Raw genomic sequence first — 922,746 nt, 5'->3', positions numbered from 1 at the left:
CGTCGGCACGCGTCGCATACGCCTGCAGCTTGGTTTCCAGCTGCGGAAATTCGAACGGCTTGATCAGGTAGTCGGCGGCTCCGCCGTCGAGCGCGCCCCGCACGGTGTCCAGCTCACGCGCCGCGGTGATCATGATGACATCCACCCTGTCGCCTTCGGAACGCAGCCGCTGCAGCACATCGAGGCCGGTCATATCCGGCAGGTAGACATCGAGCAGGATCAGCTGTGGCCGTAGCTCGCGGATCGCGGCCAGTGCCTCAGCACCGGTACGGGCGACGCCGACGGCCCGAAAACCATTGACACGATCGACAAATCGGCGGTGAATCTCGGCGACCATGAAGTCGTCGTCCACGACGAGGACGTCACGCATCGACGGTTCCCTTCCTCAGCTGCACCAGGAACCGGGCTCCGCCGCCGGGTCCGTCGCTGACCTCGATCGTGCCGCCGTGCTGCGCCGTCACCAGCCGCACCAGCGCCAGCCCGATGCCCCGCCCGCCCGGTACGTCGGACTTGGACGTGACGCCACGCGCGAAGATCGCCTCGCGGAGGTGTTCGGGCACACCGGGCCCGGTGTCGAGCACCGAGATCGTCAAGCCGTCCCGATCGTCGATGCCGATGGTCACGCACGCATCCGGTGCGCCCACGGACACATCGACCGCGTTGTCGATGAGGTTGCCCAGCAGCGTGATCACGTCGGTCGCCAGGGCCGGTTCGAGCGCTGCGAGGTGTGATGCCGGATCCAGGTGCAGCGCGACGCCGCTCTCGGCCGCCAGCGAGGTCTTGGCGATCAGCAGCGCGGCGACGGCAGGATCGGAAATGTGTTGGGTGACGGCATCACTGATCTCGGCGCGGCGGCGGGTCAGCGTGCCGACCAGGTCACGCACCGCCTCGTACTCGCCGAGCTGCACCAGCCCGGAGATCGTGTGCAGCTGGTTGGCGAATTCGTGTGTCTGTGCGCGCAGCGTGTCGGTGACGCTCTTGTGCGACGACAGCTGTCCCTGCAGTGCCGCGAGTTCGGTGCTGTCCCTCATCGTCGTGACGGTGCCGATGCGCCGGCCCTGGCTGGTCGCCGCCCGCCGACTCAGTGCCAACACCCGGGTCCTGGTCGCGATGACGTTGTCCCCGTCGTCGTGTCCGCTCGCGCCGGACAGGATGAGTGACACCACTGCGGCGTCGATTCCGACGGAGTCCACCCGTCGGCCGACCGCGTCACCGGGGACGCCGAGTAGGTCTTGCGCGCTGTCGTTGAGCAGCGTGATCTCCCCGTCGGTGTTCACCGCGATCACGCCTTCGCGGATGCTGTGCAGCAAGGCTTCCCGATGGTCAGCGAGGCTTGCGATATCAGCGATCTCAAGTCCCCTCGTGTGTCGCTTGATCCGCCGGGACAGCAGCCACGACGCCACCAGGCCCAACGCCGCGCCGAGTCCGAGGTACACCAGCAGACCTTCCCCGGCGCCGCTGAGCAACGCCCACACCGACGGGTACATTTCGCTCACCGACGCGATGGCGAGCACGTCTCCGTTGGTGGACAATATCGGCACCTGTCCGACGAGGCTGTGCTTGCCGTCGATGTCGGCGTCGCCGAACCAGGCGCGGCCTTCGTCGGCGCGGCTGGGTCCGAGGTCGACGCGGGCGCCGATGCGCGACGGATCCGACGACGCGCGCACGGTGCCGTCGGGTCCGACGATCTCGGCGAGGGTGGCCCCCGACAACGCGACGGCGCGGTCGACATCCGGAGCGAGTGTGCTGCCGGCGAAGGGGTCGGCGTACCTGTCCCGCACGATCGGCGTGGCGGCCATGTTCTCGGCGACGGCGATCATCCGCTGACCCCGCACTTGACGGAACTCGCTGGTCGACTGCGCCACCGACACAGCAGCCACCGCCACCAACACCACGGCGACCACCACCAGCTGGAACACCAGGAACTGGCCGGCCAGGCTGCGCCCCCGCAGCAGGCCCACCAGTGCTGACCGCGTGTTCTTAATGACCACTACTTCCTTTGTGTCCGTATCAGTGACCTGAGTCACTCTCGGGGTCCAGTATTGCTGAGCATCACAACCAAGTGATTGGGGACGACATGTTCGGATCAGGCCGGCACCGAGAAGGCCGGGGCGTGGTCTGCGCCGTGGCCGTGGCCATGATCGCCACTTTATTGCTCTCGGCCTGCGGGGTGACCCGGGGCGACGAGAGCGGACTGCACCGCCTGCGCATGATGGTGCCCAACAGCCCGGGCGGCGGGTATGACCTCACGGCCCGCACCGCGGTGAAGATCATGGAAGACGACGACATCACCGGCCGCGTTGAGGTGTTCAACGTCATCGGCGCAGGCGGCACCGTCGCGATGGCGCGCTTGATGAACGAGCGCGGCAACGGCGACCTGATGATGATGATGGGGCTCGGCGTCGTCGGCGCCGTCTTCACCAACGGCTCCACGGCCCGCGCCTCGGATGCGACCGCGCTGGCCAAGGTGGTGGAAGAGCAGGAAGGCATCCTGGTTCCCGCCGACTCGCCGTTCAAGACGGTCCAGGATTTCGTCGCCGCCTGGAAGGCCGACACGGCCAAAGTCACTCTCGGCGGCGGATCCAACCCCGGCGGTCCCGATCATCTGTTCCCGATGGAGACCGCCAAAGCTGTCGGCGTCGACCCGACGAAGGTCAACTTCATCTCTTACGACGGCGGCGGCGACCTGCTCACGGCGTTGCTGGGCAACAAGATCGCCGCAGGGACGTCCGGCCTGGGCGAGTACGTCGACCAGATCGAGTCCGGACAGGTGCGCGTGCTCGCGGTGTCCGGCGAGGAGCGGGTCGAGGGAATCGACGCGCCCACCCTCAAGGAGTCCGGCATCGATCTGACCTTCACAAACTGGCGCGGAGTGCTTGCGCCACCGGGCATTTCCGACGAGGACCGCGATGCCATGGTCAAGATCCTCGAGGAACTGCATGCCACCGATGCATGGAAGGAAGCGCTGGTGACCAACGGGTGGACCGATGCCTTCATGACGGGCCCTGACTTCGAGGCCTTCCTCGCCGAACAAGACCAACGCGTCGAGTCGACACTGACGGATCTGGGGCTGGTATGAGCAGCGAACACGTGACTACCGAGGTGGAGTCGGCGGTCGACGAGAAGCCGGACTACGCGCAGTACATCGTCTGTGCGGTCATGGTCGCGGTCGGCGCGTTCCTCCTCTATGACGCGATGACCATGCCGGGCGGATACGCCGAGGTGGATCCCGTCGGGCCGCGGTTCTTTCCGATCATCATCGGGGTGGGCCTGCTCGTGATGGCCGTCGTGTTGGCGGTCGCGATCCCACGCGGGCTCAAGGGGGAGGCCGACGCGGGCGAGGACATCGATCCCGACATGCCCAGCGACTGGCGCACCGTCGGGCTCCTCGTCGGGCTGTTCGTGCTGTTGATCGTGCTCGTTGAACCGCTCGGCTGGACGATTGCCAGCGCGTTGTTCTTCGGTGGCTGCGCAACCGTTCTCGGAAGCCGGCATTACGTCCGCAACTTCGCGATCGGTGCGGTGCTGGGTGTCGCCAGCTTCTACGCGTTCTACTCCGGGCTCGGAATCCCGCTGCCCGCAGGCATCTTGGATGGGATTCTGTAGATGGAGAACTTCGACTGGCTCCTGCAGGGGTTCGCCGAGGCGGCGACTCCGACCAACCTCATGTACGCCGTGATCGGTGTGTTGCTCGGCACCGCGGTCGGCGTGCTGCCGGGCATCGGCCCGGCGATGACGGTCGCGCTGCTGCTGCCGATCACCTACAACGTCAGCCCCAGTGCCGCGTTCATCATGTTCGCCGGCATCTTCTACGGCGGCATGTACGGCGGCTCGACGACATCGATCCTGTTGAACACGCCCGGAGAGTCCTCGTCGGTGATCACCGCCTTGGAGGGCAACAAGATGGCCAAGGCCGGACGAGCCGCCCAGGCGCTCGCGACGGCGGCCATCGGGTCGTTCGTCGCCGGCGCCATCGGCACCACGCTGTTGGCCGCGTTCGCCCCGGCAATCTCCCGATTCGCGGTCACCCTCGGTGCACCTTCCTATCTCGCGATCATGTTGTTCGCCCTCGTCGCCGTGACCGCGGTGCTCGGCTCGTCGAAGATGCGCGGAGTGATCTCACTGCTTCTCGGTCTGGCGATCGGAATCGTCGGCATCGACTCGCTGACAGGTCAGCCGCGCGCCACGTTCGGTCTGCCGCTGCTCTCCGACGGCATCGACATCGTGGTCATCGCGGTCGCGGTGTTCGCACTGGGCGAAGCACTGTGGGTCGCGGCGCATCTGCGGCGCCGTCCCGCCGAGGTCATCCCGGTGGGCCGGCCGTGGATGGGTAAGGAGGACTGGAAGCGGTCCTGGAAGCCGTGGCTGCGCGGCACGGCCTACGGGTTCCCGTTCGGCGCGCTGCCCGCCGGCGGTGCCGAGCTGCCGACCTTCCTGAGCTACATCACCGAGAAGAAGCTGACCAAGCATCCCGAAGAGTTCGGCAAGGGCGCGATCGAAGGCGTCGCCGGCCCCGAGGCGGCCAACAATGCCTCGGCCGCAGGCACTTTGGTGCCGATGCTGTCGCTCGGCCTGCCGACCAATGCCACCGCCGCGGTGATGCTGACGGCCTTCGTGTCCTACGGGATCCAGCCCGGACCCACGCTGTTCGACAAGGAACCCCTGCTGATCTGGACCCTGATCGCGAGCCTATTCATCGGGAACTTCCTGCTCCTTGCGCTGAACCTGCCGTTGGCGCCGCTCTGGGCGAAGCTGCTGCGTACGCCGCGGCCGTACCTGTACGCCGGGATCCTGTTCTTCGCCACACTCGGCGCGTTCGCAGTCAACCTGCAGCCCCTTGATCTCGTGCTGCTGCTCATCTTCGGGCTGATGGGCCTGATGATGCGCCGCTTCGGGCTGCCCGTGCTGCCCTTGATCATCGGCGTGATCCTCGGACCGCGGATCGAACGTCAGCTGCGGCAGAGCCTGCAGCTCGGCAGCGGGGAATGGGGCAGCCTGTACACCGAACCGGTGGCGATCATCACCTACGTGCTGATGGCGTTGTTGCTGCTGGCGCCTCTGGTGCTGCGGCTCATGCACCGCAGCGAGGAAAGCCTGTTGATCGTCGAGGACGACAAGGACCAGAAAGCGAAGGCGTCGCAGTCATGATCGTTGTCGGATACACCGCGGACGCCTTCGGACACGCCGCACTCGAGCACGGCATCTCCGAGGCCAAGCTCCGCGACACCAGCCTGTTGGTGATCAACGCGACGTCGGGGGAGTCATATGTCGACCCGCGCTTCGCGGGCGAGTCCGAGGTGCACGACGTCGAAGGCCGGCTCGCCGAGTGTGGTGTGGCGTTCGAGATCATCCAGCCGTTCGGGGTCGACCCGGCCGACGAGCTGCTCACCGCGATGGAGCGCGCGGATGCGACCCTGTTGGTGGTCGGCATCCGGCACCGCAACCCGGTCGGCAAACTGCTGCTCGGTAGCGTCGCGCAGAAGCTGATCCTGGAGTGCCCGAAGCCGGTGCTGGCGGTGAAGCCGCAGGAGTGATCGCCGGCGGTGTGACAGTCTGAGGGCATGGGAAGGTACGCAGGCGCTTTCGGGCCGCACGCCCCGGAAGCCACCTATGTCGCGCACGAATACCCCGAACAGCTCTTCGACACAGGTGAGGTGACGCTGAACTACGCCGTCGCCGGGGACGAAAGCCGCCCTCCGCTGTTGCTCATCCCCGGCCAGTCCGAGTCGTGGTGGGGGTATGAGGCCGCGATGCCGCTGTTGGCCGAACATTTCCACGTCCACGCTGTCGATCTGCGCGGGCAGGGACGCTCGACGCGGACGCCGCACCGGTACACACTCGACAACGTCGGCAATGACCTCGTCCGGTTTCTCGACGGGGTGGTCGGGCGGCCCGCGTTCATCAGTGGGCTGTCGTCCGGGGGTCTGGCCAGTGCGTGGCTGTCGGCCTACGCCAAGCCCGGCCAGGTGATCGCCGCGTGCTACGAGGATCCGCCGTTCTTCAGTGCGGAGACCCACCCGCAGGTGGGTCCCGCCGTCACCGACAGCATCGGGCCGCTGTTCGGAATGTGGGCCAACTATCTGGGCGATCAGTGGAGTGTCGGCGACTGGGACGGCTTCGTCGACGCGGTGCCGCGTGAACTCGCCGACTGGCAGGTGCACGTCGCCCTGGTCGTGGGCACCGCGGAACCGTCGCAGAACCTCCGCGAGTACGACCCCGAGTGGGGAAAGGCCTTCATCACCGGTTCATTCGCGGCGAGTTGCCCCCACCACGTGATGCTGAGCCACGTCAAGGTTCCCGTGCTGTTCACCCATCACTTCCGCATGATCGACGAGGCTTCGGGAGGGTTGATCGGTGCCTGCGCCGACCCGCAGGCCGAGCGGGTCGTCCAGCTGGTTCGGGACGCGGGACCGTCCATCACCTATCGATCGTTTCCGATGATGGGCCACTCGATGCACGGTCAGGACCCGACGTTGTTCGCCGACACCATCGTGGAGTGGTTCTCCGGATTCACGCGCTGACGAGGTCCATCTCGCCGGGGTTCGCGCCGCCGATCGGCTGCGAGACGAAGCTCTTGGTGGTCAGCGGCCCGCCGAACTGCTGGAGCAGCCCGCCTTCGGCATTGCGCCCGAGATCGATCGGTTCGAAACCGAACTGTGAAATCAGATGAGCTACCGTGGCATTTGCGTCCGGATGGTTGCCCGAGACGAAAAGCGCACGCTTGCCGCCGTTCCCGTCGCCCGGCTCGCGGGCCAGCACCTTGGCCCAGGTGTGGCCGAATGCCTTCACCACCCGGGCCCCGGCCGCCCATTCGCCGACGAGGTCCGAGGACGCGGTGCCGCCCAGATCGGCGGGGGAGAAGTCGGTGTAGTCGATCGCGTTGGTGGCGTCGACGACGATCCTGCCCTGCCAGTCCGCGATGCGGCCCACCAGTTCCTGGACCGCCTCGAACGGGACCGCCAGGATGACGATGTCGGCGTCGAGCGCGTCGTCCACCTCGACGGGCGTCACCGCCGGCCCGGTCCGGGACGCGATGTCGCCCAGCGCCTGCACGCCCCGCGACGCGGCCAGTCCGACTTCGATACCGGTCCGGGCGAAGTGGCCGGCGACCGCGGTGCCGATGTTTCCCGCACCGATGATGGCGTACTGCATGGCGTGCTCCTCAGTTCGACGACTACGTGATACGTCACCTAACTCGAGAAGTGCGGCCAGTATTCCTCACAGCGTGACGCGGATTGTCCCGTCGACTGCCTCGACCGGATAACTGCGCACCGACATGTCGGCGCCGGAAACCTCACTACCGGTGCACAGGTCGAAGGTGTGGTTGTGCAACGGGCAGACGATCACCCGGTCATCGGCCAGACCGTCGGCGAGCGGGCCACCCCGGTGTGGGCAGACCGCGTCGATTGCGCGCAGCGTGTCATCGCGCAACCGGAACACCGCGATCTGCGTGCCGTCTATCGCGAACGTGCGGCCCTCGCCGACCGGGATCTCGTCCAGCGAGCCGATGTCGATGCTGACTCCGACGCTCATCGGTGTCCTCGGCTCTTCATCGATGGCTCTTCGCCTGACGGCTCATCACTGCGCAAGGTGCTCATCGCACCGGCACCTGGGGGAGCGGCAGCAGCGGCAACGACGACTTGAACTGCCCTACCGACGCCGGTTCGCGGCCGTCCTGCCACGGATCGCGGTAGGCGTCCACCGACTTCTGCATCCTGGCGTCCAGCCCGGCGATGAAGGCGTCGTCGGGCTCGTCGACGAGGACGGCCCGGAGATGGTCGATGCCCACCCGAGGCACCCATTTGTACGTGCGCTCAAGCCAGTTCGCGCTCTCACGGTAGTACTGCAGGAAGCGCCCGGTCAGCGTCATCACGGTCTGCGCATCCTCGACGGTGGCGAGCAGGTCGCCCTTGCGGATATGCGCTCCGGCCGCCCCTCCGACGTAGATCTCCCAGCGGCCTCCGTCCACCGCGACAACCCCGAGGTCCTTGCAGAGCGCCTCCGCGCAGTTGCGTGGGCACCCGGTGACGGCCAGCTTCATCTTCGCCGGGCTGGCCAGCCCCTGGAACCGCTCCTCGATCGCGATTCCCAGCGCTGTCGAGTCGCCGACGCCGTAGCGGCAGAAGTCGCTGCCCACACAGGTTTTCACGGTGCGGAAGCTCTTGCCGTACGCGTAGCCCGACGGCATGTCGAGATCGGCCCAGACCGAGGGCAGGTGCTCCTTGGGCACCCCGAGCAGGTCAATGCGCTGCCCACCGGTCAGCTTGATCATCGGGATCTCATACTTCTCGGCGACATCGGCGATCTTGCGCAGCTGGCCGGCGGTGGTGACACCGCCCTTCATCTGTGGCACCACCGAGAAGGTGCCGTCGCGCTGGATATTGGCGTGGACGCGGTCGTTGATGAAGCGGGCGTCGCGCTCGTCGACGAACTGGTCGGCCCACATCATCTCCAGCAGCGACGCCAGCGCCATCTTCGATCCGGCGTCCTCCTTGCCGTCGGGTGCGAGCGCAGCGAACACCGAGGACACGGAGTGCAGTTCGAGCTCACGGATGTGGTGCATGAGTGTCGGCTTGTCATACGGCACCCCGGGCACGTACCACGACGCAGACGGATCCTCGGTGACGGCGCCCCCGGCCGCCCACTCGACCACCTGGCAGACCAGTTCTTTGCACGAGCCGCACCCCTTGCCGGCCTTGGTCTTTGCCATCACATTGCTGACCGACGTTTCGCCACCCTGTACGCAGGCCACCAACGCGCCCTTGGACACGCCGTTGCAGTTGCAGACCTGGGCGTCGTCGGCCAGCTCGGCGACACCGACACCGACATCCGGCGTGCCGATGTCGAACAGCAACGCGACCCGTTCATCGGGTAGCGGCAGGCCGCTGTCGAACGCCTGGGTCAGGAACGACACCTTGGACACGTCGCCGACAAGGGTTGCGCCCACCAGCTTTCCGTCCCGGATCACGATCGTCTTGTACACGCCGTGCTTGGGTTCGGAGTACTGGACGAACTCGTCGTCGGGATGCTCGGGCGCCTTCACGCCCATCGAGGCGACGTCGACGCCGGCCACCTTGAGTTTCGTGGCCACGCGTGACCCGTGGTAGGCCGCCGCGGCATCGGCTCCGGTGAGGTGGTCGGCGAGCACTCTGGCCTGTTCCCACAGTGGTGCCACCAGGCCGTACACCTGCCCGCGATGCTGGGCGCACTCGCCGACGACATACACGTCGTCGTCGTCCACCGAACGCATGTGGTCGTCGGTGACGATCGCACGCTCGACGGTCAGCCCCGCGCGTTGCGCCAGACCGATATTGGGTCGGATGCCCGCCGCGATCACCAGCATGTCGCAGTCCAGGCGTGTCCCGTCGGAGAAGACGATCCCTTCGAGTCTGCCGTCGTCGCGGACGATCACCTCGGTGGTGCGCCTCTCGGTGTGCACACCGATTCCCAGATCTTCCACCGACTTACGCAGGATGGCGCCCGCCGGGTCGTCGAGTTGAGCGTTCATCAGAGTCGGCCCGGCATGGACGACGTCGACGGTCATCCCGCGGCTCTGCAGCCCGCGCGCGGCTTCCAGACCGAGCAGCCCACCGCCGATCACGACCGCCTTCGTGCGGTTGGCCGCCTCGGCGATCATCGTCGCCGTGTCGTCGAGCGTGCGGAATCCGAAGACACCGTCCGCCAGCGTCTTGTCGTCGGACCACAGGCCCGCCATCGGGGGAAAGAACGAGCGGCTGCCGGTCGCCAGGATCACCTTGTCGTAGTGCAGTGTGGTCCCGTCATCGGCGTGCACCAGGTGCGCGAAGGTGTCGATGCGGACCACCCGCACACCTGCGCGCAGATCGATCCCGTTGTCCGCATACCAGTCGAGGGTGTTGAGGTAGATCTCGGTCGGGTCATCGACTCCGGCGAGCACGTTGGAGAGCAGAATCCGGTTGTAATTACCGTACGGTTCGTCGCCGAAGACGGTGATCTCAAAGTGGTCCCGCCCGCCCCTCGCGATGATCTCCTCGAGGGCGCGGATACCGGCCATACCGTTGCCGACGACCACAAGATGCTGGGCCATCAGAATTCTCGGCTTGTCGCGCAGGCGCTCATCACTAGAACTCCACCAGGCCGAGGTCGACGATCACGGTCCCGGTCACCCCGTCCGGCGCCGCGACGTAGAGCTCAAGGACGGTGTCGGCGAGCAGATCCTCCACCACCCGCAACGCCACGTGAGTGGCGCCCTTGGCCGCGATCGGGAAGTACCGCATCGGCGTGCCGTCACGGAACAACACCACGGTGACCATCTGCTTCGTCGAGTTGCCACCCCGGAAGTACACGGGTTGGGTGGTGGCTCCAGGGGGCACGACGTAGCGAAGCGAGTCGTCCAGCGGCACGGGCTTGTCGTACCCGCCGCCGGCGAATTCGTAGGCGCCCTGCAGGAAACGGGGACTGCTTCCGTCGGACATCAGTACTCCTCGCGCAAGCGCTCGTCGGTCATGCCCCGAAGCTATGAGCACGTTGTTTCGAGTTCGTTTCCCGAGCGAGTCGGACGTGGATCCCCCTGATCACCGTCCCAACCCCTCACTGTGAGCTGCCCTGCGGTGTGAGGGTGAGTTTTCACGGGGGTCATCGACGTGCAATGGGTGCGGAATGCCCTGGCAGTTGACTTCCACCATGGCAATCAGCGCGACTCCGGCGGCGGCCCGCACACGCGATATCGAACATTGGGACCCCGAAGACGTCGAGGCGTGGGAAGGCACCGGCGGCGGGGTCCCCGGAAAGGCGGTGGCGAAGCGGAATCTGATCTGGTCGATCGTCGCCGAGCACGTCGGCTTCTCGGTGTGGTCGATCTGGTCGGTCATGGTGCTGTTCATGCCGCAGGACGTCTACGGCATCGACGCCGCAGGCAAGTTCTACCTGGTCGCGGTGCCCACCCTGGTCGGGGCGTTCATGCGGATCCCGTACACGATCGCCCCCGCCAAGTTCGGTGGCCGCAATTGGACGATCGTCAGCGCGCTGCTGCTGCTCATCCCGACGGTGCTGGCGCTGTACTTCATGAAGAACCCCGCCTCCTACACCACCTACATGGTGGTGGCCGCCTTTGCGGGCCTCGGCGGCGGAAACTTCGCCTCCTCGATGACCAACATCAACGCGTTCTACCCGCAGCGGCTCAAGGGGTGGGCGCTGGGTCTCAATGCCGGCGGCGGGAACATCGGTGTGCCCGTCATCCAGCTCATCGGCCTGCTCGTCATCGCGACGCTGGGCAACACCCGCCCCGAGATCGTCTGTGCCATTTACCTTGTCGCGATCAGTGTCGCCGCCGTCGGCGCCGCCGTGTACATGGACAACCTGCGCAACCAGAAGTCGAACTTCGGTGCGCTCGTGGAGGCCATGCGCTTCAAGCACTCCTGGGTGATGAGCTTTCTGTACATCGGCACCTTCGGCTCCTTCATCGGCTTCTCGTTCGCGTTCGGTCAGGTGCTGCAGATCAACTACCTCGCAGGCGGGGACACGCCCGCACAGGCCTCGCTGCACGCTGCGCAGATCGCGTTCCTCGGGCCGCTTCTCGGCTCGATCTCCCGGCCGTTCGGCGGCAAGCTCGCCGACCGTGTCGGCGGAGGCAAGATCACGCTCTACGTGTTCGTCGCGATGATGTTCGCCGCAGGAATACTCGTGGGGACCGGGGTCCTGGACGACGGAGCGGCAGGTGCGCCCACCGGCGCGCAGATGATCGGCTACGTTGCCGGGTTCATACTGCTGTTCATCCTGTCCGGGCTGGGTAACGGATCGACCTACAAGATGATCCCGTCGATCTTCGAAGCCAAGGCCCAGAGCCGCGACGACCTCAGCCGCGACGAGAAGGCGGCGTGGTCTCGCGCGATGTCGGGGGCGTTGATCGGATTTGCCGGCGCGGTCGGCGCACTCGGCGGCGTGTTCATCAACATCGTGTTGCGGGCCTCCTACGTCGGCGATGCCAAGTCGGCGACCAACGCATTCTGGGTTTTCCTCGCGTTCTACATCGTGTGCGCATTCGTCACCTGGTTCGTGTTCCTGCGGCTGCACGAGCACCGCGCGCATGCCGGAGAGACGATCGGGCGCACGTCCACGCCGGTGCCCACCGGATAGCATGACCCGAACCGCCTGCTCGTACTGCGGGGTCGGGTGCGGAATCTCCGTGGAGACCCGCACCGACCCCGCCACCGGCGTGCCCGTCATCGCCCGGGTGTCCGGAGACAAGTTGCACCCCACCAACTTCGGGCGGCTGTGCACCAAGGGCGCCACGCACGCGGAGATGATGGCCGCAACCGAGGGTCGGTTGACGACGGCGTTGCTGCGGCCCTCCCGCGACGCGGATCCGGTGGCCGCCGACGTCGACGATGCGGTGGCCGAAGCGGGACGGCGGCTGCGGTCGATCATCGACGAGCACGGACCGGACGCGGTGGCGCTCTACGTCTCGGGCCAGATGTCGATCGAGTCGCAGTATCTGGCCACCAAACTGGCCAAGGGCTTCCTGCGCACCATCCACATCGAGTCGAACTCGCGGCTGTGCATGGCCAGTGCCGGAACGGGTTACAAGCAGTCGCTGGGGTCCGACGGCCCGCCCGGCTCGTACACCGACTTCGACTGCACGAACCTGTTCTTCGTCATCGGCTCGAACATGGCCGACTGTCATCCCATTCTCTTCCTGCGGATGGCCGACCGACTCAAGGCGGGCGCCAAGCTGATCGTCGTCGATCCCCGCCGCACCACCACCGCGGAGCGGGCCGACCTCTATCTGGCGATTCGGCCCGGCACCGACCTCGCGCTGCTCAACGGCATCCTGCACCTGCTGGTCGAAAACGGCGCCATCGACCGCGAATTCATCGCCGAGCACACCGAGGGTTGGGAGGCGATGCCGGACTTCCTGGCCGACTACCCGCCCGAACGTGTCGCCGCGATCACCGGGCTCTCCGAGGTCGACATCCGCACCGCGGCGACGATGATCGCCGACGCGGGGGAGTGGATGACCTGCTGGACAGTGGGTTTGAATCAGAGCACGCACGGCACCTGGAGCACCAACGCGATCTGCAACCTGCACCTGGCCACGGGAGCCATCTGCCGCCCCGGCAGTGGTCCGCTGTCACTGACCGGACAACCCAACGCCATGGGCGGACGCGAAATGGGATACATGGGGCCGGGTCTGCCGGGGCAGCGGGCGGTGCTGTCGGCCGACGACCGGGCCTTCGTCGAGCAGCAATGGGAGCTGGAGCCGGGGAGCATCCGCGCGGACGTCGGGCCGGGCACCGTCGAGATGTTCCGGCAGGTGGGCAGTGAGATCAAGGCCGTGTGGATTATCTGCACCAATCCCGTTGTCAGCATGCCCAATCGGGATGTCACCATCGCGGGCCTACACGCGGCTGAGCTGGTGATCACCCAGGACGCCTACGCCGACACTGCGACCAACCGGTACGCCGACATCATCCTGCCCGCCACGCTGTGGGCCGAGGCCGACGCCGTGATGGTCAACTCCGACCGCAACCTGACCCTGATGCAGCAGTCCATCCCGCCCGCGGGCGATGCCCGGCCCGACTGGGAACTGATCTGCGGCGTGGCGCGGCATCTGGGATTCGGCGACCACTTCGACTACAAATCCAGCGACGAGATCTTCGAGGAAATCCGCCGGTTCCACAATCCCCGCACGGGATACGACCTGCGCGGGATCACCTATGAGCGACTCCGCGAGACCCCGGTGCAGTGGCCGTGTCCCCCGGAGGGCAGCCCCGGCGGATCCCGCGACCGCAACCCGATCCGGTACCTCAACGACGGCGTCTCCCAGGATCTGTTCCTCGACGCCGACGGGCACCGGCCGCGGTTGGCGTTCGCGACCCCGTCCCGGCGCGCGATATTCCATCCTCGCCCGCACCTGGATGCCGCCGAGCTACCCGACGACGATTACCCGTTCATTCTCAACACGGGCCGGTTGCAGCATCAGTGGCACACCATGACCAAGACAGGCAGGGTGGCCAAACTCAACAAGCTCAACCCGGGACCATCAATCGAGATCCACCCTGATGATGCTGCAGCGCTGGGGATTTCCGACGGACAGGCGATGGAGATCACGTCGCGGCGCGGTCGTGCACTGTTGCCCGCCGTCATCACCGACCGGGTGCGGCCGGGCAACACCTGGGTGCCGTTCCACTGGAACGACGAGCAGGGCGACGGCCTGACCATCAACGCGGTCACCAGCGACGCCGTCGATCCGGACTCGTTGCAGCCGGAGTTCAAGGTGTGCGCGGTGCGGTTGACACCGCTGCCGGTCGAGTCGGATACGCCGGTTCCGGCGGGCGCGCCCGAGCTCAGCGATGACGAAAGAGTCTATCTGGCCGGTTTTTTCGCGGGAATCGACGACGGCGCCCCAGGCGTTCCGGTGCTGCCCCCCAGTGCGCCGATCGGGGCGCGGGCACGGCTCTGGGTGAACGGGCTGCTCGCCGGGCGCCACTCCCGCCTCGACACCGGCGCGCCGGACGCGGTCACCGAGGCGGGGCCGCTGGTGCTGTGGGCGTCGCAGACCGGCAACGCCGAGGAGCTCGCGGGCAGGCTCGGTGAACGCCTCGGCGGCGCCCGGCTGCGCGCCATGGACGACGTCCAGCTCGCCGACCTGTCCGAGGCCGCCGAGGTGGTAATCGTCACCAGCACTTTCGGCGACGGCGGGCCGCCGGACAACGGGGCCGAATTCTGGGAACGTCTGGAGTCATCCGAAGCGCCGTCGCTGACAGGTCTGCGATACACGGTGCTCGGCATCGGCGACCGGTCCTACGACAATTTCTGCGGGTACGCGAAATCTCTGGACACCCGCCTCGCCGAACTGGGCGCCACCCGGATCCTCGATCGCGCCGAATTCGAGGCCTACGACGACCAGCCCCTGGCGCACTGGGCAGATTCCGTCGTCGACCTGGTTGCCGCACCTGCCACCCCCGCCGTGTCACCGCAGCGCACGGCTGCGGCTGCCCCCGCGGTGTTCACCCGGGCGAATCCGATTTCAGCACCACTGTGCCGGAACATCCGGTTGACACCCGACGGGTCGGGCAAGGAGGTGCGGCAGTTCGGCTTCGACATCAGCGCGCACGACGTCGCGTACTCGGTGGGGGACTCGCTGGGCGTGTGCGTGGTCAACTCCGCGTCCGTGGTCCAAACATGGCTCTCGGCAACCGGTTTCCGTGGCGACGAGGCTGTCGTCGTCGACGGCGTGCAACTCGCGCTTCGGGACGCGCTGACATGGCACTACGACGTCGGAAAAGTGACGTCCAACCTGGTGACGTTCGTCGTTGACCACTGCCGGGAGCCGGGTCTGGCCACACGGCTGCGTAACGACCGCGGCGCGCTCGAGAGGTGGTCGGTCAACCGCAACGGGCTCGACCTGGTGGGCGAGTTCTCGGTACGCGCCGACCCGGAACTGTGGCAGGAGGTGCTGGTTCGGCTGACCCCCAGGCAGTACTCGATCTCGTCGAGCCCGCTGGTCAGCCCGCGCGAAATCCAGCTGACCGTATCGGTGGTGCGGTACCGCGGCCCCGACGGCAGCCTTCGCGGTGGCGTCGCGTCGACCTACCTGGCCGACCTGCCCGACTGCACACCGGTTCCGGTGTTCCTGCAGCGCTCACCGCACTTCCGGCCGCCGCAGGAGCCGCACACGCCGATGATCATGGTCGGGCCGGGCACCGGGATCGCCCCGTTCCGCGGCTTCCTGCAGGAGCGGCGCGCGCTCGGTCACACCGGGCCGAACTGGCTCTTCTTCGGCGACCAGCACCGTGCGCAGAACTTCTACTACGAAGAGGACCTGTTGGACATGGTCGACGACGGCCACCTCAACCGGCTCGATCTTGCCTTCTCCCGCGACCAGCCCCAGCGGGTGTACGTCCAACACAAAATGCTCGACTACGGCGCCGACGTGTGGCGCTGGCTCGACGAGGGCGGCCACTTCTACGTCTGCGGTGACGCAGGCCGCATGGCCCGAGACGTCGACGATGCGCTCACCGACATCATCCGTACGCACGGTGGGATGAGTTCTGAGGACGCGCGCGAGTACAAGCGCGAGATGGTGGCCGAGAAGCGCTACGTGCGCGACGTGTACTGATGCGTCGCCGTCACCGGGACCCGCCGGGGGCCGTCGCGCGCGGGCGCACCGCGACCAGCAGTGCACCCACGACGAACAGGGCCACGGCCACCACCGGGAACCGGCCGTGCGGCGCGAACCCGTTGGCCGAGAGCAGGCTGAGCGCGAGCGCACAGGCGGCGGTCCCGGCATAGAGCAGAGCCTCGGCGATGCCGGGAGCCACGCCCACCGCGAACGTGCGCATCGGCGCGGCGAACAGGCGGCGCTGCCAGGACAGCAGGCACAGCAGTGCGGCCGTCACGACGGCCAGCACCAGCTCCCATTCCAGCCGGGCCAGCCACCAGGCCCCGGAGCCCAGGGGCGGCTGAGGTAGCAGGCCCGCCGGGTATGCGATCACCGTCACGACGATCACCGGAAGCATGTGCCAGAGATAGAGGGCCATCACGTTGTTGTTCGCCACGCCGATGACCTTGGGCCACGCGCCACGGGAGAGTGCGCGGTTCAGCACGGGCACGGCCGCGAAGAGCACACCGATCTGCACCGTCGCCAGGGCCAGCAGCGCGAGCGACGGCGGCGCGGAGTTCTCCACCCGATCGCCGGGGACACCGATCATCGGGATCGGATAGGGGCCCCAGGTGACGAGGACAGGCAGCACCGCAGCGGCCACCACGGCCATCGTGAGCAGTAGACGTCGCCCGAGAAGACCGCTGTGCCAAGCGATTCCGAGCTGATAGATGGCGGCCCAGCAGAAGAAGTAGTTCAGCATCCGGATTTCCTGATGGTCGGTTGCGATGCCGACGGCATCCACGACCACCAGGCACGCCGCCAAGACGGCAGGGACCGCGAGCCCCCAGCGCCGGTGGGCGGCCACCGCGATCGGCGTCAGCGCGACCACCATGAGGTACACCGCCAGGAACCACAGATGCATGGCGACGGCCCAGCCGCCCAGCTCCAGCACCGACCCGTCGATACCGGCCACCCTCAGCACGCCCATCACGATGAGTACGAATGCCGCGTACACCGCGGTAGGGCCGAGCGTGCGGGCGACCCGGCGCCGGATCCACTCCTGTCGGGTCGTCGCACCGTCGCGCCGGCTCCACGACACCGCACTCGCGTAGCCCGCGACCGCGAAGAACACCGGGACCACCTGGAAACCCCAGGTGAGCCACTGCGTCCACGGAAGCAGGACCAGTGGATTGTCCCGGCCGAACTCGCCGTCGCGGTAGGTCATCACCGACAGCAGCCAGTGCCCGATGACGACGATCATCACCGCCGCGGAGCGGTAGAGGTCGAGGGCGACCTCGCGCGGGGGTGTCGACGCTCTGGTGGTGTCCATCGAGAGCCATTGTGAAGGTCGCAGCACCGCAACAGCGGTAGCTGAGAAGAGTGTCCGAGGGGGGACTTGAACCCCCACGCCCGTTAATAGGGCACTAGCACCTCAAGCTAGCGCGTCTGCCATTCCGCCACTCGGACCAGTTCGAAGGCAGCTTAGGTTATCGGATCAGGGTCCCCGGGCCAAAACCGCGGGGCAGCGCTTGTCGACAGGGGCGCGAGGAAAGGGTGGTAGGAAAGGGAACGTGAACCGTCCACTGTCTCCCAGCGACGAGGTCGTCGACCTCGTCAGCACGCTGATCCGGTTCGACACCTCCAACACCGGCGAGCCCGCGACCACCAAGGGCGAGGCCGAATGCGCCCGCTGGGTCGCCGCGCAGCTCGAGGAGGTCGGCTTCACATGCGAGTACATCGAGGCCGGTGCACCGGGACGGGCGAATGTGTTCGCCCGTCTGGAAGGCGCTGACCGCTCCCGCGGCGCCCTCATGCTGCACGGGCACCTCGACGTCGTGCCCGCCGAGGCGGCCGACTGGAGCGTGCACCCGTTCTCAGGCGCCGTCGAGGACGGCTACGTGTGGGGTCGCGGCGCCGTCGACATGAAGGACATGGTCGGCATGATCCTGGCCGTCGCCCGGCACTTCAAACGCTCCGGCATCGTGCCGCCGCGCGATCTGGTGTTCGCCTTCGTCTCCGACGAGGAGGCGGGCGGCAACTACGGCTGCAAATGGCTGGTCGACAACCGCCCCGACCTCTTCGACGGCGTCACCGAGGCCGTCGGGGAGGTCGGCGGGTTCTCGCTGACGGTGCCCCGCCGCGACGGCGGTGAGCGGCGCCTCTATCTCATCGAGACTGCCGAGAAGGCGATGCTGTGGATGCGGCTGACCGCGCGTGCCCGCGCCGGCCATGGCTCGATGGTGCACGACGACAATGCCGTCACCGCCGTGGCCGAGGCGGTGGCAAAGCTGGGGCGGCACCGGTTTCCGATCGTGATGACCGAATCGGTCGAACAGTTCCTCACCGCGGTCGCCGAGGAAACCGGCTACGCCTTCGACCCCGACTCTCCCGACATCGAGGGCACCGTCGCCAAGCTCGGCGGGATCGCCCGGATCGTCGGCGCCACGCTGCGCGACACCGCCAACCCGACGATGCTCAAGGCCGGGTACAAGGCCAACGTCATCCCGGCCACCGCCGAAGCCGTTGTGGACTGCCGGGTACTGCCCGGCAGGTTGGCGGCGTTCGAGCGTGAGGTCGACGAGCTGATCGGCCCCGACGTCAAGCGGGAGTGGATCACCAACCTGCCGTCGTACGAGACCCCGTTCGACGGTGAACTGCTCGAGGCGATGAACAACGCGATCCTGACGGCAGACCCGCAGGCGCGCATTGTGCCGTACATGCTCTCCGGTGGAACCGATGCAAAACACTTCGCCCGCTTGGGCATTCGCTGTTTCGGCTTCGCGCCGCTGAGATTGCCGCCCGAACTGGACTTCGCGGCGTTGTTCCATGGCGTCGACGAGCGGGTACCCGTGGATGCGCTGATGTTCGGCGCGCAGGTGCTGGAGAATTTCCTGCTGCACTCGTGATCGACCAACCGAAAGAAAAAGGAGCGGCCCCCGATGGCGTTTGACTACAACCCCTATGAGTTCCTGCCCGAGCTGCCGACGTTCACCGTGACCTCGGAGTCGTTCGCCGACGGGCAGCCGTGGGGCAACGATCAGGTCAGCGGCATCATGGGAGCAGGCGGCTCGGATGTCTCGCCGCAACTGAGCTGGTCCGGCTTTCCGGAGACCACGCGCAGTTTCGCCGTCACCGTGTATGACCCCGACGCTCCGACGGCGTCCGGTTTCTGGCACTGGGCGGTGTTCAACCTGCCCGCGACCGTCACCGAGCTGCCCGCCGGCGTCGGTGACGGCAGCGCCAGCGGATTTCCCGGTGACGCAGTGACTTTGGCCAACGACGCAGGCTTGAAGCGCTTCATCGGAGCCGCCCCGCCCGCCGGGAACGGCCCGCACCGCTACATCGTCGCCGTGCACGCCGTCGACGTCGAGAAGCTCGACGTGCCTGCCGAGGCCACGCCCGCCTACCTGGGCTTCAACCTGTTCAGCCACGCGATCGCGCGCGCGCTCATTACCGGCACGTACGAGCAGAATTAGCCGCGCGACACACTCGCACCTACTGGGAGCGCGTGGCCGAGCCGACCGCTTCGGTCAGGCTGCGAAATCCGTTCTCGTGCAGGCGGCGTGCGATGCCGTCATGGATGGTCTTGGCCCACAGCCCGCCGCCATACACGAATCCGGTGTATCCCTGAAGCAGGGATGCGCCGGAGACGATGCGCTCCCAGGCATCGTCGGCGGTTTCGATGCCTCCGACGCTGGTCAGCACCAGCCGGTCACCCACGCGCCCGTACAGCCGGCGCAGCACCTCCGCGGAGCGGGCCGCGACGGGAGGCCCGGAGATGCCGCCCGCACCCAGTGCGTCGACCCGTGGCGTGGCCAGGCCGTCGCGCGACACCGTCGTGTTGGTGGCGACGATCCCGGCCAGCCCCAGTTCGACTGCGAGGTCGGCGATGTCGTCGATGTCCTGATCGGCGAGATCGGGCGCGATCTTCACCAGCACCGGCGTCGACGTCTGGGCCAGCACGGCGGTGAGGATGGGGCGCAACGACTCGACCGACTGCAGGTCGCGCAGTCCCGGGGTGTTGGGGGAGCTCACGTTCACGACCAGGTATGCGGCCAACGGTCCCAGGATCCGCGCACTTTCGGCGTAGTCGTCGGCCGCTTTCTCCGGCGGTGTCACCTTGGTCTTGCCGATGTTGACACCGATCGGCACGTCGGAGTGTGCCCGGGTGAGCCGCGATGCCAGCGCACCGGAGCCGTGGTTGTTGAAACCCATACGGTTGAGTAACGCCCGGTCGGCGGGGAGCCGGAACATGCGCGGCGCCGGGTTACCCGGTTGCGCGTGCGCGGTGACGGTCCCCATCTCGGCGTAGCCGAAGCCGAGGGCGCCCCACGTGTGCACGCCGATGCCGTCCTTGTCGAAACCCGCCGCCAGCCCGAGCGGTCCGGGGAAGCGCACCCCGAAGACGGTGCTGGCCAGCACCGGGTCCTGCGGGGCCAGCCGGCCGGCCAGCCGCTTGCGCAGCGGTGCGGGCGTGGTCGCGGCGCGCAGTCCCGCGAACACCACCGTGTGGATACGTTCGGGCGGGACCAGGAACAGCGCCTTACGCAGCGCGGCGTACATCACAACGCCGGCTGGTCCGGACCCGGCAGGGCATCGGCGCGCTTTCGCCGCCGCAGAAGCACCCGGCGCGAGCCGTCGGTGTAGAGCCGCACCCGGGTGAGCTCCCACCCGCGGTACTCAGCCTCGATGGACAACCGGATCGAGGCGTTCACCCGTGTCACATCCGGTGGGAGACGCAGCGGGATCCACTCGTATTCGCCGGAGTCCTCCGCGACCGCCTGGCTCCATGCCGCCGGCATCCGGCCCCGCGAGCCCGCGCTCACTTGGCAGCCCCCTCGATCACCTGAACGCCCCCTCCCGAGCCGGACACCACGTACAGGGTGCCCGACGAGTCGTCGAAGGCAAGTGAGTTCGGTTGCTGCACGGTTCGATATCGCACCTTCTCGACGGGGATCCCGGTCGCCAGATCGTAACCAACGACGGTGTTCGTCGCCGTCTGTGCCACCCACGCGAGCCCGGCCGCGTCGCCGGACCCGGTCAGGCCGTAGGGCGAATCCGGGACGGGGTAGCGCTGACGGAGGATCAGCGGGTTGACGCCGTAGACCAGGAGCTCATCGCCGCGGGTGTCGGCCACCAGTACCCGTCCCTGGGCATCGGCAGCCATCGTGGTGGCGCCCTCACCGGCGCGCAGGGCGTGCTCGGAGCTGGTGCCGTCGCTGTTCAAACTCGTGACCGACGTCTGTCCGCGGTCCAGCACGACCGCCCTGTCGCCCTGTGTGACAACGGCATCGACGCGCGCGAAGATCTTCAGACGCGCGCCGACGGTGGTGTCCGAGGACAGCGTGTAGACGGCCCCGTCTGCGCTGCCCAGTACCAGCCTGCCGTCGGCGCGGCGCGCGATCGCGGTGAAGTCCACGTCGCCCTGGCCGTCGACATCCACCCGGGACACGGCGCCCGTCGCGACATCGAGCCGGAAGTAGCCTCCTCGCGTCGAGAGGAACGCCCGGCCGTCACCGTCGACGGCCAGTGCGGTCGCTGTGGCGTCCAGTTCCACGGTCTTCGGCGGCGCCGTCGCGGCGAGGACGGTGACCACCGAACGGTCGGCCGGCCCGGGGGAGAGCACCAGCAGCGACCTCGTCGACGCGTCGAACGCAGCGGCCTGCCCACCTCCCGGCAGGGGTACGAGCACTCCCGGCAAAGGTTCGGTCGCCGGTGGCGAGGCGGCAGCCTCGGCTGCGGGGATGGTCCGCGGCGGCGCGTCCACAGGATTCGACGAACATCCCGCGATCAGGGCCAGCGCCAGCGCAGCAACCCCGGGACGTACCAGCTGAACTGGCGAAAAGACGTGGCGCAGCAACGGTCGGCTCTCGGGTCGGGTGGGTTGGAATCGTGGCGAAACTGCCAGTCTATGCAACTGACGGGACCCGATCGGCAGTGTCCGGGGCGCCTCGCAGCCCAGACGGCGGTATGGTCCATACCATGACCCTCGCGACAGATAGCGAAGTTACTGGTCAGGCATTCTCCGTAGAGGACATCACCACGGGGGTGCACGCCAGCGGGTTCGGCCAGCTCGGAGACGGGCGCAGCTTTTCTTTCCGCGTGGAGCGCCAGTCACTCGTCGTCGAGATCTACCGTCCCCGCCTTCGCGGCCCGGTACCGCAGGCCGAGGACATCGTGGCCACGGCCACCCGCAAGCTCACCGACATCGACATGACCGATGAGCGCAGCGTGATCGCCACCGTGCGGGACGCCGTCGCCGAAGCGCAGCCGGTTCCGCGTACCGGTCGCTGAGAGCCGCCCGGGCCACCTCACGGTACGGTCGTCGTCGTGACGGGGGTGCCTGAGATGTCGTGGTTGCAGGTCGTCGTCCTGTCGGTCCTGCAGGGCCTCACCGAATTTCTGCCGGTGTCGTCGTCTGGTCACCTGGCCATCGCCTCCCGGGTGTTCTTCACCGACGACGCGGGCGCATCGTTCACCGCGGTCAGCCAGCTCGGCACCGAGGCGGCGGTGCTCGTCTACTTCGCCCGCGACATCGTCCGGATCGTCAAGGCCTGGTTCGCAGGTCTGTTTCGGGCGGGCGATCGCAACGCCGACTACTGGCTGGGCTGGTGGGTGATCATCGGCACCATCCCGATCAGCGTGGTCGGCCTGCTGTTCAAGGACGAGATTCGCACGGGCGCGCGCAATCTCTGGCTGGTGGCCACGGCGATGATCGTGTTCTCGTTCGTCATCGCGGCCGCCGAGTACGTCGGCAGGCAGAGCCGGCAGGTCGAGCAGCTCACGTGGAAGGACAGCGTCATCGTCGGTTTCTCGCAGTGCCTCGCGCTGGTGCCGGGGGTGTCACGGTCGGGAGCGACCATCAGTGCGGGCCTGTTCCTCGGCATGGAGCGTGAGCTCGCCGCGCGGTTCGGATTCCTGCTCGCAATCCCCGCGGTGTTCGCCTCCGGCCTGTTCTCGCTGCCCGATGCGTTCAACCCCTCCGGCGAGGGCATGAGTGCCACCGGCGCCCAGCTGTTCGTCTCCACGGTCATCGCGTTCGTCGTCGGCTTCGCCGCGGTGGCCTGGTTCCTGCGCTTCCTGGTCCGCCACAGCATGTATTGGTTCGTCGGCTACCGCATCATCCTGGGCACCGTGGTCCTGGTTCTGCTCTCGACCGGGGTGGTGGCCGCGCAGTGACGGTTCTGTTGTTGCGGCACGGCCGCTCCACCTCCAACACCGCGCACACCCTCGCCGGCCGATCCGAGGGCGTCGACCTCGACGATCGCGGCCGCGAACAGGCCGCGGCCCTGGTCGAGCGGCTCGGCGACCTGCCTATCCGTGCCATCGTGCGTTCCCCGCTGCTCCGGTGTGAACGCACCGTCGAACCCCTGGCCGCCGCGCTGGGGCTGCAACCCGTCGTCGACGAACGCATCGTCGAGGTCGACTACGGATCCTGGACCGGGCGCACCATCGGCGAACTGGTCAAAGAGCCGCTCTGGGCGGTTGTTCAGCAGCAACCCAGCGCCGCGGTGTTCCCCGAGGGCGAGGGTCTGGCAGCCGTGCAGGCTCGCGCGGTGGCCGCCATCCGGGACCACGACCGGAGGCTGGCCGCCGAACACGGCGCCGACGTGGTGTGGGTGGCGTGCACGCACGGTGACGTCATCAAATCGGTGCTGGCCGATGCCCTCGGCACCCATCTGGACAGCTTCCAGCGCATCAATGCCGACCCGGCGTCGGTCAGCGTCATCCGCTACACCCCGCTCCGACCCTTCGTGATCCACGTCAACCACACGGGCGTGGCGTTGAACTCCACCCTGACCACTCCGCCCGCCCCACCGTCCACCGAGAAGCCGCAGGACGGCGACGTCCCCAGCGGGGACGCGGTCATCGGCGGTTCCACCGAATGACGCTCTCCGCAGTGTTGCCGGTATTTTGGAGATTGCCATGGCCCGCGAAATCCACGTCTTCCGAACCCCCGACCGCTTCGTGGCCGGGACTGTCGGCCAGCCGGGAAATCGGACCTTCTACCTGCAGGCCGTCCACGACAAGCGGGTGATCTCCGTCATCCTGGAGAAGCAGCAGGTGGCGGTGCTCGCCGAGCGGATCGCCGCGCTGCTGCTGGAGATCAACCGGCGCTTCGGCACCCCGATCCCGCCGGAGACGGTCGAGGTCGACGATCTGAGCCCGCTGATCACCCCGGTCGACGCCGAGTTCCGGGTCGGCACCATGGGCCTGGGCTGGGATTCGGAGGCACAGACCGTCGTGGTCGAGCTCCTCGCGGTGTCGGAGACCGAGTTCGACGCCTCGGTGGTGCTCGACGACGCCGAGGACGGCCCCGACGCGGTTCGGGTGTTCCTGAGTCCCGAATCGGCCCGCCAATTCGCGAGCCGGTCCAACCGGGTCATCTCGGCCGGGCGTCCACCCTGCCCGTTGTGCGATGAGCCGCTGGATCCCGAAGGTCACATCTGCGTCCGAACCAACGGCTACCGGCGCGGTGAACTGTTTTCCGGGTCCGACGATGACGACACCTGAGTCCGGTGCCGATGAGGTGCTGCAGCGTGGCGAGCTGAGCATCCTGGGACGGATTCGTTCTGCGAGCAACGCAACGTTTCTGTGCGAGGCGACGCTGGCCGGGGAGGCCGTGCACTGTGTGTACAAGCCGGTGCGCGGCGAGGCGCCGCTGTGGGATTTCCCGGACGGTACCCTGGCCGGACGCGAGCTGGCCTCCTATCTGGTGTCGGCCGCGCTGGGCTGGAATGTGGTGCCGTACACCATCATTCGCGACGGTCCTGCCGGACCCGGCATGCTGCAACGCTGGGTCGACCAGCCGGGTGACGAGGATCCGGACGACGCGGAGCAGGCCGGTCCCGACCTCATCGATCTGCTGCCTGCCGGCAAGATCCCGGCGGGATTCCTGCCCGTGCTGCAGGCCTACGACTACGCAGGCGACGAGGTGACGCTGGTGCACGCCGACGACGACCGGCTGCGCCGGATCGCCGTGTTCGACGTGCTGATCAACAACGCCGACCGCAAGGGTGGTCATGTGCTGTCCGGGGTCGACGGCGGCGTCTACGGCGTCGATCACGGGGTCACCCTGCACGTCGAGGACAAGCTGCGCACCGTGCTGTGGGGGTGGTCCGGCAAGCCGGTGGACGACGACATGCTGGCCGACGTCGCGAAACTGGGGGACAAGCTGAAGGCCGATCTGGGCGCCGACCTCTGCTGCCACATCACGCCACGCGAAGTCGCGGCGCTGAGAGCCAGAGTCGTTGCCTTGCTGCGCAATCCGGTGATGCCCACCGCAGACCGGCGACGCCCGATCCCATGGCCCGCCTTCTGACATGTTCTACTACGTCGGTGACCCTCACCGATGCCGCGCTGGCCGCCGAGGTGGCCGCCGAGGCCGGTGAGATGCTGCTCGCGATGCGCGAGGAGATCGGTTTCTACGATCCCTACGACCTGGGCGACGCCGGTGACAGCAGGGCCAACACGTTGATCCTGGACCGGCTGCGCCGCGCGCGACCGCACGACTCGGTGCTGTCCGAGGAGGCCGTCGACGACGTGTCCCGGGTAGACGCCGACCGGGTGTGGATCGTCGACCCGGTGGACGGCACCTACGAGTATTCGATGCCGGGACGTGCCGACTGGGCGGTGCACATCGCGCTGTGGCAGCGCACCCCCGGGACCGGCGGGGGGCGTATCACCGACGCCGCCGTGGCGCTGCCGGCACGCGGCGAGGTCTACCGCACCGACACTGTGACGGCACCCCCGCCCCGCGCCGACGGCCCGATCCGGATCACCGCCAGCTCGAATCGTCCGCCGCCCGTGCTGTGGCGGATCCGCGAGCAACTCGACATCCAGCTGGTGCGCATCGGTTCGGCAGGCGCCAAGGCGATGGCGGTGGTCCGCGGTGACGTCGACGCCTACCTGCACGCCGGAGGCCAGTGGGAGTGGGATTCGGCCGCGCCGGCGGGCGTGCTGTGGGCGGCGGGTATGCATGCGACCCGCCTCGACGGATCGCCGCTGATCTACAACCGTCCCGACCCGTACCTTCCGGATCTGTTGATGTGCCGACCGGAGGTGGCCGGCATCCTGCAGGAGGCGATCTGGTCGGCGTACCGGTGAGCCGGGGGTCTGGCGGGGACCATGGCCGGGACGCGACCGGGAATGAAACGGCCCTCGACGCTGTCGCACAGGGCGATGTCTAAAGTCGAGGCTATGCAATCGTGGTCGGCGCCGAAGATTCCGGTGCTGCCGGGACGTGGACCGCAGCTGCGGTTGTACGACAGCGCGGACCGTCAGGTGCGGCCCGTGGCCGCGGGCGACACCGCCACCATGTACGTGTGCGGCATCACCCCGTACGACGCCACCCATCTCGGTCACGCCGCCACCTACCTGACGTTCGACCTGGTGCACCGGCTGTGGCTGGACGGGGGCCATGACGTGCACTACGTGCAGAACATCACCGACGTCGACGATCCACTGTTCGAGCGCGCCCACCGCGACGGCATCGGCTGGCGCGAGCTCGGCGACCGCGAGACCGACCTGTTCCGTGAGGACATGGCCGCGCTGCGGGTGCTACCGCCCCGTGACTACGTGGCCGCGACGGACGCCATCGCCGAGGTCATCGAGCTGGTGGAGAAGCTGCTCGCCTCCGGTGCCGCCTACGTGGTGGACGACCCGCAGTACCCCGACGTCTACTTCCACGCCGACGCCACACTGCAGTTCGGCTACGAGTCCGGCTACGACCGCGACACCATGATGGCGCTGTTCCGTGAACGGGGTGGCGACCCGGACCGGGCGGGCAAGGCCGACCCGCTGGATGCCCTGCTGTGGCTGGCCGCCCGGCCGGGGGAACCCAGTTGGCCGTCGCCGTTCGGGCCGGGACGCCCCGGCTGGCATGTCGAGTGCGCCGCGATCGCGCTCAGCCGCATCGGCACCGGCCTGGACATCCAGGGCGGCGGCAGCGACCTGATCTTCCCGCACCACGAATTCTCGGCCGCCCACGCCGAATCGGTCACCGGGGAACGCCGTTTCGCCCGCCACTACGTGCACTCGGGAATGATCGGCTGGGACGGTCACAAGATGTCCAAGAGCCGCGGCAACCTGGTGCTGGTCTCGCAACTTCGGCGCGACGGCGTCGACCCCGCGGCCGTCCGGCTGGGGCTGTTCGCGGGCCACTACCGTGAGGACCGGTTCTGGAGTCCTGCCGTGCTCGAGGAGGCCCTGACCCGCCTGCGCCGGTGGCGCGAGGCGACGGCCCTGCCGGCCGCCCCCAATGCCGCCGACGTGGTCGCGCGAGTGCGCCGCTACCTCGCCGACGATCTGGATACCCCCAAGGCGCTTGCAGCCCTTGATGGTTGGGCCACGGACGCGCTGACTTACGGCGGTCACGACGCCACGGCCGGACAGACGGTCGCCACGGCTGTCGACGCGCTGCTGGGCGTTGAGCTGTAAACCGCTTCCCGTGGAGTAAGTTGCGGCCATGATCCGCAACCTCACCGTCCTGCTGGCAGCGCTGGTGCTGCTGGCCGGTTGTGCCACCGACACACCGCAGCAGGACGACGAGCCCTCGTCGACGTCGGCGGCTCCTCCGGCTGCGGCGGCCGTCAGCCCGGAAGAGGCTCGTGCTATCGCCAAAGAGGCCTACATCTACGGCTTCCCGATGGTCGACAACTACCGCGTGCAGTACAGCTACTTCGTCGACAAGCAGGATCCGGAGTACAAGGGCGGCTGGAACGAGATCCACAACACCGCCCGCGTCTACACCCCTGACGACACCACGATCCAGACCCCCAACTCGGACACCCCGTACTCGGCCGTCGGTGCCGACCTGCGCGCCGAGCCGCTCGTCCTCACGGTGCCGCCGATCCAGCAAGACCGTTACTACTCACTGCAATTCGTCGACGGATACACCTACAACTTCGCCTATGTCGGCAGTCGCACCACCGGAAACGGCGGCGGAAAGTTCCTGTTGGCCGGGCCGAACTGGCAGGGTGAGAAGCCCGAGGGTATCGACGAGGTCATCCGGTCCGACACCGATCTGGCGTTCGTGCTGTACCGCACCCAGCTCTTCGGCCCGTCGGACATCGACGAGGTCAAGAAGATCCAGGCGGGCTACCAGGTCGCGCCGCTGTCGGTGTTCCTGAACCAGCCGTCGCCCGCACCCGTCCCCGCCATCGACTTCGTGCCTCCGCTGACCCCCGAGCAGCAACTCACGTCGCCGCAGTTCTTCGAGATCCTCAGCTTCGCCATGAAGTTCGCACCGACACTTCCCGGGGAGGAGCAGCTCCGTGACCGGTTCGCCACGATCGGCATCGGTCCCGACGGCAACTTCGACGCCGAGGCACTGAGCCCGCAGATGCGCACCGCGATCGAGGCGGGCATGGCCGACGCCAACGCCGAGCTCGACGCGTTCAAGAAGAACGAGATCGACACCGGCAAGGTCACCTCGGCCGACATCACGGGAAGCCGTGAGACGCTCGGCCAGAACTACCTGTACCGGATGGCAGGCGCTGTCCTGGGCATCTACGGAAACTCCAAGGACGAGGCGCTCTATATCGGGTCTTTCAACGACTCCGCCGGTGCGCCGCTCACCGGGGCCAACAACTACGTCTACCGCATACCGTCCGGCCAGTTGCCCCCGGTCAACGCGTTCTGGTCGCTGACGGTCTACGAGCTTCCGGCCAGCCAACTGGTGGAGAACCCGATCAAGCGCTACCTGATCAACTCGCCGATGCTGCCCAGCCTGGTTCCGGACCCCGACGGCGGCTACACGTTCTACGTCCAGCACCAGTCGCCGGGAATCGAACGGGAGGCCAACTGGCTGCCCACGCCCGAGGGGCCATTCCAGATGGTGTTGCGACTGTACTGGCCCAAGCCCGACGCCCTCAACGGCACGTGGAAGGCGCCGCAGCCCGAGAAGGTCTGAGCCCTGAGCCCTGAGCGTGCGTGGAGTCAGCTTCTGAAACGGCGTGTCCGCTGCAGACACGCACGCTCGCGACGACGCGTCTAGCTGCGGTAGCCGGGACCCCGGCGCCGCAGGTAACGCTCGAATTCGGCGGCCAGCGCGTCCCCGTCGATCTTGGCCACCGCCTCGTTCATGTCGACCTCGGCGTCGCCGCGTTCCTCCAGCGACTGCACGTACTCGGCGATCTCGTCGTCCTCGGAGGTCATCTCCGTGACGGCCTGCTCCCACTCCTCGGCCTGCGCGGGCAGGTCCGCCAGCGGGACCTCGATGTCGAGGACATCTTCGACACGGCGCAGCAGCGCCACGGTCGCCTTCGGATTCGGTGGCTGCGACACATAGTGCGGGACGGCGGCCCAGAACGTCACCGCGGGGATTCCGGCCTGCACGCAGGCGTCCTGGAACACCCCGGCGATCCCGGTCGGGCCCTCGTAGCGGGTCTCTTCCAGGCCGAACGTCTTCGCCGAGTCCGCCGAGTAGGCCGCCCCCGACACCGGCACCGGGCGGGTGTGCGGGGTGTCGGCCAGCAGCGCACCCAGGATGACGACGGTCTGCACGTTCAGCTTGTCGGCGATGGCCAGCAATTCCGCGCAGAACGTGCGCCAGCGCATGTTGGGCTCGACACCGTGCATCAGCACGATGTCGCGGTCACTGCCCGGCGGGCGGCAGTGCGAGATCCGCATCGACGGCCAGACCAGCTCGCGGGTCACTCCGTCGATCTGGCGGATCACCGGTCTGTTGACCTGGTAGTCGTAGTAGGCCTCGTCGTCGATCTCGACCAGCGTGTCGGCCTCCCAGATGGCATCCAGGTGCTCGAGCGCATCGCTGGCCGCGTCACCGGCGTCATTCCAGCCTTCGAACGCGGCGACGATGATCGTCTCGCGCAGATCGGGCAGGTCGGATCGCTTCGGACCGCTGAAATCCGAGGGGGTCACCAGGCCAGCGTAAGCCCTGCATGGGCCCGATGACGCTCATCGACTCGCGTCCGGGGCCGGCGTGGGCGACTACCCTGGCTGTGTGACCGGCCCGATCGACGATGAGTGCGAGGCCGGCACCGGCGGCGAGACGAAATAGGTTCGGCGCCACGCTGGTTAAAGAAGCTGGTCCCCCCAGACGCGCCGGGGTTGGGCCGGGCGTCCAGACGTCGATCGGGTGACGACGTAGACTTTCCTGGTCGAGAGGCGTTGCAACGGTTCCGGGTCATGCCCGTATCCGCCACGCTCGGCAGAGTCAAGGACGCCTTCCGCAATGGAAGGAGCGCACGTGACTGCCTCTACGTCCACCACCGCTGCGTCGGACACTTTCGCGCCGAACATCCGCCCCGACTGCACCGACGAACTGACGGCGGCCCTGCGGCAGCGGATCATGGTGATCGACGGCGCCATGGGCACCGCCATCCAGCGGGACCGGCCCGACGAGGCCGGATACCGCGGCGACCGGTTCACGGAGTGGCCGACGGCCCTTCAGGGCAACAATGACCTGCTGACCTTGACGCAGCCCCAGATCATCGAGGCGATTCACCGCGAGTACCTCGAGGCGGGCGCGGACATCCTGGAGACCAACACGTTCAACGCGAACGCGGTCTCGCTGTCCGACTACGACATGGCCGACCTGGCCTACGAGCTGAACTACGCCGGCGCCGCACTGGCCCGCAAGGCGGCCGACGAGTTCAGCACCCCCGAGAAGCCCCGGTACGTCGCCGGCGCCATCGGGCCGACGACGCGGACCGCGTCGATCTCGCCGGACGTCAACGACCCCGGAGCACGCAACGTCTCCTACGACCAGCTGGTCGCCGCGTACCTCGAAGCCGCCAACGGCCTGGTCGACGGCGGTTCCGACCTCATCATCATCGAGACGATCTTCGACTCGCTGAACGCCAAGGCGGCGGTGTTCGCCGTCGAGACGCTGTTCGAGGAACGCGGACGCCGCTGGCCGGTGATCATCTCGGGCACCATCACCGATGCGTCCGGTCGTACCCTGTCCGGCCAGGTCACCGAGGCATTCTGGAATGCGATCCGGCACGCGAAGCCGCTCGCGGTCGGCCTCAACTGCGCCCTGGGCGCGCCGGAGATGAGGCCCTACATCGCCGAGGTGGCGCGCATCGCGGACACCTTCGTGTCCTGCTACCCGAACGCCGGTCTGCCCAACGCCTTCGGCGAGTACGACGAGTCGCCGGAGGCCCAGGCCGGATACATCGCCGAGTTCGCCGAAGCCGGCCTGGTCAACATGGTCGGTGGGTGCTGCGGAACGGCACCGCCGCACATCGCCGAGATCGCCAAGGTGGTCGAGGGCAAGACCCCCCGTGAGCTGCCGGAGATCGGGGTGGCCACCCGGCTCTCCGGGCTTGAGCCGCTCAACATCACCGACGACTCGCTGTTCGTGAACATCGGTGAGCGCACCAACATCACCGGTTCCGCCCGGTTCCGCAACCTCATCAAGGCTGAGGACTACGACACCGCCCTGTCGGTGGCGCTGCAGCAGGTCGAGGTCGGTGCACAGGTCATCGACATCAACATGGACGAGGGCATGATCGACGGCGTCGCCGCGATGGACCGGTTCACCAAGCTGATCGCGGCCGAGCCGGACATCAGCCGCGTCCCCGTCATGATCGACTCCTCGAAGTGGGAGGTCATCGAGGCGGGCCTGAAGAACGTGCAGGGCAAGCCGATCGTCAACTCGATCTCCATGAAGGAGGGCGAGGAGAAGTTCATCCGCGAGGCCCGGCTGTGCCGTAAGTACGGTGCCGCCGTCGTGGTAATGGCGTTCGACGAGCAGGGCCAGGCCGACAACCTGGAGCGCCGCAAGGAGATCTGCGGCCGCGCCTACCGGATCCTGACCGAAGAGGTCGGCTTCCCGGCCGAGGACATCATCTTCGACCCGAACTGCTTCGCGCTGGCGACAGGCATCGAGGAGCACGCGACCTACGGGATCGACTTCATCGAGGCGTGCGCCTGGATCAAGGAGAACCTGCCCGGGGTGCACATCTCCGGAGGTATCTCGAACGTCTCGTTCTCGTTCCGTGGCAACAATCCCGTCCGCGAGGCGATCCACGCGGTGTTCCTGTTCCACGCCATCAAGGCCGGACTGGACATGGGCATCGTCAACGCCGGCGCGCTGGTGCCCTACGACTCGATCGACCCCGAACTGAGGGACCGCATCGAAGACGTCGTGCTCAACCGTCGCGAGGACGCCGCCGAACGGCTGCTGGAGATCGCGGAACGGTTCAACTCCTCGGAGAAAGCCGACGATCCCGTCGCCGCCGAGTGGCGCAGCCTCCCTGTTCGCGAACGGATCACCCACGCGCTCGTCAAGGGGATCGACGCCAACGTCGACGACGACACCGAGGAGTTGCGGGCCGAGATCGCCGCCGCCGGTGGCCGCCCGATCGAGGTGATCGAGGGTCCGCTGATGGACGGCATGAACGTCGTCGGCGACCTCTTCGGCGCGGGCAAGATGTTCCTGCCCCAGGTCGTGAAGTCGGCGCGGGTGATGAAGAAGGCCGTCGCGTACCTGCTGCCCTACATCGAGGCAGAGAAGGAAGAGGCCGGGACAACCGGGTCCAAGGACACCAACGGCACGATCATCATGGCGACCGTCAAGGGCGACGTCCACGACATCGGCAAGAACATCGTCGGAGTTGTGCTGCAGTGCAACAACTTCGAGGTGATCGACCTCGGCGTGATGGTGCCTGCCCAGAAGATCCTGGACGCGGCCAAGGAACACGATGCCGACATCATCGGGCTGTCCGGCCTGATCACCCCGTCGCTGGACGAGATGGTCAACTTCGCCGTCGAGATGGAACGGGAAGGGCTGAAGATCCCGCTGCTCATCGGCGGCGCGACCACCTCGCGCGCCCACACGGCCGTGAAGGTGTCGCCGCGCCGCAGCGGTCCGGTGGTCTGGGTCAAGGACGCCTCCCGCTCGGTACCCGTCGCCGCGGCGCTTCTCGACGACAAGCAGCGTCCGGCTCTGCTGGAGGCCACCGAGAAGGATTACGCATCGCTTCGGGAACGGCACGCTCAGAAGAACGAGCGGCCGACGTTGACGCTGGAGAAGGCCCGGGCCAACCGGACGCCGATCGAGTGGGAGGGCTATACGCCCCCGGTGCCCGCACAGGGCCTCGGCGTTCGAGAGTTCCTGGACTACGACGTCGCCGAGTTGCGCGAGTACATCGACTGGCAGCCGTTCTTCAACGCCTGGGAGATGAAAGGCCGCTTCCCGGACATCCTCAACAATCCGGTCTCGGGCGAGACGGCGCGCAAGCTGTACGAGGACGCCCAGGAGATGCTCGACACCTTGATCAAGGAGAAGTGGCTGACGGCCAACGGGGTCATCGGATTCTTCCCGGCGAACGCGGTGGGCGACGACTTCGAGGTCTACACCGACGAGACTCGCACCGAGGTGTTGACCAAGCTGTACAACCTGCGTCAGCAGGGCGAGCACCGGGACGGCATCCCCAACCGGAGCCTCGGCGACTTCATCGCGCCCAAAGCAACGGGTCTCAAGGACTACATCGGCGCGTTCGCCGTCACCACAGGTCTCGGCAGCGCCGCCGTGATCAAGGAGTTCAAGGCCGCCAACGACGACTACAACGCGATCCTGCTGGAGTCGCTCGCCGACCGGCTGGCCGAGGCGTTCGCCGAACGGATGCACCAACGGGTCCGCAAGGAGTTCTGGGGATTCCAGCCCGACGAGCAGCTGGACAACGAGGACCTCATCGGCGAGAAGTACGTCGGAATCCGGCCCGCGCCCGGCTACCCGGCCTGCCCGGAGCACACCGAGAAGGCGACGCTGTGGGAGTTGATGGATGTCAAGGAGCGCACCGGGATCGAGCTGACCGAGTCGATGGCGATGTGGCCCGGTGCCGCCGTCAGCGGGTGGTACTTCTCGCATCCACAGTCGCAGTACTTCGTGGTCGGGCGGTTGGCGCAGGACCAGGTGGCCGACTACGCGAAGCGCAAGGGCTGGACGCTGAAAGAAGCTGAGCGCTGGCTCGCGCCCAACCTCGGCTACAACCCGGAGGACTGAGACACCCCGGTCCCGGCGAACCTCGTCTGCGAATTCCCCATTCAATGACGGCGGTGTCAATGCTCTGCTAGTAGTGGTAGTCACTGCCACACACGCATTCGTCGCGCCGGGGGGCCCATGTGCTGACGTCGGGTCACGTCTTCCCTAGTCCTCGGCCACGTCGATGACGAGGGCGCCCACAGGACGACATCCGCTGGGGGCGACCTGGGTGATGATGATCGGTTTCTTCCTCACCGTCGTCGACTCGAGCATCCTGCCGGTGGTCAACCCGGTGATCAGGCAGGAATTCGGGATCGACTACAACGCCGTCATCTGGGTCACGAGCATCTACCTTCTGACGTTCGCCACCGTCCTTCCCGTCGGTGGACGGCTCGGGGACCGGTTCGGACCCAAGAACATGTACATGTTCGGACTGGCGCTGTTCACTGCGGCCTCGGTGTGGTGCGGACTGTCCGATTCGCTGGAGGCGCTGATCGCCGCGCGCGCCATCCAAGGTGTCGGCGCGGCGCTACTTGCGCCACAAACCTTTTCGGTGATCACCCGCATCTTCCCGCCGGAACGGCGCGGAGTCCCCATGAGTCTCTGGGGGGCTGTTGCGGGGGCGGGCATGCTGATCGGCCCGCTGGCCGGTGGTGTGCTTGCGGACCAGCTGGGCTGGCAGTGGGTCTTTCTGGTCAACGCGCCGATCGGTGTCCTCGGACTCGTGCTCGCGGTCCGGTTCATCCCGGCGCTGCCCGGCCGCCCCCACCACCTCGACATGTTCGGGGTGCTGCTGTCCGGCGTGGGCATCTGTCTGATCGTCTTCGGCCTGCAGGAGGGGCAGCACCACGGCTGGGAGCCGTGGAGCCTGGCCGCGATCGCTGCCGGCGTCGTCACGATTCCGATGTTCGTCGTCTGGCAGGCCGTCGAGCGACAGCAGCCGTTGATCCCACTGACCCTGTTCCGGCACCGCAACTTCACGCTGGCCAATGCCGGGATCGCAGTGGTGAGTTTCGCATTCGTCGCGTTCGCCGCCCCAATGATGTTCTATCTGCAGGAGGCACGCGGGCTGAGCCCGACCCGCGCCGCCCTGATGCTCGCGCCGCTCGCCATCGCGACCGGCATCCTTGCTCCGCTGGTGGGAAGAGTCGTCGACCGCGTCCCGCCGCGCCCGATCATCGGAATCGGATTCGCCACACTCGCGGTCGGGTTGTTCTGGCTCGCCGTGGAGATGAGTCTCGATGCGCCAGTATGGCGATTGGCGATGCCTCTCACGGTGATGGGCGTCGCGGGGGCGTTCACGTGGGAACCGCTGGCGGTCATCGCTTCCCGGCCGCTGCCTTCGGAACTGGCCGGTGCGGGATCTGCGGTGTTCAACACGGCCCGCCAACTCGGAGCGTTGCTGAGTAGTGCCGGCATTGCTCCTCTGATGACGTGGCTGGTGAGCCGAGAAGGCGCGAATGTCACCGCTGCGATGTCCCGGTCGATGCTGTTGCCGGCATTCGCCGCGGGCGTCGGCCTGATCACTGCGCTGTTCCTGGTCGGGCCGGAACATCTCCGCGGCGCTGCCACGTCCAGACGTCGGCTGCGGGCGACGGCGAGCGTGGCGCTGTGACTGTCATGGCCGGCACGCCGTACTCGTCGGTGCACGAGGTCGACGCGCTCAGCGACGACGCCCTGCGCGACCTGTTCGCCTATCGCGACGGGGTTTCCGGCCCCTGGCTGCGCGCGAATTTCATCTCCAGCATCGACGGTGCGGTGACGTTCGACGGGTCCGGGCGCAAGTTGGGGACGCCGACGGACCGCCGCGTCTTCGCCCGGCTGCGCGAGGTTGCCGATGTCGTGCTCGTCGGTGCCACGACCGCGGCGGCCAAACCCTACGCGGACATGGCGCTCACCCCCGACGCCCGGGCCTGGCGGTTGTCGCACAAGCTGGGGGCGGACCTGCCGGTAGCGGTGGTGTCCAGCCGCGGCGTCATTCCGCAACAGCTGCTGGAGAATTCGTCGGCGCCGCCGATAGTGCTCGTCTCCGCCGACGCCGGCGTGCGGTGCCGTCGCGCGCTCGCCAGGTCCGGGGCCGTTGTGGTGGAGCTGGCGGGCGTCCCGATCCGCCCGGCCGCCATACGGCAGGCTCTCGCGGCGGTGGGGCTGAACCGGGTGCTCGTCGAAGGCGGCCCGACGTTGTTCTCGCAGTTGGTGTCTCACGACGCGATCGACGAGTTGTGCCTCACCACCAGCCCCAGGATGGTGGCGGGCCCCGCGCGTCGCATCGCCACGTCCGACCAGCACGCCGAAGTGCACATGGAGCGCAAACGCGTACTGCTGGGCGGCGACGGGACAGTGATCGTCCAGTGGGTCAGGACGTAGCGGCGCCGGACTCCGACAACGTCCGCCACACCCGAGCGGGCGTCATCGGCAGGTCGCGCACCCGGGCCCCGCACGCTCGGGCGATCGCGTTGGCCAGCGCGGGTGCGACCGGATTGTAGGGTGACTCGCTCATCGATTTGGCCCCCATCGGACCGATCTGGTCGTAGGTGTCGGCGAACAACACGTCGGTCACCGGGACGTCGGCCAACTGCGGAATGTGGTAGTTGCGCAGCGCGGTGGTGAGCACCGTGCCGTCCGGACCGATCAGCACCTGCTCGTAGAGAGCTCCTCCGATCGCCTGCGCGACACCACCTTCCACCTGCCCGCGGCACTGCTGCGGGTTCATCACCACACCGGCGTCGGCGGCCTGCACCGACTGCAGGATGCGCACTTCGCCGGTGCGCGGATCCACCGCGACCCGGAAGCCCTGCACGTTGAACGCGACCGACCGGGGCGTGCCGTCGTGGCGGCCGTAACCGACCAGATCGCTCGGCAGGTCGGTGAATTCCACCAGCCGGGTGCCACATTGCACGCCATGGACGGTCACCGTGCAGGTGTGTACGGCGGCGCCGGTGAGCTCCGCCGCGGCGTGGATCATGGCGACGCGCAGATTGCGGGCCGCCAGCATGACCGCCTGTCCGGCCACCACCGTTCCCGCGGACCCGAACGCGCCGGTATCGTAACTCGTTGTCCGAGTGTCGGATTGATCGACATGGACGCGTTCCGGGGTGGTGTTGAGTTCTGTGGCCACCAGCTGGGTGTGCACGGTGGTGGTGCCGTTGCCGAACTCGGCCGTGCCCACCGACACCAGATACTCTCCGTCCGCGGTCACCGTCACAGACGCCTCGGCAAGATGGCCGCGCGGCGGAATCGTCGCGATCATCGCCACCGCCACGCCTTCGCCCACGGCCCAGCCGTCGGGGCCGCTGACCCCGTTGCCGTCGGCCAGGGCCTGACGTGTCAGGTCGAGGCATTGATCCAGGCCGTAGCTGCCGAAGGCGAGGTCGCCGTGACCGACACTGTGGTCGATGAACTCATCGCCGGGCACCACCACATTGCGTCGGCGGAATTCGACGGGGTCGATGCCGAGCCGCGTGGCCAGTTCGTCGACAGCGGATTCGATCGCGAAGATCATCTGGCTCAGGCCGTATCCCCGGAACGCTCCAGAGGGCAGGTTGTTGGTGTACACCGCCGCAGCGTCGACCCGCTTGTTCGCGCACCGGTACACCGACACCGATTCCGAGCAGCCGTGGAACATCACACCGGTGCTGTGGTTACCGTAGGCGCCTGCGTCCACCAGCACGTCCACGGCCAGCGCCGTCAGCACCCCGTCCGCGCCTGCGGCGGCGGTGACGTCGATGCGGAACGGGTGCCGGCACGGGGCCACGGTGAACTGGTCCGAGCGGGTGAACTCATAGCGCACCGGCCGGCCGAGCCGCAGCACCGCCAGCGCGACGATGTCCTCGGTGAGCATCTCTTGCTTTCCGCCGAACCCGCCGCCCACGCGACGCGCGAACACCCGCACGTCGTCGGGCGCCAAGCCGAACAGATGACACAGCTCGTCGCGGACCAGGAACGGTACCTGGGTGCTGGTGCGGACCACCAGCGTGCCCTCGTCGTCGCGCCACGCGGTGCAGCCGTGGGTCTCCAGGTGGGCGTGCTGCACGCGTTGCGTGGTGTAGCGCTCCCGCACCACGGCACCGCCCGCGGCCACTGCAGCGGAGACTCCGACGGCGACATCGCCGACCCCGCCGTGCACCTCGGCGACGGTGTTGCGCAGCGGGTCGGCGATACGGGAATCTGATGTCTTGCCGGCATGGAGCACGGGCGCGCCGGGCTCGCGGGCCGCCTCGGGATCGAAGAGGGCGGGCAGCTCCTGGTAGGTGACTGCGATGGCGCGACAGGCCTCTTCGGCTATCGCCACGGTATCGGCGACGACGGCTGCCACCCGCTGACCGCGGAAGCGCACGGTGTCATCGAGGATCCGGGTGTCGTCGGGGTCGTCGTGCCGGTTCTCGTGCCGGGCGGTGGAGAAGAGGACGTCCGGGCTGTCCCGGTGGGTCAGCACCAGGTGGACGCCGTCGAGCGCCTCGGCCGCCGAGGTGTCGATGTCGACGATCCGTGCGTGCGCGACCGGGCTGGCCAGCACCGCCAGGTGCAACAACCCGGGCGGTGCGAAGTCCATCGTGTACTGCTCGGTGCCGGTGACCACCGCCATCGCGGCAGGCGCACCGACGGACCGGCCGACGCCACCTGACTTCTCGACGTTGACCCTGCCGTCCAGTGCGTCGGTGATGGCGCGATATCCCGTGCAGCGGCACAGGTTTCCCTTCAAGGACTGTGGCAGGTCGGCCAGCTGGTCCTCCGACAGCGCAGACGCTGTGGTGATCATCCCCGCGGTGCAGAACCCGCACTGGAAGCCGCCCGCGTCGACGAATCGGCGCTGCAGCGGGTGCAGATCGTCGGGTGTCCCCAGGCCCGCCACGGTGGTGACGTCGCAACCGTCCGCGCGGAACGCGGGAAACACACAGGAGTGCACCGCTTCGGCGTCGACCAGCACGGAGCAGGCTCCACAGTCACCCGTGTCGCACCCCTTCTTCACCTCGAAACGGCCGCGCTCACGCAGATAGGTGCGGAGGCACTGGCCCGGCCGTGGCACCTCGTGCACCTCGTCGCCGTTGATCCGGATGGTCACGTCAGCTCCTTGCGGATCTGCTCGGCGAGGACGAGGGTGACGGCACGCCGCCAGTCCGGATCGCCGTGCGCGTCGACCGTCCAAGAGGCCGCATCGATGCCGGCGTGTGCGGCCGCCAGCTCGGCCGCCGTGGGGGTGGCGGGGAAACGAAACACGAACGGGCGGACGGTGGCTGCGGTGACCGACAGTGTGCAGCCGCCGCCGTCGGAGGCCTGGTCGCGCCTGCCGATGACGACGATGCCCGACCGCCCCAGCGGCGAGGGCGCCAGTTTGCGGTAGGCGGTGGTCGCCCGCAGCGCCGCCGCGGGGAGCCACACCGACCTCAGCACGTCCCCGGGCGACAGCGCGTTGGTGGCCGCCCCGGTCACGAACTGCGCGACAGGCATCCGGACGTCGCTGCCGTCGGCCCGCCACACCGTCACCTCGGCGTCGAGCGCGCAGGTGAGGGAGATCATCGAACCGGCCGGAAGCGACAGGCTGATGTTGCCGCCGACCGTGGCCAGCGACCAGATCTTGAAGGACGCGAGAAGCGCGGTGCAGCACTGGTGCAGAAGCGGGGCGGCCGTCCACTCGGGTCTCTCGCGCTTGAGGGTGGACGACAGCCGGGACACCTCGGCGACGGTGCAGGTGGCCGCGAGCTCGATCCCGTCATCGTTGACGGTCACCGGCGGCCAGCCGAGCCGGGTGATGTCGACGAGACGGCGGATGTGGGGCTGCGGTTCGGAGAACAGCCACGTGCCGCCCGCGAGTATCGCGTCGCCGGGGCCCAGCGGCCACAGCTCGTCGCGGCTTGTCGGTATCGTCGTCGCTTCGACGGTGTTGAGGTCCATGCTCAGATGACCGGGGTCACGGGCCCACCCATGATGTTGCCGACGATGCCGCGAATGATGTTGCCGCCGTCCTCGTTCCGCAACTCGGAATACCACTGTGCGGTGGTGTCCGGATCCTTGGCGTGGGTCACGTCGCAGCGTTTGCGGGCGCGCAGCACCAGATCGCCCGCACGGTCGGCGCGCGCCTGCTGGTAGGCCAGCAGCGCGCCGTGCACGTCTGCGGGGTGATCCCTGAACGCCCATTGCAGTGCGATCGCGTCCTCCATCGCCGAACATCCACCCTGCCCGATGTCGGGGGTGGTGTTGTGCGCGGCATCGCCCAGCACGGCGACACGGCCTTTCACCCACGTATAGAAGGGGTCGAGGTCGAGGATCTCCACCCGGTTGGTGGTCGCCGGGTCCAGCGTGTCGATCAGCACCTGCACGCCGGGCGCCCATTCGCCGAAGTGTGCACGCAGAACCTCACGGGCGCTGCCCCTTTCATACTGGGTGCCCTGGGGCTCGACCACGTCGAAGAAGAAGTAGAACCGGTTGTCGGCCACGGGCATCACCGAAACACGCTTGCCGTCACCGACATAGGTCGTCCATTCGGTCGCAGGGCCGATCCTGTCGTCCGTCTGTACCAGGCCGTTGAAGTTCACGTAGCCCGCGTAGCGGCGCGTGACCGGGCCGCCGAGCACATACTCGCGGGTCAGCGAGCCGGCTCCGTCGGCGCCGATGATCACGTCGGCGCTCACCGTCGTCCCGTCGGCGAATGTTGCCGTCGCGGCTTCGGGTCCATCCTCGACGGCCACCATCTGCATGCCGAACGCGATCTCGTCGAGGCCGTAGGCCTGCATCAGCATCAATTGCAGTTCAGCACGCGCGATCGGGTAGGGGCGCTGGCCGACCTCGTCGATCAACGGCTGCATGGAGAACCGGCACATGGTGTCGCCGGTGAAGCCGTCGATGTAGCTCATGGTGTCGACGATGCCGCCGAGCCGTGCCGTCTGCTCTTCCAGGCCGAGATAGTTCAGGCACTTGACGCCGTTGGACCACACCGAGATCGCCGCGCCCACGGGCTTGTTCTCGGTGACCCGCTCATACACCGCGGTCTCGAACCCGATCTGGCGCAGTGCGATCGCCGCGCTCATGCCGCCCATGCCGGCGCCGATGATCACCGCTTTCATGGCTGGACCCCCATCTCAACTCCCTCGATAGGTGGAGTACGCGAACGGCGACAACAGAAGGGGAACGTGACAGTGTGGCGCCTCGTCGGTCACCTCGAACGCGATGACCACCTCGGGGTAGAACGCGGCCACTTCCTGTGAGCGGAAGTAGCTTCCGGTGTCGAAGTGCAGCCGATACACGCCCGCCGTGAGATTTTCGGCCACCGACCTGACCCGGCCGTCGCCGTCGGTGAGGGCCGAAGCCAGCACGGCGGCGTCGGAGTCGGTGAGCGTCACGGCGACGCCGACCGCGGGCCGGCCCGACACCGCGTCGAGGACGTGGGTGGACAGCGAGCTCATGCGGTCTCCTTTGACAGCAGGCGTTCCAGTCGGAGGCGGTTGATCTTGGCCAGCTCCGAGCGCATCACCCGACGCTCGGTGTCGGGGTCGTTGTCGAGGCGATCGGTGAGGATATCCAGGAGTTCCTCGGCGGTGCGCCCGCTCGCACACACCAGGTAGACGTATCCGAACGTCTGCTCGTAGAGCCGATTCTTCTCCGCCAGTTCGGTTTTGACCCCGTCATCCGCTGCGGCCACCTTCGCCTGCTCCCGGGCGGAACTGGCGTTGTCCGCCTTCGCTCCGATCCGCGGGTGGCCGTCGAGCGCCGCGGCGAGCTCGGCGTCGGGCAGTTCGGCAAGCACCTGGTCTGCGCGGCGGAGCAGCGCCTCCGGATCGCGGAACGGTCCACCGGCCAGCACGCGCCGGGCCCAGATCGGCGACGAGCACACGTCATAGAGCAGGTGCATGCGCTGCCGCTCGGTGAGGCGGTTGAAACCGTCGACGCCCAGCGGCTTCGGGGAGTGCACGCCTGCCATCTAGTGGAGTTCGTTGAGTCGGCTGAACCGTGCCGCGGCAATGGGATTCGCGTCGGCGACGAGGTCGCTGAACCGGTAGTTGGCGATCTTGGCCACTTCGATCAGTGCGAACGCCTTCTCGGCGGCGGGGGAGTTGTCCATCCGGGCCCAGCCGTTCTTGAGCACCCGGTCGAAGTGCTCGGTCTCGCGGGCACAGATGATCAGCGGGAAACCGAAGTGTTCCCGATACGAGCCGGCCATCTGCACCACGTCATTGTGGTCGTTCTCGTCGAGATTGGACAGTGCGACATGGTCGACCGCCAACGCGTGACCGGTGTCGTCCTCGGCGCCGAGGTCGGGGAACGCCGCGAGCAACTCCAGTTGCTGATCCGAGGAGCCGGTGAGCACGGCGTCCTGGAACGCCTCCCGCAGCGCCTTCGTGTCGGTGAACGGCCGCTGCTCGTAGGCGCGCTCGACGGCCCACGGCACGTCCTGCACCACGTGTCCGAACACCTCGGTGAAGCGCTCCCTGGTCATGGCATTGACCTCGTTGAGGGTGATGGCACCGCCTCCGGCCACCCGGGGACCGTGGCCGCCGGTGTGGAAGAACACGATGTTGAGCAGGATGGCGCTCACCGCGCCGATGCTGATACCACTGCCGAAGATCAGGTCGAGCCCCGTGGGCATGGCCTGGGCGATGTCGGGATAGGACGTCACCCACAGTGCCAGCGCGAGGCTGGTCGTCACGATGATCAGGTTGCGGTGGTCGGTGAAATCGACCTTGCCCAGCGTCTGGATCCCGACGACGGCGACCGTCGCGAACAGTGTCAGCGCGGCGCCGCCGAGCACCGGGTTGGGGATGGAGGCGACGATGGCCGCCACCTTGGGCAGGAAGCCGAGCAGGATCATGAACACCCCTGCCGCGGCGACCACCCAGCGGCTCTTGACGCCCGTCAGGCGGACCAGGCCGACGTTCTCGGAGAACGCGGTGTAGGGGAACGAGTTGAAGATGCCACCGATCGTGGTGGCGACACCGTCGGCGCGCAGCACATTGCCGATGTCGGAGGCCTTGACCCTTTTTCCGACGATCTCGCCGGTCGCGATGGTGGAGCCGGTCGATTCCACCGCGGTGATCATCAGCACGATGATCATCGTCAGGCAGGCGACGAAGTCGAACTTGGGCATCCCGAACAGGAACGGCGGGGTGAAGCCCAGTGCGGCGGCGTCACCGACCCTGTCGAAATCCATGTCGCCGAGCGCGTAGGCAACGGCGCAGCCGATCACCAGCCCGAGCAGCACGGCGATGGTCGCCACGAATCCGCTGAACAACCGCTGGATGGCGACGATGATGGCGATCGTGCCCAGGGCGTAGAGGAACCACCGGATGTTGGTCGGATCGGGCTCGTGGGTGTGCGGGTTGGTCACCGCGTCGAGCGCGCCTACCGGCACCAGGCACAACCCGATGATGGTGATCAGCGTGCCGGTCACCACCGGCGGGAAGAACTTCAGCAGCTTGATGAAGATCGGGGCGATCAGGAAGGTGAACACCCCGGCGACGATCACCGCGCCGTAGACGTAGACCATGCTGGCCGAGCCGCCGCCGTTGGCCAGCCCGATCGCGATGATCGGGGACACGCCGGCGAACGTGACGCCCTGCAGCAGGGGAAGGCGGACCCCGATCTTCCAGAACCCGACCGCCTGGATGATCGAGGCGATGCCACAGGTGAACAGGTCGGCCGTGATGAGCATGACCAGTTCCTGCTCCGACAGCCCGACCGCGCCCGCGATGATGATGGGCACCAGCACCGCTCCCGCGTAGAACGCGACGACGTGCTGGAAACCGTAGGTTGCCAGCTTGGGGATTGGCAGCACCTCGTCGACCGGGTGAACGCGTCTGGCCTTCTTGGCCGAGGTTGGTGCCGTCATCGTCCAAGAATCGGGCAGATCACAGCACTTCGCCCGTCGAGCGGTTAGCACGATGTAACAACGCCATGACACAATCGCGTCGTGCGAGCGGTGCTGTGGGACATGGACGGCACCCTCGTCGACTCCGAAAAGCTGTGGGATGTGTCACTTTCCGCTCTGTACGAGACGTTCGGCGGCGCCATGAGCCGCGAAACCCGCACAGCCTTGGTCGGCGCATCGGCCGAGGAGACGATGGTGACGGTCTACGCCGAAGTCGGTCGTGACCCGGACCCGGCGGCGATGGCGGAGTCGATTCGCTGGCTGCACCGGTACACCGCGGATCTCTTCGACGACGGGCTGCCCTGGTGCGACGGCGCCCGGGAGATGCTGGAAGCCCTTGCCGCGGTAGGCACTCCCATGGCTCTGGTCACCAACACGCAGCGCGCGCTCACCGAGCGTGCACTCAACAGCATTGGCCGCCACTACTTCTCGACCACCGTCTGCGCCGACGAGGTACCCAACGGCAAACCCGCCCCCGATCCCTACCTGCGCGCGGCCGAGCTCCTCGGGCTCGAACCCTCGGAGTGCCTGGCGGTCGAGGACTCGGTGACCGGAACCGCGGCGGCCGAGAAGGCCGGCTGCGCGGTCCTCGTGGTCCCCAACGACGTGCCGGTGCCCGGTGGCATCCGCCGTCGCCACGCCGCGTCGCTGGCCGGCCTGTCGGTGGCGGATCTGCGCAGGATCCACCACGAGATCGACAAGGAACTGCGCGAACGCAGCGCCTGACCCGCCTGCCGCCGATTCGGTGTGCTTGATCGGGCCCACTTGTGGGAACACCTCCGGCGGCAGCACGTGAGTGCTTGAATGTGATTCGTATCACGCAACGTTGCGGAAAGGTCGCCACATGGCCGGTCAGGGTGGTCCCGTCGGGGAAGGTCCCGAGATTTTCGAGGAGGGTCAGGACTTCTCGTCCGGCAAGACCGCGGTGCGGATCGCCTCCGTCGCCGCGCTCGGCGGTCTGCTGTTCGGCTACGACAGTGCGGTCATCAACGGGGCGGTCGACTCGATCCAGGAGGACTTCGGCATCGGCAACGCCGAGCTGGGCTTCGCCGTCGCCTCCGCGCTGCTGGGTGCCGCGGCCGGCGCCATGACCGCAGGCCGTATCGCCGACCGGATCGGCAGGATCGCGGTGATGAAGATCGCCGCGGTGCTGTTCCTGGTCAGCGCCTTCGGCACCGGCTTCGCCCATGAGGTGTGGACCGTGGTGCTCTTCCGCATCGTCGGCGGCATCGGTGTCGGCGTCGCCTCGGTGATCGCCCCCGCCTACATCGCCGAAACCTCACCGCCGGGGATCCGCGGTCGCCTCGGGTCGCTGCAGCAGCTGGCCATCGTGTCCGGCATCTTCCTGTCGTTCGCCGTGAACTACCTGCTGCAATGGCTGGCCGGCGGCCCCAATGAACCGTTGTGGCTGGGTCTGGACGCCTGGCGGTGGATGTTCCTGGCCATGGCGCTACCGGCGGTGCTGTACGGGGCGCTGGCCTTCACGATCCCGGAATCGCCGCGGTATCTGGTTGCCAGCCACAAGATCCCGGAGGCCCGCCGCGTGCTGAGCATGTTGCTCGGGCAGAAGAATCTCGAGATCACCATCACGCGCATCAAGGAGACACTGGAGCGCGAGGACAAGCCGTCCTGGCGGGACATGCGCAAGCCGACCGGCGGTCTCTACGGGATCGTCTGGGTGGGCCTCGGGCTGTCGATCTTCCAGCAGTTCGTCGGCATCAACGTGATCTTCTACTACTCCAATGTGCTGTGGCAGGCGGTCGGGTTCAGCGCCGACGAATCGGCGATCTACACCGTGATCACGTCGGTGATCAACGTGCTCACCACGCTGATCGCGATCGCGCTGATCGACAAGATCGGCCGCAAGCCGCTGCTGCTGATCGGCTCCTCAGGCATGGCCGTCACCCTGATCACGATGGCGGTGATCTTCGCCAACGCGACGGTCAATCCCGACGGGACCCCCAGCCTGCCGGGCGCGTCCGGAGTCATCGCGTTGATCGCGGCCAACCTGTTCGTCGTCGCGTTCGGGATGTCGTGGGGACCGGTGGTGTGGGTGCTGCTCGGCGAGATGTTCCCCAACCGGATCCGGGCTGCCGCCCTCGGGCTCGCCGCTGCGGGGCAGTGGGCGGCCAACTGGCTGATCACGGTCACCTTCCCCGGTCTGCGGGAGCACCTCGGCCTGGCGTACGGCTTCTACGGGCTCTGCGCAGTCCTCTCGGGTCTGTTCGTCTGGCGGTGGGTGATGGAGACCAAGGGAGTGACGCTGGAGGACATGCACGGGTCGATCATGCGCGAGGACAAGACCGCGGCCGGCTGAGCCGGTCGGCAGCCGGCCCTGCCCGGCGTGAAACAATCTCCTCCCGTGAAGACCTTCGATGCGTTGTTCGCCGAACTGGGCGAGCGGGCGCGCACCCGCCCGGCCGGTAGTGGCACCGTCGCCGCACTCGACGGCGGGGTGCACGGCATCGGCAAGAAGATCCTCGAAGAAGCCGGCGAGGTGTGGCTGGCCGCCGAACACGAGAGCGACGACGCGCTCGCCGAGGAGATCAGCCAGCTCCTCTACTGGACCCAGGTGCTGATGCTCTCGCGCGGGCTGTCCCTCGACGACGTGTACAAGAAGCTCTGATGTCCGCTCCTCGCGCAAGCGACCCATCCGCGACGTCGGGCGCGCAGACACCGATGCTCCGGGTGGCCGTCCCCAACAAGGGCGCGCTCAGCGAATCCGCCGCCGAGATCCTCTCCGAGGCGGGATACCGCCGACGGCGCGACTCCAAGGACCTCACGGTCGTCGACCCGTCGAACAACGTCGAGTTCTTCTTCCTCCGGCCCAAGGACATCGCGATCTACGTCGGCTCCGGCGAACTGGACCTCGGCATCACCGGTCGCGATCTGGCCCAGGAGTCCGATGCGCCCGTCGCCGAACGCCTGGCGCTGGGTTTCGGCTCCTCCACCTTCCGCTACGCCGCCCCGGCAGGCCGCGACTGGACGGTGTCCGACCTCGCAGGCCGGCGCATCGCCACCGCGTACCCGAACCTGGTGCGGAAAGACCTGTCGCACAGGGGTATCGACGCAACAGTCATCCGGCTCGACGGAGCGGTGGAGATCTCGGTCCAGTTGGGGCTGGCTGACGTGATCGCCGACATCGTGGGCACCGGCCGCACGCTCGGCCTGCACGGGCTGGTCGCATTCGGTGACGCGCTGTGCGACTCCGAGGCCGTACTCATCGAGCGCGTCGACGCCGACCCCGCCACCGCAGCCGCCCGCGACCAACTCGCGGGCCGCGTGCAGGGTGTCGTGTTCGGTCAGCAGTACCTGATGCTCGACTATGACTGTCCCCGAACGGTGCTCGACCGGGCAACCGAGGTGACCCCGGGACTGGAATCACCCACCATCGCGCCGTTGGCCGACCCGGCGTGGGTGGCGGTGCGTGCCCTGGTGCCGCGCCGCGACGTCAACTCCATCATGGACGAGCTCGCGGCCATCGGGGCGAAGGCGATCCTGGCCTCCGACATCAGGTTCTGCCGCTTCTGATCGACACCTCTCGAGCCAGGGCCACGCGTGTTAGCGTCCGGGTGTCCATCCACCCCCTGGAGGTCCGATGACTCAGGTTCTCGTTCTGGTGCTGGCCCTGATGATCGGTGTCATCGCCGGCTTGCGCGCGATGACCGCCCCGGCCGTGGTGGCGTGGGGTGCGATGCTCGGTTGGATCGACGTGACGGACAAATGGTCGGAGTGGATGGCCCACCCGATCACCGTCACCGTGCTGACCATTCTGCTGATCGGTGAGCTGATCACCGATCAGCTACCGAAGACTCCGAGCCGTAAGGTGCCGCCGCAGTTCATCGCCCGGCTGGTCACCGGCGGATTCGCCGGTGCCGTCATCGGCAGCGCGTTCTTCCACACCTTCTCCGCCACCGGGGCCGGCGTCGTCGGTGCTGTTCTGGGGACGATGGCCGGCGCCGAACTACGCAGCCGGCTGGCGTCGTCGAACAACGGCAACGACCGCCCCGGCGCCTTCATCGAGGACGTCATCGCCGTCGGGGGCGGCTTCCTGGTCGCGTTCCTCGTCAGCCTGGTCTAGGCCGCCACCATGTCTGTGTCCGACTCCACCGCAGAGCATTTCGACGCGATCATCATCGGCGCCGGGCAGGCCGGCCCGCCGCTGGCCGGCCGGCTCACCGCCGCCGGGCAGACAGTCGCCGTGATCGAACGCAAACTGGTCGGCGGCACCTGCGTGAACTATGGCTGTATCCCCACCAAGACCCTTGTCGCGAGCGCACATGCCGCACATCTGGCCCGGCGCAGCGCCGACTTCGGGGTGAAGACCGGCGACGTGGAGATCGACATGGCGGCGGTCAAGGCGCGCAAGGACCGCATCAGCGGCGGCGACCGGGAGGGTGTGGAGTCCTGGATCGAGGGGATGAAGGGCGCCACGCTGATTCGCGGCCATGCCCGGTTCGAGAGTCCGCACACGATCCGGGTCGGTGATCGGCTTCTCGAAGCCGACCGCATCTTTCTCAACGTCGGCGGCCGCGCCGTCGCCCCGGATATGCCCGGGCTGGCCGATGTCGACTATCTGACGAACGTCGGGATCCTGGATCTCGACGTAGTGCCCGAGCATCTGGTGATCATCGGCGGGAGTTACATCGCGCTCGAGTTCGCGCAGATGTACCGCCGCTTCGGCGCCGAGGTGACCGTCATCGAGAAAGGCCCACGCCTCACCGGCCGCGAGGACGAGGACGTGTCCGCCGCGATCAAGGACATCCTCGAAGCCGAGGGGATCACCGTCGTCGTCGGCGCCGACGCGATCAGTTTCACCAACAGCGGCAGTGGATCTGGCGGCTTCGCCGTCACGCCGCGAGCCGGCGCGGAGCCGATCACCGGCAGCCATCTGCTGGTCGCGGTGGGGCGGCAGCCGAACACCGACGACCTCGGCCTCGATGTCGCCGGGGTCGAGATCGACAAGCGGGGGTACGTCGTCGTCGACGATCAGCTCCGCACCAGCGTCGAGCACATCTGGGCGATGGGCGACTGCAACGGGCGCGGAGCGTTCACCCACACCTCGTACAACGACTTCGAGATCGTCGCCGCCAACCTGCTCGACGACGACCCACGCCGGGTCAGCGATCGCATCACCACCTACGCGCTCTACATCGACCCGCCGCTCGGCCGAGCCGGGATGACGGCTGACGAGGTCCGCAAATCGGGTCGAAAAGCGTTGGTGGGCAAGCGTCCCATGACCCGCGTGGGCCGCGCGGTGGAGAAGGGCGAGACCCAGGGCTTCATGAAGGTCGTCGTCGATGCCGAGACGAAGGAGATCCTCGGTGCCGCGATCCTCGGCGTCGGCGGTGACGAGGTCGTGCACCTGATCCTCGACGTCATGACCGCGAAGCTGCCCTACACCGCGATCTCCCGGACGATGCACATTCATCCGACTGTCAGCGAACTCGTGCCGACGCTGTTGCAGGACCTCACGCCGCTGACATAGCGAGCACCCCTTGACTGTGGCGTGAGTCACAGTAATATGACCACTGGTCACATCAAGCCTTGGAGGCGCGATGCCGACGGTGACATGGTCTCGTCTCGGTGCGGATCGCCGAGCAGCGGTGATATCCGCTGCGGAAGCGGAGTTCGCTGCGCACGGGTTCTCCGCCGGCAGCCTCAACGTCATCGCCCGGCGCGCAGGTGTCGCCAAAGGCAGTCTGTTCCAATACTTCGCGGACAAACGAGACCTGTATGCGTTCATCACCGATGTGGGCAGCCAGCGGGTGCGGTCCTACATGGAGGACCAGATCACCAGGCTGGATCCCATCCGGCCGTTCTTCGAGTTCCTCACAGACCTGCTCGACGTGTGGGTGGGCTATTTCGCCGAGCACCCCCGCGACAGGGCGCTACATGCGGCGGCCAGCTTCGAGGTCGACACCGACGCACGGGTCAGCGTGCGCGCCGTGGTGCACCGTCATTATCTGCAGGTGCTGCGGCCGTTGGTGCGCGATGCGCAGGCCCGAGGCGACCTCCGTCCGGACGGCGACGCCGACGCGTTGCTGTCACTGCTGCTCATGCTCCTTCCGCATCTGGCGCTGGCGCCCTATGTACGCGGAATGGACCCCGTGCTCGGGCTCGACGAACTCTCGCCCGACCAACCGGCGCTCGTCGTGCGCCGGTACGTCGCCGTGCTGGCGGCAGCGTTCGGCCCGGTCACCGCGGACCGGAAATCCAACGAAGGAGTGAACACATGACCAGGGCACGTTCGGACTCGCTCGCCGCAGGCGGGCTCAACTGGAATAGTCTGCCGCTCAAGCTCTTTGCCGGCGGTAACGCGAAATTCTGGGATCCCGCCGACATCGACTTCTCACGGGACCGTGCCGACTGGGACGCCTTGACGGAGTTGGAGCGCGACTGGGCCACCCGGCTGTGTGCGGAGTTCATCGCCGGCGAAGAGGCTGTCACGCAGGACATTCAGCCGTTCATGGCGGCGATGCGCGCCGAGGGGCGGCTCGGTGACGAAATGTATCTGACCCAGTTCGCGTTCGAGGAGGCCAAGCACACCCAGGTGTTCCGGATGTGGCTGGACGCCGTCGGGATCACCGGCGACCTGCAGGGGTATGTCGACGAGCTTCCGGCGTATCGGCAGATGTTCTACGAGGAGCTCCCGGCGTCGCTCGACGCGCTGTGCAGCGACCCGTCACCGGCGGCTCAGGTGCGGGCGTCGGTGACGTACAACCACGTCATCGAGGGCATGATGGCGCTCACGGGATACTATGCGTGGCACCGGATTTGCGTCGATCGCGGGATACTCCCGGGAATGCAGGAGCTGGTGCGCAGGATCGGTGACGACGAGCGGCGCCACATGGCGTGGGGCACCTTCACGTGCCGACGGCATGTCGCCGCCGACGATGCCAACTGGTCGGTGTTCGAGGCCAGGATGAACGAGCTGATCCCGCTGGCATTGCGCAACACCGAGGACGCCTTCGCGCTGTACGACGAGGTCCCGTTCGGTCTGGCGATGGATGAATTCCAGCAGTACGCCGCCGACAAAGGCATGCGCCGCTTCGGGACCATCAGCAGCGCGCGGGGCCGTCCGCTGGGTGAGATCGACGTCGATTATTCCCCCCTGCACCTGGAGGACACCTTCGCCGACGAAGACCGCGCGGCTCTGGCCGCCTCGGCGTAACGGAGGCGAGGGTTCAGCCTCGGGCGGCGCGGATCAGCCGCAGCTGACCGATCTCGGACGCGTTCTTGGTCAGCTCGACCGTCACCCAGAGCGCGGTGTCGACCATCGTGCGGCCCTCTGCGGCGCCCCACGGGAACGTGGCGGGTTTCGTCAGATCGTCGGCGGTCATGTCCGCCAGGACGTTCCGCCACTGCACGGCCAGTTCCCGCAGCCGGGCCACCGCCGCGGGCCCCGAACCGGCCCAGGGCACCTCGGAGGGGCCGCGGGCCGGACGTCCGGCCACCCCGTCGAGTGCCGCGCTCCACCAGAAGTCGATGTGCCAGCTCAACCACGCGATCGTCGGAACCGGGACCGGGTCGGGTTCGGCATCGGCGAAGTCGGCGTGCCACCGGCCGCCGTCGTGACGAACCGTCCAACACAGCGTGGCCGGTTCCCAGAAGACGTCCTCCTCGCCGAGCGCATCGAGGTGCAATTCCGTCAGCGCCCAGGCCAGTTCGAACTGCCGTCGCATCGCGTCGATCATCGGCGGCGCTGCACCAGCAACGTCTGCGCCACGGTGCCGATGAACCCGTCGCGGTCGAAGATCTCGCCGGTGGTCACGCCGATGCCGTCCGGGCCGATCGATCCGCGGGCCCGCAGCGCGAAGTCGTTACCCGCAGGCAGCCGATGGAGATGTACCGCGGTGTCGGTGTTCATGAACAGGAACTGTTGTGGATCCAGTGCAGCGCCGATCCCGTTGGCCGAGTCGACGACCATCGTCAGCCGCTGCAACGGCGTCGTCGGCTCCGCATCGACCAGTGGCACCAGCGGGGACAGCCAGGCTTCGGCGGCGGCGCCCTCGGCGGTGCGCTGCCTGCGCCAGCTGACCGTCTCCAGATAGCCCGGCGCCCCTTCCCAGGCATGGGCCACTGCCGTCGGTTCGCCCTCGACCATCGGGGGATACCGATCGGTCGCGGCATCGGCGGTGTCGCTGGGTGCGAGCAGCCAGGCGCTCACCCGCGCGACCGCCCGGAGACTGCCGTCAGGGCGGTGCGCGAGCATCTCGGCGGCCATCATCGAGATCCGGGTGCCCGGACGCTCCACCCACGCCCGGACCCGCACCGTGGCAACGGGAATGGCGCCGAGGATGTCCAAAGTCAGGCGACCGACCCGCAGCCCGCTGCCTGCCGACAGGTCCTCGATGGCCTTGGTCAACAGGGACAGCGGCGGCGAGCCGTGCTGGATCTGCGGATCCCAGTTGCTGCGGGTGCCGTCGGTCGACTCGAAGACGGAATACTCGCCGTCGTCAGCGAGCCGGCGAAAGAGGCAGTCGATCACGCCGCGGGCTCCGCCTGCAGCACCGCGTCGGGATCACCCTCGTCGAGCACCTCCGGCCAGCCCGGGTAGGGCGGGGGAGTGCCACCGAAGGTGGGGCAGTGCGCGTGGTGGGCGCACCAGTCACACATGCGGGACGGTTTGGGGCGGAAATCTCCTGTGGCACCTGCGGATTGGATGGCGCGCCACATCGCCATCAGCGTCTTCTCGAACCGTTCCAGCTCACCGAGATCGGGGCTGTAGTCGAGTACCTGACGGTCGGCGAGGTACACCAGCCGCAGCCGGGTGGGCAGCACACCGCGTGAGCGCAGCAGCGCAACGGCATAGAACTTCATCTGGAACATGGCCTTGAACTCGGCCAGCGCCCGGGCTTCCGGCGGGGCCTTGCCCGTCTTGTAGTCGACCACCCGCACTTCACCGGTGGGTGCGACATCGATGCGGTCGACGAAACCACGCAGCAGGGTGCCGTCGGCGAGTTCCACCTCGACGCGCTGCTCGCAGCTCTGCGGGTCGAACCGGGTGGGATCCTCAAGCCGGTAGTACCCCGACAGCAGGGTACGGGCCTGCTCGAGCAGCTCGGCCCGCAGTGCCGGGTCGATGTCATCGGCCAGCGAGGGCCGCTCGGCGAGCATGTGTTCCCAGGCCGGCGCGACGAGCGCGTGCGCGGCCTCGGGCACGCGGTCCGCGGCGGGCAGGGCGTAGAGCTGTTCGAGCGCGGCATGCACGACCGATCCCCGAACCTGCGCGGTCGACGAGGGCTCGGGCAGCCGGTCGATGGCCCGGAAGCGGTACAGCAGCGGGCACTGCTTGAAGTCGCTGGCGCGCGACGGCGACAACGCGGGGCGCCTCGCCGGCGGACCCGGCGGGTCCGGCTCGTCTCGCTGCGTCGGCTCACCCATGAAAAACACCCTAGGACGGTGGTCGGACATATCCCGGCAACCCGGGCGGGAGACGCAGCGCGTCTACTGGCAGGCTGTGGCACTGTGCGCAGAACCGGTCCGTTTGCCGTGGGTGACCGCGTGCAGCTCACCGACGCCAAGGGCAGGCGTTACACCATGCTGCTCAAGCCCGGCGGCGAGTTCCACACCCATCGCGGCATCATCTCCCTCGACGCGGTGATCGGGCTGCCCGAAGGCAGCGTGGTGAAGTCGACCAACGGCGACTCGTTCCTCGTGCTGCGGCCCCTGCTGGTCGACTACGTGATGTCGATGCCGCGCGGCGCCCAGGTCGTCTATCCCAAGGACGCGGCGCAGATCGTGCACGAGGGTGACATCTTCCCCGGGGCGCGGGTGCTGGAGGCCGGTGCCGGCTCCGGCGCGCTGACCTGCTCGCTGCTGCGGGCGGTCGGTCCGGAGGGCCGGGTGTCGTCCTACGAGGTGCGCGAGGATCACGCCGAACACGCTCAGCGCAACGTCGCCACGTTCTTCGGGGAGCAGCCGCCGAACTGGGACCTGGTGATCTCCGACGTGGTCGACTACGACGGGCCCGAGGTGGACCGCGTCGTGCTGGACATGCTGTCGCCGTGGGACGTGCTCGGCGCGGTCGGCGCAGCGCTGGTTCCGGGCGGGGTGCTGATGATCTACGTCGCGACCGTCACCCAATTGTCGAAGACCGTCGAGGCGCTCCGCGAACAGCAGTGCTGGACCGAGCCGCGGGCGTGGGAGAGCATGCAGCGCGGCTGGCACGTCGTCGGGCTCGCGGTGCGCCCCGAGCACACGATGCGCGGCCACACCGCGTTCCTGATCAGTGCGCGCAAACTGGCTCCCGGCGCGGTGGCGCCGGTCCCGTTGCGCAAGAAGAACCGAACCGGCTAATCGTCGTCGGTGCTCTTGTGGATGCCGCGGCGCGCCGAGAGTAATTCGAACTCGGGCCGGGCGGCGACCAGTCGCTCGGCGGCGTCGAGCACCTCGATCAGGTGCGCGCGGTCACCCGCGACCAGGGCGACGCCGACACCGGCGCGGCGGAGCAGATCCGCAGAACCTGTCTCGGCGGCCGAGACGGCGAACCGGCGTGCCAACTCCGCGATCACCGGACGGATGGCCGATCGCTTCTGCTTCAGTGACCGCACGTCGCCGAGCAGGATGTCGAATTCCAGCCAGCCGATCCACATGGTTCAGCGCGGCGGGGTCGACGGTGTGGGAGCGCCCGGCTCGGGACCGAGTTGCAACAGCTGGTCGGCGGTCTGGCGGGTGAGCTGCCACGAGCCGGCGGTCTGGGCGAACTCCATGGGGTAGGTGAACTCACCGCCCGGCTTCGCCGTCCTGACCACGACGGTGGCCAGGACATTGCCGGGAGCAGACTGCGACCACGCGAGGTCGCGCGCCTCGAACGTCAGGGGCAGCGAGCCGTTGTCCCGAAGCGCGGTCGCGAAGCGGTCGAGCCCGGCGGCCTCCGCGGGAGTGCCACGCTCGATCAGCGTGATTTTTTCGTTTCCCGGCACGGCGGGGTCCGACAGCCGGGCCATCACGTCGACGAGCGCGGTGGACGGTGGCAGCGGCGGGCCTCCCGGGGAGTCCGGGATCGGATCGGGCAGCCCCGTGGACGACGATGTCGCGGCGGCGGGCGCCGACGCGACGGTGGGATCGTCGGACTGGCCGGGCTGACCGCACGCACCCAGCCCGAGCGCCGCCACGAGGGTGGCGGCGCTACGGGTCAGGACAGTGCGACGCGCCAGCGTCACGGTTTGTTCAGAATCGCCGAGGCGGTCAGCCGACCGCGCTGAGAAGGGCCATGGCCGACTGCTTCGAGATCTGCCAGCCGGTCGGGCTCGGGCCCGCGATGAACACCACATTCTGTGATGCCGCGGCGCCGTTCGAGGCCGTCGCGGTGACACTCGCCGTCGCCACCGGACCGTTCTGATCGATGTTGGAGACCGCGAAGTTGAGCGGGAAGTAGCCCTTCGCGGCAGCGTTGGCGTAGCTGTTGTCGGCGACCCGTGCCTCGATGCGACCGAGGCCGCCCTCGATGTAGGAGGCCTTGCCACCTGCGAACGAGCCGGGTCCGGACAGCGCACTCAACGTCGACACCAGCGGGCCCTGGAGATCGGGCGCCGGCGCGGCGGGCAGCGGGGCATCGAGCACGGCAGGAGAGGCTCCCGCCACGCCGGCACCGACTGCAATCGAGGTCACACCCGCGGCCGCAGCGCCGACCAGTGCAGCTGCAGCTGCTCCAGTGGTCAGGCTGGTAACGAGGGATTTCAGGGTCACGGCTGTCCTTCCGTTCGGCCGAACTGATCTACAGAGGCTAACAGTGTTGCTGGTGTGTCGAATTCCTACAGCGCACACAAAGACTGAATCGCCGGTAGCGTTGAAGTTGTTACCGCACCAACATTCGGTGTGGGGAAGGAGCTCAGTATGAGTGAGTCCGAGCGTCCCGAAGCCAGCGAAGGCACTGAAGCCTTCGGGACATCCCCCGAGAGCCAACTGTCCGGCGAAGATGCGGCAGAACTGGAAAGCCTGCGCCGAGAGGCGGCACTTCTGCGCGAGCAGCTGGAGAACACGGTAGGCCCTCAGAGCGGTCTGCGCAGTGCTCGTGACATTCACCAGCTCGAGGCGCGCATCGACTCGCTGGCCGCCAGGAACGCCAAGCTGATGGACACCCTCAAAGAAGCGCGTCAGCAGTTGCTGGCATTGCGCGAAGAGGTCGATCGACTGGGTCAGCCGCCCAGTGGCTACGGCGTCCTGCTCTCCGTGCAGGACGACGAGACCGTCGACGTGTTCACCTCGGGCCGCAAGATGCGGCTGACCTGCTCGCCCAACATCGACACCAAGGAGATGAAGAAGGGCCAGACGGTGCGCCTCAACGAGGCGTTGACCGTCGTCGAGGTCGGCCACTTCGAATCCGTGGGAGAGATCAGCACGCTGCGCGAGATTCTGTCCGACGGACACCGCGCCCTCGTCGTCGGTCACGCCGACGAAGAGCGCATCGTGTGGCTGGCCGAGCCGCTGGTCGCCGCCGAACATCTGCCCGATCACTACGACGACGACGTGCTCGGCGACGACCGCCCGCGCAAGTTGCGCCCCGGCGACTCGCTGCTGGTCGACACGAAGGCCGGCTATGCGTTCGAGCGGATCCCCAAGGCCGAGGTCGAGGATCTGGTCCTGGAAGAGGTTCCCGACGTCAGTTACGAGGACATCGGCGGCCTGACCCGACAGATCGAGCAGATCCGCGACGCGGTGGAGCTGCCGTTCCTGCACAAAGACCTGTACCGCGAGTACGCACTGCGCCCGCCCAAGGGTGTGTTGCTCTACGGCCCCCCCGGGTGCGGCAAGACGCTCATCGCCAAGGCGGTCGCCAACTCGCTGGCCAAGAAGATGGCCGAGCTGCGCGGCGAGGACTCCCGTGAGGCCAAGTCCTACTTCCTCAACATCAAGGGCCCCGAGCTGCTCAACAAGTTCGTCGGTGAGACCGAGCGGCACATCCGGCTGATCTTCCAGCGCGCGCGCGAGAAGGCGTCCGAGGGCACCCCGGTGATCGTGTTCTTCGACGAGATGGATTCCATCTTCCGCACCCGTGGTACCGGTGTCTCCTCCGACGTGGAGACCACGGTGGTCCCGCAGCTGCTCTCGGAGATCGACGGTGTGGAAGGTCTGGAGAACGTCATCGTCATCGGCGCCTCCAACCGTGAGGACATGATCGACCCGGCGATCCTGCGGCCCGGCCGCCTGGACGTCAAGATCAAGATCGAGCGGCCCGACGCCGAATCGGCCCAGGACATCTTCAGCAAGTACCTGACCGAAGCGTTGCCGATCAACGAGGACGATCTCTCCGAGTTCAGTGGCGACCGCAGTCTCACCATCAAGGCGATGATCGAGAAGGTCGTCGACCGGATGTACGCCGAGATCGACGACAACCGGTTCCTGGAGGTCACCTACGCCAACGGTGACAAGGAAGTCATGTACTTCAAGGACTTCAACTCCGGGGCGATGATCCAGAACGTCGTCGACCGTGCCAAGAAGAACGCGATCAAGGCCGTGCTCGAATCCGGGCAGAAGGGTCTGCGGATCCAGCACCTGCTGGATTCGATCGTCGACGAGTTCGCCGAGAACGAGGACCTGCCCAACACCACCAATCCCGACGACTGGGCCCGGATCTCGGGGAAGAAGGGCGAGCGGATCGTCTACATCCGCACGCTGGTCACCGGCAAGAGCTCGAGCGCCAGCAGGGCCATCGACACCGAGTCGAACCTGGGTCAGTACCTGTAGCGGAACCGCGACGTTCACCTCGTGTTCGTCCTGACGTAACGCGCCGGGCGTACTTTTCGTGCACCCCGGTCAGTTCGTCAGGGAGAGCGGAATGAAAGAACGCCGTAGGAAGCACGACGCCACGGCCATCGTCGGCGCCGCATGTCTACTCGTCGCTGGAGCTATCGGCGCCGCCGGACCGGCAGCCGCCGACAACTGGGAGATGCCCAACGTGGAGGGCGAGGTCCTGCAGAGCGCATGGGATGCGGTGGTTGCCGCCACCGACGGCGCTCTGGTGCCGGAAACGTCCACCGCGGAGGGGCCGCCCTTCGAGCAGATCAACCTGACCAACTGGGAGGTCTGCGCGCAGTCGCCGTCGGCGGGCGAAGAGGTGTCGGCGGGCACGCCCCCTCAGCTCGAGGTGGCACGGCCCGGCGGCTGCTGAGCGCCGTCTCTCAGTCCACCAGCGAGTAGCTGTTGGCCAGATCGTCTTGTAGCACACTGGCTTTGCGCGTCGACGTGTCCACGCGCAGGGTGTCATCCAGCGTGCGGGTCTGATATCTCCAGCCCTCGGGCAGGGTGAGCCGGGCGGCCAGCCCCGCGAGGTCGTCGAGTGTCAGCGACGGGTCGACGGTCTGGCTGTAGGTCTGCATGACCCAGTGCTGTCCTTGCCCGTCCACCAACTCGAAGACAGGGGATCCGGCGTCGTAGACGAAGACTGCCCTGCGGTCGACCTCGTTGACCGAGTACGGCGCCGGGTTCATCGACGACAGGGCGACGGTGGCTTGCCGCAACATCTCCAGCCCGCCGAAGGTCTGGCGCTCCTGCTCGGTGCCGCCCGGCTTCTCGATATGGCTCATCAGCCAGTAGCGGGGACCGTTGAGGAGGGCGGCCACGGCCTGATGCTCGGCGGCGATGCTTGGCGCATCGAGCCTCGACCACAGGTCGGCGGGGCAGTCGTTGAGCGGATAGGTGTTGTAGACGGTCGCCTGCGGTCCCGACTCGGTCGCGTGCACGAGCAGGACCTCGCCGTAGCGTTGGCCGAACACGGTGTTCACCTCGTGAATCTAGCGGTTATCCCGGCACCGCTGACCGGGTTTGGCGGCGCTCCATCGCCAGATAGGCGTCGCGGCCGGCCAGGCTGACCGCGACATCGGCGATCAGCGGTTCGAAGAACCGCTGCCGATAGAGCGGGTCGACGCTGGTGCTGACGGTGAAGTACAGCCCGGAGAGCACCGCCACGAACAACGACGTGTGCACCATGGTCTGAGGTATCGGGATGTGAACGCCGAACCAGGTTCCCGCGCAGGGTGGTTCGCCGACCGCGCAGGTCTGCTCACTGGACCAGAGCACTGTCACGTCATCGGGGATCGCGATGACACCGAGTGTGAGGAAGAACGCGAACAGCCCTGTGGTGAAGAGCACCACCTGGATGGCCTGGGCAACCACCATGACGGCAACCACGTTCGCCTGCTCGGCGCGCGACAGTGGCGTGCGCGCCGCCGGGTCGGTGCGCACGGATTCCAGCGGTGTGCCCGCGAGCAGCGCCAGCGGATCGTCGTGAGACGACCGGTCGCGGCGCAGGGCCCCGACTTCGTCCCGGATCGTCGCGATCATGAACGCCACGGCCACCACGCTGAGGAATCCGATTGTCTGCCAGAGTCTTTCGCGTGACATCCGTGCCGACAGCTGCCACAGTTCGCCGGTGAAGTACACGACGACGGTCAACATCAGCAGGGGTAGCGCCCGGCTCATCAGGGTCCCGAGCGCCCCGAGCTGCACCCAGGCGAATCGGAAGGCCCACAGCACGATCGAACCGACGCCGAGGTAGGTCATCCAGATCGCGGCCAGCGAGATCAGGACGAAGACGGGCGCCTCCGCGGCGGCCGCGGTGGACCATCCGCTGACCGTCAGAGGCATGATCACGACGAAGATGCCCATTACGAGGACGGCGGCCCATCGGCGCAGCGCCTCACCGATGCGGGTGCCGAGGCGGTGCAGCACCTCCAGCACAAACGGCGCGGCAACCAGGACCACCGCAATGACCCCGAGCCGCACCGCGTACCCGTAATCGGGGGATTCGCCGGTCAGGTCGGCCAGCAGCATGGTGACTGCTGTCAGGGCGCCGACTGTGCTGACCATGGGGGCGGAGCGCTGGACCAGCTTGCGAGCCCGCACCCGCCGGGTGAGCACCAACGGCAACCCGCGGTGCAGAAACCACTCGTGAACCCGCCGGACTTCGGTCACCGGCATATTGTGCGCGTCCGCGAGCGCATCGGCCGGTCAGCGCGCCGGAGGAGGTGCCACCTGGATGAGCGTGAGCGCCGGGCTGCGCGCCAGATCAGCGACGCTGTACCGGTCGAGCTCGGCGTAGAACGCCTCCCTGGCCCTCGCCAGCGCGTGGCGCAGCCGGCAGCCTGCGAGCAACGGGCACGGGCTGGCGCCGTGGCAGTCGATCACCTCGCGATCGCCTTCGAGTTCGCGGACCAGCCATCCGACCGACGCCGTCCGGCCCGCCTCTGTGAGCGTCAATCCGCCGACCCGGCCCCGGCGAGCCTCGACCAGTCCGAGCCCCACCAGACGGGACACCGCCTTGGCGATGTGATTCTCGGAAGCACCCGCCCCGACCGCGATGTGCCCGGTGGTGACCCGGCGTCCGTCGGACTCGCCTGCGCTCAGCAGCATCATCGCCCGCAGCCCGAGGTCGGTGAAGCGGGTCAGTTGCACGCCCCCACGTTACTTATTGCGCATCAGCCGTAGGCAATTTAGGGGGCTGGCTGTCCGCCGTCAGCGTCCGGTACCGATCGCGGGCCACCAGGGTCAGCCGGAGGTCCTCGATCAACGGATCGAGGAACTGGGACCGGTACTCCTTGTCGCCGACGGCGCGCGCCGCGAGATACATGAACGTCAGCGCGGTCAGGAACATCGTCACGTGGATCAGCGCCTGGGGGACCGGCAGCGTCATCCCGAGGAACTGGCCGTCGGAGGCGCCGCCGTCGGTCAACGCGGCCAACAGATCCGGACTCACGAGGATCAGTCCGAACACGAAGAACAACAGGCCGGTGACGATCGCGACCGTCAGCACCTGCACGATCTGCGACATGGCGAGGACGAAGACCACGTTCACCCGTTCGTACTTCGACAGGGGCACGCGACGGGGCCGGTCGGGCATGTTCTCGAACGGCGTCCCGACCAGCGCGGCGGCGTCCTGCGGCTGCTTGGCGTCCGGACGCAGGATGGGTCGCACCCGGCCCAGCGTGCTCGACACCAGGAAGGCCACCGCGATCAGCAACAGGAAAAGCAGTGCCAACCACAATCGCGGGCGGCTGATGGTGGCCGCCATCGTCCACACCGGCCCGTTGAAGAACACCAGGACCGTCAGCAGCATGACCGGGAGCGCCCCGAGCAGCATGTTGCCGACCGACGCGAGATTGCCCAGCGTCATCCGCACCGCCCAGCCGAGGACGGCGCCGACGCCCGACGCGGTACCGACGAAGATCAGGACGACGATGACCATCTCGGTGATGAGATCGATGGCGATCCTGGCGCTCGGGCCGGCATAGAAGCCTCCGAGCGTGGCGATGCCGAGGGACGCCGCCGAGACGGTTCGCAGGACGCGCAGGTCGTTGATGCGCGACACCAGCCACCCCACGATCGCGGCCAGCGGTAGCACCAGGACGACGACGCCGAGCACGAACCACTCCGTGCGGGTGGGTGTGCCGTCGATGTCGATCGTGTACTTGCCGGTGACGAGCACGACGAGCATGGAGAACGTCATCATGACGGCCAGCGCCGCCAGTGCAGGCGCCGACCGCGTCCACACCCGCTGCACGAGCACGCCGGGACGCAACACGGCGGGCAGGCCGTGCTGCAGAAACCAGCGTTCGGCCGCAACGCGGGCTTCGGTCTTCGCGTTCATGGCGGATCGATCTCACCACGACAACCAGGCCGCCGCGGCTGATCGCCACAGCCTCGTGAGCTCGGCGTCATCGGCGACCTCTACGCTGGCCTGCATGCAACGGATCATCGGAACGGAGGTCGAGTACGGCATTTCTTCGCCGTCCGACCCGACCGCGAATCCGATCTTGACCTCGACCCAGGCCGTGCTGGCGTATGCGGCGGCCGCAGGCCTTCAACGTGCCAAGCGCACCCGGTGGGACTACGAGGTGGAGTCGCCGCTGCGCGACGCCCGCGGATTCGATCTCAGCCGCGCGTCGGGGCCACCACCCATCGTCGACGCCGACGAGGTCGGTGCCGCCAACATGATCCTGACCAACGGGGCCCGCCTGTACGTCGACCACGCCCACCCCGAGTACTCGGCACCGGAATGCACCGACCCCATGGACGCGGTGATCTGGGACAAGGCCGGCGAGCGGGTGATGGAGGCCGCGGCCCGCCATGTCGCCAGCGTGCCTGGGGCGGCCAAGCTCCAGCTGTACAAGAACAACGTCGACGGCAAGGGCGCGTCGTACGGGTCCCACGAGAACTACCTGATGTCACGCCACACCCCGTTCTCGGCGGTCATCTCGGGGCTCACCCCGTTCTTCGTGTCACGACAGGTGATCACCGGATCCGGGCGCGTCGGCATCGGCCCGTCCGGTGATGAACCCGGATTCCAGCTGTCCCAGCGCGCCGACTACATCGAGGTCGAGGTCGGGCTGGAGACCACGCTCAAGCGCGGCATCATCAACACCCGCGACGAGCCGCACGCCGATGCGGACAAGTACCGGCGGCTGCACGTCATCATCGGCGACGCCAACCTCGCCGAGACATCGACCTACCTCAAGGTGGGGACCGCCTCGCTGGTCCTCGACCTGATCGAGGAAGGTCCCCAGATCGGGATCGACCTGTCCGACCTCGCGCTGGCGCGGCCGGTGCACGCCGTGCACGTCATCAGCCGTGATCCGTCGCTGCGTGCCACTGTCGCCCTGGCCGACGGCCGCGAGCTGACCGGGCTGGCCTTGCAACGGATCTATCTGGATCGGGTGGCCAAGCTCGTCGACAGCCGCGACCCCGACCCGCGCGCGTCCCACGTGATCGAGACGTGGGCGCATGTGCTCGATCTGCTCGAACGCGATCCGATGGAGTGCGCCGACCTGCTCGACTGGCCGGCGAAGCTCCGTCTGCTCGAGGGTTTCCGCAGTCGCGAGAACCTGGGCTGGAACGCGCCACGGTTGCACCTGGTCGACCTGCAGTACTCCGATGTGCGGCTCGACAAGGGCCTCTACAACCGGCTGGTCGCCCGCGGTTCGATGAAGCGTCTGGTCACCGAACAGCAGGTTCTCGACGCCGTGGACAACCCGCCCACCGACACCCGGGCGTACTTCCGGGGCGAGTGCCTACGGCGGTTCGGCGCCGACATCGCCGCCGCCAGCTGGGACTCGGTGATCTTCGACCTCGGTGGCGATTCGCTGGTGCGCATTCCGACGCTCGAGCCGCTGCGGGGCAGCAAGGCCCACGTCGGCGCATTGCTCGACTCCGTCGACAGCGCCGCCGAACTCGTTGAGCAACTGACGACCTGATCGAGCTATCCCCGGCAATCCCGGACGCGACCGGTAGTGTGGAGACACCCGACGGGCAGCGGGTCGGCGCCCGCATCGGGCGAGAGAACTGACGCAGGAGGCAGCGATGGCTCAGGAGCAGACCAAGCGTGGCGGCGGAGGCGGCGATGACGACGACCTCACCGGCAGCACGGCCGCCGGGCAGGAGCGCCGCGAGAAGCTGACGGACGAGACCGACGATCTCCTCGACGAGATCGATGACGTCCTGGAAGAGAACGCCGAGGACTTCGTGCGTGCATACGTCCAGAAGGGCGGCCAGTGACCTGGCCGCACCGCGAACAGTCGGCTTTTCCGTCCCCGGTACCCGGAGCGCTTAACTCTTTGCCACACGGCCTGTCACACGGCGGCGTGAACCTGTCGTCGTTCTCCGACTTCCTCCGCCACCAGGCGCCTCACCTGTTGCCCGGCGGCACCGGCACGCTGCCAACGGACGCGGTGCCGCACGGCACCACGATCGTGGCGCTCAAGTACCCGGGCGGTGTGGTGATGGCCGGTGATCGCCGCGCCACCCAGGGCCACATGATCGCCAGCCGGGATGTGCAGAAGGTCTACATCACCGACGACTACACGGTGACGGGTATTGCCGGGACAGCGGCGATCGCCGTGGAGTTCGCCCGGTTGTATGCGGTCGAACTTGAGCACTACGAGAAGCTCGAAGGCGTGGCGCTGACGTTCCCGGGCAAGGTGAACAGGCTGGCGACCATGGTGCGCGGCAATCTCGGGGCGGCCCTGCAGGGCTTCATTGCGCTGCCCCTGCTGGCCGGTTACGACCTCGATGATCCCAATCCGGACGGCGCCGGCCGCATCGTGAGCTTCGACGCCGCAGGCGGGCACAACCTCGAGGAAGAGGGCTACCAGTCGGTGGGTTCGGGGTCGATCTTCGCGAAGTCGTCGATGAAGAAGCTCTACCACCAGGTCACCGATGCCGAGTCGGCGTTGCGGGTGGCCATCGAGGCGCTCTACGACGCGGCGGACGACGACTCCGCCACCGGTGGGCCCGACGTGGTGCGCGGCATCTTCCCGACCGCGGTCATCGTGGGTGCCGACGGCGCCGAAGAGGTCAGCCAGGACCGTATTGCCGAGCTGGCCCGAGAAGTCATCCAGAGCCGTTCCCGCGCCGACACATTCGGCCCTGACGCGCATGCGCCGCGAGGTACAGATTCGTGAGCTTCCCGTATTTCATCTCGCCTGAACAGGCGATGCGTGAGCGTTCCGAGCTCGCGCGCAAGGGCATCGCCCGTGGCCGCAGCGTGGTCGCGCTGGCGTACGCCGACGGCGTGCTGTTCGTGGCGGAGAATCCGTCGCGGTCACTGCAGAAGGTCAGTGAGCTCTACGACCGGATCGGCTTCGCCGCCGTGGGCCGGTTCAATGAGTTCAACAACCTGCGCAGCGGCGGCATCCGCTTCGCCGACACCCAGGGCTATGCGTACTCCCGCCGGGACGTCACCGGACGCCAGCTGGCGAACGTGTACGCGCAGACGCTCGGCACGATCTTCACCGAGCAGGCCAAGCCGTACGAGGTGGAACTCTGTGTGGCCGAGGTAGCGCATTTCGGCGAGACCAAGGCCCCCGAGCTGTACCGCATCACCTACGACGGGTCGATCGCCGACGAGCCGCATTTCGTGGTGATGGGTGGAACCACCGAGCCCATTGCCTCGGCGCTCAACGAGTCCTACACGGAGAACGCGAGTTTGGCCGACGCGGTGTCCATCGCGGTCGGGGCGCTCAGTTCGGGCGCCAACGGCGCCGAACCCCGTGTGCTCGGACCCGAGACGCTCGAGGTCGCCATCCTCGACGCCAACCGGCCTCGGCGGGCATTCCGCCGGATCACCGGTTCCGCGCTGGAAGCGCTGCTGCCGCAGGCTGATCCGAGTGACAGCGTCGAGTCGACGGATACCTCGGCGGTCGATTCTTAATCGACCGCGCGATGGTAACGCCGGTGCAGCTGCTGGCGGCTGACGCCGAGAACTGAGCCGATCCGCCCCCACGACAGCCCGAGTCTGCGCGCTGTGCAGACCGCGTCGTCGTAGCGTGACTTGGCGCGTGCGAGATCGTCTTTCGCATCGCGGAGTTCACGGACACTGGTGCCGCTGAGGACATCGCGCAGGATTGCGTCGGGGTGGTCGATGGGAGGACGCTCGGGTCGGCGCTCGATATCGGCATTGCTGCTCGCGACCATGGCTTTGATCTCCGGGTGGTCCTGCCACCAGGGCTTGGGGCGGATGACCGGTGTTCCTGACGCGTCATCATGTGTTGACGTGTCATCGATCGATGACGTGCCACACTCCCTGACGTCGCCCACATTGCCAACGTCCCCGATATCGCCAACATCGTCCACATCGCCGACGTCCCCGATGTCCGCGTCACCGTCTGACCCGCCGCCGAACTCTGCCTCCACACGGTCCCTGAGCGCCTTGATGTCCGGGTGGTCCTGCCACCAGGGTGTGGGTGGACAACGTGGCGTCTCCGACGCGTCATCATGAGTTGACATGTCGTCATGTGATGACGTCTCAGAATCGACGTGGCTCTCTACGTCCGTCTCGTCGTCAGCCATGGGCGCCTTCCTTCGTTCTGCCGTCCTGCTCCCGAGTATTCGGTCCCTGTCCGACACTCACAGCGTGTTCGCAGCGTGTCCGTCTTGCGCGGGGCTCGACCAAGGGGGATGATTTGTTGCGTATAACGCATCACGTTGCGTATTACGCAACTCAACTGAACTGAACCTCCACAGACCCGTGCAGATGGAAAGCGGTCGAGGCATGCCCAAAGTCGTCGTGATCGGTGCCGGAATCGTCGGCACGTCGTTGGCCGACGAACTGACCGCGCGAGGCTGGACCGACGTCACCGTCGTCGACCGTGGGCCGCTGTTCGCCACCGGTGGCTCCACCTCGCACGCGCCCGGCCTGGTATTCCAGACCAACCCGTCCAAGACGATGACCGCCTTCGCCAGATACACCGTGGAAAAGTTCAGCGCGCTCGAGCATCCGCACGGGTGGGCGTTCAACCCGGTCGGCGGCCTTGAGGTCGCCACCACCCCGACGCGCCTGGCCGATCTGCACCGCAAGGCGGGCTGGGCGCAGTCATGGGGGATCGAGGGGCGTCTGCTCACCCCGGACGAATGCCTCGCACTGCACCCGTTGATCGATCGGGACCGCGTTCTCGGCGGCTTCCACACCCCGGCCGACGGCCTCGCCAAGGCGCTGCGCGCGGCCGAGGCCCAGGCGCGCCGCGCCGAGGCCAGGGGCGCCACCCTGCGCCCCCACACCGAGGTGCTGGGCATCGTCGACAACGGTCGCCGGGTCACCGGCGTACGCACCACCGACGGTGTCATCGACGCCGACGTCGTGGTGTGCGCCGCGGGGTTCTGGGGCGCCCAGCTGGCCCGGCAGGTGGGGCTCGTCCTGCCCTTGGTGCCGATGGCTCATCAGTACGCCCGCACCGGACAGATCGCCGAGCTCGTCGGGCGCAACAGCGATCTCGCCGAAGCCGGCCTGCCGATCCTGCGTCACCAGGATCAGGACCTCTACTTCCGCGAGCATGTGGACAGGCTGGGCATCGGCTCCTACAGCCACCGGCCGATGCCCGTCGACATGAGCACGCTGTTGTCCGACACCGCCGATGAGGCGATGCCGTCGATGCTGCCGTTCACCGACGAGGACTTCGCACCCGCGTGGCGGGCGGCCGTCGATCTGATTCCGGCGCTGGAGGATTCGAAGGTCGAAGAAGCTTTCAACGGCATCTTCTCGTTCACCCCCGACGGCATGTCGATCATGGGCGAGCATCGGGAGCTGGCGGGATTCTGGGTTGCCGAGGCTGTGTGGGTCACTCATTCGGCCGGGGTGGCCAGAGCCACCGCGGAGTGGATCATCGACGGCACCCCGTCGATCGACACCCACGAGTGCGACCTGTACCGCTTCGAAGACGTGGCGCGCAGCCCCAGGTTCATCATGCAGACCAGCTCGCAGGCCTTCGTCGAGGTCTACGACGTCATCCACCCGCATCAATACCGCACCGCGCTGCGGGGTCTGCGGACCAGCCCGTTCCATTCCCGTCAGACCGAGCTCGGCGCGTACTTCTTCGAAGGCGGCGGTTGGGAGCGGCCGGCCTGGTTCGAGTCCAATGCCGCACTGGCGCAACAGTTGTTCGACGACGGGCTGGCCGTTCCGCAGCGTGACGAGTGGGCGTCGCAGTTCTGGTCGCCGATCTCGATCGCCGAAGCGCGCTGGACCCGTGAGCACATCGCGATGTACGACATGACGCCGCTGACCCGCTACGAAGTGGCCGGTCCGGGGGCCGCCGCATTCCTGCAGCGCATGACGACCAACAACGTGGACAAGAGCGTCGGGTCGGTCACCTACACGCTGCTGCTCGACGACACCGGGGGAGTCCGCAGCGATCTCACGGTGGCACGACTGGCCCCCGACACCTTCCAGGTCGGTGCGAACTCGCCGATGGACTTCGACTGGCTCACCCGGCACAAACCCGCCGACGTGGTGATGCGCGATATCACCGGCGGCACCTGCTGCCTCGGGGTGTGGGGGCCGCACGCCCGCGCCGTCCTCGCACCGCTGTGCCCCGACGACCTGTCCCACGAGGCGTTCAAGTACTTCCGGGCGATCCACACCCATCTGGACGCCATCCCGGTCACGATGATGCGGGTTTCCTACGTCGGGGAGCTCGGCTGGGAGATCTACACCAGCGCCGAATACGGCTCCGCACTGTGGGATCTGGTCGCCGACGCCGGTGCCGCGTACGGGATCATCCCGGCAGGCCGGATCGCGTTCAACAGCCTGCGCATCGAAAAGGCCTACCGCAGCTGGGGCACGGACATGACGGCCGAGCATCTGCCCGCCGCAGCTGGTCTGGAATTCGCCGTGCGGATGGCCAAGGAATGCGACTTCGTCGGTAAAGCGGCCCTCGAGCAGGCCGCAGCGCCGACGTCGGTACTGCGCAGCATCGTGTTCGACGACCCCGACGCGGCCGTGCTCGGCAAGGAGCCGGTGTCCGTCGACGGCGTCTGCGTCGGCTACGTCACCAGCGCCGGTTACTCCGCCACCATCGGCCGCACCATCGCCTACGCCTGGTTGCCTGCACACATCGACGTCGGTCGTGCCGTCGACGTGGCCTACCGCGGCGCCACGCACACCGCGACGGTGCACGCCGAGCCGGTGGTCGATCCCGAGATGACCCGGATTCGGAGGTGACGAAATGACCTCGCAGACCTTCGATGTCATCGTGATCGGGCTCGGCGGCATGGGCAGCGCCGCGGCCTACCACCTCGCCGCGCGCGGCCAGCGCGTACTGGGTCTGGAGAAGTTCACCCCCGCCCACGACAGGGGGTCCAGCCACGGTGGCTCGCGCATCATCCGGCAGTCCTACTTCGAGGACCCCGCGTATGTGCCGCTACTGCTGCGCGCATACGAGCTGTGGGACCGGTTGGCGGCCGACAGTGGCCGCGAGGTCTATCGGATGACCGGCGGGCTGTTCATCGGGCCGCCGGACTGCCTCACCGTCGCAGGCAGCCTGCGGGCGAGTCGGGAATGGGACCTGCCGCACGACCTTCTCGACGAGCACGAAATCCGGTCGCGCTTCCCCAACTTCACGCCCAAGCCGGGCGACGTCGCGCTCTACGAGGCCAAAGCGGGTTTCGCCAGACCCGAGCTGACCGTGCAGGCCCACCTCGACCTTGCCGAGAAAGCAGGAGCCACACTGCAGTTCGGTGAGGAGGTGCTGGAATGGTCGGAGAATTCCGGCGGCGTCACCGTGCGCACGAACGCAGGCACCTACACCGCGGGCCAGGCCGTCATCTGTCCGGGTGCGTGGGCGCCGCAACTGCTTGCGGACTTCGGGATCCCGATCACCGTCGAACGCCAGGTGCTGTACTGGCTCGACCCCGTCGGCGGCACCGAGTCGTTCGTGGATCATCCGATCTTCATCGACGAGAACTCCGACGGTATGCAGATCTACGGGTTCCCGGCCATCGACGGTCCGCGGGGTGGTGTCAAGGTCGCGTTCTTCCGCAAGGGCGTCGAGTGCACGCCGGAGACGATCGACCGCACGGTGTACGAGCAGGAGATCCTCGAGATGCGGGAGCGCACCGCGGAACTGCTGCCCGCCCTCGACGGTCCCTGCCTGGACACGGCGACGTGCATGTACTCCAACACCCCCGACCAGCACTTCGTGATCGCGCGCCATCCTGACAGTACGAATGTGACTGTGGCGTGCGGCTTCTCGGGGCACGGCTTCAAGTTCGTGCCCGTGGTGGGGGAGATCCTCGCCGACCTGGCCACCTCCGGTGCGACGTCGCATCCGATCTCGCTGTTCGACCCTCGCCGATTGGTGACGACATGACCGGAAATCTCCCCGCCCTGTTGCCGACGCTGAGCGGCCGGTACTACACCAGCCCCGAGGTGTTCGCCGCCGAGCAGGAACGCATCTTCGAGAACACATGGTTCTGCGCGGTGCGCTCCTCGGACCTCGCGCTCGCCGGGAAATTCAAGAAGGTGCAGGTGGGGCGTGAGAGCGTGCTGCTGGTCCGGGGGCGTGACGGACTGCTGCGGGCGTTCCTGAACATCTGCAGGCACCGGGGCGCCCAGTTGTGCACCGAGTCCGAGGGTGAGGTGAAGCGGACGCTGCGCTGTCCCTACCACTCCTGGACCTATGCGCTGGACGGCAAGCTGGTGGCGGCCCCCAACATCGGGACACTGACCGACGATGCCGGCGCCGCAATCGACCGGTATCAGTACGGACTCGTGCCGGTCGCGCTCACCGAGTGGCTCGGCTACGCCTGGGTGTGCCTGTCCGACACCCCGCCCCCGTTCGAGGACGTGATCGCCGAGGCCACCAGGACGCTCGGTGACGCCGACACCATCAACCGGTACGGCATCGGCGGCCTGGACGTCGGTCACCGGGTGGTCTACGACGTCGCGGCGAACTGGAAGCTGATCGTCGAGAACTTCATGGAGTGCTACCACTGCAGCTCCATCCATCCCGAACTGGTGGATGTGGTGCCGGAGTTCGCGCGCGGGGTGGCAGCCCAGGCCAACATCGGCCGCGGCGCAGAATTCGGGTCCGAGGTCGCCGGATTCACAGTCGACGGCAGCGCCGGGTTCGACCGGTTACCGGGAATCACACACGAGCAGGACCGGCGCTACTACGCGATCACGGTGAAACCGACGGTGTTCGTCAATCTGGTGCCTGATCACGTGATCTTCCACCGTATGTATCCGCTGGCGGCGGATCGCACAGTGGTCGAGTGCGATTGGCTCTACACCGGTGAGGTGCTCGGCGCCTCCAGTGACGTGTCCCGCTCCGTGGAGCTGTTCCATCGGGTCAACATGCAGGATTTCGAGGCCTGTGAACGCACTCAGCCCGCGATGTCGTCGCGCGCGTACCGCAGCGGCGGAGTCCTCGTTCCCGCCGAACACCACATCGCGGACTTCCATGACTGGGTAGTGTCCCGGCTGGCGGTAGCGGTGTAGGCGAGACGAGAGGGGCGCAGAGGCCATGGACGGCGAACCCGATCTCTACATCGGCGGAACGTGGCGTCACGCCTCAGACGGAGGCACCCGCGACATCGTCAATCCTGCTCACGGCAGTATCGCCGGCGTCGTCGACGAGGCCACGCCCGAGGACGCGCGTGCCGCCGTCGCGGCAGCCAGGGCGGCCTTCGACGACGGGACATGGCGCGCCACCCCGGTCACAGACCGCGCGGCTGTGCTGGATCGCATCGCCGACCTGCTGCAACGCGACAAAGACGATCTGGCCTCGCTGGAAACACGGGACACCGGCAAGACACTGGCCGAAAGCCTGATCGACATCGACGACGTGACTTCGGTTTTCCGCTATTACGCGAAACTGATCGGGGTGGAGGCCGACCGCGTGGTCGACGTCGGGGACCCCACGGTGATCAGCCGGGTGGTGCGGGAACCGATCGGGGTGTGCGTGCTGATCGCGCCGTGGAACTACCCCCTGCTGCAGATGTCGTGGAAGGTGGCCCCCGCGCTGGCCGCGGGATGCACGATGGTCGCCAAACCCAGCGAGGTCACCCCGCTGTCCACCATCGCCTTCGTCCGGCTGCTCGCCGAGGCGGGAGTGCCACCGGGCGTGGTCAACCTGATCCAGGGCAGTGGCGCGACCCTGGGTTCCGCGCTTACGGACAACCCGGATGTCGACTTCATCTCGTTCACCGGCGGTCTGGCCACCGGACGGGTGATCGCCCGCACCGCCGCCGAGCATGTCACCAAGGTGGCGCTGGAGCTCGGTGGCAAGAACCCGCACCTCGTCTTCGCCGACATCGGTGCACCGGGTGACCAGGATTCGGGGTGGGACGCAGCCGTCGACCACGTCCTGACCGGGGTGTTCCTGCACTCCGGCCAGGTCTGTTCGGCCGGCACCCGGCTGATCGTCGAGGAGTCCATCGCCGACGATTTCGTCGCCGCACTCGCCGCCCGCGCGGCGACGATCAGTATGGGCGACGGGTTCGACCCGGCCAGCGAGACCGGGCCCCTGGTGTCCGAGCAACACCGAGACAAGGTGGAAAACTATGTCCAGCTGGGCATTTCGGAGGGGGCGCAGCTGGTCACCGGCGGCGCCAGACCCGACGACCCGGCACTGGCCGACGGATATTTCTACCTACCCACGATTTTCGACCGGTGTGACCGGTCGATGAAGATCGTCACGGAAGAGACCTTCGGTCCGATCCTGACGGTCGAGCGATTCACCACCGAAGCCGAGGCGATCGCCCTCGGCAACGACACAGAATACGGTCTGGCTGCCGGCGTCCGGACATCGGACGCGGCGCGAGGCGAACGTGTGGTGCGGGCACTGCGGCACGGCACGGTGTGGCTCAACGACTTCGGCTACTACACCGCATCGGCGGAGTGGGGCGGATTCGGGAAGTCGGGTAACGGCCGCGAACTTGGTCCCTCGGGACTCGCGGAATACCAAGAGCTCAAACATATCTGGCATAACACTGCTCCCACCGCCGCGGGCTGGTTCAAGGGATAGGACAGTACATGGTGATCAGAGAACCGCATGCCGACAGCGGCATGGAGGATTTCGGGTACAAGGAATCGTTGGACCGCAGTATCGGGAAGTTCGCCAGTTTCGCCGCGGGCGTGAGCTACATCTCGATCCTGACCGGCACCTTCCAGCTCTTCTATTTCGGATTCGGCACCGCCGGGCCGGCGTACCTGTGGTCATGGCCGCTGGTGTTTGTCGGGCAGATGGCAGTGGCGCTGTGCTTCATGGAGCTCGCCGCCAAATACCCTGTCGCGGGGTCGGTCTACAACTGGAGCAAGAAGCTCGCCAGCCGGCTGGTCGGCTGGATGTCGGGCTGGTTGATGCTCACCGCATCCATCGTGACGATCTCGGCGGTGGCGCTGGCCTATCAGTTGAACCTGCCCCGGGTGTGGAGCGGATTCCAGATCATCGGCGACGGGACAGGCGAGTACGACTACGCCGCCAACGCGGTTCTGCTCGGGACCGTTCTGATCGCGTTCACCACGCTGGTCAATGCGCTCGGTGTGAAGCTGATGTCGAGGATCAACAGCGCCGGCGTGTTCATCGAGCTGATCGCGGCGGTCCTGATCGTCGTGCTGCTCGCGGCGAACATCGAGCGGGGTCCGGACATCTTCTTCTCCACCAACGGTTACGGCCAGGGGGAGAGCATGGGCTTCCTGGGAGCCTTCCTGATCGCGTCGTTGGCGTCGGGCTACGTGATGTACGGGTTCGACACCGCCAGCTCGCTCGGCGAAGAGACGGTCGAGCCGCGGCGCACGGCCCCCAAGGCGATCGCCCGGGCCATCCTGGCGTCCTTCGTGATCGGCGGCGGCATCCTCGTGTTCGCGGTCATGGCCGCGCCCGATCTTGAGGATCCGGCACTCGGCGAGAGCACCGGCGGTCTGCAATACATCGTGGAACAGGTCATGGGCGGTCCGCTCGGTACGGTCTTCCTGATCTGCATCGTCATCGCCGTCACGGTCTGCACTCTGGCCGTGCACACCGCGGCCATCCGGCTCACGTTCGCGATGGCTCGCGACAACGCGCTTCCGTTCGGTGAGAGGCTGGCGACGGTGAACCCGAAGACACAGACGCCGATCGTGCCTGCGGTCACCATCGGCGTGATCGCGGTGATCATCCTGGTCGTCAACATCGCCAACGTCCAGATCTTCACGGTGCTGACGTCGATCGCCATCATCATGATCTACCTCGCCTATCTGATGGTGACGGGGCCGCTGCTCAAGAAGCGGCTCCAGGGGCAGTGGCCACCAAAGGATCTCAAGGAGGGCGGCTACTTCACGATGGGCAGGTGGGGTCTGCCGGTCAACATCGTCGCGGTGGTGTGGGGCGTCGGCATGGCGCTCAACCTGGCCTGGCCGCGTGCCGCGGTATACGGCGAACCCTGGTACAACACCTGGGGGGCGTTCGTGTACATCGGCGTGATCCTGGGTTCGGGATTGCTGTGGTATTTCCTCAAGGGCCGCAACCACATCGGCACGCTGAAGTCGCATGCCGCCGAGACCGTCGCGGAGGCCAAGACGGATGGCTGACGTGGACACCCCCGCCGCCGAGTTCGACTATGTCGTCGCCGGCGGTGGCACGGCGGGATGTGTGCTGGCCGCGCGGCTGTCCGAGGATCCCGACGTCACGGTCTGCCTCATCGAGGCGGGCCCGAGCGACGTCGGCGACGACGCGATCCTGGTGCTGTCGGAGTGGATGCACCTTCTCGACTCCGGGTACGACTGGGATTACCCGGTGGAACCACAGGAGCGTGGCAACTCGTTCATGCGCCACGCCAGGGCGAAGGTGCTCGGCGGCTGCTCGTCGCACAATTCGTGCATCGCGTTCCACCCGCCCGCCGAGACACTCGACGACTGGGTGCAGATGGGTGCCACCGGATGGAGCGCGGACGAGGTGCTCCCGCTGGTCACCCGACTGACCGAGACCGTGCGGCTGCGTGACGTGCCACCCCGGGATCCCTGCGGTGCCGCCGTTCTCGAAGCGGCAGCGCTTGCCGGGCTGCCGACGGTGGCGTTCAACAGGGGCGAGACGGTGCGCAACGGGGCGGGCTGGTTCCAGATCAACGGCGGCGAAGACGGAATCCGGAATTCGACGTCGAAGGCCTTCCTGCATCCGATCCTCGGCACCCGCAAGAACCTCGAGGTCCGCACCGACTCGTGGATCTCGGAGATCCTGTTCGACGACGCCTTGCGCGCCACCGGCGTTCGCTATCAGCGGCCCGATCTGACCGGCTACGACACCGTGCACGCGCGCCGTGAGGTGATCGTCACGGCAGGAGCAATCGACACACCGAAGTTGTTGATGCTCTCCGGAATCGGGCCAACCGCACACCTGCGTGAGATCGGCATCGACGTGCGCGTCGACTCACCCGGCGTGGGCGCCAACCTCGACGACCACGTCGAGGGACTGGTGTTCTGGGAAGCCTCGAAGCCGATGGTGACGACGTCGACGCAGTGGTGGGAGATCGGCCTGTTCGCCACCATCGATGACGGTGTGGCCCAGCCGGACCTGATGATGCACTACGGCAGCGTCCCGTTCGACATGAACACACTGCGCCACGGATATCCGACCACAGACAACGGATTCTGCCTGACGCCCAACGTGACTCAGGGCCATTCCCGCGGCACGGTGCGGCTGCGGTCCCGGGATTTCCGGGACCGGGCCAGGGTTGATCCGCGCTACTTCACCGATCCCGACGGCTACGACGACCGCATCATGCTCGCCGGCGTCAAGCTCGCGCGGGAGATCGCCGCGAAGCCGCCGCTGGCCGCCTGGGTGGCCCGGGAACTGGCGCCAGGGCCCGACGCGACCACCGACGAGGAGCTGCTCGACTACATCCACCGCTGCCACAACACCGTCTACCACCCGGCGGCCACGGCCCGGATGGGTGCGGCGTCGGATCCGATGGCGGTGCTGGATCCGCAACTGCGGGTCAAGGGCGTGACGGGGCTGCGGGTGGTGGACGCCTCGGCCATGCCCAAACTGCCCGCGGTCAACCCGAACATCACCGTGATGACGATGGCGGAGAAGTGTGCCGACCTCATCCGCGCGACCTGACCTGTCCGATCTGCCGACGTTCCTGGCCCGGCACACGCCTTTTCAGGGCTCGACCGATGCCGAACTCGCCGAGCTGGCCGCGGGCGCGTCGATCGAACAGTTCGCCGCCGGCGTCGTCGTCGCCGACTACTCGGCACGGGTCCCCGACGAGATCTGGATGGTGTGCACGGGTTTCGTGACGCTGCGCTCCAGCGCAGACGGTTCGGTGATCGACGTCGTCGTCCCCGGCGGCATCTTCGGGTACATGCCGCTGCTGACCGGTGCGGGAATGGACTTCGAGGCCCGGACCAGCGTGCCGAGCACGCTGCTCCGGCTTCCCGGCGCTCTGGTGCGCGCGCAGTTCGCCAAACCGGCAGGCCTGGCGTTCCTGGCCTCATCCGGGTGGAGCCGCGCCGCGGATCGGCCCACGATCGCGCCCGCCACCGACAGCAGACCCGTTGCCGAACTCGTGCGCGGGGACGTACTGGTGGTCCACCCCGCGGAGTCGGTGCGCGACGTCGTGGTGCAGATGACCGAGCATCACGTGTCCTACGCGCTGATCCGGCAGCGCGATGGCGGCCTCGGCATCTTCACCGACCGTGACCTGCGCACCCGGGTGGTGGCGGCCGGATTGCCGGTCGACGTGGCGATCGAGCGGGTGATGAGTGCTCCCGCCCGCACCGTCACCGCCGACCTGACCGCCGACAGCGTGCTGATGGAGATGCTGGAATGCGGTCTGCGGCATATGCCGGTGCTGACAACGCGGGGCGAGGTCCTCGGTGTTCTCGAAGACGCCGACCTGCTCGCCGCGTCGGCGCGGCAGAGCTTCATGCTGCGTCGCTCCATTGCGCAGGCCGCCGACGCAGCCCAGCTGCAGCAGGTGGGTCAGCGCGTCACCGGAACCGCCGTCGACCTGTACCGCAACGGCACCAAAGCCAGTGCAACCAGCGCCATCCTGTCGGTCGTCATCGACAGCCTGGTTCGTCGCGCACTGGAACTCGTGCTGGCGCAACACGACAGCGCCACTGCCGACGGATTCGCGTGGCTGACCCTCGGCAGTGTCGCGCGCCGCGAAGCCATGCCGTCCTCCGACGTCGACAGCGCGCTGTCCTGGCGCGACGACATCGCCGACCACGCTCCGCGGCTGCGAGCGGTGGCCACCGAGGTGCACGACCTGCTCGACGCATGCGGATTACCGTCCGACCGCAATGGCGCGATCGCGGCCAAGCCGCGGTTCTCCCGGTCGCAATCGGAGTGGCGGCACGCGGCGCGCGGGTGGTTGGAAGATCCGCTGCGCGACCGCGGCTTGATGTTCTCGTCTCTGCTGATCGACGCCAGAGTGGTGTGGGGAGATCCCGCGCTGCACACCGTGCCCGCCGCCTACCAACGCATCCGCCGCGAGCATCCCAATGCGTTGCGCCTGCAACTGCTCGACGCGCTGTCGGGGAAGGTGCGGACCCGCTCGCTGCGTGACGTGGTGTCGCGCCGCGGTGGCACATTCGATCTGAAGAACCACGCCGTCACGCCGATCGTCAACCTCGCCCGATGGGGCGGGCTGACCGCGGGGGTCACCTCGGCCACCACCCCGGCCCGACTGGCGGCCGCGGCGCAGGCCGGCGCCGTCAGCGAGACCGACGCGCGGACACTGTGTGACGTGTTCGCGATGCTGCAGCGACTCCGGATGGCCCACCAGGTCGAGCAGATCGCCGCGGGCCATACCCCCGGCGACATCGTCACGATGTCGGAGCTGTCGCCGCTGAACCGCAGCCTGCTCGGCGACGGGCTGCGCGAGATCGCCGCGGTACGGCGACGAGTCGGCAACCTCGGGTTCACCGGCGTATAGGGTGGCTGGGCAATGGCCACCCGCGACGACTCTGTACCCGGCGATCCACCCGCCGCCGTGCAATCCGTGGACCGGGCGCTGCAGGTCCTCGAAATCGTCGCGGGTCTCGGTCAGGCCGGGGTCACCGAGATCGCCGCTGAGCTGGGCGTGCACAAGTCGACGGTGTCACGGCTGATCGCGGTGCTGGAGACCCGCGGGTTCGTCGAGCAGATCTCCGAACGCGGCAAGTACCGGCTCGGTTTCGCGATCCCGCGCCTGGCCCACGTCGCGGGAGGGCGGACCAGCCTGGTCACACTGGGCCAGGACGCCTGCGACATTCTCAGCGCCGACGTCGGCGAGACCGCCAATCTTGCTGTCCTGGACCAGGACCGCATCGTCAACATCGTCGAAGCCATCGGCCCGTCGGAGATCACGCTCCGTACCTGGGTGGGGCAGAGCTGCCCGGCGTACGCGACGTCCAGCGGAAAGGTATTGCTCTCGGGCCTGGACGTCAACGATGTCCGCGCTCGGCTACACGGCCCGCTGACGGCGTTCACCGAGCTCACCGTCACCAGCGTGCCCGATCTGGAGGCGCAACTGCACACGGTGCGCGAGCGTGGCTGGGCCAGCGTCACCGAGGAGCTCGAGGTGGGTTTGAACGCCGTGGCCGCGCCGGTCTACGACGCCCACGCACAAGTCATTGCCGCACTGAGTGTTTCGGGTCCGTCATACCGACTGGCCGCGGACCGTTTCGACGAGGTGGCGAAGCAGACCATCGCGGCCGCGGACCAGATCAGCGGCCGACTGGGCTGGGCTGGGGAATAGGTCCGGCGATCACCGCAAGGATGGTCCGCCACGAAACCGACGGCCGGTTCAGCATGCCGGAGTGCGCCTCCCAGCCCGCCACCGGTCGTCCGTCATCGTAATTGCCTGTGCTCAATCGGATTACGCCGTCGAGCTCGTCAGGGTCGGCGCCGTGGGGTCCCCCCGGAATGCCCTGGACCAGCTCGATGAAGTCACCGGGCGCGGTCATCGAGAAGCGCAGCACGCCCGCGTTGCGGTTTCGCCAGTCGCCGGCGTCGTCCACACCGACCCCGGCGCCTGCTGCCGCCAGGAACAGGGTGCGGTCCGAGGTGAGCCCCAGCGTCTCGGCGGTCCCGACGACCGACCCACCGTATGAATGTCCGATCACCGTCACCGGCACCGCATCGCCGACCTGGCGATCGACGTCCTCGGTGAAGGCCACCAGCCGTGGCGCCATGTCCAGTGCATACCGCGGGTCGGCGGCATCGAACAGCACCGCCGCCGGGTCGTGGACCTGCGGGAACGGTCCTCCGAGGTAGGTGATCACGGCGACGTCGCCGCCCGTCTCCGTCACGAAGCGGCGTGCGGTGGCGGTGTTGGCGGCCGAGCCCTCGATGGTGGTGTTCACCCCGGGCACCAGCACCGCAACGCTGCGCGCGGTGGCGAGATCGCCGTTGAGTTCCACCAGGGAGGCCCGGCCCGGGTCGAAGGCCACGATCTTGCGGGTGGTCCGCGCGCCGCCTGCCGGATCATCGACCTCGCCGAGCAGGCCGCGGTAGAACTCGATGCGGCGACGTGACCCCTCGTCCAAGCCGGACTCGGCCAGGACAGCCGCCGCGATGTTGCGACGGTTCGCCGCGATGCGCATCTCCCAGGGGATCCCGTCGGTGTTGCCGACCCGCTGGGGGAATGCGGCGACCAGGCGCTCACGCTGCTCGGGAGTCATCGCCGCGACCTGTGCGGCGATCCGGTCCTGGCTCATCGCCGGCCACGCGTCGACCACGTCGGCGGCCTGCACAGGCCATGCGCCCGCAGGAACCGTCGCCGCCGGCGCGTCGGTCGCGTCCGCGTCGGTCGCGCGCAGCGCCGCCGAGATGTCGTCGGCGGCGTCGGCGTCCGCGGCCCCCAGCCGTACCAGCGCATCCCGTATCCGGACGCTCAACTCCGCCGCCCGCACGGCGAGCATGTCCTCGGCCACATCGTCCGCGCCGCCCGCGAGCAGGACGAGGACCCGTGCCGGGTCGGCGCCGAGGGTGACCGTCCCGTCGTCGGCGACCTGCAGGCCGTCGCGCCGGGCCAGGTCAAGCTGGGCCAGCACCGCGTCCCTGGCCGCCGAGATCTGGTCGGCGCCGTCGCGCGCCGCCACCGACGCCAGCACCAGCCGGCGCGCCAGCACCGCGGTCTCGTCCGCGATGCGGCAGGCCCGCTCCCGCGCGGCGTCGGCTGCGGACCCGGTCCAGTGGTCCCGACTCCGGTCCGCGTCGGCCACAGCGGACTCGACGACGTCGGACAGTCTGCGCGCGGCGGCGTCCCACTCCCTGGCCGGCGTCAGCAGCGCCTCGGGCCGCCACGTCAGCGCCGCAGGCACGGTCGGGCGCATCACCGCGGTGTGAACCGAGTCCCGTTGACGCTGTCGGTCCGCTGGAACTCCTCCGCGGCGGCCCGCGCCGCGGTCGCCCAGCGCTGCAAGCCGGCGACCAGATCGTCCAGCGGGCCGGAGATCAGATCCCGCGCCGCCACCACCTCTGCCACCGCGGAGCCGGGCAGCGCGCCAGGATCGAGATTTGGCCACCTCAGGCCCGCCACCTCGGCCGCTGCACCCGAAAAGCTGTCCGCCACACGGCGCAACCGCTCCAGATCGACATGTGCGATTTCCCCCATGGCTCATGCTGGCAGACCGCAAGGGGGCCTTCACCCGGTTATCCACAGGTATTCGCCCCGTCATCGGGTGTCCGGCCACCGTGTCCGCCGACCAGCTTGTAGTCTCGATGAGGTGCAGCGACGAATCATGGGCATCGAGACCGAATTCGGTGTGACCTGCACGTTCCACGGCCATCGCCGGCTCAGTCCCGACGAGGTGGCCCGCTATCTGTTCCGCCGGGTGGTGTCGTGGGGGCGTAGCAGCAACGTCTTTCTCCGTAACGGTGCGCGGCTGTATCTCGACGTGGGCAGCCACCCCGAATACGCGACGGCGGAGTGCGACAGCCTGATCCAGTTGGTGACGCACGACCGCGCAGGTGAACGCGTGCTCGAGGATCTGCTCATCGACGCCGAACAGCGGCTCGCCGACGAGGGCATCGGCGGCGACATCTACCTGTTCAAGAACAACACCGACTCGGCGGGCAACTCCTACGGCTGCCACGAGAACTATCTGATCGTCCGCGCCGGCGAATTCTCCCGCATCTCCGATGTGCTGCTTCCGTTCCTGGTCACCCGCCAGTTGATCTGCGGAGCGGGCAAGGTGCTGCAGACCCCCAAGGCGGCGACGTTCTGCCTGTCCCAGCGCGCCGAACACATCTGGGAGGGCGTGTCGAGCGCGACCACCCGGTCCCGGCCGATCATCAACACCCGCGACGAACCGCACGCCGATGCGGAGAAGTACCGCAGGCTGCACGTCATCGTCGGCGACTCCAACATGAGTGAGTCCACCACGATGCTCAAGGTGGGATCGGCGTCGCTGGTTCTGGAGATGATCGAGGCCGGTGTCGCGTTCCGCGACTTCTCGCTCGACAACCCGATCCGCGCCATCCGGGAGGTCAGCCACGACCTGACCGGGCGGCGCCCCGTGCGCCTGGCCGGCGGCCGGCAGGCCAGCGCGCTCGACATCCAGCGCGAGTACTACGCCCGCGCGGTCGAATACCTCCAGAGCCGCGAACCCGACACCCAGATCCAGCAGGTCGTCGAACTGTGGGGCCGCCAGCTCGATGCGGTCGAGAGCCAGGATTTCGCGAAGGTCGACACCGAGATCGACTGGGTCATCAAGCGCAAGCTGTTCCAGCGCTACCAGGACCGCTACAACATGGAGCTGTCCGACCCGAAGATCAGCCAGCTCGACCTGGCCTACCACGACATCAAGCGCGGTCGCGGCGTGTTCGACCTGTTGCAGCGCAAGGGTCTCGCGGCGCGGATCACCACCGACGAGGACATCGAGGCGGCGGTCAACACCCCGCCCCAGACCACGCGGGCCAAACTGCGGGGCGAGTTCATCAGCGCGGCGCAGGAGGCCGGTCGCGACTTCACCGTCGACTGGGTGCACCTCAAGCTCAACGATCAGGCGCAACGCACCGTGCTGTGCAAGGACCCGTTCCGCTCGGTGGACGAGCGGGTCAAACGGCTCATCGCGTCGATGTGAGCCGGCCTACGTGAGTCGGTGGACCGACACCGCGTAGTCGCCGCCGTGAAACGGCTCCCGGTCCCAGGTGGACCAGCGGTCCACCAGCTCCAGGCCCGCGGCGCCCGCCAGCTCGTCGTAGCGCTCCAGCGTCAGCCGTCCCGTGTGCAACTGGAAACCGGCCACCAGCAGGCCGCCCCGCTCCAGCCGGGCCGCCATCTGCTCGAGTACGGCGGCCTCGGTCCCGCCGTCGACGAAGATCATCACGTTTCCCGCGAGCACGACCAGGTCGAACGTCTCGTCCAGGTGGGCGCCGGTGTCGACGAGGTCGCACTCGATCCAGTGCAGCTGCGGTGCTTTCCGCCTGGCCGCCTGCAGCATCGACGGATCGGCGTCGAGCCCGGCCACCGAGAAACCGCGCGCCGCGAGTTCGATTGCCACCCTGCCCGTTCCGCACCCGGCGTCCAGCACCCGGGTTCCGCCGCTGCTACGCAGCAGCGACTCGACGAGGTCCGCCTCGCCGTGCACGCCCTTGCCCGAGGCCGCCAGATGCTGCCACCGCGCGTCGTAGTCGTCGCCACGGGGCCTGTCGGAATCCTGCCAGCGGGTGCCCATGGGTGAGAATCGTGTCAGACGCGCCGCAGCAATGCGTAAACGCTCACTGCCTGTCCGACGGGATCCCGAACGCGCCTTAAGCTCTACGTCGTGGGGATCTCCAAAGTCGAACGCCTGATGAATCTCGTCATCGCGCTGCTGTCCACGCGGTCCTTCATCACGGCCGACCGGATCCGCGACACCGTCTACGGATACTCCGACGGTGCCAGCGACGAGGCCTTCTCCCGGATGTTCGAGCGAGACAAGAACGAACTCCGCGATCTGGGCATCCCGCTGGAGACCGGGCGGGTGTCCACGACCGACCCGACCGAGGGCTATCGCATCAACCGGGAGGCCTACGCGCTGCCCGCGGTGAAGCTGACCCCCGACGAAGCCGCTGCCGTCGCCGTGGCCACGCAGCTGTGGCAGTCACCGGAGCTGATCACGGCCACCCAGGGTGCGCTGCTGAAGTTGCGGGCCGCAGGCATCGACGTCGACGCACCCGACGGCGACGTCGCGATCACGTCGACCGCCGCGCTGCCCGGCCTGCGGGGATCGGAGGAGGTTCTCGGAATCCTGTTGTCCGCCATCGATTCCGGACATGTGGTGCAGTTCTCGCACCGGTATTCGCGCAGCGATCCCTACGTGACCCGCACCGTGGAACCGTGGGGCGTGGTCACCGTCCGCGGACGGTGGTATCTGGTCGGTCACGACCGGGACCGCGCCGCGGTCCGGACGTTCCGGTTGTCCAGGATCGGGCCCGACGTGATTCCGGTCGGCGACGCCGGGGCGGTCGAGCGGCCCGCCGATGTGAATCTCCGGGACATCGTCGCGCGGGTGGTGGGCGACTGGCCGACCGGTCAGGCGCGGGTGTGGATCGCCGACGGCCGCGCCACCGCATTGCGCCGCCGCGGCACCGTGGTGGGTCCGAGGACCGTCGGGGGACGGGAGGGTGAGGAGATCACCGTCGACATGGGCACGTTCGACAGGCTCGCCAGGGAGGTGGCCGGGTACGGCGCCGACGCCGTGGCACTGGAACCCGAATCGCTGCGCGACGACGTCATCGCCCGCCTGGAAGGTCACCTTTCGACCGTGGACCGCGCCCGCACCGGCGCACTGGAGGTGGACCAGCTGTGACGGCCATCAGCACGCGGCTGGTGCGGCTGCTCAACATGGTGCCGTACTTCCAGGCCAACCCGAAGATCACCTACGGCGAGGCGGCATCCGACCTCGGGGTCAGTGTCAAACAGTTGCGTGACGACCTCAACCAGCTCTGGATGTGCGGGCTGCCCGGCTACGGGCCCGGTGACCTCATCGACTTCGAGTTCTCCGGCGACACCATCGAGGTCACCTTCTCGGCCGGTATCGACCACCCGCTGCGCCTGACCTCGCCGGAGGCGACGGGCGTGCTGGTCGCGTTGCGCGCCCTGGTCGACGTGCCCGGCGTGGTCGACCCCGAGGCGGCGCGCAGTGCGATCGCCAAGATCGAGTCGGCCGCCGGGCGTGTGGGTCACGGCGTAGAGGGCGCCGCGGTCGATGAGCCCGCCCCGGCGGAGAGCGAGGCCGCCGCCGCGGTACGCACCGCCGTGCGCGACGACCGTGCGCTGGCGATCGAGTACTACTCGGCCTCCCACGACGTGCTGTCCAGCCGGGTGGTCGACCCGATCCGCATCGTCCTCGTCGCCGACCACAGCTACCTGGAGGCGTGGTGCCGGTCCGCCGAGGCGGTGCGGCTGTTCCGCTTCGACCGCATCGTCGACGCGAGAGTGCTCGACGAGCCCGCGGTGCCGCCCTCGCCCGCGGTCGAGGCGGGCCCGGACACCTCGCTCTTCGATCCCGACACCGCCGACCCGTCACTGCCGACGGCGACGCTGCTGATCGAGCGGTCCGCGGCGTGGATGTTCGACTACTACCCGCTGCGCGTGCTTCGCGAATTCCCCGACGGCTCCTGCGAAGCGGCGATGACATACGCCTCCGAGCAGTGGATGGCGCGTTTCATCCTGGGCTTCGGCGCGGCCGTCCAGGTGCTGGAGCCGGCGTCGCTGGCCGACCGGGTCCGGCAGTCCGCCACCGCGGCGCTGGAGGCGTATCGGCTCGGCATCGCCTCGGCGGGCGGGTAAGCTGGGCGCAGACGTCTGGAGGTAACCAAATTGGGTGGTCTACAACCCTGGCACTGGGTGATCGTCATCGCGGTGTTCGTGCTGCTCTTCGGTGCCAAGAAGCTCCCCGACGCGGCACGCTCGCTGGGTAAGTCGATGCGCATCTTCAAGTCCGAGATCAAGGAGATGCAGGCCGATTCGAAGCCGGAGCAGCCGACGCAGATCTCATCCGAGCGTGTTCCGGATCCGGCAGCAGGCAGTGCCACCCAGGCCCCGTCCGAGACGACGTCGGACAAACGCCCAGCCTGACCCGGTCACTGATCGATGCGGTCTGTGCCGCGTCGATGAGTTCGTGCCCGTGATCGGCTTCTAGGCAACCCCGTGCAGATATCCGGACTTCTCACCAAGCTCAACCCTCGGCAGCGACGTTCACGAACGAACCCCGACGGCACCATGTCGTTGGTCGACCACCTCGCCGAACTGCGCAGCAGGCTCCTGATCGCCGTCCTCGCCGTCCTCGTGACGACGATCTTCGGGTTCTGGTGGTACAGCCACGGCTTGTTCGGGCTGCCCAGCCTCGGCGACTGGCTGCGCGGCCCCTACTGCGCACTGCCGGAATCCGCCAGGGCGTCCATCACCGAAGACGGCGGATGCCGGCTCCTGGCCACCGCGCCGTTCGACCAGTTCATGCTGCGGCTCAAGGTCGGCATGACCGCAGGCATCGTCCTGGCCTGCCCGGTGTGGCTGTACCAGGTATGGGCATTCATCACGCCTGGGCTCTACGCCAAGGAGCGCCGCTTCGCGGTGGCGTTCGTGATGGTCGGGGCGGTGTTATTCATCGGGGGCGCCATCCTGGCCTACGTGGTGCTGTCGAAGGCGTTGAGCTTCCTGCTGACCGTCGGCAGCGATGTGCAGGTGACAGCCCTGTCGGGCGACCAGTACTTCGGCTTCCTCATCAACCTGCTGCTGGTGTTCGGGATCAGCTTCGAATTCCCGCTGCTGATCATCATGCTCAACCTCGTCGGCATCCTCACCTACGAGCGGCTCAAGGCGTGGCGTCGCGGCTTGATCATGGGCCTGTTCATCTTCTGCGCGTTCGTCACCCCGGGCTCGGACCCGTTCTCGATGCTCGCCCTGGCGGTGGCCATGACGATCCTGCTGGAGGTGTCGATCCAGGTCGCACGCCTCAGTGACCGGCGCAAGGCGCGGCGGGAGGCCGCTGTCTCCGATGACGAGGCCGCGCCGATCGAACCGGCCGAGAGCATCGACGCGCCCTCACCGGTACCCGCGCCGTCACGACTCGCAGTTGATGACGAAGCAACCTGAGCCGGCCGCGCCGGGCGGAGCGCTGGACGAGTTCACCGCGCAACTGCCCTTCGTGCTGGACGGCTTCCAGCGCCGTGCCTGCGAGGCGCTGGCCCAGGGGCACGGCGTCCTGGTGTGTGCGCCCACCGGCGCGGGCAAGACGGTGGTCGGCGAGTTCGCGGTGCACCTCGCACTGGCCGCCGGGCGGAAGTGCTTCTACACCACACCGATCAAGGCGCTGAGCAACCAGAAGCACAGCGACCTGGTGCGCCGGTACGGCGCGGAGCGCATCGGTCTGCTCACCGGCGATCAGTCCATCAACGGTGACGCCGACGTGGTCGTGATGACCACCGAGGTGCTTCGCAACATGCTCTACGCGGATTCGCCTGCACTGCACGGACTTTCCTACGTCGTGATGGACGAGGTGCATTTCCTCGCCGACCGCATGCGCGGCGCGGTCTGGGAAGAGGTGATCCTGCACCTGTCCGAGGACGTCCGGTTGGTCAGTCTGTCGGCGACGGTGAGCAACGCCGAGGAATTCGGCGGCTGGATCAAGGCGGTGCGCGGCGACACGACCGTCGTCGTCGACGAACACCGCCCGGTACCCCTGTGGCAGCACGTCATGGTGGGCAAGCGGCTCCTGGACCTGTTCGACTATCGGATGTCCGGACCGGCGCACCGGAATCTGCTCGTCGACCCCGAGCTGCTGCGTCACATCGCGCATCGGCGGGAAGCCGAACGGCTGGCCGACTGGCAGCCGCGAGGTCGTGGGCGCGGGGGCCGCCCGCCCAACCTGTACCGGACTCCCGGCAGGCCCGACGTGATCACGGTGCTCGAGCAGAGTGAGCTGCTGCCCGCCATCACGTTCATCTTCTCCCGGGCCGGCTGCGACGCCGCGGTCAAACAGTGTCTGCGTTCCTCGCTGCGGCTGACCACCGCCGAAGAACGGGCACGCATCGCCGAGATCGTGGACCGTCGCACGGCCGATCTCGCCGATTCGGATCTGATCGTGCTCGACTTCCACGAGTGGCGCGAAGGGCTGCTGCGCGGCTTGGCCGCCCACCACGCGGGCATGCTGCCGACGTTCCGGCACACCGTGGAGGAGCTGTTCACCGCTGGTCTGGTGAAGGCTGTCTTCGCCACGGAGACACTGGCTCTGGGCATCAACATGCCGGCCCGGACTGTGGTGCTGGAGCGCTTGGTCAAATACAACGGCGAGCAGCACATGCCGTTGACGCCGGGGGAGTACACGCAGCTGACCGGCCGGGCAGGCCGCCGCGGGATCGACGTCGAGGGACACGCGGTGGTGCTGTGGAACCCGGACGTCGACCCGGCCGAAGTCGCCGGACTGGCGTCGACCAGGACGTTCCCGCTCCGCAGTTCGTTCGCGCCGACCTACAACATGACCATCAATCTGGTGAACCAGATGGGGCCCGCTCAGGCGCACACGCTGCTGGAGCGGTCTTTCGCCCAGTACCAGGCGGACCGATCGGTCGTCGGGCTGGTGCGCGGTGTCGAGCGCGGTGAGCGCATGCTCGCCGAACTCGCGGCTGAACTCGGCGGCGACGACGCGCCGATCCTGGACTACGTGCGGCTGCGGGCCCAGATCGCCGAACGCGAACGCGCACAGTCGCGGGCGGGGCGGCTGCAGCGACGCCAGGCCACCAACACCGCGCTGGCGGCGCTGCGGCGCGGGGACATCATCACCATCACCCACGGCAGGCACGGCGGGCTGGCCGTGGTGCTCGAGCCCGCGCGCGAAGACGACGACCCGCGCCCGCTGGTGCTCTCCGAGCACCGATGGGCCGGTCGCATCTCGTCGGCGGACTACTCGGGCGCCGCCGGGCCGATCGGCAAGATGACGCTGCCCAAGCGGGTCGAACACCGCAACCCGCGGGCCCGACGTGATCTGGCCTCGGCCTTGCGGTCGGCTGCTGCCGGTCTCGATGTGCCCTCGGCCCGGGGCCGCAGGAGCGGACCCCAGCTCGACCCCGACGTCGACCCGGAACTGGCGGCGCTTCGTGAGCGGATGCGGTCTCACAGGGCGCACAGCTTGCCCGACCGTGAGGACAGGGCCCGCGCCGCCGAGCGCTACCTGCGGATCGAGCGGGACAACGACCAGGTGCGCACCAAGATCTCCGCGGCGACGAACTCGCTGGCCCAGACCTTCGACCGGATCGTCGTGCTGCTCACCGAGCGGGGCTTCATCGCCGTCGACGAGACCGGTGCCGGCGGTGCAGACACGCCGATGGTGACCGACGACGGCAGGGTCCTGGCCCGCATCTACAGCGAAAGCGACCTGCTGGTCGCCGAATGCCTCCGGGCCGGCGTGTGGGAGGGGTTGGACGCTGCCGAGCTGGCCGCCGCGCTGTCCACGGTGCTCTACGAGTCGCGCCGCGACGGGCACGGCCCGGGCGACGGGTCCGACATCCCGACCGGGCGCCTGCGCCGCGCGCTCAATCAGACCCGGAGATTGTGGTCGGAGCTGCGCGCAGACGAGCAGCGGCACCGGATCTCCTACAGTCGCGAGCCCGACACCGGCTTCGTCGTCGCCATCCATCGGTGGGCCAGCACGGGCGACCTCACGTCGGCGCTCGCCGCGTCGGACGCCGCAGGCAGCGGCTCGTCGATGTCCGCCGGCGACTTCGTCCGGTGGTGCCGGCAGGTACTGGATCTGGCCGACCAGGTGCGCAGCGCCGCACCGTCACCGGCGTTGCGGGCAACCGCGAAACGCGCAATCAACGACGTTCGGCGCGGCGTCGTAGCTGTTGATGCCGGGTAGTGTGTTGAGCCAGCGGGGCCCCACAGACAAGCGCAGGAGCGGGCGCACCAGCCGTGGACGATGCAAGGAGAGAAATGAGCGGACCGCAGGGTTCCGACCCGACGCAGCCGTGGCCGGGCCAGCAGCCCGAGCACGGTACGGACCAGCCGGCGGGCGATGCGGCGGCCAACCAGGGGTGGCAACCGCCGACCCCGGGTGCCGGCCAGCAGGCTCCCGGCTCGGAGCAGCCGGCGTGGCAGCCACCGGCGTACACGCCGCAGCAGTATCCGCAGTACCAGCAACCGTCGCAGCAGCCGCCCACGTACAGCCCGCAGCAGTATCCGGCGACTGATCAGTACGGTCAGCAGCAGCCCACGGAGTACACCCCCGCCGGCTATCCGCCCCCCGGCCAGTACGGCCAGCCCGGTGGATACGGCCAGCCGGGCGCCTATGGTCAGCCGGGCGCCTACGGCCAGCCCGGCCAGCCCGGTCAGTACGGGCAGCCGGGTCAGCCCGGGCAGTACGGCCAGTATCCGGGCGGTCCGGGATACCCCGGACCGGGACCGGAGGAAGGCTCGAAACGGTCGATGGCGTTGATCGGTACCGTCCTGGGCCTGCTCGCCGCCGTGATCATCGCGGTCGTGCTGGTGCTGGGCTTCTGGAAGCCGGGCTTCTTCGTCACCACCAAGCTGGACGTCACCGCCGCTCAGAGCGGTGTCGAGCAGATCCTCACCGACGAGACCAACGGCTACGGAGCCAAGAACGTCAACGACGTGGTGTGCAACGGCGGTGTCAGCCCGACGGTGAAGAAGGGTGACACCTTCGAGTGCGAGGTCAGCATCGACGGCACCAAGCGCCAGGTCACGGTGACATTCCAGGACGACAACGGCACCTATGAGGTCGGCCGCCCGAAGTAGGGCGGGCCGCTAGCTCGGGAGCTTGTCCAGAGCCGACTGAAGGCGTCCGATCGAGGACGACACGCCGTAGCGCTCCGCGAGTTCGACGACTTTGCGGGGGTGGCGCGCGGCCAGCGGAAGTTCGTCGCTGTCGGTCGAGAAGTCGACCTCGGCGTCGGTGGCGACCCGCACGACGGGTCCGGCCTTGTCGATGTAGTCGCCGGCGGCGAGCAGCTTGTTCCGCTGCGCCTTGGGCATCTTCGAGGACGGATCCTGTGCGGCGGCGACGATGTTGTCCAGCGACCCGTGTTGGGCCAGCAGTGTTGCCGCGGTCTTCTCGCCGATACCGGCCACGCCGGGAAGGCCGTCGGACGGGTCGCCACGCAGCAGCGCCAACTCGACGTATGCGGGACCGGCCCGGTCGATCGGCACACCGTAGGTGTCGGCGACTTCCCTCGGACCCCACTTGATGGCCTTGGCCAGCCCTTTACCCAGATAGAGCACCCGCACCGGGACCGGCTCGTCGCGCACCACCTGCAAGAGGTCGCGATCACCGCTGACCACGACCACGGGGTCGCGGCGTTCGCGGCCGGCCAGCGTGCCCAGCACGTCGTCGGCTTCACACTGGGGGGCACCGGCAGTCGCGATCCCGAACGCATCGAGGATCTCCATGATCATGTCGACCTGAGGGGTCAGTTCGTCGGGAACCTCCTCGACGTCGGGTGCCGCGCCGGGGTTCTCCTGCTCCACCCGGTGCGCCTTGTACGACGGGATGAGGTCGACGCGCCACTGCGGGCGCCAGTCGTCGTCGCGGCACACGACCAGCCGCCCCGGGCGCTCGCGGGTGATCACCGTGGCGACGGCGTCGAGGAACCCGCGCAACGCGTTCACCGGGCGACCGTCGGGCGCGGTGATCGACGACGGGATACCGAAGTACGAGCGGAACCACATGCTCGCACCGTCGAGGAGCACCAGCGGGGCATCTTGGGTCATGCGCGCCATCCTGCCAGGGCATCCCGACCGGCCCGGGATTAGCCTGAAGGACATGACGGACCGTCGTTTTCCCACAGACGTCTACGCCACGCGGATGGCAGCCGCGGCGCGGGCTGCCGCCGACGCGGGGCTGGCCGGGCTGGTCATCACCCCCGGCTACGACCTGCGCTACCTCGTGGGCTCACGCGCGCAGACCTTCGAACGGTTGACCGCGCTGGTCCTGCCCGCCGACGGCGATCCGTCGATCATCGTGCCGCGGCTGGAGCTGGCCTCGCTCAAGGACTCAGCTGTGCCGGAACTCGGTGTCGCGGTGCGGGATTGGGTCGACGGTGACAATCCCTACCAACTGGTCGCGGAGGCGCTTCCGGGTGCGGCCCCGTTCGCCGTGGCGGTGACGGACTCGATGCAGGCCCTGCATCTGCTGCCGCTGGCCGATGTCCTCGGCGAAGTGCCGGTGTTGGCCACCGACGTCCTGCGCACACTGCGCATGGTCAAGGACGCCGCGGAGATCGAGGCGCTGCGCAAGGCGGGTGACGCGATCGACCGGGTTCATGCACGGGTTCCCGAGTTCCTGGTGCCGGGCCGAACCGAAGCCGATGTGGCCGCAGACATCGCCGAAGCCATTGTCGCCGAAGGGCATTCAGAGGTGGCATTCATCATCGTCGGGTCGGGGCCGCACGGCGCCGACCCCCATCACGAATGTTCGGATCGGGAATTGCGCGCCGGCGACATCGTGGTCGTCGACATCGGGGGTCCCTACGATCCCGGGTACAACTCCGACTCGACGCGCACGTACAGCATCGGCGATCCCGACCCCGAGGTGTCGCGGCGCTACGCGGTGCTCCAGCGCGCCCAGCGCGCCGCGGTCGAGGTGGTTCGGCCCGGCGTGACTGCCGAACAGGTCGACGCCGCTGCCCGCGACGTGCTCGCCGACGAAGGACTGGCCGAGGCCTTCGTGCACCGCACCGGGCACGGAATCGGGTTGTCCGTGCACGAGGAGCCTTACATCGTGGCCGGCAACGCGTTGCCGCTGCAGGAGGGTATGGCGTTCTCGGTGGAGCCGGGCATCTACTTCCCGGGGCAGTGGGGCGCCCGTATCGAAGACATCGTGATCGTCACCTCCGACGGGGCGATGTCGGTCAACAACAGGCCCCACGACCTGGTGGTGGTGCCGGTCTTGTGATCGGCGCTCAGTCTTCGCTGCGGTCCAGCAGGCTGGAGGAGCCCAGCACCCGCTCGATGCGGACCTCGATGACCACCCGCTTCGGATTGGCCCGGGGGGTGCGGTAGCGCTGCGCGTACCGCAACTCGGCATCCCGAACCGCCTCGATGTCGGTGTTGACCGTCGACTTGCCTTCCAGCGAGAGCCAGCGGGCACCGTCGACCTGGCTGAGCACTGCGACCCCGCGCTCGTCGGCGTTGACCGCCTTCTGCGAGCCTCCGGTGGTGATGACCCGGGCGATGTGGGTGGCCGGGTCGAAGGTGAACCCGACCGCCACCACGTGGGGCGACTTGTCCGAACGCAGCGTGGTCAGCATCGCCAGATGGCGCTCGGTGAGAAACGCCAGGGCGTCACTGGTGAGTCGTGTCGTTGCCTTGGCCATCGGCACCACGCTAGCGCAGGACATAATCGCAACCGTGGAAGACACGAACGGCGCGAGCCGTCGATCGGGAACTCCGGGGGAACTGCTGGTCGTCTTCGGCGGACGTAGCGAGATCGGGATGGAATTGGCGCGGCGCCTGGCGCCGGGTGCGTCGGTGGTGCTGGCGGCCCGTCGGCCCGGCGATCTGGACGCCGAGCTGGCCGAGTTGCGACGATCCGGTGCGGCATCGGTGCACTCCGTCGGGTTCGACGCCGACGATCTGGGGTCGCATCGTGCTGTCGTGGACGCCATCGTCGCCGACCACGGTCCGATCGGCACCGCGGTGCTCGCCTTCGGGATTCTCGGTGACCAGGCCCGCGCCGAGGCGGACGCCGGGCACGCCGCCGCGATCGCCCACACCGACTACGTGGCCCAGGTCAGCCTGCTGACGGTGCTGTCGGACACGATGCGGCGTGAGCGCACGGGCACTCTTGTTGCGTTCTCGTCGGTCGCCGGGGTGCGGGCCCGCCGCGCCAACTATGTCTACGGGTCGGCCAAGGCTGGCCTGGATGCGTTCTGCAGCGGGCTCGCCGATGCGTTGCACGGTTCCGGTGTGCACCTTCTGCTGGTGCGACCGGGCTTCGTGGTCGGGCGGATGACGGCGGGGATGACGCCCGCGCCCCTGTCCAGCACCCCCGCGCAGGTTGCCGACGCGACAATGACGGCGTTGCGCAAGGGCAGGCGCACGGTGTGGGTGCCGGCGTCGCTGTCGCTGCTGGCGGTGGCCTTCCGCCTGATGCCGCGTGCGGTGTGGCGGAGGTTGCCGCGATGAGCGGAGGGAAACCGATGATCGTCGTGGTGGGTATCGGCGCTGACGGCATGGCCGGCCTTTCGCCGGCATCGCGAGATGAATTGCGCAGAGCCACCGTCATTTACGGCTCCCGTCGACAACTGGATCTGCTCGATGGCACAGTGGGCGCAACGTTGCGGACCTGGCCCAGCCCGCTGCTGCCCGCACTGGACACGCTGCTCGAGGACGCCGGCGGCGACGTCCACGTGGTGGCCAGCGGTGACCCGCTGCTGCATGGCATCGGGACTACCCTGATCCGGCGCTACGGTCATGACAAGGTCGCCGTGCTTCCCCATGTGTCGTCGGTGACGCTGGCATGCTCGCGGGTCGGGTGGTCGGTTCAGGACACCGAGATCATCAGCCTGGTCTGGCACGAGGCGAGAACGGCGGTACGCCGTGGTGGCCAGGCCGTGGTGCTGTCCCGCGACGGCTCGACCCCCGCGGAGCTCGCGCGGTTGCTCACCGACACCGGACGGGGTGACTCCGAGCTGACGATTCTCGAACAGCTGGGTGGGCCAAGGGAATTACGGCGGTCATCGACGGCGCGGGAGTGGGCGGCCCGCCCGCCGGGGGATGTCGACAAGCTGAATGTGATGGCGGTGCGCTACCTCCCGGACGAGCGACGGTTCGGGGCGCTGCCCGACGATGCATTCGTCCACGACAATCAGATCACCAAGCAGATGGTCCGGGCGGCCACACTCGCCGCGCTGGCGCCACGCCCGGGCGAATTGCTGTGGGATGTGGGTGCGGGGTCGGGCAGCATCTCGGTCGAGTGGTGCCTCGCCGGAACGGGCTGCCGAGCCATCGCCTTCGAACGCGATGCCACCCGCCGCGCCCGAATCACGCAGAATGCCCTCACATTCGGTGTGCACGTCGAGTCGACGTCCGCCGCCCCCGAGGCGTTCGCGAACGTGCCGGCGCCGGATGTCACCTTCATCGGCGGCGGCGTCAGCCAGCCCGGCATGCTCGACGCGTGCTGGGACCGGCTGAAGCCGGGCGGCAGACTGGTCGCCAACGTGGTCACCGCGGAATCCGAAGCAGTTCTGGTGCAGTGGCGTTCGCGGCACGGTGGTGAACTACGCAGGTTCCAGCACTATCGGGGCGAGCCGGTGGGCGAGTTCACCGGGTGGCGTCCCGCGATGCCGGTCACGCAGTGGTCGGTGACGAAGCCTGATACGACCTGACCAGATCGATCGCCCCGAGCTCGCGGATGGCGCGGCAACCGCGGTGCAGCATCGTCAGGATCATCTCGTCGCCGCGCTCGGTGGACGAGGCGAACGCATAGCCGAGGGTGGTGAGCAGCGGCGCCTGGAGCACGCCCAGACGGTAATCCTGCCAACAGGTTTCGACGTCATAGTCGGTGACGCCGTGGGTCAGCAGCGCCGCGTGGTAGCGCTCGACGAGTCCGCGTTCGGCCGCCGCGCGATCGTCGGGGAGCAGGCTGGTGGCGGTGAAGTAAGCGAGGTCGCGCGCCGGGAGGCCGATGCCGATGGTCTGCCAGTCGACCACGGTGACGCGGGTGCGGTCCGGATCGTAGAGCAGGTTGTCGAGTCGGTAGTCGCCGTGCATCAGTGAGAAGCGGTCCGGCTCGGCCAGCAGCCACGGCGTCACCAGGCTCATCGACGTCAGCAGGGTGTCGCGGTCCTCCTCGCTGACCGAGGCGCCGAGCTTGTCGAGCGTGATGTCGGCGGCCATCACCGACACCTCGCCCATGCCCTTGGCGGCCGCCTCGTCGCCGGGTTTGGGCATGACGATGGATGCCAGATCGAAGAAGCGGCGCTCACCCCAGCTGGGACCGTGCAGTCCGGCGAGCGCCTCGACCGCCAGCACGGCCTCCGCCGGTGAGCACCCGGCGATCTGGTCACCCTGCTCCGCAGGAGCCATGTCGGCCAGCACGAGGACGAAATCAGTACCGCCGGGCGCGATCTCGGTGTGGAAGCAGCCGGGAACCGGGATGGCGACGTCGTTGGTCACCGAGGAGTAGAACTCGACCTCGGACAGATAGCCCAGCGCCACCCGTTCCCGGACGGTGTCGTCCTGCGCCGGCAGCTTGACGGCGAAAGTCGCTGGCGGGGTGGGTGATTGCGCCTCGGGCGCATAGGTCGCGGTGACGCGGTAGGTGGCGCCGGTTTGTCCCGTGCCGATGGACGACACTTCCACCTCGGCGACGTCGGTACCGAGCACCGAACCCAGCCATGCCGGTGTGATGTCGGATGGGCTACGGGGAATGGTCACGAAATCGCCTCTCATTGTTCGCTTGTGGCATAGATGGTGCCCAGCCAGATGGTCTCGGCACCGGCGACCAGCTCCGCCCTGCTCAGGCGGCCGCCGATGGTGTAGCGCTCGAGTAGCCGGTCGTTGAACTCCAGAAGCATGCTCGCCACCACCGCCGCAGGTGCGCCGCGGGGTGCGCGACCGGCGGCACGCTCGGAGGTGATCACGGCGGCCACCGCCGGGACGAAGGAGTCCCGGGCGTCGTCCCAGACGTCCCGGATCGCTGTGCTGGTGGCTCTGGCCTCCAGCATGGCCTGCAGCAGGTAGCGGTGCTGGTCGACGGTGTCGAGTAGGGCGTCGAGCATCGCGTGGATGCGCCGGCGCGGTGGCAGCGATGTGTCGGTGAGGATGTTGCCGGCCAGGAAGCCGTCGTCGTACATCGGTTCGAGCAGGGCGGCCACCGCGGCGGCCTTGTTCTCGAAGTAGAAGTAGAACGCCGATCGGGTGACACCGGCACGGCGGGTGACGTCGGCGATGTTCAGTCTGTCGAATCCTGATTCGCGGAGGTGGTGGTCCAGCGATTCCAGGATGGCGATGCGCCGCAGATCACTCTTCTGAGGTTGCCGCCGGTCGGTCGGTGACCGGACCGGTAGTCCGCGCTGCACGCGCGAGGTTAACCCGCAGTTCTGACGACTGTCAACGATGTGAGACGGGTGTCAGTGGCCGGGGTAGCGACGTGGGGTGAAGACGCGGTCCGCGCCGCCGCCCGCGGTGGTGTGCCAGCGGGTCTGCGACGACCCGACGATGAGCAGACAGCGCATGTCGACGTCGGCAGGATCGAGCTCGCCGAGGGGTACGACCCTCACCGACTCGCCGGCGCCGGCCACGTCGCGGCCGATGACGACGGGTGTGGCGGGATCGCGGTGCTCCAACATCAGATCCCGCATCGCGGCGACCTGCCAGGTGCGGGTCTTCGACGCCGGGTTGTAGATGGCGGTCACCATGTCGGCCGACGCCGCTGCCGACAGGCGGCGCGCGATGACGTCCCACGGCTTGAGCCGGTCCGACAGCGAGATCACGGCGTAGTCGTGTCCCAGCGGGGCGCCGACACGGCTGGCCACCGCCTGGGCGGCCGTCATCGCCGGGATCACCCGAACCTCGACGCCCGGCCACTGTTCGGCCTCCTCCAGCACCGCGGTGGCCATCGCGAACACGCCGGGATCGCCTGACGAGACGACCGCGACGCTGCGGCCTTCTTTGGCCAGCTCGCACGCCAGACGCGCCCGTTCGGGTTCGTCGGTGTTGTCGCTGGGGTGCTTGCGTTGGCCGTCGACGGCGGGGACCCGGTCCAGATAGGGCCCGTACCCGATCAGATCCGTGGCTGAGGCGAGCTCATGCCGGCTCTGCGAGGTCATCCAGCCCGCGTCGCCCGGCCCGAGTCCGACGACCGCGACGGAACCGGTGCCCACCGGCGCCCGCGTGCCGCCGGGCAGCATGGCCAGCGAGAAGTACGGCACGGATTCGTCGTCGACGTCCGCGGCGGGCAGCACACGTTGTCTGGTGGTACTGGCGCGCTCCACGTAATAGGCGTCGTCGATGCGACCTGCCGCTGAAAGCGCCTGTCGCACCGCAGGGTAGGAGCGGCCGAGCTTGATGATGACGGCGGCGTCGGTGTCTTTGAGCCTGCGCTGGAGCTCGTCGGCGCGCAGAGTCCCCGGCAGGATCGTCAGCACCTCGTCGCCCTGAACCAGGGGAGTCGAGATCGCCGCCGACGCCGCACTGACCGAGGTCACCCCGGGAATGATCACCGCGTCGAAGCGCTCCGTGAGGCGTGTGTGCATGTGCATGTAGGAGCTGTAGAAGAGCGGATCGCCCTCAGCCAACAGTGCGACGTCGCGTCCGGCCTGGAGATGCGCGGCGATGCGGTCGGCGGACTCCCGGTAGAAGTCCTCCATGGCGCCGGCGTAGCCGCCCGGATGGTCGGAGGTCTCGGTGGTCACCGGGTAGACCAGGTGCTCCTCGATCTGCCCGTCACGCAGGTACGGCTCGGCGATGGTGCGCGCGATGCTGCGTCCGTGCCGCGCGCTGTGATAGGCGACCACGTCGGAGGCGCCGATCACCCGGGCTGCCTTGACCGTGACCAGCTCGGGATCGCCCGGTCCCAGACCGACACCCCACAGGGTCCCGTGACGAGCGGTCATTCGCGTTCTGCCGCAATCGCGTTCACGGCGGCCGCCGCCATCGCGCTGCCACCACGACGACCCGTGACCACCAGATACGACATGCCGCGCGGACGGTCGATGAGTTCCTGCTTCGACTGCGCCGAGCCGACGAAGCCGACCGGGCCCCCCAGCACCGACGCGGGCGGCGCGACGCCGTCGTCGACGAGCTCGAGAAGGCGGAACAGTGCGGTGGGGGCATTGCCGACAGCGAAGACCGCCCCGGGTATCCGGTCGGCCCACAGATCGACTCCCGCCGCCGAGCGAGTGGACCCGAGCCGCGCCGCGGTGTCGGCGGCACGCGGGTCGGCGACCAGGGACACCACCTCGTTGTCGGCGGGCAGCCGGGACCGGGTGATCCCCGCGGCGACCATCGAGGAGTCGCACAGGATCGGTGCCCCTGCGGCGAGTGCGGCGTGCGTGCGTGCGACGACGTCGGCGGTGAAGGCCACGTGTTCGGCGACGTCGACCTGACCGCAGGTATGGATCAGCCGGACCACGGCGCGGGCGACGTCTTCGGGGAACAGCGACAGGTCCGTCTCGGCGCGAATGGTGGCAAATGACTGCCGGTAGATCTCGGCCGCGTCGCGGATGTAGTCGAGCACTCGATCACCCTACGGGTGGGGCTCTCGGCGTCGGTAGCCGTCTCCCGTTGCCACCAGGACCTCCACACCCATGGGGCTGCCGCAGGCGCGGTCGCAGCCGACGAAATGCCGGTGGCCGGTCCCGGCAGGGTCTCCGGTGGCTGCGGCAGCGGCGTCGGCACGGACATCGGCCGCCGAGTGCGCGCAGCCCGGGCTACCGGTGCACGCCGACACGGAAAGCCAGGGGGAGTTCTCGTCGAAGACCAGGCCCAGCGGTGCGAGCACGCGCAGCGCCACGTCGGCGACCCCTTCATCGAGATCGAACAGCAGCACAGATCGCCACGGAGTGACGGCCATCGGCGCGTCGACCGCCGCGAGGTAGCGCGCCACCTGTGCGTCGAGAACGCCGAGCGGTATCGCGGCGCCCAGAGCGATGCGCCCGTCGTCCTGCTCGATCCAGCCGACCGGCGGTCGGGTGGGGCCGTGCCACGTCGCGCCGGGTGGCGCTGTCGGGGTGCGCCCGCCGAGCAGGGTGGTGGGATCGTCGAGTTCGTCGACGCGCCAAGCCTTCTCGCGGATCGCGACAAAGCGTCGTGCGATGGCGAGGAGCTCGTCGACCGTGTCGGACAGCGCGAGCCTGACGCCGGTGTCGCGCCCGGCCAGCAGCAGCGCCGCGGTCGAGGGGTCGAGGGCGTGCACACCCACGTCCGCCGCCAGACCCGACACGTCGCCACGGCCGTCGTCGATACCGAACAGGAATCGGCCGGGCAGGTGCACCAGATCGGCGTCTCGCTGCACTGCGTCGTCGAGGGCGAGTACCAGTTGCCTTGTGTCGCATAACCCGCCGCTGCGGCCCGACAGCGGTGAGGCGACGATGTTGCGCACCCGCTCGTGGGTCGCCGAGGGCAGCAGTCCCGACTCCGAGAGCAGGCGGGCGACGGCGTCGGTGTCATCGACGCCGCGGATCTGCAGGTTGCCCCGCGACGTCAGTTCCAGCGTCGACGCCGCGAAGTCGATGGCGGCCGATGCCAGGGCGTCCATCTGGGCCGAGGTGATGGTCCCGCCGGGGAGCCTGATGCGCGCCAAGTCGCCGTCGGCGGCTCTGTGGGTCTGCAGCGCGCCGGGGCAAGCGTCATTCTCCCTCGACCTGGCCACCCGTCCACGGTACCTGCCGGCCCGGCCCCGGCTGCCGTGCCGGGGAACCGTCAGCTCGCGAGGCGCACCGGTTCGACGACCTGGGAGTAGCCCGAGGCGTCGCCGGCGACGGTCCGGCTGCGTTCGCCGTGGACATCGACCGGGATGTCGCCGGCGAGGGTCACTCGGCTGAGCCGCCGGAACTGGTCGTCGTAATCGGCTACGGCGTAGTGCTGGGTTGCTCTGTTGTCCCAGATGGCAAGGTCGCCCAGTTCCCAGTTCCACCGGATGGTGTTCTCGAGCTTGGTGATCCGGTTCTGCAGCAGCTGGAACAGTGCCGCCGACTCGGCGTGGCCGAGGCCGACGAAGTGCTTGACGAAATGCCCGAGCAGCAGCACTTTCCGGCCAGTCTCCGGATGCACCCGCACCACCGGATGCTCGGTCTCGTAGTAGTCGGAGACGAATTCCTCGCGGTACTGCCGCTCGGTGTCGGCGAGCTGCTCAAGCCGCGCATCGACATCGCCGGCGTAGTCGTAGGTGTTGGTGTGCACCGCCCAGAGGCTCTCGGCGAGGGCACGCAGCGGCGCGGGCAGCCGATCGTAGGCGGCCTCGGTGGATGCCCACGTGGTGGTCCCGCCGTACGGCGGGAGCGTGATCGCGCGCAGCAGTGACGCTTTCGGGATGCGGTCGACGAAGGTGACGTCGGTGTGCCAGCTGTTGGCCTTGTCATAGCGTGAGTCGATCGGCAGGACTCGGATGCCCCGGGAGGTGACCGTGGGATGCGCCGTCGTCGGGGTTCCCAGCGCACGGGCGAAGTTCAGCTGATCGTCGTCGTCGAGATCGTGCTGGCCGCGGAAGAAGATCACCTTGTGTTCGAGCAGTGCCGCATTGATCTGGGCCGCGGTGGCGGAATCCACCCCGTCGGCGATCTGGATCCCCTCGATCCGCGCCCCGATGACGGCACCGAGCTTGACAACCTGTAGCGATGACAGCTGACTCACCTCCGTAGCACTTGAGCTGGCAATTCTGACCCGCGGTGCTTACGGGGCCAACCCTTACATTCAGCCGGAATCAAATCCCCGCTGTTTCGGCGTCGTCACGATCGGGTAAGGCAGTGGCGCCCGACCTGCCAAACGTGCTCCTGCGCGGGAAAGCCGAGAATTCGTGAAGGCCAACGCCGTGAGGACGGCGCAGTGAACGCGCTGTGGGAGTACATCTCCACCCATCAGGCGCAGCTGATCTTCGACTCCTATCAGCACGTCAGCGCGGTGGTGCAGAGCGTGTTGCTGGCCACGGTGATCGGTGTGCTCATAGGGGTGGCGACGTATCGGAACGCGTTGGCGGCCAATCTCGCCACGGCCGCATCGAGCGTGATACTGACGGTGCCGTCGTTTGCCCTTCTCGGCCTGCTCATTCCGCTGTTCGGTCTGGGCGTGGCCACCAGTGTCGCCGCCCTGGTGCTGTACTCGCTGCTGCCGATCGTGCGCAACACCATCGTCGGCCTCAACGCCATCGACCCTGCGCTCACCGACGCCGCCCGGGGCATCGGCATGAGCCGAATCGGCACGCTGACACGGGTCGAGCTGCGGCTGGTGTGGCCCGCCATCCTGTCGGCGATGCGCTTGTCCACCCAGATGTCCATGGGGGTGCTCGCCATCGCGGCGTACGTGAAGGGGCCCGGGCTCGGCAACCTGATCTTCGCCGGCCTGGCCCGGGTGGGCAGCCCCACCGCCCTCCCGATGGCGCTGACCGGAACCCTGCTGATCGTCATCCTGGCACTGGTGCTCGACGCACTGCTGGTACTGCTTGGACGGCTCACGACGTCGAAAGGTGTTCGGTGACAGAGCAAACCACGGACCCCACCGGGGTACGCATCGAGCTCGACAGTGTGTCGAAAATCTACCCAGGTTCGAAAACGCCTGCGGTGGATAATGTCTCGCTGGACATCCCAGCCGGAGAGATCGTCGTCTTCGTGGGCCCGTCCGGATGTGGCAAGACCACCACGATGCGGATGATCAACCGGCTCAGCGAGCCGACGTCAGGGCGCATCCTGATCGGCGACAGGGACGCCCTGTCGATCAAGCCCACCGAGCTGAGGCGATCGATCGGATACGCAATCCAGCAGGCGGGTCTTTTCCCGCACATGACGATTCGCCAGAACGTGGGCCTGGTGCCCGGTCTACTGGGCTGGGATCGCACGCGCACCGCCGACCGGGTGGACGAACTTCTGGATCTCGTCGGCCTCGAGCCCTCGGAGTACGCCGAGCGCTATCCACGGCAACTCTCCGGAGGTCAGCAACAGCGTGTCGGGGTGGCGCGGGCGCTGGCCGCCGACCCGCCCGTGCTGCTGATGGACGAGCCGTTCGGGGCTGTCGACCCGATCACCCGCAGCACCCTGCAGGACGAGTTGCTGCGTCTGCAGACCGAATTGCGCAAGACCATCGTCTTCGTCACCCACGATTTCGGCGAGGCCGTCAAACTGGGCGACCGCATCGCGGTGCTCGGACAGCAGTCCACGGTGCTGCAATACGACACCCCCCAGAACATCCTGGCGAATCCGGCCGACGATACGGTGGCGGGCTTCGTCGGGTCCGGTGCGTCGCTGCGCCAGTTGGGTCTGCTGCGCGTCAAAGACGTAGCGCTGGAATCCCGTCCAACCGTGCACCGCAACGACAGTGTCGAGCAGGCGCGGGCGGCGATCGCGGGCAGTGACTTCGACTGGGCGGTGGTGCTCGACGACCGGCAGCGGCCGGTCAGCTGGGTCCGCGCGCGGCGGTTGGCGCACGCGGGGTCGCTCGCGGAGGCGGTCGAGACCCTCGACGTGGTGAGTACGCAGTCGACTCTCGAAGACGCACTGGAGGCGATCCTCGCCGAGCAGCACGCGTCGGCGGTGGTGGCCGGGGCGGGCAACCGTTACGAGGGGGTCGTCACTCTCGACACCTTGATCGACACGATCACCCGGCTGCGCGCCGAAGCGGAGGAGTCCGCCGGAGGGCACGGTCAGCCGTGAGCACCGCCACCGAGACCGGCGGGGCCGAGGCCACAACCGCACCGGCAACCACACCCGCCGAGCGGGTGCGGTTGTTCATTCAGCCGGTCCTGGTGCTGATCGTCGGCGCAGCCGTGATCTTCTGGGCGTTCAACCGCGATCTCACCGCCACCCAGCAGGAGAACATCAACCCCGGCAACGTCGCGACGCTGATCTGGCAGCATCTGCTCATCACTGTCGCGGTCACCGTCATCGTCCTTCTGGTCGGCGTTCCGCTCGGGGTGCTGGTCACTCGGCCGGGTGCAAAAGTGTTGCGCCCCTTGTTCATCGGTATTGCCAACGTGGGGCAGGCGGCGCCCGCGATCGGCCTTCTGGTGCTGCTGTTCCTGCTGACGGCCACAACGGGCTTCTGGATCGGCGTGCTGCCGATCGCGCTCTATTCGCTGCTGCCGGTGCTGTCCAGCACCATCCTGGGTATCGATCAGGTGGACCGCGCCCTGCTCGACGCCGGGCTGGGCCAGGGAATGTCGAGGCGGTCGCTGTTGCTGCGCGTCGAGTTGCCGCTCGCGGTGCCCTACATTCTCGCCGGCCTGCGCACGTCGCTGGTGCTGGCCGTGGGTACCGCGACGCTGTCGTTCCTCGTCAACGCGGGCGGGCTGGGCATCCTGATCGACACCGGCTACAAGCTGCAGGACAACGTGACCCTGATCCTCGGGAGTGTCCTCGCCGTCTGCCTGGCGCTGCTCGTCGACTGGCTGGGCGGTCTCGCCGAATTCTTCATCGGGCCCAAGGGGTTGCGATGACAGCCCGCCGTGGCCGGACGGTTGCGCTCACCGGGCTGTTGATGACGGCCGTACTGGTGTTGTCCGCGTGTGGTCTCGGCTCCGGCAGCACGCTGCCGCTGCGGGTCGGGCCGGGATCGATACAACCCACCCCGGGGCTGGAGGGGGCGAAGATCACCGTCGGTTCCAAGGAGTACACCGAGCAGGTGATCCTCGGATACATCCTGGAATTCACGCTGGCCGCGGCGGGCGCGGACGTCCGTGACCTCACCGGCATCGTCGGCTCCCGCAGCACCAGGGAGGCGCAGCTTTCCGGTCAGGTCGACGTCGCCTACGAGTTCACCGGCAATGCCTGGATCAACTACCTGGGCCATGAGAAGCCGATCCCCGACACCCGCGAGCAGTTCGAGGCGGTCCGCGACGAGGACCTCGAACGCAACGGCATGGTGTGGCTGGAGCCAGGACCGATGGACGACACCTACGCCCTGGCGGCCAGCACGCGGACCCTTGAACGAACCGGGGTGCGCACCCTGTCCGACTACGCCGAACTCGCGAGGCGTGATCCGGGGGCCGCCCGTACCTGTGTGGACACCGAATTCCGCGCGCGACAGGACGGTTTTCCGGGCATGGCGGCCGCCTATGGCCTCGACCCGGCCCGGGTACAGACACCGATCCTGCAGGTCGGCATCATCTATCAGGCCACCGCTGACGGTACGCAGTGCGACTTCGGTGAGGTCTTCACCACCGACGGCCGCATCGCCGCACTGGATCTGACCGTGCTGACCGACGACAAGCAGTTCTTCGCGCACTACAACCCCTCGGTCACGATGAAGCAGGAGTTCTTCGACGCGCACCCCGAGATCGCCGAGGTCACCGCGCCGGTCACCGCAGCGCTGACCAACGAGGCGATCATCGAACTCAACAAACAGGTCGACGTCGAGGGGCGGGATCCCAGCGTCGTCGCGCGCGACTGGATGGTCTCGGAAGGCTTCGTCACCGCCGGATAGTTGTGACCTCGGCGGTGGGTGTGGCCCCAGTCACAGTCGGCGTCAGTGAGTTCCCTCACACACATCATGATCATTTTCGGCGTTACCGGCGGTACCGTCTCGCTTACTGAACCCGTGTCAAACAACGGGTCGCGGGAGAGGAACGACGATGTTCGCAACGCTTGTGGTCGCCGCGGTGGTAGTCGCACTGGTCGCCGCCATCGGAACGCCGTACCGCCAGACGTGGTACGGCCGCTGGCACGGCTGAGCCCCGACGGTCACGGCACGGTGGTGCCCGTCGCAGCGGGTGCTACATCGAGGGGCGATAGGTGCCGAAGCTCCAGATGTTGCCGTGCGTGTCCCGGGCGGCGAACTCATGGGAGCCGTAGTCCTGGTCGGTGATCCCCATGACGATCTCGGCGCCCGCTGCGGCCGCACGGTCGTGGAGTGCGTCCACCTGGGCCGCGGTGTCGATGACGACGTAGACGACGACCGGCCCGGGCAGCGCGAACACACTGTCGCGGTCCGCGTCGTCGATCATCACCACTCCGGTCCCGACGGCCAGCTCCGCGTGTGCGAGCGGCTGGTCGGGGTCCTCCGGGTGGATGGCGATCGGCTCCGCGCCGAAGGCCTGTGTCAGCCACGCGATGGCTTTTCTGGGTTCGGTGAACGGCACGATCGGCACTGCGCCGGTGAATGTCCGGGTCGATGTCATGGCGCCGAATGTAGGTGCGTCAGACCGCCGGGTCTTGTACGGAATTGACGCTCTCCCGTAGTGCGCCCGCAGTGATGCCCGCGAGTTCGCGCACCTCCCTGGCCAGGTGCGCCTGGTCGAAGTAGCCGCACTCGGCGGCGGCCGCGGACAGTTCGGCCCCGGACCGCAACCGGGCAGTGACCCGCTCGAAGCGCACGATCCTGGCGATCACCTTCGGAGGCAGACCCACGGCGTCGCGATACCTGGCGATCAACCGGCGGTGGCTCCATCCGAGATCCGCGGCGAGCGCACCGATCGGGGTCGTTCCGCCACTCGCGGCAATCCGGCTCAGCGACCACGCCACACCGGCGTCGACATCCGGCGCGTCACGCAGACGCGCGATGAGGGCGGCGTCGACTATCGCGAAGCGCTCCCGCCAGCCGGGCGCATCGCCGATGTGCTGGACCAGTTCGGCCCCGCCACGCCCCAGCACCGCCTCGACCGGCACCGAGCGATTGGCCACCTCGACCATCGGAACACCCAGGATCCTGCGCGCACCCAGCGGCGTGAGGTCGATCTGCAGGCACTGCGCCCAGCCGCGGTGTCCGACCAGGACGGGCCCGTCGGTGATACCGGCGACGAACGACTGCAGGCGCAGCGGCGCCGCGTCGACGTGCTCGCGGTGTGCCACGGTCCAGCCGTCGCCCAGATCGATGATGACCGGGACGAAGGAACACGCCATCTCGCGGAAGGTCTCCGGGACGCCGACGCGGGACGTGAACCCCTCGTAGCGCAGCACCACACCGCGCAGCGAAGGGTCTGGGGTGCCGACGGCGCCGCCCGCGCTCACGTCCACCACCGTAGTCCGGTACGAATGGGGGGTGACTGCGCCAGTTTCTGCCAGCCCGAATCCGTCCGTTCTGCTGCTGTCCACGTCGGACACCGACCTGATCACCGCCCGGGCCAGCGGTGCCCGTTACGTGTGGGCGAACCCGTCGCGGCTGGTCGAGGGCGAGCTCGCAGAGCTGCTGCGGGACGCCGACATCGCGGTGGTGCGCATCCTCGGTGGTTACCGCGCCTGGGAGGACGGCATCGACGCCGTCCGGGCCAGCGGGGTGCCCGCGGTCGTGGTCAGCGGCGAGCAGGCCCCGGACGCCGACCTGATGAACTACTCCACCACCCCGGCGGGCGTGGCGCTGCAGGCGCACATCTACCTTGCGCAGGGCGGAACCGAAAACCTCGCGAACCTCTATACCTTCCTGTCCGACACCCTGTTGATGACCGGCTTCGGCTTCGCCGAACCGGTGGCGACCCCCACCTGGGGCGTGCTTGAGCGTCCCGCGAGTGCCGGCACCGGGCCCACGGTCGCGGTGCTGTACTACCGGGCACAGCATCTGGCGGGCAACACCGGCTACATCCATGCACTGTGCGACGCGATCGACGACGCCGGCGCAGTGGCACTTCCGGTGTTCTGCGCCTCACTGCGTACCGCCGATCCGGCGCTGATCGAGCTGCTGAGCACTGCCGACGCCATGATCACCACGGTCCTCGCCGCGGGTGGTGCCACCCCGGCGACCGTCGGGGCGGGCGGAGTCGACGACAGCTGGAACGTCGCACACCTTGCCGCACTGGACATTCCGATCCTCCAAGGTCTGTGCCTCACGTCGTCGCGGGCGCAGTGGGACGAGAACGACGACGGCATGTCGCCGCTCGACGTCGCCACCCAGGTGGCTGTGCCCGAGTTCGACGGCCGCCTCATCACAGTTCCGTTCTCGTTCAAGGAGATCGACGACGAGGGATTGGTTTCCTACGTCGCCGACCCCGAACGATGCGCCCGCGTGGCCGGCATCGCCGTCCGGCACGCCAGACTCCGCACCATCGCCCCCGCCGACAAGCGGGTGGCTCTGGTCTTCTCGGCCTACCCGACCAAGCACGCCCGGATCGGGAACGCGGTCGGACTCGACACCCCAGCCAGCGCGATCGCACTGCTGAACGCGATGAAGGATGCCGGCTATGACGTCGGCGAGGTGCCGGGCCTGGAAGCCCGCGATGGTGACGCGCTGATCCACGCCCTGATCGCACGTGGCGGTCAGGATCCGGACTGGCTCACCGAGGAGCAGCTCTCGGGTAACCCGATTCGGGTGTCGGCCAAGGACTATCGCGACTGGTTCGCCACGTTGCCTGCCGCGCTGACCGACGGCGTGGTCGAACACTGGGGCCCGCCGCCCGGCGACCTGTACGTCGATCGCAGTCACGACCCCGACGGCGAGATCGTCATCGCGGCAATGCGGTCGGGCAACGTCGTGCTGATCGTGCAACCGCCGCGCGGTTTCGGTGCGAATCCCGTTGCCATCTATCACGACCCGGACCTTCCGCCGAGTCACCACTATCTGGCCGCCTACCACTGGCTCGGACAGGGATTCGGAGACGGCTGCTCCAACGCCTTCGACGCGGATGCCATCGTGCACCTCGGCAAGCACGGCAACCTCGAATGGCTGCCCGGCAAGACATTGGGGATGTCGGCGTCGTGCGGCACCGACGCCGCACTGGGTAACCAGCCGTTGATCTACCCGTTCCTGGTCAACGATCCCGGCGAGGGGACACAGGCCAAACGGCGCGCACACGCCACCCTGGTCGACCACCTCATCCCGCCGATGGCCAGGGCCGAGACATACGGCGACATCGCGCGCCTGGAACAGCTTCTCGACGAGCACGCCAACATCTCCGCCTTGGACCCGGCCAAGCTGCCCGCCATCCGTCAGCAGATCTGGACGTTGATGCGCGCCGCCAAGATGGACCACGATCTCGGTCTCGAAGACCGGCCCGACGAGGATTCGTTCGACGACATGCTGCTGCACGTCGACGGCTGGTTGTGCGAGATCAAGGACGTCCAGATACGCGACGGCCTGCACATCCTGGGCCAAACCCCGGAGGGGGAGGTGCAACTGGACCTGGTGCTGGCGATGCTGCGGGCGCGGCAGCTGTTCGGCGGCGAGCAGTCAGTCCCCGGGTTGCGCGAGGCGCTCGGCCTCGCCGAGGACGGTGGCGACAGTCGCGCGAGCGTCGACGCGGCCGAGGCGGAGGCGCGTGAACTCGTTGCGGCACTGCAGAAGACGGGGTGGGACGCCGACGCCGTCGACACGCTGACCGACCATGCCGGAGTGGCGGCGGTCCTGCGGTTCGCGGCGACGGAAGTGGTACCGCGACTGGCCGGGACCGCGGACGAGATCACCCAGATCCTGCGGGCGTTGGACGGGCGGTTCATCGAGTCGGGCCCCTCGGGCTCGCCGCTGCGCGGACTGGTCAACGTGCTGCCCACGGGGCGCAACTTCTATTCGGTGGACCCCAAGGCGGTGCCGTCCAAGCTCGCCTGGGAAACCGGTGTGCGACTTGCCGACTCGCTGTTGGAGCGGTATCAGTCCGACTACGGCCGCTGGCCGGAATCGGTGGGTCTGTCGGTGTGGGGCACCTCGGCGATGCGCACATCGGGCGACGACATCGCAGAAGTGCTCGCACTGATCGGCGTCCGCCCGATCTGGGATGACGCGTCGAGGCGCGTGGTCAACCTCGAAGCCATCTCGCTCGCCGAGCTCGGCCGTCCGCGCATCGACGTCACGGTCCGCATCTCCGGGTTCTTCCGCGACGCCTTCCCCCACGTGGTTGCGATGATCGATGACGCCGTGCAGCTCGTCGCCGGCCTCGACGAGGCGGACGAGGACAACTACGTCCGCGCTCACGCCGAGGCCGACCTGTCCGAGCACGGCGACCACCGCCGCGCCACCACAAGGATCTTCGGTTCCAAGCCGGGGACCTACGGTGCCGGTCTGCTACAGCTGATCGACAGCCGCAACTGGCGCGACGACGCCGACCTGGCCGCCGTGTACACCGCGTGGGGCGGTTTCGCCTACGGTCGCGGGCTGGACGGGGCGCCCGCCACCGACGACATGAATCGCGCCTACCGCCGGATCGCGGTGGCGGCCAAGAACACCGACACCCGCGAACACGATATCGCCGACTCCGACGACTACTTCCAGTACCACGGCGGCATGGTGGCCACCGTGCGGTCGCTGACGGGCAAGGATCCGGTCGCCTACATCGGCGACAACACCAGACCCGAGGCGGTGCGCACCCGCACGTTGTCCGAGGAGACCACCCGGGTGTTCCGGGCGCGCGTCGTGAACCCGCGCTGGATGACCGCGATGCGTAGGCACGGCTACAAGGGTGCATTCGAGATGGCCGCGACGGTCGACTACCTCTTCGGCTACGACGCGACGGCGGGGGTGATGGCCGACTGGATGTACGAGCAGCTCTCGCAGAGTTACGTGTTCGACGACGAGAATCGCAAGTTCATGAAGGAGTCGAACCCGTGGGCGCTGCACGGCATGGCCGAGCGGTTGCTGGAGGCCGCAGGCCGTGGCATGTGGGCGGCCCCGGAGAAGGCCACGCTGGACGGGTTGAAGCAGGTGCTGCTGGAAACCGAGGGCGACCTCGAAGGCTGACGTTCCGGCGGGCAGGAGCGCAGCGACCCGGGGGATGACTCGGCGGGCAGGAGCGCAGCGACCCGGGCGGGTTAGATTGGCGGCATGCCAGTGACCTTCGCCGACGTCGCAAAGTCGGAGTACATCCTGCTCACCACGTTCACCAAGGACGGCAGACCCAAGCCGACAGCGATCTGGGCCGCCCCGGCGGGGGAGGCGTTGATCGCCATCACCCAGGAGCAGTCCTGGAAGGTCAAGCGGATCCGCAACACGGCGCGGGTCACCATCGCCGAGTGTGACCGGGGCGGTAAGCCCAAGGGCGAGGCGGTGGAGGCGACGGCGGCGATCCTGCCGAAGTCGGCCAACGCCAAGACCTATGACGCGCTCGGCAAGCGCTACGGCCTGCTCGGCAAGACATTCAATTTCTTCTCGAAGCTGCGCGGCGGCATGAACAAGAACGTCACCATCGAGATCAAGGCGGCGTGAGAGGTATGGCACCGACATTCGAGGACGTCTACACCGAGAAGTACCTGCTGCTGACGACGTTCACGAAGGACGGACGTCCCAAGCCGACCCCGGTCTGGGGTGTGCCGCACGAGGGCAAGCTGTTGATCAGTACCGACGACGGCTCCTGGAAGACCAAGCGCATCAACAACACCCCGCGCGTCACCATCCAGAAGTGTGGCGTGCTCGGCAAGGTGAAGGGTGAGGCCGTCGAGGCGGTGGCCCGCAACCTGCCGAAATCCGAGACCCGGCGGGTGTTCGACATGGTGACCAGGCGCTACTGGTGGCATGCGTGGTGGTGGATCCCGCAGGCCATCGTCCGCGGCGGCGTCGACAAGGTGCACGCGGCGATCGAAGTGGAAGCGGCGCCCAGTTCGTGAGTCTGCGCTGATGGTCGCCCCACCGAGGAACCTGCGCCCCCGCCCGGACGTTGGCACACTATGGCGATGAGGCTGTTCCTGCTCTACACGGTGATCGAGCTGGCTGTCGTGGTGGCCCTGGTCTCCACCATCGGCTTCGGCTGGACCGTGCTGCTGCTGGCGGGCACATTCCTGCTGGGGATGGCCCTGGCCGGATCTCAGCTGCGCCGTCACATCCGCCGTCTGCGCTCCGGGCTGACGATGGCCGATGCGCAGGGGGCGGTCACCGACAGCGCGCTCGTCGCCCTGGGTACGGTGCTCGTCGTGATTCCCGGTCTTGCCAGCTCGGTTCTCGGCGCACTCCTGCTGCTGCCGCCCACCCGCGCGGTCGCGCGGCCGATGGTCACCGCGATGGCCGCGCGCCGCGCCCCGCTCATCGTCGGAGTGAGCACCGTCGGCTCGGCCGCCGCGGGCCGGTCCGGCTATTCGAGCAGGGCGGGCCGGGGCGAGTATGTCGACGGTGAGGTGATCGACGTCGTGGACGAGGTCCGGACCGTCGAGGACGTGCCGCCGGTTCGAGCGGACCAGCCCCGCCTGCCGGAGTGACCACCACCCTCCTGCTCAACGGGCGCATTCACAGCCCGGCCATGCCCGACGCGACCGCGATCGCTGTGCGTGACGGTGTGGTGGCATGGCTCGGCAGTGACGAGGTCGGGCGCTCGCAGTTTCCCCGTGCCGACGTCACCGATCTGGCGGGCGCTTTCGTCGCCCCGGCCTTCGTGGACAGCCATGTCCACACCACGGCCACCGGTTTGGCGCTGACCGGTCTCGATCTGCGTCCCGCGACGTCGCTGCGGCACTGTCTCGAGCTGCTCGCCGCATACGCCCGGTCCCGGCCGGACGGCGTCATCTGGGGACACGGCTGGGACGAGTCGGGCTGGCCGGAGCGCGTCGCCCCGGGCACCGCCGACGTCGACGCCGTCGTGGGCGACCGGCTGGTCTATCTGGCCCGCGTCGACGTGCACTCGGCGGCAGCATCGACGGTGATGCGCCGCGCGGCGGGCGTCGCAGACGACGTGCCCCTGACCGCCGATGCCCACCACCGGGTGCGTCGTGCTGCTCGGGAAGCCCTGACCGCGGCGCAACGCACCCAGGCCCGGCAGGCGGCACTGGACGCCGCGGCGTCCTCGGGCATCGCCGCCGTGCACGAGTGCGCGGGCCCCCAGATCGGGGGCCTCGACGACTGGCACGAGCTGCACGCCCACGAGCACGGCGTCGAGGTGGTCGGCTACTGGGGCGAGGCCGTCACCACCGCGGCGCAGGCTGCGGAGTTGTTGGCGCAGACCCAGGCGCGCGGCCTGGCCGGCGATCTGTTCGTCGACGGCGCGCTGGGCTCACGCACCGCATGGCTGCACGCTCCCTATGCCGACATCGACGAGGGCTGCCCGGCGCCCACCGGGAACGCCTACCTCGACGTCGACGCTGTCACCGCCCACGTGGGTGCCTGCACCGAGGCCGGCATCACCGCCGGCTTCCACGTGATCGGGGACGCCGCCGTCGCCGCGGTGACCACCGCGCTGCAGGCGGTGGTCGACCGGTTCGGAGTCGCCGCGGTCGCGCGGTGCGGGCACCGCCTCGAGCATCTCGAGATGGTGACCGACGAGCAGGCCGCGAAACTCGGCAGCTGGGGTGTGATCGCCAGCATGCAGCCCAACTTCGATGCGCTCTGGGGCGGCGAGACCGGGATGTATGCGCAGCGTCTCGGCGTCGAGCGCGGTAGCCGGCTGAACAGATTTGCGCTGTTAGCATCCCAAGGCGTGCCACTCGCCTTCGGTTCGGACACCCCGGTGACCGACATGAACCCCTGGGCGACGGTCCGCGCGGCGACCACGCACCGCACTCCGGGCAGCGCGATCTCGGCCCGGGCGGCCTTCGCGGCGGCGACGCGGGGAGCCTGGCGTGCCGGAGGCGTCCGGGACGGCCTGATGGGCACCCTGGTCCCCGGTGCGCCGGCCACGTACGCGGTGTGGGAGGCCGACGGGTTCGACGTCAGCGCGCCCGCCGACGCGGTGCAGCGGTGGTCCACCGATCCGCGATCGCGGGTGCCCGTGCTGCCCCGGCTGGACGACGGTATGCCCACCTGCAGGCAGACCGTGCACCGAGGATCGGTCATCTATGGCTGACGCCGCTGCCGAAGCCGATGCCACCGACGTCGCCGACGACGAACCGGAGAAACCCTCGCGGATACAGCGTTTCGGGCGCGCCGTGCTGGCACGCCTGCCCGTCCTGGCCGTCACGATCGTCGCCGGCCTTGCTCTGTGCGTGAGCTTCCCGCCGCTGGGCTGGTGGCTCGCAGCGGTTCTCGCATTCGGGCTGCTCGGCTGGGTCCTGACGCGTGAATCCACCACGATGGCCGGCGGTGCCGGATACGGGCTGCTGTTCGGCCTGGCCTTCTACGTGCCCCTGCTGCCGTGGATCAGCGGGCTCGTCGGGCCGGTGCCGTGGCTCGCGCTGAGCTTCGCCGAGGCGTTGTTCCCCGCCCTGTTCGGGGCGGTCGCCGTCGGCGTGCGCACGCTGCCGGGCTGGCCGTTGTGGTTCGCCGGGCTGTGGTCGGCGCAGGAATGGCTGAAGTCGACCGTGCCGTTCGGCGGCTTTCCGTGGGGCGTGGTCGGGTTCTCGCAGACCGAGAGCCCGCTGCTGCCGCTGGCCTACGTCGGGGGCGCGCCTCTGGTGTCCTTCGGGCTGACGGTGCTGTCGTTCGGTCTCGCGGCGCTCGTCCTCGAGGTCGTCCGATGGTGGCGCCGTGACGCCGGCCGCCGCGCCGCCGTTCCGCCCGCCGTCGTGCTGCCCGGCCTGTGTATCACGCTGGTCCTGCTGGGCTCGGCACTCGCGTGGCCGAATGTACGCAAGGCCGGACTCGGCGCCGGCGATGAGCCGCCGGTCACCGTCGCCGCCATTCAGGGCAACGTGCCGCGGCTCGGTCTGGAGTTCAACGCCCAGCGGCGAGCGGTGCTGGACAACCACGTCCGCGAAACGCTCCGGCTCGCCGACGACGTGCGGGCAGGGCGGGCGCCGCAGCCCATGCTGGTGGTGTGGCCGGAGAACTCCTCCGACATCGACCCGTTGGCGAATCCGGATGCAGGGCGCGAGATATCGAAGGCCGCGGCCGCGATCAACGCACCCATCCTGGTCGGCGGTGTCGTGGCGGCGCCCAGCTACACCCCTGCCGATCCGGCGTCGACGAACACCGTCATCGTGTGGAACCCGGAAACCGGGCCGGTCGACCGGCACGACAAGCGCATCGTCCAGCCGTTCGGCGAGTATCTGCCCTGGCGCAGCTTCTTCAGTCGGCTGTCCTCCTACGCGGACCGGGCCGGGTATTTCGTTCCCGGCGACGGCGACGGCGTGGTGCAGGCCGCGGGGGTGCCCGTGGGGATCACCACGTGCTGGGAGGTCATCTTCGACCGAGCTGCACGCGAATCCGTGCGCAACGGCGCACAGCTGCTCGCGGTGCCCAGCAACAACGCCACGTTCGATCAGGCCATGAGCGAGCAGCAGCTGGCCTTCGGCAGGCTGCGGGCCGTCGAGCACGACCGCTACGTCGTGGTGGCGGGTACCACAGGGATCAGCGCCGTGGTCGCGCCCGACGGCCACGAGATGGCCCGCACCCGGTGGTTCGAACCCGCCTACCTCGACCAACAGATCCGGCTGAAGACGACCCAGACGCCCGCGACCCGCTTCGGCCCCTACATCGAGGGTCTGCTCGTCGCCCTCGGCGTTTCGGCTGTTCTCTGGGCGATGCTGCACAATGGATCATTCGTGCCCGCACGATTGAGGGGTCGGCGAGCGACCACCGATGACGGCAAAGGAGCCACATGAGCGCCCCCGGTGGCACGCCTGACGGTGCCGCACCCGCCGACCGGCCGAGTGACCGCACCCTGGTCATCATCCCGACGTACAACGAACTGGACAATCTGCCGACGATCGTGTCCCGCGTCACCGACTCGGCGCCGGACGTGCACGTACTGATCGTCGACGACGGCAGCCCCGACGGGACCGGCGAGCTGGCGGACGAGCTCGCCCTCGCCGACCCGGACCGCGTCCACGTCATGCACCGCACGTCCAAGGACGGTCTCGGCGCCGCCTACCTGGCCGGCTTCGCCTGGGGGCTGGGCCGCCAGTACTCGGTCCTGGTCGAGATGGACGCCGACGGAAGTCACGCGCCCGAGGAGCTGCACCGTCTGCTCGACGAGATCGACGCGGGCGCCGACCTCGTCATCGGGTCGCGGTATGTCGAGGGCGGTCACGTGCGTAACTGGCCCAGGCGCAGGCTCGTGCTGTCGCGGACCGCCAACGGGTATTCGCGCATCCTGCTCGGGGTCGACATCCACGACATCACGGCGGGCTACCGCGCGTATCGGCGGGAGGTGCTGGAGAAGATCGATCTGGCCGCCGTCGACTCGAAGGGCTACGGCTTCCAGGTGGATCTGACATGGCGCTCGATCAACGCCGGATTCACCGTCGTCGAAGTGCCGATCACGTTCACCGAACGCGAGCACGGCGTGTCCAAGATGGACGGGTCGACGATCCGGGAGGCGATTCTCAAAGTGGCCCAGTGGGGCCTGCGCGCCCGGTTGGACCGGGCGCGCGGCAACGCACGCTGAGGGTCAGCCGCGGCGACGGGTCTTGACGATGTCCAGCCGCTCCTTGAGTAGCTCCTCGAGCTCCTCGACAGAGCGACGCTCCAGCAGCATGTCCCAGTGGGTGCGTGGCGGCTTGACCTTCTTCGGTTCCGGCACATCACCCTCGATGAGGGTGCCTTCGAGGCCGTTGCGGCACAGCCAGGTGCCGGGGATCTCGGCGTCGTCGGCGAACGGGACGTCGAACTCTTCGCCGTTGTCGGTGCGGTAACGAGCGACCTGACGCGGCGCCAGGTCGTGGTTGCGGTCCGTCTCGTAGCTCACAGCTCCGAGGCGGCTGCCCCTCAAGACACGATCAGCCATCGTCTTCTCCTCTGTTCACGCAATTGTTCCGGGGTATCAACGCAGACATGCGTCAAAGAGTTCCCGACTCGACCGCAGATGATACCGGGATAGTGACGCCATCCCGTCTACAGTCGGGCTCGTGACCTCGCTGAGCGCCCCGACGAGCACCCGCAGGCGTCCGCAGAGCTGCCGGTGGTGTGGCCGCGAAGTGGCCGATGCCGGGCTGGGTCGCCGCAGGCAGTACTGCAGGCAGTCCTGCCGCCAGCGAGCCTACGAACAGCGCGCGCAGGTCAAGGGAACCTCGGTGCCGCCCGATGCGGTCGTGCTCTCGGCCGAGGAGGCCTCGGTGCTGTCAGACCGGGTGTATCAGGTGCGGTGCGCCGCCGAGGACATGGCGATCGCCATCGAGGAGGGCGCCGATCATGCGGAGCTGCGCGAATTGTGCGACGCCGTGATGCAGGCGGCGCGGGCAGCCGACGGGTGGCGCTGACCAGGCATCTCTGGGGTCGGCATCGGTACGCGAGGCGCAGCTTGAGGTGCACACCAGAGCTCTTCGCAGAATTTTCCCGATCGGACTGAACCATCTCGGGGCATCGCCCGTCGTTCCTCCTGACAGCTCCCGTCGGGGGCTGCCGACAGAAGGGATACCCGGTGACACTCTCCTCGCCGTGTCCAGCGACCGCTTCCGCCCTCGAGTCCACCGTGTGGCGCTTCGGCGAGTTCGTTCTGGATCTTCCCCGCTATGAGCTGTTACGCAACGGGGTCCCGGTCCGCGTCGAGCCGCAGGTATTCGACGTGCTCACGCATCTGGTGAGACACCATCGCCGGGTCGTCTCCAAGAACGAGTTGTTCGACACCGTGTGGGGTGGACGCTTCGTGGGAGAAGCGGCTCTCACGAGTCGGATCAAGGCCGCCCGCCGCGCACTCGGCGACGACGGGGAAATGCAGCACTACATCCGCACCGTGCGCGGGCGTGGGTATCGCTTCGTGGGCAGCTTCGTCGACCCAGCCGATCCCATCGAACACACCGCCACCGCCGACGACACGCGGTCCGAGATCGTGCTCCACCGGGGAATCGTCGCGCACTCAGACGGCGTCCTCCGGTTCCGTCCTCGACCGTCGCGCGGTCACGGACGGCGCTACCGCGTCGCACCGTCCTCGCGACGCAGGGGATTCAACGGCCCACCGAAATGAGTTCGCGTGGTTCACCGTTCGCCACTACGGTCCGTCGAAGCCCCTGCGTCCGCCGGCAATTCGTCCCGGCAGCCAGGACCCGGGGTCGGCTATGCTGCGAGCTTGGTGATCGGCCGCGACGTCGCGGCGTCACCACGCACCCCATGCACATCAGCCGTCAGCCGCGAGACCTCGGAGCGATGGAGGGACAGCTCATCATGACGGACCCCGTCCCCGATCCGCAGCGGATGGACGATCCGGCCAGGGCCGAGCTGATGCGCGCTGTCCATGACGAGCACGGGCCGGCGTTGCTCCGGTATGTGCTCCGGTTGGCACGCGGAGACCGGCAGTTCGCCGAGGATGTTGTCCAGGAGTCGCTGCTGCGGCTCTGGAGAAACAGCACCATCCTCACCACCTACTCCGAGGACTCGACACGGGCGTGGCTGCACACCGTGGCCAGGAACCTGGTGATCGATGACAGACGCAGCTCCCGCCACAACCGCGAATTGCAGACCGACAACTTTCCCGAACAGAGTTCCCCGGACATCTTCGGCCCGGCGGTGGACAAATGGGTGGTGTCCGATGCCCTTCGATCGTTGAGTGCAGAACATCGAACCGTCCTGGTGCGGGCTCACTACCTTGGACAGACCGCCGTGGAGATCGCCCGCCACGAGGGCATCCCGCCGGGCACAGTCAAGTCGCGGCTGCACTACGCGCTGCGGGCGCTTCACGTCGCGTTGGAGGAAAGGGGCGTAGTCCGATGACCCCTGATCGCAACATGGCCGAGTGGGATGCCGCCTATCTGCTCGGCGCACTGTCCGCGGACGAAGCAGCCGAGTACGAGCGGTACCTGGCCGCCTCGCCGCGCCCCTCGGACATTCCGGACTTGAGGGATATCCCCGGCATCCTCGACGTGCTGTCGCCTGAAGAGGCTCTCGCACTGATCGACGACGAGCCGGGCGAGCGTGACGAGCCCGCCCGACCCACCTCACTCGCCGCGGCCGCGGATAAGCGGCGCCTCCGGTCCGGCCGTGCCCGCCTGGCCACCGCTCTTGCCGCGGCTGCAGCATCTCTGCTCGTCGGAGGCATCGTGGGATACGCCGCCATCCCGCACGAGTCGTCGACCGGCGTCACACTCCAGGCAATGGCCCCCGGCGAACGCGCCGGCGTCGAGGCGTCACTGGCGGTATCGGAAGAGCCCTGGGGAACCCGCCTCGATTGGGAATGCCAGTACACCAAGGACTGGGCTGCGAACGTCAGCAGCTACGACCTCGTCGTCACGACGAAGGACGGTGTGGAGTCCACCGTGGCGTCCTGGAGCCCTTCGGGCGACGAGGCGTCGAATTTGGCTGCCGCCACGGTGATCCCGACGTCGGACATCCGCAGCGTCACCATTCGAGAGGCCGGCACGGCGACTCCGCTGGCAGTCACCAACCTGGCGTGAGGAGGTACGGGATCGCGGTCCCGTTCGACGTCGCGCCGAGCGGGCCGTCCCACAGCCAACGGCGTCAACACGACACCGGCGTTGGTGACGGGGACCTTCCGTCTCGCCTGACCGCGGACTCTGGTAAAGCTTTCGGGCGTGGACGAATGGTTCGAGCGCAGCCCGTTCATCGGTTTCGTCCCGTGGATCATCTACTGGCTGGTGGCTGACGGGCCGAGTACCTGGCTGTTCGGCGCGATCTGCGCGGTGATCGCGACCCTGATCATGGGCGTGTCGGCGGGTTTCGCCGGGGTACGTCTTCTCGACATGGTGACCGTCGCGTTCTTCACCGTCGTGACCCTGGTCGGTCTGCTTCTGGGCGCCCAGGACCGCGACTGGATGGACACCTACGCGACCACACTCTCCAGCGGTGTGCTGGCGGCAATGGCCCTCATCTCGCTGGCTTTCGTGCCGTTCACCCAGCAGTACGCGCCGACGACCGCACCGCGCGAGGACTGGGAGAAGGCCGCGTTCCGCCGCACCAACCAGGTGCTGACGTTGATGTGGGCGCTGGTGTTCGCGCTGATTGCGGTCCTCGGCTATCTCGCGACGACGGCTCCGGGCACAGTGCACCTGACCAAGGCGGTGATACCGGTGGTGGTCATCGTCGGGGCTGTCGGCATGACGCAGATCTACCCGCGCAAAGCCAGGGAGAAAGCGCGCCAGGGCGCCACGTAGCGACTGGTCAGCAGCTGAACCGCAGCGCGGATTCGGGTGGGGGAGGTACCGCCACCAGGCACCCGTAGGCCGCCACCCCGTCCGCGGCCATCCGGACCGCCGACCGGTGGGCGTAGTTGACGCAGTACAGCCCGGACGCTTCGCTGCGGCACCGGTTGTCGCCGAACGTCAGTGCCTGGCCGGCCGCGAGCTCGGTCCCGGTGCCGTTGAGGAAGGGTCCGGGGTCGCCGCGCAGCGCTCCGACGGACACGTCGGTGCCGGAGAACTCGATCCAGCCGGGTTTCCACATGCCCTCCGCCTGGGCCGGGGGCGGTGGGGGCGCTGTCAGGTCCAGCAGACACGTCAGGGCTTCGGTGTCGGCCGACCCTCCGGTGATGCACTGCGTGAGGCTGTGCGGCGCGCCCGACGGTGCCACGAACGCGAAGTCGTCGCCCAATCTCGTCGTCACACCGTCCCGGAAGGCCACGTGGTAGACCGCCGGATCGGCGGGGGTGCCCGCTTCGATCCAGGTGATCACCTCGTCGATCGAGGCGCCGGTGGCCGGTGCCCCGGACTGATTCTGCGAGGTCGAGGGGGGCGGAGACGGTGCTGACGACGACGGGACGGCCGGTGACCCGGTGGGCCCGGACGGTTCGGCCTCGCCACCCACCGACTGGGAGCAGGCCGCCACCAGAACGCTCAGTGCGATCACGCCAGCTATGCGCATTCGGCCAGGCTAGCGACCCGACACGGATCCTCAGGCCAGGCAGGCCGTGCGGTAGTTCGCTACCGTCGGCAAGATGCACGAACACACGGTCCGGGTGAAGACCGCCGCGGGCACCGTCGAAGGTTTCACCCGGGATGGCGTGAACCGCTGGCGCTCGATTCCGTATGCGCGGCCCCCCATCGGCGCCCTGCGCTATCGCGCGCCCCAGCCGGTGCAGCCGTGGCCCGGCGTCCGTTACTGTCACGGCTTCGGCTCGTGCGCCCCGCAACAGCGGATGTACACGCTGCTCGCACCCGGCCGATACCAGCCGATGAGCGAGGACTGCCTGACGCTGAACGTCGTCGCTCCCGCCGAGGCCGGCGAGAACCCAGCGGCCGACGGCCTGCCCGTCATGGTGTTCATCCACGGTGGCGGCTACATGCTGGGCAGCTCGGCCACGCCGATATATGACGGCGCGTCGCTCGCTCGCAAGGGATGTGTCTACGTTTCGGTGAACTACCGCCTGGGCGCGCTGGGCTGCCTGGAGCTCTCGTCGCTGTCGGGGCCGGGCGCCACCATCGACGACAACCTGTTCCTGCGCGATCTGGTGATGTCGCTGCAGTGGGTGCGGGACAACATCGCGGCGTTCGGCGGCGACCCGGACAACGTCACCATCTTCGGAGAGAGCGCAGGCGCCCATGCGGTCGCTACGCTGCTGGCCACCCCTGCTGCACAAGGGCTTTTCGCGCAAGCGATCGCGCAGAGCCCGGGCAGTGGGATGAGCGGGCCGGCGGACATCGCCGCCGACTACGCGAGCCGTTTCGCCCGGCAACTGGGCGCCACCGAGTCCGACGCCACCACCGCGCTGCTGGCCGCACGGCCGGCCGAGCTGGTCGATGCGCTGGACCGGCTGGTGGTCGAAGGACAGCGGGACATGCTGGGCGCCTTCGCGATCGGTCCCACCTACGGCACCGAGTACCTTCCCGACGATCCCGTCGCGGCGATGAGTGCGGGCAAGGCGCACCCCGTGCCGCTCATCGTCGGTACCAACGCCGACGAAGGCCGACTGTTCACCCGGTTCCTCAAGCTGCTGCCCACCAGCGAGCCCGCCATCGAGCGGCTGCTCGCGCACGTGGAACCCGATGCGCGGGAACGTATTCTGTCTGCCTACCCTGGCTATCCCGGCAACAATGCGTGCGTCCAGTTCGGTGGCGACTTCATCTTCGGCTCGGCGGTGTGGCAGATCGCGCAGGCACACTCGGCCTTCGCCCCGACCTACGTCTATCGGTACGACTACGCCACCACGGCACTGCGGTGGTCCGGTATGGGCGCCACCCACGCCACCGAGTTGCTCGCCGTCTTCGATGTGTACCGGTCGAAGTTCGGGCGGCTGCTCACCGCGGGGGTCGACTCACGCTCGGCTCGCAAGGTCACCGACGACATCCAGGGCCGGTGGCTGGGTTTCGCCGACCGCGGCGTGCCCGGTGCGGACTGGCCGGAGTACACCAGGGACGAGCGCGCGGTGCTGGTCCTCGACCGTCGCAGACGCGTCGTGCTCGATCCGAACGCCGATCGTAGGCGGGCCTGGGAGAGCTTCTTCCTGGCCGCGCGATAACAGCGCCCGACTTGGTCGAATGCCGTGCCGTGAGGCGACGGATGTGGTTGCGTTAACGCGTGTCGCAGCCCAGTGATTCGCAGCCCCTGCATTCCTTCCCGCTCGACCCGCTCAGCGTCGACGAGTTCACCGCGGTCGCCGCGATACTGCGGCGCGAGCGCGGGGTCGAGCCCGGGCCGGGATCCCCGGGTTCCGAGCTCGGTTGGCGCTTCGCGTCGATCGAGATGATCGAACCGTCCAAGGCCGAGCTGGCGGCGTTCGAGGACGGTGGCGCACGTCCGGCCCGTCGCGCGGAGGTGGTCTGCTTCAACCGGTCTGCCAACGCCACCTACAAGAGCGTGGTGTCGCTGACCGACGACCGCGTCGAGGTGTTCGAGCACATCCCCGGCGTGCAGGCGAATTTCACCGTCGACGAGTTCGTCGAATGCGACCAGCTGCTGCGCGCGCATCCTGACGTCGTCGAGGCGCTGCGCAGCAGGGGTATCACCGACATGGGCCTGGTGTTCTTCGACACCTGGACCTACGGCGACGCCGTCGCACCGCCGGAGTTCCGTGACCGCCGGATCGGCTGGTCGGACAGCTGGGTCAAGGCCGCCCCCGGCGCCAACCCGTACGCCCGGCTGGTCAGCGGGTTGCACTGCGTCGTCGACCTGAACGCGATGGAGCTGCTTCGCATCGAGGACGAGGGTCCGTTCGCCGCGGGCGCGGACGGCGCACGCGAGCCGACCCCCGAGGTGATGGGTGAGTATGTGCCCGCCCACATTCCCGAGCGCATCCTGGCGGCGGGAAAACGGGACCCGCTCAAGCCGTTGCACATCACTCAGCCCGAGGGACCGTCGTTCACCGTGGACGGGAACCTGGTGCGCTGGCAGAACTGGTCGCTGCGTGTGGGATTCAACCACCGCGAGGGCATGACGCTGCACACCGTGCGCTACCGGGACGGCGACCGTGAGCGTTCGATCGCGCATCGGATGTCGTTCGCGGAGATGATCGTGCCCTACCGTGACCCGTCGCCGGACCACTACCGGCGCACCGCGTTCGACATCGGCGAGTGGGGTCTGGGGTTCATGACGACCTCGCTGGAGCTCGGTTGTGACTGCCTGGGCGAGATCCGGTATCTGAACGCGGTCCTGCACAACAGCAAGGGGGAGCCCTACACCGTCACCAACGCGATCTGCATCCACGAGGAAGACGACGCGGTGCTGTGGAAGCACGTGGACCACGACATCGGTGCGGAGGTGCGCAGGATGCGCAGACTCACGCTGTCGTTCCACGTCACGGTCGCCAACTACGAGTACCTCGTCTACTGGCGGCTTTATCAAGACGGCAACATCGAGTGCGAGGTGCGCGCGACGGGCATCATGGTGACCACCCCGTTGCCGGAGGGCGCCCCGAATCCCAACGGCACCCTGGTCGACGAACGCACCTACGCACCGTTTCATCAGCATTTCCTGGTCGCCCGCCTCGACATGGACATCGACGGCACCGACAACACCGTGGTCACCTCGGAGTCCTACGCCGAGCCGATCGGCCCGGATAACCCGCACGGGCTCTCGCTGGTGGTGCGCAACATCCCGCTGCGCACCGAGGGGGAGGCCAAGCAGGACGTCAGCTTCGCGACCCAGCGGGCCTGGAAGGTGGTCAACCCGAATGTGGTGACCGGCATCGGCGCCCACCCGGCGTACAAGCTGGTGCCCAGCGGTGCCATCCCGCCGATGTTCGAACCGGGCTCACCGGTCCTCGAACGAGCAGGCGTCATCGCCCACACACTGTGGGTGACCCCCAACCGGCCCGACGAGCGTTGGCCCGCAGGGGAATTCGTCAACCAATCGGCACGCGACACCGGCCTGGCGCGGTGGACGGCGGCCGACCGGTCGATCGAGAACACCGACGTGGTGCTGTGGTACGTGTTCGGCATCCACCACATCACCAGGGCCGAGGACTGGCCCGTGATGCCCGTGGATGTGGTGTCGTTCTGGCTCAAGCCTTTTGGCTTCTTCGACCGCAACCCCGCCCTCGATGTCGTAGGGACACCGCCGGACGCCTGCCATACGTCCACCACCAGCGCACACCACTGATGGCAATCTAGACGGCGTGGTCGTCAAATCTGTTCTGCTGTTCGTTCTCGCCGCAATCCTGGAGATCGGCGGCGCCTGGCTGGTGTGGCAAGGGGTCCGCGAGCATCGGGGATGGCTGTGGGTGGGTGCGGGCGTCCTCGCGCTGGGAGCCTACGGTTTTGTCGCGGCGTTCCAGCCGGACGCGCACTTCGGCCGGGTGTTGGCCGCCTACGGCGGCGTTTTCATCGCGGGATCGCTGCTGTGGGGCATGGTGGCCGACGGATTCCGCCCCGATCGCTGGGATGTGGTGGGCGCGCTGGTGTCACTGGCGGGCGTCGGCCTGATCATGTACGGACCGCGGTGACCGTCAGCCCAGGTGCGCGCTGGGGTCGTCCAGCTCGTCGCGGTTGAGACCCATGGGGGTGCCGGCGGGGATGTCGCCTGCGGCCACGACTTTCCTGGTGATCGGCGTGAGTGCGCGAAACAACGACTCGACCTCATGGTCGTCGAGTGCATCGAGCAGCGGCAGTGCCAAAGCGTCGGTGGTGTCCTCGACATGCCGCTTGAGTTTTGCGCCCGCGTCGGTGAGTTCCCCCGCGCTGTCCAACAGACCCCGCTGTCGCAGAGCGTCCTGATGGTGCGCCCACTGCTCGTCGTCGTAGTCCCGAGCCCGCTTGATCATCTCGTTCGGCACCCGACCTGCGGCGGCGTGCAGCACATTGCACTCGCGGCCGGAGATCCCCTCGGCGGCGAGCACGGCGACGTGGCCGTCGCCCCGGTGCTCGCGCCACAGCGTCGTCGCATGCCACAGCCGGGCCAACGGTTCGTCAGGCCAGCACAGGGCGCGGTTGGCGGCGAACAGCACGCGGCCTCCTACGTCGGAGTCGGCCACCGCCCGTTCCGAGAGGTCGGCCACGACCGAGGCCTCGGCGTCGGTGACGCCGCTGCGTCGCAGGGCCGCCACCGCTGATTCCTGGCGTGCCCGCAGCGCATCACCGGGCGAGGCGACGTCCCACGCCGCGGGCAACGCCTTGGCGACCCGGTGCGGCGCGAAGTTGTAGAAAGCGGCGGTGACGACGTCGGCGGACACCGTTCCCAGCGGAGCCGACCGAGCGGCGAAGTAACCCATCCAGAACCCTCGGAAGCCCAGCCCGTCAAGGGCGGCTCTGGCCTCCGGGGCGAAGTAGGTCACGGCATGCACAGGCTCGGTGCGGTCGTGCAGACGACGGGCGAGGGTGTGGGGTCTGGGCACGTGGCCAGTCAATCATCATCGCGCGCCGGGTCTGTTAGGGTCTCGTGCAAACTTCCCACCTGTGACGGGACGGCACACATGAGGAAGGTCATCGGTCCGCTCGCCGTGCTCGCGACAACGGCTGCCGCGATGGCCGGGTGCGGTTGGGAGATCGCCGGTGGCGTGCCCACCGTGGCCACCACAGATCTGCAATCCGACATCGCCGCGCGCTTCACTGATGCGGGGGAGCGGCCGGACTCGGTGACCTGCTCGGACCCCCTCGTCGGCGAGGTGGGACAGACGGCGCGCTGCGATGTGGTGATGAGCTCCACCAACAGCTTCGCCCCGATCGTGACGGTGACCAGGGTGGACGGGGCGGCCATCGACTACGAGCTGATGCCCGCGTTGTCGCGGGAGCAGCTCGAACGCGCCGTGGCCCGGCTGGTGGCCGACGTCGGACCGCCCGCGTCGCGCGTGTCGTGCCTGTCCGATCTGCTCGGGCAGATGGGCGAGGCGGCCCAGTGCGATGTCACTGCCGGGGGAATGACGTTGCGGCGGACGGCCGAAGTCACCAGCGTCGACGGTCTGATGATGAATTTCGATCTCGTGCCGATCCTGACGAAGTCGGAGGTGGAGGCGTCCCTGCTCGACGAACTCACCCGGCACCTGCAGCGGCGTCCGGATTCTGCGACGTGTTCGGGAAACCTGGAAGGAAAGCCGGGAAACACCGTGGACTGCGCGGTGATCGCCGGACCGGAGAACGCCGCGTTCATCGTCACCGTCACCAAGGTGGACGGCGCCAACATCGACTACAGCTATGCGCCCCGCGGTTGAGTCAGAGTCCCGAGGCGATCAGGTTCACCACTGAGGCGACGATCACGGAGCCGAACAGATAGGACAGCAGTGCGTGCTTGAGTGCGGTGGCCCGCATCCTCGACGAGGTCAGGTTGGTGTCCGAAATGGCGAAGCTCATGCCCACGGCGTATGCGACGTAGGCGAAGTCGCTGTAGCGCGGCGCCTGCTCGGTGTTGAAATCTATTCCGCCTATTGGCTTTTCAGCGAAATACACCTTGGCGTAGGTGAGGGCGTACAGCGTGTGGACGGCGAACCACGAGACAACCACGCTGGCCACCGCCACCGCCGGAGCCACCGAGGCGAGGTGATCGGGACGCGCCTTGGCCAGCAGCACCCCGACGCCGACGAGGCTGGCCAGGGCGCCGCCGAGAATCAGGGCGAAGACGGTTTGACGTCCGGGCTCCTCGAACTCGGCGTGCGCCGCTGTCTCCGACGGTCCGTAAGGCCAGATCACCGCCCAGGTCCACGCCATGTAGGTCACGGCAAGAATGTCCCAGCCGATCAGAAGTGAGAACCACCGGAAGCCCATCGAGGCGGCGATGACGGCCGCGAGCAGGCCCACGACTGCACCGCCGAGAAGGCGTATCGCGGGGCTGTGGATGGACCGCGACCTCATCCGTCACAGTCAACCAGGCCCCGCGATGGGATCAGCCCAGACGCCGCTTTTGCTTCTTGGCCTGCTTCTTCGCCTGCTTGGTCTTGGTGGTGGCGGTATCGGCCAGTCCGGCAGCACGATCGAGCGCCACTTCTGCACGATCACGCGCCGCCTCCGCCAGATCGGCACTGCGGCCGCGCGCGATATCGGCGAGTTCCGGGGCGCGGTCGCGCGCCCGCTCGGCCAGTTCGGCACTGCGCCCCCGGGCCACATCGGCGAATTCGGCGCCGCGTTCGCGGGCGAGCTCGGCCAGCTCAGGCGCGCGGTCCCGCGCGATCTCGGCCAACTTACCGCCGCGGTCACGGGCGACCTCGGCGAGCTCCGAACCCCGTTCACCGGCGACGTGCGCCAGTTCGCGACCGCGCTCGGCGCCGACGTGGAGGCCGTGTTCGAGCTTCTCGGCGAACGCGCTGTCGGTGAGGGAGCTGCCCGCGGCAGCCCCGGCAGGCAATGCCGATGACACCGCTTCAGAGACCTTGCGCGCGGCGCGGCGTCCGCGCCACCCCAGCGACGGCTTGCCCTCGGTGTCCACCGCGGCGATGATCAGACCGCCGATCAGGCTGATGTCGGTGACGAAGGCGCGACGCTCGTCCGCTTTGCGCTGTGGGTCGACCTCGTTCCAGAAGGCGTGTCCGCCAAGCGAACTGGGGACCACACTCAACGCAAGCGCGGCAGACGCGAACCGCGGGAGGCGTCCGGTGGCCAGCAGCAGCCCGCCGCCGATCTGGACTGCGGCCGTCACCTTGGCCACCGTTTCCGCGTCCGACGGCACGTTGGTGCCCACCGGGTCCGGTAGCTTGCTCAGGCCTTCCAGGGTGTGGCGGGAGGCGTCGACCGCAGGTTTCGGGCTTCGCAAAGCCTCGACACCACGTGAGATGAATACCGCTGACAGCATGGGGCGCGCGACACGTCGGATCAACATGCGGCCTGTGTTCCCCGGGGCACCCTGCTGCAAACCCGGGAAAAGGCGCACCTCCGGAGTACTTTCTGAAGACATGGCAGACGCTGCCGCGACGTTGGTGTGGGAACGGGTCACCGCGAACGTGATGCGGTGCCGACTGCCGTTCTGCGATGTCACCGTCGGCGTCGTCCACGACGCGGGCGAGGCGCTGATCGTGGACACCGGAACCACACTGGCCGAGGCCGGCGCGGTGGCACGTGACGTCGCGGTGCTCACCGGCTGCACCGTCCGTCACGTGGTGCTGACCCACCACCACTTCGACCATGTCCTCGGCTGTTCGGTGTTCGCGGGCTCGCACGTGTACTGCTCACCACAGGTGGTGGCGACTCTGGCCGGCGATCGGCAGGCGCTGCGGGCCGATGCCGTCACCCACGGCGCCGACACGGGCGAGGTGGACCTCGCGCTGGCCGCGCTGTCCCCGCTCGCGGACACGGAGCGCGAAGGCATCGTGAGTCTCGGTGACACGTCGGTGACGATCATGCACCCCGGCCGGGGCCACACCGACCACGATCTGATCGCGGTGGTCACCGGAGGACGCCGCCCGGTCGTGTTCTGCGGCGACCTGGTCGAAGAATCCGGTGACCCGTGCATTGATGAGCAGTCCGATGTCGGCGCATGGCCTGCGACGCTGGCGCGGGTACTGGCCGTCGGCGGCGAGTCCGCGGTGTACGTGCCCGGACACGGGGCCGAGGTCGACGCGGCGTTCGTCCGGCGGCAGGCGGACTGGCTGGCAGCTCGCGGCTGATCGTTCAGGAGTTCGGACGACCGGCTTCGGGGCGCGGCCAGGAGCGACGCTGTAGCGGGCCGGCAGGCGGCCGCATCCCGTCCAGCACGGCGCGCAGCGGCGACCACGCGGACCGGCCCCTGCGCGTCACCGCGTACGCCGTCAGGGTCACGTCGGGATTGTGCAGCGGCAGGATTGTCACGCCGGTACCCGTGGGCCTGCCCAGGGGCAGCAGGCCCACACCGAATCCCGCGACGATGAGGTCCTCGACCAGATCAAGGCTGTCGATCTGGTGGGCGATCGCCGGCGTGAAGCCGGCGAGCGATGCCAGCGTGCGTACCGCGGTCTCGTCCGCGGTGTTGCGCGAATTGACGATCCAGGCGGACTCGGCGAACGTCGTCAGGGCGGCATCAGGCGCGGTTCCGGCCGGCACCCCGAGTCCCCACCCGATCGTCCAGAGCGGCACGGCCTCGAGGCTGGCGCCGGGCGAGGCCGGAGCCACGTTGTAGTCGTAGGTCAGTGCCAGGTCCAGGTCGTCAGCGGCGAGCAACGCGAAGGCCTCGATCGGCTCGTATTCGCTGATGACGACGTCGACGTCGGGGTACCGGGCGGCCAGATCGGCGACGATGGGCAGCAGCGACACCCGGATTCCGGTGGCGAAGCCGCCGACACGGACTGTCCCCGCAGGCTCGGCGTCGGGATCCAGATCCAGCCGTGCGCTGTCGACCGCGGCGAGGATCGTCACCGCATGGTCGGCCAGCCGCCGACCCGCCGGTGTCAACCGGACACGCCGGCCCTCCGGCTCGATCAACTGCGCCCCGGTGTCGCGGGCGAGCGCAGCGATCTGCTGGGACACCGTCGAGGTGGTGAGGTGATATTCGTCGGCCACAGCCCTCATCGAGCCGAGGCGGGACAGAGCCAGCAGCAGTGCCAGTCGCCGAGTGTCCATCCCTGGATTGTCTCCGGTGCAGGCGGCGCAATCGGTAAGTTCGCCGCATGACCGACCTGACCGTCACCATCGGCGACGGCGTCGCAGTACTGACCCTCAATCGGCCGGAACGGCGAAACGCCTACACCCGTCGGATGGGGGAGCTGCTGAACTCGGCTTATCGGCAGTGCGACGACGACGACGGTGTGCGGGCGATCGTGCTCACCGGTGCGGGTGACACCTTTTGCGCTGGCGCGGATTTCGCCGCTTCGGAGCAGCCGTTCTCCTCGGCGTCCGAGTCGTTCACCGCATCGCCCACCGATCCTGCGGCTTTCGAACTGCGCACGCCCGTCATTGCTGCGGTGAACGGGCACGCCATTGGTATCGGCCTCACCATCGCACTGCAGGCCGACATCCGGATCATGGCTTTTGACGCCAAATATGCTGTCGCGCAGGCGCGGCGGGGCGTCATCGGCGACTGCATGTCGCACTGGACGCTGCCGCATCTGGCCGGGGCGTCGGTGGCGGCCGACCTGTTGTTGACAGGGCGGACTTTCGACGGCGCCGAGGCCGCAGCCATGGGTATCGCCAACCGGGCAGCGGCCGCCGGCGAGGTGCTCGATGTGGCGATGGCCATCGCGACGGACATCGCCACCAACGTCGCGCCGATGTCGGCAGCGCTGAGCAAACGCCTGCTCTGGAGCACGATGGCCCACGGTTACCGGCCTCGGCAGGTCGCCGAGCTGGAGACCGAGTTGCACCGCAGGGTGCTGGGCACCCCCGATGCACACGAAGGTGTGGCGGCCTTCCTCGATCGGCGGGCGCCGCGCTGGACCTCGTCGGTCTCCCAAGACTGGGTGCCGCTGCCCGAGCCTTAAACCGATCGGCGCACCCATTTAGTCCCTTAGTCCCGCCGCTACTTGAGCATGCTTCCGGCGTCGACCGGAAGCGGGACGCCGGTGATGTAGCGCGCCTCGTCAGACGCCAGGAAGAGCACCGCGTTGCTGATGTCGGCGGGTTCCACCCAGCCCACCGGCAGGACGTGCATGAACTGCGCCGCGACCTTGAGGTCCTCGGGTCCCGGTTCGGCGAGATCGGGGCGGAACAGCTTCATCGTTCCGTCGTTCATGAACATCGGGGTGTTGACGTTGGTCGGGCACACGGCGTTCACCCGCACGGAGTGTTGGCCCAGCTCGACGGCGAAAGTTCGCATCAACCCGATTACCCCGTGCTTGGCGGCGATGTAGTGGCCGGTGTGCGGATAGGCCTTGAGGCCTCCGACCGAGCTGGTGAGAATGATCGAACCGCCACGCCCACCGGACAGGAGATGAGGGACAGCGGCTTTGACGGACTTCCACACGCCGGAGAGATTGACCCCGATCATGTCGTCCCAATCGGCCTCGCTGGTCTTGTCCAGGGTTTGGCCACCGTTGCCGATGCCGGCGTTGGCGACGACGATGTCCAGGCGGCCCAACTGTTCGACGCCGCCGTCGACAGCGGCGGCCAGCGCCGCGTAGTCGCGGACGTCCACCTCGGCGGTGACGACACGCCGGTCCAAGCCCTTGATCAGGTCCGCGGTCTCGGCGAGGTCATCGGGCGTGGACGGTGCGATCTGACTGTTCTCACTGATCGGCCCGCAGACGTCGACGGCGATGATGTCGGCGCCCTCCTGCGCGAGGCGTATTGCGTGACTACGGCCTTGGCCGCGCGCGGCGCCGGTGATGAATGCGACTTTGCCCTCGACCCGACCTGTCATGACGGCACCCTGCTTTCCTGATAAATTTGTCGATCGATCAGGAATATTGGCAGCCTGTAACGTTGAAGTCAACGCCCTGAGTCAGATTCGTGACACCGGTCTTCGGCCTACGGCTGACCCGTGAGCGTGTCGAGTAGTCGCTCGACAAACATCCGGAGTTCCTTGTGGCCGGTGGTGACGCCTACGGCGTCCTCGTTGCACAGACTGCGCGCCGTCTGTGCGATGAGCATCGATATCGCCACCGGCGGATAGGCGACGAGATCGACCCCCCGGGTGCGCAGGACGACGGTCACCGCTGCCGTCTCGATGTCTCTCACCCGCTCCGCATACGCTTTGAGCTCGACCCGAATCGCCTTGCGATGGTTGGCCAATGCCATGAATTCGGTGTTGAGTCCCGTCAGGCGCGAGTCGCTGTTGATCGCCCACAACGCCCGAAGCGGGTCGTCGTCGGTCAGTGCGTCCCGCATGCGATCCAGCGAGACTTCAGCGCCAGTGCGCAGAACCTCGACGAACAGGTCGTCCATGGTGGGAAAGTAGTAATAGACCAGTGCCTGCTTCACGCCGGCCTCCGCAGCCACGCGTCGGGAGGTCGCGGAGGCGTACCCCTCGTCGCGCATGATCTTTGCCGTTGCCTCGATGAGCCGGAGCCGGGCGCTGATATCCGAGTGCTTTCCCTTGCGCGGAGGGGACATTCACTCTCCTCGTTGGTCGTGCGCTGTTGACCTGCCGGATCGATTCGTGATAGGCATGGCGCATTCTAACAGTTTGATCGATCGATCAGTATCTGGGTATGAAGCTGGAGCGGCGAAGTTCGCCTCGGTGACGTACCCACGGCAGGTGAACAGCGCGGAAAGGGCCCTGACGAGATGACCGACGTTGCAGCAGTGGATTACTTCTCCGATCCCGAGGTCGCACAGGACCCCTACGAGTATTGGGATTGTCTTCGCAGCCAGGGGCCGGTGTTCAGGGAGCCGCATCACGGCGTGGTCGCCGTCACCGGATATCAGGAAGTCCAGGCGGCTTTCAAGGACGTTGCCTCGTTCTCGGCGGTCAACGCGATCGGCGGACCGTTCCCACCACTGCCGTTCACGCCGGACGGGGACGACATCACTGCCCAGATCGAGGCGCACCGACACGAATTCCCGATCTTCGAGCACATGGTCGTGATGGATCCGCCGGAACACGAGAAGGCGAGGTCGCTGCTCGGCCGGCTTCTCACCCCGCGACGCCTACAGGAGAACGAGGAGTACATCTGGCGGCTCGCAGACCGCCAGCTGGAGGAGTTCCTCGCCAACGGCCGCTGCGAGTTCCTCGGCGAGTATGCACGTCCGTATGCCACGCTGGCGATCGCGGACCTTCTGGGTGTCCCGCAGGAGGACCGGGCCGCGATTCGGCGAAACCTCGGCGCGGGAAATGCGCCCGGGTCGCGGGTCGGGGCGTTGGATCACGAGCCGGTGGGCAGCAATCCACTTCAGTACCTGGATGATCTGTTCAGCGGCTACATCGCGGAACGGCGCAGTGTGCCGCGCGACGACGTCCTGAGCGGGCTCGCCTCGGCGACCTACCCTGATGGATCGGTACCAGAGCTCTTGGAAGTCGTGCGTCCGGCGACGTTCCTCTTCGCGGCCGGGCAGGAGACGGTCACGAAACTGCTCAGTTCGGCGGTGCAGGTGCTCGGTGACCGACCCGAACTGCAGAGCCGACTGCGCGAAGACCGCGATCTGATTGCACCGTTCATCGAGGAGTCCCTGCGTATCGAGAGTCCGACCAAGGTCGACTTCCGGCTCGCCCGCCGCACCACAACGCTCGGCGGCGTCGACATCCCGGCCGGAACTGTGGTGATGCTGTGCCTCGGTGCAGCAAATCGGGACCCGAGAAAGTTCGACGACCCGCACGAATTTCGGTTGGACCGCAAGAACGTTCGCGAGCACATCGCCTTCGGGCGCGGAATTCACACGTGTGCGGGCGCTCCGCTGGCACGGGTGGAGGGCCGGGTGACCATCAACAGAATGCTGGACCGGATGCGTGACATCTGCATCAGCCCGGAAAGGCACGGTGGGACAGAGCATCGCCATTACCGGTACGAGTCCACGTTCCTGTTGCGGGGGCTGACCGAGTTGCACATCGAGTTCACGTCGGGGAGCTAGTCCGGGGAGGGGCTCCATCTCTTTTCCCTGATGGCCCCTCGGTGGTTCTGCACATGAGGTCGCAGTGAGACCGGCTGGACCACGCTTCGGCCGGTCAGGATGGGTCGGTCCGCGATCAGGCCATCCGGATGCGGATGTTCTTGACCCGCAGGAACTCGTGAAGTCCGTCGAGTCCGCCGGTGCGCCCGAACCCACTCTGTTTGAAGCCGCCGTACGGACCCTGCGGGGCGATATCGCTGAACGTGTTGATCCAGATCGATCCGGCGTCCAGAAGTCGAGCCGCCCCGTGCGCGCGAGCGAGGTCACGAGTGTGTACGAATGCGTTCAGACCGTAGGGCGTCCCGTTTGCGAGCTGAACTGCGTGCTCATCGCTTCCGAATCTCATCACCGAGACCACGGGGCCGAATGTCTCCTCCTGTGCCAGGGGCGAATCATTGTCGACGTCGCCGAACACCGTGGGCTCAACGTAGAAGCCTTGCGCGAGCTCTCCGCCCATACGCGCGCCGCCCATCAGCAGTTCACCGGCACCAGTGTCGATCGCGTGATTGATGACCCCCTCGATGCGTGCGACGGCGTGCTCGCTGATGACGGGTCCGAACATGACGGAAGGGTCTTGCGGATCGCCGATGCGCGCACCGCGCACCACCGTCAGGAATCGGTCGAGAAAGTCGTCATAGACCGACTCGTGCACCAAAAGCCTGCTGGCACAGGCGCAACTCTGCCCCGATTGCATCAGCGGTCCTTGATGGGCCGACATCGCGGCTGCCGCGTCCAAATCGGCGTCGGCGAAAACGATGTTCGCCGATTTGCCGCCGAGTTCGGCGACCACCGGGGTTAGGTTGGTCGAGGCGGCACTGATCACCGCGCGGGCGGTGGCGCCGCCGCCGGTGAAGTGGATCTTGCCGATACCCGGGTGTCGAACCAGAGCGTCGCTGCCGTGCGCGGCGGCCGGAAGCACGGTCACCAGTCCCGGTGGGAGGCCGGCCTCGATGCACAGCTCCCCGAATCGCAGCGCGGCCAGCGGGGCTAGTTCGGACGGTTTGAACACCACGGCGTTTCCCGCTGCCAACGCTGGAGCCACACACGATGCTGCAACGGCGAGGGCGCCGTTCCACGGAGCGATGACGCCGACGACGCCGTACGGTTCGCGGTCGACGATATTAAGGTCGAACGATCCGTTGACCGGTGTGGACGCACCGTGGGACTTGTCGACGTAGCCGGCGAAGTGGCGGAGAAACCGTTCCAGCAGCAACGCGGTGCCCGCGAACGAGATGGGAACCGCATAGTCGCGGACATTGAGCAGGGCGAGATCGTCGAGGTGCTGATGAACGACGTCGGCGAGGTCGATGAGGCGGTCTCGCCGGACATCCACAGTGTGAGACATCCATTCGCGCTGCGCCTCACTTCCTGCCCGCACCGCCGCGGCGACTTCGGCCGGTCCCGCCAGGGCAACCACGGCATTCGGTCGTCCGGTTGCCGGATACACGTGGTGGTGCACCCCTGCTGACGACGCGGTGATCCGATCACCGCCGATGAGGAGGCCGACCGGTTCTCCGCTGTCGGTGTCGGGTGTCACGCTTCAGCCGCCCACTCCTCGGTGACCCGCTTTTTCTGCTCCGCAGCCACTTGGCTCAGGTGCGCGGCCTTCGGCCATCCGAAGTAGGCGGCGAAATGCACCGTCAGCTCGTCCATCTCGTCGAATGACAGATCCCGGCTCTTCAGTGCCGCGTAGACGTGACTCAGGATCGGATAGGGCGCGTCCTGGAACGCGACACACGCCACCGTGATGAGCCGGCGTTCCCTCATGCCGAGCCCGGGGCGCAGCCACATCTCACCGAAGACGAAGTTGAGGATTCCAGCCCCCTGGAACGGGTCGTCCCGGTGGGGTGCGAAGGGGAGGCAGTTGATGTCCTTGAAGGCCTGCTCGCCCACGGACAGCCGGGCATCGGGATCACTCGGGGTGGTCAGTGGCAGCAACGGGGACGGGGGAGGGAGCTCCGCGCCACGGTCGTGGTGGATCCGTTGCCACTGCTCGTCGACGACCATGTTGAACCGCGACGCCTTGGGCCAGCCGCCGTACACCGCGAAATGCAGTACTGTCTCCCGCATTTCATCGATGGACACCTCACCGCTGTTCAGCGCTGCGTAAACGTGGTCGCGCAGCGGTGTCTCGGCATCTGCGGCAGCCACGCAGGGCAACGTGATGAAGTGGCGGTCGCGTCGGCTCAGGCCCGGTCTGTGCCACACCTCGGCGAATACGAAGGCCAGCATGTCCGTTGTCGCGGACGTGGGTGTTTCGGGCGCGGCAAAGGTCATGACGTCGGCGAACGCGCGCCGCGCGCGGTCGATATCGGTTGCGGTCATCGGTTCCTCCAGAGGGGCTAGCGCAGTGTGACGCCGGCGTCGACCTTGAACTCCAGGCCGGTCACGTAGCGCGATTCATCGGAGACGAGAAAGAGCACCGCGTTGCTGATGTCGACAGCTTCGGCCATCATGATCGGCATCGCGTTGAGGAAGAGCGGGCCGAGGTCGGGGCGCGTGTGGGCGATCAGTCCGTGCAGTGAATCGGGCCGCATGCCGGTGGCCACACCCGTCGGGTGCACTGTATTGACCCGGATGCTCTGCGCGGCAAGTTCATTCGCCAGTGCCCTGCTCATTCCCACGACGCCGTGCTTGGACGCCGTGTACGGCGTGTGCAGTGGGGTGCCCTTGATCCCGGCCGCAGAGCTGATGTTGACCAGGCTGCCGCCGTGGTCGACGAGGTGCGGTAGAGCGGCTGCGCAGGTGTTCCACGTTCCGATCAGGTTGACGTCGACGACCGTGCGCCACTGGGCCGGTGTGGTGGTCTCCCAGGTGCCTGCAGTCAGGACTCCGGCGTTGGCGACCGATGCGTCGAGCCCGCCGAGTTTGGAGACGCCGTCGTCGACTGCGGCGGCCAAGGCATCCGCGTCTCGCACATCGACGACGTGTGAGATGGCACGGCGCCCCACTTCGCTGACCAGTCGCGCGGTTTCGGCCAGATCCTCCCGGCTGGCCAGTGGGTATTCGATGTCCGGCAGGGACTCGCAGATGTCGATGAGGATGACGTCGGCGCCTTCCTCCGCCAGCCGAAGCGCGTGGCTGCGCCCCATCCCCCGGGCTGCGCCGGTGACAAGCACCCGTTTTCCGGCGACACGTCCTGTGGAGCTCACAGTTTGTTGCAGAATCCGGCGTCGACCGGGAACGTCACTCCGGTCACGTACTTGGCGGCATCTGAGACCAGGTATGCCACTGCGGCGCTGATGTCCTCGGGTTCCAGCAGTCCCACCGGCATCGGGTTCTGCAGGTGTGGTCCACCGTCGGGATAGTGCTCGAGGAATGCCGTCATCGCCGGGTTGACCGCCATCATGGTATTGACCGCGGTCGGATGCACGGTGTTGACCCGAATGCTGTGGGGAGCCAGGGCATTGGACAACGCGCGCATCAGTCCGACGATTCCGTGCTTGGACGCGGCGTAGCCGAGGCCGCCTCCGCCCTTGCCGCCGAAACCTCTCAGTCCGGCGGTCGAGCTGGTGAACACGATGGACCCGCCACGCTCGCCGGCGATCAGGTGGGGGATCGCTGCCTTGGCGGTGTGAAAGGAGCCGACCAGGTTGACCTCAAGCACGTCGGTCCACATCTGCAGATCTTGGGCGTCGGTCAGTTCCGCGAAGGCCATGGCGGCGATTCCGGCATTCGCGCACACCATGTCGAGCCGTCCGAAGTGCGCCACGCCGGTATCCACGGCGGCCTTGACCGCGGAGAAGTCGCGCACGTCTGCGATGGACGCGAGCATCTTGCCGCCATGGGCCTCGACGAGGGTGACGGTTTCCTGGAGTTCCGCGGGCGACGCCATCGGATAGCCGTTGGAGTCGATGTCGGCGCAGATGTCGATCCCGATGATGTCGGCGCCGTCGGAGGCCAGCCGCACCGCGTGGCTGCGCCCCTGGCCGCGGGCGACCCCGGTGATGAATGCCACCTTGCCGTCGAGAGAACCCATCGCACCTCCTCCATCAGTAACCGTGTTACTGGGGTACGGTAACGGTGTTACTGGCGACCGGCAAGGGTGTTCACGTAAATGGCTTCAGATGATCCGATCCTGACCGCGGTCGTCGAGCTGTTGGAGAACGACGGCTACGACGCCGTGCAGCTGCGTGAGGTCGCCCGGCGTTCGCGCACCTCGCTGGCCACGATCTACAAGCGGTACGCCAACCGTGACGAGTTGATCTTGGCGGCGCTGGAAGCCTGGACGGACGAGAACCGCTACGCCGCGGTGGTGGGGCAGCGGAGGGCGCCGGGTGAATCGTTGCACGAGGCGCTGATGCGACTGTTCCGCACCTTGTTCGAGCCGTGGGAGCGTCACCCTGCCATGCTCGCCGCGTATTTCCGCGCCAGGTCAGGGCCGAGCGGCAAGCGGTTGCTCCGCCGCGGACTTGACGTCGTGGTCCCCACCGCGCTGGACGTTCTCGACGGTGTGGACGACGACTTCATCGCGGATATGGACACCGTGATCGCCAACGTCGTCTACGGCCTGCTCGGGAGATTCGCGGCGGGGGAGATACCCATCACCGACATTCTGCCCACCATCGACCGAGCGGTGTACCGACTCACCGCAGGCTACGAATTCGCCCGAACAGCACCAGGTGTCGCGGCGCGGCCCGGAGGCCGCGCCGCGAAGCTCAGCTAGGGAGCGGGAACGCTGCCGCAGCCGACGCCGGGAATGCAGCCGCTGGCGCCGCCGGGTCCTGCGGTGCCAGCCGGTCCGCCCGGGATGGCGCCTGTCGCGCCTGCGGGTCCGGCGGCTCCGCCGGGTCCGCCGGGAATGACTCCCGCTGCGCCGCCGGGGCCTGCCGTGCCGGCCGGTCCGCCCGGGATGGCGCCTGTCGCGCCTGCGGGTCCGGCGGCTCCGCCGGGTCCGCCGGGAATGACTCCCGCTGCGCCGCCGGGGCCCGCGGTGCCGGCCGGTCCGCCGGGGATGACACCCGCTGCGCCGCCGGGACCGGCCACGCCGGCGGGTCCGCCGGGAATGGCACCCGCCGCGCCCGGCGCCGGGGGAGCCGGCATCGGTGCGACGGCGCATCCGGTGCCTGCTGGGTCGTAGCATCCGGGCGGCCCGCCGGCGAGGGCGGCGGGAGCGAAGCCGATCGCCGCGGCAGCGGCAGTGGCGAACATGATGGGCACGTAACGCGGAGAAGTCTTCAACATGACGGCGCGCATACCACGCGAGAGCGCTTTCAAACCCCACGACGCTAACCACACCGAATCGTCCGGAAATGATGAACAGTATGTACCGATAAATCACGTGGACCGAAACGGTCAGTGTCCCGTTCAATGCATGGGTGGCAACGGATCAGGCTCGCACGGGCGCGCTCATGGCGGTGGCGGCCATGGCGTGTGTCCAGCTGGGATTGGCCATCGCCGTCACGCTGATCGACGACATCGGCGTGGAGGGCGTGGCGTGGCTACGGCTGGCGTGGGCGGGCATCCTGCTCCTGATCATCGTGCGGCCCCGACGAACCGCCTTCACGGGCAAGAGCTTTCTGATGTGTGTGGTGCTGGGCGTGGTGACCGGCGCGATCACTCTGTTGTTCATGGCCGCACTGGATCGCATACCGCTGGGGACCGCGAGCGCGCTGGAGTTCCTCGGACCACTGGCGGTGGCGGTCGCCCGAGGCCACGGGCGCGGCCGGGTGTTGTGGCCGGGATTGGCGGCCGTCGGTGTGCTGGTGCTGACCCAGCCGTGGACCGGTGCGGTGGATCCGGTCGGCATTGCCTACGCCCTCGGTGCGGCGTCGTGCTGGGCGTGCTACATCCTGTTGACGCAGAAGGTGGGCGACGAGGTCGCCGGGATCAACGGCCTCGCGGTCTCCATGCCGGTGGCCGGCCTGTTGGCGACGGTGACCGTCGGGCCGGCGGTGTTCGAGCGGATGACGCCGGAGATCCTGCTCATCGGGCTGGGCCTGGCCGTGCTGCTGCCCGTCGTGCCGTTTGCCTTGGAGCTGTTGGCCCTTCGTCGGCTGACCGCGGCCTCGTTCGGCACCATGATGGCGCTCGAACCGGCGTTGGCGATGGTGATCGGGTTCCTGGTGCTGCACCAGAGCCCCGGGCACCTCGGCGTGGCGGGAATCTGCCTGGTGGTTGTGGCCGGGATCGGGGCGGCCCGCACCGGCTCCCGCGCGGCGCCGGTACCGCTTGAGGTGGCGTGAGCCCAGATCGGGTGGATAGTGGGCGGTATGGCCCGAGCACTCTTCGACTCACCCCTTGTGGGCTTCTTCAACGCCGGGATGGCCCGGCTGATCAACGCACCGGTCGTCGGCCCGCTGATACGGCGCAACACCGTCGTGGTCCGCTACACGGGTAAACGCTCCGGCAAGACCTTTCAGACACCGCTCAGCTATCAGCGGCGCGATGACGGTGTCGTCATCCGGGTCATGGCACCGGACTCGAAAACCTGGTGGCGCAACTTCACCGGGGACGGCGGGCAACTGACACTGGTGAACTTCGACGGCGCCGACCGGACCGGTCACGCGGTCGCCCACCGCGACCAACGGGGACGCGTGACGGTGACCGTCAGCATGTAGCGGCTCGACCGTGGGCCTCACGTACGGAAATCCGCCGCGCGGAGCCGTGCAGAGGGCCCACGCTCGCCGCTGGATACGGGCTAGCCCACGAACTTCTTGCGGCGGTAGAGCGTTCCCGCCGCCAGCAGCGCCAAGCTGACCAGCAGGATGGCTGTCGCCAGCACGTTGATCTGCGGCGGCACCGCCGCCTTGACCGCCGCGTTGACGTACAGCGGGTAGGTCACCTCGGATCCGCTGACGAAGTAAGTGATGATGAAGTCGTCGAGGGACAGGGCGAACGACAGCATCGCCGCGGCGACGATGCCGGGCACGATCAGCGGCAACGTCACCTTGAAGAACGTGCGGGCCGGTCCCGCGCCCAGATCCAACGACGCGTCCTCCAGCGTCCAGTCGAAACCACGCACCCGGGCGCGCACCGTCATGGCGATGAAACTCACTTCGAAAGCGATGTGCGACAACAGGATCGTGGTGTAGCCGGCGGGCCAGTCGAAGTCCAGGAACAGCGTCAGCAGGGCCGCGCCCATCACCACCTCCGGGGCGGTGAGCGGCAGTATCAGGAACGTGTCGACTGCACGCTGCCCGCGCCACCGTTGGCGCACCAGCGCGATGGCCACCAGGGTGCCCAGCACGACCGCGACCGCCGTCGACACCGCGGCGACGTTCAGGCTGAGTTTGAGCGCTTCGGTCAGCGGTGGGTACTTGAACGGGTCCAGCCAGTTCTCCAGCGTGAAGCCCTGCCAGGTGTAGTTGAACTTGCCCGCCGGCTTGTTGAACGAGAACAGCACGATCACGAAGATCGGCAGGAACAGATAGACGAGCACCAGCCCGGCGGCGATCCGCAACAGTACGTCGCCCCAATTGCGGCGCGCGCGAACCTTCTTCGGTCTCGGGTCCTGCTGCGCGGCGGTCGCGATCGCGGCGCCTGCCTGGGTGGTCATACCAGATCCTCCGTGCCCAGCGCCCTCGTGTAGAGCAGCACCCCGACCAGGATGAGCAGCATCAGTCCCAAGCTCAGCGCGGCCGCGGCCGGGTAGTCCTTGACCACGAGGAACTGTTTCTGGATGACGTTGCCGATCATCGTCGTCTGGGTACTGCCGAGGTAGTCGGCGTTGATGAAGTCACCGACCGCGGGGATGAACACCAGCATGCTGCCTGCCAGCACCCCCGGCATCGACAGCGGCAGGATCACCCGCCGGAAACTGCGCGGCGTGGACGAGTACAGGTCCTTGGACGCTTCGAGGAGTCGGGGGTCGATCTTCTCCAGGCTGACGTACAGCGGCAGGATCATGAAGATGATCCAGTTGTAGGTCAGGCCTCCGATCACGGCCCAGCTGGTGGACAGCAGCCGTCCCTCGTCGGGCAGCAGACCGACGGTGCCCAGCGCACTGACCACCCACCCCTCGTCGGCGAGGATCGTCTTCCACGCGATGGTGCGGATCAGGAACGTGACGAAGAAGGGCAGGATCACCAGCCCCAGAATCAGGTTCTTGAACCGGCCGGCCTTGAACGCGATGACATACGCCAGCGGAAACGCCAGTAGCAGGCACAGGATCGTCGCAACGAAGGCGTAACCGAACGACCGGAAGATCTGATCCCGGTACAGGGTGAACGCCTCGGTGTAGTTGCCGAAGTCCCACGCGAACGTCAGCGTCGGCATGAACACCGAGCCTGCGGTTTCCGACAACGACGTGCGGGCCAACGAGAAGAACGGAACCACGAAAAAGACCGCGAGGTACACCAGCGCGGGCAGGACCATCAGGTACGGCGCGATCCTGCTGCGCTGGCGGCTGCTGCTGGCGACGCCTGCCATCGCGTCAGCCGCCGGTGACGGCGGCGTACGCGGTGTTGTACTCCTGCGTCTGCTCGTCGGTGAGCGCCGCCCAGCCCTTGGACTTCGACAGCACCTCTGGGGACGGGTTGATCAGCGGGTTGGCCGCCGATTCCGGATCGATCTTCTCGAGTTCCTCGGTCATGTCCGACAGCACGGGGATGTACTGGACGAAGGACACGAGCTTGGCGTAGTTCGCGCGATCGTAGACGTAGTCGATCCACGCCTCGGCGGCCTTCTGGTTCTGCGTGGTGTACGGAATCACCATGGTGTCGACGAAGGTCGTGGCGCCCGACTCGGGCACGACGAACTGCAGGTCCGGGTTGTCGGCCTGCAACTGGACGATGTCACCGGAATACGCCTGTGCCACAGCGATATTGCCGGCAGCCAGGTCGTCGGCGTAGTCGTTGCCGGTGAAGCGCCGGACCTGGCCCCTGTCGTTCTGTTCGCGGACCAGGTCGACGGCCTGCTGGACCGACTCCGTGGTGGGGTTCTCCGGCGAGTTGCCCTGGGACTGCATGATCATGCCGAGACCGTCCTGGGCGTCGGAGAACAGGCTGACGCGGCCCTTGAACGCGGGATCCCACAGGTCGTCGATGGTCGTGATGTCGCGGCCGGTGGCCGCCCGGTTGTAGGCGAGGCCGACCAGACCGGACATGTAGGGGGCGCTGAACTCCCGGCCCGGGTCCACGCTCGCCTCGAGAAGGTCCGGACGGATGTTCTTCATGTTGGGCACGGCGTCGTGGTTGATCTTGTTGAGCCACCCGAGCTGATTCAACCGCACGGCCAGGAACGTCGTCGGCACGGCCAGATCGGCACCGATGTCCTGCTTGCGCGACAGCGGCTCCTTGACCTTGGCGAACCACTGCTCGTTGTCGTTGAGGTCTTCCTTGTAGTCGACCGTGATGCCCGACGCGGTCTGGAAGCCGGCGATGAATCCGTCTGCCATGTACAGCGGCCAGTTCGAAATGCGCAGCGTCCCACTGGCGGGACCGCTGTCCTCGGTGCTGCTGCTCGACGTGCTGCTGTCCGACCCGCAGGCCGCCAGGAACGACGACCCGAGGGTGAGGCCTGCGGCGGCTGCGACGCCGCCGCCGATGAAGCGCCGGCGCGAGGTACGGCTTGCGGTCAGACGGGCCAGCAGGTGGGGGTCGATCTCACGGGACATGCGAGGCGTGCCTTTCGTCGGCTCCGGGGAGTGGGATACGGGGTGGGGCGGCAGTGGTGCTGCCCGGCGAAAACGTCAGGAGTCGTCCAGCATCTCTTCGAGATCCTCGGTGGTCGGAATGTCGGCGCCGGGCAGTACCAGCGACGCATCGGGGGCCCAGCTCACGTACACCTGGTCGCCGGGGCGCAGCAGTGGCAGGTCCTGCTCCGGTCCGACGTGGGCGATGATGGTGGACTCGTCCGGCGCGGCCAGTGAGAGCCGCACGACGGGACCTTGGAAGGTCAGGTCCGAGACGGTGGCGCGGACACCGGAGACGTCACCGGTGGGCTGGTCCATCGTCACCCGGAGCCGCTCGGGCCGCACCATCAGCGTCGCGTGCCCGCCCGGCTCGATGGTGGTGTCGCCCTGGCGCGCCTTCAGCGTGGACCCCAGCACGTCGATCTCGACGAAATCCCGGTTGGCGCGACCGGTTTGACGTCCCGCCCACAGGTTGGCCTGTCCGATGAAGCTCGCCACGAACACCGTGGAGGGTCGGTCGTAGATGTCGGTCGGGGTGCCGATCTGCTCGACGTTGCCCGCATTCATCACTGCGATGCGGTCACTCATCGTCAGGGCTTCCTCCTGGTCGTGGGTCACGTAGACGAACGTGATCCCGACCTCGCGCTGAATCCGCTTGAGTTCGAACTGCATGACGTGGCGCAGTTTGAGGTCCAGCGCGCCCAGTGGTTCGTCGAGCAGCAGCGCGCTGGGGTAGTTCACCAGCGCACGCGCCAGTGCCACCCGCTGCTGTTGCCCGCCGGACAGTTGCGCGGGCCTGCGCTCGGCGAAGTCGCTCAGGCGCACGATCTCCAGCAACTCGTCGACGCGTTTGCGGACCTCAGCCTTGTCCTTCTTGGCACTGCGCGGACCGTAGGCGACGTTGTCCCACACCGACATGTGGGGAAACAGCGCGTAGTGCTGGAACACGGTGTTGACGTTGCGCTTGTTCGGCGGTGTCCTCGACACGTCGGTGCCTTCGAGGCGGATCGCTCCCTCGGTCGGCGTCTCGAACCCGGCGATCATGCGCAGCGTCGTCGTCTTTCCGCATCCCGACGGTCCGAGCATGGAGAAGAACTCGCCCGAAGCGATGGAGAAGTCGGCGTCGGCGACCGCCACGTAGTCGTCGAAACGCTTCGTGACATGGTCGATCTCGATGACGGGGCCGCCCTTGTCGCGAGCGGCGCCGTGCTGTCCCGTCTGCTGGTCAGCGGCGGTGTGTGCGCGGGTCAGAACCCCATCCTCCTCATACATGCCCCCCGGCTGTGGGTAAACCATCGCCGATCCGGCGGACCTTCGCAAGCGATTCCGCAACGAATTTACATTCACACAATGGAATCCGCCGCGTGATCGCCCTCTGAACGTAAGAATCCGTGGAAGAAAACGTGCGGCACCTATGCCTGACCGGAGTTCGATCGGCAGGGGTTCGCCGTTGCGGGCTCAAGTCTTGCAGCCCGTCGCGCCGTTCGGTGCTGTTTACGTGGGGGATGACCTGGGGTAGGGAAGGGGGCATGGCGACTGTCGATGTCTCGGTGACCTCTGACCTCAGCCCGGAGCGGGCGTGGGTGCTGGCCTCGGACCTCAAGCGGTTCGACGAGTGGCTCACGATCTTCGCCGGCTGGAAGAGCGCGGTCCCGTCGGAGATCGACGTCGACACCCAGGTGGCGTCGTTGATCAAGGTCAAGGGGTTCCGCAACGTCATCCACTGGCGGGTCACCCGCTATGACGAGCCGAAGGAGATCGAGCTCGTCGGCACCGGCCGGGGCGGGGTGTGTATTTCGCTGAGCATGCAGGTGGAACCGCACGGCAACGACGATTCGTCGTTCCGGGTCATCGCCGATCTCTCCGGCGGGCTGCTGAATACGCCGGTCGGCAACGTCGTGGCCCGGGTGATCAAGAAGGACGTGGACCGGTCGGTGCGCAATCTGGCCGAGCTGCGCTGATCCGAGGCTGATCCGGGTCAGCCCCACTCGTGGTTCATTGCGCGTGATTCGTAGCGGTCTTCGTCGGATTTCGTCGCCCGAGACCGTGGCTGCGACACCGCGATGAGCACCATTGCCAGGACCGCTGTCACCGCGCCGCCGAGGAAGATCATGGTGAAGCTGCTCTCCAGCGGCGTCCCCCCGGCGGTGGTGCGGCCGAGCATGACGGCGACCAGGGCTGCCGCGGTGGAACTGCCGATCGTCCGTGCGATGGCGTTCATGCCGGTCGCAATGCCTGTTTCACCGGGGTCGCTGTCTCCGACGACGAGCGCGGGCAGGGCGCCGTATCCGAGGCTGATGTAGGCGTTGGCCAGGATGCTGGCGGTGATCACCTGCCAGGGCGACGAGTGCGCGAACGCCACGAAGAGGAATCCGACGATCCCGGCCAGGGCCGCGACGATCAGGACCGGGCGGGCACCGAACCGGTCGATGAAGCGTCCACTGACGAGTGCGATGAGGAAGCCCGTCAGCGCGCCGGGTAGCAGATAGATCACACTGGCCTGCAGGACCGAGGCGCCGAAGCCGTACCCGGTGACGCTGCGCTCGATCTGGACGAATTGGGTGAGACCGAGGAACGCGAAGTACAACCCCATGCCGACGAAGATCGTCGCGAGGTTGGTGAACAACATCGACCGCCGGGTCAGCATCCGGGTCGACACGAGCGGGCGCGGGGCCCGCTTCTCCCAGAACCACCACCCGATCAGCACGGCCACCCCGGCGCCGGCGCCGCCGATGGTGCGCACTGACACCCACCCCCACGCGTTTCCCTGTGTGATCGACAGCAGAAGCAGCGACAGGCCGACGGCCAGCCCGACCGCACCCAGCCAGTCGATCGAACCCGACGCGGTGCGCGCGCGATTGGGCACCAGGGCGACCACGATGACGATGACGATGACGGTGAACGCGGTCGTCAGCCAGAACACCCGGTGATAGCCGGCGTCGCCGCTCATCAGGAGGCCGACCACGACCAGACCGGTGCCGCCGCCGAATCCGAGCGTGCCGGACAGCACGGCCATGGCCGAGACCATGCGGTCGGCGCTGAGCTCCTCACGCAGGATCGCGATGCAGATCGGATACAGGGCGAACGATGCGGCCTGCAGGACCCGCGCGACGATCAACAGCGCCAGCGACGAGGTGACCGCGGCCAGCACCGATCCGGTCAGCACCACCGCGAGCACGCCGAGCAGCACCCGCTTCTTGCGGTGCAGGTCGGCCAGTCGCCCTATCAGGGGTGTCGCGGCGGCGGCGGCGAGCAGGTTCGCCGTGACGGCCCAGCTGACGGCGACCGCGGAGGCGTTGAGCTGGTCGGCGATCACGCCGAGTACCGGCACCACCGCCGTCTGCAGGACGGCGACGGTGAGCACCACGACGCTCAGCCCGATCACCAGCAGACGCGGCCGCTTCACTCCGGCCTGAGGCACGCCCGCTCCGATCGTTAGATGGTCTTGGTGTTCTCGTCGAGTATGGCGGCTAGTTCAGCAGAGCCGGTAGCCGGTCGAGAGGTAGGCGGGGGGAGCGGTGCCCGTCGCGGCCGGTCATGTCGTCGTTGACCACCAGCGCGTTGAGCACCGCCTCCTCGACGCACTGCACCACCGCGGCGTACAGGTCGTCCATCCGACCCCACGGCAGGAAGCGGATGGTGCCGATCTCGTCGTCACCGTCCGAGCCCACCGGTCCGAGGGGGAAGGCGCTGGCCAGACCGGGCACGTCAGCGGTGGAGAAGGCCAGGAAGATGTCGCCGGAGAAGTGGCTGCCCGTCGTCCCGGTTCTGGCGAGTCCCAACGGAACCCGGCGCGCAAGCGCCTTGCACTGACCGGGAAGCAGCGGAGCGTCGGTCGCGATGACGGCGATGACGGAACCGGCCCCGGGTGGGGGCGCGCCGGCGAGATCGCGCGCGAACCAGTCGCCGTCGAGCGGGTTGTCGTCGAGCAGCAGACCTCCGATGTGACGGCCGGCGATCGTCAACTCCGCCCGCGATCCGAAGTTCGCCTGAACGAACGCGGCAACGGTGTACGTGCGTGCTCCGTAGGGGACGAGCCTCGACGAGGTGCCGTTGCCGCCCTTGAAGTCGTAGCAGTTCATCCCGGTGCCGCCGCCGAGCGACCCCTCACCAACCGGCCCGCCGGACGCGGCGTCGAGAGCCGCTTCCACGTGTGCGGGGTGGACGTGCCCTCCGTTGATGTCGTTGAGGTAGCCGTCCCAGGTTTCGGCGCACACCGGAAGCAGCCACTGACGGGCCAGCCGCGGGGCGACGCGATTGGCCCACTGCACGACGCCGGTGTGGCACGCGCCCACGGCGTGCGTATTCGACAGCACGACAGGCACGTTGAACGACCCCACCTCGTCGATCCAGGTGGTCCCGGTCATCTCCCCGTTGCCGTTGAGTGAATACCAGCCCGCAGCGCAGGGCTGTCCGACGCCGGCACGTCCCCGCGGAAGGATCGCGGTCACACCAGTGCGCACCGGCCCCTGCCCGACGACCAGCGGTCCCTGCCCCTCGATCAGCGTCGTCATTCCGACCTGGACACCGGCGACGTCGGTGAGCGCGTTGAGAGGTCCCGGTGTGCCCGGGAGCGGGATGCCGGCGCCGCGCGCACGGGGCCTGCCGTCAGCGGTGTGGGTCGCGAAATCTGTCGGGGTCATGTGATGAATCATCGTCATCCGGGGCGCCGCGGTCGAGCCAGAGCCGACGTGGTCGAATAAGGCCATGTCGCAAGGAACCTCGGCCGAGTCCGGAACCAGCGCGCTGACCGGTGACGTGTTCAGTGGACGCCGGCCCGCGGGCGCGGGTGACCTGTCGGTCGAGACGCACGGCATCGCGCCCATCGCCGAGGAACATCGCTACGGCGCTCCCTCGCGGCTGTTCACCGTGTGGTTCGCGCCGCAGGTGAACATGACGGGCGTCTTCACGGGCACGTTGGCGATCGTGCTGGGACTCGGATTCTGGCTCGGCCTGCTGGCGATGGTCATCGGCACCGTGCTCGGCTCGCTGGTGGTGGGTTATCTGTCGACCTGGGGGCCGCGCACGGGTGCTGGGCAGCTGCCGAACGCGAGGATGGCGTTCGGTGGCACAGTCGTGGTTCCTGCAGCGCTGCAATGGTTTTCGTCGATCGCATGGGACGCGCTGGTGGGGTTGTTCGGCGGTGAGGCGTTGTCGGCGCTGCTGGGGATCCCGTTCTGGTCCGCGGTGCTGATCGTGTTGGGCGTGCAGGGCGTCGTCGGGTTCTTCGGCTATGAGCTGATCCACCGGCTGCAAGCGGTGCTGACGGTGGTGCTGTTCGTGACGTTCGTGGCGTTCACCGTCAAGCTGGTCGGCGGTCACGAGATCGTGGTTCCCGCCGCGGTGTCGGGCGCCGACCTCGTGGGCGCGTTCGTGCTGGAGGTGACGATCGCGTTCAGCCTGGCGATCTCGTGGGCCACCTACGCCGCCGACTTCAGCCGCTACCTACCGTCCTCGGTGTCGCCGGTCCGGGTGTTCGGCTTCACCGCCGCGGGCCTGGCGGCGGGCTACGTCTTCGTCCAGGGCGTGGGGATCGCCGCCGCGAGCGTTGTCGGCGAGCACACCGTCGAGGGTGTCCGCTCGGTGATGGGCGGAGGCGTGCTGGGCGCGCTCGCACTGCTGGTGATCGCGATCGCCTCCATCGGCTCCGGCGTGATGAACGACTACAGCGGCTCGCTGGCCCTGCAGACCATCGGGGTGCGGGTGCGCAGGCCGGTCTCGGCTGTCATCGTGACGGTGCTGGCGTTCGTGCTGATCCTGTGGCTGCACGCGGCCGACACTGCGACCCGGTTCACCGACGTCCTGCTGCTGGTGAGCTATTGGATCCCGGCCTTCGTGGCCGTGGTGGTCATCGACTGGCGGGTGCGGGCCGCCGGCAGGCGCAGTGTGGACCCCGCGCGCGAGACAACCGGCCGGCGCGACGGCATGGCCGCACTCGTGGTGTTCGTGGTCGCCTACCTGGTGGCGATTCCCTTCATGAACACGTCGCTCATCCAGGGTCCTGTCGCGCTGGCATGGCACGGAGCCGACATCGCGTACTTCGTCAACGGATTGGCCGCCGCTGCACTCTACGGCGGGTACCGTCGGCTCACCGCACGCCGCGTGGCCGCGGCGCCGCAGGCACCGTGAGATTTGCCTGACGGGATCCGGGTACAGCGCTGGATGCTGACCTACAGGTCGTCGGAAAGGAATCAGATGCGTCCCTCCACTCTTGCCAAGACAGCAGGCGGATCGTTCACCGCCGCCGCGCTCGGTGCGCTGGCGACCCGGACGTCGGTTGAGTCGACGTGGTACCGGCGCCTCAAGAAGCCCGGTTTCCAGCCGCCGAGCCTGGCCTTCCCGATCGCGTGGAACATCCTCTACTCCGACATCTCGGCGGTCTCGGCGTCGACGTTGGACACACTGAACGACCGCGGGGATACCGAGCGGGCGCGTGCCTACACCCGCGCCCTTGCCGTCAACCTGGTGCTCAACGCCGGATGGAGTTGGGTGTTCTTCAACCGGCGCAAGCTGGGCCCCGCCGCGGTGCTCTCCGGCGTGCTCACGGTCAGCAGCGCCGACCTGGCGCGCCGCGCGGCATCGGTCAATGCTCCTGCGGGTGCTGCGCTGGCGGCGTACCCGCTGTGGTGCGCGTTCGCGACGGTGCTGTCCACCCGCATCTGGCAACTGAATCGCTGACGGGTACCGGCGGATGGCTCGACAGTCGGAGGATGAGGGCGAGGAGCGTCAGCGGCTGGCCGACCGCATTCTGAGTGTGCTCGAAGATGCGATCTACTGGGCCATAGCCGTCATGCTGGTGGCTGGTTCGGCGGCGCTGCTGGTCAGCCAGTTCAATACGATGCTGCGCCTGCGTGATACTCCCGTGAACACGATCATGCTGGAGATCCTCGACGGCTTACTGCTGATCTTCATCTTCGTCGAGCTGCTGTATGCGGTGCGCACGTCGCTGCGGTCCCATGAGATCGTCGTCGAACCGTTTCTCATCGTCGGCATGCTGGCAGGCATCAAGGAGATCGTCGTGCTGTCGGTCGAGGCCGCGACCTTGCTCGACAAAGGTCCGAACTTTGCGCGCGCCGTAGTCGAGATCGCGGTGCTCGGTGCGGTGGTGTTGGTGCTCGCACTGGCCGCGTTCATCATGCGCGGCCGCCGACCCAGCCGGGAGGACTCGGGCGAGCGCGCGGTCAAAGAGGAATCGGCCGACGCCTGACGGTGCGGCGGTACCCCGCTGCGCGCGGCGGGTGGGCGCGGGGTCTACTGAAAGGCGTGCAGCACACCATCGAGGACGTCGACCATCCGGCGCACTTCACCCGAGCCGGCCACGGTTTCATGCCGACCCGGTTCGCCCAGAGTCACTGGGGTGATGATCACCTCAATGGGCCGGCGATCGTCGGCCTCGTGGCCCGCGAACTGGAAAAGCAGTGCGGTTCCCCCGAATTCCGGCCCGCCCGGCTCACCGTCGACCTGTTCCGGGCCGCCCGCAACGCGCTCACCACACTCGACGTCACGGTGGTCAGAGATGGGCGCAGGGTCCGAAGCGCCGAGTGTGACGTCGTGCAGGGCGACCGCGTGGTGGCACGAGCCACGCTGGTCCAGTACCGGCCGTCGGCGCCCCCGCCAGGCACGCTGTGGCATTCGCCGCAGACCTTTCCGGCGACTCCGCAGCCGGACGCGACCATCGCGCCGTTCGTGGGCAGTGACGACGTCGGCTGGACGCGCTCACCCGCGGAGCATCAGAACGCCTCCCGCAAGCGGTTCTTCAACGATGGGATCAGGGTTGTCGCCGGTGAGCCCAACTCGCCTTTCGTCTGCGCGGCGACGGTGGCCGAGGCGACCAGCCTGGTGACGAACCTCGGCACCGACGGCGTCGGGTACATCAACGGGGATATGACGCTGGCGCTGTCGCGTCTTCCCGCGGATGACTGGATCGGCATCCAGGCCGACTCTCACCATGCCGCAGACGGACTGGCGGTCGGTACCGCCACCCTGTTCGACAGCCAGGGACCGTTCGGTGCCGGGTTGACGACGGCGCTGGCGAATCCGGCGGCTCAGATCGATTTCGCCACACGGCAGTTCAGGCTGGGCGACATCAGCTACGAGTAGCGCTCTCTCACCGCACAGTCGCCGGGGCCAGCCTGGCCGCGGCGATGGACTCGAGGATCTCACCGCTGCGCACGGCGATGTTCGACAGCAGCGACGAGGTGAGTCCATGGCTGTGCTCGGTGTTGCCCTGGATGTACAGCGATCCGGCCGTCGGTGTCTTCGTGGAGAGCCGGTAATCCCGCGACACCACGGGACGGCCGTCGTCCTGGACGAGATCCGGGTACAGCTCGCCCAGGATTCCCCGCAACGAGGCAGGCGCGAACCCCGTCGCGTAGATCACCGCGTCGCACTCGATTCGGTCCACCTCGCCGGTGGGGTGGTGCAGGATGTCCACCCGGACGCCGTCGTCGTGTTCTTCGGTGGCGCTGATGCTCGATGCGCCCCGCATGAACAGGCGCCGTCTGTCCGCCACCCGTTCGGCGTACTCCCGGGCGTAGAGATCTTCGATCAGCGGAAGATCGACCGCCGAGTAGTTGGTGCTCCGGTGGTAGTTGATCAGCTGCCGGCGCACACCCGGTGCCGCGGAGTAGAAGTCGTCGACGGCGTCGGGATCGAACACCCGGTTGGCGAACGGACTGTCGTCTGCCGGACTGTATCCGTACTTCGCGAACACACCGTGGACCTCCACGTCGGGCAGGTCGTGCAGGTAGGCACACACCTCTGCCGCGCTCTGTCCGGCGCCCACGACGGCGAACCGGTTGTGCCGCCGGGTGGGTAGCCGTTCGAGGTCGTGCAGGAAGGTGTGATTGTGGATCTGACGTGACGATCGGGTGACACCGGGTGGTAGTTGAGGTGCCAGGCCGCCGGCGATGACCACGTTGTGGGCCCGCAACACACCCGAGTGGGTGCCGGTGAACTCGACCTCGAAGACACCGTCGACGTCGCGGATCGAGGTGACCCGCGAGCCGTAACGCACGGAGGCGTCGACCTTGTCGGCGGCCCAGGCGAGATAATCGTGGAACTCCAGGCGCGTCGGGAAGAACGTTTTGTAATTGATGAACTCGGTGAGCCGTTCACGCTCGGTCAGGTAGTTCAGGAACGTGAATTCGCTTCTCGGATTCCGCTGCGTAACCAGGTCTTTGAGAAAGGATATTTGCATTGTGGTGCCGGGAAGCAGCATTCCGGTGTGCCAGCCGAACTCGGACTTGAGTTCCACGAACTCGGCTGTCAGCCCTCTGGCGGCGCCGTCGTTGTGTTCGCGGATCGCGATGGCAAGCGCCAGATTGGACGGGCCGAACCCGACGCCGACGAGATCGAGCACCGCATGGTGCCCGTTGGTGCTCGCGGTGTCGGTGGTTGTCATCAGGCTCCTGCCATCTGGTTGACCGCCCCGGGCACCGGCTGGGACGGATCGGATCCGAGCGCGACGATCCGGTTGTCGGAATCGACGTGGACCACCCTGGGGCGATGCTGCTCTGTCTCGGAATCGTCGACGTGGAGGAACGACATGATGATCACCAGGTTCCCGGGCGAAACCAGGTGTGCTGCAGCGCCATTAATGCCTATCACCCCACTGCCGGGGGCGCCGGTGATCGCGTACGTCACCAACCGTGCGCCGGTGGTGATGTCCACGACGTGTACCTGCTCACCCTCGATGATCCCGGCTGAGCCCATCAATTCTGCGTCGATCGTGATCGATCCCACGTAGTGCAGATCGGCCTGTGTCACCGTGGCCCGGTGGATCTTGCCTCCAAGCAATGTTCGCTGCATCCGGCCTCCCTGCCTCGCTGCCGCCCGGCATGGTGTCGTGCTCACCGACATGACGGCATCACTGATGTCGCTTAGCGAAGGCTAACTTATATTCGGTCCGACGCAAGGCCTCCGTCGGGCCCGGCGCGAAGCCAAAATCCTTGCGCTCCAATCACTTCTGTCAGCTTGCTGTGAATTGACTGTAGAGAAAATTACCTGGCGGGGTGCCGCAGGTGAAGCGAGCCTAAGCTAATATTCCGTGAGCAATGACGCTTAGCGAAGGGATTGTGCGCGTGAAGCTGCATCAATGGGGGTGGCGTCGAGGCGCCGCAGTCGTCGCGACCGTGCTTCTGGTGGTCGGCGTGCTGGCCGCCTGCGGTTCTGAGCAGGAGAAGAGCCCACAGGTCGAGACCGTGACGATTGCCCACAAGTTCGGCGAGACCCAGGTTCCCGCCAACCCGAGCCGGGTGGTGACCGTGGGGTGGACCGACCAGGACTTCGTCCTGCCGTTCGGCGTCGTGCCGGTCAGCACACGAGAGTTCTTCGAGGAGTACAACAATTACCCCTGGGTCAAGGCCGCCACGGACGGTAAAGGGGTGACCACGTGGGGCGCCGACGAAATCGACTTCGAGGCGATCGCCGCTCAGAAGCCGGACCTGATCTTCGCGATCTATGAGTCCGTCGACGAGCAGACATACGACAGGTTGTCGCAGATCGCTCCCACCGTCATCCAGTCCGGTGACTATCCCGACGAGGAAACCCCCTGGGATGTTCAGTTGATCACCACGGGCAAGGCACTGGGCAAGGAGGATGAGGCCAAGGAACTCGTCGCCACCGTGCAGGGAAAGATCGACGCGGCGCGCACGGCGAACCCCGAGTTCGAGGGCAAGACGCTCGTCGTGGATTTCGGACCGGAGAGCGGCGGCCACTATCTGCTCCCGGAAAATGATCCCCGCCGTTCGCTTTTCACCGCTCTTGGCTTCAAGACCCAGGACGTCGACGGCGACGTCAGCGAGGAGAAGCTCGACCTGCTGGACCGCGACGTGCTCTTCGTCAACGGCGCCACCAAGGACCAGATGCTCGCTTCGCCTGCGTTCGCCAGGTTGGGTGTGGTGGGCGAGGACCGCACGCTCTACACCACGTTCGAGTCCAACCTCAGTGGCGCGCTCACCTACAGCGGTCCGGATGCACTGATGTACGCGCTGGATGTGCTCACCCCGCAGCTCGCCAACGCGCTCAACGGTCGGCCGGTCGCCGACCTGTCGAACGCCTGACACGCCGCTACACCGATGCCCCGCCGGTTCACCCGGCGGGGCATCGGTGTCTCTAGTCGCCGAGTTCATCGGCCAGCAGTGGTCCGATCGTCTCGAGCGTGTCCGCGTCCATCAGCTCGGAGTGGCGACACGGGACGCGGACCACACGCAGCTCGCCGCCGATGTGCTGACGCCATCCCTCGGACGCGACACCGTGCAGGTCCATTTCCAGGTGTTCGGCGTCGACGAACCAGACGTCGCCGTCGTAGCGGCCGTATTCGGCGTTCGCGGTGAGTTGTTCAGCGGCAACGTAATTCTCGATCACGACCGCGATCTGGGCGTCGTCCAGGACGGCGATCGCGTCGTCGCTGTCGCGAACCAGCGCGACCGCGTCGGGCACCGTCATCCGTGTGCCGGGATCGACGGGGAACCCCATCTCGCGGAGCAATCCGCCGAGAACCACCTCGGCATCGACATGCGCGCCGTCGGCGTCGTCGACAGTGTCGGTCCGGGTGTCCAGCATCCCCACGAAGGTGACGTTGCGCCCCCGCCGCCTCAACTCCCTGGCGACCAGGATCGCGACCGAGCCTCCGAAGGACCAGCCGAGCAGGCGCACCGGCCCGGTCGGTGCCGCGTCTTCGACGATGTCGGCGTACTGGATCGCGAGATCGTCGATCGAGGCGGCCGGCGCGGCACCGGTGAATCGCGGCGATTGCACCGCATAGAGCGGAACCTCGTCGGGGATGTGACGTTTGAGACCGGAGAACTGCCAGCCCAAGCCGCTCGCCGGGTGCACGCAGAACAGCGGTGGCTGCGATCCTGTCGTGCGCAGCGCAAGCAACGGCGCCAGACCGTCGGGGGAGGCTGGGCCGTCACGCCGGTCCAGGCGGGCGCACACGCCGTCCACCGTGGGCGCGGCCATCAGATCGGCGATCGGGATCTCGACACCGAACTCACGTCGGAGTCCCGTGGCAAGCCGGATCAGCAACAGTGAATGTCCGCCGAGGGCAAAGAAATCCGCATGGACGTCGTCGACATCGAGGTTGAGCACCGAGCCGAAGAGCCGGCACAGCCGCCGTTGTCGGTCGTCGGCCGGCGGCTGGCCGGACACCGCGGTGCTGTGCGGTGCGGGCAGGGCGCGCCGGTCGAGCTTGCCGCTCGGGGTCAGCGGGAACGCATCGACGGCGACGAACACCGACGGCACCATGTGCCCCGGGAGGGACGTGGCGGCATGTCGCCGCAGCGCGTCGCCCTCGGACGGGGCTGCGGGCACGTAATAGGCCACCAGACGGTCGCCGTGCACGACCACCCGCGCCGACGCGACCGCGGAATGTCGGGTCAGCACGGATTCGATCTCCCCGGGTTCGATCCGCACGCCGCGCAGCTTGATCTGGTCGTCGGTGCGGCCGAGATACTCCAGTGTGGGTGGATGCGGCGACCTGCGGCGCCACCTCACCAGATCCCCGGTGCGGTACATCCGGGATCCGGCGCCGAATGGGTTGGCGACGAACCGATCTGCGGTGAGGCCCATGCGGTGCAGGTATCCGTCGGCGAGTTGCACACCTGCAAGGTAGAGCTCACCGGGGGTGTTGTCGGGGACGGGTTGCAGGTACTCGTCGAGCACATAGGCGGCCACGTTCCATCCCGGGGTCCCCAGTGACACGGTGTCACCGTCGGCGGTCCAGCCGAGCACATCGACCGACGCTTCGGTGGGGCCGTACAGGTTGTGCAGCGGGACACCGGGGTAGGTGCGGGCGAAGTCGTGGGCGACCTCGGCGCCGAGGGCCTCGCCGCCGACGGTGACGCGGGTCAGCGACGTGCACCCGGCCGCGGCGGGCTCGTCGAGGAACAGGTCGAGCATCGACGGGACGAAGTCGACCGCGGTCACCTGCTGCCGCCTGATGGTCTCGGCCAGGTAGGCCGGGTCGCGGTGCCCGTCGGGTCGCGCGATCACGAGCGTCGCGCCGGCGGCCAACGGCCAGAACAGTTCCCACACCGACGTGTCGAAGCTTATGGGTGTCTTGACCAGCATCCGGTCGGTGCCGTCGAGCGGGTACGCGTGCTGCAGCCAGGCGATGCGGTTGACGATTCCGGCGTGCGGCACCGCGACGCCCTTGGGCGTTCCGGTGGAACCCGACGTGTAGAGCACGTATGCCCACGAGGCCGTGTCGACGGGGGGCAGCGGCGCCGGCGGCACGCCGGAGCGGGCGGCCCGGATCGCCGCGACGTCGTCGATCACCGTCACGGGGTCGGCATCGGTGATCATGTGCCGCAGGCGGTCCGCCGGGTAGTCGGGATCGAGGGGAAGGAACGCCGCCCCGGTCTTGGCGACGGCGACCGTGGCCACCACCAGTTCCACCGACCGCGGCAGGCGCACCCCGACGATGGCTCCCGGTGCCGCCGCGCGACCGGCGAGTGACGCCGCCAGCCTGTCCGACCACGCGTCCAGTTCGACGTAGGTGAGGCTCTCGGCCTCGAAGACGACCGCGAGTCCGTCCGGGGTGCGCGCCGCTTGCGCCGACACCAACGAACCCAGTGGAACGTCCTCGACGTCGTGATCTGTGGCGTTGCGATCGGTGACCGACGAGATCCGTTCGGCCCCGGTGGTGATGGCCACACGGCCCACCCGCACCGTGGGATCGGCGGCCGCCGCGTCGAACACGGCGGCCAGGCGCTCGGTGAGGATGCGCACGGAGGATTCGTCGAACAGGTCGGCGCTGTACTCGGCCATGACGCTCAGCCCGTCGCTGTCCTCGATGAGGGTGAAGCCGAGATCGAACATGGCGGAATGGATCGGCGGTTCGCACCATCGCGTCGGGTAGCCGAACATCGAGGGGTCCTCGCCGTCGCTGCGGTGATACCCGATGAAGACGTTGAACAGCGGGTTGCGCCCCGGCATCCGGGGTGGACTGAGCGCGTCCACCACGCGTTCGAACGGCACGTCGGCGTGGGCGAACGCGGCGAGGTCGGCGCCACGGACCCGGGACAGCAACTCGCCGAATGCCGGGTTGCCCGAGGCGTCGACCCGCAGGACCACGGTGTTGACGAACAATCCGATGACATCGCCGAGCACCGCCTCGTCGCGGCCCGCGACCGGCGTCCCCACCACGATGTCGGTTCCCGCGCCCAGCCGGTGCAGCAGCGCCGCCGTCGCCGCGTGCAGCACCATGAGCATGCTCGTCTGACGGTCGCGCGCCAGCGTGCGCAGGGCCGCCGCGGTGTCGGAGCCGATCGCGTGGTGCAGGGTGCCGCCGGATCCGCTGGGGGCGCCGGGACGGACGCGATCGGTGGGCAGCGCCAGCTCGTCAGGTGCCTCCGCGAGGGTCGTGCGCCAGAACGTGAGCGCTGTGTCCTCGAGGCCGGACAGCAGCTCTCGCTGCCACAGGGTGTAGTCGGCGTACTGCACGGGCAGCGCCGTCAGGGTGGCGACACCGCCGTCACGCCGTGCCCGATAGGCACTGTCGAGATCGCGCAACAACGGCGCGTCCGACCATTCGTCGGTGGCGATGTGATGCAGCAGCAGGACGACCGTGTGGTCGGTGTCGCCGTGCCGTAACACCCTGACGCGCAGGGGGATCTCCGACTGCAGATCGAACGTGTGCTGGACGGCGGCGGCGATGCGGCCGTCGAGATCCGCCGCGTCGCAGTCGACCACGTGGACGGGAACCTCGGTTCCGGTCGGCAGGACCCGCTGCGCGAAGCCGCCGTCGTGCTCGTCGAAGACCGTGCGCAGGACCTCGTGGCGGTCGGCGAGGTCTCGGAGTGCTTCGGTCAGTGCCTGGATGTCCAGTGCGCCGTGCACCGTGAACGCCAGCGGGTAGTTGTAGGCCAGCCCGGTCCCGCCGAAGCGGTCGACGATCAGCATGCGCTCCTGAGCCGCCGACACCGGCAGCGGATCGGGTCGCGGTGCGGCCACCAGCGGCGGACGCTGCGTACTGTCGGACAGGCCCGCGACGAGGGCCGCCAGCTGCGCCACCGTGGGGTTGTCGAACACGTCACGCAACGACAGGGTGGCGCCAAGGGTGTCCCTGATCCCGTTGATCAGCTTGATGCTGGAGAGCGAATGTCCGCCGAGGGCAAAGAAATCAGCGTCGACGCCGGTGACCCGGGTGCCGAGGATGTCGCTGAACAGCCCGCAGACCGTGCGTTCGGTGGCCGATTCCGGTGGTCGCCCGGAGTCGGGCGCGTCGGCGGTGTGCACATCGGGCAGGGCCCGCACGTCGAGCTTGCCGTTGTCGGTCAACGGCAGCCGGTCGAGAAACCCCAGGGCCGACGGCACCATGTACCCGGGCAGTACATCCTTGAGATGGCGGCGCAGCCGCTCACCGAGGTCCGAGGTGTCCGGTTCGGCCGGTACGACGAAGCCGACGAGTCGGTGGGCGCCTGCGATGTTCGGATCCGGTCGGGCGATGACCGCCGCCTGCGCGACGGCCGGATGCGCGCTGAGCGCAGACTCGATGTCGCCCAGTTCGACGCGATAGCCGCGGATCTTCACCTGGTCGTCTGAGCGGCCGAGGAAGTCGAGATTGCCGTCCGGCCGACGAATCACCACGTCACCCGTGCGATACATCCGCGAGTCGAATCCGGAGTCCTGCGTGCCGAACGGATCGGCAACGAACCTGTCAGCGGTCATACCGGGCCTGCCGAGGTAGCCCTGGGCCAGGCCGGCGCCCGCGATGTAGAGCTCACCGGGGGTGCCGTCGGGGACGGGTCGCAACCACCCGTCGAGGATGTGGGCGCGGGTGTTCCAGATCGGCCTGCCGACCGTCGGAGTGGCACTGTCGTCGGTGCCGCCCCCGAGGGTGTTGATGGTGTACTCGGTGGGGCCGTAGAGGTTGTAGCCGTAGCTGGTGTCACTGTCGCGCAGCCGATTCCACACCGTGGTGGATACCGCCTCACCGCCGAGCAGTACCAGCACCGGCGGATGCCCGCCGAGTTCGAGCAGCCCCTGGTCGAACAGCACGCTCGCGTAGGTGGGGGTGACGTTGATGACGTCCACCCGATGCGTGTGGCAGTACGCGACCAGAGCTTCGGCGTCCCGGCGCAGATCCTCGTCGCAGATGTGCACCTCGTGGCCTTCGATCAGCCACAGCAGTTCCTCCCACGACATGTCGAAGGAGAACGACACCGTGTGGGCGATCCGTAACCGCCGGCCACCGGCCTTGGCGATCGCCGGGGCGAAGATGGACTCGCGGTGGTTGAGGTGCATGTTGGTCAGTCCGCGGTGTGCGGTGACCACGCCCTTCGGTTTGCCGGTGGAGCCCGAGGTGTAGATGACGTACGCGGGCTCGTCGGCGTGCGCCGACAAGCCATCCCATTCTGTGCGGGCCGCAGCACATTTCGCGGTCGTCTCGGCGTCGTCGAGAACGATGAACGGCACATCGTTCGGGCACGTCCCGGCGATGCGCCCGGCCACGGGGGTGGTCGTGAGAACTGCTACCGGTACGGCATCCTGCAGCATCACCGTCAATCGTTCGTCAGGGTAATCCAGCTCAAGCGGTAGATACGCCGCACCGGCACGGAGCACGGCGAACAATGCAACCACTGCATCGATCGAGCGGGGAATCGCGAGCGCCACAATGCATCCCGACCCGACCCCGCGGTCGCGCAACATCCAGGCGAGGCGGTTCACGCGGGACTGCAACTCGGCGTAGTCGATGCTGTCACCGCCACACACCAGCGCGGTCAGCTCCGGAGACCGTCCCGCGCGCTCGGCGAGCAGGTCGGTGACGGTCGCGGGTGGAAGCGGATGGTCGGCCGCGGTGTGCAGCGCCGCAAGGGTGGCCAGTTCGTCGGCCGAGGCCAACGGCGCGTCGCCGATCCGCGCGGCGCCGTCGGACGAGCCCATGTGCAGCAGGACCTGCCGAAGCCGGTCCAGCAGCCGTGCCGCGTACCCGCGCTCGACCACATCGGGCCGGTATTCCAGCTTGACCCACAGCCGCTGGCCCGGCGAGGCGACCCAGGTCAGCGGATAGTGGGACGCATCGATGGAATCGTGACCGACGATCGCGTGTTCGGTCTCCATGTCGGTGAAGGTGTCGTCGTCGAGGAAGTTCTGCAGCACGTACAGGCTGTCGAACAGCGGACCGCCGCCGGCCGGCGCATCCGAACCGGTCAGCGCCCGCTGGATGTCGCCGAGACCCAGGTACTCGTGGTCCATGAGCTCGAGCCGTTCGGATTGCACGGTCCGCATCGTCTCGGCCAGGGATCGGTCCGGACGCAGCCGCACCCGGGTCGGCACCGTGTTGAGGAACAGTCCGATCACGTCGTCGATACCGTCGATCTCCGTGGGGCGGCCCGCCACGGTCGACCCGAAGATCACGTCGTCACTGCCCGTCTCGTAACCGAGGACCAGCGCGAGCGCGGTGCCGATCAGCGCGTTGAGGGTGACCCCGCAGTCACGCGCCTGCTGCGTCAGGGCTGTGGTCTGCTCGTCGGAGAGCGTGAAGTCGAGCCGCTTGGCCAGCGTCGGTTCGGTGCCGACCGCGGCCGGGACCAGCAGGGTCGGCGCGGCGATCCCGGACAGTGCTGCGGCCCAACGGTCTGCCGATGTCCGGGTGTCACGGCTGGCCAGCCATCGCAGATAGTCGGTGAAGTCCGCGTGCGGCACAGGCAGATTCGCGCGATGGCCGGCACGGGCGGCACCGTAGTGCGTGAACAGCTCATGCAGTAACCGTTCGCGCGACCACCCGTCCAGAAGCAGGAAGTGGTAGCTGAAGATCAGCCGGTCGGTCCCCCCGGTTCGGATGACGGTGAAGCGCGCCAGCGGAGCTGCCGAGAGGTCGAAGGTGCGCTGCCGGTCGTCGGAGGTGATCTCCTCGAGCCGCTCTGCGATCGTGGCCGCGGGGTGCTCGGACAGGTCGATCACCTCGGGTTCACACACCGGGTCGGTGACGATCGCGGCAACCGGCTCGGGAACCCCGTCCGCCCAGAACGCCGACCGGAGCACCGGGTTACGGTGCATCACCGCCGAATAGGCGACGCGCAGTGCGTCGACGTCGATCGGCTCGGCGACATCAAACACGTTCTGGACGATGTAGACCGCCGCAGGGGAGTAGCGCGCCTGGAAGTAGACACCCTGCTGAAGCGGGGACAGCGGCCAGATCGTCTCGACGTCCGCGGCGACGGCGGTGACCACAGAGTCGACCTGCTGTTGAGTGAGCGACACCAGGGGCAGATCGGATGGGGTCAGCATCGCCACCGATGACGGCGACGAGCCGGCCAGCCCGCTCATCTCGCGCAGCACCGCCGCCCAGTGCCCGGCCAGATTCTCGACGGTCTGTCGGGTCAGCTCGCCGTCGGCATAGGTGAACACGGCCCGCAGCCTCGGCCCGTCCGCGGTGTCGTCGCAGTGCGCGTTGATCTCGAGTAGATACGGTGTCCCGAGGTCGGGATCCGGTGCGGTGCGCAGGCATCCGTCCTCGGGTGCCGACTGCCAGTCCTCGGTGCCGGAAGAGTTCCACCGGCCGAGATAGTTGAACAGCAACTGCGGTGCGGGCAACCGGCTGAGTGCGGCGGCGGTACGGGGGTTGCAGTAGCGCAGCTGTCCGTACCCGACACCGCCGTCGGGGACTGTGCGCAGCGTCTCCTTCACCCGCGCGAGTGCGGCGACGAAGTCCTCTGGTGAGGTGGCCGAGGCACCCGCGAGACGCACTGGCGCGATCGCGGTGAACCAGCCGACGGTGCGGGAGAGGTCGAACTGCTCACCCCACCGGTCGCGTCCGTGCCGCTCCAGGTCGAGGACCAGAGCAGTGTCCGCTGTGCCGCCGCGGGCGGCGCGCCACCGAATCACGGCCTGGTGCAGTGCGGTCACCAGCGTCTCGGTCACGTCCGCGGTGGCCATCGCGGGAACCGTGGTCAGTAGAGGCACGGTGTCCTCGGCCGAGAGGACGATCTCGTGGTCGCGGGTGGCGCCGATCGTCAGGCCGACGGAGGCCGCGTGCGGATCGAGTTCTCCGCCTGGCGCGAGCGTGCCTGTCCAGTGCTCGAATTCGGCCAGCCGGGCTGCCTGTTGCGCGTTCTCGTTGACCGCCCGGGCGTAGGACCGGTACGACGTCGGTACCGCCGCGAGCGTGGGCCGGCCACCGGCCTGGACCTGTTGGCAGGCGTCGGCGAGATCGTCGATCAGGACACGCCACGACACCGCGTCGATGGCGAGGTGGTGCACGATCAGCAGCAATCTGCCCTGCCTGGCTGCCCCGCGGTCGAACCAGACGGCCGCCACCATGCGGCCCGACTCGGGGTCGAGCAGATCGGTCGCCGAGTCGGACCGGGTGGCGATCGCCTCGGCGAGGTCGTCGTCGGTGAATTCGGCGGCGTCCACGCGGGATACCGTGACCGGTCGCTCCGATGTGGTTTCCAGCGACCACAGCGTCGGCACCGGACGCAGTAGCCGCAGCCGCAGCGCGTCGTGCCGGTGCACGACCGCGGCGAGCGCGGCGTCGAGGTGCTCCAGCTGCAGTCCGGCGGGTGTCAACACCAGTTCGGCCTGATTGAATCGATCTATCCGGCCGCCGAGTTCGCTGAGCCGCAACACGATCGGCGTCGGCGGCACCTCGCCGGGCTCTGCCCCGGGGTCGTGCGTGGCGGGTGCCGGGGTGGCACCGTGAGCCACTGCGACCTCGGCGAGCGCCGACGGGGTCCTGGCCACGAACACCTGCTGTGGGGTGAGCTGCAGGCCGGCCCGGCGGGCCCGGTTCACCAGCTGGATCGCGACGATGCTGTCGCCGCCCATGGTGAAGAAGTCGTCGTCGACACCGACGGGTACGCGCAGGATCTCGGCGCACAGGGATGCGATCTGTGTTGCTGCATCGTCGTCTTTTGCCGCAGAGGGGGTTTCGGCAACAGACTGCTCGGGTTCGGGCAGCTTGGTCCGGTCGAGTTTGCCGTTGGCCGTCAGCGGCAGCGCGTCAAGAGTGACGAACGCCGTCGGCACCATGTAGTCCGGCAGGGTCTCGGTGAGCGCCCCGCGGACGGTCGCGACGTGGAGGGTCTCCGCGCCCACCAGATAGCCGATCAGCCTGGCGCGCCCGGACTCGTCCACGTGCACGGCTGCCGCGGCGTTGGTCACGCCCTGCACTGCCGCGAGCGCGGACTCGACCTCCCCGAGCTCGATGCGATAACCGCGCACCTTGACCTGGTCATCGGATCGGCCGACGTAGACCAGCTCCCCGGCGTCGGTCCACATCGCGGTGTCGCCGCTGCGGTACAGGCGTTCACCGGCGGAGTCGAACGGGTTGGCGATGAACCGGGTCGCGGTCAGCTCGGGCTTGCCGACGTAACCGTGCGCGAGTTGACCACCGGCGACGTACATCTCGCCGACGACGCCGGCAGGAACCGGCTGGAGCTGCTGATCGAGCAGGTGAATGCGGAGGCCGGGAAGCGGGCCGCCGACGACGCTGCGTGCGTCGCCGCCTGCGTCCTGCGAGGCCAGCGGACGGTGGGACACGTGGACGCACGTCTCGGTTATGCCGTACATGTTCACCATCAGCGGTGCCCCCGGGCCGTCCCCGTGGCGCTCGTACCAGGCGCTGAGCCTGCCGGGATCCAGGGCCTCCCCGCCGAAGACGACGTAGCGCAGTGCCAGCTCGGGCCGCAGCCGACGATCTGCCTCGATCAGTGGGTAGAACGCCGACGGCGTCTGGTTGAGCACGGTGACCCGTTCGGTCTGCAGAAGCGCAAGGAACCGTTCCGGGTCGCGCGCGTCGGCGGTGTCGACGACAACCAGCCGCCCGCCGTGCAGTAGTGCACCCCACAGCTCCCACACCGAGAAATCGAACGCGGCGGAGTGGAACATCGTCCACGTGTCGTCGGCTCCGAAGTCGAAAAGCTCGGCGGTGCCTGCGAAGAGGGCGGCGACGTTGCGGTGACTGACCGCGACGCCCTTGGGCAGCCCTGTCGATCCGGAGGTGTAGATGACGTAGGCGGCGTGATCGGGCAGCACGGCAGGCGGGACGTGAGCTGCCGGGTTAGCCGCGGTGGCGTCGGAGATCAGCAGGCCGGGAGCGCCCAGGCCCGCCACGCGATCGTGACTGTCGGTCAGCACGCACACCGGCGCGGAATCGCCGACGATGTGGTGGGTCCGGGCTGCCGGCGAAGTGATGTCGAGGGGGACGTAGGTGCCGCCGGCCTTGACGACACCGAGGAGGCCGACGACGAGGTCGGCGGATCTCGGCAGCGCGACCGCCACCCGGGATTCCGGGCCGACACCCATCGAGGTCAGGGTCGCGGCGACAGCCGAGGACCGGGCGTCGAGTTCGGCATACGTCATGCTCGTCGACCCCGCGGTCACCGCCACGGCGGCCGGGTCACCGTGTGCGGCGGCCGCGAAGGCCTCGGCGAGGGTGAGATCCGGTCCGGGCCGGGACGTCGGCCCTGTGCCGAACCGTCGTTCGGCCGCGGTCCGCAGATCAACGACGCCGACGGCGGTATCGGGCTGTTCGACGAACGTGATGAGCACCTGCTCGATCCGTTCGGCGTAGCGGCCGGCCTCGGTCTCGCTGAGCACGGTGTGGTCGTACTTGATCTCGACGGTCAGCCGCTCGTCGAGGTAGGCGACGAACGACACCGGGTAGTGCGGTGAGTCCGTGCCGGTGAATCCACCGAAGACAAGGGCGTTGTCGCCGGCGGTCGTGCCGGTGGCAGGGAAGTTCTCGACCACGACCATCGTGTCGAACAACTCCCGCACGCCGCACAGGCGGGCCAGTTCGGCGAGGCCGAGGTGCTGTGCGTCCAGCAGTGCGCTCTGCTGGTCCTGCAGGTCGGCGAAGACGGTCCCGATGGGTGTGTGCGCCTCCCACGCCATCGGCACCGGGATGGTGTTGATGAGAAGTCCGACAAGCGAATCCAGGCCGGGTAGTTCGCCACCGCGGCCCGACACCGTCGAACCGAAGACCACACGTCTGCGATCGAGAAGCCGGCCGAGCAGCAGTCCCCATGCCCCGTGCAGTGCGGTGGACACGGTGATGCCTTGGTCACGGGTCACGCGGGTCAGCCCCGCGGTCAGCCCGGGCGACAACCGGCGGACATGGCTGCGGTGCTCGCCCGCGCCGCGGGACTGCGCACCGTAGAGCAAGGTGGGCTCGACATCGTCGAGTGCGTCGGCCCACGCCTGCCGGGCGGCGTCGTGGTCGCCGCCGAACACCGACTCGACATGGTCGTGCAGAGTGGTGATCGGGGCCGGCGATCCCGTGTCGTTGTAGTGGGCGACCACGTCGCCGAAGATCACCGGATAGGACCAACCGTCGGCGACGATGTGGTGCATGGTCTGGATCAGGCTGTGCTCGGTGGCGCTCAGTGAGACCAGCACGTAACGCACCAGCGGCGCCTCGGCGAGGTCGAAGGGTCTCGACAGTTGTTCGCGGGCAATGTCGTCGAGCCGCTGGCGTGCGCCGTCGGCCGACATCCCGCTGATGTCCACAGCGTCGAACTCCGGTTCGGCGTCCTGCCAGATCACCTGCGCCAGCGACCCGTCGCCGACCTCACGGAAACTTGCCCGCAGCGCCTGATGCCTGCGCACCACCGCTCCCACCGCGCGCCGCAGCGCGGCGGTGTCGATGAGTCCGGACAGCTTCGCGATCTGCTGAACCCGGTAGGTGTCGACGCCGTCGCCGAACGCGCTGTGGAAGAACATGCCCTGCTGCAGCGGAAGCAGCGGCAAGACGTCGTCCACGGGGCCCACTCGGGCGAAGGCGTCCACGTCGGCCTGGCTTAGGCGCACGAGCGGGAAGTCGGAGGGGGTGTGACCGTTGAGGGCCTCGCAGCGGGTCAGTGCGGTCAGCGCGTCGCGCCAGAGGTGGGCGAGGTCATCGATGTCGGCGCTGTCCAGCAGACCGTCGGGCCAGGCCAGCGTGGCCGACAGCACGGTGCCGTCCGGGCCGTCCTCGGCGACCGCGTTGATCTCCAGGGCGACTGCGGGATTGGTGGGATCGACGCTCTCGCGCAGCTCGCCGATGCGGCCCACGGGCTGCCAGTCTCGGCCGGTACCGCCGGTGAACCGGCCCAGGTAGTTGAACAGGATCTGCGGCGCAGCGCCCTGCAGCGGCGACGGGTCGCTGAGATGGCGGAGCACGCCGTAGCCGAGGCCGCGGTGGGGTACCGCCCGTAGCTGCTCCTTGACCGACTTCGCCGCGGCGGCGAGCGTGGCCCCGGCGGCGAGCACGTCCTCCCAATGCAGGGGACCGGGGTCGACACGCACCGGGTAGATGGAGGTGAACCAGCCGACCGTGCGGGACAGATCCAGATGCCCTGGCACCAGCTCGGCCTCACGGCCGTGCCCTTCGAGGTTGACCAGCAGGGCGCTGGACTGTGAGCGGCCCCGGTCGGCACGCCACTTCGCCAGGGCCAGGCCCAGCGCCGTCAGCAGAACGTCGTTGACCCCGCCGTGGAATGCGGCCGGGACGTGTGACAACAAGGCGGCGCTGATGTGGGCGGGTAGTGAGAGACGGTGACTGCGAACGGTTCTCGCGATGTCCACCTCGGCGTCCAGCGGTCGCGGGCCCAGATCCGGATCCGGGGTGGCCAGCACGTCGTTCCAGTAATCCGCTTCGGTCCCGAACCGGTCCGTCGTCGTGATCGCATCGGACCAGGCGCGGAAAGAGCTGGCGACCTGCTCCACCTCGACCTGCCGGCCTGCGGCCAGGTCCGACCAGGCCCGAGCCAGGTCGTCGGCGAGGATGCGCCAGGACACCCCGTCGATCACCAGGTGGTGAATGACGAGCAGCAGTTGGCCGGCCGCATCCGGCCGGTCGTACCACCGGGCGTGCACCATGGCGCCGTCCTCGGGGGACAGGCGCGCGGCCGCGGCGGCGGTCGCCGTGTCGAGGTCGTCCTCGGTCAGCTCGCCGGCGATGCGGGTGAGTACCGAAGCAGCGGCGCTGGTTTCGGGCACCCACAGGACCCAGCCGGCCTCGGTGATGTCGATGCGGGCTCGCAGCATCGGATGCGCGGCGAGCAGAGCGGCCATCAGTTCGGCCAGCTGCGTTTCACTGATGCCGACGGGCGTGGCCAGCACCATCGACTGATGGAAACCGGTCAGCGGCGTCTGGGCGTGCAACGTCTCGGCCAGCATCGGGGTCAGGGCGATCGGTCCGGTGCCGGTGTCGTCGCCCGGCGCCGGCGCGGAGGCCGCGGTGTCCGCGACCGCCGCCAGCGCGGCGACGGTCCGCCGACGGAAGATGTCCCGGGGCGTGATGTGCAGACCCGCCTTGCGCGCTCTGGCGCAGACGGTGATCGACGAGATGCTGTCACCGCCGAGGCTGAAGAAGTCGTCGTCGACGCCGAGGCCGTCGATGTCGAGTACGGCGGAGACGACGTCGAGCAGGATCGACTCGTGGTCGCTCCGCGGCGCCCGGGTGGGTCCCTTGGTCGCGGCGACCGGCTCGGGAAGCGCTGCCACGTCCAGCTTTCCGTTGATGGTCAGCGGGAGCTCAGGCACGACGCCGTAGCGCGTCGGCACCATGTAGGCGGGCAGCGTCGCCGCGAGATGACCGTGGAGGGAGCTGACGAACTCGGCGTCGTCGGCGGGTGGCGTGGCCGGGATCACATAGGCGGCCAGGGATTTCGCCGGCGGGGTCCCGGAGCCGGTCCGGACGACGACGGCGCACCGCGCGACGCCGTCCACTGTGGACAGCACCGCCTCCACCTCACCGAGCTCCACCCGGTGGCCGCGGATCTTGACCTGGTCGTCGGCGCGCCCGAGGTAGTCCAGAAGGCCGGGTTCGTCGGTGCCGGACCGGCGGCGCACCAGGTCGCCGGTGCGGTACATGCGTCCGCCGGCGACGAACGGATCGGCTACCATCGCTGTGCAGGTCAGGCCGGGGCGCCGATGGTAGCCACGCGCCAGACCGGTTCCGGCGATGTACAGCTCGCCGACCGCCCCGTCGGGCACCGGTCGCAAGGCGGCGTCGAGGACATATGCGCGGGTGTTCCAGATCGGTGCTCCGACCGTCGCGGTGGCACTGTCGTCGGTGCCGCCGCCGAGGGTGTTGATGGTGTACTCGGTGGGGCCGTAGAGGTTGTATCCCGCGGTGTCCGGGTGATCGCGCAGCACCGACCACACGTGCTCGCTCACCGCCTCGCCGCCGAGCAGCACCAACGCCGGCGGATGCCCGTCCAGCAGACCGGCGTCGAGCAGGTGGTGCGCGTACGTGGGCGTCACATTGATGACATCGATGCGGTGGGTGCGGCAGTACTCGACCAGGGCGGGAGCGTCGCGCCGCAACTCCTCGTCGCAGACATGGACCTGATGGCCCTCCACGAGCCAGAACAGCTCCTCCCACGACATGTCGAACGAGAACGACACCGTGTGGGCGATATGGAGCCGATCCCGGCCTTCGGCTCTGGCCACGGTGGGCTCGAAGATCGCCTCGCGGTGGTTGAAATACATGTTGGTCAGGCCCGCGTACCCCGTGAGCACACCCTTGGGCGTGCCGGTCGAGCCCGAGGTGTAGATCAGGTACGCAGGGTGGTGCAGACGGCCGGCACCCGTGGCGACCGTGCCGAGCTCGTCGGCGGTCAGCGGCGCGGCCGAGGTGGCGGTGATCGCGTCCCGCGTCGCCTGGTCGCCGACCGCGATGACGGTGGCGCCCTGGTCACGCCCGCAGGCCGCGAGTTCGGTGGCGCCTGAGGTGGTGAGCAGCAGCGCCGGACGGGCATCCGCGATGATCGTGCGTAGCCGCTCGATCGGCAGGTCCAGCTCGAGCGGCAGATACGCCGCACCGGCGCGCAGCACCGCGAACAGTGCCACCACCATGTCGATGGAGCGCGGCAGCGCCAGCGCCACAAAGGTTTCCGGGCCTGCACCGTGTCCGATGAGGTAGCGGGCCAGCTGTGAGACGCGGTCGTCGAATTCGCGATAGGTCAGCCGGTGCGCGCCGAAGACCAGTGCGGTCTCGCCTGCGTCCGCTTCGGCTCGCCGCGCGAGCAGTTCGGCGATCGTCACCGGTTCGAGCTGCCGCGAGGTCGCCGACCACCGCTGTTCGAGTGCCGTCGCACGGTCCGGAGCCGTCAGCGTTATGCCACCGAGTGCCGTGTCGGGTTCCCGGGCAACGCATTCCAGCACGGTCAGCAGCTGTGCCACCATCTCGTGGGCCCGTGCGTCACCGACGACGCGGTGCTCGAGCTTGACGGTCATCTCCCGTCCGGGGGTCAGCACCCAGGTGAGCGGGAAGTGGGTGGTGTCGTGGTAGTCGACGCCGACGATGCCGTGCTCGGACTCGAGATCGGAGAATGTGTCGTCGTCGAGGAAGTTCTGCAGGACGAGCAGCGAGTCGAACAGCGCGGCGCCGGAATCCCCGGCTGCGCGCTGGATCTGGCCCAGCCCGAGATGGTCGTGCCGCATCATCGCGACCCGCTGATCGCCGTTGGACCGCATGGCGTCTGCCGCGGTGACAGTGGGGGACAGGTCGACCCGCACCGGGACGGTGTTCAGGAACAGTCCGATGGTCTCGTCGATACCGACGAGTTCGCCGGGGCGGCCTGCGACGGTGGTGCCGATGACCGCGTCGGTGGTACCCGCGTGGTAGCCGGTGACCAGCGCTACGGCTGCGGTCACCATCGAGTTGAGGGTGATTCCGAGATCAGCTGCGGTGGCGAGCAGCTGTTCGGTCACCCGCTGCGGCACGTGCACCACGACCCGGCCGGGTTCGGTGTCGGCTGCGGCGGCGGGATGGCCGGGGGCGACGCCGCTGGCCAGTGTGGGCTCGGCGAGTCCCGCGAGCCGCTCGCGCCAGGCCGCGGTGGCGTCGGTGGTGCCGGCAGTGTCGATCCACCGCAGGTAGCGTGTGACGACGTCGCCGCGCGGTTGCAGCGCGCCCGTCCCTGGACGTCCGGCGAGATTAGAACCGTAGAGTGCGAACAACTCTCGCAACACCAGTTCGCGGGACCAGCCGTCGAACAGCAGGAAGTGGTAGGTCAGCAGCATCCTGTCTCGCCCGCCGGGGAGGCGGAGCACCGTGAGCCGCACCAGCGGCGGGCGGCCGATGTCGAACGGGGTCGTGCGATCGGCGTCGATGGTGGCGCGGATCCGGTCGGCGACCTCGGGGTCGCCGTTCGATCGATCACCCAGGTCGACGACGGTGATGGCAGACGGAGGGTCGGTGAGCACAACCTGAATGAGCGTGGTGGCGTCCGGCGCCGGGTTGTTCTCCGCGTGTTCGACGGTGCGGAACCCGACACGCAGCTGCGGATGGCGGTGCAGCATGGCGGTGAACGCGTCCTGGAGCGCCTCGAGGTCGATGCGGCGGTCGAAGTCGAATGTGTTCTGCGCCAGGTAGGTCGCCGTGGCGGCAGAGTCGAGGGTGCTTTGGTAGTAGACGCCCTGCTGCAACGGCGACATCGCCCACACGTCGTCCACCGCCTCGGCGTCGGTGATGCGTCGCAGTGTCGCCTCGGACAACGTCACCGTGCCGAATCTGGTGATACCGGCCTGCCCGGTGGTTGCCGGGCTGCCCGGGGTGCCGGACGCGCGGGCGCCGACGCCGACGGCGGTGCGTCCGTGGAAGATGTCTTCGGTTTCCACGACAAGACCGGCCCTCGCCAGCCGGCTGGTGACGCGGATCGCCGAGATGCTGTCGCCGCCGTGGGCGAAGAAGTCGGCGTCGGCGCTGAGGGTGTCGACACCCAGCACGGCGGCCATCACGTCCACGATGAGCTGCTGCCGGTCGTCGGCCGGGGCGACCATCTCGGTGGGCCGGCCGGGGCGCCCGGTCACGAGTGCGCGCAGCGCCGTGCTGTCGCGTTTTCCGTTGGGCAGCAGCGGGATCGCATCGACGATCGTCAGCGACGTGGGCACCAGGTGCGGGGGCAGTTCCCCGGCCACGGCCGCCAACAGGTCCTCAGCAGTCACGTTCCCGGCGTTGATCACCGCGACGGCGGCCAGCACGGGTCCTTCTGCCACCACGGCGGCGTCGACCACGCCGGCCTGTCCGGCCAGCACCGCCTCCACCTCGCCGGGCTCGATCCGGTATCCATTGATCGTGAGCTGGTCGTCTCCGCGACCCGCGAAGACCACGCGGCCGTCGGGCAGAGTGGCACCGCGGTCGCCGGTGCGGTACATCCGCTGTCCGTCGGGTGCAGCGACGAAACGCAGCGCTGTCTGGCCGGCGCGCCCCAGGTAGCCCCGTGCCAACTGCACGCCACTGACGTAGATCTCCCCGATGACCCCGTCCGGCAGGTCCGCGAGGCTGCTGTCGAGGATCCGGATTCCGGTACCGGCGACGGCGCGGCCGAGTGTGACGTCCTCGGTGTCTTGTCGGCCTGCGAGTACGTCGCCGGTCACCTCGGAGGACCCGTAGGAGTTGACGACCTCCGCCTCAGGGCAGGCGGTGCGCAACGCGGCCAGGTGGAACGGGGTGAGCGCTTCACCGCTGACGATCCACCGGTGCATTCCGCGCACCGCAGCGGTGAACTCGTCGGCCAGTGCCGCCGCGAGTGAGGGGATCGCCACCAGCTGACGCACCTCGTGCTCGTCGACTAGCGCGGCGAGCCGGCGACCGTCGCGCACGGTGTCGTCACCTGCCAGCACCGTGCGGGCCCCCGCGGCCAGTCCGGCCAGCAGTTCGGTGGTGCCGTCGATGAACGACAGTGAACTCTTGGCCAGCCGGACAGGCGCCGGCCAGTCATCGACCGCCCAGATCAGCCGATTGGCAAGGGCGCCATGGGTGCCCACCACGGCCTTGGGTTCCCCGGTGGAACCCGACGTGTAGAGCACCGAGATCGCGTCGAGCGGCTCGACCGTGACCGGTGGGAACGGCACGGAGCGGTCAGGGACGACGGCGGTGTCGATCAGCACGGTGCCCATGGGGACCGCGTCGCCGAGCACCTGCTGTCCGTCCAGGTCCGCCAGCACAGCCCGCGGCCGGGCGTGGGCGAGCATGAACCCGATCCTCGACGCCGGATAGGACAGATCCACCGGCAGATAGGCGGCACCGGTCAGCACCACCGCCCACAGTCCAGCCACCATGTCGGCCGACCGGGACATCGCGAGTGCGACGACATCGCCGCGCCGGACCCCTGATTCGGTGAGACGGTGGGCCAGCGCCGCCGCGCGGCTCTCGAGATCGGCGAACGTCATGACGGCGGTGTCGGTGACGAGTGCGACGTCGTCGCGGTGCGCGGCGATCGCCGCACCGATCACCCGGGTCACCGTGGTGGTATCGGAAACCTGGTCGATCGCAGCGTGTTCGGCGAGCCGGATCCGGCCGCAGCGGATGTCGGGATCGGCGCTGACCGCGGTGAGCGCGGCGGCGAACGCCCCCGTCACGGCATCGGCGAACGCATCCGAGACCCGGGCGCGGTCGTTGGTGACGGTGACGGTGATGGTGTCCCTGACGCTGACCATCACCGTGAGGGCATAGTGCGGAGCCTCGATCACCGCGATGTCACCCAGCTGGAGTTCGTCGGTGGAATGTGCTGTGGCGCCCAGGTTCTCGATGACGACCAGCGAGTCGAACAGCTCGTCGAACCCGGCCAACCGATGTGCGTCGATCAGCGGCAGATGATGGTGGTCCAGCAGCGTCGACTCGACATCGGCCAGTCGTGCGGCCACGGTGGTCGCCGGCTCGTCACCCGCCCAGCGGACACGCACCGGGATCGTGTTGACCAGCAGACCGACCATCGTGTCGATATGAGCGACGTTGCCCCCGCGGCCGGAGACGACGGTGCCGAACACCACATCAGCGCGGCCGGTTAGACGTCCGACCGTCAGTCCAAAGGCGGTATGGAGCACGGTGCTCACCGTCACGCCGGCCTTCTCCGCCGCCGCCGCAACCTGCAGACGCGTCGCCAGAGGCGTTGTCCGGTGGCCGAATCCAGGCCTGGGGCGAGGTCCGACGGTGCCGTCGGCGGACGCGATCATGGTGGGCGCCTCGATGTCGCGCAGCACCGGAGCCCAGGCGGCGCGGTCTGTGGCGCCGTCCCGGTCTGCGAGCCACTCGACGAAGTCCGCGAAGCGCGGTGCCGGGCCGGTGAAGTCGGCACCGGTGTACGAGGTCAGGAGGTCGTCGAGCACCAGAGGCACCGACCAGCCGTCGGCCACGATGTGGTGCACCGTCTGGATCATCGTGTGCAGTTCATCGCTGCGGCGCACCAACGTGTAGCGGGTCAGTGGCGGTGCGGCGAGGTCGAAGCGCCGCCGCCTCTCCCACTCGGCGCGCTGCGCCACCACGGTATCCGCGCCGTCTCCGGACAGTCCACGGGTGTCGACCACGTCGAAGTCCGGTGGCACGGTTGCAGCGTGCACCGATACCGGGGTGCCGTCGGTCAGGGTGGTGAACGCGGCGGACAGCGCGCGGTGCCTGGCCGCGACTGTCTCGGTGGCGCGCTGGAAGCGCTCGGTGTCCAGCGGCCCGCGAATGTCGACGATCTGCTGCACGACATAGGGGTCGCGGTCTCGGCCGAACGTCGAGTGGAAGTAGATCCCCTGCTGTGTGGCGGTCAGCGGCAGCACGTCGACCAGGCCCGGGTAGCGCTGCTCCAAATCCGCCACATCGGCGGTCCCCAATTCGACGTGCGGAAAGTCCGATGGGCTGTGCCCTCGCACGTCGTCGCTCTCGGCGATCATCGCCAGTACCTCGGTCCAGCGGTGCGCCAATCGGGCGACGTCGGACTCGGCGACGGCATCCGACGGCCAGCTGAACGTGGCGCGCAGCACCGCTGCGGTCCCGGAATCAGTGGCCTCGGCGTTGATTTCCAGCAGTCGGGGCAGCGGCATCGCCGGATCGCGGCCCTCCAGCACGGCGGCACCGGTGTCGGCGAACGCCCACGGCCGGTCGGCGGTGTCGAAGCGGCCGAGGTAATTGAACAGCACCTGAGGGGCGGCCTGGAGGCGGTCGGCCGAGCCGCTCAGATGACGCAGCGCGCCATAGCTGATGCCGTGGGAGGGCACCGCACGCAGCTGATCCTTCACCGACCGCACCGCCGACCCGAGCGCGCCGCCGCCGGCCAGGGCTGAGCGCCACTCGAAGTCGTCGTCGTGCAGTGCCACCGGATACAGGGTGGTGAACCAGCCGACGGTTTCGGACAGGTCGATGTCGCCGACGGTGTGGCCTTCTCGGCCGTGACCCTCCATCTCGACGAGCAGCTCACCCGCACCGATCCCGCGGTCGCCGAGCCACTCCCGCAGCGCCAGGTAGAGCGCGGCCACCATTGCGTCGTTGACATGTCCGTGGATCCGGTCGGGTACGACCGACAGCAGTGTCTCGGTGACCGGCGCCGGTAATTCCACCGTCAGGGTGGACTCGCTGGCGACCGTGTCGGTGGACGCGTCGAGCGCGCGGTCGCCCCAGGGCTGCTCCGTCACGGCGCAGGTCTGTTCCCAGTACTCGCGGTCGGCGTCGAACGCGCCCCGTGTGGTGGCGTCGGTGAGCTGCCGGGCCCAGGATCGCCACGGCGTGCGGCACTCGGGCAGCAGTGCCGTACCCGTGTCGGCCAGCCTGGTGTGGGCGGCCGCGAAGTCCTCGGCCAGGATGCGTAGCGAGACGCCGTCGATGACGACGTGGTGGGCCACCACGACCAGCAGACCGGGCTCGTCGTCTGCGCCGAGCCGGCCCGTCGCCATCATCGTGCCCGTCGCGGGGTCGAGCAACGCGAGCAGCCGGTCCCGCATCGACTCGACGCTCTCGCCGGGGCGCGGGGTCAGCAGTGGCACCCGGGCAGGGGCCTCGGGGATGTGCAGTTCCGCGGTGCCCGACGTGCTCGATGCCCAGAGGACGTGGTGGCGCGCGACCACCGCGTCGACGATGCTGCGCACCTCGTCGTGGGTCAGGCCGGCCGGGGTCACCAGCGCCATACCCTGGAAGAAGCCGTTGTGCGTCGACGCGTCGGCCGCGTCGCCGACGGTGTCGAGCCAGCGCAGGATCGGTGTTGCCGCAACGGGTCCGGTCGCACCGATGGCCTGCTCTGCGGCGGGTTCGGACTCGACGAGGAGCGGGGCAAGGGCCTCAACCGTGCGGTGGGCGAACATGTCCCGCGGACGCAGGGAATAGCCCGCCGCGCGGACCCTGCTGACGACGCGGATCGCCACGATGCTGTCGCCGCCCAGGCTGAAGAAATCGCCGTCGACACTGACGGATTCCAGATCCAGGGCGTCGGCGAACGCCCGCGCCAGCACGATCTCGCGAGGTGTGCGCGGCGCCCTGCCGGTGGTCGTCGGCGGTGTGGTCGTCGGTGCAGGCAATGCGCGTCGATCAGTTTTCCCGTTGGCGGTCAACGGAACCCGGTCGATCGCGACGAAGATCGTCGGCACCATGTACTCCGGCAACCGTGATCGGCCCCAGTCGGCCACCTCGGCATGCAGCGCGTCGTCGTTGGTGACGCCGTCGGAGGCCACGACGTAGCCGACCAGCTGATCGGCGGCGCCTTGCCGGTGCACGGCCACCACCGCTTGCCGTACCGCGGGGTGGTCGGCCAGTTGCGACTCGATCTCTTCGAGTTCGATTCTGCGGCCCCGGATCTTGACCTGATTGTCGGTGCGACCCAGGAACTCCAGCGACCCCTCGGGGGTCCAGCGCGCGAGGTCGCCGGTGCGGTACATCCGGGAACCGTCGTCGAAGGGATTGGCCACGAAGCGCGACGCGGTCAGCGACGACGCGTTGACGTAGCCGCGGCCGAGCAGGAACCCCGCGGCATACAGTTCGCCCCCGACCCCTGGCGGCACGGGCCGCAGGTCCTCGTCGAGCACGTACAGCTGGGTGTGCGGATTCGGGCGGCCGATCGAGGTGGCGATACGTTCGGCCGTGTCGCGGTAGATGACGTGGGAGACACCGATGGTCGCCTCGGCGGGTCCGTAGCCGTGATACAGCGTGGTTGTCAGCTGGCTGCGGAACCGGGTGAACAGGCTGGGGGTGAGAACCTCGCCGCCGCACCACACGTGACGCAGTGACCGCAGAGAGCTGTCGGCAGGGGCCGACAGGCGGTCGAGCTCGAGCAGGGTGTCGAGCATCGAGGAGACCAGGTAGACGAAGGTCACGCGCTCCGTGCGGATGAGGTTCAGCAGGTACTCGGGGTCCTTCTCTCCGTCGGGTGCGGCGACGACGACCCGGCCGCCGCACACCAGCGGCAGCAGAATTTCGTTGACCGAGATATCGAAGGACAGTGGAGCTTTGAACAGCGAAGCATCGGAGTCATCGAAACCGAGGATGTGGTCGCGTTGCCACATGAGTCGCTCGGCGATCGCGTCGTGGCGGATCATGGCGCCCTTGGGTGTGCCGGTGGACCCGGACGTGAAGATCACGTAGGCGAGCTGACCGGGCTCGACAAGAACCGCCGGTGCCTCGGTGGGTTCATCGCCGAAGCGCCAGTCGTCGAGGTCGACGACGAGGGTGTCCACTCCCCAGTCGCTGCGGTCGGCGACCGCGGTGAAGGCCGCGCGCGCACCCGCGTCGGCGAGGACCTGCTTGCGGCGATGAGCAGGCCAGCCGGGGTCCAGCGGCACGAAGGCTGCACCGGCGACCATCGAGGCCAGCACGCAGACCACCATCTCGGCCGAGCGCGCAACACCGACGGCGATCACCGCCTCCGATGTGCCGTCGACGCGGGCGAGCGCGTGTGCCAGTTGCGAAACCCGATCGGCCAGTTCGCGATAAGTCAGCCGGCGCGCACCGTCGACGACCGCGACGGCCGCCGGCGTGCGCGCGCACTGGGCGGCGAACAGTTCGGGCACCGTCGACGTCTGATCCGGCGTCGAGTGGTTGTTCCACTGGTCGAGCAGTTCAGCGATGTCCAGCGAGTCCGCGGTCACGTGCCGACAACCTCTTCCGTCTAGTCGTGCGCGTCAGTTGTGCGCGCTCCATGCATTCCACAGCCGTGCGTAACCCCCGCCGTGTGCCAGGAGTTCTGCATGCGTGCCCTGCTCGACGATGCGCCCCTGGTCCATCACGACGATCTGGTCGGCGGTCGCCGCCTGCGTCAGGCGATGGGCGACCACAAGCGTGGTGCGGCCCGCGGTGGCGGCGAGGGCCGCCGCCTCCAACTCCGCGGCGTGGGCACTGCCCGCCTCGGCGGTGGCCTCGTCGAGCACCACCACCCGGGGATCGGCGAGAACCACACGGGCAAGCGCGATGTGCTGTGCCTGCGCCGCGGTCAGTGCGGTGCCCTGTTCGCCGACGAGGGTGTCGAGGCCCTCGTCGAGTGCTGCCACCCAGTCGCGGGCGCCGACCTGGTCGAGCGCGGCCCACACCTGCTCCGGACCCGCGTCGGGTGCGGCCAGGCGTAGGTCGTCGATCAACGGACCGGAGAAGACGTGGATCTCTTGGGTGATGGTCGCCACCCAGGAGCGGAGTTCGTCCTCGGCGATGTCGGCGACGGGCACGCCGCCGATGAGGCTCTGGCCGCGGTTCGGCAGGTACAGCCCGGCGATCACCGCGGCCAGGGTGGTCTTGCCCGCGCCGGTGGTGCCGACCAGCGCGCAGCGGGTGCCTGCCGGGATCGTCAGCGAAACATCCTGCAGCACAGCAGGCCCGGACCCGTAGGCGAAGAAGACGCCGGAAACCGACACATCGGCCCCCGTCGGGCGCGGGGCGGGGCGGGTGCCGGTGGTCGGCTCCGCCTGCGGCAGCATGTCGACGACGCCGACGAGACGGGCCAGGCATGCGGCACCGGCTTGGATCTCGTCGAAGTTGTACATCATCATGCCGATCGGATTGAACAGTCGGTGGAACATGAGCGCCGCTGCGGTGACCTGACCGACGGTGACGACATCGTCTCGGACCAGCAGGAAGCCGACAACCAAGGTTGCTGCCAGGCCGATGAATTCGGCCCGGTTCACCCGCCCCACCAATCGGGTGAACAACGTGAACACCGACACCTCGAGATCCCGTGCGCGCGCCGACGCGCGTTCGATGCCGGCCAGGTGGCCGGCGTGCACCTCGTAGGCATCGATGGTGCGCGCACCCTGGATCGACTCCACGGTCGCCTGTGCGCGTTCGGCGAGTGCGACGCGCTGCTCGGCATACATCGGTGTCGATCGCGGCAGGAACCACCACAGACCGGCGGCGTAGGCAGGGATACATAGGGCACCCGCGAGCCCGAGCCGCCAGTCCAGGCTGGCCATGCCCACCAGGGTGACGATGCCGAGGAAGAACGCGTTGAGCATGTCGGGCAGCACCTGCGACACCGCCTTGGCGACCGCGGCGACGTCGGCACCGACCCGCGACAACAGATCGCCCCTGCCGCTCTCTTCGATGGTTGTCGCGGGCAGTTGCAACGCCTTTCGCAGCACGTCCTCCCGTAGGTCGGCCACCGCGTGCTCGCCGAGGCGAGTGATGAGGTACTGCGACAACCCCGTCCCCAGCCCGCCGATCAGCGCCGCCACCCCGATCACGACGGCCAGGCTGACCAGGCTGCCGGCCGGGCTTCCGGCGTCCACCCGGTCCACCAGTGTCCCGAGCAGGTAGATCGGCACGGTCGCCGCGCCGGCAGCTGCCAGCCCCACCAGCACCGTCGCGACGCTGGGTCCGCGCCGCGCGCGCAGTTCGCCGACCAGCCAGCTCCAGGTGCGCCGCATCGTCGCCACCGGCAGCACCGGCGGCGTGGTCGATTCGCTGATCGTCACCGCGTCACCAACTCGCGATAGACGGCGTGCGCGCCAACCAGATCGTCGTGGGTGCCCTGGCCCTGGATCCGCCCCTCGCTGATGAGGATCACCCGATCGGCGGCGGCCAACAGGGCGGGGCTGCTGGTCAAGACGATCGTCGTCCGGCCGTTGGCGGACCTGAGCCCGCGGATGCCGTCGGCGATCGCCTGCTCGGTGACCGCGTCGACCGCCGTGGTGGGGTCGTGCAGCACGAGGACGTCGGGATCGGCGGCGAGTGCGCGGGCCAGGGTCCACCGCTGGCGTTGACCGCCGGACAGGCTGGCGCCGCGCTCCACCACGGGGTGGTCGAGTCCGTCCTGGTAGAGCGCCATGACATCAAGGGCGCAGGAAGCCGCCAAGGCTCGGTCGATGGCAGACCCGTCGCCGGGGGCGCCGGAGAGGGCCAGGTTGGAGCGCAGTGTTCCGCTGAAGAGGTCACCGTGATGGTGCTCGACGAGCAGCGTTGCACGCCGCCGGCCGTACGGGATTTCGCCGATGCTGCTGCCGTTCACCCGAACCGCGCCGAGTTCGGCTGCTCGCTCGTGTCCGGAGAGCAGGTCCATCACGGCGGTGGCGTCGCGCGAGTCGGCAGCCAGCACGGCGACGAACTCGCCCGCAGCCACGTCCAGTGACAGTCTGCGCAGACCGCCGTGCCGGGCATCGCGGACGGTCACGGTGCCGGGAGCGGCGTGGTCCCGCGGCGAGGGCGTCAGCGGCGCCCGGTGTCGCGCCGGTGCGGCCAGCACCGTGGCCACTCGGTTGGCGGAGGCGCGGGCTTCTGCCACCGAACTCGGCATCATCGCCAGCACCTCGAACGGTTCGACCAGAAACTGCGCCAGACCGATGACGGTGATCAGCTGTCCGAGCGTGAGGTCGCCGGACAGGGCGAAGTATGCGGCCGCCAGGGCGACCGCCATGGCCGTCAGTGCGCCTGCGGCTGCCGCGGCACCCGCGTGCGCGCTCTCCAGCCGGGTGGCGCGCAGAGTCGCGGCCAGTGAGCGCCGGCTGGCCAGCCGGTACCGCGCGGCCGCGTTCTGCTGGGCGCCGATGCCCTGCAGCGGGCGGTGTCCGCTGATCAGGTCGGTCGCCAGGGCGGTTGCCCGGCCGATCTCGGCCTGCTGGTCCTCCACCCGGGCGGCGATCAGGGGAGCAGTCAGTTGCAGGCCCGCCATCACGATGGGGACACCGATGAGCACCATCAACCCCAGGGGCAGATCGATGGTCAGCAGAACTGCGCCGCACGCGACCGTCGCGACCAACGCGCCGACGAGGCGCGGCACATAGTCCAGCAGGTAGGCGGCTTCCTCGGCGTCGGTTGACGAGATCGACAGCAACTCGCCGGACTTGTAGTCGGTGCGGATGCCCAGGGGATCAAGGATCTTGCGGCTCAACTCGACACGGAGCAGATGTCCCTCGTGCGCGATCGCGGCCATCAGTAGGCGCGCGCCGAACCGATACACCACCGTGAGCACCACAAACAGCACGGCCAGCGCCGCAACCCACAGCAGGATCTGCGGTATCGACCCGGTGGCGACTGCCCGGTCGACGATGATGCCGATCAGCACCGGCACCGATACCTCACACAATTGGTGGGCAGCGATGAGAACAGATCCGCTGCTCAGCCGCCGCCAGTTACGGGTGACTGCCCGGCGCAGCACGCCACCGCCGGTCCAATTGACGTTTACGTCAGGCGAATTCGCGGTCAATTCCGCGAAATCGCATCGGCGGCATGGGCTGCGGACTCTTCCATCCGCTCTCGCAGCGACCGAGGGCGCATATCGGTCCAGTTCTCGTCCACGTAGCGCAGCGCGCTCGCCCTGTCGGTGCCGTCCGGGCCCCCGTAGACGGTTTGCCACCCTGCCGGCACGTCGGCGAACGTCGGCCACAGCGAGTACTGCTCCTCGCCGTTCATCAGCACCAGGAAGCGGCCGTTCTCGTCATCAAAAGGATTGCTGGACATGAGTTCCCTTCGTTCGTCGAGGCCCCTGCTCGGCCGCGGGTGCGTGAGACATGTTGGGGCCTGCCACGACCGGAAGGCATGCTATCAAAGGGAAGGCTAACCACAGTGGGCTAGCTTGAACCTGGGAGGTTGCTGTGCGTGTAGCGATGTTCGGTTATCAGACGTGGGGACACCGAACGCTTGAAGCCCTGTTGAAGTCACGGCACGAGGTGTGCCTGGTGGTCACGCACCCCACGAGCGATCATGTCTACGAATCGATTTGGGCCGACTCGGTGGAGGGTCTCGCGCGTGACCACGGTATCGAGGTGTTCCTCGCGAAGCGACCATCGCCCGAGTTGGTGGATCGGGTCTCTGCTTTGGCACCCGATGTGATGGTCGCCAACAACTGGCGAACCAAGCTTCCGAAAGAACTGTTCGGCATTCCCCGTTTCGGAACCGTCAATCTCCACGACTCGCTGCTGCCGAAGTTCACCGGCTTTTCACCAGTGATCTGGTCATTGATCAGCGGTGCCAGCCACACCGGCCTGACCGCGCACCTGATGGACGACGAACTCGACACCGGGGCGATCCTGGTGCAACGCGCGGTGGAGATCACGCCGGCCAGCACCGGGACGAGCCTGGTCTTCGACACGCTGGACCTGGTGCCCGAAGTCCTGGAAGAGGCGCTCGACGGCCTGGAGTACGGTACCGCCTCCCCGGTGGCCCAGGATCTCGCGCAGCGCACCTTCTTCCACAAGCGGTCCGACCGCGACAGCCTGGTGGACTGGAATTGGCCCGCTGCCGACATCGAGCGGCTGATCCGCGCGCTGTCAGACCCATATCCGAACGCGTACAGCTACTTTCGCGGCGAGCGTATCCGACTGATCTCCGCACACGTGTCGCGGTGCGCCTATGGCGGCACGCCGGGCCGGGTGTTCATCGAAGAGGACGGCGGCATGGTGATCGTGGCCGGGTCCGACGCCTACCGCGGCCGGTCGCCGGGGCTGGTGCTCGATGTGGTGCGCACCGACGACGGGGTCGACCGGCGCGCCGTCGACTACTTCGGCCGAGGCGGGGGCTATCTCACCTCCGACTGAGATGCGGAGACGCGCGCGGCGCGATCAGCGGTGTGCCGGTCTCCGGGTCTGCGATGATCTGGCAGCGCAGGCCATAGACATTCTCGACCAGGTCGGCGGTGATCACCGTCGCCGGGTCACCCTGGGCCACAATGCGTCCCGCCGCCATGACCACGATCTCGTCGGCATACCGGCACGCGTGATTGAGGTCGTGCAGAACAGCGACGACGGTGTGGCCGCGCTCGCGGTTGAGCATCGCGAACAGATCGAGGAGTTCCACCTGGTGGGCGATGTCGAGGTAGGTGGTGGGCTCGTCGAGGAGCAGTAGCGGTGTCTGCTGGGCGAGCACCATCGCCACCCAGACCCGTTGGCGCTGACCGCCGGAGAGCTCATCGACCAGCCGGCCCGCCAGTTCGGTCACCCCGGTACACCGCATGGCCTCGGCAACGGCGGCCTGGTCGTCGGCCGACCACTGGCGCAGAAGTCTCTGGTGCGGGAAACGCCCCCGCGACACGAGGTCGGCGACGGTGATGCCCTCGGGGGCGATCGAGGACTGGGGGAGAAGGCCCAGCCGACGGGCCACCTCCTTGGTATGCAGTGTCGTGATATCGGCGCCGTCCAGGATGACCTGCCCCGCCGAGGGTTTCAGTAATCGGGCCAGGCCGCGCAGCAACGTGGACTTGCCACATGCGTTGGGGCCGACGATGACGGTGATCCGTCCGTCGCGGACGTCGACGGACAGCTCCGTGACGATCGTCGTGTCGTCGTAGCCGATGGACAGTTCTGAGGCTTGCAGCCGCGCGTCAGTCATGGGGCTTCTTCAGTCGGATCATCGGCGCCGGGCCTGCGTGATCAAGAGGTAGATGAGGTAACTGCCACCCAATGACACGGTCACCGGGCCGACAGGTATTTCGTTGTCGCCGAACAGCCGTTGGGCGATGACGTCACAGACGAGCAGCAGCACGGCACCCATCGCCGCGGCGGGGACCAGCGCGACACCGGGGCTGGCGGTGAGCCTGCGGGCCAGCTGCGGTGCGGCCAGCGCGATGAACGCGATCGGCCCGGCCGCGGCGCAGGCGAGTGCCACCATGCCGACCCCGACCACAAGGTATCCGATGCGCGCCCGGTCGGGATGTACGCCGAGTGCTCCTGCGGCGTCGTCGCCGAGTTGGAGGACGGGCAGCTGAGGGCCCAGTGCGAGGAGCGCCGCCGCCAACACCGCCAGGCACGCCGCCATCGGCACGACCTGAGACCACGACATGCCGCTCAGCGAACCCTGCTGCCACACAACGGCGGTGACAGCGGCGCGGTGGTCGAGTTTGATGACGATCCACTGGTTGACCGAATTCAGTACCGCGCTGACGCCGATGCCGACCACGATGAGCCGATAGCCCGCGAGTCCGTTGCGATAGGACAGGGCGTACACCACCATCGCGGTCACCAACCCGCCCGCCAGGGCGCCGCCGGCGATCGCGTAGTACCCACCGCCGACCGTCACCATGATGGCCAGCGCGCCTGTGTAGGCCCCGACATTGATCCCGATGATGTCGGGGCTGCCCAGCGCATTGCGGGTCAACGCCTGAAAGATCGCGCCGGATACGCCGAACGCCGCCCCGACGAGCAGTGCCATCAGCATGCGGCTCATCCGCCAGTCCAGAACCACCACGCGGTCGAACGAGGTGTTGGCGCCGGTCAGCACCGCCAGCACATCCCACGGTGCGACGTGATACTTGCCGAACCCGATGGCGATGACCGCGAGCACCAGGGCCCCGATCGACAACGCGGACACCACGCACACCGCGCGCAAGGATGCGCGCACGGCCACCGTTCCGACGCGGAGCACGCACTGACGCCGGCCGAAGTCCACGGCGGGGACGCTCATGTGCGGTCCGCCCCTCGCTTGCGGATGAGCCAGATCAGCACCGGTGCGCCGATGAACGCGGTCACGATGCCGGCGGGGAGCTCAGCGGGCGGGATGACCACGCGGCCGACGATGTCGGCAGCCAGAAGCAGGGCGGGAGCGACGACCACCGCGTACGCCAGGATCCAGCGCCAGTCAGGGCCGGTGAACCTGCGCACCGCGTGCGGCACCATGAGGCCGACGAAGCCGATCGGCCCGGCGCCTGCGGTCGCGGCGCCGGCAAGCAGTGTGACGGCCACCAGGCTGAGTACCTGGGTACGAACCACGTTGCCGCCGAGGCTTTTCGCAAGTTCGTCGCCGAAGGCGGTGACGTTGAGTGAGCGGGAGACCGTCAGGCACAGCACGGCGCCGACCGCGATGAACGGGCTGATCGCCAGCGCCACGTCGAGGGGGCGGCCGTCGAGTGCACCGGAGTCCCAGAACCTCATGTTGTCGAAGGCACGGGGATAGCGCAACCGCACCGCGTAGCCGAATCCCTCGAGTACCGCGGCCACGGCGACGCCGGCCAGCAGAACGCGCACGGGGGTGACGGTGGCGCGTCCCGCGATGCCCACCAGATACACCGCTGCCATCGCGAACAATGCGCCCGCGAACGCGAACCAGATGTAGGTCCAAATTCCCGACAAGCCGAGGAAGGCGATCGCGCACACCACGAAAAGTGCTGCCCCAGAATTGATTCCGAGTATCTCGGTGTCGGCGAGCGGATTCCGCCCCACCGCCTGGATCAGGGTTCCGGAGAGGCCGAGCGCGAGCCCGACCAGCAATCCCAGCACCGTCCGGGGAATGCGGAGATCGTGGACGATCCACTGATCGCCGACGTCCCGGTAGTGGGTGACCGCCTGCCACACGGTGGACAGCGACACGTTCTCGGTGCCGACGGCGAGGCTGGCCACACACACCAGGCACAGCACCATGGCTGCCACGGCCAGACCGACGGCCCTGCTGCGCGGGGTCGGTCGCCGTGCGACGGGCGTCGAGGGAGCCTCAGCCTGGGTGGTCACCGGGTCAGAGGCCGATCCGCTCGCAGGCTTCGTCGAACTCCTCGAACGCCACCTTGTCTTCTTTACCGTCGGTCAGCGCGCGCTCGTACACGGCGAGGACGTCGTCCTGCACCTCGGCGAACCTGGCGTCCCAGGCCTCCGAATCCTGCCGCCAGTATCCGGTGATGTCGTACTGGTCGATCGTCCACCCGAGTCCCCGGAGGTGCTTGCGCACAGCCCGGGACTCGGCGGCCTCTCCGGCGAACCAGCAGTAGCCGCGCCCGGCACGCATCTCCAGTTCGGTGACCGCACGTGCGAGTGTGCTTGGGCCGTGCCCGTTTCCGGTGCCGACGCTGGTGATCAGCGCAATGCCCGGACGCTTCGGCAGGTAGTCGAGGTCGTCGGTCCCGGCGACCTCGGCGATCAGGGTCGTCGCGGTGGCCTCGGACATCTCTTCGAGGATGCGCGCAGTCGCCGGCAGTCCGGACAAGTCGGTGACCAGCAATTGCCAGTCGGTGTCCGGCCCGGGCCGGTACCACGACCTGGCGTGATCGAGGCCGACCCGGTCACCGGGCCGGGTGGTCGACGCCCAATCGGTCCCGGGGCCGGCGTCGTGCAGCACCACGTCGACGGTGATGCGGTCGCCGTCGTGACGGCGGACCGAGTAGTTACGGCCCTCGGATGAGTCCGTCTCGTCCGAGGCTGACCCCGCAAAGTAGATGCCTACTGCGGAGTCACCGGCGCGTTTGACGTCGAGCGCGGCGGGATCGTCGACGTGCAGCACGATCCGCTGCAGGCGGGCACTCAGCCGGGCGGTCTCGACCACAGAGGCATACGAGAACGACACCTGGGCGAGGTTAGCCTAAACACATCCGCTCACGGAGATCCGCCTGCCGACGTTGGCGCAGACCGTCACGTTCGGTGGTGGCGGCGGGGGAGGTGGTGGCGGCGGCGCGGCGGCGTAATCCTCGGGCAGTGGGGCGTACTCCGCCGGCGGCGGCACCCACGGCGCGATGGCGTCGGCCAGGTTGCCGCAGGCGTTGACAGAGACATGGCGTCCACCGACCGAGCCGCAGACATCCGCGACGGCCTGCGGTGACGGGGCCAGGACGGACAGTCCGACGGTGATCGCACACAACCCGATCGGAGCCACAACGCGGAGGGTCCACACGACCGGGATCGTACCGCCGGAACAGTCCGCTGACCGGCGAAAGCGCATGTCCCCCGTAGTCCGGCGTCGTCGAACTACACTCGGTCCGGGCGCGCAGGTCGCCCGATGTCCGCTCGAAGAGGCTCAGCCTCCCTGCTGATCGACCATCGTCGCCGACCTCTTCTCGGCCCGATCTCGCGGACACCGGGCGTACGAGAGGAGGCCGTCATGGCCAGCACGTTGCCCGACAACCCGTCACTGGATCATCTCCGCGCCGAGGCCCGCACGCTGCAGCGGGAGGTGGCGGTCGCCGCCCCCGATGCCGTGGACGCTGTCCGTCGGCATCACCCGCGAGCGGAGCTCGCGCTCACGAAGGACAGGTTCGCCCTGCACGACGCGCAACTGGTCGTCGCTCGCCGGTACGGCTTCTCCGGCTGGTCCGCCCTCGCGCAGTATCTCCGGGCCGCAGCCGCCCTCAGCGTGGATCCGGCACGCTTCGACGAACGTGCGATGTCGGGGCCCGACCGGTTCTGCGCGCTCGCGGTGTTGCGCTACACCGACGACGATGCACCGCCGCGGTGGGCGTCCGCCGCGCGAATGTTGAGCGCCGAACCCGGACTCGCCGACGCCCACGTATGGGCGGCTGCCGCCGCCGGCGACCCGGACGCGTTGGCGCGCCATCTGACTCAGTGCGAGGACGTGAATGCCGCTGGGGGACCGTTCGGATGGGCTCCGCTGCTGTATCTGTGCTACTCCCGCGTCGACGTCCACCGCACCGCAGACCAACTTCTCACTGCAGCAACGCTTCTCCTCGATGCGGGAGCCGATCCGAACGCGGGGTACCTGTGGCGCGGAATGTCCACGCCGTTCACGGCGCTCACCGGAGCGTTCGGCGAGGGGGAGCAGGGGGCTCGGCGACAGCCCCGCCACCCGCACTGCTCCGAGCTGGCGGCGCTCCTGCTCCGGCGCGGGGCCCACCCGGTCGACCAGCAGTCGCTGTACAACAGGATGTTCCGGCCCGACAATTCGCACCTGGAGCTGCTCTTCGCGCACGGGCTGGCCGATGCCGCACCGAGTCCGTGGGAGCGCAGACTGGGCGGGGCGATGGAGTCCCGCGCGCAGATGTGGCGGCGGCAGGTCGACTGGGCCGCCGCACACGGGTTCGCCGAGCGTCTCGACCTGCTGGCACGTCACGGAGTGGACGTCGCGGGAGCGCAAGTGCGCATGGCCGAGCTGCCCGATGATGTGAACGCCCTCGACCAGGACGGTGCCACGGCGTTGCACCACGCCGCGTGGAGCGGTGACATCGGGCTCATCCGCCGGCTGCTCGACGCGGGAGCGGATCCGTCGGTCACCGACCGCAGGTTCGACGCAACTCCGCAGGGCTGGGCCCAGTACGCGTACCAAACGGAGGCCGCCGACCTGCTCGGCGCGGTTACCGAGCCTCGGTCGTGAGCCAGGCGCGCGCAGCGACGAGTTCGGGCACCAGCGTCTCGGTGAGGAGTGCGACGTCGTCCTCGGAGTCGCGCGGGTAGCGCACGCAGTATTGAGCGCCTGCGACGTCGCCCCCGACGCCGACGACGGTGCTGCCGCGGGCGGTGGTCCAGTCCGCCAGTTGCGCTTCCCACGGCGACCCGGCGAACACCAGCAGCCGGTAGTCGGTGGTCTTGGTCAGGTAGACGTCGACGTGGCTCCAGTCGCCGGTCTCGCAGCCGACGGCGGGCCGCCGAGGACCCTCTCGGAGCATGAGCGCGCCCTGCTGTGCCGAGCACAGCCGATGCGCCGGCGCCGCAAGATGGGTCCCTGTCGGTCCGAGGAGACGTTCGGAAACCGCGGGGCCCCAGTCCGATTCGGTCTCAAGCAGGTGCGCCGAAGCATCCGCGGCTGCATCGACCGTCGCTGCCAGCGCGGCCGAGTCGGTTCCGCTCAGGTGACACTCCAGCGCCATCAGCAGCGCGAGTGTGTGCTGGTAGCTGCGGCACGCGACACCACCCACCTCGGGTTCGGCGGCGAGCGCGACAACGGCACCGGTGGCTGCGGCGATCGCAGAATTCGGGGTGTTGGTCAGTGCGACGGTCGTGGCGGTGGCAGGCAGCCTGCCCAGCGCGTCCAGTGTCTCTGCGGAACCGCCACTGGCCGATGTCGCCACCACCAGTGTTCCGGGACCCCACGCCGGCAGCAGCCGGGAGGATGCCAGCTCCGACGCGACGACCATGCCGCGCGCCCGCATCCGCGCGGCCGCCACGCCCCCGGCGTACGCCGAGGAGCCCATCCCCAGCAGCACCACGCGTTCGGTGTCGGCCGGTACCACTGCCGCCCAGGGGTTCGTCGCCGCCAGGGCGACGGCCAGTTGTCGCAGCGTCTCCGGCTTCCGCTGCAGGTCGCTGAGGAATCCGTCCGGCTTCACGTCTCGGTCCTATCGTCGAGGAGGGCGGGCAGGGCTGCGTCGGGCACGTACATCCAGCGGGGAAGATGCGTTTCGGCATAGACGATCTCGCGCATCACCTGTTGTATGCGCAAAGCGCGGAGAGGGCGAGGGTCGAACAGATCGGCGTGGCCGAGTTCGCCGAGGCGGCGCCGATACTCGGCGAGGAAGCGGTCCCGCGTCGAGGTGTCCACCGCGGCCAGCGCTTCGGCATCCAGCACGGAGTACTTGCGCGCGACGATGGACACGTGTGCCAGCGACTGGATCATGCCCGCGACGTCGAGGACCGCGGGAATCGGCAGGATCCGTCGTGCCGCGGGCAGCACCGGGTTGCCGTCGAAATCGGTCACGACGAAGCGGTCGGTGCTGCGCAGCACCTGGCCGACGTGCAGGTCCCCGTGACCGTCGATCAGCGGCGTCCCCGCGAGGTCACCGAGAACCTCCAGCGCACCGACCACTTCGTCGCGCCGGTCGCGCAGTATGCCCGCGCTGACGGAATCGCCTATGGTGCCAACGGTTTCGAGGAGGCCGAGGGCGTCATCACGCCAGCGGCCGGCGTCCGCGGCGGAGGCGACGGACGCAGTGCCCGACAGTGCGGCGTGCAACTCGGCGATGAGCGCACCGACCTCGCCTGCCGCCGTGGCTGCGGCGGGGCCCCCGCCCAGCGCCGAGGCTGTCACCAGATCGACAGCCCAGGTCCAGCCGTCGACCGCGCCAGGCAGGTATTCGTCGACGTAGGCGGCCAGCGTCTCGGGGGCATCTGGCGGATGCCAGGTGATCAACCCCCAGGGCGTCGGCATGCCGGTGAACCCGGCGTTGCGCAGCGCGGTGATCCGCGCCGGGGCGGGATGCGGCCCGTCCTGCAGGTGCGTCGCCCACTTCACCACGGCGGTGCCGCCGACGATCACCGATTCGTTGGTCTGATCCACCCCCATCGGTTGTTCGCCCGCAGCGGCCCGCGTCGCCCACGCTCGTATCGTGAAGTTGCCCACGGTCCGCGACCCAGGCTGTGCCGCAATGACATCGAGCAGCGCCTCGGCCGCTCCGTCACCCACCGTGGCCCGCCGCCACCGGTGGCCGTCGGACACCATCGGCACCGCGGCCAGCTTTCCATTCTCGGTGATGATCGACAGCCGGCTGTCGCTACCGAGATCGAGGGTGTCCAGAACGTCAGACAACCGACGTCCGGTGCGTCAGGCCGACCCGCTCGATCACGTCGGCACCCACTCGCAGTCCGTCGCGGGCGCGCACGGCATCCCCGATGGCGGAGAGTCGTTCACGCAGCGCGGTGTCGGCGAGCAGGCGATCCACGGCGCCGGTCAGTTCTGCGTCGTGAAAGCCGTAGGTGTCGAGGCGGATACCGAAGCCGAGCTCATCGATGCGCTGCGCGTTCTCATACTGATCCCAGAACAGGGGCAGGACGATCAGCGGCTTTCCGAAATGCAAGGTCTCGGTGACCGTGTTGTTGCCGCCGTGCGAGATCACCAGATCGACCTGCGGGATGACCTTGGTCTGCGGCAGCATCTGTGCTCCGACCATGTTGGCCGGCAACGTAATACGATCGGCCTGCGGCCCTTTGCTGACGATGAACCGGTGCCGGGTGGTGCCCAGGACGTCGACCAGCCGCTGCATCAGGCCGACGTCGGCGCCGCCCAGTGAACCGAGCGACAGGTAGATCAGCGCGCTGCCCTCGGGGCGCTCGGCGACTTCGGTGGGTACGACGTACTCCTCATCGGTCTCGCGCACGCTGGAGTCCATCCTGGTCCAGCTTGCATCCAGTGGGCGGACGTCCAGATAGTCGGCCTCGGCGGGATAGACGTAGAGGTTGGCCGCGGTGGTGCGCGGCATGAATTCCAACTCGGGAAGGGGTGCCGCTCCTTGCGCCTGCACCCACGCGTCGAAGTCTGTCCACATCGCGCGATGGGTGCGGTCGAATTCCGCGCGGTAGGAGTCCCATTGGCCGGGATCAGCGCTCGGCAGTCCCGAAAAGGGCGGCGGGACGCCGGGTCCGGGGACTTCGAGCGGGCTGCAGGAGACGATCCGCACAAAGGGGACGCCCGCGGTGGCCAGCGCCGGGAAGAGCACCACGTTGTCTTCGACGATGACGTCCGGACGGTGCTCGGCGATGATCTCGCGCAACCTCGGTTCGCAGTACCGTGCGCCGTCGATGAGTGCCTGATAGGTGGGTGCGATGAACGTGGAGAGTTGCTCGACAGTCGGCTTGCGGAACTCCGGTGCGGTCTCGGCGATGAAGTCGGTCCAGAACTTGCCAGGATCCTCGCCCGCGGTCTCGTCTCCGGCGGGCTCGGCGAGATCCACCAGTTCCTCTACGAAGCCGAATGCAGCAAGCTTGCCAGCCCACGAGCTTTCTGCGGCGAAGACGATTCGGTGGCCCCGCTGATGCAGGATCGACGCGAGCCCGATGCACTGATTGGTGGGTCCGTACGCCGATTCCGGCCAGAACATCACCGTCAATTGCCGATTCGCGGTCACGTTGGGTGTTCCCCTTCCGTTGGGAAGCCGTTGGGATCCTGTGCGCTTGTGAACGTAGTCGCTCGTCGAAGACCAAGAGTAATGTCGCCGCTGGATACGACATGGCTGACTGCGCCGGGCTTTCCCGCTGTCCGCCTGGCTCGTGTTCATTGAAACTCTGAATCTTCCTCTGTCACTTGGGTTTCTGTGGTCACAGGGGTTGTCCTGTGTCACAGGTTCGCGGTCGGGTTTGTCGGTGGGTCGAACTAGTGTTCGATGCATGGATGGGGTGTCGGAGGCGGTCGCGACCATCGGCGAGCAGCTCGCCGCTCTGACCAAAGCCTGCGACGAGCTGTCCCACCGCGAACTGGTTGCGCTGCTGGCGGAAGTAACCACGGTGATGCGGTCGGTGCCCGCGCTGGAACATCGCATCCTGGCCCGGCTGACCGCCGAGACCGAACCCTGCCGGTTGGGGGAGAAAACCTGGCCCGCAGTCCTGACCACGGCGCTGCGGATCACCAGCGCCGAGGCCAAACGCCGCATCGCCCGGGCCAAAGTACTGGGCCCACGCCGGAGCTTCACCGGCGAGCCGTTGCCGCCGCTGTGGGAATCGACCGCCGCAGCCCAAGCCCGCGGCGAACTCGACGTCGAACATCTGGAAGTGATCGAGCGGTTCCACAAAGCGTTGCCGTCCTGGGTGGATGTCGACACCCGCGCCGCGGCTGACGCTCAGCTGGCTGAGTTGGCGGCGGGGTTGACCCCGGAGACTCTTGATGCTGCTGCGAGGCGGTTGGTGGCGTGTATCGATCAGGACGGCCCTCCACCAAGCGAGGCCGACCGTGCCCGCCGGCGCGGAGTCCGGTTCGGGCCGCAACAATCAGATGGCTACAGCACTATCAGCGGCTGGGTGTCGGCCCAACTGCGCGCGGTGATGGAAGCGATCTTCGCCAAAGAAGCCGCCCCCGGACACAACATCCCCGACGAGGAACCCAACACCGACACCGACGTGCCTCAGGCCGAGGCCGATACGCCCGAGGCCGAGCCTGACGTGCCTGATGCCAACATGCCTCAGGCCGAGGCCGCACCTGCGGACAACAAGGACAGGTGTCCCGATCCCCGCCGCACCGATACCCGCACCGCGGCCCAGCGCAATCACGACGCCCTGCTCGCCCTGGGGCGCCGGGCGCTGGAATCCGGCGTTTTGGGCAGCCAAAACGGGTTGCCCGTCACCGTCATCGTCTCGACGACGCTGCAGGAGTTGGAAAAAGGCGCCGGCGTCGCGGTCACCGGCGGCGGCTCGCTGCTGCCGATGCCGGATCTGATCCGGATGGCCGCCCACGCGCATCACTACCTGTATGTCTACGACCAGCACACCGGCCAGTCCCTGTATCTGGCGCGGACGAAACGGCTCGCCTCCGCGGCGCAGCGGATCGTGCTGCATGCGCGCGACCGCGGCTGCACCCGCCCGGGCTGCAGCGCACCGGGATATTGGTGCCAAGCCCACCACGCCGTCACCGACTGGATCGAGGGCGGGCAGACCAACGTCGACGACATGACCCTGGCCTGTCCCCAAGACCACCGCATGCTCGACACCACTCAATGGCGTACCCGCAAGAACACGAAGAACCAGACCGAATGGCTGCCACCACCCGACCTCGATACTGGCCAGCACCGGGTCAACGGCTATCACCACCCCGAGCGATACCTCCTACCCGAGGACGACGACGGACCGTGAAAAGTGCTGTGCGACAAACCGGTTGGTTCGGGAATCAGCGTCGCCAGAAGTCGTATCGGTCGCGGCCCGGTTTGAAGCCGGCGTGCTCGACGATGTCCACCGCAAGTTCGAACTGGTCGCCGATCCGCTCGGGACGGTGGGCGTCGCTGCCGAAGGAGACTGCGTCGCCGCCTTCTTCCCACCACCACCGGATCAGCTCGACCGACGCCAGCGGCGAACGCGTGTTGATCTCCAGCGCACGCTCGGAGGCGGCCAGAGCGCGGAACACAGTGCGGTAGTGCTCTTCGAAGTCAGCTTCGCGGAACGCGCCTGCCCGTTCCTCCGGCCAGTACCGGCGCGGGTAGTCGCAGTGGGCCAGCACGGTGAACACGTCGGATACCTCGACCAGCGTCACCATGTCGGTGAAGTAGCGGTCCATCAACTCGTGCGCATCGAGTCGACCGAACAGCGCGGCATCGACCGATTCCAGCGTGCCCTGCAACGGAATCGCGTGCAGGCTGCCGAGCACCCGGTCGAACACGCCCGCGCCGAGCACGGACGCGACACTGGCCGGGAAGTAGTGTGGCTCACCGGCTTCGATGCCGGACAGGATGCGCAGCTGCGGGAACATGTCGCGGCAGCGAGCGATGTCCGCGGAGTATCCGGCGATATCGAGTTCGGCAACCCCGGGCCGTTCGCCGACCTCCAGCGATCCCGAGTGGTCACCCGCCGCCCAGTCGGTGAAGTCGACGTGTTCGGTGAAGGTGACAGCCGGGATACCTCGCTGGATCGCCGCGCGGCACTCACGCTCCATGGTCGAGGTGTCGGCGGTGTCCCACGACCATCGGGAATGGACGTGGTTGTCAGACGGCAGCATCAACCCTGCAGCGCCTCTTCCTTGATGCGGTCGAACTGCGCCGCCATCGCCTCAGCCAGGGCGGTGGCACCCGAGAGCGGTCGCACCATCACCATGAAGTCGTCGATCAGACCGTCGTCGTTGATGTGCAGAAAATCGCAGCCGGTGACCTTCTTGCCGGCGACCGTGGCCTCGAACACCAGCGCGTGGTCGCGGCCGCCACTGTCGGCGATCTCGCGGACGTAGCGGAAGTCCTCGAACACCCGCATCACGCCGCGCAGGATCGCGGCAGTGATCGGTTTACCCGGGTACGGCGTGAACGCCACCGGGCTGGTGAACACCACATCGTCGGCCAACAGTGCTCCCATCGCGGTGTGGTCCCGCGCCTCCACGGCCTGCCGGAAAGGATGCATCGCACACCTCGTATCGCGTCGGGGCCTGGCACCTGCGCCTGCCCGGTGCCATGACGGTAGCGCGTCGCCCCGCCGCCGTCAGACGGGCTCAGCCGCACACCGGGTCAGTCGACGTCAGCGTCGGTACGACGTTCGGCGAGCGCCGCGAGCCGCCACGTCGCTTCGCGGTTGCGGGGAAAGATGGCGGCCAAAGATACCGAATCCGGCAGCCAGCTCATCGGAGCGGTGATCGGTACCTCGGCCATCTCGATCACGCAGCCGCCGTCGTCGAGGTCTGACAGCCGCAATGTGATCCGCGCCTTGCCGAAGGGCCTGGTGTTCGCGATCAGAACGAGCTCGTGCTCGGGGATGCTCGACTCGACGACGGTGCTGTCGTTGATGACGGCGGGCCACACCCCGATCGAGTGGTGGATGGTGCTGCCGGGTTCCGGCCAGTTCGGGTCAACGGCGCGAATCCGGCTGTTGCCGACCACCCACTGGGAGTATGTCCACCCATCGGCCAACACAGACCACACGCGCTGACGCGACGCACGAGTGTCCCGCCGCACGATCGGCGACTTGGCGATGTCAGCTGGTTCTGCGTTCATCTGGGGCATCTACCCCCAGCCGGCCCCGGCAAACGCGTTACCGGGTGTTGCCTGCGTGCATGCGGTATAACCCCTGACCAGGACGTCCGAACCCGGACATGTCCTGTCCTCGTCTTGGCCTAAAGTCGTCAGTCGTCATCCGTGGTCGACCCCGCAGGAGTTTCCGTATGCCGCAGCCTCGTGGGTGGCGCGGTGACCCGGTGTGGCTGGCCGACGTCCTTCGCGAAGAGGGCCTCGACGTCGTGGAATTCCCCGGGTGGCAGCGCCGCGGGCATGGTGAGTTCAAAGACATCCGGGGCGTGATGGTGCATCACACCGGTTCGGATACCGCGACCGCCGACTCCATCGCCTACGGCCGACCAGACCTTGCCGGCCCGCTGTCACAGCTCCACATCGCCCGCACCGGAACGGTGACGGTGGTGGCGGCCGGCGTGGCATGGCACGCCGGTATCGGCATGTACCCCTGGCTGCCGGCGAACATGGGCAATTGGCACACGATCGGCATCGAATGCGCGAACTCCGGGACCAGCCCCGGCGCGCCTCACCGGCGTAATTGGCCCGACGCCCAATATTCTGCGCTGGTCGACAGTTGCGCCGCGATCAATCGGCAGTTGGGCCAGCCGGCGGGCCGCACGATCGGGCACAAGGAGTATGCCGGTCGGGCACAGGGGAAATGGGACCCTGGCGCCATCGCCATGGACCAGCTGCGCCGTGACATCGCCGCCCGGATCGGCGCACAGCTGGGCGCCCACGCCCCTCGGCCGCCCGTGCCCGTCGGTGAGTACGCCGACGTTCTGCTGTACCGCGGATCGCGCGGCCCCCAGGTCGCCGAACTTCAGCGTCGACTCAAGCACGCTTACGCGGCCTACGCGGGCGCGCTGGAGGTCGACGGTGTGTTCGGGTCCGAGACCGATTCGGCGGTACGAGAATTCCAGCGTCGCACACCCGGGCTGAAGGTGGACGGAATCGTCGGTCCCGCCACCGCCGCGGCGCTCCTGTTGCGTCTGGTCGACTAGAGGCCCGCCGCTGTCACCGCGACCGGTATGCCGTTGAGCGCGCCGTTGCCGGACGGTTCATCGAGAAAATCCGGTGGCGACAGGATGTTGGTGTTGACCCCGGGTGAACCGTTGGCGACGGACAGGCGCGTACCCGTCTTGCCGTGACCCCACCCGTGCGGCATCGACACGACACCGGGCTTGATGGCATCGGTGACCTCGACAGGCACCTCGATGCAGCCTCCCGCCGATGTCACCGCCGCCAGGTCGCCGCTCGAGAGGCCCCGGTCGCGGGCGTCGTCGGTGTGCATCAGCAATGTGCAGCGGTCCCGCCCATTCATCAGCTGACCCACGTTGTGCAGCCAGGAGTTGTTGGAGCGAAGATGCCGTCGGCTGACGAGCACCAATTCGTCGGGTTCGCGGGCGATGCGGCGCGCGAGTCGTGGCAGGTCGTCAAGCAGGTACTGCGGCGCCAACCGGATCGTGTTGTCCGCGGTGCCGAGCACCTCGGGCACGCGGGAGACCATGGGGCCGTAGTTGATTCCGTCTGGCGCCGCCTTGAGCTTGTCCAGGGTCAGCCCGTCGGGGTTGCGGCCGTAGTGGTCACCGAAAGGCCCGGTGCGGAGCGTCAGGTCGAGGGTGCGCTCGGGGCCGCCGTGGTCGTAGTGCGCCCGGATCTCAGCGCCGTCGAGACCCTGGGTGAAGCACATGTAGTCGAAGAACCCGTCGTCGATCGCGGCGACGTCGACGTCCTCGGCCGGTGTGCCGGTGCACAGTCCGGTCAGTCGGATCAGGATCTCCCACTCGTCGGGCGCCGAAGGGTCGGGCTTGGCGAACACCGGCGGCGAGTAGTTCGCGACGCTGTTGATCGCGAAGTTCAGGATCAGGTCGTCGTGGTGCGGCTGCTCCAGCGGTGATGCCCCGGGCAGGATGACGTCTGCGTGCCGAGTTGTCTCGTTGAGCCACAGGTCGATCGAGATCATCGCCTCCAGGTTCGGCAGCACCTCGTCGAGCTTGTGCCCTGCCGGCGTGGACAGCACCGGATTTCCCGCGACGGTGATCAATGCCTTCAGCTGGCCCTCGCCGGGTGTGGCGATCTCTTCGACCATGCACGACACCGGAACCTGTCCGAGCACCTCTTTGGCGCCGCGCACCCGGGTGCGGTAGCGCCCGAAGTCCGGTGCCCCGTCCTCGAGCCCGGGAATCGGCTGCGCGGTGATGGTCCACGCGGTGGGGGTGGGGAACATCGCTCCACCGGGGACGTCGAAATGGCCCGTGAGGATGTTGACGACGTCGACGAGCCAGCTGGCCAGGCTGCCGAATTCCTGGTTACAGGTGCCGATTCGGCCGTACACCACTGCGCGTGGTGTGCCCGCGAGTTCACGAGCCAGTGCCCGGATCCGTTCGGCATCGATACCCGTCGCCTCGGAGACCCGTTCCGGTGGCCACTCGGCGACGACGTCGCGCAGCGTGTCCACCCCGTCGAGGTACGGCGCGACGGTGCCGAGGTTCACCAGGTTCTCGTCGAACAGGGTGTGTGACACCGCCAGCAGCAGTGCCGCGTCGGTGCCCGGCGTGATGGGCAGCCATTCGTCGGCCCGGTCAGCGGTGGCCGTCTTCACCGGGTCCACCACGATCACCCTGCCGCGCCGTCGGATTGCACCGAGCAGACCCATCACATCGGGAGCGGCGAGCAGGGAGCCCTGCGAGGCTGCCGGGTTGGCGCCCATCACGACGAGGAGGTCGGTCCGTTCGATGTCCGGTACCGGGAAGCTCCACCAGCCGCCGTACATCAGGTGAGACGACAGATTCTTCGGCCACTGATCGACGGTGCCGGGGGAGTAGGTGACCGGCATACCCGACAGTCCGAGGAGGATGCCCGTGTAGCGCGCCAGCGAAAAGGAATGTGCCAGAGGGTTTCCCGTGTAGGCGGTGACTGCGCCGATGCCGTGCTTCTCGATGATCGGTGCGAGAAGCTCGGTGCAGCGCCGGAAGGCGGTGTCCCAGTCGACTTCGTGCCACTGGCCGTCGACCTTGATCATCGGCCGCCGGATCCGGTCGGGGTCCTCGTGCAGCGCGCCGAGGGAGGCGCCCTTGGGGCAGATGTGGCCGCGGCTCCAGGTGTCGTCCTTGTTCGGGCGGATTCCGGCGACACGGCCGTCCTTCACGCTGATCTCCAAGCCGCACATCGCTTCGCACAGCGGGCAGGTGTAGAGGTGCAGGCCGTCCTCGCCGACGCCCGCCAACTGCCTGGTGTTCTCGGCCATCGCCATCGCCTCTACTCCGATTGTGAAGACTCACTGTAACGACAAAGAGCTGTGCCACACTGTATCGACAGACGGGGTGGAAGGGAACGGCATTCGGTGAACGCACCGGCCCGGAGGCGACACCACGGGTCGCGTCGCGACCCGGCGATCAACGACGCCGTTCTCGATGCCACCCGCACACTGCTGGTGACCCGTGGCTACTCGGCGACGTCCATCGACCTCATCGCCGCCACCGCGAAGGTCAGCCGACCGGCCATCTACCGGCGCTGGCGATCAAAAGCTCATCTCATCCACGAGGCGGCCTTCCCGGACCTGGGTCCGGCCCCCTGTGAAGACGACATTGCCGCCGAGATCACCCGGTTGTGCCGTGGCGCACTGCTGATGTACGCCGATCCCGTTGTGCGTGAAGCAGTCCCAGGACTACTGCACGACCTTCGGCTGGAGCCGGCGATGCGCAGGCTGATCAACGACCGTCTGGAGGCCGCGGCACGCCGCCAGCTCGCCCGCCAACTCGCCGACGGCGTCGAGAGCGGCACCGTCCGCCCGGCTGTCAATGCCGACAGCGTCATGGACGTGGTAGCCGGTGCCGCCTGGTACGCGGTCTGCGTCCGCAAGATCACCGACATCGACACCGCTGCCGACCAGCTCGCGGACCTGGTTCTTCGCGGGGTGCTCGGCGACGGCCAACGCTAGAGCCTGCCCACCGCCCTCAGGCCGTCGACAGTGTCGGCGAGCGTCTCGGCGGGATCGCGCTGAGTGATGCCCAGGTCGGTTTTGCTGGGTGTGTCGTCCGATGCCGGCATCTGGGTGTAGTACTGCATGGCCGCGGAATTTATCGGTGTCTCGAACGGCAGAAGGGGTCCGACGACATCGAGAAGGCGACCCGCGCTGCGCAGCGCGATGTCCGGAACGGGCAACGCCACCAGCGACTGGCCGGCTGCCGCGCCGATCAGTGTGGCCAGCTGCTCGACCGAAACCCGTTGTCCACCCGCCATGTATCGGCGGGGTCCGCGACCGGGCTCGAGCAGGGCCACGTGCAGCGCGGCGAGGTCGCGGACGTCGATGACGATCCATGCGGCGCTGCGTCCCGGTACCGCGTGCATCTTGACCGCCGCCTCGACGCCCTCGGCAGCTTCACCGAACTGATCGCCGGCGGGCGGGCCGAGCACCATCCCGGGATAGGTGATGTCGACCGGAGCGCCGCCATCCTGCAGGCCCCTGGCGTAGGCCTCGACGGCGGCCTTGGAACGGCCGTAGCCGTCGTTGCCGCCTACCACCGGCAGGTCCGCGTGCAGCACCTCCAGGTCCGGCCGGAAGAGCGCGGTGAAGCTGGAGACGTGCACGATCGGGTCGATACCGGCACGGACGGCGCCGCCGAGGACGTTGCGGGCGCCCTCCAGGTTGGTGTGCAGCATCTCGTCCGCGCGGCTCGGATCGGTGGAAACCATTGCGGCACAGTGGATGACCGCGTCGCACCCGTCGAGGGCCGCTGCGGTCGCCTCGCCGTCGGCGATGTCGCCGACCACGTGATCAGCGATGTCGACGCCGATGCGTTCGGCACTGGTGGTCAGCCGTTCGGGCGAGCGGACCAGGAAGCGGACCTCGTGTCCGGCGTCCTGGGCGGCTTTGGCGGTCCACGCTCCGACGAACCCCGTACCGCCAGTGATCAGTACCTTCATGTGCCCTCCGGTCGGCCCTTCGACGGACGCTACCCCACGTGTCCTGCGGCGGTCCCGCGGGCAGGAGTTGACATCCGTCAATTAATTCCGCTGATGTGTCTACCCGCGCGGCAGCGCTGCTATACGTTGGCCGGGTGAACTCGTCGTTGCGTCCACATTTGATCCAGCGTCCCGCCGATCTGACGGCCGAGTGGCTCACCGCGGCGATCGGGGAGGGCGCGGTTGCCGACTTCACCACCGATCGCATCGGCACGGGCCAGATGAGCGAGTGCTACCGCGTCGCTCTGCGCTACGCCGACGGCGCCACGGGACCGGCGTCCATGGTGCTCAAGGTCGCGGCCGCGGATCCGAGCAGCCGCCAGACAGGTCTGGCGATGGGCCTCTACGAGCGTGAGGTGCGCTTCTACACCGACATCGCGCCGGGGCTGGACGGGCCTGTCGCACCGTGCCGGCACGCGGCGTATGACGCGGAGACCGGAGCCTTCGATCTGTTGCTCGCCGACGCGGCGCCGGCGAGCGTGGGTGACGAGATCCGCGGCGCCACAGTCGAACAGGCGAAGCTGGCGCTGACCCAGCTCGGGCGGGTCCACGGTCCGCTGCTCGGCGATCCGGCCCTGGCAGGCGCGGCGTGGATCAACCGGGAGTCGCCGGTCAACCAGGGGCTCATCACAGCCCTCTACGCCGGCTACATCGACCGCTACCGCGACGAGATCGCCCCCGAACACCGACTCGTCTGCGAGCGGTTCGTCGAGACGTTCGACGCGTACATGGCAGCGGAGAACGACTCCGAGCTGCCCCGCGGACTCGTCCACGGCGACTTCCGGCTCGACAACCTGCTCTTCGGTGAAGCCGGTGCGGACCGGCCTTTGACCGTCGTGGACTGGCAGACGGTCACGTGGGGCCCCGCCTTCACCGACGTCGCCTACTTCCTCGGATGTGCGCTGCCCGTGGAGCAGCGGCGCGAGCACTACGACACGCTGCTGGGCGCCTACCACGAAGCGCTCGGGCCCGGCTCGGGGGTGACTCTCGATGACGTGCGAGAGGGGGTGCGGCACCAGAGCTTCTTCGGCGTGTTGATGGCGATCGTGTCGCCGATGCTGGTGGCGCGCACCGAGCGCGGTGATGCCATGTTCATGGCGATGATCGCGCGGCACTGTCAGCACGTCCTCGACAACGGCGCCCTCGAGCTTCTTCCCACACCGACGGTGCCGGAACCCTTGCAGCCCAACCCGGAAGACGAAGGGCGGCATGCGCCCACCGATGAGCCGCTGTGGAGCGAGAGCTGGTACTTCGACTTCGTGGACCCCGCGCAGGAGTTCGGGGGCTGGATCCGACTCGGGCTGATCCCCAACCAGAACCAGGCCTGGGTGAATGGACTGCTATGCGCTCCAGGCAAGCCGACCATCGCCGTTCTCGACTTCGCGGCCCCGGTGCCCGACGACCACACCCGTGCTCGCGCGGACGGTATCGAGGTGGACCAGGAGGTGGTCGAGCCGCTGCGCAAATACCGGGTCTCGCTGCGCGGACGCGGGCAGGCCCACGACGACCCGGCGGCACTTCTGCGCAGCGAGGCGGGCAGGCCCGTCGACGTCGACATCGATCTGGTCTGGACCACCGTCGGGCAGCCGTATCAGTACCGCATCTCACCGCGGTACGAAATCCCCTGCACGGTAACGGGAACCGTGTCCGCGGACGGGCATTCCCATGAACTCGTCGACATTTCCGGTCAGCGTGACCATTCGTGGGCGGCCAGGGACTGGTGGAGCATGGACTGGGTGTGGAGCGCCCTGCACCTCGACGACGGCACGCATATCCACGGCGTGCAGATCCTGGTGCCGGGCGCGCCGCCTCTGTCGGTCGGTTACCTACAGCGCGCCGGGGCACCGCTCGTCGAGCTGACGCGGGTCGCCGCGCAGACGACCTTCGCCGACAACGACCTACCGGTGTCCGCAGAACTGGACTACGGGGATGTCCACGCCCGCATCGACGTTCGCGGACATGCGCCGGTGTTGCTGACCGCGCCGGACGGGCGAGTGAGCCGCTTCCCCCGGGCATGGGGCACGGTCGTCACCGCCGACGGCCGCACCGGGACCGGCTGGATCGAGTGGAACCGCAACACCGGTTAGCCCGTCGTGCTCTGGATCTGTACGAGGTTGCCGCACGTGTCGTCGAGCACTGCTGTGGTCACCGGACCCATGTCGGTGGGTTGCTGGGTGAACCGTACGCCCAGGGCCCGCAGCCGCTCGTACTCGGCGCCGACGTCGGAAACGACGAATGCCGTGAACGGAATGCCGTCGGCAACCAGGGCGTCCTTGAACGGTTTGACGGCGGGATGGGCATCGGGTTCCAGGACCAGTTCGGTGCCGTCGGGGTCTTCCGGCGAGACCACGGTGATCCACCGGGCGTCGCCCATCGGCACGTCGTGTTTGACGGCGAAGCCGAGGATGTCGGTGTAGAAGCGCAGCGCCCTGTCCTGGTCGTCGACGAGCATGCTGGCGTAGCTGATTCTCATGTCGATCCTCCCTCGGTGCTGGTGAGCCAACGCTCGCTGATCTGCAGCAGCGGTGTGGTGTTGATGTGGTGGAACTTGTAGCGACCTTCACGGCGGGTCTCGACCAGTCCCGCCGACTCCAGCACGGCAAGGTGCTGAGATGTCGCCTGGCGAGAAGACGTGATCCCGTGGCGGGTGGTCAGACGTCCGCAGATCTCGAACAGTGTCTGACCGTCCCCGTCGGTCAACTCGTCGAGAATGATGCGGCGCGTGGGATCCGCCAATGCCTTGAACACATCACCCACCGGCCCCACGTTAGGCAAGTGGTTACTTGCATGTCAAGAACTGAGCCGGGTGACCAGGCCTCGGTCACCGTCGACACGCACGTGGTCGCCGGTCTTCAGCACCTGCGTGGCCACCAGCGTGTTCACCACGCAGGGCAGACCGTACTCGCGCGCCACGACGGCACCGTGGGAGACCGAGCTGCCGATGTCGGTGACCAGTGCGCCGATGACGGTGAAGAACGGCGTCCACCCCACATCGGTCACCGGTGCCACCAGGATCTCTCCGCGCTGCACGTCTCGCGCATCCTGGATCGATTTCGCCACGCGGACAATGCCTTCCACCGTCCCGCGGCTGGCGGGCCGGCCGGCGATCACATCGTCGGCGAAGGTGCTCGGCGGCGGCGCGACCACCGGCGTAGGGCGGCCCACCGACACGTCGTCGAATTCCAGCGAGTCCTGGAACGCCAGTGCTTCCCGCCGCTTGACCGCACGCTGGACGAACTCGGTGATGTCCGCGTCGTTCACGACACGATGCAACTCGCCACGGTCGAAGAAAAACACCAGATCGGCGTCGGGTAGCCGTCCCGTGCCGGCCAGCACCTGACCCAGATGGTGGTACCCGCGCTTGAGCGCGTGCGCCATCAGCGCCATCTTGGACTTGGTCTCCTCGCGCCCGCGCGCACCGCCCTGAGCGAGCCGGGCGAGAAACCTGACGGCCCGTGAGCGCGGCGCGTCGGCCTGTCTGTGGATCGGGCCGCGATCGACGGGATCCAGAGCTGAGCGCACCATGACCTGCATCATCGAACCCAGTCCGCCGGGATCCTCGGCCCAGGACGGATCGCGCATGCACAGCTCGCGGTAGCCGCGGTGACCGTGTCGAATCAGGAACTGCCGCAACGCCACACCGCTTCTGTGCGGGGCGGCGCGCAACCCGGTCACCGCGTCCTCGGGAGTCGCGGAAAGGAACTTCTCGGCGACGTCACGGTCTTCTGCGATGGCCCCTACGACGGCGTCGAGTTCGGAGAGCATCATCGCGCTCTCGACGTCGGCAGCGCCCGCCATGAGCTGGATCGCCTCGGCCTGGCCCTCTTCTTCGGTGCGGCCGTTCTTGACCGCGTCTCTGACCAGGAAGCTCTCCAGGATGTTGGCCGCCACCGCCGCGCGTGAGGATGACCGCACGTGGGTGAGCGTGACCTCGCAGTACAGGTCGACGCCGGACTCCAGCTGCTGCAGGACAACCTTCGGGTCGTCACTGGTCGGGATCCGGAAGCCGGAGATCTGAGTGCTCAGCCTGCGGATCGCCGGACCGGCCGACAGCGCGTAGGACGACAGCCGGATCGTGTTGACGAGCTTGCGGGCGAACGGCTCCGGCGGCTTGGCCTCCAGCTCGTCGACCACGCGCCCGCAGATCGACATCGAGAACTGTTCGAGGGAGTTGCCCAGGATGCCTGAGCTCAGCGCCGTCCCCTCGGTCATGTTCAAGAACATGTGACCATAGAAGTAGCCGACCTGGAGCCACGGCGTGTCATAGTCGTCCTGGGCTCGGGCCACCACCTGCGTCATCTGCATGGCGTAGTCGATGGCAAATCCCGACACCGATGCCGTCAGCGGACAGAACGCACCCGGCATCATCTCGCCGATGTTGCAGCGCGTATAGACATGCGAGGCACCGGCGACCGGGGAGTCCATCTCGTTGAGGTCCCCGGGCAGCGTGGTGATGGGCCGTGCCTGCAGCCACCACAGCTTCCCGGCCTGGTCGATCGCCCACTCCAGATCCATAGGCCTGCCCCAGTGGTCGGCAGCGCGGAGTGCCCCTGACCGGATCTCGGTGACGTCCTCGGCCGACAGCACCGCCTCGGCGCTCACCTCGCAGACCGCGGTCGTGCCGTCGGGGTTGAGCACGATGTGGTCGGGGGAGGCGCTTCCGTCGACAAGTGCTTCGCCGAGCCCGGCGATGGCGTCGATCACCATGAGATCGCGCCGCCCCGTGGCCGGATCCGCGGTGAACACCACACCGGCCGCCCGCGCGTCGACCATCTGCTGCACGACGACGTTCATGACGGCGGCGGAATGCCCGCTGTAGGACTCGGCGCGTTGGGAACCCACCGAGGCGGCGCACTTGCGCACGGCCGCGGCGAAGCCATCGACGGAATCGACGCCGAGCACGGTGTCGTACTGGCCGGCGAAGGACTGCTCGACGCCGTCTTCCCCGACCGCCGACGATCTCACGGCCACCGGGGTCGCACCGGCGTCGGTCATCTGTGCGAACCTGGCCGCCGCGTCGTCGGGGGCGCCCTCTGCCGAGGCGTTCGCAATGACGAACCCGACGGGCACGGCGAGCCCGAGGCGGCGCAGTTCCGCGAGGCCGGCCGCCTTGCCGCCGAATCGGTCGTCGGTGATGTCGTCGAATTCGATCGTTCTCGGTGCCATGGTCAGCTCAGCGCGTCCACGATCTCGGCGAGTGCATCCACGGCGATGGGGCCTGGTTGATACAGGCAGATCCGGTCGGACACCCCGTCGACGCGGTCTCGGATGTGCCTGGCGATCTCGGCAGGAGTGCCGCAGGCGGCGATGGTGTGGAGCACTTCGTCGTCGATGAGGGTGGCCATCTCCTGCCAGCGGCCCTGCTTGGACATCGCGTTCAGCTCCGGCTGCAGGTCGCCCCACCCGTGGGCATCGAGCACCGGGCGGTAGGCGGGGGTGGAACCGTAGAAAGCCAACAACATTCGGGTCGACGTGTGGTCCTGGTCCTCGGAACCGACCGACACGATGATCTCCGGCACCACCGCGAACTCGTCCTCACTGCGTCCGGCTGCGGCGAGTCCCTCCCGTACGGCGGGCATCGTCGTCTCGTGTAGGAACCGTTTCGATCCGAACGGCATCACCAGCAGGCCGTCGGCCACCTCCGCGGTGGCGCGGGTCAACCGCGGACCGAGCGCGCCGAGATAGATCGGGGGCGGGCCGAACGGGTTGGGGCCGGGGTTGAAGGTCGGGGTCATCAACGTGTGGCGGTAGTACTCGCCGCGGAAGTTCAACCGCTCGCCGTCGTTCCAGGTGGCGAAGATCGCCCGCAGCGCCCCGACCATCTCCTTCATCCGCGCGACCGGCCGGTCGAACTCCACCCCGTAGCGCTTCTCGATCTGTGCGCGTACCTGCGTGCCCAGGCCGAGGATGAATCGCCCCTCGGTCACCAGCTGCAGATCGTTGGCCTGATGCGCGAGGTGGATCGGATTGCGCGGGAATGCGATCGCGACGTTGGACATCACGTCGAGGCCCTTGACCGCAGACGCCAGCACCAGCGGCGTGAAGACGTCGAAGGGGCCTTCGAAGGTGAATACGCCGGACGCGCCGGCCTCTTTGAGAAGGGCGGCTCGTTCGACCGCGTCGGTCGGTCCGAACAGCGCCGTCATGATCTTCATATCGCCGCGCCTACTTCGCTACGTCGGTCCAGTCGGAGAACCCCGACGGGTGGTGCGGGCCGATGACGCCGTGCTCGAACAGCCCCGCGCCTTCGCGGGTGCGGCCGTCGGCCTCGGTACATACTGCCGCGCCGACGTGGTCGATGAGACTGAAAGGCGCCCTGGCCATCACCGCCGGATCGGTCAGGTCGAAGCTGACCCGTTCAGCGAACGGCCCGCCCTTCCACGTGCCGTGCGACCACGACGAGTCGCCTCCGTAGCCGGAACCAAACGCAATGGGAGCGAACAGCTTCGATTCGACATCGAGCGTGATCCGGTCGCCGGCGCGGTTCATGAACTCGACGTGGACTCCGTGCGGGATCCGCGTGCCCGGGTTGTAGTGCACGGTGACGCGCACACCGTCGAGTTGCTCGACCCGGCCGTCCCGCCAGCGCCGGGTGCAGTCGTAGAGGCTGCGTTGGCCGTCCGGATCCTCCTGCAGAATCAGGAACAGCTGGTAGTCGTCGAACGCCAGCGGCAGATAGAGCCACCACATTCCCTGGAACGCCGTGTCCGGACGACCCGCGGGCTCAGGTTCACCGACAGGCCGGATCCCCCAGGACCGGTCCCGGCTCGCGACGCTGGTGGTCCGGTCGACGTCCAATCTGTCGCCGTCCACCTCGATCCAGCCTTCCCACGTGCCGACCTGGGCAAAACGGCACGCCTGCAACGTCACCCGCCGCTCGGTCAGCATCTCGTGCGGACGTTCCAGCGCGGCGGGGAACAGGCCGCGCCAGGTCAGGTCCGCGGCGATGCCCTCGGTCTCGGCCAGCGTCAGGTGCAACTCCTGGAGCGGTTCGACGACGTCGAGCCGGTAGCCGTTGACGTTCTGGTGGAGCCGATCGTCATCGATCGCGTCGCTGAGGTGCACCGCGGTCTGGGTGTCGCCGCGGCGCACGAGGAAGTACGCGTCCTTGACGCCGAGTCGCGGGTAGTAGCCGATGCCGGTGAGCGCCATGAAGCGGCCACTGCGGTCGAGCACGTTGAAGTAGGACCGATCGTAGAAATTGCGGTCCGACGTCGCCGGCGAGGAGACCGGGGACGGCGTCTGATGGATCGGGTACTCGTCGAGCGGGCTGAGGTTCACACATTCTCCATCAAATACGATACGAGCTGTATCGGAAATAGACTAGGAACATGACAGCAGATCGGCGCGGCGATGGCAAGACGCCCGGGCGGCCGCGCGACGGCAGGATCGACGCGGCGATCATCGCCGCCACCCGCGAGTTGATCCTGCAGACGGGTTACTCCGCGCTGTCGCTGTCCGCGATCGCCGCCCGCGCCGGGACGACAACGGCCGCGATCTACCGGCGGTGGTCGGGCAAGGTCCATCTCGTCCACGAGGCGGTGCTCTCACACGAGACGATCACGGCGCCGAGTGGTTCCGGCGATGTGGCCCAGGATATCCGGGCGCTGGTCGAGTCCACGCGTGCGATGTTCGACAGGCCCGAAGTCCGGGTCGCACTGCCCGGTCTGATCGCCGACACGGTCGCGGACCCGGAGTTGCACAGCATGATGATCGCCCGGCTCGCGGGCAATCTGACCGCCTTCGAAAGCCGATTCGGTCAGGGGCGCCGCGACGACGACGAGCTGCCGATGCTCGCCGAGGTCGTCGCCGGCAGCGCGATTTTCCGGATCTTGATCCGCAATGACGCCGCCCTCGACCAGGCATGGGTCGATGCGATGACCGAGATGATCACGCAGCGCTGGCCTTCCGGTACCTGACCGACAGGGGGCGCCGGCGCGCCTGGGACATCGCCGGCCTCGACGGCATGCAGCACAACGAGTTTCGTCCGGCCACCGTGCCCGCGTCCCACAGGGTGTCTCCCAGATCGTAATTTCGTCACTTGTCGTTTCGGCCTGTCTGCCCCTGCGGCGCGGAGTCCCCCGTATCCTGCAGGAAGCCGGATCGTGGCGTGGAGTGGCCCTGGTGCCGTCCCCGACAGTCTTCCGGACCGGGAAGACAGCACGATGAGCGAGCCATGGGGAATTTGATCGCGGCAGTGAACGCGTCGATCGATCCTGGCGCGTTGATGCGCAGGATCGCCGAGCAGATGTGCCTGTTCACCCCGAAGGCCGACGGCGCGGCGGTCAGCATCCTCACACCGAACGACGAGTTCGTCGTCGTGTCGGCGTACGGCCTTGTCGACTCACTTCTCGGCCTCGCCCTCCCGGTGGAGGGAACCTTCCAGGGGATGGCAGTGGCGACCGGGCGCCCGCAGGTCAGTGTCGACGCCCCTGCCGACCTGTCCCTGACGCCGGAGGTGCGCGACATCGGAGTGCGCCTGGGGATTCACTCACTGGTCGTATCCCCCTGCTGCACCGAGGGGTGACGATAGGCGCATTGTCGATCACGGCAAGACAACCGCGGAAGTTCGATGAACGCGACATCGCGGCCATAGCGTCGACGAGCAGGTTCATCTCGGGGCTGATCAGCGCACACACCGAGCTGTCGTCGTTGCTCGACGATTTTCTCGGCAGCCCGTACTCGCCGGACGATGACTCGACTGCCCGTTTCCTCGCCTCCGTCCTGCTTCCCGATGTGGCACAACATGATCGGTTGCATCAGCGGATGGACGCCCTTCTGGAGAAGGAAACCAACCTCGAGGTGGTCTTTCAGCCCATCGTGGATCTCAAGACCGGTGCAACGGTGGGCTTCGAGGGGCTCTGCCGCTTTCCCGCCGATGCGGATCTGAGTCCGCAGCAATGGTTCGACAACGCCCGCAGGCTCGGTCGCAGTCTGGCGCTGGAACTCGCCGCCCTGCGCCGGCTCCTGGTCATGGCGGAGCACATACCCGCGACTACCTTCATCGCCGCGAATCTGAGCCCGACGACCGCGATGAATCCCTCCGTGCAAAGCCTTCTGCTGTCCGTTGAGCGACCCCTCGTCGTCGAGATCACCGAGCATGAGCCGTTTCCCGATGACCTGGCCGAAGCGCTGGAGCCGTTGCGGGACGCGGGTATCCGCCTGGCCATCGACGACGCGGGTGCCGGATTCGCAAGCTTCAACCAGCTGCTGCGTCTCCGACCCGACATCATCAAGATCGACGGTGATCTCACGTGCGGGATCGCCGCCGATCCGGTGCGGCGCGCACTCGCGACATCCATCGTGCGACTGGCAGCAGAGTTGAACGCCGTGACCGTCTCGGAGTCGGTCGAAGAGCCCGAACAGCTGGAGACATTGCGACTGCTGGGAGTCGACCTCGGACAGGGCTATCTTCTCGGGCGACCCGCGAAGTACCGGCACGGACAGCCCGTGTCCGTTGAGGCCTGAGCGTGCCCGCTTTTTACTTGGGCGGCATCCGGATGCCGCCGTCCACGCGGACCACCTCGGCGTTCATGTAGGAGTTGGTGATCAGTTCGACGACCATCGACGCCAGTTCCTCGGGCTTGCCCAACCGCTTCGGGAAGAGCACCGATTCACCCAGCTTGGCTTTGAACGCCTCCGAGGCTTCACCTTCACCGTAGATCGGCGTATCGATGAGTCCTGGGGCGACGGTGTTCACCCGAATGCCGACCGCTGCGAGATCGCGGGCGACAGGCAATGTCAGCCCGACGACGCCGCCCTTGGAGGATGAGTAGGCGGCCTGCCCGATCTGCCCGTCGAACGCAGCCACACTGGTCATGTTCACAATGGCGCCCCGTTCACCGGAGTCGGTGGGATCGAGTCGGCTCATGGCTGTTGCGGCGAGACGAATGCAGTCGAACGTGCCGACCAGGTTGATCGCGAGCACCTTCTTGTAGGCGTCGAGGTTGTGTGCCGACGCGAATTCGCCGTCCTTGCCGATTGTCCTTTGCGCCCAACCGATTCCGGCCGAGTTGACGAGTGTGCGAAGGGGGCCGAGATCGACGGCGGTGTTCACCGCGTCTTCGATCTGAGCAGTGTCGGTGACATCGACACTGACGAACGCCCCGCCGATCTCGTGAGCGAGTTCCTGCCCGCGTTCTGCTTGCAGATCGGCCACGACGACGCGGGCTCCTTGAGCTGCCAGGAGTCGGGCGGTGGCGGCACCGATGCCCGATGCTCCGCCGGTGACAATTGCGCTGGTTCCATTGACGTCCACAGCGAGAGTCTAGATCAGAGCGCCGTGAACAATATGCGGGGCAGCAGTTTTCGTCGCGTCACCGCGGCGCACCTCGTCCTTGGTCAGCGGGCGATGATGACTGAGGAGCCGTGGCCGAAGAGGCCTTGGTTGGCGGTGATGCCGACGGTGGCTCCTTCGACTTGGCGGCCGGTGGCGTGGTTGTTGAGTTGCCAGGTGAGTTCGCAGACTTGGGCGATGGCTTGGGCGGGGATGGCTTCGCCGAAGCTGGCGAGTCCGCCGGAGGGGTTGACGGGGATGCGGCCGCCGAGGGTGGTGGCGCCCGAGCGTAGGAGGTGTTCGGCTTGGCCGCGTTCGCAGAGGCCGAGGTGTTCGTACCAGTCGAGTTCCAGGGCGGTGGACAGGTCGTAGACCTCGGCCAGGGAGAGGTCTTGGGGGCCGATGCCGGCTTCGGTGTAGGCGGCGTCGAGGATCTGGTCTTTGAAGACGCGGTCGGGGCCGGGGACCACGGCGGTGGAGTCGGTGGCGATGTCGGGTAGTTCGGGTAGGTGTTGGGGGTATTGGGGTGATTGCAGGCTGATCGCGCGTACCGAGGGCACGCCGGCGGTGGAGCCGAGGTGTTTTTCGGTGAATTCTTTGGAGGCCACGATCACCGCGGCGGCGCCGTCGCTGGTGGCGCAGATGTCGAGCAGGCGTAGTGGGTCACTGACGACGGGGGAGGCCAGCACGTCGGCGGTGGTGGCTTCTTTGCGGTAGCGGGCGTTGGGGTTGTGGAGGCCGTGGCGGGCGTTTTTGACTTTGACGTTCGCGAAGTCTTCGACGGTGGCGCCGTAGAGGTCCATGCGCCGGCGGGCGAGCATGGCGAAGTAGACGGTGTTGGTGGCGCCGATGAGGTGGAAGCGTTGCCAGTCGGGGTCGTTGCGGCGTTCGCCGCCGACGGGGGCGAAGAAGCCTTTGGGGGTGGTGTCGGCGCCGATGACCAGGGCGACGTCGCAGAAGCCGGCCAGGATCTGGGCGCGGGCGCTTTGGAGTGCTTGGGAGCCGGAGGCGCACGCGGCGTAGGAGGAGGTGACCGGGATGCCGTTCCAGCCCAGTTTCTGGGCGAAGGTGGCCCCGGCGACGAAGCCGGGGTAGCCGTTGCGGATGGTGTCCGCGCCGGCCACGAGTTGGATCTGGCGCCAGTGCAGGCCGGCTTCGGCCAGGGCGGCGCGGGCGGCCACGACACCGTATTCGGTGAAGTCGCGTCCCCATTTGCCCCAGGGGTGCATGCCGGCACCGAGGATGTAGACCGGTTCTGGACTCATTGGGCGATCTCCCAGGCGTGCACGATGCGTTCGATGCCGTCGTCGTCGACATAGAGCGCCATGGTGGTCAGGTGCATCTGCATGCCGACCTTGAGGTCGGCGGCCAGGGTGCCCTCGACGACCTTGCCGAGCACGATCAGGCCTTCCTCGGCCAACTCCACCGCTGCCACGGCGAACGGTTCGAACGGGTCCGGGGACGGATACGGCGGGGGTGGGGCGTAGCGGTTCTCGGTGTAGCTCCACAGGGTGCCGCGCCGTGACAGCGGCACCTGGGCGAGTTCGTCGCTGTCACAGCCGGGGTTGGGGCAGTTGTTGGCCCGCGGCGGGAACACATAGGTCCCACACTGAGGACACTTCCCCCCGATCAGATACGGATCACCAGACCCATCAGTGGCGAACCACCCATCAACCGCAGGCTGCGAAGAAGCTGACACGCGGTCAGCGTACCGAGTCCCGCCCCATTTACTGAAACGTGTTCCAGTTTTTCTTCAGGAGCGTTGTCGACCGTCGGCGGGATCGGCGGTGGTCACGTCTGAGCCGTGTCCAGCAGGATCCGCAGCAGTTCGTCCGGGTTGTCGCGCATCAGATTGTGCTTGCCGTCGAGCTCGTGTGTGGTCCAGGTCGGATCGGAGCGGACCCGATCGTAGGACGGCCGCAGCGGTGACTCGCCGGGCCAGTCCAGCGCGTAGACGTAGACGCGTTGCCGGAACCGGCCCAGGTCGCCCCGTAGATGCAACGGCTGCATGACGGTCGCGAGCGGATGCGACGTGGCGCGGGGGTCGAAGAACGGCATCGGCGGAACCCCGAACCCGGAGCCGTCGACTTTGACGTACCACTGACGTTCCTCGTCGTTGACGACGTCCCAGCACGCCTCTCCGTCATGGGGCACCACGGCGTCGACGAACACGAGCGAATCGATGCGATCCGGGATGCGGTCGGCGACGCCGGTGATGACCATGCCGCCGTAACTGTGCCCCACGAGCACCAGCTTCTCGCCGGCGGCGGAGTCGCTGTCGACGGCGGCGACGACGTCGGCGATGTGGGTGTCGAGGTTGACGGCACCTGGCATCAGGTGTGACCGTTCGGCAACGCCGGTCAGCGTGATCGCCAGAACGTGGTGGCCGGCTTGCCGAAGCGACGCCGCCAGATCGTCGAAACACCATGCGCCGTGGCACATTCCGGGGATCAGCACGTAGGTGGTCGGGACGGTCATGATGTGCTCCTTTCGGTGTCTGTGCGGTACGTGGTGGTGACTCGGGCGATGTCGTCGGCAGTCTTTGTGCCCGCGGTGTGCATCGCCCTGTTGGCGGCAACGACGTCGGCGGTGTCGCGACGTCGCCGGGTCTGGTAGGCATGCAGCGCAGTGCCGGGGTCTCGGGCGACTTCGTCGGCCAGGACGCGGGCGTCGAGAATCGCCTGGGAGGCGCCGTTGGCGCCGACGGGATACATCGGATGGGCCGCATCACCCAGCACGGTGACCGCGCCCCGGCCCCAGTGCGGGAGGGCGTCGCGGTCCACCATCGGGTATTCGAACACCGTCTCGCTGAGCCCGGGCAGCGCCGCGACGTCGAGCCACCCCACATCCCAACCGGCGACGTAGGAGGCGACGTGCGTCGGATCGGCGGGCTCGTTCCATCCGACGTTGCCCGGCAGTGGACCGGCAACTCCGTCGCCGACCTGCAGTACCCAGTTCACGAGCCCGCCCCCGAGGGGATAGGTGACGAGGTCGGTTCCGTTGTCACCCTTGATGATTGCCATGGTGCGGCCGTCGAGGAACGGGGTCATCCGGGCGGCGCCGCGGTACATGCGCACACCCGACCACAGGAGTGGATCCGGCCCGGGATGAAGGTGTGATCGCACGACGGAGTTGATGCCGTCTGAGCCGATCAGGATTTCTGCGCGGAGGTCGCCTCCGCGGGTGTGTACAACGACGCCGTCGCCGGTCTCGGTGAACCCGGTGAGTCCTGCGCCGGTCCGGATGGCCTCCGGCCCGAGTCGATCGATGACGGCCTCGATCAGCATCGCCTGCAAGCGGCCCCGGTGTACCGACCGTTGCGGGTGCGAGTAGCCGCCCTCGACACCGCGAGGTTCGCGGAACAGATGCCTGCCGTAGCTGTCGAAGAACGAGATCTGCCTGGGTGCAACGGAAATCGACGACAGCAACGCGCCGAGGCCGAGGCCCTCGAGCTCGCGTACCGCGTGGGGGAGCAGGTTGATGCCCACCCCGAGCGGGGTAAGCGAGGACGCCCGCTCGACAACCATCGCCTCGATGCCGCGCTGGTGCAGCGCCAGTGCCGCGGTGAGCCCGCCGATCCCTGCGCCGGCGATCACGATGGTGGACCTGTTCGTCATGTCGAACCTCCTCGTCATCCACACTGCGGAGCATCGATGTATAAGTCCAATACCAACTAGATCTGAAACCTATAATCAGCTCTTATGGAGCTACGTCAGCTCGAATATTTCGTCGCCGTCGTTGAAGAACGCAGCTTCACCAGGGCCGCGCAGCGGGAGCGGGTAGCTCAGCCCGCGGTCAGCGCGCAGATCCAGCGGCTGGAACGGCTGGTAGGGCAGCAACTGCTCACCCGGTCGAGCCGCGACGTGCGTCTGACCCAGGCCGGCGCCGCATTGCTGCCCCATGCCATGGCGGCGCTGGCCGCCGTACGCGCGGCTCAGGAGGCAGTCGATGAGGTCGCCGACCTGGTCCGCGGTGCGGTGACCATCGGCACCGTGACATTGCACCCGGTGGACATCGCGCAGTTGATGGCCGACTTCCACGCCGACTATCCCGAGGTCGAGATCACGCTGGGTACCGACAACTCCGATGTCCTGCTGGCCAAACTCTCCGATGGCCGAGTGGACGCGGCGATCGTGTCCATCGGCGTGGACGAGCATCCGCCCGGGCTGGATTACGCGGTGATCACCGACGAGGCGCTGGTTGCGGCCGTGGCGGCCGGCCATCCCCTGGACCGGCGGCGAGCGTTGTCGCTCGGAGAACTCTGCGACCACTCCCTGATCTCGTTGCCGGTGGGAACCGGTCTGCGGTCCAGGCTCGACAGCGCTTGTGCCGCAGCGGGAGTGCGGCCGAGGATCGCGTTCGAGGCAACCAACCCGATGGAGCTCGCCGAGCTGGCGCGCCACGGCCTCGGCGTGGCGATCGTGCCGCAGTCGATGGCGCGCGCCGCAACCGACCTGCACGCGCTGACGCTGCCGCCCGGCCTGCGGGGCAGGCTCGTGTGGGCCTGGCGCCGCGACATGACGAGCCCCGCCGCGCGGCAGCTGTGTGATCGCGCCCGCCGATCGATCCCGCCGGACGCGGCCGGGCCCGGGTAGCGGCGCCCCGGCTGTCACACCGGGTGCCTAGAGTGAACCCGTGAGCCCAGCCAAGACTGCATCGGAGACTCGATCGGCTTCCAAGGCCGGTAAGCCGGCCGCTGACGACAAGCCGACGCTGATGCTCCTCGACGGCAACTCCCTGGCGTTTCGGGCCTTCTACGCACTCCCCGCCGAGAACTTCAAGACCCAGGGTGGCCTGACCACCAACGCGGTCTACGGCTTCACCGCGATGCTGATCAACCTGCTGCGCGACGAGCAGCCCAGCCACATCGCGGCGGCGTTCGACGTATCCCGTCAGACGTTCCGGTTGGAGAAGTACCCCGAGTACAAGGCGGGACGGTCGGCCACCCCCGACGAATTCCGCGGGCAGATCGACATCACCAAGGAAGTCCTCGGTGCGCTCGGCATCACCGTGCTCGCCGAGGCCGGATTCGAGGCCGACGACGTCATCGCGACGCTGGCCACCCAGGCCGAGGACGAGGGCTACCGCGTCCTCGTGGTCACCGGTGACCGGGATTCGCTGCAGCTGGTCAGCGACGACGTCACGGTGCTCTACCCCCGCAAGGGCGTCAGCGAGCTCACCCGGTTCACGCCCGAGGCGGTGCTGGAGAAGTACGGGCTCACTCCGACGCAGTACCCGGACTTCGCTGCCCTGCGCGGCGACCCGAGTGACAATCTTCCCGGCATTCCCGGTGTAGGGGAGAAGACGGCGACGAAGTGGATCGCCGAATACGGTTCACTGCTGTCGCTGGTCGACAACGTCGACAAGGTCAAGGGCAAGGTCGGCGATGCGTTGCGCGCCAACCTGTCCAGCGTCCTGCTCAACCGTGAGCTGACGGATCTGGTGAAGAGTGTGCCGTTGGCGCAGACCCCCGACACGCTGCGGATGCAGCCGTGGGATCGCGACCAGATCCACCGCCTGTTCGACGACCTGGAGTTCCGCGTCCTGCGTGACCGGTTGTTCGACACCCTGGCGTCGGCGGACCCCGAGGTCGAGGAGGGGTTCGATGTGCGCGGCGGTGCGCTGGAGCCGGGCACGCTGTCAGGCTGGCTCGCCGACCACTCCGACGGTCGACGGTTCGGGCTGGCGGTGGTGGGCAACCACCTGGCTTTCGACAGCGACGCAACCGCGGTGGCGTTGGTGGCCCCCGACGGCGACGGACGGTACCTCGACACCACCCGGCTCGATCCGGCCGACGAAGCCGCCCTGTCGTCGTGGCTTTCCGACCCCGATGTGCCGAAGGCGCTGCACGAAGCCAAGCTCGCCATGCACGATCTCCTCGGCAGGGGCTGGACCCTGGCCGGCGTCACGTCCGACACCGCGCTGGCCGCCTACCTGGTGCGGCCCGGCCAGCGCAGTTTCGCGCTCGACGACCTGTCACTGCGCTACCTGAAGCGGGAGTTACGCGCGGACAACCCGGAGCAGCAGCAGCTTTCCCTGCTCGACGACAGTGACGGCGTCGACGACCAGGCGGTGCAGACGCTGCTGCTGCGGGCCGGTGCGGTCAGGGATCTTGCGGACGCGCTCGACGAGGAACTGGCGCGGATCGATTCGTCGGCGCTTCTGGGAAGTATGGAGTTGCCCGTGCAACGGGTGCTCGCGGAGCTCGAGACTGCGGGCATCGCCGTTGATCTGGAAATGCTCTCGCAGCTGCAGAGTGAGTTCGCGAACCAGATCCGTGACGCCGCCGAAGCGGCCTACGGCGTGATCGGCAAGCAGATCAACCTCGGGTCGCCGAAGCAGTTGCAGGTCGTGCTCTTCGACGAGTTGGAGATGCCGAAGACCAAGCGCACCAAGACCGGATACACCACCGACGCGGATGCGTTGCAGTCGCTGTTCGACAAGACCGGGCACCCGTTCCTGCAGCACATGCTCGCCCATCGCGACGCCACCCGCCTGAAGGTGACCGTCGACGGGCTGCTCAACGCCGTCGGGTCGGACGGGCGAATCCACACCACGTTCAACCAGACCATCGCCGCCACTGGGCGGCTCTCGTCGACCGAGCCGAACCTGCAGAACATCCCGATCCGCACCGAGGCGGGCCGCCGTATCCGGGACGCCTTCGTGGTCGGCAAGGGTTACACCGAGTTGATGACGGCCGACTACAGCCAGATCGAGATGCGGATCATGGCTCACCTGTCGCAGGACGAGGGCCTCATCGAGGCGTTCAACACCGGCGAGGATCTGCATTCGTTCGTGGCGTCGCGGGCCTTCTCGGTACCGATCGACGAGGTCACCGCAGAACTACGCCGCCGGGTGAAGGCGATGTCTTACGGCCTGGCCTACGGTCTGAGTGCCTACGGTCTCGCGGCGCAGCTGAAGATCAGCACCGAAGAGGCCAAAGAGCAGATGGAGCAGTACTTCGCGCGCTTCGGCGGTATCCGCGACTACCTGCGCGACGTCGTCGACCAGGCCCGCAAGGACGGCTACACGTCGACGGTGTTCGGCAGGCGCCGCTATCTTCCGGAGCTGGACAGCAGCAACCGCAACGTCCGGGAGGCCGCCGAGCGGGCGGCGCTCAACGCGCCGATCCAGGGCAGTGCCGCCGACATCATCAAGGTCGCGATGATCAACGTCGACCGGGCCATCAAAGAAGCCGGCCTGGCGTCGCGCATGCTGCTCCAGGTGCACGACGAGCTGCTGTTCGAGGTGGCCGACGGGGAGCGGGACGCGCTGGAGGAGCTGGTGCGCGAGCACATGGGCAGCGCGTACCCGCTCAATGTGCAGCTGGAGGTCTCGGTCGGGTACGGCCGCAGCTGGGACTCCGCGGCGCACTGATCCAGGAGACTTCTGTGACGGTGCACCCATTCGACGAGGCGATCACCCTCGAGGCAGGCGAGCCGGGTTGGGTACGAGGCCAGACCCATGCGGAGTGGGCGAACATGGTCGGGCCCTTCGGTGGTGTCACTGCCGCCGCGCTCGTGCGGGCCATCCAGACCCATCCCGAACGCATCGGAGAGCCCGTCGCGCTCACGGTGAACTTCGCCGCGCCCGTCGTCGACGGAACATTCGACATCGCGGTGAAGGTGGTCCGCACGAACCGCACCAACCAGCACTGGCTGGTGGAGTTGTGGCAGGACGGCGCTCTGCGGACGAACGCCACCGCTGTGTTCGGTCATCGCCGTGACACCTGGTCGGACACCGAGCGCCCGCCGGTGACCGCGCCGGAACCCGACACGATCACGCCGACCGGGCTCCCCGACATGGTCGTCTGGGCACGCAACTACGAGATGCGCTACGTCGAGGGCGCCATCCCGGGACCGGGCGCGCAGCCGCAGCAGTCATCGACCACCACGATGTGGGCGCGCGACCGGCTGACCCGCGGTCTGGACTTCGCGTCGCTGACCGCGATGAGCGACATCTTCTATCCGCGCGTGTTCCTCCGGCGCGGTGCACCCTCGCCCGCCGGGACCATCTCGCTGACCACCTACTTCCACGCCGACGGTGCCGAGCTCGATGCCGCGGGCGGCGACTACGTGCTGTGCCGCGCATACGCGAACCGGTTCGCGCGCGGCTACTTCGACCAGTCCGGGGAGATCTGGAGCAGGTCCGGAGCGTTGCTGGCCACCACACACCAGTTGGTCTATTTCAAAGATTGAGCATGCTCGCGGACGTGGTTGATCAGTTCCCGCGGAGCGGTCGGCAACCGCCAGTGGAAGGTGATGGCCGCAAGCCTCAGGAGCGTGGCCACCAGGGACCCGGCCACCACCCCGAGGGTCTGGGGGCCGAACTGGTCGATCGCGACATAGATCACCGATCCGAGCACCGCCGGCGCGGCGTACATGTCGTCGGGACCCATCACCAGCGGCACCTCCCGCGCGACCACGTCGCGCATGACGCTGCCCGCGACGGCGGACAGCACTCCGAGCACAACAGCCGCGAACCACGACGCGCCGTGATCGATCGAGATGGCCGCGCCCGATGTCGCGAAGAACCACATGCCGACGGCGTCCAGGACCAGCACCAGCTTGTTCAGCCTGATGACGGCTTTGGTGAACACGGTGGTCAGCAGCGACATCGCCAGACAGATGGTGATCTCCTGCCAATGCTGCAGCGATGCCGGAGGGTCGAGATCCAGCAGAAGGTCACGCAGCACCCCGCCGCCGACACCGGTCAGCACAGCAAGGGTGGCGATGCCGAACAGGTCGAACCCCTTCCGCACCCCGACCACGGCACCGGAAGCGGCGAGCACGGCGATGGCCACGTAATCGACGAGATGTTGGATCACGCCCGCACCGTAGAAGCCGAGTCTGAACCCTGACTGGCAGTCAGGCCCCGGGAGAGTGGAAACCCGCCATCCGCTGCAGCGCGGGTGATGCGGCCCTGGCCGCATACACGGCGTAGGTCTCCTCGGTGAGCAGGGCCGTCACCCGCGGATCGCCGAAACCGCGATCGATGCGATCCCGGACGAACGCCAGCTCGATGACCTGATGAGCGAACCGCCTGACCGACTCGCCGGCCTCTTTGCCGCCGAACCTGGTGGCCTCGGCGACCGCGGCTTTGCGTGTCGTGAGCGAGCGCAACCACGTCGCCTCGTTGGCAGTGACGATGCCCGCGGCGACCATGCCGGGGAGTTTCTCGGCGACGATGCGCTGTTCGCGGCGCCGACTCTGGACGGCGAGGACGATCGCGAGGCCGAAGACAGGCATCATCCAGAACACGTAGGTGCCGAAGTACGCGCCGACACCCAGCAGTGACGAGCCGTTCCACATGGCGTGCAGCACCACCGCGCCGGCATACCCGAGCAGGATGCACCCCGTCTTGGCGAGCGCGCTGCGCTGGTGCAGCGCGTACCAGACACCGAGGGCGAACATCGTGGTGAACAGAGAATGCGCGAACGGTCCCATGACCAGCCGCAGCGCGGCGGTGAACAGCGACTCGGACAGCGATTCGCCGTTGGCGATGTAGAGGATGTCCTCCAGCCAGGCGAATCCGGCTCCGACGAGGCCCGCATACACCAGACAGTCGGTCAGCGAGTTCATCTCTCTGCGACGCGCACCGGTCATCATCAGCAGCAGGAACAGGCCCTTCGCGGCTTCCTCGGTGAGCGGTGCGCCGAGGACGAGCGTGAACGCGCTGGTGCCGGTGGCGGCCGGATCGACAGCGGGGTTGAGCCAGGCGTCGAGGACGATCTGAAGTACCGCGGAGATGATCACCGCGACCGAGGTGCCCCAGATGAACGCGAACACCAGCAGCCGCGGGGGTTCGGGTTCCCACCGGTCGAGCCACAGGTAGGCCAGCACCACCACCGCCATCGCGACGCTCGACAGCACGAATCCGACGGCGGTGCCCACCGGATTGGCCAAGGTCAGGACGATGACGATCAGACCGGCGAGCGTGCCGAGCCCGATCAACACCCCGAGGGGCGCTCCGACCTTGCGGACGCGGCGTGCGAACGGCGCACCGAATTGATGGGGGGCTTGGGGTGCGCCGGCGTAGGACACAGGAGCAGGGTAGCGGTTAATCGGAGCGGGTTTGTCCTGCGTGGACCCCGTCGAGTAGCCTTGACAAGTACCTGTGTGCGCATCACGACCGGGTGCAACCACGAAACATCACATTGTCCCTACGATTCAACCTGTCCGGAGCAACCCACCACATGCCAAGTCCCTCCGTCACGTCTCCGCAAGTAGCCCTCAACGACATCGGCTCCGCGGAGGATTTCCTCGCCGCCATCGACAAGACCATCAAATACTTCAACGATGGCGACATCGTCGAAGGGACCATCGTCAAGGTCGATCGCGATGAAGTCTTGCTCGACATCGGCTACAAGACCGAAGGTGTCATCCCTTCCCGCGAGCTCTCCATCAAGCACGACGTCGACCCCAATGAGGTTGTGTCCGTCGGCGACGAGGTCGAAGCTCTCGTTCTCACCAAAGAGGACAAAGAAGGCCGCCTCATCCTGTCCAAGAAGCGCGCTCAGTACGAGCGGGCCTGGGGCACCATCGAGGAGCTCAAGGAGAAGGACGAGGCCGTCAAGGGCACCGTCATCGAGGTCGTCAAGGGCGGCCTGATCCTCGACATCGGCCTGCGCGGCTTCCTGCCCGCGTCGCTGGTCGAGATGCGTCGCGTCCGCGATCTTCAGCCGTACATCGGCAAGGAGATCGAGGCCAAGATCATCGAGCTCGACAAGAACCGCAACAACGTGGTGCTGTCGCGCCGCGCATGGCTGGAGCAGACGCAAAGCGAAGTTCGTAGTGAGTTCTTGAACCAGCTCACCAAGGGCGCCATCCGCAAGGGTGTCGTGTCCTCCATCGTCAACTTCGGCGCGTTCGTCGATCTCGGCGGTGTCGACGGCCTGGTTCACGTCTCCGAGCTGTCGTGGAAGCACATCGACCATCCGTCCGAGGTCGTCCAGGTCGGCGACGAGGTCACCGTCGAGGTACTCGACGTCGACATGGATCGCGAGCGGGTGTCGTTGTCGCTCAAGGCAACTCAGGAAGACCCGTGGCGTCACTTCGCCCGTACCCACGCGATCGGTCAGATCGTTCCGGGCAAGGTCACCAAGCTGGTGCCGTTCGGTGCATTCGTCCGCGTCGAAGAGGGCATCGAGGGTCTGGTGCACATCTCCGAGCTGTCCGAGCGTCACGTCGAGGTTCCGGACCAGGTGGTCCAGGTCGGCGACGACGCGATGGTCAAGGTCATCGACATCGACCTGGAGCGTCGCCGGATCTCGCTGAGCCTCAAGCAGGCCAACGAGGACTACTCCGACGAGTTCGAGGCCTGGAAGTACGGCATGGCCGACAGCTACGACGATGCGGGCAACTACATCTTCCCCGAGGGCTTCGACGCCGACACCAACGAGTGGCTCGAAGGCTTCGAGAAGCAGCGTGACGAGTGGGAGGCGCGGTACGCCGAGGCCGAGCGCCGCCACAAGATGCACACTGCACAGATGGAGAAGTTCGCCGCTGCCGAGGCTGCCGAGGCTGCCAAGCCGGCCAGCAGCGCTTCGTCGTCCCGCTCGGAGGAGCCGTCCAGCGGTGGCTCCCTGGCCAGCGATGCCCAGCTCGCTGCTCTGCGTGAGAAGCTCGCAGGCAACGCCTAATTCGCTACACGATCGACGGCCCCGGCTCATCACGAGCCGGGGCCGTCGTCGTCGTAGCCACAGCCCTCCTGACACACTGGTGCCGTGCTACGTATTGGGTTGACCGGAGGAATCGGAGCGGGCAAGTCGACGGTGTCCGCCACGTTCAGTGAGCTCGGCGGCGTCGTCGTCGATGGGGACGTCATCGCCCGCGAAGTCGTCGAACCGGGTACGCCCGGCTTGGCCGGCCTGGTGGACGCGTTCGGCGACGAGATCCTGCTGCCCGACGGAGCGCTGAACAGACCCGCTCTCGCGGCGATCGCGTTCAGCGACGAGGAGAAGCGGCAGACCCTGAACGGCATCGTGCATCCGCTTGTCGCGCACCGGCGTTCGGAGCTGATCTCGGCCGCCGCCTCGGACGCGGTGATCGTCGAGGACATCCCGCTGCTGGTGGAATCGCAGATGGCGCCGATGTTCCCCCTTGTGGTCATCGTGCACGCCGACCCGGAGCTGCGCGTGAAGCGGCTCATCGAATACCGGAACTTCACCGAAGAGGATGCGCGGGCCCGGATCGCCGCGCAGGCCACCGAGGAGCAGCGCCGCGCGGTCGCCGACGTCTGGCTGGACAACTCGGGAAGCGCCGCAGATCTCGTCGGAAAGGCTCGGGCGTTGTGGCACGAGCGCATCCGGCCGTTCGCCGACAATGTCGAAGCCGGTCGACCGGCGCACGCGGTACCCCATCTGGTGCCTGCGGATCCGGACTGGGCCGCGCAGGCGCAGCGCATCCTCGCGCGGCTGCGGACCACTTTCGGGCATCGCGCGACTCGGGTCGACCACATCGGCTCCACCGCGATCCCTGGGCTGGACGCCAAGGACGTGATCGACATCCAGGTGAGCGTTGCCGCCCTGGATGTGGCCGACGAGGTGTCCGACGCGCTGCTGGCGGCCGGGTATGTCGGTACGCCGATCACGAGCGACACCGGCAAGCCGGATGCGCGAAGCACCGTGCCGGAGTTCGATCACACCGACGCCGACCACCTGTGGCACAAGAGGCTGTACTGCTCCGCCGATCCGGGCCGCCCGACCAATGTGCATGTGCGAGTCGACGGTTGGCCCAATCAGCAATTCGCTCTGCTGTTCGCCGACTGGCTGGCGGCCAATCCCGCGGTGCGGTCCGACTACCAGGAGCTCAAGCGCCGGGTCGCCGCCCAGGGACACCTGACCACGGGCGCGTACGCCGAGGCGAAGGAGCCCTGGTTCCTCGACGCCTACCGCAGGGCGTGGGAGTGGGCGGACACCGCCGGCTGGCGGCCCGGCGCCTAAGCGGGAGGCGGCGGCGCCGGTTCGACCGGCGGCGGGGGTGGGGGCGGATCGACCGGCGACACGTTCGCGAGGCCGCTCACGGGAGCTTCACACGTCAGCGCACCGTAGTCGGGATCGTCTCGTTGCGGGAGCACGCGGGGTGCGATGAAGTCGTCGGCCTGGGCGACGACGGCGTCGTCGACGAGGATCTCGCAGTGCAGGTTTGCCGAGTACGGCCAGTCGATGGACAGTCGCAGGTTGGCGACATCCGAGCCGGGCAACACCGTCATGACCTCGAATACCCGGCCGGGAACCATCGTCGGGTTGGCGGTCTGCAACCGGGCATCCTCGCCGCGGTAGACCACGGTCGCCCCTCGCGACACCCCGTCCACCCGCACGCGGTAGGTCACGTTGTGCAGCACTTCCGGCGCCGGGGTTTCGACTTCGGGCTGCGGGTCGGGTTGGGCCGATGCGCTACCGGGGAAGACCGCCATTGCGGACAGCGCGACCGCCGCACCGGCGACCACCGCACCGGTGGTGCGCGTCCGTCTCATCGCACTCACAGCCGCAAGTCTAGGCGTCGCGCCACGTCAGGGCCATGCCGATGGCCGACAGCCACCGATGCAGGTCGTAGTCGTGGCGGGCCAGCGCGTCGACGGTGGCGACCGCGGTGCGGATGGCGCTCTCGCCGGCTTCGGGGCTGAGCAGGCCGGACGCGACTGCGGCCAGCAGCTCGTCGACGTCGGCCAACTCGACGTCGCGGCCGGTGCGCAGCACCAGATCGAGGTAGTGGTCCTCGCCGTGCCATACGGACGGGCCGGGGGAGTAGACGCCGACGTCGAGGTAGAAATCCTGGTCCCGCTCATAGCCGGGGTTGAAGTGGAACACGGTCACCCGCAGTCCCAGCGACGGCAGTAGCCACGACTCGAGGTAGTGAAACTGCGCGCGTCCCGGCGCCGGCCGAGCCATGTAGAGGCCCCACGGCGCGACGGTATAGACATCCACCGCCCTGACGACGCCTTTCGGGTCGGTGTTGGTGCCGCCCGAAAGGTCGAATATCTCGTGCTTGGGAGCGTGAATGCCGTCCACAATAGATCCTCACGAGTCCGGTGAGGACCCGGCGGAACAGAAGTTGTCGGACGGTGGTTCTACCCTGGTGAAATGGCTTTCGCGACCGAACACCCCGTGCTCGCGCACTCCGAACACCGCCCGGTCGACCAGATCGTGCGCGCAGGCGGCCGCTTCGAGGTGGTCAGCGAGTTCGAACCCGCCGGTGACCAGCCCGCAGCCATCGACGACCTGGAGCGCCGCATTCGCGGCGGCGAGCGCGACGTCGTCCTTCTCGGGGCCACCGGTACCGGCAAATCCGCCACCACCGCGTGGCTGGTCGAGCGCCTCCAGCGTCCCACGCTCGTGATGGCGCCCAACAAGACCCTGGCCGCCCAGCTTGCCAACGAGCTTCGAGAGATGTTGCCGCACAACGCAGTCGAGTACTTCGTCTCGTACTACGACTATTACCAGCCCGAGGCGTACATCGCGCAGACCGACACCTACATCGAGAAGGACAGCTCGATCAACGACGATGTCGAACGGCTGCGGCACTCGGCGACATCCAGCCTGTTGTCCCGCCGCGATGTCGTGGTGGTGGCGTCGGTGTCCTGTATCTACGGCCTCGGCACGCCGCAGTCGTACCTGGACCGGTCGGTGGAACTGAACGTCGGCGACGAAGTGCCACGCGATGCTCTGCTGCGCCTACTGGTCGACGTGCAGTACAACCGCAACGACGTCTCGTTCACCCGGGGATCGTTCCGGGTGCGCGGGGACACGGTCGAGATCATCCCGTCCTACGAAGAACTCGCCGTGCGCATCGAGTACTTCGGCGACGAGATCGAGGCGCTCTATTACATGCATCCCCTCACGGGCGACGTGGTCCGCAAGGTCGACTCGCTGCGGGTCTTCCCGGCCACCCACTACGTGGCCGGTCCCGAGCGCATGGCGGCGGCCATCTCGTCGATCGAGAAGGAGCTGGAGGAGCGGCTGGCGGAGCTGGAGGGCCAGGGCAAGTTGCTCGAAGCCCAGCGGCTGCGGATGCGGACCAACTACGACGTCGAGATGATGCGCCAGGTCGGCTTCTGTTCCGGCATCGAGAACTACTCGCGCCATATCGACGGTCGGGGGCCGGGTACCGCACCGGCGACGCTGATCGACTACTTCCCGGAGGACTTCCTGCTGGTCATCGACGAGTCGCACGTGACGGTGCCGCAGATCGGCGGCATGTACGAAGGCGACATGTCGCGTAAGCGCAACCTCGTCGACTTCGGCTTCCGCCTGCCGTCCGCCGTCGACAACCGCCCACTGACGTGGGAGGAGTTCGCCGACCGGATCGGTCAGACCGTGTACCTGTCCGCGACACCCGGTGCGTACGAGCTCAGCCAGGCCGGCGGCGAGTTCGTCGAGCAGGTCATCCGCCCCACCGGTCTGGTCGACCCGCAGGTCATCGTCAAGCCCACCAAGGGCCAGATCGACGACCTGATCGGCGAAATCCGCAAGCGCACCGAACGCGACGAACGTGTGCTGGTCACCACCCTGACGAAGAAGATGGCCGAAGACCTCACCGACTATCTGCTCGAGATGGGCATCCGGGTGCGGTATCTGCACTCGGAGGTCGACACGCTGCGCCGCGTCGAGCTGCTGCGTCAGCTGCGGCTGGGGGAGTACGACGTGCTCATCGGCATCAACCTGCTGCGGGAGGGCCTCGACCTGCCCGAGGTGTCGCTGGTGGCGATCCTCGACGCCGACAAGGAAGGCTTCCTGCGGTCGCCGCGCAGCCTGATTCAGACCATCGGTCGCGCGGCGCGAAACGTCTCCGGCGAAGTCCACATGTATGCCGACAAGATCACCGATTCGATGCAGCAGGCCATCGAGGAGACCGATCGCCGCCGCACCAAGCAGATCGCCTACAACGTGGCGCACGGGGTGGATCCCCAGCCGTTGCGCAAGAAGATCGCCGACATTCTCGACCAGGTGTATCGGGAAGCCGACGACACCGACGCCACCGTCGACGTGGGTGGATCGGGGCGCAACGCCTCCAGGGGCAGGCGCGCGCAGGGTGAACCGGGCCGGGCCGTCAGCGCGGGCGTGTACGAGGGTCGCGACACCTCCAACATGCCGCGCGCCGAGCTGGCCGATCTCATCAAGGACCTCACCGCGCAGATGATGGCCGCGGCGCGGGATCTGCAGTTCGAATTGGCCGGCCGAATCCGGGACGAGATCGCCGACCTGAAGAAGGAGCTTCGCGGCATGGATGCGGCCGGTCTCAAATGAGTTGATCTCAACCCATGTTGAGGTCGTACCGTCAACGCCGTGACTGACACCGCACTGCCTGCGCACCCGGCCACCGGCAGCTGGCGCGAACTGCTCGGCCCGAGGAACCTCGGCGCCTCCACGGTGCTCGCCGGTGGTGTCGCGCTGTACGCGACCAACGAGTTCCTCACCATCAGCCTGATGCCCAGTGCGGTGGCCGACATCGGGGGCCAGCGTTTCTATGCCTGGGTGACGACGGTCTATCTGGTCGGATCGGTGATGGCCGCGACCACCGTGCATTCGGTGTTGATGCGTCTTGGCCCGCGCTGGGCATATCTGTTGGGACTGAGTGTGTTCGGTCTGGGCAGCTTGGGCTGCGCGGTCGCACCGAGCATGGAAGCCCTGCTGGCGGGTCGCACCGTGCAGGGCGCCGCGGGCGGACTGCTCGCCGGTCTGGGCTACGCGGTCATCAACACCGCGTTGCCCAGCCATCTGTGGACGAAGGCGTCGGCGCTGGTGTCCGCCATGTGGGGGGTCGGCACCCTTGTCGGCCCGGCTGCGGGCGGTCTGTTCGCCCAATACAGCTCGTGGCGTTGGGCATTCGGGGTTCTCGTGGTGATGACCACGGCGATGTCGCTGCTGGTTCCGTTGGCGCTGCCCGGTCGCGAGGCCGCGACCCCGAACGTGCCTCGGGAACGCGTCCGGATCCCGCTCGCGGGCCTGCTTCTTCTCGGCGCGGCCGCGCTGTTGGTCAGTGCCGCCGGGATACCGCACGACGTGCGCGCCACCGCGGGGTTGGTGGCAGCGGGCTTCGCGCTGGTGGGTGTGTTCCTGGTCGTCGACCGGAAGGTGACCGCAGCGGTGTTGCCGCCCAGCGCGTGGGGCAGCGGCCCGCTGAAGTGGATCTACCTGACGCTGGGTGTCCTGATGGCCGCCACCATGGTCGACATGTACGTGCCGCTGTTCGGTCAGCGGCTCGCCCACCTGTCGCCGGTCGCCGCGGGCTTTCTCGCGGCGGGATTGGCTATCGGCTGGACCGTCGGTGAGATCAGCAGTGCCTCGTTGAGTCGCCAGCGCCTGATCGTGCGAATCGTCGCGGTCGCTCCGGTGGTGATGGCAGTCGGCTTGGCCATCGGCGCGCTGACCCAACGTGACGATGCATCACCGGCGGTGGTGGCCGCGTGGGCCGCGGGGTTGGTGGTCAGCGGCGCCGGCATCGGTATCGCGTGGCCGCACCTGTCGGCGTGGGCGATGGGCAAGGTGGACGATCCCGCGGAGGGACCCGCCGCTGCGGCGGCGATAAACACCGTGCAGGTGATCTCGGCGGCGTTCGGTGCGGCGCTGGCCGGTGTCGTCGTCAACGTCACCGACACCGGTGACGCCACCGCGGCGCGCTGGCTCTTCGGCAGTTTCGCGGTGCTCGCTGCCGTCGCGACGGTTGCGGCGGTGCGCAGTGGGCGCCCGCCGGCGGTGAAGACACCGTAAGTGCATCGAGGACCGTCGATGTCGTCGAACGTCACGATACGAAACACGAGTCGGCAGAACCGATCACCCTGATTCGAACCCTGTGCGCGCTGGGCACGTGATGGCACTGTCGGCTGCAGTGCGGGTGTGGCTGAGTGGCTAGGCACCGGCCTGCAAAGCCGTTTACACGGGTTCGAATCCCGTCATCCGCTCGCACGGGCGCACCGATTTACTTTACCAACCGGATGGTAAAGTAAATCGGTGCCGCCGACTCTGCCGCGCGGACGCCCGTCGTCTGCCGCCGCCATTCTCGACACCGCCCGTGCCCTGCTCGACGAGGGCCGGACTGTCTCCCTGGACTCCGTCGCTCAAGCGTCGGGATTGTCCAAACCCGGTCTGATGTATCACTTTCCGACCAAGTCGGCGTTGATGGACGCCTTGGTCGATCACGTGGTCGACTCTCAGGAGCGGGAACTCTCGAGCTTTCTCGCCGTGCCGCTCGATCAGGCGACAGCGCGGCAGCGCCTCGGTGCGTACGTGCGGTGGGCTCTGTTGAGCCGACACTGCCGTTCCGATCTCGTGATGCTCAGCGACCCGAAGCTGGGCGACCGCATGCTCGCGCGGTGGACCGAGCGTTTCGATCAGTGGGTGCAGGTGCCCGCCGACGCATCCCCGGATGAGCAGGCGCGGTTGCACGCCGCCCGCCTGCTCGCCGACGGAGCCTGGCTGGCGGATTCCTCGAACACGTTTCCGCTGAGCTCTGACGAACGGCCCCAAGTGCTTTCGGTGGCCCTGGATCTATTGGGGGAGGAGTCGCGATGACCTGGCTTCTGTTGATACTCGCCATCTCCAGTGAGGTGGCCGCCACGTTGTCGCTGAAAGGATCGGATACCGTACCGGCGCTCTACGTGGTGGTGGTCCTCGGCTACGTCGCGTCGTTCGTGTTTCTCGCCCTCGTGCTCCGGCGTGGACTTGGACTTGGTGTGGCCTACGGGATCTGGGCCGCAACCGGGGTCGCTCTCACCGCGGTGCTCTCCGCGGTCCTGTTCGGGGAAGCGCTGACCACTGTGATGATCCTCGGACTGGGATGCATCATCGCGGGCGTCGTGCTGGTGGAGACCGGTTCGCGCGTGGAGACGGAATGATGCAGTACCTGCTACTGATCGCCGCCATCGCGTGCGAGGTCACCGGGACACTGGCGCTCCGGGTGGCGGCCAGGGGACGGAACGCCTTCTACGTCGTGGTGCTCGTCGGCTACGTGCTGGCCTTCACGTCGTTGTGGGCCTCGCTACGGCAAGGTATGCCACTCGGCATCGCCTACGGCATCTGGGCGGCGGCAGGGGTTGCGTTGACTGCGGTCGCGTCCCGGTTCCTGTTCCAGGAACCGCTGACGCGAAAAATGATCGGCGGCATCACGTTGATCATCCTCGGTGTCCTTCTCGTGGAACTGGGCGCCGGTCTCTAGATCCGTCGCGTGATTATCCTCACCTCCGCGGCGCCTCAGCCAGTCTTGCAACACAGAAGCGCAACCGTTGCGTCACCATTGCGTCGCGGTCTAGATCAAATTTGCTAGATCTGTGTCAGCGTTGTCGCGTGCTCGCACGCCAGGTGGCCCGATTACTAGGTAGTGCGGTGGTGACAGCGTGGGCCCTGTCGTTCTCCACCGCCACCGCTCCCGTTGCTGTCGCTGCGTCCTGTCCGGATGTCGAAGTTGTTTTCGCCCGCGGGACCTCTGACCCGCCGGGGATCGGGTTCGTCGGCAGACAGTTCGTCACCGCACTCAAGAAGTCACTACCGGGCAAGACGGTAAATGTGTATCCGGTCAATTATCCGGCCAGTTGGAACTTCTCGAAATCGACCAGTGCCGGGGCGGTCGATGCCAACAAGCACGTGCAATACATCGCGGGGATGTGCCCCAAGACCAAGATCGTGCTCGGCGGGATGTCCCAGGGGGCAGGCGTGATCGACCTGATCACCATCGGCAACCGCACCATCTGGTTCTTCACGCCCTCGCCGTTGCCGGACTCGATGGTCAACCACGTCGCGGCGATCGCTGTGTTCGGCAATCCATCACGCGACATCTCCACCCTGGGACCGCTGACCAAGATCAGCCCGCTGTACGGCAGCAAGGCCATCGACATGTGTGCCAACGGCGATCCCTACTGCTCCAAGGGCAACGACTTCTTCGCCCATTTCGCCTACCCGTGGAACGGAATGGTCAACGAGGCGGCCACCTTCGCCGCCGGCCGAGTTCTCGGTCGCGACAGCTGATCCGAATGCCTTGTTCCACAATGCTTGTTGGGTCGAAGCCGCTGTCGGTCGACGGGCCGGAACCGGCCACCCGAGCGTGGCGGACAGCGGTGTCCTCCGCGCGAGTGGATCGATGATGACATCGGTTGGCTCAGTGCGAAATTGCGGTAGGTGTGCGGTCGGTGTACGCCCCGTCACGTCACACCGGGCAAGGTGATGTTGGGTGCGCGGCATGGACGAATCCAGGGGAAATGCGGTCGATGTGTGGTGATTCGCACCCCTGTTCGCCGGTTAGCGGGTTACTGTCTCGGTTGGCCTTACAACTGACACTGGGAGGATATGGATGACCGCCTATCAGACGGTGGTGGTTGGGACGGACGGATCCGATTCGTCGCTGCGTGCCGTGGACCGTGCCGGTCAGATCGCTGCGGGCGCGCACGCGAAGCTGGTCGTCGCGACGGCCTACTTCCCGCAGAGCGAGGATGCCCGAGCCGCCGATGTGCTCAAGGACGAGGGTTACAAGATGTCCGGCAATGCGCCGATCTACGCGATCCTGCGGGAGGCGAAAGATCGCGCGAAGGCCGCCGGCGCCGAGAACATCGAGGAGAAGGCGGTCGTCGGAGCACCTGTCGACGCACTCGTCGAGTTGGCCGAGGAAGTCAACGCCGACCTGCTGGTCGTCGGCAACGTCGGACTGAGCACGATCGCGGGCCGCCTGCTCGGCTCGGTCCCCGCGAACGTGGCACGGCGCTCCAAGACCGACGTGCTCATCGTTCACACGTCCTGATCCACCACAGACGAACGACCCCGGACCGGCTTTGCCGACCCGGGGTCGTCGTGTGTCAGGAGGCGGACGCCTTGGCGATCGTCGCGATGGCCGCGTCCAGTGCCGCGTTGAACTCCTCGTCGCTCTGTTGCGCCGACAGCCCTTCGGTGAGCGCGCGCGAGAAGCTGGCGATGACGCCGTTGTTGGCTGAGAGCTTCTCGCAGGCGTCGTCGCGGTTGTAGCCACCCGACAACGCCACCACGCGCAGCACCTTCGGGTGCTCGACCAGTTCGCGGTAGTGGTTGTCCACGTCGGGCAGCGTCAGCTTCAGCATGACGTCCTGGCCGTCGCCCAGCTTGCCGAGTTCGGTGAGGATCGCGGACTTCAATTGATCCTCGGCCTTGGCCTTCTCGGGGCTGTGGATGTCCACCTCGGGTTCGATGATCGGGATCAGACCCGCAGCGAGGATCTGCTTGCCGACCTCGAACTGCTGGGCCACGACGGCGTCGAGGCCGGCACCGGGGAGCTTGATCACCGAGCGCATCTTGGTGCCGAACACGCCTTTCGCGCTGGCGCGGGCAAGCAGGTCGTCGAGGCCGGGGATCGGCTTCATGAGCTGCGCACCGTCCTTCTCGTCGGCCAGACCCTTGTCCACCTTCAGGAACGGCACGATCTGCTTGACGTTCCACAGATAGTCGGCGGTGTCTCGGCCCTCGATCTGGCGATCCATGGTGTCCTCGAAAAGGATGGCCCCGAGGATGCGGTCGCCGTCGAAGCTGGGGCTGGTGATGATGCGTGACCGCATCTGGTGCACCAGGTCGAACATCGCTGTCTCGTCGATGGCGCCAGCGTCACCGGAGTATTCGTCCTCGGCGATGCCGTACAGCTTCAAGGCCTTGGGCGTGCTGCCGCCGCTCTGGTCGAGCGCCGCAATGAACCCGGTGCCACGCTGCACCTTGTTGAACTGATCGCTATTCATGATCCCTTCCTGATTTCCTCAGCGGTTTTCTCACACCGCTGTTCACCAACCCCGTTCGCGCCATTCGCCCAGGTGCGGGCGTTCGGTCCCGAGCGTCGTATCGTCGCCGTGCCCCGGATACACGACGGTCTGGTCGGAGAAGACGTCGAACACCCGGCTGCTGACGTCGCCGAGCAGCTGTTCGAAGTCGCCGTCCTTCCAGGTTTTGCCGACTCCGCCGGGGAACAGGCAGTCACCCGTGAACAGGTGCACCCGGTCGTCGGTGGCCGCACCGCTCAGCGCCAGCGCCACCGAGCCGGGGGTGTGCCCGCGCAGGTGGATGACGTCGAAGGTCAGCTCACCGACGGTGAGGGTGTCGCCGCCGGCCAGCAGTCGGTCGGGTGTCACCGGCAGCGGACCGGCGTCGAGGCTGTGCGCGGCCGTCGGCACGCCGGTGGAGTCCACGACCTCCTGCAGCGCCATCCAGTGGTCCTGATGCTGGTGGGTGGTCACGATCAGCGACAGCGTCGGGGCGTACCGTTCGATCAGCTCAAGCAGGATCTCCGGTTCGTTGGCGGCGTCGATGAGTAACGTCTCACCGGTGTGGGAACAGGTCACGAGGTAGGCGTTGTTGTCCATGGGGCCCACCGACACTTTGGTGATCGATGCACCGGGCAAGGCCCGCCGCGCAGCAGTGTGCGGCTCGACGTGGCCGGTGTAGTTGTCGCTGACGTCCGTCATGGTGACTCACGTTACTTCCCTGTTTGGAGGCGTCGTCGAGGCCATCACCCACCGTGGGACCCGCTCGGCTGAGGACTTGTCGGTGGGCGGACTTAGCATGGTTCTGTACTGCGCCCACTCGGCGAATTCGATGTGTAAATGGCATGTGATTGCAAGGATCAGAGAGGGCATCGGTGGCTGACCGCCTAGTTGTCAAAGGTGCCCGGGAGCACAATCTGCGCGGAGTCGACCTGGATCTGCCGCGCGACGCGTTGATCGTGTTCACCGGGCTGTCCGGGTCGGGTAAGTCGTCGCTGGCGTTCGACACCATCTTCGCCGAGGGGCAGCGCCGGTACGTCGAGTCGCTGTCGGCGTATGCACGCCAGTTCCTCGGGCAGATGGACAAACCCGATGTGGACTTCATCGAAGGCCTGTCACCCGCGGTGTCGATCGACCAGAAATCCACCAATCGGAACCCACGCTCGACCGTCGGCACCATCACCGAGGTCTACGACTACCTGCGCCTCCTCTACGCCAGGGCCGGCACGCCGCACTGCCCGGTGTGCGGTGAGCGCATCGCCCGCCAGACCCCTCAGCAGATCGTCGACCAGGTGCTGGCCATGGACGAGGGATTGCGGTTCCAGGTGCTCGCGCCGGTGGTCCGTACCCGCAAGGGCGAGTTCGTGGACCTGTTCGACAAGTTGAACACCCAGGGCTACAGCCGGGTACGGGTCGACGGCGTGGTTCATTCGCTCACCGATCCGCCGAAGCTGAAGAAGCAGGAGAAACACGACATCGAGGTCGTGGTCGACCGGCTCACCGTCAAGGCGTCGTCCAAGCAGCGTCTCACCGACTCCGTGGAGACCGCGCTCAACCTCGCCGACGGCATCGTCGTGCTCGAATTCGTCGACCGGGAAGAGGACCACCCGCATCGCGAGCAGCGCTTCTCCGAGAAGTTGGCCTGTCCCAACGGCCACCCGCTGGCCGTCGACGACCTGGAGCCACGGTCGTTCTCGTTCAACTCGCCCTACGGCGCCTGCCCGGAATGCGTCGGCCTCGGCGTCAAGAAGGAAGTCGACCCCGACCTCGTCGTCCCCGATCCCGATCTGACGCTGGCCGAAGGCGCCATCGCCCCGTGGTCGATGGGTCACACCGCCGAGTACTTCACCAGGATGCTGTCAGGTCTGGGGGACCAACTCGGATTCGACGTGAACACCCCGTGGAAGAAGCTGCCGGCCAAATCGCGCAGGGCCATCCTGGAGGGCTGCGACGAGCAGGTTCACGTGCGCTACAAGAACCGCTACGGACGCACGCGGTCGTACTACGCGGACTTCGAGGGCGTCATGGCGTTCCTGCACCGCCGTATGGAGCAGACCGACTCCGAGCAGATGAAGGAACGCCTCGAAGGGTTCATGCGCGACGTGCCGTGCCCGGAATGCAACGGCACCCGGCTCAAACCCGAGATCCTCGCCGTGACGATGACCGCAGGGAACTTCGGGCCCAAGTCCATCGCCGAGGTCGCCGAGCTGTCGATCGCCGAATGCGCGGAGTTCCTCAATGCGCTCACCCTCGGCACCAGGGAAGCCGCCATCGCCGGTCAGGTGCTCAAAGAGATCCAGTCGCGGCTGGGCTTCCTGCTCGACGTCGGCTTGGACTACCTGTCCCTGTCCCGGGCCGCCGGGACGCTGTCCGGCGGTGAGGCGCAACGCATCCGACTTGCGACGCAGATCGGATCGGGGCTCGTCGGCGTGCTCTACGTACTGGACGAGCCGTCGATCGGGCTGCACCAGCGCGACAACCGCAGGCTGATCGACACTCTGGTGCGCCTGCGCGACCTCGGCAACACCCTGATCGTCGTCGAACACGATCTCGACACCATCGCCCACGCCGACTGGGTCGTCGACATCGGCCCCGCTGCCGGCGAGCACGGCGGCCAGATCGTGCACAGCGGCACGTACGAGGACCTGCTCAATAACCCCGAGTCGATCACCGGGGCCTATCTGTCGGGCAAGGAAGAGATCGAGGTCCCCGAGCTTCGACGGGTCGCCGACAAGAAACGGCAGCTCACCGTCGTCGGGGCGCGGGAACACAACCTGCGCGGAATCGACGTGGCGTTCCCGCTGGGCGTGTTGACCTCGGTCACCGGCGTCTCCGGTTCCGGTAAATCGACCCTGGTCAACGACATCCTGGCGTCGGTGCTGGCCAACAAGCTCAACGGCGCCCGGCAGGTCCCCGGTCGGCACACCCGGATCAACGGACTCGATCACCTGGACAAGCTGGTCCGGGTGGACCAGTCACCTATCGGGCGGACGCCGCGGTCCAACCCGGCGACCTACACCGGGGTGTTCGACAAGATCCGCACCCTGTTCGCCGCGACCACGGAGGCGAAGGTCCGCGGCTACCAGCCCGGCCGGTTCTCGTTCAACGTCAAGGGTGGTCGGTGCGAGGCCTGCTCCGGTGACGGCACCATCAAGATCGAGATGAACTTCCTGCCCGACGTGTACGTCCCCTGCGAGGTGTGCCAGGGCGCGCGGTACAACCGCGAAACCCTGGAGGTGCATTACAAGGGCAAGACCATCGCCGAGGTGCTCGACATGTCGATCGAAGAGGCGGCCGAGTTCTTTGCGCCCATCACGTCCATTCACCGCTACCTCAGGACACTGGTGGACGTGGGTCTGGGATACGTGCGACTGGGCCAGCCGGCGCCGACGCTGTCGGGCGGTGAGGCGCAGCGCGTGAAGCTGGCTTCCGAACTGCAGAAGCGTTCGACCGGCCGCACCATCTACATCCTCGACGAGCCCACCACCGGCCTGCACTTCGAGGACATCCGGAAACTGCTGACGGTGATCAATGGCCTTGTGGACAAAGGCAATACGGTGATCGTCATCGAACACAACCTCGACGTGATCAAGACCTCGGACTGGATCATCGACATGGGACCCGAGGGTGGTTCCGGCGGCGGGATGGTGGTCGCCGAGGGCACGCCGGAGGATGTCGCGGTCAACGCCGACAGCTACACCGGGCATTTCCTGGCCGACACGCTGGGGATGGCACGGCCAAAGCCCAAGTCGCGCAGCCGAAGGAAGGTCAGCGCATAGCGCTGCACGCGGATGGCCGATGTCGAGGCAACAGCCGTACCTGAGGTCCGGCCCACCACCGCGGCCGATATCGACGCCATCACGGCAATCTATGCGCACCACGTTCTCACCGGTGTCGCCACGTTCGAGGTCGAGCCGCCCGACCGCGGCGAGATGCACAGCCGGTTCGTCTCGGTCCGCGACCGCGGGTTGCCTTTTCTGACAGCGCTTCTCGACCACGACGTGGTGGGCTACGCCTACTGCGCGCCGTGGAAAACCCGGCCGGCCTACCGGCACACGGTCGAGGACTCCATCTATCTCGCTCCGCATGCGGCCGGGCGGGGGGTCGGCGGCAGCCTCCTCGACGCATTATTGGACGGCTGCCTGCGCACCGGCATCCGGCAGGTGATCGCCGTGGTCGTCGATGCCGACGCAGATGCGTCGCTGGCGTTGCACCGGCGCCGCGGGTTCGTCGATGCCGGCCGGCTCACGAAGGTGGGGTTCAAGCACGGTCGATGGCTCGACACCATGCTGCTGCAGCGGTCTCTCCCAGACGACGACGCGCCGCCAGTCAGGCCCGGTGACGGGCAGACTGGCGGCGCGTGAGTCTTGCGAAGAGTTACTCGGCTGCCTTCTGACGAGCCTCGGCGGCTTTTGCTTCCGCACGCGAGGCTTCCGCCTCGGCTTCCTTCTTGGCTACGTCGCGCTCGGCGTCGGCCTTGTCCTGCTGGGCGCGGCCTTCTTCACGCAGGGTGTCATTGTCGCTGACAATGCCGGCGACCTCTTTGGCCTTGCCCTTGACATCCTCGACGACGCCCTTCACAGCATTCTCCGGTCCACTGTCGCCCATGACGACTCCTTTCGTTGCGTGGTCAACGTGTCCGGTACCCACTTCGCTTTGTGGATGAAACGCGGTGTGATCAAGATTGCTGCGCCGGCAGGCTCGCGTTCTGTGCCTTGCACAGGGGCGACGGGAATCGGGGGTTGACCCGCACCCCACCGAGCCATGCAGTGAGCTCCTCGGCGCGTTCTGACAGTTGCTTGCCGGTGCGACGTCCCACGTCTTCGAGCAGTGACAGCGTCACCCTGCCCGCACTGTCCTGCTGCCACGCGCCCACCACGCGCCCGTTCACCCACACAGTCGGGCCCGCATTACCGTTTCGGTCGAAAACCTGGCTGCGGTGCGGCCCCAGATACCAGTCGCGGCCGAACCATCCCATCGTCGTGACGTCGAGCCCGGGCAGCAGTGCGCACCACGGCTCCGCGGGCGGTTCGGGGGCGTCGTCACCCGGAAGGACGAAGCCGGACGTGCCGTGCATGTCCACTTCGACCGCGTCGATGTCGGCCAGCGCCTGACTGGCCCAGCCGAGAGTGTTGCCGAACCACCACTTGATATCGGTCTCGGTGGCGGGTCCGAAGGCGTGCAACCAGCGCCGCACCAGTTCGGCCCGGGCCAGCCCGCTGTTCACGGGATCGGCTGGGGCCAGCCACTGTTCGGTCGCGGCCCAGAGCGGACGCGACGTGGTCCAGCGTCCGTCGTTCGGGCCGCGGACGATGTCTCCTCGCGCGGAGAGCACCGTCAGTACCCGCGGTGCCAGGTGTCCCTGGCCGCCGTAGGGCTTGCCCGGCGCCGGGTCATAGGTGCCGGTCAGCTGGGGCAGCGCCTCGCGGAGTTGCCGGGCAGTCGATGGTCCCACCCTGCGGAGGTGGCGAAGCACGGCTGCACACGCCGTTTCCAACCACTGCTCGCCGTCGGACGCGACGCCCGCGCCCACCACGTCGGACGCCAGGCGCCGCGACTCGTTACCGGCCACCCGGTCGCTGGCCGCCGCCTGGATCGCCGGCAGATCGTGCGCTTGCACCACCCACAGGGTGCGGCGCATGGCGAGGTGTTTGACCAGCGAGTGGCTCCGGTAGAGCGCCGTGTCGAGGTCGTCGACGGTGATCCCGGGCATGCGTGCCCACAACGACAGGTAGGGGGTGGCCGGATCGGTGGCATGCAGACCCACCAGCTGCGCGGTGACGGCCTCGACGGAACCGGACCGGTCGGAATCGGGAGCCAGGCGATGGCGCCGGGCCAGCCGGGCGCGCCGCTGCTCGTGGGTGAAGGACCGCATCACGGCGCTCATCGGCCGAACCGTACCTGCGGGCACCGACAGGCCGAAAAATTGGGATCGGTAGCGGTGGGGCCCGGCTTCACTTCATCACGACGACGCCACCGAGGCGACGCACGAACGAAGGGAAAAGCGATGAAGCGAGTTGTCGCGAGTGTGATCGGTCTGGCCGCGGGTGCCGCCATCATGGTGGGCTGCTCCGACGACAAGGGCGCGCCCGCCGAGAGCACAGCGGCGGAGAGCCCACAGACCTCCGCGGTCGCCAGTGGTGGGACGACCGAGGTCAAGGTCGACGGCGCTGATCTTGCAGGGCTGGACCTGAACTCGGTGACCTGCGTCAAGCAGGCCGGAAAGATCAATGTGGCCAGCGGCGCGATCGGCGGACAGCAGGGACTGGGCATCGTCATGACCGACGAGGCGACCCCGGTCGTCGAGTCCCTGGGCATGGTGGTGGACGGCAACGCGCTCGCGGTCGCCAACGCCATGGGCGCCAAGACCGGTTCGGCCGAGGTCACGGTCGACGGCGACACCTACACCATCGCCGGCGAAGCGGTCGGCGCAGACATGAGCAATCCGATGGCGGGCATGATCACCAAACCGTTCACGGTGACGGTGACCTGCAGCTGAGCGATGTCATTCGCTGGAGCGGCGGGCGTGTTCGACACGCCCGCCGCTTCCTATGATGACGCAGTGACGCACTCAGCCGGTCCGCCCGACATCGAGAGTGATCTCGACCGGGCGCGTCGCCTGTGCTTCGCTGCCGACGAAGGCGCCGCGAAGGACCTGCTGCTGTCCCTGATGCCGCGCATCGAGGAGGCCGACCGCGACGACCTGATGCTGGAGGTCTACGCGCAACTGGGCGAGCTCTACCTGGTGCGAACCGCATACGAAGGGGTGACGGAATGCCTCACGCGCATCCGCGAGTGTCTACAGCTCTACCGCGAGGTCCGCACCGGGCACCGCCCGCAGGCAGCCGGTCAGGTCACCATGTCGGCCACGGAGATCGACCACATGATCTGCCGGTATTCCCGGCGTGCGCTGTTCCTGCAGACCGGGATGGCCGCCGCGCACGGTGAGCACGAGTCCGCCGCGACATATCTGCAGGCCCTCGCCGAGGAGCCGGGCACGTTCGACGACCTCATCGGTGAGCACACCTACCTGATCACCCACGCGCGCATCCTGTGCGCCGTCGCTTTGTGCGACGACGACCTGCACGTGCAGTCGATTCCCCTGTGGGCGCGCGTGTTGGAGGACATCGACGGGCCGGGTGACGGCAGCGAGGCCGGCGACACCCTCAGAGTGCTCGCAGGCACCGGATATGGCCGGTTCTGTGTCGAGACCGGGCGGTTGACGGAGGCCGAACCGTGGCTGCGGCGTGCGGGCGCGCGTGCGCAGGCTCGTGGCTGGGACCTCTACACGGCCAGAACACAATTGGAACGCGCGACCGCGGCGTGGACAGCGGGGGACAGGGCCCGCGCTCAGGACCTGGTTCATGCGGCGTATCCGGCCATCGCCGAACACGCCCGTGCACACGATGTGTCGCGCAGCTGGCTGTACTTCGGCCTGATCTCCATCTCCGTCGGCGAGCTCGACGACGCCGACGAGCGGCTCGGCCACGCCGAACGCCACTGGCGTGAACTGGGCAAGCCGCTGCACATTCACCGAATCCTGGTGCAGCGCAGCTGGGTGGACATCCTGCGGGGCGATCATGCCGCCGCCACCGAGCGCGTGGACGCCGCCCGCGAGCTGCTGGACAGTTGGCCCAGGCGCAGTTGGTTGCAGTACGCCAGGCTCGACGATCACATGGGCTCGATCCTTCGGGCGGATGCGCTGGCAGACCCCGGGAGTGCGGAGGAGAAGTTCGCGCGGGCTGCCGACCTCAAAGTGCCCGCGGCACTGGCCGTGGATTCGGTGCGGTACGCGATCGGAGATGCCGACGCCCGGATGCGCTGGGCCACGCACGTGTCGGCGCGCCTACTCGCCGGCGCCTTCGCGGTGGCGTGGGAATGGGGAAACACCGCCTTGGTCAGTGAACTGATCGAATATCACTGCGCACGAGGCACATTCACCGTACCGCAGTCGCCGCATACCGCCGCGTGGGAGAACGCCGCGGCGGCTACCGTGCCCGTCGACGATGCCGACGAGTATGCACTCGTGGCTTCCGGCCCGGAAGCCACGGTCGGCGGATCGCTGACCAGGCTCGGCGCGCTACCGCCACTGAGGATGGATCCGAGCGCTGATCCGATCCTGGTGCGCTATCGCGATCTGGCGCATCGCCGGTACGGCCGCCTGGTCACCGCCGCAGAGGCCGAGTGGTGCACATGGCCGTGACCGATACGCCGCTGGTGCTGCGATACGCCGATGTCGGGGTGGCCACCTATGCCAGTCTGCGCGTCGTCGGCGCGCCCCAGCGGACTGTCACGTGGGCGATCGACGAGGCAGCGCTCGGTGCCGTACGACAAGTGCTCGGCGATGCCGTACCGGATCCAGGGCCGTCCGAAGACTCTCGCGCGGCACTCGAACGCGCCTTCACCACAGGGTCGTTCGCGGACCCGGCGACCGAACAGCAACTGGCCGACATCCTCGGTGAGCATCTGATTCCGCCGGCGGGCTGGCAGTTGATCACCGAAACCGGCGGGGAGCCGTACCCGGTTCTGTTCGTCGCGCCGACCACCCGGCTGGCTCAGGTGCCGTGGTCGTTGCTCGCCGTGCCCGGCGGCACCGGGCGCCGGCTGATCGAGCTCGTCGACATCCTCGTCGCGGTCCCGCCGAACATCGTCAATGCGCCGCGCACACCCGCGCGGTGGGACGAGCGCCACGACAGCGCAGCACTGCTGATCCTCGATCCGCGGGTACCCGGCCAGCGCCCAGACTCCGCGCTCGGGTCGGTCCTGGGGAGGCCGGACGCCGACGGACCGTTGGCGCGACACTTCGCCGAGTTGAGGACGCGGCGCGACGTCATGCCCGAGGTGTCCTCGACCGTCGAACTCTTCCGGAGCGGTGAGGCCGGCCGCGGCTGGCTGGCCGATCAGCTGAGCCGGTCACCGAGCCGGCTGCTGTACGTCGGGCATGCCACCGTCGCCGACGGTGAGGCGGGGCAGGCTGATCGTGCGGCGGTCTATCTGGCGGAGCCGCATCCACTGACCGCAGGCGACCTGATGACCGCGCAGTGGCGGATTCCGCCACGGGCTGCGCTGTTGGCCTGCTCCTCTGGTGGCGACTACCGATTCGACGAGGCGACTGGGCTGGTGGCCGCGTTGGTCCTGGGTGGTGCTGTGGTGGTGACTGCCACTCTGTGGTCATTGCCCACGGCGGCGGGATACCGTCAGTTCTGCAGTACTGCAACGGAATCCGAGGACCCGATGGCTGAGACGGTGATCGCGGTCGATACGGCACACGAGGCCGAAGACGCAGGCAGGGAGGTCAACGCATGGCAGCGCGAGCAGATGACCCGGTGGCGCGACGGTGATCTCGCTGCGAGCCCGCTGTACTGGGCGGCACTGGTCACCTTCGCGGTGGACGGTGCCCGGTGATCGCCCCCGGCGAGTGCAGTCGGGGTACGCGGATGGCGATCAACGACTCATCCCCGGGGCGGTAGAACATGTCGACGACGCTCCCCGGGGTGAAGTTCGCCAGCTCTGTCGCCGGGATCAGCGTGGTCTCGCGGGCGGCGAACTGTCCGCCCTCGGGTCTGCTGACGATGACGTCGAGCTCGACCTCCGGGCAGTCCGCGCTGAACCCTCCGGTGAGGCGCAACCCGACAACGACCCCGCGGGACCTGATCACGGTGCTGGTCGGAACCAGCAGCACGACCGCGGTCCCGGCGATCAGGAAGCCGAAGAAGATCAGGGTCAACACGCTGGGCATGCCCTCAGCGTCGAGGACCCGTGCCGCTACCGAACCCAACTTCTATCCTGATCCGGTGAGTGCGGGCCCGGTGACGTCGGTGGCCGTGCGGCTGCCCCGCCGTGCGGTGATCGATCGCGCATGGCGCGCGGTAGGTGACGGGGTCGAGGTGCTCAGCGCCGACGACGGCAGTCCGCTGACCCGCACGGTGAAACGCATCATCGATCCGCTGGTGCTGCGGCTGCGCTCGAATGCCAGGTATTCCACACCGGTCGTGGCCGACGACGTCGCCGCCGAGATGCATGCCGCGATAACGGGACAGGCCGACACCCTTCGCGCGACCGCTGCCTGGTTCGATCAGCTCAAGAGAGAACGCCGCCGGCTGCGCATCACCACCGGTAACGCGCAGGAACTCTACTTCCCGCTCTGCTTCGAACTCGCGGTCACCAGGGGAGCGCCGGGCCGGCATGACCGTGCGGCAGCAAAAACTGTTCTGCGCGAAGTGCATTCCGACCGTGACCGGACGGCGATCGAGGTACTCAACCGTTACATCGCGGACGGTCGCGTGGTCGAGGCGCTGTCAGAGCAGCTAGCGCGCAGCTGGCGGGACGTCGAGGCGGGCAACGAGATCAGCGGTCCATTCCTGGCCGGGCTGGCCGCCGTGCTGGGACGGGCGGACAGCCACAACGCCGTCGTCGCCCGTCAGCGTGTGTGGTCGGCGCTGCTGGCCGACGCGACACCGTACAACTTCGGCGCCGCTGCGCATCACAGCGTTGACCTGCCGTGGTCGATCGTCGCCCTCGGGCTGAGTTCGGCGCAGCCGCAACGGCCCCCGATGGTCACCGGAGGAGACGGAGAACGCCCTCTGGACCGCAGCGTCGTCGAACGCGTGCGGGCGACGCTGCGGCGCGCCTTGGCGCGGGAGGAGCTGCCCGAGGTCCCGCTGCTGTGTGCCGAAGAGGTGGACAGGTCCTGCGCGCCGTGGGGTCTGCTCGGCGAGGACAGGCAGGCGACGCTTCTCGCCGGCATCGAGGTTGCGGTCGATCTCGCGCCACTCGACGAGTCGGCGCACCCGCGCCACGACCTGTCACGTCAGATTCAGTCGCGGCTGCGTAAGGAGGCCTATGTGCTGCACGCACGGCGCTACCTGGTCGGCGGTGGCTCCGTGCATCCGCACCAGCGGCACGTCGTCGACGAACTCGCGGCGTTCTGCAGGCCCTACCTGAGCCGGCTGTGGGCACGTCTGCACGGGCGCGACGTGTGGCAGGAGTCATGTGCCGACGTCGACGAGGTGCGTGCGCTGCTCGAGGGCGTGTCGAGGTCGGTCAGCCTGGACCACCGTCAGCGCATCAAGGCCATGCTGGAAGCGCAGGCGCGACAATGAGATTCGTCTCGGATGCGGGCCTGTGGTCGACGGGACCGAACCCGGACCCGGCGCCGCTGACCGCGGTGCTGGAGGTGTCCGGGGCGGTGCTGGCATGGACGGTCGACCGTCCGGACGCCGACGTGCAGGTCGCATTCACCGACCCCGCCCGCGCGGACTGGCTGTGGCGGGTTGCCGGAGAGCGCGCGCACAGCGAGATCGTGCGCACGCTGGAGATCGGCGGCGCGGGACCGGTCGAGGTCGACGACGTGAGGCTCGACAGCGCGGCGCTGGAGCCCCTGCGACGGCTCGCCTACGGCCACTGGCTGCGGCGCTGGTGGCCGGCGAGTCGCCGGGACGGGATCGCAGGGCTCGACAGCGCCGTGCTGGACGCGGAGCTCGGACTGCTCACCGCGGCAGCCGACGAGTTCTTCACCGACGACACCTTCGATTCCGATGCGGCAGAGCTCGTGCGACCCCACCTGGCGGTGCTCGACGGCCTTTCCCGCCTGGGGGACACCCGGGTGCAGGAACTCGCAGCCGCCTGCGCCGGGCTCGCCGAGGACCTCGGCGTCAGCGCCGTGCCCGCGCCTCGCGTCACACAGGTGGCGGGACGGGACGACTACGCGCTGGTCGCAGGCGTGAACGGCCACCGGGGGACAGCCGAGGCCGTCGAGGCAGGTGTGGCCTCGGTCCACTGGAGTGCGGTGCCGCCTGGCGTCTTCGACGCAGCCGAAGACACCGTCGGCTGGCGGATCGACGCCGACAGCACGGGTGTCACCGTCGCGGTGCGGGCCGAGCTGTCGGGCTCCGCGTCGCCGGCGGGCATCGACGTACGCTTTCGTGCGGGCGGGATCCGTGGGACGGGGGTGCTGGACGCGGCAGGCGCGGCGGCGTTGCCGCTGCTGGCAGACGACGGCGTGCCGGTGACGGAGACCGGTGCATGGGATCGTGATTGGCGAGATGCCACTGTGACGATCGGAGCGGATGTCGGGGAAGACCGCGCTGTGCGGGACCGCGTCCGGGTGTTCGCCCGGGCGCGCCTGCAGTCACCGGGCGCCGACGCGTTCCTGGCCGAGGTGCTGGCGGCGGAGTCCGACTACTGATCGGTGTCGGGTGCCCGGTTCATCGACTTCCGGATCTCGGCGAGCCGCTCGGCGGCTGCCTCCTGCCGTCGCGCGTACTGGTCCTCGACGGTGCGGCCCTCCGGGGTCTCGGAGGCCAGCTCCGCCGAGCCGAGCGACGTCGCGTAGCGGTTTTCGATCTTCTCCCGCACCGCGTCGAATGTCGGTACGCCGGCAGGGGAGTAGCCGGTTTCGGGCGGTGTCGTCGGCTCCGCGGGAATGACGTCAGCGTCGATGATCGGTTCGTCCGGCATGCCCCTCACGCTACCCCTGGACCGCTCCGGGCAGATCGGTCTCGGGGACGCCCGGCGTCCCGATCCTGCCCGCGAGCCAGGGCAGCGAGGAACTGAAGGCGTTGGACGCGAACGGCCAGTCGTGGTTGCCGGGTTGGGTCACCACAGCGCAGTCGATGCCGGACTGGTGGCCCAGCGCGCACAGTGAACTGGCCGCGACAGCCTGGTCGTTGGGTTTGGCGACACCGGAGACGGCGCTGTTGACAGCGAACCAGCCCGCAACCCCCTGGTACCGGCCGTGGCTCGTCATCACCGCCTTCGGGTCGAATGCGGCGTAGGCCGCCGCATTTCCGCCGAACAGCCGGTCGACGGTCTCGGCCTGGGTGCCGGAGTTGGGTGCCGCGTCACCGGCGATGTCGACGAACGCACTGAACGTGTCCGGATGCATCACCGTCAGGTCGACGGCGCAGGTGCCGCCCATCGACCAGCCGACCACACCCCAGTGGGCACTGTCGGTGCTGACGCCGAAGTGGGATTTGACATACGGCACAACATCTTTGACAAGGTGGTCGGCAGAGTTGCCGCGCGACCCGTTGACGCATTCGGTGTCGTTGTTGAAGGCGCCGCCCGGGTCGACGAACACGACGACGGGGGCATAGCCGTGGTGGGCGGCAGCGAAATCGTCGAGAATCTTCACCGCGCCGCCGGCCCGCATCCAGTCGGCGGGTGTGTTGAACTCGCCGCCGATCATCATCACGACCGGCAGAGCGGGCGGTGGGGTGTCGGCGAACCATGCGGGCGGCAGGTACACGAACTCCTGCCGGTGCCTGAATCCCGAAGCGGTGTCCGGAATGTCGACGGCTTCCACGCTGCCCTTGATCGGAATCCGGTGCTGTCGCTGCATGGCGGCGATGGCAACCTGATCGGTCTCGTCCGGCAGCGGTCCCGCGGTGACCTGGTTCCACGCCGTCTGCACGGTGGGGAAGTAGCCGACCCAGAGGTTCAACATCAGTGCAGCAGACAACGCGCACAGCGGGACCGCGGCGACCGCGGCCGCCCTGCGCCACCACCGCGCGTTGCGCCATCCCGACAGCAGGACGCCGACAGCCAGGCCGGACAGCGCGATCCACACCCACAGCGTGTGCGGGGCGGGGTTGGTGTCGTCGGCAAGGCCTGCCGAATCGATGTACCAGTAGGTGCCCACCGCAAGGCCGGCGCCGATGAGGGCCGACCAGGGTAACCAGATCATCCGCCACCGCCGGGTGCGCCAACCGATGGCAGCGACCAGGGCGATGGCCGCCACGATCTGCACGGAGACGGGCAGCCACCCGTGCATCAGTGAGAGATTGTGGCGCAAGGTGTCCGGCAACGTCACAGCGTCCAGATTGGCCGCAGATTCTTGGAGCCCGCTGTGACCTCACTGCGAACGGCTTGGATCGCTTTCGCCGCTAGCGCGGCTTCGCGAGCGGGAAGGGCAGGGTCTCGCGGATGCTGCGCCCGGTGATCAGCATGACGACGCGGTCCACCCCCATGCCGAGCCCGCCGGTCGGCGGCATCGCGTATTCCATGGCCTGCAGGAAGTCTTCGTCGAGTTCCATGGCTTCCGGGTCGCCTCCGGACGCGAGCAGGGACTGCTCCTGGAGGCGGCGCCGCTGCTCCACGGGATCGGTGAGCTCGCTGTAGGCGGTGCCCAGCTCGACTCCCCACGCGACCAGGTCCCAGCGTTCGGCCACCCCGGGAATGCTGCGGTGCGGCCGGGTGAGCGGCGACACCGACGTCGGGAAATCTTTGTAGAACGTCGGCGCCTGCGTCCGATCCTCGACGAGGTGTTCGTACATCTCCAGGACCACCGCGCCGGCATCCCAGTGCGTCAGGTAGGCGATGCCCGCCTTGTCGCACAACCGGCGCAACGTAAGAAGGTCCGTCTCGACGTCGATGTGCTCACCGAGCGCCTCTGATACCGCGCCGTGCACGGTCTTGACCGTCCACTGGCCCGAGATGTCGACCGGCTCGAGTACGCCGTCCTCGCGGGGGCGCAGAAACACGTGTGCGCCGTTGGCCGCCAGCGCCGCGTTCTGGATCAGCTCGCGGCACCCGTCGATCCAGACGTTGTAGTCGGCGTGCGCCTGATAGGCCTCCAGCAACGTGAACTCGGGGTTGTGGCTGAAGTCGACGCCTTCGTTGCGGAATGCGCGGCCCAGCTCGAAGACCCGCTCCACACCGCCGACGCACAGCCGTTTGAGATACAGCTCGGGCGCGATGCGCAGATACAGGTCGAGGTCGTAGGCGTTGATGTGGGTCAGGAACGGACGGGCGTTGGCGCCGCCGTGGATCTGCTGCAGGATCGGTGTCTCGACTTCCAGAAAACCCTTGGCGAACAGGGTTTCGCGGATCGCGTGCAGAACCCCGCTGCGTGCCTTGATGAGCTCGCGCGCATCGGTGTTGACCGCCAGGTCGACGTAGCGGGCGCGGACGCGGGCCTCCTGATCGGTCAGGCCCTTCCATTTGTCGGGCAACGGTCGCAGGCACTTGCCGATCAACCGCCACCCGGTCACCAGCACCGACCATGTGCCCGACCGGGTGTGGCCCATGGTTCCGGTGACCTCGACGAGGTCGCCGAGGTCGATGGTCCGGGTGAAGTCCGCCGTGGTGCCCATGAACGACTGCGTCAACAGCGAGTTGTCCAGCAGCAGTTGGGTTTCCCCCGACCAGTCGCGAAGCTGGACGAAGAGAACGCCGCCATAGTCGCGCAGTCGCAGCACGCGCCCGGCGACGGTCACCGCGGTGCCGTCCTCGCAGACCAGCGCCTGTGCGACGGTGTGGCTGGGCGGACTGCCCACCGGGTAGGCGTCGATTCCGTTGTCCTGCAGAGCCCGTAGCTTGGCCATCCGAACCCGGACCTGCTCCGGCAGGCGCGGCTGATCGTCGTCGTCGGGCAGGTCGGCTGCGAGCCCGGCGACGTCGGGGGCGGTGCCGTCGCTGTGCAGCAGCCCGGTCGCCACCAAGGACCCCGGCGCCGCGATGTGATGGCCGGTGTGTGGTTGCTCGTGGCGCCGCGAGAACGGCAGCACCAGGAAGCCTTCGGCGATGACCGAGGCCACGCCGACCTTCGGCACCAACCTCGCGTCCTCGTAGCAGGCGAACCGCGGCACCCATTCGGGCTGGTATTTCATATTGGACCGATACAGCGTTTCCAGCTGCCACCAGCGTGAGAAGAACACCAGCAGCCAGCGCCACAGTCGGGCCACCGGGCCCGCGCCGAGCTGGGCGCCCTGCTCGAACGCCGAACGGAACATCGCGAAGTTGAGCGAGATCCGGGTGATCCCGATGCCCTCGGACTGCGTACACAACTCGCTGACCATCAACTCGATGGTTCCGTTGGGTGACTGCGGAGCGCGGCGCATCAGATCCAGCGATACCCCGTTGCTGCCCCATGGCACGAGCGAGAGCATCGCCACGACCGTCGGGTCCTGGCCGTCGGGATTCTGGACCGCCTCGACCAGGAGGCAGTCACCGTCGCCCGGGTCCCCGAGTCTGCCCAGCGCCATCGAGAATCCGCGCTCGTCGTCGGTGTCCCGCCACGCGTCGGCCCGGGCGATCACGTCGGCCATCTCCTCCGCCGACAGCTCGCGATGCCGGCGGAAGCGGACGCCGACCCCGGAGCGCTTGGCCCGGGTGACCGCCTGCCGGACCGCGCGCATGTCGGGTCCGGAGAGCCGGAAGTCGTCCGGATGCAGGATCGCTTCGTCGCCCAGTTGCAGCGCGTTCAGTCCGGCCTCGCGGAAGGCCTGGGCGGCAGTCGAACTGGCGCCCATCACCCCCGGCGCCCAGCCATAGGTCTCGCACAGTTTCAGCCACGCCTCGATGGCCTGCGGCCACGCCTTCGGGTCGCCCACCGGGTCGCCGCTGGCCAGGCAGACGCCCACCTCGACGCGATAGGTGATGGCGGCGCGGCCGTTGGGGGCGAACACCACCGCCTTGTCCCTGCGGGTGGCGAAGTAGCCCAGAGAGTCGTTCTTGCCGTACAGCTCGAGCAGGCCGCGGATGGCGGATTCGTCCTCACCGGTCAACGCATTGTCGGCTCGCTGCGACTGGAACAGCACGATGGCGGTCACCATCAGCGCAAGCGCGCCGAACAGCCCGAGCAGCGCGTTGACGAATACGTGCGGGTGGCCGCTGAACGCATCGGCGTCCGCGCCGGCGAACGCGCTGACCCGGTTGAGCGCGTACCAGAAGCGATCGGGCCGGGCGAGACTGCCGGGAAACAGCTCCAGCAGCCCCCAGCCGATCAGCGTGCCGACCGCCATGGCTGTGACGAGAGTGGCGGCAGCCTTCAGCAGCGCGCCCCGTCGCACCCTGGCCCAGAACTCCTTGCGAGCCAACAGCAGGAAGGCGATCGCCGCGAGATGGAAACCCAGGCCGATGATCTCGCCGATTTCCTGGAACCACCGTTCGCCGTCGACGAGACCGGCGACGTTCCACCCGGCGGCGGCGACCATGTAGCCCACGAGGATCCACCAGGCGATCCGCTTGCGCGCGGCCAGCGCCCCGGCCAGCAGGGCGAGCACGAACGCCCACGCGAAGCTGGTGTCCGGGAAGTTGAAGATGTAGTCGTCGACCCATTCGCGGGGGACCCGGATGATCGACCGGATCAGCGGCGAGATGCTCGCCAGCAGAGACAGCGTCGCGATGACCCCGACGATCCAGCCGGCCGCCGCGGGCACCCACCGGTGGCTGGACTTGGGATGCGCCCGCACAAGGCTGGTAGGGGTCATAGGCCGCGAGGATATTCGCTCGACGGCCGAATGTGGTGCTACCAGACCGGACCGGTGTATTTCTCTCCCGGACCGTGTCCTGGCTCGTCAGGAGCGGCGCTGGCCTCGCGGAACGCGAGCTGCAAGGTCTTGAGTCCGTCGCGTACCGGCCCGGCGTGCGGACCCAGGTATTCCGCCGATGCGGTGACCAACCCGGCCAGCGCGGTGATCAGGCGCCGGGCTTCGTCGAGGTCGCGGTGCGGGCTGTCATCGGGATCGTCGTCCGACAGACCCAATTTTTCGGCGGTGGCGCTCATCAGCATCACGGCCGCCCGGGTGATGACCTCGACGGCGGGAATCTCGGCGAGTTCGCGGATGCTGGGATCATCGGTCATGGCTGGTAGACTTCCATGCGCGACCGTCCCGGCTAACGCCAGGGACACCAAGTGGAGTCCCGCTCCCACCGCCGGCCGACGATGATTCGAAGGTACTGCGGTCCGGTCACCGACATCGTAGATGTCTGGCCTGGTCGGCTTTGGCCCTGCTCAGCAGGGTGTGCTCGTTCTGTGGAACGGGAGGCCGGCGGCGTGGGGGATTCCTGAGCACAGCAGGAACTATCCCGGGAGGCCCCATCAGCACTGAGACCCGCGTCAACGAGCGCATCCGCGTACCTGAAGTTCGCCTGATCGGTCCGGGCGGTGAACAGGTAGGCATCGTGCGCATCGAAGATGCACTCCGCGTCGCCGCGGATGCCGACCTGGACCTCGTCGAAGTAGCCCCGGACGCCAAGCCGCCCGTGTGCAAGATCATGGACTACGGCAAGTTCAAGTACGAGACGGCACAGAAGGCGCGCGAGTCTCGCAAGAACCAGCAGCAGACCGTCGTCAAAGAACAGAAGCTGCGTCCCAAGATCGACCCGCACGATTACGAGACCAAAAAGGGTCACGTCATCCGCTTCCTCGAAGCAGGGTCCAAGGTCAAGGTGACGATCATGTTCCGCGGACGCGAGCAGTCGCGGCCCGAACTCGGCTTCCGGCTCCTGCAGCGCCTGGGCGCTGACGTCGCCGATTACGGCTTCGTCGAGACGTCCGCCAAGCAGGACGGCCGCAACATGACGATGGTGCTGGCACCGCACCGCGGTGCGAAGACTCGCGCCAAGGCGGCGCACGATGCAGACGTCCCGGCGGCACAGCGCGCCAGCGCGGCGGCCGCCGAAGCCCCCACCGATACACCACAGAACTGAGGAAAAATGCCCAAGGCGAAGACCCACAGCGGCGCTTCGAAGCGGTTCCGTCGCACCGGAACCGGCAAGATCGTCCGTCAGAAGGCCGGCCGTCGCCACCTGCTCGAGCACAAGGCGAGCAAGCGCACCCGACGTCTCGACGGCCGCACTGTGGTGGCCCCGAACGACGCCAAGCGCATCGCCAAGATGCTGAACGGCTAGAGCTTTTCTGCCACCAGCTTTGACCTGACCCCACCGAGATAGGAACACCCCATGGCACGCGTGAAGCGCGCACTCAACGCGCAGAAGAAGCGGCGCACCGTACTGAAGGCTTCCAAGGGATACCGCGGCCAGCGGTCCCGGCTGTACCGCAAGGCAAAAGAGCAGCAGCTGCACTCGCTGACCTACGCCTACCGTGACCGCAAGGCGCGCAAGGGCGACTTCCGCAAGCTGTGGATCACCCGCATCAATGCGGCCGCCCGCGCCAACGGCGTCACCTACAACCGGTTGATCCAGGGCCTCAAGGCCGCCGGTGTCGAGGTCGATCGCAAGAACCTCGCCGAGATCGCGGTCAGCGACGCCGCCGCCTTCACCGCTCTGGTCGAGGTCGCCAAGGCCGCTCTGCCCGAGGATGTCAACGCACCGTCCGGCGAGGCTGCTTAACGGAGGGCAGGAGCGAAGCGACCCGGGAAATGTCGCCGCTCACCGAGCGCTCTGCCCGGGTGGCGGCGGCAGTCAAGCTGCACCGCCACACCGGGCGCCGCCGCGCCGCACGCTTCCTCGCCGAAGGTCCCAACCTGGTCGAGGCGGCGTTGCGGCGCGGACTCGTCTCCGAGGTCTTCGCGACAGCCGAAGCCGCGCACCGGTTCGCCGGTCTGCTGAGCGGCGTCACCGTCGACCTGGTCACTGACAAGGCCGCCAAAGTCTTGTCGGACACCGTGACTCCGGTGGGCCTCGTCGCCGTGTGCTCCATGCCCGACGTTGCCCTCGACGAGGTACTCGCCGGTGACCCGAGGTTGGTTGCCGTCCCGGTCGGCATCTCCGAACCGGGCAACGCCGGCACCCTGATCCGAGTGGCCGACGCGATGGGCGCCGATGCCGTCGTACTCGCCGGTGACAGCGTCGATCCCTACAACGGCAAGTGCCTGCGCGCCTCGGCGGGCAGCATCTTCTCCGTCCCGGTGATCAGCGACCCCGACGCCGCGGGTGTCCTCGCCCGCCTGAGGGACGCGGGCCTGCAGGTGCTGGCCACGGTGCTCGACGGCGACGTCAGCCTGGACGACGCGGACCTGTCGACCCCCACCGCATGGCTGTTCGGGCCGGAGGCGCACGGCCTACCGCCCGAGGTCGTCGCGCTGGCGACCACCGGCGTCCGAATTCCGATGCCCGGCGGCGCCGAAAGTCTGAACGTCGCGTCCGCGGCGGCGATCTGCCTCTACCAGAGTGCACGCGCCTTTCGGCTGCGCTGACACCTAGGTGCCACCGCGGGGCCCGTCCGAGCGGTGATCCCGGGACGGGGTCTGATCCTCGACGAATGCCGTCAATCGATCGATGGCCCCATCCCATCGACGGGACAGTGCGCCCAGATAGTCGCCGGCCGCGGCGAGCGGCTGCGGCTCGACTGTCCAGATCCGTTCGCGTCCCTGTTTCGAACTGCGGACCACGCCGACCGCCTCCAGGATCTGGAGATGCTTGGTGGCGGCCTGTCGAGACAGCGGAATCGCTTGCGCCACCTGCAATGTCGACCGAGGGCCGGATTCGCACAGCCCGATGACCATGTCGAGGCGATGGGGATCTCCCAGGGCCCCGAACACCGACGCGGTCGCCGCTGCAGTGCTCATCGCGCCGATTCGAGGGCGACGTAGGTGCCGATCAACTGCAATTGCAGCGCCCAGCCTTCGCTGTTGCCCCGGCGGGAGGCGTCACGATGGTCGTGGGGGAGCGCCTCGAAGCCGGACTCGACGATGGTCAGCAGAGTCCCGCCCCCGTCCTCGGCCAGGGTGAACTCCACGAGCGTGGTCAGTTCAGCGAATTCTGTGCCGGGCAACGGGTTCCACCGGAAAGCCAGGCGGCGTAGCGGCTCGACGGCGACGACCCACAGCGTGACCGGTGCCCCGACGTAGGGCCGTTGCTTCTCGGCGATCTCCGGGTCCACCTGCGTTTCGGTGATCTGGCCCGAGATAGTCTGGCCCTCGACGAACGGGCCGTCCACGGACATGCCGAACCACGTGCCGAATTTCTGACTATCGCCGAGGGCGTCCCACACCCGCTCGATGGGGGCGTTCAGGCGAGCATGCTTCTCGATCCGGTCGGCGGTCATGGGCAACCTTTCTGTTGCCTGTACTCCACCACGAACGCCACCGGAAGCGCAACCTCGTGGTTGCGTGATTCAGTCGTCGGACTTCAAGATCCGCTCGGATACCGCGAGCATGACCTTCCGCGGGGTGAACCGGTAGCCGGCGGCCAGCAGGCTGTTGCGCAACCCGGAGACCACCGTCGGTGACGAGTTGCCGAGCGCGCCGAAGGCCGTGTCCACAACCTGCTTGGAGGTCTGCCGCCCGTCGGTGAGGAACTTCTCGCCGGTCCGCTCGAAGAACTCGGTTTCGGTGGCGCCGGGACACAGCGCCAGGATGGTCACTCCGGTGCCGCGACACTCCTGCCAGAGCGCCTCGGAGTACGACAGCACGAAAGCCTTCGTGGCCCCGTAGACCGCCATGCCCGGGGTGGGCTGGAACGCTGCGGTGGACGCGACGTTGATCACGACGCCGGTACTCCGCTCGACCATGCCCGGCAGGAAACGGGCGGTCAGGTCGACCAGCGTGCCGCAGTTCAACTGGATCTGCGCGGCGTTGCCCTCGGGCTCCTGGGTGACGAACTTGCCGTGCAGGCCGACGCCGGCGTTGTTGACCAACACGTCGACGGTGCGTCCGAGTTCGCGGATACCGGACTGCAGTTCCGCACCGGAACCCGGCACGGCGAGGTCGGCGGCCAGGACGTCCACCACGATTCCGGGGTGCCGGGCCAGCAGAGTCTCCCGCAGCGCCGTCAACTTGTCGGCGCGGCGCGCGACCAGGATGAGGTTGGCACCTCGTTGCGCGAGCTGGACTGCGAACTCTTCACCGATGCCGCCGCTGGCTCCGGTGACCAAGGCAGTGACGTTGTTGAATTTCACCAGGTGCTCCCGCGGTAGACGACGCCGTCAAGGCTAGTCGCTGAGCAGGCCCCTGGCCACGTGCGTGATCTGCACTTCGTTGCTGCCCGCGTAGATCATCAGCGACTTGGCGTCCCGGGCGAGCTGCTCCACCCGGTACTCCGTCATGTAGCCGTTGCCGCCGAACACCTGCACCGCCTCCATCGCGACGTCGGTGGCGGCCTGCGAGCAGTACCACTTGATCGCCGACGCTTCCGCAAGTGAGATCGGGGTGCCGGTCTGGGCAGCTTCGATCACGCGAAACAGCATGTTGCGCACATTCATTCGCGCGACCTCCATGGACGCGAGTTTGAGCTGGATCAGCTGGAACTGGCCGATCTCCTTGCCCCACAGCGTGCGGGACTTCGCATAGTCGACGCACAGGCGCAGGCATTCCTCGATGACGCCGAGGGCCATCGCGGCGACGCCGATGCGCTCGGCCGAGAAGTTGGACCTGGCGCTGTCGCGGCCCTGGTCCTTGCCGTCGGCGCTGTCACCTTCGGTCTCGCCGAGCAGCCGGTCGCGGCCCAGCCGGACGTCACTGAAGAACAGCTCGCCGGTGCGGGACGAATGAATGCCCATCTTGCGGAACGGCTTCGACTGGACGAAACCGTCCATGCCGCGGTCGAGCACGAACGTCAGCACCTTGCGATCCCGCTTGCTCACGCTGGCGTCGCCCTCGTCCAGCTTCGCGTACACGACCACGACGTCGGCATCCGGACCGTTGGTGATGAAGGTCTTCTGGCCGTTGAGGATGTAGTCGTCGCCATCGCGGACCACATAGGACTTCATGCCGCCGAATGCGTCTGACCCGGAGTCGGGTTCGGTGATCGCCCAGGCGCCCACCTTGTCGTAGGTCACGAGGTCCGGTAGCCAGCGCTCCTGCTGGGCCAGCGTGCCCCGGCCCATGATGGTCGGCACCGTGAGTCCCAGGCTGACGCCCATCCCGGTGACGACACCCATCGATACCCGGCACAGTTCGCTGATGACGACGAAACCCATGCCCGCGGAACCGCCGTCGCCGCCGAACATGCCGCCGCCGGAGGACTTCGCTTCGGTGCCGTCGCGCAACCGGGCCAAACGCTTGTTCAAGGAGTCGCGCGCCATGTCGGCGATGCCGAACGTGGCGAAGAGCTTGCGGATGACGGGATAGGGCTCCATCTCGCCGCTTTCGAGCGCGTCGACGTGCGGGCGGACTTCTTTGTCGACGAACTCCCGCACGGCGTCGCGCACGGCGATATCGACGTCAGACCATTCGAGCATGCGTTCAGGCTGCCTTACTCGGACCGGCCGGTCGACGCGCCCCCGCCAGAGAGAACGTGGTGTGCACCAGCGACCCCACCCGGTCGAGCAGCGACCTGTGCGGCGGCTGGTAGTGCATCGGCATCGCGCGGCGGTCCCGCGGCGGCGCCATGAATGCCGGCGCCTCGACCAGTGGGGCGTCGGCCGGGATCTTGCCTTCGGCGCGACGGTAGGCCGCCACGGCCCGCGGGTGCAGCCGGATCTCGTCGGGGACCGCGACGAACGCCAACTCGACCAGTTTGCCGAACAGCCGCAGCACCACCTCGTCGCCGGGGGTCCACCGCATGCCGGCCCGCTCGCGCACAACCGGATCGAAAAGCCCTGCGGCGATCCACCGTTGGGCCCCGACCATCGGTTTGAAGAGCTGATCCCACACCGGTGTCGGCATCAGCACGAACCACGGTTTCGGGATGCGCATAGAGAAGATGTCCAGCGTCGCCTTGTTGATCTCGAGTTCGTCGCGGCACTTGCGGTCCCAGTACTCGCCGAATGCCGTCCACGACTCGGGGACCGGCTGCATGCTCATGCCGTACATCCGGTACCACTGGACGTGCTCGTCGAACAGTTGCTCTTTCTCGGCCTCGGTCAGACCGCCGCAGAAGTACTCGGCTGTCTTGATGATCAGCATGAAGAACGTGGCGTGCGCCCAGTAGAACGTCTCCGGATTGAGCGCGTGGTAGCGCCTGCCGTCGGCGTCGACCCCTTTGATCGTCTTGTGGTAACCGCGAATCTGCGCTCCGGTCTGCGCGGCGCGGTCACCGTCGTAGACGACGCCCATGATGGGATACACCGAACGTGCCACGCGCTGCAGTGGTTCACGCAACAACACCGAATGGTCTTCGACCCCGGCGCCGAGTTGCGGAAACATGTTCTGGATCGCGCCGATCCAGACGCCGAGCATGCCGGTTCGGACATCACCGAAGTACTTCCAGGTCAGTGAATCCGGGCCGAGGGGATTGTCCGTCGGGGCCGTTTCCATCGCCGTTGAGCGCACTTCCTCAAGATAGGCGTGACAACGTTCGTTGTCTACGATTTGGGTGGCCCTGCCCGGCAGCGTTACTGACCCGCCGCCCACGCGCCATGCAGCCGTGACCTGCCAATTTAAGGCGGCGATCTTGCTCGATTAGGCTTGCCGTGTGGACGACGACCCGCCGGGTGCACGCGCAGGCGACCAGTCCGCAAGCTCCACCTGGTGGTTGAGCAACGTCAACCACAACGCCGGCTTGATCTCCCTGCTCCGCCGCGCCCGCCGCGCGCTGCCCGGTGACCCGGAATTCGGCGATCCACTGTCGGTGAGCGGCGTCGGTGGACCGTCCGCGGCCGCCCGTGCCGCCGACCGGCTGCTCGAACGTGACGCCGCGACCCGCGAGCTCAGCCTCGGGGCCTTGCAGGTGTGGCAGGCGCTGACCGAGCGCGTCTCCGGCCGGCCGGCCAACGCCGAGGTCACCATCGTCTTCACCGACCTCGTCGGATTCTCGGCCTGGTCACTCAACGCCGGAGACGACGCGACGCTGCGACTGCTGCGCCGCGTCGCCCAGGTGGTGGAGCCACCGCTGCTGGAGTCGGGCGGGCACATCGTCAAGCGGATGGGCGACGGGCTGATGGCGGTGTTCGCCGAGCCTCACACCGCGGTCCGCGCCGCGATCGCTGCCAGGGAGGCCGTCAAATCCCTTGAGGTGGACGGTTATACGCCGCGTATGCGGGTCGGTGTCCACACCGGCAGGCCGCAGCGGATCGGTTCCGACTGGCTCGGTATCGACGTCAACGTCGCCGCGAGGGTGATGGAGCGTGCCACCCGCGGGGAACTGGTGGTCTCGCAGGCCACCCTCGAGCGGATACCGGAGGACGAGTTCGAGACCCTCGGGGTGACGGCGAAGAGGCTCCGGCGCCAGGTGTTCGCGCCCAAGCAGGAAGGCGTGCCCGCCGACTTCGTGATGTATCGGCTGAGGATGCGCAGACAGGTACCGAATGGCGACGCCGAGGACCAGGCGCTGACGGGCGGATAGTCGCCCTACATCCAGACGGTGGCGCGTGCGTCTTCCCGGGCTCGGGCCAGCGGATGACCGTTGCCGAGAAGGTTGCCGGTGATGGTGGTGCAGAAGCGGAACATCGGCAGATCGAAGACGGTGTTGTTCATGGGCACCTCGATGAAGTGCCCGAGCCGTTCGGCGATGATGAACACGCTCATCACCAGCAGGCCGATGGCGATGCTCCACAGGTGATGGCTGGTGGCGTCGAGCCGGTTGAACACCATGATTCCGAAGAACCAGGCGAGCAGCCGAATGAAGAGGTCGTAGTGGACCGGAATGGGTTGGTTGCGAATCCGTTCCAGGCCGCTCTGCGCGGTGACCAGAGCGGTGTTCAACGACATCAGCATCACCAGGCCCTGGGGATCCAGTCGGTCCGCGTCCGACAGTGCCCGCACGTCACGCGCCTGCTGGGTCAGCAGCATGGTGGCGTCGGCGTCGGCAGGGTCTTCGGGGGTGAGGTCGCTGACGCCGGCCGGCGGCTCGACGCCGCGTAGCTCGGCGGCCAGGCGCCAGGCGTGCCGCACCTGGCGGCGACGCATCCGGTCCAGCACGGTGGCCATGGTGTCGGACCCGTCGTCGACACTGGCCAACGCGTTGTCCAGGGCGCGGCAGTTGATGATGACGGCGCCCCACAGCGTGCGCGCTTCCCACCAGCGGTTGTACGCGGTGGTGTTGCGGAAACCGATGAAGATCGTGGCGCCGATGCCGAGGACGGACAGTACGGCCGTGGCGTTCTCATCCTGAATCTGGTCGGGGATCGGCACCATCACCGCGGCCACCGCCACGATCGCGAGCAGGGTGAAGCGCAGTGCCCACGACACCCGCGCCGCGACCTTGAACGGCCCCGTACGCCCAACGGAACGGATCATGTGCTCACCGCACCGCCACTGACTCGTTGACGAACGTGCACTCGTCCTCCACGGTGTCGACCATGTCGGGAACGCTGACATTGAGCCGTCGCAGCGCCCGGTACGAGAGGCTCTGAGTGGACCGACTGCCCAGCCCTTCGGCGAACCCGGCGTCGCGGTAGGCGCCCATCTCGTCGTCGAGCGCGGCGAACCGCGAACAGTCGAAACCCACCTTGCCCTGCCGATAGGTCGACACGAGGTCGTTGTACTTGTCGATGAAACCCGTGATGTCGACCGCCATCTGGGTGCGGTCGAAGTTGTCGGGCTGTTGCACCGGCGTGGTGACCCAGCGCCCTTCGGAGATCGAATACTGACCGATTCCGGGTGCGGGCCGGTAGCTACCGGTGCGCTCACTGTGGAAGGTCACCTCGGCCGGTACGCCGTAGAACGTGACGTGATTCGCCTGGCGATGTTCCACCTCGCTGTTGAGCACGCTCAGCACCGCCGCCAGATCGCCGGACGTCATGGACGGGGAGCTGACGAACACGTGTACGCCGAAGTCGGAGGCATCGTCGTACTCGTAGGAGGCGTTGCTGCCGAACAGGTCGATCCCGTCGATGGCGAGCTCGAGACCTGTGTCGGCGACGATGCGGTCGATGACACGCAGCGTCGCCTCCCGGATGTCCGGCTTCATCTGCATGCCATCCCAGATGCGGGGGTCCAGTCGGGTGGGGAATGTGGTGACCTTGTCGATCACCTCGGCCACCGCCTGTTCTGATCCGTCGGCCGACCAGCCGTCGGTGTCGTGCGACGCGGGTTCCGACGCGCACGCCGTGACACACGTCAGCGTGGCCATCGTGGCCAGCCACGCCGTCGAGCGGCTCATCGAAACTCCTCGGCGGACGCCTCGATCCAGTCGGACAGCCATGAGTCTGGCGGGTCCTGGAGAAGTTCGCCCGGCATCAGCCAGTCGTAGATCTCGGCGTAGGTTTGCGTCCGCTGTCCCTCGATGCGGCGATTCAGCATCGCGGGAGACAGTTCGTGGAATCCGGCCAGGCCCATCGACGCGACGATCTGGGCGGCGCTGGCCACCGTCGCGCGCTGGAAGTTGTACACCCGCACGGTCTTGTCCGCCACGTCGAGTGCCTTCGCCCGGACCGGGTCCTGGGTCGCCACCCCCGTCGGGCAGTGGTTGGTGTTGCACTTCAGCGCCTGGATGCAACCGACCGCGAACATCATCGCCCGTGCGGACATCGTGAAGTCCGCGCCCTGGCAGATCCGGCTGACGATGTCGACGCCACTGGCCACCTTGCCCGAGGCGCCCACCTTGATCCGGTCTCGCAGCCCCGTGCCGACCAGGCTGTTGTGGACGAGCATCAGTCCCTCGGTCAGTGGCATCCCGATGTGGTCCTCGAATTCCTGCGGTGCGGCACCGGTTCCACCCTCCCCGCCGTCGACGATGACGAAGTCCGCGGAGATACCCGTCTCCAGGAACCCCTTGCATATCGACAGGAACTCCGTGCGGGCACCGACACACAGCTTGAACCCGACCGGCTTGCCGCCGGACAGCTCGCGCAGCCGGCCGATGAACTGCGCGAACTCGACCGGGGTGGAGAACGCGCTGTGCGCAGGTGGTGACACCACCGTGCGGCCCACCGGCACCCCGCGTGTCGCTGCGATCTCCGGACTGACCTTGGCGCCGGGCAGGACCCCACCGAGGCCGGGCTTGGCGCCCTGGGACAACTTCACCGACACGGCCTTGACCGTGGGTAGTAACGCCTTGTCCGCGAACGCAACCGGATCGAACCGCCCGTCGGCGTCCCGGCAGCCGAAGTAGCCCGAACCGATCTCCCAGATCAGATCGCCGCCGCCGCGCAAGTGGTACGGGCTGATGCCGCCCTCGCCCGTGTCGTGCGCGAACCCCCCGCGATACGCCCCCGCGTTGAGCGCTTCGATCGCGTTCGCCGACAGCGCCCCGAAGCTCATGGCCGACACGTTGAGCACGGCGATGTCGTAGGGCTTGAGGCAGTCCGGGCCCCCCAGCCGGACCCGCGGGTCGAGCTCGTCGGCGAAGCGCGCGCGCAGCGAGTGCCGCAGGAACTCGTACCCGAGCGCGTTGACGTCGCGCTCGGTCCCGAACGGTTCGTCGCCCTTGGTGCCCTTGGCGCGCTCGTAGACCATGTCGCGGGTCTCGCGGTCGAACGGCGTGGCCTCGGTGTTGGACTCGATGAAGTACTGCCGTATCTCGGGCCGGATCAGCTCCATCAGGAACCGGACGTGCCCCAGGATCGGATAGACCCGCAGGATCGTGTGCCGCTTCTGAACCAGGTCCCACGTGCCCAGCAGCGCCAACCCCGCCAGCACCACGGCGGCCACCACCCATGCCGGGCGATGCGTGAACGCCGCGGCCAGGGCTGCCGCGGCCAGCATCCACAGTGCGCCGACGAGCAGGGGCCGGATCAACACCGCGCGAGGGTATCGCCGCAGCGCATCAAATGCAGGCGAAGTGGCTGCGAAGGTATCCCTTATGATCGCCGGGTGGCTGATCAGCCAGTGGACCTGACAGACGAAGCGCTGGCCGAAGCGGTCAGCGCAGCCCGGCGTGCCTTCGATCGGGCCGCAACCCTCGACGAGCTCGCCACGGCCAAGACCGAGCACCTCGGTGACCGTTCGCCGATCGCGCTCGCGCGGCAGGCGCTCGGGTCGTTGCCCAAGGTGGAGCGCGCCGACGCAGGTAAGCGGGTCAACGTCGTGCGCACGCAGGCGCAGGGCCATTACGACGAGCGACTGGCCATCCTTCGCGCCGAGCGCGACGCGGCGGTGCTGGTGGCCGAGCGCATCGACGTCACGCTGCCCTCCACGCGCCAGCCTGTCGGAGCCCGCCATCCGATCACGATCCTGGCCGAGCACGTCGCCGACACCTTCATCGCGATGGGCTGGGAATTGGCCGAAGGCCCCGAGGTCGAGACCGAGCAGTTCAACTTCGACGCGCTGAACTTCCCGCCCGACCACCCGGCCCGCAGCGAGCAGGACACGTTCCACGTCGCTCCCGACGGGTCGCGCCAGGTCCTGCGCACCCATACCTCGCCGGTCCAGATCCGGGCGCTGCTCGAACGTGACCTGCCGGTGTACATCATCTCGATCGGGCGCACCTTCCGCACCGACGAACTCGACGCCACGCACACACCGGTCTTCCATCAGGTCGAGGGTCTCGCCGTGGACAAGAACCTGACGATGGCGAATCTGCGGGGCACACTCGACGCGTTCGCCCGCGCCGAATTCGGCCCCCAGGGACGGACCCGGTTCCGCCCGCACTTCTTCCCGTTCACCGAGCCGTCGGCCGAGGTCGACATCTGGTTCCCCAACAAGAAGGGCGGGCCCGGCTGGGTGGAATGGGGCGGCTGCGGAATGGTCAATCCGAATGTGCTGCGCGCGTGCGGCATCGATCCCGAGGTGTACTCGGGCTTCGCATTCGGCATGGGCCTGGAACGGACACTGCAATTCCGCAACGGCATCCCTGACATGCGGGACATGGTGGAGGGCGATGTGCGCTTCTCGCTGCCGTTCGGGGTGGGAGCCTGATGCGCCTTCCGTACAGCTGGCTGCGTGAGATCGTGCAGGCCGGCGCACCGGGCTGGGACGTGTCTCCCGAAGATCTCGAACATGCGCTGATCCGCATCGGGCACGAAGTCGAGGACATCATCCCGGTCGGACCTGTCACCGGCCCGCTCACCGTGGGCCGTGTCACCGAGATCGACGAGCTGACCGAGTTCAAGAAGCCGATCCGCGCGGTGAAAGTGGACGTCGGATCGCAGAACCTCGACGGCCAGCCGCGCGACATCGTCTGCGGGGCAACCAACTTCGCGGTAGGCGATCTCGTGGTTGTGGCACTGCCCGGTACCGTTCTGCCCGGCGATTTCACGATCGCCACCCGCAAGACGTACGGCCGCACCTCCGACGGCATGATCTGCTCGGTCTCGGAGCTCAACCTGGGCGCCGACCACTCGGGCATCCTCGTGCTGCCACCGGGCACCGCCGAACCGGGGACTCCCGCTTCCGAGGTGCTCGGTCTCGACGATGTGGTGTTCGACCTCGCCATCACCCCCGACCGCGGCTACTGCCTGTCGGTCCGCGGGATGGCCCGCGAGATCGCCAACGCCTATGACCTCGAGTTCGTCGATCCCGCCTTCGACCCGGCCCGGGTCACCCCGCTGCCCGCCGACGGCGATGCACTGCCGGTGACCATCGAACCCGGTACCGGCGTGCAGCGGTTCGGCTTGCGACCGGTCACCGGCATCGATCCGAAGGCGGTGTCGCCCTGGTGGATCCAGCGGCGACTGCTGCTCAGCGGAATCCGTGCGATCTCCCCGGCCGTCGATGTGACCAACTACGTCATGCTTGAGCTCGGCCACCCCATGCATGCCCACGACCGCAGCCTGATCACCGGTGGTTTCACGGTCCGGTTCGCCGAACCGGGGGAGACTGTCGTCACGCTCGACGATGTCACCCGCAAGCTCGATCCTGCCGACGTCCTGATCGTCGACGACGTTGCGACCGCCGCGATCGGCGGCGTCATGGGCGCCGGAACCACCGAGGTTCGTGACAGCACCACCGATGTCCTGCTGGAGGCCGCGGTCTGGGATCCCGCTGCGGTGTCACGCACCCAGCGACGGCTGCGTCTGCACAGCGAAGCTGGCCGCCGCTACGAGCGCACCGTCGACCCCGCCGTGTCAGTGGCAGCGCTGGACCGCTGTGCGGCCCTTCTCGCCGATATCGCAGGTGGCACAGTGGATTCCACGCTCACCGACTGGCGCGGGGATCCGCCACGCGACGACTGGTCCCACACTCCGGTCAGCATGCCCCTCGATCTGCCCGATCGCACCGCGGGCGTGGACTACCCCGCTGGTGCGACTCAGAAGCGACTGAACCAGATCGGCGCCACGGTCGAGATCGACGGTGGACGGGTGACCGCCACGCCGCCGAGCTGGCGTCCCGATATCCGGCAACCCGCCGACCTTATCGAGGAGGTGATGCGCCTCGAGGGGCTCGACGTGATTCCCTCGGTGCTGCCCACCGCCCCCGCCGGACGCGGACTGACAGCCACCCAGAAGCGTCGGCGCGCAGTCGGGAAATCGCTGGCGCTGCAGGGATTCGTGGAGATCCTGCCGACGCCGTTCCTGGCCGCAACCGTGTTCGATCAGTGGGGCCTGCCTGCCGATGACCCGCGGCGGGCCACCACCCAGGTGCTCAACCCGCTCGAGTCGGATCGGCCGCACCTGGCCACCACATTGCTGCCCGGATTGCTGGAGGCGTTGAGCCGCAACGTCTCCCGCGGCGCCGTCGATACCGCGTTGTTCGCGATCGCCCAGGTGGTGGAGCCGACAGCCGAGACCAGAGCGATCGAGCGCATCCCCAACGACCGCAGGCCAACCGCCGAGGAGATCGCCACGCTGGATGCATCGCTGCCCCGCCAACCCCAGCACGTCGGGGCGGTGCTCGCCGGTCTGCGCGAACCCGCGGGACCCTGGGGCGCCGGACGGAGGGTGGAGGCCGCCGACGCCTTCGAGGCGGTGCGCGTCATCGGGCGTGCTGCAGGTGTCGAATTCACCCTGCGTGCTGCGCAGTACCTACCGTGGCATCCCGGCCGGTGCGCCGAAGTGCTGGTGGGATCCACCGTCGTCGGGCATGCGGGTCAGCTGCATCCCTCTGTGGTGGAGCGGTCGGGTCTGCCGAAGGGGATGTGCGCCGTGGAGATCGACCTGGACGCGGTGCCGTTGACCGAAAGGCTGCCCGCGCCCGGTGTTTCGCCGTTCCCGGCGGTCTTTCAGGACATCGCGCTCATCGTCGATGACGACGTCGCCGCGCAGGCGGTGGTCGATGCGGTCAGGTCCGGGGCCGGTGAGCTGCTCGAGGACGTGCGGATCTTCGACGTCTACACAGGCCCCCAGATCGGGGACGGCCGCAAGTCACTGGCTCTGGCGCTGCGATTCCGCGCACCCGACCGCACGCTCACCGAAGAGGAGGCCAGCGCCGCCCGCGATGCTGCGGTCGCGCTGGCAGAGACCCAGGTGGGAGCGGTACAACGCCGCTGAGTGTGCCGCTGAATCAGCGCACCGGGTTGGTCAGCGACGCCAGGCCCGTGCCGAGTTTGCACCGCATGGAAGCTGAGCAGTTCCGCGGGCGCAGCCGGTGCAGCGCGTCGGCCGCGACGGTGCGCGCGACGGAGTCCGCCGTCGCCGGCGAACGACGCCACCTCGGCACGCAGCGAATCGTGGTCGACGGCGAGGAGTTCGTCGAACGGGGTGGCCAATACTCCCCAGAGACTGTTGTCCGCAATCGGTTTCACGCCCGACCCGCCAGAATCGACACGACGTGTTCGGCAATGGCCATGGCGGAGGTGGCCGCGGGGGACGGGGCGTTGCGCAGCACCACGATGCGGTCACGGACGCTGATGCGGAAATCGTCGACCAGCCCGCCGTCGGCATCGAGTGCCTGGGCGCGGACCCCCGCGGTGCCGGGCACCACGTCGTCATCGGCCAGTTCGGGAACGTAGGCGCGGGCCGCCGCGACGAACCGCTTCTTGCTGAGCGAGCCGGCCATCTCGCTGATACCGGTCCGCCAGTGCTGGCGCGCGAATCGCCAGAACGCCGGTGTGCGTGCGATGCATGCCAGATCCGACGGCGACACGTTCTTCCAGGTGTAGCCCTCACGCGCCAGCGCCAGCACGGCGTTCGGACCGATCAGCACCTCACCGTCCACGCGCGGCGTGACATGAACGCCGAGAAAGGGATAGCGGGGGTCGGGCACCGGATACACCAGACCGTTGACGAGTCCGCGCCGGTGAGGCTTGAGGGCGTAGTACTCGCCGCGGAACGGCATGATCACCGGATCCGGTCCGTCGCCCGCCATCTCGGCGAGCCGGTCGCTCTGCAGACCGCCGCAGGCGATCACCCGGTCGTACGCCTGCTCGCCTGCGCCCTCGGCGGTGCGCCAGCTGACCACCACCTGCGTCGCCCGAAGCCGCATGCCGGTGACCTCGTGACCGAGCAGGATCTCCGCGCCGTCGGACGCCGCGTCGGCGGCCAGTGAGCGGGTCACCTCGGCGAAGTCGACGATCGACGTCGAGGGGGAGTGCAGTGCGGCGACGCCGCGGACGTGCGGCTCCAACTCGCGGAGTTCAGCCGCGCCGATGGTCCGGACGCCGGGCACCCCGTTGGCGAGGGCGCGCTCCTCGATGCCCGCCAGCCGCGAGCGGTCCGCCTCGTCGAGCGCGACGAGCACCTTGCCGCACACGATGCGCGTGATGGCGTGCTGAGCGCAGTACTCCTCCAGCAGGCCGACGCCGCGACGGCACAGCAGCGCTTTGGCTGAACCCGGTGGGTAGTACGGCCCGGCGTGAACGACGCCGCTGTTGCGTCCCGTCTGGTGCGCGGCGAGGCGGTCTTCCTTCTCGTACACCGTCACGTCGGCATCGGGTTGTCGGTGCAACAGCTCCCTGGCGACAGCCACGCCGACGATGCCGCCGCCGATCACTGCGACCCGTTGACGCATGGCCACCCCCTCGGTCTCGCGGCGGTCGTGGTGTCCGACAGTGGCAGCGGCACCGCGGGCGCGTCAAGGGGAATGCGACGGGGAGTACCGTGTCACCGCAGGTCACAGCCACGGTTGAGGCGCGACCGACAGCAGCCCCATAATGAGTTTGCAAGTTCGTGCATAAACATGCAGGATGGCGTGCATGACATCCGTCGCAGTCGCCGGTGCCAGCGGATATGCCGGAGGAGAGATCCTTCGCCTGCTGCTCGGCCACCCCGCCTACGCCGAGGGCAGGCTCACGATCGGCGCGCTGACGGCCGCAGCCAGTGCGGGGACGGCGTTGACCGACCACCATCCCCATCTGCTGCCGCTCGCCGACCGCACGCTGGAGCCCACCGAGCTCGACGTGCTCAGCGGCCATGACGTCGTCTTCCTCGCGCTGCCCCACGGGCATTCGGCCGCGCTCGCCGAACAGCTCGGACCCGACACCCTGATCATCGACTGCGGCGCCGACTTCCGGCTGACCGATGCCGCCGACTGGGAGCGCTTCTACGGCTCCGAGCATGCGGGCAGCTGGCCCTACGGTCTGCCCGAATTGCCCGGCGGCCGCGAGCGACTGAGGGGAGCCACGCGGGTCGCCGTGCCGGGCTGTTACCCGACCGCGGCGCTGCTCGCGCTCTGGCCTGCGCTCGCCGAAGGCCTCATCGAGCCCGCCGTCACCGTCGTCGCGGTCAGCGGCACCTCCGGCGCCGGTCGAGCGGCCAAGGTGGACCTGCTCGGTTCGGAGGTCATCGGATCGGCACGCGCGTACAACATCGGTGGTAAGCACCGGCACACGCCCGAGATCGCGCAGGGCCTGCGCGGGGTGACGGGCTCCGATGTCACCGTGTCGTTCACCCCGGTACTGATCCCCACGTCGCGTGGAATCCTGGCCACGTGCACGGCCCGCACCGGCGCGTCGGTGTCGCAATTGCGGTCCGCATACGAAAAGGCCTACACCAACGAGCCTTTCGTGCACCTGCTGCCCGAAGGGCAGTTGCCGAAGACGGGGTCGGTGATCGGCAGCAACGCCGCCGCGCTCGCGGTCGCGGTCGACGAGGACGCCTCGACGTTCATCGCGATCGCCGCCATCGACAATCTGACGAAAGGAACGGGGGGCGCGGCCGTGCAGTCGATGAATCTCGCTCTCGGCTGGCCCGAGACCGAAGGACTCTCGACGGTGGGAGTGGCCCCGTGAGCCGGATGTTGCGTACCCAGGGTGTGACCGCGCCCGCCGGTTTTCGGGCCACCGGAATCGCCGCGGGTATCAAGGCGTCCGGCAAGCTGGACCTCGCGCTGGTGTTCAACGAGGGCCCCGACTACTCGGCCGCGGGCGTGTTCACCCGCAACAAGGTCAAAGCCGCACCGGTGCTGTGGTCGCAGCAGGTCCTCACCACCGGGCGGTTGCGGTCGGTGATCCTCAACTCCGGCGGCGCCAACGCCTGCACCGGTCCCGGTGGCTTCCAGGACACGCACGCCACCGCGGAGGCGGTGGCATCAGCGTTGTCGGACTGGGGAACCGAGACCGGTGCGATCGAGGTTGCCGTCTGCTCCACCGGGTTGATCGGGGACCGGCTGCCGATGGACCGGATGCTGGCCGGCGTGACCGAGATCGTGCACGAGATGGCCGGTGGCCTCAACGGAGGCGAGGACGCCGCACGGGCCATCATGACCACCGACACGGTTCCCAAGCAGGCCGCCCTGCATCACGACGACAAGTGGACCGTCGGTGGGATGGCCAAGGGCGCGGGCATGCTGGCGCCGTCGCTGGCGACGATGCTCTGCGTCATCACCACCGACGCGGTCGCCGGCCCCGAGGCGCTCGATCACGCACTGCGCCAAGCTGTCTCGCGCACCTTCGACCGCCTGGACGTGGACGGCAGCTGCTCGACCAACGACACGGTACTGCTGCTGTCCTCGGGAGCCAGCGAGGTCACGCCCACCCAGCAGGATCTCGACGATGCCGTGCTGCGGGTGTGTGACGATCTGTGCGCCCAGTTGCAGGCCGACGCCGAGGGTGTCACCAAGCGGATTCTGGTCACCGTCACCGGCGCCGTCAGCGAAGAGGACGCGCTGACCGCCGCGCGGGTGATCGCACGTGACAGCCTGGTCAAGACGGCCCTGTTCGGCTCGGACCCGAACTGGGGCCGGGTACTGGCCGCCGTCGGCATGGCGCCCGTCACACTCGATGCCGAACGCATCACCGTGTCTTTCAACGGATTTCCCGTCTGCATCGACAGCGTGGGGGCCGCAGGAGCGCGGGAGGTCGACCTGTCGGGTGAGGACATCGCCGTCGTGGTCGATCTCGGAGTCGGATCGGGATCGGCGTCGATCCGCACCACCGATCTGTCGCACGCCTACGTCGAAGAGAATTCGGCGTACAGCTCATGAGCGTGACGACCGGCGATGAGCGCTCGCGCGAAGAGCGGACCACCACCGACAAAGCCCAGGTACTCGCCGACGCACTCCCGTGGCTGACCGCGCTCAACGGGAAGATCGTCGTGGTCAAGTACGGCGGCAATGCCATGACCGACGACCGGCTCAAGGCCGCGTTCGCCGCCGACATGGTCTTCCTGCGCAACTGCGGTATCCACCCTGTCGTCGTGCACGGCGGTGGGCCTCAGATCTCGGCCATGCTCAAGAAATTGGGTATCGCAGGCGATTTCAAGGGCGGGTTCCGCGTCACCACCCCGGAGGTCCTCGAGGTCGCCCGGATGGTGCTGTTCGGCCAGGTGGGCCGCGAGCTGGTGAACCTCATCAACGCCCACGGCCCCTACGCCGTGGGTATCACCGGTGAGGATGCGCACCTGTTCACCGCGGTACGCCGCACCGTCCTGGTGGACGGTGTTGCCACCGACATCGGTCTGGTCGGTGACGTGGCCGAGGTCAATACCGCGGCCGTGCTCGACCTGATCGCCGCGGGACGGATTCCCGTCGTGTCGACCATCGCGCCCGACAACGGCGGCCTGGTCTACAACATCAACGCCGACACCGCGGCGGCCGCGCTGGCCGAGGCTCTCGGGGCGGAGAAGCTGCTCATGCTCACCGACGTCGAAGGTCTGTACACCAGCTGGCCGGATCGCGACTCGCTGGTCAGCCAGATCAACTCCGCCGCACTGACCGAACTGCTGCCGACCCTGGAGGAGGGCATGGTGCCCAAGATCGAGGCGTGTCTGCGCGCCATCAACGGCGGCGTCCCGGGCGCCCACGTGATCGACGGTCGCGTGGAGCACTGTGTGCTGGTGGAACTGTTCACCAACGAGGGCGCAGGCACGAAGGTGGTGCAGGCGTGACGAACACGACTCCGCTGTTGGACCGCTGGTCGGCAGTGATGATGAACAACTACGGAACCCCACCGTTGGCGCTGGCCAGCGGGAACGGCGCGGTGGTCACCGATGTCGACGGTAAGACCTACGTCGATCTCCTCGGCGGCATCGCGGTGAACGTCCTCGGCCACGGCCATCCAGCGGTCATCGAGGCGGTGACGCGCCAGATGACGACCCTCGGGCACACATCCAACCTGTACGCCACCGAGCCCGGGGTCGCACTCGCCGAAGCCCTTGTGGGGCTTCTGGATTCGCCGGCCAGGGCGTTCTTCTGCAATTCCGGTGCCGAGGCCAACGAGGTCGCCTTCAAGATCACCCGGTTGACCGGTCGGACCAAACTTGTTGCGGCACAGAATGCGTTCCACGGTCGCACGATGGGCGCACTCGCACTGACCGGCCAGCCGTCCAAGCAGGCCCCGTTCGCTCCGCTGCCGGGCGACATCACTCACGTGCCATACGGGGACGTCGAGGCGTTACGGGCGGCTGTCGACGCCGACACCGCGGCAGTCTTCCTCGAGCCGATCATGGGTGAGGGCGGAGTTGTCGTCCCGCCCGCCGGGTATCTGGTGGCCGCGCGCGAGATCACCGCCGAGCACGGGGCACTGCTGGTTCTCGACGAGGTTCAGACCGGCGTCGGGCGCACCGGAGCGTTCTTCGCCCACCAGCACGACGGCATCACCCCCGACATCGTCACCCTCGCCAAGGGTCTCGGCGGGGGCCTGCCGATCGGCGCCTGCCTGGCGATCGGCGCCACCGCGGATCTGCTCACTCCGGGGCTGCACGGCAGCACGTTCGGCGGCAACCCGGTGTGTACGGCCGCAGCCCTGGCGGTCCTCGGGGTGCTCGCCGACGAACACCTGATCGAGCGGGCCGATGTGCTCGGCAAGACCATCAGCCACGGAGTCGAAGCGCTGCATCACCCGCTGGTCGACCACGTGAGGGGCCGCGGTCTGCTGCAGGGCATCGTGCTCACCGCAGAGGCGGCCAAGCCTGTCGAAACCGCCGCGCGCGACGCCGGGTTCCTGGTCAATGCCGCCGCACCCGATGTCGTCCGGCTGGCACCCCCGCTGGTGATCACCGAGGCGCAGGTCGAGGCATTCGTGTCGGCGCTGCCCGCGATCCTCGACGAGGCGCGATCATGACGCGGCACTACCTGCGCGACGACGACCTCTCGCCTGCCGAGCAGGCCGAGGTGCTCGCACTCGCAGCCGATCTCAAGAAGAACCCGTTCAGCCGCCGCCCCCTTGAGGGTCCCCGCGGAGTCGCGGTGATCTTCGAGAAGAACTCCACCCGTACCCGCTTCTCCTTCGAGATGGGCATCGCCCAACTCGGCGGGCACGCCGTCGTCGTCGACGGCCGCAGCACCCAGCTGGGCCGCGAAGAGACCCTCGAAGACACCGGAGCGGTGCTGTCGCGCTACGTCGATGCGATCGTGTGGCGCACATTCGCCCAGGAACGGCTGGCCGCGATGGCCACGGGTTCCACCGTCCCGATCGTCAATGCGCTGTCCGACGAGTTCCACCCGTGCCAGGTGCTGGCCGACCTGCAAACCCTGGCCGAGCGCAAAGGCGCGCTGAAAGGATTGCGCCTCAGCTACTTCGGTGACGGCGCCAACAACATGGCGCACTCGCTGATGCTGGGCGGCGTCACCGCCGGAATCGACGTCACCATCGCCGCACCGCGCGGCTTCGAGCCCCACCCGGTGTTCGTCGCCGCAGCCGAGACCCGCGCGCACCAGACAAGTGCCACCGTGACCCTCACCGACGACCCGGTCAGCGCAGCAGACGGGGCCGACGTGCTGGTGACCGACACGTGGACGTCGATGGGGCAGGAGAACGACGGACTGGACCGCGTCCGGCCCTTCCGGCCGTTCCAGCTCAATGCGGCCCTGATGAATCGTGCAGACTCGGAAGCCATTGTTCTGCACTGCCTTCCTGCGCACCGCGGCCACGAGATCACCGACGAGGTCATCGACGGACCGCAGAGCGCGGTATGGGACGAGGCCGAGAACCGTCTGCACGCTCAGAAGGCACTGCTGGTCTGGTTGCTGGAGCAATGACGGCAGCCACCACCCGCGCAGGACGGCAGGCCCGCATTGTCGCGCTGCTGTCGGCCCAGTCGGTGCACAGTCAGACAGAACTGGCGACGCTGCTGGCCAACGAGGGCATCGACGTCACACAGGCCACGCTGTCGCGTGACCTCGAAGAGCTGGGCGCGGTCAAACTCCGCGGCGCCGACGGCGGGGTCGGCGTGTATGTCGTCCCCGAAGACGGCAGCCCGGTGCGCGGCGTGGCAGGCGGCACCGAACGGGTGACGCGGCTGCTGGGCGACCTGCTGGTGTCCACCGATGCCAGCGGCAATCTCGCGGTGCTGCGCACCCCGCCCGGCGCAGCGCACTACCTGGCCAGCGCGATCGACCGCGCCGCGCTGCCGTACGTCGTCGGCACCATCGCCGGCGACGACACGGTCCTGCTGGTTGCCCGTGAACCGATGTCCGGCGCCGAACTCGCGGCCACCGTCGAGCACCTCTCCAAGTCTTGACAGCCTGATTGTTCCACCGAAAGAAGGAGTTTCGTTATGTCCGAGCGCGTCATCCTGGCCTATTCCGGTGGCCTGGACACCTCGGTAGCCATCAGCTGGATCGGCAAAGAGACCGGCCGTGAGGTCGTCGCGGTCGCCATCGATCTCGGCCAGGGCGGTGAGGACATGGAGGTCGTCAGACAGCGCGCCCTGGACTGCGGTGCCGTGGAGGCCGTCGTCGTCGACGCCCGCGATGAGTTCGCCGAGCAGTACTGCCTGCCGGCCATCCAGTCCAACGCCCTCTACATGGACCGTTACCCGCTGGTGTCCGCGCTGAGCAGGCCGCTGATCGTCAAGCACCTCGTGGACGCGGCTCGCGAACACAAAGGCGGGATCGTCGCCCACGGGTGCACCGGCAAGGGCAACGACCAGGTGAGGTTCGAGGTCGGATTCGCCTCGCTGGCACCCGATCTCGAGGTTCTCGCGCCGGTGCGTGACTATGCGTGGACCCGGGAGAAGGCAATCGCGTTCGCCGAGCAGAACGACATCCCGATCAACGTCACAAAGCGCTCGCCGTTCTCGATCGATCAGAACGTGTGGGGGCGCGCGGTGGAGACCGGTTTCCTCGAACATCTCTGGAATGCCCCGACCAAGGACGTCTACGACTACACCGAGGATCCGACGGTCAACTGGAGCAGCCCCGACGAGGTCATCGTCGGATTCGAGAAGGGCGTGCCGGTCTCCATCGATGGCAACCCGGTGACCGTCTTGGAGGCCATCGAGCAACTCAACCAGCGCGCCGGCGCCCAGGGCGTGGGCCGTCTCGACGTCGTCGAAGACCGCCTGGTCGGTATCAAGAGCCGCGAGATCTACGAGGCGCCCGGGGCGATGGTCCTGATCACCGCGCACACCGAGCTTGAGCACGTGACGCTGGAACGCGAACTCGGCCGGTTCAAGCGGAACACCGACCAGAAATGGGGCGAGCTGGTCTACGACGGCCTCTGGTACTCACCGCTGAAGACCGCGCTCGAGGCGTTCGTCGCCAACACCCAGGAGCATGTGTCCGGCGAGATCCGGCTGGTGCTGCACGGCGGCCACATCGCGGTGAACGGTCGTCGCAGCGCCGAGTCGCTGTATGACTTCAACCTGGCGACCTATGACGAGGGCGACACCTTCGACCAGTCCTCGGCCAAGGGATTCGTGCACGTGCACGGTCTGTCGTCGAGCCTGTCGGCCCGGCGGGACCTGGCGGGCAAGTAGTGAGCACCAACGAGGGTTCGCTGTGGGGTGGCCGGTTCGCCGACGGCCCGGCCGACGCCCTTGCCGCACTCAGCAAGTCGACCCACTTCGACTGGGTGCTGGCACCCTATGACGTCGTCGCCTCCAAGGCGCATGCCCGGGTGCTGCACCGCGCGGGTCTGCTGACCGACGAGCAGCGCGACGGGCTGCTCGCCGGCCTCGACAGCCTCGGAGCCGATGTCGCCGACGGCAGCTTCGGACCGCTCGTCTCCGACGAGGACGTGCACGGCGCACTGGAGCGTGGCCTGATCGATCGCGTCGGAGCCGAACTCGGCGGCCGGCTGCGGGCGGGCCGGTCGCGAAATGACCAGGTGGCCACGCTGTTCCGGATGTGGCTGCGCGACGCGATCCGCCGGGTCGCCGACGCGACGCTCGAGGTGGTAGCCGCCCTGGCCACCCAGGCCGCTGCGCACCCCACCGCGATCATGCCGGGGAAGACCCATCTGCAGTCGGCGCAGCCGATCCTGCTGGCCCACCACCTGCTCGCGCACGCGCACCCGCTGCTGCGCGACGTCGACCGGCTCGCCGACGTCGACAAGCGAGCCGCGGTGTCGCCGTACGGATCCGGCGCGCTGGCGGGCTCCTCGCTGGGCCTCGACCCCGACGCGATCGCCGAGGAGTTGGGCTTCGATGCCGCCTCGGAGAATTCGATCGACGCCACTGCGTCACGTGACTTCGCGGCCGAGGCCGCGTTCGTCTTCACGATGATCGGGGTGGATCTGTCCCGGCTGGCCGAGGACATCATCCTGTGGAGCACCACCGAATTCGGATACGCGACGCTGCACGACGCCTGGTCCACGGGCAGTTCGATCATGCCGCAGAAGAAGAATCCCGACATCGCCGAGCTCGCACGAGGTAAGTCGGGACGCCTGATCGGCAATCTCACCGGCCTGCTGGCCACGCTGAAGGCGCAGCCGCTGGCCTACAACCGAGACCTGCAGGAGGACAAGGAGCCGGTCTTCGACTCGGTGGCGCAGCTGGAAATGGTGCTGCCGGCTATGGCGGGCCTGGTAGGGACGTTGCGTTTCGACGTCGACCGCATGGCCGAGCTCGCCCCGCTCGGGTACACGCTGGCCACCGACGTCGCCGAGTGGCTGGTCCGTCGGGGAGTGCCGTTCCGGGTGGCGCACGAGGCGGCGGGCGCCGCCGTCCGGGCGGCCGAGGCGCGCGGCGTCGGCTTGGAAGACCTCGAGGACGCCGAACTGGCAGGCATCCATCCCGACCTGACTCCCGAGGTGCGTGACGTGCTCACCACCGAAGGTTCGGTGAACTCGCGCGATGCACGCGGCGGCACGGCGCCGATTCAGGTCGCCAGGCAGTTGAGCGTGGTGCGCGATACCTCGGACCGGTTGCGGCTGCGACTGCGCGGCTAACATCCACCGATATGGATGCCCAGGCCGGTGCGCAGCCGGTGGCCACCTCCCGGCAGGCCCGGGTGCGGCGCTGGCTGGCCGCGCGCAAGGTGCGGCAATGGTGGAAGGGCGGCCTGGCCGCGATCCTGGCGGTCACCGCCCTGTTCGGGGGCCTCGATCCGGTCGACACGAAGGCCACGCCGTTCGCGCCGGGTGAAGAGTTCAGCGACGGGCAGTACTCCGTCACCGTCGATCGAGCGAGGCTCGTCCCCACGATCGAGGGCGGCGGACGGGTCTATGGTTCGGCCGAGCCGGGCATTCGTTACCTGGGGGTGGTCGCGACGCTGCGCAACGACGGCACGGTGACCGGGCGGCTGCGTAACGAGCTGGACCTGCGTGACGTGGCCGGGAGCGAGTTCTTCGGCACCTTCCGATTCCGGGACGGCTCGCCGATTCAGACCCTCGGCCCGGGACTGACCGAGCAGCTCGTCTTCGCCTGGACGGTTCCGGTCGATGCCCTGAAACCTGGCGACGTCGTCTCCATCCGGGTGTGGAAGAAGAAGTTTCAGCAGCTCATGGTGACCTACGGGGGTAAGGAGTGGCTGGAGAGTCTCGGCGATTACCGGGTGACCGAACTGGTCGTGGGAGCACCGAAGTGAGGGCACCGAGAGTGCACAGGGGAGCGGCGGTGTCCACGCTCGTGGTCGTCATCGTGGCCGCCGCCGCGCTGGTGTGGCACAACCTGCCTACGCCCACCGATCTCTATGGCCCCTTCGATGTCCATGGGGCAGCCGGTCAGCCCGTGCGGGGGCACTCCGTGGTGGCGACGGTCAACTCGCTACGCATCGGCGCACAAGTCAATTCGGTGCAGGCCGCCGGTGAGTGGGTTGTCGTCGACACCACGCTGGAGGCCACCGACTCCACGGCGCTGCCGAGGGCCGAGCTGATCGTCGGCCCCAACTCCTACACCCCGTCCGACCGCTTCTTCATGGAGGCCCTGGGGGCCGAGATCGCCCCGGGTATCACCCAACGCGGCAGCTGGGTATTCGACGTCGCCGCACCGCTGGTCGCCGACGGGGCCTCGGAACCGATCACGCTGCGAGTATGGACGGGCAGCGACATCCTGGCTTCCCGGTTGGTCATCGATGTCTCTGTCGACGACTCCCGCATCGCGCGAGCAGACGACATCGAGCTGACGCCGGCCGAGGTGAGTGCCCGGTGAAGCGGGTATCGGCACTGTGGCAGCGCAACGTCATCGGCGCCGTCGTCGTCGCCTGTACCGTCGGTGCGTTCGTCGCCATCGATTTCGGACCGGAGTGGTCGGCGTATCGGAACTCGGTGACGCCTCAGCTGATCGTGCCCGACGGCCAGAGCGGATCGGCCGACGGTCAGACGTGGGAGCTGGTCTCGATCCGTCACATGAACCGCAGCCCACTGAGCTTCGGGCCGCCACTGCCCGCGGGAACGGTGCTGACCGTGATCGTCATCGACTGGACCGGGACCCCACGGCCGGGGTACTGCACCGCCGTCCTCACCGACGGTGAACGGCGTTGGGAAGCGGAAGGGGGCGGCGGATTCACGTCCCTTCCCCCGGAGGGAACGAAAAACCTGTGCGACAGCCCGGGTCGCATCCAGTCCAGCTTCGTGCTGCCCGACGACGTCGTGCCCACCGCGATGGACATCACCCACGACGGCGAGATCACGGTGCGGATGCTGCTGTGACGTCCTTCGGTCGAACGTTCTCCACGCAATACGCCACGGTCGAGGCGATCAGACACACCCGCAGCGGTTCGATGATCAGGTGCGACACGAAGACGAGCGCGGGCTGCGCAAACTTCCAGAAAGCCTGCGACTCGGGTTCCAGAAGCCAGGCCGCGCTGCGGAACAGATAACCGGCCCGCACCTCCGGCCGGTAGAAACTGCCCGCCATGTCGAGCCACGCCAACCCCAGATAGCCCAGCACGTACAGCGACAAGGCCAGCACACCGCCGTGCAGGATCAGCCGCGCAGCGTCGGTGATGGTCCGGTAGTTGCCCAATCGGGACAGCAACCAGTCCTTCGCCTCGTCGCGATGGACCTCGGGCAGACGTGAGAGGCGTTCACGCACACGCTTGTCCCGGGCCGCGCGGTCGAACACCCGATCCGCACGCTCGCCGGCGAGGCGCCGAGCTGCACTCCGCCAGTCCTCGGGCATCGTCACGCCATAGACGATCGCCGCGACGGCCAGCCACAACAGCGGTATCGTCGCGCCGCCGAACACCGTCGACACGGTCCAGCTGACGGTGTCCCAGAGCACTTCCAGCGGCCGCAGATGGGAGAACAGGTCGGCGCGGGTCTCGTTGAACCACACCACGATCCGCCGCTCGGCGAGCCACCCGGTGGGATTGAGGAAGAAGGTCAGATCCTTGCTGGCCGCGAAGCTGACGCCGAGAAACACCCAGAGGGCGTCCACATAGACCCGGATCATGATCATCCATCCGGGCAGGTGGTCCTTGAATCGGCTGAGCGCATAGCGGAGAACCAGTGCACCGAAGATCAACGCCCACGCGGCGGTGCTGACCGGAAGGGTTTCCGGGCGCAGGACCTCAGCTCCCGGCGTCGCCATCGCCTCGCCGATCCGGTAGTCGAGGGCGGTTGCCTGGAATGCGATCCAATCCTCGGCGAACAGCTTCCAGGCCAGATAGATCGCGAAGAACGGCACGATGACCGTCGAGAACACATCGATGCGGCGCGCCGACCGCCTCGGCAGCGCCGCCAGCGCCGGGATGGCCTGCCGCAGTACGAAGAACATCGCGACGTAGGACCCGAGACGCGCCAGCCCGGCCAGCGGCATGATCAACGCGACCCAGACGTTGTTGTCGTAGCCGACCCACGCCGCCAGCTCGATGGCGCCGCGCCGCCCCAGCAGCCCGAGCAGATAGCACGCCGCCAGCTGCGGCCAGTACCGCAGGCACAGGACGAACGGCCGCAGCAGATACGTCATCCGCTGTCTCGGACGACGCGATTCTTCGTGCTCGGTCAGTTGCTTCTCGATGCGGGTCATCTTAGCTGTCGAGACGCTCTGAAAGCTCCATCCAGCGTGACTCTTGCTCGGCCACTTGGCTTTCCAGATCTCGTAGTTCGCGGGTCAATCGGCTCAGCCCAACGTGATCAGACTGGTCGTGGGCCGCCATCTGGTCGTGTTTGGCGCTGATTCGATCGGAGAGTTTGGCCAGCGACCGGTCGATGGAGGCGATCTCCTTCTCGATGGTGCGCTGCTGCGCACCGGACCGACCTGCGGTGGCGACCGGTTTGGACTGCTGCAGTGGTGTCACCGGTCGCGTTTCCGACAACCGCAGGTACTCGTCGATGCCGCCGGGAAGGTGCCGCAGACGACCATCGAGAATCGCGTACTGCTGGTCGGTGATGCGCTCGAGCAGGTAACGGTCGTGCGAGACCACGATCAAGGTGCCCGGCCACGAATCGAGCAGATCCTCCGTCGCGGTCAGCATGTCAGTGTCGACGTCGTTGGTCGGCTCATCGAGCACGAGGACGTTCGGCTCCGACAGCAGGACGAGCATCAACTGCAGTCGCCGTCGCTGGCCGCCGGACAGTTCGCCGACGCGGGCGGAGAGGTGCTCACGGGCGAAGCCCAGCCGCTCGAGCAGCTGCGCGGGCGTGACGTCTTTGCCGTCGATCTGGTAGGCGGTCTGTAGACGCGCCAGCACCTCGCGAACCATGTCGCCGGCAATCGGATCCAGCTCGCGGGATTCCTGATCCAGGACGGCCAACTGCACGGTCTTTCCCCGCTTGACCCGACCCGTCGTCGGTTCCACCGCACCCGCGATCAGACCGAGCAGGGTGGACTTACCCGCCCCGTTGGCTCCGAGAATGCCTGTGCGTTCGCCAGGCGCGATCCGCCATTCGATGTCGCGCAACACTTCTCGATCACCGGACGAACCCGGGTACGTCACCGAGACGTCGAGCAGGTCGATGACATCCTTACCCAGGCGCGCCATTGCCGCCCGGGACAGCTCGACGCTGTTGCGCAGCGGAGGCACATCCGAGATCAGCGCGTTCGCGGCATCGATCCGGAATTTCGGCTTGGACGTGCGCGCAGGCGCCCCCCGGCGAAGCCACGCCAACTCCTTGCGCATCAGGTTCTGCCGCTTGGCCTCCGCTGTCGCGTCTTGACGATCGCGTTCCAAGCGCTGAAGCACGTAGGCGGCATAGCCGCCTTCGAAGGGCTCGACGATGCTTCCGGGGCCGTTCCCGGCCGGATGCACCTCCCAGGTCGCGGTCGCCACCTCGTCGAGGAACCAGCGGTCGTGGGTGACCAGCAGCAACCCGCCGGACCCGGCCGCCCAGCGCTGCTTGAGGTGCTGGGCCAGCCAGGTGATGCCCTGGATGTCGAGATGGTTGGTGGGTTCGTCCAGCGCGACGACGTCCCAGTCGCCGATCAACAGCGCGGCGAGCTGAACGCGGCGGCGCTGCCCGCCCGACAGCGTGCGGATCACGGCGCCGAAAGGTATGTCGCCCACCAGCCCGGCAATCACATCGCGGGTCCTGGAGTCGCCGGCCCATTCGTGATCGGCCCGCTCGCCGACCAGCGACCAGCCCACGGTGTGGTCGGGGTCGAGTGTGTCGGTCTGGTCCAGTGCGCCCACCCGCATCCCGCCTCGGCGCGTCACGCGACCGGCGTCGGGGGTGATCGAACCGGCCAGCAGGCCCAGCAAGGTCGACTTTCCGTCTCCGTTGCGGCCGACGATACCTATCCGGTCGCCCTCGCTCACCCCGACGGTGACGGAGTCGAATACCACCCCGGTGGGGTACTCCAAGTGGAGGTTTTCGCCCCCGAGCAGGTGTGCCATCGCCAGCCGACCTTAGTGCCCGCCCATGATTACCCGAAACCGACAATCAGGCTTGTGCCATCATGACCACGACTGGCAGGCGGGGGACCGACAGCGATAGGGGAGTGCGCAGTGGTTGACCTCTCGGCGATCACCCGGCCCGTAGGGCGGTTGGTGGCTACTGCGCAGAACGGTCTGGAGGTGCTGCGCTACGGCGGACTGGAGACCGGCGCCGTACCGTCGCCGTTCCAGATCATCGAGAGCGTCCCGATGTACCGGCTGCGGCGGTACTTCCCGCCCGACACCCGGCCGGGGACCAAGCCCGCGGGACCCCCGGTCTTGATGGTCCACCCGATGATGATGTCGGCCGACATGTGGGACGTCACCCGAGATGAAGGGGCCGTCGGCATTCTGCACCGCTCCGGCGTGGACCCCTGGGTCATCGACTTCGGCTCACCGGACAAGGTCGAGGGCGGAATGCAGCGCAACCTCGCCGACCACGTCGTCGCGCTCAGCGAGGCGATCGACACCGTCAAGACGGTGACCGGACGCGACGTTCACCTGGCCGGTTACTCGCAAGGCGGCATGTTCGCCTACCAGACGGCGGCGTACCGCAAGGCCAAGGATCTGGCCAGCATCGTGGCATTCGGAGCGCCCGTCGACACCTTGGCGGCGCTGCCGATGAACCTGCCCGCAAGCCTGGCGCCGGCGGCCGCGGACTTCATGGCCGACCATGTGTTCAGTCGGATCGATATCCCAGGGTGGTTGGCGCGCACCGGATTCCAGATGCTCGATCCGCTCAAGACGGCACAGTCGAGGCTGGATTTCCTGCGGCAGCTGCATGACCGCGAAGCGCTGCTGCCGCGCGAGCAGCAACGTCGGTTCCTGGCTTCCGAAGGCTGGATCGCGTGGTCGGGTCCGGCGATCTCCGAACTGCTCAAGCAGTTCATCGCCCACAACCGGATGATGACCGGGGGATTCTCGATCCGCGGCGACCTGGTCACCCTCTCCGACATCGACTGCCCGGTACTGGCGGTCATCGGCGAGGTCGACGACATCGGCCAACCCGCGTCGGTGCGTGGCATCAAGCGGGCCGCACCACAAGCCGATGTCTACGAATTCCTAATTCGCGCAGGACATTTCGGCCTCGTCGTGGGATCCAAGGCCGCCACCCAGACCTGGCCTGCGGTCGCCGAATGGGTGCGCTGGCTCGACGGCGGCGGCTCCATGCCCGACGGCGTCTCGCCGATGCCGCTGCAGCCCGCGGAGCCGTCCGAGAGCGGCGTCTCGCTGACCTCACGGCTGGCCCACAGCGCCACGGCCGCTACCGAAATGGCCTTCACTTTCGCCCGTTCCGCGGCCGACGCATTCGTCACGGCGAACAGGTCGGCGCGCACGCTGGCTGTCGAGACCGCCCGCACCCTGCCGCGGTTGGCCCGCCTCGGGCAGGTCAACGACCACACCAGGATCTCGCTGGGCCGGATCATGTCCGAGCAGGCGCGAGACATGCCGCACGGCGAGGCTTTGCTGTTCGACGGGCGGGTGCACACCTACGAGGCCGTCGACCGCCGGGTGAACAACGTGGTGCGCGGACTGATCGAGGTCGGGGTCCGGCAGGGCTCGCGCGTCGGCCTGCTGATGGAGACCCGACCCAGCGCCCTGGTCGCCATCGCCGCGCTGTCGCGCCTGGGGGCGGTGGCAGTGCTGATGCCGCCCGACTCCGACTTGGCCGAGGCGGCGCGGCTGGGCGGGGTGACCGAGATCATCGCCGATCCGAGCAGCCTCGACGCCGCGCGGTCGCTCGCGATGAGGGTGCTGGTCCTCGGCGGAGGCGAGTCCCGGGATCTGCACGTATCCGACTCCGGCGAGGCCACCCAGATCGTCGACATGGAGAAGATCAACCCCGATGTCGTCGAACTTCCCGGCTGGTATCGGCCCAACCCCGGGCTGGCTCGCGACCTGGCGTTCATTGCGTTCAGCACGATCAGCGGCGAGATGGTCGCGCGGCAGATCACCAACTACCGGTGGGCGCTGTCGGCGTTCGGCACCGCATCGGCGGCCAACCTCAGCCGCAGTGACACCGTTTACTGTCTGACTCCGCTGCACCACCAGTCGGGTCTGCTCGTCAGCCTCGGCGGCGCGGTCGTCGGTGGCGCGCGCATCGCCTTGTCGCGGGAGCTGCGTCCCGACCGCTTCGTCCAGGAGATCAGGCAGTACGGCGTGACCGTGGTGTCCTACACATGGGCGATGCTGCGTGAGGTGATCGACGATCCGGCGTTCTCGCTCAACGGAAGTCATCCGATCCGGTTGTTCATCGGCTCGGGAATGCCCGCAGGCCTGTGGAAGCGCGTCATTGACGTGTTCGAGCCGGCCAACGTCGTGGAATTCTTCGCCACCACTGACGGCCAGGCTGTGCTCGCCAACGTCAAGGGCGCCAAGATCGGCAGCAAGGGCAGGCCGCTGCCCGGTGGCGGCGAGATCGCGCTGGCCGCCTACGACCCCGAGGACAACCTGATCCTGGAGGACGACCGCGGGTTCGTCCGTCGCGCCGACGCGGGCGAGATCGGCGTGCTGCTCGCACACCCGCGGGGTCCGGTCGATCCGTTGGCGTCGGTGAAGCGGGGGGTGTTCGCTCCCGCGGACACGTGGGTGTCCACCGAGTATCTGTTCCGCCGCGACGACGACGGCGACTACTGGTCGGTAGACAACCGCGGTGCAGTGCTCCACACCCCGAGGGGGATGGTGTTCGCGGGGACGGTGAACGACGCCGTCGGCAGGCTGGGCGCGGTGGACATGGCGGTCACCTACGGCGTGGAGGTGGGCGGCGAGACCTTGGCCGTGACGGCCCTGGCGTTGCGCCCGGGCGGCAGCGTTCCGTCCGCGGATCTGTCGGAGGCGTTGACCGACCTCCCGGTCGGCACCGGTCCCGACATCGTCCACGTGGTGGCCGACATGACACTGACCGCGACGTTCCGGCCGCTGGCAGGTCCGCTGCAACAGCAGGGCATCCCGAAGGCGTCGCGTAACGCCTGGTACCTGGACCCCGATAGCAATCGGTACAAGCGGTTGACCGTTGCCGTGCGCAGCGAGATCGTGGGCACTCAGCAGTGATGCCCGCCTCGAGGTGCACTGTTAGGCTCGCGCTGGCGGCACGTTGTCGCCTGGTCGGGTCGGCCGCGCCACGCGCTGGAGGATGAGATGACGTCGCAGAACAGCACCACCCGTTCGCCGATATTCCGTCTGGCAACCGGAGCGCTGACGGGTGCCGCCCTGGCATTCGGCCTGGTCATGGGTGTCGGGCCGACGGCCTCGGCGCAGCCGACGACAGGGTCCGAAGCTCCGCCGGCCCCCCGGATCTCTCCCGACCAGATCCTGGCGATGATCTCGCAGGAGTATCAGACCGGCCGCGGCGGTGGCCAGGTCTCCAAGCTGATCGAGCAGGTCATGACGATGCGCGCCCGAGGCATCCGGCCCAACATCGCCAACACGCAGGCGCTGGCCGCCGGTCTCGATGCGCGGCCCAACCAGGGCCCGCTGATCGAGGCGCTGCAGTCGACCATCGCCTACCAGCGCAAGGTGCTGGCGCAGTCTCAGGTAGCCCAGCAGGCTCCGTCCGGTGGGGGTGCCCCTCCGGTGGCCGCTCCCGGCGCCGCCGGTGTTCCCGCGTGGGCACCGGGCAATCCTCTGCAGCAGGACAGCGACACGATCTTCCCGATGCCCGGACGCTGACCTGATGGCCCTGGACCAGACCCTGCGCGACATCCTCGTGTGCCCGCAGGACCGCGGTGCGCTGTTGTTCGTCGATGACGTGCTCTACAACCCGCGCCTGCGCCGCAAGTACCGCGTCGAGGACGGGATTCCGGTCCTGTTGATCGACGAAGCAGTCTCCGTCGATGACGACGAGCATGAGCGGCTGGTCGCGGCCGCCGGTCAGTAACCCAGTTCGGGAAGTTCGCCGGTGAGATAGCGCTGCAGGTTCGGCCCGATGATCTCCGCCACCTGCTGGACCGGCAGCGACTTGAAGGGCTCCAGCTCGAGGATGTAGCGAGCCATCACCACGCCGACCAACTGGGACGCCACGAATTGGACGCGGATGCGTCCGGTGCCCGGCGGGTCGTCGACGCGGCTGCCCACCTCCACAGCGATCACCTCCTGCAGGAACGACCGAACCATCGACAGGTCGGCGGCGCTGCCGCCCAGCAGGGAGCGCAGCGTCGCGATGAACCCCTTGCCGAGCTCGGAATCCCACAGCGGCAACAGCAGTGTGGGCAGGACGTGGCCGATTTGATCGACCGGCACCTCGCGTATCGGGCCGATGATCGTCATGGGATCGATCGGGATCTGGATGGCCGCGGCGAACAGTTGGGTCTTGGTGCCGAAGTAGTGGTGCACCAGAGCCGGGTCCACCCCGGCGTCACCGGCGATGGCACGGATGGAGGTGTTGTCGATTCCATTGCGCGCGAACAGTTCACGCGCGCTGGACAGAATCCGCTCGCGTGTATCCGAGGGGCCGGGCGGGCGTCCGGGGCGCTTGCGGTCCGGGGTGGTGGTCAATCTGTCTAGGGTGTCCTTCGCCGTAGGGTCGCCGCGGCCAGGGCCAGTGCCAGCACCGCGAACGCGACGACGATCGCGATGTCGCGCATCGCGGTGCGCGTCAACTCCGCGTGCGCACCGACTTGCTGGAGTGCCTCCAGAGCGTAGCTGGCAGGCAGTGCGTTGCTGATCCATTGCAGCCACTCGGGGAGTTGACCACGCGGAACGATGATGCCGCACAGCAGCAGCTGGGGAGCGATCACCAGCGGCATGAACTGGACGGCCTGAAACTCGGTGCGCGCGAAGGCGCTGCACAACAGGCCGAGCCCGACGCCGAGAACAGCGTTGACGATCGCGATGAGGAACACCCAGCCCGGACTGCCCGCGGTGTGCAGTCCCAGGAACCAGAACGAGACGACGCACGCCAGGACGGCCTGCGCGGCAGCGGCCACGGAGAACGCCGTGCCGTAGGCGGCAAGCAGGTCGAGCCGCCGCAGCGGGGTGGTCAGGATGCGTTCCAACGTCCCCGACACCCGCTCGCGCTGCATGGTGATCGAGGTGATCAGGAACATCACTATCAGCGGAAAGACGCCGAGCATGATCAGGCAGGCGTTGTCGAACGCCGACGGTGCGCCCGGTGGGCGCGGCACGTCGTCGACACCGCTGAACATGAAGTACATCAAGGTGATGATCAGGCTCGGAACCAGCAGGATCATCGCGACGCTTCGGCGATCGCGCAGGAGCTGCCGCAGGATGCGGGCAGTGGTGGCGACGTACGCGCGTGCAAATCCCGAGCTCAGCCGATCCGCGCTGCGGTGCCGCGCCGGATGATGGACAGAAATGCTTCCTCCAGTGACTGACATTGGGTGTCCTCTCGCAACCGGTCCGGGGTGGTGTGCGCGAGAATCTGTCCCTCGCGCATCAACAGCAGGTCATCGCAGTGGTCGGCTTCGTCCATGACATGGCTGGACACCAGCAGCGTGGTGCCGCCGCGCGCGAGGCTCGCGAACCGTTGCCACAGGTCGGCGCGCAGTACCGGATCGAGACCGACGGTCGGCTCGTCGAGAACCAGAAGGTCGGGGTGTGCGACGAGCGCACACGCCAGCGACACCCGGGTCCGCTGTCCGCCGGACAGGGCGTCCGCGGGCGCGAGCCGGTGGTCGTCGAGACCCACCGCGGCGACGGCGTCTTCGACGTCGGCCGCGCCTCGGCCGTGGAGCGCCGCGAAGTACCGGACGTTGTCGACGACCCGCAGGTCCGGGTAGATCGTGGGTTCCTGCGTCACATAACCCACGCGGTGACGGAGCGCTGCGGAGCCTGCAGGTCTACCGAGCACGGTGACCGAGCCGCCGGCCACCACCTGCGTGCCGACGATGCTGCGGATGAGGGTCGTCTTGCCGCAGCCCGACGGTCCAAGCAGTCCGGTGATCGTGCCCCGCTCGATCCGGACGGATACGTCGTCGAGGGCACGCCGTCCGCCCCGACGGACCTGCAGATTCTGGATGTCGATCGCCGGCTCGAACGGCTGGGCCGATAATTCATCCGGTGATGAACTCATCATGCGATGAATAATGCGCGTGCCGTGAATCGCTGTCAAGCACCTCCGTAGGATGGCGCCGGTGTCCGCAGCCGACCTGCAGGTTGATCCGCTCACCGCGGCGCGCCTGCTGCTGGGCGCCGAGCTGACCGGCCGCGACGCCAGCGCGGTGATCGTCGAGGTGGAGGCCTACGGCGGCCCCGCGGACGGTCCGTGGCCCGACGCCGCATCACACTCGTTCCGCGGTCCCGGCGTCCGCAACGCTGTCATGTTCGGTCCGGCGGGAACGCTGTACACCTACCGCAGCCACGGCATTCACGTGTGCGCCAATGTCGTGTGCGCCACCGACGGTGTGGCGGGGGCGGTCCTGCTGCGAGCGGCGGTGATCGAGACCGGTCACGGTCCCGCCTGGGCCCGCCGCGGTGCTGCCGTGCGGGAGGCAGCGCTCGCCCGTGGCCCTGGCAATCTGTGCGCGGCGCTCGGAATCACGATGGACGACAACGGGATCGATCTGTTCGACCGGCGCTCACCCGTGCGCATCTCGCTCGGCGCGTTGCTGGTGGGGGAGACCGGACCACGGGTCGGCGTCAGCAAGGCGGCCGACCGGCCGTGGCGGATGTGGCTGCCCGGACACCCCGAGGTGTCGGCCTATCGTCGCAGCCCGCGTGCACCGGCTCCCGGCACCAGCGACTAGTACGGAAAGATCGACACTGTGACTGGCACGCCGAACATCCTCGACGAACTGGACTGGCGCGGGCTGATCGCGCAGTCGACCGACCGCGATGCACTGGCCGGGGCGCTCGCCGGGGGGCCCGTCACGGTGTACTCCGGCTTCGATCCGACGGCCCCCAGCCTGCACGCCGGCCACCTGATTCCGCTGTTGACGCTGCGCCGGTTCCAGCAGGCCGGACACCGGCCGATCGTGCTGGCGGGCGGAGCCACCGGGATGATCGGGGACCCGCGAGATGTCGGGGAACGCACACTGCACACCGCCGACATCGTCGCGGAGTGGGCAGGGCGGATCCGCGGCCAGCTCGAGCGTTTCGTCGAGTTCGACGACTCGCCGACCGGAGCCGTCGTGGCCAACAACCTGTCGTGGACGAGCGAGCTCTCGGCCATCGAGTTCCTGCGCGATGTGGGCAAGCACTTCTCGGTGAACGTGATGCTGGACCGCGACACCGTGCGCCGCAGACTCGAAGGCGAGGGCATCTCCTACACCGAGTTCAGCTACATGCTGCTGCAGGCGAACGATTTCGTGGAGTTGTACCAGCGGTACGGGTGCACGCTGCAGATCGGCGGATCCGATCAGTGGGGCAACATCATCGCGGGGGTGCGGCTGGTTCGGCAAAAGGCCGGTGCAGGCGTGCACGCCCTGACCACGCCGCTGGTCACAGACTCCGAGGGCAAGAAGTTCGGCAAGTCCACCGGCGGAGGCAGCCTGTGGCTCGATCCGGAGATGACGAGCCCCTACGCCTGGTACCAGTACTTCATCAACACCGCCGACGCCGATGTGATCCGCTACCTGCGGTGGTTCACCTTCCTGTCGGCCGACGAGCTCGGCGAGCTGGAGCTCGCCACGGCAGAGCGCCCGCACGAGCGGGCCGCGCAGCGCCGGCTGGCTCGGGAGCTGACCGACCTGGTGCACGGCGAGGCGGCGACGGCGTCTGTCGAGCACGCCAGCCAAGCGCTGTTCGGGCGAGGGGACTTGTCCGCACTGGACGAACCGACTCTCGCGGCCGCACTTCGGGAGGCCAGTAACAGTCAGGTGGCTCAGCTGGCCCCGGGTGGACCCGATTCGATCACCGATCTGCTTGTCGCCAGCGGGCTGTCGGCCAGTAGGGGGGCGGCCCGCCGGACCATCGCCGAAGGCGGGGTGTCGGTCAACAACGTGAAGATCGCCACAGATGACTGGACTCCATCGCCGTCGGACTTCCTCCACGGCACCTGGTTGGTGCTGCGCCGGGGCAAGCGCAATGTCGCCGGGATCCAGCGTGTGGGATGACGTGTCGGCCAAAAACGCTGGTCAGCGCCCTGTGGCGCGGTCTGGGAACAAAGCCGTCGGGTCGGGCGTTGAGCTTTCACGAGTCGACGCACCCTTCGGTGCGCGCGCTGGAGCAGGTCGAAAGACACGCGCTAGCAGGCCATTTGACTCAGAGTTATCCCTGACGTAACTTATCGGAGTCGCCGCGACACGGGCCCAAAACCCGGAGAGCGCGGCGGCCTCCTAGAGGTAAGTCCGCTTCGGTGGATGTCCTCACTGTCCGCACGAGAGACAACGGCTTTTAGCCGAGGGATTCTTGCGCGGTCAGACGGGTGTGTTGTTTGAGAACTCAATAGTGTGTTTGGTGGTTTTTGTTTGTTGTTTTTGTTCACCTCTTTTTCCCGTTTAGGGGTGGATGTTTTTTGATGCCAGTTTTGGTGTCTTGTTTGATGATCGGATTTCTCTGATTGTGAATTCTGCCGGGTTTGTCCCGGGGTTTTTGTTTGGAGAGTTTGATTCTGGCTCAGGACGAACGCTGGCGGCGTGCTTAACACATGCAAGTCGAACGGAAAGGCCCTTCGGGGTACTCGAGTGGCGAACGGGTGAGTAACACGTGGGTGATCTGCCCTGCACTTTGGGATAAGCCTGGGAAACTGGGTCTAATACCGAATAGGACTACGCGATGCATGTCGTGTGGTGGAAAGCTTTTGCGGTGTGGGATGGGCCCGCGGCCTATCAGCTTGTTGGTGAGGTTACGGCTCACCAAGGCGACGACGGGTAGCCGGCCTGAGAGGGTGACCGGCCACACTGGGACTGAGATACGGCCCAGACTCCTACGGGAGGCAGCAGTGGGGAATATTGCACAATGGGCGCAAGCCTGATGCAGCGACGCCGCGTGAGGGATGACGGCCTTCGGGTTGTAAACCTCTTTCGCCAGGGACGAAGCGCAAGTGACGGTACCTGGAGAAGAAGGACCGGCCAACTACGTGCCAGCAGCCGCGGTAATACGTAGGGTCCGAGCGTTGTCCGGAATTACTGGGCGTAAAGAGCTCGTAGGTGGTTTGTCGCGTTGTTCGTGAAAACTCACAGCTCAACTGTGGGCGTGCGGGCGATACGGGCAGACTGGAGTACTGCAGGGGAGACTGGAATTCCTGGTGTAGCGGTGGAATGCGCAGATATCAGGAGGAACACCGGTGGCGAAGGCGGGTCTCTGGGCAGTAACTGACGCTGAGGAGCGAAAGCGTGGGGAGCGAACAGGATTAGATACCCTGGTAGTCCACGCCGTAAACGGTGGGTACTAGGTGTGGGTTTCCTTCCTTGGGATCCGTGCCGTAGCTAACGCATTAAGTACCCCGCCTGGGGAGTACGGCCGCAAGGCTAAAACTCAAAGAAATTGACGGGGGCCCGCACAAGCGGCGGAGCATGTGGATTAATTCGATGCAACGCGAAGAACCTTACCTGGGTTTGACATGCACAGGACGTGCCTAGAGATAGGTATTCCCTTGTGGCCTGTGTGCAGGTGGTGCATGGCTGTCGTCAGCTCGTGTCGTGAGATGTTGGGTTAAGTCCCGCAACGAGCGCAACCCTTATCTTATGTTGCCAGCGCGTAATGGCGGGGACTCGTGAGAGACTGCCGGGGTCAACTCGGAGGAAGGTGGGGATGACGTCAAGTCATCATGCCCCTTATGTCCAGGGCTTCACACATGCTACAATGGCCGGTACAAAGGGCTGCGATGCCGTGAGGTGGAGCGAATCCTTTCAAAGCCGGTCTCAGTTCGGATCGGGGTCTGCAACTCGACCCCGTGAAGTCGGAGTCGCTAGTAATCGCAGATCAGCAACGCTGCGGTGAATACGTTCCCGGGCCTTGTACACACCGCCCGTCACGTCATGAAAGTCGGTAACACCCGAAGCCGGTGGCCTAACCCCTTGTGGGAGGGAGCCGTCGAAGGTGGGATCGGCGATTGGGACGAAGTCGTAACAAGGTAGCCGTACCGGAAGGTGCGGCTGGATCACCTCCTTTCTAAGGAGCACCACGAGACCTGGTCCCGCCCACATCGTGTGGGGGTTCGGTGAATCAGGCGATTCGTTGGATGGCCCTGGCCTGTAGTGGGTTTCAGGGTCTGGTGCACACAACAAACATTTATGTGCCGGAACGGGATTCAGTCTTAGGGCTGGGTTTTCGGTGCAAGATTGCCAGACACACTATTGGGCTTTGAGACAACAAGCCCGCGGCCCGGTTCTCGTTGGAGGATCGTGTGCCGGCCTTTACCCCGGTTGGATTTCGGTTCGAGGGGGTGGGGGTCTTGTTGTTGCCCTGCTTTGGTGGTGGGGTGTGGTGTTTGATTTGTGGATAGTGGTTGCGAGCATCTAGACGCACAGTGCTTGTGGTGTTGTGTGTCTGGTTGTAATGCAAATTTTTCTGATACCCGCACAGGGTTCTGTCTCTTTCTTTTTGGAGGGGGCGGGGTTGTGTGTGGGTGATGACTCATTTTTTTGGTTTTGTGTTGTAAGTGTTTAAGGGCGCATGGTGGATGCCTTGGCACTGGGAGCCGATGAAGGACGTGGGAGGCTGCGATATGCCTCGGGGAGCTGTCAACCGAGCGTGGATCCGAGGATGTCCGAATGGGGAAACCCGGCACGAGTGATGTCGTGTCACCCGGCACTGAATACATAGGTGTCGGGGGGGAACGCGGGGAAGTGAAACATCTCAGTACCCGTAGGAAGAGAAAACAAAAGTGATTCCGTGAGTAGTGGCGAGCGAAAGCGGAGGATGGCTAAACCGTGTGCATGTGATACCCGGCGGGGGTTGTGTGTGCGGTGTTGTGGGGTTCGTCTTCTCTCATCCGCCGATGAGGGCAGGAGTAAGAAACTGTGGGGTTAGGTGAAGTGGCTTGGGATGGCCTGCCGTAGAGGGTGAGAGCCCCGTAACCGAAAACTCGATAGCTCCTGTGATGTGTCCCCGAGTAGCAGCGGGCCCGTGAAATCTGCTGTGAATCTGCCGGGACCACCCGGTAAGCCTGAATACTTCCCAGTGACCGATAGCGGATTAGTACCGTGAGGGAATGGTGAAAAGTACCCCGGGAGGGGAGTGAAATAGTACCTGAAACCGTGCGCTTACAATCCGTCAGAGCCCTCCTTCGTGGTGGGGTGATGGCGTGCCTTTTGAAGAATGAGCCTGCGAGTCAGGGACATGTCGCGAGGTTAACCCGTGTGGGGTAGCCGTAGCGAAAGCGAGTCTGAATAGGGCGTATCCAAGCAACAGTGCTTGGTGTAGTGGTGTGTTCTGGACCCGAAGCGGAGTGATCTACCCATGGCCAGGGTGAAGCGCGGGTAAGACCGCGTGGAGGCCCGAACCCACTTAGGTTGAAGACTGAGGGGATGAGTTGTGGGTAGGGGTGAAAGGCCAATCAAACTCCGTGATAGCTGGTTCTCCCCGAAATGCATTTAGGTGCAGCGTCGCAGTGTTCGTGTCGGAGGTAGAGCTACTGGATGGCCGATGGGCCTCACAAGGTTACTGACGTCAGCCAAACTCCGAATGCCGACACGGTTGAATGCGGCAGTGAGACGGCGGGGGATAAGCTCCGTGCGTCGAGAGGGAAACAGCCCAGATCGCCGGCTAAGGCCCCTAAGCGTGTGCTAAGTGGAAAAGGATGTGCAGTCGCGAAGACAACCAGGAGGTTGGCTTAGAAGCAGCCACCCTTGAAAGAGTGCGTAATAGCTCACTGGTCAAGTGATTGTGCGCCGATAATGTAGCGGGGCTCAAGCACACCGCCGAAGCCGCGGCAGCACACTTGTTGTGCTGGGTAGGGGAGCGTCCTGCATCCGGTGAAGCAGCAGAGTGATCTAGCTGTGGAGGGTGTGGGAGTGAGAATGCAGGCATGAGTAGCGATAAGGCAAGTGAGAACCTTGCCCGCCGAAAGACCAAGGGTTCCTGGGCCAGGCCAGTCCGCCCAGGGTGAGTCGGGACCTAAGGCGAGGCCGACAGGCGTAGTCGATGGACAACGGGTTGATATTCCCGTACCCGTGTGTGAGCGTCCCTGATGAATCCGTTCTGCTAACCGCCCAAATGGTGGTCCACCAATCCCTTCGGGGTGCGGGGTTCACCGGCTGCGCGGGACCCGGACGGGTAGTAGTCAAGCGATGGGGTGACACAGGAAGGTAGCCGTACCAGTCAGTGGTAATACTGGGGTAAACCTGTAGGACGAGTGATAGGCAAATCCGTCACTCATATGTCTGAGAGGTGATGCATAGCCGATTGAGGCGAATTCGGTGATCCTATGCTGTCGAGAAAAGCCTCTAGCGAGCGCACACACGGCCCGTACCCCAAACCAACACAGGTGGTCAGGTAGAGAATACCAAGGCGTACGAGTGAACTATGGTTAAGGAACTCGGCAAAATGCCCCCGTAACTTCGGGAGAAGGGGGACCCACATACCGTCATGGCACTTGCTGCCGGCAGCGGTCGTGGGTGGCACAAACCAGTGAGAAGCGACTGTTTACTAAAAACACAGGTCCGTGCGAAGTCGCAAGACGATGTATACGGACTGACGCCTGCCCGGTGCTGGAAGGTTAAGAGGACCCGTTAACCCTTCGGGGTGAAGCGGAGAATTTAAGCCCCAGTAAACGGCGGTGGTAACTATAACCATCCTAAGGTAGCGAAATTCCTTGTCGGGTAAGTTCCGACCTGCACGAATGGCGTAACGACTTCTCAACTGTCTCAACCATAGACTCGGCGAAATTGCATTACGAGTAAAGATGCTCGTTACGCGCGGCAGGACGAAAAGACCCCGGGACCTTCACTACAACTTGGTATTGGTGCTCGATACGGTTTGTGTAGGATAGGTGGGAGACTGTGAAACCAAGACGCCAGTTTTGGTGGAGTCATTGTTGAAATACCACTCTGATCGTATTGGGCCTCTAACCTCGAACCGTATATCCGGTTCAGGGACAGTGCCTGGCGGGTAGTTTAACTGGGGCGGTTGCCTCCTAAAAAGTAACGGAGGCGCCCAAAGGTTCCCTCAACCTGGACGGCAATCAGGTGTTGAGTGTAAGTGCACAAGGGAGCTTGACTGCGAGACGTACATGTCGAGCAGGGACGAAAGTCGGGACTAGTGATCCGGCACCTCTGAGTGGAAGGGGTGTCGCTCAACGGATAAAAGGTACCCCGGGGATAACAGGCTGATCTTCCCCAAGAGTCCATATCGACGGGATGGTTTGGCACCTCGATGTCGGCTCGTCGCATCCTGGGGCTGGAGCAGGTCCCAAGGGTTGGGCTGTTCGCCCATTAAAGCGGCACGCGAGCTGGGTTTAGAACGTCGTGAGACAGTTCGGTCTCTATCCGCCGCGCGCGTCAGAAGCTTGAGGAAACCTGTCCCTAGTACGAGAGGACCGGGACGGACGAACCTCTGGTACACCAGTTGTCCCACCAGGGGCACCGCTGGATAGCCACGTTCGGACAGGATAACCGCTGAAAGCATCTAAGCGGGAAACCCCCTCCAAGACCAGGCTTCTCACCCATTCAGTGGGATAAGGCCCCCCGCAGACCACGGGATCGATAGACCAGACCTAGAAGACTAGTAATAGTCGCAGGGAACTGGCACTAACCGGCCGAAAACTTACAACAACAACAAAACCTCGCAACCACAACCACAAACCACACACTCAACACTCCAGAAATGGACCCTGTTGACACCACACCCCACCACCAAATAACACAGGGGCCCACAAAGTTACACTCACAAACGAGTGAATAAAGTTACGGCGGTAATAGCGACAGGGAAACGCCCGGACCCATCCCGAACCCGGAAGCTAAGCCTGCCAGCGCCGATGATACTACCCCTCCGGGTGGAAAAGTAGGACACCGCCGAACACAAATTGGAATCGCCCCCCACAATTGCGTGGGGGGCGATTTCCTATTTTGGGAATGGCTTTCCTATTTCGGAAATGGCGACATGGAATTCCTTTAATTGTGACCCGATACTTGTTGGCCGTATCCTTTTCGGGTGCCCCACGAAAACCAGGGTGGCCGCGGCGAACGTCGACCCGACCGCGCCTCTAACGGCAGCAGCCAGCGCCCCCGCCGCGACCAGCGGTCCGCTCCGCGTACGTCCGGGCCGCAACGTGCGCGGCCCACCCAGCAGCGACCGAACGGCAACGACGACGCAGCGGCAGGCCCCCGGATCCCGCCCGGGATCGAAGCCAAACAACTCGCGCCCGAGATCCGTGGTGAGCTGACCACTCTCGACAAGTCCACCGCCGATGCGGTGGCCCGGCACCTGGTGGCCGCCGGCGAGCTTCTGGACGAGGACCCCGAAGCCGCCCTTGCGCATGCCCGCGCCGCCCGCGCCCGCTCGGGCCGCATAGCTGCCGTACGCGAAGCCGTCGGTATCGCCGCCTATCAATGCGGTGACTGGGCTCAGGCTCTGGCGGAATTGCGCGCTGCGCGCCGAATGGGAAGTCGGTCACCGCTTTTGGCGTTGATCGCCGACTGTGAGCGTGGGGTCGGACGGCCGGAGCGGGCGATCGAACTGGCCCGCAATCCCGAGGCTGCCGAACTCACCGGCGACGACGCCGACGAGTTCCGCATCGTCATCGCCGGCGCCCGTTCGGATCTCGGCCAGCACGAGCAGGCGCTCGCGGTGCTGTCCTCGCCTGCACTCGACCCGACCCGCACCGGCCAGACGGCGGCCAGGCTCTTCTACGCCTACGCCGATACGTTGCTCGCCGTCGAGCGAAAGGACGAGGCGCTGCGCTGGTTCCTCAACGCGGCGAAGGCCGACGTCGAAGGCGTCACCGACGCCGAAGAGCGGATAACGGAGCTTTCCTGACGTGAAAACTCTTGCACAGCAACATGACTCCTTGTTGCTTGACCTGGATGGCACGGTGTTTCGCGGGCATGAGCCCACGACGGGTGCCGTCGAGACGCTGGCGTCCATCGAGTCGCGGATTCTGTTCGTCACCAACAACGCGTCCAGGGACGCGGCGCAGGTGGCCGATCATCTGTGCGAGCTCGGATTCAGTGCGGTGCCCGACGATGTGGTCACCAGCGCTCAGAGCGCAGCCAGGATGCTCGCCCGACAGCTGCCCAGCGGGGCGAAGGTCCTTGTCATCGGCACCGACTCCTTGGCCGGTGAGGTCAGTGCCGTCGGGCTGCAACCCGTGCGCGAGTGGACGGACGACCCGGTGGCCGTCGTGCAGGGGCACTCACCGGAAACCGGTTGGCAGAACCTGGCCGAGGCGGCGCTGGCCATCCGCTCCGGCGCGCTGTGGGTGGCCGCCAATGTGGACAAGACACTGCCTTCGGAGCGTGGACTGCTGCCGGGTAACGGTTCGATGGTCGCTGCCTTGCGGACGGCTACCGACACCGAACCCCAAGTGGCGGGTAAGCCCGCACCCGCGCTGCTCGCGGATGCCATGTCGCGCGGCGACTTCGACTCCCCACTGGTGGTCGGTGACCGCCTCGACACCGACATCGCCGGCGCCAACGCCGCGGAGCTACCCAGCCTGATGGTGCTCTGCGGGGTGAATTCGGCCGCTGACGCCGTCTGGGCCACCGCTGCGGAGCGGCCCGTGTACCTCGCCGAGGATCTGCGCGCTCTCACGATCGAGGACGCGGCGACGTTACGGGTCGAACCGCACCCCGGCTGGCGCGTCGAGGTCACCGACGACGCGGTCACCGTGACGTCCACCGGCTCTGACCCCGGCGATCCGCTGTCGGCGGTGCGCGCGATCGCGGCCGCCGTGTGGGCCGGCGATCTCCGGCCGCGAGCGATCATCGGGGGCGACGACGCGGCGCGACAGGCCGTCGAGCGTTGGTCGCTGGTGTCGACGCACGTCGACTAGCGTGAACCACGTCATGAGTAATGATCCCGACCAGATCCGCGCCCAGGTCGCTGAGCTACTCGGCGAATCGGCCGACATATCGTCCGCTGACCTGGACTCCGTCGCCGCGCGTCTCGACGAGGCGCACGATCTGCTGGTGCAGGCGCTGGAATCCGTCGAGAAGGGCTGATCCGCGGTGACGCGTCGCGCACGTGTGGACGCCGAACTGGTCCGCCGCGGACTCGCCCGTTCGCGTCAGCAGGCCGCTGAGCTGATCGGCGCCGGCCGGGTTCGCGTCGACGGTATGCCTGCGGCGAAGCCCGCGACGGCGGTGTCGATCGGCGCCAACCTGACCGTCGACGGCGGCACCGAGGACTCCTGGGTGTCACGCGGGGCCCACAAGCTGATCGGTGCCCTGGATTCCTTCGGGTTGACGGTAGAGGGACGGCGCTGCCTGGACGCCGGTGCGTCCACCGGGGGATTCACCCAGGTGCTGCTCGACCGCCAGGCCCGCGAGGTGGTGGCCGTCGATGTCGGCTACGGTCAGCTGGCCTGGCCGGTGCGCACGGACCCGAGGGTGACCGTCATGGAGCGCACCAATGTCCGGGACCTCACTCCCGACGTGATCGGGGGACAGGTGGACCTGGTGGTCGCAGATCTGTCGTTCATCTCGCTGGCCACGGTGCTGCCCGCACTGACCGCCTGCGCGTCGGCCGACGCCGATATCGTTCCCATGGTGAAACCGCAGTTCGAAGTCGGTAAGGCCCGGGTCGGCGCCGGCGGTGTGGTGTCAGACCCGCTGCTGCGCGCCGACGCGGTGCTCACGGTTGCTCGCCGAGCGGCCGAACTCAACTGGCACGCGGTCGCTGTCACTGCCAGCCCGCTGCCCGGACCTGCGGGCAACGTCGAGTACTTCCTGCGGCTACGGGCCGCCGGCGACGACGCCGCGCTGTCCGGCGACGCACTCGACACCGCAGTCCGGCGTGCCGTCGACGAGGGGCCACAATGACCGGAAATTCACCGGAGCGCACCATCCTGCTGGTTGTGCACGCCGGGCGCAGCGATGCGACCGAGGTGGCGCGTCGGGTCGCGAAAGTCCTCGCCGACAACGGAATAGGGCTGCGCTTCTTGTCCGCGGAGGCCGTGGATCGAGGACCGGTCCAACTGTCACCCCACGACATCCAGGCGCTGGGCGCCGAGATCGAGGTGGTCGACGCCGACGAGCGCGCCGCCGAAGGGTGCGAGCTGGTGCTCGTACTCGGCGGTGACGGGACGTTCCTGCGTGCTGCCGAACTCGCCCGCAACGTGGAGATCCCGGTGCTGGGGGTCAATCTGGGCAAGATCGGGTTCCTCGCCGAGGCCGAGGCCGAGGCGATCGACCAGGTGCTCGACCACATCGTCCGCCGCGACTACCGGGTCGAGGAGCGGATGACCCTCGATGTCTCGGTGCGCGTGGGGGGTGAGGTCGTGGATCGCGGGTGGGCGCTCAACGAGGCCAGCCTGGAGAAGGGACCGCGCCTCGGCGTGCTCGGTGTGGTGCTGGAGGTCGACGGCAGGCCGGTGTCGTCGTTCGGCTGTGACGGGGTGCTGGTGTCGACGCCGACGGGGTCGACGGCGTACGCGTTCTCCGCGGGCGGGCCGGTGCTGTGGCCGGATCTCGAGGCCATCATCGTGGTGCCCAACAACGCCCACGCTCTGTTCGCGCGCCCCATGGTCACCAGCCCCGACGCCGCGATCGCCATCGAGATCGAGGCCAGCGGCCACGACGCCCTGGTGTTCTGCGACGGCCGCCGGGAGATGGTGTTGCCCGCAGGCGGGCGGCTCGAGGTGACCAGGTGCGGCACGCCGCTGAAGTGGGTGCGGCTGGACAGCGCGCCGTTCACCGACAGGTTGGTGCGCAAGTTCCGGTTGCCGGTCACGGGGTGGCGCGGACCGTAGTGCTAGCAGAGATCAGAATCGAGGCCCTGGGCGCCATCAGTGCCGCGACCGCCGAGTTCGACGGCGGGCTGACGGTACTGACCGGCGAGACCGGCGCGGGCAAGACCATGGTGGTCACCGGGCTGCACCTGCTCGGGGGTGCCCGCGCCGATGCGACCAAGGTTCGGTCGGGCGCCGACCGGGCCGTCGTCGAAGGCCGTTTCACCACAACCGAACTCGGCCCGCCGGTGACGGCCCAGGTGGACGAGATCCTCGACTCGTCCGGCGCCGACCGTGACGACGACGGCAGCATCATCGCCGCCCGATCCGTCAGTCGCGACGGCCCGTCCCGCGCGTTCCTCGGCGGGCGCAGCGTGCCAGCCAAATCGCTGAGCAGTTTCACCAACGAACTGCTCACGTTGCACGGGCAGAACGACCAGCTGCGGCTCATGCGCCCCGACGAGCAGCGTGGAGCACTCGACCGCTACGCCGACATCGCCGGGCAACTGGACCGCTATCGCACCGCCCGCGATACGTGGCTGGCGGCCAGGAGCGACCTCGAGGATCGGCGCAGGCGCACCCGCGAACTCGCTCAGGAAGCCGACCGGCTGCAGTTCGCGCTGAACGAGATCGAGGTGGTGGCACCGCAACCCGGCGAGGACGAGACACTGGTCTCCGACATCCGCCGGCTGTCCGAGCTGGACGCCTTGCGCGAGGCCGTGCACACGGCCCGTTCGGCGCTGTCCGGAGACGGCGACGACGCTGCCGCCTTCTCCGCCGCGAGCGCGGTCGCCCAGGCCCGGGCGGCGCTGGACGGCACCGACGACGCGCCGCTGAAGGCCTTGGCCGACCAACTCGGGGCGGCCTTGTCGGTGCTGGTGGACGTGTCCACCGAACTGAGCCACTATCTGTCCGAACTGCCCAGTGACGCAAGCACACTGGAGACGAAACTGGCGCGCCAGGCCGAGTTGCGGCCGTTGACCCGTAAGTACGCCGCCGACATCGACGGTGTGCTGGCGTGGGCCAAGGAGGCTGCCGAACGCCTCGCGCAGCTCGACGTGTCCGAGGAGACGCTGGCCGAGCTGCAGCGCCGGGTGGACGCGCTGGAGGCGAAGGTGGTTGCCGCGGCCGCGGACCTGACCAAGGTGCGGGTCAAGGCCGCCAAGGGCTTGTCCAAGGCGGTCACAAGCGAACTGTCGGGGCTGGCGATGTCCGGCGCCGCCTTCTCCATCGCCGTGACACCGCTGCCGGCGCGAGCCGACGACAGTGCCCCGCTGCAACTGCCGTCGGGGGCCGTGGCCCACGCCGGGCGTGACGGCGTGGACGCTGTCGATTTCGGGTTCGCCGCCCACGGCGGGTCGGACCTGCTCCCGCTGAACAAGAGCGCGTCCGGCGGTGAACTGTCGCGAGTGATGCTCGCACTGGAGGTGGTGCTCGCCGCGTCGACCGAGGGCACCACGATGGTATTCGACGAGGTCGATGCCGGAGTCGGCGGGCGCGCCGCCGTCCAGATCGGGCGCAGGCTGGCCCGGCTGGCGCGCACCCACCAGGTCATCGTCGTCACCCACCTGCCTCAGGTCGCGGCGTACGCCGACGTCCACCTCGTCGTCGAGGGCACCGGCGACGGGACCGGCGGTAAGAACGGACGGGCGAAATCTAGCGGGGTACGGCGCCTCGGCGAAGACGACCGGGTCGCCGAGCTGGCCCGGATGCTGGCCGGGCTGGGGGAGTCCGACAGCGGGCGGGCACATGCGCGCGACCTGCTGGACGCCGCTCGCAGTGATCGGGACAGCCCCTGAGGCGCCGCCGCGGCGTGTGACTGGTGTGACGGAAGGTAACTTCTGAGGCTGGTGTTACGGCGCGCCTCCGACACATTTCGGTCGGCGCTGGACAGAATCTGGCCATGAAGATGTCAGCGCTGCTGTCCCGTAATGCCAGCTCACGGCCAGGTATCACCGGCACCGCCCGCGTGGACCGTGACATCGATCGGCTGCTCAGGCGGCTGGCCCCCGGGGACATCGTCGTCCTGGACGCCCTGGACCTCGACCGGGTCACCGCCGATGCGCTGGTCGAGGCAGAGGTCGCCGCGGTCGTCAACGCGTCGTCGTCCATCTCCGGCCGCTACCCCAACCTCGGACCCGAGGTCCTGGTGGCCAACGGCATCGCCCTCGTCGACGAGACCGGCCCCGAGGTGTTCAAGAAGGTCAAGGACGGCGCCCGGATCCGGCTCAACGAGGGCGGCATCTACTCCGGTGACCGGCGCATCGCCCTGGGTACCGAACGTACCGACGCCGACATCCACGAATTGATGCAGGAAGCCAAGGGTGGGCTGGTCGCTCATCTGGAAGCCTTCGCCGGCAACACGATCGAGTTCATCCGCAGCGAAAGCCCGTTGCTGATCGACGGTATCGGCATCCCGGACATCGACGTCGACATGAACCGCAGGCACGTGGTGATCGTGGCCGAGGAAGCCAATGCCGCGGCGGACCTCAAGGCCCTCAAGCCCTTCATCAAGGAGTACCAGCCGGTGCTGGTGGGGGTCGGCACCGGCGCCGACATCCTGCGTAAAGCCGGTTACCGCCCGGCGCTGATCGTCGGTGATCCGGACAAGATCAGCACCGAGGTGCTGCGGTGCGGCGCCCAGGTGGTACTGCCCGCCGACGCCGACGGGCACGCCGCCGGGCTCGAGCGCATCCAGGATCTCGGAGTCGGCGCGATGACGTTCCCGGCCGCCGGTTCCGCCGCCGACCTGGCGCTACTGCTGTGCGACCACCACGGCGCCTCGCTGATCGTCACGGTCGGACACACCGCCAGCATCGAGGAGTTCTTCGATCGCAAACGCCAGCAGAGCAACCCCTCCACCTTCCTGACCCGCATGAAGGTCGGGGACAAGCTCGTGGACGCGAAAGCGGTCGCGACGCTGTACCGCAGCCGGGTGTCCGGGGGTGCCATCGCACTGCTGGTGCTGGCCATGCTGATCGCGGTGATCGCCGCCCTGTGGGTGTCGCGCGCCGATGCTGCCGTGCTCGAGTGGGTGTCCCAGTACTGGAACCAGTTCCTGCTCTGGGTCCAGGGCCTGGTCTCGTAGGGGACCGACGGTGATCTCGCTGCGCTCGCACGCCATCTCCCTCGCCGCGGTGTTCCTGGCCCTTGCCATCGGCGTCGCCCTGGGATCCGGGCTGCTGTCCAACACGGTGTTGTCGGGCCTGCAGGATGACAAGCAGGACATGCAGGTCCAGATCGACACGCTGACCGGCGACCGCAACGCGCTCAACGAGAAGCTCAGCGCCGCATCCGACTTCGACGCACAGATGGCGCCGCGCATCCTGCAGGACAGCCTGGCGAACAAGTCGGTGGTGATCTTCCGCACCCCGGACGCAGCCGACGACGACATCGACGGGCTGACCCGGCTGGTGACCGAGGCCGGCGGCAGGGTGACCGGCACGCTGGGCCTGACGCAGGAACTCGTCGATGCCAACTCGGCCGAGAAACTGCTGTCGGTGGTCAACTCGCCGATCGTGCCCGCGGGTGCCCAGTTGAGCACCGCCTCCGTCGACCAGGGCTTCAAGGCCGGCGACCTGCTCGGTATCTCGCTGCTGAACAACAGAGATCCGAAGGTGGCGCCGGTCGACGACGCCCAGCGCGCGACCGTGCTGGCCGCGCTGCGCGACACCGGCTTCATCACCTACGGCACCGAGAGCATCGGCGCCGCCGACACCGCGCTCATCGTCACCGGCGGGCCGCTCGGCGACGACGCGGGCAACCAGGGGTCCAGCGTCGCCCGCTTCGCCGCCGGCGTGGCCGGCCACGGGTCGGGCACCGTCCTGGTCGGGCGGGACGGATCGGCCACCGGCACCTCCGCGGTCGCGGTTACTCGGGCGGACGCCGCGTTGAGAAACGCCGTCAGCACCGTCGACGACATCTCCAGCGAATCCGGCCGGATCACTGCGGTGCTGGCGCTGAGCGCGCTCATCAACGGCGGCAAGCCCGACCAGTTCGGCATCGGCCAGGGAGCCACGTCGGTCACCGTTCCGCAGTAGCGCCGTCCCGCGGAGGCGCGGCGCGTCAGCCACAGGTTGTCGCAGTCGGTGTTAGGGTGAGATTCCGTGGGTCGGCAGGCCCCCAATTGGGTGTTTACCCAGCATCGCAAGCCCTGCCCGGTCATCACGGAGGTCGCACTTGGCAGCGTTACGCAAGCACCCGCAAACGGCCACCAAGCATATTTTCGTCACCGGTGGTGTGGTGTCATCGCTCGGCAAGGGACTCACAGCGTCCAGCCTCGGTCAGCTCCTGACCGCGCGCGGGTTGCAGGTGACGATGCAGAAGCTCGATCCCTACCTGAACGTCGACCCGGGAACGATGAACCCGTTCCAGCACGGTGAGGTGTTCGTCACCGAAGACGGCGCGGAGACCGACCTCGACGTCGGCCACTACGAACGCTTCCTGGACCGCAACCTGTCCGGCTTCGCCAACGTCACCACCGGGCAGGTGTATTCGACCGTCATCGCCAAGGAGCGCCGCGGCGAGTATCTGGGCGACACCGTCCAGGTGATCCCGCACATCACCGACGAGATCAAGCGGCGCGTGCTCGCGATGGCCGAGCCCGACAGCAGCGGCATCCGGCCCGACGTGGTGATCACCGAGGTCGGCGGCACCGTCGGTGACATCGAGTCGCTGCCGTTCCTTGAAGCCGCACGCCAGGTGCGCCACGAGGTCGGACGAGACAACTGCTTCTTCCTGCATTGCGCGCTGGTGCCGTACATGGCCCCCTCGGGAGAGCTGAAGACCAAGCCCACCCAGCACTCGGTTGCGGCGCTGCGCAGCATCGGCATCCAGCCGGATGCGCTGATCCTGCGCTGCGACCGCGACGTTCCCGAGCCGCTCAAGATCAAGATCGCGCTGATGTGCGATGTGGACATCGACGGCGTCATCTCCACCCCCGACGCTCCGTCGATCTACGACATCCCCAAGGTGCTGCACCGCGAAGAGCTCGACGCCTACGTGGTCCGACGGCTGAACCTGCCGTTCCGCGACGTCGACTGGACGCAGTGGAACGATCTTCTGCACCGCGTGCACGAGCCGCGGGACACGGTGCGAATCGCCCTGGTGGGCAAGTACATCGATCTCTCCGACGCCTATCTGTCGGTCGCGGAGGCGTTGCGTGCCGGTGGCTTCGCCCACCACGCCAAGGTCGAAATGCGCTGGGTGCCCTCCGATGACTGCGAGACCGACGCCGGAGCCGCGTCGGCCCTTGCCGATGTCGATGGCGTGCTGATCCCCGGAGGTTTCGGGATCCGCGGCATCGAAGGCAAGATCGGCGCCATCCGCTATGCCCGCAAGCGCGGCCTCCCCGTCCTGGGCTTGTGCCTGGGTCTGCAGTGCATCGTCATCGAGGCCGCCCGCTCGGTCGGCTTGACCGACGCCAATTCCGCGGAGTTCGAGCCCGAGACCCGTGACCCGGTGATCTCCACCATGGCCGATCAGCGGGACGCCGTCGCCGGCGAAGCCGACCTGGGCGGCACCATGCGGCTCGGCGCCTACCCGGCCGTTCTGGAGCCGGGCTCGCTTGTGGCACAGGCCTATGACGCCACCGAGGTGTCGGAGCGGCACCGGCACCGCTACGAGGTGAACAACGCCTACCGGGACAAGATCGCCGAGAGCGGCCTGCGCTTCTCGGGCACCTCGCCTGACGGGCATCTGGTGGAGTTCGTGGAGTATCCCGCCGAGGTGCACCCGTTCCTGGTGGGAACTCAGGCGCACCCGGAGCTCAAGAGCCGCCCGACCCGTCCGCACCCGCTGTTCGTGGCGTTCATCGGGGCGTCGGTGGTGTACAACAATGCCGAGCGTCTGCCTGTGGAGATGCCCGCGGTGCCCGATCACGAGCCCAACGGTGCCGAGCACGCCCTCGAGGACGCCCCGGCTCGTGGCTGAGGGCGGGCCCGGACGTCACGAGTTCTCCACCGTCTCGTCGGAGACGCTGTACGTCGGCAAGATCCTTGCGCTGCGCGCCGACGAGGTACTGATGCCCGGGGGCGGCACGGCCCGGCGCGAGGTCGTCGAACACTTCGGCGCTGTCGCCGTGGTGGCTCTCGACGACGACGGGCGCATCGTGCTGATCCATCAGTACCGCCACCCCTACGGCAGGCGGTTGTGGGAGCTGCCGGCCGGACTGCTGGACGCCGCCGGGGAGGCGCCGCACGTCTCGGCGGCGCGTGAGCTGGCCGAGGAGGTCGGCCTGGCCGCCCGAACCTGGCGGACGCTGGTCGATCTGGATTCCGCCCCGGGATTCTGCGACGAGAGCGTGCGGGTGTTCCTGGCCACCGGGCTGAGCGAGGTGGAGCGGCCCGATGCGCACGACGAGGAGGCCGACCTGATCGTGCGGCGTGTCGCTCTCACCGAGGCCGTTGCCGGCGTGTACTCCGGAGACATCGTCAACTCGATCTCGGTCGCCGGCATCCTGGCGGCCCACGCCATGCCGGACCGCGAGGTGTTGCGGCCCGTCGACGCTCCGTGGGCGGATCGGCCCACCGCATTGGCCCGGCGGATGGGGCATCTGTGACGTCGCCGTCGCTGTCCACCGGCCAGTCCCTGGCCGGGCAGGTCCAGGGATACCTGGACCATCTCGCGATCGAACGCGGGGTGGCGGCCAACACGCTGAGCTCGTACCGGCGGGACCTGCGGCGCTATTCCGAGCATCTGACGTCGCGCGGGGTCGCCGACCTGGGCGCGGTGACCGAGGCCGACGTGAGCGAGTTCCTGGTGGCGTTGCGTCGCGGCGACACCGACAACGGCGTGATGCCACTGTCGGCGGTGTCGGCGGCGCGGGCGCTGATCGCGGTGCGCGGCCTGCACAAGTTCGCGACCGCCGAGGGCATCGCGGCGATCGACGTGGCGCGCGAGGTGAAGCCGCCGACCCCCAGCCGCCGACTGCCCAAGAGCCTGAGCATCGACGAGGTGCTGGCGCTGCTGGAGGCCGGCGGCGGCGACAGCGAGACCGACGGACCGTTGACGCTGCGCAACCGGGCACTGCTGGAGATGTTGTACTCGACGGGCGCACGGATCTCCGAAGCGGTCGGCCTGGACATCGACGACGTCGACACCCAGGCCCGGTCGGTGCTGCTGCACGGCAAGGGCGGAAAGCAACGGCTGATTCCGGTCGGCCGGCCGGCCGTCATCGCGCTGGACGCCTACCTGGTGCGCGGACGTCCCGACCTGGCCCGCCGCGGCAGGGGCACTCCGGCGATCTTTCTCAACGCCCGCGGCGGACGGCTGTCCCGGCAGAGCGCCTGGCAGGTGCTGCAGGACGCCGCCGACCGGGCCGGTATCACCGCGACGGTGTCGCCCCACGTCCTGCGGCACTCGTTCGCCACCCACCTGCTCGACGGTGGCGCCGACGTCCGCGTGGTGCAGGAGCTGCTCGGGCACGCGTCGGTGACCACCACGCAGATCTACACCATGGTCACCGTCAACGCGCTGCGGGAAGTGTGGGCAGGAGCCCACCCGCGGGCTCGTTAACCGAGGTACTCGGACTCCAGTACGAGGTCGGGCAGCAACGACTGGTATTCCACGTGGGCCTTGTGCTCCACGGTGTGCCACAGCCCACCCTGATTGCCCCGCATGTATGCCCGGTAGCCGGGCGCTCCCGGCACGCCGACGTTGTCGGCGACGACGATCGAACCCCTGCGCAGCCACTCCCGTGTGAGTATGCGGCGCAGGTCGGGCAGGTAGGCGCGCTTGTCGTGGTCGATGAACACCAGGTCCAGCGCACCTGCGGTGACGCCGTGGTCGGAGGCGAGCGTGTCGAGGGTCGCGCCGCCGTCGCCGAGGGTGCCGACCACGCAGCTGATCCGGTCGGCGACCCCGGCATGTGTCCAGATGCGTTGAGCTACTTCGGCATTGGCGGCAGAGAACTCGACCGAGCAGATCCGCGCCGAGGGGGCCTGCCGGGCCATCCGCAGCGCGCTGTAGCCGCAGTAGGTGCCGAGCTCGAGCACGAGGCCGGGCGCGGCACGGCGCACGGCGGCATCGAGCAGGCGGCCCTTCTCGTCGCCGACGTTGACCAGCATCGACTTCTCGTAGGCGAAGGTGTCGATGGCCGCCAGCACGTCGTCCGGATCGCCGCGGCGGGCAGTTGCCTCGACGTGGGCGGCGCAGGCGGCTTCTCGACCGTCACCGATCTGGCCTGTCCGCAGGAACGACGGCATGCCCGCCAGGAAACGCCACGACGACCACCGCAGGAACGGCAGCTGCTGGGTGAGGCTCACGTCACCAGCCTAGGCAGACGGACGGCGGTTCTGGACCGGTGCGCACGTTCGGCGGGGTGTTACCTGCGGGTCTGCCCCGCGGGCAGCGCGCTCACCGTTAAACTTGCCCGGATGTCCGCCAAGCCTGTGGGTTGCCTGACCAGCGAGGGTCCGGCATGACCGACGAAACAGGCGGAATGGACCCCACCGCGCACGTGCCCGCAGTCGATCCGGATCCGACGCCGGGCCTGACCGGTCGCATCCCCAGGCAGACGCCGGAGCCGGCCCCTCGCACCTCGCACGGTCCCGCCAAGGTCATCGCGATGTGCAATCAGAAGGGCGGCGTCGGCAAGACCACGTCGACCATCAACCTCGGCGCCAGCCTCGCCGAGTACGGCAGGCGGGTGCTGCTGGTCGACCTCGACCCGCAGGGCGCGCTCTCGGCCGGGCTGGGGGTCCCGCACTACGAGCTCGATCACACCGTGCACAACCTGCTGGTCGAGCCCCGGGTGTCGATCGACCAGGTGCTGATCAAGACGCGGGTGCCCGGCCTGGATCTGGTCCCCAGCAACATCGACCTGTCCGCCGCGGAGATCCAGCTCGTCAACGAGGTGGGCCGCGAGCAGTCGCTGGCACGCGCTCTGTATCCGGTGCTGGATCGGTACGACTACGTCCTGATCGACTGCCAGCCGTCGCTGGGTCTGCTCACCGTGAACGGACTCGCCTGTAGCGACGGGGTCATCATCCCGACCGAATGCGAGTTCTTCTCGCTGCGCGGGCTGGCGTTGCTGACCGACACCGTCGAGAAGGTCCACGACCGGCTGAACCCGAAACTGTCGATCAGCGGCATCCTGATCACCCGGTACGACCCGCGCACCGTCAACTCGCGCGAGGTGATGGCCCGAGTGGTCGAGCGGTTCGGCGATCTGGTGTTCGACACCGTCGTCACGCGCACGGTGCGCTTTCCCGAGACCAGTGTCGCCGGTGAACCGATCACCACGTGGGCCCCGAAATCGGCTGGCGCCGAGGCATATCGGGCGCTCGCGCGTGAGGTCATCCACCGGTTCGGCGCGTGAGCGAGACGCCTGCGCAGGAGTCGGCACCGGTTGGTTTCCAGGTTCGGCTGAGCAATTTCGAAGGCCCGTTCGATCTGCTGCTGCAGCTGATCTTCGGTCACCGTCTTGACGTCACGGAAGTGGCACTGCACACGGTCACCGACGAGTTCATCGCGTACACCAAGGCGATCGGACCGCAGCTCGGGCTCGACGAGACAACGTCGTTCCTGGTGGTCGCGGCCACGTTGCTCGACCTGAAGGCGGCGCGCCTGCTCCCGGCCGGCGAGGTCCACGACGAGGAGGACCTGGCTCTGCTGGAGGTCCGCGACCTGCTGTTCGCCCGGCTGCTGCAGTACCGCGCGTTCAAGCACGTCGCGGTTATGTTCGCCGAGCTGGAGGCGGCTGCGATGCGCAGCTACCCGCGGGCGGTGTCGCTGGAGGACCGCTACGCCGAGCTGCTGCCCGAGGTGATGCTGGGTGTCGATGCGGGCCGGTTCGCGGAGATCGCCGCGACGGCGTTCACCCCGCGGCCGGTGCCGACGGTGGGCACCGATCACCTGCACCAGGTGCCGGTGTCGGTGCCCGAGCAGGCGGCCAATCTGATGTCGCAGCTCGAGCAGCGGGGGATCGGCCACTGGGCGTCGTTCTCCGACCTGGTCGCCGATTGCGAGATGCCGATGGAGATCGTCGGACGGTTCCTGGCGCTGCTCGAGTTGTACCGGGCCCGGGCGGTAGCATTCGAGCAGCCAGAACCGCTTGGAGTGCTCCAAATTTCGTGGACCGGAGAGCGGCCTGACAGCCAACAGTTGGCTACCGCGGACGCGGAATAGAAAGACTATGACTGAAAACACCGTGCGCGACGAGGGTGCTGCAGACGAGCTCCCCGAGCTCGAGCTCGACGACACCGAGCTGGATTCCGTGCTCGAGGCGCTGCTCCTGGTGGTCGACTCCCCGGTGAGCGTCGACGCGCTGGCCAGTGCCACCAATCAAATGCCGGAACGGGTGTCGGACCGTCTGCGCGTCCTCGCCGACGGATGGGCCGCCCGCGACAGCGGTATCGACCTGCGGGAGGCCGCAGGCGGCTGGCGGATGTACACCCGCCCGAAGTACGCGCCGTATGTGGAGAAGCTGCTCCTCGACGGCGCACGGTCGAAGCTGACGCGAGCAGCTCTGGAGACCCTCGCCGTCGTCGCGTACCGGCAGCCGGTCACCCGGGCGCGCGTGAGCGCCGTGCGGGGGGTCAACGTCGACGCGGTGATGCGGACCCTGCTGGCCCGCGGACTCATCACCGAGGCAGGCACCGATATGGACTCCGGGGCGGTGACGTTCGCGACCACCGAGCTGTTCCTGGAGCGGCTCGGATTGTCCTCGCTGACGGATCTTCCCGATATCGCACCGCTGCTTCCCGACGTCGACGTGATCGACGATCTCAGCGAAACGCTCAGTGAAGAGCCGCGTTTCATGAAACTCAACGGCACGCGCGCTCCCGAGGCGCCTGCGGCCATCGACGTGGATCAGGACTGATGATGACCGATCAAGAGGGCGTACGCCTGCAAAAGCTGTTGTCCCAGGCAGGAATCGCGTCCCGCAGGGTCGCGGAGAAGATGATCTTGGACGGCCGTGTCGAAGTCGACGATCGGATCGTCACCGAGCTGGGTACGCGGGTGGACCCGTCAGTGTCGGTGATTCGGGTCGACGGAGTCAGGATCTCGATCGACGACACCCTGGTGCACCTGGCGATCAACAAGCCCATCGGCATGCACTCGACGATGTCCGACGACCGCGGTCGACCGTGCGTCGGCGACCTCATCGAGCATCGGGTGCGTGGCAACAAGAAGCTCTTTCATGTCGGGCGCCTGGATGCCGACACCGAGGGACTGCTGCTGCTCACCAATGACGGCGAGCTGGCGCACCGGTTGATGCATCCGTCGTACGAGGTGCCCAAGAGCTACATCGCCACCGTCCTCGGTTCGGTGCCGCGCGGGCTGGGTCGCAAGCTCAAGGACGGAATCGAACTGGACGACGGGCCGATTCACCTCGACGACTTTGCGGTGGTCGACACGGTGCCGGGCAAGACGCTGGTGCGGGTGACCCTGCACGAGGGCCGCAAGCGGATCGTGCGACGACTGCTGGCCGAAGTGGGCTTTCCCGTGCAGGCACTGGTGCGCACCGACATCGGCGGAGTCACGCTCGGCGACCAGCGGCCGGGCAGCATCCGGGTGTTGACACAGAAAGAGATCGGCGAGCTCTACAAGGCGGTGGGTTTGTGAGCCATTCCCTGGTGATCGCGATCGACGGCCCGGCCGGTACCGGAAAGTCCTCGGTGGCACGAGGGTTGGCGTCATCGCTGAATGCGAGATACCTGGATACCGGCGCGATGTATCGCATCGTGACGCTCAGCGTGCTTCGGTCCGGCATCGCGCTGGAGGACACCGCGGCCATCGCCGCCGCGGCGGACGACGTGGACCTGACCGTCGGTAGCGACCCGACCGAGGACCGGTCTTTCCTCGCCGGGGAGGACGTCTCGGCCGAGATCCGCGGCGATGCCGTCACCAAGGCGGTGTCGGCCGTGTCGGCGGTGCCCGAGGTGCGGGCGCGACTGGTGGCCATGCAGCGCGAACTCGCCTCTGCCCCAGGTCATGTCGTCGTTGAGGGACGTGACATCGGCAGCGTCGTGCTCCCTGATGCCGACGTGAAGATCTTCCTGACCGCCTCAGCCGAGGAACGGGCCCGGCGGCGCAACGATCAAAATGTCGCGCGCGGGTTGCCCGACGACTACGAGGCGGTGCTGGCCGACGTCAAGCGCCGTGACCATCTGGATTCCACGCGCGCGGTGTCGCCGCTGCGCGCCGCCGACGATGCCGTCGTCGTGGATACCAGCGATATGAACCAAACCGAGGTCGTCACGCATCTGACCGGGCTCGTCGAGCAGAAAGCGGGCGTAAGCCGATGACCGAAGACGACACCGACGACACCGGCGGCACGTGGTTCGACGAAAGAGACTGGGAGCTCGGGGCCGAGGATGTCGCCGAGGCCATCGAGGAAGCGTCGGCACCGCCACCGGTGGTGGCCGTCGTCGGCAGGCCCAACGTCGGCAAATCCACGCTCGTCAACCGCATCCTGGGCCGCCGTGAGGCCGTCGTGCAGGACATCCCCGGGGTGACCCGCGACCGGGTGTCCTACGACGCGAACTGGCTCGGTCAGCGGTTCATGGTGCAGGACACCGGCGGGTGGGAGCCCGACGCCAAGGGTTTGCAGCAGCTCGTCGCCGAGCAGGCGGCGGTCGCGATGCGCACCGCCGACGCGATCATCTTCGTCGTCGACGCCATCGTCGGAGCCACCTCAGCAGACGAGGCCGCGGCAAAACTGTTGCAGCGCTCCGGAAAACCGGTGTTCCTGGCAGCGAACAAGGTCGACACCGAGCGCGGCGAAGCCGACGCCTCCGCCCTGTGGTCCCTGGGGTTGGGCCAGCCGCACCCCGTCAGCGCGATGCACGGGCGCGGCGTCGCCGACCTGCTCGACGCCGTGATCGAGGACCTGCCGACCACGTCCGAGGTGGCAGGTGGCTCCGGCGGTCCGCGCCGGGTGGCCCTGGTGGGCAAGCCGAACGTCGGCAAGTCCTCGCTGCTGAACCGGCTTTCCGGCGACGAACGGTCGGTGGTGCACGACGTCGCCGGCACGACCGTCGACCCGGTGGACTCGCTCATCGAGATGGAGGGCAAGCTCTGGCGGTTCGTCGACACCGCCGGATTGCGCCGCAAGGTCGGACAGGCCAGCGGCCACGAGTTCTACGCGTCGGTCCGCACGCACGGCGCGATCGACTCGGCTGAGGTGGCCATCGTGCTCATCGATGCGTCACAACCGCTCACCGAACAAGACCAGCGGGTGCTGGCGATGGTGGTCGAGGCGGGCCGGGCCCTGGTGCTGGCGTTCAACAAGTGGGACCTCGTCGACGAGGACCGCCGCTATCTGCTGGACCGGGAGATCGATCTGCAGTTGGCCCAATTGCAGTGGGCGCCGCGAGTCAACATCTCGGCCAAGACCGGCCGTGCGGTGCAGAAACTGGTGCCCGCACTGGAGACCTCGCTGGCCTCCTGGGACAGGCGAATCACGACCGGGCAGCTGAATACCTTCTTCAAGGAGATCGTCGCCGCGACACCGCCCCCGGTCCGCGGCGGCAAGCAGCCGCGGATTCTGTTCGCCACCCAGGCGACGGCCCGCCCGCCGACGTTCGTGCTGTTCACCTCGGGGTTCCTCGAAGCCGGCTATCGCCGCTTCCTGGAGCGGCGCCTGCGGGAGACTTTCGGCTTCGAGGGAAGCCCGATCCGGATCAATGTCCGGGTTCGCGAGAAGCGGGGCGCACGCGCGCGCAAGTGATCTCGGCTGCCCGATAGGGTGAATCAAATGTCCGTCCTCGACATGGTTCTCATCGCGCTCGCGGGTGTCGGGGCAGGAGCGATCAATGCCGTCGTCGGTTCCGGCACGCTGATCACGTTCCCCACGCTGGTGACGCTGGGTCTTCCGCCGGTGACCGCCACCATGTCGAACGCGGTGGGGCTCGTCGCCGGAGGGGTGTCGGGGACGTGGGGATACCGGCGCGAGCTTCGCGGGCAGTGGAACAGGTTGCGGTGGCAGATTCCCGCCTCGCTGGTCGGGGCAGGTTGCGGCGCGTGGCTGCTGCTGCACCTTCCGGAGAAGGTGTTCCTGCAGATCGTTCCGGTGCTGCTGATTCTTGCGCTGGCGCTCGTCGTCGTCGGTCCACGAATTCAGGCGTGGGCCAAGCGTCGCGCCGAGGCCTCCGGCAAATCGGTCGATCACGTGTCGGCGGCGCGGATGACGGCCCTGGTGGCGGCCACATTCGCGGTGGGGGTGTACGGCGGCTACTTCACGGCGGCGCAAGGCATCCTGCTGATCGCCGCGATGGGCGCGCTGCTGCCCGAGGACATGCAGCGCATGAACGCCGCCAAGAACCTGCTCTCGTTGCTCGTCAACATCGTGGCGGCGGTGGCCTACACCGTGGTGGCGTTCGACCGGATCAGCTGGGTCGCGGCCGGCCTGATCGCCATCGGGTCGCTGATCGGCGGTTTCGTGGGCGCACACTACGGGCGGCGGCTCTCCCCGAACGTCCTGCGTGCGGTGATCGTGGTGGTGGGATTGATCGGGCTGTGGCGTTTGTTGACCGTGTAAGCTGTGCCAAGTTTTGGTTACTCAGAAGATGGGATCGTCGAATGGCTGATCGCGTGCTCGTCACGCCGGCGCCGTCCGACGTGTCCGCGCTCGAGTTCTTCTGGCCCTCACGCCGGTCGATGGCGTTCGACGAGTGGTGTTGTCCGCGTCCCTGACGCGTACCCACCCGTCCCTTCGGTCGCCGCGCGGTGACCACAGCTCCCGAGAGCAGCCATGCGTTCGCTTCTGATCTTCACCCTTGTCGGTATCGGTGCCCAGCTCGTCGACGGTGCGCTGGGCATGGCGTTCGGCGTCACCGCCACCACGCTGCTGGTGCTGTCCAGCGTCGGCGCGGCCCAAGCCAGCGCCGCGGTGCACCTCGCCGAGGTGGGCACCACGTTCGCGTCGGGGCTGTCGCACTGGAAGTTCAAGAACATCGACTGGACGTTGGTCGCCAAACTCGGGGTCCCCGGTGCTGTCGGCGCGTTCCTCGGCGCCACGGTGCTGTCGTCGCTGTCCACCGAGCACGCCGCGCCGCTGATGGCCGCGATCCTGGTCGCCATCGGTATCTACGTGCTGCTGCGGTTCTCGCTGCGCACCCCGCTGACCTTCGGCGGCCGCGGCACCACTCACAGCACGAAATTTCTTGCCCCCCTTGGCCTGTTCGGCGGTTTCATCGACGCGTCCGGCGGTGGCGGCTGGGGCCCGGTGACGACGAGCACGCTGCTGTCGCAGGGCAAGACGGCGCCAAGGACCGTCATCGGTTCGGTCAGCGCGTCGGAATTCCTGGTGTCGGTGTCGGCCTCGCTGGGTTTCCTGATCGGCCTGCGCCAGGAGTTCCTGGAGAACTGGCCGGTGGTGGTGGGCCTGATGGTCGGTGGGGTGATCGCGGCCCCGTTCGCCGCGTGGCTGGTCAGCAGGATCAGCCCGGCGCTGCTGGGTACGGCGGTGGGCGGTGTCATCGTGCTCACCAACAGCCAGAAGCTGGTGCACTTCTTCGACATCAACTGGCCGTGGTCGACCGCGATCTACTCGTTGATCGTCGTGGTCTGGGTGTCCCTGGTGATCTACGCCTGGCGGGTGTCGCGGGCGCCGCGCTTCGCGCCGGACACTGCCGAGCCGTCGCCGGTCGACGTTCCCGGCTCAGAAGCGATCACGCGCTGATTCCTGCTCCAGCACGGCCCCGAGGTCGTTGAGCCGGTCCATCGACGACACGGCGCGGCGGGTGCGCATGTTCTTGGCCAGCAGGTCGCGATGGCGGTGGGTGAACGCCCAGTAGCCGGCGGTGAAGGGGCACGCGTCGTCGCCGACGCGCTTCTTGGGGTCGAATGCGCAGTCACCGCAGTGGTCGCTCATCTTGTTGATGTATGCGCCGCCGGAGGTGTAGGGCTTGGTGGCGAGCAGGCCACCGTCGGCGTGCTGGCTCATGCCGACGACGTTGGTGGGCATGACCCAGCGGAAGCCGTCGACGAAGGCGGTGGCGAACCAGTCGGTCAGTTCGTCGGGACGGTAACCGCGTTGCAGCGCATGGCTTCCGAGGACCATCAACCGCTGAATGTGGTGTGTCCAGCCGCGGTCGCGGACGCCCGCCAGTGCGTGGTGCAGGCATTGCGCGGTGACGGCGTCGGCGTCGAGGTCGGCCCACCAGTCCGGAAGGTGCGTGCGGGCCTTCAGTTCGTTCTTCTCGGTGTAGTCGGGGCCGAAATGCCAGTAGAGATGCCACATGTACTCGCGCCAGCCGAGGATCTGCCGGATGAAGCCCTCGACGGCGGCCAGCGGCGCCTTCTTGTCGCGGTAGGCCTGCTCGGCGGCCTCGACGGCGTCGAGCGGATGCAGCACGCCGAGGTTGAGCGGGACCGACAGCAAGGAGTGCGACATCGCCCAGTCGTCGCCCATGATGGCGTCCTCGTATCGGCCGAAGAGGGGCAGCCGGTGGTCGATGAAGCGGGCGAGCGCGCGCTTGGCCTCGACCGGGGTGACGGCGAACAGGCGGGGACCGTCCTGGCCGACGGTGTCGAGGTTCATCTGGTCGAGGTCACGACGTACCTGCTCGTCGATGTCGTCTTCGCGGGGCTTGTACGGAGCAGGCACCTCGAGCGTGGACTGCTTCTTCGGCGGCGGTTCGCGGTTGTCCTCGTCGTAGTTCCACCGATTGCCGACGGGGTCGGAGCCGTCCATCAGCACACCGAACCGACGTCGCTGGTCGCGGTAGAAGTCCTCCATCCGGAACCGGGTGCGCTCGCCCGCCCACTCCGCGAAGTCCTTGCGGGGCAGCGCGAACGTCGGCGTGGGCAGGACATCGGCGACCAGGCCGTCCTCGCGGAGCCGGTGGACGAACTTCTCGGCGGCGTGCGAGGTGGGTTCGTGGACGAGCACCGGCCGGTTGAACCGCCTCAGGGCGTCGGTGTACGTGTCGGCCTTCATCAAGGTGGCGCGGTCGCCGAGGTCGCGGTCGGCGTGACGCAGACCCGACATCACCAGATGCAGCTTCTGCCGGTGGTAGCGACGCTTGGCCAACGCGGAGGTGGCCTCGATCAGCAGGACCTCGCGGTGGGAATGCTCGCCTCCGTAGACCGCCGGGCCGAGCTGATCGGCGAACAGCCACAGGGGAGTGTCGTCACGCGTCGTCGTCACCCCCTCGGAGGTACCCGCCCGCGGAGACTTCGATGCACCTGTCACCACCATGTCAGCGTTTCAGAAAGGCGGTGGTTCGTCGGCGCCCGCGCTGCTTTCAGAACGTCGGACTTCGGTGGCTGTGTGCTGTGGTCGCTCGTGCGCACAGGCGCTTCGCCACTTCCGATCGGTGTTCTTCCATCTCGGAACTTCGGGACCTTCCGCATTGCGTCGGCGCTCGTCGTCGATGCGTTGTTGTCGGGCCCGTACGCGAGTGACGGTCCGCCTGGGCATCGTCAGGCCTGCGATGTGCTTCTGCGGCACCGCCGCGGCGGCAGGAACCTCAAGCGTGGGTGCACACAGCTCGGGAAAGACTGTTCGGCATCCCGGGTACGTCGTCGTGGCGTGTCCGTCGGGGTCAGTCCACACGATGGTTCCATCGGGGTACTGGACGTTCGACCAGCCTGCCCAGAATGTCTTGAGCAGATGATGTTCGCGACACAGACAAGCCAGATTCGCGGCGGCCGTGGGGCCGTAGGGATACGGAATCGTGTGATCGATGTCGGCGTTGGTTGCCGGGCGGTGGCAGCCGGGGAATCGGCACGTCTGATCCCGGCACCTCACGAAATCGGCGAGTCTCTTCGACGGACGGTACCGCCGTTCCGATGGTGCCTTGCCAGGATGAACCAACGTCCGAATCGTGGCGTGTTGAGCCACCTGGGCGGCCACCGCTGCCGGTAGAACCACGCCGCCGAGTATCAGAGCCGGGCGTGCCGCGCAGAATTCCCCCTGATCCGGCGCCAAGGCGGCCAGCAGACCCGCGAGGCTGTAGGAATGCCACGGCTTGGGCAGCAGCGGGGGATTCTGTCCGGCGAGCGCACGCCGCTGCGTGGCCACATCACGGTTCGGCGGTTGCGTTGCCGCACAGTCGGTATCGGCTGGACTGCTCGCTCCAGGGGTGGTTGTCGCGCGGTCGCATTCAGTGTGGGTGACACCATCGACGCCGACGCCGCGGTCTGCGGGGTGGGCGTCGTTCGCGGAAGCCGAGGCGACGGTGTCCTGATGAGCGATCACGTGGATGACGACCCCGCCGCCGGCAGGCTTGGTCGCGGCGCTGCAGGCTTCGGATTCGCACAGGCACGGCAAGCGGTCCCATCCGAAGGCCATCGCCCCCATTGCCGCGCCACGACGCTGGTCCATTGTCCGCGGATCGCGCTCACACACGGTGCGCGCGAGCGCGTCGGCCCGCTTGTCGACGGCCTCGCCGTCCGGGGCCGATATCGTCGCCGTCATATACGCAACACCGTTGGCCGAATTAGTCTTCACATCGACATATGCACTGCGGCAGGACGATTCAATGCGCCGCACCGCATACCGGTCGTGTTTGAGGACCACGGCGTCGACATCGTGCTGGGCCCTGTCTACAGACTTGGCGCCCCAGTCCCGCAGTGCTTCGGCCAACTCCGCATCCAGTCCCCGCAGCGCCTCGGCGTGGGTGACAAGCATGGTGCGTGAGCAGATCATCCGCACCAACCGATACGAGATCAGCCCCTCGGCAAATACCGTCCCCACTCGCGGCAGTCGTTCCCGTAACACCAGCGCGTCCGAGAGCAGCGCGCTGGCGGCTCCACTGGTCACCTCCTGTGCGGCGCCGATGCGCGCGCACACCGCAGACCAATTGTCGAAACGCCACTGCTCGCGTTCCGCCGATCCCGACTCCGCATACGCTTTTTCCAGCATGTCGGCCATGAATCCGAGCCGGGCAGCGCAGGCGGCGTTCTCCAGACGTGCACAGGCGCGGACGCCCTGGCCCGGTGTGCGGGCCGCTGCGACGCCGGTCAGGATGTCATCGAACACAGTTTCGAATCTAATCGGCGCCTGCGCCGCCGACCACGGTGTTCATCCCAGCTGTGGATGAAGTCGACCCTGTGGACAACTGGGTCGTGAATGCCGAAAGTGTCAGTGCCGGAGCGTATGGCGCTTTGCCATCAGCAGCCGCTGCCGACGTTGCCTACCGCCTTGCCGACACGAATCAAGGCGGTTGGGATCTGACCCTGGGCCTGAGGTAGAGTTTCGACCGCCTACCGGCGATCCCGGAGGCACCGCGGGCTGTGGCGCAGCTTGGTAGCGCACTTGACTGGGGGTCAAGTGGTCGCAGGTTCAAATCCTGTCAGCCCGACACAGGTCAGAGGCACTTTCCGAGGTTTCGGGAGGTGCCTTTTTCCGTCCCATACGCCAACCCGTACGCCAACCCGCAGGTGTTCACGGGTGCCCGCCGACGTCCAGTAGCCCCAACCGTCCGGCCAATCCGTCGATCGCAGCGCGTGCGGTGTCGTCGCTAGTGTGGCCGTAAACGTCGCCGGTGATGGCGATGGACGAATGCCCGAGCAGATCCGCTACCGCCTTGATGTGGACGCCCGACTCCAACCAAGCAACCGCGGCGGAATGCCGGAACGTGTGTGCGCCCACCTTTTCGATGTTGGCCGAGCGCGATGCGACCTCGACCACACGTAAGAGATTCCGTGGATCTACCGGCCCGCCGAGTTCGGTGGTGAACACCAGGCCGGAGTTCTGCCATTGGTTCGCCGCCCGTAGTCGTTCGGCTGCCTGCCGTGCCTTGTGCTTTCGCAGCATCGACACCACCGCCGGATTGAGCGGCACCGTGCGCCGTGATCGCACCGTTTTCGGTTCGGTGATAACCAACCGCCCTCCGACCCGGCTGATCGTTGCCGCCACCCGCAGCATCCCGGCGTCGAGGTCCAACGCATCCCACGCCAACGCCAACGCCTCGCCCTTACGCATCCCGGTCGAGGCGATCAACACCAGCGCCGGGTGATAGCGCGACGATTCTGCGGCGCGTAGGACCGCGGTCACGTCCTCGGCGTCCAAGTGCCTAGCCTCAGTGCGTTCGACGCCCGGGCGTCGAACCTGGGCCGCCGGATTACGCGCCAGAAGGCCGTCGCGCACCGCGCCGTCTAGCGCCGCGCGGAGGACCGTGTAGGTGCTGCGGATCGTCGAATCGGAGAGCGCGCGAACCGGTGCGGGTTCGGCGTCGCTATCCGGGTCGGGGCGGCCAGGCTTGGTTTTGGCGCGCAACCGCAGGACGAGTGCCTCGACGTCGGACGGCCGCAACTTGTCGAGCGGTGTCGCGCCGAACGGCGCGGGCTCCAGATGCACCTTCGACAAAGTGGTGTAGAGCGAACGGGTCGTTTCTTTGCGATCGGATGCGGCGAGTGTCGTTGCGCGCCAATGCGCGAGCCAGTCGGCGACCGTGGTGCTCGCATCCTTGACCGGCGCACCGGCGTCGACCCGTTCCCGCGCCGCCTTCATCTTCGCCATCACCGCCCGCTTGGTCGGGGCGTAGAACGACGCCCGCCGCTGCCGACCCGTGTCGGGGTCGGGGTAGGTCATGCGGGCCTCCCAGGTGCCGTTCGCACGTTGGTAGACGTTGCCCTCGCCGTTGGACCGCTTGCCCATGCCGTTACGCCTTTCTCATGCCCTGCGACGTGGCCGGTAGGTGTCCGGCCTTCCTTGCGTCGGAGACGTACCGCGCCGCGGTGCGCCGACTGATGTTGTTGCCGTCCGAATCGCGGAACGCGTCGCGGATCGCTTCTAGCGGTTTGCCCGATAGGTGCGCTTTGTAGATCATGGCGACCCGTTCGTGCCGTGCGTCGGTCGCCTTTCGCGGTCGACCGCGCCGCACCTCCCGGACCGCCTCACTTGCCGCCCCTCCGTCGGCCCAATCCGGCGCGGTCAAGGTGTCCCACACGTCGGTGCCGGGTTGCACACGCGAAGCGGACCTTTGGGCCGCGTTTCGCACGATCATGTCGCGCCACCATTCGAGGTTGTCGCGGACGAGTCCTAGGTGCGCACCGGTGATCTCGACACCATCCGAGGCCGCCGTCACCTCGAACCGGGTGAACGACGGAATGCCCTGCCGCACTTCGATGGTCATTCGCAGTACGGGTTGCTCCCGCGCCTTGCCGGGGAAGTACCCCCAGGCGTCGATCCGTTCCGGCACGAACACGTCACGCACGGCGACGAGTGGTGTTCCGAAGGCCCAACTGATCTCGCCGACCTTGACGCCGGTTTCATCGCCAGCGCGCAGATCGTAGGTCTCTTGTAACGGTGCGCCGCCAGCCATGATCGGGCCTCGCTTCCATCATTGCCAACAATTGGGTCGCTAATGGCAACGACAACAATGCCATCTCTGGCACATGATGGCAATTACCCGCTCGGGCACCCGCGGACATCGGGGAAACCACGACCTTACGGAGAAGCCAACATGGACAACACACCCGACGACCGGCTCCTGGTGCCGATCCCCGAAACATGCGGCCGCCTTGGGGGAATCAGCCGCACGATGATGTACGAGCTCATCGACCGCGGCGAGCTGGTCAAGGTCAACATTGGTCGCCGCGGGTTCATCACCGCCAAGAGCATTGCCGCGTACGTCGAGCGACTCACCGCGGCCGCCACGGCATCGTGACCACGCACGGCCACGCCCAACACCGGCGCGACGTCGAGAGCGGGGCGGGTACGTTGTGAGCGGGCAGTTGGTGGGCGAAGTCCTCGACGCCCGTTCCGGCCAGCTGGCTGACCTAACGCAGGCGCAGACCCTCGCGCTAGTGGCGATCGCCGAGAAGTGTCATGCGGATAGTCGGCAGGGTGCCGTTTGGCTGGCACACGTCGAGGCCGCGATCGGCAAATCAAAGCGGACGGCGGTGCGGACGCTTGAGCAGTTGAAGGACCGCGGACTGATCCGGGTCGTGAAGCGTGGTTACAAGTCGCACGGTGTGATTCGGCCGAACATCTTCGAACTGTTGGTGCTTGCGCCACCCAGGACGGCGCAAGCGAACGACGGTGGTTGTGCCAGCCAGGATGGCGCGAGCGCAGACGATGTGCTTGCGCCAGATCCCGACGTGCTTGCGCCAGATTCGAACGTGGTTGCGCCATCCCTGGGTGGCAACCTAAACGGTTCTAGAGACGGTTCTAAGGACGGGGGGGCGCGGGCGCGCGAGGCATCGCCGACCCCCGAACTAGAACCGTCGAGCGACGACCCCCCACCCACATCCCAGCGAATAGCGAAACCCGAAGCGACGGCAGCGGCTACCGCCGCGCCGCCGACACCCGACCCAGACGGCGCACTTGCCGACGACGCCACCGAGACAACCACGCCGGGCATCGACGGCGGGGCGGTCGATGTCGAACCCGACCCCACGCCGCCCTGGTACTGCGGTCGGCACCCGGACGACGTCGACCGGCCGTGCCACGCGTGCAAGATGCGACGAAAAGCCTGGGAGCGCGACCACCCCGACGGCGTAGCGGCACCCGGTCGCATCACGCCGTCGAGTCCGTTGCCAGTGCCTGGATACCAGTGCCCGCGCTGCCGTGACGGCGGCCTCGTCCTGAACACCGACGGCAGCGCGCTCGCATCAGGGCCGCTCGTCTGCCACCACGACGGGACCTGGCACGAGGCCACACCCGACGAACGATCCGACCTGAACCAACGCAGGAGACCCGCATGAACCACCAACCGGCCCAGTTGCCGTTGATCGAGCCGTGCCCGATCTGCGGTCGCCTCGCACCGTCCCAGATAGCCCGACAACAGCAGCCGAACGGGTGGCGTTGGTGGCCGCCGCATTCCGCGTGTTTCTGGACCGCCGTCCGCTGGTATCCCGAATCGGCCGCCGTCCGCTACCGGCCGAGCATCGTCGACGACGCCGAATGGTGGTTCCAGGTGCAGGCTCGTGCACGTCGTGCGCGCCGTGATCGGCCGCCGCGTCGCCGCCGCCGTATCGACGATGAACGGCCCGACCTGCGGGTGGTGTCGTGATCCGGCGCAGTGCGGCCGAACGGGCGGCCCTGACGGCACGTGTGGCCGCGATCCGGGCATGTCCCCGATGCGACCCGTCGGGGTGGCGTCTCGGCCCGGACGGGGCACCGGTCGACCCGGCGACCCGATGCGGCCACGGCGAGCGCACTGCGCCACCGGCGGGCCGCGATGTCACCGAGCCGATCCACGAACCACCGGGGCGTGCGCCGTGAGGGCACACGTGGACGTCGAGACCGCGATCGGGGTTGTGGCGAAACGTGACCCGGCGCGGATCAGCCTGCGGATCGGTCCGGTGTTCGTGACCATGACCGCCGACGAAGCGCTCGCGCTGGCCCATGACATCGCCGACGCCGTGGCGACACTGCGCGCCGCATACCCGCGGGACCGGCCATGATCGCCGCCGCCCTCAACGCCACTCACCTGCTCGTCGGGTTCCTTGCCGGATGGCTGGCCGCCCGAATCATCAACGAACGCAATGGAGAACAATCATGAGCGACCACGCGGGCCAGCCCGACGACGGCCAACCCTTCGACGAGGAGGCGTTGGTGGTGCGGGTGGCCGCCCGGCAATCGGCCATGTGGACGCGCCGCCTCGGCTACGAGGTGAACGTGCCCACCGACCGCGACCCCGACGAGGTGCGCCGCGAGGTCCGGGCCGACGCCACGGCCACCGGCGCGCTGTGGTTCGGCCTGGCGTACCTGGACATCGGCTTCGCGGCCGCGGTCACCCACGCGTCGACTCCGTGCGATTGCTGCACCGACGACGTGGGTTGGGCGGGGATGCCGTGGGCGGTCTACATGGCTGCGGCGCGCCGCCTCGTCGGCATCGGCGACGCGTTCGGCCGGGTGATCGACGACCCGGACATCCGGGCCGCCGCGGAGATGTTGCCGGTGTGCTGCGCCCGAGACCGCGCCCAGGTCGAGCTGCGGGTATGGCGGATCGTGAACCGGTTGCGGGACATCCTCACCGAAGCGGAGGTGGACACGCTGCGGCTGCGGTGCGCCGACGGTGACAACGACTTCGAGTTGCGTTGCCTACGGGCCGGTTACATATCGGCCCTCGGGCAGATCACCGGCGACGAGGACATGACATCCGCTGCCGCCGCGCTGGCCATCCGCGAAGGGCGTGAGCGGCCGTTCGGCGGGCTGACGATCCCGGCGGTGTGGTGCGTGGCCGCGCCGTTCGTGCGGCGGCGTGGCATGGACGTCGCACCGGACACGTTGGCCGCCCTGCTGCGCGACGAACTCGTCCGCGTCGACTCGCTGATGGTGCACCCGGACGCCGACACGGGTGCGGTGTGATCAGCGCGCAGCGTGGGGTGTTCATCACCACCGACGACGCGGCCTACATTGCCTCGGCCCTCGACTTGGTGGGCCGCCTACTTGCCGAGCAACGCGACGAGCACGGCCACCCAACGCCGTCGCAGCCGTCGCCTCGGTTGGCCGCCACGACGGCGAAGCTGCACCGGACTGTCGCTTCACTGGCGGTCCGCGATTCGGCCGGTGACCACGCACAAGGATCTGAACCGCCAGACCAAACCACCAGTGTGCGTGCACCGCAACGGGATTCCGTGGACGCTGGGCCGCATGTCATTGGTACCGGAGAGGCCGCTCGACGACTCGGCATCACGCCGAACGCCGTCCGCGACCTCGCCCGCCGAGGACGACTCGCCGTCACCCACACCGGCACCCGGTGGCGATTCGACGCCCGCGCCGTGCACGCCCTCGCCGAACAGCGGGCATCCGAGCGGCGGTAGCCGTGCCTAACCTCCGGACGATCCGCGGCGTCGAGTTGGTGCGGGTCGGTACGTGGGAGATCAGCACCGGGGAGTGGACCGTGGCCGCGGACGATTTGCGGTCGGCCGTGGCCGCGCACGCCGCCGGTGTTCTGCCGCGGCCTCGGTTGAAGATCGGGCACACCGATCCCCGCTTCGATGGCCTCCCAGCCCTGGGCCGCGTCGACAACCTCCGACTCGCCGACGGCGGGAACACGCTGGTCGGCGACTTCGTGGACGTGCCCGCCGCGGTCGCCACGCTGCTGCCGCACTCGTACCCGTCGCGGTCGGTGGAGGCGCTTCTCGACTACACCGCGCCCGACGGCACCGTGTGGCCGCTGGTGATCCAGGCCGTGGCGCTACTGGGCAGCACCGCGCCGGGCATCGAAACGTTGGCCGACATCACCAACCTCTACGGCGTGGCCGCATCGTCCGCGCGCCGCGTCGTGGTCGCCGCGGTACCACCGCGTGGTGGAGAGCCGGCCACGCATGCCCGTGCCATCGCCGTGGCGCGCGCCCGACGGACCCGCAACACCCGAACCGTCTCACCAGAGAGGACACCCACATGAGCACCACGATCACCAACCCGTACAGCTACGCACCGGGCGAGAACATCACCGGCGAGGCCACCGGTGCCGTCACCGCACGCCGGTTCGTGAAGATCTCCGGGAACCGCACGGCCGCGGGCAATCTCGCCGTGACCGCGGCTGCGGCCGGTGATCGCGCCTTCGGCGTCGCCGCCAATGACGCCGCCGCAGGGCAGCTGGTCCGCGTCGCCCGCGGCGGTGTGGTGAAGGTCATCGCCGCCGGTGCCATCGCCGCCGGTGCCGAGGTCCAGGTGGGTGCCGGTGGCGCAGTGTCCACCGCGGCCGCCGGGGTGGTCGTCGGGTTCGCCGTGACCGGTGCCGCCGACGGTGCCGTCGCCGAGATCGCCTTCCCGGCCTAACACCCGACACGACCGAAAGGAACACGACCCATGCCCAATGCGTTGATCCCCGAACTCAACGGCCGCCAACTGACCGTTGACGTCGCCCTCCGCCAGCCGACGATCCTCAAGGCGCGGATCGCCCAACTCGCCGACGCGGACCTACTGCTACCGAAATTCTTCCGCCAGCTCGGCGCACCCGTGCAGGGTGGCGGCCTGCTGTTCTCCGTAATCGCGGCCGCAGATTACTACGCGTCCGACGTCGAGATGCGCACGCCCGGTGCGGAGTACCGCGTAGTCGAGGGAGTTGATCCGACGCCGCAGATCGCGGCGGTGGAGGACTGGGGCGGTCGGTTCCAGGTGACCGACGAGCAGATCACCCGCAACGCCGTCAACTACCTCGACCAACAGACCACGCAACTTGCGAACACGATTGCGCGGAAGCTCGACAACCGCGCCGTTGCGGCGTTGCAGGCGGCCAACATCGGCACCTTCGCACCCGCCGCCGGTTGGGACGATCTCACCTTCGTCGGCCCGTTGACCGACCTCACCCCGTCGGCCGACCGACCCACCGCCCACTTCGCCGAAGCACAGGAGATGGCCGACCTCGAGGAGCTCGGTGTGCACCACGACATCCTGGTCGTGCATCCCGAGCAGGCCCGGCAGTTGCGCACCGCCTACGCCGAAGGGCTCGACGACATGCTCGCCTCGGCCGGGTTCAGCGAGGGCATGTTCGCCAACCCGCGCGTACCCGTCGGCGTGGCGTTCGTCGCCCAGAAGGGCATGGTCGGCACCATCGGATTTGAATCAGCGGGCCTGGTCGTCGAGGTATACGACGACCGCTCCACCCGATCCAAGTGGGTGCAGGCCTACGCCGTGCCCGCCATCGCCGTGGACCGGCCCTACGCCGCCAAGAAGATCACCGCGCTCAGCTAGAAGGGAACCGGCACAATGGAATTCACACCGGAACAGATCGCTGCGCTACTCGGCGCGTTGGGGTTGCCCGACGACACCGCCGACCCGCAGTTGGTCGTCGACACCGCACTTGATCTCGCCGCGCAACTCGGTGACCCCGCGAAGGCGTCCACGATCGCGGCCAGCGCCAAGCGCGCCGGACTCGAGGTGCTCGACAACGACACCGCCGCCGCACTACGCCGCGACGCCGCCGAAGGCCGCACCATTAAGGCCGCCGCCGCCAAGGCCAAGGTCGAGGCATCGGTCGACGCGGCCGTGTCCCGAGGTGCGATCACCGCAGCCCGCAAGAAATTCTGGGTCTCGTTGATCGAAGCCGATCCCGACATGGCCGAGGTGCTGGCGAAAACCCCCGACGAACTCGCCGTGCCGCTGTCCGAGGTGGGCCATTCCGCCGACAACACCGGCGACCTCGCCGAACCCGCGCCCTGGTTCTACGCGTAGGCCACTAGACCCCCTGGGATCACGCGCGGTTATGCGGGCCGCGTACCCAGGCCGCGCCGTGTCCGGTTGTCAGATCCCGGACGCGGCACGCGGCACCCCCGGTCGGTCTCCTTCGTCAAGCGCGGGCCGGGGGTGCCGCACCACCACCACACGACTGGGGAGCGGTTCACATGCCGTCACGCACCGGCCGCGGACAACAACCGCCAACCGGCAGGCGAACCAACAAGCAGCGCGGCCTCGGATGGCAACACACCCAGAACCGCGACAGACTCCTCGCCCGCCACCGGGACGGGAGGCCGTGCTGGTGGTGCGGCAAGCCGATGTGGCGCGACGCCACCCGGAACCCCGACCGTCGACCGTTGCACGCCGATCACACACGCGCACGATCCCGCGGCGGCACCACCGCCGACCGGCTACTCCACGCCGTGTGTAACGAGGCCCGTGGTGACGGATCGCGCGACCACGACCGCCCGGCCGCCGAGACGGTCGCAGGCCGCACCGACGCCGACCTCGGACCGTTGGCTATGCCATGGCCGGACTTCGACCGCTGACGGCGACCAGGGCCGCCAGAACCGGCACCCCGACCCCACCCCGAGGAGATCTCGCGAGAATGTTGGTGGGGGCGGTACCGGACCCCTCCGCGGTCCGTTTGGAACTTTTTTTGTGCGCGGGCGCAGAAAAACGGGCCTCGGCACGGGTCGGGGGGTGCCGACGGGGTAGTTATGACCGGGTGTGGTTGTGGCGCAACCAATCTGGGCGGCCGACCGGGCTAATGATCACTGGCCGATCTGTAGGTTTGCCGCCGCGATTGGTTTGGACACGTAGGTACGGCCACCGCTCGACACCGTGGCGACGATCTGTTGCGGCTTGCCCTCGATCCGGTCCGCACCCGACTTCAGGTTGGTTGCCGCGTCGAGGTACATGAAGAAGGTTCGTTCGGCACCGGCCGGGATGTCACACGGGACCTCGGGTGATCCGATCTGCTCGCCGATGACGCCGAAGGACGTCCCGCTCGGGTCGGCTCGGATTGACCATTTAGCGACATGAAACGGTGCGCGCCCGGCGTTGACGACCGTCACGCCGACGATCAACGGGCCGGGCTGTAGCTGTTCGGCGGCGCTCACCAACGATGACCGGATGTCGCGGGTCGCATCGTTGGTGACCATCCCCGGCGGTGTCAGCATCCCGATGATCGGGGTGAGTTTCGGTCGCGCGCCCTGCATTAGGAACGTGTAGACCTGCCACGTCAGCGACGATGCGGCAAGGCCGAAGCCGAGCACGCCGAGGACGAACGCGGCGACCGTCACGGCTTCCCCGGCGGTGCTTCGATGAGGTCGCATTGGTCGACCCACCGGGCCAACAGGCTGAGTACCGAAAGGCGTTCGACGGCTTCCTGTGGGGTCATCTCGCCCGGCCCGTGGGTTGCGGGGTTGCGGATCGTCATTTGTGCGCCGGGCGCGAATTGGCGGAGGCCGTTGTTCATCGACACAACGGTCTTGTCGGTTTGGTCGCCCGGCCACCGCAGACGCGGTTTCCCCGGTTCGGGATCGTCCTTGGAGAACGCCTGCTGCCATTGCGACGTGTCGTCGATGTCCCGTCGGCCGGTGCGCGACTTCACCAACTGCACGACGCCATCCGCGGCGGCCGACACCGCCTGCCGGTAGTGCTCGTCACGCCATAGCCGCGCGGCCTGTCCCCACACCGCCGGATGCATCTCCGCGACATCGACCGTCGGCGGCTGCTCTGCCTCGGCGCGGTCGGCTAGTTCGCCGAGCGAGCCGATCATCTGGTTGCACGCGTCGATGATGTTGGCGGGTTCAAGCATCGGCTTGGGTTGCGTGACGGTGTGCCAGGCCGCGACGGGATCGACGACATTGCGTTGCCCGGTGTGGTCCACAACCCCGATCACGCAACCCGTGAGGTGGGGCGCGCGCCGTGCACGTCCGGCCGCCTCCGACACACGGGCGCGGAGTGAATCCACCTCGGCCGGATCGGAACTGACTAGGGGCATCACGGCTGGCAGGAGGCCCATGCCCGGCCCTCGGTAGGTGTCCGTGTGCAATGCGAGGAACGACTTGAATGCGTCACGGAAGGCCGCGACGTGCACGGCGAGGTCGCGGAGGTAGGTGGGGTTACGGTCGGCATCCGCCATGACCACGCACGCTACTTCCGGTCAGCCGGGGTGGAGTGCTGCGACATGCCGGTTGATCGCCCCGCGTACGCCAACGCGTACGCCAACCACGCCAATATCGGGGGTGTTAGCGGGTGTCGGCCGGTGTAGGCAAATCGTGCTGACCTGCGCAAACCCTTCACATATGGGCACCCGTTGACACCGTTCGGCTACCTGGGGGTCAAGTGGTCGCAGGTTCAAATCCTGTCAGCCCGACATTAGAAAAGGTCTTTGACCTGCTCTTTGCCAAAGAGCGACGACCGAGCGTGAGTCCAGCGGTCCGGCACTTTGTCACAGGTGGTCGCCGAGGTGCGCCAGCGGCATCGCGTGCGCGTGGGGTCAGCTCGGCTTCCAGCCGCCTGCGCGAGACCTTTTGGCTCGGCCAGGACGTCGGTCCGCCCTGAACGCCGCGTGGGCGGTATGCGTTGGACCGGCGCGGAACGCGTCGTTCGCAGGCAGGGCCCACTAGGATCCATCTCTTGAAAAGACAAGCATCCTTGGGGGGAACGTGAAGACTGCGATCATCGCCGCCTGTGCGGCAGCCTGCGTCACCGGCTCGATAGGGCTTGCTGCACCGGCGTGGTCTGGCGGTCCGGTGTTCAATGGGACGTTTCTGTTGGTGACCGAAGACGGCTCAACCGACACCTGGGTCGTGACGCCGTGTGGCTCCGGCTGCGCGCACGTCGTCAGCGACAGCGGCCATGTCGATGTCGACGCGCGGCTGGCGAATTCGCAGTGGACGTTCACCTACACGCACCCGACAGGTTGGGACTGCGAAGACGGTACGGACGCACCCGCGACACGGCGTGTCGGGGTCGACGCGGCCACACTCCAGGGCACGGTGGCTCAGGGTCCGGACAACGTATGCGGGGAAAGCGATGTGATCGATGAGCCATTCACCTTCACCCTGAACCAGATCGGCTAGTCCTCGGGGAGCGGCGCATTGTCGCTCAGCGATCTCCCGTTGCCCGTCTTCATCTCGTTTGTGTAACGAACGTCGGCGGCAGTGCGAGAAACAACTGTGCAGTGGAGTGGGATCACCCCAGGCAACGTGACCGCGAAGACCAAGTTCGTCGGCGTCTTCGCGCTCTGCTCTGTCGTGACCATGGCTGTCGGCACATCTGCCGGCCCGTCGGCGCAGGCCGACGCCCGGGCAACAGGGATATATGTCGGCGTCAATCAGCAACGCCAGGCATGCGGGGCCGTCAGTGAGGATGCGCGTCTGACCGCGGCGGCCCAGCGGCACGCCGACGACATGCTGCGCAACAGCGCTTTCAGCCACACCGGTTCGGACGGCTCGTCACCGCGGGCACGCATGTCCGATGCGGGTTACGGCAGCGCAGGCTCCACTGGTGAGATCGTGTTCTGGGCCACTGGGTCTGCTGCGACCGCCGAGTCGGCCATCGCCTTCTGGATGCAAAGTCCCGGGCACCGAGCGATCATCCTGAACTGTGGATTCACCGCCGGTGGCTTCGCCACCGCCTCCGACGGCAACATGATGACCGCCGTCGGAGACTTCGCCGGTCCGTAACTCCGCGGCCGGCCCGCGCTACGCCGGCTCGGTGCCTGGTGCCCTCACAACCATGGGCACGGCGGGAAAGAACGTCGCCATCTCCGAGCGCGACCGGCGAAGGGCCGCCGTCCCGTAGCCCTTCTTCCGATGGTCGGGGTGTATCCAGATCCGGACGTTCACCTCACCGCGTTCGAGTTCACCGAACACCATGCCGACTTTCGCGTCCTCCACCACGGCGACGAACCAGGCGGCATCTTCCTGGTCGATGCGACCCTGCGCAGAGCGAATCTCCTCGTCGATCGGTCGAGCGGGCTGCCCGGACCCGTCGCCGGCGGCACCGACCTCGTCCAAGCGGGCGGCGAAGATGTCCCGGTCCTGCTCGGGGTCGAACGGCTGCAGGGCCACGCTGTCATCCGACGTCGCCGGTCGTTCCTTCAGCGTGAATGTCAGTTGACTGTTCAGATTGTCCAGTTCAGCCGCGATCTTGCGACGCGAGTCCTTGGTCAGCTGATCGAAGGCGATGCTCATGACCGCCTCGGCGCCGCGCGCCGATGTGCTGAGCAACGTGGCGATGGCCGCCACCGCGGCGCCCCGATCCTCGGCTTCCACGATCACATCGAGCACCTCATGGCGACGATCGAGTGCGGACACCAGAGCATCGGCGATCTCACGACGGGCTGCGGTCTGGTCCTGGTCGGGCATGAGGTCATCCTAGTGGCGACCTACGCGGCAGCATAGAGCGTCCAGACCGCTGAAATGAGAACGTATGAGTATCGAAAACGTCTCTTCTTCAACGCAATTGCTGCCTCCGGAGTGTCAAGGTACGCCGAACGTCACCTTTCGGATACAGCCCGGTGCAGAGTATTCCGCTGACACTGCGAGGGCCGATAAATTGACGACGTCGTCCTGATGGACGGCGTTGTCGTCGTTTCACAGACATTCCGCTGCGCTACTCGCAACGGAAGTCTGCGCGTGAATGAATGGAGTGGTGGCAGGTGGCGATCTTTGATCGGCTCAGCATCAGAGTGGCGGCGGTCGGTGCCGGGCTGTGCGGAGTTGCCTTGGGGTTGAGCCCCGGTGTAGCGCAAGCCGGCGGGTCCGAGTGCCTGCAGAACTCTTCCGGCGAGGTGATGGGGGCGCCCGCGTGCGCGCCCATCTCCGAGATGGCCGGCATCCCGATGGCCCTACCCGGGCCGTTGGCGCCGCCCCCGGTGGTTCCGCCGTTGGCGCCGCCGCCCATTCCGCCGGTGGTCCCGCCTCTGGCGCCGCCGCCCATTCCTCCGGTGGTCCCGCCGTTGGCACCACCGCCGGTTCCGCCGGTGATCCCGCCTGCGGCACCGCTGGTTCCGCTGGCCGGCGCGGCCGATGGCCTTCCGCTGAGCACCATGGGAGGTCTGGCCGGAAAGGGTGATCTGACAGGTCCGCCCCCGAGCGGAGCGCCGATGCCCGGACAGCCGATCATGCCCGGCCCGGGAGCTTCCGGCAGCTGAGATCGCACACCGGCGGCCCGTTCCCCGCCTGGGGGCGGGCCGCCGGTGCTTTCGCGACCACGAGTCTTCACGCGCGTCGAAGCCCTGACTCCGACTTCGGGTCAGGGCTTGAGCTCACAGTGTATGTGCTGCAACCGCACACGGAGAGCCGACGACTACACGGCCCCGCCGGCGACTAACCGGATACGGTGCGCGGAACTTCGATTCCGTTCTCCTGCACGATGATCGGGTCGCCCACATTGACTGTGTTGAAGTACCACTCGGCATCTTCGGTGCTGAGTCCGATGCAGCCGTGGCTGCCGTTCTCATAACCCATTTGGTTGACAGCCCACGGTGCAGAGTGCACGAAGAGGCCGCGCTGGGTGAACCTGACGGCGTATTCCACGTCCAGCAGGTAGCCGTCGTCAGCATCGATCGGGATGCCGACGCTGCTCGAATCCATCACCACGTCGCGTTCCTTGCCCAGAACGGAGTAGATGCCTACGGGCGTCGGGTATTCCGGACGGCCCATGGACGCCGGGAAAACCCCGTTCTGGCCCCAGTTTGGCCGGTGGTGCGGCGCCGGGAGCGCGGAGGGGGGTTGGCCGTCGATGGTCACGGTGAAGGTGTGGTCGGTGAGGTTCGCGACGCCGATGACGGCCGCCCCGACATCGAAGTTCCGCTCGGGCAGATTGCCTGCCATGAGCTTAACTGTGCTGTGGGCAGGCCAGAACTGGTCCGGAACCCACTGTGCCACATTGCTTTCCACCCAATCGAACGAGCCGCTCATGGGTGGCTGGGACTTGATGCGCAGGGACTGTTCGGCGGCGCGGCGGTTGGCCACGGGGCCGTCGAAGGTGACCACCACGGGGTGCGCCACGCCCACCACTGCACCGTCGGCGGGAAGCAGCGATGCGATACCGGGAAGCGCGGACCAGCTCGCTGCTTTGCCCGTGCCGATCGGTGCGGCAACCGCACTGGCAGCCACTATGCCCACGACAAGGGCACCCCGAACAGCGGCCACGCGCATAAGACTTCGTACCCTTCGAATGTGCAGCATCGTCAGAACTTGACGCTTGAGCTTCAACGATAGTGGCCGAAACTTGTTGCCTGCGTTCGATTCAATCAAGTATCCGTCACACTTCGGCAACGGCGCGCGGCTATGCGGGCGTGTTCTGCGCTCAGGTCGGTCATTCCGGATTTGGCCGTGGCCGAAAGGAATCCGATCCGGACGCCGCGAGATGCGGGCGGCCGTACGCGTCGCGGGAGATCAGGCCACGCTTCTGGAACTGGTCCAGCCAGCCGCCCATCGGCCACCACCCCCACCGGGCATGAAAGACCGTGGCGTTGCGGACGATGTCGGCGACGTGCTCCACCGGAGGGTTGGATACCGGATGGTGCTGATGGAAGGCGTGTGCGCCGCCGATCCAGCGCAGCGGAATGCCGAGAGCGGCGGCCCGCTGGCCGAAGTCGGTGTCCTCGGCGCCGTACCCGCGGTACCCGGACCAGAAGCCGCCGATGCGTCGCCACGTCGATGCGGTCACGGCGAACGACAGGGACCAAAACAGCGTGTAGTCGGTGCCGGCAACGATCTGGCCGTCGGGCGGCGCGGGCCGCGCCGGGTGTGGATCGCGGTGGTGGTCGAGGTCGGCGATGTCGTACCCGCCCGGGCCGGACGGCGGCAGGTAGGTGACCGGTCCGCAGAGGACACCGTCGCGATACTCGGGCTCGGTAGCGACGTCGTGGTAGCGACCGATGAGAGCGGCACCCGGTATGCAGTCCACGTCCAGAAACACCAGCACCTCGGCCCCCTGCTCCAGTGCGGTGCGGGCGCCGACGTTTCGGGCCTGCGCGATCGGAAGATGTTCGCCGGAGGCAGGAAGGGCCACCACGCTGGCGCGGGCGCCGCAGTCGGCGACGGTGCCGTGCACGGTCGGGTCGTCGACAGCGATGACGACGTGGTGATCGGGCACCCGCAGACTCCTCTTCAGCCCGAGGAGTTGGTTCCGCAGGTGGCCGGCACGGCCGTGCACGATGGTGACCACGGCGGTCCTCATCCGGAACCGTCCGCTGCACAATGGCGGGCGACGTCGGCGATCGCCTGTGCGGCGCGGGCCGCTGCACCCGCTGTCTGCCAGCGACTCCACTGACCGACGTCGAGTCGCCGGGCCGCCGCGATGAGTTCAGGCCACGCCCCGGGATCGGGCCAGTCGTCGAGGACGATGGCCAGGCCCGCCCGCGCCAGGTTCTGGGCGGTGACGGTCTGCTCATCGAACGGTCGGGCCTGCGCGATGATGATGGCCGGCTTCTGTGCGGCCGCAATGTCGGCGATGCTGTTCTGTCCGGCGTGAGCGATGATCACATCGGCCGCGCAGATCGTCGGCCACGGATCGTCGACCCATGGGCCGCCCGCGACTCCCAATGTGCGCCATAGGTATTCAGGATGCTGCTGCTGGCAGGCTGCGATCATGTCCAGCCGCAACGCCGAGCCGCCGGCGCCGTTCAGGACCAGCACCGTCGGCGTCTCGGCCCGTGGACCGGGCTCGTGTGTGCGCCCATCGAATCGGCTGATCCCGCCGACATAGGACGTCTTGTGTGCATACGGGCTCAACCACGACGGTTGATTGAGCGCCGCCGGCCACGGGGCGACGATGTGGTCGGCGAGCTGGTAGACCATCTGGTGCGGGGAGTCGACCCGGTGACCGGGCATCGCGACGACGATCACGGGAACGCCGAGCAGCCGCAGCAGGGTGGCGACTTCGACCGACACGTCGACGACCGCCGCGGCGGGGGAGTTCTCGGCGACCCACTGGGCGAGGCGTGCCATCCGCTCCCGAAGTCCGGCGTCGTGGTGGGGAGCCCAGTGCAGCACTCCGTTGGCGGCCGGGTGCCGGGCTGACCCGGCGGCGTCGTCGCGCGGGAGCACAAGGACGGAGTCGAAGGGCTCCGCCTCAGCCGGCTTCAGCGATGTAAGCGCGGTGACCGGTGCGTCCAGGTGTCGGCAGATGCTCTGCGCCCGGCTGCGATGCCCGGTGCCGTGGTGATGGATGTAGTAGCCGATCATCGGTGTCGGTCCGTCCTGCGTCGTCGATCATGGCGCGGTAGATGTCGAGATAGTCGGTCACCATCGAGGCCGCCGAGCACCGGCGCGTCGCCTGCGTGTGCACGTCCGTGCGGGAGAGTGCGATCGCCCCAGGGATGGCCGCAGCCATGGACTCAACGTCGCCGGTGGGCACGAGCCGCCCGCCGCCAGGGTCGACGATCTCGGGGATTCCGCCGCGGTCGAACGCCACGACGGGGGTACCGCACATCATGGCTTCGGCGACCACCAGCCCGTACGGCTCGTCCCACTGGGGTGTCACCAGCGCCGCGGCTGACGTCCCGACCAGGCGGGCAAGGTCGCGGTGCGCGAGGTGCCCGGCGTACCGGACGTCGCGTCCCAGGTGAGGCCGTACATGGTGGACGTAGTAGTCGGGGTCGGAGATCGGACCGGCGATGACCAGCCGTCGACGGGCTCGATGGGCGGCGGCGATGGCCAGATGCGGCGCCTTCTCCGGGGTGATCCGGCCGAACCACACCAGGTCGCTTCCGCCGGGGCCCAGGGGCCAGCGCTGGGCGTCGACGCCGTTGTGGACAACCGTCACGTCCGACAGGAGGTGCCGCCAGGACTGTGCGGTGAACGCGCTGACGGCGGCGAAGCGCGCCCCGTGGCCGCCGGTGACCCTCAGCGCTGACTCCAGCCACGGGGTGGGCGGGGTGTGCAACGTGCACAGCATCGGTGTCGTCATCGTGGGCGCCATCGCCACCGGCAGGTGGTGCAGGCTGTGGTTGTGGATGACGTCGAACATCTGGCCTCCGGAGCCTGCCAGCTGCAGCATCAGGGTCAGGTAGGCATGGTGATCGGACATGAATTCCACACTGGGCATTGACGAGTCGGCCAACGCCGCGGCGCTGAGTTCGAGGGCGTGCACCTCAAGGGCCGCGCAATCGATGCCGGGGTCGGAGTCTGCTGCGGCGAAGAGGGACACCCGGTGCCCGGCCTCTGCGAGAGCACGGGCGAGATGCCACACATGGGCTTCGAGCCCGCCGGCAAAGGGCTGGCGGATGGGGAAGCGGTTGGACGCGATCAACGCAATGCGCATCGGCGTGGTCACGACGACATCGCCCGGTGGTAGATGTCACTGTGACGCTGGGCCAGCAGGACCCGCTCGGTCTTGCGCTCATGCCAGTCGGCGCGCGGCGGCGGGGTTCCCTCGGACCAGCGCGCATACTCGGTCTGGACGGCTGCTTCGAGTGACGCGGAGTCGAAGGCGTCCTCGCTGAAGCCGTACACCCCGCAGGGACGTTGCTGGTCGTAGAAGCCGCAGCTCGGAGCGATCACCGCGGTGCCGAGATCGAAGCACGCCTCCAACCAGCCGGAGTGCGTGCCGAACCGGTAAGGCAGCACGGACACGTTGATCGCCGAGAGGTACTCCCACAGTTGATCTTCGGAGAAATAGGGGTGGACGCGCACGTCGACGTGCTCGAAGCGGCCGAAGGCCATCAGAGCGGCGCCGGCCGCCGGCGCGTACCAGTGGTTGTTCGGGTCGAAGATCTCGTCGTGGACGTTGATCTGCAGGATGGAGTCCGGCAACGCGGCCAGGGCCGACGCCAAGGTGTCCAGCACCGGAAGGGGATCCATGTTGGATCGCAGGCTCTTGACGTGCACCGCGACCACGAATCGGTCCGACCGAACCCGGGGGGCCTCGATTCGGGCACGGTCCACCACATGCGGATGAGGCGAGACCGTCGGGTGCCTTTGCCACCGCCTCTCGACCTCGGCGGCCGCTCCCGGCGTCAGCGTGATGAGCTCGTCGGCGGCCGGCACCAGAATGTCCTGCAATTCGGTGTGGGCGGCGGGGTCACGCTGGTGCGGGTTCCGCAGGTCGTGCACCGTGTAGACCAACGGCTTGTCGTGTTCACGGAGCGCGTTCACGACGCCGGTGAGAACCTCCGGGCCGATGGCGTCGAAGCCGAAGTGGACGTGGAAGACCTCGAACTCATGGTGGTGATGCTCGACCCAGGACGGGTCCAGCATCAGCGGCGGCCACCAGCCGCCGGGGACCTTGCGACCGTCTGAGGGAACCGGATCCTGCAGGCGCAGCACACCGTCGTCACCCGTCGGGTGTGACAGATGACGCACGTACACGTGCGACCCGGGCACCGATGCGACACGCATACCACGCACTCCTAGATCTGACGGCGCGCGCAGGGGTGGCCGGCACGAACGTGGCCGACATAGCCCCGCTCGCGCTGAACGGCAATTCATCTCGCGCCGAAACGGTCTGGGGCGAGAACACATGCCTAGATACCCGGGCGCGCTCGGCTCAATCCGGGCGCGGCGATAAATTTCGGCCCGGCGCCGTACTAGATGCGGGTGGAGACCGCGGCGGCAAGGCGGTCGAGTGCCGCGTTGTCGATGCGGTAGTAGGCCCACTTTCCACGCTGCTCCCGGCTGACCAGACCGGCGTCCGCGAGAAGCTTCATGTGATGCGACACCGTGGGTTGACTGAGGCCGAGCGGGCCGGTCAGATCGCAGATGCAGGCCTCGTCGCCGGCGGAGGCCGCGATGAGGGACAGCAGCTTGACCCGGGCTGGATCGGCGAGCGCCTTGAACATGCCGGCGAGGTGTTGGGCGGTGGCGGTATCGATGACACCGCCGGTGAGCGGTGAGCAGCAGACGCCGCCCGGATCGCCGGTCGAGACGGGCGGGGCGGCGGGACGCATGACAGGATTATGGCAGACGCATTGACAAACGTCGATGGATCGATCACTGTCGACACATCGATAGTTGTCGATTCGAGGAGATGGGGACATGGCTGAGTTGCCTGTCGTGGTGATCGGCGCCGGGCCGCAGGGCCTCGCGGCTGCGGCGCACCTGCTGGAGCGTGGGCTGGAACCGGTGATCCTGGAGGCCGGAGCGGCGCCGGGCGCGACGGTGACTCAGTGGGGACACGTCCGCACGTTCTCGCCCTGGCCCGAACTCATCGATGCCGCAGCAGCACGCCTCCTCGAGCCCACCGGCTGGAGCGCACCGCAGAGCGGTTATCCCACCGGAAGCGAGTGGGTAGCCGCCTATCTGGTGCCGCTGGCGGCCGCGCTCGGTCAGCGCGTGCGATACAACACCCGGGTGCAGGGCGTATCCCGGCGCGGCCGCGACCGGCTGGTGAGCCCCGGCCGGGCCGAGCAGCCGTTCGTCGTGCACGTCACCGACGAGGCCGGCGGGGAATCCCGGGTGGAGGCTCGGGCCGTCATCGACGCGTCCGGGACGTGGACGTCGCCGAATCCGGCGGGCGCCGACGGGCTTCCCGCGATCGGGGAACGGGTCGCGGCCGCCCGCGGCGCGGTGTCCTACCTTCCGCCAGATCAGTCGGAGGCGGCAGCGCTGGCCGGCAAGCACGTGGTGGTGGTCGGCAGCGGACATTCGGCGATGACCGCAGTGATCGAGTTGAGCGCGATCGTTCGTGCCCATCCCTCGACAACCGTCACGTGGGTGCTGCGCAGGGGAGTGGTCGGAGAGACCTTCGGCGGCGGGCTGGCTGACGAGCTCCCGCAACGCGGCGCGCTCGGGGTGCGCTCCCGCGAAGCCGTCACTGCCGGCGACGTGACACTGGTGACCGGATTCCGCACGGAGCGTATCGATCTGGACGAGGGACGCGCCATCGTCGTGGCCGAGGACGGCCGTGCCCTGCCGCCCGCAGCTCGGGTCCTGGCGCTGACGGGCTTCCGGCCCGATCTGTCCTTCCTGTCGGAGATGCGCATCGAGCTGGACCCGATCCTGCAGGCGCCCGTCCACCTCGCACCGTCGATTGATCCCAATCTGCACTCCTGCGGCAGCGTGGCGCCCCACGGCGCGGCCGAGCTGGCACACGCCGAACCTGACCTCTACATCGTCGGGATGAAGTCGTACGGGCGGGCACCGACCTTCCTGGCGATGACCGGCTACGAGCAGGTGCGCAGTGTGGCGGCGGAGCTGGCCGGCGACCACGACGCGGCTCGCCGGGTCGAGCTGGTGCTGCCCGACACCGGCGTCTGTAGCGGCGCCGGCCTGTTCGACAGCCCCGAGGATGCAGGTAGCGGCGGCTGCTGCGGGACGCCGGTCGCATCCCCGCTGCCGGCGTCCTTGTCGCTCAACCCGATTGGCGGATGACCCCCGGCGGAGTAGGCCAAGCAAGCGCAGCCCCCGGTGTCGGGCTGCGCTGGGTGCTGGCGACTCTGTGCCTCACCGAGATCACCAGCTGGGGGGTGCTGTACTACGCGTTCACCGTCCTGTCGGCCCGGATCAGCGCCGACACCGGGTGGTCCGCGCCCGCGGTGACCGCGGCGTTCTCGGCGGGTTTGGTGACCTCGGCCGTGATGGGCATCGTGGTGGGCCGGTGGCTCGATCGATACGGGCCGAGGTGGATCATGACGACCGGATCGGTGCTGGGCGCACTGGCTGTTCTCGCGGTGACCGCGGCACCGAACTACCCCATGTTCGTCGCGGCCTGGGTGGTCGCCGGCCTGGCGATGAGCGCGGTGTTCTACGCGCCCGCGTTCGCGGCGCTCACCCGGTTCTTCGGTAGCGATGCGGTCAGGGCGCTGACGGTGCTGACGCTGGCCGCGGGGTTCGCCAGCACCGTCTTCGCCCCGCTCACCGCGGTGCTGTCCGACCATATGAGTTGGCGCGCAACATATGTGGTTCTCGCCCTGGGGTTGGCCGTGGTGACCGTCCCGGCACATTTCTTCGGTCTTCGACGGCCCTGGCCGCCGGTGGCGCGGCACCATCACGTCGAGGCCCCGACTCGCACCGCTCGGAGCAGACCCTTCATCGCGCTCACCGCGGCGTTCGCCCTCGCGTCACTTGCCTCCTACGCGGTCATCGTCAACCTGGTCCCGCTGATGACTCAGCGTGGGATCGGCACCGGGGCCGCAGCGGTCGCGCTGGGGCTGGGAGGCGCCGGCCAGGTCCTCGGCCGGCTGGGATACCAAACCCTGGTGCGGCGGGTGCGCGTGGTGCCGCGCACGGTCATCATCATGGGGTGCGTCGCTGCCACCACGGCTCTGCTCGGGCTCTTCGCGTCCTATGCGGCGCTGGCGCTCATCGCGATCGCCGCGGGTATGGTCCGCGGCATCATGACACTGCTGCAGGCCACTGCTGTAACCGAGCGCTGGGGCGCAACACATTACGGTCATCTCAGTGGCATCCTCTCCGCGCCGGTGATGATCGCGACCGCCCTGGGCCCGTTCATCGGCGCGGCGCTGGCCAGCCTGCTCCACGGGTACTCCGCGATGTTCGTCGTCCTGGGGCTTATCGCTGCGGCCGCGGCCGGGATGGCGGCGGCCACGTCGCCGCGGAGCGCCGACTCCGGCCGATGATCAACGGCGGCTGAGCGGCTTGTCGTCGTTCAGCGGCGACGGCTCACCCAGGAACTCACCCGACCGCAGCACATCGGCGACGCTGGTGCGGCTGAGCTGCATCTCGACTGCGCTCGCCACTTCGCGGTCGATCGCCACAAGAGCACGCTGAACTCCGGTTCCTGTGCGGCACAGAGGGTTGGGGCCGTGCAGGCCCAGCACCGGATCGTCGCCCTGCACGAGCCGCCAGACCTCGGCGAGCGTGATCGACCGCGCCGCGCGCGTCAGTTCCCAGCCTCCATGCGCGCCGGGTCGGGAGGCCAGAATGCCCGACTCGCGCAGCGGAGTGAGGACGCGTCGTACGTAGACCGGACTGGCATTGACGCTGGACGCCAGTTCGTCGGAGCTCACCGGGCCCGTCACATCCGCACCCGCGAGATAGGTGAGGACATGGATCGCCACCGCGAACTGAGTGTTGGTCGGCGTTGCCACCCCACGAGCTTGCCATATCGCAATCGGCGTGGCTACAGTTGATTTCAGAATCGCAATCACCGTGATTGCGAAATGGTGGGAGTACTTCGCATGACACCGACCGACGCGGGCACACCGGCATGAGGATTCGACGTCTCGGCTGGGCGGGCGTGGAACTCAGCGCACAGGGGTCGTCCTTGGTGGTGGACTTCATCCGGGATTTTCCTCTCCTGACCGCGACGCAACCGCAGGGTGCGTTCGTCGAGCCGGTGCAGCCTGCGGCGGTAGCGCTGGTCACTCATCTGCACCAGGACCACACCGACGTAGCCGCGATCCAGTCGGTCGTCGGCGAGACCGGCACGGTACTGCGGCCCGCCCCCTTCGTCGCCACAGCTGAGGAAGCGCCGTTCACCGAGAGCGCCGAGGCCGAGCTCGCGGCGAGTTCGTTGGACGTGCGAGTCGTTTCCGAATGGCAGCGTCACGAGTTTCCGCCGTTCACCGTCACTGCGGTCCCCGCGGTCGACGGCCTCGGTGACCCTCAGGTCAACTGGGTCGTCGAGGCGGACGGACAGCGGGTCTTCCACGGCGGGGACACCGTCTTCCACGGTTACTGGTGGCTGATCGCCCGGCGGGCCGGACCGATCGACCTCGCCGTGCTGCCGATCAACGGCGCGGTGGTCGACACGGCGCACCTGCAACCGTCGAGTCCGCTGCCGGCCGTGCTGACCCCTGAGCAGGCCGCCCAGGCCGGCGCGCTACTGAACACACAAGTGCTTGTGCCCATGCACTTCGGCGTGCATCAGCCACCGGAGTACGTCGAGGAGCGCGATGCGGTCAACAGGTTCGCAGCCAGTGCCGGCCGCTTGGGGATGGATGTGCTGACCTTGGCGCCGGGGGAGAGTGCCGACGTCACGCGCGGCGCCACCGATGTCGGTCAGGCGCGCTGAGGCACCGGCGATCGTGCCCGCATGGCGATGAGCCCACCGCCGATGACCAACGCCATTCCGGCGTAGGTCCATGGCGACGGCGCGTGGTCCCAGAACACCCAGTCGATGACCGCGGTGAAGACGATGACCGAGTAGATGAACGGGCCCAGTTTCTCCGCCGACGCGTAGCGGTAGGCGACCACGATGAGGATCTGCGAGAACAACTGCGCGAAGCCGAGGCAGATGAGCCACGGCCAGGCAGATCGGGGTATCGGTTCCCAGTCGACGACGGCGATCGGCACCGACATCAGGGTCGACAGCAGAAAGTAGTAGAAGAGAATTCGGGAGACGGGTTCGGTGGCGCCCAGCCAGCGGACCGACATCATCGCGACGGCCAGAAGCACAGCGCCGGCGAGCGCGGACACTTCGCCGGCGCTGAACCCCTTCCCCTGAGGTTGCAGCACCAGGATCACCCCGACGAAACCCACGCCCGCTCCGGCCCACGTGGCCGCCGCGACCCGTTGCCTGGTCACGCCCCAGGCGATCAACGGCATCCACAACGGCGCGCTGTAGGTCAAGAGCGTGGCATTGGCCAGCGGTATCTGCGTGATGGCGAAGAACAAGGCCCACCAGCATGCGGTCCCGGCGGCAGCGCGCAGAAGATGGAGCCCGAGCCTGCTGGTCCGTAGCGACCGCCACCCGCCACGCACTGTCACCGGAGCGACGAACAGCAGGCAGACCGCGTTCTGGAACAGCAGGAGGACACCGGTCGAGGTGTACTGTCCCGACACCTTCGCCAACGTGCCGACGAGTGCCACGCAGAAGAACGCGGCGGTGGTGAGAAGTGCTCCGACGGTGAGGTTCTCGGTGCGGTAACCGAGCTTTCTATCGGACAACGCCGGTACCGGTGGTGGGTTCCAGCCGCGGCGTCGAACGCTTCATGACTCCGTTGAGCAGACGCGGAGACAGGATGTCCAGCGCACGCAGCGGCAGCATCTTGCGCGGGGCTATGCGTACGGGCCGGGTGCGCGCGGCGAGCACCATCCAGTCGGCGGCCTCGTCTGCGCTGAGGGCAGCGAGCCCGTCATAGGCCCGGGTGGGTGCGATCATCGGGGTGGCCACCAGGGGGTAATAGATGGTGGTCGACTGGACACCGGATTCGGCGAGCTCGTTGTCGATGACCCGACTCACGGCGCTCAGCGCCGCCTTCGACGCGTTGTAGATCCCGAAGTACGGCGACGACTCGGGCATCACCCGCCAACTCGAGATGTTGATGATGTGCCCGTCGCCACGCTCGACCATGCCGGGGGCCAGTCCCCGGATGAGCCGGAGAGGCGCGTAGTAGTTGAGCGCGATGGTGCGTTCCACGTCATGCCAGCGGTCCAACGAATCCAGCAGCGGCCTGCGGATGGACCGGGCCGCGTTGTTGATGAGTACGTCCACCGCCCCCACGGAGCGCACCAGGTCGTCGACGGCGTCCAGGTCCGACAGGTTCGCGGGCATGACGATCGCCTGGCCGCCGCGTGCGGCGATCCGGTCGGCCACCTCGCGGAGAAGGTTCTCGCGCCGGGCCACCAGAATGACGGTTGCGCCGTGGCCGGCCAGCTTCTCGGCGGCGACCTCACCGATACCCGACGACGCGCCGGTCAGCAGGATCCGCTTACCGCGCAGTTCGATCGGCGACCGCGACACCGGGCGCGGCAACGGCCGCATACCCGCAAGCCGCAGCGCTCTTCTCACGCTCTCGCGTGAAACCGTACTCGCGAGAGTCGCTCTCGCCCTGTCACCACCGAGTCGAAGGTCGGCCATGGTCAGCTTCTTCCCTCGCTGGTTCGCGAAGCATATTGTGCGCGCCGCGGGTTTGGTAGGACATCACCTCAAGTGTCACCGCCGCGCGCAGGTGGACGCCACACGCATACAGGTGTGCCCACCTATCGACGGGGTCGCGACACGGCCGCGCGACAAGTCGTCGAATTGTGGTCTGCGGGCCGTGACGGAGGCGTAACTTTCGGTGCAGATCGAACGGGAACCGTGGGAGATCTGTGTGCACTGCATGCTCCGCTGAAAGGAATGTCATGGGTTACGCCAACCACATCGGCCGTGTCGGAGCGCTGGCGGTGACGCTGGGCGTGGGGTGGGCGGTCGCCTCCGCGCCCGGCGTGGCGTACGCCGACACGACCGGTTCCTCGGATGCCAGTCAGTCCTCGGCCGGTGAGAAAACCCGAACATCGACCTACACGAAGGACGCCGGTACCGACAGCACCGACAGCGCGGGCGCGGCCGGCACACACGACAACGCTGCCGAAGCGGATGACGACGCTGACGATGACGAGTCGGCCAAGCCCGCCAAGTCGCGGGGCTCGAAGAAGTCCACATCCAAGGACGCGGACGCGGACGCGGCGGCTGCCGACTCTGACTCTGACTCTGACTCTGACGGAGCCGACGACTCTGACGACTCTGACGACGCCGACGACTCCGATGCTGCGGGCGACACCGCGGAACCGGTGAGTGTGACCACGCCGGCAACCCAGACCCAGCCCACCACGACAGAGCCGGCCACGACGAAGCCGGCCACGACGGCCACGGCTGCCAAGCCGACGCTGGTCAGCGTCATCACCGACGTGGTGACGGCGCTGCTGAAGCCGCGCCAGGACCCCGCGCCGGTGACGCCCCTGCAGGGTTCGACGATGCTGGCAGCGCTGGCGGCGGCACGGGACGAATTGGAGCGCAATGCGTTGCGCCGCAATACGATCACCACGTCGCAGGCCGCAGCGGCTCTCGGTCTCGACACACCCAACGTCCTCGTGATCGGCGTCGACGGCACGAACCTCAGCAGGGTGCTGGCGACCCTGGGGAACGACTCCAACTTCTTCAAACTGATGCAGGGCAGCACCACCGCCGCGTCGACCATCGTCGGCCACACCACCGTCTCGAACCCGTCGTGGTCGTCGATCCTCACGGGGGCGTGGGGCGAGAAGACAGGCGTCATCAACAACGTCTTCACCCCGTGGACCTATGACAAGTGGCCCACCGTCTTCACCCAGCTCGAGACGCTCAACCCCGCAATCCAGACCACGTCGATCGCCAACTGGAACGTCATCTCGGGCATCGCCGCATCCGGCCTCGGCGCCGACACCGTCATCAACATCCCCGAGCTACCGGACGACCCACGCTGGCTGGCCGCCGACGACCTGGTCGGCGACTTCACCGAGGCCGCGGTCAGCACGGCCAGCGCCGATATCGCCAACCTGATCTTCAGCTACTTCGTCGGTGTCGACGAGAACGGGCACCTGTACGGCGGCGACTCACCCGAGTACGCAGAAGCCATCCGCAACTTCGACCGCAACCTCGGCGAGATCATGCAGCAGGTCGACGCCTGGGAGATCGCCAACGGCGAGCAGTGGACGATCATGATGGTCACCGACCACGGCCACCAGCCGCAGAAGGGCTTCGGCCACGGCTTCCAATCACCCGACGAGACAGCCACATTCGTCATCGCCAACAACCCCGACCTGTTCACCCCGGGCGGTGTGAACCTCAAGTACTCGATCATCGACGTGACGCCGACGGTGATGACGCTGTTCGGTTTCCAGCCGCCCGCCGACACCGACGGAGTGTCACTGACCGACCTCGGCGAGAGCACCGTCACCCCGGTGAACAACACGACGGCCCTACGTCAGGCGCTCAACGACGCGATCGCGATGTACGGCTATCCCGACATCGGGACGAACGTCGCCCTGTCGATCCGTACCATCGCGGCCACGATTCCGTACTACGTGGACAACATCACCAACGGCATCGTCGCGGCGCTGCAGGGTTTGGCCGCCCAGCAGATCTTCCTGATCAGCCCGCTGGCCGCGCTGGCCGTCATCCCGGTCGACATCATCGGCGACCTCGCCTACATCGGGACCAACATCGTCGCGCAGATCGTCGCGCGGCTCACCGGCGTCACCGGGGCGAGCATCTTCCCGCTCGAGCGGCCGCCTGCGCCGACATTCCCCGGGGAGCCCGAGGCGTCCACACCGGACCTGCTGGCCCTGACATGCAGCGACGGACGGGTGACGGGCGCCGTCTTCACCTGCCCGGCGATCGCGGTCTGACGTTTGGTGCTAGCAGGAATGCCGTAGCGGCCGCCCCCGGCCTATCGTCGGACCATGCCGACCTATCGTGCCTACCAGGTGACCGGTCAACGTCATTTCGAACTCGTCGATCGCGAGATAGTCGACCCCGACCCCGGCCATGTGCGGCTGCGAGTACTCACCTGCGGTGTCTGCCACAGTGATTCGCTCGGAGTCGAGGGGCAGCGGCCGGACCCGCAACGAGCGGTCGTCCCCGGACATGAAGTTGTCGGGATCGTCGACGCGGTCGGCGACGGGGTCGTCGGCTGGTCGGTCGGCGACCGGGCGGGGATCGGGTTCCTCGGCGGTCAGTGTGGTCAGTGCGAATGGTGTCGTCGCGGCGACTACGTCAACTGCACCGACCAGCCCCTGCCCGGCACGACCGTCGACGGCGGCTACGCCGAGATGGTGTATTCGCGTGCCACCGGCCTGGTTCGGGTGCCTGCCGAATTCGATCCCGCACTGGCGGCGCCCCTGCTGTGCGCCGGGGTCACGACCTTCAACGCGCTTCGCGCCGGCGGTGCTGCACCCGGGAGCCTGGTGGCCGTGCAAGGGCTCGGCGGGCTCGGGCACCTCGGTGTGCAGTACGCAAAGAAGCTGGGGCACCGGGTGGCCGTCATCGCCAGGGGAGCCGAGAAGGCCGATCTGGCAGCAACACTCGGCGGTGACCACTACATCGACAGCAGCGTCGAAGACGTGGCGGAAGCACTGAACACCCTCGGTGGCGCCGCGGCGATCATCGCGACCGCGGCCAGCGGAGCGTCGATGAGCCCGCTGCTGGCCGGTCTGCGTCCGCGCGGGCGGCTGGTGGTGGTCGGTGCTGCTCCGGACCCGATCGAGGTCGGGACCGCGGATCTGATCTTCGGTGGCCGGACCATCGTCGGCAGTTTGACCGGCTCGTCGATCGACAACGAGGACAACCTGAACTTCAGCCTCGCCGCCGGGATTGCGCCGATGATCGAGATGATGCCGTTCAGCGAAGCGCCGAAGGCCTACGACCGGATGATGTCGAACAAGGCGCGCTTCCGAGTGGTTCTCGACATCGCTCAGTCAGAGCTTGCCGGGTCGCGCTAGTTCTGCATCGACCCGATGAAGTAGCGCTCGTCGCCGTCCGGATAGCCGCCGCCGTCGGTGGCGATGTGGACGTGGTCGAAGTGGTTCAGAGTCTCGGAGCCGTAGTCGGCCGTCCAGCTGGGCGCGCCGATCCCCGGGTAGTACCCCTGCCGCCAGATCACATGGATGACACCCATGCGTTCGGCGTTCGCCAGCGCGTACCCGGCGATCTGATTGCCCAGCGCGATACCTTCCTCGCTGTTGTGATCGGGGATCATCACGTCGATCGCCAGCCCGTTCGGATGCCACTTCAGCGCATCCTGCCGGTACCCGCCGATCGTCGTGATCTCGGGGAACATCGCGCTGATCGCGCGGGCGATCCAAATCGTGTGGACCTGCAGACCGCCTTCGGGCGTAATGCCCTTGGGCAGCGCCAATTCGAATACGCGGGCGTCGGGCGGGGTGGGCGCGGTGGCCGCCAGCAGCTCCGCCTCGGTGGGCACCGGTGTGCTGGGTGGGTCAGCCGAGAACGCGGGCATGTCCGCCGCAGCGGAAGCCGGCGGCTCCGCGCGCGGCGGCTGGGTCTGCTGCGCATAGATCATCGCGCCGGAGATCACGAGCGAAACCGCGACCGCTGCCCAGCGGCCCCGCACCTTGGCTAACAGGTTCCTGCCCACGGACAGCACCTTAATGTCCGTCCGGGGTCACAGCTGGCAATTGGCGGCAAACCATGCCCCGACCCCCTGATCGAGGCTGGTTTGGGCGTGTCAGCATCGGGGCATTCGCCGCCCCATGTCCACCTGGCTCATCACCGGCTCGTCGACCGGACTCGGCCGCGCCCTCGCCGAGGCCGTCGTCGAGAAGGGCGACAACGTCGTGGCGACGGCCCGCAACGTCGACGCGGTCGCCGACCTGGCGGCGTCCGCCCCCGACCGCGTGCTCGCGGTCGCCCTCGACGTGACCGAGCCCGATCAGATCGCCGACGCGGTCCGGCAGGCCGAGCAGCGCTTCGGCGGTGTCGATGTCCTGGTCAACAACGCCGGCTACGGGTACCGCGCCGCCGTCGAGGAGGGGGAGGATGCCGATGTGCGGACGCTGTTCGAAACACACGTCTTCGGCGCCGTCGCGCTGATCAAGGCGGTGCTCCCTGGCATGCGAGCACGCCGGACGGGCGCGATCGTCAACATCTCCTCGATCGGTGCGCAGCTCACCCCCGTCGGATCGGGCTACTACGCCGCGGTGAAGGCGGCTCTCGAAGGGCTCAGCGGCTCTCTCCGCGGAGAGCTTGCGCCACTGGGTATCTCGGTCACCATCGTCGAACCCGGCGGGTTCCGCACCGACTTCGCCGGCCGCTCGCTGACCCAGTCGGCGACACCGATCGCCGATTACGCCGACACCGCCGGCAAACGACGCAAGGAGAACGACACCGTGCACGGCACGCAGGCCGGGGATCCGGCGAAGGCGGCCGCTGCCATCACCTCCGCCGTGGAGGCCGACACACCGCCGGGCTTCCTGCTGCTGGGCACGGACGCGTTGGACGGCTACCGCCGCGTCGCCCGGGAACGTGAGGCCGAGATCGCTGCCTGGGAATCGGTGAGCGCTGGGACGGATTTCACCTGACCTTCGCGACGGTGAGCAACAACGCCGAATCCGTCAGCGCGGTCAGCGAGTGCCTGGCGTCCGGGATCAGCAGAAGATCTCCGCTGCGGGCTTCCCACTGCTCGTCGCCCGCCGTCAAGCGCACCGAACCCTTGAGGACGTAGAGCGACGCCTCCCCGGGGTTCTCGTGCTCACCGAGCTCGGAGCCGGCGATCATGCCGATGACGGTCTGCCTCAGCACCCGTTCGTGACCGCCGACCACGGTGTCGGCAGCGTTACGTCCGCTGGCAGCCGCCTTCTCCAGTTGCTGACGGGCGAGCGCTTCGATCGACACCTTTTGCATGACCGCCATTGGATGCCTGATGGCACCGCACCGTCAACCCACCGGTGACCGTGGGCGACATGAGTGGACGGCTGCCCGGACAGCGCGGAATCCATCGACGGCGTGGAGTGGAAGTGGTGGAAGTCGACGATGCCGTTGCCGCGCTGAGGCACGCAGGTGGTGCCGACGGTGGTGTGCCGGGTGGCCGAATCGGTCTCGGTGTCGGCGCGGCAGACGGGGGGCGCACTGACCCGAACCGGGTGCCGACACTTCGGTACGCTGCGCCTGAAGGGTGCGAAGCTCCACAAGAGCCGACCGCCAGGAACCGAACTGACCCGGGAGAGACCACACATGAGCGCCGAGCAGCCGTCCATCATCTACACGCTGACCGATGAGGCGCCGCTGCTTGCGACTTACGCCTTCCTGCCGGTGGTCCAGACCTTCGCCTCGGCCGCGGGCATCGACGTGAAGTCGACCGACATCTCCGTGGCCGCGCGCATCCTCGCCGAGTTCAGCGACCGCCTGACCGACGAGCAGAAGGTTCCCGACACCCTCGCCGAACTCGGCGAGCTGACCCAGCTGCGTGAAACCAACATCATCAAGCTGCCCAACATCAGCGCCTCGGTACCCCAGTTGCTGGCCGCCATCAAAGAACTCAAGGCCAAGGGCTACGACCTGCCCGACTGGGTGGGCGAGCCGAAGAACGACGAAGAGAAGGCCATCAAGGAGCGGTACTCCAAGGTCCTCGGTAGCGCCGTCAACCCGGTTCTGCGCCAAGGTAACTCGGATCGTCGTGCGCCGAAGGCGGTCAAGGAGTACGCGCGGAAGCACCCGCACAGCATGGGGGAGTGGTCCCAGGCGTCGCGCACCCACGTCGCGACCATGAAGAAGGGCGACTTCTACCACGGCGAGAAGTCGCTGACCATCGACAAGGACCGCACGGTCAAGATGGTGCTCACCACCGCAGGCGGCGAGACGCTCGTGCTCAAGGAAGAGGTCAAGCTCGACGAGGGCGACGTCATCGACAGCATGTTCATGAGCAAGAAGGCGCTGTGCGACTTCTACGAGGAGCAGATCGAGGACGCCTACAAGACCGGCGTGATGTTCTCGCTGCACGTCAAGGCGACCATGATGAAGGTGTCGCACCCGATCGTGTTCGGCCACGCGGTCAAGGTCTTCTACAAGGACGCCTTTGCCAAGCATCAGAAGCTTTTCGACGAACTCGGCGTGAACGTCAACAACGGAATGTCCGATCTCTACGACAAGATCGAGACCCTGCCCGCGTCGCAGCGCGAGGAGATCATCCGTGACATCCACGCCTGCCACGAGCACCGCCCCGAGCTCGCGATGGTCGACTCGGCCCGCGGCATCACGAACTTCCATTCACCTAGCGACGTGATCGTCGACGCGTCGATGCCCGCGATGATCCGGCTCGGCGGCAAGATGTACGGCGCCGACGGCCGCACCAAGGACACCAAGGCCGTCAACCCCGAGTCCACGTTCTCGCGGATCTACCAGGAGATCATCAACTTCTGCAAGACGAACGGACAGTTCGACCCGACCACGATGGGCACCGTCCCCAACGTCGGTCTGATGGCGCAGAAGGCCGAGGAATACGGCAGCCACGACAAGACCTTCGAGATCCCCGAAGACGGCGTCGCCGACATCGTCGATGTCGACACCGGCGAGGTGCTGCTGACCCAGAACGTCGAAACCGGCGACATCTGGCGCATGCCGATCGTCAAGGACGCGGCCATCCGGGACTGGGTGAAGCTGGCGGTGAACCGGGCCCGCGCGTCGGGCATGACCGCGGTGTTCTGGCTGGACGACGAGCGCCCCCACGAGAACGAGCTGCGCAAGAAGGTCAAGGCCTATCTCAAGGACGAGGACACCGACGGGCTGGAGATCACGATCCTGCCGCAGGTGTGGGCGATGCGGTACACGCTGGAGCGGGTGATCCGCGGCCAGGACACCATCGCGGTGACCGGCAACATCCTGCGCGACTACCTCACCGACCTCTTCCCGATCCTCGAGCTGGGCACCAGCGCCAAGATGCTGTCCATCGTCCCGCTGATGGCCGGTGGCGGCATGTACGAGACCGGCGCGGGCGGGTCGGCTCCCAAGCACGTCTCGCAGCTGCTCGAAGAGAACCACCTGCGGTGGGACTCCCTCGGGGAGTACCTGGCCCTCGGGGCGTCGTTCGAGGACATGGGCGCCAAGTTCGACAACGCGAAAGCCACGCTGCTGGGCAAGACGCTCGACTCCGCGATCGGCACGCTGCTGGAGAACGACAAGGGTCCGTCCCGCAAGGCCGGCGAGCTCGACAACCGGGGCAGCCAGTTCTATCTCGCCATGTACTGGGCGCAGGAACTGGCCAAGCAGACCGAGGACAAAGAGCTTGCCGAGCACTTCGCGCCGCTGGCCAAGGCGCTGGCCGAGAACGAGTCGACGATCGTGTCCGAGTTCAGCGCGGTGCAGGGCAAGCCTGTCGACATCGGCGGCTACTACTACCCGGACCGGGACAAGACCACAGACGTGATGCGGCCGAGCACGACGTTCAACGACGCGCTGGAGGCCGCCCGGAGTTAGGGCAGCTGCCAGCTATTTCACCGCATTCGCCAATTGGATAGTTGCGATTTAGCCACTGGCCCAAATTGGCGATGTCCCACGCGTAACATCTTGGCAAGACGTGCCGATATCAAGCCAACACCGGCAACCGTCTGGGGGTAGTTATGCGCGTGGTACTGGGATTGTCTTTGACCGCAGCAAGTGCTGTGTGGGTGCTTGTCGACACCTACGACGGACGAATCATCGCCGACGAGGTGGTGCAGCTGGAGTCGCTCAACGAAATAGCCCGGGCGGCGGCCCGTAGCGTCCAGGCATTCGCCCTGCAAAGCGACGAGGACATCGACGGTGTCCGGCTGGTCTGGACCGACGATGCACGCCAGCACGGCATCCGGCTGCGGACCAAGCTCCGGCTCTTCGGTTTCGAGACCGTCGAGACGGTGACCGAGGACGCCGCCAGGGAGGGTCGCAACCGCACCGCCCGGCACATCGCACCCCACATGGTGATGGCGTACGGCGCGGCGCGGGCCGACCTCGACGACACCGACGACAGGAACGTGCTACGCCGGCTCGCCGCGAGGGTGCCGCTTTCGCTGCGGGTGCCCACCGGCGTGCCGGTCCGCCTGGCAGCCGCCGCGAGCGTGGCGGCCCTCGCCATCATCGGCGTGGGTCTGTACTCCTTCGTGGGCCACTCGCCGTCGCCGGCCGTCACCGACACGTCCGTCGCCGGTGCGGTCGTCCCCGACGCGCCGGCCGCTCCCGCGCCCGCAGCGATTCCGGCTGCGCCGATCCCCGCCGAACTGCCCGCGGTGCCGCAGGCCGTCACGGTTCCGGAACCGACCGTTGCCGTCGAGGTGCCCGACACGTCGCAGATGATGCCGGAGTACGCCTCGGCGCCCACCGTCGTCGACGACACCGAGACCTACGTCCCCGACGTGACGTCGGTGGCGGACGCGGTGGAGGCTCCCGCACTCGACTCGGTTCACGGCGCTGCGGAGGCGGCGTCACCGGCTCAGCTGGCGACGATCGCCGGTTCGCCGCACCTGTCCGGGGCCGGGCCTGCTGCCGGACCCCAACCGGTGGCCGTCCCCGGGCAGGCGACTCCGGCGTTGGTCCAGCCGTCAGAGCCCGCACCCGCAGGTCCACTGGGTGCGTTGTTCGGCGCTCTGCCCTGACACCGGTAGTACTACTCATGCCCGGTCGGTCCCCGACGGGCATGCTTGCCCCATGACAACGAGCACGCGGGATCGCGCTGTCGACGTCGCCCGGCTCGCCGCGCTGGTGGTGGTGATGTTCGGGCACTGCGCACTGTTGCTGGCGACCATCGACAGCCGCGGCGTGCACATCGGCAATCTCATCGGCGAGATGCCCGCCGTCGCTCCGGCGACCTGGGTCGCACAGGTGATGCCGCTGTTCTTCCTCGCCGGCGGTGCGGCAGGCGCGTACGGCTATCGCGTCGGCACCCCGTGGGGCTCATGGCTGTTCCACCGCGCGCAGCGGTTGTTCCGGCCGGTGTTCTGGTATCTGGCGGCCTGGTCGGTGGGGTTGCTGGTCGTCGGCCTGGTACTCGGCGCCGACTCTGCATCGGGACTGGGCGGCGAGAGCGTCGCGCTGCTGTGGTTTCTCGGCGTCTACGTCGTCACCCTGGCGTTCGTCCCGGCGCTGATCCGGATGACGAACGGTCGCGTGGTCGCGATCGTGCTCGGCGTGCTCGTCGCTGCCGCGGCACTCGTCGACGCCGCGCGGTTCGCCACCGGGGAGATCGCCGCCGGGCTGCCCAACTTCCTCATCGTCTGGCTCATTCCGGTGGTCATCGGGGTGGCCTACGCCCGGCAGTTGATCGGCCCGCGCGTCGCGGCCGCGGTGGCGGTGGGGGGTTTCGCCGCGGCACTCGCGCTCGTGGTCTTCGGCCCCTACGAGGTGTCGCTCGTCGTCACCGGTGCCGAACGGATCTCCAACGTCTCACCACCGACGCTGCTGCTGGCGATGCACTGCGTCTGGATGTCCTGCGCCTTCGTCGCCGTTGCGGGCGCCATCCAGCGGTGGGCGCAGCGCCCGGCGGTGTGGCGCGTCGTCGCCGCAGGCAACGCCGGTGCGATGACGATCTATCTCTGGCACATCGTGGCCATCGCGATCGCGGCATTCAGCCTGAATGCCGTCGGGCTGGACGCCTACGACGTGACCGCCCCGAACTTCTGGGGACTGCTCGCGCTGCGCGCGGTGGTGTTCGCCGTCGTCATGCTGGTGCTGTTCCGGCTGCTGTCACCGCTGGAACGCCGGCCGTTGCCCTGGTGGGACGCGCCGGTCTCCGCCGTCGGCGCGCGGGCCACGGCTGCGGGCGTGCTCGTGTGCGTCGCGGGCGTGGTCCTGGTCGTGATGGCCAAGTTCGGGTTGCGCGACACCGCGGGATGGTCGGCGTTCGGCAGCTTCGTCGCCGTCGCGTGTGCCGCCCGCCTGTTCGCGGGACGACCCGGTGCCGGTGCGGTTCGTTTGACGGATGATCGGCCGCACAGCGAAAACATGACGCTCTGAGCGGCGCCCGCTGCCCGAAAACTTGATCCCATCCAATCTTCGGACGAGTATCGGGGGCAATGCCCCATGATCACGACTACTCCGACGTGCTGCGGTCGGTGTCACTGCGTGTGACCCGACCACGCATGGCGGTGTTGCACGCGGTCGGCGAGAATCCACACGCGGACACCGAGCTCATCATCGCCGCCGCGCGCCGTGAACTCCCCGACATCTCGCGTCAGACGGTGTACGACGCGTTGAACGCACTCGCCGCAACAGGTTTGGTGCGACGGATACAACCCGCAGGCTCGCTGGCGCGCTATGAAACCCGCGTCGGCGACAACCACCACCACATCGTCTGCCGGTCGTGCGGCGTGATCGCCGACGTGGACTGCGCGGTGGGCGACGCACCGTGTCTGACACCCGCCGACGACGGCACCCTGGCCGGCTTCGACATCGACGAGGCCGAGGTCATCTACTGGGGCATCTGCCCCAACTGTTCGCAGCCCCATCACGTCAACTGATGAATGAACACGAAGGGAAATACTGTGTCATCTGAGTCAACTGATACCTCCGATGCCCGCCCGCCCCACTCGGACGCCAACACGTCCAGCAACAGCGAATCCGAGAACCCGGCCATCGACTCGCCGACACCCAAAGCGCATGCGCCACTGACCAACAAGGACTGGTGGCCCGAACAGGTCGACGTCTCGGTGCTGCACAAGCAGAACGAGAAGGGCAACCCGCTGGGGCAGGACTTCGACTACGCCGAGGCGTTCGCCCAACTCGACGTCGAAGCGTTCAAGCGTGACGTCCTCGACGTGGTCACCACCTCCCAGGACTGGTGGCCCGCGGACTACGGCAGTTACGCCGGTCTGTTCATCCGGATGAGCTGGCACGCCGCAGGCACCTACCGCATCTTCGACGGCCGCGGCGGCGCCGGCCAGGGCAGCCAGCGTTTCGCCCCGCTGAACAGCTGGCCGGACAACGCCAACCTCGACAAGGCGCGCCGGCTGCTGTGGCCGATCAAGCGCAAGTACGGCAACAAGATCTCCTGGGCAGACCTGATCGCCTACGCCGGGAACGCCGCGCTCGAGTCCGCAGGTTTCGAGACGTTCGGGTTCGCGTTCGGCCGCGCCGACATCTGGGAGCCCGAGGAGATGCTGTGGGGCCAGGAAGACACCTGGCTGGGCACCGACAAGCGCTACGGCGGCAAAAACGACGGCGACACGCGGGAGCTCGCCGAGCCGTTCGGCGCCACCACGATGGGCCTGATCTACGTCAATCCCGAAGGGCCCGAGGGCAAGCCGGATCCGCTGGCCGCGGCCCACGACATCCGCGAGACGTTCGGCCGGATGGCGATGAACGACGAGGAGACCGCCGCGCTGATCGTCGGCGGCCACACCCTGGGCAAGACGCACGGCGCCGCCGATGTCAACGTCGGCCCGGAGCCCGAGGGCGCGCCCATCGAACAGCAGGGGCTGGGCTGGAAATGCCCGTTCGGCACCGGCAACGCCAATGACACCGTCACCAGCGGCCTCGAGGTCGTCTGGACGGGGACACCGACGCAGTGGAGCAACGGCTACCTGGAGATCCTCTACGGCAACGAGTGGGAGCTGACCAAGAGCCCGGCAGGTGCGTGGCAGTTCGAGGCCAAGGACGCCGAGGCGACCATCCCCGATCCGTTCGGTGGTCCGCCGCGGAAACCCACGATGCTCGTCACCGACGTCTCCATGCGGGTCGACCCGATCTACGGCCCGATCACCCGGCGCTGGCTCGACCACCCGGAAGAGATGAACCAGGCCTTCGCCAAGGCCTGGTACAAGCTCATGCACCGCGACATGGGGCCGATCAGCCGTTACCTGGGCCCCTGGGTGGCCGAACCCCAGCTGTGGCAGGACCCGGTGCCTGCCGTCGACCACCCTCTGGTGGACGAGTCGGACATCGCGACGCTCAAGAGCACGGTGCTCGACTCCGGTCTGACGGTGCAGCAGCTGATCAAGACCGCCTGGGCCTCGGCGTCGAGCTTCCGCGGCACCGACAAGCGCGGCGGCGCCAACGGTGCCCGCCTGCGGTTGGAGCCGCAGCGCAACTGGGAGGTCAACGAGCCGTCCGAACTGGCCAAGGTGCTTCCGGTGCTCGAGCGGATCCAGCAGGACTTCGCTGCGTCGGCCACCGGCGGCAAGAAGATCTCGCTGGCCGACCTGATCGTGCTGGCCGGTTCCGCTGCGGTCGAGAAAGCCGCCAGGGACGCGGGATACGAGATCACCGTGCACTTCGTTCCGGGGCGCACCGATGCGTCGCAGGAGCAGACCGACGTCGAATCGTTCGCCGTGCTCGAACCGAAGGCCGACGGCTTCCGCAACTTCATCCAACCCGGGGTGAAGACCGCGGTCGAGAAGCTGCTGGTGGACAAGGCGTACTTCCTCGACCTGACCGGACCGGAGATGACCGCGCTCGTCGGCGGTCTGCGCGTGCTCAACGTCAACCACGGCGGCAGCAAGCACGGCGTGTTCACCACCACGCCGGGCGCGCTGAGCAACGACTTCTTCGTCAACCTGCTCGACATGAACACCGAGTGGAAGCCGTCGCAGAACACCGAGAACGTCTACGAGGGTCGCAACCGCGGCACCGGCGAGATCACGTGGACGGCCACGGCCAACGACCTGGTGTTCGGCTCGAACTCGGTGCTGCGGGGCATCGCCGAGGTGTACGCGCAGGACGACAGCAAGGACCGCTTCGTCGAGGACTTCGTCGCGGCGTGGGTCAAGGTCATGAACAACGACCGGTTCGACCTGAGCTGACCGGTGGTTCGGCGTGGTTGTCGTCGCCCACCGGCGACAACCACGCCGAACCCGCCGCTGGATGAGCGGCGCTGTCGTCGACATTCGGTAGGGTCCTGCGGGTGAATTCGAGCACCGCCCCGAAAAGCCTAAACGCCCGTCTCGCTGCGGAACTGGAGGTGGGTGAGCCCCGGGTGGCGGCCGCGGTGCGCCTCCTCGACGAGGGCGCCACCGTGCCGTTCATCGCCCGCTACCGCAAGGAGGCCACCGGCAGCCTCGACGACGGCCAACTGCGCACCCTGGAGGAGCGCCTGGGCTACCTGCGGGAACTCGACGACCGCCGCAATGCGGTACTCGCGTCGATCACAGAGCAGGGCAAGCTGACCGATGAGCTGACCGCCGCGCTGATGGCCGCCGACACCAAGGCCAGGGTCGAGGACATCTACCTGCCCTACAAGCCGAAGCGGCGCACCAAGGCGCAGATCGCCCGGGAGGCCGGGCTGGAGCCACTGGCCGACCGGCTGCTGAGCGACCCGGCCCAGGCGCCCGAGGAGGTGGCGGCGGGCTTCGTCTCCGCCGACGTCGCCGACGCCGCCGCGGCGCTCGAGGGCGCCCGGCACATCATCGTCGAGCGCGCCGCCGAGGATGCCGAACTGGTCGGCGGCCTGCGTGAACGATTCTGGGACAGTGGCACGGTACGTGCCCGTCCCGCCTCCGAGGCGGCGGCCACCGCGGAGAAGTCACAGAAGTTCAGGGACTACTTCGACCACACCGAGCCGCTGGCCGCGATGCCGTCGCACCGCGTGCTCGCCGTGCTGCGCGGGGAGAAGGAACAGGTGCTCGCGCTGACCCTCGACGGCGGCGACGAGGCCGTGTACCAGGCGATGATCGCCTCGGCGCTGGGAGTGGACCTGACAGCGAAGGCTGCGGCGACCCCGTGGCTGGCGGCGACCGTCGGCTTCGCGTGGCGGACCCGGCTGTCGGTGTCGGCCTCGGTGGACGCCCGGGTGCGGCTGAAGCTGCGTGCCGAAGCCGACGCCGTGTCGGTGTTCGCCAAGAACCTCAAGGACCTGCTGCTGGCCGCACCAGCGGGTAACCGCACCACGATGGGCCTGGATCCCGGTTTCCGGACCGGGGTGAAGGTGGCTGTGGTCGACGGCACCGGCAAGGTCGTCGACACCTGCGCGATCTTCCCGCATCAACCGCAGAAGCAATGGGACACGGCCAAGGCCACACTCGCGGCGCTGGTCGCGCGGCACGGCGTCGAGCTGATCGCGGTCGGCAACGGCACCGCATCGCGCGAAACCGACGCCCTGGCAAGTGAACTCGTCGGTGAGATCCGCGCGTCCGGCGCCAAGGCACCCGCGACGGCGATGGTCAGCGAAGCCGGCGCCTCGGTGTACTCGGCGTCCGCGTATGCCGCACACGAACTACCCGAACTCGACGTCACGCTGCGCGGCGCGGTGTCCATCGCCCGGCGGCTGCAGGATCCGCTGGCCGAGCTGGTCAAGATCGAGCCCAAGTCGATCGGGGTCGGGCAGTACCAGCACGACGTCACGCCCGGCATCCTGGCCAAGAGCCTGGGCGCGGTGGTGGAAGACGCGGTGAATGCCGTCGGGGTGGACCTCAACACGGCCTCGGTGCCGCTGCTGGCCCGCGTCTCCGGGATCACCGAATCACTGGCCGAGGCCATCGTGGCGCACCGCGACAAGGCGGGCCGCTATCAGAGTCGGCGTGCGCTTCTCGACGTTCCGAGGTTGGGGCCCAAAGCTTTCGAGCAGTGCGCAGGCTTCCTGCGGATCCGTGACGGTGACGACCCGCTCGACGCCTCGGGGGTGCACCCGGAGTCCTATCCGGTGGTGCGGCGCATCCTCGACCGCGCCGGCGTCGGCCTCGCCGAGATCATCGGTGACGAGAGGGCACTGCGCGCCCTGCGGCCTGCCGATTTCGCCGACGACCGGTTCGGCATCCCGACGGTGACCGACATCCTCGGCGAGCTGGAGAAGCCCGGACGTGATCCGCGCCCGGCGTTCGTCACCGCTACGTTCGCGGCCGGCGTGGAGAAGGTCGCCGACCTCAAAGCCGGCATGGTGCTGGAGGGCGTGGTGACCAACGTGGCCGCATTCGGCGCCTTCGTCGACGTCGGCGTGCACCAAGATGGACTCGTGCACGTGTCTGCGATGGCCGATCGCTACGTCTCGGATCCGCACGAGGTGGTGCGGTCGGGACAGGTGGTACGGGTCAAGGTCGTCGACGTCGACGTCGACCGGCAGCGCATCGGGCTGAGCCTGCGCCTGAACGACGAGGCCAAACCCGGTCGGGGCGGCACGCGCCGCGAGGAACGACCCAGCGCCCCGAAGCGAAAGCCGCAGCCGGGCAACAACTCCGGGCGCCGACAGCCGAACGCGGCCGGCGGGTCGATGGCCCAGGCCCTGAAAGACGCAGGCTTCGGGCGATGAGCACCGCGGCGCGGCGGGCGGCGGTCACGGTGGTGGCCGGCGTCGCCGCGCTGCTCGCCGGCTGCACCCGGCACGTGGACAACCCCCGGGCCACACCCGAGTCGCTGGCTGCGCCCATCACCACGCTGCAGGTGGTGGACCTGCTCAGCCCGAAGGTGATCGGCGAGGACGGAAACCTGTTCGTCGTCGCCGAGCCGGGACGCTGCAGCGGTCTCGCCCGCGAGGTCGACCCGCCGTTCATCGACGCGCACCGTCCGCTGGCGACCGACGGGGGCCACTGGACCAGCGAGGACGGGCAGTTCTACGTCGAGGAGATGGTTGCGGTCTACCGCGCGGATTTCGATCCGGCGGCCGCGCTGGAGAAGGTGCGGCAGACGATCGGGGACTGCCGCGGGTCGATGCTGAGTGTCACCACGATGCAGGACCGCACCTACGAATTCGTCGTGCAGGCCGCGGCCGCCGACGGACCGGACGGCAGCGTGCTCTGGTCGTTGCGCGCCGCCGACTGGAACTGTGACAACCTGTTCGTCGCCGCCTTCAATGCGGCGATCGAGATCACCACCTGCGGAAGCACTCCCGGGTACGACGTGCCCGGGCTGGCAGACGACGCACTGGAACGGATCACCGCGCTGGCGAACACCACCGCCTAGTCAGGCTCCCTCGACGATCTCGCGGGCTCGCGAGGTGTCCTTGAGGGCCACCCCGGACCGTCCCAGCTGACGCGCCCCGGCGACCAGGGCGCCGGCGATGTGGGCCGCCGCCTCATACCCGAGACCGTCGGGCGGATGGATGTTGGAGATGCAGTTGCGATCCGCGTCGGTGCGGCCCGGCTTCGGGTGGTGCGTCAGGTAGATGCCGAGGCTGTCGGCGACAGACAGCCCGGGCCGTTCCCCGATGACCATGAGCAGCGTCGTGACACCCAGCGCAGCGCCGATGTGGTCACCGAGCGCGACCCGCGCCTCGGTGGCGATCACCGGAGGCGCCAACCGGAAGCGGTCGCCGAACTCGTCGATCAGCGCTGCCAGCAACCCCGCTCCGTGATCGGCCAGCGCACGCGGCGAGAGGCCGTCTGCCAGAACGATGCCGACGTCGGCATCGGTGGCAGGCAGTGCGCTGAGATCGTCCGGGGCGCGACCCAGGTCAGGACGCCGTAGGTACTCGCTGCGGCTGGACGCCCTGCTCTGCACATGCAGCGGGCGGCCTAGGCCCAGCGGCTCCAGCTCCGCCGCGAGCGCCTCGACGTCCAACGGCACGTGGACCGCGTCGCGGGCGGCCGAGTGCGCGGCCTTGAACTCCAGAACACGCTGCGAGGGAAGGGCATTGCCGGCGCGACCCAAACCGATGCGCGCCTGGGTGGTGCGTCGCAACGGCGCCCAGACATCGACCTCGGGAACCGCGCCGTCGCCGCTCATTGGCCGGCCGCCAGCGGCAGCAGGGGGGAGTGCGCCGGATCGACGGGCAGGACGCGTCCGTCGGCGTCGGCCATCCCGAGCCGTGCCAGCCACGCCTCGAACTCCGGTGCAGGCCGCAGATTCAGTGCCTTGCGGACATACAGTGCGTCGTGGAAGGCCAGGCTCTGGTAGCCGAGCATGACGTCGTCGGCGCCGGGCACGGTGATCACGAACGCCGCACCCGCAACCCCCAGCAGCGTCAGCAGGGTGTCCATGTCGTCCTGGTCGGCTTCGGCGTGGTTGGTGTAGCAGACGTCGACGCCCATGGGCAGGCCGAGAAGCTTGCCGCAGAAATGGTCCTCGAGTCCGGCCCGCACGATCTGCTTGCCGTCGTAGAGGTACTCCGGCCCGATGAAGCCGACGACGGTGTTCACCAGCAGGGGGTCCAGCACGCGTGCCACGGCGTAGGCCCTGGTTTCCAGCGTCTGCTGATCGACGGGCTTGCCACCGGTACCCAGGTGGGCACCCGCGGACAACGCGGAGCCCTGACCGGTCTCGAGATACATGACGTTGTCGCCGACGGTGCCGCGCTTAAGCGCGCGTCCGGCCTCGTTGGCCTCCACCAGCATCGGCAGCGTGATGCCGAAACTCGTGTTCGCGCCCTGTGTCCCGGCGATCGACTGGAACACCAGGTCGACGGGAGCACCCTGCTCGATCAGATCCATCGTGGTGGTCACGTGAGTGAGCACGCACGACTGCATGGGTATCTCGAAGCGCTGCCGGATGTCGTCGAGCAGGTGCAACAGATCCGAGGTCGCATGCGCCGAGTCGGTGGCCGGGTTGATGCCGATCACCGCGTCACCGCAACCCATCAGCAGACCGTCGAGCGTCGCCGCGGCGATCCCGCGGGGATCGTCGGTCGGATGGTTGGGCTGCAACCGGGTCGCCAGCGTTCCGGGGACACCGATCGACGTCCGGAACGCCGCGCTGACGGTGGTGGCCGCGGCGACGGCGATCAGGTCCTGGTTGCGCATGATCTTCGACACCGCGGCCACCATCTCCGGTGTCAGACCGGGTGCCACGGCCGAGATGCTCTGCGCGCTGTGGTCGCGGGATGCGATGTCGAGCAACCAGTCCCGCAGTCCGCCGACCGTGAGATGCGACAGCGGCCGGAACGCGTCGCGGTCGTGGGTGTCGATGATCAGCCGCGTCACATCATCGGTCTCGTACGGCACCACCTGCTCGTCCAGAAAGGTCGACAGCGGAAGATCCGCCAGCACCCACGCCGCGGCCGCCCGTTCGGCGTCGGATTCGGCTGCGCAGCCGGCGAGTTCGTCGCCGGAGCGCAGCGGCGTGGCCTTCGCCATCACCTCGACGAGACCGTCGAACTGGTAGGTGTGCCCGGACACCTGCTGCCGGTAGGTCAATTCAGCTCGTCCTCGGCGGCGGCCAGCGCGGCGAATTCCTCATCGGGGGAGTTGGCCACCAGGTGGTGCCGGCTGTAGAAGCCGAAGTAGGCCATGAACGCGGCGAACACGATCAGACAGCCCAGCGCGGCGACGCTGTCCACCAGGAACGTGGCGATGACCGCCAGTACCGCGATGACGAGCGCGAATCCCGTGGTGACCACGCCACCGGGCGTGCGGTACGGCCGGTCCATCTCGGGCGCCCGGTACCGCAGCACGATGTGGCTGACCATCATCAGCACGTAGCTCAGCGCGGCGCCGAACACGGCCATGTTCAGCAGCAGGGCGCCCTGACCCGTCAGCGACAGCGCGAAGCCGATCAGTCCCGGCACGACCAGGGCCAGCGTCGGCGCCTTGCGGGAGTTGGTCACCGACAGCACTTTCGGCAGATAGCCGGCCCGTGACAGTGCGAACAACTGGCGTGAGTAGGCGTAGATGATCGAGAAGAAGCTGGCGATCAGTCCGGCCAGACCGATGTAGTTGACGACCTTGGCCATCGTGCCGTCGCCCAGTGCCTCGACCAGCGGGTTGCCGGATTCCGACATGGCTGCAGCACCACCGGCGCCGGTGGTCAGGATCAGCACTGTCGCGCAGGTGACCAGGAGGACGGCGATCGCGGCGATGATGCCGCGGGGGACGTTGCGCGCCGGGTTGGCGGCCTCCTCGGCGGCCAACGGGACGCCCTCGACCGCGAGGAAGAACCAGATGGCAAACGGGATCGCCGCCCAGATACCCAGGTAGCCGAACGGCAGTAGCGACGAGGCACCGGCGGCGTCGGTCGCGGCGATGTCGGTGAGGTTGGCCGCGTCGAAGTGGCCTATCGCGCTGACGGCGAAGATGACCAGGCCCACCAGGGCGATGCCCGTGATCACGAACATGACCTTGAGCGCTTCGCCGACACCGGACAGATGGATGCCGATGAAGATGGCGTACGCGGCGAGGTAGACCCACCACCCGTCGGTGATGCCGAACAGACCGAGCGATTCGACGTAGGCCCCGATGAACGTCGCGATCGCGGCGGGCGCGATCGCGTACTCGATCAGGATCGCGGTCCCGGTGGCGAAACCGCCCCAGGGCCCGAGGGCGCGGCGCGCGAATGTGTAGCCGCCACCTGCGGCAGGCAGGGCCGACGACATCTCGGCCATGCCGAGCACCAGGGCCAGGTACATGGCGGCGATGATGACCGCGGCGATGGCGAGGCCGCCGAACCCGCCCTCGGCCAGGCCGAAGTTCCAGCCGGAGTAGTCGCCGGAGATGACGTAACCGACACCGAGGCTGGCCAGCAGTATCCAGCCGGCGCTGCCCTGTTTCAGCTGACGCTTCTGCAGGTAGTCGTTGGACTCCTTGTGTGCCTCCACGCCGCGACTGGTGTGGGTGGGTCGAGCATCGCCGCTCATGTACGGAACTCCCTTCAACGCTGTGACCTAGCACACTACGCCCTGCGAGGTTGCAACAGCGTTGCACATTTCGATGAAAACCGTTGAAGCACAACGGATTAGCACGAAATAAGCGGACACGGACGGTCGACGCGACGACGGCGTCGCAGTCTGCATGCCGCGCGAGAAGTTCGCGCCGGCGTTAGGCTCCAGCCGATCTGGGCGTGACCCTCGGCAGCTCCTAAAGGTCGGGAAGTCGACCTTTAGAGCAGAGCTTATGGGTTGCTGTGGGCTCTGTCCAGTCCTGGCCGGACGGCGTCGTGGCTGTAACGGCAGCTCAGCAGCGTCCGATAGATCGCACAACGCCGGAACGGAAGGAAGGGTCGCCGTGGGCATGGTGCTGGGGCTGTCGCTGACCTCGGATCGCGTGGTCTGGGTGCTGGTCGACGAAGCGGACGGCAGCGTGGCAGACCACGACTGCGCCGAATTCCAGGCCGATACGGAGATCGCGGGCGCTGCCGCGCGGGGCGCCCATGCGATCGCGACGGCCGGCGGCCTCGATGTCACCCGCATCCGGCTGACCTGGAGCCCCGACGTCACGCGCGACGGTCTTCGGTTGCGGTCGCAGCTGGGTGGGCTGGGTTTCGACAATGTCGAGGCGGTCCCGCTGACATGTGCCTGCGCGGTCATGGTCGACCCGAACATGGAGCCCGGTCTGGCGCTTGCCTACGGTGCCGCACTCGCCGAAGTCGGCCTCCGCGACGCGATCACCGTGCCCCTGTGCGCGCGGGCGACCCCGCGCAGGCGGCGACGTGGACGAATGGCGATGGCGGTGCTGGGTGCGGCCGCCGCTGCCGCGGTGGGCGGACTGCTGCTCACCTCCGGTGCGCAGCCCCAGATCGAGCAGGCCGCGGCCACAGTCGAGCAGCCGCCGTCCCCGGATCCCGGGTGGGTGGCGGTGTCCGCTCCGTCGGACAATGCCGTCCGCCCGGTGCGCAAGGTGGTCGAGGAGCCGGTCGCCGACACGTCGGTCACCGCACTTCCGGTCACCGCACTGCCGGTGGCCGAAACACCCGTGGCCGCAACGCCGGTCCCCGCCGAGTCGCTCGCCGCGCAGCCGGTAGAGCCCGCGCCGGCCACACTCGACAGCGCGGCGCCCGCCGCATCTCCGGCAGCGGGCGAGCCCGTCCCACTGGCGGTGCCGCACCTGCCCGCCGAGGTGCCCCACCTGGCCGCACCTGCCCCGGAGGCGATTCCCGCCGAGCAGCCGCACCTGATCGACGAGCAACCCGCACTAGGTCCGGCGCCGGAGATGACAGATCCGGCGAATGTGTTCACTGCTCTGCCCTAAGCCGCTAACGTCGACGCGGTGACGACGCTGACACAAGACATCGGGACCGGCGAGTTCGTTGTGGATCTGGCCCGCGGGATGCGGGAGCTGGTGCGCGAATCGGCGGCCGAATCCGAGCAGAACCGCACGTTGGCGCCGGTGGTCGTCGAGGCCATGTGGGCGAACGGGCTGATGTCGGCCTTCAATCCCGCCGATGCCGGCGGCGTAGAACCCACGTTTGCGCAGATGATCGAGACGTGGATCGAAATGGCTTGGCAGGACGGGTCATTCGGCTGGGTGGGGATCGCCAACCTTCCGTCGGCGTTCGCCGCGGCGACTTATCTTCCCGACGACGGCTTCGCCGAGGTGTTCACCGCCAACGACAACCACGTGACGATGGGTGGCCAGTTCTTTCCGAACGGGCAGGGCGTGGCCGTCGAGGGCGGCTATCGGCTGACCGGCTCGTGGAGCTTCGGCTCCGGCACCGGGCATGCGGAGTACGTCGCGGCGGGGTTCATGCCGATGGTCGACGGTGAGATCCGTTGGGCCAGTGAGGGTGTGCCTGACATGCTGGTCGCCGTCGTCCCTCGCGCCGACGTCACGTTCGCCGACGGCTGGCACGTGCAGGGCCTCAAGGGCACCGGCTCCTATGACTACGCGGTCGACGACGTCTTCGTTCCGCACCACCGCACGTTCGCCCTGTTCACCCGCGAGCCGAAACGGGGGAGTTCGCCGGCGACCCGCATGGGCATGATGCCGGTGACCGCGGCCGGCCACGCGGCATGGGCGCTGGGCGTCGCCAAGAGCATGCTCGACGATGTCGCCGAGTTGGCGGCCACGAAGTATCGGATGAGCGACATGGCGGCGCTGGCCAGCCGGCCGACGTTCCAGAAGGGTCTGGCCCATCACGTCGCGGCCTGGCGGGCGGCGCGACTGCTGGTCCTCGATGCGTTCTCCACCGCGGAGTCGGCCGTGGCCGCGGGCGCGGAGCTGACGCCGGTGCACCGCGCCGACATGAGGGTGGCCGCCGTCTTCGCCACCGACACCGCACGCGAGTGCGCAGAATGGGCCCACCTCGTCGCCGGGACCTCGGCGATCCGGGAGGGGAGCCGCCTGGAACGGGCCTTCCGCGACATCTACACCGGCACCCAGCACGCCTTCATCAGCGAGAAGGTGGCCATCGACGCCGCCCAGGTGTGGCTCGGGATCGTCGAGGACCAGTTCGGGCTCTGAGCGCGGCTCGCTGCGGGCGGGCCTGGCGGGACCTGGGTCCCCATCCGGCGGGGTGGTTATATATGCTAATTATCCCGACCCGATGCACCCGCCAGGAGCGATGATGACCTCGATCAAGACCACACTGTCGGTCGCCCTGACCGCAGCTGGACTGACTGCCGGAATGCTCGTTGCGAGCAGTGGTGCCATGGTCAACGCGCAACCTGTGCCGCCCCCGGCGCCGGTACAGGGCGAGGTGCCGCCGGCATGGGCCCCGCCGAAGCCGGGCGAGTTCTGGAACGGAGCGCCCATCGTCTGGTACTCGGGCTGGGGTGGCCGGTGGGGCGTGTGGCTCAACGGTGCGTTCATGCCGCTGACGTCGAATCCGGTGACAAACGGCGGCTGACTCGGCAAGGGTGGTGCCTGCACGACGACTATCTGAAACGTGTAGCTCCGCTATATAGTTACTACGGAAAACGGACGAGGTAGGAGTACCGATGGCTGGACGACTGGTGAGTCGCGTCGCGCGGGTGGGGCTGGGGTTCCTCGGAGCCGCCGCCATGTGTCTGAGTGCGGCCGGCCCGGCGCTCGCCGACTCCACCGAGGACTATCCGATCCCGCGCCGGATCATCCACACCACCTGTGACGTCGAGCAGTACCTCGCCGCCGTGCGCGACACCAACCCGGTGTACTACGAGCGCTACATGCTGGACCGCAGCAACCGGCCCGCCGACGTCCAGCAGGCCGCCTTTGACCGCATCCACTGGTTCTTCACGTTGGACCCGGTGGGACGCCGTCAGTACTCCGAGAACACCGCGACCAACATCTACTACGAGCAGGTCGCGACGCGCTGGGGCAACTGGGCGAAGATCTTCTTCAACAACAAGGGTGTGGTCGCCCACGCCACCGACGTCTGCATGAACTACCCGCGCGGCGACATGTCCGTGTGGAACTGGCCCGTCGCCAGATAACCCACCGCACCAACGACAATCGCACCCGGAAGGCGACAGCCTCCGGGTGCGATTCTCGTTGGACGGTGTGACCGGGTGCCGCTACCGCGCAGCCTGGTCCAGGATCGGCAGCTTGTCCGGGCAGTACGTGCGCAGTGCCGCCGCGACGAACTGGTACGCCTGATCGGTCGTGGCGTCCTTCTCCAGCTGGTTGTGCACGAAGTTCGCCGTCGCGTAGACGTCGGGATCCAGACCGGTGGCGATCCGCTTGCACGTGATCTTGCCGATCCAGGCGTTGTAGTCCTTCTGCCCGTAGATCCCGTACAGGTGCAGCTCGTTGGCGAACGCCGTATCGGGGTCGGCCGCCGCGGGCGCGGCGAACGCGACACTCATGACCACCGCTGCGATACCGATCAGGGCCCGCTTCATACCTTCACTCCTTCAGACGGATCCGATTGCAAGCCACCAGGTCTGGGCCACGGTGCCGGGACAGGCCGGGTGCGGACGCGCTGGGGCCACCAGAACCACGGCCCCAACAGCGCCGCGATGGACGGGGTCATGAATGCCCGGATCACCAACGTGTCGAACAACAGACCCAGACCGATCGTGGTGCCGACCTGCCCGATGACGGTCAGCTCGCTGACCGACATTGACATCATCGTAAGCGCGAAGACCAATCCCGCGGCCGTTACCACCGAACCGCTGCCGCCCATGGCGCGGATGATGCCGGTGCCGATGCCCGCGTGGATCTCCTCCTTCAATCGGGAGACCAGCAACAGGTTGTAGTCCGCGCCCACGGCCAGCAGGATGATGACGGCCATCGCCAGCACCATCCAGTGCAGCTCCGTGCCGAGGATGTGCTGCCAGAGCAGCACCGACAGCCCGAACGACGCGGCGAGCGACAGCACCACGGTGCCGACGATGACGGCCGCCGCCACCACGGCCCGGGTCAGGATCAGCATGATGATGAAGATCAGGCCCAGCGCGGCGATACCGGCGATCAGCAGGTCGTAGTTGTTGCCGTCCTGCATGTCCTTGAACGTGGCCGCGGTTCCGCCGAGGTAGATCTTGGAGCCCTCCAGTGGCGTGCCTTTGACGGCCTCCTTGGCGGCGGTCTTGATCTTCTCGATCTTGGCCACGCCTTCGGCGCTGAGCGGGTCGCCTTCGTGGGAGATGATGAACCGCACCGCGTGTCCGTCGGGGGACAGGAACTGCTCCAGGCCCCGCTGGAAGTCCGCGTTCTCGAAGATCTCCGGCGGCAGATAGAACGAGTCGTCGTTCATCGAGTCGTCGAAGGCCTCACCCATGGCGTCGGCGTCCTCCGACATGGCGGCCATCTGGTCCTGCTGGCCCTTCTGCGACTGATACATCGTCAGCATCATCGTGCGCATGGTCTTCATGGTCGAGATCATCTCGGGCATCAGCGCGACCATCTGCGGCATCAATGTGTTGAGCCGCCGCATCTCCGGCAGGATCTCGCGGAAGTCGTCGGTCATCACGTTGATGCCGTCGAGGGTGTCGAACACCGACCGCAACGCCCAGCACACCGGGATGTTGAAACACTTCGGTTCCCAGTAGAAGTAATTGCGGATCGGACGGAAGAAGTCATCGAAGTTCGCGATGCTGTCGCGCAGGTCTTCGATGTCGGTCAGCATGTTCTCCATCTTGCCGACCATCTCGTTGGTGATCGACGCCATCTGCGCCGTCAGATTCGACATCTTCTCCATGGTCGCGATGGTGTTGGCCATCTCGTCGGCCTGGACCAGCATGTCGGCCATCCGGTCCTGCATGTACTTCTCGTTGAGCCGCTGCGTGGTGCCCTGCATGCTCATCTGGAACGGGATCGACGTGTGTTTGATCGGCTTACCGTCCGGCCGGGTGATCGCCTGGACGCGGGCGATGCCCTCGACGCGGAAGAGGGCCTTGGCGATCTTGTCGATGACCAGGAAGTCCGCCGAGTTCCGCATGTCGTGATCACTCTCGATCATCAACAGCTCCGGGTTCATCCGGGCGGGATCGAAGTGGGCGTCGGCGACGGCGTAGCCCTGGTTGGCGGGCAGGTCGGCAGGCAGATAGGTGCGGTCGTTGTAGTTGGTCTTGTAGCCCGGCAGCGCCAACAGGCCGACCAGCGTGATCGCCATGGTCGCGACCAGGATGGGGCCCGGCCACCGCACGATCGCGGCGCCGATCTTGCGCCAGCCGCGAATCCGCATGGCGCGCTTGGGTTCCAGCAGCTTGCCGAAGCGCGTCGCAACGCTGATCATCGCCACCATCAAGACGACGCCGGCCATCACGACCACGAACATGCCGATCGCCAGCGGGACGCCGAGGGTCTGGAAGTACGGCAGCCGGGTGAAGCTCAGGCAGAACGTCGCGCCGGCGATGGTCAGACCCGACCCCAGCACCACGTGGGCGGTGCCGTGGAACATCGTGTAGTACGCGGACTCTTTGTCCTCGCCCAATGTCCGGGCTTCCTGATATCGGCCTATCAGGAAGATCGCGTAGTCCGTCGCCGCGGCTATCGCGAGCGTCACCAAGAGGTTGGTGGCGAACAACGACAGACCGATGATCTCGTGATAGCCGAGGAACGCCACGACCCCGCGCGCCGTCGCCAGCGAGAGCACCACCATCACCAGGGTGATCAGCACGGTCACGATCGACCGGTACACCAACAGCAGCATCACGATGATGACCGTGAATGTGGCGGCCTCGATGAGCCGCATGCTGCGGTCGCTGGCGATGTGCTGATCGGCGGCCAGCGCCGCCGGTCCGGTGACGTAAGCCTTGACCCCGGGCGGCGGTTCGAGGCTGCCGACGATGTTCTGGACGGCCTTCACCGATTCGTTGGCCAGCGCCTCGCCCTGATTGCCGGCCAGCTTGACCTGAACATAGGCGGCGAGACCGTCGTTGCTCTGCGAACCGGACGCGGTGAGAGGGTCGCTCCAGAAGTCCTGAACGGACTGCACGTGCGCGGTGTCGGCCCGTAGCCGCTCGACCAACTCGTCGTACCAGGCATGGGCTTCGTCGCCGAGGGGCTGCTCGCCCTCGAAGACGATCATGACCGAGCTGTCGGAGTCGCCCTCCTCGAACAGCTCTCCGACCTTCTTCATCGAGATCATCGACGGCGCGTCGTTCGGGCTCATCGACACCGCCTGCGCCTCGCCGACGACCTCCAGCTGAGGCACGGTGACGTTGACGACGACGATCAGCGCGATCCAGCCGAGGATGATCGGCACCGCGAAGAGCCGGATCACCCGCGGGATGAAGGACCGGTGCGGCTCGCGGGCGGCGGGGAACTCGTCGGTGCGGGCGTCGGAAACCGGCGTGCTCATGCGGATTTCACAAAGCAGAAGGTCTGGGCGTTCAAGCCGTCGGTCGTCCTCTCGTCCTTCAACTCATCGTCGACGAAGATCCGGCAGGTGATCGAGCTGCCGTCGCCCTGAGCCACGATGTTGGGAGCCGCCGACGGTTCGGTGGTCTCCAGCGTGAGAGACCAGGGCAGGCCGGCCCCGTCGACGCGCTGCGGTTTGGCGTCCAGGTCGAGGTAGTTGACGTCGGCGTACGTCCCCGACCCGATGATCTCGTAGCGGACGACCTTGGGGTCGAACGGCTCGGGCAGATCGGCGAAGTTCCGGGGAGTCTCGATGATGCCCTCGGACCCGAAGAAGGTCCTGATGCGGGAGACCGTCAGCCCGGCCACGACGACGACGGCGATGATGAGCAACGGCAGCCACACCTTCTTGGCGATGGCGATCACGTCTGCCGACCCCGAAATGCGGTGAGCATTTGACCCCTGGATTTTCGTGTCTAATGTTCTGCTGATCGTAACTTAGCCCGTATAAGTTCTCACTCGGCCACAGATTAGCTCAAGCAATTGTGTCGCTGCTAACTCATTGCCGGGCCGGCGATCCAGGTCACTATTTGACGGATGACACGGTTCCCGGTCTTCGTCACCCGGCCACCCTTGACCCCAGGTCATCACCGCTGCTAGACATGGCCACATCCAAGAATGCTGAGCGGTCGCACAGTGGATGAGGAGCAGGCCAGCCGATGACGGTGAACCAGCAGCTGTACTACGACCCGTACGACCCCGAGATCACCGTCGATCCGTATCCGACCTATGCGCGTCTGCGCGACGAGGCGCCGCTGTACCGCAACGAGCGCTACGACTTCTGGGCGCTGTCGCGGCACGCCGATGTGGAGAAGGCGCTGCTGGACTGGTCGGCCTTCAGCAACAGCCGCAGCGACATTCTCGAACTGGTCAACTCCGACTTCGACATGCCCGAAGGCGTGATGATGTTCGAGGACCCGCCGGAGCACACCATGCTGCGCGGACTCATGTCGCGGGTGTTCACGCCCCGGCGGATGGCCGAGATCGAGGACCGCATCCGCCAGTACTGCGTGAACTGTCTCGAGCCGCTGGTGGGCAGCACCGGGTTCGACGTCATCGCCGAGCTCGCCGCGATGATGCCGATGCGCGTCATCGGCATGCTGCTCGGCATCCCGGAGTCCGAGCAGGTGTCGGTCCGCGACGCCAACGACGCGAACCTGCGGACACAACGCGGCGCGCCCATGAAGGTGTCCGACCCCGACAGGATCGCCGACGGACGGATCTACGCCGACTACGTGGAATGGCGGTCAGCCAACCCGTCCGACGATCTGATGACCGCGCTGCTCAACGTCGAGTTCACCGACAAGCAGGGCAGGCACCGCAAGCTGACCCGCGACGAGGTGCTGCACTACACGCAGGTGGTCGCCGGCGCGGGCAACGAGACCACCGGGCGGCTGATCGGTTGGCTGGTGAAGGTGCTCGCCGACCATCCCGCACAGCGCCGCGACATCGTCGCCGACCGCTCCCTGCTCGGCCGGGCGGTGGAGGAGACGTTGCGCTTCGAACCCACGGGGCCGCACGTCGCGCGTTTTCTGGTCGAGGACGTCGAGTACCACGGCACCACGGTGCCCGCGGGCAGCGCGATGCTGCTGTTGTTCGGTGCGGCCAACCGGGATGAGCGGCGCTACCCGGAACCCGACACCTTCGACATCCACCGCGACGGAATCGGACACCTCACCTTCGGCAAGGGCGTCCACTACTGTCTCGGCGCCAACCTCGCCCGGCTGGAAGGCCGGGTGGCGCTCGACGAGTTACTCAACCGGTGGCCGGAGTGGGACATCGACCACGACACCGCCCGCCTCGCGCCGACCTCGACCGTCCGTGGCTGGGAACACCTACGGATGCTGGTCGGCTGACCCGCTGTCCGTGTCGTCGGGGGCGTCGAGCACGCTGACCGCGATGCCGTACGGCAGGAACCGCACCCGCCGGTTCGGCTCGGTGTTGTCCTTGTTGGCGCGCAGCGCATCCAGTTCGGTCGGATAGACCTGCTCGATGTGGGCGCCACCCTCGTCGTCCATCGTGTAGATGGCCCAGACGCCGTCACCGGTCTCGCCTGCGGTCTCGGGACGGTTGCGGGGACGGGTACCGCGGGAGAACTCGTCGAACAACGCAGACCAGCCCGCCCGTTCACCCGAGGTGTTGACGAGCCGGCCGAAACCGTCGAGCGCCTCGCGCAGACCCTCACCCGCCTCACGGACAACGCGGTCGAGATCCTCGGGATCGAACCCGAAGGGGCCGTTGCTCCTGCTCATGATGGTCCTCCTCACGGCCGCGAACACATCGCAGCGGTTAGTGACCAGTGTGCCCGCGACGGCAGGTCTAGTCGACTCCTGCCTGGCGAGGTGGTAGGCAACCATATGCCCTTCACACAAGCTGACGTGTTGTCCGCGGCGCAGCGGTCGCTGGCGGCCGCTGAAGCGCACGACCGCGAAGGCTGGGTCGGTCTGTTCACCGCCGACGGCCGAGTCGAAGATCCCGTCGGTTCGGCGCCGCATCGGGGGCATGTCGCCATCGGCCATTTCTACGACACCTTCATCGGTCCGCGCACCATCGCCCATCACCCGGACAACGACATCGTCGTCGGCACCATCGTCGTCCGCGACCTCGAGCTCGAGATCGAGATGGCGTCCTCGGTGACCATGCGCGTCCCCGTCTACATTCGCTATGACCTGCGTGGCAAGGACGAGCTCCGGATCGCCGCGCTGTCCGCCTACTGGGAGCTGCCCGCGATGATGGGCCAGTTCGTCCGCGGCGGTCTGGGTGCCGTACCCGCGGGAATCTCGCTGGGCCGCAACATGTTCGGAAATCTCGGACTGTCGGGCACCCTCGGGTTCGTCAGCGGCTTCCGCGGCCTGGGCGTCGGCGGCAAGGCCCTGTTCGCGCGATTCCTCGATGACGCCTGCGGAGGCGATGAGGTCGGCATGCGCCGCCTCGTCTCCGACACCCCCGTCACCGTCGGCGACACCGAGGCGGTGACGTCGTCCGAACTGGTCAAGCACCTGTCCGGGGGGTCGTGGAGCAAACTCATCGGCTCGGGGCGGTCGGTGGCCGCCCGCGTCGACCGCGACGGCCGGAGCACCGTGCTCGTCGGCGAGATCGGCGGCACCGGCCGGGACCGCGCCCGGATCACCCGGATCCGCCTGTTCGGCGACCTCGCGTGACCTGCCCGGCCGGATCGGCCGCGTTGTCGCGCTCTGCCTGCAAGACGTGAGAACGTAGCAGCACCATGTCTGTTCCCGAGTCCGGACCCATCCCTGCCGTTTACCTGACGTATGAGCAGTTCGGCCGCCGGTTCTTCGAGGTCGCGGTGACCGAGGAGCGGATCGGCGCCGCCATCGGCCAGATCGCAGGCGATGCGTTCGAGATCGGCCCCATCGCGCAGGGCCCGGGCCGCATCGCGAAGGTGACCGCGCAGGTGCGTATCCAGCAGCCGCGCGTCAGCCGGCAGGTCGGTGAACTCATCACCTTCGCGATCCGCATCCCGCTGGAGATCGACATGGTGGTGGACCTGCGGATCGACAAGCCGAAATTCATGGTCTTCGGGGAGATCTCGCTGCGCGCGACGGCCAAGGCCGCCGAGCCGCTGCTGCTGATCCTCGATGTCGAGAAGCCGCGGGCCGCCGACATCGCCATTCACGTGACGTCGAAGTCGCTGCGCGCCGAGGTGGTACGCATCGTCGGGGGCATCGATGCCGAGATCAAACGGTTCATCGCCTTGCACGTCGCGGGCGAGATCGACAGCCCAGGATCGCAGAAGGCCAAGGTCATCGACGTCGCCGAAACCATCGACGAGTCGTGGACGGGCGTCTGAGACCAGCGTCCTCACACGCCCAGCGGCTGCAGCTCCGGCCGTCTCGGTTCTCGTCCGTCGGTCACGGAGCCGCCGCGCAGATGTGTCCACAGCCAGGGCATCAACATGTTCTGCGTCCACAACACCTGCGAGTACATCCGGGACCGGAACGACGGCAGGTCGGCGCTGGGGTCGGCGACTGCCCACGCATGGCTACTACCGGGGAGTCCGAGCGCCTCGGCGGCGGCAGCGGCAAACAGCATGTGCCCCTTCGGTGAACCGTGCACCCGGTCGGCGCTCCAGGTGTCGGGCTGCGTCATCGACGGCGCGGCGAACAGGTCGACGAGCCGGAATCCGTGCAGCGCTGCAGCGGCCCGGATCCGCTCGTTGATCGCGACCACCCGCGCGCCGAGCAGACGTCCGATCGGCAGAATTCTGGCGAGGTCGGGGAAGGTCGTCGTCACCACGGTGGCTCCGGAGGCGGCCAGATGCAGGTACACCATGTCCAACTGATCCAGCGCCCGGTCGAAACCGCGGCCGGGCCTGGTCATGTCGTTCATGCCGATGCAGACCGTCACCAGATCGGCCTGCATCTCCAGTGCACGCGGTAGCTGCTCGTCCAGCACGTCGCGAATCTGTTTACCGCGGATCGCCAGATTCGCGTACTGCAGGCCGGGACGAAGCCGGCTCAGGAGTGCCGCCAGACGGTCGGCGAAACCCGCGAGCCCGGTGTCGTCGTCACCGTCCCAGAGTCCCTCCGTCTGACTGTCACCGAGCGCGACATACCTGGAGTACTCGATCACAGAGGCGACTCTAGCCCGTCGGGTGATCGTGTCCTTCAACGGTTTCGACCAGCGTCCGGTAGGCAGGTTATGGTCGGGCGATGCCCAAGCTCAGTGCCGGACTGCTGCTCTTCCGCGAGACCGACGGGGCGCTGGAAGTGCTCATCGGCCATCCCGGCGGTCCATTCTGGGCGCGCAAAGATGAAGGTGCCTGGTCGATTCCGAAGGGCGAGTACATCGAGGGTGAGGATCCCTGGGCAGCGGCTCAGCGTGAGTTCACCGAGGAGATTGGCACACCCCCGCCCGCCGGCCAGCGGATCGACCTCGCGCCGGTGCGCCAGCCCGGCGGCAAGGTGGTGACCGCCTTCGCGGTACGCGGGGACCTCGACGCCGACGGCGTCGTCAGCAACACGTTCACGCTGGAATGGCCCAGGGGATCGGGACAGTTCAGGGAGTTCCCGGAGATCGACCGGGCGGGCTGGTTCGACCTGGTCGCGGCGCGGGTGAAGCTGCTGAAGGGGCAGCGGCCGCTGCTGGACCAGCTCGAGGCGGCACTCGGACGCGGCGCACCGGCATGACGTCGATCGCGTTGATCGTCAGTGCGCGGCCGTGGAACCGCCACCCTCGGGGTGTGCGCAGGTATTCGTCGTCGTAGCGCAGGTGCCACACCACGTCGGTGAACGCGCCCGCGCCGTCGTCGGACCAGTGGTGCGCCACGCACGTGATCCGGCCCAGCGCATAGTCGTGGTCGTCACCGGGGGCGTACACCTCGCCGACGATCGCATGCTCGGTGCGGGTCACGGCGGCAAGTGCCGACAGCGCCGCGCGCACGCCGTCGCGGCCATGGTGGCGACGCACCGGTTCGAGCGACCCGGGCGGATCGGGCACCCGCAATTCCGCTGTCGCGGTGAACAGTTCGACAACATCGGCGAACCTGCGGTCGTCCACCCCCGACGCGTAGAGGTGGACGAGATCGCTGACCGCGAGCCGGTCCGCCACGTCGAGCGTCACGGGACCGGCGGCTGGCCGTTGCTGTCCCGGATATCTCGCCGGCACTCCCTGCGCGTCTGACCTGTCTGTTCCATGCAGGTCAGCACCGGGAACGCCTCTTCGGCGGGAATCGGGGGCTCGGTCGGGTCAGGCGGGGGCGTCGACGTCGGACTGGGCACCTCGCCCTGCGTCAACGACCAGATGGTGCTTGCGGAGCCCGGAACCGAGGCGCAGTACGCCGTGGCCCCGCTCTCGGTGGTGGATGTGCTGTCCAGCGGGGCGCAATTCGCGCCGATGACCGCGGCGGCCGGTGCCGTCGACGTCGGTGTCACCGTGTCGGTGACGGTGTCGGTCACCTCGGTGGTGACGTCCGTGGTTGCCGTGGTCGGGGGTGGCGGTAGCGCGACGCTGGGTGTCGTCGTGGCCGTCGGCTGCTGACGCGCGGTCACCGGCTCGTCGGTGCGGTCGGCGCGCAGAAACTCGACGGCGGCCACCGCGATCGCCACGACCAACAGCACCGCGAGGACAGCGGGCACGAGGATGGCGGGTCGCAGGCGGGACCGCGGCGCATCGGTGTCCGGCGCCGACCCCACCGCCCGGCTCGTCGACAGTCGGGTGACATCCGGTTGCGCGGGAGCGCCTGCTGTGAGGCGGTGAGTGAGGGCGTGGGCGAAGTCGGCACACCGCTCGAAGCGATCGCCGGGCTCTTTGGCCAGCCCCTTGGCCAGCACCGGGTCCACGTCGGCCAGGTCGGGCCGGTGGTCGGCGACCACCGGCGGTGCCGCCGACAGGTGCTGGCCGATCACCACGGCCGGATTGGAGTGCGAGAACGGCGGTGTGCCGGTCAGCAGGTGAAAAGCCGTCGCCGCCAACGCATATTGATCAGCACGACCGTCGAGCTGTCGGCCCATCAGCTGTTCCGGAGCTGCGTAGTTGACGGTTCCGACGGTCATGTTGGTGGCCGTCAGTCCGCTGATGTCGTCATCCCACCGAGCAATTCCGAAGTCCGCCAACAGAATTCGTTGATCAGGCGCTCCCGGACGGGCCACCAGGATGTTGGCGGGTTTGACGTCGCGATGCAACAGGTGGCGTTCGTGTGCGTAGTCGAGCGCCTCGGCCACCGCGGTGATGATCTCGGCGACCTGCGGTGCAGGCATGCCTTTTCCGTCCCGGGCGGCCAGTAGGTGCGCGGCGTCGGTGCCCTCGACGTAGTCCATCGAGATCCAGAGCTGACCGTCGTCCTCGCCGCGGTCGTGCACGCCGACGATGTGCGGGTGCCAGAGTGTGGCGGCGATGTCGGCTTCCCTGTCGAACCGCTGCCGATACTCCGGGTCGGCGGACACCTTGGCGGGGAGGACTTTCAGCGCATCCTGCCGGGGTAGCCGGGGATGTCGTGCCAGGTAGACCTCGCCCATGCCGCCGGAACCCAGCAGGCGCACGATCGTGTAACCCGCGAACGTCTCACCTGCGGCCAACGGCATGGCCGAATAGTACCGACGGCGCTACAGATCGAGCGTCAGGGCGGAACCGTCCGCCGCACGGGACACGCAGGTCAACATCGTCCCCGCGGCGCGTTCCGGCTCGGTCAGCAGGGTGTCGCGATGCTCGGCAGTACCTGCGAGCACCCGGGTGCGGCACGTTCCGCAGAAACCCTGCTGGCAGGAGTACGACGCGTGCACCCCGGCCCGGCGGAGGGCGGCCAGCAGCGACTCGTCCGCGCCGACGTCCACCGTCCGGCCGGAGGACGCGACCGTGACCTGGAACGGGTGGCCGTCGGTGACCGGCGGCGCGGCGAAACGTTCGAAGTGCAGTTCGACATTGTCGCGTCCCACCAGCGCAGTACGGATCGCGGTGAGCATCGGCGCGGGTCCGCACGCGTAGACCGCGGTGCCGTCGGGGCAGTCGCCGAGCAGATCGGCAGCGGTGGGCAGCCCGCGACGGTCGTCGGTGCGGATCTCGACGGCCGCTCCGTAGCCGGCCACCTCGTCGACGAACGGCAGAGCGTCCACCGAGCGGCCCGTGTAGATCATCGACCAATCGATGCCGAGGCGGCGGGCGAGACCGAGCATCGGCAGGACCGGCGTGATACCGATACCGCCGGCGATGAAGCGGAAACGCTGTGTGGGCGAACCGTATCCGGGCACGGTCAACGGGAACGCGTTGCGCGGTCCGTGGGTATCGACCGTCGATCCCACCGAGAGTCCGTCGTGGACTTCGACCGAACCGCCACCGCCGTCGGGGATTCGGCGCACCGCGACGCGATAGTGGTCCCGCCGGGTGGGGTCACCGCAGAGGGAGTACTGCCGAACCCGCCCGCTGGGCAGGTGGAGATCGAGGTGGGCGCCCGGATACCACTGTGGGAGCGTGCCGCCCGGTGCCGGCGTCAGGGTCAGCTCGACGACGTCCTGGTCGCGGGCCACGACGCGGCGCGCGGCCACCGTCAGCGGGAAGGTGTCCGGCCCGCCGTGCGGCGGACGGATGCGGCGCACCGCCGCCGTCGCGGCGAACAGCCCGGTGATCGCCGCGTCGGCCAGGCTGAGCGTCGGATCGTGACGGAGCCGCCCCGAGGCGGTCGGCGGAGTCTGCCGGTACCGGTCGAACAGGCGCATCACAGGTGGGCGGCGCGTGCCGCGGGCGAGGCGGCCAGATAGGCGACCGCCTGCGCGGTGGAGCCCAGCTGCTCGGGTGAGTATCCGGGCCGGAAGTAGCCGAAAGTGCTGGTCCCGAAAAGCTTGCGATAGCGGGGGAGCAGGCCGAGCTTGGAATCACGCATCCGCATCCGGTTGAAGGTCCACCAGTTCGCGTCGACCGTGGGATCGGTCTTGACCAGGTACCACGCGGCGCGCTGAAAGAAGACGAACAGCATGGTGGCGGCCACGCTCATCGCGCGGATCCGCGCGAGGTAGCTGTCGTGGAAGTAGACGGCGACGTCATGGGCAACGCTGCGGTGTTCGACCTCTTCGCTGCCGTGCCAGCGGAACAGATCGACCAGCGTCGGGTCTGCGCCGTGCTCGTCCCAGGTGCAGTTGAGGGCAAAATCGCCCATCACGGCGGTGTAGTGCTCGATCGCGGCGATCAGCCACAACCGGTCGCAGAGATGATTCAGTCGACGGGCATCGTCTGCTTCCCCGTCCAGAGGTGCAAGCGCACCCGTGAACAGGTGCTCGACCTGATCGAGGACAGGTGCGGGGTCGACGCCGTGACCGATCATGAACTCGTGCAGGGCGCGGTCGTGCACGTCGGCGTGGATGGCTTCCTGCCCGATGAATCCCCGGATGTCCTCGGCCAGCTTCGGATCTTTGACCAGAGGTAGCGCTTCGTTGAAGGTCTGGACGAACCATCGCTCGCCTGCGGGCAGGACGATGTTCAGGACGCTGACGACGTGCGAGGCGGCCGGGTGCCCCGGTATCCAGTGCAGCGGGGCGTCCGCGACATCGAAGCGCACCTTGCGCGCCTGGATCTGCACGGGACCGGGGTCGATCTCGGTGTCGAAACGGCGTGGTCGCAACATCTGCGGCTCCTGTTCGTCGTGGACTCCTGTGGGAGTTTAGAACGACGGGGCCAACTACGTGGGAACGCGGGTACCGGTTAGCGCCCGTGCCGTCAGGGCTGGGCGAGGATGGGCGCGCCTTGGCCGGGTGCACCGTTCTGGACCACGCCGGGTGCCGGAGGTGCCATACCCGCGCCGGGGGCGCCGGCGATGGGAACCATCGGGGTCGGGGTGACCGTGGTCACACCGTTGGCACCGACGCGCGGACCGCCGGTGGGGCCCATGGCCTCGATCTGGTCGGCGGCGGCCTGGGTGCAGTCCAGCATCAACAGCATGCGGCCGGCGCTGGTCACCTTCTGGGTGGCGACCAGGCACGCAGACTGCGGCAGCGCACTGCCGGTGGCGCCACCGAAGTAGGCCTTGATGCCCTGGCTCTGCAGGATCGCGAGCGCGCGTCCGTACTGCTCACCGACCACATTCGACGGGTGCGACGCCGCCGCGGGCTGGGAGATCGCGACACCGGCACCGATCAGCGCGGCTGTTCCGGCGGCGACCAATCCGCCGCTGAGCACAACGAGCTTGTTCAAGACGACTCCCTCGGTTCGGTATGCGGTGCGAACATATCGCAGCAGTAACGAATGTGAAACCGCTGCAGCAGGCCGCGGCGTTACAGCGGCGGTCGGTTATCCCCAACCCCGAGCTCATCCACAGGCGGGTGATCGGGGCTGGCGAGAGGTCGGTGGCGACCGGGACAATCAAACGTATGTTCGATGCACTGTTCGCGGGTTTCGATGAGTCCGCGTTGCTTACTGCGGTCGAGCAGGCTGCCCGGGAGGAAGCCCAGGCCGCGGCGCGCAAGCTCTCGGCAATTGCCGAGTTGGTCTACACGACGGTGGATGAGGACGACGAGCGGGGTGGGTGGGCCTACGACCCGTGGAAGAACACCTCTGCCCTGTTGGGGGCCGTGCTGAGCATCAGCCAGAAGCGCGCGTCGGGACAGATGCGGATTGCGGTGGCGTTGCGTGGCCGGCTGCCGAAGATCGCGGCGTTGTTGTGCCAGGGCCGGCTGAGTCCGCGGTTGATCTCGGAGATCACGTGGCGCACGCAGTTGGTTGATGACGCAATGGTGGCCCTGGTAGACGCCGCGCTGGCCGACCGGGCTGTGACGTGGGGTCCGCTGTCGGACGAGAAGCTGGTGCGGTCGATTGAGGCGGTGATCGATCGGTATGACCCGGACGCAGTGCGGCTGGCGCAGGAGGTCATACGGGGCCGGGATGTGCGGATCGGTGCGCAGGAGGATCCGAAGGAGACGGCGACGATCTGGGGCCGGTTGATGGCCGGCGATGCCGCGGCGCTGGAGGTGCTGATCACCGGGATGGTCAACGGGGTGTGCGCGGAGGATCCGCGGACGGTGGGGGATCGGCGTTCGGATGCGTTGGGGGCGTTAATCCACGGCAATGAGGTGCTGCGGTGTCGGTGCGGGTCGTCGGGGTGCACGGCGTCGGCGCCGGCGAAGTCGCGGGTGGTGATCTCGGTGATCGCCGATCAGGCCGCCATTGATTCCGCCAAGGATCTGATCGCCGCCCAGGACCGCGAGCACCAGCAGCAGAAGCTATCCGAGAAACAAAGCGCGGCGGCCCCGGAGGGTGGGGCAACGCCGACCGACGGAACTGCCTCGGAGGAGGGCGCGGCGCCCGAGATCGCAGCGACGCCCGTAGAAGAGCCGGGTCTCGATGGCCAGGCCACCGAGGCCGCTGCGCCTGCTGAGCCGACGTCGGAGGGCACGCTCGCCGAGTCGGGTGCGAGTTCATCTCCGTGTCAACGTGATTCAGGATTAGCGCTGATGCCCGACGGCAAGGTGTTGCCGATTGCGGCGTTGGCTGAGGCGATCCGGGGCGGGGCGGCGATCAAGGCGCTGTGGCTACCGGGTCCCGATCCCGAGCCGCAGTATCGTCCGTCGGCGAAGTTGGCCGCGTTTGTTCGGGCCCGCGATCAGTTCTGCCGTTTCCCGGGTTGTGATGTGCCAGCCCTACGCTGCGATATCGATCATGTGGTGCCCTGGCCCTATGGGCCGACCCACCCATCGAACTTGAATTGCGCATGCCGTGATCACCATCTGGCCAAGACGTTCTGGGAAGGCTGGCGCGATGTGCAGCGGCCCGATGGCGCGGTGGTCTGGACCGACCCGACCGGTAGGTCTTACACGACGATGCCGGGCAGTCGGCTGTTCTTTCCTTCCTGGGGCACCACCACGGCCGAACTGCCGCCACTGGCTGTGCCGCCGCCGGATCCCGACCGCCTGGCCAAGATGCCGCGACGGCGACGCACCCGCGCCGCCGAGAACGCCGCACGCATCAAGGCTGAACGCGACGCCAACGCCGCCCGCCGCGCCCGCGAGGAACGACCCGCCGCCGAGCGTCAACAGGGGCCACCCGACTACGGCAACGACCCCCCGCCGTTCTGACGTGCTCCTGGGTCAGACCCTGGGTTCGACCGCGGCCCGCATCGCCTGGCAGAGTGTCGCGGCGCGCGAGTCGGTGAAGATGTCTTCGAGCAATACCTGCCTGCCCTGCGGATCCGCAAGTGGCACACGCCAATTCGGGTACTCGTCGGTAGTGCCCGGCTGATTCTGTGTCCGCACCTCGCCGACGGCATCAGCGAGTGACATGGCCAGCAGACGCGACGGCGTACGGCCCAGATACCGGTGAAGGGCCAAAACGACCTCGTCGACGTCGTCCACACCGTCCTCCAGCAATCCCACCCGGCGCAGCTCTGCCATCCAGGCCTGCTGGTGCGCGCGGTCGCCCGCGAGCTCCTCGTCCGCCGGTCGGGTCAGCAGCCCCAGTTCGTCACGCAGCCGGACATGTTCGCCCGCAAGGTAACCCGCGGTCGGAGGCAGATCGTGCGTGGTCACCGCCGACAGGCAGTACTGTCGCCACCGTTCCGCGGGCAGTGGCGCGCCGTCACCGCCGTGGTCGCTTTCGAACCACAAGATCGACGTGCCGAACAGCCCTCGATCGCGCAGGTAGTCGCGCACCCACGGCTCGACCGTGCCGAGGTCCTCCCCGACGACGACGGCGCCCGCACGGTGCGCCTCCAGCGCCACGATCCCGATCATCGCCTCGTGGTCGTAGCGCACGTAGGTGCCCTCGGTCGGCAACGCGCCCTTCGGGATCCACCACAACCGGAACAACCCGATGATGTGGTCGATCCGCACCCCGCCCGCGTGCCGCAGCACGGCGCTGACCAAGGACCGGAACGGTGCATACGCCGCGTCGGCAAGACGGTCCGGCCGCCATGGCGGCTGCGACCAGTCCTGCCCCAGCTGATTGAACTCGTCCGGCGGTGCCCCCGCCGTCACGCCGAGCGCCAGCACATCCTGGAGAGCCCACGCATCGGCGCCGTCGGGATCCACCCCGACCGCCAGGTCATGCATGATGCCCAGCTCCATGCCCGCCCGCACCGCGGCGTCCTGCGCGGACGACAACTGCTCGTCGACAAGCCACTGCAGCCAGCGGTGGAAGTCCACCTCGGACTCGTGTTCGTCCACGAACGCCGCCACCGCCGCACCACGCGGATGCTGGAGCTCCTCCGGCCATTGGTGCCAGTCGGCGCCGCAATGCTCGGCCAGCGCACACCACGTCGCGAAATCCTCGAGTTCGCGCCCCTCCCGCTCCCGGAACGCCTGATACGCAACCTCGCGTCCCGCCGAGAGCTCGATCCGATACACCGTCTCCAGGGCCGCGCGCTTGGCGCGCCATGCTCCATCCCGATCGATCCGGCCTGCGCGGGCGGCCCGGTTCTGCACCTGACTCTGCGCCTTGCGGATCCGCCCGCGGTGCCGCACATAGGCGAACTCGGGCACTGCCTCCACCCGTAGATACATCGGGTTCACGAAGCGGCGGGACGTCGGCAGGTACGGCGACGGCTCCATCGGTGCGATCGGCGCCGCCGCGTGCAACGGATTGACCAGCACAAAACCGGCGCCGTGCCGCGCGGCCGACCACACCGCCAGGTCCGTGAGATCGGTCAGGTCGCCGACGCCCCACGAGTTCCGGGACCGCACGCTGTAGAGCTGGGTGGCCAGCCCCCAGCTGCGGCCGGAGCCGATCCTGGCGGAGCGTTCCAGCGAGGACGGCGACACGATCACCACGGTGCTGACATCCGACGACCCAACCTGCAGGTGCAGCCGGTGATAGCCGATCGGCAGGTCGGCCGGCAGTTCGAAGGAGGCCTCGCCGACCAGTCGGCCGTCGAGGTCGAAAGGCGGTCTGTTGTTCTCCAGCTGCCGGATTCCGGTGCGCACGCTTCCGTCCTCCAGCCGAAGCCACAGCCGGGCCGGGTCTCCGTGCGTGACGTGCACCCAGAACGGAGTCGTCACACCCGTGCGGCCGACGATCGACGGCGGCAGCGGGCGGGCCCAATGGTCGCGGTCGTACTCGGCCAACGACGCCGCCCGGTCCTGCTCGGTGGCTGCCGCGACGCCGACAGCGTCGAGTACTGCGATCAGCGTGGAGGCGGGCACCGCGAACGGCCGGCCCGTCCAGTCCGTGTACTCGCTTGCCACCCCGTAGCGCTGTGCGAGCCCGATCAACGACGCGGGCACCTCGGTGTCGACGGCCATGGCCGCAATCTTGCCCTGCCGGTGGGCGCGGTGCCGCCCGTAACGGCTTCGGTAGAGTCGCACTCCATGCCGTCAGATCCGCTCCCCGGCGGTGACGTGCCCAATCCCCGCGCCCGGATCGCGGCCGCGGCGTTGTTCCTCACCAACGGTGCGCTGTTCGCCAACCTGCTGCCCCGGTTCCCGGAGATCAAGACCGACCTGGGGATGTCCAACGCCGCCTACGGCGCTGCCGTGGCGGCGTTCTCGGTGGGGGCGCTGATCGCAGGACCCGCCGCCGGCGCGCTGATCCGGCGGTTCACCTCTGCCCGCGTCGCGGTCGCCACCACGGTGGCCCTGGCGCTGCTGATCATGGTCGCCGGGGTTGCAGGCACACCGCTGATGTTCGCCGCCGCGCTGTTCGCCGCGGGCGCCTGTGACTCGATCACCGATGTCGCCCAGAATGTGAACGCGCTTCGGCTGCAACGCAGTTATGGCCGCTCGATCATCAACTCGCTGCACGCCATCTGGGCGGTGGGCGCAGTCGCCGGCGGGCTGATGGGTGCGGCCGCGATCGCGCTTCATCTGCCAAGGGCGGTGCACCTCGGCATCGCGGCGGCGCTGTTCTGTGGTGTCGTGGTGGCCGCGTACCCCTATCTGCTGCACGGCCCCGATCACGACGACCATCCGTCTGCGCAGAACGGGGGAGGCCGCAGTGTCCGGCCGGTGGTGTACCTGGCGCTGCTGGCCCTGGTCGGCATCGCGGTCGCCGGTGCGGCCGTCGAGGACGCAGGCAGTTCGTGGGCCACGCTGTACCTGCGGGACGGCCTCGGTGCGCCGGGACCGGTCGCCGCGCTGGGTTACGTCGCGCTGGTGGGCTCCATGTTCGTCGGCCGCATGATCGGGGACCGCCTCGTCGACCGCTTCGGCGACCGCGCGGTGGCCCGCGCCGGCGGCCTCATCGCCGCCGTCGGAATGGGCGCTGCGCTGCTCTTCCCCTCGGTACCGGGCACGATCGCCGGGTTCGCCGCCGCGGGCCTGGGCGTGGCGACGGTGGTGCCCGCCGCGATGCGCGCCGCCGACGAGCTGCCCGGTCTGCGCCCAGGTACCGGTCTGACGATCCTGACCTGGCTGATGCGCGTCGGGTTCCTCGGCGCACCGCTGATCGTGGGTGTCGTCGCCGATGCGGCGAGCCTGCGCGTCGGCCTGCTGACCGTCCCCGTCGCCGGGTTCGCGCTGATCGTGCTGGCCGGGGTGCTCCGCGCGCGCCGCCCCTGACCGCTGCCCGACGACGACCCTGCGCTCCGTCGGTTCCCAGAGGACCAACCCCGGGCAGAGATTTGTGAGCAGCGAGAATGTGTGTACCGACACCGCTGGTACACTGGCGTACCGGAACCGATCGAAGGAGCTCGGCATGACCGCGGAGGCGACGACACGCAGTTCGGCAGGCGACAGGCCGGTCGTGGACACCACGAGCGGTCCGGTGCGTGGCGTCAACGATGGAGTCGTCAAGGCGTGGAAGGGTGTTCGCTACGCCGCAGCGCCCGTCGGGGAACTGCGCTGGCGGGCGCCCGAACAGCCGAACGCATGGACCGAGCCGTTCGACGCCAGCCGGGTGGGCCCGGTGTGCCCGCAGCCGACGGACCCGAAGATCCCGCTCGACCTCGGCGCCCCGCAGGGCGAGGACTTCCTGACCCTGAACGTCTGGGCGCCGGCGGGCACCCAGCCCGGCGACGGCAAGCCGGTGATGGTGTGGGTGCACGGAGGCGCATACGTCCTGGGCTCCGCCAGCCAGCCGCTCTACCACGGCCGCGAGCTGGCCGCGGGCAGCGACGTCGTGGTGGTCACCGTGAACTACCGCCTGGGCGCGCTGGGCTTCCTCGAACTCTCCACCCTCGACGACTCCGGCCGCTTCGCCAGCAATCTCGGCCTGCGCGACGTGCTGGCCGCCCTCGCCTGGGTGCGCGACAACATCGCGGCCTTCGGCGGCGACCCCGGCCGTGTGACCCTGTTCGGAGAGTCGGCCGGTGGCGGCATCGTCACCTCGCTGCTGGGCAGTCCCGCCGCGGCAGGGCTGTTCCATGCGGCGATCGCGCAGAGCTCCCCGGTCACCTCCACCTACGACCGGGCTCGCGCGCAACGGGTGGCCGAACGCTTCCTGCACGTGCTCGGCGTCGGGCACGACGATCTGGCCACGCTGACCTCGGCGCCGATCGAATCGCTGGTGGCCGCGTCGCGCGCCGTGTTCGACGAGGTGCCGGTGCGGACTCCGGGCACCCTGGCCTTCGCCCCGACCGTGGACGGCGACCTGGTTCCCGACTACCCGGTGAACCTGGCGCGGCAGGGCCGGACGCATCCGGTGCCGCTGATCATCGGGACCAACAAGAACGAGGCGGCGCTGTTCCGCTACATGAAGTCGCCGCTGATGCCGATCGCGCCGGAGACCATCAAGGCGATGTTCACCGAGATCGCCGCCGAGCAGCCGAGTCTCCGCCTGCCCAGCGAGGACGACCTGAAGGGCACCTACCGCGGGCGCGGCAAGGGCAGGGGTCTGCTGGTCACCAGCGACCTGGGCTTCCGGATGCCGTCCATCTGGTTCGCCGACGGGCACCGTGCGGTCGCGCCGGTCTATCTCTACCGCTTCGACTTCGCGACCCCGCTGCTGCGGGCGGTGCGGCTGCACGGCGCGCATGCCACCGAGCTCCCGTTCGTCTGGGGGAATCTCGGTTCGGGGCGCAAGGATCCGACGTTCGCGCTCGGTGGCCGCAAGGCCGGGACGGCGGTATCGGAACGGATGCGCGCGCGCTGGGCCAACTTCGCCCGGCACGGCGAACCGCTCGGTCTGCTCGGAGACCCGAAATGGTACCCCTACGACGCGGACGGCCGCGCCACCTTGGTCATCGACAAACAGGACTCGGTCGTCGGCGACCTCGACGCCGACGTCCGCCGGGCCTGGGGCGATGACGTCCTGAGCTTCCTGTAGCGCCGTACACTCACCCCGGAGGTGCTCGACGTGGAGTTCCTGGACTTTCTCCCACCGCAGATGCGCGATCCCGTGCTCTTCGCGATCCCGTTCTTCCTGCTGCTGCTGGTCATCGAGTGGACCGCGGCGCGCAAGCTCGAACACGACGCCGCGACAGATGAGCGCCCCGGCCGGGGTTCCTACCACGCCCGCGATTCCTGGGCCAGCATCTCGATGGGCCTGGTGTCCGTCGCCACCATGGGTGCGTGGAAGTTCCTGGCACTGCTGGGGTACGCGGCGATCTACGCCTACGTGGCGCCATGGCAGCTGTCCGCCACGCAGTGGTACACCTGGGTGATCGCGATCGTCGGCGTCGATCTGCTGTTCTACTTCTATCACCGCACCGCACACCGGGTCCGGTTGATCTGGGCCACTCATCAGGCGCACCACTCCAGTCAGTACTTCAACTTCGCGACGGCGCTGCGACAGAAGTGGAACAACAGCGGTGAGATCGTGATGTGGATTCCGTTGCCGCTGTTGGGGGTTCCGCCGTGGATGGTGTTCGCGAGCTTTTCGCTGAGTCTGATCTACCAGTTCTGGATTCACACCGAGCGGATCGGAAAACTTTGGCGCCCCGTCGAATTCGTCTTCAACACGCCGTCGCACCATCGGGTGCACCACGGCATGGATCAGATCTACCTGGACAAGAACTACGGCGGAATCCTCATCATCTGGGATCGTCTGTTCGGCACTTTCCAGCCCGAGGTCTTCCGGCCGCACTACGGGCTCACCAAGCCGGTGGACACCTTCAACATCTGGAAACTCCAGACCCGCGAATACGCCGCGATCGGGCGTGACGTCCGCGCCGCCCACGGACTCCGCGCCAAACTCGGCTACCTGTTCGGCCCCCCGGGCTGGCAACCGGCGGACGCCGCCAAGGTGGGAACGGTGGCCCGTGCCACGCCGTAATGTGCGCAGTGTGGAGACAGTTTTCGATTCCCATGTCGACCCGGCACTGATCCATCGCTCGCTGGCAGCCAGCGCGCAGGGCTCGGTGTGGCTCGACATCCCGCGCCAGCAGTTCCCGTCGCCGTCCGGGCCGGTCACCTGCGACCTGCTGGTGATCGGCGGTGGCTATACCGGCCTGTGGAGCGCGCTGCACGCCGCGCGCCGTCACCCCGACCGGCGCATCGTGCTCATCGAAGCCGACCGCGTCGGGTGGGCCGCGTCGGGACGCAACGGAGGCTTCGTCGACGCCAGCCTGACGCACGGGTACGAGAACGGAAAAACCCGCTGGCCCAACGAGATCGACACGCTCGAGGCGATGGGGGTGGAGAACCTCGACGGCATGCAGGCCGAGATCGCCGAGCTGGGCCTCGATGTCGAGTGGGAACGCAGCGGCATGCTCGCCGTGGCCACCGAGCCGCATCAGGTCGAATGGCTGCAGGACTCGGCAGTCCAGGGCCACGGTCAACTGCTCGATCTGGCCCAGGTGCGCGAGCAGGTGCACTCGCCGACCTACCTGGCCGGCCTGCTCAGCCCCGATACGTGTGCGATCGTCAACCCGGCCAAGCTGGCTTTCGAACTGGCCCGCGCCTGCCGCGAGGCCGGTGTCGAGATCTTCGAGCACACCACGGCAGCCCGAATCGACTCCGGCGGCGCCGCGCTGCGCGTGCACACCGACGGACCCGCGATCACCTGCCGCCAGGTGGTGCTGGCCACCAACGTGTTTCCCAGCCTGTTGCGCCGCAACCGGCTCTACACCGTGCCGGTCTACGACTACGTCCTGGCCACCGAACCGTTGACCGACGCGCAGCTGGATCGCATCGGATGGCGAGGTCGGCAGGGAATCGGCGACAGCGCCAACCAGTTTCACTATTACCGGCTGAGCATGGACAACCGCATCGTCTGGGGCGGGTACGACGCGGTGTACCACTTCGGCAGGCGCGTCGACTCCGGCTACGAGGACCGCCGCGACATCTATCGCCGGTTGGCGGCCCACTTCTTCATCACGTTCCCCCAACTCGACGACGTGCGGTTCAGCCACCGCTGGGCGGGCGCGATCGACACCAACACCCGGTTCTGTGCGCACTGGGGGCTGGCCCGCGAAGGGCGGGTGGCCTACGTCAACGGCTTCACCGGGCTGGGCGTGGGGGCGGCGAGATTCGCGGCCGACGTCTGCCTCGATCTGCTGGACGGGGCGCCGACACCCCGCACACAACTGGAGATGGTGCGCCGCAAGCCGTTACCGTTCCCGCCCGAACCGCTCGCCAGCGCCGGGATCCAGGCCACCCGCTGGTCACTGGACCGTGCCGACCACTCGGCAGGGCGGCGCAACCTGCTGCTGCGTGCCCTGGACGCCGCCGGGCTCGGCTTCGATTCCTGACCGCACGCGGAGTCCGCTGTGTAACGACCCTTTATCGGACCGCGATGAGCCAGTTACATCCGCCGTGGAGCGGGTATCTGGGTCACCAGGGTTGAGCGGAGGGGTCGTGTCAGGTCGGGCATCATCACCATCATCGCGGCGGACGCTGCCGCTTCTGCTGGCTCTCCTCGCGCCGCTCGTCGCGCTGGTGGCCCCGTCGGCAGCCCAGGCTCAGCCGGGCGTGCCCGTCTATCCCGGCATGGAGATCCACCAGGACACGGTGTTGTGCACGCTCGGCTATGTGGACCCGGCGACGCGCCTGGCCTACACCGCCGGCCACTGCCGATCCTCCGGCGGCGTGTCCGACAAGTTCGGCACCCCGATCGGGACGCAGGGCACCTTCCGCGACAACACCCCCGACGGCATGACGGTCGACACCAACCACCAGATCACCGACTGGGAGGTCATCCACCTCGCCCCGAACGTCGCCATCAACAACGTGTTGCCCGTCGGCAAGGCGCTGGTGGCCGACCCCGCGGTGGTGCCCGTACGGGGCATGCCGGTCTGCCACTTCGGCGTGGTCACCGGCGAGAGCTGCGGCACCATCGAGTCGGTCAACAACGGCTGGTTCACGATGGCCAACGGCGTGGTGAGCCGCAAGGGTGACTCCGGTGGGCCCGTCTACACCGCGACGCCCGACGGCCGCAATGTCCTGGTCGGCCTGTTCAACAGCACATGGGGCACGCTGCCGGCCGCCGTCTCATGGCAGGTCGCCAGCCAGCAGGCGCAGGCCGACACCGTCTCCGCCCTGTCGGCGAACGTCCCGGCGCCGGCGCTGCCTTAATCGACCACTTCGAAGACCGGGATCGACGGCGCCACCGCGCGCATCTCGTCCCGGCCAGAGTCGGGCGTCAGCCCGCCGATGTGCCCCTTGACCTGCCAGTACCACCGGTCCAGATAGGGCTTGAGCAGGTCGGGCTTGGCGTCGTCGAACAGCTCGACGATGCGGTGGACCTGCGACCGTCTCTTCGGGCCCATCTCGACTTCACCGGCCGCCCTCGCATTGCGCGCCCACTGGGTGTTGCCGCGGGGCGAGATCAGGTACCGGCGTCCGTCGATCTCCAGCAGGTTGACCACGACGCCGCGGAGCTGACCGGAGGAGCGGCCGCGCACCCGCACGGCGGTACTGCCCTGGATGCTGACCCCGACGTCGGCGAACCGCCGTATCAGGCCGTTGAAGGTGCGGGCCCCGAGCCCGGGGACGTCGTAGCGCTGTGACATGGTGCGATCCTTTCCGACAGATGCAAGAGCACTGCTCTCTTTTGTAGAGTGCCATGCCGCACTGAGGAAATCAAGAGCACCGATCTCGTTTTGTGTCAGACTGGCCACATGGGCAAGAGGCAGGAGACGCGGGAGCGCATCGAACGCCAGATCATCGCCATCGGCCGCGAGCACCTGGTGACAGACGGCGCGGCGGGCCTATCTCTCCGGGCGATAGCCCGCGAGCTGGGCATGGTCTCGTCGGCGGTGTACCGCTACGTGGCCAGCCGCGACGAACTGCTGACGCTGCTGCTGATCGACGCCTACACCGATCTCGCCGAATCCGTCGACCGCGCACGCGCCTCGGCGCACGGCGGCTGGCGGGAGCAACTGGCGGAGATGGCGCGCGCCGCCCGGTCATGGGCTGTCGAGAAACCGGCGGGGTGGGCGCTGCTGTACGGCAGCCCCGTTCCCGGCTATCACGCGCCGAGGGACAAGACCGTCGGACCGGGCACCCGCGTCGTCGGCACGCTGTTCGCCGTCGTCGCCGAGGGAGTCGCCGCGGGAGATATCCCTGCCGCCGATCGCGCTGTCCCGCAGCCGTTGTCGGGCGACTTCGACGGTGTGCGCACCGAGTTCAACTTCGTCGCGGACGACGGGGTGGTCGCCAAGTGCCTCGTACTGTGGGCTGCCCTCGTCGGCGCGATCAGCCTGGAGGTGTTCGGCCAGTACGGCGCCGACACGTTCACCGAACCTCCGCAGGTGTTCGACACGCAGATCGGCCTGCTGACCGAGATGCTGTGCCAAAAATAGAACACGTTCTAGCTTGCATCGGCCGCTGGAGATATTCTCGATGCGATGCATGACCAGACACCTGTCCAGATTGCCTGGGTGACGCGGGACCTCGCCGCCACCGAAGCGTCGTTGACCGCGCTGTTGGGCGCCAAGAAGTGGATCCGGATGCCCGGCACCCACTTCGGCCCCAACGCGTGCACCCTCCGTGGCGAACCCGCCGACTTCGTCGCCGACGTGTCGCTGAGCTACGCCGGCGACACCCAGTTGGAGCTGATCGCCCCGGTGAGCGGGGCCAGTATCTACAGCGAGTTCCTCGACCAGTGCGGCCCCGGTCTGCACCACATCTGCGTCGCCGCGGCCGACAGCGAGGGGTTCGATGCCGCGGTTGCGGCCGCCGAACGCGACGGCGCGCCCGTCGTGATGGCCGGCAGCATGCCCGGAGGAATGAGGTTCGCCTACGTGTCCGCGGCGCAGGCCGGCGTGCCGTACCTCGAATTCGCTTACATACCACCAGAGATCCAGGCGTTGTTCGACCACATCAAACAGGAGCAGAAGTGAGCACCCAGAACATCCCGGAAACAGTGAGCGCCGACGACGTCACGTCCTGGTCGGAGGACGCCGACGTCGTGGTCATCGGCTTCGGCATCGCGGGCGGCAGCGCCGCCGTCAGCGCGGCCGCCGCCGGCGCCCGTGTCCTGGTGCTGGAAAAGGCCGCCGCCGCGGGCGGAACCACCTCGATGGCGGGGGGTCACTTCTATCTGGGCGGCGGAACCGCCGTCCAGCAGGCCACCGGGCACGACGACTCGCCCGAAGAGATGTACAAATATCTGGTCTCGCAGTCGCGCGAGCCCGAGCACGACAAGATCCGCGCCTACTGCGACGGCAGCGTCGAACACTTCGACTGGCTGGAGTCGCTGGGCTTCCAGTTCGAGCGCAGCTACTACCCGGGCAAGGTCGTCGTCCCGCCCGGCACCGAAGGGCTGTCCTACACCGGCAACGAGAAGGTCTGGCCGTTCTACGAGCAGGCCAAGCCGGCACCGCGCGGGCACTCCGTGCCGGTGCCCGGCGAGTTGGGTGGCGCATCGATGGTGATCGACCTGCTGGTGAAGCGGGCGGCGGACCTCGGCGTGCAGATTCGCTACGAGACAGGAGCAACCGCGCTCGTTGTCGACGACGACGGTGCGGTGGTCGGAGTGCGGTGGAAGCATTTCACCGAAACCGGTGACATCAAAGCCAATTCGGTGATCATCGCGGCCGGCGGCTTCGCGATGAACGCCGAGATGGTGGCCGAGTACACGCCTGCGCTCGGCGCCGAACGCAAGACCAAGAGCCACGGCACGGTAGCTCCCTACATTCTGGGCAACCCCAACGACGACGGACTTGGAATCGGGTTGGGCGTGTCAGCGGGCGGGGTCGCCACCAACCTCGATCAGCTGTTCATCACCGCCGCGGCCTACCCACCCGAGATCCTGCTCACCGGCGTCATCGTCAACAAAGACGGCCAGCGGTTCGTCGCCGAGGACTCCTACCACTCGCGCACGTCGGCGTTCGTGCTCGAACAGCCCGGCCAGTCGGCATACCTCATCGTCGACGAGGCCCACATGCAGATGCCCGAGATGCCGCTGATCAAGTTCATCGACGGCTGGGAGACCGTCGCCGAGATGGAGCAGGCGCTGGGAATCCCGGCGGGCAACCTCGCCGCGACGCTGGACCGCTACAACGCCAACGCCGCCGACGGTGTCGACCCGGACTTCCACAAACAGCCGGACTACCTCGCGCCTCAGGACACCGGCCCATGGGCGGCGTTCGACCTGAGCCTGGGCATCGCGATGTACTCCGGCTTCACCATGGGCGGGTTGAAGGTCTCGATCGACGGCGAGGTACTCCGCGAGGACGGCACCGCGATCGCCGGGCTGTATGCGGCGGGCGCGTGCGCGTCCAACATCGCCCAGGACGGCAAGGGCTACGCGAGCGGCACGCAGCTGGGCGAGGGGTCGTTCTTCGGGAGGCGGGCGGGAGAGGCCGCCGGGCGTCGGGTGGGATAAGGCACGGCGCGGCGGGTGGGATAAGGCACGGCGCGGCGGGTGGGATAAGGCACGGCACGGCGGCGGGTGGCGCTAGGGCGCGTCGGCGCCGCGCAGACCGAAGCGCCATTCGCCGTCGCCGAGCAGCGCCAACTCCAGATCGCAGTGGCTGATGACGGTGCCGCGATGGGCGACGCTGACCAGGATGGCTTCGGGCAGGTCTTCGCGCACCATCCGATAGAGCATCGTCTCGAGGCCGACGTCGAGCGCTGAGGTGGCCTCGTCGAGGAAGGCCGCCTTCGGCTTCGTCAACAGGATGCGGGCGAATGCGACGCGCTGTTGCTCGCCGGGGGAGAGCACCTTGGCCCAGTCGTGCTCTTCGTCGAGGCGCTCCACCAGGTGCGGAAGTGCCACCTTGTTGAGCATGGCGATCAGTTCCTCGTCCGGGATCTCGCCTTCCGACCGCGGGTAGGACAACACGGCGCGCAGATCGCCGAGCGGAACGTAGGGCATCTGGGACAGGAACATCGTCTCGTTCGGGCCGGGCGGGCAGCGCAGGGTGCCGGTGGTGTAGGGCCACAGCTGCGCGAGGCTGCGCAGCAGCGTGGTCTTGCCGGTGCCCGAGACGCCGGTGATGGCGAGCGTGTCGCCGGCCTTCAGCCGGAGGTCGATGGGATTGATCAGTTGGGTGCCGTCGGGCTTGCGCACCTCGACGTCGTCCAGCTCGACGGCCCCGCCCGAACTGGCCGCCACGGTCAGCGTGGGAAGTTCGCGGCCTTCGTCGTTGGCGACCACGAGCCCGTAGAGACGGATGATCGCGGCACGGTAGCCGGCGAAGTCGTCGTAGGCGTTTCGGAAGAACGACAGCCCGGTCAGGATCGAGCGGAACGCACCCGCGGTCTGGCTGAGGGCGCCGAGGGTGATCTCACCGCTGTAGAACCGTTGGAACTGCACCACATACGGGATCAGCTCCTGAGCCTGGGTGATCGAGATGTTCCAGCCGAAGAAGCCGGTCATCCGGTTGACGTACTTCTTGTAGTTGTGCACCACCGGCGCGAACCGGCGGCGCAGCCCGGTGCGCTCGGCGATCTCGCCGCGGTAGAACGCCACGGCCTCCGAGGAGTCCCGCAACCGCACCAGCGCATAGCGGAACGCGGCGTTGAACTTCTCGTTGTTGAACGACAGCCCGATGATGGGCCGGCCGATCCAGAACGCGATGACCGTGGCGAACAGGATGTAGACGATGCCGATGACGAACATCGCCTTGGGCAGCTCGACGCCGACGAACGGCAGTGTCACCGGTCCGGACAGGTTCCACAGGATTGCGGTGAACGAGATCATCGATGCGATGGAGGACACCGCGCCGAACAGCAGCGTGGTCTCCGAACCGTTGGCAGGTCGGTTGGGCTGGGAGTTGACGCCGGCGGTGAAGATGTCGATGTCGGCCTGGATGCGCTGGTCCGGGTTGTCGATCGAGGAGTCGATGAAGCGCGCCCGGTAGTACGCCTTCCCGTCCAGCCAGTTCGTGGTGAGCTGGTCGGTGAGCCACGCCCGCCAGCGCAGCATGAAGCGCTGGGCCAGATACAGATCCAGCATGACCAGCGCGATGTTGAGCACCGCGAGAACGGCGAAGACGGCCATCGACAGCCAGAAGCCGGAACCGCCTGACTGCCGCACCGCGTCGTCGCCGCTGCCCAGGCCTGCGGCGATGACCTGGAAACTGGTCGACATGTCGTTGCCCTGGTAGCTGAACAGCACCGACAGCCGCACACCGGTGATGACCGACAGCAACAGGCCGGCCAGCCAGACCCACACGATCACGCTGTCGCGGCCGACGAAGTAGCCGCGGGTGACCCGCCAGAACTGCCTGCCCCAGACCGTGTAACGGCCGATCAGAACCAGGGCGACCATGGTGGCGACAGCGGCGATCGCCCAGCCCTTGGCGATCCAGATCAGCGACGTGCCGAGCTCGTTGCCCCAGTCCAGGGTCGGCGTGAACATATCCACCCGGGCAAGGTACCGCGACGAGCTCTGGACAACCTGCTGGAGGGCTCAACCCGGCGATTCGAGCTGTTCCAGCCGCCACTGCCCGCCGCCCACCAGTTCGAGGTGACGGGTGTGGAACGGCTGCACGGACGCGCGGTGGCTGACGCTGACGACGATGGTGTCCGGGAGTTCGGTGCGCAGCAACCGATAGAGCATCTGCTCGAGTCCCTCGTCCATCGCCGAGGTCGACTCGTCGAGGAACACCGTCTTGGGCCTGCTCACCAGGATCCGGGCGAAGGCTATCCGCTGCTGCTCGCCGATCGAGAGGACTTTCGCCCAGTCCTGGTCGTCGTTGAGGTGGATGACCAGATGCGACAGCGCGACATCGAACAGCGCCTGCTGAACGGCCTTGTCCTCGAAGGTGCCGGGCGGGTGCGGGTAGGACACCACCGTGCGCAGGTCGCCGAGTGGAAAGTAGGGGAGCTGCGGCACGAACATCGCCTCGTCGCGGCCGTCCGGCAACCGCACCTGACCGGATGCGAACGGCCACATCCCGGCCAGACTCTGCATCAGGACGGTCTTACCGATTCCTGACGCGCCGGTGATCACCAGTGCCTCACCGGTTTTCATCCGTAGATCCAGCGTGCGCACCAGCGGAGTGCCGTCGGGTTTGCGCACCTCCACGCCCTCGATCGCGAATGCGCCGTCGTCGGAGTCCGCCGTCTGCACCGCGGTGAACTCGCCCGCGTGCGCGTTCTGGTCGGCGAGCCCGTCCAGCCGGATGATCACCGCCCGATAGCTCGCGAACTGGTCGTAGGCGTTGCGGAAGAACGACAGCGAATCGTGGATGGCGCCGAACGCGTTCGTCGACTGCCAGACGTCGCCGAAGGTGATCCGCTGCGCGAACAGGCCCTGCGCCTGCACGAGCCACGGCAGCGGGTTGATCGTCTGGCTCACCGACACGTTCCAGCCGAAGTACAACATCATGCGGTTCAGCCAGCCGCGATAGTTGGTCATCACCGAGTCCAGCCGGCCTTTGACCACCGATCGCTCCGCCGGCTCGCCGCGGTACAGCCCGATCGCCGCACCCGCGTCGCGCACCCGCACCAGTGCGTATCGAAACCCGGCATTGCGCAACTCATTCAGGTAACTGAGCCGGATCAGGGGCCGCCCGATGGCGAACGCGACGATGGTGGCGATCAGCACGTAGACCAGGACGATCCAGAACAACGCCCGGGGCAGGGTCAGTCCGCCGATCGTGACCGGTTCCGAGAGCCGCCACAGGATGGGTCCGAACGACAGGACCGACAAGACCGCCTCGACGGCGCCGAAGAGCAGCGTATTGCTGGAGTTGTAGATCGGGTTGTTCGGTGTGCCACCGACCCCGGCGGTGAAGACGTCGATGTCGTGCTGGATCCGCTGATCGGGGTTGTCGATCGGGCGGCCGGAGAACCGTGAGCGGTAGAAGGCGAGATCACCGAGCCAGTCGTCGATGAAGCGCCCGCTCAACCAGATTCGCCACCGCATGATGAAGCGCTGCATCAGGTACATGTCGAGGAGCAGCCGCCCGACGAAACACACGGCCAGCACGGCGAACACCCGCATCGAGGCCCAGAAGCCGGCGACGCCACTGGACATCCCGCCCTGGAATGCCACCTGGAGAGAGGTGAAGAGGTCGTTGACGTAGTAGGTCAACAACACGTTCAGCCGGACCGAGACGATGACCGACAACAGCAGCAGGGCGACCATCGGCCAGACCACCACGCTGCGCCTACCGGTGAAGTACGCGCCGGTGATGCGCCAGAACTGGCGTCCCCACTCGGTCACCCGCACGAGCACGGCAAGGATCACCAACAGGCACAGCGCCGTCAGCACGAATGTCGTTGCGACCCACTGCAGTGAGTGGAGAAACTCACGACCCCAGTCGAGAGTCGGCTGAAACCTCTGGGTGTCGAGCTGGTCCTCAGTCTCCACCGCCGGGCGACCTCCCCTCCGCTCGCGCCTGCGGCGAAGCTACCCCAGGTTGTCGCGCGCAGGGGTGATCCCGGCGATCAGGACGGGGTGAATGTCGCACCCAACGCGGCCACCACACTCGCCGCTTCGACCGATCCGATCTGCACGAACGACAGGTATCCATCCGGACGCACCACGAAGACCGATGGTCCCGTGGCCCCGTATTGACGCGCGAAATCGCCGTCCCCATCTCTGATCAGTGGCAGCACCGTGGTGCTGACCTCGGCGTCACGGTCTGCGATCAGGTAGACGTCGAGCTGTCCGTGGGCCGCGCGCGCAGCCGCCGCGGCGACGGCTTCGAGTGCGGCGACGTCGGGCCCGGCCGTCGCGGCACCGGCGAACAACAGCACCGTGTGCAGGCGCGCACCGAACAGCGTGAAGAGCCGAAAGGGTGCACTGACCGCGTCGCGGGTCAACCCGCGGGCGTCGGGTGCGCGGGTGCCCGCGGCGCCCGTCACGATCGGACTGCCCGCGTAGTCGATCAAGAGTTGGCCCTCGCGGCGCATCACGAACGACGGGTCGGTGGAGTCCGCACCGAGCCCGTCGCGGGCGCTGCGCACCGTGCGGCCGACGACCTCCTCGCCGACGGGTCGCCGTTCGGCGTCGTAGCTGTCCAGCAGCCCCGGTGCGGCGACGCCCGACACCGCCAGGGCCAGTTTCCAGGCCAGGTTGTGGGCATCCTGGATGCCGGTGTTCATCCCCTGGGCACCGGTCGGAGGATGGATGTGGGCGGCGTCGCCCGCCACGAACACCCGCCCCCGGCTGTACCTGTCGACGATGCGGTGGCTGATGCGGAACACCGACGACCACCGGAGGGTGCGGGCGACGGTGGGTTCGGGGGAGAGCCGGTCGAGCACCGCCTGGATATGGTGGAGCTGTGGCGCGCGGTCCGCCGAAAAGCCGTGCGTCACAGCGTCTTGTGAGTTGTTCGTGGCGAGTTCGTCGGGCACCAGCATCGACATGCGGTAGCGGCCCGGGCCGGGCAGCGGGATGCACACCAGCAGATCATCGGTCACGCCGTCGGTCTGGTGCATGGCGCGCACTGCGTATCCCCGCGGCATCGACCAGTCGACCTCGACGTCGCCGAGCATGTACTGCTCCTCGAACGCGGCCCCGTCGAAGGTCAACCCGAGCGACTTGCGCACCACGCTGTGCGCACCGTCGGCGCCGATCAGGTAGCCGGCGCGCACCGTCTGCTCGCCCGAGTGACCTCCGAGGTCACCCGACAGCGTCGCCGTCACCCCGTCGGCGTCCTGGTCCACACCGGTCAACCGGACGCCCCGTTCGACGTGCACGCCCCGCAGGGCCAGTTCCTCGCGCAGAATCCGCTCCGTCTCGTACTGCGGAATACAGAAGAAGCGGAATGGCACGTCGGGCGGCAGGCTCAGATCGATGCGACCGACTTCCCGTCCGTTGACGAACACGATCTGGCCGTTCATCTCCACGCCCGCGTCCAGGATGCGGCGCAGGACCCCCATGCCCTCGAAGATCTCCAGGGTGCGAGGTTGCACGCCAACCGCTTTCGCGTACAGGGGAGGCTGCCGCAGCGGATCGACGATGCGCACGCCGATGCCGTGGCGGGCGAGCTCGACGGCGGCGGTCAACCCGATCGGCCCGGCGCCGGCGATGAGCACGGGAACTTCGGCAACAGGGGTCACCGGAGAATTATCGCGGGCCGCGTACCGTGATCATGTGGCACGTACCTCCTCCAAGACGTCCCCTCCGAAGTCCGGGCGGCTGTCCGGACGGTTCTGGAAGCTGCTCGGCGCCAGCACCGTCAAGGACCAGGTCCGCTCGACCGACCAGGTGGTCAAGGCGGCCGACTTCGATTCGAAGGCTGCCGAACTCGACGATGAGCAGCTGAGCAAGGCCGCGAAGCTGCTGGAGCTCGAAGACCTGGCCGATGCCGACGACATCCCGCAGTTCCTGGCCATCGCGCGGGAAGCCGCCGAACGCACCACCGGACTGCGCCCGTTCGACGTTCAGTTGCAGGGTGCACTACGGATGCTGGCCGGTGATGTCGTCGAGATGGCCACCGGCGAGGGCAAGACGCTCTCGGGCGCCATCGCTGCCGCGGGTTACGCCCTGGCTGGTCGCAACGTGCACGTCATCACCATCAACGACTACCTGGCACGTCGCGACGCCGAATGGATGGCACCGCTGATCGAGGCGATGGGCCTGACCATCGGCTGGATCACCGCCGAATCCACCGCCGAGGAGCGTCGCGCCGCCTACACGTGCGACATCACCTACGCGTCGGTCAACGAGATCGGCTTCGATGTACTGCGCGACCAGCTGGTCACCGACGTCGCCGACCTGGTCTCGCCGAACCCCGACGTGGCGCTGATCGACGAGGCCGACTCGGTGCTGGTCGACGAGGCGCTCGTGCCGCTGGTGCTGGCGGGCACCAGCCACCGGGAGACCCCGCGGGTGGAACTCATCCGGCTGGTCGGCGAGCTGGACGAGAACAACGACTTCGCCACCGACAACGACAGCCGCAACGTGCACCTCACCGAGTCGGGTGCCCGCAAGGTCGAGGCCGCACTCGGTGGCATCGACCTGTATTCCGAAGAGCATGTCGCGACCACGCTGACCGAGATCAACGTCGCGCTGCACGCCCACGTGCTGCTGCAGCGCGATGTCCACTACATCGTGCGGGACAACGCCGTGCACCTGATCAACTCCTCGCGCGGGCGCATCGCCACGCTGCAGCGCTGGCCCGACGGCCTGCAGGCGGCGGTGGAGGCCAAGGAGGGCATCGAGACCACCGAGACAGGCGAGGTGCTCGACACCATTACGGTGCAGGCGCTGATCAACCGCTATCCGCGGGTGTGCGGGATGACCGGCACCGCGCTCGCCGCAGGCGAGCAGCTGCGCCAGTTCTACAAGCTCGGGGTCTCGCCGATACCGCCGAACAAGCCCAACATCCGCGAGGACGAGACCGACCGGGTCTATGTCACGATCGCCGCCAAGAACGCGGCCGTGCTCGAGCACATCGCCGAGGTGCACAAGACCGGCCAGCCGGTGCTGGTGGGCACCCGGGACGTGGCGGAGTCCGAGGACGTGCACCGGCGCCTGGTGAAGGCCGGAATCCCCGCGGTCGTGCTGAATGCCAAGAACGACGCCGAAGAGGCCGCGGTGATCGCCGAGGCGGGCGCTCTCGGCTCGGTGGTGGTGTCGACGCAGATGGCCGGCCGCGGCACCGACATCCGGCTGGGTGGATCGGACGAGTCCGAGCATGACGCCGTTGCGGAACTGGGCGGGCTGCACGTCATCGGCACCGGGCGGCACAACACCGAGCGCCTGGACAACCAGCTGCGCGGCCGCGCGGGCCGCCAGGGCGACCCCGGGACGTCGGTGTTCTTCTCCAGCTGGGAGGACGACGTCGTCGTCTCGCACCTGGACGAGGAGAAGTTGCCGCTCGACTGCGACGAGGACGGCCGAGTGGTGAGTCCGAAGGCGGCGACGCTGCTCGAACATGCCCAGCGCGTCGCCGAAGGCCGACTACTGGACGTGCACGCCAACACCTGGCGCTACAACCAGCTGATCGCCCAGCAGCGCGCGATCCTCGTCGAGCGCCGCGACACGCTGTTGCGCACGACCGCGGCCCGCGACGAACTGAAAGAGCTCTCGCCGGAACGCTACGAGGAGGTCAGCGCGACCCTCGGTGAGGATGCCGAAGCGCGGCTGGAGAAGATCTGCCGGCTGATCATGCTGTACCACCTGGATCGCGCCTGGGCAGACCACCTGGCCTTCCTCGCGGACATTCGGGAGAGCATCCACCTGCGGGCGCTGGGTCGCCAGAATCCGCTCGACGAGTTCCACCGGATGGCGGTCGACGCGTTCCGCTCGCTGGCCGCCGATGCGATCGAGGCTGCGCAGCAGACCTTCGACACGGCCCCCTCGATCGAGGACGAACCCGGGGTCGACCTGTCCAAGCTGGCGCGACCGACCTCGACCTGGACTTATATGGTGCATGACAACCCGTTGGCCGACGACACGATGTCGGCCCTGAGTCTGCCCGGGGTGTTCCGCTAGGTTTACCGCATGGCACCGCGTGACCGTGTTCTGACGGTGCCCAACGCACTGTCGGTGATCCGGCTGGTGCTGGTCCCGGTCTTCCTCTACCTCCTGTTGGCCGCCGACGCGACCGGCTGGGCGGTGGCGGTGCTGATGTTCAGCGGGGCGTCCGACTGGGCGGACGGCAAGATCGCCCGGTTGTACGCCAACCAGTCCTCCCGGCTCGGTGAACTGTTGGACCCCGCCGTGGACCGCATCTACATGGTCGTCGTTCCGGTGGCCTTGGCCGTCGCCCACGTCATCCCGTGGTGGATCGTGGTCACGCTGCTCGGACGCGACCTGGTGCTGGCGGCAACGCTGCCGGTGCTCCGCGGCCGCGGGCTGTCCGCGCTGCCTGTCACGTATATCGGGAAGGCCGCGACGTTCGCGCTGATGTCCGGGCTGCCGTTGGTGCTGCTCGGCCAGTTCGACGCGCAGTGGAGCAGGGTGGTGCTCGCCATCGGGTGGGGTTTCCTGCTGTGGGGACTGGCGATGTACCTGTGGTCGGGCGTGCTGTACCTGATCCAGGTCGGCATGGTGATGCGGTCGATGCCCCGCACATGAGCACGCTGGGGGGATTCGACTCGTCTCGCGGGGGCAATGCCCATGAGGCCTGTCGGCCGACGCTGATTCCCGTTCCGTCGCTGCTGCGGTCGCTGCTGACCGATCACCTCGACCCCGGATACGCTGCCGCCGCGCAGACGCCGCGGACGCGGCGCCGGTCGTCGGAGGCGCTGTGGCAGGTGCTGGCCGCGGTCGTCGTCGCGACCGTGTTCGTCCTGGCCTGGGCGCAGGCCCGGGACACCGCACCCGGAGTGCGGGAGTCGCAACAGGTGCTGGCGGGCACCGTGCGTTCCGCCCAGGCGGCCACCGACGAGGCCGCCGGACGGCGCAACACGTTGACCACCGAGGTGGATACCGTGCGCCGCAGCAGGCTGGAGGGCGACGCCGCCGGCCGTCAACTGCTGGCCGGCCTCGATGAGGCGAACTACGAGGCCGCAGCGCTTCCCGTGATCGGACCCGGCCTCACCGTCACCGTCACCGATCCGGGAATGTCGAGCGACCTGACCGACGTGTCGAAACAGCGCGTCGAGGGCAGTCAGCAGGTGATCCTCGACCGGGACCTGCAGCTCGTGGTCAACTCGCTGTGGGCAAGCGGCGCCGAGGCCATCTCGGTCGGCGGGGTGCGCATCGGCCCCAACGTGACGATCCGGCAGGCCGGCGGCGGGATCCTCGTCGACAACCAGCCGATCTCCAGCCCCTATGTCATCCTCGCCGTGGGGCCGCCGAACGCGATGGGGGACAGCTTCGATCGCAGCACCGGTCTGCAGCGCCTGCGGCTTCTGGAGGCCTCCTACGGCGTCGGGGTCAACGTCGCTGCCGGCGAAGGACTGCTGCTGCCCGCGGGATCGGTTCGAGACGTCAACTTCGCGACACAGATGGGGCCGAATTGATAGGTATCCGCTCGTGATAGGGATCGTCGCGCTCGTCGTGGGCATCGTTCTGGGTGTGGTGTTCCACCCCGATGTTCCCGAGTTCGTGCAGCCCTACCTGCCGATCGCAGTGGTCGCGGCGCTCGACGCGGTGTTCGGCGGGTTGCGCGCCTACCTCGAGAAGATCTTCGACGCCAAGGTTTTCGTGGTGTCCTTCGTGTTCAACGTGCTGGTCGCAGCCCTGATCGTCTACGTCGGCGACCAGCTCGGCGTCGGCACCCAGCTGTCCACGGCGATCATCGTGGTGCTGGGCATCCGCATCTTCGGCAACGCCGCCGCGCTGCGCCGCAGGCTGTTCGGCGCCTGACATGGCCGATCAGAAGGGGCCCGCCGCGCCGCACGGTCGTCACGAGATGCCTCCCTCGCGGACTGTGTTCGGGGTGCTCGCCGTGCTGCTGTGCCTTCTGCTCGGGGTGGCGATCGCCACCCAGGTTCGGCAGACCGATTCCGGTGACTCCCTGGACACGGCTCGCCCCGCCGATCTGCTGATCCTGCTGGACTCACTGCAGCAGCGCGAGGCCGCTCTGAACATCGAAGTGGCGGATCTGCAGCGCACGCTGGCGCAGCTGCAGGCCTCGGGCAGCAGCGACCAGGCCGCGATCGAGAACGCCAGGACGCGGCTGGCGGCGCTGTCGATCCTGATCGGCACGGTCGCGGCGACCGGACCCGGTGTGACATTGACCATCGCGGATCCGGCGCAGGGCGTCGCCCCCGAGACGATGCTCGACGTCATCAACGAGTTGCGTGCCGCGGGCGCCGAGGCGATGGAGATCCGCGGTCAGCGAAACGGGCAGCAGATCTCGGTGCGGATCGGCGTGGACACCTGGGTCGTCGGAAGCCCGGGCGCCCTGACCGTCGACTCCGCAGTGATGGGGCCGGTGTATTCGGTTCTCGCCATTGGTGATCCACCCACGCTGGCCGCGGCGATGAACATCCCGGGCGGGGCCATGGACAGCATCGAGCGCGTGGGCGGCACGATGGTGGTACAACAATCCGACCGGGTGGACGTCACCGCCTTGCGGCAACCGAAAGAGCGCCAATACGCTCAGCCGGTCAAGTAGAGGGCCACACCGCCAAAGACTAGGAGCGCCGTGAGCGAGATCCCCGCCGACCTGTCCTTCACCACCGAACATGAGTGGGTGCAGCGGACCGGCGACGACACCGTGCGTGTCGGAATCACCGACTACGCGCAGTCCGCGCTGGGCGATGTGGTGTTCGTGCAACTGCCGGACGTCGGCGCAGACCTGGCGTCGGGGGAGTCGTTCGGGGAGGTGGAATCGACCAAGTCGGTGTCGGACCTCTACGCCCCCATCGCGGCGAAAGTCATTGCCGTCAACGGTGATCTGGAGAGCAACCCGCAGCTGGTCAATTCCGATCCCTACGGCGCGGGCTGGCTGGTGGAACTGCAGGCCGACAGCGAGTCGATGCAGGCGGCGCTGTCGGAGTTGCTCGACGCGGAAGGCTACCGCGCCCACGCCGCGGACTGAGGTGTTGTTAGGGTCGTGCAGACAGGCCGGAACGCAACGAGCGGATCCGGCAGTGGTGGACACAATGCGGTCGGATGCGCGGTACGGTCGACACCAGCGGCGGGACTGCTGGGGTCCGGCCGCGAATCGCCACGGCAGCCAGTGAGGAGCAGCGGGTGACGGACAAGGACTTCAACTCTGGGGCCGACTCTGATGAAGTCACCGTGGAGACGACATCGGTGTTCCGCGCCGACTTCCTCAACGAACTCGACGCTCCGCCCGCTGCCAGCGGCGAGAGCGCAGTGTCCGGCGTGGAAGGCCTGCCGGTGGGGTCCGCCCTGCTGGTGGTCAAGCGCGGCCCGAACGCGGGGTCACGGTTCCTGCTCGACCAGCCCACCACCTCGGCGGGCCGGCATCCCGACAGCGACATCTTCCTTGATGACGTCACCGTGAGCCGCCGCCACGCGGAGTTCCGCCTCGAGGGTTCCGAATTCCAGGTCGTCGACGTGGGCAGCCTCAACGGGACCTACGTCAACCGCGAGCCGGTGGATTCCGCGGTGCTGACCAACGGCGACGAGGTGCAGATCGGGAAGTTCCGCCTCGTGTTCCTGACCGGGCCCAAGGGCGACGGCGAGTAACTGACCCGACGAGCGCACGTGCGAACAGGCAGATGACACAACCCGACACCCCCGCGCTGAACGGGATGTCGATCGGGGTTGTCCTGGACCTGCTGCGCGGCGACTTTCCCGACGTCACGATCTCCAAGATCAGATTCCTGGAGGCCGAAGGACTCGTCACACCCGAACGCACCGCGTCGGGGTACCGGCGATTCACCGCCTACGACTGTGCCCGACTGCGGTTCATCCTGACCGCTCAGCGGGACCACTACCTGCCGCTGAAGGTGATCAAGGCGCAGCTCGACGCGCAGGCCGACGGCGAGCTGCCACAGAGCGTTTCGCCCTACGGGACGCCCCGGCTGGTCCCGGTCTCCGTGGAGACCGAGGAGGCGGCCACGGTGTCGTCCGGACCTACGCAGGTCCGGCTGAGCCGGCGCGACCTGCTCGAACGCTCCGGCGTCGACGACGATCTGCTGACCTCGCTGATGCGGGCCGGGGTGATCACCCCGATCTTCAAGGGTGCGGGCACGGCGTTCTTCGACGAGCACGCCGTGGTGATCGCGCAGTGTGCCCGCGCGTTGGCCGACTACGGGGTGGAGCCCCGCCATCTTCGTGCGTTCCGGTCCGCGGCCGACCGGCAATCCGACCTGATCGCGCAGATCGCCGGCCCGGTCGGCAAGGGCGGGAAGGCCGGAGCCCGGGACCGCGCCGACGATCTGGCGCGCGAGGTTGCGGCGCTGGCGATCACGCTGCACACGTCCTTGATCAAGTCGGCGGTGCGCGACGTTCTGGATCGCTGAGGACTAGACTTTCCCTGACGGGTTCGTCGGCTGCGGAGGGCAGGCTCAGATGGGTGAGGTTCGTGTGATCGGCATACGCGTGGAGCCGCCCCAGAACCAGCCCGTCCTGCTCCTACGGGAGTCCAACGGTGACCGCTATCTCCCCATCTGGATCGGCCAGTCGGAGGCCGCTGCGATCGCGCTGGAACAGCAGGGGGTCGAACCCCTGCGCCCGATGACCCACGACCTTTTCCGTGATGTCATTGCCGCCCTGGGCCATTCGCTGAAAGAGGTGCGCATCGTCGATCTCCAGGAGGGCACCTTCTACGCGGATCTGATCTTCGACCGCGACATCAAGGTGTCCGCCCGCCCGTCCGACTCGGTCGCCATCGCGTTGCGCGTGGGCGTGCCGATCTACGTCGAGGAAGCGGTACTGGCCGAGGCGGGGCTGCTGATTCCCGACGAGGGCGACGACGAGGCTCCCGGCGCAGTGCGAGAAGACGAGGTCGAGAAGTTCAAGGAGTTCCTCGACAGCGTGTCGCCCGACGATTTCAAGGCGACCTGAGTCACTCCGCCTTCCGTCGGGGCGCCTTGGTCACGGATGCGTCTCGTCGCGTTCGACACGCGGGTCGGGTTTTCCCCAACGCCGAATCGGGCAGCCATACTTGGTGCCGACGGGCAGTCACGGAACGCCCTCAAGCGTATGCTCGAACAAAATTCGGGCTGGCCTGCAGTGCGACTACGCAGGTCATGGACGCGGGTTCGATCGGTTGAGAGGATTCGACAAGTGGGAGACACGCCTCGCCAGGAGCAACTGGATCTGACCACAGGCTCCCCGGAGGCGGACACTCTCCCCCGAGCGGTCAGCGAGCCGGTCCAGGGCGGTCTGTTCCCCGACGATTCGGTACCGGACGAGCTTGTCGGCTACCGCGGGCCCAGCGCCTGCCAGATCGCCGGCATCACCTACCGCCAGCTCGACTACTGGGCCCGCACCTCGCTGGTGGTGCCGTCCATCCGGGGCGCTGCGGGATCGGGTAGTCAGCGGCTGTACTCGTTCAAGGACATTCTCGTCCTCAAGATCGTCAAGCGGCTGCTCGACACCGGTATCTCGCTGCACAACATCCGGGTGGCGGTCGACCATCTGCGCCAGCGCGGAGTCAAGGACCTGGCCAACATCACGCTGTTCTCCGACGGCACCACCGTGTACGAATGCACCTCGGCCGAAGAAGTGGTCGATCTGCTGCAGGGCGGTCAGGGCGTGTTCGGAATCGCGGTCTCCGGCGCGATGCGTGAGCTCACCGGTGCCATCGCCGACTTCCCGGGTGAACGCGCCGACGGCGGCGAGTCGATCTCCGCCCCGGAGGACGAGCTGGCCTCGCGTCGCAAGCACCGCGACCGCAAGATCGGCTGAGCCCCGGTAGACTCGGCCCCGCATCGCCCTTGCGCGGGAGAGTTCCGTGGCCGCCAGCCACGGACGCCGAAGGAGCAACACCTCTCCGTCAACCTCTCAGGCACCCAGGACCGCACCGGGCCCCGATGCCTCTGGAAAGTGGTGCGTGCACCCGCCCATGGGGAAAGGCCTCTTCGCCGAGACGGCGGTGCGGCCGAATCTCTCAGGCAACCCGGTCCGGGTCGACGACAGAGGGGGAGGGCCGCTTTCGTCTGCGCTCCCCGGGAGAAGTCGTCACGTGTCTGATCAGCATGCAACCCCGTCAGTACCTCGCTTCGTCGACAGGCACATCGGCCCCGACGCCTCGGCCGTCGACACCCTGCTGAGCACCATCGGCGTGGACTCGCTCGACGAGCTCGCCGCCAAGGCGCTGCCCAGCCGCATCCTCGATCCGCTGACGGCGGCCGGCGTCGCACCCGGGTTGGAGCACCTTCCACCCGCTGCCACCGAAGACGAGGCCCTCACCGAGTTGCGCGCGCTGGCCGACTCCAACACCGTCGCCGTCTCGATGATCGGACAGGGCTACTTCGACACTCTGACCCCGGCGGTGCTGCGTCGCAACATCCTGGAGAACCCGGCCTGGTACACCGCCTATACGCCGTACCAGCCCGAGATCAGCCAGGGCCGGCTCGAAGCGTTGCTGAATTTCCAGACCATGGTCACCGACCTGACCGGACTCGAGGTCGCCAACGCGTCGATGCTCGACGAAGGCACCGCCGCCGCCGAGGCGATGACGCTGATGTACCGGGCGGTGCGGGGCCCCTCGAACCGGCTTGTCGTCGACAGCGACGTCTACGCACAGACGGCCGCGATCCTCGCGACGCGCGCCGAGCCGCTGGACATCGAGATCGTCACCGCCGATCTGCGCCAGGGTCTGCCCGAGGGTGAGTTCTTCGGCGTCATCGTGTCGCTGCCCGGTGCCAGCGGGCGCATCACCGACTGGTCGGACCTCGTGTCAGCGGCCCACGACCGCGGCGCGCTGGTCGCGGTCGGTGCCGATCTGCTCGCCTTGACCCTCATCGCGTCGCCGGGCGACATCGGCGCCGACGTCGCGTTCGGGACCACCCAACGCTTCGGGGTGCCGATGGGATTCGGTGGTCCCCACGCCGGGTACCTGGCCGTGCACTCCAAGCAGGCCCGGCAGCTGCCCGGACGGCTGGTCGGTGTGTCGGTGGACGCCGACGGTTCGCCCGCCTACCGCCTGGCGCTGCAGACGCGCGAGCAGCACATCCGCCGTGACAAGGCCACGAGCAACATCTGCACGGCGCAGGTGTTGCTCGCGGTGATGGCGGCGATGTACGCGAGCTACCACGGCCCAGAAGGCCTGCGCGGCATCGCTCTTCGTGTTCACGGGCACGCCAGGGCATTGGCCGCGGGCCTGGCGGCCGCCGGGGTCGAGGTGGTGCACCGGTCGTTCTTCGACACCGTGCTGGCCCGGGTCCCCGGTCGCGCGCACGAGGTGCGCGCGGCCGCCAAGGAACGCGGCATCAACGTGTGGGTCGCCGACGACGACCACGTCTCGGTGGCCTGCGACGAGGCGACCACGGACGCGCACATCGCCGACGTCCTCGCGGCGTTCTCCGCAGAAGCGGCGCCCGCGGAGTTCGACGGCCCCTCCATCGCGACCAGGACCTCGGAGTTCCTCACCCACCCCGCATTCGCCAAGTACCGCACCGAGACCGAGATGATGCGGTACCTGCGCTCGCTCGCCGACAAGGACATCGCGCTGGACCGGAGCATGATCCCGCTCGGCTCGTGCACGATGAAACTCAACGCGGCGGCGGAGATGGAGCCGATCACCTGGCCCGAGTTCGGTCGCCAGCATCCGTTCGCGCCGGCGTCGGACACCCCGGGGCTGCGCCGCCTGATCGCCGACCTGCAGTCCTGGCTCACCGGGATCACCGGGTACGACGAGATCTCGCTGCAGCCGAACGCCGGCTCACAGGGGGAGTACGCCGGCCTGTTGGCGATCCAGGCGTATCACATCGCCCGCGGTGACTCCGCCCGCGACGTCTGCCTGATCCCGTCGAGCGCGCACGGCACCAACGCCGCGTCGGCGGCGATGGTGGGCATGAAGGTGGTGGTGGTGGCGTGCCGGCCGAACGGCGACGTCGACCTCGACGATCTGCGCGCGAAGGTCGCCGAGCACGCGGACCGGCTTTCGGCGCTGATGATCACCTATCCGTCCACCCACGGCGTCTACGAGCACGACGTCGCCGACATCTGCGCGGCCGTGCACGACGCCGGGGGGCAGGTGTACGTCGACGGCGCCAACCTCAACGCGCTGGTCGGCCTGGCCCGCCCTGGCCGGTTCGGCGGCGATGTCAGCCATCTGAACCTGCACAAGACCTTCTGTATCCCGCACGGCGGCGGTGGGCCCGGCGTCGGCCCGGTGGCCGTGCGGTCCCACCTGGCCCCGTACCTGCCGGGACACCCGTTCGCCGAGGAGCTGTCCGACTCGCACACGGTGTCGGCGGCACCGTACGGGTCGGCGTCTATCCTGCCGATCACCTGGGCCTACATCCGGATGATGGGTGCCGAAGGGCTGCGGTCGGCCTCGCTGGTGGCGATCGCCTCGGCCAACTACATCGCCCGCCGCCTCGACGAGTACTACCCGGTGCTCTACACCGGCGAGAACGGCATGGTGGCCCACGAATGCATCCTGGACCTGCGGGGCATCACGAAGGCCACAGGCGTGACCGTCGACGACGTCGCCAAGCGGTTGGCGGACTACGGGTTCCACGCCCCGACGATGAGCTTCCCCGTCGCGGGCACGTTGATGGTCGAGCCGACCGAGAGCGAATCGCTGACCGAGATCGACGCCTTCTGCGAGGCGATGATCGCCATCCGTGCCGAGATCGACAAGGTCGGGTCCGGAGCATGGCCGGCGGACGACAACCCGCTACGCGCAGCCCCGCACACCGCGGAATGCCTGCTGGTGGACGAGTGGAACCACCCGTACACCCGGGCCGAGGCGGCCTACCCGCTGGGCAAGGCGTTCCGGCCGAAGGTGTGGCCGCCGGTGCGCCGGATCGACGGCGCCTACGGCGACCGCAACCTGGTGTGCTCGTGCCCTCCCGTGGAGGCGTTCGCGTGAGCGCTAGCGATAGGGTGACCGCATGACAGGAGGTTCCGGGGCGGCAGAGCAGACGGCGCAGACGGCCCAGCCCAAGCTGTTCATCTTCCCCCACGCCGGCGGGTCCGCCCAGTACTACGTCCCGTTCTCGAAGACCTTCACGACCGACGTCAAGAGGATTGCCGTCCAGTACCCCGGCCAGCGCGGCAAGCAGGACTTCGCGTCATTCACCAGCCTGCCCGCGCTCGCCGACGAGGTGTGCCGGATGGTTTCGCCCGACAAAGACCACGGCGGGCCCGTCAGCTTCTTCGGACACAGCATGGGGGGGTTGCTGGCCTTCGAGGTGGCGCGTCGCTTCGAGGAGGCCGGCCGCCCGCTGGCGGCGTTGTTCGTCTCGGCCGTGGCGGCACCGGGCCTGGTGGGCTACGACGACATCCCCGACACCGATGACGGGCTGCTCGCAGCGGTGAGCACGATGACCGGCGCGAACCCGGAGTTCATGAACAACCCGGAATTCGCCGCGGCGATCCTGCCGACGCTGCGTGGACTGAAGGCGATCGCGAACTACACCTGTCCACCCGAGGTGACGTTGTCCTGTCCCATCCACGCGTTCTACGGCGACGACGACGAGATCGCGACGGCGGAGAAGGTGGCGCCGTGGGCGGCCCGGACCACGGCCGAATTCACGATGCGGGACTTCAAGGGCCACCACTTCTACCTCAATGACCATCTGGGTGATCTCGTGCCCGTCGTGGAAGCGGCGATCGGGGCAAGAGCCGTCAGCTAGACCGGTGCGTGTGGTATTCGCCACACCGGAATGTCGCTGGGTAGCGCGATGAGCAACATTTCACGTCTCTGCGGCGATATTGACTGTGCGCCCGCCAAGAGGCGGCCGGACCAGCAACTTACCGACAAGTCAGATAGGAAATTGACGCCAGCGTGCGTTTTTGGCAAACAACGTGCGGTGGTGTGAAGTGGCGGCGATCACTGCATTCAGCGGTCCTGGCTCTGTGCTCGCTCACCTGGCAATATCACGAATGAGCAACGCGAAATGCCTGGACGAGGTGCGCTGTTCCCGTCCCTGGCAAAACTGTGAACACGCTGTAAAGAACCTGTTCCACACCCGACCACACGCAGTTCCGGTGAAATCAGCCCCCAGCGGCCGACTTCCCTCTGGCAAGCAACTCGTGGTCTAATCCTTGGTCGGATTAGACGACATTGTTGACGGGCCAGTGTTAGCCTTCGGGCGAGCGGGGGGATGCGCGGCCACGGGCTGCGGGTCGGTTTGCCAACCAAGGCAATGATGCCGAGGCGCAGAAAAGTAATGAAAGGACGTCGCCATGCCGTTGCTTGAGTCGACCATTCCTGGGCTGCTCGCGGACCGAGCGCGGCAGCAGCCCGATGACGTGGCTTACACCTTCATCGACTTCGACGTCGATCCCGCCGGCTACGCCGAGACGCTCACCTGGGCCCAGATGTACCAGCGAGTCCAGGTGGTCGCCGAGGAGCTGCTGCGCCACGGCACGAAGGGCGATCGCGCCGCGATCCTGGCTCCCCAAGGCCTGGAATACATCATCGCCTTCTACGGCGCGATGACCGCCGGCTTCATCGCTGTGCCCCTTCCGGTGCCCGCCATGGGTCAGCTCGACGAGCGGGTCAACGGCGCGCTGAAGGATTGCCAGCCGGTCGCCGTGCTGACGACATCTGCTGTCGTCGGCGAGATCATGACCTACGTCGGCGCGCTCCCGGGCGGCATGTCGCCCGCGGTGATCGAGGTCGACGCACTCGACTTCGATTCGCCACGCACGGTCGAGGTGAACGTCGGGCCTTTGCCGAAGACGGCCTACCTGCAGTACACCTCCGGGTCCACCCGGGCGCCCGCGGGCGTGGTCATGACGCACAAGAACGTGATCGCGAACCTCGAGCAGATCTTCACCGACTACATGTCGCACCGCGGCGGCGTGCCCCCGCAGGACACGACGATGGTGTCCTGGCTGCCCTTCTACCACGACATGGGCCTCATCCAGGGCGTGTTCGCGACGCTGCTGTGCCCGCCCGACCCGAACGTGCCCGACGGCGCGTGGGGACGGCCCGCCGTGCTAATGAGCCCCGTGGCATTCCTGCAGAAGCCCGCCCGCTGGATCCAGCAGCTCGCCATCAACACCCACTCGTGGTCGGCCGCGCCGAACTTCGCGTTCGAGCTCTCGGTCCGCCGCACCTCGGACGCCGATCTGGCCGGCATGGATCTCGGCGGCGTGCTGGGCATCATCAGCGGCAGCGAGCGCATCCACTCGGCCACCATCCGCCGCTTCAACGAGCGCTTCGCGTCCTTCAATCTGCCCAACACGACGGTGCGCCCGTCCTACGGGCTCGCCGAGGCCACGCTGTACGTGATCTCCGCCCCCACCGGGCACACCCCGGCGACCGTCCGCTTCGACTACGAGAAGCTGTCGGCCGGTCACGCCGAGCGGTGCGGCAGCGAGGGCGGCTCGGAGCTGGTGAGCTACGGTGCCCCGCGCTCGTCGACCGTGCGCATCGTCGACCCCGAGACGCGGACCGAGAACCAGGACGGCAAGATCGGCGAGATCTGGGTCGCCGGCGACCAGGTGGCCATGGGGTACTGGCGCAATCCGGCGCTGACCGAGCGCACCTTCGGCGGCGAGATCGTCAAGCCGACCCCGGGCACCCCGGCAGGGCCGTGGCTGCGCACCGGCGACCTGGGCGTGATGTCCGAGGGCGAGATGTTCATCATCGGCCGCATCAAGGACCTGTTGATCGTCGACGGTCGCAATCACTACCCTGATGACATCGAAGCGACCATCCAGGAGATCACCGGCGGCAGAGTTGCGGCCGTCTCGGTGCTGGACGAGACCAGCGAGCAGCTGGTCGCCATCGTCGAGATGAAGAAGAAGGGCGCCTCCGAGGCCGAAGCGCTCGATCAGCTTCGCGCCGTCAAGCGTGAGGTGACCTCGGCGATCAAGAAGTCGCACAGTGTGCGCGTCGCGGATCTGGTGCTGGTGGCCCCCGGCTCGATCCCGATCACCACCAGCGGCAAGATTCGGCGCTCGGCCTGCGCGGATCGTTACCGGCTGGACGAGTTCAGCCGGCTGGACGTCACCACATGACCTCTGCGTTCGACGAGGACGCCCTTCGGAACTGGTTGGTCGACTATCTGGTCACCAACATCGGATGTAGTCCTGATGAGATCGATCTCGATGCACCACTGAACGATCTCGCCGTCGGATCCAGCGACGCCGTCGTGTTGACCGGCGAGCTCTCCGAGCTGCTCGGCCGCACCGTGTCCCCGGTGGAGTTCTGGCAGTACCCGACCATCAACGCGCTGGCCCGCTTCCTGACCGGGGGCGAAGTCGAGGCGGTCCCCGACGTGTCACCGGTCCGTCGCGCGATGGCCGACGACGCGATCGCGGTGATCGGCCTCGGCTGCCGGTTCCCCGGCGACATCCACGGGCCGGAGGAGCTGTGGGAGTTCCTCGCCGAGGGACGGTCCGCGGTCAGCCAGGTGCCGGAGTCGCGGTGGTCCTGGTACGACACCGGGTCGGCGGAAAGCGCCGCGGCACTCACCCGGACGACGCGGTGGGGCTCGTACCTGTCCGACATCGACGAGTTCGACGCGGAGTTCTTCGAGATCTCGCCCAGCGAGGCGGACAAGATGGATCCTCAGCAGCGGCTGCTGCTCGAGGTCACCCACGAGGCCCTCGAGCACGCCGGGATCCGTCCGGACACGTTGCGCCACACCCAGACGGGTGTGTTCGCCGGGGCCTGCCTCGGCGAGTACGGCGTGATGGCCTCCAAGGACCTCTCCGAGGTCAACGCCTACTCCGGCACGGGCGGTGCCCTGAGCATCATCGCCAACCGGGTCTCGTACTACTTCGACCTGCGGGGCCCCTCCGTCACGGTCGACACCGCCTGCTCGTCCTCGCTCGTCGCGATCCACCTGGCCTGCCAGAGCCTGCGCACCGGAGATTCCGACGTCGCGCTCGCCGGCGGCGTGAACGTGATCCTGTCGCCCGCGGTGACCCACAGCTTCGACCAGGCCGAGGCGATGTCCCAGTCCGGCCGGTGCCACTCCTTCGACGCGCGCGCCGACGGGTTCGTCCGCGGCGAGGGCTGCGGCGTCGCGGTGCTCAAGCGGCTCTCGGATGCCCGGCGCGACGGCGACCGGGTGCTCGCGGTCGTCCGCGGCTCCGCGGTCAACCAGGACGGGCGCTCCAACGGTCTGATGGCACCCAATCCGGCAGCACAGATGGCCGTCCTGCGGGCCGCCTACGCGGCGGCCGGGGTGGAGCCGCGCGAGGTCGATTACGTCGAGGCGCACGGCACCGGCACCCTGCTGGGGGACCCCATCGAGGCGCGCGCACTGGGCACGGTGCTCGGTCGCGGTCGGCCCGCCGACGCCCCGCTGCTGCTCGGCGCGGTCAAGTCGAACCTCGGCCACACCGAAGCCGCCGCCGGGATCGTCGGCTTCGCGAAGACCGTGCTGGCGCTGCAGCACGGCAGCATCCCCGCCAACCTGGACTATCAGTCGCCCAACCCGCACATCCCGTTCGACAACCTGCGGCTCAAGGTCGTCGCCGAGCCCACCGACTGGGCCGCCACCGGCCGCCCCCGCACCGCGGGCGTGTCCTCGTTCGGCTTCGGCGGCACCAACGCCCACGTCGTCCTCGAGGAAGCGCCCGACAGCGCGCCGCCTGCGGCGGCGGACGAGGAATCGCACTCGCCGATCACCACACTCGTGGTGGCGGGCAAGTCGGCGCAGCGGGTCGCGACGACCGCCGGTGCGCTGGCCGACTGGATGACCGAGGCCGGCGCGCAGGTCCCGCTGGCCGACATCGCGCACTCCCTCAACCATCACCGTGCTCTGCACTCGAAGTTCGCCACGGTGTGCACGCGGGACCGGGCCGGCGCACTGGCCGGACTGCAGGCCCTCGCCGCCGGCCGTACCGCGCCCGGCGTCGTCCCCCCGCACGACGGGGCGTGCCGTCCCGGGACCGTGTTCGTCTACTCCGGGCAGGGCTCGCAGTGGACCGGGATGGGCCGCCAGCTGCTGGCCGACGAGCCCGCGTTCGCCGCCGCCATCGCCGAACTGGAGCCGGTGTTCGTCGAGCAGGTCGGCTTCTCACTGCAGCAGGTCATCGCCAACGGCGAGACGGTCACCGGTATCGAGCGCATCCAGCCGGTGCTAGTGGGCATCCAGTTGGCGCTCACCGAACTGTGGCGCTCGCACGGGGTTCATCCCGACGCGGTCATCGGCCATTCGATGGGCGAGGTCGCGGCCTCCGTCGTCGCAGGCGCGCTGTCGGTCGCCGACGGACTGAAGGTGATCGCGACGCGCTCGAAGCTGATGTCGCGGCTGTCCGGGCAGGGCGCCATGGCGCTGATCGAACTCGACCCCGACGCCGCCACCGAACTCCTCGCCGACTACCCCGACGTCACGCTGGCGGTGTACGCGTCGCCGCGACAGACCGTCATCGCCGGACCACCCGACCAGGTGGACGCGGTGATGGCCGCCGTGTCGGCCCAGGAGCGGCTGGCCCGCCGCATCGAGGTCGATGTCGCTTCCCACCATCCGACGATCGATCCGATCCTGCCGGACCTGCGGGACGCCCTCGCCGACCTCAAACCGGTTGCGCCGACGATCCCGATCATCATCACCACCCGGGACCACGACGGCCCCGAGCCGGTGTTCGACGCCGACTACTGGGTCGACAATCTGCGTAACCCGGTCCGTTTCCAGCAGGCCGTGGCGGCCGCAGGTGCCGAGCTCGGCACCTTCATCGAGGTGAGCCCGCACCCGCTGCTGACCTACGGCATCACCGACACCCTCGGCACCACCCACCACCACACCGTGCCGACACTGCTGCGTGCCACCGACGACGCGGCCGACGAGACGCTGACCTTCCACACGCACCTCAACAGCACGTACACCACCAAGCCGCCGGTCACCGAGCACGCACCCGAACCCCATCCCGAGCTGCCGACCACGCCGTGGCACCACACCAAGCACTGGGTGCCGGCGGCGACCACGGAACGACACGGCCCCGCGGCGCCCCAGCTCGGCACGCTGCTCGGTGACCGCACCGCGGTCGCCACCAGCCCGCCCACGCACCTGTGGCAGGCCCGCCTGATCCGGGAGGCGAAGCCGTATCCGGGCTTCCACCGGATTCAGGGTGTCGACGTCGTCCCGATGTCGGTGCTGCTGCAGACCCTCACCGTGGCGGCGGCCGAATGCGGCGCCACCACCCTGGCGGACATCCGGTTCGACCGTCCCGTGGTGGTCGACCAGCCGCAGGTGATCCAGATCGTCGCCAACGGTGACTCCGTCACGATGGCGTCCGCGCCCACCGCGGACGCGGCCGCGAACCGCTGGGTGCGCCACGCGGCCGCGCGCATCTCCGCCTCCGCCGAGCACGCCGGCGCCGCAGACAGCGCCCAGCTGCAGATCGCCGATGGCGAGGGCACCCAGTACGACCGCACCACCGTCGACGAACTACAGGCCAAGTGGGGGGTGGAAGGACAGCCCTACCCCTGGACGATCGTGTCGTGCCGGGCCACCACCGACGGCGTGCACGCCGAGGTGCAGTGGCAGGACAACACCGCGGTGGCGCTGCTGGACGCTGCCGTTCAGATCGCCCGCCTCGCCGACATCACCGATACCCGGCTGCTCGTGCCCGCGGGCGTCGAGAGCATCTCCGTCGTCGGCGATCTCACCGACACCCTCGGCACCGTGACGGTCCGGCGCAGGCAGGACAGCGGCGAGGACCTGGTTCTCGACGTCACCGCCACCGTGCCCAACGGCAGTCTGCGCGTGGACATCCGCGGCCTGCGGTATGTCGACGTGCAGGCAGGCCCTGCGGACTCGTCGACGGTGGCGGCGGCGCCGCGCGACGTCGCCCACGCGTTCGCCTGGGAGCCGTGGAGCGTGGATCCGGCGCCTGCGACCGGCACGCTTGCCGTGCTCGGGTCATCCGACACCGCCCTCGAACTGCGCGACCGACTCGGCAGCGCCGGCTTCACCGTCGTCGGCGAGGCCGAGGCCCGGTGGGTGCTCTACGTGGCCGACGCGGCCGCCGACGACAACGATCTCGCCGCCACGGCGCGGCTCTCACGCGAGGTGGCCGACATCGTGGGGCGGCTCGCCGCCAGAGAACGCGACGAGCCAAGGCTGTGGATCGTCACCGAGGGCGTGCGCGACGCGGAGTCACACTCGTCGGTGCGGCAGAGCGGCCTCTGGGGCATCGCCGCCGTGATCGGTGCCGAACAGCCCCAGATATGGGGCGGACTCGTCGATGTCAGCCCAGGCGACCTCAGCTCCGACGGTGCCGACTCGACCGCGTCGGCGTTGGCCGGCGTCATCGCCACTCCCGCCAAGTCGATCCTGTCGCTGCGCGGCGGAGAGTTCTTCGCGCCCGCGCTGGCGCCGATCGCCGACGACCCTGTCCGGGAAGCGCTGCGATGCCAGCCGGACGCGGCCTACCTGATCACCGGTGGTCTCGGCGCCCTCGGCCTGCGAACGGCGGACTGGCTCGCCGACCGCGGTGCCCGCCGCATCATCCTGGCCGGCCGGACCGGCCTGCCCCCACGCCGCGACTGGGGCGACCCGGCACTCGGGCGAGACGTGCGCGACAAGGTCGCAGCGATCCGAGCCCTGGAGCAGCGTGGAGTGTCCGTCGAGGTGGCGGCGCTAGACATCGGGTCCCGCGACGCGGTGCAGGCGCTGGTCGACACGCGCGACGAGGCCGGCGCGCCGCCGATCCGCGGCGTGATCCACGGCGCCGGGCTGACGGAGAGCCAACTGCTCACCGACCTCGACGACGAGCGGTTGCACAGCACGCTGTGGCCCAAGGTCGCCGGGGCGCAGGTGCTGCACGAGGTCTTCCCGGTCGACAGCGTCGACTTCATGTTCATGACCGCGTCGGCAGGCACCGTGTTCGGCGTGCCCGGCCAGGGCGCCTACGCCGCGGGCAACGCCTACCTCGACGGCCTGGCCAGGGAGCGCCACCGGCAGGGCGGCCTCGGCGCCAGCCTGGACTGGGTGGCCTGGCAGGGCCTGGGATTCGGCTCGGATGCCCAGGTGGTGGTCGACGAACTGGCGCGGCACGGATCGCGGCCGGTCACCGCCGCCGAGGCGTTCGCCGCCTGGGAGTACGCCAGCACCTTCGACGTCGCCCATCTGGTGATGGCACCGATGCCGTCCACCGAGGGATCCGCGGACCCGTCGGCCGGTGCCACGCGTGCGCCCGCCAAGGCGTGGACGGAGATGTCGTCCGAGGAGGTCCTGGCCGAACTCGAAGCCGGTCTGCGTGCCGTGCTCGCGATCGAGCTGCGGATCGCCGACGACGAGGTGGCCACCGACCGCCCCTTCGCCGAGATGGGACTCAACTCGGTGATGGCGATGTCGATCCGGCGCGAGGTGGAACAGCTGGCCGGGATCGAACTGTCGGCGACCATGCTGTGGAACCACCCGACCATCGGTTCGCTGGCCGCTCACCTGGCCGACAAGGTGGCACCGCAGACAACCGCGGAGGCCGACGACGAGTCGTCCGGCGACAGCCTGCTCGACTCGCTGTTCGACAGCGTTGAGAACTGATTTCCCTGATTGCCCCGATGCGCGAGATCATGTCGGGAGTCGATTGAAAGGATGTACTGATGGCGCCGTCTGAAGCCACCATTCCCGCGGTACTCGCCGACCGTGCGCAGAAGCAGCCAGACGACACCGCGTACACATTCGTCGACTACGAATCCGACCCGGCAGGCATCGCCGAGAGCCTGACGTGGTCGGAGGTGCACGACCGCGTGCAGATCGTGGCCGAGAAGCTGACCAAGGTCTGCTCTCCCGGGGACCGGGTCGTGATCCTCGCACCGCAGAGCCTGGAGTACATCATCGGGTTCCTCGGCACCATCGCCGCCGGGCTGATCGCGGTCCCGCTGTCGATGCCGCAGACGCGTCACCACGACGAGCGGGTGACCGGCGCGATGAAGGACTCGACGCCGACCGTGGTGCTGACCACGTCCGCGGTGGTCGACGACATCCGTCGCTACGGGCAGGCCGACCCGAAGCAGCGGCCGCCGAAGTTCATCGAGGTCGACACGCTGGACTTCGACACACCCGCCGCGCAGGCGGCGCCGGCGCCGCTGCCCAAGACCGCGTACCTGCAGTACACCTCGGGGTCCACCCGGCAGCCGGCCGGCGTGGTGGTCACCCACAAGAACGTGGTGATCAACGTCGACGAGCTGCTCACCGACTACTACGAGGCCTATCCCGGCGGTGCTCCCGACGACACCACCATCGTGTCGTGGCTGCCCTTCTACCACGACATGGGCCTGATCGTCGGGGTGTTCATCCCGATGATGCTCGGCAAGCCGGCCGTGTTGATGAGCCCGGTCGCGTTCATGATGAAGCCGTCGCGCTGGATGCAGCTGCTCGGCTCGAACCCCAGTGCGTTCACCGCGGCGCCGAACTTCGCGTTCGAGCTCGCCGTCAAGCGCACCACCGACGAGGACATGGCGGGCAAGGACCTCAGCACCGTCGCGGTGATGATCAACGGTGCCGAGCGCGTCCACGGCGCCACCGTGCGGCGGTTCAACGAACGTTTCGCCGCGTTCGGCCTGCCTGCGTCGGCGATGCGCCCGTCGTACGGACTGGCCGAGGCGACGGTGTACGTCGCCGCGTCCGCCGGTGGCCGTCCGCCCACGGCGGTGCGGTTCGATTTCGAGAAGCTGGCGGCCGGCCACGCGGAAGTCTGTGCGGATGACAGCGGTGCCGAGCTGATCGGCTGCGGAGCGCCGCGGTCGACGACGGCGCGCGTGGTCGATCCCGACACCCTGGTCGAGAACCCGGCGGGCAAGATCGGCGAGGTCTGGCTGCACGGCGAGCATGTGGCCGCCGGCTACTGGCACAACCCGAAGCTGAGCGAGCTGTTCGCGGCCCAGCTGTCGGAGCCCACCGCGGACACCCCCAAGGGGCCGTGGCTACGCACCGGCGACCTGGGCGTCATGTTCGACGGCGAGCTGTACATCATCGGCCGGATCAAGGACCTGCTGATCGTCGACGGACGCAACCACTACCCCGACGACATCGAGGCCACCGTCGCCGAGTTCACCGGCGGCCGGGTGGCGGCGATCTCGATTCCCGACGAGGCCACCGAGAAGCTCGTCGTCATCGCCGAGCTGAAGAAGCAGATCGACCCGTCCGCGCTGGAATCGGTCAAACAGCAGGTCACCTCGGCCATCTCGCAGACGCACAGTGTCGGCCTCGCCGATTTCGCCCTGGTCGGACCGGGCTCGCTCCCGCTGACCACCAGTGGCAAGGTCCGGCGCGCATCCTGCGTCGAGCTGTACCGCGCTGACAAGTTCAGCAGGCTGGACGCCACTACATGACCTCAGCTTTCGACGAGGCTGCTGTTCGTCGCTGGTTGGTCGACTACCTGGTCACGAACAACGGTTGCAGTCTTGAGCACATCGAACGCGGCGCGTCGATGCACGACCTCGGGGTGGGATCCCGGGACGCGGTCGTGCTCACCGGCGTGCTGTCGGAGTACCTCGGGCGCACGGTGTCGCCGGTGGACTTCTGGCAGTACCCGACCGTCGATGCGCTTGCCAAGTTCCTCACCGGCGGCGAGGTGGAACCGGCCGGCTCGGCGGACGAGCACGAGCGGTCCGCCACACTGGACGAGCCGATCGCGGTCATCGGCCTCGGTCTGCGCCTGCCCGGCGGCCCCGACCTCGACGGCAACATCGAAGGCCCGGACGCGTACTGGGACTTCCTGACCGAGGGCCGATCCTCGGTGCGCGAGGTGCCCGAGGATCGCTGGTCGTGGTTCGACGACGGCACACCCGAGGGTGCTGCCGCGCTGGCCGGCACGACCAAATGGGGTTCGTTCCTGCGGGACATCGACGCGTTCGACGCGGAGTTCTTCGAGATCATCCCGCGCGAGGCCACCCGCATGGACCCGCAGCAGCGGCTCCTGCTCGAGGTCACCCACGAGGCACTGGAACATGCGGGCATCCCCGCCGACGCGCTCGCCGAGAGCCGCACCGGGGTGTTCGCCGGCGCCAGTGCCGGCGACTACGCGCAGCTCGGCTCGACCGATCTGAGCGGCGTCGACGCGTGGTACGGCACCGGCGGCTCGATCAGCATCATCGCCAACCGCGTCTCCTACTTCTTCGACCTGCGCGGCCCGTCGGTCACCATCGACACGGCGTGCTCGTCATCGCTGGTCGCCATCCACCTCGCCACGCAGAGCCTGCGCACCGGCGACTCCGACCTCGCGCTGGCCGCCGGGGTGAACCTGCTGCTGTCACCGGCCGGCACGCGCAGCCTGGATCAGGCCGAGGCGATGTCACCGACCGGACAGTGCCACGCGTTCGACGCCGACGCCGACGGATTCGTCCGCGGCGAGGGCTGCGGCGTGGCCGTGCTCAAGCGGCTGTCGGACGCGCAGCGCGACGGCGACCGGGTGCTCGCGGTCATCCGGGGCTCGGCGGTCAACCAGGACGGGCGTTCCAACGGCCTGATGGCGCCGAACCCGTCGGCGCAGATGGCCGTGCTGCGGGCGGCCTACGCGGCCGCCGGGGTCAACCCGCGCGACGTCGACTACGTGGAGGCGCACGGCACCGGCACGCTGCTGGGCGACCCGATCGAGGCGCGCGCGCTCGGCACGGTGCTGGGCAAGGGCCGCGCGGTCGACGCGCCGCTGCTGCTCGGTGCGGTGAAATCGAACCTCGGCCACCTGGAGGCGGCCGCGGGCATCGCCGGATTCGCCAAGGCGGTACTGGCCCTGCAGCACAGCAGGATCCCGGGCAATCGCGGGTACCAGACCCCCAACCCGCACATTCCGTTCGAGAAGCTGCGCCTGCGGGTCGTCGACCAGCACACCGACTGGGCTCCCGCGGGACGACCGCGGCGCGCAGGCATCTCGTCGTTCGGGTTCGGCGGCACCAACGCCCATGTCGTGATCGAGCAGGCACCGGTCCCCGTCCCGTCGGACGATGAGGTACCCGGCCCCGTCACCACGCTGGTGGTGTCGGGCAAGACTCCGGAGCGCGTCGCCGCGCAGGCCGCGGCGCTGGCCGACTGGATGTCCGGCGCCGACGTGTCGCAGGCGTCATTGCCTCAGGTCGCGCACACCCTCAACCACCACCGAACCCAGCACTCCCGGTTCGCGACCGTCGCCGCCCGCGACACCGCGCAGGCGATCGCGGGACTGCGGGCGCTGGCCGACGGCCAGTCCGCGCCGGGTGTCGTCGCGCCCGCGTCGTCGGTCCCGCAGCCCGGCACCGTGTTCGTCTACCCCGGGCAGGGTTCGCAGTGGCCGGGCATGGCCCGGCAGCTGCTGGCCGACGAGCCCGCCTTCGCGCAGGCACTGGCCGAGATCGAACCGGTCTTCGTCGAACAGGTCGGCTTCTCGCTGCACGACATCATCGCCGGCGGCGAACCCGTCACCGGCGATGCCCAGGTGCAACCGGTCCTGATGGGCCTGCAACTCGCGCTGACCGAGCTGTGGCGATCCCACGGCGTGCACCCCGACGCGGTGATCGGCCACTCGATGGGGGAGGTCACCGCGGCGGTCGTCGCCGGGGCGCTCACCCTCGCCGACGGTCTCAAGGTCATCGCCAAGCGGTCGTCGATCATGTCCCGGCTGGCTGGGCAGGGGGCCGTCGCGCTGCTCGCCGTCGACGCCGACGAAACCGCGGCGCTGATCGAGGGCCACCCCAGCGTCGAGATCGCCGGGTACCTGTCGCCGCGCCAGACGGTGATCGCGGGCCTGCCGGGCGAGGTCGACGCCGTGATCGCCACGGTCACGTCGCTGAACACGTTCGCCCGCCGCGTCAACATGGTCGTCGCGTCTCACACGGCGCTGATGGACCCGGTGCTCGACGACCTCGCCGCGGCACTGGCCGACGTCGATCCCAGCATCCCGACGCTGCCGTTCCTGTCGACGGTCACCGACCCGGGAGTCAGCCCGGTGCTGGACGCCGACTACTGGGTGGCCAACGTGCGCCGACCGGTCCGGTTCAGCCAGGCCGTCGCGGCCGCGGCGGCCGACCACGGCACATTCATCGAGATCAGCCCGCACTCCACGCTGGGCCAGTCGATCACCGACACCCTGGCCGCGCCTGCCGGCGAGCCGGTCCACCACGTCATCGGCACGCTGGCGCGCGACGGCGACGACACCGTCACGTTCCACGCGAACCTGAACGCGACCCACACGGCGCGCCCGCCGCACACGCCCCACCTCGGCGAACCGCACGTCGCGCTGCCGACGACACCGTGGCGCAGGAGCAGGCACTGGGTCGACGTCCGGCCCCGTCGCGCCGGTGTGGTCCGCTCCGGGGCGTTGCCCACCGACAGCGCCGTGCCCGCCGAGTGGTTCTGCGAGTTGACATGGCCCGCCAAACCCCTTGCCGGACAGCTTGATCCAGCTGTGGACGAGGTGGACAACTGGCTGGTCGTCGGGGATGACGAGCTGGCCGCCGAGATGGCGCGACTGCTCGGCGAGGACGCCGTCACCGCCGGCGGCGCCGACGACGTCGGCTCCGCCACGCACGTGGTGTACGCGCCGTCGGCCGGCGACGAGCTCGGCTACGACGTGTTCGAGACCGGACGCGCGCTGGTGGCCGCGGCCGCCGCCCGGGACCTGCCGCCGACGCTGTACCTGCTGACCCGCAACGCGCAGCCGGTCGCCGAGGGGGACAGGGCCAACGCATCCCAGGCGGTGCTGTGGGGCCTGGGCCGCACGCTGGCGCTGGAGCATCCCGAGATCTGGGGTGCCGTGATCGACGTGGACGAGTCCGTGCCCGCCGTCGTCGCGGCGCGCTGGGTGCTGGCCGAGGCCCACGCCGGTGACGGTGAGGATCAGCTGGTGTACCGGGCAGGCACCCGGCGGGTGGCCCGCCTGGTGCACGCCCTTCCGCCGGCGCCGACCGGCCCGGAGGGCCTCGATCCCGACGGCGCGCACCTGGTGATCGGTGCGACCGGCAACATCGGGCCGGGACTCATCGAGCAGCTGGCGGCGATGGGTGCCAAGACGGTCGTCGCGGTGTCCCGCAATCCCGGCACCCGGCTCGACGACCTCACCGCCCGGCTCGCCGCGACGGGGACCACCGTGGTGACGGCCGCCGCCGACGCGGGCGACGAAGCGTCCCTGCGCGCGGTGTTCGACCGGTTCGGGGCCGACCTGCCGCCGCTGACCGGCATCTATCTGGCGGCGATGAGCGGCGGGCCGGTCACGCTCGCCGACATGACGCACGACGATGTCGTCGCGATGTTCCGGCCGAAGATGGATGCGGCGGTGCTGCTGCACAAGCTGTCCCTCGGGCACCCGGTCGCGCAGTTCGTGCTGTTCTCGTCCATCTCCGGTGTGCTCGGGTCCCGCTGGCTGGCGCACTACGCGGCGACGACGACGTTCCTGGACACGTTCGCGTTCGCCCGGCGCGCCGCCGGGCTGCCCGCCTGCGCCATCAACTGGGGCCTGTGGAAGTCGCTGGCCGACGTGCAGACCGGCTTCGAGAAGCAGGCGACCGAGGAATCGGGCCTGGAGCCGATGGACGACGCCGTCGCCATCACCGCGCTGCGCTCGTTCGTCGGACCGCAGGCACCGGCCAGGGCCACCGTGGTGGCGGCGGACTGGCCCCGCCTGGCCGCGGCGTATCACACCCGGGCGCAGCTGCACATCCTCGACGACCTGCTCACCGAGGAGGCTGCGACAGGCGCCGGATCCCTCACGGGCGACACCGAGTTTCGCCAGAAGCTGAAGGACTGCGACTCCGAACGGCGGGTGGACCTGCTGACCGACCACGTGATAGCGCAGGTCGCGGCGGCAATGGGGCTGGCGTCGGCGCACACGCTGGACCCGAGCGTCGGGTTCTTCCAGTTCGGCATGGATTCGCTGATGAGCGTAACGCTGCAGCGTTCCCTGAGCGAAAGCCTGGGGGAGACGCTGCCTGCGTCGGTGGTTTTCGACTATCCGACCGTCGAGGCGCTCACCGATTATTTGGCAACGGTGCTTCCTGAGATAATCGAGACCGCCGGTACGGGGAATGAGGTCGACGACGATCTCACTTCCACAGAGGACGCCTACGATGACCTGGCCGAGGACGAGCTGCTGGCGAGGCTCTCGGAAAGATTGAGTTGACTGAGATGACTGCTGCGCCTGCTTCGCCTGATCGCCGGGCGATCATCACCGAAGCCCTGCGCAAGATCGACGATCTGACCGCACGCCTCGCGACAGCGGAGAAGGCCGAGACCGAGCCGATCGCCGTCGTCGGCATCGGCTGCCGGCTGCCCGGCGGCGTCGACAGTGCCGACGACTTCTGGACCCTGCTGCAGGACGGCGCCAGCGGGGTCATCAGAGTGCCCGCCGACCGGTGGGACGCCGACGAGTTCTACTCGCCCGACCACACCGTGCCCGGAACGATCTGCAACCGCGAGGGCGGCTTCCTCACGTCCTGGCAGCCCGACGAGTTCGACGCCGAGTTCTTCTCGATCGCCCCGCGTGAGGCCGCCGCGATGGACCCCCAGCAACGTCTGCTGATGGAGGTCACGTGGGAGGCGCTCGAGCACGCCGGTATCAATCCCCGCACGCTGCGCGGTTCGGCCACCGGCGTCTTCATCGGGATGACGGCCAACGACTACTACCACTCGATCGTCGGCAAGCTGGCACCCGAGGACATCGACCCGTACATCCCGTTCGGCAACGCCCCGAACTTCGCCGCCGGCCGGCTGTCCTACTTCCTCGGGGTGCGCGGACCGGCCGTGGTCAGCGACACCGCGTGCTCGTCGTCGCTGGTGTCGATCCATCTGGCCTGTCAGAGCCTGCGCCGCGGCGAGAGCGACCACGCGCTGGCGGCCGGGGTGAACCTGATCCTGTCACCGGACAACAACATCGCGTGCTCGCGGTGGGGCATGCTCGCCCCGGACGGCCGGTGCAAGACGTTCGACGCCGACGCCGACGGCTATGTGCGCAGCGAGGGCTGCGGTGTCGTGGTGCTCAAGCGCCTCACCGACGCGCTGCGCGACGGTGACCGCGTGCTGGCGGTGGTGCGCGGCTCCGCGGTCAACCAGGACGGCGCGAGCAGCGGCCAGACCGTGCCCAACGGCCCCGCCCAGCAGGAGCTGATGCGCACGGCGCTGCAGACCTCGCGGTTGGCCCCGTCGGACATCGACTACATCGAGGCGCACGGCACGGGCACCTCGCTGGGCGACCCGATCGAACTCGACGCGCTGTCGGCGGTCTACGGCGACCGCAAGGATTCGGCGCCGCTGGTACTGGGCTCGGTGAAGACCAACCTCGGGCACCTGGAGTCGGCGGCTGGCGTCACCGGCTTCATCAAGACCGTGCTGAGCGTGCACCGCGGCGCGATCCCCAAGCAGCTGCACTTCACGAAGCTGACGCCGCAGGCCGGCGAGGGCGCCAAGAAGTTCCGGATCGCCTCGGAGCCGCTGGACTGGCCTGCCGTGGACCGGCCCCGCCGTGCGGCCGTGTCGTCGTTCGGGGTCAGCGGAACCAATGCGCACATCCTCATCGAGCAGGCTCCGGAGGTCGAACCGGTTGCGGCGCAACCGGAACCGCCGGTGAGCACGCTGGTGGTCACCGGCAAGTCACCGGCCCGCATCGCCTCGCTGGCCGGGCGTCTCGCCGACTGGCTGCAGACACCCGAGGGTGAGGCGGTGAGGCTCGCGGAGGTGGCGGACACGCTGAGCCACCGCCGCGCCCAGCACGCCAGGTTCGCCACCGTGGTCGCCGCCGACCGCGACCAGGCGGTCGCCGGCCTGCGGGCGCTCGCGCAGGGGTATCCCGCGCCGGGCGTCGTGGGGCCCAACGATCCGGCCATCGGGTCGGGCACGGTGTTCCTCTATTCGGGGCAGGGTTCGCAGTGGGCCGGAATGGGCCGACGGCTGCTGGCCGACGAGCCCGCCTTCGCCGCCGCCGTCGACGAGCTCGAGCCGGACTTCGTCGCGCAGGTCGGATTCTCGCTGCGCGACGTGCTGACCTCCGGGGAGACCGTGGTCGGCATCGACCGGATCCAACCGGTCCTGGTGGGTGTGCAACTCGCGTTGACCGCGCTGTGGCGTGCCTACGGCGTCACGCCCGACGCCGTGATCGGGCACTCGATGGGAGAGGTGACCGCCGCGGTCGTCGGTGGGGCACTGAGCCCGGCCGACGGGCTGAAGGTGATCGCCACCCGCTCGCGGCTGATGAAACGCCTCTCCGGTCAGGGCGCGATGGCGCTGCTGGAACTCGACGCCGCCGCCGCCGAGGAGCTGATCGCCGGATACGACGGCCTCACCGTCGCGGTCTACGCCTCGGCGCACCAGACCGTGATCGCCGGCCCGCCGGACCAGGTCGACGCCGCGATCGCCGTGGTGGACGCCCAGGACAAGCTGGCCCGCCGGGTGGACGTCGACGTGGCGTCGCACCACCCGATCGTCGACCCCATCCTGGCCGACCTACGCGCCGAGCTGGCCGACCTCACGCCGATGACGCCGACGACGCCCGTCATCGTCACCACCGACGAGCGGCCCACCGACGGCTCCTGCGTCTTCGACGCCGACCACTGGGTCGCGAACCTGCGCAACCCGGTGCGCTTCGCGCGCGCCGTCGAGTCCGCCGCGGCCAACGCCGCCGTCTTCGTCGAGGTCAGCCCGCACCCGCTGCTGTCGTACGCGATCAAGGACACCCTGACCGGTCCGCACCGCAACATCCCCACGCTGGCCCGCGACGCCAACGACACGGTCACGTTCCACACCAACCTCAACGCCACCCACACCGCACGCCCGCCGAAGACCGCGCAGGGCGGCGCCCGGGTGCAGCTGCCGTCCACGCCGTGGCACCACGCCCGTCACTGGATCCACACCCAGTCGCCGAATACGCTGGCGCCCAAGGCAACCGCCGATCCTGAGGGCGAGTACCACGAGTGGTTCCATCAGCTGCGCTGGCCGGTCCGCGACCTTCCGCAGGGCGGCGCCGACGGCTCGTGGCTGGTGATCACCGACGACTCCGGCGCCACCCTGGCCGAACTGCTCGGGCCGGGCTCACGCACGATGCCGCTGTCGGCACTCGATGCCGGCGGTGACGCCGACGGGCTCAGCTCCGTGCTCGACAGCGTCGACCACGTGGTCTACGCGCCGTCGGTCGCCGCGGGACGCTTCGACGCCGCCGAGAGCTACGCGTCGTTCCATCAGCTGCGCCGCCTCGTCGTCGCGCTGGCCGCGTCCTCGTCGGCCACGTCCACCGCGCCCCGGCTCTTCGTCGTCACCCGCAACGCGCAGCCGATCGCCGACGGCGACCGGGCCAACCCGGCGCACGCCGTGCTGTGGGGGCTGGGTCGCACGCTCGCGCTGGAGCATCCGGAGTTCTGGGGCGGCCTCGTCGACGTCGACGAGGCGCTGCCCGCGGAACTGCTGGCGCACTTCCTGCGCGCCGAAGCGGCATCGGTCGGGACGGCCGGCACCGACCGCGACGACCAGGCGGTGTACCGCGCCGGTGAACGCCGGGTGCCGCGACTGGAGCCGCACCCCCTGCCCGCGGTCTCGCTGACCCGCCTGGAGAGCGGCACCAGTCACCTGGTCATCGGCGCGACGGGCAACGTCGGCCCGTACCTGATCCGTCAGCTCGCCGACATGGGCGCCTCGACGGTGGTCGCGGTGTCCCGCCGCGGCGGCTCGCAGCTGGCCGAATTGGCCGGTGAACTGGCGGCCGGCGGAACCACGCTGGTCGAGGTTGCCGCGGACGCCGCCGACGAGACGTCGATGGCGGCGGTGTTCGACCGGTTCGGCAAGGACCTTCCCCCGCTGGACGGCGTCTACCTGGCGTCGCTGGCCGGCGGTGAAGCGCTGCTGACCGACATGACCGACGACGACGTGACCCCGATGTTCCGCGCGAAGATCGATGCGGCGTCGGTGCTGCACACGTTGTCGTTGCGGACGCCGGTGCGCCGGTTCGTGCTGTTCTCCTCGATCACCGGCCTGCTCGGCTCCCGCGCAGTCGCGCACTACACCGCCGCCAACGCCTTCGCCGACGCGTTCGCCCATGCCCGCCGCGCGCTGGGCCTGCCTGCCACCGTCATCGACTGGGGCCTGTGGAAGTCCTGGTCGGACGCGCAGCCGCAGATGAAGGCCGCCGGGCTGGAACCGATGCCCAACGAGGTGGCGATCCGCATGCTGCCCGCACTGCTGAGCCCCGACGCCGCCGTGCAGACGGTGGTGGCGGGCGCCGACTGGGCGCGGCTGGCCGACGCCTACCGGATGCGCGCGGCGGTCAAGGTGCTCGATCACCTGGTCAACGCACCGGGGGAGAGCGTCGACCTCGACGCGGTGGCCGCCCCCGCCTGGGGCACCGTGCTCGGTGAGCCGGTCGCCGGGACGTCGCACAACCATCTGTGGCAGGCCCGGGTGCTGCCCGGCGAGCGTTCCTACCCCGTGGCGCACCGCGTGCGCGGTGTCGAGGTGGTTCCGGTTTCGGTTCTGCTGCAGACGCTTTCGGGTGCCGCGGCACTGATCGACAGCGGGGCCGCGGTCGGTGACGTCCGGTTCGAGTATCCGATCGTGGCCGACGCGCCCAAGGTCGTGCACGTCGTCGCCGACGCCACCGCGCTCACGGTGTGGTCGAGTTCGTCCCCCGACACCCCGGAGCAGCGCTGGACCCGGCACGCGAGCGCCCAGCTGATCGCGGCGCCCTCGGCCCAGGTGCCCAGCGGCGACCAGACCGCCGGCGGACAGGCGTTCGACGGGGCGGCCATCGCCGAGATGCAGCGCGCGTGGGGCGTGGAAGGCCAGCCGTTCGCGTGGACGGTCAGCGGGTGCACCACCACCCCGGCCGGCGCCCGCGCCGACATCGAGCTGCCGGACTCCTCGGAGTCGGCCGCCGCCGCCCTCGTCGACGCCGCGGTGTACGTGGCCCGGCTGGCCGACGCCGACAACGCCCAGTTGCTGTTGCCTGCGGGCGCCGAGAGTCTCACGGTGGCAGCGGCGCCGGGCAGCCGCGGCACCATCGAGGTGTACCGGCGCGACGGCACCACCGGTTCGCTGGTGGTCGACGTCCTGGTCACCGGTGCCGACGGCACGACGTGGGTCGACATCCGGGGGCTGACCTACGCGCCCGTGGAATCGGCGCCGGCGCCGGTGGTCGACGAGAACGGTTCGGCCTCGGTGGAGTTCATCGACTGGTCGTCGATGACGCGGGCCCAGACCGTCGGGGAGTTGCGGACGCGGCTGCGGGCGATCCTGGCCCGGGAGCTCGGGATGCCCGATGCCGCCGTCGACTTCGACGCGGCGTTCCCCGAACTGGGCCTGGATTCGATGATGGCGATGAACCTGCTGCGCGATGCCAAGCAGCTGGTCCGCGTCGACCTGTCCGCGACGATGCTGTGGAACCATCCGTCGATCGCGCAGATGGCGGACTTCGTCGCCGATCTGCTGGCGCCTGCGCAGCAGGCGCAGGACACCGAACCCGAAGAACCCGAAGAAGACTCCGATTCGTTCAGCGTGCTCGACGACCTGTTCGACAGCATCGAGTCCTCTTCCGTCGAGTCGGCGAACGCCGGCAGTGAGGGCGCCATCTGATGAAGACCACCTTCGACAGGATCTCGGCGATGTCCGCCGAGCAGCGCGGGAAGCTGGCCGAGCAGTTCGAGAAAGCCTCCCGGGTCGCCGGCGCCGAGCCGATCGCCGTCGTCGGCATCGGGTGCCGATTCCCCGGCGGCGTGACGGGTCCCGACAGCTACTGGAAGTTCCTGGAGAGCGGCACCGACGCCATCACCGAGGTGCCCGCCGACCGGTGGGACGGCGACGCGTTCTACGACCCCGATCCGATGGCCCCCGGCAAGATGCCCAGCAAGTGGGGTGCCTACATCGACGACGTCGCCGGGTTCGACGCCGAGTTCTTCGGCATCACGCCGCGCGAGGCCGCCGCGATGGACCCGCAGCAGCGCGTGCTGCTCGAAGTTGCTTACGAGGCACTCGAAAACGCCGGTCTGGCACCGGACACCGTCGGTGAGCTGCGGGCCGCGGTGATGATCGGCGTGTACTACAACGAGTACCAGAACGCCTCCGCCGGCAACCCGGACACCATCGACGCCTACTCGGCCACCGGCAACGCCCACAGCGTCACCGTCGGCCGGGTGGCCTACCTGCTCGGCCTCAAGGGCCCGGCGGTCGCCGTCGACACCGCGTGCTCGTCGTCGCTGGTGTCGATCCACCTCGCCTGCCAGAGCCTGCGCATGCGGGAGAGCGACCTCGCCCTGGCCGGCGGGGTCAGCCTCAGTCTGCGCCCGGAAACCCAACTGGCCCTTGCCAAGTGGGGAATGCTGTCGCCGCACGGCCGCTGCTACTCGTTCGACTCGCGGGCCAACGGCTTCGTGCGCGGCGAAGGTGCCGGCGTGGTGGTGCTCAAGCGGCTCACCGACGCGGTCCGCGACGGCGACCGCGTGCTCGGCGTCGTCCGCGGGTCCGCGGTCAACCAGGACGGCCGGTCCAACGGCCTGACCGCACCGAACGCCCCGTCGCAGCGCGACGTCATCACCCGCGCCCTGCGCTCGGCCGACGTCGCCGCGGGCACCGTCAGCTTCGTCGAAACCCACGGCACCGGAACATCTCTGGGCGACCCCATCGAGTTCGACGCGCTGGCCGCGGTGTACGGCAAGGGCGACACCCCCTGCGCGCTGGGCGCCGTCAAGTCGAACATGGGTCACACCGAGGCCGCCGCGGGCGTCGCCGGATTCATCAAGACGGTGCTGACGCTGCAGCACGGCACCATCGCGCCCAACCTGCACTTCGAGAAGTGGAACCCCACGATCGACGCCGCTTCGACCCGGCTCTTCGTGCCGACGGAGGCATCGCCGTGGCCGGCGAGCGAGCATCCCCGCCGGGCCGCGGTGTCGTCGTTCGGCATGGGCGGCACCAACGCCCACATCGTGCTCGAGCAGGGGCCCGAGGTTGCCCCCGCGCCGGCTGCGCCTGAGAAGGTGACGACCCTCGTCGTGTCGGGCAAGACGGCGGACCGGCTGGCCGCCTCCGCCGCGGCGCTGGCCGACTGGCTGGCGGGCGACGGCGCCACCGTGCCGCTGGTCGACGTCGCCTACACCGTCAACCACCACCGCAGCCGCTACCCGACGATCGCCACGGTCAGCGCCCGCACCCACGACGAGGCGGTGACCGCGCTGCGCGCACTGGCCGCCGGTCAGCCCGCACCCGGCCTGGTCGGTGCCCACGACGCCAAGGTGGGTTCGGGAACGGTCTTCCTCTACTCGGGGCAGGGCGCGCAGTGGCCCGGCATGGGCAAGGCTCTGCTGGCCGAGGAACCCGCGTTCGCCGCCGCCGTCGACGACCTGGAACCGGCGTTCCGCGACAAGGTCGGCTTCTCGCTGCGCGACACCCTGGAGGCCGGCGAGCCGGTGGTCGGCATCGACCGCATCCAGCCCGTGATCGTCGGGATGCAGCTGGCGCTGACCGCGCTGTGGCGGTCCTACGGTGTGGAGCCGGACGCGGTGATCGGGCACTCGATGGGCGAGGCCACCGCCGCGGTGGTGGCAGGCGTCCTGACTCCCGCCGAGGGCCTGGACGTGATCGCCACCCGGACGCGGCTGATGAAGCGGCTGTCCGGCCAGGGCGCGATGGCGCTGCTGGAACTCGACGCCCAGGCGACCGAGAAGCTGATCGCCGACCGGCCCGACATCACGATCGCGGTCTACGCCTCACCCAAGCAGTCCGTCATCGCAGGTCCACCGGACCAGGTCGACGAACTGGTCGCCCTCGTCGACGCCCAGGGCAAGCTCGCACGCCGCATCGAGGTGGACGTCGCGTCGCACCATCCCACGATCGACCCGGTGCTGCCGGAGCTGACCGAGGCCCTGGCCTACCTGAAGCCGGCGGCGCCGAAGATCCCGCTGGTGTCCACCGTCGGCTACGCCGGGTCGGCGCCGATGTACAGCGCCGACTACTGGGCGGCCAATCTGCGCAACCCGGTGCGGTTCAGCCAGGCGGTCCACGAGGCCAGCGCCGAGCACAGCAATTTCATCGAGATCAGCCCGCATCCGCTGCTCGCGCATGCGATCTCGGACACCCTCGCCGCGCAGGGGACCAGTCGCCGCTACCACGTGGGGGCGACCGTCAACAGGGACCAGCCCGAGACGCTGGCGTTCCACGCGCAGCTGGCCGCGGTGCGGCCGCCCGCCGTCAAGGCCGACGAGCAGACGACATCGCACCTCGTCTCGGTCCCGCCGACGCCGTGGCAGCACACCCACTACTGGATGGCCGACCGCTCCGCAGGTCAGCAGTTCGCCGGCGCTCATCCGCTGCTCGGCTTGCACGTCGAGCTGCCGTCGGGCACGGGCCACGTCTGGCAGTCCGACGTGGGTCTGGAGCTGCACCCGTGGCTGGCCGACCACATCGTGCACGGGCTGCCCGTCATGCCCGGCGCCGGCTTCGCCGAGATCACGCTGGCCGCCGGCCGGGAGGCGCTCGGCCTGCCCGCCACCGGCGTGGCGGCCTTGGTCGAGGTGGAGCAGATGCTCCCGCTGGACAGCCACACCATGCTGACCACTCAGATCGTCCGCCTCGACGACGGGACGCTGCGCGTCGAGATCCACTCGCGCTCGGAGATGGGCACCTGGACGCGGCACGCGGTCGGCACCGTCCGCGCCGCGGACGGCGGCGCACCGGCCAAGGTGGCACCGTCGACCGGCGGCACCCCGGTGTCTCCGGCGGACTTCTACACCGCGCTGCGCCGCACCGGCGCCCATCACGCGCACGCCTTCGCCGCGCTGACCCGCGTGGTGCGCTCCACTGGAGCGGCCGACACCGAGATCGTGCTGCCCGACGAGGCCACGCCGCACCGCGGCATCGCGCTGCACCCGGTGATGCTGGACGCGGCGCTGCAGGGCCTCGCGGCCGCCATGAGCGACGACGTCCTCTCCGGCGCCACCGACGTCACCTATCTGCCGGTCGGCTTCGGATCCATCCGGGTGTTCGGCGACATCGGCCGGCGGGCGAAGTGCCATGCCGAGCTGGTCGGCGTCGACGAGGAGACCGGTGACACCACCGGCCGCGTCACCCTGACCGACGACGCGGGCGCGGTGCTGGCCCAGGTCGACGATGTCCAGCTCAAGCGCATCCAGCGCCGCACGGTGCCACTTCCGTTGTCGCAGAAGATCTTCGATTCCCGTTGGGTCGAATCTGCGGTGCCGCCCGCCGGCTCGCCGACGGGCAGCTGGCTCGTCCTCGCCGACGGTGCGGCAGCAATGGCCACCGCGCAGCAGTTCGCGGACAGCTTCGCCCGCCCGCAGCGCCGGGTCGTCACCGCCGATCTGGGTGACGAGTCCACGGTGCGCGACGCATTCGCCGGCGCCACCGCGGATTCGGCGTTGCCGCCGGCCGGGGTGGTCATCGTCGTCGACGACGGCGACTTCGACGGCACCCACACCGAGGCGCACCTGGCGCACGCGCGTGACGTGCTGTGGGGTGTGGCCGGAGCCGTACGCGCCGTCGTCGGTAGCTGGCACGGAAAGCCGCCACGCCTGTGGCTGGTCAGCCGTGGCGGCCTGGTCACCGGCGATGCCGACGGCCCGGGCAACCCGGCGGTCGGCAGCCTGAAGGCACTGGTGCGGGTGCTCGCCTACGAGCATCCCGATCTGCACGCCACCCTCGTCGACCTCGGCGCGGGCGGGGACGCCGCGGCGCTGATCGCCGAGATCGAGGCCGACGGCTCGGGTACCGGGATCGACGACGTCGTCGCCTGGCGCGGCGGCACCCGCTGGGTGGAGCGGCTCTCGCGGGCCGCCCTGCCGACGGCGTCGAATCAGCCGCTGGCGCGCGGTGATGCGTCCTACATCGTCTCCGGAGCACTGGGCGGCGTGGGCCTGGCCGTGGTGCGCTGGCTGGTGGAGGCCGGAGCGGGTCGTGTCGTGCTCAACGGCCGCAGTGCCGCCTCGGCGGAGGCGCAGTCTGTTCTCGACGAGCTGTCGGCGCGCGCGGAGATCGTCACCGTGCTCGGCGACATCGCCGCACCGGGAGTCGCCGAGCGGCTCACCGCCGCGGCCGAGGAGACGGGCAAGCCGCTGCGCGGCCTGATCCACTCGGCGGCCGTGCTGGCCGACGAACTCGTCGTCGGCCTGACCCGGGAGAGCCTCGACACCATCTGGACGCCGAAGGCGCTCGGCGCGTGGCGACTCCACGAGGTCACCGCCACCAAGGAACTGGACTGGTGGGTGGGCTTCAGCTCGGTCGCCTCGCTGCTCGGCTCGCCTGGACAGGCGGCGTACGCGTGCGCGAACGGTTGGCTGGACGCCCTGGTGACCTGGCGCAAGGCGGCCGGTCTGCCCGCGACCACGATCAACTGGGGTCAGTGGGCCGAGGTCGGCCTGGCCAGCTCGCTGAGCTTCTCGGTGCTGGACCCGATCACCCCTGCCGAGGGCGTGGACGCGCTCGGCGGCGTGCTGTCCGCGGGACTGTCGCGCGTCGGTATCGCCCGGTTGCGGCTGGATCGGGCGGCGGCCGCGTTCCCCGAGATCGCACAGATCGGCTTCTTCTCCGACCTGGTGGGCGAGCTGGACACCGACGACGCCGACGAGGACTGGGGCGGTGCCGACGCGCTCAAGGAGATGGACGCCGCCGAGGTGCACCGCGTGGTCCTCGCCCGGTTGCGCCGCCGCATCTCCGGCGTCATGGGCTACTCGGACGACAGCGCCGTGGACACGGCGCGGCCGCTGACCGAGATGGGTCTGGACTCCCTGATGGCCGTCCGGATGCGCAACACGATTCGCGGCGATTTCGGCGTCGAGCCCCCTGTGGCACTGTTGCTGCAGGGAGCGACGCTGGCCGACGTCGCGCTCGACCTGATCCGTCAGCTCGGGCTCGAGGAGCAGGACGAGTCCTCCGAGCGTCCCAATGCGCTGCGTGAGCGCGCACAGCAGCGCGCCGCAGCACGTCAACGAGCCGCATCCCGGCGAAAGGTAGGACCGAGATCGTGACCAGCAGTGCAGGGGAGCTTGACGGTCAACTCCCCGACAACGCCATCGCCGTCATCGGCATGGCGGGCCGGTTCCCGGGAGCCAACTCGGTGTCGGAGTTCTGGCGCAACCTGCGCAACGGCGTCGAGTCGATCGTCGACCTCTCCGAGGACGAGCTGCTGGCCGCCGGGGTCACCGAACGCACCCTGACCAACAGCTCGTACGTGCGTCGCGCCGCGCTGATGGCGGGCATCGAGGAGTTCGACGCAGAGTTCTTCGGCTTCACGCCCCATGCGGCCCGGATGCTCGATCCGCAGCACCGGCTGTTCCTGCAGTCGGTGTACCACGCACTGGAGGACGCCGGGTACGACCCGGCCGAGCTGGAGGCCACCGTCGGTGTCTTCGGGACCAGCTCCACCAGTGGCTACCTGCTGCACAACCTGATGTCGAACTACGACCCGGCCATGGTGATCGGCCAGGGCGCCAGCTTCGACATGGTCTCGCTGTCGCTGTCCAACGACAAGGACCATCTGGCCACCCGCGTGGCCCACCAGTTCGACTTCCGCGGTCCGGCGCTGTCGGTGGCCACCGCGTGTTCGTCGTCGCTGGTGGCGGTGCACCTGGCGTGCCAGTCGATCCTCAACGGCGAGTGCGACATCGCGCTGGCCGGCGGGTCGTCGATCCGCATCCCCAACCGCGTCGGCTACTGGTACGAGCAGGGATCGATGGTGTCGCCGAGCGGGCACTGCCGACCGTTCGACGTGCGCTCGGACGGCACCATCTTCGGCAGCGGCGTCGGTGTCCTGGTGCTCAAGGCCCTGCAGGACGCGGTCGACGACGGCGACCACATCCATGCCGTGATCCGCGGTTCGGCGCTGAACAACGACGGCTCCACCAAGATGACCTACGCCGCCCCCAACTCGATCGGCCAGGCCGAGGTCATCGCCGAGGCGCACGCGATCGCCGGCGTGGACGCCTCGACGGTCACCTACGTCGAGACGCACGGAACCGGCACCCCCATCGGGGATCCGATCGAGATCGAGGGCCTGCGGCAGGCGTTCGACCTGGCCGAGGAAACCCGAAGCGACCCGTGCTACCTCGGTTCGGTCAAGTCGAACATCGGCCACCTCGAGACGGCCGCGGGCATCGCGGGTCTGATCAAGGCGATCCTGTGCCTCGAGCACGGCGTCATCCCGCCCACCCTGCACTACAGCAGCCCGAACCCCGAGCTGCACCTGGACCGCGGACCGTTCCGTATCCGCAACCAGGACGGCCCGTGGGAGGTCGACGGCATCCGTCGTGCCGGCGTCAGCTCGTTCGGGGTCGGCGGCACCAACGCCCACATCGTGCTCGAGGAGGCGCCGGGCAGGGTCGCTGCGCCCGCGCCGTCCCAGTCGGGACCGCAGGTTCTGGTGCTCTCCGCCAAAACCGAAGAGGCACTTGCGCAGTCGCGTGCCGCGCTGGCCCGCGAGCTGGCGGAGGCGGACGGGCTGAGCCTGCCCGACGCCGCCTACACGCTGACCCGGCGCCGCAAGGAACCCATCCGGTTGGCCGCCGTGGTCGCCGACCGCGAGGACGCGGCCGCGGTGTTGACCGCCGCCGAGACGGACAACGTGTTCGTCGGCAGTGGGCACCCCGATTGGGACGGCTCGGAGAGTTCCGCCGATCGGGTGGCGTTCCTGTTCCCGGGTCAGGGCGCGCAGCACATCGGCATGGCCCGCGGGCTGCACGACACCGAGCCGGTGTTCGCCCGGCACTTCGACGAGTGCGCGACAGCGTTCAGCGACGAGATGGGCTACGACCTGCGGGCCGAGATCTTCGACGGGGTCGGCCGCAATCTGGAGCACACCGACCGGGCCCAGCCCGCACTGTTCACCGTCGAGTACGCGCTGGCCAAGCTGATCCAGTCCTACGGCGTGACGCCGTCGATCATGGCCGGCCACAGCATCGGCGAGTACCCGGCGGCCACCCTGGCGGGCGTGTTCGACCTGGACACCGCGGTCAAGGTGGTGTCGATGCGTGCCCGCCTGATGCACGCCGCCCCGCGCGGGGTCATGGTCGCGGTCGCGCTCAGCCCGGAGGCCATCGCCGAGCACCTCACCCCCGACGTGGATCTCGCCACGATCAACGACCCGGGCAGCTGTGTGATCGCGGGCAGCGAAGACGCGATCCGGACATTCCAGGCAGGCTTGGCGGAGAAGGGGATCGTGGCGCGCCGCGTTCGGACCTCGCACGCGTTCCATTCGCGGCTGATGGACTCCGTGGTCGCCGAGTTCACCTCGTTCCTGTCGCGGATGACGTTGCGGGAACCGCAGATTCCGCTGCTGTCCAACATCACCGGCACCACGATGTCGGCGTCGGAGGCCACCAACCCGTCGACCTGGGCGCGTCAGATCCGGGCCACCGTCCGGTTCGCCGATGAGCTCGACGCGCTGCTGACCGCGCCCGACCGGGTACTCGTCGAGGTCGGTCCCGGCGGCACCCTGACGTCATCGGCGGGCAGGCATCCGCGGTGGGCCGAACGGCACCGCGCGGTGCGGCTGATGCGTCACCAGGCGCAGAACCGCAGCGACCGCGACACGTTCCTGCTCGGCCTCGGGCAGCTCTGGGCCGCGGGCGTGGACGTCGACTGGAGTCCGGCCTGGAATCGCGGCGGCGACGACCAACGCTCCCTGGTCACGCTGCCGGGCTACCCCTTCGCCCCGGAACGCCACTGGGTCGAGCACAACGGTGCCGCGACATGGCTGGCCGGGGGAGGCGGCGCCGCAGGCGTCACCGCGGCCGGCAGCCCGGCCGGCGCGGCACCTGCCGCCGCGGGCGGTGTCTCCACCGTCGAGGCCGCGATGGCGCGCATCTGGTCGCAGTGCCTCGGGCTGTCCCACATCGATCGCAACGCCAACTTCTTCGAGATCGGCGGCGACTCGCTGATCGCGATCAGCGTCGCGATGACGGCGGGCCACGAGGGGCTGGACCTCACCCCGCAGGACCTGTACGAGAACCAGACGGTCGCGTCGCTGGCGAAGGTGCTGACGGCGCGGTACGCCGAGGGCGGTCTGGCGCGACAGTCGATGGACGACGTCGTCAGCCCCCCGGTGCCGCCCAATGTGGCGTACTTCCTGGAGTACGGCCTGCGCGACCTCGGCCGCTGGCGCATCCCGGTGATCCTCGGCCTGCGATCCGACGTCGGCGAGGCCGATGTGCGGGCGGTGCTGACCGCGGTGACCACCGCCCATGACGCGTTGCGCGTGCACCTCGTGGAACGCGCGGGCACCTGGGATCAGCACATCGCAGAAGCCGGCGAGTTCACGGAGTTGGCCGTCAGGCAGCTGCCGGAGGGCCTGGTCTCGGGCAGTCCGCAGGAGCGCGACGCCGTACTGGGCCTCCTGGACGAGCAGGTGCGTGAGCATCAGGTCGTGGTCCCGCTGACCGCCACGCTGATCCGGGGCGCCGGCGGCGGTCCGTCCTACCTGGCGCTGAGCCTGCACGGAACGGCCGTCGGTGCGGGTGACGACGGTGTCTCCCGTGACGTGCTGCTCACCGACATCTTCACGGCGTTCAGCCAGCAGCTGTCGGGTCAGGAGATCGAGCTGGCGCCCGTGACCGCGTCCTGGCGGGAATGGTCGCAGCGCTGCGCCGGCCTGACCAGCCATCCCGCCGTGCTGGACAGCCGTGACTACTGGCTGGACACGGCGCGTAGGGGCACGGTGAGCGTGGCGGGCCCGGAGACCGCGGAGCGTCCCGGCGCCGACGACCTGGTGCGGCTGTCCGCGCCGCTGTCGGCCGCCGAGACCGGTGAGATCGACGACGCCCGGCGGCGGCTGCGGTTGCCGATCGAGGAGATCCTGCTGGCTGCGCTGGGCCGCACCGTTGCCGCGACGGTCGGCGAGGGCGCGGTGGCCGTCGACCTCGGTGGCCGCGGCCGCTCGGTGCTCAAGCCCGACGTCGACCTGCAGCGCACCGTCGGCTGGTTCACCACGATCCATCCGGTCGTGCTCAACGCCTCCGGGCGGGCGTCCGCGACCGCAACGCTGGAGGACGTGCGCGACACACTGAAGGCGGTACCGCACTACGGCATCGGGTACGGCCTGCTGCGGTACCTGTACGCGCCGACGGCGCGCGTGCTGGGTGCGAGCCGGCCCGCCGACATCCTGTTCACCCACGTCGGGACCATCCCCGACGTGCCCGCAGAACAACCCGACGATGCTGCGGTCCGGTTCGACACCGACACCGCCATGCCGATTCGTGACGCCCTCCCCGGGCTGGGCCACGCGCTGGAGCTGCGGGTCTATCGCACCGCGGGCGTGCTGTCCCTGGACTGGTGGTACGACAGCCGCCGTCTCGGCCCCACCGATGTGGAATCCTTTGCCCGGCAGTACTCGGCTGCACTTCTCGACATCACGAGGGATGCACTCGCCGAGGAAGACACCGACGCGGCCGGCGATGAGCTGGCGCTGGTCGATCTGTCGTGACCGTGACCGGGTAGGAGGGGCACATGGCGAGCTCGGACAAGGCGGTGGTCGTCGCAGGCATCAAGAAGTCGTTCGGCCCCGTGGTCGCACTGCGAGATGTCAGCTTCGAAGTGGAACGTGGAGAGGTGCTGGGCCTGCTCGGCCCCAACGGCGCGGGTAAGACGACGACGGTCAACATCCTGTCCACGCTGATCAAGCCCGACAGCGGGCGGGCCCTGATCGCCGGCCACGACGTGGTCAGCGACCCTGCCGGTGTGCGGCGCGCGTTGATGCTCACCGGTCAGCACGCCGCGCTCGACGACCTGCTGACGGGCCGCGAGAACCTGCTGATGTTCGGCCGGCTGCAGGGCCTGAAGAAGAAGGTGGCCAAGCAGCGGGCGCAGGAGCTGCTGGAGCAGTTCGACCTGGTGGGTGCGGGCGACCGTGCCGTCGGGAACTACTCCGGCGGCATGAAGCGGCGCATCGACATCGCGTGCGGGCTGGTGGTCCGCCCCGAGGTGGTGTTCCTCGACGAGCCGACCACGGGTCTGGATCCCCGCAGCAGGCAGGCCATCTGGGAGCTCGTCACCGACTTCAAGGAGGCCGGTATCGCGACGCTGCTGACCACGCAGTATCTCGAGGAAGCCGACCTTCTCAGCGACCGCATCATCGTGATCGACAAGGGCACCGTGATCGCCGAGGGCACCGCCGATCAGCTCAAGGAGCGCACCGGCGGAACCTACTGCGAGATCGTGCCGCGCCAGCTCGCCGACATCCCCGAGGTCGCGCGGGTCCTCGGCGGGCTGCTGCCCGACGCGAACCGGGCCGCGTTGACCGACACCTCGGACCGCATCTCGATGCCGGCACCCGACGGCCCCAACACCCTGATGCAGGCGCTGCACCTGTTGAGCGAGGCCAACATCGAGCTGATGGACATCGCGTTGCGCCGGCCGTCGCTCGACGAGGTGTTCCTCGCACTCACCGGTGACCATCCGAACGGCGGTGACCAGCCGGACACGCTGGTGGAAGCGGACGCGTACGCGTGATCGACCAGTCAGGGCTCTCGGTCGCGCCGCGACGGGCCGCGATACCCCACGGCGTGCGGCCGCCGGTGTCGGCCATCCAGCAGTGGTGGGTGCTGACGATCCGGATGATCATCCCGACGTTGCGCAACGGCGAACTTGCCACCCAGGTCGTCGGCTCGATCGTCTTCACCGTCGGCTATTACCTGCCGCTGAAGCAGATGATGGGCGCGGTGCAGCCGCTGAGCAGCTACGCGCAGTACCTGACGCCACTGATCATCCTGCAGGCGATCTGGTTCGCCGCGATCTCCGCCGCGTTCCGCTCGGCGACCGACTCCGTGCAGGGCATCAACCGGCGATTCCGCGCCATGCCCATACCGTCGGTGACCCCGCTCGCGTCGCGGATGACGGCGAGCATGTACCGCTGCTGCATCGCGCTGGCGGTGTCGGTGGCGTGCGGCTACGTCATCGGTTTCCGGCTCCAGTCCGATGTCGTCAGCACCCTCGGCTTCGTGGCGTTGGTGCTGCTGATCGGCGCCGCGCTCGCCATCATCGGCGACCTCATCGGCGTCGCCACCCAGAACCCGGAGGCCACCGCACCGATGATGCTGATCCCGCAGCTGACGCTGGGACTGGCGTCGGTGGGCCTGCAGCCCGTCGAACGGTTCCCGGACTGGATTCAGGGATTCGTGCGTAATCAGCCGCTGTCGCAGTGGGTCTACGGTCTGCAGGCGCTGGCCGGTGACAGCTCCGGTGCCGCACCGGAGGCGACGTGGTCGGTGCTGGCCCCCGGTGTGGTGTGGGCGCTGGCGTCGATTCTGGTGGCGCTGGCCCTGCATGTCGTGGTGACGCGGAGAAGGCAGTCGTGACCACCGATTCGTCCGTGTCGGCTCCGTACCGGCCCGGCGGCAGGCACCGCGTCGACAGGGTGTGGGAGAACTCGCCGAAACGGCTGCTGCCTCAGGTCGCGGTCCTGACGGCGCGGATTCTGCGGCGCTGGAGCCGGGACCCCGCCACGCTGGTGCAGTCGCTGGTGATGCCCGCGGTGTTCCTCGCCGCACTGGACATCGTCCTCGGCGACGTCATCGAGCAGGTCACCGGCAACAGTGGGCTCTACGGCCAGGTCCCGCTGGTGGCGCTGGTCGGCGGGATGACCGGCGCGATCATCGGCGCGGTCGGCATCATGCGCGAGCGCGACGTCGGTCTGCTGTCCCGGTTCTGGGTGGTTCCGGTGCACCGGGCCGCCGGGCTGCTGGCCCGGCTCACCGCCGACTTCGTGCGCATCGTGGTGATCACCATTGTCGTCATGGGTGTGGGTCTGGCACTCGGGTTCCGGTTCGAACAGGGCATCCCCGCGGCGATCGCGTGGGTGTTCATGCCGGCCCTGTTCGGGGTGGCGCTGTCGGCCGCCGTCCTGACCCTGGCCCTGTTCTCGTCCAGCACGATCGCCCCGCAGGCCACCGAGATCGTGATCGCGATCCTGATGTTCTTCTCGATCGGTTTCGTGCCGCTCGACCAGTATCCGGAGTGGCTCCAGCCGTTCGTCGAGAACCAACCCGTCAGCACTACCATCGAGGCGATGAAGGGCCTGTCGCTGGAAGGTCCGATCGCCGAGCCGGTGCTGTTCTCGGTGCTGTGGGCGGTGGGCATCGCCGCGGTGTGCGCGGTGCCGCTGGCCATCGGATACCGCAGGGCCAGCAAGCGTGGCTGACCCGCCCTTGACCACCGACGTGACGACGTACCAGGGAGTCTGACTTTCATGTTTCCTTCATCGGGCATCCGCAAGCTGGCGCGCAGCGAGGAGATGTTCGCCGAGACCCGCAACTTCGTCGGCCTGGCGGCACACGTCGACGGCACCGTCGACGTCGACGCGCTCGCCGACGCGTTCGACGCGCTGATCACCGCCCACCCGGTGCTCAACGGTCACCTCGAGCAGCTCCCCGACGGCCAGTGGGAGATCGTGCTGGACGATCTGATGCACCAGGGCCTCGAGGTGATCGAACTGCACGGAGACGACGAACCGTCGCCGCTGCTGTTCGATCAGACGGCCGCGCTGTCACATCTGCGCCTGACGAACAGGGATGGTCAGATCCATCTGACGCTCTACATCCACCACAGCCTCGCCGACGGCCATCACCAGTTCAGCCTCGTCGAAGAGCTGTTCTCCACCTACACCGACCTGGTGACCACGGGATCGTCGCGGCCCGGCCCCGTGCACTCCGCGCCGGTCCCGCTCGAGGTGATCCTGTCCAACCGGAATGTGGAGAAGCGGCAGCGCTCCGGACTCGAGCGGCTGCTGGCGGCGATGTTCGCCTATGAGCTGCCGCCGTCGCGTCGTGCCCCCTCCGGCGACAATCCGGTTCTGCCGCAACGAGTCCCGATGGAGTTCTGCAAGCTCTCCGAGCAGGACACCGAGCGCATCATCGAGTTCTGCCGGGCGCACAAGCTCGGGCTGAACAGCCTGCTGTCCGCGGCGGTGCTGATGGCCGAATGGCAGCTGCGCGACACCCCGAACGTCCCGGTGCCCTACGTCTACCCGGTGGATCTGCGCTACCTGCTGTCACCGCCGGTGTCGGCGACCGAGTGCACCAATCCCGTCGGTATCGCCACCTATCTGGCGGAGATCCACCAGGGCACCGACGTCGTCGACCTGGCCCGCGACATCAACGACACCTTCAAGAAGGACATCGCCGAAGGCGTCATCCAGCAGAGTTTCCTGCACTTCAGCCCCCAGTACGTGGGTAACCCGCCCGGGCTTCCCGACGTGGTGATGTTCACCGACAACGGCATCGTGCCGCCCATGCGGATGCCTCCGGGGATGGAGCTGGCGGCCAGCCACGGCGAACTGTACTTCGCGGTCGGGTCCGGCATCGAGATCTACACCAGCAAGATCTTCGCCGGGCGGCTGATGCTCGAATACCACTCGCACGGCCCGGAGCCCGAGAAGTCGGTGCGGGCGATCGAATCGATCCTGTGCGGAATCGCCGCGCGGCAGGCCGCGACCCGTGTCAGCTGACGGGGCCGAACGCGTAGCGGTGGTACTGAATGGCCTTGCGCACCGGCGGCAGGACGCGGAAGGCGCGGCCCAGCGTCTTGAACGTGCCCGAGGCGCGCACGGCGGTGCTGGCGTCGAACAGCGTCGTATAGGCCAGCAGCCGGGTACCGGGCACGTTCGACAGAATGTCCTCGGGACTGTTGACCGCCCAGTGCAGCGTGGATCCCGTTTTACGGACCAGGGTTTGGGTTTTCTGCGAGCGGATCCCCACCCAGTTGTAGAAGTCGATCTGCAGCTCGCCCAACGGGAAGCGCTCGACCACGCGTCGCAACAGCGCGATGCCGTCGTCTTCGGTCAGGTACATGCTGATGCCCTCGGCGAGGAACAGCAGCGGCTTGTCCGCGGGTATCTGGTCCAGCCACGACAGTTCGGTCGCGGGCGTGGGCAGCAGGTGGTAGTTCGGCCGGCTCGGGTAGACCTGCTCGCGGAGCGCGATCACGCCGGGGAAATCGACGTCGTACCACTGCACGTCGGGTCCGGGATCGACCCGGAAGACCCGGCTGTCGAGCCCGCAGCCGAGGTGTACGACGGTGCAGGGGCCGTGGGCGGCCAAGAACTGCTTGGTCCAGATGTCGTACTGGGCGGTGCGTACGGTGATGATGGGCGCCCACTTGGCGTCCACACCGAGGTCGCGCCAGTCGTAGTCGATGCGGTCGATCGCCTCTTTCGCGAATGTGTCGCCGAGGACCGGGCTCTGGAAGTCGGCGTCCAGCGCCTTGAGGTACAACGTCGTCAGCATGGTCTGGGCAGGCCCGGTCAGATCGATGGACACCTTGTCGCTCATGGGACAGAGGCTATTCGTAAACGCCGCCGGGGGACAAACGCCGCTGGCAAACTTCCGCCGGGTGTCGGTGTCGGGCAGAAGACCGAAAGGAGACAATGTGTGTCAACTGGTGATCGGAGCAGGTGTCGGCGATGAGTGAACCGGAAGCCGGCGGGCGGTCCCGCGCGCCGCGGGTGCTGTTCGTCTACTACTCCTACACCGGCCAGACCGAGAAGGTGCTCGACGCGGCCGCCGAGGCGTTTCGGCAGCGCGGCTGCGAAGTGCACACCGCGCCAATCGAGTTCATCGACCCGCAGTACTCCGAGCCGTTCACCCGGTTCCCGATGCGCAAGGTCTGGCCCGACATGTTCAGTGTTTTCAAGGCGCAGGGCAAGGGGGAGACAGGCGAGATCCGCACCCCGGACGCCGTCCGCGACGGGGAGTACGACCTGATCTGCCTCGGCTCGCCGACCTGGTGGAAGACCGTGAGCATGCCGATGCGGTCTTTCCTCGAATCCACCGAAGCCTCAGCACTGCTCAACGGAAAGCCGTTCGCCGTGATCACCGTGTGCCGCCGGTACTGGCGGGAGAACCACGAGGCGGTGCTCGAGCTCGCCACCAAGCAGGGCGGCCGTTTCGTCGACAGCATCCATTTCGGTTACCCGGGCGGGCAACTGCAGTCCATGCTGTCGCTGACCAGCTATCTCGGGTCCGGGGAGTATCGCGACAAATACCTGGGTGTGAAGATTCCGAAGACCAACATCAGTCCCGAACAGCTGGACCAGACGCGCACATTCGCGGCCAAGCTCGCCGATCGGCTGTTCGGTGCCCCGGCCGTTTGACGTTCGGACCGACTCGCCCGCAAGCGTCGAACAGATCCACCGGGCGTTCGGTGACGAGGCGTACTGGCACGCCCGGATCGACGAATTCGGAGGCGGCGCAACTACGTTGGATTACCTGACCGTCGACCCCGCCGGCGCGGTGGACGTCGCGACCACCCAGGATCTGCGCAACAACCTGCTGCCCGGACCGCTGGCGAAGGCGTTCCGCGGCGACGTGCAGGTGGTTCGCGCGGAGACGTGGCGCCGCGGCGGGGACACCGTGCACGGAGAGGTCACGATCACCGCATCCGGTGTCCCCGGCTCGGGCGTGGGAACGGCTGTGCTACAACCGGTTCCGGGCGGCTCTCGCCTGACGCTCGCCGGCACGCTGGAGATCAGGATCCCGCTGGTGGGGGGCAGGATCGAGCAGGCGATCGCCGACCAGATCGTGGCCGAATTGCCCCAACTTCAACGCTTCACCTCGGATTGGATTTCGCAGAATGGCTGACACGTCGGGTATCCCCACAGCCTCGGAAGCTCTGGCGCGATTGGACATGCCGCTGACCGAGGCCATGTTGACGCAGCGCGCCGTCCGGCGCGTCTACCCCGATCCGGTCGATGACGCCGTGGTGATGAAGTGCATCGAGATGGCGCTGCATGCACCCACCGGCGCCAACGGGCAGAACTGGGAGTTCATCGTCGTCAAGGACCTGGCGGTGAAGAAGAAGCTCGCCAAGAGGTATCGGCAGGCTTGGACCCTCTACTACCAGACGGTGATTCGGCGGGTGTCGAAGAAGGACCCGTCGATGGCCAAGACGGCCCGGGCGGTGCAGTGGCAGGTCGACCACTTCGCCGAGGTGCCGGTGCTGATCGTGGCGTGCCTGCGTCTGGGCGCCAAGGAGGGTCGCATCCCGCTGGTGCCGATGCCCCATGCGGCACTGTCGGGCTATTTCGGCTCGATCTATCCGAGCGTGCAGAACCTGCTGCTTGCGGCCAGGGCCATGGGGCTGGGCGCATCGCTGATCACACTGCCGCTGTGGAGCGTCAGTTCTACTCGGCGGACACTCGGTTTACCCATGTCGGTGACGCCGTGTTGCGTTGTGCCGCTGGGTTGGCCGCGCGGCCGCTACGGCCCGACCACCCGGAGGCCGGTGACCGAGGTCATGCACTTCAACACCTACGGCAACCGCCCCTGGATGGGCACCGGCAGCTAGCCGTCGACCGTCGTCACTCGCTGCTGCTGCTGCTGCCGCCGCTGCCGCCGCTGCCGCCGCTGCCGCTCGACGAGGAGCTGCCGATGTCTGACGACTTGTCGCGTGCACCGTCGTCGGCCTTGCGATGCTTGCCGCCCGTGGCGGCCCCACCCTTGGAGTCGGTCTTCGAGTCGTCTTTCGCGTCGGCTTTCGAATCGGCCTTCGAGTCGTCTTTCGCGTCGGCCTTCGAATCGGCCTTCGAGTCAGCCGCGGTGCCGGCGTCGTCCTTCACATCGGCCTTGTCTTCGGTGGCACCGGTGTCTTCGGCGTCCGGTGCGGCACTGGCGAATTTCTTCTTCAGCTCCGTCGTCACCGTTGTCACCAGATCCGGTGTCTCGGTCGTGCTGGACGCGGCCGGATCCGCATCGGTGGTCTGCGTCTGATCGGGTGCGTCGCCGGCCGGGGGAGTGGCGGCCGTGGTGAGCGTGCGCCACGTCGTGGTGGGGGACAGAGTCGACGCGGGGGCGGGCTCTGGCTGTGCGCTCGCGTCGGCAACGGATGTGTCGGCCACCAGTGCCAGCTGCGTCACATCTGGTTCGGCTTCGGGAGCTGTCTCCTCGACCGCCGGTGCGCGCAGGAAGTGCTTGACGAACGTCTCGATCTCGCGCACCGCGACCCAGGTCGGGAGATGGCCGGTGATCTGCAGTGCCGCACTGAAATTCGCGAACGCGGTGACGGCCTCCCACAACGTGGTGGTCCGGACTCCGGTGGGCTCTGCGATCAGGGAGTTCCAGACGGACTCGATGGGTTCTGCCGGATCCAGCTTGACGGTCTGGCCCGACCATTCGGTTTCGGCACCGCCGGTGGGGTTGATCACGGTCGGGAACGTGTAACCGTCCTCGTCGTAGAACTCGCTCATCGGGACCTTGAACATCCCGGCGAGCATCCCCGGCAGGTCGTCGCACTCGTAGGCGCAGCCCTCGTACATCGGCAGGTTCGCGGTGGCCCACCAATCAAGGTGTCGACCCCACGGCTCGGAGAAGGCCGGGAACGGGATCAGGGTGTTGATCGTCTCGCGGAACATCGCCGGGTTGGCCGGATCCCAGCCCCATACGTTGTTGGGCTGTTCCTCGTTCCAGCTACCGCTGATCGCCATCGCGGTGGCGAGTCGGTCCAGCGCGGCCACCATGTTCGCCGGGGCGCTGAGGGCCTGTTGGATCATGTTGATCGGCACGTACGCCAGCGACGACGCCGTCAGGCTCACGTCGGAGTCCACAACCCGCACAGACGGTGCGGGGGCATCGACCGGCATAACCGGGGAGACCGGCGAGACGGCGATGACGCTGGCCCCGACCAGGGCGATACCACTTGTGATGACGGGCTTGACTGCTACGTGCATGACACCAACTTTTCAGGACTTCTTCAGGCAGTTAAGAGAACGCTGCGATGACCTTACCTTGTTCGCGGACGGACAGGCCGTCCGTCCGGCAAACTTTTCCTCCGCGGACACCCGTCAACCGTGTGGATCGCCCGCTACTGACGCATCGCAGGCTGGGCGAGGCGCGTTACACGGCCCGCGTGCCGGGGCCGGCGACGTGCAGATTCCCGGCGCTAATTGACGTCTGCGCGAAATCTGATGCAGTAGCGCGTATTACGCACCGAATGCGCACCGATCTGGTCATTCGGCGACGGATTCCGGCGCTGGACGGGTCGAGGCGCAGCAACGGCGACCGACCGCCGGGGCTGCGACGGCACCGCGCCCCGATCGGTGGCAGATGGCAAACTCCGCGAACGGAGTGTCGACCCGCTAGAGCTTTTTGAGCCCGCGAAGCACGTTCGTATACGGCAACGTTGCCGCCGCACCCTTGCGCAGTTTCGGGTTCAGCTGGCTGCCGTTGATGACCAGCAGGTACCGCAGTCCGTGATCGCGCCAGTCGGCCACCTGGTCCAGGATTTCGGCGGCTGTCCCGTGGAAGCAGATCTCCTTCATCAGCGACGCCGGCACGCTCGCGGTATATTCCAGCGCTGCCTGCTGGTCGATCAGCTGCGGGACGAGATCCTGCACCCCGGAGAAGTCGGATCCGAGCGGATGCTCGACTCCGTGCCTGGCCCATGCTTCGGCCGGTGCGGCCAGCGCCACCGACTTGACGACCACGGAGTCCAGCGCCTCGTCGACGTCATCGCGGGTGCGGCCGGCCACCACGGTGCGGTTGACGGCGGGCGTGATCGACATCGGGTCACGCCCGTTGTCGGAGGCGGCGGTACGCACCGCGTCCAGCGCGCGTGCGTAGTCGGCGGGCCGGGAGATCACGAACGGGACCCAGCCGTCGGCGTAGCGGCCGGTGGCGCGCAGCATCCGCGGGCCGTGCGCCGCCACCCAGACCTCCGGCCATTTGCCCTTGTACGGCGGCAGGTCGAACACCGCGTGCCGCAGCGGGAAGTACGCCGAGTCCCGGGACACCGGTTCACCACCGGACTCCCAGAGGGCGCGGATGGTGGCCAGCGCCTCGACGAACCTGGCGACCGGTTTGCCCCACTCCACGCCGTAGGGCTCGTTGGCCTCGCGTTCGCCGACGCCGATCCCGAGGATGGCCCGGCCACGGGTCAGCAGATGCAGTGTCGAGGCGGCCTGCGCGGTGACCGCCGGATGGCGCCGGCTGGCGTCGGTGACGCAGACCCCGAATCGGAGGCGCCGCAGCCGGTTGCGGGCGGCCAGGTGGCCGAGCATGGTCCAGGGTTCGAGGATGGCGTCGACCTTCGGCACCAGATGCGCAGCAGCGCCCAGGTATTCCGGCGTCGCGATGGAGCGCGGCACCAGCGAGTTGATGTGGTCGCCCACCCAGAACGAGTCGGCGCCGGTGACAGATGCTGTGAGCATGCTCGCCGACGGCAGCAGCGTGGGTGAGATGCGGGTGTTCACAATCCCGTCGAGCAGTCCGAAGCGAAATGGAGCGAGCGCGGACCGCGATCGGTTGGTCATGGCAGGGACGGTACTACCGAGTGACGACGCCGCCAGAATGGTAGGTTGCTCGTGCTCGCTACCCCCATCGAAAAGGCCGTGCCACTCGCAATGCTCGAGGTGATCGACAAGGGATACGCGAGCGCACAACACCCGGCTCCGCTGCTGTTCGTGCACGGCGCCTGGCATGCCGCCTGGTGCTGGGATGAACATTTCCTGAACTATTTCGCCGACCGCGGTTATCGCGCACTCGCGGTGAGTCTGCGCGGTCACGGCGGCAGCACCACCAGCACACCGCTGCGGTCGTTGTCGATGGCCGATTACGTCGACGACATCGCAACGGCGGCTGCGGCCCTGCCGGTGGCGCCGGTCGTGGTGGGCCATTCGATGGGCGGGTTCCTCGTGCAGAAGTACCTGGAGGGCCGCGATGTCCCCGCCGGTGTGCTGATGGCCTCGGCGCCACCGCGCGGATACCTGGGATCAGGGATCCGGTGGCTGCGACGCCATCCCTGGCATTTCGTGAAGCTCTCCGTGACGGGCCGGTCGCTGGACTACGTCAACGCTCCGGAGCTGGTCAGAGAGCGGTTCTTCTCGGCGCACACGCCGGATGCGATCGTCGCCGCGTGCGCGGCCCGTCTGCAGGAGGAGAGCGCACGCTCGGGCCGCGACGGCCTGACCGCTCTTCCGCGACCGGACCGGGTGCGGGCCCCGATGCTGGTTCTCGGCGCTCTCGAAGACGGGATGGCGGTCACGCCGGCCGAGGTGCGCGCGACCGCCAGGGCGTATGGCACCGAGCCCACGTTCTTTCCCGGGATGGGGCACAGCATGATGCTGGAACCCGGCTGGGAAACCGTCGCCGAGCACATCGATTCCTGGCTGGTTGCCCGCGATCTGTGACAAATCCGTGATGCCGGTGCGACGTCTGTGACCTCACACGTCCGGTCCGTCCGGAGCTAATTGACGGCGCCAGCAAAACAGGGTGTAACGCGTTCTCGTCATGTAGCGATGTTGCTGGAAGGTGGAGGTGACTCTTCGCCCATCCGGCCGCGTGCGTACCAGTGACCGGCGCTGCCGCGCGCCGTCAGGCGCTATGTGGCCTAGTTAGCTGTACACGTTATAGCGGGGCTTTTGTGCAGGCAGTCTTGTTACTTGCTCGTCAATTTGCGATTGCCCCGCGTGGCAATTCGCCTTTTCGGCAAGTTGTTTGCCAGCAACCCTACGGCGGGCGATGGAGTGCGAATTCGTCGCCTTGCGACGCCCTTGGCGGTTTTCTCTGCGACCCGTCGGGCCTTGTTGGAATTTCGTCCAGCAATTCCTTGCGCTCGAGCAATATGTGATAATCTCCGCACACCTTTGCCGCCGTGATCGAATCGTCACCTCATTGCAACGACCTGGAAGGTTGGGACATGCACTCAGCGCTTCGCCCGTACGTAACGACGGGCCTCGCTCTAGTCGGGTCGAGCGTCATCGCGCTCGCACCCCTTGCGCCCCCGGCGCCGGCCCAGGGTGCGGCCATCGCAGCCAAGCAGGTCACTCAGGACGTCACGCTGAGCGCCACGGTCATCACGATCAACCCGTCGCCCGACGCCGTCGACATGAACGAGGCGCTGCAGGGCAAGTACTGCAACGACGCCAGCGGGAACACCTGCGTCGCCATGGATTACCTGCCTGTGTGGACCACGCCGGGTAACTTCGGCCTCGGTGTCGCGGCGCTGCGTCAGCAGCTGGCCGCCGCCGCCGCCACGGGCGAGGACGTCACGGTGTTCGGGTTCAGCGAGGGCGCGGTCGTCGCATCGCAGTGGCTCGAGTCCTATCTCAAGAACCCCGAAGGTGCGGTGATTCCGCAGAACCTCACCTTCGTCGTGATCGGCAACCCGAGCCGGCGTGCCGGTGGAGCGTCGGTGCCGTGGGGAACCGCGTGGCCCGACAGTCAGTTCAAGGTCATCGACGTCGCGCGGCAGTACGACCCGACCGCCGATGTGCACAACCCGCTGAATGCGCTGGCCACCCTCAACGCGACCATGGGGTTCTTCACCAACCACCTCGGCAACAGCTACAAGGATGTCGATCTCGACGACCCGGCGAACATCAAGTGGACCGAGGGCAACACCGAGTACGTCTTCGTCCCGGCCAAGACGCTGCCCCTGGTGGAGCCGCTGCGCTGGCTCGGCCTCGACAAGCTCGCCGATGATCTGACCGGCCCGCTGGCATACCTGATCGAGCAGGGCTATGACCGCGACGACCACATCAACCTGCCACCGCTGACCGGCGGCAGCGGCAATACCGCGAACCCCACGGCATCCAACCCGTTCTACGCGCCGATCAACATCCTCGAGACGATCGCCAACATCCCGTACTACGCCGTCCAGGGCACCAACCGTTTCGCCAACGCGATGCGCGCCAGCGGCAGCTGGTGGGTGTACACCCCGGTCAACGTGCTGGGCTGGGATCCTGCCAACCCGGAGATGACGCGGGCATTCGTCGACTTCCTGGTCGCGATCCCCTCGATCTCGGGCCCGATGGGCGAGATCGCCGACTACTGGGCGCGCGCCAACCTACCGATGAACGCGGGCTGCACCGGCTTCCCGCCGTGCCCCGACCCCTCGGCGATCACCGACCAGATGTTCAAGGTCATGCTGTGGGACCTGTTCAACCCTGAAGGCTTCACGTTCACCGACCCGATCACCCCGCAGTACAACCCGATCAGCGACGTGGAGGCCTACTGGGGCCAGGAGCTGGGCCTCACCGGCGACCCGGTCGAGTGGTACGGCGAGACCATCCACCTGGAGCCGTTCGCCGAGACCAAGTCGTTCTGGGAGCACCTGACCTCGACGCCGGAGGGCATCAAGACCCCGACGCTGCAGGAGCAGATCGACGCGTTCAAGAACCTGGCCGACGGCCTGACGACCACCTGGAACCCATTCGTGCCGAAGAGCTACGTCTGGAACCCGTCCATGACGCCGTTCGCCTACCTGGCCCGGCCGTTCGCCAAGCTGCTCTGCCCGAGCTGCAACGCTGTCGACCCGTTCATGCCGACCGACTGGAAGGTCGGCCGGGACATCTACCCCGGTGCGTACATCCCGCCGTCGGTCAAGGACCTGTACGACGCCGAGACGGGCAAGTACATCGGCCCCGCCGTCCCGGGTGTCACCGACGTCGTCGACGACAAGTACAACGAGGAGTCCGGCCTGGGTGCCCTGAACGGCGCCCAGACCGACGAGGACGCCGAGTCGGACTCGTCGGCCCTGCGCACCACGCTGGTCTCTGACACGACCGAGGACAGCACCGAGGAGTCGGCCGAGGACAAGGACGTCATCTCCACCGCGGTCCAGAACCTGCTGAGCAAGTTCGACAAGACGCCAGCCGAGGATAAGGAGACTCCTGCCGAGGAAACTCCTGCCGAGGAAACTCCTGCCGAGGAGACCCCCGCGGAGGAAACTCCTGCCGAGGAGACCCCTGCCGAGGAGACTCCTGCCGAGGAGACCCCCGCGGAGGAGACTCCCGCGGAGGAGACCCCGGCTGCGGAGACCCCGGCCGAGCCCAAGGACGACGCACCCGCGGCCGACGCCGACAAGCCCGCGACCGGGAGCAAGGGGTCCGGCGGGAAGCACCGCAAGTCGGACACCTCCGAGTCCGACACGGCTGCGTCCGACACGGCGAAGTCCGAATCGAAGTCTGAGGCCAAGTCCGAGTCGAAGTCTGAGACCAAGACCGAGTCGAAGTCCGACGACAAGAAGGACTCCTCCGCCAGCTCGTCGAGCGGAAGCTCAGGTAGCGGCGGCGGCAGCGCCGGTGAGTGAGAAGGGCCGTAGTATCGCCCCGTGAGTACGGAGCAGTTTGACGCCGTCATCGTCGGTGCGGGATTTGGCGGGATGGGCGCCGCGATCCAACTCAACAGGCTCGGGTATCAGAAGATCGCGATACTCGACCGTGAGGACGATCTCGGTGGGACGTGGCACGTCAACCGTTATCCAGGCCTGACGGTTGACGTCCCGTCCACCACGTATTCGTACTGGTTCGAGCCCAATCCGTATTGGTCACGGCTGTACGCGCCGGGCACCGAGCTCAAGTCATACGCCGAGCACGTGGCCGCCAAGTACGACTTGCGCCGCTACATGCGGTTCAACACCACCGTCGAGGGTGCGCGGTGGGACGAGGACGGGCGGGTCTGGCTGGTGTCGCTGGCCGGTGGTCAGACATTGCGCACGCAGTTCCTGATCCTGGCGACGGGATATCTGTGCCAGCCGAAGAAGCCGGACATCCCCGGCATCGACGACTTCGCCGGCACGGTGCTGCACGCCCAGGAGTGGGACGACGAGTACTCCCTGAAGGGTAAGCGGGCCGCGATCATCGGCACCGGATCGACCGGAGTGCAGCTCATTCCCAAGCTGGCCGACGACGTGTCCGAGCTCACCGTGTACCAGCGCACGCCCATCTGGGTCATGCCGAAGCTGGACTTCTCGTTCGGGCCCGCGGCGCAGCGGCTGTTCGCGAAAGTCCCTGCCACCCAACAATTCCTGCGGCTGTCCAGCGACATGTTCATGGACATCATGGTCACGATCGCGATGTGGAAGTTCCGGCAGTTCCGGCCCGTGAACACCGCGGCGGCACGCATCGGTGCGCTGCACCGGTTCCTCGCCATCCGGGACAAGGGGTTGCGCCGCAAGCTCACCCCGAACTACGACTTCGGATGCAAGCGTCCGACGCTGTCGAATTCGTACTACCGGACGTTCAACAAGCCGCACGTGCATCTGGAGACCGCGGGTATCGAACGCATCGACCCGGACGGCATTGTGGCGAAGGACGGGTCGAAGCGCACCATCGACACCCTGGTCCTGGCGACCGGGTTCGATGTGTGGGAGTCCAACCTGCCGGCCATCCCGGTGATCGGCCGGGACGGCCGTGACCTGGGTAAGTGGTGGCGGGAGAACAAGTTCCAGGCATACGAAGGTCTGTCGGTTCCGCTGTTCCCGAACATGCTCACGCAGGCGAGCCCGTACGCGTGGGTGGGCATGTCCTGGTTCGACACCGTCGAATATCAGATGCGGCACATGAAGCGGTTGTTCGGCGAGCTGCAGCGGCGCGGCGCAGACACGTTCGAGGTCACTGAGGAGGCCAACGCCCGGTTCCTCCACCAGATGGAGACCCTGTTGGACGATTCGGTCTTCCGGCTCGGCGACTGCGCCAACTCCCGCTCGTACTGGTTCAACAGTTCCGGGGAAGCACCGCTTTTCCGTCCGCAGTCGATCCGCCACGCAGTCAAGGAGCAGGAGCGCTTCCCGCTCAGCGACTACGCCATCGCCTGACCACATTCATCGACAAGGGGTGACGACATGGCTACGGCCACCACCGATCCCGTGCGGCTGCCGCCCGGCCCGCGGATTCCGAAGCTGATCCAGGGTGGCGCCGTGCTGGCGTTCCGCTACGGCTCGGTCGCAGCTCTGGGCCGGCGCTACGGTTCGACCTTCACGCTGCAGCTTCCCGTCTTCGGGGAGACGGTCGTGATCAGTGATCCGGTTCTGGTCAAGGACCTGTTCAGCACCAGCCGCGATCTCGTCGGCCGCCCACAGAACAACCTCGGTGGTGACGTACTCGGGCCCGGTTCGATCTTCAACCTCGAAGGCGACGAGCTGCTCGCCCGCCGCAAGCTCCTGCTGCCGCCCTTCAACGGTAAGAACATGCGCGCTTACGAGGACATCACCGAGCAGGAGGTGATGCGCGAGATGCAGTCCTGGCCCGAGGGAGTCGAGTTCGAGACCCTTGAGCCGATGATGCGCATCACGCTGAACACCATCCTGCGCGCGGTGTTCGGCGCCGAGGGCGACGAGCTCGACGAGCTCCGGGTCGTCATCCCTGCCGCCGTCGAGTTCGGTTCGAAGATCGCGCTGATGCCGTCGGTGGTGCGCCGCGACGTCGGCGCGTGGAGCCCCGGCGGGAAGTTCGCCCGGTACCGGAGCCGGATGGATGAGATCTGCACATCACTGATCGCCGACGCCCGCGCCGATCCGAATTTCGCGGACCGCGGCGATGTGCTGTCCCTGCTGCTGCAGGCACGCTACGACGACGGCGAGCCTTTGCCGGACTCCTACGTCATCGATGAACTGCTGACCATGCTGGTGGCCGGCCACGAGACCACCTCGACACAGCTGGCCTGGACGATCGAGCGGATCCGGCGACACCCCGATCTGTTGGCTCGGCTGTCCGATGAGGTCGACGCGGGCGGCTCCGAGTTGATGACAGCCACGATCGCCGAATCGCAGCGCACCCGGCCCGTGCTGACGGCGGCGCTTCGGCGGGCACGCACCCGGATACGTCTGGGGGAGTGGGTGATCCCGGAAGGGGACACCATTCTCGCCAGCACCCAGCTGGCGATGGCGTCCGAGCAGAGTTTCCCGGATGCCGACACATTCAACCCCGACCGCTTCGTCGGTAACCCGCCGAACCCGTTCGCGTGGATTCCGTTCGGCGGCGGCATGATGCGCTGCATCGGAGCGTCGTTCGCGACCATGGAAATGGACGTCACACTCCGGACGATGCTGCGCGAGTTCCGGCTGGAGCCGACGAGCAAGCCGGATGAGAAGCCGCACAGCCGCGGTGTCACGGTGACACCGGGCCAGGGTGGACGGGCCGTCGTTCACCGCCGGAAGAACAGTCAGCGCAGCGCCGATTCCGTGTCAGCCGCCGAGAGCAGCAGCTAGAAGCGGTACTGCAGGACTCGTGCCTTGCGGGCGACGGACGGCACCCGGTGCGAGAGTCGGCCGGCGATCCGCAGGCCCCTCGGGAACAACGCGGCCTCCGGCCGGTGCATGGCGCTGGCCTCGTCGACAAGCCGCAGGTCGCTGTTCCACGACTCGGGTTGCCTCGCGTCCTTGAACCCGGGAAAGTTCCACTGCCGGTGCGGTGAGTTCGCCGTGCGCGATGTGGTCAACCGCCCGATGAATTGATTCGCCTTGCTGACCCGTCCGTAGTCGTTGAAAGCAATCACGCCCGACACGAAATGGCTTGTGATTGTGCGCAATATGGCGATCACCGCCTCCTCGTCGAGGAAGGCGAACAGGCCGTCGGCGAATACCATCGCCGGACGGTCGCCGGGGATGGCGCCGACCCACGACGGCTCCAGAACGGTGGCGGCCAGCGAGTGGGCGCCGTCGCGCGACGGCAGTAACGCCTCTCGCAGCGCGATCACGGCAGGCAGGTCGACACTGAACCACTGCACCGATGCCGGTGGATCGACGCGGAACACCGCACTGCTGAATCCGGCGCCGATGTCGACGACCACCCCGCCAGGATGCTCGGCGACAAACGCCGCGATCCTCTCGTCGATCATCTTGGCGCGCAACGCCACCAGCGCCACCACGCTGGGGGTCGCGCCGAGTCCGGCGAAGTCGTAGTCGAGCTGGCCGACCGTGGCGCCGGCCAGTGGATCGGCCAGGATCGCGCGAGACGACCTGGCGTCGACGGCTCGGCAGTACTCGGTCAGCAGTGCGGTGCTTTCGATGGCGGTGAGGCCGCTGACGTCCATGCCGCCAGCCAAGCACACCGCTACTCGGCGCCGCCCGGGGAGTCTCCGTTGCTGCCGCGGGTCTTCACTGCTCCTGCGTCGGTGTCCTTGTCGGCACCGCTGTCGCCGTCCTTGTCCGAGGCGTTCCCGGTGTCGCCGTCGGCATCCCTGCCTGTGTCGGTGTCGGCGTCCTTATCGGCATCGGCATCGGCCTCGGCGTCGGCCAGATCCTTCGACTCGTCGTCGGTGTCGGCATCGACGTCCTCGGTGCCGTCCGACCCGCGATTGTCGAGATCCGCCGCTTCCGGGGACGGCGTGACATCGGCGGCATCCTCATCGATGACCTCGCCGGGTGACACCTCGGTTCCCGTGTCTGCGGTGCCTGCCGACACGGTGCGTGCCATCGTGAGCGCCTGTGGCACTTCGGGTTCCGGCTCGACGACCGGGGGCAGCCCCGGCTGAGCCGGAAGATAGGAGCGGTCGTAGGCGCGATCCACGATCTCCTTCAACGGTGCGTTGAGGGCATCGGCCACAAAGCCCAAACCGAACCAGCGAAGCGGTGCCAGCAACGGGAGATTCTTGGTCGGAACGAAGACGTAGGTGGTGTTGCCCTCGGTCCACACGTAGTTGGCTTCGCTGTAGATGTCGACGGCTTCGTAGTCCTGGTGGGTGGTGAAGAACGCCATGTTGGCGTTCATCATGGCCAGCCAGTTGCGTCGGTCGTCCGGGAAGTCGGACGCCAGGTCGTACTCCTGGGAGACGTCGATCACGGCATAGTCGCTGTCCGGGAACGTGTAGTCCCAATCGCGATCTGAGCCACCATATTTGCGGCTGGGATTGCCCATCAGGACGAAGCTGAGGTCGGCGGCTGTCGGCGCGCCCTCGGTGTTCCCGTTCTCCTTCAGCCACCGAGCGGCCACTCGGGCGCCCTGACTGTAGGCGAAGATGATCTGCCTGCCCGTCGACCCGTCGCGAACCGCGGTGTTCAGGATGGCGACGGCCTCAGTGTCGGAGAGGCGCGAGTAGACGACGTCCTGACATGTCCGTGGTGCCTGGCACATCACGCCGCTGAGGTCATCGTTGTTGCCCCCCGGCAACAGGCTCAGCGTCAGTACCCGGGTGGGTTCGGTAGGGAAATAGCTGAAGTCCGCGGCGACGGCTGTGGCCGTATAGCCGCTCACCGGAAGCGCGATCAACGGAATGGCCGCTGCGGCCGCGGCCGCCAGAGTCACCGACCGCCGTTTGCGACCCGTTGTACGGTTTGCTCCCCTAGCCATTGAACCCCCAAGAAATCACACGACAACACCGTTTGCTGCCCACCACAGCGTACGCGTGTTTGCCGGGTCGGAGGAGCTTTTATCTTCGGTGTTTCATATTCGCCGCGCCACGCGATTCGGGCACTTCACCGCGTCGGCCCTGGCCTCGACCCTGCGGGCGGACCATCTGGAACAGGTTTGCTGCTCAGGCAGAGCGGGTCATTGGACGCGGCCTGCCACAAAGTTCGCTGCTTCCTCAACCATCCCGTTCTTGATGTAGGCGAAATGCGCGGGAAAGTTGAAGCCGGACGAGCAGAACGGGTCGTCGAGACTGCACAGGTCGATCGACTTCCCGCCGTAGGCACCGCTCATCTGCGGAAGCGGGCCGCCACCGGCGATGTCGCGCAACGGGTTGCCGAAGACGGCGACAGCCGAGACGTGATCGGCGAGATGGGGAGGCATCGGCGTCGGGGTGAACCGGCCGAGGGGGCGAGGATCGACGGTGATCAGGTCGATCACACCTGCGCCCTGCGAATTACCTCCGAGAACGAGCTTGGTGTCGGGGCAATTGTCGGCCATCCACTGCACTCGGGCCGTGGCATCGGCGGCACCCATCGGGGCCGACTCGTCGAAGTCGAAGCTCGCCGGATAGTTCACGCCGTACGCCCCCACCGAGCGGCCCCCGACCTTGCCCCGGAGCGATTCGACGAACCCCTCTCCGAGCCATCCCAGACCGGGGGGCGCCCCGGTTCCGCGCGCGAAGATCACCTCGATGTCCGGACACGGCTGCGCGGCGGCCGACGGCAACCCCAGAGACATCTGCATCGTCGCGGCCATTGTCAGGGCCGCCGCGCCCAGGGAACCCAGAATCCGCTTTACCAGCATGAATCCATGCTGACACATCGCTGTGAGTGCATGCAGAAACTAGGGCGTGACCTGCACGTTCACGCGATGATGTAATCGCTGAGCGGGAAGTTGTCGTTCTCCCGATTGGTCTGGTTGGTCGACGCAGGCCGGACGAGCGTCTCACCGCTGGGACTGAAGTAGTAGGACCGGGACCCGGCGCAGTCGCCGAGGCCGAATACCGTCTTGCCCAAGAGCTTCGACATCCGTGCCCGGAACTGTGCGTTGGCTTCGGGAGTGACCTCGAACGTGGTGGCCTTGCGCCGTTGCACTTCGCCGAACAGCCGGTCCATGTGTCGCATCTGGTACTCGACGGTGTTGAAGAACGACAGGCCGCTGGACGCGTACGGGCCGGCCAGGCTCAGGAAGTTCGGGAAGGCGGGCACCGACACCCCCTGATAGGCCTGGAAGCCGTTGTCGCGCCACCATTTCCCGAGATTGCGTGCGTCACGGCCGATGATTTCGATCGCCGGGATGTTGGCCTCCCACAGATCGAAGCCGGTGCACAGGACCAGCGTGTCGATCTGCGTCTTCGTGCCGTCGCAGGCCACGATGCCGTCCGCTTCCACCCGTTCGATGCCCGAAGACTGCAGGTGCACGTGCGGTTTGGTGAACGTGCGGTAGTACGAGTTCGAGTAGGTCGGCCGCTTGCAGCCGAATTCGTACTTCGGTGTCAGCTGGCGACGCAGGGACCTGTCCCGGATAGAGACGAACCGCAGCGCGCGCGAGGTGTAGTCGGCGACGGTGTTGAGCTGTCGAAAGTGCTTGAAGTTCAACACGGACAGGATCATCATCGCTTCGAGGTTGGCGTCGGTGGTCCATCGGACGGCGCGCTGGAAGAGCGGCACCCGGGCGAACAACCGCCGGACGAACTCCGGGATGGGGAAGTCGATCTTGGGCACGACGTGGATCGGTGTGCGCTGATACACCGTGAGGCTGGCGGCCTGCTTCTCGAGCTGCGGAATGAGCTGCACGGCAGTGGCACCCGTGCCGATCAGCCCGATCCGGTCGCCGGCGGGGGAGTAGTCGTCATCCCAGTCCATGCTGTGGACGATGCGGCCGGCGAAGTCCTCGATGCCGGGGATGTCGGGTTTGCGCGGCTGCGAAAGGTAGCCGGTGGCGGTGATCAGGAAGCGCGCGGTGACCGTTTCACCGCCGGACAGCGCGACGTGCCAGCTCTGGGCGTCGTCGTCCCAATGTGCACCGTCGACCGGGGCGTTGAACCGCATGTGCCTGCGCACGTCGTACTTGTCGGCGACGTGGTCGGCGTACTGCTTGAGTTCGGAACCCGGCGCATACAGCCGTGACCAGTACGGATTCGGTTCGAACCAGTACGAGTACGTGGGTGACGGGATGTCGACCGCCAGGCCCGGATAGTGGTTGACGTGCCAGGTCCCGCCCAGATCATCCTCTCTGTCGAGGATGAGGATGCTCTCGTATCCCATTTTCTTGAGCTGGATGGCGGCCCCCATACCGCCGAAGCCAGCGCCTACGACTATGACGTCGTACTGCGGATCAACCATGGACACCAACGCTACCTCACAGCAAATCGATTACCGGCCACGCAATCTTAGGCCGACAACTTCGGGACCGCCTGGCACGACGTGCCACGAGACACCACGAAGCCCCGGCGAATGCCGGGGCTTCGGGCGGGCGTCCTACGTCGGCGGCCTCGAGCTCGGGGAGGGCTACTCCGAGGAGCCGGAGTCAGACGACCCAGATCCATCGGACGACGCGTCTGCCGACGAGCCGGAATCCGTGGAGTCCTTCGACTTCGTGGAGTCCGTGGATTCCGTCGCGTCCGTGGCGTCATCCGCGTCCTTGGCGGCATCGGCGTCGGCCTTGGCGTCATCCGCGTCCGCGGCGTCGGCTTCGTCGTCGGCGGCCGATGACTCCTCGGAGTCATCCGTCGAGGACACCTCATCGCTGTCGGTGTCGACCGCGGTGGATGCGCCCCGCGACTTGGTCGGTGCCGGCCCCTCGTCGGCATCGACAGTCGTCTCGGATGCGTCGTCAACCTCCGGAGTCTCCACCGTGGAGGAAGCCTGCTCCACGCTGTCCTGGACGTCCGCCGTCGCGGCGAACGAGCGCGCGACACTGGTGGTCGTCGTGCGGTCGTCGTTGCGCGAATACGCCGCATCGATCTTGGCCTTCAGTTCGGCCTCGCGAGGCTTCAGGAAGGGCAGCAGCTGGACGATCGGCAGCGTCTTGGTGGGAACGAGGTAGGTGGTGGTCACACCACCCTTGCTGTTCGTCACGACGGTGATGTTCTCGTCGGGCGTGACGGCCGCGTAATCGGAGAACATCATCGGCACGTGGACGTAGATTCCGCCGGCGATGGCGTTCATGACGGCCAGGAAGTTCCACCAGCGGTCCGGCATGTCGGCCGCTCCGTCGTATTCACCGGTGACGACGTCGATGTCGTAGGCGGTCTCCGGTGCAGGCTGGTAGGTGTAGTCGTACTTCGGGTTGTACTTGCTGCCGCCCTCGATCAGCTTCTGCCGGCTGGAGTCGGCCACGAGGATGAACTTCACCTGGTCCTTCCCCGGCGCGTCCGGGTCGGCTGCCAGTACCCGCATGAAGTCGTTGACCACCAGCGAACCAGCTGAGAACCCGACGACGGTGAACTGCTCGCCGGGGGCCAAGCGGGCGTACGCGTCGTCGAAGTGGGTGCCCAGGTTCGTGATACCCACCTTGATCGACTGCCCCAGGGTCAGTTTGCCCGTTCCGGGGGAATTGGCCTGTGCAGGCCACTCGACGCCGTCGAGGATGTCGTTCTCCCTGGCCAACTTGCCGCCGAGCAACGGGGAAATCACGACCTCGTGCATGTCGGGCGTTCCGAGGCCGCCGATGGCGACGGCGGTCGTGACGGCACCGGCCCCTGTGGCGGTGGTCAGCGCAACCGCTGCCGAGGCAAAGGCGGCGCCGCAGGCAACACTGGCTTTTCGAATGCTCCTACGCATGATGATCTCCCCGATGCGAACTAGTTAACTCCTACGCCGTAGCGGCGCGACATGAGCATATTGCGACACCGTCAACCTTTGCGTAGCAAAATAGAAGTATTTCTAATCTGTGTGATCGTGGCAAAGGGCATTTATATTGCTGAAATAGGTTGCGCGCGGAATCTCTACGGCAGTAGAGAATGCTGCTAGCTGGCGTTGTTGAGTTACTGAGAACCGCATCTACCTGCGATAAAACCAGCTCAGAGTGTTGCCTTTTCGTTCGGCGAGGTGGCTGAATTCGGCGACAGGCGTGAAATACATTTGTGTAATTTATGATCTTGTGGACAGTTGTACGGCTTGGTATTCCATAGCTAATCCGCAGTCGGCTAAAAAAAGTGCTTGGTCTGTACCACCGCCGTCAGCACACCTTTAACTCGCGGGAACCGACAGTTGAACAATGCGCAATCGTGATTGCCCGGCTGCCGGCTCGTGATCGGCTGCCTGCAGCGCATAACTGACTCCCGGGTAAGGAAGAGAATCGCGCAGAGCAAACCAGGATTCCAAGGTCGACACCTGCCGTGGCAGCGCTGGTGTCACGGTCGGATCGGACTCGGCCGCGGCGGGCGGGCACTGCGCGGATTCAGGCGACGGACGATCCGGCGGCGGGCCGGTGGACGCCCCCGTGGTGAGCGAATACCGTTGTTCTGCTTGGACGTTGACTCGACACGTCGCTGAAGCCGGGTGACCTTCGCGGCACCGGGGCGTGGCGGCTATCCTTCGCGGATGGCATCCAGAGGCATCACCGAACTGTCCGGAAAGGTCGCATTCATCACCGGCGGCGCGTCAGGCATCGGGGCTGCCCTGGCGGCGAAGCTGGCCTCTGCCGGCGCACACGTGTGGATCGCCGACCGCCAGGTCGACGCCGCCCGGGCCCTCGCGGATCAACTGGGTGCGGCAGCCCACGCCGTCGAACTCGACGTGCGGGACCCCGACGCTTTCAGCGAAGCGATCGGCCGGACCGTCCAGACGGACGGGCGCATCGACTATCTGTTCAACAACGCCGGCATCGGGATCGGTGGGGAGGTCGACACCCTCACCCTCGATGACTGGACGGATGTCATCGACGTCAATCTGCGCGGCGTGATCCACGGCGTGCGGGCCGCCTACCCGGTGATGATCGCGCAGGGCAGTGGCCACATCGTCAACACCGCGTCCATGGCAGGCCTCATCACCACCTCCGCCCAGGCCGGCTACTCGGCGACCAAGCACGCGGTGGTCGCGCTGTCGAAGACGATGCGGGTGGAGGGCGCCACGCACGGTGTGCGGGTCTCTGTCCTGTGCCCCGGTGTGGTGCGCACACCGATCCTCACCGGTGGCGAGTACGGACGGAACAAGACGGTCAGCCGCGAGGATCAGCTGAAGCTGGGTGAGGCGCTGCGGCCGATGGACGCAGACGTGTTCGCCGACAAGGCATTACACGCGGTGCTCCGCAACCAGGCGATCATCGTGGTGCCGCGCTGGTGGAAGGCGCTGTGGTATCTGGAACGGCTTTCGCCCGCGCTGTCGATGCGAACGTCCGCGGCCGCGCTGTCGCGCACCCGTCAGGTGCAGTCAGCCGTGCCGCTGCAGTAGCCGGGCCTCCCGGCGCGGACTGAGTGCGGTCTTGCCGATGTCCCCGTTGTAGTGGGCCAGCACCCGCCGATCCATCACCCGGCGCCACAGTGGCGGGAACAGCGCCAGCAGCACCATCGTCGCGTAGCCCGACGGCAGCTGAGGGGCTTCGTCGGCGTGGCAGAGCGCCTGGTACCGCCGGTGCGGGTTCGCGTGGTGATCGGAATGCCGCTGCAGGTGGAACAGGAACACGTTCGAGATCACCGAGTTGCTGTTCCAGCTGTGCGCCGCGCGGACCTGCTCATAGTTGCCGTCCGCACGCCGTTGCCGCCGAAGTCCGTAATGCTCCAGGTAATTGATCGATTCCAGCAGGCAGATGCCGACCACCGCCTGGCCGACGAGCCAGATCAGCACATCGACGCCGAACACCGCGACCAGGACCGCGAACAGGATTGCGGTCATCAGCCACGAATTCAGCACGTCGTTGCGCAGCGTCCAGGGGGAGCGCCCCCGGCGGCTGAGGCGTCTGCGCTCGATGCGCCATGCCGAGCGCAGGCTGCCCCAGAACGAGCGGAACTGAAACGCGTAGAGGCTCTCGCCGAAACGGGCGCTGGCCGGATCCTCGGGGGTGGCGACGCGCGCGTGATGGCCGCGGTTATGCTCGACGAAGAAGTGGCCGTATCCGGACTGTGCCAAAGCGACCTTGCTGAGCCAGCGTTCCGACTGAGCGCGCTGGTGGCCGAGTTCGTGGGCGGTGTTGATCGCCACTCCTGCCACACCGCCGACGGTGAGCATGAGACCGAACTTGTCGGGTTCGGTCATCGTGACCCCGCCGCCACCGCTCCACAGCCAGCACGCCAGGGCCAGGGACACGTACTGGGCGGGCAGGTAGCCGTATGTCGCCCACCGGTAGTACTTGTCGTCCTCCAGCCAGCTCAGCGCACTGTCGGGCGGATTGTCGGCGTCGGGGCCCACGAGATGGTCCAGTACCGGGATCACGAGGAACATCAGCAGCGGCCCGGACCACCAGAACAGTCCGCACTCGGTCAGCGCCGCGGCGGCCCACGACATCGGAACCAGCGTGGGGATGATCAACCCGAGCAGCCACACATAGCGCTTCCTGTCACGCCAGGCGTGAGCAACGCCTGGCGTTCGAGTTTCCTGTCCACGTCTCTGGTGCTGGATCAGCATCGTTCGATGAGTCCCCCCCTTAGCCGAACGGTTCTTCGATCATCGCAGCCCCGAGCGACGATTCGGTAACGCCGTCATACCATTGCAGCGCGCCACGAGCAATCTTTGCAGCGAAGTGACTTCACGCGCCGTACCGCCGCGTCCGCTCTGCCATCGGTTTGCTGGGCGCCTGCACAGACCCAATTCGGCACTCGATGGGCACGGATTCGCCAACCGGAGACCGGGGCCGCGCAGCAAAGCCGATTGCCAACGGAAGTATCAGGACAGCATTGTCGAGATCGCCGCTGCCAGTTCCGGGGACGCCGACGTGGCGAGGTTCTGGTAACTGCCGCCGGTGATCTCGGCGACGGCCTCCCAGGTGGCCCGATCGGAGTCGTCACCGAAGTCGATGACGTTCACCGCCACCGGGCGGTCGGCGTTGAAGGCGCCCCGCACGTAATCCTGCAGGCCGGACGCGCTCAGCGATCGGTCGGTGTGCGGTCCGGTGGTGATCACCAGAATCGAGTTTTTCTGCCCTTCGCGGAACTTGGCCGACGCGTCGGTGTAGGCCAGACGCAGCGTCGTGAACGACACCGCACCGCCCCCCGAGGGTGACTGCGCGTTCAGCGCCGCGGTCAGCGCGTCCGAGCGCGGCGCTCCGTTGAGCGGCTCGGACAGAGGTCCGACGCTGACCACCGAGCGTCCCTGCACACCGTCGAACGTCCACAGGCCGACCCCGGAGTCCGGGGGAAGCGCCTGGACGCGCGCCGTGAGGGCGTCGGCGACATTGGCGAGCCGGGTGGCGCCGCCCTCGTCGGCGGACATCGACTGGTCCAGCATGATCGTGACGGTGGGGCTCTGCGCCGGCGTGGTCAGCGTGTCGGCGATGGTGGTCCGCAGCGCGTTGTCTCCGACGCTCAGTGGCGCGGACAGCGGTGCGAAGTCGACGGCGTCGCTGGCCGGCGGCGCCACGCCTTCGACGCGGAACCCGGCCTTGGCGAGCTCGCCGAGCTGTTCTGGTTTGCGCATGAAGCGCGCGAACTCGCTGGCCGCGGTCACCTGCTCCTGGGTCAGCCAGTCTCCGGACAGCAACACGGTGGGGAAGTCCGCCATCGCGGTGGGCCCCGGCGGCAGCCACGACGCCAGCGAGCCCTGCGCGTCGGGGGTGGACGAGCGCTGGAACACCCGTTGCTCGGTGGTGGCGACCGCGTGGACAGGAGCACGCGCCGGATCGTCGGCGCCGGCGAGTGCGTCGAGGGCGGTACCGGCGTCGGTGTCGGGTAGCTCAGGCGCGCCGGCCATCAGCGTGTTCACCGCGCCCAGGCCTGCGGTGGCGGGTTGTCCGGCCGGCGCTGCCGCGTCGGCGACCGCCTCGGCGGCCAGGAATGAGGCGTCGCTGTCGTCGCCGAGCGGCAGGGCAAGGCGCAGCCCACCCCACCCTGGCAACCCGAGCGTGTCGAGTGAGCGGGGATCGGTCTGCAGCCTGGGCAAGGTGCCCCAATTCTGCTCGCCCAGAGCCTCTTTGAGCTCAGGTGCCACGGCGAGCACCACGGGTGAGGTGGCCAGCGAGCGGCTGTCGCTGACGATCTGAGCGCCGGATGCGGATTCCAGCCGCGCCTCCGACATCGAACTCGCCGGGATCCACAGGGCCGGGCGGGCACCGAGGTCGGCAGGCCACTGCTCGCGGAATCCGTTGAGCACCTGGTCGGAGTCGGCCGGCTTGACACCGACGTTGACACAGCGGTCGCCGACGGGTGCCGCGGTGTCGTTGTACCGCTCGGCGAGCGCCGCGATGGAGTCCGTGATGGCGGGGTCGGCGAGCACCGCGACGTCGAGCTGGCCGTCCACGCACCGGGCGGCGGCGACGTCGGACCGGCTGGACAGCGAGTCGCCGATGAAGCGCCACAGGATGACGACGGCGACCACCGCGACGACGGCGACGAGCGCGACGATGACACCTACGCTGACACCGCGCCGGCCGGCGGTCACGGCACGGTGGGTGCCTGTCCACTCGCCGTCTTCCCAGCCGCCGCTGTGCTGCGGACCGGACTTCGGCGGCTCGCCGGAATCGCCGGCAGGACCGTAGAACTGGTCTTCGACGTCAGGGTGATCACCCGAGTCCGCGGAGAAGCCGATGCGTTCGGTCTGCGGCTCCTCGGGCTGCTTACCACCCGACTCCTGCGGATCGGGGAGGCTGTGTCTGCCCATGCCGTTCTAAGCCTCGCTCGATTGACCGGTCTGTGGTGCCCTGTACGCGTCAGCCAACGGTACTAGCTGCCTTGAACTCCCGGCGCCGCCGGTGCAGGATCGGCTCGGTGTAACCGTTGGGCTGCGAAGTGCCCGACAGGATCAGCTCCTGAGCCGCCTGGAAGGCGATGCTGCCGTCCGGGTCGGGGGCCATCGGCCGGAAGTCGGGGTCGCTGGCGTTCTGCTCGTCGACGATCGCGGCCATGCGGCGCAGGCTGGCCTTGACGTCCTCTTCGGTGATCACACCGTGATGCAGCCAGTTGGCCAGCAGCTGGCTGGAGATGCGCAGTGTCGCGCGGTCCTCCATGAGGGCGACGTCGTGGATGTCGGGCACCTTCGAGCAGCCGACGCCGGCGTCGATCCAGCGCACCACGTAGCCGAGGATCGACTGACAGTTGTTGTCGACCTCTTCGCGGATCTCTTCCGGCGCCCAGGCCAGCTCCTTGGCCAGCGGGATCGTCAGCAGCTGTTCCACGGTGCCGCGGCGCTCACCGGTCAGCTCCTTCTGCACCGCGAACACGTCGACCTGGTGGTAGTGCATCGCGTGCAGGGTGGCGGCGGTCGGCGAGGGCACCCACGCCGTGGTGGCGCCGGCCTTGGGTTGTCCGATCTTCTGTTCGACCATGTCGGCCATCAGGTCGGTCATGGCCCACATGCCCTTGCCGATCTGCGCCCGGCCGGACAGCCCGGTCTCCAGGCCGATGTCGACGTTCTGGTTCTCGTAGGCCTGGATCCAGTCGGTCGACTTCATCGCGCCCTTGCGGATCATCGGGCCCGCGTCCATCGAGGTGTGGATCTCGTCGCCGGTGCGGTCCAGGAACCCGGTGTTGATGAAGACGACGCGGTCGGCGGCGGCCTTGATGCATGCCTTGAGGTTCAGCGTGGTGCGCCGCTCCTCGTCCATGATGCCGACCTTGAGGGTGGTCTGCGGCAGACCGAGGACGTCCTCGACGCGGCTGAACAGCTCGCAGGTGAACGCGACCTCGTCGGGTCCGTGCATCTTGGGTTTCACGATGTAGATCGACCCGGTGCGGCTGTTGACGTGTGGACCGTTCTTGGTGTCGTCGGCGCCGTCGGATTTCAGGCCGTGGATGCCGATCAAGCCGGTGAACAGTGCGTCCTGGATGCCCTCGGGCACTTCGGCGCCGTCGGCCCCGTCGTCGTCGAAGACGATCGCGTCGTTGGTCATCAGGTGCCCGACGTTGCGCACGAACATCAGGCTGCGACCCGGCAGCGTCAGCTCGGACTCGCCGCCGGGGGCGGTGAACGTGCGGTCGTCGCTGAGGACGCGGGTGAACGTCTTGTCACCCTTGCTGACCTCTTCGGCCAGGTCGCCGCGGTTCAGCCCGAGCCAGTTCCGGTAGCCCAGCACCTTGTCGTCGGCATCGACCGCGGCCACGGAATCCTCGAAATCCATGATCGTGGTGATCGCTGATTCCAGGACGACGTCTTTGATGCCGGCCTTGTCGGTGGAGCCGATGGGCGAGTCGGCGTCGACCAGGATCTCGATGTGCAGCCCGTTGTTCTGCAGCAGCACGGCGGTCGGCGCGGCCGGCTCACCCAGGTAGCCGACGAACTTCTCGGGATCGGCGAGAGCGGGTGACAGCACACCGTCGTCGATCGTCAACTGTTCGATGTCGGCCCAGGAGCCTTCGGCCAGCGGCACCGCGCCGTCGAGGAACTTTCGGGCGTAGGCGATCACCTTGTCGCCGCGGACGGGGTTGTAGCCGCTTCCGGCTTCGGCACCGCCCTCGTCGGAGATGACGTCGGTGCCGTAGAGCGCGTCGTACAGCGATCCCCAGCGCGCGTTGGCGGCGTTGAGCGCGAACCGCGCATTGAGGATCGGCACCACGAGCTGCGGGCCCGCGGTGGTGGTGATCTCGTCGTCGACGCCCGAGGTGGTGATCGTGAAGTCGGCGGGCTCTGCTTCCAGGTAGCCGATGTCGGTGAGGAACTGCCGGTAATCCGCGGGCTCGAAGCCGCCGATCACCCGCGCGCGGTGCCATTTGTCGATCTGCGCCTGCAGGTCGTCGCGGCGGGCGAGCAGATCCTGATTCTTGGGGGTCAGGTCGGCGACGATCTTGTCCACGCCGGACCAGAACGTGTCGGGGTCGATATCGGTGCCCGGCAGCGCCTCGTTGTTGACGAACTCGTACAACACGGGGGCGACGCGCAGGTTACCCACCGTCACGCGATCGGCCATGATTCCTCCCTTGCCGGCACGCGCACCCGCGTGTGCCCTTGCACTGTCTTGCACCTCAAGTGTCCAGCTTACCCACCGGTAACAGGGCTATTCTCCGGCGGCGGTGTCCAGCAGAGCCGCGCAGCGCTCCAGCAGCCCGGCCCGTAGCGGGGCCGCGCGCTCACTGATCGCCTCCTGGGCTCGGGCGTATTCGCGCCTCCCGCCGGGGGTTTCGACCGCGATGGGCGAGAACCCCAGTCCGCGTAAATCGTAGGGACTGGCCCGCATGTCGAGCTCTCGGGCCTCGGTCGCGAGCTCCAGGCAATCCAGCACCAGACCCGACTCGATCAGCGGTCCCAGCTTGACCGCCCACTTGTAGAGGTCCATTCCCGCGTGCACGCAGCCCGGCTGCTCTGCGGCGACCTGGGTTTGCCGGGTCAGGGGGTGCGCGTTGCGCGGCGCGGCCGCATCGGTGAAGAACCGATAGGCGTCGAAGTGGCTGCAGCGCAACGGCATCGACTCGACGACAGCATCGGTGCCGGCGGGGTCGAGTCGTAGTGGCACCTGCGCGTGACGCACCGACGGCGCCCGGTACACCATCGCCCATTCGTGCAGGCCGAAACAGTTGAACCGCGCGGGACGCGACGCGGTGGCGCGCAACAGGTCCGCGATGAACGTCACAGTGCCCAGGCGCGCGTGCAGATGTTCACGGCTGACGGTGACACCGTCGGCCTCGCGGACGTAGCCGGCGCGGTCGAGGTAGGCCTCGGAGGCGGCACCGTCGAGCACCACGCCGTAGCCGGGGTGCCAGACGCGCAGCTGGCGCGGTCGCACGCTGTAGTAGGTGAAGAGGAAGTCGTAGACGGGGTGCGCCACCCCCGCCTGTCGACGGGCGAGGTGCGGGGCGAGCAGGTGGTCCGCGCGGGTGCGGTGGGCTTCGGCGCGGGAGCGCCAATCGGGCACGGCGCGAGAGCGCCAATCGGGCACGGCGGGGGAGCGCCGATCAGACACGATGCGTGCCGTCGCGGACCGTTCCCACGAGGTCCTCGACCAGATCTTCGAGCGCCACCACCGCCGAGACGGCGCCGTCGGACGCGGTGACCAGCGCGAGGTGGCTGTTGCGGCTGCGCAGCCGGGTCAGCGCGTCGGGCAGCGGCAGCGAGGCCGGCACCCGGGGCAGCGGCCGGATCATCGACGAATCGCAGACTGCGTCCTCGTCGGTGGTGTCGCCGACCAGCGGCAGCACGTCTTTGATGTGCAGGTAGCCGATGAACGTGCCGTTCAGGTCGGCGACCGGGAACCGCGAGTAGCCGGTCTCGCGCAGTGCGTCCTCGATCGCGGCCACCGTCGGGCCCGCGCCTTCCCTGGCGACCGGCACGGCGCGGATCTGATGCAACGGGATGGCCACGTCGTCGACGGACCGGGTCCGGATCTGCAGCGCCCGTGTCAGCCTGCTGTGCTCTTCGGGATCGAGGAGGCCTTCGGACAACGACTCGGCGATCATCTCGGAGAGCTCCACCGTGGACACGGTGATGTCGAGTTCGTCCCTGGGTTCGACACCGAAGCTGCGCAGCGTGGCGTTGGCGCACCAGTTGTAGAACGCGATGAACGGGCGTGCTGCCCGCATGTAGACCAGGTACACCGGGATCAGCAGCATCGCCGTCGACTCGGGGCCGGCGATCGCGATGTTCTTCGGCACCATCTCGCCGAGCAGCACGTGCAGCGTCACCACGATCGACAGCGCCACCAGGAATGACACGGTGTGCAGCAGCGCGTCGGGGATACCGAGCAGGCCGAACGGCTTTTCCAGCAGGTGGGCCACGGCGGGCTCGGCGACGCGGCCCAGCAGGATCGAGCACACGGTGATGCCCAGCTGGGCGCCCGCGAGCATCAGCGAGAGCCTCTCGCCGGCCCTGATGACGGTCACAGCGCTCTTCTTGCCCTGTTCGGCGAGCGCTTCCAGCCGGTCCCGGCGCGCGGAGATGAGCGCGAACTCCGACGCGACGAAGAAGGCGTTGGCGCCCAGCAGCACGAACGTCAGCAGCACCCCGAAGATGTCACCCATCGCGGGCCTCCTGCCCGTCGAGGTCGTCGGGTTCGTCGCCGCGGTCGGCCTTGCGGCCCAGCTCGGTCAGCTCGAGTTGATCGATCCGGCGGCCGTCCATCTTCACCACGGTCGCGCGCCAGAGCACCGGGTCCTCCACCGGTCCGTCGGGGTCGAAGGCGGTCAGTTCGACCGATTCGCCCTCCTCGGGGATGTGGCCGAGTTTCTCCAGCACCAGTCCGCCGATGGTTTCGTAATCTCCTTCGGGTGCCCGGAACGCGGTCCCTTCGGCGACCTCGTCGATGCGCAGCAGGCCCGACACCTGCCAGCCACCGCGGTTGTCGGACACGACATCGGGCGGCTCCGAATCGTGCTCGTCACGGACGTCGCCGACGATCTCCTCGATCAGGTCCTCCACGGTGACCATGCCTGCGGTGCCGCCGTACTCGTCGACGACGAGCGCGGTCTGCAGGCCGTTGGCCCGTACTTCGGCCATCACGGCATCGCCGTCGAGAGTGGACGGCACCTTGGTGACGGTCAGCGCCAGATCGGACAGCCTGGTGGTCGCGCGCGCCGCGGCGGGAACTTCGAAGACCTGCTTGACGTGCACGACGCCGATGGTCTCGTCGAGGTCGCCGCGGATGACCGGGAAGCGCGAGTGCCCGGTCCGGACGGCTGCCTCGCTGAGGTCGAGCACGGTGTCGTCGGCCTCCAGGGTGTCGATCTTGGAGCGCGGTGTCATGAGTTCCTCGGCGGTACGGACGCCGAACTGCAGCGAGCGGTCCACGAGAACGGCCGTGACGGGGTCCAGTGATCCGCTGCGCGCCGAGGTGCGCACCAGTGACACCAACTCCTGAGGTGACCGCGCGGACCGCAGCTCTTCGGCGGGTTCGATACCGAGGCGGCGCAGTATCCAGTTCGCGGTGCCGTTGGTGAGCCGGATGAGTGGGGTGAACAGGAACGAGAACATCAGCTGCGGGCCCGCCGACCAGCGCGCCGTGGGCACGGCGCGGGCGACCGCGAGGTTCTTGGGTACCAGCTCGCCGAACACCATGGAGACCGAGGTCGCGATCAGGATCGCCAGCGCCAGAGCGAGCGGGCTGGCCCAGCTATTCGGCAGGCCGGCGGCGACCAGGCCGGGCTCGATGAGCCGTGCGACCACGGGCTCGGCGAGGAAACCGGTGGCCAGCGTGGTGATCGAGATGCCGACCTGGGCCCCGGACAGCTGGGTGGACAGCGTGCGATGTGCGCGCTGCACCATGAGATCGCGCCGGTGACCGGAGTGGGCGTTGGCCTCGACCGTGCTGCGTTCCAGCGCGGTCAGGGAGAACTCCGCGGCAACGAACACCGCGGTGCCCGCGGTGAGCAGTGCGAACGCCAGCAGCGCGAGCAACGACATCGTGAGGCTCACCGAATCGCTCCACGTGACTGTTCGTTCGCGACGTGGGATAAGCCGGGTCGAAGGCCCGGCCACCTAGGGGACGGTTCGGCCTCGCAGGGCTCGTGATCAGCCCGCTCGGCGTGTGTGGCCGGCTCGGATGGATCGCCATCCAGTGCCTGCGGCACCTGGTCCCTCTCGTCTACGTGGAAGCCGCGCCGTGGTTCATTGCGCGAAATCGGCTGATTGTCAACACATGTTAGCGGAGCCGCGGCGGCACGCAGCACGTCCACCCGCGTCGGCTTCTCCTCGGTCACAGTGACTTCACAGGATGATAGGTTGGCCTTACCTCAGTCGCGTGCGGCCAACGCCGGTCGTCTCAATGAAAGGTGAGGTCAACTACCCAATGTCGATATCCCGTTCCGGGCCGGTGGCCCGCGTCGCCGCCACGCTGTCCGCAGCCGTACTGGCGCTCTCGCTCAGCGCATGCGGATCCGGATCCGATTCCTCCGAGTCGGGCGGCACCGCTGCGGAAGGGTCCACCGATCGCGTGGTCGTGTACTCGGGACGCTCGGAAGATCTGGTCGCCCCGCTGCTCGAGAAGTTCACCGCAGACACCGGGATCGAGGTCGAGGCCCGCTACGCCGGATCCGGCGAGCTCGCCGCCCAGTTGATCACCGAGGGTGACAGCTCACCTGCCGACGTGTTCCTGTCCCAGGATGCCGGCGCGCTCGGTGCGGTCGCCAAGGCCGGTCTGTTCGCACCGATCAACCCCGAGACGCTGGCCGCGGTCCCCGCCGCGTACTCCGCGGCAGACGGCAGCTGGCTCGGCGTGTCCGGCCGGGCTCGCGTCCTGGTCTACAACCCCGAGCTGGCGCCGAACGTCCCTGACACCATCGACGGACTCCTGGCGCCGGAGTGGCGCGGCAAGATCGGTTATGCCCCCAGCAACGCGTCCTGGCAGTCGTTCGTGACCGGTCTGCGCGTGACGCGCGGCGACGACGCGGCACGGCAGTGGCTGGAGGCGTTCGCCGCGCAGGAGCCACGCCCGTACGAAGGCAACGGCCCGATGCGCGATGCCGTCAACAACGGCGAGCTGCCGGTGGCCCTGACCAACCACTACTACCTGTACGAGCTGATCAACAGCACGTCCGCCGACCAGGTCGTGGCCCGCAACCAGTTCATGGCGCCGGGTGACCCGGGCGGCCTGGTCAACGTCGCCGGCATCGGCGTGCTGAAGACCGCGGCCCACCCCGAGCAGGCCCAGGAACTGGCCGCTTATCTGGTGAGCACCGCCGGTCAGCAGTACTTCGCCGAGGAGACCACGGAGTACCCGCTCGTCGCGGGGATCGCCCCCAACGGCGACATGCCGCCGCTGGCCGAGTTGCAGCCCCCCGCGGTCGACCTCTCGCAGCTCGACGACCTGGAGGCCACCCAGGAGATGCTCGTCGAGACCGGGTTGCTGACCAACTGATCACCTAGATGCCGCGTTTCTCCTGGCGGTCGCGCGCACCGGTTCCCCTGGTGCTCGCGGCCGCCGTGGTGGTAGCCGCGACCCTGCTGCCGCTGCTGTATCTGGCCCAGCGCGCCAACGAGCGTGGGGTGGGTTTCATCGCCCACGAACTGGTTCAACCCAGAACCGCGGCGCTGATCGGCCGATCGATGATGCTCGTCGGTGTGGTGACCGCGGCGTGTGTCATCCTCGGCGTCGGCTTCGCGGTGTTGATCAATCGCACCGACATGCCCTGCCGACGGGCGCTGACGGTGGCGCTGACCCTGCCGCTGGCGATGCCGAGTTATCTGCTCGGGTATCTGTGGGTGTCGGTGGCGCCCGGTGTCACCGGCTTCTGGGGGGCGTGCCTGATACTGACGCTGGTGAGCTATCCGCTGGTCATGATGACGACGATGGCTGCTCTGTCCCGGGTGGACCCGGCGCAGGAGGAGGTCGCACGGTCGTTGGGCCTCAGCGGTTTCGCGGTGTTGGGCCGCGTGACGCTACGTCAGACGCGGGCCGCGATCGCGGCCGGCGCACTGTTGGTCGCGTTGTACGTGCTCAGCGATTTCGGCGCCGTGGCCGTCATGCGCTACGAGGCGTTCACGTGGGTGATCTTCGGCGCCTACCGATCCGGTTTCAACCCTGCCCGTGCGGCGGTGCTGTCCCTGGTGCTGCTGGTGTTCGCGGTCGCCCTGGTGCTGGCCGAGCATCGCACCAGGGGGCGCAGCGCCGCATCGCGGATCGGGTCGGGAACGCCGCGGCCCGCGCCCGTCGACCGCCTGGGCCGTTGGCGTGCCGTCGCGCTCGTGCCCGCGCTCGCGGTGCTGGCCGCGGCCCTGGTGGTCCCGTTCGCCGAACTCGCCGACTGGCTGGTCGCCGGCGGCGTGCGATGGGATCGCGAGCAGTGGACTTCCGCGCTGTCGGCGACGGTCTGGCTGTCGCTGGCCGCGGCCGTGGTCTGCACGCTCGCGGCGCTGCCCCTCGGCGTGCTCGCCGCGCGCTACCGCAGTCGCGCCACCCGAATGCTCGAAGGAGCCAGCTATCTTTCACACGGCCTGCCGTCGATCGTGGTGGCCATCTCCATGGTGTCGGTCGGGGTGCTGTTGCTGCGGCCCTTCTACCAGCGGGAGCCGCTGCTGATCCTGGCCTACGCCGTGCTGTTCATTCCGCTTGCGGTCGGTTCGGTGCGCTCCGCGGTGGAGGCGGCGCCCGTCCGGCTCGAGGAGGTCGCCCGCTCGCTCGGTCGCGGACCGTTGCGCGCGTTCCTCACCGTCACCGCGCGCAACGCCACCCCGGCCATCGCGGCCGGAGCTGCGCTGGTGCTGTTGACCTGCATGAAGGAACTGCCGGTGACCCTGCTGCTGCACCCAACCGGTACCGATACCCTGGCCACTCGGCTGTGGAAGAGCAGCTTTGTCAGCGACTACGCCGCCGCCGCTCCGTATGCGGCCGCGCTGGTGGTCTTCGCCGCGATCCCCACGGCCGTTCTCGGCTTGTGGAGCGCCAACTTCCGCGAGGAGGTGCGCAGTGACTGACCAGCCCGCCGATGTCGTCGTCGCCGGGGTCGTCAAGTCGTTCGGCGACCGTGCGGTGCTGTCCGGCGTCGACCTCGAGATACCGGCAGGCTCGATCACCGCGGTTCTCGGCCCCTCGGGCTGCGGCAAGACCACGCTGTTGCGCATCCTGGCCGGCTTCGAAGACCCCGACTCCGGGGTGGTCAGCATCGGCGGGGACGCGATGGCCGGTGCGGGTGCGACGGTGCCTGTGCACCGCCGGCGGGTCGGCCTCATGCCGCAGGAGGGCGCGCTGTTCCCGCATCTGAGCGTGGGGGAGAACATCGCGTTCGGTCTGGACCGGGCCACCCGCAGGCAGGCCGGCGGCCAGGTCGCGCACTGGCTGTCGGTGGTCGGTCTGGATGGCCTCGCCGACGCCCGCCCACACCAGATCTCAGGTGGTCAGCAGCAGCGGGTCGCGCTGGCACGGGCGCTCGCCGCCCGCCCGCGGGTGCTTCTGCTCGACGAACCGTTCGCCGCACTGGACGCCGGTCTGCGGGTCCGGGTGCGGGAGGACATCGCCACGATCCTGCGGGCCACCGGCACCACAGCACTGCTGGTCACCCACGACCAGTCCGAAGCGCTGTCGCTCGCCGACTCGGTGGCCCTGCTGACAGACGGGGTGGTCGCCCAGCACGGCACGCCCACCGAACTCTACGAGCGCCCCACCACGCTGGCGAACGCCCGATTCATCGGCAGCACAGTAGAAGTCGCGGGCAGCGTGACCGCAGGCACCGTGCACACCGCGCTCGGGCCGCTGCGGGCGCGGCAGGAGATGCCCGACGGGTCCGCGGTGGTGGTGCTACGGCCCGAGCAGGTCCGGATCACCGCGAACGGCTCTGGGGCCGCCGCCCGGGTGACCTCGTGCCGGTTCTACGGGGCGGACACCGTCATCCACGTCGAGCTCGCCGACGGCGCCGCGCTGCATCTGCGGAGTCCGGGTCCGGCGCGGCTGGATGCCGGCGCCACCGTCAGCGTCGAGGTCGCGGGCGACGTGCTCGCGTATCCGTCACCAACCGGTGGGCAGCGGGTGTCCCTCGGCGAATCCGGCGGCTGACTGCACACCGAGCACCACCTTCTCGTGGAGCTCCGGCAGGGTGACCGCGCCGACGTAGGTACAGGTGCTGCGAACCCCCGAGGTGATGTGGTCGATCAGATCCTCCACCCCACCGCGCGCGGGGTCGAGGCCCATCCTCGAGGTCGAGATGCCCTCTTCGAAGAGCCCCTTGCGGGCACGGTCGAATGAGCTGTCGGCCGCGGTGCGGGCGGCGACGGCGCGTTTGGAGGCCATGCCGTAGCTCTCCTTGTACGGTTGGCCGTCCCGGTCGCGCATGAGATCGCCCGGAGACTCGTAGGTGCCCGCGAACCAGGACCCGATCATCACGTTCGACGCTCCCGCGGCCAGTGCCAGCGCGACGTCGCGGGGGTGGCGGACACCGCCGTCCGCCCACACGTGACCGCCGAGTTCTTTTGCCGCCGCTGCACATTCGACCACCGCGGAGAACTGCGGACGTCCGACTCCGGTCATCATCCTGGTGGTGCACATGGCCCCGGGGCCGACGCCGACCTTGACGATGGACGCGCCGGCGTTGATCAGGTCGCGGGTACCGCCCGCCGACACCACATTGCCGGCAGCCAGCGGCAGGCCCAGATCCATCGACGCCACCGCCGCGATCGCGTCGAGCATCTTGTGCTGGTGGCCGTGGGCGGTGTCGATGACCAGCAGGTCGACGCCGGCCTCGGCAAGTTCGCGGGCCTTGGCTCCGACGTCGCCGTTGATGCCGACGGCCGCGGCGATCCGCAGCCTCCCCGCGGCGTCGACGGCGGGGGTGTAGATGCCCGCGCGGACGGCTCCGGTGCGGGTGAGTACGCCTGCCAGCGACCCGTCGGCCTCGGTGAGGACGGCGATGTCGACGGGCGCATGCTCGAGCAGGTCATACACCTTGCGGGGATCGGTTCCCACCGGTGCGGAGACGAAGTCCGAGACGGCGACGTCGCGCACCCGGGTGAAGCGGTCGACGCCATGGCACGCCGCGTCGGTGACCAGGCCGATCGGACGATTCTCGAACAGGACGACGGCGGCACCGTGCGCCCGCTTGTGGATCAGCGCGGCCGCATCGGACACCGAGTCGTCCGGCGACAGGGTCACCGGGGTGTCGACCACCAGGTCACGGCTTTTGACGAAGTCCACGGTGTGCGTGACGGCCGATGGCGGAAGGTCTTGCGGCAGAACCACGATGCCGCCACGGCGGGCCACCGTCTCGGCCATCCGGCGGCCGGCGACGGCGGTCATGTTGGCGACCACCACGGGGATCGTCGTGCCCGACCCGTCGATCGTCGACAGGTCCACGTCGAAGCGCGACGGGACGTCGGACGGTCCAGGGACGATGAAGACGTCGTTGTAGGTGAGGTCGTACGGCGGCCGGTGACCTTCGAGGAACTTCACGGGCGGGCCTAGACCTCGACCTCGCTGCGGTCACCGCTCCACAGTGTGTGGAACCGCTTCGCGGGGTCGGTGTCGATGCGGCCGTAGGTGTGGGCACCGAAGAAGTCCCGCAGACCCTGGGTGAGGGCGGCGGGCAGGCGCTCGGTGCGCAGCCCGTCGTAGTAGGACAGCGCGGACGAGAAGCCGGGGATCGGGATGCCCAGCTCGGTGGCCGTGACCACCACCCGGCGCCAGCTGTCGATGGCGTTTTCGATCGCGTCGCGGAAGTACGGATCGACGATCAGCGTCGGCAGGTCGGGCTGGTTGTCGAAGGCGTCCTTGATCCGGTTGAGGAACTTGGCGCGGATGATGCAGCCGCCGCGCCAGATGGTCGCCATGTCGCCGGGTGTGATGCCCCAGTCGTACTCATTGGAGCCGGCCTGGATCTGATTGAAGCCCTGGGCGTAGGCGATGATCTTCGACGCGTACAGCGCCTTGCTGACGTCGTCGATGAATTGCTTGGCGTCGCTGGGCTTTTCGCCCAGCTCGCCGGATGCCAGTCCGGTGGTGGCCTTGCGCTGGGCGACGGAGCCCGACAGGGCGCGGGCGAAGACGGCCTCCGCGATGCCGGTCACCGGGATGCCGAGGTCCAGCGCGGACTTGACCGTCCAGCGGCCCGTGCCCTTCTGCTCGGCCTCGTCGAGGATCAGGTCGACCAGCGGCTTGCCGGTCTTGGCGTCGACCTGCTTGAGCACCTCGGCGGTGATCTCGATCAGGAAGCTGTCCAGGTCGCCGGTGTTCCACTCGGCGAACACGTCGGCGATCTCGGGGGCCGAGAGACCTATGCCGTCGCGCAGCAGCTGGTAGGCCTCGCCGATGAGCTGCATGTCGGAGTACTCGATGCCGTTGTGCACCATCTTGACGAAGTGGCCTGCGCCGTCAGGCCCGATGTGGGTGCAGCACGGCACGCCGTCGACGTGGGCGGAGATCTCCTCCAGCAGCGGGCCGAGGCTCTCGTACGACTCGGCGGGACCGCCGGGCATGATCGACGGCCCCTTGAGGGCGCCCTCCTCGCCGCCGGAGATGCCGGCACCGACGAAGTGCAGGCCCCGCTCGCGGATCGCCTTCTCCCGACGGATCGTGTCGGTGTAGAGGGCGTTGCCGCCGTCGATGATAATGTCGCCCTCTTCCATGGCGTCGGCGAGCTCGTTGATCACCGCGTCGGTGGGTTCGCCGGCCTTGACCATGATCAGTACGCGGCGCGGCTTCTCCAGTGCGTCCAGGAACTCGGCGATCGTCTCACTGCGGACGAACTTGCCCTCGGATCCGTGTTCGGCGAGCAGCGCGTCGGTCTTGGCGATCGAGCGGTTGTGCAGCGCCACGGTGTAGCCGTGGCTGGCGAAGTTGCGCGCGATGTTCGATCCCATGACCGCGAGGCCGGTGACACCGATCTGGGCGGTCCCCGTGGTGGACGACGAACTCTCAGGCGACGAACTCATAGACGAAACCCTTTCGATCTCCGTGTACGGCACAGCTTGTGACACTGACAACGCCGAGACGGCACCGCGTGCGTCCCCCGTTAGGCGAGGAACAGTCGGTGCAGCTCGTTCAACCAGGGCACCGCCAGCGCGACGGTGGGAAAGACAAGGACGGCTGCTGCCGCGACATAGGCGCAGGCCGCCAGGATTCTGCTGTTGGGCTTACCGCCGAGTCGACGCACCCGCACCACGGCCGTGGGACCACCTGCGGCCAGCGCCCCGCTGGGTGCCCGGCTGGATGCGCACGCCACCAGCGCTCGGGCCAGGGGAGTGGGACCCTCGGCGCGGACGGCGGCGTCGTCGGCGAGCAGCTCGATCAACAAGCGGACGGCCTGCAGCGCGTGCGCGCTGCGGACCAGCCGGGGGAACGCGGCATGCACCGCGGTGAACATCTCCAGCACCAGATCGTGCCGCGCCCGCAGATGGGCTCTCTCGTGCTCCAGGATCGCGCCGACCTCACTGTCGGACAGGGCTTTCAACGCGCCCTCGCTGACCACGACGCGACTGCGTACGCCGGGGAGGCAGTAGGCCAGTGGCTCTGCGACGTCCAGGATGCGCAGTCCGTGCTGCCCCCACGGGCGGGAGCGATGAGCCCCGACGAGATCGACCACCATCCGGTGGTGCGCCCGACGCCGTCGCGTCGCGATCGCGACGCCGACCACCGAGGCCATCAGCCGGGCACCGATCATCAGGGTGAGAACGAACACCACCACGTAGGCCGTCCACAGCGGCCAGCCCAGGGCATCGATCTCGCTGGTGATCGTCGCGGTGGGCCGTCCGTCGGGACCCGGCACGAAAAGGCGGCTGGCGATGGCGATCCCGGCCGAGAACGCCGAGAGGACGGCGGCCAGCGCTATCGACTGCCACAGGACTATGGCGGCTCGGGGCGCGCGTAGCGGCCATCGGGCTCTGGCGAGCATCGCAGGCACCGGCCCCGACAGGAGCAAGGCAACGATGGTGAAGGCCAGCGCGGACACACTGCCAGTGTCCCTCAGCTGGTACCCGAATCGCCAGCGGGTGTGTCGGACCGGTGCTTGTCTTCCAATTCGGCCAGTGCGCGGCGCAGTGCGGCTGCCTCGTCGACGCCGACGCGCTCGACGAAGTGCACGAGGGCTGCTTCGCGGCCGCCGGAGTCGGCCGCCTGGTCGAGAGCGTCCACCATCAGGCCCGCGACCAGCTCATCGCGGCCGTGGGTCGGTGCGTAGCGGTGCGCGCGGTCGTCGCGGTGCTGCAGGACCAGGCTCTTCTTGGCCAGCCGCTGCAGCACGGTCATGATCGTCGTGTAAGCAAGGTCACGCCGCGCGGACAGGGCTTCATGCACCTGACGCACGGTCTGCGGCTCGCCCGCGGACCACAGGTGGTCCATCACCGAGCGTTCCAGTTCCCCGAGCCGAGTCAGCTTGGCCATCTTCCGTTCATCTCCTACCGGCTGTAGCTCAAAAGCGTACTACGGGATTACTACCGCGTGTCGTATGAGCTCGCGTCCCAGGTCCGTCTACCCAAAAGCTGCTCGTGCGAATGCCAACGTCCCTTCGGTCGCCATGGATCCCGGCGGCTGTGTGAGTCCAGTCACAGGGTGTCGCACCCCAGGCCCTCGTGCCTATAGTAAGGCTAACCTAATTCACTAAGCCTTACCTAACTACCGATCGGAGGTGCCATGTCGGTGCTGGTCGAGGATCCGCTCATCGCAAGCATGTCCATCCGGCGCATGCTGCCGCTGCACGAGTCCAGTCAGCGACTCCGCGAGCTGTATCGGGAATGCCCACGCGTCTACGGCGTCGCGGTGATGGGTGACCTGTCGCGGCGGCGCTGGTGGCCGCTGGCCGAGATCCTGACGACCGACCGCCTGAACACCATGTTCGCCGCGGGGATGGCCGAGACCGACAGTCGGGCCTCCGTGGCCCAGCAGTTGGCGGCGACCTTTGCCCACGTCGTGGTGGGGCGCGTCGTCCCCCTTCTCGTCCTGGAGGGGCGGGCCTGGGACACCGGCCTGGAGAACCTGTGGGTGCACGTGGACTCCGAAGGCGCCATCGACTGGGTGGGTGTCGTCGATCCCGCGGTGCGGGCACTTCCCGACGATCCGGCGTTCCGGAGCCGAAGGACGGTAGGACGTCCGGCGCCCGACGGGATCCGTGCTCTGCCGAGTGAGGCGGCGTTGACCACCTGGGTCGCCCACCGCAGCCACCGGGCGCTGGAGCCGCTCTTCGACAAGCTCGCGACGGTCAGTGGGGGTGCGATGCCGGTGGCGGCCATGTGGCACCTCGTCGGTGGCGCGGTCGTCAGCGCGGCCACGCAGATTCCGCTGCTGGCGGGTTCGAGCGAGGTCGTCAGCATGCGGCGCGGGCAGGCCGTGCTCGATGCTCTGGTGAAGTTCGGCCTTCCGGTACGCGGCACATCCCGGATGAATTCGGGGAAGCTCTTGCTTAATTAGGGCAGGCTTGCCTATCCTATGGAGGTCGGGTTGATCCCCGAACTTCGGATACCAACGGACCGTGCCGGAGTCCTGAGGGCTGCAGAGACCCCCGGTCCGACCGAAGGAAGAGCCCCACGCTTCATGCGTGGGGCTCTTCCACTTTCGCTGCGACCGTGGTGGTAGACACAAGCCGTGACCACTGATCTTCCTGACGGCCTCGGTGACGGATTCGACGCCGAGCTGGGCCTGACCTACCTCGAGATGACGCCCGACGGCGGCCGCGCGCAACTGCACATCACCGAGAAACTGTTGCAGCCGTGGGGAATTGTGCACGGCGGCGTCTACTGTGCGGTGATCGAGAGCATGGCCAGCGTGTCGGGCCACGTCTGGCTCACGGGCAACGGCGGCGGCACGGTCGTCGGCGTCAACAACAACACCGACTTCCTGCGTGCGATCCGGTCCGGGACGGTCACCGCCACGTCGACGCCGATCCACCGCGGTCGTCGTCAGCAGCTGTGGCTGATCACCCTCACCGACGAGGCCGACAAGGTCGTCGCGCGCGGCCAGGTGCGGCTGCAGAACATTCCCGACGAGTAGCGCCCAGTGCGAGCGCTGCTGACTGCGGTCGGAGATGGCAGTATCGCCCACTATGCGTTTGACGCCGCATGAACAGGAACGGCTGCTGCTGTCGTATGCCGCCGAGCTCGCCCGTCGCCGGCAGGCGCGCGGCCTGAAGCTGAACCACCCCGAGTCGGTCGCGGTGATCACCGACCACATTCTCGAGGGTGCCCGCGACGGCCGCACGGTGGCGGAGTTGATGGTCAGCGGCCGAGAAGTTCTCGGCCGCGACGACGTCATGGACGGGATTCCCGAGATGCTCCACGACGTCCAGGTGGAGGCGACGTTCCCTGACGGCACGAAGCTGGTCACCGTCCACGACCCGATTCCGTGAGAGGCAGGACAGCCCAGTGATCCCAGGCGAGATCGCCTTCGGCGACGGAGACATCGAGATCAATGCCGGCGCCCCGCGCCTGGAACTGGAGATCGTCAACACCGGCGACCGGCCCGTCCAGGTCGGTTCCCACGTACATGTGCCGCAGTCCAACAGCGCGCTGGACTTCGACCGCGCCGCCGCCCACGGCTACCGGTTCGACATCCCGGCAGGTACCGCGATCCGGTTCGAACCGGGTGTCGCGCAACGCGTCAGCCTCGTTCCCCTTGCCGGCACCCGTGAGGTGCACGGCCTGAGCCTCGATCCGCCGGGCAGATTGGACCCCTCATGACCCAGCTGTCCCGGTCGCGCTACGCCGCACTGTTCGGACCCACGACCGGCGACCGCATCAGGTTGGCCGACACCGACCTGTTCATCGAGATCACCGAGGACCGCAGCGGCGGCCCCGGACTGGCGGGCGACGAGGCCGTCTTCGGCGGCGGCAAGGTGCTGCGCGAGTCGATGGGCCAGTCCCGCGCGACCCGTGCCGAGGGTGCCCCCGACACCGTCATCACCGGCGCGGTGATTCTGGATTACTGGGGAGTCATCAAGGCCGACATCGGCATTCGGGACGGCCGCATCACCGCGATCGGCAAGGCGGGTAACCCCGACATCATGTCCGGGGTGCATCCCGACCTGGTGGTGGGCCCGTCAACCGAGATCATCGCCGGAAACGGACGCATCGTCACCGCGGGCGCCATCGACTGTCACGTCCATCTGATCTGTCCGCAGATCATGGAAGAGGCGATGGGTGGCGGGATCACTACGATCGTCGCGGGCGGCACCGGACCCGCTGAGGGAAGCAAGGCCACCACCGTCACGCCCGGGTCCTGGCACCTGGCCCGGATGCTGGAAGCGCTCGACACCTGGCCTCTGAACGTGGCGCTGCTCGGCAAAGGAAATACAGTCAGCGCCGAGGCGATGTGGGAGCAATTGCGCGGCGGTGCTGCAGGATTCAAGTTGCACGAGGACTGGGGAACCACGCCGGCCGCGATCGACGCCTGCCTCACGGTGAGCGAGGCCGCGGGTGTGCAGGCCAACATCCACACCGACACCCTCAACGAGGCCGGGTTCGTCGAGGACACCCTCGCCGCGATCAAGGGCCGGTCGATTCACGCCTATCACACGGAAGGGGCGGGCGGCGGCCACGCACCCGACATCATCACGGTCGTCAGCAGGCCGAACGTCCTTCCGAGCTCCACCAACCCGACGCGGCCCCACACCGTCAACACCCTCGACGAACACCTGGACATGCTGATGGTGTGCCATCACCTGAACCCGAGCGTGCCCGAGGATCTCGCGTTCGCCGAGAGCCGGATCCGGCCCTCCACGATCGCTGCCGAGGACCTGCTGCACGACATCGGCGCGATCTCGATGATCGGCAGTGACGCGCAGGCGATGGGCCGCATCGGAGAGGTGGTGATGCGGACGTGGCAGACCGCCCACGTGATGAAGAAGCGCCGTGGCTTCCTGCCGGGTGACGTCGCGGCCGACAACAACCGCGCGCGGCGTTACGTCGCGAAGTACACCATCTGCCCGGCGGTGGCCCACGGTATCGATCACGAGGTCGGATCAGTCGAGGTCGGCAAGCTCGCCGACCTGGTGCTGTGGGAGCCCGCGTTCTTCGGCGTACGTCCGCACGCGGTGGTCAAGGGCGGCATGATCGCGTGGGCGGCGATGGGTGACGCGAATGCGTCGATCCCGACCCCGCAGCCGGTGCTGCCCCGCCCGATGTTCGGCGCCGCACCCGCGGCGGCCGCGGCGACGTCGGTGCATTTCGTGTCGCCGCAGGCGATCGAGGACGGCCTGGCCGACCGGATCGCCGTGAACCGCAGGCTCGTTGCCGTCGGCAATGTCCGCGGTGTGGGTAAGGCGCAGATGCCGCTCAACGACGCCACCCCCGACATCCGGGTGGATCCGGATACGTTCACGGTGCACATCGACGGTGATGTCTGGCAGGAGCAGCCCGCAGCCGAACTGCCCATGGCGCAGCGGTACTTCCTCTTCTGATGTCCAGCCTGATCACGCTGCTGACCCTCGCCGACTCCCGGCTGCCGACCGGTGGCCACGTCCATTCCGGCGGCGTGGAGGAGGCCGTCTCCAGCGGCCTGGTCATCGACGTGGCCACGCTGCGCGCGTACCTGAAGCGCCGGATCCGGACCACGGGCCTGGTCACCGCATCGCTGGCGGCCGCAGTCCACCGGGGTGGGCTGTCCGCGGTGGCGGGGGAGGGCGGCGATACCGAAACCGATGCGCGCACACCGTCTCCCGCTGCCCGCCACGCCTCCCGAGCACAGGGCCGCGGCTTGGTCCGGCTGGCTCGGCGGGTGTGGCCGGATCGGGACTGGGATGCGCTGGGTCCCACCCCGCATCTCGCAGTGACCGCCGGAGCCGTCGGGGAGGTCAGCGGTCTGGACCCCCTGCACACTGCCCTGTCGGTCGTCTACACCACGATGACGGGATCGGCCACGGCCGCGCAGCGGTTGCTGGCGCTCGATCCCGGCGACGTCGCGGCGGTGACCTTCGCGCTGTCGCAGCTGTGCGACGACACCGCCACCGAAGCCGCCAAAGAGCTCGCCGACCTGTCCGATCCTCTGCTCGACGTCCTCGCGCAACGGCACACCGAACGCGAGCGACCGCTGTTCGCCTCCTAGGGAAGGTTTTTCGTATGCCCCCACATTTCCTCGCATCCGATCAAGTAGGCCAACCGCACGCCCACACCGACCGGCCGCGCCGGGTGCGGCAACCGGGTGAGCCGCTGCGCATCGGTGTCGGCGGACCCGTCGGTTCGGGCAAGACCGCACTGGTGGCCGCCCTGTGCCGGCAGCTGCGCGACGAACTGTCGCTCGCGGTGCTGACCAACGACATCTACACCACCGAGGACGCCGACTTCCTGCGCCGCAACGCTGTGCTGCCCGACGACCGCATCGCCGCGGTGCAGACCGGTGGCTGTCCGCACACCGCGATCCGCGACGACATCACCGCCAATCTGGACGCAATCGACGACCTCATCGCGGGACACGACGCTCTCGATCTCATCCTGGTCGAGTCCGGCGGGGACAACCTCACCGCGACGTTCTCCTCAGGCCTGGTCGACGTCCAGATCTTCGTCATCGACGTCGCAGGCGGGGACAAGGTGCCGCGCAAAGGCGGACCCGGTGTCACGTTCTCGGATCTGTTGGTGATCAACAAGACCGACCTCGCCCCGATGGTCGGCGCCGACCTCGACGTGATGCGGCGCGACGCGACCACCGTGCGCGGCGAGCGTCACTTCGTGTTGATCTCGCTGACCGCCGACCCGGCGGCGACGCCGGTCCTGCACTGGGTGCGCGAGCAACTCAGGGTTGCACAGGCCGTCTAGATGCGTTCGGACGTCCTGATCGTCGCGAAACGGGGCCGGGCACCGCACATCGAGTGCACCGGCGGCATCGCGGGCCGCCGCACCGATACCGACACGGTGCATCTGGTGTCGTCGGTTGCCACCCCGCTGGGTGGCGACGCGATCCAGATGCGGGTGGTGGTGGAACCCGGTGCACGGCTGACACTGCGCACCGTCGCGGCGACGGTGACGCTGCCGGGTGCGACCACCGACGAGTCCCACTCGACGTGGACCTTGGACGTCGCGGGGGAGCTCGACCTCGACCCGCAACCGACCATCGTCGCGGCTACCTCGCGGCACTTCACGGCCACCCGGCTGACCCTGGGCGGCGACGGCGTGCTACGGCTGCGAGAACGCGTGCAGATCGGCAGAACCGGTGAGCGTCAAGGCTTCTGGTCAGGATCCCTGCACGCCGACATCGACGGGAAGCCGCTGCTGCGACATCGCGTCGAGCTGGGCAACGGGTCCCTCGCCGACGACGAGATAGCCGCTCCCCGTGCCTGCATCAGCGAGATGCGTTATCCGCGCAGCGATGTCGACGGAGTCGGGACGACGCTGGAGCTGGCCGGCGGCGGCTGCCTGTCCACCTGGCAGGGCGACCGACTGTGACGGACTAACTCGCCGCTTTCTCGGTCTCCTGCACGGCGGCCGCGATCTCCTCGAGCTCCTCGATGCGTGTTCGCGCATAGGCCTGCTGCTCGGTGATGGTCAACTGGCCGCGGTTGCGTCCGAGGAACGTCACCGTCCACGACAGCATCGTCACGATCTTGGTCTTGAAGCCGACCAGATAGATCAGGTGCAGGAACAGCCAGGCCAGCCACGCGATGAAGCCGCCGAACTCGAGCGGTCCGATCTTCGCCACCGCGCTGAACTTCGACACCGTGGCCATCGAGCCCTTGTCGAAGTAGTCGAACGGCTCCCGCTGGGTCGGATCGGCGCCCTTGAGGCCGGCCATGATGGCCTTGGCGGCGTACTTGCCACCCTGGATCGCGCCCTGCGCCATGCCCGGGACACCTTCGACCGCTGCCATGTCGCCCACGACAAACACATTCGGGTGGCCCGGGATCGACAGATCGGGCAGCACCTTCACGCGGCCCGCGCGGTCCAGCTCGACACCCGACTGATCCGCCAGGTCGCGTCCCAGCGGGCTCGCCGAAACCCCGGCGGACCACACCTTGCATGCGGCCTCGATGCGACGGATCGTGCCGTCGGGGTCCTTGACGGTGATGCCGTTGCGGTCGACGTCGGTGACCATCGCGTTGAGCTGGATCTCGACGCCCAGCTTCTCCAGCCGGGCCTGCGCCTTCTTGCCGAGTTTCTCACCCATCGGGGGCAGCACAGCGGGAGCGGCGTCGAGCAGAATCACCCGGGCCTTCGTCGAATCGATGTGGCGGAACGTGCCTTTGAGCGTGTGGTCGGCCAATTCAGCGATCTGCCCGGCCATCTCGACGCCGGTCGGGCCTGCGCCCACGACGACGAACGTCAACAGTTTCTCCCGCCGCGCGGGATCACTGGAGCGTTCCGCCTGCTCGAAGGCGCCGAGGATGCGGCCGCGCAACTCCAGCGCATCGTCGATGGACTTCATGCCAGGGGCGAACTCGGCGAAATGGTCGTTGCCGAAATAGGACTGGCCTGCGCCGGCAGCGATGATCAGGCTGTCGAACGGCGTGACGTAGGTGTGTCCCAGCAGCTCGGACCGGATGGTCTTGGACTCCAGGTCCACCCGGGTGACGTCGCCGAGCAGTACCTGGGCGTTCTTCTGGTTGCGCAGGATCACGCGGGTCGCCGGGGCGATCTCGCCTTCTGAGATGATGCCGGTCGCCACCTGGTACAGCAGCGGCTGGAACAGGTGGTGGGTGGTCCGGGCGACCATCTTGATGTCGACGTCTGCCTTCTTGAGCGTCTTGGCTGCGGTCAACCCACCGAAGCCCGACCCGATGATGACGACTTTGTGCCGGTCGGACGGAGTGGCTCCGGGATGGCTCATTGCTGCTCCTTGTCGGATCCGCTTCCGGATCCCTTGGCGGACCCGTCTCGGATTCCTTCTTTACCCATTCAGAACAACGAAAACTTTAGTCGTTGCCCTTCCGGGTGGCGCGGTGAGATACCCCACCGCGGCCGCTGTTCATCCCGTCGGTGCGTGTGCTGGGGCAGATCAGCCGGTGACCAGCGGCTTGAGTGCCTCGCCGAGCGCGGCGATCTGACCCGGCTGATAGCCGAAGATCTGCGTGGGTACGTACAGGATCACGCCGTCGATCCCGGCGTCGAGAACTTTCGACTTGATCTGCTCGGCAATCTGCTCGACGCTGCCCGCCACGGTGCTCTGCTTGAACTCGTCGGGGATGGAGTTCGGGTCGACTCCGTCCTCCGGACCCCCGATGAAGGCGCCGACCAGCATGCTGGTTTCCAGCGTCGCGGGATCGCGGTCGATCTCCTCGCAGCGCTGCCGGACCACGTCGAGCTTGCGGGCCAGCTGGTCGAAGCCGGCGATGATGTTGAGGTGGTCGAAGTGCCGGGCCGCCAGCGGGATGGTCTTCTTCTCGCCGCTGCCACCGATCATCAGCGGAATGTGTTCGCGGAAGCGGGGATTGGCGAACGCTTCCTGGGTGCGGTAGTACTTCCCGGTGAAGGTGGCGCGCTCACCCTTGAGCATCGGCAGAATGATCTGCAACCCTTCGTCGAGTTTGTTGAACCGGTCGGTGAAGGTCCCGAACTCGTAGCCCAGTTGGTCGTGCTCCAGCTCGAACCAGCCGGTGCCGAGGCCCAGGATCGCGCGCCCTTGGCTGATGACGTCGAGCGTGGTGATCGCCTTGGCCAGCAGCGTCGGATTGCGATAGGTGTTGCCGGTGACCAAAGTTCCCAGCGCCACGTTCTCGGTGGCTGTCGCCAGGGCGCCGAGGGCGGTGTAGGCCTCCAGCATCGGCTGGTCCGGGCTGCCGATACCGGGGAGTTGGTAGAAGTGGTCCATCAGGAAGACGGAGTCGAAGCCGGCGTTGTCGGCCTCCTGCGCCTGCGCGATGACGGTGGGGAAGAGGTCGGCGACATCAGCCTGGCCGGATGCCCCGTAGGAGAAGTTGTTGATCTGAAGCCCGAGTCGAATCGTCACGTGTTCGACCCTAACCACTGCCTGCGCCGCGGCGGCGTGCGTTTCGCTGGACGCGAAGGCCGGAATAAATTCAGGCGAAGTTGGCGAGCGCGCCGTGGCTGACGTGCAGCGTCTGTCCGGTGATGTGCCGGGCCGCCGGGGTGGTGAGAAACAGCGACAGCCGCGAGATCTCCGCACTGACCGACGGCGGGGTGGTGCCCAGCCCGGCGTAGCCCTGGTCGACGCCGCGGCCCACCGCGACGGCGTTGACGGTGATACCGCGGATGCCGAAGTGATTGGCCTGTCCGGCGGTCCAGTCGGTGATCGCGGCCTTCACGGCGGCGGCGGCAGAACCGTCGCGCGGCGGATCGGGGATCACGGTGACGATCGAGCCACCCGAGCGCAGATGGTCGCCGAGGACCTGGACGGTCAGCACCGACGCGACCAGCCCGGCATCGAAGAGGCCCCGCCATTCGCCGGCGTGGTCGCTGAGCGTGTAGGTGCGGGGATCGCCGCCGTGCCACTGCGGGGCGGGGACGTTGATGATCGTGTCCAGATGTGCGGGTACCTGGCCGTGCAGGCCGGCGACCGAGGCGGGATCGGTGTTGTCGAACACGAGCGCGTCGACGTCGAGTTCCTTGGCGAGAACTTCGAGGTCGTCGCGGTTCCGTCCGCCGAGCAATACCGTGTGGCCGGCTCCGCAGAAGCTCTCCGCGATCGTGCGGCCAAGTTCGGTGTCGCACCCCGTGATCAGCACATCCATCATCGGCCTCCTGTTGCGTTCGACGCTGAACCCCAGCGAGTCGGCTAAATGTTACTGGACAGTAGCAAGATGCGGAAACCCGACGCGCCGTCCCGTGAACGGCCCCGGCGAACGCTGGAATGGGCGGCGTAACGGTGCCGCGACGTGCCGCGATCAACTGGTCAGACTCTGCAGCAGCAGAGCTACCGCTCGCACCGCCCGCGCGCCGTGCGGGAGCTGACGCATGTCAGCAAACTTTCAAAACCTGTCTATGTGCTGTGATCTAACATACAGCAATATAACAATTGAGCACTCTTTGACCTCCTCACACTTGCGTCACGGCTGTAACACGGTAGTTTCATCCCCATGGATCAGCAGGATGTGCATCCTCCCCGCCGTAAGTGCCTGTCGACGTCGCTCCGCGCGGCACTGAGCGGCGCCACGACCATCGCGTTGGCGGCGGCGTTGACCCTGCCCGCGGTCGCGCACGCTCAGCCCGCGCCGACGCCTTCGCCTGCCCCACCGCCTCCCGCGGTCGGTGCACCCGAAGCCCCGCCGCCTGCGGTGCCACCACCTGCGCCCGTCGACCCGAATGCGCCGCCGCCCGCGGTCGACCCGAACGCACCGGCACCGCCGGCCAACCCCGAAGCGCCACCCGCGCCGGAGCCCGGCCGCGTGGACAACGCCGCCGGCGGCTTCAGCTACGTCGTCCCGGCCGGCTGGACGGTCTCGGACGCGACGCAACTGTCGTACGGACAGGCACTGCTGTCGAAGCTGCCGCCGGAAGGGTCACCGCCCGACGCCGAGCCCGCCAGCGACACCAGCGTCCTGCTCGGCCGGCTCGATCTGAAACTGTTCGCAGGCGCCGAGAGTGACAACACCAAGGCCGCGCAGCGGCTGGCGTCCGACATGGGCGAGTTCTTCATGCCTTTCCCGGGGACCAGGGTCAACCAACAGGTGATACCGCTGGACGCCGGAGGCGCGACGGGCGTCGCCTCCTACTACGAGGTGAAGTTCACCGACACCAATAAGCCCAACGGGCAGATCTGGGCCGGTGTCGTGGGTGCACCGACGGCTCCCGGCACTCCCCGCGGGCAGCGCACACCGGAGCGGTGGTTCGTGGTGTGGCTGGGTACGGCGACCAACCCGGTTCCGCAGGCCGAAGCCGTCACGCTGGCCAACTCGATTCGCCCGTGGACGCCACCGCCACCGCCTCCGCCGCCGGACCCCAACGCGCCGCCGCCACCGGTGGACCCGAACGCACCGGCACCGAGGCCCGCCGTCGGCGTGCCGGTTCCGGTGGATCCGAACACGGCGCCGGGGATGCTGCCCCCGGCCTGACGGCCCGCGTGATCGTGTCCGTTTCGCGCACCGTTTGCATTGCCGATTCGTTACCCGGCGGCGGTATACCTGGGCCATGGTCCGGTCGCATCCGCACCGGGCCCGGCGATCGACAGGTGGGAGCTCCTGATGGAGATGATTGCGGCAACAGAGATTCTGGCGCGTTCCAGCACGGTCACCAGCGTGGGCTGGATCGGCTACATCATCATCGGCGCCATCGCGGGATGGATCGCCGGGAAGATCGTCAAGGGCTCCGGGTCGGGAATCCTGATGAACATCGTGATCGGCGTCGTCGGCGCGCTCATCGGAGGGTTCCTGTTGAGCTTCTTCCTCGATACGGCGGGTGGCGGCTGGTGGTTCACGCTGTTCACAGCCGTACTCGGCGCAGTGATCCTGCTGTGGATCGTCGGCATGGTGCAGAGAAAGAAGGTCTGACCCGCGGCCGTGGCATCGTGAGGTCATGACCGACCGCACGATGCGGGCATGGCAGGTCCGGCGCCCCGGGCCGATGTCGACCCGACCGCTGGTGTCCGCGGACGTGCCGATACCGGAGCCGGGACCCGGCGAGTTGCTGGTGTCCGTGCGGGTGTGTGGCGTCTGTCGTACCGATCTGCACGTTGCCGAGGGCGACCTGCCGGTACACCGGCCGGACGTGACGCCCGGCCACGAGGTGGTCGGCGAGGTGGTGGCGCTCGGCCCGGACGCCGGTTCGCGGTTCGCGACGGGCGATCGGGTGGGTATCGCGTGGCTGCGCCATACCTGCGGTACCTGCGTGTCTTGCGTGCGCGGCCAGGAGAATCTGTGTCCGCAGTCCCGCTACACGGGATGGGACGCCGACGGTGGCTATGCCGAATTCGCGACGGTGCCTGCCGCGTTCGCGCTGCCGCTGCCTGCCGGATACACCGACGCCCAGCTGGCGCCGCTGCTGTGCGCGGGAATCATCGGCTACCGCGCACTCCTGCGGGCCGAGGTGCCGCCCGGTGGGCGACTCGGCATCTACGGCTTCGGCGGGAGCGCTCACCTCACGGCCCAGGTCGCACTCGCCGCGGGCGCGGAAGTTCACGTCATGACCCGTGGGGAACAGGCCCGGGAGCTGGCGCTGTCCCTCGGTGCGGCCTCCGCCCAGGAGGCGAGCGCCGCGCCGCCGGTGCCGCTGGATTCGGCAATCCTGTTCGCTCCGGTCGGCGAGCTCGTCCTGCCCGCCCTCGAAGCACTCGATCGTGGCGGGACGCTGGCGGTCGCCGGCATCCACCTCAGTGACATCCCGACGCTGAACTCTCAGCGTCACCTCTTTCAGGAGCGGCAGCTGCGTTCGGTGACGTCGAACACCCGCGCCGACGCGCTCGCTTTTCTGGAGTTCGCCGCCGATCACCCCTTGGAGGTGACCGGCCCGCAGTACCCGCTGGACCGAGCGGATCAGGCGCTCGCCGACCTGAGCGGCGGACGGATCGCCGGCGCCGGCGTGCTGATGGTCTAGCTCAGAGTTCCGCCAGAGCGGCCCCCAGGCGGCCGGTCAGGTCTCCGCGGCCGAAGCGGTAGAGCGGACCGGCGCCATCGGAGAGCACGAGCCGCAGCCGGGCCATCCCGAGTACGCCAACCGGACGCGGGGACTGCAACCGCCGCCTTACCTGGTCGATGAGGTCCGCGGCGGCGATGACGTTCACGATGTGGACAGGAATGCGCCACGAGTGCACGTCGGGGTCGCGCGCCTCCCGTACCGCTCGCAGCAGCGCACTCGCGACCGCCTGCCGTTCGGTCGTCGACGTCAGGCGCGTCCGGTGCGCGGCAAGTGCGCTCCCCGGGTCGGCGCTGACTCCCACGGCGAGCATTCGGTCGTATCGGTGAGCCCGCAGGCGGGCGGTGAGCCGCGCAGTGAGGGAGCAACGCCGGGCCGCCGGGGCGGCGCGCGCACAGGTCACGGCACCCAGTAGCTCGGGGGTGATTCGGTGATCGGGCATCGTGTCGTCTCCGCCTCGCTCGCTATGACTACCAAAAACCCTATACCGGTCATGCATGACCAGTCAATGCGATTTACTGGTCATGACGATGTAGCATGGTCCGATGAATTCGCGGCAGGTGACGTGGCCGGGCGACGACGAGGACAAACCCGCGCCGGGCCCGTTGCGTCGTATCCAGTCGCTCGTCAACACTGTCGAGCGGCCCGACGGCGCCGACCGTCTCGCTGATCCGTCCGATGCCCGGCCCTGGTTGGTCGAGCAGCGACTGCTGGCGCCGTCTGCGCCGCTGACCGACGCCGACCTCACCCTCGTCGTCGAAGTCCGAGAAGCGCTGCGGGCGTTGCTCATCCAGAACGGCGGCGGCCCGGAACCGACCCCCGACCGACTCGCACCGCTGCACCGGATCGCTGAAGCCGCGCACGTCCGCCCCGCGGTCGGTCCCGACGGCACGATCGCGGTGGCGGTCGACGGCGACGACCTTCCCGCTCGCCTCGCGGCGCTGCTGCTGGTGATCCACGATGCCCAGCGAGACGACAGCTGGCGGTTGCTCAAGGCGTGTGGGAACGACGAATGCCGGTGGGCGTTCTACGACAAGTCCCGTAACCACGGCGGGACGTGGTGCGACATGGCCTCGTGCGGCAACAAACTCAAGAACCGGGAGTTCCGCGCACGCAGGGCGAAAGCGGGCGCCTGATCCGAGTCAGGACAGGTGCCACACCAGCGCGGCGGCCAACGCGCCGAGCCCGTTGAGCGACCAGTGCAGCGCGATGGGCGCGATCAAGCTGCCGCTACGGCGCCGCAGCCAGGTGAACACGAAGCCCGCGGCCGCAGTGGCCACCACCGCCCCGATGACGCCGGCGACCATGCCGAACACCCCGCCACCGAGGATCTTCGTGAAGCCGACATTGCTGGCCGTCAATCCCATCGATGTCGCGATGTGCCACAAGCCGAACAGCAGTGAGCCGGCGGCGGCGACACCGCGCCATCCCCACGCCCGGTCCAGCGCACCGTGCAGCACGCCGCGGAACGCCAGTTCCTCAGGGATCACGGTCTGCAGCGGAATGATGATCATCGAGGCGACCAGTGCACCCGAGAGCGTCGCGTAGTTGTTGTTCAAAAACATCGGCCGGGTCCAGGGCAGCATCGCGCCGATCGCGATCACGGCGCCGACGAGTCCCACCGCGCCCAGCGCGTAGCCCGCGCCGGATCGCCAGTGTTCACGGCCGAGGCCGAGCTCGGACCAATCCAGACCGCGCGTGCGGACCAGGAGCAGCAGCCCGACCGCCGCGGCGGGGACCACGGCGACGTTCGCCCAGGGAGTGGTGAAGTGCGCCAGCAGGTTGGTCAGCGCCAGCACCACGACGACGACGGCGATGTCGACGTAGACACGGAAGTGATGCAACGCAGCCAGCTGCGCCACCACGGGGTGTGGCTCGAGCGGAGCGGCGACGTCAGACATAACCGCTCCAGGCTACCTGGGTTATTCGTTGTCGCCCCCGGTCGCAGCGGCGGCGCCTCCTGCTGAGGTGGCGAATCCCGCCTCCCGGGCGGCAGGCCACACCCAGTCCTTGACCGCAGGGAGGTCGTCGCCGTATGCCCGGGTGTACTCGCGGGCAGTCAGGCGGTTGTCGGCCATTTCCTGGCGCAGCGGCGCGCAGCTGGACCCGAGCGCAGGCACGCGGTCGATGACGTCCATGACCAGGTGATAGCGATCCAGGTCGTTGAGCATCACCATGTCGAACGGCGTGGTCGTGGTGCCCTCCTCCTTGTAGCCGCGCACATGCAGGTTGGCGTGTCCGGCCCGCCGGTAGGTCAGTCGGTGGATCAGCCACGGGTAGCCGTGGTAGGCGAAGATGATCGGCTTATCGGTGGTGAAGATCATGTCGAAATCGCGGTCGGTCAGGCCGTGCGGATGCTCGGTCGAATCCTGCAGCCGCATGAGATCCACGACGTTGACGAACCGGATCTTGAGGTCCGGCAGCTTCGTGCGCAGGATGTCGGCGGCAGCCAGCGCCTCGAGCGTCGGGACGTCGCCTGCGGAGGCGAGCACGACGTCCGGCTCCTCACCCAGCACCTCCGACCCGGCCCACTCCCAGATGCCGAGACCGCGCGTGCAATGCGCGATGGCCTGGTCCATGGTGAGGAAGTTCGGCGCGGGCTGCTTGCCCGAGACGACGACGTTGACGTACTGGCGCGACCTCAGGCAGTGGTCGTACGTCGAGAGCAGCGTGTTGGCGTCCGGTGGCAGGTACACACGCACCACGTTGGCGCTCTTGTTGACGACGTGGTCGATGAAACCCGGGTCCTGATGTGAGAAACCGTTGTGGTCCTGGCGCCAGACATGGCTGGAGAGCAGGTAGTTCAGGCTGGCGATCGGCCGCCGCCACGGGATGTGGTTGGTGACCTTGAGCCATTTCGCGTGCTGGTTGAACATCGAGTCGACGATGTGGATGAACGCCTCGTAGCAGTTGAACAACCCGTGGCGGCCCGTGAGCAGGTAGCCCTCGAGCCAGCCTTGGCACTGGTGCTCCGACAGCATCTCGACTACCCGACCCACTCTCGCGAGGTGGTCGTCGACCTCGGGGCCGAAGAACTCGGCGTTCCACTGCTTGTCGGTGGCCTCGTACACCGACTGCAGCCGGTTGGATGCGGTCTCGTCGGGTCCGAAGATGCGGAAGTTGTCGGGGTTGAGCCGGATGACCTCGGTCAGCCACTGGCCGAGCACGCGGGTGGCCTCGGCCACCGTGGCGCCCGGCGTCGGGACGTCGACGGCGAAGGTGCGGAAGTCGGGCAGCCGGAGATCCTTGAGCAGCAGGCCCCCGTTGGTGTGCGGGTTGTCGCTCATCCGCAGCTGCCCCGGGGGCGCCAGCGCGGCGATGTCGGGCAGCAGCTTTCCGTCGGCGTCGAACAACTCGTCGGCACGGTAGGAGGCCAGCCAGTCGGACAGCACGGCGAGGTGTTCCTTCGTGTCGCGTGCGTTGGACAGCGGCACCTGGTGTGCCCGCCAGGAGCCGGTGGTCTTCTTGCCGTCGATGTAGTCGGGCCCCGTCCATCCCTTCGGCGTGCGGAACACGATCATGGGCCATGCCGGGCGCTCCTGTTCGCCTGCCGCGGCCTTGGCCTTGATGTCGGCGATGTCGTCGAGCACGTCGTCGAGAAGTTCGGCGAACCGACGGTGCGCATCAGCGCGGACCTCGTCGGAGGAGTCCTGAGGTCCATCGGGAACCTCGAAGAAGTAGGGGCGGTGACCGTAGCCGACCATCAGGCTGCGCAACTCGTCCTCGGGGATGCGCGCCAGCACCGTCGGGTTGGCGATCTTGTAGCCGTTGAGGTGCAGGATCGGCAGGACCACGCCGTCCTTGGCCGGATTGACCAGCTTGTTGGAGTGCCAGCTCGTCGCCAGCGGGCCCGTCTCGGCCTCCCCGTCGCCGACGACCGCGGCCACCAGCAGATCGGGGTTGTCGAACGCGGCGCCGTAGGCGTGCGACAACGCGTAGCCCAGCTCGCCGCCTTCGTGGATGGACCCGGGGGTCTCGGGGGCGACGTGCGACGGGATGCCGCCGGGGAAGGAGAACTGCCGGAACAACCGGCGGATCCCCTCGGCGTCCTGGGTGATGTCGGTATAGATCTCGCTGTAGGTGCCGTCGAGATAGGCGTTGGCCACCAAACCCGGCCCGCCGTGACCGGGCCCGGTGACGTACACCGTGGACTGCTGCCGCTCGCTGATGGCCCGATTGAGATGGGCGTACAGAAAGTTCAGGCCTGGCGTGGTGCCCCAGTGGCCGAGCAGGCGCGGTTTGACGTCTTCCCGCGTGAGCGGGGTGCGCAGCAGCGGATTGTCGAGCAGGTAGATCTGGCCGACCGACAGGTAGTTGGCGGCACGCCACCACCTGTCCAGTTGCTCGACGCCGTCGTCGTCGAGCGGCCGGCGTTCCACGGTCTGCCACGCGGCGGGCGAGCTGTCCTGGGCTGTGGTCGTGGTTGTCATGTCCTCATCCAACTCCGCATCCTGGTGCGGTCAACTCGTACCCGATGGCATGCGCGTTAATCTTTCGCGCACCGTTATCGTGATCAGTCACCGACAGCGCAAGACAGGACGGGTGCATGGCCGAGGGAGCGTTGCTGGCGTCCCTGCGCGTGCTCGACCTGTCGCTCGGCGACGGTGACGCCGTCGGCCGCATCCTGGCCGACCTCGGCGCCGACGTCCTGAAGATCGAGCCACCCGGCGGCGCACCCGCGAGGCACGCCCCTCCTTCGGTGGCCGGTGTCAGCGTGGGGTTCACGGTGAACAACGCCAACAAGCGGTGCGCAGAACTCGATCCCGACGATCCAGGGGACCGCACCCGGCTGCTCGAGCTCGCCGCCACCGCCGACATCGTCATCGATGCCGGAACTCCAGGTGGTGCAGCACTTTTCGGCACATCCGTCAGGCACCTGGCCGCGACCTTCAGTCACCTGGTGGCGCTGTCGGTCACCGACTTCGGAACGGAAGGGCCCTACGCGGCATGGCGGGCCACCGACGCCGTGTTCTACGCCATGTCGTCGGCGCTGTCGCGCACCGGGCCAACGTCGGGCAGACCGGTGTTGCCGCCGTCGGGGGTGGCGTCATCGACCGCCGCGGTGCAGGCGGCCTGGGCCGTACTCGTCGCCTACTACGACAGGTTGCGTTGCGGCAAAGGCGAATTCATCGACTTCTCCCGCTTCGAAGCCGTCGTCCAGGCGCTGGATCCCCCGTTCGGCTCCGAGGGGCAGGCCGCGGTGGGACTCAAGCCGCCCGGCCAGCTGTGGCGGGGCCGGCCCCGGAACCAGCAGATCTACCCGATCTTCGCCTGCCGGGACGGACACGTGCGGATCTGTCTACTGTCCGCGCGGCAGTGGCGGGGCATGTTCGCCTGGCTCGGGGAGCCGGCGGAGTTCGCCGGCCCCGAGTTCGACACCATCGCCGCACGCTACGCCGCCTCCGATGCGCTCAACACCGCGATCGCGGCCCTGTTCGCCCCCGGGTCCATGGCGGATCTGGTGGCACAGGGGCAGGCCCGAGGCGTCCCCATCGCAGCGGTACGGACGCCGGCAGAGGCGCTGGCGGACAACCACTTCCGGGAGGTCGGCGCACTCACCGACATGTCGCTGACCCCTGATGTCGCAGTGACCGCACCGGTGGGTCCGTTCGTCGTCGACGGACTGCATCGCGGATACCGGCAGCCGCCGCCGGCTCCCGGGACCGACGTTGCGGGATGGCCTGCCGAGCCTTCGGCCGTTCCGTCGCAGCCGCCCCGGGACGGATCCTCGTCGCGACCCTTTGCCGGACTGCGCATCCTCGACCTCGGTGTCATCGTCGCCGGCGGCGAATTGGGCCGACTGTTCGCCGATCTCGGCGCCGAGGTCATCAAGATAGAGAGCCCGGCCTACCCCGACGGCCTGCGACAGACTCCGCCCGGCCAGCCGATGAGTCGGTCATGGGCGCTGACGCACCGCAACGAATACAGCCTCGGCCTCGATCTGCGGCACCCGGCCGGCGCCGAACTGTTCGGCCGGCTTGTCGAGGGCGCCGATGCGGTGTTCGCGAACTTCAAGCCGGGCACGCTGTCCTCGCTCGGATTCGGCTACGACACGCTGCGCGCCCTCAATCCCGGCATCGTGCTCGCCGAGAGCAGCGCCTTCGGTGACCGCGGGCCCTGGAGCGCGCAGATGGGTTACGGCCCGCTGGTCCGTGCATCGACCGGGGTCACGAGGTTGTGGACCTCGCCCGACGCCGAACCGGGCACGTTCTACGACGCGACGACCATCTTCCCCGACCACGTCGTCGGCAGGCTCACCGCGATCGCCGCGCTGAGCGTACTGATCCGGCGACGGTGCGGCAGGGGACCGGGTGGGCATGTGCACATCTCCCAGGCGGAAGCCGCGATCAACCAGCTGGCCGAGGTATACATCGGCGAGGCAGCCAAGGCCGCCGGACTGCCCGTCGTCACCGACGAGGACGCTGTGGACGCGGTGTTCCCCTGCGCGGGCGACGACGAATGGTGCGTGATCTCGCTGCGATCGGCGTCGCACCGGGCCACGGTCGCCGAATTGATCGGGCGCGCAGGTCTTCCGGAGGACCGCGGTGAGCTGATCAGCGCTGTGTCGCGGTGGACGTCGGGGCAGGACAAGGCTGCGGTCGCCGAATACTTGCAGCAGCACGGAGTCCCGGCCGCGCCGATGAACCGCGCGGTCGACGTGGCGCAGGATCCGCAGGTGAGCTTTCGGCGGTTGTTCACCGACATGACGCACCCACTGATGGACCGGCCTATCCCCGCCGAGACGGGACCGGCGCCGTTCACCCGGATTCCCCGCGCCGAGTTGCGGCCGGCCCCGATGGCCGGCGAGCACACCGTCCAGGTCTGCCGTCAGGTGCTCGGGTTGAGTACCGAACGGATCGACGCACTGATCACCGACGGCGCACTGTTCGCCCACGACAACAGCTAGGAGGCTGTTCCAGCATGCCCATCGACCCCAGGACACCGGTGCTCGTCGGCTACGGCCAGGTGAACCAGCACGATGAGAACCCCGACGTCGAACCGGTGGACCTCATGGTGGCCGCCGCGCGTGAGGCCGCGGATCCGCGCGTTCTCGAGGCCGTCGACGCCGTGCGCATCGTCAACCTGCTGTCGTGGCGATATCGAGATCCGGGATTGCTTCTTGCCCAACGTATCCGCGCCGACGGGGCGGCCACACGCTACACCGGCATCGGCGGCAACGTGCCGCAGACACTGGTCAACCTGGCATGCCTGGACATCCAGCAGGGCCGCGCCGACGTCGTGTTGATCGCGGGCGCGGAGACGTGGCGCACCCGGACCCGGATGCGCGCCCAGGGCAGGAAGCAGGACTGGACGCGCCAGGACGAATCAGTGCCGCTGGCCCCGGGGTCGGACGAGAACATGCCGATGGCGGGTCCCGGCGACCTCAAGATCAACCTGGACCGCCCGGCGTACGTGTATCCGATGTTCGAGCAGGCGGTGCGCATCGCCGCGGGAGAGTCGCCGGACGAGCACCGCCGCCGGATAGGGGATCTGTGGGCGCAGTTCTCGGCCGTGGCCGCGGGCAATCCGCACGCGTGGAGCCGGGAGGCGCTGACCGCCGAGCAGATCTGGCAACCGTCGCCGACGAACCGGATGATCAGCTGGCCCTACACCAAGTTGATGAACTCCAACAACATGGTCGATCAGGGTGCCGTGCTGATCCTGGCGTCGGCGGAGAAGGCCACCACTCTCCAGATCTCCTCCGAGCGTTGGGTTTTCCCCTACGCCGGGGCCGATTCCCGCGACACGTACGCCATCGGTGAGCGGGCGGAATTCCACACCTCTCCGGCGATCCGCATCGCGGGCCGCCGCGCACTGGAGCTCGCCGGCGCCGGGATCGACGACATGGACCTGGTGGACGTGTATTCGTGTTTCCCGTCGGCCGTCCAGGTCGCGGCCAAGGAGCTCGGCCTTCCCATCGGTGACCCGGCTCGGCCGCTGACCGTGACGGGCGGACTGACGTTCGCCGGAGGGCCGTGGAACAACTACGTCACGCACTCCATCGCCACCATGGCCGAGCAGCTGGCGTCCCGGCCGGGAAAGCGCGGTCTGATCACCGCCAACGGCGGATACCTGACCAAGCACAGCTTCGGCGTATACGGCACCGAGCCCCCGGAACACGAATTCCGTTGGGAGGACGTCCAAGCCGAGGTCGACGCCGAACCCACCCGCACCGCGCTGGTCGACTGGAGTGGGGTGGGGACTGTCGAGTCGTGGACGACGCCGGTGGATCGCGACGGCACGCCCGAAAAGGCGTTCCTGGCGGTGCGGACACCCGAGGACGCCCGGGTACTCGCGGTGATCACCGATCCGGCCGACGCCGAAACGACCGTGCGGGACGACATCGCCGGCGCGTCGGTACGCGTGCACGAGGACGGTACAGCGTCGCTGGAACAGCCTCGTTAGTTGGTGGTCGGTGGTGGTGCCTTGAAGGGGTGGTACCACTTCCATTGGGCGCGTTCGCCGGTCGGTCCGCGGTACGGCGGAACGCGGGGTGGGGCGGTGGTGGGTGGCCGGGCCAGTGAGGCGCCGCTGAGTGGACGACCTCGGGCGTCGGCGACGACGAGGGTGTGGGCCGGTCCGGTGAGGGTGATGACGCCGCGGTGATGCGCCCGGTGATGGAACGGGCAGACGAGCACCAGGTTGTCGAGTTCGGTCACGCCGCCGTCTTCCCAATGGATCAGGTGGTGCGCGTGCAGGCCGCGGGTCGCCCCGCAGCCGGGCACCACACAACAGCGGTCGCGGTGCTCCAGCGCCCGGCGTAGCCGCCGGTTGACGGTGCGGGTGGCCCGCCCGGCCCCGATGGGTTGGCCGTGGCGTTGGAACCACACCTCGCAGGTGGCATCGCAGCTCAGGTAGCGGCGCTGCTCGTCGGTCAGCAGCGGACCCAGATGCAGCGCCCCGACCTTCGTGTCCACATCGACGTGCACGACGACGGTGGTGTGCTGGCCGTGCGGACGCCGGGCCGCTTCGGCGTCCCAACTGGACTCGACCAGCCGGGTGAACGCCCCCAGCATGCTCGGGAACGGCGCCACGCCCGCCCCGTCGCGGCCCTCGATCCGGTGGTCGTCTTTCCACTCGGCGATCAGGGCATCGCGGTGGGCCGACAACGCTGCGTCGAACACGGCAGCCTCGGGATTCGCCAGCCGGATCCGCCACGTCGTGAACCCCGCTTCGCTGATCTTGGTGATGGACTGCCCGGCCTCCGGACCGGGCTGCGGACGAACCTCGCCGTCCTCGTCGTCGTCCTCTTCGTCGTCCTCTTCGGGGGTGGGGTCGGGTTCGGGGGGCAGTTCTTGTGTGACCGCGGTGCGTAACTGGGTGACCGTCGCATACCGCGCCAACCCCACATAATGGTCATCGGAGCCGTCACCGGCGCGTTCGGCGATCACCCCCACCTGATCCAGCGACAACCAGCCCTGCCGCAACCCGGTGGTGCAGCGCGGGAACTGCTCGGCCCGATCAGCCACCGCGACGATGGTCTCGGCGTTGCGCGGGGACACCCCCAGCTTCCACGCCACCAGCGAGGCGATCGATTTCGCCCCCGTCATGCCCCACAGCCGGTCACCGTCGAGTTCGGCCACGATATCGACGATGCGCCCATCGATCGCGTTACGCTGACCCGCCAACTCCGACAACTCGTCGAACAACACCTCAAGACGCTCCTTAGGTCCCAAAGATGTTGCCGCCAAAGACATAACACCATCACACCAGAAGGGTCCGACAAATTTTGGATCGCGCGAGGCGGCTCGTTACAGCAGCCCGAGCGCGGCCACCGCGTCGCGCTCGGCGCGCAACTCGGCAACCGACGCGTCGATCCGCGCTCGCGAGAACGGGTTGATGTCAAGGCCTTCGACGATCTCCCAGCGGCCGTCGACCGAACGGCACGGGAACGAGCAGACCAGCCCGTCGTCCACGCCATAGACACCGGGGGAGGGCAATGCCACCGACGTCCAGTCGCCCTCGGGCGTCCCGTGCACCCAGTCGTCGACGTGGTCGATCGCCCCGTTGGCGGCGGAGGCAGCCGAGCTCGCGCCTCTGGCCTCGATAATCGCGGTACCACGCCGTGCCACGGTCGGGATGAAATCATCGGTGAGCCAACGGGTGTCGGCGGCGTAGTCGGCGCCGGCCCGTCCGCCGACGATGCAGTGGAAGATGTCGGGGTACTGGGTCGGCGAGTGATTGCCCCAGATCGTCATCCTGCTGATTTCGGTGACGGGAACCCCCGAGTGCCGGGCCATCGCCGCGACGGCGCGGTTGTGGTCGAGGCGGGTGAGCGCGGTGAACCGCTCTGCGGGGATGTCCGGGGCGTGCGCGGAGGCGACCAGCGCGTTGGTGTTGGCAGGGTTTCCGACGACCAGCACCCGTAAGTCAGCGGACGCACCGGCGTTGAGGGCCCTGCCCGCCGTCGCGAAGATCTGGGCATTCGCGCTGAGAAGGTCGGCTCGTTCCATCCCCTTGGAGCGCGGCTTGGCACCGATCAGCAGCGCGATATCGACGCCGTCGAAGCCCTTGGCCGGGTCGTCGAAGATCTCGGTGCTCGCCAACAGCGGGAACGCGCCGTCGTCGAGTTCCATCACGACGCCCTCGGCCGCGCGCACGGCATCAGGCAACTCGAGTAGCCGCAGGTGTACGAGCGTGTCGTGGCCGAGCATCGCGCCTGCCGCGATGCGAAACAGCGCGGCATAGCCGATCTGACCTGCCGCGCCCGTGACGGCGACGGTGACCGGAGACGGGGAGGTCGACATGAGAGGTAACCCTAGTCAGGGTGCGTCGGCCGGCACGTCGGTGTACCCGGGGACGAACCCCTCCGCGGAGAAGGTGAAGCCTTTGCCGCTGAATTCGGATTGGCACGAGATGCCGGTGGCCTCTTGGACATTGCATCGAAATCCGGCGGCAGCGAGGACCCGGTTGAACGGCAGCACGGTCGCGGGTCCCGGCTCCAGTGCGACGCCCGGCGCAGGAAGCGCGGCGAACTGTGGATCGGCGTTGCGGTCCACGACGACGGCGTTCGGTGCGGTCGGTTCGCCGTCGGGACCCGGCACCTCGTCGGGCGCGCCGGTGATCCCGATGCGGGTGCTGGATTGGGCGTTCTGGCAGCCCGCGCTCACGCGCGGCACAATCGCACACTCCCACCGCCCGCTCGGCGAGGTGAAGTAGTACCCGGTCTGCCCGTCGACGGCCGCCGCGAAGTCGAACGCATTGGCCAGGTGCGCGTTACTGGGCCGGGTGGTGGTCACCGATGGTGCCGGCGGGGGTGCCTGCTGCGCGCTGCTGTCGTCGGTGTTGACGACCACGGGACCCGAGCAGGCCAGGCACAGCAGCGCCAGCGCCGGGATGCCGACGCGGTGGACGGTTCGCATGAGCCCCATTGCACCATCCGGTCACTGCGTGACCTCGGCCCGGAGCCCCGTGTCGAGCGACACTCGCACCAGCGCCGCCGCCAGCCGCGCACAGTTCGTGCCGCCCAACTCGGCCAGCTCGTCGGCATCGGCGGGCAGACCGAGCTGCGCGGCGGCGCGGGTGGCCCGCGCGTCGAAGTGCGGGCGCACCCATGTCCAGACATCCTGGACTTCGCGCAGGAAGATGTCGACGCCGGTGTCGCCGATGCCTGCGAACTGCTTCAGGAGCTTCCCGGCCCGGGGGACGTCGTGACCGGCGCGCTCGGCCAGGCCCCGGAGGTCCCCGTGGTACTCGTCGCGCACCGCGGTCGCGATGGCGACCAGACGAGTCGCCGAACTCTCGTCGTAGCGCGCGTACCCGGCTCGCCCGAAGGCCGCGATCATCGTCGGGCGGTCCGCCGCGAGCACGGTGGCGGGGGTGCGCAGCTTCTCGGCGAACAACTCGCGTGCGGCGCGCATGGCGATCGCGGCACCGATCGGCTTGCTGGCCAGCATGCACAGCGTCAGCAGCTCGAACAACGGCATCGGCGTGTCGTCGAGCCGGATGCCGGCCTCTTCCGCGTAGGTCGTACCGGCGGTGTCCAGCAGGCGCCGGAGCGTCGCGTCGGTGGTCATCTCAGCGGGCTACCCTGCGTCCGCGGCACCAATCGCTATCGCTGTTTGGCGGGCAGGCTCTTGGCGTACTCGACGCCGCGGGTGACCCACGGTGAGAGCTGTCGCCTGGTCCTGAGGCCCTCGGCCTGCACCCGGAGCCAGCCGCGGGTCTCGCGCCCGGACATGATCATGGGCTCCACGTGGTCGCGGTCGAGCAGGCGGGCGGTGTCCTCGGGCGGCACCCGGACCATGAGGCCACCCTTCGAGCTGACGGCGACCGACATGTTGCCGTTGATAAGGAACGCCAGCCCGCCGAACATCGTCTTCTCCTCGACACCCCGCTCGGTGGACAGCAGTTCCCTGATCCGGTCGGCGAGTTCGGTGTCGTACGCCATGACGTGACGCTAGCGCCCCGCGGGCGACCAGCCCAGCGTCGGCCCCAGCTTCTCGGCGATGTCGGTGATGATCTGTGCGTAGTCGTCGGCGCCGAAGGTGAACGGCAGCGCGAACGCCACCTCGTCGGCGCGCTGGAATCCGGCGTGGGCGAACAGCTGATCGGCGAGTTCGTCCGAGGTACCGACATAGTCGGGTGAGAAGAGCATGCCTCGCGGGCCCTGCGGGGTCTTGGTCCGCTCGATGCGGCTCGCGGCGTAGTCGCGGTAACGGCGGACCTGGTCGTCGGTGGCCGAGTCGGTGGGGATGACGACGAGCCCCTGGGACACCCGCGCCTGCTCGGGCCGGGGGTGGTGGGCGCGGAAGGCGTCGATCTGCTCGCCCTGGATGGTGGCGAAGTCGCGCGACTCGGAACCTTCTGTTGTCACCACGGAACTGGTCAGGTAGTTGATGCCCTGCTGGCCGGCCCAGATCGCCGAGTCGAGGCCGCCGCCGTACCAGATGCGGTCGGCCAGGCCGGGGGAGTGTGGCTGGATGTGATCGGTGAACTGTTCGATGCCGACCGTGCCCGCGAAGTCGCTGACCGGCTCGCCGCGCAGGTGCCGCAGCAGCCGCAGCACCCGCTCTTTCGAGAAGTCCTGAAGCTCATGAGATTCCGGGTACAACGCGGTCTTGTAGTGCTCGTACATCATCGGTGTGCCGACCGAGACGCCGGGGTTGATGCGCCCACCGGACATGATGTCGACGGTGGCGAGGTCCTCGGCCAGGCGGAACGGGTTCTCCAGGCCCAGCGGGATCACGGCAGTGCCCAGCTCGATGCGGCTGGTCCGCTGGCTGGCTGCGGCCATGATGGCGACGGGCGAGGAAATCCCGGGCTGCAGATGACGATCACGCAGCCAGACGCTGTCGTAGCCGAGTTCTTCGGCCCGCTGGATGGTCTGCAGGGTCTCCTCGATGCCGGGGCCCGGGTCGGCGGCGTCGAAGCGGCCGATCGTCAGGAACCCGAGCTTGCGCAGCGGTTCTCCGCGTCTGGGCATGGCGCTCCCTTCTCCTCGGCGAACAGACACAAACTCGCACGAAATCCCTCGGGACCGTGCGAGTTTGCGTCTACTCGCGCTATTCGCTTGTCAGGCCGCGACTGTGGCTGTCTCGGCGACCGGCTCCAGAGCCAGCGCGACGATGTCGGCCACGTCGGTCATCGGCCGGACCTCCACCGCCTCCAGCACCTCGGCAGGCACGTCGTCCAGATCGGGCTCGTTGCGCTGCGGGATGAAGACGGTCTTCAGCCCGGCCCGTTGCGCCGCCAGCAGCTTCTGCTTGACGCCGCCGATGGGCAGCACCCGCCCGTTCAGCGTGACCTCGCCGGTCATGCCGACGTCGCTGCGCACCTTCCGGCCGGTGGCCATGGACACCAGCGCCGTCACCATCGTGACACCCGCGGACGGACCGTCCTTGGGCACCGCGCCTGCCGGGAAGTGCACGTGGATCTGCCGATCCAGCTCCTTCGGGTCGACGCCCAACTGCTCGGCGTGCGCACGGACGTAGGACAGCGCGATCTGCGCCGACTCCTTCATCACGTCACCCAGCTGACCGGTCAGCTGCAGCCCAGCCTCGCCGGAGTTCGAGTTCGCCTCGATGAAGAGCACGTCGCCGCCCAGACCTGTGACGGCCAGTCCGGTCGCCACACCCGGCACCGCGGTGCGTTCGTCGGACTCGGGCGTGAATCGCGGACGACCAAGGTACGCAACAAGATCGGGCTCGTCGATGGTCAGCGGCTCCTCGGACTCGTCCCTGGCAGCCAGCTTCGTCGTGGCTTTGCGCAGGGCCTTCGCCAGCAACCGTTCGAACTGCCGCACACCCGGCTCACGGGTGTAGTCGGCCGCAATCTTGTGCAGCGCAGCGTCGGTCACCGTCACTTCCTCGGCGGTGAGCGCAGCACGCTCGGCTTGGCGGGGCAACAGGTAATCCCGCGCGATGGCCACCTTGTCGTCCTCGGTGTACCCGTCGATCTGCACCAGCTCCATGCGGTCCAGCAGCGCCTGCGGGATGTTCTCGATGACGTTGGCCGTCGCCAGGAACACCACGTCGGACAGGTCGAGATCGAGGTCCAGGTAGTGGTCGCGGAACGTGTGGTTCTGCGCCGGGTCCAGCACCTCCAGCAGCGCCGCACTCGGGTCGCCGCGGTAATCCGAACCCACCTTGTCGATCTCGTCGAGCAGCACGACAGGGTTCATCGACCCCGCCTCGCCGATCGCCCGGACCAGCCGACCCGGCAGGGCGCCGACGTAGGTGCGCCGGTGGCCGCGGATCTCGGCCTCGTCGCGCACGCCGCCGAGGGCGACGCGAACGAACTTGCGGCCCAACGCCCGTGCCACCGATTCGCCCAGCGACGTCTTGCCCACACCGGGAGGGCCCGCCAACACCATCACGGCGCCGGACCCTCGCCCACCGACAACGGCCATGCCGCGCTGGGCGCGACGGGCCCGAACCGCCAGATACTCGACGATCCGGTCCTTCACGTCGTCCAGACCGTGGTGGTCGGCGTCGAGGATCTCCCGAGCGGACTTCAGGTCCGTCGAATCCTCGGTCGTGACGTTCCACGGCAGGTCCAGCACGGTGTCCAGCCAGGTGCGGATCCAGCCGCCCTCGGGACTCTGGTCGCTGGAGCGTTCCAGCTTGCCCACCTCACGCAGCGCCGCCTCGCGCACTTTCTCGGGCAGATCGGCCGCCTCGACACGGGCACGGTAGTCGTCGGAGCCTTCGGGCTCACCCTCGCCGAGTTCCTTGCGGATGGCGGCCAGCTGCTGGCGCAGCAGGAATTCCTTCTGCTGCTTGTCCATGCCGGCGCGGACGTCCTCGGCGATCTTGTCGTTCACCTCGGTCTCGGCCAGGTGTTCACCGGTCCAGCTGATCAATGAACGCAGCCGCTCGGCCACGTCCTCGGTCTCCAGCAGTTCACGCTTGTGCACGTCGCTCAGGTAGGCGGCGTAGCCGGCGGTGTCGGCCAGCGCGGACGGATCGGTGATCTTGTTGACCACGTCGACGATCTGCCACGCCTCGCGACGTTGCAGCATCGCCAGCAGGAGCTTCTTGTACTCCGCGGCCAGCGCCCTGACCTCGTCGGTGGCGTCCGCCTCGACCACTTCATCGATCAGCACCCACAGCGCCGCACCCGGGCCCGTCGTTCCGGAACCGATGTGCGCACGCTTCTCGCCGCGAATCACCGCGGCGGCACCGCCACCGGGCACGCGACCGACCTGCACGATCGAGGCGAGCACGCCGTAGGTGGGGTAGCGGTCGTCGAGCCGGGGCGCGATGAGCAGCTTGCCCGTCTCGCTGGCCTGCGCGGCATCCACGGCCGCGCGGGCGGCGTCGTCGAGTTCGATCGGCACCACCATTCCGGGCAGCACGATCGGTTCACTGACAAACAAGACCGGCACTGATGTGGCTTCAGCCATTTATCCTCCAAAGTTGAACCTGATGCGCTCAACCCTGTCGCGGCCGCCTTTGTTCCCGCTGAGATTTCGCCGCGGGCGGAATAGTGACCGCGTCGGATCGGTCGTAGCCCTCATGGGTGCATCAGCGCAGTTCGACGATCCTGTCCGAGGCCGAGTGGTTGCGATCACCGGCGCCAGCAGCGGCATCGGGGAGGCCACGGCGCGGTTGCTGGCCGCGCGGGGCGCGCGGGTGGTGCTCGGGGCTCGCCGTACCGATCGCCTCGAGGCGCTTGCCGACGACATCCGGGCCGGCGGCGCGCAGGTGGCGACGGTGACCACGGACGTGACACGGGCCGAGGATCTCGTGAGGTTGGTCGACACGGCCGTCGGCGAGTTCGGGCGCCTCGACGTGCTGGTCTCCAATGCTGGGGTGAGCGAAATCGGGCCCCTGGTCGACGGCGACCTCGCGGGCTGGTCGTCGATGGTCGACGTCAACCTTCGCGGCGTGCTGCACGGCATCGCCGCGGCCACACCGGTGTTCCGGCGTCAGGAACGCGGGCACTTCGTGACGACGGTGTCCACCGCCGGGCTCAAGATCGTGCCGGACATGGGCGTGTACGCGGCGACCAAGAACGCCGTTCGCACCGTCATGGAAGCGTTGCGGCAGGAATCGACCGACGGCGTCATACGCACCACATCGATCTCGCCCGGCTTCGTCAACACCGAGCTCGACGGTTCCATCTCGAACCCCGAGCTGCGTGCGCAGATCCGCTCCAGCATGGACACTTTCGGTCTCGCCCCCGAGGCGGTGGCCCGTGCGATCGTGTTCGCGATCGAGCAGCCACACGACGTCGAGATCGGCGACATGACCATCCGCCCGACTGTTCAGGGCTGACGGCCGAGTCCACGACACAGCAGAGAGCCTGCCGCTCGGGGGAAGCGGCAGGCTCTCTGTGGTGTGGGTGGTGCGTCAGGCGGTGGCCTGAGCCCCCAGGACACGCTGGATGTCCGGCTTCATCTGCTGAAGCTGCTGACCCCAGTAGCCCCAGCTGTGGGTACCGGCGGCGGGGAAGTTGAAGACGCCGTTGATACCGCCCGCAGCGATGTAGCTGTCGCGGAAGCTGATGTTGGTGCGCAGCGTGAATCCTTCGAGGAACTGCGCCGCCATCAGGTTCTGACCCGGGGTTCCGGTGTCCAGATCCGACGGGGTGCCGGTGCCGCAGTAGATCCAGACCCGGGTGTTGTTGGCCACCAACTGATTGACGTTGACCATCGGGTCGTTACGCTTCCACGCCGGGTCCGACGACGGGCCCCACATGCTCTCGGCGTTGAAGCCACCGGCGTCGCTCATCGCGAGGCCGATCAGCATCGGCCACCATCCCTCGGAGGGGTTCAGGAAGCCCGAAAGCGAAGCGGCATAGATGAACTGCTGCGGATGGTAGATCGCGTAGGTCAGCGCCGCGCCGCCTGCCATCGACAGACCGACGACGGCGTTACCGGTGCGGGACACGCCGCGGTTGGCCTCCAGCCACGCCGGCAGCTCCTGGGTCAGGAACGTTTCCCACTTGTAGGTGTAGTTCTGACCGTTGCCGCGAGACGGCTGGTACCAGTCGCTGTAGAAGCTGGACTGTCCACCGACGGGCATGACCGTCGACAGGCCGGACTGGTAGTACCACTCGAACGCCGGGGTGTTGATGTCCCAGCCGTTGTAATCGTCCTGGGCGCGCAGACCGTCCAGCAGGTACACGGCCTTGGGGCCGCCGCCCTGGAACTGCACCCGGATGTCACGGTTCATGGACGGCGAGAACACGTCCAGATACTCAACGGGCAAACCCGGCCGGGAGAACGCTCCCGCCGTTGCCGAACCCCCGGCGAAGCCGATCAGCCCGGGCAGCACCGCTGCGGCCATAGCGGCAGTTGCCACCCGGCGCAGCAGGACCTTTCGGGTACCCCGGACTTTCTCTATCCACTTCATAACGGCAACCAACCCACCTTTCTCATTCACTTTCAAAGTTCCGCAGTGCTCTCGCAATATCTGCCGTCGCTGTGCACATGTCATGCAACACGTTGTGGCCACGCGACCCGCCGCCCGACACGGTGCAACGACGTCGCGTTTGGCTAACGATTACGCCTCGGGAAGGACTCGCGGTCGCCTGCCGGGGCGGGCATGCTGACCACCTGGCTATTCAAAAACCCTGAACAGCAATGACTTTGGATTCATGAACCATCCCGGTCTGGACGTCACGGTACCGGCCTGGGAAGCTCGAGGTCGAGATGACCTCCGACAGATCTGCTTCCGCCGATGACGATCCCTTCGACCTCGCACGCTTTGTCGCGGCACAGGAGGGGGTCTATGCGACGGCGCTTGCGGAGCTGCGCGCGGGCGCCAAGCGAACTCACTGGATCTGGTTCATCTTTCCGCAGCTGCGCGGGCTGGGCCGCAGCGCGACCGCGCAGCGGTACGGCATCTCCTCGCTCGACGAGGCTCGGGCGTACCTGCGGCATCCCGTGCTGGGGCCACGCCTGGTGGAGTGCGCAGGCGTCCTCGCCACGCATGCGGATCGCTCCGCCACCGACATACTCGGCTATCCCGACGATCTGAAGGTGCGGTCGTCGATGACGTTGTTCGCCAGGGCCGGGCAGGAGACGGTGTTCGGTGAGGTGCTGGCGGCCTTCTACGACGGCGAGGATCCCGCCACGCTGGACCTGCTGGACTGACCGCTCAGCGCGGCGCCAGGATCAGCCAGCCGTTCGCCGGCACGACGGTGTCGGACACCTCGTCGGCGGGGGGCGCTCCGGAACCGGCGACGACGACCGCGCGTTCCACCCCGAGGCCGGTCAGCGACAGCGGCATCGGCTCGTCGTCGATGTTGAGGGCGACGACGAGAGCGTCGTCGCCGTTGCGTGTGGTGTAAACGTATCCGCGGTTGGTCACCGACAGCGGTGTCGTCCTCGCGGTGTGCAGCCACGGATGCCTGCGCCGCACCCCGATCAGGTGCTGGTGGGTCCGGAACACCTGATGTCCGTGCTCGCCCACTCCCTCGAACGGTGACTGGAATTCGGGCCGCACCGCGTCGTCACCGCCGAACCGCTCTTCTTTCACGCCGCGGTAGGCGACCTCGTCGCCCGCGTAGATGCTCGGCGTCCCTCCGGTGGTGAGCAGCAGTACCAGAGCGTGGTCGACATGCTCGGCGTCGCTCAGCTGGCTGGCGATGCGGGTGACGTCGTGGTTGCCGATGAAGGTCAGTGGCACGAAGGTGTCGAGGAATTCGTTGTGCCGCGTCAGCGCCCAGTCGAGTTCGTGGAAGTTACCGTCGTTGAGGCTGCTCCAGATGGCCTTCCACAGCTCGTACTGGGTGATCGAATCGAACCCGGAGTCCTTAACCCTCGCCTGGTAGTCCCCGTGGATGACCTCGCCCACGAACCACGCATCCGGGTGGTTCGCCCGCACCCGGGGCAGGACCTGCGCCCAGAACCTGTCGGGGACGGCATAGGCGGCATCCAGTCGCCACCCGTCGGCGCCCCGGGCGAGCCAGTGGCTCATCACGTCGACGGTGTAGTCGATGACCTCGTCGTTGCGATGGTTGAGCGCGATCAGGCCGTCGTGGCCCTCGAAGGTGGCGAACTCGTCGCCGCGCCCACGGAACCACGACCTGTCGCCGCCGGCCACCGCGTCGCGGTACCGCGGAAAGTCCGTCCCGACGTGGTTGAACACCCCGTCGAGCAGAACCCGCAGCCCTCGGTCGTGAGCCGCTGCCACCACATGGTCGAAGTCGCCGTCGTCGCCGAGCCTGGGGTCGATGCGGTAATGATCGGTGGTGTCGTAACCGTGGGTTCGCGACTCGAACACCGGCCCGAGCGCCAACCCTGACGCGCCGAGTTCGACGGCGTAATCCAGCCAGTCGGCGACCCGGCGGAAGCGGTGCTCGTCTGCGCCCGGTGCGGGATCTGCGGGGTGGGCTCCGACGAAGCCCAGCGGGTAGATCTGCCACCAGATGACATGCTCGACCCAGTCTGGTTCCGCCACCTGCTCGGTCACGGTCGAAACGCCTGTGCGTACAAGGTTTTCATCTCTTCTGTCAGGCCGGCTGCGGGTCCGGCGACGGTGACGCCGGGGGCGACGGTCGGGATGGGCAGGCCGGCAACCGGAGGAGGCGGGGCGTTCCACTCCGCCAGCCACTGCGTGAGCTGGGCTGACGACGCGGCGTAGACGACACGTCCCAGGCCTACCCAGGCGTGCGCGGCGGCACACATCGGGCAGTGCTCGCCGGAGGTGTAGACGGTGCAGCGGGCCCGCTCCGCGGGTGTCATGTTCTCGACGGCCCAGCGCGCGATGGCGAACTCGGGGTGGCGGGTGGCGTCACCGTCTTTGACCCGGTTGTGGTCCTCGAAGCGTACGGCGCCGTCGTGGTCGACCAACAGCGAGCCGAACGGCTCGTCACCGCCCTGCAGCGCGGCGCGGGCGAGGTCGACGCATCGACGCAGGAACCTGAGGTCGTCATCGGTGAGCGTCACGGTCACCCGCAGCACTGGTTCTGCAGCCGGCACGCGCACGACGCCACGATGGGTACATCGGCTCGCGCCGAGGCGAGTTCGAGCTGCCTGCCGATGATCACCGCCTCGGCGTCGCGCCCCAACCTGGTCAGGCACTCGTGATACCCGTGCAGACTCCACACGTTGCCGGGATGCTGGCAGGGCCGGCTCAGGGTCGGGTCCAACCCGAGATCGGCGGCGTACACCCGGGCGGCCTCGTCGACGTGACCCTGTTCGAGCAGCAGCGCGCCGAGCGCATGCCGGGTCGGCTGCATCCACCCCCACGGTTCGTCGTAGGGCAGGTTGTCGTCGAGTTCGACAGCGCGCCGCAGGTGCATGAACGCATCGTCGAATCGACCAGCGCGGTAATCGATTTCGCCGTCCAGCATCTCGGCGCCGACGGCCAGGATGTCGCGGCTGGTGTTGTTGAACAGATACCGGCTGTCGGGGATCCGCGCGTACGCCGCCGTGAAGAGCTCGCGCTCCGCCTCGGCCCGATCGAGATGACCGCTTGCCGCGTGGGCCACCCCACGCCCGTAGTGGATGGTCGCGGTGGTCGTGCAGTACAGCTCAGGATCGTCGGGCAACGTGGTGTCGATCAGTTCGGCCCAGCGGCCGAAGCGGATCAGCACGTGGACCCGCAGCGGCACGAACGCCTCCAGCCAATCGGCCATCGGCGGTGACTCGATGGCCAGCAACTCCGGGGTGAGTTGGTCCGCGAGATCGTCGGCCGCCTGCAGCGCGACTGCCGAATTGGCCTCGAACATGGCCGAATACACGACGAAATGCAGATTGTGCGCGCGGTAGAGCGAATAGAAGTTCAGCGCGCCCTGGTGCTCGACGAAGCGCCGATCCACGTCGACCGCCGCAAGATTGGCCACCACCGAGTCGTGGTAGTTGCCGCACAGTACGTCGATGTGGCTGGGCATGTGCTGGAGGTGCCCGGCGTCGGGCACCAGTCCACGCAGGAGGTCCGCAGCGGGGAGCGCCTCCTGGGGTGTCGTCGACATCTCCATGGTGTGCAGGTAGATGTGCAGAACTCCGGGGTGTGTCCGTCCAGCGGCGGTGGCCAGCGCGTCGTCCATGATCCGCTTGGCCTCGACCACCCGTGAGCCCGGCGCGGGTTCTCCGGTTCGACTGTCCCACAACGCCCATGCGGTGACATTCACCAGCGCGTCGGCGGCCAAGGCCGCCACGTCCACGTCATCGGGATAGTCCTGCGCCAGTGCATACATCGCGTCGGCATAGGCCGAGTGGCCGGCCTGCAGGGCGTCGGCGTCGTCGGCGTCGTCAGTGGGGAAGCGCTCGGTGAGCGCCGCGATCAACCCGCGCTCGACGGCGGAGGCCCGTCCGGTGGCTGCCAGCCCGAGTTCTTTGCGCGCCCGGGCCAGCGACGCGGCGAGGTCGACAGGGTCGAACGCCTCCCAGCCCTTGTTGTAGTTCGGTCCGATCGCATAGGCCACGCCCCACCGCGCCAGCGCGAAATCGGCGTCGAGTTCCAGTGCGCGGTCGAAACAGTGGATCGCCTCTTCATGGTTGAAGGCGTAGGACCACACCATGCCCCGGTCGAACCACACCTGCGCCTCGGCAGAGGGAGTGTCAGTCGGCCGATGGTAGGAGCCGAGGTCGTAGTAAGGCTCGGTACCCCCCGGCGCGGCGTTCATAGAGGGCACGATAATTCACCCGGGCAGCGGTGGCGAGGACTGCCAGACAACACCCTGCCGCGGCCCAGATGGCCAGCGTGACCAACGGCGTGACGGCGCCGTGGCCATCGAAGTAGGAGATGCTGCGCAGCAGCGACACCCCGGATCCCTGCGGCACGATCGTGCTGAACGTCGAGTAGAAGCCCGACAGCAGCGGCCTGCCGACCGGACCTGCGGCCGCCGCATTGCCGACCACGACGAGGAACAGGCCGAGCAGCACCGAGGCCAGGGTGCCGAACGCGGCGGCGACCCCGGTGACGGCTCCTCCGACGGCCATCGCGTAGAGCCACAGCACGGCGAACACCTGCAGGGGGTGGCCGGTGAGCGCGTCGAGCACCGGCCCGACGTAGACGGTGACGACGCCGGCGAGCACCGCGGAGAAAACGGCCAGCGACACGGTGCGCAGGGCCAGCGTGGACGGGGTGCGCACCGTCCCCATCAGGCGGCCGAGCAGGGCCGCACCCAGTGACGCGCCGATGGAGATGAAGATGACGGCGTAGAACTCGACGGTGCCCGACGGGTCACCGGCCGACGTCGGTGCGACGTCCTCGACGGTCGGCGTCAGGCCGGCCCGCTCGGCCGTCGCCCGGCCGACCACCTCGGCGGCCGCCGCGACACTGTGGCCACCGCCGCCGGCCACGTAGATGGTCATCTGGCGATCGGGCGTGACGGCGAAGGCGGTGTCGGCCGTGCGTTCATAGACCTGCGCCCTGGCCGCCGCCGCATCACCGACGGCGTTGACGGACAACGCATTCTGGTCCCGGAGGCCGTCGACGATCTGCTGCGGAGCCGCCACCGCGACGGTCATGTGGTGCAGTGCCGGTTTGGCGAACGCGCCCGAGTAGCTGGCCACCATCGCGATCACGAACACGGTCAGCCCGGCCAGGGCGAGCACCGTCGTGCGGATCGCGGAGCGATTGCGGATGCCGGCGAGGTCAGGGGTGTGGTGTCTACCCACGAGTGGATCCTTTCTGGGTGATGCCGAGGAGCACGTCGACGGTGTGGAGCGCCGCTCGCACACGGGAATGCAGGTCGGAGGCGTGCGGGTCCTCCATCCAGGAGCGCAGGACCTCCATGAATCCGCCCACCAGGAATCTGCTGACGGCGTCTGCAGGTAGGGGGGCGATGCTGTCGAGCACCGCCATGCCCTCGGCGGCGATCTGCCGGCACGGGGCCATCAGCGCGTCGCGATACATCGTCAGCACGTGGTGGTTGACGGTGCTCGGGACGATGTTGCGACACATCGACGGATGCCGGTCAGCGAAGGCGAACAGTTCCAGGACGCGGGTGCGGGCGTCGGCACCGTCAGCGCCGGCGACCGCTCGGTCGAACGCGTCGCTGAAGGCTGCGGTGACAGCGTCGTCGCGGTCGCGGAAGTGCCGGTAGAACACCTGCCTGCTGACCTCGGCCCGGGTGACGAGGTCGCCGACGGTGATTTCGTCGACGGCATGCTCGTGTGCCAGGGCGAAGGCAGCCTCGCGGAGGCGGGTACGCACCCGCTCGGCGCGGGGGTCGGCGCTGCGGCCGCGGTCGGACATGGCTACAGGCTAGAAGACTTCATTTACAGTTGTCCACGAAAGCTTAGGTAATCTAAGACACCTCGATTGCACGGTGTGACCGGCGTCCCGTCGGCCGACTACGGTGACGCTCATGATCCGTTGTGTCAGATTGTGGACCGGCACCGACGACGAATCCCATGTCCAGACCGGCCGGCTCGAAATGACGGAAGGCCGTAACGCCGACCTGGTGTCGACGGCCATGGGCGCCACGCACGTCACGGTCGAAGAGACCGCGACGGGCGGCACCCTGGACTGGCACACCGCACCGGTGCGTCAGCTCGTCGTCACGCTCGCAGGCACGCTCGTGTTCACGACCCGCGACGGCGAAGAGTTCACCCTGCATCCGGGTGACGTCCTCCTGGCCGAGGACACCACCGGCACCGGTCACCAGTGGCGCCTCGTCGGCACAGATCCCTGGCGGCGCATGTACGTCGTGCTCGCCGACGGTGTCGAGGTGCCGTTCGTCGCCGACTGAGCACTAATGCCCGGCCACCACGTCCGCTTCGTCCGGATCATTCACATTCACGGGGTCCTTGGCGCCGGGCAGGAACCAGAATGCGACACAGACGATTCCGAAGAACACGTATCCCAGCGCGACCTGCGGGCTGGCCGCCCACGCCACCTGGGGCGCATGGATGAGGCCGATGAACGACAGCACCGCCCCGACCGCAGACGCGATCGCGGCGTAGAGGAACTTCTTGTCCAGGATGAACGTCACCATCGTGCCGAGAATCAGCCCGACGAGCACTGCCCCCTCACCGAGCGTCTTCAGTCCCTCGTAGACGACGCCGGCACTGTTGAGGGCCTCCGTCGTCACCTCGGCCGCCGACGTCCCCGCGGCGTTGAGGGCATTGTCGATCAGTCCGTGCGCCCACTGTGCGAGGTTCGGCAGGATCGCCGCGACCACCGCCACGGCATGTAGTCGCGGTACGGCCTGGAAGGCCTGTGCGCCGATGAGCAGGCCGATGTAGAGCAGGATCGGCACGATCGCGGGAACCGGCAGCAGCGAGTCGAGGACTCCGAAAAGCCCGAGGAAGCACAGGATTCCGATGACGACACCGCTGGCCAGCGAGTACCCGGCACGGCCGCCTGCGTCTTTCCAGCCCGGGTGGCCGATGTACACCGCGGGCGGGAACGGTGAGCCGAACGCGGAACCGATCACGGCGCCGGCGCCGTCGGCGAGCAGCACGCTGCGGAGATTGAAGTTGTCACCGGCGGCCGCGGCGCTCTCGACGTTGCTCATCGCCTCGGTGAAGTTGTACACGCCGAGCGGGATCGCCGTACCCAGCAGCGGTGCCAGGTCGGAAAGTCCGTTCAACAGCATGTCGAGCCGCAGATCCGGGATACCGATCGCGATGTCGCTGACCGCCTGGCCGACGTCGGGAGCGGACATGTACCCGCCCGCCCAGCCGATCGCGGTGCCGATCAGCAGGGCCACCAACCCGATCGGGATGCCGCCGGGGATCTTCACGTTGGTGAAGAAGCCGATCAGGATGATCGCCAGCACGGGCAGGCCGATCCAGGCCGCCTCCCACATCTGGGCCGCCGGGCGCATGGAGATGAACGTGATCGAGATGCCGGCAAGCGTGCCGAGCATGGCAGCGCGCGGGGTGAGCTTGCGGATGTAGGGACCGACGAACGCGCCGATCATGACGATCACGCCGATCAGGAACGCCCACGCCAACCCGGCCTGCCACGCCTGGATGGGGTCGTCGGTGTTGAGATACACCGGAAGCATCACCACGAAGATCACGATGAACAGGTGCGGGACACTGGGGCCGTAGGGCAGCGCGGTGACGTCGGATCTGTTCTCGCGCCGGGCAAGTCGGCGGGCCAGGAACGTGTAGTAGAGGTTGCCGAGAATCAGGGCGACACCCAGCGCCGGCAGTACGGTGCCCAGCACGTCGCCGGCGGGAACGGCGATGACGCCGATCATCAGCCCGGTCAGGGTCAGGACGTTGACCAGGATGTTGAAGCCCAGACCGAAGAACGCGTTGGTGTCCCCGCGGGTCCACCACGGTATCGACACCGGTTTCTCGGCAGCGGGTTCGGCGGGCGGCGTGGCGGGTGAATTGGTGACGTCGGTGCTCATCGGATCCTCTTTCGCTGCCCTAGACGGAGATGGTGGTGAGTTGAGTGAGTGCCGGAATGACGGCTGCGGTGTCGGCCACCCAGCCGAAGATGCCGCCCTGTGCCTTGATCATCTCCAGGCCGATGCGCTGGAACTCCGGGAAATACGAACCCACGCAGTCGGATACGACAAGGCATTCGTACCCGCGGTCGTTGGCTTCCCTGGTGGTGGTGTGCACGCACACCTCGGTGGTGACGCCGGTGATCAGCAGTTGCGTGATTCCCGCCGCGGTGAGGATGTCGGACAGTTCGGTGGCGTAGAACGCGCCCTTGCCGGGCTTGTCGATGACGACCTCGCCGTCGATGGGTGCGAGTTCGTCGACGATGTCGTGCCCGTACTCGCCGCGGATCAGGATTCGGCCGTACCTGCCGGGATCGCCGATGCGCTTCGAGGGCGCGCCGCGGTTGAGTTTGGCCGGCGGGCAGTCGGCGAGGTCCGGCTGGTGTCCTTCTCTGGTGTGGATCACCATGAGGCCGGCCTCCCGGGCGGCGCCGATCAAAGAGGCAAGCGGCGGAACCACTTTCAGCAATTGGCCCACGTCGTTGCCCAGGCTCTCGCCGAAGCCGCCGGGCAGCAGGAAGTCTCGCTGCATGTCGATCACGATGAGTGCGGTCTTTCCCGCGACGATCGGGAAGGAAGTCGGTTCGGCGGGCACGTCGACGGTGTGGGTCACAGGCGCTCCTCGGCTGGGGTGGGGACAACGGATGGCGATGTCGGTGCTGGGTGAGGACCGCGGGGCTCGTCGAGGATCTGCGCGGCCAGCTGCAGGACGGTGTCGTCGCTGAGGGCGTTGCCGAGCAGCATGGCGCTGTACGGCCGTCCGTCCGCCGTCATGCCCAGCGGTATCGCGGCGCCCAGGAGGTCGAGGAGATTCCCGAAATGGGTGTAGTGGCCGAGCATGGTGTTGCAGTCGATGGGGGCAGCCAGGACCTCGTCGACGGTGAATGTGGTTCCGATGGTGGGTAGCACGAAGACATCCATCCGCTGCCACAGCCGACCGACGACAGCCTTGAGCTCCTGCAGCTTCTGCAAGGCGGTGAAGGTGTCGACGGCGGTGTATTTGTGCCCGCCCTCGAAGATCTGGCGGACCACGGGATGGATCGATTCCGGCTGCGCCGCAAGGAAATCTCCGAACTCCACGAGACGTTCGGCAACCCAGGGTCCCTGGTAGAGCAGGGTGCCTGCGGCCAGGAACGGTTCGAGCGAGACCTCGACGATGGTGTGGGTCCTGGCGAGGTGTTCGCGAAACGCGAGGTGCGCGCGTCGCATGTCGTCGTCTCCGAAGAATTCCAGCTCCGATTCGGGCGGGAGTCCGACCCGAATCGTGCCGCCGGCGAATCGGGATCCGCGGTCCCGCGACCAGGGGTCGTCGTCGTCGCGCCCGACCATCGCGTCCAGCGCTCGGTCGACGTCGTCGATGCAACTCGCCATGACGCTGAGGCAGTCGAGCGATTTGCATGCGGGGACCAGGCCGACCGTGCTGATGAGCCCGCGTGACGGTTTGTAGCCGACGACACCGTTGAGCGCGGCGGGCACGCGGCCGGAGCCGGCGGTGTCGGTGGCCACGGCGAAGGGCACCTGCCCCAGTGCCACGGCCAGCGCAGAGCCGGAACTGGAACCGCCGGAGATCATTTCGTTGCCGTACACGCTGCGCGGGATGGTGTACGGCGTACGGGTGCCGTTGAGCCCCGTGGCGAACTGGTCGAGGTTCGTCTTGCCGACGTAGAGAGCGCCGGCGTCGAGAAGCCGCTGCACGGCCGGCGCGGTGGCCGTCGCGATGTAGGAGTAATCCGGGCACGACAGCGTCGTCGGCTGGTTGGCGACGTCGATACTGTCCTTGACCCCGAACGGCACTCCGTAGAGCGGCAGCGTGCGGGCGCCGGGGCGACGTTCGATCGCCTCGGCAGCGGCGATCAGCCGGTCGCGCGGGACCGTGGACAGCCAGGTGCCGTCATCGCCCCTGGCCGCGATCGCGTCGGCGACCCGAGCGGCGGTCTTGGTCGGGGAGCCCGTACCGCCGGCGTGCGACGCGAGGATCTCTGCCACAGAGGGCCCGACGGATGGACCGTGGAAGTCGTCGACCATAACTGTCGATTGTCGACAGAATGATGGCGAATTCGGGTCGGCTGTGTGTCGATCGTGTTAGCGCTGGCCCGGACGCCTCAGCTGAGGCCCAGATAGTCGAGGTGGCCGTGATCGCGAATGGCATCCACGACCACACCGGGATCGTTGGTCTCCAGTGCGGACAGGATTGCTTTGTGCCGCTCGATGCCGTCGTGCGCGGAGCCGTTGTGGCCGTTCTCGGAATCGGCGTGCTGACGGGCTTCTTCGCGCAGGTTCTTGGCCATGGGGAGCTGGAGCTTCAGCAGGATCGGCTCCAGTGCGATATCGAGCTGACGGTTGTTGGCCAGGCTCACCACGGCGGCGTGGAAGGCGCGGTGGGCGTCATCGCGGTCGAGTGCGTCCGCCGACACATCCATGCGCTCCAGCGCCGCTCGCACCGGCTCCAGATCGTGTTGGGGATCGGGCAGCGGGAGTGCCGTCTCGATGGCGTGCCGCTCAAGGACGTTGCGCAACGCGAACAGCTGCAAGATGTCGGTGGGGGACCAGTCGGCCACGCGGGATCCGCGGCGGGGCAGATGCTCGACCAGCCCCTGCTGGGCCAACAGCCGGAGGGCTTCCCGTAAGGGGGCCCGACTAATCCCGAAGTCGGCGCACAACTGCTCCTCGACGATCTTGTCGCCGGGTGCCAACTCGCCGGAGAGGATCGCGTCGCGCAGCCGGTGGCCGGTGACTTCGACGAGGGTCGCGGGCAGCACAAGCCGCGAAGGATCTTCCGTGGGCGCTGCCATGGGAACCCATCGTAGGAAGTAAAACCCTCACATGCACCAACGCGCGGCGATGCGCGTCGACGTCACCAATACGCAGATCCTGGCGGCAGAGGCGTAAGTCATTGCAGCACAAACTTTCTCAGGGCACGTCATCGTCGCCAGACGAGTTATCGCCGTCCTCGGGTAGGAGGTATCGCTCGGGGTGGTGGTAGCCGTTGACGCGTTGCTGGCCAGTGTCGAGGTCGGGTGGTGGGAGCCATTCGGTCTGGTTTGTTGTGTTCTTGCGGGTACGCCAGTCGGTGGTGTCGAGCATGCGGTGGTCTTGGGGACAGGCCAGGGTCATGTCGTCGACGTTGGTCTGTCCGCCGTCGGTCCAGTCGGTGACGGCGTGGTGGCCTTGGCACCAATATCCCGGTGCGGTGCAGCCCGGGCGGGTGCAGCCACGATCACCCGCATGCAGCACGATCCGCTGCGCGGTGCTGGCGAGGCGCTTCGTCCTGGCCAGATACAACGATTGGCCGGTGTGCTTGTCATAGACATAGAGGTAGTGATGCGCCTGGGCGGCCATCCGGATCAGGTCCGGCATCGGCAGTAGCGAGCCGCCGCCGGTGACCGCGACCCCGGCTCCTTTTTCCAGCTCCTGCAAGGTGGTGGACACGATGACGGTGACGGGTAGGCCGTTGTGGGTGCCGAGGTCTCCGGATTCCAGCACTCGGCGCCCCAGGGCGAGCAGGGCGTCGTGATTGCGCTGGGCCGCGGTGCGGGTATCGGTGCGGCGGGGATCGGGACACCTGTCCTTGTTGTCCGCGGGTGCGGCCTCGGGGGCATCGGCATCAGGCACGTCGGCCTCGGCCTTGGGCGCATCGGCCTCGGGCGTATCGGCCTCGGCCTGAGGCACCTTGGTGTCGGTGTTGGGTTCCTCGTCGGGGATGTGGTGTCCGGGGGCGGCTTCTTTGGCGAAGATCGCTTCCATCACCGCACGCAGCTGGGCCGACACCCAGCCGCTCATAGTGCTGTAGCCATCTGATTGTTGCGGCCCGAACCGGACTCCGCGTCGCCGGGCACGGTCGGCCTCGCTCGGTGGCGGTCCGTCCTGATCGATACACGCCAGCAACCGTCTGGCGGCAGCATCAAGGTTGTCGGGATCCAACCCCGCCGCCAGCTCAGCCAGCTGAGCATCGGCCGCGGCGCGGGTGTCGACATCCACCCAGGACGGCAACGCCTTGTGGAACCGCTCGATCACCTCCACATGCGCGACATCCAACTCCCCACGCGCCACCGCGGCGGCGGTGGATTCCCACAGCGGCGGCAGGGGCTGTCCGGTCATCGCCTGCCGCGGCCCCAACACCTTCGACCGGGCGAGGCGGCGTTTGGCCTCAGCGCTGGTGATCCGCAACGCCGTCGTCAGGACCGCCGGCCACGTTTTCTCCCCCAACCGGCACGGCTCGGTCTCCCCGGTCAGGCGCGCCAACGCGGGGTACTCCAGCGCGGGCACCGCGCGCACCACCGCATTCACCTGTACCAGCAGGCTGATCAGGTCGCGGTGGGACAGCTCGTCGCAGGCCGTCGACAACACGGCCAGCTGCTCGCCGATGGTCGCGACCGCCTCCGACACCCCATCCATATATCGAACACTAGGTCGACCCGCCGACACGCCCTGTGACACCAGGGCACCCCCGCGACCACAGAAACCCCAGTGACAGAGGAAAATTCAGAGATTCAGCGAGGACGCACGAACCAGCGGTTGAGCCAGCGATCCAGCGCAGGCGCGTCCCCTGATCCACCGGCCGCGCCCAGGTATCCGTCCGGTCGGACCACCATCCAACCGCCCGGGCGAGTGCCCCGTCGCACCGTGACCACGCCGGCCCAGCCACGCGCAAGGTCGACAATCTGCTCATCGTCGGTGAACAGCGTCAGCGCACCCAGATCCAGCGCGTCGTACATGCCGTTTGCGTCCGGTACGCGGTCGCCTGCGCGCAACCCCTGGGCACCCCCGGCGTCCGCGGTGAACGCGTCGCCGCGATAGCCCGCGGACATCTGACCGAACATCGCCGCGGCGGCGTTCTGGACACGGTCGTGCGAAAGCGCTCTGGGCGCCATCCGGATCCGCACCTGGTGCACAACGGGATTCGTCGAGTTGAAGATTCGTGTTCCGAGCTCGGTGAACCGGACAAGTTTCTTGATCACAGGAATTCGCTCTGACGAATACGTATCAAGCAGTTCGGGTTTGGCTCGCCCGTCCATCACCATGGCCAACTTCCACGACAGGTTGATCATGTCCTGAATGCCCAGATTCATCCCCTGCCCGCCGGCCGGGCTGTGCACATGCGCGGCATCGCCACCGAAAAACACCCGTCCCGAGCGCAGTACCGTCATGTGCCTGCTGTTGATCCGGAATCGCGAAGTCCAATTCAGCGAGTGCAACCGTACGGGGATGTGCACCACGCGGTCGAACAGCTTCTGGATGGCGATGATGGGATCTCCGTTGCTGTCGACGACGCCGTCCGGGTCGGTGGCCATCAGCCGGAAGCGCCCTTCGCCCATCGGGAAGACTGCGACAAATCCATTGGCGGCCAGAAAGATCGACACTTGGTCCTCGGCGATGTCGCCGTCGATGTAGAGGTCCGCGAGCACGTAGGCGTGGGGGAGGGTGCGGCCCGGAAACCCGAGATCCGTCGCTTTCCGCAGCGTGCTGTGGGGGCCGTCGGCCGCGATCACGTAGTGGGCGCGCACCGTGTCCGTGGTGCCTTTGCCGCTGCGCACCGTCACGTCGGCATGGTCACGATGGGAGTTCACCGCCGTGACCTCCACGCCACGTTCAACTTTGACGCCCTGCCGGCTCAAGTGCTCGGTGAGAATCCGTTCCGTCTCTGACTGTGCGAGCATCAGTATGTAGTTGAATTCGCTGGGCATTCGGCTCAGTTCGATGCGCGCGATCTTGCCTCCGCCGGCGTGCAGTGCCGCGCTGTGGGCCCGGTTGCCCAGTGAGACCATCTCGTCGCCCACGCCCCGCACGCGCAGCAGCTCGAGCGTGCGCGCCTGTACTGCCAGCGCGCGAGATTCCGGGGACGGCTCCGCGGCACGGTCGACGATGCGGACGGCCACGCCGAGCCGGGTCAGTTCCAGCGCGGCGGTCAGGCCGGTCGGGCCGGCGCCGACGATCAGGACGGGGACATCTGATGACGCAGTCATGGCGGTCTCCTCGATGCGAAGTCAACGGCTGATGACTTCCACCATAGGCTGATCGTGGTCACTGTCAACACTTGATGACTTAGTTTTCGGAGCGCGTCGGCACCCCCGCCTCGCCCGCACGGCTGGAACATGTTCTAGTCGAGGGGTGCTGGACTACACCCATGTCGACGGTCTCAGTGCCGACGACGTCGCGCGGCTGCGGGCCGTATACGAACCACTGACCGGGTCGGTGCGCGAGCTGATCGATGCGACCATCCGGACCGAAGTCGACGAGGACGTCGTCGCCGCCGCCAAGGCCGAGATCGATTCCGCCACGGCGCGGTTGCGCGCCGCGCAGAAGGACGGATCGTTCGGCATCCAATTCGGCGCCGAGGGCGATTCGATGCCGTGGGGCAACGCGGTGATCGGGGTGCGGAACCCGACCGCGCCGCCGCTGTTGATTCATAAGGAGCCCGAGGGTGTCGCCACCAGCGACTTCTATCTGGGCGCAGCGTTCGAAGGTCCGCCAGGACACGTCCACGGCGGGGTCTCGGCGAAGATTCTCGACCACGTCCTCGGCGACGCGGCCAGTAGGCCGGGCGTCCAGCGGCTCACCGGAACCATCAACGTCCGCTATCGGCGGTTGACGCCGTTGGGCCGGCTCCACGCCGAGGCTCGGGTCACGCACACCGACGGGTTCAAGACGTACGCGGTGGGCCACATCGCCGACAAGACAGGAATCACGGTCGAGGCCGAGGCGGTGTTCATCGAGCCGAAGTGGGCCCGGAGCTGACAGCGATCGCCGTCAGGCTGCGCGTGATCGCGGCGACTTCGGCCACGAGGACGCGCGCCGGCCCGTCGTCGGAGCCGCGCCGTGGTACCGCGTCGCGCAATCGTTGATCGGCCGCGGCCAGCTCCGCGGAATCCACGGTGAACGGCGACGCCGCAGTCGGCGGGTCGCCGCACAGCGCCTCGACGTATTCATCGACCGCGAGCGCGAATTCGCGGTCGGCGGTGACCGGCCGGACCGGTAGGTGGGCTTCCAGCGTCGTGCACGAACCGGTGACGGCATTGAGTGCCGTGCGGTACGCGCGCAGCCAGTGCCGCAGTTCGCGGGATTCGATGCGCATTGCGCCCGTCGCGGCCTCGAACGCCGCCCTGGCCCGGAAGGCGCGCTGCCACGACGCCGACAACGCCTCGGCCGGACTGTCGAGTTCGTGGACGTAAGCCTTGATCACCGTTGCTGCGTAGTCGATTTCGGTCTTCAGGAGTTCGCCGGCGCGCTGCGCCAGCCGCGTCAGCGCGTCATCGGGCAGCAGGACATGCGCGATCACCGCCAGGGCGCCACCGGCCAGCGCGGCCAGTACCGGATCGCTGATCGCAACGGGTGGACCCGGGCGGCCGGCATCGATGAGGAACACCGCTGCCGCCGTCACCGCAGCCGACACTGCGAGGTAGCCCAGTCCGGACACCAGGAACGCGACACCGACGGCGAGGACGGCAAGGGCAGCGGACACCGCGACCGCAGGGTTCAGCACGGCGAGCACGGTGTACGCGACGACGATCGCCGCGACGCTGCCGGCCACCCGGCCTGCGCAACGGGTGTAGGTATGTGCGGTCTCCGGTCGCAGTGCCATGAGAACAGTCAGCGGGATCCAGTAGCCCTCGGGAGCATGGGTATACCGCTCGACCGCGCACCCGAAAGTCACGGCGACACTGAGCCGCACCGCGTGCCGCAACACCGGCGAATGCCAGACCAGGTGACTGCGGATCAGATCGATCGCGGCGCGCGCCGAGGTGCGCAGTTCCGGACGGCGGAAGCGCACCGCTTCAGGGGTGGACGCCACGAAGTCGCCCAAGCGCATCGCCACCGCCTCGTGCAACTGGGCAGAAAGGCGCTGCAAAGCCGCCGATTCCCGGTCGGTGACCTCGCGGAGCACGCTGTCGAATCGGTTGATGGCCACATCGGTGCCGATGCGGCCCGGACGTCCGGTGTCGGCGATGGCGGCGAGCGTGTCGGCGGCCTCGGAGAGTACGCGCGACAGCGCGTCGGATCGGGGGATGGCCGCCACGTCGGCCAGTGTCGCGGCGATCCGCTCGGGCAGCGCATACCAGCTGCGGTACTCGGCGGGGCGGCGACGGTGCCTGCCGTCGATCACGACGAAGGCCTCGTGCAGATCCATCAATGGCTCGGTGTTGACCGCGAAGTCCGTCTTGTCACCACCGGCGCTGAGCTTTCGCGCGTCGGCAGCCAGGGCCCGATACGCGGCCACCAGCGCGGCGCGCTGGTCTCGCCAGCGCTGAGGCGGCCACAGCGCCACCACCGCCGCTTGCAGCAGGCCGCCGGCTACCGCCAGCGCGGTCGCGCCGAGCACCGATCCCGGCGTCGGAGAGATGGGCGGCGCCGTCACCAGCAGCGCGCCCGCCGCGGCACCCAGCAGCCCGGCGCTGCCACTCAGTGCCCACAGCATCGAGGCCCCGAAACACCACGCCGCGACCACGACGACGAACAGCGGCGAAAAGGCCGATGTCAGTGCGCCGAACAGGACCGCCGCACCGGTGAGCGTGGAGACGAGGAGCACGAGCGGTACCCGGTTGCGTGGGCTGTCCATCAGCCCGGCGGCACCGGCGATCACGGCGGCGCCCATGGCGGCGGTCGCCGAACCCGGCGGTCCCCACTGCACTGCGATCGCGGCGATCACCACGACACATCCGAGGCTGCGCAGCACCGCGCCCAGGTCCGGCATCACCGGGGGTAACGCCAGACCCTTGATCACCCGTCCATTCTGACCCGAGCTATGTTCGCCCAGTGGAGAAAGTCATCATCGCGTTGCGAGGCGCACCGGGCGACGACGCCTGGTGTGCACGGTTGCGCACCGAGGTCGCCCGGGACCTGCTCGACACCGGCGCTGCAGGACTGACGGTCAACGTGCGTGATTCGATGGTCACCGATTCACTGATGACGCTGACGACGCTGGATCCACCGGTGATCGCCTTCGTCAGCATGTGGACACCGCAGTACTACGGGTCGCAGATCGACAGGGCGACAACTGTGTTGGCTCAGCTGTGCGAGCAGGTGGCGGCCTATCTGGTGACGGAGTCGGTGCCGCTGGCGCCGCCGCACACAGAGCCCGGTGAGCGCACCCCGGGCTTTGCGAATGTGGCGCTGCTGCGCAGACCGGACCATCTGGACGAGGCCACCTGGTTGCGCCGCTGGCACCACGATCACACCCAGGTGGCGCTCGACACCCAATCGACGTTCGGCTACGTCCAGAACACCGTGGTGCGGGCGCTCACTCCGGGGGCGCCGCCGGTCTCGGCGATCGTGGAGGAGCTGTTCCCGATCGAGGCGACGGCCGATCTGTATGCGTTCTTCGGCGCCGCCGACGACGCCGAGCTCGGTGATCGCATGAACCGGATGGTGGCCAGCACAACGGCATTCGGCGCCAACGAGAATGTCGACACCGTGCCGACGAGCCGGTATGTGCTGCGGGACGCGTTCCGCGCGCCAGATACGCTGCAGCCGTGACTCTGCAGATCAGCGACGACAATCGGGTCCGCACGCTGCTCCTGAACCGGCCCGAGGCGCTCAACGCGTTCAATCAGGAGCTCTACCTCGCGACCGCCACCGCGCTGCGCGACGCGGCCGAGGACCCCGACGTTGCGGTCGTGCTCATCACCGGGGCCGGTCGGGCCTTCAGCGCGGGTAACGATCTCAAGGAGATGCAGGCCGGTATCGCCGACGGGTCGCTGACCACCGAGGGCAGTCACTTCACGACGATGATCGATGCGCTGACCGACCTGCCGAAGCCACTGATCTGCGCGGTCAACGGGGTCGGTCTCGGGATCGGCACCACCATCCTCGGATATGCCGACCTGGTGTTCATGTCGTCCACCGCCAGGCTGAAGTGCCCGTTCACCAGCCTCGGGGTGGCACCGGAGGCGGCGTCGTCGTATCTGCTGCCGCAACTGATCGGCAGGCAGAACGCAGCCTGGCTTCTGCTGTCGTCGGAGTGGGTCGATGCGGCCGAGGCGCAGCGGATGGGAATCGCGTGGAAGGTGTGCGAGCCGGACGACCTGCTCCCTGAAGCCCGGAGGCACGCCGAGATCCTGGCGTCGCGCTCGATTCCGAGCCTCGTCGCTGTCAAGAAGACGATCGTGGAGCCCTATCGCGCCGAGATCGCCGCCGCGACTCAGCGCGAGAACGCGCACTTTCAGGAGTTGCTCGGCGGAGCCGCCAATGCGGCCGCCCTTGCCGAGTTCACCGGGCAGAGCACAGTCGGGCAAACGAACGCCTAGTCCCGGTCCGACCAGCGGCGGCACCTGCGACCCAATCGATGCGCCACCGCCGGGGCAAAGCACTGCGACACCTCTGCCAGGCGCGCGTTGTCGCGCTGCGTTTCACCGACGGACGCACCCTCACTGTCAGCAAAGTGCGAGCAGCCCTTTTGATTCGATGAGATCTGGACCACAATAAAGCTGACGGGTCGCTGCTCAGCAAACTGCATGGCCCGGTTCCGTCGGGGGGATGGAACGTTCGTTTCGCACAGGGGGAGTCACCAATGGGTAGTCGGACAAAGCCGTGGCAGGTCTGGGCGGACGTGCGCCCTCACACCCCGGACCACGGGATCAGGCGGACAGCGACCGTGCTTGCCGTGGGTGCGGCGGTGTGGCCACTGGTCGCCGGGCCGGCCGCAGCCGCGGCCACCGTGCCTCCGGTGCCGAGTCCGGCCACCGTGCTGACCATCTTTCCCTGGGCCGGGTCCATGGAAGATGAACTCCAGGGCAGGGTTTGCCAAGCGCCCAACAACTGCGTCCAGATCGATCAGTCCCTCTGGGATCCGCGTGGACTCGCGATCATCGATGCGACCATCGACGCCACAGCCGGCACCAAGGTCGTGTTCTCCTACAGCGAAGGGGCTCGGTCGGTCACGGACTGGCTGGCAGAACATGCCGACGATCCCGACGCCCCACCGCCGGGTGAGCTGTCGTTCGTGCTGATCGGCAATCCCACTCGCGCTCACGGCGGTTCGGGCCGCGATGTGATGCCGCAGACCCAGTACCAGGTGATCGACATCTCGCGCCAGTACGATCCCGCGTCCGACTTCCCCGACCATCCGCTCAACGTCCTCGCGTTGCTCAACACGCTGGCCGCGTTCACGGTCATCCACACCGACTACGAAAACGTGGACATGTACGACCCCGCCAACATCGTGTGGACGGAGGGCAACACCACCTACGTTTTTGTGCCGACCGAGAACCTGCCGCTGCTGGAGCCGCTGCGGCGGCTCGGACTCACGGATCTCGCGGACGCACTCAACGGTCCACTGAAGGACATCGTGGAGCGGGGCTACGACCGGTCATACCTTCCGACGGAGGAAGTCGAAGAACCCGCGGGCCGCTCGGCGCTCGTTCCACTCGCCGCCGCCCCGGCTGCACCGGCTGTCGAATCGGCACCCGCACCGCAGGACCTCGATCACCACTCGGGTGAGAGCGACTCGCTCGCCTTCGCGTCGAGGTCGGATGCCGGGGAACACGACGCCGACGAGGTCGGCATCGACGCGGACGACGCGGGGGCAACAGCCGACGGCACGGACAAGTCGACGGCTACTGACTCAGCCGAAGCCAGCACCAGCGCGAGCCCCGACGACGATGACTCGGAGCGGACGACGGTGGGCGTCGGCAAAGAAAGGGCCGAAAAGGCAGAAAGGGGCCAGGCGGCCGAGAGGGGCGATACCGCGGACAGCGGAAAACAACGGAACAGCGCCGCGACCGCAGACGCAGGCAGCGATGCCTAGGACTGTCAGCTAGCGGGCGACACTCTTGGGAGCGGCGTCGACCGCTCTGAAGTGGGCTTCGATCATGGCCCGCAGCGTCCGCCGGCAGCGCCCGCAGTCGCCGCCGGCCCCGCAGGCGTCGGCGATCTCCTTGGAGGTACGCGCGCCCTTGGCCACCACCTCGTCGACCACATGGCTCGTGGTTCCGGTGCACAGACAGACGAACATCGCTACCCCTGCCCGTCGACGGTCATCAGGTGTGCGAACCGGCCGACGAACCGGGTCGGGTACGGGCCCATGCCGGCGTTGGCCATCCACTCGGCGGCCGCGTCGGGGTGCTCGATCCACTGCCTCGCGCTCGCCTCGTCGGCGATCTCCTGCAGGATCAGCACCTCGTGGCCGTCGTCGAGAGCCCGGTAGACCCAGATCTTGCGGACGCCGCCACGCTTGAACCGGTCCAGGCCGTCGTGCACCTTGATCATCAGCGCAGGCACGTCGTCGACCGACGACATGACACCGACGACGACGCGGCCGACATGCTCCGGTGAGCTGGGTCCGCACAGGTCGATCTTCTCGACCACCTCGCCGCCGAAGATGGGCGGGATGTCGTCGGCGCCGGAGATATTGAACCACTCGAATATCGCAGGCGACCGCAGAACGTCGCGCATGGATGTGGCTTGCCGAATTCCGATCGTCACGAATACACGGCGCGGTTCCCACATCGATTCGTACAGGACAACATGATGAGCGCCCATAGCCGAAAGGCCATCACGATGCCTGCCGAGCCATTCCCACATCACGTCGACGTCTTCGACCCGGAAATCGCAGGCAAGGATGAATGAGTGAAGGTCATACTCACCCATTGGTTATCCTCACCTACGGCCTCACTTCGGTTAGCGGAGTCTAACCTTACTTAGCCTAGGCAGTCCAGACTAGTGGGCTGATCTGGGGCTTCGGGATCGCAGAGATGGTCGAAACACGCGCATCGCCGCACCTTTCACAGGCGATCCGCACCCGATGTGCTCTAGATTGGACGTGTTCGCACACAGCCTGTGCAGATATCGCACGCGACGGTCAACCACGTGTATAGGAGCAAGCCATGCAAGGCGATCCCGAGGTTCTGAAATTGCTCAACGAGCAATTGACGAGCGAATTGACGGCGATCAATCAGTATTTCCTGCATTCCAAGATGCAGGACAACTGGGGTTTCACCGAATTGGCTGAGCACACCCGCAAGGAATCATTTGAGGAAATGGTCCACGCGGAGAAGATCACCGATCGAATTCTTCTTCTCGACGGCCTGCCCAACTACCAGCGGCTGTTCTCGCTGCGTGTCGGCCAGACGGTCCGCGAACAATTCGAAGCCGACCTGGCGATCGAATACGAGGTCGTGGGGCGCCTCCGGCCGGGGATCATCCTGTGCCGGGAGAAGGGCGACGCCACGTCGGCGACGCTGTTCGAGGAGATCCTGGCCGACGAGGAACTCCACATCGACTACCTCGAGACCCAGTTGGAGCTGATGGGCAAGCTGGGCGAGGAGCTCTACCTCGCCCAGTGCGTGTCCCGCCCGCCTCAGTAGCGGTTCGGCACCCGCACCCGCGGGAACCACCTGCCTGAGTACCGTAACTTTCATAGATCATCTAACGATGTTCTCTGCAGAGTCCACGGTCGATCAGGAAGGCAGGTATGACTGCGTCGCCGCCGGCACGTCCCGAGCTCGCTGAGGAAAACAGCCCCGGCGAGCCCGTCCCCGTCAGCTCCCACCGCCGCAACATCATCTTCGTTGCGGTGGTGCTCGGCATGCTGCTGGCGGCGCTCGACCAGACCATCGTCGCGACCGCGCTGCCCACCGTGGTTGCCGACCTCGGCGGCGCGGGCCACCAGTCGTGGGTGGTCACGAGCTACCTGCTGGCGTCGACGATCGCGACGGCCATCGTCGGCAAGCTCGGCGATCTCTTCGGGCGCAAGATGGTCTTCGGCGCGGCGGTGGTGTTCTTCCTCATCGGCTCGGTTCTGTGCGGGATCGCCTCGTCGATGGAGATGCTCGTCGGTGCCCGCGCGTTGCAGGGCATCGGAGGCGGCGCCCTGATGGTCACCGCGACCGCGCTGATCGGAGAGGTGATCCCGCTGCGGGATCGCGGCCGCTACCAGGGCGCACTCGGTGCCGTCTTCGGTGTCACCACGGTGGTCGGCCCGCTGCTCGGCGGTTACTTCACCGACCACCTGACGTGGCGCTGGGCGTTCTGGATCAACGTGCCGATCGGCATCGTGGTGTTCATCGTCGCGCTGACGACGATCCCGGCGCTGAGCCGACGCGGCCGGCCCGTCATCGACTACGCCGGCATCGTGCTCATCGGTATCGGAGCGTCCGGCCTGACGTTGGCCACCAGCTGGGGTGGCAGCACCTATGCCTGGTCCTCGCCGATGATCATCGGCCTGTTCATCGGGTCCGCCGTGGCGGTGGCCGCGTTCGTGCGGGTCGAACTGCGCGCGAAAGAACCGATCCTGCCGATCCGGCTGTTCGCCAGCCCGGTGTTCACCGTGTGCTGTGTGCTGTCGTTCATCGTCGGCTTCGCGATGCTCGGCGCACTGACATTCCTGCCCACGTTCATGCAGTTCGTCGACGGCGTCTCGGCCACCGAGTCCGGGCTGCGGACGCTGCCGATGGTCGGTGGGCTGCTGCTGACCTCGATGGGCAGCGGTGTGCTGGTCAGCCGCACCGGCCGCTACAAGATCTTCCCGGTGGCGGGGACGGCGCTGATGGTGCTGGGTTTCGTGCTGCTGTCCCGCATGGACGCCACCACCCCGATGCTGCAGCAGAGCGCGTACCTGTTCGTACTCGGCACCGGGATCGGTATGTGCATGCAGGTGCTGATCCTCATCGTGCAGAGCACCGCCAACTTCTCCGACCTCGGGGTGGCGACGTCCGGCGTCACGTTCTTCCGCACGATCGGAAGCTCCTTCGGCGCAGCGATTTTCGGGTCGCTGTTCGCCAACTTCCTGGATGCGCGGATCGCCGGTGCGCTGGCTGCCGGCGGAGCCCCGCCCGAGGCGGCGGAGTCCCCGCAGTTCCTGCACCGGCTGGCCCCCGACGTCGCCGCGCCCATCGTCGAGGCGTATTCCGACTCGTTGGGGATGGTGTTTTTGTGCGCGGCGCCGGTGGCTCTCGTCGGGTTCCTCGTGGCATTGACGCTCAAGCGGGTCCCGTTGCGGGAGATGGAGACCGCCGTCGGCCTGGACATGGGGGAGGGCTTCGGGATGCCCTCCAGCGATTCCCCGGAACAGATGCTGGAGACGGCGGTCGGCAGGCTGGTGCGGCAGTCACCGGAGATCCGGCTCCGCAGTATCGCAGGCACACGCGGCTGTGAGTCCGATGTGGCCCTGCTGTGGGCGCTGATCCAGATCTACCGTCAGAGCCAGGTTTTCGGCTCCGCCCGGCTGACCGAGATGGCCGAGCGTCTCCGTGTCCCGCCGGAAGTACTGGAGCCGACGTTCAGCAGGCTCGTCGACCACGGTCACGCGCTGCGTACCGGCGACCAGCTGTGGCTTACTCAGTCGGGCGCCCGGCAGGTGGACTCCGCGACGGCCGCGCTGGTGAGCCGGATCATCGAGAAGCTGGAGACCTCGCCGACGTTCGAGGGACGTCCGGATCGCGCAGACGTCGAGGCGGCACTGGAACGGATCGCGCAGCGCCTGCTGGTGCAGCGGGACTGGGACGACGACCGCGTCGAAGTTGCGGCGGCCGGAAAGTGAAACACGTTACAATTTCGCCATGAGCCGAATCGGAGACTTCGAGGACGACGACGTGACTGCCTTCGCGGTGAAGTCACCCGAACTGGGCACAGCGATGGCCAAGTTCTCCCACGCCGTCTACACGAAGAACCGGCTGCCCATGCGGGTCAGGGAGGCAGCGCGGATCGTCATCGCCTATGCCAACGAATGCGTGGTGTGCCAGAACACCCGCGACTCAGAGGGCGAGACCAACGGGATCAGCGAGGAGTTCTACGACTACGCCACCCAGTGGCGCACCTGGCCCGGCTACAGCGACGCCGAGCGCATCGCCATGGAGTTCGCGCACCGATTTGCCACCGACCATGTCGGCCTGCGCGACGACGAGGACTTCTGGGAGCGCGCCGCCGTGCACTTCAGCGACGAATTGCTGACCGACCTGGCGATCTCCTGCGCCATGTGGGTGGGTATGGGCCGGGTGCTGCGCACCCTCGACATCGGGCAGACCTGCAAGATCACGCTGTGAGGAGCGCGAGTCGGTTGCACAATGGCTGACATGGCCGCCAAACCGCTCGCCGCTGCAGCCATCGCCCAGCTCGAGGCCGACGGCGTCGCCAGCCTGATCGGCACCGTCGTCAACCCCGCGGGGCTGATCCTCGCCAAGACCGTCCCGCTGCGGCGCATGGGATCGTTCGCCGAGCCCGGCCTCGGCGCCAGCCCGGTGTGGCATGTATTCGCCATCGACCAGGCGGGCATCGTGTTCAGCGACTCGACCGGGGTGGTCGGGGATCAGCGGATTCGTATCGATCTGAGCGCCCTGCGCATCCTCGGTGACGGATTCGCCTGGGCCCCTGGCTGTTTCTATGCTCAGGACGGTTCGCCGGACCCGTTCTGCACCCGAGGTGCCCTGCTCCGGATGCAGGACCGTCTCGCCGATGCCGGCCTCGAGGCACTGATGGGACACGAGATCGAGTTCGTCCTCGTGGGCGCCGATGGCAGTGCGCTGCCTGCACACATGTGGGCGCAGTACGGGCTCGCGGGTGTGCTGGAGCATGAGGGCTTCGTCCGCGACGTCACCGCCGCGGCGACGGCATCAGGTGTCGCGATCGAGCAGTTCCACCCCGAGTACGGCGTGAACCAGTTCGAGATCTCGCTGGCCCCGCAGCCCCCCGTCGCAGCCGCCGATCACGCCACGCTGATGCGGATCATCATCGGTCGGGTCGCCAGGAACTACGGCATGCGCGTCAGCCTGTCGCCGGTGCCGTTCGCGGGGAGCGTCGGTTCCGGTGCCCATCAACATTTTTCGTTGACCCGTGACGGAGTTCCGCTGTTCTCCGGCGGCGACGGCGCCGCCGGCATGACCGCCGACGGCGCGTCGGCCATCGCGGGCGTGCTCTCCGGTCTCGCAGAGGCTCAGGGCATGCTCAGCGGATCGATTCTGTCGGGCCTGCGGATGCTGCCGGGACACTGGTCAGGCGCGTACGCGTGCTGGGGCACCGAGAACAGGGAAGCCGCGGTGCGATTCCTCCCGGGTGGCGACGCCAACCCGTATGGCGCGAACGTCGAGGTCAAGGTCATCGACCCGGCTGCGAACACCTATCTCGCGGCGGCGGCGATCCTGGGTCTTGCCCTCGACGGCATCGAGCGCAATCTGCCCCTGCCCGCCGAGGTCGCCGTCGATCCCTCGAGCCTGACCGACTCGGGCCGCGCCGATGCGGGCGTGACAGTGCTCAATACCGATCAGTCCGCGATCCTGGACGCCCTCGATGGTTCGTCGAGGCTGCGCGGCCTCCTCGGCGATGAGGTGGTCGACGCGGTGGTCGCGGTGCGGCGCTACGAGCAGGAGAACTTCTCCGCCCTGAGCGCCGACGAGCTCGCGGAGAAGTTCCGGCTGGCATGGAGCGTCTGAATGTAGGGGTGGTTGCGTGACGGCGCTGCGCGAACATGTGGACGCCGTGCAGCTCGTCGACCACCACGTGCACGGCTGCTGGCTGGACACCGTCGGACGGGCCCGCTTCGAGAACGCCCTCAACGAGGCCAACACCGAACCCCTGGCCGAATTCGACTCCGGTTTCGACACCCAGCTCGGATTCGCGGTGCGGGCGCACTGTGCTCCGCATCTGGGCCTCGATAAGCACGCCGCAGCCGACGACTACTGGGCTCGGCGCAGCACCGTGGCGGAACGGGAAGTCGCGCAACGATTTCTGGCCGAAGCGCAGGTCTCGGACTGGGTGGTCGACACCGGCTTCGCCAGCGGGGTCGCCGACCTCGAAGAACTTGCCGGGCTCGGGGTGGGCCGTGTCCACGAGGTCATCCGGCTGGAATCGATCGCCGAGCAGGCCGCCGCCGCAGCGGGAGACTATGCGGCGGCGTTCGACGACGTGCTCGCCGAACAGGGCCGGACTGCCATCGGCACCAAGTCGGTGCTGGCTTACCGCGGCGGCTTCGTCGGCGACCTGTCCGATCCCTCACCCGCCGAGGTGGCCGTGGCGGCGGAGCGCTGGCGCGCGGCCGGCGGCACCCGCCTGACAGACCGCGTGCTGCTGCGATTCGGCCTGCACCGCGCATTGCGCCTGGGCAAACCGCTGCAGTTCCACGTCGGCTTCGGCGACCGGGACTGTGACCTGGATGCCGCCAATCCTGTTCACCTGCTGGATTTTCTACGCGTCAGCGGGGACACGCCGGTGATGCTGCTGCACTGCTACCCCTACGAGCGGGAGGCCGGCTATCTGGCGCAGGCCTTCAACAACGTCTACCTCGACGGCGGCTTGTCCATCAACTACCTCGGCGCCCGATCCGTCGCGTTCATCGGCCGTCTGCTGGAGATGGCGCCGTTCCGCAAGATCCTGTACTCCTCGGACGGCTTCGGCCCGTCCGAACTCCACTATCTCGGGTCGCGCCTGTGGCGCACCGGGATAGCCGCGACGCTGCAGGGTTTCGTGGACGCCGGCGAGTGGAGCGAGGCCGACGCCATCCGGGTCGTCGACCTGATCGCGGGGGACAACGCCCGGCGCGTCTACCAACTCGACTGACCGGAGGTCCGGTTCCTCCTCAGACCAGACCGGTCGCGTCGAATATCCACGACATGTCTGCGTTGGCGAAATCCTCCAGCCAACTGGGCGGCGCGTGGTCGGCCAGCGCGCCCATGTTCCAGTAGTCCTTCCACAGCGTGATCTTTCCGTCGACGACCCGGTGCACGGTGACGAAGTCCAGAACGGCGGATTCGCCTGTACGCCAATGCCATTCCTCGTGATGTTCGTACATGACGTCGACGCCGTTGCTGACCATCAGGCCGGGGAAGTTCTCATAGGACGCCAGCGGCTCGATCCCGATCTTGAGTCGCTTGACGATGTCGTCGGGCCCGCGCGCCGCCGCGGCGGGGCCCACCGGTACGTCCAGATAGATGCAGTCCGGTGCCAGAAAGGTCTTCACAGCGTCCCAGTCACGTGCCGACAGCGCACTCCACATCCCGTGCACCACCGCGTCGACGGCCTCTGCCGTCTGCTCAACCGACATGGGCCAGTGCATCCTTGCGTGCAGCCGATGTGGCCGGAGCCGGCGCCCGATGCGCGGCACGCAGGAACCGGCCCGTGCGCTCGGTGCCGACCAGAGATGTCGGCTGCCCGTCCAGGAACACCGCCCGGCCGCCGACGAACACGGCGGCCACGGTGTCGTCGTTGCGGTTGACCATCCGCGACAGTCCGCCGTACTGCTCGACCGGCTCTTCCGCGTACTCGTCCAGCGTGGCGTCCAGGCGCTCGGGGTCGATGATCACGACGTCCGCGCGGTCGCCGACGCGAAGGTGGCCGGCGTCGATGCGGTACCAGTCGGCGAGTTCGCCGGTGAGTCGATGCACCGCCTGCTCGACGGTCATGAAGGGCCGGCCCGAGCGTGCGGCGTCCTGGACGTGGCGCAGCAGCCGCAGACCCATGTTGTAGAACGCCATGTTGCGCAGGTGCGCTCCCGCGTCCGAGAACCCCATCTGGATCGCGGTGTCGGCGGCGAGCTTTTTGAGTACCTCCGGCCGATGGTTGGAAATCGTGGTGCGCCAGCGCAGCGCGGTGCCATGTTCGAGGACCAGATCGAGGAACGCGTCCACCGGGTGCAGGCCGCCGCGGTCACGGCCGACCTCACCGAAGGACTTGCCGATCACCGATGCGTCAGGGCAGGCGACGATGTGGGCGTCGAAGAAGTCGCGGTGCCACACCCGCATGCCGAACTTCGCCTCGTATTCCTTGCGGAACCGGCGCCGGTAGTCCTCGTCGCGAAGCAGTGCATTGCGCTCCAGCTCGTCCTTGAGGTGCAGTGCGGCAGCCCCGGATCCGAACTCCTCGAAGATGACCAGATCGATGCCGTCGGCGTAGACCTCGAACGGCACCGGCAGGTGCTGCCAGCGGAAGTTGCCGCCCAGGCGGTTCACCAGGCGGGCCATGGGGCCCAGCAGCTTCACCGCGAACGGGTTGGACTTCACATCGGCTGCCGAGAGCAGGCTGGTCTTGAGCGGGTTACGCACGATGCCGAGAGACTGGAACAGCTGCGACCCGATGTTCAACGGGTTCTCGATGTCGGGCCCGGACTGCAGGACCCGGCCCGAGCGGCGCAGCAGCGACTTCAGCCGCCGGAGCTCACGCGCCTTCGCGTACGTCGACGGCAGCGTGCGCGAACGGCATACCTCACCGTCGAGCTTGTCGAAAAGCAGCTGCATGGACGACATTCCGACGAAGCCGGCGCGCAGTGCCTCGGTAAGCATCTGCTCCATCTGGGCCTGCTCGAACTTCGTCGGCCGCTGATCCTTGCGGGTGGCGCGGTCCAGTCCCATGGTGGCTGCGCGCATGTCGGAGTGGCCGATGAACGCCGCGACATTGGGGCCGAGCGGCCGCGCTTCGAGAGCTTCGATGTACTCCTCGCCGTTGGACCAGGTCTTGTGCCGGTCGACCGCGTCGATGACATGGTGGCGGGGGATCGCCTCGACCCGGCCGAAGATGTCGCCGGCGTCCACGGGGTCGACGTAGATGGTCGACAGCGAACACGAGCCGAGCATCACCGTGGTGACTCCGTGGCGCAGGGATTCGGCCAGCGCAGGTCCGCCGAGCACCTCGACGTCGTAGTGGGTGTGGATGTCGAGCAGGCCGGGCAGCACCCACTTGCCCGCGGCGTCGATCACCTGCGGGCAATCGGTCTCGTCCAGATCGTCCTCGGCGACGGTGGCGATGTGGCCGTCCCGAATGCCGATGGTGCGCACCGCCGACGGGGCGCCGGTGCCGTCGAACCATCGGCCGTTGCGAATGATCGTGTCGTAGCTCACGTCGCCCATAGAACAGCGCTGACAGGGCAGGTGTCAACGAAATCGGTGAACAGATTCTGCTCAGTGTCTACTCCTGGCCGTGAGCTGGGCAGAAGCGCATAATCGGGAGTCGTGACCCCGCTCCAGCGCTACATCGCGGAAGAGATCGCCACCGACCACGTCGACGGGCTGCTGTCCCGCCGGGAGGCGATGCGCCGCCTGGCGCTGCTCGGCGTCGGCGCCACCGCGGCCACTGCGCTGATCGCCGCGTGTGGAGACAGCAAGCAGCAGGCGGGGACGGCGACGTCATCGGAGACGTCGCCGCCACCGCCTTCGTCGACGGCGACGTCCGCGGTGAACGCCGCACCGCCGCCGGGAATGGACGCCGCACTGCCGACCACACCGGTCACCTGGGCCGGCCCGAAGGGCGAACTGCAGGGCGCCTGGGCTGGGGCGTCCGAACCGCGGGGCGGAATCCTGGTCATCCACGAGAACAAAGGCCTCAACGACTGGACGCGGTCGGTGGCGGGCCGGCTGGCCGGCGCCGGCTATTCCAGCCTGGCGATCGACCTGCTCTCCGACCGCGGGGGCACCGCGACCTTCACCGATCCCGCGGAGGCCACGGCGGCCCTGGGTAACCGCGCCCCGGAGGACATGGTGGCCGACCTGAAGTCCGGCATCGCCGAGGTGCAGCGCCGGACACCGGGACAGAAGGTGGCGGCCATCGGATTCTGCATGGGCGGTGGCCTGGTGTGGCGACTTCTGGCCGCAGGTACCCCCGAGCTGGCCGCGGCGTTCCCGTTCTACGGCCCGACACCGGACAACCCGGACTTCGCCGGCTCCCAGGACGTCGCGGTGCTCGCCTTCTACGGTGAGCTCGATCAGCGGGTCAACGCCACCGAGCCGACGGCCAAGGCCGCTCTGGAGAAAGCGGGTCTCGTGCACGAGCTCGTCACCGAGCCAGGCGCCAACCACGCCTTCTTCAACGACACCGGTGACCGCTACGACCCGACCGCCGCCGCGGACGCGTGGACCCGCACGCTGGAGTGGCTGGCCACCCACGTCGGCTAGCGCCGCCCGCTATAAACCTGCTGTTCGACAACCCGCCGACCCCGCGTAGCGCTCCGCACACACGGACAGGCTGTGATGCAGCCATGCGGGTGGTCCAGGTCGCGAACTTCTACGGGCCGCGGTCCGGTGGGCTGCGCACCGCGGTGGACCGGCTGGGTGCCGAGTACTGCGCCGCCGGACACACCGTCTACCTCATCGTCCCCGCACCACACCCCGACCGGACCACGCTGCCGTCCGGGGTCATCCGCATCCGCATGCCCGCCCGACTGATCCCGTTCACCGGCGGATACCGGGCCGTGCATCCGCGGCCGGTGACCGACCTGCTGGCACGGCTTCGCCCCGACGCGCTGGAGGTGTCCGACCGGCTGACACTGCGATCGTTGGGGCCGTGGGGCCGCCGACACGGCGTGTCCACCGTGATGATCTCCCACGAGCGGCTGGATCGCCTTGTCGGACAGGTGCTTCCCGCCGCCATGGCGCGAGCGGTCGCCGACGCGGCGAATCGACGCACGGCGGCCAACTACGACGCCGTCGTGTGCACCACGGCGTTCGCCCGTGAAGAGTTCGACCGGATCGGCGCGCAGAACGCGATGACGGTCCCGCTCGGTGTCGATCTCGACCAGTTCCATCCCCGTCGGCGCTCGTCGGAGATCCGGGCGCAGTGGGCCGGCCCCGAACAGTTGCTGCTGGTCCACTGCGGCCGGCTGTCGGTCGAGAAGCATCCGCATCGCAGCATCGATACGGTGGCGGCGCTGCGTGATTCGGGCATCGACGCGCGACTGGTCGTGGTCGGGGAGGGACCGCTGCGCGCCAGGCTCCAGAGACAGGCGACGCGACTGCCGGTCGACTTCACCGGTTTCATCGGGTGCCGGGACACCGTCGCGGGAATCCTGGCCAGCGCCGACATCGCGTTGGCGCCGGGCCCGCACGAGACGTTCGGGCTGGCCGCTCTCGAAGCGCTGGCATGCGGCACACCCGCGGTGGTGTCGCGAACGTCGGCGTTGGCCGAGATTCTCACCCCCGACAGTGGCGCCACCGCCGACAACGACCCGCGCGCCATCGCCCACGCCGTCACCACCCTGCTCGACCGCCCCGAATTGCAGCGGCGCACCAACGCTCGGCGGCGCGCCGAACAGTTCACCTGGCCGCAGTCGGCAGCAGGAATGCTCAGCGCTTTGCGTGTCCACTAGGGGTGTGGTGGCCTACCATCCAGGGATGCTCCGGACGTTCGCCCTGCTCGCCGCCACCGCGTCACTTCTCGGGTCCACCGTGGCGGTTGCCGGCGCACAGCCGGAGCCGACGGCATGCACCTACGAGCTCACCGCGCCGACCGTGGTGAACGTGTCCGGCACCAATATGGTCACCGCGACCGTGACGACACGCGCGTGCGACGGCGCCGTCACGTTCCGCACCGTTGCCTGTATCCAGATGCAAGGGTCCAGCGGCCCCGGACAGTGTGCGCAGGGCCGGGGGATCCTGCCCGCACAGGTGTTCTTCCAGCCGTACCGGCCGGGCGCCACCTACACCGCGACCGGCCGTGGCTGCGCGTCGAAAGGCAATCCGCCGCAGCCCTACTGCCAGGCGAACGGCCCGGTCAGCGCCACCCTCTGACGGAAATCCTGCGCCGCGGCGCACGTTGTCCCGGTTTAGCCCCACCATGTCAGGGGCATCCGAGCAATCAACGGGGCCGTCAGCGTGACCAGCCCTGCAAGCAAAGGAGCTGGCATGGATAACACCGCTGTATGGATCGTGGTCGCAGTTATCGCGCTCGTCGTCATCGGCGTCGTCGTGATGTTGGCGATGCGGACCCGAAACCGTCGCCGTGCCGAGGAAGCCGACCGCATCCGCGAGGAGGTGCAGCACGATGCCAAGCGCGTGGAGCGGCAGGCCTCGCTGGTCGAGGAAACCGAGGCCAAGGCCCGTGCGGCGCAGGCCGAAGCTGAGGCCAAGGCCGCCGAGGCTGCACGGCTCGCCGACACCGCGTCCAGCCGTCGTGATGCGTTGAGCAGCTCACAGGAGCACCTGAACGCGCGCCGGGAGCATGCCGACAAGCTCGACCCGCGCAGCACCGGCATCGACGACGCCGATCACAACCGGCAGAAGGACGTTGCGCCTGAAAAGACATACCGCGGCAGTGACGCCGGTGACATGCGGCCGGACGTCACCACCCGCTAGTTCGGCGGCGTCCAGCGCACGGGCAGCCGTTTGATCCCGTGGATGAACGCCGACTGCAGCAGGTCTGGTTCGGCGACAGCTCGGATGTCGGGCACCAGTCGGTGCAGCTCCTCGAACGCGACCGTGATCTCACGACGGGCCAGGTTGGCGCCGAGGCAGAAATGCGCGCCGCCGCCGCCGAAGCCCACGTGCGGATTCGGATGACGGGTCACGTCGAAGCGCCACGGATCCGCGAACTTGGACTCGTCCCGGTTCGCGGATCCGTACCACAGCGAGACCTTCTCGCCGGCGGCGATGGTGACTCCGCCCAACTCGACGTCTCGCGTGGCGGTGCGCCGCATATACGCCACCGGGGACGACCACCTGACGATCTCCTCGACCGCGGTAGGCGCCATCGCGGCGTAGTCCGACCACCAGCGGTCGCGCTCCTCCGGATAGCGGCTCAGCGCCAGCACGCCGTGGCTGATCGCGTTGCGGGTGGTCTCGTTGCCCGCGACCACCAAGAGAATGAAGAAGGACGCCACCTCGGCCGACGTGAGCTGTTCGCCGTCGAGTTCCGCCTGCACCAGGCTTGTGGTCAGATCGTCACCCGGATGCGACCGCCGGTCGTCAGCCAACTGGGTGGCGTAGGCCCCGATACTCATTGCGACAGAAACGAACTCGTCGAAATCCGTGGCGATGTCCGGATCGCCGAATCCCAAGATGACATTCGTCCAGTGGAAGATCGTCTGATGATCCTGCTCGGGGATGCCCATCATGTCGCAGATGATCTGCAGGGGTAACGGGCCGGCCAGTTCAGCGACGATCTCTCCGCAACCGTCGGGGTGTGCGGCCACCATGTCCTGGACCAGGCTGCGCGCCCGCACGCGCACCGAGTCCTCGATGAGGGCCAGTACCCGCGGCGTGAACGCGCTGCGCACGATGTTGCGCAGGCGGGTGTGACGGGGATCGTCCATAGCGATCATCGAGCCGAAATACTCGGCGAGTTCCGGAGTTTGGTCGCTGACCGTGATGCCGAGGGCCGAGCTGAAGATCTCGGGATGCCTGCTCGCGTAGAACACATCGTCATAGCGGGTTAGTGCCCAGTGTCCGGCGACCTCGGCGTCGGGGTCGGCGACATACGAGTTGTGGAAGGTGATCGGAGCCTCCCGCCGCAGCGTCGCGAACGCGCCGTCACGGATGTCGTCGTCGAGACCCCAGAAATCCCACGAGCCGAGGTCGACATCGGCCAGCGGCACATCCGGGGGAGCGATCCCGTTGGTGCGTACGACCGTTCCGGAGTCGACACCCGTCTTCGAGCTCATGCCACCCGAGCGTAGCCTCAGGGCCGCTGTTCATGACCTTTTCGGCCGTGAGTGCGACGCTCTTCCTTCATCCGCGCCTCGTGCACGTGCCGCTCGCCACCGAGAAGTTCGTCGCGCGTGCGGCGCTCGTGTTCGCGGAAGAGCGACCAGTAGGTGTCGTCGAACTCCTCCACGATCTGGAAAGTCCACCGGCCGTACAGCACGTTGTGGCCGATGAGCTCGGTCTCCATCCGCTCGGCCGCCGCATCGTTGCCGGCCTCCCGCAGCGCGTCGCACGCCTCGCCGAGCAGGAGATCCGCGTGGCCCATCAGCTGATGGAACGAATAGAGATGGCCCCTGGCCCGCTCGACGAACTCCAGGGCCTCCGTCAGCTTCCCCACCGCATCCACCGTGGCATCAGTTGCATCCGTCACCGGGGCGACATACCCGCCATCGATCTCGGGCAATCAAGCCTGCTCGCTATCTACGGTCGGGCTCCGCCCTCCACATCTATGGTCGGGCTCCGCCCTCCACCGCACCCTTGACCCGCTCCAGCGTCTTCCTCATATCGCGGAGATTGCGGCGCCGGCGCAGTCGCCCTATCGACATCGAGTACACCGCCATGAGGGGACTCTGATTGAGGCGGAACGACTCGGTGACGTCGGTGCCCGTCGCCGTCGGCGTCAACGAGTAATGCCAGTTGTTCACGGCCCGGTCGCCCAGCAGCACCTCGAAACCGAATTCGCGACCCGGCTCGCACGCCGTGACCCGGCACGGCGTCCAGTAGACCGGACCGATCTCGTTGCGCCGCACATGACCTCGGAATCGGGCGCCCAGCGCCGGTCCTGTCGCGCCGTCGAGCCATTCCGCCTCGAACGTCTCGGGCGAGAACGTACCGATACTGCGGACGTCGGCGATCAGATCCCAGATCCGCTCCGGGGGAGCAGCCATGGACACCGTTACCGATCCCTGCATGGTGTGGCCTTTCTTCGTCGGGAGCTCAGCCGATCCGGTACACGTGGTCCGGCGTCAGTTGCGTCGTGAGCGCCGTCGCCAACAAGGTGCCGGGATCCGCGCCGCGGAACGGGATGTCGGTGTTGGTGAAGACGACGAGCGTGGTGTGGCGCTCCGGGAGGTAGGCCGACACGGTCTGATAGCCGGGCAGGCTGCCGTTGTGGCCGATCCAGCCCGCCTGGTTGAACAAGCCGAGGCCGTAGCCGAACGGCGCGGGCTTGCCCTCGGCGTCGACGGTTCGCAGCCGCTCCTGATGCGTCTGCCGGGTCAGCAGCGCGCCGGTCGCCAGCGCCGGCGCCCAGATCCGCATGTCCTGCAGTGTCGAGACCATGCTGCCCGCCGCCCATGCCCAGGACGGGTTCCAGTCGGTCGCCGTGGCTTCGCGGCCGTCCTCGGTCTGCATCGTGTACCCGGCGGCGTGCGGCTTCGGGAACTCGTCGTCGGTCGGGAAGCTGGTGTCGTGCATGCCGAGAGGCACGCTGATGTGGTCGCGAATGTAATCGTGCAGGGCCTGGCCGCTGACCTTCTCCACCACCAAACCCAGCAGAACCGTGTTGGTGTTGCTGTACTCGAACGCGGCGCCCGGAGCGAACGATGCCGGCTGGGAGAACGCGTACTCGAGCAACTGCGCGAGGGAGAACGGGCGACGCGGACCGGCATACAGGGCCCGCGCGAACGCGGGGTTGCGCGAGTAGTTCGGCAGCCCGCTCTGCATGCCGGCAAGGTGGCGCAGCGTGATCGCGTCGCCCCGAGGCACGCCGTCGACGAAACGGGAGACCGGATCATCAAGACGGAGGCGACCCTGATCCGCCAGCTGCAGCACCGCCGTGACCGTGAACGTCTTGGTCTGACTGCCGATCCGGCTGTAGAAGTCGGTCTTCATCGGTGCCCTGGTCTTCTTGTCGGCCACCCCGAACGCGCGCACAAACTCGCCGTCGGGGCCCCAGATTCCGACGATGGCTCCCGGGACGCCCGCCTCGGCCATGACCCGGTCGACCGCTCCTTCGAGCCTGGTGGTCAGCTCCGCCGGCATCGTGGCCGCCGGTCCCGCGGCACTCGTGCTGCTTGTCGGGGTGGTGGGCGACGGCTCGAAGGACTCTGCGCAACCCGCAGCCGACACCACCGCAACGACCACGATCGGCAATGCGCGACTGAACATCGCGTTCAGAGTATTCGCAGTGTTCCGGCCGCCGGAATCAATCCGCCGGCGCACCGGTCAGCGATCGAACTCTTGATCGTCGTCCGGTACGGGCGTCGCCTGCTCGAGGAGATCGGCTTCGCTGGCCTGCCAGCCGCGATCGTCACCGACCCGCTGCGCGTCGCGCCAGGGGTCATCCTCGGTGTCGTCGATCGGGACGCTCTGTTCGACCACGTCTGCTTCCGCGGCATCACCGAACGGGCTGCCATCGGGTGTCGTCATCGGCTGTCTCTCTGATGGTCGTTGCGTGCTGGGGGACCGCCACGGTAGTACCCACCTGTGCGTTGAGTCACGCACCGGGAGGTCGCGCAGGCTGCGCGCACCCCGGGTAATTCGTCCCGATTTCGTCATCTCGTCTGTTGCTGTACGACAGGCGCTGGTGATTCACTTGTTCAGGTGACTCTCGGGTACGCTCCGTAAACTGCGCGAACAGCGGGCCGCCACACCACGCGGGCGCCGTCAACCGACCAGAATCCAGAATCTCAGAGGCCTGTAATTTTGCCAGAAGCAACGAGCGGATCTCAGGATCTGCAGCCGCATTTCGAGGACGTCCAGTCGCATTACGACTTGTCAGACGACTTTTACCGGCTGTTTCTCGACCCCACACAGACGTACAGCTGCGCCTACTTCGAGCGTGACGACATGTCCCTCGAAGAAGCCCAGCGGGCCAAGATCGACCTGTCGCTGGGCAAGCTCGGACTTCAGCCGGGCATGACCCTTCTCGACATCGGGTGCGGATGGGGCGCGACTTTGCTGCGTGCGCTGGAAAAGTACGACGTCAACGTGATCGGTCTGACCCTGAGCCGCAACCAGCAGGCCCACGTGCAGAAGGCTCTCGACGCCAGCGGCAGCTCGCGCAGCAAGAAGGTCCTCCTGCAGGGGTGGGAGCAGTTCGACGAGCCCGTCGACCGCATCGTCTCTATCGGGGCGTTCGAGCACTTCGGGCGTGACCGTTACGACGAGTTCTTCAAGATGGCGCACCGCGTTCTGCCCGACGACGGCGTGATGATGCTGCACACCATCATCAAGCCGACCGACGAGGAATTCGCCGAGCGCGGCCTGAAGCTGACGATGAGCCTCGTGCGGTTCTCGAAGTTCATCATGGACGAGATCTTCCCGGGCGGGGATCTGCCCAAGCCCACCACCGTCGCCGACCACGCTGCGAAGGCCGGTTTCCGGCTGACTCGCGAGCAGCGGCTCCGCGAGCACTACGCCAAGACGCTCGACATCTGGGCCGAGGCGCTGCAGAAGCGCGAGACCGAGGCGGTCGAGATCCAGTCACGTGAGGTCTACGACCGGTACATGAAGTACCTGACCGGCTGCGCGGACCTGTTCCGCGGCGGCTACACCGACATCTGCCAGTTCACTCTGGAGAAGTAGTCCCCCGGTCGCGGTAGAACCGCGCGGGCTGACCCGGCTCGGCCTCGGCGGCGTCGCGGCGGCGGGCGGCCATGCCGGCGAGCGCCTCGAACACCACCCGGTGGGCGGCGTTCACCGTCAGCTCGGCGTGGTCGTACGCGGGCGCCACCTCGACCACGTCCACACCGGCGACGTCGTGCTCGTAGCAGAGCTGCCGGACCATCCGCAGCAGGTCGGCGCTGGTGATGCCACCAGGCTCAGGGGTTCCCGTGCCCGGTGCGTGTGCCGGGTCGAGCACATCGATGTCGACGGACACGTAGAGCTTGTCGGCTTTGGCGAGCGCCTCACTCACGGCGTCGGCCATCACCGCTTTGAAGCCGCGCTCCCAGATCTCCTGCATCGTGTGCCAGGTCATCTTCTGTTCGAGCATCCACTCGAACGTGTCCCGCGGCGGCCAGTAGCCGCGCAAGCCCACCTGCACGAAATGCGAGCCGGGCACCGCGCCGGATTCGATGAGCCTGCGCATCGGCGTCCCGTGGCTGGCGAGGTTGCCCTCGATCTCGTCGGCGGTGTCGGCATGCGCGTCGAAATGCACGATGCCGACATTGCCGTACCCGTGGTGGTCGGCGACGGCGGTGGCGGCGGGCCAGGTGATCGAGTGGTCGCCGCCGAGAATCACCGGGACGATCCCGCGCGAGGCGATCGCGTGTACCCGCTCCCGAATGTTGTTGTGCGACACCTCAGTCTGACCATGGGGGCAGTACGCGTCGCCGAAGTCCACGACCTCGAGCCAATCGAAGATCTCGAGCCCGAGGTCCATGTGATAGGTCCCCGGTTCGTACGCGGTGGCCCTGATCGCGCGCGGACCGAACCGCGCACCCGGCCGATTGGTGGTGCCGACGTCGAACGGGGCGCCGACGATCGCCGCGTCCGGTTTCCACGAGTCGAGCTGATCGACCTCGGTCAGGAATGGCCGGTGACCGAATGACGCCAGACCCGCATAGGCGAGGTCGAGCTGCTCCGCCATTCCCGGCGGGATCTCCCGGTGGTGCCCGTGGTCTTCGTGGTGATGGCCGCCCATGCGCACGACCGTACCGCTGCGGCGGTCCCCGGACCGGTCAAGTGCGCGTCAAGGCCGCCCGCAACGCGTCGGGGACCGCCCGCTTCGCCCAGTCCTCGGTCGACACCACGACATAGACGTTGTGCCCGCGCACCGCGACGCGCTCGTCCGCATCCGCGGTGCGGGCCGACACCGTGAAGCCGATCGTGAAACTGGTGGACCCCACCCGGGTGCACTCGGCCGCTATGCGCACCGCGTCGCGCCACCGCACCGGGGATGTGAAGTCGATCTCGCTGTGCACCACCTGGAAGTCGTAGCCACCCGCCATCAACTCCGGGTACGCGACGCCGAGGTCGTCGAGCAGACCGGTGCAGGCTTCGTCGAACCAGGTGAGGTAGTGCCCGTTGAACACCACACCCTGCTGATCCACCTCGGCGTACCGCGGCACGACAGCCATCGAGAAGTCGTTCACCCGCACCACCCTAGAGATGGGGCGGTGTACCAGACTGGCGGCCATGAAGCTGGTGACGATCGACGATGTGCGGGCCGCGGCGCAACGCATCCGCCCGCACGTGGTGCGCACGCCGCTGCTGCGCGCCCGCTGGGGTGACGACGAGCGCCCGCTGTGGATCAAACCCGAGAATCTGCAGCCCATCGGCGCGTTCAAGGTGCGCGGCGCCTTCAACGCCGTCAGCTCGGTGAAGGACACCGCGTCCGACGTGGTGGCCTACTCCAGCGGCAATCACGCCCAGGCGGTCGCGTACGCCGCCGCCGAATTCGGGCTGCGTGCCCACATCGTGATGCCCGAGGAGACGCCCAACGTCAAGATCCAGGCCACCCGCGACCTCGGGGCCAGGGTGGTGCTCAGTGGCGCGGGGCAGCGGGAGATCGTCGCCGACCAGGTGCGCGCCGACACCGACGGCGTGATGATCCCACCGTTCGACCATCCCGATGTCATCGCCGGTCAGGGCACCATCGGCCTGGAGATCGCCGCCGATCTGCCTTCGGTGCGCAACGTGCTGATCCCGGTCAGCGGCGGAGGGCTGGCCTCGGGTATCGGCACCGCGATCCGCGCGCTGTGTCCGCGGGCCAGGATCTACGGCGTCGAACCTGAGCTCGCGGCCGACACGTCGCAGAGTCTGCGCGAAGGCCACCGCGTCGACTGGACCATCGAAGATCGCAACCGCACGATCGCCGACGGGTTGCGCTCGCAACCGTCGGAGCTGACGTTCGCGCATCTGCAACACGTCCTCGACGGGATGATCACCGTGACCGAGGCGGAGATCCGCTCGGCCGTCCGGGAACTCGTGTATCGCGCCCGGATGGTCAGCGAACCCAGCGGAGCGGTGACGCTGGCGGCGTACCGACAGGGCGCGACACCGCCGGGGGAGACGGCGCTGATCTTGTCCGGGGGCAACATCGAACCGCGGATGCTGCAGCAGATCCTCGCCGAGGATGACCACACCTGAGAGTGTGCGATGTCGGGGGAGCTGCGGGTAGGGTCACCCGGGGTTGTCGAAGGAGTGATACGTGGACGCGGTTCTCGGCTTGTCTGTGACACCGACGTCCGTCGGCCTGGTCCTGGTGGAAGGGCACGACGTCGACGGCGCCACGATCGACGGCACGGGATTCGAGGTCACCGGTTCCGGTCCGTCGGAGGCTCTGCAGACGTCCAACCGGGCGGTCGCCGCCGTGCGGCGCACCGAGGCGCTGGCCTCCGAATCCGGGCATCGGGTGCATTCCATCGGTGTGACCTGGAGTGACGATTCGGACGCCGAGGCGTCGCTGCTGTTGAAGTCGCTCAGCGATTCCGGCTTCGACAACATCGTTCCGGTCCGGTTGTCAGAGGCCACCGACGCCCTGGCACGACGAATCGCGGTGGTCATGGGCTACCCGACCACGGCAGTCTGTGTCATCGAGCCCGAACAGCTCATCGCGCTGGTGGTGAGCGTGGACGACGGTCCCGACGGGTCGGAGAGCACGGTGCACACGGCCGTGAACCACTCGGTGGTGACCGAGGATGACCTGGTGGGCTGGCTCAGCTCGGTGTTCGCCAAGGCCGACTGGGAGCCCGAAGCTCTGGTGCTGGTCGGCTCGGCGGAAGATCTCGACGGCCTGCTGCCCATCCTCGAAGACGCCCTGGAAGTGCCGGTGTTCTCGCCGGACGAGGCGCAGCTCGCGTTGGCGCGTGGCGCGGCGCTGGCCTGTGCGCAACCGGCGGACTTCGGTGGGTGGTCCGAACCCGGTGACATCGAGCGGCAGCCGGCGACCAAGCGCGTCACCCGGATCGCCCCGGCCGCGATGCTCGTGGCCGGAGCCGTGACGTTCGTGGCATCGGTCTCGGTGGCGGCGGCCATGCAGCTGGCGCCCGACCCAGCCGCTCCGCGGCCCACCCCAGCGGCAGAGACGTCGGCTCCTTTCCCTGCCGCCGCGCCCCGCGCGGTGCCCGCGGCCCCACTGCCGCCCGCGCCACCGCCGCCCGCCGAGGTCGTCATTCCAGAGGTGGCCGTCCCCGTCGTCGAGGAAGCACCCGTCGCCGAGCCGCCGCTCGCTCCCGAGCAGGCGCCGATGGCCGAGACGGCACCGCCCGACCCTGTCCTGCCGCCAGCGCCCGTCGTGGCGCCGCCCGTACCGCAGGAACGACCCGGACTCCTGCAACGGATCCGGGACCGCCTGTCCGGCGGCAATGACGAGTCGCCGGCCCCCGCGCCGGTCGTACCGCCGCCGGTCCCGCCGGTGTACCCCGGGCAGTAGCGACCGGGCGCCACCCGGATCCAGCGCATATTCTGGCGGGGGTGAGCTTGCCCATCTCCGATCCAGCTGCCGCCCCGTCCGCTTCCCCGTCCCTGCGCATCGGCCTGCGTGTGGCGATCATCGCCTGTGTCGTCGCCGCGCTGCTCACCGTCGAACTGACGTCGAGCCGGGGAGTGGGGTGGCGGCTGATCACGTTCACCTACCAGGCGAATCTGCTGGCGGCGGCGTACTACCTGTGGACGCTGGTGACGCCGCGCGCGGATGCCCGGATCGGTGTGCGGGGCGCGGTCGTCCTGTACGTGACCATGGCCGGTGTGGTCTGGAACCTCTTCCTCACCGAGCACAGCATGGGATACACCCCGGCGAATCTCCTGTTGCACGTCGTGGTTCCGGTGCTGGCGTTGAGTGACTGGCTCCTGGTCGGGCGCGGTGTGAGGCCCGTAGCGTGGTGGCAACCCGTCGCCTGGCTGGCATATCCGGCGGCGTATCTGGCTGCGGCGTTACTCGTGCTCAATCATGCAGGCCGTCGCGCCCCCTACTACTTCCTCGACCCTGGCTCCGTGGGAGCGGCCGCGGTCGCACTGAACGTGGCCGCCCTGGCTGCGTGCGTTCTCGCCCTGGGCTATGCGTTGCTGGCCGTCAACCGCGGCGCGGCGACGGTGCGCGCAGAAGCCCCGTGAAACGTTCGGAATCGCAGGATCGATAGTTCTGCATAGGCAACCCGAATTTGCCGCGTCGGTCGAACGCCGTGGCAGTCGGGCGAGACGAACTAGGATGGCAATGTGCTGAGACCCCGTCTGCAGCAAACGCGTTTCACCCGCGGGATCACCCGTCGCACGTCGTCGGTGATCTGGTGCGCCGCGCTGCTCGCCGGCCTGTCCCTGGTCGGCCCCGTCCCGTCCAGCCTGGCCGGCTCCACAGCAGCGACGACTGTCGCGGGGGTGTCGCCTGGGTCCGGGCAGACCGTCGGAGTCGCCCACCCGGTGACCGTCACGTTCACTGAGCCGGTCGGGGACAGAACCGCGGCCGAGCGCTCCGTCTCCGTGACGGCTGCCGGCGCCCCGACGCCGGTGGCGGGCTCATTCGCCTGGCTCGACGATGACCTGCTGCAGTGGACCCCGGCGGAGTTCCTGCCGGCCCACACGCCGATCACCGTGTCGGTGGGCGGCTTCGCCACCAGCTTCCAGACAGGTGCGTCCGTCGTCAGCGTCGCCGATCTCAGTGACTACTCGTTCACCGTCAGCATCGACGGCGTCGTGGCCCGCGAGATGCCCGCCTCCATGGGTAAGGCCAAGTTCCCCACGCCCATCGGGCAGTTCACCGCGCTGGAGAAGCAACGCAACGTCACCTTCGATTCGCGCACCATCGGCATCCCCCTCGACGACCCGGAGGGTTATCTCATCAAGGGGGAGTACGCCGTCCGGGTGACATGGGGCGGTGTCTACGTGCACTCTGCGCCGTGGTCGGTGGGCTCTCAGGGATACGCCAACGTCAGCCACGGCTGTATCAACCTCAGCCCGGACAACGCGGCGTGGTATTTCGACACCGTCGGGATCGGCGACCCGATCATCGTCCAGGCCTAGGCGTTACGGCGACAAGGCGCCGAGGGTGACGCGGGTATCGGCCCGGACGTAGCTGGTGAGGCTGTCCTCGGCATCCGCGGGGTGGAAGCCGGTGGCCTCGAGCTTGGCGAGGTCCAGCGCGCTGCGCATCGGGCGAGGCGCGGTCGAACCCGCAGCGTTCGCAGCGAAGTACGCCGCGGTCGACACGCCTGTTACCCGACCGGGATCGTGTCCGGCGAGGGCGAATGTGCGTCGCGCGATGTCGGCCCACGAACAGATCGGGCCTGACCCGGTGACGTTGTAGGTCCCGTATGGTGCCGCGGACTCGGTGAGGTGCCGAATCGCCCGGGCGAGTTCCGGGGTGAACGTCAGGCGACCGAATTGGTCGTCGACCACCGACGGGTCAACGCCGTTGTCTGCCAACGACAACATGGTCTGCACGAAGTTGCGACCGTCACCGATCACCCACGACGTGCGCACGATGTAGTGCCGGGGGACGGTGGACACGATCTGGTCGCCCGCGGCCTTCGTCTGCCCGTAGACGCCGAGTGGGGCCATCGGGTCGTCTTCGCGGTACGGACGCGTCGCAGTCCCGTCGAAGACGTAGTCGCTCGAGACATGGACGAGCGTGATGCCGTGAGCGGAGGCGACCCGCGCCAGCGCCGCGACACCGGTGACGTTGGCCGCCCAGGCCGCAACGCGCCCTTCGGCGGTCTCCGCGGCGTCGACCGCGGTATAGGCGGCGGCGTTGATGATGGTGTCGTAGTCGCGCCAACGGCGGGCCGATTCCAGGTCCTCACCGGTGAGATCGAGGTCGGCCCGGTCCGCGTACTCGACGTGCTGTGCATCGGCGTAGGCGCCGCGCAGCGCGCGGCCCAGTTGCCCACCGGCGCCCAGTACCAACGTCTTCCGGGGTGCTACGGGGGTGACCTCGGCCAGACTTCCCTGAGCCAGGTCCTTGGCCGACAGTTCGGCGCGCTCCAGCGGAATCGGCCAGTTGATGGCCAGGGTTTCATCGCCCGGATGCACCGAAGGGTAGCGGGCGTCAGGGGAGTAGTGGTCGTTGACGAGGTAGGTGTAGACGGTCCGCGGCTCCAGGGTCTGGAATGCGTTGCCGACGCCGCGCGGCACGAACACCGCCCGCGACGGGTCCAGTTCTGCGGTGAAGACTGTGCCGAAGGTGGGGCCGGAGCGCAGGTCCACCCAGGCGCCGAAGATCCGTCCGAACCCCACCGAGATGTACTTGTCCCACGGCTCGGCGTGGATTCCCCGGGTGGTACCTGCGGTGTCGTTGAACGAGATGTTGTGTTGTACCGGACCGAAATCCGGCAACCCGGCGGCGACCATCGTGGCGCGCTGCCAGTTCTCCTTGAACCATCCGCGGTTGTCGCCGTGGACAGGCATCTGCCACAGCGTCAGTCCGGGAATCGGTGTGCTGACGGCACGCAAGGCGGCCTTACCGTGTTCGGTCATTCGTCCCGTTCGTCTGTCATTGCCCGAGGCGGGCATAGAACGCCTCGGTGGCGTCCTTGGTGGGGGACCACCACGTCTCGTGGTGGCGATACCAGTCGATGGTGGCCGCGAGGCCGTGTGCGAAATCGCGGTACCTGGGCTGCCATCCGAGTTCATCGCGGAGCTTCGTCGGGTCGATGGCGTATCGCAGGTCGTGACCGGCACGGTCGGGGACGCGGTCATAGGCGTCAGCATCCTGACCCATCATGGTGAGGATCAACTCGATGACGGTCCTGTTGTCCTTCTCACCGTTCGCGCCGATCAGGTAGGTCTCTCCGATGCGGCCTCGTTCCAGGATCAGCAGCACCGCCGACGAGTGGTCGTCGGCGTGGATCCAGTCGCGAACATTGCGGCCCTCGCCGTACAACCGGGGTCGGATGCCGCACAGGATGTTGGTGATCTGGCGTGGGATGAACTTCTCGACGTGCTGGTACGGCCCATAGTTGTTGGAGCAGTTGGAGATTGTGGCGGCGACCCCGAACGAGCGGGTCCATGCCCGCACCAGCATGTCGCTGCCGGCTTTCGTCGAGGAGTAAGGCGACGACGGGTTGTACGGACTGGATTCGGTGAACCTGCCGGGGTCGTCCAGCGCCAGGTCGCCGTAGACCTCGTCGGTAGACACGTGATGAAATCTCTTGCCATGTCTGCGGACCGCTTCCAGCAGCGTGAACGTGCCGATCACGTTCGAGTGCAGGAACGGGTCGGGGTGGTCCAGCGAATTGTCGTTGTGGGACTCCGCGGCGTAGTGCACGACCGCGTCAGCGTTGCCGACCAGTTGGTCCACCAGTTCAGCGTCGGCGACGTCACCGCGCAGAAAGGTCAGCCTCGTGTCGGGCAGGCCGGTCAGCGATGCCCGGTTGCCCGCGTAGGTGAGTTTGTCCAGCACAGTCACGTGATGGTCGGTGTGGGTGATGACGTGGTGAACGAAATTGGACCCGATGAAGCCGGCACCCCCGGTGACGAGAAGCCGTGCCACTAGCGACCCCTGTCGAGCAGGTCGAGCAGATATGTTCCGTAACCCGACTTCACCAGGCCGGTCGCCAGATCGAACAGCTCGTCGTCGGTGAGAAAGCCCTGCCGCCAGGCAATTTCCTCGGGAACGCCGATCTTCAAGCCGGTCCGCCGTTCCATCGTGCGTACGAAGTCTGCGGCGTCGGTCATCTGGTCGAAGGTGCCGGTGTCCAGCCATGCCGTTCCGCGGGGCAGCACCTGCACCCGCAGTCGACCCTGCTCCAGATAGGCGCGGTTGATGTCGGTGATCTCGTACTCACCGCGAGCGCTCGGGGCGAGGTCGCGTGCGATCGACACGACGTCGTTGTCGTAGAAGTACAGCCCCGGCACCGCGTAGTTGCTCTTCGGTCGCTTCGGCTTCTCCTCCAGAGATACCGCGACGCCGCCGGAGTCGAACTCCACCACACCGTACGCCGACGGTTCGGCCACCCAGTACGCGAAGATGGTGCCGCCGTCGACGTCGGCGAAATATTTGAGCTGGGTGCCCAATCCCGGTCCGTACAACAGATTGTCGCCGAGTACGAGCGCGACGTTGTCGGCGCCGATGAAGTCCGAGCCGATCGTGAAGGCCTGTGCCAGCCCATCCGGTGAGGCCTGCTGCGCGAACCTGATCGACACTCCGAACCGCGACCCGTCACCGAGCAGTCGCTCGAAACTGGGTGCGTCGTGCGGTGTCGTGATCACCAGGATGTCCCGGATGCCGGCCAGCATCAGGGTCGACAGCGGGTAGTACACCATGGGCTTGTCGTAGACGGGGATCAGCTGTTTGGAGACCCCGAACGTGATCGGATGCAGGCGCGAGCCGGAGCCGCCCGCCAAGATGATTCCCTTCACGGCGTCGTCGTGCTACTCAGCCGCCGTGTCGCGCTCCGGCGCGCGGTGCTTGCCGCCACCTGCGGTGGTGCTGGAGCCGGACGCCGAACCCGACGTGCTGTCGTCGGGCGCGGCATGCCTGCCTCCCGGCGCGTCCTCGGAGTCGGTGCTGGACGGCGCCGTCGACGACGGGGTGTCGTCAGGCGAGGTGTCCTCGGAAGTGTCTGTGGAATCGTCGATCTCGCTGTCGTCGTTGTCGTCGCTGTCGATCTCGATATCGGCGAGGTCGGTGGTGTCGCTGTCCTCGCCGTCGGTGTCGTCGACCACCTCGGCGTCGGTAGCTGTGACGTCATCGGCCTGCCCCGCGTCCGTCGTCGCGTCGGCGCCCGTGGTCTCCGCGGCGCCGTCGTCCCCGGTCGCCGGTGCGGCCGTGGAGTCGTCCACCGCCGCCGATGCTGTTGCCGCGGTGGTGTCGGTGTCCTCCGAAGGCGCAGCAGCATCGGTGATGTTGGCGATCGCCGTGGCGATGGCTGCCGGAATTCCGACGAACAACTGATAGATCGGTCCGCCATTGTGGCACTGCACCGTGCAGTTCGGATCCTTGGCCGAGAATAGGCCGGGCACAGCGGATTCGGGCCCTGCACCGTCGATGTCGTAGCCGAACAGCAGCGCGTTCAGAACCGCGCTCGGCACGTGGGCCAGCGCCGAGAGTGCACCGTGCACGTCGCCGGCCGAAGCGGCGGCCATGGCGTTGCCGAGAGCCTGCGAACCGGCGGAGGCCGCGCCGTTCACAGGTGACAAGGCGTCCGCCATCGCCGCCTGGATGGCCTGGCCGACGGCCATGCCGTTCTGAAAGATGGCTCCCTGGAACGAGAGTGGGCCGGGGCCGGCCTCCACGGTGACGTCGTTGCTCAACAGGCCGAACGCCACGCTCAGCAGCGCCTGGGGGAGCACCCGCACGGTATTGCCGTTACCCAGGATGTTCAGTGCGGTGGCGAAGATCCCAGCCATTTCCACGCTGCTGGTACCGAAGAGGTTGACCGCGCCTCCGAACCACCCCTGCGTCACCGCGCTGCCGTTCCCGAGGATGTTGAGCGCAACGGTGCCGAGCAGGCCGGCGACCGTTGTCTGCGCGCCACTGCCCCACGGGGAGGCGCCGATGGCGAGGTTGATACCGCCGACCGCGGTGGTGCTGCCCGGGCCCAGCTGCATGACGATATTGCCCAGGCCCGTGACGCCGACGGTGTGCGCTCCGCTGCCACCCGAGTAGCCGAGCACGAGGTTGGTACCGCCGATCGCCGCTGCCGATCCGGGACCGAGGTGGGCGAGGATGTTGAATCCGCCGATGACGCTGGTGGATTGGACTCCGGTGCCGTTGGAGATGCCGATGGCGAGGTTGGGGCCGCCGATCACCGACGTGGTGCCCGTTCCCAGCTGCCCGAGGAAGGAGAACAGCGAGAACATCGCGGCCGACGTCGCGTTGTCGCCGACCGCGTTCGCGAGGGTGAAGGCACTGAGGGCGGTGGTGGCCCGGGCGTTGGCCCCCATGGCGAAGGCGCCGCCGAAGAACCCGGTGGACGCATCGGCCACCGCACCGTCGCCGATGGCGATCGCGTAGCTCGTGGCATTGCTCGTGCAACCGTTGCCGTTGCCTATCCCGAAGATGGAGAAGCACGTGGCGTTGGCGGCCGGGGCTCCACCGAGCGTCGCCGTCGCGAGAGCGCTCGAGACGAACGCGGTGGCCAGCAGGCCACCCTTAACCCGAACCGCATCCATCGACATCCCTGTTCCTCGCAGGTTCCCCCGTGGTACCGAACGCGGATGTTACGCGCCGTCACACGCAGAGCCTGTCGTTTCTGGCAAAAATTAACGTCTGCGTCTACAAGGATGCTGTCGGACAGGCCCGGCATCACCACCAGGGTGTTGCGCCGACCGTGTCGGAGGGCGATGATACGACTGCCCGGACCCCGGACGACGGGGTCTCGCGACAGGAAGAGCGCACGCCTATGACGTCGACACAGTGGTTGCGGCGAGTCCTCGTGACCGCCGGCCTGACGGCGGCGTGCCTTGCCGCAACGGTGGGAGCCGCATCGGCCGATCCGCTCTCCGACGCGTTGGCCACCACACCCTGCAGCTACGCGCAGGTGACCGCGGCGATGAATGCCCAGACGCCGGAGTTGGCGGCTCAACTGAACCTCCGGCCGGATATGCAGGCGAACCTGCAGTCATTCCTGGCGCTCCCGGTGGACCAGCGACGGCAACGGATTTCGCAGGAGCAGGCGGCCAACCCGCAGCTCCAGCAGATCCTCACCGCCATGATCGGCCCGCAGGTGTCGCAGGTCGCCAGTTCCTGCATGAGCTACTGACACCCGCACCGGCGCCGCCGCGCCGAATGGCAACCGGAGGTCCCGGTCGCCGCAGTCTGGCGCCACTGGAGACGTCGACAACGTTTGCCAAGCGGTGAAGCGTCAGCCCTTGCACCTTGTTCAGCGCCGTTCCTGAGAGCCGTCGGTCATTGCTCGTTCAACCCGAGTCGTCAAAAACCTACCTCAGCGTTAATTAACCGGTTAGAGTCCCAGCCGTGCGTGTAGCGCAGACTGAGTCTCATCATGCGAACGGCGCCTCGACGGTATTGCTCGATCGTTCGGATGTCTCGGAAGTCTCGGAGGCACTCGCAGCGATCCGCAGGCCGGTGGCTGTCGTCAGGTCGGCTCATGGGCCGAAGCCGGTCCTTCTGGACCCCGCAGGGCAGCTGACACCCGAGATCCTGGGTCAGAATCTGCTCGCAATCCTGCCGGCGATCTACCCCGAATGGTTGGGCGACCGCAGCTTCACCGCGACCCACCGGGTGAGGTTCCCGTACGTGATCGGCGAGATGGCGCGGGGCATAGCGACGCCGCAGATGACGGTCGAAGGCGTGCGCGCCGGCGGGATGGCGTTCTTCGGCAGCGCCGGACTCGATCTGGCAGCTATCGAAGCGGGCGTGCGGGAGATCCAGAGCGCGCTCGGACGAGACGTCGGAGGCTGGGGCGCCAACCTGATCCACAACGTCCAGAGCGACGGCGTCGAACTGGCGACGGTCGACCTCTTCCACCGTCTCGGGGTCCGGTACGTCTCCGCGTCAGCGTTCATGCAGCTAACTCCGGCGGTCGTGCTCTACGCCGTGAAGGGACTGCGGCGCGGCACCGACGGACGGATCATGCGGGCCGGGCGCATCTTCGCCAAAGTCTCGCGTGACGAGGTTGCGCGACAGTTCCTCTCGCCCGCCCCCGAGCCGATGTTGCGCGCCCTGGTTGCCGAAGGCCGCATCACCGCGGACGAGGCCGCCCTGGCCCGTGGCATCCCGATCGCGGAGGACATCACCGCCGAGGCCGACTCGGGCGGCCATACCGACAATCGCGCGCTGACCGTGTTGCTTCCGCGCCTGATCGACCTGCGCGACGACATCGCCGCCGACTACGGATACGACGTCCTGCCGAGGGTGGGTGCGGCCGGAGGGCTCGGAACGCCCGCCGCCGTGGCCGCTGCGTTCGCAGCGGGCGCTGCCTACGTGCTGACCGGCTCGGTCAATCAGTCGGCTTTGGAAAGCGGCCTGTCGGCAGATGCGCGCGGCCTGCTCGCTGCAGCCCAATCCACCGATGTCGCGATGGCGCCGGCCGCCGACATGTTCGAGATGGGGGTGACGGTGCAGGTGCTCAAGCGCGGCACCATGTTCGCCCAACGCGCGCAACGCCTGGGTGACTTCTACCGACGCCACGCTTCGCTCGACGATGCTCCCACGGACGCGCTGAAGAACCTGGAGACGGCAGTGCTCGGACTCGGCGTCGACCAGATTTGGGCCGAGACCGAGTCGTTCTTCGCAACCCGAGACCCCCAGCAGATCGAACGTGCACGGTCTGATCCCAAGCACCGCATGGCGTTGGTGTTCCGCTGGTATCTGTTCAACGGCGCGCAATGGGCACGTGAAGGCAACACCGCCCGGCGTGCCGACTACCAGATCTGGTGCGGTCCCGCGATGGGCGCCTTCAACGAATGGGTGCGGGGCAGCTTCCTCGAACCGGTGGGGGCGCGCACCGTTCGCCAGATCGCGCTCAACCTCCTCGAGGGAGCTGCCACCGTCACGCGCGCCGGCCAGCTACGAACAGCCGGTGTGGCAATGCCCGCCTCCGCCTTCGATTTTCGTCCCCGTCCCCTCGGATAAGTTCCGTCCATCCCGTCCGGATAGATACAGGTGCAATGACCGAAGAGAAGCAGCGCCCCGGCAACACCCCCGCCATCCCCGTCGCCGTTGTCGGAGTGACCGCCATCTATCCGGGCGAGCCCGGGCTCGAGGGGTACTGGCGGACCATCACCGGCGGTCGGGACGCCATCGGCGACGTGCCGCCGTCGCACTGGCTGATCGAGGACTACTTCGACCCCGATCCCAAGACTCCGGACAAGACCTACTGCAAGCGCGGCGGCTTCATCGATCCGGTGCTCTTCGACCCGATCCGATTCGGCCTGCCGCCCAACGCGCTGCCCGCCACCGACTCCGCGCAGTTGCTCGCCCTCATCGCCGCCAGGAAGGTGCTCGACGAGGCAATGCGCTCCGGGGTGGACGTCGACCTCGACCGCGTCGACATTGTGCTGGGCGTCGCGTCGACGACGGAGCTCGTGGTCCAGATGGGCTCGCGGATGCAACGGCCCATCTGGCGAAAGGCAATGCTGGAGAACGGTCTTCCCGAAGATGAGGCCGACGAGATCTGCCGCGACATCGCGGATCACTATCCGCCGTGGATCGAGAGCACGTTCCCCGGACTGCTGGGCAACGTCGTCGCCGGACGCGTCGCCAACCGTCTCGACCTCGGCGGCAGCAACTTCGTCGTCGACGCCGCATGCGCCAGCTCACTGTCGGCGCTGCAGACCTCACTGCACCGGCTGTACCTCCACGAAGCGGACCTGGTGCTCACCGGCGGCGTCGACGCGCTCAACGACGTCATGATGTTCATGTGCTTTTCCAAGACTCCCGCGTTCTCGCAGAGCGGTGACTGCCGACCGTTTTCCGATGCCGCCGACGGAACGATCATCGGCGAGGGCGTCGGCATGCTCGCCCTCAAGCGCCTCAGCGATGCCGAGCGGGACGGCGACCAGATCCATGCGGTCATCCGGGGCATCGGAAGCTCCTCGGACGGGCGGGCATCCAGCGTCTACGCACCACGTCCGCAGGGTCAGGCCAAGGCACTCCGTCTCGCTTACGAGCACGCCGGTTACGCACCGTCGACGGTGGAACTGCTCGAGGCGCATGGCACCGCGACCAAAGCCGGTGACGTCGCCGAGTTCGCCGGACTCAAATCCGTGTTCACCGACGACTCGGCGCGCATCGCACTCGGCTCGGTCAAGTCCCAGATAGGCCACACCAAAGCGGCAGCCGGAGCCGCCGGGTTGATCAAGGCGGTTCTGGCACTGCAGCATTCGACGCTCCCCGGCACGGCGAAGGTGGACCGCCCGAACCCGGCGCTCGGGTTGGACGAGACACCCTTCTACATCAACGCCCAAACCCGCCCGTGGGTGCGCACCGGCGATCAGCCCCGACGCGCGGCGGTCAGTTCGTTCGGTTTCGGCGGTAGCAACTTCCATGTGACGCTGGAGGAGTATCGCGGGGAACGGCGTGCCAAACGTCTGCGGACCCTGCCCACCGAACTCGTCGTGCTGAGCGCGGACACAGAAGCCGCGCTGCAGCAACGCACCGCCGACATCATCGCCGCCGTACGCACCGGAGAACGCCTGGCGCGCATCGCGTTCGAAGCGGCCAACGATTTCGATGCGTCGCAGCCGGCGCGGGCGGGCCTGGTGGCTGCAGATACCGCATCACTTCAGAGCCTTGCCGAGAAACTGGGCCAGGCACTGGCCGACGGTGCGACCTCGCAGCTCAAGGACGCCAACATCTGTCTGGGCCTGGGTCCTGCGCGCACCGGTAAGACGGCGTTCGTCTTTCCCGGTCAGGGCAGCCAGTACGTGGGGATGGGCGCCGATCTCGCCCTGGAGTTCCCCGAAGCCCTCGCCGTGTGGGACAGGCTCGATGGTGATCTCACCGATCTGCATCGGATCGTGTTCCCCGAGCCGGCGTTCGACGCGGCGGCGATCAGTGCACAGAAGACTGAACTCACCGCGATGGAGAACGCGCAGCCGGCCATTGCCGCCACCAGCCTCGCGCAACTCGCGCTGCTCGACGTGCTGGGCGTGACCCCGGACGCCGCCGCCGGCCACAGCTTCGGGGAGGTCACCGCCCTTGCCGCCGCTGGTGTCATCCCAGCTGAGCACCTGGCCGCCACGGCGCGGATGCGCGGCGTGTTGATGGCGGAGGCGGGCCAAGGCAAGGACGGCGCCATGTTGGCGATCGTCGCCGGCGCCGACGAGGTACGGACACTGCTGGAGTCGCGACCGGAGTCGGCGCGATCGTTGGTGATCGCCAACGACAATGCGCCCCAACAGGTAGTCCTGGCCGGACATGCGCCCGACATCGCGTGGGCGGAGGCCGCGGCGAAAGAAGCAGGCTGGACCTCGCGCCGCCTACCGGTGGCGTCGGCCTTTCATTCCGATGTGGTGGCGGCGAGCTCCGCACCCTTGGGGGAGTACCTCAAGACGCTCAAGCTCGCGGAACCGAGCTTCCCCGTCTACGCGAACACGTCGGCCCAACCGTACGGCGAGCAGGTGGCCGAACAGCTCGCCGATCAGGTGCGGCAGCCGGTGCGGTTCCGCGAGATGATCGAATCGATGGCGCGCGACGGCGTCACCCGGTTCATCGAAGTGGGGCCTGGTCGGGTGCTGACCGGACTTATCGACCAGATCCTCGACGGCGCAGCCCACCTCGCGGTCGCGTTGGACAGTTCGCGAGCCGACGGGTTGCGCGGTTGGCATCGTGGGTTGGCGGCTCTGGCCGCCGACGGCGTGGCACTGGACCTGGTCTCGCTGTTCGACCACTACGACGAGCCTGAGAAGTACGCCCCCGCCCCGGCGCACGCCGTGCTGGTCGGCGGGGCGAATCTCGGCAAGCCCTACCCGCCGGTGGACGGCACGACATCGATCACGCCCAAGCGCGTTCGCGCAGCGCGGCCGGCGACGCCGGTGGCGGCAGCAGAAGGATCCCGAATGACCCACGTAGTCCAGCGAATGGAATCCCCGGCGCCTGCCCCCGTCGAGGTGTCGGCGCCTGCCGTACACGTCAGAGAAGCTGAACCGCAGGAGGCCGCGCCCGAAGTGCACGTGCCCGCGCCGGCCGCGATGGTGTCCCCCGACGCCTGGAGCGTCATCGATCGCATCCAGCAGGAGACTGCCGAGCAGCACCAGCGCTACCTGGAGGTGATGACGCAGAGCCACCAGGCCTTCCTGGACGTGTCCGTGCAGATGATGGCCGAGATTGTGGGCGATCGCGACCCCGCACCCCAAACACCCAGACTCGCAATAAAAGAGGTCGTCCAGGCGCCGCCGTCAGTTGCCCCTGCCGTCGTGTCGTCGCCGAGCCCCGCGGCGTCGGTGACGCTGGTCGAACAGGTCCCGGCGCCGGCGCCGGCAGCTGTGATGGTGCCGTCCCCGAGCCCCGTGACAGAGCCGCCGGTATCGACTTCGATTCTGTCGCCGTCCACCCCGGTTCCGTCGGTGCCCACTGGTGATGTGGTGTTGGCGATCGTGTCGGAGAAGACGGGTTATCCGGCGGATATGTTGTCGCTGGGGATGGAGATGGAAGCCGAGCTGGGGATCGATTCGATCAAGCAGGTCGAGATCCTGGCCGCTCTTCAGGCGAAGTATCCGGGAGCGCCCGATATTCCGGCCTCGGAGTTGGCGGGGCTGCGCACACTGCAGGACGTCGTGGACACTGTCGCGGGGTTCACCAATGGGGCCAGTGCCCCGGCGCCGGTGGTGTCTGCGCCGGTGCCGTCGCTGCCTACTGGTGATGTGGTGTTGGCGATCGTGTCGGAGAAGACGGGTTATCCGGCGGATATGTTGTCGCTGGGGATGGAGATGGAAGCCGAGCTGGGGATCGATTCGATCAAGCAGGTCGAGATCCTGGCCGCTCTTCAGGCGAAGTATCCGGGAGCGCCCGATATTCCGGCCTCGGAGTTGGCGGGGCTGCGCACACTGCAGGACGTCGTGGACACTGTCGCGGGGTTCACCAATGGGGCCAGTGCCCCGGCGCCGGTGGTGTCTGCGCCGGTGCCGTCGCTGCCTACTGGTGATGTGGTGTTGGCGATCGTGTCGGAGAAGACGGGTTATCCGGCGGATATGTTGTCGCTGGGGATGGAGATGGAAGCCGAGCTGGGGATCGATTCGATCAAGCAGGTCGAGATCCTGGCCGCTCTTCAGGCGAAGTATCCGGGAGCGCCCGATATTCCGGCCTCGGAGTTGGCGGGGCTGCGCACACTGCAGGACGTCGTCGACACTGTCGCGGGGTTCAGCAACGACTCCGGCACCGAACAGTCCGCAACACAACGTGATTCGGAACCATCCGGTCCGCCGTCCGGTGGTCTGTCCTGCACCGAGGCCGAGCTCCAGCCGGTGCCGCCCAGTGGTTTTGCCATGGCAGGTCTGCGCGACGGCGAGGTCTTCATCACGCGCGAAGAGCCGGCATTCGCCGACGCGCTCGAGCGCGTCATGATCAGTCACGGGATCAAGGCCAAGGCCGTCGACGAGCTGCCCGAGCGGGCGAGCGCGGTGATCTCCCTTGCCGCCCTTGCCGCCGCCAGTTCACCGGACGACTGCGTCGACATGCATGTGCGCGCCTTCCATGCGGCGCGCAGTGTCGCCAAGAGCGACTCCGAGTCAAAGCTTTTCGTCACTGTCCAGTCGACGGGCGCTACTTTCGCCGGCACGGATGCGCCGATCGGCGTCGCGAGCCTGGTCAAGACCGCCGCGTGGGAATGGCCGAACGCCTCCGTCCGGGCCGTCGACATCGAACACCTTGATGCCGAACGGTTGACAGCTGAACTGCTCCAAGGCGGAAGCGGTGTCGAGGTCGCCCTGCGGGGCGACGGCATCCGACTGGTCGCCGTCGACGGCATCGCATCCTCGGTCGGCGACGGTGAGACCCTCAGTGTCGTCGAGGGTGGCGTCGTCGTGGTCACCGGCGGGGCGCGCGGTGTCACAGCCGCGTCCGCGCTGGCACTGGCGAAACAGCACGGTCTCCGGCTGGCGCTACTCGGTCGCACTCCGCTGCGGGACGCCACGGCGGACGAGCCGTCGGGCACCACTGTCGCCGAGATCGCCACGGCGCTGGCGGCATCGGCGCGTACGCGCGGAGATCAACTGAGCCTGCCGCAAGCCCGTGAACAGGCGGAGCGCCTGATGGCAGAGCGGGAAGTCCGCGCCACGCTCGCCACCGCCGAGCAGCAGGGCACGCCGGCACGTTACTTCGCGGCCAGCATCACCGATCGGGCCGCGCTGCACGGTGTCCTCGACGAGGTGCGGCAGAGCTTGGGGCCGATCGTCGGAGTCGTGCATGGCGCGGGCGTCCTCGCCGACAAGCGACTGGAAGACCTCGACGACGACCAGTTCGTCAAGGTCTTCAGCACGAAACTGGTCGGTGCAGAGGCACTCCTGGACGCGACGACCTCCGATGACCTGCGGTTCATCTCCTTGTTCTCGTCGATTGCGGCGCGGGCAGGCAATCCCGGCCAGTCCGCCTACGCCGCCGCCAACGCGGCGCTGGAGTCCATTGCGGCGCGCGAAGCTACGCGCCGCGGCGACGGGTGCGTCGTCCGCGCCTTCGGGTGGGGTCCGTGGGACGGCGGCATGGTCGACGCGACCCTCAAGAGCCGCTTCCTCGATGCCGGGGTCGACGTTATCCCCATCGACGAAGGCGCCCGCTTTTTCGCCGACACGGCGCTGCGGCGGTCACCGGCGACCGCTGTCGTCGTGGCTGCACCCGCGGAACCACGGCTGCGAACGGCGCACCTGGAATGGGACGTGTCGATCGAAACGCTGCCCATGCTCGAAGACCATCAGGTCCGCGGACGGGTCGTGGTGCCGGTGGTGATCGTGCTCGACGCGATGCTGCGCGCCGCACGCGGTCTGCTGGCAAGCGACAACATCGTCATCCGCGACTTCCAGGTGCTCTCCGGCGTCACGTTCGCCGCCTGCGAACAGCAGGACCTGGCAATCGATTTCGAACCGGCCGGGTCGTCCTACACCGTGACGATCCACGACTGCGAGGGCCGGGCGCGATACCGCGCGGTCCTGGAGCCTGCGTCCGGCACACCGGCGGCGGTGTCCGTTCCGCCACTTTCCGGGTCGGCGTGGCCGATGACCGTGGATCAGGCCTATTCGGGCCCACTCTTTCACGGCCCGCGATTCGCGGTCATCGAGTCACTGGACACTTTCGGGGCCGCGGGTGGTGCAGCAACCCTTTACGGTGTCATGCACCTCGGGTGGCCGGACAACGACTGGGCCATCGACGCTGCCGCTATTGATGGTGGGCTGCAGTTGGGCATTCTGTGGGCCACGACGCACCAAGGTGCCCTTGTTCTGCCGCAGCGAATCGCTCGCGTCGTTCTGCATCGCACATTCGTCGGAGGCGGCATCCTCAGCTGTCGCTTCGCCGCACACCCGAGGAGCAACAACCGATTCGACTTCGACATCGCATTTGAGGCGACGGATGGCAGCTTGGTCGCGACGCTTGAGGGCGTGGAGTTCTACGCTGTGGGTCCTGCGGCGGATACGACAGCGTGACCTTTTTCGACCCTGTCGCGATCGTCGGCCGCAGCTGCGTATTACCCGGCGCGACTACTCCTGAGGCGCTGTTCGACGCGACCCTGGCCGGACGCTGCCTGCTCACGCCGACGCCGCGCGACCGCTGGCGCGGCGTGGATCCCGCTGTGCTGCAGTCCAGCGGAGCCCCTGGTTTGCGGGTGTCCTCGGCGACCGGCGGTTACATTGCGGGAGCCCCCGATGTGGCCGACATCGCAGTGAGGATCACCGGCCTCGACCGACTCGATCCACTGGTGTCCTGGCTCGCCTACTGCGCACGGCAGGCACTCGGCGGCCCGCTCGCCGCTCCGCGAACGGGTCTGATCGTCGGCAACCTCTCCTATCCCAGCACCCTGCACACCGCATTCGTGGAGAGCGTCTGGCAAGGCGGCGACACCGTCGATCCGCGCAACCGATTCTCTTCAGGGCTGCCGGTGCACCTGGTGGCCCGCGCGATGGACATGACCGGACCGGCGTACGCGCTCGACGCGGCCTGCGCGTCATCGCTGTACGCGATCAAGCTGGCCTGCGACGCCCTGCACGACGGCACCGCCGACGTGATGCTCGCCGGTGGTGTCAACGGTTCGGACGATCTGTTCCTGCACCTGGGTTTCACTGCACTGCAGGCACTGAGCGCATCGGGGCGCTCGCGCCCGTTCCACGCCGAAGCCGACGGACTGGTGCCGTCGGCGGGTGCCGCGCTCGTCGCGCTGAAGCGCCTCGAGGACGCCGAACGCGACGGGGAGCGCATCCTCGGCGTGATCACCGGTGTCGGCCTGTCCAACGACGGGCGCCAGAGTGGCTTTCTGGCACCCGCGGTCGGCGGCCAGACGAGGGCCATGACGGCGGCACTGGATCAGGCCGGGATCGCGCCCGCAGACGTCGATTACCTCGACTGTCACGCCACGGGTACGCCCCTGGGCGATGCCACGGAACTGCAGAGCATCGCTGCGGCCTACGGTGACGTGCCGCTGAGGTTGGGTGCGCTGAAGGGCAACCTGGGTCACACCATCACGGTGTCCGGTGCGGCGAGCCTGGTGAACGTACTGTCGGCCATGCAGGCATCGGTGATCCCGCCGGCGCTGTGCGATCAACCGACCGGGACGCTCGCAGATACCCCATACACCTTGGCGACCATCGCCGTTCCGTGGGATACGGACATCAAACGGGCGGCGGTCAGCAACTTCGGGTTCGGCGGCAACAACGCCCACCTGATCGTCGAAAGCTACTCCGGGCCAGCCCGTGTGGCCTCGCGGAAGGCGACACCTCGCGATGAGGGCGACATCGTCATCTGTGGGATCGGTGTGGTGACCGGCGATGCCGCCGACGCCGAGACATTTCGCCAGCGTGCGCTCGGGCCCGAAGCGACACCCACTCCGCTCCAGACGGTCGACCTCGAGCTCGTCGGGCTCGGCTTTCCCCCCAGAGAACTCCAGGGCAGCCTCACTCAGCAGACAGCGATGCTGGCGGCCGCCGCCCAAGCGCTCGTGGGCGTCGACACCGACACCGACCGGACCGGGGTGATCGTCGGCATGGGATGCGACGCCACCATTGCGCGTCAACGGCTGCGGGTTCTCAACCTCACCGACGACGCGTGGCTGACCGCGAACAAGGATTCCGCCCCGCAGCTGACGGCAGACGGCGTCATCGGGACCATGCCGAACATCCCGGCCAACCGCATCCACGCCCAACGTGATTTCCGCGGCTTCGGTTTCACGGTGTCCAGCGAGGAGTTGTCCGCCATCGACGCGATCAGGATCGGCGTGCGCGCCCTGCGACACCGAGAGCTCGACGCAGTCGTCGCCGGAGCCGTCGACATGTGCTGTGAGCCTGCACATGTCGCAGCGGCAGACGCGCTCGGTACCGATGGTGGTGCTCACGGTGACGCCGCTGTCGCCTTCGTCCTCAAGCGGCGCGCCGACGCCGAAGCTGCGGGCGACGAGATCATCGCTGTGGTCGATACCGACGGCGTGCCGTCTCTGCCGGCTGCCGCGGAACCGAACTTTGCCGTCGGGCGATTCGGACGCACGCACGCGGCCGGCGCTGCTCTCGAGGTGGCCGCGCGAGTCGCCGCAGTGCGCGCACGAGTTCGGGTGGACCGCGACGGAGCACAACCTGCACCCGGCGGCGCGCACGCGACCGTGCGGCTGGAGTCGATGGGCGGCCACACCGACGGGATCGCCCTGTCCGCGGCCGACCTGACGCCCGTGCCGCTGTCCGTCGGCGCCGTGCCCATCTCGGAACGCTATGCCGGTGACAGCAGGGCGGATCTGTTGAGCCGGATCCGGCGGCACGAGACCGGCGGAACCGGCCCGGTGCGTTGCTCGTTGGTCGCCGGCACCGAAGGTGCGCTGGACGGGCTTCGGAAGGGGACGGTCGAGCGGCTGAGCCGAGGCGAGTCCCCGGCGGGCATGGGCGTCGCGTTCGCCGACACCCCGATCGTCGGCGAGCTGGCGTTCATGTTCACCGGAGCTGCCGCGGCCTATCCGGGAGCGGGCCGCGAGCTGTTACTGGCGTGGCCGGAACTCGGCGACGTGCTCGCCGAGCGGTTCTCCGGCGTCGGTGAACTGGCACGCGCGCTCTACGGGGCAGGTATCACCACACTGGACCCGCGAACCCAGCTCACCGGTTGCGCACTGGTCTGCCAGGCGCAAGCCGAGTTCTCCCGCACCGTCCTCGGCTTGGAGCCGGCTGCGGCCATCGGACTCTCCTCGGGTGAGACCAATGCCCTTCTGGCTTTCGGTATCTGGCGCGATCTGGAACCGATGCTCGACGAGATCGAGGCGTCGGGCATGTACGGCGACGAACTGACGGGCGCCTGCCGAGTGGCGGCGTCGCACTGGGAGGTCCCGGGGCAGCCGGCGCCGTGGGAATGCTGGCGCATCACCGCGCCGAGGCCGGACGTCGAGCGGGCCCTGCTGGTGGAGCCACGCGCGTACATGACCATCGTCCAGGCACCTGACGACTGCGTCATCGGTGGAGATCCGCAGGCCTGCCGGCGGGTGATCGCTGCGATCGACGGTGCGCGTGCCATGCCCTTGGGGCTGGACATGGTGATCCACTGCCAGGCGATGGCTCCGTTCGCCGACACGTGGCGCGACATCCACACCCGGGACACGTATGCCGTGCCGGATGTGCGGTTCTACACCAACGCCGTCAACCGGGCCTACACGCCGACACGCGATGCAGCGGCCGAGGCGATCACCCGACAGGCCCTGGAGCCCATCGACTTTCCCGCCACCGTGCTCCAGGCGTGGGAAGACGGTGTCCGGGTGTTCGTGGAACACGGGCCGCGCGCCATCCTCACGGGCGCGATCCCGAAGATCCTCGGGGACCGTCCGCATGTGGTGGTGGCGCTCGATCCGCAGGAGCGGCGCGGCCTGCGGGCCCTGGCCGAGACCGTGTCGAAGTTGTGGGTCCACGGCGTGCCGGTCCACACCGAAACCTTCGATGCCCGGATGGAACACCTGCGTGCGCCTGCCGACGCCCCGGCGGCGGGCAACGCGCGCACGTTGACGCTGACAGCCCATTGGCCGGACATCGTCTCGGCATCCGCGACGCCTGACGTCGCCGGCATGCCGGTGACCGAACCGGACCGTGAAAGGACGCCGGAAATGGACCCCGCACAGTCGCAAGCCATGCCACCGGCGCCGGCCGGTCTCGATCCCCTGGTGTTCGCCGGGGCGGCGCCTGCGCACTACGACACGAGCCCGGTGAGCCGTCCCGCGGTCGCTACGATCAGCGACAGGCCGGCGGCGGCGGTCAGTGACAAGACGACCGCGGCGCTGAATCTGGTGGCGTCGATGAGTGCGGCGCATACCGTGTTCGTGGAGCGACAGGCGGAGGCACATGCGTCGTTCCTGAAGGCGCGCGGAGCATTTGTGGCGGTGGCAGCGGGTAGCCGATCACCGCGTTCCGCAGTAGCGCCGCCGGTTCCGATGGCGCGGGTGAGCGCGCCCGTCGCGCCACCGCCGGTGGTCCCGGCACCGCGGCCGGTCACGCCGCCGAAGAGTCCACCGCCCTTCGATCCACCGGTTCAGGCGCCTCCGGCGGCTCCGGCGGCTCCGACGGCTCCGACGAGCAGGGAGCCGCTCTGGTCGAGAGCCCAGCTCGAAACGCTTGCCGGCGGCAATATTTCGGAGGTGCTGGGTCCGATCTTCGCCGAACTGGACCAGTACGAGCGTCTGGTGCGGATGCCGGAACCCCCACTGCTGCTGGCCGATCGTGTGATGAGCATCCACGGTGAACCCGGCACGATGGGTACCGGCCGGATCGTCACCGAGACCGACGTGGATCCCGACGCCTGGTACATCCACAACGGCCGGATGTCGCCGGGTGTGGTGATCGAGTCCGGTCAGGCCGACCTCTTGCTCGCCTCCTGGCTGGGCGCGGACTTCAGCAACCGCAGTGAACGGGTCTACCGTCTGCTCGGATGTGACCTCACATTCATGGGCGGTCTCCCGCGGGGCGGCGAGACACTGCACTACGACATCCACATCGACGGCCATGCGAAAACCGGTGCGACCCGGCTGTTCTTCTTCCACTACGACTGCTACATCGGGGACCGGCTAGCCATCTCGGTACGCAACGGCCAAGCCGGGTTCTTCTCCGACGCCGAACTCGCGAATTCCGACGGCGTGCTGTGGGACGCCGCCGACGACGCCCCACGGGACGGCGCGCGGCGTGACGCGGGTCCGCAGGTGACGTCCAAGCGTTCCTTCGGGCCTGGCGACCTCGAGGCGTTCACCCGCGGAAACGCGTTCTCCTGCTTCGGCGTCGGTTTCGAGATGGCCGCGGCGCACTCGCGCACTCCGAGCCTTCCGGCCGGGAAGCTGCGGCTGTTCGACGAGGTCGCCGAGTTCGACCCCGACGGCGGTCCGTGGGGGAGAGGTTATCTCCGTGCGACCGCCGCGGTGCCGACCGACGCATGGTTCTACGACGGCCACTTCAAGAACGATCCCTGCATGCCGGGGACATTGATGGCCGACGCGGCCACCCAGGCCCTGTCGTTCGCCATGGCCGCCTACGGATTCACGATCGACCGGGACGGCTGGCGGTTCGAACCGGTGCCCGACGAGACGGCCCGCTTCGTCTGCCGGGGACAGGTGACTCCCGACAGCGACCACACCCTCGACTACGAGGTGTTCGTCGAAGAGATCATCGACGGACCGACGCCGACGATCTTCGCTGCCCTGCTGTGCAGCAGCGACGGTTTCAAGGTCTTCCATTGCCGCCGGTTCGGGATGCGCCTGGTACCCGACTGGCCGATGCCGCCCGGTGCACCGGGACCGGTGCAGATTCTGGCCGGCACCAGGGATGTTCGCGGTGACCAGGGGGCCCTGCTGGCATGCGGACGCGGTATGCCGTCTGACGCGTTCGGTGCCCTGTACGCCCCGTTCGACGGCACCCGCCGCGCACCGCGGCTACCCGACGAGCCGTACCACTTCATGTCGCGCATCATCAGCGTCGACAGCCCACCCGGAGTGCCGACCAAGGACGGCACCGTCGTCGCGGAATACGACGTGCCCGCCGACGCCTGGTATTTCACGGATGCCCACTCCGACGCCGTCCCGATGTCGGTGCTGATCGAGATTCTGCTGCAGCCCTGCGGCTGGCTGTCCTCCTACAACGGCTTCGCCGCCAACCGGCCCGATGACGTGGTGTTCCGGAACCTCGACGGCGGCGACGTCGTGCTGCGCAAGCCTGCGGGCGTCGGCACGCTGCGGGTGACGTCGCGACTGGAACGGTTCGCCGAGGGCGGCGGCTCGACGATCGTGTTCTTCGACGTCGTCTGCACGCAAGGCGACGACGTGATCATGACCATGAAGACCGCCTTCGGATTCTTCAGCCCTGACGCGCTCAAGAACCAGGTCGGACTCAGGGTGAAACCAGTTGCGCTGGAGGCACTCTCCGCGCCGGCGCCGGTGTCGCTGTCCTACCGGGCCGAGGAGCTGGACGGCGCCCCATGGCTGGCCCAGGGCCGTCTGCAGGTGATCGACCGGGTGAACTTCTGGCCCGGCGGGGGAGAAGCCGGCCTGGGGCGGCTGGTCGCGGAATTCGATGTGCGGCCCGAAGCGTGGTTCTTCAAGGCGCACTTCTTCCAAGACCCGGTGCAACCCGGCTCGCTTGGCCTGGAGGCCATGCAGCAGGCGGCCCGCGCCGCGGTGCGGCTGTCAGGCCTGGCCGACCAGGGGTCGGCATTCGAACCTGTCGCGGTGGGTCAGTCGTTCAGCTGGAAGTTCCGCGGCCAGGTGATACCGACCAACTCGCGGACCCGTTCGGAGATCGAGATCATCTCCGCGACAACGGATGACCGCGGTGTCCTGATCGTCTTCAACGGCTCGTTCTGGGTCGACGACCTGTGCATCTACTCGACCGACGCGATGGGTGTGCGGGTGATCTGAAGAGCGACGACGCGACGTTCAGGGACAGATACCCACCCACTGAGGGGTATGTGACGGCTTGTCTCCGATGACCGCAAGCGCCCGTCGTGGAGGCGGCTCGCTCGAACCTTTCGCTATGCGTTCATCACTGGCGACGCTCAAGCAATGTCGCTACCGGTACCTTCAGACTGGGGGATGTGACGGCGTCATCGAAGTGCTCAGAGGGAGTGCCGCTGCTTGAGGATGTGTACTGCTGTCGCATGGTGATCTGGCCGGCGCCCAGCCGCGAACTGATCGATTGCAGTCGCGGGCTCGGCCGGGGACGCACGACAATCGGCCACCAGAACCACCGTCCGAGCAGTGCGGCGATGGCGGGCGTCAGGAAGGCCCGCACGACAAGAGTGTCGAACAGCAACCCCAGACCGATGGTGGTACCGACCTGACCGATGACCATCAGATCGCTGAACACCATCGCGGCCATCGTGAACGCGAACACCAACCCGGCGTTGGTGACGACTTTTCCGGTGCCGCCCATCGCGCGGATGATGCCGGTGTTGATGCCGGCGCCGATTTCCTCTTTCATCCGTGAGACCAACAGCAGGTTGTAGTCGGACCCGACACCCAACAAGACGATCACCGCCATCGGCAGGACCATCCAGTGCAACGGGATACCGAAAATGTACTGCCAGATCAGCACCGAGAGCCCGAAAGACGCGCCCAAAGACAACGCCACCGTTCCGACAATCACCACCGACGCCACCAGCCCGCGGGTGATCAGAAGCATGATCAAGAAGATCAGACACAGCGCGCTGACCCCGGCAATCAGCAGATCGTATCGTGAACCTTCTTCGAAATCTTTGAAGGTGGAGGCACTTCCGCCCATGTAGACCTGTGCGCCGCGCAGCGGCGTCGTCTTCAACGCCTCGTTGACCGCGTCGCGTATCCGTTGGATGCTGGCAATGCCGTCGGGTGACCCTGGGTCGTTCTTGTGCGAGACGATGAATCGCACGGCTTTGCCATCGGGGGACAGGAACGAGCTCATCGCCCGTTGGAAGTCGGGATTCTGAAAGACCTCTTCCGGCAGATAGAACGAGTCGTCGTTGTTGGCCGCATCGTATGCCTGGCCCATGGCCGTCACGTCCTGCGTGGAGTTGTCCATGACTCCGAATGTGCCCTCCATGGTGCTGTGCATGGTCAGCAACATGGACCGCATCGACTCCATGATCTCGATGGTCCTCGGCAGCTGGGCGAGAAGCTCAGGCAACAGCGTCGCGAAGTTGTCGAGATCGCCCTGCAGTTCGTGCATCTTCCCGGCGATCTGGTCGATTCCGTCCAGTGAATCGAACAGGCTTCTGACCGAGAAGCACAGCGGGATGTTGTAGCAGTGGGGTTCCCAGTACAAATAGTTGCGGATCGGCCGGAAGAAGTCGTCGAAATTGGCCATGTTGTCGCGCAGTTCGTCCATGACGACGACCAGCTCCTGCACCTGCGCCACCGAATTCAGTGTCGTGTCAGTCAACTGGCGTTGCAGTTCGTACATGCGCCGGGCCAGTTCAATCTGCCGCGCCAGCATGTCGGCCTGTGCTCCCATGTCGTCGACACGGTCCTGCATGTGCCTCATCATCTGCTGCTGGCCGGCGTTCTGCATGCTGATGAGAAACGGTATCGACGTGCGTTCCAGGGGCGTCCCCTCCGGTCGGGTTATGCCCTGGACACGCGAGACGCCGGGCACTTCGAATATCGCCTTCGCGATCTTGTGCAGCACGATGAAGTCGGCCGGATTGCGCATGTCGTGGTCGGACTCGACGATGAGGATGTCCGGCATCATCCGGGCCTGGGAGAAATGGCGGTCCGCGGCCGCGTAACCCAGGTTGGCAGGAACGTCCTGCGGAATATACTGGCGGTCATCGTAACTCGTCTGGTATCCCGGCAGAGCGATCAGACCGATCAAAGTGACCGCCAGCGTCGCGACCAGAATCGGGCCGGGCCACCGGACGATCGCGGTGCCGATCCGTCGCCACCGGCGGACATTGATCGCACGGGTGGGATCGAACAGGCCGACGCGACCCCCGATAGTGAGGACTGCCGGTACCAGCGTGAGTGCAGCAGCCACCGCGACCAGCATGCCGACCGCGCATGGCATGCCGATGGTCTGAAAGATCGGCATCCGGGTGAAGCTCAGGCACATGAGCGCTCCGGCGATCGTCAGACCGGATCCGAGTACGACCGGAGCCACCCCGCGAAAGGTGGTGTAGTACGCCGTCTCGCGGTCCTCGCCGGAGTTACGTGCTTCTTGATACCGGCCGAAGAAGAAGATTCCGTAGTCTGTGCCAGCCGCCATCGCGAGTGCCACCAACAGGTTGATGGCGAATGTGGATAGCAGGAACACCTCGTGATGGCCCAGGAAGGCGACAATGCCCCGCGCGGCGAACAACTCGATTCCCACAGTGATCAGCAGCGCGACGACGGTCACCACCGACCGGTAGACGATCATCAGCACGACGAAGATGATCAGCGCCCCTATCAGGGTCATCTTCAGAATCGACGTCTCGCCGCTGTGCTGCATATCGGCCAGCAGTGGTGCGGCACCGGTGACGTACACAGAAAATCCGGGCGGAGGCGGCAACCGGTCGACGATGGCGCGCACCGCAGCGACCGACTCCACACCCGCCGACGACCCCTGGTCTCCGACGAGGTTGAGCTGGACGTAGACGGCTTTGCCGTCGGGGCTCTGCGCACCCGCAGCGGTGAGCCGGTCGCCCCACAGATCCTGCACGTTCTCGATGTGCGCGGGGTCCTTCTCCAGTTCGGCGACCAACTGGTCGTAGTACTGGCGAGCCGAGTCATCCAGCGGCGCTTCACCTTCGAGGATGATCATTGCCGTGCTGTCGGAATTGGACTCGTCGAACAGCTGCCCCATCTGTGACATCGCCTGAACCGAAGGCGCGTCCTTCGGGCTCATCGGAACAGACTGCTCGCGACCGACTTGCTCGAGCGACGGGACGGCGAACGTGACGATCAGGGTCAGCACCACCCAGCCCAGAATCGTTACGGGCGCCAGCATTCGCAGCGTGCGCGCAACCAGTGGCCGGCCCGCGTGCAGGTGATGGTTGCTCATGTGGCGGCCACCAGGCGCGCAGCCGACTCGGCCCGCGTCACTTCGGTGGCGGGCTCTGCAACAGGGCACGTACCAGCGGGCGGGTTCCGGTGCTCTTCAGGAAGGCGCTCGCGGGCCGCGGACGCACCTGCTGCGGCCACCAGAACCACCGCCCCAACAGCGCGGCGATCGACGGCGTCATGAAAGCCCGCACGATCAACGTGTCGAACATCAGACCCAGGGCGATCGTCGTACCCACCTGGCCGATGCTGCGTAGATCGCTGACCACCATCGATCCCATGGTGGCGGCGAACACAAGGCCCGCGGTCGTGACGACCTTGCCGGTACCGCCCATGGCCCGGATGATCGCGGTGTTGATACCGGCGCCGAGCTCGTCCTTGATGCGAGCCACCAGCAGCAAGTTGTAGTCGGACCCCACCGCCAACAAGGTGATGACCGTCATCACCAGGACCGCCCAGTGGATCTGCACTCCGATCACGTACTGCCATACGAAAACCGACACACCGAAAGCGGCTCCCAGCGAGATCAGCACGGTACCGACGATCACCGTCGCGGCGACGAGGCTTCTCGTCATGATCAGCATCACGATGAAGATCAGGCAGATGGCCGCGACGACGGCGATCATCAGATCGTATTCGGAGCCGACGACCATGTCCTTGGTGATCGCAGCGGTGCCTGTCAGATAGATCGTCGAGCCCTCCAGCGGAGTGCCTTTGAGAGCCTCCTCTGCGGCACTCTTGATCTCGGCAACACGTGCGATCCCCTCCGGTGACGCCGGGTCACCGTTCTGCAGGACCAACATCCGGACCGACTTGCCGTCGGGGGAGATGAAGACGTCCATGACCCGCTGAAAATCCTTGTTCTGGAATACCTCCGGCGGGATGAAGAAGGTGTCGTCGTTCTGCGCGGCATCGAAGGCCTTACCCATCGCGGTCGGGTTCTCACCCGTACTGCTGTCCATCTGGCCGAAGATGCCGGACATGGTGCTGTGCATGCTGAGCATCATGGTGCGCATGCTGGACATGATCGCGATCATCTCGGGGAACTGATCGACGATCTGGGGCAGTATCACATTGAGCTGGTCCAGATTCGCGACCAACCCGTCGAGTTTCTCCGACACCTGGTCGACGCTGTCCACCACGTCGAATACGCTCCGGATCGAGAAGCACAACGGGATGTTGAAGCAGTGCGGCTCCCAGTACAGGTAGTTGCGGATGGGTCGCCACATGTCCTCGAAATTGGCGATGTTGTCCCGCAGTTCGGCGGTGATCTCCTGCACCTCATGGGTGGTGCCGACCATGTCGCGCGTGGTGTCGACCATCTGTCCCATGAGGCCGTACATCCGCTGCATGACGGCGACCATCTCCTCGAGCATGTTCGCCTGCACCAGCAGGTCATCCATGCGCGACTTCTGGAACTGCATGTACTGCTGTTGACCTGCCTGCTGCATGCTCAGCATGTACGGGATCGTGGCGCGCGCCATCGGAATTCCCTCAGGCCGCGTCACGGCCTGCACGTTAGAGATGCCCTGCACCGCAAGGATCGCCTTGGCCAATCTGTTGAGCACCAGGAAATCGGCTGGGTTGCGGAGGTCGTGATCCGTCTCGACCATCAGGATCTCCGGCGTCATCATCGCCGACTCGGGGAAGTGCCGTTTGGCGGCAGCCATGCCTGCGTTGGCCGGGATGTCGTGGGGCAGGTACTTCTGGTCGTTGTAGCTGGGCTTGAATCCCGGCAGCGCCAGCAGACCCAGCAGGGTGATCGCCATCGTCGCGACCAGGATCGGCGCGGGCCAGCGGACGATGGCGGTGCCCAGCCGCCGCCAGCCACGAACCTGCAGGTTGCGCTTCGGGTCGAACAGGCCGAATCGGCTGCCGGCGGCCAGGACCGCCGGAAACAGGGTCAGCGCGACCGCGACGGCGACGATCACTCCGATTGCGGTGGGCAGGGCCAGAGCGTTGAAGAGCGGGAGCCGGGTGAAGCTCAGGCAGTACAGCGCGCCGGCGATGGTCAGCCCCGACGCCAGCACCACTTTGGCTACGCCGTGGTAGGTGGTGAAGTAGGCCGACACTGTGTCTTCACCGGCCTGACGAGCCTCCTGGTAGCGCCCGATGAAGAAGATCCCGTAATCGGTGCCGGCCGCGATACAGAGCGCGACAAGGAGGTTGACACCGAAGGTGGTGAGGCCGAGCATGCCGTGGTGGCCGAGCAGCGCGACGATGCCGCGCGCGGCCTGAAGCTGAATGCCCACCACGACCAGCAGCAGCAGGACCGTCGTGACCGATCGATAGACCAGCAACAGCATCACGCAGATGACCGCGACGCTGACGGCGGTGACGAGAATGACCGTCCGGTTGCCACTTTCGCCGACATCCGTGGCGATCGCGGACGGGCCCGTCACGTATGCCTTGACGCCTTCCGGCGCCTGCGTGTTCTCCACGATATGCCGGATCGCGGTCACCGATGCGTTCGTCGACGCCTGATCGGAACCGCCCGGCAGACTCACCTGGACGTAGGCGGCTTTCCCATCAGCGCTCTGGGCGGCCCCCCGCGTCAACGGGTCGCCCCAGAAATCCTGGATGCTCTGCACGTGTTCGGTGTCCGCCTTGAGTTGGCGGATCATGTGGTCGTAGTACCGATGGGCCTGGTCGCCGAGCTGCTCCTGGCCCTCGAGGACGATCATCACGACGCCCCCGCCGTCGGCGGAGCCGAATGCTGCGTTGATGCGCTCCGACGCCTGGATCGACGGCGCATCAACAGGATTCAGTGATACAGAATGCTGTTTCTCCACCTGTTCCAGCGAGGGCACGCCCATGGTCAGAGCTACGACGACAGCCAGCCAGGCCAGAATGATCAGCGGGGCGAATCGATGGATCGTCCGTGCGACGAGCGGACGGCGGCTGTGCAGAGAATGGTTGCTCATGCGGCCTTCAGTAGACATGCGGTGAACGTGCTGGCCTCGTGCGTGGCGGTCTCTTCAGCCTTGATCTCACCGTCCACGACGATGCGACAGCCAAGGGATTCGCTGTCTCCTTGAGCCGCGATGCTTCCGACGCCCGCGGCTCCGGTGATCGGGAACTCGAGCGACCAGGGCAAGGGCACCCCCTCGAGAAACTGGGGATCGCCGTTTCCGTTGAAGAAGCTGATCTGGGCGACCGTGCCCGGGGGACCGAAGATCTCGTACCGGAGGATCTTGGGATCGACGGTCGCTGCCGAGTCGTCGGCGGTGTCGCCGTAGGTGAGCGAGTCGTCGGATCCGAAGACACCGTGGAGTCGCGACACCGTGAAACCTCCCGCCACGACCACAATCAGGACCACGAGCGGGATCCACAGCTTGCGCAGCAGCGTGAACAGCGCGAAACCGAGTCCGCGACGACGCGGTCGGGTCGATCGAACCGGGCCAGACATCTGCGTCGGATCAGCTGCCTGCTCCGAGAACGCCCCTCGGAGTGGATCGACGGCATCGGGGTGATCGGTCGACGCGATATGTGACGGTGTCAACTCGGCTTGCGATCGCTCGGTTCGACTGTTCACATCAGGCAAGCTGCCGTCGACCACCTGCCCCACCTTTCACCTCTTCCCAATTCGGGGCTCCGTACCGGACCCAAGGGACTCGCGTCGAAGTCCGCAGTCGCCATCGGCATACCGGCGGGCGACCCACGTCGCGACGCAGCGACAGACGACATACATTTGACGCCAGAGTCAATCATGCCAAGCGCCACCTTCGGGTGATTTTCGGCAAACGCGCGCGCCCTCGCGCCCGGCCGGAAACCGGCATCGCCTCCCGATCGCGTGCCGCGCGCGCGACCGGGGGGTCGACCATGACAAGAGGCTGCCGCGACCTGCGAATTCGTCTGCGGTTGCGCTGGGTCAACGCCACGAGATTACGTCCGTCGTCGCATTATCGGACCGCCTCGCGCCATCGGCCGACAGCGGGGCGTCGACGGCTTGTCCCACGGTGGCAATGCCCCACCTCTGAGGCTCGACGGGGGCGTCAGACGGTCGTCCCCGCGCCGGAGGCAGGGGAGGACCGCAAATATACGCTGACGTCAGTTTAGCCGTCCCGGGGCGGGGTCCGACTGCTACAGTCGGGCGCTACACCGGCAGTACACGACGCAGAGCGGGGCATATATAGATGTCGGCTGAATCGGCCGCGCTGCACGCACCAGGACGGTTTTCTCCGGGCTGGCTGCGCTCTCGACACTTCCTGGGTCCGGTCCTGGCGATCGGCGGTGTCCAGTTGGTGGCGGCGATGGACGGACCCGTCGCGGTGTTCGCGCTGCCGCGAATCCAGAACGAACTGGGTCTCTCCGATGCGACACGCGCCTGGGTGATCACCGCCTATCTGCTGACGTTCGGAGGGCTCATACTGCTGGGCGGACGTCTCGGCGACGCGTTCGGTCGCAAGCGCGTGTTCATCGCCGGAGTTGCGCTCTTCACCTTCGCGTCGGTCCTGTGTGGGATCGCGTGGAACGGACCTTCGCTGGTGGTTGCTCGACTGCTTCACGGCGTCGCCGCCGCGATCGTCACTCCCACGTGTACGGCCCTCCTGGCCACCACGTTTCCGAAAGGCCCGGCGCGCAACGCGGCGATCGCGGTATTCGGTGCGCTGGCCAGCATCGGCGCGGTCCTGGGCCTGGTGGCAGGCGGGTTGCTCACGGAGATCTCGTGGCGACTGGCGTTCCTGGTAAATGTGCCCATCGGCATCCTGGTGATCTGCGTGGCCCGCGGCATGCTCAGGGAGACCCAGAGGGAGCGAATGAGGCTCGACGTGGCTGGGGCGGTGCTGGCCACGCTGACCATCACGGCCACCGTGTTCGGCTTGTCGATGGGACCGGAGAAAGGGTGGCTCTCGGCCACCACGCTCGGTCTCGGATTCGCGGCGCTGGCCGCATTGCTGGCTTTCATCTTCGTCGAGCGGACGGCGGAGAATCCGATCTTGCCGTTCAGCCTGTTCCGGGACCGGGACCGAATCGCGTGCTTTGTCGCCGTGTTTCTCTGTACCGGAACGAGTTTCACACTGACGGTTCTGGTCGCGTTCTACGTGCAGAACATCATGGGACTCAGTCCCGCTCAAGCAGGTGTGGGCTTCATCCCGATCGCGGTCGCGATGGCCCTGGGCACCGCGGTGTCCTCACGGGTGGTGATGTCCCTGGCGCCCCGCCTGGTCGTCATCGGCGGCTGCACCCTCGTCCTCGGCGCAATGGTGTTCGGTGGGCTGACGCTGCACGGTGACATGGCGTATTTCCCGGACCTGCTGGTGCCGATCGTGATCGGGGCTTTCGGCATCGGCATCATCAATGTGCCCCTCGGCCTTTCGCTGATCGCCAGTGTCGGCCCCGACCGCATCGGTCCCACCGCGGCGATCATCGTGATGCTCCAAAGCGTCGGCGGTCCGGCAGTACTCGTGGTCATCCAGGCCGTCATCACCTGGCGCATAATGCAGTTGGGTGGCACCACCGGTCCTGTCTCGGGCATGACCGGCGCTCAGCTCACCGCCCTGGACCACAGTTACACCCATGGTGTGCTGTGGCTCGGGGGAGTCGCGGTCCTGCTCGGCGCGGTGGCGCTGTTCATTCGGTACACCTCGGCCCAGGTCGCGCACGCACGACAGGCCCAAAAGGAGTTCGGCGACGAGTTCGCCGATTAGCTACTCGATCCTGCCGACCAATCCGAACTCTTGGCTGACACGCGCGACGAGGGCGCCCAGTTCGGCCCGGGTGCTCACCGAGCCGGAGCCGAAGGCGCAGACGTAGATCGTGACCAGGTTCATCTCGGTCGCAGTGCCGTAGTAGACGTGCACCTGACTGCCGATGCGGTCGAGCCAGCGGCGGGTCAGGTGCTGGCTGGCACCTCGGGCGAACGCGGCGTCGCACAGCGAGCCGTCCGGACGAATGGCCGCGGGCCCGGTGTCGCCCAGGTTGGAGCACACCGCCGGCTGCTCGGGGTCGTTGCGTGCGTACTCGGCGAGTCCGCGCCAGGTTCGCTTTGGCGTGAACGGGGTCAGTGGTACCAGTTGCGTTGCGCCGTCGTCGTTTTCCTGCGCCAGCTTCAGCGCGTTCTTGATGGCTGATCGGGCAGGCGCCAGATCCGTGGTCAGATCGGCAACCCCGATCCTTGCTCTGACGAACTTCACGGCGATCGCGCGCGCATCGTCGCCGCTGGTGCGGTCATTGACCGTGAGCAGCACGGGGACGCCGTCGACGCCACCGTGCTGACGACCCATACGTGCGTCCAGCGCGGCGGTGAATGCGGCGGCGAGCGTGCTGTGGGTGCCGCCCAGTGCAGCGGCGCGCGCATTCCACGCGTTCTGCTCGAAACGTATCCAGACACTGGGAGCGACAACGGGATTTTCCGCGTCGATCCCGGGTTCGGGGACCTCGCGGGACGGCAGCGACCGTTCGTCTTCGTCGCGCCGCCGGCGAGCCTCTCGGACCGCCGCCACGAAAGCATGGGCGGCCGCCGGCAACTCCCCGAATGTCTGTGTTGCGTCCTCGATCAGCGCCCGACGAAGCGAACGGCTTCGTGGCGGCGGATAGCCGAGGTCACGTGGCATCCCCAGTACGGCCTCGGTCACCGCGACCGCACCGCCGATGCCGTCGATGACATAGTGCGACAGCACCAAGCTGACGGCGGTGGCGCCGTCGGCCAGCGGGAGGACCTCGATACGCCACCCGGGCCCGGACTCCGGGTCGATCAGCTGCTGCGTGCACTCGTCGAACCAGTCGCCGAGTTCTGAACGTGGGCGAGCACGGTCGGCGACGGCGAGTCTGCGGGGTACGGGCGCCGCGACCCAGCGATGTCGCCCGAAAGGTAGTGGTGAGCGTTCGATGAGACGACCGAGCAACCCACGCGCGAGCCCGTCCTGCATCTGCCTGAGCTGGTCGAGATCGATGGGTCGGTCGTAAACCCAGCCAACCTGCATGACCTCTTTCTGTCCGGCCGCTCGGTGGCCCTCGTAGAAGGCTTGGTCCAGTAGCGCAAGCCGATTGTCCGCCCACACATCGCCTGCCGGTACACCCTCATCGAGATGTGAACGCGCCGAATGTATCCGGACTGCCACTATCACGCCTCCGATGACCTCTAGAACAGCCCGCGCGAGCGGCGAGGCAGTCGCCTTCTGACGCGGGAAGCGACGTGCCGCCCGCAGAGGCGGCTCGTACCGTTTGTCACGCCAGAGCGTAGCTGATGGACTGGACGCCCCCGGTCAAAATTTGCAATGCCGTCAACATGCACTCTGGTAACGCTTTTCGGGTCATGCCGCCGGGTTGGCGGGTTACCTTGCCGAATAGAGCGCTGTATCCCTATCCTGTCGCGGTGAGCAGCATGCAACGCCGTCCCGCGGGTGACTCGTGACAAGCGCCGCGGGGATGGCGCGGGCGGAGCGGGAAACACCGTTGGCCGTCGACGCACGGGATTCGCGTAGCTGACCCATGGACTTGGACTGTCTGAGCGCACAACGACGCACGCCGGCACGTCCCGTCGCGTTGTTCGTCCTGGGGTTCGGACGCTCCGGAACATCAGCACTGGCGCGGGTTCTGTCCTTGTGCGGTGCAGCGCTCCCGCCGAACCTGTTGGGCGCCACCGCCGAGAATTCCCGGGGATTCTGGGAACCGCGCGCCGCCATCCACCTGAACGAAGTGATCCTGCGTAGCCGGGGAATGTCGGCCTACGACTTGGGGCTGCGGAAGCAGGGGGCGCTTTCGAACGCTGAAGACGACCGCGCGCTGGTCAGGATCCGGGAGTTCTTCGCGACGCTGCCCAGTGCCCCGCTGGTGGTTATCAAGGAGCCCAAGATCACCGCTCTGACCACGCTGTGGTTCGAAGGTGCCCGCCGAGCAGGATTCGACGTGGCCGCCGTCGTCGCGATGCGTCACCCGGAGGAAGCCTCCGCCTCGATCGGAAAGCGGGCCAGCCAACAGAATTACGTGCGCCCGTCTCCGGAGCTCAGTAGCGCCTGGTGGCTCAAATACACCTTGCTCGCCGAAAAGGACACCCGCGATGTGCCACGGGTGATCGTTGACTTCGGCAACCTGCTCGATGACTGGCGGCGTGAGGTGAAGCGGATCAGCTCGGCGCTACACCTCGATCTGGACCGGCAGGACGAGGCCGTCATAGACGATTTCCTCTCGCCCAGCCTGCGGCATCATCGCCATCGCGGGTGTGTCAACGAGCCGTTTGGCACCGACTGGGTGGGTGCGGTCTATGCCGAGCTGACCGCCGCCGCCTGTGACGAACCGTGGGACCAAGCCGTCCTTGATCGTGTCTTCGACGCGTATGAGGCCAGCGAGCGAGGTTTCCGAACCGCTATCGAGGATTCACAGCGCTATCGCAATCTGAACCGGCTCATGCTGCCGTCCCTGGTGAAAGTGGGTCTAGAGCTCCTGGCGCTGGCCCACCTTCGACGGGGTACCTGGGCGTAGGCGCGCTCGTGGTGGACCGTGAATACCCGATGAAGATCGTGCTGGCGTTCTACGGAACCCGCGGAGACGTCGAGCCCGGAATCGCACTCGGGCGCGAGCTCGCCCGCCGAGGACACGACGTCTGCCTCGCCGTCCCACCCGACCTCATCGCTTTCGGCGAGTCCGCGGGGCTCGACGTAGTCGCCTACGGCCCCGACAATCAGGCTTGGCTGGAATCGACGCGCAACTTCTGGGCCCGCTTCTTCCGCAACATCTGGCGTGTAGGCGAACTCAAGAAGTTGCTGCACGACTCCCGCGAGCCCGGCACCCGCGCATGGGCGGACATGAGCGCGTCACTGGTCGCCCTGACCGAGGACGCCGACCTGCTGATCTCGGGCATGAGCTATCAAGAACTCGTCTGCAACGTCGCGGAATACCGCACGATGCCCATGGCGACCTTGCTGTGGTTTCCAGTCCGGGTGAACGGACATCTCCTGCCCTCTGTGCCTGCGCCAATCATCCGCGCAGCAATGACCGCCTACGAATGGCTGGTATCGCGCGGAGTGAAGGCAAACGAGGAGGCGCAGCGGCGTACTCTCGGCCTCCCTGAGAACACCCTGTCGGCGCCGGCCCGGTTGACGGCCCGAAATGCGCTGGAGATCCAGGCCTACGACGAGGTGTGCTTTCCCGGCCTGGCCACCGAATGGGAGCCGTGGAACAGCCGGACACCGCCCCGGCGACCGTTTGTAGGCACGTTGACCCTGAGCTCGCCGACAGCCGCGGACGACGCGGTCCTGTCGTGGATTCAGGCGGGGCCGCCCCCGATCTTCTTCGGTTTCGGGAGCATCCCGGTGGAATCGCCGGCCGACACGATCGCGATGATCGCTGCGGCCTGCGCTCGGCTGAATCATCGGGCTCTGGTCGGTGCCGGGTGGAGCGATTTCGACACCACCTCTGCGCCCGAACACGTCAAAATCGTCGGTACGGTGGACTTCTCCAGGATCTTCCCGGCCTGCCGAGCTGTCGTCCATCACGGTGGCGCCGGCACCACCGCGGCGAGCCTGCGTGCTGGTGTACCCACTCTGATCCTGTGGATGGCTGACGTGCAGGTGGTCTGGGGCCACGCCATCAAGCATCTCAAAGTGGGTACTGCGCGGCGCTTTTCAACCACTACAGAAAAATCGCTGGTCGCCGACCTGCGGACCGTTCTCGCACCCGAATACAGGGTACGTGCGCGGGAGGTCGCGGCGCAGATGACGGACTCCGTGACGAGCTGCTCGGCGGCGGCAGATCGGATCGAGGAATACATACTCGGACTGCGGTGACGACACGGCGTCCATGCGACCTACTTGCGCGGAAGCCGAATTACGCAATTACTGACTTGTGCGTTAATTTGGTACGTACACTGTGCCCGGTGTCCACACCCTGCCTGTAAGCAGGGGAGCTAGATAGGGGCTGCTTTTGACTGTGACCGGCTACGACGTCCGATCGCTGTACCTGGATCTGCTGAGGCGCAACCTGACCAGATACGGGATGCACGAGCGCCTGCCGTCACGGTGGCCGCTACGCAGACGCCTTCTGTTCAAAGCGGTCAACACAATCAGCCCGCTGCGACTGGGATTGAGCCCGTTCACGGAGGACAAGCGCGACCTGGGACTGGACTGGCCGGCCGAAGCCGAGACCATGATCGGCATGAAGCGACTCACCAACCTGCAAGAGTGCGTCGAAACGGTACTCGAGGACGACGTCCCCGGCGACCTGATCGAGTGCGGTGTCTGGCGCGGCGGGGCGTGCATCCTCATGCGCGGGGTACTCGCGGCATACGGCGATGAGTCGCGTCGCGTCTGGCTCGCCGACTCCTTCCGGGGCGTGCCGCGCTCAGATCCTGATAAGTATGAGGCTGACAGGGGAATTCGGGCTGACTTCGCAGCGGGCATTCTCGGGGTCTCCGAAGAAGAGGTCCGCGCGAACTTCGAGCGATACGGACTTCTCGACGAGCAGGTTCGCTTCCTGCCCGGCTGGTTCAAGGACACCCTCGACGACGCGCCCATCGAGAGCATCTCGGTGTTGAGGCTCGACGGCGATCTGTACGAGTCCACGATCCAGGCAATCGACGCGCTGTATCCCAAACTCTCACCCGGTGGCTTCTGCATCGTGGACGACTACCGCGCCGTCAAGGCATGCGAATTGGCTGTCACCGACTACCGCAGCAAACACGGGATCACCGCCCCGATCGTCGACATCGACGGCACCGGCGTGTTTTGGCGCAAGTGACAGCAGTCGTCGACCCGGCATGCGACGGTCGTGACTGAGCGGCGGACGCCTATCCGGTTCGGCATCCTCGGTGCGGCGAACATCGCACCGATGGCGCTGGTCATTCCGGCCCGCGACAACGCCGAAGTCGAGGTGGCATCGGTCGCGGCCCGAGATGTGTCGCGCGCCAGAGTTTTCGCGGACAGGTACGCCATAGCGCGCGTACACAACAGCTATGAGGATCTGATCGCGGACCCGGAGGTGGATGCGATCTACAACCCATTGCCGAACGGCTTGCACGGAAGGTGGACCCTCGCCGCACTAGCTGCCGGAAAGCACGTTCTGTGCGAGAAGCCGTTCGCCGCCAACGCCTCCGAAGCGCAACACATCGCCGGGGTGGCCGCGGCATCAGGGCGAGTGGTGATGGAGGCCTTCCACTACCGCTACCACCCGTTGACCCGACGGGCCGAAGAGATTGTGGCATCAGGGGAACTCGGAACTCTCCACCAGGTGGATGCCAGCTTCTGCTTCCCGCTGCCGAGGTTCTCCGACATCCGGTACGACTATGCGCTCGCCGGAGGTGCGACCATGGACGCCGGCTGCTACGCGATCCACATTGCCCGCACGTTGGGTGGCTCCACGCCCAAGATCACTGCGGCGCAGGCGAAAATGCGCGGACCGCAGATTGACCGAGCCATGACCGCTACGTTGCGCTTCGCGCAGGGGCACACCGGACGCATCCGCTGCTCGATGTGGTCCTCGGATCTGCTGCGGGTCAGCGCCACGGTTATCGGCACTCGCGGAACGTTGCGGATGGTCAACCCGGTGTTGCCGCACCTGTTTCACAGGCTGAGGGTGAAAACAGCCGAAGGAAAACGGGTCGAGCGTTTTCCGGGCCGCACCTCCTACGCCTACCAGCTCGACGCCTTTGCCGCAGCGGTGATTCGCGGTGAGCCGGTACCCACGACAGTTGAGGATGCCGTCGAGAACATGTCGGTGATCGACGAGATCTACACCGCTGCCGGGCTGTTACCGCGTCGTCCCACGTGATGTCTGCAGCTGATGCATCTGGGCGGCAGAACCTTTTTCGCACATCGACAGATCCTTGATGTGGATGGTGCGGCGTTGACCGACGGTGTGATCTGCACGCCACTACTGGTAAGGGAAAGTCCCTTCGCCCGTATGCGTCTACTGCTAGCGTCGGTCCATGCCTGACAGCGTGGCGCCAGTGCGGATCGGCATTCTGGGCGCTTCGAGTTTTGCTCCTACGACACTGATCAACCCCGCCCGCGACAACGACGAAGTCGTGGTGGCGGCCGTCGCAGCCCGCGATGACGACAGTGCCAAGACTTTTGCGGCCAAACACGGAATCGCTCGCGCGTACGGAAGCTATGAGGCGCTGATCGATGATCCAGATCTCGATGCGATCTACGTACTGGTGCCCACCAGCATGCACGGACGATGGACCCGGGCAGCACTCGCGGCCGGCAAACACGTGCTGTGCGAGAAGCCGTTCACCGCGAACGGAACCGAAGCGCGGGAGATCGCCGACTTGGCAGCCAGATCGGACCGGATCGTGATGGAGGCCATCCAGTTCCGGCATCATCCGTTGACGCTACGCGTGCAGGAGATCATCTCCTCAGGAGAGCTGGGCACGCTGGAACTGATCGACGTCGCGCTGTGCGTGATGCTGAGACCTTTCACCGCCAACTGCTACAACTACTCGCTCGCCGGTGGCGCGATGATGGACGCTGGCAGCTATGTGGCCAACATGGCACGGACCTTCGGCGGCTCCACGCCGAAAGTCGTTTCAGCACAGGCGAAACTCAAGGATCCACGCGTGGATCGCGCGATGGCCGCAGAGTTGCAGTATCCCGAGGGGCACACCGGACGCATACGCTGCGCCCTGTGGTCGGCGGACCTGTTCCGGGCGAGCGCGAAGGTGGTGGGCGACAGAGGCGAACTACGCGTGCTGAGTCCGGCAGCTCCGCACCTCTTTCCACGACTGTCCATCCGATCTGGGAAGGGCAGACGTGTGGAGTGGTTTTCACGGCGTCCGACCTACAGCTATCAGCTCGACACCTTCGCAGGCGCAGTCCTGCGGGGGGAGCCGGTGCGGACCACGCCGGAGGATGCTGCCGAGAACATGGCGCTCATCGATGACGTCTACCGGTGTGCCGGGCTGCCGGTCCGTGAGCCGACCTCAACGACGCCGTGTTGACACGCAGCCGACCTCGTCAGCTCGGGAATTCCACCTGATTGATGTGATCGGCCACCCGCAATGCGTTGGCCGCCACAGTCAGGCTGGGGTTCAGCCCTGCGCTCGAGGGAAAGAACGAGGTGTCCACGACATAGAGGTTCTCCACCTCGTGTGCCCGGTTGTACGCGTCGAGGACACTGGTCGCAGGATCGGTGCCGAAACGGCATGTGCCGCACACATGACCAAGGTTGGCGTTGTCCTTTCCGCTGCCAAGAACGCGGGTCCGAAAAGGTGTCAGTATCTGCTTGAACAACCGCATGAACTCGGTGTGCCGGTTGATCTCACCCGGGTGCAGCCGGTACTGGATGCGCATCCGCTGGCGACCGTCGGAGCTGGGCCGGTCGACCGGCAGCACACGGTTGTCCAGGTAAGGCAGGTCTTCCATCATCGCGGCGAGAATCAGCCCTCCGGTGAAGAATCTCTCGTAGACCTGACGAACGATCGGTGCCATCAGACGTAGAGCCCTGCCCTGGGCTCCCGGCCGGTTGATCATCCATTCCATAGGCGGAATCGCCCCGAAAGACTGTATGGTTCCGAACTTCTGGCCTTCCCAGAAGTAGAAGTCATTGAGACCGATCTCTTTGTTCGCATGCGTGATGGCAGAGTCACGTTCCGGCCAGATCTCGATCGGATCGAGAAGATGGCGCATCAGGTTCCGGCCAACCCAGTCCGAACCGTTGGCCAGCCCGCGGGGCCAGTCTCCTGAGCGGGAGTTGAGCAGGACCACCGGTGTGGCCAGTGCGCCGGCGGCCAGCACCACGACCTTGCCCCTGAGAGCGAATGTGCCGCCGCGATGCTCACAGACCACGTGCCGGACCCGGGAACGATCGGCATCCAGGCGCAGCACCCGGCATTCGGTCAGCAACCGGGCACCGTACCGGGATACCGCAGGTAGTACGCAGTTTCGGGCCGCCTCGTTCTTACACGGCCTGTCACAGAGGAAGGTCTGGCAGGTCCTGCATCCCTCGGTGTAGTCGCACGCCATCGGCAGGTGGTACGGATTCAGGCCCCGCGCTGCCAGGTGATCGACGAGGGGGCGGTTGTCGTCGGAGAAAGGCGGCGCCGCGGGCAAACCGACAGCGGCCGCCTCGGGGCGCAGGGGATCGGCCTGACCACGCACACCGAACAGCGTCTCGGCCTCCGAATACCACGGCGCCATCTCGTCGTATCCGATGGGCCACGCGTCGGGCACCGTCGAAGAACCAGGGTCGGCGAAATTCTGTCGCGGCGTGAAATCCCGTGCGAAGAAGCGTTCGCAGACCATTCCGTAGAGTGCAGAAGATCCGCCGGTGCCGCTACCGATGAACGGGACAAACCGTTTCCGGCGCCGCCCGCTGATGTCTTCGACCTCATCGGTCGACCTGCCGGCACGAGCGAGGGCGTCGTAGTACGCCGCGGTCGATCGGCTCGCCTCCGGCTGCGCCAGCTCGGGAACTGCGGCGCGAATCGTTCCCGCGGCCCCGGGCAGGGTCGACCGGCCCTTCTCGACATAGAGCACCCGGCGACCTGAAAGTGCGAGCCTGTGCCCGAGGACGCCGCCGCCCATGCCTGCGCCGATCACGATCACGTCCCACATGACGAGTTCGGCTTCGCGCGCATCCATCATGGTGTCAGGCAAGTCCCACTCCTCAGCGGTCAGCCCAAACAGGCGCACTGCCTCGGCAATTCGGGATCTTACCAAGGTCGCAGCGGCGCTCACCGTCGATTACTTACCTACGCGTCAAGAACTGGAGATAATGTCCGCACCGACCGTGCGTCCGCGCACGACGTCCGAGAGATCGGAAATTGCGATGAACCGGAAGGACCTGACATGAGGTTCGTGATGTCGAGCTACGGCGGTCGCGGAGATGTCGAACCCGCAGTCGTGGTGGCGCGAGAACTGCAACGGCGTGGCCATGACGTGTTGGTCGCCGTTCCGCCGAATCTGGTGGGTTTCGCCGAATCGGCCGGCTTGCAAACGGTGGCCTACGGTCTGGATTCCGAATCCATCTTGGAATTGCAGCGCAGATATTTCACGTGCTACTCGCGGACGCCCTGGAAGGTCCGGGAGATCAGCCGGATGGCACGCGAAACTGAGGCGTTCGCCGCTGAATGCTGGGCGGAGATGACCAGGACACTGTATTCGGTATCCGCCGGCGCGGATCTTCTGCTCACCGGATTGATCTTCGAACAACCCGCCGCCAATGTCGCTGACGCCTACGACATCCCGTTCGCCGCACTGCAGTACTTCCCGTGCCGCGCGCACGGCCGGCTGCTGCCGTTCCTGCCGCCCCCGTTGAGCCGGCTCGTCATGCAGGCCAACGACTGGGCCGCCTGGCGGGGGACGCGCAGAGCCGAGGATGCTCAGCGCAGACACATCGGTCTGGCCGACAGCACGGGTCCCGCGCCGCGGCGCATCGCCGACAGGGGCGCTCTGGAGATTCAGGCTTACGAGCAGGTGTGCTTCCCGGGCCTGGCCGCGGAATGGGCGCGTTGGAACAGTCGACGCCCTCCCCGGAGGCCGTTCGTCGGCACGTTGGCGTTGGCAGCGCCCACCGAGTCCGACCAACAGATTGCGGCATGGATCGCCGGCGGGGAACCGCCATTATTCTTTGGATTCGGCAGCGTCCCAATCGAATTGCCGGCCAGGATGATTGCGATGATCGCCGCGGCATGCTCGACGCTGGGACTGCGTGCCGTGGTCGGTGCCGGCGGCACGAACTTCGGCGCCGTACCGGAATACGATCACGTCAAGCTCGTCGGGCAGGTGAACTATGCGTCGATCTTCCCGACGTGCCGCGCGGTGGTGCATCACGGCGGCTCGGGCACCCTCGCCGCCTGCCTGCGCGCCGGGGTCCCGCAGCTGATTCTCTGGACATTGCCCGATCAGCCGTTCTTCGCCGCCCAGCTCAAACGTCTCAAGGTGGGCACGGGACGACGGTTCTCCACCACCACCGAGAAGACGTTGGTCAAGGATCTGCGCCGGATCCTGGCGCCGAGCTACCTCGCGGGCGCGCGTGCACTCGCCGCACAGACGACCACGCCCGCCTCCAGCGCGGCGGCCGCGGCGGATCACGTCGAGGAGTTCGCGCGAGTCGGCAGCGTCGTCGGACACATCGGGCACCCTTGACGCGTGAGCAGTCGACGATGTTTGCCGTAATCGCACACAGCTGTCGAAGGTGTGGGCTCTAGTTGCGGATGAGGAAGCCGTTGGGAGCGAACGTGAACCCAAACTTGTCCTCTCGCATCACGTCGTGGGTGTAATCGTCGGGGAACTCCTTGTCGTACGCCTGGATGGCTTCGTAAGGTCCTGGTCCCCAGCCGGGAAGGACCGGATGGCCATTGACGCAGGAATCTTCCACCAGCAGGTAATCACCGGCAGACAGCAGGGGACGAAGAAGTTTCATTTCCGCCAGGACGTGATCCTTTGAATGATCGCTGTCGAGAATGGCGAAAATCCGGCCCGGGAATTCCTCTTTCAGGCGCGCAATCTGGTCAGCGACCGCCGGGACGATGGACGACGATTCGAAGAAGATGATGTTGGGATCGTTGGTCGTGGCGGGGTCGAGGCGCTGATGGCTGATGTCGACCGACAGCACCTTGAACGGCGTACCCACACGCTGCATGATGTGGGCGAAAAACAGCGCTGATCCGCCGCGATTGGATCCGAACTCGATGATCAGCGAGGGCTTCACGTCGAACAGGATCTCCTGGTAATTCCACATGTCGGCGACTGATTTCCAACATTCGACGCCGAGCCAGGTGGTCTTGTTCCACACGAAAGTGTTGTAGTACCACTTGTGATATTCCTCGCCCTCGGATCCCGACGGCTGATAAAGGACGATTGACAGTGCCGAATTCATGACTCGTCGCAATGATTTGGCGGTGGCGACGGCGAGTTGGCCGATGGATTTGCGATCTTTTTCGCCTGGCCCGTAAGAAGGCAACTCCCGCCGCAGCGCAAGGTTGGTGCGGCCCTGATTCCGCTCTTCGATGTTCTGACGCCTTTGCACGGCCGCAGAGTAGCAGCCGTAGTCCCCTCAAGCGGCTGTCTGGACGAACTCCGAGCCGGAGGAGAACTGCCTTGTCCACCGACCCGGCAGGGCCGCGCGCGGAAGCAGCCGGATATTCGCGAGAATTCATAAACCCGAACGGATTGACGGCCGCGTTAGTTACAATTCGGCCAGAGCGGGTGGCGGGAGGCCCCTTGCTGTCGTCGTCGTCGGAACTCCGCAGGGGGACTGAAAGGGCTTGGTACCGCATGGCTAGGGGAGCATTCGGACGCAGCGACGCCGAAATCGATCTGCTGGTCCGCGGCATGCGGTCGGGGATCGCGGTCGTTGGCTTCGGATACATCGGTACCGTCATCGGTGCGGTGCTCGCTGATCGCGGATGGCCCGTGACCGGGATCGATGTACGCCGCAGCGTCGTCGACGACATCAATCAGGGCAGAACGTCGGTGTCCGAACCCGGCCTGGGCGAGATGGTGGCCAACAACGTGCGGATCGGCCGCCTCCGCGCCACAACAGATTTCAGCGCCGTCGCCGACAACGATTTCGTTATCGTCAACGTGGGCACGCCGTTGGGTCCGGACTACGAACCTATCGTCGACGACATCAAAGCCGCCGCGCGCGCTGTCGGAGAACACCTGCAGCCAGGGCACGTCGTGATCCTCAAGAGCACCGTTCCGCCGGACACCACTGAAAACCTGGTCAAGCCCATCCTTGAAGACGCCTCGGGACTGCGCGCCGGCGTGGATTTCGGTCTGGCCTTTTGTCCCGAGCGCCTTGCCGAGGGGCAGGCCATACACGAGCTGACATCGATTCCCGTCGTCGTCGGAGCCGTCGACGAATGCAGCGCGAGGGCGTGCGCCACCCTATGGCGGCATGCGCTGGGCGTCGACTCGGTGATCGTCGAGGACCCGAGGACCGCCGAGATGGTCAAACTCGCCGACAACATGTGGGTTGACCTCAACGTCGCGCTGGCCAACGAGCTCGCGAAGGTATGCGACCGGCTAGGGATGGACGCCTTGCAAGTCATCGAGGCCGCCAACACGATGCCCAAGGGCGGAAATCCGGTCAACATCCTGCGTCCGAGCATGGGTGTCGGCGGATACTGCCTCACCAAAGACCCTTGGTTCATCAATCATCTCGGGCAGTCCCTCGGACTGGACCTGTCGATTCCGCGGACATCACGAACCGTCAACGACACCATGCCCGGCTACACCTACGGCCTGCTCGGACAACTCCTGTCCGAGCAGGGAAAGACCATCGAGGATTGCAAGATCGCGGTGCTCGGCATCGCGTTCAAGAACAATACCGGTGACTGCCGGCTGACCCCGACGAAGTACATCGTGTCGATGCTCGAAGACTCCCGGTGCCGGTTGTCGATCCACGACCCCTGGGTGCACGACGACGAGGCCCTGTCGGTCACCGATATCCCGTTGACCCCGGACATCGAGTCGGCGGTCAAGGACGCCGACGCACTGGTGGTACTGGCGGGGCACCGGGAGTTCCACCAGGTGCCGTTGACCCGGCTGGCAGACCTCACCACGGACGGGTGCGTGTTCCTCGACGGGCGCAACAGTTTCGACCCCGCGGCCGTGCGGGCGGCTGGATTCGTATACAAGGGCATCGGGCGCTGACCGAACCAGTGAAGCCGTCCCGCATGCACAAAGGGAAAGAGGGTAACCATGCCCAATGTCGTTGTCACGGGTGGCTACGGCTTCGTCGGATCGCATCTGGTGACCGCACTGCTCGATCGCGGAGACACGGTGACCGTGTTCGACTATGCGAAGAACACGCACGACACGAGCATCGACTTCGATCGGTATCCCGGCTTCCGATTCGTGCAGGGCGATGTCACCGATCTGGAGGCGTTGGAGGCGGCCATCACGCCTGAGGTCGACTCCGTATTCCACCTCGCGTCTGTGGTGGGGGTCAACAAGTACGTCGAGGATCCGTTGCGCGTCGTCGATGTCAGCGTCATCGGAACCCGTAATGTGTTGACTCTGTGCCATCGTCACGGCGCCCGCCTGGTATTCACCAGCACGTCGGAGGTGTACGGCAAGAATCCCGGCATCCCGTGGAAAGAGGATGACGACCGCGTTCTCGGGTCGACACGAACCGCCCGCTGGAGCTACAGCACCAGCAAGGCGATGGCCGAGCACATGGTCTTCGGCATGCACGACGCGCATGGCCTGCCAGTCACAGTTGTCCGGTTCTTCAACGTGTACGGGCCCCGCCAGAACCCGATTTTCGTGCTGTCCAAAAGTATTCACCGGATCCTCAACGGTCGGGAACCCCTGCTCTATGATTCCGGTGACCAGACCCGGTGCTTCACCTACGTCGACGACGCCGTGGCCGGCACACTCCTGGCTGCGGGCAGCGAAGCGGCGATCGGAGAGGTGTTCAACATCGGAAGCATGACCGAGACGACGATGCGCGAAGCGGTTGATCTCGCGATCAAGATCGCCAAGGTGGACGCCGTGTCGAGCACGGCAGCATTCGACACCGCCGAGCGATACGGCGCACGCTACGAGGATATTCCGCGCCGCGTTCCTGATTCGACGAAGGCGCAGCAGATGCTTGGCTGGCAGCTCAAGATCGATCTGGAGGAGGGGATTCGCCGCACCATCGACTGGGCGCGGGAGAATCCCTGGTACCTGGACTGAGCGCTCGGGCTGGAGTGCCGAAGCGGCGGCACGAGATCTGTGCCGCCGCTTGATGTCACACCCGGCAAGGTGTCCTGACGCTTGCGCCCCGCTAGTTGCGGACCAGGAATCCGTTTGGCGCGAAAGTGAAGCCGAACTTGTTCTCCCTCGCAAAATCGTGGGTGTAGTCGTCCGGGAACTCTGCCTCGTATGCCTCAATGGCCTCGTACGGCCCAGGCCCCCACCCAGGAAGGTTCGGGTGCCCGTTCAGCATGGAATCCTCCACGATGAGGTAGTCGCCCTTCTTCAGAAGCGGCCGCAGCAGTTTCATCTCGGCAAGCACGTGCTCCATCGAGTGGTCACTGTCCAGGATCGCAAATGTTTTGCCCGGCAGCTCGTTCTGTAGCCGGCGGATGCGTTCGGCCACGGCCGGCACAGTGGAGCGTGATTTGACGAACTGGATGTCGGGGTCGCGCTGGGCGATCGGATTGAGCAATTGGTGGGTCACATCCACGGAGAGCAGGTTGAATGGTTCGCCGATGCGCCTCATCGTGTCGGCGAAGAACATCGCAGACCCGCCGTGGGCTGAGCCGAATTCGATGAACAGGGAAGGCTTCAGGTCGAACAGGATCTCTTGGTAGTTCCACATGTCGCTGACCGACTTCCAGCAGTCGACGCCCATCCATGTGGTCTGCTTCCAGACGTTCGTGTTGTAGTACCACTTGTGGTACTCCTCGACCTCTGAGCCCGTCGACTCATACAGAAATGGCGCCAGAACACCACTTGCCAGCCTTCTGCCGAGACCCGACGGAGTCGGCCGTTGCTCGTAGAGTGCCGTGGCAATGCGAAGGACCGAGTTCCTGTCCACGAAACTGGCTTTCGTCCCCGACTCGTCGCGGCTCAACGTTCCCAGACTCTCGTCACCGTGTTCTTTCTGCACCGCAGCATGCTAGCTGACCCACTACCTGTCGCGAGTTAAAATTGACCTATCCGTTAGTTTTGTTAGTCACGATGTCAGCACACTCAGATCCCCTGGTACGTCGGTTCTTTCAGCCTGATTGTCAATCCAATCGAGGAGAGCGAGCAAACCGTCCTCCAGTGCCCACTCAGGTCGCCATCCGAGTTCGTCGACGGCTGCCCGGATGTCACACTTGGCCGCTCTCACATCTCCGTCGCGGAATTTGCCGACGACCCGCGGATCTGGGGCGCCACACAGGCGCGCTGTCATCGCGGCCAATTCGTGAATGGTCGTCGAGACGCCCGATCCGACGTCGAACCAGCGCGCGTCGGTCGAAGGCTGCCGCACTGCAGCGAACAACGCGTCGACGACGTCATCGATGTAGACGAAGTCGCGCAGGATCCGCCCGTCCTCGTAGACCTCGAGAGACTGTCGCGCACGGGAGAGCCGGGCGAACAATGCGACAATCCCCGTATAGGAGTTCGTCAACGACTGACCCGGACCAAAAACATTCTGCAGTCGCAGGATGCTCAGCCCGGCGCCATGGGCGGCGGTCCATGCCGCCAGAATGTGCTCCTGCGCCAGCTTCGTCGATGCATAGATGTTCGTGGGCCGGGGTTCGGTCCGACTTGCCGCACTCGCGAGCGGCGCCGCCGAGACTCCATCGGGCCCCTTGGGGTCCCAGTGGCCTGCCGACAGTTGCGCGTGGGTTCGCGGCGGTGGATAGAAGACATCTGCTCCGAATCCCCACGCCCCTTCGCCGTACACCGCTCGCGACGACGCGAGGATCAGATGCTCTGGGATGTATCCGGCCCTGCTCAACGCGTCGACGAGTTGGGTTGTGCCGACCACGTTCACCGAGCCGTGCCGGGTAGCCGCGGAAAGCGACTGCGCCGTACCGGTTTCTGCTGCCAAGTGCACGATCTGGCTTGGCTGGAACAAGCGCAACACGGCGTCCCAGTCCGGAGCATGGGTGACGTCACCGGTGAACAGGCGGGCCTCTGAAGGAATCGGCACCACAGTGTGCCGGGGGTGTACCTGTGGGTGAAGGACATCCATCACCGCCACGTCACAGCCGGAGTCCACAAGCCGTCGCGCGAGCGCTGAGCCGATGAACCCCGCCCCGCCCGTGATGAGAACCGATGCCGTCAACTGCCGTCCCTTCAGTGGCTGCCGGGCGCCGTCCGCGACAGCCCGAGACTGGCTGCAACCACCGCGGTCGCGCGCATCCCCTCGAGTTCCGCGCGCAACCCTGAATGCAGTAAGCCTTCGACCAACAGCGGATCACCGGTTGTGCCGATGGCGATTTGGCGCAAGGTCACCACCTGGGACGACAAATCGTGCAGCTCGGGACAAAAATTATCACATTCGTCAGTATTGCGTCCGGACTGGGGCAAAACTCGGGCCCGGCGCCCTACTCTGCTAGCCGAGACCCAGAGGAGAACCGGTGAGCGTAGTCGACGGACAGACGGCAGATCGGACGAGCAGACAGACCGTGGATCGCACGACCCTGCATCAGGTGTGGAAGACGATCCTCATCGTCATCGCGCTCGGGGTCGCCACGGCCTGTTACTTCGCGCCGGCACTTCTCGCTGTCATCGGGGTGCTGCTGGTCGCGCTCGTGTGCGCCCGGGCGCTCTACCGTGGTCGCGATCGGTTCATCCCGAATCTGTACGCCCGGGACATCAGGGTCTACGACGATGACTACCGGGCATTCATCGGACAGTCCCTCGAAGACTTGCGGCAGTGCAGGATTGCCGACCACACCCTGTTGCGGGAGGCATCGCAGCTCGCTCCGCCGGCGGGCGCCGACGCCGACGCGCTGGTACTGGACCTCGGCGTGTGGATCGGATGGTCGACCCGGCTGACCGCCGACGCGAGCGGTCGCCCGGTCTACGGTTTCGATACTTTCGAAGGTCTTGTCGAGGACTGGCAGATCGACGACCAACTCGTCATCAAACGCGGAACCTTCTCCCTGACCGAACCTCTCGCCAAGCGCTTCATCACCGATACCGGCGTCACCCTGCGTGACGGGATACCACCTGCGCTCGGCCGCGACGTGCAGTTCATCAAGGGCAGCACCTACGACACGCTCGAACCATTTCTCGCCTCCAAACCGGCGGCGCCGATCGCGCTGTTCCACATGGACCTGGACACCTACGAGAGCTGCCTGCACGCACTGGAGACCTGCAAGGACCGCTTCGTCGAAGGATCGATCCTAGTATTCGACGAGTACCTGGTGACCAACGGCGAGATGCGCGCGTTCTACGAATTCCAGAGCAAGTACGGGCTGCAGTGGCGATACCGGGCGTGGGGCCTGGAGATCTGGGAGATGAACGTCGAGATGGTCACGGCGCGGTGGAAGCGCCTCGCGTACTACCTCATCTTGATCGCCGGGTACTGGTCACTGGGGGACGGCCGCTATGTATGGACTTTCTTCGAGAAACGGTTCTGGCGATTCTGGCTGGGCGCACCGATCGGCGACATCGCGTTCATGCTCGGTGCAGCCGGGCAGCGGAAGTCGGTCAGCCTGGAGATTACCGGCCTGGGCAGCATTGGACACCAAAGGTCCTGAGCGGCAACGACTCACGCACGTTCGGTAATCCAGTCGGCGGTGTAGCTCAGCACCGAGGGGATGTTCTGGGCCAAATCGGCTCCGATGGACTTCTCCAGGCTCCCGCCCACCAACGGGATCCTCACCGCCACGCGGCCGGTGAAGCGCAATTGCGACCCGTGCGCGACCGGCTCCAGCCACGTCTGCGCGTCACACGATCCCAGGCCGCCGGAGACCGACACGGCGATCCGACCGCACACCTGCCGGTCGCCCTCGGGGCTCCACGTCTCCCGGTACTGCATCGACACGCCGCCCGGCATGAGCGTGGCTACCGGCCCCGGGAGCAGCTGGCGGCCGAGGTCCACGGTGTAGCGCACCGCGACGGTCCCGTCGGTGTGGACGTCCAGCGAATCCAGCGTGGTGACGACCTTGCTGGTCGCCAGGCGATCCCGCCAGTAGTCCTCGCGACCGAAGGCCGTATGGATTCCCTCGACGCTCGCGGTGGATTCGGCCGAGCCGCTGAACGAACGAGCCACTGGCCCTCTACCTCCTCAGTCGCCACCTGACAACGATGCGCGCCAGGTCTCGATTCTGGCAACCTCCGGCCGGCATGTGGACCAGTTAGCCCGTTTTATAGGCAGGATCGTCAATTTATGGGCAGGATCGTCGCGTGAACATCAACAACGGGCTGGTGATGTTGGCAGACGCCTGGCCGGGCGTGAACCGGATCAGGGCCGTGCAGCGGGCACTCGACGGCCGGACGAACCCCGTCTACCTGGAAATCGGCGTGTCGCGGGGGCAGGCGTTCCAGCGGATCAGTGCCGACGTCAAGATCGCTGTCGACCCGGCGTTCAAGCTTTCGGAGCGCACTCGCGAACTCGCAGATGCCAAGGCGCGCACCACCCATTACTTCGAGACCACCAGCGACGCCTTCTTCGACAACGAGAGGGCTCTGCTCGAGCGCCACCCGATCGACGTCGCGCTGATCGACGGGCTGCACACCTACGAGCAGGTGGTGCGCGATGTCGAGTACACGGTGCAGTACCTACGCGAGGACGGCGTCATCTTCCTCCACGACTGCAACCCCCCGTTCGAGCTGGCCGGCCGCCGCGCGGAGTCCTGGGACGACTTCATCGCCCAGCAGAAGGGTCCGCTGGTGATCGGGCTGTGGAACGGCGATGTGTGGAAAGCGATCGTTCACCTGCGTAGCACCCGTCCCGATCTGCTGGTCGGCGTCCTCAAATGCGACCAGGGTGTCGGCTTCGTGCGCAAAGGGACTCCGGAATCCACGCTGCCCTACACGCCGGAACAGGTCGAGGCGCTCACCTACGCAGATCTCAAAGCCGATCGAAAGCGCCTCCTCAATCTCAAGCCGCCGCGGTATGTCGACGAGCTCCTCGGTAGCGGCGCCGGCTCGACGCCGAAATAGCGCTGCATGATTGCGCGGGAGTGCCGATGAAGTTCGTGCTGGCCACGTGGGGGAGCCGGGGCGACATCGAACCGTCGGCCGCCGTCGGCCGCGAGCTCGTCCGACGGGGCCACGACGTCGCGATGGCCGTCCCGCCGGACCTCGTCGACTTCACGGAGGCGGCCGGCGTGCCGGCGATCGGCTTCGGTCCGGAGTCACAGACCATCCTCGACGCTCACCGCGACTTCTGGACCTGCTTCTTCCGCACCCCCTGGCGGATACGCGAACTGATCCGCGCTCGGGTGGAGATCGCAGGCCCGCTCCTCGCGGGATGGCAGGAGATGAGCACGACGCTGATGACACTGGCGGACGGAGCCGACCTGATCTTCACCGGCATCAACTTCGAAGATGCCGCAGCCAATGTCGCCGAGCATCACGACATTCCGCTGGCCACGTTGCACTACTTCCCGCTACGGCCCAACGGTCAGGTCCTGACATTCCTGCCTGCGCGGGTGGGTCGTCTGGCAGTGCGCGCGTTCTGGTGGCTGTCGTGGCGCGTCACGAAGACGGTCGAGGACACGCAGCGCCGCGAACTCGGTCTCCCGCAGGCGACAGGGTCCGCGCCGCAGCGCATCACCCAGCGGGGATCGCTGGAAGTCCAGGCCTACGACGAGGCGTGCTTTCCCGGGCTCGCGGCCGAATGGGCAGAACACGCCGCCCAGCGACCGTTCGTGGGGACACTGACGCTGGGGTTGTCGACCGAAGCCGACGACGAGGTCTCGTCGTGGATCGCCGCGGGAACCCCGCCGATCTATTTCGGGTTCGGGAGCATCCCCGTGGAGTCGCCTGCGGACACGATCGCCATGATCGGCGCGGCCTGCGACGCCCTTGGCGAACGTGCGCTGATCGGAGCCGCCGGGACCGACTTCAGCAAAGTCCCGCACGGTGACAACATCAAAGTGGTCGGCATGCTGAACTATCCGAGCGTCTTCCCCCGTTGTCGCGCGCTCGTGCACCATGGCGGCTCCAGCACAACGCCCATTGCGATGCGCGCCGGGGTGCCGCAGCTGATCCTCTACTGGGACATGGTGCACGCGGTCTACGGAGGCGCTGTCAAACGACTGAAAGTAGGCACCGCCCGGCGGTTTTCCACCGCAACCGAGGCCACGCTGGTTGCCGACCTGTGGACCATTCTCGATCCCGGGTACCGCACCCGAGCTCGCGAGCTGGCCTCCCGGATCACCGAACCTGCTGTCAGCGCATCGACCACAGCGGACCTGCTGGAGCGGGCGGTGCACACCCAGCGGGTCGGGTGATCGGACCCCTCTTCAGCGGCGTGACAAGGATCACACCCAGTGACAGGGGTCACAGCAGGACGTAAAGTTGGCAAATTGTTACACCAGCGTCAATTACATTTTGGAGCACCGTTGAGCATCAATCCGTTCGACGACGACAAGGGCAGCTTCGTCGTCCTGGTCAACGACGAAGGCCAGCACAGCCTGTGGCCGACCTTCGCCGACGTGCCGGCCGGGTGGCGGGTGGTCCACGGCCAAGCGAGCCGCGCCGAGTGTCTGGAGTACATCGAATCGAACTGGACTGACATCCGGCCGAGAACACTGCGCGAACGGCTGGCGGCGGGCGGGGTGTCCGATAACTAAGGCCGCAGGGTCGGGGAGACCAATGGAGCTTGGAGACCGCGTGTTCCCTCTGACGCGCGCACAGCTGGACATCTGGCTTGAGCAGGAGATGGGTCATTTCGGCGCGGAGTGGCAATTCGGCCTGCTCGTCAGGATCGAAGGCGGGGTGGAACTCGATGCCCTCGAGTGGGCGATCCAGCGGGTGATCCACGAAGCCGAACCGGTCAGAGTCGCCATCTTCGAGGAGGACGGCCACGTCTTCCAGAGGCCCGTCGATTACCCTCACGTCGACCTAGAATTCCACGACCTCAGCGGCGCAGGCGATCCCGAGCGCGAAGCCCAGGACATGGCACTGGCGATCCAACGCACACCCCTGCCGTTCGACGGGCCGCTGTTCCGATTCGCCCTGTTACAGATCGGGTTTGACGACTACTACCTGTTCGGCTGTTTCCACCACATCGTCACCGACGGCGCCGGCCTCGGGCTGATCGGTAACAGGGTCGCCTCGGTCTACTCGGCACTCGTGTCCGGCGAACCCGTCCCGCCCGCATTCTTCGGCTCGCTGCAGGACTTGGTCGACTGCGAAGTGGCATACGAGGCGTCCAGCGAGCACGACGGCGACCAGACGTACTGGGCGGAGAATCTTCCCACCCAGAGCGCACCGCGACACCGGTCGCCGCACCCCTCGGTCGAGCGCGATCCCAATCAGCTGTCCACGCCCGTGCAGTTGGACCCCGCGGTCATCCGACGGGTGCAGGAACTGGCCGACGTGTGGAACATGCCGCGCGCATCGGTGATCACCGCGGCGTGCGCACTGATGATTCCGGGGCACTCCGCCGCACAGTCCGAGGTGGTCCTCGACTTCCCGGTCAGCAGACGCGTCGTCGCCGAGTCGAAGACGCTGCCCGGCATGGTGGCCGGGGTCGCGCCCCTTGTTCTCAACCTCTCGGCGGGGTCCACGGTGACGTCGTTCTGTGAGCACGTGGCCGAGCGAATCCGGGACACGCTGGCGCATCAGAGATTTCCGGTGCACGCGCTCGAGCGGAAAGTCCTCGGCCTGGATCAGCGGACCGACAGGGTGGTCATCGACTTCCTCCCGCATGCCTTCACTCTGGACTTCGGCGGAGTCCAGGCATCGGCATCGATGACCAACTCCGGCTTCGTGGGTGGCTTCGGATTGATCTTCTCCGGCACCGGTGACGAACTCTTTCTCAGCACATTGGGCGCCGGCGACGTGTTCTCGAACTGCGGCGCCGCGGACTTGGCCCGGCGTCTGGAACGAGTGCTGGTGGCGATGGCAGCCGATCCGACCCGAAAACTGTCGTCGATCGACGTACTCGACGAGGCCGAGCGCACCACGCTGCACGACTGGGGTAATCGGGCGGCATTGACACGGGCCGTCGCGCCGGCGGCGACGATTCCGGCGCTGTTCGCCACACAGGCGGCGCGTACCCCCGACGCGCCGGCAGTGACTTTCGGCGAACTGTCGCTGACGTATCGCGGACTCGACGAGACGGCGCAGCGGGTGGCGCAGAAGCTGGTCGACCGCGGTGTCGGACCCGGGCAGCGGGTGGCGTTGCTGCTGCCGCGATCTGCGGACGCCGTCGTGGCCATGGTGGCCGTCACCAGAACCGGGGCCGCCTACGTGCCGATCGATCCGGCAGTGCCGGCTGCTCGCCGAGAGTTCGTGCTTGCCGATTCCGCACCGATCGCAGTGATCACCACCGCGGAGTTGGTCGATCAGCTGGACGGCCGGGAACCGGTGGTTCTCGACATCGGCGACCTGGCCGACCCCGCCTTCCGACCCGAGACACCGTTACCGGTGCCGGAGCCCGACGACGGCGCGTACGTGATCTACACCTCGGGCACCACCGGCACGCCGAAGGGCGTGGCCATTCCCCACCGCAACGTGACCCGGCTGCTGGAGACCCTCGACGCCGACATGGGGCTGGCCGGCCAGGTGTGGTCGCAGTGTCACTCGCTGGCCTTCGATTTCTCCGTGTGGGAGATCTGGGGCGCGCTGCTCTACGGCGGCCGGGTGGTGGTGGTGCCCGATCCGGTGGTGCGATCACCGGAAGAGTTGCACGCGTTGCTGGTTGCCGAGCGGGTCACCATTCTCAGCCAGACCCCGTCGGCGTTCTACGCGCTGCAGGCTGCCGATGCGCTGGCGCCGGAGCTGGGCCGGCAGCTCGCGCTCCAGGCCGTCGTCTTCGGTGGCGAGGCGCTGGAACCACACCGTCTCGCGGCGTGGCTGGATGCTCACCCGGTGGCGCCGCGGCTGATCAACATGTACGGCATCACCGAGACCACGGTGCACGCGTCGTTCCGGGAGATCGTCGCCGGCGATATCGAGGGTGGCGTCAGTCCGATTGGGGTGCCGCTGGGCCATCTCGGCTTCGTCGTCCTCGACAGCTGGTTGCAGCCCGTGCCGGTCGGCGTCGTCGGCGAGCTGTACGTGGCCGGCGCCGGGGTGGCCGACGGATACGTCGGCCGGGCCGGCCTGTCGGCGAGCAGGTTCGTGGCGTGTCCGTTCGGCGCACCGGGGCAACGGATGTATCGCACCGGAGATCTGATGTGCTGGGGCGCCGACGGTGAGCTCCGTTATCTCGGTCGTGCCGACGAGCAGGTCAAGATCCGCGGGTATCGGATCGAGCTGGGGGAGGTCCAGGCGGCGCTGGCGGCGCTGGACGGCGTCGCCCAGGCGGAGGTGATCGCCCGCGAGGACCGCCCCGGCGACAAGCGTCTGGTCGGGTATGTCACCGCCACGTCAGCCGACCTCGATCCGGCACAGCTCCGCGGCGCGCTGGCAGACCGGTTGCCGGAGTACATGATTCCGGCCGCGGTGGTGGTCATCGACGCCATGCCGTTGACGGTGAACGGCAAACTCGACAAGCGGGCACTGCCTGCGCCTGAGTACCAGCACGTGGACGCCTACCGTGCCCCGGCCGACGCAGTGGAGGAGATCCTGGCCGGCATCTACGCCCAGGTGCTGGGACTGGAAAAGGTCGGGGTCGACGAGTCGTTCTTCGAGCTCGGCGGCGACAGCATCCTGTCGATGCAGGTGGTCGCCCGCGCCCGTGCCGCCGGCGTCCTGTGCCGTCCGCGCGACGTCTTCGCCGAGCAGACCGTGGCGCGGCTGGCCCAAGTGGCCACGTTGATCGACACCGACAGCGACGTCGCCGCCGATGGAGCCGGACCGGTGCTCGCCACCCCGATCATCCGGTGGCTGGAGAGTCTGGAAGCTGCGGGCAGCCCCGTGGCCCACTTCAACCAGACGGTGGTGGTGCAGGCCCCGATCGGCACCACCGAAGCCGACGTGCTGGTGATGGTGCAGCTCTTGCTGGATCGGCACGCCATGCTGCGGCTGCGGGTAGACCGCGACGATGCCGGCGGCTGGTCGCTGGTGGTCCCTGAAACCGGCTCAGTAGATGCCCGTTCGCGTCTGCACACAGTCGACGAACTGACCGACGACGCGGTGTTGCACGCCGGCACACAGCTGAACCCGGCCGCCGGGGTCATGCTGAGCGCGGTGTGGGTGACCTCGACCCGCCGATTGGTGGCGATCATCCACCACCTCGCGGTCGACGGGGTGTCGTGGCGAATCCTGTTGGAAGAACTCAATCTCGCGTGGGCCCAGCACCGTGCCGGTCACCAGGTGCAGTTGCCCCCACCCGGCACCTCCTTCGCCCGGTGGGCGTCACTGCTGGCCGAGTACGCACACCGCGCCGAGGTCGTCGGGGAGGCTGACCTCTGGCGGCAGATCGCGGCGACGCCTGCCGCATTACCTGACGTCGACACCCGAGCGGACACGTTGGCCACCGCCGGGAACCTGTCGGTGTATCTGGATATCGAGACCACCCAGATGCTGCTCGGTGAGGTCCCGGCCGCATTCCATGCTGGTGTGCACGACATCTTGCTGATCGCATTCGCCTTGGCCGCAACAGAATTCCTGGGCATCAGTGGTGCGCCCATCTCCATCGACGTCGAAGGCCACGGGCGCGACGAGGAGCTTGCAGCCCCACCCGGCGTGCCGGTCGACCTGTCGCGCACGGTGGGCTGGTTCACGGCCAAGTACCCGGTGGCTCTGGACGTGGGCGGACTGAGCTGGGCGCAGGTGGTGGCCGGCGATGCGAGGCTGGGTTCGGTGATCAAAGCCGCGAAGGAGCAGCTGCGGGGGGTTCCCGACGGCCTCAACTACGGGGCCCTGCGATACCTGAACGACGAGGTGGACCTGGACGGATCTGATCCGCCGATCTGCTTCAACTATCTGGGCCGTCAGGGTGCGACGAGCGCCGAAACATCGGGTGACGCGTGGCAGATCTGTTGGGACGGCCTGGCCGACATCAGCCCGAGCGTGAAGCCGCCCATACCGCTGATGCACACCCTGGAACTCAATGCCGGCACGGTGGACACCGACGCTGGACCGTTGCTGGGTGGGGCATGGACCTGGGCGCCCTCTGTCCTCACCCACGCACAGGTCAGCCGGCTGAGCGGATTGTGGTTCGACGCCCTGGCCGGCATCTGTGCGCACGTGCGCGGAGGCGGAGGCGGGCTGACCCCGTCGGACATCGCCGTCGGTCTCAGCCAACAGCAGATCGACGAGCTTCAGCGGCAATATGCAGATAGCTGATGTTCTTCCCCTGACGTCCTTGCAGCAGGGGCTGCTGTTCCTCGCCGGCACCGCGGAAGGCAGCGACGACGTCTACGCCGTGCAGCTGTACATCACGCTGACGGGTCCGCTCGACCACGACCGGCTACGTGCTGCGGTGCAGACGGTGGTGACCCGGCATCCCAACCTGGCGGCCCGCTTCTCTCAGAAGTTCGCCGACCCGGTGCAGATCATTCCGGCCGATCCCGAAGCGCCTTGGCGCGTCGTCGATCTCACGACAGCAGGGGACAGTCTCGACAAGCGCGTCGCCGAGGTGTGTGCGCAGGAGCGCATCGCGGTCTGCGAACTCGCCGACCAACCGGCGTTCCGTGCGACACTGATTCGCACCGGAGCAGACCAGCACCGGCTGGTGCTGACCAACCACCACATCGTGCTCGACGGATGGTCGTTGCCGATCCTGCTGGGCGAGCTGTTCGCCGGCTACCACGGACAGCGGCTACCTCCGCCTGTCCCGTATCGCCGGTTCATCAGCTGGCTGGCGGGACGCGACCTCGGCGCTGCGCGCACAGCCTGGGGAGAGGCGCTCGCAGGGTTCGACACCCCCACCCTGGTCGGTGCCGCGGGCCAGGTGCGGCAGGGCCCCCGCGCAGTCGCCTCGTTCGACGTGCCCGAGCAGACCACGCAGTCGCTCGGTGAGCTCGCTCGCTCGTGCCACACCACCGCCAGCACCGTGCTGCACGCCGCCTGGGCCCAGCTGTTGATGTCGCGGACGGGTCACCACGACGTCGTGTTCGGCACCACGGTGTCCGGGCGGCCCGGCGAGGTGCTGGGTGCCGACTCGATGGTCGGGCTGCTGATCAACACGGTTCCGGTGCGCGCCAGTGTCACCGCGACGACCACCACCGTCGACCTGCTCGCCCAGCTGCAGGACACCTACACCCGCACCCTCGATCACCAGCACCTGTCGCTCAACGAGATTCACCGCGTCACCGGCCAGGACCACCTGTTCGACACGTTCTTCGTCTACGAGAACTATCCGGTCGACGCCGCCGCGCTGCCGAGCGACGGCCAGCTGGCCGTGACCGACTTCGCGCACCGCGAATACAACCACTACCCGGTAGCGGTGCAAGCCGTGCCGGGCACGACGCTGACACTGCGCGTCGAATACGACACCGATGTGTTCGATGCCGGAGGAATCCAGGCGCTGATCCGACGGTTCACCCGGGTGCTGGTGGCCATGTGCACCGATCCCACCCGCCCGCTGTCGTCGATCGACGTACTCGAACCCGCCGAACACGCCAGCCTCGACCTCTGGAGCAACCGGGCTGCGCTGGGCCGGGTGGCACGCCGGTCGGTGTCGATTCCTGATCTGTTCGCGGCGCAGGTGGCACGCGTTCCGGACGCGGTGGCGCTCAGCTGGGAGGGCCGCTCCTGGACCTACCGCGAGCTCGACGACACCACGAACCGATTCGCACACCTGTTGGCAGACAGGGGGATCGGACCGGGTCAACGGGTGGCTTTGCTCTTACCCCGGTCGGCGGACGCGATCATCTCCATCCTGGCCGTGCTCAAGACCGGTGCCGCGTACGTGCCGATCGACCCGGCCGCGCCGGCAGCTCGTATGCAGCTCGTGCTCGACGATGCCGCGCCGATCGCCGCGATCACGAACACCGAGTTGGCCGGCCGGCTGGCCGGGCAGGACATGGTCCTCGTCGACGCGCAGGACATCGACGCCCTCGTGGACGGATCCGCCCCGGCACCGACCGGACCGGCCCCCGACGACGTCGCCTACCTGATCTACACCTCGGGCACCACAGGTGTCCCCAAGGGTGTCGCCATCACCCACGACAACGTGACCCGGTTGCTCGACGCGCTGGACACCGACATCGAACTGGCCGGCCACGTCTGGTCGCTCTGGCACTCACTGGCTTTCGACGTCTCGGTCTGCGAGATGTGGGGCGCACTTCTGTACGGGGGCCGCTTGGTCGTGGTGCCCGAGTCCGTGGCCCGCGCACCGGAGGAGTTCCACGCGCTGCTGGCGGCCGAACAGGTCACCATGCTCAGCCAGACTCCGTCCGGGTTCTACGCCCTGCAGACCGCGGATGCGCTGGCACCTGAGATCGGACGGCAGCTGAACCTGCGCGCCGTCATCTTTGCCGGTGAAGCGCTTGAGCCGCAACGACTCCGGACATGGCTGGACAACCATCCGGGCTCACCCCGGTTGCTCAACCTGTACGGAACCACCGAGACCACAGTGCACGCCTCGTTCCGCGAGATCGTCACCGCCGATGTCGACGACAGCGTCGACAACCCGGTCAGCCCCGTCGGTGGGCCGTTGGACGGTTTGGCCTTCTTCGTGCTGGACCCGTGGCTACGTCCGGTGCCTGCCGGGGTCGTCGGCGACCTGTACGTGGCCGGTCCGCAGACAGGTCTCGGATACTGGCGCCGCCCGGGGCTGACGTCGTCGCGGTTTGTGGCGTGCCCGTTCGTCGGGCCCGGCGAACCTGGACAAAGGATGTATCGCACTGGCGATCTGGTCTGGTGGGGCGCCGACGGACAGCTGCGATATGTGGGCCGCGCCGACGAGCAGGTCAAGATCCGCGGATACCGCATCGAGATCGGCGAGGTCCGCGCGGTGCTGGCCGGAATGGACGGCGTGCAGCAGGCGGTGGTGGTCGCCCGCGAGGACCACCCGGGAGACAAGCGCCTGGTGGGCTACGTCACGGGATCGGTCGATCCCGCCTCCGTGCGGGCCGCGGTGGCAGAACGTCTGCCCGAGTACATGGTCCCTGCCGCGATCGTGGTGATCGACAGCCTGCCGCTGACCGTCAACGGCAAGCTCGACCGGCGAGCGTTGCCTGCCCCGGAGTATCACGGGGCCGACGGATACCGCGCACCGGCGACCGCGGTCGAGGAAATCCTGGCGGGCATCTACGCCAGGGTGCTCGACGTGGAGCGCGTCGGCGTCGATGACTCGTTCTTCGACCTGGGCGGTGATTCGCTGTCGGCGATGCGCCTTGTCGCTGCGGTCAACTCCGGCCTGGGGGCCGCGCTGACCGTGCGGACGTTGTTCGAAGCGCCCACGGTGGCTCAGCTGGCTCCGCGCATCGGCGGCGGTGGCGTCGTGCTCGAGCCGCTGGCTCCGGTGGACCGGCCCGACGTGATCCCGCTGTCGTTCTCCCAGAACAGGTTGTGGTTCCTCGATCAGCTGCAGGGCCCCTCGCCGACGTACAACATGCCGGTCGCCCTACGGCTGCACGGACAGCTGAACACCGATGTACTCGGTGCTGCGCTGGCCGATGTGGTCGGCCGCCACGAGAGTCTGCGCACCCGGTTCGCCGCGCCTGACGGCGTGCCGCAACAGGTGGTGGTCCCGGCCGAGGACGCCGACTTCGGTTGGCAGATCGTCGACGCCACCGGATGGTCGGAGGCCCAGGTGGATGAGGCGGTCGGCGCCGTGGCGCGTCACCCCTTCGACCTGGCGTCCGAGATCCCGATGCAGGCAAGGCTTTTCCGCGTCAGCAACGACGACCACGTGGTGGTCGCCGTGGCGCATCACATTGCCGCCGACGGGCTGTCTGTCGCGCCCCTGGTGCAGGACCTGGGCGTCGCCTATCTGTGCCGGCTGGCGGGGCTGAACCCGATGTGGACCGAATTGCCGGTGCAGTACGTCGATTACACGCTGTGGCAGCGCACGCAGTTCGGCGATCTTGACGATCACGACAGCCTGATCGCCGGACAGTTGACGTACTGGCGGGATGCGCTGGCGGGGATGCCCGAACGGCTGCAGCTGCCGACCGACCGCCCCTATCCGCCGGTGGCCGATCAGCGTGGCGCCAACACCTCGTTCCGCTGGTCCACCGACCTGCAGCTGCGAATCGCGGCGGTCGCCCGTGAACACAACGCGACCAGCTTCATGCTGATGCAGGCCGCCCTGGCGGTACTGCTGGCCAAACTCAGTGCGAGTTCCGATGTGGCCGTGGGTTTCCCGATCGGAGGCCGACGTGATCCCGCGCTCGACGAGTTGGTGGGCTTCTTCGTCAACACACTGGTGCTGCGCGTGGACCTCGCCGGTGACCCCACGGTCGCCGACCTGCTGGCCCAGGTGCGGCAGCGCTCACTGGCCGCCTACGAGAACCAGGACGTGCCGTTCGAAGTGGTCGTCGACCGGCTCAGTCCGAGTCGGTCGCTGACCCATCACCCCCTGGTTCAGGTGATGTTGGACTGGCGCAACCTGCCTGCCGAGGCCAGCGACCAGATCGTCATGGCCCTGGGCGATCTGCAGATCACCCAGATCCCGCTCGCCACCGACACCGCGCGGGTCGACCTGGCGTTCTCCCTGAACGAACGCTGGACCAAAGCCGGTGAACCGGCCGGGATCGGCGGGGCGGTGGAGTTCCGCACCGACGTGTTCGAAGCGGCGAGCATCGAGACCCTGATCGAGCGACTGGAGCGGGTGGTGGTGGCGATGACCACCGACCCGTCGCGGCGGCTTTCGTCGCTGACCGTCCTCGACGAGGTCGAGAGCGCCCGCCTCGCGGCGATCGGTAACCGCGCGGTGCTGACGGCACCGGCACCCGCTCCGGTGTCGATCCCCACCCTGTTCGCGGCCCAGGTGGCGGTCCATCCGGAAGCGGTGGCGATCAGCAGTGACGCCGGCGCACTGACCTATCAGGAACTCGACGACGCCGCGGATCGATTCGCGCGCATGCTGGTTGATCGGGGAGTCGGCCGCGGCGCGTGCGTCGCGCTGCTTCTGGAGCGCTCCGCCGAAGCCGTCGTCGCCATGTTGGCGTCGCTCAAGATCGGCGCCGCATACCTGGCGATCGACCCGGCACTGCCGGACTCCCGCATCGCGTTCATGCTCGCCGACGCCGCGCCGGTCGCCATCGTCACCACCACGGTCTTGAAACCCCGGGTGACCCAGTTCGACCTGACCATCATCGATCTGCAGGACGACGACCCGCGAGCGCAGCGCCCCGACACCGCGTTGCCGGTGCCGTCCGCCGACGACATCGCCTACCTGATCTACACCTCGGGCACGACCGGGACGCCCAAGGGTGTCGCTCTGTCCCACCGCAACCTTGCACACCTGGCGGATTCACCGCCCACAGGACTTCCCGCACAACAGGTGTGGACTCAGTGCCACTCGTATGCCTTCGACTTCTCGGTATGGGAGATCTGGGCCGCGCTGCTGGGCGGCGCGCGATTGGTGGTGGTCCCCGATGCGGTGGTGCGCTCACCGGACGAGTTCCACGCGTTGCTGGTCAGCGAACATGTCAACGTCCTCACCCAGACGCCGTCGGCGGTGGCGGCACTGCGGCCCCAAGGACTGGAATCGGTGGCGCTGCTGCTCGGCGGCGAGGCATGCCCACCCGAGGTGGTGGAGCAGTGGGCGCCCGGCCGGGTGGTGATCAACGCCTACGGCCCCACCGAGAGCACGGTGTACGCGTCGATGAGCGCACCCCTGCAGGTGGGATGCGAGGTGCCGATCGGTGCGCCACCACCCACCGTGGCGCTGTTCGTCCTCGACGAACGGCTGTGCCTGGTGCCCGAAGGGGTGGTCGGCGAACTGTACGTGGCCGGCCGCGGCGTGGGCGTCGGGTACCTCGGACGCCCGGGCCTGACCGCCTCACGGTTCGTGGCCTGCCCGTTCGCCGGCAGCGAGGCACCCGGAACGCGGATGTATCGCACCGGAGACCTGGTGCGGTGGCGGGCCGACGGACAACTGCAGTACCTCGGACGGGCCGATGAACAGGTCAAGATCCGCGGGTACCGTATCGAGCCCGGCGAGGTCCAGGCCGTGCTGGCTGGACTTGACGGGGTCGAGCATGCGGTGGTGATCGCCCGCGAGGACCGCCCCGGCGATCCGCGGCTGGTCGGTTACATCACCGGCACAGCGGATCCGGCCACAGCACGAGCCGCACTGGCCGAACGGCTTCCGGCCTACATGGTGCCTGCCGCGGTCCTGGCGGTGGAGTCGCTGCCGTTGACGGTCAGCGGGAAACTGGACCGGCGGGCCCTGCCTGCGCCGGACTACCAGGATCTGGAGAAGTACCGTGCCCCAGCCACTCCCGCCGAAGAGCTGCTGGCAGGCATCTTCGCCAAGGTGCTGGGCGTGGAGCGGGTCGGGGTGGACGACTCGTTCTTCGAGCTGGGTGGGGATTCGCTCTCGGCGATGCGCCTGATCGCCGCGGTCAACGCGGGTATGGGGGCCGATCTGGCGGTGCGCACCGTGTTCGAGGCTCCATCGGTGGCGCAGCTGGCACCTCGTATCGGCGTGGGGGACAGCCCACTCGCGCCGCTGGTTCCCCAGCAGCGGCCCGCGGTCATTCCGCTGTCGTTCGCCCAGAGCCGCCTGTGGTTCATCGACCAGTTGCAGGGCCCCTCGCCGGTGTACAACCTTGCGGTGGCCCTGCGGTTGCGCGGAGCCCTCGACACCGACATGTTGGCGGCCGCGCTGGCCGACGTGGTGGCGCGGCACGAGAGCCTGCGCACCGTGTTCGACGCGCCGGACGGGATCCCACGACAGGTGGTGGTCGATGCCCGGTACGCCGACTTCGGGTGGCAGGTCGTCGACGCTGCGGACTGGTCGACCGACCGCCTGCAGCAGGCCGTCGAGGAAACGGCACTGCGCACCTTCGACCTGGCCTCCGAGATTCCTCTGCGGTCACAGCTTTTCCGGGTGGGTGACAACGACCATGTGTGGGTGGCGGTGGTGCACCATATCGCCGCCGACGGCTGGTCGATCAGCCCGCTGGTGGCCGACCTCGGGGTGGCGTATGCCGCCCGGTGCGCCGGCCGGGCTCCGGCGTGGGCCGATCTGGCGGTGCAGTACGTCGATTACACGCTGTGGCAGCGCGCGCAGTTCGGCGAGCTGACCGATGGGAACAGTCGCATCGCCGCGCAGTTGGCCCATTGGAAGGAGGCGCTGGCGGGGATGCCGGAGCGGCTCGTGCTGCCCACCGATCGGCCCTACCCGCAGGTCGCCGATCAGCGGGGTGCCACCGTGCCGGTGGAATGGCCCGCCGAACTGCAGCGCGCGGTGGCGCAGGTGGCCCGCGAGCACGGTGCCACCAGCTTTATGGTGATGCAGGCAGCCCTGGCGGTCCTGCTGTCCAAGCTCAGCGCGAGTTCCGATGTGGCCGTGGGATTTCCGATCGCCGGCCGGCGTGACCCAGCCCTCGACGGCCTCGTCGGCTTCTTCATCAACACCCTGGTGCTGCGGCTCGACCTGGCCGGTGACCCCAGCGTCGCGGCCGTGCTCGACCAGGTCCGGGCACGCTCTCTGGCGTCGTACGAGAACCAGGATGTGCCGTTCGAGGTGGTCGTCGAACGCCTCAATCCGACCCGGTCTCTGACCCATCACCCGCTGGTGCAGGTGATGCTGGCCTGGCAGAACCTGCCCACCGACGCCGGCGACCCGGCGACCGCCGGGTTGACCCTGGGGAATCTGGATGTCAGCCCGATGCCGGTGAACACCGGTGCCGCCCGGATGGACCTGTCGTTCTCACTGGCCGAACGCTGGAGTGCCACCGGCGATCCCGCCGGGATCGGCGGGTTCGTGGAGTTCCGCACGGACGTATTCGACGCAGGCACGATCGAGGCATTGATCGAACGCCTGCGCAGGGTCCTTCTCGCGATGACCGCCGATCCGGCGCTGCGCGTGTCCGCGGTGGACGTGCTCGACGACTCCGAACACTCCCGGGTGGACATCTGGGGAAACCGGGCGGCGTTGACCGCTCCGGTGGCGCACGCACCCTCGATTGCGGCTGCGTTCGCCGCACAGGTCGCCGCCACGCCGGAAGCGACTGCGATCAGTTGCGGGCCGTGGTCGTGGAGCTACCGCGAACTCGATGAGGCGTCGAACCGGCTGGCGCATCACCTGATCGACCACGGCGTACGCACGGGGCACCGGGTGGCGCTGCTGTCACCGCGGTCAGCCGAGGCCGTTGCGGCGATCCTCGCGATCGTGAAATCCGGCGCCGCATATGTGCCGATCGACCCGGCCGTGCCCGTGGCCCGGATGGAGTTCGTGCTCGCCGATGCCGATCCGGTCGCAGTGATCACCACCGCCAGCCTGGCCGACAGGCTCAGCGGACACGACGTGGTCGTCATCGATCTCGACGATTCCGCCGTCGACGTCCAGCCCGGTTCCGCGCTACCGGCGGTGGACGCCGATCAGATCGCGTACATCATCTACACCTCCGGCACGACGGGAACCCCCAAGGGGGTCGCGATTCCGCACCGCAACGTGACCCGGCTGCTGGAGACGCTGGACACCGACATGGGGCTGGCCGGCCAGGTGTGGACGCAGTGCCATTCGCTGGCCTTCGACTATTCGGTGTGGGAGATCTGGGGGCCGCTGCTCTACGGCGGTCGTCTGGTGGTGGTGCCCGACCCGGTGGTGCGGTCGCCGGAGGACCTCCACGCTCTGCTGGCATCCGAGAACGTGACCGTGCTGAGCCAGACGCCATCGGCGTTCTACGCGCTGCAGGCAGCCGATGCACTTCGGCCCGATCTGCAGCTCGCGCTTCAGGCCGTCGTCTTCGGCGGGGAAGCGCTTGAACCGCAACGACTCGCGGGCTGGTACGAGGCTCACCCGGACGCGCCGCGGTTGATCAACATGTACGGCATCACCGAGACCACGGTGCACGCGTCGTTCCGGGAGATCTTCGAGCGGGACGTCGACAGCGTCATCAGCCCCATCGGGGTGCCGTTGGCACATCTCGGCTTCTTCGTTCTCGACAGCGCACTGCGGCCCGTGGCACCGGGCGTGGTCGGCGAATTGTATGTGGCCGGTGCGGGATTGGCGTATGGCTACATCGGCCGGGCCGGGTTGTCGGCGAGCAGGTTCGTGGCGTGTCCGTTCGGCGCACCGGGGCAACGGATGTATCGCACCGGTGACGTGATGTGCTGGGGCGCCGACGGTGAGCTCCGTTATCTCGGTCGTGCCGACGAGCAGGTCAAGATCCGCGGGTATCGGATCGAGCTGGGGGAGGTCCAGGCAGCGCTGGCCGCGCTGGACGGCGTCGCCCAGGCGGAGGTGATCGCCCGCGAGGACCGCCCCGGCGACAAGCGTCTGGTCGGGTATGTCACCGCCACGTCAGCCGACCTCGATCCGGCACAGCTCCGCGGCGCATTGGTAGACCGGTTGCCGGAGTACATGATTCCGGCCGCGGTGGTGGTCATCGACGCCATGCCGTTGACGGTGAACGGCAAACTCGACAAGCGGGCGCTGCCTGCCCCGGAGTATCAGGACGTCGACGCGTATCGCGCGCCGGCCGATGCGGTGGAGGAGATCCTGGCCGGCATCTACGCGCAGGTGCTGGGACTGGGGCGCGTCGGGGTCGACGAGTCGTTCTTCGAGCTCGGTGGCGACAGCATCCTGTCGATGCAGGTGGTCGCCCGTGCCCGCGCGGCCGGAGTGCTGTGCCGTCCGCGTGATGTCTTCGTCGAGCAGACCGTGGCCCGGCTCGCCCGGGTGGCCCGGGTGGCCACCGGTGGCGACGGCGCCGTCGACGAGGGCATCGGGGCGGTCCCGGTCACCCCGATCATCGGTTGGCTGCAGCAGGTGCAGGGGCCGGTGGACCAGTTCAACCAGACCGTGGTGGTGCAGGCCCCGATCGGTGCTACCGAGGCCGACGTGGTCCTGGTACTGCAGGCCGTGCTGGATCGACATGCGATGCTGCGGTTGCGGGTCGACGCCGACGATGTGGAGGGCTGGTCACTGACCGTGCCCGAGCCGGGGTCGGTGGACGCGCGCTCGTGTGTGCGGATCGTCGACGAGGTGACCGACGAGGCCGTGGGCGCCGCGCGATCGCGGTTGGACCCGGCTCGTGGGGACATGGTGAGCGCGCTGTGGGTGCCCGCCACCGCCCAGTTGGTGGTGATCGCGCACCACCTCGTGGTCGACGGGGTGTCCTGGCGAATCCTGCTGGAGGACATCAATCTCGCGTGGGCGCAACACCGTGGTGGGCAGCAGGTGGAGTTGCCCGCACCGGGCACGTCCTTCGCCCGGTGGGGGTCGGTTCTCGTCGAGCACGCGCATGACCCCGAGATCGTCGGCCAGGCCGAGGCGTGGCGGCAGATCATGGCGGTACCGCCGGCGCTGCCCGCGGTGAAACCCACAGTGGACACCTATGCCACCGCCGGAAGCCTCTCGGTGGAGCTGGACACCGAGACGACACGACTGCTGCTCGGCGAGGTACCGGCGGCATTCCACGCCGGAATCAACGACATCCTGGTGATCGCCTTCGGGTTGGCGCTGGCGGAGTTCACCGGGGCGCTGGGCTGTTCGGATACCGGCGCCGCAACCATCGTCATCGATGCAGAAGGGCACGGGCGTCACGAAGAACTGGCCGGCGACGGCCACGCCGTCGACCTGTCCCGCACGGTGGGGTGGTTCACCACCAAGTATCCGGTGTCGCTGAGCATCGCTCGCGGGCTGACGTGGGCTCAGGTGTCGGCCGGCGACCCGACCCTGGGCGCGGTGGTCAAGGACGCCAAGGAGCAACTCCGCGGCCTTCCCGACGGCGCCACCTACGGGCTGCTGCGCTACCTGAACGACGACGTCGATCTCGCGGGCGCCGACCCGCCGATCGGTTTCAACTACCTGGGGCGCCTGGGCGCCGGTGCCGGCGAGGTGTCGGGCGACATGTGGGAGATCCGCCAAGACGGGTGGACGGTGACCGGCGCAGCCGCGGCGATACCCATGCCGCTGATGCACACCGTGGAACTCAACGCCGGCACGGTCGACACCGGCGCAGGCCCTCGGTTGCGGGCCGGCTGGTCGTGGGCGCGCTCGGCGCTGGACCACGCTCAGGTGAATCGCCTGAGCGAGTTGTGGTTCGACGCGCTGGCGGGCATCTGCGTGCATGTACGCGGAGGCGGCGGCGGTTTGACACCGTCCGACGTCGCACCGGCCGCGCTGACCCAGCAACAGATCGACGACCTGTGCCGCTCGGAAGCGGTCGCCGACATCTTGCCGTTGACCCCGCTGCAGCAGGGGCTGTTGTTCCACGCCGGCGTCGCACACAGCTCCGGCGACGATGTTTACGCCGTGCAGCTGGATGTCACGCTGACCGGCAGGCTCGACCCGCACCGATTGCGCGACGCCGTGCACTTGGCGGTGCAGCGCCATCCCCATCTCGTGGCCCGCTTCCGCGGTACGGCCGAGCAGCCGGTCCAGCTCATCCCGTCCGATCCCGACGCGCCCTGGCAGTACGTCGATCTGAGCAACCGAGGCGCTGACCTCGACGCGGAGTTCGCGCACCTGTGTGACTCCGAACGTGTCGCGGTGTGCGACCTGCCGGGGCAGGTGGCGTTCCGCGCGGCGCTGGTCCGCACCGCGCCGGATCAGCATCGCTTCGTCCTCACCAACCACCACATCGTGCTCGACGGCTGGTCGCTGCCGATCCTGCTGGGGGAGATCTTCGCCAGCTACTACGGGCAGTGGCTACCGGCGACGGTGCCGTACCGCAGGTTCGTCAGCTGGTTGGCCGAGCGCGACGACGCGGCAGCCCGCCAGGCCTGGAGCGAGGCGCTGGCCGGGTTCGAGGCCCCCACGCTGGTGGGCCCGCGACTCCCGCTGCCGCCGGGACGGCGCGAGGTCATCTCGCATCGGCTGTCGGCGCCGACCACTCAGGCGCTGAGCGAGCTGGCACGCACGCACCACACCACCGTCAGCACCGTACTTCAGGCCGCCTGGGCGCAGCTGCTGTGCCGGATGACCGGTCGTCGGGATGTCGCTTTCGGCGCCGTCGTGTCGGGCCGGCCCGACGACGTGGCCGGCGTCGACGCGATGGTCGGCTTGTTCATCAACACGGTGCCCGTCCGCGCGACGATGACCTCGACCACCACCACCGCGGATCTGCTCGACCAGCTCCACAACGGACGGAACCGCACTCTCGACCACGAACACCTGGGACTGGCCGACATTCACCGGATCACCGGTCACCGGCAGCTGTTCGACACCGTCTTCGTCTACGAGAACTATCCGACTGATGCCGCCAAACTGTCGGGCGACGACGGGCTGGCGGTCACCGACCTCGACAACCGCGATTTCTACCACTACCCACTCGCGATTCAAGCCGTACCGGGGGCCGAGCTCGATCTGCGCATCCAGTACCACGCAGACGTTTTCGACGCGGCCGGGATCGACAGCCTCGTCGAGCAGTTCACCCGGGTGGTGGTGGCGATGATCACCGACCCCACCCAGCCGCTGCTGTCGGCGGATCTACAGGGGGGCGGCTCGGGCCGGTACGGGCCCGCTCCCGCCGATCCCGTCACGCTTGATCACGCCGGCAGCCACCATGCACCGGCGACCGACGTGGAGCGGACCCTGGCTGACATCTACGCGCGGGTGCTCGGCGTGGAACAGGTCGGGACCGCGGAGTCTTTCTTCGACCTCGGTGGCGATTCGCTGGCGGCGATGCGGGCCGTCGACGCGATCAACGCGGCGTTCGGCACCCGGCTGCCCGTCACGGACCTGCTCGGTGCACCGACGATCAGGCACCTGAGTGGGCTGATCGGGCGGGACGGCTAACCCGCCGTCACCAGACGCACGGCACGAGTCGATAGCGGACGGTACGGGTGTAATCCCGGTATCCCGCAAGTTCTTCCCGCAGCAGCGTCTCTTCGTCGCGGATGCGTGACGCGAGCACCGCAAGGCCCGGCACGACGAAGATCAGCGCCCAGTAGGAGCCCAGTGCGAGCGGGATCCCCACCAGCATGATCGCGTTGGCGGTGTACATCGGGTGGCGTACCAGCCCGTACAGCCCGGTCGAGACGACATGCTGCCCCGACTCGACCTGGACGGTGGTGGACGCGTAGTTGTTCTGTGTGGCCACCAGGACGACGGCACCCATACCGATCGCGACCAGAACGCTTCCGGCGATGCACAGTGATGTCGGCACCGCCGACCACCCGAAGCGGTGGTCGAGAGCGCTGACCACACACATCGCCGCCAACGACAGGTACAGGCCTGCCATGACGATCTTCTGCACGGCGCGGCCCTCGGCCACCGGCCCGCCACGCATACGTCGTTCGAGCGCAGCGGGATTGATCAGCTGCACGTAGACACTCGGCACCCACGCCGACAGTGCGAACACCGCCAGAAAGGTCCATGCCTGCCAGTAGTGGAACGTGCCGGCAGGCACGAACAGCAGCAATCCCAGCGCGGCCGCCTGCATGAGGCCGGACATCATCACCTTCAGAACAGCGTTCACGATCCTCCCCGGGCCGACGCGTCGCTGTCGGCGGACTGATGAGGGGCCATCTTGCGGCACAGAAGCTCGGCCAGGCCGCGCACGGTGCCGACGGCCAGGTCGCCCGAGGCCAACCGGACTCCGGTTTCCGTCTCGATGCGGGTCCGCAGCTCGAGGGCTCCCAGGGAGTCCACACCGTATTCGGACAGCGGCCGATCAGGATCGATGCTGCGCCGCAGAACCACGCTGATCTGGTCGGAGATCAGCCGCCGTAGCCGGCCGGGCCATTCGTCCGGCGGTACTTCGCTCAGCACAGTCCGCAAGGTGATTGTGCCCGTCTGACTTTCGCCGACGAAGCGGAACGCTTCGGCGAACGGGCTGCGGCGGGCGAACGTGGTCAACCACGTTGTCCCGGTGGTCGGCGCATACCCGGTGTACGGGCGATCGTGGCGCAGGAGCGCCTCGAACGCGTGGGCACCCTCGTCCGGTGTGATGGCTGCCCCGGCGCCCTCGGTGACCTCGGCGGCGCATCCGATCTGACCCCAGGTGCCCCAGGCGATCGCCGTGGCCGGGCGCCCCTGAGCCCGCCGCCACCGGGTGAAGGCGTCGAGCCAGCTGTTCGCCGCGGCGTACGCGCCCCGCCCGGGCGAGCCCACCAGCGCGGCAGCCGAGGAGAACGAGCAGAACCAGTCCAGTGGCTCGTCGACAGTGGCGGTGTGCAGATTCCACGCGCCGTAAACCTTGGGGGCCCAGTCACGTTCGATCAGCTCGTCGGTGATGTCGGCAAGAGTCGCGTCGCCAATCGTCGCGGCGGCGTGCAGTACGCCGCGCACCGGCAGTCCGGTGGCGGTGGCGGTGGCCACCACGTGTCGCGCGGTGTCGGGGTCGGCGATGTCGCCGCAGTGCACAACGATGTCGCCACCCATCACCCGGATCAGCTCGATGGTCTCCAGCGCCTTCAGGGTCGGCTGCGAGCGGGAGGTGAGCACGATGCGTCCGCACCCGGCGTCGGCCATCTTCTCGGCCAGGAACAACCCGAGGTCACTGAGTCCACCCGTGATGACGTAGGCGCCGTCGGAGCGGAACACCTTCGCATGCTCCGGTGGCGTCAACGCGACGCTGTGGCCGGTGCGCGGGACCTCGAGCACCAGCTTCCCGATGTGCTCGGCCGCGCCCATCACGCGAATCGCGTTGGCAGCCTCGGCCAATGGGTACGCGGTGTGCTCGACGGGCGGCAACTCGCCGTCGGCCGCCAGGCGGAACACCGTGCGCAACAGCTCCCCGGTTCGTCCGGGATGACTCATCGACATCAGCGCCAGGTCGACGTAGTGGAAGGTGAGGTTGTTGCGGAACGGGAAGAGGTCGAGCCGGGTGCTGCCATAGACGTCGCGTTTACCGATCTCGACGAAGCGACCGCCGACGGCGAGCAGTTCGAAGCCGGCACGTTGTGCCGGACCCGTCAACGAGTTGAGCACGATGTCGACGCCGTACCCATCGGTGTCACGACGGATCTGCTCGGCGAAGTCGGTGCTGCGGGAGTCGTAGACATAATCGATTCCCATGGTGTGCAACAACTGTCGGCGTTCCGCGCTGCCTGCGGTGGCGAAGATCTCCGCCCCGGCCGCGCGAGCGATGGCGATCGCCGCCTGGCCGACACCACCGGTGGCGGAGTGGATCAACACCCGGTCCGTCGCCGAGATCCTGGCCTGCTCGTGCAGGCCGTACCAGGCGGTCGCGGTTGCGGTCGCGACGGCAACCGCCTGTCGGTCGTCGAGGGCGGGCGGCAGCGGGACGGCGAGGCGCCCGTCGCAGACCACGAATGTGCCCCAACAACCCTTGGGGGAGAAGCCGGCCACCCGGTCACCGACGCGATGGTCGGTCACCTCGGGCCCCACCGCCGAAACCACTCCCGCGAAGTCCATGCCGAGCTCCGGACGGTCACCGTCGACGCTGGGGAACCGGCCCATCGCAACCAGGACGTCGGCGAAGTTGACGCTCGACGCGCTGACGGCGACCTCGATCTGTCCCGGTCCCGGCGAGCCTCGCTCGCAGCTGATGAGCTCCACCGTCTCCAGGTCACCGGGTGTGCGGATCTGCAGGCGGACGCCGTCGTGCTCATGGTCGGCCAGCTCGGCATGACGCTCGTCGGGTCGGAGTGGCGCCGGGCGCAGCCGCGCCGCGTACCACGCGCCGTTCCGCCACGCCGTCTCGTCCTCTTCGGACTCGCCGAGCAGCTGCCCCACCACGTGCTCGGCGCCGGTGGTCGCGTCGATGTCGATCTGGGTGATGTGCAGATGCGGATGTTCGGCGCCCAGGACCCGCACCAGGCCGCGCAGCGCGCCCTGTTCCAGATTGGGCTCGTCTCCGGGCAATACGGCCTGCGCGTCCCGGGTGACCACGGTGAGGTGGGGTAAACGGCCGTCGATCTTGGGGACCTCGCGGGTGACGCGCACCAGGTGCTGCGCGTTGTCGAGGCCCAGCCGAGGGAGACACTGCTCGGCGGCATCGGGTTTCGGCCCGGTGACGATGACGACGCCGGTGAACTGGCGACCACGCAGGTGCGTGGCGAGCACGTCGGCTGCCGCGGTGTGATCGGCATCGACGGGCCAGCACATGGTGGTGCACTGCGCGCCGTGGCGTTCCAGGGAGTCGGTCAGCGCGGAGGCCATCATCATGTCCGAGGCCACGCTGGTGCTGACGATCAGCCAGGACCCCGGATCATCCTGCGGGGCTTCGGGTGTGCGTCTGCGCTCCCACTCGACGGCCAGCAGCCGGTCGTCCAGCACCCGATCGTGACGGGCGTCGTCGGACGCTGCGGGGCCGAACGACAACCCCTGCGCGCTGAGCAGGACCACGCCGTTCTGATCGAGCACATCGAGATCGGCGTCGACACCGGAGCTGTCGACCTTGCTCACCCGCAGGTAGCAGTAGCGCGCGTCGCGCGCGGACCCGTAGGCGCGCAGCCGCTGCACCGCCGACGGCAATCCCACCTCGCCCGGCGTCTGGACGTACGGACTGGCTCCCACGGCCTGGAAGCAGGCGTCCAGCAGCGCGGGGTGCACGGTGTACGCACCCTGCTGCGAGCGGAGTCGGCCCGGCAGTGCGATCTCTGCGACCACGGAGCCGGTGCCCTCCTGGCCGATGTGCACTGGTCCGAGCCCTGCGAACGCGGGGCCGTAGTGGACGCCGCGCCCCTCGAGGCGGGAACGCACGTGTGCGCCGTCGTCGCGGCCGGGATGTGCCGCCAGCAGTACCGACATGTCGTAGACGGGTGGCCGCTCATCCTCGGCGGCCCACAGCACCGCGGTGGCCTGCCGGGCGTGCTCGCCGCCGCGGTTCGACTCCACTGCGAACTCGGCGACCCCCGGCGCCGCCATCAGCGTCGATGCTCCGACGGCGGTCTGCTCATCCAGCAGCAGCGGCTCGACGAAGCGTAGGTCACGGACCTCGGCGGCGTCGCCGACCGCCACCCGGGCGGCCGCCAGCGCCATCTCGCAGTACACGGCTGCGGGAAGCACGGCCACGTGGTGGATCCGGTGCTCGGCGAGCCAGGGCTGCACGGACGTACCGATCTCGGCATTCCAGACGTGGCGTTCCGGTTCTTGGTGCAGGCGCACATGGGGTCCCAGCAGCGGATGGACCGACACGGTGCGGCCACCCGGTGTCGCGGATGTCGCATCGTCGTCGCTCAACCACAACCGGCGGTGCGTCCAGGACGGTAGGGGCGCGTCCACCAACCGCCCCGTGGGCAACGTTGCCGAGAAGTCGATCAGCGCGCCGGCGCTGTAGAGATCTGCGACGAAACCGAGCATGCCGTACGGCAGCTTCTCGTCGCGGTGCATGGCGGCCGGCGTGGCCAGCGGCACGTCCAGGCTCTGGGCGGTCTGTTGAATGGCCTCAGCGAGCGCCGGATGGGGCGCCAGCTCGGCGAACACCCGGTATCCGTCCTCGACGGCGGCCCGGACGGCGGCGGCGAACCGCACCGTGCGCCGCAGGCCCTGCACCCAATACCTGTTGTCGCACAACGGTTGTTCGCGTGGGTCGAACCCGGTGGCCGAGTAGAAGGGGACCGTCGGGGTGAGCGGATCGACATCGTGCAGGACGGTGGTCAGCTCGGCCAGGATCGGATCGATCTGCGGCGAGTTCGTGGCCACGTCGGCGACGATGTGTCGGGCAGCCACGCCCCGCTGGGCCCAACCGCCGAGCAGCGTGCGCACCGTCTCGGCGGCACCGGAGATCACGGTGGTCTGCGGCGAAGCCACCACCGCGATCACGACGTCTTTGATGCCGCCCACCGTCAACTCCGAAAGTACCTGCTTGGCAGGCAGATCCACCGCCGCCATCGCGCCGGAGCCCGAGAGGCCGGCCATCAGCCGGGAGCTGCGACAGACCACCCGCACCCCGTCATGCAGCGACAGCGCACCGGCGACCACCGCCGCGGCGATCTCACCCGACGAATGGCCGATGACCGCGCCCGGCCGCACGCCGTGCGCACTCAGCGCGGCCGCCACCGCGACCTGCATCGTGAACAATGTGGGCTGTACCCGGTCGAAGCCGGCCACCGCGTCGGGGGCTGTCATCGCGTCGGTCACCGAGAATCCGGACTCGTGGGCGATGAGTGGCTCGATCTCCGCGACGGTCGCGGCGAAGGCGGCATCGTTGGCAAGAAGGTCTGCGCCCATCCCGGCCCAGTGCGATTCCTGTCCGGAGAACACGAACACCGGCGCCAGGCGGTCGTGCCCGACCTCGGGTGGGAAGGGGTCGTCGCCGGCGGCGATGCTGCGCAGAGCGTCGGTGAGTTCGGGGCGGCTGCCCGCGAGGACCGCCGCGCGGACCCGGTGGTGGGCGCGGCGGCGCGCCAGGGTGTAGGCCAGATCCGTCAGAGCCGCCTCGTCGTGTGCGTGCACCCAGGTCGCGAGTCGGTCTGCGGTGCGCCGCAGCGCCTCGGGTGACGTGGCGGACAGCGGAAACAGCAGCGGCGCGGCATCAGCGTGGCAGCCGGCTGAGATGGATTCGCGCTCAGCGGGTTCGGGAGCCTGTTCCACGATTGCGTGGACGTTGGTGCCCGACACCCCGTACGACGAGACCGCAGCGCGCCGCGGATGCCGGTCGCTGTTCGGCCAACTCGTCGTCTCCTGAGGCACAAAGAGATTGGTGCTGATCCGGGCCATCTCATCGGGCAGCCGAGTGAAGTGCAGGTTCTGTGGAACCGTCCCGTGCTGCAGCGCGAGAATCGCTTTCATCAGACCGAGGAGTCCAGACGCCGACTGGGCGTGGCCTAAGTTCGTTTTGACCGATCCGAGAGCGCAGGGGCCCTCGACTCCGTAGACCTCGGCCAGGCTGGCGTACTCGACCGGATCTCCGGCAGGCGTACCGGGCCCGTGCGCCTCGACCATGCCGATGGTTCCCGCATCCACGTCCGCGGTGGCCAGCGCTGCGCGATACAGCGCCGTCTGCGCGGCCACCGACGGCGTCGAGAAGTCCGCGGTACGCCCATCCTGGTTCGCGGCCGTACCCCGCACCACCGCCAGGATGCGGTCGCCGTCGCGCTGCGCGTCGGCGAGACGTTTCACCACCATCACCGCGACGGCCTCGCCCGTCACATAGCCGTCGGCCGCGGCATCGAAGGAATGGCAACGTCCGGTGGGGGACAGGTGGTTCTGCGCGGTGCCTGCGACGAACTTCCGGGGGTCGAGCATGACGAACGCGCCTCCGGCCAGCGCCAGATCGCTTTCGCCGTCGTTGAGGCTGCGGCACGCCATGTGCACGGCGGTCAGGCCGGACGAGCACGCGGTGTCCAGAGTCAGCGCCGGTCCACGCAGACCCATGCTGTAGGCGATCCGCCCCGAGGCCATGCCGAGGGCGTTGCCTGCGAAGCCGTGCGGTCCCGTCATGGCGTCGGAAGCGGCGTTGACCATCTGGTAGTCGTGGTTGCCCAGCCCCACGAACACACCCGTGAGCGAATCGGCGAGCGACGGCGGCGTGAGGCCGGCATGTTCGACGGCGTCCCACGACGTTTCCAGCAGGAGGCGCTGCTGGGGATCGAGCGCGGTAGCTGCGTGCTCGTCGATCCCGAAGAACTCGGCATCGAAGCCTGCGACGTCGTCGAGGAACGCGCCCCACTTCGATGCCGTCCGTCCGGGCGCACCCGGCTCCGGATCGAAGTAGTCGTCGGAGTCCCAGCGGTCGCGCGGAACTTCGGTGACCAGGTCGTCGCCGCGCAGCAACGACTGCCACAGCTGTTCGGGGGAATCGATACCGCCGGGCAGCCGGCAGGCCATGCCGATGACGGCGACCGGAACGGGCGTCTTGACGTTCGTCATCGGCGGGAGACTCGCCTCGCCACGGTGTTTGCCCGCTGGTCGATCGCACCGACTGAGTCCATGCCGTCTCCTCACAGCAGCACCCGTGTGTTCGCTGCTTTCTCACCTGCTGGCTCCGAGAAACCAGAACAAGTTTCAATTGACGCAGACGTAGGTATGTCGGGTCAAGTACCGAACGGGAAAGCGGCGCTGGGTACAGGGCTGTTCAGCGGAGAAAGAAGACGGCGACGCGCGCGAGGACCGCACAAGTTCTGGTTTCCAGGATGTTGTGTTGACGCCTGCGGTAATTTGCTTCGCGTGACAGAGGTGGTTGAGACATCCATTCCGGCTCTGCTGCGGGAGCGTGCCAGCTTGCAGCCAGACGACACGGCGTTCACATTCGTCGATTACGACCTCGACGCGGCCGGCGTCGCGATCACCCTCACGTGGCCGCAGCTGTATCGCCGCGTGTCGAACGCCGCACGCGAGATGCGGCTGTGTGCTTCACCGGGCGATCGCGCGGTGATATCGGCCCCGCAGGGACTCGACTACATCGTCGGCTTCCTGGGCGCGCTGGAGGCCGGGCTGATCGCAGTGCCGCTGTCCGTCCCGCAAGGGGGCGTCGCCGACGAGCGGGTCGATTCAGTGCTGCGTGACGCGGCACCCGCCGTCGTTCTGACCACATCCCGTGTCGTGGGCGATGTCGCCGGCCACGTCGCCGCCGAGGCGGGCAAGGCCGCTCCGGCGATCATCGAGGTCGACTCGCTGGATCTGGATGCCGCATTACGCACCGGCGCCCGAACGGACGACGTCTACGCCGGAGACCACCAGCCGGCGTATCTGCAATACACATCGGGGTCGACCCGGCAGCCGGCCGGGGTGATGATCTCCAACAAGAATCTGCTGACCAACATCCAGCAGATCACGGTCGACTATTCGGTCGACCACGGAGGCGTCGCACCGCCGGATATGACCGTGGTGTCGTGGCTGCCGTTCTACCACGACCTCGGGTTGCTGCTGGGAATCTGCACGCCGGTGTACGGCGGCTTCAGCACGGTGCTCACCAGCCCGATCTCGTTTCTGGAGCGGCCGGCCCGTTGGATGCAGCTGCTGGCGAGCAACCCGCAGGCGTTCTCGTCCGCGCCGAACTTCGCGTTCGAATTGGCGGCACGCAAGACGTCGGACGCCGACATGGGCGACCTTGATCTGGGCGACGTGTTCATCATCCAAAGTGGTGCCGAGCGGGTGAATCCCACGACCATCAACCGCTTCACCGATCGGTTCGCCCGCTTCAATCTCGACAAGAGGGTGATACAGCCGTCCTACGGGCTGGCAGAGGCCACGCTCTACGTGGCGACCGTCCGGCCCGGTCAACCACCACAGATCGTCGGTTTCGACTCCGACGAGCTTGCCGAGGGCGCCGCGAAGCGGTCGGCGAACGGCGGCGGCACACCGCTGGTCGGCTACGACACGCCGCTGTCCGCGCTGTCGCCGACGGTGCGGATCGTCGACGCGCAGAGCAGGACCGAGTGCGCGGACGGTACGACCGGCGAGGTCTGGGTGCACGGCGACAACGTCGGCATGGGCTACTGGAACAAGCCCGACGAAACTGAACGAGTTTTCGGCGCCACGCTCGTCGACCCGTCGGTCGGCACTCCCGAAGGGCCGTGGCTGAGAACGGGAGACCTGGGCTTCATCTCCGACGGACAGCTCTTCATCGTCGGTCGCATCAAGGACCTGATCATCGTTTACGGGCGCAACCATGCACCGGACGACATCGAGGCAACGATCTCGGAGATCACCCGGGGCCGCGTCGCGGCGATAGCCGTTCCCGACGACGGCGTCGAGCAGCTCGTCGCCGTCGTCGAGTACAGAAAGCGCGGCGATTCCGACGACGAGACGCAGAGCCAGCTCACCGACGTCAGGCGCGACATCACCTCGGCGATCTCGCAGTCGCACGGCCTGGCCGTCGCGGATCTGGTGCTCGTGGCCCCCGGCTCGATTCCGATCACCACCAGCGGCAAGGTCCGCAGACAGTCGTGCGCAGAGGATTACAGGCGCAACCGGTTCGCCCGGCTGGACGCGTAGCGGCTCCGCTTCAGCAGTTGGCCTGGATGCGGAATTTGGCCGAGACCGCATCGCTGGGTGTGTCGGTGAAGCTGCCGTCCGCGGTGCCGGTGATGGTGTAGCTGCCATCGGCGCCGGACACCTCGGCATCACCGATGTTGTCGGCCCAGAACGACCCGGTGAATCCCCCTACGCCGCGGAAGTCCACCGACTTCGCGGTCACCCCACCGCCGGTCGATAGCACGGCGGTGAACCCGTCCTCCTTGTCCGGCGTCTCGATATACCACGCCCAACCGGACTGGCGACACCGCACAGCGTGCGCTCCACCGGTGTCGTTGCCGTCGATCGACACGGTCGCGGTGGTGCCGCCGAGCGCGGGTTCCGGTGTCGAGCAACCGGCCACGCCCAGGGCGACGGCGCTGCCGGCGACAACCGCCAAGAGATGTCGGGTCTTCATGGCGCCCGACTCTATTCGGTCGGATGCTCCCGTCCGGCCGGAATGCCGGTGTATTCCGGATTCGGCGGCACCGACAGCGCGATTCCGATGCGATTGGTCGCGCCGATGAAAGCGGCGATCGAGATGCCCTCCAGGATCTGGTGGTCATCGAGTCCCAGGTCGCGAAGCCGGACGATGTCGTCGTCGCGGATGGCCTGCGGGTTGTTGTTGACGGCTGTCGCGAGGTCGGCGAGTGCGCGTTCCCGCTCGGTCAATTCCGCGACCTGATGGTGATCGATGGCCACCCGCTGCCCGAATGACCAGTCGCCTGTGAGCGCGCCCAGTTTGTTGGCGTGATTGGTATGGCAGTACGCGCAGCGGTTCTCACCGGACACCACGGTGGCGATCACCTCGCGTTCGCGGGCGGTGAGCCCGCCACGCCCGTCGGTGCCCAGCAGTGGCAACAGGTAGGCGTTGAGGCGTTCGAGATCACCTTCGTTCAGTGACAGTGCGCGAAACCAGTTCGAGGTCAGGCCCTCGTCGCGCAGCTGGCGATGGAAGAAGCCGCGGACCCCCGGCGAGGTCAGCTCGTCGAGCTCGGGCACGGCCAGCCGGGAGATGGCGGCGGGGGTCAGCGCTTCGGTGGGACGGATGTCGGCGGTGGCGGTCATGGCCACACAATCCCGCACACCCCAAGGCACGCCAACATTTCGGTACGGCGAGATGCGAACTCTTGTGTGGCTCAGCGCAACGCGGCGGCCGTGGAGTCGTCGGCGGGCAGAAACGCCTCGATGCTGAGCTCGGCGGCGGTCAGATCGAGGGCCGTGCCGAATGTGGTCACCATGCTCAGGAATCGCAGACTGCGGCCGTCTGTTGTTTCCAGCTCGAGGGGCACGGCAATGCCACCCAGGTCTGAGGATTCCTCGAAACCGCCTGGATAGCACTCGATCTCGGTGAGCAGTTCCGTCAATTCGGGCGAACCTGCCGAGGCGACCTCACGCCGGAGCCGTTCCACGAGGTGTGTGCGCCACTGCGCGAGGTTGCCGATGCGTGGGGCGAGCCCGTCGGGATGCAGCGCGATGCGAAGTGCGTTCGGCCGTTCGAGCAGATGTGGCGCGACGCCGTCGAGCAGCAGTGCCGCGCCGGAGTTGGCGTGCAGAATCCACCAGCCCCGGTTCACCAGCACGCACGGGAACGGGTCGTAGGCGTCGAGCACCGTCTGAATGCCCGCCCGCACCGTCGCCATCTCGGATGCATCGAGTGAGCGCTCGGCGTAGGCCGGCGCGAGACCGGCCGCGACCAGAAGCCGGTTCTGCTCCCGATGCGGTACCTCGAGCACTGACGCCAGCCGCAGCACCATCGCCCGGCTGGGGCAGGACCGTCCCGTCTCGATGAAGCTGACGTGCCGCGCCGACACGTCGGCCGCCAGCGCGAGCTCGAGCTGGCTGAGCCGCCTCCGTTGCCGCCAACCGCGCATCATCTCCCCGAACCGACTGTTCGCTGCCGTCACAGCCCTCAGTCTGGCCACTGCGCGCGGGCCGGGCCACTACCTCCGAGGTAATTGCGGCGCCTACCTGTCGGGAACACGCTGGAAGTACGACAACCAGAGAGGTGCGGCGATGACATCGAGGTCTGCACGACCACCGGCGGAGCCCGCGATTCCCCGGTGGCTGCGGCTCGTGCTGAAGTGCGACAGGGCGGGGTCATCCTGGTACATCGGTACCGGTTTCTTCTTCGCGCCGGTCCTGGTGCTGGTATCCCCGTGGCCGGAGCTCACGACGGCGCTGTGGATCTTCATCGCGGTCGCCGGACTGTGGCTCGGCCTGCTCGGCGTCGCGATGGCCACCGGGCTCGCGATCGTCCTGCGCACCGGCGCCGACATCCCGGAGGACTACTGGCGCTCGATCATCGACTACCCGCGCGTGGCTGCCTGAACGGCCGACGGGGCGGCCGTCGCTAGTGCGCGACGGGGCAGCCCTGCCCGGTGTAGTCCACCTGCCAGTGCTTGATCCCGTTCAGCCATCCCGACCGGAGCCGTTCGGGGGTGGAGACGGAGGTCAGGTCGGGCATGTGGTCGGCGATCGCGTTGAACATCAGGTCGATCGTCATCCGGGCGAGATTGGCACCGATGCAGTAGTGCGCACCGGTACCGCCGAAGCCGACATGCGGGTTCGGGTCACGCAGGATGTTGAACGCGTGCGGGTCGTCGAAGACCTCTTCGTCGAAGTTCGCCGACCGATAGGACATGACGACGCGCTGGCCCTTCTTGATGGGGACACCGGACAGCTCGAAATCGGTCAGTGCCGTCCGCTGGAACGACGTCACCGGCGTCGCCCAACGGACGATCTCGTCGACCGCGGTCACGGGCCGTTCGCGCTTGTAGAGCTCCCATTGGTCGGGATGCTCGGTGAACGCGATCATCCCGTGGGTGATCGAATTGCGCGTGGTCTCGTTGCCCGCGACCGCGAGCAGCACCATGAAAAACCCGAATTCGTCGTCAGAGAGCTTGTGCCCGTCCACGTCGGCCTCGATGAGCTTGGTGACGATGTCCTCGCCGGGGTTCTCGGCACGGATGGCCGCCAACTCCATGGCGTACATGATGAGTTCGGTTGCCGCGTTGCGGTTGTCGTAGTGGGTGTACTCGGGGTCGTCGTCGCTGACCATCTGGTTGGACCAGTCGAACAGCTTTTTGCGGTCCTCCAGGGGCACGCCGATCAGGCCGGCGATGGCCTGCAGCGGCAGCTCGCACGACACCTGCTCCACGAAGTCACCCGCAGCCTCGGACGCCGCGGTCTTCGCGATGTTCTGCGCACGCTCGGCCAGGTCCGCACGCAGTCGTTCGACGGCGCGGGGGGTGAAGCCCCTGGAGATGATCTTGCGCAGATGCGTGTGGCGCGGGGCGTCCATGTTGAGCAGCACGAGACTTCCCGTCTCGATCTGCTCCCCGGTGGACCCGGCGGGATAGCGGGGGAGCGCGGTCTTCTCCTGGCTGGAGAAGACGTCACTGCGCTTGGAGATCTCCTTGACATCCCGGTGTTTGGTGACCACCCAGTAACCGCCGTCGTCGAATCCACCGTCGCCGATGGGTTGTTCGTTCCACCAGATGGGCTGGCTGCGGCGTAACTCGGCGAGCTCCTCGATCGGCAGGCGTTCGCAGTTCAGGTCGGGATCGGTGAAGTCGAATCCGGGCGGGAGAATGGGAGTCGCCATACGTTGGCTCCTAAGCGTCAAGTGGGCGTAACGCATTGCTACACCACGCGACCGCTTCGGCGAGACGAGTTCGGCGAAGAACAGGAAATCTCCGCCGGCGTCAGTCCGCCGTTGTAACGAAACCGGGCCGAAAGCTGATGCATTCTGTAGTGAGATCAGCGACCGGAAGGGTGCAACGTGAAGTTCGGTTTCCGCGCAGGGACTGCGTCCATCATCGGAGCGGCTGCATTCGCGGCGCTGGTCGCCACCGCCCCGTCCGCTCTCGCCGATCCCGCCGCACCGCCGATTCCTGATCCGGCGCCAATGCCGATGACGGCGCCGATGCCGATGCCGATGACGGTGCCCGCCGCGCCGCTGCCCGCGCCCGCCGCCGTGCCGCTCGCGCCCGCCGCTGATCCCGCCGCCGCCCCGCTGGCCGCGGATCCCGTCGCCGAGGGCGTTCCACACCTGTTGAGCCCGGACAACCCGCCTCCCGGCACCGCGGTCACGCCGACGTCGCAGTCCCGGCTCGGGTATCTGCGGGATCTGTGGCACGCGATGCAGACCCAGGAGGTCAGCGGCAGCAACGCGCTGCTGTTGCTGACCCAGCGTCCGATGAGTGCTTCCCCGGCCGGCGGAGAGCCCACCGGCCCGCCCGCGCCGGCGCCCGCACCGTTGGCACCGCCGGTCGTTCCCTAGCTCATCGCGGGGACGCGGCCGGCGGCCTCGGCCTTCTCGACCACTTTCTCGATCCGCGCGGGCACGTGCTTGTGCCATGGCGTTCCGGCGTAGGCATCGCGCCATGTGCTCGACGTCAGCGCGTTGGGCGCCACGCCGGGCACCTCGGCGCCACCGTCGGCGTCGGCGAAGTCGAGACCATAGCCGTTGGGTAGCGCAGCATGCCCGGGCAGCATGGCGGCTGTGACCTCCACGGTCGCCTCGGCGCTGCCCGCCGCCGTCGTGATCCTGGCGCGACCGCCGTCCACGAGACCGAGAGACGCCGCGTCCTCGACGCTCACCCGGAGCGCGCCGTCCGTGTCGCGCGTACGCCACGACGGATCCCGGATGATGTCGTTGGCGGTGAACGCGCGACGTTCGCCGGCCGACAGCACGATTGGGAACTCGGCGTCGGTGCGGCCGGCCGGTGTATCGACGAGGGCGCGGATGTCGGCGAGCATCTCCGGCATCTCCAGGGCGATCCTGCGGTCCGGGTGGGCGATCAACGCGAAATCATCCTCGTACTCGTGGACGGTGAAGGTCACGCCTGAGCGTTCGGTGAGGATCGCCTCGAACAACGCGTTGCCGTCCGCATGTCCTGCGCGGCGCACCGCCTCCGGATAGGTCATGGCCGCCTTCTGCGCCAGCCCCCACAGCGCCGCCGCGCCGGAGAGTCCCTCCGGCAGCGACGGACCGAGCGTCTCGTACAACACGAACGGCAGCACCTTGCCGAGCCCGGGGTTCGCGCCGACCGCGGCCAGGAACGCTTCGGTGAACGCGGGCAGACCCTGCGCCGCGGCGCGCCGCAACGGCGTCAGTTCGGCGTCGTCGACCACGCCGAGCGCACGCATCAGACGTGCCCAGATCTCGGGTTCGGGCAACGTCCCCGGCAGCGGCTCCATCAGCCGGTGCCGAAGATGGAAGGTGTTGTGCGGGAACTCCAGGTTGAAGAACGTCGCTTCCACCTTCTCGAACTGGCTGGCGGCCGGCAGCACGTAGTGGGCCAGCCTGGCGGTCTCCGTCATCGCGACGTCGATGACGACGAGCAACTCGAGTTCGGCGAAGGCCCTGGCCACGGCACCGGAGTCGGCGACCGAGTGGGCCGGGTTGCTGCTCTCCACGATCAGGGCCCGGAATCTGTCGGGATGGTCGGTGAGGATCTCCTCGGGCACCACATTGCTCGGCATCAAACCGCCGATGATCGGCGCACCGGTCACCGGAGTGCGGCCGACGCCGCCCGGGCGGAACAGCGGCGCGAACGACGAATGGAGATGCTGGGCACCGCGTTTGCCGAAGTTGCCGGTGAGGATCCAGAGCATCTTGTTGAGGTAGGAGCACAACGTGCTGTTGGGGGACTGCTGAACGCCCAGGTCCTCGAACACCGCGACGCTTCCCGCTGTGCCGATCCGGCGCGCGACCGCCCGGACGAGGTCTTCGTCGACGCCGCATCGCCGGGCGTACTCACCGACAGGTACCTCGGCCAGCACCTCCCGCACCGCGTCGACGCCGTTGACGTGCTGCGCGAGAAAGTCTTCGTCGCATAGCTTTTCCTGCACCAGAACCCCGGCCAGCGCGGCGAGACACCAGGCATCGGTGCCGGGGCGCACCCGGAGGTGGAAGTCGGCCATCTTGGCGGTGTCGGTGACGACGGGATCGATGACGACCATCGACCGGGCCGGGTCCTTGGAGATCTCGTTGAGCACCACGCGGGCGCGCGGAAAGCTCTGCGACATCCAGGGATTCTTGCCGACGAACACCGACACCTCGGCGTGCTCGAACTCCCCCCGGGTGTGACCGCCGTAGAAATGCGCGTCGACCCAGTGCTCGCCGGTCTTCTCCTGGGCCAGCGCGTTGGACCGGTGGTGGGAACCGAGCGCCTTGAGGACCGCCCCGCTGTACGCGCCGCCGAGGTGATTTCCCTGGCCGCCCCCGCCGTAGTACATGATCTTGTCACCGCCGTGCGTTGTGGCGATCGCCTGCAGGCCCGCGGCGATCTCGGCGATCGCGGTGTCCCAGTCGATCTCCTCGTAGGTCCCGTCGGGACGGCGACGCATCGGCGAGGTGAGCCGGTTACGGCTGTTCTGATAGTGGTCGAGGCGCAGCGCTTTGTTGCATGTGTAGCCGCGGGACGCGGGATGCTGTTTGTCGCCCCGGATCCGGGCGAGGCGGCGGTCCTGCACCTGAACGACGATGCCGCAGTTGCACTCGCAGAGAATGCACGCGCTGGCCTGCCAGTCTGCGGTCGGTTCGGTCATCGCGTCGCTCGCTTCCGTGAGGTGGGCCGGATCTGCGCAGCGATCAGCGAGCGCAGCTGGGTGTGGACGAGGTCGAGTGGTTCGACATCCCGGGCCGCCCGCGCGACGACGATCGCCCCTTCGAACGAGGTGAGCACGAGCATCGCCAGAGCGTCGGCATCCTTGGCCGCAATGCCGTCGGCGCGTAGCCGCTGCCCGATGACCTCGCGCCAGCGGGCGAATGCCGCCGCGGCCCGCTCGGTCACCGGGTTGTCCGGCTTCTCCGGGACACCCGACTCGACGGCGACCGCGACCACCGGACAGCCAGCGCGAAACTCGCTGCGCTGCAACTGCTTCCGGTAGCTGTCGAACAGCCGGTCGAGTGCGTCCACGCTGGACTGGGCCTGCGCGAGCTGCGCGGCCATGAACTCCGCCGCGTAGTCGACGGCTTCGCAGAGAAGTTGAGTCCGCCCGCCGGGAAAGTAGTGGTAGGCCGATCCGCGAGGCGCGCCGCTGTGTTCCAGCACGTCGGCGATGGCCGTCGGATGCGCGCCGCGCTCCCGGATCAACAGGGCGGCCGACACCACCATCCGCTCACGAGGACTCGTCACCGCGGGCTCCTTCCGGCTATGTATGCAACTCTACATAATCCAAGGGCCGAGCGGAACACGAGCTCGGTGTGATAGCGACGGTGGGATCGACTTGCGAGGAATGCGTGGGGGCCGGCGGTTACAGGTCGAGGTGCTGGAGCGCACCTCGCGTTTCGGTGTAGTTGGTCAACGCCAGGCTGACCAACTACACCGAAATCACTGGCTAGACGCTGGCGGCTTCGTTGAGTTCGTTGAGCGTGCTGGTCGCTTCCAGATACTCCTGCACCCAGCGCTGGATCACCGTCGAGGTCTTCTCGACCTTGGTGAACTGGCCGACTACCTGACCGACGGGATTGAACGCGACGTCGACGGACTCGTTCGGGAACTTGTGCGTCGCCGCGACCGCCATGCCGGACACCATGTACTGCAACGGCATTCCGAGCGGATTCGGGGTGTCCGGGCTCTCCCACGCCTCGGTCCAGTCGTTCTTCAGCATGCGCGCGGGCTTGCCGGTGAACGAACGGCTACGGACGGTGTCGCGACTGGTGGCCTTGGCGTAGGCGGCATGCTGGACCGGGGTGTGCTCGGATTCCTCGACCATGACCCACTGGGATCCGGTCCAGGCGCCCTGGGCGCCCAGTGCCAGTGCGGCGGCGATCTGCTGACCGCTGCCGATGCCGCCGGCGGCCAGCACCGGCACCGGCGCGACCTCCTTGACCACCTGCGGCCACAACACGATCGAGCCCACGTCGCCGCAGTGCCCACCCGCCTCGCCGCCCTGGGCGATGATGATGTCGACACCGGCGTCGGCGTGCTTGCGCGCCTGGTAGGGCGAACCGCACAGCGCCGCCACCACGCGGCCGGCGTCGTGGATGTGCTTGATCATGTCGGCCGGCGGGGTGCCAAGCGCGTTGGCGATCATCGTGACCTTCGGGTGCTGCAGTGCCACCTCGACCTGCGGCGTCGCCGTCGCTTCGGTCCAGCCGAGCAGCTGCAGCGCGTCGTCGTCGCTGTGGTCGACCGGCACACCGTGGTCGGAGAGGATCTTCTTGGCGAAGTCGATGTGCTCCTGCGGCACGAGATCGTTGAGCGTCTTCTTGAGGACCTCGGGATCCATGTCGACGGCATCCATGCCTTCGTACTTGTTAGGGATCACGATGTCGACGCCGTAGGGGTGATCGCCGATGTTCTCGTCGATCCAGTTCAGCTCGATCTCCAGCTGCTCAGGCGTGAACCCGACTGCACCGAGCACGCCGAAACCGCCAGCCTTGCTCACGGCGACGACGACGTCGCGGCAATGGGTGAACGCGAAGATGGGGAACTCGATGCCGAGTTGGTCGCACAGGGGAGTGTGCATAGTCCGCTCCTGGTATGGCCATAGGTAAGACAAGATTCAAAACTGAAACGTGTTCTACTTTAGTACACCACGGAGCCCGGCCGAGGAACCCTTTCCGGGTGCAGTCACCCGCAGCACCGGCCACCCCAGCTCGACGGCCATCGCGGCGAGCTCACGTCGCGGGTTCACCGGCCGGGGATTCCCGACGAGGGACATCAGCGCGATGTCCTCGTTTCCGTCGGCGTAGAAATAGCTGCCCGCGAGGTCGATGCCGCGTTCTGCGCAGAACTCCTGCACCGCGGCAGCCTTTCGTTTGCCCCAGATCACCGGCCTGGTGATCCGGCCGGTGAGCCGGTCGTCGTCGTCCACTTCGAAGTGGTTGCACAGGACGTGGCCGATCTCCAGGTAACGGGCCACGGGTTCGGCGTGGATCGTCAGCGCCGACGAGCTCAGGACGACGGTGTGCCCGCGGCGCTGATGGGCCAGCACGATCTCGCGCATCGCCGGGAACACCCGGGACTGCACGCGCTCGGTGAAGAGTCGCGCGCCCACGACGTCGAGCTCGGCCAGGGTTTCCCCGCGCAGGTAACCGGCCGCGCGCTCGAGGAGTTTCGTGAAGTTCACCCGGCCGAACTTGTAGCGCATCGCGGCCTCGATGACACCGGTGACCTCGCCGATGCGGGCCTGTCGGCGACGGATGCGGTCCCCGGCGTGGGCAGTGGCGGTGAATCCGTCGACGAGTGTCCCGTCCAGGTCGAAGAACACGCCGGTGGCGGGTCCCGGCGGGCTGGCCTCGATCTCCGCGAGGGGGTTGACCGGGGTCGCGGCGTCGGCGGTCACACTGCGCTCCTCACGTCCGCGGGCACCCGCCGTTCGACTTGTCACGGGGCAGGCACGAAGTGCCGACAGCCATGCTACGGGCGTGCCCAGCGCGACTGGTCTACTCTGTGGCCTGGTCGCAGCAGCCGACCACGGTAGTTTGGTCTTGCCGGGTTCAGGATGCAGCCTGCGCGAGTGGCACTGATCTGTGCTCCCGCAGTATGCGATGAGCGGCCTGACATGGAAGGTGAACCTTGGACGAGCAAGCAGCTGAAGGCACGAGTTCTGGAGGAGCGTCCTCCTCGACCTGTGTCGTCACGCAGCGGTGGGTCGACCGGACCGCCGTCGTCGCAGTGGCCGGTGTCGTCGACATGATCACCTCGCCCCAGCTGGAGACCGCGATCGACACGGCGCTGGAGCAGAAGCCCGCGGGTGTGGTCATCGATTTCACCGACGTGGAGTTCCTCGCGTCGGCTGGGATGGGAGTCCTGGTCGCCGCCCACGACAAGGCCGGCCCCGAGGTCGCGATCAGCGTCGTGGCGGACGGTCCCGCAACGAGCCGCCCCCTCAAGCTGGTCGGCATCGCAGACATCGTCGCGATGTATCCCAACCTCGACGAAGCCCTTGCGGCGCGCGACACATAGGAAACCCGCTTAGGAACGTGCGCTGAAGGGTAGCCACCGACTGCCATGATCGATTCCATGCCTCCGTCTGAGGTAGCCAACGACGAACGCTTCGAGCGATTCGGCTTCGACGCGAACGCGGCTGCGGTCGCCCGGGTGCGCCAAGACTTCAGCGAGTGGCTGAAGAAAGTCTTCGCCATCGACGAGGTGCGCTGCAGTGACGTCGTCCTCGCGATCAACGAAGCGCTGGCGAACTCCGCCGAATTCGCCTACCTGCTGGCCGACCAACCCGGGACCATCGACATCCAGGTGATCTACGACGCCGATGCCCACACTCTCAGCGCGTGCATATCCGACCGCGGGACGTGGCGTCAGCGTCAGGTCGAACCCGCGCCCCGCACCCGAGGGCGGGGCATTCCGCTGATGGAGACCCTCTCAGACGATGCGGCGATCGAGCCGTCGCAGAGCGGCACCACGGTGCGCCTGGAATGGCGCGGCATCAACCGGCGCTGAGTCAGGCCGGTCGGTAGGTGCCTCTGCCGGTCGCCAACGGAAGATCGAGCGTCGTCCGGATGCCCGGTGCGGCGTCGACGACGTCGGGGATCGCGTTGACGATCCGCCCGGCCGCGGCCAGGATGGCCGCGTAGTTGTGGTCGCCGTTGCGGCTGGTGGGGCAGATGTCCATGACGTAGGACGGCTCGCCGGTGATCTCCACCCGATACGAGCCGCCTTCCTGGGCGGGCTGGGCCCAGTCGGGACGCAGATCGCCGCGTAAGCGGGTGATGTGCTCGACCACGATGGCGGGCCTTCCGTCCACCATGCCCTCGATCAGGAAGCGCACGGCCGCGACGGTCCCCTTCTTGATCGTCCCGACGGCGACGTCGAAATCCTCCGGGGCGGGTTCCTGCTCGACCGAATCCCGGATCTCGTCGACGGTGATACCGAGGCCGGCCGCGAGTTGGCGGATCCCGACGCCCCACGCCGAACTGAGCATGCCGGGTTGGTACAGGAACGGCAGGTCGCCGATCTCGTTACCGAAACCCATGACGTCGAACATCACGGTCGCGCCGTCATAGGTGGCGTAGTCGGCGATCTCCATGGTGCGGATCTGGCTGACGTTCTGGCAGGTACTCGCCAGCGCGAGCGGCAGCAGGTCGGTGACGAAGCCGGGGTCGACGCCGGTGATGAACAGGCTGGCATTCCCCTCGCGGGCAGCTGTTTCCACCCGTTCGATGGTTCTGTCACCGATCACGCCCCACGGGTAAGCCAGAAATCCCGGGGACGACCCGACGACGTCGATGCCTGCCTCGAGCAAGGCGCGTACGTCGGCCAGCGCCTCCCGGGGCCGGACGTCGCCCATGGCGCAGTACACCGCACAGTCGGGCTTCGCTGCGATGATCGCGTCCAGGTCGTTGGTCGCGGTCACGCCCGTCGATACGTCGAGATGGGCGAGCTCGCCGGCGTCCTTGCCGAATTTGGCCTCCGACGACACCCACACCCCGGCGAGGTCGAAGCGGGCGTCCTCGATGAGCTGGCGCAACGCCAGACTGCCGCAATTTCCGGTTCCGAGGAGCGCCACACGAATTGCCATGGCGAGCAGTATGCGGGCTCGGGGCGCAAATTGGAACAGGTTCTAATTTGTGTCTACCCGTGAGGTAACCTGACGCGTCATGGGACGCGTGGACGGAAAAGTGGCACTCATCAGCGGCGGCGCGCAGGGCATGGGCGCCGAGGATGCGCGGGCGCTGATCGCCGAAGGAGCCAAGGTCGTCATCGGCGACATTCTCGATGAGAAGGGCGAAGCTCTCGCAGCCGAGATCAACGCCACCACACCGGACTCCATTCGTTACGTCCATCTCGACGTCACCCAGGCCGACCAGTGGGACGCCGCCGTGGCCACCGCGGTCAGCGAGTTCGGCAGGCTCAACGTGCTCGTCAACAACGCCGGAACCGTGGCCCTCGGCCAGATCGGCCAGTTCGACATGGCCAAGTGGCAGAGAGTGATCGACGTCAACCTGACGGGCACGTTCCTCGGTATGCAGGCTTCGGTCGAGGCCATGAAGACCGATGGCGGCGGATCGATCATCAACATCTCGTCGATCGAGGGCCTCCGCGGCGCCATCATGGTGCACCCGTATGTGGCGTCCAAATGGGCGGTGCGCGGGCTCACCAAGTCGGCGGCGCTCGAACTCGGCCAGTTCAACATCCGCGTCAACTCGGTGCACCCCGGCTTCATCCGGACGCCCATGACCAAGCACTTCCCGGACAACATGCTGCGGATCCCGCTGGGCAGGCCGGGACAGCCCGAGGAAGTGGCGACGTTCGTCGTGTTCCTGGCCAGCGACGAGTCGCGATACGCCACCGGCGCCGAGTTCGTCATGGACGGCGGCCTCGTCAACGACGTGCCACACAAGTAGATCTCGCCCGCGGCGGCGACCGGCGGCCCGCCGACGCCGGTGCGTAAGGTCTTTCCTCGTGAGCGCACGGGCTGGAATCGTGGTGACGGGGACCGAGGTCCTCACCGGACGCGTGCAGGACCGTAATGGTCCCTGGCTCGCCGACCGGCTGCTGGAGTTGGGTGTCGAGCTGGGCCACATCACCCTCTGCGGCGACCGCCCCGCCGACATCGAGGCGCAACTGCGGTTCCTTGCCGCCCAGGGTGTCGACCTCATCATCACCAGCGGCGGTCTCGGCCCGACGGCCGACGACATGACGGTCGAGATCGTGTCGCGATTCTGCGAACGCGAGGTGGTCCTCGACCCGGGTCTGGAAGCCAAGATCGGGGACATCGTCACGGGCATGATGGCGCGGTATCCCGGCGTGGACACCGACGCGGTCCTGGCAGCCAACCGCAAGCAGGCACTTGTTCCCGCCGGCGCGGTGATCCTCGACCCGGTGGGCACGGCCCCCGGTGTCGTGGTCCCGGGAACGCCGACCGTCGTGGTGCTGCCCGGTCCGCCGAGGGAACTGCAGCCGATGTGGGAGGCGGCAGTGGCCACCGAGCAGGTGCAGGCAGCGATTGCGGGCCGCACCCGCTATCAGCAGGAGACAGTCCGGATGTTCGGGCTGCCCGAATCCGGGCTGGCCGATACGCTGCGTGACGCGGAACGCGCTGTCGCCGGCTTCGACCGGCTGGAGATCACCACCTGTCTGCGCCGCGGGGAGCTCGAGATCGTCACCCGGTTCGAACCGCAGGACGCGTCCGCCTACGACGGGCTGCTGGGCGTGCTACGCGACCGGCATCCCCGTGAACTGTTCTCCGAGGACGGCGCTCTGGTCGACGATCAGGTCACCGAACTGCTTGCGGGCCGCAGTATCGCGACGGCCGAATCCTGCACCGCCGGACTGGTGGCGGCGCGTCTCACCGAACGGCCCGGCTCGTCGGCCTACGTCGTCGGGGGCGCGGTGGTGTATTCGAACGAGGCCAAGTCCGAGATTCTCGGCGTCGACCCCGCTCTGATCGACAGCCACGGTGCGGTCTCGGAGCCGGTGGCCGAGGCGATGGCCGCAGGGGCACTGCAGCGGTTCGGCGCCGACACCGCGGTGGCGATCACGGGCATCGCCGGCCCGGGCGGCGGGACGCCGGACAAGCCGGTCGGCACGGTGTGTTTCTCGGTGGCGCTGGCCGACGGGACCGTCGTCACCCGGACCACCCTGTTGCCCGGCAACCGGTCGGACGTCCGCGAGCGCTCGACCACGGTCGCGATGCATCTGCTCCGGAGGGCGCTGGCCGGGGGCGGCTAGGGTGGTCCCGACAACGCGACAGCACATCAGCTCAACAGCACCGACGCGCACTTGGAGAAGCACCGATGGTTGACACCGACGAGCGACAGGAAGTCTCGGCGATCGCCGAGGCGGCCGGATGGAATCACCGGACCGCCGATCGCAGCGACTACTTCGACAAGGGCATCGTCCGGATTCACATCGTGTGGCACGGCGACACCGCGATCAGCGGCGGCACGCTCTACCACGACGACCTGCTGCAGACGTACAGCAAGGACCTGCCGACCGTGCGGGGCTGGCTCAAGCGCTAAGCGCCCGCTCTGCTCATGTGGTCAGCGCTCCTCGGCGGCTTCCCACAGTTCGCTCATCGCCTGCATGATCGCCTCGGCTTCGCCGAGGCCGCCCAGGTGGCTCTCCCCGGGTAGCGGATAGAACTCGGCATCGGGGAGCAGCCCTACGACGTGCTTGCCGTGTGCGAACGGCACGATGTGGTCGCAGTCGCCGTGCCACCAGCGGACCGGCACCTTGACCTCGTCGAGCCGGAAACCCCAGTCGCGGGCGAACACCACCACATCGGCGAACGGGGCGGCCAGCTGTTTACGGCTGCCGTTGAGCAGGTCGTCGAGAAACATGGCCTTGAACTCGGGGCGGACCAGCAGCCGCCGATCGCCCTCCGGGGAGATGCTCGCGTACAGGTACAGGGCAGGCTCGGCGACCGGCTTGATCAGCCGGATGAGACCGGCTGCGACGATGCTGAGCGAGCCGCCGACGTGTTCGAGCACTGGTGCCACCGGTAGGCCGACCCGGCCCATGACGCCGCCACCGATGCCGTCGGATCCCCGCGTCGGCGCGACGCCGCCGAGTACACCGACCGCGACCACGCGATCGGGCATCGCGGCCGCGCAGCCCAGCGTGTACGGGCCGCCACCGGAGAGCCCGATGATCTCCATCTTGTCGATGCCGAGCGTGTCGGCGACGGTGCGCAGGTCGTCGGCGAAGTCGATGACCTTGTCGTATTCGTACGGGGTGGACGAGCCGATGCCGGGACGGTCGACGCCGATCAGCCGGATCCCGTTCGTCTCCGCGAACACCCGGGCCTCGACGGGAATCTGGCGGCGGGCACCCGGGGTCCCGTGCAACCAGAAGATCGCGCGGCCCTGCGGGTCGCCGAACTCGGCGAACCCGAGCTTGCGCTCAGTTCCGACGAAGACGTTGCCTTCGAGCTTAGGACGCGCGATGTCGACAGCCATGCGCGAAAGTGTCCCACGCACGGGTCGGCCGCTGATTCGCTCCGGCGAAGTACGTGGTCGGCGACGGCGGTGCGGCCGGCGCCCGCCTCAGCCGCCCACCCACTGCGGTGGGCGGCGATCGGCCCACGGCAGCGCCGTCTCCAGCTGGGCGGCCAACGCCAGCAGGGTGGCCTCGTCAGGTGCCATCAGCTGAACCCCGATGGGGAGTCCTTCGTCGGTGACACCGAGCGGCAGCGACATCGCGGCCCAGCCGGTGACATTCGCCAGCGAGGTCCATCCGGTGGTGGCGAACTCGACGTCGAAGAAGGCTCTGGTAGTTCCACGCGGTTGATCGAGCAGACCGTACGGCGGGGGTGCCGTCACCAGGGTGGGCACCAGCAGGACGTCGTGGTTGCGGAGCGCAGCGGCGAATCGGCGGGTCTGCGCGTGGACGGCGGCGATGGCGTCGGCGTACTCGACGCCTGTCGTCGTGAAGCCTTCTCGCACCATCACCCAGGTGCTCGGCTCGAATTCGTCCTCACGCGGCGGCCTGCCCAGGACCTCACACGCGAGCTGGTGCAGCGCCACGTTGCTGACGGTGTGCAGCACCGCGATGGCGTCGGCGACAGCGTCCGCGTCGATCGTCGGGGCGCCGGGCTCGACCGAATGCCCCAGCTCCTGAAGAACGGCTCCGGCGCGTTCGACGGCGCCCACCACAGCGGGATCGGTGGCGGGGCCCGGGAACGGGGACCCGGTGGCGATCATGATCCGTTGCGGAGGGACCTCTCTGGTGAGGGATTCCAGGAATGGCAGGGCAGGTGTGGGTGCGGAGTACGGGTCACCGACACCGGTTCCGGTCACTGCGTCGAGCAGCGCGGCGCTGTCGCGAACGGTGCGGGTGAGCGCGTGTTCGTTGACCAGGCCCTCGAGCCCATGGCCTGCACCTGGGGCGAATGAGGTGCGGCCGCGGCGCGGTTTGAGGCCGACGAGACCGCAACACGCCGCGGGCACCCGGATGGAGCCGGTGCCGTCACCGCCCGAGGCTGCGGGAACGATTCCCGCCGCGACGGCCGCCGCCGAACCGCCGCTCGACCCGCCCGGGGTGGCCGCCGCCGACCACGGATTGGCGGTGGCGCCGAACAGCGACGGCTCGGTGGTGCAGTGGTTGCCCCACTCCGGGGTGTTGGTCTTGCCGAAGATCACCAGGCCTGCGGCGAGGTAGCGCTCGACGATCCATGCCGTCTCGTCGGCGACATGTGAGCGCAGGGCCCGCGACCCCATCGCCTCGGGCGCGCCCGCGAGCGACGCGCCAAGATCCTTGAGCAGGAACGGGACTCCGGCCAGCGGACCCGCCTGCCCAGTGCGTAAGGCTCCGGACTCGTCGAGCTCCGCGGCCTGGGCCCGACCCCTGTCGAACAGGTCGGTGACCACCGCGTTGAGTGCACGCCCGGCCTCCAGTCGCACGATCGCGGCCTCCAGGAGCTCGACCGCACTCACCTCTGCGGCGGCGGCCAGCGCAGCCTGACCCAGGGCATCGACGTGCGCCAGTTCCAAGGCTGCGGCGGTATCCATGGGGCGATCATGGTGCCCACACCGCCCGCGGGCAACTCGTCAGCCGGAAACATTGACCCGCAACACGATTCGTGCAGTCAATCGCCCTGGCGGGGTTGCTGGTCCCGGGGCGTCGCCGAGTCGGTGAGCGCCAGGGCGATGAGGATGTCGGCCGCGGTGATGAACAGCCCCCACCAGTACATCCAGCGCAGCGTCGGATCGGGCTGGGAGGCGAAGTAGATGGCGAGGAAGATGGGCCCGACGATGCCGAACACGAACATCATCGCCTGGAATCGCAGATAGGCCCGCAGCGTCGACATCAGGGCTGAAGTCTCCCGCGCCGCGATGTGTCCGTCAACGCCAAGGCGCACGAACCGGCACGCAGAGCCTGGCGAGGCCACTACCCTTGCGGGGGGCGTCGATCGCCGGTGCGTCATGTGCCACGACAGGGACGGGAATTCACGATATGCGTCGAATCACACTTGCCGCGGCCGCGCTGGCCATCGCCTGTGGGTCGATTGCGGTGGGCGGTGGCGCCGGCCCTGCTATCGCCCAACCCACCGCGACGGGACCGACGGCGTTGCCGTTCACCCAGGTGCTTCGGCGGTGCGATTTCAGCAAGTTCCAGTACACCGGCGCTGCATGGTACGGCCGGCCCAGCGGGGAAATGAGGATCGACGGCGGCGAGGTGGTCGTCGACCTCCGCTTCGCCACCGGCGTACCGAACGCGCGGTACGACGTCCGGCTGATCCAGACACCGCGACCGCAGTCCCTGAACTGCAATCCCGGCGATCCGGGTGTCGCGGGGGGCGTCCTGTTCACCGACAACGCCGGCGCGGCGGCGACGACAGTGCGTGCACCGGTCATGTCGGGCGCCACGGGCGCGTGGGTGTCGGTCACCCGGCCCGGCGCCTATTCGCAGATTCCGGAGGAGTTCTACACCACCGACCTGATCGTGCGCTTCTGACGGCACGGCCCGGGAGGTCCCGCCGTCGTCAGGCTGGAACCACGACCGTCAGATGGTCTCCGCGACGTTCGATCCGCAGGTCCGCGCGACGGGCCACCGCGGCCACCGCGGCCGCGTCGCCCGGATCGGTTCTGGTGCTGGCCAAGGCTCGGGCCAGCCGCCCTTTGTGCGCCTTGTTGAAGTGGCTGACGGTGGCACGACGCCCGTCGGGGTGTTCGGCGGTCACGTCCACCGACACGGCGCCCGGCACCTTCCCCAGCGCGGCGTAGGACCCGGATCTCAGGTCGACCACCAGCTCATGTTCGGCCAGGTCGGCCAGCACCGGCTCCAGGACGGGCTTCCACCGGGCCGCCATGGATGGACTTCCCGGCAGCTTCGAGCCTGCAGAGAGTCGGTAGGCGGGAATGCGGTCGGTAGCCCGGATCACGCCGAACAGCGCCGAGACGACAGCAAGCCTCGCCTCTGCCCGCGCCGCTGCCGCGCCCCGCAGGGAATCGATGTCGAGCGCGTCGTAGAGCACCCCCGTATAGCGGTGGATGGCAGGCAGGGTGGGCGCGCTGCGCAGCGCGGCGTTGCGGTCGATCTCGGCGTCCTGGGACGCCGAGATGGCCAGCGCTTTCCGGCTGGCGGGCCGGTCGGCGGCAAGGTCGACCAACTGGTCGACGAGTGTGTCGCGGGTCGCGTTCAGGCTGGGGAAACTCAGCGACGCCAGCGACAGGGCCGGCCCGTCGCCGCCCGCGCGCTTGGTCTCCGACGGCGGAAGCAGCACGATCACGGGACAAGAGGCTAGCGGCTGCGCGGCGGCCGGCTCAGGGCGCGGGCGGCGGCGGCGCTCCGGGGGGCGGCGGCACCGGCCCGCCCGGCGGCAGCGGCAGCGGGGCTCCCGGCACCGGGGGCGCCTCCTGTCCCATCAGAGCGACGGGGCCCGCCGGGGGAGGCGGGGGCGGGGGCGGGGGCGGCAGCTGGTTCAGGGGCGGCGCGAGCATCGGGTCGCCAGGGGGCGGAACCTCCGGCGGGACCGGCAGGAACATGTGGTTGGTGAACTGCTCCTGGTAGGCCCCACCACCGCCGACCTGTACTCCGCCGCCCTCACCGGAGGAGACGGGCGTGCCGTCCGGCAGGGTGACGGCGGTATGCCCGCCGTTCCACCCGACGACGAGCGCCCCGGGCTGCGTGCCGTACTGAAAGCCGCGCTCGAGCAGCTCGCCCTCGATGTTTCCGGTGTGGAACCGGTCGCCATAGACCGGCCTGCCGGTCGCGGCGTTGGTCACCCAGGACACCAGGCCGGAACAGTCCGTACCCGACGGCGAGTCACCACCGGCCACGTAGGGCGTGCCCGACACCTGGTTGACAAGCGTCAAGAGTGTAGCGATAGCAAACATGCCGCCGGACATTAACAGAGGGTCTCTAAAACGGCCAAAATCTGTGACGGTAGGCACATTACGTCGAGCGGGTTCGAATTGATCACGAAAAGCGTTGCGCGCACGACCTATTGGAAATACGGCGAGAAGACTGTCGCAGTTGCCTCAAATATGTTGCAGATCAAGACTTTACGTCGACAGCGGCCGTGTCGATGTGCCTGTGCGGTCGCGGCGCATACGTGCCGATCACAGTTGCTCGACGTGTTACGAAACGGGAACGAGCCGTACGTCAGCGATGGGCCAGCAGGAGCGGAATCTTCAACTCCGCCGGCGTGAGCGACCCGTGCTGGCCCACCAGCGAAGATTCGACGGGTTCGGTGGATCGTCGGAGCAGACCCGAGGAGCCGCGGGCGGCGGCAACTATGTCCCCGATTCGGGGTCGGACCTGGTCGCTCACCCGGTCGCCGAACCATCCCGCTGCGATGGCTTCCTCACCCGAGACCACCCAGGCTCGCTCGCCCAGCGTTGCCCGCCACGTCGCCAGCACGTCGGGCAGCGCCCCGGGACGGGTGTAGACGTGCCGCGCGCGCACCTCGCCCCCGATGGCCTCCGTACCCAGGTGCAACGCCTCGACGGCATCGATGTCGACGACGTCCCCGTCCAGAGCCACCATGCCGTGATCGGCCACCACGGCGAGCAGTCCTGCGCCGGGCAACCCCTCGACGATCGACTCCACCAGCTTGTCGACCTGCCGCAGCTGCAGACGCCACGCGTCCGACCCCGGACCGTGCAGATGGCCGACGAGGTCCAGGTCTGCGTGATAGCCGTAACAGAATCCGCCCCCGGCGAGAGCCTCGCGGACGGTGGCTGCCAGATCGCCCATCGTGTGTACCCCGACGTAGTCCCCGCCGCGCAGCACCGCCCGCGTCAGTCCCGAGCCGGCGAACTGTGCCCCGGAGATCACGCTGACCTCTACACCGGTGGATGCCGCTGTCTCGAAGACCGTAGGCCTGGGCTGAACCACCTCCGGCTTCGCGCGCTCGCGCAGATCGTCACCCCAGGGATGCGGGCGCCACCTCAGGGCGTTGATCACGCCGATGTCGGGCAGCCGGAAGGACATCCCGACCATGCCATGTTCGCCCGAGCGGCACCCGGTGCCCACCGCGGCCAGGCCGGCCGCCGTCGTCGACGGGAAACCCACCTGCAGGGTCGCGCCGCGCAGCCCGGCGAGTACCGGAGCGTCGTCGGCGTGCGCGTCCAGCAGTTCGGCGCCCAGCCCGTCGATCAGCAGCAGGCACGCTCCGCCGACGTCATGGGGCAGCTCTATCCGCGGCTCGAACCCGGGCACGCCCATCGCGGCGAGGATGGACGGTGCCACATCGGCCAGATGCGCAGCCGACGGATCGAGCCGGGGCAAGGACTCCTCGCGCGGCAGATCCACGTCAGAACTGGGGGAGCCGGACCACCTGCACGAAGAACTCGTCGATCTGGCGGACCGCGTTCATGAACTGGTCCAGATCCACGGGCTTGGTCACGTAGGCGTTGGCGTGAAGCTTGTAGCTGCGCAGGATGTCTTCCTCGGCAGACGACGTGGTGAGCACGACCACCGGGATGTGGCTCAGGTTCGGATCGGACTTGATCTGTTCCAGCAGCTGCCTGCCGTCGTACTTTGGCAGGTTCAGATCGAGCAGGACGAGGTCCGGCCGCGGCGCGCCGACATACGCCCCACGCTGGTACAGGAAGTCCAGACCTTCCTCGCCGTCGTGAGCGACGTGAAGGGTGTTTTTGATTTTGTTGTGCTCGAACGCTTCCCGCGTGATCAGTTCGTCCCCCGGGTCATCCTCGATGAGCAGGACGTCGATGGCGCGTTCAGCCGGTGTCATGAAGTCGATCCTTCCAGCAATGTGGTCGCCGTGTCATCCGCATTGACAGGCAGGGTGAATCGGAAGCGGGTACCGCCGCTGTAGGACGTGTCGATCCAGATCGTGCCGCCGTGATGCTCGACGATCTTCTTGCACAGCGCCAGCCCGATCCCCGTCCCGCCGTACACGTCGCGGCCGTGCAGTCGCTGGAAGATCACGAACACCTTGTCGGAGAATTCGGGCGATATTCCGATTCCGTTGTCCGACAACGTGAAAGACCATGTCTGGTCGTCGCCGTCGACTCCGCGCTCGCATTCGATGACGATGCGCGGTGTCAAACCCTCCCGGCGGAACTTGACGGCATTGCCGATCAGGTTCTGCCACAGCATCGCCATCAGCGTCGGGTCACCCTTGACGGTGGGAAGACCGCCGGCGGGACGATCGATCACCGCGCCGGACTCCTCCACGGCGGTGGAGAGGTTCCCAAGAGCGGTGTCGAGCGCGGTGTCGAGGTCGATGTCGGCCTCGGTCGCGTTGAGACGGCCAACCCGGGAGAACGTGAGGAGATCGTTGATCAGGATCTGCATGCGCTTGGCACCGTCGACCGCGAAGCCGATGTACTCGGTGCCGCGCTCATCGAGCTGGTCGCCGTATCGCTTCTCCAGCAGCTGGCAGAACGACGCGACCTTACGCAGTGGTTCCTGAAGGTCGTGCGAGGCCACGTAGGCGAACTGCTCCAGTTCGGCATTGGAGCGCCGCAATTCCTCGGCCTGGATGTCGAGAGATTCGGTGGCGGCGCGGGACGCGTCGAGCTCTTCGACGATACGCTGGCGCATGTTCTCCACATCGCTGGCGATACGGCGGATGTCCTTCGGGCCCTGCGGTTGGATGCGTTCACCGAAGTTGCCCTCGGCGATGCGCTGACACGCCCCGGCCAGCACCGCCAGCGGCCGGACGAGAGCCCGGCGCAGCAGCAACGCCAAGACCGCGATCGTCAGCGCCAACGCGGCGAGCACCCCCGTCAGGATGCCGTCCCGCAGCGTCCGCATCCGGTCCAGGTCAGCAGCGGCGCCGTCGCGCGCGGTCACCAGATTGTCGTTCTGACGAGTGAAAAGACCACGCAGGCGGTCGAATTCGGCCTTGCCGACCTCGGTGAGCTCGAGGGAGATGGGCGCAGGGCGACCCGGCGTCACCTGGTTCATCGCCGGTTCCGCGTAGTTGGTGCGCCACAGAGCTGATGCCTGTTCGATCGCGTCGAGGTCGTCCAACAGGTGCGGGCTGCTCTGCTCCAGTTGCCGGAGTGAAGCCGAGACCTCCTGTTCGACCACCCGGCCGTCCTCGTAGGGGATGAGGAACTGCCGGTCCGCGGCGATCACGTAGCCACGCACCGCGGTCTCCTGATCCCGCAGAGCGGCCTGCAACTGATACGCCGCGACGCGCGAGGGCCCGATCTGTTCCACCAACTGCGACGTGATCTGGTCGGTACGGCTCAACAGAACCGCGACGGCGATGCCGGCACTGAGCACAACCAGGCCCATCACCGACAACACGACGTATTGCCAGCCCTGCACCGTCAGTTGGGCCGCGAGGTCACGACGCCTCTGGTGGGGGCGCGTCACGGCGTACCGATCCGTTCCACACGCACCACGGCGATGTCGTCGCTGATGCCACCGTGGGACTGCGCGCGCTCTTCGACGGCGTCGATGAGGGCGTCGACGAACTCGCGACCGGACAGGTAGGCCAGCGAGCGGGCCAGGTCGAGCAATCCGGCCTCACCGAGGCGCTCGTTGCCCCGGCCGATGTGTCCCTCGAACAACCCGTCGGTGAGCAGCACCAGTCCCTTCCCGGGAGGTAACTCGATGGACTGCGACTCCCACGCCCTGCCGTGCAGTCCCAGCGCCGGACCTCCGGCGGGCTCGACCCATTCGACAGAGCCCTCTCCGTGCAGCAGCATTCCGGGATGACCGGCGCGGACGGCGGTGATCATCGACCCTTCCGGAGGGATGCGCAGGCTCAACACGGTGGCGAAGATTCCCTTGCCGGCGCGTTCGGCGCGCAGGATCCGCTCCAGCTGGCGCATCCGGTCCGATCCGTGCAGGCCGGCGAAGGTCAGTGCCCGCCAGGCGATGCGCAGCGCCACCCCGAGCGCGGCCTCGTCCGCCCCGTGGCCCGCGACGTCCCCGATCATCACGTGCACAGTCCGGTCCGGCATCTGCACGAAATCGTAGAAATCTCCGCCGAGCAGCGCGTTCTCCCGGCTCGGCCGGTAGGAGCTGACGATCTCCACGCCGGGGTTGTCGAGCAGCAGCGGGGACGGAAGCAGCCCGCGTTCCAGGCGGGCGTTCTCCCGCGCCCTCAACTGGCTGGCATGCAGATCCACCGCGGTCAGCTCCGCGCGTTTACGTTCGATCGCGTAGAGCACGGCGCGCCGCAACACCTCCGGATCCACCCTGTCCTTGACCAGGTAGTCCTGCGCGCCGGCCGAGACCGCCGACACGCCGACGTGCTCGTCGTTGAGGCCCGTCAGCACCACGACGGGGATGGTCGCGTCCTGTTGCGCAATCCGGTTGACGCCGTCGATTCCGTCGGTGTCGTGAAGATGGAGGTCGAGCAGGATGCAGTCCGGCCTGGAGACCGCGATCTGTTGTTCGGCCCGCGACATCGACTCCGCCCACACGACGTCGAAGTTCACGCCGGCGTCGGCGATCAGTTCTTCGACCAGGATTGCGTCGGCACGATCGTCTTCCACCAGGAGCAGTGACAACGTTTCGCTGTTACTCGGGGCAAGCATCTTCCCCCGCACCCCCGTTGGCGCGCGCGCCTCGCGCGGGCCGTCGTCTTCGATTGGCAATGTCAGGAGGATACCCGGCCAGGTCACACCCGCCGGACAGGGCGCCCCGCGGCGTTGCGCGCCGCGGTCTCCGCGGTCTCGCTGGTAACCTTCGACCGGTCGCCGGTCCACCTGAGGGGGAGGCGGCACCGCCCCAGACGTCGTCTTTCCGCGGAGAAGGCGTGGGGACAGTCACCGATGACACCGCTTCACATTTTGACGAAATGAGTCGTGTGCGTACCGGAGAGATCAGAGCCCTGTCCGGCTTGCGCATCGTCGCCGCCGTATGGGTCGTCCTCTTCCACTTCCGGCCGCTGCTGGCCGAGGCATCTCCGGGCTTCAGCAGCGCACTGGCGCCGGTGCTCAATGCCGGCGCCCAGGGCGTCGACCTGTTCTTCATTCTCAGTGGTTTCGTGCTGACCTGGAATTACCTCGATCGGATGGGGGAGTCCTGGTCGGCGCGCGACACCCTGCGTTTCCTGTGGCTGCGCCTGGCGCGCGTGTGGCCGGTCTACCTGGTGACCATGCACCTGGCTGCCGCATTCGTCATCTTCACGCTGTACGTGGGCCGATTCCCGCTGCCGCCGCCGGTCATCGAGTCGATGAATGCCCTTAATTGGCTCAAGCAGGTTCTGCTGGTGCAGTTGTGGTTCCAGCCCTACTTCGACGGCTCGAGCTGGAACGGTCCGGCATGGTCGATCAGCGCGGAATGGCTGGCCTATCTGCTGTTCGGCGGGTTGATCCTGATCATCTTCCGGATCGCCGCAGCAACCAGGGCGCGCGGACTGATCTGGCTGGCCGTTGCCGCTGCTCTCTGCCCGACGCTGCTCCTACTGACCCACGGCGTCTTCTACACGCCGTGGAGTTGGCTGCCGCGCATCGTCATGCAGTTCCTGGCCGGTGCGCTGGCCTGCGCGGCGGTACGCAAGCTCGTACTGTCCCAGCGGGCCAGAACTGCCGCCGGGTTGACGTCGCTGCTTCTGGGCGTCGTCATCATCGGCGGGCTGTATCTGCTCGATGCCTACCCGCCGGGGGACATGCTCGACTCCGGCGGCCTCGTCGACGTCCTCTTCGTTCCGTTCGTGATCACGCTGTCGGTGGGGGCGGGCACGCTTCCGGCGTTGCTGTCCACCCAGGTCATGGTGTATCTCGGCCATATCTCGTTCGGCCTGTACATGGTGCACGAGATCGTCCACATGGCCTGGAACTGGGCGATATTGCAGTTCGGGATTCTGCTGACGCCGAGCTGGTGGGCCAAGTTCGTGGTTCTCGGCCTGGTCGTGCTGGCCACAGTGCTGGCTGCGGCGCTGTATCACGGCGTGGAGGAACCGGCCAGGCGCTGGATGCGGCGCATGATCGAGCCGAAGGGTCCGCGTTCGGCGCAGGCGGTCGACGCGCCTGCTTCCCGGTTGCAATCGGTCGCCGCGCGGGCGGGTTGACGATCGCAGCGCGGCGAGTCGAGAGGCGTGAGGACACCACCGCTTCTAGGCTGATGCAGTGAGTCGCGTTCTGACAGTGGTGCTTTCCCTGGTGGCGGTTTTCAGCTCGGTGCTCGTGCCCGTACCCGGTGTCCAGCAGCGCGAGGTGCGGCACACCGATTTCGCGGTGAACCGGGTCGCCGTGGTCAGCGACTCCTACACCACCGGTAGTGATCAGGGCGGCAACGGCCCCAAGGGATGGGCGCCCCAGGTCTGGAACGCCCTCGCCGACCACGGCATCGGGGTGACGCCGACGATCGCCGCCGAGGGTGGTGCCGGCTACTGCACGCGGGGCAATCGCGGGAGCGTGTTCGAGGACCTGACGGTCAGGGCCGTCAAGCCCGACGACGTCCTGGTGGTGTTCTTCGGATCCCGCAACGACATGCAGGTGGACCCCACACGGCTGTCGGTGGCGATGTACGGGACCTTGAAGCTGGCCCGCCGGATTGCGCGGTCTGCCGAGTTGCTCGTGATCGGCCCGGCGTGGCCGACGGCAGACCCGCCGCCGGAGATACTGCGGATACGCGACGTGCTCGGATATCAGGCCGACCTTGCCAAGGCGACGTTCGTTGACCCGATCGCTGCGCGGTGGTTCGTCGGCCGACCCGAGTTGATCGGTGCGGACGGGGTGCATCCGACCGATGAGGGGCACGCCTACATGGCCGCCAAGATCGCCCCGCTGATCAGTTCGAGACTGCACCCGTTCTGAGCGCGAAAAAGGGGCGCCCGGTGTACGGGCGCCCCTTTTCCAGTCGCTCGGGCTGTTACGTGTCGAGTCCCTTGCCGACGTCGTAGCGATCGGCGTCGAGCACCTTGGCGAACGCCGCGACGAAGTCCCTGACGAACTTCTCCTCCGCGCCGCTCTCCGCGTACACCTCGGCCCACGCCCGCAGCTGCGAGTTGGAGCCGAAGACGAGGTCGACGCGGGTGCCGGTCCACGTCTGGGCGCCGCTGTCGCGGTCGGTGCCGACGTAGGTGCCGTCATCGGCCGACGACGGCTCCCACTTCGTGCTCATGTCGAGCAGGTTCACGAAGAAGTCGTTGGTCAGCTGACCCGGCCTGTCCGTGAAGACACCGTGCGTCGATCCACCGAAGTTGGTGCCGAGCACCCGCAGACCGCCGACCAGAACAGTCAGCTCCGGTCCGGACAGGCCCAGCAGGTTCGCGCGGTCGACGAGCGAGAACTCCGCGGGAAGGACGTTGCCCTTGCCGAGGTAGTTGCGGAATCCGTCGGCCTTCGGCTCCAGGTAGGAGAACGACTCGACGTCGGTCTGGTCCTGGGTGGCGTCGCCGCGGCCCGGCGTGAACGGGACCGTGACGTCGAAGCCGGCGTCCTTGGCCGCCTTCTCGACACCGACGACGCCGCCGAGGACGACCAGGTCCGCGAAGGAGACCGTGATTCCGGACGACTGCTGGATCTCCTCGAGCTTGCGGATCACCTGGGCCAGCTCGTCGGGCTCGTTGGCCTCCCAGCCGAGCTGCGGCTGCAGGCGGATCCGGCCGCCGTTGGCTCCGCCGCGCTTGTCGCTGACGCGGAACGACGACGCAGCCTTCCATGCCGTCGACACAAGCTGCGAGACAGAGAGTCCCGACTCGGCGATGGCGTTCTTCAGCGTGGCGACGTCGGCGTCGGTGAGGGTGGGACCGGCGGGTACCGGGTCCTGCCACAGCCAGGTCTCCTTCGGGACCAGCGGCCCGACGTAGCGCACGACCGGGCCCATGTCACGGTGCAGCAGCTTGAACCAGGCCTTGGCGAACTCCTGGGCGAGCTCCTGCGGATGGTCGAGCCAGCGGCGGGTGATCTTCTCGTAGATCGGGTCGAACCGCATCGCGAGGTCCGAGGTCAGCATCGACGGATGGGTCTTGCCGCCGCCGAACGCCTCCGGCACCGAGTTCGCCCAGCCGCCGTCTTTCGGCCGCCACTGGTTGGCGCCCGCCGGGCTCTTGAACAGCTCCCACTCGTTGCCGTACAGGATCTCCAGGAAGCTGTTGTCCCACTTGGTCGGAGTGTGGGTCCAGATGACCTCGAGGCCGCTGGTGATCGCATCCTTGCCGACACCGGTGCCCTGCGGGTTCGCCCAGCCGAGTCCCTGCAGCTCCAGCGGAGCGGCCTCGGGTTCCGGGCCGACCAGCTCGGCGTCGCCGTTGCCATGCGTCTTGCCGAACGTGTGGCCTCCGACGATCAGCGCGGCCGTCTCGACGTCGTTCATCGCCATCCGGCCGAACGTGTCGCGAATGTCGATGGCCGAGGCCAGCGGATCCGGATTACCGTTGGGGCCTTCGGGATTGACGTAGATCAGACCCATCTGGACCGCGGCGAGCGGGTTCTCCAGATCGCGCTTACCGGTGTAGCGCTTGTCGTCCAGCCATTCCAGCTCGGGGCCCCAGTACACGTCCTCCTCGGGTTCCCAGCGGTCCTCGCGGCCGAACGCGAAGCCTGCGGTCGAGAAGCCCATGTGCTCGAGGGCGCGGTTGCCTGCGTAGACGATCAGGTCGGCCCAGGAGAGGTTCTGGCCGTACTTCTGCTTGACCGGCCACAGCAGACGGCGGGCCTTGTCCAGGCTCGCGTTGTCGGGCCAGCTGTTCAGCGGGGCGAAGCGCTGCATTCCGGCGCCGGCGCCACCGCGGCCGTCCTGGACGCGGTAGGTGCCTGCGGCGTGCCAGGCCATGCGGATGAAGAACGGTCCGTAGTGGCCGAAGTCGGCGGGCCACCACTCCTGCGACGTGGTCATGATCTCGTCGACGTCGCGGGCCAGCGCGTCGACGTCGACGGTCTGTACTGCGGCGACGTAGTCGAAGCCCGGGTCGAGCGGGTTGATGACGTCGGGGTTCTTCTGCAGGATCTTCAGGTTGAGCTGGTTGGGCCACCAGTCGCGGTTGCCGCCGCCTTCGACGGGTGCCTTGACGCGACCGAACCCTGCGGGGCAACCACCTTCGGTCTGGTCGGTCTGGGCCTCTCCAATCGGCGGGCTGTCTTCAATGGGGCGATCGTCGGGCACAGCGACTTCCTTCCGTGTGGTGAATTGGGACTGTGATCACGGTTGTGATCGGGAAATCTCCTCGGCGGAGCCCTCGGGAGCCGAACACTCGGGGCAGATGCCCCAGTAGACGACCTCCGCCTCGTCTACCACGAAGCCGTCGAGGCTGCCGACGGGATCGGCCGGAACGAGGCACGGCGCTTCACCGACGGCGCAGTCGACGTCGGCGATGGCGCCACAGGATCGGCAGACGACGTGGTGATGGTTGTCGCCGACCCGCGATTCGTAGCGGGCGACCGATCCCGACGGCTGGATCTTTCGAACCAGACCTACCGATGTCAGCGCCGCCAGCACGTCGTAGACGGCCTGCCGCGACACATCGGGGAGCGCGCGGCGCACCGCGCTGAAAATCGTGTCGGTGTCGGCGTGTGGATGCCCTGCGACGACGTCCAGGACGGCTATCCTCGGACGGGTCACGCGGAGGTCCGCGCCGCGAAGTATGTTCGCGTAGTCCGAGGTCACACCGCAGTTCTACCTCCTTGTCTGGACTGAGTCAAGAATTAATCGGGGCGATTACAGGACCCTGTTAGGGTGCCTGCGTGATCCGAAACGTGGTTCTGGCCAAGCTCGTGAACGGCTACGACGCCGACGAGGTGACAGCAATCCAGGACGGGCTGCGCAACCTGCAGACTCCGGGGACGGTGCGCTACACGATCGGGACCGACGCGGGCCTGCGCGACGGAAACTGGGACTTCGTCATCGTCGCGGACTTCGAGGACGTCGCCGCCTACCGCGCCTACGACGACGACGCCGCGCACAACGCGCTGCGGGCCCGGCTCGCGCCGTTCGTCGACCAGATCGCGCGGGCACAGTTCGAGATCGCGGACTCCTGACGCGCAACCTCACCGGCTGTTGCGCACGGCGGTGAGGACAAGTTAACCCGTTCGGAAAACAGCGCGCAGCCGGGCGTTACTGGGGAGGGCCACCCTCTCGAAATGAGTATGTTCGACCAGATCGGCGGACGCCCGGCTGTCACGGCGGCTGTCGACGATCTCTACCGCAGAGTGATCGCCGACCCCGCACTGAGTCAGTACGTCGACGGCATCGACATGAAGGCCTTGAAAAGCCACCAGCGTTCCTTCATCGCGGCAGCCATCGGCGAGCCGGATCCCTACCTCGGAGCTGTGACGCGAGAAGGCTACGCGTACTCGAACATTCGGCCTGAGCACTTCGACCGGGTGGTCGAGCACCTGATCGACACCCTCAGCGATCTCGGCGTGAGCCCGTCGGTCATCGAGGCGGTCGGCGCCCGGCTGGCTCCGCTGCCGGCCGAGGTCGTGAGCCCAGGGACCTCAGCGCGCGCCAGCTGACCGTGCCGCTACGCCGATCGGGTGTAGCGCTGCACGAAGGTGCGAAGGATCGCCATCGGGTGGGTCACCGATCGTTGCCTCGCAGCCTCTTTCAGAGATTCCGCGGTCTCCGGGGCAAAGTATCCGTAGGTCTTGTAGACGTCGATCCGCGTGCAGATCCCGGTCAGATCGAGCTCGGGATGGAACTGGGTCGCGTACACATTGGTTCCCACCCGGAACGCCTGCACCGGACAGTCCGCGGACGTCGCGAGGCGCGTGACGTGCGGCGGCAGAACCGAAGCTGCCTCCTTGTGCCCGCCGTAGGCGTCGAACGTGTCGGGGAGTCCGGCGAACAGCGGATCCTGGCGACCCTCTGCGGTCAGCGCAACGGTTAAACCGCCGACCGGCTCGGGGTGTGATCGGTCGACCACCGCCCCGACCGTCGCACCCAGAGTCCCGACGCCATAACAGCAGCCCAGGAACGGAAAGTCTCGTTCCACCACCTCGGCCAGCAGGCCGGCCAGTTCCGTCTCGACGCGGACCTGGGTCGGCGACTTGGCGACACGTTCGTCGCTGACGTTGTAGGGCCCACCGCCCAGGATGATCCCCGACCAGTGCGACAGATCGATGTCGCCGAGTTCCCGATGGGTCAGCCGGATTCGGTGCATGCCTGGCTCGTCGAGGCCGGCGAACCGCATCATCGCCCCGTACTCGTCGTCGGCGGCTTCGTCCTCGCCGCGGATCGACAACAGCAGAAAAGGGGCGTCGGCCACCGCGTAAGACTATCGACCGCCTCGATCACCCGGATGCGCGGTAGACCACCATCTCGCGTGAGAGCACCCGGCGTATCCGCGGGTCACGACTGCATGCCACCGCGAACACCGTGAGCAGAACCCAGCTGAGCATTGCGCTGGCGAGCACCATTGTGAAGGCCGCCCAGGCGCCGCCGGCCAACTCCGTGGACGCCTTGTACTTGGCCCACAACCGCCAGTAGATCATCAGGTTCACCGTCAGGCCGACGCCGTAGGACAGGGCGAACGACAGCAGAAAGGGACGCCAGGTGCCGTCCCGCAGTCGAGCGGACACGGGCTCGTGGCGGAGCGGAAAGACGACGGAGAGCACGTTGCCGACTCCCAGCCAGATGAACACCATCGTCACCAGCTGATCGATCATCGGCACCGGATTGACGTCCGCGGTGATCGTGAGAAACGCGACCACGGGCAGGCCCGCCAGGGTCACCAGAGCCGCCATCGCGAGATTCTTCGACACCAGGATCCGCCACAGCGGCGTGCCGCTCTGCAGCATGGCGCGCACCCGCTCGGCCTCGAAGCACAACGCGTTGGTGCAGATGACGCTGCCCACCACAGCCGAGAACAGGTACAGCGTGAGCCGCCCGGCGTCGTCGTACCTGGTCAACCCGGTCAGGTGATAGAAGGTGACCAGCGACATCGCGATCGCGAGCGTGATGACGACGCGGGCGAGGATCGCGCGGGGCCGGTCGGCCAGCAGGTGGCGCATTTCGCCGGCGACGGGACCGCCCAGAGAACCGACGTGGCGTCCCCAACCCGCGACGGCCCGGCTGCGGGCCGGCTCCCCGGCCGCTTCCGATGTCGCGCGCCGGGATTCGGCGACGGCGATGACGGCCTCGGCCACCGCTGCACGGGCAAGGCTCACCGCGACAACGGCATTCGCGCGTGCCTGATCCGGTGACGTGGGGGTGCCGCGCTCCACCGTCCGGGCGGCGCGGTCGTGTGCCCGGCCACGCCAGTGCGGGTCCGCCGCGGCGGCGGCGATATCGGCGCCGATGGACATCGTCGCGAGCTCCGTGCGGGCCTGCTCTTCGGCCCGGAACAGGGCTGCGTCGTCGTCCCAGTCGGCGGCCGCCGCGGACGCACCGAGGCCCCGGAGGGATTCGGCGAGGTGGCGGAGCTCGTCGATCGGCATGGCGCTCACTCAATCACGTCCAAGCCGGATAGCCGAGATAGGTTTGTCGGACAGTGAGAACACTCATCGATTTCGACGACGCACCGGTATTCGCCGTGCCGACTGCAGCGGGCCTGCGCGAAGGCGTGCTGCTGGACGGACCGCAGGGCTGGGGCGAGTTCAGCCCGCCCGCCGGTGCCGACGACGCGCTGGCCGCGCGCTGGCTCACCGCGGCGATGGAACCGAGCACGGTCGGATGGCCCGACGCGGTGCGCGGACGGGTGCCGGTCTCCGACGGACTTCGTCCCGTCGTCGAGGTGGATGATGTCGCTGCAGCTGTCGACGCGATCATGCGCGTGGCCGACGACGTCGAGCTGGTGGAGGTGATCTGCCGCAGCTGCGACGACGCCAGGTCGGTGCGCCGGCTCGTGGACGTGCCCGTCGCCGTCGACGCGGCCCTGCTCGCGGTCGACCCGCAGTGCGCCGACGTCGCCGTGCTGCGCTGCGGTGCGCTCGGGGGAGTGCGGCGTGCACTACGTCGCGCCGAAAAGCTCGGACTACCGGCGGTGGTGAATTTCACCGGAACCACCAGCATCGGGCTGGCCGCCGATGTCGCACTCGCCGCGGCACTGCCGGACCTGCCGTTCGCCTGTGGCCAGGTACCCGAGTGGCTACGCGACAGTGACGTCGTTTCGTCGCCCCGGTCCCTGGTCCCCAGCGACGGTCACCTTCCCGCCGCGCCCATGCCCGCCGCACCCGACCCGGCGCGGCTGGCCCGGTTCGCCGTCACCGACCCGGACGTGGTCGGCCGGTGGCGCGACCTCCTGCACCGGGCCGCCGCGCTGATCTGACAGTGACCGGAAAACTCAGTCCTGCTTGCTGATCAGGCGGGTCAGAGCAGCACGGTCGGGGGCGAGGAGCTCGTCGATCCGCGCCTGGTTCACATCGGCGACGATGATCTCGCCGACCTCCTGGTAGACGTCGCTGAAGATCCCGTGCGACTTCATCTTCTCGGTCTGATAGATGTTGTCCTCGGTCGGCGTCACGTAGTAGACGATCTCCGCCTTGAAGCGGTGGATGAGCCACAGGTGGATCACGTCCATCAGCCGCTTCTGACGCAGTTGCTCGGCGAAGGTGTTCTGATCGCGCACGGTCAGGATGCTGCGACCGTGCCGGTCCTTGATCGGGTCGACGACGACGTTGGCCAGCGGCTCCTCCCCGTCACCCAGGATCTGCAGATCCAGCACGTCCGAACCGGCCCGCCGGGGCCGCAGCTGGACGTGCAGTCGCTCCGGCAGCTTGTTGTGTTCGCTCCACAGCGCCAGCCATTCCTCCAGCAGTTTCTTCGGCACTTCGGTCTGCACGAGGTGCTGGTGCTGCGTCGAACCTTTGCCCATCGACTTCGTGGTTGCCGTCCGGCCCGACGACGCCGCCAGCGCTGCGTCGCTGCGCGGCCCGCCGACCAGGGTTTGCGGTGTGCGATAGGGGGATTCGACGAGTCGCATCTTGCGTTGCAGACGCGCCAGCGCGAGCATGCCCTCCTGTCGTAGCGAGGTGGCGAACTCCTCGGACGCGACACCGTCGACCTGGTGGCCGCCGTAGGTGATGAAGTTGAAGACGAACCCCATCTTGCCGATTTCCTCGGGGAAGGCCCGCATCTCCTCGTCGGTCATCCCGGTGGTGTCCCAGTTGAACGACGGAGACAGGTTGTAGGCGAGCATCTTGTCGGGATACACCGCGTGGATCGCATCGGCGAACTGCTTGGCATCGGCCAGGTCGGCGGTCTTGGTCTCCATCCAGAGAATATCCGCGAACGGCGCGGCCGCCAACGACTTCGCGATCGCGTACGGAATGCCGCCGCGCACCTGGTAGTAACCCTCCGGCGTCTTGACCCGTTCGCAGTCCCACGCCACGTCGGCGCCGAGCTCCTTGGCCTTCTCGCGCGCCGTGTACAGCGGCGCCCGCTCGGCGAATGTCCGCCAGTCGGCGACGCTCATGCCCGAGGGTTCGCCTTCGCGCTCCCGGAATTCCAGCAGTTCGGCGACGGCCTCGCCGTAGGTGTTCAGGCCGGCGTCGTCCTGCCACGCATCGACGAACTGATTCTCCACCTTGTCGAACGCGGCGTCGACGGACGATTCCGTTCCGTCCTGCCAGGCCGCGGCCGTCTGGTCGATCAGGGCCAGCACGCCGTTGCGCTCCAGCCAGGCCTCGGCGGTCGCGTATTCGCCGTCGGGCAGCGCATACAGCAGGTGGCCGTTGAGCTCGGTGACGCCCTTGTCGTAGAACCGCCGCACCATCGCCAGGAAGCACGACTTGTACGACGGGATCTTCAGGTTGGTGGCGCCGAGCAGGAACGGCTGATCCCGCTCGTCGGCGCGGCTGTCGATCAGGTTCGCCGCCTCGGCGTCGGTCCGGGCAACGATGATCCCGGGCACCCGCATGATGTCGAGCTGGAAGCGGGCGGTGTTGAGACGCTTGATCTGTTCGTCGGACGGCACGAGTACCTTGCCGCCCTGATGGCCGCACTTCTTGGTCCCGGGGCGCTGGTCCTCGATGTGGTACCCGGGCACGCCGCTTTCGACGAAACGCCGGATCAGGTTGCGCACGTGAGGATCACCACCGTGACCCGTGTCGGCATCGGCGATGATGAACGGCCGGTAGTCGTACGCCGGCGTCGTCTTGAGCTGTGCCTCGTTCATCTGCAATCGCAGGTACTGCTGGTTGCGGTCGGCGGTCAGCAGTGCGCGCACGATGCTGGCCGCTTCCTCGGGTACCTGGCTCAGCGGATAGCTGGCGAGGTCGGGTCCTGGGTCCTCGCTGATGGATCCCTTGGCCGACGTGGCCCAGCCGCCGAGATAGATCCCCTCGATCCCCATACGTTTCATCACGACGGCCTGGCCGGGGGAGTAGGGGCCGAACGTCGTGATGCTCCTGCCGTTGGCGTACAGCTCGCGCAGATGCGGGAAGAACGCCGTCGCCGCCTCCCGCGCGACGGGATAGTCGACGGGGATGGTGCCACGCTGCTCGGCGACCTGCCGCGCGGTGTAGAGGCGGATGATCCCGTCGAACCTCGGGCTGTCGAAGTAACGCTGCGTGTCGGCGACATCCCGCTCGAACGGAGTCTGGGGCTGGAGGTCAGCTTCGATGATGGCCATCGGCCAAGCCTACGGCGCGGGCCGGGTGGGGGGGAGGGAATAGCCGGGGCTATTTGGTGCCGAAGAACCGGTCGCCGACGTCGCCGAGGCCCGGCAGGATGTAGCCGCGCTCGTCGAGCTCGCGGTCCACCGCGGCGGTGTAGATCGGCACCTCGGGATGCGCCTCCGCCATCGCTGCGATCCCTTCGGGGCAGGTCAGCAGGCAGACGAACTTGATCGACTTGGGCTGGCACTCCTTGAGCCTGTCGACCGCGGCGACCGCCGAGTTGCCGGTGGCAAGAAGCGGGTCCACCACCACCACGTCGCGCTCCCGCAGGTCGCCCGGCATCTTGAAGTAATACTCCACGGCCACAAGTGTTTTCGGATCCCGGTAGAGGCCGATGTGACCGACCCGCGCGGACGGCACCACCTCCAGCATCCCGTCGAGGATGCCTGTGCCCGCCCGCAGGACCGACACGAACACCAATTTCTTACCGTCGATGACGTTGCCGGTCGTGGATTCCATCGGGGTTTCGACCTCGATCTCGTCGAGCGCGATATCACGCAGCACCTCGTAGGCCATCATCGCCGATACCTCGCGCACCAGTCGGCGGAAGCTGTTGGTGGACGCATCTTTTCGTCGCATCAGCGTGATCTTGTGCTGCACCAGGGGGTGGTCGACCACATGGATCCCGCCCGGCTGCGGACTGTCGGCCATCAGAAGACCGTACCGTCGCTGGCCACGGACAGCGGCGGCAGACCGTCGCGCAGCTGCCGCGCCGACGCGCGCCCGGCTGCCCAGGTGCCGCCTTCGAGGACACACGCGAGCGGCATGCGCTGCGCATCCGCGCCCAGCAGGTCGCGGACCAGCGGAGCCAGCTCGTCGAGCAGTGCCACCGTCAACGCCCGCCACTCGACCACCGGCTCGCTGTCCGGCGTCCAGGTCTGACTGCCGACGCCCGGGTCACGCAGCCGCAGCGCCCCGCTGTCGAGAAGCAGACCCCCGTTGCGGTATTCAGGCAGACCCGTGAGTTCGTCGATGCCGCTCACCTCCACCCCGGCCCACACGAACGGCTCGATCAGTGAATAGGTCAGCCACTGGGACAGCTTGTGCAACGGCAGCCAGCCCGCTGTCAGCCCGGGTCCCGGGACGGCCTCGTGACGCCAGCAGTCGCCCAGCGAGATGTCGTCGATCATGTTGCGGGAAGGCCAGATCGGGGAGAACGAGGTGAGCAGGCGCACCAGGATGTCGTGGGCGTGCACGGTGCCGTCCCCGGCGAGGCCGTCGAACACACCGCCGGGCCTGCCGTGTGCGCCGAAGACATCGGGCGCGGCCGCCAGCGTGTCCCCGAGGTGGCGCATCAGCGTGACGCGGCCGGACAGGCCGACCAGCGGGTTGTCCGGCCTCACCTGCAACACGGCGGCCAGGCGCTGCTCGGTCAGTGTGCGTAGCCCCTCGGCGTCCACCCGCAGCGGATGGTCCGCGTCGCTGGAGAACGCGCCGTCGACGAACCCGTGAAAGCTGGCGACACCCAACCCCTCCGAGCGGCTGAACGTGGCGCGCGAGTCCGCGCGCGTCTCCACGTATTCCCACTCCGCGCCCGCACCGGCGTCCAGCAGCACGCTCACCACGGTCAGGTCGATCATCGCCTGCGCCCGCTCCCGCTCGTCGGCGTCGCCGAGAAGCCGCTCGAGCTCGGCTTTGCGGTCGACCCCGCCGGCCTCGAAATGGCGCCACCTGCTGTGGTACGGAATCACCAGGTCGGGATAGCGATCTCGCGTGACGGCCGCGACCTGGTCAGCGGCGGCGGCCACCCCGCCGTCGTCGACGGTGAACCACCGGGACTCACCGGCCCGCGCCCGCTCGAGCAGCTGCACCGACCGTGCCCGCACCGCAGCGGTGCTGCGCAGCAGCCTCGCGGCGTCCTCGGGGCGGGAGGCGTCGAGCTCGGTGCCGGCGATGCCCGCGCCGACCGTCATGGCAATCTGCGCTTCGCGCAAGCGTTCGTCATTGCTACTGCAACCCCCGGCCTTTGGCTTTCTTCAGCTCCTCGACGTCCGGCACCACACCGGGGGTGTAGTACCCGGCCGCGGTCTTGGCGTCCATCTCGACCTGCGCGTCGGCGGGGATCAGCTCGTCGGGAATCGACACCCGCTCGCCGACCTCGATACCCGACCCCGTGATCGCGTCGTACTTCAGGTTGCTCATCGACACCAGCCGGTGAATCTTGGTGACACCCAGCCAATGCAGCACGTCGGGCATGAGCTCCTGGAACCGCATGTCCTGCACACCCGCCACGCACTCGGTGCGGGCGAAGTACCGATCGGCGGTGTCGCCGCCGACCTGGCGTTTGCGCGCGTTGTAGACGAGGAACTTCGTCACCTCGCCCAGTGCGCGGCCCTCTTTGCGGGAGTAGGCGACCAGGCCGACGCCGCCGCGCTGGGCGCCCTGGATGCATTCCTCGATGGCGTGGGTCAGGTACGGCCGGCAGGTGCAGATGTCGGACCCGAACACGTCCGAGCCGTTGCACTCGTCGTGCACGCGGGCGGTCAGCTCGACGGCGGAGTCGGACAGGTGCCGCGGGTCGCCGAAGATGTAGAGCGTCTGGCCGCCGATCGGCGGGAGGAACACCTCGAGGTCCGAGCGGGTGACCAGCTCGGGGTACATCCCTCCCGTCTCCTCGAAAAGCACTCGGCGTAAGTCGTTTTCGCTGCACCCGAAGCGCTCGGCGACACCCGGTAGGTACCAGACGGGCTCGATAGCGGCCTTGGTCACCTGCGCGGCGCCGGTGGCCAGCAGGACACGTCCGTCCGGCACCAACCGGCCCTTGAAAATCGCCTCGTGCACCTCGGGCAGGATCACCTGCGCCTTGGTCACCGCGATGGTCGGACGGACGTCGATCCCCGCGGCGATGTGCGCCCCGAAGGCATCGGCGACCAACGCCCCCCACGGGTCGAGGCTGACGATCGCCGCGGGATCCGCCCACTGCGGGTGGGGACCGATGACATCCGTCGGCGAGGTGTCGGTGAGGTCGGCACGGTGTTCGCGAGAGAGCTTTCCTGCGGCGACGGCCAGCGCGCGGTAGACACCGTAGGCGCCGCTGTGGGTGCCGACGACGTTGCGATGGGCCCTGGTGGTGGTGGTGCCGACGACCGGGCCTCGCTCGGCAGCGGTGGGTGCGCCCCAGCGGAGCGGGGGAGCGCCGTCTCCTGCGCTGTGCGACGTGAGCCTGATGTGCCCGCCCGCGGACCTGGGGGGTGGCGGCGCGGCGGCATCGGCAGGCATGACCCTCCTCCTCGGTGGAAAGCCGCCAGCATAGTCAGTGCGGGGCCGATGCGCCGGGAACGACCAGCCCCACTCACACCGGCCACTCCTCCCGCCGGAGGGCCGCGTCGAAGAACATCCACTCGTAGCGGGCGGTCGTCACGAAATGTGCTCGCGCTGCGGCCTCGTCGCCCGGCGTGAGCGTCGGCCCGGTGCGGTCGGCCAGTGCCAGCACCTCCGTGACGGTCGCCGCGAAGTCGTCGCCGCCGTAACTGTCGATCCAGCGCTGGTAGCGCGGATCCGTCGAGCCCCGCGAGAGCAGCTCGGCGCCGACCTCGGCGTAGATCCAGTAGCAGGGCAGTACCGCCGCCAACCCGTCGGCGAAGCTGCCTCCGTACGCGGTGGCGAGCAGATAGCTGTTGTAGGCCTGCGTGGTGGGCGACACCGGCGCGGCGTCGACGGACGCGACGGACAGCCCCAGCGCAGGCAGCAGCTCGCCGTGCAGTGCGAGTTCGACGTCGAAGACCTCGGCCGCGTGCCTGGCGAACATGGCCGTGTCGGCCAGCGTCGGCGCCTTGGCCGCGACGAGGGCCAGCGCCCGGGCGTAGGTGCGCAGGTAATGGACGTCCTGGGCCACGTAGCCGGCGAACGCATCGGCATCCAGACTGCCGTCGGTGAGCCCGGTGACGAACGGGTGGGCGATGATCGCGTCGAACGTCGGCGCGATGTCCGTCCACAACGATGTCGACCACGACCCTGAGACGTTCGGGCCGATGCGCGGGGCCACGCTCATACCGGATTCCTCCTCGCGATGAGTATTCGGCGGTCGGTGGGTCAACACCATGACCCGAGACCGAGATCAACTGCCGGAGGCTGACTGTAATGACTGACACGACCGCCATGCCGCCCGTGGTCGACGCCGACACCTGGCGCACGGCACTTGCCGAGCTCCGCGCCCGCGAGAAGGCCGCGACCCGCGAACTCGATGCCATCGCGGCGCAGCGACGGCGCCTGCCGATGGTCGAAATGCCCGACTACACGTTGATCGGCGCCGACGGCCCGGTCCGCCTGGTGGACATCTTCGACGGCCACGCTCAGCTGATCGTCTACAACCACATGTGGCGCGACGGTGCCGAATGGCAGTGCGGCGGGTGTACCGGTTACACCTCTCAGTTCACCCGGCTGGACTTCCTGGCCAATTACGATGCCCGGTTCGTGATCGTCACGTCGGGGCCGATCGACGAAGCCCTGGCCTATCGGACCAAGGTGGGTAACACGATGGACTGGTACTCCTCATCGGAGAGCCCCTTCGCCGCCGACGTCGACGCCGCGCCCAACACCGGGTTCGGTGTCAACGTCTTCTTGCGTGACGGCGACACCGTGTACCGGACCTGGCACACCAACGGCCGGGGGACCGAGCAGCTCAGCCACACGTTCCCGCTGATCGACGTCCTGCCGTGGGGCCGCCAGGAGGAGTGGCAGGACTCGCCGGACGGCTGGCCGAAGAGCCCGACGTATTCGCGGTGGCTGGACTCGCCGGACGTCGCGCGCCTGTACGGGACATAGCCCCGGCGCGACGGTCACCTGCGCGCTTGGCAGACTGTGTCCATGGCACAGATAACTTTGCGTGGAAATCCGATCAACACCGTTGGTGAGCTGCCCGCTGTCGGATCGGCGGCACCCGGCTTCACCCTCGTGGGCACGGACCTCGGCGTCGTCGGTGACGACCAATTCCGCGGTAAGCCGCTGCTGCTCAACATCTTTCCGTCGGTGGACACACCTGTGTGTTCCGCCAGCATCCGCAAGTTCAACGAGTCTGCGGCGTCGGGCGGCGTGACGGTGCTCAACGTGTCCAAGGACCTGCCGTTCGCGCTGAAGCGATTCTGCGGCGCCGAGGGAATCGAGAATGTCACCAGCGCGTCGGCGTTCCGGGACAGCTTCGGTGACGACTACGGCATCTCCATCGTCGATGGTCCGATGGCCGGCCTGCTCGGACGGGCGGTGGTCGTGGTCGGAGCGGACGGCAATGTCACCTACACCGAGCTGGTGCCCGAGATCGGTCAGGAGCCCGATTACGACGCTGCGTTGGCCGCACTGAGCTCGTGACGCGCGACACACCATAGAGGGCGACGCGCCGGGGTAGGTCACCGTTCGGTTCCGGTCCCGCATCTCCTTGATTCAGCGTCCTGCGACGACATCAAAACGCCACTTCGGGTGGTGTAGAAGTGGTCATAGTGACTGTTGTTAATCAATGAGTTCAGCGTCTGTGAAGGCGCTGGCGGCTGGAAAGCAGGAAGTGCAATGCGACGCGTCTTCGTCTTGGTGATCGGTCTCGCCCTCTTGTTGGCGACGCCAGGTCTGGCGACGGCCCAGCCTGGACGCTCGGCGACAAACCAGAAGGCGGTCGAAGCCGTGATCGCCCGTGCCCTGTCCCAGCGAGGGGTGCCCTTCGCCTACGGCGGCGGCGGCGCGTCCGGCCCGAGCAAGGGGACCGTCGCGCTCCCGGAACCGGAGCCGTCGCCGGATCAGGCCGAGGTCGACGCTCAGTCGCTGGACCTTGCGCCCGGCCTGAACCTGCCTGGCGTCACGCCCGACCTCGGCATCCCGGCGCCCGCCCCGGCGCCGCGGATCGAGGTGGTCGGCTTCGACGCATCCGGCCTGATGGTCTACGCCTATGCCGGCGTCGGGGTGAAGCTGCCGCGGAGCTCGGGCGAGATGTACAAGGTGGGCCAGAAGGTCGTGCCGTCGCTGGCGCTGCCCGGCGATCTCATTTTCTACGGCGACGAGGGCACCCAGAGTGTGGCGCTGTTCATCGGCAACGGCCAGATGGTGGAGACCACCGATTCCGGCGTGGCGGTGTCGCCTGTCCGCACCAACGGGATGACCCCCTACCTGGTCCGCATCATCGCCTGAGATCCGGTACTGACGCCGACGTCTTTCCTATCGAAAGCACTTTGGCCGCAAAGTCTTTCACTCGCGCACGCCGCGCAACGGAGCCGCCGACCGGCCCTCGATAGCAAACGCTTTCGGGGCCCGTCGGCGGCATCTGCGTTTTCGGGTATCGGGTTCGCCACGGCAGGAAGAGTGACCGAGGTCACCACAGGTTCTCCGTGCGAGCTGCGCCATGACCAAGCCGCCGGCCGTTGCGCGGCGGCGGTGCGCGGACGTAGGCCCCAGCTACGAGTTTTACTGAAATATTGTGGGATTGACAGGTGTGGATTAATCTCCCTTTCGCTACACAAGTCAACATCCAGTTCCCATGGACCGTCCCAGTAAAGGACCCAAGTGCGCGGAATCCTCGCTGCGGCCGGCGCCGCAACGGTTGCTGCAATGAGTGTCGGTGCCCCGCCGACGTACACCTTGACAGCAAATGTCCTCACGCTTAACGGCTACACGTTCGGTGGCGCCATCGACGGGGACATGGAGAACATTTTCAACGGCGCCTACTGCTCCGAACAGTCGGGTAATTCCTGCTCAGAGGTCCGTTACCTCGACGGAGCGCCGGAGGTGCCGGCAGAGATCACCGGCCTCATCGCCTTGCAGTGGGCGCTCGCGACGACGCCACCGCCGACGACGGTCCTCGGGTACTCCCAGGGTGCGACCATCGCGTCCAACTGGATCAAGCAGAACGCCGGTAGCGTGTTCGCGCCCTCTCCGGACAATCTGTCATTCGTGCTGGCCGCCAACCCGCAGCGCAAGTACGGCGGGATCCGGAGCGACCTCGGCATCGACACTCCTACGCCGGACAGCCAATACTCCGTGGTGGACATCGCCATCGAGTACGATGGCGCCGCGGACTTCCCCGACAACCCACTGAACATCCTCGCCGTGGCCAATGCGCTGGCAGGTTTCCAGTACGTGCACATTTTCGGCTACGCAGATGTGGATCTCGAGACCGCCGAGAAGCTCACGTGGGTCGACGGCAACACCACCTACGTGCTGATCCGCAGTGAGAACATTCCGCTGCTGCAGCCGCTGCGCCTCCTCGGACTGACCGAGCTGGCCGACTCGCTCAACGCCCCACTGAAAGCGATCATCGACAAAGCCTACGACCGCAACTACCCGGGCCTCGTCGAGAGCGCCACCACAGGTTCGGTCGCACAACAGCTTTCCGCCTCCACCGACGCCGAGGCGACCGACGGGACCTCCGGTGTGCAGACTGCGTCGCTTGACGTGCAGCCTGCCGCGAGCACCCGGACAGGCAGACACGCCAAGGTCGATACCGACGAGCTGGACTCCGAAAGCAGTTTGCCCACAGTCGATCTCGACGAGCCGTCGCTGGACTCCGACGAGGACTCGGACGGACTCGACGGCGAGGCGATCGACGAGGACACAGCAGCCGACGACACGGACGCCACCGACGACACGGACGGCACCGACGACGACGCCGACACCGAGTCGTCCGCCGCTGCCGAGTCATCCTCGACTCCCGGGGCGAACTCAGACTCGGATCCGGGACCGGGCTCAGAGTCAGGCTCGGGCTCGGATTCGGATTCCGGCGGGGGCAGCTCGGACGGCTGATCGGCCAACGGGCACATACCGCCACATTCCCTGCTGTGCAACGTGATTGCCTCCACCGCTGCGGCGTTCCTAAACTGTCAGCATGCACCGCGAGACCGGTTCGGACGCCGCGCTCGGCGAAGGCCTGCTGCACATCGAGGACTGCCTCGACGCCGATGGCGGGATCGCACTACCACCCGGCGTGACGCTGGTCTCGCTGATCGATCGCAACATCGCCAACGTCGGCGACGCAATCGCCTACCGGTATCTGGATTTCTCGGACCCGGCAGGTGTCCGGCCGCGCGAGATGACGTGGACCGAGCTCGGCGTGCGCATGCGTGCGATCGGGGCGCACATCCAGCGCGTATCCCGGCGGGGCGACCGAGTGGCGGTCCTGGCACCCCAAAGCCTTGACTACGTGGCCGGCTTCTTCGCCGCGGTCAAGGCCGGGACGATAGCGGTACCACTGTTCGCCCCCGAGCTGCCCGGGCACGCCGAGCGCCTCGACACCGCACTGCGCGATGCCCGTCCCACCGCGGTGCTGACCACGGCGGCCGTGCGCGAGGCGGTCGAGTCCTTCTTGAAAAGCCTGCCCGCATCGGACCGGCCGACAGTCCTCGTGATCGACGAGATCGACGACGGTTGCGCCGCCGGGTTCGTCCCGGCTCCCATCGACGTCCTCGACGTGTCCCATCTCCAGTACACAGGGGGCGCGACGCGGCCACCGGTCGGGGTGGAGATCACCCACCGTGCCGTCGGCACCAATCTGCTGCAGATGATCCTGTCGATCGACCTCCTCGACCGGAACACCCACGGCGTCAGCTGGTTGCCGCTGTTTCACGACATGGGGCTGTCCATGATCGGCTTTCCCGCGGTGTACGGCGGTCACTCGACGCTGATGTCCCCGACCGCGTTCATCCGAAGGCCCCTGCGCTGGATCGAGGCGCTGTCCGCAGGGTCGCAGGTCGGTCGCGTCGTGACCGCGGCACCGAACTTCGCCTACGAATGGACCGCGCAGCGCGGGGTGCCGGACGAACACGCCGATATCGACCTGCGCAACGTGGTGATGATCATCGGTTCGGAACCCGTCAGCATCGGCGCCATCACCGCATTCAACAAGGCGTTTGCGCCATTCCATCTGCCCCGCACCGCGTTCAAACCGTCGTACGGACTCGCCGAGGCCACCCTGTTCGTCTCGACGATCGCACCCGACGCAGAAGCCGGCGTGGTGTACCTCGATCGGGACGTGCTCGCGCAGGGTCGTGCCTCGCCGGTGCCCGCGGACCATCCGCGAGCGGTTGCCCACGTCTCCTGCGGACAGGTGGCGCGGAGCCAGTGGTGCGTCATCGTCGATCAGGACAGCTGCGCCGAGCTCGCCGACGGTCTGGTCGGGGAAATCTGGGTGCAGGGCCAGAATGTGGGACGAGGCTACTGGGGTCTGGCCGAGCAGACCCGACAGACGTTCCACGCACAGTTGGCTGCCACGCTGGCCACCGGCACCCACGCCGCGGGCTCACAGCGACACGGGAGCTGGCTCCGAACGGGCGATCTCGGTTTCTACCTGCACGGAGAGCTGTATGTGACCGGCCGTACCGCTGACGTGCTGACCATCGACGGACGCACTCACTATCCCCACGACATCGAGAGCACGGCCGCCGACGCCTCGGCGATGGTCCGGCGTGGCTACGTCGCCGCGTTCTCGGTCACCGGGCACGACGTCGTCGTCGTCGCCGAACGCGCTGCCGGTACGGGACGGCTCGACCGGGCCGCGGCCGACGAAGCGATCCGGTCGGAGGTGAGGCGGCGCCACGGCGTGTCGGTCACCGATGTCCGCGTGGTGCCAGCGGGTGCCATCCCACGTACCACCAGTGGCAAGCTCGCCCGGAGTGCTTGCCGTGCAGAGTATCTGGACGGCGCATTCGGCTGATCAGACGGCCGGAAGAGCCCCGGCGACGGTGAACATCAGCACCAGGCCCGGCAACAGGTTGGTCACCTGATGGGCGACGATGCTTGCGCTGAGACTGTCGGTGTACAAACGCGCCAGACCGATGGGGATGGCCACGATCAGGAGCAAGGGAGTGCGGGTCAACTCCAGGTGGGCGACCGAGAAGACGACGGTGCTGACACCGAACGCGATCCAGCGTCCCCAGCGTTGTTCCAGTGCGCCCCAGAGCAAGCCGCGATACACGATCTCCTCGCAGATCGGTGCGACGCCGGCGATGAGCACGAACACCACGACCGCCCAGGCCCAGGTTCCCCGGGCCTCGCCGAACACCAGGCCGGCGGCAGAGTTCGCATCCTCTCCCACGATCGCGGTCCACAGCAGCGAGGCCGGGATGGTGACGAACAGGCCGGCGACTCCGAACAGCAGGCCGAATCCTGCGCTGCGCCATGACCATTGCAGACGCAGGTCGATGCCCGGTCCGTTTCCCCGCACCCGGGTGATCAGGATGGCCAGAGCCGCGGCCAGAATGCTCGGCGCGCCGACCACCAGGACCACGACTGCGACGTCGGCGGGCCCCGGGCCTGAGAACTGCATGGCCAGGAGGATCGACGCCAGCAGATAGGCCGCTTCCACCACGACGAAAGCACCCAGACCCCAGCGATGTCGGCGGGGGAGCGACTGTTGTTCGGCTACCACAGCCAGACGCTAATGCACGGCTACGTGATCGCCACGAACGGACTGATCACGTCGCGGACGAACTGGGCAATGTTGATGGAGGGATTGTTGTCGGGAAAGCTGACGGTCGCCAGCACATTGCCGCCCGCGTCGGCGAAGTTCCCGTCCGCTCGGTCCTGGTGGGACGACGATGTCACCAAGATGATGCCCGACGTGCCCGCCTGCTTGGCCAGCGGCACCGAGAACGCGGCGTTCTGCACAGTGCTGTTGGCCCTGTCTTCGACGATGATCCGCTCGGGGGCAATGCCGTAGAGCCGCAACATCTTGCTCATCTGGCCGGCCTCGGTGTTGCCGTTGCGGGGGTTTCCGCCGGTGACGATGATCGGTGCCTGCGGAAAGATCTGAGCCACCGCCAAACCGGCGAGAACGCGGGTGTGCAGGATCAGCCGCATGGTGCCGCTCGGCGTGAGCCCATAGCCGAGGATGACGATCGCCGGCTTCGAGAAGTCCTTTGCGACCACCGGGGGCGCGGCCTGCGCGATGCCTGCCGGGACAGCGCCGGACACCAGAGCAACAGCCAGCGCCAGTGCCACAAGCACCGCTCGGCACCGGACCGCCGCACCACGCAACGTCAGGCCAGGTCGTTGAGTCATCAATCGGTTCATCGCCACGGCGGTGGAAGACATTACGGTCCGGTCTCGAACCGCCAACGATGCGCGTTCATCGGGGGCAGGTATTCGCGCGGGACGCTGTCACGTGGTCTGGTGGAAGGTGATGTCTTTCCCACTGCTGATCCCTCGTCGCGTCACCGTCGCTGCGGTCGCCGCCATGCCGCTGCTGGTTCTCACCGCGCCGGCTGCGTCGCCCGCCCCTGCCTACGACGGTCAGGGCTATCTCGACTCCACCGCCCGGTGCACTGCGCCGGACACGGTTGTCGTCTTCGGAAGTACCGCCAGTTCACGGGTGGCGATCTGCCGTGACGCCGACGGCAACTTCGAGTACCGCGGTGTGCGGGTCCGTGACGGTGCACGGCTGATCGCGCCCGCAACACGGTCCTCCGACGGCGCGTTCACCGCGTCCAACGACGGCATCGAGTACATGGTGACCTCCGAGGACCTCGTGGTCAGCGCCGACGAGAAGGTCATCCGCGACGAACCGATGGTGGACTTCCACCGCGCCGGTTCGTCGGGTTCGACGACGCCGTCGCCCACGCAATCCGGGGAGTCCGGGGAGTCCGTGGAGTCCGCGCCCTCAACCCCGTCATCGCCGACCGCACCGACCACGTCACTGCCCCCACCACTGCCCGCCGAGGTCGGTGCCGACGGAGGTTGAGCCTCAGTCGGCCGGGACCACCTGCAGATCGTCGCCGACCCGGATCGGCCCTGACGTCAGCACGCGGCAGACGGAGCCGCCGCGTTGATGGAGCGCCCTGGCCGCCCCGGGACCGATCCAGTCATCGAGGAGCCGGCACGGCGCAGACACCCGGACAACCTCCAACTCGACGTCATTGACCCGCAGCCGGGTTCCGGGGCGCGTCGGGATCTCGCCGGTATCGACTGTCAAGTTGCGGCGCGTCGCACCGGGATCGATCGGGTGGCCCAGGTCGGCCGCGGCGCGCTCGAGCAGTTCCCGGGACTGGATCGTCACGTGCCGATGTCGAGTGCCGTGGTAGCGGTCACCGACCAACCCCTTGCCGGCTTCGGCGGTCACGGTGTCCACCGAACGGGTCGGGATCTTCCGCCCGGGGGCGATGTGGACGGCAACGATCCGCATGATGCGCGAGTCTATGTCGGGGCCCGGCGGGGCGCCGACAGGTCGGGGTGCGGCCGGCATCCGAATTCGGCGGTATGCGTCGCATTCGGGCGCAGATTTCGTCGCGTGCGTTGATTTTTATTTGCCAATTCGGGGTTCGGCTATTTACTGACGGATCCGTTAGCAAATGACCTGATTATGTGAATACCTCTCATGTGGGTAGACACCAGGTCACATTCTGGCTACGTTTCGAGCGGTCGGGGTTCACGCTAGGAAATTTTGGAGGGGGCCCTACATGCCCACAGCAGCACGTACCTATGTCACCGCGGGAGTCGCCCTCGTGGGCGCCGGCGTCATCTCCGCGACACCCATCGCCACCCCGCAGCAGCTGCGTACGGCAAGCTTCGAGGTGGGGCTGGTCGCTGCGACGCAGACCTGCACCACCGATGCCAGCGCACTGTGTCAGGAACCGGCTTCGCCGACGGCTGTGACACCGATCACGTCCACCGCCGACAGCACCAACGTCTTCAACATCCCGGCCAACTTGTTTATCGCACTGGCGAATACCCCGTACAACTTCTTCACCGCCCTGGGTGAGGGCAACGTGGAGTACGGCTCGGAGCCCAACAGCGAATTCAGCTTCCAGCCGACCTTCGAGGGCGTCACATTGACCCAACCCGAGGGAAGTGTTGCGGGTCTGGGCAGGAACCTGCGCTACACGGGTAGCTGGTGGCTCTACAGCCAGACGAACATCCTGGGCACCGACCCTGCGGACCCGTCGCGGTACCAGGCGATTACCAACATCCTGGTGCCCTTCCCGGCGCTGTCGGTTCCTCTGGGCAACATGTTTGCCGCGGTCGCCGCGTCCCAGCTACCGATGGACGTCGGGTGCACCGGCACCGGGGTGGGTTCCTGTGACCACCCGGAGGCAATTCTCAGCAAAATGTTTGATCTTCGTCACATTGTGGATCTCTTTTCGCCGCAGGGTTACACCTTTCCGGAGACGCGGGCCGGCATCACGTGCAGCGAGGACGGTCAGTGCTACGTCAAGGACGAGGACGGCCCCGAGGTGCCCTGGTCCGGTGAGAACGTCAAGCTGGACGCCTCTGCCCCGTTCACCAGCTTCTACAACAGCCTGACCAAGACCCCGGAGGCCGGCGACTTCAAGCCCGTCACCCCCGAACTGGTCACCGGCAGCCTCACCAGCCTGGCCAACGGCGTGAACACCGCCTTCAACCCCTTCGTGCTGGGAACCCAGTGCGCGATCTGCGCGCCGTTCGTTCCGAACCCGGAGAACGAGCCGGTGCCGGGCCCGGTCTTCGAGGATCCCGACACCGCTGCGTCGCCGACCGTCGCGTCGCCGACCGTCGTGTCCGCGACCGTCGCGGAGAGCACCGACACCGACACCCTCGAGGAGACTCCGGCGGCCGAGAGCGACGTGACGGCCACCAGCACGGCGGCGGGCAAGGCACCCGCGTCGAGCGGACCCAAGCACCGGAAGCCGACCGCGACAAGCGAGACGTTGAAGAACGTGCGTGAATCCATCAACTCGACCATCTCGAAGGTCACCGACGGTCTCAAGAAGCCCAGCAGCACGAGCGGCGACAAGTCCGGATCGTCCTCCGAGTCGAAGAAGCCCAGCAGCGCGGCGGACAAGTCGGCCACGTCATCCGAGGCGAAGAAGTCCGGCACCGGTACCGCGACCAAGTCCGGCTCGGACAAGGGCTCGTCCGGTTCGGGCGGCGCCAAGGACTGATCGCCCGATACGACGGATCAGCCGGGAGACCAGGCCGTCACAAATACGGGTCGGCCCACGCGCTGATGATGCGTGCCGCCCGGGCGGCCTGGTTCTTCTCGGTGAGCAAGTGGTCGGCACCCTCGAGGGAGACGAAGTTCCTCGGATGCCGGGCCGCGCGGAAGATGTCACTGGCGTTGGCGATGCCCACGGTGTTGTCGGTGGGGGAGTGCATCACCAGCAGCGCGCGCCGCAGGGTCTTGATGCACTCGCGCAGATCCGCGGAGCGGACGTCCTCGATGAAATGGCGTCTCAGGGTGAGCGCCTTTCCGCCGACGCGGAACGGCGCCTCACCGTCGGACTCGATCCGGTGCAGGAGCGCGTCATAGTTGTGTTCCACGTGGGCCGGCTGGAACGGAGCTCCGACGCTCGCCACGGCCGCGACCGATGGGCAGCCGTGTGCGGCCGCGATCACCGCGGCACCGCCGAAGGAATGCCCGACGAGTAGGCGCACGTCGTGTCCGGACTCGTGCATGAATTCGACGGCGCGGACCGTGTCTTCGACCTTGTGCGAGAAGGAGCCGTCACCCCAGTCGCCCTCGGAATGTCCGAGCCCCAGGTTGTCGAACCGCAGCATCCCGATGCCTTCGCTGGCGAGCTGTTTGCACATCCGGCTCGCGGCGGGGCAGTCCTTGCCGAGGGTGAATCCGTGGGCGAAGACACCCCACCCACGGACCTCGCCTTCGGGCAGGTCGATCAGACCCGCGAGCTTCGGGCCGCTGCTGCTGGGGAAGGTGACGCGTTCTGCCACCCGCTCATCCTGTCACTGCACGGGGCACAAACGTGGGCAGCGGCGCGTTGCGAGTGCAGACAGACCCCGTCCACGCAGGAGGAGCCCTGATGAAGATCCGGTTCGGAGTCGGCCTGGGCGCCGACGTGGCGCCCGGGCACCTGGCTGAGATCGTCGACCGGCTGGAGACCGGCGGGGTGGATTCACTGTGGCTTTCCGAATTGGTCTACTCGCAGGCCGTGGACCCGTTCGTCGGCATGGCCTACGCCCTCGCGCGGACCACGCGGCTCAAGGTGGGCACGTCGGTGGCGGTACTGCCCGGGCGTCACCCGGTGCTTGTGGCCAAGCAACTCACCTCGTTGGCAGCCCTCGCCCCGAAGCGGGTGCTGCCTGTGTTCGGGCTGCGCTCGGCGTTACCTGCCGAACGCGACGCGTTCGCGGTGCCCGACGGCAAGCGTGCTGCGGTGTTCGACGAGTCGCTGCGACTCTTGAGAGCGGCCCTCGACGACACCGGCGTCACGTTCCACGGCGAGTTCTTCGATGTCCGGGATGTTGAGGTATTGCCGAAACCCATCACCCACCTGGATATTTGGCTGGGTGGAGCCACGCTGCCGGGTTTTCGGCGAATCGGTCGATACGCTGACGGCTGGCTGGGCAGTTTCGTGACGCCGGCCGAAGCGCACGACGCCCGGCTCGCGATCGACGCGGCCGCGCGGGCCGCCGGACGGGGAGTCCCCGAAGATCACTACGGCATCAATCTGGCGGTCGGTGACGGAGAGTTGCCCGCACCCGTGGTGGCCGCGATCCACAAACGCCGACCCGATCTCGATCCCGCCCAGCTCGTCGCGGCCGATTGGCCTGCGCTGCATCGCCAGATCGACGAGTACGTCGACGCCGGATTGACCAAGTTCGTCATCAGGCCTGCCGGTGGTGTCCCCGTCGACGGCTTCCTGGACACGTTCGTCAACGAGCTTCTGCCGCGCGAAAATTGATCCGGGCGGCATGTGATGTCGGCTGCCGGTGGCAGGATGATCAGCCGTGACCGCCGCTGATCGCCACATCCCACCCATGGACAGCGACGAACGCACCACGCTGGAGGCCTGGCTGGACTTCCAGCGGCAGACGCTGCTGCGCAAGTGCGACGGTCTGGCCGACGCGCAGTTGCGCAGCGCATCGGTGCCGCCGTCACCGCTGACGCTCCAGGGTCTTGTCCAGCACATGGCCGAGGTAGAGCGAAACTGGTTCCGCCGCATCGTCGGTGGCGAGGACGTACCGCCGATCTACGACGCGGCGCCGCACGATCACGGACATGACGGCGGGTTCGAGCTCGCTGACGGCGGCTCCTTCGCCGACGCGGTGAGCACCTGGCAGGGCGAGGTCGCCGCCGCCCGCGGGAACTGCGCAGGCGCAGCGCTGGACGACACCAACGCCTTCATGGGTGCGGCGGTCTCACTGCGGTGGGTCTACCTGCACATGATCGGTGAGTACGCCCGGCACAACGGGCACGCCGACCTGATCCGGGAACGCATCGACGGCGCCACCGGCGTCTGAATGCGCACAGAAGTTCAACCCGACCATGTCACACTGGATGAGCTGGAGCCGACGGCACGGAGGTGTCCCATGATCCAGGTTCTCGACGACATGCCTGTCGGTGTGACGGGTCTGAGGGTCTCCGGGCGCGTGAGTGGGGACGATTTACGCGAATTTCGGTCGGCGATGAGCACGCTGCTCGCCGGCGACGAGATCAGGCTCGTCGAGGTGGTCTCCGACGACTACGAGGGTTTCGGTCCCGGCGGCTTGCTGGAGGACCTGAAGTTGGGGTTCGGCACCCTGATGCAGCATCACGCGGCCTTTCGGCGGATCGCGGTCGTGTCCGACAAGGAGTGGATCGCGCACGCCCTGCACGCGGTCGGGTGGATGGTTCCGGGCGAACTGAGGCTGTTCCCGCTGTCCGATCTGGCGGACGCGAAGTCCTGGGCCGCCGACTGACGTTGCGCAATTCGCTACTCGCGGTGTCGATATCGGCGTAGGGTGCCTGCCATGGCCGTGGACAGCGCAGCCCTGCTAGCGGGTGGGATTCGTCTCGCGTCGGGAGTCTCGTTTCTCGTCGATCCTCTCCGGGCCAACAAGTGGTGGGGTGATCCCGACGAACCACCACCGACCGCGCGATTGCTGCTCAGGTCGATGGGGTACCGAGACGCACTCATCGGCGGCATGCTCATCGCCTCCGGCGTGCGGGGCAGAGACACCCGCGGATGGTTCCTGGCCTCCGGCGGCGCCGACGCCTCGGATCTGTTGGGCGGCATGAGCGTGCATGACCAGATGCGGCCATCCCAGAAGGTCATCGGCCTCGGGGGAGCCGTGGTGGGTATCGGTGTCGGTATCTGGGGTGCGCTGCGCAGGCCCGCACGGGAATCCTGAATTCGCCTCCAGCCCAACGTATGTCGCCAGGACCTCCAGCAAGACCCTGACTTGGTCACGGCGTGGCGGCACCCGTCGTGCGGCGGGCCAGCAACCACGCCTCACCGCCGCTTTCGGCCGAGGCGATCACGTCAAGTGAGGCGAATGCCGCCAGCAGTTCGCCGGGCTTCGCCCGGAACGCGCCGGGCGTGCCGCCGACCTCACTGAGCACGCTGATCGCGAGTATGCCCCCGTCGCGAAGTCGCTCGATGCTCGGACAGTAGAGCCGGGGATCGCGGAACCTGTTGCAGAGCAGCACGTCCACCGGCTCACCCGTGGGCAGGCCGTCGTCGAAGTCGGCCACGTCGAATCGGCAGTGCGCGGCCTGGCCGGACCGCACGGCGAGGTCCCTTGCGTGGGCAATCGCGACGGCGGACACGTCGTATCCTCCCACCCGCAGACCGCGGCGGGCCAGCCACACCGCCGACCCGCCGTCACCGCAGGCCAGCTCGAGCGCAGACCCGGAGGTCGGGAACACGTCGGCGAACGGCGCAAAGACGTAGGGCAGAGCGACATCGCCGAGGGCCGACGGACCCCTGTCGGTGTACTTCCGATCCCACCGGGCACCGTCCTCACCACTCACGCCGACGCTCCAGGGCGCTTCCGAACGCGGATGGGTCCTTTCCAATCACTCTCGGGATCAAGCACTTTGCCGCCCTGGGTGATGTCCACTTCACCGGACCCGGCCAGCTCGCGGGCGACCTCCCTGGCGTCATCCATCAGCGCGCGCCAGTCCTGGCCGCCCACTGCGCGCGCCGCGTCCGATGGGCAGGTGCTGCTGTCGGGTCCACGGTGCTCGGCGAGCGCCCGCATCGCCGCCCTGAGCCGGCGAGCACGTGGGCCGTCGTCGAGTGCGGTCTGTGCGGCGGCGGCCGCGGCTCCGCCGCCGTCGGCGATCCGGCGGAGTTCGGCATGTAACGACGAGGCCATGTACTGCAGTGTGCCGTAGGCCACAGCGTGGCCCGCTGAGCAGGGCAAACTTCGGCTCGGTGAGAGTGTGAGGCAACCTCGGGTTTACCGGCGTCAGGATGCGGATAGCTGTCTTGGCTGTACCGCAACTCTCCTGACCCGGATTGGAGTTCTTACGATGAAGTTGAGCCAGGTCCTCGCCAGTGCAGCCGTTTTCGGCGGTCTCGCCGCAGGCGCCATGGGCGTCGCCGGCACCGCAGCCGCGCAGCCGGGCTGGACGCCGCCGCCCGTCCCGCCCGCGGGCCCGAACACCGGTACCGCGCCTGCCTCGGCACCGCCGAAGCCCGTCGACCCGCTGTGGGCCGCCGGCCAGCCGCAGGTGTGGGACGAAGGTTGGCAGCATTGGGGCGTGTGGTTGAACGGCGTGTTCGTCCCGACGTACTGACCGCCCTCGACTCGACGGCCACCGCAGATCCCGAATCCGCGGTGGCCGTCGTCGTGTCATCCGCCCCTGATGTGCCCGATCAGGCCCCGAGGGTGCGCTGGATGTCCGGCTTCATCGCAGACAGCTGGGAACCCCAGTAACCCCAGCCGTGGGTGCCGTTGGACGGGAAGTTGAACACCCCGTTCGCGCCCCCGGCCGCCTCATACTGACGCTGGAAGTTGCGATTGCTGTCCAAGGTGATGGCTTCCAGGAGCTGTCCGGGGACGTCGCCGCCACCGCCCAGTTCACCGGGGCGCCCTGTCCCGCAGTACACCCAGATGCGGGTGCCGTTACCGACCAACCGTCCGACGTTCAGCGTGGGGTCGTTGCGCTGCCATGCCGGGCCGCCGCCGAGTCCCCACATGGCCGTCGCGCTGAACCCGCCTGCGTCGCGCATCGCGATGCCGACCAACAACGGCCACACACCTTCGGACAGATTCAGATACCCCGACAGCGATCCCGCATAGCTGAACTGGCCCGGATGGAATGCGGCCAACGTCAGCGCTGCGCTGCCCGACATCGACAGTCCCACAACCGCATTGCCGGTAGGGGAAATGCCCTTGTTGGCCGCCAGATAGCCGGGCAGCTCCGAGGTCAGAAACGTCTCCCACTGGTAGTTGTAGCTGGCCCCGTTGCCCACAGCCGGGCCCTGCCAGTTGGTATAGAAGCTCGACATGCCGCCCACGGGCATCACGACAGACAGTCCCGATTCGAAGAACGTCTCGAAGGCCGCGGTCTCGATGTCCCATCCGCTGTTGTCATCGCGGGCACGCAACCCGTCGAGAAGATATACCGCTTTGGGTCCGCCGCCCTGGAACTTCACCGGGATATCACGCCCCATGGCCGCCGACGGCACCATGAGTGTCTCCACCGGAAGACCCGCCCGCGAGTACGCGCCCGCGGTGGCCGACCCGCCTGCCACCGTGATCAGAGACGATAGGAGCAGTGCCGCCAGCGCGGCCACCGCCATTCGCCGCCCCACCCTGTGCATTGATCTCATCAATTGTCGCCGTCCTACTTGAGCGCACCGCAAGGGCGCACTTGCCTGGATAGAAACGGCCCGACACCCCCGCAATCGGTGCCGCACCGTGTACTTCGTCATGTGACGATTCGTCGTTACGCGCGACAGGTTCCGGCGCCTTGCCCAACCGGCGTACTAGCCTCGGCGTGGTGAACACCAGGCGACCCAGGGTCCTGATCATCGGCGGCGGATTCGGGGGGCTGTTCTGCGCGCGTCGGTTGGCCGGAGCCGACGTCGACGTCGACGTGACGCTGCTCGACCGTGCGGCGGGACACCTGTTCCAGCCACTGCTCTACCAGTGCGCCACCGGAACGCTGAGCATCGGACACATCAGCCGTCCCCTGCGCGAGGAGTTCGCCCGCCACCGCAATGTGACGACTCTGCTGGGCGAGGCCGTCTCGCTCGATCCGAAGCTGCGGCAGATCACCGCACTCCGTCCCGACGAGACGACGTTCACGCTCGACTACGACGTGCTGGTGGTCGCGGCGGGGATGCAGCAGTCCTATTTCGGGAAGCCCCATTTCGCGCAGTGGGCACCCGGCATGAAGACGCTGGACGACGCGCTGTGCATCCGGCAACGGTTGTTCACCGCGTTCGAGATCGCCGAGACGCTCCCGCCGGGTCCGGAGCGCGACAGCTGGCTGACGTTCGCCGTGACCGGCGGCGGTCCCACCGGGGTGGAACTCGCCGGACAGATTCGCGAGGTCGCCACGCGGACGTTGGCCAACGAGTTCCACAGCATCGAGCCGGAAGACGCCCGTGTCTTGCTGTTCGACGGGGGAGACCGCGTGCTGAAGAGCTTTGCCCCGGACCTCGCGGCCAAAGCCACGACCACGCTGCGCAAGCTCGGTGTGGAGCTTCACCTCGGCGTGCACGTCACCGACGTCGGACGCAGTGGGGTGACCGTCACCCCGAAGTCGGGAGGACCGCAGGAGCAGTACGAAGCCCGCACCGTGCTGTGGACGGCCGGCGTCGAAGCGGTGCCGTTCGCCAAGCATCTGTCCGAGGTGCTCGATATTCCTGCGGACCGGGCCGGCCGACTACAGGTGGAACCTGACCTGTCCGTCACGGGCCATCCCGAGATCTTCGTGATCGGTGACCTGGTGGGGCGCGACAACCTCCCGGGTGTCGCCGAGAATGCCATGCAGGGCGGGTTGCACGTCGCCGAATGCATCCGCCGGGAGCTCGTCGGCAAACCGCGGCGGAAGTATCGCTACCGCGACCTCGGGTCTGCGGCGTACATCAGCAGGGGTAAGGCGTTGCTGCAGGTCGGCCCGATCAAGCTGTCCGGCTTCGTCGGCTGGGTGGCGTGGGGGGTGCTGCACATCGCGTTCCTGACCGGGGTGCGCAACCGCGTCAGCACGGTCGCCACGTGGCTGGCCACCATCGCTCGCGCCGGCCGCTACCACCGGGCCTTCATGCTCGGCAACGACACCGCCATCGAACAGCGCTACACCTGGTCGACCGGTGACCAGCAGGCTCCACCGGGCTGACGTCAGCGGTGTCGCGGCGCCCAAGGTTGCTCGTTGCGGTCACGACGCGCACGCTCGTCCGCGCGGTCCTGCACCCAGGCGTCCTCGAAGCGCCGGGCCGGATGCACGCTGGGTACGCGATTCATGAAGCGGCTGAGCCACTCCGGCGGTGCGGCCGGATCCCATTGCGGAAGAACAAAACTCAGCGCAGCCAGACTCTTCAACACGACGAACACCCCGAACACCGCACTGGACGCGCCAGTCATCGCGATACCGAACATGCCGAAGATCAGGGTGAGGTGGACGACGGCCACTCGACTGAAGCCCCGCTGTGCCGTCTGTTCGATCCGCCAGAACGACCAATTGCGCAGGGTCCCCAGGTCGACGATCATGTCGGCGCAGAGTAGGGCCAGAACGAGAATGCAGCCGTAAACGACACTGCGCCAATTGATTTCGGCAATCTCAGACTGATCGTTGCGATTCAGCAGAAAGAGGATGACGCCCAGAAACAGGCCGTGCGCGGCGGTGAACACGAGGCTGGTGACGAGGAACCCGGCAAGAAACGAGGAGCTCTGCGCGTTGCGGCGATTCGTACTCGGCGCTTCGTAGGCGTAATGCCCGCGGCGCGGCGACCATCGCCGGTGCAGCCGGACGCGAAGGGCGATGAACAGTGATCCTGCCAGCGTCTCGAACCAGTACACCACCAGCGTGGTCGCGCCCGACCAGCCCTCGACGAACCACCCGACCGCCGGGACCGCGATGAGCGCCAGCGCGGCCAGTACGTGCGCGACACCGATCGCCGGAGCGGGCGTCAGCTCTGGCGTGCGCGCCATTGGTCCAGCAGCCGGCGGTCCCGTTTGGTGGGGCGTCCGGCGCCGCGGTCCCGGACGGCGACGGGGGCAGAGACGCTGGGGGGCGGCGGGGGAGTCCGATCGAGGTAGCAGGTCACAGCGTCGGCCGCCCCCACCCGCTTCTGGATGATGCGCGACACCTCGACGATTCGCGTCGTGTCGCCCACCTTGGCACGTACTTCGTCCCCGGGGGACACCATGGTGGACGGCTTCGCGGGCCGGCCGTTCACACGGACCTGTCCACCGCGGCATGCCGAGGCGGCGTCCGGCCGGGTCTTGGTCAGGCGGACTGCCCAGAGCCAGCGATCCACGCGGGTCGACTCCATGCGTCCATTCTGGACTGCCTCAGGTCATCCCACCTCGAGGGGCACAGCCATTTCGCGGCCACCACCGCGCGCGGCGCCGATGCCGGCGGCCACCACCGCGATGATCCCGAGGATGCCGACCGGACCTGGATCCTGGTCCAGGAGCAGGAAGCCCACCACCAAAGCGAACGCCGGCTCAAGACTCATCAGGATGCCGAACGTCGCCGTGGTCAGCCTGCGCAACGCCAGGAGTTCCAGTACGTAGGGCAGCACCGGCAACAGCAGCGCCATGCCGAAGCCGACGAGCAGCAGCTGCGGAGTGAGCTTCGAAAACGCGGCTGTATCAACAAAAAAGCAGGAGACCACGCCGGCGATCGGCATCGATACGGCCAACCCGTTGACGCCGGCCACCTCGTCGCCGACCCGTTGGGTGAGCAGAATATAAACGGCCCAGCAGATTCCGGCAGACAAGGCCAGCAGGGCCCCTTTGGGGTCGATGCCGCCGGTGAAGGGCTCGCTCAATAACACAACGCCGAGTGCGGCAAGCGCCGGCCACAGCAGCCGGTGACGGCCACGACCGTGGAGGACGGCCAGGGCCAACGGTCCGAGGAACTCCAATGCGGTGGCGGTACCCAGGGCCAGCCGATCCAGCGACGCCATGAAGAACAACGTGATCGCCGCGGTGACGCAACCGAGTACGACACACATTCCGAAGGAGCGCCAGGTGAACGCCGATGGCCGGGGACGGACCACGAGCAACAGCACAATGCCTGCCAGTGAGAGCCGAAGCCACGCCGTGCCGTCCGAGCCGATCTGATCGATCAGGCTCACGGCGACAGCCATCCCCATTTGCACGGACACCTGCGCGGTGATCGCCATCAAGACGCCGGCGCGGGCGTTGTCCGCGCTCACGATCGTATTCACGTGTCGATTTGCCCGCCCGTCTGCTCGATGCTGAGAATACAAGGCATCGCGACACTTTCGGCGCTGGTTGAGATGGGGCGTCGGGCATCCGCGTCCCGACCGATGAGTTTGCCCCCGCGCGGGTGTCTATCCGGTATCGGATACGAGGGAAAGGGTGCCACGATGCGACCGCGGGGCGGCTACCTGCCCATCAACGGGCTGACACTCTATTACGAGGTGCACGGCGACCTCGACGACGACCACACTCCGTTGCTGCTGATTCCCGGCGCATTCATGGCGACCGACTCGATGACCGCATGGGTTGACGGCTTCGCCGGCCGCCGCAGCGTCATCGTGTTCGACCAGCAGGGCCATGGGCGCACCCGTGACACCTCGCGGGGCATGTCATACGAGCAGTTCGCCGATGACGCGGCAGCGCTGTTGCACGCTTTGGCCGTCCCGCGGGCGGACGTGATGGGTTACTCCCAGGGCGGGGGAGTCGCTCTGCAGCTCGCCATCCGGCACCCGTCGCTGGTGAGGAAGTTGGTCGCAATGTCGGCGAGCTTTCGCAGGGAGGGCTGGCACCCGTCGGTGGCGGAGTCGATGGCGGGTCTCACCGCCGAGGCATTCGCCGGCACGGCGGTCGAGTCCGCGTTCCGCGAGCACACGTCGGATACGGGAGCCTTCGACGCCTATGTGGAGAAGATGAAGGTGTTGAACATCGAGGATCAGGACATCAGCGACCAGCAGTTGCGCGCGATCACCGCGAAGACCATGGTCATCGTCGGCGATGCCGACGCCCTGACTCTTGAGCACGCGGTGGCGATGTTCCGCCTGCGGGGTGGCATCGACGACGACGCCGCTGCCTCGGGCGTGCTGACCCAGGCGCCCAGGGCACGCCTGGCCGTCCTGCCCGCGATGTCCCATATCGGCATTTCGGGGCAGGCAGCGGTGTTGGTGCCGATGATCAGCGCATTCCTCGACGATGTGACGCCGGCGGCGCCACATCTGTTCTGACGCGCCCTAGGACGACGCGCCGAGGATCTTGATCGCGAAGATCAGGGAATCGCCCGGCAGGATGCCCGCACCAGGCTGGCCCTGGGGATAGCCGTCTGCGGATGTCATCGCGACCGCGACGGTGGAGCCGACCGTCTGCCCGGCGATGGCCTTCTGGAATCCCGGCACCACACCGTCGAGCGGGAAGTCCACCGGGGCGCCCCGCTGGTAGCTGCTGTCGAAGACCGAGCCGTCCCGGCCGTTGACGCCCATGTAGCAGACGGACACGGTGGCCGTGTCTGCGACGACCGGGCCCGTCCCTGGCTGCAGCGTGTGCACCTGGGTCTCGGTCACGCTGAACGGCGGCGACACACTCACCGCGGGCGCTGCTGTGTCGGTGGATCCGGTCACCGCGACGCTGCCGGTGGCTCCGGGCAGCGTCCACTCGGGTGTGCCGCCGTCCTCAGGCGAGGCCGTCGGACACGCGGCTGTGGCGGCCGGAGTCTGGGCGACCGACGATGGAACCGCTCCGGAACCGCATGCGGTGGTGGCGAGGGCGAATGCTCCGGCGGCGAAGACGAGGGCGGAAGGACGACAGCGGGATTTCACCGTCGCCACGCTACCGCGACGGGGTCACAGCCGTTCCGACCGGTGGCGTCGCATCATTGCCCGGGCAGCCTGCGGGAGCGCTTGTCCACATACATCCAGTGGTCGGCGATGCGCATGGCGTCGTTGTCCCCGGTGGCGATCCCGACGCTGAAACCCACGGGTTCACCCGCCTCGGACCACCGCATCCGTATCGCGTCCAGGAGCTGTTCGGCCGCACCACGATCCGCGCCGACAAGGATCAGCAGGAACTCGTCGCCACCGATGCGGAACACCAGGTCGTTGACGCCGACCGCCCCTCGGAGTACGTCGGCGAAGGCAACCAGGAGTTGATCGCCGGCGGCGTGGCCGTGGCGGTCGTTGAACGGCTTGAACCCGTCCAGATCGATCAGTACGACGGCGGACGTGGATGCGTGCTCCGACAATCGCCGGGGCAGGGTGGTCCGATTGAGGAGGCGGGTGAGGGCGTCGGTTTCCGCGACCGTGCGCAGCAGCACGCTCTGCGCCTCCAACCGGGAGATGAGCCAGGCGGGCACCTCGGCGACCAGCACCCACATGATGGCCGTCACCACCACCGTCGGGAGAGCATCGGGCAGATCTTTCGCGCCGCCTACAACGAACGCCACGATGCCGAGGGGAACCAGTGCGAGGGACCGACCGCGGCGGCACGTGAGGCCCGCATAGGCGAACGTGATGGTGATGGTGCCCGGCAGCGCGCTGGTGACGGTGGGCGCGACCAGTCCGACCACGGTGGTGACGCTCAGAGACGCTACCGCCCAGGCGATCAGAAGCTCGCGTCGCTGCTGCCAGCCGCACCATCGGCCGATCGAGGCGGCCACGCATGCCACGATCGCTGCACCGCCGAGTACCCAGAACACCCGGCCCCCGGCGTCAACGCCGGAATGCCATGCGGCCGCGGCGTACAGAATGAGCATCGCCAGGTACGCCGTCAGGCCCACCGCGTGCCAGCGCCGTGCCGACGGCTGGGCGTCGACGCCGTGTGGCATGCGTCGAGGATATGGCCATTGCAACGACTGCGCTGAGTCAGCCCTGGTCACGCTCCTGCTCGTCGAAAAGCCGGGACTCAGAACAGCCTCAGCGCGTCGGACACCATGCGGTGGCCCTGTCTTTCGAACGGTTCGTCGCCCACCTGATGCGCCCATACGGCGGTGCCGATCGCTTCATGGAGGGCGAGCATGCGCCAGTGGCTGCGGTTCTGAGCTCTCGGGTCATCGCCGTATCCGTCGAAGAACGCGTCTTCGAGTCGGGGGTCGTGCATCCACTGCTGCGCGGCGAGCCGACAGAGGTCGCTCATGGCCGGCCGCCACGCGAAGCGCCCGAAGTCGATGACCTTGATCTCGCCGTCGTGGGCCAGCCAGTTGCGCGGCTGCCAGTCACCGTGGGTAGGGCTCACGACGACCTGCTGCGGACGATGGCTTGTCAGGATCGCGCGCAGCGCCGCCGCCCTCTGGGGCGGGATTCGGTGCGGTTTGTCAAGCCAGGCAAGCGATTTGGTTACCGCTGCAGCGTCCCACTCCGGCGCGATCCGCTCGCCCTGTCCGTGAAACGCCCGTGCGAGCCGTCCGGCCTGCAGGTAGGTGGCGGGAGTGGACTCTGCGACAGACCCCTGCACCAGCGAACCGTCGAGGTAATCGACGACGAGCAGGTTGAGCGTTCGGTCGTGATGCAGAAGTCGGGGTGCGTGCCCGGTGCGGGCCAGGCAGTCGGTGAAGCCGCCGTAGGCGGTGATCTCCCGGCCGATGTGGTGGTTGGCCGGACCGCCGGCCTTGATCACGACTCGACCCGTCGCGCATTCGACGTCCAGGACGGCGGTGTCGACCAGATTCCAGCTCGCGTCGCGGCGGAGGCGGACCTGGGGGAGCCAGCGCACGATCTGCGCAGCCTGGGGATCGCTGAGCCGGCCCCGATGCCATGACTGCACGCCCACACGTTATCCGGCGCAGGACAGACCCGGCTACGGGCGATGGGCAGGCGGACCCGCACGCGAGCCGAATGTCCGTGCCTCATCAGGGGACCCGGGGCGGACGATGCCCTGGCCGGTATTCGGTGTGGACCGGCTGCAGCCGATTAGGACGCGCTCGCCCCGAGGATCGCGTCCGCGGCGAAGTAGAGCGAATCGGTTTCGGCCTTCAAGACGGAATCGCCAGAGGGCAGGGCACGTTCGACCGACAGCCCGTTGAGAACTGTGAGCAGGAATCGCACGTCTCGGCCGAGATCCCTGCGAGCGAGTGCGCCTTCGTCAGCGAGCACGCCCAGCCAATATTCGATACGTCGAGCGGACGCGCGTTCGTAAGCGAGGTACGCCGTGCGGACCTGCTCGCTCGGCTCGGGTGCGATGAACGCGTGATATGCCGCCCCCCACGCGCTGCGCGCCTGTTCGCCGACGCCGGCGGGCACGAGCATCTGCCGTAGGCAGGCGACGAGCCGGTCACGCGCGGGCAGGGACCTGTCGCGGATGGGGTCGTCCGGGACGAAGTGCTCGTAGATCCTTGCCAGCACCTCGTCCTGGAGCGCCCGCTGCGTGGGGAAGTGGAATCGAAGTGATCCCGTGCTCACGCCCGCGCGCGCCGCGACGGCCCGCACGCTGAGCGTCGCGGTGATGTCCTCGGCGATCATCTCCGCAGCCGCTTTGAGAATCCTCTCCCGCGTGTCCATGGGTGCCGAGCCTACTAGCACAGTGTGTTAGCTTGTCCTAGTACGGTGTGTTAGTCACCCAGGCCCGCCCGAAGACGTGCGCGAGTCTCGCCGCCCCACGAACGGACCCACAGCAGTTATGACATCGCCCAGTCAGACGACACCTGGACAGCTCGCTCGGCGACCTCTCCAGGTCATCCGGGAAAACGCACGCGCCTACCTCGTCCTCAACGCGAGCATGTACGGCCTGTTCGCCGTGGGCTTCGCCGTCGGGCTTCTCGTCCCGGAGCTCAGCCAGGCGCAGCACACCCGGCTGACCGATGACGGCACAGCAGACCTCGTTCGGTCGCTGATCAACACGCCGTGGCTTTTCGCGCTCACCATTCTCGCGGTGAACACCGTGAAGATGGGATTGTTGACGATCGTCCTGCCGTCGATGGTCGTGCCCTTCGCGGGTATCGCACTGTTCGCGTGGTGGGCTGTCACCACGGGCGTGACGCTCGTCCCTGCGAGCGACATCGGGTGGGTGGCCTTGATCCCGCACTCCGTCACCCTGATCATCGAGTTCCAGGCGTACATCGTCCTGCTGCTGGGCGCGTATCTGCTGAGCCGGAGTTGGATCTGGCCGGGTACCGCCGGAGCCCAGACCCGCCGGTCAGGTTATGCCCGTGGGCTTCGGCAACTGGGTTGGCTGGCTCTGGCCGCCGCTGTCCTGCTCGTCGTCGGCGCGGTGTACGAGGCATTCTCGCTGAGATACCTCGTGCATCCATTGGCCCAGTGGTTGCTCTGAACCGATGAGTTCGGCGGCCCAGCGCAGTCAGAATGGCGTCCCACCGGGAAACCAGCATCGGAGAAACTGTGCCCAGAACGAATCTGTCGATGTCGATCTCCGCCGACGGCTACGTCGCGGGGCCGCATCAAGACGAAGCCAATCCGCTCGGCGTGGGCGGTCAGCTGCTGCACGGTTGGCACATCGGTCCGGACAAGGACCACCCGGCCAATCGGCAGGTGGTGTCGGACATGATGGATGGCATCGGTGCGACCATCATGGGCCGCAACATGTTTGGACCCATCCGTAGTGACTGGGGAGACTCGGAGTGGACGGGATGGTGGGGTGAGAATCCGCCGTATCACTGTCCGGTGTACGTCCTGACCCACTTTGCCCGCGAGCCCATCGCCATGGATGGCGGAACCACCTTTCACTTCGTCACCGACGGGATCGAATCGGCGTATACGCAGGCGGTGGCCGCAGCCGGCGATCGGGCCATCTCCATCGCGGGCGGCGCATCCTGTGCCCGCCAGGCGCTCAAGGCCGGACTCGTCGACGAGATCGATCTGCAGGTCAATCCGGTGATACTCGGGTCCGGCGAGCGCCTGTTCGACGGCTTCGACGCGGGAGCGCTCGAACTCGAACTCGAGCGCGTACTGGAGGCGCCGGGCGTCGCGCATCTGCGCTTTCGGGTCCGCCGAAGGCCGCCCGTGGTTTAGCAACGGCGGCTTGTGGGGCACTGTGGGGGTATGAGCGACAACGCAAAGGTCACTGTCGAACGCACCATCGACGCGCCCGTCGACGCGGTCTTCGACATCCTCTCCAACCCCGAGCGGCACCACGAGCTCGACGGCTCGGGATTCATCCGCAGCGTGGACCACGCCGATCGGATTCAGGCGGTGGGCCAGGTGTTCACGATGAACATGCAGGGCGACCACATGGGCGGTGAGTACAAGACCGACAACCATGTGTCCGGGTACGCCAAGGACAAGCTGCTGGCCTGGAAGACCGCGCCCGCAGGCAACGAGCCCCCGGGGTGGGAGTGGCTGTGGGAGTTGGAATCTCAGGGACCCAATGAAACGTTGGTGCGTCACACCTACGACTGGTCGAAGGTCACCGACAAGAAGTTGCTGGAGAAGGTGAAATTCCCGCTGGTCACTGAGGATCAGCTCGCCGACACTCTCGGCCGGTTGGCCGCCGCGACGTCGTCCTGATACCCGATTACCTCCCGCCGGAAGCTCCGGCTCTGTCAGACTTCCGCCATGATTCAGGGTTTCTCCCATATCGGCATCTGTGTGACCGACCTCGACCGTTCGGTTCGCTTCTACACCCGGGTCTTCGGGTTCGCGCTGCTCTACCAGCTCGACTTCGAGAACAATGAGGTCGCGGCCACCATGGAGCAGGACGGGAAGTTCCGGTCCGCGATGCTGATCCGCGACGACATCCGCATCGAACTGTTGCAGTGGGTTGACGTTCCGACCACCGGGTCCGGCGTGCGTAAGCCGATGACGGAGTTGGGTTTCACCCATCTGTCGTTCCGGGTCGTAGATGTGGACGGCCTGACCGAGGACATCCTCGCCGCGGGTGGGACTTTGGTCGAGACGACGCGGACCGTGCTCGGTGATGCCGACGACCCGGCCTCGGGCCGGTTCATCTACCTGACCGACCCGGACGGGACCCGCATCGAACTCATGCAGAATGTGCCCGATCTGTCCGGGATCAGTGCCGCGGACATCGCGTCGGCGGCCGCCGGTTAGTGGCGAGCGCCCTGCTCCGTCAGCGCTTGCTCTTGGGAACCCCGGTCGACCACAGGGCCCAGGCGATCAGCACAGGCTGAAACAGCAAGCGCACGAAGCGACTCGTGTCACTGTTGAGATTGAAGGCGTCGACGTGGTTGAGGTATTGCGCCACGTTGCCCGGAAAGACCAGCACGAAGAACACGGCCAACAGCCGTCCGACCAGCACCCGGTCACGACGCAGCAGCGCCAAGCCGACGCCCAGGGTGATCTCGACACCGCCGGAGGCCATCACCACGCCGTCGGCGTCGATCGGTACCCAGTTCGGCACCTGAGCCTGGAACTCCTCGCGAGCCCAGAACAGATGGCTGAAGCCGGCGAAGATCATCTGCGCGGCAAGAAGATACCGGGCGATGGTGCGCAGGCGAGTGGTCGGCGGGGGTGGTGGCAGGTCGGCCATGCGTCGTCCTTCCGGGTAGGCCTATCGGTAATGGGCGTAGAGGGTTTCGGCCAGCGCGCGCACGGCGTCGCGCAGCGCCGCGAGGTCACTGAACTCGACATCGCCGGATCCCAGCAGTCGTTCGGGTATGCACGTGGCGCGTTCCTCAAGGGCGCGGCCATCCGGCGTCAGCGTGATCTGGACTCGACGCTCGTCGTCGGCGGCTCGCACGCGGCGGACGTAGCCGCTCGCCTCAAGCCGCTTCAGCAGCGGCGACAAAGTGCCGGAGTCAAGATGGAGACGAGCCCCCAGGTGACCGACCGTGCATGGTTCCTCTTCCCACAGCACCATCAGCACCAGGTATTGCGGATAGGTGAGGTTCAGCTCGTCCAGCAGTGGTCGGTACACCATGGTCACGGCGCGTGAAGCCGAGTACAGCGCGAAGCACAACTGATCGTCGAGACGCGGTGCGGCCACCGAGGAAACATAGCCCACAACTGTATTTTGTACAATCTATACCGCCTCGACAGGTGGGACTCGGCGCTGCGTCCTTGCGGAAAGTGTTGCGCCACAGTGCAAATACTTATTCTCACGCATGTGGACGACCGAGAGCGCGACGGCATCCACTACGTACACCACCCGTACCGCGGCGCGTTCGGGATACTGGTCACCGTGGAAATCGTGTGGCGACAGCGATATACCGACCGCCTGCGGTCAGTGCAGGTGGGCTGGGACGACACGGAAGCGGGAGCGCCGTGCTTCCCGCCGCACTGGGAACCCGCACCCGACGACCTGCACCTGCTGCGGATCGCAACCGCTTACGGCGCCTGCCCGCCGGGTGAGTACGTGTACCGCCGCCCTCCCAGGGACGTCGAACATTCCCGGTATGTCGAGCTGCTGGCCGAGGAGAGCACCTTCGACTTCACCGGGCAGCACAGGCAGCTGTTGACTGCGCTGCGATGGGAGATGACGGACCCGTACACAGACGAAGAGGTTCCGGGCGCCAACCCGAAGCGGCCGTACGGCGACTTCACGTTCTATCAGCTCGAGATAGCCCTGGCCCTCGGACTGATCCCGGCGCAGAAACCGGCGGACCACGACCCGATGACACCGCAGATCGTCGAGGCCATGACAGCGCTGCACGATCAGATGCAGCCTGCACTGCAGGTATTCCTCCAAAGATTCCACCTACCGGAGGGCCAGGCATTCGCGGGCGAGGACTGGGGCGGCTGGACACCATGCGAATCGTGATGACCGGCGGCCGCAGTGCAACGTTCTGCGTCGGTCTCTGAGGGCCGGGCAGAACAATGCGCGCAGTCGTGATGGATCGCGTCGCTGGGCCGCTCGAGGTCCGCACCGTGGCGGACCCGGCTCCGCCCGACGGCGGTGTGGTGGTTGCCGTGCATGCGACGGGCTTGTGCCGCAGCGACTGGCACGCCTGGGCCGGTCACGAAGAACTCGCACTCCCACACGTTCCGGGCCACGAACTCGCCGGTGTCGTCGAGGCGGTCGGAGCCGGGGTGCGACGGTGGGCTGTCGGTGACCGTGTGACGGTGCCGTTCGTGTCCGGTTGTGGCAGCTGCGATTGGTGCCGCTCGGGGAACACGCAGGTCTGCCCCCACCAGGAGCAGCCGGGCTTCACGTACTGGGGTTCGTTCGCGGAGTACGTGGCCCTGCCTGCGGCCGATACCAATCTGGTGGCAATTCCCGACTCGGTCTCGTTCGCGGCGGCGGCCGGCCTCGGCTGTCGTTTCGCCACCGCATACCGGGCTCTCACCGGCCGGGCCCGGCTGCTCGCAGGGGAGTGGCTGACAGTGGTCGGGGCCGGAGGGGTGGGTCTCAGCGCGGTGATGATCGGCAAGGCGCTGGGTGCGTCGGTGATCGCCGTCGACCGCAACGACGGAGCTCTTGCCGCCGCTGCAGACCTGGGGGCTGATGTCACCCTGCACGCCGACACCGCCGACATCCCGGCGCGAGTGCATGAAGTCACCGAGGGCGGAAGCCATGTGGGACTCGACGCGGTGGGCAGCGAGAGCGCCTGCGCCACTTCGGTCCTCAGCCTTCGCCGGCAGGGTCGCCACGTGCAGGTCGGGCTGCTGCCCCCGGTGCACGGGCACCCGCGGGTGCCGATGGACCGCGTCATCGCCTGGGAGCTCGACCTGCTGGGCAGTCATGGGATGGCAGCTGCCGACTATCCGCCGATGCTGGCGATGATCGAGCGTGGTCAGTTGCGGCCGCACCAGCTCATCGAGCGAACCATCGGGCTCGACGACGTCGTCTCGGCGCTGCCGGGTCTCGACACCGCATCGCCCGCGGGCATCACGATCATCGACCCGCGTCGCTGAGAGGCTATGCGGCGCCCAAGGTGACCTGCGTGGTCCTGGTCTCTCCTGAGTCGTCGCGATAGGTCAGTGACACCTGGTCACCCGGCGCCTTGGACCGCACCGCCGCCGCGAGAGCCTCGGGACCGTCGATGATCTGGTCGTCGATCTTCGTGACCACCGCGCCGCTGGACAAACCGGCTTGGGCTGCCGGACTTCCGGCCGCGACGCCGGCGACCGCAGCGCCCGCACCGTCACCGGTGTCGTTGCCCAGTTGCACCCCGAGTGATCCGTGGCCGGCAGTGCCGGAGGAGATCAGCTCATCGGCGATGCGCTTGGCCTGGTCCGACGGGATCGCGAATCCGAGGCCGATCGACCCTCCGCCGGAACCCGATCCCATGCCGGCCCCGGCGGAGTTGACGCCGATCAGCTCACCGTTCATGTCGACGAGGGGACCGCCGGAGTTTCCGGGGTTGATCGCGGCGTCCGTTTGCAGTGCGTCGAGCACGACGGGGGCGGTGCCGGCACCGTCTCCGGCCGTCACCGGGCGATTCAGCGCGCTGACGATGCCCTTGGTGACGGTGCCCTGCAGGCCCAGCGGGGACCCGATGGCGACGACCTCCTGGCCGACTTGGACGTCTTTCGACGAGCCGATGGTGATGGGCGTCAGTCCCGCCACCCCCGCCGCCCGCACAACGGCAAGGTCGCCGGTGGGGTCGGTGCCCACAATGGTGAACGGCACGCTCCGACCGTCGGAGAAGGTCACGGTACTCGTCGTGTCGGCGCCGTCGAAGGCGGCAGGCTGTGCGTCCGCACCACCGCCCGCAACCGCCGGGGCGACAACGTGATTGTTGGTCAGGATGAGTCCGTCTGCGCTCAGCACGATCCCCGAGCCCTCGGCGACGCCTCGGCCTGTCGTGATCTCCAGTTTGACGACGCTGGGCATCACTTTGGCGGCCACCTGCTCCACCGAGCCCGGGGCCGAGGCGGCAGCCGGCTTCAGCGCCGTAGGACGCTCTGCGACCTGCGGCGTGGCCGCCGACCGGTCGTGGTCTGTCACAGCTACCGCGGTCGCCGCACCGATCCCACCGCCTGCGATGGCGATCGCCGCCGCTCCGGCCAGCACCATGCCCCGAGGCGTGCGGCGACGCCCGTCGCCGCGCGGGCTGTGCGGCCCAGCCGTGGCCGCCGGTTGGTGCGCCGACTGTGAGTGGTTGCCGTACAAAGCATTCCATGCGAGCTGCGAGTTCCCGCCTGCCCAGTCATGGCCCTGCCGCGGTTGGTCCGCGGGGTATGGGGGCGGGTTCACCATCAGCGTTGTTTCCCTTCGGTCGTGTTCAGCGCGTTCGCTGTTCTCACGGTGCCGGAGACAACTGAGATCCGACTGAGAGGGACTTCAGCAACAGCCGAGAACATCAGTCGTGCTTCGCCTCGTAGCGCAGCAGGACGGTGCCACCCGGGAAGGTGCGGTTCTCCACCAGTCGCAGCGAGATCCACGAAGGCAGTGAGGGCCAGAACGGGGTACCGCCGCCCACGGCCACGGGGGCCAACACGATCCGGTATTCGTCCACCAGGCCGGCCTGCACGATCGGTGCGGCCAGCGTCGCGCCGGCCACCTCCAGCCTGCCGTCGGTCTCGGCTTTCAGCTTCCTGACCACCTCTACCGGATCGCCGCGTTCCAGCCGGGAGTTCCAGCCGACGGTCTCCAGCGTGCGCGAGAACACGACCTTGGGCATGTCGCGCCACACCTGGGCGAAGTCGACGATCAACGGGGTCGCGTCCGGGGCCTCGTCCGCGGTCGGCCAGTATGCGGACATCAGTTCGTAGAGACGCCGCCCGTAGAACGACAGCGCGGTCTCCCGCTCGAAGTCATTCCAGTACTGGTGCAGTTCGTCGCTCGGATCGCTCCAGTCGATGCTGCCCTGTGCGTCCGCGATGTACCCGTCCACCGACACGGTGAAGCCATAGATGAGTGTGCCCACGCAGAACAGACTGCACCGGAGCGCAACACTCATCGCGACGCACCACGAGAAAATGTTGGATCCGAGTGGGACGCACCTCAGCCGTGCAGACCGACCATTCCGTTGACCGGCCCGAGTCCGTGGCCCAGCGGATAGGCGCCGCGGATGCACTCGGTGACCCAGAGCTTGCCGAAGGCGACAGCATCGGGAACCGGGCGGCCATGTGCCAGGGCGGCGGTGATCGCCGCCGCCAGCGTGTCGCCGGCGCCGTGATCGTGTCGGGTGTCCACCCGGGCCGCCGCGAACTCGTGGAACTCTGAGCCGTCGAAGAGAAGGTCGGAGCTGATACGCGACGTGCGCAGGTGGCCGCCTTTGATCAGCGCCCACTGCGGCCCCAGCGCGTGCAATGCCCTGGCCGCATCACGCTGGGTGACGTCATCCACGACGTCGATACCTACGAGCAGTCGCACCTCGTCGAGGTTGGGTGTCACCAGCGTTGCCCTCGGGATCAATTCGTCGCGGAGCGCGTCGAGTGCGCTGGCGTGCAGAAGCGGCTCACCGACATTGGAGGCGCACACCGGATCGACCACCAGCGGAACGGTGCCGTCGAGCCCCTCGGCCAACCAGGTCGCCACGACGGCCCGAATGATCGCGGTGGAGGCCAACATGCCGGTCTTGGCCGCCTCGATCCCGATGTCGGAGGCTACCGCGCTGATCTGGCCGGCAACGACGTCGACCGGAATCTCATGAAATGCTTTGACGCCCAGTGTGTTCTGCACCGTCACTGCCGTCAGCGCAGCCGATCCGTGGACACCCAGCATCGCGAAGGCGCGCATGTCGGCCTGCAGTCCGGCACTGCCGCCGGAGTCGGAGCCCGCGATCGTCATGACACGGCGCGGCGTCTGCCCGGGTGGGGCCAGCGGCAGGCTGGTCGTCGTGTCGGCCATGTATCGATCGCCTCGTTGAGATGTGTCAGTGGTTGCGACGGAGCCGGCGGCGGCCCGAGGCAAAGTCTGACACTATCCGCTGGCGAAGCGGCGGACTCGCGGCCTCACCCGTTGTCCCGCCAGGTGAGCACTTCCTTGAGAGATGTGAGGTCGTAACCGTCGTCGGCGGTGAGTTCGGTCTGGAACAACGTGACTCCTGCTTCGCGGAAGGCATCGGCGCTGTTGCCGTTCACCCACAGCGTCGAGCGTTCGATGTCGGCACCGTTGCGGCCGAACGTCGCTGCCAGTTCGTCGACGCGGTCGCTGGACTTCGTGAAGGCGTCGAGGTCTTGGAACGCGTGCCAGATGTCGGCGTGCCGGGCCACTGCGGGCAGTGAGCGTTTGGGGCCGGTGCCACCGATGAGGATGGGGAGCTTACGCACGGGCGGCGGAATCAGCGCAGCGAGCCGGTTCTCGATGCGGATCAGGCTCTCGTCGAACAGATCGAAGCGGGAACCGAAGGTGCCGAAGTCGTAACCGTAGGTGGTGTAGTCCTTTTCGTACCAGCCCGCGCCGAGGCCGAGGATGAGCCGGCCGCCGCTGATGTGGTCGACGGTGCGCGCCATGTCGGCGAGCAGGTCTGCGTTGCGGTATCCGACGCCGGTGACGAGTAGCCCGATCTCGGCGTGTGAGGTGATCTCACCCCACGACGCGAGCGCGGTCCAGCCCTCGAAGTTGGCGACGTCGGGTTGCTCGTCGAACATGACGGGCTTGCCGTCGACGATGCCCTTCATCGCCGGGCGGTGGAAGTGGTCGTAGCCGAAGATCACATCGACGCCGAGGTCGTCGGCGGCCAGGACGGCCTCGCGCCAGGTTCGGTAATCGGGCGTGCCACCGGGCTGGATCTGTACGGCGACGCGGACGGGACGGGTCATGGATGCTCCTGAGTCGGGGAGGGGCGACTTTTGAGCCAAGTCGACCCGGTCCGGGATTTATTCCGAACCGGCGTGTCCCCGCGGACTCAGTGCAGGATCGCCCGCGCCGCGCGTTCGGCGATCAGCATGACCGGTGCGTTGGTGTTCCCGGATGTGATGGTGGGCATCGCCGAGGCATCGACCACTCGCAGGCCTGCGACGCGGTACACGCGGCAGTCGGTGTCGAGCACCGTCGCGGCCGACCGCGGGAGGCCTTGTGGGTCAAAGGCTCCCATGGCGCAGGTGCCCACCGGATGAAAGATGGTGGTACCGAGCTCACGGGCCGCCTGCTGCAGGTCTTCGTCGCTCACCAGCTGCGGGCCGGGTAGCAGCTCTTCGGGGCGGTAGCGGGCCAGCGACGGCGCCGCCATGATCTGACGGGTCATCCTCAAGCCCCGCACGGCGGTGTCGCGATCGGCGTCGGTGGACAGGTAATTGCAGGAGATCGTCGGGTAGGTCAGCGGATCTGCATCGGCGATGCGCACATGGCCCCGCGAGCTGGGGCGCAGATTGCAGACCGAGGGTGTGATCGCGCCGAAACGGTGCAGAGGTTCGCCGAACTTGGCCAACGACAATGGCTGCACGTGCCACTCCAAGTCGGGGCTGGTCAGCGCAGGATCGCTCTTGGCGAAAGCCCCCAGCGTGGAGGGCGGCATGGTCATGGGGCCGGAGCGCAGCAGCAGGTACTGGAGTCCCATGCCGGCACGGGTGAATAAATTGCGGTACAGCGTGTTGACGGTCCGGGCGCCCCGGACCCGGTAGACGGTTCGCAGCTGCAGGTGGTCCTGCAGGTTCTCGCCCACTCCCGGCAGGTCGACGGCCACCGGCACCTGATGCTGGGTGAGCAACCCGGCCGGGCCCACACCCGAGACCTGCAGCAGGTGCGGGGACCCGATCGCGCCGGCACTCAGGATCACCTCCCGGCGGGCCCGCACGTCGACGATGTGGCCGTCTTTGAGCAGCCGCACGCCGGTGGCGCGGTGCGCAGCAGTGGTCCACGCTCCGCGGCGCTGATTCTCGTGGACCTGGCCGTCCATCAACAGCTTCAGTGCCTGGGTGTGGGTGTAGACGGTGAGATTCGGTCGGTGCTCGACGGGGTGCAGAAAAGCATCCGCCATCGACCAGCGGCGTCCACGTCGCTGATTGACGTGAAAGTACGCACTGCCGGCGTTGTCTCCGCGGTTGAACTCGTCGATGGGGGCAATGCCCACCTGGGCCGCGGCGGCCTGCCAGGCGTCCAGGATCTTCCAGCGCACTCGGGGCCGCTCGACGGTGATCTCGCCACCGGCGCCGTGCCACTGGTCGGCTCCTCCGAAGTAGTCCTCCAACTCCTTGTAGATCGACAGAGTCTCGCCGGCACCGCCGGTCCCACCCCACAGCCACCGCTCGTCACCGGTGGCGCGCGCCCACAGGGCGTAATCGGAGGCCTGGCCGCGCATGTGGATCATGGCGTTGATCGACGACGAGCCGCCGATCACGCGGCCCCGCGCGTAGTGGATGCTGCGCCCGGCCAGACCCGGGTCGGCCTCGGTGGTGAAGCACCAGTCGGTACGGGGGTTGGCAATGGTGTACAGGTAACCCACCGGCACCTTGATCCAGAACCAGTTGTCTGTGCCGCCGGCCTCGATCACGAGCACACGGTGTTCGGGGTTGGCGCTGAGCCGGTTGGCCAGCAGACAGCCCGCGCTGCCGGCTCCCACGATGACGAAATCGAAGTCGGCAACCGGATTCATGTCCGGCATTGTTGCTCCACTTCGTAAGACTAAGACGTCGGAGCGGGTGGCCATCGTGGGTACAGGGGCGGGTTCCGGCGAACGAACAGATTGTCACCTCCGACAGCACATTCGCCCGTGGCACCGTGGTCAGGATGGCGCCGCTCAGCACAGATGGCGCGAATGCGCACACGTGCGAGGATGGTGACACGGTCGGTGGGCATCGACCGGATCGGAGTCGGGTGATGCAGCGACCGCATCAGGTGGTGATCCTCGTGCTCGACGGAGCGCTCCCGCTGGACGTCGGGATCCCGGCAGAGGTGTTCCACCCGGAGACGGGGTTCGGATACGAGGTATCGGCCTGCGGGGTCACCGCCGGGACGGTGCCGTCCCACGGAGGCTTCGGCTACGCGGTCCCGCGGGGCCTGGACGCGCTGACCGATGCGGACACCATTGTCGTCCCCGGGTATGCGCCCGCGGGTCGGCCGATACCGGGGGAGGTTCACGACGCGCTCCGCGACGCCGCATCGCGAGGGGCACGCATCGCGTCGATCTGCTACGGCGCATTCGCCCTCGCCGAGGCCGGTCTGCTCGACGGCCTGCGCGCGACGACGCACTGGGATGCGGCGGACACGTTCGCCGAGCGGCATCCGCAGATCACGGTCGAGCCGAACGTGCTCTTCGTCGACGAAGGATCGGTGCTCACCTCGGCGGGCGCCGCCGCCGGCCTGGACCTGTGCCTGCACATCGTGCGCTGCGACCTCGGCGTGAGCGCGGCGAACGAGATTGCACGAGGACTCGTCACCGCGCCCTACCGGACCGGGGGTCAGGCGCAGTACCTGCCGACGAGCACCTTGGCAGCCCATGGCGACACCCTCGCCGCGACGCGGGAATGGGCCATGACGCGGCTCGACCAGCAGCTCACGATCGCCGACCTGGCCGCCCACGCAGGAATGTCGCCCCGTACGTTCCTGCGCCGATTCGCCGAAGAGACCGGCAGCACCCCGCTGCAGTGGATCCTCCGGGCGCGGGTCGACACTGCCCGCGGACTTCTGGAGAGCACAAGGCTGTCGGTCGATCGCATCGCCGAGCAGGTCGGCCTGGGCACCGGATCGAACCTGCGACTGCATTTCCGCCGGCTCCTGGACGTGTCTCCGTTGGAGTACCGCGCCACCTTCGCCGGACGGAGCTGATCAGCGCGATCAGATGGGGGAGGGAAGTGCCACGGTGTCGCCCGCCACATCGATCGCGACCTTGCCTCGGAGTGCATACGAGCGCCTGTTCTCCAGGAGTTCGTGAGCCTCGCCCGTGCGCGCGAGCGGCAGGGTCGCGCCGATCACCGGTTTCACAAGACCGCGTTCGACCAGTGCGGTGAGCGCGTCCAGCTTTCCTTGATTCTGCCGGGTGAAGACGAAGTGATACGCGGCGTTGCGGCCCCACGCCTCGATGAGGTTCTGCGGTTGCGCGATGTCGACGATGCTGACGACACGGCCGGAGTCGGCGAGTGTCAACGGGCTACGGGTGAGCGCGTCGCCACCGATCGTGTCGAAGACGACATCGACCCCCGTGCCGCCCGTCACCTCGGCTACGGCGTCGACGTAGTCCGTTGACGCATAATCGATTACCGTATCGGCCCCGAGGGAGCGCAGGAAATCCTCGTCGCGCGCTCTCGCAGTGGTGATCACTCGTGCGCCGATCGCTTTCGCGACCTGGATCGCGATCGTGCCGACTCCGCCCGCCCCGGCATGGATGAGGATGGTCTCGCCCACGGTGAGCTGGGCCCGTTCCACCAGGGCCTCCCACACCGTCCCGCCGACCAGAGTCAGGCTTGCCGCCTCCAGATGACTCAGGTTCTCCGGTTTGCGGGCCACGAGGTCGACGTCGGCCACGTGCTGCTCGGCGTAGGAGCCGGGGCCGCCGAAGATCTGGGGCGTGTAGTACACCGCATCACCGGCGCGGAACTCGGTGACGTGGGATCCGACCTCCTCGATCACCCCGGAGATGTCGTGGCCGATGATCGCCGGGAGCGGCACCTCGTTCGCGTAGTCGCCGCGGCGGATCTGGTAGTCGAGCGGGTTGACGGCGGTCGCATGGACGCGCACCCGAACCTGCCGGGGTCCGACGTCCGGTACGGCGACGTCACGCAACTCGAAGGCATCGGCCCCTCCAAATCGAGCGAGCACAACGGCTTTCATCAGATCAGGCATATCGGTGGGTCCTCGTGGTTCTGGGTGCGCGAGACAGCCGGGTAGGGCGTTTGTTCTCAAGTGTCGCGCGCGCAGTCGATCGACTCCAGTGGCAAGAATGCCAATATCCGCGAGGATAATGACAGGACTTGTCGCCGTGGAGCGTCGGGAGGCGTCTTCTGCGCGGGTGGGGTGATCGCCACCCCGGCCGCGCGCCGGGAATGGCCGTATCGGCTTTGTTTTCCCAATCACGCTGCCGCAGAGCGAATTTGGCGGGGGAGAGCCGCCGTAGGCAGGCAGCCTCGGCGCCACTCTTCGCCGGCGCCGAGGCTGGACGGCTACGCGCCCGCGTTGCGGGCCGTCACCGCTGCCGCCGTCATCTGGGCAGTGGACTGTGCGATGGGCGCTGCCTCCGCATCCGCCGAGTCTCCGACGACCTGTGCCTGGTCTTCGAACGCGGACAGATCCTTGCTCTTCTGCGCGGCCAGCACCTCGACGAGTAACGCCTCGTCGTACCTGGCCTCCGCGGCCTGGGCCTGCTTGCGGGCCGCGTCCACTTCGCGCTGAGCCTTGCTTCGCGCCTTGCGTAACGTTTCCCGCTGTTCAGCCGACGTCTTGATCGCACGCTTGAGTTCAGCCTGCTGCTCGATCGCGGCCTGCAGCGCGGCCTCGTCGGCGCTTCGCCGTTCAGCGTTGGTCTCGAGCCGCTCCAACACGATGGAGAGCTGATTTTGGGCGCGGGCCGACGTTTCCTCTGCGGTCTGCCACTCGCCGCGCGGCCCGTCCAGGGCAGCGTGGTCAACCTCCAGCTCGGCGTTGGCGTCGTTGGTCGTGGAGGTGGAGTGTTCCCGTGCGTTTGCGGTTGTCATGCTTTGGCTCTCTTCTTCGGGAGTTGTCGCGTACTGGCGCGAAATGGTCATCAGCTGTCGTCGAGTGACGGGGCCGGTAGCAGAGGGGTTCCCGTTAATCGACATTGCAACCGCGTGTCCCGCCAGCGGCCTCTGCCGAAGACCGCCATATCGATGCGCCGCACCGCGCGGGGGTCTGCCAGTACCCGTACCGCGGGAATCTCCTTCGCGTCCGGAAAACCGCCTAACTTGCTACGGAAGGTTGCCGGCGGACCCAGGAGAGATCCAGTGCGTCGTAACTGGTACCGCGGCGCAGGTAAGTAACCGTCTTGTTCGACCGACCAGAAAGGTGATCAGTGGCACACGGCCAATATGCAACGCATGCTGAACTTTTCGATCTGAGTGGTAAGCGGGGCCTCGTCACCGGTGGCACCAGGGGCATCGGGATGATGATCGCGCGTGGGCTTCTCCAGGCGGGCGCCCGCGTGCTCATCAGCTCACGCAACGCCGAAGCCTGCGCTCGGGCGCAGGAACAGCTGTCCGAATTCGGCGACGTCTGGGCGGTCCCCGCCGACCTGTCCCGGCACGACGAGTGCGAGCGCCTCGCTCACCTCGCCACGGCCGACTCCGGGGGTCTCGACATCCTTGTCAACAATGCGGGCGCCATGTGGGACGAGCCGCTGGCGACGTTCCCGGACCAAGCCTGGGACACGGTCATCGATCTCAACCTCAAGTCGCCGTTCTGGCTGGTGCAGGCGCTGCTGCCGGCGCTTCGTGACGCGGGGACCGCCGACGATCCCGCGCGGATCATCAACATCGGCAGCATCGCCGCCATCCATATCCCCAACCGGCCCAACTACTCGTACTCCAGCAGCAAGGCTGCACTGCATCAACTGACCCGGGTGCTTGCCAAGGAGCTGGGCCCGCAGCACATCGCGGTGAACGCGGTTGCACCGGGACCGTTTCCATCGACGATGATGGCGGCAACCCTCGACGAGTTCGGCGAGGCCATCGCGGCGTCGGCCCCGTTGCGCCGGATCGGGCGCGACGATGACATGGCGGGTGTCGCGGTGTTCCTCGCCAGCAGGGCAGGCGCGTACCTTACCGGCGCAATCGTCCCTGTCGACGGAGGGATCGCCACGACCGCGTAGGCCACAGCGAGGACATCAATAACGACGCCAAAACGTCGCGGCGTCGGGGTACTGGCGGTACCTCCCAGCAGATGCAGCGCGGGCCTACGGTGAATGGATGACCGCCACGCTTGATTTGCGCACCGAGATCCGAGACTTTCTGAGGTCGCGTCGCGCCCGCATCTCGCCTGAGATGGCCGGACTGCCTGCCTACGGTGCGAAACGTCGGGTCGAGGGTCTGCGTCGGGAGGAGGTAGCGCTACTCGCCGGGGTGTCGGTCGAGTATTACGTGCGCATCGAGCGCGGCGGCCTGGTCGGCACCTCGGAGAGGGTGCTCGACGGGGTGGCCACGGCCTTACAACTCAGCCAAGCAGAGCGCGATCACCTGTTCCACCTCGCGCGCCGGTCCGGGGGTCGACCGCATCCGACGCCTGCTGCAACGGTGCGCCCGGCGCTGCAGGCGGTGCTCGATGCGATCACCGGCGCGCCCGCGTTGATCCGCAACAGACGTTATGATGTGCTCGCGACGAATGATCTTGGGCGCGCGTTGTATTCGCCGGTGCTCGCCGATTCGCGGCGGCCCGCCAACACGGTGCGGTTCGTCTACATGAACCCCAGCGAGGCTCAGAGATTCTTCGTCGACTACGACCGGGTGGCGCGGAATGCGGCCGCGATGTTGCGCATGGAACTGGGCACCCATCCCGACGACGGCGACCTCATCGCCTTGGTGAGCGAATTGTCAACGCACAGCGAACTATTTCGACGACAGTGGTCTTCACAGGACGTACGGCTGAAAGGACACGGGAGCAAGCGAGTGAACCATCCCGCGGTTGGCCGCCTCGACCTGAAGTTCGAGTCCATGGATCTGCCCAACGAACCCGGCCTGCAGATGAATGTCTACACCGTCGACGGGGGAGAGCAGGCCGCTGCCAAATTGGCCGTGTTGGCGTCTTGGGCCGGTCAGGATGCGTCGGTGACCGAGCTTCACACCCGCAGCGGATGACCGCCCGTTATCGCGCTGTGGCGCCGGCGTCCTGAGGGGAGCTGTGCGTGCGCGCTGAGGTGCCGCTCACGGTCGATCTTCTGGCGCGCATGGTCAGTACAGCCGCGACGCAGAACGTCAGCACCGCGGGCACCGCGATGGCGAGCTCCACCGAGACATGCATCAGGAGTGCGCCCACCACAGCACCCACCCCCATAGTGGCGACGGCGAGGGCGCGCCGCGAGGTGAGGGAGCGATCGGCCGACCGGCCTGTGAGCCGGTTCTCGCCCATCAGGCCAGCAAGGGTCGACGTGACCACGACGGTCGTCACGTCCCCGACGCCGACCCGACGGGCCGCCATTGCCTGGACTCCCATCGCGAACGCGAGGGCCACCGTCAGCGTGTCCAGCACCAGAGCGCTCCCCACGCTCAAACCGTGTGCGAGCGCGCACGCGGCCAGCACCACGGCGACGAAGAGGACGCTGACCCCGACCCGCCAATCGCCGAAAGAACCCGTCTCGGTGCGCCGCAACAACCGGCCGGCCGCTGCCGCTCCGACCCCGAATCCGCCCAGTGCCAGGAACGCTCGGAACACGGGAACCGTTGCCTCATCGGTGATTCCGAGGCTGATGAAGATCAGGTTGCCCGTCATGTTGGCCGTGAACACTCCGTGCAGCCCCAGATAAGTTGCCGCGTCCAGGATCCCGGTGGTGAAGGACAGCGTCAACATCGACCAGACAACCCACCTGTCGTTCTTCATCCCGTGACTCAGGCGGACCCGACGCTCCAGCCACCGTCCACGACGATGTGCTGGCCGGTGACGTAGCTGCTCAGCGGAGAGGCAAGGTAGACGTAGGTGTTCGCTACGTCGTCAGGGTCGCCCAGGCCGCCGAGCGGGATGTGGCGCGCGAACGCGGAGCGCTCGCCCTCGGGGGTGGTGCCGTTGGCGGCGGCGCGATCCTCGAAAAGTTGCCGGATCATCGCCGACTCGATCTGGCCGGGACACACACTGTTGACCCGGATTCCGGAGGGGGCAAGCTCGGCGGCCATGCTCTGCGCCATACCGAGAATGCCGAACTTCGATGCGGCGTAGGCCGCATTGCCCACGCCACCGCGCAGGCCGAAAAGCGAGGACGTGAAGATGATCCGGCCGTCCGCCCCGCTGCGCGGCATCCGTCGCGCGAACTCGACGGCGGTCAGGAACGCTCCGAAAAGATTGACGCGCAGCACCGCGTCGAACTCCTGCGGCTCGATGTCGAGAGCGGTCTTGAGCACCAAGATGCCCGCGTTCGGGACCACCACGTTCACCGGGCCCAGGTCTGTCTCGATAGCGTCCGCCGCCTCGCGCAGGCGGGCGGCGTCGGTCACGTCCGCGGCGAGGCCCAGCGTGCGGCTGCCCGTCGACTCCTGAACCTGACGCGCCGCAGCCTGCGTCTGCTCGTCGTCGAGGTCCAGCAGCGCCACGCGGGCGCCGTGAGCGGCCAGTCGAGTCGCAATGCTCAGGCCGATGCCGCGTGCGGCCCCCGTGACGACCGCCGTCCGTCCCTCCAACAAGGGCTTCGGCCCCGTCTGTGACATCCCTGTCATCGCGCCCCTCCCGGCACCGCCGTGTTCACTGGAGCTACCGACTGATGACGTTGCGCTCCAGCAATTGTCGTAAGTCCGAGGTACACCGCGCCGGTGACGATAAGGCCCGGTACCCAGGACAGGTCTGCACCCCCGAGCTTCTCGGCGATGGGGCCGGCGTACCAGCCGTTGGTGACGAAGGGCAGCGATACGGCCACCCCGATGACGTAGGCGATCAGTGCCTGGAAGTTGAACCCGCCGTAGGTCCAGGTGGCCGGGTCGTGGTTGTAGACCCCGCCGCGGCGGGTGAAGAACGCCCGCACGTCGTAGCTTCCGTGCCTGACAAGGTAGAAGTCGAGCAGGTTGATCGCACCCCAGGGAACGAAACCGAGTGTCAGGAACGACAGGAAGTTCGTGAGCTGGGCGGAGAAGTTGTCGGTGACGTTGAGGGCGAGCCACAGCCCGATCGCGAAGGTCGGCAGCAGGAACCCCAGACGCACGAGCACCGAGGGTCGCACGTCCTTGAACGACGAGATCGCGGTGATCAGGTTCAGCATGCCTCCGTAGAGGTTCAGCGCGTTGTTGCCTGCGATGGCCAGCGCGGTGACCAACAGCGTCGCCACGGCGATCCACTCGACACCGACCACCTCGCGGGTGGCGAGAAACATGTCGGTGCCCCCGATCTGCGCGGCCAGCACCACGCCCAGCAGATTGCACCAGGTGGCGGAGATGAACACCCCGCTGAAGGTCCACCCGAAACACGCCGTGGCGGAGCTGTTCTCGGGCAGGTAGCGAGAGTAGTCGGAGACGTACGGCGCGTAGGTCAGCAGGAAGGTCGCCATCAGGCCGACTGCTGTGAAGAAGGGACCGGCCTGGAAGGAGCCCGCGGTGAGCTCAACGCCACCGTGGAGGATCGAGCCGACGGTCACCACCACCACGGCGGCCGCCAGGGGCCAGATTGCCCAGCGGGCAGCGAGGTGGATGGCGCGGTAGCCGAGCAGTGCGACACCCAGGCTCAGCAGCGCCAGCAGCACGAGACCGCCGTTGACGCTGAACGTCCCCGGCATCGCCGCCGAGAGGGCCTGCCCACCCAGCACGGCGGTGACCACGAAGAAACCGCAGTAGAGAAAGGCGGCCAGCACCACCGGCAAAAGCGCGCCCAGGAACCCGAACTGTCCGCGACTCTGGATCAGCTGAGGAACCCCGAGCCGCGCGCCCTGCACCGAGTGCAGGGCCATGAACGTCCCGCCGACCAGGTTGCCCACGAGTACAGCGGCGACGGACCACCAGAAAGTGTTGCCGACGATGATCGCCAACGCGCCGAAGATGGCGTTGCCGATGCTGAGGTTGCCCGAGAACCAGACGGTGAACAGATCCCGGGGTGTGCCATGGCGCTGACCCGGGTCGATGACGTCGATGTGACTGGTCTCGAGGCGGCTGACCTCAACCGTCTCCGGTGTGTGCGACATGCGCGTGCTCCTCAGTGATCGTGGTGGTCAGCGCCGTTGCTGAACACCAGGTGGTCCCGAGCTGATGCGACGTCAGCGGCCGAACGGCCCACGACGCGTTCGTAATTGGCCGGATCGGTGGCGCCCTCGGTGTTCACGATGAGCACGCACGCATCCGTGTGCAGCCCCGCTCGTGACCGTTCCTCGGGCGTGCCGCGTTCGGCCAGCGCCAGCAGTCCCCCGAGTCCCGCCGCTCCCGACTCTCCCGAGACGATGCCCTCGTCGGCGAGGGCCCGCATGGCCTCCTCTGCGTACTCGTCGCCGATGCCGACGAAGACGTCGGTGCCGGCGGCCAGTAGGGGCCAGACCAGCTCGGAGGGCATACCGCAGTTGAGCCCCGCCATCGAGGACCGGTGCGGGCCGGGCACCAGGGTGAGCCCGCCGGCGCGGGCGGACGCCATCAGGCAGTTGGCACTCGACGGCTCGATGATCACAATCGCAGGCGGCCGCTCACGACCGTCGCGGAAGTGGCGCAGACCGGAGGCGGCGAAGGCGCCGACCCCGGCCTGCAGCGCGAGGACGTCGGGTTGGGGGAGACCGTGCTCGGCGAGGGCGTCGTCGATCTCGAAGAACATCGTCGAGTAGCCCTCGACCACGGCTCGGGGGGCGGCGGTGTAGCCCTCCCAGGACGTGTCGGACACGACGAGGTGGGAGTCGTCGGCCAGCCGCGCCGAGGCTGAGATCGCGTCGTCGTACGTGCCGTCGACGACCTCGACCACCGCGCCCTCCGACGCGATCGCGTCGATGCGCGCCTGCGAGGTGCCCTCGGGCACGAGGATGGTGGATTCCAGGCCCAGAAGCTGTGCGACGCGGGCGATTCCGCGCCCGTGATTACCGTCGGTGGCCGCCACCAGACCCCGGCCCGTCGTCGACCCGATGGCCGCGCGCACCGTGGCGACGGACAAGGGCCCGTCCGATTCACCGCCCCACGCTGCCTGCACCGTGGTCAGAGCGGCCCAGGACGCGCCCAGGATCTTGAACGACGGGAGGCCGAGTCGTTCGGACTCGTCCTTGACCAGCACGGTGCGCACACCGAGCCGGGCCGCGAGTCCGGGGCAGGAGTGCAGTTCGGTGGGCGCGTAGCCGGGCAGCGTCGCATGGGTGTCCAGCGGCACCCGACTCTCCGGCGTGAACCCGGCCGTCGGTACCGCCGGCCGGGCGGCGGGATTGGCGTAGATCTCGACAGTCGTCATGCACGCACCTGTTCAGACGGAGGTATAGCCGCCGTCGATCACCAGTGCCTGCCCGGTGATGTACGACGACGCGGAGGAGGCGAGGAACAGCAGTAGGCCGGTCATGTCATCGGGGTCGGCCTGTCGGCGCAGCGGGATCTGCTCGGTGAGCTCTTCGAGGGCCCGGGCGGGGTCCTGCTGGTGACCCCAGAACGCGCTGTTGAAGGGCGTGTCCACCCATCCAGGGCAGACGGCGTTGACCGTCACACCGTCGGGGCCGAGTTCGTCGGCTAGGGCGCGCACCATGCCGAGGAGTCCTGCCTTGGTGGCGTGGTAGGCCGGCATGCCCGCGTGCCCACGGAACGCCCCCGTCGACGAGGTGAGAATGACGCGGCCGGTGTCGGACTTGCGCAGGTGTGGTGCGGCGGCCTGCGCCATCAGGAACGGCGCGCGGAGGTTCACCGCCGCGCTGCGGTCCCAGTCCTGCGCGGTCCATTCGCCGAGAGGCCGCGCCTCCAGCACTGCCGCGTTGTAGAAGACCGCGTCGAGAGACCCGACGTTGAAGCTGACCGCGGCCTCGACCGCGGCCTGCGCGGCGTCGCTCTCGGTGAAGTCGCTACGCAGGAACGAGGCCTCGCCCGGGAGATCTTCGGCGACGAGGGCTTTGCCGGCCTCCTCGTTGCGGTCGGCGAGCAGCACCCGGTCACCGCGCCGACGGAAGGCGCGGACCGCGGCCGCCCCGATGCCCGTCGCGCCGCCCGCAACGAGGACGCTACTCACGGGGTCTCCTCGGCGTCGACTTCGAGTCCCTGGCCCTGCACCGCCAGCGCGGCGCAGGCCGCGTCGGTCTCGGAGGCGGCTCCGCTGACGCCCAACCCGCCGACCAGGTGCGTCCCGGCGAACACCGGAACGCCGCCGGGGAAGACGATCGCCCGGCCGCCGAGGGTGTGCGCCAGTCCCCAGTCACTTCCGCCGGGGGCGCTGCTGTGGATCCAGGCCGCGGTCGGCATGCCGAAGGAGACCGCTGTCACCGCCTTGTCGAGGGCCAGTGAGCTCGCGCCGAGCTGGGCGTGGTCCATGCGCATGGCGGCCACCAGGTTGCCGCCGCGGTCGACGACGGCCGCGGCCAATCGCAGCCCCTGGGCCGATGCGCGCGCCTTGACCTCCGCGAGCATGAGCTCGGCGACCGCGAGCGACATGTCGGGCGTCTGCACCAGGTCGGACGCCCCGACAGTGCTCCCCGCGGCCACGAGCTGAGTCATCCGAACTCCTTCACATTGCTGTTGAGATGCTTTATATTCTATCTCACAGCCGCTTTTGGCAAGCCGTTCCGACGAGCTCCCCGGAGACCTCCATTGCCCCAGTCCGGCCATTGCGCCACGCTCGCCACAGGAGCGCGAGGCGCCGCATCCACGGCGCACCCGCTGGCCACGCAGGCCGCCGTCCAGGTGCTGAACCACGGCGGCAGCGCGGCGGATGCCGCGGTCGCCGCGCAGGCCGTGATCTGCGTGGTGCTGCCGCAGGCGGCAGGCCTCGGTGGCGACCTGCTCGCGCTCGTGCACGACCGCGACCACGTGGCCGCGGTGAACGGGACCGGGCTGAGTCCGCAGGGACTGGACGCGGCGCCCCGCGACTCCGGAGGCTCCTCGGTGACGGTCCCCGGCCTCGTCGACGGTTGGCTGACCGTGAGCTCGCGATGGGGACGTCTACCGCTGGAGGTTGTCCTGACGCCGGCGATCGAGCTCGCCCGCCGCGGCGTCGTCCCCGACCCTGACCTTGTCGCGGCCGTCGTTCAGCAGCGGGCCCGCCTGGAAGACGGCGGCGCGGCGGACTGGTCGCTGTTGACCGCCGCGACGCACGGTCGCCCGTGGATGCAGCCCGAGCTGGCCCGCCTGCTCGAGGGCATTGCCCGCCAGGGACGCGACGCCTTCTATGCGGGTTCTGGCGCAGCTGCCGTCGTCGACGCCGTGCGCCGCTGCGGCGGAACACTCGCCCTCTCAGATCTGGCGGAACACGAGACTCCCTGTCCAACAACGCTTTCGGTGGCCTGGGGCGCGGGACTCGTGCACGTCCAGCCGCCGATGTCACAGGGAGTGCTGCTCGCCATGGCGCTGCAGCAGGTGCGCCGCCTCGAGTCGCGGGGCGTGCCCGTCGACGACCACCTGCTCGTCGAGGTCACGGGGGCGGCCTTCGAGCACCGCTCGTCGTGTCGACACGGCGAAGAACTCCTCGATCTGGACCTCGCCGTCGACCTCGAGCGCGCCTCGGGACGCGCGGGCCCGCGGGCCTATCTGCACACCGCCGGCGTGGCGACGGCCGACGCCACGGGCCAGGTCGTCTCGTCGCTGGTGAGCGTCTTCGACGACTTCGGTTCCGGGGTGTTCGTGCCCGAGCTGGGCATCGTGCTGAACAACCGGGCGGCGGGGTTCACCGACGGCGACAACGCCGCGGCCCCGGGCAAGCGGCCGGTGCACACGCTCGCACCGGCAATGGTGACCTCGCCCGACGGCGTGCTCGGCATCGCGACTCCCGGGGCGGACGGTCAGGTCCAGACGCTGCTGCAGGTGCTCACCGCGGCGACCATCACCGGAACGCCGTTGCAGGACGCCGTCGGCGCGCTGCGGTGGCGCAGTCAGAACGGCGATCTGCTCATCGAAGAGGGCCACCCCGGCGACGACGCACTGGTTGCCCGCGGGCATCGCGTGGTCGCTCGGGACGCCGGTGCCGACCTGTTCGGCGCCGTCGTGGCCGCCGGCACCCGGCCCGAACCTTTTGCGATCGCCGACTGGCGACGCCAGACCGACACCCGAGGATTGACATGAGACGCAACGGCCTGACGGCGCAGCTGCTGCACAGCGCCGAGGAGCAGCGCGAGGCAATCGTCAGCCTGTGCGCGGAGCTGGTGGCTGCTCCCAGCGTGAACCCCGACGGAGACACCCGGGCGGTGGCCGACGTGGTGTCGCGAGCACTCAACGCACGCGAAATATGCTCTCGTCAGGAACATCTGGTCCCGAGCATGCCGTCGGTGGTGGCCGAGATCGACTCAGGTCGACCGGGTCCCCACCTCGTCCTCAACGTCCACCTCGACACGATGCCGCCGGGCGACGAATCCACCTGGACCCAACCGGTGTGGGAGCTGACACGCACCGACGGGCGGCTCTACGGCCTGGGCATGGGAAACATGAAGGGGGCAGTGGCGGCGATGATCACCGCCGCGGCTCTGCTCAGCGAGCATCGCGATTCCTGGTGCGGCAGAATCACGTTCACCGCGGTCAGCGACGAGGTGGTCTTCGGGGACAACGGAGCCGCCTATCTTCTGCGTGAACACCCCGATCTGCTGGGCGACGCACTCATCTGCGGCGAAGGGCCCGGCTTCCGCCGTCTGGCGCTCGGCGAGAAGGGCGTGCTCTGGGTCGCGGTGACCGCCGATGGTCCGGCCGGCCACTCGTCCGCCGTGCAGCGCGGCCACTCGGCCTCGGCGCGCATCGCCCAGGCGGTGGCCCAGATCGACGACCTCACCGGGTTGACCGGGTCGCTGCCACCGGAGTTGGCTGCGATGGCCACGTCGGGTGACGACCCGGATCCGGGCCTGGTCCTGACGGCGAACGTCGGCACCGTGTCGGCCGGCACCTTCGTCGGCCAGATGGCCACCGCTGCCACCGCGGAAGTCGACCTGCGACTGCCGCCCGGCATCACCGCGGAAGACGCCCTGGCGCTGGTCGAGAGCACCGTCAAGGACATCGAGTCGGTGCGGGTCCGCCGGCTCAAGGGCTGGGACGCCAACTGGACCGCGCCGGAGGCACCGCTGACCCGCGCCTGGAACGTCGCCTCCCGTGCCGTCATCGACGCCCCGCCGACCTACGCCATCCGACTACCCGCAAGCGACGCCAGCCGCTGGCGCCGCCAGGGGGTCCAGGCGCTCTGCTACGGGCCGCAGCCGACATGGTCCGCCGGCATCGACGACTACGCCGACGAGGACGAGGTCGTGCGGTGCGCCGCGCTGTACGCGCTGACCGCCGTGGAGTACCTGCGCGCGCCGTGAGGCCGGTCCCGCGCCGCGGGTTCGTATACTTCATCAACAGTGTGCTTGCTCGTTCAGCAACGTGACGAGCCGGCCGAGACCACAGGACAGGAAGGCCGTGAGCATTACTTCGCCGTCGGCGCCCGCGTTCCCGGCGAACGCCACGCTGACCACCCGCGTCCATGACGCCCTGGAGACAGCGATCATCGCGGGCGAGCTCAAGCCCGGCGAACGGATCCACGCCGACGTGCTGGCCGCTCAGTTCGGCATGAGCCGCATCCCTGTCCGCGAGGCGCTGCGATCGTTGCACGAAGCAGGCTGGGTCGACATCAAGCCGCGGCACGGTGTGCACGTCCGGGAGCGGACGGCCGAGGAACTCGGTGAGCTCTTCGAATTTCGCGCCGTGGTCGAGGGCGTCGTGGCCCGATGGGCCGCGCTGCGCCGCACCGACGCCGATCTCGACCTGCTCGCCGCCCGTATCAAGGAGAGCAGGGACGCCAGCGACGAGCGTGCCTCCGGCGCCGGCTTCTACGCCGCGCTGCGCGCCGCGGCGAGGAACTCGGTGCTCGCCACCACCTCGGCGGCCCTGGAGAAGCGGGCGCGGTTCTACTTCTCCACCGTCGCGCACGAACTCGGCGAGGACTGGCGGCACGTCCACGAAGAGGTGCTCGAGCACGTGCGCGCACAAGACGCCGACGCGGCCGAGCGCGTGGCGCATCAGCACATCGAAGACACCGGAACAGCGGTCGCCGCCCTGCTGTTCGAGAAGTGACGGCGCGCTAGCGGTGGCCTGCTCGGGGGTGCCGTACGGCGTTGAACATCAGCTGGTCGTGCCCGGGAATCAGGCGGGCATCGGCGTCTGCTGCCGCGGCGAGTAGCCGCTCAAGGGACGAGGACGCCGCAGCCTCGTCCTCGACGGAACCGCCTGCGCAGTAGCCGCACGGCACCCGGTCGAGCAGGTTCTGACCCAGGTCCGCGGCGTCCGCGGCGAAGATCCACGTGCCGGTCTCGGGCAGCTCGACGAGCAGCGAGACATGGCCCGGGGTGTGCCCCGGAGTGGACAGGACGGTGACCCCGGGCGCGACGTCGGCGTCGCCGTCAAGGGACTCCCAGCGCGTGCGCGGATCGGACCAATCGGGTGCGTGGAAGCCTTCCTCGAACACGGCCCGTCCACTTTGGGCGAACTCGAGCTCCGCCCGGTGAACTGCGACCGGCACACCTGCCTCGGCCAGCAACGGGATGCCCCCGGAATGATCCAGATGCAGATGGCTGATCACGGCCAGGTGCAGATCGCCGACCGCGAGGCCGACCGTGGCCAGCGCCTCGACCAGAGGATCACCCGCGAGACCCCAGTTCCACCGGGTCGGGTCGGGGGGCGTGGGGTGCAGCGACCAGGTGGGCCGGTCCGGATCTGCACCGGCGTCCACGGCGGCGGCCCGGTAGCTGTCCTGGGTCTCGTCGGCGTCGAGGGCGGCGCGGCCCATTCCGGTGTCGAACAGCACCCAGCCTTCGGCGGTGTCGACCAGCACCCCGTACAACGGCTCCCACCCGAGGTCGGACGGTCCGTCCCGCAGCGACAGGGACCGAGGCACCCGTTCCGCGCCGTACTGCAGCACGAACATCCGTGACGCCTGACCAGCCATCGGTCCGCCCTTCGTCGTCGTCAGGACACTCGCGTGCCGAGCCGCCTGAGCATCAACAGCATCAGGGCGTACACCGCGGCGCCCTCCGGCCACTGCGTCACGATCCGGCCGGTGGACGAGGCGAAGTAGTTACTGCCGTCGACCCAGGCGGTGCTGCTGATGCGGTGCTGAACCCATCGGTTGTACGCGCTCACCACGCTGCCACGCGCGTCCACCTGGGACTTGCCCTTCCGCAGCACGCGCGTGATCTGCGTGACGATGAAGTCCGCCTCGTGCTCGAAGTTCGAGACCGTGAGCCCGCCGTTGGTGTTGGGGCCGTACATGATGAAGAAGTTCGGGAACCCGGGGACCATCAGCCCCGCCAGCGCGTACGGGTCGGGTCCCCACACGGTGTTCAGGTCGGCCCCGTTGGGGCCCCGAACCTGCAGCGAAGCAAGGAATCTCGTCGCCTCGTAGCCGGTGGCCAGCACCAATACGTCGGCCTTGCGCTCGTCGCCGTCGCTGTCGATGATCCCGGTGCTCGTGCACGAGACCACGGCTTTCGGCACCAGGTGCACGTCGTCGCGCAGCAGCGACGGGTAGAAGTCGCTGGTGACCACCGTCCGTTTTCCGGCGAACGGGTAGTCGGGCAGCAGCGCCTCGGCGAGGTCGGGGCGCTCGGCGAACACCTCGGCCAGGTAGCTGCGGGCCTTGTTCTCCCAGCGCCGGTTCATCCTGCTGCCGGCGCGGAACACCGCGCCGTGCCATTCGCGGCGCTCCTGACGCACGTAGAGGCGAATCCGGTTCAGGCGCTGAGTGAGTGGCACGGAGAAGAGCCGCCGCTCCCACGCGGCGAAGTCGCGGTCCCCCTTGGGCAGTACCCATCCGGGCTGGCGCTGGTAGACGGTGACGGACCGGGCGTGCGGCGCCACCGTGGGCACCACCTGCGCGGCGCTGGACCCGGTTCCGACCACGGCGACGTTCTTGCCCGTGACGTCGAGCGCCTCGTCCCACTCGGCGGTGTGCACCACCTCGCCGCTGAAGTCCTCGAGCCCGGGCCACACCGGGAACTTGGGGGAGGCGAACAGGCCGACGGCGGACACCACGAAGGCGAACCGCTCACTCTCGCCCGCGGCGGTCTGCACGACGTACTCGCAGCGCGCGTCGTCCCACGTCACGGAATCCACGGTCTCCTTGAAGCGGATCGAGTCCATGACGCCGAACGACTCGGCCACGTGCTCGAGGTACTCCTGGATCTCGGCGCGGCGGACGTGGGTGCGGCTCCAGTCGTACGGCGCGAACGAGTAGGCGTACAGGTGCGACGCGGCGTCGGTCTCCGCGCCCGGATAGCGGTTCTCCCACCAGGTTCCGCCGACGCCCTCGGAACGCTCGAAGATCACGTAGTCGATCCCGGCCCGCTGCAGTTTGATGGCGGTGACGATGCCGGCGAAGCCGGCGCCGATGATCGCGACGCGGGGCGGGCTGGCCACGGACATGGATGCGCTCCTGACTGACTCACCGATGGGCATGACGGGCTCAGGCACCTCCGGTCTGGGCCACGAGGTTGAGGAACCGCTGGGTGCGCGGCTGCGTGGGTCGGTCGAGAACGTCTTCGGGCGATCCCTGCTCGACGACCTTGCCCCCATCCATGAACACCACGCGGTCAGCGACCTCGCGGGCGAAGCGCACCTCGTGCGTGACGACCAGCATCGTCATCCCGGCCTCGGCCAGACGCCGGATCACCTGCAGCACTTCGCCGACCAGCTCGGGGTCCAGAGCTGAGGTGGGTTCGTCGAAGAGCATCAGCTTGGGCGCGATGGCCAGGGCGCGCGCGATCGCGACCCGCTGCTGCTGCCCGCCCGAGAGCCGGTGCGGCAGGTGGTGTGCGTGTCGCTCGAGGCCGACGTCGCGCAGCAGTGCCAGGGCGAGCTCGCGCGTCTCTTTGGGATCCCGGCCGTAAACCCGCACCGGGGCGATGCAGATGTTGTCGAGCACCGTCAGATGGTCGAACAGGTTGAAGTGCTGGAACACCATGCCGATGCGGGCGTCGGCCCGCGCCTGGGAGAGCCGGCTCACGGGCCGCAGCGTGCCGTCCTTGAGCTCGTAGCCGACGTGGCGCCCGTCGACGAGTACCTCTCCGTCGTCGACGTCCTCGAGGTGATTGATAAGCCGCAGCATGGTGCTCTTACCCGACCCGCTTGGCCCCATCAGCACGACGACCTCGCCCTGGCGGACGTCGAGGTCGACGCCCGTGAGGATCTCGCGTCCCTCGTAGGCCTTGTGCACGTTGCGGCAGGAGACGAAGTGAGCGTCGTCGGCCCTGTCCGACGGCACCCTCGCCTGCGCGGCGATCAGGTCGGCGACGCCGGTCTTCGCGACAGATTCCTGTGCAGTGGAGCCCTTTTCGTCACTCGGTGACGTGGTGTTGCTGTCCGGTTCCGGGGTGGACGCGGCGGCTGCGCCATCCTTGGGGCGGCGCAGGGGGAGTCCGACCGCACGTGCCCAGAACCCCGCCTGCGGAGTGGTGGGCCGGTCGGGCGCGAACCTGCGTTCCAGCGCCGACTGTCCGAACCCCATGACGGTGGTGGCGGCGAGATACATCGCGCCGGCGGCCAGGAACACCGGGAAGAATTCGAAGTTGGTCGCCACGATGGTCTGGGACCGCAGGGTGAGTTCGTTGACGGCGATGACCGAGGCCAGCGAGGTGAACTTGAGCATCGAGATCGCGTCGTTGCCGAGCGCAGGCACGATCGCACGCAGCGCTTGCGGCATGATCACGCGACGCAGCGTGAGCACCGGTCCCATGCCGAGCGAACTCGCCGCCACCAGTTGGGATTTGCCCACCGACTTGATGCCGCCGCGGATGATCTCGCCGGAGAAGGCTGCCTCGTTCATCGTGAACCCGATCATCGCCGTGACGACGGGACCGAGGCTGATCCCCATGCTCGGCAATGCCGTGTAGAGGAAGACCAACTGCAGCAGCAGCGGCGTGCCACGCATCAGCCACGTGTAGAACGCCGCGGGCAGCCGCAGCACTGCATGGCGCGACTCCCGCATCAAGGCCAGCATGAGCCCGAGAATCAGAGCCAGGCCCATGGAGACGACGGTGATCTGGATGGCCACCAGCAGGCCACGCCACAGGAACGGATCGACCAGGTAATCCAGGAATTTCGTCATGTGAGGCTCGCGATCAGCTGGTGACGACGGCGGGCTGGAGCTCCTGGTTGGGGGAGAAGCCCCAGCGCTTCATCGCTTTCTGCAGGCCGCCGTCGGCGTACATCTGCCCCAGCGCCGCGTTCAGCCCGTCCCGCAGCTCGGTGGCGTTCTTGCTGACGCCGAAACCGAAGTGGAAGTCGGTCGGCAGGTCGAAGCCGACGGCCAGTTTATCCGGGGCGCGCTCGGCGAGATACGCCGTGACGCCTGCATCGGTCAGCACGATGTCGGCTTCACCCTGCGCCAACGCACTCTGCGCGCGGTCGATACTCGGAAAGTTCAGCGTCTTGAGTGGCGCGCTCCCGGACGCCTCGCAGTCCTTGCTCTGCTTCTCCAGGATCGCGTTCTCGACCGTTCCGACCACCAGCGCGGCGGTGTTCCCGCAGACATCGGCCAGGCTTTCGATCTTCTTCGGGTTCCCGGCGGCGACGAGCGCCGCCTCACTGGCCTTCATGTAGTCCACGAAGTCCACCTGCTTGACCCGCTCTTCCGAGGAGTACATCCCGGCCGCCACCAGATCGATGCGGCCGGACTGCAGTGCCGGCACGAGCCCGGCGAAGTCCAGCTTGGAGTACGTGGTGGTGAAACCGAGGCACTGTCCGGCCGCATTCAATAAGTCCGGTTCGATCCCGATGACGTTGGCCGGGTTCTTCGGGTCCGACGTCGAATAGTTCGCGGGCGCCGGCGAGATCCCGACTGTCAGCTCCTTGCCGTTGAGTCCGGGATACTTCTGGGCCAGCGACTCGCACGTCGTCTTGTCGATCGCGAGGTCGCTGGTCGCAGCGTTGTTCACCGATTCCTCAGCCGAGCAGGCACTGGAGCCGATGGCGAGTGCAGCAGCGACGACCACGGTCACCATCTTCGAAATGTGCACGAGACGTCTCCTGTGTCGGGGTGTGCAGCCCAGGGAAGACGGCACTGGCTCAGGTATAGAATATAAAATAGTTGCGGTCAAGCATAGAGCGTTACGCCCGTGTGAAATATGAACCGGTCGTGCGATGTGCCCAGGCCAGAGCTCTCACGCAGCTCAGCCCGCCCGTGGTCGGTCAGACGAGAAGCGACGGGGGAGCGGCCCGTCCCGACTGCTCGGCGTGGCGTCGAAACCACCCCGGTGCTTTCGGGACCGTGGCTACGGTTCGCGTGCTCTCAGTTACTGCCGACGCCAAAATGCGAACGTGCCGACCGGTTCATCGATTGCTGATCGCGCGGCTCGTTGGGGTAGTGAAGTTGACGGCGCGGCTCATCGCACACGAAGGCCACTGCCGGCCCTTATACCGCTCAGTCGTGACCGAGGGCGCCGGCGTCCTTCGCCACGATCTCCTCGACTTCGGCCCGCACCTTGCGCAACTCGGCGCGTTCCTCGTCCGAGTACTCACGTGCAGTGTCGTCGAGCACGCAGACCGTCCCCACCACGTGACCGTCGTTGTCGTGCACCGCCAGACCCAGATAGTTGTGCAGACCGAACTCGGTCTCGTCTTCGTTGCCCGCGAAAGTCTCATCCACCCGCGAATCCTGGACATACAGCTCGTCGTCGGTGTTGACGACCCGTTCGCAGTACAGCGGTGTCCGGCCGGTGTCCTCTCCGGCTTTCTTCCCGGCCGCGCCCACCGTGTAGTGCTGAGTGGCCTCACCGGCGGTGGCTGCGACCACCATGGCGTCCGGTTCGGAACGCATCACCAGGACGGACTTCACGCCCAGGCGTGAAGCCAGCGCCTCGAGTTGAGGGGCAAGCGAGGACAGCGCCGGAGTGGAATCTGTTGCGAAAGGCTCAGCTGGGGACATGGCCCCGATTATCGTCACCCGAGCGCTGGCGGACAACGATTGCGCGCGAGCTGATCTCCAGGACACACCAACCCTGCCTAGTCCGAAAACGGGGGGAGCAGCGGTGTCGGCAAGGGCGCTGAGGGCCATCGACCAAGCACGTCGGGCTCAGACGTTCACTCCAACGGCTCGGGCGTGAAGGTGACGTCGACTCCGCCCACGGTCATGGTCACCTGGCCTTCCATCACCATCACCTGCGCCGAAAACCGTCGATCGACAGCCTGGGCCAGTTGCTGCACCGGCGGGTGCGGTATCTGCACCACCGACAGGTTCGCGAGCCCAGCCACTTTCGGTCCCACGGTGCGCCACCAGGTGGCCACGCCGGCGGCGAACGGGAACAGCAGCACCTGATCGGCCTGGCTGGCCGCCTTGCCCAAGACGCGTTCGTCAGGCTGGCCGACGTTGATCCATTCCAGGATCCGGCCCGTGTAGTCGGCGAGCCGTAAGTCCGGTACGCCAGGGGTGGACAGACCGGCGCCGAACGCCAACTCACCGTCAACGTCGCTGAGCCGGTGTGCGCGCAGCCCGAACGCCAACAACCGCACCACCATCCGCTCATCGGTCTCACTGGGATGACGGGCCACGGTCAGCGTGTGATCGGCGTAGTAACCATGATCGACGTCGGAAACGCCAAGTTCGACTTTGAACACCGTCGCAGAAAGGGCCACGTCATAGTGTCCACCCTGGCGGTGTTCCCCGAGCAGTCAGGCCACTGCGAGTGGTCAGACCCCAACGTCGGCCTCGGTGAGCGCCCTGACGATCTGGCCGAACACTAGACGCGCGGCTACCGACTCGCACGCACGCGAACACAGCCGGGTGGATCAAATGCGTATGTCGAATAACGCTAGTGCTCAACATCATTCATCTCGCGAGCCACTATGGCTTCGCGTCGACGCTCCGGTACGTATCCAGACCACGGCGAAGAACACCAACGTCAGCGCCAGCGGGGTGAGTCCGACGAACCAGCTCAGCACCAGCGGAGGTCCTGGCTGTGTAAGCACGTCGACGGTCAGGTCGCCGGTGCCTTCGCCCTGCGGACCGTCGATCGTGAACCGCAGCGTCCACGTCCCCGGGGAATTGAGCGACTCCACGTCAAGGCCCCACACTTCGCGATTGCGGGGATGCCGGGACAGTCGATCCGCCTCCGCCTGTCCATCGGGAGCGATCGCCGTGATGGTGCCGGACTTGCCTGCGATTCCGCCGTCCGGTTCGAACGTGAAATCCAACGACTGCATGGCACGCAGCGGCCACACGGTGAACCCGACCGTCACTGGGTAGGGGCCCACCTGAACGTGCTCGGTGTGCACGACGTAGTCCAGCGGATCGGTGGCCGCGGCCGGCGCAACGCCGATGGAGAGCGCGACGAGGGCGCACAGCATCGCGACCATCGCCCGCAACCTGTTGTGGATGGTCATTTTGCGCCACCGCCACTCACACTGTGGGCAGGTGTCGCGTTCGATGCACGCAGTGCCCAGCCGAGTCGCCACGTCGCGCCGCCGAGCACCCCCGCGAGTAGACCCCCGACGACGCACGTCAGCAGGATGCTGCCCGCTTGCCCTTCGCCGTCCTCACCACCAAGGTCGACGCCCCCGGATCCCAGTGAACTGAGCGACCAGACGATGGCGATCACACCTGCCGCGCCGCACGCGGCCAGTAGCCAGGCGCTCGGGCCTCTCCATCGCAGCAGCAGCTCGACGACGATGCCGAACACGAAAACGATTGCGGGTATCAGCACCATGTCGACGGGGAACTCCAACTCGACGAAATCGCGGAGCGCCAGATGCTGCAGGTCGGCATACCAGCCGACGGCCCAGTTGGCGAACGACCAGGTCGCCACATTCAGCACCAGAGTGAGGAGGCCGGTGCCGACGGCTCCGCCGCGGGGGACGACTTGAGATCCGAGCAGGACACACACGAGCGGAATGGCCAACCAGGTCAGTGTGGCCCAGTCGATGGTCGCGCTCAGGTTGAGGTCCGCCAGCGCGCCGCTCTGGATCGAGGCGTACTGCCCGAACGCTGCTATCGCGACCATGAACCCCCAACGACCCCAGCGGTGTTCGCGTGCCGCTGCGAAGACGATGGCAGTGCCGATCATGGTGACGCAGATCGATGTCAGCCAACCCTGGTGTGGGGGCGACGCGACGGTCACGTCGAATCCGTACAGACCGTGCCACCACTCGTCGTACAGCCCGTACAGCAGGAACGAGGCCGCGGCGATGCCGCCGACCAGATAGCCGATCGGCGCGGCGAATACGCCGAGCACCGTGAAGGCGCGACCGCCGGCGGTCGGGTCGGGATCCTGGCCATTGCGCTGTGCGGCGGTGGCGCGCAACACCATCACCAAGCTGGTCACCCCGGCGATCGCGCCGCCGGAGTAGATGAACAGGTGCGGCAGCGTGAAGAAGCTGTCCGGCCCGACGTCAAGGTGCCAGTCGATGTCCCAGGTCAACCCCGACAGGGAGATCAGAGTGCCTGCGAGCATGACCAGCGCTGGCACCTTAACGCTCGAATCCGATTTCGTCATGGCGGTCTGCCTTTCTAACCGTTGGTGGTGACGCTCAGAACTGCTTCGTGCACTTGGTCGCCGGCGGCGATGCGGACTGTGATGTCCCATTGCCCGGCCATGGAAAGGTCCACGTCGGCGCGGTACCGGCCGCCGCCTTGGGCCGCGGCGGCCACAGGTCTTGTGGCATGGCCCATGTGGGGCATCGCGGGTTCGAAGGTGACCGAGTCCGGCGTGGGGGACTGGCCCTCGTTGCCGGTTATCTCGACGGTGACCGGGCTGATTCCGACTTTCGGTGGCTCGCCGGTCAGCTGCACACGGTACGGTCCTGCCGTCGCGGTGGCCACGCTGTCGTGCATCGGTTTCGGCCACAGCAACCAGATTCCGGCCCCGGCGATGGCGGCGGCGAGCGCGGCGACGACGACGAGGCGCTGGCGACTCACGGTTGGCGGACCTCGACTTCGGTTACCGCGGTGAGGATGGCGTAGTGGCGTTCGGTCTGCACCCACACCTTGTAGCGGCCGGGCAATGCGAACGAGTAGGTGAAGTCGATCTCGGGCCCGTACCGAGCGACCGATTCGTCGGGCTGCCCGCCCGCGGCGCCGGGTGCGGGCGGCACCATGGCATGCGCATGCGACCAGATCGGCGCTGTCAGTGCGTGTTTGCCGATGTCGGGGCCGTCGGGTAGTGGTCCGACAACCATCATGTGTCCGACCATCCCGAGCCACGGCTGCAGATCGGGGGTGTCCCCGAACCTGGCCCGGATGGTGCTCGGGCTGCCCGCCGGTGCGACCGTCGCGCTGATCTCGCCCTGCGAGGGTGGCGTCGTGCTCGGTGGTGGGGCAACGGCTTGCCCGTCGACCGAGCCACGGAGCAGTTGCACTCCGCCACCGCGCCTGGCGATCTCGGCGGTCATCGCGTATGTCCCGCGTTCGGTGGTGTCGAACGTCGCCTCGTACCGACCCGGCGAGACACGGACAGGATGCACGTGCGACATGGTGCCCGCAGGTGAGACGACGATGAGGTGGATCAGCGCGCCGTGGTGGATCAGCAGGTCGTCGGCTGGACGTCCGGTGGAGGAGTCGGTGAGGTTCACACGCAGGGTGGACTGGCCAGCAGACACCGCCATGTTCACCGGCGGCCGCGAATAGTCCATCGGATTCTGCGAATTGGCCGCAACGCGGGCGTACGGATCGCGGATGTTCTCGCGGGTGGGGTCAAGGTCCCGGCCGGGCTGCGGGGGCGGCGGGGAGTACGCCGACAGCGTCGCGCCGGTAACAGCCACCGTCAGCGCGACGATCATGCCGGTCGCCGGGACCACCGCCATCCAGCTGCGGCGCGCGCGCATTGCCGCTGCCAGCGAGACGATCAGCAGCGCGCCCGCGGCGAAGAAGCCGTAGTCACTGGCTTTCTTCCACGGCGGGATCACCTGCACGGGAACCAGAAACGGGATCCGCGCCGCGGTGTGGCCGTCGTCGACGATCAGTTCCCACGGTCCGGCCCGATCGACGCTCAGTGTGGCTGAATACATGCCGGGCGTGCCGAGCTTCACCTGGACGCTGCTGGTGGTGGCGTCCGGTGCTGACGCGGTGAGTCGGAGTGTGCCTGGACCGTCGCCGCGATGTGTGACGACGTCGACGTGCAGAGGCCCGAGCGCCGGGCCGACTCGCCGGATCGTGACGGTCAACTCGCGGCCGCCGAGCGACTGGGCGACGTGCACGTCTGCGTCCGATCCGATGCCGTCGGCCCGCGCCGCAGGCACGCCAGCCAAGGTGATGACCACCAGCAGGCCGCTGAAAACCACCAGGGTCACGGGGAATAACCCCGTCCTGTGTCGCGCAGTGGTCGCGCAGCTCACCACGCCACCCAGGGTCATGGCACCAGCATGGCGCTCACACATGCCAGTGTCGCCGGGGATAACCCTTGCTTCGGTGGGGGATAACCCCCACGTTGGCCGCGCGATGGCTTGCGAAGCTCAAGCCCTCAAAGATCGTTGAGGGCTTGAGCGACAAAGAGCGACATCTCTCGCCTGGCTTCTTTCGATTCCGGCGCAGGCAACAGAATGAAACCATGGAACCCGCCGGCTATTTCGATAAGCGTGACGTCCACGCCGGCGGCGCGCATGCGGTCCGAGACGTTGCGTGCGTCATCGAGTAGACAGTCGTCGGTACCGACGGCGATCAAGGTGGGGGGAAAGTCGGAAAATGAGCCGTGGAGCGGCGATACCAGAGGCGTCTTCAGATCACGGCCGCCCGCATAGGCCAGCGCACTACGTGAAAGACCATCGCGGGACAGCAAAACCCGGTGTTCATTCGACTCGAAGCTGCCGGAGCCGTTGGTCAGGTCGGCCCAGGGGAACATGGTCACGAGACCCTTCGGTGGGTCACCGCCACGGTCGAGCACTCGTCGCACCAGTGACATGGCCAATCCACCTCCGGCGGACTCCCCGACAACGACGGTGGGACGGTCACGCGCCACCTCCGAGTAGACCGCCCAGTGCCGCGGGGAACGGATGTTCCGGCGCGAGTCGGTAATCGACACTGACCAATTCGATGCCCGGGTCGATGCGTGCTCGGTGATCACGCGGTGGGAGAGGGGGAACACCGCGCCTCGTGCTTCGAAGCGCTCCGGCGCGCGCGGAGCACGACGTCGTGGGTATGTCCCGAGCCGCCGCCGGCGGGCACATCGCGGACGCGGCGCTCATCGACCTCGATCTCCCAGCCGTCGTCGAGCAATGCGGCGACGTCGGTCGGCATCACGTAGTCGGCGGGGTCGAAGCCGTGCGCCTTGGCGGCCTCGACGTCGATGTCGGCGTGATGGACGACCAGCAGGGTGCCACCGGGTGCGACGGCGCCGATCAGTGTGCGCTCGGCGTCGTTCGTCGGCGTCCGTAGCAGCGCGGGGTACTGGGCCGACACGAGGTCGAAGGCGCCCTGCGCGAGCGCTGCGTCCACGAGACCCGCGTGCACCCACTCGACGTTGGTGGTCGCGTCGCCCGCGCGGCGCATCGCGCGATCCAGCGCCACCCGGGAGACGTCGAGGGCCGTCACTCGCCAGCCTTGCTTGACCAGCCAGGCGGTATCACCGCCTTCTCCGCACCCGACGTCGAGTGCACGGCCTGGCGCCATTTCCGCCACCTCGGCCACCAGTGCGCCGTTCGGCCGCCCACTGAAGAGCTGTTCCTCCTGCGAGTACCGCTCGTCCCACGCGGCGCTGTCATGTGTCATGTCCCCAGCGTGCCGTCACCCACGACACAAACGCAAAGCCGATTGCCGATCTGGCAAGCTCACTAGGCCATAGGGGAGGCCGTACACCCGGCGTCTCGGCCTCAGAGGCCGGGTCGGGAATCGAGCCGGGGGGCACGGGGTTGGTCTGATCATGTCGAAGATGACCAGCACGGAACGCGAGATGTACCTGGCCGAACTGCACGTGGGTGTGATCGCCGTCGAACGCCCTGATCGCGCACCGCTGTCCGTACCGATCTGGTACGCCTACGAGCCCGGGGGAGAGGTTCTCGTCTCCAGCCTGGCGGGGTCGCTCAAGGCTCGACTCATCACCGCGGCCGGGCGCTTCTCCATCACTGCTCAGGATGAGACATACCCCTACCGCTACGTGACTGCTGAGGGGTCGGTGACCTCCATCGAGACCGCCGACGATGCCACCAGGCGCGCAATCGCCATTCGCTATCTCGGCGAAGAGGGCGGCAACGCATTCACGGAGTCGTTCGCCAACGACCATCCCGACGCCGAATCACTGTTGTTTCGGATGCGGCCCGAGCGCTGGCTGAGCGTCGACTATTCCAAGGAGTCCTAGCATTACCGACCACTTCTCGTAGCGCTGACCAAGCGTCCGAGGGCGCCGAAATCTAGTCATCTTACGGATGCCCGGTCAGTCGACGATGGTCCAGAGTCGTGGCATGGAGCTGACCAGACCACCAGCTTCTTCCCATTGTGAATCTCACGGGGATGCACACTTCTGAGGAGACAAGATGACTGACTTGGTTGAACTCATGTTCGATGCGCACGGCGGCCTCGACCGGTTCCGCCAGTTCGCCTTCCTGAACGCCCGACTGCGCCAAGGCGGTGTGCTGTGGGGGCTCAAGGGCCAGCCGACAGTATTGCAGGAGGCCACAGTCCGCGTCGACCTCAACCGAGAGTGGGTGTCGCACTGGCCTTTCGCCCCCACCGATCACCGTTCTCAGTTCACCCCGAAGCGAGTCACCATCGAAACGCCCGCAGGCGAGGTGGTCGAGCAGCTCGACGAACCCCGCGACTCGTTCGCCGGATACGTCATGGAAACGCCCTGGAGTAACGCGCAGGTCGCCTATTTCGCCGGGTACACCATGTGGACTTACCTGACTTCTCCGTTCATCCTGGCGCGACCAGGGGTCGTCGCCGAGGAGGTCGACCCGTGGACCGAGAACGGCGAGACCTGGCGGCGGCTGCGCGTAACCTTCCCTCAAGACATCGCCACCCACAGCACGCTCCAAACCTTCTACGTCGACGAAACGGGGCTGCTGCGTCGCCACGACTACGATGTGGATATTCAAGGCAGCAATCCCGCGGCTCGCTATCTCCTCGAACCTGTCACCGTGCAGGGAATCGTGTTGCCCTCCAAGCTGCGCATTTTTCCACGCAACGATGACAACACTGCGGCCGCTGAACCCCTGATCGTCTCGGTGGACCTTTCCGACTTCGCCTTTGAGTAACCGTGGGAATCGAATCGCGCTGATAGGGCGGTCGGATTCCAGAGACGGGTCTCCAGACAGAAACAACAGTCAAAGTGCTTATGGCCCCCGGGGCCCGCAGGCAAAAGAATTCGAGAATGGGCGTGGATCCGCGGCGATCTCGCACACGATCGGTGGTGGATGAAGGGTGCACGGAATATGAAGGATTCGTTGTCTCCAATGGCTGAGACCCGGTATGTGGACGGGCCGAGTGCGCGGTTCGCCTACCGCCGTATCGGTGCGGGCACCGGTGTCCCGTTGGTGCTGGCGTTGCGCTTTCGCGGCACGATGGATCACTGGGATCCGGCGTTCCTGGACGCGCTGGGAGCCGAACGCGATGTGATCGTCTTCGACAACATTGGGCACGGTAGGACCGGTGGCGTCGCCCCGACCACCATGGACGCCCTGGCCGGCGGACTCACCGAGTTCGTCGACGCCCTGGGACTGGCCGAGGTGGACCTGCTCGGTTGGTCGTTGGGTGGGATCGTGGTGCAGGCAGCGACGCTGCGACGTCCTGACCTGGTGCGGCGGTTGATTGTCGCGGGCAGCTCTCCTGGTGGTGGTGTGCCCGGAATGCCTCAACCCGATCCGAAGATCTGGCAGGTCGCCACCAAGCCCGCCAACGACGACGATGACTTTCTCTATCTGTTTTTCCCAGAGGAGGACCCGGGTCGCAAGCTGGGACTGACGTCGCTGCGGAGGTTGGACGACCGCGTTCTGTCACCGGAGCATGTTCCGGTGTCGATCGAGACGATGCAGGCGCAGTTGGCGGTCATCGCGTCGACCGGCGCGAGTATTTGGGATCGACTGGGGGAGATCACCATTCCGACCTTGGTTGCCAACGGTGCGCACGACCGGATGATCGATGCCTACGCCACCTTCGCGATGGTGGGCCGGCTGCCCAATGCCAAGGCCATTCTGTACAGCGATGCCGGGCACGGCTTCCTCTTCCAACATGTCACGGATTTCGCCCGTGAGGTTGTCGAGTTCCTCGCGTGACCCCGCCGGTGCTCGAGGCCGATCTGCTCGTCATCGGATTCGGCAAAGGCGGCAAGACGTTGGCGGCGGAGTGGGGCCGACAAGGTCAGCGCGTCGTGTTGGTGGAGGAATCGGCCCAGATGTATGGCGGCACCTGCATCAACACGGGCTGTGTGCCGACAAAGTCGATGGTGTACCGCAGCGAGCACCCGCCACGCGGGTCATCGGGAACCTTGGCTTACGCGGATGCGGTCGCCGCCACAGAGCGACTGACCACGGGGTTGCGGGCGGCGAATCTAGCGGCGCTGAAATCCGTCCCGTCAGTGCGGGTACTCACCGGACGGGCGAGCTTCATCGACGCGAACTCGGTCGCGGTAGAGACCGAGGACGGTCTTGCCACGGTGGTGGCGCGCGACATCGTCATCGGTACCGGCTCAACTCCGGTGATCCCCGACCTGCCCGGCGTGCGACACAGTCCAGTCGTGGTCACCAGTGCAGAGTTGCTACGGCGTGCGTCGCGCCCAGACCGGCTTGTGATTCTTGGCGGCGGCTACATCGGCTTGGAGTTCGCGTCGATGTACGCCGGCTACGGCACCTCGGTGACCGTTCTGGAGCAACGCCCCGCCGTGCTGGCGCACGAGGATCAGGATATTGCCGAGGCTGCTCTTTCTGTTCTGTCCGATAGGGGAGTCACCATCCTGACGGGAGCGGAAGTCACTGAGGTGCAGGCTGTTCCGAGAGCAGTCTCGCCACCGTTGGCGCGCGTGGGGTATCGCGTCGGTGGACGTGCCGCCACCGTCGAGGCCGACGTCGTGCTGATCGCGCTCGGGCGCACGCCCAACACCGCGCATCTTCGACTCGATAGGGCCGAGGTGGAGACCACCGACACCGGTGCCGTCGTGGTAGATGATTTCCGCCGTACCAGCCAACCCCACATCTATGCGGTCGGGGATGTCAACGGCGGACCGCAGTTCACCTACATCTCTCTCGACGACTACCGCATCGTGTCCGATCAGCTCCGTGGTGCCGCGGAACCCCGGTCTGCAGCCCAGCGCCGGGCGGTTCCGAACTGTCTTTTCCTGACCCCTCCGTTGGCCCGAGTCGGTCTTACCGAGGCCCAAGCGCGCACTGCGGGCTACGACCTCACAGTGGCGGCCAGCCCGGTGGTGAACCTGGCGACGGTGGCACGAGCGCGCATCGTCGATGACATGGCCGGGATGATGAAGGTGGTGGTCGATGCGGAAACCGACAGGATTCTCGGGGCCGCCCTGCTGTGTCACGACGCACAGGAGGTGATCAACATCGTCGCCCTCGCGATGCGCCACGGCATCACCGCTTCGGAGCTGCGCGACGAGATTTACACCCATCCCTCCATGTCGGAGTGCTTCAACCAACTGTTGGGACTGCTGAAGTGAAGTTCGACCCGACGAGTACCGCGGTCGTGATCATCGACCCGCAGATCGACGTCCTGAGCCCCGCCGGGCGCAACTGGGCAGCAGTGGTGAACTACCGGTTCCTTGCGCACGCGGTGCTGCCGACCGCGGGAATCGTCTCGGCGATGAACGGCGCGGCGTGAATCACTGAACGTGTGCGAAGTTCGAGGAGCGCGGTGCTTCGTGAACGGGGAGTGGTTCGATCATCGGGGCAATCTGGCGTCGGTGGCTGAACGCGAATTTGTCCTCGTTATCGACGGCTCATCCGGTGAGGCTTCCGCATGATGCTGCGACCGCCGAAGATCATCTGCGCTGGTGTCGAAGTAATGGTCGCCGCCCCACGTCGAGACCAGTCTGGCTTTTCAGGCTACTCGCCGGCGGGCGCAGCGTTGTCGAATCGGATGGCGTCTCGCAACTGAGTGCGTCGAGTGATGCCGAGTTTGGGGAAGACCTTATACAGGTGCGCCGCGACGGTCCGATGCGAGATGTAGATCTGGTCGGCAATCTGGCGGTTGGTCAGTCCGGCGGCGGCAAGTTGTGCGATCTGCAGTTCCTGCGGCGAGAGTTTGGGCGCCAAGCTGTCGATCGCCGATGCTGCACCCGGCACCTGCACCCCGGCCGCGCGCAGTTCGCCCCGCGTGCGCTGAGCCCACGGCTGAGCGCGACGGTGTTCGAAAACTTTTAGTGCTGCGGTCAACTGGGTGCGTGCGTCGATGATGCGTCGCTGTCGTCGGAGCCATTCGCCGTAGGTCAACCGGGTGCGGGCGTACTCCAGCGGCGCTTGGGCCGCGGCTTCTCCGACGCCCAAAGCGGCGCGAAAGTGGCGCTCTGCGTCCTGGTCCGTGCCGGCAAGCAGGGCCCGGCTGCGGTGTACCAGCATCACAACGTGAGAGGAACCCAGTGTGCTCGCCTCGGAGTCGATCTCGTCCACCAGGTGGTCGATCACTCGGGTGTGGCCGCTGGCGACCGCGGCTTCGGTGAGGTCGGCGATTGCCCAGCGACGGGAGCTGCGGTCACGGTTCATCTGCGAGAGTTCGGTGAAGGCGCGTTCGTTGTCGTGTGTGGTCAGAGCAAGCAGACCGCTGGCCCAGGCCAGGTCGTCGCGCCACAGTAGGGGAGTGTCGCTGGGCAGATGTTGTTGAGCTGTCACCAGTGATTGTTGTGCGGATTTCGTATCGCCCTGGCATGCCTGTATCCGTGCCAGCAGGGCGGCTGCGGCACCCATGCTCAGCCCGAGATCAGCATCAGTGGCGATTCGGAAGGCGTTGTGCGCGCTGACGGCGGCCTCGGTCAACTGCCCGGCGATGATGTGCGATCGCGCCGCGCCGCGCAGCGCCTCGCACTCGATCCCGGGCGCACCTGTCTTTCGAGCCACCCTGATGGAACCTTGCCAGCATGACTGCGCGGTGGCTAGGTCAGACGCCGCCTCTGCTGCCAGTCCCATCGACATCAGGGCCGTCAAATCGGTACTCAGCGCGTCCTGTAACGACGCCGCGCGACAACGGAATTCGCGGGCATACTTGGTGTCCTCGATGGTTGTCAACGCGACTTCGACTGCGGGGTGATTCAGGTTTTCAAGTCGGTGTAGGCGCTCGGCCACCAGTTCACGGTCGCGTTCCGCGAGTCCGTGCATCCGGCACTGTGCTGCCGCGGCGGCGAGCAGGCGGATGCACGTGTCCGAATTCCCGTCGCTTCCGAACCGATCTGCCAGCACCACCAGATCCACTACTGGCGGCGCGGTGACGCCGGTGGTGATGGCGAGGGTGAAGCGCGCGAACGCGAGATCGAACTGGTGCCGTAGGTCGGTGGCCAACGGCTCGGCTTCGTCCAGGATTTCCATCGCCTCGGTGGTCAGCCCGGCCCGGTACGCGGGTTCGATGGCGGTGACGAGGCGGCGGATGCGCTCGCTCGCCGACGGGGACAGCGCGGCAGCACGCCGCCACGCACGCGCGGCTTCTGCGTTCGCGCCACGGAGTTGCGCCTCTTGGGCCGCGGATTCGAGCGCGGCGGCGACGGCCTCGTCGGGTCCGTAGGCCGCCGCCGAGCGGTGCCAGGCCGCTCTCATTGCATCGGTCGTCGCGTCGGCCAATGCGCGGTGAAAGACTGACCGTTGCGTCAGGGGTGTCACCCGGTACGCCACCGACCGGATCAGAGGATGGCGCACCTGGAGCGATCCGGCGACGACTGTGATCAACCCGCTCCGCTCGAGAGAGTCGAGATCGGTGTCTGACAGGCCGACACGCCGCGCTGCGTCAGCGAGTTCGGCCATCTTGGTGTTACCGCCGGCGGCGATCAGACCCAGCATCCGGCGACTCGGTTCGGGAACGGTGTCCAACTGCTCCAGGAAAGCGCGTTCGATGCGTCGCGTCGTCGGCAGGGGGGTGGGCGACGGGGCAGCCCCCTCGTCACTGCCGGCCAACAGTGCCTTCGTGAGTTCGACGATGGCCAGCGGATTTCCCGCAGCTTCGGTCAGGACGCGCAATTGAATCGCTTCACTGAGTCCTTTCCCATCGACATCGGCCAGCGCCTCCTTCATCAGGACGCGCGACTCCGCGACGTCCAGGGCGTCCAACCGGAGGTGCGGCAGCGACGCGAGTTGCGAGGATTTCTCGTCGATGCGGGGCCGTGCTGCGCACAACATCATCACCGGCGAGTTCGCCAGGCGGCGTCCGACAAAGGTAAGGACGTGCTGCGAGGAGTCGTCGAGCCACTGCGCATCGTCGATCACGAGCAGCATGGGCCGGGTGGCCGCGGCCTCCTCGATCAGCCCGAGTGTCGCCACGCCGATGAGCAGCGGGTTGGGCATGCCGGCCTCTGCGAGGCCGAACGCTGCCAGAAGGGCCGTCCGCTGGTGCTCCGGCAACGCGTCGGCGCAACTGAGAATCGGGTGCACCAATTCGTGCAGACCCGCATAGCCCACCGTGGTCTGCGACTGCACCCCGGCACACGACAAGACAGTGAACCCCTGGCACGTCGCCCACGTCGCTGCGGCCGCCAGGAGCGTGGTCTTCCCGATCCCGGGCTCGCCGTCAACGACCAGGGCGCATCCGCGGGTCGCTGTCCCGGCGGCGGCAGCGGTGATCGCTTCCAGCTCGTCGTCGCGACCGATCACGCCCTGACAGTACCATCCTGGATTGGACTTACCAACTCAGATACGATGCGGTAATGCGTACTGATCCGTGGTCCGACGATCCCTGCCCCATTGCGCGCGCTATGGCGGTCCTTGGGCAGCGGTGGTCTGTGCTGATCATTCGCGAAGCATTCCTGGGCAGAACTCGATTCTCGGAGTTCAAGGAGCAGTTGGGGATTGCCTCGGATGTCCTCAGCGCCCGGCTGGCTGAACTCGTGTCGGCCGGCGTGCTGGAAACCGTGGAGTATCGCGAGCCGGGCGACCGCACCCGCAGCCGCTACGAGTTGACCCAATCCGGTCGCGACTTGGTCGTGGTTCTCGGAGCAATCGGCCAGTGGGGCTACAAGCATGCAGACCGCAGCAAAGGCACGCCGTATCAATTCGTCGACGGCAATGGCGAAGCAGTTATCGCAGGCTTCCGGCACCGCGACGGCACAGCGGCCGGCAGCGCGGATGTCCGCCTGGTCCGTATCGCCGATCCAAGCCGGCAGTGACATCACCCGAATCTGAATGCAGGAGAGCGGGGACGGTGGCCGGAAAGTGTTGCAACGCAGTCCAAACCGACGGGAGGAGTGATGGCCGGCAAGCGGCCAGGCGTTGATTCATCTGATGCAATATGCAGTGGCTTAGTTGACATAATGTGGCTTATCGGTAATTCGTTATACCTGGATCGACCCCAGGCCGACGACGTTGACCCCGTGTGTCCGATCCGGAACTAGTTGGGAGTAATCCGGGAATGTCTGGTAGCTGTCCGATTTCTCGCCCTGCGTTCCAGAACTATCTGACAGCGACACCCGCCCAGGTCCCTGCCCATGCATCTGCGGATCTTCGGCCGGCGTAGCCATGGCGTATCTCACGAGGCCTGAGACGGACTGCAGCGACAAGGACCTTGATGAAAGGTTGCGGGCCGGGCCATGGTCGACGGCGACCCCTCACCGCTTCCCCGCCGACCGTCAACATTACGTCACAGTGACAAATGGACCTGGCCGAGCGGGACACCGGAATCTGTTGTTGCACAGACTTTCCCGGTCGTTGCACCCGGCGATCAAGCTAGCCGCTGGCTTGGCTTGGATTGGCCTCACGCCAATGACGGTGGACGACCCGGGGAGTGCTCGCGATCGTCTGTCGACCACCTCTCCGGGACGGGCCGAGGGCTGGCCCTCGTTCCGAATCGGCCGACCTGACTCAATACGTCACAGTGACGAATCGGGCACGGTAAGCGAGGCGTGGAACCTGTTGGCAGACAACCTCTCTCGACCGTTTGGCTGAGCTTTCGCTGACCTTGCCGGGCGTTACGTCTGATGACGGATTTGGCGTGACCCAGGGGGCACGCCACCGCTTTGGCGCTTGGCTGCGCAATCGTCCAGGAAGGCCGCCCACTGCTGCGGCTCCGCCGAGCCGCAGCAGTGGCCTTACTCCTGTTGAGCCTTTCGCGCCGCCGCCAGCGATTGCCGCAGCGCTTCAGCGAGGCGGTCGACGTCGTTATCCGCTGTCGTCCAGTTGGAGAAGGAAACGCGTATCGCCGCTCGACCGTGCCATTCGGTTCCCGCGACCCACGCCTCTCCGCTGCGTCGCACGAGGTCTGCTACAAGCCAAGTGCGCTCGTCGCTGTCGTCAGCACGGATCAGGACCTGGTTGAGCACGACGTCGTTGCACACCACAAAGCCGTGCATGCCCTGGATCGTCTGGGCCAGACGGTCGGCATGGTCGCAGCAGCGTTCGATCAGTTGTCGCAGCCCCTGCCTGCCTAGCGAGGCGAGCGCTGCGTAGACGGGTACCGCCCGTGCACGCCGGGACATCTCGGGCACCAGGACACCGGGTTCGCGCTCGCTACTGGTGGGCAGATAACTGGTGTTGGCGCCCAGGGCCGAGCGGGCAGCTTGGGGATCGGCCACGACGGCCAGACCGCAGTCGTAGGGAACGTTGAGCCACTTGTGCGCATCGGTCGACCATGAATCGGCCAGCTCGACACCTTGAACCAGTGCCGACAGTCGCGGTGATGCGCAAGCCCACAGTCCGAACGCGCCGTCAACGTGAACCCATCCGCCGTGCTCGTGGGTTGCCGCGACGATCTCCGACATCGGATCGCACGCTCCGGAGTTCACGTTGCCGACTTGTGCGCACACGATGGCGGGGTCGGAGTCAGCGGCGAGCGCGTCGGCGAGCGCGTCCGCTCTCATGGCTCCTTGTGCGTCGACTGCCACGCGCTCGACGCGGCGCGCTCCCAAACCGATCATCTGCAACGCCTGCAGTACCGAGGGATGGACCTCGTCGCCCACCAGCACGCGAACACGGGGTGCCTGAGCGAGCCCATCGGCCTCGACGTCCCAACCTCGCCGCGCTAGCAGCACGTGCCGTGCGGAAAGCAACCCGACGACGTTTCCCGCCGTGGCGCCGGTCACGAAACCCACGGATGCGTCCGTGGGCAGCCCGAGAGCGTCAAGAACCCAGCGCTCGGCGACGGCATCGATTGCAGCACCCGCCGGCGACGACATCCGGCTGTACGCCGTCTGATCCCAGGTCGACACCAGCCAGTCGGCAGCTAACGCCGCGGGTAGCGTTCCCCCGACGACGAGGCCAAAGTAGCGGGGGCCGGCGCACGCAATCGTTGCCGGACCGAGAGTGGCGGCTAACTGCTCGACCACCGACACCGCATTCGTGCCTTGGTCGGGCAGCGGCCCGCTCAGGGCATCGACTACGTCGTCGTAGCTGGTAATCGCATCGATCGGCCGGTATGGGAGACCCGCCAGGTATTCGGTCGCCAGCTCCATCGCCCTTGGCAGGGCCGCGTACAGGTCGGATCGAATCGGGGCAGAATTCTGATCCATTGAAACTATCCTTTGTCCGGCACTATCGTGTCGTTCTGAATTTTGTTCGACACTCTCGGTTGGTTCTGGACAAACAGCCACGATTCCGTCCAGAACTTTTTGAGAGTGCCCAAATAAGCGCACTCCCCCCTCTCAATTAGTTCCGGATCGGACACCGTGGCAGCTGCTCGATCCGGAACCAATTCGGAGCGCTCCAGGAATGCCTGGGCGCTGTACAGCAGCTTGCCCCACCTACATTGCAGAACAGTTTGTCAGCGCCACCTGTCCAGGTCCCATACACGTGTGCCCACTCGGCCGGCGAACCTACGGCGCCCGGACCGCTTTTGTGACGAACTGGCAGCGCCGGACCGGGACGATTGACGGTCCAGAACTAGCCGACACTGGCGGACACCCATGGCTTCGAAACCCCCTGCGCCCAAGCCTAATTCGTCACAGTGACGTTAAGGCCGATGCCCGCGGGCGGCGTGTTCGTCGTTCACACCAAGTTTCTGGCGATCAGCGACTGCGCAGTATCAAGAATGGTCTCGGTGACTGGGCGCGGCACCCAGCCCAGCAGCGCCTTGGCCTTGGCGTTGCTGATCTTCGGTCGCTGCCCGAGTCGCGACAGCGCCTCGCGCAATTCCGGCACCGTCCCGGCGAGCTCGCGGACTTCGGCTTCGCTGTACTCGCTGGTGGGTACCTTCGACGCGACGGCCCCTAGACCCTCGCGCAGGACGCGGGCGATCCCGAGAAAGCTCTCTGGAGGTCCGTCAGCCGCCAGCAGGATGCGCTCGCCGGCGGCGCCGGCGGTCGTCAGAGCCTGCAGGTGGGCCGTGGCAACGTCGCGCACGTCGACGATGCCGAAATACTGAGGAGCCACCCGATCTAGCGCACCGAGGAGCATCGACTGGATGAACTTCACCGACGTGGACAGATGCGTTCCGAGGGTTGGCCCGAAGATGCCTACGGGTACCAACGTGGTCAGTTCGAGGCCGCCGCCCTCCGTATCGATGAAATCCCATGCGGCACGCTCGGAGAGCGCCTTGGACCGGATGTAGGCGGTGTTGTCGTCGTCCGGGTCGGTCCAGTCGTCTTCGGTCCAATCCTGCACCAATTTGGCGGAGTACCCCACGGCCGCAAACGAGGACGTCATGACGGCCCGGCGGCAGCCCGCGTCGCGGGCGTGGCGCAGGACGCGCAATGTGCCTTCGCGCGCGGGGACGACGATCTCGTCGTCGTTCTCGGGAGCTTCTGCGGGAAATGGTGAGGCGATGTGCAGCACGTCGACGACTCCGGCGACCGCTTCCGACCACCCGTCGTCGGAGGTGAGGTCAGCGAGCACCATCTCTATTCGGCGCGGGTCCAGCCCCTCCGAAGCCACCGTTTCGGAGAGTTCCTGGGCCCGCGCTGGGCTACGCAGCGCGGCGCGCACCGGGTAACCCCGTTGGAGCAGCTGACACACGACGTGGGTGCCTACGTAACCGGCGGCGCCGGTGACCAGCACTACTGACTTCTCCGCCATGCATCCCTCACTACTTCGTCAAATCCCCTGGATTGCAATCTGTTTCGCAGGATAGTCATTCACCGGGCAAGATCAGCTCACCGTGGACGTCGAAGTCGCCGTCGACCGAATCACCACGCACAGCCATCCGCGCGGCGCCCAACCCCTCGTTGGCGCCGTGCTGACGATTCACCGCCGGTGCCTACCGCGGCGTCATGATCCGCACCCGGGGAATCGCGGTCCTATTGGCGAACCCCTCGGCCCCGCCGGTTCCAGCACGTGAGTACTCACACGGCCAGCCTGCCAACCCACCGAGTGTCTGGGACCACGGAAAATCCGTGGTTCTCGCCTCCCGGCCGCGGTGCTGCCATCTTCCACCTGAGCATGTCCTCAAACCGCCCTCCGAGGTGAAGCCGGGCCCGGAACGGCCACGGACCCAGGACTACGTATTGTCCGTGGTCCCTGATGACCCCCCTTGGTGCCATCGTCGTCTGCATGAAGCACGTTGCCATGTCCCGTGGCGAGTTCGCTGACGTGTGGAGCACCGCGGCAGCGGTCCCCCTGGCTCGGTCTGTGAATCACGACGGCGACGCGCCGCAGACCGAGTCCGGTGCGTTCAGCAACGACGCCATACCGAGGGGAAACAGATGAGCACCAACGCCACCCGCGTCATAGTCGTCGGCGGCGGATACGCCGGCGTCTTGGCCGCCAACCGCCTCCTCCAACGCACAGACGTCGACGTCACCCTGGTGAATCCGCGGCCGCAGTTCGTCGAACGGATTCGGCTGCACCAGTTGGTCGCCGGCAACGACGACGCTGTCGAGGACTATTCGGCGGTGCTTGCCGACTCGGTCAAGCTGGTGGTCGACAGCGCCGAACGCATCGACGCCGACGCCAAGAGACTGCGCCTGGCATCCGGCAGCGTCCTCGACTACGACTACCTCATCTACGCCGTCGGCAGCACTGCCCCGGTGCCACCGTCTGTGCCCGGCGCCGCCGAGTTCGCTTACCCACTGGGTGAATTGGAGGCGGCACGGCGATTGACCGCTCGCCTGGTCGACGTCCCGCTGCAGACGCCGATCGTGGTCGTTGGTGGCGGGCTGACAGGTATCGAGGCCGCCTCCGAATTCGCCGAAGCCGGCCGTTCCGTCACCCTGGTAACCGGTGCCCTCGGTCCGTCACTGGCCACGGGCGGCCGTAAGTCGGTGGCCAAGCGCCTGGCGAAGCTGGGTGTCACCGTGGTCGACAACGCCACCGTCACACGCGTTGCGAAAGACCGAATCACTCTGCGCGACGGCACAGAACTACCGAGTGCGGCCACCGTGTGGACCGCCGGCTTCGGTGTACCCACGCTGGCCGCTGACAGCGATCTGCGCACCGACCGGCTCGGTCGGCTGCTCACCGACGAGACCCTCACCAGTGTCGACGATCCCACGATCATCGCAGCCGGCGATGCCGCCTCCCCCTCAGGGGTCCCACTGCGAATGAGCTGCCAGCTCGCCATGCCCCTGGCCTCTCATGCCGCCGATACCCTCCTCGCGCGCCTCGACGATACGAAGCCGAAGGACCTGAATCCGGCCTCGGTGGGTCAGTGCATCAGCTTGGGCCGTCACGCCGGCACCATCCAGATGTCGCATTTCAACGACGAGGCCCTGCCGATGCACCTCGGTGGTCATCTCGCCGCGAACATCAAGGAATCGGTGTGCAAGGGCACGGTGTCCTTCCTGGCCAAGGAGGCCCGCAAACCGGGCAGCTACTTCTGGCCCAAAGGCGGTAAGCGGCAGAAGAATCTGAGGAAAGGGACAACCAATGTCTGATGTCTTGGACAAGCTGATGACGGCGATGACGGTCATCCAGTCAGTCACTCCACCCCATATTCCGGAGGGCGCCGACGCGATGACCGCGGTCATCGAATGGGGCCCCGGCGACAAAGGTGCGCCGCCGCATCGTCATCCCGGCGGACCGTGCTTCGGTTACGTCCTCGAAGGCGAGATGCTTTTCGAGCTGGAAGGAGACGCTCCGCGGGTCGTCAAAGCCGGGGAAGCGTTCTGGGAGCCCGGCGGCGACGTCATCCACTACTCCGACGGCAATAATCGCGATGACATCCCATTGCGGTTTCTGGTGACCATGCTCTGTCAACCAGGTGTCGACATGTTCGTCCTCGTCGACGACAAGGAACTCGAACAACGCAAGGACCGCCGCTTCCAGACGGGACATGAATGAAGATCACCGTGGTGGGCGCTACCGGCCAGATCGGTGCACAGGTCGTCGAACTGCTCACCGCTGCTGGGTATGACGTTAATGCCGCCTCCCGGTCCTCCGGCGTCGATGCCGTCAGTGGTGACGGAGTCGCCGCGGCCTTCGAGCGCGCCGACGCGGTTGTCGACGTCCTCAACTCCCCCACGCTGGAACCCGTTCCGGCACTGGACTTCTTCACCAGCTCGGCCACCACGCTCCTTGCGCAGGCCAAAAAGGCCCAGGTGCAGCACTACGTGGTGTTGTCGATCGTCGGCGTCGGCAGCATTGAGGCCGATGGCTACCTGCTTGGCAAGCATCTCCAGGAAGAGCTCATAGCCGACTCCGGCGTGCCGTACACCATCGTGCGGGCGACGCAGTTCCACGAAATCACCGAGGCCATAGCCGATTCGCTGGTGGTCGAAGGGGTGGTCCATGCACCGGATGCCTTGATCCAACCCGTCGCCGCCGCCGAGGTCGCCGGCGTCGTCGCGCGGGTGGCCACCCAAGCGCCACGTAACGGTGTGCTGAATTTCGGTGGGCCGGAGAAGATGTCCTTCGCCGAGTTGGCCCGCGCCGTCTTCGCCGCACAGGGCAAGGAACTTCCCATCGTGGTCGATCCCCAGGCCACCTACTCCGGGGTCCCGGTGCAGCGGTACAGCCTGGTGACCGGCGACGGCGCCGAGCTGGGCACGACGCGGCTCTCGGACTGGTTGGAGCGATGAGCGACCTCGCCGGGTGCACCGCACAGGTCATCGGCGGCACCGCCGTCTGAAAGGAGAATCATGGACCTCGCCGACGTGGTGCTTCGCCGGCATTCCTCCCGAATGTTCCTGCCGGACAAACCTGTACCGCAGGAGTTACTGCAGGAGGCGCTGACGCTGGCCATGCGCGCACCGTCAAATTCCAACGTGCAGCCCTGGCGGCTGTTCTTGACGACAGGTGCGCGTCGGGAACGCCTCGGCGCAGCGCTGGCCCACCAGGTGCGCACCACGCCGCCGCCGACACTGGGGCTTCCGGAGTCGCACAGTCACCTGCGCCGCCAGCTGGGCGCTCTGCTGTACGGCGCGATGGGCGTCGCCCGCGACGACGACGCGGGCCGGTGGACCGCGCAGCTGCGCAACTGGGACTTCTTCCACGCCCCGATGGCAGGCATCGTCTGCATGCACCGCGACCTCGGTCTGCCCGATGCCATCGGCGTGGGAATGTTCCTGCAGACGCTACTGCTTGCGTTGACCGAACGGGGCCTCGACAGCTGTATCCAGGTCTCCACCGCCCTCTACCCCGAGGTGGTGCGCCAACAACTCGACATCCCCGATGAGCTCGCCGTGCTCTGCGGAATCTGCATCGGCTACGCCGACCCGGCGTTTGCGGCCAACAGCATCACCACCCCACGCAACCCGGTGGCCGAGAACGTGGTCTTGCTCCAGCACTGACGTGGGACGCCCCTTGCCCCACACAGCTAGTGGAATCTGCGCCGGAGCTCGCGACGCGATCGTATTCCCAACTTCGTGAACACCTTACGCAGATGCCACTCCACAGTGTGCGCACTGATGAACAGCTGGCCGGCGATCTCCTGATTGGTCAGGCCCTGGCCCGCCAGCTCGGCGATCTGTCGCTCCTGTGGGCTCAATTCGTCACCGGCGGTCGTCGGTTGCTTGCGGGTCTTCTCTCCGGCGGCCTGCAGTTCGCGGCGAGCCCGCTCGGCGAAGGCCATCGACCCCATCTGTACGAATTCCTGTTGGGCGAGGCGCAGCGGCCCGCGTGCGGCAGTGACAGGGCCGTTGCGGCGCAACCATTCCCCGTGCAGCAGCCGTGCCCGGGCCAGTTGGATCCGTTGCGACGTCGCTTCGAAATAGCCGATCGATTCCTGGTACAACGCTTCGGCCTGCTTGCCGCTGCTGAGCAGCGCCTGCGAGCGCGCCAGCGAACCCAGCGCACGCGGCGTACCGGCTGCCCGCGTCCGGTCCCGGAGGCGGTCGAACGCCTGCTCGGCGACCTCACGGTCCTCGCCGCGCACACCGGCCTCGACCATCTCGGCCAACAGCTCGGGATAGAAACCCAGATCATCGTATTCAGCGGCCTGACGGGCAGAGGCAAGGGCGTCGGCGTAGCGACCCAGTCCGACATTCAGCACGACGGTGGCGTAGAGCGCCAGTCCGATGACCCGCCCCTCACCGCGGGACCGACCGGATTCCAGCGCTTCCGTCGCCAATCGGGTGGTTTCGGCTTCGTCGCCCCGCCAGGCCGCCACCATGATCCGGTGGTACTTCAGAGGGGCGTAGTCGATGGCGATAGCCAGGTCATTGGCTTCTGCGACAAATGCACTTGCCGAGGCCAATTCACCGTTCTCGAACGCGGCACCGGCACGCGACAGCAGCGCCGACGGCAGCAGCGCCAGCGCTCCGCTGTCGGTGGCCAGCCGAACCGCGTGCGCTGAGATGTCACGCCAGCCGTCGTCCCACGTCTCATGGATCAGACAGTCGTGAACAAGGGGAAATGCCCGCCAGAACCAACCGTGGCCTCCGTCGCGGGTGGCGACCTTGAGCGCGTCCAGGGCGCGGCGCATGGCGGGCATCGCCTCGACCGCACCCACCGCCAACCGCTCGGCCAGCGCATGCGTCACCAGATCCAGTGGGGTCTTCGCCTGCCGCGTCGCCAACGCGGCGCGCGCCGTCTCAGCAACACCGGCGGCCAAACCTTCTGCGATGCGCCCGACATACATCGCGGCGGTCAGCGCCTCCAGGTACGCCTCGGTGGCCAGGGTGTCGTCCAGTGCGTCCAATTGCCCTGCCACCGCCGTGAACTGCGCGACGGCGGCGACCAGCTCGTCGGCGTCGCCGTCGGCGCGCGCGGAGGCGAACGCCAGCCTGGTCCGCAGTTGCGCGGACCGGGCCTGTTGCAGATCCGTCAGCGGCCCCAGATCCGCGACAGCCAAGAGACGGCGGGCGCTGTCGAAGGACGCGATCTCGCGGTGGGCCTCGGCCGCCGCGAGCGCCCGACCTGTCCGGGCGGAGGAATCTGGGGTCAACTCCACCGCGCGCGTCAGAAAGGCTGCGGCAGAGGCTGTTCCGCCGCGCTGTGTCGCCCGGCCAGCCGAAAGCTCGAGGTCCAGTGCTACCTGCTCGTCAAGGGAATCGGCGGCCAGGGCGCGGTGCCAGGCCCGCCGGTCCGGATCAACAGCGGGGTCGGTGACCGCCGCCAGCGCCGCGTGCGCCAGTCGGCGTTGTTCGGCGGTGGCCGAGCGATAAGCCACCGACCGCGCCAGCGGATGGCAGAACTGCACCCGGGTGTCGACCGCGATGAGACCGAGGTCGTGCGCACGGGTCATCACCGCGGGTTTGAGGTCCAGATGCGCAGAGGCACGCGACAGCAGCGCCGGGTCCCCCACCGGTTCGGCGGCCGCGACAAGGAGGAGCATGCGGGTGTCGTCGGGCAGGTCGGCGATCTGGGCGCGGTAATGCTCTTCGACGCCCGCGCTGACGGTCGGGGTGTGCCAGGACATGATGTCCTTCGAAGTCTCGAGCAGTGCCAATGGGTTTCCCCGCGCTTCGGCCACGATCCGATCCAGGATCGCCGCATCCAGGCGACCGGGGAACGCTGACTCCAGCAACGTGCGTGCCGTACCGTCGTCGAGCCCGCCCACGGTCATGGTGGGCAATCCCGCGGTGCCCTCGATCGGGGTGCGTGACGCGAACGCCAAACCCAGGGACTCCGCCTGCACACGGCGAGCGATGAAGAACAACGTCTGCGCCGACACGTGGTCCAGCCACTGCACGTCGTCGATCACACACAACACCGGTCGGTCGGCAGCGGCAGCCGCGAGCAGCCCGAGGACCGCCAACCCCACCAGGAACCGATTCGGAGCAGGGCCGGTGTCGCTGAGGCCGAAAGCCCGCTCCAGCGCCTCCCGCTGCGGTTGCGGCAGCCCCGTCCGGTAATCCAGCACCGGCGCACACAACTGCTGAAGACCTGCGAAGGCCAACTCCATGTCGGACTCGACACCCAGGGCGGTCAACACCGTGCAGTCCGCGGCGCCCTGCCGCAGGAACGTCAGCAGCGCCGTCTTCCCGATACCGGCCTCACCGACGAGCACCCGCACCTCACTGCGCCCCGAGCGCAGCGCGTCCACCATCTCCAGAAGTGCCTGGCATTCGGCGACGCGACCCGGCAACACCGCATTGCTTCGGTCGCGGATCGCCGTCACGATCGAGATGCCTACCTGTCTGAAACGCCGGATGCGGCCAGCGGGGCCGCGCTACCAGCAAATCCTTTCATGCCGAACGACCGAATGCAGGGCTACCCGTGGACCACGGCGTTTCCGTGGTCTATAGCGATGCTCTGGCCGCTTCTGTCGTCGAAGCACAGCAGAGGACGCCAGTGACACGACCCATGCCTTTGACAAAAATATCCGTGGTGGAACGAATGTCGTCGTTCGAGTTGTCGATCATCCGCGCACCGCGGTCCTCGAGCATGAACGAGGCCGCGCCGTGCTGACCGCGTGATCCAGGTGGAGACGGACCACCCATTGTCGCCAGCGGCATCCGACCCGCCCGACGCGGGTCCAGACAGACCGATGGCCGCCAGGATGTACTCCCGACGGCCATCGTCATTGATTGATCAGGCTGCGTACCCGATGAAGAGTCCGTTCCACCAGATACCCCATGAGTTCGTCCCGGGGTTCCACACCAGCGGTTGCAGGTCGCGGATTCCGAGGTCGACCCAGTTATACGGCCGCCACACGGGAGGCAGCCCGTAACGCACCGGTTCACCCCAGTGACCGGGCGGAACGCCGGTCAAACCGATCACGGGCGGATTACCTTTGGCTACTTGTCCGGGCGGTCCGAACGGGTTGTGGCCCGGCGGGTCGCCCGGCACCCAGAAGTCGTCGTTTCCGTGACCCGGCTTCGCCTGCGCTATGCCAGCACCTACGCCAACCAGGGTCGATCCCAGCGCGGCGGCAACCACCGCACCGGTCGCGAATTTCTTGAACTGTGTCATGATTTCCTCCTCGATTGCGGTCTCACGACACTGGCCGCCCAGGCTGATGTGATCCTCACCTGCGGAGTCACTACAGAGAGTCAGAGTGACCGGGCAGCCATGCCGCCAAACGCTTTCATAGTGTTAACCGTCATCGGCACGGCCGGCGTTACCCGCTTTTCTGTTGGAAAGCTCACAGCACTGGGGGTTTAGCCAAGCGCCACATGCACCCGACGGTTGATGAATTGACGCTTCGTTCAATACCTTTGACGCCTGTCCGGATAATTTACGCCAGCGATGATCTCATCTGGACGCCGTTGCGGTGCCACGAAGGATCTGGATCACCGACGAGTCATCGGCACGTCCGAGGCCGGCGCGCCGACCCGCGAGGTAGAGCTGCTCGGCCGCGGAAGCCAGCGGCGTGGGATACGACTGGGCGCGGGCCGCTGCAGTGACAAGACCCATGTCTTTGACGAATATGTCAGTGGTGGAGCGAATGTCGTCGTTGGAGTCGTCGATCATCCGCGCGCCGCGGTCGTCGAGCATGAACGACGCGGCCGCGCCGTGGCGGAGTACTTCCCAGGTCGTACCGGCGTCCAGGCCCAGCGCCTCGGCATAGGCCAGGGCTTCCGCCGCGACGGCGATGTGCACGCCACACAACAGTTGGTTGACGAGTTTGACCTTCTGCCCCTCCCCTGGCTCCGTCCCGACAACGGGAGCGTTGCTGGCCATCGCGTCCAGCAAGGGCTGCGCTGTCTCCACAGCGGCTGCGGCGCCGCTGACCATGATCAGCAGGTCGCCCCGTCCGGCCCTGGCGACACCGCCTGACACGGGAGCGTCGACGATCTGCACGCCGGTCGTGGCCAGGCGCTGCGCCCAGTCTTCGACAGCGGCCGGTCCGACGGTGGCCATCAGCAGCACCACGCTGCCAGAGTGCAGCGCCTCAGCAGCGTTGCCGTCGCCGTACAGCACCGCTTCGGCCTGGTCGGCGGTGGCGACCATGAGCACCAGGACGTCGGCGCCGACTGCGGCGTCGCGAACGGTGGCAGCGGCTTTCACACCGTCGCCCGCCAGGGCCACTGCCTTCTGCGGGTCGATATCGAAGGCGGTGACGAGGTGCCCGGCTTTCGCTACGCACGAGGCCATCGGTGACCCCATGGCCCCCAGGCCGATCCATCCGACGTTGGTCATTTCAGCTTCCTTCTCATACGGGGTGGTGGTGCACACGGGGTCGTCATCGCCGCCCGGCGAACAGGTCCACGACATCGGCGAGGGTGTCGTCGTCACCGACGTTCCCGGCGAACACCACGTACGGGATGCCGACAGCTTCAGGTGCCGCCTCGATGGGACGAAAGACCGACACGATGCCGGGGAACAGCTGACCGATGACCTCTGCGCGCCGGATGCCGAGTCCGCGGACCGCGACATCGTGAGAGGTGATTCCGCCCTTGGCGACGATCCATGCGGGCCGCGCGGCGAGCGAGGCGCGGACGACGTCGATGACAGCGGTGGACACCGTCCGCGCGATGGCCAGACTGTCGTCGGCATCGCCGCCGCGCATCAGGGTCCGGCTGGTGAACAGTAGGACATCGGAGGTCGCCAGCGCGTCGATGACGTGGCGCGCGACCTCGGCGACATGTTCGTCCCGACTGTCGGCGTCGATCAGTGCGGGTACGTGCAATTCCGCTTCAGCCATCCCGCCGCGCTCCTGCGCCTTGACCACCTGCCTGCTCGTCAGGCCCACGTGCGAGCCAACGACGACCAGGCCGTGACCGCCGGGGTTGCCGGCAGGCCAAATCTGTTGCGCGGAAAGCGGTTCCTGTGGATCCAGACCCGCGAGCGCCCTGACGAACGACGGTCCGGAGCGGTAACCGAAACTGCGCCCCTGCGCCTGGACCTCAAGCAACCCGAGAACCACAATCTCCAGGTCAGCGTAATCGGTGGCGTTGACCACCACGAATGCACCTCCGGTGACCCCGTGCAGAATCTCGGCAACCTTCTGTGGCCCGCCGATCCGGATATCGTCGAGGGTGATGCTGTGCACCTCGTCCGCGGTGATGGTGCCCCCACTCTTCTCAGCGACGAAGTCCCGCAAGGTCGACGACGTGTATCCGAAGGTCGCGTCCTGAGCGAACTCCGTGTCACCGACTGGGGTTGGAGTCCCGCCCACGCTCGCCCAGTGGATGTCCCCGGCGGTGAACCGGCCCGCCTCGAAATAGGCCGGTATCAACAAGATGCCGTCGAAGCCGGCCCCCGTCACACGGCGACGGGTGGCGTCGATCGCGCGGATCTCGGCGATGATGTGGCCGCGCAGCGTGGAATCGCCTCGACTCACGACTTCCATGGGACCGCCGAAAGTCTGGCCGAGTGCGTACAGGCTCGCTGAGACATCGGTGTTCACCTCGACGGCGGTGCTCTCCGAGAGGCTGCGGGTGTTGGTCAGGATGAAGCACGTCGATCCCGGCTCGGCCAGACCGGCGGCGTACTCGTCGTCTTCGAACACGGTGACGACGCTGACGTCGTGCACGGTCTGCGATCCTGTGGGATCGTCGTCGAGCACCGCGATACGGCGGCCGGTAGCCGCGTTGACTGTCCGGATCTGTTCTCGTGCAGCTGGTTCCCGCCTCAGGGGTGGTGCCGTGGCAAGAATGTGCTCGGCTGATGGGCCGTGGGTGTCGGTATTTTTCGCGATGATCCGAACTCCTCGAATGGGTGAAACAGTGTCACGACATCTGCAGTCCGCCGTTGATGTCGTAGGTGGCCGCGGTGATGAAGCCGGCGTCCTCGCTCATCAGGAAGGCCATCAGGGCGGCGACCTCCTCGACGGTGCCGACCCGCCCCAGCGGGATGTCGGCGCTCATCTGCGCCTTGCGCTCGTCGGTCAGGGTTCCGCCCATGATGTCGGTGTCGATCGGTCCGGGCGCAACGGAATTGACCGTGATGTTGTGCGGACCCATCTCCCGCGCCAGGGCGCGGGAGAACCCGATGACTGCCGCCTTGGACGCGCTGTAGGCCACCTTGGAATACGTCCCGCCACCACGTTGGGCCGAGATGGACGAGACGCTGACGATGCGGCCGACCTCGGCGGCGATCATGGCGGGCAGCACCCGCTGGGTGACGAGGAACGTACCGCGCATGTTGACGTTGAATACTCGGTCCCACTCCGCCGGCGTGACGTCCAGGAACTCCGTCGGTGAACTGACCCCGGCAATGTTGGCGAGCCCGATGATGGGCGGCAGGGCCGACTCGATCCGAACCACCGCAGCGTGAACCGAATCCTCTTCGGCGACATCGGCTCCCACACCGAGCGTGGACACCGAGTGCCTGTCGGCCAGCTCTTCGGCTGTGCGTGTGGCAGCAGCTTCGTCGATGTCCACGATTGCCACGGACCACCCGTCACGGGCCAGCCGGTCGGCGGTCGCGCGGCCGATGCCTCGCGGCGATGCGCCGCCGGTGATGACGGCGGTCCGTTCGGCGGGCAGTGTTGGGCTCATGGTCGGGTCGCCTTTCGGTCGATAGTTCTCATGGGGCGTCGCGGTTCGCACCCTGTGCTGCAGGCTGATCGGCATCAATGACATACCGGCGCAAGTCGTTCTCGGTCTGGTCCATGTGCGCCTCCATCGCGTCGCGACTCTTCTTCGGGTCTCCCGAGATGAGTGCCTCGAGGATCGCTTCGTGCATGGCAATGGCGTTCACCTGAATCTCAGGGATCGCCGAGGTCTCCGTGCGGGCCTCGATCAGCAGGTGGCCGAATGGTTCAAACATGAACGGGATGAACATGTTTGCCGTCGCGTGCATGATCACGTCGTGAAAGGCGATGTCCGCCTCGACGAACAGTTCCACCTGGCTCTGCCTGTTCGCCAGCCGCATTTCTTCGATGCTGGCGGCCAGCGACTCAAGATCTTCCTTCGACCGATGGACGGCAGCGAGTTGCGCTGCGCCGATCTCGACCATCCGCCTGGCTTCGATCAGGCGTCTCGACACTCCGCCGGAGGGTGACCGGCGTTCCTCGATGCGGACGACGGCGGCAAGAGACCTCCACGCCTGCGGTGGGTTGATGAAGGTGCCGCGACCACGATGGATGGAGACGATGTTCTGCGAACGTAGGATGCGCACCGCCTCACGGACAGTCAGGCGGCTCATCCCATACTTCTGGGCCAGCTCCCCTTCGGAGGGAAGGACCGACTCGCTCGGGAACTGCCCGTCCACAATCGACCCCAGCAGCATGTCCGCAAGCTCTTCGGGCAACGCCACAGCCCTACTCCCTCCTGACACCTCATGCAGACATCAGACGTCTGATGTCTCTAGAGTGACGGAGAGCACAGCTACTGTCAAGCAACGGTCCTCTACACCGTTGTCAGGTCTGTACCGCGGGTTTCGCTGAGCCGCCACACGGCAACGACGGTGACCAGTCCGCACACTGCAGCCAGCGCTACCAGAGGTGTTCGCGAGACATCGTGAGCGTGAAGGCTGCTCGCGATCAGCGGCGTGAAGCCTGCCCCCAACAGTGCCGCGAATTGGTAGCCCATCGATGCACCCGTGTAGCGAACCGCCGTGCCGAACATCTCGGAGAACAGGGCGCCGAGCGGTGCGTACATCATGGATTGAATCACCTGCGCGATCACCATCGCCGCAATCAGGTAAGTCTGTGACCGCATATCGACCAGGGCGTAGAACGGCCACGCGTAAAGCATGATGCCGATTGCGCCGCTGACGATCACCAGGCGACGGCCCACGTAATCAGACACCGCCGAGAACAGTGGGATCGCGATCAGCCCCGTCAAAGACGTGAATATCAGCGCGGTCATCACATCGGTCCGGTGATAACCGATTGCCGTCGCGTAGCTGATCATGTAGGTACTGATGAGGGCCGTCAGAGCGAACGGCCCGATGCCCACCGCGCACGCGAGAACCAGCGTGCGCGGCGTGCGCAGGATCTCGACGAGCGGCAGCGATGGTCTGCTCTCGGATCTGTCATTCTTCGCCGCCTCGAAAACCGGGCTTTCGGTGATGGACACGCGGACGTAGATCCCGATCGCGAGCAGCAGCAAGCTGACCAGGAACGGCACGCGCCAACCCCAGGACAAGAAATCGTCGTCGGGGAGCAGGGTGATCGCGGTGACCACCGCGACCGAGAGCAGTGAGCCGATCGACGACCCCATCTGCATGACACCGTTCCAGAACCCTCTTCGATGGGCTTCGGCGTGTTCGGTCACCATCAGGGTGGCTCCGCCCCACTCCCCTCCGATCGCGACGCCCTGGATGACACGCAGCGTGATGAGCAGCACCGGAGCAGCAACACCGATCGATGCGTAGGACGGCAAGAGCCCGATGAGAAAACTGGCCGATCCCATGAGCACCATCGTCAGCACCAGCATCGACTTGCGTCCCAAGCGGTCGCCGAAGTGCCCGAACAGGATTCCACCGACCGGCCTCGCCACGTAGCCTGCCGCCAGAGTGCCGAAGGCGGCGATGGTGCCCACCGCAGGGTTGGATTCCGGAAAGAACACCAATCCGAACACCAGCGCGCTCATCGTGCCGTAGACGAGGAAGTCGTAGAACTCGATGGCCGTCCCCAGCAGGCTGGAGAATGCCACTCGGCGCAGCCCGACCGAACCCTGCGCTACATCCGTCATCGCGCATCTCCTGGACATCGTGGCGTCCGATGACGGCCATCTCGCGCCATCAACTCCGACAGATACCGTCCCGCTTCACCGAACGGGAGTACAACTGCGGCCATGTCACGCCGCTGCGGGTAGACCGACACGATGCGCACGCGCTGCTTCACGCTCCGACGACGCTGCCGTACACTTCGAGCTGAGCAAGGAAGCGATTGCGCGCAGCCTGCCGTGGAAAGTCGGCGGTGTCGCATACACACTGCGGACACCAGTGCCCACCGCACAGCACAAGCCTTGGGCTACCGGTGAACTCGTGCCCATCCGCGCACCGCCATTTCAGGCGAGCGGCGACGTCGCCGGCATCCGCCTCGGTCGATACCAGTTCTCCGCCGCGAAAGTCCGCGGCCGCCGCGTAGTCGGCGGCAGTCCATTCCGCCGGATCCTTGGCTTCGTCGTAGCCGTGATCCAGCAGCGAAGGGACCCGGCTCGGTCGCGGCGGCCAGAACGTGCTCCAATCCCCGATCTCCGCCCACTCTCGGCGGGACCCGAAGTAGGCTTTGATCTTGGCCTCGTCGTTATCTCTGACGAACGCCATCGTGCCCCGCGGTTTCACGGTGAGGGGTTTGAGGAAGAGGTTCTTGACGACCCAGGGTGGCATGAGGCCCGCCATCTTCAGCGACGGGTTCTTCGCCACCGCGCTCGCGAGTGCGGCATCGAATGTGTCGGCGCGAAACGGGACCAGCGCTTGGAGGTCATCTGAGTCGGTGTACCACTGGCCGTGGAAGTTCTTGGTCGCGAACCAGTCGCGGTCATACCACTTGCGAACGTCACGGACACCTATAGCTGCCGAGATGCGCGTCTGCAGTTCCCAGTTCGTCAGCCGCCACTGCTCACCGCCGCCGATGTTGAACATGTTGCACCACACCTCCGATGCGACATCGTCCTCGCAGAGGTTGGCCACCAAGCGTGCCGAGTCCTGGGCCGAAACCCACTCCATGACCCCGCCGAACGGCGAGTGGGTCATGATCGGATCACGGATGGCCAGCATCCCTGGATGAAAGATGCCCGTCTGTCGCAGCCAGACCCATTTGGGCAGACCCGAGTCGACGAGAACCTTCTCGGCGACAATCTTGCTCTGCCCGTAACCGTCGAAATGTGCACACCGCAATGGATCGCCGATCCGGCCCCAGTGGTGGGGCGGGTTGCGATCGCCGGTCTGGGCTATGGTGCCGACGCCGACGACCCCGATGGCCGACGGGTCCGGCTGCGCGAGTACGGCTCGCACGATGTTGCGCATACTGCCGACGTTCACGCGATGGGCCAGCTCGGGGTTGTCGTCACCGACCGGTGAGACGATCCCGCCCAGATGGACGACGAAGTCCGCTCCCCTGACGCATTGTTCGACCGCCGAATAGTCGGTGAGATCACCGAAGCGCACCTCGAGGTTGGGCATCTCCTCGTATTGGCGTATCGCCGACATGTCGCCTGGAGTTGGCAACACCAGTGCGATGACGTCGAACCTGTCTGCCCGGGAACGAAACTCGTCCAGAGTGAACCGGCCCCAGTTGCCCGCGGCGCCGGTGAGGAACACACGAGTGCGCTTCGTCGTCATGGATCTCCTGTTGTGCCTTCCTGCGCCGAACAAGTCACCTGGCGGCGAAAACCTCGAGCGATCCCACCGTGGCGCGGTTGTCCTTGATGCGCTGGACCAAGCGCCAGCGTCCCCCGCGACGTTCCCATCGGTCGTGGTAGTCGCCGAGCGTGTGAAAGGTCACGTCCGGATTGCTGCGCGACAAATGTAGATCCTGCACGTACGCACGACTTGTGGCATGGTCGCCGTCGACGTCGACCAGGACGTTGCCGATCAGGTGCTGGGTAACGCCACAGTTGTCCAGAAATCCTCGGATCAACTCGATGATGGCCGCGCATCCTTCCAGTCGACCCGTGCCGAAATCGCCGACGGCGTTGTCGGAGAGGATCTCCGACAAGGCGATCCAGTCACGGTCGTCCATCGCACGCGCGAACGTGATCAGTGCCCTCTGGATGTCTCGCTCGTCGCTGAACCGATCTGACCGCTCGTTCGCCATGTGCCGCTCCCCCAGGCTCCTCGTCGTTTCGCCGGACATCGTTGTCTGCTGATTCTGCCGAAGCCGGTTCGCCACGGCGGCTGGTTCGCCCACTGGCCGGGATGCGACGCGACTATGCCTGCACCCGACGCCACTCGCGCAGACGCAGGCGAGAACCGTCACCGTCCCGCTGGTCGAGAAGCGTCAGCACGGCTGTGGGCTGACGCCCATAGCCTCGTGACGACATCGTCTTGCAGAGGAATCAACCGTGCCGTACATCAAGGACGTGGCCGGCTTGTGGAGCAGGGGCGACGATCCACGGCACGTGCGCGACCTCAGCGCCGGACGGCATCAACGTCGGCACAGAATCGTGAGCGCCGCAGTGACCCTCGCTGCCGATGGCTACGACGCCGTCCAACTTCGACTGGTCGCAGAGGACGCCGGTGTCTCGACAAGCACCATCTATCACTACTTTTCATCGAAGGATGACCTACTGGTCGCGTGTTTCCACCGCTGGATAGTGGCAAACGACCTGGCAATACGCGCAGAGCTGGCCCCGATCGCCGACCCCACCGAACGGTTGCGGCGGGTCATCTACCGGATGACTGAATCTCTCTGTGCAGCAACGCCCTTTGCCCAGGCTGTATGTCGTGCGTACCTTTGCGCGGACCACACCGCCGCCGCGAATACCGATCATGTCCGTGAGGCACTGAGCATGGTGTTCTCGGGGCTCGACAGGTCCGACATCTCCCCTCGACTGCAGCAGGACATCGGCAGCCTGTTCGGCGACTGCTGGGTGATCAACGCCCTGTCCGTCATACATGGGCGCGCCACCGTTGCCGAGCTCCAGGACCGATTGGCCCGTACCGCAGCGGATCTGATGACGAGCCGACTGTCACCGACCACGTGACTCGCGATCGCTAACCGGGTGTCGCGGTGGTTTCTTGTTCGCGTTTGATTTCCAGTGCGATGTCGATGAGTTGGTCTTCCTGGCCGCCGATGAGTTTGCGTTGGCCGGCGCGGTGGAGCAGTTGGTGGGCGGGCACGCCGTAGCGTTCGGATTGACGGATGGCGTGTTTGAGGAAGCTGGAATACACCCCGGAGTAGCCCATGATCAGGGCATTGCGGTCCAGCAGGCACTCGGCCGGCATCGCCGGAGCGACGACCTCTTCGGCGGCATCGGCGATGTCGAAGAAATCGATCCCGGTCTTGACACCGATCTTGTCGAACACCCCGATCAGCGCCTCGACCGGCGCATTTCCTGCCCCGGCACCGAAGCGCCGGCACGACCCGTCGATCTGCTTGGCACCCGCGCGGACCGCCTCGATGCTGTTGGCCACCCCCAGGCCCAGGTTCTCGTGCCCGTGGAAGCCCACTTGGGCGTCATCGCCGAGCTCGGCCACCAACGCACTGACCCTGTCGGCGACACCCTCGAGCACCAGCGCACCCGCAGAGTCCACGACATACACACACTGACAACCCGCATCGGCCATGATCCGGGCCTGGGCAGCCAGCTTCTCCGGGGAGATGGTGTGGCTCATCATCAGAAACCCGACCGTCTCCAGACCCAGTTCACGGGCCAGGCCGAAATGCTGGATGGAGACATCGGCCTCGGTGCAGTGGGTGGCGATCCGGCAGATCGAACCGCCGTTGTTCTGGGCTTCCTTGATGTCTTCCTTGGTGCCCACCCCCGGCAGCATCAGGAACGCGATCTTGGATTCCTTGGCCGTCTCCGCGGCCAGCTTGATGAGCTCCTGCTCCGGGGTCTTGGAAAACCCGTAGTTGAAGCTCGACCCACCCAATCCGTCGCCGTGGGTCACCTCGATGACCGGCACACCCGCGGTATCGAGGGCGGCGACGATAGAACCGACCTCATCGAGAGTGAACTGGTGACGCTTATGGTGGCTGCCGTCGCGCAGCGAGGTGTCCGTCATCCGGACATCCCACATCGGGTCGAAATAAATGCCGTCGGTACTCATGCGTGGCCTCCTGTGGTGGCAGCCAGGATTTCCTGGGCGATCTCCTCGCCCACCTTGGTCGCCGCAGCGGTCATGATGTCGAGATTTCCGGCATACGGCGGCAGATAGTCACCCGCACCCTCGACCTCGACGAACGTGGTGACCAGGTGATCGCCGCCGTTGTACACCGTCGGCTCGTCGAACTGCGGCTCATTGAGCAGGCGATAACCCGGCACATAGGTCTGCACCTGGGCGACGACGTCCTTGATCGACTCCGTGATCGCGTCGTGGTCGGCGTCTTCGGGGATCGCGCAGAAAATGGTGTCGCGCATGATCATCGGCGGATCCGCCGGATTCAAGATGATGATCGCCTTGCCTCGCTTGGCGCCGCCGATCACCTCCACCCCCGCACTGGTGGTCTTGGTGAACTCATCAATATTGGCCCGCGTCCCCGGACCCGCCGACGCCGACGACACCGACGCCACGATCTCGGCGTACGGCACGTCCACCACACGGCTCACCGCATACACCATCGGAATCGTGGCCTGCCCACCGCAGGTCACCATGTTGACGTTCGGCGCATCCAGATGCGCACGCAAGTTCGCCGGCGGGATCACCCCGGGACCCACCGCCGCCGGAGTCAGGTCGATCGCCCGGATACCCGCCTCGGCATACCGCGGCGCCGCGTCCCGATGCACATACGCACTCGTGGCCTCGAACACCAAATCCGGCAACTCACTCTGACCCAACAACCAGTTCACACCCTCATGACTGGTCTCCAAACCCAACTTCCGGGCCCGCGCCAGCCCCTCACTCTCCGGATCGATACCGATCATCCACCGCGGCTCCAACCACTCCGACCGCAACAGCTTGTAGAGCAAATCAGTACTGATATTGCCGGATCCGACGATCGCCACAGACGCCCTGTCAGGCATTCGCTAATCCCCTATCACTGAAAATCGAGGTGTACTCGACAGGCAACGCCTGATTGCGCCAGTGCTCGCATCTGTTGGCCCACAAAGCATCAGCGACACAAGTGTGTGGCGCGCGGCAGGTCGGATGTAGCGCGGCGCCCACTGACCGGACGTCTGCTACCTCACATCGCGCATACGCGCGACGCATCCCACTGTGCGGCACCGGGTGTGTTCTCGTGGCGACGATCATGTGGAATCAGAGAATGACTGTCGATTTCCACGAGACCCGGCGCGAGGTCAGCACGCCGTCCGGAACCCTGCGCTATCACGAGGCCGGCGACGGTCCCCCGCTGCTGTTGCTTCACGGGTCCGGGCCTGGGGTGACCGGTTGGCGGAACTTCCGCGGCAATCTGGACGTGTTCGCCCGGCACTTCCGCTGCCTGGTGCTGGAGTTTCCGGGATTCGGGGTCAGCGACGACTTCGGTGGCCACCCGATGGTGGATGCTCAGGGTGCCGCCGTGCAGTTCGTCGACGCACTCGGCCTGGAACGCGTCGACGTCATCGGCAACTCGATGGGCGGCGGCGTCGGCATCAACTTCGCGATCAAGCACCCCAGCAGGATCGGCAAACTCGTGACCATCGGCGGCATCGGCACCAACATTTTCAGCCCCGGGCCCAGCGAGGGCATCCGACTGCTTCAGGAGTTCACCGAGGAGCCCACCAGGCAACGTCTCATCGACTGGTTGCGCTCGATGGTCTACCACCAGGCGTTGGTGACCGAGCAACTGATCGAGGAGCGCTGGGAACTGGCCACCGACCCCGAGACCCTCAGCGCGGCCCGACGCATGTATGGCAAGGCCGCTTTCGCGGCCATGATGGAGATGATGCGTCACGCCGACGTGCCGATGCCGTGGGCCACGATGCACAAGGTCGCGGCTCCGACGTTGCTCACGTGGGGACGCGATGACCGTGTCAGCCCGCTGGACATGGCGCTGGTGCCGATGCGGACGATTCCGAACGCTGAACTGCACGTGTTCCCGAACTGCGGCCACTGGGTGATGATCGAAGCCAAGGCGGCTTTTGAACGAACAGTGCTGGCTTTTCTCACCCAAACCGACGCCTAGCGCGCCGATCCGCAAGGAATCGCAGAGCGTAACGCGGCAGTTGCCCGGCAGGCACAGGTGCCGGCCAGGACTCCGAGCGGAAGTACGCGTCCGAACCGCCGTCGACGAAGATGACACTGCCGCAAAGGAATTCCGCAGCGTCGGAGAGCATGAAGACCATCCAGTCCGCGAGATGGCCGGCGTCGCCGTACCCGCCCACCGGAACGGGGAACGCGTTGATGGCCTTGGCCTCCGCCGGGTTGGAGAGCTGTTCGGACAGCAGCGGGGTCATGACGGCGCCCGGGGCGAGCGCGTTGAGCCGGATGCCCGCACCCGCCCACTCCCGCGTGACGGCGTGTCGCCGCACCCACCGGGACACCGCGATCTTCGTGGCCGCATAGCTCATCGGCGCCGACCGTTTCCCGAACCAGCGGACGGCCCTGAGGGCTTTCGCCGGATCGCCGTTCAGCAGAGCTCGTACTGCGCGTCGCGGCACGGCGGGTGTGACGGTGGTCGAATTGCTGGCGACAACGACGACCTTCGCAGCTCCTGCACGCGCGAGCGCCGGCCGCAACGCGATCAGCAGGTCGACGACGCCGAAATAGTTCACCTGCACGATCGTGTCGTCGCGGCCCGGAATCGGACCGAGACCGGCCGCGAGGACAGCGCCGTCGAGGACACCCCCGCATCTGTCCAAGACTGCGTCGGCTGCGGCATGCCGCGCCGCCGCGGTTGACAGATCGGCCACCACATCGGCGTCCTTGATGTCGACGCCGATCACCGAATGTCCTGCCGCGACCAGTCGCTCGGCGACCGCACGCCCCATCCCCGAAGCGGATCCACTCACGACATAGGTACCCACGCGGCACTCCTCCGTCAGATCTTCTTGCCGCGCAGGCGGGGCACTACGAGCCCTTGAACAGGCTGAAACCCTTGTAGCCGGCGTTCGCCACCTCTGCGCAAATGTCGAGGTACGCGCCGAATCCGCCGATGAAGAGCATGAACACCCTCGGCTTCCCCGGCACATTCGCGCCCATATACCAAGAATTGGCCCGCGGGAACAGGGTCGCCTCGGCTCGCTGATTGCACTCGGCCACCCAGTTGTCGACTGCGTCCACCGTGGCTTCCATCGCGACCAGCTGGTGTTCGTCGAGGTAGTCGAGCGCGTCGGCGATCCAGTTGATGTGCGCCTCGGCGTGAAGCACCATGTTCGCCAGCACAGCGGGGGCGCCCGGTCCGGACACCAGGAACAGATTGGGAAACCCGTCGACCCCGAGTCCGAGGTAGGTGCGCGGACCAGCGGACCAATCGTCGACCAGCCTCCGGCCGCCCCTGCCGACGATGTCGATCTTGGCCAGGGTTCCCGTCATGGCGTCAAATCCGGTGGCCAGCACGATCGCGTCCAGGTCGACGTGGGTGTCGGTGGTGTTGATCCCGGTGGCGTCGATCGAGGTGATCGGAGTCTTGCGCACACTGATCAGCTTCACGTTGGGACGGTTGAAGGTCTGGAAGTAGTTGGTGTCCGTGCAGATCCGCTTCGTACCGATCGGATGATCATCGGGGATCAGCAGTTCCGCAACGGCGGGGTCGTCGATCACCGCCCGCACCTTGTCCTCGTAGAACTTGCGGGCTTCCTCGTTGGCGTCGAGGTCGATCATCTGATCGGTGAAGGTCTTCGAGAAGAGCACGCCCCCCAGTTCCCAGCGCTTTTCGAAGGCATCCCGCCGCTCCTCCGGGGTGGCCTCCATCGTGCGTTTGGGATGTGCCACATGTGGCGAGCCGCCGCCGCTACGCCACGACATCCGGCGCCGCTCGTCGTAGGTGGCTTTGGCGTGGGCGATCTCGTTTTCGCTGAGAGCGCGGTTACCCGCGGGGACACTGTAGTTCGGGGTGCGCTGGAAGACGTACAGCTGGGACGCCTGCTCGGCGATGACGGGTATCGATTGAATGCCCGAGGACCCCGTACCGATAACACCGACACGCTTGCCGGTGAAGTCGACACCCTCATGGGGCCAGTTCGCGGTGTGATACACCGAGCCATCGAAGGCGTCCAGCCCGTTGATGTTCGGCTTCAGCGGCGAGGACAGCGGACCGGTGGCCATCACCACGAACCGCGCCGTGACCACCTCACCGCCGTCGGTGGTGACCGACCACAGCAGCGTGTCTTCGTCGAACACCGCCGAGACCACCCGCGTGTTGAACGTGATGCCGGAGCGTAGGTCCAGTTTGTCGGCGACCCACGTGATGTACTCCAGGATCTCGCCCTGGGTGGCGTACTTCTCCGTCCACGTCCACTCCTGCTGGAGCTCGTCGGAGAAGGAATAGCAGTAGTCGAGACTCTCCACGTCACACCGAGCGCCGGGGTACCTGTTGAAGTACCACGTCCCCCCGACTTCCGGTGCCGCCTCGAAGACCCGGACCGATCGTCGCTGCTCCCGGAATTTGTGCAGGGCGTACAGACCGCCGAAACCTGCACCGACCACCACGACTTCGACATGGTTTTGAGTGGCACTCACGTCGTGAACGCTAGGACGTCCGCGCTCGCCTGCCGGTGGGTCTTCCCGGTCAACGGTCAACGGAATTGTGTCCCGTCCACCGGTAGCACCACCCCCCAGCAGTGACAGCGGTGACCAGAATGCTGCCCATGAGCGACGTCGAATCCGGCAGCCGCCCCCCGGCCTCGGACCGCGCAGTACCGCTGACCGTCACCGACGTGATCGAGGAGAGTCTTGATGCCAAGTCCTTGGTGTTCGCCGTGCCGGGCGAACACGCGCAGAGGTTCGGCTACCGGCCCGGCCAGTTCCTGACTTTGCGGATCCCCAGCGAGCGAACCGGTTCGGTGGCGCGCTGCTATTCGCTGGCGAGCTCACCGCACACCGACGATGCGCCGAAGGTCACCGTCAAGCGCACCTCTGGTGGGTTCGGGTCGAACTGGCTGTGCGACAACATCTCCATCGGCGACACGATCGATTCCCTGCCGCCGTCGGGAGCCTTCACACCGCAGGATCTGGACGCGGACTTTCTGCTGTGGGCCGCAGGTAGTGGCATCACGCCGGTGATGTCGATCCTGAAATCTGTGCTCGCCGCGGGGACCGGCCGCGTGGTCCTGTGTTACGCGAACCGCGACGAGGCGTCGGTGATCTTCTCCGCCGAGCTCCGCGAACTCGCGGCCCGCTACGCGGGCAGGCTCACTGTGCTGCACTGGCTGGAGTCGATCCAGGGTCTGCCCAGCCGTGCGCAGTTGGGCAACTTCGCCCTTCCGTACGCCGGCTACCACTGCTTCATCTGCGGACCGGCAGCGTTCATGACGATCGTCAAAGATGCTCTTTCCGAGGTCGGTGTCCCTCGCGAACACATCCACTCGGAGGTGTTCCAGTCACTCGATGGTGACCCGTTCGCGGAGGTGACCGTCGACGTCATCCCGGATGACGGTCAGGCAGCCGATGCCGAGATCCTCCTCGACGGCGAGATCCATCATCTGCGCTGGCCCGCGGGACGCAACCTCGTCGACACCATGATGGCGGCCGGCATCGAGGTGCCCTACTCGTGCCGGGAGGGTAGCTGCGGGTCCTGCGCCGCGACCGTCACGGATGGTCAGATCGACCTGGGCAACACGGCGATCCTCGAGGAACAGGACATCGCGGACGGCCTGTTCCTGGCGTGCCAGGCGTGCCCGCTCTCGAGCACGGTGAAGATCGAGTTCTGATATTCGCCTGTTGTGCTCCGCTGCAAGCACACCGGGAAGTTCCGCTGAATCACTTCCGCTCACTGGGACGGGACGAGCGGGCACTGCTCCCGCGCGGCCACCATCGTAGCCATGACACAACGGGTGATGGACAGCCTCGCCGAGTTCGCCGAGCAGATGCGCGAGCAGGCCGTGGAGGCCGAGAAGATCGGCAAACTGACCGATGACACGGTCAAGACCATGAAGCAGATCGGCAACATCCGCCTCCTGCAGCCGAAGGAGCACGGCGGCTTGGAAGTTCACCCCCGCGAGTTCGCCGAGACCGTGATGGCAACCGCCGCCTTGGATCCCGCGGCCGGATGGATCAACGGCGTGGTCGGTGTACATCCGTACCAGTTGGCCTACGCCGAACCTCGCGTGGGCGCGGAGATCTGGGCCGACGACGTCGACACCTGGGTCGCGTCGCCCTACGCCCCTCAGGGCGTCGCCACACCCGTTGACGGCGGATACCTCTTCAACGGCCGCTGGCAGTTCAGCTCGGGCACCGACCACTGCGACTGGATCTTCCTGGGCGCGATGCTCGGCGACGCCGACGGCACACCCGTGATGCCACCGCAGATGTTGCACATGATCCTGCCGCGCAAGGATTACGAGATCGTCGAGGACTCGTGGGACGTCGTCGGCCTGCGCGGCACCGGGTCCAAGGACGTGATCGTCAAGAACGCTTTCGTACCGAACTACCGGACCATGGACGCGATGAAGGTCATGGACGGCACTGCACAGCGCGAGGCCGGCATGACCGAGACCCTCTACCTGATGCCGTGGTCGACGATGTTCCCGCTGGGTATCTCCTCGGCCACGATCGGCATCGCCGAGGGTGCCCTCGCCGCTGCGCTCGACTACCAGCGACAGCGTGTGAACTCCAGCGGCGTCGCGATCAAGGACGACCCCTACGTGATGTACGCCATCGGTGAGGCCGCCGCCGACATCAACGCCGCGCGCCAGGAGATCCTCGCCAACGTCGATCGGATCTACGACATGGTCGACGTCGGCAAGGAGGTGTCGTTCGAGGACCGTGCCGCGGGGCGTCGCACCCAGGTCCGCGCGGTGTGGCGCGCGGTGGCGGCAGTCGACGAGATCTTCGCCCGGTGCGGTGGCAACGGAACGCGGATGGACAAGCCCCTGCAACGGTATTGGCGCGACGTCCATGTGGGCCAGGCGCATGCCATCCACGTCCCCGGCACGGTGTTCCATGCGTCGGCACTGAGTTCACTCGGGGTAGATCCGCAGGGTCCCCTGCGAGCGATGATCTAGGGGTAGTCGTCCGATGAGTCTGATCAAGAGCCTGGGCTATGTGACGGTGCAGACCACCGACATTCCCCGCTGGCGCCGATTCGCTTTCGACGTCCTGGGTTTCGCCACCGGCAGCGGACCCGACCCCGAGTCGCTGTATCTGCGTTTGGACGAGCGGGCCGCGCGCATCATCGTGTCCCCTGGGTCCACCGACAAGATCGTCACGGTCGGCTGGGAGGTGCGTGACCGTGCCGACCTGGATCAGGTCACACGCAGACTGGACGAGGCAGGCACGCCCTACAAGGAATTGTCGTTGGCCGAAGCCGACAGTCGCCGGGTCGAGGAAGTGATCGCGTTCGAGGACCCCGCGGGCACCTCTCTGGAGATCTTTCACGGTCCGGTCCTCGATCACAGCCCGGTCGTCACGCCGTTCGGCGCGAAGTTCGTGACCGGCGAACAGGGCCTTGGACACGTGGTACTGCCGGCGCTCGATGTGCCCGGAATGTTCGCCTTCTACACCGACGTGCTCGGATTCAGGTCCCGCGGCGCGTTCCGCGTTCCGGTGCCACCGGAGTTCGGTCCGGTCCGGGTACGCTTCCTCGGTGTCAACCAGCGACACCACAGCCTCGCGCTGTGCCCGGCCGCGACGCTGCGGGACCCCGGGGTGATCCACCTGATGGTGGAGGTCGACGCTCTCGACGCGGTCGGCCAGGCACTCGACCGGGTCAACAGGGACGGTTTCCAGTTGTCCTCGACGCTGGGGCGGCACACCAACGACAAGATGGTGTCGTTCTACGTGCGCGCTCCCGGCGACTGGGACATCGAGTTCGGCACCGAGGGCATGCGCGTCGACGAAACCTATTACACCGCAGAAGAGATCACCGCCGACAGCTACTGGGGTCACCAGTGGGTCGACGATCTTCCCGCGGCGATGCGGCCATGACCGCCGACATCGTCCCCGTTGCGGAATCCGACATCACGCAGTGGGACCACGAGGCCGACGTGGTGATCGCCGGGTACGGCGTGGCAGGCGCCGCGGCAGCAGTGGAAGCCGCGCGGTCGGGGGCAGATGTACTCGTCGTGGAACGGACGGGCTCGTGGGGCGGCGCGGCGTCCATGGCAGGTGGTTTCATCTACCTCGGCGGCGGCACCTCCCTGCAGACCGCCTGCGGATTCACGGATTCGGTCGACAACATGGCCGCTTTCCTCAACGTGGCCATGGGACCGGGCGCCGACGCGAAGCGCATCGACGACTATTGCGCGGGCAGCGTTGCGCACTTCGACTGGCTCGTCGGTTGCGGGGTCCCATTCAAGGCCGAATTCTTCGGAGAACCCGGCTGGGAGCCGATGGGTGACCAGGGCCTGATGTACTCCGGTGGAGAGAATTCGTTCCCGTTCAACACCATTGCCACGCCCGCACCCCGCGGGCACGTCCCCCGGATGTCGAACAAGAAGCAGGGCGAATCCAGCGCCGGCTTCATGCTGATGAAGCCACTGGTCGACACCGCAACGGCTTCGGGTGCGCGCGCTCTCTACGACGTCCGCGCTCAACGCCTCGTGGTCGCTTCCGACGGTCGAGTGGTAGGCCTGGTGGCCCGAAGGTACGCAGACGACATCGCCATCCGGGCCCGACGCGGCGTCGTGTTGACGACAGGCAGCTTCGCCTACAACGAGGCCATGGTGGCGCAGTACGCACCGCGAATCGCCGGTCGCCCTGCGGCATCGATCGAACAGCATGACGGCCGGGCCATCCGGATGGCGCAGGCGCTGGGCGCGGATCTGGCACATATGGACGCCACCGAGGTCGCCATCTTCGCCGACCCACAGCAACTGGTGCGCGGCATCCTGGTCAACGGTCGCGGACAACGGTATGTCGCCGAGGACACCTATCCGGGTCGGATAGGGCAGCTGACTCTGTATCACCAGGACAACACTGCCTATCTGATCATCGACGGTGACGCTCAGGACGAGGCCATGGCGTCGATGTCACCGCAACTCATGATGCGGCCACCGACCTGGGTGGCCGACACCGTCGAGGATCTGGAATCCGAGATCGGCCTCGCCCCGGGCGCCCTGCAGGCCACCGTCGCGGCCTACAACGACGGTGCCGCCCGTGGCGAGGATCCGCTGCTGCACAAGAAGGCGCGGTGGCTGCGGCCGATCGGTTCTCCGGTCGGCGCGATCGACCTCCGGGAGAGCACCGGCGGCTTCACGCTCGGCGGCTTGGCGACGACTCTGGACGCCGAAGTGCTTCATGTCAGCGGTGACCCCATTCCCGGCTTGTTCGCGGCAGGACGCTCGGCCGCCGGGGTCGCGGCCTGGGGGTATGCCAGCGGGATCTCACTCGGCGACGGCAGCTTCTACGGGCGCCGTGCGGGTCGGAGCGCAGCCAGGGGCTGAGGGCCCCCGAACACCGAATCCGGGTGCGCCAGGCGCGCACCCGGATTTGGCATTTCGACACACCCTGACAAAGCGCGCATCTATGTGACAGCAGCCACAGCGATGTGGTAGTTCTATATGACCAATAGGTATATGCCTATTAGGAGTATCAGTTTTCCGGAGGATCCCGATGACCGTGACCATCGACAACCCGGCAGCCACCGCCGGTAAATCCGCTGCCGAAACCCCCAGCGCCGTGATCGACAGGGTGTCGCTGGTGCTCGACGCGTTCGACGGGCCTGGCCGGCTCACTCTCGCCCAGATCGTGCGCAGGACCGGGCTTCCGAGGTCCTCTGCGCACCGGATGCTCGAGCGGCTGGTTCAACTGCGCTGGCTTCGGCGCAGCGGACGCGACTACGAACTGGGGATGCGACTCGTCGAACTCGGATCGCTGGCCGTCCATCAAGACCGCCTGCACAAGGCTGCGATTCCGATGCTGCACGAACTGCATGCCGCCACCGGCCTGGTCGTCCATCTGGCGCTGCTGGACGGTTGCGACGTGGTCTATCTGGAAAAGGTCGGGAATCGGATGACCACCGCGATTCCCACTCGGGTGGGCGGTCGCCAACCGGCGCACTGCGCCGCGGTGGGCAAGGCGATGCTGGCGTTCGCCGACGAGCACGACATCGGTAACTACGACACCGATCCGATGCCCCGGAGGACGAAGTACTCGCTCTCCACACCTGCCCAACTCCGCGCCGAAATGCTGAAGGTTCGCTCACATGGCATTGCGTTCGACCGCGAGGAATCGGTACCGGGCTTCGGGTGCGTGGCCGCTCCGATCGGTGATCCCGGCGAGGCGGTCGCGGCCATCTCGGTGTGCGGCCCGATGAGCCAGATGATGTTCGATCAGCGATTGGTGGCGCCGGTCCGGATGGCGGCGCTGCGCATCTGGCGGGCCGTCGAAGGAGGGCCGCTGCGCGTGGCGCCGACCCTGCAGCAGATGCGCCCGCTGCGGGGTGGACCTGCCTCGCTGCCCGCCGGGCCCAAGCCCAACCTGCAGCCGGCATGAGCCTCGATCCGCAGATCGCCGGCATCATCGAGACACTCGACTCCGGGTTTCCGCCGGTTCACACGATGACCGGCGAGCAGGCCCGTGCGGCCATTCGGTCGCGATTCGTGCCTCCGGCCGAACCCGAGGCGGTCGCCTCGGTCGAGGAACGCACGGTGCCCGGACCCGCAGGTATGGTGACGGTGCGCATCTACCGGCCGGCTGCCGCCTCCGATGTCGCGCTTCCCACGTTGGTGTACGCCCACGGCGGCGGCTGGGTGTTCTGCGATCTGGACAGCCACGACGGATTGTGTCGCGCCTTCGCCAACGCCATTCCGGCCGTGGTGGTTTCGGTCCATTACCGCCGCGCGTCCGAGGAGGGGCAATGGCCGGCGGCCGCCGAGGACATGTACGCCGTCACCCGGTGGGCCGCCGAACACATCGACCGGCTCGGCGGGAATCCGTCCGCCCTGCTCGTGGGCGGGGACAGCGCCGGAGGCAATCTGGCGGCGGTCACCGCGCTGATGGCTCGCGATCGCAACGGTCCGACCTTGGGCGGTCAGATGTTGCTCTACCCCGTCATCGCTGCAGACTTCGACACCGAGTCCTACCGACTCTTCGGCGCGGGCTTCTACAACCCGCTGCCGGCTCTGCAGTGGTACTGGGACCAGTACGTGCCCTCACTTGCCGACCGGATCCACCCCTATGCCGCACCGCTGTCGGCCGAAGACCTGTCGGGGTTGCCTGCGGCGATCACCGTCGTGGCGGGTCACGACCCCCTGCGCGACGAGGGTCTGGCCTACACCGAAGCGCTTGAGGCCGCGGGGGTCCCGACGACGTGCCGGTACTTCGAGGGCGGAGTGCACGGCTTCATGACGATGCCCGCCTTCGATATCTGCCAACGGGCGCGCGCACAGGTCAGTGCCGACGTGGCCGAACTCGTCGGTAGGCCCGTCACGAAGTGACCGCGCGTAACCGTGGCGTATCGAGCGGTTCCGCCGCCCCGTAGCGCTGCTCCGGGTCCAACACACAGTGGGTGCGCCCGAATACGGTGACCATGCACTTGTTGTTGTGGGTGCAACGGCTGCGAACGCCGGCATCGGTCATCATCTTGGTCACCAGGTCCGGTTCGCGGAGCAAGGCCCGTCCCATCGCGACCAGCTCGAAGCCCTCTCGCATACCGGTCTCGACGTGCTCGCGGTTGGTGATCCCGCCGAGCAGAATCAACTTGGTGTTCTTCATGATCGGTACGAACTGGCGAGCCGCGGGCAGCATGTAGAGATCCTCGTAGGGATAGCTGCCCATCACCCGCTTGCCCAGCAGCCGCACTCCGGGTCGCATCATCGGCGGCATCACCTTGGTGAACTCACGCACGGGCACATCGCCACGGAACAGGTACATCGGGCGGTACACCGACGAGCCCTGCGTCAGCTCGATGGCGTCGAGCGTGGCATCCGCGTCCAGCAGCGCGACGGTGCGCAGCGCTTCGTCGATCCAGATGCTGCCCGGCAGACCGTCGTCCATGTCCAGTTTTGCGATCACCGCGATGCGGTCCCCGACGACCTCCCGGACTCGCCGCGCGATCTCGCGTACCAGCCGCGACCGGTTGTCGATGTCACCGCCGTACTCGTCCTTGCGCCGGTTGATCACGGGGCTGAGAAACGAACTCGGCAGATAGAGATGCCCGAAATGCAGTTCTACGGAGTCGAATCCGGATTCCACGGCGATATCAGCCGCGGCACCGAACTGCTCGATGACAACGGCGATCTCGTCGCGGCGGATTTCGCGGCAGTACGCGAACGACGTCGGGTTGACGAACCGGCTGGGGGCCATGGCGGTAACGCCGGTGAGCTTCTTCGGTGCGACGACCCCGGCGTGGCCCAGCTGCGCCGAGACCGCCGCGCCCGCACCGTGCACTGCGTCGGTGAGCTTACGCAGACCGGGCAGGGCGTCGGTGTCCATCACGATCTGCCCCGGCGCACTGGCACCCTGAGGTGACACGCAACAATAGGCGACGGTGGTCATCCCCACGCCGCCCTCGGCGAAGGTGCGATGGAAGTCGATGAGATCATCGGTGACCCGGCCATCCGGCGAGCGGCCCTCCGAGGTGGCCGCTTTGACGATCCTGTTGCGGAGCCGCACGGGTCCCAGCTGAACCGGGGCGAAGGGATCTGGGCTCAGGTCGGTCATCCCCACACCGTCGACGCCAGGTCGGTGCCCGTCAACACTGGTCTCCCGGTAGTCGGGATCGCCGACCCCACGCGGACGGCCGGTACCTAACCTCACATCCATGGGAAGCGGTGAGATATTCGTCGTCGATCGGGTGGTCACCAGACCGGGCCGCGCCCGTGAGTTCATCGACGTCTACCTGGCGGAATATGCACCGGGCGCCCGCAACCGCGGCATGACGCTGTGCAATGTTCTTGTCTCACCACCGATCTGGTATGACTCCGAACCCAACACCGTCACCATCATCTGGTCGCTTGAGAGTGCGCGCGCGTGGTGGGAGATGACATGGAAGGGTCGGCCAGACCCCCAGCTGGCGATATGGTGGGACACCATCAACGAGCTCATCGTCGAACGGGACCGCAGCGCGGCCGCCGCATACGACGATGTCGACATGCTCTGCGATGTTTAACATCATCCGGCTCATCGACGCGCCAGAGACCGCACGCGAACGCCTGCAGTCCGATCTTCAACGATTGGCGCGGCACAGCGGCGCCCTCCGGCACGTTGTCGCCCCGACCCTGGACGGCAGCCGAAACGGAGGAGATCTTCTGCTGCATCTGCGTTTTCAGGACGCCGCCGACTGGAGGGCGGTCGCCGCCGACGTCGACGCGGCACTCGCCGACCCGGCGATCACCCGCATCAGCGGGGCCGACTACCACGGCTCCCCCGTTGTCATTGCCGATCGTCCCGAGGGCCTGGTCTACCGCACCCTGCTGTTGTGCGTCGCGCCCGACACCGGACCTGATGTCCTGTCGCACTTCGAAGCCGACCTGAAGCGGCTGCCGGGCTACGTCTCTACGATCAGCGCCTGGCAATTGAGCCGGCCCGACCGCACCTTCGGTACGTCGAGGTGGACCCACATCTTCGAGCAGGAGTTCAGCGATGCCGACGGCATCATGGGCGCCTACCTCATGCACCCGATTCACTGGGCTGTCGTCGATCGGTGGTTCGACCCCGAGTGCCCCAACGTCATTGTGCGCGAACGTGTCTGCCATAGCTTCTGCCTGGACGACCACCATGCGTTACGCGCAGGTTGGCGCGCCTAGACACCCAGCGGGAGGATGTTGGGGTTGGCGCCCGCCGGCGGCTCCAACGGCGGCAACGTCGTCGTGCCGTCCAGGCTGTGCACGGTCAGCTTCTGCGCCCACGGGTAGTGCAGGCTGAACGCCACCAGGCCGGTCCGCTGGTCGGCGGGCAGATGGCACATCGCGAGCACCGTCTCGGCGAGGTATTCCACGGGCTCGGTCGGGAAACTGTCCGGAATCAGGCTCGCCGCCCCCGGAGTCCGCACTGCGCTGGACGGTCCCACCACGTTGACGGCGATGTTGGACTCCAGTAGTTCGGCTGCGACGCCCTGAGTGAACCGATGCAGCGCGGCCTTCATCGACGCGTAGATGACGTCTCCGGAGGTCTTGTTGTACTCACGGTAAGGCCGGGCCGGCGGCAACCCGGTCACCGAACCGAGGTTGACGATCCAGCCCGCTCCCTGACGGCGCATGTGCGGAACGGCGCTCTGGGTCAACACGAACGGCGTCCGCACGTAGTGTTCGACAGTGCGGTCGAAGGTCGCCAGCGGCATGTCTTCGACGACTGAGTAGTCGGCGTATCCGGCATTGTTGACCAGGACGTCGAGGCGCCCGGTCCGCTCCACAACCTGATCGACCAGGCCTGCGCGTTGCTCGGCATTCTCCAGATCGCACGCGATGCCGAATGCCGTGCCACCGGCCTTCTCGATCAGCTCGACCGTCTCGCCGATGGTGCCCGGCAGTTCGACGTTCTCGCCCGCGCGCGTGGACACCGACGCCCGAGTGGACCTGGCGGTGACCGCCACCGTGGCCCCTTCGGCGGCGAGCCGCTGTGCCACCGCGCGTCCGATGCCGCGACTGCTTCCGGTGACCAGCGCCGTTTTACCGGTCAGCAATCCGTTCACTGGAGTTCCAGATCCTCTTCCCTGGGTGCACGGTGGCTCTGCCAGACGTCGATCAATCGGAACGGAAAGGCCGTCACGATGCGGCCACCGGAACGGTAATAGGTGTGTGCGGTGGGCGTATGGCACCACACGGTCTGTTGCATCGCGTCGTCGATCTGTCGCACGTACGCGTCGAACGCGTTGGGCCTGACCTCCAACGTCGCCGCGTCACGCTCGGCCATCAACTGCAGGCACTCCATCACGTAGTGCACCATCACCTCGACGCCGAAGTTGTGACCGCCGCCGTGGCCGGGGCTGTAGTTGGGGGCCGAGGAGATGAACAGGTTGGGGAAGCCGGGAACCAGCCCACCGCGGTAGGCGCTCGGGCTGTCCCCCCACACCTGATCGAGCTTGACACCATCCCTGCCCTCGATGTCGACCGTCGAGAGGAAGTCGAGGTGATAACCGGTGGCGTAGATGATGACGTCGAGATCGATCTGGCGTCCGTCCTTGGTGAGGATGCCGCGTTCGTTGACGGCGGCAGGTTCGTCGGCCTCGACATCGACGTGGTCTCGCGCCAGTGCGGTGTAGTAGCCGCCCGGGTCCCTGATGATGCGCTTGCCATAGGGTGCGAAATCCGGGGTGACCTTCTCGGCCAGTTCGGTACCGGCCCCGAAGACGCGGTCGATGTACTCAAGGCACATCTGCAACAGCGCGTCGTTCGCCGGCGAGATCGACAGGTGCTCGGCTGCCCACTGCGGATCCCGCAGGATGACCGGGTAATTGTTATCCCCCGCTCCCCAGAAGGACTTCACGCGGTTCCAGTTCGCGTAGAACGGCACGTGTGCGTTGAGCCACCGGCGGTGTACAGGTACGTCGTCGTTGAGCCGTTTCCGTGGCGCCACCCAGTGCGGTTGCCGTTGAAACACCGTGAGGTGCTCCACCTCGTCCACCGAGGAGTCGACGATCTGCACCGCGGTGCATCCGGCGCCGATGATCGCGACTTTCTTTCCACGCAGGGAGAGTTCGGGATCCCATTCGGCGGAATGAACACTCACTCCGCCGAACGTCTCCCTTCCGGGCAGATCGGGCCAGCGGGGCCGGTTGAGGTAGCCCGCCGCGGGGACCACGACATTGGCGTAGGAGACGTCGCGGGTGCCGTCGGCCCCGACGGCGCGTACCTCCCACATTTTGCGACCGTCGTCCCACCGCAGAGCCTCGACCTCGGTGCGGAAACGGGCGTGGTCCCGTAACGCGTTCTTGTCGGCGACGGACTGCAGATAGCGCTGGTACTCAGCGCCCTGTGGATAGTAGCTCGACCAATCGCCGTTGATGTCGCGCGACAGGGAGTAGTAGGCCGACGGGGTGTCGACGCCGATGCCCGGATAGAGCGTCGTGTACCAGGTACCGCCGACCTCGTCGTTGCGGTCGATGATCTCGTAGTCGATCCCAGCGGAGGCGCATTCGAGCGCGACGGCCATGCCGGCGATCCCAGCGCCGATGATCACCACCTTGAAGCCGTGCGGGAGCCTGGCGGTCCGCGGCACCACCGGCTGGGGCGGATGAAATCCCCCCTGCTCCAGTAGCAGTCCGACGTATTCGTCGCCCACCTCCGAACCCAACGCCAGCGGGGCGATGCGGGCGAACAGACCCGGGTCGTCGGCGGGGATCGAATCAGTGGAGCGTGGCGCGCTCATCGCCGCCATCACCGCGTCGATCAACGCCTCCAGGGTTTCCGGATCGGTACTGCCCACGTGCTCCGGCGGATCGGGAGTGTGGGAGATCTTGGACGCGAATCGATCGAGGACGGCCGGGTCGCCGGTCAGCTGAGCCAGCACCGCCACCAGGACACCGGCGTCGGCCTGACGCAGGTTGGCCCGCAGCTCATCGGGGTCCACCGATTTCTCGTCAGCCCCCACCGTCACAGCGATCGTCATCGAGCCTCCTTGGTTCCGCTGTCGAGTATGGGATCGCCGTGAGGTATCCGGCGGACCCCTTTCTACTCAGCGGGACGCGAGTCGATGGGGCCGGCGGGTTCGCACATACAGTCCGATCATGGAAGATCTGAATGCCGTCCTCGCCGCGGCGAGAAGCCACGCACTCGGCGACATTCCGCGGCGCTCGGCGCGCAGACAGCCCGACAAGATCGCGATCATCGACGGCGATGTACATCTGACTTTCGCCGAGTTCGACCGCCGTGTCGACCGCGCTGCAGCGGCGCTGGCCGACAACGGTTTCAGTGTCGGCGACCGGCTCGCGGCGTTGGCGCACAATTGCTGGGAGTACGCGGTCCTGGCCTTCGCCACTGCCCGCGCCGGGGTTGTCTTCGTCCCCATCAACTTCATGCTCACTGCCGCGGAGATCTCTTTCATCCTCGGCCACAGTCAGGTGAGGGGTTTTGTCGTCGAAGCCGACCTGGTGCCGATCGCCGAGGACGCGATGCGACGCGGCGGACAGGTGGCGACGACCGTCGCGCTGGTCCCGCCGGGCCACACGCCCCCTGAGGGCTGGGCGGACTTCAACCAGTGGTTGTCGACCACCTCGGCGGCCCCGAATCCGCGCATCGACGACGACCAGCTGATCCGATTGATGTACACCAGCGGAACCGAATCGAATCCCAAGGGCGCCAAGCACTCCACCCGAAGCCTGATGGGCAACTACATCAGCTCGATCATCGCGGGCGCTATGGAGGCCACCGATGTCGAGATCCATTCGCTGCCGCTGTACCACTGCGCTCAACTCGACAACTTCCTGATCACCGACGTCTACCTCGGCGCGACCAGCGTCATCCTGCCGCGACCGGAGCCGGAACTGGTGCTACGCAACATCGAGAAATACGGTGTGACGAACTATTTCGCGCCTCCGACGGTGTGGATCTCACTGTTGCGATCACCGGTGTTCGATCAGGTGGACCTGTCGAGTCTGCGCAAAGGCTATTACGGAGCCTCGGCCATGCCGGTCGAGATCCTCGCCGAGATGCGGGAGCGACTTCCCAATCTGCGACTGTGGAACTTCTACGGACAGACGGAGATGGCTCCGCTGGCGTCGGCGCTGGGCCCCGATGAGCAGGATGACCACGCGGGTGCCGCGGGACGACCGGTGATCAACGTCGAGACCGCCATCCTCGACGACGACAACGCCGCTGTCGCCGCCGGTGTCGTCGGTGAGATCGCCCATCGCAGCCCACATCTGATGCTCGGCTATCTCGACGACGACGCCAAGACCGCCGAGTCGTTCCGCGGCGGATGGTTCCACTCCGGGGACTTGGGCTACTACGACGAGCATGGATTGCTGCACGTGGTAGACCGCAAGAAGGACATGATCAAGACCGGTGGCGAGAATGTCGCCAGCCGCGAGGTCGAAGAGGTCATCTATCGGCACTCCGGCGTCGAGGAGGTGGCGGTGTTCGGTCTGCCCCACCCGGTGTGGGTCGAAGCCGTCGTGGCCGCGGTGGTGGCTCGTGACGGGGCGCAGATCACCGAGGACGAGCTCGTCAGTCACTGCCGCACGCACCTGGCCGGCTTCAAGACACCCAAGGAGGTGTTCTTCGTCGAGTCACTTCCGAAGAATCCGAGCGGCAAGCTGCTGAAGCGAATCCTGCGGGACCGGTTCAGCCATCGTGCGGACGCGGCGGGCGCCCCCCACCTGTGATCGAGCGCGCAGCCGCGAGTGACCGCTGGGCGGGAAGCGCGAACCGCGACCTGCGCGCCCGCCGATAGCGTGCGCACACGTGACGCCCTCCGGAACTGCCGTGCGCATCGAACCGCTTACGAGCGAGAGGATTTCAGTCCCGTGAGCCCTGCCCCGTTCATGGGCCGCATCGCCCGCTTCGATGAGCCGGGCAAGCCGTTCCAGATCGAGACGGTCACCCTTGACGGTATCGGGCCCGGCGAGATCCTGGTCAAGGTCACCCGGGCCAACATCTGCGGCTCCGACGTCCATGCCTGGCACGGCACCTTCGCGACGCGCGGGCTGGGCGGACAGCTGCCGACCGTCCTCGGCCACGAAATGGTGGGAGTGATCGCCGCGCTGGGTGACGGCGTCACCGCCGATTCCGACAACAAGTCACTCGAGGTCGGGACTCGCGTCGTGTTCCCCTACTTCTTCTGCTGCCACACTTGCCGGCATTGCCTGGCGGGTCGGCGGAATGCCTGCGCGAACCTCACGATGGCGATGCTCGGCCGTGCCGACCAACCCCCCTACTTCGTCGGTGGCTACGCCGACTACTTCGTCCTCCCCGCCGGCGCAGTGGTCTACACCGTCCCAGACACCGTGTCCGACGATATCGCCGCGGGCGCCAACTGCGCGCTCTCCCAGGTGATGTACGGCCTCGAACGGGTGGATCAACAGCTGGGTGAGTATGTGGTGGTGCAGGGGGCAGGGGCCTTGGGCCTGTACGCCGTGGCTGTCGCGAAAGCGCGTGGCGCCGCGAAGGTCATCGCCATCGACGGAGTGCCGGAGCGCCTCGAACTGGCCACCGCTTTCGGCGCCGACGCCGTCATCGACATCACCGAAGTCACCGACGAGAAGGAGCGGGCCAGGATCGTCCGTCGGCTGACCGGCGGGCAGGGGGCGGACGTCGTGGTCGAGGTGGTCGGACACCCTTCTGCAATCGACGAAGGTCTCAAGCTGCTGGGACAGTTCGGGCGCTATGTCGAGATCGGCAACATCAACATCGGCAAGAGCTTCGACTTCGATCCGTCGCGGTTTGTGTTCGGGAACCGAACCATGGTCGGCGTCTCCCTGTACGACCCCTCGGTACTGTCGCGCGCGCTGGCGTTCCTCGAACGTCACCAGGGCACTCTGCCGTTCGATCGGCTCGCCTCGGCCAGTTACTCGCTGGAGGACATCAACGACGCCTTCGCCGCTGCCGAAGACAAGCGTGATGTCCGCGCCAGCATCGTGCCCTGACCCCGCAATCCCGAAAGGTGTCGATGACCAACCACGACTACACCAGGACCGAGCTGTACATCGACGGTGGGTGGGTGTCCCCCGACGGCAGCGATGCGATCGAGGTGATCGATCCAGCCACCGAACGGGTGCTGGGCACCGTGCCCAGCGGGACCGCAGCCGACGTCGACGCCGCCGTCGCCGCGGCCAGAGAGGCGTTCGATCCGCTGATCGGCGTCGCCGAACGACGCGCGCGGCTGGACGCGGTCATCACCGCGATGGAGAAGCGACTGCCCGACATCGCCGAGACCATCACCGCCGAGATGGGTGCGCCGATCCGGGTGTCGCAGACCGTGCAGACCCAGGTTCCGCTCGCGGTGGCTCGGGGGTTTGCCGAGGCGCTGGCCACTTTCGAGTTCGAGGAGCGCATCGGAAACTCACTCGTGACGCGCGAGCCCTACGGCGTCGTCGCGGCCATCACGCCGTGGAACTACCCGCTGTATCAGGTCGTGGCGAAGGTCCTCCCCGCGATCGCCGCAGGATGCCCGGTCGTACTCAAGCCCAGCAACGAGGCACCGTTGTCGGTGTTCGAGTTCGTCGACGCCCTCCACGAGGCCGGCCTTCCTCCGGGGACGGTCAATCTGGTGTCCGGGCCCGGTCGCGTCATCGGGGAGCGCATGTCAGAGCATCCCGACGTCGACTTCGTCTCCTTCACCGGATCCACCGGTGTCGGTAGCCGCGTCGGCGAACTGGCGGGCCGGACCATCAAGAAAGTGGCGCTCGAGCTGGGCGGGAAATCCGCCAACGTCATCCTCGACGGCGCCGACCTCGCGACAGCCGTGAAGGTCGGCGTCGGTAACGCGTTCCTCAACGGTGGCCAGACCTGCATGGCGTGGACACGCATGCTGGTCCCTGCGTCCCGCTACGGAGAGGCTCTCGACCTCGTCGAGGCCGCCGTGAGGAAGTACACCGTGGGCGATCCGTGGGACCCGGGCACGCGGATCGGCCCGTCGGCATCGGAGAGCCAGTACCACACTGTCCTCGGGTTCATCGAACGCGCCGGACGCGACGGCGCGCGCCTGCTCACCGGCGGCGCGGACAAGCTCCGTGATGTGGGCTTCTACATCGCGCCAACGGTTTTCGCAGATGTTGATCCCGACTCCGAGTTGGGTCAGGAAGAGGTGTTCGGACCCGTGCTGGCCGTGATCCCGTTCACCGACACCGACGACGCACTGCGGATCGCCAACGGGACGCCGTACGGATTGTCTGGCGCGGTGTGGGCGGCCGACGATGACAGCGCGGTCGCCTTCGCCCGCCGCGTGCAGACCGGCCAGCTCGACATCAACGGCGGCAGGTACAACCCTGCCGCACCGTTCGGCGGCTACAAGAAATCCGGCATCGGTCGCGAACTCGGGCGCATCGGCTTCGAGGAGTACCTGCAGATCAAGTCACTGCAGATGCCATGACATCCGACCGCACGCCAGCTCACAGAAGCGAGGTCCCCACGTGAGTATGCCCTCCGACCCCCTGGTCGTCACGACCTCCGGCGGAGCCCTGACATGGACGATCAATCTCCCCCACACCGGAAATGCGGTCAGTGGACAGGAATTCATCTCCGCCTTCGAATCGGCAGTGGACGCTGCCAACTCGGACATCACCATCAAGGCCGTCATTTTGACCGGGGCGGGAAAGATCTTCTCGGCGGGCGGCAATGTCAAGGACATGGCCGATCGGCAGGGAATGTTCGGTCTCGAGCCGATAGCCCAACGGCACGCCTACGTGGACGGAATCCAGCGCATACCTCGGGCGTTGGCGCGTCTGGAGGTGCCGATCATCGCTGCGGTCAACGGCCCGGCGGTCGGCGCAGGCTGCGATCTGGCAGCGATGTGCGACATCCGCGTGGCGTCGGAACGGGCATCGTTCGCCGAAAGCTTCGTGCAGATCGGCCTGGTGCCAGGCGACGGCGGAACCTGGTTCCTGCAGCGTGCAATCGGCTATGAGCGAGCCGCCGAGATGACCCTGACCGGCGACCGGATCGACGCCGGCACCGCGCTGGAATGGGGTCTGGTGAGTCGTGTAGTCCCCCATGACGACTTGCTCGCCGTGACAGCGGAACTGGCTGCGCGAATCGCCAAAAATCCGTCACACACATTGAGGATGGCCAAGCGACTCCTGCAGGAATCGCGGACCGGACATCTGGAGTCCACGCTGGGTATGGCGGCGGCCATGCAGCCGCTCGCGCACCGCGACCCCGAGCACGGCGAGCGCATCGCGAAGTGGTCGACCCAGTGACCGCACAGCGCCGGCTGCTCCCCCCCGCGACCACCGATGCTGCCGCCACGGCCGGCCTGCGTACCGAGGTCCGCGAATTCGTCGCCGAACAGCTCGCCGCCGGAGCGTTCACGCCCTCGGTCGACGGCTGGCTGTGCGGTTGGGACGAGACCTTCACCGCGGCGCTCGCTGCCCGTGGCTACCTCGGTATGACAGTCCCGAAAGAGTATGGAGGGCAGGGACGCTCGCACATCGAGCGGTTCGTGGTCACCGAGGAGCTGCTCGCGGCGGGCGCACCCGTCGCTGCGCACTGGATCGCCGACCGGCAGATCGTTCCCGCGCTGCTGAAGAACGGCACCGAAGCCCAGAAGCGGGAGTTCCTCCCGAAAATCGCCGCCGGCGAGTGCTTCTTCGGTATCGGAATGAGCGAACCTGACTCCGGCTCGGACCTGGCCAGCGTGCGGACCCGAGCCGAGAAGACCGGCGACGGATGGTCGCTGACCGGCACCAAAGTGTGGACATCGGGCGCCCATCGCGCCCACGCATTCATCGTTCTTGCCCGAACCGCTGCTGTCGACGCTGCCCACCGGCACGACGGACTCAGTCAGTTCATCGTCCGCTTCGACAGCCCCGGCGTCGAGGTCCGTCCGATCGTCTCGATGAACGGCGGCCACCACTTCAACGAGGTGATCCTCGACGAGGTGTTCGTCTCCGAGGACCTGGTGTTCGGCCAGATCGGCGATGGGTGGCGTCAGGTCACCTCCGAGCTCGCCTACGAGCGCAGTGGACCCGAACGGGTACTGTCCACGTTCCCGCTGCTGGCCGCCGCCGCAGAAAGCGTCGCGCACCACAAGTTGTCACGCGACGCCGAACTGGGCCGACTCGTCGCCCGCGTTGCCGGATTGCACCACATGTCGACTGCGGTGGCCGGAGCGCTCGAGCGCCACGAACCCGCTGACGTGCCCGCCGCGGTGGTCAAGCTGCTGGGGACCTCCGCCGAGGGCGACATCGCCGACTACGCCGACCTCCGCTCCGGTGACCAGACCACAGCCGGCCGCTACTTCCGCGAGCTCGTCACCGTCGCGGTGGATCAGCGCCCCGGCTTCACCCTCCGAGGCGGGACCACCGAAGTACTGCGCGGCATGATCGCGCGCGGATTGGGACTGCGATGACCACTGTTCCCGCTCACACAGGCATGACCGTCGACCCCGAGCTGGCGGACATGATGAATGCCGTCCTGGCGAGCTATCGCGACGGCAAACCGCCCCAGAAAAACGTCTCACTCGACGACGGTCTGTGGAGCAGCCTCGACCGATTGGGGTTGGTGCGGCTGACCGGTAGGCCGGACGACGGAGGCAGCGGAGCCGGCTGGGCCGAGGCGGCGGAGCTGATGTCTGCGGCTGTCCGGCACGCAGTGCGTGTTCCGCTCGCCGAACACGATCTGCTGGCGTGCTGGGTGCTCGACACCGTTGGGCTGACCGTCGACGGGGCCCTGCGCACGATCTGCGTCGTCGACGAACACGGCACCGCCACCGCGGTGCCGTGGGCGATCTCCGCTGAGCGCGTCGCCGTGGTCTGGTCCGACGGTGACGGTCACCGCGTCTCCGACGTCGACTCCGCGACGCTTCGTATCACCGCAGGCACGAACATGATCGGTGAGCCGCGGGACGTCGTCGAGGCCGATATCGCCGCGCTGGCGTCGTCGGGCACCATGGTCGACACCGCAGTCGTCGAGCAGCTGAGGCTGCGGTCGGCCCTGGTTCGGGCAGTGCAGGTCTGTGCAGCGCTGGACGTCATCCTCGACATGACGATCGAGCACACGTCGTCGAGGGTTCAGTTCGGTCGCTCGCTGTCGAAGTTCCAGGCTATTCAGCACATGGTCGCCGACATCGCCGCCGAAGCGGCCCTCGCGCGGGCCGCCACCGAGGCCGCACTGAACGCGGCGATCACGAGCGACTGGGCGTCAGACAAGATGGGATTCCTGGTGGCCGTCGCCAGGTCATGCACCGGACATGCCGCATCGGTGGCGGTGCGCAACGCCCACCAGGCCTTCGGCGCGATCGGCACCACGATCGAACACCGGTTGCACGAATACACCCGTGCCGCACTGGCTTGGCGATCGGAGTACGGATCGGTGCAGCACTGGGACGACGTGGTGACCCAGGCCGCGTTGCACGCCGGGGGGCCCGGCCTGTGGCAGTTGATCGCCGACTGACGGCACAGGGGTTCGGTGTTCCACTGACCGGTCAACGGCGTGTCGGAGATCACGCATCGCCGGTTGACTCATGGCCATGAGCAACGAGATCACGCTGCCGGAAATCCAGGAGTTCATCGCCAGCTTCTGGTATCACTACGACCAGGGACAGTTCGAGGTGCTCGCCACCTACATCGCCGACGAGATGCAGTATCTGAGCCGTTCGGATTCCGGCAACTGCCCGTTCGAGGAACTCCTGGCTGCAGAACTGCACGGGGGTGCGGAGACGTTGGCGTGGTTGGGCAAGCACCGTGACGAGAACCCCTATCCGCTGCGGCACCATGCGACCAACATCTTCCGGACCGGCACCGATGGCGACGTCACCAACGTCCGGTTCTACATGTATGTCAACCAGGTGACCAACAACGTGCCCTTCGATGTGTCCTCAGGCGTAGCGGATGTCGGAATTCGGCGTGCCGGTGACGCATTGGTGCTCACGTCGATGACCGTGGTGCTCGACGCCGAGGACTCGATCCCGTTCTCGGAGCACCGGGCAAAGCTCAGCTCATCGAACGCCTGACCGTGGGCGCCCCCGACGTACGCGACATCTTCGGTGGTGGTGTCGCCGTCATCACCGGGGCCGGCGCCGGTATCGGCGCCGGACTTGCCCGGCACGCTCACCAACTCGGTATGACGGTGGTCCTCGTCGACGTGGACGAACCGGCCGTGACCGCCCTGCGCGACGAGCTGGCGGGCGCCGGTGGCGCCGCGCATGTCGAGCTTCGCGACGTGCGCGATCCCGAAGGTGTCGTCGCGCTGGCAGAGACGGTCTACCGTGACCTCGGCCCCGTTCGCCTGCTGGTCAACAACGCCGGTGTCGAACAGTTCGGATATCTCTGGGACACACCGATTTCCAACTGGAACAGGGTGATGGACATCAACGTGAGCGGCGTCTATCACGGCGTGCGCGCATTCCTGCCCAGGATGATGGCCGACCCGTCCCCCGCGTGGGTGTGGAACCTGTCGTCGATCGGCGGAGTGGCGGCGGTGCCGCTGCAGGCTCCCTACATCATCAGCAAGCACGCGGTGCTGGCACTGACCGAGTGCCTCCGACTGGAGGTCGAGCTCGCCGGACACGATGACCACATTCGGATCCAGGCGGTACTCCCGGGTGCGGTGAAGTCGAACATCTTCGAAGCTGCCGGCGGAGTAGACAGCGACCAGCCCAGCAGCGACGTGACCGCAGCGGAGTCACAGAGGACGGCGATGCTCGAGATCAAGGCAGCAGCGATGGATCCCGTCGAGGCAGCCGCGGTCGTGTTCGAGCAGGCGGCCCGGGGCGACTTCTACCTGATGACCCAGCCCGACTACGTCGGCTCAGCCATGGCCGAACGTGCCCAGGTGCTGACCACGCAGGTGCCGCCGCAGTTGCGGTCGCAGCAGCGCTTCGACCCCGCCAAACACTGAGCCCGTGGATTCATCGCGCCAGGGACCACCACTCGACCCCGATGCCGCCGACCGTATCGCATCGTTGGGGCCGATCCCGTCGATGCGCCAGCGGGGCTACGAGGCCGTCCGCACGTCGATCGAATCGGCTCCTCTGCCAACGGATATGCCCCCGATGGCCGAGATCGGTGATGCGGCGGTTCCCGCGCTCGGTCGCCTGATACCGGTTCGCCTCTACCGTCCCACCCGGGTGTGTGCCGAGCCGGCACCGGTGGTGGTGTACTTCCACGGTGGCGGGCTGGTGATGGGGTCCAACCACTCGTTCGAGCCTCTGGCGCGTGGTCTCGCCCATTCGTCCGGGGCGGTCGTGGTGGCGGTGGATTATCGGCTGGCGCCGGAGCACCCCCCGCCGGCACAGTTCGACGACGCGTTCGTCGCGACCGAGTGGGTAGCCGAACAGGCTGCGACCCTTGGCGTGGACCCGACACGGCTGGCGGTTGCCGGCGACAGCGCCGGCGGCGGTGTCGCCGCCGCTGTGGCATTGGCCGCACGGGACCACCACGGTCCGCAGATCCTGGTTCAGGTGCTGATGTATCCGGGTGTGGACCGGGACATGGGCACTCCGTCGGTGACCGACATGCCGGATGCTCCCATGTTGACCCACGATGACATCGTCTACCTGCACGATCTCGCCGACGTGGGTGCCGAGACACCGCACAGCCCCTACCGCGTCCCTGCGTTCGCCACCGACCTCCGCGGATTACCTCAGGCGATTGTGGTGACTGCTGCGTCCGATCCCATTCGGGACTGGGGCGAACGGTACGCCGAGCGCATGCGACAGGCCGGAGTGCAGACCACCGTGACCCGCTATCCGGGTGTTTACCACGGCTTTCTGATGCGCTATGACACGACTGCGCGCGGTCGACTCGCGCTGGCCGAGACCGGCGCGCTGCTTCAGGCGAAATTCACCTGCCCACTGCATTTTTGACCCTTGATCCCGCCTGCCGGTGTTCGGGTCGCACTGACGTCCCGATGGCTGGACACGAGCGATCCGCAGAGCGGTGACACGGCACACAATCAACGGCACCGACGGCGTGCATCGACGCCGGGACAGTAGAGAAGGAGCCCCCGTGATCTTCACCGATGAACGACGGATGGAGCTGTCCGACATCTTGCGGCCGGCTGCGCCGCCCCGTGAGATCGACAGTGTCTATACCGACGACCAGCGCGAGCGGCTGCTCGACGTGGTGCGCCGAGATGCCCCGTGGCGGCTGATCATCGCGCAGCACTTCTCGTCGCCGGAGGAGTTGATCGCCACGATGAGCGGCAAGTTCCCCGAAGGCTTCACCCCCACCCTCGACCTGTTCCTGACCCCGACGTTCCGCGGTTCTCTCGCCAATCACGGCACGGTGCTGTATCCGGAACTGCACGACTGCTTCTACAACGCGGGCTTCCTCGACATGGCCAAGTCCTACTGGGGGGCCGAGTACGCCAAGCCGCAGATGATGCTCTTCAACATCAACGGCCCGTGTGCCAACCGTGACCCGGGGCATCTCGATTCGCCCAGTTTCCGCGGTGTGCGGTATGAGAATGCACCGACCTGGCTCACCAGCGTCATGGGCAAATCCGGGCTGTTCCAGGACTACCTGATCAAGATGGCCCAGGTGATCACCTGGTTCTCCCATGATTCGGGCAGTGGATTCACCTACTGGCCCGACGGTCCCCTCAAAGAGCCCAAGCGCCTGCTGCCACCGGTCTTCAATCGCGGTGTCGTGGTGCAGAACGAGATGCTCGTGCATCGCGGTGAAGCGAACGGTCCGCTCGACCAGCAGGTTCCCGCCGGACTGGATTTCGACACCGTGTTCGCCGGCGACCCTGCCTCCCGCGACCATTGGGTGCTCAAGAACGGCGACCAGGTCATCGCCCGCCACCACACCGACGAACTGCGGTTCCTGGTGCACTGGTCGGCGGAGGTGTTCGAGGATCTCGACGAATTGAAGAAGAACATGGACCATTCGGACGACATCACCGTCGACAAGGCCATCGACATGATGGTCGATGATCTTGCCGGGAAGGGCGTCAAGCTCGACATCCCCAGCGCACCCCTGCACGATGCCGAGTTCATCGGCGCCCTCAACGCCGCCTACGACCTCGGCGGGCCGGCCAGCTACCCTGCCGAAGCCCCGGTCAGCGCGTTCCAGTTCGCCTGAGTCGCAGACGAACACGGTGTGACCCTGCGGTCCGCAGCTGGACGCAGGGCCACACCGTTGTCCGCGCGAGACATCGTCGCCCGGGTACCCCCGAGCGATCCCCGACCGACCGGGGTCAGGTTTCGTCGAGTACGGGAAGGCCGCCGCAACGCACAGCGTCCTCGATCGAGGACCGCAGGTCGGCGCACATCAGCAGCGCCGGGCTCAAGACCGTAGCGCCGCCCTCGGCGGCGCCCAATCTCGACGTCACCGGCCGATAGCGGCATTTGGCCTGCGAGTCCGCCGTCCACTGCACGCTGGTCTGCGCCCAGCTGCTCTTGCGAGCCAGTACCTCCGCGCCACACGCCCCGCAGGTCACCGGCGACATCGGAACGTCACTGAGCCGGTTGTCGGGGCGAACGCTCATTTCGTGAGACCAACCAGCCGAGGCAGGCGCTTGGCCGCGAGGTTCTCTTCGACCTCCTTCATCCACGCCTCCCGCGGGCGGGTGGTGTCGATCTCGAATTCGAAGCGGTCGACCATGTCGGGGGTGACGTCGGCGGCATCGACATAGAACTGCTCGTACCAGCGCCGCAGTTGATACACCGGGCCGTCCTCTTCGCACAGCAGAGGATTGTCGATGCGGGCCTTCCGGCGCCAGATGTGCACGTCCTGCTCGAAGCCCATCTTCACGAAGTCGCCCAGGGCGACCGCCATCTGTGTCGCCATCTCCTCCGGAACTGCGTCGGACTTCTCGACGGTGATTCCGTATTGCAGCACAAAGGAATCGGCGTCGATCGGGTAGTGGCAGTTGAGCAACACAGTGCGCTGGTCGCCGTGCGGGTAGTGATACGTCAGATCGTCGATCATGAACGACGGCCCGTAATAGGACGCGACCGAGGTCGTGCCGAGAATCGCCGCCCCCTCCCCTGACCCGAGATCCGGCCTTGCCTCGCTCTTGTAGTACTGAGTGGCCACATGCCCCTCGAAGATGTTCTTGAAGCCCGTCGGCAGACCGCCGTGGATGTAGAAGAAGTGCGCCATGTCGACGACGTTGTCGATGATCTCGCGACAATTGGTGTCGACCACGGTCGTGTACCAGTGCCAGTCGGTCCACGAATCTCCGCCGACACCCTCGATACGGGGAATGGTCACATCCGCCGGCGGGGCCTTCTTCTCCGGGTCGTTCCAGATGAACAACATTCCGTCCTGCTCCATGGTCGGCCAGGTCGCGGTGCGAGCAAGTTTGGGCACCCGCCTGCTGTAGGGGATCTGCTTGCAGCGGCCGTCGCCGCCCCAGCGCCAATCGTGAAACGGACAGGCGATCTCGCTGCCCTTCACTTCGCCGTCGGACAGGTCGCCGCCCATATGCCGGCAGTAGGCGTCGAGCACGTTGAGTTTGCCGTCCTCCCCGCGGAAGACGACGAGCTTGCCGCCGAACGCGGTGACCGCGTGCGGCGTGCCGTCACCCAGATCACGCGTGAGCCCCAGGCAGTGCCAGCCACGTGCGAAGCGGGTTGGCGCAGCCTGCGCCTCGATCTGCCGAACGTCTCCGGCGCCGTCGGACTGCTGCGATGTCATTCGGCCCATCCTCGATGTGGTGCTGACTGTGATGATCCCGTTGTAGCACCGGCACTCTCAGCCGGAACGCGTGGTGTTCCACTGACCGGTCACCGCCACGAACCAATCGGTACGCGGCCGACAGAATCACCCGGTGACCGATCCGCAGAACACCACCGTCGATCTCCTCATCGTGGGCTCCGGCACCGGGATGGCCGCAGCGCTGGCCGCGCATGAGTTGGGTCTGTCGGTGTTGATCGTGGAGAAGACGTCCTACGTCGGGGGCTCCACCGCCCGCTCCGGCGGGGCCTTCTGGATGCCGGGAAACCCCATTCTCACCGAGTCCGGTTCGGCGGACAATCGGTCCAAGGGCCGCACCTACGTGGACACGCTGGTCGGCGGCGACGCCCCGTTGGACAAGGCTCACGCTTTCGTCGAGTTCGGACCGGCCACCATAGAGATGCTCCGCCGCACCACTGCCATGAAATTCCAGTGGGCCAAGGGGTATTCGGACTACCACCCGGAGCAACCGGGCGGTAGCGCCGTCGGCCGAACCTGTGAATGCCGGCCCTTCGACACGGCGCTACTCGGTCCCGAACTGGCACGACTGCGGCCAGGAGTGATGAAGTCATCCTTTCCCATGCCGGTCACCGGGGCGGACTACCGGTGGCTGAATCTGATGGCCAGGGTCCCGCGAAAATCGTGGCCACGCATCATGCTCCGCGCCGCTCAGGGCATCGGCGGTCTGGCGTTGCGCCGGCGTTACGCTGCCGGCGGCCAAGCCCTGGCAGCGGGCATGTTCGCCGGTGTCCTGAAGGCCGGCATACCGGTGTGGACCGATTCTCCGGTCACCGAGCTGCTCACCGACGGCGGACGCGTCATCGGCGCCGCGGTGGACCGCGACGGGATCCGAGTGTCGGTCACGGCTCGCCGCGGTGTCGTCCTGGCCACCGGCGGCTTCGACCATTTGATGAGCTGGCGGCACAAGTTCCAGTCCGAACACCTCGGCGAGCATCTGAGCCTGGGCTCGGAAGGTAACACCGGCGACGGGATAAAGCTTGCGCAGGACCTCGGCGCCGACACGGGGTTGATGGATCAGGCCTGGTGGTTTCCTGCGTTCGCCCCCCTTCCCGGTGGGGATCCCACGGTCATGCTGGCCGAGCGGTCCCTACCCGGTTGCGTGCTCGTGGACCAGAACGGCGAGCGCTTCATCAACGAGGCAACGGATTACATGTCATTCGGGCAGACGCTACTGCGGCGCGAGCAGGCGGGCTCCCCCGTCGAGGACATGTGGATGATCTTCGACCAGCGCTACCGCAACAGCTATCTTCTTGCCGCCGAACTATTTCCGCGCATGCCGATCCCCCAGGCGTGGTACGAGGCCGGGATCGCCCACCGTAGCGCCGGCCTCGCGGGGCTGGGACAGCAGATCGGTTTCGAGCCTGCGGTTTTCGCAGCCACCATGGACCGCTTCAACGGCCTGGCAGATGCCGGCGTCGACAACGACTTTCACCGGGGTGCCAGCGCCTACGACCGGTACTACGGAGACCCGACCATAGCTCCCAACCCCAATCTGCGCCCCGTGGACTCCGGACCGTTCTACGCCGTGAAGGTGGTGCTCAGCGATCTGGGCACCTGTGGCGGCGTGCGTGCCGATGCCCGCGGCCGGGTGCTGCGCGAAGACGGAACCATGATCGACGGCCTCTACGCCCTGGGGAACAGTGCTGCCAACACCTTCGGCAAAACCTACCCGGGCGCGGGCGCCACGATCGGGCAGGGGCTGGTGTTCGGCTACATCGTGGCCCACCACGCCGCAGGCCGACTCTCCTAAGACGGTCGAGCGCATCTCAGCCCGGAGGGTCCGCGGCATCCTCGGCGGCGATCCGACGCTCGACCTCGTACCAGTACTCGCGCACTGGAAACTCCACACCGTCCTGACCGCTCTCGGCGAACGTCTCCTCGACACCGTCGAGGTCCTTGAGCATCTGCAACACGAGTTCGTGCTCGGCCGCGTAATACTTCTCCGACCATTGCAGCGCCAGGCGGGCGTACGACCATGCGGGCTGGTCACCCACCCACCGGGCCTCGGTCGCCGCCTCCTGATGCAACTGCTCGACATGGGCGGCGTGATCGGTGAGGACTTCCCGCAATCTCCCCGGGTTCAGCAGATGGCCGAGCATCACCCGCAGCACCGGATTGTGTTTCAGAGTGGGCGGTTCTACCACGGCTTCGTTGGCCCACCGGGTTACCGCAGCAAGCCCCCGGTCGGTGATCTTGTACATCCGACGGTTGCGGACGCCCGCCTCGACCCGCGAACTCACGGCACTGGCCTGCTCGAGCCGCTTGAGCTCGGAATAGATCTGGCTGTATGCCGGGGTCGAATAGAAGAAGCGCATCGTCCAGTTGAACCACTTCTTGATGTCGTAGCCGGTCAGCTCGTCGCCGCCGGAGAGCATCCCGAGCAACACCCATCCCGTGGGCGACACATTCACCCCGTCGAGAGTGTTCTCGGCGTCTTCCGTCATCGGGTAAGGCTAGCAACGGGTACCGGCCAGATCGGCGTCACTACCGCTGACTGGGAGAACGCGTTGCGCAGCCCACCGCGCAGAGCGGAAGGTAACGGGCAACGGATCGAGCACGTCGAGGGAGGACCATGACCGAGCAGCTGATCGCATCCGGCACCGGCCTGATCACGCCGGCGGCACCGGAGATGCGCCGAGTGCTCGGCCATTTCTGCACCGGCATCGCCGTCATCACCGCCCATGACGGCGATCGGCCCATCGGATTCACCTGCCAATCGGTGACGTCTGTGTCGTTGGAGCCGCCCTACATCTCGTTCTGCCCGTCCAAGGCCTCGACGAGCTGGCCGCTGATTCGCAAGGTCGGCACACTGTGCGTCAACATCCTTGCTGCGGAGCAGAAGTCGCTGTGCGCCAGGTTCGCGGGGCCCACCGGGGACAGGTTCGCCGGTACGAACTGGCGCCGCGGCGCGAACGGCGCGCCCACGCTCGACGGAACACTCGCCTCGGTGGAGGCGCAGGTCGAACTCGAACACAGTGCGGGCGACCACTCGATCGTCGTCGCCCGGGTGACCGGCCTGTGGGCGCACGAGGAACGGGGCCCCCTGCTGTTCTACCGCGGCAGCTACGGCGGCTTCGACGGATCCGCCCATGCCTGACTTCGATGTCGAGTTCGATGTGGTGGTCGCCGGGTCCGGCGCCGGCATCGCGGGCGCCTATACCGCTGGCCGCGAGGGACTTTCGACGCTTATGGTGGAAGCGACCGACATGTTCGGCGGTACCACCGCATATTCCGGTGGCGGCGGTATGTGGTTCCCCTGTAACCCCGTCGTCCAGCGCGCAGGCACCGACGACACGATCGACGCGGCGCTCGACTACTTCCACGCCGTGGTCGGGGACCGGACACCACGCGAGCTACAGGACACCTACGTCCGCGGCGGCGCGCACCTCATCGAGTATCTGGAGCAGGATCCGGCGTTCGAATTCACGCTCCTGCCCTGGCCGGACTACTACGGCTCGGCACCCGGCGCCCGCGCCGACGGATACCGGCACATCATTCCGTTGCCGGTTCCCGATAGCGACCTCGGCCGCTACGCCGGGTCGGTGCGCGGCCCGCTCGACACCGAACGCCTGGGGGCACCGGCGCCTGACCTGCTGGTGGGAGGCCGAGCACTTGTCGGGAGGTTCCTGCTTGCCCTGCAGCGGCTGAACACTGTCACGTGCTGGCGGAACGCACCGCTGGTCGAGTTGATCACCGACGAGGATCGCGTCGTCGGCGCGGTGGTCGAGCAGGACGGCATCGCGGTGCGGGTGGGCGCGCGGCGCGGCGTCCTGCTGGCCAGCGGCGGGTTCGAACAGAATGCGACCATGCGCGAGCACTACGGTGTGCCCGGCAGCGCCACCGACACGATGGGTGGACCGGGCAGCACCGGTGGCGCACACCGCGCTGCCATCGCCGTGGGCGCCGCTCTCGATCTGATGGATCAGGCGTGGTGGTCGCCGGGGATGACCCATCCCGACGGCCGCTCGGCCTTCGCCCTCTGGTTCACCGGAGGGATCTTCGTCAATCAGGAAGGCCGCCGGTTCGTCAACGAGTCCGCACCCTACGACCAGCTGGCCCGTGACGTGCTCCGGCAGATCGACGACGGCACGACTCGACTGCCGTTCTGGATGATCTACGACAACCGGGCAGGTGACATCCCGCCGGTCAGCGCGACGAACGTGTCTATGGTGGACGCGGACCGGTACCGCGACTCCGGGCTGTGGCACACCGCCGACACCGTCGCCGAGCTGGCGGACGCGATCGGGGTGCCCGCCATGGAGCTGGCGGCCACGCTCGAACGCTTCAACAGGCTGGTCGAATCCGGCGTCGACGAGGACTTCGACCGCGGCGACGAGCCGTACGACCGAGTGTTCACCGGCGGCGAGTCCCCGTTGGTGCCCATCGACACGCCTCCGTATCACGCGGCCGCGTTCGGACTGTCCGATCTCGGGACCAAGGGTGGACTGCGCACCGACACCCACGCCCGGGTGCTGCGCCCCGACGGGACAACGATTCTCGGCCTCTACGCCGCAGGCAACACGATGGCGGCAGTCTCAGGTACCGCCTATCCCGGCGGCGGCAATCCCATCGGGGCGTCGATGCTGTTCAGCCATCTCGCGGCGTTGGACATGGCGGCCCGGAGCGGGGCGGCGAGGTGAGCCGGCCCCTCACCCCCGAACAGGCTCAGCGCACCGAGGATCTCTACGGCCCCCTGACGCAGTCCCTGCGCACACTCATCGACGTCGTAATCCGCAGCAAGGCCGACGATGCGGACGTGACCCGGGCGCACCGGTTGATCGAGCAGGCAGCCGATCTGCTGAGCGCGCGGATAGATCCAGAGCCGTTCGGTGTGCGGGCGGTGACCACTGGCGGAGTCCTCACCTGGGGCAATGTCGCCATCGGAATGCGCAACGCGATCGCTCCCCCGCTTGATGTTCGAACCGACGAGACGGGTCGGGCCACAACCGAACTGGAGTTGGGCGCACCGTATGAGGGTCCTCCCGGACATGTCCACGGCGGCATATGCGCCCTGCTGCTCGACCACGTCCTCGGTGCCACCGCACACCGGCCGGGCACGCCGGCGTTCACCGGCACGTTGACGCTGCGCTACGTCGCCCCCACCCGGCTAGGTCGACTACGGGTGGAGGCCTGGGTCGACAGCGAGACCAGCTCGAAAACCTTTGCCAGCGGCCATATTCTGGATTCCGACGGTGTCGTGACCGTGCAAGCCGACGGCGTGTTCATCCGACCGAAGGACAAGTATGAGCGCTGACTCCTCGTCGCAGCCTGCGGTTGATGGGTGGTTCGCCACTGATGGGTCTGGTGATCCGTATCTGATCGGGGGGAAGTGTCCTCAGTGTGGGACCTATGTGTTCCCGCCGCGGGCCAACAACTGCCCCAACCCCGGCTGTGACAGCGATGAGCTCGCCCAGGTGCCGCTGTCACGGCGCGGCACCCTGTGGAGCTACACCGAGAACCGCTACGCCCCACCCCCGCCGTATCCATCCCCGGACCCGTTCGAACCGTTCGCCGTGGCAGCGGTGGAGTTGGCCGAGGAAGGCCTGATCGTGCTCGGCAAGGTCGTCGAGGGCACCCTGGCCGCCGACCTCAAGGTCGGCATGCAGATGCACCTGACCACCATGGCGCTCTATGTCGACGACGACGGCATCGAACGCATCGTGCACGCCTGGGAGATCGCCCAATGAGTCCAGAACCGGTCTACATCCTCGGTGCCGGCATGCACCCCTGGGGCAAATGGGGACGCGACTTCACCGAATACGGTGTCGTGGCCGCCCGCGCCGCCCTGGCCGAAGCCGGCCTGCACTGGCGCCAGATCCAGCTGGTGGCCGGCGCCGACACCATCCGCAACGGCTACCCCGGCTTCGTCGCCGGGGCCACCTTCGCCCAGAAACTGGGCTGGAACGGCATCCCGGTCACCTCCTCCTACGCCGCGTGCGCCTCCGGCTCCCAAGCACTCCAAAGCGCCCGCGCCCAGATCCTGGCCGGCCTCTGCGACGTCGCCCTGGTCATCGGCGCCGACACCACCCCCAAAGGCTTCTTCGCCCCCGTCGGCGGCGAACGCCGCAACGACCCCGACTGGCAACGCTTCCACCTCATCGGCGCCACCAACACCGTCTACTTCGCCATGCTCGCCCGCCGCCGCATGGACCTCTACGGCGCCACCGTCGAAGACTTCGCGAACGTCAAAGTCAAAAACGCCCGCCACGGCCTCCACAACCCCAACGCCCGCTACCGCAAAGAAGCCACCACCGCCGACGTGCTGGCCTCCCCCGTCGTCAGTGACCCACTACGCCTGCTCGACATCTGCGCCACCAGCGACGGCGCCGCCGCGGTGATCGTGGCCTCCAAAGAATTCACCGAAAAACACCTCGGCTCCACCGCCGGCGTGCCCTCGGTACGCGCGATCAGCCTGCAATCACCCCAATACCCCCAACACCTACCCGAACTGCCCGACATCGCCACCGACTCCACCGCCGTGGTCCCCGGCCCCGACCGGGTGTTCAAAGACCAGATCCTCGACGCCGCCTACACCGAAGCCGGCATCGGCCCCCACGACCTCTCCCTGGCCGAGGTCTACGACCTGTCCACCGCCCTGGAACTCGACTGGTACGAACACCTCGGCCTCTGCGAACGCGGCCAGGCCGAACACCTCCTACGCTCGGGCGCCACCACCCTCGGCGGCCGCATCCCCGTCAACCCCTCCGGCGGACTCGCCAGCTTCGGCGAAGCCATCCCCGCCCAAGCCATCGCCCAAGTCTGCGAACTCACCTGGCAACTCAACAACCACGCCACCGGCCGCCAAGTCGAAGGAGCCACCGTCGGCATCACCGCCAACCAAGGCCTCTTCGGCCACGGCTCCTCAGTCATCATCGCCCGCTGACCAACCTCACACCGGATCGAACGCTGAGATCAGCCAGGTGTCAGAGTTCTTGGTCAGGCTGACGACGACGCTGCTGGTGGTGAACGCGGGCTCCGGCCGGTCGCGGCTGGCCGTCTCCTGGTTCAGGAACACCAGCACCTTGGCCTCATGGGGGCGGATCTCCATCAGAGCCGAATCGACCACCTGCGCACTGGCTTTGACTCCGCGTTCGCGGACCGCGGGGGCTACCACGTCAGCGGTGAACTTGCCGTAATAGGTCAGAAAGTCACCGGTCATCAGCGACTGTGCCGTCGTGAGGTCGGTATCGATGGTCTCCGGTGCATAGGACAGCAGAGCGACGGTGCCCGTCGAGGCGGCCGCGATGGCCTCTTGTTCGGCAGAGGGACCCGTCTGGCGATCCGGGCGATACTGGATGAGGTAGACGGTCACCAGCAATGAGGCCGATGCGACCACGAGCACCGACACCAGCAGCGCGCACCACCTGCGCTTCAGTGCCCAGCCGAGCCGTCGAGCGGCGCCGGGTCGGTCGCCGTCATCGGCGTCGACCGCGAATACCTCGGCGGGCGTCGCCTCAAGCTCGGATCCGCTTTCCGGCGCGGTCATTTCGTCAACAGTCACGGAACGAACTCCACTTTCGCCATCTTGATCTGGTCGCCCTCGCGCTTGAGGTCGACGGTCAGACGCCAACTGCGCGGGTCCTCCTGAGCACCGGCTGCATTGGTCACCGTCGACGAGGCACTCACGAGGACCACGGCGGAGTCCGTGGTGGCCGACTGCACCGCTGCGGCGTTCGCCGTCGCCTTGGTCGTCACCTTGGCATCGGTGGCGACCTTGACGAAATCTTCGGCGGCGCTTTCGAACTCGGCACGAAAGGGGTTCACCGAGTTATCGACGATCCGCTGAACGCCGGCCTGCGGATCATTGTGGTCGATCGACATCAGGGTGACGACGACCTGTTTGGCGGCCGCCGCGAACTCGGCCCGGTTGCGCTGCTCGTGGGTTCTCTGGTGGTGCGACCACACGATGTAACCAGTCGCTGCCAGCATCGACACCGAACACAGCACGGCGACAGTTCCCACCACAGCACGCATTCGTGACGGGCGCCGTCGCCGCACCGAGGTGGCGCTGGCGTCGTCATCGGATGAATCGGCGCCGACGGACCCCGCACCGTCGGCGCCGTCACCCTCGGTCAATGCGCGATGCCGGGCTGCACGAGCACGTGCGTGAGCGGCAGCAGCCAACGCCTCGGCTTCTGCGGCGTCCGCCTCTGCCTGGTCGGCGAAGGCGGTCGCCTGCTCCGGCGTCAGATCGTCGAGCGCTACCTCGACATCGCGATTGTCATCCGCGCGGGGCGGCATCGCGCCGTTCGGCACCTCGGGCTTCGACATACTCGGACATTCCCTTCACGCCGGCGTCTCGCATGACCGACGAACGGCACCTTAGATCGCCCCCGAGGACCGTCAGTCGCGCGTTCCCACCCAGTGGGCCACGTCACATTTGACTGCTCGTCACCAGTGACGCACCGAGCAGAGCGCGCCTTTGGGCCCCTCACCGGTGGCCACCGCGACACCGTCGACCGCCAGCTCACATCGGAACCCGGATTCCTTCGGCAGGCGCCCGCTCGTGGCGGATACCATCGCCCACCGATCAGGATCGGCCAGCGCCACGGTCAACACCCACGGCCGATCGGGAGCAACCTCGACAGTCACTTTCGGGCTGAACAGGTATGGGTTGTGGCTGTAGTCCGCCCATGTAGGCGGATCGGTCTCGCGATAGTAGATGTCGGCGGTCACCGGCTCGTCGGCAGTGACGGTGTAGGTCACCAGAGAAGGCGCGGGCTGCGCCCAACCTTGTGGTGCGACGACAAGTGAGGTGACGGCCAGACCAGCGACCACGCTGACCATCAGGATGGACGTCTCACGCATCGTCGCCGCGTCCCCATCGTGCCGCCCCGCTGTTGGACTGGCACATCAGGAAGAGCCCGTCCACGCCCTGGGCGACCCAGTTCTCGTAGCCGGTGCAGCCGGTGCCGAACTCTTTCACCCCGGCCACTCGACGGTGACCGGAAGTACCTGGGCTCGTAGCGCCGTGGCGATCCGCAGAACACCAGCCTGCCCCATGATGTCGTGCCGAAGACGTAGTTCGCAGTGTCCGCGCACGGTGCCCCCAGCACGACGCCGGGGGTGATGCCGGGTACGCAGGACGGGTCGTCACACGACACCGGTTGCGCCGCAGCGGGAGCCGCGGTGATCAAGCCGGCGGCCAGTGACGCGACAACGACGACGACAGCTCCTGGGCGCACGGCGGACACCGTGCCACGAACCGGTGCGTCCATACCCTGATGAGTCCGCTCAGTGGACATGTGCTCGATGTGAGCGGTCAACTGGTGCTAGCTTCCGGTGCTGTCGATCCGTGCCGGTCGGCTGGCCCGAGGAGCAGGCGATGATGCGTGTACCCGTCTTGTTGAGCACTGCTGCCGCGGTGACGATCTGCGGCGCGATGACGGGTACACCGTCTGCGGCCGCGAGTCCCGATTGGGGGCTCAACGGTGCCTACACCGCGACCTCCAACGGTGAATGGGCGCGCAAGAACGAGGTGTTCTACGACCAGGCGAGTCTGCGCAGCACATGGACGGTCAGGACCCAGTGCAGCTACCCAGGTGAGTGCACCGGGACAGTGGACAGCGAATGGGTTTGGAGTGCAACGATCTATTCGCGAAGTGGCGTCTGGTACGTCAAGCACACAGTCGAGGATTGGATCCCCTGCCCTGACGGCACCAAGGCTCCCGGACTGCAGATTTTCCGCTTCAAGGCGATGACCCCCGAGGGCGGCATGTCCGATCCCACATCCACCACATTGGTGGGCGAAGACGTCACCACGGGCCCCAGCGGCGCGTGCGGGGTGAGCAAACCCGTGTACATCAACATGCCGTTCAAGCTGGTCAAGATCGTCTGAGCACTCGGTCCCCGTCGCCTTCGGCGGCGGTATCTGACCCGGATCGCCGCGCACCAGCGCATCTGGTGTCGATGCGCGGCGACCCGTCGTCGCATCGGCATTCGCGCGAAGCAGAACTTCTGCGGCAGAACAGCTTCGCGCGCGAGCCGAGATGACTCAGACCAGCGTGCCGGCCACGTTGAGATTGATTGTCGTCACCGGGTCACCGTTGTAGCGTCTGAAGAGGTTGAGCAGGTTGAATCGTTTCTCCGTGACCAGCACCTTGAAGGAATCGGCGCCGCCCGTCGCGGCGAACCCGGCGTCTGGTGTGTAGGTGAACGCGCCGGTGAGCCTGTCGACTGTCACGGTACCGTGAGCGGGCTTTCCGACCACGACGTAGCGCAGCTCCGGGCGCACCACCGTGCCCGTGAGCACCCCGTTCAGTGAGCCGTCCGGATTGAAACTGCTGACGCTGGTGACCTTCCCGGTCACGCCCTTCAGGTCGCCGGTGGCGAGCTCAGGGATCAGTGTCGCAAAGGATTGTTCGCTCGCGCCACCCTCGGTCAGCGTTCCCTCGAACTCGAGAAACACATTTCCCGTACCGAGGCCGTCGATGGTGACCTCTCCGGTCTCGGTACCCCGGTAGAAGGCGACGCTGAAGTCCTCGGGATTGAGATAGGCGCACGTGTTGTCCACGGCCGCAGGCGCATGCCAGTTGTCGCCGGGGTTCTCACCGAGGATCGCGGGATTGGTGAAGGACAGTCCGATCAGGCCGGGTTCGGGCGCGCACCCGCAGTCGGTGGGGACCGCTGCGCCGGCATAGACACTGGCCCGGACATCGACAGTTTTTCCGAGCTCATCCGGGTCGATCGCGTCGATGTTCCCGGTGATCACGCCGGTGGTGCTCTGCTGGCCGGCGACGTCCACAGCGGTGATGACCGGCGACTCGTTGAAGAAGTTGCGGCGGACGAACGCCAACACCGCCCACGCGAACGGCGACTGGCCGGACGGTGCCGCCGGTGCTTGCCCCGTGAGGGGACGCACAATCGCGTTCACCACACGCGTCATGATCGTCGTGATGACGCCCTGCCGTTTCACCGCGGGCCGCACCGCCGAGGGCACGGTCACCGTCGTTGTCGTTGTCGTTGTCGCCGTCGGTCGGGCGGCGGGAGTTGATTCTCGGGTCGCCGAGGACCGCGCCTTCGAAGCCACGTCTGGTGCGGTGACAGTGCTTGGCGTCACCGTCACGCTGTCGGTAACCGGAACAGACACTGGATTGGTGTGGGTCGGCGTGGTTTTTCTCGGCGTTGCCCGGCGGGAACCGTCCGTCCCGGCTGCGGAGGACACGGAAGCCACGGACTCCGCTTCGCTCCCGGCCGGTTCTTCCGTCACCTCATCGTCCGCCGGTGACGACGGACGATTCGGGGTCGGCGTCGTCTCGGACGTGGCATCAGTGGCATTCGGGGAAACCGTTACTCTTCCCTTCGACCTCGCACGCCGTGTGGGCTCGCCGGCCGACTCCGGAGCTGTCGGGGCCGACGCCGAATCATGTTGTCCAGCTGAGGCCGAAGAATCCGTCTTGGACTTGCGCGTTGCCGGGCCTGTGCTTGATGTGGTCGAACTGCTCGCCGCCGGCGACGAGTTCCCCGGGGCCGCTGTCGATCCGGAGTCGTCCGCTGCGGCCACCCCGTGGCCGGTTGCCACCGCCGTCAGCAACCACGCGGACACGGCGAGTCCGCCGTAGCGGCCGGCCCGTGCGGCCCTCCCGGAGTTTCGCGAGCTCCGTCTGCGGGGCGTTCGCCGCTCGGCAGGAGGGGGTACTGACGTTTCTGCATTCATGGAGGAGGCCCTTCGGGTAAACGATGTGACATCCACCACCATGACGTCCTGTCGTGATGTGCGACACCCCTGGATTCCGGTGAGCGGAACTCGTCGGTACATCACCAAAAACGTTGCAGCGTTGACGGATCGGCCCATACGCCGGTGCTGTCTATCGAGGAAAGAGGTCTTCCCAATTCTTCGGCACGCCAGCGGCCAGGTTCGACTGGGTGAACACCCGGCCGTCGGGCGTCGCAACCTGCCCGGTCTCGGGGTTGTACGTGGCGACAGCTACCGGCGGGACAGCGGTCTCGCCGCCGAAACCGCTTGGTGCAGCCGGGATTGCACCACCCGGCGGAGGAGCCGGCGGGCCCGGCGGAGGCATCGGCGTGCCCTGCAGCGGCCCGAAGATCTGATCGCTGAAGTCGATTCGATCATCTGGCGGCACGCCCTGGGCGAGCAGGGAAGGATCGATCGGATACGGCCCGAGCACGTGCTGGCGCATCGCCAGTGGTTCGAAAGGCTTATCGCTTTCGCAGATCTCCACGGTGGGCGCGCGTTTACCCGGTTGTCCCATGCACGGGAAGTTCCTGGTCCCACGGACGCCGATCGCCGAATCCTGCGGCAATTTGCAGTACAGGCCGTCCGGGGTGTCGGCGTCCGTGAGATCAGCCGGTGAGCGCCACGACGACGGAGGCAGAAAGCCCACGGTACAGGCGGGTGGGTCCCCCATCGTCAGCGAGAACTCCGAAAGTGCCATCCCGGTAGGGTTGTTCAGCGACGAACCATAGGACTGGGTCGCCGCCAGGAACGGTGGCAACAACACCAGCAGCTGTTCGAGCGACGGGTTGTACGTCACGCCGATCTGTCCAACGGTGGTCAGGTTGGCCAGCAGCACCGGTAGCGTCGGCTTGACGTCGTCGAGGAGGCGGGACGCTTCGTTCGCCGCGCCGGGGGCCGTCTGCAGGATGGTCCGGACGGCATCGTCGTCGGATTCCACTTGCTCGGTGATCCCTGCCAGACTGCGCGCCCAGGTGTCGATTGCATCGACGCTCTCGGCCTGGCCGTCGAGGAGGGGACGGCTGTCATCGATCAGGGTTGCCAATCGTTCTCCGTTGGCATTGGCGTCGGCGGCCAGGCGTGCCGAGGAGTCGAAGAGTGCGCCCAGATCGTAGCCGGTCCCGTTCAGAGCTCGGAACGATTCGTCGAGGAGTCCACCCAGCTTTCCGGTCGGGATACTCTCGACCAACGCGCTCATCTGGTCGAGCATGGGGCCAACCGCGGGCGGAATCGATCGCCTGTCACCGACGATGACCGATCCGTCCTCGAGGTAGGGACCGGTGTCGGATTCGGGAACGAGGTCGACATACTGCTCGCCGACCGCCGACACGCTGCGGACGTCGACCTTCAGGTCGGCGGGAATCTTCGGCGAGGTTTTCAGGGACAGCGTGACCGTCACGCCCTCGCGGGTGGGACGGATGTCGGTGACCTTTCCGACCTCTACTCCTCGATAGGTGACGTTGGAGAACTCGTACAACCCGCCGGTCGTCGGCAACTGCAAGGTCACGGCCATGCGGCCGAAGCCGAGCAGCACGGGGGCCTGAAGGTAGACGAACACCATGGCCCCGACACCCAGCACGGACGCAATCGTGAAGATCGCCAGCTGTATTCGAACGAAACGGGTCAGCATCAGCTTCCACCTCCGGCCGGCGGGACCCCGCCCGGTGCAGGTGGCGGCGATGCAGCAGGTGGACCGACCTCACTCTGCGGGGGGTCGATCAGCGGTGGCGCGACCGCCACCTCCGCCGGGATCGGCGTCACCGGCGCCTGCAACGGGTCGAGCGTGTATGACGAGTACCACGGGTCGCCCGGCGCGGGGACCAGTGAAGCTCCTGGTTCACCCCAGCGGGTACCCAGGAGCATCCCGCTCTTGAGCCGTGGAATCGTGAAGTCGAAGACGATGAACTGATTCATATAATCGCCGCGGATCCCGCGGTCGATGAACTCCTGCGTGTAGGGATAGGTCGGCAGGTACCCGAGTGCGGTCGCCAGGTCCGGGCCGACGTCGGCCAGCGCCTTGACGGTCGGCTCGAGGTTCGTCAGGTTTCGCACGATGTCGTCTTGTGAATCGTCGATCAATTGTGTTGCGGTGTCGCTGAACACGCCCAGTTTCTCCAGCGCGGTGGTGAACCGCGGCCGCTGCCGGTTCAGTACTTCCAGCGCGGGGGGAATCCGCTCCAGCGCGGCGGTGAGCACCTCTTTCTGTCCGGCGAAAGTCCCTGCCAGCCGATTGAGTGCGCTGATTGTGGCGATGATGTTGTCTCGCTGCGCATCCAGGATGCCCACCACGGTGTTCATCCGGGTCAGCAGATCTCGAATCTGGATCTGGCGGCCGTCGAGCGCGGTGTTGAAATTGTGGATGATGTCGCCGATCTGAGTCAGTCCTCCGCCGTTGACGACCAGCGACAGCGACGACAGGGTCTGCTCGGTCGACGGATACGTCGACGTTCTGTCCACGGGAACATTCGCGCCGGGCTGCAGCCGGCCTGCCGGCTCCTCCCCCACCGGCGGATCAAGCGCCACGTGCATGGATCCGAGCAGACTGGTCTGACCGACCGTGGCGACCGCATTGGCCGGTACCACGACACCCGGCTTCACCGAGACGTCCACGTCGGCGTGCCAGTCGCTCACTGTCATCTTGCGCACCGCACCGACGACGACATCGTTCAGCATCACCGGGGAATTGGATTCCAGCGTGCCGATATTGGCGATTCTGAGGTGGTAGATCACCGCATCCGCACCGGTGCCGACTGTGCCGGGCAGCGGGAGCGAGTTCAGGCCGTCGAAGGCGCAACCCGTTGCCGTCACGGCAACACACGATGCGACAGCAGCCCATCTGCGCACTGTCGTGACAGATCGACGCGGCATTACGGCGCTCCTTCCGGCGCCGGGGCGACCGGTGCGGCTTCAGCGGGCAGCAGCATCTCGCCGATGGTGCTGGGCGCGGGTTGCGCCGGTGCCGGAACACCGGGCGGGATGGGGGCACCGGGGTACAGGGCAGGCTGCGGGTTGGCGGGCAGACCGTGCGGAGCGTACGCACCGGGCGGGTGTGCGGGATCCGACCATCCCGGCGGCGGCGGCTGATCACCGATCCCGGTGTAAGCGGACACAGCGGGCGGGGTTTCGGGCGCGGCGGGCGGAGTTCCGCCGCCGCCCGGGGCCAGCCCGGGCTCGGAGTAGATCACGTTCTGTGGCGCCGGGCTCAGGTAGGCGTTGAACGGCAGGGGTAGGTAGTTGAAGTTCATCAGTCGCAGCGCGGGTCCGAGGTACTGCGCACACGCTTTCCCGGACTCCTCGGCGGTGACATTCTCGACTGCCGCGATCGAGGAGCAGATCAGTGTCACCGGGTTGGAGAAGTTGTTGAGCGCGAACGACCCACGCGGGCCACCGGAATCGGGGTTGTAGATGTTGTAGCCGTTGACAAGGGCATTGGGTGCCGCATGCAGGATGTTCTTGACGACCATGCTGTCGTCTGCCAACACCTGCGTGACGTTGGCCAGTCGCTGGACCTGCTCCGCGGTCTGGGTCCGCGAGCCCTCGATGAAACGCTGGACCTCACCGACAGCCTCCGACAGTGTGGTGATGGCGGAATCCAGTTCGGAGCGGCTGCCGTTGACGACGCTCGTCACATCCGCGAGCCGGTCCTGGAACTGCACTACCTGGACATTGCTGTTGCGCAGCGCGCTGACGAAGACCTGCAGGTTGCTGATGGTCGCGACGATGTCGCCGCTGCCGTCGCCCAGAATCCTTCCCACTCCGGACAGTTGGGTGATGGTTTCCCGCAGCTTGTCTCCATTGCCCGCCATGGCATCGGCGGTGGTGTCGATGAACCGGCCGATAGACGTCTCGGACACCCCGGCGTTGGGTCCGAGTTCGGTGGCCAGGCGGGTGAGCTGCTCTTTGATCTCGTCCCACTCCACCGGCACCGCGGTGCGGTCCTCGCCGATCTCGGCGCCGTCGGCCAGCGTCGGCCCACTCGTCTCCGGGGTCGCGCCCCACGCAGGGGTCAGCTGCACGTACCGCGCGGATACCAGGTTGGGCGCCACGATGATGGCCTCGGCATCCACGGGTATCGGCACGCTGCGGTCGACTTCCAGCGTCAGCTTGGTGCGTGTCCCCTGCGGCTCGATGGCCGCGATGGTGCCCACCTGGACGCCGGCGACCCGGACGTCGTCTCCTGCGTAGATCGCGGTGGCCGACCGGAAGTAGGCGATGACGGTCTTGGGGCTGAGGAAGTGCTTATAGACGAGGAAGCCAGCACCCGCGAGGATCAGTGCCGCCAACGCTGCCAGCAGCAGCGGTCTGGCGTTCACGCGCCGAATGCTGTTGCGGGTCATCGCGATCCTCCGGGAATGCCGTTGTACGGGAACGGGAACTCGGCGCGCGGCCCGGCGTTGTCGGGCGGCTGACCGGCGTCGACACCTCTGCGGAATCCGAGCGCATAATCGAGGAACGGCTGAATTGCCGGACCTGGAAGTAGGTTCGAGGCAAAGCCGTTGTAGTAAAACCCGTTGTTGACGGCCTCGCCCTGGGTGACCTGATACTTGGCCAGGCCTTTCAGCGAGCTCGAGATGTTGTCGCGGTTGCGTTCGAGCATCTCGGCCACCGTGTTCAGCTTGTCCAGGGTGGGCGCCAGTTCCTGTTCGTTGTCGGCAACCATGCCGGACAGCTGCTGAGCCACTGCCGTCGTGCTCGCGAGCAGGTTGACGATCGCGTAGCGGCGTTCATGAAGCACGGCCAGCAGGTCGTTGGCATTGAGGATCAGCGAATTGACCTGCGCGCTGCGTTCGGAAAGTACGCCGGTGACATCCGAGGCCGACTTCAACAGGCTGCTGAGCGTTTCGTTGCGGCTGTTGAGTGACCGGGACAGCCGCGTGACACCGTCGAACGTGGGCGCGAGCTGCGGCGCGATCCTGTCGATGGTGTCCGACAGGGTGTCGAGTGACTGATTGATGGCCTCGGTGTCGGTGCCGGCGGTGTTCGACGTGAACTCCCCGACGGCGTCGGTCAACGAGTATGGCGATCCGGTCCTATTCAGCGGTATCACTCCGGCGGCGCCGAGACTCTGGTTGCCCGCGGGCTTGAGGACCAGGACGCGTTCGCCCAGCACGGTGGCGATGCCGATGCTCGCGGATGTGTCGTCACCGATCCGGACCGCGCTGTCGACCGAAAAGGTCACCAGCGCAGTGCCCCGCTCGAGTGCTACCTCGGATACCGAACCGACGGTGACACCAGACACTTTGACGGCGTTGCCGGATGCCAGCCCGCCGGCTTCGGCGAATACCGCCTGGTAGCGCACCGAGGTCGCCATCGACCACAGCTGCTGGGGCTGTAGACCGACGATGATGACCAGTGCGATGAGCACGACGCCGATGAAGCCGGCACGAACAAGTGAGGATCCACGATATTTCTGCATCAGGGCTCGGCGCACCTTCCGGTGTTCTGGATGACCCACGGGAAGTGGGCGGTTCGGCCCTGCAGGTCCGAAACCCGAATCGAGATTCCGCAGAGGTAGAGATTGAGCCAGCTCCCGTAGGAGCCGAGCCGGACCAGTTTGCGATAGTTCTGCGGCGTCTTCTGCAGGACGAGATCCAGTCGGGCCAAGTCCGTTTCGTTCGCCAGCAGCGGCGCCATCCTGGTGAGCTGGTCGACGGTGCCTGCCAGGGGCGGCCGGGCCTCGGTGAGCAGGCTCGCCAGCGAGGCCGTTCCGTTGTCCAGCGCGGTGACCGCCTCCCCGATCGGGTCGCGGTCCTGCGCCAATCCAGTGCTCAGCTGCTCAAGCTGGTCGACGGCATCGGAGAATTTGTCGCCGTCCTTGGCAACGGTGCCGATGGTGTCGTTGAGTGTGCCGATCAGTTGCTCGACAGTCTGGCCGTTGTCGGCCAATGCGTTGGTGAACGACGACGTTCTGGCGAACAGGGATTCGAGGTTCCCGCCCTGGCCTTGCAGGATCTGGATCAGCGAACTGGTGAGTGCGTTGACGTCATCGGGGTTGAGCCCTTGGATGACCGGTTTCAGGCCGCCGAGGAGGAGGTCGAGGTTGAGTGCCGGCTCGGTCCGTTCGGGGCCGATGCGGGAACCGGGCTGCTGGATTCTCGCCGGACCGGGGGCGTCGAGGAGTTCGAGGTAGCGGTCGCCCACCAGGTTGAGGTAGCGTGCCGCCACCCGGGTGCTCTCGGTGAGCCTGATGTTGTCGTCGGCGTCGAAGTCCACGACGACGCTGTTGTCGTCCTGCAATGCGACGCCTCGTACCGTGCCGATGCGAATGCCGGCCACTCGCACCGAATCTCCGGTCCGCAGACTCGACGAGTCGGTGAACACCGCCGAGTACCGGTTTGTCGAACTCGTCCTGTACTGCCCGAAGATCATGAAGAGGCCGGCGGTCAGCAGGACCATGATCACACCGAAGATCGCGAACTTGACGGCAGCCTTTCCGACGGTTGTCATCCCGGTTGTCCGATCTGCGCGCCGTTGCGCGGCGGGCCGTCGATCGGCCCGAACAGCAACTGCTTGAGCGCATCGGAGTTGAGCACGATCCCCTGGTTTCCGTATTGCGCAGGGTTGGCGTTGACATCTCCGACGACGAACGGCGGGTGCTTCTGGAACGGAACCTTCGGCAGGTCGGTGCACTGCGGCCCGCCCTTGGCGGCCACCTTGGGTAGGTTCTGCGGATACCGGTAGCGTTCCTGACCCAGCACGACTGTCTGGAGCAGCAGTCCGCCGGGCACCGGGGTACCGGGTGCCTTGGCCAGCTGGACCGCGCCGCCCAGAGCACAGTTGAGCGCCTCGTGATACCGATTCGTCAGATCTGTCGTCGGCACGAGCAGGTCCATCACGGTCGTGATCGCTTGCCGGTTACCTCCGATCACCTCGTTTCCGGTGTCGGCCAGGCCGATGACGCTGACCAGCAGGGTGTCCAAATTGTCCTGCTCCTCGACGAGGGTCCGACTGATCTGGGTGGTCGAGGCTAGGGTGCCGACCAGGTCGGGGGCGACATCGGCGTAGGCGTTGATGACCTGCGGTGCGATCGACAGCTCGTGCTCCATGACGGGCAGGCTCGGTTCGATCGTCGCGAGGAACCCGTCGAAGTCAGCCATCAGCTGTCCGATCTGGTCGCCTCGGCCGCTGAAGGCCGTCGCCAGCGCGCCGAGTGTCTCGTTCAGTTTGGCCGGCTCGATCTTGGCAAGGACCGTGGACAACTGCTCGAAGACGGTGTTGATCTCGACGGTCACGTGGTCCGCGTCGAGTACCTGGCCGGCCTGCAATGACTGAATGGACGGTTCTGGCGGCGGGACGAGCTCGACGAACTTGGAACCGAACACCGTCGACGAGGCGATGTCCACGGAGACGTTGGACGGGATGATGTCCAGGTGGGTGGGGTCCATCGCCAGGTGGATGGCTGCCCGGCCGTCCGGAAGCGTCTCGATCGATTGCACTGAACCCACCTGCGCGCCATGCAATTTCACCTTGGCGTCGGGATTCATCACCAGGCCTGCGCGCTGTGACAGAACGGTCACCGGGACCGTCCTGGTGAAGCTGCCCCGGAACAGGCCGACGGCGAGCGCGATCACCGCCACCACGGCCAGCACGGTGGCCAGACCTGTCAGTGGTCGCCGAAGGTTCGATTGCGTTGCCATCAGTCGCCGCCCCCGCCTAACCCGACAAGTTGAAGTTGCCGTTGGCGCCGTAGACAGACAGTGACACCAGAAGGGTCACCGAGATCACGACGATCAACGAGGTCCGGACCGCATTACCGACCGCCACACCCACACCCGATGGCCCACCGCTGGCGAAGTAGCCGAAATAGGTGTGCACCAACAGAACCGCCATGGCCATCAGGATCGCCTGCAGAAAGGACCAGAGCAGATCCTCAGGGTTCAGAAAGGTGTTGAAGTAGTGGTCGTACAACCCTGCCGACTGCCCGAAGAGCACCACCGTCGTCAGTTTGCTCGCGGCGAAGGAGAGCATGACCGCGATCGAGTAGAGCGGGGCGATGGCGATCATGCCCGCGACGATGCGCGTGCTGACCAGATATTCGACGGGGCGGATACCCATCGTCTCGAGGGCGTCGATCTCCTCGTTGATCCTCATGGCGCCCAACTGAGCGGTGACGCCCGCGCCGAACGTCGCCGCCAGACCGATTCCGGCGACCACGGGCGCCGATATCCGGACGTTGATGAAGGCAGCGAGAAAGCCGGTCAGCGCTTCGATGCCGATGTCGCCGAGTGAGCTGTATCCCTGTACCGCAAGCGTGCCGCCGGCGGCCAGGGTCAAGAAGCCGACGATGACGATGGTGCCGCCGATCATCGCCAAGGTTCCTGCGCCCATACTGATTTCGGCGACCAGGCGGATGATCTCCTTTCGGTAATGCACCGCCGCGTGTGGCACGCCCGCCAGCGCCCGACCGTAGAACGCGGTGTGATCGCCGATCCGGCTCAGAGTGCCGACCGGCCTACCCAGCTGCTGAGCAAGCCGTGGATGAAGGGTGCGTATCGCTGCCATCGTGCGGGGCCTAACCGGACGTCATTCGGATGCCGATGGCGGTCACGACGACGTTGACGACGAACAGCGCCATGAATGCGTACACCACCGTCTCGTTGACCGCGTTGCCCACTGCCTTGGCGCCACCGCTGCTGATACTCAAGCCCCGATAGCAGGCGACCAGACCGGCGATCAGACCGAACAGAGCCGCCTTGACGCAGGAGATGATGACCTCGGGTACGCCGGTCAACAACGTGATTCCGGCCGCGAACGCACCGGGGTTCACGCCCTGGATGAAGATCGAGAAGAAGTAGCCGCCCAGGATGCCGATGATCACGACGAGGCTGTTCAGCAGCAGCGCCACCAGGCCGGAGGCCAGCATGCGCGGGGTGACCAACCGCTGTACCGGGTTGATTCCCAACACTTCCAGTGCGTCGATCTCTTCCCGAATGGTGCGTGAACCGAGGTCGGCGCACATGGCGGTCGCACCGGCTCCCGCCACGATGAGCACCGTCACCATGGGGCCGACCTGGGTGACCGCACCGAAGGCTGCGCCCGCGCCGGACAAGTCGGCCGCGCCGAGTTCGCGGAGCAGGATGTTCAAGGTGAAACTCACCAGCACGGTGAAAGGGATGGCCACCAGCAGCGTCGGCATCAACGAGACCCTGGCGACGAACCAGGACTGCTCGAGGAACTCCTTGCCCTGGAAGGGCCGGCGGAAGAGGAACTTCACGGCGTCGGCCGACATGGACAGCAGTCCGCCGACGCCCTGCATCGGCCCGACGATGCCCGACCCGAGTACGGGTAGTCCCGACGACCAGCGGTCCGCGGCCTTCCTCGCCATATGCCGCCGAACCTCCTGGGTGACTCACGAACAGCGCCGCCGGTGCGGCGAGACACACGTTGACACCTCGACATGACGCAGGACACACTGCATCCCATCCACCGGGAAGCAGTACGCGCAACGCCCCTGCTGCACGTCAAGTTGGATCCTCGACCTGAATTCCGGCCGGGGATCGTTCTGCCCGAACGAGATCGATAGGAGCTGCGCTGTGTCCGATACGCCCACTGGGTCCGTGCCCCACCTCGCGCGCTACGCCGGGCGCAGGGTGCTCATCACCGGCGGTGGATCAGGCATCGGGCAGGCCTGCGTACTGCGGATCCTTGCCGAAGGCGGGCGGGTCGCGGCCGCGGACATCAGTACCGAAGGGCTCGCCGACACGGTGGCGAAGGCCGGCGCCGACGGTGATCGCCTGAGCACTGTTGCCGTGGACATCAGCGACGAGCAGTCGGTGGCCGTCGGGGTGGCCGAGGTGGTCAGCGCGTTGGGCGGTCTGGACACGCTCGTCAACGCTGCCGGCATTCTGCGGTCAGCTCACCTCGCCGAGACGACACTCGCCGACTTCGAGCAGGTCATCCGCATCAACCTGACCGGGACGTTCCTCGTCACCCGGGAATCCCTGGCTGCACTTCGCGAAGGTCGCGGCCCGGCAGTGGTCAATTTCAGCTCCACCTCCGCTCACTTCGCCCATCCCTATATGGCCGCCTACGCGGCATCGAAGGGCGGCGTGCTCGCGATGACCCACTCGTGGGCCATGGAGTTCGCCAAGGCCGGAATCCGCTTCAATTGCGTTCAGCCCGGTTCCATCTCGTCCGGTATGACCGACGGCACCGGATCGTCGCGCCAGAGCATCGGGCCCGGCCTGCCCGAAGACTCGGACTTCACACTGTTCGGCAAAGTCCAGCCGATGCTGCCGCTCGACGGCGGCGCGATCTTCGCCCCGCCCGACGCGGTCGCCGGCGTCGTGGCGATGCTCGGCAGTGACGACGCGTACTTCATCACAGGCACCGAAGTCCGGATCGACGGCGGCTCCCACATGTAGCGGAGCGCACGTCCACAGCAGGTTCCTGAGTCCACGGAGGAATGATGAAGTTCGGTAGGGCGATGTGGGTGCTGCCGGTGGCGGTCTGGGTGGCCGCCTCAGTGGCGGCGCCGGCGCATGCCGCACCGTTCTTTGCGAACTACTCACTGAACATCCAGGGGCGGTATGACTTTCACACCTGGACGTGGGCGGTGAGCTACTGCATCCCGGACGTGCTCGACTGCCGACGCATCGACGCGATACCGATGCCTGTTGCCAAGGCTTTCGAATACAGCGGCGACGCACACCTCGCCGACGGCAGGTACACGTTGACCGTGGACGTCCCGGACGGACTACGGTGCGGGAACGTCTATTACGGACCGGTCATCGCCACCCGCGATGTGTACTCCTGGGACGCGGCAACGCTCCAGGGAACGTTGACATCATCGTTCGCCACCGGCTGCGACGGGACACCAGGCGGGACGTTCACCTATCCGTTTGCACTGGTGCGACTCTGACCCGTTGTCCGGGCACCGCGAGCGTGCGTGTCTGCACACCGGCACACCGCAAGCGCTGGCAATTTGTGCACCCTCGATGTTGAGTGACGGGTGTGGCTGACATCATTTCGGTGCGGGTGAAACCCGGCAGCAGGAAAGGTCCGCTGGTGGAGACCTCAGCGGACGGCGAGCTGACGATCTACGTGCGCGAGCCCGCCGTCGACGGCAAGGCCAATGCGGCGGTCATCCGGCTGCTGGCCGAGCACCTCGGCGTTCCCCGCAGCCGCATCGAGTTGGCGGCCGGAGCCTCATCTCGTCTCAAGCGCTTCCGCGTCACCTGAGCCGCGCCCCCACGCCGAACCTCAGGCCACGCCGAGGTAGGCCGCACGAATACTGTCGTCCGCCAGCAACTCTCGGGCATTGCCCGTTCGGGTGACCTCTCCGGTCTCCAGGATGTAGGCCCGGTCGGACCGGCTCAGCGCCTGCTGGGCGTTCTGCTCGACCAGCAGTACCGTGGTGCCGGACGCGTTGATCTCGGCGATGATCTTGAAGATCTGTGAGATCACCATCGGGGCCAGACCCATCGAAGGCTCGTCAAGCAGCAGCACTTTGGGACGCGCCATCAGCGCACGTCCGATCGCCAGCATCTGCTGCTCACCACCGGAGAGCGTGCCACCCACCTGGCTTCGCCGTTCAGCGAGCCGCGGAAACGTCTCCAGCACCCAGTCGAGCTTCTCGGCGTGCTCCGCTTTGGATGCGAACTTTCTTCCATAGCAGCCCATCTCGAGATTCTCGATGATGGTCATGCCGGGGAACACGCCGCGTCCCTCCGGCGCCTGGATCAGCCCTTCAGTGACCCGCTTATGCGCTTTGACGCGGCTGATGTCCTGGCCGTCGAACCACACCGAGCCCGCCGACAGCGGCAACAGACCGGAGATCGCCCGCATCATCGTGGTCTTGCCGGCACCGTTGGAGCCGAGCAGCGTGACGAGCTCGCCCTCGTGCACCGTCAGCGACACCGAGTGCAACGCCTTGATGCGGCCGTAGTGCACGACGACGTCGCGCACCTCCAACAGGACCGGACGCGAATCCGGAGTGGTCTCAGCTGATGTCATCGTCGGGAACCCCCAGGTAGGCGGCGATGACCTTCGGGTCCTCGCGAATCTCGGCAGGCAGACCGTCGGCGATCTTGCGGCCGAACTCCAGCACCACGATGCGGTCGGTCACCCCCATCACCAGGCGCATGTCATGTTCGATCAGCAGCACCGTGTAGCCGTCGTCGCGGATTTTCTGGATCAGCTCGATGAGCGCCGACTTCTCGCTCGGGTTGAATCCTGCGGCCGGCTCGTCCAGACAGAGCAGCTTCGGCTCGGTGGCCAACGCCCGGGCGATCTCCAACCGGCGCTGGTCGCCGTAGGGAAGGTTCTTGGCCTTCTCCTCGCCGCGATGGGCGATCCCGACGAAATGCAGTAGTGCCGCCGATCTTTCGATCGCCGAACGCTCCTCGCGCCGGTGCCGGGACGAGCGTACGAGAGCACCCGGCACCGATGTGAGATGCCGGGCGTCAGTGCCGACCATGACGTTCTCCAGGGCCGTCATCTCACCGAACAGCCGGATGTTCTGGAACGTGCGGGCGATTCCGAGGCGGGTGATCTGGTGCCGCTTGATCCGTCCGATTGGCGAACCGTCGAACGTCACCGTGCCCGACGTCGGCCGGTAGACGCCGGTGATGGCGTTGAAGCAGGTGGTCTTACCCGCCCCGTTGGGGCCGATCAGTCCGAGGATCTCCCCGCGGTTGATGTTGAACGTCACCGCGTCCAGGGCCGTCAGTCCGCCGAACTTGACGGTCAGGTCCGTGGTCTGCAGCAGCGCCTCACCTTCACCGACCCGGATCTCGCGGTGCACACTCGCGATCTCGGCGACGTTGTCGAACTCCTCGGGAGCGTTCTCGGGGGTGGTCATTTCGCCGGCTCCGTGTCGACCGGTTGCGCTCGTAACAGCCCGCGCGCCGCCTTGGCGTAGGTGAGCAGATGCTGTCGCGCCGGGAACAGGCCTTGCGGGCGGAAGATCATCAGCACCACCAGAGCGAGACCGAAGAACAGGTACTTGAGGTTACCCATGTCGATGCCCAGGAAATGCACACCGAGCAGACGATTCGGCAGGTACACGATGATGAAGGCACCCAGGATGACGCCGAGTTTGTTGCCCTGGCCGCCGAGCACCACCGCGCACAGGAACAGCATCGAGTTGATGATGTTGAACGTCGGCGGTGCGACGTACTGCACCTGCCCGGCGTAGAGCGCACCCGACAGTCCGCCGATCGCCGCACCGATGGTGAACGCCCACAGCTTGAATTTGAATGTGTTGACGCCCATGACCTCTGCGGCGTCCTCGTCCTCGCGGACCGCGATCCATGCGCGCCCCACCCGGCTGCGTTCCAGGTTGCCGACAAGCAGCAGGATGATGACGATGAGGATCAGTCCGAGCCAGAACCACCACGTGCCGTAGTTGGCGTCGCCGCCCGAATTCGACACGGAGAACACCCCTTCGGGGTGCTTCTCGTTCTCCAGCAGATGCGGGAACGCCACCTCGTTGAGGCCGCGCGGGCCGTTGGTGATGTCGGCCAGGTTGTCGGCTAGCAGCCGAATGATCTCGCCGAACCCGAGTGTCACGATCGCCAGGTAATCCCCACGCAGACGCAGCGTCGGGAAGCCCAGGATCAGTCCGGTCAGTGCGGTGACGGCCATCGCCAGCGGCACGCACGACAGCCAGGCCCACGGTGTTGTCAGAAACCCGTTGGGGCTCATCTGATTCCACGGACTGTCCGGACTGGTGAGCAACGCCACCGTGTACGCACCGACCGCATAGAAACCCACATAACCCAGGTCGAGCAGACCGGCCTGGCCGACAACCACATTGAGGCCGATCGCGATGATCGCGATCATCGCGAACTGCGCCATGGTGCCGCCGAAGCTGATGCCGGGCGTGTCGATGAAACCAGGAGTGAACAGCGGCGACAACGCGACACCGGTGAAGAGGATGACTCCGAAGATCCACTTCTGGGGCCGGTTGAGGCCGTCCCACCAGTCCATCACCCGCGCCCAGGCGCTGCCCTTCTTTGGAGTGCTCATGCCCGTGCCTTCCCCAGGCTTTCGCCGAGTATCCCGGTCGGCCGGACCAACAGCACGAGAACCAGCAGCACGAAGGCCACCACGTCACGCCACTGCGTCCCGAAGACCGCCTGGCCGTAGTTCTCCATGACACCGAGCAGCAGACCGCCCAGCAGTGCACCGCGCAGGTTGCCGATTCCACCCAGCACGGCCGCCGAGAACGCCTTGATTCCCAACAGGAATCCGCCCGAGTAGATGATGCCCTGCGGCACCTTCAGCGTGTACAGCAGCGCGGCCGCCCCCGCGAGCAGACCACCGATCAGGAACGTGGTCATGATGATGCGTTCCCGCGATACACCCATCAGCGTCGCCGTGGTCGGATCCTGCGCGACCGCGCGGATGCCGCGGCCGAACTTGGTGCGGTTGATCGCGATATCGGTCAGAACCGCCAGCACCAGTGCGGCGGCGATGATGACGATGGTGATGTTCGAGATGGCGACACCGAAGAATTCGAACTGCGTTCTCGGCTGCACCAACACCATCGGCTGCTGAGCGTTGGGTCCGCCGTAGCCCGGTATCAATTTGGGCAGGATGAACAGCACGAACTGCTGCAGCACGAACGACATGCCGATGGCGGTGATCAGAAAGGTCAACGACCGGGCGTTGCGTTTCCGCAGCGGCCGGTACGCGATGAACTCCAGGCCGACGGCCGCGCCACCGGACACCAGCATCGCGAACAGCATCGCGATGCCGAGGTAGAGAACCGTCAGGAGGACGCCCTTGTTGTAGGCGTTCCCGCTCGGGGTGAAGCCCAGGATGATGTCGAGCGCGAAGTACGCGCCGAACATGCCGAGCATGAAGATCTCGGAGTGCGCGAAGTTGATCAGCCGCAGCACACCGAACACCAGGGTGTAGCCGACGGCGACCAGCGCGTAGATCGCTCCCCACGACAGGCCGTCGATCGTCAACTGCCAGAAGCTGTCGACCAGCGCTCCGACGTTGAAGTTGATGTTTGCGGCCTGGTTCATCCGGCGGGGAGCTCCTCGAGGACGGGACGGTGAGATGGACAGCTGGTCAGCGAAACGCGTCCGAGCCGGACAGGCCTCGGACGCGTTTCGCCTCAGCGGTTACTGAACGTCGTAGATCCAGATGAGAGTGGTGGTCAGCTCACCTTCGGGCGTCCACTGGTACTTGCGCGCCACGCCCTGACCGTCGTAGTTGCGGACGAAGTCGAGCAGCGCCGGCCGGGTGATCGCTCCGGAGTCGATGCCCTTGACCAGGATGGTGCCCAGGTCGTAGCCCTCGGCGCTGTAGGTTCCGGCTTCCTGACCGAACTTCTGCTGGTACTCCTCGGCGAACGAGCCGGTGGCGGGCCCGCACGGGCAGGCGAGCACGGCGCCCTTGGAGGATTCACCGGCCTGCTTGACGAACTCGGGATCCTTGGTGCCGTCGGCGCTGGCGAAGGTGCCCTCGAAGCCGCCGTCCCGCAGCTGCTGCACCAGCGGTGCCGCCTCGGCGTAGTAACCGCCGAAGAACACCGAGTCCGGAGCTGCGCCCTTGATCTGGGTCACCGCCGCGGAGAAGTCCTTGTCACCCTTCTTCACGGAGATGTTGCACGCCGAGTCGGCCACGGGGCCGAGGGTGTCGCGCACCGCCTGGGACAGCCCGAGGCCGTAGTCGGTGCTGTCGTCGACGACGCAGACCTTCTGGTGACCAAGGGTGTTCTTCAGGTAATTGGCCACTGCCGGCCCCTGCACACCGTCGTTGGCCAGGCCGCGGAAGAAAGTCTTCCAGCCGTTCTCCGACAACGTGACGTTGGTCGCCGACGCGGTGGTCGCCACCAGCCCGGCCTGGTCGAAGACGCCGCCGGTGGCCTTGGTCTCGCCGGAGAACGCCGGGCCGACCAAGCCGATCGTGTACTGGTCGTCGACGATCTGCGGTGCGATGGCCGTGGCCTTCTGCGGGTCGCCTTCGGTGTCGAACGGCTTCAGCTGCACCTGGCAGCCGGGGTTGGCCGCGTTGTGCTTGTCGATGGCCAACTGGACACCGTTTTTGATGTTGATGCCGAGCGCGGCGTCGGGGCCGTTGAGGGCACCGGCCATGGCGATGGACACCGGCGGGCAGGTGGCGTTGCCATCGCCAGCCGGGTCAGCGGGTGCAGCACCCTCGGACGCCGCGACTTCGGCGCCCTGCTCGTCGATCTGCACCTTCTCTACGATCTTGAGGTTCGTCTGCGACGCCTCTTCTTCGGGCGTGGACTGACTGCAGCCGGCAAGCGCCAGCACAATCAGACCCGCGCTCCCGAGAGCAAATGCCTTGCGTGCCACGCGACCGCGCACGTCTCACCTCCGGTTCAGTGTTCAGCTCGGCACCGTCAGATGGACGTGGACGACGAAATGACGGCCACGGCGGCGATGCTTCGCCGACGACCATAACCAACCCACCGCCGCGGTGCGTGCTGTTGGAAAACGCGTCGCGCGGATTAACGTCCTGAACCGGTCAAAAGTCGGCGGCGGAAACGCACTCTTAACGGGCAGGGCCCGTCGAGACCGTTATTTCTCCTCCGAGGCGGGCGCGTCGGCGGGAGGATCGAGCGTCTCCAGTACGACCTCGGCAACCCGCTTCATGGTGGTGCGGCGGTCCATCGCGGCACGCTGGATCCACTTGAACGCTTCCGGCTCGCTCATCCCCTGCTTGGATTGCAGCAAACCCTTGGCGCGCTCGACGAGCTTGCGGGTCTCCAGTCGGTCCGACAGCGACGCGACCTCTTTCTCCAGCTCGGCGATCTCGCTGAACCGGCTCACCGCCACCTCGATCGCCGGGATCAGGTCGGTGATGCTGAAGGGCTTGACCAGGTACGCCATCGCCCCGGCGTCACGCGCCCGTTCGACGAGTTCGCGCTGGCTGAAGGCGGTCAGGATCACGATGGGCGCGATGCGCTTGCTCGCGATCTCCGCGGCGGCGTCGATACCGTCGCGGCGCGGCATCTTGACGTCCATGATCACCAGATCCGGGTTCAGCGACTCGGCGAGATCGACGGCCTCCTGACCGTCGCCGGCCTCGCCGACGATCTCGTAGCCCTCTTCGCGCAGCATCTCTGCCAGGTCGAGCCGGATCAGTGCCTCGTCCTCGGCGATGAGGACTCGGTGCGGCGTGGTGGCGGCGTCTGACGATGACGCGGAAGCAGAGGACATCCTGACATTGTGAAGCCCGAAGGCCGGATGAGCGAGCGCGGGGGCATCATCTATGGTGGTAGGCCGCGCGCCCTCGTATCCCAACTGGCAGAGGAAACGGATTCAAAACCCGTGCAGTGTGAGTTCGAATCTCACCGAGGGCACTCTCAGTACAGATCCAGCCTGCGGTCGGCGAGCAGGTCGACGTACTCGGTGATCTTCTTCGAGCGGCTGCGCGTCAGGTCGATGTCGGCAATCGCCATCCCCACCCCTGGCCCCACCGACGCCACCACCCAGCCGTCCTGGTCGACGATCGCGGTGCCTCCGGTCCACTCCTGACCGCGCTCCACGCCGGCGCGGTCGCACGCGGCGACGGCGACCCTGTTGAGCCGTGCCGTCGACATCGCCGTGATCACCTCACCCGGGTGCTCGCCCTCCGGCCGCGGGAACACCGGCCAGTTGACCGGAGCCACGATCAGCTCGGCGCCGTCGACCGCGGCGCGTCGGGTGACCTCCCCGAACTCCAGGTCGTAACAGACCATCACCGAGATCGCGCCATGGCGCGTCCGCACCACCGGCGCATGCTCGGCACCGGGGGTGAAGATCAGTTTCTCCCGATCCCACAGATGCGTCTTGCGGTAGACCGCGACCACGCCGCCCGAGTCGACGACGGCCGCACTGTTGTACAGCCGCCCGTCGTCACCGAGCTCGGCAAATCCAAATATGGCCACCGAATCACCAACGGCGGCAGCCCACTTCGCGAACCTGGGGTCCGACGGTGCCAGCGCCGCGGCGCGCGCCTCGTCCTCGTCGGCGAACATGTACCCCGACGTGGCCAGCTCGGGGAGCACGACGATGTCGGCGCCCGCGGACACCGCCTCCGCTATCGCCGATGCGATGAGTTCGGTGTTCGCGTCGACGTCACCGATGACGGGATTGAGTTGGCAGCACACGATGCGCGTCATTCCAGCAGGGTAGTGGCGACCGCGGCGATAGTCTTTGCTGGTGCTCAACGTCAGGCCGGTGTGCGTGCCCGAGGTGACGCTGGGCCGCCGCGCCTGGTCGCCCACCCGGCACCGCGACGAGCGGGTGAGCAGGCGACTCCGTGTGTTGATCATCGCGAGCTGGATCGCCGCGGTGGTGTCGGTGGCTTTCGGCGTCTTCCAGCTGACGCTCGGCGGCTCGCTGTGGTGGCTCGGCGCGATCAACTTGGCTTGCGGCGCAGTGTTCCTCGGCATCCCACGGCTGTGCCCGCTGGGGGAACTCGTCGCACCGCTGACCTTCGTCACGTTCGCGTATGTGTCGGTGACGTTCATCTGCTACACCATCGGCACCGGATCAGGCCTGCAGTTCTATTTCCTGGTGGCGTCCTCGCTGGTGGTGCTGGTCCTCGGCATCGAGCGGATCGCGTTCGCATCGGTGATCGCCGCACTCGGCGTCGCGATCACGATCGGCCTTGAGCTGACGGTTCCGCACGACCGCGGACTGGGCCCGCCGTGGACGCTCACGGCGGGATTCATCAGCTCGGCTGTGTCGTCGGCGGTGATGATCGTCGCCACCATCTGGTACACGCTGCGCGAGATCGACCGCGCCGAGGCGGCAATGGAATCCGAGTACGAACGCTCCGAGCGCCTGCTCGCGAACATCCTTCCCGCCACCATCGCCGAACGCCTCAAGGAACCCACCCGCACCGTCATCGCCGACAAGTACGACGACGCGTCGATCCTGTTCGCCGACATCGCCGGCTACACCAAGCGTGCCAGCGACACCACCCCCGCGGAGCTGGTTCGGTTCCTGGACCGGCTCTACACCGACCTGGACGCCCTCGTGGACCAGCACGGGTTGGAGAAGGTGAAGACCAGCGGCGACTCGTACATGGTGGTCAGCGGAGTACCGATCCCGCGGTCGGACCACCTGGAGGCACTCGCCTGCCTGGCTCTCGAAATCGCCGATGCAGTCCGCGATCTCAAGGATCCGCAGGGCCGCGACGTCCCGCTGCGCATCGGCATGGCGTCGGGGCCCGTGGTCGCCGGAGTGGTCGGCGCCAAGAAGTTCTTCTACGACGTCTGGGGCGACGCGGTCAACGTGGCCTCGCGGATGGAGACGACCGACGTGGAAGGTCGAATCCAGGTGCCGCACAACGTCTACGAACGCCTTCGCCACCACTATGTGTTCGAGGAGCGCGGGCTGGTCGACGTGAAGGGCAAGGGCCCGATGCACACCTGGTATCTGGTGGGCCACCGAGCCGGTGCAATCACACCTTCCGGTTCTCCGACTTGAGCAGCCAGGCCAGCTTCTCCAGTCCGTCGATCAACTGGTGCAGGATGTCGGCCGTGCTCGGGTCCTCGGCGTCCACCCCGTCATGCACGGTCCGCAGCGTGTCCACGACGGCATAGATCCGGGCGGTGATCAGGTCGACGACCTCGCCGGTGCTGTGCTCGTAGGCCGGGAACTCCGGCAGCGACGTCGTCGCCGCGACGGTGTCCGACCTGCCGTCGGGGACGGCGTCGAGAGCGCGCAACCGTTCGGCGACGGTGTCGCTGGCCTCACGGGCGAAGTCGACGACCTCGTCCAGTTGTAGATGCAGGTCGCGGAAGTTGGTCCCGACGACGTTCCAGTGGGCCTGCTTGCCCTGCAGGTGCAGTTCGATGAGGTCGACAAGGACCCGCTGCAGTGCGGCACTCAGTTCGGGAGAGGCCTGGAAGCCCGTGACCTCGGCGTCGGTGCGACGTGCGTTCGTTGTTGTACCCATGCTTATGACAACGCCTCCTAAATTGGAATGAGTCCAGAATAGCCGACATCATTCTGTGGGTGCGGTCACAGCCTGCTTGTCCTGCTTCTCCAGCAGCCGCGCATACCCGGCACCCATCCCCAGCAGGATCAGGCCCACGACGATGAACACCACCACACGGAAAATGCCGTCGAGGGTGCCCAGGTCGAACAGGAACAGCTTGGCCATCGCGGCGGCGACCAGTCCGAGTCCACCGCCGATCGGGACGGATCGGTCGTCGCGGGGCAACCGGGCGGCATAGCCGAACAAGCCTGCTGCCATCGCAATCCAGATGATGGTCGCGGCCATGTGCCCGGCGTAGAAGCCGCCGTCCGCACCGGGCGTGCCGCCGCCGATGAGCATTCCCGCGGTCACCGTGAACGACGTGACCGCGTAGACCACCACCGCCGCAGCACCCACCCACAGCGCGCGTTCAGTGCGGTCCCAGGTCCACACGATCGCCACCGCGGCGGCGGCCAGCAGCACGCTGGACACCAGGGTGGACACACCGGTGGCAGTGTTCAGTCGAGTGGCCTCCAGCAGCATCTCCGGAGGCGAGTAGCTCAGGTGCGCGGCAGCTCCGACGACGGCGAATCCGATTGCGGCCCATCGTGCGACGACGTCACCCCGCCCGGCCAAGGCGACAATCACCGCCATCGCCAACAACACCGGGCCCGCGATCTTGCCGTCGAAGGCCACGGTGACGGCGATCAGGGCGGCGACCGCCGACGTGGCGGCGAAGACGTGCCGCACGACGCCGGGAACGCCCGGCAGCCGGTCCCCGACCAACACGATCGCCAGCAACGCGGCCGCCAGAGCGGCGGCCATCAGCGAAGCGATCACGCGATCGACTGCCAGCGCCACGCACAGCACCGGCAGTACCCCGGCCGCGGTCAACAGCGCCATCACGGCGCGATTCCTGGTGCCGGGCAACAGGATCAACGCAGCGCTCAACGCGATCAACGCGGCGATACCGCACGCCCCGGCGAGCCAGAGATCGTCGCGATTGTCGAAGTGACGTGCCATCAGCGCCACCATGACAGGCAGCACGGCGGCGGCGACACGTGCCGCGTGCAGCCAGATCCAGTCCTTGCCCAGCTGCACGGGAAGTGACACCGTCGCCAGCGCCAGCATGAACCCGATCAGCAGAAGCGAGATGCCGTCGGCCACCACCGGGGCCAGGACGATGAGGGGTACGAGCACGAGCAGCCCCAGATGCTGGGAATCCCAGCGGCGCGCCAAGGTCAGCCCGCCCCCGGCGATCGCCGCCGCGAGGATCAAACCGACCGGCGCCGACACCCAGCCGTAGATCGTGGTGAGGGCGATGACGTCCATGTATGCGGCAGCGACGCCGGTCGAGGCGAGCGCGATCGCACCGACCCGGCCGTCGGGTCGACGGTGCAACCACCAGGCCGCCCCGACGAGTCCGGCGGCCAGCACCGCCCCGGCCGCGACCCGGAACTCGGGCCGCAAGATGCCCGCTTGAGCGGCGAGCACCAGCAGCAGGACGACACCGATCAGGGTGACCGCCACCCCGGCGACCGCCAGCAGTTTCCCGATCCAGCCCTCCGAGCGCTCTTTCTTGAGCCGCGGCGGCACAGTGTTCGGCCACGGCTGGAAGGGCGTCGGCGGAGGGGGCGGGTACTGCGGCCGGTAGGACGGCGCCGGGCGTGGCGCCGGCTGCGGCGGGTAGATCGGCTGCGGCGGCGCGCCCGAAGGCGGTGCCGCAGGCTGCGGCACGACTGCCTGCGGCGGTTGTTCGGTGAGGATCCGGTCCAACGCCGCCAGATCGGTCGACACCCGCGCCAGCTGGTGCGAGATCGCGGCGAAGTCCGCGGAGAGCCGGGCGATGACGGCGGTGTGCGGTTCGGTCATGCGGTCATCGTCGCAGCCCAGGGCGCCTCAGCGGATGAGTACTACTACTCGTCCAGTCCGTGCTCGATCGCGTACCGTGCGAGTTCGACCCGGTTCCCAATCTGGAGCTTGCGGAAGGTCGCCTGCACGTGGTTCTCCACGGTCCGGTGGCTCAGCGACAGGCGCGTGGCGATCTGCTTGGCGGTGAGCCCCTTGGCGACATAGCGCAGTATCTCCGTCTCGCGCTCGGTCAGGCTCGGCTCCGCCGAACCGGCGGGTGAGTCGCGCTCGATCCGGCGGTACTCCCCCAGCACCAGGCCGGCCAGCCCGGGCGTGAACACCGCGCGCCCCTGCGCGGTCGCCCGCACCGCGTCCTCGAGCTCCTGCTTCGACGCGCTCTTCACCAGATAGCCGGTGGCGCCCGCCTTCACCGCCTCCAGGACGTCGTCGCGCTCGTCGGACGCTGACAGCACAAGGATGCGGGTCGACGGTGAGACGGCGAGAACCTCGGCCGTGGCCTGTGCGCCGTCACCGTCGCCGAGACGCATGTCCATCAGGACGACGTCCGGCAGCACGACGGCCGCCCGGCGCTTCGCCGACGCCACCCCGTCCGCGGTCGCCACCACCTCGAAGCCGCCGTCGGCCAGATCCCGCGCCACCGCATCACGCCAGATCGGATGATCGTCGACCACCATCACGGTAATCGGGCCGTCTGTCATCGGGTCTGCTTCGGATGTCGGGGCACGGTCAACTCCCACTCGGTCCCCGCGCCGGGACCGGTGCTCAGCTTGGCGTCACCACCCAACGAATTCATCCTTCCCACAATCGATTTGGCGACCCCGACGCGGCCCTCCCCCACGGCTTCCTCCAGTCGTCCGTCGGGTATCCCCACGCCGTCATCGCGCACGCTGACCGTGACCGAAGCGCCGAGATCTTCGAGAAGAACATACGCGCGGGCGTCGGGCCCCGCGTGCGCCTCGACGTTGTCCAACGCATTCGTCACCGCGGCGAGGAGCTCGTCCGCAACCGTGGAATCCACCAGAACCGGCTCGGCCGGCACGCTGACCGACACCCGATCCGAGGCTTTTCGCCGCAGCATCGCCGCGACGTCGGAGTTCGCCTCGCCGCGCGGTGAGACGTCGGCGGCGCTGACGAGGCGGCGCAGCGCCCGCTCCTGTTCACCTGCCAATTCGGCGAGCTGGGCGGTGTCGCCGCCGATCTCCCGGCCGCGACGGGCCACCAGGGCAAGTACCTGGATTGCCCCGTCGTGAACCTGACGGGAGAGCCGCTCGCGCTCCTCGAGGGACGCCGACAAGCGGGCCGCCCGCTGCAGTTCGGCATGCGCACGGCGGGCGGTCTGTCCCGCCATGCCGACGGCGAGGCCGACTGCCAGTTCGATGACCACCGTCGCGTTCCGGCCGAGATCGATGCTCACGTACCCCTTGAGCGCTGCGCTGGACGCCACGATCACCAGCCCGGCCAGCATGCCGCTGATCGGTCCCGCCAGGATGGCTGCCGAGATCGTGGCGTTGGTCGCCCACAACGTGGTGGGCCACGACTGGTTGTCCTGAGCCCACTGGTCGGACGCGACAACCTCGGTGGACAGCACCAAAGCGACCACCACGGCGATCTCGGCGAGCACCCAGGCGCGACGGCGCCCGAATCCCTGCAGATAGGCCACCGCACACACCGCGCTCCATGCGACGAGCGCGGCGAACAACAGCCAGGCGGCAACCGGGCGGTCGAGGTCGGAATTGATCGACAGGTGAAAGCCGAACGCGTAGACGCAGCTGAGCAGACGGAACACCTGAGCGGCCCGCCACAGCGGCGTGACCGGGTCGGTAGCTACATCACCTTGGAGAGAAACGCCTGCGTCCGTTCGTGTTGCGGGTTGGCCATGATCTCGCGGGGATCGCCCCGCTCGACCACGACGCCGGCGTCCATGAACACCAACTCGTCGGCGACCTCACGGGCGAAGCCCATCTCGTGCGTCACCACCATCATGGTCATACCTTGCGCCGCAAGCTTTTTCATCACCGCGAGCACTTCGCCGACGAGTTCGGGATCCAGTGCCGACGTCGGTTCGTCGAACAGCATCAGCTTGGGCTCCATGGCCAGCGCCCGGGCGATGGCGACGCGCTGCTGCTGACCTCCGGAGAGCTGCGCCGGGTAGGCCTCGGCCTTGTCGGCCAGCCCCACGGTTTCGAGCATTTCCTTGCCCCGCTCGATGGCTTCGCTCTTGCTCACCCCTTTGACCTGGATGGGCGCCTCGATCACGTTGCCCAGCGCGGTCCGGTGCGGGAAAAGGTTGAAGTGCTGGAAGACCATGCCCACATCGCGGCGTTGTTTGGCCACCTCGCGCGGCTTCATCTCATACAGTTTGCCGCCGCGCTCGTTGTAGCCGACGAGAGTGCCGTCGACGTAGAGCCGCCCGGCGCTGACCGTCTCCAGGTGATTGATGCACCGCAGGAAGGTGGACTTTCCGGAACCCGACGGTCCGACCAGCACGAGGACCTCGCCCTGCTTGACCTCGAGCGTGATCCCCTTGAGCACCTTCAGTGCGCCGAAGTCCTTGCAGACCAGTTCCGCCTTCACCATCGGCGTGGCGGACGCCGCCTCTGTCGTCATGCCTGTCCTCTCAGCCTGCTGCCGGCTTTTGCGCCAGCGCCAGCGCCTCGAGCTGCTTGGTGGTCAGCTTGCGCGAGGCACCCCGGGAGAAGTACCGCTCGAGATAGAACTGGCCCACCATCAGGACGCTGGTGATGATCAGATACCAGGTGGCGGCGACGAGCAGCAGCGGCACAGGTTCGAAGATACGCGCGGCGATCTCGCGGGTCGCGATGCTGTACAGATCGAACGCGTAGGGCACCGCGGTGACCAGCGAGGTCGTCTTGAGCAGGCTGATGAGCTCGTTTCCCGTCGGCGGGATGATCACCCGCATCGCCTGCGGTAGAACCGTGCGGCGCATCGCCTTTCCCCACGACATGCCGAGCGCAGTCGAGGCCTCCATCTGTCCTTCCGGCACCGAGGTGATGCCGGCGCGGACGATCTCCGCCATGTAGGCGGCCTCGTTGAGCGCCAGGCCGATCACCGCCAGCGCGAACGGGAACGACAGGCTCTGCAGGTCCACATGGAGCAGCGACGGCCCGAACGGCACGCCCAGCTGCAGGTTCTGGTAGATGGTCGGGAAGAGTCCCCAGAAAGCCAGCTGCACGTAGACCGGCGTGCCACGGAAGATCCACAGGAACACCCAGGACACGGCGCTCATGACCGGGTTCTCCGACAGCCGCATCACGGTGAGGAGAACGCCGAGCACGACGCCGATCACCATCGAGTAGATGGTCAGCTGCAGGGTGTTGAACACCCCGAGCAGGATCCGCTCGTTGAACAGGTATTCGGAGTAGGTGGACCAGCCGTAGGCCGGGTTGGTGGCCGCACCCCAGAGGAAGAGCGCGACCAGAATGATGATGACGGCCGCCGCCACCCATCGCCACGGATGACTCAGCGGGACGGCATCGATGGACTCAGGTGGTTTGGACTGTGGCGGCGAACCGGCATCACTCATCGGTGTCAACGCCGCCTAGGAGATCGCGCCGTTGATGACCGGCTTGTCGATCATGCCTTCCTCCAGGCCCCAGTTGGCGGCGATCTCCTTGTACTTGCCGGTCTCGATCAGATGCTCAAGGGCCTGCACCAGCGACTGAGCGAGCGGAGACCCCTTCTCCACGGGCCACCCGTACGGCGCCGAGTCGAACACCTCGCCCGCCTGCTCGAGTTTTCCGTTGGTCTGCTTGATCGCGTACAGGGTCACCGGCGAATCCGCGGACATGGCGTCGGCCTGGCCGAGCACGACGGCGTTGGTGGCCGCGTCCTGGCTGTCGAACGGGACGATCTCGATGGCCGGTTGACCTTCGTCGGTGCACTTCTTGCTGCGCGCAGGCAGTTCGTCGGTCTCCTGCACCGTGGTGGCCTGCACCGCGACCTTCTTGCCGCAGGCGCTCTCCGGGTTGATGTCGCCGCCGGCGGGCTGGGCCCACAGCGTGCCTGCGGAGAAGTAGGTGACGAAGTCGACCTGCTCCTCGCGTTCCTTGCTGTCGGTGAACGATGACATGCCGACGTTGAACGTGCCGCCCTGGATCGAGGGGATGATCTTGGCGAAGTCGGCTTCGCGGTACTCCGGGGTCAGGCCGAGCGTGCCCGCGATCGCGTTCATCAGGTCGACGTCGAAGCCGACGATCTTGCCTTCGGGGTCTTTGAACTCGTTCGGTGCGTACGGAATGTTCACGCCGATGACGAGCTTGCCGGTCGACTTGATGGCCTCGGGCACGGTGTTCGCGATCGCGTCGACCTTTTCCGCGGGCGCTGCCGCGGTCGGGGATCCCTCTTCGCTCGGCGCCTCGGAGCTACTCGAACAGCCCGACAGGGTCAGCGCGCCGGCAGCGACGAAGACTGCCGCCATGCGCCAGATCCTGGTCCGGCGGTCTTGGATTCCACCCAACACTGGTTGCCTCAACTTTCTTCTTCGGGTCGTCAGCGTGTCCTGCTGCCCCCCGCGGGCCTTCTCCAGCCAGGAACGTTAACGACCGATGACCCGACGCGCAGCGCCGGTAACCGAACATTAACGACAGCGTTGGTTCATCACAGCGGTAACGCGAAATCACGCGGGTCGTGTCGGGCCCTGTGTCAAACTTCGCGCATGGAAACCGCCGCTCCCCCAACCATGTTGCAGCATCTCTGGAAGACGGCACTGGTCTCGGGAATTCTCGCCATCCTTCTGGGTGCCCTGGTGTGGCTCTGGCCCGGAATCAGCATCTTCGTCGCTGCCATCTTCTTCGCCGCCTACCTGTTGGTGGCGGGCATCACGCAGGTGGTCTTCGCGTTCAGCCTGCACGTCTCGGCGGGCGGCCGTGTGCTGCTGTTCATCAGCGGTGCCGCGGCTCTCGTGCTGGCCATCATGTGCTTCCGCAACTTCGGCGATGCCGTTCTTCTGCTGGCCATCTGGATTGGAATCGGCTTCATCTTCCGTGGCGTGGCGACGGCGGTGTCGGCGATCAGCGACCCGACGTTGCCCGGCCGCGCCTGGGAGATCTTCATCGGTGTGATCAGCCTGATCGCCGGCGTCATCATGCTGGCTGCGCCGTTCAGATCCATCGAGACGCTGACCATGGTCGTCGGAATCTGGTTGATCGTGCTGGGCGTGTTCGAGGTCGTCTCCGCGTTCGGGATCCGCTCGGCGAGCAAGCATGCGGTCCGCGTCGGCGGCCCCAGAGAAGAAGTCGTGGCCCCCAACCCCGGAATGAAGGACGAAAGTCCCTAGCGACGGGCGCCGCACAAGCTACTACACTCTGTCGTAGAAGGCGTCGATCAACTAGGTAAGGCCCGGGAGTGGCGGATGAACGCACTGGATGTGTCGCGGTGGCAGTTCGGTATCACCACCGTCTACCACTTCATCTTCGTCCCACTCACCATCGGCTTGGCGCCGCTGATCGCCGTCATGCAGACCGTGTGGCACGTCACCGGTAATACCGCGTGGTATCGGCTGACGAAGTTCTTCGGCAAGCTTTTCCTGATCAACTTCGCCATCGGCGTCGCAACCGGAATCGTGCAGGAGTTCCAGTTCGGGATGAACTGGAGCGAGTACTCGAAGTTCGTCGGCGACATCTTCGGCGCCCCGCTCGCGTTCGAGGGGCTGGTCGCCTTCTTCTTCGAGTCGACGTTCATCGGCCTGTGGATTTTCGGGTGGCAGCGACTCCCCAAGGCCGTCCACCTCGCCTGCATCTGGATCGTCGCGTTCGGGGTCAACGCCTCGGCCTACTTCATCATCGCTGCGAACTCGTTCATGCAGCACCCGGTGGGCGCGAAATTCAACCCCGAGACCGGCCGGGCCGAGCTGGTCGACTTCGGTGCGCTTCTGTCCAACAACACCGCCGTGTGGGCGTTCTTTCACGCAGTCACCGGGTCACTGCTGACCGCGGGGGCGTTCGTGGCGGGCATCTCGGCGTGGTTGATGGTGCGGGACCGGCGGCGCAGGACCGAAGGCCGTGGCAGCGACGACGGCGCCTCCGACGACTCGCGAACGATGTTCCGTCCGGCCGTGATCCTGGGCAGCCTCGTCGCGCTCGCGGCGGCGGGCGGCCTGCTGTTCACCGGAGACATCCAGGGCAAACTCATGTTCGTCCAACAGCCGATGAAGATGGCGTCGGCGGAATCGTTGTGCCACACCGAAACCGATCCGATGTTCTCGGTGCTGACCGTCGGCACCCATAACAACTGCGACAGCGTGACCCACCTGATCGAGGTGCCCTACGTTCTGCCGTTCCTGGCCGAGAGCAAGTTCAGCGGCGTAACCCTGCAGGGGGTTCAGGACCTGCAACAGGAGTATCAGCAGAAGTTCGGCCCGGGCGACTACCGGCCCAACCTGTTCGTCACCTACTGGGCGTTCCGGGCGATGATCGGATTGCTGCTGGTTCCGGTGGCTTTCGCCCTGGTGAGCCTGTGGTTGACCCGACGCGGCAGGCTCCCGGACCAGCGGTGGTACGGGTGGTTCGGGATACTCGCCATCCCCACCCCGTTCCTGGCGAACTCGGCCGGCTGGGTGTTCACCGAGATGGGTCGCCAACCCTGGGTCGTCGTGCCCAACCCCACCGGCGACCCGCTGGTGCGAATGACGGTGCAGGAAGGCGTGTCCAACCACGCCGCGGGCACGGTCATGTTCTCACTGGCGGTGTTCACCCTGCTCTACGGCGCACTGGCCGTCGTGTGGTTCTACCTGATGCGGCGCTACGTGGTCGAAGGCCCGCAGGAGCATGACTCCGAACCCGCGCCGCCGGCACCGCCCAACTCAGACGACGTCGCCCCGCTGTCGTTCGCCTACTAGGAGATTGTCGTGGGACTCCAGGAACTGTGGTTTCTCCTGATCGCCGTGCTTTTTCTCGGCTTTCTGGTGCTCGAGGGCTTCGATTTCGGCGTCGGCATGCTGATGGCTCCGCTGGGCGCCCGCGGACCGGGCGACCCGGACGACCGACGCCGCGCGGTGCTCAACACGATCGGCCCGGTGTGGGACGCGAACGAGGTCTGGCTGATCACCGCGGGGGCAGCGATGTTCGCCGCCTTCCCCAACTGGTATGCGACGTTGTTCTCCGCCCTTTACCTGCCACTGCTGGCCATCCTGTTCGGCATGATCCTGCGGATCGTCGGCATCGAATGGCGCGGCAAGATCAACGATCCGCAGTGGCGCAACTGGGCTGACATCGGCATCGCACTCGGCTCGTGGCTCCCCGCCGTGCTGTGGGGTGTCGCGTTCGCAATCCTGTTGCGGGGCTTGCCAATCGACGCCGACGGGCAGACCAACGTCGCCATCGGGAACGTGCTCAGCCCCTACACCCTGCTGGGCGGGTTGGCGACCGCCTCGCTGTTCCTGTTCTACGGGTCGGTCTACCTCGCACTGAAGACCTCGGGGGCGCTGCACGACGACGCGTTCCGCACCGGACGGCTTCTGTCGGTCCCGGTGATCGTGCTGGCCGGCGGATTCGGTCTGTGGACTCAGCTCGCCTACGGCAAGCCCTGGACCTGGCTCCCGCTGAGCCTGGCCGTGGTGGCACTGCTGGTGTCGGTCGCATTGATGTGGCGAAAGACGCGGGAGGGCGTGGCGTTCGCGTCGATGGTCGTGGTGATCGCCGCGGTGGCCGCGCTGATCTTCGGATCCATGTACCCGTACCTGTTGCCGTCGACGCTGAATCCCGACTGGGGTGTGACGATCTACAACGGGTCGTCGACGCCGTACACGCTGCGCATCATGACGTGGGCCTCGCTGGCGCTTCTGCCCTTGGTGCTGTGCTACCAGGCCTGGTCCTACTGGGTGTTCCGGAAGCGGGTGAGCGCCGATGCCATCCCGCCGTCCATCGGCCTGTCGAGGCGACCGTCCTGACACAGACCTCGCGCGCCCCGATAGACCCGCGACTGTGGCGGGCCTCGGCGGCGATGCGCCGATTCCTGGTCGCCACCACAGCCTGCGGTGTGCTCATCGCGGCCTGCACCATCTCCGCATCGGTTGTGCTGGCAGGGATCGTCGCGCGGGTCATCACCGACCCCGCCGCCCGCACTGTCGGGGCGCTCGCAGGGCCGATCGTGATGCTCGCGACGCTGTGGACCGTCAGGACACTCGCGCACTGGCAGCAGGGCAGGCTCGCGCAGCGGGGTGCCAGTGCGGTGATCGCCGATCTGTCCGAACAGGTGCTGACCACCGCGACGTCCCTGCCGCCACGGGAGCTGACCGCCGAACGCGACGACGCCGCCGTCGTCATCACCCGCGGGCTCGACCGGCTCCGGGTGTACTTCACCGCGTATCTGCCGTCGCTGTTCCTCGCGGCGATCCTCACCCCCGCCACCGTGATCGTGATCGCGTTCTACGACTGGAAATCGGCCGTGATCGTGATGATCGCGCTGCCCCTCATCCCGATCTTCATGATCCTGATCGGCCTGGCCACCGCCGACCGCTCGGCGGCGGCGCTGACCGCGATGGCGACACTGCAGTCGCGGCTGCTGGATCTCGTCGCCGGCCTACCCACACTGCGCGCACTCGGGCGCACCGACGGCGCGGCCCGGCGAATCGCCGAACTCAGTGCAGCACATCGCCGTTCCGCCATGGCCACGATGCGGATCGCATTCCTGTCCGCGTTGGTGCTCGAGCTCCTCGCGACGCTGGGAGTGGCGTTGGTGGCGGTCGGTGTGGGCATGCGACTCGTCTACGGCGAGATGACGCTGACAGCAGGCCTCACCGCGCTACTGCTCGCCCCCGAGGTGTTCTGGCCGTTGCGCCGCGTCGGGGCGGCGTTTCACTCCGCCCAGGACGGAAAAACCGCCGTGCAGGCGGCGTTCCGGTTCATCGACCGCCAGACACCCTCGACCGGTGGCACACTCGCCGTGCCCGGTGATGCGGTGACGATCGAGGTGGACGTCCCGCAGCTGATCGCTGAGCCCGGTCGCATCACCGTGCTGACCGGCCCCAACGGGATCGGCAAATCCACCCTGCTGCAGGCGATTCTCGGACTCGGCGATCCGACCGCGGGCCGCATCCACGTCAACGGTGTCGACGTCGACGACCTCGACCCCGCGCAGTGGTGGTCGACGGTGGCGTGGCTGGCTCAGCGGCCGGTGCTGATACCGGGCACGGTGCAGGACAACCTCGAATTGTTCGGACCGCTTCACGACGTGGCAGCGGCATGCCGCGCGGCGTGCTTCGATTCCGTACTCGCGACGCTGCCCGACGGTGTGCAGACCGTCATCGGACGCGGCGGCGTGGGTCTGTCGCTGGGCCAGCGCCAACGGCTCGGCCTGGCACGGGTCCTGGGTTCTTCGGCGCCGGTGCTGTTGTTCGACGAGCCCACCGCGCATCTCGACGGCCCCACCGAATCCCGTGTGCTCGACGCCATAGCGGCCCGAGCCGCCGGCGGTGCCACGGTGATCGTGGTGGGGCACCGCGATCCGGTGCTGGCCCGCGGCGACGTGGTCGTCGAGATGGGGGGTGTCCGTGTCGCGCCGTGATCCCCTGTTGCTGGCGTGGTCGCTGCTGCGGCCACGGGTGCCGCGCATCGCGGGCGCCGTGATCTTCGGCGCGCTGTCGCTGGGCAGTGCGCTCGGCCTGACCGCGGTGTCGGCGTGGCTCATCACCCGCGCCTGGGAGATGCCGCCGGTACTGACCCTGACCGTCGCCGCGGTCACGGTCCGCGCACTCGGCATCTCGCGCGGACTTCTGGGGTACTGCGAACGGTTGGCGTCGCACGACACCGCGTTGCGCGCCGCGGGTACCGCTCGCGAGCAGCTGTTCATCCGGCTGGCCACCGGACCCGCGGACGCTGTGATGCGGCGCAGCAGCGGCGATCTGGTGTCCAGGGTGGGCAGCGGGGTGGACGAGCTGTCCGACGTGCTGGTGCGCGCGGTGGTGCCGATCTGTGTCGCCGCGATCCTCGGCGTGGCGGCGGTCACCACCGTCGCCGTCATCTCCCCGGTCGCCGGGTTGGTGCTGGCGATCTGTATGCTGATCGCCGGCGGCGCTGCCCCGGCACTGGCCGCCCGGGCTGCGTCAGCCGCGGAAACTATTGCCGTCGAACATCATTCACAGCGTGATACCGCGGTGATGCTGGCTCTCGAACACGCCCCGGAATTGCGGGTCAGCGGCCGCCTCGCCGGCGTCATCGCCGACGCCGGTGAGGAACAACGCCGGTGGGGGCGCGCGATCGACCGCGCCGCTGCACCGGCGGCCGTGGCCGCGGCGGCACCGACGGCGGCCATCGGAGTGAGCGTTCTCGGCGCCCTGTTCGCCGGGATCGCGCTGTCGGACCACCTCGCGCCCACCACCGTCGCCATCCTGATGCTGGTGCCACTGGCCGCATTCGAAGCCACCGCGGCACTCCCCGGCGCCGCCGTCGCGCTGAGCCGGGCGCGGCTGGCGGCACGGCGCCTTCTCACCCTCACCGACACCGTCGACGACGACCGTCGACCGGCCGTCACCGCGCTGGACCTGCGACCCGGCGACCGCGTCGCCGTCGTCGGACCCAGCGGCTGCGGGAAGACGACACTCCTCATGCAGACACCGGGCGTCTTCTTCGCCGAGGACGCCCATCTGTTCTCCACCACCGTTCGCGACAACCTGCTGGTCGCCCGCGGCGACGCGGACGACGACGCATTGCGCGACGCGCTCCGGCGCGCCGGACTCGGTCGCTGGCTCGACGACCTACCCGAGGGCCTGTCCACGGTTCTGGTCGGTGGCGCCGCGGCGGTATCGGCCGGACAGCGCAGGAGGCTGCTGCTGGCACGCGCGCTGGTGTCGACAGCGCCGACGCTGCTGCTCGACGAACCGACGGAGCATCTGGACGCCTCCGACGCCGAGCAGATCATGGCGGACTTACTCACACCGGGTGCCCTCTTCGGCGCGGAACGCACCGTGGTCGTTGCCACTCATCATCTGCCCGAGAACGTCCCGGTGACGGTAATCTCACCCGCATGAGTGAACCTCCGCCGCCTCCTCCGCCGGGCGCGTACCCGGGTCCGCCCGGCGGATATCCGCCACCGCTCTACGGCGGCTACCCGGCGATCCCGCCCGTCGGCCCGAAGAACGGAATGGGCACGGCCGCGCTGGTGGTCGCGATCGTCGGCCTGCTGTCGTGCTGGACGGTGGTCGGCGGCGTCGTGCTCGGCATCACCGCGATCGTGCTCGGTGTCCTGGGCCGCGGCCGCGTCAAGAAGGGCGAGGCGACCAACGGGGGTGTCGCAACGGGCGGAATCGTGCTGGGCGCCGTCGCGATCGTCGCGGGGCTGGCTTTCATCGCGATCTACGCGACCCTGGGATGGGCGATGTTCAAGGAAGTCGGCGGCGGCGATTACATCGATTGCATCAGCCGCGCCGGCGACGATCAGGCGGCTGTCGAACAGTGCGCCAACGAGTTCAGCCAGCGCGTCGAGGACGAGTTCTCGGTCACCGTCACTCCGACGCCGTAGCGCGCCCCGGGAAGTACTTGATGATGCCTTCCTGCACGACGGTGGCCAGCGGCTGACCTGACCGGTCGAAGAAGTGTCCGGTGCCCAGGCCGCGGGAATCGGCGGCAACCGGCGACGTCGTCGAGTAGAGGACCCAGTCGTCGAACCGCACCGGTCGGTGGAACCACACCGTGTGGTTGGCGCTCACCGCGAAGATCCGGTCGTGGCCCCAGGACAGACCGTGCGTGGTGATGATCGAGTCCAGCACCGTGGTGTCTGACGAGTACACCAGCGCTGCGGCGTGCAGCACCGGGTCGTCGGGCATCACCCCCTGCGCCTTCATCCACACCCGGTTGTGGTCGAGGCGCTCCCCTTTGTCCCGCATGATCCACGCCGGGTCGTTGGTGTAGCGCCACTCGATGGGCCGCAACGCGTTCGCGAAGTGGGGGACGATCTCCTCGTACCCGCGCAGCAGGTCGTCGATCGGCGGCACGTCGAGAGGGTGACCCGGCGGTGGAGGCTGGAGGCCGTGCTCGAGCCCCTTACCGCCGGCGAGGTAGGACACCATCGCCGTGGTGAGCAGCTGTCCCTTCTGCATGACGTCCACGCGGCGGTTGGCGAACCGGCGCTCGTCACGCAGCCGCACCACGTGGAACTCTAGATCGAGTTCCGGGTCGCCGCCCGCGATGAAATGCACCGACAGCGCACTCGGCGGAGTGGGGTGCTTCAGGGTCCGCCCGGAAGCGACGAACGCCTGCGCCATCATCTGGCCGCCGAAGGTGCGGATCGGGTTCTTGCTCGGGTGCGAGCCCAGGAATGTGTCGTCGTCCACCCGGTCCAGGTGCAGGATCGCCAGCAGCTCCTCGAAGTCTGCGTGTGCGCCAGACTCCGGCACTGCTGTCTCCTACCTGTGGTCGGGCTAGACGTCGTCCTCCCCGATGCGGTGGACGTGGATCAGATTCGTGGAGCCTACTGTGCCCGGAGGAGCGCCCGCGACGATGACCACGAGGTCGCCCCGCTTGTAGCGGCCGAGCTCGAGCATCGACTTGTCGACCTGGCGGATCATCCCGTCGGTGGTCTCGATGTGCGGGACGATGAACGTCTCCGTTCCCCAGGTCAGTGCCAGCTGGCTGCGCACCTCCGGCAGCGAGGTGAAGGCCAGCACCGGCAGCGGGGTGTGCAGCCGGGCCAGGCGACGCACCGTGTCGCCGGACTGCGTGAACGCCACGAGCGCTTTGGCGTCCAGACGTTCGCCGATGTCGCGGGCGGCGTAGGAGATGACGCCCCGCTTGGTCCGCGGGGTGTGGGTCAGCGGCGGTGCGGTCACCGAGTTGTCCTCGACCGCGGAGATGATGCGCGCCATCGTGCGGACCGTCTCGAACGGGAACTTACCCACCGAGGTCTCGCCGGAGAGCATGACCGCATCGGCACCGTCGAGCACGGCGTTGGCGACGTCGGATGCCTCGGCACGGGTGGGCCGGGAGTTCTCGATCATCGATTCCAGCATCTGGGTGGCGACGATGACAGGCTTGGCGTTCTCCCTGGCCATCTGGATGGCCCGCTTCTGCACCAGCGGCACTTCTTCGAGCGGCAGCTCGACGCCGAGGTCGCCGCGGGCGACCATGATCGCGTCGAAGGCCAGCACGATGGCTTCGAGGTTGTCGATCGCCTCGGGCTTCTCCAGCTTGGCGATGACGGGAACGCGGCGGCCGACGCGGTCCATGATCTCGTGGACGAGTTCGACGTCGGCGGGCGAACGCACGAACGACAGTGCGACCAGGTCGACACCGAGCCGCAGCGCGAACTCCAGATCGGCGATGTCCTTCTCCGACAGCGCCGGGGCGGACACGTTCATGCCCGGCAGTGACATGCCCTTGTTGTTGCTGACCTTGCCGCCCTCGGTGACCGAGCACACCACGTCGTTGCCGTCGATGTGCTCGACAACCAGGCCGACGTTTCCGTCGTCGACGAGGACGCGGTCCCCGGGCCTGGCGTCCTGAGCGAGTCGCTTGTAGGTGGTGGACACCCGGTCGTGGTTGCCCTCGAAGTCCTCGACCGTGATTCGCACGGTCTCGCCGTTGGCCCACACCGTCGGACCGTCCGCGAACCGGCCCAGCCGGATCTTGGGTCCCTGCAGGTCAGCGAGGATTCCGACGGCCCGTCCGGTCCGGTCGGATGCGGCACGCACCCGCTTGTAGTTCGACTCGTGGTCCGGGTAGTCGCCGTGACTGAAGTTCAGCCTGGCCACGTCCATTCCGGACTCGACCAGCTGCCTGACCGCCTCCTCCGAGGCGGTAGCCGGACCGAGCGTACAGACGATCTTTCCGCGTCTATTCACGGCTCCTGAGCATAGTCGTTAATCGATTCAGACGACGGCCAGCGGGAGCGCGCCGGGCCTGACCGGCGCGGGTAGATCCGATTCGCCCATGAGGTAGGTGTCGACGGCGTGGGCGGCGCTCCGCCCCTCGGCGATCGCCCACACGATCAAGGAGGCGCCACGGTGCGCGTCCCCGCAGACGAACACTCCGGGTGCATCTGTCTGCCAGTCCGAACCGCACGAGAGCGCGCCGCGCCGGCTCAGCGACAGACCGAGCTCGCCGAGCAGCGGCATGTGTTCCACGCCCTCGAAGCCGATGGCCAGCAGGGCCATGTCGCACGGGATTTCCAACGAGTCACCGACCGGCACGATGCTCCTGCGGCCCGAGGCGTCGCGCTCCACCTTCACCTCGGCGATCTCCATCGCACGCAGGTTGCCCTGGTCGTCTCCGAGGAACCGTTGCACCGCAACTTCATAGCGCCGGTGTCCACCCTCGGCGTGGGCCGGTGACAGCCGGGTGCGCAACACGATCGGCCACATCGGCCACGGCGAGCGGGACTCGTCGCGGTACTCGGGCGGTTCGGGGTTGTAGTCGAGCTGGGTCACCGACGCGGCGCCCTGACGGTGCGCGGTTCCCAGACAGTCGGCGCCGGTGTCGCCGCCACCGATGATCACCACGTGCTTGCCTTCGGCGGTCACCTGGCTGGGACCGTCACCCTCGCATTCCTTGTTGGCGGGCACCAGGTGATCCATCGCCAGGTGCACGCCGTTGAGGTGGCGGCCCTCGACGTCGTTGTCGCGCGCCCGCAACGCGCCGACAGCGAGCACCACCGCGTCGTGCTGGGCCCGCAGCTGATCCACCGACAGGTCCACACCGACCTCGCAGTCGGTGACGAAGCGCGTCCCTTCGGCCCGCATCTGCGAGAGTCGCTGATCGAGCGTCGCCTTCTCCAGCTTGTACTCGGGAATGCCGTAACGCATCAAGCCGCCGATGCGGTCGTCACGCTCGTAGACCGTCACGTCGTGGCCGGCGCGCGTGAGCTGCTGGGCCGCGGCCAGACCCGCCGGGCCCGAACCGACCACCGCAACCTTCTTGCCCGTGGAGATGGCGGCAGGCTGGGGTTCGACGATGCCGTTCATCCACGCCTGGTCGGCGATGGTCTGTTCGATGCGCTTGATGGTGACGCTGCCACCGGTCTGCTCCTCGGCGATGGACAACACACAGGCGGTCTCGCACGGGGCGGGGCACAACCGTCCGGTGAACTCCGGAAAGTTGTTGGTGGCATGCAGCCGGTCACTGGCCGCATCCCAGCGGCCGCGGCGCACCAGATCGTTCCATTCGGGGATCAGGTTACCCAGCGGACAGCCCGCAGTTCCGGAGTGGCAGAACGGGATTCCGCAGTCCATGCATCGACGCGCCTGCTGAGAGACTTCGCCGGCACGCTCGTGCGGGTTCTGGCGCTCGTACACCTCACGCCAGTCTCCGACCCGTTCGTCGACCGGACGTTTGGCGGCGTCGACCTTGGCCACCTCAAGGAATCCACGCGGGTCAGCCACGGCTTGCCTCCATGATCGCGGTGTCGACGTCCCGGCCCTCGGCTTTCGCCATCCGGGTGGCCTGCAGCACCCGTTGATAGTCCAGCGGCATGACTTTGGTGAACTGCGCACTGCGTCGCGGCCAGTCCGAGAGCAACGACGTCGCGACAGTGCTGCCGGTGTAGCCGGCGTGCTGGGCCACCACACCGTGCAGCCACGTCAGGTCCTCGGGATCGAGGCGCTGCAGTTCCACCATGGCGGTGTTCACCCGCCGCGGGTCCAAGCCCAGCACGAACGCGATACCGCCCGACATTCCGGCGGCCATGTTGCGGCCCACCTTGCCCAGGACCACGATCCGGCCACCCGTCATGTACTCGCAGGCATGGTCGCCCACGCCCTCCACGACGGCCAGCGCACCGGAGTTGCGGGCGGCGAACCGCTCCCCCGCCCGGCCGCGCAGGTACACCTCGCCCGAGGTGGCGCCGTAGAGCAACGTATTGCCCGCGATGACATTGTCTTCCGGCAGGAACAGCACGTCAGATGGCGGCTTGACGATGATCTTGCCGCCGGAAAGCCCTTTGCCCACATAGTCGTTGGCATCACCGATGAGTTCAATCGTGATGCCCGGCGGCAGGAAGGCGCCGATCGACTGGCCGGCGGACCCGGTGAGGGTGATGTGGATGGTGTCCTCGGGCAACCCCTGCGCACCGTAGCGCCGGGTGACCTCGCTGCCGAGCAGGGTCCCCACAGTCCGGTTGACGTTGCGAACCGGGAGCTCCAGCCGGACCGGATGCGCGTCCTCCAAAGCGCCTTCGGCGAGCTGGATGAGCGTGCGGTCGAGCGCCTGATCGAGGCCGTGGTCCTGAGCGCGCACGCGTCGCCGCTGCGTCAGCGCCGCGCCGTGCGCATCCGTGGGCACCGCGAAGATGGGGCTCAGATCCATGCCCTTGCTCTTCCAGTGCGCGACGCCCATGTCGGTGTCGAGGACCTCTGCATGCCCGACGGCCTCGTCGATGCTGCGGAAGCCGAGCTCGGCCAGGTATTTACGGATGTCCTCGGCGATGAACCGGAAGAAGTTCTCGACGAACTCAGGCTTGCCGTTGAAACGCGCCCGCAGCTCGGGATTCTGGGTCGCCACCCCCACCGGGCAGGTGTCGAGGTGACAGACCCGCATCATGATGCATCCCGCGACGACCAGAGGCGCAGTGGCGAATCCGTACTCCTCGGCACCGAGCAGCATGGCGACGATGACGTCGCGGGCGGTGCGCATTCCGCCGTCGCACTGCACGGTGATGCGGTCCCGCAGACCGTTGAGCACCAGGGTCTGCTGGGTGTCGGCCAAGCCGATCTCCCAGGGCGCGCCGGCGTGCTTGAGGCTGGTCAACGGGGCAGCCCCGGTGCCGCCGTCGTAGCCGGAGATCAGCACGACGTCGGCGTGCGCCTTCGACACGCCCGCCGCCACCGTGCCCACACCCACCGAGCTGACCAGCTTGACGTGGATTCGCGCGTCGGCGTTCGCATTCTTGAGGTCGTGGATCAGCTGAGCCAGATCCTCGATCGAGTAGATGTCGTGGTGCGGCGGCGGTGAGATCAACCCGACCCCCGGGGTGGAATGCCGGGTCTTGGCGATGTTGGGGTACACCTTGTAGCCCGGAAGTTGACCGCCCTCACCGGGTTTGGCGCCTTGGGCCATCTTGATCTGGATGTCGGTGGCGTTGACGAGGTAGTCGCTGGTGACGCCGAACCGGCCGGAGGCCACCTGCTTGACCGCGCTGCGTCGCGTCGGGTCATAGAGCCGGTCGACATCTTCACCTCCCTCACCGCTGTTCGAGCGGCCACCGAGGGCGTTCATGGCGATGGCCATCGTCTCGTGGGCTTCGGCGGAGATGGAGCCGTAGCTCATGGCACCGGTGTTGAAGCGCGTCACGATCGACTCGGCGGACTCGACCTCGTCCAACGGCACAGGAGGACGCAAGTCCTTCTTGAAGTCGAACAGCCCGCGCAGCGCCCCACCCTCGCGGGCCAACCGGTTGACTTCCTCGGAATACTGCTCGAACACCTGGTAGCGCCCGGTACGAGTCGAATGCTGGAGCAGGAAAACCACTTCCGGAGTGAACAGATGGAGCTCACCCTCGCGGCGGAAGGCGTATTCGCCCCCGACCTCCAGGCGGCGGTGCACCCGTTCGGTGGGGTTTTCCGGGTAGGCGCGGCGGTGACGGAGCTTGACCTCTTCGGCGATCACGTCCAGTCCGATGCCGCCGAGCTGGGTCGGGGTCCCGGTGAAGTACTCGTCGATGACGTCCCTGTCGATGCCGACGGCCTCGAACGCCTGCGCTGCGGTATAGGAGGCGACGGTCGAGATCCCCATCTTGCTCATCACCTTCATGACGCCCTTACCGAGCGCCTTGACGTAATTGCGCACCGCGGTGGCAGTTTCGATGCCCGTCAGTTCACCTTCGCGGATGAGATCCTCGATGGACTCGAACGCCAGGTACGGGTTGACGGCAGCGGCTCCGAATCCGATGAGCAGCGCGATGTGATGGACCTCGCGGGCATCGCCGGTCTCGACGACCAACGCCACGGTGGTGCGCTCCTTGGTCCGCACCAGGTGGTGGTGCACGGCGGAGACGGCAAGCAGCGACGGGATCGGCGCCTTGGTGTGATCGGAGTCGCGGTCGGAGATCACCAGCGTGCGCGCGCCTTTGGCGATCGCGTCGCAGGCGCGCAACTGCAGGTCCTCGAGTGCCTCGGCCAAGCCCTCGCCACCGCGTTCGACGTCGTAGAGGGCCCGCAGTACGGCGGTACGAAGACCCGGTTGCTCGCCGTCGTCGTTGATGTGGACGATCTTGTTCAGTTCGTCGTTGTCCAGGACCGGATAACTGAGCTTGATCTGGCGGCACGACGCCGCGGTGGGTTCGAGCAGATTCTGCTCGGGGCCCATCACACGGGCCATCGACGTGACGATCTCTTCGCGGATGGCGTCCAGCGGCGGGTTGGTCACCTGCGCGAACAACTCGACGAAGTAGTCGTAGAGCAGCTTCGAGCGTTGCGAGAGCACCGCTGCCGGGGTGTCGCTGCCCATCGAACCCAGCGGTTCCATCCCCGATGCGGCCATCGGAGTGAGCAGGATCCGCAGGTCTTCTTCGGTGTAGCCGAAGCTGATCTGCCGACGGACCACCGATTCGTGGTTGGGCGCAACCCGGGCGCGGTCGGGAAGGGTCTTGAGGTCGAGCAGGCCGGCATGGAGCCATTCGCCGTACGGTTCGGCGGCCGCCAACTCCTCCTTGATCTCGTCGTCGGAGACGATCCGGCCCGCCGCGGTGTCGATCAGGAACATCTTGCCGGGCTGCAGGCGGCCCTTGGCGACGATCTGAGCGGAATCGACATCCAGGACACCACTCTCGCTGGCGAGGATGATCCGGTCATCGAGGGTGCGCCACCACCGTCCCGGACGTAACCCGTTGCGGTCCAGCACAGCTCCGACGAGCGTGCCGTCGGTGAAGGTGACGCAGGCGGGGCCGTCCCACGGCTCCATCAGCGAGGCATGGAACTGCCAGAAGTCCCGCTCGGCAGCCCCCATGGTGGTGGTGTTCTCCCACGCTTCGGGGATCATCATCAGCACGGCGTGCGGCAGGCTGCGACCACCGAGGTGCAGCAACTCGAGCACTTCGTCGAAGGAAGCCGAATCCGACGCCTCGGGTGTGCAGATCGGGGACAGCCTGTCGATGTCGCCGGGGATCTTCGCACTGGCCAGCATGGCTTCGCGGGCGTGCATGCGGTTGCGATTGCCGCGCACCGTGTTGATCTCGCCGTTGTGGGCAACGAACCGGAACGGGTGTGCCAGCGGCCAGGACGGAAAGGTGTTGGTGGAGAAGCGACTGTGCACGATCGCGATCGCACTGACGCAGCGCTCGTCGCGCAGGTCCGGAAAGTATTGCGGCAGCTGCATTGTCGTGAGCATGCCCTTGTAGACCAGCGTCCGGCTGGACAGTGACGGGAAGTAGACGCCGGTGCGTTCGGCACGTTTGCGCATCGGATACACACGCCGGTCGAGATCGATTCCGGCAGGTCGGGTTCCGTTGTGCTCGGGCGCGGCGAGGAAGAGCTGGGACATGTGCGGCATGCACCCCAGTGCGGTCATCCCGATGGCTGCGCCCTCGGGGTCGACAGGGACGTCACGCCAGCCGAGCACCTCGAGGCCCTCTTCTGCGGCGATGGATTCCACGGTGACGCGGGCGCTTTCGCGAGCCTCGAGATCCTGCGGGAGGTAACAGATGCCCGCGGCGAAGGTATTGAGTCCTTCAGCGGCGGCCGCCGGGAGGTCGAAGTCGACGACGTCGCGCAGCAATTCGACGGGCAGCTGGATCAGGATCCCCGCCCCGTCACCGCTGTTGGGTTCCGCGCCCGCGGCCCCGCGGTGTTCGAGGTGCTCGAGGGCGGTCAGACCGTCGGTGACGATCGAATGGGAGCGCCGCCCCTGGATGTCGGTCACCATGGCGACGCCGCAGGAATCCGCCTCGTTGGCCGGGTCGTACAGGCCTTGGGCTTCGGGCAACGCCGAGTAGAGCATGGACATAGGCCTCCGCAGTCCTGAATGTCGTGTTCAGGGACTGCGTCGGCCCGTTGGCCGAGTGTATCAGCGCAGGTGTTGGGCTACCCGTCGAGAACGGTCGGGACCAGCGGGAATCCAGGAAGATTGCGGATCACCGTCCACGCCACGACGGCGCTGAGGATCACCGCGTAGACGGGAACCGTCAGCGCCGTCCTGCCCTGCCGACGCCGGACCAGCACCCACGCCAGCAGCAGCGGCAATCCGATGAGGACGAACGCGTTGTCGACGAACGCGGCGGCGAGGTCGCCGTGGAGTACGTCGTGGGTCATGCGCAGCCCTCCGCACGCCGGGCAGTACCAGCCGGTGAGCTCGTGGAACGGGCACGCCGGGAACAGGAACCCAGAGCTGTGCGGGTTGCCGATGCCGATGTAGGCCAGGGCACCGACGAACACCGCGCCGGTACCGAGGCCGACGACGAGCCGCTGACGGTTGCCGAGCGTGGCGCTAGGTGCCATCGCGCAGCGGACGGCCCTGCGGGTCACGCACCTTGTCGGTGAGGATCAGCACCGCGTCGATGATCCCCCAGACGATGGCGCCGATGCCGCAGGTGAGCAACCCGACAACGAGCTGGATGATCCCCAGCTTGGTGTCGCCGAGGTAGATCCGCCCGATGCCGACGAGCCCGAACAGTCCGAGCAGCTGTAGCAGTCCCGCGACCACCTTCGACTTGTCCGAGAAGGGTTCACCCGTGACCGGATGCCTGCCCCAAGGCGCGGCGGGATCCATGTATGCGGTCGGGTACGGGCCGGGAGGAGGCGGGTACTGGCCGGGCAGCGGCTGGTACTGGCCAGGTGGGGGCGAGTACTGGGGTCCTGGTGGGACATAACCCGGTTGAGACGGCGGAGGCGTCGAGTTTGTGCCCTCATCACCGCGGAACGGGGGTTCGGTCATGGCCACCAGCATGCCAGAACCGGTCGGTGCCCTGAAGGGTGACGGCGTCAGTCGGCGATGTGGACAGGCGGGTCGGCGAACGCCAGATCCCACGCCGGCTGACCCGGACCCATCGGATCGCAGCGCTTCACGGGCACCAGGTGTGTGCTGAAGCCACTGGGAACCAGGCTGGCGATCCCCACACAACGCTGCCAGGTGCCGTCCGGCCGCACAGGACCGTCGCATTTGCTGATGAAGGGCCCGCCGTAGAGACAGCCCGCGCTGGCCGTCGGCGCGGCGATGGTCAGCCCTGCGGACATCAGCAGAGCGGCGGCCGATGCACCGACGATGCAGCGCTTCATGGTTGTCTCCCGTCGCCACACCGTGGTCGTTGCCTGACGCTACCGCGTCTGTACCCGGAATTACGGCCTTTGACGCCGGGATCCGCAACGTCGGCGCAGCGAGACCGCCGGTGACACGCGTCAGCGATTGCGGCGCCGACGAACCCACTGACGGACACGGTCGGCAGCCTCCAAAGCTCGCTGGCCACGCGATGTTTCGGCGTCGGCGCCAGCAGTGGCGGCCCAGGCCGTGGACTTCGGCACGACCTCTTCGGCACGGTCGTCGGAGGGGCTCTCGGTGACGCTGTCAGCAGTCAGTGCCTCGGCGGCGTCCGTCCCCTCGGCAGCAGCCTTCTCGTCGGATTCTCCGTCGGTGTCGGCATCAGTGTCGGTGTCGGCCTCGGCTTCGACGTCGGCCACCAACTGCTCGGCGTCAGCCTCGCCCTCGACCACAGACTCATGAACCACCGCAGCGTCGCCCACCGCCGCAGCAGCCTCATCACCATCCACCGAACCCAGACCCTCGGACTCAGGCGCCACATCGGCATCGGCGTCAGCGTCAGCCTCGGCGTCGGTCACCAACTCCTCGGCATCGGCATCGGCATCGGCGTCAGCCTCGGCCTCGACGTCAGCGACCAACTCCTCGGCGCCAGCCTCACCCTCGACCGCAGACTCATGAACCACCGCAGCGTCGCCGACAGCCGCAGCAACCTCATCACTATCCAACGAACCCAGACCCTCAGATTCAGGCTCGGCATCGGCATCGGCATCGGCGTCAGCCTCGGCCTCGACGTCGGCCACCAACTCCTCGGCCTCAGCCTCACCGTCGACCGCAGCAGCGTCATCAGCCTCCACCGAACCCAAGCCCACAGACTCGGGCGTCACATCGGCATCGGCGTCAGCTTCGGCCTCGACGTCGGCCACCAACTGCTCAGCGTCAGACTCACCCTCAACCGCCGACTCATGAACCACCGCGGCGTCGCCTACCGCCGCAGCAGCCTCACCACCATCCACCGAACCCAGACCCTCAGACTCAGACTCGGCATCAGCACCGGCGTCAGCCTCGGCTTCGACGTCAGCCACCAACTCCTCAGCCTCAGCCTCACCCTCGACCGCAGACTCATGAACCACCGCAGCGTCGCCCACCGCCGCAGCAACCTCACCACCATCTACCGAACCCAGACCCTCAGACTCAGGCGCCACATCAGCCTCGGCATCAGCCTCGGTTTCGGCCTCGGCATCGGCATCAGGCTCGGCCCCGGCGTCGGCCTCGGCCTCGACGTCGGCCACCAACTCCTCGGCCTCAGCCTCACCCTCGACCGCAGACTCATGAACCACCGCAGCGTCGCCCACCGCAGCAGCAGCCTCATCACCATCTACCGAACCCAGACCCTCAGACTCAGCCTCAGGGGCCTCTACGTCAGTCGACATGACGTCACGCGCTGCAGCCGCACCTGCTGCCGCCTCCGACGCTTCGTCGCCCTCGACGCTCCCGAGACCTCCGGCCTCATCGGGCAGCGGCGGACTCACCGATTCCTCGTCGGAAGCGCTCACGGCATCCTGCTCGGCTTCTGCACCGTCAGACACGCCGAGTTGCGAAGCCAACGCCCCGGCCCCGGCAGCACCCTCGACCGCGGCGTCATGGACCGTGGATGCGCCGTCGGCAGCGTCGACTGCCTCGTCGCCCTCCACCGCGCCGAGACCGCCGACGGCGAGCGCGCCCGAGTCGGATTCGTCGGCAGCCGCCTCCGGCTCGTCCGCCTCCTCGGCCGCATCTTCGGCGTCGTCGCTGGCCTTCGCCTCGTCTTGATCGGCCACTTTCGCCGCCGCAGCCACCCCGGTCGCCGCGGCAGCCGCTGCGACCGCGAACTCCTCGACGCGCGATTCGTCGTCCACGTTCCCGCGCAGGGTCGCGGGATCCTCGCGGCCCTTCGGCGCAGCCATGATGTAGACGACGGCACCGATGAACACGAAGGTCGCGGTGAAGGTGTTTATCCGAATGCCGGCCAGCAGGGTCGCCGTGTCGCTGCGCATCAGCTCGATCCAGAAGCGACCGAGGCAGTAGCCCGCCACATAGAGCGCGAACAACCGTCCGTGCCCGATCTTGAACCGCCGATCGACGATGATGAGAACCGCGAAAACCAGCAGATTCCACAGCAGCTCGTAGAGGAACGTCGGGTGGACCGCGTACTCGAGTGCCAAGCGTCCGGTCGACACACCGTTCAACATGTCGAGCTGACCGGCGGAATTCACCCGCTCATAGATCTCCAGGCCCCACGGCAGCGTGGTCTCACGACCGAACAGCTCTTGATTGAAGTAGTTGCCGAGCCTGCCGATCGCCTGCGCCAGGATGATCCCGGGCGCGATCGCGTCGCCGAACGCGGGCAGCGGTATCCCCCGCCGTCGACACGCCACCCAGGCGCCGATACCACCCAGCGTCACGGCGCCCCAGATACCGAGGCCGCCGTCCCAGATGCGCAGTGCGGCGCCGAACCCCGCCCCGTCCTCGCCGAAGTAGGTGCGCCAATCGGTCATCACGTGATAGACGCGGCCGCCGACCAGTCCGAACGGGACAGCCCACAGTGCGATGTCGTAGATGACGCCGGGCTCGCCGCCCCTGGCCACCCATCGGCGGTCACCGATCACCAGTGCGGAGACGATGCCCACGATGATGAACAGCGCGTACGCACGCAGTGGGAACGGGCCAAGGAACCAGACGCCCTGCGGCGGACTCGGGATGTACGCCAGAACCGTCGTCGTCACGCAGTAATCCTCTGCCGAACACCGCCAGCAAGCTCTTCGGTCAGCGAGCGGAGCGCCGGGATACCCGTCTGCAGAGCGGACACCAGCGCGGAACCGACGATCACGCCATCGGCGTATGCGCCGATCTCGGCTGCCTGCTCCCCTGACCGGACACCGAGGCCGACCCCGACCGGAATATCTGAGACAGCCTTGACGCGGCTGACCAGTTCGGGAGCAGCGTTCGACACCACGTCGCGAGCACCGGTCACGCCCATTGTGGAGGCGGCGTAGACGAACCCGCGTGAAGCGCTCACCGTCTCGGCGAGACGTTCCGGAGTCGACGACGGCGCGACCAGGAAGATCCGATCCAGGTCGTGAGCGTCCGACGCCGCCATCCACTCGTCTGCTTCGTCGGGAATCAGGTCAGGCGTGATCAGGCCAAGCCCACCCGCCGAAGCCAGATCGCGGGAGAAGCTGTCAATACCCCTGCGCAACACCGGATTCCAGTACGTCATGACAACGGCACTGCCGCCGGCGTTGCTGATGGCCTCGACAGCGCGGAACGTGTCGTTCACGCGAACACCGCCACTGAGAGCAACCTCGGTGGCTGCTGCGATTGTGGGCCCGTCCATCCCGGGATCCGAGTACGCCACCCCGACCTCGACGATGTCACAGCCGGCCTCGACCAGCGCGACCATCGCCTCGATCGACGTCTCCACATCGGGAAAGCCCGTCGGTAGATAGCCGATCAACGCCGAACGACCCTCGGCGCGACACGATTCGAACAGTCCAGCAAGCCGACTCACGGCGTCTTGTCCTCCAGCAGACCGAACCACTTGGCCGCCGTCTCGACATCCTTGTCACCGCGGCCGGACAGATTCACCACGATGATCGAACCCGCCCCGAGCTCCGGCCCGAGCTTGAGAGCACCCGCCACCGCGTGCGCCGACTCGATGGCGGGGATGATGCCCTCGGTGCGGCTCAGCAGGGACAGCGCGTCCATCGCCTCGGTGTCGGTGATCGGAAGGTAGCGGGCGCGACCCACGTCCTTGAGCAGCGCGTGTTCGGGGCCGACTCCGGGATAGTCCAAACCTGCCGAGATGGAATGGGATTCGATCGTCTGACCGTCCTCGTCCTGCAACAGGTAGGAGAACGAACCCTGAAAAGCGCCCGGTGATCCACCGGTGAATGTCGCGGCGTGCCGGCCGGTTTCGACGCCGTCGCCTGCCGCCTCATAGCCCACCAGACCGACGCCCGGGTCGTCGATGAAGGCGTGGAAGATCCCGATCGCATTGGACCCGCCGCCGACGCACGCGACAACGGCGTCCGGCAGTCGTCCCGCCTGATCGAGGATCTGTGCCCGGGCCTCCATACCGATGACGCGCTGGAAGTCACGCACCATGAGCGGGAACGGGTGCGGGCCCGCGGCCGTACCGAAGCAGTAGTAGGTGTCATCGGCGTTGCTGACCCAGTCGCGGAAGGTCTCGTTGATGGCGTCTTTCAACGTCTTCGAGCCTGACTCGACCGACACCACCGACGCACCCAGCAGCCGCATCCGTGCCACGTTGAGCGCCTGGCGGGCCGTGTCGACAGCGCCCATGTAGATCACGCACTCCAGACCGAGCAGCGCGCAGGCCGTCGCCGACGCGACGCCGTGCTGACCGGCGCCGGTTTCCGCGATGACGCGGGTCTTGCCCATCTTCTTCGCGAGCAGGGCCTGGCCGAGCACGTTGTTGATCTTGTGGGAACCGGTGTGGTTGAGGTCTTCTCGCTTCAGGAAGATCCGGGCGCCGCCGGCGTGCTCGCTGAGCCGTTCCGCCTCGTAGAGCGGGGACGGCCGGCCGGTGTAGTGCCGTTGCAGGCGGTCCAGCTCATCGAGGAACGTCTGATCGCTGCGAGCCTTCTCGTAGGCAGCGGTCACCTCTTCGATGACGGCCATCAGCGCCTCGGGGACCAACCGTCCGCCGTAGGCGCCGAAGTGGCCGCGTGCATCAGGGTCGTGGGACGTGGGTTCGGCCACCGCGGCGCTGGCGCGCGGCAGATCTGGACCGGCGAAATCAACCACTTAGCGTGCAGGTTTCGGACATGACGGGTGAGTACCCGCGGTGACGAGGTCGGCAACCGCGCTGCGCGGATCACCGCTGGTGACCAGGCCTTCACCGACGAGGACGCCGTCGGCACCTGCTCCGGCGTAAGCCAGCAGATCCGCGGTCCCGCGCACGCCGGATTCCGCGATCCGGATCACCTTGCTCGGCAGCCCCGGCGCGATCCTGGCGAAGCAGTCACGGTCGACCTCGAGGGTCTTGAGGTCACGTGCATTGACACCGATCACCGACGCTCCGGCCTGCAACGCGCGGTCGGCCTCCTCCTCGGTGTGCACCTCGACCAGGGCGGTCATGCCCAGGGATTCGGTGCGCTCCAGCAGCGACTCGAGGGCCGGCTGCTCCAAGGCCGCCACGATCAGCAGCAGCATGTCGGCACCGTGCGCGCGCGCCTCGTGGATCTGGTACGGCCGAACGATGAAGTCTTTGCGCAGCACCGGGATCGACACCGCGGCCCGTACCGCGTCCAGGTCGGCGAGAGAGCCGTGGAAGCGGCGCTGCTCGGTCAACACGCTGATCACGCGGGCGCCGCCGCTTTCGTAGGCGCGAGCGAGTTCGGCGGGATCGGCGATCGAGGCCAACTCGCCGCGTGACGGGCTGGCGCGCTTGACCTCGGCGATCACCGCGATACCGGGCGTCCGCAGCGCGGCCATCACGTCGATCGGCGGCGCCGCGCGCTTGGCCTTTTCTTTGACCTCGGTGAGGCTGACAGCGGCCTCGCGTGCGGCAACGTCAGCACGGACTCCCTCGAGAATGGAGTCGAGTACGGTCGCCGAACCCATAGGCGTGGTTTCCCTTCCCCTGACGGCCGTTTGATCTCTAACGAAGGGTAGTCGCCACCGAGCCATGCTTGGTCACCGCCCCTTGTTGTCCGGGTTGGTCGGGTCCAGCCCCTCATCGAGCGCATCCCAGATCATTCGCTCGGACATCGCCGTGGACTCCGTCTCCACCACCGGAGCGCGGCTGTAGCGCGCGGTCTCGGCACCCTTGCGGGCCGCAGAGCGCATCAGGAGCACGGCACCACACAGCGAGAACGCGGCGGCGACCAAGGCCACGCTGGCACCGACGTAGTGCCGCTGCGTGCCCAGCAGATCGGCCACCGGCACGTCCGCGAGGCGCGCAGCCCGCACCGCGACGTCGACGACCACCCACAGGCTGATGGCCAGGTACGCCATTCCTGCGCTGGCCGCCGCCACCAGCACCGCCAGGATGCGCAACGGCCAGCCCCGGACGGCGAGCGCCGCCACCGCCGCGGCGAGCACCAGCAGGGCCAGCGGAATCAGCGCCGTCGACCACGTCGATCCGGACAGGTCCGCGGTGCGGGGCTGCCCCAGACCGTCGAAGGAGCTGATCTGCACCCAGGTGAGTCGCGACGCCCCCCACAGGCCGACCGCGGCGAGCACCAGCAACAGCTGCGCGGCCCGGATCACGGTTCGCTCAGCGTCTCGGCCGCGGCGATCGCGGCCAGCACGGCCCGCGCCTTGTTGGCGGACTCGTTGTATTCGTACGGACCGTTGGAGTCGGCGACAACACCACCACCGGCCTGCACGTACGCGGTGCCACGCCGCATCAGGGCAGTGCGGATCGCGATGGCGAAGTCGGCGTTGCCGGCGAAATCGAGGTAACCAAGCACGCCGCCGTAGAGCCCGCGGCGTGTCAGTTCGACCTCCTCGATCAGTTCCATCGCACGCACCTTCGGTGCCCCCGACAGCGTCCCGGCGGGAAAACACGCCGTCACCGCATCCAGCGCGGTCTTGTCATCCGCCAACAGTCCGGTGACCGTGGACACCAGGTGCATGACGTGGCTGTAGCGCTCGATGTGGCTGTAGTCCTCGACCTTCACGGTGCCCGGCTGGCAGACCCGCCCCAGATCGTTGCGGCCGAGATCGACCAGCATCAGGTGCTCGGCGCGTTCCTTCTCGTCCGACAGGAGTTCCTTCTCCAGCAGGACGTCCTCCTCCTCGGTGTCCCCACGCCAGCGGGTGCCCGCGATCGGGTGCGTCGTCGCGCGCCGGTCCTTGACGGTGACCAACGCCTCCGGGCTGGAGCCGACGACCGTAAAGTCCAGTCCCCCATCGTCGTTCGGCACATTGAACAGATACATGTACGGACTCGGGTTGGTCACCCGCAGCATCCGGTACACATCGAGAGGATCGGCGTCGGTGTCCATCTCGAAGCGCTGGGAGGGCACCACCTGAAACGCCTCGCCGGCTTCGATGTCACCGACCAATTTGTCGACGATGGCGGTGTACTCCTCGACCGTGCGCTGGGCGCGGTGCAGCGGCGCGGGTCTGCTGAACGTCGCGACGGTCGAGGTGAGTGGTTCGGCCAACGCGGCGGTCATCACGTCGAGCCGCGCCACGGCGTCGTCGTACGCCGCGTCCACACGCTCGTCGGTGCCGTTCCAGTTGACCGCGTTCGCGATCAGCGTGATCGTGCCCTCATGGTGGTCCACCGCAGCAATGTCGGTGGCCAACAGCAGCATCATGTCGGGCAGCCCGAGGTCGTCGACGGTCAGTTCGGGCAACCGCTCCAGCCTGCGCACCATGTCGTAGGCGAAGAATCCGACCAGGCCCGACGACAGCGGCGGCAGACCGGGAAGCGCGGCGGTCTCCAGCAGCGTCACGGTGGCCCGAAGCGCCGTCAGGGGATCGCCGCCGGCAGGCGCGTCCTGCGGGATGACGCCGAGCCATACCGCCTCGCCGTCGCGCACCGTGAGCGCCGACGGGGAACCCGCTCCGATGAACGACCAGCGCGACCACGAGCGTCCGTTCTCCGCGGATTCCAGGAGAAACGTTCCGGGACGGTTGGCCGCGAGCTTGCGATACGCCGACAACGGCGTCTCGCTGTCCGCGAGCACCTTGCGGGTCACCGGGACCACGCGGTGCTCGGCGGCCAGTGCCCGGAAGTCCTCACGCGACGTCGTCGCGGCCAGCGATGAACGCTTGCGCGAAGAGCCATCGGCCAGGTTGGCGGTCGTCTGCACGCGGCAATCCTCCCAGAAGTACCGTGAGAACCATGAATCGTGGCGATCAGGTGGCGGAGTTCGAATTACCGGACCAGACGGGGACGACGCGGACACTCACCGAGCTGCTCGCCGGCGGGCCCATCGTGCTGTTCTTCTACCCGGCGGCGATGACGCCCGGCTGCACCAAAGAGGCATGTCACTTCCGCGACCTGGCCGCCGAATTCCAGGCAGTCGGCGCCAACCGGGTGGGGATCAGCGCAGACTCGGTGGACAAGCAGGCCAAGTTCGCTGACCAGCAGAAATTCGACTACCCCCTGCTGTCGGACACCGAAGGTGTGGTGGCGACCCAGTTCGGCGTCAAACGCGGGCTGCTCGGCAAGTTCATGCCGGTGAAGCGCACCACGTTCGTCATCGACACCGACCGCACCGTGCTGGAGGTCATCGCCAGCGAGTTCAGCATGGACACCCACGCCGACAAGGCCCTCGAGGTGCTGCGCCAACGCTCATGACGGCCGTTCTCGAGCTCGCCGACGTGACGTTCCGCCGCAACGGCAAGCAGATCATCGACGGGATCTCGCTCACCGTGCAGCAGGGCGAGCATTGGGCGTTGCTGGGCCCCAACGGGGCGGGCAAGAGCACCCTGCTCGGCTTCTGTGCGGCGATCATGTTCCCGACGTCGGGCACCGTGCGCATACTCGGGAACCTGATGGGCCGCGTCGACCTGTCCCAGCTGCGGCACTACATCGGCCATGTGAATCCCCGCCATCAGCTGCAGTATTCGCTGACGGTGCGGGAGGTGGTCCTGACCGGGATCACCGCCACCAACGACACGCCGATGCGATGGACGGCCAGCGCCGACGAAGCCGACCGGGCCGACGCGATGATCGCGGCGGTGGGCCTGTCCCGCAAGGCCGACGATGTCTGGCCGACGCTGTCTCAAGGCGAACGGGGCCGCACCCTGATCGCGCGGGCGCTGATCCCCGAGCCGCGTCTGCTGCTGCTCGACGAGCCGTCGACGGGTCTGGATGTCGCTGCGCGCGAACAACTGCTGGAGACCATCGACTCGCTGGATCAGACCCATCCGGAGGTGGCGTCGATCCTCGTCACACACCATCTCGAAGAGCTACCGATGACGACCACACACGCCCTGCTGATCTCCGAGGGACGCACCGTGGCCTGCGGGCCGGCCCGGGAGACCATCACCACCGACACGGTGTCGGCGGCGTTCGCGCACCCGGTGAACGTGGGTTACGACGAAGGACGCTGGACCGCTCGGGCAAAAGGCACGCGCATCATCTAGGCCCGCTCGGCGTCAGCTGGGTCCCAGCAACAGGTCGGCGTCGAAACACGTGTGGTCGCCGGTGTGGCATGCGCCGCCGACCTGGTCCACCTCGAGCAGCACCGTGTCGCCGTCGCAATCCAGCCGCACCGAGTGGACGTGCTGGGTGTGCCCCGAGGTCGCACCCTTGATCCACTGCGCACCCCGAGACCGCGAAAAGTAGGTCGCCTCACGGGTTTCCAGCGTGCGGGCGAGGGCGGCATCGTCCATCCACGCCACCATCAGCACGTGGCCGGTGGCGCGCTCCTGCACCACGGCGCTGAACAGCCCGTTGGCGTCGCGCTTGAGCCGCGACGAGATCGCCGGATCCAGCTCGCTCACCTCACCACGATCCCTTCCGCTGCCATGGCCGCCTTCACCTGGCCGATGGTCAGGTCCCCGAAGTGGAAGACGCTGGCGGCGAGTACGGCGTCGGCTCCTGCAACAACCGCGGGGGCGAAATGTTCCACCGCGCCCGCGCCGCCGCTCGCGATCACCGGCACTGTCACCGCCCCGCGTACCGCGCGCAGCATCTTCAGATCGAAACCGGTCTTGGTGCCGTCGGCGTCCATCGAGTTGAGCAGGATCTCGCCGACGCCGAGCTCCGCGCCGCGCACAGCCCACTCGACCGCATCGATGCCGGTGCCGCGCCGCCCGCCGTGGGTGGTGACCTCCCAGCCCGACGGAGTGGGCTGCGACCCCTCCGGCACGGTGCGCGCATCGACGGACAGCACGATGCACTGCGACCCGAACTGGCGCGACAGTTCCGAGAGCAGCTCGGGCCGGGCGATGGCCGCGGTGTTCACCGACACCTTGTCCGCACCGGCGCGCAACAGCACATCCACATCAGCCACCGAGCGCACACCGCCACCGACTGTCAGCGGGATGAACACCTGCTCGGCAGTGCGCCGCACCGCCTCCAGCATCGTGGTTCGGCCCGCCGACGAGGCCGTCACGTCCAGGAAGGTCAGCTCGTCGGCACCGGCCGCGTCGTATACCGAGGCCAACTCCACGGGATCACCCGCGTCGCGCAGGTTCGCGAAGTTGACACCCTTGACCACCCGGCCGTCGTCGACATCCAGGCAGGGAATCACCCGCGTTGCGACGTCGGAGGCCGTTGTCACAGAAAGTCCTTCGGATCACCGACGGAACGCACGATCTCCAGGATCGCGTCGTGCACTCCGGGCGCCGCGGCCAGCGCCGACGGCGACTCGGCCGTCCACGGCTCCCCGGCCAGGTCGGTGACGACACCGCCTGCCGCCCGCACCAGGGCCACCCCCGCGGCGTGATCCCAGATATGGTGCCCGAAACTTATTGCCCCGCCCAAGATTCCGGCGGCCACGTACGCGAAGTCGATACCGGTCGAACCGTGCATGCGCATCCGTGAGCATTCCCGGCTGAGACTCTCCAACACGGCCGCCCGGAAGCGGCCGGGATAGCGCCCGCGGGAGTCGATGTTGAACGTGCCGACGCCGACCATGGATTCCGCCAGCGTCCCGGTCGTGAGCGTGTCGAGCACCTCGCCGTTGCACAGCACGGGACCGTCGACGATCGACGTGTAGCGCTGCGACATGAAGGGGAGCCAGGTCAATCCGAGGACCGGCTGACCATCGGCGAGCAGGCTCAGCAGGATGGCAGCCATCGGCAGCCCTGCCGCGTAGTTGAATGTGCCGTCGATCGGGTCGAGCACCCACACCAGCTCGGATTCGATGGGTTCCCCACCGAATTCCTCACCGTGCACCCCGATTCCGGTCAGTTTCGTCAGCTCGGCCACCACCCGGCGCTCGATGGCCAGGTCCACTTCTGTCGCGAAGTCGTTCCCCTTCTTCGCGACGGCGGAGTCGGCGCGGTGGCCGGCGATGAACTGTCCTGACGCGGCGTCGAGCACACCGGCGGCGGTGGTGAGCAGCTCCCCGAGTTGCTGGGCGTCGACCGTCACGGGCTGACCGCGGCGAGCGCCTGCGGCAACGTGAAACGTCCCGCGTACAAAGCCTTTCCGACGATCGCGCCCTCGACGCCCTGGTGGGTCAACGTGGCGATCGCGCGCAGGTCATCGAGACTCGACACTCCGCCTGAGGCGATCACCGGTGCGTCGGTCCGTTCACAGACCTGGGTCAGCAACTCCAGATTGGGTCCGTTCAGCGTGCCGTCCTTGGTGACATCGGTGACCACGAACCGCGAGCAACCCTCGCCGTCAAGGCGTTCCAGTACGGTCCACAGGTCGCCGCCGTCGGTCTCCCAGCCACGGCCCCGGAGTCGGTACTGCCCGTCCTCGATCTTCACGTCGAGGCCGACCGCGACCTTGTCGCCGTGCTCGGCCACCACTTTCGCGCACCACTGCGGGTTCTCCAGCGCGGCGGTGCCGAGGTTCACCCTTGCGCAGCCGGTGGCCAGGGCGGCGGCCAGCGAGTCGTCGTCGCGGATTCCGCCGGACAGCTCGACGGCGACGTCGAGTTTGCCGACGACCTCGGCGAGCAGTTCACGGTTCGATCCCCGCCCGAATGCGGCATCCAGGTCGACCAGGTGAATCCACTCGGCACCGTCACGCTGCCAGGTCATCGCCGCGTCGAGCGCCGAGCCGTACTCCGTCTCGCTGCCTGCCTGACCCTGTACCAGGCGCACCGCCCGGCCCTCGACCACGTCGACGGCGGGCAGCAGGATCAGCTTCACAGCGGGCTCCACGGAATTCACGCGGGTCAATTTAGCGCCCCGACCCAGTTCGACAGTAATTCGGCGCCGGCGTCACCGCTCTTCTCCGGGTGGAACTGGGTGGCCGCCAGTGCGCCGTCCTCGACCGCGGCCAGGAACGGCACGTGGTGGGTGGCCCAGGTCAACCGCGCATCCGGGTCGCCCTCCCACTGCTGGGCGGCGTAGGAGTGCACGAAGTAGAAACGGGTGTCGGCGTCCATGCCACGGAACAGCACGCTGTCCGCGGGCGCGTCGACCACATTCCAGCCCATGTGCGGGATCACCGGCGCATCCAGCCGCACGACCGAGCCCGGCCACTGCGCGCACCCCGAGGACTCCACCCCGAACTCGACGCCGCGGGTGAACAGGATCTGCATGCCGACGCACACCCCCAGTACCGGCCGCCCGGCGGCGAGCCGCTCGGCGATGATCTTCTCGCCGCCGATGTCGCGCAGCCCCGACATGCACGACTCGAACGCCCCGACCCCGGGGACGACGAGGCCGTCGGCGTTGGCCGCCGCAGCCGGGTCGGCGGTCACCTCGACCTCTGCACCCACCCGCTCCAACGCGCGCTGCGCCGAGCGCAGATTGCCTGAGCCGTAGTCCAGCACAACGAGTTTCTTTGTCACAAAGTGCCTTTGGTGGACGGCACGCCGGTGACGCGCGGGTCGTACTCGACGGCCTGGCGCAGTGCACGTGCGACGGCCTTGTATTCGGCCTCGGTGATGTGGTGCGGGTCGCGCCCGTACAGCGTGCGAACGTGCAGGGCGATCCGCGCGTTGTAGGCCAGCGACTCGAAGACGTGCCGGTTGACGACGGTGTGATACGGCGCCGCGGACCCGGCGATCGTGAACTGCACCATGTAGTCGGGCTCACCGGTGTGCACGAAATACGGGCGTCCCGACACGTCCACGGCGGCGTGCGCCAGGCATTCGTCCATCGGGATGAACGCATCGCCGAAGCGGCGGATGCCCTTCTTGTCACCGAGCGCCTGCGAGAGCGCCTGGCCCAGCACGATCGCCGTGTCCTCGATGGTGTGGTGGCCTTCGATCTCGATGTCGCCCATCGCCTTCACCGTCAGGTCGAAGCTGGCATGGCTACCGAGCGAGGTGAGCATGTGGTCGAAGAACGGGACGCCCGTCTCGACGCTGACCTGCCCGGTGCCGTCGAGGTCGAGCTCGACGACGATGTCGGATTCCTTGGTCTTGCGCTCAACCTTGGCACGCCGCGAAGGGCGCGTCGGGGTGGGATCGGGTTGAGTCACGGTGCTCCTATCCGGGCGCTGGCAGCCAGCAGCGCGTCGTTTTCGTCGGCAAGGCCGATGGTGGTGCGCAGATAGCCGGGGATTCCGACGTCGCGGATCAGCACACCGTCATCCAGGTAGCGCTGCCAGGTGGCGGGCGCGTCGGCAAACTCGCCGAACAGCACGAAGTTGGAATCACTGGGTATCACCCGGAATCCCATACCTGTCAACGCCTCTGACACCCGCTCGCGTTCGGCGATCAGCGTGGCCACACTGCCGAGGGTGTCATCGGCGTGCCGCAGCGCGGCTCGGGCGGCCGCCTGGGTGACCGACGACAGGTGGTACGGAAGGCGCACCAGCAGCATCGCGTCGATCACGGCGGGGGCTGCGACGAGGTAACCCAACCGGCCGCCGGCGAACGCGAAGGCCTTGCTCATGGTGCGGCTGACGACGAGCTTGGTCGGATAGCTGTCGATCAGACCGATGGCGCTCGGTTGCGACGAGAACTCGCCGTAGGCTTCGTCGACGATCATGATGCCGCCTTCCTGCAACGACAGAGTGTCGAGCAGCAGCCGCAGGTCATCGATCGAGACGCTCTGCCCCGACGGGTTGTTCGGGCTCGTGACGAACACGATGTCCGGGTTGTGCTCCTTGATCGCCGAGGCGGCAGCCCCGGCGTCAAGGCTGAAGTCGTCGGCACGATGCGCTACCAGCCAGCGCGTCTGGGTGCCGTCGGAGATGATCGGATGCATCGAGTACGACGGCACGAAGCCGATCGCGCTACGGCCCGGGCCACCGAAGGCCTGCAGCAGTTGCTGCAGAACCTCGTTGGATCCGTTGGCGGCCCACACGTTCTCGACGCCGACACGATCTCCGGTCTGCGCCGTCAGATATGCGGCGAGGTCGGTGCGCAGGTCCACTGCGTCGCGGTCGGGGTAGCGGTGCAGCTCCCCCGCCACCGCACGGACCGACTCGGCGACGTCGTCGATCAGGGCCTGCGTGGGCGGGTGCGGGTTCTCGTTGGTGTTCAGCCGCACCGGCACGTCCAATTGCGGTGCACCGTAGGGCGATTTGCCGCGCAGGTCGTCGCGCAGCGGAAGATCGTCGAGAGTGATCCTGTCGCCCGGAGTCATGACTCGAACCTCCGGCGTACCGCTTCGCCGTGGCTGGGCAGATTCTCGGCGTTGGCCAACGTGATGACGTAGCCCGACACATCTTTCAGCGCAGCCTCGGTGTAGTCCACCACGTGGATGCCACGCAGGAACGTCTGTACCGAAAGGCCACTGGAATGCCGGGCACAGCCGGCGGTGGGCAGCACGTGGTTGGATCCCGCGCAGTAGTCGCCGAGACTCACCGGCGACCACGGTCCGACGAAAATCGCTCCGGCGGAACGGATCCGGCGCGCGACTTCGGTAGCGCCCACGGTCTGGATCTCCAGGTGCTCGGCGGCATAGGCATTCACGGTGCGCACGCCGGCGTCGACGTCGTCGACGAGCACGATCGCCGACTGCTGTCCGCTGAGTGCGGCGGTCACCCGCTCGCGGTGCACGGTCGTCTCCAGTTGCACGGCCAGTTCGCGGTCGGTGGCGTCGGCCAGGTCGGTGCTGTCGGTGACGAGCACGCTGGCCGCCATCTCGTCGTGCTCGGCCTGGCTGATGAGGTCGGCGACGACGTGCACCGGGTCGGCGGTGTGGTCGGCCAGGATCGCGATCTCCGTGGGCCCTGCCTCGGCATCGATACCGACCAGCGAACGGCAGATGCGTTTGGCCGCGGTGACATAGATGTTGCCGGGGCCGGTGACCATGTCGACGGGCGCGAGCTCGGTTCCGTCCGTGTCGGTGCCGCCGTAGGCCAGCAGAGCAACGGCCTGCGCGCCGCCGACCGCCCACACCTCGGTGACACCGAGCAGCGCGGCCGCGGCGAGGATGGTCGGGTGTGGCAGGCCGCGCAGGTGTGCGGGGTTCGAAGCCTGCGGTGGGCTCGCGATCACCAGGGAGTCCACTCCCGCGGTCTGTGCGGGCACCACGTTCATCACCACGCTCGACGGGTACACCGCGTTGCCGCCGGGTACGTACAGACCCACCCGCTCGACGGGCACCCAGCGTTCGGTCACGGTCGCCCCGGGAGCCAGCGTGGTGGTGGTATCGGTACGGCGCTGGTCGGCGTGCACGGTGCGGGCCCGCTCGATCGCGACCTCCAACGCGGTGCGGATGGCGGGATCGAGTTCGGCGAGTGCCGCGGTCAACAGCTCAGCGGGAACGCGCACCTGGTCGGGCCGGACACCGTCGAACGAGGCACCGTAGTCGAGTGCCGCCTCGGCGCCGCGCGCCGCGACCGCATCGACGATGGGTCGGACCTTGGGTAGGACGACGTCGACGTCGACGCCGCCGCGGGGCAGAGCCGTCCGCAACTGCGCCGCCGACAGGGTCGCGCCGCGCAGATCGATGCGCCGCAGGAGGCCGGGCGATACATTCACGCTGACCATTGTCCCAGAGCTGCACAAATCAGTATCGGAGGCGTCATGTCCGGTCGGCCCAACCGAGCCAACCACCCGAACAATGCGCCGGGTGTGCCCATGATCTTTCCGGCCTGGTTCGAGCGGCTGCAGATCAAATACATCAATCCGCTGCTCCGGCCCCTGTCGAAGCGGATGCCCGGGCTCGCCGTGATCAAGCACCGTGGACGGACGTCGGGCAAGGACTACGAGACCATCGTCACGCCGTACCGCAAAGGCACGGTGCTCGCGATCGGGCTGGCCCACGGTAAGACGAACTGGGTGAAGAACGTGATCGCCGCAGGCGAGGCGGATATCCAGATCGGGAAGAAAACCCTGCACCTGGTCCGGCCGCGGGTGCTGCCCGCCGGGACCGAGGACCCGACCCTGCCGCGGGCGGCCCAGATGGTCGCGAAGCGCTCGGGAGTGTTCGTCGCCGAAATTGCTTGACCGCGCCTGCCAGACTCATCGACATGACCTGGCAGATGTGGTTGGCGTTCTTCGGGGCAGCCATCGTGATCGCGGTGTCGCCGGGTGCCGGCGCCGTCCAATCGATGGCCACCGGCCTGACGCACGGAGTCAAACGCGGGTACTGGAGCATCGCCGGCCTCGAAGTGGGGCTGATGCTGCAGCTGACGCTCGTCGCCGTCGGCCTGGGCGCCGCAGTGGCGAATTCGATTCTGGCCTTCACCGTCATCAAGTGGCTGGGAGTGGCCTACCTGGCCTACCTGGCGGTCCGCCAGTGGCGCAGCGCGGCACTGGACCTCGACGCCCAGGTGCACCGGGCCGCTGACGGAGGCCGCATGTCGCTGGTGTCGCGGGGGTTCCTGGTGAACGCCACGAACCCGAAAGGCCTGCTGTTCTTTCTGGCCGTGATGCCGCAGTTCGTGGTGCCCACCGCACCGCTCCTGCCGCAATATCTGGCCATCGGAGTCACGATGGTCGCCGTCGACCTGGTCGTGATGGGCTTCTACACCGCGCTGTCGGTGCGGCTGCTGACCTGGCTGCGCACACCGCGGCAGCAGACGGTGCTCAATCGCGTGTTCTCCGGGCTGTTCGCCACGGCCGCCGTGGTGCTGGCGCTGTTGCGGCGGGGACCGGCCACAGCCTGATCGTCACTGGCAGCGGCCGCTGATCGCGGTACTGGCGGCCTCGGCGTCCTGCAGCCGGCCGGCCTGCACCGGATCGGTGTTGGGCACACCGGCCGTGGCCGCCGCACCGATGTCCATGAGCTGATTGGCGAACCTGCGGACTTCGCCCGCTAGATCGGTCGGGGTCGCGGGCTCCAGACGGGCCAGCAGGTACTGCCCACCGTCGAACAGCGCGATCCGCGCGTTCGCCGCGACGGCCAGCGCGCCGGCGATGTCGCCCGAGCCGCCGGGCGGCTCGGTGTTGGTGTTGGTCGCCACCGCGGTACGGACGGTGTCGAACGCCGAACAGATCGCCGTCCTGGCGTCGGTGCGCTGCGCGTCGGTGTAGTCGGGCTCGGCGTTCAGCGTGCGGACCGCCGCGAACACCGCGACGCCGAGCGCCAGGACCGCCACCACCAGGGACAGGTAGAGCACGCCGTTGCGCGACGCCGGTTCACCCATGGTCTAGAGATCCAACCCTAGGTCCAGCACCCGCACCGAATGGGTCAGCGCACCGACGGCGAGGTAGTCCACCCCGGTGCCCGCGTAGTCGGCCGCGTTCTGCAACGCCAGGCCGCCCGAGGACTCCAACTTCGTCGCCGGGGAGCGCGCGTCGCGACGCTGCACGGCGATCTGCGTCTGCCAGACCGGGAAGTTGTCCAGGAGCACCAGCTCGACATCCTCGGCCAGGACATCGTCGAGTTGTTCCAGCGAGTCGACCTCGACCTCACACGGCAGGTCCGGTGCTGCCGCCCGCACTTGACGCAGCGCGGCGACCACCGACCCGGCCGCGGCGACGTGGTTGTCCTTGATCAGGGCGGCATCTCCCAGCCCCAGACGGTGATTGGTGCCACCGCCGACCCGCACCGCGTACTTCTGCAGCGCCCGCAGACCGGGCAGCGTCTTGCGGGTGTCCCGGATCTTCGCGCTGGTTCCCGACACCGCCTCCACCCACGCCGCCGTTGCTGTCGCGACACCGGACAGATGGCACACCAGATTCAGCATCGTGCGCTCGGCGGTGAGCAGCCCGCGTGTCGGCCCCTCCACCACGAGCGCCGCGTCGCCGGCACCCAGGCGCGTCCCATCCGGGACACGGTGTTTGACGCAGTAACTTTCGGCGCCGATCACCTCGTCGAGGACCAGCAGCGCCAAGTCCAGGCCGGCGACGACGCCCTCCTCGCGGGACACCATCGATGCGATGGTCCGCGCGTCGGCGTCGACGGTGGCCAGTGTGGTCACGTCGGGTCCGTACCGCAGGTCCTCCTCGAGGGCGCGCGCGACGACCGCACGAGCCTCGGCGAATTCCTTCTCGGAAAGTGTCATATGCACCCCGCCGCGGTAGGCGCGAGATTTCTGCCGCGCGCTGTGCTGAATCCCTGCATCGGGTCGATGTCGGGGAAGTCCGACCGGTGGTGGCAACCGCGGGATTCGGTGCGCGCCAACGCCGCCTCGGCGACCGAACGGGCGACCGCCGTCAGCGCCGCGTCCTCGAAGTCCGATCGGGACCGCAACTCTCGCGGAGTCGCGGTGTCCAGGCGGTCGGCCAGCTCGCGCAATCCCCGGCCGCTGCGGACCACGGACGCGTGTCGCGTCATCGCCTGCTGCAGTGCGACTCTCGGCAGTGTGGGCCGCATCGTAGGGACCGTCTCGACGACGCGGCTCGGCCCGGCCGATGCGGCATGCTCGGCCGCGGCGTTCCCGGCGCGCCCGCCGACCACCAAACCCTCCAGCAGGCTGTTGGAGGCGAGCCGGTTGGCGCCGTGCATGCCGGTACGCGCCACCTCTCCCGCCGCGAACAGCCCGGCGACGTCGGTGCGGCCGTGCACGTCTGTCACCACACCGCCGCAGCTGTAGTGAGCGCCGGGTACCACCGGAATCGGCTGCCGGGTGGGGTCGATTCCGGCCTGCAGGCAGGCGGCGTTGACCGTCGGGAAGCGCTTCGGAAGGTTCCGAACTGCGCGGGCGTCGAGGTAGACACATGGGTCGCCGGTCTGGGCCAGGCGCGCGTCGATGGCCGCGGCCACCACGTCGCGCGGGGCCAGGTCGCCCATCGGGTGCACCCCGGAGGTGACCGAGCGGCCGTGCGCGTCGATGAGTGTCGCGCCCTCTCCCCGCAGCGCCTCGGTGATCAGCGGTCGCCGTCCCCCACTGTCTCCGGTGTGCAGCATGGTCGGGTGGAACTGGATGAACTCCAGGTCGCTGACCGCAACTCCGGCCCACATCGCCAGCGCCACACCGTCGCCGGTCGACCCGTCGGGGTTGGTGGTGGCCTGGTACAGGTGGCCGAGGCCTCCGGTCGCGAGGATCACCGACGGGGCGTACACGACTCCGAGACCGTCACCGCTGAGAACCGTCACTCCGGCAACAGCGCCGTCGTCGAGGACCAGGTCCAGTGCGACATGGTTGCGGCGAATGTCCAGGTTCTCCGCCGCGTAGTTCAGTGCGCGCTGCACCTCGGCGCCGGTTGCGTCCCCACCCGAATGGATGATGCGACGCCTGCTGTGCCCGCCTTCCCGCGTGAGTGCCCAGCGTCCCGGCTCGGACTCGTCGAAATGCGCTCCCCAGGAAACCAATTCGGTGACCGCACGGTAGCCGTCGGACACGATCGAGCGGACCGCTTCGGGGTCGCACAACCCGGCGCCGGCAGCCAGCGTGTCGGCCACATGGGACTCGATCGAGTCTCCGTCGTCGTTGTGCGCGTGCGGCAGTACGACCGCGATCCCGCCTTGGGCGTAGAAGGTGGCGGTCTCACCCGCCTTGCTCAGCAGGACGACCTTGCGGCCGCGGCGATGTGCGGCGAGCGCAGCGGCAAGCCCGGCGACCCCGGTGCCGATGACGACCACGTCGGCTCGCTGGCGCCAACCACCGCGGCCGCCGCAGCCCGTCATTCGTCGCCGCCGGGCTGCCCGATCTCGATCATCCGCTGCACGCTCAACCGTGCCGCTGCCGCCACATCTGGATCGACGTGCACCTCGTCGGCGCCATCGACGAGGCAGCGCAGCATCGCGGCGGGCGTGATCATCTTCATGTACTTGCACGACGCCCGGTCGTTGACTGCCTGGAAGTCGATTTCGGGTGCGGCGCGGCGCAACTGGTGCAGCATTCCCACCTCGGTGGCCACCAGCACCTGACGGGCACTCGATTCCCTGGCGGCGTCGAGCATGCCGCCGGTGGACAGGATCTTGACCCGGTCCGCCGGGAACGCGCCTTCGCCGGCCAGATACAACGCCGAGGTGGCGCAACCACATTCGGGGTGGACGTACAGTTCTGCGTCTGGATGGGTGCGCGCCTGGTCGGCGAGTTCATCACCGTTGATGCCCGCGTGCACGTGGCACTCGCCCGCCCACACGTGGAGGTTCTTGCGCCCGGTCACCCGGCGGACGTGCGCTCCGAGGAACTGGTCCGGGCAGAACAGGACGTCGCGATCGTCGGGAATCGACGCGACGACCTCGACCGCATTCGACGACGTGCAGCAGATATCGGTCTCGGCCTTCACCGCCGCGGTGGTGTTGACGTAGGACACCACCACCGCCCCGGGGTGCTCGGCCTTCCAGGCCCGCAGTTCGTCGGCGCTGATCGAATCGGCCAGCGAGCAGCCCGCACGCTGGTCGGGGATCAAGACGGTCTTGTCCGGCGAGAGGATCTTGGCCGTCTCGGCCATGAAGTGCACGCCGGCGAACACGATCGTGTCCTCGGGAGCTTCGGCCGCGATCCGCGACAGCGCCAGTGAGTCGCCCACATGGTCGGCAACGTCCTGGATGGCGGGCAGTTGATAGTTGTGCGCGAGCAGAGTCGCTCCGCGCAACGTGAGGAGTCGGCGCACTTCAGCAGCCCAGACCTCGTCGCCGTCCACACCGGAGAAGCCTCCGGGGCCGTCGACGATCCGGTCAGCAAGATCGTTAGCGAGGACCGTCATCGCTATCTCCTTCACTCCATCGAGGTTTTCGACTTACAATCGAAAACATGGCTCATACTAACACTGAACACGAGGTGCTCGCCGTCGTGTTCCAGGTGCGTCAGGGGGAAGCGCCGGGGGCCCGCCGTAAACCCGCACTTCACGTGCTGTTGTGGCAGCGTGCACTGGATCCCGAGCGGGGCAAGTGGTCGCTTCCCGGTGGCCGTCTCGGTGCCGACGAAGACCTGACGAGCTCGGTCCGGCGGCAGCTGGCCGAGAAGGTCGACCTCCGCCAGGTCGCCCACCTCGAGCAGCTGGCCGTTTTCTCCGCCCCCGATCGGGTGCCCGGGCCGCGCACGATCGCGTCGACGTTCCTCGGTCTCGTGCCCTCCCCCGCAACGCCCGAGCTGCCACCCGACACCCGATGGCACCCGGTCAGCGACCTGCCGCCGATGGCGTTCGACCACGGCCCCATGGTCGAGCACGCCCACAACCGGCTGGTCGCCAAGCTTTCCTACACCAATATCGGATTTGCCCTGGCGCCAGGCGAATTCGCCCTCTCGACACTGCGCGACATCTACAGCGCCGCGCTCGGGCACCCCGTGGACGCCACCAACCTGCAGCGCGTCCTCGAGCGGCGGCATGTGATCACCCGAACCGGCACCACCGCGCGGTCCGGCCGCAGCGGCGGGCGACCGGCCGCGCTGTATCGGTTTGCTGATTCTCGCTATCGCGTCACCGACGAGTTCGCCGCGCTGCGCCCACCCGGGTGAGTCGACTGGCTTCTTAACGCATTCTTAGGCAACAATGCCTGGATGGACTTGGGCAGCGTTGCACGGTCGACCGGCGCCGACTGGATCGGCCAGCCGCTGCATGAACCGCTGAAGCCCAGGTCACGGCCGCTGGTGCCGGACCAGGACCCCTTTTGCGAGCCGCCCGCCGGGTTCGAACACGCCCGCCCCGGCACCGTGCTGCGCTCCCGCGACGTCGAACTGGCGTTCCTCGGCCTGATCCCGCAGAAGTTCACTGCCACGCAGCTGCTGTACCGGACGACAGATTTCCAGGGCGAACCGCAGGCCGGCATCACCACCGTCGTCATCCCCTCCGAACGCACCTCGGAGCGACCGTTGCCGATCGTGTCCTACCAGTGCGCCATCGACGCGATCGCGGCACGCTGTTTCCCGTCCTACGCCCTTCGGCGCGGCGCCAAAGCCATCGGTGCGGTGGCCCAGTTCGAATTCCTGCTGATCGCGGCGGCACTCGCCGAGGGATGGGCCGTCTCGATTCCCGACCACGAAGGCTCGACCGGCATGTGGGGCGCCCCCTACGAGCCCGGCTACCACATCCTGGACGGCATCCGCGCCGCCATCAATCACGAATCGTTCGGCCTGACCCTGCAATCCCCCGTCGGCCTGTGGGGGTATTCCGGCGGCGGGCTGGCCTCGGCATGGGCCGCCGAGGTGCAGGACGGCTACGCGCCAGAACTCAATGTGGTGGGCGCGGTCCTCGGCTCGCCCGTCGGCGACCTCGGGCATACCTTCCGCCGGCTCAACGGCAGCATCTATTCAGGACTGCCCGCGCTCGTCGTGGCGGCGCTGTGCCACATCTACCCCGACCTCGACCGCCTCATCGACGAGCACGCCACGGTCGAGGGCAAGGCGCTGCTGCAGCGGATCCAGCGGATGACCACCGCGCAGGCGATGATCAAGATGGCCGGCAAGGACATGGCCACCCTGATCGACCGCCCGCTCGAGGAAGTCCTGCTGACACCCGAGGTCCAGCACGTGTTCAACAGCATCAAGCTGGGCACCGCCGCGCCGAAGATCCCGGTCCTGATCGTGCAGGCCGTCCACGACCGGATCATCTCCGTCGACGACATCGACGAGTTGACCGAGACCTACCTCCAGGGCGGCGCCAGCGTCACCTACCACCGCGACATGCTCAGCGAGCACCTGCTGCTGCACCCGATGTCGGCACCGATGACACTGCGCTGGCTGCGGGACCGTTTCGCAGGCCGGCCGCTGGCCGCCCACATCGCCCGGACGAAATGGCCGACACTGCTCAACCCGTCGACCTACCGGGGCATGCTTACCCTCGGAAAGATCACTGCGAAGGTGATGTTGGGGCGACGGGTGGAACGCCAGCCGTTGTCCCGATTCGACCAGTAGGCAACTCGGGATACTCGACCGGCGGCCAGGCGCCCAGGTCGTCACGCGGAGTGGCCACCGCGGCAAGAAGATAGACGATTGCGGCGACGGCAGCCGGGTAGAGCAGGGTGGCCGCGATCTGCAGCGGCGAATGACCGAAGAACACCGCGGGCGCCTCGGTGACGTAGTGCACCCGCTGCTGCTCCGACACCGGTGCTCCCGCGACGTCGACAGCGCCGTATCGCAGGTGTGCCATCAGCGTTCCGACGCCGGCCGTCATCGCCGCAGCAGCCACCGCGCCGACGACGAGCGCAAGGGCCATCGCCGGCCCACGGTGAGAGCGCCACTGCCACACCAGAACTGCCCCGACGACGGCCAGCACCGACAGCATGCCGACCACCAGGAACGCGGACGTGAACCAGTTGTCGGATTCGGCGCCCAGGAAGGCCTTCACCCGATCACCGTTGCGGGTCAACGCGACCACGCCGTGAATCGGCGGCGCCAGCCACGCCCACAGCACACCGACGACGCCACCGCCGACCACGAATCCCATCACGACCGCCAGCGCCGCCCTGCCCTGCGACACCCGGGGTGCCGAGTCCGCGGCGGTCACCGGTGCAGGTCCAGGTCGGTGGAATCGACCAGACCGTGCCGGGAGCACTTCGCCCACCAGCCGTCGGGCCTTACCTGAACGATCATCCGGCGTCCGCAGGCGGCGCAGAACCGGGGCGGCTCAAGACCGAGCTGCGCGGCGGTCGGCGTGGTCGCGCCCGCCGCATCGGCCGCTCCGACACCGGTGTAGACGTTGTAGTCACCCGCACCGACCGGGGCGGGCAATTCGCGCTCGGGTGAGATGTCGATGCCGATCACAGGGTGGCGTTGAGCGCCTTGATCGGCATCTGCAGATCGTCGAGGAGCTGCAGATCGGCCTCCGCGGGCCGTCCCAGCGTGGTCAGGTAGTTGCCCACGATGACGGCGTTGATACCGCCGAGGATGCCCTGCTTGGCACCCAGGTCGCCGAGGGTGATCTCCCGCCCGCCCGCGAAGCGCAGCATGGTGCGGGGCAGTGCGAGCCGGAATGCAGCCACGGCCTTGAGCGCCTCGGTGGCAGGCAGCACATCGAGATCGCCGAACGGCGTACCCGGACGCGGGTTGAGGAAGTTCAACGGCACCTCGTGCGGGTTGAGCTCGGCGAGGTTGGCCGCGAATTCGGCGCGCTGCTCCAGCGTCTCACCCATGCCGAGAATGCCGCCGCAGCACACCTCCATGCCGGCTTCACGCACCATGCGCAGGGTGTCCCAGCGCTCCTCCCAGGAATGGGTGGTCACGACGTTGGTGAAGAACGACCGCGCGGTCTCCAGGTTGTGGTTGTAGCGGTGCACACCCATCGCCGAAAGCTGCTCGACCTGATCCTGGGTCAGCATGCCCAGTGAACAGGCGATCTGGATGTCGACCTCGTTGCGGATCGCCTCGATGCCCGCAGCGACCTGCGCAAGCAGTCTCTCGTCGGGGCCACGCACCGCAGCGACGATGCAGAACTCGGTGGCGCCGGTCTTGGCAGTCTGCTTGGCAGCTTCCACCAGGCTCGGGATGTCCAGCCATGCGCTGCGCACCGGCGAGGCGAAAAGCCCTGACTGCGAACAGAAATGGCAGTCCTCGGGGCAGCCGCCGGTCTTGAGGCTGATGATGCCCTCGACCTCGACGTCGGGCCCGCAGTGCGCCATCCGGACCTCGTGGGCCAACGCCAGTAGATCATCGAGGCGATCGTCGGGCAGTTGCAACACCTGCAGGGTCTGGTCCTGGTCGAGACCTACGCCTCGCTCCAGCACCTGCTCGCGTGCCACCGCCAGAATGTCGCTCACCCAATCGTCTCCTCGTTTGGCCCCGTGAAACCGTCGGCCGAGCCGACACTTGAACACCGTTCAGGTTAGGGTACTGGCGTGCAGCTCCACAAACGAGACGTGGTCGACGTGGCGACGTCGCTGCTGGACAACTACGGGATCGCCGATCTGTCGATGCGACGGCTCGCCCGTGAACTCAACGTGTCCCCCGGCGCGCTGTACTGGCATTTCGCCAACAAGCAGCAGCTTCTCGGCGCGGTGGCCGACCGCATCCTGGCCCCGGTGAGCGACGCCAGCGGCCCGTGGCACGAGCGCGTCGGCGCCATCTGCACACAGCTTCGCGACGCCCTGCTGTCGCATACCGACGGCGCGGAGCTGGTCTCGGCCAGTTTCGCCGCCGGGCAGTCCGAGGCGATGACCGCGGTCGTGGGCCGGCTCGCCGTCGCCGCCGCCGACGCGGGCATCGCCATCGAGCACGCGGAGCTGACAGCCCGCACGATCATCTACTACGTCCTCGGGTTCACCGCCGACGAACAGTCGCGGTTGCAGTGGGACGCCGCAGGCGCGGACGTCGGGCAGACGGTGTGGGCCGAGGACGCCAACGCCCGGTTCGCGTTCGGCCTGCGCCTCCTCACCGACGGTGCCGCCGCCCACAGCAGGGCTGGTACACAGACACCGCGTTGAGTCGCGATGGCGGCACTACGTCGTCGAGGAGTGACCCGTGATGGTGTGCACGACCTTGGCGTCGCCATCCCAGTGCCGAAGACCGACCGCGGTCGCCGGGATGTCGCGGGTGACTGCGCCCACCCCGAAGGCGGTCGGCAGCAGGTCGAGCGGCACCCGACGCGCGAGCGTGACGTGAGGCGTCCACCGGCCAGGATCGGCATGCGGCAGCGGACCTGTCGCCGTATGCGGCAGGCTCATTCGGTGCACCTCGGCGTGCAGTGCCAGCAGCTCGGCCGAGGGGATGACGAGCCGGACCAATGTGAGAGAGTGTCCCGACCCGAACAGCATGGGCGCCCCGAGCACGCACGTCAGCGGTAGGCGGTCGAGCACCGGCCGCAGTGCCTCGTCCACGCCGTCATCGAGGTTTTCGGCCACGGTCACGGTCACGTGCGGCCGGTTGCTCGGCGACCGGTGAGCCGCCAGGCTGCGAATCCCGGCGTCGGCCAGTTCATCCCAGACCTGTCGGACCGCGGCGTCGGTCTCGGCGTCGAACAGCAGCTCGACGGAGTGCACCATCAGCCGACCAGACTCTCCACCCACGACCGGTCGAAGGCCCGTGAGCTCATCCGTTCGAAGTCCGTGACGCTCACCGATCCCGAACCGGCGGGCAGGGCGGCACGCACCGGCCCCAGCCGCGCAAGAGCGTCGCGGTTGTCGATCTCGGCCAGGCCGGGTTGGGCGGGCCATGCGCCGATGACGAGGCCGGCACTCTGAATTCCTCTGTGCGCCAATGCTTCCAGTGTCAGTGAGGTGTGGTTGAGCGTCCCGAGGCCTGGGGCGACCACGGTCAGCACCGGAGCACCGAGATCTGCGGCGATGTCACGGAGTGTCAGACCGCCTGCGCCGATCTCGACCAGCAGCCCACCCGCGCCCTCGACGAGCGTGAGCCTGTCCGGACGGTCGACCGCGGTGATCATGTCGAGGAAAGCCGCGCGTCCCGGCAGCTCCGAATTCGCCTGCTGGGCGGCCGCCAACGGCGCGAGAGGCTCGGGAAACTTTGCCAGGGAATGCAATTCGGTGATGCCCGCCAGCCGCGCCACCTCGGCGAGGTCGTCGTCGCCGTCCTTGGCGCCGGTCTGGACCGGCTTGCAGACCGCCACGTCGATACCGGCGAGGCGGGCGAAGCAGGCCAGCGTGGCGGTGGCGACGGTCTTGCCGATGCCTGTGCCCGTCCCGGTGACGACGAGAACGCTCATGTCGGCGACAGCACGTCGGTGAGAACCTGCCGGGCCAATGCCATCTCGTCGTCGGACAGCGACGCTCGAGCGGTCAGCCGCAGTCGCGAGGTGCCCGCGGGAACCGTCGGCGGGCGGAAGCAGCCGACCCGCACCCCGAGTTCCAGGCAGGCGGCGGCGGCGGAGAATGCCACCTCGGGTTCGCCGAGAATGACCGAAACCACAGCCGAGGCCGGTATGTCGGAGACGCCGCAGATCGAGGCCAGCGTTGCGGCATGGTCGAGCACACGCTGCGCGCGCCACGGCTCGTCGATGAGGACCTGCAGCGCGGCGCGCGCAGCACCGACCGCAGCGGGCGCCAGACCGGTGTCGAAGATGAACGGCCGCGCCGCGTCGATGAGATGCGCCCGGACCGCCGTCGGGCCGAGAACGACCCCGCCCTGACTGCCCAGCGCCTTCGACAGCGTCGTCGTCATCACCACGTCCGGCGCGCCGGCGAGGCCGACTTCGTCGAGCAGACCACGACCGCCGTCGCCGCGCACGCCCAAGCCGTGCGCTTCGTCGACGATCAGCAGGGCGCCGTGCCTGCGGCAGGCGTCGTGCAGCCCGCGCAGCGGGGCCAGATCACCGTCGGCGGAGAACACCGAATCCGTGACCACCACCGCGCGTTCCTCGGCACGCTCGGCCAGCGCCCGGTCGACCGCGGTGACGTCGTTGTGCGGTGTCACGACCACCCGCGCGCGGGACAGGCGGCAGGCGTCCACCAGCGAGGCGTGGGTGTAGGCGTCGGAGACCAGAAGGGATCCGGGCCCGGACAGCGCGACCACCGCACCGAGGTTGGCGGTGTAGCCCGAGGAGAAGACCAGCGCCGAGGCCGCCCCGACGAACGTCGCCAGTGCGTCCTCGAACGCTTCGTGGAGCTCGGTGTTGCCGGTGACCAGCCGGGATCCGGTGGAGCCCGCGCCCCAGGTGCGCAGCGCGGCGATGCCACCGTCGAGCACACGAGGATGCTGCGACAGCCCGAGGTAGTCGTTGGAGGCGAGGTCGAGCTCGGCGCCCACCGGTGGACGGGTCCGCAGGGAGCGTCGCAACCCCGCGGCACGCCTCTGCTCCGCGACCTCGTCAAGCCAGGCCAGCGGGGAAAGACCGACGCGCATCACGGTGCTCCTCTGGGCTTCGAACCGCTCTTGAACACCGTTCAGGTTAGTGCACGCGCCACCGCGATCATCGCTGAGGTGATCTGGTCGATCTCGCCGCGACTACAGATATAGGGGGGCATCACGTAGATCAGGTTGCGGAACGGCCGTAGCCAGACGCCATGCTCGATGGCAGTCGGCGTCGCGACAGCGAGGTCGACGGCACGGTCCAGCTCGATCACCCCGATCGCGCCCAGGACACGCACGTCACAGACATTCGGCAGCGCGACCGCAGGCGCAAGGCCGGCGCGCAGACCGTCCTCGATGGCCCGCACCTTCGCCTGCCACCCGGAAGCGAGCAACAGTTCGACCGACGCCACGCTCACCGCGCAGGCCAGCGCGTTGGCCATGAACGTCGGACCGTGCATCAGCGCGCCAGGCGGGTTGGCGCTGATCGTCGCCGCGACGTCACGGGTGCACAGCGTCGCCGCGAGGGTCAGATAGCCGCCGGTGAGGGCCTTACCGACGCACATGATGTCGGGGCAGACCCCGGCGTGGTCGGCGGCGAACATCGCGCCCGTCCTGCCGAACCCGGTCGCGATCTCGTCGAAGATCAGCAGCACGCCGTGCTCATCGCACAACCGGCGCAGGTCGGCCAGATAGCGGGGGTCGTGAAACCGCATGCCTCCGGCACCCTGGACGACGGGTTCGACGATCACCGCCGCGAGCTCATCGGCGTGCCGGGCCAGTTGCTCGGCGAACGCCGTCACGTACGCCGGGTCGTACGTGTCCGGCACCGGCGGAGCGAACACCTGATCGGCGAGCAGCGAGTTCTCCCCCGTCCACAGCTCGTGCATGCCACCCTGCGGATCGCACACGCTCATCGGCGTGAAGGTGTCGCCGTGGTAGCCGCCGCGCCACGTCATCAGCCGGCCCTTGCGGCGGTGTCCACTGCTGCGCCAGTACTGCAGCGCCATCTTGATCGCGACCTCGACCGAGACGGAACCGGAGTCGCTGAAGAACACCGTCTCCAGTCCCTCGGGGGTCACGTCGACCAGCAGTTGGGCCAGCCGCGCCGCCGGTTCGTGGGTCAGGCCACCGAACATGACATGGTTCATGGTCGCGAGCTGACGGGTGATCGCCTGGTCGAGCGCCGGGTGGCCGTGCCCGTGCACAGCGGTCCACCACGACGCCATCGCGTCGAGAACCTCGACCTCACGCCCGCCGTGACTCAGGGTCAACCAGGGACCGTGCGCCGCCACCGCCACGACGGGGGGCAGCGCCTGCTCGCCGATCGGACTGTACGGATGCCAGATGTGAGCGGCATCGATGGCGCTGATCTCGATGGGCGTCAACTCAGGCACCTTCGGTAGATTAGCCGTCGACCATGATGACCCTCGCCCCCGCCCGGCCTGCGTCCCCCACCGCTTCGGGCCCGACTCCGCCGACCTCGGGCCCATCGGGTTCCGGCATGGGAACCCGCACGTCAGGGTTCTACCGGCACGATCTCGACGGGCTGCGCGGAGTGGCGATCGCACTGGTCGCGGTGTTCCACGTGTGGTTCGGCAGGGTGTCCGGCGGCGTCGACGTCTTCCTTGTGCTGTCGGGTTTCTTCTTCGGCGGGCGGTTGCTGCGCGGCGCGCTGACGCCCGGCGTGGCGCTTCGCCCCGTCCCTGAGATCACCCGGCTGATCAGGCGGCTGTTACCGGCGCTGGTGGTCGTGCTGGCTGTGTCCGCGGTCCTGACCATCCTGATCCAGCCCGAGACACGCTGGGAGACCTTCGCCGACCAGAGCCTGGCGAGTCTGGGCTACTACCAGAACTGGGAACTCGCCCGTACCGCGTCGGACTACCTGCGGGCCGGAGAGACGGTCAGCCCCCTGCAACACATCTGGTCGATGTCGGTGCAGGGCCAGTTCTACATCGCCTTCCTCGCGCTGATCATGTTGTCCGCCTTGGTCTTCCGCCGCGTGTTCGGCAGGCACGCGCGGACGGCTTTCGTGGTGCTGCTCAGCGGGCTGGCGATCGCCTCGTTCGTCCATGCCATCTATGCGCACAATGCCGATCAGGCGACGGCGTACTACGACAGCTTCGCCCGCGCATGGGAGCTGTTGCTCGGCGCGCTGGTCGGCGCGGTCATCTCGTATGTGCGGATGCCGATGTGGCTGCGCACCCTGCTCTCGGTGGTCGCGCTGGCCGCGATCCTGTCCTGCGGCGCACTGATCGACGGCGTCCACGAGTTCCCCGGCCCGTGGGCGCTGGTGCCGGTGGGGGCGACGCTGCTGTTCATCCTGTCGGCGGCCAACCGCTACGCCGATCCGCACACGGCGGGCCGCATCCCCGCACCGAACCGGCTGATGGCCTCCCGGCCGTTCGTCGCTCTCGGAGCCATGGCCTATGCGCTCTACCTCTGGCATTGGCCCCTGCTGATCTTCTACCTCGCCTACGTCGGCGGGACGCGGGTGAACTTCCTCGAGGGTGCAGGCGTGTTGGCGGTGTCGGCGGTGCTGGCGTGGCTGACCACTCGCTACGTGGAGGAGCCGTTGCGCGCCCGCAGCGCTCCGGCGGCCACCGCCGCCGTCGTGAAGGTGCCGCTGCGCACACGACTCCGCCGGCCGACGATCGTGCTGGGCTCCACGGTCGCCCTGCTCGGGATCGCACTGACGGCGACATCGTTCACCTGGCGCGAGCATGTCACCGTGCTACGCGAAAACGGTGACGAGCTGTCCGGGTTGTCGGCCCGCGACTATCCCGGCGCGCGCGCACTCATCAACGACGCCAGGGTTCCCACACTGCCGATGCGTCCCACGGTGCTCGAAGCCAAGAACGACATCCCGGAATCCACCACCGACGGGTGCATCAGCGATTTCGACAACATCGGGATCATCAACTGCACCTACGGAGACAAGGCGGCCACCCGCACCATCGCGCTGGCCGGTGGCTCTCATGCCGAGCACTGGATCACCGCGCTGGATCTGCTCGGCCGCATGCATCACTTCAAGATCGTCACCTATCTCAAGATGGGTTGCCCGCTCACCACGGAGAAGAACCCGTTGGTGATGGGCGACAACCGCCCCTATCCGAAGTGCCGGCAGTGGAACGACCGGGTCATCCCCAAGATCCTGGCCGACCGCCCGGATTTCGTCTTCACCACCTCCACCCGCCCGTGGAACATCAAGCCGGGCGACGTGATGCCGTCCAACTACCTCGGCATCTGGCAGGTACTGTCCGACAACGACATTCCGGTGCTCGCGATGCGCGACACCCCATGGATGGTCCGCGACGGTGAACCGTTCTTTCCCGCGGACTGCCTCGCCGGCGGCGGCGACGCCATCTCATGCGGGATCAAACGATCCGAAGTACTGTCAGACCACAACCCGACATTGGATTACGTCAAACGTTTCCCGTTACTCAAGCCGCTCGACATGAGCGATGCGGTGTGTCGTGAGGACTACTGCCGAGCCGTGGAGGGAAACGTGTTGCTGTATCACGACGCGCACCACCTCTCGTCGACCTATATGCGCACCATGACCAATGAACTCGGACGCCAGATGGGCGCCGCCACGGGGTGGTGGAGCGGCTGATGTCCTCGGCCGAGCCGTTTTCGCAGGGTCGAGGGGGCCACGAGAAGTCAGTCCCCACCGTCTGGCCCGGAACTCCCTACCCACTGGGGGCGACCTATGACGGCGCCGGTACCAACTTCTCCCTGTTCTCCGAGGTGGCCGAGCGCGTGGAGCTCTGCCTGATCAGCAAGGACGGCCGGGAAGAGCGCATCGAGCTCGACGAAGTCGACGGGTTCGTGTGGCACTGCTACCTGCCCACGATCACCCCGGGCCAGCGGTACGGCTTCCGGGTCCACGGACCGTGGGATCCGGCCGCCGGGCATCGCTGCGATCCGAGCAAGCTGCTACTCGACCCGTACGGCAAGTCCTTCCACGGAGACTTCGACTTCAGCCAGGCGCTGTACTCCTACGACACCGAGGCCGACGACCTGGTCAGCGGCGGCGTCCCCCCGCAGATCGACTCGCTCGGCCACACCATGACCAGCGTGGTGATCAACCCGTTCTTCCAGTGGGGGTCGGATCGCAGCCCGCGCACTCCGTACCACCAGACGGTGATCTACGAGGCGCACGTCAAAGGTATGACGCAGACCCACCCGGGCATCCCGGAGGAGTTGCGCGGAACCTACGCGGGGCTCGGGCACCCCGCGATCATCGACCACCTGCAGTCGCTGAACGTAACGGCTATCGAACTGATGCCTGTGCACCAGTTTCTGCACGACCACCGGCTGCTCGATCTCGGCCTGCGAAATTACTGGGGCTACAACACGTTCGGATTCTTCGCCCCGCATGCGCAGTACGCGGCCACTCGCAACGCCGGCGGGGCGGTCGCCGAGTTCAAGACCATGGTGCGCGCGTTTCACGAGGCCGGCATCGAGGTCATTCTCGACGTGGTCTACAACCACACCGCCGAAGGCAACCACCTCGGACCGACCATCAACTTCCGCGGCATCGACAACTCCGCCTACTACCGGCTGCTCGACGGCGACCTGCGGTACTACAAGGACTTCACCGGCACCGGTAACAGCCTCAACGCCCGCCATCCGCACACGCTGCAGCTGATCATGGATTCCCTGCGCTACTGGGTGCTGGACATGCACGTGGACGGTTTCCGCTTCGACCTGGCCTCGACACTGGCCCGCGAGTTCTACGACGTCGACCGGCTCTCGGCGTTCTTCGACATCATCCAGCAGGACCCGGTGATCAGTCAGGTCAAGCTGATCGCCGAGCCGTGGGACGTCGGCGAGGGTGGATATCAGGTCGGCAACTTCCCAGGTTTGTGGACCGAATGGAACGGGAAGTATCGCGACACTGTGCGTGACTTCTGGCGGGGCGAACCCGCAACCCTAGGCGAGTTCGCGTCCCGGCTGACCGGGTCGTCGGATTTGTACGAGGCGACGGGCCGACGCCCGAGCGCCAGCATCAACTTCGTCACCTGCCACGACGGCTTCACGCTCAACGACCTGGTCTCCTACAACGAGAAGCACAACGAGGCCAACGGCGAAGACAACCGGGACGGCGAGAGCCACAACCGGTCGTGGAACTGCGGCGTGGAGGGGCCCACCGACGACGCCGACATCACCGCCCTGCGCGGCAAGCAGATGCGCAACATCTTGGCGACGCTGATGCTGTCGCAGGGCACTCCGATGCTGGCCCACGGCGACGAGATGGGCCGCACCCAACTGGGCAACAACAATGTCTACTGCCAGGATTCGAAGTTGTCGTGGGTGGACTGGACGCTGTGCAAGACCAACGCCGACCTGGTCGAGTTCACCCGCAAGATGGTGAAGTTCCGCAAAGACCATCCGGCGTTCCGACGCCGCCGGTTCTTCGAGGGTAAGCCGCTGCGCACCGGCGACCAGATCCGCGACATCGCCTGGCTGAATCCGTCGGGTACCGAAATGACGCAGGAGGACTGGGGTTCCGGCTTCAAGTGCGTCGCGGTATTCCTCAACGGGGACGCCATCCCGGCTCCGAACGAGCGCGGCGAACGCGTCGCCGACGACTCGTTTCTCATGTGCTTCAACGCCCACAGCACAGTCGTGGACTTCGTCGTCCCGGACGGCGACTACGCCAGTGCGTGGGCCGGCGCCATCGACACCGCACATCCACAAGGCCAAAGCACACTCGAAATCACTGCAGGAGAAAAAATTTCATTGCAACCGCGGTCGCTCCTCGTCCTCCGTAAGACAGCCTGATGCCAGTCATATCGACCTACCGGCTGCAGATGCGCGGACCGGCCAGCGGCCAGGCCTTCACGTTCGCCGATGCCGAAGCTCTTGTCGGCTACCTCGCCGACCTCGGCGTGTCGCACCTGTACCTGTCCCCCATCCTCACCGCGGCGCACGGGTCCAGCCACGGCTACGACGTGACCGATCCCACCACGGTGTCCGCCGAACTCGGTGGCCCCGAAGGCTTCCGCCGGCTGGCGGATGCCGCCCACGCGGCAGGCCTCGGTGTGATCGTCGACATAGTGCCCAACCACGTCGGTGTCGACGACCCCACCCAGAACCGGTGGTGGTGGGATCTGCTGACCCACGGCCGCGATTCGGCGTACGCCGACTATTTCGACGTCGACTGGACACTGGACCCGGACGGCCGGATCGTGCTGCCCGTCCTCGGATCCGACGACGACGTCGCCGACCTCACGGTGGACGGCGACGTGCTGCGACTGGGCGACCGGCAGTGGCCGATCGCGCCGGGCACCGGCAGCGGCACCGGTCCGGAGGTGCACGAGCGGCAGAACTATCAGTTGATCGGCTGGCGCAACAACGTGTGCGGGTACCGACGCTTCTTCTCGATCACGTCGCTGGCGGGGTTGCGCCAGGAAGACAAGGCGGTGTTCGACGCCACTCACGCGGAAGTCAAACGGTGGTTCGACGAGGGACTGGTCGACGGCATCCGCATCGATCACCCCGATGGATTATCCGACCCCGCAGGCTATCTGGTGTGGCTGCGGGAGCTCGCCGGGCCGGAGGCGTGGATCGTCATCGAGAAGATCCTTGCCGTCGACGAAGCGCTGGACCTCAGCCTTCCGGTCGCGGGCACGACGGGCTACGACGCACTGCGCGAGGCAGGGGGCCTGTTCGTCGACCCGACCGGCATCGAATCGCTCACCGCCCTGATCGAATCGGCGGGTGTGGACTACTCCGCCATCGAAGCGCAAGCGCACACACTCAAAGTGCAGGCCGTCACCGACACGCTGGCAAGCGAACTCGGCAGGCTCAGCCGGGCAGTGACCGCGGCCACCGGTCGCGAGCACGACCGCCTCGGCGACGCGATCGCCGCACTGCTCAGCCACGTCGGCGTCTACCGGTCCGACTATCCCGCCCTGTCGGCGGTGCTTCCGGTCGCGATCGCCGAAACCGCGTCGGCTCAGCCGGAACTCGCCGATCCTCTGCAGCTTCTGGCCGCCGCGCTCGACGCCGGCACCGAGGTTGCCACTCGCCTGCAGCAGCTGTGCGGCGCGGCCACCGCGAAGTCGATGGAGGACTGTCTGTTCTACCGCGATGCGCGGCTCGTCTCGCTCAACGAGGTCGGCGGCGAACCGGAGCGGTTCGGCGTGAGCGCTGCCGAGTTCCACCAGCGGGCGTCGGTGCGGGCGCAGCTGTGGCCGAGCGCGATGACGACTCTGACCACTCACGACACCAAGCGCGGAGAGGACGTACGGGCGCGCATCGGGGTGCTCTCGCAGGTGCCGTCTCTGTGGTCGGGGCTGGTGCGCGGATGGGAGCAGACCACCGCGGCGCCGGACCCCGTCACCGGACTTTTCCTGTGGCAGAACCTGTTCGGGATCTGGCCCGCCGACGGTGCGTTCACCACCGAGTTTCGGCAGCGGGTGCACGATTACGCCGAGAAGGCGATCCGCGAGGCCGCACTCCGCACGACGTGGAACGATCCCGACGAGGGTTTCGAGAGCGCCGTGCACGGCTGGCTGGATTCGATCATCGACGGACCCGTCGCCACGGAACTGACGGCGCTGGTGGCCAAGCTCGACCCGCACGGCCGCAGCGATGCACTGGGCCAGAAGCTCATTGCCCTGACCGCACCGGGCATTCCCGATGTCTATCAGGGCACCGAGCTGTGGGAGGACAGCCTCGTCGACCCCGACAACCGGCGGGCCGTCGACTACGCGGCCCGGCGACAGGCACTGACCGGTGGCGAGCACCCGAAGCTGCGGGTGGTCCGGGCGGCCCTCGCGCTGCGACGCGAGCGGCCGGACACGTTCCTCACCGGCGGATACCGCCCACTTCTGGCTGCCGGCGAGGCCGCCGAACACCTGGTCTCCTTCCGCCGCGGTGACGATGTGGTGGTGGCGGTGAGCCGGTGGACAGTGCGACTGGCCGACAATGGTTGGGGGCAGACGACGTTGACACTTCCCGACGGAGTGTGGGCCGACCGGCTGACCGGGGGGTCCCACAGCGGGACCGTCCTGGCAGCCGACCTGTTCGCCGACCTGCCGGTCACCCTGCTGGTGCGTGCCGATGCCTGAGCATGAGTTCGCCGTCTGGGCGCCGCTGCCCGAGCGCGTCCGTCTCGATGTGGACGGCTCGCTGCACCCGATGACCCGCACCGAAAACGGCTGGTGGCGCGCCGTTGTCGACGCCGCACCGGACGCTCGCTACGGGTTCGTGCTCGATGACGATCCGACCGTACTGCCCGATCCGCGGTCCCCCAGGCAGCCCGACGGTGTGCACGAGCGCTCGCAGCTGTGGCATCCGTCGTCCCGCGGCGGCGCCGCCGACACCTGGCAGGGCCGGTCCATCGAGGGCGCGGTCATCTACGAGCTGCACATCGGCACCTTCACCCCGGACGGCACCTTCGATTCGGCGATCGACAGGCTGGACCATCTTGTCGAGCTCGGTGTCGATTTCGTCGAGGTGATGCCGGTCAACGCCTTCAGCGGGACGCACGGCTGGGGGTACGACGGCGTGCTGTGGTACGCCGTGCACGAACCCTACGGTGGTCCCGACGGCCTGATTCGGTTCGTCGATGCCTGCCACGCCCGCGGTCTCGGGGTGCTCATCGATGCTGTGTTCAATCACCTCGGCCCCTCGGGCAACTACCTGCCCAAGTACGGGCCCTACCTGTCGAGCGGGTCGAACCCGTGGGGTGAGTCGATCAACATCGGCGACGCGGGTGCCGACGAGGTTCGCCGCTACATCCTCGACTGCGCGTTGCGCTGGATGCGCGAGTTCCGCGCAGACGGCTTGCGCCTGGATGCGGTGCACGCGCTCGTGGACACCACGGCAATCCACATTCTGGAAGAGCTGTCGACCGAAACCGACGCGTTGGCAGCCGAAATGGGCCACCCACTGTCTCTCGTGGCGGAGAGCGACATGAACGACCCGCGGCTGATCACCCCGCGTGAGCATGGCGGGCTCGGCCTGACGGCGCAGTGGGACGACGATATCCATCACGCGATCCATTCGGCGGTCTCCGGCGAGCAGCAGGGCTACTACGGCGATTTCGGGACACTCGAGACGCTCGCCACGACCCTGAAGCGCGGCTACTTCCACGCAGGCACCTATTCCTCGTTCCGCGGAAGGCGTCATGGCCGCCCCCTGGACACGTCGAAGATCCCGGCCACCCGGCTCGTGGCCTACACGCTGACCCACGACCAGGTGGGCAACCGGGCGATCGGTGACCGGCCGTCGCAGAATCTCACCGCCGGCCAGCAAGCCATCAAGGCCGCGCTGGCGCTCGCATCGCCGTACACCGCAATGCTGTTCATGGGAGAGGAGTGGGGCGCGGGTACCCCGTTCCTGTTCTTCAGCTCGCACCCCGAGCCGGAGTTGGCCAAAGCCACCGCCGAGGGCCGCAAACGTGAGTTCGCCAGCCACGGCTGGGATGCCGACGACATCCCCGATCCCCAGGATCCCCTGACCTTCGAGCGATCGAAGCTCAAGTGGGATGAGGTCGGGGCAGGCGATCACGCCCGGCTGAATGCGTTCTACCGCAGCCTGATCGCGCTGCGCTCAGAGCCCGATGTGGCCGATCCGTGGCTGGACCACCTGCGGATCGACTTCGACGAGGATGCCCGCTGGATCGTGATGCACCGCGGTGCCGTGACAGTCGCCTGCAACCTGGGCACCGAACCCGTCGACGTGCCTGTCGTAGGCGACGTGGTTCTGGCATGGGGCGCACCGACACCGGGGACCGACGGCACGACGCGCATCGACGGACATTCCGTCGCCGTGCTGCGTCAGGTGAGGTAGCGGTAGGTCGGCGACCCGGGCTCGAGCAGCTCGATGTGGCACTCCGAGGCCTGCATCCGCGCCATCAGCCCCTCCAGGTCTGCGGCCGACCCCATCTCGATGCCGACCAACGCCTCACCGGTCTCCCGGTTGTTGCGTTTGACGTATTCGAACAGCGTGATGTCGTCGTTGGGCCCGAGGACGTCGTCGAGGAAACGTCGGAGCGCGCCCGGCTCCTGCGGGAAATCGACCAGAAAGTAGTGCTTGAGTCCCAGGTGGACCAGCGAGCGCTCCAACACCTCGCCGTAGCGGGACACGTCGTTGTTGCCGCCCGAGATCAGGCACACCACCGTCGAACCGGGCTCGATCTCGGCGTCGAGCAGCGCAGCCACCGACAGCGCGCCCGCAGGCTCGGCGATGATGCCCTCGTTCTGATAGAGATCGAGCATCGCCGTGCACACGGCACCTTCGTCGACCGTGGTGATCGACACCATGTCGCCCGCTGCCGACAACGCGGCAAACGGCTTGGCGCCCACCCGCGCCACCGCGGCGCCGTCGACGAACTGGTCGACGTGATCGAGCGTCACGGGCTCACCCTTGGCGAGAGCGGCCACCAGCGCGGCGGCCCCGGCGGGTTCGACGCCCAGAACCGACGTCGTCGTGGTGCGCTCGGCCAGGTAGGTCGTGATTCCGCTGATACAGCCGCCGCCACCGACCGGGACGACGACCAGATCGGGTTCGGAGCCGAGCTGCTCGAGGATCTCCACGGCGATGGTGCCCTGGCCGGCCATCGTGCGAAGGTCGTCGTAGGGCGGTACCAGAGTTGCGCCGGTGCGGGCGACGTCGGCCAGCGCCGCTTCCGCCGCCATGTCGTAGGTCTTGCCGCCGACGATCAGCTCGATGAAGTCGCCGCCGTGGTAGCGGATCCGATTACGCTTCTGCTTGGGAGTCTTCGCCGGTACGTAGACACGTCCGTGCACACCCATGGACCGGCAGGCCAACGCGAAACCCTGCGCGTGATTGCCCGCCGACGAGCACACCACTCCTGCGGCCTTCTCTTCCGGGCTCAGCTGCATCAGCAGGTTGTAGGCGCCGCGCAGCTTGTACGAGCGCACGGCCTGCTGATCCTCGCGCTTGAGATAGACATTGGCGCCGGTCAGCGCCGACAGACGGTCGCTCAACTCCAGAGGCGTCCTCGACACCACCCCGGCGATTCGCCGAGCTGCCTCATCGATGTCCGCGGCGCGCAGCGCGGATGCAGGATCGATGCGGGGACTCTGGCTCAGCTCAGCGGACACTGCACAATGGTGCCACCGCACCCCACCCAGGGAAAAACGACCGAGTTCGGCGTTCGGCCGGGCGCTCGACATAGAGAGCCCACAAGTGCCGTTTCGGCTAGCCGAAACCTCGTATACGAGCTATCGTTACCTTTGTGACGACCGCTGAACACTTCCGCGAGGCCGCGTCCCGGCCGAGCTCCACGGTGTCGATCGCCGGAGTGCCGTGGCCCACCTTCAAGGTGGTGTCGCTCCTGGTAGGTCTGCTGGTCTTCGTCGTCGTGGGCATCGCTGCCGGCGCCCTGGCGCCGGCCGTTCTCACGGCCACCGCCGTCACCACCGTGACGTGGTTGACCCTCGGCCTTGCCGGGCGCGATCGCTAGCCGACCTGCCGCGTTCAGCTGCCGAGGCAGCCGGGTCCCAGCAGTTCTTTCAGGTCGCCCATCAGTGCCGACGACGGGGTCACCCGCAGCGAATGATCCAGCTCGAGCGTGGTGATCCGCTCACCGCTGATCAGGCGCAGATGGACCTGCGCGGTCCCAGGATGCCGTGCCAGCACCTGCTTGAGCGCGGTCACCTTGTCGACGGTGCACTGCCGGGTGGGCAGGCTCACCGCGACCGGCTTGTTGGTCTGGGCACTCGAAAAGTCCGGTACCACAAGCTCGTTGGCGATCAATGAGATCCGGTCGTCGCGGATCGCCACCTTCGCGCCGATCAGCACCACGACGTCGTCGGCGATCTCGGCGCCGAACATCGAGTAGGTCTGCGGGAAGAAGAGCACCTCGATGCCACCGGTGAGGTCCTCGATCTGCGCCGACGCCCACGGCAGGCCGTTCTTGTTGACGCGCCGGTTCACCGACGCCAGGATTCCGCCGACCCGCACCTGAGTGTCGTTGGCGACATCCCCGTCGAGGATGGCCGGGATCTGCGTGTCGACCTGCGCGGTCAGTAGATGTGCAATGCCGTTGAGCGGGTGGCCGGACACATACAGCCCGAGCATCTCCCGCTCGAGGGCGAGCTTGTGTTTGTCTTCCCATTCCTCGTCGGGCACTTTGATGGTGAACACCGACTCGGCACCGCTGTCGTCGCCGCCGCCGAACAGGTCGAACTGACCCATCGCCTCGGCCTTCTTCGTGCCGAGCACCGAATCGACGGCATCGGTGTGCACCAGGAACAGGCCTTTGCGGGGATGCCCGAGTGAATCGAAGGCACCCGCCTTGACCAGCGACTCCGTCACCTTCTTGTTGCAGGCGGCGATGTCGATCTTGTTCAGGTAATCGGAGAAGTCGGTGTACTTGCCCTTCTCGCTGCGCGTGTTCACCAGCGAGGCGACGACGTTGGCACCGACGTTGCGGACCGCGCCGAGGCCGAACCGGATGTCTGCGCCCACCGACGCGAAGTTCTGCACGGACTCGTTGACGTCGGGCGGGAGCACGGTGATACCGAGACGACGGCAGTCGGCCAGATACACCGCCGCCTTGTCCTTGTCATCGCCCACCGAGGTGAGCAGACCCGCCATGTACTCGGCCTGGAAGTTGGCCTTCAGGTAGGCCGTCCAGTACGACACCAACCCGTAGCCCGCCGCGTGCGACTTGTTGAACGCGTACCCGGCGAACGGAAGAATGGTGTCCCACAGTGCCTTCACCGCCGCGGCGGAGAATCCGTTGGCGGTCATCCCTTCCAGGAAGCCCTTGTACTCGGCCTCCAGGACTTCGAGCTTCTTCTTGCCCATGGCCTTGCGCAGCGCGTCGGCCTTGCCCATCGAGTAGCCGGCGACCTTCTGGGCGATGAACATGATCTGCTCTTGGTAGACGATCAGGCCGTACGTCTCCGAGAGGATCTCGCGCAGCGGTTCCTCGAGCTCGGGGTGGATGGGCTTGATGGCCTGGCGGCCGTTCTTGCGGTCGGCGTAGTCGTTGTGCGCGTTCATGCCCATCGGGCCGGGCCGGTACAGCGCAAGCACGGCGACGATGTCGTTGAACTCGGTGGGCTGCATGCGGCGCAGTAGATCGCGCATCGCACTGCCGTCGAGCTGGAACACCCCGAGCGTGTCACCGCGGCCGAGCAACTCGTAGGCCTTGGGGTCGTCGAGGTCCAACGACTCCAGGTCCACGTCGATACCGCGGTTGGCCTTGATGTTCTCGATGCAGTCGCCGATGATCGTCAGGTTCCGCAGACCCAGGAAGTCCATCTTCAGTAGACCGATGGCCTCACACGACGGGTAGTCCCACCCGGTGATCACCGCACCGTCCTGCGGCCGCTTCCACAGCGGGATCGCGTCCATCAGCGGCTCGGAGCTCATGATCACCGCGCAGGCGTGCACGCCGGCGTTGCGGACCAGGCCCTCCAGGCCGCGCGCGGTCTCGTAGATGGTCCGCACGTCGGGATCGGTGTCGATCAGCGCACGGACCTCCGCGGCCTCCTTGTACCGCTCGTGGGTGGGGTCGGTGATCCCGGACACCGGGATGTCCTTGGCCATGATGGGCGGCGGCAGGGCCTTGGTGATGCGGTCGGCGATCGCGAAGCCCGGCTGGCCGTAATGCACCCGCGCCGAATCCTTCAGTGCCGCTTTCGTTTTGATGGTGCCGAAGGTGATGACCTGGGCGACCCGGTCACTTCCCCACTTGTTGGCGGCGTAGCGCAGCATCTCACCGCGGCGACGGTCGTCGAAGTCGATGTCGATATCGGGAGCGGACGGACGCTCGGGGTTGAGGAACCGCTCGAACAGCAGACCGTGGGGAATGGGGTCGATGTTGGTGATGCCCATGGCGTACGCCACCAGCGAACCTGCCGCCGAACCACGGCCGGGCCCCACCCGGATGTCGACCGATTTCGCGTAGTTGATCAGGTCGGCGACGATCAGGAAGTAGGCCGGGAAACCCTTGTCGCAGATGACCTTGATCTCGAACGCCGCCCGATCGGTGTATTCCTGCGGCACCGGTTGGCCGCGGAACCGGCGCTCGAGGCCGACCTGCACCTCGTGGGTGAGCCAGGAACCCTGGTCATGCCCCTCCGGCACCGGGAACACCGGCATCCGGTCCTTGGGCGCCCACACATCGGTGTACGGCTGCACCCGCTCGGCGATCAGCAGCGTCGAGTCGCAGGCACCCGGAACCTGGGAGTCCCACAACGCCCGCATCTCGGCGGCGGATTTGAGGTAGTAGCCGTCCCCGTCGAATTTGAACCGGTTCGGATCCGACAGCGTCTTGCCCGTCTGGATGCACAGCAGCGCCTCGTGGTTCTGGGACGCGTCGCGGGTGACGTAATGGCAGTCGTTGGTGGCCAGCGGCGGTATGCCCAGTGTCTTGCCGACCTCGAGCAGGCCGTCGCGGACCCGGCGTTCGATGTCGAGGCCGTGATCCATGAGCTCGAGGAAGAAGTTCTCCGGACCGAAGATCTCCCGCCATTTGGCAGCGGCCTCGATGGCCTCTTTTCGGTGCCCCAGCCTCAGCCTGGTCTGCACCTCGCCCGAGGGGCAGCCGGTGGTGGCGATGATGCCTTCGGCATGTTCGGCGATGATCTCGGCGTCCATCCGGGACCACTTGCCGAGCTGGCCCTCGAACGACGCCAGAGACGACAGCTTGAACAGATTGCGCAGCCCCGTCGCGTTCTCGGCGACCATGGTCATGTGGGTGTAGGAACCGCTGCCGGAGACGTCGTCGGACTTCTGGCTCGGGTCACCCCACAGGACCCGCTTGGTCTCGAAGCGCGACGCCGGTGCGATGTACGCCTCGATCCCGATGATCGGCTTGATGCCGACGTCGGTGGCCGCGTTGTAGAACTCGCTGGCGCCGAACATGTTTCCGTGGTCGGTCATGCCGATGGCAGGCATCTCGAGCCGCTGCGCCTCGGCGAGCATCGGTTTCACCTTCGCGGCACCGTCGAGCATCGAGTACTCGGTGTGGTTGTGGAGATGTACGAATGACCCACTCATAGGGACGCCAGTCTATGGCCGCCCACCGACAGTGCTCGGCGTGTCGCGCTGCGTGTCTCAGGTTGGCCGGATCACGCCCCGAGCGCTGATTCGTACGGCTCGCTCAGCAATCCGTGACCGAGCACATGCAGCAATTGCCTGGCTACCCCGGACGCGTCACCGCCGTCCATCACGAACCCGGCATGGAAGCCGAGGCCCCAGAACAGTGCCGCCAACAGATCGGCCACGGCGTGGACGTCGGTGTCGGACGCCAACTCACCGCGATGCACCGCGTCCGCGACCACGGCGTCGTAGAACGCGTGCACCGTCGACACGATCGCGCGGGCGGCTTCGTGGCGGTGCACCCCCCTGTGGTGGTCGATGCGCGCCGTGAGGATCATCTTCAGCAACGCCGGTTCGGCGGCACCCAAACGATGAAACTCCGTCGTGAACACTGCTAGTTGGCGTCTCAGTGGACTGGCGGACATCGCCCTGGCAGCACATTCGGCCACCTGCGCACGAACATCGGAGAGCAACTCGTCGTAGAGGTCTTCCCTGGTGGCGAAGTAGTAGTGCAGCGTGGGGCGGCTGATGCCGGCCCGCCGCGCGATCTGCTGGAACGTGGCTCCGTGATAACCGCGCTCGGCGATGAGATCGCGCGCCGCACCCAGGATGGTTCGGCGGGTCTGCTCGGAGTCGGACCCCACCGGGCGACCACGCTTGCGAACTGCGGGCCCCACCAGGGTCTCGTTCTCCACGAGCAAACGTTAGGACATAGCTACTCGCGGGTCAATGAGAACTTGTGCAAAGCTCACGCGGTCAACGACGTCGAGACACGCCTGCCGTCGCGCGCGCGTCGCACCGCGTCGACGGTGAACACCAGCAGCGCGACCCAGATCAGCCCGAACCCCAGCCACCGCATCGGGGGCATCGGCTCGTTGCCCACCAGCACACCCCAGGTCAGCTGCATCGCCGGTGTCACGTAGAACAGCAGGCCGAGGCTGACCAGCGGCAGCCGTTGTGCCGCGGCGGCGAAGAGCAGCAGCGGCAGTGCGGTGAGCACCCCCGACAGCACGAGCAGCGCAACGTGTCCCCCACCGTGTCCGGTGAGGGTGCCGCCGCCGCTGACCTGCAACGCCACCACATAGGCGACCGCGAACGGTGTGGCGATGGCGGCCTCCAGACCGACGCTGACGCGCGGATCGGTGGGAACCAGCTTTTTCACCGCGCCGTACAGTCCGAAGGACAGGGCAAGTCCGATCCCGACCAGCGGCGGCTGGCCGAGTTGCACCGTCATGATCACCACCGCGACCACCGCCAGGGCCAGTGCGGCGAACTGCCAGCGGTTGAGTTTCTCCCGGAAGATCACCAGCCCGAGCGCGATCGACACAAGCGGGTTCATGAAATAGCCCAGGGCGGCGTCGACGACGTGGCCGTTGTTGACCGCGTACACGTAGATGAGCCAGTTGACCGAGATGAGCCCGGCCGCGGTGACCAGAAGCAGCCAGGTTCGCCGGGTGATGTTCCTGATGTCACCCAGACGGCGCACCGCCGCCACGACGACGACCATCAGCACGAAGCTCCAGATGATCCGGTGGGCGAGCACCTCCACCGCCCCCGCCGGTTTCAGCAGCGGGAAGAACGCCGGGAACAGGCCCCACATCACATAGGCGCCGGCCCCGAAGAACAGGCCTGACCTCACAGGTGGTGCTGACGCAGGACGTCCAGCGCGTGCTGCAGGTCGGCCGGATACGGGCTGGTGAACTCGACCCACCTGCCGTCCGCGGGATGCGCGAAGGCCAGCGACCGCGCATGCAGCCATTGCCGTTCCAGCCCAAGCCTTTTGGCCAGGTTGGGGTCGGCGCCGTAGGTGATGTCACCACAGCAGGGATGGTGCAGCGCGGCGAAGTGCACCCGGATCTGGTGTGTGCGCCCGGTTTCGAGCGTGACGTCGAGCAGGCTCGCGGCCTGGTGCGCCTCCAGCGTGTCGTAGTGCGTCACGCTGTTGCGGCCGCCCTCGACGACGGCGAACTTCCAGTCGTTCCCGCGGTGACGGCCGATCGGCGCGTCGATGGTCCCGCTGGACGGATCCGGGTGCCCCTGCACGAGCGCGTGATAGCGCTTCTCGACGGTGCGCTCCTTGAACGCCCTCTTGAGCACCGTGTACGCCCGCTCGGACAGGGCGACGACCATGACGCCGGACGTGCCGACGTCCAGCCGGTGCACGATGCCCTGGCGCTCGTGAATTCCCGACGTGCTGATCCGGAATCCGGCGGCGGCCAGTCCCCCGAGCACCGTCGGCCCATGCCAACCGACCGTCGCGTGGGCCGCCACCCCGGGAGGCTTGTCGATCGCGACGAGGTCGTCGTCGGAGTACAGAATCGTCATGCCCTCGATGTCGACCGGGACGTTCTCCACCGGCGGGGGCGCCTCGGGCAGCTGGACCTCCAGCCATGCGCCCGCGACCAGTTTGTCGGACTTGCCTGCGACGGCGCCGTCCAGCTCGACGCCGCCCTCCTCCGCGATCGCCGCGGCCGCCGTCCGCGACAACCCGAGGAGCCGGGCCAGCCCGGCGTCCACGCGCATGCCTGCCAGCCCCTCGGGCACCGGCATCGACCGTGTGGTCATTCTGCTTCCGGCTCGGATGCGGGCTTACGCCGCCCGGCAGTGTCGAAGTCGAATCCGAACAGCGACAACACCACGAGCAGGATCGCGCCCCCGACCACCGACGGGTCGGCCACGTTGAACACCGGCCACCATCCGATGGACAGGAAGTCGACGACGTGACCGCGCAGCGGGCCGGGCGAACGGAAGAACCGGTCCACCAGGTTGCCCATCGCGCCGCCGAGGATCATGCCCAACCCCAGAGCCCACCACGGCGATACCAGGCGTCGACCCATCCAGATGATGCCGAAGACGACACCCGTGGCGACCAGCGTCAGGACCCAGGTGTATCCGGTGGCCATCGAGAACGCCGCGCCGGAGTTCCGGACCAGCGTCCATGTCACCGTGTCGCCGATGATCGGGACCGGCTGACCGGGTGTCAGCAGCCTGACGGCAAGCACCTTGGTGACGATGTCGAGCACGAGCACCACCCCCGCCACCGTCAGCAGGAGGCGCACCCGCCGGCGCGGAGGCGAAGCCGGGGCGGGCTGTTCACCGGCCACCTTTTCCTCGCCGGTCGCGGGCTCGGCCGGGCTCGATGATTCGTCGGTCACGCACCCATCATCGCAAAGAGCCGGTGGTGAACAATTCCACCCATGGATCGCCTCGTCGTCATAACCACCGGTGGCACCATTTCGACGAGCGCCGATGCCGACTCCGTGTTGCGTCCCACCCGCACCGGCGCCGACCTCACGCAGGGTTTGGACGTCGACGTCGACGTCGACGTCGTCGACGTGGTCAAGGTCGACAGCTCCCAGCTCACGCCCCGGGACTGGGACCGGATCGCTGCGGCCGTCCGAGACGCAGCCGACTCGTCGCAGGGCATCGTCGTCACCCACGGCACCGACACCATGGAGGAGACCGCGCTGTGGCTGGCGCTGACCTATGACGGTGACACCCCGGTGGTGCTCACCGGGGCGCAGCGCAGCGCCGACGCGCCGGACGCCGACGGACCCGCCAACCTGCGCGACGCCCTGGCGGTCGCCGCCGGCCCGCACAGTCGCGGACTCGGCGTGGTGGTGAGCTTCGCCGGTGCCGTGTTCGACGCGCTCGGCGTCCACAAGGTGGCGACCACCGACGCGCAGAGCTTCGCGGGCCGGTCGGCAACGCCCGGCAGGCCGCGGCCCTACCTCGGCAGGCTCGTCGCGGCCGATGCGCCGCGGGTGGACATCGTGGCCGCCTACCCCGGTGCAGACACCGCCGCCCTGGACGCCTGTGTCGCGGCGGGCGCGCGCGGCATCGTGCTGCAGGGTCTGGGGGCGGGCAATGCGGGAGCCGCCCTGATCGACGGCGTGCGCAGGCACTGCCGCGACGGCGTGGCGGTCGCGGTGTCGACCAGGGTGCCCGAGGGCCGGGTGAGCCCCGGCTACGGCCCGGGCCGCGCCCTCGTGGACGCAGGGGCGTTCGTGGCATCTCGGCTTCGGCCGCCGCAGGCCCGCGTGCTGTTGATGGCCGCGCTGGCAGCCGGGACACCGGCACCCCGGCAGGTCTTCGACGAGTGGGCCTGAGCCGTCACTACGACGTCTCCTGATGCCGGGCGACCTCCTCGACGAAGTCCGGCCAGGCGAGGCTGTCGACCGGGTTGGCCCGAGACACCGCGGGATCGTCGGCGCGGAAGGTGCGCGCCGGCCCCACCCCGGTGGCGCGGGTCTCGAAGCGCACGGTCATCACCCCGTGTCCGGCACCCTGCACCCAGCCGTGCCCGAACTCCAGATGCGTGACGTCGTCCCCGACCCGCCACGCCGGTGCTGCGGCGGCGACGTCGGTGAGCGTGGCGGGCAGGCTGCGGTCCGACGTCTCCTCGACCACCTCCAGATCGGTGAAGAGTGGCTCCTGCTGAACGTGGGAGAGACCCGAAAACCCCACTCCCACAAGCCGTACCGGGCCGATCTCGACAGGATCCAGCAGCAGCTTCCGCGCCGTGCCGATCAGGGTGGCCGGGTCGGTGGTGGCGTACGGAAGGGTCGCCGAGCGGGTCAGGGTGCTCATGTCGGAACGTTTGAGTTTGACGGTCACGGTGCGCGCCCCCCGGCCGTCCTTTTCCAGCCGGCGGTGGGCATGACCTCCGATCGGCCCCATCGCCTCGTGTAACTGCGCGAGCGTGGTCAGGTCCTGCGCGAACGTCGACTCCGCGCTGATCTGCTTGGCGGGCGCGTTCTCGGCGACGGGCCGGTCGTCGATGCCGCGCGCCAGCCGATGCAGCGCCGGACCCACCGTCGCGCCGAGGATGTCGGCCACCTCGGTGTGCGACAGCGCCGCAAAGGCTCCGATGGTCTCGACACCCAGGCGGTGCAGTTTCTCGTCGGCGACCGGCCCGATCCCCCAGAGCCGCCGGACCGGAAGCCCGGCCAGCAGGCTGCGCTCCTCGTCCCGGCGGACCACCCGGACGCCGTCGGGCTTGGCCAGTCCCGAGGCGATCTTGGCGATCTGCTTTCCGGAGCCCGCCCCCACCGAGGCCACCAGCCCGGTCTCGGTCAGGACGCGGGCCCGCAACTGCTCACAGAAGTCTTCGACCGCGGGCTCGGCCGCGCCGGCCAGCTCAGGCGGCTCACCGAAGGCTTCGTCGAACGACAACTGCTCCAGGACCGCCACCATGGTCCGCACCGTCTCGAACACCCGCCTGCTGGCCAGTCCGTAGACGACCCCGCGCGGTGGGAGCACCACCGCAGCGCTGCCGATCAGACGTCTGGCCTGGTGCATCGGCATCGCCGAGCGGGCGCCGAAGACGCGTGACTCGTAGCTCGCCCCTGCCACCACGCCGCGACCACCGACGCCGCCCACCAGCACCGGACGTCCGCGCAGAGTAGGCCGGGTCAACTGCTCCACAGATGCGAAGAACGCATCCATGTCCAGGTGCAGGACCCACCGAGCCGCCACACCCGCCGATGCTAGGCGGTGCCGGATAGCCTGACCGGCATGGCACACCCGAGCGGGGAATCGTCCGACGTACCGATCCGGGACGCCTCGATCCGGCTCGGCCAGTTTCTCAAGCTGGCCGACCTGATCGACACCGGCGCCGACGCGAAGACGGTGATCGCCGACGGACTGGTCAGCGTCAACGGCGAGGTGGAGCGCCGCCGCGGCAGACAACTGCGCCCGGGCGACACCGTGGTCTACGGCGACCGCGCTGCCCGCGTCGCGCCGGGGTGAACCTACGCGGCCGTCACGCCTTCACGATCGCGACGCGCACGCCGTCGCCGATCTCGGTTCCATCCGCCGGCTCACCGAACTCGAAGCTGGTGGCCAGAACCTCGCCTGCAATCAGCTCCCGGTGGGTCCGGGCCCACTCCGCGTGCCGCTCGGGTACCGAGATCACCACCGAAATCCGGTCGGAGACATCGAGTCCCGTGGACTTTCGGAGCTCCTGCAGTTCGCGGATCCGATCTTTGGCCCAGCCTTCGGCCTCCAACTCCGGGGTAACGGTGCCGTCGAGCACCACCAGCCCGGCCCCGCCGGGAAGCGCCGAGGTGAATTCGGGATCGGCCGCCACCAGTCGCGAGCTGTACTCCTCGGGGAGAAGGACCGCGGGCCCGGCCTCCAACGTGCCGTCGGCATTGACGACCGCCTCGCCCGCCTTCACCGCCTTGATCGCGGCCTGCACATCCTTGCCGATCCGCGGCCCGGCGGCGCGGGCGTTCACGGTCAGCTCGAACTGTCCATGCGCGGCGATGTCGTCGGTCAGCTCGACCGCCTTGACGTTGAGCTCGTCGGCGATCAGCTCACGGTAGGGCTCGAGACGGCTCGGATCATCGACTGCCACAGTCAGTTTCAGCAAGGGCAGGCGCACGCGCAGCTTCTTGGCCTTGCGCAGCGACGATCCGGTCGATGCGACGGCGCGCACCAGGTCCATGTCCGCGACCAACTGCGGGTCGGCGGGCAACGAGCCCGATTCCGGCCAGTCGGTCAGGTGCACCGAGCGCTCGCCGGTGACGCCGCGCCAGATGACCTCGGTGATCAGCGGTAGCAGCGGTGCGGCCAGGCGACTGGTCACCTCCAGCACGGTGTGCAGCGTGTCGATCGCATCGCGATCCTCCTCCCAGAACCGCGAACGAGACCGCCGCACATACCAATTGGTCAGCGCCTCGGTGAACTGGCGGAGCTGGTCGCAGGCCTGGGAGATGTCGCACGTGTCCATCGACGCGGTCAGATCGTCGCGCAGCACGGCAAGCTTGGCCAGGATGTAGCGGTCCAGCACGTTGGTCGAATCGGTGCGCCACGTGCCCTTCTCCGGGGCGTAGAGCGCCAGGAAGGTGTAGGCGTTCCACAGCGGCAGCAGCACCTGCCGGACTCCCTCGCGGATGCCCTGCTCGGTGACGATCAGGTTGCCGCCGCGCAGGATCGGCGAGGCCATCAGGAACCACCGCATCGCGTCAGAGCCGTCGCGGTCGAACACCTCGGACACGTCCGGGTAGTTGCGCAGCGACTTGCTCATCTTCTGCCCGTCGTTGCCCAGCACGATGCCGTGCGAGACACACGTGCGGAACGCCGGTCGGTCGAACAGCGCGGTCGCGAGGACGTGCAGCGTGTAGAACCAGCCGCGGGTCTGACCGATGTACTCGACGATGAAATCGCCGGGATAGTGCGACTCGAACCACTGCTCGTTCTCGAACGGGTAGTGCACCTGCCCGTAGGGCATCGACCCGGAGTCGAACCATACGTCGAGCACGTCCTCGATGCGCCGCATCGTGGACCTGCCGGTCGGATCGTCCGGGTTGGGCCGGGTCAGCTCGTCGATGAACGGGCGGTGCAGGTTGTCCGGCCGGACGCCGAAATCGCGTTCCAACTCGTCGAGGCTGCCGTACACGTCGATCCGCGGATATGCCGGATCGTCGGACTTCCACACCGGAATCGGGGTGCCCCAGTAGCGATTTCGCGAGATCGACCAATCCCGCGCGCCCTGCAGCCACTTGCCGAACTGACCGTCCTTGACGTGCTCGGGATACCAGGTGATCTCCTGGTTGAGCTCGACCATGCGGTCCCGGAACTGCGTGACCTTGACGAACCAGGACGACACCGCCCGGTAGATCAGCGGATTGCGGCACCGCCAGCAGTGCGGATAGGAGTGCTCGTACGTGTCGTGACGCAGCAGCACGGCACCGTTGACGGCCGCCGGGCCGGAGCCGTTCTTGAGGTCGCGGATGATCTGCGGGTTGGCGTCGAACACGTGCTGGCCCGCGTAGTCGGGCACCGACGAGTCGAAGCGGCCTCTGGCGTCGACCGGGGTGACGGCCTCGATCCCCGCCGCCTGCGCGGTGGCCATGTCGTCCTCGCCGTAGGCCGGGGACATGTGCACCAGCCCGGTGCCGTCCTCGGTGCTGACGAAGTCGCCGGGCAGGACCCGAAATGCGTTGGGCGAGTCGATGAAATAGGGAAACGGCGGAACATAGTGCACGTCAAGGAGCTCGCGGCCGGCGTAGCTGGCCAGCACTTCGGGCTCCTCTCCCAACTCGCGCGCGTAGGCGCCCAAGCGGGCTTGCGCCAGCACCAGGCGTCGGCCGTCGACCTCGACCACCACGTAGGTGACGTCCGGGTTGACCGCGACCGCCTGGTTGGAGGGCAGTGTCCACGGTGTCGTCGTCCACACCACCAGGTAGGCCCCGACGAGGTCGCTGACCGGCCCTCCGTCGATCCGGAACCCGACGGTGAGCGCGGGGTCCTGCCGACTCTGGTACACGTCGTCGTCCATGCGCAGCTCGTGACTGGACAGCGGGGTCTCGTCATTCCAGCAGTACGGCAGCACCCGATTGCCCTCGTAGGCAAGGCCCTTGTCCCACAGTTGCTTGAACACCCAGAGCACCGACTCCATGAACCCGATGTCGAGTGTCTTGTAGTCGTTGTCGAAGTCGACCCAGCGGGCCTGCCTGGTCACGTACTCACGCCACTCGCTGGTGTACTTGAGCACCGACTCCCGGCAGGCATCGTTGAACTTCTCGATGCCCATTTCCTCGATCTGGGCTTTGTCGGTGATGCCGAGTTGACGCTGCACCTCGAGTTCGGCGGGCAGACCGTGGGTGTCCCAGCCGAATCGGCGATCCACCTTGTAGCCGCGCATCGTGCGGTAGCGCGGAACGATGTCCTTGACGTAGCCGGTCAGCAGGTGCCCGTAGTGCGGAAGGCCGTTGGCGAAGGGTGGGCCGTCGTAGAAGACGTACTCCGGTGCACCCTCGCGCGCGGCAATGCTGGACCGGAAGGTGTCGTCGCTGCCCCAGTAGCTCAGTACCTCGGCTTCCAGCGCCGGGAACTTCGGCGCTCCGGATGCCGGCTTGGGATATGCGGTCACGTGCTACGTCTCCTGTGCCATGCGTCGCTCAAGGCACGGGGACGAACGTCGCGCAGGTGCGCGAGCGCCGCGGTACCACCCCGCTTGCGCACGAGAATCGTGCGCCACTCCACTCAAGGCTGTGACGGGCCCACCCGTTCGGTTCTACTCGGCGTGAGAAAAAGCGCTCACTGCTGTTCTTCCGAAGGCTCCCCGGTGATGGCCGGATCGGCGCCGATGCACGACAGTCTAGCGGCGGTGCCGAGTCAGAGCGGCGCGGCCGCGTCCGAGGTGATCTCGATCAGCGCCAGCGGGAACTGCTCGGCCATTTCTTCGACGGAGTACGAGTCGAAGCGCGCCGTGTCGTACCACCAGTCGAGATGCAGCAGCCCGTCCGCGAGGAGGACGCGCAATTCGAGCGCGCGCCCGGCAGGCTCGTCGGCCAGGTCGGTGGTCGTGACATTGAGCAACAGCTCGGCCTGGCCGCTGACGCGACCGGGCGCACCTGCCAGTGCGGTATGCGCCCCCTGCAACATCTCGGTAGGCCCCATCGGCTGGTCGGCCGCACAGATGAGCGTGACGGGGTGGCTAAGCCAACGGTTGCCACCAGTGACGTCGACGGTCACCGTTCCCTCACCACGCGTCCGGCCGAGGGTGCGCCCCAGTGCAGCGAGAATGACCTCCTCGACGTGCACGCCGAGCCATTCGGCTGCCGCGTCCAGCTCCTCCGCCAGTTCGCTCGAGGGCAAAGTGCTGAACTTCTCTAGTTCGTTGGGCAGGGCGTCGATCGAGGGGTGATCGAACACATCCAGGCCCGGCGCGGAGAGGACGGGCCGTTGTTTGACCTCGTCCGAGATGTATGGAGCGACCATGCATCTGACGGTACAGCGAATGTCCCAGAATTGGGAGACTGCTCCCAAAAGTGTGACGACGTGGTCAATAAGGAACGTGTTACTGATTTGCCGGGACAGGGTGCCCAAAGCCAGGAACAGGGTTTATGGTGGTCAAATGCCCCGTACGGACGAGAACGGCAGACAGCTCAAAGCCCTGCTCGACTACCTCCTCGACGGAGAGATCGACACCAAGGATATTTTTGACGCGCTTGGCATTTCCAGCAGTACCTATTACAGGCGGATAAAGGAAGCCGACTATCCGAACGCCGAAGAACTGCGGCATGTCGCGGACCGATTCGGGCTGAGCTATCCGGACCTGCAGATTCAGTTCGGCCTGATGAGCAGGCAGGAAGTCTGGCACTACGTCGAGGCCGCGGGGTCCGCGCAATTGACGACGGCCACGTTGCCGGAAACCACGGTGAAGACCACAAACCGCAGGTCCAGGCTGGCGGATCTCACGCCCAGGCTGGATGCACCTCCCCTGTAGCCGTGTCAGTGTTTACCATTTGCTGAACCCGTCCTGCTCGAAAGAGACCCGTTATGGCCCTGGCGTCACTCATCGTGATCACACTCGTGTGCATCGGGTGGAGCCTGTGGATCCGCCGGGTCACGTGGTCGTGCCGGTGGGAAGTGGCCGCCACGCTCAATATCGCGCTGCAGGGCCTTGCGGTGTTGTTGATGTCGCCCTTCGCCTCGGAAACCATCGGACCGTGGCTCTTTTCGCTGACCGGTAAGTGGAACCTCGAGGACTACATCGGCCACGATTGCTACATCGTGGCCGCCTCGGCCGTCGTGTACAACGCGCTCGGCCGCCTCGAGCAGGATCACGCAATGCAGCAACGATTCCGCCAACACATCGAGCTGCCGGCGACGCTGTGCATCCCACTGCTGCTCGCCGCGTTCTGGCTCAGCAACGGCGCGTCCATCTACCGTCCCGACTTCTTCGACGTCCCCACCGACTTCTGGCTCAACATGTACTGGCTGCTGCTGTGTGGCATGTTGATCTACCTGCTCGGCTATGGCGCGCGCGCCCTGCTGATCCTGCGCACGGATCCCCGGTCCCGCCACATCGCCAACGTGTATCTGTTCGCGTCCGCGATGGGCATCGTGGCGTGCCTCGTGCGCATCACCACCGCGCTGGTCCCGCAGTTGCAGACCGTCCAGGGCAGCACTCTGGTGTGGATCTTCGCGTGCGCCTGCGGCGCCGGCTTTGCGCTGACGTCAGCGTATTCGTGGCGCATCAAGACCAGATGGTTCTCCCGGGCCCAGTCCTGAGCGTGACGGCGAGCAGGCCGATTCTCAGACGGCAGTCGCTTCGAGGTCGGTGAAGGCGGCGCCGTATTCGCGCACCCGTCGGTGACCGTTCTTGCGGGCGAGCGCCGCCCCGCGGCGGATCAATGCGGCGGTCGCGACGAAGCCCGCCTGGTCGCTGATGACGAGGGGCGTGAGCAGCCGATTGTGGACGAAGCCGAAGGCCAGGCCAGTCTCCGGATCGGCCCAGCCCAGCGAACCGCCGAGCCCGACGTGCCCGAATCCGGGCATCAGGCCGGGAATCGGCAGACCGTGGTACCCGAGATGGAACGACAGCGGCATGACCATGCTGTGGTCGAGGCGCAGACTCCGGCGGCCCGTCAGCGCCGCCGTCGTCTCGCTGGACAGGAACTCCATGCCGTCGATGCGGCCGCCGTTGGCGATCGCGCCGTACATCCGTGCCAGTGCCCGGGCGGTCGCCACGCCGTTCGCGGCGGGGATCTCGCTGTCGAGCAGCGGCGTGTCGCCCTGCACGAAGGATTTGACGCCGGGAAAGTACATCGCCCCGAACGCGGCGGAGAACGGCAACGCCGCCAGATGCGGCGCCACGACATTGAAGAGCGGGTTCTGCAGGCGTGTCTGCGGACCGATGATGCGCGCGGGTTGCGTGGGGGCGTGCGCCGGCGGGCGGCCCAGGTGAATGCCGTCGGTGTTCAGTGGCGCGGCGACCTCGGTGCGGATCAACTGGCGCATCCCGGTGCCGGTGACCGCCCGCGCCAGCCCGGACAGCAACCATCCGAACGTGAACGCGTGGTACGCCGGTTTGCCGACCAGCCAGCTGGCCGGTGTGGCGGCCAGCCGTTCCTCCATCGCAAGGTGGTCCATCAGATCGGCCTTGGCCACGCCGTTGAGCTGGGACAGGCCCGCGCGGTGGCGCATGAGCTCCCGCACCGTGATCGCCGACTTGCCGTTGGCGCCGAACTCGCGCCAGTACTCGGCGACCGGTGCGTCGTAGTCGATCAGGCCGCGGTCGGCCAGCCGGTGGATGACAGTGGCTGCGACGCCCTTGGTGGCGGAGAACACCATGGGCGCGGTGTCGGCGTTCCAGCGGCGCTTCCCGCGCCGATCCGACCAGCCGGTCCACACATCCACCACCGGCTCGCCGTCGAGATACACCGCCAGCGCCCCGCCGCCGAACCGGCGGTACGGGAACATCTGCGCGAACGCACGGACCGCACAGGTGAAGTTGGGATCGGCCGCGCCCTGCACGCCGCGGGGCAGTTGCCCACCGTGGCCGTGTGAGAGCGCCCCATCGCGCTCCCGGGAATTGACGCCCGTCACAACTTGAATTTACCGCGCCGCGCGGCAAACTATCGCGGAGTTACCGATTCGTTAGCCCGTCGACGTCGGCGGCTGCTCGACGGCCGCGAGGATCTGCTGCGCAGCAAGCGCCGGTGTAAGTTCCCCGTCGCGTACCTGACGCTCGACCTCGGTGCGGATCGCCCGCACTCCGGGGCTCGACAGCACCCTGTCGAGCACGGCATCGCGGACCATCGACCAGGTCCATTCGACCTGCTGGGTGCGGCGCCTGGCCTCGAACTCCCCTGCCGCTGTCAGGACGTCGCGATGCTTGAGCACCGTGTCCCAGAGCTCGGTGAGGCCGTCGCCGGTCAGTGCGCTCATCGTCAACACCGGAGGGCGCCATAGGGTTTCGCGGGGATAGATCAGACGGATGGCACCGGCGAGTTCGCGTGCAGCGGCCTTGGCCTCGACCGCATGCTCGCCGTCGGCCTTGTTCACCACGACGATATCGGCCAGCTCGAGCACGCCCTTCTTGATGCCCTGCAACTGGTCGCCGGTGCGAGCCAGGGTCAGGAACACGAAGGTGTCCACCATGTTGGCAACCGTCACCTCGGACTGGCCGACGCCCACGGTCTCGACCAGGATGACGTCGTAACCGGCGGCCTCCAGCAACACGATCGTCTCGCGCGTCGCCTTCGCCACACCGCCGAGCGTGCCGGAGGTCGGCGACGGCCTGATGTAGGCGTCGGGATGCACGGCCAGTTTCGCCATCCGGGTCTTGTCCCCCAGGATCGAGCCGCCGGTCCGCGTCGACGACGGATCGACGGCGAGCACCGCAACCCGGTGCCCCTGGTCGATCAGGTGGACGCCGAGGGCCTCGATGGCCGTCGACTTGCCGACACCGGGAACGCCCGTGATGCCGACGTGCATGGCCCGGCCCGCGTCGGGCATGAGCTCCAGCAGCAGTTCCTGCGCCCGCTGCCGATGGTCGACGCGGGTCGATTCGACGAGCGTGATCGCCCTCGCCAACGCCGAGCGGTCACCGCTGCGGACCGCCGCCGCGAGCTCACGGACCGATTGGCTCATCTAGTTCAACGTGTAGCCGAGGCGTTCGGCCAGCTTGTTCAGCAGACCGATCGCGGCATCGGCGATGACGGTGCCGGGAGGGAAGATCGCGGTCGCCCCGGCCGCGTACAGCTCGTCGAAATCGCCGGGCGGGATCACCCCGCCGACGACGACCATGATGTCGGGTCGGCCGACCTCGGCGAGCGCGTCGCGCAACGCGGGCACCAACGTCAGGTGTCCGGCCGCCAGCGAGGAGACCCCGACCACGTGCACGTCGTTGTCGGCGGCCTGGCGCGCGACCTCGTCGGGCGTCGAGAACAGCGAGCCGACGTCGACGTCGAAGCCGATGTCGGCGAACGCCGTCGCGATGACCTTCTGTCCGCGGTCGTGTCCGTCCTGCCCCATCTTCGCGACGAGGATGCGGGGACGACGTCCGTCGGCCTCGGCGAACTTCTCGACCAATTCCGTTGCGCCACTGACGTTACTGGCCATGCCCACCTCGTCCCTGTACACCCCGGCGATGGTCCGGATCTCGGCCTGGTGCCTGCCGTAGACCTTCTCCAGGGCGTCGGAGATCTCGCCGACGGTGGCCATGGCGCGGGCGGCCTTGATGGCCAGCGCCATCAGGTTGTTGCCGAGCCCATCCTCCCCCGCGGGACCGGAAGCCGCTGCGGCACGGGTCAGTTCGGCGAGAGCAGCCTGCGTCGCCTCGTTGTCACGGTCGGCGCGCAGCCTCTCCAGCTTGGCGATCTGCTCGGCGCGCACCCGGCTGTTCTCGACCTTGAGGACCTCGATCTCCTGATCCTCGTCGACCTGGTACTTGTTGATGCCGATGACCGTCTGAGCGCCCGAATCGATCCGGGCCTGGGTGCGGGCGGCGGCTTCTTCGATGCGCAGCTTGGGGATGCCCTCGTTGATGGCCTGCGCCATGCCGCCGTGTTCGGCGATCTCGCGAATGTGTCCGCGCGCCTTCTCGGCCAGCTGGTGGGTCAGCCACTCCACGTAGTACGACCCTGCCCACGGATCGATGGGACGCGTGGTGCCGGACTCCTGCTGCAGCAGGAGCTGGGTGTTGCGGGCAATCCGGGCTGAGAAGTCGGTGGGCAGCGCCAGCGCCTCGTCGAGCGCGTTGGTGTGCAGCGACTGGGTGTGGCCCTGGGTGGCCGCCATCGCCTCGATGCAGGTCCGAGCGACGTTGTTGAACGGGTCCTGCGCGGTCAACGACCATCCTGAGGTCTGCGAATGGGTGCGCAGCGACAGCGACTTCGCACTCTTCGGATCGAACTGTGCGACCAGTTCGCTCCACAGCAGCCGGCCCGCACGCAGCTTGGCGACCTCCATGAAGAAGTTCATGCCGATACCCCAGAAGAAGGACAGCCGCGGCGCGAACTTGTCGATGTCCAGGCCGGCGTCGAGGCCCGCCTTGATGTACTCGACACCGTCGGCCAGCGTGTAGCCCAGCTCCAGATCGGCCGTCGCCCCCGCTTCCTGGATGTGGTAGCCGGAGATCGAGATGCTGTTGTACTTCGGCATCTTCACGCTGGTGTAGCCGAAGATGTCGGAGATGATCCGCATGGAGGGCTTGGGTGGATAGATGTAGGTGTTGCGGACCATGAACTCTTTGAGAATGTCGTTCTGGATGGTCCCGGCGAGCTTCTCCGGCGGCACGCCCTGCTCCTCGGCGGCCGCGACGTAGAGGGCCAGGATCGGCAGCACGGCCCCGTTCATCGTCATCGACACCGAGACCGCCGACAGGTCGATACCGTCGAACAGCTGGCGCATGTCGAGAATGGAGTCGATCGCCACCCCCGCCATACCGACGTCACCGGCGACACGGGGATGGTCGGAGTCGTAGCCGCGGTGGGTGGCGAGATCGAACGCGACCGACAGCCCCTTCTGGCCGGCGGCCAGATTCCGGCGGTAGAACGCATTCGACTCCGCTGCCGTGGAGAAGCCGGCGTACTGGCGGATGGTCCACGGCTGGTTGACGTACATCGTCGGGTACGGGCCACGCACGAACGGCGGCTCACCCGGCAGGCTGTGCAGCGGGTACCCGGCGCCTGCGGCGTCGTCGCGGTCGGCGGCGATGTAGACGGGCTTGACGTCGATGCCCTCCGGGGTCGCCCAGTCGAGCTGCTCGGCGGCGTAGCCGTGTGCGGCGGCCGCCGCGGCCACCTGCCCGGCAACGTCGGCAGGTGTCGGCGCCGCAACGGCTGCCTCAGTTGCGAGAGGCACATCCGCGAAGGAACCGATGACGGGTTTCGCTGTGGCAGTCATGTCATGCTCCCAATCGGGTCAGCAGGTCTGACAGTGCTTCGACCGCATCGATTTTCGCGGTCAGGTATCCGTCGGGCTTCGACGCGGAGTCCGCGACGGCCTTCTCCGGACCGGCGAGCAGAATGCGCTTCACGCCTGCTGTTCTGGCGGCGTCCACGGCTGCCGACGCCTCGTCGCCGTACCGCTTGTCGGTCCCGCAGATCACCGCGACTTCGCCTGCTCCGGACTCCCGCACGGCCGCGGCGATTCCCGCCGCGTCCAACGGACCGGGATTGACGGCTTCGATTCCGCCCGACGCGAGCAGGTTCGCCGCGAACGTCGTGCGGATGTTGTGCTCGGCCAGCGGTCCCAGCGGCAGCAGCAGCACCCTGGGGCGCGCACCGCGTCTGTCCAGGTGGACGTCGGAGCGGTTGCGCAGGTCCTCGAAGTCGGCTCCGTAGCGACGCACGCCCGGCAGCGGGTTTCCCTGCGGCAGCGGCATTTCGGTCAGGTTCGGATATTCGTTGACGCCGGTGAGTGAGGTGCGCCGGTGCGCGATGTCGGCGGCGCGACGCTCGGCGACCTCCGCGATCTGTGCGCCGATGTTCTCGCGGGCCGCCTCGAATCCACCCGCTGCCTCGATCTCCTGGAATCGTGACCACGCCCGCTCGGCGAGTTCGCGGGTGAGGTCCTCGACGAACCACGAACCTCCGGCCGGGTCGAGTACCCGCCCGATGTGAGACTCCTCCAACAGAAGCAGCTGCGTGTTGCGCGCGATGCGGCGGGCGAAACTGCGCGCGGTGCCGGGGAATCCACCGTCGATCGCGACGTCGAACGGGTGCACCGTGACGGTGTCCGCGCCGCCGACGCCCGCCGCGAAGGCCGCGACAGTGGTGCGCAGCATGTTCACCCACGGATCCCGCTGCGACATCATCGGCAGCGAGGTGGTGGCGTGCAGCGTGGCCGCACCGGCCGCGGGTTCGCCGACCACTTCGGCGACGCGTGCCCAGAGTTGGCGTGCCGCCCGCAGTTTGGCGATGGTCATGAACTGGTCGTCGTCGGCGGCGAACCGGAAGCTGATCTGGGCGAGCGCCTCCGAGCTGGACAGCCCGGCGTCGACAAGCTGGCGCAGGTAGCTGACACCCACGGCGATGGCGGCGGCCAGTTCCCAGGAGGCGTTCGCGCCGAGATTGTGAAAGGCCGGCCCGTCGACGGTGATCGCCCGAACATGCCCGGCGTAGTCGGTCAGCTTCTGCGCGGTGGTGATCACGTCGCCGAGTGCCGGAGCGGTCCGGCCGGACAGCGCCGCACTGAGCGGGTCGGCCCCGAGGTCGACCGACAGCCGGGAGCGCCGGTCGTCGTCGAGGCCGCTGAGAAGCCCGAGCATGACGTCCGCAGTCTCGGTGTAAGTGCTGCCGCCGCCGGACGTTTCGAACACCACCGGCACCAGGTCGAGATACACGCCGTCGAGCAGGCGGTCGAGTTCGGTGGGAGTGACCCCGCCCGCTGCCGAGCCGTCACCGACGCGCAGCACCAGCGCGCTGATGCCTTCGGTCAAGCCGAGCAGGATCGACCCGTTGGCCTCTGCCGCAGCAGAACCGTCCGCCGGGTAGACGTCGGCAACCTTCCAGCCCGATTTGACGTCGCGCAGGGCGTCGCCGCCCCGCACGAAGGGCCAGGTACCGGGCAACGCCGGTTCGGCATGCTCGTCGGCGCTGGTGTACAGCGGACGGATCGGGAACCCGTCGTAGGTCGCCGAGTCGAGCAGGCGCTCGGGTTCATCGGGCAGATCGGCGGGATCGCGTGTGGTGCTCTTCGTCAGCACGCCCGCCACGGCGGTGCGCCACCGGTCCAGATCGGAGTCGATTACTCCGCCGGCAGTACCGGCGCTGGGATTCTGCACAGCCATCAGGCTAAATGATGGCCGTCACATCAGCGCACACCGGTGTGCAGACGCAACACCGCGAGGCAGAGCGCTTTAACTCTCACCCCGTACCCTTGGGAATCGTGAAATCCGTAGTCAGCACGCTTCGCACCGTTCGCGCCGCGGTCGTCGCCACGCTGAAGACGGTTCCGCCGGGCCGCATCGCAGCCCTCATGGCGGCGATTGTGATTCTCGTCGCAGTCGCGATTCTGGTGCCGTTGCCCAGCGCCCTGCAGCTCCGGGACTGGGCCACCTCGGTCGGGCCCTGGTTCCCGCTGGCCTTCTTCGCCGCACACGTCGTCGTCACGGTCTTCCCATTTCCGCGCACCGCCTTCACCCTGGCAGCCGGGTTGTTGTTCGGGCCGCTGCTGGGCATCCCGATCGCGGTGGCGGCGAGCACCCTCAGCGCCGTCATCGCACTGGTGCTGGTCCGGACCGCCGGCTGGCAGGTCAGCCGGTTGGTGCACCACCCCCGCGTCGACGCGGTCGACAAGCGCCTGCGCGAACGCGGCTGGCCCGTGGTGCTTGCCACCCGGATGATTCCCGCGGTGCCGTTCTCTGTTCTCAACTACGCCGCCGGCGCGTCGTCGGTCCGGGTGCTGCCCTACACCCTGGCCACGCTGGCCGGTGTGCTCCCGGGCACCGCCGCGATCGTGATCCTCGGGGACGCGCTGACCGGCCGGGTGAGCCCACTGCTGCTCGTGGTGTCCCTGTGCACCGCAGGCCTGGGGCTGGCGGGGCTGGCCTTCGAGATCCGCACGCACCGACGGCAGCAGGCCCCGGTCAACGCGTCGTGAGGTCGGGCCCCTTCACCGTCATCGCGGCATAGAGACCCAGGAACGACGAGGCCGCCACCAGGCCCGGGCTCCAGTCCTTGGCACGGATATGGGATCCGACCGCCAGCACGAAGTAGACGCTGAGCATGAACGTGGTGAGGCGGGCCAGGGCCGGGAACCGGAACACCGAGAGCAGTCCGAGGGCCGACGCCGCCTTGACGAACGGGATGACCGGTCTCAGCTCCGGCGCCAGTCCGACGTCGTCGAACGCCTTCTCGATCGGGGGAATCTTCGCCGCGCAGGCGACAGCGTCGCCCGCCTGGATCGCCGCGAGCACGGCGTAGGCCTTCGGCGACGTCAGGGCGCTCACTGGTCTGCCGCGCCGTGCCGACCGGCCTGCGACTGGGTGTAGTCGATCGCGCCCGGTTGCGACTGCTGGGACAGCGGCGGGTACTGCCGCGGCCCGTCGATCCCGGCGACCGGGGTGCGTGCCTCGGCCACCGCCTCGGCGACGGCCTGCGCGATCTCGGGGTCGGTCTGGGTGTTGAACCAGTCGGCGACCTCGTCGGAGTCGTCCTCGGGCTTGGGCAGGTCGTCTTCCACCGGCGACGGCGTGTAGCGGAAGACGCCGTCGGAACCGGGCGCACCCAACATCTTGGTGAAGCCTTCAAGCGCAGACCCGAAGTCGCTGGGGACCAGCCAGACCTTGTTGGCCTCGCCCTTGGCCATCTCCGGCAGCGTCTGCAGGTACTGGTAGGCCAGCATCTCGGGTGTCGGACGACCCCGCTTGATCGCCGCGAACGTCTTCTCGATGGCCTTGGCCTGGCCCTGCGCCTGTAGATAGGAGGCGGCACGTTCGCCCTGAGCGCGCAGCATGCGGGACTGCCGGTCGGCTTCGGCGGAGAGGATGGCCGCCTGCTTGGCGCCCTCGGCAGCCAGGATCTGGGACTGCTTCTGGCCTTCCGCCTGCTTGATCGACGCCTCCCGATGGCCCTCGGCGGTGAGGATCATCGCGCGCTTCTCGCGATCGGCCCTCATCTGCTTCTCCATCGAATCCTGGATCGACGGCGGCGGATCGATACTGCGCAGCTCCACACGAGCCACGCGCAGGCCCCACCGGTTGGTGGCCTCGTCAAGGACGCCGCGCAACTGGCCGTTGATCGAGTCACGGGAGGTCAGCGTCTGCTCCAGCGTCATGCCACCGACGACGTTGCGCAGCGTGGTGGTGGTCAGCTGCTCGACGCCGACGATGTAGTTGCTGATCTGGTAGACCGCGGCCTGGGGATTGGTGACCTGAAAATAGACGACGGTGTCGATGTTCACCGTGAGGTTGTCCTCGGTGATCACCGGCTGCGGCGGGAAGGACACGACGCGCTCGCGCAGGTCGACGCGGGCACGAATCCTGTCGACGAACGGCACCAGCAGCGTCAGCTGCCCCGACACCGTCTTGCTGTAGCGCCCGAGACGCTCGACGACTGCGGCTTCCGCCTGAGGTATCAGTGCCACGGACTTCGCCACCACGATCGCGGCGAAGATCACCAGCACTGCCAACAGGACCAGTCCTGCGATGGCGCCGTCCACTTTGCGCTCCTTCTCTAGATGACCTTGGACACGACCGCGGTGGCTCCGTCGATGTGTACAACCGTCACCTGGTCTCCCGCTTCGAAAACATCGTTTTCGTTGTAGGGCCTGGCGGTCCAGACCTCACCGTCGAGCTTCACCTGACCCGCATGCCGCGCGACCCGGTCGAGCACCAGCGCGTTCTTGCCTTCCAGCGCCTTGGCGAGGTCGGGCACCCCGGCCCCCGAGTTCAACCGGCGACGCAGCGCCGGGCGCACCCCGACCAGCAGCAGCACCGACACCAGCAGGAACACGACACCGTCGACCCAGATCGGCAGGTCGAGCAGGAAGCTCGACCCTGCCGCGGCGAGCGCCCCGCCACTGAGCATCAGCAGAAACAGATCGCCGGTCAGCGCTTCGGCACCGGCGAGCGCCAATGCGGCGATCAGCCAGATCAGCGATACGGGCATGACACCAGCCTACTGCGCGGCGGACCGGACGAGCCCTCAACAACTACACTGCAGCCATCATGTGGTGCCCGAGTGTTTCGCTATCGATGTGGGCCAACGCCTGGCTGGCGGGCGCGGCCGCGCCCGACGACGTCCTGGATGCGCTATCCCAATGGACGACAAGGCATTCCGTGACCGCCTACGACTCGGCGGCGGCCGACCGCACGGGCCTGTCCTGGCCGGACCTCGACGACGCCCGCTCGATGTCACTGCTGCAGACAATGCGTACCGCGTCCGCGCGGGCGGTGTCGCACCCGGCGATCTCGCTGGCCCTACCGGTTCCCGGCGACGTCCGCGGGCTGCCGCCCGGCACGCAGTTCGGCCGTGACGCCATCGCCGCGGGCGAGGCGGTCATCGTCAACGGCCGCGACGGCGCCATCGGCCTGGTGCCCGACTTCGAGTACGACGACAGCTTTCCCGACTCCCCCGACCCCGAGGACGACTTCGAGTACGAAGCCGAGGTGACCGGGCTGTCCTGGACGGTGTACTCGTTCACCTCCGCGCCTGCGGCCGGTCACTTCGAACTCGGCGAGGCCGAATACCAGTTGCGCGACGCCGTGCGGTCGGCAGCGGATGCTCTCGGCGCCCTGCGCGCCGGCGCCCCGGGCAGCGACGTCGCCGATCCGCGCCGGCTGGTCGAGCAGGTTCTCGACGCCACCCGTGCGCACCGCATCCCCGACCACGCACCTGCCCGGGCGGTGCGGGTACTGGAGAACGCCGCGCACGTCGACGCGATCATCACCGTCAGCGCCGGCCTGATTCCGATCGGTTTGCAGAGTTCCTCAGAGGTGCAGTTGGCCAGCGACGCGTTGCGACCGCTGACGTCTGTCGTCCGCTCGGCGCGACTGGCCGCGGTGGACGCGATCCTGCATTCAGCCTGGAAATAACGCCGGACGAGCGTCAGCTCGACGAGCAGGCCGGGGTGCACAGTGCGCCGTTGACACTGTTCCCGTAGCCGGGCACCGCGTCCGCTGCCGCCACCCGCTGCGGCGGGCGGTTCAGACGGAGCTCGTCGAGCAGGTCGACGGCCAACCGGGCGAAACGGGGCGCCGAGTTGGGTGTGGATGCGCGGGCAAGAGCGACACCCGCGGCGGCGGCCTGCTCGGCGAGTTCATTGTCCAGATCCCAGACCACTTCGATGTGGTCGGCGACGAATCCCACCGGGCACACGATCACCGCTTTGGTGCCGCTCTTGGCCAACACCTCGAGGTGGTCGCCGACGTCGGGCTCAAGCCAGGGAACCTGGGGCGGACCCGAGCGGGACTGCCAGACCTGGTCGTACTCCGGGTAGCCCGCCGCCGCGGCCACCAGGCCGGCGGTGTAACCGACCTGGCGCTCGTAAAGATCGGGCCCACAACGGGATGCGGCGCGAAGCGGGATGGAATGCGCGGTGAACACCAGCCGTGCGTCCTCGCGCAGATGCGCAGGCAGCGTAGCGGCCGCCGCGGTGATGGCGTCGGCGAACATCGCGATCAGCAACGGATGGTCGAAGTACTGCCGCAGTTTGACCAGTTCGGGGGCCCCGGCACCAGTGGCGGCCCGGGCGCGGGCGATGTCCTCCTGATACTGGGTGCATCCGGAGTAGCCGCCCCACGCGGATGTCGAGAACACCGCCGCTCGCCGAACCCCGTTGTCGCGCATCAGCGCAACGGTGTCCTCGACGAACGGCTCCCAGTTGCGGTTGCCGAAGTAGACGGGCAGCGGCAGGTCCCGCGATGCAAGCTCGGCCTCGATGACGCCGATCAGGTCGCGGTTGATGCCGTTGATGGGCGACACGCCGCCGAAGTGCAGATAGTGCTCGGCGACCGATTCCAGTCGCTCCCTGGGTATCCCCCGGCCACGGGTCACGTTCTCCAGGAACGGCATGACCTGCTCGGGGCCCTCCGGGCCTCCGAACGAGAGGAGCAGCAGCGCGTCAAAGTCCACGGGAGGCCGTCACAGTAGCTGGGTGCTCGCTCCGCCGTCGGCGTAGATCACCGTGCCCGTTGTCGCAGGAAGCCAGTCGGACATCAAGGCGCACACGGTCTTTGCCACCGGTGTCGGATCCTTCATGTTCCACCCCAGCGGGGCGCGCTGGTCCCAGCCCTCCTCGAGCAGCTGAATCTGCGCGCCGGCGTCGTCGCCGAGCGCCCCACCGACGATCGCGGCCATGGCCAACGTCCGGATCGGTCCGGCGGCAACGAGATTCGACCGCACACCGAACTGGCCGGCCTCGCGGGCGACGAATCGGTTGACCGACTCCAACGCGCTCTTGGCGACCGTCATCCAGTTGTAGGCCGGCATCGCGCGGGTGGGATCGAAGTCCATACCCACGATGCCGCCGCCGGGATTCATGATCGGCAGCACCGCCTTGGCCAACGAGGCGTACGAGTACGCCGAGATGTGGATGCCCTTGGCGACGTCCTCATAGGGCGCATCGAAGAACGGGTTGACACCCATACCGGTCTGCGGCATGAAGCCGATGGAGTGCACCACCCCGTCGAGCTTGTTGCCCTCACCGATGACCTCGGTGACCCGGGCCGCCAGCGAGTCCAGATGCTCGGAGTTCTGCACGTCGAGCTCGAGCAGCGGCGCCGGATTCGGGAGCCGGTCGATGATCCGCTGGATCAACTTCATCCGGTCGAATCCGGTGAGCACCAGCTCGGCACCCGCCTCCTGGGCGACCTTGGCGATGTGGAACGCGATCGAGCTGTCGGTGATGATCCCCGTGACGAGGATGCGCTTGCCTTCCAAGAAACCTGTCATTGTTCGAATCCTCTTCTTCCTAGTGGCCCATGCCCATGCCGCCGTCGACCGGGATGACGGCACCGGCGATGTACGACGCGTCCTCCGACGCCAAAAAGCTGACTGCCCCCGCGACCTCGTCGGCGGTGCCGACCCGCTTGGCCGGGATGAATTCCAGCGCCCCTGCCTGGATGCGCTCGTCGAGCGATCGGGTCATCTCGGTGTCGATGTAGCCGGGCGCGACCACGTTGGCGGTGACGCCGGCCTTGGACAGTTCGCGTGAGATCGAGCGCGCCATGCCGATCAGCCCGGCCTTGGCGGCGGCGTAGTTGGCCTGGTTGCCGATGCCCCACATGCCGGACACCGAGCCGATGAAGATGATCCGGCCGAAGCGCTTGCGCTGCATGCTGCGTGACGCCCGCTGGGCGACCCGGAACGCTCCGGTGAGGTTGGCGTTGATGACGTTCTCGAACCGCTCCTCGGTCATCCGCATCAGGAACGCGTCCTGAGAGATGCCCGCGTTGGACACCAGCACCTCGACCGGGCCCTGGTGTTCCTCGACCTCAGTGAACGCGCGGTCGACGGCGGCGCTGTCTGTCACGTCGCACTCGACGCCGAACAACCCGTCCGGCGCGCCCGATCCGCGGTGGGTAACCGCCACCTTGTGGCCGTCGGCGGCCAGGCGCTGCGCGATTGCGAGACCGATGCCCCGGTTGCCGCCGGTGACGAGCACCGAGCGGGAGATGAATGCGGGCCTGCCGCTCGCGGTTTCGGTGTCCCCCGTTTTTTCGGTGTCCGAAGTCATTCCGTCAACTTAATGGGTCAGCACCATTCTTAAGAAATCGCCTTAGTTAATTGGGCAGTCGGCGGTTGATCAGCAGCGAACCAAGAGCCGCCAGCGCCAGCACCAGTGCGCCGAGGCGCAGCCAGCCCACGCTGGCATCGCCCTTGATGGTCTCGTAGCCGATCTGTTCCTGCAGGTCCGTGAACACCGCCTTGAGCTGTTCCAAACTGGACGCGGTGAACGCCTCGCCGCCGGAGAGGTCGGCGATCTTCTTGAGCATCTCGTCGTCGACCGGCACCGGCTGACGCTGATCGTTGATCTCCACGTATCCGTACGGCGTGCCGAACGACACCGTCGAGATGGGGACGCCCTGATCCTTGGCGGTCCGGGCCGCGGTGTACGCGCCCTTCGGATTGTCCGGATTGGACGGCACCGTCTCCTTGCCGTCCGACATCAGCACGATGCGGGCGGGCGGGGGCTCGTCGCCGCCGCCGATGACCGCGCCGACCGTCGCGACGGCCTGCAGCGCGGTGAAGATGCCCTCACCGGTGGCGGTGCGGTCGGCCAGCTGCAGCTTGTCGATCGCGGTCTTGGTCGATTCGCGGTTCGTGGTCGGCGAGACGAGAACCGTCGCCGTGCCCGCGTAGGCGATCAGACCGAGATTGATGCCCGGCGTGAGCTGGTCGGCGAATTGTTTGGCCGCCTCCTGCGCGGCCACGAGCCGGTTCGGGGCGACGTCGGTGGCACGCATCGACTGCGACACGTCGACGACGAGCATGACGACTGCCCGGTTGCGCGGGATGCGGACGTCATGGGTGGGTCCGGCCATCGCGACGGTGAAGGACACCAGCGACAGGATCAACAGGATGGCAGGCAGATGACGCCACCGGCTGGGCCGCTTCGGCGCGACGCTTTCCAGCAGCTCCATGTTGGCGAACCGCAGGACCCGCCGCTGGCGCGACAGCTGCACCACGATGTACAGCGCGATCAGCCCCAGCACCGCGAGGAAGAACAGGAAGAACCACGGGTGTTCGAAACCCGACAGTGACATCGGTCCGAGCAACGGTAAAGTCATGTCCTACTTGTCATTTCGTCGTAATGTCACGAACTGTCCTGCTCTTCGCGCAAGCGCTCATCGCCCCGCAAGGGCGCCCCGGCGCCTGCTCGCCACGAACCGCACCACGTCGTTGATCCAGTCACGGTCGGTCCGCAGCGTCAGCAACGGCGCATTGCAGCGCCGCAGCGTGCGCGCCACCTCGGCCCGGTGCGCCGCCGAGGCCTTCTCGAAATCGGTGCGCAGCTGCTCGTCGATGGTGAACTCACGGGTACGGCCGGTCTCGGTGTCCTGCAGGACCACCTCGCCGACGGCGGGCAACTCGACGTCGCGGGGATCGATGATCTCGACCCCGAGCACCTCGTGGCGCGCCGCGATGGCGCGCATCGGCCGCATCCAGTCGATCGGCCCCAGGAAGTCGCTGATGACCACGGCCATCCCGCGGCGCCGCTCCGGCCTGCGCAAACTGTCGATCGCCGCGGACAGGTCGCCCCGCACGCCGACCGGCGCCCTCGGCGTCGTCGCGATGGCGCGGAGCAACTCCTGCTCGTGCATCCGGCCCGACAGCGCAGGCACCCGGCGGGTGGTCTCGCCGTTGGAGATGATGGCGCCGATGCGGTTGCCGCCGCCGCTGTTGAGGAAGGTGATCGACGCCGCGGCCGCCACGGCCAGATCGCGTTTCTCGCATCCGGCGGTGCCGAAATCGAGGCTGGCCGACATGTCGACCACCAGCCAGGTCTCCAGCTCGCGGTCGGCGATCATCTGCCGCACGTGCGGATGCGTGGTGCGGGCCGTCACCGACCAGTCCATCCGGCGCACGTCGTCACCCGGCTGATAGGTCCGTGACTCCCCGGGTTCTGATCCGGGACCGGGCAGCAACCCGAGATGGTCGCCGTGCAGCACGCCGTCGAGTTTGCGCCGAACCGTCAACTCGAGCTTGCGCAGCGCAGCGGTCAGCGCGGGGTCACGAATCTCCCCGCGTTGCATCGACGGCAGATCGACGCTGCGACTGGACCTGGTCACCTAGCCGGATCACCGACCGGCCGCGGCGGCGGCCGTCGGCACTGCGGGTGGTACCGAATGGCCTTGCTGCGGAATCGCATTCACCTGTGGCAGGGCCACCGTCTGCAGGATGCGGTTGACCACCGTCTCGGAGGAGACCTCGTCGGCCAGCGCGTCGTAGGTCAGCACCAGGCGGTGCCGCAGCACATCGGGGATGACCTCGACGACGTCCTGCGGGATCACGTAGTCACGGCCGCGGACCAGGGCCAGCGCCCGAGACGCGGCGATGATGCCCAGCGACGCACGCGGCGACGCGCCGTAGGCGATCCACGCCTTGGCGTCCGGCATGCCGAACTTCTCCGGCTCGCGGGTGGCGGTGACGATGCGCACCACGTAGTCGACGAGCGCGTGGTGGACGAAGTTGTTGGCCGCGACGTCCTGCAGCCGGAGCAGATCGCCGGTGTTCAGGATCGCCTTGGGCTCCGGCGGCTTGACGCCCATCCGGTAGATGATCTCGCGCTCTTCTTCCGGCGACGGGTAGTCGACGTTCAGCTTGAACAGGAAGCGGTCGCGCTGTGCTTCCGGAAGCTGGTACACACCCTCCTGCTCGATGGGGTTCTGCGTCGCCATCACGAGGAACGGGCTGGGCAGCGGGAACGTCTTGCCACCGATGGAGATCTTGCGTTCGGCCATCACCTCGAGCAGCGCGGACTGCACCTTGGCCGGTGCACGGTTGATCTCGTCGGCGAGCAGGAAGTTGACCACGACAGGTCCGAGTTCGATGTCGAACTCCTCCTTGCCCGCGCGGTAGATACGGGTACCGACGATGTCGGTGGGCACCAGGTCGGGCGTGAACTGGATGCGGGCGAACGTTCCGCCGACCACCTTGGCGAACGTCTCGACAGCCAGGGTCTTGGCCACACCGGGAACACCTTCGAGCAGGACGTGGCCCTTGGCGAGCAGGCCGACCAGCATCCGCTCGACGAGCTGGTCCTGACCGACGATGATCCGCTTGACCTCGAAGATCGCCCGCTCGAGTGTGTGCACCTCGCTCTGCAGGCCACCGTTGGATTGCGCGGCACTCGGCGCGGCATGTGCACCCGCGGAATAGCCCTGCGGCGGGGCCTGTCCGGGATATCCTCCAGCGCCCTGCGGCGGTCCACTCGGTGAGGTCATCAATATTCCTTCCACATGCGCCGTACATGCTGGATTTCCAGCGGCGCGAACCGGTAGTGGCCGCGCACCCGTCGTCAACTATTCCAGGCGCTCGGAGATCCGTCGACGTCGCCCGGGTTGCTCAGGTTTAACTCAGGCCACACTCAGGATTCGATAATGCGTTGCACGGTCGGCTGCAGACCTGCCATCCGCACCGGGCTCACGACCACCTTGTCGGCGGTGCCTCCCGATTCGAGCATCTTGCCGCCGCCGAGGTAGATGGCGACGTGCTGGCTCCCGCCCGGTCCCCAGAACAAGAGGTCGCCCCGTTTGGCCTGCTGTACCGGAACCCGGCGGCCGGTGTTGAACTGGTCGCCCGAGTACTTCGGGATCAAGACGCCGACGCCGGCGAACGAGTACTGGGTGAAGCCCGAGCAGTCGAAGCCGACCGTGTTTGCTCCGCGTTCGACTCCGAGGCTGGGGCCGGTCGGCTTGCCGCCGCCCCACGAGTACGGGGTGCCCAGCCGTGCGGCGCCGCGTTTGATCACGTACTCGACCGCTGCGGGGCCCCGCACGGACCCGGCGGCGACGCTGGGCGCATCGGGCGGCACGAGGCCGAGGCTCTGCAGGAACTTGCGCCCCATACCCATCGTCGCCTGGGTGGCCTGTGCGGTCACGGCCAGCGAGGCGTTCGCGATCGCCAGCGGATCACCCGGTGCCCCGGCGCTCGGCCGCATCGGCAGGAGCGGATCCCACAGCCCGCCGCCCGGCTGGGCGGAGGCCGGTGCGAGCGCGCCGGCCAGCAGCGCTACGGCGGTGGCCGCCGCGATGATGAAGCGACGCAGCGCGATCACCACTCGACCATGCGGGTGACGTACGGGGTCATGCCGCTGGTGCGCACCGGCGAGATCTTGACCACCGAGCCGGTGTAGGGCGCCTCCAGCATCTGGCCGTCGCCGAGGTACATCGCGACGTGCTGGCTGGCGTTGGGGCCGTAGAAGATCATGTCGCCGCGACGCATCTGCGAGGACGGCACCTTGCGTCCGGCGTTGTACTGCGAGCCGGTGTAGTGGTCCAGCTTGATGCCGATTCCCGCGAACATGTAGAGCATCAGGCCCGAGCAGTCGAAACCGACTGTGCCCGCGCCCTGGTCGATGCCACGGCTGGGTCCGGCCGCGTTGCCGCCGCCCCAGGAATACGGCACGCCCATCTGGGCCATCCCCCGCTTGATCACGTACTCGGTGGCCTGTCGGCCGTACACCGTCGGAATGGCGCCGTTGGTGATGCCGGTCTCGGTGGGCAGCAGTCCAAGGCTCTGCAGGAATTTGCGACCCAGGTTCTGCGTGATCTCGACCGAGGTGGTGATGATCTTCAGGACCGCGTTGATGATCTGGATCGGGTCGCCGCTGACGAACGCGGCCGGGATCTGGGGCAGCGTCATGTCCCAGGCGGTGTCGCGGTTGCCGGTCGTGGGATCGACGTCCCAGTCGGGGTTCACGCCCGACGCCCCGGCCTTGCCCGTGGGTGCGGCCGTCCCTTCGGCGGCGGGCGCCGACGGCGCGGCCGCCGGGGCACCGCTCGACGGTGCCGCCAGCGTCTGGGCTTCCTTCAGGCGGGCCTGCGCCTGGGCCCGTTCGGCGGCGAGGCGGTCGAGCTCGACCTGCTGCGCCTTGAACGTCTCCTGTGCACTGCTCAGTGCCGACACCGCGTCCGCCTGGCTGCTCTCAGCGGCCTTCACGGCGTCGTCGGCCTGCTGTTTGGCCAGTCGCGCCGCGGACTCCCTGTTGACCTGCTCGGTGCGGGCACGCTGCAGATCGGCCATCACCTTCTGCGAGCTGATCGACAGCGCCTCACCGGTCGCCGCGGTGTTGAGGATGTCGGTCGGGTCCGACGCGGTCAGGTACGAACTCGACGGTCCGTTGGTGTACATCGAGGCGGCGAACACGTCGAAGCGGTCCTGCGCGGCGGCGATGGCGGCGTTGGCCTCCTTGACGCGCTGCGCGCTGGCGTCGACCTCCCCCTGCGCGGCAGCCGCATTGTCGCGCGCGGTCTGCACGTCGAGGATCGCCTTGTTCACGCTCTCCTGTTGCATCTGGATCTCGGCACCGAGGTCCTGCAGCTTCTGGTTCACGTTGGCGACGTCGGTCACCAATTGCGCCATCCCATCGGCGCGGGCGGGCTGCGCCTGGGCCAGCCCCGGCGTGGTGAGCACCATGCCGAAGGCCAGGGATGCAGCGCACAGCCGCGAAGCGGAGGCGCCGCCAGTGGTGCGTCTCATTCGACTCAGGTCTCCTCAGGCTCCACGCGAACGTGTCGGCACGGAATAGGGCGCCTGAACCACAGAAGTCACACTGAGCACTACCGCAACATCAGGCACCGTTTGCACCGTACGTCACATCAGACCCTAAAGAAACTTTAGTCACAAATTACAACATTGTAATTGCGATGTGCGTTATCAAATGGTGATGTTTGAATTAGCGGCAGAAACGGCAATCCGCTAATCGTCGCTGGTGGACGCTGCGCTGGAGACGGCGTTCCGTTTGCCCCATTTCCGCAGTGCACGGGTCGCCACGACCGCTATCGCAACGGCCAAAACAAGGACAATGGTGAATGGCGTCCAGGGAAAGTGCGTGTTCGTCAACTCGCCGACGAAATTCTTCGAGGACTGCACCGGATCCCCGGTCTTCGCCAGATCTTCGCCGGCCTCCAGGGTCATGCGATCGAACTCGGGACTGTACGTCCCGGCGAACGACGGGCTCAGCGCGAGGACCGTGGCGCCGGGGTTGGCTTTGCCGATCTCGGTCGCGATATCCCGCAGCGGTGTGTTGATCGGAGGGTTCCCGTTGATGACGACGATCTTGAGGTCGATGTCCCGCTGAGCGGCGTCCTCGACGACCTGCCGAAGCTGGGCCACCCCCTCGGGGTTCACACCGCGTGCACTGATGCCCGAATCGGCCACGTCATCGCGCACCACGTCCATGCAGATGTCCGGGGCGCCGGGAATCGTGGGGTCGATGCCCACGGTCTGACACAGCTCCGGCGGGATGTACGTCGGCAGGAACGGGACGAATTGCAGTCCGGACACATCAGCACCGTACGCGACGACAAAGTCGTCGGGAACGCGACACGATGGGTCGATCGGGGTACCCACCACGGGTGGCACCATGCCCGCGTACAGACAAGACTGGTACCCACCCTGGGATTTATTACAGGACAAGCGTACTGTTAGGGTCAGAACGCCGCCGACACAGCCCGTCGCGGCGATGATTTAAGCCGGGAGTTGATGTGAGCAGCAAGGATTCGTTCAAAGCGCACGACACGCTCGAAGTCGGGGACAACAGCTATGAGATCTACCGTCTCGATGCGGTCCCCGGCACCGAGAAGCTTCCCTACAGCCTCAAAGTCCTCGCCGAAAACCTGCTCCGCACCGAAGACGGCGCCAACATCACCAAGGAGCACATCGAGGCCATCGCGAGCTGGGATCCCGAGGCCGAGCCCAGTATCGAGATCCAGTTCACCCCTGCACGGGTGCTGATGCAGGACTTCACCGGTGTGCCCTGCATCGTCGACCTCGCCACCATGCGCGAAGCCGTCGCCGCGCTGGGCGGCGACCCGGAGAAGGTCAACCCGCTCTCGCCCGCGGAGATGGTGATCGACCACTCGGTGATCCTGGACGTGTTCGGCCGCGCCGACGCGTTCGAGCGCAATGTCGAACTCGAATACCAGCGCAACGGTGAGCGGTATCAGTTCCTGCGCTGGGGACAGGGCGCGTTCGACGACTTCAAGGTCGTCCCCCCGGGTACCGGCATCGTGCACCAGGTCAACATCGAGTACCTGGCCCGTGTCGTGATGGTCCGCGATGGCGTCGCCTATCCCGACACCTGCGTGGGTACGGACTCACACACCACGATGGAGAACGGCCTCGGCGTGCTCGGCTGGGGCGTCGGTGGCATCGAGGCCGAGGCGGCCATGCTGGGCCAGCCCGTATCGATGCTCATCCCGCGTGTCGTCGGTTTCAAGCTGACCGGCGAGATCAAGCCTGGCGTCACCGCCACCGACGTCGTGCTGACCGTCACCGACATGCTGCGCAAGCACGGCGTGGTCGGAAAATTTGTCGAGTTCTACGGCAAGGGCGTCGCCGAGGTCCCGCTGGCCAACCGCGCGACGCTCGGCAACATGAGCCCCGAATTCGGTTCCACGGCAGCGATGTTCCCGATCGACGAGGAGACGATCAACTACCTGCGGCTGACCGGCCGCACCGACGAGCAGCTCGCGCTGGTCGAGGCCTACGCCAAGGCTCAGGGCATGTGGCACGACCCGGAGAAGGAGCCCGTCTTCTCCGAGTACATGGAGCTCGACCTGTCCACCGTGGTGCCGTCGATCTCCGGGCCGAAGCGCCCGCAGGACCGCATCGAGCTGACCGACGCGAAGAACGCCTTCCGCAAGGACATTCACAACTACGTCGAGGAGAACCACCCGGCCGAGTGCACCAAGCTCGACGAGGCGGTCGACGAGTCGTTCCCGGCCAGTGATCCGGTGTCCTTGTCCTTCGCCGACGACGACGCCGTCGTGGTGCATTCCGCGGCCAACGGCGCAGAAGGCAGGCCGAGCAAGCCGGTCACGGTGCGCTCCGAGGAACGCGGCGAGTTCGTGCTCGACCACGGCGCCGTCGTCGTCGCAGGCATCACGTCGTGCACCAACACCTCCAACCCGACGGTCATGATCGGCGCAGCCCTGCTGGCCAAGAAGGCCGTCGAGATGGGGCTGACCACCAAGCCGTGGGTCAAGACCAACATGGCGCCCGGCTCGCAGGTCGTCACCGACTACTACAACAAGGCCGGCCTGTGGCCGTACCTGGAGAAGCTCGGTTACTACCTGGGCGGCTACGGCTGCACCACCTGCATCGGCAACACCGGTCCACTGCCCGAGGAGATCTCGGCGGCCATCAACGACAACGACCTGTCGGTGGCAGCGGTGCTCTCGGGTAACCGCAACTTCGAGGGCCGCATCTCCCCCGACGTCAAGATGAACTATCTCGCGTCGCCGCCACTGGTGATCGCTTACGGCCTGGCGGGCACGATGGACTTCGACTTCGAGGCCGACCCGCTCGGACAGGACACCGACGGCAACGACGTCTTCCTCAAGGACATCTGGCCTTCCGGCCAGGAGATCCAGGAGACCATTGCGAGCTCGATCGACCGGAAGATGTTCACCGACAGCTACGCCGACGTGTTCAAGGGCGACGACCGGTGGCGCTCGCTGCCGACGCCGGAGGGCAACACGTTCGAGTGGGCCGAGGACTCGACCTATGTCCGCAAGGCGCCGTACTTCGACGGTATGCCGGCCGACCCCGAGCCCGTCACCGACATCAAGGGCGCCAGAGTTCTTGCCCTGCTTGGCGACTCGGTGACCACCGACCACATCTCGCCGGCCGGCAGCATCAAGAAGGGCACGCCCGCCGCGCAGTATCTCGAAGAGCACGGTGTCGAACCGAAGGACTTCAACTCGCTCGGGTCGCGTCGCGGCAACCACGAGGTGATGATCCGCGGCACCTTCGCCAACATCCGCCTGAAGAACCAACTTCTCGACGACGTCTCGGGTGGGTACACCCGCGACTTCACCCAGGACGGCGGACCGCAGGCCTTCATCTACGACGCATCTCAGAACTACCAGAAGGAAGGCATTCCACTGGTCGTGCTCGGCGGCAAGGAGTACGGGTCCGGGTCCTCGCGCGACTGGGCGGCCAAGGGCACCACGCTGCTGGGCGTGCGCGCGGTGATCACCGAGTCGTTCGAACGCATCCACCGGTCGAACCTGATCGGCATGGGCGTCATCCCGCTGCAGTTCCCGCAGGGTGAGTCGGCGGCGTCGCTGAAGCTCGACGGTACCGAGACCTTCGACATCACCGGCATCGAAGCCCTCAACGACGGCAAGACGCCGAAGACGGTCAAGGTGACGGCGAGAAAGATTGCGGAAGACGGCACAGAGTCTTCAGCGGTCGAGTTCGACGCTGTGGTCCGCATCGACACCCCCGGCGAGGCCGACTACTACCGCAACGGCGGCATCCTGCAGTACGTGCTGCGCAACATGCTCAAGGCTTGATGACCGGCAGAGGGCTGAGCCCATGCCACGGGTGACCGACGATCATCTGGCGGCGCGTCGTCGCCAGATCCTCGATGGTGCCCGGCGGTGTTTCGCCGAGTACGGCTATGACCGGGCGACCGTACGACGTCTGGAGCAGACGGTCGGGCTCTCGCGCGGCGCGATTTTCCATCATTTCCGCGACAAGGACACGCTGTTCTTCGAACTGGCGCGTGAAGACGCGGAGCGGATGGCCGAGGTCGCGGCGCGCGAGGGTCTGATCCAGGTGATGAGGGACATGCTCGCCGCACCCGAGCAGTTCGACTGGCTGGCCACCCGGCTGGAGATCGCCCGGAAGTTGCGCAACGATCCCACCTTCAGTCGGGGCTGGGCCGAGCGGTCGGCGGAGCTGTCAGCCGCGACGGCGGAGCGGCTGCGGCGCCAGAAACAGGCGGGTCGTCTTCGCGACGATGTTCCGGGAGAGGTACTGCGCACCTATCTGGAGCTGGTGCTCGACGGCCTGGTGGCGCGGCTGGCATCCGGGGATGACCCCGAAAAGCTCAGTGCGGTACTGGACCTCGTCGAGGCGTCGGTTCGCCAGCCGTAGAGGTGTTATCTGCGACCGCGGTGGTTGGGGCCGCCGCGACTGCGCATCGTGGTGCCCGACTCGCGAAGCATGCTGTGGATCGAGCCGTACGAGTGACCGGTAGAGGCCACCAGCGAACGAATGCTCGCGCCTCGCTCGTACTCGTTGCGAAGCTCATTGATCAACTGATCTCTGGGCTTGCCGTTGTTCTTCATCGTCGCCGCCTCCCCGCTGATGTGCACGGACTCCGAGGGCGGATACCCAGCCCACCAGCCGTTGACACGACACAAAAATGACGTCCGCCCAACGATGTGGCCGGCGGTCAGGCTAATTCGATGAGATCCCGGTAATCGGTGGACCAGAAGTCCTCGGTGCCGTCGGGCAGCAGCAGGACGCGTTGCGGGTGCAGCGCCTCTGCCGCCCCGGGGTCGTGCGTCACCAGGACCACCGCGCCGGCGTAGCTGCGCAGCGCGTCCAGAACCTGCTCGCGTGAGGCCGGGTCGAGGTTGTTGGTGGGCTCGTCCAGCAGGAGCACGTTTGCCGTGGAGGCCACGAGACCGGCCAGCGCGAGCCGGGTCTTCTCGCCGCCGGACAGCGTGCCCGCGGGCTGCTCGAGCTGCGGACCGCTGAACATGAAGGCGCCCAGCAGACCGCGCAGCTCCTGTTCCCCGGTGTCGGGTGCGGCGTGCCGGATGTTCTCCCACACCGACGCCATGTTGTCGAGGGTGTCGTGCTCCTGGGCGAAGTAGCCGATCTTGAGTCCGTAGCCCGGTTCCAGTCCCCCGGCGTCGGCTTTCTCCACGCCGGCGAGGAGGCGCAGCAGTGTGGTCTTGCCCGCGCCGTTGAGGCCGAGCACCACGACGCGCGACCCGCGGTCGATGGCCAGGTCCAGCCCGGTGAAGATCTCCAGCGAACCGTAGGTCTTGGTCAGGCCCTTGGCGATCAGCGGCGTCTTGCCGCACGGCGCTGGTGTCGGGAACTTGATCCGCGCGACCTTGTCGGCCACCCGTTCGGCGTCGAGTTCGGCGATCATCCGCTCGGCGCGCCGCAGCATGTTCTGGGCGGCAACGGCTTTGGTGGCCTTGGCGCCCATCTTGGCCGCCTGGGCCCGCAGCGCACCGGCCTTCTTCTCGGCGTTGGCCCGCTCGCGGCGGCGACGCTGCTCATCGGTGGCGCGGGCATCGAGGTACTTCTGCCAGCCCATGTTGTAGATGTCGGCCTCGCCGCGTACCGCGTCGAGGAACCACACCCGGTTGACGACGTCGGCGAGCAGTTCGACGTCGTGGCTGATGACCACCAAACCGCCGGAATGGTTCTGCAGGAACGTACGCAGCCAGCCGATCGAGTCGGCGTCGAGGTGGTTCGTGGGTTCGTCGAGAAGCAGCGTGGTGGCCGACCCCGAACCCGCGTCGGACGCGGCGAACAGGATCCGGGCCAGCTCCACGCGGCGGCGCTGACCACCGGAGAGGGTGCGCAGCGGCTGGGTGAGGACGCGGTCGGGCAGGCCGAGGCTGGCACAGATCCGGCCTGCCTCGCTTTCGGCGGCGTAACCGCCCAGTGCGGCGAACCGCTCCTCCAGTTGGCCGTAGCGGCGGATGGCCTTGTCGCGGGCCGCGTCGTCGGCGACCTCGGCCATCAACGCCTGCTGCTTCTCCAGATCGGCGAGCAGGGTGTCCAGTCCGCGCGCCGACAACACCCGGTCGCGGGCCAGCATGTCCAGATCGCCCTCTTTGGGATCCTGTGGCAGGTAACCGATTTCGCCCGCCCGGGTCACGGTGCCCGCGTAGGGTTCGCCCTCCCCCGCCAGGATGCGCATCGTCGTGGTCTTGCCGGCACCGTTTCGGCCGACCAGACCGATGCGGTCACCGGGTTGCACGCGCAGCGCCGAACCTTCGACCGAGAGCAGTGTGCGCGCTCCAGCGCGGACCTCGAGGTCCGTTGCGGTGATCACGCTGATGCTCCTGACGAAAAAGGGCATGACGAAAAACATGCCGTGGCTGGGTTCCAGGCTAGTGCGCGCTGCCCGGATAACGCCAACCGTTTCGCAGGCGCCAAATTTAAGCGAGGTTAGCCTAAGCTCTTCTCGATATTCCGGTGGTGAGAGGCACAAAGTGAGCGAATCGTCGATCCCGGCGCTGGTGCGGGAGCGCGCAAGTCTGCAACCCCGCGATGTGGCGTTCACGTATGTGGACTACGACCAGGATGCCGACGGTGTCCGAACCAGGCTGACCTGGGCCGAGCTGCACCGACGCGCCGTGAATCTGGCCGATGAACTGCGATCGTGCGCAGATCACGGGGACCGGGCCCTGATCCTCGCCCCACAGGGCATCGAGTACATCGTCGGCTTCCTCGCCGCGCTGGAGGCCAATCTGATCGCCGTGCCGCTGTCGGCTCCCCTGCAGCCCGCGGCAGACGAACGCATCCAGGCGGTGCTCGCCGATGCCGCACCCCGTGTGATTCTCACCACGTCGGCACTGGTCGACGACGTGATGCACAGCGTGCGCCGCGGTGCGGGAGCGCCGGCCGTCGTCGAGATCGACCGACTCGACCTGGATGCCAGACGCCGCGCGGACCGGCGGCGCGAGGAGCGTCCCGACGTCGCCTATCTGCAGTACACGTCCGGCTCGACGCGCACCCCGGCCGGTGTGATGGTGTCGCACCGCAACCTGGCCGCCAACTTCGAGCAGATGACCGCCAACTTCTTCGCCCACCACGGCGGAGTGGCCCCGCCGGGCACCACGGTCGTCTCGTGGCTGCCCTTCTACCACGACATGGGGCTGCTGCTCGGAATCTGCACCCCGATCCTCGGCGGCTGGACATCGGTGGTCACCAGCCCGATCGCGTTCCTGACCCGGCCCGCGAGATGGCTGCAACTGCTCGGCGCCCACCAGCGCGGCCTGAGCGCGGCGCCCAACTTCGCCTTCGACCTCGCCGCGGCACGTGTGTCGGATGCGGACATGGCCGGCTGCGATCTCGGTGACGTGCTGGCCATCATGAGCGGCGCCGAGCGCGTCCAGCCCTCGACGGTCGCGCGGTTCACCACACGCTTCGCCCCGTTCCACCTGTCCGACAAGGTGATCCGGCCGTCGTACGGTCTTGCCGAGGCCACCCTGTATGTCGCGACCCATCGACCCGGCGCGGCCCCCACCGTCGCATCGTTCCACCCTGCGCAGCTGTCCGAGGGAGTGGCCGAACGCAGTCCGGCAGGTACTCCCCTGGTCAGCTACGGCACGCCCACCTCGCCCGCCGTCCGGATCGTCGACCCCGACACCCGGCGTGAGGTCACCGCCGGCGAGATCGGCGAGATCTGGACCAGTGGGGACAACGTCTGCCTCGGGTACTGGAACAAGCCGCAGGAGACGGCGCACACCTTCGGCGGCGCACTAGCCGACAGCCCCGAGGAGGAGTGGCTTCGGACAGGAGATCTGGGGTTCCTGTCCGACGGGGAGCTGTTCATCGTCGGGCGTCTGAAGGACCTGCTGATCGTGCGCGGCCGCAACCACTACCCCGACGACATCGAAGCGACCGTCAGCGCGATCTCCGGCGGGCGCACCGCCGCCATCGCGGTCGAGCAGGACGGCACCGAACACCTGGTGGTGGTCGCCGAAGCCAAGTCCGATCGCGACATCACCGGCGACGTGACGGCCGCTGTCGCCAACGCCCACGGGCTCACGCTCACCGAATTGGTTCTGGTCCAGCGCGGGTCACTGCCGATCACCACCAGCGGCAAGATCCGCCGCCAGAAATGTGTCGAGCAGTACCTCGCGGACGCGCTCGCCCGGCTCGACGCCTGACTCGCGATGATTTCCTTCATCATCCCGACCCTCAATGAGCAGGCGACCATCGCACAGACCCTGGACCGCCTCACCGCGTATACGGGTGAGCACGAGATCATCGTGTCCGACGGGAACAGCACCGACCGCACCGTCGAGATCTGCCGCCGATACACCGATCGGATCATCGTGCACGAGCAGGCGCGGCGACAGACCATCGCCGAAGCCCGCAATCTGGGGGCGGCGACGGCAGGCGGCGACCACCTGGTATTCCTCGATGCCGACGTACTCGTGCCCGACATCGACGACTTCTTCCGCATCGCCTGTGCCGCCTTCGCGGCGGACGACCGGTTGGTGGCACTGACCGGCAAGTACCGCGTGGTGCCCGAATGCAGCACGGCCGCAGACAAATACGTGTTCACCATGCTCGGCGTCCAGTTCCTGCTGCAGAACAATCTGCTGGGCATCGGCGGCGCGGGCGGAGAGTTCCAGATGATCACCGCCGACGCGTTCCGCGCGGTCGGCGGGTTCGATGAGACCCTGCCCGCCGCCGAGGACATGGATCTGTTCCGCCGGCTGTCGCGCATCGGCCGCACCCGGTTCGAACGTCGCCTCACCGTCTATCACTCGGGGCGCCGCGCGCATGCCGTCGGTTGGCGCACCCTGCTGTGGCAGTGGTTCAGCAACTCCGCGTCGGTCTTTCTGTTCCGCCGCTCGGCCAGCAGGGAATGGACGGTCGTCCGATGATCGAAGTGGACTGCCTGAGCAAGACCTACCAGGGGGTTTCGGCGCTCAGCGAGGTGAGCTTGGCGGTGCCGACGGGCTCCATCCTGGCGCTGCTCGGCCATAACGGTGCCGGTAAGACGACGACGGTTCAGATCCTCTCGACACTCATACCTCCGACGTCCGGGCGAGCTCGGGTCGGCGGATACGACGTCGTCGAGCAGGCCGCCCAGGTGCGCGAGAGCATCGGCGTCACCGGCCAAAGCGCGTGTCTGGATGAGCTTCTCACCGGCCGAGAGAATCTGGCGCTGTTCGGTAGGCTCCGGGGCCTGCGGCGCAGAGACGCCCGGCGACGGGCGGACGAGCTGATCGAGCAGTTCGACCTCGGCCGCGCCGCGGACCGCCCCGTGCAGACTTACTCCGGCGGGATGCGGCGGCGGGTCGACATCGCCATCGCCCTGGTGATGACACCCAAGGTGTTGTTCCTCGACGAGCCCACCACCGGTCTGGATCCCCGCAGTCGCAGGCAGGTGTGGGAGCTGGTGTCGTCGCTGGCCGCCGAGGGCGTCACCGTCCTGCTCACCACGCAGTATCTCGAAGAGGCCGACGTGCTCAGCGATTCGATCGTGATCCTCAACGCCGGGCGGGTCGTGGCCAGTGGCACCTCTGAGGAACTGAAGGCGCGTACCGGCGCCACCTACTGCCAGGTGACGCTGGTGCACCCGGCCGACATCCCGAGGGTGAGTGCAGCGCTGGCCCACATCGACGAGGTCGACGCCGACGCGGAGAGCAACACGGTGTCGGTGCGGGCCGCGGACGGGGTCGGCACCCTCGGTGAGGTGGTGCGTCGCACAGATCAGCTCGGTGTCGAGCTGATCGACATCTCGCTGCGGAAGCCGACACTCGACGAGGTGTTCCTGCATCTGACCCCTGCAGCGTCGACCCTGTGACCGCACTGCCCGCGCTGACCGAGCGGATGGTGCAGGTCGCGCTGCGCGACTTCGACCTTGTGCTGGCCGTCATCGCCCCTGTCGCGACGCTGCTCGGTCTGAACTTCGCGCTGCGCCACGTCATCGATACCGGCCACCTGAGTTACGCCGAATACGTGCTGCCGGCGATCATCGTCCAGGCCATGCTGCTCGGCGCGGTGACGACCGCCGACCGGGCCGCCTGGGATCAGGCCTCCGGGTTTTCGATACGGCTTCGGACACAACCGATCTCGTTGTTGGCGCCGATGACCGCGCGGATGATCTACTGCCTGCTGCGCGGCGTGCTGGCCCTGGCCGCGGCGATGGTGACTGCATACCTGCTGGGCTTCCGGTTGACGGGCGGTCTCGGCAGCATGGTCGCCTTCGTCGCCGTCCCGCTGATCCTGACCCTGGCACTCTCGTTGGGCGCGGACGCCACGGGGACCTGGATCGGCAGGGTGGGTGCAGGTCAACTGCTGCTGGTTCCGCAGTTGATCCTGGTCCTGGTCTCGACCGGCCTGGCGCCGGTGGCGTCGTTTCCCGACTGGGTTCAGCCGTTCGTCGAGCACCAACCGGTTTCCCAGATCACCGGGACCCTGCGTGAACTCGCCGTCGGACGCGCCGCGGTCGGCGAGGTCCTGGTGACCGCGGCATGGTGCGTCGGCCTCTCGATCGGCTTCGGGGCCATCGCGGTACGGATGCAGAGGCGCAGGCGGTGAGGACGACAGTCGTTCTCGCCGAACGCATGCTGATGCGCTGGCGTCGCTATCCGGTGGTGCCGATGCAGTCACTGCTGCTGCCCACCCTGCTCCTACTGACTTACGATCTGCTGGTCAGCAGGTCGATGACGCAGCTCACCGGCGCCGACAACCTGACCGCGCTGGTGCCGATGTGCACGGTGGCGGGCGCGATGATGGGGGCCGTCGGCGCGGGATTCCATCTGCCTGCCGAACGGGACAGCGGGTTGCTGAGCCGCTTCTGGGTGCAACCGGTGGCGCGGTCCAGCTTCCTGGCCGGCACACTGCTCGCCGAGGGGGTGCGCACGCTGGGCGCCGGAATCCTCATCACGGCGGTCGGTATGGCCCTCGGTCTCCGACTCGACGGCGGTCCGCTGGCGATCGTGGCGTTCCTCGCCATACCCGTGCTGGTGGTCATGGTGTTCGGCACCATCGTCGTCTCCGTCGCGGTACTCCGGCAGAGCACGGCGCTGCTCACACTGCTGGGCGGGTCGGCGATCGGTATGGCCTTCTGCACGGGCGGGATCGCCCCCGTCGACCTGTTCCCGACCTGGCTGCAACCCCTGATCAGATTTCAGCCACTGACCCCGATCGTGGAATCGATGCGCGCCCTCGCCGAGGGCGATCCCGCCGGACCTGCGCTCGCCGCTGGTGCGGCATGGCTGCTGGCGCTGCTCGCCGTCTTCGGACCACTGGCAGCCCGCGGCTACCGCCGCGCCGCGGAATCTGGTGGCAGCTAGGTCTTTCCGGCGACGTTGAGTCGTCGTTCGTCGTCGATGCGCTGTCTGCGTGCGTCTGCGCGGGTGATGGTCCGCTTCGGCATGGTGAGGCCTGCGGTGTGTTTGGGCGGTGGGCGCCGTGGATTCACGACGGCGGCGGTGGGTGCGCAGAGTTCGGGGAACAGCAGGCGGCTGCCGGGATAGGTGGTGCAGCGCTGGCCCTCGGGGTCGGTCCAGACGAGGGTTCCGTCGGGGAACTGCTGGGTGGACCAGCCGGGCCAGAATGTTTTGAGCAGGTGGTGTTCTCGGCACAGGCAGACCAGATTCGATGCACAGGTGGGCCCGTACGGGTATGGAATCGTGTGGTCGATGTCGGTGATCGTGGCTGGTCGTGTGCAGCCGGGAAAGCGGCATGTCTGATCGCGGCAGCGGATGAACTCTGCGAGTGTGCGCGACGGCCGGTATCGCGGTTCGGGTGGGGCTTGTCCGGGGTGGATGAGCGGCCGGATGGTGGCGTGCATCGCGAGTTGCGCTGCCACTGGAGCCGGGATGACCGCGCCGCCGAGGATGGCGGCGGGGCCGGCGGTGCTGAACTGCCCTGGTCCGTCCGTGAGCGCGGCCAGCAGCTCCCGCAAGGTGTAGGAGTACCAGGGTTTGGGCAGCAGCGGCGGGTTGTCACCGACGAGGGCGCGGCGTTGGGCTGTCAGGCCGGCGGTCGTCGTCGGCGCGGATTGCGGATCGGCAGTCGGTTCGGTTGCGGTGGCGCTGGTTTCGGGCTGCCGACTCGGAGCGCTTGCTGGATCGCCTTCGGGGTCCGTGGGCCCGTCGGGGTCGGTTGGGCCGCCAGGATTGCTTGGCCCGTCGGGTTCGCCCGCGTCGAGGGTGTCCTGGCGCACGACAACGTGGACAACCAGGCCACCTACCGGAGGTTTGGCGGCGGCGTCGCAGTCGTCGTTCTCGCACATGCACGGCAGGCGGTCCCAGCCGAATCCCATGGCCCCCAACGCAGCGCCGCGGCGCTGGTCGAGGGTGCGGGGATCGCGTGCACATACCGTGCGCGCCAGGGCATCAGCGCGGCGGTCGAACGCCTCACCGTCGGTCAGCGACACCGTCGCTGACACATACGCGGTTCCGGTGGCCTGCGCGGCGTTCACCTCGACGTAGGCGCCGCGGTTACTCGATTCGGTGCGGCGTACCGCACCGGGGTCGTGGCGCAGCACCAGGGTGTCGATGTCACGCTCGGCTTGGACCATCGACTTCGCACCCCACGTGCGCAGCAGCTCCGCCAGCTCGGTATCAATAGCTAGCAACGCTTCCCGGTCCTTGACCAACATCGTGCGCGCGCAGATCAGATGGACCAGCCGATACGCGATCAAGCCCTCGGCGAAGACCGCGCCCACCCTGGGCAGCCGCTCGCGCAGCGTGACCGCGTCCATCAGCAGCCCGTTGACCACCCCGCTGGTCACCGCGTGGGCGGCGCCGATCTGCGCGCACACCGCGCTCCAGTTGTCGACGCGCCACTGCTCACGATGGGCCGATCCCGATACCGCGTAGGCGGCGGCGAGCATGTCGGCCATATGCGTTAACCGCGCAGAGCAGGCCGCGTTCTCCAGCCGGGCACACGCACGGACTCCCGATCCCGGGGTACGCGCGCCCGCAACAGCGGCCAGAAGTTCGTCGAACACACTTTCGAATCTAGGCGTGCATCGACTGATCTGCGACGTCGCCGCGTCGATCTGTGGATGAACTCCGCATTGGGGAACCCCGACGCCTAACGGTCATCCCACGCGTCGGACACCCGGCGCGCTGCCTGCGTTGCGGCCCCGAAACTGCAGTCGTCCCAGGTGTTGTCGTCGTCGACATCGTCGGTGCGCGTCACCGGCTCGCGCGGCGCAGGACGGTCCGTCCGCGCCGGTTCGGCCTTCCGACGCGTCGACCCTCGGGACGGCCCCTTGGACGGCCACCAGTTCGCGTTGCCGATCAGCACGCACGCGGCAGGCACGGTGACGGTCCGCACGATGAAGGTGTCCAACAGGAGGCCGACCCCGATGACGAAGCCCATCTGGACGATCGTGCTGATGCTGCTCACCGTCAACGCCAGCATCGACGCGGCGAAGATCAGCCCGGCCGAGGTGATCACCCCGCCCGTCGCGCTTACTGTCCGGATGACGCCCGTGCGCACACCTCTGGTCGCCGATTCGTCCCTGATCCGCGAGATCAGCAGCAGGTTGTAGTCGGCGCCGACGGCGACCAGCACCAGGAAGGCGAGGCCGGGCACACTCCAGTGCAACTCCTGCCCGAGGATCAACTGGAACAGGACGACGCCGATGCCGAGCGCGGACGCGTAGGACAGAATCACCGTCGCCACCAGGTAGAGCGGCGCGACGATGGCGCGCAACAACAGCATGAGGATCACGAACACCACGGCCAGCGTGGCGATCATGATGAACCGGCTGTCGCCGTTGTAGAAGTGCCGAATGTCGTTGTTGACAGCGGAGAATCCGACCATCGAGATCTCGGCATCGGCCAACGCGGTGTTCGGCCTGGCACTTTCCGCGGCGGCGATGATCTCGGGAACCTGGTCCATGGCGTCGCGCCCGAACGGATTCAGGGCGGTCTGCACCAGATACCGGACGGTGTGGCCGTCCTCGGAGACGAAGAGCTTGGCGGCCTTCTCGAATTCCGCCTGGGTGAGCACCTCAGGCGGGATGTAGAAACCGGACATCGGCGGGTCGGCCGCGTCGGACTTCATGGCCAGCAGGAACGACGATGCCTGATCGAGGCCGCCTCCCAGCTCGCGGGTCTGGTCCACCAGCAACTGCACACCTTCTGCGAGCTTGCGGCTGGAGTCGGCGAGCGTGTTGGCGCCGTCGAGCATGTCGTCCAGTTGCTTCTGCGCTCCTCCCGGCTCCCCCAGGCCCAGGTCGCGGGCCGCCGACGTTGCGGCAGTGAGGTTCTGTCCGATTCCGCGCAGCGCCTCCGACACCGAATCGGTGCCGGTGGTGCCCTGCAGCTGTCGGGACAGCTCGGCGATCCGCTCCAGGGCGACGTCGTCACGAGATGCGGCGGCGCGTTGCAACTCCGCGCGTGCCGTGACGCACGCCGGGTCGAGGTTGCAGGTCAGGCTGCTGTTCAAGCCGTTCACGACGGGAGTGGTCCAGCGGTAGAAGTCGGTGACACGGGTGATGTTCTCGCTCAGGGAATCTCCGAGGGCGCGCATGTTGTCCACCAGGGTGGCCGTCTTGTCGATCTCGTCGAGGGTCCTGGCTTGGCCGTAGCGCGAGGACATGTCGTCGAGCGCGCCGGCCAGCCCGCGCACGCTGCCCAGAGCGCCGACGACACCGTTGCGGATCTCGTTCAGCACGTCGGCGAGCTGGCCTGCCCCGTCGCTGAGCGTGGACAGGTTGGTGTTGTTGTCGGTGATCACCGTCGACGCCTCGCGCAGCCGCCCACCGACCTCGCCCGCCTGATAGGTGGCGCGAGCCTGCTCGAGTGTCTCGCCCGACGGGCGGGTGATGCCGCGCACCAGGTCGATATTGGGAAGTTGCGCTACCCGGGCCGCCATCTGTTCCATGTCCGCGAGGGCCTTCGGGGTGCGCAGATCCTGGTCGGGGGCATGAACGACGATGAACTGCTGCAGAGTGGTGCTGATCGGGAAATGCCGAGTCATCATCTCGTACCCGAGGTTGCTCTCGGCATCGGCCGGAAGCGCTTGACGGTCATCGAAATTGAACTTCGCCAGACCCGCGCAGGACGCCAGCGCGCCCAGCACGAGCAGGCTTGCCACCAGGTGCGCCACCGGTCTGCGGACGATGTTCACCCCTGAACGACGCCAGAACCGTCGGGTCAGGTCCTTCTTGCGCGGGGTGATCCAGCCGCGACGGCCTGCCAGGACGATGAATGCCGGCAGCAAGGTGATCGAGGCCAGGAACCCGATGGCGATGGTGATCGCCAGGGCGGGGCCGATGGTCGAGAACACCCCGAGGGTGGCGAACGACAACGCCAGGAACGTCAGCGCGACGGTGCCCGCGGAGCCGGCGATCACTTCGCCGATCGACCGCAGCGCCTCCACGATCGCATCGTCGGACTCCATACCCGAACGGATGAGTTCCTGGTAGCGGCTGAACAGGAAGACCGCATAGTCGATCCCGGCTCCCATGATCATGCCGGTCATCAGCACCATGGTCTGGGGCCCGAGCCCGAGGCCGACTTCACCCAGTGCGGCGACCAGCTGCTGGGCCACCACGAGCGAAATCCCGATCGTCAGCAACGGCATCAGCATCGCCACCAGATTCCGGTAGACGATGATGAGGATCACCAGCACCGTGATGACCGTCGAGATCTCGATGAGGATCTGGTCGCGGGCCCCGATCGAGTTGACGTCCTCCAGGGTCGCCGACGCACCGACGAGGTTGGCCGTCAGTGTGGTGCCGGCCGTGGCCGCCTTCACAGTCTCGGATACGGCGCGGTATGCCTGCCCACCCGACGGACTCCCCATCGTGCCGGTCATGCTGACCGGCAGATTCCACGCCTTGCCGTTCTCGCTCGACATCACCTGCCGCAGTTCGGGAGTCGTGATGAAGTCCTGAACCGACACGACGTTGGCGGTGTCGGCCCTGAGGTCGGCGACGACATCGCGATAGACGGCCTCGTCAGCCGGCGTCAACCCATTCTCGTTGCTCAGGATGACGACCGCGAGGTTGCCCGAACCCGCCTCCCCGAACGCGTCGTCCATGTGCTGGCTCGCGACGAAAACCGGTGAGCTCTCGGGCAGGAAGGGCGGCGGGTTCTTCTGGGCGACGACGCCCAGCGGTGGCACCGTGAGGAAGAGCAGCACCGCGACCGTCACCCACGCTACGATCACCACGACCGGGTGACGCACGATCGCCCGGCCGAGCGCACCAAGCCCCCCGTGTCCGAGCACGCGCCGGCGGGGAGCGCGCCTAAACATCACACCATCTCGCATGGGCGGTAACCGATATGGTCGCGGCCGGGAAGGACGACGCGTGAGGTTCGCCGTAGCCGTCCACGGGACCCGCGGTGACGTGGAGCCCTGCGCAGCGGTCGCGGCCGAACTGATGCGCCGCGGACACCACGTCCGGATGGCAGTGCCCCCGAATCTGGTGTCGTTCGTCGAGGGCGCCGGACTCGGACCCGCCGTGCCATACGGTGTCGACTCCCAGGAGCAGCTCGAAGCCGACGTGTTCCGTGAGCCGTTCCGGCTGCGGCACCCCGTGACCGCACTGCGCGAACTCAGGGAGTACATGGTTGCCGGCTGGGCGCAGATGAGCAATGCGCTGGTCCCACTCGCCGGGGAGGCGGACCTGATCCTCACGGGCACCACGTATCAGGAGCTTGCCGCCAATGTCGCTGAACAACAGGGCATTCCGCTGGCGGCGCTGCACTACTTCCCGTTCCGCGCCAACACGCACATCCTGCCCGTCACGCTGCCCGGGCCGGTAATCCGATCGGTGTGGCCCGTCGTCGAGTCGCTGCACTGGCGAGTGATCCGGCCTGCCGAGGACGCGCAACGCCGTGCGCTGGGGCTGCCGCGGGCGCGGTCGAGGGCGATCCGCCGCA

801 protein-coding genes, 4 tRNA genes, 3 rRNA genes, 4 pseudogenes and 1 riboswitch (2 of these 813 cut by a window edge) are annotated in these 922,746 nt (G+C 67.5%); of the genes and pseudogenes, 407 read left to right on the top strand and 405 right to left on the bottom strand.

From position 1 onward, the window contains the following. Both EL337_RS16880 and EL337_RS16875 read right to left on the bottom strand, forming a co-directional pair. On the bottom strand, positions 1 to 370 hold the 5' portion of the coding sequence (locus EL337_RS16880; RefSeq protein ID WP_048631717.1) for a response regulator. The gene continues 299 nt to the left of window position 1, outside the view; the window shows 370 of its 669 coding nt (coding positions 1-370); the start codon lies at positions 368 to 370; its stop codon lies beyond the left edge, outside the window. Then, positions 363 to 1,991: a sensor histidine kinase gene (locus tag EL337_RS16875; protein ID WP_232786761.1), complete on the bottom strand. Its 1,629-nt coding sequence runs from the start codon at positions 1,989 to 1,991 to the stop codon at positions 363 to 365. The genes EL337_RS16880 and EL337_RS16875 overlap by 8 nt, the downstream gene beginning before the upstream one ends. 146 nt (positions 1,992 to 2,137) lie before the next feature. On the opposite strand from EL337_RS16875, the gene EL337_RS16870 reads away from it, so the two are divergent. Genes EL337_RS16870 through EL337_RS16850 form a run of 5 tightly spaced genes read left to right on the top strand, consistent with a single transcriptional unit; the run spans position 2,138 to position 6,521 of the window. Next, positions 2,138 to 3,079, top strand: a complete 942-nt coding sequence (locus EL337_RS16870) for a Bug family tripartite tricarboxylate transporter substrate binding protein (protein ID WP_109860077.1) — start codon at positions 2,138 to 2,140, stop codon at positions 3,077 to 3,079. Next, positions 3,076 to 3,606, top strand: coding sequence for a tripartite tricarboxylate transporter TctB family protein (locus tag EL337_RS16865; protein WP_048631715.1), 531 nt, complete (start codon positions 3,076 to 3,078; stop codon positions 3,604 to 3,606). Before EL337_RS16870 ends, EL337_RS16865 begins: the two co-directional genes overlap by 4 nt. Continuing rightward, entirely contained in the window at positions 3,607 to 5,148 is a 1,542-nt protein-coding gene (locus tag EL337_RS16860; RefSeq protein WP_048631714.1) for a tripartite tricarboxylate transporter permease, read from the top strand. Then, positions 5,145 to 5,534: a universal stress protein gene (locus EL337_RS16855; RefSeq protein ID WP_048631713.1), complete on the top strand. Its 390-nt coding sequence runs from the start codon at positions 5,145 to 5,147 to the stop codon at positions 5,532 to 5,534. Before EL337_RS16860 ends, EL337_RS16855 begins: the two co-directional genes overlap by 4 nt. Before the next feature lie 27 nt (positions 5,535 to 5,561). Then, entirely contained in the window at positions 5,562 to 6,521 is a 960-nt protein-coding gene (locus tag EL337_RS16850; protein WP_048631712.1) for an alpha/beta fold hydrolase, read from the top strand. Here the strand turns inward: EL337_RS16850 and EL337_RS16845 are convergent. The 4 genes from EL337_RS16845 to EL337_RS16830 all read right to left on the bottom strand — a co-directional run bounded on the left by EL337_RS16845 (position 6,511) and on the right by EL337_RS16830 (position 10,454). Continuing rightward, the gene (locus tag EL337_RS16845) at positions 6,511 to 7,152 is read right to left on the bottom strand and encodes an NADPH-dependent F420 reductase (protein ID WP_048631711.1); all 642 of its coding nucleotides are present in this window, start codon (positions 7,150 to 7,152) and stop codon (positions 6,511 to 6,513) included. The two genes, EL337_RS16850 and EL337_RS16845, sit on opposite strands and share 11 nt — an antisense overlap. A gap of 66 nt (positions 7,153 to 7,218) precedes the next feature. Then, positions 7,219 to 7,533, bottom strand: a complete 315-nt coding sequence (gene nirD / locus EL337_RS16840) for a nitrite reductase small subunit NirD (RefSeq protein ID WP_048631710.1) — start codon at positions 7,531 to 7,533, stop codon at positions 7,219 to 7,221. A 61-nt stretch (positions 7,534 to 7,594) separates the two neighbouring features. After that, complete coding sequence (nirB, locus tag EL337_RS16835) at positions 7,595 to 10,066, bottom strand: nitrite reductase large subunit NirB (protein ID WP_048631709.1); 2,472 nt, start codon at positions 10,064 to 10,066, stop codon at positions 7,595 to 7,597. 34 nt (positions 10,067 to 10,100) lie between these two features. After that, positions 10,101 to 10,454, bottom strand: coding sequence for a hypothetical protein (locus EL337_RS16830; protein WP_048631708.1), 354 nt, complete (start codon positions 10,452 to 10,454; stop codon positions 10,101 to 10,103). A 208-nt stretch (positions 10,455 to 10,662) separates the two neighbouring features. Between EL337_RS16830 and EL337_RS16825 the strand changes: the two genes are divergently transcribed. Both EL337_RS16825 and EL337_RS16820 read left to right on the top strand, forming a co-directional pair. Further along, positions 10,663 to 12,114, top strand: coding sequence for a nitrate/nitrite transporter (locus tag EL337_RS16825; RefSeq protein ID WP_048631866.1), 1,452 nt, complete (start codon positions 10,663 to 10,665; stop codon positions 12,112 to 12,114). A gap of 1 nt (position 12,115) precedes the next feature. Next, the gene (locus EL337_RS16820) at positions 12,116 to 16,099 is read left to right on the top strand and encodes a bifunctional nitrate reductase/sulfite reductase flavoprotein subunit alpha (RefSeq protein WP_048631707.1); all 3,984 of its coding nucleotides are present in this window, start codon (positions 12,116 to 12,118) and stop codon (positions 16,097 to 16,099) included. A 10-nt stretch (positions 16,100 to 16,109) separates the two neighbouring features. On the opposite strand, the gene EL337_RS16815 is transcribed toward EL337_RS16820, so the two are convergent. Next, entirely contained in the window at positions 16,110 to 17,414 is a 1,305-nt protein-coding gene (locus EL337_RS16815; RefSeq protein ID WP_048631706.1) for an acyltransferase family protein, read from the bottom strand. Between the two features lie 51 nt (positions 17,415 to 17,465). Continuing rightward, positions 17,466 to 17,551, bottom strand: a tRNA-Leu gene (locus EL337_RS16810). Positions 17,552 to 17,655: 104 nt separating this feature from the next. On the opposite strand from EL337_RS16810, the gene EL337_RS16805 reads away from it, so the two are divergent. Together EL337_RS16805 and EL337_RS16800 are read left to right on the top strand one after the other, a co-directional pair. Further along, on the top strand, positions 17,656 to 18,990 hold the full coding sequence (locus EL337_RS16805; RefSeq protein ID WP_048631705.1) for a M20/M25/M40 family metallo-hydrolase: 1,335 nt from the start codon (positions 17,656 to 17,658) through the stop codon (positions 18,988 to 18,990). 33 nt (positions 18,991 to 19,023) lie between these two features. Continuing rightward, entirely contained in the window at positions 19,024 to 19,560 is a 537-nt protein-coding gene (locus EL337_RS16800) for a YbhB/YbcL family Raf kinase inhibitor-like protein (RefSeq protein ID WP_048631704.1), read from the top strand. A gap of 19 nt (positions 19,561 to 19,579) precedes the next feature. Here the strand turns inward: EL337_RS16800 and EL337_RS16795 are convergent, their stop codons facing one another. The 3 genes from EL337_RS16795 to EL337_RS16785 are packed head-to-tail and all read right to left on the bottom strand — an operon-like array spanning position 19,580 to position 21,944. Beyond that, positions 19,580 to 20,647 (bottom strand): quinone-dependent dihydroorotate dehydrogenase, encoded by a 1,068-nt coding sequence (locus EL337_RS16795; RefSeq protein WP_048631703.1) that lies wholly within the window; start codon positions 20,645 to 20,647, stop codon positions 19,580 to 19,582. Beyond that, entirely contained in the window at positions 20,647 to 20,886 is a 240-nt protein-coding gene (locus EL337_RS16790) for a DUF5703 family protein (RefSeq protein WP_083443037.1), read from the bottom strand. Before EL337_RS16790 ends, EL337_RS16795 begins: the two co-directional genes overlap by 1 nt. A 20-nt stretch (positions 20,887 to 20,906) precedes the next feature. Next, positions 20,907 to 21,944: an NHL repeat-containing protein gene (locus tag EL337_RS16785; protein ID WP_083443029.1), complete on the bottom strand. Its 1,038-nt coding sequence runs from the start codon at positions 21,942 to 21,944 to the stop codon at positions 20,907 to 20,909. A gap of 122 nt (positions 21,945 to 22,066) precedes the next feature. Here EL337_RS16785 and EL337_RS16780 point away from each other — a divergent pair, with 122 nt between their 5' ends. The 8 genes from EL337_RS16780 to EL337_RS16745 all read left to right on the top strand — a co-directional run bounded on the left by EL337_RS16780 (position 22,067) and on the right by EL337_RS16745 (position 28,997). Further along, a complete protein-coding gene (locus EL337_RS16780; protein ID WP_048631864.1) occupies positions 22,067 to 22,378 on the top strand; it encodes a hypothetical protein in 312 nt (103 codons plus the stop codon). A 54-nt stretch (positions 22,379 to 22,432) separates the two neighbouring features. After that, entirely contained in the window at positions 22,433 to 23,263 is an 831-nt protein-coding gene (locus EL337_RS16775) for an undecaprenyl-diphosphate phosphatase (RefSeq protein WP_048631701.1), read from the top strand. After that, positions 23,260 to 23,973, top strand: coding sequence for a histidine phosphatase family protein (locus tag EL337_RS16770; protein WP_048631700.1), 714 nt, complete (start codon positions 23,260 to 23,262; stop codon positions 23,971 to 23,973). Before EL337_RS16775 ends, EL337_RS16770 begins: the two co-directional genes overlap by 4 nt. Positions 23,974 to 24,010: 37 nt before the next feature. After that, the gene (locus tag EL337_RS16765; protein ID WP_048631699.1) at positions 24,011 to 24,598 is read left to right on the top strand and encodes an Rv2134c family protein; all 588 of its coding nucleotides are present in this window, start codon (positions 24,011 to 24,013) and stop codon (positions 24,596 to 24,598) included. Beyond that, positions 24,585 to 25,406, top strand: a complete 822-nt coding sequence (locus EL337_RS16760; RefSeq protein ID WP_048631698.1) for an Rv2133c family protein — start codon at positions 24,585 to 24,587, stop codon at positions 25,404 to 25,406. Before EL337_RS16765 ends, EL337_RS16760 begins: the two co-directional genes overlap by 14 nt. 17 nt (positions 25,407 to 25,423) lie before the next feature. Beyond that, positions 25,424 to 26,191, top strand: a complete 768-nt coding sequence (locus EL337_RS16755) for a 3'(2'),5'-bisphosphate nucleotidase CysQ (protein WP_083443027.1) — start codon at positions 25,424 to 25,426, stop codon at positions 26,189 to 26,191. Positions 26,192 to 26,284: 93 nt separating this feature from the next. Further along, complete coding sequence (gene mshC / locus EL337_RS16750; RefSeq protein WP_048631696.1) at positions 26,285 to 27,523, top strand: cysteine--1-D-myo-inosityl 2-amino-2-deoxy-alpha-D-glucopyranoside ligase; 1,239 nt, start codon at positions 26,285 to 26,287, stop codon at positions 27,521 to 27,523. Positions 27,524 to 27,551: 28 nt separating this feature from the next. Continuing rightward, a complete protein-coding gene (locus EL337_RS16745; RefSeq protein WP_048631695.1) occupies positions 27,552 to 28,997 on the top strand; it encodes a DUF1254 domain-containing protein in 1,446 nt (481 codons plus the stop codon). A gap of 80 nt (positions 28,998 to 29,077) precedes the next feature. Here the strand turns inward: EL337_RS16745 and EL337_RS16740 are convergent, their stop codons facing one another. After that, positions 29,078 to 29,968 (bottom strand): PAC2 family protein, encoded by an 891-nt coding sequence (locus EL337_RS16740; protein WP_048631694.1) that lies wholly within the window; start codon positions 29,966 to 29,968, stop codon positions 29,078 to 29,080. Between the two features lie 313 nt (positions 29,969 to 30,281). On the opposite strand from EL337_RS16740, the gene metH reads away from it, so the two are divergent. The 3 genes from metH (at position 30,282) to EL337_RS16725 (ending at position 36,407) form a co-directional block, all read left to right on the top strand. After that, the gene (gene metH / locus EL337_RS16735; protein WP_048631693.1) at positions 30,282 to 34,061 is read left to right on the top strand and encodes a methionine synthase; all 3,780 of its coding nucleotides are present in this window, start codon (positions 30,282 to 30,284) and stop codon (positions 34,059 to 34,061) included. 163 nt (positions 34,062 to 34,224) lie between these two features. Then, complete coding sequence (locus tag EL337_RS16730; RefSeq protein WP_083443025.1) at positions 34,225 to 35,655, top strand: DHA2 family efflux MFS transporter permease subunit; 1,431 nt, start codon at positions 34,225 to 34,227, stop codon at positions 35,653 to 35,655. Between the two features lie 5 nt (positions 35,656 to 35,660). Continuing rightward, a complete protein-coding gene (locus EL337_RS16725) occupies positions 35,661 to 36,407 on the top strand; it encodes a dihydrofolate reductase family protein (protein ID WP_048631692.1) in 747 nt (248 codons plus the stop codon). Here the strand turns inward: EL337_RS16725 and EL337_RS16720 are convergent. From EL337_RS16720 to EL337_RS16695, 6 genes are all read right to left on the bottom strand, one after another. Next, positions 36,397 to 39,102: a molybdopterin-dependent oxidoreductase gene (locus EL337_RS16720; protein ID WP_048631691.1), complete on the bottom strand. Its 2,706-nt coding sequence runs from the start codon at positions 39,100 to 39,102 to the stop codon at positions 36,397 to 36,399. The two genes, EL337_RS16725 and EL337_RS16720, sit on opposite strands and share 11 nt — an antisense overlap. After that, entirely contained in the window at positions 39,099 to 39,932 is an 834-nt protein-coding gene (locus tag EL337_RS16715) for an FAD binding domain-containing protein (RefSeq protein ID WP_048631690.1), read from the bottom strand. The genes EL337_RS16720 and EL337_RS16715 overlap by 4 nt, the downstream gene beginning before the upstream one ends. Before the next feature lie 2 nt (positions 39,933 to 39,934). Further along, positions 39,935 to 41,101: an FAD-dependent urate hydroxylase HpxO gene (gene hpxO / locus EL337_RS16710; protein ID WP_048631689.1), complete on the bottom strand. Its 1,167-nt coding sequence runs from the start codon at positions 41,099 to 41,101 to the stop codon at positions 39,935 to 39,937. A gap of 15 nt (positions 41,102 to 41,116) precedes the next feature. Beyond that, positions 41,117 to 41,440 carry a hydroxyisourate hydrolase gene (uraH, locus tag EL337_RS16705; RefSeq protein WP_048631688.1) on the bottom strand — a complete coding sequence of 108 codons (324 nt, stop codon included), beginning with the start codon at positions 41,438 to 41,440 and terminating at the stop codon, positions 41,117 to 41,119. Then, on the bottom strand, positions 41,437 to 41,886 hold the full coding sequence (gene uraD, locus EL337_RS16700; protein WP_048631862.1) for a 2-oxo-4-hydroxy-4-carboxy-5-ureidoimidazoline decarboxylase: 450 nt from the start codon (positions 41,884 to 41,886) through the stop codon (positions 41,437 to 41,439). Before uraD ends, uraH begins: the two co-directional genes overlap by 4 nt. Before the next feature lie 69 nt (positions 41,887 to 41,955). Continuing rightward, on the bottom strand, positions 41,956 to 43,860 hold the full coding sequence (locus tag EL337_RS16695) for a PbuX/PucJ/PucK family nucleobase permease (RefSeq protein ID WP_048631687.1): 1,905 nt from the start codon (positions 43,858 to 43,860) through the stop codon (positions 41,956 to 41,958). An 81-nt stretch (positions 43,861 to 43,941) separates the two neighbouring features. On the opposite strand from EL337_RS16695, the gene EL337_RS16690 reads away from it, so the two are divergent. From EL337_RS16690 to EL337_RS16655, 8 genes are all read left to right on the top strand, one after another. Further along, positions 43,942 to 44,625 carry an HAD family hydrolase gene (locus tag EL337_RS16690; RefSeq protein WP_048631686.1) on the top strand — a complete coding sequence of 228 codons (684 nt, stop codon included), beginning with the start codon at positions 43,942 to 43,944 and terminating at the stop codon, positions 44,623 to 44,625. Positions 44,626 to 44,743: 118 nt separating this feature from the next. Then, a complete protein-coding gene (locus EL337_RS16685; RefSeq protein WP_048631685.1) occupies positions 44,744 to 46,216 on the top strand; it encodes a sugar porter family MFS transporter in 1,473 nt (490 codons plus the stop codon). 27 nt (positions 46,217 to 46,243) lie between these two features. Then, the gene (locus tag EL337_RS16680; protein WP_048631684.1) at positions 46,244 to 46,525 is read left to right on the top strand and encodes a phosphoribosyl-ATP diphosphatase; all 282 of its coding nucleotides are present in this window, start codon (positions 46,244 to 46,246) and stop codon (positions 46,523 to 46,525) included. 53 nt (positions 46,526 to 46,578) lie between these two features. Next, positions 46,579 to 47,430 (top strand): ATP phosphoribosyltransferase, encoded by an 852-nt coding sequence (gene hisG, locus EL337_RS16675; RefSeq protein WP_048631683.1) that lies wholly within the window; start codon positions 46,579 to 46,581, stop codon positions 47,428 to 47,430. A gap of 67 nt (positions 47,431 to 47,497) precedes the next feature. Beyond that, positions 47,498 to 47,980, top strand: a complete 483-nt coding sequence (locus EL337_RS16670; RefSeq protein ID WP_048631682.1) for a DUF4126 family protein — start codon at positions 47,498 to 47,500, stop codon at positions 47,978 to 47,980. A gap of 9 nt (positions 47,981 to 47,989) precedes the next feature. Continuing rightward, positions 47,990 to 49,387: an FAD-containing oxidoreductase gene (locus tag EL337_RS16665; protein ID WP_048631681.1), complete on the top strand. Its 1,398-nt coding sequence runs from the start codon at positions 47,990 to 47,992 to the stop codon at positions 49,385 to 49,387. Between the two features lie 70 nt (positions 49,388 to 49,457). Beyond that, on the top strand, positions 49,458 to 50,138 hold the full coding sequence (locus EL337_RS16660) for a TetR/AcrR family transcriptional regulator (protein ID WP_048631680.1): 681 nt from the start codon (positions 49,458 to 49,460) through the stop codon (positions 50,136 to 50,138). Beyond that, complete coding sequence (locus EL337_RS16655) at positions 50,135 to 51,073, top strand: R2-like ligand-binding oxidase (protein WP_048631679.1); 939 nt, start codon at positions 50,135 to 50,137, stop codon at positions 51,071 to 51,073. The genes EL337_RS16660 and EL337_RS16655 overlap by 4 nt, the downstream gene beginning before the upstream one ends. 13 nt (positions 51,074 to 51,086) lie before the next feature. On the opposite strand, the gene EL337_RS16650 is transcribed toward EL337_RS16655, so the two are convergent. From EL337_RS16650 to EL337_RS16640, 3 genes are read right to left on the bottom strand one after another with little or no spacing between them, the layout of a single operon-like run. After that, positions 51,087 to 51,596, bottom strand: coding sequence for a DinB family protein (locus tag EL337_RS16650; RefSeq protein WP_048631678.1), 510 nt, complete (start codon positions 51,594 to 51,596; stop codon positions 51,087 to 51,089). Further along, complete coding sequence (locus tag EL337_RS16645) at positions 51,593 to 52,390, bottom strand: thioesterase family protein (protein ID WP_048631677.1); 798 nt, start codon at positions 52,388 to 52,390, stop codon at positions 51,593 to 51,595. The genes EL337_RS16650 and EL337_RS16645 overlap by 4 nt, the downstream gene beginning before the upstream one ends. After that, complete coding sequence (locus EL337_RS16640; protein WP_048631676.1) at positions 52,387 to 53,286, bottom strand: RecB family exonuclease; 900 nt, start codon at positions 53,284 to 53,286, stop codon at positions 52,387 to 52,389. Before EL337_RS16640 ends, EL337_RS16645 begins: the two co-directional genes overlap by 4 nt. 84 nt (positions 53,287 to 53,370) lie before the next feature. Here EL337_RS16640 and EL337_RS16635 point away from each other — a divergent pair, with 84 nt between their 5' ends. Beyond that, positions 53,371 to 54,201 (top strand): tRNA (adenine-N1)-methyltransferase, encoded by an 831-nt coding sequence (locus tag EL337_RS16635; RefSeq protein WP_109519825.1) that lies wholly within the window; start codon positions 53,371 to 53,373, stop codon positions 54,199 to 54,201. Here the strand turns inward: EL337_RS16635 and EL337_RS16630 are convergent. Genes EL337_RS16630 through EL337_RS16620 form a run of 3 tightly spaced genes read right to left on the bottom strand, consistent with a single transcriptional unit; the run spans position 54,198 to position 55,593 of the window. Next, a complete protein-coding gene (locus EL337_RS16630) occupies positions 54,198 to 54,497 on the bottom strand; it encodes a DUF503 domain-containing protein (protein WP_048631674.1) in 300 nt (99 codons plus the stop codon). The genes EL337_RS16635 and EL337_RS16630 overlap by 4 nt on opposite strands. A gap of 3 nt (positions 54,498 to 54,500) precedes the next feature. Then, positions 54,501 to 55,061 (bottom strand): lipoprotein LppK, encoded by a 561-nt coding sequence (locus EL337_RS16625; protein WP_275992551.1) that lies wholly within the window; start codon positions 55,059 to 55,061, stop codon positions 54,501 to 54,503. A gap of 31 nt (positions 55,062 to 55,092) precedes the next feature. Beyond that, on the bottom strand, positions 55,093 to 55,593 hold the full coding sequence (locus EL337_RS16620; RefSeq protein WP_048631673.1) for an MTB12 family secreted protein: 501 nt from the start codon (positions 55,591 to 55,593) through the stop codon (positions 55,093 to 55,095). Positions 55,594 to 55,740: 147 nt separating this feature from the next. Between EL337_RS16620 and arc the strand changes: the two genes are divergently transcribed. Further along, entirely contained in the window at positions 55,741 to 57,591 is a 1,851-nt protein-coding gene (arc, locus tag EL337_RS16615) for a proteasome ATPase (protein WP_048631672.1), read from the top strand. A 91-nt stretch (positions 57,592 to 57,682) separates the two neighbouring features. Continuing rightward, positions 57,683 to 58,015 carry a hypothetical protein gene (locus EL337_RS16610; protein ID WP_048631671.1) on the top strand — a complete coding sequence of 111 codons (333 nt, stop codon included), beginning with the start codon at positions 57,683 to 57,685 and terminating at the stop codon, positions 58,013 to 58,015. Between the two features lie 10 nt (positions 58,016 to 58,025). Here the strand turns inward: EL337_RS16610 and EL337_RS16605 are convergent, their stop codons facing one another. The 4 genes from EL337_RS16605 to EL337_RS16590 are packed head-to-tail and all read right to left on the bottom strand — an operon-like array spanning position 58,026 to position 61,489. Next, on the bottom strand, positions 58,026 to 58,628 hold the full coding sequence (locus EL337_RS16605) for a hypothetical protein (RefSeq protein WP_048631670.1): 603 nt from the start codon (positions 58,626 to 58,628) through the stop codon (positions 58,026 to 58,028). Between the two features lie 16 nt (positions 58,629 to 58,644). After that, positions 58,645 to 59,823, bottom strand: coding sequence for a hypothetical protein (locus tag EL337_RS16600; protein WP_048631669.1), 1,179 nt, complete (start codon positions 59,821 to 59,823; stop codon positions 58,645 to 58,647). Between the two features lie 30 nt (positions 59,824 to 59,853). Further along, positions 59,854 to 60,297, bottom strand: a complete 444-nt coding sequence (locus EL337_RS16595; protein WP_048631668.1) for an RrF2 family transcriptional regulator — start codon at positions 60,295 to 60,297, stop codon at positions 59,854 to 59,856. Between the two features lie 13 nt (positions 60,298 to 60,310). Then, the gene (locus EL337_RS16590) at positions 60,311 to 61,489 is read right to left on the bottom strand and encodes a hypothetical protein (RefSeq protein WP_048631667.1); all 1,179 of its coding nucleotides are present in this window, start codon (positions 61,487 to 61,489) and stop codon (positions 60,311 to 60,313) included. 94 nt (positions 61,490 to 61,583) lie between these two features. Here EL337_RS16590 and dop point away from each other — a divergent pair, with 94 nt between their 5' ends. The 4 genes from dop to prcA all read left to right on the top strand — a co-directional run bounded on the left by dop (position 61,584) and on the right by prcA (position 65,047). Further along, positions 61,584 to 63,092 (top strand): depupylase/deamidase Dop, encoded by a 1,509-nt coding sequence (dop, locus tag EL337_RS16585; protein WP_048631666.1) that lies wholly within the window; start codon positions 61,584 to 61,586, stop codon positions 63,090 to 63,092. 106 nt (positions 63,093 to 63,198) lie between these two features. Next, positions 63,199 to 63,393 carry a ubiquitin-like protein Pup gene (locus EL337_RS16580; protein WP_048631665.1) on the top strand — a complete coding sequence of 65 codons (195 nt, stop codon included), beginning with the start codon at positions 63,199 to 63,201 and terminating at the stop codon, positions 63,391 to 63,393. After that, positions 63,390 to 64,298 carry a proteasome subunit beta gene (prcB, locus tag EL337_RS16575; RefSeq protein WP_048631664.1) on the top strand — a complete coding sequence of 303 codons (909 nt, stop codon included), beginning with the start codon at positions 63,390 to 63,392 and terminating at the stop codon, positions 64,296 to 64,298. Before EL337_RS16580 ends, prcB begins: the two co-directional genes overlap by 4 nt. After that, positions 64,295 to 65,047, top strand: a complete 753-nt coding sequence (prcA, locus tag EL337_RS16570; RefSeq protein WP_048631663.1) for a proteasome subunit alpha — start codon at positions 64,295 to 64,297, stop codon at positions 65,045 to 65,047. The genes prcB and prcA overlap by 4 nt, the downstream gene beginning before the upstream one ends. On the opposite strand, the gene EL337_RS29065 is transcribed toward prcA, so the two are convergent. Then, complete coding sequence (locus EL337_RS29065; RefSeq protein WP_232786759.1) at positions 65,044 to 65,685, bottom strand: hypothetical protein; 642 nt, start codon at positions 65,683 to 65,685, stop codon at positions 65,044 to 65,046. The two genes, prcA and EL337_RS29065, sit on opposite strands and share 4 nt — an antisense overlap. Before the next feature lie 202 nt (positions 65,686 to 65,887). Here EL337_RS29065 and EL337_RS16555 point away from each other — a divergent pair, with 202 nt between their 5' ends. From EL337_RS16555 to EL337_RS16520, 8 genes are read left to right on the top strand one after another with little or no spacing between them, the layout of a single operon-like run. Further along, the gene (locus tag EL337_RS16555; RefSeq protein ID WP_197724116.1) at positions 65,888 to 68,332 is read left to right on the top strand and encodes a GcvT family protein; all 2,445 of its coding nucleotides are present in this window, start codon (positions 65,888 to 65,890) and stop codon (positions 68,330 to 68,332) included. A 4-nt stretch (positions 68,333 to 68,336) separates the two neighbouring features. Continuing rightward, the gene (gene solA / locus EL337_RS16550; RefSeq protein ID WP_048631661.1) at positions 68,337 to 69,479 is read left to right on the top strand and encodes an N-methyl-L-tryptophan oxidase; all 1,143 of its coding nucleotides are present in this window, start codon (positions 68,337 to 68,339) and stop codon (positions 69,477 to 69,479) included. Beyond that, entirely contained in the window at positions 69,476 to 70,609 is a 1,134-nt protein-coding gene (locus EL337_RS16545; RefSeq protein ID WP_048631660.1) for an aromatic ring-hydroxylating oxygenase subunit alpha, read from the top strand. Before solA ends, EL337_RS16545 begins: the two co-directional genes overlap by 4 nt. A gap of 25 nt (positions 70,610 to 70,634) precedes the next feature. Beyond that, positions 70,635 to 72,137: an aldehyde dehydrogenase family protein gene (locus EL337_RS16540; RefSeq protein ID WP_048631659.1), complete on the top strand. Its 1,503-nt coding sequence runs from the start codon at positions 70,635 to 70,637 to the stop codon at positions 72,135 to 72,137. Between the two features lie 8 nt (positions 72,138 to 72,145). Continuing rightward, complete coding sequence (locus tag EL337_RS16535) at positions 72,146 to 73,681, top strand: APC family permease (RefSeq protein ID WP_048631658.1); 1,536 nt, start codon at positions 72,146 to 72,148, stop codon at positions 73,679 to 73,681. Further along, positions 73,674 to 75,209, top strand: a complete 1,536-nt coding sequence (locus EL337_RS16530) for a GMC family oxidoreductase (RefSeq protein WP_048631657.1) — start codon at positions 73,674 to 73,676, stop codon at positions 75,207 to 75,209. The genes EL337_RS16535 and EL337_RS16530 overlap by 8 nt, the downstream gene beginning before the upstream one ends. Then, positions 75,184 to 77,031 carry a putative nucleotidyltransferase substrate binding domain-containing protein gene (locus tag EL337_RS16525; protein ID WP_048631656.1) on the top strand — a complete coding sequence of 616 codons (1,848 nt, stop codon included), beginning with the start codon at positions 75,184 to 75,186 and terminating at the stop codon, positions 77,029 to 77,031. The genes EL337_RS16530 and EL337_RS16525 overlap by 26 nt, the downstream gene beginning before the upstream one ends. A gap of 12 nt (positions 77,032 to 77,043) precedes the next feature. Beyond that, on the top strand, positions 77,044 to 77,835 hold the full coding sequence (locus EL337_RS16520) for an IclR family transcriptional regulator (RefSeq protein WP_048631655.1): 792 nt from the start codon (positions 77,044 to 77,046) through the stop codon (positions 77,833 to 77,835). On the opposite strand, the gene EL337_RS16515 is transcribed toward EL337_RS16520, so the two are convergent. Beyond that, on the bottom strand, positions 77,804 to 79,414 hold the full coding sequence (locus EL337_RS16515) for an alpha/beta hydrolase (protein WP_048631654.1): 1,611 nt from the start codon (positions 79,412 to 79,414) through the stop codon (positions 77,804 to 77,806). The two genes, EL337_RS16520 and EL337_RS16515, sit on opposite strands and share 32 nt — an antisense overlap. Further along, positions 79,414 to 79,695: a DUF7162 family protein gene (locus EL337_RS16510; protein WP_048631653.1), complete on the bottom strand. Its 282-nt coding sequence runs from the start codon at positions 79,693 to 79,695 to the stop codon at positions 79,414 to 79,416. The genes EL337_RS16515 and EL337_RS16510 overlap by 1 nt, the downstream gene beginning before the upstream one ends. A 112-nt stretch (positions 79,696 to 79,807) precedes the next feature. Between EL337_RS16510 and pafA the strand changes: the two genes are divergently transcribed. Continuing rightward, the gene (gene pafA / locus EL337_RS16505; protein WP_109519823.1) at positions 79,808 to 81,166 is read left to right on the top strand and encodes a Pup--protein ligase; all 1,359 of its coding nucleotides are present in this window, start codon (positions 79,808 to 79,810) and stop codon (positions 81,164 to 81,166) included. A gap of 6 nt (positions 81,167 to 81,172) precedes the next feature. On the opposite strand, the gene EL337_RS16500 is transcribed toward pafA, so the two are convergent. Next, the gene (locus EL337_RS16500) at positions 81,173 to 81,760 is read right to left on the bottom strand and encodes a class I SAM-dependent DNA methyltransferase (RefSeq protein WP_048631651.1); all 588 of its coding nucleotides are present in this window, start codon (positions 81,758 to 81,760) and stop codon (positions 81,173 to 81,175) included. 90 nt (positions 81,761 to 81,850) lie between these two features. Between EL337_RS16500 and EL337_RS16495 the strand changes: the two genes are divergently transcribed. The 6 genes from EL337_RS16495 (at position 81,851) to EL337_RS16470 (ending at position 88,821) form a co-directional block, all read left to right on the top strand. After that, on the top strand, positions 81,851 to 82,876 hold the full coding sequence (locus EL337_RS16495) for a helix-turn-helix transcriptional regulator (RefSeq protein ID WP_109519822.1): 1,026 nt from the start codon (positions 81,851 to 81,853) through the stop codon (positions 82,874 to 82,876). After that, positions 82,873 to 83,859: a helix-turn-helix transcriptional regulator gene (locus EL337_RS16490; protein WP_048631650.1), complete on the top strand. Its 987-nt coding sequence runs from the start codon at positions 82,873 to 82,875 to the stop codon at positions 83,857 to 83,859. Before EL337_RS16495 ends, EL337_RS16490 begins: the two co-directional genes overlap by 4 nt. Before the next feature lie 30 nt (positions 83,860 to 83,889). Continuing rightward, complete coding sequence (gene tatA, locus EL337_RS16485) at positions 83,890 to 84,147, top strand: Sec-independent protein translocase subunit TatA (RefSeq protein WP_048631649.1); 258 nt, start codon at positions 83,890 to 83,892, stop codon at positions 84,145 to 84,147. Between the two features lie 72 nt (positions 84,148 to 84,219). After that, positions 84,220 to 85,164 (top strand): twin-arginine translocase subunit TatC, encoded by a 945-nt coding sequence (gene tatC / locus EL337_RS16480; protein ID WP_048631648.1) that lies wholly within the window; start codon positions 84,220 to 84,222, stop codon positions 85,162 to 85,164. After that, positions 85,148 to 87,925, top strand: coding sequence for a DEAD/DEAH box helicase (locus EL337_RS16475; protein ID WP_048631647.1), 2,778 nt, complete (start codon positions 85,148 to 85,150; stop codon positions 87,923 to 87,925). The genes tatC and EL337_RS16475 overlap by 17 nt, the downstream gene beginning before the upstream one ends. A gap of 74 nt (positions 87,926 to 87,999) precedes the next feature. Further along, entirely contained in the window at positions 88,000 to 88,821 is an 822-nt protein-coding gene (locus tag EL337_RS16470; protein WP_048631646.1) for a DUF4333 domain-containing protein, read from the top strand. 9 nt (positions 88,822 to 88,830) lie between these two features. Here the strand turns inward: EL337_RS16470 and EL337_RS16465 are convergent, their stop codons facing one another. Continuing rightward, positions 88,831 to 89,793 carry a 5'-3' exonuclease gene (locus tag EL337_RS16465; protein WP_109860076.1) on the bottom strand — a complete coding sequence of 321 codons (963 nt, stop codon included), beginning with the start codon at positions 89,791 to 89,793 and terminating at the stop codon, positions 88,831 to 88,833. A 52-nt stretch (positions 89,794 to 89,845) separates the two neighbouring features. Between EL337_RS16465 and EL337_RS16460 the strand changes: the two genes are divergently transcribed. Beyond that, the gene (locus tag EL337_RS16460) at positions 89,846 to 90,976 is read left to right on the top strand and encodes a M24 family metallopeptidase (RefSeq protein WP_048631858.1); all 1,131 of its coding nucleotides are present in this window, start codon (positions 89,846 to 89,848) and stop codon (positions 90,974 to 90,976) included. A gap of 7 nt (positions 90,977 to 90,983) precedes the next feature. On the opposite strand, the gene EL337_RS16455 is transcribed toward EL337_RS16460, so the two are convergent. Next, the gene (locus EL337_RS16455) at positions 90,984 to 91,397 is read right to left on the bottom strand and encodes a F420-dependent biliverdin reductase (RefSeq protein WP_048631644.1); all 414 of its coding nucleotides are present in this window, start codon (positions 91,395 to 91,397) and stop codon (positions 90,984 to 90,986) included. A gap of 118 nt (positions 91,398 to 91,515) precedes the next feature. On the opposite strand from EL337_RS16455, the gene EL337_RS16450 reads away from it, so the two are divergent. Further along, entirely contained in the window at positions 91,516 to 92,208 is a 693-nt protein-coding gene (locus EL337_RS16450) for an SDR family NAD(P)-dependent oxidoreductase (protein ID WP_048631857.1), read from the top strand. Positions 92,209 to 92,222: 14 nt separating this feature from the next. After that, on the top strand, positions 92,223 to 93,410 hold the full coding sequence (locus tag EL337_RS16445; RefSeq protein ID WP_048631856.1) for a bifunctional cobalt-precorrin-7 (C(5))-methyltransferase/cobalt-precorrin-6B (C(15))-methyltransferase: 1,188 nt from the start codon (positions 92,223 to 92,225) through the stop codon (positions 93,408 to 93,410). Here EL337_RS16445 and EL337_RS16440 read toward each other — a convergent pair. From EL337_RS16440 to EL337_RS16415, 6 genes are read right to left on the bottom strand one after another with little or no spacing between them, the layout of a single operon-like run. Continuing rightward, positions 93,373 to 94,461, bottom strand: a complete 1,089-nt coding sequence (locus EL337_RS16440) for a phosphotransferase family protein (protein ID WP_048631855.1) — start codon at positions 94,459 to 94,461, stop codon at positions 93,373 to 93,375. The genes EL337_RS16445 and EL337_RS16440 overlap by 38 nt on opposite strands. An 11-nt stretch (positions 94,462 to 94,472) precedes the next feature. Further along, positions 94,473 to 95,105 (bottom strand): TetR/AcrR family transcriptional regulator, encoded by a 633-nt coding sequence (locus tag EL337_RS16435; RefSeq protein WP_048631643.1) that lies wholly within the window; start codon positions 95,103 to 95,105, stop codon positions 94,473 to 94,475. Between the two features lie 51 nt (positions 95,106 to 95,156). Continuing rightward, on the bottom strand, positions 95,157 to 96,641 hold the full coding sequence (locus EL337_RS16430) for a precorrin-2 C(20)-methyltransferase (RefSeq protein WP_048631642.1): 1,485 nt from the start codon (positions 96,639 to 96,641) through the stop codon (positions 95,157 to 95,159). Further along, the gene (locus EL337_RS16425; RefSeq protein WP_048631641.1) at positions 96,638 to 97,264 is read right to left on the bottom strand and encodes a precorrin-8X methylmutase; all 627 of its coding nucleotides are present in this window, start codon (positions 97,262 to 97,264) and stop codon (positions 96,638 to 96,640) included. Before EL337_RS16425 ends, EL337_RS16430 begins: the two co-directional genes overlap by 4 nt. Before the next feature lie 9 nt (positions 97,265 to 97,273). After that, positions 97,274 to 98,398 (bottom strand): precorrin-3B synthase, encoded by a 1,125-nt coding sequence (cobG, locus tag EL337_RS16420; RefSeq protein WP_048631640.1) that lies wholly within the window; start codon positions 98,396 to 98,398, stop codon positions 97,274 to 97,276. A gap of 50 nt (positions 98,399 to 98,448) precedes the next feature. Beyond that, the gene (locus EL337_RS16415) at positions 98,449 to 99,369 is read right to left on the bottom strand and encodes a TauD/TfdA dioxygenase family protein (RefSeq protein WP_048631854.1); all 921 of its coding nucleotides are present in this window, start codon (positions 99,367 to 99,369) and stop codon (positions 98,449 to 98,451) included. Positions 99,370 to 99,570: 201 nt separating this feature from the next. Between EL337_RS16415 and EL337_RS16410 the strand changes: the two genes are divergently transcribed. From EL337_RS16410 to EL337_RS16395, 4 genes are read left to right on the top strand one after another with little or no spacing between them, the layout of a single operon-like run. Further along, entirely contained in the window at positions 99,571 to 100,218 is a 648-nt protein-coding gene (locus EL337_RS16410) for an ABC transporter permease (RefSeq protein WP_048631639.1), read from the top strand. Continuing rightward, the gene (locus tag EL337_RS16405) at positions 100,215 to 101,387 is read left to right on the top strand and encodes an ABC transporter ATP-binding protein (RefSeq protein WP_048631638.1); all 1,173 of its coding nucleotides are present in this window, start codon (positions 100,215 to 100,217) and stop codon (positions 101,385 to 101,387) included. The genes EL337_RS16410 and EL337_RS16405 overlap by 4 nt, the downstream gene beginning before the upstream one ends. Beyond that, a complete protein-coding gene (locus tag EL337_RS16400) occupies positions 101,384 to 102,169 on the top strand; it encodes an ABC transporter permease (RefSeq protein ID WP_048631637.1) in 786 nt (261 codons plus the stop codon). Before EL337_RS16405 ends, EL337_RS16400 begins: the two co-directional genes overlap by 4 nt. Positions 102,170 to 102,210: 41 nt before the next feature. Then, on the top strand, positions 102,211 to 103,155 hold the full coding sequence (locus EL337_RS16395; protein WP_109860074.1) for a glycine betaine ABC transporter substrate-binding protein: 945 nt from the start codon (positions 102,211 to 102,213) through the stop codon (positions 103,153 to 103,155). Positions 103,156 to 103,444: 289 nt separating this feature from the next. Here EL337_RS16395 and EL337_RS16390 read toward each other — a convergent pair whose 3' ends face one another. Both EL337_RS16390 and EL337_RS16385 read right to left on the bottom strand, forming a co-directional pair. Next, positions 103,445 to 103,849, bottom strand: coding sequence for a VOC family protein (locus tag EL337_RS16390; RefSeq protein ID WP_048631635.1), 405 nt, complete (start codon positions 103,847 to 103,849; stop codon positions 103,445 to 103,447). Between the two features lie 19 nt (positions 103,850 to 103,868). Further along, the gene (locus tag EL337_RS16385; protein WP_126316606.1) at positions 103,869 to 104,678 is read right to left on the bottom strand and encodes an AraC family transcriptional regulator; all 810 of its coding nucleotides are present in this window, start codon (positions 104,676 to 104,678) and stop codon (positions 103,869 to 103,871) included. A gap of 31 nt (positions 104,679 to 104,709) precedes the next feature. Here EL337_RS16385 and cobN point away from each other — a divergent pair, with 31 nt between their 5' ends. From cobN to EL337_RS16350, 7 genes are all read left to right on the top strand, one after another. Next, on the top strand, positions 104,710 to 108,327 hold the full coding sequence (gene cobN, locus EL337_RS16380; RefSeq protein ID WP_048631853.1) for a cobaltochelatase subunit CobN: 3,618 nt from the start codon (positions 104,710 to 104,712) through the stop codon (positions 108,325 to 108,327). 84 nt (positions 108,328 to 108,411) lie between these two features. Further along, entirely contained in the window at positions 108,412 to 108,792 is a 381-nt protein-coding gene (locus tag EL337_RS16375; RefSeq protein ID WP_048631633.1) for a PPOX class F420-dependent oxidoreductase, read from the top strand. A gap of 5 nt (positions 108,793 to 108,797) precedes the next feature. After that, on the top strand, positions 108,798 to 109,190 hold the full coding sequence (locus EL337_RS16370) for a PPOX class F420-dependent oxidoreductase (protein WP_048631632.1): 393 nt from the start codon (positions 108,798 to 108,800) through the stop codon (positions 109,188 to 109,190). A 60-nt stretch (positions 109,191 to 109,250) separates the two neighbouring features. Continuing rightward, positions 109,251 to 109,775, top strand: a complete 525-nt coding sequence (locus EL337_RS16365; RefSeq protein ID WP_048631631.1) for an FxsA family protein — start codon at positions 109,251 to 109,253, stop codon at positions 109,773 to 109,775. Between the two features lie 41 nt (positions 109,776 to 109,816). Further along, positions 109,817 to 111,352, top strand: a complete 1,536-nt coding sequence (locus tag EL337_RS16360; protein WP_048631852.1) for an amidohydrolase — start codon at positions 109,817 to 109,819, stop codon at positions 111,350 to 111,352. After that, complete coding sequence (lnt, locus tag EL337_RS16355; protein WP_048631630.1) at positions 111,345 to 113,048, top strand: apolipoprotein N-acyltransferase; 1,704 nt, start codon at positions 111,345 to 111,347, stop codon at positions 113,046 to 113,048. The genes EL337_RS16360 and lnt overlap by 8 nt, the downstream gene beginning before the upstream one ends. Continuing rightward, a complete protein-coding gene (locus EL337_RS16350) occupies positions 113,045 to 113,833 on the top strand; it encodes a polyprenol monophosphomannose synthase (protein ID WP_048631629.1) in 789 nt (262 codons plus the stop codon). The genes lnt and EL337_RS16350 overlap by 4 nt, the downstream gene beginning before the upstream one ends. A 3-nt stretch (positions 113,834 to 113,836) precedes the next feature. Here the strand turns inward: EL337_RS16350 and rbpA are convergent, their stop codons facing one another. After that, the gene (gene rbpA, locus EL337_RS16345) at positions 113,837 to 114,172 is read right to left on the bottom strand and encodes an RNA polymerase-binding protein RbpA (protein ID WP_048631628.1); all 336 of its coding nucleotides are present in this window, start codon (positions 114,170 to 114,172) and stop codon (positions 113,837 to 113,839) included. A gap of 121 nt (positions 114,173 to 114,293) precedes the next feature. On the opposite strand from rbpA, the gene EL337_RS16340 reads away from it, so the two are divergent. The 5 genes and pseudogenes from EL337_RS16340 (at position 114,294) to EL337_RS16320 (ending at position 117,488) form a co-directional block, all read left to right on the top strand. Next, positions 114,294 to 114,644, top strand: coding sequence for a hypothetical protein (locus EL337_RS16340; protein ID WP_048631627.1), 351 nt, complete (start codon positions 114,294 to 114,296; stop codon positions 114,642 to 114,644). A 212-nt stretch (positions 114,645 to 114,856) separates the two neighbouring features. Continuing rightward, positions 114,857 to 115,162, top strand: a pseudogene (locus EL337_RS16335) (winged helix-turn-helix domain-containing protein); the annotation flags it as partial. A 383-nt stretch (positions 115,163 to 115,545) separates the two neighbouring features. Further along, on the top strand, positions 115,546 to 116,091 hold the full coding sequence (locus EL337_RS16330; RefSeq protein WP_370737133.1) for a sigma-70 family RNA polymerase sigma factor: 546 nt from the start codon (positions 115,546 to 115,548) through the stop codon (positions 116,089 to 116,091). Next, positions 116,088 to 116,771 (top strand): hypothetical protein, encoded by a 684-nt coding sequence (locus EL337_RS16325; RefSeq protein WP_048631625.1) that lies wholly within the window; start codon positions 116,088 to 116,090, stop codon positions 116,769 to 116,771. The genes EL337_RS16330 and EL337_RS16325 overlap by 4 nt, the downstream gene beginning before the upstream one ends. Before the next feature lie 138 nt (positions 116,772 to 116,909). Next, positions 116,910 to 117,488: a hypothetical protein gene (locus EL337_RS16320; RefSeq protein WP_197724115.1), complete on the top strand. Its 579-nt coding sequence runs from the start codon at positions 116,910 to 116,912 to the stop codon at positions 117,486 to 117,488. A 7-nt stretch (positions 117,489 to 117,495) separates the two neighbouring features. Here EL337_RS16320 and EL337_RS16315 read toward each other — a convergent pair whose 3' ends face one another. After that, entirely contained in the window at positions 117,496 to 118,194 is a 699-nt protein-coding gene (locus EL337_RS16315) for a hypothetical protein (protein ID WP_048631623.1), read from the bottom strand. A gap of 73 nt (positions 118,195 to 118,267) precedes the next feature. Between EL337_RS16315 and EL337_RS16310 the strand changes: the two genes are divergently transcribed. From EL337_RS16310 to EL337_RS16300, 3 genes are read left to right on the top strand one after another with little or no spacing between them, the layout of a single operon-like run. Beyond that, positions 118,268 to 119,788: a carboxylesterase/lipase family protein gene (locus tag EL337_RS16310; protein ID WP_048631622.1), complete on the top strand. Its 1,521-nt coding sequence runs from the start codon at positions 118,268 to 118,270 to the stop codon at positions 119,786 to 119,788. A 59-nt stretch (positions 119,789 to 119,847) separates the two neighbouring features. Next, the gene (locus tag EL337_RS16305) at positions 119,848 to 121,866 is read left to right on the top strand and encodes a primary-amine oxidase (protein ID WP_048631621.1); all 2,019 of its coding nucleotides are present in this window, start codon (positions 119,848 to 119,850) and stop codon (positions 121,864 to 121,866) included. A 16-nt stretch (positions 121,867 to 121,882) separates the two neighbouring features. After that, a complete protein-coding gene (locus tag EL337_RS16300) occupies positions 121,883 to 122,209 on the top strand; it encodes a YnfA family protein (RefSeq protein WP_048631620.1) in 327 nt (108 codons plus the stop codon). A 3-nt stretch (positions 122,210 to 122,212) separates the two neighbouring features. Here the strand turns inward: EL337_RS16300 and EL337_RS16295 are convergent, their stop codons facing one another. Further along, entirely contained in the window at positions 122,213 to 123,097 is an 885-nt protein-coding gene (locus EL337_RS16295; protein ID WP_048631619.1) for an SCO6745 family protein, read from the bottom strand. Positions 123,098 to 123,175: 78 nt separating this feature from the next. Here EL337_RS16295 and EL337_RS16290 point away from each other — a divergent pair, with 78 nt between their 5' ends. Then, positions 123,176 to 123,910, top strand: a complete 735-nt coding sequence (locus tag EL337_RS16290) for a DUF4333 domain-containing protein (protein ID WP_048631618.1) — start codon at positions 123,176 to 123,178, stop codon at positions 123,908 to 123,910. 1 nt (position 123,911) lies between these two features. Here the strand turns inward: EL337_RS16290 and EL337_RS16285 are convergent, their stop codons facing one another. Together EL337_RS16285 and EL337_RS16280 are read right to left on the bottom strand one after the other, a co-directional pair. Beyond that, positions 123,912 to 124,547 carry a DUF1345 domain-containing protein gene (locus EL337_RS16285; RefSeq protein ID WP_048631617.1) on the bottom strand — a complete coding sequence of 212 codons (636 nt, stop codon included), beginning with the start codon at positions 124,545 to 124,547 and terminating at the stop codon, positions 123,912 to 123,914. 31 nt (positions 124,548 to 124,578) lie between these two features. After that, positions 124,579 to 125,508 (bottom strand): DoxX family membrane protein, encoded by a 930-nt coding sequence (locus EL337_RS16280; protein WP_048631616.1) that lies wholly within the window; start codon positions 125,506 to 125,508, stop codon positions 124,579 to 124,581. Between the two features lie 73 nt (positions 125,509 to 125,581). Here EL337_RS16280 and EL337_RS16275 point away from each other — a divergent pair, with 73 nt between their 5' ends. Beyond that, on the top strand, positions 125,582 to 126,292 hold the full coding sequence (locus tag EL337_RS16275) for an MBL fold metallo-hydrolase (protein ID WP_048631615.1): 711 nt from the start codon (positions 125,582 to 125,584) through the stop codon (positions 126,290 to 126,292). A 4-nt stretch (positions 126,293 to 126,296) separates the two neighbouring features. Here EL337_RS16275 and EL337_RS16270 read toward each other — a convergent pair whose 3' ends face one another. Continuing rightward, positions 126,297 to 127,220, bottom strand: a complete 924-nt coding sequence (locus EL337_RS16270; protein WP_048631614.1) for a LysR family transcriptional regulator — start codon at positions 127,218 to 127,220, stop codon at positions 126,297 to 126,299. A gap of 47 nt (positions 127,221 to 127,267) precedes the next feature. Here EL337_RS16270 and EL337_RS16265 point away from each other — a divergent pair, with 47 nt between their 5' ends. Beyond that, positions 127,268 to 128,077, top strand: coding sequence for an enoyl-CoA hydratase/isomerase family protein (locus tag EL337_RS16265; protein WP_048631613.1), 810 nt, complete (start codon positions 127,268 to 127,270; stop codon positions 128,075 to 128,077). A 38-nt stretch (positions 128,078 to 128,115) separates the two neighbouring features. Here EL337_RS16265 and EL337_RS16260 read toward each other — a convergent pair whose 3' ends face one another. Then, positions 128,116 to 128,955, bottom strand: coding sequence for a mycofactocin-coupled SDR family oxidoreductase (locus EL337_RS16260; RefSeq protein ID WP_048631612.1), 840 nt, complete (start codon positions 128,953 to 128,955; stop codon positions 128,116 to 128,118). 107 nt (positions 128,956 to 129,062) lie between these two features. After that, a complete protein-coding gene (locus EL337_RS16255) occupies positions 129,063 to 129,647 on the bottom strand; it encodes a TetR/AcrR family transcriptional regulator (protein WP_048631611.1) in 585 nt (194 codons plus the stop codon). Between the two features lie 174 nt (positions 129,648 to 129,821). Between EL337_RS16255 and EL337_RS16250 the strand changes: the two genes are divergently transcribed. Continuing rightward, the gene (locus EL337_RS16250) at positions 129,822 to 131,102 is read left to right on the top strand and encodes a cytochrome P450 (RefSeq protein WP_048631610.1); all 1,281 of its coding nucleotides are present in this window, start codon (positions 129,822 to 129,824) and stop codon (positions 131,100 to 131,102) included. 115 nt (positions 131,103 to 131,217) lie between these two features. Here the strand turns inward: EL337_RS16250 and EL337_RS16245 are convergent, their stop codons facing one another. Genes EL337_RS16245 through EL337_RS16230 form a run of 4 tightly spaced genes read right to left on the bottom strand, consistent with a single transcriptional unit; the run spans position 131,218 to position 135,120 of the window. Further along, complete coding sequence (locus tag EL337_RS16245; protein ID WP_048631609.1) at positions 131,218 to 132,678, bottom strand: aldehyde dehydrogenase family protein; 1,461 nt, start codon at positions 132,676 to 132,678, stop codon at positions 131,218 to 131,220. Next, on the bottom strand, positions 132,675 to 133,466 hold the full coding sequence (locus EL337_RS16240) for a carboxymuconolactone decarboxylase family protein (protein ID WP_048631608.1): 792 nt from the start codon (positions 133,464 to 133,466) through the stop codon (positions 132,675 to 132,677). Before EL337_RS16240 ends, EL337_RS16245 begins: the two co-directional genes overlap by 4 nt. A 17-nt stretch (positions 133,467 to 133,483) precedes the next feature. Further along, a complete protein-coding gene (locus EL337_RS16235) occupies positions 133,484 to 134,233 on the bottom strand; it encodes a mycofactocin-coupled SDR family oxidoreductase (RefSeq protein ID WP_048631607.1) in 750 nt (249 codons plus the stop codon). Between the two features lie 56 nt (positions 134,234 to 134,289). Beyond that, on the bottom strand, positions 134,290 to 135,120 hold the full coding sequence (locus EL337_RS16230) for a mycofactocin-coupled SDR family oxidoreductase (RefSeq protein ID WP_048631606.1): 831 nt from the start codon (positions 135,118 to 135,120) through the stop codon (positions 134,290 to 134,292). A 78-nt stretch (positions 135,121 to 135,198) separates the two neighbouring features. On the opposite strand from EL337_RS16230, the gene EL337_RS16225 reads away from it, so the two are divergent. Continuing rightward, the gene (locus tag EL337_RS16225; protein ID WP_048631605.1) at positions 135,199 to 135,807 is read left to right on the top strand and encodes a TetR/AcrR family transcriptional regulator; all 609 of its coding nucleotides are present in this window, start codon (positions 135,199 to 135,201) and stop codon (positions 135,805 to 135,807) included. Here EL337_RS16225 and EL337_RS16220 read toward each other — a convergent pair. Continuing rightward, a complete protein-coding gene (locus EL337_RS16220; protein WP_126316604.1) occupies positions 135,804 to 136,325 on the bottom strand; it encodes a hypothetical protein in 522 nt (173 codons plus the stop codon). The genes EL337_RS16225 and EL337_RS16220 overlap by 4 nt on opposite strands. Before the next feature lie 134 nt (positions 136,326 to 136,459). Between EL337_RS16220 and EL337_RS16215 the strand changes: the two genes are divergently transcribed. Together EL337_RS16215 and EL337_RS16210 are read left to right on the top strand one after the other, a co-directional pair. Further along, on the top strand, positions 136,460 to 137,326 hold the full coding sequence (locus tag EL337_RS16215; protein ID WP_083443157.1) for an EamA family transporter: 867 nt from the start codon (positions 136,460 to 136,462) through the stop codon (positions 137,324 to 137,326). 27 nt (positions 137,327 to 137,353) lie between these two features. Further along, the gene (locus EL337_RS16210) at positions 137,354 to 137,701 is read left to right on the top strand and encodes a hypothetical protein (protein WP_048633679.1); all 348 of its coding nucleotides are present in this window, start codon (positions 137,354 to 137,356) and stop codon (positions 137,699 to 137,701) included. Positions 137,702 to 137,781: 80 nt separating this feature from the next. On the opposite strand, the gene EL337_RS16205 is transcribed toward EL337_RS16210, so the two are convergent. The 4 genes from EL337_RS16205 to EL337_RS16190 form a co-directional block, all read right to left on the bottom strand. Beyond that, positions 137,782 to 138,639 carry an ABC transporter permease gene (locus tag EL337_RS16205; protein WP_048633680.1) on the bottom strand — a complete coding sequence of 286 codons (858 nt, stop codon included), beginning with the start codon at positions 138,637 to 138,639 and terminating at the stop codon, positions 137,782 to 137,784. After that, entirely contained in the window at positions 138,636 to 139,511 is an 876-nt protein-coding gene (locus EL337_RS16200; RefSeq protein WP_048633681.1) for an ABC transporter permease, read from the bottom strand. The genes EL337_RS16205 and EL337_RS16200 overlap by 4 nt, the downstream gene beginning before the upstream one ends. A 4-nt stretch (positions 139,512 to 139,515) precedes the next feature. Beyond that, positions 139,516 to 140,697, bottom strand: a complete 1,182-nt coding sequence (locus EL337_RS16195) for a polyamine ABC transporter substrate-binding protein (protein WP_048633682.1) — start codon at positions 140,695 to 140,697, stop codon at positions 139,516 to 139,518. Between the two features lie 75 nt (positions 140,698 to 140,772). Then, a complete protein-coding gene (locus tag EL337_RS16190; RefSeq protein ID WP_264035403.1) occupies positions 140,773 to 141,987 on the bottom strand; it encodes an ABC transporter ATP-binding protein in 1,215 nt (404 codons plus the stop codon). A 257-nt stretch (positions 141,988 to 142,244) separates the two neighbouring features. On the opposite strand from EL337_RS16190, the gene EL337_RS16185 reads away from it, so the two are divergent. Continuing rightward, a complete protein-coding gene (locus tag EL337_RS16185; RefSeq protein WP_048633683.1) occupies positions 142,245 to 142,676 on the top strand; it encodes a type II toxin-antitoxin system Rv0910 family toxin in 432 nt (143 codons plus the stop codon). 17 nt (positions 142,677 to 142,693) lie between these two features. On the opposite strand, the gene EL337_RS16180 is transcribed toward EL337_RS16185, so the two are convergent. Together EL337_RS16180 and EL337_RS16175 are read right to left on the bottom strand one after the other, a co-directional pair. Beyond that, positions 142,694 to 144,136 (bottom strand): MFS transporter, encoded by a 1,443-nt coding sequence (locus tag EL337_RS16180; protein WP_232786849.1) that lies wholly within the window; start codon positions 144,134 to 144,136, stop codon positions 142,694 to 142,696. A gap of 49 nt (positions 144,137 to 144,185) precedes the next feature. After that, positions 144,186 to 145,358, bottom strand: coding sequence for a DmpA family aminopeptidase (locus EL337_RS16175; protein WP_370737184.1), 1,173 nt, complete (start codon positions 145,356 to 145,358; stop codon positions 144,186 to 144,188). Positions 145,359 to 145,422: 64 nt separating this feature from the next. Between EL337_RS16175 and EL337_RS16170 the strand changes: the two genes are divergently transcribed. The 4 genes from EL337_RS16170 (at position 145,423) to EL337_RS16155 (ending at position 148,815) form a co-directional block, all read left to right on the top strand. Beyond that, positions 145,423 to 146,844: a purine-cytosine permease family protein gene (locus EL337_RS16170; protein WP_048633685.1), complete on the top strand. Its 1,422-nt coding sequence runs from the start codon at positions 145,423 to 145,425 to the stop codon at positions 146,842 to 146,844. A 66-nt stretch (positions 146,845 to 146,910) separates the two neighbouring features. Further along, a complete protein-coding gene (locus EL337_RS16165) occupies positions 146,911 to 147,393 on the top strand; it encodes a TspO/MBR family protein (protein WP_048633686.1) in 483 nt (160 codons plus the stop codon). Positions 147,394 to 147,406: 13 nt separating this feature from the next. Next, the gene (locus EL337_RS16160) at positions 147,407 to 147,922 is read left to right on the top strand and encodes a phosphate-starvation-inducible PsiE family protein (RefSeq protein ID WP_048633687.1); all 516 of its coding nucleotides are present in this window, start codon (positions 147,407 to 147,409) and stop codon (positions 147,920 to 147,922) included. Between the two features lie 119 nt (positions 147,923 to 148,041). Beyond that, entirely contained in the window at positions 148,042 to 148,815 is a 774-nt protein-coding gene (locus tag EL337_RS16155; RefSeq protein ID WP_197724282.1) for an acyl-CoA thioesterase domain-containing protein, read from the top strand. A gap of 7 nt (positions 148,816 to 148,822) precedes the next feature. On the opposite strand, the gene EL337_RS16150 is transcribed toward EL337_RS16155, so the two are convergent. Together EL337_RS16150 and panD are read right to left on the bottom strand one after the other, a co-directional pair. Further along, the gene (locus tag EL337_RS16150; RefSeq protein ID WP_048633689.1) at positions 148,823 to 150,118 is read right to left on the bottom strand and encodes a lysine N(6)-hydroxylase/L-ornithine N(5)-oxygenase family protein; all 1,296 of its coding nucleotides are present in this window, start codon (positions 150,116 to 150,118) and stop codon (positions 148,823 to 148,825) included. Further along, positions 150,118 to 150,525, bottom strand: a complete 408-nt coding sequence (gene panD, locus EL337_RS16145; protein ID WP_048633690.1) for an aspartate 1-decarboxylase — start codon at positions 150,523 to 150,525, stop codon at positions 150,118 to 150,120. The genes EL337_RS16150 and panD overlap by 1 nt, the downstream gene beginning before the upstream one ends. Positions 150,526 to 150,848: 323 nt before the next feature. Between panD and EL337_RS16140 the strand changes: the two genes are divergently transcribed. Further along, positions 150,849 to 151,778 carry an ABC transporter substrate-binding protein gene (locus EL337_RS16140; RefSeq protein ID WP_407662590.1) on the top strand — a complete coding sequence of 310 codons (930 nt, stop codon included), beginning with the start codon at positions 150,849 to 150,851 and terminating at the stop codon, positions 151,776 to 151,778. Positions 151,779 to 151,830: 52 nt separating this feature from the next. On the opposite strand, the gene EL337_RS16135 is transcribed toward EL337_RS16140, so the two are convergent. Genes EL337_RS16135 through EL337_RS16120 form a run of 4 tightly spaced genes read right to left on the bottom strand, consistent with a single transcriptional unit; the run spans position 151,831 to position 178,288 of the window. Next, positions 151,831 to 174,495 carry a non-ribosomal peptide synthase/polyketide synthase gene (locus tag EL337_RS16135; protein ID WP_048633692.1) on the bottom strand — a complete coding sequence of 7,555 codons (22,665 nt, stop codon included), beginning with the start codon at positions 174,493 to 174,495 and terminating at the stop codon, positions 151,831 to 151,833. Between the two features lie 33 nt (positions 174,496 to 174,528). Continuing rightward, entirely contained in the window at positions 174,529 to 176,259 is a 1,731-nt protein-coding gene (locus tag EL337_RS16130) for an ABC transporter ATP-binding protein (RefSeq protein ID WP_048633791.1), read from the bottom strand. 44 nt (positions 176,260 to 176,303) lie between these two features. Beyond that, positions 176,304 to 177,986 carry an ABC transporter ATP-binding protein gene (locus tag EL337_RS16125; protein WP_232786850.1) on the bottom strand — a complete coding sequence of 561 codons (1,683 nt, stop codon included), beginning with the start codon at positions 177,984 to 177,986 and terminating at the stop codon, positions 176,304 to 176,306. A 44-nt stretch (positions 177,987 to 178,030) separates the two neighbouring features. Beyond that, positions 178,031 to 178,288 carry an MbtH family protein gene (locus EL337_RS16120; RefSeq protein ID WP_048633694.1) on the bottom strand — a complete coding sequence of 86 codons (258 nt, stop codon included), beginning with the start codon at positions 178,286 to 178,288 and terminating at the stop codon, positions 178,031 to 178,033. A 134-nt stretch (positions 178,289 to 178,422) separates the two neighbouring features. On the opposite strand from EL337_RS16120, the gene EL337_RS16115 reads away from it, so the two are divergent. Further along, entirely contained in the window at positions 178,423 to 179,364 is a 942-nt protein-coding gene (locus EL337_RS16115) for a methionyl-tRNA formyltransferase (protein WP_048633695.1), read from the top strand. On the opposite strand, the gene EL337_RS16110 is transcribed toward EL337_RS16115, so the two are convergent. Genes EL337_RS16110 through EL337_RS16090 form a run of 5 tightly spaced genes read right to left on the bottom strand, consistent with a single transcriptional unit; the run spans position 179,351 to position 183,415 of the window. After that, on the bottom strand, positions 179,351 to 180,154 hold the full coding sequence (locus EL337_RS16110) for an ABC transporter ATP-binding protein (protein ID WP_126316602.1): 804 nt from the start codon (positions 180,152 to 180,154) through the stop codon (positions 179,351 to 179,353). The two genes, EL337_RS16115 and EL337_RS16110, sit on opposite strands and share 14 nt — an antisense overlap. Before the next feature lie 18 nt (positions 180,155 to 180,172). After that, positions 180,173 to 181,225 (bottom strand): FecCD family ABC transporter permease, encoded by a 1,053-nt coding sequence (locus EL337_RS16105; protein ID WP_048633697.1) that lies wholly within the window; start codon positions 181,223 to 181,225, stop codon positions 180,173 to 180,175. Then, positions 181,222 to 182,265: a FecCD family ABC transporter permease gene (locus tag EL337_RS16100; protein ID WP_048633698.1), complete on the bottom strand. Its 1,044-nt coding sequence runs from the start codon at positions 182,263 to 182,265 to the stop codon at positions 181,222 to 181,224. Before EL337_RS16100 ends, EL337_RS16105 begins: the two co-directional genes overlap by 4 nt. Before the next feature lie 4 nt (positions 182,266 to 182,269). Continuing rightward, entirely contained in the window at positions 182,270 to 183,091 is an 822-nt protein-coding gene (locus EL337_RS16095) for a siderophore-interacting protein (protein ID WP_048633699.1), read from the bottom strand. Between the two features lie 15 nt (positions 183,092 to 183,106). Beyond that, a complete protein-coding gene (locus EL337_RS16090; RefSeq protein ID WP_048633792.1) occupies positions 183,107 to 183,415 on the bottom strand; it encodes a hypothetical protein in 309 nt (102 codons plus the stop codon). A gap of 207 nt (positions 183,416 to 183,622) precedes the next feature. Between EL337_RS16090 and EL337_RS16085 the strand changes: the two genes are divergently transcribed. Continuing rightward, positions 183,623 to 184,849, top strand: coding sequence for an ankyrin repeat domain-containing protein (locus EL337_RS16085; protein WP_048633700.1), 1,227 nt, complete (start codon positions 183,623 to 183,625; stop codon positions 184,847 to 184,849). Here the strand turns inward: EL337_RS16085 and EL337_RS16080 are convergent. The 3 genes from EL337_RS16080 to EL337_RS16070 are packed head-to-tail and all read right to left on the bottom strand — an operon-like array spanning position 184,830 to position 188,312. Next, positions 184,830 to 185,801: an SIS domain-containing protein gene (locus EL337_RS16080; RefSeq protein ID WP_048633701.1), complete on the bottom strand. Its 972-nt coding sequence runs from the start codon at positions 185,799 to 185,801 to the stop codon at positions 184,830 to 184,832. The genes EL337_RS16085 and EL337_RS16080 overlap by 20 nt on opposite strands. Continuing rightward, entirely contained in the window at positions 185,798 to 186,997 is a 1,200-nt protein-coding gene (locus EL337_RS16075; protein WP_232786851.1) for a glucosamine kinase, read from the bottom strand. Before EL337_RS16075 ends, EL337_RS16080 begins: the two co-directional genes overlap by 4 nt. Further along, the gene (locus EL337_RS16070) at positions 186,990 to 188,312 is read right to left on the bottom strand and encodes a glycosyltransferase (protein ID WP_232786852.1); all 1,323 of its coding nucleotides are present in this window, start codon (positions 188,310 to 188,312) and stop codon (positions 186,990 to 186,992) included. The genes EL337_RS16075 and EL337_RS16070 overlap by 8 nt, the downstream gene beginning before the upstream one ends. A gap of 259 nt (positions 188,313 to 188,571) precedes the next feature. On the opposite strand from EL337_RS16070, the gene EL337_RS16065 reads away from it, so the two are divergent. Next, on the top strand, positions 188,572 to 190,026 hold the full coding sequence (locus EL337_RS16065; protein WP_048633703.1) for an HNH endonuclease signature motif containing protein: 1,455 nt from the start codon (positions 188,572 to 188,574) through the stop codon (positions 190,024 to 190,026). 34 nt (positions 190,027 to 190,060) lie between these two features. Here EL337_RS16065 and EL337_RS16060 read toward each other — a convergent pair whose 3' ends face one another. The 3 genes from EL337_RS16060 to EL337_RS16050 form a co-directional block, all read right to left on the bottom strand. Next, positions 190,061 to 190,882 (bottom strand): PHP domain-containing protein, encoded by an 822-nt coding sequence (locus tag EL337_RS16060; RefSeq protein WP_048633704.1) that lies wholly within the window; start codon positions 190,880 to 190,882, stop codon positions 190,061 to 190,063. Continuing rightward, on the bottom strand, positions 190,882 to 191,274 hold the full coding sequence (locus tag EL337_RS16055) for a nuclear transport factor 2 family protein (protein ID WP_048633705.1): 393 nt from the start codon (positions 191,272 to 191,274) through the stop codon (positions 190,882 to 190,884). Before EL337_RS16055 ends, EL337_RS16060 begins: the two co-directional genes overlap by 1 nt. 104 nt (positions 191,275 to 191,378) lie before the next feature. Continuing rightward, positions 191,379 to 191,861: an SRPBCC family protein gene (locus tag EL337_RS16050; protein WP_048633706.1), complete on the bottom strand. Its 483-nt coding sequence runs from the start codon at positions 191,859 to 191,861 to the stop codon at positions 191,379 to 191,381. Positions 191,862 to 192,028: 167 nt separating this feature from the next. Between EL337_RS16050 and EL337_RS16045 the strand changes: the two genes are divergently transcribed. Continuing rightward, complete coding sequence (locus EL337_RS16045) at positions 192,029 to 192,877, top strand: peptidoglycan recognition protein family protein (protein ID WP_048633707.1); 849 nt, start codon at positions 192,029 to 192,031, stop codon at positions 192,875 to 192,877. Here EL337_RS16045 and EL337_RS16040 read toward each other — a convergent pair. Then, entirely contained in the window at positions 192,874 to 195,129 is a 2,256-nt protein-coding gene (locus EL337_RS16040) for a molybdopterin-dependent oxidoreductase (RefSeq protein ID WP_232786853.1), read from the bottom strand. The genes EL337_RS16045 and EL337_RS16040 overlap by 4 nt on opposite strands. Positions 195,130 to 195,219: 90 nt before the next feature. Here EL337_RS16040 and EL337_RS16035 point away from each other — a divergent pair, with 90 nt between their 5' ends. Beyond that, the gene (locus tag EL337_RS16035) at positions 195,220 to 195,816 is read left to right on the top strand and encodes a TetR/AcrR family transcriptional regulator (RefSeq protein WP_048633708.1); all 597 of its coding nucleotides are present in this window, start codon (positions 195,220 to 195,222) and stop codon (positions 195,814 to 195,816) included. Here EL337_RS16035 and EL337_RS16030 read toward each other — a convergent pair. Next, positions 195,813 to 196,802 carry an SDR family NAD(P)-dependent oxidoreductase gene (locus EL337_RS16030; protein WP_048633709.1) on the bottom strand — a complete coding sequence of 330 codons (990 nt, stop codon included), beginning with the start codon at positions 196,800 to 196,802 and terminating at the stop codon, positions 195,813 to 195,815. The two genes, EL337_RS16035 and EL337_RS16030, sit on opposite strands and share 4 nt — an antisense overlap. A 134-nt stretch (positions 196,803 to 196,936) precedes the next feature. Between EL337_RS16030 and EL337_RS16025 the strand changes: the two genes are divergently transcribed. Beyond that, a complete protein-coding gene (locus EL337_RS16025; protein ID WP_083443159.1) occupies positions 196,937 to 198,928 on the top strand; it encodes a DUF7064 domain-containing protein in 1,992 nt (663 codons plus the stop codon). Here the strand turns inward: EL337_RS16025 and EL337_RS16020 are convergent. Genes EL337_RS16020 through EL337_RS16000 form a run of 5 tightly spaced genes read right to left on the bottom strand, consistent with a single transcriptional unit; the run spans position 198,925 to position 204,122 of the window. Then, positions 198,925 to 199,314 carry a VOC family protein gene (locus EL337_RS16020; protein ID WP_048633710.1) on the bottom strand — a complete coding sequence of 130 codons (390 nt, stop codon included), beginning with the start codon at positions 199,312 to 199,314 and terminating at the stop codon, positions 198,925 to 198,927. The two genes, EL337_RS16025 and EL337_RS16020, sit on opposite strands and share 4 nt — an antisense overlap. Beyond that, entirely contained in the window at positions 199,311 to 199,598 is a 288-nt protein-coding gene (locus EL337_RS16015; protein WP_048633711.1) for an ArsR/SmtB family transcription factor, read from the bottom strand. The genes EL337_RS16020 and EL337_RS16015 overlap by 4 nt, the downstream gene beginning before the upstream one ends. Before the next feature lie 33 nt (positions 199,599 to 199,631). Beyond that, positions 199,632 to 202,007 (bottom strand): PEP/pyruvate-binding domain-containing protein, encoded by a 2,376-nt coding sequence (locus tag EL337_RS16010; RefSeq protein WP_048633712.1) that lies wholly within the window; start codon positions 202,005 to 202,007, stop codon positions 199,632 to 199,634. Between the two features lie 2 nt (positions 202,008 to 202,009). Next, positions 202,010 to 202,996, bottom strand: a complete 987-nt coding sequence (locus EL337_RS16005) for a TIGR03617 family F420-dependent LLM class oxidoreductase (RefSeq protein WP_048633713.1) — start codon at positions 202,994 to 202,996, stop codon at positions 202,010 to 202,012. Between the two features lie 10 nt (positions 202,997 to 203,006). Continuing rightward, positions 203,007 to 204,122 carry an Rv3169 family protein gene (locus EL337_RS16000; RefSeq protein ID WP_048633714.1) on the bottom strand — a complete coding sequence of 372 codons (1,116 nt, stop codon included), beginning with the start codon at positions 204,120 to 204,122 and terminating at the stop codon, positions 203,007 to 203,009. A 50-nt stretch (positions 204,123 to 204,172) separates the two neighbouring features. Here EL337_RS16000 and EL337_RS15995 point away from each other — a divergent pair, with 50 nt between their 5' ends. The 3 genes from EL337_RS15995 to EL337_RS15985 all read left to right on the top strand — a co-directional run bounded on the left by EL337_RS15995 (position 204,173) and on the right by EL337_RS15985 (position 206,309). Next, positions 204,173 to 204,760 (top strand): TetR-like C-terminal domain-containing protein, encoded by a 588-nt coding sequence (locus EL337_RS15995; protein WP_048633715.1) that lies wholly within the window; start codon positions 204,173 to 204,175, stop codon positions 204,758 to 204,760. A gap of 257 nt (positions 204,761 to 205,017) precedes the next feature. After that, entirely contained in the window at positions 205,018 to 205,368 is a 351-nt protein-coding gene (locus EL337_RS15990) for a GAF domain-containing protein (RefSeq protein ID WP_126316600.1), read from the top strand. 11 nt (positions 205,369 to 205,379) lie between these two features. Further along, the gene (locus EL337_RS15985) at positions 205,380 to 206,309 is read left to right on the top strand and encodes an EAL domain-containing protein (protein WP_126316598.1); all 930 of its coding nucleotides are present in this window, start codon (positions 205,380 to 205,382) and stop codon (positions 206,307 to 206,309) included. 13 nt (positions 206,310 to 206,322) lie between these two features. Here the strand turns inward: EL337_RS15985 and EL337_RS15980 are convergent, their stop codons facing one another. The 5 genes from EL337_RS15980 to EL337_RS15960 all read right to left on the bottom strand — a co-directional run bounded on the left by EL337_RS15980 (position 206,323) and on the right by EL337_RS15960 (position 210,734). Next, positions 206,323 to 207,099: an SDR family NAD(P)-dependent oxidoreductase gene (locus tag EL337_RS15980; RefSeq protein ID WP_048633718.1), complete on the bottom strand. Its 777-nt coding sequence runs from the start codon at positions 207,097 to 207,099 to the stop codon at positions 206,323 to 206,325. 83 nt (positions 207,100 to 207,182) lie between these two features. After that, positions 207,183 to 208,382 (bottom strand): lipid-transfer protein, encoded by a 1,200-nt coding sequence (locus EL337_RS15975; RefSeq protein ID WP_126316596.1) that lies wholly within the window; start codon positions 208,380 to 208,382, stop codon positions 207,183 to 207,185. Beyond that, a complete protein-coding gene (locus EL337_RS15970) occupies positions 208,379 to 208,816 on the bottom strand; it encodes a Zn-ribbon domain-containing OB-fold protein (protein WP_126316594.1) in 438 nt (145 codons plus the stop codon). Before EL337_RS15970 ends, EL337_RS15975 begins: the two co-directional genes overlap by 4 nt. Positions 208,817 to 208,908: 92 nt before the next feature. Beyond that, entirely contained in the window at positions 208,909 to 209,595 is a 687-nt protein-coding gene (locus EL337_RS15965) for an alpha/beta fold hydrolase (protein WP_048631246.1), read from the bottom strand. Beyond that, positions 209,592 to 210,734, bottom strand: coding sequence for an FAD-dependent monooxygenase (locus EL337_RS15960; RefSeq protein WP_048631245.1), 1,143 nt, complete (start codon positions 210,732 to 210,734; stop codon positions 209,592 to 209,594). The genes EL337_RS15965 and EL337_RS15960 overlap by 4 nt, the downstream gene beginning before the upstream one ends. 84 nt (positions 210,735 to 210,818) lie before the next feature. Between EL337_RS15960 and EL337_RS15955 the strand changes: the two genes are divergently transcribed. From EL337_RS15955 to EL337_RS15945, 3 genes are read left to right on the top strand one after another with little or no spacing between them, the layout of a single operon-like run. Next, complete coding sequence (locus EL337_RS15955) at positions 210,819 to 211,712, top strand: LysR family transcriptional regulator (protein ID WP_048631244.1); 894 nt, start codon at positions 210,819 to 210,821, stop codon at positions 211,710 to 211,712. A gap of 40 nt (positions 211,713 to 211,752) precedes the next feature. Then, entirely contained in the window at positions 211,753 to 214,494 is a 2,742-nt protein-coding gene (polA, locus tag EL337_RS15950) for a DNA polymerase I (RefSeq protein ID WP_048631243.1), read from the top strand. A gap of 14 nt (positions 214,495 to 214,508) precedes the next feature. Beyond that, the gene (locus EL337_RS15945; protein WP_048631242.1) at positions 214,509 to 215,315 is read left to right on the top strand and encodes an acyl-CoA thioesterase; all 807 of its coding nucleotides are present in this window, start codon (positions 214,509 to 214,511) and stop codon (positions 215,313 to 215,315) included. On the opposite strand, the gene EL337_RS15940 is transcribed toward EL337_RS15945, so the two are convergent. Together EL337_RS15940 and EL337_RS15935 are read right to left on the bottom strand one after the other, a co-directional pair. Then, the gene (locus EL337_RS15940; RefSeq protein ID WP_048631241.1) at positions 215,300 to 215,944 is read right to left on the bottom strand and encodes a trimeric intracellular cation channel family protein; all 645 of its coding nucleotides are present in this window, start codon (positions 215,942 to 215,944) and stop codon (positions 215,300 to 215,302) included. The genes EL337_RS15945 and EL337_RS15940 overlap by 16 nt on opposite strands. A gap of 40 nt (positions 215,945 to 215,984) precedes the next feature. Continuing rightward, positions 215,985 to 217,160, bottom strand: coding sequence for a PrsW family intramembrane metalloprotease (locus EL337_RS15935; RefSeq protein ID WP_048631240.1), 1,176 nt, complete (start codon positions 217,158 to 217,160; stop codon positions 215,985 to 215,987). Positions 217,161 to 217,312: 152 nt separating this feature from the next. Here EL337_RS15935 and rpsA point away from each other — a divergent pair, with 152 nt between their 5' ends. Both rpsA and coaE read left to right on the top strand, forming a co-directional pair. Beyond that, the gene (rpsA, locus tag EL337_RS15930) at positions 217,313 to 218,758 is read left to right on the top strand and encodes a 30S ribosomal protein S1 (protein ID WP_048631239.1); all 1,446 of its coding nucleotides are present in this window, start codon (positions 217,313 to 217,315) and stop codon (positions 218,756 to 218,758) included. 84 nt (positions 218,759 to 218,842) lie between these two features. After that, positions 218,843 to 220,060, top strand: a complete 1,218-nt coding sequence (gene coaE / locus EL337_RS15925) for a dephospho-CoA kinase (protein WP_048631238.1) — start codon at positions 218,843 to 218,845, stop codon at positions 220,058 to 220,060. On the opposite strand, the gene EL337_RS15920 is transcribed toward coaE, so the two are convergent. Together EL337_RS15920 and EL337_RS15915 are read right to left on the bottom strand one after the other, a co-directional pair. Further along, positions 220,057 to 220,593: a hypothetical protein gene (locus EL337_RS15920; protein WP_109519800.1), complete on the bottom strand. Its 537-nt coding sequence runs from the start codon at positions 220,591 to 220,593 to the stop codon at positions 220,057 to 220,059. The two genes, coaE and EL337_RS15920, sit on opposite strands and share 4 nt — an antisense overlap. A gap of 19 nt (positions 220,594 to 220,612) precedes the next feature. Further along, complete coding sequence (locus tag EL337_RS15915; RefSeq protein ID WP_083442998.1) at positions 220,613 to 221,119, bottom strand: ribonuclease FAU-1 family protein; 507 nt, start codon at positions 221,117 to 221,119, stop codon at positions 220,613 to 220,615. An 81-nt stretch (positions 221,120 to 221,200) separates the two neighbouring features. On the opposite strand from EL337_RS15915, the gene uvrB reads away from it, so the two are divergent. The 8 genes from uvrB (at position 221,201) to EL337_RS15875 (ending at position 227,843) form a co-directional block, all read left to right on the top strand. Continuing rightward, entirely contained in the window at positions 221,201 to 223,363 is a 2,163-nt protein-coding gene (uvrB, locus tag EL337_RS15910; protein ID WP_048631236.1) for an excinuclease ABC subunit UvrB, read from the top strand. A 39-nt stretch (positions 223,364 to 223,402) separates the two neighbouring features. Next, entirely contained in the window at positions 223,403 to 224,827 is a 1,425-nt protein-coding gene (locus EL337_RS15905; protein WP_048631235.1) for an MFS transporter, read from the top strand. 120 nt (positions 224,828 to 224,947) lie between these two features. Then, positions 224,948 to 225,018: transfer RNA gene (locus EL337_RS15900), tRNA-Cys, on the top strand. A gap of 49 nt (positions 225,019 to 225,067) precedes the next feature. Further along, positions 225,068 to 225,628, top strand: a complete 561-nt coding sequence (locus tag EL337_RS15895; protein WP_109519799.1) for a TetR/AcrR family transcriptional regulator — start codon at positions 225,068 to 225,070, stop codon at positions 225,626 to 225,628. Continuing rightward, a complete protein-coding gene (locus EL337_RS15890) occupies positions 225,625 to 225,951 on the top strand; it encodes a DMT family transporter (RefSeq protein WP_048631234.1) in 327 nt (108 codons plus the stop codon). Before EL337_RS15895 ends, EL337_RS15890 begins: the two co-directional genes overlap by 4 nt. Next, positions 225,951 to 226,271, top strand: a complete 321-nt coding sequence (locus EL337_RS15885; RefSeq protein ID WP_197724281.1) for a DMT family transporter — start codon at positions 225,951 to 225,953, stop codon at positions 226,269 to 226,271. Before EL337_RS15890 ends, EL337_RS15885 begins: the two co-directional genes overlap by 1 nt. 128 nt (positions 226,272 to 226,399) lie before the next feature. Further along, a complete protein-coding gene (locus EL337_RS15880) occupies positions 226,400 to 227,077 on the top strand; it encodes a cutinase family protein (RefSeq protein ID WP_083442994.1) in 678 nt (225 codons plus the stop codon). A 322-nt stretch (positions 227,078 to 227,399) separates the two neighbouring features. Then, positions 227,400 to 227,843, top strand: a complete 444-nt coding sequence (locus EL337_RS15875) for a universal stress protein (RefSeq protein WP_048631231.1) — start codon at positions 227,400 to 227,402, stop codon at positions 227,841 to 227,843. A gap of 55 nt (positions 227,844 to 227,898) precedes the next feature. On the opposite strand, the gene EL337_RS15870 is transcribed toward EL337_RS15875, so the two are convergent. Both EL337_RS15870 and EL337_RS15865 read right to left on the bottom strand, forming a co-directional pair. Next, on the bottom strand, positions 227,899 to 228,801 hold the full coding sequence (locus tag EL337_RS15870; protein WP_048631230.1) for a fructose bisphosphate aldolase: 903 nt from the start codon (positions 228,799 to 228,801) through the stop codon (positions 227,899 to 227,901). Between the two features lie 42 nt (positions 228,802 to 228,843). After that, positions 228,844 to 229,521 (bottom strand): MBL fold metallo-hydrolase, encoded by a 678-nt coding sequence (locus EL337_RS15865; protein WP_048631229.1) that lies wholly within the window; start codon positions 229,519 to 229,521, stop codon positions 228,844 to 228,846. A gap of 173 nt (positions 229,522 to 229,694) precedes the next feature. Between EL337_RS15865 and uvrA the strand changes: the two genes are divergently transcribed. Together uvrA and EL337_RS15855 are read left to right on the top strand one after the other, a co-directional pair. Beyond that, positions 229,695 to 232,598 carry an excinuclease ABC subunit UvrA gene (gene uvrA / locus EL337_RS15860; RefSeq protein WP_048631227.1) on the top strand — a complete coding sequence of 968 codons (2,904 nt, stop codon included), beginning with the start codon at positions 229,695 to 229,697 and terminating at the stop codon, positions 232,596 to 232,598. A gap of 12 nt (positions 232,599 to 232,610) precedes the next feature. After that, entirely contained in the window at positions 232,611 to 233,183 is a 573-nt protein-coding gene (locus EL337_RS15855) for a GNAT family N-acetyltransferase (protein WP_048631226.1), read from the top strand. Between the two features lie 13 nt (positions 233,184 to 233,196). On the opposite strand, the gene mbp1 is transcribed toward EL337_RS15855, so the two are convergent. Together mbp1 and EL337_RS15845 are read right to left on the bottom strand one after the other, a co-directional pair. After that, positions 233,197 to 233,427 (bottom strand): microaggregate-binding protein 1, encoded by a 231-nt coding sequence (gene mbp1, locus EL337_RS15850; protein WP_048631225.1) that lies wholly within the window; start codon positions 233,425 to 233,427, stop codon positions 233,197 to 233,199. Positions 233,428 to 233,497: 70 nt separating this feature from the next. Beyond that, complete coding sequence (locus EL337_RS15845) at positions 233,498 to 234,694, bottom strand: winged helix DNA-binding domain-containing protein (RefSeq protein ID WP_048631303.1); 1,197 nt, start codon at positions 234,692 to 234,694, stop codon at positions 233,498 to 233,500. 132 nt (positions 234,695 to 234,826) lie between these two features. Here EL337_RS15845 and EL337_RS15840 point away from each other — a divergent pair, with 132 nt between their 5' ends. Genes EL337_RS15840 through EL337_RS15830 form a run of 3 tightly spaced genes read left to right on the top strand, consistent with a single transcriptional unit; the run spans position 234,827 to position 238,224 of the window. Continuing rightward, positions 234,827 to 235,318: a lipoprotein LpqH gene (locus EL337_RS15840; RefSeq protein ID WP_048631224.1), complete on the top strand. Its 492-nt coding sequence runs from the start codon at positions 234,827 to 234,829 to the stop codon at positions 235,316 to 235,318. Between the two features lie 3 nt (positions 235,319 to 235,321). Next, positions 235,322 to 237,022 (top strand): hypothetical protein, encoded by a 1,701-nt coding sequence (locus EL337_RS15835; RefSeq protein WP_232786736.1) that lies wholly within the window; start codon positions 235,322 to 235,324, stop codon positions 237,020 to 237,022. Beyond that, positions 237,019 to 238,224 carry a CHAT domain-containing protein gene (locus EL337_RS15830; protein ID WP_232786742.1) on the top strand — a complete coding sequence of 402 codons (1,206 nt, stop codon included), beginning with the start codon at positions 237,019 to 237,021 and terminating at the stop codon, positions 238,222 to 238,224. The genes EL337_RS15835 and EL337_RS15830 overlap by 4 nt, the downstream gene beginning before the upstream one ends. Here the strand turns inward: EL337_RS15830 and EL337_RS15825 are convergent. Then, the gene (locus EL337_RS15825) at positions 238,196 to 238,558 is read right to left on the bottom strand and encodes a hypothetical protein (protein WP_053086818.1); all 363 of its coding nucleotides are present in this window, start codon (positions 238,556 to 238,558) and stop codon (positions 238,196 to 238,198) included. The genes EL337_RS15830 and EL337_RS15825 overlap by 29 nt on opposite strands. Between EL337_RS15825 and EL337_RS15820 the strand changes: the two genes are divergently transcribed. Next, positions 238,557 to 239,921 (top strand): hypothetical protein, encoded by a 1,365-nt coding sequence (locus tag EL337_RS15820; protein WP_370737124.1) that lies wholly within the window; start codon positions 238,557 to 238,559, stop codon positions 239,919 to 239,921. The two genes, EL337_RS15825 and EL337_RS15820, sit on opposite strands and share 2 nt — an antisense overlap. Then, entirely contained in the window at positions 239,918 to 241,006 is a 1,089-nt protein-coding gene (locus EL337_RS15815; RefSeq protein ID WP_048631222.1) for a hypothetical protein, read from the top strand. The genes EL337_RS15820 and EL337_RS15815 overlap by 4 nt, the downstream gene beginning before the upstream one ends. Here the strand turns inward: EL337_RS15815 and EL337_RS15810 are convergent. The 4 genes from EL337_RS15810 to EL337_RS15795 all read right to left on the bottom strand — a co-directional run bounded on the left by EL337_RS15810 (position 241,000) and on the right by EL337_RS15795 (position 246,406). Continuing rightward, on the bottom strand, positions 241,000 to 241,278 hold the full coding sequence (locus EL337_RS15810; RefSeq protein WP_048631221.1) for a PspA/IM30 family protein: 279 nt from the start codon (positions 241,276 to 241,278) through the stop codon (positions 241,000 to 241,002). The genes EL337_RS15815 and EL337_RS15810 overlap by 7 nt on opposite strands. Before the next feature lie 10 nt (positions 241,279 to 241,288). Continuing rightward, the gene (locus EL337_RS15805; protein WP_197724280.1) at positions 241,289 to 242,593 is read right to left on the bottom strand and encodes an alpha/beta hydrolase; all 1,305 of its coding nucleotides are present in this window, start codon (positions 242,591 to 242,593) and stop codon (positions 241,289 to 241,291) included. Positions 242,594 to 242,705: 112 nt separating this feature from the next. Further along, on the bottom strand, positions 242,706 to 246,032 hold the full coding sequence (lysX, locus tag EL337_RS15800; protein WP_048631219.1) for a bifunctional lysylphosphatidylglycerol synthetase/lysine--tRNA ligase LysX: 3,327 nt from the start codon (positions 246,030 to 246,032) through the stop codon (positions 242,706 to 242,708). Between the two features lie 38 nt (positions 246,033 to 246,070). Then, positions 246,071 to 246,406 carry a DUF1844 domain-containing protein gene (locus EL337_RS15795; protein WP_048631218.1) on the bottom strand — a complete coding sequence of 112 codons (336 nt, stop codon included), beginning with the start codon at positions 246,404 to 246,406 and terminating at the stop codon, positions 246,071 to 246,073. Positions 246,407 to 246,609: 203 nt separating this feature from the next. Between EL337_RS15795 and infC the strand changes: the two genes are divergently transcribed. The 4 genes from infC to EL337_RS15775 are packed head-to-tail and all read left to right on the top strand — an operon-like array spanning position 246,610 to position 248,702. Further along, positions 246,610 to 247,254, top strand: a complete 645-nt coding sequence (infC, locus tag EL337_RS15790; RefSeq protein WP_109519806.1) for a translation initiation factor IF-3 — start codon at positions 246,610 to 246,612, stop codon at positions 247,252 to 247,254. A gap of 6 nt (positions 247,255 to 247,260) precedes the next feature. Continuing rightward, the gene (gene rpmI, locus EL337_RS15785) at positions 247,261 to 247,455 is read left to right on the top strand and encodes a 50S ribosomal protein L35 (protein WP_048631216.1); all 195 of its coding nucleotides are present in this window, start codon (positions 247,261 to 247,263) and stop codon (positions 247,453 to 247,455) included. A gap of 51 nt (positions 247,456 to 247,506) precedes the next feature. Then, complete coding sequence (rplT, locus tag EL337_RS15780; protein WP_048631215.1) at positions 247,507 to 247,896, top strand: 50S ribosomal protein L20; 390 nt, start codon at positions 247,507 to 247,509, stop codon at positions 247,894 to 247,896. A gap of 59 nt (positions 247,897 to 247,955) precedes the next feature. Beyond that, a complete protein-coding gene (locus EL337_RS15775) occupies positions 247,956 to 248,702 on the top strand; it encodes a TrmH family RNA methyltransferase (RefSeq protein WP_048631299.1) in 747 nt (248 codons plus the stop codon). A 3-nt stretch (positions 248,703 to 248,705) separates the two neighbouring features. Here the strand turns inward: EL337_RS15775 and EL337_RS15770 are convergent, their stop codons facing one another. The 5 genes from EL337_RS15770 to EL337_RS15750 all read right to left on the bottom strand — a co-directional run bounded on the left by EL337_RS15770 (position 248,706) and on the right by EL337_RS15750 (position 252,704). Further along, positions 248,706 to 249,074 carry an ArsR/SmtB family transcription factor gene (locus EL337_RS15770; RefSeq protein WP_048631214.1) on the bottom strand — a complete coding sequence of 123 codons (369 nt, stop codon included), beginning with the start codon at positions 249,072 to 249,074 and terminating at the stop codon, positions 248,706 to 248,708. Next, on the bottom strand, positions 249,071 to 249,553 hold the full coding sequence (locus EL337_RS15765; protein WP_048631213.1) for an SRPBCC family protein: 483 nt from the start codon (positions 249,551 to 249,553) through the stop codon (positions 249,071 to 249,073). Before EL337_RS15765 ends, EL337_RS15770 begins: the two co-directional genes overlap by 4 nt. Before the next feature lie 69 nt (positions 249,554 to 249,622). Then, positions 249,623 to 250,405: an SDR family NAD(P)-dependent oxidoreductase gene (locus tag EL337_RS15760; protein WP_048631212.1), complete on the bottom strand. Its 783-nt coding sequence runs from the start codon at positions 250,403 to 250,405 to the stop codon at positions 249,623 to 249,625. Positions 250,406 to 250,438: 33 nt separating this feature from the next. Continuing rightward, positions 250,439 to 251,686 (bottom strand): acyl-CoA dehydrogenase family protein, encoded by a 1,248-nt coding sequence (locus EL337_RS15755; RefSeq protein WP_048631211.1) that lies wholly within the window; start codon positions 251,684 to 251,686, stop codon positions 250,439 to 250,441. A 4-nt stretch (positions 251,687 to 251,690) separates the two neighbouring features. Then, positions 251,691 to 252,704, bottom strand: a complete 1,014-nt coding sequence (locus EL337_RS15750) for an oxygenase MpaB family protein (RefSeq protein WP_048631210.1) — start codon at positions 252,702 to 252,704, stop codon at positions 251,691 to 251,693. 157 nt (positions 252,705 to 252,861) lie between these two features. On the opposite strand from EL337_RS15750, the gene EL337_RS15745 reads away from it, so the two are divergent. Then, a complete protein-coding gene (locus EL337_RS15745) occupies positions 252,862 to 253,731 on the top strand; it encodes an adenylate/guanylate cyclase domain-containing protein (protein ID WP_048631209.1) in 870 nt (289 codons plus the stop codon). 5 nt (positions 253,732 to 253,736) lie between these two features. Here EL337_RS15745 and EL337_RS15740 read toward each other — a convergent pair whose 3' ends face one another. Genes EL337_RS15740 through EL337_RS15730 form a run of 3 tightly spaced genes read right to left on the bottom strand, consistent with a single transcriptional unit; the run spans position 253,737 to position 257,066 of the window. Then, positions 253,737 to 254,624, bottom strand: coding sequence for a bestrophin family protein (locus EL337_RS15740; RefSeq protein ID WP_048631208.1), 888 nt, complete (start codon positions 254,622 to 254,624; stop codon positions 253,737 to 253,739). 4 nt (positions 254,625 to 254,628) lie between these two features. Then, positions 254,629 to 255,489, bottom strand: coding sequence for a hypothetical protein (locus tag EL337_RS15735; protein ID WP_048631207.1), 861 nt, complete (start codon positions 255,487 to 255,489; stop codon positions 254,629 to 254,631). Beyond that, complete coding sequence (locus EL337_RS15730) at positions 255,486 to 257,066, bottom strand: FMN-binding glutamate synthase family protein (protein ID WP_048631298.1); 1,581 nt, start codon at positions 257,064 to 257,066, stop codon at positions 255,486 to 255,488. Before EL337_RS15730 ends, EL337_RS15735 begins: the two co-directional genes overlap by 4 nt. Positions 257,067 to 257,141: 75 nt before the next feature. Between EL337_RS15730 and pheS the strand changes: the two genes are divergently transcribed. Beyond that, positions 257,142 to 258,185, top strand: a complete 1,044-nt coding sequence (gene pheS / locus EL337_RS15725; protein WP_048631206.1) for a phenylalanine--tRNA ligase subunit alpha — start codon at positions 257,142 to 257,144, stop codon at positions 258,183 to 258,185. Beyond that, entirely contained in the window at positions 258,185 to 260,695 is a 2,511-nt protein-coding gene (gene pheT / locus EL337_RS15720; protein ID WP_048631205.1) for a phenylalanine--tRNA ligase subunit beta, read from the top strand. Before pheS ends, pheT begins: the two co-directional genes overlap by 1 nt. A gap of 13 nt (positions 260,696 to 260,708) precedes the next feature. Here pheT and EL337_RS28755 read toward each other — a convergent pair whose 3' ends face one another. Then, entirely contained in the window at positions 260,709 to 260,864 is a 156-nt protein-coding gene (locus EL337_RS28755) for a hypothetical protein (protein ID WP_157866297.1), read from the bottom strand. Positions 260,865 to 260,945: 81 nt separating this feature from the next. Continuing rightward, positions 260,946 to 262,154, bottom strand: a complete 1,209-nt coding sequence (lhgO, locus tag EL337_RS15715) for an L-2-hydroxyglutarate dehydrogenase (RefSeq protein WP_048631297.1) — start codon at positions 262,152 to 262,154, stop codon at positions 260,946 to 260,948. A 175-nt stretch (positions 262,155 to 262,329) separates the two neighbouring features. On the opposite strand from lhgO, the gene argC reads away from it, so the two are divergent. The 11 genes from argC to EL337_RS15660 are packed head-to-tail and all read left to right on the top strand — an operon-like array spanning position 262,330 to position 272,394. Continuing rightward, the gene (gene argC, locus EL337_RS15710; RefSeq protein ID WP_197724114.1) at positions 262,330 to 263,373 is read left to right on the top strand and encodes an N-acetyl-gamma-glutamyl-phosphate reductase; all 1,044 of its coding nucleotides are present in this window, start codon (positions 262,330 to 262,332) and stop codon (positions 263,371 to 263,373) included. 5 nt (positions 263,374 to 263,378) lie between these two features. Then, a complete protein-coding gene (gene argJ, locus EL337_RS15705; RefSeq protein WP_048631204.1) occupies positions 263,379 to 264,566 on the top strand; it encodes a bifunctional glutamate N-acetyltransferase/amino-acid acetyltransferase ArgJ in 1,188 nt (395 codons plus the stop codon). Next, positions 264,563 to 265,468 carry an acetylglutamate kinase gene (gene argB, locus EL337_RS15700; RefSeq protein ID WP_048631203.1) on the top strand — a complete coding sequence of 302 codons (906 nt, stop codon included), beginning with the start codon at positions 264,563 to 264,565 and terminating at the stop codon, positions 265,466 to 265,468. Before argJ ends, argB begins: the two co-directional genes overlap by 4 nt. Before the next feature lie 38 nt (positions 265,469 to 265,506). Beyond that, positions 265,507 to 266,643, top strand: coding sequence for an acetylornithine transaminase (locus EL337_RS15695; RefSeq protein ID WP_048631295.1), 1,137 nt, complete (start codon positions 265,507 to 265,509; stop codon positions 266,641 to 266,643). After that, positions 266,640 to 267,560 (top strand): ornithine carbamoyltransferase, encoded by a 921-nt coding sequence (gene argF, locus EL337_RS15690; protein WP_048631202.1) that lies wholly within the window; start codon positions 266,640 to 266,642, stop codon positions 267,558 to 267,560. The genes EL337_RS15695 and argF overlap by 4 nt, the downstream gene beginning before the upstream one ends. Beyond that, positions 267,557 to 268,042 carry an arginine repressor gene (locus EL337_RS15685; RefSeq protein ID WP_048631201.1) on the top strand — a complete coding sequence of 162 codons (486 nt, stop codon included), beginning with the start codon at positions 267,557 to 267,559 and terminating at the stop codon, positions 268,040 to 268,042. Before argF ends, EL337_RS15685 begins: the two co-directional genes overlap by 4 nt. Before the next feature lie 36 nt (positions 268,043 to 268,078). Beyond that, positions 268,079 to 269,281: an argininosuccinate synthase gene (locus tag EL337_RS15680; protein ID WP_048631200.1), complete on the top strand. Its 1,203-nt coding sequence runs from the start codon at positions 268,079 to 268,081 to the stop codon at positions 269,279 to 269,281. Then, positions 269,281 to 270,693, top strand: a complete 1,413-nt coding sequence (gene argH / locus EL337_RS15675) for an argininosuccinate lyase (RefSeq protein ID WP_048631199.1) — start codon at positions 269,281 to 269,283, stop codon at positions 270,691 to 270,693. Before EL337_RS15680 ends, argH begins: the two co-directional genes overlap by 1 nt. Before the next feature lie 11 nt (positions 270,694 to 270,704). Continuing rightward, positions 270,705 to 271,331, top strand: a complete 627-nt coding sequence (locus EL337_RS15670; RefSeq protein ID WP_048631198.1) for a hypothetical protein — start codon at positions 270,705 to 270,707, stop codon at positions 271,329 to 271,331. 29 nt (positions 271,332 to 271,360) lie between these two features. Then, the gene (locus EL337_RS15665) at positions 271,361 to 271,894 is read left to right on the top strand and encodes a hypothetical protein (protein ID WP_232786735.1); all 534 of its coding nucleotides are present in this window, start codon (positions 271,361 to 271,363) and stop codon (positions 271,892 to 271,894) included. Next, entirely contained in the window at positions 271,891 to 272,394 is a 504-nt protein-coding gene (locus EL337_RS15660; RefSeq protein ID WP_048631196.1) for a hypothetical protein, read from the top strand. The genes EL337_RS15665 and EL337_RS15660 overlap by 4 nt, the downstream gene beginning before the upstream one ends. Here the strand turns inward: EL337_RS15660 and EL337_RS15655 are convergent. Then, complete coding sequence (locus EL337_RS15655; RefSeq protein WP_232786734.1) at positions 272,372 to 273,715, bottom strand: hypothetical protein; 1,344 nt, start codon at positions 273,713 to 273,715, stop codon at positions 272,372 to 272,374. The two genes, EL337_RS15660 and EL337_RS15655, sit on opposite strands and share 23 nt — an antisense overlap. A 1-nt stretch (position 273,716) precedes the next feature. Then, positions 273,717 to 275,522 (bottom strand): ABC-F family ATP-binding cassette domain-containing protein, encoded by a 1,806-nt coding sequence (locus EL337_RS15650; RefSeq protein ID WP_048631195.1) that lies wholly within the window; start codon positions 275,520 to 275,522, stop codon positions 273,717 to 273,719. Positions 275,523 to 275,633: 111 nt separating this feature from the next. Here EL337_RS15650 and EL337_RS15645 point away from each other — a divergent pair, with 111 nt between their 5' ends. The 3 genes from EL337_RS15645 to EL337_RS15635 all read left to right on the top strand — a co-directional run bounded on the left by EL337_RS15645 (position 275,634) and on the right by EL337_RS15635 (position 279,438). Then, the gene (locus tag EL337_RS15645) at positions 275,634 to 278,612 is read left to right on the top strand and encodes an acyl-CoA synthetase (RefSeq protein WP_048631194.1); all 2,979 of its coding nucleotides are present in this window, start codon (positions 275,634 to 275,636) and stop codon (positions 278,610 to 278,612) included. 87 nt (positions 278,613 to 278,699) lie between these two features. Beyond that, positions 278,700 to 279,230 carry a hypothetical protein gene (locus tag EL337_RS15640; protein WP_048631193.1) on the top strand — a complete coding sequence of 177 codons (531 nt, stop codon included), beginning with the start codon at positions 278,700 to 278,702 and terminating at the stop codon, positions 279,228 to 279,230. Between the two features lie 4 nt (positions 279,231 to 279,234). Then, positions 279,235 to 279,438: a Trm112 family protein gene (locus tag EL337_RS15635; protein ID WP_048631192.1), complete on the top strand. Its 204-nt coding sequence runs from the start codon at positions 279,235 to 279,237 to the stop codon at positions 279,436 to 279,438. Here EL337_RS15635 and EL337_RS15630 read toward each other — a convergent pair. The 3 genes from EL337_RS15630 to EL337_RS15620 are packed head-to-tail and all read right to left on the bottom strand — an operon-like array spanning position 279,432 to position 281,595. Beyond that, entirely contained in the window at positions 279,432 to 280,055 is a 624-nt protein-coding gene (locus EL337_RS15630; protein ID WP_048631191.1) for a TetR/AcrR family transcriptional regulator, read from the bottom strand. The genes EL337_RS15635 and EL337_RS15630 overlap by 7 nt on opposite strands. Positions 280,056 to 280,060: 5 nt before the next feature. Next, a complete protein-coding gene (locus EL337_RS15625; protein ID WP_083442993.1) occupies positions 280,061 to 280,897 on the bottom strand; it encodes an ABC transporter permease in 837 nt (278 codons plus the stop codon). Continuing rightward, on the bottom strand, positions 280,831 to 281,595 hold the full coding sequence (locus EL337_RS15620) for an ABC transporter ATP-binding protein (protein WP_048631189.1): 765 nt from the start codon (positions 281,593 to 281,595) through the stop codon (positions 280,831 to 280,833). Before EL337_RS15620 ends, EL337_RS15625 begins: the two co-directional genes overlap by 67 nt. A 58-nt stretch (positions 281,596 to 281,653) precedes the next feature. On the opposite strand from EL337_RS15620, the gene EL337_RS15615 reads away from it, so the two are divergent. The 16 genes from EL337_RS15615 to xerD all read left to right on the top strand — a co-directional run bounded on the left by EL337_RS15615 (position 281,654) and on the right by xerD (position 300,804). Beyond that, positions 281,654 to 282,265: a DNA-3-methyladenine glycosylase gene (locus EL337_RS15615; RefSeq protein WP_048631293.1), complete on the top strand. Its 612-nt coding sequence runs from the start codon at positions 281,654 to 281,656 to the stop codon at positions 282,263 to 282,265. A gap of 18 nt (positions 282,266 to 282,283) precedes the next feature. Continuing rightward, positions 282,284 to 283,573, top strand: a complete 1,290-nt coding sequence (gene tyrS / locus EL337_RS15610; RefSeq protein WP_048631188.1) for a tyrosine--tRNA ligase — start codon at positions 282,284 to 282,286, stop codon at positions 283,571 to 283,573. 479 nt (positions 283,574 to 284,052) lie between these two features. Then, positions 284,053 to 285,572: ribosomal RNA gene (locus tag EL337_RS15605) — 16S ribosomal RNA — on the top strand. Positions 285,573 to 286,056: 484 nt separating this feature from the next. After that, positions 286,057 to 289,174: ribosomal RNA gene (locus EL337_RS15600) — 23S ribosomal RNA — on the top strand. Between the two features lie 133 nt (positions 289,175 to 289,307). After that, a 5S ribosomal RNA gene (gene rrf, locus EL337_RS15595) occupies positions 289,308 to 289,420 on the top strand. Together the 16S, 23S and 5S rRNA genes form the textbook arrangement of a ribosomal RNA operon. 133 nt (positions 289,421 to 289,553) lie before the next feature. After that, positions 289,554 to 290,378, top strand: coding sequence for a tetratricopeptide repeat protein (locus EL337_RS15590; protein WP_083442992.1), 825 nt, complete (start codon positions 289,554 to 289,556; stop codon positions 290,376 to 290,378). Between the two features lies 1 nt (position 290,379). Then, positions 290,380 to 291,393, top strand: a complete 1,014-nt coding sequence (locus tag EL337_RS15585; protein WP_048631187.1) for an HAD-IIA family hydrolase — start codon at positions 290,380 to 290,382, stop codon at positions 291,391 to 291,393. Positions 291,394 to 291,406: 13 nt separating this feature from the next. Beyond that, positions 291,407 to 291,562, top strand: coding sequence for a hypothetical protein (locus EL337_RS28750; protein ID WP_170216922.1), 156 nt, complete (start codon positions 291,407 to 291,409; stop codon positions 291,560 to 291,562). A gap of 6 nt (positions 291,563 to 291,568) precedes the next feature. Further along, positions 291,569 to 292,381: a TlyA family RNA methyltransferase gene (locus EL337_RS15580; protein WP_048631186.1), complete on the top strand. Its 813-nt coding sequence runs from the start codon at positions 291,569 to 291,571 to the stop codon at positions 292,379 to 292,381. Further along, positions 292,378 to 293,310: an NAD kinase gene (locus tag EL337_RS15575; RefSeq protein ID WP_048631185.1), complete on the top strand. Its 933-nt coding sequence runs from the start codon at positions 292,378 to 292,380 to the stop codon at positions 293,308 to 293,310. Before EL337_RS15580 ends, EL337_RS15575 begins: the two co-directional genes overlap by 4 nt. Beyond that, a complete protein-coding gene (recN, locus tag EL337_RS15570; protein ID WP_048631291.1) occupies positions 293,310 to 295,088 on the top strand; it encodes a DNA repair protein RecN in 1,779 nt (592 codons plus the stop codon). The genes EL337_RS15575 and recN overlap by 1 nt, the downstream gene beginning before the upstream one ends. A 104-nt stretch (positions 295,089 to 295,192) precedes the next feature. Beyond that, complete coding sequence (gene steA, locus EL337_RS15565) at positions 295,193 to 296,377, top strand: putative cytokinetic ring protein SteA (protein WP_048631184.1); 1,185 nt, start codon at positions 295,193 to 295,195, stop codon at positions 296,375 to 296,377. A gap of 10 nt (positions 296,378 to 296,387) precedes the next feature. Next, a complete protein-coding gene (locus tag EL337_RS15560; protein ID WP_048631183.1) occupies positions 296,388 to 297,329 on the top strand; it encodes a copper transporter in 942 nt (313 codons plus the stop codon). A 139-nt stretch (positions 297,330 to 297,468) separates the two neighbouring features. Beyond that, on the top strand, positions 297,469 to 299,220 hold the full coding sequence (locus tag EL337_RS15555) for a CTP synthase (protein WP_048631182.1): 1,752 nt from the start codon (positions 297,469 to 297,471) through the stop codon (positions 299,218 to 299,220). Further along, positions 299,213 to 299,848, top strand: coding sequence for an NUDIX domain-containing protein (locus EL337_RS15550; RefSeq protein ID WP_048631181.1), 636 nt, complete (start codon positions 299,213 to 299,215; stop codon positions 299,846 to 299,848). Before EL337_RS15555 ends, EL337_RS15550 begins: the two co-directional genes overlap by 8 nt. Beyond that, positions 299,845 to 300,804 (top strand): site-specific tyrosine recombinase XerD, encoded by a 960-nt coding sequence (xerD, locus tag EL337_RS15545; RefSeq protein ID WP_370737123.1) that lies wholly within the window; start codon positions 299,845 to 299,847, stop codon positions 300,802 to 300,804. Before EL337_RS15550 ends, xerD begins: the two co-directional genes overlap by 4 nt. On the opposite strand, the gene EL337_RS15540 is transcribed toward xerD, so the two are convergent. Next, positions 300,801 to 301,493, bottom strand: a complete 693-nt coding sequence (locus EL337_RS15540; protein ID WP_048631289.1) for an O-methyltransferase — start codon at positions 301,491 to 301,493, stop codon at positions 300,801 to 300,803. The genes xerD and EL337_RS15540 overlap by 4 nt on opposite strands. A gap of 215 nt (positions 301,494 to 301,708) precedes the next feature. On the opposite strand from EL337_RS15540, the gene EL337_RS15535 reads away from it, so the two are divergent. The 8 genes from EL337_RS15535 (at position 301,709) to EL337_RS15500 (ending at position 308,917) form a co-directional block, all read left to right on the top strand. Beyond that, the gene (locus EL337_RS15535) at positions 301,709 to 302,608 is read left to right on the top strand and encodes a ParA family protein (protein ID WP_048631180.1); all 900 of its coding nucleotides are present in this window, start codon (positions 301,709 to 301,711) and stop codon (positions 302,606 to 302,608) included. After that, on the top strand, positions 302,605 to 303,417 hold the full coding sequence (locus EL337_RS15530) for a segregation/condensation protein A (protein WP_048631179.1): 813 nt from the start codon (positions 302,605 to 302,607) through the stop codon (positions 303,415 to 303,417). Before EL337_RS15535 ends, EL337_RS15530 begins: the two co-directional genes overlap by 4 nt. 7 nt (positions 303,418 to 303,424) lie before the next feature. Next, positions 303,425 to 304,111: an SMC-Scp complex subunit ScpB gene (gene scpB, locus EL337_RS15525; protein WP_048631178.1), complete on the top strand. Its 687-nt coding sequence runs from the start codon at positions 303,425 to 303,427 to the stop codon at positions 304,109 to 304,111. A 2-nt stretch (positions 304,112 to 304,113) separates the two neighbouring features. After that, positions 304,114 to 304,857, top strand: a complete 744-nt coding sequence (locus EL337_RS15520; protein ID WP_048631288.1) for a pseudouridine synthase — start codon at positions 304,114 to 304,116, stop codon at positions 304,855 to 304,857. Continuing rightward, positions 304,854 to 305,540, top strand: a complete 687-nt coding sequence (gene cmk, locus EL337_RS15515; RefSeq protein ID WP_048631177.1) for a (d)CMP kinase — start codon at positions 304,854 to 304,856, stop codon at positions 305,538 to 305,540. Before EL337_RS15520 ends, cmk begins: the two co-directional genes overlap by 4 nt. Beyond that, positions 305,537 to 306,964 (top strand): ribosome biogenesis GTPase Der, encoded by a 1,428-nt coding sequence (gene der, locus EL337_RS15510; RefSeq protein ID WP_048631176.1) that lies wholly within the window; start codon positions 305,537 to 305,539, stop codon positions 306,962 to 306,964. Before cmk ends, der begins: the two co-directional genes overlap by 4 nt. A gap of 27 nt (positions 306,965 to 306,991) precedes the next feature. Then, positions 306,992 to 307,774: a sulfite exporter TauE/SafE family protein gene (locus tag EL337_RS15505; RefSeq protein WP_048631175.1), complete on the top strand. Its 783-nt coding sequence runs from the start codon at positions 306,992 to 306,994 to the stop codon at positions 307,772 to 307,774. 213 nt (positions 307,775 to 307,987) lie between these two features. Further along, positions 307,988 to 308,917, top strand: coding sequence for a sulfite exporter TauE/SafE family protein (locus tag EL337_RS15500; protein WP_048631174.1), 930 nt, complete (start codon positions 307,988 to 307,990; stop codon positions 308,915 to 308,917). On the opposite strand, the gene EL337_RS15495 is transcribed toward EL337_RS15500, so the two are convergent. Together EL337_RS15495 and EL337_RS15490 are read right to left on the bottom strand one after the other, a co-directional pair. Then, positions 308,897 to 310,438, bottom strand: a complete 1,542-nt coding sequence (locus EL337_RS15495) for a cryptochrome/photolyase family protein (RefSeq protein ID WP_048631173.1) — start codon at positions 310,436 to 310,438, stop codon at positions 308,897 to 308,899. The two genes, EL337_RS15500 and EL337_RS15495, sit on opposite strands and share 21 nt — an antisense overlap. Before the next feature lie 9 nt (positions 310,439 to 310,447). Then, positions 310,448 to 312,223, bottom strand: a complete 1,776-nt coding sequence (locus EL337_RS15490; RefSeq protein WP_083442990.1) for a DUF222 domain-containing protein — start codon at positions 312,221 to 312,223, stop codon at positions 310,448 to 310,450. A gap of 248 nt (positions 312,224 to 312,471) precedes the next feature. Between EL337_RS15490 and EL337_RS15485 the strand changes: the two genes are divergently transcribed. Then, a tRNA-Pro gene (locus tag EL337_RS15485) sits at positions 312,472 to 312,545 on the top strand. Positions 312,546 to 312,628: 83 nt separating this feature from the next. On the opposite strand, the gene EL337_RS15480 is transcribed toward EL337_RS15485, so the two are convergent. Together EL337_RS15480 and EL337_RS15475 are read right to left on the bottom strand one after the other, a co-directional pair. Continuing rightward, a complete protein-coding gene (locus tag EL337_RS15480) occupies positions 312,629 to 313,843 on the bottom strand; it encodes a tyrosine-type recombinase/integrase (protein ID WP_048631172.1) in 1,215 nt (404 codons plus the stop codon). A gap of 4 nt (positions 313,844 to 313,847) precedes the next feature. Further along, positions 313,848 to 314,510, bottom strand: coding sequence for a hypothetical protein (locus EL337_RS15475; protein WP_048631171.1), 663 nt, complete (start codon positions 314,508 to 314,510; stop codon positions 313,848 to 313,850). Between the two features lie 141 nt (positions 314,511 to 314,651). Between EL337_RS15475 and EL337_RS15470 the strand changes: the two genes are divergently transcribed. The 11 genes from EL337_RS15470 to EL337_RS15425 all read left to right on the top strand — a co-directional run bounded on the left by EL337_RS15470 (position 314,652) and on the right by EL337_RS15425 (position 320,868). Next, positions 314,652 to 314,855, top strand: coding sequence for a helix-turn-helix domain-containing protein (locus tag EL337_RS15470; protein ID WP_048631170.1), 204 nt, complete (start codon positions 314,652 to 314,654; stop codon positions 314,853 to 314,855). Positions 314,856 to 314,910: 55 nt separating this feature from the next. Further along, positions 314,911 to 315,894: a hypothetical protein gene (locus tag EL337_RS15465; protein ID WP_126316592.1), complete on the top strand. Its 984-nt coding sequence runs from the start codon at positions 314,911 to 314,913 to the stop codon at positions 315,892 to 315,894. Further along, positions 315,891 to 316,202 (top strand): hypothetical protein, encoded by a 312-nt coding sequence (locus EL337_RS15460; protein WP_048631169.1) that lies wholly within the window; start codon positions 315,891 to 315,893, stop codon positions 316,200 to 316,202. Before EL337_RS15465 ends, EL337_RS15460 begins: the two co-directional genes overlap by 4 nt. A 220-nt stretch (positions 316,203 to 316,422) precedes the next feature. After that, positions 316,423 to 316,596 carry a hypothetical protein gene (locus tag EL337_RS15455; protein ID WP_220096910.1) on the top strand — a complete coding sequence of 58 codons (174 nt, stop codon included), beginning with the start codon at positions 316,423 to 316,425 and terminating at the stop codon, positions 316,594 to 316,596. A 94-nt stretch (positions 316,597 to 316,690) separates the two neighbouring features. Next, entirely contained in the window at positions 316,691 to 317,503 is an 813-nt protein-coding gene (locus tag EL337_RS28745) for a hypothetical protein (RefSeq protein ID WP_048631166.1), read from the top strand. Beyond that, entirely contained in the window at positions 317,500 to 317,958 is a 459-nt protein-coding gene (locus tag EL337_RS15450; protein WP_048631165.1) for a helix-turn-helix domain-containing protein, read from the top strand. The genes EL337_RS28745 and EL337_RS15450 overlap by 4 nt, the downstream gene beginning before the upstream one ends. 2 nt (positions 317,959 to 317,960) lie before the next feature. Next, positions 317,961 to 318,545: a hypothetical protein gene (locus EL337_RS15445; RefSeq protein ID WP_048631164.1), complete on the top strand. Its 585-nt coding sequence runs from the start codon at positions 317,961 to 317,963 to the stop codon at positions 318,543 to 318,545. Then, complete coding sequence (locus EL337_RS15440; protein ID WP_048631163.1) at positions 318,542 to 318,922, top strand: capsid cement protein; 381 nt, start codon at positions 318,542 to 318,544, stop codon at positions 318,920 to 318,922. Before EL337_RS15445 ends, EL337_RS15440 begins: the two co-directional genes overlap by 4 nt. Positions 318,923 to 318,952: 30 nt before the next feature. Further along, a complete protein-coding gene (locus EL337_RS15435) occupies positions 318,953 to 319,837 on the top strand; it encodes a major capsid protein (protein ID WP_048631162.1) in 885 nt (294 codons plus the stop codon). A gap of 15 nt (positions 319,838 to 319,852) precedes the next feature. Continuing rightward, positions 319,853 to 320,317, top strand: a complete 465-nt coding sequence (locus tag EL337_RS15430) for a hypothetical protein (protein WP_048631161.1) — start codon at positions 319,853 to 319,855, stop codon at positions 320,315 to 320,317. Positions 320,318 to 320,487: 170 nt separating this feature from the next. Then, positions 320,488 to 320,868 carry an HNH endonuclease gene (locus EL337_RS15425; protein ID WP_048631160.1) on the top strand — a complete coding sequence of 127 codons (381 nt, stop codon included), beginning with the start codon at positions 320,488 to 320,490 and terminating at the stop codon, positions 320,866 to 320,868. A 225-nt stretch (positions 320,869 to 321,093) separates the two neighbouring features. Here EL337_RS15425 and EL337_RS15420 read toward each other — a convergent pair whose 3' ends face one another. Together EL337_RS15420 and EL337_RS15415 are read right to left on the bottom strand one after the other, a co-directional pair. Beyond that, on the bottom strand, positions 321,094 to 321,624 hold the full coding sequence (locus EL337_RS15420) for a hypothetical protein (RefSeq protein ID WP_048631159.1): 531 nt from the start codon (positions 321,622 to 321,624) through the stop codon (positions 321,094 to 321,096). Then, entirely contained in the window at positions 321,621 to 322,424 is an 804-nt protein-coding gene (locus EL337_RS15415; RefSeq protein ID WP_220096909.1) for a TIGR02391 family protein, read from the bottom strand. Before EL337_RS15415 ends, EL337_RS15420 begins: the two co-directional genes overlap by 4 nt. A gap of 571 nt (positions 322,425 to 322,995) precedes the next feature. Here EL337_RS15415 and EL337_RS15410 point away from each other — a divergent pair. Continuing rightward, positions 322,996 to 323,412 carry a hypothetical protein gene (locus EL337_RS15410; RefSeq protein WP_126316590.1) on the top strand — a complete coding sequence of 139 codons (417 nt, stop codon included), beginning with the start codon at positions 322,996 to 322,998 and terminating at the stop codon, positions 323,410 to 323,412. Positions 323,413 to 323,538: 126 nt separating this feature from the next. Next, positions 323,539 to 324,018: a CAP domain-containing protein gene (locus EL337_RS15405; RefSeq protein ID WP_232786733.1), complete on the top strand. Its 480-nt coding sequence runs from the start codon at positions 323,539 to 323,541 to the stop codon at positions 324,016 to 324,018. A gap of 18 nt (positions 324,019 to 324,036) precedes the next feature. On the opposite strand, the gene EL337_RS15400 is transcribed toward EL337_RS15405, so the two are convergent. Further along, entirely contained in the window at positions 324,037 to 324,702 is a 666-nt protein-coding gene (locus EL337_RS15400; RefSeq protein ID WP_048631156.1) for a GNAT family N-acetyltransferase, read from the bottom strand. Between the two features lie 293 nt (positions 324,703 to 324,995). On the opposite strand from EL337_RS15400, the gene EL337_RS15395 reads away from it, so the two are divergent. After that, a complete protein-coding gene (locus EL337_RS15395; protein WP_048631285.1) occupies positions 324,996 to 325,490 on the top strand; it encodes a hypothetical protein in 495 nt (164 codons plus the stop codon). A gap of 175 nt (positions 325,491 to 325,665) precedes the next feature. Here the strand turns inward: EL337_RS15395 and EL337_RS15390 are convergent, their stop codons facing one another. From EL337_RS15390 to EL337_RS15365, 6 genes are all read right to left on the bottom strand, one after another. After that, positions 325,666 to 326,499: a L,D-transpeptidase gene (locus EL337_RS15390; RefSeq protein WP_048631155.1), complete on the bottom strand. Its 834-nt coding sequence runs from the start codon at positions 326,497 to 326,499 to the stop codon at positions 325,666 to 325,668. A 160-nt stretch (positions 326,500 to 326,659) separates the two neighbouring features. Further along, positions 326,660 to 327,526 carry a glycosyltransferase family 2 protein gene (locus EL337_RS15385; protein ID WP_048631154.1) on the bottom strand — a complete coding sequence of 289 codons (867 nt, stop codon included), beginning with the start codon at positions 327,524 to 327,526 and terminating at the stop codon, positions 326,660 to 326,662. After that, positions 327,523 to 328,533, bottom strand: a complete 1,011-nt coding sequence (locus tag EL337_RS15380) for a glycosyltransferase (protein WP_048631153.1) — start codon at positions 328,531 to 328,533, stop codon at positions 327,523 to 327,525. The genes EL337_RS15385 and EL337_RS15380 overlap by 4 nt, the downstream gene beginning before the upstream one ends. Next, a complete protein-coding gene (locus tag EL337_RS15375) occupies positions 328,421 to 329,623 on the bottom strand; it encodes a glycosyltransferase (RefSeq protein WP_197724111.1) in 1,203 nt (400 codons plus the stop codon). The genes EL337_RS15380 and EL337_RS15375 overlap by 113 nt, the downstream gene beginning before the upstream one ends. Next, a complete protein-coding gene (locus tag EL337_RS15370; protein ID WP_048631152.1) occupies positions 329,620 to 330,687 on the bottom strand; it encodes a glycosyltransferase family protein in 1,068 nt (355 codons plus the stop codon). Before EL337_RS15370 ends, EL337_RS15375 begins: the two co-directional genes overlap by 4 nt. A 188-nt stretch (positions 330,688 to 330,875) precedes the next feature. Beyond that, positions 330,876 to 331,235 (bottom strand): ArsR/SmtB family transcription factor, encoded by a 360-nt coding sequence (locus tag EL337_RS15365; protein WP_048631151.1) that lies wholly within the window; start codon positions 331,233 to 331,235, stop codon positions 330,876 to 330,878. Between the two features lie 88 nt (positions 331,236 to 331,323). On the opposite strand from EL337_RS15365, the gene EL337_RS15360 reads away from it, so the two are divergent. Beyond that, entirely contained in the window at positions 331,324 to 332,658 is a 1,335-nt protein-coding gene (locus tag EL337_RS15360; protein WP_048631150.1) for an NAD(P)-binding domain-containing protein, read from the top strand. After that, on the top strand, positions 332,655 to 333,866 hold the full coding sequence (locus tag EL337_RS15355; protein ID WP_048631149.1) for an MFS transporter: 1,212 nt from the start codon (positions 332,655 to 332,657) through the stop codon (positions 333,864 to 333,866). Before EL337_RS15360 ends, EL337_RS15355 begins: the two co-directional genes overlap by 4 nt. Here EL337_RS15355 and EL337_RS15350 read toward each other — a convergent pair whose 3' ends face one another. Then, entirely contained in the window at positions 333,867 to 334,337 is a 471-nt protein-coding gene (locus EL337_RS15350; protein WP_048631148.1) for an Rrf2 family transcriptional regulator, read from the bottom strand. A 119-nt stretch (positions 334,338 to 334,456) separates the two neighbouring features. On the opposite strand from EL337_RS15350, the gene EL337_RS15345 reads away from it, so the two are divergent. Then, entirely contained in the window at positions 334,457 to 335,263 is an 807-nt protein-coding gene (locus tag EL337_RS15345; protein ID WP_048631147.1) for an MBL fold metallo-hydrolase, read from the top strand. On the opposite strand, the gene EL337_RS15340 is transcribed toward EL337_RS15345, so the two are convergent. Together EL337_RS15340 and EL337_RS15335 are read right to left on the bottom strand one after the other, a co-directional pair. Then, positions 335,251 to 336,138: a DMT family transporter gene (locus EL337_RS15340; protein ID WP_048631146.1), complete on the bottom strand. Its 888-nt coding sequence runs from the start codon at positions 336,136 to 336,138 to the stop codon at positions 335,251 to 335,253. The two genes, EL337_RS15345 and EL337_RS15340, sit on opposite strands and share 13 nt — an antisense overlap. Further along, positions 336,128 to 336,955, bottom strand: coding sequence for an SDR family oxidoreductase (locus EL337_RS15335; RefSeq protein ID WP_048631145.1), 828 nt, complete (start codon positions 336,953 to 336,955; stop codon positions 336,128 to 336,130). The genes EL337_RS15340 and EL337_RS15335 overlap by 11 nt, the downstream gene beginning before the upstream one ends. 362 nt (positions 336,956 to 337,317) lie before the next feature. On the opposite strand from EL337_RS15335, the gene EL337_RS15330 reads away from it, so the two are divergent. Together EL337_RS15330 and EL337_RS15325 are read left to right on the top strand one after the other, a co-directional pair. Beyond that, entirely contained in the window at positions 337,318 to 339,342 is a 2,025-nt protein-coding gene (locus EL337_RS15330) for an alkaline phosphatase family protein (RefSeq protein ID WP_048631144.1), read from the top strand. A gap of 54 nt (positions 339,343 to 339,396) precedes the next feature. Then, positions 339,397 to 340,434 (top strand): zinc-binding dehydrogenase, encoded by a 1,038-nt coding sequence (locus EL337_RS15325; protein WP_048631143.1) that lies wholly within the window; start codon positions 339,397 to 339,399, stop codon positions 340,432 to 340,434. On the opposite strand, the gene EL337_RS15320 is transcribed toward EL337_RS15325, so the two are convergent. Continuing rightward, positions 340,431 to 341,090 (bottom strand): VldE C-terminal domain-containing protein, encoded by a 660-nt coding sequence (locus tag EL337_RS15320; RefSeq protein ID WP_048631283.1) that lies wholly within the window; start codon positions 341,088 to 341,090, stop codon positions 340,431 to 340,433. The genes EL337_RS15325 and EL337_RS15320 overlap by 4 nt on opposite strands. Before the next feature lie 115 nt (positions 341,091 to 341,205). Here EL337_RS15320 and EL337_RS15315 point away from each other — a divergent pair, with 115 nt between their 5' ends. Beyond that, positions 341,206 to 342,033 carry an oxidoreductase gene (locus EL337_RS15315; protein ID WP_048631142.1) on the top strand — a complete coding sequence of 276 codons (828 nt, stop codon included), beginning with the start codon at positions 341,206 to 341,208 and terminating at the stop codon, positions 342,031 to 342,033. On the opposite strand, the gene EL337_RS15310 is transcribed toward EL337_RS15315, so the two are convergent. Next, a complete protein-coding gene (locus EL337_RS15310) occupies positions 342,026 to 342,355 on the bottom strand; it encodes a cupin domain-containing protein (RefSeq protein WP_048631282.1) in 330 nt (109 codons plus the stop codon). The two genes, EL337_RS15315 and EL337_RS15310, sit on opposite strands and share 8 nt — an antisense overlap. 330 nt (positions 342,356 to 342,685) lie before the next feature. Here EL337_RS15310 and EL337_RS15305 point away from each other — a divergent pair, with 330 nt between their 5' ends. From EL337_RS15305 to EL337_RS15275, 7 genes are all read left to right on the top strand, one after another. Then, positions 342,686 to 344,923 (top strand): NADP-dependent isocitrate dehydrogenase, encoded by a 2,238-nt coding sequence (locus tag EL337_RS15305; protein ID WP_048631281.1) that lies wholly within the window; start codon positions 342,686 to 342,688, stop codon positions 344,921 to 344,923. 143 nt (positions 344,924 to 345,066) lie between these two features. After that, the gene (locus tag EL337_RS15300; RefSeq protein WP_048631141.1) at positions 345,067 to 346,074 is read left to right on the top strand and encodes a DUF7159 family protein; all 1,008 of its coding nucleotides are present in this window, start codon (positions 345,067 to 345,069) and stop codon (positions 346,072 to 346,074) included. Positions 346,075 to 346,126: 52 nt separating this feature from the next. Further along, the gene (locus tag EL337_RS15295) at positions 346,127 to 347,431 is read left to right on the top strand and encodes an acyltransferase family protein (protein ID WP_048631140.1); all 1,305 of its coding nucleotides are present in this window, start codon (positions 346,127 to 346,129) and stop codon (positions 347,429 to 347,431) included. A gap of 59 nt (positions 347,432 to 347,490) precedes the next feature. Beyond that, on the top strand, positions 347,491 to 347,934 hold the full coding sequence (locus EL337_RS15290) for a Fur family transcriptional regulator (protein ID WP_048631139.1): 444 nt from the start codon (positions 347,491 to 347,493) through the stop codon (positions 347,932 to 347,934). 3 nt (positions 347,935 to 347,937) lie between these two features. Next, positions 347,938 to 350,214 (top strand): catalase/peroxidase HPI, encoded by a 2,277-nt coding sequence (gene katG / locus EL337_RS15285; protein ID WP_048631138.1) that lies wholly within the window; start codon positions 347,938 to 347,940, stop codon positions 350,212 to 350,214. Between the two features lie 101 nt (positions 350,215 to 350,315). Beyond that, positions 350,316 to 352,652, top strand: a complete 2,337-nt coding sequence (locus tag EL337_RS15280) for a Tex family protein (RefSeq protein ID WP_048631137.1) — start codon at positions 350,316 to 350,318, stop codon at positions 352,650 to 352,652. Then, positions 352,649 to 353,302: a sensor domain-containing protein gene (locus EL337_RS15275; protein ID WP_048631136.1), complete on the top strand. Its 654-nt coding sequence runs from the start codon at positions 352,649 to 352,651 to the stop codon at positions 353,300 to 353,302. The genes EL337_RS15280 and EL337_RS15275 overlap by 4 nt, the downstream gene beginning before the upstream one ends. Here the strand turns inward: EL337_RS15275 and eutC are convergent, their stop codons facing one another. Genes eutC through eat form a run of 3 tightly spaced genes read right to left on the bottom strand, consistent with a single transcriptional unit; the run spans position 353,303 to position 356,906 of the window. After that, a complete protein-coding gene (eutC, locus tag EL337_RS15270; protein ID WP_048631135.1) occupies positions 353,303 to 354,064 on the bottom strand; it encodes an ethanolamine ammonia-lyase subunit EutC in 762 nt (253 codons plus the stop codon). Further along, positions 354,061 to 355,410, bottom strand: coding sequence for an ethanolamine ammonia-lyase subunit EutB (locus EL337_RS15265; RefSeq protein WP_370737125.1), 1,350 nt, complete (start codon positions 355,408 to 355,410; stop codon positions 354,061 to 354,063). The genes eutC and EL337_RS15265 overlap by 4 nt, the downstream gene beginning before the upstream one ends. A gap of 56 nt (positions 355,411 to 355,466) precedes the next feature. After that, positions 355,467 to 356,906, bottom strand: a complete 1,440-nt coding sequence (eat, locus tag EL337_RS15260) for an ethanolamine permease (protein WP_048631133.1) — start codon at positions 356,904 to 356,906, stop codon at positions 355,467 to 355,469. Positions 356,907 to 357,279: 373 nt separating this feature from the next. Here eat and EL337_RS15255 point away from each other — a divergent pair, with 373 nt between their 5' ends. The 4 genes from EL337_RS15255 (at position 357,280) to EL337_RS15240 (ending at position 360,398) form a co-directional block, all read left to right on the top strand. Beyond that, positions 357,280 to 358,236 carry a DUF7159 family protein gene (locus tag EL337_RS15255; protein WP_232786739.1) on the top strand — a complete coding sequence of 319 codons (957 nt, stop codon included), beginning with the start codon at positions 357,280 to 357,282 and terminating at the stop codon, positions 358,234 to 358,236. A gap of 78 nt (positions 358,237 to 358,314) precedes the next feature. Next, a complete protein-coding gene (locus EL337_RS15250) occupies positions 358,315 to 359,448 on the top strand; it encodes an acyl-CoA dehydrogenase family protein (RefSeq protein WP_048631280.1) in 1,134 nt (377 codons plus the stop codon). A gap of 103 nt (positions 359,449 to 359,551) precedes the next feature. After that, positions 359,552 to 359,833 (top strand): hypothetical protein, encoded by a 282-nt coding sequence (locus tag EL337_RS15245; RefSeq protein ID WP_048631279.1) that lies wholly within the window; start codon positions 359,552 to 359,554, stop codon positions 359,831 to 359,833. 91 nt (positions 359,834 to 359,924) lie between these two features. After that, positions 359,925 to 360,398 (top strand): DUF5078 domain-containing protein, encoded by a 474-nt coding sequence (locus tag EL337_RS15240; RefSeq protein WP_048631131.1) that lies wholly within the window; start codon positions 359,925 to 359,927, stop codon positions 360,396 to 360,398. A gap of 81 nt (positions 360,399 to 360,479) precedes the next feature. Here the strand turns inward: EL337_RS15240 and EL337_RS15235 are convergent, their stop codons facing one another. From EL337_RS15235 to EL337_RS15225, 3 genes are read right to left on the bottom strand one after another with little or no spacing between them, the layout of a single operon-like run. Further along, positions 360,480 to 360,806, bottom strand: coding sequence for a DUF732 domain-containing protein (locus EL337_RS15235; protein ID WP_048631130.1), 327 nt, complete (start codon positions 360,804 to 360,806; stop codon positions 360,480 to 360,482). After that, the gene (locus tag EL337_RS15230; RefSeq protein WP_048631129.1) at positions 360,803 to 363,709 is read right to left on the bottom strand and encodes an MMPL/RND family transporter; all 2,907 of its coding nucleotides are present in this window, start codon (positions 363,707 to 363,709) and stop codon (positions 360,803 to 360,805) included. Before EL337_RS15230 ends, EL337_RS15235 begins: the two co-directional genes overlap by 4 nt. Continuing rightward, on the bottom strand, positions 363,706 to 364,134 hold the full coding sequence (locus EL337_RS15225; protein ID WP_048631128.1) for an MmpS family transport accessory protein: 429 nt from the start codon (positions 364,132 to 364,134) through the stop codon (positions 363,706 to 363,708). The genes EL337_RS15230 and EL337_RS15225 overlap by 4 nt, the downstream gene beginning before the upstream one ends. 293 nt (positions 364,135 to 364,427) lie before the next feature. Here EL337_RS15225 and EL337_RS15220 point away from each other — a divergent pair, with 293 nt between their 5' ends. Continuing rightward, positions 364,428 to 365,624: a cytochrome P450 gene (locus EL337_RS15220; protein ID WP_048631127.1), complete on the top strand. Its 1,197-nt coding sequence runs from the start codon at positions 364,428 to 364,430 to the stop codon at positions 365,622 to 365,624. Here EL337_RS15220 and EL337_RS15215 read toward each other — a convergent pair. Beyond that, a complete protein-coding gene (locus EL337_RS15215; protein ID WP_048631278.1) occupies positions 365,604 to 366,020 on the bottom strand; it encodes an Rv0313 family protein in 417 nt (138 codons plus the stop codon). The two genes, EL337_RS15220 and EL337_RS15215, sit on opposite strands and share 21 nt — an antisense overlap. A gap of 105 nt (positions 366,021 to 366,125) precedes the next feature. On the opposite strand from EL337_RS15215, the gene EL337_RS15210 reads away from it, so the two are divergent. Further along, positions 366,126 to 366,929 (top strand): nuclear transport factor 2 family protein, encoded by an 804-nt coding sequence (locus tag EL337_RS15210; protein ID WP_048631126.1) that lies wholly within the window; start codon positions 366,126 to 366,128, stop codon positions 366,927 to 366,929. A gap of 65 nt (positions 366,930 to 366,994) precedes the next feature. After that, positions 366,995 to 367,579: a hypothetical protein gene (locus EL337_RS15205; RefSeq protein ID WP_048631125.1), complete on the top strand. Its 585-nt coding sequence runs from the start codon at positions 366,995 to 366,997 to the stop codon at positions 367,577 to 367,579. A gap of 11 nt (positions 367,580 to 367,590) precedes the next feature. Here the strand turns inward: EL337_RS15205 and EL337_RS15200 are convergent, their stop codons facing one another. Continuing rightward, positions 367,591 to 368,361 (bottom strand): SGNH/GDSL hydrolase family protein, encoded by a 771-nt coding sequence (locus tag EL337_RS15200; RefSeq protein WP_048631124.1) that lies wholly within the window; start codon positions 368,359 to 368,361, stop codon positions 367,591 to 367,593. Positions 368,362 to 368,441: 80 nt separating this feature from the next. On the opposite strand from EL337_RS15200, the gene EL337_RS15195 reads away from it, so the two are divergent. Then, positions 368,442 to 368,918 carry an NUDIX hydrolase gene (locus EL337_RS15195; protein ID WP_048631123.1) on the top strand — a complete coding sequence of 159 codons (477 nt, stop codon included), beginning with the start codon at positions 368,442 to 368,444 and terminating at the stop codon, positions 368,916 to 368,918. Positions 368,919 to 369,003: 85 nt separating this feature from the next. Here EL337_RS15195 and EL337_RS29060 read toward each other — a convergent pair. The 5 genes and pseudogenes from EL337_RS29060 to EL337_RS15170 all read right to left on the bottom strand — a co-directional run. Next, a pseudogene (locus tag EL337_RS29060) lies at positions 369,004 to 369,288 on the bottom strand (nuclear transport factor 2 family protein); the annotation flags it as partial. 59 nt (positions 369,289 to 369,347) lie between these two features. Continuing rightward, the gene (locus EL337_RS15185) at positions 369,348 to 370,811 is read right to left on the bottom strand and encodes a serine/threonine-protein kinase (RefSeq protein ID WP_048631122.1); all 1,464 of its coding nucleotides are present in this window, start codon (positions 370,809 to 370,811) and stop codon (positions 369,348 to 369,350) included. 21 nt (positions 370,812 to 370,832) lie between these two features. Continuing rightward, positions 370,833 to 371,939, bottom strand: a complete 1,107-nt coding sequence (locus EL337_RS15180) for a PDR/VanB family oxidoreductase (protein WP_048631121.1) — start codon at positions 371,937 to 371,939, stop codon at positions 370,833 to 370,835. Next, positions 371,939 to 372,841: a metal-dependent hydrolase gene (locus tag EL337_RS15175; protein ID WP_048631120.1), complete on the bottom strand. Its 903-nt coding sequence runs from the start codon at positions 372,839 to 372,841 to the stop codon at positions 371,939 to 371,941. The genes EL337_RS15180 and EL337_RS15175 overlap by 1 nt, the downstream gene beginning before the upstream one ends. A 92-nt stretch (positions 372,842 to 372,933) precedes the next feature. Next, positions 372,934 to 373,407, bottom strand: coding sequence for a hypothetical protein (locus EL337_RS15170; protein WP_048631119.1), 474 nt, complete (start codon positions 373,405 to 373,407; stop codon positions 372,934 to 372,936). A gap of 176 nt (positions 373,408 to 373,583) precedes the next feature. Between EL337_RS15170 and EL337_RS15165 the strand changes: the two genes are divergently transcribed. After that, complete coding sequence (locus EL337_RS15165) at positions 373,584 to 375,284, top strand: HNH endonuclease signature motif containing protein (RefSeq protein WP_048631277.1); 1,701 nt, start codon at positions 373,584 to 373,586, stop codon at positions 375,282 to 375,284. A 12-nt stretch (positions 375,285 to 375,296) separates the two neighbouring features. On the opposite strand, the gene malQ is transcribed toward EL337_RS15165, so the two are convergent. Then, positions 375,297 to 377,444, bottom strand: coding sequence for a 4-alpha-glucanotransferase (malQ, locus tag EL337_RS15160; protein ID WP_048631118.1), 2,148 nt, complete (start codon positions 377,442 to 377,444; stop codon positions 375,297 to 375,299). A gap of 66 nt (positions 377,445 to 377,510) precedes the next feature. Between malQ and EL337_RS15155 the strand changes: the two genes are divergently transcribed. From EL337_RS15155 to EL337_RS15135, 5 genes are all read left to right on the top strand, one after another. Continuing rightward, positions 377,511 to 378,698, top strand: coding sequence for an MFS transporter (locus EL337_RS15155; RefSeq protein WP_048631117.1), 1,188 nt, complete (start codon positions 377,511 to 377,513; stop codon positions 378,696 to 378,698). A 136-nt stretch (positions 378,699 to 378,834) separates the two neighbouring features. After that, positions 378,835 to 380,403: a carboxylesterase/lipase family protein gene (locus EL337_RS15150; RefSeq protein WP_048631276.1), complete on the top strand. Its 1,569-nt coding sequence runs from the start codon at positions 378,835 to 378,837 to the stop codon at positions 380,401 to 380,403. 60 nt (positions 380,404 to 380,463) lie between these two features. After that, positions 380,464 to 381,351, top strand: a complete 888-nt coding sequence (locus EL337_RS15145) for a sterol desaturase family protein (RefSeq protein ID WP_048631275.1) — start codon at positions 380,464 to 380,466, stop codon at positions 381,349 to 381,351. A 10-nt stretch (positions 381,352 to 381,361) separates the two neighbouring features. Then, entirely contained in the window at positions 381,362 to 382,768 is a 1,407-nt protein-coding gene (locus tag EL337_RS15140; RefSeq protein ID WP_048631274.1) for an NAD(P)/FAD-dependent oxidoreductase, read from the top strand. A 106-nt stretch (positions 382,769 to 382,874) separates the two neighbouring features. Next, positions 382,875 to 383,591, top strand: a complete 717-nt coding sequence (locus EL337_RS15135) for an Rv1815 family serine proteinase (RefSeq protein ID WP_083442985.1) — start codon at positions 382,875 to 382,877, stop codon at positions 383,589 to 383,591. On the opposite strand, the gene EL337_RS15130 is transcribed toward EL337_RS15135, so the two are convergent. After that, a complete protein-coding gene (locus EL337_RS15130; protein ID WP_048631116.1) occupies positions 383,588 to 384,028 on the bottom strand; it encodes a PNPOx family protein in 441 nt (146 codons plus the stop codon). The genes EL337_RS15135 and EL337_RS15130 overlap by 4 nt on opposite strands. A 108-nt stretch (positions 384,029 to 384,136) precedes the next feature. Here EL337_RS15130 and EL337_RS15125 point away from each other — a divergent pair, with 108 nt between their 5' ends. Genes EL337_RS15125 through EL337_RS15115 form a run of 3 tightly spaced genes read left to right on the top strand, consistent with a single transcriptional unit; the run spans position 384,137 to position 386,847 of the window. Then, entirely contained in the window at positions 384,137 to 384,820 is a 684-nt protein-coding gene (locus tag EL337_RS15125) for a TetR/AcrR family transcriptional regulator (RefSeq protein WP_048631115.1), read from the top strand. Positions 384,821 to 384,865: 45 nt separating this feature from the next. Next, positions 384,866 to 385,360, top strand: coding sequence for a VOC family protein (locus EL337_RS15120; protein ID WP_048631114.1), 495 nt, complete (start codon positions 384,866 to 384,868; stop codon positions 385,358 to 385,360). Beyond that, positions 385,357 to 386,847: an FAD-binding protein gene (locus tag EL337_RS15115; RefSeq protein WP_048631113.1), complete on the top strand. Its 1,491-nt coding sequence runs from the start codon at positions 385,357 to 385,359 to the stop codon at positions 386,845 to 386,847. The genes EL337_RS15120 and EL337_RS15115 overlap by 4 nt, the downstream gene beginning before the upstream one ends. A 72-nt stretch (positions 386,848 to 386,919) precedes the next feature. Here the strand turns inward: EL337_RS15115 and EL337_RS15110 are convergent, their stop codons facing one another. The 3 genes from EL337_RS15110 to EL337_RS15100 all read right to left on the bottom strand — a co-directional run bounded on the left by EL337_RS15110 (position 386,920) and on the right by EL337_RS15100 (position 392,483). Continuing rightward, complete coding sequence (locus EL337_RS15110; protein ID WP_048631112.1) at positions 386,920 to 388,833, bottom strand: ABC transporter ATP-binding protein/permease; 1,914 nt, start codon at positions 388,831 to 388,833, stop codon at positions 386,920 to 386,922. Positions 388,834 to 388,878: 45 nt separating this feature from the next. Further along, entirely contained in the window at positions 388,879 to 390,786 is a 1,908-nt protein-coding gene (locus EL337_RS15105) for an ABC transporter ATP-binding protein/permease (protein WP_048631111.1), read from the bottom strand. Between the two features lie 77 nt (positions 390,787 to 390,863). Beyond that, positions 390,864 to 392,483, bottom strand: a complete 1,620-nt coding sequence (locus EL337_RS15100) for an FAD-dependent monooxygenase (protein ID WP_048631110.1) — start codon at positions 392,481 to 392,483, stop codon at positions 390,864 to 390,866. A 34-nt stretch (positions 392,484 to 392,517) separates the two neighbouring features. Here EL337_RS15100 and secA2 point away from each other — a divergent pair, with 34 nt between their 5' ends. From secA2 to EL337_RS14985, 23 genes are all read left to right on the top strand, one after another. Beyond that, on the top strand, positions 392,518 to 394,863 hold the full coding sequence (gene secA2, locus EL337_RS15095) for an accessory Sec system translocase SecA2 (RefSeq protein WP_048631109.1): 2,346 nt from the start codon (positions 392,518 to 392,520) through the stop codon (positions 394,861 to 394,863). 9 nt (positions 394,864 to 394,872) lie between these two features. Beyond that, positions 394,873 to 395,448 carry a CDP-alcohol phosphatidyltransferase family protein gene (locus tag EL337_RS15090; protein WP_048631108.1) on the top strand — a complete coding sequence of 192 codons (576 nt, stop codon included), beginning with the start codon at positions 394,873 to 394,875 and terminating at the stop codon, positions 395,446 to 395,448. Continuing rightward, entirely contained in the window at positions 395,445 to 396,338 is an 894-nt protein-coding gene (locus EL337_RS15085) for a DUF881 domain-containing protein (protein ID WP_048631107.1), read from the top strand. Before EL337_RS15090 ends, EL337_RS15085 begins: the two co-directional genes overlap by 4 nt. Before the next feature lie 13 nt (positions 396,339 to 396,351). Then, a complete protein-coding gene (locus EL337_RS15080; protein WP_048631106.1) occupies positions 396,352 to 396,684 on the top strand; it encodes a small basic family protein in 333 nt (110 codons plus the stop codon). A gap of 1 nt (position 396,685) precedes the next feature. Continuing rightward, the gene (locus tag EL337_RS15075; RefSeq protein WP_048631105.1) at positions 396,686 to 397,438 is read left to right on the top strand and encodes a DUF881 domain-containing protein; all 753 of its coding nucleotides are present in this window, start codon (positions 396,686 to 396,688) and stop codon (positions 397,436 to 397,438) included. 30 nt (positions 397,439 to 397,468) lie between these two features. Beyond that, positions 397,469 to 397,864, top strand: a complete 396-nt coding sequence (gcvH, locus tag EL337_RS15070; protein WP_048631104.1) for a glycine cleavage system protein GcvH — start codon at positions 397,469 to 397,471, stop codon at positions 397,862 to 397,864. Positions 397,865 to 398,019: 155 nt separating this feature from the next. Next, positions 398,020 to 398,481 carry a glycogen accumulation regulator GarA gene (garA, locus tag EL337_RS15065; RefSeq protein WP_048631272.1) on the top strand — a complete coding sequence of 154 codons (462 nt, stop codon included), beginning with the start codon at positions 398,020 to 398,022 and terminating at the stop codon, positions 398,479 to 398,481. A 32-nt stretch (positions 398,482 to 398,513) separates the two neighbouring features. After that, positions 398,514 to 399,260 carry a transcriptional regulator FtsR gene (gene ftsR, locus EL337_RS15060; RefSeq protein ID WP_048631103.1) on the top strand — a complete coding sequence of 249 codons (747 nt, stop codon included), beginning with the start codon at positions 398,514 to 398,516 and terminating at the stop codon, positions 399,258 to 399,260. Between the two features lie 49 nt (positions 399,261 to 399,309). Then, a complete protein-coding gene (locus EL337_RS15055; RefSeq protein WP_048631102.1) occupies positions 399,310 to 399,804 on the top strand; it encodes a bifunctional nuclease family protein in 495 nt (164 codons plus the stop codon). A gap of 222 nt (positions 399,805 to 400,026) precedes the next feature. Then, entirely contained in the window at positions 400,027 to 400,650 is a 624-nt protein-coding gene (locus tag EL337_RS15050; RefSeq protein WP_048631101.1) for a MerR family transcriptional regulator, read from the top strand. 24 nt (positions 400,651 to 400,674) lie between these two features. Next, a riboswitch (glycine riboswitch) is annotated at positions 400,675 to 400,773 on the top strand. Positions 400,774 to 400,927: 154 nt separating this feature from the next. Next, positions 400,928 to 403,786 carry an aminomethyl-transferring glycine dehydrogenase gene (gene gcvP / locus EL337_RS15045; RefSeq protein WP_048631100.1) on the top strand — a complete coding sequence of 953 codons (2,859 nt, stop codon included), beginning with the start codon at positions 400,928 to 400,930 and terminating at the stop codon, positions 403,784 to 403,786. 22 nt (positions 403,787 to 403,808) lie between these two features. Next, the gene (locus EL337_RS15040; protein ID WP_048631099.1) at positions 403,809 to 404,552 is read left to right on the top strand and encodes a thioesterase II family protein; all 744 of its coding nucleotides are present in this window, start codon (positions 403,809 to 403,811) and stop codon (positions 404,550 to 404,552) included. A gap of 553 nt (positions 404,553 to 405,105) precedes the next feature. Beyond that, positions 405,106 to 406,890 carry an AMP-binding protein gene (locus EL337_RS15035; RefSeq protein WP_048631098.1) on the top strand — a complete coding sequence of 595 codons (1,785 nt, stop codon included), beginning with the start codon at positions 405,106 to 405,108 and terminating at the stop codon, positions 406,888 to 406,890. After that, positions 406,887 to 412,373: a type I polyketide synthase gene (locus tag EL337_RS15030; protein WP_048631097.1), complete on the top strand. Its 5,487-nt coding sequence runs from the start codon at positions 406,887 to 406,889 to the stop codon at positions 412,371 to 412,373. Before EL337_RS15035 ends, EL337_RS15030 begins: the two co-directional genes overlap by 4 nt. 59 nt (positions 412,374 to 412,432) lie before the next feature. Then, positions 412,433 to 414,163: an AMP-binding protein gene (locus EL337_RS15025; RefSeq protein ID WP_048631096.1), complete on the top strand. Its 1,731-nt coding sequence runs from the start codon at positions 412,433 to 412,435 to the stop codon at positions 414,161 to 414,163. Continuing rightward, complete coding sequence (locus tag EL337_RS15020; protein WP_048631095.1) at positions 414,160 to 418,920, top strand: type I polyketide synthase; 4,761 nt, start codon at positions 414,160 to 414,162, stop codon at positions 418,918 to 418,920. Before EL337_RS15025 ends, EL337_RS15020 begins: the two co-directional genes overlap by 4 nt. Positions 418,921 to 418,925: 5 nt before the next feature. Then, a complete protein-coding gene (locus EL337_RS15015; RefSeq protein WP_048631094.1) occupies positions 418,926 to 424,349 on the top strand; it encodes an SDR family NAD(P)-dependent oxidoreductase in 5,424 nt (1,807 codons plus the stop codon). Next, positions 424,349 to 429,751: a type I polyketide synthase gene (locus EL337_RS15010; RefSeq protein WP_048631093.1), complete on the top strand. Its 5,403-nt coding sequence runs from the start codon at positions 424,349 to 424,351 to the stop codon at positions 429,749 to 429,751. The genes EL337_RS15015 and EL337_RS15010 overlap by 1 nt, the downstream gene beginning before the upstream one ends. A 59-nt stretch (positions 429,752 to 429,810) precedes the next feature. Next, positions 429,811 to 434,199: a type I polyketide synthase gene (locus tag EL337_RS15005; RefSeq protein ID WP_109519805.1), complete on the top strand. Its 4,389-nt coding sequence runs from the start codon at positions 429,811 to 429,813 to the stop codon at positions 434,197 to 434,199. 23 nt (positions 434,200 to 434,222) lie between these two features. Continuing rightward, on the top strand, positions 434,223 to 435,224 hold the full coding sequence (locus EL337_RS15000; protein WP_048631091.1) for a daunorubicin/doxorubicin resistance ABC transporter ATP-binding protein DrrA: 1,002 nt from the start codon (positions 434,223 to 434,225) through the stop codon (positions 435,222 to 435,224). Next, entirely contained in the window at positions 435,221 to 436,069 is an 849-nt protein-coding gene (locus tag EL337_RS14995) for an ABC transporter permease (protein WP_083442982.1), read from the top strand. The genes EL337_RS15000 and EL337_RS14995 overlap by 4 nt, the downstream gene beginning before the upstream one ends. After that, on the top strand, positions 436,066 to 436,911 hold the full coding sequence (locus EL337_RS14990) for an ABC transporter permease (protein ID WP_048631090.1): 846 nt from the start codon (positions 436,066 to 436,068) through the stop codon (positions 436,909 to 436,911). Before EL337_RS14995 ends, EL337_RS14990 begins: the two co-directional genes overlap by 4 nt. A gap of 48 nt (positions 436,912 to 436,959) precedes the next feature. Beyond that, positions 436,960 to 438,216 carry a phthiocerol/phthiodiolone dimycocerosyl transferase gene (locus EL337_RS14985; protein ID WP_048631089.1) on the top strand — a complete coding sequence of 419 codons (1,257 nt, stop codon included), beginning with the start codon at positions 436,960 to 436,962 and terminating at the stop codon, positions 438,214 to 438,216. Here EL337_RS14985 and EL337_RS14980 read toward each other — a convergent pair. Further along, complete coding sequence (locus EL337_RS14980) at positions 438,209 to 439,039, bottom strand: class I SAM-dependent methyltransferase (RefSeq protein ID WP_048631088.1); 831 nt, start codon at positions 439,037 to 439,039, stop codon at positions 438,209 to 438,211. The two genes, EL337_RS14985 and EL337_RS14980, sit on opposite strands and share 8 nt — an antisense overlap. A gap of 131 nt (positions 439,040 to 439,170) precedes the next feature. On the opposite strand from EL337_RS14980, the gene EL337_RS14975 reads away from it, so the two are divergent. The 3 genes from EL337_RS14975 to EL337_RS14965 are packed head-to-tail and all read left to right on the top strand — an operon-like array spanning position 439,171 to position 441,053. Then, positions 439,171 to 439,860 carry a flavodoxin family protein gene (locus tag EL337_RS14975; RefSeq protein WP_048631087.1) on the top strand — a complete coding sequence of 230 codons (690 nt, stop codon included), beginning with the start codon at positions 439,171 to 439,173 and terminating at the stop codon, positions 439,858 to 439,860. Then, entirely contained in the window at positions 439,844 to 440,347 is a 504-nt protein-coding gene (locus EL337_RS14970; RefSeq protein WP_048631086.1) for a DUF2505 domain-containing protein, read from the top strand. The genes EL337_RS14975 and EL337_RS14970 overlap by 17 nt, the downstream gene beginning before the upstream one ends. Further along, positions 440,340 to 441,053, top strand: coding sequence for a nitroreductase family protein (locus EL337_RS14965; protein WP_048631085.1), 714 nt, complete (start codon positions 440,340 to 440,342; stop codon positions 441,051 to 441,053). The genes EL337_RS14970 and EL337_RS14965 overlap by 8 nt, the downstream gene beginning before the upstream one ends. Before the next feature lie 13 nt (positions 441,054 to 441,066). Here the strand turns inward: EL337_RS14965 and EL337_RS14960 are convergent, their stop codons facing one another. Next, the gene (locus EL337_RS14960; protein ID WP_048631084.1) at positions 441,067 to 442,431 is read right to left on the bottom strand and encodes a hypothetical protein; all 1,365 of its coding nucleotides are present in this window, start codon (positions 442,429 to 442,431) and stop codon (positions 441,067 to 441,069) included. A 408-nt stretch (positions 442,432 to 442,839) separates the two neighbouring features. Next, positions 442,840 to 444,012, bottom strand: a complete 1,173-nt coding sequence (locus EL337_RS14955) for an LLM class flavin-dependent oxidoreductase (RefSeq protein WP_048631083.1) — start codon at positions 444,010 to 444,012, stop codon at positions 442,840 to 442,842. A 90-nt stretch (positions 444,013 to 444,102) separates the two neighbouring features. Here EL337_RS14955 and EL337_RS14950 point away from each other — a divergent pair, with 90 nt between their 5' ends. The 4 genes from EL337_RS14950 to EL337_RS14935 all read left to right on the top strand — a co-directional run bounded on the left by EL337_RS14950 (position 444,103) and on the right by EL337_RS14935 (position 450,689). Then, positions 444,103 to 444,888 (top strand): alpha/beta hydrolase, encoded by a 786-nt coding sequence (locus tag EL337_RS14950; protein ID WP_048631082.1) that lies wholly within the window; start codon positions 444,103 to 444,105, stop codon positions 444,886 to 444,888. Between the two features lie 509 nt (positions 444,889 to 445,397). Then, on the top strand, positions 445,398 to 447,791 hold the full coding sequence (locus EL337_RS14945) for a PE-PPE domain-containing protein (protein WP_048631270.1): 2,394 nt from the start codon (positions 445,398 to 445,400) through the stop codon (positions 447,789 to 447,791). Between the two features lie 21 nt (positions 447,792 to 447,812). Beyond that, the gene (locus EL337_RS14940) at positions 447,813 to 449,297 is read left to right on the top strand and encodes a flavin-containing monooxygenase (protein ID WP_083442981.1); all 1,485 of its coding nucleotides are present in this window, start codon (positions 447,813 to 447,815) and stop codon (positions 449,295 to 449,297) included. 27 nt (positions 449,298 to 449,324) lie between these two features. Further along, complete coding sequence (locus EL337_RS14935; RefSeq protein WP_048631080.1) at positions 449,325 to 450,689, top strand: cytochrome P450; 1,365 nt, start codon at positions 449,325 to 449,327, stop codon at positions 450,687 to 450,689. Here EL337_RS14935 and EL337_RS14930 read toward each other — a convergent pair. The 5 genes from EL337_RS14930 to EL337_RS14910 form a co-directional block, all read right to left on the bottom strand. Then, on the bottom strand, positions 450,686 to 451,513 hold the full coding sequence (locus EL337_RS14930; RefSeq protein ID WP_048631079.1) for a class I SAM-dependent methyltransferase: 828 nt from the start codon (positions 451,511 to 451,513) through the stop codon (positions 450,686 to 450,688). The genes EL337_RS14935 and EL337_RS14930 overlap by 4 nt on opposite strands. A gap of 20 nt (positions 451,514 to 451,533) precedes the next feature. After that, positions 451,534 to 452,724, bottom strand: coding sequence for a PE-PPE domain-containing protein (locus tag EL337_RS14925; RefSeq protein ID WP_232786731.1), 1,191 nt, complete (start codon positions 452,722 to 452,724; stop codon positions 451,534 to 451,536). A gap of 243 nt (positions 452,725 to 452,967) precedes the next feature. After that, positions 452,968 to 453,633 (bottom strand): cutinase family protein, encoded by a 666-nt coding sequence (locus EL337_RS14920; protein ID WP_048631077.1) that lies wholly within the window; start codon positions 453,631 to 453,633, stop codon positions 452,968 to 452,970. A 59-nt stretch (positions 453,634 to 453,692) separates the two neighbouring features. Further along, on the bottom strand, positions 453,693 to 455,174 hold the full coding sequence (locus EL337_RS14915; protein WP_048631076.1) for a flavin-containing monooxygenase: 1,482 nt from the start codon (positions 455,172 to 455,174) through the stop codon (positions 453,693 to 453,695). Positions 455,175 to 455,339: 165 nt separating this feature from the next. Continuing rightward, positions 455,340 to 456,614, bottom strand: a complete 1,275-nt coding sequence (locus EL337_RS14910) for a PE-PPE domain-containing protein (RefSeq protein WP_048631075.1) — start codon at positions 456,612 to 456,614, stop codon at positions 455,340 to 455,342. A gap of 762 nt (positions 456,615 to 457,376) precedes the next feature. Here EL337_RS14910 and EL337_RS14905 point away from each other — a divergent pair. Continuing rightward, positions 457,377 to 458,225: an SDR family oxidoreductase gene (locus tag EL337_RS14905; protein WP_048631269.1), complete on the top strand. Its 849-nt coding sequence runs from the start codon at positions 457,377 to 457,379 to the stop codon at positions 458,223 to 458,225. Here EL337_RS14905 and EL337_RS14900 read toward each other — a convergent pair. The 6 genes from EL337_RS14900 to EL337_RS14875 all read right to left on the bottom strand — a co-directional run bounded on the left by EL337_RS14900 (position 458,205) and on the right by EL337_RS14875 (position 467,246). Next, positions 458,205 to 459,395, bottom strand: a complete 1,191-nt coding sequence (locus EL337_RS14900; RefSeq protein WP_048631074.1) for an alkane 1-monooxygenase — start codon at positions 459,393 to 459,395, stop codon at positions 458,205 to 458,207. The two genes, EL337_RS14905 and EL337_RS14900, sit on opposite strands and share 21 nt — an antisense overlap. Before the next feature lie 258 nt (positions 459,396 to 459,653). Further along, positions 459,654 to 461,582: a substrate-binding domain-containing protein gene (locus EL337_RS14895; RefSeq protein WP_048631073.1), complete on the bottom strand. Its 1,929-nt coding sequence runs from the start codon at positions 461,580 to 461,582 to the stop codon at positions 459,654 to 459,656. Positions 461,583 to 461,631: 49 nt separating this feature from the next. Continuing rightward, complete coding sequence (locus EL337_RS14890) at positions 461,632 to 463,824, bottom strand: malate synthase G (protein ID WP_048631072.1); 2,193 nt, start codon at positions 463,822 to 463,824, stop codon at positions 461,632 to 461,634. 87 nt (positions 463,825 to 463,911) lie between these two features. After that, entirely contained in the window at positions 463,912 to 464,766 is an 855-nt protein-coding gene (locus EL337_RS14885; protein ID WP_232786730.1) for a 3-methyladenine DNA glycosylase, read from the bottom strand. A gap of 40 nt (positions 464,767 to 464,806) precedes the next feature. Next, the gene (locus EL337_RS14880) at positions 464,807 to 465,868 is read right to left on the bottom strand and encodes a hemolysin family protein (protein WP_048631070.1); all 1,062 of its coding nucleotides are present in this window, start codon (positions 465,866 to 465,868) and stop codon (positions 464,807 to 464,809) included. Further along, positions 465,861 to 467,246, bottom strand: a complete 1,386-nt coding sequence (locus EL337_RS14875; protein WP_275992602.1) for a hemolysin family protein — start codon at positions 467,244 to 467,246, stop codon at positions 465,861 to 465,863. Before EL337_RS14875 ends, EL337_RS14880 begins: the two co-directional genes overlap by 8 nt. Before the next feature lie 385 nt (positions 467,247 to 467,631). Between EL337_RS14875 and EL337_RS14870 the strand changes: the two genes are divergently transcribed. From EL337_RS14870 to EL337_RS14860, 3 genes are read left to right on the top strand one after another with little or no spacing between them, the layout of a single operon-like run. Further along, positions 467,632 to 468,699, top strand: a complete 1,068-nt coding sequence (locus tag EL337_RS14870) for an iron ABC transporter substrate-binding protein (protein ID WP_048631268.1) — start codon at positions 467,632 to 467,634, stop codon at positions 468,697 to 468,699. 8 nt (positions 468,700 to 468,707) lie between these two features. After that, positions 468,708 to 470,255: an ABC transporter permease gene (locus tag EL337_RS14865; RefSeq protein ID WP_048631068.1), complete on the top strand. Its 1,548-nt coding sequence runs from the start codon at positions 468,708 to 468,710 to the stop codon at positions 470,253 to 470,255. Beyond that, positions 470,248 to 471,330: an ABC transporter ATP-binding protein gene (locus EL337_RS14860; RefSeq protein WP_048631067.1), complete on the top strand. Its 1,083-nt coding sequence runs from the start codon at positions 470,248 to 470,250 to the stop codon at positions 471,328 to 471,330. Before EL337_RS14865 ends, EL337_RS14860 begins: the two co-directional genes overlap by 8 nt. Here the strand turns inward: EL337_RS14860 and EL337_RS14855 are convergent. From EL337_RS14855 to EL337_RS14840, 4 genes are all read right to left on the bottom strand, one after another. After that, positions 471,283 to 472,719, bottom strand: a complete 1,437-nt coding sequence (locus EL337_RS14855; protein ID WP_048631066.1) for a GuaB1 family IMP dehydrogenase-related protein — start codon at positions 472,717 to 472,719, stop codon at positions 471,283 to 471,285. The two genes, EL337_RS14860 and EL337_RS14855, sit on opposite strands and share 48 nt — an antisense overlap. Before the next feature lie 8 nt (positions 472,720 to 472,727). Further along, positions 472,728 to 474,197: an NADP-dependent phosphogluconate dehydrogenase gene (gndA, locus tag EL337_RS14850; RefSeq protein ID WP_048631065.1), complete on the bottom strand. Its 1,470-nt coding sequence runs from the start codon at positions 474,195 to 474,197 to the stop codon at positions 472,728 to 472,730. A gap of 80 nt (positions 474,198 to 474,277) precedes the next feature. Continuing rightward, positions 474,278 to 475,213: a M56 family metallopeptidase gene (locus tag EL337_RS14845; RefSeq protein ID WP_048631064.1), complete on the bottom strand. Its 936-nt coding sequence runs from the start codon at positions 475,211 to 475,213 to the stop codon at positions 474,278 to 474,280. A gap of 14 nt (positions 475,214 to 475,227) precedes the next feature. Next, positions 475,228 to 475,644: a BlaI/MecI/CopY family transcriptional regulator gene (locus EL337_RS14840; RefSeq protein ID WP_048631063.1), complete on the bottom strand. Its 417-nt coding sequence runs from the start codon at positions 475,642 to 475,644 to the stop codon at positions 475,228 to 475,230. Positions 475,645 to 475,893: 249 nt separating this feature from the next. Between EL337_RS14840 and EL337_RS14835 the strand changes: the two genes are divergently transcribed. The 8 genes from EL337_RS14835 (at position 475,894) to EL337_RS14800 (ending at position 481,628) form a co-directional block, all read left to right on the top strand. Next, on the top strand, positions 475,894 to 476,667 hold the full coding sequence (locus EL337_RS14835; protein ID WP_048631062.1) for a hypothetical protein: 774 nt from the start codon (positions 475,894 to 475,896) through the stop codon (positions 476,665 to 476,667). Between the two features lie 174 nt (positions 476,668 to 476,841). Beyond that, the gene (locus EL337_RS14830; RefSeq protein ID WP_048631061.1) at positions 476,842 to 477,246 is read left to right on the top strand and encodes a PaaI family thioesterase; all 405 of its coding nucleotides are present in this window, start codon (positions 476,842 to 476,844) and stop codon (positions 477,244 to 477,246) included. Between the two features lie 52 nt (positions 477,247 to 477,298). Further along, complete coding sequence (locus tag EL337_RS14825; RefSeq protein ID WP_048631060.1) at positions 477,299 to 477,601, top strand: urease subunit gamma; 303 nt, start codon at positions 477,299 to 477,301, stop codon at positions 477,599 to 477,601. A 16-nt stretch (positions 477,602 to 477,617) separates the two neighbouring features. After that, a complete protein-coding gene (locus EL337_RS14820) occupies positions 477,618 to 477,932 on the top strand; it encodes an urease subunit beta (protein ID WP_048631059.1) in 315 nt (104 codons plus the stop codon). After that, entirely contained in the window at positions 477,929 to 479,650 is a 1,722-nt protein-coding gene (locus EL337_RS14815) for an urease subunit alpha (protein ID WP_048631058.1), read from the top strand. Before EL337_RS14820 ends, EL337_RS14815 begins: the two co-directional genes overlap by 4 nt. Beyond that, positions 479,650 to 480,294 (top strand): urease accessory protein UreF, encoded by a 645-nt coding sequence (locus tag EL337_RS14810; RefSeq protein WP_048631057.1) that lies wholly within the window; start codon positions 479,650 to 479,652, stop codon positions 480,292 to 480,294. The genes EL337_RS14815 and EL337_RS14810 overlap by 1 nt, the downstream gene beginning before the upstream one ends. 14 nt (positions 480,295 to 480,308) lie before the next feature. After that, positions 480,309 to 481,001 carry an urease accessory protein UreG gene (gene ureG, locus EL337_RS14805; protein WP_048631056.1) on the top strand — a complete coding sequence of 231 codons (693 nt, stop codon included), beginning with the start codon at positions 480,309 to 480,311 and terminating at the stop codon, positions 480,999 to 481,001. Further along, complete coding sequence (locus EL337_RS14800; protein ID WP_048631055.1) at positions 481,002 to 481,628, top strand: urease accessory protein UreD; 627 nt, start codon at positions 481,002 to 481,004, stop codon at positions 481,626 to 481,628. It abuts the gene before it with no gap. Between the two features lie 4 nt (positions 481,629 to 481,632). Here the strand turns inward: EL337_RS14800 and EL337_RS14795 are convergent, their stop codons facing one another. The 3 genes from EL337_RS14795 to EL337_RS14785 form a co-directional block, all read right to left on the bottom strand. Then, entirely contained in the window at positions 481,633 to 483,006 is a 1,374-nt protein-coding gene (locus tag EL337_RS14795; RefSeq protein ID WP_048631054.1) for a type II NADH:quinone oxidoreductase Ndh, read from the bottom strand. A 168-nt stretch (positions 483,007 to 483,174) separates the two neighbouring features. After that, entirely contained in the window at positions 483,175 to 484,125 is a 951-nt protein-coding gene (locus EL337_RS14790; protein WP_048631053.1) for an LLM class F420-dependent oxidoreductase, read from the bottom strand. A gap of 70 nt (positions 484,126 to 484,195) precedes the next feature. Next, positions 484,196 to 484,867, bottom strand: a complete 672-nt coding sequence (locus EL337_RS14785) for an SDR family oxidoreductase (RefSeq protein WP_048631267.1) — start codon at positions 484,865 to 484,867, stop codon at positions 484,196 to 484,198. Between the two features lie 345 nt (positions 484,868 to 485,212). On the opposite strand from EL337_RS14785, the gene EL337_RS14780 reads away from it, so the two are divergent. The 3 genes from EL337_RS14780 (at position 485,213) to EL337_RS14770 (ending at position 487,664) form a co-directional block, all read left to right on the top strand. Continuing rightward, positions 485,213 to 486,187, top strand: a complete 975-nt coding sequence (locus tag EL337_RS14780) for an APA family fibronectin-binding glycoprotein (protein ID WP_048631052.1) — start codon at positions 485,213 to 485,215, stop codon at positions 486,185 to 486,187. A 129-nt stretch (positions 486,188 to 486,316) separates the two neighbouring features. Further along, complete coding sequence (locus EL337_RS14775; RefSeq protein WP_048631051.1) at positions 486,317 to 486,622, top strand: GlsB/YeaQ/YmgE family stress response membrane protein; 306 nt, start codon at positions 486,317 to 486,319, stop codon at positions 486,620 to 486,622. A 25-nt stretch (positions 486,623 to 486,647) separates the two neighbouring features. Beyond that, positions 486,648 to 487,664 carry a zinc-binding alcohol dehydrogenase family protein gene (locus EL337_RS14770; RefSeq protein WP_197724110.1) on the top strand — a complete coding sequence of 339 codons (1,017 nt, stop codon included), beginning with the start codon at positions 486,648 to 486,650 and terminating at the stop codon, positions 487,662 to 487,664. Between the two features lies 1 nt (position 487,665). Here the strand turns inward: EL337_RS14770 and EL337_RS14765 are convergent, their stop codons facing one another. Continuing rightward, positions 487,666 to 488,145, bottom strand: coding sequence for a hypothetical protein (locus tag EL337_RS14765; RefSeq protein ID WP_083442979.1), 480 nt, complete (start codon positions 488,143 to 488,145; stop codon positions 487,666 to 487,668). A gap of 103 nt (positions 488,146 to 488,248) precedes the next feature. Here EL337_RS14765 and EL337_RS14760 point away from each other — a divergent pair, with 103 nt between their 5' ends. Then, positions 488,249 to 488,839: a CGNR zinc finger domain-containing protein gene (locus EL337_RS14760; protein WP_048631050.1), complete on the top strand. Its 591-nt coding sequence runs from the start codon at positions 488,249 to 488,251 to the stop codon at positions 488,837 to 488,839. Between the two features lie 6 nt (positions 488,840 to 488,845). Here EL337_RS14760 and EL337_RS14755 read toward each other — a convergent pair whose 3' ends face one another. Next, positions 488,846 to 489,604 (bottom strand): CPBP family intramembrane glutamic endopeptidase, encoded by a 759-nt coding sequence (locus tag EL337_RS14755; protein WP_048631049.1) that lies wholly within the window; start codon positions 489,602 to 489,604, stop codon positions 488,846 to 488,848. Between the two features lie 21 nt (positions 489,605 to 489,625). After that, positions 489,626 to 492,133, bottom strand: coding sequence for a phosphoketolase family protein (locus tag EL337_RS14750; RefSeq protein ID WP_048631048.1), 2,508 nt, complete (start codon positions 492,131 to 492,133; stop codon positions 489,626 to 489,628). Between the two features lie 116 nt (positions 492,134 to 492,249). Between EL337_RS14750 and EL337_RS14745 the strand changes: the two genes are divergently transcribed. Next, positions 492,250 to 494,610 (top strand): CaiB/BaiF CoA transferase family protein, encoded by a 2,361-nt coding sequence (locus EL337_RS14745; protein WP_048631047.1) that lies wholly within the window; start codon positions 492,250 to 492,252, stop codon positions 494,608 to 494,610. Positions 494,611 to 494,624: 14 nt separating this feature from the next. Continuing rightward, complete coding sequence (locus tag EL337_RS14740; RefSeq protein ID WP_048631046.1) at positions 494,625 to 496,109, top strand: acetyl-CoA acetyltransferase; 1,485 nt, start codon at positions 494,625 to 494,627, stop codon at positions 496,107 to 496,109. On the opposite strand, the gene EL337_RS14735 is transcribed toward EL337_RS14740, so the two are convergent. The 7 genes from EL337_RS14735 to lon all read right to left on the bottom strand — a co-directional run bounded on the left by EL337_RS14735 (position 496,106) and on the right by lon (position 503,550). Then, positions 496,106 to 497,401, bottom strand: a complete 1,296-nt coding sequence (locus tag EL337_RS14735) for an HNH endonuclease signature motif containing protein (protein ID WP_126316588.1) — start codon at positions 497,399 to 497,401, stop codon at positions 496,106 to 496,108. The genes EL337_RS14740 and EL337_RS14735 overlap by 4 nt on opposite strands. A 54-nt stretch (positions 497,402 to 497,455) precedes the next feature. Then, positions 497,456 to 498,451 carry a malate dehydrogenase gene (locus EL337_RS14730; RefSeq protein WP_048631044.1) on the bottom strand — a complete coding sequence of 332 codons (996 nt, stop codon included), beginning with the start codon at positions 498,449 to 498,451 and terminating at the stop codon, positions 497,456 to 497,458. 15 nt (positions 498,452 to 498,466) lie between these two features. Next, complete coding sequence (locus EL337_RS14725; RefSeq protein ID WP_048631264.1) at positions 498,467 to 499,066, bottom strand: hypothetical protein; 600 nt, start codon at positions 499,064 to 499,066, stop codon at positions 498,467 to 498,469. Positions 499,067 to 499,087: 21 nt separating this feature from the next. Next, a complete protein-coding gene (locus tag EL337_RS14720; RefSeq protein WP_048631043.1) occupies positions 499,088 to 499,720 on the bottom strand; it encodes an endonuclease in 633 nt (210 codons plus the stop codon). 35 nt (positions 499,721 to 499,755) lie between these two features. Then, positions 499,756 to 500,094, bottom strand: a complete 339-nt coding sequence (locus EL337_RS14715; protein WP_048631042.1) for a TfoX/Sxy family protein — start codon at positions 500,092 to 500,094, stop codon at positions 499,756 to 499,758. 9 nt (positions 500,095 to 500,103) lie between these two features. Next, a complete protein-coding gene (locus EL337_RS14710; RefSeq protein ID WP_048631041.1) occupies positions 500,104 to 501,129 on the bottom strand; it encodes an LLM class flavin-dependent oxidoreductase in 1,026 nt (341 codons plus the stop codon). Positions 501,130 to 501,219: 90 nt separating this feature from the next. After that, positions 501,220 to 503,550 (bottom strand): endopeptidase La, encoded by a 2,331-nt coding sequence (lon, locus tag EL337_RS14705; RefSeq protein WP_048631040.1) that lies wholly within the window; start codon positions 503,548 to 503,550, stop codon positions 501,220 to 501,222. A gap of 112 nt (positions 503,551 to 503,662) precedes the next feature. Here lon and EL337_RS14700 point away from each other — a divergent pair, with 112 nt between their 5' ends. Next, positions 503,663 to 504,424, top strand: coding sequence for an SDR family oxidoreductase (locus EL337_RS14700; protein ID WP_048631039.1), 762 nt, complete (start codon positions 503,663 to 503,665; stop codon positions 504,422 to 504,424). A gap of 75 nt (positions 504,425 to 504,499) precedes the next feature. Here EL337_RS14700 and EL337_RS14695 read toward each other — a convergent pair whose 3' ends face one another. Further along, positions 504,500 to 505,504 (bottom strand): esterase family protein, encoded by a 1,005-nt coding sequence (locus EL337_RS14695; RefSeq protein WP_048631038.1) that lies wholly within the window; start codon positions 505,502 to 505,504, stop codon positions 504,500 to 504,502. A 299-nt stretch (positions 505,505 to 505,803) separates the two neighbouring features. Between EL337_RS14695 and EL337_RS14690 the strand changes: the two genes are divergently transcribed. Further along, entirely contained in the window at positions 505,804 to 506,247 is a 444-nt protein-coding gene (locus EL337_RS14690) for a DUF1810 domain-containing protein (protein WP_048631037.1), read from the top strand. Between the two features lie 4 nt (positions 506,248 to 506,251). On the opposite strand, the gene EL337_RS14685 is transcribed toward EL337_RS14690, so the two are convergent. From EL337_RS14685 to EL337_RS14665, 5 genes are read right to left on the bottom strand one after another with little or no spacing between them, the layout of a single operon-like run. Further along, positions 506,252 to 507,556, bottom strand: a complete 1,305-nt coding sequence (locus EL337_RS14685; RefSeq protein WP_048631263.1) for an alpha-amylase family protein — start codon at positions 507,554 to 507,556, stop codon at positions 506,252 to 506,254. 8 nt (positions 507,557 to 507,564) lie between these two features. Then, positions 507,565 to 508,044, bottom strand: coding sequence for a nucleoside deaminase (locus EL337_RS14680; RefSeq protein ID WP_048631262.1), 480 nt, complete (start codon positions 508,042 to 508,044; stop codon positions 507,565 to 507,567). A 2-nt stretch (positions 508,045 to 508,046) separates the two neighbouring features. Next, a complete protein-coding gene (locus EL337_RS14675) occupies positions 508,047 to 509,726 on the bottom strand; it encodes a tetratricopeptide repeat protein (protein ID WP_048631036.1) in 1,680 nt (559 codons plus the stop codon). After that, entirely contained in the window at positions 509,662 to 510,723 is a 1,062-nt protein-coding gene (locus EL337_RS14670) for a membrane protein (RefSeq protein ID WP_048631035.1), read from the bottom strand. Before EL337_RS14670 ends, EL337_RS14675 begins: the two co-directional genes overlap by 65 nt. Continuing rightward, positions 510,716 to 511,303: a TetR/AcrR family transcriptional regulator gene (locus EL337_RS14665; RefSeq protein ID WP_048631034.1), complete on the bottom strand. Its 588-nt coding sequence runs from the start codon at positions 511,301 to 511,303 to the stop codon at positions 510,716 to 510,718. The genes EL337_RS14670 and EL337_RS14665 overlap by 8 nt, the downstream gene beginning before the upstream one ends. Positions 511,304 to 511,415: 112 nt before the next feature. On the opposite strand from EL337_RS14665, the gene EL337_RS14660 reads away from it, so the two are divergent. Continuing rightward, positions 511,416 to 511,799 (top strand): cupin domain-containing protein, encoded by a 384-nt coding sequence (locus EL337_RS14660; protein ID WP_048631261.1) that lies wholly within the window; start codon positions 511,416 to 511,418, stop codon positions 511,797 to 511,799. A gap of 3 nt (positions 511,800 to 511,802) precedes the next feature. Here EL337_RS14660 and EL337_RS14655 read toward each other — a convergent pair whose 3' ends face one another. The 6 genes from EL337_RS14655 to EL337_RS14630 all read right to left on the bottom strand — a co-directional run bounded on the left by EL337_RS14655 (position 511,803) and on the right by EL337_RS14630 (position 519,478). Then, on the bottom strand, positions 511,803 to 513,416 hold the full coding sequence (locus EL337_RS14655) for a SulP family inorganic anion transporter (RefSeq protein ID WP_048631033.1): 1,614 nt from the start codon (positions 513,414 to 513,416) through the stop codon (positions 511,803 to 511,805). A 19-nt stretch (positions 513,417 to 513,435) separates the two neighbouring features. Further along, positions 513,436 to 514,128, bottom strand: coding sequence for a cysteine hydrolase family protein (locus EL337_RS14650; RefSeq protein WP_048631032.1), 693 nt, complete (start codon positions 514,126 to 514,128; stop codon positions 513,436 to 513,438). Then, positions 514,125 to 515,540 carry an allophanate hydrolase gene (locus EL337_RS14645; protein WP_048631031.1) on the bottom strand — a complete coding sequence of 472 codons (1,416 nt, stop codon included), beginning with the start codon at positions 515,538 to 515,540 and terminating at the stop codon, positions 514,125 to 514,127. Before EL337_RS14645 ends, EL337_RS14650 begins: the two co-directional genes overlap by 4 nt. A 77-nt stretch (positions 515,541 to 515,617) precedes the next feature. Then, positions 515,618 to 516,307 carry a GntR family transcriptional regulator gene (locus EL337_RS14640; protein ID WP_048631030.1) on the bottom strand — a complete coding sequence of 230 codons (690 nt, stop codon included), beginning with the start codon at positions 516,305 to 516,307 and terminating at the stop codon, positions 515,618 to 515,620. A gap of 118 nt (positions 516,308 to 516,425) precedes the next feature. Beyond that, entirely contained in the window at positions 516,426 to 517,910 is a 1,485-nt protein-coding gene (locus EL337_RS14635) for an HNH endonuclease signature motif containing protein (RefSeq protein ID WP_048631029.1), read from the bottom strand. Positions 517,911 to 518,005: 95 nt separating this feature from the next. Then, positions 518,006 to 519,478, bottom strand: coding sequence for an FAD-dependent monooxygenase (locus tag EL337_RS14630; RefSeq protein WP_048631028.1), 1,473 nt, complete (start codon positions 519,476 to 519,478; stop codon positions 518,006 to 518,008). A gap of 145 nt (positions 519,479 to 519,623) precedes the next feature. Between EL337_RS14630 and EL337_RS14625 the strand changes: the two genes are divergently transcribed. Beyond that, entirely contained in the window at positions 519,624 to 520,250 is a 627-nt protein-coding gene (locus EL337_RS14625; RefSeq protein WP_048631027.1) for a PaaI family thioesterase, read from the top strand. Here the strand turns inward: EL337_RS14625 and EL337_RS14620 are convergent. Next, positions 520,222 to 522,234 carry an FUSC family protein gene (locus tag EL337_RS14620; protein WP_197724109.1) on the bottom strand — a complete coding sequence of 671 codons (2,013 nt, stop codon included), beginning with the start codon at positions 522,232 to 522,234 and terminating at the stop codon, positions 520,222 to 520,224. The genes EL337_RS14625 and EL337_RS14620 overlap by 29 nt on opposite strands. Before the next feature lie 32 nt (positions 522,235 to 522,266). Here EL337_RS14620 and EL337_RS14615 point away from each other — a divergent pair, with 32 nt between their 5' ends. The 3 genes from EL337_RS14615 to EL337_RS14605 all read left to right on the top strand — a co-directional run bounded on the left by EL337_RS14615 (position 522,267) and on the right by EL337_RS14605 (position 525,255). Further along, positions 522,267 to 522,986, top strand: a complete 720-nt coding sequence (locus EL337_RS14615) for an EthD domain-containing protein (RefSeq protein WP_048631026.1) — start codon at positions 522,267 to 522,269, stop codon at positions 522,984 to 522,986. Then, the gene (locus EL337_RS14610) at positions 522,983 to 523,756 is read left to right on the top strand and encodes an enoyl-CoA hydratase/isomerase family protein (RefSeq protein WP_048631025.1); all 774 of its coding nucleotides are present in this window, start codon (positions 522,983 to 522,985) and stop codon (positions 523,754 to 523,756) included. Before EL337_RS14615 ends, EL337_RS14610 begins: the two co-directional genes overlap by 4 nt. A gap of 263 nt (positions 523,757 to 524,019) precedes the next feature. Then, positions 524,020 to 525,255, top strand: a complete 1,236-nt coding sequence (locus tag EL337_RS14605) for a PE-PPE domain-containing protein (protein ID WP_083442978.1) — start codon at positions 524,020 to 524,022, stop codon at positions 525,253 to 525,255. 9 nt (positions 525,256 to 525,264) lie between these two features. Here EL337_RS14605 and EL337_RS14600 read toward each other — a convergent pair whose 3' ends face one another. Further along, on the bottom strand, positions 525,265 to 525,462 hold the full coding sequence (locus EL337_RS14600) for a (2Fe-2S)-binding protein (protein WP_048631023.1): 198 nt from the start codon (positions 525,460 to 525,462) through the stop codon (positions 525,265 to 525,267). 2 nt (positions 525,463 to 525,464) lie between these two features. Next, positions 525,465 to 526,097, bottom strand: a complete 633-nt coding sequence (locus EL337_RS14595) for a hypothetical protein (protein WP_048631022.1) — start codon at positions 526,095 to 526,097, stop codon at positions 525,465 to 525,467. A gap of 236 nt (positions 526,098 to 526,333) precedes the next feature. Here EL337_RS14595 and bfr point away from each other — a divergent pair, with 236 nt between their 5' ends. The 5 genes from bfr to EL337_RS14570 all read left to right on the top strand — a co-directional run bounded on the left by bfr (position 526,334) and on the right by EL337_RS14570 (position 531,995). After that, positions 526,334 to 526,813 carry a bacterioferritin gene (gene bfr, locus EL337_RS14590; RefSeq protein WP_048631021.1) on the top strand — a complete coding sequence of 160 codons (480 nt, stop codon included), beginning with the start codon at positions 526,334 to 526,336 and terminating at the stop codon, positions 526,811 to 526,813. Between the two features lie 107 nt (positions 526,814 to 526,920). Beyond that, the gene (locus EL337_RS14585; RefSeq protein ID WP_048631020.1) at positions 526,921 to 528,987 is read left to right on the top strand and encodes an MDR family MFS transporter; all 2,067 of its coding nucleotides are present in this window, start codon (positions 526,921 to 526,923) and stop codon (positions 528,985 to 528,987) included. Positions 528,988 to 529,006: 19 nt separating this feature from the next. After that, positions 529,007 to 529,489, top strand: coding sequence for a carboxymuconolactone decarboxylase family protein (locus EL337_RS14580; RefSeq protein WP_048631019.1), 483 nt, complete (start codon positions 529,007 to 529,009; stop codon positions 529,487 to 529,489). 21 nt (positions 529,490 to 529,510) lie between these two features. Beyond that, a complete protein-coding gene (locus EL337_RS14575) occupies positions 529,511 to 530,872 on the top strand; it encodes a type I glutamate--ammonia ligase (RefSeq protein WP_048631018.1) in 1,362 nt (453 codons plus the stop codon). 16 nt (positions 530,873 to 530,888) lie between these two features. Beyond that, a complete protein-coding gene (locus EL337_RS14570) occupies positions 530,889 to 531,995 on the top strand; it encodes an amidohydrolase family protein (protein ID WP_048631017.1) in 1,107 nt (368 codons plus the stop codon). A 19-nt stretch (positions 531,996 to 532,014) separates the two neighbouring features. Here the strand turns inward: EL337_RS14570 and EL337_RS14565 are convergent, their stop codons facing one another. Continuing rightward, positions 532,015 to 532,479, bottom strand: a complete 465-nt coding sequence (locus tag EL337_RS14565; protein ID WP_048631016.1) for a nuclear transport factor 2 family protein — start codon at positions 532,477 to 532,479, stop codon at positions 532,015 to 532,017. Further along, a complete protein-coding gene (locus EL337_RS14560) occupies positions 532,469 to 534,268 on the bottom strand; it encodes an N-acyl-D-amino-acid deacylase family protein (protein WP_083442996.1) in 1,800 nt (599 codons plus the stop codon). Before EL337_RS14560 ends, EL337_RS14565 begins: the two co-directional genes overlap by 11 nt. Positions 534,269 to 534,379: 111 nt before the next feature. On the opposite strand from EL337_RS14560, the gene EL337_RS14555 reads away from it, so the two are divergent. The 4 genes from EL337_RS14555 (at position 534,380) to EL337_RS14540 (ending at position 537,493) form a co-directional block, all read left to right on the top strand. After that, complete coding sequence (locus EL337_RS14555; protein WP_048631014.1) at positions 534,380 to 535,318, top strand: dienelactone hydrolase family protein; 939 nt, start codon at positions 534,380 to 534,382, stop codon at positions 535,316 to 535,318. A gap of 83 nt (positions 535,319 to 535,401) precedes the next feature. Beyond that, on the top strand, positions 535,402 to 536,508 hold the full coding sequence (locus EL337_RS14550; RefSeq protein ID WP_048631013.1) for a glycosyltransferase: 1,107 nt from the start codon (positions 535,402 to 535,404) through the stop codon (positions 536,506 to 536,508). A 25-nt stretch (positions 536,509 to 536,533) separates the two neighbouring features. Then, entirely contained in the window at positions 536,534 to 536,929 is a 396-nt protein-coding gene (locus EL337_RS14545) for a hypothetical protein (RefSeq protein WP_048631012.1), read from the top strand. A 114-nt stretch (positions 536,930 to 537,043) separates the two neighbouring features. Beyond that, positions 537,044 to 537,493, top strand: coding sequence for a hypothetical protein (locus EL337_RS14540; RefSeq protein WP_048631011.1), 450 nt, complete (start codon positions 537,044 to 537,046; stop codon positions 537,491 to 537,493). On the opposite strand, the gene EL337_RS14535 is transcribed toward EL337_RS14540, so the two are convergent. From EL337_RS14535 to EL337_RS14515, 5 genes are read right to left on the bottom strand one after another with little or no spacing between them, the layout of a single operon-like run. Next, a complete protein-coding gene (locus EL337_RS14535; protein ID WP_048631010.1) occupies positions 537,490 to 538,797 on the bottom strand; it encodes a cytochrome P450 in 1,308 nt (435 codons plus the stop codon). The genes EL337_RS14540 and EL337_RS14535 overlap by 4 nt on opposite strands. A gap of 17 nt (positions 538,798 to 538,814) precedes the next feature. Further along, complete coding sequence (locus tag EL337_RS14530) at positions 538,815 to 539,243, bottom strand: hypothetical protein (RefSeq protein WP_232786729.1); 429 nt, start codon at positions 539,241 to 539,243, stop codon at positions 538,815 to 538,817. Positions 539,244 to 539,286: 43 nt separating this feature from the next. Further along, a complete protein-coding gene (locus EL337_RS14525) occupies positions 539,287 to 539,751 on the bottom strand; it encodes an SRPBCC family protein (protein ID WP_048631008.1) in 465 nt (154 codons plus the stop codon). Positions 539,752 to 539,776: 25 nt separating this feature from the next. Continuing rightward, positions 539,777 to 540,949 carry a serine hydrolase domain-containing protein gene (locus EL337_RS14520; protein ID WP_048631007.1) on the bottom strand — a complete coding sequence of 391 codons (1,173 nt, stop codon included), beginning with the start codon at positions 540,947 to 540,949 and terminating at the stop codon, positions 539,777 to 539,779. Between the two features lie 57 nt (positions 540,950 to 541,006). Then, entirely contained in the window at positions 541,007 to 541,210 is a 204-nt protein-coding gene (locus tag EL337_RS14515) for an Rv3202a family protein (RefSeq protein ID WP_048631006.1), read from the bottom strand. 276 nt (positions 541,211 to 541,486) lie between these two features. On the opposite strand from EL337_RS14515, the gene EL337_RS14510 reads away from it, so the two are divergent. Further along, complete coding sequence (locus tag EL337_RS14510) at positions 541,487 to 542,368, top strand: cyclopropane mycolic acid synthase family methyltransferase (RefSeq protein ID WP_048631005.1); 882 nt, start codon at positions 541,487 to 541,489, stop codon at positions 542,366 to 542,368. Here EL337_RS14510 and speB read toward each other — a convergent pair. Both speB and EL337_RS14500 read right to left on the bottom strand, forming a co-directional pair. Next, on the bottom strand, positions 542,352 to 543,374 hold the full coding sequence (gene speB, locus EL337_RS14505) for an agmatinase (protein WP_048631259.1): 1,023 nt from the start codon (positions 543,372 to 543,374) through the stop codon (positions 542,352 to 542,354). The genes EL337_RS14510 and speB overlap by 17 nt on opposite strands. Before the next feature lie 91 nt (positions 543,375 to 543,465). Further along, positions 543,466 to 543,864 carry an acyl-CoA thioesterase gene (locus EL337_RS14500; RefSeq protein ID WP_048631258.1) on the bottom strand — a complete coding sequence of 133 codons (399 nt, stop codon included), beginning with the start codon at positions 543,862 to 543,864 and terminating at the stop codon, positions 543,466 to 543,468. A gap of 58 nt (positions 543,865 to 543,922) precedes the next feature. Here EL337_RS14500 and EL337_RS14495 point away from each other — a divergent pair, with 58 nt between their 5' ends. The 4 genes from EL337_RS14495 to EL337_RS14480 all read left to right on the top strand — a co-directional run bounded on the left by EL337_RS14495 (position 543,923) and on the right by EL337_RS14480 (position 547,744). Further along, complete coding sequence (locus tag EL337_RS14495; protein ID WP_048631004.1) at positions 543,923 to 544,876, top strand: threonine ammonia-lyase; 954 nt, start codon at positions 543,923 to 543,925, stop codon at positions 544,874 to 544,876. A 61-nt stretch (positions 544,877 to 544,937) separates the two neighbouring features. Continuing rightward, on the top strand, positions 544,938 to 546,161 hold the full coding sequence (locus EL337_RS14490; protein WP_048631003.1) for a DUF7159 family protein: 1,224 nt from the start codon (positions 544,938 to 544,940) through the stop codon (positions 546,159 to 546,161). Between the two features lie 41 nt (positions 546,162 to 546,202). Next, positions 546,203 to 546,841, top strand: a complete 639-nt coding sequence (locus EL337_RS14485; protein WP_048631002.1) for a Pr6Pr family membrane protein — start codon at positions 546,203 to 546,205, stop codon at positions 546,839 to 546,841. 102 nt (positions 546,842 to 546,943) lie between these two features. After that, the gene (locus EL337_RS14480) at positions 546,944 to 547,744 is read left to right on the top strand and encodes a L,D-transpeptidase (protein WP_048631001.1); all 801 of its coding nucleotides are present in this window, start codon (positions 546,944 to 546,946) and stop codon (positions 547,742 to 547,744) included. Positions 547,745 to 547,747: 3 nt separating this feature from the next. Here the strand turns inward: EL337_RS14480 and EL337_RS14475 are convergent, their stop codons facing one another. From EL337_RS14475 to EL337_RS14460, 4 genes are read right to left on the bottom strand one after another with little or no spacing between them, the layout of a single operon-like run. Then, positions 547,748 to 549,196 (bottom strand): sugar nucleotide-binding protein, encoded by a 1,449-nt coding sequence (locus EL337_RS14475; protein ID WP_048631000.1) that lies wholly within the window; start codon positions 549,194 to 549,196, stop codon positions 547,748 to 547,750. 16 nt (positions 549,197 to 549,212) lie between these two features. Further along, complete coding sequence (gene rfbB / locus EL337_RS14470; RefSeq protein ID WP_048630999.1) at positions 549,213 to 550,211, bottom strand: dTDP-glucose 4,6-dehydratase; 999 nt, start codon at positions 550,209 to 550,211, stop codon at positions 549,213 to 549,215. Further along, positions 550,211 to 551,080, bottom strand: coding sequence for a glucose-1-phosphate thymidylyltransferase RfbA (gene rfbA / locus EL337_RS14465; RefSeq protein WP_048630998.1), 870 nt, complete (start codon positions 551,078 to 551,080; stop codon positions 550,211 to 550,213). Before rfbA ends, rfbB begins: the two co-directional genes overlap by 1 nt. A 12-nt stretch (positions 551,081 to 551,092) precedes the next feature. Further along, a complete protein-coding gene (locus EL337_RS14460) occupies positions 551,093 to 552,841 on the bottom strand; it encodes a hypothetical protein (protein ID WP_048630997.1) in 1,749 nt (582 codons plus the stop codon). A gap of 224 nt (positions 552,842 to 553,065) precedes the next feature. On the opposite strand from EL337_RS14460, the gene EL337_RS14455 reads away from it, so the two are divergent. From EL337_RS14455 to EL337_RS14440, 4 genes are all read left to right on the top strand, one after another. Next, positions 553,066 to 553,425: a hemophore-related protein gene (locus EL337_RS14455; RefSeq protein WP_126316586.1), complete on the top strand. Its 360-nt coding sequence runs from the start codon at positions 553,066 to 553,068 to the stop codon at positions 553,423 to 553,425. Between the two features lie 215 nt (positions 553,426 to 553,640). Beyond that, the gene (locus EL337_RS14450) at positions 553,641 to 555,260 is read left to right on the top strand and encodes a PfaD family polyunsaturated fatty acid/polyketide biosynthesis protein (protein WP_048630995.1); all 1,620 of its coding nucleotides are present in this window, start codon (positions 553,641 to 553,643) and stop codon (positions 555,258 to 555,260) included. A gap of 35 nt (positions 555,261 to 555,295) precedes the next feature. Continuing rightward, positions 555,296 to 561,760 carry a type I polyketide synthase gene (locus EL337_RS14445; protein ID WP_126316584.1) on the top strand — a complete coding sequence of 2,155 codons (6,465 nt, stop codon included), beginning with the start codon at positions 555,296 to 555,298 and terminating at the stop codon, positions 561,758 to 561,760. Further along, the gene (locus EL337_RS14440) at positions 561,757 to 568,182 is read left to right on the top strand and encodes a type I polyketide synthase (RefSeq protein WP_048630993.1); all 6,426 of its coding nucleotides are present in this window, start codon (positions 561,757 to 561,759) and stop codon (positions 568,180 to 568,182) included. The genes EL337_RS14445 and EL337_RS14440 overlap by 4 nt, the downstream gene beginning before the upstream one ends. 124 nt (positions 568,183 to 568,306) lie before the next feature. Here the strand turns inward: EL337_RS14440 and EL337_RS14435 are convergent, their stop codons facing one another. The 3 genes from EL337_RS14435 to EL337_RS14425 are packed head-to-tail and all read right to left on the bottom strand — an operon-like array spanning position 568,307 to position 574,621. Beyond that, entirely contained in the window at positions 568,307 to 571,279 is a 2,973-nt protein-coding gene (locus tag EL337_RS14435) for an MMPL/RND family transporter (RefSeq protein ID WP_083442977.1), read from the bottom strand. 37 nt (positions 571,280 to 571,316) lie between these two features. After that, positions 571,317 to 574,202 (bottom strand): MMPL/RND family transporter, encoded by a 2,886-nt coding sequence (locus tag EL337_RS14430; protein WP_048630992.1) that lies wholly within the window; start codon positions 574,200 to 574,202, stop codon positions 571,317 to 571,319. Then, positions 574,199 to 574,621 (bottom strand): MmpS family transport accessory protein, encoded by a 423-nt coding sequence (locus EL337_RS14425; protein WP_048631256.1) that lies wholly within the window; start codon positions 574,619 to 574,621, stop codon positions 574,199 to 574,201. The genes EL337_RS14430 and EL337_RS14425 overlap by 4 nt, the downstream gene beginning before the upstream one ends. 793 nt (positions 574,622 to 575,414) lie before the next feature. Here EL337_RS14425 and EL337_RS14420 point away from each other — a divergent pair. Then, positions 575,415 to 576,929, top strand: a complete 1,515-nt coding sequence (locus tag EL337_RS14420; protein WP_053086817.1) for an MFS transporter — start codon at positions 575,415 to 575,417, stop codon at positions 576,927 to 576,929. Here the strand turns inward: EL337_RS14420 and EL337_RS14415 are convergent, their stop codons facing one another. Next, positions 576,930 to 578,204 carry a hypothetical protein gene (locus EL337_RS14415; protein ID WP_126316582.1) on the bottom strand — a complete coding sequence of 425 codons (1,275 nt, stop codon included), beginning with the start codon at positions 578,202 to 578,204 and terminating at the stop codon, positions 576,930 to 576,932. 508 nt (positions 578,205 to 578,712) lie between these two features. On the opposite strand from EL337_RS14415, the gene EL337_RS14410 reads away from it, so the two are divergent. From EL337_RS14410 to EL337_RS14390, 5 genes are all read left to right on the top strand, one after another. Next, positions 578,713 to 579,702, top strand: a complete 990-nt coding sequence (locus EL337_RS14410; protein WP_048630990.1) for a sulfotransferase family protein — start codon at positions 578,713 to 578,715, stop codon at positions 579,700 to 579,702. A gap of 29 nt (positions 579,703 to 579,731) precedes the next feature. Then, positions 579,732 to 581,006: a glycosyltransferase gene (locus EL337_RS14405; RefSeq protein WP_048631254.1), complete on the top strand. Its 1,275-nt coding sequence runs from the start codon at positions 579,732 to 579,734 to the stop codon at positions 581,004 to 581,006. A gap of 142 nt (positions 581,007 to 581,148) precedes the next feature. Then, on the top strand, positions 581,149 to 581,955 hold the full coding sequence (locus EL337_RS14400) for a TylF/MycF family methyltransferase (RefSeq protein WP_048630989.1): 807 nt from the start codon (positions 581,149 to 581,151) through the stop codon (positions 581,953 to 581,955). 90 nt (positions 581,956 to 582,045) lie between these two features. Further along, on the top strand, positions 582,046 to 582,984 hold the full coding sequence (locus tag EL337_RS14395) for a Gfo/Idh/MocA family protein (protein WP_083442995.1): 939 nt from the start codon (positions 582,046 to 582,048) through the stop codon (positions 582,982 to 582,984). A 157-nt stretch (positions 582,985 to 583,141) separates the two neighbouring features. Continuing rightward, a complete protein-coding gene (locus EL337_RS14390; RefSeq protein WP_048630987.1) occupies positions 583,142 to 584,155 on the top strand; it encodes a Gfo/Idh/MocA family protein in 1,014 nt (337 codons plus the stop codon). A gap of 16 nt (positions 584,156 to 584,171) precedes the next feature. On the opposite strand, the gene EL337_RS14385 is transcribed toward EL337_RS14390, so the two are convergent. Beyond that, positions 584,172 to 585,812 (bottom strand): GMC oxidoreductase, encoded by a 1,641-nt coding sequence (locus EL337_RS14385; protein WP_232786726.1) that lies wholly within the window; start codon positions 585,810 to 585,812, stop codon positions 584,172 to 584,174. A gap of 192 nt (positions 585,813 to 586,004) precedes the next feature. Here EL337_RS14385 and EL337_RS14380 point away from each other — a divergent pair, with 192 nt between their 5' ends. Then, positions 586,005 to 587,303, top strand: coding sequence for a glycosyltransferase (locus EL337_RS14380; RefSeq protein ID WP_048630986.1), 1,299 nt, complete (start codon positions 586,005 to 586,007; stop codon positions 587,301 to 587,303). Between the two features lie 58 nt (positions 587,304 to 587,361). On the opposite strand, the gene EL337_RS14375 is transcribed toward EL337_RS14380, so the two are convergent. Continuing rightward, positions 587,362 to 588,036 carry a rhamnosyl O-methyltransferase gene (locus tag EL337_RS14375; RefSeq protein WP_109519793.1) on the bottom strand — a complete coding sequence of 225 codons (675 nt, stop codon included), beginning with the start codon at positions 588,034 to 588,036 and terminating at the stop codon, positions 587,362 to 587,364. 398 nt (positions 588,037 to 588,434) lie between these two features. On the opposite strand from EL337_RS14375, the gene EL337_RS14370 reads away from it, so the two are divergent. Together EL337_RS14370 and EL337_RS14365 are read left to right on the top strand one after the other, a co-directional pair. Beyond that, positions 588,435 to 589,817, top strand: a complete 1,383-nt coding sequence (locus EL337_RS14370) for a nucleotide sugar dehydrogenase (protein ID WP_048630985.1) — start codon at positions 588,435 to 588,437, stop codon at positions 589,815 to 589,817. 48 nt (positions 589,818 to 589,865) lie between these two features. After that, positions 589,866 to 590,846, top strand: a complete 981-nt coding sequence (locus EL337_RS14365; protein WP_048630984.1) for an NAD-dependent epimerase/dehydratase family protein — start codon at positions 589,866 to 589,868, stop codon at positions 590,844 to 590,846. A gap of 91 nt (positions 590,847 to 590,937) precedes the next feature. On the opposite strand, the gene EL337_RS14360 is transcribed toward EL337_RS14365, so the two are convergent. Further along, entirely contained in the window at positions 590,938 to 591,615 is a 678-nt protein-coding gene (locus tag EL337_RS14360; RefSeq protein ID WP_048631251.1) for a rhamnosyl O-methyltransferase, read from the bottom strand. A 216-nt stretch (positions 591,616 to 591,831) separates the two neighbouring features. Beyond that, the gene (locus EL337_RS14355) at positions 591,832 to 592,935 is read right to left on the bottom strand and encodes an NAD-dependent epimerase/dehydratase family protein (RefSeq protein WP_048630983.1); all 1,104 of its coding nucleotides are present in this window, start codon (positions 592,933 to 592,935) and stop codon (positions 591,832 to 591,834) included. 343 nt (positions 592,936 to 593,278) lie between these two features. Between EL337_RS14355 and EL337_RS14350 the strand changes: the two genes are divergently transcribed. Further along, entirely contained in the window at positions 593,279 to 594,358 is a 1,080-nt protein-coding gene (locus tag EL337_RS14350; RefSeq protein WP_232786725.1) for a class I SAM-dependent methyltransferase, read from the top strand. A gap of 11 nt (positions 594,359 to 594,369) precedes the next feature. On the opposite strand, the gene EL337_RS14345 is transcribed toward EL337_RS14350, so the two are convergent. Then, positions 594,370 to 594,873 carry a DUF2505 domain-containing protein gene (locus EL337_RS14345; RefSeq protein ID WP_048630981.1) on the bottom strand — a complete coding sequence of 168 codons (504 nt, stop codon included), beginning with the start codon at positions 594,871 to 594,873 and terminating at the stop codon, positions 594,370 to 594,372. 134 nt (positions 594,874 to 595,007) lie between these two features. Here EL337_RS14345 and EL337_RS14340 point away from each other — a divergent pair, with 134 nt between their 5' ends. From EL337_RS14340 to EL337_RS29230, 5 genes are all read left to right on the top strand, one after another. Next, complete coding sequence (locus EL337_RS14340) at positions 595,008 to 595,766, top strand: class I SAM-dependent methyltransferase (protein ID WP_048630980.1); 759 nt, start codon at positions 595,008 to 595,010, stop codon at positions 595,764 to 595,766. Between the two features lie 26 nt (positions 595,767 to 595,792). Beyond that, positions 595,793 to 597,061, top strand: coding sequence for a glycosyltransferase (locus EL337_RS14335; protein ID WP_048631250.1), 1,269 nt, complete (start codon positions 595,793 to 595,795; stop codon positions 597,059 to 597,061). Positions 597,062 to 597,172: 111 nt separating this feature from the next. After that, complete coding sequence (locus EL337_RS14330) at positions 597,173 to 597,403, top strand: MbtH family protein (RefSeq protein WP_048630979.1); 231 nt, start codon at positions 597,173 to 597,175, stop codon at positions 597,401 to 597,403. Between the two features lie 40 nt (positions 597,404 to 597,443). After that, a complete protein-coding gene (locus EL337_RS29285; RefSeq protein ID WP_407662583.1) occupies positions 597,444 to 602,012 on the top strand; it encodes a non-ribosomal peptide synthetase in 4,569 nt (1,522 codons plus the stop codon). Then, positions 601,999 to 614,538, top strand: a complete 12,540-nt coding sequence (locus EL337_RS29230) for a non-ribosomal peptide synthetase (RefSeq protein ID WP_109519792.1) — start codon at positions 601,999 to 602,001, stop codon at positions 614,536 to 614,538. Before EL337_RS29285 ends, EL337_RS29230 begins: the two co-directional genes overlap by 14 nt. 7 nt (positions 614,539 to 614,545) lie before the next feature. On the opposite strand, the gene EL337_RS14315 is transcribed toward EL337_RS29230, so the two are convergent. Further along, positions 614,546 to 615,220, bottom strand: a complete 675-nt coding sequence (locus tag EL337_RS14315) for a methyltransferase family protein (RefSeq protein WP_048630978.1) — start codon at positions 615,218 to 615,220, stop codon at positions 614,546 to 614,548. Further along, complete coding sequence (gene pks2 / locus EL337_RS14310; protein ID WP_048630977.1) at positions 615,217 to 621,522, bottom strand: sulfolipid-1 biosynthesis phthioceranic/hydroxyphthioceranic acid synthase; 6,306 nt, start codon at positions 621,520 to 621,522, stop codon at positions 615,217 to 615,219. Before pks2 ends, EL337_RS14315 begins: the two co-directional genes overlap by 4 nt. A 306-nt stretch (positions 621,523 to 621,828) precedes the next feature. Here pks2 and EL337_RS14305 point away from each other — a divergent pair, with 306 nt between their 5' ends. Continuing rightward, on the top strand, positions 621,829 to 623,589 hold the full coding sequence (locus EL337_RS14305) for an AMP-binding protein (protein ID WP_048631249.1): 1,761 nt from the start codon (positions 621,829 to 621,831) through the stop codon (positions 623,587 to 623,589). Positions 623,590 to 623,599: 10 nt separating this feature from the next. Here EL337_RS14305 and EL337_RS14300 read toward each other — a convergent pair whose 3' ends face one another. The 3 genes from EL337_RS14300 to EL337_RS14290 form a co-directional block, all read right to left on the bottom strand. After that, a complete protein-coding gene (locus EL337_RS14300) occupies positions 623,600 to 624,025 on the bottom strand; it encodes a lipoprotein LpqH (protein ID WP_048630976.1) in 426 nt (141 codons plus the stop codon). Between the two features lie 11 nt (positions 624,026 to 624,036). Continuing rightward, a complete protein-coding gene (locus EL337_RS14295; RefSeq protein WP_048630975.1) occupies positions 624,037 to 624,675 on the bottom strand; it encodes a peroxidase-related enzyme in 639 nt (212 codons plus the stop codon). Positions 624,676 to 624,746: 71 nt separating this feature from the next. Next, a complete protein-coding gene (locus EL337_RS14290) occupies positions 624,747 to 625,484 on the bottom strand; it encodes a helix-turn-helix domain-containing protein (protein ID WP_232786737.1) in 738 nt (245 codons plus the stop codon). A 139-nt stretch (positions 625,485 to 625,623) separates the two neighbouring features. Between EL337_RS14290 and EL337_RS14285 the strand changes: the two genes are divergently transcribed. Next, positions 625,624 to 625,938 carry a hypothetical protein gene (locus tag EL337_RS14285; protein ID WP_048630974.1) on the top strand — a complete coding sequence of 105 codons (315 nt, stop codon included), beginning with the start codon at positions 625,624 to 625,626 and terminating at the stop codon, positions 625,936 to 625,938. Positions 625,939 to 625,960: 22 nt separating this feature from the next. Here the strand turns inward: EL337_RS14285 and EL337_RS14280 are convergent, their stop codons facing one another. Further along, entirely contained in the window at positions 625,961 to 627,214 is a 1,254-nt protein-coding gene (locus tag EL337_RS14280; protein WP_048630973.1) for a cytochrome P450, read from the bottom strand. A gap of 177 nt (positions 627,215 to 627,391) precedes the next feature. Between EL337_RS14280 and EL337_RS14275 the strand changes: the two genes are divergently transcribed. Beyond that, positions 627,392 to 627,892, top strand: a complete 501-nt coding sequence (locus EL337_RS14275) for a hypothetical protein (protein ID WP_053086814.1) — start codon at positions 627,392 to 627,394, stop codon at positions 627,890 to 627,892. Here EL337_RS14275 and EL337_RS14270 read toward each other — a convergent pair. The 4 genes from EL337_RS14270 to EL337_RS14255 all read right to left on the bottom strand — a co-directional run bounded on the left by EL337_RS14270 (position 627,889) and on the right by EL337_RS14255 (position 632,910). Beyond that, entirely contained in the window at positions 627,889 to 630,165 is a 2,277-nt protein-coding gene (locus tag EL337_RS14270) for a molybdopterin-dependent oxidoreductase (RefSeq protein WP_048630972.1), read from the bottom strand. The two genes, EL337_RS14275 and EL337_RS14270, sit on opposite strands and share 4 nt — an antisense overlap. After that, entirely contained in the window at positions 630,162 to 630,755 is a 594-nt protein-coding gene (locus EL337_RS14265) for a TetR/AcrR family transcriptional regulator (RefSeq protein ID WP_048630971.1), read from the bottom strand. The genes EL337_RS14270 and EL337_RS14265 overlap by 4 nt, the downstream gene beginning before the upstream one ends. A 202-nt stretch (positions 630,756 to 630,957) precedes the next feature. After that, positions 630,958 to 632,091 carry a nitronate monooxygenase gene (locus EL337_RS14260; RefSeq protein WP_048630970.1) on the bottom strand — a complete coding sequence of 378 codons (1,134 nt, stop codon included), beginning with the start codon at positions 632,089 to 632,091 and terminating at the stop codon, positions 630,958 to 630,960. A gap of 54 nt (positions 632,092 to 632,145) precedes the next feature. After that, entirely contained in the window at positions 632,146 to 632,910 is a 765-nt protein-coding gene (locus tag EL337_RS14255; RefSeq protein WP_048630969.1) for an HAD family hydrolase, read from the bottom strand. Positions 632,911 to 633,143: 233 nt separating this feature from the next. Here EL337_RS14255 and EL337_RS14250 point away from each other — a divergent pair, with 233 nt between their 5' ends. Both EL337_RS14250 and EL337_RS14245 read left to right on the top strand, forming a co-directional pair. Continuing rightward, the gene (locus EL337_RS14250; protein ID WP_048630968.1) at positions 633,144 to 633,533 is read left to right on the top strand and encodes an STAS domain-containing protein; all 390 of its coding nucleotides are present in this window, start codon (positions 633,144 to 633,146) and stop codon (positions 633,531 to 633,533) included. 45 nt (positions 633,534 to 633,578) lie between these two features. Beyond that, entirely contained in the window at positions 633,579 to 634,025 is a 447-nt protein-coding gene (locus EL337_RS14245; protein WP_048630967.1) for an ATP-binding protein, read from the top strand. Position 634,026: 1 nt separating this feature from the next. Here the strand turns inward: EL337_RS14245 and EL337_RS14240 are convergent, their stop codons facing one another. Beyond that, on the bottom strand, positions 634,027 to 635,103 hold the full coding sequence (locus EL337_RS14240; RefSeq protein ID WP_048630966.1) for an NAD(P)H-dependent amine dehydrogenase family protein: 1,077 nt from the start codon (positions 635,101 to 635,103) through the stop codon (positions 634,027 to 634,029). A gap of 79 nt (positions 635,104 to 635,182) precedes the next feature. Here EL337_RS14240 and EL337_RS14235 point away from each other — a divergent pair, with 79 nt between their 5' ends. The 3 genes from EL337_RS14235 (at position 635,183) to EL337_RS14225 (ending at position 637,546) form a co-directional block, all read left to right on the top strand. Continuing rightward, a complete protein-coding gene (locus EL337_RS14235) occupies positions 635,183 to 635,929 on the top strand; it encodes a glucose 1-dehydrogenase (protein WP_048630965.1) in 747 nt (248 codons plus the stop codon). A 58-nt stretch (positions 635,930 to 635,987) separates the two neighbouring features. Further along, positions 635,988 to 637,256 carry a competence/damage-inducible protein A gene (locus tag EL337_RS14230; protein ID WP_048630964.1) on the top strand — a complete coding sequence of 423 codons (1,269 nt, stop codon included), beginning with the start codon at positions 635,988 to 635,990 and terminating at the stop codon, positions 637,254 to 637,256. Between the two features lie 65 nt (positions 637,257 to 637,321). Beyond that, positions 637,322 to 637,546, top strand: coding sequence for a hypothetical protein (locus tag EL337_RS14225; RefSeq protein ID WP_048630963.1), 225 nt, complete (start codon positions 637,322 to 637,324; stop codon positions 637,544 to 637,546). A 21-nt stretch (positions 637,547 to 637,567) separates the two neighbouring features. On the opposite strand, the gene EL337_RS14220 is transcribed toward EL337_RS14225, so the two are convergent. The 3 genes from EL337_RS14220 to EL337_RS14210 all read right to left on the bottom strand — a co-directional run bounded on the left by EL337_RS14220 (position 637,568) and on the right by EL337_RS14210 (position 640,335). Continuing rightward, positions 637,568 to 638,485, bottom strand: a complete 918-nt coding sequence (locus EL337_RS14220) for an alpha/beta fold hydrolase (protein WP_048630962.1) — start codon at positions 638,483 to 638,485, stop codon at positions 637,568 to 637,570. A gap of 87 nt (positions 638,486 to 638,572) precedes the next feature. Further along, positions 638,573 to 640,036: an amidase gene (locus EL337_RS14215; RefSeq protein WP_048630961.1), complete on the bottom strand. Its 1,464-nt coding sequence runs from the start codon at positions 640,034 to 640,036 to the stop codon at positions 638,573 to 638,575. Between the two features lie 77 nt (positions 640,037 to 640,113). Then, on the bottom strand, positions 640,114 to 640,335 hold the full coding sequence (locus EL337_RS14210; RefSeq protein ID WP_048630960.1) for a hypothetical protein: 222 nt from the start codon (positions 640,333 to 640,335) through the stop codon (positions 640,114 to 640,116). A 146-nt stretch (positions 640,336 to 640,481) separates the two neighbouring features. Between EL337_RS14210 and EL337_RS14205 the strand changes: the two genes are divergently transcribed. Beyond that, positions 640,482 to 640,982, top strand: coding sequence for a hypothetical protein (locus EL337_RS14205; protein WP_048630959.1), 501 nt, complete (start codon positions 640,482 to 640,484; stop codon positions 640,980 to 640,982). Positions 640,983 to 641,010: 28 nt separating this feature from the next. Here the strand turns inward: EL337_RS14205 and yaaA are convergent, their stop codons facing one another. The 6 genes from yaaA to EL337_RS14175 all read right to left on the bottom strand — a co-directional run bounded on the left by yaaA (position 641,011) and on the right by EL337_RS14175 (position 646,996). Continuing rightward, entirely contained in the window at positions 641,011 to 641,757 is a 747-nt protein-coding gene (gene yaaA, locus EL337_RS14200; RefSeq protein ID WP_048630958.1) for a peroxide stress protein YaaA, read from the bottom strand. 34 nt (positions 641,758 to 641,791) lie between these two features. Beyond that, on the bottom strand, positions 641,792 to 642,364 hold the full coding sequence (locus tag EL337_RS29190; protein WP_126316577.1) for an NlpC/P60 family protein: 573 nt from the start codon (positions 642,362 to 642,364) through the stop codon (positions 641,792 to 641,794). Positions 642,365 to 642,632: 268 nt separating this feature from the next. Then, on the bottom strand, positions 642,633 to 643,784 hold the full coding sequence (locus EL337_RS14190; protein WP_232786889.1) for an alkaline phosphatase family protein: 1,152 nt from the start codon (positions 643,782 to 643,784) through the stop codon (positions 642,633 to 642,635). 1 nt (position 643,785) lies between these two features. Next, on the bottom strand, positions 643,786 to 644,226 hold the full coding sequence (locus EL337_RS14185) for a response regulator (RefSeq protein WP_048634537.1): 441 nt from the start codon (positions 644,224 to 644,226) through the stop codon (positions 643,786 to 643,788). Then, a complete protein-coding gene (locus tag EL337_RS14180) occupies positions 644,223 to 645,743 on the bottom strand; it encodes a sensor histidine kinase (protein WP_083443240.1) in 1,521 nt (506 codons plus the stop codon). Before EL337_RS14180 ends, EL337_RS14185 begins: the two co-directional genes overlap by 4 nt. Positions 645,744 to 645,820: 77 nt before the next feature. Next, positions 645,821 to 646,996, bottom strand: a complete 1,176-nt coding sequence (locus EL337_RS14175) for a PP2C family protein-serine/threonine phosphatase (protein WP_048634556.1) — start codon at positions 646,994 to 646,996, stop codon at positions 645,821 to 645,823. 263 nt (positions 646,997 to 647,259) lie between these two features. On the opposite strand from EL337_RS14175, the gene EL337_RS14170 reads away from it, so the two are divergent. Continuing rightward, the gene (locus tag EL337_RS14170; protein ID WP_048634535.1) at positions 647,260 to 648,474 is read left to right on the top strand and encodes an acyltransferase family protein; all 1,215 of its coding nucleotides are present in this window, start codon (positions 647,260 to 647,262) and stop codon (positions 648,472 to 648,474) included. A gap of 58 nt (positions 648,475 to 648,532) precedes the next feature. After that, positions 648,533 to 649,222 (top strand): Rv0518 family GDSL lipase, encoded by a 690-nt coding sequence (locus EL337_RS14165; protein WP_048634534.1) that lies wholly within the window; start codon positions 648,533 to 648,535, stop codon positions 649,220 to 649,222. A gap of 55 nt (positions 649,223 to 649,277) precedes the next feature. Here EL337_RS14165 and katG (EL337_RS14160) read toward each other — a convergent pair whose 3' ends face one another. Then, complete coding sequence (gene katG / locus EL337_RS14160) at positions 649,278 to 651,512, bottom strand: catalase/peroxidase HPI (protein WP_048634533.1); 2,235 nt, start codon at positions 651,510 to 651,512, stop codon at positions 649,278 to 649,280. A gap of 36 nt (positions 651,513 to 651,548) precedes the next feature. Beyond that, positions 651,549 to 652,013: a Fur family transcriptional regulator gene (locus tag EL337_RS14155; RefSeq protein ID WP_048634532.1), complete on the bottom strand. Its 465-nt coding sequence runs from the start codon at positions 652,011 to 652,013 to the stop codon at positions 651,549 to 651,551. Positions 652,014 to 652,090: 77 nt separating this feature from the next. Between EL337_RS14155 and EL337_RS14150 the strand changes: the two genes are divergently transcribed. Both EL337_RS14150 and EL337_RS14145 read left to right on the top strand, forming a co-directional pair. Next, a complete protein-coding gene (locus EL337_RS14150) occupies positions 652,091 to 652,384 on the top strand; it encodes a Dabb family protein (RefSeq protein ID WP_048634531.1) in 294 nt (97 codons plus the stop codon). A 102-nt stretch (positions 652,385 to 652,486) separates the two neighbouring features. Continuing rightward, on the top strand, positions 652,487 to 652,861 hold the full coding sequence (locus tag EL337_RS14145) for a group I truncated hemoglobin (RefSeq protein WP_048634530.1): 375 nt from the start codon (positions 652,487 to 652,489) through the stop codon (positions 652,859 to 652,861). 8 nt (positions 652,862 to 652,869) lie between these two features. Here the strand turns inward: EL337_RS14145 and EL337_RS14140 are convergent, their stop codons facing one another. Continuing rightward, positions 652,870 to 653,613 (bottom strand): glutamine amidotransferase, encoded by a 744-nt coding sequence (locus EL337_RS14140; RefSeq protein WP_048634529.1) that lies wholly within the window; start codon positions 653,611 to 653,613, stop codon positions 652,870 to 652,872. A 25-nt stretch (positions 653,614 to 653,638) separates the two neighbouring features. Continuing rightward, positions 653,639 to 654,784, bottom strand: a complete 1,146-nt coding sequence (locus EL337_RS14135) for a hypothetical protein (protein WP_048634528.1) — start codon at positions 654,782 to 654,784, stop codon at positions 653,639 to 653,641. 53 nt (positions 654,785 to 654,837) lie between these two features. Between EL337_RS14135 and EL337_RS14130 the strand changes: the two genes are divergently transcribed. After that, positions 654,838 to 655,614: an enolase C-terminal domain-like protein gene (locus EL337_RS14130; protein ID WP_048634527.1), complete on the top strand. Its 777-nt coding sequence runs from the start codon at positions 654,838 to 654,840 to the stop codon at positions 655,612 to 655,614. 15 nt (positions 655,615 to 655,629) lie between these two features. Here the strand turns inward: EL337_RS14130 and aceA are convergent, their stop codons facing one another. The 5 genes from aceA to tenA form a co-directional block, all read right to left on the bottom strand. Then, positions 655,630 to 657,918 (bottom strand): isocitrate lyase ICL2, encoded by a 2,289-nt coding sequence (gene aceA, locus EL337_RS14125; protein WP_048634526.1) that lies wholly within the window; start codon positions 657,916 to 657,918, stop codon positions 655,630 to 655,632. Between the two features lie 49 nt (positions 657,919 to 657,967). Beyond that, positions 657,968 to 658,615 carry a uracil phosphoribosyltransferase gene (gene upp, locus EL337_RS14120; RefSeq protein ID WP_048634525.1) on the bottom strand — a complete coding sequence of 216 codons (648 nt, stop codon included), beginning with the start codon at positions 658,613 to 658,615 and terminating at the stop codon, positions 657,968 to 657,970. Continuing rightward, positions 658,615 to 659,877: a URC4/urg3 family protein gene (locus EL337_RS14115; protein WP_048634524.1), complete on the bottom strand. Its 1,263-nt coding sequence runs from the start codon at positions 659,875 to 659,877 to the stop codon at positions 658,615 to 658,617. The genes upp and EL337_RS14115 overlap by 1 nt, the downstream gene beginning before the upstream one ends. Before the next feature lie 34 nt (positions 659,878 to 659,911). Then, positions 659,912 to 661,183 (bottom strand): GTP cyclohydrolase II, encoded by a 1,272-nt coding sequence (locus tag EL337_RS14110; RefSeq protein WP_048634523.1) that lies wholly within the window; start codon positions 661,181 to 661,183, stop codon positions 659,912 to 659,914. A 73-nt stretch (positions 661,184 to 661,256) separates the two neighbouring features. Next, complete coding sequence (gene tenA, locus EL337_RS14105; protein ID WP_048634522.1) at positions 661,257 to 661,955, bottom strand: thiaminase II; 699 nt, start codon at positions 661,953 to 661,955, stop codon at positions 661,257 to 661,259. Between the two features lie 89 nt (positions 661,956 to 662,044). Here tenA and EL337_RS14100 point away from each other — a divergent pair, with 89 nt between their 5' ends. The 5 genes from EL337_RS14100 (at position 662,045) to EL337_RS14080 (ending at position 667,589) form a co-directional block, all read left to right on the top strand. Continuing rightward, a complete protein-coding gene (locus EL337_RS14100) occupies positions 662,045 to 662,728 on the top strand; it encodes a DUF899 domain-containing protein (RefSeq protein ID WP_048634521.1) in 684 nt (227 codons plus the stop codon). A 42-nt stretch (positions 662,729 to 662,770) separates the two neighbouring features. Next, complete coding sequence (gene tpx, locus EL337_RS14095) at positions 662,771 to 663,268, top strand: thiol peroxidase (RefSeq protein ID WP_048634520.1); 498 nt, start codon at positions 662,771 to 662,773, stop codon at positions 663,266 to 663,268. A gap of 195 nt (positions 663,269 to 663,463) precedes the next feature. After that, positions 663,464 to 664,075 (top strand): NlpC/P60 family peptidoglycan-binding protein RipD, encoded by a 612-nt coding sequence (gene ripD / locus EL337_RS14090; RefSeq protein WP_048634519.1) that lies wholly within the window; start codon positions 663,464 to 663,466, stop codon positions 664,073 to 664,075. A gap of 417 nt (positions 664,076 to 664,492) precedes the next feature. Next, positions 664,493 to 665,683: a PE-PPE domain-containing protein gene (locus EL337_RS14085; protein ID WP_232786888.1), complete on the top strand. Its 1,191-nt coding sequence runs from the start codon at positions 664,493 to 664,495 to the stop codon at positions 665,681 to 665,683. 82 nt (positions 665,684 to 665,765) lie between these two features. Beyond that, positions 665,766 to 667,589, top strand: coding sequence for a fatty acyl-AMP ligase (locus EL337_RS14080; RefSeq protein WP_048634517.1), 1,824 nt, complete (start codon positions 665,766 to 665,768; stop codon positions 667,587 to 667,589). Here EL337_RS14080 and EL337_RS14075 read toward each other — a convergent pair whose 3' ends face one another. Then, on the bottom strand, positions 667,590 to 668,303 hold the full coding sequence (locus tag EL337_RS14075; RefSeq protein ID WP_048634516.1) for a CPBP family intramembrane glutamic endopeptidase: 714 nt from the start codon (positions 668,301 to 668,303) through the stop codon (positions 667,590 to 667,592). A 20-nt stretch (positions 668,304 to 668,323) separates the two neighbouring features. After that, positions 668,324 to 668,935, bottom strand: coding sequence for a YdcF family protein (locus EL337_RS14070; RefSeq protein WP_048634555.1), 612 nt, complete (start codon positions 668,933 to 668,935; stop codon positions 668,324 to 668,326). Between the two features lie 121 nt (positions 668,936 to 669,056). Here EL337_RS14070 and EL337_RS14065 point away from each other — a divergent pair, with 121 nt between their 5' ends. Then, the gene (locus EL337_RS14065; protein WP_048634554.1) at positions 669,057 to 669,614 is read left to right on the top strand and encodes a hypothetical protein; all 558 of its coding nucleotides are present in this window, start codon (positions 669,057 to 669,059) and stop codon (positions 669,612 to 669,614) included. 3 nt (positions 669,615 to 669,617) lie between these two features. Here EL337_RS14065 and EL337_RS14060 read toward each other — a convergent pair whose 3' ends face one another. After that, on the bottom strand, positions 669,618 to 670,055 hold the full coding sequence (locus tag EL337_RS14060) for an MOSC domain-containing protein (protein WP_048634553.1): 438 nt from the start codon (positions 670,053 to 670,055) through the stop codon (positions 669,618 to 669,620). A 274-nt stretch (positions 670,056 to 670,329) separates the two neighbouring features. Between EL337_RS14060 and EL337_RS14055 the strand changes: the two genes are divergently transcribed. Further along, positions 670,330 to 671,790 (top strand): hypothetical protein, encoded by a 1,461-nt coding sequence (locus EL337_RS14055; protein ID WP_048634515.1) that lies wholly within the window; start codon positions 670,330 to 670,332, stop codon positions 671,788 to 671,790. Positions 671,791 to 671,827: 37 nt separating this feature from the next. Here EL337_RS14055 and EL337_RS14050 read toward each other — a convergent pair whose 3' ends face one another. Then, complete coding sequence (locus EL337_RS14050) at positions 671,828 to 672,580, bottom strand: alpha/beta hydrolase family protein (RefSeq protein WP_048634514.1); 753 nt, start codon at positions 672,578 to 672,580, stop codon at positions 671,828 to 671,830. An 89-nt stretch (positions 672,581 to 672,669) separates the two neighbouring features. On the opposite strand from EL337_RS14050, the gene EL337_RS14045 reads away from it, so the two are divergent. The 4 genes from EL337_RS14045 (at position 672,670) to EL337_RS14030 (ending at position 674,980) form a co-directional block, all read left to right on the top strand. Further along, entirely contained in the window at positions 672,670 to 673,551 is an 882-nt protein-coding gene (locus EL337_RS14045) for a TIGR03854 family LLM class F420-dependent oxidoreductase (protein ID WP_048634513.1), read from the top strand. A gap of 76 nt (positions 673,552 to 673,627) precedes the next feature. After that, positions 673,628 to 674,110 carry a DinB family protein gene (locus EL337_RS14040; RefSeq protein WP_109860199.1) on the top strand — a complete coding sequence of 161 codons (483 nt, stop codon included), beginning with the start codon at positions 673,628 to 673,630 and terminating at the stop codon, positions 674,108 to 674,110. 69 nt (positions 674,111 to 674,179) lie between these two features. Next, on the top strand, positions 674,180 to 674,548 hold the full coding sequence (locus tag EL337_RS14035; protein ID WP_048634552.1) for a SpoIIAA family protein: 369 nt from the start codon (positions 674,180 to 674,182) through the stop codon (positions 674,546 to 674,548). Between the two features lie 51 nt (positions 674,549 to 674,599). Continuing rightward, positions 674,600 to 674,980 carry a DUF4267 domain-containing protein gene (locus tag EL337_RS14030; RefSeq protein ID WP_048634511.1) on the top strand — a complete coding sequence of 127 codons (381 nt, stop codon included), beginning with the start codon at positions 674,600 to 674,602 and terminating at the stop codon, positions 674,978 to 674,980. Positions 674,981 to 675,035: 55 nt separating this feature from the next. Here the strand turns inward: EL337_RS14030 and EL337_RS14025 are convergent, their stop codons facing one another. Both EL337_RS14025 and EL337_RS14020 read right to left on the bottom strand, forming a co-directional pair. Next, complete coding sequence (locus tag EL337_RS14025) at positions 675,036 to 675,602, bottom strand: class I SAM-dependent methyltransferase (protein ID WP_048634510.1); 567 nt, start codon at positions 675,600 to 675,602, stop codon at positions 675,036 to 675,038. Continuing rightward, positions 675,599 to 675,949 (bottom strand): DUF3253 domain-containing protein, encoded by a 351-nt coding sequence (locus EL337_RS14020; protein ID WP_048634551.1) that lies wholly within the window; start codon positions 675,947 to 675,949, stop codon positions 675,599 to 675,601. The genes EL337_RS14025 and EL337_RS14020 overlap by 4 nt, the downstream gene beginning before the upstream one ends. Positions 675,950 to 676,106: 157 nt before the next feature. Here EL337_RS14020 and EL337_RS14015 point away from each other — a divergent pair, with 157 nt between their 5' ends. Continuing rightward, entirely contained in the window at positions 676,107 to 676,373 is a 267-nt protein-coding gene (locus EL337_RS14015; protein ID WP_048634509.1) for a hypothetical protein, read from the top strand. 79 nt (positions 676,374 to 676,452) lie between these two features. Here EL337_RS14015 and EL337_RS14010 read toward each other — a convergent pair whose 3' ends face one another. Then, complete coding sequence (locus EL337_RS14010; protein ID WP_370737209.1) at positions 676,453 to 677,382, bottom strand: alpha/beta hydrolase; 930 nt, start codon at positions 677,380 to 677,382, stop codon at positions 676,453 to 676,455. Positions 677,383 to 677,582: 200 nt separating this feature from the next. On the opposite strand from EL337_RS14010, the gene EL337_RS14005 reads away from it, so the two are divergent. Next, a complete protein-coding gene (locus EL337_RS14005) occupies positions 677,583 to 678,926 on the top strand; it encodes an NAD(P)/FAD-dependent oxidoreductase (RefSeq protein WP_048634550.1) in 1,344 nt (447 codons plus the stop codon). A 2-nt stretch (positions 678,927 to 678,928) separates the two neighbouring features. Here the strand turns inward: EL337_RS14005 and EL337_RS14000 are convergent, their stop codons facing one another. From EL337_RS14000 to EL337_RS13990, 3 genes are read right to left on the bottom strand one after another with little or no spacing between them, the layout of a single operon-like run. Beyond that, positions 678,929 to 679,738: a DUF6498-containing protein gene (locus EL337_RS14000; protein WP_048634507.1), complete on the bottom strand. Its 810-nt coding sequence runs from the start codon at positions 679,736 to 679,738 to the stop codon at positions 678,929 to 678,931. After that, positions 679,717 to 680,082 carry an Hsp15 family ribosome-associated heat shock protein gene (locus EL337_RS13995; protein ID WP_048634506.1) on the bottom strand — a complete coding sequence of 122 codons (366 nt, stop codon included), beginning with the start codon at positions 680,080 to 680,082 and terminating at the stop codon, positions 679,717 to 679,719. The genes EL337_RS14000 and EL337_RS13995 overlap by 22 nt, the downstream gene beginning before the upstream one ends. Before the next feature lie 24 nt (positions 680,083 to 680,106). Beyond that, entirely contained in the window at positions 680,107 to 680,973 is an 867-nt protein-coding gene (locus EL337_RS13990; protein WP_197724236.1) for an EamA family transporter, read from the bottom strand. A 174-nt stretch (positions 680,974 to 681,147) separates the two neighbouring features. Between EL337_RS13990 and EL337_RS13985 the strand changes: the two genes are divergently transcribed. Next, positions 681,148 to 681,981 (top strand): alpha/beta fold hydrolase, encoded by an 834-nt coding sequence (locus tag EL337_RS13985; RefSeq protein WP_048634505.1) that lies wholly within the window; start codon positions 681,148 to 681,150, stop codon positions 681,979 to 681,981. Positions 681,982 to 681,987: 6 nt separating this feature from the next. Here EL337_RS13985 and EL337_RS13980 read toward each other — a convergent pair whose 3' ends face one another. From EL337_RS13980 to EL337_RS13965, 4 genes are all read right to left on the bottom strand, one after another. After that, on the bottom strand, positions 681,988 to 682,569 hold the full coding sequence (locus EL337_RS13980) for an FKBP-type peptidyl-prolyl cis-trans isomerase (protein ID WP_048634548.1): 582 nt from the start codon (positions 682,567 to 682,569) through the stop codon (positions 681,988 to 681,990). A 53-nt stretch (positions 682,570 to 682,622) separates the two neighbouring features. Further along, on the bottom strand, positions 682,623 to 683,573 hold the full coding sequence (locus EL337_RS13975; protein ID WP_048634504.1) for a GGDEF domain-containing protein: 951 nt from the start codon (positions 683,571 to 683,573) through the stop codon (positions 682,623 to 682,625). Positions 683,574 to 683,650: 77 nt separating this feature from the next. Beyond that, positions 683,651 to 684,508 carry a phosphotransferase gene (locus EL337_RS13970; RefSeq protein ID WP_083443238.1) on the bottom strand — a complete coding sequence of 286 codons (858 nt, stop codon included), beginning with the start codon at positions 684,506 to 684,508 and terminating at the stop codon, positions 683,651 to 683,653. A 146-nt stretch (positions 684,509 to 684,654) separates the two neighbouring features. After that, the gene (locus EL337_RS13965; protein WP_048634503.1) at positions 684,655 to 685,242 is read right to left on the bottom strand and encodes a TetR/AcrR family transcriptional regulator; all 588 of its coding nucleotides are present in this window, start codon (positions 685,240 to 685,242) and stop codon (positions 684,655 to 684,657) included. A 118-nt stretch (positions 685,243 to 685,360) separates the two neighbouring features. On the opposite strand from EL337_RS13965, the gene EL337_RS13960 reads away from it, so the two are divergent. From EL337_RS13960 to EL337_RS13945, 4 genes are all read left to right on the top strand, one after another. Next, entirely contained in the window at positions 685,361 to 686,011 is a 651-nt protein-coding gene (locus tag EL337_RS13960) for a stage II sporulation protein M (protein WP_048634502.1), read from the top strand. A 68-nt stretch (positions 686,012 to 686,079) separates the two neighbouring features. Next, a complete protein-coding gene (locus tag EL337_RS13955) occupies positions 686,080 to 686,709 on the top strand; it encodes a dihydrofolate reductase family protein (protein WP_048634546.1) in 630 nt (209 codons plus the stop codon). A gap of 30 nt (positions 686,710 to 686,739) precedes the next feature. After that, entirely contained in the window at positions 686,740 to 687,204 is a 465-nt protein-coding gene (locus tag EL337_RS13950) for an SRPBCC family protein (RefSeq protein WP_048634501.1), read from the top strand. Between the two features lie 48 nt (positions 687,205 to 687,252). Further along, the gene (locus EL337_RS13945) at positions 687,253 to 687,747 is read left to right on the top strand and encodes a VOC family protein (RefSeq protein ID WP_048634500.1); all 495 of its coding nucleotides are present in this window, start codon (positions 687,253 to 687,255) and stop codon (positions 687,745 to 687,747) included. A gap of 19 nt (positions 687,748 to 687,766) precedes the next feature. Here the strand turns inward: EL337_RS13945 and EL337_RS13940 are convergent, their stop codons facing one another. Together EL337_RS13940 and EL337_RS13935 are read right to left on the bottom strand one after the other, a co-directional pair. Then, positions 687,767 to 688,186, bottom strand: a complete 420-nt coding sequence (locus EL337_RS13940) for a DoxX family protein (protein WP_048634499.1) — start codon at positions 688,184 to 688,186, stop codon at positions 687,767 to 687,769. Positions 688,187 to 688,207: 21 nt separating this feature from the next. Beyond that, a complete protein-coding gene (locus EL337_RS13935) occupies positions 688,208 to 688,642 on the bottom strand; it encodes a MarR family winged helix-turn-helix transcriptional regulator (protein ID WP_048634545.1) in 435 nt (144 codons plus the stop codon). 120 nt (positions 688,643 to 688,762) lie between these two features. On the opposite strand from EL337_RS13935, the gene EL337_RS13930 reads away from it, so the two are divergent. Next, the gene (locus tag EL337_RS13930) at positions 688,763 to 689,416 is read left to right on the top strand and encodes a hypothetical protein (protein WP_232786887.1); all 654 of its coding nucleotides are present in this window, start codon (positions 688,763 to 688,765) and stop codon (positions 689,414 to 689,416) included. 56 nt (positions 689,417 to 689,472) lie between these two features. Beyond that, positions 689,473 to 690,510 (top strand): zinc-dependent alcohol dehydrogenase family protein, encoded by a 1,038-nt coding sequence (locus EL337_RS13925; RefSeq protein ID WP_048634498.1) that lies wholly within the window; start codon positions 689,473 to 689,475, stop codon positions 690,508 to 690,510. A gap of 4 nt (positions 690,511 to 690,514) precedes the next feature. Here EL337_RS13925 and EL337_RS13920 read toward each other — a convergent pair whose 3' ends face one another. The 5 genes from EL337_RS13920 to EL337_RS13900 form a co-directional block, all read right to left on the bottom strand. After that, positions 690,515 to 691,798, bottom strand: a complete 1,284-nt coding sequence (locus tag EL337_RS13920; RefSeq protein WP_048634497.1) for a S1C family serine protease — start codon at positions 691,796 to 691,798, stop codon at positions 690,515 to 690,517. A gap of 103 nt (positions 691,799 to 691,901) precedes the next feature. After that, on the bottom strand, positions 691,902 to 692,468 hold the full coding sequence (locus tag EL337_RS13915; RefSeq protein ID WP_048634496.1) for a dihydrofolate reductase family protein: 567 nt from the start codon (positions 692,466 to 692,468) through the stop codon (positions 691,902 to 691,904). Positions 692,469 to 692,545: 77 nt separating this feature from the next. After that, positions 692,546 to 693,394, bottom strand: coding sequence for a bifunctional hydroxymethylpyrimidine kinase/phosphomethylpyrimidine kinase (gene thiD / locus EL337_RS13910; RefSeq protein WP_048634495.1), 849 nt, complete (start codon positions 693,392 to 693,394; stop codon positions 692,546 to 692,548). Positions 693,395 to 693,498: 104 nt separating this feature from the next. Next, positions 693,499 to 694,308, bottom strand: a complete 810-nt coding sequence (locus EL337_RS13905) for an LLM class F420-dependent oxidoreductase (protein ID WP_048634494.1) — start codon at positions 694,306 to 694,308, stop codon at positions 693,499 to 693,501. 86 nt (positions 694,309 to 694,394) lie between these two features. Then, positions 694,395 to 696,080 carry a GMC family oxidoreductase gene (locus tag EL337_RS13900; protein WP_197724235.1) on the bottom strand — a complete coding sequence of 562 codons (1,686 nt, stop codon included), beginning with the start codon at positions 696,078 to 696,080 and terminating at the stop codon, positions 694,395 to 694,397. A gap of 224 nt (positions 696,081 to 696,304) precedes the next feature. Between EL337_RS13900 and EL337_RS13895 the strand changes: the two genes are divergently transcribed. Continuing rightward, complete coding sequence (locus tag EL337_RS13895) at positions 696,305 to 697,252, top strand: GlxA family transcriptional regulator (RefSeq protein ID WP_048634492.1); 948 nt, start codon at positions 696,305 to 696,307, stop codon at positions 697,250 to 697,252. A gap of 9 nt (positions 697,253 to 697,261) precedes the next feature. Here EL337_RS13895 and EL337_RS13890 read toward each other — a convergent pair whose 3' ends face one another. Both EL337_RS13890 and EL337_RS13885 read right to left on the bottom strand, forming a co-directional pair. Continuing rightward, on the bottom strand, positions 697,262 to 698,266 hold the full coding sequence (locus tag EL337_RS13890) for a zinc-dependent alcohol dehydrogenase family protein (protein ID WP_048634491.1): 1,005 nt from the start codon (positions 698,264 to 698,266) through the stop codon (positions 697,262 to 697,264). Between the two features lie 317 nt (positions 698,267 to 698,583). Then, positions 698,584 to 699,114 carry a hypothetical protein gene (locus EL337_RS13885; RefSeq protein ID WP_048634490.1) on the bottom strand — a complete coding sequence of 177 codons (531 nt, stop codon included), beginning with the start codon at positions 699,112 to 699,114 and terminating at the stop codon, positions 698,584 to 698,586. A gap of 335 nt (positions 699,115 to 699,449) precedes the next feature. On the opposite strand from EL337_RS13885, the gene EL337_RS13880 reads away from it, so the two are divergent. After that, complete coding sequence (locus EL337_RS13880) at positions 699,450 to 700,244, top strand: SDR family oxidoreductase (protein ID WP_048634489.1); 795 nt, start codon at positions 699,450 to 699,452, stop codon at positions 700,242 to 700,244. Between the two features lie 97 nt (positions 700,245 to 700,341). Then, positions 700,342 to 701,226: a helix-turn-helix transcriptional regulator gene (locus EL337_RS13875; protein ID WP_048634488.1), complete on the top strand. Its 885-nt coding sequence runs from the start codon at positions 700,342 to 700,344 to the stop codon at positions 701,224 to 701,226. Positions 701,227 to 701,233: 7 nt separating this feature from the next. Here the strand turns inward: EL337_RS13875 and EL337_RS13870 are convergent, their stop codons facing one another. Genes EL337_RS13870 through EL337_RS13845 form a run of 6 tightly spaced genes read right to left on the bottom strand, consistent with a single transcriptional unit; the run spans position 701,234 to position 706,713 of the window. Further along, the gene (locus EL337_RS13870; protein WP_048634487.1) at positions 701,234 to 701,965 is read right to left on the bottom strand and encodes a YoaK family protein; all 732 of its coding nucleotides are present in this window, start codon (positions 701,963 to 701,965) and stop codon (positions 701,234 to 701,236) included. Positions 701,966 to 701,973: 8 nt separating this feature from the next. Beyond that, positions 701,974 to 702,783, bottom strand: a complete 810-nt coding sequence (locus tag EL337_RS13865) for an SDR family NAD(P)-dependent oxidoreductase (RefSeq protein ID WP_048634486.1) — start codon at positions 702,781 to 702,783, stop codon at positions 701,974 to 701,976. 5 nt (positions 702,784 to 702,788) lie between these two features. After that, on the bottom strand, positions 702,789 to 704,240 hold the full coding sequence (locus EL337_RS13860) for a purine-cytosine permease family protein (RefSeq protein ID WP_048634485.1): 1,452 nt from the start codon (positions 704,238 to 704,240) through the stop codon (positions 702,789 to 702,791). 11 nt (positions 704,241 to 704,251) lie between these two features. Next, on the bottom strand, positions 704,252 to 705,472 hold the full coding sequence (locus EL337_RS13855) for a diaminopropionate ammonia-lyase (RefSeq protein ID WP_083443231.1): 1,221 nt from the start codon (positions 705,470 to 705,472) through the stop codon (positions 704,252 to 704,254). 12 nt (positions 705,473 to 705,484) lie between these two features. Next, the gene (locus EL337_RS13850; protein WP_048634484.1) at positions 705,485 to 706,231 is read right to left on the bottom strand and encodes an SDR family NAD(P)-dependent oxidoreductase; all 747 of its coding nucleotides are present in this window, start codon (positions 706,229 to 706,231) and stop codon (positions 705,485 to 705,487) included. Next, positions 706,228 to 706,713, bottom strand: a complete 486-nt coding sequence (locus EL337_RS13845; protein WP_048634483.1) for a GlcG/HbpS family heme-binding protein — start codon at positions 706,711 to 706,713, stop codon at positions 706,228 to 706,230. The genes EL337_RS13850 and EL337_RS13845 overlap by 4 nt, the downstream gene beginning before the upstream one ends. Before the next feature lie 93 nt (positions 706,714 to 706,806). On the opposite strand from EL337_RS13845, the gene EL337_RS13840 reads away from it, so the two are divergent. From EL337_RS13840 to EL337_RS13830, 3 genes are all read left to right on the top strand, one after another. After that, a complete protein-coding gene (locus EL337_RS13840; RefSeq protein ID WP_048634482.1) occupies positions 706,807 to 708,273 on the top strand; it encodes a gamma-glutamyltransferase in 1,467 nt (488 codons plus the stop codon). Continuing rightward, positions 708,270 to 709,493 (top strand): M20/M25/M40 family metallo-hydrolase, encoded by a 1,224-nt coding sequence (locus EL337_RS13835; RefSeq protein ID WP_048634481.1) that lies wholly within the window; start codon positions 708,270 to 708,272, stop codon positions 709,491 to 709,493. Before EL337_RS13840 ends, EL337_RS13835 begins: the two co-directional genes overlap by 4 nt. A 97-nt stretch (positions 709,494 to 709,590) precedes the next feature. After that, positions 709,591 to 710,244 carry a GntR family transcriptional regulator gene (locus EL337_RS13830; RefSeq protein WP_048634480.1) on the top strand — a complete coding sequence of 218 codons (654 nt, stop codon included), beginning with the start codon at positions 709,591 to 709,593 and terminating at the stop codon, positions 710,242 to 710,244. A gap of 7 nt (positions 710,245 to 710,251) precedes the next feature. On the opposite strand, the gene EL337_RS13825 is transcribed toward EL337_RS13830, so the two are convergent. The 14 genes and pseudogenes from EL337_RS13825 to EL337_RS13765 form a co-directional block, all read right to left on the bottom strand. Then, positions 710,252 to 711,115: an N-acyl homoserine lactonase family protein gene (locus EL337_RS13825; RefSeq protein WP_083443228.1), complete on the bottom strand. Its 864-nt coding sequence runs from the start codon at positions 711,113 to 711,115 to the stop codon at positions 710,252 to 710,254. A gap of 20 nt (positions 711,116 to 711,135) precedes the next feature. Continuing rightward, the gene (locus EL337_RS13820) at positions 711,136 to 712,590 is read right to left on the bottom strand and encodes a flavin-containing monooxygenase (RefSeq protein WP_048634478.1); all 1,455 of its coding nucleotides are present in this window, start codon (positions 712,588 to 712,590) and stop codon (positions 711,136 to 711,138) included. A gap of 40 nt (positions 712,591 to 712,630) precedes the next feature. Next, a complete protein-coding gene (locus EL337_RS29045) occupies positions 712,631 to 713,428 on the bottom strand; it encodes an amino acid ABC transporter ATP-binding protein (protein ID WP_232786891.1) in 798 nt (265 codons plus the stop codon). A gap of 267 nt (positions 713,429 to 713,695) precedes the next feature. Then, a pseudogene (locus EL337_RS29040) lies at positions 713,696 to 714,190 on the bottom strand (amino acid ABC transporter permease); the annotation flags it as partial. A gap of 94 nt (positions 714,191 to 714,284) precedes the next feature. Next, complete coding sequence (locus EL337_RS13810) at positions 714,285 to 715,166, bottom strand: ABC transporter substrate-binding protein (protein ID WP_126316575.1); 882 nt, start codon at positions 715,164 to 715,166, stop codon at positions 714,285 to 714,287. A 419-nt stretch (positions 715,167 to 715,585) separates the two neighbouring features. Continuing rightward, a complete protein-coding gene (locus EL337_RS13805) occupies positions 715,586 to 716,089 on the bottom strand; it encodes a GAF domain-containing protein (protein WP_048634477.1) in 504 nt (167 codons plus the stop codon). Between the two features lie 155 nt (positions 716,090 to 716,244). Further along, a complete protein-coding gene (locus EL337_RS13800) occupies positions 716,245 to 716,796 on the bottom strand; it encodes a YaeQ family protein (protein WP_048634476.1) in 552 nt (183 codons plus the stop codon). Positions 716,797 to 716,985: 189 nt separating this feature from the next. Further along, the gene (locus EL337_RS13795) at positions 716,986 to 717,543 is read right to left on the bottom strand and encodes a hypothetical protein (RefSeq protein WP_109860198.1); all 558 of its coding nucleotides are present in this window, start codon (positions 717,541 to 717,543) and stop codon (positions 716,986 to 716,988) included. Beyond that, complete coding sequence (locus tag EL337_RS13790) at positions 717,540 to 718,652, bottom strand: hypothetical protein (protein ID WP_157866346.1); 1,113 nt, start codon at positions 718,650 to 718,652, stop codon at positions 717,540 to 717,542. The genes EL337_RS13795 and EL337_RS13790 overlap by 4 nt, the downstream gene beginning before the upstream one ends. 14 nt (positions 718,653 to 718,666) lie before the next feature. Beyond that, positions 718,667 to 719,074 (bottom strand): FixH family protein, encoded by a 408-nt coding sequence (locus tag EL337_RS13785; protein WP_048634474.1) that lies wholly within the window; start codon positions 719,072 to 719,074, stop codon positions 718,667 to 718,669. Further along, the gene (locus tag EL337_RS13780) at positions 719,071 to 720,444 is read right to left on the bottom strand and encodes a DUF8832 domain-containing protein (protein WP_197724234.1); all 1,374 of its coding nucleotides are present in this window, start codon (positions 720,442 to 720,444) and stop codon (positions 719,071 to 719,073) included. The genes EL337_RS13785 and EL337_RS13780 overlap by 4 nt, the downstream gene beginning before the upstream one ends. Before the next feature lie 170 nt (positions 720,445 to 720,614). Beyond that, positions 720,615 to 721,052: an alpha/beta hydrolase fold domain-containing protein gene (locus EL337_RS29185; RefSeq protein ID WP_264035359.1), complete on the bottom strand. Its 438-nt coding sequence runs from the start codon at positions 721,050 to 721,052 to the stop codon at positions 720,615 to 720,617. Positions 721,053 to 721,098: 46 nt separating this feature from the next. After that, positions 721,099 to 721,317, bottom strand: coding sequence for an alpha/beta hydrolase fold domain-containing protein (locus tag EL337_RS29280; protein WP_370737210.1), 219 nt, complete (start codon positions 721,315 to 721,317; stop codon positions 721,099 to 721,101). Next, positions 721,211 to 721,858, bottom strand: a complete 648-nt coding sequence (locus EL337_RS13765; protein ID WP_048634472.1) for a class I SAM-dependent methyltransferase — start codon at positions 721,856 to 721,858, stop codon at positions 721,211 to 721,213. Before EL337_RS13765 ends, EL337_RS29280 begins: the two co-directional genes overlap by 107 nt. A gap of 151 nt (positions 721,859 to 722,009) precedes the next feature. Here EL337_RS13765 and EL337_RS13760 point away from each other — a divergent pair, with 151 nt between their 5' ends. The 5 genes from EL337_RS13760 to EL337_RS28900 all read left to right on the top strand — a co-directional run bounded on the left by EL337_RS13760 (position 722,010) and on the right by EL337_RS28900 (position 725,911). Beyond that, positions 722,010 to 722,444 carry a pyridoxamine 5'-phosphate oxidase family protein gene (locus EL337_RS13760; protein WP_197724233.1) on the top strand — a complete coding sequence of 145 codons (435 nt, stop codon included), beginning with the start codon at positions 722,010 to 722,012 and terminating at the stop codon, positions 722,442 to 722,444. Positions 722,445 to 722,619: 175 nt separating this feature from the next. Further along, positions 722,620 to 723,339 carry a hypothetical protein gene (locus EL337_RS13755; protein ID WP_048634471.1) on the top strand — a complete coding sequence of 240 codons (720 nt, stop codon included), beginning with the start codon at positions 722,620 to 722,622 and terminating at the stop codon, positions 723,337 to 723,339. Between the two features lie 198 nt (positions 723,340 to 723,537). After that, positions 723,538 to 724,356: an alpha/beta fold hydrolase gene (locus tag EL337_RS13750; protein WP_232786885.1), complete on the top strand. Its 819-nt coding sequence runs from the start codon at positions 723,538 to 723,540 to the stop codon at positions 724,354 to 724,356. Continuing rightward, positions 724,353 to 725,750, top strand: a complete 1,398-nt coding sequence (locus tag EL337_RS13745; RefSeq protein ID WP_048634469.1) for an FAD-dependent oxidoreductase — start codon at positions 724,353 to 724,355, stop codon at positions 725,748 to 725,750. The genes EL337_RS13750 and EL337_RS13745 overlap by 4 nt, the downstream gene beginning before the upstream one ends. Further along, positions 725,747 to 725,911, top strand: a complete 165-nt coding sequence (locus tag EL337_RS28900; protein ID WP_197724232.1) for a hypothetical protein — start codon at positions 725,747 to 725,749, stop codon at positions 725,909 to 725,911. The genes EL337_RS13745 and EL337_RS28900 overlap by 4 nt, the downstream gene beginning before the upstream one ends. Positions 725,912 to 726,135: 224 nt before the next feature. On the opposite strand, the gene EL337_RS13735 is transcribed toward EL337_RS28900, so the two are convergent. Further along, positions 726,136 to 728,880 (bottom strand): AAA family ATPase, encoded by a 2,745-nt coding sequence (locus EL337_RS13735; RefSeq protein WP_048634468.1) that lies wholly within the window; start codon positions 728,878 to 728,880, stop codon positions 726,136 to 726,138. Between the two features lie 53 nt (positions 728,881 to 728,933). Between EL337_RS13735 and EL337_RS13730 the strand changes: the two genes are divergently transcribed. After that, the gene (locus tag EL337_RS13730) at positions 728,934 to 729,392 is read left to right on the top strand and encodes a winged helix-turn-helix transcriptional regulator (protein WP_048634467.1); all 459 of its coding nucleotides are present in this window, start codon (positions 728,934 to 728,936) and stop codon (positions 729,390 to 729,392) included. Between the two features lie 918 nt (positions 729,393 to 730,310). Here the strand turns inward: EL337_RS13730 and EL337_RS13725 are convergent. Continuing rightward, complete coding sequence (locus EL337_RS13725) at positions 730,311 to 731,669, bottom strand: pyridoxal phosphate-dependent decarboxylase family protein (protein ID WP_109860197.1); 1,359 nt, start codon at positions 731,667 to 731,669, stop codon at positions 730,311 to 730,313. Positions 731,670 to 732,201: 532 nt separating this feature from the next. After that, positions 732,202 to 733,227, bottom strand: coding sequence for an NAD-dependent epimerase/dehydratase family protein (locus EL337_RS13720; RefSeq protein ID WP_048634465.1), 1,026 nt, complete (start codon positions 733,225 to 733,227; stop codon positions 732,202 to 732,204). Between the two features lie 626 nt (positions 733,228 to 733,853). Here EL337_RS13720 and EL337_RS13715 point away from each other — a divergent pair. Genes EL337_RS13715 through EL337_RS13700 form a run of 4 tightly spaced genes read left to right on the top strand, consistent with a single transcriptional unit; the run spans position 733,854 to position 736,877 of the window. Then, positions 733,854 to 735,023 (top strand): NAD(P)/FAD-dependent oxidoreductase, encoded by a 1,170-nt coding sequence (locus tag EL337_RS13715; RefSeq protein WP_048634463.1) that lies wholly within the window; start codon positions 733,854 to 733,856, stop codon positions 735,021 to 735,023. Then, entirely contained in the window at positions 735,016 to 735,429 is a 414-nt protein-coding gene (locus EL337_RS13710) for a cupin domain-containing protein (protein WP_048634462.1), read from the top strand. Before EL337_RS13715 ends, EL337_RS13710 begins: the two co-directional genes overlap by 8 nt. Beyond that, entirely contained in the window at positions 735,426 to 736,166 is a 741-nt protein-coding gene (locus EL337_RS13705) for an SDR family oxidoreductase (RefSeq protein WP_048634461.1), read from the top strand. Before EL337_RS13710 ends, EL337_RS13705 begins: the two co-directional genes overlap by 4 nt. A 60-nt stretch (positions 736,167 to 736,226) precedes the next feature. After that, complete coding sequence (locus EL337_RS13700; protein WP_048634460.1) at positions 736,227 to 736,877, top strand: nitroreductase; 651 nt, start codon at positions 736,227 to 736,229, stop codon at positions 736,875 to 736,877. A gap of 26 nt (positions 736,878 to 736,903) precedes the next feature. On the opposite strand, the gene EL337_RS13695 is transcribed toward EL337_RS13700, so the two are convergent. From EL337_RS13695 to EL337_RS13655, 9 genes are all read right to left on the bottom strand, one after another. Continuing rightward, positions 736,904 to 739,648 carry an AAA family ATPase gene (locus EL337_RS13695; protein WP_264035361.1) on the bottom strand — a complete coding sequence of 915 codons (2,745 nt, stop codon included), beginning with the start codon at positions 739,646 to 739,648 and terminating at the stop codon, positions 736,904 to 736,906. Positions 739,649 to 740,061: 413 nt separating this feature from the next. After that, positions 740,062 to 740,442: a hypothetical protein gene (locus EL337_RS13690; RefSeq protein ID WP_048634458.1), complete on the bottom strand. Its 381-nt coding sequence runs from the start codon at positions 740,440 to 740,442 to the stop codon at positions 740,062 to 740,064. Positions 740,443 to 740,724: 282 nt separating this feature from the next. Next, a complete protein-coding gene (locus EL337_RS13685; RefSeq protein WP_048634539.1) occupies positions 740,725 to 741,612 on the bottom strand; it encodes an NAD(P)-dependent oxidoreductase in 888 nt (295 codons plus the stop codon). Positions 741,613 to 741,655: 43 nt separating this feature from the next. Beyond that, positions 741,656 to 742,981, bottom strand: a complete 1,326-nt coding sequence (locus EL337_RS13680) for a four-carbon acid sugar kinase family protein (protein WP_197724231.1) — start codon at positions 742,979 to 742,981, stop codon at positions 741,656 to 741,658. A 163-nt stretch (positions 742,982 to 743,144) separates the two neighbouring features. Further along, positions 743,145 to 743,915, bottom strand: a complete 771-nt coding sequence (locus EL337_RS13675) for an SDR family NAD(P)-dependent oxidoreductase (RefSeq protein WP_048634538.1) — start codon at positions 743,913 to 743,915, stop codon at positions 743,145 to 743,147. A 28-nt stretch (positions 743,916 to 743,943) separates the two neighbouring features. Further along, positions 743,944 to 744,675 (bottom strand): FadR/GntR family transcriptional regulator, encoded by a 732-nt coding sequence (locus EL337_RS13670; protein WP_048634456.1) that lies wholly within the window; start codon positions 744,673 to 744,675, stop codon positions 743,944 to 743,946. A 92-nt stretch (positions 744,676 to 744,767) separates the two neighbouring features. Further along, positions 744,768 to 746,057 (bottom strand): MFS transporter, encoded by a 1,290-nt coding sequence (locus tag EL337_RS13665; protein ID WP_048634455.1) that lies wholly within the window; start codon positions 746,055 to 746,057, stop codon positions 744,768 to 744,770. Between the two features lie 148 nt (positions 746,058 to 746,205). Beyond that, positions 746,206 to 747,651 carry an NAD-dependent epimerase/dehydratase family protein gene (locus tag EL337_RS13660; RefSeq protein ID WP_048634454.1) on the bottom strand — a complete coding sequence of 482 codons (1,446 nt, stop codon included), beginning with the start codon at positions 747,649 to 747,651 and terminating at the stop codon, positions 746,206 to 746,208. A 34-nt stretch (positions 747,652 to 747,685) separates the two neighbouring features. Next, complete coding sequence (locus tag EL337_RS13655; RefSeq protein ID WP_048634453.1) at positions 747,686 to 748,126, bottom strand: nuclear transport factor 2 family protein; 441 nt, start codon at positions 748,124 to 748,126, stop codon at positions 747,686 to 747,688. A 349-nt stretch (positions 748,127 to 748,475) separates the two neighbouring features. Here EL337_RS13655 and EL337_RS13650 point away from each other — a divergent pair, with 349 nt between their 5' ends. Next, the gene (locus tag EL337_RS13650) at positions 748,476 to 749,015 is read left to right on the top strand and encodes a TetR/AcrR family transcriptional regulator (RefSeq protein WP_170216921.1); all 540 of its coding nucleotides are present in this window, start codon (positions 748,476 to 748,478) and stop codon (positions 749,013 to 749,015) included. Positions 749,016 to 749,025: 10 nt separating this feature from the next. Here EL337_RS13650 and dmpG read toward each other — a convergent pair whose 3' ends face one another. Both dmpG and EL337_RS13640 read right to left on the bottom strand, forming a co-directional pair. Next, positions 749,026 to 750,084, bottom strand: coding sequence for a 4-hydroxy-2-oxovalerate aldolase (dmpG, locus tag EL337_RS13645; RefSeq protein WP_126316573.1), 1,059 nt, complete (start codon positions 750,082 to 750,084; stop codon positions 749,026 to 749,028). Next, the gene (locus tag EL337_RS13640; RefSeq protein ID WP_126316571.1) at positions 750,081 to 750,998 is read right to left on the bottom strand and encodes an acetaldehyde dehydrogenase (acetylating); all 918 of its coding nucleotides are present in this window, start codon (positions 750,996 to 750,998) and stop codon (positions 750,081 to 750,083) included. Before EL337_RS13640 ends, dmpG begins: the two co-directional genes overlap by 4 nt. Before the next feature lie 242 nt (positions 750,999 to 751,240). Between EL337_RS13640 and EL337_RS13635 the strand changes: the two genes are divergently transcribed. Continuing rightward, a complete protein-coding gene (locus tag EL337_RS13635; protein WP_048633746.1) occupies positions 751,241 to 752,101 on the top strand; it encodes an alpha/beta fold hydrolase in 861 nt (286 codons plus the stop codon). Here EL337_RS13635 and EL337_RS13630 read toward each other — a convergent pair. Together EL337_RS13630 and EL337_RS13625 are read right to left on the bottom strand one after the other, a co-directional pair. Then, complete coding sequence (locus EL337_RS13630; protein WP_048633745.1) at positions 752,082 to 752,942, bottom strand: SDR family oxidoreductase; 861 nt, start codon at positions 752,940 to 752,942, stop codon at positions 752,082 to 752,084. The two genes, EL337_RS13635 and EL337_RS13630, sit on opposite strands and share 20 nt — an antisense overlap. A gap of 43 nt (positions 752,943 to 752,985) precedes the next feature. Beyond that, positions 752,986 to 754,596, bottom strand: a complete 1,611-nt coding sequence (locus tag EL337_RS13625; RefSeq protein WP_048633744.1) for a flavin-containing monooxygenase — start codon at positions 754,594 to 754,596, stop codon at positions 752,986 to 752,988. A 128-nt stretch (positions 754,597 to 754,724) separates the two neighbouring features. On the opposite strand from EL337_RS13625, the gene EL337_RS13620 reads away from it, so the two are divergent. The 6 genes from EL337_RS13620 (at position 754,725) to EL337_RS13595 (ending at position 761,453) form a co-directional block, all read left to right on the top strand. Beyond that, the gene (locus tag EL337_RS13620) at positions 754,725 to 755,786 is read left to right on the top strand and encodes a ferredoxin--NADP reductase (RefSeq protein ID WP_048633800.1); all 1,062 of its coding nucleotides are present in this window, start codon (positions 754,725 to 754,727) and stop codon (positions 755,784 to 755,786) included. Between the two features lie 111 nt (positions 755,787 to 755,897). Then, a complete protein-coding gene (locus EL337_RS13615) occupies positions 755,898 to 757,079 on the top strand; it encodes an acyl-CoA dehydrogenase family protein (RefSeq protein WP_048633743.1) in 1,182 nt (393 codons plus the stop codon). A 13-nt stretch (positions 757,080 to 757,092) separates the two neighbouring features. After that, positions 757,093 to 758,001, top strand: coding sequence for a biphenyl-2,3-diol 1,2-dioxygenase (gene bphC / locus EL337_RS13610; RefSeq protein WP_048633742.1), 909 nt, complete (start codon positions 757,093 to 757,095; stop codon positions 757,999 to 758,001). Beyond that, a complete protein-coding gene (locus EL337_RS13605) occupies positions 757,998 to 759,458 on the top strand; it encodes an FAD-dependent oxidoreductase (protein WP_048633741.1) in 1,461 nt (486 codons plus the stop codon). The genes bphC and EL337_RS13605 overlap by 4 nt, the downstream gene beginning before the upstream one ends. A 169-nt stretch (positions 759,459 to 759,627) precedes the next feature. After that, positions 759,628 to 760,509, top strand: a complete 882-nt coding sequence (locus tag EL337_RS13600) for an IclR family transcriptional regulator (protein ID WP_048633740.1) — start codon at positions 759,628 to 759,630, stop codon at positions 760,507 to 760,509. After that, positions 760,506 to 761,453, top strand: coding sequence for a LipP1 family hormone-sensitive lipase (locus EL337_RS13595; protein ID WP_048633739.1), 948 nt, complete (start codon positions 760,506 to 760,508; stop codon positions 761,451 to 761,453). The genes EL337_RS13600 and EL337_RS13595 overlap by 4 nt, the downstream gene beginning before the upstream one ends. Here EL337_RS13595 and EL337_RS13590 read toward each other — a convergent pair. Continuing rightward, a complete protein-coding gene (locus tag EL337_RS13590; protein ID WP_048633738.1) occupies positions 761,443 to 762,678 on the bottom strand; it encodes an NADH:flavin oxidoreductase in 1,236 nt (411 codons plus the stop codon). The genes EL337_RS13595 and EL337_RS13590 overlap by 11 nt on opposite strands. Positions 762,679 to 762,778: 100 nt before the next feature. Between EL337_RS13590 and EL337_RS13585 the strand changes: the two genes are divergently transcribed. Together EL337_RS13585 and EL337_RS13580 are read left to right on the top strand one after the other, a co-directional pair. Next, complete coding sequence (locus EL337_RS13585; protein WP_048633737.1) at positions 762,779 to 763,126, top strand: hypothetical protein; 348 nt, start codon at positions 762,779 to 762,781, stop codon at positions 763,124 to 763,126. Beyond that, complete coding sequence (locus EL337_RS13580) at positions 763,119 to 763,763, top strand: Dabb family protein (RefSeq protein ID WP_048633736.1); 645 nt, start codon at positions 763,119 to 763,121, stop codon at positions 763,761 to 763,763. Before EL337_RS13585 ends, EL337_RS13580 begins: the two co-directional genes overlap by 8 nt. Here EL337_RS13580 and EL337_RS13575 read toward each other — a convergent pair. Together EL337_RS13575 and EL337_RS13570 are read right to left on the bottom strand one after the other, a co-directional pair. Beyond that, positions 763,760 to 764,647, bottom strand: coding sequence for an SDR family NAD(P)-dependent oxidoreductase (locus EL337_RS13575; RefSeq protein WP_048633735.1), 888 nt, complete (start codon positions 764,645 to 764,647; stop codon positions 763,760 to 763,762). The two genes, EL337_RS13580 and EL337_RS13575, sit on opposite strands and share 4 nt — an antisense overlap. Further along, positions 764,644 to 766,563, bottom strand: a complete 1,920-nt coding sequence (locus EL337_RS13570; protein ID WP_048633734.1) for a flavin-containing monooxygenase — start codon at positions 766,561 to 766,563, stop codon at positions 764,644 to 764,646. The genes EL337_RS13575 and EL337_RS13570 overlap by 4 nt, the downstream gene beginning before the upstream one ends. A 118-nt stretch (positions 766,564 to 766,681) precedes the next feature. Between EL337_RS13570 and EL337_RS13565 the strand changes: the two genes are divergently transcribed. The 10 genes from EL337_RS13565 to EL337_RS13520 all read left to right on the top strand — a co-directional run bounded on the left by EL337_RS13565 (position 766,682) and on the right by EL337_RS13520 (position 777,637). After that, positions 766,682 to 768,277 carry an acyl-CoA synthetase gene (locus EL337_RS13565; RefSeq protein WP_048633733.1) on the top strand — a complete coding sequence of 532 codons (1,596 nt, stop codon included), beginning with the start codon at positions 766,682 to 766,684 and terminating at the stop codon, positions 768,275 to 768,277. A gap of 159 nt (positions 768,278 to 768,436) precedes the next feature. Next, the gene (locus EL337_RS13560) at positions 768,437 to 769,537 is read left to right on the top strand and encodes a zinc-binding dehydrogenase (protein ID WP_109860170.1); all 1,101 of its coding nucleotides are present in this window, start codon (positions 768,437 to 768,439) and stop codon (positions 769,535 to 769,537) included. Positions 769,538 to 769,560: 23 nt separating this feature from the next. Beyond that, entirely contained in the window at positions 769,561 to 770,982 is a 1,422-nt protein-coding gene (locus EL337_RS13555) for an aldehyde dehydrogenase family protein (RefSeq protein ID WP_048633799.1), read from the top strand. Between the two features lie 46 nt (positions 770,983 to 771,028). Further along, on the top strand, positions 771,029 to 771,808 hold the full coding sequence (locus tag EL337_RS13550) for a crotonase/enoyl-CoA hydratase family protein (RefSeq protein ID WP_048633798.1): 780 nt from the start codon (positions 771,029 to 771,031) through the stop codon (positions 771,806 to 771,808). Then, positions 771,805 to 772,959: an acyl-CoA dehydrogenase family protein gene (locus tag EL337_RS13545; RefSeq protein ID WP_170216920.1), complete on the top strand. Its 1,155-nt coding sequence runs from the start codon at positions 771,805 to 771,807 to the stop codon at positions 772,957 to 772,959. The genes EL337_RS13550 and EL337_RS13545 overlap by 4 nt, the downstream gene beginning before the upstream one ends. Then, positions 772,956 to 774,002 (top strand): acyl-CoA dehydrogenase family protein, encoded by a 1,047-nt coding sequence (locus EL337_RS13540; RefSeq protein ID WP_232786854.1) that lies wholly within the window; start codon positions 772,956 to 772,958, stop codon positions 774,000 to 774,002. The genes EL337_RS13545 and EL337_RS13540 overlap by 4 nt, the downstream gene beginning before the upstream one ends. A gap of 76 nt (positions 774,003 to 774,078) precedes the next feature. Then, on the top strand, positions 774,079 to 774,561 hold the full coding sequence (locus EL337_RS13535; RefSeq protein WP_048633797.1) for a nuclear transport factor 2 family protein: 483 nt from the start codon (positions 774,079 to 774,081) through the stop codon (positions 774,559 to 774,561). A 2-nt stretch (positions 774,562 to 774,563) separates the two neighbouring features. Continuing rightward, positions 774,564 to 775,448, top strand: coding sequence for an SDR family NAD(P)-dependent oxidoreductase (locus tag EL337_RS13530; RefSeq protein ID WP_048633729.1), 885 nt, complete (start codon positions 774,564 to 774,566; stop codon positions 775,446 to 775,448). Positions 775,449 to 775,452: 4 nt separating this feature from the next. Beyond that, positions 775,453 to 776,415 carry an alpha/beta hydrolase gene (locus EL337_RS13525; protein WP_048633728.1) on the top strand — a complete coding sequence of 321 codons (963 nt, stop codon included), beginning with the start codon at positions 775,453 to 775,455 and terminating at the stop codon, positions 776,413 to 776,415. Positions 776,416 to 776,560: 145 nt separating this feature from the next. Further along, positions 776,561 to 777,637, top strand: a complete 1,077-nt coding sequence (locus tag EL337_RS13520; protein WP_048633796.1) for a hypothetical protein — start codon at positions 776,561 to 776,563, stop codon at positions 777,635 to 777,637. 115 nt (positions 777,638 to 777,752) lie between these two features. On the opposite strand, the gene EL337_RS13515 is transcribed toward EL337_RS13520, so the two are convergent. Together EL337_RS13515 and EL337_RS13510 are read right to left on the bottom strand one after the other, a co-directional pair. Continuing rightward, the gene (locus EL337_RS13515; RefSeq protein ID WP_048633727.1) at positions 777,753 to 778,043 is read right to left on the bottom strand and encodes a hypothetical protein; all 291 of its coding nucleotides are present in this window, start codon (positions 778,041 to 778,043) and stop codon (positions 777,753 to 777,755) included. Beyond that, positions 778,040 to 779,197 (bottom strand): 3-ketosteroid-9-alpha-monooxygenase, oxygenase component, encoded by a 1,158-nt coding sequence (locus EL337_RS13510; protein ID WP_048633726.1) that lies wholly within the window; start codon positions 779,195 to 779,197, stop codon positions 778,040 to 778,042. The genes EL337_RS13515 and EL337_RS13510 overlap by 4 nt, the downstream gene beginning before the upstream one ends. A gap of 133 nt (positions 779,198 to 779,330) precedes the next feature. On the opposite strand from EL337_RS13510, the gene EL337_RS13505 reads away from it, so the two are divergent. After that, positions 779,331 to 781,007 (top strand): 3-ketosteroid-delta-1-dehydrogenase, encoded by a 1,677-nt coding sequence (locus EL337_RS13505; RefSeq protein WP_048633725.1) that lies wholly within the window; start codon positions 779,331 to 779,333, stop codon positions 781,005 to 781,007. Positions 781,008 to 781,023: 16 nt separating this feature from the next. On the opposite strand, the gene EL337_RS13500 is transcribed toward EL337_RS13505, so the two are convergent. Then, the gene (locus EL337_RS13500) at positions 781,024 to 781,701 is read right to left on the bottom strand and encodes a PadR family transcriptional regulator (RefSeq protein WP_048633724.1); all 678 of its coding nucleotides are present in this window, start codon (positions 781,699 to 781,701) and stop codon (positions 781,024 to 781,026) included. Positions 781,702 to 781,829: 128 nt separating this feature from the next. On the opposite strand from EL337_RS13500, the gene EL337_RS13495 reads away from it, so the two are divergent. Genes EL337_RS13495 through EL337_RS13475 form a run of 5 tightly spaced genes read left to right on the top strand, consistent with a single transcriptional unit; the run spans position 781,830 to position 786,140 of the window. Continuing rightward, positions 781,830 to 782,354 (top strand): flavin reductase family protein, encoded by a 525-nt coding sequence (locus EL337_RS13495; protein WP_048633723.1) that lies wholly within the window; start codon positions 781,830 to 781,832, stop codon positions 782,352 to 782,354. Then, on the top strand, positions 782,347 to 783,897 hold the full coding sequence (locus EL337_RS13490) for an FAD-binding protein (RefSeq protein WP_048633722.1): 1,551 nt from the start codon (positions 782,347 to 782,349) through the stop codon (positions 783,895 to 783,897). Before EL337_RS13495 ends, EL337_RS13490 begins: the two co-directional genes overlap by 8 nt. Beyond that, on the top strand, positions 783,894 to 784,511 hold the full coding sequence (locus EL337_RS13485) for a PaaI family thioesterase (RefSeq protein WP_048633721.1): 618 nt from the start codon (positions 783,894 to 783,896) through the stop codon (positions 784,509 to 784,511). The genes EL337_RS13490 and EL337_RS13485 overlap by 4 nt, the downstream gene beginning before the upstream one ends. Then, the gene (locus EL337_RS13480; protein ID WP_048633720.1) at positions 784,501 to 784,944 is read left to right on the top strand and encodes a Zn-ribbon domain-containing OB-fold protein; all 444 of its coding nucleotides are present in this window, start codon (positions 784,501 to 784,503) and stop codon (positions 784,942 to 784,944) included. The genes EL337_RS13485 and EL337_RS13480 overlap by 11 nt, the downstream gene beginning before the upstream one ends. Beyond that, positions 784,941 to 786,140, top strand: a complete 1,200-nt coding sequence (locus tag EL337_RS13475) for a lipid-transfer protein (RefSeq protein WP_048633719.1) — start codon at positions 784,941 to 784,943, stop codon at positions 786,138 to 786,140. The genes EL337_RS13480 and EL337_RS13475 overlap by 4 nt, the downstream gene beginning before the upstream one ends. A 6-nt stretch (positions 786,141 to 786,146) precedes the next feature. Here the strand turns inward: EL337_RS13475 and EL337_RS13470 are convergent, their stop codons facing one another. The 4 genes and pseudogenes from EL337_RS13470 to EL337_RS13455 all read right to left on the bottom strand — a co-directional run bounded on the left by EL337_RS13470 (position 786,147) and on the right by EL337_RS13455 (position 788,475). Beyond that, positions 786,147 to 786,758, bottom strand: a complete 612-nt coding sequence (locus EL337_RS13470) for a hypothetical protein (RefSeq protein WP_083443164.1) — start codon at positions 786,756 to 786,758, stop codon at positions 786,147 to 786,149. Then, the gene (locus EL337_RS13465) at positions 786,755 to 787,528 is read right to left on the bottom strand and encodes an Rv1363c family protein (protein ID WP_232786856.1); all 774 of its coding nucleotides are present in this window, start codon (positions 787,526 to 787,528) and stop codon (positions 786,755 to 786,757) included. Before EL337_RS13465 ends, EL337_RS13470 begins: the two co-directional genes overlap by 4 nt. 120 nt (positions 787,529 to 787,648) lie before the next feature. After that, positions 787,649 to 788,044, bottom strand: a complete 396-nt coding sequence (locus tag EL337_RS13460) for an Rv2576c family protein (protein WP_048633905.1) — start codon at positions 788,042 to 788,044, stop codon at positions 787,649 to 787,651. A gap of 13 nt (positions 788,045 to 788,057) precedes the next feature. Beyond that, positions 788,058 to 788,475: pseudogene (locus tag EL337_RS13455) on the bottom strand (hypothetical protein). A 107-nt stretch (positions 788,476 to 788,582) separates the two neighbouring features. Between EL337_RS13455 and EL337_RS13450 the strand changes: the two are divergent. Next, entirely contained in the window at positions 788,583 to 789,095 is a 513-nt protein-coding gene (locus tag EL337_RS13450) for an Rv2253/PknI dimerization domain-containing protein (RefSeq protein WP_048633906.1), read from the top strand. Between the two features lie 156 nt (positions 789,096 to 789,251). On the opposite strand, the gene EL337_RS13445 is transcribed toward EL337_RS13450, so the two are convergent. Further along, positions 789,252 to 790,142 carry an Ig-like domain-containing protein gene (locus EL337_RS13445; RefSeq protein WP_048633806.1) on the bottom strand — a complete coding sequence of 297 codons (891 nt, stop codon included), beginning with the start codon at positions 790,140 to 790,142 and terminating at the stop codon, positions 789,252 to 789,254. Between the two features lie 10 nt (positions 790,143 to 790,152). On the opposite strand from EL337_RS13445, the gene EL337_RS13440 reads away from it, so the two are divergent. Next, entirely contained in the window at positions 790,153 to 790,818 is a 666-nt protein-coding gene (locus EL337_RS13440) for a hypothetical protein (protein ID WP_126316569.1), read from the top strand. 246 nt (positions 790,819 to 791,064) lie between these two features. Here EL337_RS13440 and EL337_RS13435 read toward each other — a convergent pair whose 3' ends face one another. From EL337_RS13435 to EL337_RS13400, 8 genes are read right to left on the bottom strand one after another with little or no spacing between them, the layout of a single operon-like run. Beyond that, entirely contained in the window at positions 791,065 to 792,582 is a 1,518-nt protein-coding gene (locus tag EL337_RS13435; protein WP_048633808.1) for an MCE family protein, read from the bottom strand. Then, positions 792,582 to 793,820, bottom strand: coding sequence for an MCE family protein (locus tag EL337_RS13430; protein ID WP_048633809.1), 1,239 nt, complete (start codon positions 793,818 to 793,820; stop codon positions 792,582 to 792,584). Before EL337_RS13430 ends, EL337_RS13435 begins: the two co-directional genes overlap by 1 nt. Further along, a complete protein-coding gene (locus tag EL337_RS13425) occupies positions 793,820 to 795,289 on the bottom strand; it encodes an MCE family protein (protein WP_048633810.1) in 1,470 nt (489 codons plus the stop codon). The genes EL337_RS13430 and EL337_RS13425 overlap by 1 nt, the downstream gene beginning before the upstream one ends. Then, a complete protein-coding gene (locus tag EL337_RS13420) occupies positions 795,286 to 796,368 on the bottom strand; it encodes an MCE family protein (protein WP_048633907.1) in 1,083 nt (360 codons plus the stop codon). Before EL337_RS13420 ends, EL337_RS13425 begins: the two co-directional genes overlap by 4 nt. Further along, a complete protein-coding gene (locus tag EL337_RS13415; RefSeq protein ID WP_048633811.1) occupies positions 796,368 to 797,399 on the bottom strand; it encodes an MCE family protein in 1,032 nt (343 codons plus the stop codon). The genes EL337_RS13420 and EL337_RS13415 overlap by 1 nt, the downstream gene beginning before the upstream one ends. Further along, entirely contained in the window at positions 797,396 to 798,589 is a 1,194-nt protein-coding gene (locus EL337_RS13410; RefSeq protein ID WP_048633812.1) for an MCE family protein, read from the bottom strand. The genes EL337_RS13415 and EL337_RS13410 overlap by 4 nt, the downstream gene beginning before the upstream one ends. 16 nt (positions 798,590 to 798,605) lie before the next feature. After that, the gene (locus EL337_RS13405) at positions 798,606 to 799,454 is read right to left on the bottom strand and encodes an MlaE family ABC transporter permease (RefSeq protein ID WP_048633813.1); all 849 of its coding nucleotides are present in this window, start codon (positions 799,452 to 799,454) and stop codon (positions 798,606 to 798,608) included. A 10-nt stretch (positions 799,455 to 799,464) separates the two neighbouring features. After that, positions 799,465 to 800,277 carry an MlaE family ABC transporter permease gene (locus EL337_RS13400; RefSeq protein ID WP_048633814.1) on the bottom strand — a complete coding sequence of 271 codons (813 nt, stop codon included), beginning with the start codon at positions 800,275 to 800,277 and terminating at the stop codon, positions 799,465 to 799,467. A gap of 265 nt (positions 800,278 to 800,542) precedes the next feature. Here EL337_RS13400 and EL337_RS13395 point away from each other — a divergent pair, with 265 nt between their 5' ends. From EL337_RS13395 to EL337_RS13385, 3 genes are all read left to right on the top strand, one after another. Continuing rightward, the gene (locus EL337_RS13395; protein WP_048633908.1) at positions 800,543 to 801,316 is read left to right on the top strand and encodes an SDR family NAD(P)-dependent oxidoreductase; all 774 of its coding nucleotides are present in this window, start codon (positions 800,543 to 800,545) and stop codon (positions 801,314 to 801,316) included. Between the two features lie 44 nt (positions 801,317 to 801,360). Further along, a complete protein-coding gene (locus tag EL337_RS13390) occupies positions 801,361 to 801,813 on the top strand; it encodes a hypothetical protein (RefSeq protein WP_048633909.1) in 453 nt (150 codons plus the stop codon). Positions 801,814 to 801,905: 92 nt separating this feature from the next. Then, entirely contained in the window at positions 801,906 to 802,133 is a 228-nt protein-coding gene (locus EL337_RS13385; RefSeq protein WP_048633815.1) for a DUF167 domain-containing protein, read from the top strand. A gap of 21 nt (positions 802,134 to 802,154) precedes the next feature. Here EL337_RS13385 and EL337_RS13380 read toward each other — a convergent pair whose 3' ends face one another. The 6 genes from EL337_RS13380 to EL337_RS13355 all read right to left on the bottom strand — a co-directional run bounded on the left by EL337_RS13380 (position 802,155) and on the right by EL337_RS13355 (position 808,096). Beyond that, positions 802,155 to 802,907: an ABC transporter ATP-binding protein gene (locus tag EL337_RS13380; RefSeq protein ID WP_048633816.1), complete on the bottom strand. Its 753-nt coding sequence runs from the start codon at positions 802,905 to 802,907 to the stop codon at positions 802,155 to 802,157. Beyond that, positions 802,894 to 803,754, bottom strand: coding sequence for an ABC transporter ATP-binding protein (locus EL337_RS13375; protein ID WP_048633817.1), 861 nt, complete (start codon positions 803,752 to 803,754; stop codon positions 802,894 to 802,896). Before EL337_RS13375 ends, EL337_RS13380 begins: the two co-directional genes overlap by 14 nt. Next, positions 803,751 to 804,884 (bottom strand): branched-chain amino acid ABC transporter permease, encoded by a 1,134-nt coding sequence (locus EL337_RS13370; RefSeq protein WP_370737190.1) that lies wholly within the window; start codon positions 804,882 to 804,884, stop codon positions 803,751 to 803,753. The genes EL337_RS13375 and EL337_RS13370 overlap by 4 nt, the downstream gene beginning before the upstream one ends. Positions 804,885 to 804,919: 35 nt before the next feature. After that, on the bottom strand, positions 804,920 to 805,930 hold the full coding sequence (locus EL337_RS13365) for a branched-chain amino acid ABC transporter permease (RefSeq protein WP_048633819.1): 1,011 nt from the start codon (positions 805,928 to 805,930) through the stop codon (positions 804,920 to 804,922). A gap of 99 nt (positions 805,931 to 806,029) precedes the next feature. Beyond that, on the bottom strand, positions 806,030 to 807,241 hold the full coding sequence (locus EL337_RS13360; protein WP_048633820.1) for a branched-chain amino acid ABC transporter substrate-binding protein: 1,212 nt from the start codon (positions 807,239 to 807,241) through the stop codon (positions 806,030 to 806,032). A gap of 213 nt (positions 807,242 to 807,454) precedes the next feature. Next, positions 807,455 to 808,096 (bottom strand): two-component system response regulator PdtaR, encoded by a 642-nt coding sequence (locus EL337_RS13355; protein WP_048633821.1) that lies wholly within the window; start codon positions 808,094 to 808,096, stop codon positions 807,455 to 807,457. Between the two features lie 69 nt (positions 808,097 to 808,165). Between EL337_RS13355 and EL337_RS13350 the strand changes: the two genes are divergently transcribed. Continuing rightward, positions 808,166 to 808,239: transfer RNA gene (locus EL337_RS13350), tRNA-Leu, on the top strand. 3 nt (positions 808,240 to 808,242) lie between these two features. Here the strand turns inward: EL337_RS13350 and EL337_RS13345 are convergent. Beyond that, positions 808,243 to 809,040 (bottom strand): nitrilase-related carbon-nitrogen hydrolase, encoded by a 798-nt coding sequence (locus EL337_RS13345; protein WP_048633822.1) that lies wholly within the window; start codon positions 809,038 to 809,040, stop codon positions 808,243 to 808,245. Between the two features lie 40 nt (positions 809,041 to 809,080). Here EL337_RS13345 and EL337_RS13340 point away from each other — a divergent pair, with 40 nt between their 5' ends. Further along, positions 809,081 to 810,355 (top strand): adenylate/guanylate cyclase domain-containing protein, encoded by a 1,275-nt coding sequence (locus tag EL337_RS13340; RefSeq protein ID WP_370737187.1) that lies wholly within the window; start codon positions 809,081 to 809,083, stop codon positions 810,353 to 810,355. Here the strand turns inward: EL337_RS13340 and EL337_RS13335 are convergent. From EL337_RS13335 to EL337_RS13305, 7 genes are read right to left on the bottom strand one after another with little or no spacing between them, the layout of a single operon-like run. Continuing rightward, positions 810,330 to 810,827 carry a Dps family protein gene (locus EL337_RS13335; protein ID WP_048633824.1) on the bottom strand — a complete coding sequence of 166 codons (498 nt, stop codon included), beginning with the start codon at positions 810,825 to 810,827 and terminating at the stop codon, positions 810,330 to 810,332. The two genes, EL337_RS13340 and EL337_RS13335, sit on opposite strands and share 26 nt — an antisense overlap. Positions 810,828 to 810,875: 48 nt before the next feature. After that, the gene (locus EL337_RS13330; RefSeq protein WP_048633825.1) at positions 810,876 to 812,720 is read right to left on the bottom strand and encodes a DUF2339 domain-containing protein; all 1,845 of its coding nucleotides are present in this window, start codon (positions 812,718 to 812,720) and stop codon (positions 810,876 to 810,878) included. Positions 812,721 to 812,764: 44 nt separating this feature from the next. After that, complete coding sequence (locus EL337_RS13325) at positions 812,765 to 813,418, bottom strand: response regulator (RefSeq protein ID WP_048633826.1); 654 nt, start codon at positions 813,416 to 813,418, stop codon at positions 812,765 to 812,767. Then, complete coding sequence (macS, locus tag EL337_RS13320; RefSeq protein WP_407662582.1) at positions 813,415 to 814,506, bottom strand: MacS family sensor histidine kinase; 1,092 nt, start codon at positions 814,504 to 814,506, stop codon at positions 813,415 to 813,417. Before macS ends, EL337_RS13325 begins: the two co-directional genes overlap by 4 nt. 38 nt (positions 814,507 to 814,544) lie before the next feature. Further along, complete coding sequence (locus tag EL337_RS13315; protein ID WP_048633828.1) at positions 814,545 to 815,327, bottom strand: amino acid ABC transporter ATP-binding protein; 783 nt, start codon at positions 815,325 to 815,327, stop codon at positions 814,545 to 814,547. 10 nt (positions 815,328 to 815,337) lie between these two features. Continuing rightward, positions 815,338 to 816,264: an amino acid ABC transporter permease gene (locus tag EL337_RS13310; RefSeq protein WP_048633829.1), complete on the bottom strand. Its 927-nt coding sequence runs from the start codon at positions 816,262 to 816,264 to the stop codon at positions 815,338 to 815,340. Between the two features lie 15 nt (positions 816,265 to 816,279). Further along, positions 816,280 to 817,158, bottom strand: coding sequence for an ABC transporter substrate-binding protein (locus EL337_RS13305; protein WP_048633910.1), 879 nt, complete (start codon positions 817,156 to 817,158; stop codon positions 816,280 to 816,282). Positions 817,159 to 817,395: 237 nt separating this feature from the next. On the opposite strand from EL337_RS13305, the gene EL337_RS13300 reads away from it, so the two are divergent. The 6 genes from EL337_RS13300 (at position 817,396) to EL337_RS13275 (ending at position 824,195) form a co-directional block, all read left to right on the top strand. Next, positions 817,396 to 818,016: an HdeD family acid-resistance protein gene (locus tag EL337_RS13300; protein ID WP_048633830.1), complete on the top strand. Its 621-nt coding sequence runs from the start codon at positions 817,396 to 817,398 to the stop codon at positions 818,014 to 818,016. A gap of 75 nt (positions 818,017 to 818,091) precedes the next feature. Then, complete coding sequence (locus tag EL337_RS13295) at positions 818,092 to 819,576, top strand: cytochrome ubiquinol oxidase subunit I (protein ID WP_048633831.1); 1,485 nt, start codon at positions 818,092 to 818,094, stop codon at positions 819,574 to 819,576. Positions 819,577 to 819,585: 9 nt separating this feature from the next. Next, positions 819,586 to 820,626 carry a cytochrome d ubiquinol oxidase subunit II gene (gene cydB / locus EL337_RS13290; protein WP_048633832.1) on the top strand — a complete coding sequence of 347 codons (1,041 nt, stop codon included), beginning with the start codon at positions 819,586 to 819,588 and terminating at the stop codon, positions 820,624 to 820,626. Between the two features lie 53 nt (positions 820,627 to 820,679). Further along, positions 820,680 to 822,242 (top strand): thiol reductant ABC exporter subunit CydD, encoded by a 1,563-nt coding sequence (gene cydD / locus EL337_RS13285; RefSeq protein ID WP_048633833.1) that lies wholly within the window; start codon positions 820,680 to 820,682, stop codon positions 822,240 to 822,242. Further along, entirely contained in the window at positions 822,229 to 823,704 is a 1,476-nt protein-coding gene (locus EL337_RS13280) for an ATP-binding cassette domain-containing protein (RefSeq protein WP_048633911.1), read from the top strand. Before cydD ends, EL337_RS13280 begins: the two co-directional genes overlap by 14 nt. After that, positions 823,701 to 824,195 carry a DUF4190 domain-containing protein gene (locus tag EL337_RS13275; RefSeq protein WP_048633834.1) on the top strand — a complete coding sequence of 165 codons (495 nt, stop codon included), beginning with the start codon at positions 823,701 to 823,703 and terminating at the stop codon, positions 824,193 to 824,195. The genes EL337_RS13280 and EL337_RS13275 overlap by 4 nt, the downstream gene beginning before the upstream one ends. Here EL337_RS13275 and EL337_RS13270 read toward each other — a convergent pair. The 13 genes from EL337_RS13270 to EL337_RS13210 form a co-directional block, all read right to left on the bottom strand. Continuing rightward, on the bottom strand, positions 824,179 to 825,069 hold the full coding sequence (locus EL337_RS13270; protein WP_048633835.1) for an acyl-CoA thioesterase II: 891 nt from the start codon (positions 825,067 to 825,069) through the stop codon (positions 824,179 to 824,181). The two genes, EL337_RS13275 and EL337_RS13270, sit on opposite strands and share 17 nt — an antisense overlap. 24 nt (positions 825,070 to 825,093) lie before the next feature. Further along, on the bottom strand, positions 825,094 to 826,512 hold the full coding sequence (gene pyk, locus EL337_RS13265) for a pyruvate kinase (protein WP_048633836.1): 1,419 nt from the start codon (positions 826,510 to 826,512) through the stop codon (positions 825,094 to 825,096). A 27-nt stretch (positions 826,513 to 826,539) separates the two neighbouring features. Beyond that, on the bottom strand, positions 826,540 to 828,048 hold the full coding sequence (locus EL337_RS13260; protein WP_048633837.1) for a glutamate synthase subunit beta: 1,509 nt from the start codon (positions 828,046 to 828,048) through the stop codon (positions 826,540 to 826,542). Next, entirely contained in the window at positions 828,041 to 832,597 is a 4,557-nt protein-coding gene (gene gltB / locus EL337_RS13255) for a glutamate synthase large subunit (RefSeq protein ID WP_048633912.1), read from the bottom strand. Before gltB ends, EL337_RS13260 begins: the two co-directional genes overlap by 8 nt. A gap of 83 nt (positions 832,598 to 832,680) precedes the next feature. After that, complete coding sequence (locus EL337_RS13250) at positions 832,681 to 833,094, bottom strand: DUF2752 domain-containing protein (RefSeq protein ID WP_048633838.1); 414 nt, start codon at positions 833,092 to 833,094, stop codon at positions 832,681 to 832,683. Further along, positions 833,084 to 833,530 carry an NINE protein gene (locus tag EL337_RS13245; RefSeq protein ID WP_083443169.1) on the bottom strand — a complete coding sequence of 149 codons (447 nt, stop codon included), beginning with the start codon at positions 833,528 to 833,530 and terminating at the stop codon, positions 833,084 to 833,086. The genes EL337_RS13250 and EL337_RS13245 overlap by 11 nt, the downstream gene beginning before the upstream one ends. Before the next feature lie 47 nt (positions 833,531 to 833,577). After that, positions 833,578 to 833,871, bottom strand: a complete 294-nt coding sequence (locus EL337_RS13240) for a CDGP domain-containing protein (RefSeq protein ID WP_048633839.1) — start codon at positions 833,869 to 833,871, stop codon at positions 833,578 to 833,580. 120 nt (positions 833,872 to 833,991) lie between these two features. After that, positions 833,992 to 836,613, bottom strand: a complete 2,622-nt coding sequence (gene lgt, locus EL337_RS13235; RefSeq protein ID WP_083443167.1) for a prolipoprotein diacylglyceryl transferase — start codon at positions 836,611 to 836,613, stop codon at positions 833,992 to 833,994. Then, a complete protein-coding gene (gene trpA, locus EL337_RS13230) occupies positions 836,610 to 837,398 on the bottom strand; it encodes a tryptophan synthase subunit alpha (RefSeq protein WP_048633840.1) in 789 nt (262 codons plus the stop codon). The genes lgt and trpA overlap by 4 nt, the downstream gene beginning before the upstream one ends. Continuing rightward, positions 837,395 to 838,657, bottom strand: coding sequence for a tryptophan synthase subunit beta (gene trpB / locus EL337_RS13225; protein ID WP_048633841.1), 1,263 nt, complete (start codon positions 838,655 to 838,657; stop codon positions 837,395 to 837,397). Before trpB ends, trpA begins: the two co-directional genes overlap by 4 nt. Beyond that, positions 838,658 to 839,476, bottom strand: a complete 819-nt coding sequence (gene trpC / locus EL337_RS13220) for an indole-3-glycerol phosphate synthase TrpC (RefSeq protein WP_048633842.1) — start codon at positions 839,474 to 839,476, stop codon at positions 838,658 to 838,660. It lies immediately after the preceding gene. Between the two features lie 72 nt (positions 839,477 to 839,548). Beyond that, positions 839,549 to 840,124, bottom strand: a complete 576-nt coding sequence (locus EL337_RS13215; protein WP_048633843.1) for a TIGR02234 family membrane protein — start codon at positions 840,122 to 840,124, stop codon at positions 839,549 to 839,551. After that, positions 840,121 to 841,680, bottom strand: coding sequence for an anthranilate synthase component I (locus EL337_RS13210; protein ID WP_048633844.1), 1,560 nt, complete (start codon positions 841,678 to 841,680; stop codon positions 840,121 to 840,123). Before EL337_RS13210 ends, EL337_RS13215 begins: the two co-directional genes overlap by 4 nt. Before the next feature lie 32 nt (positions 841,681 to 841,712). Here EL337_RS13210 and EL337_RS13205 point away from each other — a divergent pair, with 32 nt between their 5' ends. Beyond that, complete coding sequence (locus EL337_RS13205; protein ID WP_048633915.1) at positions 841,713 to 842,171, top strand: peroxiredoxin; 459 nt, start codon at positions 841,713 to 841,715, stop codon at positions 842,169 to 842,171. Next, a complete protein-coding gene (locus tag EL337_RS13200; protein ID WP_048633845.1) occupies positions 842,168 to 842,962 on the top strand; it encodes an ABC transporter ATP-binding protein in 795 nt (264 codons plus the stop codon). The genes EL337_RS13205 and EL337_RS13200 overlap by 4 nt, the downstream gene beginning before the upstream one ends. A 12-nt stretch (positions 842,963 to 842,974) precedes the next feature. Here the strand turns inward: EL337_RS13200 and hisI are convergent, their stop codons facing one another. Genes hisI through hisD form a run of 8 tightly spaced genes read right to left on the bottom strand, consistent with a single transcriptional unit; the run spans position 842,975 to position 849,396 of the window. Beyond that, on the bottom strand, positions 842,975 to 843,322 hold the full coding sequence (gene hisI / locus EL337_RS13195) for a phosphoribosyl-AMP cyclohydrolase (protein ID WP_048633846.1): 348 nt from the start codon (positions 843,320 to 843,322) through the stop codon (positions 842,975 to 842,977). Further along, positions 843,319 to 844,104: an imidazole glycerol phosphate synthase subunit HisF gene (gene hisF / locus EL337_RS13190; RefSeq protein ID WP_048633847.1), complete on the bottom strand. Its 786-nt coding sequence runs from the start codon at positions 844,102 to 844,104 to the stop codon at positions 843,319 to 843,321. Before hisF ends, hisI begins: the two co-directional genes overlap by 4 nt. Continuing rightward, positions 844,101 to 844,919, bottom strand: a complete 819-nt coding sequence (locus EL337_RS13185; protein ID WP_048633848.1) for an inositol monophosphatase family protein — start codon at positions 844,917 to 844,919, stop codon at positions 844,101 to 844,103. The genes hisF and EL337_RS13185 overlap by 4 nt, the downstream gene beginning before the upstream one ends. Continuing rightward, positions 844,916 to 845,680, bottom strand: a complete 765-nt coding sequence (priA, locus tag EL337_RS13180) for a bifunctional 1-(5-phosphoribosyl)-5-((5-phosphoribosylamino)methylideneamino)imidazole-4-carboxamide isomerase/phosphoribosylanthranilate isomerase PriA (protein ID WP_048633849.1) — start codon at positions 845,678 to 845,680, stop codon at positions 844,916 to 844,918. Before priA ends, EL337_RS13185 begins: the two co-directional genes overlap by 4 nt. Continuing rightward, positions 845,677 to 846,297 carry an imidazole glycerol phosphate synthase subunit HisH gene (hisH, locus tag EL337_RS13175; protein ID WP_048633850.1) on the bottom strand — a complete coding sequence of 207 codons (621 nt, stop codon included), beginning with the start codon at positions 846,295 to 846,297 and terminating at the stop codon, positions 845,677 to 845,679. The genes priA and hisH overlap by 4 nt, the downstream gene beginning before the upstream one ends. Further along, a complete protein-coding gene (hisB, locus tag EL337_RS13170) occupies positions 846,294 to 846,932 on the bottom strand; it encodes an imidazoleglycerol-phosphate dehydratase HisB (protein ID WP_048633851.1) in 639 nt (212 codons plus the stop codon). Before hisB ends, hisH begins: the two co-directional genes overlap by 4 nt. Continuing rightward, entirely contained in the window at positions 846,929 to 848,044 is a 1,116-nt protein-coding gene (locus EL337_RS13165) for a histidinol-phosphate transaminase (protein WP_048633852.1), read from the bottom strand. Before EL337_RS13165 ends, hisB begins: the two co-directional genes overlap by 4 nt. Beyond that, positions 848,041 to 849,396: a histidinol dehydrogenase gene (hisD, locus tag EL337_RS13160; protein ID WP_048633853.1), complete on the bottom strand. Its 1,356-nt coding sequence runs from the start codon at positions 849,394 to 849,396 to the stop codon at positions 848,041 to 848,043. Before hisD ends, EL337_RS13165 begins: the two co-directional genes overlap by 4 nt. A gap of 36 nt (positions 849,397 to 849,432) precedes the next feature. Here hisD and EL337_RS13155 point away from each other — a divergent pair, with 36 nt between their 5' ends. Both EL337_RS13155 and EL337_RS13150 read left to right on the top strand, forming a co-directional pair. Further along, complete coding sequence (locus tag EL337_RS13155) at positions 849,433 to 849,855, top strand: nitroreductase family deazaflavin-dependent oxidoreductase (protein WP_048633854.1); 423 nt, start codon at positions 849,433 to 849,435, stop codon at positions 849,853 to 849,855. Between the two features lie 23 nt (positions 849,856 to 849,878). Next, complete coding sequence (locus tag EL337_RS13150; protein WP_048633855.1) at positions 849,879 to 850,517, top strand: LysE family transporter; 639 nt, start codon at positions 849,879 to 849,881, stop codon at positions 850,515 to 850,517. 3 nt (positions 850,518 to 850,520) lie between these two features. Here the strand turns inward: EL337_RS13150 and EL337_RS13145 are convergent, their stop codons facing one another. Genes EL337_RS13145 through nadA form a run of 4 tightly spaced genes read right to left on the bottom strand, consistent with a single transcriptional unit; the run spans position 850,521 to position 854,451 of the window. After that, the gene (locus tag EL337_RS13145; protein ID WP_048633856.1) at positions 850,521 to 850,997 is read right to left on the bottom strand and encodes a hypothetical protein; all 477 of its coding nucleotides are present in this window, start codon (positions 850,995 to 850,997) and stop codon (positions 850,521 to 850,523) included. Between the two features lie 3 nt (positions 850,998 to 851,000). Then, positions 851,001 to 851,858 carry a carboxylating nicotinate-nucleotide diphosphorylase gene (nadC, locus tag EL337_RS13140; protein ID WP_048633857.1) on the bottom strand — a complete coding sequence of 286 codons (858 nt, stop codon included), beginning with the start codon at positions 851,856 to 851,858 and terminating at the stop codon, positions 851,001 to 851,003. Next, a complete protein-coding gene (locus EL337_RS13135) occupies positions 851,855 to 853,423 on the bottom strand; it encodes an L-aspartate oxidase (RefSeq protein WP_048633858.1) in 1,569 nt (522 codons plus the stop codon). Before EL337_RS13135 ends, nadC begins: the two co-directional genes overlap by 4 nt. Further along, entirely contained in the window at positions 853,420 to 854,451 is a 1,032-nt protein-coding gene (gene nadA, locus EL337_RS13130; RefSeq protein ID WP_048633916.1) for a quinolinate synthase NadA, read from the bottom strand. Before nadA ends, EL337_RS13135 begins: the two co-directional genes overlap by 4 nt. 47 nt (positions 854,452 to 854,498) lie before the next feature. Between nadA and EL337_RS13125 the strand changes: the two genes are divergently transcribed. Both EL337_RS13125 and EL337_RS13120 read left to right on the top strand, forming a co-directional pair. Next, the gene (locus EL337_RS13125; RefSeq protein ID WP_048633859.1) at positions 854,499 to 855,203 is read left to right on the top strand and encodes an NUDIX hydrolase; all 705 of its coding nucleotides are present in this window, start codon (positions 854,499 to 854,501) and stop codon (positions 855,201 to 855,203) included. 42 nt (positions 855,204 to 855,245) lie between these two features. Then, the gene (locus EL337_RS13120) at positions 855,246 to 856,598 is read left to right on the top strand and encodes a lipase family protein (RefSeq protein WP_048633860.1); all 1,353 of its coding nucleotides are present in this window, start codon (positions 855,246 to 855,248) and stop codon (positions 856,596 to 856,598) included. Here EL337_RS13120 and EL337_RS13115 read toward each other — a convergent pair. The 3 genes from EL337_RS13115 to bioB are packed head-to-tail and all read right to left on the bottom strand — an operon-like array spanning position 856,534 to position 858,439. Next, positions 856,534 to 857,130 (bottom strand): DUF2567 domain-containing protein, encoded by a 597-nt coding sequence (locus EL337_RS13115; protein ID WP_083443170.1) that lies wholly within the window; start codon positions 857,128 to 857,130, stop codon positions 856,534 to 856,536. The two genes, EL337_RS13120 and EL337_RS13115, sit on opposite strands and share 65 nt — an antisense overlap. 56 nt (positions 857,131 to 857,186) lie before the next feature. Further along, positions 857,187 to 857,447 carry a biotin synthase auxiliary protein BsaP gene (gene bsaP, locus EL337_RS13110; RefSeq protein ID WP_370737188.1) on the bottom strand — a complete coding sequence of 87 codons (261 nt, stop codon included), beginning with the start codon at positions 857,445 to 857,447 and terminating at the stop codon, positions 857,187 to 857,189. Beyond that, positions 857,444 to 858,439: a biotin synthase BioB gene (gene bioB, locus EL337_RS13105; RefSeq protein WP_048633862.1), complete on the bottom strand. Its 996-nt coding sequence runs from the start codon at positions 858,437 to 858,439 to the stop codon at positions 857,444 to 857,446. Before bioB ends, bsaP begins: the two co-directional genes overlap by 4 nt. A 78-nt stretch (positions 858,440 to 858,517) precedes the next feature. Here bioB and EL337_RS13100 point away from each other — a divergent pair, with 78 nt between their 5' ends. Continuing rightward, positions 858,518 to 859,102: a TetR family transcriptional regulator gene (locus tag EL337_RS13100; protein ID WP_048633863.1), complete on the top strand. Its 585-nt coding sequence runs from the start codon at positions 858,518 to 858,520 to the stop codon at positions 859,100 to 859,102. A gap of 15 nt (positions 859,103 to 859,117) precedes the next feature. Here the strand turns inward: EL337_RS13100 and EL337_RS13095 are convergent, their stop codons facing one another. From EL337_RS13095 to EL337_RS13080, 4 genes are read right to left on the bottom strand one after another with little or no spacing between them, the layout of a single operon-like run. Next, positions 859,118 to 859,660 (bottom strand): 2'-5' RNA ligase family protein, encoded by a 543-nt coding sequence (locus tag EL337_RS13095; protein WP_048633864.1) that lies wholly within the window; start codon positions 859,658 to 859,660, stop codon positions 859,118 to 859,120. Further along, positions 859,660 to 860,340 carry a dethiobiotin synthase gene (gene bioD / locus EL337_RS13090; RefSeq protein WP_048633865.1) on the bottom strand — a complete coding sequence of 227 codons (681 nt, stop codon included), beginning with the start codon at positions 860,338 to 860,340 and terminating at the stop codon, positions 859,660 to 859,662. The genes EL337_RS13095 and bioD overlap by 1 nt, the downstream gene beginning before the upstream one ends. Beyond that, positions 860,337 to 861,479 (bottom strand): 8-amino-7-oxononanoate synthase, encoded by a 1,143-nt coding sequence (locus EL337_RS13085; protein ID WP_048633866.1) that lies wholly within the window; start codon positions 861,477 to 861,479, stop codon positions 860,337 to 860,339. Before EL337_RS13085 ends, bioD begins: the two co-directional genes overlap by 4 nt. Before the next feature lie 38 nt (positions 861,480 to 861,517). Then, positions 861,518 to 862,819: an adenosylmethionine--8-amino-7-oxononanoate transaminase gene (locus EL337_RS13080; RefSeq protein WP_048633867.1), complete on the bottom strand. Its 1,302-nt coding sequence runs from the start codon at positions 862,817 to 862,819 to the stop codon at positions 861,518 to 861,520. Between the two features lie 23 nt (positions 862,820 to 862,842). Here EL337_RS13080 and EL337_RS13075 point away from each other — a divergent pair, with 23 nt between their 5' ends. Genes EL337_RS13075 through treZ form a run of 4 tightly spaced genes read left to right on the top strand, consistent with a single transcriptional unit; the run spans position 862,843 to position 871,232 of the window. After that, positions 862,843 to 865,038 carry an acetyltransferase SucT gene (locus EL337_RS13075; RefSeq protein ID WP_048633868.1) on the top strand — a complete coding sequence of 732 codons (2,196 nt, stop codon included), beginning with the start codon at positions 862,843 to 862,845 and terminating at the stop codon, positions 865,036 to 865,038. After that, entirely contained in the window at positions 865,038 to 867,212 is a 2,175-nt protein-coding gene (gene glgX, locus EL337_RS13070) for a glycogen debranching protein GlgX (protein WP_048633918.1), read from the top strand. The genes EL337_RS13075 and glgX overlap by 1 nt, the downstream gene beginning before the upstream one ends. After that, positions 867,212 to 869,506: a malto-oligosyltrehalose synthase gene (gene treY, locus EL337_RS13065; RefSeq protein WP_048633869.1), complete on the top strand. Its 2,295-nt coding sequence runs from the start codon at positions 867,212 to 867,214 to the stop codon at positions 869,504 to 869,506. Before glgX ends, treY begins: the two co-directional genes overlap by 1 nt. After that, on the top strand, positions 869,499 to 871,232 hold the full coding sequence (gene treZ / locus EL337_RS13060; protein WP_048633919.1) for a malto-oligosyltrehalose trehalohydrolase: 1,734 nt from the start codon (positions 869,499 to 869,501) through the stop codon (positions 871,230 to 871,232). The genes treY and treZ overlap by 8 nt, the downstream gene beginning before the upstream one ends. Here the strand turns inward: treZ and ilvA are convergent. Further along, complete coding sequence (ilvA, locus tag EL337_RS13055) at positions 871,220 to 872,509, bottom strand: threonine ammonia-lyase IlvA (protein WP_048633870.1); 1,290 nt, start codon at positions 872,507 to 872,509, stop codon at positions 871,220 to 871,222. The genes treZ and ilvA overlap by 13 nt on opposite strands. A 134-nt stretch (positions 872,510 to 872,643) precedes the next feature. On the opposite strand from ilvA, the gene EL337_RS13050 reads away from it, so the two are divergent. Beyond that, positions 872,644 to 872,871: a hypothetical protein gene (locus EL337_RS13050; RefSeq protein ID WP_048633871.1), complete on the top strand. Its 228-nt coding sequence runs from the start codon at positions 872,644 to 872,646 to the stop codon at positions 872,869 to 872,871. A gap of 14 nt (positions 872,872 to 872,885) precedes the next feature. Here EL337_RS13050 and dnaE read toward each other — a convergent pair whose 3' ends face one another. The 5 genes from dnaE to lspA all read right to left on the bottom strand — a co-directional run bounded on the left by dnaE (position 872,886) and on the right by lspA (position 879,619). After that, entirely contained in the window at positions 872,886 to 876,422 is a 3,537-nt protein-coding gene (gene dnaE, locus EL337_RS13045) for a DNA polymerase III subunit alpha (protein WP_048633872.1), read from the bottom strand. A 71-nt stretch (positions 876,423 to 876,493) separates the two neighbouring features. Then, positions 876,494 to 877,159, bottom strand: a complete 666-nt coding sequence (locus EL337_RS13040) for a TetR/AcrR family transcriptional regulator (protein WP_048633873.1) — start codon at positions 877,157 to 877,159, stop codon at positions 876,494 to 876,496. Positions 877,160 to 877,212: 53 nt separating this feature from the next. Then, the gene (rarD, locus tag EL337_RS13035) at positions 877,213 to 878,103 is read right to left on the bottom strand and encodes an EamA family transporter RarD (protein WP_048633874.1); all 891 of its coding nucleotides are present in this window, start codon (positions 878,101 to 878,103) and stop codon (positions 877,213 to 877,215) included. Further along, on the bottom strand, positions 878,100 to 879,029 hold the full coding sequence (locus tag EL337_RS13030) for an RluA family pseudouridine synthase (protein ID WP_048633875.1): 930 nt from the start codon (positions 879,027 to 879,029) through the stop codon (positions 878,100 to 878,102). Before EL337_RS13030 ends, rarD begins: the two co-directional genes overlap by 4 nt. After that, positions 879,026 to 879,619 (bottom strand): signal peptidase II, encoded by a 594-nt coding sequence (gene lspA, locus EL337_RS13025; RefSeq protein ID WP_048633876.1) that lies wholly within the window; start codon positions 879,617 to 879,619, stop codon positions 879,026 to 879,028. The genes EL337_RS13030 and lspA overlap by 4 nt, the downstream gene beginning before the upstream one ends. A 42-nt stretch (positions 879,620 to 879,661) precedes the next feature. Between lspA and EL337_RS13020 the strand changes: the two genes are divergently transcribed. Next, positions 879,662 to 880,573, top strand: coding sequence for an asparaginase (locus EL337_RS13020; protein ID WP_048633877.1), 912 nt, complete (start codon positions 879,662 to 879,664; stop codon positions 880,571 to 880,573). Positions 880,574 to 880,580: 7 nt separating this feature from the next. On the opposite strand, the gene EL337_RS13015 is transcribed toward EL337_RS13020, so the two are convergent. Continuing rightward, positions 880,581 to 881,942 (bottom strand): DNA polymerase IV, encoded by a 1,362-nt coding sequence (locus EL337_RS13015; protein WP_083443168.1) that lies wholly within the window; start codon positions 881,940 to 881,942, stop codon positions 880,581 to 880,583. Between the two features lie 39 nt (positions 881,943 to 881,981). Between EL337_RS13015 and EL337_RS13010 the strand changes: the two genes are divergently transcribed. After that, positions 881,982 to 882,215, top strand: a complete 234-nt coding sequence (locus EL337_RS13010; RefSeq protein WP_048633878.1) for an RNA-binding S4 domain-containing protein — start codon at positions 881,982 to 881,984, stop codon at positions 882,213 to 882,215. Between the two features lie 13 nt (positions 882,216 to 882,228). Here the strand turns inward: EL337_RS13010 and ileS are convergent, their stop codons facing one another. Both ileS and EL337_RS13000 read right to left on the bottom strand, forming a co-directional pair. Beyond that, the gene (ileS, locus tag EL337_RS13005; RefSeq protein WP_048633879.1) at positions 882,229 to 885,345 is read right to left on the bottom strand and encodes an isoleucine--tRNA ligase; all 3,117 of its coding nucleotides are present in this window, start codon (positions 885,343 to 885,345) and stop codon (positions 882,229 to 882,231) included. A gap of 245 nt (positions 885,346 to 885,590) precedes the next feature. Continuing rightward, entirely contained in the window at positions 885,591 to 886,196 is a 606-nt protein-coding gene (locus EL337_RS13000; RefSeq protein ID WP_048633880.1) for a hypothetical protein, read from the bottom strand. A 136-nt stretch (positions 886,197 to 886,332) separates the two neighbouring features. On the opposite strand from EL337_RS13000, the gene EL337_RS12995 reads away from it, so the two are divergent. Both EL337_RS12995 and EL337_RS12990 read left to right on the top strand, forming a co-directional pair. Beyond that, positions 886,333 to 886,704, top strand: a complete 372-nt coding sequence (locus tag EL337_RS12995) for a hypothetical protein (protein ID WP_048633881.1) — start codon at positions 886,333 to 886,335, stop codon at positions 886,702 to 886,704. Positions 886,705 to 886,757: 53 nt separating this feature from the next. Then, a complete protein-coding gene (locus EL337_RS12990) occupies positions 886,758 to 887,492 on the top strand; it encodes a hypothetical protein (protein ID WP_048633882.1) in 735 nt (244 codons plus the stop codon). 24 nt (positions 887,493 to 887,516) lie between these two features. Here EL337_RS12990 and lipL read toward each other — a convergent pair whose 3' ends face one another. From lipL to mutA, 4 genes are read right to left on the bottom strand one after another with little or no spacing between them, the layout of a single operon-like run. After that, on the bottom strand, positions 887,517 to 888,809 hold the full coding sequence (lipL, locus tag EL337_RS12985; RefSeq protein WP_048633883.1) for an esterase/beta-lactamase LipL: 1,293 nt from the start codon (positions 888,807 to 888,809) through the stop codon (positions 887,517 to 887,519). 51 nt (positions 888,810 to 888,860) lie between these two features. Further along, the gene (gene meaB / locus EL337_RS12980; protein WP_048633884.1) at positions 888,861 to 889,856 is read right to left on the bottom strand and encodes a methylmalonyl Co-A mutase-associated GTPase MeaB; all 996 of its coding nucleotides are present in this window, start codon (positions 889,854 to 889,856) and stop codon (positions 888,861 to 888,863) included. After that, positions 889,857 to 892,112, bottom strand: a complete 2,256-nt coding sequence (scpA, locus tag EL337_RS12975; RefSeq protein WP_048633885.1) for a methylmalonyl-CoA mutase — start codon at positions 892,110 to 892,112, stop codon at positions 889,857 to 889,859. A 1-nt stretch (position 892,113) separates the two neighbouring features. Further along, positions 892,114 to 894,000, bottom strand: a complete 1,887-nt coding sequence (gene mutA / locus EL337_RS12970; protein WP_048633886.1) for a methylmalonyl-CoA mutase small subunit — start codon at positions 893,998 to 894,000, stop codon at positions 892,114 to 892,116. Positions 894,001 to 894,098: 98 nt separating this feature from the next. Here mutA and EL337_RS12965 point away from each other — a divergent pair, with 98 nt between their 5' ends. Continuing rightward, positions 894,099 to 894,812, top strand: coding sequence for a TVP38/TMEM64 family protein (locus EL337_RS12965; protein ID WP_048633921.1), 714 nt, complete (start codon positions 894,099 to 894,101; stop codon positions 894,810 to 894,812). Here the strand turns inward: EL337_RS12965 and EL337_RS12960 are convergent. Genes EL337_RS12960 through EL337_RS12950 form a run of 3 tightly spaced genes read right to left on the bottom strand, consistent with a single transcriptional unit; the run spans position 894,799 to position 896,821 of the window. Next, positions 894,799 to 895,161: a DoxX family protein gene (locus EL337_RS12960; protein WP_048633887.1), complete on the bottom strand. Its 363-nt coding sequence runs from the start codon at positions 895,159 to 895,161 to the stop codon at positions 894,799 to 894,801. The two genes, EL337_RS12965 and EL337_RS12960, sit on opposite strands and share 14 nt — an antisense overlap. Next, positions 895,158 to 896,372, bottom strand: a complete 1,215-nt coding sequence (locus EL337_RS12955; RefSeq protein ID WP_048633888.1) for an SPFH domain-containing protein — start codon at positions 896,370 to 896,372, stop codon at positions 895,158 to 895,160. The genes EL337_RS12960 and EL337_RS12955 overlap by 4 nt, the downstream gene beginning before the upstream one ends. Positions 896,373 to 896,386: 14 nt before the next feature. After that, entirely contained in the window at positions 896,387 to 896,821 is a 435-nt protein-coding gene (locus EL337_RS12950) for an NfeD family protein (RefSeq protein WP_048633889.1), read from the bottom strand. A 59-nt stretch (positions 896,822 to 896,880) separates the two neighbouring features. On the opposite strand from EL337_RS12950, the gene EL337_RS12945 reads away from it, so the two are divergent. Beyond that, a complete protein-coding gene (locus EL337_RS12945) occupies positions 896,881 to 897,747 on the top strand; it encodes an Rv1486c family protein (protein ID WP_048633890.1) in 867 nt (288 codons plus the stop codon). Positions 897,748 to 897,760: 13 nt separating this feature from the next. On the opposite strand, the gene EL337_RS12940 is transcribed toward EL337_RS12945, so the two are convergent. The 9 genes from EL337_RS12940 to EL337_RS12900 all read right to left on the bottom strand — a co-directional run bounded on the left by EL337_RS12940 (position 897,761) and on the right by EL337_RS12900 (position 906,664). Then, positions 897,761 to 898,786: a ferrochelatase gene (locus EL337_RS12940; protein WP_048633891.1), complete on the bottom strand. Its 1,026-nt coding sequence runs from the start codon at positions 898,784 to 898,786 to the stop codon at positions 897,761 to 897,763. 9 nt (positions 898,787 to 898,795) lie between these two features. Next, complete coding sequence (gene inhA / locus EL337_RS12935; RefSeq protein WP_048633892.1) at positions 898,796 to 899,605, bottom strand: NADH-dependent enoyl-ACP reductase InhA; 810 nt, start codon at positions 899,603 to 899,605, stop codon at positions 898,796 to 898,798. A 19-nt stretch (positions 899,606 to 899,624) separates the two neighbouring features. Next, entirely contained in the window at positions 899,625 to 900,389 is a 765-nt protein-coding gene (gene fabG1, locus EL337_RS12930) for a 3-oxoacyl-ACP reductase FabG1 (RefSeq protein WP_048633893.1), read from the bottom strand. Between the two features lie 46 nt (positions 900,390 to 900,435). Then, a complete protein-coding gene (locus tag EL337_RS12925; RefSeq protein WP_048633894.1) occupies positions 900,436 to 901,443 on the bottom strand; it encodes a VWA domain-containing protein in 1,008 nt (335 codons plus the stop codon). A gap of 57 nt (positions 901,444 to 901,500) precedes the next feature. Next, entirely contained in the window at positions 901,501 to 902,409 is a 909-nt protein-coding gene (locus EL337_RS12920) for a DUF58 domain-containing protein (protein ID WP_048633922.1), read from the bottom strand. 45 nt (positions 902,410 to 902,454) lie between these two features. Continuing rightward, positions 902,455 to 903,600, bottom strand: coding sequence for a chaperone MoxR1 (gene moxR1 / locus EL337_RS12915; RefSeq protein WP_048633895.1), 1,146 nt, complete (start codon positions 903,598 to 903,600; stop codon positions 902,455 to 902,457). 143 nt (positions 903,601 to 903,743) lie between these two features. After that, complete coding sequence (gene ripB / locus EL337_RS12910; protein ID WP_048633923.1) at positions 903,744 to 904,430, bottom strand: NlpC/P60 family peptidoglycan endopeptidase RipB; 687 nt, start codon at positions 904,428 to 904,430, stop codon at positions 903,744 to 903,746. After that, entirely contained in the window at positions 904,430 to 905,857 is a 1,428-nt protein-coding gene (ripA, locus tag EL337_RS12905; RefSeq protein WP_048633896.1) for an NlpC/P60 family peptidoglycan endopeptidase RipA, read from the bottom strand. The genes ripB and ripA overlap by 1 nt, the downstream gene beginning before the upstream one ends. Before the next feature lie 219 nt (positions 905,858 to 906,076). Continuing rightward, entirely contained in the window at positions 906,077 to 906,664 is a 588-nt protein-coding gene (locus EL337_RS12900) for an Rv1476 family membrane protein (protein ID WP_048633924.1), read from the bottom strand. A gap of 200 nt (positions 906,665 to 906,864) precedes the next feature. On the opposite strand from EL337_RS12900, the gene acnA reads away from it, so the two are divergent. Both acnA and EL337_RS12890 read left to right on the top strand, forming a co-directional pair. Next, positions 906,865 to 909,681 (top strand): aconitate hydratase AcnA, encoded by a 2,817-nt coding sequence (acnA, locus tag EL337_RS12895; RefSeq protein WP_048633897.1) that lies wholly within the window; start codon positions 906,865 to 906,867, stop codon positions 909,679 to 909,681. A gap of 22 nt (positions 909,682 to 909,703) precedes the next feature. Continuing rightward, positions 909,704 to 910,267: a TetR/AcrR family transcriptional regulator gene (locus EL337_RS12890; protein ID WP_048633898.1), complete on the top strand. Its 564-nt coding sequence runs from the start codon at positions 909,704 to 909,706 to the stop codon at positions 910,265 to 910,267. Positions 910,268 to 910,272: 5 nt separating this feature from the next. Here the strand turns inward: EL337_RS12890 and EL337_RS28945 are convergent, their stop codons facing one another. Together EL337_RS28945 and EL337_RS12880 are read right to left on the bottom strand one after the other, a co-directional pair. Next, positions 910,273 to 910,461, bottom strand: coding sequence for a helix-turn-helix domain-containing protein (locus EL337_RS28945; protein ID WP_048633925.1), 189 nt, complete (start codon positions 910,459 to 910,461; stop codon positions 910,273 to 910,275). Positions 910,462 to 910,568: 107 nt separating this feature from the next. After that, on the bottom strand, positions 910,569 to 912,197 hold the full coding sequence (locus EL337_RS12880; protein ID WP_048633926.1) for an ABC-F family ATP-binding cassette domain-containing protein: 1,629 nt from the start codon (positions 912,195 to 912,197) through the stop codon (positions 910,569 to 910,571). Between the two features lie 160 nt (positions 912,198 to 912,357). Between EL337_RS12880 and EL337_RS12875 the strand changes: the two genes are divergently transcribed. Genes EL337_RS12875 through EL337_RS29030 form a run of 5 tightly spaced genes read left to right on the top strand, consistent with a single transcriptional unit; the run spans position 912,358 to position 917,187 of the window. After that, the gene (locus EL337_RS12875; protein ID WP_048633899.1) at positions 912,358 to 914,040 is read left to right on the top strand and encodes a fatty-acid--AMP ligase; all 1,683 of its coding nucleotides are present in this window, start codon (positions 912,358 to 912,360) and stop codon (positions 914,038 to 914,040) included. Positions 914,041 to 914,046: 6 nt separating this feature from the next. Beyond that, complete coding sequence (locus EL337_RS12870; RefSeq protein WP_048633900.1) at positions 914,047 to 914,766, top strand: glycosyltransferase; 720 nt, start codon at positions 914,047 to 914,049, stop codon at positions 914,764 to 914,766. After that, entirely contained in the window at positions 914,763 to 915,692 is a 930-nt protein-coding gene (locus tag EL337_RS12865; protein WP_048633927.1) for a daunorubicin/doxorubicin resistance ABC transporter ATP-binding protein DrrA, read from the top strand. Before EL337_RS12870 ends, EL337_RS12865 begins: the two co-directional genes overlap by 4 nt. Beyond that, positions 915,689 to 916,429 (top strand): ABC-2 transporter permease, encoded by a 741-nt coding sequence (locus EL337_RS29035; RefSeq protein WP_048633901.1) that lies wholly within the window; start codon positions 915,689 to 915,691, stop codon positions 916,427 to 916,429. Before EL337_RS12865 ends, EL337_RS29035 begins: the two co-directional genes overlap by 4 nt. Beyond that, the gene (locus EL337_RS29030) at positions 916,426 to 917,187 is read left to right on the top strand and encodes an ABC transporter permease (RefSeq protein WP_048633902.1); all 762 of its coding nucleotides are present in this window, start codon (positions 916,426 to 916,428) and stop codon (positions 917,185 to 917,187) included. Before EL337_RS29035 ends, EL337_RS29030 begins: the two co-directional genes overlap by 4 nt. On the opposite strand, the gene EL337_RS12855 is transcribed toward EL337_RS29030, so the two are convergent. Further along, positions 917,184 to 918,851, bottom strand: a complete 1,668-nt coding sequence (locus tag EL337_RS12855) for an HNH endonuclease signature motif containing protein (RefSeq protein WP_126316567.1) — start codon at positions 918,849 to 918,851, stop codon at positions 917,184 to 917,186. The genes EL337_RS29030 and EL337_RS12855 overlap by 4 nt on opposite strands. Before the next feature lie 86 nt (positions 918,852 to 918,937). After that, positions 918,938 to 922,117 carry an MMPL/RND family transporter gene (locus tag EL337_RS12850; RefSeq protein ID WP_048631390.1) on the bottom strand — a complete coding sequence of 1,060 codons (3,180 nt, stop codon included), beginning with the start codon at positions 922,115 to 922,117 and terminating at the stop codon, positions 918,938 to 918,940. A gap of 55 nt (positions 922,118 to 922,172) precedes the next feature. On the opposite strand from EL337_RS12850, the gene EL337_RS12845 reads away from it, so the two are divergent. Continuing rightward, positions 922,173 to 922,746: the start of a glycosyltransferase gene (locus tag EL337_RS12845; RefSeq protein ID WP_048631389.1), read on the top strand. The gene runs 692 nt beyond the window's last position; 574 of the gene's 1,266 nt are visible here — the first part of the coding sequence; the start codon lies at positions 922,173 to 922,175; its stop codon lies beyond the right edge, outside the window.

The organism is Mycolicibacterium aurum, from assembly GCF_900637195.1.
Lineage (GTDB): Bacteria > Actinomycetota > Actinomycetes > Mycobacteriales > Mycobacteriaceae > Mycobacterium > Mycobacterium aurum.
This window is presented reverse-complemented; position numbering and strand designations above follow the sequence as displayed.

Coding starts and splice junctions, on each gene's coding strand:
- EL337_RS16870 (WP_109860077.1), top strand. CDS start 2,138: ATGATCGCCACTTTATTGCTCTCGGCCTGCGGGGTGACCCGGGGCGAC.
- EL337_RS16865 (WP_048631715.1), top strand. CDS start 3,076: ATGAGCAGCGAACACGTGACTACCGAGGTGGAGTCGGCGGTCGACGAG.
- EL337_RS16860 (WP_048631714.1), top strand. CDS start 3,607: ATGGAGAACTTCGACTGGCTCCTGCAGGGGTTCGCCGAGGCGGCGACT.
- EL337_RS16855 (WP_048631713.1), top strand. CDS start 5,145: ATGATCGTTGTCGGATACACCGCGGACGCCTTCGGACACGCCGCACTC.
- EL337_RS16850 (WP_048631712.1), top strand. CDS start 5,562: ATGGGAAGGTACGCAGGCGCTTTCGGGCCGCACGCCCCGGAAGCCACC.
- EL337_RS16845 (WP_048631711.1), bottom strand. CDS start 7,152: ATGCAGTACGCCATCATCGGTGCGGGAAACATCGGCACCGCGGTCGCC.
- nirD (WP_048631710.1), bottom strand. CDS start 7,533: ATGAGCGTCGGAGTCAGCATCGACATCGGCTCGCTGGACGAGATCCCG.
- nirB (WP_048631709.1), bottom strand. CDS start 10,066: ATGGCCCAGCATCTTGTGGTCGTCGGCAACGGTATGGCCGGTATCCGC.
- EL337_RS16830 (WP_048631708.1), bottom strand. CDS start 10,454: ATGTCCGACGGAAGCAGTCCCCGTTTCCTGCAGGGCGCCTACGAATTC.
- EL337_RS16825 (WP_048631866.1), top strand. CDS start 10,663: ATGGCAATCAGCGCGACTCCGGCGGCGGCCCGCACACGCGATATCGAA.
- EL337_RS16820 (WP_048631707.1), top strand. CDS start 12,116: ATGACCCGAACCGCCTGCTCGTACTGCGGGGTCGGGTGCGGAATCTCC.
- EL337_RS16815 (WP_048631706.1), bottom strand. CDS start 17,414: ATGGACACCACCAGAGCGTCGACACCCCCGCGCGAGGTCGCCCTCGAC.
- EL337_RS16800 (WP_048631704.1), top strand. CDS start 19,024: ATGGCGTTTGACTACAACCCCTATGAGTTCCTGCCCGAGCTGCCGACG.
- EL337_RS16795 (WP_048631703.1), bottom strand. CDS start 20,647: ATGTACGCCGCGCTGCGTAAGGCGCTGTTCCTGGTCCCGCCCGAACGT.
- EL337_RS16790 (WP_083443037.1), bottom strand. CDS start 20,886: ATGCCGGCGGCATGGAGCCAGGCGGTCGCGGAGGACTCCGGCGAATAC.
- EL337_RS16780 (WP_048631864.1), top strand. CDS start 22,067: ATGACCCTCGCGACAGATAGCGAAGTTACTGGTCAGGCATTCTCCGTA.
- EL337_RS16775 (WP_048631701.1), top strand. CDS start 22,433: ATGTCGTGGTTGCAGGTCGTCGTCCTGTCGGTCCTGCAGGGCCTCACC.
- EL337_RS16765 (WP_048631699.1), top strand. CDS start 24,011: ATGGCCCGCGAAATCCACGTCTTCCGAACCCCCGACCGCTTCGTGGCC.
- EL337_RS16760 (WP_048631698.1), top strand. CDS start 24,585: ATGACGACACCTGAGTCCGGTGCCGATGAGGTGCTGCAGCGTGGCGAG.
- mshC (WP_048631696.1), top strand. CDS start 26,285: ATGCAATCGTGGTCGGCGCCGAAGATTCCGGTGCTGCCGGGACGTGGA.
- EL337_RS16745 (WP_048631695.1), top strand. CDS start 27,552: ATGATCCGCAACCTCACCGTCCTGCTGGCAGCGCTGGTGCTGCTGGCC.
- metH (WP_048631693.1), top strand. CDS start 30,282: ATGGAAGGAGCGCACGTGACTGCCTCTACGTCCACCACCGCTGCGTCG.
- EL337_RS16730 (WP_083443025.1), top strand. CDS start 34,225: ATGACGAGGGCGCCCACAGGACGACATCCGCTGGGGGCGACCTGGGTG.
- EL337_RS16725 (WP_048631692.1), top strand. CDS start 35,661: ATGGCCGGCACGCCGTACTCGTCGGTGCACGAGGTCGACGCGCTCAGC.
- EL337_RS16715 (WP_048631690.1), bottom strand. CDS start 39,932: ATGGACCTCAACACCGTCGAAGCGACGACGATACCGACAAGCCGCGAC.
- hpxO (WP_048631689.1), bottom strand. CDS start 41,101: ATGAAAGCGGTGATCATCGGCGCCGGCATGGGCGGCATGAGCGCGGCG.
- uraH (WP_048631688.1), bottom strand. CDS start 41,440: ATGAGCTCGCTGTCCACCCACGTCCTCGACGCGGTGTCGGGCCGGCCC.
- uraD (WP_048631862.1), bottom strand. CDS start 41,886: ATGCACCTGCTCTATGACGTGTGCTCGTCGCCGATCTGGGCCCGGCGC.
- EL337_RS16695 (WP_048631687.1), bottom strand. CDS start 43,860: ATGACGGCACCAACCTCGGCCAAGAAGGCCAGACGCGTTCACCCGGTC.
- EL337_RS16685 (WP_048631685.1), top strand. CDS start 44,744: ATGGCCGGTCAGGGTGGTCCCGTCGGGGAAGGTCCCGAGATTTTCGAG.
- hisG (WP_048631683.1), top strand. CDS start 46,579: ATGCTCCGGGTGGCCGTCCCCAACAAGGGCGCGCTCAGCGAATCCGCC.
- EL337_RS16670 (WP_048631682.1), top strand. CDS start 47,498: ATGACTCAGGTTCTCGTTCTGGTGCTGGCCCTGATGATCGGTGTCATC.
- EL337_RS16665 (WP_048631681.1), top strand. CDS start 47,990: ATGTCTGTGTCCGACTCCACCGCAGAGCATTTCGACGCGATCATCATC.
- EL337_RS16660 (WP_048631680.1), top strand. CDS start 49,458: ATGCCGACGGTGACATGGTCTCGTCTCGGTGCGGATCGCCGAGCAGCG.
- EL337_RS16655 (WP_048631679.1), top strand. CDS start 50,135: ATGACCAGGGCACGTTCGGACTCGCTCGCCGCAGGCGGGCTCAACTGG.
- EL337_RS16650 (WP_048631678.1), bottom strand. CDS start 51,596: ATGATCGACGCGATGCGACGGCAGTTCGAACTGGCCTGGGCGCTGACG.
- EL337_RS16640 (WP_048631676.1), bottom strand. CDS start 53,286: ATGGGTGAGCCGACGCAGCGAGACGAGCCGGACCCGCCGGGTCCGCCG.
- EL337_RS16630 (WP_048631674.1), bottom strand. CDS start 54,497: ATGTGGATCGGCTGGCTGGAATTCGACATCCTGCTCGGCGACGTGCGG.
- arc (WP_048631672.1), top strand. CDS start 55,741: ATGAGTGAGTCCGAGCGTCCCGAAGCCAGCGAAGGCACTGAAGCCTTC.
- EL337_RS16610 (WP_048631671.1), top strand. CDS start 57,683: ATGAAAGAACGCCGTAGGAAGCACGACGCCACGGCCATCGTCGGCGCC.
- EL337_RS16600 (WP_048631669.1), bottom strand. CDS start 59,823: ATGCCGGTGACCGAAGTCCGGCGGGTTCACGAGTGGTTTCTGCACCGC.
- EL337_RS16590 (WP_048631667.1), bottom strand. CDS start 61,489: ATGAACGCGAAGACCGAAGCCCGCGTTGCGGCCGAACGCTGGTTTCTG.
- dop (WP_048631666.1), top strand. CDS start 61,584: ATGCAACGGATCATCGGAACGGAGGTCGAGTACGGCATTTCTTCGCCG.
- EL337_RS16580 (WP_048631665.1), top strand. CDS start 63,199: ATGGCTCAGGAGCAGACCAAGCGTGGCGGCGGAGGCGGCGATGACGAC.
- EL337_RS29065 (WP_232786759.1), bottom strand. CDS start 65,685: ATGGCTGACGACGAGACGGACGTAGAGAGCCACGTCGATTCTGAGACG.
- EL337_RS16555 (WP_197724116.1), top strand. CDS start 65,888: ATGCCCAAAGTCGTCGTGATCGGTGCCGGAATCGTCGGCACGTCGTTG.
- solA (WP_048631661.1), top strand. CDS start 68,337: ATGACCTCGCAGACCTTCGATGTCATCGTGATCGGGCTCGGCGGCATG.
- EL337_RS16545 (WP_048631660.1), top strand. CDS start 69,476: ATGACCGGAAATCTCCCCGCCCTGTTGCCGACGCTGAGCGGCCGGTAC.
- EL337_RS16540 (WP_048631659.1), top strand. CDS start 70,635: ATGGACGGCGAACCCGATCTCTACATCGGCGGAACGTGGCGTCACGCC.
- EL337_RS16535 (WP_048631658.1), top strand. CDS start 72,146: ATGGTGATCAGAGAACCGCATGCCGACAGCGGCATGGAGGATTTCGGG.
- EL337_RS16530 (WP_048631657.1), top strand. CDS start 73,674: ATGGCTGACGTGGACACCCCCGCCGCCGAGTTCGACTATGTCGTCGCC.
- EL337_RS16520 (WP_048631655.1), top strand. CDS start 77,044: ATGGCCACCCGCGACGACTCTGTACCCGGCGATCCACCCGCCGCCGTG.
- EL337_RS16515 (WP_048631654.1), bottom strand. CDS start 79,414: ATGCGCCCGACCGTGCCTGCGGCGCTGACGTGGCGGCCCGAGGCGCTG.
- EL337_RS16510 (WP_048631653.1), bottom strand. CDS start 79,695: ATGGGGGAAATCGCACATGTCGATCTGGAGCGGTTGCGCCGTGTGGCG.
- EL337_RS16500 (WP_048631651.1), bottom strand. CDS start 81,760: ATGGGCACCCGCTGGCAGGATTCCGACAGGCCCCGTGGCGACGACTAC.
- EL337_RS16475 (WP_048631647.1), top strand. CDS start 85,148: ATGACGAAGCAACCTGAGCCGGCCGCGCCGGGCGGAGCGCTGGACGAG.
- EL337_RS16470 (WP_048631646.1), top strand. CDS start 88,000: ATGAGCGGACCGCAGGGTTCCGACCCGACGCAGCCGTGGCCGGGCCAG.
- EL337_RS16465 (WP_109860076.1), bottom strand. CDS start 89,793: ATGACCCAAGATGCCCCGCTGGTGCTCCTCGACGGTGCGAGCATGTGG.
- EL337_RS16460 (WP_048631858.1), top strand. CDS start 89,846: ATGACGGACCGTCGTTTTCCCACAGACGTCTACGCCACGCGGATGGCA.
- EL337_RS16455 (WP_048631644.1), bottom strand. CDS start 91,397: ATGGCCAAGGCAACGACACGACTCACCAGTGACGCCCTGGCGTTTCTC.
- EL337_RS16450 (WP_048631857.1), top strand. CDS start 91,516: ATGGAATTGGCGCGGCGCCTGGCGCCGGGTGCGTCGGTGGTGCTGGCG.
- EL337_RS16445 (WP_048631856.1), top strand. CDS start 92,223: ATGATCGTCGTGGTGGGTATCGGCGCTGACGGCATGGCCGGCCTTTCG.
- EL337_RS16430 (WP_048631642.1), bottom strand. CDS start 96,641: ATGACCGCTCGTCACGGGACCCTGTGGGGTGTCGGTCTGGGACCGGGC.
- EL337_RS16395 (WP_109860074.1), top strand. CDS start 102,211: ATGACGGCCGTACTGGTGTTGTCCGCGTGTGGTCTCGGCTCCGGCAGC.
- EL337_RS16390 (WP_048631635.1), bottom strand. CDS start 103,849: ATGACATCGACCCGGACATTCACCGGCGCAGTGCCGATCGTGCCGTTC.
- EL337_RS16375 (WP_048631633.1), top strand. CDS start 108,412: ATGCCAGTGACCTTCGCCGACGTCGCAAAGTCGGAGTACATCCTGCTC.
- EL337_RS16370 (WP_048631632.1), top strand. CDS start 108,798: ATGGCACCGACATTCGAGGACGTCTACACCGAGAAGTACCTGCTGCTG.
- EL337_RS16365 (WP_048631631.1), top strand. CDS start 109,251: ATGGCGATGAGGCTGTTCCTGCTCTACACGGTGATCGAGCTGGCTGTC.
- EL337_RS16360 (WP_048631852.1), top strand. CDS start 109,817: ATGCCCGACGCGACCGCGATCGCTGTGCGTGACGGTGTGGTGGCATGG.
- lnt (WP_048631630.1), top strand. CDS start 111,345: ATGGCTGACGCCGCTGCCGAAGCCGATGCCACCGACGTCGCCGACGAC.
- EL337_RS16350 (WP_048631629.1), top strand. CDS start 113,045: ATGAGCGCCCCCGGTGGCACGCCTGACGGTGCCGCACCCGCCGACCGG.
- rbpA (WP_048631628.1), bottom strand. CDS start 114,172: ATGGCTGATCGTGTCTTGAGGGGCAGCCGCCTCGGAGCTGTGAGCTAC.
- EL337_RS16330 (WP_370737133.1), top strand. CDS start 115,546: ATGACGGACCCCGTCCCCGATCCGCAGCGGATGGACGATCCGGCCAGG.
- EL337_RS16325 (WP_048631625.1), top strand. CDS start 116,088: ATGACCCCTGATCGCAACATGGCCGAGTGGGATGCCGCCTATCTGCTC.
- EL337_RS16315 (WP_048631623.1), bottom strand. CDS start 118,194: ATGCGCATAGCTGGCGTGATCGCACTGAGCGTTCTGGTGGCGGCCTGC.
- EL337_RS16310 (WP_048631622.1), top strand. CDS start 118,268: ATGCACGAACACACGGTCCGGGTGAAGACCGCCGCGGGCACCGTCGAA.
- EL337_RS16290 (WP_048631618.1), top strand. CDS start 123,176: ATGAGGAAGGTCATCGGTCCGCTCGCCGTGCTCGCGACAACGGCTGCC.
- EL337_RS16285 (WP_048631617.1), bottom strand. CDS start 124,547: ATGAGGTCGCGGTCCATCCACAGCCCCGCGATACGCCTTCTCGGCGGT.
- EL337_RS16280 (WP_048631616.1), bottom strand. CDS start 125,508: ATGTTGATCCGACGTGTCGCGCGCCCCATGCTGTCAGCGGTATTCATC.
- EL337_RS16275 (WP_048631615.1), top strand. CDS start 125,582: ATGGCAGACGCTGCCGCGACGTTGGTGTGGGAACGGGTCACCGCGAAC.
- EL337_RS16270 (WP_048631614.1), bottom strand. CDS start 127,220: ATGGACACTCGGCGACTGGCACTGCTGCTGGCTCTGTCCCGCCTCGGC.
- EL337_RS16265 (WP_048631613.1), top strand. CDS start 127,268: ATGACCGACCTGACCGTCACCATCGGCGACGGCGTCGCAGTACTGACC.
- EL337_RS16260 (WP_048631612.1), bottom strand. CDS start 128,955: ATGACAGGTCGGGTCGAGGGCAAAGTCGCATTCATCACCGGCGCCGCG.
- EL337_RS16255 (WP_048631611.1), bottom strand. CDS start 129,647: ATGTCCCCTCCGCGCAAGGGAAAGCACTCGGATATCAGCGCCCGGCTC.
- EL337_RS16250 (WP_048631610.1), top strand. CDS start 129,822: ATGACCGACGTTGCAGCAGTGGATTACTTCTCCGATCCCGAGGTCGCA.
- EL337_RS16240 (WP_048631608.1), bottom strand. CDS start 133,466: ATGACCGCAACCGATATCGACCGCGCGCGGCGCGCGTTCGCCGACGTC.
- EL337_RS16235 (WP_048631607.1), bottom strand. CDS start 134,233: ATGGGGCGCAGCCACGCGCTTCGGCTGGCGGAGGAAGGCGCCGACGTC.
- EL337_RS16230 (WP_048631606.1), bottom strand. CDS start 135,120: ATGGGTTCTCTCGACGGCAAGGTGGCATTCATCACCGGGGTCGCCCGC.
- EL337_RS16225 (WP_048631605.1), top strand. CDS start 135,199: ATGGCTTCAGATGATCCGATCCTGACCGCGGTCGTCGAGCTGTTGGAG.
- EL337_RS16220 (WP_126316604.1), bottom strand. CDS start 136,325: ATGTTGAAGACTTCTCCGCGTTACGTGCCCATCATGTTCGCCACTGCC.
- EL337_RS16210 (WP_048633679.1), top strand. CDS start 137,354: ATGGCCCGAGCACTCTTCGACTCACCCCTTGTGGGCTTCTTCAACGCC.
- EL337_RS16205 (WP_048633680.1), bottom strand. CDS start 138,639: ATGACCACCCAGGCAGGCGCCGCGATCGCGACCGCCGCGCAGCAGGAC.
- EL337_RS16200 (WP_048633681.1), bottom strand. CDS start 139,511: ATGGCAGGCGTCGCCAGCAGCAGCCGCCAGCGCAGCAGGATCGCGCCG.
- EL337_RS16195 (WP_048633682.1), bottom strand. CDS start 140,697: ATGTCCCGTGAGATCGACCCCCACCTGCTGGCCCGTCTGACCGCAAGC.
- EL337_RS16190 (WP_264035403.1), bottom strand. CDS start 141,987: ATGTATGAGGAGGATGGGGTTCTGACCCGCGCACACACCGCCGCTGAC.
- EL337_RS16185 (WP_048633683.1), top strand. CDS start 142,245: ATGGCGACTGTCGATGTCTCGGTGACCTCTGACCTCAGCCCGGAGCGG.
- EL337_RS16175 (WP_370737184.1), bottom strand. CDS start 145,358: ATGACCCCGACAGATTTCGCGACCCACACCGCTGACGGCAGGCCCCGT.
- EL337_RS16170 (WP_048633685.1), top strand. CDS start 145,423: ATGTCGCAAGGAACCTCGGCCGAGTCCGGAACCAGCGCGCTGACCGGT.
- EL337_RS16165 (WP_048633686.1), top strand. CDS start 146,911: ATGCGTCCCTCCACTCTTGCCAAGACAGCAGGCGGATCGTTCACCGCC.
- EL337_RS16160 (WP_048633687.1), top strand. CDS start 147,407: ATGGCTCGACAGTCGGAGGATGAGGGCGAGGAGCGTCAGCGGCTGGCC.
- EL337_RS16155 (WP_197724282.1), top strand. CDS start 148,042: ATGCCGACCCGGTTCGCCCAGAGTCACTGGGGTGATGATCACCTCAAT.
- EL337_RS16150 (WP_048633689.1), bottom strand. CDS start 150,118: ATGACAACCACCGACACCGCGAGCACCAACGGGCACCATGCGGTGCTC.
- panD (WP_048633690.1), bottom strand. CDS start 150,525: ATGCAGCGAACATTGCTTGGAGGCAAGATCCACCGGGCCACGGTGACA.
- EL337_RS16130 (WP_048633791.1), bottom strand. CDS start 176,259: ATGCGGCGCACCTGGAGCTGGCTGGTCGGCGAACTGCGCGCGCGGCGC.
- EL337_RS16120 (WP_048633694.1), bottom strand. CDS start 178,288: ATGTCCAGCAATCCTTTTGATGACGAGAACGGCCGCTTCCTGGTGCTG.
- EL337_RS16110 (WP_126316602.1), bottom strand. CDS start 180,154: ATGACTGACGCGCGGCTGCAAGCCTCAGAACTGTCCATCGGCTACGAC.
- EL337_RS16105 (WP_048633697.1), bottom strand. CDS start 181,225: ATGAGCGTCCCCGCCGTGGACTTCGGCCGGCGTCAGTGCGTGCTCCGC.
- EL337_RS16085 (WP_048633700.1), top strand. CDS start 183,623: ATGGCCAGCACGTTGCCCGACAACCCGTCACTGGATCATCTCCGCGCC.
- EL337_RS16065 (WP_048633703.1), top strand. CDS start 188,572: ATGGATGGGGTGTCGGAGGCGGTCGCGACCATCGGCGAGCAGCTCGCC.
- EL337_RS16060 (WP_048633704.1), bottom strand. CDS start 190,882: ATGCTGCCGTCTGACAACCACGTCCATTCCCGATGGTCGTGGGACACC.
- EL337_RS16055 (WP_048633705.1), bottom strand. CDS start 191,274: ATGCATCCTTTCCGGCAGGCCGTGGAGGCGCGGGACCACACCGCGATG.
- EL337_RS16050 (WP_048633706.1), bottom strand. CDS start 191,861: ATGAACGCAGAACCAGCTGACATCGCCAAGTCGCCGATCGTGCGGCGG.
- EL337_RS16045 (WP_048633707.1), top strand. CDS start 192,029: ATGCCGCAGCCTCGTGGGTGGCGCGGTGACCCGGTGTGGCTGGCCGAC.
- EL337_RS16040 (WP_232786853.1), bottom strand. CDS start 195,129: ATGGCGATGGCCGAGAACACCAGGCAGTTGGCGGGCGTCGGCGAGGAC.
- EL337_RS16030 (WP_048633709.1), bottom strand. CDS start 196,802: ATGAAGGTACTGATCACTGGCGGTACGGGGTTCGTCGGAGCGTGGACC.
- EL337_RS16020 (WP_048633710.1), bottom strand. CDS start 199,314: ATGAGAATCAGCTACGCCAGCATGCTCGTCGACGACCAGGACAGGGCG.
- EL337_RS16010 (WP_048633712.1), bottom strand. CDS start 202,007: ATGGCACCGAGAACGATCGAATTCGACGACATCACCGACGACCGATTC.
- EL337_RS16005 (WP_048633713.1), bottom strand. CDS start 202,996: ATGAAGATCATGACGGCGCTGTTCGGACCGACCGACGCGGTCGAACGA.
- EL337_RS15995 (WP_048633715.1), top strand. CDS start 204,173: ATGACAGCAGATCGGCGCGGCGATGGCAAGACGCCCGGGCGGCCGCGC.
- EL337_RS15990 (WP_126316600.1), top strand. CDS start 205,018: ATGGGGAATTTGATCGCGGCAGTGAACGCGTCGATCGATCCTGGCGCG.
- EL337_RS15975 (WP_126316596.1), bottom strand. CDS start 208,382: ATGAGTCCAGAACCGGTCTACATCCTCGGTGCCGGCATGCACCCCTGG.
- EL337_RS15965 (WP_048631246.1), bottom strand. CDS start 209,595: ATGACCGTCCCGACCACCTACGTGCTGATCCCCGGAATGTGCCACGGC.
- EL337_RS15960 (WP_048631245.1), bottom strand. CDS start 210,734: ATGACGAACAGGTCCACCATCGTGATCGCCGGCGCAGGGATCGGCGGG.
- EL337_RS15955 (WP_048631244.1), top strand. CDS start 210,819: ATGGAGCTACGTCAGCTCGAATATTTCGTCGCCGTCGTTGAAGAACGC.
- rpsA (WP_048631239.1), top strand. CDS start 217,313: ATGCCAAGTCCCTCCGTCACGTCTCCGCAAGTAGCCCTCAACGACATC.
- EL337_RS15920 (WP_109519800.1), bottom strand. CDS start 220,593: ATGAGACGGACGCGCACCACCGGTGCGGTGGTCGCCGGTGCGGCGGTC.
- uvrB (WP_048631236.1), top strand. CDS start 221,201: ATGGCTTTCGCGACCGAACACCCCGTGCTCGCGCACTCCGAACACCGC.
- EL337_RS15890 (WP_048631234.1), top strand. CDS start 225,625: ATGACCTGGCTTCTGTTGATACTCGCCATCTCCAGTGAGGTGGCCGCC.
- EL337_RS15885 (WP_197724281.1), top strand. CDS start 225,951: ATGCAGTACCTGCTACTGATCGCCGCCATCGCGTGCGAGGTCACCGGG.
- EL337_RS15875 (WP_048631231.1), top strand. CDS start 227,400: ATGACCGCCTATCAGACGGTGGTGGTTGGGACGGACGGATCCGATTCG.
- EL337_RS15870 (WP_048631230.1), bottom strand. CDS start 228,801: ATGAATAGCGATCAGTTCAACAAGGTGCAGCGTGGCACCGGGTTCATT.
- EL337_RS15865 (WP_048631229.1), bottom strand. CDS start 229,521: ATGACGGACGTCAGCGACAACTACACCGGCCACGTCGAGCCGCACACT.
- EL337_RS15855 (WP_048631226.1), top strand. CDS start 232,611: ATGGCCGATGTCGAGGCAACAGCCGTACCTGAGGTCCGGCCCACCACC.
- mbp1 (WP_048631225.1), bottom strand. CDS start 233,427: ATGGGCGACAGTGGACCGGAGAATGCTGTGAAGGGCGTCGTCGAGGAT.
- EL337_RS15845 (WP_048631303.1), bottom strand. CDS start 234,694: ATGCGGTCCTTCACCCACGAGCAGCGGCGCGCCCGGCTGGCCCGGCGC.
- EL337_RS15840 (WP_048631224.1), top strand. CDS start 234,827: ATGAAGCGAGTTGTCGCGAGTGTGATCGGTCTGGCCGCGGGTGCCGCC.
- EL337_RS15835 (WP_232786736.1), top strand. CDS start 235,322: ATGTCATTCGCTGGAGCGGCGGGCGTGTTCGACACGCCCGCCGCTTCC.
- EL337_RS15820 (WP_370737124.1), top strand. CDS start 238,557: ATGCCCTCAGCGTCGAGGACCCGTGCCGCTACCGAACCCAACTTCTAT.
- EL337_RS15825 (WP_053086818.1), bottom strand. CDS start 238,558: ATGCCCAGCGTGTTGACCCTGATCTTCTTCGGCTTCCTGATCGCCGGG.
- EL337_RS15815 (WP_048631222.1), top strand. CDS start 239,918: ATGAGATTCGTCTCGGATGCGGGCCTGTGGTCGACGGGACCGAACCCG.
- EL337_RS15810 (WP_048631221.1), bottom strand. CDS start 241,278: ATGCCGGACGAACCGATCATCGACGCTGACGTCATTCCCGCGGAGCCG.
- EL337_RS15805 (WP_197724280.1), bottom strand. CDS start 242,593: ATGCACGGGTGGCTGCCCGTCTCCGTGCAGATCGTGGCGGCCATCGCC.
- lysX (WP_048631219.1), bottom strand. CDS start 246,032: ATGACCCCTACCAGCCTTGTGCGGGCGCATCCCAAGTCCAGCCACCGG.
- EL337_RS15795 (WP_048631218.1), bottom strand. CDS start 246,406: ATGACCGATGATCCCAGCATCCGCGAACTCGCCGAGATTCCCGCCGTC.
- rpmI (WP_048631216.1), top strand. CDS start 247,261: ATGCCCAAGGCGAAGACCCACAGCGGCGCTTCGAAGCGGTTCCGTCGC.
- rplT (WP_048631215.1), top strand. CDS start 247,507: ATGGCACGCGTGAAGCGCGCACTCAACGCGCAGAAGAAGCGGCGCACC.
- EL337_RS15770 (WP_048631214.1), bottom strand. CDS start 249,074: ATGAGCACTGCAGCGGCGACCGCGTCGGTGTTCGGGGCCCTGGGAGAT.
- EL337_RS15765 (WP_048631213.1), bottom strand. CDS start 249,553: ATGACCGCCGACCGGATCGAGAAGCATGCTCGCCTGAACGCCCCCATC.
- EL337_RS15755 (WP_048631211.1), bottom strand. CDS start 251,686: ATGCTCGAATGGTCTGACGTCGATATCGCCGTGCGCGACGCCGTGCGG.
- EL337_RS15750 (WP_048631210.1), bottom strand. CDS start 252,704: ATGGAAACGGCCCCGACGGACAATCCCCTCGGCCCGGATTCACTGACC.
- EL337_RS15740 (WP_048631208.1), bottom strand. CDS start 254,624: ATGATCCGTTCCGTTGGGCGTACGGGGCCGTTCAAGGTCGCGGCGCGG.
- EL337_RS15735 (WP_048631207.1), bottom strand. CDS start 255,489: ATGAGCCGCTCGACGGCGTGGCTGGCCACGATGGCCACGCTGACGTGT.
- pheT (WP_048631205.1), top strand. CDS start 258,185: ATGCGCCTTCCGTACAGCTGGCTGCGTGAGATCGTGCAGGCCGGCGCA.
- lhgO (WP_048631297.1), bottom strand. CDS start 262,154: ATGCGTCAACGGGTCGCAGTGATCGGCGGCGGCATCGTCGGCGTGGCT.
- argC (WP_197724114.1), top strand. CDS start 262,330: ATGGCGTGCATGACATCCGTCGCAGTCGCCGGTGCCAGCGGATATGCC.
- argJ (WP_048631204.1), top strand. CDS start 263,379: ATGTTGCGTACCCAGGGTGTGACCGCGCCCGCCGGTTTTCGGGCCACC.
- argB (WP_048631203.1), top strand. CDS start 264,563: ATGAGCGTGACGACCGGCGATGAGCGCTCGCGCGAAGAGCGGACCACC.
- EL337_RS15695 (WP_048631295.1), top strand. CDS start 265,507: ATGATGAACAACTACGGAACCCCACCGTTGGCGCTGGCCAGCGGGAAC.
- argF (WP_048631202.1), top strand. CDS start 266,640: ATGACGCGGCACTACCTGCGCGACGACGACCTCTCGCCTGCCGAGCAG.
- EL337_RS15685 (WP_048631201.1), top strand. CDS start 267,557: ATGACGGCAGCCACCACCCGCGCAGGACGGCAGGCCCGCATTGTCGCG.
- EL337_RS15680 (WP_048631200.1), top strand. CDS start 268,079: ATGTCCGAGCGCGTCATCCTGGCCTATTCCGGTGGCCTGGACACCTCG.
- EL337_RS15670 (WP_048631198.1), top strand. CDS start 270,705: ATGGATGCCCAGGCCGGTGCGCAGCCGGTGGCCACCTCCCGGCAGGCC.
- EL337_RS15655 (WP_232786734.1), bottom strand. CDS start 273,715: ATGACCCGCATCGAGAAGCAACTGACCGAGCACGAAGAATCGCGTCGT.
- EL337_RS15650 (WP_048631195.1), bottom strand. CDS start 275,522: ATGGCACACCTGCTCGGGGGCGAAAACCTCCACTTGGAGTACCCCACC.
- EL337_RS15640 (WP_048631193.1), top strand. CDS start 278,700: ATGACGTCGCAGAACAGCACCACCCGTTCGCCGATATTCCGTCTGGCA.
- EL337_RS15635 (WP_048631192.1), top strand. CDS start 279,235: ATGGCCCTGGACCAGACCCTGCGCGACATCCTCGTGTGCCCGCAGGAC.
- EL337_RS15625 (WP_083442993.1), bottom strand. CDS start 280,897: ATGTCAGTCACTGGAGGAAGCATTTCTGTCCATCATCCGGCGCGGCAC.
- EL337_RS15620 (WP_048631189.1), bottom strand. CDS start 281,595: ATGATGAGTTCATCACCGGATGAATTATCGGCCCAGCCGTTCGAGCCG.
- EL337_RS28750 (WP_170216922.1), top strand. CDS start 291,407: ATGAGTAATGATCCCGACCAGATCCGCGCCCAGGTCGCTGAGCTACTC.
- EL337_RS15575 (WP_048631185.1), top strand. CDS start 292,378: ATGACCGGAAATTCACCGGAGCGCACCATCCTGCTGGTTGTGCACGCC.
- steA (WP_048631184.1), top strand. CDS start 295,193: ATGAAGATGTCAGCGCTGCTGTCCCGTAATGCCAGCTCACGGCCAGGT.
- EL337_RS15540 (WP_048631289.1), bottom strand. CDS start 301,493: ATGCCGTCGTTCCTGCGGACAGGCCAGATCGGTGACGGTCGAGAAGCC.
- EL337_RS15535 (WP_048631180.1), top strand. CDS start 301,709: ATGACCGACGAAACAGGCGGAATGGACCCCACCGCGCACGTGCCCGCA.
- scpB (WP_048631178.1), top strand. CDS start 303,425: ATGACTGAAAACACCGTGCGCGACGAGGGTGCTGCAGACGAGCTCCCC.
- EL337_RS15520 (WP_048631288.1), top strand. CDS start 304,114: ATGACCGATCAAGAGGGCGTACGCCTGCAAAAGCTGTTGTCCCAGGCA.
- der (WP_048631176.1), top strand. CDS start 305,537: ATGACCGAAGACGACACCGACGACACCGGCGGCACGTGGTTCGACGAA.
- EL337_RS15505 (WP_048631175.1), top strand. CDS start 306,992: ATGTCCGTCCTCGACATGGTTCTCATCGCGCTCGCGGGTGTCGGGGCA.
- EL337_RS15500 (WP_048631174.1), top strand. CDS start 307,988: ATGCGTTCGCTTCTGATCTTCACCCTTGTCGGTATCGGTGCCCAGCTC.
- EL337_RS15495 (WP_048631173.1), bottom strand. CDS start 310,438: ATGGTGGTGACAGGTGCATCGAAGTCTCCGCGGGCGGGTACCTCCGAG.
- EL337_RS15480 (WP_048631172.1), bottom strand. CDS start 313,843: ATGGGCAAGCGGTCCAACGGCGAGGGCAACGTCTACCAACGTGCGAAC.
- EL337_RS15475 (WP_048631171.1), bottom strand. CDS start 314,510: ATGGCTGGCGGCGCACCGTTACAAGAGACCTACGATCTGCGCGCTGGC.
- EL337_RS15470 (WP_048631170.1), top strand. CDS start 314,652: ATGGACAACACACCCGACGACCGGCTCCTGGTGCCGATCCCCGAAACA.
- EL337_RS15460 (WP_048631169.1), top strand. CDS start 315,891: ATGAACCACCAACCGGCCCAGTTGCCGTTGATCGAGCCGTGCCCGATC.
- EL337_RS28745 (WP_048631166.1), top strand. CDS start 316,691: ATGAGCGACCACGCGGGCCAGCCCGACGACGGCCAACCCTTCGACGAG.
- EL337_RS15440 (WP_048631163.1), top strand. CDS start 318,542: ATGAGCACCACGATCACCAACCCGTACAGCTACGCACCGGGCGAGAAC.
- EL337_RS15435 (WP_048631162.1), top strand. CDS start 318,953: ATGCCCAATGCGTTGATCCCCGAACTCAACGGCCGCCAACTGACCGTT.
- EL337_RS15430 (WP_048631161.1), top strand. CDS start 319,853: ATGGAATTCACACCGGAACAGATCGCTGCGCTACTCGGCGCGTTGGGG.
- EL337_RS15425 (WP_048631160.1), top strand. CDS start 320,488: ATGCCGTCACGCACCGGCCGCGGACAACAACCGCCAACCGGCAGGCGA.
- EL337_RS15400 (WP_048631156.1), bottom strand. CDS start 324,702: ATGCCCGACCAGGACCAGACCGCAGCCCGTCGTGAGATCGCCGATGCT.
- EL337_RS15390 (WP_048631155.1), bottom strand. CDS start 326,499: ATGCGCGTGGCCGCTGTTCGGGGTGCCCTTGTCGTGGGCATAGTGGCT.
- EL337_RS15385 (WP_048631154.1), bottom strand. CDS start 327,526: ATGAGGACCGCCGTGGTCACCATCGTGCACGGCCGTGCCGGCCACCTG.
- EL337_RS15380 (WP_048631153.1), bottom strand. CDS start 328,533: ATGATCGGCTACTACATCCATCACCACGGCACCGGGCATCGCAGCCGG.
- EL337_RS15370 (WP_048631152.1), bottom strand. CDS start 330,687: ATGCGTGTCGCATCGGTGCCCGGGTCGCACGTGTACGTGCGTCATCTG.
- EL337_RS15365 (WP_048631151.1), bottom strand. CDS start 331,235: ATGCGTCCCGCCGCCCCGCCCGTCTCGACCGGCGATCCGGGCGGCGTC.
- EL337_RS15360 (WP_048631150.1), top strand. CDS start 331,324: ATGGCTGAGTTGCCTGTCGTGGTGATCGGCGCCGGGCCGCAGGGCCTC.
- EL337_RS15355 (WP_048631149.1), top strand. CDS start 332,655: ATGACCCCCGGCGGAGTAGGCCAAGCAAGCGCAGCCCCCGGTGTCGGG.
- EL337_RS15345 (WP_048631147.1), top strand. CDS start 334,457: ATGAGGATTCGACGTCTCGGCTGGGCGGGCGTGGAACTCAGCGCACAG.
- EL337_RS15335 (WP_048631145.1), bottom strand. CDS start 336,955: ATGCGGCCGTTGCCGCGCCCGGTGTCGCGGTCGCCGATCGAACTGCGC.
- EL337_RS15330 (WP_048631144.1), top strand. CDS start 337,318: ATGGGTTACGCCAACCACATCGGCCGTGTCGGAGCGCTGGCGGTGACG.
- EL337_RS15325 (WP_048631143.1), top strand. CDS start 339,397: ATGCCGACCTATCGTGCCTACCAGGTGACCGGTCAACGTCATTTCGAA.
- EL337_RS15315 (WP_048631142.1), top strand. CDS start 341,206: ATGTCCACCTGGCTCATCACCGGCTCGTCGACCGGACTCGGCCGCGCC.
- EL337_RS15310 (WP_048631282.1), bottom strand. CDS start 342,355: ATGCAAAAGGTGTCGATCGAAGCGCTCGCCCGTCAGCAACTGGAGAAG.
- EL337_RS15305 (WP_048631281.1), top strand. CDS start 342,686: ATGAGCGCCGAGCAGCCGTCCATCATCTACACGCTGACCGATGAGGCG.
- EL337_RS15300 (WP_048631141.1), top strand. CDS start 345,067: ATGCGCGTGGTACTGGGATTGTCTTTGACCGCAGCAAGTGCTGTGTGG.
- EL337_RS15295 (WP_048631140.1), top strand. CDS start 346,127: ATGACAACGAGCACGCGGGATCGCGCTGTCGACGTCGCCCGGCTCGCC.
- EL337_RS15290 (WP_048631139.1), top strand. CDS start 347,491: ATGCCCCATGATCACGACTACTCCGACGTGCTGCGGTCGGTGTCACTG.
- katG (WP_048631138.1), top strand. CDS start 347,938: ATGAACACGAAGGGAAATACTGTGTCATCTGAGTCAACTGATACCTCC.
- EL337_RS15275 (WP_048631136.1), top strand. CDS start 352,649: ATGAGCACCGCGGCGCGGCGGGCGGCGGTCACGGTGGTGGCCGGCGTC.
- eutC (WP_048631135.1), bottom strand. CDS start 354,064: ATGAGCGGCGACGGCGCGGTTCCCGAGGTCGATGTCTGGGCGCCGTTG.
- EL337_RS15265 (WP_370737125.1), bottom strand. CDS start 355,410: ATGGCGAAGGCCACGCCGCTGCGCTCCGGCGACGAACTCGCCGGCTGC.
- eat (WP_048631133.1), bottom strand. CDS start 356,906: ATGAGCGGCGATGCTCGACCCACCCACACCAGTCGCGGCGTGGAGGCA.
- EL337_RS15255 (WP_232786739.1), top strand. CDS start 357,280: ATGGTGCTGGGGCTGTCGCTGACCTCGGATCGCGTGGTCTGGGTGCTG.
- EL337_RS15250 (WP_048631280.1), top strand. CDS start 358,315: ATGCGGGAGCTGGTGCGCGAATCGGCGGCCGAATCCGAGCAGAACCGC.
- EL337_RS15245 (WP_048631279.1), top strand. CDS start 359,552: ATGACCTCGATCAAGACCACACTGTCGGTCGCCCTGACCGCAGCTGGA.
- EL337_RS15240 (WP_048631131.1), top strand. CDS start 359,925: ATGGCTGGACGACTGGTGAGTCGCGTCGCGCGGGTGGGGCTGGGGTTC.
- EL337_RS15235 (WP_048631130.1), bottom strand. CDS start 360,806: ATGAAGCGGGCCCTGATCGGTATCGCAGCGGTGGTCATGAGTGTCGCG.
- EL337_RS15230 (WP_048631129.1), bottom strand. CDS start 363,709: ATGAGCACGCCGGTTTCCGACGCCCGCACCGACGAGTTCCCCGCCGCC.
- EL337_RS15220 (WP_048631127.1), top strand. CDS start 364,428: ATGACGGTGAACCAGCAGCTGTACTACGACCCGTACGACCCCGAGATC.
- EL337_RS15215 (WP_048631278.1), bottom strand. CDS start 366,020: ATGAGCAGGAGCAACGGCCCCTTCGGGTTCGATCCCGAGGATCTCGAC.
- EL337_RS15210 (WP_048631126.1), top strand. CDS start 366,126: ATGCCCTTCACACAAGCTGACGTGTTGTCCGCGGCGCAGCGGTCGCTG.
- EL337_RS15205 (WP_048631125.1), top strand. CDS start 366,995: ATGTCTGTTCCCGAGTCCGGACCCATCCCTGCCGTTTACCTGACGTAT.
- EL337_RS15195 (WP_048631123.1), top strand. CDS start 368,442: ATGCCCAAGCTCAGTGCCGGACTGCTGCTCTTCCGCGAGACCGACGGG.
- EL337_RS15185 (WP_048631122.1), bottom strand. CDS start 370,811: ATGCCGTTGGCCGCAGGTGAGACGTTCGCGGGTTACACGATCGTGCGC.
- EL337_RS15180 (WP_048631121.1), bottom strand. CDS start 371,939: ATGCGCCTGTTCGACCGGTACCGGCAGACTCCGCCGACCGCCTCGGGG.
- EL337_RS15175 (WP_048631120.1), bottom strand. CDS start 372,841: ATGTTGCGACCACGCCGTTTCGACACCGAGATCGACCCCGGTCCCGTG.
- EL337_RS15165 (WP_048631277.1), top strand. CDS start 373,584: ATGTTCGATGCACTGTTCGCGGGTTTCGATGAGTCCGCGTTGCTTACT.
- malQ (WP_048631118.1), bottom strand. CDS start 377,444: ATGGCCGTCGACACCGAGGTGCCCGCGTCGTTGATCGGGCTCGCACAG.
- EL337_RS15155 (WP_048631117.1), top strand. CDS start 377,511: ATGCCGTCAGATCCGCTCCCCGGCGGTGACGTGCCCAATCCCCGCGCC.
- EL337_RS15150 (WP_048631276.1), top strand. CDS start 378,835: ATGACCGCGGAGGCGACGACACGCAGTTCGGCAGGCGACAGGCCGGTC.
- EL337_RS15145 (WP_048631275.1), top strand. CDS start 380,464: ATGCGCGATCCCGTGCTCTTCGCGATCCCGTTCTTCCTGCTGCTGCTG.
- EL337_RS15130 (WP_048631116.1), bottom strand. CDS start 384,028: ATGTCACAGCGCTACGACGTCCCCGGGCTCGGGGCCCGCACCTTCAAC.
- EL337_RS15125 (WP_048631115.1), top strand. CDS start 384,137: ATGGGCAAGAGGCAGGAGACGCGGGAGCGCATCGAACGCCAGATCATC.
- EL337_RS15120 (WP_048631114.1), top strand. CDS start 384,866: ATGCATGACCAGACACCTGTCCAGATTGCCTGGGTGACGCGGGACCTC.
- EL337_RS15090 (WP_048631108.1), top strand. CDS start 394,873: ATGGCACCGCGTGACCGTGTTCTGACGGTGCCCAACGCACTGTCGGTG.
- EL337_RS15085 (WP_048631107.1), top strand. CDS start 395,445: ATGAGCACGCTGGGGGGATTCGACTCGTCTCGCGGGGGCAATGCCCAT.
- EL337_RS15075 (WP_048631105.1), top strand. CDS start 396,686: ATGGCCGATCAGAAGGGGCCCGCCGCGCCGCACGGTCGTCACGAGATG.
- ftsR (WP_048631103.1), top strand. CDS start 398,514: ATGACACAACCCGACACCCCCGCGCTGAACGGGATGTCGATCGGGGTT.
- EL337_RS15055 (WP_048631102.1), top strand. CDS start 399,310: ATGGGTGAGGTTCGTGTGATCGGCATACGCGTGGAGCCGCCCCAGAAC.
- EL337_RS15040 (WP_048631099.1), top strand. CDS start 403,809: ATGACAGGAGGTTCCGGGGCGGCAGAGCAGACGGCGCAGACGGCCCAG.
- EL337_RS15035 (WP_048631098.1), top strand. CDS start 405,106: ATGCCGTTGCTTGAGTCGACCATTCCTGGGCTGCTCGCGGACCGAGCG.
- EL337_RS15030 (WP_048631097.1), top strand. CDS start 406,887: ATGACCTCTGCGTTCGACGAGGACGCCCTTCGGAACTGGTTGGTCGAC.
- EL337_RS15025 (WP_048631096.1), top strand. CDS start 412,433: ATGGCGCCGTCTGAAGCCACCATTCCCGCGGTACTCGCCGACCGTGCG.
- EL337_RS15020 (WP_048631095.1), top strand. CDS start 414,160: ATGACCTCAGCTTTCGACGAGGCTGCTGTTCGTCGCTGGTTGGTCGAC.
- EL337_RS15015 (WP_048631094.1), top strand. CDS start 418,926: ATGACTGCTGCGCCTGCTTCGCCTGATCGCCGGGCGATCATCACCGAA.
- EL337_RS15010 (WP_048631093.1), top strand. CDS start 424,349: ATGAAGACCACCTTCGACAGGATCTCGGCGATGTCCGCCGAGCAGCGC.
- EL337_RS15005 (WP_109519805.1), top strand. CDS start 429,811: ATGGCGGGCCGGTTCCCGGGAGCCAACTCGGTGTCGGAGTTCTGGCGC.
- EL337_RS15000 (WP_048631091.1), top strand. CDS start 434,223: ATGGCGAGCTCGGACAAGGCGGTGGTCGTCGCAGGCATCAAGAAGTCG.
- EL337_RS14985 (WP_048631089.1), top strand. CDS start 436,960: ATGTTTCCTTCATCGGGCATCCGCAAGCTGGCGCGCAGCGAGGAGATG.
- EL337_RS14980 (WP_048631088.1), bottom strand. CDS start 439,039: ATGAGCGACAAGGTGTCCATCGATCTGACCGGGCCTGCCCAGACCATG.
- EL337_RS14975 (WP_048631087.1), top strand. CDS start 439,171: ATGAGTGAACCGGAAGCCGGCGGGCGGTCCCGCGCGCCGCGGGTGCTG.
- EL337_RS14965 (WP_048631085.1), top strand. CDS start 440,340: ATGGCTGACACGTCGGGTATCCCCACAGCCTCGGAAGCTCTGGCGCGA.
- EL337_RS14960 (WP_048631084.1), bottom strand. CDS start 442,431: ATGCACGTAGCAGTCAAGCCCGTCATCACAAGTGGTATCGCCCTGGTC.
- EL337_RS14955 (WP_048631083.1), bottom strand. CDS start 444,012: ATGACCAACCGATCGCGGTCCGCGCTCGCTCCATTTCGCTTCGGACTG.
- EL337_RS14950 (WP_048631082.1), top strand. CDS start 444,103: ATGCTCGAGGTGATCGACAAGGGATACGCGAGCGCACAACACCCGGCT.
- EL337_RS14945 (WP_048631270.1), top strand. CDS start 445,398: ATGCACTCAGCGCTTCGCCCGTACGTAACGACGGGCCTCGCTCTAGTC.
- EL337_RS14935 (WP_048631080.1), top strand. CDS start 449,325: ATGGCTACGGCCACCACCGATCCCGTGCGGCTGCCGCCCGGCCCGCGG.
- EL337_RS14930 (WP_048631079.1), bottom strand. CDS start 451,513: ATGGACGTCAGCGGCCTCACCGCCATCGAAAGCACCGCACTGCTGACC.
- EL337_RS14920 (WP_048631077.1), bottom strand. CDS start 453,633: ATGCTGGTAAAGCGGATTCTGGGTTCCCTGGGCGCGGCGGCCCTGACA.
- EL337_RS14915 (WP_048631076.1), bottom strand. CDS start 455,174: ATGGTTGATCCGCAGTACGACGTCATAGTCGTAGGCGCTGGCTTCGGC.
- EL337_RS14910 (WP_048631075.1), bottom strand. CDS start 456,614: ATGCGTAGGAGCATTCGAAAAGCCAGTGTTGCCTGCGGCGCCGCCTTT.
- EL337_RS14905 (WP_048631269.1), top strand. CDS start 457,377: ATGGCATCCAGAGGCATCACCGAACTGTCCGGAAAGGTCGCATTCATC.
- EL337_RS14900 (WP_048631074.1), bottom strand. CDS start 459,395: ATGCTGATCCAGCACCAGAGACGTGGACAGGAAACTCGAACGCCAGGC.
- EL337_RS14895 (WP_048631073.1), bottom strand. CDS start 461,582: ATGGGCAGACACAGCCTCCCCGATCCGCAGGAGTCGGGTGGTAAGCAG.
- EL337_RS14890 (WP_048631072.1), bottom strand. CDS start 463,824: ATGGCCGATCGCGTGACGGTGGGTAACCTGCGCGTCGCCCCCGTGTTG.
- EL337_RS14880 (WP_048631070.1), bottom strand. CDS start 465,868: ATGGGTGACATCTTCGGGGTGCTGCTGACGTTCGTGCTGCTGGGCGCC.
- EL337_RS14875 (WP_275992602.1), bottom strand. CDS start 467,246: ATGTCGTTGCTCGCGCTGCTGGCGTTCGCACTGCTCACCGCGGGCACC.
- EL337_RS14870 (WP_048631268.1), top strand. CDS start 467,632: ATGTCGATATCCCGTTCCGGGCCGGTGGCCCGCGTCGCCGCCACGCTG.
- EL337_RS14865 (WP_048631068.1), top strand. CDS start 468,708: ATGCCGCGTTTCTCCTGGCGGTCGCGCGCACCGGTTCCCCTGGTGCTC.
- gndA (WP_048631065.1), bottom strand. CDS start 474,197: ATGAGTTCGTCGCCTGAGAGTTCGTCGTCCACCACGGGGACCGCCCAG.
- EL337_RS14840 (WP_048631063.1), bottom strand. CDS start 475,644: ATGGCCAAGCTGACTCGGCTCGGGGAACTGGAACGCTCGGTGATGGAC.
- EL337_RS14835 (WP_048631062.1), top strand. CDS start 475,894: ATGTCGGTGCTGGTCGAGGATCCGCTCATCGCAAGCATGTCCATCCGG.
- EL337_RS14825 (WP_048631060.1), top strand. CDS start 477,299: ATGCGTTTGACGCCGCATGAACAGGAACGGCTGCTGCTGTCGTATGCC.
- EL337_RS14815 (WP_048631058.1), top strand. CDS start 477,929: ATGACCCAGCTGTCCCGGTCGCGCTACGCCGCACTGTTCGGACCCACG.
- EL337_RS14810 (WP_048631057.1), top strand. CDS start 479,650: ATGTCCAGCCTGATCACGCTGCTGACCCTCGCCGACTCCCGGCTGCCG.
- ureG (WP_048631056.1), top strand. CDS start 480,309: ATGCCCCCACATTTCCTCGCATCCGATCAAGTAGGCCAACCGCACGCC.
- EL337_RS14800 (WP_048631055.1), top strand. CDS start 481,002: ATGCGTTCGGACGTCCTGATCGTCGCGAAACGGGGCCGGGCACCGCAC.
- EL337_RS14795 (WP_048631054.1), bottom strand. CDS start 483,006: ATGAGCCATCCCGGAGCCACTCCGTCCGACCGGCACAAAGTCGTCATC.
- EL337_RS14785 (WP_048631267.1), bottom strand. CDS start 484,867: ATGGATGTGCTGATCACGGGGTGCGACACCGAACTTGGCCGCACGATC.
- EL337_RS14780 (WP_048631052.1), top strand. CDS start 485,213: ATGGATCAGCAGGATGTGCATCCTCCCCGCCGTAAGTGCCTGTCGACG.
- EL337_RS14775 (WP_048631051.1), top strand. CDS start 486,317: ATGGAGATGATTGCGGCAACAGAGATTCTGGCGCGTTCCAGCACGGTC.
- EL337_RS14770 (WP_197724110.1), top strand. CDS start 486,648: ATGACCGACCGCACGATGCGGGCATGGCAGGTCCGGCGCCCCGGGCCG.
- EL337_RS14765 (WP_083442979.1), bottom strand. CDS start 488,145: ATGCCCGATCACCGAATCACCCCCGAGCTACTGGGTGCCGTGACCTGT.
- EL337_RS14760 (WP_048631050.1), top strand. CDS start 488,249: ATGAATTCGCGGCAGGTGACGTGGCCGGGCGACGACGAGGACAAACCC.
- EL337_RS14755 (WP_048631049.1), bottom strand. CDS start 489,604: ATGTCTGACGTCGCCGCTCCGCTCGAGCCACACCCCGTGGTGGCGCAG.
- EL337_RS14750 (WP_048631048.1), bottom strand. CDS start 492,133: ATGACAACCACGACCACAGCCCAGGACAGCTCGCCCGCCGCGTGGCAG.
- EL337_RS14745 (WP_048631047.1), top strand. CDS start 492,250: ATGGCCGAGGGAGCGTTGCTGGCGTCCCTGCGCGTGCTCGACCTGTCG.
- EL337_RS14740 (WP_048631046.1), top strand. CDS start 494,625: ATGCCCATCGACCCCAGGACACCGGTGCTCGTCGGCTACGGCCAGGTG.
- EL337_RS14735 (WP_126316588.1), bottom strand. CDS start 497,401: ATGTCTTTGGCGGCAACATCTTTGGGACCTAAGGAGCGTCTTGAGGTG.
- EL337_RS14730 (WP_048631044.1), bottom strand. CDS start 498,451: ATGTCGACCTCCCCGTCTCCGGTCACCGTCGCCGTCACGGGCGCGGCA.
- EL337_RS14725 (WP_048631264.1), bottom strand. CDS start 499,066: ATGCGAACCGTCCACCGCGTCGGCATCCCGGCGCTGGCGCTGCTGTGC.
- EL337_RS14720 (WP_048631043.1), bottom strand. CDS start 499,720: ATGACCACCGACGCGACGCTCCGGCGCCTGCTGGACACCGCCGGTACG.
- EL337_RS14715 (WP_048631042.1), bottom strand. CDS start 500,094: ATGGCGTACGACACCGAACTCGCCGACCGGATCAGGGAACTGCTGTCC.
- EL337_RS14710 (WP_048631041.1), bottom strand. CDS start 501,129: ATGCCCAGACGCGGAGAACCGCTGCGCAAGCTCGGGTTCCTGACGATC.
- lon (WP_048631040.1), bottom strand. CDS start 503,550: ATGGCTGAAGCCACATCAGTGCCGGTCTTGTTTGTCAGTGAACCGATC.
- EL337_RS14700 (WP_048631039.1), top strand. CDS start 503,663: ATGGGTGCATCAGCGCAGTTCGACGATCCTGTCCGAGGCCGAGTGGTT.
- EL337_RS14695 (WP_048631038.1), bottom strand. CDS start 505,504: ATGAAGTGGATAGAGAAAGTCCGGGGTACCCGAAAGGTCCTGCTGCGC.
- EL337_RS14690 (WP_048631037.1), top strand. CDS start 505,804: ATGACCTCCGACAGATCTGCTTCCGCCGATGACGATCCCTTCGACCTC.
- EL337_RS14675 (WP_048631036.1), bottom strand. CDS start 509,726: ATGAACGCCGCGCCGGGGGGTACCGAGCCTTACTACGACCTCGGCTCC.
- EL337_RS14665 (WP_048631034.1), bottom strand. CDS start 511,303: ATGTCCGACCGCGGCCGCAGCGCCGACCCCCGCGCCGAGCGGGTGCGT.
- EL337_RS14660 (WP_048631261.1), top strand. CDS start 511,416: ATGATCCGTTGTGTCAGATTGTGGACCGGCACCGACGACGAATCCCAT.
- EL337_RS14655 (WP_048631033.1), bottom strand. CDS start 513,416: ATGAGCACCGACGTCACCAATTCACCCGCCACGCCGCCCGCCGAACCC.
- EL337_RS14645 (WP_048631031.1), bottom strand. CDS start 515,540: ATGGTCGACGACTTCCACGGTCCATCCGTCGGGCCCTCTGTGGCAGAG.
- EL337_RS14640 (WP_048631030.1), bottom strand. CDS start 516,307: ATGGCAGCGCCCACGGAAGATCCTTCGCGGCTTGTGCTGCCCGCGACC.
- EL337_RS14635 (WP_048631029.1), bottom strand. CDS start 517,910: ATGGATGGGGTGTCGGAGGCGGTCGCGACCATCGGCGAGCAGCTGGCC.
- EL337_RS14630 (WP_048631028.1), bottom strand. CDS start 519,478: ATGACTGCGTCATCAGATGTCCCCGTCCTGATCGTCGGCGCCGGCCCG.
- EL337_RS14605 (WP_083442978.1), top strand. CDS start 524,020: ATGGGTAGTCGGACAAAGCCGTGGCAGGTCTGGGCGGACGTGCGCCCT.
- EL337_RS14600 (WP_048631023.1), bottom strand. CDS start 525,462: ATGTTCGTCTGTCTGTGCACCGGAACCACGAGCCATGTGGTCGACGAG.
- EL337_RS14595 (WP_048631022.1), bottom strand. CDS start 526,097: ATGGGTGAGTATGACCTTCACTCATTCATCCTTGCCTGCGATTTCCGG.
- bfr (WP_048631021.1), top strand. CDS start 526,334: ATGCAAGGCGATCCCGAGGTTCTGAAATTGCTCAACGAGCAATTGACG.
- EL337_RS14585 (WP_048631020.1), top strand. CDS start 526,921: ATGACTGCGTCGCCGCCGGCACGTCCCGAGCTCGCTGAGGAAAACAGC.
- EL337_RS14580 (WP_048631019.1), top strand. CDS start 529,007: ATGAGCCGAATCGGAGACTTCGAGGACGACGACGTGACTGCCTTCGCG.
- EL337_RS14575 (WP_048631018.1), top strand. CDS start 529,511: ATGGCTGACATGGCCGCCAAACCGCTCGCCGCTGCAGCCATCGCCCAG.
- EL337_RS14565 (WP_048631016.1), bottom strand. CDS start 532,479: ATGTCGGTTGAGCAGACGGCAGAGGCCGTCGACGCGGTGGTGCACGGG.
- EL337_RS14550 (WP_048631013.1), top strand. CDS start 535,402: ATGCGGGTGGTCCAGGTCGCGAACTTCTACGGGCCGCGGTCCGGTGGG.
- EL337_RS14545 (WP_048631012.1), top strand. CDS start 536,534: ATGCTCCGGACGTTCGCCCTGCTCGCCGCCACCGCGTCACTTCTCGGG.
- EL337_RS14540 (WP_048631011.1), top strand. CDS start 537,044: ATGGATAACACCGCTGTATGGATCGTGGTCGCAGTTATCGCGCTCGTC.
- EL337_RS14535 (WP_048631010.1), bottom strand. CDS start 538,797: ATGAGCTCGAAGACGGGTGTCGACTCCGGAACGGTCGTACGCACCAAC.
- EL337_RS14525 (WP_048631008.1), bottom strand. CDS start 539,751: ATGCAGGGATCGGTAACGGTGTCCATGGCTGCTCCCCCGGAGCGGATC.
- EL337_RS14520 (WP_048631007.1), bottom strand. CDS start 540,949: ATGTTCAGTCGCGCATTGCCGATCGTGGTCGTTGCGGTGGTGTCGGCT.
- EL337_RS14515 (WP_048631006.1), bottom strand. CDS start 541,210: ATGACGACACCCGATGGCAGCCCGTTCGGTGATGCCGCGGAAGCAGAC.
- speB (WP_048631259.1), bottom strand. CDS start 543,374: ATGGCGGAGCAGCTCGACCTCGCCTATGCGGGTCTGGCGTCATTCGGT.
- EL337_RS14500 (WP_048631258.1), bottom strand. CDS start 543,864: ATGGCTGTCGTGCCGCGGTACGCCGAGGTGGATCAGCAGGGTGTGGTG.
- EL337_RS14495 (WP_048631004.1), top strand. CDS start 543,923: ATGAAGCTGGTGACGATCGACGATGTGCGGGCCGCGGCGCAACGCATC.
- EL337_RS14475 (WP_048631000.1), bottom strand. CDS start 549,196: ATGACCGAACACGGTAAGGCCGCCTTGCGTGCCGTCAGCACACCGATT.
- EL337_RS14460 (WP_048630997.1), bottom strand. CDS start 552,841: ATGTCGATGGATGCGGTTCGGGTTAAGGGTGGCCTGCTGGCCACCGCG.
- EL337_RS14455 (WP_126316586.1), top strand. CDS start 553,066: ATGACGTCGACACAGTGGTTGCGGCGAGTCCTCGTGACCGCCGGCCTG.
- EL337_RS14445 (WP_126316584.1), top strand. CDS start 555,296: ATGACCGAAGAGAAGCAGCGCCCCGGCAACACCCCCGCCATCCCCGTC.
- EL337_RS14435 (WP_083442977.1), bottom strand. CDS start 571,279: ATGAGCAACCATCACCTGCACGCGGGCCGGCCACTGGTTGCGCGCACG.
- EL337_RS14430 (WP_048630992.1), bottom strand. CDS start 574,202: ATGAGCAACCATTCTCTGCACAGCCGCCGTCCGCTCGTCGCACGGACG.
- EL337_RS14420 (WP_053086817.1), top strand. CDS start 575,415: ATGTCGGCTGAATCGGCCGCGCTGCACGCACCAGGACGGTTTTCTCCG.
- EL337_RS14415 (WP_126316582.1), bottom strand. CDS start 578,204: ATGCAGGTTGGCTGGGTTTACGACCGACCCATCGATCTCGACCAGCTC.
- EL337_RS14410 (WP_048630990.1), top strand. CDS start 578,713: ATGGACTTGGACTGTCTGAGCGCACAACGACGCACGCCGGCACGTCCC.
- EL337_RS14405 (WP_048631254.1), top strand. CDS start 579,732: ATGAAGATCGTGCTGGCGTTCTACGGAACCCGCGGAGACGTCGAGCCC.
- EL337_RS14395 (WP_083442995.1), top strand. CDS start 582,046: ATGGCGCTGGTCATTCCGGCCCGCGACAACGCCGAAGTCGAGGTGGCA.
- EL337_RS14390 (WP_048630987.1), top strand. CDS start 583,142: ATGCCTGACAGCGTGGCGCCAGTGCGGATCGGCATTCTGGGCGCTTCG.
- EL337_RS14380 (WP_048630986.1), top strand. CDS start 586,005: ATGAGGTTCGTGATGTCGAGCTACGGCGGTCGCGGAGATGTCGAACCC.
- EL337_RS14375 (WP_109519793.1), bottom strand. CDS start 588,036: ATGAATTCGGCACTGTCAATCGTCCTTTATCAGCCGTCGGGATCCGAG.
- EL337_RS14370 (WP_048630985.1), top strand. CDS start 588,435: ATGGCTAGGGGAGCATTCGGACGCAGCGACGCCGAAATCGATCTGCTG.
- EL337_RS14365 (WP_048630984.1), top strand. CDS start 589,866: ATGCCCAATGTCGTTGTCACGGGTGGCTACGGCTTCGTCGGATCGCAT.
- EL337_RS14335 (WP_048631250.1), top strand. CDS start 595,793: ATGAAGTTCGTGCTGGCCACGTGGGGGAGCCGGGGCGACATCGAACCG.
- EL337_RS29230 (WP_109519792.1), top strand. CDS start 601,999: ATGCAGATAGCTGATGTTCTTCCCCTGACGTCCTTGCAGCAGGGGCTG.
- pks2 (WP_048630977.1), bottom strand. CDS start 621,522: ATGACGAACGTCAAGACGCCCGTTCCGGTCGCCGTCATCGGCATGGCC.
- EL337_RS14300 (WP_048630976.1), bottom strand. CDS start 624,025: ATGAAGACCCGACATCTCTTGGCGGTTGTCGCCGGCAGCGCCGTCGCC.
- EL337_RS14295 (WP_048630975.1), bottom strand. CDS start 624,675: ATGACCGCCACCGCCGACATCCGTCCCACCGAAGCGCTGACCCCCGCC.
- EL337_RS14290 (WP_232786737.1), bottom strand. CDS start 625,484: ATGATGCGCGGTTGGCGGCAACGGAGGCGGCTCAGCCAGCTCGAGCTC.
- EL337_RS14285 (WP_048630974.1), top strand. CDS start 625,624: ATGACATCGAGGTCTGCACGACCACCGGCGGAGCCCGCGATTCCCCGG.
- EL337_RS14280 (WP_048630973.1), bottom strand. CDS start 627,214: ATGGCGACTCCCATTCTCCCGCCCGGATTCGACTTCACCGATCCCGAC.
- EL337_RS14270 (WP_048630972.1), bottom strand. CDS start 630,165: ATGACCGAACCGACCGCAGACTGGCAGGCCAGCGCGTGCATTCTCTGC.
- EL337_RS14260 (WP_048630970.1), bottom strand. CDS start 632,091: ATGCACACTCCCCTGTGCGACCAACTCGGCATCGAGTTCCCCATCTTC.
- EL337_RS14245 (WP_048630967.1), top strand. CDS start 633,579: ATGATCGATTCCATGCCTCCGTCTGAGGTAGCCAACGACGAACGCTTC.
- EL337_RS14240 (WP_048630966.1), bottom strand. CDS start 635,103: ATGGCAATTCGTGTGGCGCTCCTCGGAACCGGAAATTGCGGCAGTCTG.
- EL337_RS14235 (WP_048630965.1), top strand. CDS start 635,183: ATGGGACGCGTGGACGGAAAAGTGGCACTCATCAGCGGCGGCGCGCAG.
- EL337_RS14225 (WP_048630963.1), top strand. CDS start 637,322: ATGGTTGACACCGACGAGCGACAGGAAGTCTCGGCGATCGCCGAGGCG.
- EL337_RS14220 (WP_048630962.1), bottom strand. CDS start 638,485: ATGGCTGTCGACATCGCGCGTCCTAAGCTCGAAGGCAACGTCTTCGTC.
- EL337_RS14215 (WP_048630961.1), bottom strand. CDS start 640,036: ATGGATACCGCCGCAGCCTTGGAACTGGCGCACGTCGATGCCCTGGGT.
- EL337_RS14210 (WP_048630960.1), bottom strand. CDS start 640,335: ATGTCGACGCTGCGGGCCTATCTGCGATTCCAGGCGATGATGTTCGTG.
- EL337_RS14205 (WP_048630959.1), top strand. CDS start 640,482: ATGCGTCGAATCACACTTGCCGCGGCCGCGCTGGCCATCGCCTGTGGG.
- EL337_RS29190 (WP_126316577.1), bottom strand. CDS start 642,364: ATGTTTGCTATCGCTACACTCTTGACGCTTGTCAACCAGGTGTCGGGC.
- EL337_RS14185 (WP_048634537.1), bottom strand. CDS start 644,226: ATGACACCGGCTGAACGCGCCATCGACGTCCTGCTCATCGAGGATGAC.
- EL337_RS14180 (WP_083443240.1), bottom strand. CDS start 645,743: ATGGGCCTGGTTGTGCTCAGTGCCGGCATCGCCGTCGCGGTTCTGTTG.
- EL337_RS14175 (WP_048634556.1), bottom strand. CDS start 646,996: ATGCTTGCCCCGAGTAACAGCGAAACGTTGTCACTGCTCCTGGTGGAA.
- EL337_RS14170 (WP_048634535.1), top strand. CDS start 647,260: ATGAGTCGTGTGCGTACCGGAGAGATCAGAGCCCTGTCCGGCTTGCGC.
- EL337_RS14145 (WP_048634530.1), top strand. CDS start 652,487: ATGAGTATGTTCGACCAGATCGGCGGACGCCCGGCTGTCACGGCGGCT.
- EL337_RS14135 (WP_048634528.1), bottom strand. CDS start 654,784: ATGCCGATCGACGAGCTCCGCCACCTCGCCGAATCCCTCCGGGGCCTC.
- aceA (WP_048634526.1), bottom strand. CDS start 657,918: ATGGCCATCATCGAAGCTGACCTCCAGCCCCAGACTCCGTTCGAGCGG.
- upp (WP_048634525.1), bottom strand. CDS start 658,615: ATGGCCGACAGTCCGCAGCCGGGCGGGATCCATGTGGTCGACCACCCC.
- EL337_RS14115 (WP_048634524.1), bottom strand. CDS start 659,877: ATGACGGTCGGCGCGGGCATCGCCGGCACCGAGCTCGACGCCTCCCGC.
- EL337_RS14110 (WP_048634523.1), bottom strand. CDS start 661,183: ATGCCTGCCGATGCCGCCGCGCCGCCACCCCCCAGGTCCGCGGGCGGG.
- tenA (WP_048634522.1), bottom strand. CDS start 661,955: ATGAGCGTGGCCCCGCGCATCGGCCCGAACGTCTCAGGGTCGTGGTCG.
- EL337_RS14100 (WP_048634521.1), top strand. CDS start 662,045: ATGACTGACACGACCGCCATGCCGCCCGTGGTCGACGCCGACACCTGG.
- tpx (WP_048634520.1), top strand. CDS start 662,771: ATGGCACAGATAACTTTGCGTGGAAATCCGATCAACACCGTTGGTGAG.
- ripD (WP_048634519.1), top strand. CDS start 663,464: ATGCGACGCGTCTTCGTCTTGGTGATCGGTCTCGCCCTCTTGTTGGCG.
- EL337_RS14085 (WP_232786888.1), top strand. CDS start 664,493: ATGAGTGTCGGTGCCCCGCCGACGTACACCTTGACAGCAAATGTCCTC.
- EL337_RS14080 (WP_048634517.1), top strand. CDS start 665,766: ATGCACCGCGAGACCGGTTCGGACGCCGCGCTCGGCGAAGGCCTGCTG.
- EL337_RS14070 (WP_048634555.1), bottom strand. CDS start 668,935: ATGACTCAACGACCTGGCCTGACGTTGCGTGGTGCGGCGGTCCGGTGC.
- EL337_RS14065 (WP_048634554.1), top strand. CDS start 669,057: ATGTCTTTCCCACTGCTGATCCCTCGTCGCGTCACCGTCGCTGCGGTC.
- EL337_RS14060 (WP_048634553.1), bottom strand. CDS start 670,055: ATGCGGATCGTTGCCGTCCACATCGCCCCCGGGCGGAAGATCCCGACC.
- EL337_RS14055 (WP_048634515.1), top strand. CDS start 670,330: ATGCCCACAGCAGCACGTACCTATGTCACCGCGGGAGTCGCCCTCGTG.
- EL337_RS14045 (WP_048634513.1), top strand. CDS start 672,670: ATGAAGATCCGGTTCGGAGTCGGCCTGGGCGCCGACGTGGCGCCCGGG.
- EL337_RS14040 (WP_109860199.1), top strand. CDS start 673,628: ATGGACAGCGACGAACGCACCACGCTGGAGGCCTGGCTGGACTTCCAG.
- EL337_RS14035 (WP_048634552.1), top strand. CDS start 674,180: ATGATCCAGGTTCTCGACGACATGCCTGTCGGTGTGACGGGTCTGAGG.
- EL337_RS14030 (WP_048634511.1), top strand. CDS start 674,600: ATGGCCGTGGACAGCGCAGCCCTGCTAGCGGGTGGGATTCGTCTCGCG.
- EL337_RS14020 (WP_048634551.1), bottom strand. CDS start 675,949: ATGGCCTCGTCGTTACATGCCGAACTCCGCCGGATCGCCGACGGCGGC.
- EL337_RS14015 (WP_048634509.1), top strand. CDS start 676,107: ATGAAGTTGAGCCAGGTCCTCGCCAGTGCAGCCGTTTTCGGCGGTCTC.
- EL337_RS14010 (WP_370737209.1), bottom strand. CDS start 677,382: ATGGCGGTGGCCGCGCTGGCGGCACTGCTCCTATCGTCTCTGATCACG.
- EL337_RS14000 (WP_048634507.1), bottom strand. CDS start 679,738: ATGGCGCGCACGCCAGAGCTGACGCCCGCTCCGGCGATCGGTGTCGCG.
- EL337_RS13995 (WP_048634506.1), bottom strand. CDS start 680,082: ATGGAGTCGACCCGCGTGGATCGCTGGCTCTGGGCAGTCCGCCTGACC.
- EL337_RS13985 (WP_048634505.1), top strand. CDS start 681,148: ATGCGACCGCGGGGCGGCTACCTGCCCATCAACGGGCTGACACTCTAT.
- EL337_RS13975 (WP_048634504.1), bottom strand. CDS start 683,573: ATGCCACACGGCGTCGACGCCCAGCCGTCGGCACGGCGCTGGCACGCG.
- EL337_RS13965 (WP_048634503.1), bottom strand. CDS start 685,242: ATGGACACGCGGGAGAGGATTCTCAAAGCGGCTGCGGAGATGATCGCC.
- EL337_RS13960 (WP_048634502.1), top strand. CDS start 685,361: ATGACATCGCCCAGTCAGACGACACCTGGACAGCTCGCTCGGCGACCT.
- EL337_RS13950 (WP_048634501.1), top strand. CDS start 686,740: ATGAGCGACAACGCAAAGGTCACTGTCGAACGCACCATCGACGCGCCC.
- EL337_RS13945 (WP_048634500.1), top strand. CDS start 687,253: ATGATTCAGGGTTTCTCCCATATCGGCATCTGTGTGACCGACCTCGAC.
- EL337_RS13940 (WP_048634499.1), bottom strand. CDS start 688,186: ATGGCCGACCTGCCACCACCCCCGCCGACCACTCGCCTGCGCACCATC.
- EL337_RS13925 (WP_048634498.1), top strand. CDS start 689,473: ATGCGCGCAGTCGTGATGGATCGCGTCGCTGGGCCGCTCGAGGTCCGC.
- EL337_RS13920 (WP_048634497.1), bottom strand. CDS start 691,798: ATGGTGAACCCGCCCCCATACCCCGCGGACCAACCGCGGCAGGGCCAT.
- thiD (WP_048634495.1), bottom strand. CDS start 693,394: ATGGCCGACACGACGACCAGCCTGCCGCTGGCCCCACCCGGGCAGACG.
- EL337_RS13905 (WP_048634494.1), bottom strand. CDS start 694,308: ATGACCCGTCCCGTCCGCGTCGCCGTACAGATCCAGCCCGGTGGCACG.
- EL337_RS13900 (WP_197724235.1), bottom strand. CDS start 696,080: ATGAATCCGGTTGCCGACTTCGATTTCGTCATCGTGGGAGCCGGCAGC.
- EL337_RS13895 (WP_048634492.1), top strand. CDS start 696,305: ATGCAGCGACCGCATCAGGTGGTGATCCTCGTGCTCGACGGAGCGCTC.
- EL337_RS13890 (WP_048634491.1), bottom strand. CDS start 698,266: ATGCCTGATCTGATGAAAGCCGTTGTGCTCGCTCGATTTGGAGGGGCC.
- EL337_RS13885 (WP_048634490.1), bottom strand. CDS start 699,114: ATGACAACCGCAAACGCACGGGAACACTCCACCTCCACGACCAACGAC.
- EL337_RS13875 (WP_048634488.1), top strand. CDS start 700,342: ATGACCGCCACGCTTGATTTGCGCACCGAGATCCGAGACTTTCTGAGG.
- EL337_RS13870 (WP_048634487.1), bottom strand. CDS start 701,965: ATGAAGAACGACAGGTGGGTTGTCTGGTCGATGTTGACGCTGTCCTTC.
- EL337_RS13865 (WP_048634486.1), bottom strand. CDS start 702,783: ATGTCACAGACGGGGCCGAAGCCCTTGTTGGAGGGACGGACGGCGGTC.
- EL337_RS13860 (WP_048634485.1), bottom strand. CDS start 704,240: ATGTCGCACACACCGGAGACGGTTGAGGTCAGCCGCCTCGAGACCAGT.
- EL337_RS13855 (WP_083443231.1), bottom strand. CDS start 705,472: ATGACGACTGTCGAGATCTACGCCAATCCCGCCGCCCGGCCGGCGGTA.
- EL337_RS13845 (WP_048634483.1), bottom strand. CDS start 706,713: ATGACTCAGCTCGTGGCCGCGGGGAGCACTGTCGGGGCGTCCGACCTG.
- EL337_RS13835 (WP_048634481.1), top strand. CDS start 708,270: ATGAGACGCAACGGCCTGACGGCGCAGCTGCTGCACAGCGCCGAGGAG.
- EL337_RS13825 (WP_083443228.1), bottom strand. CDS start 711,115: ATGGCTGGTCAGGCGTCACGGATGTTCGTGCTGCAGTACGGCGCGGAA.
- EL337_RS13820 (WP_048634478.1), bottom strand. CDS start 712,590: ATGTCCGTGGCCAGCCCGCCCCGCGTCGCGATCATCGGCGCCGGCTTC.
- EL337_RS13810 (WP_126316575.1), bottom strand. CDS start 715,166: ATGGTGACCGTGGTCGTCGCTGCTGCACTCGCCATCGGCTCCAGTGCC.
- EL337_RS13805 (WP_048634477.1), bottom strand. CDS start 716,089: ATGTCCCCAGCTGAGCCTTTCGCAACAGATTCCACTCCGGCGCTGTCC.
- EL337_RS13795 (WP_109860198.1), bottom strand. CDS start 717,543: ATGACCATCCACAACAGGTTGCGGGCGATGGTCGCGATGCTGTGCGCC.
- EL337_RS13790 (WP_157866346.1), bottom strand. CDS start 718,652: ATGACGAAATCGGATTCGAGCGTTAAGGTGCCAGCGCTGGTCATGCTC.
- EL337_RS29185 (WP_264035359.1), bottom strand. CDS start 721,052: ATGTCACTGGTGCGACGAGTGCTCGACCGTGGCGGTGACCCACCGAAG.
- EL337_RS29280 (WP_370737210.1), bottom strand. CDS start 721,317: ATGTGCCCGCCGGCGGCGGCTCGGGACATACCCACGACGTCGTGCTCC.
- EL337_RS13765 (WP_048634472.1), bottom strand. CDS start 721,858: ATGACACATGACAGCGCCGCGTGGGACGAGCGGTACTCGCAGGAGGAA.
- EL337_RS13760 (WP_197724233.1), top strand. CDS start 722,010: ATGTCGAAGATGACCAGCACGGAACGCGAGATGTACCTGGCCGAACTG.
- EL337_RS13755 (WP_048634471.1), top strand. CDS start 722,620: ATGACTGACTTGGTTGAACTCATGTTCGATGCGCACGGCGGCCTCGAC.
- EL337_RS13750 (WP_232786885.1), top strand. CDS start 723,538: ATGGCTGAGACCCGGTATGTGGACGGGCCGAGTGCGCGGTTCGCCTAC.
- EL337_RS13730 (WP_048634467.1), top strand. CDS start 728,934: ATGCGTACTGATCCGTGGTCCGACGATCCCTGCCCCATTGCGCGCGCT.
- EL337_RS13725 (WP_109860197.1), bottom strand. CDS start 731,669: ATGGAGCTGGCGACCGAATACCTGGCGGGTCTCCCATACCGGCCGATC.
- EL337_RS13720 (WP_048634465.1), bottom strand. CDS start 733,227: ATGGCGGAGAAGTCAGTAGTGCTGGTCACCGGCGCCGCCGGTTACGTA.
- EL337_RS13715 (WP_048634463.1), top strand. CDS start 733,854: ATGAGCACCAACGCCACCCGCGTCATAGTCGTCGGCGGCGGATACGCC.
- EL337_RS13710 (WP_048634462.1), top strand. CDS start 735,016: ATGTCTGATGTCTTGGACAAGCTGATGACGGCGATGACGGTCATCCAG.
- EL337_RS13705 (WP_048634461.1), top strand. CDS start 735,426: ATGAAGATCACCGTGGTGGGCGCTACCGGCCAGATCGGTGCACAGGTC.
- EL337_RS13700 (WP_048634460.1), top strand. CDS start 736,227: ATGGACCTCGCCGACGTGGTGCTTCGCCGGCATTCCTCCCGAATGTTC.
- EL337_RS13690 (WP_048634458.1), bottom strand. CDS start 740,442: ATGACACAGTTCAAGAAATTCGCGACCGGTGCGGTGGTTGCCGCCGCG.
- EL337_RS13685 (WP_048634539.1), bottom strand. CDS start 741,612: ATGACCAACGTCGGATGGATCGGCCTGGGGGCCATGGGGTCACCGATG.
- EL337_RS13675 (WP_048634538.1), bottom strand. CDS start 743,915: ATGAGCCCAACACTGCCCGCCGAACGGACCGCCGTCATCACCGGCGGC.
- EL337_RS13665 (WP_048634455.1), bottom strand. CDS start 746,057: ATGACGGATGTAGCGCAGGGTTCGGTCGGGCTGCGCCGAGTGGCATTC.
- EL337_RS13660 (WP_048634454.1), bottom strand. CDS start 747,651: ATGACGACGAAGCGCACTCGTGTGTTCCTCACCGGCGCCGCGGGCAAC.
- EL337_RS13655 (WP_048634453.1), bottom strand. CDS start 748,126: ATGGCGAACGAGCGGTCAGATCGGTTCAGCGACGAGCGAGACATCCAG.
- dmpG (WP_126316573.1), bottom strand. CDS start 750,084: ATGAGTACCGACGGCATTTATTTCGACCCGATGTGGGATGTCCGGATG.
- EL337_RS13640 (WP_126316571.1), bottom strand. CDS start 750,998: ATGCCTGACAGGGCGTCTGTGGCGATCGTCGGATCCGGCAATATCAGT.
- EL337_RS13635 (WP_048633746.1), top strand. CDS start 751,241: ATGACTGTCGATTTCCACGAGACCCGGCGCGAGGTCAGCACGCCGTCC.
- EL337_RS13620 (WP_048633800.1), top strand. CDS start 754,725: ATGAGCGACGTCGAATCCGGCAGCCGCCCCCCGGCCTCGGACCGCGCA.
- EL337_RS13615 (WP_048633743.1), top strand. CDS start 755,898: ATGACACAACGGGTGATGGACAGCCTCGCCGAGTTCGCCGAGCAGATG.
- bphC (WP_048633742.1), top strand. CDS start 757,093: ATGAGTCTGATCAAGAGCCTGGGCTATGTGACGGTGCAGACCACCGAC.
- EL337_RS13605 (WP_048633741.1), top strand. CDS start 757,998: ATGACCGCCGACATCGTCCCCGTTGCGGAATCCGACATCACGCAGTGG.
- EL337_RS13600 (WP_048633740.1), top strand. CDS start 759,628: ATGACCGTGACCATCGACAACCCGGCAGCCACCGCCGGTAAATCCGCT.
- EL337_RS13595 (WP_048633739.1), top strand. CDS start 760,506: ATGAGCCTCGATCCGCAGATCGCCGGCATCATCGAGACACTCGACTCC.
- EL337_RS13590 (WP_048633738.1), bottom strand. CDS start 762,678: ATGACCGACCTGAGCCCAGATCCCTTCGCCCCGGTTCAGCTGGGACCC.
- EL337_RS13585 (WP_048633737.1), top strand. CDS start 762,779: ATGGGAAGCGGTGAGATATTCGTCGTCGATCGGGTGGTCACCAGACCG.
- EL337_RS13580 (WP_048633736.1), top strand. CDS start 763,119: ATGTTTAACATCATCCGGCTCATCGACGCGCCAGAGACCGCACGCGAA.
- EL337_RS13570 (WP_048633734.1), bottom strand. CDS start 766,563: ATGACGATCGCTGTGACGGTGGGGGCTGACGAGAAATCGGTGGACCCC.
- EL337_RS13565 (WP_048633733.1), top strand. CDS start 766,682: ATGGAAGATCTGAATGCCGTCCTCGCCGCGGCGAGAAGCCACGCACTC.
- EL337_RS13560 (WP_109860170.1), top strand. CDS start 768,437: ATGGGCCGCATCGCCCGCTTCGATGAGCCGGGCAAGCCGTTCCAGATC.
- EL337_RS13555 (WP_048633799.1), top strand. CDS start 769,561: ATGACCAACCACGACTACACCAGGACCGAGCTGTACATCGACGGTGGG.
- EL337_RS13550 (WP_048633798.1), top strand. CDS start 771,029: ATGCCCTCCGACCCCCTGGTCGTCACGACCTCCGGCGGAGCCCTGACA.
- EL337_RS13540 (WP_232786854.1), top strand. CDS start 772,956: ATGACCACTGTTCCCGCTCACACAGGCATGACCGTCGACCCCGAGCTG.
- EL337_RS13535 (WP_048633797.1), top strand. CDS start 774,079: ATGAGCAACGAGATCACGCTGCCGGAAATCCAGGAGTTCATCGCCAGC.
- EL337_RS13515 (WP_048633727.1), bottom strand. CDS start 778,043: ATGAGCGTTCGCCCCGACAACCGGCTCAGTGACGTTCCGATGTCGCCG.
- EL337_RS13510 (WP_048633726.1), bottom strand. CDS start 779,197: ATGACATCGCAGCAGTCCGACGGCGCCGGAGACGTTCGGCAGATCGAG.
- EL337_RS13500 (WP_048633724.1), bottom strand. CDS start 781,701: ATGACGGAAGACGCCGAGAACACTCTCGACGGGGTGAATGTGTCGCCC.
- EL337_RS13495 (WP_048633723.1), top strand. CDS start 781,830: ATGACCGAGCAGCTGATCGCATCCGGCACCGGCCTGATCACGCCGGCG.
- EL337_RS13490 (WP_048633722.1), top strand. CDS start 782,347: ATGCCTGACTTCGATGTCGAGTTCGATGTGGTGGTCGCCGGGTCCGGC.
- EL337_RS13480 (WP_048633720.1), top strand. CDS start 784,501: ATGAGCGCTGACTCCTCGTCGCAGCCTGCGGTTGATGGGTGGTTCGCC.
- EL337_RS13475 (WP_048633719.1), top strand. CDS start 784,941: ATGAGTCCAGAACCGGTCTACATCCTCGGTGCCGGCATGCACCCCTGG.
- EL337_RS13465 (WP_232786856.1), bottom strand. CDS start 787,528: ATGTCGAAGCCCGAGGTGCCGAACGGCGCGATGCCGCCCCGCGCGGAT.
- EL337_RS13460 (WP_048633905.1), bottom strand. CDS start 788,044: ATGGTCAGCGTGGTCGCTGGTCTGGCCGTCACCTCACTTGTCGTCGCA.
- EL337_RS13450 (WP_048633906.1), top strand. CDS start 788,583: ATGATGCGTGTACCCGTCTTGTTGAGCACTGCTGCCGCGGTGACGATC.
- EL337_RS13445 (WP_048633806.1), bottom strand. CDS start 790,142: ATGACGCGTGTGGTGAACGCGATTGTGCGTCCCCTCACGGGGCAAGCA.
- EL337_RS13440 (WP_126316569.1), top strand. CDS start 790,153: ATGACGCCCTGCCGTTTCACCGCGGGCCGCACCGCCGAGGGCACGGTC.
- EL337_RS13435 (WP_048633808.1), bottom strand. CDS start 792,582: ATGCTGACCCGTTTCGTTCGAATACAGCTGGCGATCTTCACGATTGCG.
- EL337_RS13430 (WP_048633809.1), bottom strand. CDS start 793,820: ATGCCGCGTCGATCTGTCACGACAGTGCGCAGATGGGCTGCTGTCGCA.
- EL337_RS13425 (WP_048633810.1), bottom strand. CDS start 795,289: ATGACCCGCAACAGCATTCGGCGCGTGAACGCCAGACCGCTGCTGCTG.
- EL337_RS13420 (WP_048633907.1), bottom strand. CDS start 796,368: ATGCAGAAATATCGTGGATCCTCACTTGTTCGTGCCGGCTTCATCGGC.
- EL337_RS13415 (WP_048633811.1), bottom strand. CDS start 797,399: ATGACAACCGTCGGAAAGGCTGCCGTCAAGTTCGCGATCTTCGGTGTG.
- EL337_RS13410 (WP_048633812.1), bottom strand. CDS start 798,589: ATGGCAACGCAATCGAACCTTCGGCGACCACTGACAGGTCTGGCCACC.
- EL337_RS13405 (WP_048633813.1), bottom strand. CDS start 799,454: ATGGCAGCGATACGCACCCTTCATCCACGGCTTGCTCAGCAGCTGGGT.
- EL337_RS13400 (WP_048633814.1), bottom strand. CDS start 800,277: ATGGCGAGGAAGGCCGCGGACCGCTGGTCGTCGGGACTACCCGTACTC.
- EL337_RS13390 (WP_048633909.1), top strand. CDS start 801,361: ATGAAGTTCGGTAGGGCGATGTGGGTGCTGCCGGTGGCGGTCTGGGTG.
- EL337_RS13380 (WP_048633816.1), bottom strand. CDS start 802,907: ATGACATCAGCTGAGACCACTCCGGATTCGCGTCCGGTCCTGTTGGAG.
- EL337_RS13375 (WP_048633817.1), bottom strand. CDS start 803,754: ATGACCACCCCCGAGAACGCTCCCGAGGAGTTCGACAACGTCGCCGAG.
- EL337_RS13370 (WP_370737190.1), bottom strand. CDS start 804,884: ATGGACTGGTGGGACGGCCTCAACCGGCCCCAGAAGTGGATCTTCGGA.
- EL337_RS13365 (WP_048633819.1), bottom strand. CDS start 805,930: ATGAACCAGGCCGCAAACATCAACTTCAACGTCGGAGCGCTGGTCGAC.
- EL337_RS13355 (WP_048633821.1), bottom strand. CDS start 808,096: ATGTCCTCTGCTTCCGCGTCATCGTCAGACGCCGCCACCACGCCGCAC.
- EL337_RS13345 (WP_048633822.1), bottom strand. CDS start 809,040: ATGACGCGCATCGTGTGCTGCCAACTCAATCCCGTCATCGGTGACGTC.
- EL337_RS13335 (WP_048633824.1), bottom strand. CDS start 810,827: ATGGGTACAACAACGAACGCACGTCGCACCGACGCCGAGGTCACGGGC.
- EL337_RS13330 (WP_048633825.1), bottom strand. CDS start 812,720: ATGACCGAACCGCACACCGCCGTCATCGCCCGGCTCTCCGCGGACTTC.
- EL337_RS13325 (WP_048633826.1), bottom strand. CDS start 813,418: ATGACAGACGGCCCGATTACCGTGATGGTGGTCGACGATCATCCGATC.
- EL337_RS13315 (WP_048633828.1), bottom strand. CDS start 815,327: ATGACGACAGAGGCGGCGTCCGCCACGCCGATGGTGAAGGCGGAACTG.
- EL337_RS13310 (WP_048633829.1), bottom strand. CDS start 816,264: ATGAGTGATGCCGGTTCGCCGCCACAGTCCAAACCACCTGAGTCCATC.
- EL337_RS13305 (WP_048633910.1), bottom strand. CDS start 817,158: ATGGCGGCAGTCTTCGTCGCTGCCGGCGCGCTGACCCTGTCGGGCTGT.
- EL337_RS13300 (WP_048633830.1), top strand. CDS start 817,396: ATGGAAACCGCCGCTCCCCCAACCATGTTGCAGCATCTCTGGAAGACG.
- EL337_RS13295 (WP_048633831.1), top strand. CDS start 818,092: ATGAACGCACTGGATGTGTCGCGGTGGCAGTTCGGTATCACCACCGTC.
- cydD (WP_048633833.1), top strand. CDS start 820,680: ATGCGCCGATTCCTGGTCGCCACCACAGCCTGCGGTGTGCTCATCGCG.
- EL337_RS13275 (WP_048633834.1), top strand. CDS start 823,701: ATGAGTGAACCTCCGCCGCCTCCTCCGCCGGGCGCGTACCCGGGTCCG.
- gltB (WP_048633912.1), bottom strand. CDS start 832,597: ATGCTCTACTCGGCGTTGCCCGAAGCCCAAGGCCTGTACGACCCGGCC.
- EL337_RS13250 (WP_048633838.1), bottom strand. CDS start 833,094: ATGGCACCTAGCGCCACGCTCGGCAACCGTCAGCGGCTCGTCGTCGGC.
- EL337_RS13245 (WP_083443169.1), bottom strand. CDS start 833,530: ATGACCGAACCCCCGTTCCGCGGTGATGAGGGCACAAACTCGACGCCT.
- EL337_RS13240 (WP_048633839.1), bottom strand. CDS start 833,871: ATGAAGCGCTGCATCGTCGGTGCATCGGCCGCCGCTCTGCTGATGTCC.
- trpC (WP_048633842.1), bottom strand. CDS start 839,476: ATGGGTTCGGCGACCGTACTCGACTCCATTCTCGAGGGAGTCCGTGCT.
- EL337_RS13205 (WP_048633915.1), top strand. CDS start 841,713: ATGAATCGTGGCGATCAGGTGGCGGAGTTCGAATTACCGGACCAGACG.
- EL337_RS13200 (WP_048633845.1), top strand. CDS start 842,168: ATGACGGCCGTTCTCGAGCTCGCCGACGTGACGTTCCGCCGCAACGGC.
- EL337_RS13165 (WP_048633852.1), bottom strand. CDS start 848,044: ATGACTCCGGGCGACAGGATCACTCTCGACGATCTTCCGCTGCGCGAC.
- hisD (WP_048633853.1), bottom strand. CDS start 849,396: ATGGTCAGCGTGAATGTATCGCCCGGCCTCCTGCGGCGCATCGATCTG.
- EL337_RS13155 (WP_048633854.1), top strand. CDS start 849,433: ATGTCCGGTCGGCCCAACCGAGCCAACCACCCGAACAATGCGCCGGGT.
- EL337_RS13150 (WP_048633855.1), top strand. CDS start 849,879: ATGACCTGGCAGATGTGGTTGGCGTTCTTCGGGGCAGCCATCGTGATC.
- EL337_RS13145 (WP_048633856.1), bottom strand. CDS start 850,997: ATGGGTGAACCGGCGTCGCGCAACGGCGTGCTCTACCTGTCCCTGGTG.
- nadC (WP_048633857.1), bottom strand. CDS start 851,858: ATGACACTTTCCGAGAAGGAATTCGCCGAGGCTCGTGCGGTCGTCGCG.
- EL337_RS13135 (WP_048633858.1), bottom strand. CDS start 853,423: ATGACGGGCTGCGGCGGCCGCGGTGGTTGGCGCCAGCGAGCCGACGTG.
- nadA (WP_048633916.1), bottom strand. CDS start 854,451: ATGACGGTCCTCGCTAACGATCTTGCTGACCGGATCGTCGACGGCCCC.
- EL337_RS13125 (WP_048633859.1), top strand. CDS start 854,499: ATGGCTCATACTAACACTGAACACGAGGTGCTCGCCGTCGTGTTCCAG.
- EL337_RS13120 (WP_048633860.1), top strand. CDS start 855,246: ATGGACTTGGGCAGCGTTGCACGGTCGACCGGCGCCGACTGGATCGGC.
- EL337_RS13115 (WP_083443170.1), bottom strand. CDS start 857,130: ATGGGATTCGTGGTCGGCGGTGGCGTCGTCGGTGTGCTGTGGGCGTGG.
- EL337_RS13095 (WP_048633864.1), bottom strand. CDS start 859,660: ATGGTGCACTCCGTCGAGCTGCTGTTCGACGCCGAGACCGACGCCGCG.
- bioD (WP_048633865.1), bottom strand. CDS start 860,340: ATGAGCGTTCTCGTCGTCACCGGGACGGGCACAGGCATCGGCAAGACC.
- EL337_RS13075 (WP_048633868.1), top strand. CDS start 862,843: ATGATGACCCTCGCCCCCGCCCGGCCTGCGTCCCCCACCGCTTCGGGC.
- glgX (WP_048633918.1), top strand. CDS start 865,038: ATGTCCTCGGCCGAGCCGTTTTCGCAGGGTCGAGGGGGCCACGAGAAG.
- treY (WP_048633869.1), top strand. CDS start 867,212: ATGCCAGTCATATCGACCTACCGGCTGCAGATGCGCGGACCGGCCAGC.
- treZ (WP_048633919.1), top strand. CDS start 869,499: ATGCCTGAGCATGAGTTCGCCGTCTGGGCGCCGCTGCCCGAGCGCGTC.
- dnaE (WP_048633872.1), bottom strand. CDS start 876,422: ATGAGTGGGTCATTCGTACATCTCCACAACCACACCGAGTACTCGATG.
- EL337_RS13030 (WP_048633875.1), bottom strand. CDS start 879,029: ATGACCACACGGTCGATGCCGGTGCCCGAGGGGCTGGCAGGCATGCGC.
- EL337_RS13020 (WP_048633877.1), top strand. CDS start 879,662: ATGGATCGCCTCGTCGTCATAACCACCGGTGGCACCATTTCGACGAGC.
- EL337_RS13010 (WP_048633878.1), top strand. CDS start 881,982: ATGGCACACCCGAGCGGGGAATCGTCCGACGTACCGATCCGGGACGCC.
- EL337_RS13000 (WP_048633880.1), bottom strand. CDS start 886,196: ATGGTCGCTCCATACATCTCGGACGAGGTCAAACAACGGCCCGTCCTC.
- EL337_RS12995 (WP_048633881.1), top strand. CDS start 886,333: ATGCCCCGTACGGACGAGAACGGCAGACAGCTCAAAGCCCTGCTCGAC.
- EL337_RS12990 (WP_048633882.1), top strand. CDS start 886,758: ATGGCCCTGGCGTCACTCATCGTGATCACACTCGTGTGCATCGGGTGG.
- meaB (WP_048633884.1), bottom strand. CDS start 889,856: ATGAGCCAATCGGTCCGTGAGCTCGCGGCGGCGGTCCGCAGCGGTGAC.
- scpA (WP_048633885.1), bottom strand. CDS start 892,112: ATGACTGCCACAGCGAAACCCGTCATCGGTTCCTTCGCGGATGTGCCT.
- mutA (WP_048633886.1), bottom strand. CDS start 894,000: ATGGCTGTGCAGAATCCCAGCGCCGGTACTGCCGGCGGAGTAATCGAC.
- EL337_RS12950 (WP_048633889.1), bottom strand. CDS start 896,821: ATGCCCGTATCGCTGATCTGGCTGATCGCCGCATTGGCGCTCGCCGGT.
- EL337_RS12945 (WP_048633890.1), top strand. CDS start 896,881: ATGTGGTGCCCGAGTGTTTCGCTATCGATGTGGGCCAACGCCTGGCTG.
- inhA (WP_048633892.1), bottom strand. CDS start 899,605: ATGACAGGTTTCTTGGAAGGCAAGCGCATCCTCGTCACGGGGATCATC.
- fabG1 (WP_048633893.1), bottom strand. CDS start 900,389: ATGACTTCGGACACCGAAAAAACGGGGGACACCGAAACCGCGAGCGGC.
- EL337_RS12925 (WP_048633894.1), bottom strand. CDS start 901,443: ATGACTTTACCGTTGCTCGGACCGATGTCACTGTCGGGTTTCGAACAC.
- EL337_RS12920 (WP_048633922.1), bottom strand. CDS start 902,409: ATGCAACGCGGGGAGATTCGTGACCCCGCGCTGACCGCTGCGCTGCGC.
- moxR1 (WP_048633895.1), bottom strand. CDS start 903,600: ATGACCTCACCGAGTGGACCGCCGCAGGGCGCTGGAGGATATCCCGGA.
- ripA (WP_048633896.1), bottom strand. CDS start 905,857: ATGAGACGCACCACTGGCGGCGCCTCCGCTTCGCGGCTGTGCGCTGCA.
- EL337_RS12890 (WP_048633898.1), top strand. CDS start 909,704: ATGCCACGGGTGACCGACGATCATCTGGCGGCGCGTCGTCGCCAGATC.
- EL337_RS28945 (WP_048633925.1), bottom strand. CDS start 910,461: ATGAAGAACAACGGCAAGCCCAGAGATCAGTTGATCAATGAGCTTCGC.
- EL337_RS12870 (WP_048633900.1), top strand. CDS start 914,047: ATGATTTCCTTCATCATCCCGACCCTCAATGAGCAGGCGACCATCGCA.
- EL337_RS12865 (WP_048633927.1), top strand. CDS start 914,763: ATGATCGAAGTGGACTGCCTGAGCAAGACCTACCAGGGGGTTTCGGCG.
- EL337_RS12850 (WP_048631390.1), bottom strand. CDS start 922,117: ATGTTTAGGCGCGCTCCCCGCCGGCGCGTGCTCGGACACGGGGGGCTT.